Below are 909,431 nucleotides of genomic sequence, written 5' to 3' on the forward strand. Positions count from 1 at the left end.
CCCTGGTGTCGAGCTTGCGTCCTTCCAGCCATGGTTTCGTTTCGCCGCCGAACATGGTGACGACGAGGACCTTCGGTGCGATCGGCTGTGCGAAGGCCGCAGAAGGCGGCGAAAGAAGGACTGCAGCCAGTGCTGTGCTGGCAAGACCGAGGCGACGGGGAGATGGCATGGGCTTGTTCCGCGGTTGATGGGCGACAGATGCCACTATCCTCGCCGGTGCCGCATGCAGCCATGCCGCGCCTCGCGCTTTCCACACCAAAATGGAGGAGCAGAATTCACTCTGCCAGGAGACGCTCGTCGAGAGGATAGCTCGACAGCTTTTCGGGACCGGTCCGGGCAATCAGGATCTGCTCTTCGAGTTTGACACCTTCGCGCCCACCCAGCCGGCCGATATAGCTTTCCACGCACAGCACCATGCCGGGCTCGAGAACGCCGTCCGGCGTATCGGCAGTCCAGTCGGCTGCATGCGGCAGGGTCGGGTATTCGTCAGCGAGGCCGACGCCGTGATAGAGCACGCCGTAGCGGGTTGGGAAACAATCCGGTGGTGGTACGGCGGAGCGCTCGACGAGTTCCCTGAACGAGATTCCCGGCCGCATCAGCTCGATGTTGCGGGCGATCTGGTCGGCGGCAACACGATAAAGATCCCGCTGCTCGTCGCCAGGACGGCCATCGCCGCACAGCCAGGTGCGCGAGAGGTCGGCACAGAACCCATACGGGCCGATGAGGTCGGTGTCGAAGGCGACGAGGTCACCGGTCTCGATGACGCGCGACGAGCATTCCTGGAACCGGGGATTGGTGCGCGGACCTGACGAGAGCAGCCGTGTCTCGATCCACTCGCCACCGCGTGCGATGTTGCCGCGGTGCAGTTCCGCCCACAGTTCGTTCTCGGAGACGCCTGGCTTCAGCGCAGTCTGCATCTCGCCCATGGCTGCCTCGCAGGCGACGATGGCGCGGCGCATGGCCAGGATTTCATCGGCCGATTTGATGAGGCGGGCATTCTCCATGACGGCTTCGCCATTGCCGATCGCGATGCCCAGGCGCGCGAGCGCCTCGACGCCTTCGAAGTCGAGATGATCGACGGCAATGCGATTGTTGCCGCCGCCGTGTTCGCGTACCAACTCGGCAATGCCGGCAGCCCAGCGGCGTACCTTCATTTCCGTCAGCTCGCCGCCATAGAGATACATCCAGGACACGGCCGGTCGTACTTCGTCGACAACACCGGAATGGTCGGACAGGTGCTCGCAGGAGAAGTAGTCGAACAGAACGACCGGTCCTTCGGTCGCCACGAAGCAATGGCGTGTCGGGTTGTGCGCGACCCAGAGCTGCATGTTGGTGCTGTCGGTCGCGTAGCGGATGTTGACGGGATCGTAGAGCAGCGCACCGGCGTAGCCGCGACGCTTCAGTTCGGCGCGGATGCGCTCGAGACGATATTTCCGCATCGCCGGCAGATCGGGAGCCGCGATGCCCGCTGCCGCCCACTCGCGCTCGGCGGTTTCACCATAGCCAAGAACATGCTGGTTGAGTGAGGCCGCCTTGTCACGAGCGGCGCGCAGTGCCTCGATGTTGCCCACCATATCCGGTTCGAATGGCATGATCTTGCGGTGTCGACCAAAATTGCCCTTAGCCTGTTCCTCCCGCATCGTCGTTCGACCCTGACTGGTTGGTTGCTCCTAGCGCGCCAAAACTTCCGAATGGACGCGTGGTCCCTCGGGCGCCTGGCAGAATGCAGCGATCGCACGAGCAATCTTGAGGCCACCCTTCACCGATGGCTCAATGGGGTTGGCCAGGTCTTCGTCGTGATCGCATATCAATCGCAGGTCGATCAGTGTCAGCCCCCGCAGGAACGCTGCGCGCGTGATCACGTCGTTGAACACGGTCAAAGCCGTATTTGCGATACGGCGTTGCATCGGTTCCGCAAAGCGCCCGTCGTATATCGTGCAAACCGCCGTAGGGCGGTTCCTCGCCATCACACCATCGAGCATGGCGTTGTAGCTGTGGGCGAAATTGTCGCGAATGCTGGCCAGGCGATCCAGGACTTCGGCAACCGACGCTGCGGGTTCACCAAGGATGCCGCCATGGTCGAGCGCATCGTTACCCCCGACGCTGAGCGCCAGGTGTGTTACGTCGCTCCCGAGCCAACCCAACTGCCGCTTTACATCTCCGGTGAGACTTCCGTCGACTGCGTGAAGGCTTGTGCGCCATTCCGTCAGCAAAATGCTGCGCAATTGGCTCGCCACGTCGGGTCCGTCGCCGACGTAGCTGCCATTGTCGAAAATCGAGTCACCGAGCAAAACGACGTGGGGCATGAGCTTTTCGGCTACCCGCGCATCTTTTCGCCGCTCGGATCGAAGGGAGGCTCGACATTGATGCGGGCCGGACGGCGGTGGCCGAGAATTTCGATTTCGAACAGGCCGGCGCTCTCGTCCTCGGCCAATGCCGCTGGAACGTATCCCTGCGCCATCGACTTCTGCACATAGTGTGCATAGCCGCCCGACGTGATCCAGCCGACAACGCGCCATTCGCCATCGACGATGCCGCGCACGGCGGAAGCACCTTGCGCAGCGGTTGAACCGCGCACTTCCTTGCCGAATTCGTCGAAGCGTGGCGCACCGTAGCCGTGCGGCTTCTCGACCGTGCCATAATCGGTGGGAACCTTGGCCCAGATCGGCTCGTCGCCCATCACATCGGCGTCGGCAGCGTCCACGAGGAAGGAGACGCGACGCAGCCTGGAGCCCTTGCCGTTGGCCATTTCAGCCTGCTCTCCGGCCGCCGCTTCGCGGCCGATGAAGTCGTTCTTCTCCATCTTGATGAAGCGGTCCATCGCCCCCTCGAACGGGCCATAGATCGGCCTGAGCTCGCGGAACCATGTCGGGAAGTTCTTCTCCAGGCGCATGGCAAGCAGCGCACGCATGCCGAAGTCGATGATGTCGAATTCCGCGCCCGCGTCCTTGATGGCGGCATAGACAAGCCGCTGATAGGCAGGCTGCATCCAGATTTCGTAGCCGAGATCGCCGGTGTAGGTGATGCGGTTGACCAGGCATGGCGCGCCGCCAACGGCCATCTCGCGGAAATCCATGAACCGGAACGCCTTGGACGACACGTCGATGTCGGTCAGCTTCTGCAGCAGCTCCTGGCTTTTCGGCCCGGCAATGGAGAGGCCGACAAGGGTCTGGTCGAAGCGGTGGATGCGAACCGAGCCGTCCTTCGGCAGATGCTTCTCGAACCAGCGCATATGGTACTTCTGCGCCGCGGACGAACCCCAGATCATGAACTTGTCGTCGCCTGTCTTGGCGATGGTGAAGTCCCCGATCAGCTTGCCAAATTCGTTCAGCATCGGGGTCAAGACGATGCGGCCCTTCTTCGGCATGCGGTTGGTCATCAAACGATTCAGGAAATCCTCGGAAGCCGTTCCACTGACTTCGTATTTGGCGAAATTGGCGATTTCGGTGATGCCGACGCGCTCGCGCACGGCGCGCACTTCATTGCCGATATGTTGGAAGTCGTTCGAGCGGTGGAAAGAGACGACGTCCTTTGGTTCCGTACCCTTCGGTGCGAACCAGAGCGGGGTCTCCAGGCCCAGCTGTCACCCATGACGGCATTGTTGGCCACCATCGTATCGTAGAGCGGTGTCGTCTGCGCCGGGCGAGCCGCGGGCAGTTCCTCGTTCGGAAAGCGGATGGAGAAGCGGCGCGAGTAGTTTTCGCGCACCTTGGCATTGGTATAGCGCAGGCTCGCCCACTCGCCGAAGCGGGCGACATCCATGCCCCAGACGTCGAAACCGGGATCGCCGTTCACCATCCAGTTAGAGAGGGCCAGGCCGACACCGCCGCCCTGGCTGAAGCCAGCCATGACCGCGCAGGCGCACCAGAAGTTGGTCAGGCCCTGGACCGGACCGACCAGCGGGTTGCCGTCGGGCGCGAAGGTGAAGGGGCCGTTGATGACCTGCTTGATGCCGGCATTGGCGATGCCCGGGAAATGCTTGAAGCCGATCTCCAGGGAGGGCGCAATGCGGTCGATGTCAGGCTGCAGCAGCTCGTGGCCGAAGTCCCAGGGCGTGTTCACCGGCGACCATGGCTTGCAGGCCTTTTCATAGGTGCCGAGCAGGATGCCGTTGCGCTCCTGGCGAGTGTAGATCTCACCCTTGAAGTCGAGAACGCCGACCATCTCGCGACCGGTCGACTTGTTGAATTCCTCGACCTCCTTCATGGGTTCGGTGAGCAGATACATGTGCTCCATGGCAAGCAGGGGCAGCTCGACGCCAACCATGCGTCCGACTTCACGTGCCCACAAACCACCGCAGTTGACGACGTGCTCGGCCTTCACCGTGCCCTGTTCGGTGACGACGTTCCAGGTGCCGTCGACTTCCTGGGTCAATTCGATGACGCGGTTGCGCAGCACGATTTCGGCGCCCAGTTTCTTGGCAGCCTTCGCATAGGCGTGAGTGGTGCCAGACGGATCGAGATGGCCTTCGACGGGATCCCACATGGCGCCGACGAAATTCGTCTCGTCCATCAGCGGGAACATAGCCTTGGCTTCCGAAGGGGTGATCAGCTCGGTGTCCATGCCGAGATAGCGGCCCTTGGCGTGGGCCAGGCGCAGGAAGTCCATCCGCTCCGGCGTGTCGGCCATCATGATGCCGCCGGTCAGGTGCAGCGAGCAGGACTGTCCGGAAAGCTCCTCCAGCTCCTTGTACAACTGCACGGTGTAGGCCTGCAGCTTGGCGACGTTGGGATCGCCATTCAGCGTGTGGAAACCGCCGGCGGCGTGCCAGGACGAGCCGGACGTGAGCTCCGACCGCTCGATCAACATGACATCGGTCCAGCCGGCTTTTGCCAGGTGGTAGAGGACCGAACAGCCGACGACGCCGCCGCCGATCACAACCGCTTTAACGTGGGATTTCATGGAGTTATTTCTCAATCTGGATTGTTTGATTCATGTTGCGGGGCAGCCTGGCCCGCTGATTAAGAGTCAGCGGCTCGCCCGCTCAAAAATCAGTCGGGGCGCCGCCCTCGGCGATGCGCCGGTCGACAAAGGCGTTGAGTTCCTCGCGAATGGCCGGATCCATGTAAGGTTCCTCGTAGCTCGCCAGGCGCTCCTTCCAGACGCGATTGGCTTTCTCCATGGCGGTGGGCGAACCGGCTTCGGCCCAGGTCTCGAAATTACGCCAGTCGGACAGGATCGGCGAATAGAAGGCGGTCTTGTAGCGCGACTGGGTATGTGGCGTGCCGAAGAAATGGCCGCCGGGACCGACGTCGCGGATGGCATCGATGGCGAGAGCGTCCTCGGACAGGTCGAGCGGCGTCAGGAACTCCGCCACCATCTGCAGCAGGTCGATGTCGAGGATCATCTTTTCGTAGGAGCAGCGCAGGCCACCTTCCAGCCAACCGGCGCCGTGCATCATGAAATTGCCGCCGCCCTGGATGACGCCCCACAGCGAAAACACGCTTTCATAGGCAGCCTGTGCATCCACCGTGTTGGCGGCGCAGGTGTTGGAGGTGCGGTAGGGCAGGTTATAGCGGCGCGCCAGCTGGCCGCCGACCAGCTGCGCCTTCATGTATTCCGGCGTGCCAAAGGCCGGCGCGCCCGACTTCATGTCGACATTGGAGGTGAAACCGCCATAGCCGACCGGCGCGCCCTTGCGAACCATCTGAGTGAAGGCAATGCCGGCAAGCGCTTCTGCATTCTGCAGGACCAGGGCGCCGGCGATCGTGACCGGCGCCATGGCGCCCGAAAGCGTGAAGGGCGTCACGACAACGATCTGGCCCATTGACGACATCTGGATGATGCCTTCCATCATCGGGACATCGAGCTTCAGCGGCGAGTTTGTGTTGATGATGGTGTAGAGCGACGGCTCCTCCATCATCTGCTCGCGCGTGATACCGCGCGCGATGCGGGCGATCTCGATGCCGTCGAGATTGCGTTCCTTGCCGAGCGAGTAGGCGTGGTAGGCCTTGTCGGTCATGATTGCGAGGTCGCGGATACACTCAAGATGCCGGACCGATGGGTGGACGTCGATCGGTTCGACCGGATAGCCGCCGGTCATCTGCAGGATGTTGTGCATCTGCGCGAGCTTGAGGAAATTGCGATAGTCGCGCTGGTTGCCGGGCCGGCGGCCGCTGTCGAGGTCGGAACAGTTAGGTGCCGAGGCCATCTGCGCGAAGATGGTATTGTTGCCGCCGAAGCGCAGATTGTGCGCCGGATTGCGGGCATGAATGGTGAATTCTCTGGGCGCATGGGAGATCAGCTCGAGGATCATGTCGGCGTCGAAGCGGACGCGAAATTCGCCATCGCGCACATCAGCGCCATGCGCTTTCATGATGCGACGGGCTTCGTCATGCAACACGTCGACGCCGATTTCCTTGAGCACGCGCAGCGAGGCGAGGTGGATCGATTCCAGCTCGTCGTCGGAGATCAGCTTGGTCGGCGCGAAGGGAATCTTGAGCTGTCGGAAGGCTGGCTGATCGAAGGCGGCCGCGCCGGCGGCGCGCTTGCCGGCGCGTCCGCCACGACGGGCGCGATCGGTGGCCAGGGCCGGTTCGGCGGGTTGCAGCGCGGCGGTCATGGTAATCCTCATGCGATTTTGTCGCCGCATAATGGACCGCCAGCCGATCCTCCATTGCGGAGGCGGCGACCACTAGAGCAAGCAAAGCGACATGGCGTCTGCCGTGTCGGCAGTGCTCGGCAAACGGTCGAAAGTCGGCGCAGGCAAGTGTGAACGGCGTTACAGTCGCGCCATGAGGGTGGTTTAGAATGCCCGTGCGCCGGAGACTTTCAGACGGATTGCGTGGTCAAGCCGTCGCTTCGCTTGCTTTTGCGGTGCCAGCCTGGGGAGGATGTCATGGCCGATGTGGTGCGGGTGCGGGCGGCGACCAACAACGAGGTCGCATTCATCGCCTGGGATGTCGACGGCATGATTCCGGGCTGCCTCGGTTTCGAGCTCGTACGGCTCTATCCCGACACCGGTGAAGAGCGCTGCCTGGCTTCCTGGGTACCGTTCAAGGGACAGCGCAACAAGGACTGGATCCCCCAGGATACCGGCGTGTGGCCGGTGCAGAAGACCTTCTGGCGTGACCTCACCGTGCGGCGGCGACGCGACAGCCTGAGCATGCGGCCCGATGGCGAAATGATCGCCTATCGCGTGCGTCCGGTAGGCGCCATGAAACCAGGCCTGGAACCGGTGCCTGTTCGCCCCCCGGAGATCGATGGAAAGCGCACCTATACAGGCACGCCGCTGCCTCTTGGCTATCTGGGGCAGGGCGCCGTCAGCCCGACGATCTTCCTGGGTTCGATGTTCGGCAAGGCGCGCGTGGCCTTCACCAACGGCGTACTGTCGACGCAATGGATGTCACGCGCATTGGCCGAAGCAGGCATCAAGGTCGGGCAGCGCGACAAGATCCGGGAAGAGCTGCAGGACCGCAACAGCAAGATACGAGCCTATCTGCACGGCGATGTACCCGACGTCTTGACCAGCCTGCTGGCGCGGGCAAAGGCCGAAGGCGGCTCGGTGCGACTTGCACTCTATGAACTCGGCGACGACGCGCTGCGCGACGCGATCATCGCGGCCAAGGACAGCGTCGAGGTGATCCTGTCGAACTCCGGCAAGGACACGCAGACCAAGAAATGGGACTTCGGCAATGCACCCTATCGCAAGGCACTGCGCGATGCTGGCGTGGCTGTGACCGATCGGCTCTTCAACAACAACCATATCGGCCATAACAAGTTTGCGGTCTATCGCGACAAACATGGTGTTCCGCAGGCTGTGATGACCGGCTCGACCAACTGGACGACGACTGGCATCTGCGGCCAGTCCAACAATGTCTTCATCCGCGACGATCCCGAGATGGCGAGCATTTTCAACAGCTACTGGGAACGGATGAAGGCAGACCTGTTTCCAGCGCCACAGCGCGAGGATGCACCGGGTCGTGCCGTCCAGACGCAGGGCGCCGCGTTTCGCAAGGACAATCACATCGCCAATCCGTTGAACGGCCAAAGCACACCCGTCGATGGTATGACCATATGGTTCTCGCCGAACGATCCGGACCGCAACAAGAAGACATTGTCGGTTCGCCCGGTGGATCTGGAGGACGTCTTTGCCCGCATCAGGGCGGCCAGGAAGGCCGTGCTGTTTCTTGTCTTCAACCCCTCGCGCCGTGGCGACAACTCGATCGTTGCCGAAGCTGTCGCTGCCGCCAGGGCAAATCGCGACCTGATCGTGCAGGGTGCGATCAGCGACCAGGCCGCGATGCCGAACTACGTGCCGTCGACACGGGATCCGGTGACGCGCAAATCCAACAATGACGGCAAATCGCCCTTCGTCTTCCCGGAAAAGGTATGGGAGATGCCGAATGTTTCGATCGTGCGCGCGGCAAACCTGACCGGTGCCTCGATCGCGACGGATTTCCAGGCCGAGGTGCTGACCATCGGCCATGCCATCGTCCACGACAAGATCGTCATCATCGACCCGATGGAAGACAATGCAACGGTGATCACGGGCAGCCACAACCTCGGCTACAAGGCCTCCTACGAAAACGACGAGAACCTCGTCATCGTCGAGGGCGACAGGACTTTCGCGGCCGCCTACGCGGTGCATTGCCTGGACGTGTTCGACCACTACAAGTTCCGGGCCTGGCGGCGCACACTGGGCAAAGGACCATCGGCCGACGATGGGCTGCGGGTCGATGACAGCTGGTTGAAGCCATACGCGCAGGGCAGGAAGGGGGCGCTGGCGCGCTACTTCCCCTGAAATGCGAGGGTCGCCGTGGTTTTGAGGTGGAGCAAGCGATCCCGCGCATCCGGCCCTTTCCTCTATTGCGATGAACAGCTAGCACCCGAAAACCGTTGACCTCGAAGATAGGCACGGTCGGGAGGAATGATGGCTGCTGCTGCGCACCGCGACAACGAATCGACGGCCAACTGGCCGGCGATCGCGGGCGTGATCGCGACCGTATCGGTCTTCGCCATCGCGCAAGGCCTGACCTATCCGCTTTTGTCCTTCATCCTGCAGCGGCAAGGCGTGTCGCCGGCCACGATCGGCCTTTCCGCGGCGATGACGCCGATTGGCTTCATCATGTCGTCGCCGTTGATCCCGTCGCTGGCGCGCCGCTTCGGAGCTGGTCGTACAGCGCTGACTTGCGCTGCGCTTTCGGCGCTGACACTGGCGCTCGTCGGCATGACCTACAATGTCTATGCCCGGTTTCCGCTGCGCTTCATGATCGGCGTCGTCACCAATCCGCTTTATGTGCTGAGCGAAATGTGGATGATCGCGCTGGCACCGCCGGCAAGGCGCGGACGCATCATGGGTGTCTACTCCACCCTGATATCGGCCGGCTTTGCAACAGGGCCATTGTGCCTGCTGTTCGTCGGCACCGAGGGCTGGGCGCCATTTCTGGTCGGCATCGTTGCCTTCATCATCTGCGGCAGCTGTCTTGCAGCAGTGTTGCCGAGACTGCCGAGGGTCGACCAGGGCGGTCACCATGTCTCGGTTTTGGGTTTCATGCCGTTGGCCGTGCTCCTGCTTGTCGCGGTGGTCGTGGCTGCGGGATTCGAGCAGGCGGTGCTGGCGCTTCTGCCGGTTTACGGCACGCATTTCGGCATCGCCGAGACGCGCATGTCGGCGCTGCTGACCTTCATGATCGCAGGCAACATCGCCATGCAGGTTCCGTTGGGCTTTCTGGCCGAACGGCTTACGCCGCAGGTTGTCCGGTTGGGCTGCGTCGTCGCAACGGCCTGCGGCTGCGCATTGCTGCCTTTGGTGATCCTCACACCCTTGGTGTGGCCGTTCCTGTTCGTTCTAGGGGCGGTATCCTACGGCATCTACACCATGACCATCATCGAACTCGGCGAGCGTTTCACGGGGCAGGCACTCATTGCCGGCAACGCAGCCTTTTCGCTGATGTGGGGCGTTGGCGGTATTGCCATGCCACCACTCGCCGGCGCCGCCATGGCCTTGTTTGGCGCACCGGTTTGCCGGTGACACTGGGGGTGGTCTGCGTTGTTCTCATGATTGCCAGTCTGGTGGCCCTGCGCGGTGGGTTGAACAGCCGTCACAGGGTCGGCTAGAGTGTGCCCATGCGTGCTGTAGTGGCCCATCCTCGCAAGCTCGATATCGCGGTGACGCCTTCACCGCGCACGCGCCATGCCGAGCTTTTGCGACTGTGCGCCCGCATCGGTTATTCGCCGCCTTACACCCTTTGAGAATCCGTCTCCGGCTGTTGCCGGGTTGATTCAAAAGGAAAGGCTAATCCAATGACTTATCAGAATTTTTCGCTGAAGCAGCTTCAGCAGATCGATGCCGCGCATCATCTGCACCCCTTTACCGACCACAAGGAACTGCGTGGCGCCGGTTCGCGTATCATCACCCATGCCAAGGGGCCATTCATCTATGATTCCGAAGGCGTCGAAATCCTCGACGGCATGGCCGGCCTCTGGTGCGTGAATGTCGGCTATGGTCGCGACGAACTGGCCGATGCCGCCTACGCCCAGATGAAGGAGCTGCCCTATTACAATTCCTTCTTCAAGTGCTCGACGCCGACGCCGGTGCTGCTTTCCAAGCGGCTGGCAGAAATTGCTCCGAAGGGCGTGAGCCAGGTCTTCTACGGCTCGTCGGGTTCGGAAGCCAACGACACCGCGCTTCGGCTGGTGCGCCACTTCTGGACGCTGGAGGGCAAGCCGGAAAAGAACCGCATCATTTCGCGCAAGAATGCCTATCACGGCTCCACGGTGGCCGGCACCTCGCTCGGTGGCATGGAAGGCATGCACAGCCAGCTCGGCGGTGCGGTGCCCAACATCGTCCATGTGATGATGCCCTACGCCTATGAGCTGGCGCTTCCCGGTGAGAGCGACCACGATTTCGGCCTGCGTGCCGCCAAGGCGGTCGAGGATGCGATCCTCGAGGCTGGTGCCGAGAATGTCGCAGCCTTCATCGGCGAGCCGATCATGGGGGCCGGTGGCGTCAAGATTCCACCCGCAAGCTATTGGCCGGAAGTCCAGCGCATCTGCCGCAAGCATGACGTGCTTCTGATGCTGGACGAGGTGATCACCGGTTACGGTCGCACCGGCGAGTGGTTTGCCGCCGACTACTACGGCATCCAGCCGGATACCATCACCACGGCCAAGGCGCTGACCTCCGGGTACCAGCCACTGTCGGCACTGCTGGTCGGCGATCGTATTGCCGCCACCCTGGTCGAAGGTGGCGAGTTCTACCACGGTTACACCTATTCCGGTCATCCGGTGGCCTGTGCCGTGGCGATCGCCAACCTGGATATCATTGCCAACGAGGGGTTGGTCGAGCGGGTGAAGAACGAGACCGGGCCTTATTTCGCCAAGGCCCTGCAGGAACGCATCGCCGGCCACGATCTGGTTGGCGAGGTCCGCTCGGTCGGCCTGATGGGCGGCATTGAAATCGTCAAGGACAAGGCGGCCAAGGAGCGGTACTCGCCAGCTGGAAGTGCAGCTGTCACCGTTCGCGATCATGCCATCGCCAACGGCCTGATGCTGCGCGCCACCGGTGATACGATGATCCTGTCGCCGCCGCTGATCTGGACCCGAGACACGATCGATCTGTGCTGCGAGCGTCTTGGCAAGGCGCTCGACCTTGCCAAGGAAGACCTGCGCAAGGCATAGACAAGGCTGATAGTTTGTCGCAGGAAGCCGGCGGAACGATCCGCCGGCTTTTGCATTCGCCATTTCAGGCAAGTCCCTTCAATCTGGATCATCCCGTGAAAAGCAATGCACGAAAGAAATCCCGCCAGCCGGCGGGCGCCAAGGCCGTTGCCGACCTGATGCTTGCCCCCGCCGTCGTGATGCTGCGGCTGCCGGTGATGGCTGCGGAAGCAAGCGGTCTGGGCTGGCGCGACGAAAGCGTGCGTGCGGTTTCCGAGAAGATGGCTGCCGTTGCCGAGGGTGTCGCGGCCGCTCAATTGTCGATGATCGACTCGTTGAGCCGTTTCTGGCCCGAAGTGATGACAGGCCAGGCGCCCTCGATGCTGAACGGTGTTGCGCTCGAGCGGTCGATGAATGCCGCGCTGAAGCCGGCAAGCCGGCGCGTGAAGGCAAATTTCAAGCGACTGGCGGGATGACCACCCGGTTTCCAGGCCTGGGATTGTTTCGCGTTGGAGCCAGGGCACCTCAACGGCAAAAACCGCGCCCTTGGGGAACGCGGCTTTGCCAGATACGCATGGCGTTTCGCTACTAAGAGAACCTGCGAAACTAACGGCTCCGGTACGCAAGACCTGATCCGGAGCGCGGGGCAGAGCGTTTCGTCCGCCTTGGGTTCCGTTCTACAGGCACATCGTTACCGCGTGGTTAGCGAGAACTTAAGCAAATCTAAATTTGCTGTTTTTTTGAAGCGCATTTTAAGAAAACTCAACGGATAGAACGGCTTATCCGTTTGATCCGCGCAGGAAATTGATGATACCGGAAAAGTCGGCACCGCCGCCGCCCTGGGCGTTGAAGAGTGCATAAAGCTGCGCAGCCTCGGCACCCAGCGGAGTCACGGCACCTGCGGCCTGGGCGGCTTCCTGGCTGAGTTTCAGGTCTTTCAGCATCAGGGCTGCCGCAAATCCCGGTTTGTAGTCGCGGTTCGCCGGGGAGGCTGGAACCGGGCCTGGCACAGGACAATAAGTGGTCAGCGACCAGCACTGCCCGGACGACGTCGAGGCAACATCGAAAAGCGCCTGGTGCGACAGGCCGAGTTTTTCACCCAGCACGAAGGCTTCGGCCACACCGATCATCGAGATGCCGAGGATCATGTTGTTGCAGATCTTTGCAGCCTGGCCAGCGCCGTCCTCGCCACAATGGACGACACGGCCGGCCATCGGCTGCAACACCGGTTCGGCGCGGTCGAAAGCCTCCTTCGAACCGCCAGCCATGAAAGTCAGCGTGCCCGCGGCGGCGCCGCCGGTGCCCCCGGAAACAGGGGCGTCGATGGAGAGCAGGCCGTTTTCGCGGGCAATCGCATGCGCCTTGCGCGCGGACTCCACATCGATGGTGGAAGAATCGATGAACAGGGCGCCCTTCGGCGCCCAGGGCGTGATTTCGCCATAGACCGACAGCACGTGCCGGCCGGCCGGCAGCATGGTGATGACGATTTCGGCGTCCCTGACCGCGCTCGGGCCATCCTCGGCAATCGTCAGGCCGTGCTCCTTCGCCAATGCGAGATTTTCTGGCACGAGGTCGAAGCCAATGACCTTGTGGCCGGCCTTGATGAGGTTTGCGGCCATGGGGTTGCCCATGTTGCCGAGGCCGATAAAGGCGATGGTGGTCATTGGTGGGAGTCCTCCGGAATTGGGATCAGGCAATCGGCAGTCGTCGAGCGAGGCAGTGCGAGAAGGATGAGGATATCCGTTTCGACTGCCTACTGCCGATTGCCTACTGCCTTCCTATCAAATGCCGCGCCACGATCACGCGCATGATCTCGTTGGTGCCTTCGAGGATCTGGTGAACACGCAGGTCACGCACCAGCTTCTCGACGCCGTAGTCCTGCAGGTAGCCATAGCCGCCGAACAACTGCAGCGCCTGGTTGGCGACGTCGAAGCCGGTGTCGGTGACGAAGCGTTTGGCCATGGCCGACCATTTCGAGGCATCGTGCGCCTTGGCGTCCAGTTTCGAGGCCGCCGCGTAGAGAAAGACGCGCGCTGCCTGCAATTCCGTCTCCATGTCGGCCAGCCGGAACTGCAGCGCCTGGAATTGATTGATGGTCGAACCGAAGGCCTTTCGTTCGCCGGTATAGGCCAGCGCCTTGTCGAGCGCCGATTGCGCGCCGCCGAGCGAGCACGCGGCGATGTTCAGCCTGCCGCCGTCTAGTCCGGCCATCGCGATCTTGAACCCCATGCCTTCGTCCGACAGCAGGTTTTCCGCGGGCACCTTGCAGTCCTCGAAGATAACGGTACGGGTCGACTGCATGTGCCAACCCATCTTGTGCTCGTTGGCGCCGAAGGAAAGGCCAGGGGCGTCCTTGGGCACGACCAGAGTCGAGATACCCTTGGGGCCGTCCTCGCCGGTGCGCACCATGGCGACATAGACGTCGGAATCACCCGCGCCCGAAATGAACTGCTTGGTGCCGTTGACGACATAGTCGGAACCGTTGCCGCCCGAACGGCTTGCCCTGGTCTTCAAGGCCGCGGCATCGGAACCCGAGCCTGGCTCGGTCAGGCAATAGCTGGCCAGCCATTCCATCGATGTCAGTTTCGGCAGGAAGCGCTGGCGCTGCTCATCGTTGCCAAAGCGGTCGATCATCGATGCCGCCATGTTGTGGATCGAGATGAAGGAAGAGAAGGCCGGGCAGGCCCGCGACAGCGCTTCGAAGATCAATACGGCGTCCAGTCGGCCAAGAGCAGAGCCGCCGATATCGTCTCGGACATAGATGCCACCCAGTCCGAGTGGACCGGTTTCGCGGATCACATCGGCCGGGAAATGCTTGGCCCGATCCCATTCGAGCGCATTCGGGGCAACACGCTCGTCGGCAAAGGCTTCCGCCATGGTCTGGATGGCGCGCTGGTCTTCATTGAGTTCGAACTGGCCGCTGGCCGCCGTCGTGACGGTATCCATGGCGTCCTCCCGAATATGTCGTTTTTGGCTATGCGTGGACTGCAATCTAGACCAATGATGCGCCCGCGCAACCCGACCTTAGGGATCAATCCAGCGAAGGGACAAGGCAAAGCGGCTGTGCACATATGCGAGAGCGGAGCGGGTGGTGACGACGAATTTTGAAGAGCTGTTGCAGGCGTTCCGTAGCTTTCTGCGGCGCGAGGAGGCCTCCCTGGCGCGTGACGCGGCAACCGCCATCGACTGGACGATGCCCTCGCGCCGGCTCGAACTGAAGACAGTGCCGTGCATCCGTCATCTCGATCGCATTCGCGAAATCGCGCCTGACACGGCGCAGCCGCTCGTTCGCCTGCTTGCAGACAACCGACAGCTGCTCCGTTGGGGCCAGACCTATACACAAGAGGACTTCGGTCGCGATTTTCTCGACAGTTACGGCTGGGTGGAGCTGTTCGGTACGCGCGGGCATTTTGCCAATGACAAGGTGGCTGGCGGTTTCCTGATCCTCGGGCCGACGGTCATCTATCCAGACCATCATCATGAAGCCGAGGAGATCTATATTCCATTGACCGACGGGACCGGCTGGCGCAAGGGCGATGGCGCCTTCCAGCTGCGCGCTGCCGGCGAGATGATCCATCACCCTTCAAACGTCAACCACGCCATGAAAACCGGCGTCGAGCCGCTTCTTGCGCTCTATCTCTGGCGTGGCGGGCCGTTGGCAGCGAAGTCGACCATCACCAGCGGAGAGGCGTGATCATGGCGCGCGCGATCATGCTTCAGGGTACGGGCTCGGATGTCGGCAAGACGGTGCTGGTCGCCGGGCTTTGCCGCGCGGCGCGCAAGCGTGGGCTGAAGGTGCGGCCCTTCAAACCGCAGAACATGTCGAACAACGCCGCGGTGGCCGAGATCCCAGGCGAAGCCGGCGGCGGCGAAATCGGACGAGGACAATGGCTGCAGGCTCTGGCTTGCGGCGTCGCACCCACCGTGCACATGAACCCGGTGCTGCTGAAACCGCAGACCGATATCGGTTCGCAGGTGATCGTGCAGGGCAAGATGTTCGGCGAGGCGCGGGCAAGGGACTACCAGACGATGAAAGGCCGTCTGCTGGAGGCTGTACTGGGCTCCTGGGAAAAGGTGAGCGACGGCGCGGATCTCGTCATCGTCGAAGGCGCTGGATCACCCGCGGAAATCAATCTGAGACCCCGCGACATCGCCAATATGGGCTTCGCCACACGAGCCAATGTGCCAGTGGTGTTGGTCGGCGACATAGACAGGGGTGGGGTGATCGCCTCGGTGGCGGGCACGCATCTGATCCTGCCGGAGGAAGACCGGCGCATGATCGCCGGCTACCTCATCAACAAGTTCCGCGGCGATGTCACGCTGTTCGATGACGGTATCAAGGCCATTGAAGGGTTCACCGGCTGGCCTTGCTTCGGCGTGGTGCCCTGGCTGCAGGCGGCGTCGCGATTGCCGTCGGAAGATTCGGTGGTGCTCGAGCGGCTGGCGTCCGGCGAGAAGCGCGCGCTGAAGGTCGCCGTACCGATGTTGTCGCGTATTGCCAATTTCGACGATCTCGACCCGTTGAAGGCCGAACCGCAGGTCGAAGTGGTGTTCGTGCCGCCTGGAAAGCCGTTGCCGGATGATGCCAGGCTCGTCGTCATTCCCGGTTCGAAGTCGACCATCGGCGATCTCCTGCATCTGCGTGAACAAGGCTGGCATCACGACCTTGCCGCCCATGTCAGGCGCGGCGGTCATGTCGTGGGTATCTGTGGCGGGTTCCAGATGCTCGGCCGCGTCGTGCGTGATCCGCAAGGTATCGAGGGCGGCGTGCGCGAAACCGAGGGGCTGGGCCTGCTCGATGTGGAGACCGTGATGGAGCCGGAAAAGACCGTGCGCACCAGCAATGCGCGTTCTACCGTGTTCGACCTGCCGCTGGAAGGCTATGAAATCCACCTCGGTCGCACCACGGGACCGGATTGCCGTCGCCCGGCGACGATCATCAACAATGTTCCGGATGGCGCAATCTCGGCAGACGGCAAGGTGTTCGGCACCTATATCCACGGACTGTTCGGCGCGGATGCCTTCCGTGCTCGCTTTCTGGAAAGCCTCGGTATCGCCGGTGGCGGCATCGACTACAGGGCAAATGTCGAAGCGGCACTGGACGATATCGCAGCCGCGCTGGAGACACATCTCAATTGCGATGCGCTGTTTTCGCTGGCGCGGTAGAACACCTGGCACTTTAGGTCGATATAGCATGGCGGATTTCGCGCCGGGCAATTCGCTTGCCCGGCGCGAAATCCGGGCGCGCCACGCCCTTTCCGGGAACAGATGCCGACGTGTCAGTTCGGCCGGTCGCTGCTCTTTGGCCAGTAGGTGCCGAGCGACCAGACATTGCCCTCCGGGTCGCGGCAAATGAATTCGCGGCTGCCATAGCCGCGATCCGTGAGGCCCTCCAGGATCTCGGCGCCTGCCGCTTCGGCGCGCAGGAACGCCGCATCCGCATCATCGACGGCAATGTAGATGGAACGCCCGTTGGGGCCGGGTTCGCCGACGATCTCGCCGAAGCGATCGCAGCGCGAGGAACCGAGCATGATCATGGCCGAACCGAGCGCGAGTTCGGCATGCTGGATGATCACGCCTTCGCCATAGCGAGCGTGCACGGTGAAGCCAAAAGCCTTGTCCAGCCAGTCGATCATGGCGGGCGCATCACGAAAGCGCATGACGGGGTAGAGGCGGGGTGGTTCGACGGACATCGCATTCTCCTGTCAGATTGGTCGATGAGCCATCCTGGCAAGGACGCAACGGAGCGTCTTGAACAAATGTTACCTGGGTTGGGGCTGAGGCATCGGGAGGCTGCGGATCAGGCCGAAAGCGTGCTCGGCGTCGTGCCTGCGAAGTCGCGGAATTCGCGTGCCAGATGCGCCTGGTCTGCGTAACCGCAATCGGCGGCTATGCCAGCCCAGTTGTCGTCGCCCTGGCGCGACAGTTCGAGAGCACGGTTGAAGCGCACCATGCGCGCCAGTGTCTTGGGCGTCATGCCCGTGGCATCACGGAAGCGGTCAGCGAGGTGCTTGCGGCTCCAGTCAAGTTCACTGGCAATCGCACCAATGCGGGCCTGACCGCCGCTTCCCAGGACCTGCTCCACCGCCCAGGCAACTTGCGGTCCCTGGATCGGCGCGGCAGCCAATCTGCAGGTGATGAAGGCTTCGACAAGATCGAAGCGACGGCCCCAGTCGGGTTCGTTGCCAAGCATTTCACGCAAGGCACGCCCTTCCGATCCCAGCACGTCGTCCAGCGGCACCATGCGGTCCGTCAATTCACTGAGCGGCATCCGAAAGAAATGACGCGCGCCAGCAAGCGTGAAATTCACCTGCAGGCAGCAGCAATGACCGAAGGAATCGATCAATACGGGACCGGCATAAAGCCCTGCGGCGAAACTGTCGTAGCGGTCGTCTTCATTCGGCGTGCGGCCGAGCGCGATCGCAAAAGGCGCTTCGAAATTGATGACCAGCGGCAAGGCAAGCGGGGCGTATTCGACCTGCCGATAGTGGCCGCCGGCCGTCTCACGATAGCCGCAGATGTCGGTCACGAAGGATTGCAGCGCAAACGCCGGAGACCGGCGCAGCACGACAAACTGCTGCGTCGACGTTTCTTCGTCCCTGTTCCTGGTTTCGGCGGACATCGCCATCTCCTGATGGCAAAAGCATAACGGTTGTCCGCCAAAACCGGAAGGAGTGGCTAAACCCCGTCAGGCTCCGCGCAGCAGGCAGGCGACCGCGAGGACGACATAGGCGAGCGTCATGACCCAGAAGGCCGAGATCGCGCCGAGACTGAATACGCCAAGCCCCATCAAAAGAGCGATGACGGCGATGACGACGGTGATGATGAAGACGATTTGGGTAGGTGCGCTGAGATTCATGTCCGGACCCTCTCCACATGATTCGTGCAGCGCAATTCTATCAGCGGTTGCGTCAGATCCCAATCAGCACGCGCAGCGGATTGGCCGGGTCGACCAGGAGTTTCGCGGCGAGCGCAACACAGGTCAGCACGAGCAACGGCTTGATCAGCTTGGAGCCAACACGGACCGCGAGGCTTGCTCCGAGCCGTGCTCCCAGGAACTGGGCGATGCCCATCACGATGCCAACCTTCCAGACGATCACGCCGACCGTGGCGAAAACCACGAAGGCGCCGATGTTGGAGGCGAAGTTGAGCAGCTTGGTGTGGGCCGTGGCCTTCAGCACACCGTAGCCGGCAAGTGCTACAAAAGCCATCATGAAGAAGGAACCGGCACCCGGACCAAACAGTCCATCATAGAAGCCGATCGCCGGGATGACGGTGAAGCCGAGCAGGAAAGGTGACAGCCGTTCGGTCCGGTCGACGTCGTTCATATTCGGCTTCAGCGCGAAATAGAGCGCTATGGCGATGAGGATGAGGGGCAGGGCGGCGCGCAGGATATCGCCCGGCACGACGGTGGCCGCGAGTGCGCCGAGCACACTGCCCGCTAGAGACATCAGTGCCGAGGGCCACTGCTTCAACGGGTCGACCTGGCCCTTGGCTGCATAGGCCAGTGTTGCCGAACCTGAACCGAACAGGCCCTGCAGCTTGTTGGTGCCGAGGGCCTCAATGGGGGAGAAGCCGGCCAGAAGCAGCGCGGGAATGGTGATCAGTCCGCCGCCGCCGGCGATGGAATCGATGATGCCAGCCACGAAGGCAGCAACGCCGAGCATGGCGATGGTTTGAAAAGCAAGGTCGATCATCGACGGGAAGACGCCAGGGAGAGGAACAATCAGGCGGACTGCGGCGTTCGATCATAGCAGGCCCGTTTGCGCAAGGGCCAAACCACGCTAGAGCGCCGCGCGTGCTTTTGGACGCGCAAAGGTCGCTCCAGCACTTTGATTTGGCGCATGATCCTTTCCGAAAATCGATTCCGATTTTCGGGGTCATGCGCTAGGAATGAACATCGATTCGGGAGGACCGCGATGGCGACTGCGCTGCTGGACAGGATTCGTTCGATCTTCGAAGGTGACCCCGGCGTGCGCAAGGTAGCGGACGATCCTGTGCTCTCGGCCGAGCTCCTGATGCTGTTTCGCATGATCCTCGCCGATGGCTCGGTCTCGGAAAGCGAAATGGAAGCGTTCCGACGCATCTGTTCCGGTTCTTTCGGCATCCCGGAAGACAGCATCGATGCGGTGATCGAATACCTCAACGAATACGGCTACGAGACCAACGGTTCGCAGGCGATCGCGATGTTCCGCGACCTCGGTATCGAGCGCCGACGCCTGCTCGCGCAGCATATGGCTGAAATTGCCAAGGCCGATCATCATCTTGCCGACAACGAGGTAAAGCTCCTGCGCCGCACACTTGAACTGCTCGACATCAGTCCGGTCGACGTGGTGAAGTCGTAAGGCAGGTCGAGCATCAATGAGGGCTGCTGCTTGAGCTTTGCCGACAGCTATCTCGGACGGTTGAGGCAATTGGTGGGCAATCGTCTGGTGCTGGTGCCCGGCGCGCGTATCGTCATCGAGCGCGACGACGGTCGCGTCCTTCTGCACAAGCGAACCGACTTCAACATCTGGGGATTGCCCGGCGGCAATGCGGAAGAAGGCGAGAACATCGAAACGATCATCGCTCGCGAGGTCGCCGAGGAAACCGGGCTGACGGTCCGGGATGCCAAACCTTTCGCTTTCGCCAGCGATCCTCGCCACGAAACCTTCGAGTTTCCAAACGGGGACAGGACCCAGTTCTTCGCGCTGATCTTCTACGCCCGTTCATTCATCGGTGAGGCGGCTGTCATGGATGACGAGAGCAGCGCCGTCGGCTGGTTCGCGCCTGAAGCGTTGCCTGACCTGCTGCCCAACATGGCACGCAGCATCGAGGCTTATGTCCGGTTCAAGAACACCGGCGAGTTCCAGATGATCTAGAGCAACTCCAGGAAAAGTGTGTGGCGGTTTTCCGTCCGGGATTGCGTAAAACAATGAGTTGGAGCGTTTCCGCGGTTTCCGCGAAAACGGAAACGCTCTATCAGGCTCCGTCGACGCAGGCGTTCAGCCCTGTTCCTGCATCTTTCTGGCGATTGCGCGATGCAGGTCGGGTGCTGCGGCAACCAGCGCCTGCGCGGCCTCCGATTGCGGATGATCAAGGATTTCCCTTGTCGCGCCGCGTTCGACGATCCGTCCCTCGTGCATGACCAGCACCTCGTCGGTGATCGCCCGAGCCACGGTAAGATCATGCGTTATGAAAAGATAAGCGATACCCAGGCGATCATTCAGGTCTGCAAACAGGTCCAGGATCTGGGCTCGTATCGATACATCGAGGGCAGATACCGGCTCGTCGGCGACGATCAGCTTCGGCCGCGTGATGATGGCGCGGGCAATCGACAGGCGCTGGCGCTGACCGCCCGAGAATTCGTGCGGATATTTGTCGAGATCGGCGGGGCCAAGTCCCACTTCATTCAAGGCATGTGCCACCATTTCACGGCGTTCAACCGGCGTTGGCTTCTTCTCCAGCAGGTGCAGCGGCTCGGCAACCAGTTTCTCGACCTTCTGACGCGGATCGAAGGAACCGTAAGGATCCTGGAACACCACCTGCATGTCGCGCCGGGCCCGCTTCAGCAGTGCTTCGTCGCGGTGTGAGATTGTCTCGCCACGGAAACGGATCGCACCGGAGCTCGGGTTGTCCAGCGCCAGGATCATCCGTGCCAGCGTGGACTTCCCGCAACCCGAGCGGCCGACCAGCGCGACCGATTGCGCCGGCGCGATGCTCAGCGACACATCGTCGACGGCGTGGACCGGGGCGCCGCGGCCAAAGAAGGACGTGCGGCGTCCCGGATAGAGGCGCGAGACGCGTTCAACGGAAACGAGGGGGACGGCCCCGGTGTCGCTCGACCGGGAGGAGGAGCGTTTGGGCACATGCATCGAGGCCAAAGCCAACTGCCGCGTATAAGGATGGGCCTGTCCGGACAACGTCGGCGCAGTTTCGCCCGCCTCCATGACCTCGCCATGGCGCATGATGGTGATGCGATCCGACATCTCGGTAACGACGGCGAGGTCATGTGAGATGAGCAGCAGGCCCATGTTGTTCTCGCGTACAAGATCGCGCAGCAGATCGAGGATCTGTGCCTGCAGCACGACATCGAGCGCCGTGGTCGGCTCGTCGGCGATGAGCAGTTTCGGCTTCAGCGCACAGGCGATTGCAATGACGACACGCTGCCGCTGACCGCCGGAAAGTTCGTGCGGATAGCGCGTCAGCGGAAAACCTGGCTTCCGGCAGTCCGACCCGGTCGAGGATCTTGCGGGCGCGGTCTTCGGCCTCTGCGCGGCCTGCCTTGGTGTGCCAGCGGATACCTTCCGCGACCTGTTCGCCGATGGTCTTGACCGGGTTCAGCGCGGTCATCGGCTCCTGGAACACCATGCCGATGTCGTCGCCGCGCAGGGCGCACATCTGGTCCTCGGTCGCGGAGAGGATATCGATCCCGTCAAAGCGTACGCTGCCGGTTGCCTTGGCCGTGAAAGGCAAAAGCTGCATGACGGTCATCGCGGTCATTGATTTTCCGGAGCCGGATTCTCCGACCAGCCCGATCATCTCTCCGGGCGCGACCGCAAGGTCGATGTCCTTCAGGATCGGCCTGTTGCCGATGGCGAGCGACAGTTTTTCGATCTCGAGCAGGCTCATCGGCGCCGCCGCGATTTCGGATCGAGGATATCGGCGACGCCGTCGCCCAGCAGGTTCAGTGCCAGCACGGTGACGACGATGGCCATGCCCGGGAAGATCGCCATCCAGGGCGCCTGCGCCATGCGCGTTTGCGCCTCGAACAGCATGCGGCCCCAACTCGGCATTGGCGGCTGGGCGCCGAGGCCGACATAAGAAAGGCTGGCTTCGGCCAGGATGCCCAGCGCGAACTGGATGGTGCCCTGCACCAGAAGCAAGGTCGCAATGTTGGGCAGGATATGCTCCAGCGTGATCAGAACCTTGTTTTTGCCGGCGGCGCGGGCCGCGAGGATGTATTCACGCGGCCAGATGGCGAGCGCGCCGGCGCGGGCGACGCGGGCAAAAACCGGGATGTTGAAGATGCCGATCGCAATGATGGCATTGATCGCGCCGGGACCGAAGATCGCGGTGATCATGATGGCCGACAACAAGGCGGGAAAGGCAAAGACAAGATCATTCAGCCGCATCAAGGCTTCATCGACGAGGCCGCCGCGCGCTGCGGCCCAGCAGCCCAGCGGCACACCGAGACCCAGGCCGATGCCGACGGCAACCAGGGCAACGGCAATGGAGTTGCGCGCACCGATCATGATCATCGACAGCACGTCACGGCCGAAATGGTCGGTGCCGAACCAGTGCAGCATAGATGGGGCCTGCAGCTTGTCGGAAATCACCAGCCTGGTGACATCGTAAGGCGTCCACAGGAAGGAGAGGGCGGCCATTCCGGCCACCAGCAAGGTGACCAGGAAACCGGCGGTGAAGGATTTGTGGCGCAAGGCCTTGCTGGCCAGCGAAGCCAGGTTGTCGCGTGGGATCTCCGTCTGCAGCGTCACGACCGCCCCCGCAGACGCGGATCGATCACCGCATAGGAGAAGTCGACAATGAGATTGACGAGGATCACGGTCGCGACCAGCAGCATGACCACGCTTTCCACCACGATCAGGTCGCGTTGCGTGATGGCCTGGAAGATGAGCCTGCCGAGACCCGGCAGGTAAAAGACGTTTTCGATGATGATGGTGCCGGCAAGCAGGAAAGCGAACTGCAGGCCGAGAATGGTCAGCACCGGGATCATGGCGTTGCGCAACGCGTGCCGCCAGAGCACTGCGCGATAAGGCATGCCCTTGGCGCGGGCGGTTCGGATATAGTCTTCCGACAGGACCTCTATCAGCGCCTGGCGGGTCACGCGGGCGAGGATCGCCGCCTGCGGCAATGCCAGGGCGATGGCGGGCAGGATCAGCGCTTTCAATGCGGGCCACACACCGGCGTTCCAGCCGGGAAAACCACCCGCAGGCACCCATTTCAGCCAGACTGCGAAGAGGTAGATCAGAAGCAGCGCGAACCAGAAATTGGGTATGGCGACGCCGATCTGCGAGATGCCCATCGAGACGGTGTCGCCAAAGCGGCCCTGGCGCGACGCAGCGTACAGGCCGACCGGAATGGCAATCAGCGTCGACAGTGCGAGCGCGATCAGCGCCAGAGGCAGCGAAACGGCGACGCGCTCGCGCACCAGATCGATCACCGGCACCGAATAGGTGTAGGAGCGGCCGAAGTCGAGCACGACAAGATTGCCGACCCAGTGCAGGTAGCGCAGCAGCAGCGGATCATTCAGGCCCATCTGCGTGCGTACCTGCTCGACCTGCTCGGCACTGGCATTCATGCCGAGCATCAGGCGCGCCGGATCGCCGGGCAGGATTTCCAGCACCGCAAAGACGACAATGGAGGCCAGCACCAGCGTGGCGAAGGCGATGGCGACGCGCTTGAGGAGATAGGCGGTCATCGGATGCCGATGTCGTCACGTCACCCTGTTCAGTCGTTCCACTTCACCTTGGTGAGGTCGTTGGCCGGCACCGGCTGGTTCTGCCACAGACCTTCGATCTTGGCGTCCCAGACACCGACCTTCGGCAGTTCGAACAGGAAACCCACGACGGCGTCGTCGGCAAGGATCTTCTGGGCCTTGCCAAGCAATTCCTTGCGCTTGCCTTCGTCAGCAGTGACGTCGAGTTCCTCGATGATCTTGTTGAACTCGGGATTCTGGTAATTGAAGTAGTAGTCCTTGCGCGCATAGATGCCGATGTCATTGGGCTCGACATGGGAAACGATGGTGAGATCGTAGTCCTTCTTGGTGAAGACCTGGTCCAGCCACTGCGCCCATTCCACCGGGATGATCTCGGTCTCGATGCCGACGTCGCGCAGCTGGGATGCAATGATTTCGCCACCGAGGCGCGCATAGGGCGGCGGCGGCAGCTTCAGCGTCACCTTGGTGCCGCTTGCCAGCCCGGCTTCCTTGAGAAGTTCCTTCGCCTTGGCCGGATCGTGCGGATAGGTCCCGGTAAGATCGACGTAGTCCTTGCTGGACGGTGACATGTGCGAGCCGATCGGCTGGCCGAGGCCTTCCGAGGCGCCGTCGATGATGGCCTTGCGGTCGAGCGCGTAGGAGATCGCCTGACGAACCTTGAGCTGGTCGAAGGGCGGCTTGCCGTTGTTCATGGCGAGAATGGTTTCGCCTTCGGTGGAGCCGACCACGACCTTGAAGCGCGGATCGGACTGGAACTGGGACAGGCTGTCGCTGGTTGGCATGTTGGGGAAGGCCTGCACGTCTCCGGACAGCATGGCTGGAACCGCGGCAGAGGCATCGGGAATGAAGCGGAATTCAGCCTTGTCGAGGGAGATCGGCGCGCCCCAGTAATTGTCTGATTTCACGAGCGTGACCGATGACCCCTTCGCCCAGTTCTGGAACTTGAAGGGGCCGGTGCCGATAGGCTTTTCCTTGTTGGTGTCCGCGCTTTCGGGTGCGACGATGACTGCATCGCCCCAGCCCATATTGTAGAGAAAAGAACCCTGCGGCTGCTTCAGCGTCACCTTGACGGTCGCCGGATCGGCGACGTCGACGGTATCGATGGCTGCGAAGAGCTGTTTCTGAGCGTTCTGCGAGTTTTCGGCACGAGCACGGTCGAGCGAGAATTTGACGTCGGATGCGTCGAAATCGGTGCCGTCGTGGAATTTCACACCCTTATGCAACTTGAACGTATAGACCTTGCCGTCTTCGGAAATCGTCCAGCTTTCTGCAAGATCGGGCAGGACCTCGCCATTGGGACCGATGCGGGTGAGGCCTTCGAAGATATTGGCGTAGGTAACCTCGCGAATAGCAGCGGCGGCACCCGCCGTCGGATCGAGATGCGGCGGCTCCAGCACCATGCCAAGCACCAGGTCGGTGCGGGCGGCGAAGGCTGCCGTGCCACAGCCAAGCGCCACGGCGGTGGCCGCCAAAACCGTCTTCCAGAGCTTCATCGCAAAGTCCCCCTCGTTGTTCCGCTTGTTTAGCTCGCCGGGATAGAAGCGTGAAAATCCAACCGAGTAAATCGCGTTTCTTTCCCTCTCTCCGTTGTCCGGAGAATGTTTATTCCGGCTCCCATCCCGCTAGTCGCCCGCTTTTCCACGAAGCAGGATGTTCAGCCCGATCGCCATCACCTTGGCCGATTGCACCATATCGTCGATGCCGACCCATTCGTCCGGCCGGTGGGCGAGGTCGAGGATGCCGGGGCCGTAGGCGATGCAATCGAACAGGTGACCGATACGGGCAACATGTTTCTGGTCATAGGTGCCGGGTGAAATCACGTATTCCGGCTCACGCTCGAACACCTGCATGATGCCTTCGGCCACCGCCTTGACCACCGGTGCGTCGCGCTCGGTCATGGTCGGCTGCACTTCCATGACATCGCGGATGCGATAGTCGAATTTCCTGCGATCGCGTTTCAGCCCATCGAGAATGTCGATGACTTCGCGCTTCACCTCGTCGAGTTTCTCTTCGAGCAGGAAGCGGCGGTCGATGGTAAGCCGACAGGAATCCGGCACGTTGGGAGACGGCAGGCCCGGCCTGAAGTCTTCGGTCTGGCCACCATGGATCGAATTGATGTTCATGGTGGAGCGCCGCGCGCCCTCCGGAACCACCGGCATCGAAGTCTGTTTCCGGTCGAGCGCGGGGAATAGGTCGGCCTCGAAAGCCGCCAGCACGGCACCCATGTGGCGCACCGCATTGTCGCCGAGGAAAGGCATCGAACCATGCGCGATCTCGCCCAGAGTCTCGATTTCGGCCCACCAGACGCCGCGATGGCCAAGGCAGATGCGATCCTTGTTGAGCGGCTCAGGGATGATGACGTGATCGACCTTGGGTTTTGAAAAGTAGCCCTTGCCGGCCAGGTAGGCGACACCGCCGAAACCGCCGGATTCCTCATCCACCGTGCCTGATATCTCAATAGCGCCGGGAAAGTCAGGATAGGCTTGCATGAAGGCTTCGACCGCGATGACGGAGGCGGCAAGGCCGCCCTTCATATCGCAGGCGCCGCGTCCATAGACGCGGCCATCCTTTACCACCCCGGCAAAGGGATCGACCGTCCAGCCTTCTCCAGCTTCGACCACATCGATATGCGAGTTGAAATGCACGGTGGGTCCGGGCGAGCGACCATCGAAGCGCGCAACCACATTGACACGCGGATAGCGGTCGTTGTCGCCCGGCGTGCCCGCGGCACGGATCAGTTCAACCCCGAAACCACGCTTCTTCAATCGCGCGGCAATGAATTCCGCACAGGGGCGATAGGCCTCGCCGGGCGGGTTCACGGTTGGAAAGCGGATCAGGTCGGCGGTCAGCGCGACAAGGTCGTCGGTGCGCGCTTCGACGCATTGCAGGAGTCGGTCGATCATATCGGAAGTTGAGCAGGGAAAGCCCATGCCTTGCAAGAGCCCGCATGTTGATCCAGTCGAGCCTTGTCTCCCTGAAGGGACTTGCGCCGGCAAACGGTTCACATTCGCGTCAACGTCCCGGTCAAATGCACTAGGTCTCTTGTGTAATGCAGATCACTGTTCTTTTAACCTTTGAAAGATAAAGTGAGTGATCGAAATTCTGGGGAAGCAATGTGGGGAGAGGGGCCAGACTCATGAAGAAGTCTGTTCTTTTAGGAGGAATTTTAGGGGCGATTTTGTTGGCGAGCGCAGCCGAGAGCCATGCCGACGGCCTCGTCGCGAGGGTCAACATCTCGACGCAGACGATGACAGTCAGCCGCTATGGCGAAGTGCTGTATCGCTGGGATGTTTCAACGGCTCGAAAGGGTTACGTAACGCCGAGCGGCAGCTGGAAGCCCAAACGTCTGCACAGGATGTGGTACTCCAAGAAATACGACAATTCGCCGATGCCCTGGTCCGTCTTTTACAATGGCGGCTATGCCGTGCATGGCACCAATGCTGTGCGGCAACTTGGGCGCCCGGCCTCGCATGGCTGCGTGCGCCTCGCCACCGCCAACGCCGCGACCTTCTATTCGCTGGTCCGGGAAGTCGGCATCAACGACACGCGCATTGTCGTCACATACTAGGCGCTCCGGAGCCGAGGTTCGTGATCGGCAAAGAAAATGGGCTGCCTTGCGGCAGCCCATTGCTGAGGTCCGATGGGCTTACGGCCGAACCGCGGTCACCTCGATCTCGACGAGGAAGCTGGGTGCCGCAAGGCCGGCGACCTGGAAGACCGAGCGGGTCGGCAGGTTCGGCTGTTCCTTGGTGCCGAAGAACTGCGTGTAGCCTTCCATGAAGCCGCCAAAGTCCATCTTGCCACCCTTGCCAGGATCACCGACCAGGAAGACCTGCATCTTGACGACATCGCCCATTTTGAGATCGAGGCCGGCAAGCGTTTTCTCTATCGACTTCAATACCGAAACCGTCTGGGTCTTGGTGTCGCCATAGGCGGCGAGTGAGCCTTTTTCCGCTTTCTCGTCGGCAACCGAGGGCACCGCCCCGCTGACATAGACGGTGGTCTTGCCGGCCGGAACTTCGACCGCCTGGGAGATCGGGAAGTCCGAGTTGGGGATCTTGTGGCGCACGACGTCCTGCGCCATCGCGCCGCCGGTCATCGCCATCAGTGCCGCAACCAAAGCGGCGCCGGTCCATGCTTTCATACCGGTGTTCTCCTTCTTGCTGGAAATATCGGATGAAGCGGGCCCGGAGGGCCCACCTCCTGTCGTTTGTTAGCGGGCGTCCTTCACGTCCTGCGCGGTTGCGGCGTCCTTGTAGTCGTTGCCGAAATGCGTGCGGACATAGTTCACCACGGCCGCGACCTGTTCGTCATCGAGCATCTGGCCGACGGGCGGCATGCCCTTCTGGCCATGCAGGATGACAAAGATCGGGTAGCCAGCCGATTCCAGGTTGGTGTTTTTGGCAAGGGCTGGATACTTGCCTGCGCCTACAGCCCCTTCACCTTTCTCCATATGACAGGCCTGGCAAAGGTTGGCGTAGATGTCTTCCCCGGTCTTCTGGGAGAACTTGTCGCCGGTCGAAAAGGTGGCGCCAGCCGAGTCGGCAAAGGCGGCGGGGCTCGAAAGCGTGAGGAATACCGCGGCAGCGGCGAGGCCGAATGGCCGGTTTGTCTTGGTAGTCATGATGACGTGCCTTGCGAAATTGGAGGGAAGAAGGGATGGGCTGTACAGCCGTCACCCCTGTAGAACGCGTTCATGCAGGCGCCCGATGGCGTTGAGTGCCGACAGGATCGCTCCTTCCTGCCAGGCAGGGATGTAGGAGGCGTGCTCTCCGGCCAACATGATGCGTCCATCGAGCTGGCAGAGATTGTCGTAGTGCTCCTGGCGGGCTTCTTCGGTCCAGTCGCCTGCACAGCCCAGCGTGTAGGGAGAGCGATGCCAGGCCCAGGATACGCCGTTCTCGAATTCATTCTTGTATTGCGGATGGATCTGGCTGCCGTATTCGACCGCGCGCTTGACCCGGTCCTGTGGCGACAGCGCCGTGAATTCGTAGGAGTTCGGGCCATTCCAAGTATAGCATCCGAGCAGCACGCCCTTGCCGGTCGTGTTGAAGCCGGTGCTCGGGTAGGAGATCTGCGTGATCGGCAGGTCGGTATAGGACACGCCGCCGAAGATGAGGTCGTCCTCTTCCCAGAACCGGCGCTTGAACTGCAAGCCGACCTTCACGGACGAGGCGTAGGGCACGGCCGCGATCGCTGCCTGCATGGCGCCAGGCTTTGTCGTGTCCTCGTAGGTGACGGTGACGCCTTTCTCGTCCTGATCGATCTTGGTCACCTTGGCGTTGAAGGTGATAAGGTCGCCGACTTCCTTGGCGAAGGCTTCGCCGACCTTGCCCATGCCACCGACCGGCTGGAACATGGTGGTCTGGAATTCATACAGCGCGAAGTTGGCCAGGCTGCCCCACAGCTTGGACTTCAGGATGTCGGAAAGCCCGATCGAATCGCCGGGGACCGGTGCTGCGCCCAAACCGCCGCCGGGATCTTTTTCGTAGCCGCGATATTCCGCCGAAGTCAGGCCCTTGGCATAGGCGTAGTCCTTATCGAGCGCGCCCCAGGATTTGAGCGCTTCCAGCAGCATCTCCTGGTCTTCCTTGGTGACGTCGCCTTCCAGTTTGCCTTTCTGGACGACCTTGGCCAGCAACTCTGACGTATGACCCTGGAAGTCGGTCTTGATGTCACGCACACGCTGCGGCTTGCCGCCGAATGCAGTCGAGGAGTGCAGGAAGGCATTGTGGTTGATCTGCTGGAATGGCTCCAGCTTTACGCCCAGACGCTTGCAATAGTCGAGCAGGCCATTGTGGTGGTAGGGGATGCGCCAAGGGCCGAGATTGACGTACAGACCTTCTTCGAATTCACAAGTCTGCTTGCCGCCACCAAGCTCGCTGAAGGTGTCGCCGCCGCGCACGGTCCAGTTACGGCCGCCGGCACGGTTGTTGTATTCCAGAATCTTCACCTTGTAGCCAGCCTGGCGCAGTTCCAGCGCCGCTGTCATGCCCGCAAGGCCGGCGCCGAGGATCAGCACGGTGGCGCCTTTTGGATCGCCTTCCAGCTTGATGCGCCCCTTGTAGCCGGACTCGGCCGCGAGGCCCATCGTGGTCATGGCCTGGTACATGGCAGCAGACCCTGCCGTCATGCCAATGAGCGTGAGCAGCTTGCGCCGGCTCAATCCGTTAAGTGTATGATTCTGTAACACGTTCAGTCCTTTCTGGCCGCCATTGGCGGCGTCCGCCCCAGCCGGAAGCACCCCCCGTTCCATCCGACTGCGTCATCGAAGCTAGGACGATGCCGCGGCAAGTCAACGCAGACGGATGGGATGGTGCAATGCTTACAAGACAGCTGGCGCAACGGTCGAAAGATCGCCTGGGTCGCTCATTCGAGTTTTTCTCAAACTGTCAAAATGATGGGAGGGCATGCTCTGGCGCGGCCGCTGCTGGAACGAAATTGCTGTAGGAGACGTCCCTGGCGCATTTCCTTTCCTGTCGCCTGCCGGTACGTTCCGAAGCGGAGGACCTCAACGAATGAATCACACCGACAGGGTGGCGCTGTCCAAGCCGGTGGCGGACGAGGTTCGCAAGACGACCTGCTACATGTGTGCATGCCGGTGCGGCATCAACGTGCACATCAAGGACGGCAAGATCCGCTACATCGAGGGCAACCGCGACCACCCGGTCAACAAGGGGGTACTGTGCGCCAAGGGCTCGGCCGGCATCATGCAGCACTACGCGCCGGCCAGGCTGCGCGCGCCCTTGAAACGGGTCGGGCCGCGCGGCTCGGGCAAGTTCGAGGAGATCAGCTGGGACGAGGCGCTCGAGATAGCCACCAACTGGCTGGATGGCGTTCGCCAGGACGATCCCAAGAAGCTTGCCTTCTTCACCGGCCGGGATCAATCGCAATCGCTGACCGGTTTCTGGGCACAGCAGTTCGGCACGCCGAATTATGCCGCGCATGGCGGCTTCTGCTCGGTCAACATGGCCGCTGCCGGCATCATGACGATCGGTGGCGCCTTCTGGGAATTCGGTGCACCGGACTGGGATCGCACCAAGCTGTTCGTGCTGTTCGGGGTCGCGGAGGACCACGATTCCAACCCGATCAAGATGGGCATAGCCAAGTTGAAGCAGAATGGTGCCCGCTTCGTTTCGGTCAACCCCGTGCGCACCGGCTATTCGGCCGTTGCCGACAACTGGATCGGTATTCGCCCCGGCACGGACGGGCTGCTGATCCTCGCCGTCGTGCATGAACTGCTCAAGGCGCGGCGGATCGATGTCGACTACCTGGTGCGCTATTCCAATGCGACATGGCTGGTGATCGACGCTCCCGGCACTGCGGAGCACGGCCTGTTCGCGCGCGACGGGGAAGGCAAACCTCTCGTTTTCGAGACCGTGACCGAACAGGTCGTCGCGGTCGGCGCCAAAGGAGCAAGGGCCGCCCTTTCCGGCCGCGTGCAACTCGCGGATGGCCGCTTCGCGGTGCCGTCCTTTCAACTGTTGGCGGAAAAATACCTTGACCCGAAATATGCGCCGGAAGCCGTGGCGGAGGAAACGGGCGTTGCGGCCGACACGATCCGCGGGCTCGCAGCGGAAATCGCGCGCGTGGCCTTCGACGAGGCGATCACGATCGAGCAGCCGTGGACGGATGTGCACGGGCAGCAGCACGAGAACTTTGTCGGTCGGCCGGTGTCGTTCCATGCCATGCGCGGACTGTCCGCCCACTCAAACGGCTTCCAGACGGCACGCGCACTGCACATGCTGCAGGTGCTGATCGGAGCCGTCGATTGTCCCGGCGGCTTCCGTTTCGAGCCGCCTTATCCGAAGCCGGTAAGCGCGCACCCGACACCGCACGGCAGGGCTGAGCATTTCGGATCCAACAAGCCGCTGTCGGGGCCGCACCTCGGCTTTCCGCGCGGACCGGAGGACCTACTGGTCGACCCGCAGGGACAACCGGCGCGCATCGACAAGGCATTCTCCTGGGATACGCCGTTCTCGGTGCACGGGCTGATGCACATGGTGATCGCCAACGCCCATGCCGGCGATCCGTACCCGATCGATGTGCTGTTTCTGTACATGGCCAACATGGCCTGGAATTCCTCCATGAACACGGCAGGCGTGATCCGCATGCTGGAGGACAAGAACCCTGCGACCGGCGAATACAAGATTCCGAAGATCATCTACTCCGACGCTTATGCTTCCGAGATGGTCGCCTATGCCGACCTCGTCCTGCCCGACACCACCTATCTCGAACGCCACGACTGCATCTCACTGCTCGACCGGCCGATTTCGGAACCCGATGCCGTGCAGGATGCCATCCGCTGGCCGGTGATCGAGCCGGACCGCAATGTGCGCGGTTTCCAGAGCGTGCTGATCGATCTCGGCGCGCGGCTGCACCTGCCTGGCTTTGCCGACAATCACGGCAAGCCGCTCTACAAGGACTATGCCGACTACATCATCCGCCACGAACGCCGGCCGGGCATTGGTCCTCTGGCCGGATTCCGCGGCCTGAAAGGCGATCGTGTCGGGCGTGGTGCGACAAATCCCGAGCAATTACAGCGCTATATCGAAAATGGCTCGTTCTTCTCAGCGCATATCCCGCTGGAAGCGCAGTTCTTCAAACACGCCAACCAAGCCTATCAGGACTTTGCCGTGCGCATGGGCTTTTTCGATACGCCGCAACCGGTGACATTCCAGCTTTACCAGGAAGCGCTGCAGAAGTTCCGGCTGTCCGCGGAAGGCTTGCGCGAGCCCTTGGCACCGGAAACGCACCGGCAGCGTATCCTCGATTTTTTCGACCCCTTGCCCGACTGGTATCGACCGCTCGGCGAGGCGATGGTCGACAGCGCAGAATTTCCCTACCACGCCATCACCCAGCGGCCGGCGGCGATGTACCATTCCTGGGGTTCGATGAATGCCTGGCTGAGGCAGATCCACACCGCCAACGCACTCTATGTGCCGGGGGCGATCTGCGAGCAGTTGGGACTCGTTGACGGCGACTGGGTCTGGCTGATTTCGCACCACAGCCGCATCAAGGTGCCGGTGGCGCGGATGGAGGCCGTGAATTCCTCGACAGTATGGACCTGGAACGCCATCGGCAAGCGGGAAGGGGCATGGGGGCTGGAGCGCAACGTTCCGGAGGCGCAAAAATCCTTCCTGATGAATCACTTGATCCACGAACTTCTACCGCCGAGGCAAGATGGGTTGCGCTGGTCGAATTCCGACCCGATCACCGGCCAGGCCGCCTGGTACGATCTTCGGGTTCGTATCGAGAAAGCGGACAAGGGGGCCGTCAGCGAACCGCATTTCCCGGGCATTGCCGAGCCGGACGGCGAGCAGCCGAGCCCGAAGGAACTGCGCTACGGGCAGGAGTGGGCGCAATGACCAGCCTGCCCGCACTGCCAACCGCCAAGAAGCTCGGCCTCGTCATAGACCTCGATGTCTGTGTCGGGTGCCATGCCTGTGTGGTGAACTGCAAGGAATGGAACACCGGGGGGTATGGTGCAGCCTTGTCGGACCAACAGCCCTATGGAGCCGATGTTTCAGGTGCCTGGCTGAACCGTGTGCATTCCTTCGAGATCGTGCCGGAAGGCGGCGAGGTCGTCGGGGAAGCGGGTGAGGCGCGCATCGTGCACTTCCCGAAATCCTGCCTGCATTGCGAAGACGCACCCTGCGTGACCGTGTGCCCGACGGGTGCCTCCTACAAGCGCACCGAGGACGGAATCGTGCTGGTCGACGAGGAGAAATGCATCGGTTGCGGTCTCTGCGCCTGGTCGTGTCCCTATGGCGCGCGCGAGATGGATCTGGCCGCCGGTGTGATGAAGAAATGCACGCTGTGCATCGACCGCATCTACAACGAGACCATCGAGGAAGTGGACCGGCAGCCGGCCTGCGTACGAACCTGCCCGGCCAATGCCCGCCATTTCGGCGATCTCGGCGATCCATCCTCCGCCGTTTCGGTCATGGTTGCACAGCGTGGCGGCGTCGATCTGATGCCGGAGCAGGGAACGCGCCCGGTGAACAAATATCTGCCACCCCGGCCAAGGAAGCCGCTGGCTGCGAGCGCCGGCCAGATGGCAAGAGGCGAGGACACCAGCGGTGCTACCGGCTTCTTTGCCTGGCTAGACGGCATGTTGGACCGGATTTGATCCATGCATCCGGCTGCCTCCATCATCGCCTTCACCGTGCTGTCCGGTCTCGGCTACGGACTGGCCGCGGTTCTGGGGTTTGGATTGCTCGACCCGGCAGCAATCGCCACCAAGGCCGCCCATTTTTCCGCGCTGGGCCTGATCGCAGGCGGGCTGCTGGCCTCGACACTGCATCTCGGCAACCCGCGACGCGCCTGGCGGGCATTCTCGCAGTGGCGCTCGAGTTGGCTCTCGCGCGAAGGGGTGCTGTCGGTTCTCGCTTTTGCGCCATTGACCGTGTCGGCATGGCTCTGTGTCATCGAGGGGCGCTACCTGGCGCCGATTGGCCTTGCCGGGTCTGTATTGTCGCTTGCGACAGTCTTCTGCACCTCGATGATCTATGCTTCGCTGAAATCGGTACAGGCTTGGCACACGCGGCTGACGACCACCTGCTATCTGCTGTTCGCCCTGGCTGGAGGGGCATTGCTGGGGAGCGCCTTTGGGGTTGCGGGAGGTGGATCAGCGAGCCTGCTGTTGCTTCTGGCGCTGGTTCTGCTGATTGCGGCCTGGGTGATGAAGGTCACATGGTTGCGTCATCTCGACAGCGTTCAACCCCTGTCGACACCGGAAAGCGCAACCGGCCTCGGCGCTATCGGACGCGTTCGCCTGTTTGAGCGGCCACATGTCACCGAGAATTACCTGACCAGCGAGATGGGCTTTCGTGTCGTGCGCAAACACGCCGCCAAGCTGCGCAAGCTCGCCTTGCTGTCAGGCGGATTGCTGCCGGGTGCACTGGTCTTCCTGGTGCTGGCCGCGCTTGTGGCCGGAGCGGAGGCTGGTGTCGCGGCGCTCCTGGCCCTGGCGGTCGCTGTGCTCAGCCACGTCGTCGGGATGCTGACCGAACGGTGGCTGTTTTTTGCGGAAGCGCGTCATACAGTGATGAACTATTACGGCGGTTAGAGTTTAGGCGCGCAATTCACCCGAGCCTGCAACAATCGACCTGCTGCAGGTTTGCTCAGCTGCCGGCGACCGCCGGCTTTGCCAGCTTTTTCTTGCGCACGCTGCGCAGACGTTTGGCCAGCCGTCGCAATGCTGCGAATTTTTCACCTGGCTTTGCTGGTTGCTGGCTGCCCCACGGCGTCCACAACGCCGGGTCTTTCTTCCTTGTCTGTTCGTCCGTCATCGCCCTGCCGCCCTGCTATGACCGCACTGTCGATTACAAAAGTTAATGATCAAGTGTGGCAGAAGTTGCGAGTTTAGGCGATCCCTGTCCGAAATACTCGTCACATTCGCGCGAGGATTTCGCTGCCAAAGCGTTTCCGTTTTTCACGGAAACGCGGAAACGCTCTAACTCTTTGTTTTTACGCAATTCCGGGCGGAATTGCTCTAACGCGTGCGGCCCCTGATCTGCCAGCGTTTGTGGAACCACATCCACTGGCCCGGATCCTGTCGCACCCAGCCCTCGACAGTGTCGTTCATCAGCTGGACCATCGCGGCCATGTCCAGCTGACCCGCGGCGTTGCGCGGCAGCTCGAGTTTGTCGCAGAGAGTCAGCCGAAAACGATTGCCGGGCAGGCGCACCGAAAAGACGGGATAGACATCGCAGTCGAACTGGCGCGCCAGTTTCGGTACCAGCGGGCTGGTCTGACATTGCTGGTCGAAGAAGGTGGACAGCACGCCGTTGGTGAACTTCTGGTCGACGAGGGCGCCGACATTGCCGCCACGCTCCAGCACCTGCGCCATGGCAAAAGAGACGCCGTTCTTGGAGGCGAGCAGCTCTCCCATCGTCGCAGCACGCGTCCGAAAGATGTATTCGGCAAGATAGGGGTTGTTCGGGGCTCGAAACAGCGCCGATACCGACAGGTCGAAGGTGGCAGCCGCCACCGGCAGCAATTCGAAATTTCCCATATGCGCGGTGAAGAAGATGTGCGGCCTCTTCTCGTCGCGGATTTTCAGGAACAGTTCCTTGCCGACGACTTCGACGCGGCCGGGAGTCTCGGCATCGGGGTCGTAGTCGAAAAGCTGTTCGAGAAAGACATATTCCCCTGCCAGCCGTCCCATATTGCCCCACATGTCCGAGGCGATCTTTTCGATCTCCGGGTCGCTCTTGTCGGGATAGGCGTTCTTGAGGTTGGCAATGGCGACGCGGTGGCGTCCGACCTTCGGGCCGATCGTGCGCGCCGCGCGATCGATGAAGTTGAGGGCGCGGTCCGGCGGCAGCAAGCGCATGACCGCCAGGATCGCCATCGCGACGCGTGCCGTGATCCAGTACTCCGCAACCTTCAACCCGCGCAGCGTCTTGTAGACGAGGGGGCGCAGCATGGGTTCGCGCGCGTCGGCCATCAGCCGACGCGCAGGATGATCTTGCCGAAGACGTCGCGGCCTTCCATGCGCTTCAACGCAGCATCAATGCCGTCGAAATCGACCTCGGTGTCGATGACAGGTGAAACGAGGCCGGCAGCCATCTTCTGCATGGCATTCGCCATGTTCTCCATGCGGCAGCCAAAGGAACCAAGCAGCTTCAACTGCTGCTGGAAAAGCATCATCAGGTTCACTTCGGTGGAAACGCCAGAGGTCGAGCCGCAAGTGACGAGACGGCCACCGCGCTTCAGCGAAAACATCGAGCCGGCCCAGGTGTCCTTGCCGACATGTTCGAAGACGACGTCAACGCCCTTCTTCCTGGTGATCTTGCGAACCGCGCCTTCGAAACGATCTTCGCGGTAGTTGATGACGTGATCGGCGCCCAGCGCCTTGGCCTTTTCGATCTTGTCGTTGGAACCGACGGTGGTGATAACGGTGCAGCCGATTTTCTTGGCAAGCTGGATCGCAGCCGAGCCGATGCCGGAGCCGCCGGCATGGACCAGGATCGTTTCACCGGGTTCCAGCCTGGCATTGTCGAACAGCATGTGTTCGACCGTGCCGAAGGTGACCGGTGCAACGGCAGCGCCTATGGCATCAACGCCGGGAGGGGCCGGAACCAGCAACCGTGCGGGCAGGTTGATCTTTTCCTGCGCGAAACCATCGAGGTGGAACCCGTGCACGCCTCCGACATGCTCGCACAGATTGTCGCGCTTCTCGCGGCAGGCGCGACACAGCCCGCAGGTGCGAGCGCCATAGATCGAGACAAGCTGGCCAGGAACAAGGTCGGACACGCCGGGGCCGATCGCTTCGACTTCTCCGGAAGCCTCCGCGCCAACGGTCAGCGGCAGCTTGCGCTTGGCAAACGCCATGCCGCGCCAGCCCCACACATCGATATGATTCAATGCAACGGCCTTGATGCGCAGCGTCACTTCGCCGACGGCTGGCGGCGGAGGCGGAGCGACGTCGACCAGTTCGAGCCGGCGATCCTCGATGAGTTGCAGTGCGCGCATGTGATCTCGCGTCCAGTTCGTTTTGCAGCAGGGCAGTAAGAGAACAGGGCAATAAGGCAGCGACTGCCCTGTTGCCTTGGTGCCCTACGGCCTGCGTTCAGGGCGCCTTAAACGGGTTCCCGTGCCATGACAAGGCAGGTGTTCTGGCCGCCGAAGCCGAAGGAGTTCGACAGAACCGTGCCAACCTTGGCCTCGCGCTTCCTGTTCGGCACGACGTCGAGCGCAATAGCCGGGTCGGGATTGTCGTAGTTGATGGTGGGCGGGATGACGCCTTCGCGCATGGTCATCAGCGAGAAGGCAGCCTCGATGGCGCCAGCAGCGGACAAAGTATGGCCGATCATCGACTTGTTGGACGAGATCGGAATCTGGCTGATACGTTCACCGAACACCGTCGACAACGACAGATGTTCCATCTTGTCGTTCTCCGGCGTCGAGGTGCCGTGCGCATTTATGTAGTCGATCTCATCTTCGGAAAGGCCGGCATCGGCGAGTGCAGCCTTGACCGCGGCAATCGCCGGCGAGCCGTCCGGCTTGGACCGGGTGCGGTGGAAATCATCGGCTTTTTCGCCACAGCCGCGCAGGATGCCAAGCACGGTGGCGCCTCGCGCCAGCGCACTTTCCAGCGATTCCAGCACGAGTGCGGCCGAACCCTCGGCCAGGACAAAGCCGTCACGGTCCTTGGAGAAGGGCTTCGAGGCCTTTTCCGGAACTTCGTTGGACGTGGAGAGCGCCGAGAGCAGCGAGAAGCGGATCAGCGCTTCGGCCGTAGCAGAGCCATCTGCGCCAACCGACAATGCCCGATCACACTCGCCGCGGCGGATCGCTTCGACGCCGAGCTGGATGGCGGTCGCGCCGGAAGCGCAGGCGGTGGATAGGGTGATCGGCAGGCCTGTGGTGCCGAACGCATCGGAGAGACGGTCGGCGATGGTGCCGAACTGCGCGGAATCGAACATGTCGGATGAATTCAGCCCGCGCGCCACTTCGAGAATGCGGTTGGAAGCATCCGGTTGGTCGCCACCCTTATAGAGGGCCAGCCGGTCGTGCCAGTCGAGCTCGACGGGCGGCGAGGCGAGGAAGAGCGGGCCGCCGAAATTCTCAGGATCGATGCCGGCTTCGGCGACTGCCTCATGCGCAGCTGTTTCGGCCAGTTCGTAGGTGAGGGCGCTTGCGCCCTTGCTGCTCGAAGGCAGGAAATCGACCATGCCCGAGATGCGGGTGTTCAACTGGTCGATGGGAAAGCGGGTGATCGGATGGATGCCGGACTTTCCGGCGGTCAATGCTGCCCAGTTATCGGCCTTGCCGACGCCCAGCGACGTGACCACGCCGATTCCGGTGACCGCGACGACCGGCCTGCCCAGATGATCCTTCAGCTTTGCCATGGCTCAATCCTTGACCATTGTTGCCTTGTGGCGGCGATCTAACCAGCGGCCATGCGGCCAGCAGGTCCCGCTCAAGCGGCGCTGACCAGCGCCAGGCCCTCGAATTGGTGATAGCCGACCGCCGTTGCCAGTACCTGCTCGGGGATTCCGTCGAAATTGCGCTCGGATGTCGCATCAAAGACGGGATAAGGCGCCTTGTTGTGGACGGCCAGTGCAGCGAGCGCCACCGCGAACGGGAACTGCGCTTCCTTCATGTGGCCGGTCAGCGTGCCGAAGCCGCGTGCGGTCAGCCCGGCATGCGCATCGAACGCTGCCTTCTCGGCCGATGTCGCGGCATGGCCACCTGAGGCGCCGGAAAGCGCGAGGACCTGGCCTTGTGGCAGGTTGGTCGCCTTGAGCAGTGTTTCGATGGTCGAGCCCAGTTCGCCGCGCTTGCGCCGCGCCCGTCCCGAGCGGACCGGACCGAGTTCCGCATAGATGCGGGCGCCGCGCTTTTCGGCATGTTCGCGGCTTTCCAGAACGAGGAACGCGCCACCCGAGCCGGAAACCACGCCTCCGCCTTCAGAGCCGGAACGCTGCCAGACCGGCTTCCAGGGCCCCCTGTGCAGATAGGCGCCGAGTTCGTAGCCGAGCAGCATGTCCTGGTGTTCGGTCTGGAAGGCGCCGCCCACCAGCATATGCGTCGACTGACCGGACCGCACGCGCGCGGCGGCCGTCTCGACAGCGGCGACGCCGGCCCCTTCCTCGCCCATGAAGGTGCGCGAAGAACCGGTGACCTTGTGCACGATCGAAATGTTGCCGGCGAGCAGGTTGGACAATTGTGCCAGGAACAGGGTCGGCCTGAGTTCGGTGGTCAGCTTCTCGTTGAGCAGGATATCGAAGTCATTCCTGCTTTCCGATGCAGCCAGGATGTCGTTGTCGACAGCCACGTCGCGCTCGCCGCCGCCGGCTGCCACCACCATATCCATGGTGGAACACAGAGCTTCGTCGGTCTTGATGCCGGCATCGTCCAGGGCCAGGCCGGCCACATAGGTGCCCAGCCGCTGCCAGGTTTCCATCTGACGCTGGTCGCCGCGCTTGGCGATCTGCAGGTTCCAGTCGATCTCGGGCAGGGGATGGACGGTGTAGGGAGCGAAGCGCTCCGCATCGAGCAACGGCTTGGCGGCCGGGGCCGTCAGTTGCTGCCAGTGCGCATCCGGGCCTTCCCCGAGAGAGGAAACGAGGCCAATGCCGGTGATGACGACGTCGTGGGATTTCATGGGCGGTTTGTCGGTCAGCGCGCGCCGCCCGTCAAGGGCGGCCGGCGCGCCGGCCCACTGATTGTCAGGCCGCGTTCTTGGCGGCGACGAGCGCGTCGATCTTCGCGCAGAGGTTCTTCATGACGAAGTATTCGTCGGTCGACGCCTTGCCGTCGTTGACTTCCTGGGTCCACTTCTCAAGCGGAACCTTGATGCCAAATTCCTTGTCTATGGCGAAGACGATATCGAGGAAATCGAGGCTGTCGATGCCGAGATCGTCGATGGTATGGCTCTCAGGCGTGATGGTGTCGATGTCGATTTCGCTCGTGTCGGCAATGATTTTGGCAACTTTTTCAAATGTCGTGGACACGGGCAATTCCTTCGAGCGGAGCGGATTCAGAGTTGGAGGTTGTCGCGCTCTCTAATCCGTTTTGCATGGCAGGAAAAGGGCGAATGTGCCACGCGGATGTCAAGAAACGTATTTGCACAAGCATATCATCCGCGCATGTCGCGAGGGAACGCAAGCAGGTTGAAGGTAAATGAAAGGCCTAAGACGAGCCTTCCCGGTGGTCGACCTGGTCTTGCGACGGCAGACATTGCTTGTTGCAGTTGTGGCAAAGCTCACGCCGCTTTGCTGGAAAGTATCTACTGTTCAAGCCTTCAGAAGATGATGCGGCCGAGCACCCGCAGCTTCTCGCCGTCAACGCCGACGATCACCGCTTCTCCCTCGCGGGCACCAGCGCCGGTCAACGCCTGGATGTTCTCCTGATGGGTGATCATCACAAGGTTGCCATCACCCGTGAAGCTCGCCACTTCCTTTACCACGGCGGCGTTCTGCATCGCGGCCATGGTCGGATCCTTTGACAACAGGTCGAGAGGCTCGAATTTTTCGGCTTTGTTGTCCTCGAAGGCGATGCCAGCAGTGTCGAGCGCGCGGCAAAAGCGGCTGGACAGCACCTCGTCGATGGGGGCAGCGCGCGCCGCAAACAGCGCGCCGATCTTGCGCGCCTGCTGCTTGCCTCGTTCCGACAGCTTCTGCTGGGTCGCGCATTTATCGATGTCAAAACCTGAGGGGTCACCGTTGCCGGTGACCATGGCGTGACGCAGCAGGACGACATGGCCACCAGCCCTGAGCAGCGCCCAACCCGCATCGGTCGCGTTGGCGGCAACCGGTGTCAGGCACAGCAGAAGGGTGAAGGCGAGACGAAGCATGACGGACCTTTTCCGCCGTCCCATCGACGCCGGTATGGGGCATATAGGGATCGCAAAGCTCGCAGGAAGGCAAGCAGGCACAGGTTTGCCGGCTGCTGCGGTGGATGTGCGCCAGAGATGTCTCGGGCTTGGCTGTTGCAGGACCGGCACCGCTCTCCTATCAGTCGACCGACGAGGGAAATGATGTCGCCGCTAACCGAAACCGTGCTGTTCGTCTTCGGCCTTGTGGCGCTGGGCTATCTCGCTGGGCTCACAGGCTATCTCAAGGCACAAAGCGCCGAAGGCGTGGCTGAGTTCGCAGTGGGCGTCGCCATGCCGCTGCTGTTGTTCGAGACGATGGTGAAGTCCGATTTTCACGGCTCCGCACCGTGGGTTTTGTGGGGAACCTATTTTTCCGCCGTGGCGCTGACCTGGATCGCCGGCCATCTGGTCACCACGCGCCTGTTCGGCCGGGACAGTCGCACAGGCATCGTCGGCGGCGTCTCGGCTGCCTATTCCAATGTCGTGCTGCTTGGTGTGCCGTTCATCCTTGGCGTCTACGGAAAGCAGGGCTTCGAGGTGTTGTCACTGCTGGTCTCGGTGCACCTGCCGATCATGATGATGGCCTCGATCGTGCTGTTCGAACTGTTCGGCGACGGCAAGGCGACGGGGCTGCATCCATTGCGGGTGCTGCGGCGTTTCCTGCACAAGCTGCTGATCAATCCGCTCATCATCGGCATCGTTGCGGGACTCGCCCTGGCGGTTGACCGGGGTGCCGCTGCCTGGACTGGTTTCGCGGTTGGCCGAGGCGCTGGGTGGAACTGCGGCTCCTGTGGCGTTGTTCGCCATGGGGCTCGGGCTCAATCGTTTCGGCATCACTGGCCATATCGGTCCGGCTGGTGCCCTTTCGATGCTGAAGTTGTTCGTGATGCCGGCGATCACACTGCTTCTGGTGTGGCTGGCAGGCTTGCCGCCACTGACCGCCCAGGTCGCTGTTCTCGTGGCGGCGCTGCCGTCAGGCATCAACTCCTATCTGATTGCCGTGCAATTCGAGACAGGGCAAGGGCTTGCTTCCAACCAGATGACCCTCGCCACTGCCTGCGCCGTCGTCACGACTTCGTTCTGGCTGGCGGTCACGGCCATGATGTTTGGCTAGGGCTGGATTTGTGCTGGCCCAGTGCTTAGGTTGAGTGATGGCGATTGATCGTTGGGCCGGCTCTGGAGTAAGAGCGGTGGTCCAGTTGCGGCAGTGACGCCGAAAACACCCATCGACCTATTCATGACCGGTCCGCGCGCGGCCGAAGGGAGGCTAGACCATGCTTCAGAAAACCAGCCATTTCATGCGGCAGGCCAATCTCATCAACGGCGAATGGGTACAGGCCGATTCCGGCCAGACCATCGACGTCACCAACCCGGCCAATGGCCTGAAGATCGGCACGGTTCCGAAAGCCGGTGCCACCGAGACCCGCCGCGCCATCGAGGCAGCACACACTGCCTTCCTCACCTGGCGCAAGACGTCGGCCCTCGAGCGCTCGAAGCTGCTGCGCAAGCTGCACGATGCCATCATGGACAATCAGGATGCGCTGGCCGAGCTCTTGACCACCGAGCAGGGCAAGTCGCTGTTCGAGGCGCGCGGCGAAGTTGGCTCGTCGGCCGCCTATGTACTGTGGTTTGCCGAGGAAGGCCGTCGTACCTATGGCGATGTCGTGCCGTCGCCCTGGGCTGACCGCCGCATCATAGTGACCAAGGAGCCGGTCGGCGTCGTTGCCGCCATCACGCCCTGGAATTTCCCGTCGTCCATGCTGGCCCGCAAGCTGGGGCCGGCATTGGCCGCAGGATGCACCGCCGTCGTCAAGCCCGCCACGCAGACCCCCTACTCGGCGCTGGCCTGGGGCGCGCTGGCCGAGGAAGTCGGCTTCCCGAAGGGCGTGGTCAACATCGTCACCGGCGCAGCGGGCGAAATCGGCGATGAACTCTGCTTCAATCCGCTGGTCAAGAAGATCACCTTCACCGGCTCCACCCCGGTCGGCAAGATGCTGATCGAGAAGTCGGCCAAGACGGTCAAGAAGGTATCGATGGAACTCGGCGGCAATGCGCCTTTCATCGTATTCGACGACGCTGATCTCGACCGCGCTGTCGAAGGCGCGATCACCGCGAAGTTCCGCAATTCCGGTCAGACCTGCGTCTGCACCAACCGTTTCTTCGTGCAGGCCGGCATCTACGACAAGTTCGTCGAGAGGCTGTCGGCCGCGACTGCCAAGCTTAAGGTCGGTTCCGGCCTCGAGGAAGGTGTGCAGCAGGGGCCGCTGATCGACGAAAAGGCAGCGCTGAAGACCGCTGAGTTCGTGGCCGACGCGAAGGCCAAGGGCGGCAAGGTCGAAACCGGCGGTAAGCCGCACGCCCTTGGTGGCTCGTTCTTCGAGCCGACTGTCATCAGCGGTGCGACGCCCGACATGATGTTCATGAAGGAAGAGATCTTCGGCCCTGTCGCGCCGGTGTTCAAGTTCACGACCGAGGAAGAAGCGGTCGCGCTTGCCAATGACACCGAATTCGGCCTGGCCTGCTACTTCTACACCGGCGATCTCGGTCGTGCCTTCCGGGTCATGGAAGGACTGAAATACGGCATGGTCGGCGTCAACGAAGGCCTGATCACAACCCCGGAAGCACCATTTGGCGGCGTCAAGGAATCCGGCCTGGGCAAGGAAGGCGGACATCAGGGTATCGAGGACTATCTCGACACCAAATATGTCTGCATCGGCGGCCTCGGCCTCTGATCGATAAGCGGGTCGGTCCGGCAAAACGGGCCGACCCGCGTTAGCTGCATGAAAGACGGCGAACTCTTCGGAACCACGCAAGCGGGGGAGGCGATCCGCCGCTTCATCATCCGTGGCGGTGGGCTTTCGGCCAACATCCTCAACTGGGGCGCAGTCATCCAGGATCTGCGCCTTGCCGGCCACGACGCACCGCTGGTGCTGGGCTTCGACAGCTTCGAGGCCTACGAAAAGGACACTCTCTATTTCGGCGCGGTTGTGGGACGATTTGCCAATCGTATCCGCGACGGCCGTTTCAGGCTTGCCGGTCAGCGTCATCAGACTGATCGCAATTTCCTGGGCAGGCATACGCTGCATGGCGGCGTGGGCGGCTATGCCGGTCGGGCCTGGGAGGTTTCGCTGCACGGGCGCGACTTCGTGACATTGAGCCTGCACGATCCTGCGGGCACGATGGGCTTTCCCGGCGCGCTCGACGTGACCTGTACCTATCGGTTGAAAATCCCCGGTACGCTCTCGGTGGAATTCACCGCAACGGCCGACGAGGCCACTGTGTGCAATCTGACCCAGCACTCCTATTTCAATCTCGACGATGGCGGTGCGGGCGACGTTCTGGATCATCGCGTGATGATCCCAGCCGGAGCCTATCTGCCGGTCGATGCCGAAATGATCCCAACCGGTATCGTGCAGCCAGTTGATGGGACAGCGCTCGATTTCCGCCAGGCGCGGGCAATGCGCAGTGAGGGCGAGCAATTCATCTACGACCATAACTTCTGTCTGGCTGCGGCAAGGGGAACAATGCGGCAGGCAGCCTGGGTGCAAGGCGCCACCTCCGGTGTCGAGATGGAAGTGTGGACGTCGGAGCCGGGGGTGCAGCTTTACGGCGGGGAATACATTGCGTCTGCGGGGCCGGGTCTTGGCGGACTGGGCTATGGCCGCTTTTCGGGCCTGTGCTTGGAGACGCAGGTTTGGCCTGATGCCCCCAACCGGCCGTACTTCCCGCCGGCGACCCTTCAGCCTGGCGAAACCTATCATCACGTGACGGAATACCGGTTCCGTCTGGGGTAATAAGCCCGGCTCCGGTCTAGTCGACGAACGCTTCCCGCAACACCTCAAACGGGGCGAGTGCGCCGCGTACCTGAACTACCCTGGAGGCAACGCGGTGAGCCCGCCGAGCGGCGTCGGCAGGCGACAAGCCAATGAGCCGGGCGGCGAGATAACCTCCGTTGAAGGAATCGCCGGCGCCCGTGGTGTCGACAGGTTTGGCGACGTGGATCGCGGCGACCTCCTGCCGCTCCGTACCAACGGAAACCAGGGCCGGAAACTCACCATTCTTCACAATCACTTCCCGCACGGATTGGCCGATCCGCTCGGCGGTCTCCGCAGGCGTGCGGTCGCCATGCAGCATCTGTTCGTCGGGGAAGGTGGGCAAAGCGATATCGCTGACGGCAAGCGCGTCGGCGATCGCTACCTGCGCAGTTTCGCGGTCCGACCACAGCCGTGGCCGATAGTTGGGGTCGAAGGCGATGCGGCTTCCGGCTGCTCGAGCACTGGAAATGACACGGAGCAAGGCCTTGCGCGCGTCCGGCTCCAGAATTGCCAAAGTGATTCCGGAAAAGTAGACAAGCGACTGATTTTCCAGATTTTCCTCCAGAGCAGCTGTATCTGATGCCAGCTGACGGGCTGCCGAATCGGAGCGCCAGTAGGTGAAGGATCGCTCCGCGCCGTCGAGGGTGATCGCGTAGAGGCCGGGCCGCGCTCCCGGAATGACAGGGCTTGTGCCAACGCCGATGTTGTTCTCGGCGAAAAATTCGATCTGGCGCTGGGAGAAGGGATCGTCGCCGAAGGCGGAGACATAGGTCGCGGAGCCGCCGGTGAGCGCGGCCAGCGCCCACAGCGTGTTGAACGTGTCGCCGGCGAAACCCAGCCGCCAGTCCGGCCCATTCTGGCCAGACAATTCCAGCATGCATTCGCCGATCGCGGCGACACCTTTTGACATCACCTCATCTCCCTGAGTGATCCGCTGTAGCTTTTTGTCGACGCACGCGCCACGCCTTGCTTCAAGGCGTTTGTGCCGCCGGCACACTTTCCCACAGGCGGGCGGGATGCTAGGCGCAATCTTCGACGTTCACAGGCATGATGTGGGGCTCCATTGGCACCGTTCTGGCGTTATCTGGTTGCGGGCATAGGGCTGGTCGCAGTCGTGCTCGGTGTTCTGGCTGTGGTCTACATGACTGCGCCCAGCACGCCGCCCGCCGCCGCACCGGAAACCGGACAGACGCGGGGCAGCGAGAAGGGCATGTTCGTCGCGACCTTCGTGCCGCAAGGCGGGGCGGCCAAGCAGAACGAGCTACAGGATTGGATACTGACGCTGAAGACTGCCGCGGGCCAGCCTGTCGAGAATGCGACGATCGAGGTTGCCGGCGGCATGCCGCAACATGCGCATGGCTTGCCGACGAGCCCGCAGATGACGGATTATCTGGGCGAAGGTCGTTATCGGATTTCGGGTGTGAAGTTCTCGATGAGCGGCTGGTGGCAGCTGAAGCTGGGCATTTCGGCCCCCGCCGGATCGGATACCGTGGTGTTCAACATCGTGTTGTGAGCATGAAGCGTTTTCCAGCGCAATTCCGGGAAAGGTGCGTAGCGGTTTTTCGGCCGGAAGCGCACAAGAACGAAGGATCGGAACGTTTCCGCGTTTCCGGGAAAAACGGAAACGTTCTGGGTATTGCTCTTGTCCTGTCGCTGGCACTTGCCGTTGCCGGTTGTGGCAGGCCGCAATTCTCGGAAGCCGAGAAAAGAACCATTGCCAGCCTGGCGCTCAGCGCCTTGCCGCCGCTGAAACCCGACACCACGAACCGCTATGCGGACGATCCCGGCGCGGCAGCATTGGGTGCCACCCTGTTTTTCGACTTTTCGTTGAGCCCGACCGGTACGGTCGCCTGTTCCTCCTGCCACCAGATCGGCCGGCAGTTCCAGGACGGTCTACCTCAGGGCATGGGTGTCGGACGCACCAACCGGCGCACCCAGCCGCTTGCCGGTGTTGCCTACAGCCCCTGGCTATTCTGGGACGGTCGCCGTGACAGCCTGTGGGCACAGGCGCTGGTGCCGCTGGAAAATCCGCTCGAACAGGCAGGAAACCGCACCGCCTATGCACGCTACGTCAAGGCGCGGTTCGGCGAACGCTACGAACGCATTTTCGGGCCGCTGCCCGATTTTGCCAATGTGCCTGCCAATGCCAGTCCGCTCGGCTCCGCTGCAGAACAATCGGCCTGGAACGGAATGGGTGAGGGGCAGCGCGACGGCATCAACCGGGTGTTCGCCAATATAGGCAAGGCATTGGCCGCCTTTCAGCGTTCCATCAATCCCAAGGAAACACGGTTCGACCGTTTCGCGGCGGCACTTGCCGCGGGGCAGGAGCCGAAGGATGACGCCGTCTTTTCGCCTGAAGAAGTCCAGGGGCTGAAACTGTTCATCGGCAAAGCGAGCTGTTCGACCTGCCACAACGGTCCGCTGTTCACCGATCACGCTTTCCACAACACCGGGGTGCCACCGGTGGCGGACCTGCCGCCGGATCGTGGCCGCATCGACGCGGTCGCCCAGGTCGAAGCCGATCCGTTCAGCTGTCTCGGTCCCTACCGGGATGGTGGGGCGGAAGCCTGTGGCGAACTGAAGTTCATGGTACGCGACAAGCCGGAACTGATCAGGGCCTACAAGACGCCATCGCTGCGCGCCGTCGCGGACCGGCCGCCTTACATGCATGCGGGCCAGTTGGGCACGCTCGAGGAGGTGGTGGCGCACTATGCCAAGGCGCCGCCCAGCGTCGAAGGCGTTTCGGAGGTACATCCGCTGCAACTGTCCGGGCGGGAGCGGGCGGCACTCGTGGCGTTCCTGAAAACGCTTTCGCCATGAACTCCCGGCGCAGCTAGCTTAGCCACCCGGGGAACAGAATTGCCCGCCCTGGGCACTTCTATTCGATCAAAATCTGACCCCTTGCGTGGAAAGAATTCCCCCTCAAACAAAAACGATAGGGTTGCCTTCTCTTATCGCTGCCTCCACCAGGCAGCGTATGTCAGAGGCAAAACTCTTTGCTTCAGGGACGGACGATTTCTCCAGGACATCAACTTCCCGGAGTATATCCTCGAAAAGATCACTCTCAATTTTGTCTCCGGCGTGGCTGCCAGAATATAGAACAAGTCTCTCAAGAAAAGACGTTTTATTTTTTAAAACTTTTCGAACTATACTTTTAATATAATAGACGTTGCTTATGTTTCCGAATTGGACTTTCGTTGAGATGGCATCTTGCCAATTAAAATTTGAAATAGAAGAATCGTGAGGAATAATCTCTCCGGTGTAGCTATCGACGTCAAAGTCATGCAGCTTGGCTTGACGTTCAACGGATGGCATTCCTTTAAATACGAGAGCCGTCAAAGACATAAGGTCGTTCACTCGCTGCTGCGTTTATCTTTTGGATCAGTGAGTTCTGACCCTAGCGGTCCTTCACCGTCTCCATCGCCACGAAGGTCGAGGTTTGCGCGACATGCGGCAGCGCGGAGATACGCTCGCCCAGAACGCGCCGGTAGGCTGCGATATCGCGGGTCCGCACCTTGAGCAGATAATCGAAGCTCGCCGCCATCATGTGGCATTGTTCGATCTCGGGGACGGCCTGCACGGCGCGGTTGAAGGCGTCCAGTGCGCTGGAGCGCGTGTCCGACAGCTTCACCTGAACGAAGGCGACATGGCCTTCCCCCATGCGCTCTCGGTCGATGATGGCGGCATAGCCTTTGATGAAGCCGTCTTTCTCCAGCCGTTTGACGCGGGCCTGTACCGGGGTCTTGGAGAGCCCGACCTTTACGGCCAGTTCCGACATCGACTGCCGGCCGCTTCTGGCCAGCGCAGAAAGGATGTTGCGGTCGAGGCGGTCTAATTGGTCTTCTGTTGTCAATTTCATAGCCCAATGTGTGGACAATGGTTATATCCATAGTTCATATGAACTGCATTTGCCAGTTATTTGGACCGATAGGAACGCGGTGTCGTGCTAGTTTTCGCCATCCGGTCCGGTGACCCGTTCGGCGGACCTTCAAACCTGCGCTTTCAAAGGACCGCCATGCCCGCGCTCGCCACCATCCGCCAGCAGATCCGCGCCAACTATCTTCCAGATGAAGGCGAAGCCGTGAAACGGCTGGCCGCGGCGACTGGACTGTCCGTCGATGAGCGCAAGGCGATCTCAAGCCGCGCCGCCGATCTGGTGCGTGCGGTGCGCGGATCGTCCGATCCGCGGCTGATGGAGGTTTTCCTCTCGGCTTACGGGCTCTCGACCAAGGAAGGCGTGGCGCTGATGTGCCTGGCGGAAGCGCTGCTGCGCGTCCCGGACGCCGAGACGATGGACGACCTGATCGCCGACAAGATCGCCTCGCACGACTGGTCATCGCATTCCGGCTCGTCCTCCTCGATCTTCGTCAATGCGTCGACCTGGGCGCTGATGCTGACCGGCCGCGTGCTCGACGAAGGCGAGCGAGGCATCGAAGGTACATTGCGCGCCATGGTACGGCGGCTGGGCGAGCCGGTGATCCGCAAGGCCGTGGCGGCGGCGATGCGCGAGATGGGCGAGCAGTTCGTGCTCGGCCGGACCATCGCCGAGGCGGTCAAGCGCGGCAAGTCGATGACGCAGAAGGGGTATCTCTATTCCTTCGACATGCTGGGCGAAGCCGCCCGCACCGAACGCGACGCATTGCGCTACCTGAAGGCCTATGCCGACGCCATCGCCTCGCTGGCATCTGGTGCCGAGGGCGACGATATCCGTCTGAACCACGGCATCTCGGTGAAACTCTCGGCGCTGCATCCACGCTATGAAGTCGCGCAGAAAGAGACGATGCTGCCGGTGATGGCCGACCGGCTGCTGTCGCTGGCGCGTGCCGCGCGCAAGGCGCGCATGGGCTTGAACATCGATGCCGAAGAGGCTGACCGACTTGATCTTTCGCTCGATGTCATCGAGCGCGTTCTCGCCGATCCGGAACTTGCTGACTGGAATGGCTTCGGTGTCGTGGTGCAGGCCTATGGTCCGCGTGCTGCTTTCACCATCGACTGGCTGCATGCGCTGGCGACCAAGCTCGATCGCAAGATCATGGTGCGGCTGGTCAAGGGTGCCTATTGGGACACCGAGATCAAGCGCGCGCAGACACTCGGTCTCAGCGGATACCCGGTGTTCACGCGCAAGGTGAACACTGACGTCTCGTATCTCGCCTGTGCACGCAAGCTGCTTGGCATGACCGATCGTATCTATCCGCAGTTCGCCACGCACAACGCGCATACGGCTGCGGCAATCCTGTCGATGGCGTCGGATCGCGACAGTTTCGAATTCCAGCGTCTGCATGGCATGGGTGAGCAACTGCATGAGGCGATCCGCAAGGCCGAAGGGACACGCTGCCGCATCTACGCGCCCGTCGGCGCGCATTCGGACCTGCTTGCCTATCTGGTGCGGCGTCTGCTCGAAAACGGTGCCAATTCCTCGTTCGTGCACCAGTTGACCGATGAGGACGTTGCGCCGGAAGAAATCGCACGCGATCCGCTTGAAGGCGTCGAGACGCAAGGATCGGCCGCTAACCCGAACATCGCGAAACCCGCCGCGATCTTTGGCGCCGGCAGACGCAACGCCAAAGGCTGGGACATCACCGACATCGTGACGTTGACCGAAATCGATAAAGCCAAGATGGCTTTTGCGGGTGTCAACCATTGGACCGCCAAGCCGATCACCCGCGCGGCCGGTTATGGTCAGGAACGGCCGGTGATCAATCCTGCGCGGCCATCTGAAATCGTCGGCACGGTCGTCGAGGCGGCAGCCAAGCAAGTGCCGACAGCCGTGCGTTTTGCGGTCGAGGCGCAGCCGGCCTGGTCAAAACGGCCGGTCGGCGAACGGGCAGCCATCCTTTCCCGTGCTGCCGATCTTTACGAAAAGCATGCAGTTGAGTTTTTTGCGCTTGCCACCCGCGAGGCTGGCAAGACGCTGGCCGATGGTGTGGCGGAAGTGCGCGAAGCCGTGGATTTCCTGCGTTATTATGCAGCACAGGCCACCCAGGCCGAAACCGGCACGCAGGCGCGGGGCGCCATCGTCTGCATCTCGCCGTGGAATTTTCCGCTTGCCATATTCACCGGCCAGATCGCCGCTGCCCTTGTCACCGGCAATACGGTGATTGCCAAGCCGGCCGAGCAGACACCGCTGATTGCTTACCGCGCGGTCGAACTGCTGCGCGAGGCAGGGGTGCCGGAAGATGTGATCCAGCTTTTGCCGGGCGACGGCCCCAATGTCGGCGCGCCGCTGACCGCCGATCCGCGCATTGCGGGCGTCTGCTTCACGGGCTCGACCGAAGTGGCCAAGCTGATCGAGCGGCAATTGGCCAGGACGGCGGCGCCGGATGCCATGCTGATCGCCGAGACAGGCGGGCTGAACGCCATGATCGTCGATTCCACCGCGCTGCCCGAGCAGGCGATCCGCGATGTGCTGGCCTCTTCCTTCCAGAGTGCCGGTCAGCGTTGCTCTGCCTTGCGCGTGCTCTATGTCCAGAAGGATGTCGAGGCCAAGATGCTGGAGATGCTGAAGGGTGCCATGGATGCCCTCAACATCGGCGACCCGTGGCAGATCTCGACCGATGTCGGCCCGGTCATCGACGACGAGGCTCGGAAATCGATCGAGGACTACAGCGCCAAGATGGCCGGCGAGGGGCGTGCGATCGCGCAACTCAGCGTCCCGGCAGGCGGCCGGTTCGTGGCACCCGCGGTGTTCCGTGTCAAAGGCATCGAGGAGATGGAACGCGAGGTGTTCGGCCCGGTACTGCACGTCGCCACCTTCGACGCCAACGAGATCGAGGCCGTGATCGCCGCCATCAACCGCAAGGGCTATGGGCTGACCTTCGGCCTTCACACCCGCATTGACGGCCGGGCGCAGCATTTCGTCGACGGCATCCACGCCGGCAACATTTACGTCAACCGCAACCAGATCGGCGCCGTGGTCGGTTCGCAGCCATTTGGCGGCGAGGGGCTGTCGGGGACCGGGCCAAAGGCGGGCGGTCCGCACTATCTGCGGCGTTTCCGCAAGGGCCCGGAGGCTGGCACGGCCCTGATCGAAGCGCGTTCGGCTTCGGCCAGGGAACTTGCCGACAATATACCGGATCCGGCGCTTGGCGGCTGGTCGACACGGCCGGACCGTATCGCCATCCTGCGCAGGCATCTGCGCGGCAAGGCGGCTGACGCCATCGGTGCTGCTGCCGGGCTCGAATTCGGCCAGGTCGATCTGCCCGGACCGACGGGTGAGGCCAATACGCTGTCGCTGACGCCGCGCGGGCGTGTGCTGGCGCTCGGGCCGGATGCCGATACGCTGCTGGCGCAGGCAGTGCAGGCATTGGCTGCCGGCAATGCCGTCCTGGCGGTGGCGCCTGGTGCGCCGGCCGTGTTGTCCGTGCTGACCGGCAAAGGACTGCCAATCGCCGCCATCGACGCACGCATCGATGCTGGTGCCATCGATGCGCTGCCCGTCGGCGTTGTCGCCTTTTCCGGTGCGCCCGAAGACACCCGCATCCTGCGTCAGGCCATTGCAGGCAGGGGTGGACCAATCGTGCCGTTGGTCAGCGAAGTGATCTATCCGGCGGCCTATACGCATGAGCGCGCAGTCTGTGTCGATACCACCGCCGCCGGTGGTAATGCCAGTTTGCTCGCGGCCGCCTGAAAGAAAAACCTTGAAGATTCAACTGGTCAACGCTCGCTACAAGCAGTAGTTCGTTGATCGGCTTGTATTTCAAAGTGGCGGGGGCTTAGCGTGCATTTTCCAACGAGGCGCGGGATAACAATTCTCGGCGTGGCTTTGCTTGTCGCGTGTGGTCCCGTGTTTGCGGGGTCGTTGGCCGGAAAGGTCGGCGACAAGCGTTATCCGGTGAATATCCCTTGGGGTTCCATCGGAGGCTGCCAGAAGGGGTATGACGACTACATCGCCGCTGCCGGGCATTCGGCCTATGCATCAACGGTCATGGACCGTACCGCAGAGTACTTCATCTGCGGCGTTGTGCTGAATGCCCCATCGCAGAAGAAGGCGGAAGCGCTGGCGCTCAAATCCTGCCAGGCTTCGGTGAAAAAATATAAAGTCCAGCTTGCAGGCGCCTGCAGCATCGCCGCTTCCAAATAGCGGTGGTGCATCGATTTTTTAAAGGCTGCCTCTACGGAACTCGGTCAAGGATCGATCAATGAGCGCGTGTTTCCAGGTGGTAACCGGAGACATCACGAAATTGGTGGTCGATGCGATCGTCAATGCCGCCAATACGTCATTGCTTGGCGGTGGTGGCGTTGATGGCGCGATCCATCGGGCGGCTGGCCCGGAACTGGCACTGGAGTGCCGGATGCTCAATGGCTGCAAGATCGGGCAGGCAAAGATCACAAAGGGCTACCGGCTTCGAGCCAGGCATGTGATCCACACTGTCGGTCCTGTTTGGCAGGGCGGTGGCAAGGACGAAGCGGACCTGCTTGCATCGTGCTATCGCAAGTCGCTCGAGCTTGCCGTGGCAAACAATTGCCGGACAATCGCTTTTCCGGCGATCTCAACCGGTATCTATCGCTATCCCAAGGAGGGCGCTGCACGGATCGCTGTCGGCACCGTGGCTGATTTTCTTCAGCACGATACTCCGCTGACGGAAATTATCTTCGCCTGTTTTGACGAGGACATGGCGGCGCTGTATCGCGCCGCCATTGCTGATTTGAGTCAAGGCTGATCAGGCGCCTTCGACAACCGAAAAGCCTTCGAACTGCGGGTGGCCGAGATAGTGGACCTTGCTGCCGCCGGCATTCTTGTGCGCGGCGCGGAAGTTCTCCGATTTGGTCCAGGCGACGAAGTCGTCGTGGCTCGCCCAGACCGTATGCGATGCGAACAGCGTGTAGCCTTCGGTCTCGTTGAGCGGACCGCGCAGCAGGTGGAATTCCTTGAAGCCGGCCATTTCCGACAGCGAGGAATCGCGGTTTTTCCAGACGTCCTCGAAGGCCTCTTCCGAGCCGTTCTGCACCTTGAAGCGATTCATGGCGATGTACATGGTTGTTTCCTTTCGCAATTGATGGGTCGAAACAGCATCAGAACGGACCAAGGCTGAATTCCTGCAGCCATTGTCTCCTCCCTGTTTCGGGAGGAATCGATGGGAAGGGGGCGAGCTTTTTCACCATCGTAACGGCGAAGCTGTCGAGCGCTTGCGAGCCGGAGCTTCGGTCCAACTTGATATCCGTTACGCTGCCGTCTGCATTGATAATGAAGCTGATCCAGGCGTTGCGTGTGGCCTGCGCCTGAATAGTCCGGGAAATCTGGCGGTTTGCTTGGACTAATTTCCTTTGGATCAATGCTTCATACCCGGATGCGACGGCATTGCCGGTCATGGTCTGCTGGCGCTGGTTGCCAGATGACGTTGCCTTGCCGTCTTCGTGGCCATCGCTAGCGCCACGCATGGCGTCCAACTGGGCTTGGCCATTCACGCCTGGAGTGGATTTTGCCCGTTCTGGTCGCCGTGCGGGAGTAGCCTGCTGCTCCGTGAGTTCTCGCTCTGCCTCGCTCGGTTCCGGCATCACCGGTCGCAGGATTTCCAATGTCGCTTTCGGTGCCATTTCCTGTGGTGCGACCGCGTCTTTTTCGGTCTGTACCCGACGGTCGTGCAGGACTTCCGGGGCAGGTTCGACGAGTTTTGGCTGCTCAGGTTCCTGCGTTTGTTTGGCCACTTCCTTGGGACGCTGGGTCGGTTGAGAAACTGGTTCCTGCTTCGGCCGAGCTTCTTTGGCGGGCTGCAACTCATTTTCCGGAACGACAGTGACATCGGTGACGTCCGGCTGCTGCCGGCTTCCAGAAATCGGGGGCATTTCGCTGTTGCCGATCCGGGTCGCGTCCTGCCCGTCACCGCCTTGCATCGACTCCGAGAGAGGACGTGGCGGCAGGATGCTCTCAGGCGCGAGGATCAGCACGGCGGCGACCGTCGCGTGGAAGAGAAGCGAAGCACCGAAAGCCAGCGACCACTTTTGTGTCGAGCCGGCGGCTTCGTTCGCATGATCTGGCTCGGCTGTCGCTGGCTGGACTTCTGCATCGGCTTTGTCGTCAAGTCTGTCGGCTTCGGGCGGATCCGGCTGTAGAACGCCGACGGGAATTGCGATCTCTGGATCTTCCGGCTGCGAGGCTTCTGGTCCGGCAAGCGGCTCGAACGATGCCCTGTTCAAAAAAGCCGGTTGCGGGTCCAAGGCACGAGTTCCTGTTCATGACGGAAACTCAGACCCCGAAGGTGATGCCCGCCTTGCTGCTGGTCTTGAGGTCGCGCATGCAGGCGGCAGGCTCGACGCCTTGTCCGACGCACTCCGTAGCGCTGTTGACCAGCACGCGGCTGATCTTCGAGCAAGTCGTACCCGAAAGATCGAAACGCGTCACCTTCGTCTTGCCGGCCGACAGTTCCTTGAAGTCGAGCACGGTCATGCGGTCGACGACGCCGGCTTCGTTGAACAGGGCGATCTCGAAGGCAGCCTTGGTGAGATCGGCACTGAGGTTGTTTGTGACCACGAAGGTCAGGCGGCAGCCCTTGTCGGATGGCTGCGCGCCATTCAGCTCCAGGGAAAGCGAAGCCGCCTGCTGTGCAAATGCAGGACCTGCGCCGGCAGGGAAGGCGGCGAGGGCGGCAAACAGGGCAAGCAACTTCGCTTTCATGGTCAGCCTCCGAAGCGCATCGTTGCGCCAAGCTTGAAAGTCACGCCAGGCTCATAGATCGTCGAGGTGGTCGTGGCGTTGAGCGGGTTGGCGTATTTGACGTCGAAGATGTTGTCGACGCGGAAATCGACCTTGAGGTTGTCGTTGGCCTTGTAGGAAGCGAAGGCGTTGACCAACGTGTAGTCGCGGGCTGCGGCGTTGCCTTCAGGCTTGCCATTGTACTGGACCTCGCCGCCTATCGTCAGCCTGTCTTCGAAGAAGCGGAAGCCGAGCTGCGCGGCCACCTGCGCTGATGGCACCGTGGTCAGATCGGCACGCACGCCCTTGTAGGAGACAGTGTGACCGTCGATGACCGAGGCTGAAAGACCAGCGAAGCCCCAGGCCGCGTCATAGACGCTTTCGAACTCGAAGCCGTTGATCTTGGCCTTGGCGAAGTTCTGGTACTGGTAACATATCGGGATCGAACCACCGCGGCGGCAACCGCTGCGAGGATCGAAGGCCGAAAGGGTCACGCCACCGATGTAGTCGGTGACGTCGTTGTTGAAATAAGCCGCCTTGATGCGCAGCGCGTCGTCCGGCTGGAAGACGCCGTCCGCCGTGTAGTTCAGGCCTGCTTCCCAGGTCTTTCCGGTCTCGGGCTTGAGGTTCGGATTGGGCAGGAAGGGGAAGGAGACGCCGGCGGGATGCAGGCCGCTGATGAAGGTCTCCGTGAGCGACGGCGAGCGATAGCCTTCGGCATAGGTCGTGTAGAGCTGCAGGCCGTTCAGGCCCGGCGCCTCGAAGGGCGACACACCGACCGTGATGCGTGGCGACACACGATCACCCGAGGTCTCCGAGTTCGACCCTTTCAGGCTATAGCTGTCGTAGCGCAGGCCGGCGATGACTTCGAGCCATTCCCAGGTCAGCTTGTCCTGGATGTGCGCACCGCCGATGTTGCGTTTGCCACCCGGTGTGTAGAAGGCGTCACCCGCAGCAAGGCCGGTGGTCTTGACGTCATCCGAGACCCAGTCGCCACCATAGGTCAGTTCATGGTTGATTCCGGAAGTCTCGAAGCGCGAGGTGTTCCACACGTCGATGCCGAAAGTGCCGATATCATAGGTGGTCTTGGAACCGGCGGGCAGCGTGACCGGGCGACCCGTTACCGGATCGAAGCGTCCACCGAGCGGGATCAGGCTGGTCTGATCGAGCGTGGCCTTGTTGTAGGAAAGGTTGACGTTCAGGTCGAGCCAGCTCTTTTCCTCGTCGGTCAGGTTGTAGCGGCCGGTGAAGGTGTTCTGCTTCATGTCGAGGTCGTAGGCGGGCTTGCCGCCGCTGATCTCGTTCCAGCTCTCGCTGTTGCCGATCCAGCCGAGCTTCAAGGTCGAGTTTTCTGTCGGACGGACGGTGCTCTTCAGCATGCCGCTCAACACGTCAAAGCCGCTGCCGCCAACCTTGTTGCCGCCGCCGTCCTTGTAGTCGCTGTAGTCGCGATAGACGATGTTGCCGAGTACGTCGAAATTGTCGTTGAATTTGTAGGCCCCGGTCGCGCTGGTGGTCCAGCCCTTGCCATTGCTCTCGTAGCGGCCGGACAACGACGTCGCCCAGGTTTCGCCGGGCTTCAGGAAGTCTTCGGCGTCCTTGGTGTCGAACATGACGACGCCGCCGATGGCTCCCGAGCCATAGGTGTTGGCGACCGGGCCGCGGATGACGTCGACCGACTTGATCAGCTCAGGGTCGATGTAGAAGGTCGATTGGGTGCCGTGGTCGGAGCGCTGGAAGTTCTGACGAGCGCCATCGACGATGACCGCAACGCGGCCGAAATCCTGCAGGCCACGGATGTTGATGGAGGAGGCGGTACGACGGGCATCGGCCTGCACGGTGACGCCCGGCACGCCGCGCAGCAGTTCATTGGGGGTTGCCGCCATGCGGCGCTCGATCTGCTCCTGATCGACATGGCTGACCGAAGCGAGCGCCTTGATCGCGCTCTCGCCGGTACGGCTGATCAGCATGATCTTGTCGAGCAGCGTGCTGCCCTGGGTGTCGGTCTTGGCCGCTTCCGCCGGCTGGCCGTTCTGCGCGGCGGCCTGAGGCTTCGGCTTGGCAGCCTCCTGAGCCAGCGATGTACCCGACAGCAGCGCCGTGACGGCTGCGCTGGCTGTCAGCATTGCAAGCGTTTTGGCGACGGTCCCACCCACGCCATGAAAATCCTCGGCCTGTTCAGGCCGCCCGTTCGTCCCCACGCCCATCTCCAACTCCAAATTCCTGTCTGCATGCTGGCTTGCCGTGGGGCTGGCTCGCATCTTTTTCGTTCGCCCGGTATGTTAAATGTTGACTCATCTAGTCCGGTATTGCACTGACTAATAAACATGAGTATTCAAGTCAACAAATGAATCGGCCTTTTGCAGGAAGCCGGGCGCGACCCGGCGAGATCAGGAGTGGACCACGATGAACACGCACAACCCTGACGACTTCCGTTTCCGCTACCGCCGGCCTGAAGCGCAGGCGCAATTGCGTGTCGAACGGATGCCGCTTTCGGTCAGGACGCTCACCAGCAATTCGCTTTTCCAGGGCGAACACGAGATCGGCATCGAGCACCATGGCGCTCTCTACCGGCTCAAGATCACCCGCCAGGGTAAGCTCATCCTCAACAAGTAAGGTAGCAAGGGTAGGGACGGAAATGGACCAGCGCGTAAAGCCAGCCCCGCACGAAATTCGGCGGACGCGAGCGGAAAACCCCAAAATGCGCGAGCGCGATCTCGCCGCACAGCTCGGCATTTCGGAAGCCGAACTGGTGGCCGCGCATTGCGGCGAAGGGGTGACGCGCGTCGAGCCACGCGTCAATGACCTGCTGACTGGCCTGGAGCCGGTCGGTGAGGTCATGGCGCTGACCCGCAACGAAAGCGCGGTCCACGAAAAGATCGGTGTCTACGACAAGGTTGTCACCGGCGAGCACACGGCGATGGCGCTGGGCGAAAACATCGACCTTCGCATCTTCCCCAAGGTGTGGGCGCACGGTTTTGCCGTCGAGAAGCGCGACGGCGATGACATCCGTCGCAGCCTGCAGTTCTTCGATGCTGCGGGTGAAGCCGTGCACAAGGTGCATTTGAGGCCGGCATCCAACCTCTATGCCTATCAGAAGCTGGTCGACCAGCTTGTGTCGCCGAACCAGGAGCCGACGGTTGCTCTCGGCACTGTCGCCGAGGACGATGCTCCGGGCGAACTGACACCGCAGACGGTCGAAGACCTGCGCGAGCGCTGGAGCAAGCTGACGGACACGCATCAGTTCTTCGGTATGCTGCGCACACTGAAACTCAGCCGCCAGCAGGCGGTGCGGATGATCGGCCAGGATTATGCCTGGAAACTCGATCCGTCCGCTGTGATGGCGATGTTCCAGGGCGCTTCCGCAAGCGGCCAGCCGATCATGTGCTTCGTCGGCAACCGCGGCTGCATCCAGATCCATTCCGGTCCGGTCAAGTCGGTCAGCCCGATGGGGCCATGGATCAATATTTTCGACGAGACCTTCCATCTGCATCTGCGTGCTGATCACATCGCCGAGGCCTGGGCGGTGCGCAAGCCGACCAAGGACGGCCACGTCACGTCGCTGGAGGCCTATGATGCCGACGGCAAGATGATCATCCAGTTCTTTGGAAAACGCCACGAAGGCGAAGTCGAGCGCGCCGACTGGCGCTCGCTGGCGGAAGCTCTGCCGCGCCTGGCAGAGCAGAGCGCCGCGTGATGCGTGCCGTCATGAAGAGGCTGGTGCGGGTGGCCGTTTTCGGCACCGCGCTGGCGGCCATGCCAGTTGTGGCTGCCGTGGCAAGTGAGAACGGCGCCGTGTTCTCCGACACCAAGCGCATCGTTGCCGTTGGTGGGGCTGTCACAGAGATCGTCTATGCGCTGGGCGAGGAGGGCAAGCTCGTTGCCCGCGATTCCACCAGCGTTTACCCGGAGGCGGCCCTCAAGCTGCCGGATGTCGGCTATATGCGTGCGCTTTCGCCGGAAGGCGTGCTTTCGGTCAGCCCGACCGGGATCCTGGCGCTCAAGGGCAGTGGCCCGAAGGACGCGATCGATGTCCTGAAGAAGAGCAGCGTGCCCTTCATCGAAGTGCCTGAGACTTACGATCACGCCGGAGTGCTGGAAAAAATCCGCATTGTCGGCAAGGCGCTCGGCGCCGACGCCAAGGCCGAGAAACTTGCCGCAGACCTCGATACAAAGCTGAAGGCGGCGGAAAAACAGACGGCGGACGTCAAGGACCGCAAGCGGGTGCTGTTCGTCCTGTCGATGCAGAATGGCAAGATCCTTGCTGCGGGATCCAACACGGCAGCTGATGGCATCATCAAGATGGCGGGTGCCATCAATGTGGCCGCCGAAGTGCCCGGCTACAAGCAACTCGCCGATGAAGCGGTGGTGACCGCTGCGCCGGATGTCATCCTGATGATGACACATGCCGGTCCGCCGGTTTCGGACGAGGCGCTGTTTGGCAATCCGGCGATCGCCGAGACGCCGGCCGGCAAGGAGAAGAAGGTGATCCGCATGAACGGCGCCTATCTTCTCGGCTTTGGCCCACGCACTGCCTACGCCATTCATGATCTCGCCGCAGCTTTCTACGGCAACAAGATCGCCGATTGAGCGGCGTGTGCTATGGTTGATCATTCCATTGCCGGTCCATCCGGCTTGATGGCGCGCAAGGCAGCCGGCGATCGCTCGGCGCGTGCGCGCCTCGCCATCGTCCTGCTGGCGGTGCTGCTGTTAGCTGTCGCGCTGTTCAGTCTGACTGCGGGCGCTTCAGACGCGTCGGCTGTCGATGCCCTGCGCGACTGGTTCTCCGGTCCGGACGCGGCCGATCGCGTGTTGAGTGCCCGCGACCGCATCATCATCTATGACATCCGCCTGCCGCGTGTCGTCCTCGGTGCGCTGATCGGTGCGGCACTAGCGGTGTCCGGTGCCGTCATGCAGGGTCTGTTCCGCAACCCGCTGGCCGACCCCGGCATCGTCGGCGTCTCGGCCGGTGCAGGGCTCGGTGCGGTTTCGGTCATCGTGTTGGGTGGCACGGCGCTTGCGCCCTTCACCACGCTCCTGGGGCCGTTGGCGCTGCCGCTCGCGGCCTTCCTTGGCGGTCTAGTCACGACACTGATCCTCTACCAGGTGGCGACGCGCCAGGGCCGGACCTCCGTTGCAACCATGCTTTTGGCTGGTATCGCGCTGTCGGCGCTCGCCATGGCTCTCACCGGCGTGCTGATCTACATGGCCGACGATCGCCAGTTGCGCGATCTCACTTTCTGGCAGCTCGGCTCGCTGGCTGGCGCGACCTGGACCAAGATCGGCACCGCCGGCCCCGTCATGCTCGTCGCACTGGTGGCGATGCCGTTCTTTGCGCGCGGGCTGAATGCGCTGTCACTCGGCGAGGCCACGGCGAACCATCTCGGTATTCAGGTGCAAAAGCTGAAATATATCGCCATTGCCGGCGTTTCGGCGGCTGTTGGCGCATCGGTCGCTGTCAGCGGCGGTATCGGCTTTGTCGGCATTGTGGTGCCGCATCTGTTGCGGCTGACCATCGGTCCGGACAACCGTTACCTGTTGCCGGCCTCGGCGTTGCTTGGTGCTTCGCTGCTCATTCTGGCCGATACCGTCTCGCGTACCATCGTTGCGCCGGCCGAACTGCCGATCGGCATCATCACCGCAACGGTTGGTGGTCCGTTCTTCCTGTGGATACTGCTGCGCAAGCGCGGCGTCATTGACCTGTGAGATCAGCCATGATCGAAGCCCGTGATGTCTCAGTAAAGCTTGCCGGAAAGCGCATCGTCTCCGGTATCGATTTCGAGGCTCGTCCTGGCGAGATCGCGGCTATAGTCGGCCCGAACGGTTCGGGCAAGACAACCTTCCTCAAGGCTCTGTCAGGGGACCTCGGCTACGATGGCTCGATCACCATCAATGGCCGTGAAGTATCGGCGACGCGCCCGGTGGAAGCGGCTGGGATGCGTGCAGTGCTGCCACAGGCAACTTCGCTCGCCTTTCCGTTCACCGTGCATGAAATCGTTCGGCTTGGGCTGATCGGCGGACGATCCGGGGCGCTGGCCGGTGAGAACGAGCGCCTGCCCGAACGGGCACTGGCGAAGGTCGACCTGGATGGCTTCGCGGGACGTTTCTACCAGGAACTGTCGGGCGGCGAGCAGCAGCGCGTGCAACTGGCCCGCGTGCTTTGCCAGGTATGGGCGCCGGTGCTGGACAGCAAGCCGCGCTATCTGTTCCTCGACGAGCCGGTGTCGAGCCTGGACGTCAAGCACCAGCTCATCATCATGGACATCGCGCGCGATTTCGCGAAGCGGGGAGGCGGCGTCGTCACCATCCTGCACGACCTCAACCTGACGGCGATGTATGCCGACCGCATCTTCGTCATGCATCGCGGTTCACTGGCTGCGGCAGGAACACCGTCTGCCGTGCTCAGCGACAGCCTGATCGAAAAGGTCTTCGACTGCCGCATGCGCGTCGGCGTGCTGCCGACCGGCGACGTGCCGTTCGTGCTGCCGCAATCGGTGGCGATGTAGAGCGAGCCCCAGCCTCAGGCGGCAGGGGCGCGGCGTTCCAGAAGATCGATGCCGAGCAGCGAGCGCACATTCGGACGCGCGGCGACCAGATCGGCGATGGTGTAGCGGCCGAGTACCTCGAAGAACGCGTTCAGTGCCTCGCGCAGCGCGGAATTCAGCGCGCAGCTGTCGATCAGCGGGCAGTCTGCGTCGGCCTCGAAGCATTCCGCCATGGCGAAATTCTCCTCGGTGATGCGCACGACATCGAACAGGCTGATCTCGGCAGCTGGTTTGCCGAGCCTGACGCCACCGTTGCGCCCGCGCACGGTTTCCACCAGCCCATGTTCGACCAGTGGCTGCAGGATCTTGAACAGGAACAATTCCGACACCGTGTAGGCGGCGGCTATTTCGGGAATGCGGCTGAGGCGGTCGTCATTGGCCGCACAATACATCAGGATCCGCATGGCATAGTTGGTTTGACGCGTGAGCCGCATGGTCGCTCCTTCGCAAAGCACGTGTTAGGGCGAATATGGCGCATAGTCTGGAATAATTCTAGACTGGACTTCCGTATATATGACATTTTTCGTCAACTTTTTGAAGGAAAATATCGAGCGACGTTCCTTTCCGCAGCGTCACCGGTTCAACGGGAGGCCAGAAGCTCCACATCCTTGCGTTTCAGCTGAAACTCACGATTATCCCGGCTAGGGCAATTCCAGGAAAAGTGTGGGGCGGTTTTCCGTCCGGAATTGCGCAAAAACAAAAGGCTGGAGCGTTTCCGCGTTTCCGCGAAAAACGGAAACGCTCTAGGGAACAGAACCGGATGCAAGTCTGAGGGAGGGCGCGCATGGCGCAGGACACCGGATTCGGCAGGATCCCAGGTCCGCCCAAAAGGCCGATCGTCGGCAATATGCTGACGGTGGATACCGAGACGCCTCTCCAAAGCCTGATGCAGCTTGCGCGCGAGCTTGGGCCTATCTTCCGCCTCGACATGATGGGCACGCCGATGGTGGTGGTGTCGGGAGCTTCGCTGGTCGAGGAAATCTGCGACGAGAGTCGCTTCGACAAGGCAGTGCGCGGCTCGCTGCGGCGCGTGCGATCCGCCGCCGGCGACGGACTTTTCACGGCCTACACGCAGGAGGACAACTGGACGAAGGCCCACAACATCCTGCTTCCAACCTTCGCGCAGCGTGCCATGGCCGGCTATCTGCCGTTGATGCAGGACATTGCCGGTCAACTCTGCATGAAGTGGGAGCGACTCAACGTCGATGACGACATCGATGTGGTGCATGACATGACGGCGCTGGCCCTCGACACCATCGGGGTCTGCGGCTTCGACTATCGTTTCAACTCCTTCTACCGGCGCGACTACCATCCCTTCATCGACGCCCTGACGCGCACGCTCGAGACGTGCATGGTGCAGCGCGGTCTGCCATTCGAGAAGGTGATCTTGCGCAAGCGGCTGGAGCAGTTGAAGACCGACGTGACCTTCATGTCGAAACTGGTCGACGACATCGTGCGCGAGCGGCGCCGCGGCGGCGGTGACCAGGCGCAGAAGGACCTCCTCAACTTCATGCTGGCCGGCGTCGACAAGACAACCGGTGAAAGCCTGTCCGACGAAAACATCCGCTACCAGATCATCACCTTCCTGATCGCCGGTCACGAGACGACGTCGGGCCTGATGTCCTTCACGCTCTATTTCCTGCTCAACAACCCGGAGGTCCTGGAAAAGGCCTATGAAGAGGTCGATCGTGTGCTCGGCAACGACATTGGTGCCATGCCGACGATCGGCCAGGTCAATCATCTCACCTACGTGCAGCAGGTGCTCAACGAAGCGTTGAGATTGTGGCCAACAGCGCCGGCGATCGGCCTCTATCCCTACAATGACGAAATGCTCGGCGGTCGGTACAAGGTGAAGAAAAACACCTTCACCACACTGCTGACGCTGATGCTGCACCGCGACCCTTCGATCTGGGGAGCGGAGCCCGAGCGTTTCAATCCCGATCATTTCACGCGCGAAGCCGAGGCTGCGCGGCCCGCACATGCCTTCAAACCATGGGGCAATGGTCAGCGCGCCTGCATCGGCCGTCAGTTCGCCATGCAGGAGGCGACGCTGGTGATCGGCATGATCCTGCAGCGTTTCCAGTTGTTCGACCACCAGAAATACCAGCTGCGTATCAAGGAAACGATGTCGATCAAGCCGGATGGCTTCCGCATGAGGGTGAAACCCCGCCCAGGTCGAACGCGCGGGACGGTGATTCCAGGTGCCGCGTTGGGCGATCAAGCCGCGCAACCGGCACCGCAGGTTGCCAGACGACCGAAACACGGGACGCCGCTGACCGTGCTTTACGGCTCCAACCTTGGCACGACGGAAGATCTTGCCCGGGCGATTGCCCAGGCCGGTGAACTGAACGGGTTCGACGTCGTCATGGATGAACTCGACGCCAGGGTCGGCAACCTGCCGACGCAAGGTGCGGTGGTGATTGCCAGCGCTTCCTACAACGGTGCCCCACCGGACAACGCGACGCGATTCATGGAATGGCTGGAAAAAGCAGAGCCGGACGCGGCCAAGGGCGTCAGCTATCTGGTGTTCGGCTGCGGCAACCGTGACTGGGCCTCAACTTTCCAGGCTACGCCGCGGCGTATCGACGAGCGCCTTGAGGCCCTGGGTGCCCAGCGCATCACACAGCGCGGTGAGGGCGACGCGCGCGAGGATCTCGATGGCCAATTCCAGGACTGGTTCAAGGGCCTGTTTCCGTCGCTCGGGGAAGCGCTGGGGCTCGATATCGATTTTTCGGAGCAGGCGGAGGCAGAACCTCTCTACCAGGTCGAGATCGTCTCCGGGCAGCCGGTGAACCCGGTCGTATACCAGTCTGGCGCGGTAGCGATGACAGTTGTCGGCAATCGCGAGCTGCAATCGTCCGGGTCCGGCCGTTCTACCCGTCATGTCGAGGTGGCGCTGCCGCATGGTGTCGACTATCGCGCCGGCGATCATCTTTGTGTGGTCCCGGTCAACGACCCGGCGCTGGTCGAAAGGGTCGAGAAGCGTTTCGGCTTTGCAGCCGATGCACAGGTGCGGCTGAAAACCACAGGTGGACGGCAGGCGCCGTTTCCGGCCGACGGTCCGGTCGCCATACGTCGCATTCTCTCCGACTACGTGGAATTGCAGGCCGTCGCCACGCGCAAGCAGATCCAGGCGATGGCGGCGGCTACCCGCTGTCCCTTCACCAAACCACAGCTTGAGGCGCTGGTCAGCGAAGCCAAGGACGGTGTTGATCCCTACAAGACCGAAGTGTTCGCCAGGCGCCGGTCCGTTCTGGATCTGCTCGAACAGTTCCCGGCCTGTGAACTTTCCTTCGGGCAATATCTTGAAATGCTGCCGCTGCTGGCGCCGCGCTATTATTCCATCTCGTCATCGCCGTCTTCACAGGCTGGGCGCTGCTCGATCACCGTTGGTGTGGTCGATGGTCCGGCGCGGTCGGGCAACGGCATTTATCGCGGCGCCTGTTCCAACCATCTGGCGCAGGCAGCCGAGGGGGCCGTCATTCATGCCACCACGCGCGAGACCAAGGCGGGTTTCCGCCTGCCGGATGATCGGGCGCGGCCTCTGATCATGGTTGGGCCGGGCACCGGATTGGCGCCATTCCGTGCCTTCCTGCAGGAACGGGCCGTCATGGCAAGGGCCGGCGAGGCACTGGCGCCGGCGATGCTGTTCTTCGGCTGTCGTCACCCGGAGCAGGATTTTCTCTACCGGGAGGAGCTTGAAACGATGGCTTCGGCCGGTCTTGTCGAACTGCATGTCGCTTTCTCGCGCCATGATGGCGAACGGACCTACGTGCAGGACCTTATCCGCAAGAATGGGGGTGCCGTCTGGAGGCTGATCGAGGATGGAGCGCATATCTATGTCTGCGGCGACGGCAGCCGGATGGAACCGGATGTAAAACGCGCGCTGACACGTCTGTATGCGGAGGAGACTGATGCCGATCCGCAGGAGGCCGATGCCTGGATCGAACGCCTGGCCAAAGAAAACCGCTACGTGCTGGACGTCTGGGCGGGGAATTGACGTGCTGTATTTACCTTGACGTAAACGTTACGTTGGGTGATCTTGCAAACCATGGTGCGCTGCACAATATATGCGGCGTCGAGCACCGACTCGGGGAGGAACCCTTGAGGAGTGCGACATGGAAAGACAGATTACAAACAGCGTTCCCTTGACGGGAACCATCCGCCAGCTCAGACCCTCCGAATTGCCGCGATTCCGCGACCATTTGCTGAGGCTGGACGCCGAAAGCCGGCGAGATCGCTTCAACGGGCTGACCGACGACGCCTTCATAGCCTCCTATGCCGAGCGCAGCTTTGCGGACGGCACCACGGTCATCGGCTATGTCGAGGACGATATGGTGCTGGGTGCCGCCGAGCTGCATGAGCGGCCGGAGGACGCCCAGCCGACCGCCGAGATCGCCTTCAGCGTCGAACGTCAGCTGCAGCACCGCGGTATTGGCGGCCACCTGTTCGAGCGCCTGATCGCGCAGGCGCGTGGACTGGGCTATACGCGGCTGCGTGTCACCACCCACCCGCAGAACCAGGCGATGAAGACGCTGGCACGGCGCTATCGTGCTGCGCTGAACTTCGTGGACGGCGAGACGGTCGGCACGATCGACCTCGAGCCAGTCGACGATGATCTGTTGGCGGCGCTCCTGCCGGTTCGTCCCCACACAGACGTTGCCCTGAGCAGGGCTTAGGATTTTCAACCCTGCCTGCTGCACGGCAGTGGGTTCAAATATGAAAAAGGCCGCCCGAGGGCGGCCTTTTTGTTTTCCGGCGGATGCCTCAGTTGCCGTTGGCGGTGACGGTCACGCCGAGCGTCTTGGTGAGATCCGCGGGGCTAGCCATAGCGCCAGCGGCGATCAGTGCGAATGGAACCGGGCTGGCCGGTTTGGCGGCGATCACCAGGTTCTGGGGGTTGTCGAGATAGTCGCTGACAGCCTTGGTGACCTGTGCGGTCAGTTCGGGGTTGTTGATCTGCGCCATGCCGAACGGCACGATGGCCTTGGCCTGGTTGGCAATGTCCTTCGCCTGCATGTTCTGCTTCTTGGCGACGAACTCCAACACCTTGTTGGTCAGCGAATTGTCGGCGAAGCGGATCGAGGCGCTGTTGAAGGTCAACTGCTGCATCAGGCCGAGCACTGCCATGCCTTCAGCCGACTTGTCCGCGCCCTCGGGTGATGCAGCCATCTTCTTCTGGAGGTCCTGCAGCGACTTGATGAAGTCGGTGGTGTAGCCACCCAGCGAGAAGGCCATGCCGAGCGTTCCGGCATTGTCGACGGTGATGTCGTACTTCGACAGGTCCATCTTGCCTTCCTTCGGCTCCCAGGTGCCGGCCATGTCGAACTTGCCGGAAACGTTCTGGTAGCCAAGCGCATCGATCATCGCCTTGGAGTCCGGGTCCTGCACCAGTGACAGGTCACCGGTGAATTTCTCGGCGCCGCCGGTGAAGCTCAGTGCCTTGCCGTCGGCCGGCGGCACGATGTCGACTTTAGCATTGCTGACTGAGAACGCGGTCTTGTCGCCAACCTTTACCGAGAGGCTGTCGAGCTGGCCCGACTTATACATCAGCAGCGAGGCGACCGGATCGGTGTTGCCTTCGCCGGGGATGGTCATGCCCGTGATGACAAAGGGGCTAATCTCGAACTTGGCGCCGTCCTTCTCCTGCGTGAAGGCCTCGGTCGAGACCGTGTCAACGACGTAGCCGCCATTGGCGTCAGCGACGTTCTTGAAGGTGACGTTGCCGATTTTCAGCGGTTCCTTGTCGCCGGCAGGGGCGATCGTCACGCCTTCCAGCACCATGTTGGAGGTGTCACCGGAAACGCCAGTCCAGGCGAGGGTCACGCCCTGGTTCTCGAAAGTGGCCTTCAGCCGCTCGGCCACAGCCTTGGTATCGGCAGCGAAAGCCGGATTGAGCGGCAGGGCAAGAAGAAGCGCCGAATAGGCGAACTTACGGAAGGTTGAGCGGTGGATGGTCATCGCGTGCTCCAAAAAGTGACAGCGTCTGTCTCGAAAAACTGTTCGTATCTGCACCTTCACCCGTCCGCAACGAACTGGGCCGGAAGAAGGCATTCCCGCCAAGAAAGGCCGACATTCACGGAAAAAGACAAATCCGGCAAGTCGGGCAGCGGCAAGGCGCGGTCCTTACGTCATGGCAGCTGTCCACGCAACATCCCGCATCGACGGGCCGTCGCTTAAACGGCTCATGTTACAGTTTCATGGCAGCCGCGGGCTGGGGAAATGGGGATTACTTGCCTGGCTGCCGCTTCGCGAGACCGGTCTCGGCACGGCTTGACCCGCCGCCTCTTGTCGCGAATCACCCTCTCGGCTAGTCCAAACCCATGGGAAAGAGCCTTTTGCCGCCTGACAATGGCGGACACGACAACATCGAGTCGGTCGACCTGAAGAAGGCGCTGGAAGATCGTTATCTTTCGTACGCGCTTTCGACGATCATGAATCGCGCCCTGCCGGACGTGCGCGACGGGCTGAAGCCGGTGCACCGGCGCATCATGCATGCCATGCGGCTGCTGCGTCTCAACCCCGACCAGGGGTTTGCCAAATGCGCCCGCATCGTCGGCGAGGTGATGGGTAAATTCCACCCGCATGGCGACCAGTCGATCTACGATGCGCTGGTGCGTCTCGCGCAAGATTTCTCGATGCGCTATCCGCTGGTCGACGGGCAGGGTAATTTCGGCAACATAGATGGCGATAACCCCGCCGCCATGCGTTACACCGAAGCGCGCATGACGGACGTCGCGACGGAACTGCTCGCCGGGATCACCGAGGATGCCGTCGACTATCGCCCGACCTATAATGAAGAGGACGAGGAACCGATCGTCCTGCCGGGCGCGTTCCCGAACCTGCTTGCCAATGGCTCATCCGGCATCGCGGTGGGCATGGCGACATCGGTGCCGCCGCACAACGTTGCCGAGCTGTGCGATGCCGCCCTCCACCTGATCGATCATCCCGACGCTCCGGTTGCCAAGCTGGTCGAGTTCGTGCAGGGGCCTGATTTCCCGACCGGCGGCATCATCGTCGACAGCCGCCAATCGATTCTTGATGCCTATGAGACAGGCAGAGGCGGCTTCCGCGTCCGTTCGAAATGGACCCAGGAAGACCAGGGCAGGGGCACCTGGGTGATCGCGGTCACCGAGATCCCCTACGGCGTCCAGAAGTCACGATTGATCGAGAAGATCGCTGAACTGCTGATGGCCAGGAAACTGCCGCTTCTGGAGGATATCCGCGACGAAAGCGCGGAAGACATCCGCGTCGTTCTGGTGCCGAAGAGCCGCACCGTCGATCCGGGCCTCTTGATGGAATCGCTGTTCAAGCTGACCGAGCTTGAGAGCCGCTTCCCGCTCAACATGAATGTGCTGTCGCGCGGCAAGGTGCCGAACGTGCTGTCGCTCAAGGGCGTGCTTCAGGAATGGCTGGAACACCGGCGCGAGGTCCTTGTGCGCCGTTCGAAGCATCGGCTGGGCGAAATCGAAAAGCGCCTGGAGATCCTCGGCGGTTACCTGATTGCCTACCTCAACATCGACGAGGTGATCCGCATCATCCGCGAAGAGGACGAGCCCAAGCAGGTGATGATGGCCCGCTGGTCGCTGACCGATGTGCAGGCCGAAGCCATCCTGAATATGCGGCTGCGTGCCCTGCGCAAGCTTGAGGAATTCGAAATCCGCAAGGAGTTCGACGGCCTTTCGGAGGAGAAGAAGCAGATCGAATCGCTGCTTGCTTCCGTGGAAAAGCAGTGGAAGACCATCGCCTGGGAAATCCAGAAGATCCGTCGCGATTTCGGGCCCGAGGAAAACAAGGAACTCGGCCCGCGTCGTACCCAGTTCGCCGACGCGCCGGAGCATGACCTGACCGACATCGCGCATGCGATGATCGAAAAGGAGCCGGTGACGGTGGTTGTGTCGGAAAAGGGCTGGCTGCGCGCCATGAAAGGCCATCTGACCGATCATTCGCTTTTCAGCTTCAAGGAGGGCGATGGGCTGAAGCTCGCCTTCCACGCCCAGACCACCGACAGGATCCTGGTCTTCACCACCGGCGGCAAGTTCTACACCATCGGCGCTGATCGGTTGCCGGGTGGCCGTGGCCATGGCGAACCGATCCGCATCATCGTCGACATGGAGAACGATCAGGACATCGTCACAGCCTTTGTTCATGATCCGAAGCGGAAGCTGCTTCTGGTGTCGCACCAGGGCAACGGTTTCGTGGTTTCGGAGGAAGAGGTGGTCGCCAATACCCGCAAGGGCAAGCAGGTGATGAACATCAAGTCGCCGGATGAAGCCAAGCGGTGCCTGCCGGCCGTCGGCGATCATGTCGCCATCGTCGGCGACAATCGCAAGATGTTGGTGTTCGCGCTGTCTGAAATTCCTGAAATGGCGCGCGGCAAGGGCGTTCGCCTGCAGAAGTACAAGGACGGCGGTGTTCTCGATGTGAAGACATTCGTCATGGAAAGCGGCCTTTCCTGGCAGGACTCCGCCGACCGCACCTTCACCCGTCCGCGCGAGGAACTCGCCGAATGGATCGGTAATCGCGCTGCCGCCGGCCGCATGGTGCCGAAGGGTTTTCCGCGTACCGGAAAGTTCGGATAATTCTTGCGGAGCGCGAATCCTTTTTCCGGATTCGCGCCTCTTGTTCCCGAAGCCGGGATGGTGCCGGACGGGAGAGACAAGAGATGGCCTTTTATCGCAAGATCATCGGCAGCCTGCATCAAGTGGTGCGGGTCGTCATCGGAGCCGTGGCTGCAGTTGCTGCGCTGGTGTGGCTAACGGCACCTGTCAGCTATCTGGGAGCTGTTGCCGGTGTAGGCTTGGCGCTGTCGGGGTTGCTCGGCTATTGCCCGATGTGCGCCGCGACGGGACTGGGGCGGCAGCGGTAGGTTCCAGATGAACGGCGTTCCTTCGGATCTTTTCGACGCTGCGCGGCTGGGGGATCGCGAAGCGATCGTCAAGGTTCTCGAGATCGCTCAACCTGACATTCGCCGCTATGCCCGCTCAAGCTGCCGCGGTTCGGCCGATGCCGAGGATGCGGCGCAGGAGGCGCTGTGGCAGCTCTCGCGCAGGATCGGGACGATCCGTTCGCTGACAGCAATCTCTGCCTGGCTTTTCACTGTGGTGAGGCGGGAATGTGCGCGGATGGCACGCGCTCTGCGGTTGCAGGCACCGCAGTCCCTGGCGGAACTCGACCTCGAGCGCTCCCTTGGCACGCGCCCGCAGGCCGAACTGGCCCTGGATATTGCCGCCGCGATTGAGGCGCTGCCGCCGCACTATCGCGATGTCGTGCTGTTGCGCGATCTGCGCGAAATGACGATCGACGAGATCGCGGAGAGCCTTGGCGAGACTCGCCAGGCGACCAAGGCGAAACTTCATCGCGGTCGGCTCCTGGTGCGGGAATATCTCTCGGACTGACGATCGTTCGGCGGGTACGCGCTGCAGTGCGCACCTCAAATTCGAAGACCGTGCCAAAGAGGCGGGCGACTTCTTGACGCCCACGGCCGGGCCTCTAACTTGGTCCGCTCATATTCGAGGGTGGAGCGTTTCGATGCCGGCAGTTCTGCGTGCGGCGCTGTTCCTGGTGCTTGCTGCATGCATGCCGGCTGGCGCCGGCGAGCGCACCATCTTCCTGACTTTCGACGATGGCCCGCTCAACGGCACTGCCAACGTGCTCGATGTCCTTGAGGCAGAGCAGGTGCCTGCCGCGATGTTCATGGTCGGTCAGCACGTTCTGGCGAGCCCGGAACGCGAGGGACTGCTCAAGCGCGCCAAGTCGCTGCCACTGGTCACGCTGGGCAATCATAGTTTCAGTCATGCCAGCAACCGCTACGAGCGCTTCTATGCAGACACCGAGGGGGTCGTCGCCGACATGTTGAAAGCAAACACGGTGCTTGGGCTCAGCGCGCCGCCACCCATTCCCGCGCGGTTGCCGGGTCGCGACGTGTTCAGGTTGCGCTACATGTCCCGTGACGACTTCGGGCTCAGTCTGGAGGAAGCACAGCGCGAGCAGGTCGACTTCGAGTTTGTCGCTGCGTCGGGCTTTCATCTCTATGGCTGGGACTTCGAATGGGTGCACGACGACAGCGGCAAGCCGGTCCAGTCGGTCGATCGGCTGATCGACGAGATCGGCCACTTGTTCGCCGCGGGCCGGACGGTCGGCAAGAACAAGCTCATCCTGCTCATGCATGACGAGATGTTCCAGGACATATTCCAGGGCAGGGACAAACTGACGGCACTGGTCGCCGGGCTGCGTGCCAAGGGCTACGTTTTCGGCCATATCGCCGATTACGACACAAAGACGAGCCCATAGATCAATATGGATATCGCGGTGCTCAGGCCGCGATATCCGGCAATGCTCGAACGATCGGATCGGTTTCACGGACCGCATGGGCTTCACGCTGCTTGGCGAGCGGGCCGTATTGTTCGGACCATTCGACCAGTGCCCTGAAGGCCGGCTTCAGGTGTTGGGCACCCTCACTGACTTCATATTCCACCCTGAGCACATTCTCCGGATAGACGGTACGGCTGATCAATCCATCCGCTTCCATCTCGCGCAGGCGCAATGTCAGCATGTGCTGGGTTATGCCTGGCAGGCTGCGCCGCAGTTCGCCGAAGCGATGCCGGCGCTGGGCGAGTATCCAGAGGATCTCGATCTTCCATTTGCCGGCGAGCGGGCGCATTGCCTCGATGAGCTTCAGATAGGGGGCATCGCCATTCGCAATCGGGTGAGAGGCCTGATCGGTGGATGGGTACATCGGTCTAGTCCCTCGCTGCTATGGACGGAATGCAATAAGCGCCAATAAGCGCTATGAACGAGTTCGCGCGATTTTCGTTGCCTGACTTTGTCAGGAGTGTTTCGCGTTGGCTCAACATTGACCGAGAATGATCGCTCGCATAAATTGAGAATGATCATTCGCATTTCGGAAATAGCAATGAAAACCGCGCTTGGCAATATAGAGATGCTGCTGGAAGCCGAGATTGACGAAGGGCGGACGCTGTCGCGTGCCGAGCGTCGCGAGCTGCAGGTGCAGCGTATTCTCGACGCCGCCAAGACCTGCTTCGCCCGCGAAGGTTTTCAGGGCGCTTCGATGCAGCAGATCTGCGCCGAGGCAAGCATGAGCCCTGGCGCGCTCTATCGCTATTTTGTCTCCAAGGAAGCGATCATCGAGGAGATCTGTGCCGCGGCGCGGCGCGATGATGAAGAAAAGCTGGCAGAAATGCTGACGAAGCGCGATGTCGTCGAGGGCATGGTGTTTGGCTCGATGACACACATACGTTTCGTGCATGAAACCGATGCGTGTGCGTTGATTGCACAGTTTCATGCAGAAGCAACGCGCAGCGAGAGCGTGCGCGCGATCTATTGCAACCATCTCGCCGAGGTGCGCGGCATCTTCCTTCAATATCTGGGTGCCGCACTCGACCGCGGCGAAATCGATCCGCTGTTCGAGCTCGAAACGTTGGTGCCGGCAATGATGTCGATCATTCAGGGCATCGCCAACAATGACCTGCCCGCCAACGGCGTTGCGCTGGACAAGGTCGAGACGGTCGTGCGCACGGTGATGGTCTCCATGCTGCGCCCTACCGGCAAGGCTGCCTGAACCTTTGTTTTTCACGCGCTAAGGCAGTCGCCCGCAGGAATCTGCTTGCAATTGGCTTATAGTCACGATTGCTGCACTATCGTGCGCCATAGTGGCGCGAGGTGCTGCCAGTTGTGGCGCCGCTGTCGATTCGGGGTAAGTGTTTGAAATCACCGCTGACGAGACCGAAGGAACCGCGCCTTTTCGGCGTGCCTGCCCCGATGCGTGCCGCCGTCATTCCGCCATTGTCGGCCGCTCGCTGGCTTCTCGTCCTCGTGGTCGCGGCCGGTGTCTATTTCTTCTACGGGTTTGTGGTCCCGGTTCTGGCCGCACTCGTCATTGCCTTCGCCAGTTGGCCGCTTTACCGGCGTCTGCTTGTTGCGGTGAATGGCAACCGCACCATTGCCGCAACCATCGCGCTACTGCTCATCCTTGCCTTCCTGGTGATCCCGATATCGTTCGCCGGTACCTATGTGATCAACGAAGTGCGTGAATGGCTGACCTGGGCGATCGGCACCAATCGCCATGGCGCGCCGACACCGCAATGGATCGCCAGCCTGCCCGTGGTGGGCGAGTGGCTGAACGAGCAGTGGACGAAAAACCTCGGCCATCCCGGCGGTATCGGACAACTGATCCAGCTGGTGAGTGGCGCCAACATACGCTCGATCTACCAGACTGCGCTTGCTGCCGGCGGCAGCGCGTTTTCGCTGCTTTTGACCCTGCTGTTCATGCTGATCGCGCTGTTCTTCGCCTATCGCGACGGCGAGAGCTTCGCGCGCCAGGTCGATACGCTGGGCGAGCGCATCTTGCCGGTGCGCTGGGAGCGCATCTCGCGCGTGGTGCCCGCCACCATTTCTTCGACCGTTACCGGCCAGACCGTCATCGCCATCGGCGAGGGGGTGGTTCTGGGCATTGCCTATTGGCTGGCTGGCGTACCGTCCCCCGTGACGCTCGGTGCGCTGACCGGGGTGATGGCGCTGATCCCCGGCGGAGCTCCGCTCTCGTTCACACTGGTCTCGCTTTATCTGGTCGGTTCTGGTTCGGCCGTAGCGGGCGTGGTGCTGTTCATCTGGGGCTCGGTCGAACTCTTCATTGTCGACAAGACGATCCGTCCCAAGCTGGTCGGTGGTCCGATCAAGCTGCCATTTCTGCCGACCTTCTTTGGGCTGATCGGCGGCGTGAAAACCATGGGATTCCTCGGCCTGTTCATCGGCCCGGTGCTGATGGCGCTGCTCGTCGCTATCTGGCGCGAATGGCTGCACGAGGTGGAAGTGGTCGACAACCAACCACCGGAGACGCCTTCCGCCGAGCCGGAGGCCATCGCGTCGACGACAACGGAACCGGTGGGCCTGGAGCCGAGAAAAGTTCAGGCCGGGTGACGCACCGCCAATGCCGCGCGGCGCTGGCGGCCAAGATGCAGTTGCCACAGCGAATGCGCGATCAGGGCCACGATCAGTATCGCACCGCCGATGAGGGTGTCGCGTGACGGCACCTCGTTGAAAACAAACCAGACCCATACCGGCGCAAGGACCGTCTCCAGAAGGTAGAACATCGCCACTTCCGGGCCTGAAATGTATTTCGGCGCCGTAGCCAGGCAGAAAAACGAGATCGGAATGACAACACCGCCATTGAACAGGATCCACCACGGCGCGTTTACCTGAAAACCGGTGTTCCAGACCATGTAGACGGCCACCAGGAAAGGCAGCACGACGCCGATAAGGGCCGGGAAGCCCATGTCCTTGCCGCTGCGGCGCGAGATCGTGATGGCGGACGCGACACAGAATGCCGACGCGGCTGCGAGCACGTCGCCGAACAAATGGCCGGAACCGATCGAGCCGCCGACGATGATGCCGACGCCGACGATCATGGCGGCCATCGTCGCGAACGTGGCCGGGCGTGGCCGTTCGCCGAGGAACAACCAGGACAACAGCGCCGCGAACATGGTGTTGAACGCGAGGATGAAGACCAGATTGGCTGTCGTGGTGTTGAAGACAGCGGTAATGAAGGCGATCGAGCCGAGCCCGTAAAGTGTGGCGACGGCCAGGCCGGCGCGACCGGGGATCAGTTTCGGCGCGCTGGGCGTCCACCAGCGCCACACGGCCCACACGATCAGACCGGCAAGCAGCGTGGTGCCGCTGCGTAGCATCAGGATGGTCCAGGGCGCGCCGTCGGCTAGGCGGATCAATGGGATGTCCACGGTCAGCGCCATGCCGCCCAGCGCGGCAATCAGCAGACCTCTGGAGTGATCGTGTGAAACAGTCACGCGTAGCCCCCGCCTCAAAGCAACGGCAGCGTTAGGAGCCTTGGTGAGGCTGGACGGGCCGATTGTTCAGTTTCAGCCGCTGAAGCGTTCCCAGCCCTTCGGGCCGAGATGTTCTTGCGGCATGAAACGCATCTTATAATTCATCTTGCGTGAACCGTTGACCCAGTAGCCGAGATAGACATGGGGCAAGCCCATCGCCTTGGCGCGCTGGATGTGGTCGAGGATCATGAAGGTGCCCAGCGAGCGCTCATCCAGGTCGGGATCGAAGTAGGAATAAACCATCGACAGGCCGTCGGCCATCTTGTCGGTCAGTGCCACCGCCACCAGCGCACCTTGACCCTTGCCCGTGATGAATGTGTCCGGTCCGCGCCGACGGTATTCTATGATCTTGGTGTCGACATGGGTGTCCTCGACCATCATAGCGTAATCGAGCACCGTCATGTCCGACATGCCGCCCTTGCGGTGACGGGCGTCGAGATAGGCGCGGAAGAGGGAGTATTGCTCGGTCGACGGTTCGGCGTCGTGCATCACGCCGACGAGATCGGCATTGTGCTGCGTCACGCGGCGCATGTTGCGGCTGGGTTCGAATTCCTGCGCAAGGATACGCACGGAAACGCAGGCGCGGCAGTTCTCGCAGGCGGGGCGATAGGCGATGTTCTGCGAACGGCGAAAGCCTCCCTGGGTCAGGAGGTCATTCATCTCCGAAGCCTTGTCACCGACCAGATGGGTGAACACCTTCCGCTCGAACTGACCTTCCAGATACGGGCATGGCGAAGGCGCGGTCAGGAAGAATTGCGGAGACTGGGTAGGATGCTGCGTCATCGCGCGTCGAAAAATGCTCCCACGAACTGCCCTAGCTTGGCGTGCGCGGCAGAAAATTCAACAGGATAATCGTAGTGCAGGGCTTTCTGGCCCATATATTCGGCGGTTGGGCAGGACAGTGTGGACAAGTCCCGCCTCAGCGGTCGGTACGGCTGACGACAGTACCGAGCAGCAGGTCGTGCAGCGTGCGCTTGCGGTCGGAAAACAGCGTCACCAGAAGCACCAGGGGAGTGAGAATCACATTGCCTGCCCAGAACAGCACCGAATGCACGACGGCGGTCATGCCATCGATCGGGGTGCCGTCCAGCCTGTCCAGGCGAATGCCCATCGCCTTCATGCCGAGCGTAGCCTGATCGCGGCCGCCCAGCGTGTTCCAGATGTAGACCACGGCGACTGCCGGCACGAGCACTGAAAACAGCATCCAGCCCAGCCCGAGCGTGATGATGCCGAACAGGAACACCAGGATGGCAAAGGGAATGGTCAGCAGGCCGACCACCAGATAATCGAGCATGCATGCAAAGACGCGGCGCGAACGGACGCCGTCATAGGCACGGACGTCGTCAAGCCTGGAAGTGAGGATCTCTCCGTCGAGAACGCGCGCGTTCATTTCCTGAATATCCTTATAGTTGACCGGTTCCTGACCTGCTCACCCAACAAATGGTGTGACCGCTGCTTCCGTTCAAGTTGAAGCGGCGGATCGCTGCCGATCCAGCCATTCGCTTATGATATTGCCGTCCACTGCGCCGAATTCATGACCGGCGGCTACCATGCGCGCATCGACATCGGCATGATGTCGTCGCAGCAGTCTGGCAAGCGATTGCGCGAAAGGCGCATAGGTGACGTCGTTGGCTCCGGTTATCATCAGCACATGTGCGCCCGACAAGTCGGCATCCGGGACTCGATCCAGTACCGGCATGGCGCGCAGCAGCACAGCGCGTCGGATGACGCCAGGGTGCAGCAGCATGGTGCTGGTAACCAGATTGGCGCCGTTGGAATAGCCGATGAAGGCGACAGAGGCCGGTTCCAGGGTGTGAAGCGCGATCAGCTCGTCGATGAAGCGTTCAAAGGAATCCGTTTCCGCGCGGATGCTGGCCTGGTCGAATTGCGTCGGCGTGATCCGTCTGAACCAGCGCAAATCGCCGTCCTGTACGATACGGCCACGCACCGCCACCAGCCTCGCTCGTGGGGCGGCAGCCATTGCCAGAGGCATCAACGTTGTCTCGTCCGCAGCCGAGCCGTGCAGCAGGATGAGTGTCTCGCTTCCAGCGTCCTGCGGGATATGGAGGCGATAGGAGAAGGACAGGTCGCGTCGTAATGCCGCGATCTCCGAATTTTGTCGGCTATCAGTTCCAGCCGTTTGATTTTCCACCATTTTATCTCTGTTTGCCGGCTTCAAAACGAAACATTTTTGGATCGACCCAAAAGTGATTGAACGTGCTCTGTTTTTGGTCGCTTTTGCGCTGATATGGAATGTCGAGCGGTTCCGTGACGGAGGCTAGGGGCGAACCGCACACAGTGTGAACCGTTGCGGAGTCCTGATCATGACCACGCCGCTCTCTTCCGAACGTGATACCCGCATCGACGTTCTGCGTGCCCTCGCTCTGCTGATGATCTTCATCGATCATGTCCCCGGCACCGCGTTCGAGCTCTTCACCTACAAGAACTTCGGCTTCTCTGACGCTGCCGAAGCGTTCGTGCTGATATCGGGCATTGCCGTTGCGCTGGCCTATGGCCGCAAATTCCAGCCTGGGGACCGATTGCTGGCGACACTCAAGATGTGGCGCCGTGCCGGTGTGCTCTACGCTGCTCATATCGTCACCACCATCGCGTCGATCGCCATCTTCTGCGCGGCTGCATTGCTTGCCAAGCGCCCTGACTTCCTGACGCAGATCAACATCGGCCCCCTGATCGAGCGCACGCCGGAGGTACTGCTCGGCATTGCCACGCTTGGTCACCAGATCGGCTATAACAACATCCTGCCACTCTATGCCGTGTTGCTTCTGGCAGCGCCTGTGCTTCTGTTTTTTGGCGGGCGCTGGCCGCTGCCGACGCTAGCGGTTTCGGGTATCGTGTGGATGTGGGCGGGCCTCTATCAAGTCGCGCCGCCGAACTATCCTGAGCAGGGGTTCTGGTTCCTTAATCCGCTCTCGTGGCAATTTCTTTTCACCATCGGTGTCGTCAGCACATTGCACGTGCGCCGTGGCGGGAACATTGCTGTGAATGGCTGGCTGCTTGGTGCATCTGCTGCCTATGTATTCATCGCCATGGTCTGGGTTCGCGGCCCGTGGTGGGGCCAGGATACCCGGTTTGGCCTGCCGGCGGTGATTGCTGGTTTTGACAAGACTTTCCTGTCGCTGTCCCGGCTGCTGCATGTGCTTTCCGTTGCCTATCTGATCGTGGCGCTGCCGGTGGTTTCAGCCTTCTTTCGCAAGCCGCTCGATCATCCGCTCGCCATCCTTGGCAAGCGGTCACTGCCGGTATTCATTGCCGGCACCTTGCTTGCGATCATGGCGCAGGTGCTGAAGCTGGTACGGCCCGGCGGCTTTTCCTATGACGCCATGCTGATTGCTACCGGTATCGCCGCGCAATTCGCATTCGCCTACTATCTGGAATGGCTGTCCAGGCTCGGATGGGCGAGCAAGTCGAAGGTACCGCGGCGGCCGATCGCTCCGCGGGCAGAACCGGCGCTCAGTGTGTCTTACCAGGTAACATGACGAGGACCGGATCAGCTTTAGCCGCCACGGGGAGCTCTGCCTGAGAATTGTGCTTCGCTGTCTTCTAAATCGGTTGAAGTTATGGCGGTTAAAACGCTAGCCTATGCGTTGGCTGGACGTGATGGAGCGTCGAAAGCTGTCAGCCAGCGGGGCAAGGGGACTTCGGGATGGACTATGACATGCTGGTGGTCGGCAGTGGTCCATCGGGCCGGCGTGCCGCGGTGCAATCGGCCAAGCTGGGAAAGCAGGTTCTGGTCGCAGATGCGGGTCGACGGCTGGGAGGGGTGTCGGTGCATACCGGCACCATTCCCTCCAAGACGTTGAGGGAAACGGTACTTAACCTTTCGGGATGGCGCGAGCGTGGGTTCTACGGCAGGGGCTACCGCGTCAAGCAGGATATCCCGATCGGTGATCTGGTCGAGCGTCTGCACAAGACGCTCGATCACGAGGTCGAGGTGCTGCAGCACCAGTTAATGCGCAATGCCGTCAGGAGCGTCCGGGCGGTGGTGCGGTTTCTCGGACCCAACCGAGCAAGTCTTACGACAGCGACGGGCGACTACAGCGAGATCGGATTCGCCAACGCTCTGATCGCCGTGGGTACGCGGCCGCATCGTCCCTCGGACGTGCCATTCGACGGCAAACGGGTGTTCGATAGCGACGAGATGCTGGAATTGTCGCAGCTTCCGCGTTCGCTGACGGTGATCGGTGCCGGTGTCATCGGGGTGGAATATGCCACCATATTTTCGGCGCTCGACGTTCCGGTCACGCTTGTCGAGCCGCGCCAGACCATTCTCGACTTCGTCGACCGCGAGATCGTTGACGATTTCATCCATCAGATGCGCGACCGCGGCATGATCATCCGTCTGGGCAGCAGCGTCAGCGAGGTGAAGTCGGGGCCGGATTTCGCCGAAGTGGTGTTGGCGGACGGTCGCACCATCCGCTCCGAAATGGTGCTCTACGCCGCTGGTCGCAGCGGCAATGTCGGGAGTCTCGGTCTGGAGGCCGTCGGCATCGAGGCCGACGCGAGGGGGCGCGTCAAGGTAGATCCGCATACTTTCCAGACAACCGTCCCGAACATCTATGCCGCGGGCGACGTGATCGGTTTTCCGAGCCTCGCCTCGACATCGATGGAGCAGGGCCGGGTGGCTGCCTGTCATGCCTTTGGTGTCGTGCTGCCGCCGCCGCCGGAAACCTTCCCTTATGGCATCTATGCAGTGCCGGAAATCTCCACCGTAGGCCAGTCTGAGGAGCAGGTCCGCGCCAGTGGGACTGCTTATGAAGTTGGTGTGGCGCGATTCCGCGAGACCTCCCGCGGGCACATCATGGGCGTCAATTCCGGCTTCCTGAAGCTGCTCTTTTCACTGGAGACGCGGCGGCTGCTCGGAGCACATATTGTCGGGGAAGGAGCGACGGAACTGATCCATATCGGGCAGGCCGTGATCAACCTGGGTGGCACGATCGATTTTTTCGTCAACAACACCTTCAACTATCCAACGCTGGCTGAAGCCTACAAGATTGCCGGCCTGGATGCATGGAACCGGATGGGACGGGGATGAACCTCAGCGCGAAGCTGGGCCGGCCGATTCGCGCACGACCAGCTCGATCGGCATCTCCTGCCGGCGTTCGGCCTGACCCGGATCGAGGATGGCGCGGGCGGCGCGGCGGCCCATTTCCCGCATCGGCTGGGCGATCGTGGTGAGCGGCGGCTTGCATGTGGCCGCTTCCGGAACGCCGTCGAAGCCGACAATGGAAACATCGCCGGGCACCGACAGGCCACGTTCCTTGAGCCAGTCGATCGCGATCATGGCAATCCGGTCGGACATGGCGAGCAGCGCCGTCGGTGGTTCTGGCAGGCTGAACATGTAATCTAGGCTTGCATGTACGGTCGGCACATCGTTGCCGGTTTCGTAGATCGGAACGTCGGCTGCGTCGATGCCGGCATCGGCGAGCGTTTCCAGGTAGCCATAGAGGCGGTCGCGCGTACCGGAATAGGTGGCACCTTCAGCGCGCCGGGCAGTCACCGGCCCGCTGCTTCCTTCGTCGAAACTCAGCGCCAGAACGCCAAAACGGCGGTGGCCGAATGCCAGAAGATGATCCGCAGCCAGTTTCGCGCCGGCTTTGTTGTCGATTCCGATGGCTGAAAGCGCGCCTTCATCATAGCCGAAGTCGAGCACGACGAAGGGGAGCTTTCGTTCCCGGGTCAGATACACCGGCTGCCAGTTGCCTTCGACACAGAAGACGATGAAGCCGTCGACCAGTGCGCTCTGGATGTTCCAAGCGAGATGTTCGCCGTTGATCGCCGACACAAGCGACAGGCCGGCGCCCGTGGCATCGCAAATTTCCGAGATGCCGGACATGACCACGCGAGCGAAAGGGTCGTCGAAGAAATAGGAGAGGGGTTCCGCGGTGGCGACGCCGATGGCGTTGACCTTGCCAGCCCTCAGCAGCCGTCCCTTGGGGTCGGGGCCGGCGTAACCCAGTGCGTCCGCTGCTGCCTTGACGCGTTCGCGCACTTCTTCGCGCACGATCTCAGGGTGACTGAAGACATTCGAGGCGGTGCCATGCGAGACCCCGGCAGCCTTGGCGACATCCGCCAGCCTGACCGGTTTGATCGCGGTTGCCTGTCTTGCCATCAGTCATCCTTCTCATCGGTGGACGTAGTGAGGTCCGAGCGTTTTCAGGTGCCTGATGATCACCAGACTGCCGACCTTGTATCACAATTGTTGGATCGATCCATATTCGCCTTGACTTTGCGTCGAATGAGAAGGAGGATTTGGATCGATCCAAGAATTTTTGCACTGATCTTGAATCGATTCAATCCCGAAGCGATCCGGATCGAGAAAGTGAGGCAGCAATGCGTCCGATCGACTATCTGTTTGAAGACATCTATCGCAATTATTGGGGCATCTCGTTCAAGCCCGCAAATGAGCGGAACGATGCCCGGACCAACCATTCAGGCTTCGTTCGGCGTTTCGTGGGCGGGATCGCCAGATCGCTGTTTGCAGGATCGGGCCGCCGCTCAGGCGGCGACCCTGTTGCCGGGCTTCAGTGTCAGCAGCGGGACGCAGACGAGATAAAGGGCTGCGCCCGCGATCCAGACCAGTCCGGGAAATGTCGATCGCGTGGCGAAATAGGTGGTCGAGATCGCCAGAGGCGCGACAATGGACGCAAGGCTGGTCAGGCCGGCAATCACGCCTTGCAGTCGGCCCTGACTGTTCGCGTCCACTCCTGCGGTCATCATTGACTGCAGTGCCGGCGCACCGATACCGCCGAGGCAGAGCATCGGCAGAAGGGCGAAGACCATCCAGCCGCGCGTTGCCAGCCCGATCAGGATGTAGGCGGTGCTGTCGGCAGCGATGGCAATCGCAAGCGCCTTCTTCTCGCCCAGCCTTTCGCTGAGTGGCCCGGCCAGAAACGCCTGTGCCAGGGCGTGAAAGAGGCCGAACAAGGTCAGCGAAATGCCGACGGTGAACGGATCCCAGGTGAATTTGTCCTCGACGTAGACAACCCAGATCGTGCCACCGACTTCGCCGACCATGGCCAGCAGAATGGCCGTGCCAAGCAACGGCAGCAGCAACGGAAAGCCGAATGCCCAGCGCAAGGGAGCGAAAGGGTTGAGCGAAACGGTCGCGGCTTCGCTGCTCGGGCGCTTTGGCTCTTTCAGGACCAGCATGGCGATGAGCAAGGTGACCAGATTCAAGACCGCGGCGGCAAGGAATGGAGCGCGGGTCCAGACGCCACCGAGCAGACCGCCGATTGCGGGCCCGGCGATGAAGCCGACACCGAAGGCCGCCCCGAGTTGCCCAAAGCGCCTTGCGCGCTGATCCTCGGACGTCACGTCGGCAATGTAAGCCGACGCGACCGCTGATACGGCGCCGGTGACGCCGGCTATTGCTCGGCCAATGAACAACAGCCACAGCGTTGGGGCGAGTGTCATGAACAGATAGTCCACCGTGGCACCCGCCAGCGACATCAGCAGCAATGGCCTGCGCCCAAAACGGTCCGACAGCGCGCCGAGCAACGGCGAAAAGACAAACTGCATCGTTGCGTACAGCGCCAGGAACGCCCCGTAGCGCCAGCCAAGGTCGCCAGTGTGGCCAACCTCGCGCAGCAGCTCCGGGATGACCGGCATGGTGAGGCCGATGCCGGTTGCGGTAAGGGCGACCGTTGCCAGGATGATGGCGATGGAGCGGTTCATGACACGTCCAGAATTTATCGGTGATAAATTCACTTATCATTGATAAATTCGGGATGCAATGCCGGTGGCATCCTGATAGGAGACAGCAATGAAGGTCGACCGCGCGCGCATCGTCGACGAGGCGCTGCTACTGCTGAACGAAGTCGGGATGGACGCGCTGTCGACGCGGCTTCTTGCCGAACGGCTGCAAGTGCGTCAGCCGGCCTTGTACTGGCATTTCAAGAACAAGCGCGCGTTGCTGGATGCCATGAACAGGGAGATCCTGGAGCGCAGCCACACCAATCCGCTTCCCCAAGAGGGCGACGACTGGCGGCGGTATCTGACGGAAAATACGCGGAGCTTTCGTGCTGCGCTGCTCGCCTACCGCGACGCCGGAAGGGTTCATGCGGGCACCGAGGTTGAACCCGACGAATTGCTGGATATCGAGATGAAGACTGCGTTTCTGGTCGCGCACGGGTTCGAGGTTGGCGAGGCGATGATGCTGTTTATCGCGCTCGGTCGCTACACGCTCGGTTGCGTGATCGAAGAGCAGTCCGACTATCCGGAAGGGCCGGGCCGAGGGACAGAACTCGATCTTGCGGCCCGCGATTACCCGCTCTTGTCAGCAGGACTGCTCCACTATCGGGACGGGGGACACACGGCCCTGTTCGAAACGGGGCTCGGTCTGATCCTGGATGGCGCCGCCATGCGGCTTGCCGGCAAGGCGGAAAAATCCGGCGTTTAGGTTCTTGATCTCGCAAATGCCGAAGCTGCGAGCGTCAGCCAGCCCAGGATCAGCAGGGTGCCGCCGGTCGGTGCCACAAAGGGCAGCAGCCGTCCGCCGAGGAAGTCGCGGGAAAGCAGGTCGCCGCAGAACAGGATCAATCCCACCAGCAGCACGAGCCCGCCGAGGCGAAGTACCCTGTTGCCACCAACCAGCCCGACCGCCAGCAGCACGATCGCGTGGGTAAGCAGGAACGATGCTACCGTGCCGGTAAAGGCGCCGCCGATATGCGCCGCCGCTGCCGAGAGCGCCACGCCCGCAGCCCCGCAGAGCCCTCCGGCCATCACAAGAGGCGGGCAAGGTTCAAAGGCAAAACGAGAAGAGCTCATCGTCTAGTTCCATCGGCAAGGGCGACAATCTGCGAAACCGGGCGGATTCCCGAGTGCGGAACGCCTGGAGATCAAGGCAGGATTGCATGGTTCGGGCACTACGCGGACTGCGGCTGTTCGTAGCGGCTGCGTACGATCCAGTTGAAGAGTGCCCCTATTGCCAGCAGCATCGCGGTGAACAGAAAAACCGCACGCATGCCGAAATGACCGCCGACAAAACCGCCGAGAACCGGTCCGGCGACCTGGCCGACATATTGCGCCGAGATCGAATAACCCAGGACGTTGCCGCCGACGCCGTCCGGCACATTGTGGCGAATGACGCTGGTGACGGACGGCAGCAGACCGCCCAGCGCCAGCCCCATCAGAAAGCGCAGCACGATCAATTGCCAGCTTTCGGTGACAAAGGCCTGCGGAACGAGCAGCAGCGCTGCGACCAGCAACGCGCCGACTATGACGCTCCAGTGACCGACGCGGTCGGCGAGCTTGCCGAGCCTCGGGGCCGACAGGATCGCCCCGAGGGCCGCCGCCGACATGACGAAGCCGGCAACCAGTGTCACCTTCGCAGAATCCGTCACCAGTTCCGCGACATAGACGGTGATGATCGGTTCTATCGACATGGTGGCGAACATCAACAGCATGCCGGTGGCCAGCATCGCCACCACCGGTCGCTTGTCGGAGATGCGTGACCAACTGCCCGCCTGCATCTTCCTTGTTTCGGTTGCCGTGGGGCGACGATTTTCCCGGATCAGAAAGGTCGTGGCGAGGAATGCCAGGAAGATAACGCCGCCGGCGATCAGGAAGGTCGCGCGGATGCCGATCCTGGGCGGCAGGGCGCCACCAATCAACGGTCCGACCAGATTGCCAGCCATGATGCCGGCTGAAAGTGTTCCGAGAGCCCAGCCGGACCGATCCTTCGGCGTCTGCATGGCGACCAGAATGGTCGAGCCGGAGGAATAGCCGCCGGCCAGGCCGATCAGGAGGCGCAAGGCCACCAACTGCCAGACATCCTGCACCATGCCCATCAGCGACATGCACACCGCCATGCCGAAGCTTGCACGTACCAGCATCGACTTGCGGCCGTAGCGGTCGCCCAGCCGGCCCCACAATGGCGCTACCAGGGCCGCCGCAAGGAAAGTGGCGCCGTAGGCGATGCCCGACCATTGAACGATTGCTGCATGATCGGTGACGCCCAGCTCTTCCACATAGAGCGGCAGGAATGGCAAAAGCAGCGTCATTGCCACCAGTGTCGTGAAGGAGCCGACGAAGCACACGACGAGATTACGGCGCCAGTGGATATTGTAGCCTTGTTCCCCGGAATTGGTGCTTTCACTCGACATGGCGTTGCTCTTCGCTGCGTTGTCTTGTATCCCGTCTTGGGATACCAAGTTGGTATTCGTATCAGGCGCGGACATTGCGAAGTCAATGGGCCAGCGGCAAAAGGGAGAAGGCCGCGATGTCACAGATGCTGCAGGTCGAACGTCAGCTTCGCGAAATGATCCTGGGACTCGACATCGGTCCCGGTGAAAAGCTGACCGAGCGCTGGATAGAAAGCCGTTTCGGGGCTTCGCGTACTCCAGTGCGCGCGGCGCTGCTCAGGTTGGAAACGGAAGGACTTGTCCTGCGCGACGGGCGGGGCTGGACGGTTTCACCGATCAACCTTGCTGAAATCGAGCAGATTGCGGTCTATCGCCAGGCTGTCGAGGTTGCTGCCGCGCGCTTGACGGCTGCGCTGGAAGACAGAAGCGGCCTCGATGCGATCGAGGCAATGCTTGATTCCTGCGGAGCGGATACGCCGAGGGAAGAATGGCATCGGGTTGGCACCGACTTCCATGTCGAACTGGCGCGCCTGTCCGGCAATGAGTTCCTGTTTCGTGCCGTGCGGGATGCCATGATCCGGCTGTCGCGGGCGCGATGGCTGGAAATTCGCGATGAGGCCGCATCGGTGCGGGCCTGGCGGGAACATAGAACCATCCTGGCTGCGCTGCGGGCGGGGCAGGCAGACGAGGCTGCGGATCTCCTGATCCGGCACATCGGCGGCAGCCGCGATCGCTTGGTCAGCTCATTGCACGCCGAGCGCCGCGGCCTGCGCGCCCGTGGTTTTGCCGTCGTTGCGGCCTAAAAAAAATGACGTTTGCCGAGGCCGTGGATCGGCGTTGTTTCTTGATAATGTTTCGTCACATTCTTTGACTGTTTTCTCTCGGGATTATCTGGCGCAGCGGGACACGTGACGCTAAAAGCCTGCGCGGGCTTTTGCGTTGGAATTTCGATGCGTAATCTTCGTCGCAGGACTGGCAAGGTCTTTTATTACGCGCGCAACATTGTTCGCGACAGCGCACCGCAATTGCTTTTCCGTCATCGACTGGACCAAGCGCTGGCGACTGCCCTGCGGCGCGGTCCCGTGCTTCTCGATCGGCTCAACTACTACAACAAGCTGCGGGAGCCTTTCACGCCGAGCCCAGCGGCGGTGACGATCGCGACGCTGCCGCGCCGTCCGTCGATGTATTATTACGATCTCAAGGAGTTCGCTCGCTACTTCGATCCGAACCTGCGTCTGGACCTGGAGTTCGGCGACGTTCGTGGGCTTCCCGGCGTACCCTCGATCGTCAAGAACCGTCCGATCGGGGCAGACAATACCAATGCCGTGCTGTTCAAGATGGACAAGCTGCGGCATTTCCAGATGCAGGACGATCCGCTGCGGTTTGCCGACAAACAACCGAGGGTCGTCTGGCGTGGCGACATGAACAATCCTATGCGCCTGGTCTTTCTGGACGCTGCGCAGGGATTGCCTTTCTGTGATGTCGGGTCGCCGGCTACCCATACGCCGGAGCGTCACCGCAAGCCCTTCATGAGCGTCGAAGACCAGAAGCGTTATCGCTACATCGTCTCGCTTGAAGGCTATGACGTGGCGACGAACCTCAAATGGATCATGAGTTCGAATTCGCTCTGCCTGATGCCCGAACCGACCAACGAAATCTGGTTCTGCGAGGGGCATCTGAAGCCCGATGAGCATTATGTGCAGCTCGCCCCCGATTTCTCGGATATCGCCGACAAGTTTGCGTTCTTCGAGCGCCATCCCGAACAGGCGGAGCGCATCATCGCGTCGGCGCAGGCCTATTGCCGTCAGTTTCTGGACGAGCCGACCGAAAGGGCGCTGTGTTTCCTGGTGCTCTACAGATATTTCGTGCTGAGCGGGCAGATCGAGCCCGACGAGAAAGTCTGGCGCTTCATTTCAGCGTAGAGGCCTTTTTGGTTCCGCAGTTGCAATAAAACCGTCATTGCCCGCGGATATTGGTCGGCTCACGGTGCGAACGCGGAGCGACATCATGACCGAAATGGAACGCAATTCCCCCGCAGCTGATTGGCTGGAGGCGGAACTGGCAGACACGCTCGACGAAGATTATGAGCTCGAGCTGTCGGAGCCTGCACTCTCCGAAGAGATCGCCAAGATCTACAAGCGTTCGCATCCGCCGTCCGTCGAAAGGCAGGTCTATTTTCGCGAACTGCTGACGCTGCAGTCGGAACTGATCAAGCTGCAGTCGTGGGTGGCCCACACCAAGGCCAAGGTGGTGGTGCTTTTCGAAGGACGCGATTCGGCCGGCAAGGGCGGCGTCATCAAGCGTATCACCCAGCGCCTCAACCCCCGTATCTGCCGGGTCGTGGCGTTGCCGGCACCGACCGAACGCGAGCGCTCGCAATGGTATTTCCAGCGCTATGTGCCGCATCTGCCGGCGGGTGGCGAGATCGTGCTGTTCGATCGTTCCTGGTACAATCGCGCCGGCGTCGAGCGGGTGATGGGTTTTGCTACCCCCGACCAGGTCGAGGAGTTCTTCCGCGACGTACCGGAATTCGAGCGCATGCTGGTCCGTTCCGGCATCATCCTGGTGAAATACTGGTTTTCGATCACCGATGAGGAGCAGCAGATGCGCTTCCTCATGCGCATCCACGATCCGATGAAGCAGTGGAAGCTCTCGCCAATGGATCTGCAGTCGCGCGTACGCTGGGAACAGTACACCAAGGCCAAGGAAGAGATGCTGACGCGCACCAATATCCAGGAAGCGCCCTGGTTTATCGTCGAGGGCAACGACAAGAAGCGTGCCCGACTGAACTGCATCGATCACCTGTTGCAGCAGGTGCCCTATGAAGAGGTTCCGCACGATGAGATCACGCTGCCGGAGCGTGTCTTCAATCCCGAATACGAACGTACCGTGCTGCCGCCGGAACTCTACGTGCCGCAGAAATATTGAGGCCGGTCATCCAGCCTTGCGCTGAGCGACAAAGAAGGCTTTCAGTGCTTCGACCTTCTCGGCCGTCCATCCGGGCGGCTGAGTAACCGCAATCCACGCATCGATATAATGCTCAGGCGCGTAGACATGCCCGTAGCCCATCGGTGTGGTCGTGCCGAGCCCGATGTCGACGGTCAGCTGCAGCAGCGTGACGATCGGGAACCAGCGGAAGCGCAGCGAGACATCCGGCCCGCGTTCACCCTTCATCCAGTCCGGTTTGCTGTAGGCTGCATGGGGGTCGAAAAACACGATCGGGTCGCTGGCGTATTGCAGATAGACGACCCTTATCGGCCCCCAAGGCGCGCCATCGAGACCCAGCGCATCGTGCTGGCTGGTGAAACGTATGACCGAGCCGTCCCGGAAACGCGGCAGCCATGCCGGCGAGCCGGCGATGCGGCCTGCGGTGACAGTTTTCCAGGTCCGGCTGGGGAAGGGAGGACCTGCCCACACCGCGCCCTGGTATGGGTCGGCGATGACATCATAGATGTCGCTCGACAGATCGGAGTTCATCGCGCCGAGACTGAGGCCATAAAGATAAAGTTTCGGGCGCCGATCTTTCGGCAATTCCTTCCAGTATCCATAGACCTCGGTGAAGAGCGCCCGCGAAGCTTCCGAGCCGTAACCCGGCTCGACAAGCAATGAGAGCCAGCTCGGCAGATAGGAATACTGGATGGCGACGCTCGCGATATCGCCATGATGGAGATATTCGACCGGGTCGATTCCGGCAGGATCCACCCAGCCCGTCCCCGTTGGCGTTATGATGATGAGCGCCGAACGTTCGAAGCCGCCAACGCGCACCAGTTCGTCGAGCGCCAGTCTCGCCCGGCCCTTTGCTGTTTTGGCGGAATTCAGGCCGGCGTAGACACGAATGGGTTCCTTGGCGTCCGGGCTGGTCTGGGAGGCAATTTCATTGCCGGTCGGCGCGGACGCGATGTAGCTGCGCCCCATCTTGCCAAGCCCCTGCCAATTGATCAGCGATGCCGCACTGCCGGTCTTGCGGGGGTCCGTTGGCGGCTTGATCTCGGCATCAATGATCTGGTCCAGTTCCCGATAGGACGAGTCCATTGCGCGGATCGCGAAACGCAACAGCACGCCATCCACCAGAGACCAGAACAGAAGCGCGGTGACGACCAGTCCAATGACCCCGGCGACACGCCGTGGCACATGAGGGCGCAAGCGCTTCGCAACGGTCCGGAAGACGCGGGCGAGAAGCCGGGCGACCAGGATGACGACCGCGAAGGTCGCCAGTGCGATCGCCGCAACCTCGAAGGGGCCGACCTTGTTCGCTGGTTCCATGCCCATCAGGATGCGGATGGAATCCTGCCAGCCGGACGCCTGGATCAGGAAAATGACAGCAGCAGCCAGGCAGGCGAGAATGATGACGCGCGACGCGGAAACCAGCCGACGTCGATCCGTGCGGGGCAACTCCATGTAGGTCCAGAGTGCACGCAGCGCGATGCCGACGCCATAACCGCAAGAGAAACTCAGACCGGACAGGATGCCTTGGGTGATGCTGTCACGCGGAATGAGGCTTGGTGTGAGCGAGGCACAGAAGAACAGCGTCGCGAGGGCCAGTCCGGTCAGCGAGAAGGCGTCGATCGTCCTGGCTGCCCACCGCAATACCATGCGCTTCAGCTCACCCTTTCAGGATCTCGGCCACCCGTGGCGCGAAATAGGTGAGGATGCCGTCGCAGCCGGCGCGCTTGAAGGCCAGCAGCGATTCCAGCATCACCTTTTCGCCGTCGATCCAGCCATTGGCGGCGGCTGCCTTGATCATCGCGTATTCACCCGACACCTGGTAGGCGAAAGTCGGCATGGCGAACTCGTCCTTAAGGCGACGGATGATGTCGAGATAGGGCAGGCCAGGCTTGACCATCAGCATGTCTGCGCCTTCGGCAAGATCCTGTTCGGCTTCCCGTACGGCTTCGTCGCTGTTTGCATGATCGATGTAATAGGTTTTCTTGTCGCCTTTCAGCAGTCCTTGCGTGCCGATCGCCTCGCGATAGGGACCATAGAAGGCGGAGGCGAATTTGGTCGCGTAGGACATGATGGCGATGTCCTGGAAGCCATTGGCATCCAGCGCGTCACGGATGGCACCGATCCGGCCATCCATCATGTCGGACGGGGCGATGATGTCGGCGCCGGCTGCGGCCTGCAGCACGGCTGCGGCAGCAACCTGCTCGACCGTCTCGTCGTTGACGATGATGCCGTCGCGCAGGATTCCGTCATGGCCATGGCTGGTGAAGGGGTCGAGCGCGACGTCGGTAATGATGCCGATGTGTGGAACCGCAGCCTTGATGGCGCGCGTCGCGGCATTGATCAGATTGTCGGGATCGAGAATGTGAGAGCCGGCCTCATCCTTGCGTCCTGCCTCGATGTTCGGAAAGGTCGCAATCGCCGGGATGCCAAGCTTGGCAGCGCGCTCGGCTTCACGAACGGCCTGGTCGACGCTGAGGCGAAATACGTCCGGCATCGCATCGATCGGCTCGCGTATATTCGTTCCGCCGGTCAGGAAGATCGGCCAGATCAGGTCGTCGACGGTCAGGCGGTTTTCCTGCACCAGACGGCGCGACCAGTCTGCCTTGCGCATGCGACGCAGGCGGCGCGAGCCGGTGATCTCGTCGACGTTGCGGGCACCGGCTGGTTTTGTGGGGGTGAATTTGTTCATGGCCAAAACTCCAATTGCCGGTTTTTAGCACGGGCTGGTCGGGGCGACCAATGCAGCATGGTTGTGCCAGCAGCTGCGCGGATGGTCGCAGCCCGTTCCGACGCGGTTTGCGACAGCGTCGGTCGAGTAAGGCGGCCGGCATTGACGCGCCGGAGGGGGGCGCTTAGCACTTCCAGTGCATATGGATGAGGATTCTATGGCAATGGACTTTGGCGGCGGCGAGGAAATCCGCTTCGAAAGGAAGGGCCGGGCCGGCGTCGTAACCATGACCCGTCCACAGGCGCTGAACGCCATCACGCACCGCATGATCAACGCGCTTTCGCGGGCGCTGGACGCATGGGAAACCGATCCGTCGATCGATCTCGTACTCCTGACCGGAGAGGGCAGGGCGTTTTCCGCTGGTGGCGACATCATGGCGGTCTATGAGGGCGGCAAGGCCGGCAGGCCACCTGTGGAGTTCTTTGCCGATGAGTACAGGCTGAACGCCCGTATTCCCCGCTTTTCGAAGCCCTATGTATCGCTGATCGATGGCATCGTCATGGGCGGTGGTGTCGGTCTCTCATTTCACGGCTCGCACCGGGTGCTCACCGAAAACGCTCAATTCGCGATGCCGGAGGTCGGCATCGGCTTCTTTCCAGACGTTGGTGGCAGTCATCTGCTGCCGGGGCTCGAGGGCAGTTTCGGGGTGTATCTCGCGCTGACGGGAGAACGCATCCGTTATGGCGACGCACTGTGGTCGGGGCTGGCCACCCATGCGGTCAAGGCCGCAGACCAGGCCGCGATCATCCGGCATCTGACCGAGACCGGAGATGTCGACGCGGCGCTAAGCAGCTATACCGTGCGCACGGCAGCCGAAACGACGCAGCCGGTGCTCGAGGCGATCAGGCGGCATTTTTCCAAGGGCAGCTTGGCGGAGATCATCGCCAGTCTGGAAGCCGTCGGCGACGAATTTGCCTCCAGGACGCTGGCTACCCTCGCACAGCGTTCACCAACCAGCCTCAATGTTGCCTTTCGCCAGATCAGCGCTGGTCGCTTCCTGTCGATGGATGACTGCATGCGCATGGAGTTCCGCATCCTGGTGCGGATGCTGCAGGGCCACGACTTCTACGAAGGCATCCGGGCGGCGATCGTTGACAAGGATCGTCAGCCGAAGTGGCGACCAGAAGGGCTGGGTGCCGTTACGCCTGGTGATGTCGAACCCTATTTCGCGTCGCTCGGCGAGCAGGAACTGGCGCTGTGAACGACGCCGCACAAAGCCGCCTGGTTCTGGAGCCCTCGACGACAGAACTCATCTTCGAGTGGTTCCAGCGTATCGTTGCCGTCTACTGCCTGTTGTTCGGCGTGCTCTACTGGGTCCGCCTCATCGGCTTTTATCCGGGACCGCTATGGCGTTTCGACCTGATGCCGGTGCATTGGCAACTCGCCGCGGCGACCCTGGCGGTGTTCTTTCCCTTTGCCGCCGCAGGGCTTTGGATGCTGGCCTCCTGGGGGCCTGTCATCTGGGTCATCTGTGCCCTGACCGAAACGATCATGTATGTGGGCTTCCCACAGCTCTTCGGTGAGCGCTGGCCGATCGTCGCGGCACATGCCGCCGTGGCTTTGATCTACATAGCGCTGCGGCTAGTCGTGCATTTGCAGCGCCGCCGCCAGCGTGCCTGATTTTAGGCCCTTTGGCTGTTCGCTAAATCTTTAGGTTAATTTTCTTCCCTCGGCAGGGTTTTCATTAACCCTCTCTCGAAACCTCTTACCGGTAAGCTCTTGTTAGCCCTGGCGTTTAAGTCGAATTTTATAGGTATTCGATAGTGTCGCGATCAAGGTGACAAAAAACAAAAAATCACCGGGCGACAAACGAGAGGCAAAGACAATGATCAATTCGCGTCCTGTGGCGAAGACCGCCAATGTTATCGATGAACGCCGCGAGTCCATCCGCACGCTTTACATGGAATCCCTTCAGCTGGTTGAACGTCTTCATCGGCGTTTGCTGGACGTAATCAAGGATGAGTTCGACCGTAATGGCCGTTCTGACATCAATGCTGTCCAGGCTCTGCTGCTGTTCAACATCGGCAATGCAGAGCTGACCGCCGGTGAACTGCGCTCGCGTGGCTACTATCTCGGCTCGAACGTATCCTACAACCTGAAGAAGCTCGTCGACCTTGGCTTCATCAACCATCAGCGTTCGCGCATCGACCGTCGTTCGGTCCGCGTCAGCCTGACGGACAAGGGCAATGAGGTGGCTGAGGTGGTTGCCGGTCTCTATGAGCGCCATATCGGCTCGATCGAGCACGTCGGCGGCATCAACCAGGACGAGTTCAAGCAGATGAACCGCGCCCTGCAGCGCCTCGACCGCTTCTGGAACGACACAATCGCCTATCGCATGTAAGCGGGTGGTTCGCGCTCGCTGCCGGCCTGCCGGCGGAGCTGCCGCGACGTCTGCGTCGCGGGCGGGAATACCACGCCGAAGAGCGGGGAGGAGGAGATCTAGAGCGTTTCCGTTTTTCACGGAAACGCGGAAACGCTCCGAGTTTTGTTTCGGCCGCATTGTTGTAACGCCAAGTGTTTCCACTTGGCTACAAAATGCTCTAAATCTCCGGACTGGGCCGGTGCTGAAAAGGCACTGGCCCTTTCTTTCGTACGACGTAGGTCTAAAGCGCGGGTGTTGCGCCTAATTGCCGCCATATTCCGGTGAAAGCGAGAAACAGGACGGTGCAGTCGATCTGGCTGGCTTGTCCGCTCTCGCGAATGTGCGTTTTCCGGCAGCGAGATGCGAGATATGGTTGGCTAAATGTTAAGGATGGCAACCATAGAGTGCGGGCCGCCAACCGGGCCCGCTGGCCGATCGTCGAATAGTTGAACAAGTCTGGAACGCCCATGAACACCAGCCGCCGCCTGTTTCTCACCGGAGCTTCCGCGCTTGCCGTGGCTTTTGCCGCCGGCGCCGCCAGTGCCCAGGACGCCGTGGATGGTATCCTGAAGGCGTCAGGGCAGGGTGGTTGGGACGACACCTTCGATGCCCGCGCCACGCAAGGTGGCAAGGTCGCCTCGACGCTGCCGATCTTCAGCCCACAAACCGTGACCTACACCGAGCAGGCCATCGGCCAGTATCGTGACATCGTCGCTCAGGGTGGCTGGCCGCAGGTGCCCGCGACCAAGAAGCTCCAGCTCGGCGTTTCCGATGCCGACGTCGTGCCGCTGCGCAAGCGGCTGATGGTGTCCGGCGACCTGCCGCAGAATGCCGGCCTGTCGGAGTCCTTCGATTCCTACGTCGATGCCGCGTTGAAGCGTTTCCAGACCCGCCATGGCCTGCCGGCCGACGGGGTCACCGGCAAATACACCTTCGCTGCGATGAACATTTCGGCGCAGGTGCGGCTCGGTCAGCTCGAAACCAACTTGGTGCGTCTGCGCGCCATGGGCGGCTTCCTTGGCAACCGCTACGTGATGGTCAACATCCCGGCCGCGCAGATCGAAGCTGTAGAGGGAGACCGTGTCGTGCTGCGCCATACGGCGATTGTCGGCAAGATCGACCGCCAGACGCCGATCGTCAATTCGAAGATCAACGAGATCATCGTCAATCCCTATTGGAATGCGCCGGTGTCGATCGTCCGCAAGGACATCATTCCGTTGATGCGCAAGAACCCGAACTACCTCAAGGACAGCCATATCCGCCTGCTGGCTCCGGATGGAACCGAAGTCGACCCGACCACTGTCGACTGGTCGACGGAAGATGCCGTCAAGTACCGTTTCCGCCAGGATCCGGGCACCGGCAACGCAATGGCCTCGGTCAAGATCAATTTCCCGAGCCCGGACGGCGTCTACATGCATGACACGCCGCAGCAGAGCCTGTTCGGCAAGCTGATGCGCTTTGATTCGTCGGGCTGCGTGCGCGTGCAGAATGTGCGCGACCTTGTCACCTGGATCCTGCGCGATACCCCGGGCTGGAACCGCCAGCATTTCGAGGAAACCATCAAGACGGGCAACAACACCCCGGTCGCGGTCACCAATCCGGTTCCCGTCTACTTCACCTATGTTTCGGCCTGGTCGACAGGCCCGGGCGTCGTACAGTTCCGCGACGATATCTATCGCCGCGATGGCGTCGACGAACTGCAGATCACCTCTTCTCTCTAAGAAGCAGGCAAGTCAGATACCCTCAAAGCCACCGGCGGCAACGCCGGTGGCTTTGATGTTTTCGGCACAGACGTCGCGCACGCAACTGCGCAGCCAGCGATGCGCTGGATCGGCATCGAGCCGTGGATGCCATAAGAGCGAGATGGTGATTTCCGGCAAGGCAAGGGGGAGCGCGAAGCGGAACATGCCATCCCTGAGGTGGCCGGTGTAGCGTTCAGGAACGCTGGCGATGAGGCCTGTTGCCCGCGCAAAGACCAACGCTTCCAGGAAGCCGCTGACGGTTGTCGCGATCTGTCGTTGCAATCCGAGGGTTTCCAGCGCGTCATCGATCGGTCCCTTGTCGAGATTTCGACGCGAGACGAGAACATGATGTCCTGCGGCATAGCGTTCGGGCGTGACGATGCCCTCGCACAAGGGATGCCCGGCCCGCACGACGCCGACGAAATGGTCTCGAAACAGGGTCTGCGCCCGGATCTCCGGTCCGGTGGTGGTTCCGATCACGCCGGTTTCCAGATCTACACTGCCGTCGCGCAGCGGTGTGCTGTCCTTGTCCGGTTTCGGTACGAAACGCATCCGCACACCGGGTGCCTCCTGGACTATGCGTGCAAGCAGGGCCGGCCCGAAGTTTTCGACAAAACCGTCGGAATTCCTCATGGTGAATGTCCGTGTGAGCCTGGTGAGGTCCAGCTTTTCAGCAGGGCGCAGCATAGCTTCGGCTTCCTCGACGATACGGCTGACGTGCTGGCGCAGTTCAAGCGCGCGCGGTGTGGGGACAAGGCCGCGACCGGCCCGAACCAGCAGGGGGTCGCCCGTTGTTTCACGCAACCGCGCCAGCGCGCGGCTCATCGCGGAAGGGCTGAGCCGCAGCCTTCTGGCGGCGCGGGCAACGCTGCCTTCCGCAAGCAGCACGTCGAGGGTGATCAGCAGGTTGAGGTCCGGGTGTCGCATCCGCCGAGCATAGCGCATGTTTCCTGTTTTGATGAGGCGTTACATGCACGAATAAAGTGCAAATGGTGCGCCTTCCGCCATGTTTCAGGCGACGCTACCTGTCTGTCCAGGTTTCAATCGGCAGAGGCAGAGATCATGCAATCGAACGTCAGCCAAGGTGACGCAACCACAGAACAGGCCCGCGATGGCACGGGCCGCTGGGCGCTGATCAGCCTGGCGCTGTCGATGCTGCTTTCATCGCTTGGCATCAGCATCGCCAATGTCGCGTTGCCATCACTGGCGGAGGCGTTCGATGCGCCGTTCCAGCGCGTGCAATGGGTTGTACTGGCTTATCTGCTGGCGGTGACGATCACCATCGTCTCGGTGGGGCGGCTCGGCGATCTCATAGGACATCGACGCATGCTGATTGGCGGTATTTCGCTGTTTGCGCTCGCCTCAGGCCTGTGCGGCGTCGTTTCTTCGCTCTGGCTGCTGATCGGGGCGCGCGCCTTGCAGGGACTTGGCGCTGCAGTCCTGATGGCACTCACCATTGCCTTTGTCCGCGATACGGTCGCCAAGGACAGGACCGGAAGTGCGATGGGATTGCTGGGCACGATGTCGGCAATCGGGACGGCGCTTGGTCCTTCGCTGGGCGGGGTTCTGCTGACCGCTGCTAGCTGGCGGGCGATCTTTCTGGTGATGGTGCCGCTCGCTGCGCTGAATCTTCTCCTGGCCTGCCGCTTCCTGCCGGCCTCCAAGGCGACTGGAAAGGGCGGCGGCTTTGATGGTCTCGGTACGCTGCTGCTTGGCCTTACGCTAGCGGCCTACGCACTCGCCACCACGGTGGGTGGCGCGCATATGGGCTGGCCGAATATGGCGTTGCTCGTCGCCGCCGTTCTCGGAGCGGGGCTGTTCGTCATGGTCGAGGCGAGGGTGGCTTCACCATTGATCCGACTGTCTGAATTCCGCGATGCCTCCCTGAGCGGGAGCCTGGCGATGAACGCCCTGGTTTCCACCGTCATGATGGTCACCTTCGTGGTCGGGCCGTTCTATCTTGCCCGTGCTCTGGGATTGAATGCGGCTGCCGTCGGTATGGTGATGTCGGTTGGTCCTGTGATCTCTGCCCTGACGGGCATTCCGGCCGGCCGGATCGTCGACCGGTTGAGTGCCTCGGTCGTGGTCACCGGTGGCCTCGCCTTGATGACGATCGGCGCGCTGGTTCTCGTCGTGATTCCGACCAGCTTTGGTGTCGCCGGCTATGTCGTGGGCATTGCCGTTCTGACCCCCGGCTATCAGCTGTTCCAGGCAGCCAACAATACCAGCGTGATGATGGACGTCGGTCCGGATCGGCGTGGTGTCGTCTCGGGTATGTTGAGCCTGTCCCGCAATCTCGGGCTGATCACCGGGGCATCGGTCATGGGCGCCTTGTTTGCCTTTGTCTCGGGCACGGTCGACGGATCGGTCGCGCATCCCGAGACCATCGCCGCCGGCATGCGGATCACATTCGCTGTGGCGGGAGGGCTGACCCTGGCTGCGATCGCCGTGGCATTTGTGACCCGTGGCCGGCCAATGAGCACGGCAACGGTCCAGGAGCAGTGAAGAGACCTCTCTGGCGCGCCATCTTCAGTCAATGCGGACTTGCCGTTGGTCGAATGATGATCTCGCTGACATCGACGTCGGCCGGTTGGCTGATCGCATAGGCGATGGCGTTGGCGACGGCTTCGGCACTGATGGTGATGGCACGCCAGGCTTTCATGGCTTCGCGTGCCCTGGCGTCCGTGATGGTGTCGGCCAGCTCCGAGGTGGTGGTGCCCGGCGAAATGACTGTGACGCGGATACGGTCGGTTTCCTGCCGCAGCCCATCTGAAATGGCCCCGACGGCGAATTTCGTGGCGCAATAGACGGCGGCTGTCGGCGAAACGCTGTGGCCGCCGATCAACGACAGGTTGATGATCTGGCCATGGCCCTGCGCGTTCATCAAGGGCAGGGCGGCTGCGATGCCGTAGAGCACGCCTTTGATGTTGACGTCCACCATCCTGTCCCACTCGTCCACCTTGAGTTCCGCGAGCGGAGACAAGGGCATGATGCCGGCGTTGTTGACGATGACATCGAGCCTGCCGAATTGCTCTTGCGCATAGCGTGCAAAGGCTTCGACATCGGCACATTCGGTAACGTCGAGCCGGCGGCTGCGGACGGAACCACCGGCAGCGGTTATCTCGTCGCCGAGGTTTTGCAACCTGTCCATCCGGCGCGCGCCAATGACGACATGCGCGCCGCCGGCAGCGAGAACTCTTGCCGTTGCCTCGCCGATGCCGCTGCTGGCGCCGGTGATGGCGACGACCTTTCCTTCAATTCCGTTCATGCAGACATCTCCATGGTCTGGGCAATTCTTGCGGGTGGCGGGGATCAATCGGGAAAATCAGCGCTGAGCGTCGTCTCGGCCCAGGCATCGAAGTTCTGCCGCAACGCATCGAGCCGCTGGCGCGCGATGGTCAGGGCCGCAGCACCGAGCAGCAGCCGCAGCGGTGCTTCATCGGCTTCAAATGCCGAGATGATCGCCTTGGCTGCCCGTGCGGGGTCGCCCGGCTGGCGGCCTGATGCCCTGCGGGTTGCCTCACGGCGCTTTCCCGCCGTTTCCGCATAGTCGTCGATGATGGTCCCCGATTCGACCATCGAACGGCCGGCCCAATCGGTACGGAAGGCGCCCGGTTCGATGATTGTCACCGTGATGCCGAGTGGTTTCACCTCTTGCGAAAGCGATTCCGAAAGTGCCTCCACGGCGAATTTCGTGGCGTGGTAGTAGCCGGTGGCGGCAAAGGCCACGAGACCGCCGAGCGACGAGACGTTGAAGATATGCCCCCGGCGACGGGCGCGCATGCCAGGCAACACGCGCTTGGTGACGGCGACGAGACCGAAGACATTCGTCTCGAATTGATCGCGGATCTCGCGATCGTCGCCTTCCTCGATTGCAGCCAGATAGCCGTAGCCAGCGTTGTTGACGAGCACGTCGATGGCGCCGAACTCTGCCTCCGCCGCTGAAACGGCCCGCTCGATGGAAGCGTTGTCGGTGACGTCGAGCTGCAGGGCGAGCGCGCGTTCACCATATTTGGAGGCCAAAGCATTCAAAGCATTGGAATTGCGTGATGTTATGGCGGCACGCCAGCCGCGTTCCAGAACGGCTTCGGCAAGTGCCTGGCCGAGACCGGAGGAGGCTCCGGTGATGAACCATACAGGATTGGTCATCGTCATGGTGAGTTCCTTTCAGTCGAGAGCGGGTGCATCTCCGGTATTCATTGGCGGCGCAGGATCATGCCGCCGTGGTGAAGGGTGTTTTCGTCGACGAAGTCGCCATCGGCGGTGAAGCCGGTGTCGTCCCAGTATTCGATATGGGTGCCGGTCACTTCGTAACGGCCCTGGTAGGCGTTTTGCCTGCTGCCGCGCGCTTCGTCGTAGCGGCCATCAGGCAAGAGTTCGTGGCGGACCCTGCCGTCATCGGTCGACCACATGCCGACATAGGGATGCTGTGTCATCTCCCGCTCCTTGAGGATGTTGGAATTGGTGACGCTTTCCGATGCCGGAGCCGGCGTTGCCGAAAGCATGGCCAGGATCAGGCAGGGCAGGACGTGTCTTTTGCTGCTCACCGTCATTGTTCGATCTCCGGTCCAGCCTTGCGCCACGCGGCATTGCGTACGACTTGGCTGGCAGGGGGAACATAGGAGCATCGATTGGCACGATCGACTTGCCAATCGAAGACGCGTTGGTTAGTGATTTTAACCAATGGCGGACGATTTCGAAGGCATTTCGGTGTTCCTGGCCGTGGCGGAAGCTCGCAACTTCCGGCTCGCGGGCGAGCGCCTTGGCGTTACCCGCTCAGCCGTGAGCCAGGCATTGCAACGGCTGGAGGACCGGATCGGCACCGCACTGGTGCAGCGGACCACGCGAAGTGTCAGCCTGACGGAAGCCGGCGAGATGTTCTACGACATGGTCCGGCCGTCGGCGCAGGACATAACCGAGGCAGTGCAGGCGGTCCGTGAAACGCAGACACGCCCTTCCGGCCTGCTGAAGGTTACAGTGTCCTCGATTGCCGAGCGTTTCATATCAGGGCCCTTGCTGGCAGGGTTCCTTGCGCAATATCCGGAGGTGAAGCTGGACATCACCATCACGGACGAGGAATTCGATATCGTCGCGGAAGGCTACGATGCTGGTGTCAGACTGGGCGAGGTGATCGAGCAGGACATGGTCGCCGTGCCGGTTTCCGCAGAACAGCGGCAGTGCGCGGTCGCTTCGCCCACCTACCTTTCGAGGCGCGGCACGCCACTTTACCCGCGCGATCTGACGGATCATGTCTGCATCGGCTGGCGACCGCGGCCGGACACGGCACCATATCGCTGGGAATTCACCGAACACGACCGCGATTTCGAGCTGGCGGTCGATCCGGCCATGACCACCAACGACATGGGCATGATGATCCGCATGGCCTGCGCTGGGGCAGGCATCACTTTCGGCATGGTGGAGACCTTCGAACCCTATTTCGCCAGGGGGGAACTGGTGCCGCTTCTGGAGAGCTATTGCCCGCCTTTTGCCGGTTTCCATCTTTATTTCCCCCGGCGTCATCGTCAGCCGCTGAAGCTGCGGGCGCTGGTGGATCATGTCCGCACCTTCAGGAAAGGTCAGGCCTGAGAGGCAGCGGCGGCGGGAGTTGGAATCTTGAATCACAATATGGGTTCAAGGCATTGGACAAAAAGGGAAAAACTGTTTTGAACCCGCGCCGATAGGATGAGAAAGGTTGACGTCGCTGTTCCCGATGCTTTCCTAGCCAGACCAAACGGTTTAGGTCGGGCGGGTCACTGTTGGAGAAATACTTGGCCGTCGCGACGCTGATCCTGCTGCTTCTGGTGCTGGTGGCCGCATCCGGCGTGCTGGTACGCTTCCTGCCACTGCCTTTGCCAATCATCCAGATTGGTTTGGGTGTCTTTCTGGCATGGCCGATCGACGGCTTGCGCGTCGAACTCGAACCGGAGCTGTTTCTTCTCGTCTTCGTGCCGCCGCTTCTGTTCATCGACGGCATCATGCTGCCGAAGCGCGAGTTTGCCGCATTGGCACCGCGCATCTTCGGTCTGGCCTTCGGGCTCGTCTTCTTCACGGTCGTGGTTTTCGGGTACGCACTGAATTGGCTGCTGCCGCAGGTGCCGCTGCCGGTTGCCTTCGCGCTTGCTGCCGTGCTGTCGCCGACGGATGCCGTCGCGGTGTCTTCCATTGTCGGTCGCGATCTTGTTCCGGCCCGTGTCCGCCATATCCTCGAAGGCGAGTCGCTGCTCAACGATGCATCCGGCCTTGTCGTGTTGCGATTTGCCGTCGCGGCAGCTCTGACCGGGCAATTCTCGCTCGGTGAAACGGCCTTGACCTTCGTGCTGGTCGCAGCGGGCGGCGCATTGGCGGGGTTTGCAACCCTTTGGGCGGTGGCCAAGGTGCTGCGCATCGTGGCCAAGATTGGCGACGTGCGGCCGGAGGTGGAAGTGGTCATCCTGATCCTCCTGCCTTTCGCGGCCTATCTGCTGGCGGAAAAGTTTCATCTTTCCGGAATTCTGGCGGCGGTGACGGCCGGTCTCTACATTGCTCGCGCCGGTTTGTTCGGCTCCCTGTCGTTTCCCGCGCGCATGCAGAACATGGCGCTGATCGAGATGCTCTCGTTCACCTTCAACGGTGTCATCTTCCTGCTGCTTGGCCTGCAGTTGCCGACGATTATCCGGAATGTTCCTCCGGAATTGTCGCTCTACGGCAGCTTCTGGGAGCCGGTGCTTGCCGTGATGACGCTGACGCTCATCCTGCTTGCCATACGTTTTGCCTGGATTGTCTTCGGGTCGGCGGCTCGAGGCATCATCGAGCGCTGGCGGGGGCGCGAAACATTCAGGCTCACCACGCGGTTGCGGGTGGTCATGACGCTGGCCGGCGTGCGCGGCGCGATCACTCTTGCCGGCATTCTGTCGCTTCCGCTCGTCATCTCCGAGAATGGGCCTCCTTTTCCGGCACGCGATCTCGTCGTTTTCATCGCCGCTGGCGTCATCATCTGTTCGCTCGTACTGGCCAGCGTGGCGCTGCCGATCGTGGCACGCGGCATTCCGCTGGACGAGGAAGAGGAGAGCGCCATCGAGGAGCGGATGGCACGCCAGGTCGCAGCCGAAGCGGCGATTGCCCGCATTGAGCAGATGGTGGATGAGGCGCAAGCCACGCCCTCACTTTATGAGGCACGTCTGGCCGCCGCCCAGCAACTCATTCCCGCCTATCGGCAACGCATTGTCGCCGGCGAGGAAGAAGATACGACCGTCAAGGACATACAGCCCGCACTCCAGTCGATGCTCGATGCTGCTTTCGCGGCCGAGCAAGCTGCCTTGCTCGGCCTTTTGCGGGCGCGCAAGATCGACGACACGACCATGCGTGCGGTGATCGGAGAGGTCATGCTCAACCAGGCGCTGAATTCGCGCAAGCAGGTGAACAAGCGCACAAACGCAAAAAAACCGGCAGCAAGGAAGGCAGGCGCCAGGAAGTAAAAGCGCCGGCCATCAGCTTCAGTCATCCCCGGACACGGTTGCGAAGAAATGCTCCGGTCCATCGACTTCGATCAGCTTGCGATTTTCGATCTGCCAGAATCTGTTGCCGACCGTGCGCACGAAGCTGCGGTCATGCGAGACCAGCAGGCAGCTTGCCTCATGCGCCATCAGTTCGGTTTCCAACGCCTCCTGGCCCTCTATGTCGAGGTGGTTGGTCGGTTCGTCGAGCAGGTAGAAGTTGGGATTGGTCAACCTCAGCACCAGCATCGCCAGCCTGGCTTTCTGCCCCCCGGAAAGCCGGCCGATCGGCCGCTCCTGCATATCGATGCCGACGCCGGCACCCGCCAGCAACGATCGAAGCCGCTGATCGCCGAATTCAAAGCGGCGACCGATCGCAGCCATGGGCGTGTCGGTATTGCCGAGATCGGCAAGCGCCTGGTCGACATGCCCAAGCGCCAGCGATGGCGTGGCACGAATACCGGACTGGCCACCGTCGCTCCCCGAAATAGCGTCGCGCAGCATGCCGACCAGTCGTGATTTGCCCGAGCCATTGCGGCCAAGCAGCACGATGCGGTCGCCCTGGCAGATCCAGCGCTTGCCGGTCCTGAACAACAACGTTCCGTCGGGCGTTGTCACTTCGGCATCGTCCAGCGTCACCAACTGCCTGGCATGGGTGCCGCGGTTTGCCAGGCGGATGGCGCCGGCCGAGCGTTCCTGGTGCGCCGGGCGTGCCGCATCCTCCAGTCGCTCGGCCCGGTCCTTCAGCTGCTTGGTCTTGATGACGAGCAGGTCGCTGCCGGAATTGATGCCGATGTTGTTCAACTTGGCAGCCTGACGACGAAGTTGCTGTGCTGCCTTCATGTCCCGCTGATATTGCCGCTCCTGCGAGGCGTCGATCTCGTCCAGCGCCACCCGCGCCCTCGAATAGGGCAGGGCAAAGGTCTGGCTCTGGTCCGCGCGCAGGAACAGCGTGCGGTTGGTGACGGCATCGAGGAAGGCACGGTCGTGGCTGGCCACGATCAGCGGGATGCTCTGCGGCAGGCTGTTCAGCCAGTCTTCCAGCCAGCGTATGCGGGCGAGGTCGAGGTGATTGGTGGGCTCGTCGAGCAGCAAGGCATCGGGATCATTGACCCACACGCGCGCCAGCAGGGCAAGGCGCTGCCAGCCACCACTCAGCGCACCGAGCGGCCGGCCGCGCAGGTCATCAGGCACCTCGAAGGTCTCCAGCACCACGTCGGCACGCCAGCTTTCGCTTTCCGCCTGCTCCGACGGCAAGGCCTGGCGCACGGCTTCGTGGAAAGGCAGGGTAAGCAGTGTGGGGGCCATGTCCTGTTCGACGTGGCCGATGGTGAGGCCACGCGCTTTGGTGATATCGCCGTCAGTTGATTCGAATGTGCCCGCAATGGTGCGCAGCAGCGTCGACTTGCCTCTGCCGTTCGCCGCGACGATACCGATCCGGTCGCCAGCTTCCACGGAAAGGTCGAGATTGGAGAACAGGCGTGCGCCGAGCGTGACGCCGAGTGCCTTGAGATTGATCAGTGCCATTGTTTTTCTCTGGTCTGTCGCGAGCCTCGCCGGATGCCAGGCATGTCCGATGCCTGGCAGTGTGCCGGATTGCGTTGGCTCGTCATTGTAACGATGAGCGGACAAGTCGGCGTGTCGCCGATGTCGCGCTACCCCTTGGGGCAGACCAGATAGAGATGCTTAAGTGCGATCGTCTCGTTGGTCAGCCCTGCAAACGCATTTGCAGGGCCTGGATCGGGCCACGCTGACGATGTTGATCATGTCTGAACACGCAGCCCTCCTTTCTTCTCGACGGTTGCAGGGCATAGATAAACGCGGCTGCATGTCGATGCAAGCCGACTGCGGACCAATTATGCCGCTGCATAGCGCAGAAGCACGACATCCTGCGGCAGGATCCGCTGCCCGATGAACCGGAGTTTCGGCGTCTTGCCGGCGAAGAACGGCTTGCCGCCACCAAGCACCACGGGATTAACATAAAGGTGGTACTCGTCGATCAGATCCAGTCCATCCAGGCTGGCCGCGAGTTCAGCGCCGCCGACATCAATGATGCCTTCGGTTTCAGCCTTGAGGTGCTTGAGCGTTCCGGCGACATCTTCGTTGATCAGCGTTGCATTCGGCCCAACGTCACGCAGCGTCGTGGAACAGACGAATTTGGGTGTTGCCTGCCATGCCGTCGCGAACTCCCGTGCCTCGTCTGGCCAGTCGGCCTGATCGCTGTCCCAGTAGCGCATCGCCTGATAGAGTTTGCGGCCGCAGACGCTGACCCGTGTGTCGTGCATCAGCCGGTTGAAGTATCGGTGCAGCGGCGCTTCCGGCACCGGCAACTCCGGGCCTCCTTCCGGTCCGGTGATGTAGCCGTCCAGGGATGTCAGCATGCCGAAGATCATCGTGGCCATCTTTGTCTCCGATCTGATTGCATTTTGCAATCAGATCGTGCGAATGGCAAGAGGAACCGGTGTTGATTGACCCGCCTGGTTTGTCCGGCCGGAGGGTTCAAGAAAACGGCGCGATCCGGCCAGAGGATTTCGCAGTGTAAACGTGGCAGCGCCGGGACAACTGTGTTAATGGCGCCGTGACTTTTCCGGACAGTGAGGATCCCAGTCCATGGCAACAGCAGCGGCCGTTTCGAACTCCCTCGAATCCTTCTTTGGAACACCGCTCGCGGAGGTCGATCCTGAGATCTTCGGCTCCATCCGCAACGAGCTTGGTCGCCAACGTCATGAGATCGAGCTGATCGCCTCCGAGAACATCGTCTCGCGCGCCGTCCTCGAGGCGCAGGGCTCGATCATGACCAACAAATATGCCGAGGGTTATCCGGGCAAGCGCTATTACGGCGGCTGCCAGTTCGTCGATGTGGCTGAAGAACTTGCCATCGAGCGTGCCAAGAAGCTGTTCGACTGCAAGTTCGCCAACGTCCAGCCGAATTCCGGCAGCCAGATGAACCAGGCGGTGTTCCTGGCGCTGCTACAGCCGGGCGATACCTTCATGGGCCTCGACCTCAATTCCGGTGGTCATCTCACCCACGGCTCGCCCGTCAACATGAGCGGCAAGTGGTTCAAGGTCGTCTCCTACGGTGTGCGCAAGGACGATCATCTGCTCGACATGGAAGAGATCGAGAAGCTCGCCCAGCAGCACAAGCCCAAGCTGATCCTTGCCGGCGGCACCGCCTATTCCCGTGTCTGGGACTGGAAGCGTTTCCGCGAGATCGCCGATTCGATCGGCGCCTACCTGATGGTCGACATGGCTCATATCGCCGGCCTTGTCGCCGGCGGCGTGCATCCAAGCCCGCTGCCGCATGCGCATGTGGTGACCACCACCACCCACAAGTCGCTGCGTGGCCCGCGCGGCGGCATGGTGCTGACCAACGACGAGGACATCGCCAAGAAGATCAATTCGGCGGTCTTCCCCGGCCTGCAGGGTGGCCCGCTGATGCATGTCATCGCCGCCAAGGCGGTGGCATTCGGCGAGGCGCTGAAGCCGGACTTCAAGATCTATGCCCAGAACGTCGTTGCCAATGCCAAGGTGCTGGCCGATAGCCTGAAGGAGACCGGTCTCGACATCGTTTCCAACGGCACCGACAACCATCTAATGCTGGTCGATTTGCGGCCGAAGAATGCTACCGGCAAACGCGCCGAGGCTGCCCTTGGCCGCGCCAACATCACCTGCAACAAGAACGGTATCCCGTTCGATCCGGAAAAGCCGTTCGTCACGTCGGGTGTGCGTCTCGGCACTCCGGCCGGCACGACACGCGGTTTCGGCCAGGCAGAATTCCGCGAAATCGGCAAGCTGATCGCCGAAGTGCTGGACGGCCTCAAGGTGGCCAATTCCGATGAGGGCAATGCGGCCGTCGAGGCTGCGGTCAAGGCCAAGGTGGTATCGCTGACCGAGCGCTTCCCGCTTTATCCTTATCTCGGCTGATTGTCGGGCTAGACAAAACCCGCCGGGTGTCCCTTGAGGCGCGCCCGGCGGGTTTATCGTTTCCGGCAGACGGATCGACCTAAGTTTCTGCCGGTCCCAATTCGACAAAAGATCGGAAATACCGATCCGGCCTTTCATTTTGCACATTCATCGCGACAATGGCGCGCAATTCGTTCGGAGGATTCGGTATGCGTCCTAACAGGCTGTCCCTCATTCTGTTTTCGGCCTTCACGGCGCTGTCGCTGGCTTTCGGGCATGGCAACTCGCTGGCGCAGGAGAATGCGCAGCAGCCGCCGGCCAAGAGCGAACCAGGCCTGTCCGATGTGCTGACGGACCTGCTGCACGGCGTCGAAGGCGAGAATTCGACCGGTGGCCCTGACAAGCGCGTTCCGTTCGGTCGGGAGGAGGTGCAGCTCTCCTTCGCGCCGCTGGTCAAGCAGACCGCGCCCGCCGTGGTCAACGTCTATGCCTCGCAGACCGCCAGGGTGCGGTCGCCGTTCGATGGCGATCCCTTCTTCGAAGAGTTCTTCGGCCGCTCCGTGCCGCGTGCGCAGTCCTCGCTGGGCTCCGGCGTTCTGGTTGATCCAAGCGGTATCGTCGTCACCAACTTCCATGTCATCAAGAACGCCGACGAGGTCAAGGTCGCCACCTCGGACGGGCGCGAATTCACCTCCAAGGTGATGTTGAAGGACGAGACGCTCGATCTCGCGGTGCTGAAGATTTCTGCGGACAAGCCTTTCCCGGTCGTTCCGATCGGCGATTCCGATGCGCTTGAGGTCGGCGACCTCGTGCTGGCCATCGGCAACCCGTTCGGCGTTGGCCAGACCACGACGTCCGGTATCGTTTCGGCGCTCGCGCGCAGCCATATCGGCATCTCGGATTCCGGCTACTTCATCCAGACCGATGCGGCCATCAATCCCGGCAATTCGGGCGGCGCGCTGATCAACATGGGTGGCCAGCTGGTCGGCATCAACACAGCCATCTACAGCCGCAGCGGCGGTTCCATCGGCATCGGCTTCGCCATTCCCGCCAACATGGTGCGCGCCTTTGCGGAAGCCGCCAAGGCTGGCAGCGACTTCTTCGAGCGCCCCTATATCGGCGCGGAGTTCGAGGCAGTGACACCACAGATTGCTGAATCGCTGGGCATAGAGAAGGTGGGTGGCGCGCTCGTCTCTTCCGTCGCCGATGGTGGTCCGGCCGCCAAGGCCGGCCTGAAGCCCGGCGACGTCGTCCAGACGCTGAATGGCGCAGTGATCGAAGGCATCGAGGCGCTCGACTATCGCATGGCGACGCTGACGATCGGCTCGAATGCCACGTTCGGCGTTCTCACCAAGGGCCAGCAGCAGCAGATCGCGATTGCGCTTGAGCGCGCGCCGGAAGGTCTCACCACGCAGCAGATACTCCTGCGTGGCCGTAGCCCGTTCGCGGGCGCCAGGGTGGCGGATCTTTCGCCGCGCCTCGCACAGCGGCTTGGTTTGCGCAGTGATGCCAAGGGCGTGGTTCTTGTCGACATTGCCAGCGCCTCGCCAGCTTCGGATTTCGGTTTCCAGCCGGGCGACATCGTGCGTGAGGTGAATGGGATCACCATCGATTCCGCCAAACGGCTGGAAGAAGCTGCACTGCAAAGCACGCGCTGGTGGCGCTTTACGGTGGAGCGGGGTGGGCAGACGCTGCGGCAAGTCCTACGTTATTAGGCCCAACGACCCCTCTGGGAGCGTGGAAACACGCCTGAAATTGCCACATGGCCGACCTGTTCGGAAGCGATGAAGTTGAAAAGGCGCCACCCGGCAGGCCATTGGCCGACCGGTTGCGTCCGAAGACGCTTGCCGAAGTTGTCGGTCAGGAGCACCTGACCGGGCCGGACGGCGCGCTCTCGCGCATGATCGCGTCGGGCTCGCTGGGCTCGATGATCTTCTGGGGACCACCGGGCACCGGCAAGACGACGGTGGCCAGGCTGCTCGCCGGCGAAACCAGCCTGGCATTCGAACAGATCTCGGCGATCTTCTCCGGCGTGGCGGACCTCAAGAAGGTGTTCGAGACCGCCCGCCTGCGTCGCTCCAACGGGCGCCAGACCCTCCTCTTCGTCGACGAGATCCACCGCTTCAATCGAGCGCAGCAGGACAGTTTCCTGCCGGTGATGGAAGACGGCACCGTCATTCTGGTCGGAGCCACCACCGAAAACCCGTCCTTCGAACTGAACGCGGCTCTTTTGTCCCGCGCGCGCGTTCTGGTGTTCCAGTCGCTCGGCGAAGCCAGCATCGCCAAGCTGCTGGAGCGGGCGGAGGAGACGGAAGGCAAGCCGCTGCCGCTCGATGAGGAGGCGAGGGAGGCGCTTGTGCGCATGGCCGACGGCGACGGCCGCGCGTCGCTGACGCTCGCCGAGGAAGTATGGCGCGCGGCCAAGCCGGGCGAAGTTTTCGATGCCGCCGGGCTGCAGGGCGTGGTGCAGCGTCGTGCGCCGATCTACGACAAGGGCCAGGATGGCCACTACAATCTGATCTCGGCGCTGCACAAATCCGTCCGGGGCTCCGACCCCGATGCCGCGCTCTATTACCTGTCACGCATGTTCGATGCCGGCGAGGATCCGCTGTATCTCGGCCGCCGGCTGGTGCGCATGGCTGTCGAGGACATCGGTCTGGCTGATCCGCAGGCACTCGTCATCGCCAACGCGGCGAAGGATGCGTATGACTATCTCGGCTCACCGGAAGGTGAACTGGCGTTCGCGCAGGCATGCGTCTATCTCGCTACCGCGCCGAAATCGAACGCCGTCTACAACGCTTTCAAGGCGGCGACGCGGGCGGCGAAGGAAAATGGCTCGCTGCTGCCCCCCAAGCACATCCTCAACGCGCCTACCAAGCTGATGAAGGAAGAAAGCTACGGCACCGGTTACCGTTATGATCACGACGAGCCGGACGCCTTTTCAGGCCAGGACTATTTCCCGGAAAAGATGGGGCGGCAGACATTCTACGACCCGCCGGAGCGTGGCTTCGAACGCGAGATCAGGAAGCGCCTGGAGTATTGGTCGAAGCTGAGGAAGGAGAGGGGAGAATAAGCCCCTTCCGCGGAAGGCTGAAAGCGAAAAAGCAATCTAGGCGGTTCGTCCCGTCTCCCGTCCGTATCTTGCAACCCACTCACTGCTTGTCGCGTCTGCCAGCCTGGCTGTTCCAGCCCTGATGGTCCTGGCAAGTTCGGGATCCCTGCCAAGCGCGGACAGCACGTTCGACAGGGCAAGCTGCGGGTCGGCGGACATTGTCTCATATGTCAGCCGCAGCGGTTCGATGGCGCGCAGCTTGAAGAAATTGACCCAGGACGCGTCGTCTTCTTCCAGCCCACGCACGACCCCGCCGATCTGGTCCCCATCGTAGGCGACGGGCCGGGGTGTTTCTTCGCCCTCGAGCACGGTGCCATCGCTGTTGCGATGCCACAAACCGCTCTGTTGCGCGCGGATCAGCGAGACGGCTTGTGCAACCTTATCCAGGCGCGACAGATGGATGTAGAGTGACGGCCCGAAAGTTTCTTCCAGCCTGGTCGTTATGTCCGCCTTGCCGCCGGCAACGTTGTCCAGTCGCCGGGAGGCGTCGGTGACGCTCGCCCACATCAGGCGAAGGCCGAAAGTACCTGTACCGTCGGCGCCGACCCGCCGCATCGCGGCGACATAGTCCTTGTCGAATTGCACGTCGTCCGGGGACGATGCCGGCTCGATGCCCCAATCCTCGGCCCATTCCGCAACATCCTGCTGCCGGAAGTACGAATGAGGGCGTCCTGCGACGCGGGTTTCAGCCAGCATGCTGCAAAGCAAGGTGCTGCCCGAGCGCGGCGTGCCGCAGATGATGTAGGAGGAAAACTGCATAGTCAGGCAACACCTGTGGTGTGGTCGTCCAGGTCGCGTGGAACCGAGCGAGACGGCAATTACCCCGATAGTGAGGGCAAGTCACGCGGCCAGCAGATGGTCGAAGAGTATCTTTGCGCCAAGGCCGATCAGGGCGACGCCGCCGACGATTTCGGCATATCTGCCAAAGCGCGCGCCCAGATATCGTCCAGCGAGCATGCCGCCTGTCGACATCACCATGGTTGCCAGGCCGATCGCCGCGGCAATCACGAAGATATTGACGTTTAGAAAGGCCAAAGAGACGCCGACGGCCATGGCGTCAAGGCTTGTTCCCACGGCGGTCGCCAACAGGCCAAACGCTGAAGGGCTGCCTGTTTCCTCCTGCGCAGCGTCTTTTCGTGAAAGGGCGTGGATTGTCATCCTGCCACCAACGGCCGCCAGCAGGATGAAAGCAACCCAATGGTCGACCACCTGGATGTATTGACTGGCGGCGACACCCAACGCCCAGCCGATGAGGGGCGTCAGCATTTCGACGACACCGAACACAAGTCCGGTTCGAACTGCTTGAGACAATGTCGGGCGAATGGGAGAGGCACCGCGCCCCAGCGCGGCAATCAAGGCGTCGACAGACATGCCGATAGCCAGCACGGCAATAGAAACGGGTGACATCGCTGATCCCGGAGTTAGGACGTTGGCCGGACGAGCAAGGCTTTCCTGTCCAGGAAAAGCTTTCGTCACGGTCTTGCCGAGCGCCAAAAGCGCCGGCCGCACCACGCGAGAACGCGAGTATGTTGATGCGGCCCCGTTTCCGGTGGCTACTCCCCGATGGCTCGTCGATTATCAAAAGGCTGTGCGGTCGTCAATGTGCTTTGGGTTTTAATTTATTATTTTCAATAACTTAGCCTTGGCTATCTTTGCGAGGTCACGACAAGAAACCCTGACGCGGCGAAGCGGGTCAGGATTGTGGGCGAAGCTTTGACCTGAAAAAAAACCGCTCCGGTGGACCGGAGCGGTTTGCCTGTAACGTGCGCGAATTCTGTTCGAAGTCGAGCTGCAGCTTTCGCTTTATGCGCTTGCGGGAATGCGCGCGATGACCTTGATCTCGAAATCGAAACCGGCAAGCCAGTTGACCCCGAGCGCGGTCCAGTTCGGGTAGGGCGCCTTGTCGAAGATCCGGTTCTTGACGGCCATGATGTTCTCGAACTGGTTTTCCGGATCCGTATGGAAGGTGGTGACATCGACGATGTCATCGAACGTACAGCCGCCGGCCTTCAAAGTTGCCTGCAGGTTTTCGAAGGCGAGTTCGACCTGGCGCTTGAAATCGGGCTCTGGGGAACCGTCGGTGCGGCTGCCGACCTGACCTGAAACGAACAGGAGATCGCTGGAGCGGATTGCGGCCGAATAGCCGTGGGCTTCGTAGAGCGCATGCCGCTCAGCCGGGAAAACCGGTTCACGTTTTGCCATGTTTTGTCCTTCTCAGATTTCTCGCGCCGTGCCGATGCGAAGATGCGGGACACGGCCGCGTCGATTGACATACGAGGCGTATGTAAGATTGCGGCGTGGCATTTCAATACGCATACGTTGCGTATGTGAGATTGCCAGGCAGTCGCGCGAGCGATGTTCGCGACCCCGGATTGTCCGGGCAGCGGCTGAGCGCTGCCAGGTTAAGGCGGACTAGACGGGTGGGGTTGAGGCTATCTCGTCGCACCGAGCCATCGCCCAGCGCAGGTCTGCCATGTCTCCGGCCGAGGCGCACTCGGAGACCTGCTGCAGCCCGATACGCAGCTGATAGCAGCGCAGGGCCTGCACATTGCCCACCAGATCCAGGCGGTGATTTTCGAAGTACCGCGCCTGGGCTTCCATGCAGGCGAGCCATGGGCGCCAGAACAAGACATTGGCGACGTCGTAAAGCGGATCGCCCAACAGTGCCTCGCTCCAGTCGATCACGCCGGTGATGGCAAAGCCATCGGTCAGCACATTGTTCGAGCCGAAATCGCCATGTACCAGGCATCTGGTCTCCGGGCACGATGGAATGAGTTCGTGAAGCAGACATAGATGCGGCTCGATCCAGTTCCGGTCGACTGCCGGTTCGTGATCTGCCCAGTCATGGTGTCGGGGATCGGTGATGGCCGCGAGGAAGTCGTGCCAACTTTCGTGTCCGCCACCGCCGTTGGCATCGAAACGACCGAAGCCTGCCGTGGCGTCCACAGGCGCCTCCGCGATGGCGTCCATGACTTCGTCGACGCGGGCAACGATCGCCGGCAGTTCCGCTGGCGAAAGGTCCTGCAGGGTCTTGCCCGCGGCGCGCCTTGAAACACAATAAGCATGCCCGTCGATCTCGCCGATCGACAGAATTTGCGGGATCGGCAGGCTGGCGGAAGCGAAGTGCCGATAGCAAAATGCATCCTTGTGAAAGCTCTCGGCCAGCCGGTTGATACGCAGGATAAAGTCTTCATTCGCCAGCCGGATGCCGAAGACCTGCGATTCCTCGCCCTCCGACACGGAGGTCCAGGCCGAGATTGGACCAAGGTCGCGCTGCAGGGCCGACGTCATGGCTTGGTAGGACAGGTTTGGCTTCATGTTCCTTCGAGCGGCTCCGCAACTCGACTCCGGACCTACCAATGCGACGCAATCCTCCGGAGGAAAAGGCGAAAGTAATGGATCGCAGGATCCGTCAAGCCGGCGCTGACAGGCGGGGACCCCAACGCACCTTGCATCATCATCGCCTGGCGGTGCGCAGATTTCATGTTGGCCGCATAGATCCTAAGTCGCGCGAATATGCCGTCCGGCAACGATGCGGTGAAAAAGGTGAGTGCTATCCTCCAATTTTGTGAGATGCTTGCTGGTACGGGTTTTGTGCCGTCTTGTGCACGACGGCAATTGCGCCTATGCAGCCGTCACTGGGGTGAATGCGTCGCGGCCGAGGGCGCGGCGAAACTCTTATCAAGGGTGGCGCCAGGCGCCAGGCTCACATGACCAAAGATCAACGCAAGGCAATCCGCAAGGCCGCCATCGCCGTCGTGCTTCTGGGGCTCGGTTTCTATTTCATCCCGATCATCACGCTGATCTGGCTTGTTTGCGGGCTCATCGATGTGCTGCGCAACAAAAAGAAGGACCAGCGGCTGTTCAGCCTCTATTTCACAGGCAACGGCATGTTCACATGGCTGTTGTCGCCCTTCAATCTGCTGATCGATCTGATCAGCTACAAGAATTGGGGTGTGTGGAAGCTGGAACAGTTTCCGGCTGACTACCAGCGTGAAGTCAACGAGGTGCTCAACGTCTTCAAGGAGCGCCGCAACGAGATCATCGCCGACATCGACGCCAATTTCGGTACCGGCCGGCGTGGCATGTACGTCTACCAGTGGTATGGCAAGCACAAGATCGACAACGTGCCGGAGTTCAACAAGGACTTCAAATATGTGAAGACGATTGCGGTGTCGGTGTTTTCGGGTCGCGAATCGACATCCTGGCATTTCGGTCCGCTGCGCCTTTCGCTGCGGGTGCTGTACAATCTGATCCCGGTGAACGCGGAAATCTTCGTCGAATGCCAGGACGCCAGGAACTACTGGCACGACAGCCCGATGTATATTTTCGACGACACGCTGCTGCATCGCTCGGTCAACGAGTATGATGGTCGCCGCTACTGCGTGTTCATGGACGTCATCCGTCCTTCCCCGGTTCCTGGTGTCATCGCCGGACTGTTGACCGTCGTTTCGATGAGCGTCGAGCGCATCAACTCCATGTTCTACAAGAACTGGAAGATGATCTCGTCGAGCAAGGGCAAGAAGGCTCAGGCCTAGGCCTGACGTCGCGACTGCGGGATCGAGGTCGATGTATCAGCTTCTCCTCGTCGCGGTTGGTGGTGCGATAGGCGCTGCCATCCGCCATCTCTTCAATCTCGGCGCGCTGAAGGTTGTCGGTCCCAATTTTCCGTGGGGCACGATGGCGATCAACATCATCGGCTCGTTTATCATGGGCGCCTTCATCGAGACGCTGTCGCGCCGCTACGGTGGCGCTTCGACGGAGCTGCGCCTGTTCGTCGCCACCGGTATCCTCGGCGGCTTCACCACCTTTTCTGCATTCTCGCTGGATTTCGCCACCTTGTGGGAGCGTGGCGACGTCGTCCCGGCGGCCGGCTATGTGCTGGCAAGCGTCGTCGGCGCGATTCTGGCGCTGTTCCTCGGGCTGTGGCTCGTAAGAACGCTCGCATAGTGCTATTGGCCCGCTTCGAACAATAAAGGCGGACCATGGCAGGCGTCGAACAGATCACGGTGGAAGCCGGCGAAACAGGCATGCGGCTCGATCGCTGGTTCAAGAGCCACTATCCCGGATTGAGCTTTGTACAGCTGCAGAAGCTGCTGCGTTCCGGTCAGGTGCGTGTCAACGGCGCGCGCGCCAAGACCGACACGCGCGTCGAACCAGGGCAGGTGATCCGTATCCCGCCACTCGACGTCGACAAGAAGGGTGGCGCCGATCAGCTCACTGGCCATTCGATCCGCAACCAGGGCGATGCCGACGTGCTCGCCAAGATGCTGCTGCACGAAGACGACAAGGTCTTCGTCTTCAACAAGCCGGCGGGCCTTGCCGTGCAGGGCGGCTCGGGCGTGACGCGCAATGTCGATGACATGCTCGAGGCATGGCGCAACAAGAAGGGCGAGAAGCCGCGCCTGGTGCATCGACTGGATCGCGACACGTCGGGCGTGCTGGTCATCGCGCGCACGCGGCTTGCTGCCATGAAACTGTCGGAAGCGTTTCGTGCCCGCGAAACCAAGAAGACCTATTGGGCCCTGGTCAAGGGCGTTCCGCCGAAGCGCGAGGACAAGATATCGACCTGGCTGGTCAAGGAACCGACCCCGGACGGCGATCGCGTGCGCGTTGCCAAGCATGGCGAGAAGGGGGCCGATCACTCGGTTTCCTACTACCGCATCGTCGAGCAGGCGGCGCAGTCGCTGTCATGGCTGGAGATGGAACCTTACACCGGCCGCACACATCAGCTGCGTGTGCATGCGGCCTATATCGGTTGCCCGATCATCGGCGATCCGAAATATTTCGAGGCCGACACCAATTGGGATTTCCCGGGCGGCATGCAGAACCGGCTGCACCTTCATGCTCGTCGGATCATCATCCCACATCCGGACAAGGGCGTGATCGACGTCACCGCGCCGATGCCGCCGCATATGCGCCAGAGCTGGAACCTGCTCGGCTTCGATGAGGCAAGTGCCGAGGACTGATTTCGTTCCACAGTGACCATCGCAAGAGCATTTCCATTTTTCGGAAACGCTGTTTGTTTTTACGCAATTCCGGACGGAAACCCGCTGCAGACTTTTCCTGGAGTTGCGCTAGCGGTGCCTTGGATCATGTCGCGGCTGCCGACCTCCTATAGGGAGGTTAGGCGGCAGAACCTGCGGAGGGCGTCATGACTACAAGCCAGAGCTTTGACCGGCGTGACGCCATCGATGCCGCGGCGGTGGGCTTCATGCTGGTGCTGACCTTTTCATGGGGCCTGAACGGTGTCGCCGCAAAGCTGACCAATGCCGGCTACAATCCGATCTTCCTCAACGTTGCGCGCTCGGCCATCGCCTGCGCCCTGGTGTTCCTGTGGTGCCAGTTCCGCGGCATCCGCCTGTTCGAGCGGGACGGCACGCTTTTCGGCGGTATCCTGGCGGGCCTGCTGTTCGGAATCGAGTTCAGTCTCGTGTTCGTGGCGCTGGAGTACACGACCGTGGCGCGCAATTCGCTGCTGGTGAACACAATGCCGTTCTGGGTGCTCGTCGGCGCGCATTTCTGGCTTGGCGAGCGCATGACGTTGCAGAAGTTGCTGGGGCTGGTCCTGGCCTTCTGTGGGGTGATCGTGATCTTTTCCGACCGGCTTGGTGGCAACGGGCAGTCGACGTTGTTCGGGGATCTGCTCAGCCTCGCTGCCGGACTGTTCTGGGCGCTGACGACGCTGACCATCAAGCGTTCCAGGTTGCAGACCGCGAGCGCAGAAAAGGTGCTGCTCTATCAACTCGTCGTTTCAGCGATCATGGCGATCCCGCTGGTGCCGCTGGCTGGGCCGGCGCTCCGCGACGTGACGCCGCTGGCGACCGGCGCACTGCTGTTCCAGGCTGTCTATATCGTCACGATCACCTATATCGTCTGGTTCTGGCTGATGCGGCGTTATCCGGCGGCAGGATTGTCGAGTTTCGCCTTCCTGTCACCCGCATTCAGTGTCATATGCGGCTGGTTGATCCTGGGCGAGCCGCTGACCTGGAAGATCTTCCTGGCGTTGGGGCTGATCGCCGTCGGCTTGAGCGTCGTCAATCGGCCGAGACGGCCAAAAACGGCATAGTGGGTATAACGGCAATGCGCGATATTTTGAGCGATCTCGAGGCGGGGAAGCAGCTTTCCGATCCGGATCCGACGCGACGCGCCCAGATCCAGATGCGTACACCATTGCCGAAGCGTTTCTACAAGGCTGCCTCCGTCGTGCCTTCGGACAATGGGTTTGTCGTGCAGCTGGATGGCAAGCCTGTCCGCACGCCGGGCAAGGCGTTGCTTGCGCTGCCGACCGAAAAGGCCGCTGCACTGGTGGCAGCCGAGTTCGAAGCGCAGGAAGAGGTGATCGATCCGGTGACGATGCCGGTGCTGCGTCTCGTCAACACGGCAATCGACGGTGTCGCGGCCGACACACAGGCAGTTCTGGAGGATATCCTGCGTTTCGCCGCCTCCGACCTGTTGTGCTATCGTGCCGATGGTCCACAGGGACTGGTCGACCGCCAGAACACGCATTGGGATCCGGTGCTCGACTGGGTGCAGACGTCGCTTGGCGCGCGTTTTGAACTTGCCGAAGGTGTTATCCATGTCGAGCAGCCCCGGGAGAGCATCGCGGTGCTCGGTGCGCATCTTGCCCGCCGCAATGATCCATTCCGGCTGGCATCCCTCCATGTCATGACCTCGATCATGGGATCGGCGCTGCTCGCAATGGCCGTGGAGCAGGGCGAGCTTGCGGCGGAAACTGCCTGGCTTGCAGCCCATGTCGACGAAGACTGGCAGGTCGAACATTGGGGCCAGGATTCGGAAGCGGTGGCGCGTCGCGCCTTCCGCAAGCGCGACATGATGGCCGCGGTGGCGCTGCTTGAAGCGCTCGATGGATAGTCATCGGTCATATTAGACCAAAGTCATAATCCCAATTGCTCGGTCCTCATGACCGGCGCTTTCTGCCAGATTCTGCGTGATGGCTGGTCCGAGTCCGTATCCGGAGGAGGGTATGGGCAGCCGGCATCGGGGCATTTGGGAGGAACACTCATGGCAATGGCACAGACCGCCGGCAGAACTGGCCGCGGCATGACGCGGGAAGAGAAGAAAGTCATCTTCGCTTCCTCGCTGGGCACCGTTTTCGAATGGTACGATTTCTACCTCTATGGCGCGCTGGCTGCTTTCATCGGCGCGACCTTCTTTGCTTCCTATCCGGAAGCGACACGCAACATTTTCGCGTTGCTGGCCTTCGCCGCCGGCTTCCTGGTGCGCCCGTTCGGTGCATTGGTGTTTGGCCGCATCGGCGATCTCGTCGGCCGCAAATACACTTTCCTCGTCACCATCCTGATCATGGGCCTGTCGACCTTCCTGGTCGGCCTGCTGCCCGGATCGGCGTCATGGGGCATCGCGGCACCCGCCATCCTGATCATCCTGCGCATGCTGCAAGGGCTGGCGCTGGGTGGTGAGTATGGTGGCGCGGCGACCTATGTTGCCGAACATGCCCCCGATGATCGTCGCGGTTACTACACGTCCTGGATCCAGACCACGGCGACGCTCGGCCTGTTCCTGTCGCTGATCGTGATCCTGATCATCCAAGGCTCGATGAGCAAGGAGACCTTCGCCGCATGGGGCTGGCGGATTCCGTTCCTCCTCTCGGTCGTGCTGCTGGGTGTCTCCGTCTGGATCCGACTGACGCTGAGTGAATCGCCGACCTTCCAGCGCATGAAGGAAGAAGGCAAGGGTTCCAAGGCACCGTTGACCGAGGCCTTCGGCCAGTGGAAGAACGCCAAGATCGCGCTTCTCGCCTTGTTCGGCCTTACCGCCGGCCAGGCCGTGGTTTGGTATTCCGGCCAGTTCTACGCACTGTTCTTCCTGCAGAACGTGCTGAAGGTCGATGCCTACTCGGTCAACATCATGATCGCGATCGCACTGGCGCTCGGCACCATCTTCTTCGTGGTTTTCGGCTGGCTCTCCGACAAGGTCGGGCGCAAGCCAATCATCATGGCTGGCTTGGCGCTCGCCATCGTCACCTATTTCCCGTTGTTCAAGGCGCTGACCTGGGCAGCCAATCCGGCGCTGGCTACCGCCCAGCAGACCACCCGGGCGACGGTGACCGCGGCGCCCGGAGACTGTAAGTTCCAGTTCAATCCGGTCGGCACGGCGAAGTTCACGACATCGTGCGATATCGCGACTTCATTCCTGACCAAGAACTCGGTTCCGTATGATGTCGTGACCACGGCGGCACCGGGCACAGCCGCATCCGTGAAGATCGGCAACGAGACGATCGAATCCTATGACGCTGTCGCCGCCGGTGACCAGGCCAAGTCCAAGGATGCGGTCTTTGCCAAGGCGGTGAACATCGCGCTACACGACGGCGGCTATCCACTGGTTCGCGCCGCCGCCAAGGTTGCCGATCAGAAGCTCGATGCCTTCGTGACGGCCAACCCGGAACTGAAGCTCGATGCCGCGGCCATCCGCGGCGGCGAAAAGACCACCGTTCCGGTCGCCCAGGCGGTCAAGGACAAGATCGTGACGCAGGAAGAGGCGGGCAGCGCCACGGATGTTACCGTCTACAGCATCCCTGCCGCAGGTGCGTTCTCCATGGTGGCTGATCCGGCGCAGGTGAGCTGGCCGATGGTGATCGGCATCCTGTTCATCCTCGTGCTCTATGTGACGATGGTGTACGGGCCGATCGCGGCAATCCTGGTCGAGATGTTCCCGACCCGCATCCGGTACACCGGCATGTCGCTGCCATATCACATCGGCAACGGCTGGTTCGGTGGCCTGCTGCCGGCAACGGTGTTCGCGCTGAGCGCCGCCAAGGGTGATATCTACTACGGTCTCTGGTATCCGATCGTCTTCGCAGCGATGTCGCTGATCATCGGCACGCTGTTCGTGAAGGATACACTGGGCACTGATCTGAACGCCAAAGACTGAGCAGCGCGTCCAACGCGTCTTATTGAGTGAAAAGGCCCGGCGTGGGAAACCACGCCGGGCCTTTGGCTTGTTCCGCAAGTCTACTGCCCTTCGGCAGGTGGTCAGGCTTCGGAAAGCTCCAGCTTTTCCGCCAGAATATCGCGCGCCATCGGGATCACCTTGGTGCCGTAGAGCTCGATCGACCGCATCATCTTCTCATGCGGCAATGGGCCGGACGAATACTTCATCTGGAAGCGCGCTGCGCCCAGTGCCTTCACCGTTGCCGCGACCTTGCGCGCCACCGTCTCCGGCGAACCCACATAAAGCGACCCGCGCTCGACTTCCGAGGTGAAATCGGCACGCGTTGCCGGCGGCCAGCCGCGCTCCCCGCCAATGCGGTCGCGCATCAGCTTGTAATGTGGCCACAACTCCTCCCGCGCCTGCTCGTCGGTATCGGCGACATAGCCGGGCGAATGAACGCCGACCGGGAGATTCGTTCCGCCGAGCTGATCGAGCGCCTGGTGATATAGATCGACATAGGGACGGAAGCGCTTGGGATCGCCGCCGATGATGGCAAGCATCAAGGGCAGGTTGTAGCGCGCTGCACGCACCACTGATTCCGGGCTGCCTCCGACGCCGATCCAGGTCTTCAAGGTGCCGTTTTCGATCGGCGGGTAAACCGACTGGTCCTCGATCGGTGGCCGGATCGAACCCTGCCAGGTGACCGGCTCGCCCTTGCGGACCGCCGCGAACAGGTCGAGCTTTTCGGTGAACAGCGTTTCGTAGTCATTGAGCCGGAAACCGAACAACGGAAACGATTCGGTGAAAGAACCGCGGCCGAGGATCACTTCCGCACGACCGTTCGACAGCGCATCGACGGTGGAGAAGCGCTGGAAGACGCGGATCGGATCGTCCGAGCTCAGCACCGTGACGGCCGAACCCAATTTGATGCGGCTGGTGCGCGTGGCAATGCCAGCAAGCACGGTCTCAGGCGCCGATACTGCGAAGTCATCGCGGTGATGTTCGCCAACCCCGATGAAGTCGATGCCGATCTCATCGGCCAGAACGGCTTCCTCGACGAGATTGCGGATCACCTGAGCCTGCGGCAGCAACTTGCCGTCACTGCCCAGTGTGACATCGCCAAACGTATCCAGTCCGAATTCAACTTTGTCGGTCATGTCATCCCCATTTTGGGCTGCCGGCGTGATCCTTGAGGATAGTTTGCCGGGCCTCGACTGGCCACCAGAGCTGGTGGCGGATTGTCCAATTCGGTGAATGAGATAGGCGAGGCGGGCTGGGTTGCCCATTCACTCAGCGAGAACGCACCGTTCACTTTCGGTTGACGACAGCGCGGCAACGCTTGCGGCAAACTCCGCGCGAACCCATTCGGCGAAGATACGGGCGGGCTCGCTGAGTTTCGAGAGGTTGCGCGCGACCAGGAAGTAGCTGCCTGAATTGAGCCCGGTGGCAAAGGGCCGGACCAGCGTGCCGGCGGCGAGCTCGTCCTGCATGTAGAGGAGATCGACCAAAGCCACGCCGTGGCCGAGCAGGGCAGCCTGTTTGGACAGCGCCATGTCGGCATACATCGGGCCCGGCGCCCGCACCTCGGCTTCCTCCTCGCCGGCCAGCCGAAACCAGTTCTTCCAGTGCTCGCGGCTTTCTTCGTGCAGCAGGGTGAAACGGCGGAGGTCGCCTGGCTTTTCGATTGCAGGGCCACCGGCGAGTAGGGACGGCGCCAGGACAGGCGTTTCGAGCGCGTAGGCAAGGCGCTCCGCTTCGGTGTTCGGCCAGCTGGTGTTGCGGAAGGAAAATCGCAAGGCAAGCTCGGCCTGGTCGGCTCTGAATTCGATCAGGCGCGGATCGACATCGAGCACGACATCGATGTCGGGGTTCATGCGCCGGAAACGGTCGAGGCGCGGGATCAGCCAGCAGGCGGCGATGGACGCATCGGAACTCACCCGCGCGGTACGTGTCTGGCCGCGATTGGCGATATCCGTCAGCATTCTCTCGATGCCGTCGAAACTGGCGGTCAGCTGGTTGAGCAGCGCCTTTCCGGGCTCGGTCAACACGACCCTGCGGTGCAGGCGCTCGAACAACGGGGTGCAGAGCGTGGTTTCCAGCTCGCGGATCTGGCGGCTGACGGCGGCCTGCGAAACGTGCAGCTCCTCGGCAGCCCGGCTGAAACTGGCATTGCGGCCAGCCGCCTCGAAGGAGCGGAGGGCAGTCAGCGGCAGGCGGCTGCGCTTCATTCACATAATCTCAGGTTATCCCAGTGCGAAAATATACTCGTTTGAAGACAGGCGCCAGAAGGCGTTGAATCCGGTGATGAAACAGATACGCGAAACCGGAGTGAATGTGATGTCCGAGATCATCCAGGCGCTTCTCGATGCGCTGACGATTGCAACCTTCCAGACCTTGAAGAAAACGCCGCAGCGGCAGGATAGCTATCCGCGTCCGCGATCCGATCGGCACGGGAGAATTTAGCGACGACAAGTCCGCGCGGTTCGAGATGGGACGTTGAGCATTTCCGCAATTCCAGACGTAAAGCCGCTGAGCACTTTTGCTGGAATTGCTTTAGTCGTCGTTCGACGACTGGTCGCCAAGCCAGTAGTGCGGGCCGGGGCCGAGGGCTCCGGCTTTGTCGTGCGGGTTGACCAGCCGGCAAAACTCCAGCGACAGGCAACCGCAGCTGATGCACTGCGCGAGGCCTGTCTTCAGGCGTTCCAGCTCGGCAATGCGCTCGTCGATACGATTCGACCAGGGGCCGGAAAGCAACGACCAATCGGCCCCCTTCGGCACGTGGTCGGTCGGCAGCTTGTCGAGCTCGGCACCGATTTCGGCAAGCGACATGCCGAGGCGCTGGGCAAAGACGATGAAGGCGAGCCGTCGCAGAGTGGCTCGAGTGAAGCGGCGATGGCCTGAGCCTCTGCGCTCGGACTGGATCAGTCCGCGCTCCTCATAATAACGCAGGGCAGAGGCCGCCACGCCGCTGCGGCGCGAAAGCTGGTTGATGGTGAGCGTCGTTTCCATTTGACCTTTTCGCACATGTCGCTCTTGACTTCAAGTTTACTTGAACTTGTAGGCAGGTGATCAAGCCGGGCAAAGGCCCCGGTTTGGTGTGCTGCGAAGAAGGAAAGAGCGATGAACAGCCGGGATATGAAAACGCCCGACATCCAGAAGTTCGTGGCCGGAAAAGTGCGGGACTGGATGCAATGGTCCGGTACAAAGCTGGCCGATGTGCTCAACGAGGACGAAGCTCCAACCTCGAAACTCGGGGCAATCGGATTTCTCAGGGCACCAAGGGGAGCGACCAGCGATTTCGAATTTGCCTATGATGAGGTGCTGATTGTCATCCGCGGCCGCTGCACGGTTGCGAGCCGCGACGAATGGCAGACGGCAGGACCGGGCGAGGTGCTCTATCTGCCAGCCGGCACGCCGGGAACAATCAACGCCCTCGAAGACCTGGAACTGGTCTATGTCGCATCCTCGCCCTATGGCGAGGTCAATCGCGTGACCGAGGCGTCATTGCTCGCGACGACGCCGGCCGAAGCAGTTCAGTAGGTGCCGGCGATGTCGCAACGCATTGTGCAACTGTCCAGTTTCGACATTCGTCCCGGCAAGCTTGAGCAGTTCAAGCAGGCAATCCGCAATGCGGTGGCGTTTGCCGAGGCACACGGTCCGCAACTTGTCGTCGAAACCTTCATCGACGAGGAGTCGATGCGGGCAAACAGCCTGCAGGTCTTGCCAAGCTCCGAAGCCGTGCTTGTCCACTGGAAGATGGCGGATCCCTATATTCGCGACGTGATGGAAAGCTGCATCATGCGCCGGCTCGACGTCTATGGCGAGCCGAATGAAGAGGTGATGCTGGGTCTGCTCACCCTGATTGAACAAGGTATCCCGGTCACGGTCACGCCAGCCTTTGTCGGTTTCCGGCGTGGCCATCACTAGGGCGTTCCCACAATCCCGGACAGAAAACAGCTGCGCATTCCCCCTAAGCGTTGGAGCTGTTGCGAAATTCGCCAAGACACGCCATCTACTGCCGATGACGGCGCGAGCGCGATATCTGCAATGACCGGCGAAGCGGACGGACATGGGCACGACTGCGGTCACCGGCATGCCGGCGAAAGGCCTGCCATATCCCGTGGCCGCAACTGGGATGGCCCTTGGCGCAAGACCCCGGGCAGGCTGGCCGGCACGGCTCTTGTCCGGCTGTACCAGCTCACCCTTTCGGGCTTTGTCGGCAATACATGCCGGCATCTGCCAACCTGTTCGGAATATGCCTATGAGGCAATCGCCAGGCATGGCCTTTGGGCCGGCGGCTGGATGGGACTGTTCCGTGTCATGCGCTGTGGTCCCGGCGGTACGCACGGCATCGACAACGTGCCGGCGGTGCTCGATAGGCGCTATGTCTGGTACGCGCCATGGCGTTACTGGTCGATCAGCCGCAAGGCTGTGGATTCGCCAAATCGTTAAAAAACCACCCACTTTTCGTTAATGAATTCCGTACAATAGTGGCGGTGGATTTCACGTGACGGGCCGCATTCCCGGCAGGTGGCCCGTCTGCATTTCAGTCATACATACTCCCTCGGGACGTCTCTAAATTCACGGAGCGGATATGCCGGTCATCGATATGTGGCTCGGTCGCAAGGTCTTTGCTGCCTCGCTGGCCATGGGCACGGTTTTGCTGAGCGCGGGAACGGCCATCGCCGACGTGTCCTGGCTGGTGCTCGACACGCAGACCGGGAGCGTCCTGGGCCATGAAAACGCCGGCAAGCGGCACGCGCCGGCCTCACTCGCCAAGCTGATGACGATCTACCTTGCTTTCGAGGCGATCGAACAAGGCAAGCTCGGCTGGGACGATGAGATCGCCGTTTCAAAAAATGCGGCAGCCAAGATTCCGATGAAGCTCTGGCTCAAGCCCGGCGAGACCATCAGTGTACGCGATGCCGTCAACGGCATGATCGTGATTTCAGCCAATGACGCTGCCGCGGCGTTCGGTGAACATATGTCCGGTTCCGAAGCTGCCTTTGCGCGCCTGATGACCAAGCGCGGGCGGCAGCTCGGGCTGCGTAACACGATCTTTGCCAACCCCTCGGGATTGACCGACAAGACCAGCCAGCTGACGACCGCCCGCGACATGGCGGTGCTTGGCATGGCACTGGAACGGGATTTCCCGAAACTGTTCAGGCTGTTCTCTCAACCGTCTTTCGTCTTTCATGGCAAACGGCTGAAAGGACACAACAATCTGATGTACCGTTATGCTGGCGTCGACGGCCTGAAGACTGGGTACACGGCTGTATCAGGCTACAATCTGGTGTCGTCGCTCGAGCAGGGCAAGGGTCATCTGATCGGCGTCGTTCTCGGCGGCAAGACGGCCCGCAGCCGCGATGACCGGATGGAGGCCCTGCTGAAGCGCTTCAGCACCGGGCGAACCGCGACATCCGCGCCCCTGGTGGCCTCGAACGCACCGGTGCCGACAGGCAGGCCGAAACAAGCCGTCGCGCCATCTGAGACGATGGACGCCGCGACGATCGAGCAGGGCGATGGCGACACGGAAGTCGCGCTCATTCCGTCGGCCTGGCAGATCCAGGTCGGCGCGCTGCCCGATCAGACGGCAGCCAGGGCGTTGCTGGGCAACGCACAGAAATTCGTTCGTTCTATCCATGGGGAAGCAGCCGGCCAGATCATGCAGACACAGGCACACGGTACAACGCTCTATCGTGTGCGTTTCGATGGCTTCGAGGATGCAAAAGCGGCGAGCAAGACTTGCGCGGCGCTCAAGCGGCAGAAGTTCGACTGCATAACGGTCAAAACCAACTGAGCGCTGTTTCCCGGAGAATATTGATGTCTGTTTCCGTTCGCTCCACCCTTTGCGGTGCGGGCTTTGTCGCGATGTCGCTTGCCGCATGCTGGCCAGCGGCGGCGCAAACCTCCAAAACGAAGCCGGCGGCTGAATGCACCGTGGTTGTCGATGCCGCAACCGGGGCCGCGCTGCTTCGGCAAGGCAGTTGCGACAAACGCGTGAGCGCCCTCTCTACCTTCAAGGTGCCGCTGGCGCTGATTGGTTACGATTCCGGCATCCTGACCGACCCACACAACCCACGTTGGGACTACAAGCCGGAATTCAACGCCATCAAGCGTCACCAACGCGCGGTCGATCCGACGATATGGCTGGCCGACTCGGTTGTCTGGTATTCGCAGGAACTGACCCGCAAGCTCGGCGCGGCGCGCTTCGGCGACTACGTCAGGAAGTTCAGCTACGGCAATCGCGATGTGTCGGGCAATCCCGGAAAGAACGATGGGCTCACCCAGGCCTGGCTGAACTCCTCGCTCAAGATCTCGCCTGACGAACAGATCACCTTTCTGCGCGGTGTCGCCAGCCGCACGCTGCCGGTCTCCGCAAAGGCCTACGAGATGACCGAAGCAGCCATGCCGGCTTTTGAAGCCGGCGGCTGGCAGGTCAAGGGCAAGACTGGAACCGGTTGGCTGGCCGGCAAGGATGGTGCCCCCAACCGCAGCAGGCCTGTCGGCTGGTTCGTCGGCTGGGCCGAGAAGGATGGCAAACGCGTCGTCTTTGCCAAGCTCGTCATCAACAGCGGCAAGAGCAACAAGCTGATGGGTCATGTGGTGCGCGCCGCATTTCTTGAGGAATTGCCTGGGCTGATCAAGTAAGGCGACCGGCGGGTTGATCCAGCAAACGGCGTTGCTCTGTCTGGCGCGGCGCCGTTTCACTTTACGTCCGCCGCAACTGCCCCTAAAAGACCGCTCGCCGCCGGGCATCATCCGGCACAAAACCACCCGCGTTCGTATGCGGGACTGGATAGGAGCAGACCATGGCCAGTGTTTCCCTCACATTCCCTGACGGATCCGTACGCGACTACGATGCCGCGACGACCGGCACCGAACTCGCTGAATCCATCTCCAAGTCGCTGGCCAAGAAGGCGGTGGCCTATGCCGTCGACGGCACCTTGCGCGACCTGTCGGATCCGCTGAAGGCTTCCGGCAAGGTCGAGATCGTCACGCGCGACGATCCGCGCGCGCTGGAGCTGATCCGGCATGATACCGCTCACGTGCTGGCCGAAGCGGTGCAGGAGCTGTGGCCGGGAACGCAGGTCACCATCGGTCCTGTGATCGAGAATGGCTTCTATTACGACTTCGCGCGCAACGAGCCGTTCACTCCGGAGGATTTCCCCGTCATCGAAAAGAAGATGCGGGAGATCATCCAGCGCAACAAGCCCTTCACCAAGGAGGTCTGGGATCGTGATCGCGCGAAGAAAGTGTTCCGCGACAAGGGCGAAGGCTACAAGGTCGAGCTGATCGATGCCATTCCCGAAGATCAGGACCTGAAGATCTATTTCCAGGGCGACTGGTTCGATCTCTGTCGTGGCCCGCACATGGCCGCCACCGGCCAGATCGGCACAGCCTTCAAGCTGATGAAGGTTGCCGGAGCCTACTGGCGCGGCGATGCCAACAATCCGATGCTGACGCGCATCTATGGCACCGCCTGGGCCGACCAGGCGCAGCTCGACCAGTATCTGCATATGCTGGAAGAGGCCGAGAAGCGTGACCACCGTCGCCTCGGTCGCGAGATGGACCTGTTCCACTTCCAGGAAGAAGGTCCGGGCGTCGTATTCTGGCACGCCAAGGGCTGGAAGATGTTTCAGAATCTGGTCGCCTATATGCGGCGTCGCCTTGGCGACGACTACCAGGAGGTCAACGCTCCGCAGATCCTAGACAAGTCGCTGTGGGAAACCTCGGGCCACTGGGGCTGGTACCAGGAGAACATGTTCGCGGTGAAATCCGCGCATGCCTTTACTCATCCGGAAGATCCGGATGCCGACCAGCGCATCTTCGCGCTCAAGCCGATGAATTGTCCGGGCCATGTCCAGATCTTCAAGCATGGCCTGAAGTCCTATCGGGATCTGCCGATCCGGCTTGCTGAATTCGGCAGCGTGCACCGATATGAGGCCTCCGGCGCACTGCACGGGCTGATGCGCGTGCGCGGTTTCACGCAGGACGATGCGCATGTCTTCTGCACGGAAGAACAGTTGGAGTCCGAGATCCTCAAGATCAACGACCTGATGATGTCGGTCTACAAGGATTTCGGCTTCGAAGAGGTGGTTGTGAAGCTCGCCACGCGGCCCGAGAAGCGCGTCGGCACCGATGCGATGTGGGATCACGCCGAGGAGATCCTGAAGAACTCGCTGGCCCGCATGGCGCGTGAGGACAGCCGGATCAAGACCGGCATCAACGAGGGCGAGGGCACGTTCTATGGTCCGAAGTTCGAATACACGCTGAAGGACGCCATCGGTCGCGAATGGCAGTGCGGCACCACGCAGGTGGACTTCAATCTGCCCGAGCGTTTCGGCGCCTTCTACATCGACTCGGATTCGGAGAAGAAGCAGCCGGTTATGGTGCATCGCGCCATCGTTGGTTCGCTGGAGCGCTTCCTCGGTATTCTCATCGAAAGCCATGCCGGCCATTTCCCGCTGTGGTTCGCACCGCTGCAGGTGGTGGTGGCGACGATCACCTCGGAAGCCGACGACTATGCGCGCAGCGTCGTCGACAGGCTGAAGGCTGCCGGGTTGTCGGTGCAGGCGGACCTGCGCAACGAGAAGATCAACTACAAGGTCCGCGAACATTCGCTGACCAAGGTTCCGGTCATTCTCGTCTGCGGCAAGCGTGAGGCGGAAGAAGAGACGGTCAATGTGCGTCGCCTCGGCTCGCGCGACCAGGAATCGCTGTCGCTGGCCGAAGCGATCGCGCGCCTGGTCGATGAAGCGACGCCGCCGGATCTGAAGCGCAAGAAAACGGCCTGATCGCAGGTGTTCCGGTGAACGGCGGTGGCGTGGCCACCGCCGTTTTCATATCGGCGTCATGTTGACGTCATCCAACTCAATTAACGACGAAACATGCTGAAGCTGAGATCGCGCGAAAGACCGTTCCCGGAACTTTCTTACGCCAATGCTGGCCAGCCGGCGTTCACGCGCTGGTTCATTCGCTCCGTCGAAGGGTTGTCGGGACGGGACCGCTTCGCCGCCCTCTATGATCTGTGGCGCCGCAACATCGTGCCGACGGGCGACCGTGTGTTCGGGCGCATGCTCGACCTGATCGATGTGCGGGTCCGTTGCGCCGACCAATGGCCGCCGGTCAATCTGCCGGAAACACCGCTGGTGATCGTCGCAAACCACCCCTTTGGCATTGGTGACGGAATTGCCGTGCTGTCGCTGGCTGAAAAGCTTGGCCGGCCGTTCAAGGTGATGATCCACAAGGATCTGCTGCGCATCCGCGAGATGGAGCCCTATTCGCTGCCGGTCGATTTTGCCGAGACCAAGGAGGCGGTGAAGGCCAATATGGCGATCCGACATGAGGCGATGCGGCTGCTGAAGGAAGGTGTCACCATCGTCGTCTTTCCGGCTGGCGGTGTCGCCACCGCGCCGAAAGGTTTCGGGCGCGCCCAGGATCTGCCGTGGAAGATGTTTCCGGCACGTCTGGTGCAGGAGGCCAGGGCCTCGGTCATTCCCATGCATTTCGCCGGCCAGAACGGGAGGCTGTTTCATCTGGTCAGCGGGCCGATGAACCTGGCCGAACGGGAAGGGCGCCTGGCACGCTTCGTCGGCAAGGCCTCACTGACTCTCAGGATTTCGCTGCTGATCCGGGAATTCGCCAGGCTGGCGGGCCGCTCGATCGAGGTCAGGATAGGCAAGGTGCTGACGCCGGAAGAACTCGATCCGTTGCGCGACCGCAAGATTCTGCTGACAAGGCTCTATCGCGCCGTCTTTGACCTGGCGCCTGTAGAACCGGCTCGTCGCTCGAAATTCCTGCGGCGGCCTCGCCGCGCTGCTGCCTGATCCGCTAGAGCATTTTGTAGCCAAGTGGAATCACTTGGCGTTACAAAAATGCGACGAAAACAAAAACTTAGAGCGTTTCCGCGTTTCCGTGAAAAACGGAAACGCTCTAGTCCGCACCCTCGGCCGGGTCGATTGCGGTCGCCTCTGAGGCGACAACCTCGACCTCGCCGTTCTTGCCGGCTTCGACGGTCAGGTCCTTCTGGTAGATGCGGTCTCGGTTCTTGGCGATGACGGTGTAGTTGCCCTCGGCAAGCACCATCGGCGCGAAGGCGCCGACAGCTTCCTTGATCGAATCGCCGGATTCGTTGAGCACCGACCAGGAGGTATCGGCCAGCGCTTCGCCGCCGGCTTCGCGCACCAGCTTCAAGGTGACTTCGGCGGCGCGATGCTCGACCGTCGCTTCGGTCAGTTTGCCAGCTTCGACCCTGATGTCGGAACGAATGACGGCGTTCACCGAGCCGTAGGTCGAGACGACGTTGTAGACGCCGGCATTCAATCGCACGACGCTGTTGGGCTGGACGTTCGGTATGATGAGGGCCTTTTCATCATCCTTGCCGCCACGTGCTTCATAGATCGAAAAACGCAGCTTTTCGCGCGGGATGCGGATGCCGCCAGCCAATGTAGCGTCGAGTTTCAGCCCGCCGGCGTCGAGAACCATGCTCTCGCGCTTGGCATCGCGGCTGACGGTTATGCGTTTGGTGGCCCCGGCGCGGCCGTAGGAGGCATGCACGAGATAGCTGCCGGGCTGCAGCTGAAAAGCGGCCGTTCCGCCTTGCGCGGATGCGACCAGTGGCAACTTGCCGTCGGCGCCGGGCTCCGGACGGAAGACACGCCAGACCAGGCCGCGGGTGATTTCTTCACCCTTCTCGGTGAGTTGTGCGCTGAGCGTGATTTCGCCTTCGCCGCGGGCAAGTTGCGTGCCTGAATGCGGGGGTGCATAGGTCGAAATGCCTGGCAGTTTCAGCTTCTCGAGCGAATCGGGATCCTTGGCGCCGGCAGGCAACGCCAGAGCCACGCCGAGCGTGGCCCCGATGACGGTCAGCGAAAGACGGCGAAGCCCGACGAACATACCTTGCGTTGAAGCCCAAGCCGGTGGCAATTTCAAGGCTGAAGAGTCTGGCGGGAAGCCCTCATGGCTCTTTTCCGGCGCATCCCGCGCCGTCGCCAGAGCAGCCGATGTTCATCGCGCGCTTCAGCCCAAATGGATTCAGGAGAACCGCGCCATGACAAAACCCATCCTCGACTATCTTTTGACTCGAAATTCCGCGCCAATCCCCGAGTTGAAAGCGCCTGCGCCGTCGGACGCCGAAATCGCCACCATCATCGCGGCGGCTTCCCGCGTGCCGGACCACGGCAAGCTCGAGCCATGGCGCTTCATTCTCTATCGTGGGGAGGCTCGGGTCGAGGTGGGCAAGAAGCTGGCTGCGCTGGCGGAGAGCCGGGAGGGACCGCTCAGCGATGTCCGTCGCGACCAGGAACTTGCGCGTTTCTCGCGAGCGCCGCTGGTGATCGGAGTGGTGTCTGTGCCGAAAGCGCATCCGAAGATCCCGGATTGGGAGAAATTCCTGTCGGGTGGCATGGCAGCGATGAACCTGATGATCGCGGCCAATGCGCTGGGCTACGGCACCAACATGATCAGCAACTGGTATTCCGACGTGCCGGAAGGGCGTGCCATCCTGGGGTTTGCACCCGATGAGCGCGTCATTGGCTTCATTCATATCGGTTCATTTTCCGGTACCGCGCCGGAACGCCCAAGGCCGGATGTCTCGACGCTCTATGCCGACTATGCGGGGCCTTGGAAGGCGGAATAGCGGCAGGCTAAACGCTGACGCCTGCTGCCTTTGCCCGCGCCAGCAGGCGCTCGGCCAGGCGCAGATGGGGACGGTCATACATCTTGCCTTCAATACCGACGACGCCGGGGTTGCCGGCTGCGGCGAAGGCCGCGACGATGGCGGCCGAGCGTTCGACAGCCTCCCTGGAAGGGGTGAAGGCCGTGTTGATGACAGGGACCTGCGCCGGATGGATGGCCATCTTGGCGGTGAAGCCGTCGCGCTCGGCCTCGACGCATTCGGCTTCGAAAGCGGCCATGTCGCTGAAGTTCGGGAAGACGGTGTCGACCGCTGCGACTTCGGCACTGGAGGCGGCAAGCAGCGTCATCGTTCGAGCAAAGCGAAAGACGTCGGTGTAGCGGCCATGCTCGTCGCGCGCCGTGCGGGCGCCGATCGCCGCCGACAGGTCTTCCGCGCCCCAGGTAAGGCCGGAGACGCGGCTGCTGGCGCCAGCGTAACTCGCAGCGGCCAGAACGCCCGCCGCCGTTTCGGTGATGATCGGCAGGATGCGGATCGCTCCATCGGCCAGGCCGGCGCGCGCTTCCTGGACACGCAGCTTGGCCGACAATTGCTGGATGTCCTGGCCGCTGTTCGATTTCGGCAACATGATGCCATCTGGCTTCGAGCTGATGACTGCCGCCAGATCCTCGTCGGTGAGGCCGGTCGTCAGGTCGTTGACGCGAACATAGATGGCAGCCCTTGTATTGGAGCGGTGCCCGGCGATGAAATCGGCTGCGACTGCACGGGCCGTCGCCTTGTTCTGCGCCGCTACGGAATCCTCAAGGTCGACGATGACAACGTCGGTCTCGGAAGCGAAACCCTTTTCCAGCTTGCGTTCGGAATCGCCGGGGACAAACAGCAGCGATCGCATCAGGCCGGCCTCTTCAGCATCATCGCCTGCCGGAGGCATTTGGCCACAAGCACGTTGTCCTGATTGTAGGCGCGGTGTTCGAGTTCGACGATGCCGCGATCGGGCTTCGATTTCGATTCGCGTACAGAGATCACTGTTGTCTCCACGCGGATCGTGTCGCCATGGAACACGGGGTGCGGGAAGGTCGTTTCCTTCATGCCGAGATTGGCGACCGTGGTGCCGACGGTGAGGTCGTTGACTGCGATGCCGATCATCAAGCCGAGCGTGAACAGCGAATTCACCAGCGGCCTGCCCCATTCGGTCCTGGAAGCGAAGTCGAAATCGATGTGCAGCGGCTGCGGATTGAGCGTCATGACCGAAAACAGCATGTTGTCGCTCTCGGTCACCGTTTTGCGCAGCGTGTGCTGGAAATTGCGGCCGACGGTGAACTCTTCCAGATAGAGACGCGGCATGGCGATCCTCCATTTTCCGCTTGATAAGCCGAGCGGCGAGGGGCTGCAAGCTGGTTAAGAATTATGGTGAACGCTTCGTAAACCATTTCTGCCTAACGTCTTTTTCGGGTTCGCCGGGTTGTGTGCCGGCTGGGGTAAGAAGCTTTGAACATGGTTGTTCCTCATTTCCTGAAATGGGTCGGTACGGCGAGGGTTTCGGAGCGCGCGGCAGCGGCCAGCGCACTGGCCAGAGCTTATGTCAACCGCGACCTTCCCTTCGAGGATCGGTGCGCTGCCGAGGCGGCCCTGACCCTGTTGCTCGACGATGCCTCCTCCAAGGTGCGCTCGGCCATGGCCGAGGCGCTCTCGATGAGCCATCATGCGCCGGTGCAGATCATTGCCGCACTGGCTTCGGACCAGCCGGAGGTCGCCAGCCTTGTCCTGGCCCGCTCACCGCTGCTGACCGACGCCGACCTGATCGACCGGGTCGCCAGCGGCCAGAAAGCGACGCAGGAACTGATCGCGGATCGTCCGGCCGTATCCATGACGGTCGCCGCGGCGATCGCCGAGATCGGCGAGGCAGAAGCCTGTGTGACGCTGCTTTGCAACCCCGGCGCCGCGATCGCGTCGATGAGTTATCGGCGCATCGCCGAACGCCATGGCCATGTTCCTGCGGTGCGCGAAGCGCTGATTGCGCATGATACGCTGCCTGCGGACTGCCGCCATATGCTGCTGGTCAAGCTCGGCGATGCGCTGAAGGGCTCGCCGCTGGTGCTGGCGCTGATGGGCTCGGCGCGCGCCGAGAGGGTGCTGCGCGACGCCTGTGTGAAGGCCTCCGTCACTTTGATCGAGAGCACGCAGGCAGGAGAGCACCCGGCTCTTGTCGAGCATCTGCGCCTGCGCGGCGATCTCACCGCCTCCTTCATCATTCGCACTGTGGCGCATGGCAAGGTCGATTTCTTCGGTGCGGTCCTGGTGGCGCTGACCGGTCAATCGGAGCAGCGGGTGAGAGCGCTGCTGGCGGGCGGCAACGATGTGGCGCTGCAGGCATTGTTCACCTCGGCAGGGCTCTCGTCGGGCATGCACGGCGTCGTGCTCAGGGCGCTGAAGGTGTGGCGCGAGGTTGCCAACGGCAAGCGCCTCGCCGGTGTGCAGGAAGTGAGTTGGCTTATGCTCAAGGAGTTGGGCGGACAGCAGGCTGCCGGCGATCTGGCCACCCTCGTAAAGTCCATCCATCTGGATGCGCTTCGCCAGAACGCGCGCGGTCATGCATTGGCCATTGCCGCCGCCTAGACCTTGGCTGGTGGGAATCAGCCAAGGGTGACGCAGGACTATGCATCGATGGACCTGTATTCTGGTCGCGACGCTCTCCATCCAGAGCGCTGGGGCGGCAAACTCAACGGAACAAGAGGCTGGGGTGGTCCGAACACTCAAGCCGCTTCCCTCCGATGCCGTGGCCGACTACCAGCTTGGCGGTGCCTATGATCCTCCGGCGGGAACCAATGTCGTCGTGCGCGACAGCACGGCTGCGCCGGCCCTTGGTTTGTACAACATATGTTACGTCAACGGTTTCCAGACACAGCCCGGCGTAGCGTGGCCGCCCCGGTTGCTGGTCAAGAACAGCAAGGGTAAGCCGCTGGTCGATCCGGATTGGCCGGATGAGCATCTGTTCGACATATCATCGGAGAAACTTCGGACCGCCGTGCTGGAGCGCCTGGCTGTCACCGTTGCCGACTGTGCCCGCGCGGGGTTCGACGCCGTCGAATTCGACAATCTGGATTCTTTCACGAGGTCAAAGGGCGCGCTCAAGCACAACGACGCTGTGGCCTTCGCAAAATTGCTGGTGCGTGCCGCGCACAAGCAGGGTCTCGCGGCAGGGCAAAAGAACACGCCCCAGCTTTCGGACAGGGAGCGAAAGCAGATCGGATTCGACTTCGCGGTATCCGAGGAGTGCCATCGCTACGGCGAGTGCTCCGCATACACGCGGTTCTACGGCGACCAGGTCATCAACATCGAATATGTCGATGATCTTCGTGCATCTTTTGCCGATATCTGCGGGGATCCCACAACGCCTCGTGACACCGTTCTTCGAGATCGTGCTCTCAAGTCCGCGCAGGGCGCAGGCTACCGCTACGATCATTGCGTTGAGCATCGGAGCGTCCGGCAATAGCCTGGTCCGCCCGATGCCGCGATCAGCTCGAGCCGAACAGCCGGTGATCCTAGTCCTTGCGGAAGAAATCCGGATAGTCTTCGGCGGCGGCGGCAACGACGCGTAGTGATGCTGCGACGCGCAACGCGTCCGGCGTACCGGTCGCGGCAATCGCAGCCGCGTCCGCGCGCATGGCGGCGATGCTGGCAATCCAGGACTCATTCGGCATGCGTACGAGCAGATTGCGCGCCAATTGCCTTAGAAAATCGCTGACGTTCTGCGTCATGGCTGACGGCAGGCCGCCGGCTTTCTGGTCGATACGCAGGCGTAGCAGTTCCAACCCCACCATCACGGATGCAACGCTGCCGTCGAACAGGCCTTCGCTCTTGCGACCGGCCTGCTGTACCAGTGGCATCATCTGATTGACGCGGTCGTAGGCAAGGCTTTCGAAGGCCGAGCGGCGCGGTATGCGATCATGCAGGCACAGTCGTACCAGATCCTCGCGCATGGCGCCGGCGATGCGGCGTGCTGTGGCGATCGGGTCGACGGGCAACACCACCATGAACACGCCGATGGCGATCAGGATGCCGACCAGGACCGAAATCGAGCCGGCGAAGAAGGCGACGGGATCGTAACTCATGCCCTGATGCGGATTAAGGAAGGCCAGGAAATTTATGGCGAAGGCGGTGGCGACGCCGACGAGCCGCGGGTTGGCCATGGCGAGAGCAGCAGGCACCAGTATGGGTACGACAAACAGCACGAACCAACCAAAGCCCGGCAGGGCCGGCAAGGCAAGCTGGCCGACGACAAAGGCAACGGGCAGCGCCAGCAACGTGCCTTTAAAGAACCCCCAGGAAACCTGGGCCGGATCCGGCCTGGATGCGAACAGGCTGGAGACAACAGCAACGAGGATCAATGTGCCGGCTGCCTCCGACCAGTGCGTGGCCAGCCAGAAACTGGCTACAAGCATGGTGGCTACCGTGGCACGGATGGCGTTGCGCCAGGCCGCATGATGATCGCGATGCACGATCAGGGCCGGCTGCCGGCGCTGTCGCATGGCTTTTTCCGTCGTCGGCCGTCGCACGGCATCGAGGCCGCGCAATACCTCGCGCAGCGATTGCGCAAATTCGCCGGCGACGGTGAGGCGGGTGATGGTTCCGACCGGATCTTCGCCTTCGCCTGCGGCGCCATTGGGAGCATGCAGGGCTTCGTTGGCAATCGTGGTGAGCCTTGCCTCCCAAAGCTTTGTGTTCTCGAGAGAATTCGGTGTGTCGACGAGCTCTCCGACAAGCGCCTTCAACTGTCCTCGTACCGGCAGGAGAGCGGCGTTCTGCGGGGCAGCATGGGCATGCAGCATTCGCGCGGCAGACAGAGCGGAGAGCAGATGGCCGATGGTCCGCCGCACCGGGTGCGCGCGTGTCGCCACGCTTGGCGCTTCCAGCCGGGCATAAGCGCGCATTTCGCCCAGCGTCTGCGTGTCGGCGACCAGCTTGCGGTAAAGGGCGTCGAGCTTGGCCGGTTCCGCACCCGCGAAGGCGCCGCGGGTATAGGCTGCTAGATCGAGGATGCAGCGTTCCAGGCGCGCCTTGATCGCCGAGCCGGCGAGACGCGGCAGGATCAGCCGGCTGGTGATCGCCGCACAGGCGATGCCGAGGATGATCTCCTCGCAGCGGGCGACCGCGAGATCCGTGATCAGGTGCGGCTGGCCGAAGGCTGGCAGGCCGACGATCATCGCGGTGTAGCCGGCAAGTGCTGCGCCGTAGGCTTCCGGGTTGCGCAGCAGCGACGAGACGAGCGTGCAGAGGCCGATCCAGAGCGAAAGAACCGCGACAAAGAGCCAGGGGTTGCCACCGAAGGCGAATGTGAACCCCATGGCGGCCACGGCGCCGACAACCGTCCCGATCAGCCGGTAGAAGCCTTTCGCAAGCACCATGCCGGCGACCGGCTGGGCGACGATGAACACGGTCATCATTGCCCATTGCGGGTGCTCGAGCTTGAGGGCGTAGGCCGCCAAAAGCGCGATCAGCCCGGCCGACGTGGTGCGCAGCGCGAAAATCCAGTCCGAGCGGGTTGGCTGAAGCGAGCCGGCGAATGTCGTGCCGACCCATTCCTTCAGCTTCGCCCAACTCACCACGTCATCTCCGCTCCCGGGGCGAAAACCGCCGGCCGAATGCTCTCAAATGTCCAAGGCGTCAGCGGCTGCGAATTCGGCGCGCTCCTGGATGAATCTGAAGCGTGCCTCGGGCTTGGTACCCATCAACGCATCGACGGCATCCTTGGTCACGGTCTCTTCATCCAGCACGTCGACCCGAAGCAAGGTACGCTTCCTCGGATCCATGGTGGTTTCCTTGAGCTGGCTCGCCATCATTTCGCCGAGGCCCTTGAAGCGGCCAAGCTCGACCTTGCCGCGGCCGGTGAATTCGGTGCGCAGCAATTCGTCCTTGTGCGCATCGTCGCGGGCGTAGGCGATCTTGCCGCCCTGACGCAGCGAATAGAGCGGCGGCACTGCCAGGAAGAGGTGACCGCCCCGGATAAGGTTGGGCATTTCCTGATAGAAGAAGGTGATCAGCAGCGAGGCGATGTGGGCACCGTCGACGTCGGCGTCGGTCATGATGATGACGCGGTCGTAGCGCAGGTCCTCATCGCGGTATTTCGAGCGCGTGCCGCAACCGAGCGCCTGGACGAGATCCGAAATCTGCTGGTTGGCGGCGAGCTTGTCGTTGCCCGCACTGGCGACGTTCAGGATCTTTCCACGCAGCGGCAGCACCGCCTGTATGGCTCGGTCACGCGCCTGCTTGGCCGAGCCACCGGCCGAGTCACCCTCGACGATGAACAGTTCCGCGCCCGCCGCCGCATTCTGCGTGCAGTCCGCGAGTTTGCCGGGCAGGCGCAGCTTGCGCACGGCGCTCTTGCGCGACACTTCCTTTTCCTGGCGCCGGCGCACACGCTCGTCGGCGCGGGCGATCACCCAGTCGAGCAGTTTCGAGGCTTCCTGCGGATTGTCGGCCAGCCAATGGTCGAACGGGTCGCGCAGCGCGGTTTCGACGATGCGCACCGCTTCAACCGTCGCCAGCTTGTCCTTGGTCTGGCCAACGAATTCCGGCTCGCGGATGAAAACCGAGAGCATGCCGGCGGCTGAAATCATCACGTCTTCCGAGGTGACGATGGACGCGCGCTTGTTGCCGACCAGATCGGCATAGGCGCGCAGGCCGCGCGTCAGCACGTTGCGGAAGCCCATTTCATGGGTGCCGCCTTCGCCGGTCGGGATGGTGTTGCAGTACGAGTTGAGGAAGCCGTCGCCGCCGTACCAGGTGACAGCCCATTCCACGGAGCCGTGGCCGCTCTGCTTCTCGCTTTTGCCCGTGAAGATTTCGCGCGTGACCTGCATCTCATCGCCGAGCGAAGCTTTCAGATAGTCACCGAGACCGCCAGGGAAATGGAATTCAGCCTTGGCCGGTGTCGGATCCTTGTCCTTGATCAGGGATGGATCGCACGACCAGCGAATGTTGACGCCGCCGAAGAGATAGGCCTTCGAGCGCGCCATCCGGTAGATACGGGCCGGTTCGAAATGCGCGCCCTTGCCGAAGATGTCGGGATCGGGATGGAAGCGGGTCCGTGTGCCGCGCCGATTCTGGACGTCGCCGAGGAATTCGAGCCCGCCTTGCGGGATGCCGCGCGAAAAGCGCTGGCGGTAGAGTTTGCGTCCGCGGGCGACCTCGACCTCAAGCTCGTCCGAAAGCGCATTGACCACCGAAACGCCGACGCCGTGCAGGCCGCCCGAGGTTTCATAAACCTTGGAATCGAACTTTCCGCCGGCATGAAGCGTGGTCATGATCACTTCCAGTGCCGACTTGTCCTTGAACTTGGGGTGCGGGTCGATTGGAATGCCGCGCCCGTTGTCGGTGACGGTGAGGAAGCCGTCGGCACCCAGTTCCACCTCGATGAAGGTTGCGTGGCCGGCGACTGCCTCGTCCATCGAATTGTCGATGACTTCGGCGAAGAGATGGTGCAGCGCTTTCTCATCGGTGCCACCGATGTACATGCCCGGCCGGCGTCTTACCGGTTCCAGTCCTTCCAGAACCTCGATATCGGCCGCGCTGTAGCCTTCGCTGCCGTCCTTGGCGGTGCTGCTCTGGGTGCGCTTTGCAGCCTGCACGAGCGGATCCGCAGGGCGCGAACTGGCGCGTGGCGGTTGTTGTGGCTGCTTGTCCGGATTGCCGAAAAGATCGTCCATTTCGTCCATGCGCTTTGAAAACGAATCAGGGAGTGATACTGCCATGTTTTGTGGGCTGGATCACAGCAGTTCGTGTTCCGTTCATGGCTTGGGCGTGCTCTACTCCGAATGGAGACGTCTCGTAAACCATCTGGTGACTTTCTCCTGAGCGTTCGAGCCAGATTGCCGCAAAATGGGCGACGATGGCGTACAGTGTACGCTGTTGTGATAGCGGGGAAGCGAACGATGCTGGACTATCAGTCCTTGCTGCTGGCAGCAGCATTGTCCGGCACATGTCTCAGCATAACCATGCTGGTGATCTGGAGCGCGATGCGCCAGAACCACTACTTCCTGACGGCCGCCGTCGGTCTGATCGTTATTGCCGCGCATGTCATCGCCTTCTGGCGCTACACCAGCGATCCTCAACCATGGATCGGCGCATTGCTGATGGCACTGCTGCCCAGCGGCTTCGCGCTGATCCTTGTCGCCGCCGGTCAGTTCTATGGTCACTTCCGTATTGCGCGCAGGGTCCTGGCAGTGATTGCGGCCTCTGTCCTGTCCACGACGCTCCTGATGATGGTAGGTCTCGATGGCCTCGCCTTCATGGTTGAATATGCCTTCGCCACGGTGCTTCTGGTGTGGATCGGCTGGCTTTTCTGGCAGGCCCGCGAGGAGTTTCCTGCTCTCATTACCTTGATGACCGCGCTGTTTGCGATCTGTGCAGCCTCGTTTGCCTTGTGCGGCCTGGTGCTTCTGTTCAACGGAAGCTGGGTGCTGGGCAAGGCTCCCGACAATTGGGCGGAGCGTATCAACATCATTGTTTCGGTGGCCTGTCTCACCGCGCTCGGTGCGCTTCCGATGACCATGCACAATCTGCGGATGGCTGCCCGGCATCGCAGCGAGGCATTGACCGATCCGCTGACCGGCCTGCAGAACCGCCGTGCCTTGATGGATGGCTATCCCGACAGGGCATTCGGCGAAGACCTGGCGGTCGTGATGTTCGATCTCGACCATTTCAAGAATACCAATGATGTCTACGGCCATTCCATCGGGGATGAGGTGCTGAAGCGCTTCGCGGATGTCATCAGAATGAACTTGCGAGCCGGAGACAGCGCATTCCGCCTTGGTGGCGAGGAGTTCGCGCTGGTGATCGCGCGTGTCGAAGGCAACTATGTCGAGGCTGCGGCACGCAGCATCCTGGCGGACCTCGCCGGACAGGAGATCCATACGCAAGTCGGTGTGCTGCGTTGCACGGTCAGCGCAGGCGTCGCGTTCGGTTCGATGAAGAGGGCGACATTGACAGAGATGCTGACCCGGGCCGACCGTGCTCTTTACCAGGCCAAACGCGCCGGCCGTAACAGGGTCGTCGTCGATGGCTGGATTACAGAGCAGGCGCGCCGGCCGGCGTTGCGCGCCTAGAGCGTTTTCATTCCTGGGAACGCGGAACGTTCCAGCTTTGGTCGTTGCACATTCCGGACGCAGAACCGCTGCACACTTTTGCAGGAATTGTTCCAAGAACCCCTCGCAACAAGGTTGCGAGGGGTTCTTGGATGGTCTGATTGCGGTGCCTTATTCGGCAGCGCCGAGATATTCCGACAGCGGCGGGCATGAGCAGACCAGGTTGCGGTCACCCGCGACATTGTCGATGCGGGACACCGGCGGCCAGTATTTGGCGGCGGTATCCGGATCTGCTGCAGGGTAGGCGGCCTCCATCCGCGAATAAGGATGAGCCCAATCGCCGGCAAGCGTCTCGGTTGCCGTGTGCGGAGCATTGACCAGAGGATTGTCTTCCTTCGGCCATTCACCGCTGGCAACCTTGCCGGCCTCGGTGGCGATCGAGATCATTGCTTCGCAGAACCGGTCGAGCTCGTGCTTGGGCTCGGATTCGGTCGGCTCCACCATCAACGTGCCCGCCACCGGCCACGACATGGTCGGCGCATGGAAGCCGTAGTCGATGAGGCGCTTGGCGACGTCGTCGACGGTGATGCCAGCGCTGTCCTTCAGTACGCGGGTGTCGAGGATGCATTCATGCGCGACGCGGCCGTTGCTACCCTTGTAGAGCACCGGATAATGCGGCTCGAGCCGCTTGGCGATGTAGTTGGCCGACAGGATCGCTGCCTCCGTCGCCTGCTTGAGGCCCTGAGCACCCATCATGCGGATATACATCCAGGTGATCGGCAGGATCGATGCGCTGCCGTAAGGCGCTGCAGAGACCGGGTAGTCCGTGCCAAGGTCGATGTGGCCGGGCAGGAATGGTGCCAGGTGCGACCTGACGCCGATCGGACCGACGCCGGGCCCGCCACCGCCATGCGGGATGCAGAAGGTCTTGTGCAGGTTCATGTGGCAGACGTCGCCGCCGATGTCACCCGGACGGGCGAGACCGACCAGCGCATTGAGGTTGGCGCCGTCGAGATAGACCTGTCCGCCATTGTCGTGGATGAGCTGGCACAATTCCTTCACCCCTTCCTCGAACACGCCATGCGTCGAAGGATAGGTGATCATCAGGGCGGAAAGGTTGGCGGCATGGGCAGCCACCTTGGCGCGCATGTCCTCCATGTCGATGTCGCCGCTTTCCATGCAGCGCACCACCACAACTTCCATTCCCGCCATAGCCGCGCTGGCCGGATTGGTGCCGTGCGCGGAGGAGGGGATGAGGCAGATGTTGCGGTGTGATTCGCCGCGTGAGGCGTGGTAGCGACGGATGGCCAGCAGGCCGGCATATTCGCCCTGGCTGCCTGCGTTCGGCTGCAGCGAAACCGCCTGGAAACCGGTGATTTCCGCCAGCCAGCGTTCAAGATCGTCGGTCATCGCCTTGTAGCCCTTCGAATGGGCCTTCGGCGCGAACGGATGCATGTTGGCGACGCTCGGCCAGCTGACCGGGATCATCTCGGCGGCGGCATTGAGCTTCATGGTGCAGGAACCGAGCGGGATCATGGTGCGGTCCAGCGCCAGATCCTTGTCTGCCAGCTTGCGCAGGAAGCGCATCATGTCGGTCTCGGAGCGGTTTTGATGGAAGACCGGCTGCGACAGGAAACCCTTCGCGGTGCGAGGCTTGCCAGGCAGGACGCGCTCCGCCTTTGCGGAAACCTCGGCACCGAACAGTGCGGCGATCGCCTGCAGGTCTGCTTCGGTCGAGGTCTCGTCAAAGCAGATGCCGACCAGGTCGTCGTTCACCATGCGCAGCAGGCGTCCATCGGCCTGAGCTTCCTTGGCTTTCGCCTTGGCTTGGCCCTTCAGTTCGACCGTCACCGTGTCGAAGCGGCTGCTGCCGAGGACAGTGTGCCCCTTGGCATTCAGAGCTGCGGCCAGTCGCGCCGTCAGACCATGAACGTGCTCGGCAATGGCCTGCAGGCCCTCCGGACCATGCCAGATCGCATAGGCCGTTGCCATGTTGGCCAGCAGCGCCTGCGCGGTGCAGATGTTGGAGGTCGCCTTGTCGCGGCGGATGTGCTGCTCGCGTGTCTGCAGGGCGAGGCGGAAGCCGGGCCGCCCCTTGGTGTCGACCGACTGACCGACCAGGCGGCCAGGCATCAGGCGGGTCAGTTTGTCCGAGACGGCGCAGTAGGCTGCGTGCGGACCGCCGAAGCCGATCGGCACGCCGAAGCGCTGCATGGAACCGACAGCGATGTCGGCGCCGAGACTGGCCGGCGTGTCGCTGACGGCCAGAGCCAGCGGGTCGGCGACGAAGATGACGACCGCGCCTGCGGCCTTTGCCTCGGCGATCTTGCCCGAATGGTCGCCATAGACGCCGTAGGTATCCGGCCAGGCGACGACGAGCGCTGCAGTGTTTTCGTCGATGGTGTCGCCGTCGACCTCGATACCGAGCGGCTCGGCACGGGTGACAACGACATCACGGGTCTGCGGATGCAGCTTGCCGGCGAAGGCTACCTTGACGCGTTTGTCGCGGTGATGGCGGAAAGCCATGCCGACTGCTTCGGCAAGCGCAGTCGCCTCATCCAGCAGCGAGGCGGATGCCACCGGCAGGCCGGTCAACTCCGTCACCAGCGTCTGGAAATTGAACAGCATCTCCAGGCGACCCTGGCTGATCTCGGCCTGGTAAGGCGTATAGGCGGTGTACCAGGCCGGATTCTCGAACAGGTTGCGCAGGATCACCGGCGGTGTGTGCGTGCCGTGATAGCCGAGGCCGACGAAGCTCTTCAGAACGACGTTGGTCGACATCTTTTCGGCGAGTTCGGCCAGGGCTTCCGCCTCTGAAGCGGCAGCCGGCAGGTCGAGCGGGCGGTCGAGCCGGATCGACTTCGGCACGGCCTGCGAGATCAGTGTTTCCACGGAAGGTACGCCGATCGTCGCCAGCATGGAGCGGGCATCGGTTACGCTCGGGCCAATATGCCGGGCGGAAAAAGGGTAGGGAGCAGCGGTCATGGTTTCACGTCCTGCTTAGCCGATATGGGCTTTGTAACCGGCTTCATCGAGAAGTCCGGCAAGCTGGCCCTCATCGGCGAGCTTCATCTTCCAGAGCCAGCCATCAGTGGTGGCAGCGGAGTTGACCAGTGCCGGGTCGCCCGACAGCGCGCCGTTCACTTCGGTGATCTCGCCATCGAGCGGTGCGTAGACGTCCGAAGCCGCCTTGACCGACTCGACGACGACAGCTGTGTCACCCTTGGCGAGCTTGCGGCCGACTTCCGGCAGGTCGACGAACACCAGATCGCCGAGCTGTTCCTGGGCATAGTCGGTGATGCCGACGGTAGCGACGTTGCCGTCGACGCTCAGCCACTCGTGATCTTCGGTGAAATAGGTCTTGGCCATGTGCAAATCATCCTTTGCGGTAACGGTGAGGCGTGAAGGGAAGGGCGCTGACCTCGACCGGAACCCTGGTTCCGCGAACGTCGGCGAACAGCTTGGTGCCGGCTTTGGCCAGCGGAGTGGAGACGTAACCCATGGCGACGGGGTGGCCAGCAGACGGGCCAAAACCGCCAGAGGTGACGGTGCCGGCCGGATTGTCGTCGGCGTCGAACAAGGCGGCACCGCCGCGTACTGGCTGGCGGCCCTCGGGCTTCAAGCCGACGCGTTTCCGGGAGGCACCCTTTTCGACGATGGCCCGCAGCGCTTCGGCGCCGATGAAGGTCCCGGACGCGCGGATTTCCTTCGGCACCGCCCACATCAAGGCGCCGCTTGCCGGATCCGTATCCGGGCTGATGTCGTTGCCGTGCAGGCAAAGGCCTGCTTCCAGCCGCAGGCTGTCGCGGGCGGCAAGGCCGATCCACATGGAGCGCTCGTCAGCCAGCAACTGACCGACCAATGCGCGCGCGTCGGCTTCCGGCAGGCCGATCTCGAAGCCGTCCTCACCTGTATAGCCGGAGCGGCTCATGAACCAGTTTGGCCTGGGCTCAAAACCATGCATGAAGGTGAGTGAACTGCCGTCGACCCCTGCTTTCATGAGGACGGCCTCGGCCTCGGGTCCCTGGATGGCGAGGAAGACACGGTCGAGCGGTTCGACCTTTGCGTCGAAATCCCCGGCCAGCGCCTTGAGATGCGCCTCGTCGGCAACCGCATTGCCGGCGTTGGCGACGACCATGAAGCGGTCGGCACCCAGCCGGGTGACGATCAGATCGTCGAGGATGCCTGCCTGGTCATTCAGGAAGAAGGTGAGCTTGGACTGCGAGACCTCAAGCGCCTCGGCGTCGATCGGGCAGGCGCGGTTGAGCAGGGCAGAGGCCCCGGCGCCGCTTACTGCAAACAGTTTCATATGCGAGATGTCGAACAGGCCGACATGCTCGCGTGTGTGCTGATGTTCCTTCATGACGCCGGCCGGATAGGTCAGCGGCATGGACCAGCCGGCAAAGGCACCGAATTTGGCGCCCGCAGCCTGATGCAGATCTTCGAGTGGAAGGGTCTTGGTGTCTTCGCCCGTCATGTCTTCTCCAGAGCAGCACAATGATCGGCCGCTGGATGCGACCGCTCCGTGCCCCTCTGTCTGAAGCCTGAGAACTCGCGCCCCGGAACCCTGTCGGAAGCGCTTACACCTTCGGCGCGAGGGTTTTGGTGCCCTCGACTTTCCAGAGTGTCTTTCCCGTCTACGGTTCTTTTGCCTGAGAGATTTCGGGCGATTTCCCCTTCGGCGGCAGCTTTCGCTGCTCTCTCCCGCAAACAGGTGAGGCCCCTCGCGAAGCCTCAGACGACTCATCCTTAGCTCGACCGCGACGGATTGTCACCTCTCCGCGACAGATTTTGTCGAGGCTTGAAACATCCCCGGCAGCCTTTGCACGGGAACGTGATTGCGCGAGCCTGCCGTTGCGCAAAAAAGAACCGCCGGAACGAGAACGCTCCGGCGGCATTGGGAGGACATCAGAACAGCGTTCGCCGTTGGTAACTAGGCGGCGAGGACGGCCTTCGGCTCGACCATCTCGTAGCCAAGCGCTTCGGCGACGGCTTTGTTGGTGATCTTGCCCTTGTGGACGTTGAGACCGTTGCGCAGGTGGTGGTCGTCAAGAATGGCCTTCAGGCCCTTGTCGGCCAGTTGCAGGCCGTAATGCAGGGTGGCGTTGTTCAGCGCATGCGCCGAAGTGACCGGCACGGCGCCAGGCATGTTGGCCACGCAATAGTGGATGATGTCGTCAACCACATAGGTCGGCTCGGCATGTGTGGTCGCGTGCGAGGTCTCGAAGCAGCCCCCCTGGTCGATGGCGACGTCGACGAGCACCGCGCCCTTCTTCATGCCCGACAGCATTTCGCGTGTGACAAGCTTAGGGGCAGCCGCGCCCGGGATCAGCACTGCACCGACTATGATATCGGCCGAGAAGCATTCTTCTTCCAGAGCCTCGACGGTGGAGTAGCGGGTGTGCACGCGGCCACCGAAGATGTCGTCGAGGTAGCGCAGGCGCGGGATCGAGCGGTCGAGGATGGTGACGTCGGCGCCAAGGCCGGCCGCCATCTTGGCCGCATGGAGGCCGACGACGCCGCCGCCGATGACGGCGACCTTGCCCGGCAGCACGCCCGGCACGCCGCCGAGCAGCACGCCACGGCCGCCATTGGCCTTCTGCAGCGCGGTCGCGCCGGCCTGGATCGACAGGCGGCCGGCGACCTCGGACATCGGCGCCAGCAGCGGCAGGCCGCCGCGGTCGTCCGTCACGGTCTCGTAGGCGACCGCGGTGACGCCGGAAGCGAGCAGGCCCTTGGTCTGTTCCGGATCCGGAGCAAGGTGGAGATAGGTGTAGAGGATCTGGCCTTCGCGCAGCTGCACCCACTCATTCGGCTGCGGCTCCTTGACCTTCACGATCATGTCGGACTTGGCGAACACGTCCGCTGCCGTCTTGGCGATGGCCGCGCCTGCCGCACGGTAAGCATTGTCGTCGGCGCCGATGCCGGCACCTGCACCGGTCTCGACCAGCACCTCGTGGCCATGCGCGACATATTCGCGGACCGAGCCCGGCGTCAGGCCGACCCGATATTCATGGTTCTTGATTTCCTTGGGGCAACCGACGCGCATAGTGAGTGATCTCCTCTTGGCCCTGGCGGACCTTCTCCCTGTAAGAGCAACAGTGAACCACCAATCGGGTTGCATGTGTTTGCGAATGCGCTTGCCGACAAGACCTCAATTCGCTAATCGTTGCGCAAAACCATCACTTTTTCGCAGGAATCGCGAAGAATGCCGCTCGACAAGATTGATATCGCTATTCTCGACACGCTTCAGAAGGATGGCAGGATACCGAATGCGGCGCTTGCCGAAAGGGTTGGCCTGTCGCAGTCGGCCTGCTCGCGACGGCTCGACAATCTGGAGAAATCCGGCGCCATTCGCGGCTATCATGCACGCCTGTCGAACGCAGCGCTTGGCCATCAAATGACGGCCATTGTGCATATATCGCTCTCCGGCCAGTTCGAGAAGACGCTTTCGGATTTCGAAACGGCGATAAAACGCTGCCCGAACGTGCTTTCCTGTCATCTGATGTCCGGCGAATACGACTATATCCTGCGCATCGCGGCGCGCGATCTGGCCGACTATGAGCGCATCCACAAGGAATGGCTGTCGGCCATGCCACATGTGACGAAGATCAACTCCTCCTTTGCATTGCGCGAAATCGTCGACCGCACGGCCATGGGTCTGAAGCCGGAAATGGCGTAGCCGGCGGTCTGAATTTCGGTACCGCTTGAAATTCCGTGTGTGCGCCCGCATGTTTGCTGCAATGCACAAGAAGGTATTGCGATGAACAGCGAGCCTCATCATGTGGTCGTGGTCGGCGCCGGTTTCGGCGGTCTGGAATTCGTCAGGGCGACCGGCAGGGCGCCGGTGCGGGTGACGCTGATCGACCAGCGCAATCATCATCTCTTCCAGCCGCTGCTTTACCAGGTCGCGACGACCTCGCTGGCGACCTCGGAGATTGCTTGGCCGGTACGGCATCTTGTGCGCCGCGAGCCTGCGGTGACAACGCTTCTGGCAACAGTCAGCGGCGTCGACAAGGACGCCAGACGGGTGCTGCTGACCGATGGCAGCAGCATTGCCTATGACACGCTGGTGCTGGCGACGGGAGCGCGGCACGCCTATTTCGGTCACGACGAGTGGGAAGAATTCGCGCCCTGGGCTTAAGACGCTGGAGGATGCGACCACGATCCGCCGCCGCATGCTGCTCGCCTTCGAGCGGGCCGAACGCGAAACCGACCCGGCGATACGCCAGGCGTTGCTCACCTTCGTCATCATCGGCGGTGGTCCAACAGGGGTGGAGCTTGCCGGAACGATCGCGGAGCTGGCGCACGCCACGCTGCGCGGAGAATTCCGCAACATCGATACCCGCGACACAAAGGTTGTTCTCATCGAGGCTGGCGAACGCATCCTGCCGGCGTTCCGGCCCGATCTGTCGGCCTATGCCAAATCCGCACTGGAGCGACTCGGCGTGACCGTCCAGCTGGGGCGTCCAGTCTCGGCCTGTGACGCGGAAGGCGTGGTGTTCGGCGATCAGCGGCTGGATGCACGCACGATCATATGGGCGGCTGGCGTTGCAGCCTCGCCAGCGGCGCAATGGCTGGGCGCGGAAGCCGACAGAGCGGGCAGGGTGGTTGTCGAAGACGATCTTACCGTGCCAGGCCATCCCGAGATCTTTGTCGTCGGCGACACTGCGCTGGCAAAGCGCGGCGATGGCCGTCCCGTGCCCGGCATAGCTCCAGCCGCGAAACAGGCGGGACGTCATGTCGCCGCAACGCTGAAGAGCAGGTTGGCTGGAGACGATGCAAGACGTCCGTTCATCTACAGACATCAGGGTGATCTCGCGACGATCGGCAAGCGTGCCGCGGTCATCGATTTCGGTCGGTTCAGTGTGACGGGATGGCTGGCCTGGTGGCTGTGGGGCATCGCCCACATCTTCTTCCTGATCGGCCTGCGAAACCGGATCGCGGTGGCGTTGAGCTGGCTATGGATCTATACAACCGGCCAGCGGAGCGCCCGGCTTATCACCCAGGGGTCGCAATCTCCGTGACCACGGCATCCATCGGGATGTCGTGCGGCTGCGGATAAATGGTCGGGATGCGCTGCAGCTCATAGCCAATGCCGATCACCAATGGCTTGCGTGGCAACGCGGCAAGCGTGCGGTCGAAGAAGCCGCCGCCGTAACCCAGCCGATAGTTTTCGGGATCGATGCCGACGATCGGCGAGATGACCACGTCGGGAACGACCGGATCGCCTTCAGCCGGGATCGGGATGTTCCAGACGCCACGCTCCAGTCTGTCGCCATGCCTGTAGGCGCGGAAGATCAACGGTTGACCTTTGTCGACAACGATGGGCAATGCGGTGCGCCCGCCACGCTCATTCACACTGTCCATCCAGCCGCGCAGGTCCGGCTCGCCACGGAAGGGCCAGTAAAGACTGATCATTTTGCCGGCAACATTGCCGATCGCGCCATCAAGCCCCTCGGCAATGCGCCCGGCCATTGTCGTGCGGACATCGGCAGAAATGGCCAGCCGCGCAGCAATCAGCCTTTCGCGCTCGGCCTTGCGCCAACGCCGTACATCGCTCCAATCGGACAGTGCCTGCTGAAAGGCCGGATCGAGTTCGTGCATGAAACAGGGTGGCGAGGCGTATTGCGCCGGTGTTGTCTCGTCATTGTCGCTCATGCCGATCTTCCCGTGTCGATCGTTCGCCTACAAAGCCTATGCCCGAGAGTACACGCAGGTTTGTCGTATTACGACATATCTATATTGGGGAAGGTCGTATTTCTCGGCCTTTCGTCGCATGAGCGTCATGCGAGCCTGCTGGACTTGGGACGCTTTTGGCGCAAGATTTGCTGGCGCTCGATTGGCGCTGGGCGACGGGGAAGCAGAAACGCTAGCGAAGAGATCATCCATCATGTCCGAACCGCTCCTGCCGATATCCCGCCGCGCGCTGCTTCGGGGGGCAGCCGCAACCGGAGCATTGATCATGCTGCATCCGTTTTCGGCGCGGGCCGCTGCCAACCAGGCCCATCTCAGGATCATGGAGACGACCGACATCCATGTGAACCTGCTACCCTACGATTACTACGCCGACAAAGCGAATGACACGCTCGGCCTGTCCCGCACCGCGTCGCTGATCGACGCCGTGCGCAAGGAGGCGGTCAATTCGATGCTGGTCGACAATGGCGATCTGCTGCAGGGCAGCCCGATGGGCGACTTCGTCGCCTATGAGCGCGGCATGAAAGACGGTGACGTCCACCCCGTCATGAAGGGCATGAACCTCTTGGACTACTCCTGCTCGACACTGGGCAATCATGAGTTCAACTACGGGCTTTCCTTCCTCGACAAGGTGCTGGCGGGAGCCAATTTTCCGTTTGTCTGCGCCAACCTGATCCGGGGCACCGAAAAGGCCGCCAATCCACGCGGCGACAAGCTCTACCTCAAGCCATATCTGATCCTGGACAGGACGCTGAAGGACGGGGCGGGCGCCGAACATCCGATCAAGATCGGCGTGATCGGCTTCGTGCCGCCGCAGATCCTGGTGTGGGATGCCAAGAACCTCGCCGGCAACGTGGTTACACGCGACATCGTCGAGGCTGCCAGGGCCTGGGTGCCGCAGATCAAGGAGGAGGGCGCCGACATCGTCATCGCGCTTTCGCATTCCGGCATCGATACGAAGCAGGCCGAGATGATGGAGAATGCGTCGTTCTTCGTGGCCGGAGTGGAAGGGATCGATGCCGTCTTCACCGGTCACCAGCATCTGGTCTTTCCCGGCAGGAAGGATTTCCAGCAACTTGCCGGCGTCGACGCCGAAAAGGGTACGCTGCAGGGTAAGCCAGCCGTGATGGCAGGGTTCTGGGGCTCGCATATGGGGCTGATCGACCTGCTGCTCGAACGCGACGGCGGCAAATGGCGGGTGGTTTCGGCGACGTCGGAGGCGCGGCCGATTTTCGAGCGCGTGGACAACAAGAACAAGGCGATCGTCGAGGACGTGAAGAGCGTGGTCGACGCGCTGAAGGTGGATCACGAGGCGACGCTCGCCTATGTGCGCCGCCCGGTCGGCAAGACGTCCGCGCCGCTCTATTCCTATTTCGCGCTGGTGGCTGACGACCCCTCCGTGCAGATCGTCAGCCAGGCGCAGAGCTGGTATCTGAAGGATATCCTCAAGGGCACGCAATGGAAGGACCTGCCGCTGCTTTCGGCGGCCGCGCCTTTCAAGGCTGGCGGCCGCGGCGGCGCCGATTATTATACCGACGTGCCCGCTGGCGACATTGCCATCAAGAACGTCGCCGACCTTTATCTCTATCCCAATACGGTGCGCGCCGTGGAGATCACCGGCGCGCAGGTGAAGGAATGGCTCGAGATGTCGGCAGGCCTCTTCAGGCACATCGAACCCGGCAAGGCAGACCAGCCGCTGATCAACACGGATTTTCCGTCCTACAATTTCGATGTCATCGATGGGGTCAGCTATCGCATCGACCTCTCGCAGCCACCGAAATACGATGCCAAGGGCAATGTCATCAATGGCGGCTCCAGCCGTATCAAGGACCTGATATTTGACGGGAAGGCGATCGATCCGGCGCAGAAATTCGTCGTCGCCACAAACAATTATCGCGCTGGTGGCGGCGGCAATTTCCCCGAGATCGACCAGAGCAAGGTGATCTACGAGGCGCCCGATACCAATCGCGACGTGATCGTGCGCTACATCGTGGCTGAAGGCACCATCAACCCGTCAGCGGATGGCAACTGGTCGTTCGTGCCGTTGCCGCAGACCAGCGTGGTGTTCGAAACAGGGGCCAAGGCGAAGGATTTCATCAGCCAGGTCAAGACGTTGAAGATCGAGCCGGCCGGCGAGGGCGAAAACGGCTTCTCCAGATATCGCATCCTGCTGTGATGCTCGGAACAGATCCACGGCCGCTTTGGCCAGAGCGTTTCCGTTTCCCACGGAAACGCTCTGGCTTTTTGTTTTTACTCAATTCCGGACGGAAAACCGTTACACACTTTTCCTGGAATTGCCGTGGTGGCCGTGGCCGCGCAACTCAGGCCTTGTAGATGACCTGGCGCACGTCGATGTAGCTCGAGCGAAAGCCCGCCTCGCAGTAGTGGAGGTAGAATTCCCAGAGCTTCTTGAAACGATCGTCGAAGCCGAGTGGAACGATGCGCTCCCAGGACGCCCAGAAACGCTGGCGCCATTCCGCCAGGGTGCGAGCGTAATCCTGCGCAAAGACGCGCTCGGCCAGGTAGGCGAGACCATGGTCGGCGCCGAGTGATTTCAGGATTGCCGGAGTGGGCAGCATGCCGCCCGGAAAGACGTAGCGCTGGATGAAATCCGGCCGGGCGCGATAGGTCTTGTAGGCGGCCTCGTTGATGGTGATGATCTGGAAGCCGGCGGTGCCGCCGGGCTTCAGGCACTCCTTCACCTTGCCGAAGAAGGTCGGCCAGTATTTTTCGCCGACCGCCTCGAACATTTCGATCGAAGCGATGCGGTCGTACTTGCCGGTTTCGTCGCGATAGTCCTGCAGCTTGATGTCGACCTTGTCGGCCAACCCGGCCCGCTGGATGCGGGCCTTGGCGAAATCATGCTGCTCGCGGCTGATGGTGAGGCCGGTGACGCGGCAGCCGATCTCGCGCGCGGCAAATTCGGCAAAGCCGCCCCAGCCGCAGCCGATTTCGAGGACATGATCCTGTGTGCCGATGCCGATGTCCTTGGCAAGTGCACGGTATTTCGCGGCCTGCGCACTTTCGAGATCGTTGGCACCGGTCGAATAAAGCGCCGACGAATAGGTCATGCTCGGATCGAGCCAGTTCTGATAGAAGGCATTGCCGAGGTCGTAATGGGCGGAAATGTTGCGTTTCGAGCCGGTGCGGGTGTTCTCGTTCAGCCAGTGACGGATGCGCTGCACGGTGTTGACGATCCAGCTGGCACCGCCGGCCACCGTTTCTCCGGTTTCCGTATTCACCACGAACAGCTCCAGGAAGCTCGTCACGTCCGGGCTTTCCCAATCGCCGTCGATATAGGATTCAGCGACGCCTATGGTGCCGCCGGTAAAGGCGCGGTTGGGCAGGCGCCAGTTGTTCAGCACCAGTTCGGCGTTCGGACCCGGCGCCTTGCCTTCCACCAGCACGGCACGCCCGTCGGGCATGCGAACCTTGAGCGAGCCGCGCGGCATGGCCATCGCGGCCTTGAAAACCATGCGTGCCTTGGCCGGCAGTCCTTTGACGATTTCGGCGAAATTGCGCTCGTCGAGACGGACGGCGTCCGTCATCGGGGGCGCAGTTCGGTGGTTCTTGTTCATAATTTCCCCTCCTGTTCAGAAGCAACTCCCTCTGCCGCTCCTGATCGGACCCATCTGCTGCTGCGCCATGCATCGCACGGCGCGGATTTCCTCTCCCGAAAACAACAAAACGGCGCGCCCGGCTGGGCCCGTCCGCTTGATGATGAATCCATTGATGATTTTCTATCGTGTCGTGGCTGCTGGCAAGAGGCAGGAACGGGACCCGGTTGGGGCAATCAGGGGGCCGGGCTGATGCCGCAGGCGAGCAGTCGAAGTTATGATTGTGGTAATCGAAATCGCCTAGTCTGCACCTATGCGCCTCGTCATCGTCATCGCCGCGATCGCCTTCTTCCTGATCTGGGACGGCCTCTACAATCAGGGCCGCTACCTTGATGCGGGAACAAAAAGCGTCAAACACGCGGTCGCCTACGTCACCGGCTGATTCTCCGGATCGGGCCAGCCTGCCGCGACAACCTGCCGGTTGACGCCAGTCCGTGGCTGGCCCAGAAGCTGCTGATCTCAAGGAGCGCACCATCCCGCCCGGGCAACGCTGCGCGAGCAAGGTGCAGGGAGGCTGGCTTGATCCGGCACATCGTATTCTTCAGCGTTCGGCCCGGCGAAGACGTCGAAAAGGTCCGCGACGGTCTGCTCGCCCTGGGGCAGATTCCCCACTCGCGCCTGTTCGAAGTAACGCTCAACTCCAAGGTAGACCCGATGTGCGACAAGATCGACATCGTCGTCTATGCCGAGTTCGAGGATGCTGCCGCGCTCGCCGCCTACAAGGCGCATCCGGTGTATTCGGCAACGACCAGCAAGGTACGGCCGATGCGCGAACTGCGTTTCTCGGCGGATGTCGTGGCGGGGTAGGCGGTTGGCCCTCCCGACGGATCAGGGTCGGTAAGCCAACCGATTAGAAGATCCAGCAACAGGGGATCGCGCTGCAGACCATGATCTGTGTCGGACGACCACCTGTATTACCAAGCTGCCCCACCGTCTTCGTCATGTGTTTGAAAAACTTGGCTCCCCGGGCCGGATTCGAACCAGCGACCAACCGGTTAACAGCCGGTTGCTCTACCACTGAGCTACCGGGGAACAGCGCTCTTGTGCGAACGGGGGTGGCTATAGCGATCCTTTTCGGCTTTGCAAAGCGGGAATTCGAATTTTTTAAAAGGTTTTTCTGTGGCGCATTCTCGCAATCGCTGCCTGACGCCATCATATCAGGCGGCAATGCCGGCAAACCGGGCGTTTGGGGCCTGCAAACTGGGTGAGGCAGAGGACAAGGATGGACGGAACGGTGCAAGGCATGGGCGCAGAGAGCGAGCCTCGCAAACGAAACCACAAGATCTCCGCATTCGGGCGCGAATTCGCGTTGCCGCGTTCGCGTGCATTGCGCATTGCCATCGGCGTGGCGTTCCTGTTTGGCGGCGTCCTGTGGTTCCTGCCTGTTCTAGGCCTGTGGATGCTGCCTGTCGGCTTCCTTGTCCTGTCCTATGAATTCGCGATGATTCGACGCCACCGCCGCCGTTTTGTGGTGTGGTGGGAGCGCCGCCGCCGCACCTAGGCAGTGCAAGCACGCTCAGGCCTGACCATTTTGCGATGAACGCCCGGTCTCGGGCGCCATTCACAATAGGTTAGGGAATTGTCAGCGGAATAAAGCTTGTGTCCTTGACTGCCCAAACGGCCCAACCTATTGAAGCGCCGTGGAACGCCGGGAGCAATGAGGCCTCGTGGCGGAATGGTTACGCAGAGGACTGCAAATCCTTGCATCCCGGTTCGATTCCGGGCGAGGCCTCCAATCCCGACAACCGGTCCAGTGCCGGAGGGGCGTTCCTGTTGGCCATAGGCGCTTGGTTGCGCCGGAAGCGGGACGGTTGGAACATGAGCGCTGATTTCTCCGCACGCCGCGTGAAGATGGTCGATGGCCAGCTGCGCACCACCGATGTGACGAACGCAGCGGTCCTCGATGCTTTCCTGGCTGTTCCGCGCGAAGCCTTCCTGGCAGCCAGCCAGAGCGACCTCGCCTATATCGACGAGGATATCCGCCTCGCAGGCGTGGCCGGGGAGCCGCGCTACATGATGGAGCCTTCGCCGCTGGCCAAGCTGCTCCAGCTTGCGGGAATCAGCGCCGACGATACCGTTCTCGATGTTGGGGCCGGTACAGGCTATTCGGCGGCGATTCTGTCCCGGATTGCGAAATCCGTCGTTGCGCTGGAAAGCGATTCGACCCTGGCGGAAACCGCACGCGCGACCCTGTCGTCGCTGGGCTGCGACAATGTCGTGGTGGTCGACGGTGCGTTGCGCGACGGTCACGCCGCCAAAGCACCCTACAATGTGATTCTCGTTGGCGGCAGCGTGGAAGAGGTGCCGCAGGCGCTTCTCGACCAGCTCGCCGAAGGCGGCCGCCTCGTTGCCGTGGAAGGCCATGGCAATGCCGGTGTCGCTCGTCTGTTTTTGAAGACTACTGGAATAGCGGCAGGGCGGCGTGCATTTAATGCGGCAATAAAGCCACTACCGGGATTCGAACGTGTGCGTGTTTTCGAATTCTGAGAGATTCGCTCTTGCGGCTCACGTCGCGGCATGATGGCTTGTGTTAACAGATCGTTGCCGACGGTTCGGACTTTGGGGAGACGGGCTAGCGGCAGGGAACACAAACACGCAATGACGGTTGCCTGAAGACGGCGGCCGTTCTTGCGTGGTTTCCAATGAAGAATGAGGATTTGCCGTGCATCCTGTAAAGAAGAGTCTCCTCGCCATTCTGCTTGCTTCGGTGACTGCGCTTGCTCCCGGCGCGGCATCTGCCGAAACCATACTCGGCGCACTGTCCAAGGCCTATCAGAACAACTCGACGCTGAATTCGTCGCGCGCTGGCGTGCGGGTGACCGATGAAGGCGTGGCGATCGCCAAATCCGGCTGGCGGCCGACCATCACCGGTTCGGCATCCATCGACTATTCGAGCACGCGCGGAAACAATGCCGGTCGTCTGACCACCGGCAATTTCGGCGTGCAGATCAACCAGAGCCTGTTCGACGGCTTCCAGACCAAGAACAATGTGGCCTCGGCGGAAGCGCAGGTGCGCGCTTCAGTGGAAGGGCTGAACAACCAGCAGAATGCGACGCTCTTCGCTGCAGCCCAGGCCTATATGAATGTCATCCACGATCGCCAGGTCGCGAAGCTCACGGAACAGAATCTGAAATTCCTGACCGAGCAGGTGCGCGCCGCCCGCTCGCGCTTCGAAGTGGGCGAGGGTACCCGCACCGACGTCGCACAGGCCGAAGCGCAACGCTCTACCGCGCAGGCGCAGGTCAGCGCCGCGCAGGCGCAGGCGTTGGCCAGTGCCGGCGTCTACCGTCAGATCATCGGTGACCAGCCGGGCAAACTGAAGGCGCCGTCGCCGCTCGGCAAACTGCTGCCGTCCAACATCGAAAACGCCATCGCCGCGGCGAACAATGAAAACCCGGCCATCCTGGCCAACCAGCATCTGGTCGATGCCTCGGGGTTCGGGGTGAAAGCCGCTGAAGGTGCGCTGTTGCCGCAATTGAGCGCTTCGGCAGGTATTTCCCGCAACTATCGGGATGCTTCGCCCGGAAGCATCCTGAGCCCGGACGGTTCGTCGACTTCGGCCAACGTCGGCGCAACGCTGACGGTGCCGATCTACTCCGGTGGACGTACCGCGGCGACGGTTCGCCAGCAGAAGGAAAGGCTCGGCCAGGCTCGCATCGAGGTCGATGTGGCACGCGATCAGGTCCGCAACGCCGTTGTGGCGGCATGGACCGCCTATCAGGCCGCCAAGGAGAATGTCGACGCCAATCGTGCCTCCATCGCCGCCGCGCAACTGGCGCTGAATGGCGTGATCGAGGAGCGCAATGTCGGCCAGCAGACCACGCTGGACGTGTTGAACGCGCAGAACGTCGTCATCAGCGCACAGATCAATCTGGCCGCTTCCGAACGCGACGTCGTGATTGCCAGCTACGGCATTCTCCAGGCGATGGGGCGGCTCACCGTCGAGCGCCTCGGACTTCAGGTGGCGAAGTACAATCCGGACGAACACTACAAGGCCGTCAAGGACAAGTGGTACGGTCTGCGTACGCCGGACGGCCGCTAGTTCTTCCAGGCCTGATGAATTCGACAGCCCCGCTTTGCGGGGCTGTTTTGTTTCAAGCGCGTTTCGGTTTTGACGAAACCGCGGAAGCGCCGGAACTCTTTGGTTTCAAGCAGTTCCGGACGCAAGACCGCTGCCTGCGTTTGCGGGGATTGCTCTAATCTGTTGAAACAGCACGAGTCCCCGGTTTGGGGATTCTCTGATTGCAATCGGTCGGTTACGCTTGAGCGGTGATTCGAGCCGGCCTTGGTACCGGCCGAAAATGCAACAGGTTTCCAGGGCGGCGAATGTGACAATGGCCACGGCAGCAAGCAGCGCGCAACGCGAACCTTCGATGGAAGAGATCCTGGCTTCCATCCGCAGGATCATCGAAGACAGTGACACCGGCCGCAAGACTGCGATGGAGGCGATCGATACGCGCCCGGACATCGAACCGATCACCACGCGATCCGAACCGGTCGGCAACATCGTTCCCGAGGTTGATGCTTTCCGCAGCGAATTGCATCACGAACTGCCGGGCAAGCCCATCAGCCTGGCTGACGTCCAGGCACAACTCGCCACCGCCTCGCCAGAGCAGCGCCCGGCTGCTCCTGTGATCACGCTGGCCGAAATCGGCGTGCTGACAGCGTCCGAACAGCCTGCTGCCGCAGCACCGCAACCGGTTGTCGAAAGGGATGAGGCTGTCAGTCAGCTTCGTACCGGTTGGCCTCGCGAGGTGGAGCTTGGTTCCGACACCCGCGCCGACGAAATTCCTGGCGAGGAAAATAGCGTTTTCACGACGCAGCCCGGCAACGATATGACAGATGAGCCGGCTGAGTTCGCGATCCGGCATGAACCCGCAATTGAAAGCGCTGCGCTGCGGCCTGCGCTGATCTCCGAACATACGAGCCGTCAGGTTGCGGCTTCCTTCGAGGAATTGTCCGAAGCTTTCGCTGGTCGGGCCAAGAAGACCTTCGATGACATGGCCGCCGAGATGCTGCGCCCGATGCTGCAGGACTGGCTGGACAACAACCTGCCGACGCTGGTCGAGCGCCTGGTGCGTGAGGAAATCGAGCGCGTTGCGCGAGGTTCCTGACGCCGGCGCCGAAACTCACCGGTTTCTTCTGAGAAGCGAAACCCGCCTCCATCGAGGCGGGTTTCACTTCTTTGGTTTCAAGACCCGACGCGTTTCATCAACGCCATGGCGCCGAACGGGGCGCGGACCTTGCCTTCGGTGATGAAGTAGACAAACACATCGCGCGGCTTCACCTCTGCCTGGGTGTCGGGATCAGCGCGCTTCAGGTCGCCGGGTTCCTTGCCCGCAGCCCAGGTCCTTGCACGTTCCGCCCATTGGTCGAGCGCCTTGGGGGTGTAGCAATCGGGATTGTCGTCGCTGCCGGTCTGGAGCCGCGCATAGACGAAGCCGCCAGTTGCGTCGGCGATTGCCGGATATTTGGCGTGGTCGGCATATACGATCGCGACAGCGTGTTTGCGCGCCAGTGCTGCGAATTCGGGCACGATGAAAGAATCGTGGCGAACCTCCACGGCATGGCGCAATGTCACGCCGTCCTGCTTTTCGGGCAAAAGTGCCAGGAACGCGCCGAAGTCGTCGGCGTCGAAGCGCTTGGTCGGCGCGAATTGCCAGAGAATAGGCCCGAGCTTGGCGCCGAGTTCCGAAACGCCTGAATCGAGGAAGCGCTGCACCGATTCGCCTGCCTCAGCCAGCACCCGGCGGTTGGTCGCAAAACGGATCGCCTTCAACGAAAACACAAAATCGTCTGGAGCATCCTTTGCCCATTTGGCGAATGTTGGCGGCTTGAATGTCGAATAGTAGGTGCCGTTGACCTCGATGGTCGGAACCTGCCGTGAGGCATAGTTGAGCTGTTTGGCCTTCGACAGTGTCCCTGGGTAGAATGATGTGTCCCAGGGCTCGAACGTCCAGCCGCCCATGCCCGACCGGATTTTTCCAGCTGTACTCATTCCATCCCTCCAATATCTGCTTCAGTCTCGAATGGGCATAGGCAACCACGGTAAGGCGTCACAAGCCATCCGAAATCAACGACCGTGACGATCATCCTGCCAATTCCGTTCAGCATTTCACGACGTTCAGATGGTGTGGAGAAATCGGCTGGCGCGTCGTGAACATGCCGCTTTCCCGGTCCCTGAGATCCGGCCCGAAGCCTTGGGCCTCCCCCATTTGAGGTATGTACCTTGGATTAAGATGCGCTAAAATGAGATAGACCGTTAATACCGTTCTCCCGGTTCTTTGGCTCGGGGGCGGTGCGCGGTGCCAACGGCCGCGTTACTGCCAAATGCTAGGGGAGAGCAGGCGAAAGTCTGCTCTTTTTTTGTCTCGAGTTCCTTGCTTGCCAATCCCGGGCCTTGCCAATCACGGGTGTCATGCCGGCCAGCAGTGGGTCGCCAACAAGCGGCCGCGGCGTTATTCCCGGCCGGCCGCCAGTCCGATGACCTTGTCCATACCGCCGGCAATCGCCTGGACCGCGGCGACGCTGGCGTCACCCAGCCCGTGTCGGACCGCGATCCATTCAGCGGCGTTGTATGAAAGCCAGACCTTGCCCAGTTCATCTTCCCAGGCAAGCGCCTTCACCGGCAAGTCGATGCCGGCAATCTGCCTGTCCTGCATCAGCGGTGTGCCGCCCTTCGGGTTGCCGAAGATCAAAAGCTGCGTCGGGCGAAGCAGCAGACCCACATCCTGCGCCCCGGCCATGTGGTCGATACGCGCGAAGACATGGAGACCCAGCCTGGTCACGGTTTCCGCCAGCCGATCGAGCGTTTCGGTTACCCCGAACCGGCTCTCGACGGAGACGATGCCCTGGCTGCCGCTCACTCGGCGGCCTCTCGTTTGCCTTTCGGCCGACGTTCCAGCAGTTCCTTCAGGAACTGGCCGGTGTAGCTGCGTGGTTCCGCGACGATATCCTCCGGCGTGCCGGAGGCAACGAGCTCACCGCCGCCGTCACCGCCCTCAGGGCCGAGGTCGAGCACCCAGTCGGCAGTCTTGATGACCTCGAGATTGTGTTCGATGACGATCACCGTGTTGCCCTGGTCGACCAGCTCATGAAGCACTTCCAGGAGTTTCTTCACATCGTGGAAATGCAAGCCTGTGGTCGGCTCATCGAGGATGTAGAGCGTCTTGCCGGTCGCCTTGCGGGACAGTTCCTTGGCGAGCTTGATGCGCTGCGCCTCGCCACCCGAAAGCGTGGTGGCCTGCTGGCCGATGTGGATATAGCCGAGGCCAACCTGATTGAGCGTTATCAGCTTGTCGCGCACAGCAGGCACCGCCGCAAAGAACTCGACGCCTTCCTCAACGGTCATGTCGAGCACATCGGCGATCGACTTGCCCTTGAAAGTGACGTCCAGCGTTTCGCGGTTGTAGCGCTTGCCATGGCAGACGTCGCAGGTGACATAAACGTCCGGCAGGAAGTGCATCTCGATCTTGATGACGCCATCACCCTGGCATGCCTCACAGCGGCCACCCTTGACGTTGAAGGAGAAGCGGCCGGGCTGATAGCCGCGCGCCTTGGCTTCCGGAAGTCCGGCGAACCAGTCGCGGATCGGCGTGAAGGCGCCGGTATAGGTCGCCGGATTGGAGCGCGGCGTGCGGCCGATCGGGCTCTGGTCGATATCGATGACCTTGTCGAGGAACTCCAGGCCCTCGATGCGGTCATGCTCGGCAGGATGTTCGCGCGAACCCATGATGCGGCGCGAGGCGGCCTTGAACAATGTCTCGATCAGGAAGGTGGACTTGCCGCCACCAGAGACACCGGTTACCGCCGTGAAGGTGCCGAGCGGGAACTCTGCGGTCACATTCTTCAGATTGTTGCCGCGGGCACCGACAACCTTGACGCGCTTGCCCTTCTTGCCGGGGCGTCGTTCGGCGGGCGTCGCAACCTCGAGCTCTCCGGAAAGATATTTGCCGGTGATGGAGGCCGGGTTGGCCATGACTTCGCGCGGCGTGCCCTGGGCGATGATGCGGCCGCCATGGATGCCTGCTGCCGGTCCTATGTCGACAACATAGTCGGCAGTCAGGATCGCATCCTCGTCATGTTCGACGACGATCACCGTATTGCCGATGTCGCGCAGGTGTTTCAGCGTTTCCAGCAGACGTGCATTGTCGCGCTGATGCAGGCCGATCGAAGGCTCGTCCAGCACATAAAGCACGCCGGTAAGACCCGAGCCGATCTGCGAGGCGAGGCGGATACGCTGGCTTTCACCGCCGGAGAGCGTACCGGAATTGCGCGACAGCGTCAGGTAGTCGAGGCCGACCTCGTTGAGGAAACGCAGCCGCTCGCGGATTTCCTTCAGGATACGGATGGCGATTTCATTCTGTTTTTCGTTGAGCTGCGCCGGCAGTTCATTGAACCACAGGTCGGCCTTGCGGATCGACAGCTCCGTCACTTCACCAATATGTCTGCCGGCGATTTTCACGGCCAGCGCTTCGGGCTTCAATCGATAGCCGCCGCAGGCAGGGCACGGCGTGGCAGCCATGAAGCGCTCGATTTCTTCGCGCATCCATGCCGATTCCGTCTCCTTCCAGCGCCGCTCGAGGTTGGGTATCACACCCTCGAAGGTCTTGGTGGTCTTGTAGGAGCGCAGGCCGTCGTCATAGTTGAAAGTGACTTCGCGCTCGCCGGTGCCGCGCAGGATGGCCTGCCTGGCGTCTTCCCTCAGATCCTTGAATTTGTCGCCAAGCTTGAAGTCATAGACCTTGCCCAGCGCTTCCAGCGTCTGAGAATAGTAGGGCGAGGTCGATTTCGCCCACGGTGCCACCGCGCCGTCGCGCAAGGTCACATTGTCGTCCGGCACAACCAGGTTTTCGTCGATGGCGCGCTGGCTGCCAAGGCCATCGCAGGTCGGACAGGCGCCGAACGGGTTGTTGAAGGAGAACAGCCGCGGCTCGATTTCTGGGATGGTGAATCCGGAAACCGGGCAGGCGAACTTTTCCGAAAACAGGATACGTTCGTGCGTCTCGTTCTTGGATTTGTAAGCGGATTCTTCTGCCGTGGCCTCCGCGGGCAGCGGCCGATCGGCGAATTCCGCAACGGCGAGTCCTTCGGCCAGCTTCAGTGCCGTTTCCATGGAGTCGGCCAGGCGCGTGGCGAGATCGGCACGCACGACGATGCGGTCGACAACGACGTCGATGTCGTGCTTGTACTTCTTGTCGAGCGCCGGGACATCGGCGATCTCATAGAAAGTGCCGTCGACCTTGACGCGCTGGAAGCCCTTCTTCTGGAGCTCCAGCAACTCCTTCTTGTATTCGCCCTTGCGTCCACGCACCATTGGCGCCGTGATGTAGAGGCGGGTGCCTTCCTCCAGGGTCAGCACGCGATCGACCATCTGCGAAACGGTTTGGCTCTCGATCGGCAGGCCGGTGGCCGGCGAGTAGGGCACGCCCACGCGCGCGAAGAGCAGGCGCATGTAGTCGTAGATTTCGGTAACGGTGCCGACGGTCGAACGCGGGTTGCGCGACGTCGTCTTCTGCTCGATCGAGATGGCGGGCGACAGACCATCGATCTGGTCGACGTCCGGCTTCTGCATCATCTCCAGGAACTGGCGGGCATAGGCCGAAAGGCTTTCGACGTAGCGGCGCTGCCCTTCGGCATAAATGGTATCGAAGGCGAGAGACGATTTGCCTGAACCGGACAAGCCGGTCATCACCACGAGACTGTCACGCGGCAGATCCAGGTCGACGTTCTTCAGATTGTGTTCGCGCGCGCCGCGAATGGAAATGTACTTATGGTCGGCCATGCCGCTCCGCCGCCTCAGCTTGCAATGTTTCGGATTGGCGAACCCAGCCGCCGCCCGCTCATATGGGTATTTTCACCGCGAGATCGAGACTCTCCGGCTACTTTGAGCGTTTAACCGCCTTTCGCGCGAGCGGGCAAGCAAAAAAGAACAAAGGCCGAACGTGCTCCTGACAATGCGATGTCAGCAGAACGTGACGTTCCGGACCGTTCCGATCACAATTTCCGTAATGGCCCGGCCGCCGGTTGACGCTGCGGAAGTGAAGGCGCAAGGTTAGCCGTCGCCTGAACCGATCGCCCAGTGGCGATCCTCGAGCCGGAAGGCGGTCTGCGAGGCGCCGCAGACCAAAACGAGTGAGAGTTCGGGCAGACGGCAAGAGCAACCAGCAACAGGAGCGAGGCATGACCCCACCGGACAGTCCCTTCAGGCTCCATCTGTCGTTGGAGCCACGGCGGGCATAGGTGTCAGGAAAGGCGGAGCTTTTCCCGCGCAAACCGTGACCTGCCGATCCCCTTACAATCAGAGACCACTAGTCGGGTCGTCGGCCGTGAGCCGCGAAGCACCCGAAACCCAAAGCCGGTAAAACGCTCCCGGAAAAACTGGGTAAAGCCCTAAAAAGCCCCGTCCGCATGCCAAGGCGCAGCGGCGGGGCTGTTCTTTTGAGGTGATACGCGCTCGGCGATATCCGCGATTTGCTGCAGGTCGCGCCGACAACACGGCTGTCGGAGGCACGGATCGCCGGATTTTGCGTAGACTACCGGCGTGGGGCAGGAAGGTTGCCCGCACCGACATCCACGATCACCGAGCCGGAAATGCGGACGTCCGTGTCGCCAACCTTGAACTGGCGGCCGGAGGCTGGATCATAATCGTCCGGCTCCGGTTGCGGCGTGGCTGGTTTGACGATGCTGTAGCCGCCATTGACGCCGGGCAGGGGCTTTGCAGCCTGCTTGCCGGCTTCCCCGGCAAATCCTGTCGCTGTCGAAAAAAGGGCAACTGCAAGGGCAGCCAGACACGATGATGGCGAGAGGCGGGCGATGGTCATGGTGCTAACATAGGCGTCTTGACCCGTGACGACCAGTGCCCGTCGATCCATCGGATTGGATGGACGACGATCTGGCTGTCCTAGGCCGCCCGTTTGCGCGTGTCGTAGACATGGTCGACCAGGCCCCATGCCCTGGCTTCCTCCGCGTTCATGAAGTGGTCTCGGTCGAGCGTGTTCTCGACGTCCTCGACCGTGCGCCCGCAGTGCTGGGCATAGAGGTCAATCATCTGCCGCTTGGTTTTCAGGATGTCCTCGGCGTGCCGCTGGATGTCCGAGGCCTGGCCCTGGAAGCCGCCCAGCGGTTGATGCAGCACGATCTTGCTGTTGGGGAGCGCGATGCGCCTGCCCGGGTCTCCAGCCATCAGCAGGAACGAACCCATCGAAGCCGCAAAGCCCATGCAGACTGTCGACACCGGGCAGGAGATGTAACGCATCGTGTCGTAGATGGCGAAGCCGGAACTGACCACGCCGCCGGGTGAGTTGATGTAGAGCGACACCTCCTTGTCCGGATTGTCCGCCTCCAGCGACAGCAATTGCGCGCAGATGATGGCGGCCATGTTGTCCTCTATCTGGCCGTTGACGAAGATGATGCGTTCACGCAGCAGCCGGGAGAAGATGTCGAAAGCGCGTTCGCCGCGGCTCGACTGCTCGATCACCATCGGCACAAGATTGGCGATACCGGACATGTGTTGGTTCCTTCCGTTCAGGCGGCCATGCGCCATTGCGGCGTGTTGGCCGCAGTGAAAATTCTGGTGGGCTTGGGCGCATCGACGGCGACGCTGCAGCCCGCTCCGGACATGTTGCAGGCGGCCGTTGAGACAAAGCCGTCATGCACGACACGCAAATGCGTGCCGCCGTCGGCGGCATGTGTCAGTTCGAAGGTGACGACACTGTCAAAGCCCTCTCCCGCACCGGATCCGCCTGTTTCGCGCCAGGAATAGCGCAGCAGGCGGCCAGGTTCCGCCTCAAGCACCGTGCAGGCGATGCGGCCCTCGGCGCCGAGCGAAAATCGCTGCCCGGTTTCGCTCCTGATGTCGTTCGGCAGCAACCAGGCCGCGACGATTTCCGGCTCGGTGAGTGCGCGCCAAACTTTTTCGGGCGCTTCCGGCAGATCGCATTCAACAACGATGTCATCGCGGCTGGGCGAGGTCATTGATCCATCTCCTTCAACACGGTCTTCAGCCTTTCGATGCGATCAGGCCAGAAGGTGCGGTAGCGTTCGATCCAGGTGAGCAGCGGCGATAATCCTTCCGGGGCGGCTCGGTAAAAGGCATTGCGGCCGACACGGCGCTCGCTCACCAGCCCGGCGCCGCGCAGCACGGCAAGATGCTGGGAGACCGCCGGTTGGGACACCGGCGTGCCGGCGCGCAGTTCAGAGACGGTCATCTCGTCGTCGACCAGCCGTTCAAACAGCGCGCGCCGTGTCGGGTCGGCCAGGGCCTTGAAGATTTCGGATTCGATCATACCAAAACATAAGTGGATACTTATTGGTTTGGCAAGAGCCTTCTCGGGGCGAGGACCTGAAATGAAGCCAGGCCGGCACTTTTGCTGACATTCCTTGACAAATAGCCAGTGCGGGAACTAGAACAGAAATAGAACAAAAAACGTTGTGGGAAAGGCATGTCCGTGGAGGCGGGCAGGTTCCTCAGCCTATATGGTGCGGCGAGAATTCTGGTTTCGGACGAGCGCGGAGAAGTGTGATGGCTGGCAGCGTCAACAAGGTCATTCTGGTGGGAAATCTGGGTGCGGATCCCGAAATCCGCCGGCTGAACTCGGGTGAGCCGGTCGTCAACATCCGTATCGCCACCTCGGAAAGCTGGCGCGACAAGAACTCGGGCGAACGCAAGGAAAAGACCGAGTGGCACAACGTCGTCATCTTCAATGACCAGCTCGCCAAGGTGGCCGAGCAGTATCTGAAGAAGGGCATGAAGGTTTATGTCGAGGGTCAATTGCAGACCCGTAAATGGCAGGACCAGAGCGGCCAGGAGCGTTATACGACCGAAGTCGTGCTGCAGAAATTCCGGGGCGAATTGCAGATGCTCGACGCGCGTGGCGGGCAGGGCGAAGGTGGCCAGGTCGGTTATTCCGGTGGCAACCGCGACAGCTTTGGCCAGTCCGGCCCGAGCGACTTCGGTGGCGGTGGCGGCCGCGGCTCGGCTGGTGGCGGCTTTGGCGGTGGAAACGGCAATCGCAGTGGCGGCGGTGGCGGTTCGCGCGAACTGGACGATGAAATCCCGTTCTGATTGCTGATGGGCGGAATTCCCCAGCCCACAGACCTGACCTGGTGATCCGGCGATGAGCTACGGCATGAGTGCATTCGCGCGCCTGATTGCGATCGGCCTGCTGTTCTTCACCATGTTGTCCGCTGCCGTTTCGGCTGCGGAGCGGCTCGATGACAAGCCGCGCATCGCGGTCGTGTCGGCCTTCCCACCTGAATGGATGGGGCTGCAGGCCGATCTGTCGGATCGAACCGAACACGAGATCAACGGCCGCCAGTTCATCACCGGCAAGCTGGCCGGCAAGGATGTCGTGCTGTTCCTGAGTGGCGTCAGCATGGTCAATGCGGCCATGACCATGCAGGTGGCGCTCGACCGGTTTGTCGTGACATCCGTGGTGTTTTCCGGCATTGCCGGCGGCGTCGACCCGGCCCTCAGCATCGGCGATGTCGTCGTCGCCGATCAGTGGGGCGAATATCTGGAAGCGGTTTTCGCCCGCAAGGTCGGCGACGGTTACGAAATTCCGCCATTCATCCCGAAGGATCAGTTTGCGGGCTACGGCATGATCGTGCCGCGCTCTGTGACGGTTACCAGGCGGGGCGATACCGCCGAAGAGACGAAATTCTGGTTCCCGTCCGATCCGGCCTTGCTCGACGCTGCCCGCAAGGTCGCTGCCAGGCTGGAGCTGCAGGCCTGTGCACCCGAGAACAAATGCCTTGCCAGCCCGCCGAAGATCATCGTCGGCGGCAATGGTGTTTCCGGCCAGGCTTTCGTCGACAATGCCGAATTTCGTGACTATGTGCACAAGACCTTCGATGCCAAGGTGCTCGACATGGAAAGTGCCGCGGTCGCACATGTGACCTACAGCAACCACGTTCCGTTCCTAGCGGTACGCAGCCTGTCGGACCTCGCTGGCGGTGGAGAAGGCGCCAATCAGATGGCGACTTTCATGGCACTGGCGTCAACGAATTCAGCCAATGTCGTCAAGGCATTGCTGGCCGAGATGCCATAGGACCGACACGAAGAGACAGGGAAGCAGGGATGAAGGCGCGGATCAAATGGGTCGAGGGTCGCACATTCGTGGGCGAGTCCGGCAGTGGCCACAAGCTGGTTCTGGGCACGACGCATGGCGATGACGGCAAGACACCCGGCCCGAGCCCCATGGAACTGCTTTTGATCGGTACGGGCGGCTGTTCGGCCATCGACGTTGTGCACATCCTCGAAAAGGGGCGCGAGCAGGTCGAGGATTGTGTCGTGGAACTCGATTCCGATCGTGCAGCGACCGATCCGAAGGTGTTCACGCGCATTCACATGCACTTCATCGTCAAAGGCAAGGGACTGTCACACGACAAGGTCAAGCGGGCGGTTCAGCTGTCGGCGGAAAAATACTGCTCGGCCTCGATCATGATGGGCAAGACGGCGACCGTTACCCACGATTTCGAGGTGGTCGATACCGCTGCCGGCTGAGGCAGCCTGCAAGGCAGTGCGATTGTACGTTGGGTCGGTCAGCTCGCTGCCAGAGCCTTGATACCGTCGGCCACGAACTGGACGGCGAGCGCGGCAAGGATCACGCCGAGCAGCCGGGTCAGGATCGAGCGCCCGGTCTGGCCGAGAATGCCGTCGATGCGCTCCGCCAGCACGAACACCAGATAGGTGATGAGCAGGCAGGCGAGGATGATGCCGAGCAGCGCCAGCTGCCCTCCAAGGCCTTGGAACGAACTGGACAGCAGGACGGTGGCCGAAATGGCGCCGGGGCCTGCGATCAGCGGGATCGCCAGCGGGAAAGCCGCGATGTTGTGGATGTGATCCTTGGTGATCGCCACATCCGCGCTTTTTTCCTTGCGGTCCTGCCGGCGCTCGAAAACCATCTCGAAGGCGATGAAGAACAGCAGGAAGCCGCCGGCTACGCGGAAAGCAGGCAATGTGATGCCGAACACCGAAAGGATCGAGGCGCCTGCCACCGCAAACAGCGCGATGACCAGAAAGCCGATGATCGAGGCGCGAACGGATACCTGGCTTCGCTGCTCACGATTCATGCCGCGCGTCACGGCAAGGAAAAGCGGGGCGAGTCCCGGCGGGTCGATGGTCACGAGCAGTGTCACGAAGGCGTTGAACAGGCTTTCGTAGCTCGGCATGCCGTTCCCCTCTCTCGCGACAACCAGGCCATTGGTAGCGCGAATATGGGGAAGTTGCCAACGCTCAGTCGGTCAGCTGCCTGAGCCGCAACAGGCCTCTATGCGATAGCCGTCCGGATCGATGGCGAAGGCCGCGAAATAGCTATCGCCATAGTCGGCGCGCAGGCCCGCTTTGCCGTTGTCGTTGCCGCCATGAGCAAGGGTTGCCGCGTGGAAGGCGCGGACACTGTCGTGAGTTGGCGCGGCAAAACAGAAGTGAAGCCCCGATCCCATATCGGCTGGAACCGGTCGTGCGACCTCGAGAATCCACAGTGAGATCTGATCGCCGCCATAACCTAGCGACCCCACGGATTCGCTGAGGCACGAATAGCCGAGCGGCGACAGAACCGCGTCATAGAAAGTCTTGGAGCGGGAGGGGTCGGCGACGCCGATCGAGACATGGTCGAGCATTTTGAACCTCGTTTGAGTTTGTATTGATGGGATAAGGACGTCACGCGGCGCGTCGTGCCAGGAATTCAACTTGCAGGTTCCAGTCTCCTTCGCCGTCCGCCCGTTCCCCAAGCCAGCGAAATGAGTTGTCGGTGATTTCGGTGAAGCGCCAGCGTGTCCGTGTTCCGCTGCCATCGCCGCCGATCTGGACGATGTCCGCCCCTTCAGCGCGGCCGGTCTGTCGGCTGTGGTATTGCGTGCGCGGATCGCTCCACAGGATGTGCCAGGCATCGATACCGGGGTCGTAGATCCGCAGCGTCGTGCCGTAGAACGTCCAGGGGCCGAGCTCCGGCGAAGGTCCTGCGTTGCGCGCAGGCAGTATCCAGACGTCCTGGATGGCACGTCCCTCCAGTGCCCAGCCGAAATGGATCTCGCCGTGGCCAGTCAGCAGCTTGCCGTCATCGGTCCAGCGTTTTGCATCGAAGCTCCATGCTCCGACAAAGCGACCGTAGAGCGCGAGCTTGTCTGCGTGGGCAGCGAAGGGGCCTGGCGCTTGCAGGGCTTCGGAGAAGGAGTTCGGGTGATGCATGGCGACCTCAAACCTGTCAGGAGATATGGCCGGCGTAGCGCTTGCCGGCTGTCCGGGCTTGGGAAAAATTGCTAAATCGCGGTCATGAGCCAGCAGGTGCGGATCCTTGCCAGGAAAGCCGGATGGAGCGTGGCCGACATTGTCTGCACTGCGACGGCTGGCGAACGGCCTTTCGAGGAAGAGCACGGCTCGTTCTGTATCGCAGTCGTTGCGAGCGGCACTTTCCGCTATCGCTCGCAGCAAGGAACGGCGGTGATGACGCCGGGCGCCCTGCTGCTGGGCAATGCGAGGACATGTTTCGAATGCGGGCATGACCACAGCAGCGGTGATCGTTGCCTGTCCTTTCAGTTTTCGCCCGAGATGCTGGAGGACGTTCTGGTCGATGTGCCCGGAGCGAAGCATCGCGGATTCGATGCGCCGAAGCTGCCGGCATGCCCGGAGCTTGCCGCGCTCCTCGCGGATACCGAGGTCGCACGCCGTGAAGGCGATGCCGACGAACTCGAGGAAGTCGCGCTCCGGCTGGCAGGTGCCACGCTGACCATGCTGACGGGATTGCCGGGAAGGCCGGCAAAGACCAACCAACGTGATGAAAAGCGCGTCGCCGAAGCGATCCGTCTCATCGACAGCCGGGGCGACGAGCATCTCTCGCTGTCCGCATTGGCGGACCGAGCCGCGACCAGCCCATACCATTTCCTGCGCTCGTTTCGCGCGATCGTTGGCATGACCCCGTATCAGTTTCTGCTACGGACAAGGCTGCATCGTGCCGCCGTCCGGCTGCGGATCTCCCGAGACGCTGTTTCGGAGATCGCCTTCGAGGCGGGTTTCGGCGATCTGTCGACCTTCAATCGCCGTTTCCGAAGGGTCATGGGGCAAACGCCAAGTCGATACAGGCTCTCCGGCAAGCCTTGTGCGGAATTGCGCCGGCTATCTGCTTCGGAGGCAAAATCCCTCACGACCTCAGGTTGTCGCGGGTGAGATTTCGCGGTTGACGCGGCGGTAATCGACCAGCGTATTTCACACAGCCGCCACAATCTGCCGGACGCCATTCGCACCGTGTTTCTTCGATCTGTCTATCTATTTGAAATAACTTGAAAAATAAGCACTGGAAAACATCGGTTGCGTGGCGAAAAACCGCGCCCTCGCATTGGAGAATGGCGCGGCTTTCCTATATAAGAAGTCAGTGATTCCCAGCTGATTGCGATCTATTTTGACCGACCAGAATACACCACAAGGGCCGGACGGCCCTTCCGGCATCGAACCGATTTCCATTATCGAGGAGATGCAGCGCAGCTATCTCGATTACGCCATGAGCGTGATCGTCAGCCGAGCGCTGCCCGATGTGCGCGACGGCATGAAGCCGGTGCACCGGCGCATCCTGTTTGCCTCGCATGAGAGCGGCTATCACTGGAACCGCAAGTATGTGAAGTCGGCGCGACCGGTCGCCGACGTGATGGGTAAGTACCACCCGCACGGTGACGCTTCTATCTACGACGCCTTGGTACGCATGGCTCAGGATTGGTCGATGAGCGTGCCGCTCATCGACGGGCAGGGCAATTTCGGCTCGATCGACGGCGACCCACCGGCGGCCATGCGCTACACGGAATCGCGCCTGACCAAGGTCGCGCATGAGTTGCTGGAGGATATCGACAAGGATACCGTCGACTTCCAGGATACCTACGACGCATCAGGGCAGGAGCCGCGTGTTCTGCCTGCGCGTTTTCCGGCGCTGCTGGTCAACGGTGCTGGCGGTATCGCCGTCGGCATGGCCACGAACATTCCTCCGCATAATCTGGTGGAAGTCTGCAACGGCGCCATCGCCGTCATGGAAAATCCGGCCATCGACCTCACCGAGATGATGGAGATCATCCCCGGTCCGGACTTCCCGACCGGTGGCCTGATCCTTGGCCGCACCGGCATCTACAATGCCTACTCGACCGGCCGTGGTTCGGTTGTCATGCGCGGCAAGGTGCATGTCGAGGAAATACGCGGCGATCGCGAAGCCATTGTCATCACCGAGGTGCCTTACCAGGTAAACAAGGCCTCGATGATCGAGAAAATGGCCGAACTGGTGCGCGAAAAGCGCATCGAAGGCATTTCCGACATCCGCGACGAGAGCGATCGCCAGGGCTACCGCGTGGTGATCGAGCTGAAGCGCGATGCCAATACCGAGGTGATCCTCAACCAGCTCTATCGCTTCACGCCGCTGCAGACGTCGTTCGGCGCCAATATGGTCGCTCTCAACGGCGGCAAGCCGGAAGTGATGACGCTGCTCGATATGCTGCACGCCTTCGTCGCGTTCCGCGAGGATGTGATCAGCCGGCGCACCAAGTTTCTGCTGCGCAAGGCGCGAGACCGCGCGCACGTCCTGGTTGGCCTGGCGATCGCGGTTGCCAATATCGACGAGGTCATCAAGGTGATCCGCGGTGCGCCTGACCCGCAGTCGGCGCGCGACCAGTTGATGACACGCCGCTGGCCGGCTGAGGATGTCGAGGCGCTGATCCGCCTGATCGACGATCCGCGCCATCGCATCAACGAGGACGGCACCTACAATCTGTCCGAAGAGCAGGCTCGCGCCATTCTCGAGCTGCGGCTGCAGCGCCTGACCGCGCTGGGCCGCGACGAGATCGCCGACGAATTGAACAAGATCGGCGCCGAAATCGCTGATTTTCTTGAGATTCTGGCATCCCGCGCGCGCATCCAGCAAATCGTCAAAGACGAACTCATCGCCGTGCGCGATGAGTTCGGCGGGCCACGCCGGACCGAGATTACCGACGCCGGCTCGGACATGGAGGACGAGGACCTCATCCCGCGCGAGGACATGGTCGTTACGGTCTCGCATTCGGGCTACATCAAGCGTGTGCCTTTGTCGCTCTACCGGGCGCAGCGCCGCGGTGGCAAGGGCCGTTCCGGCATGTCGACCAAGGACGAGGATTTCGTTACGCGGTTGTTCGTTGCCAACACGCACACGCCGATCCTGTTCTTCTCGTCGCGCGGCATCGTATACAAGGAAAAGGTCTGGCGCCTGCCGATCGGCAATCCGCAATCTCGTGGCAAGGCCTTGATCAACATGCTGCCGATCGAGAATGGCGACCGCATCACGGCCATCATGCCGCTGCCGGAAGACGAGACGAGCTGGGGCGACCTCGACGTGATGTTCGCCACCACGCGCGGCACCGTGCGTCGCAACAAGCTGTCGGATTTCGTCGACGTGAAGCGCAACGGCAAGATCGCGATGAAGTTCGACGAGGAAGGTGATGCCATCCTGGCTGTCGAGACCTGCACGGACAATGATGATGTGCTGCTCACCGCAAACACCGGCCAGTGTATCCGTTTCCCGGTTTCGGACGTACGTGTCTTCGCAGGGCGCTCGTCACAGGGCGTGCGCGGCATCAATCTCGCCGAAGGCGATGGCGCTATTTCGATGGCGATCATCGAGCATGTCGACGCCGATCCGGCGGAGCGCGCGGCCTATCTCAAGCGTTCGGTCGCCGAGCGTCGCCTGGCAGGTGCTGGAGAAGAGGAAGAGGTCGCGCTGACCAACGAGGAGGTTTCGGAGGAAGCGCAATTGTCCGACGAGCGCTATGAATTCCTCAAGCAGCACGAACAGTTCGTGCTGACCGTGACCGAATATGGCTACGGCAAGCGGTCTTCGTCCTATGACTTCCGTCTGACCAGCCGTGGCGGCAAGGGTATCCGGGCCACCGACGTATCGAAAGCGGGGGAAATCGGTCCACTGGTGGCGGCGTTCCCGATCGGTAACGACGATCAGATCATGCTGGTTTCCGACGGCGGTCAGGTCATCCGCGTACCGGTACACGACATCCGGTTCGCCAGCCGCGCCACCAAGGGTGTCACCATCTTCAACACCGCCGAGGGCGAGAAGGTGGTGTCGGTGGAGCGCATTTCGGAACCGCAGGGCGAAGATGAGCCCGGTGACGAAGACGTGGCCGAGGGAAGCGACAGCCCAGCCGAAGGCGACAGCAACACGAGCGACGAAGCTTGACCTGACCACATGGAACGCTTGTGAGCTATCTGGCCCAAGTGCAGGAAGTGCATGATGTTTCTGAAAGGGCGGCTCTCCAGGCCGCCCTTTCTTTTTGGGTTGGCCGGCGCTGGTCTTCACCCAGGTCCTCGCAGCCTCGCGGGGTATTGGCCTGTCCGCATTCTTGCCCAACCGACTTCGCCCGAGTGGCGCATTGGTCTGTGGTGCATCATGCCTATGGTGTCGGGCAGGTGCCTTACGAAGCGGGAAAAACGAATGGAGCAGACCAAGGCTATTCTGCGCCTGGCAGACCTGTCCGACGTCGTGGCCGTGGCAGCGCTGACCGAACAAGCCTATGCGGCGTATACGCATCTGCTTGGCGCACCGCCGATTCCTGTCACTGAGGATTACAGACCGCGTGTCGAGGCCGGGCAGGTGTGGTTGCTGGAGTTGTCAGGCAAGCTCGCTGGACTGATCGTTCTCGAACGACATATCGACCACATCCTGATTTTTTCCGTCGCGATAGCCCCGGAGTTTCAGGGAAAGAAGCTCGGCATTCGCCTGCTTGACTGGGCTGAAGAAAAAGCGGCCGAAGCTGGGGTCGATCTGGTGAAGCTTTACACCAACGCCCGGATGGAACGAAACATCGCGCTGTACTCAGCCTATGGCTATCGGGAAACCGGCAGGCGGGCCAACCCAAAGCGACCGGGCTGGACTGTCGTGGATATGGAGAAACGTCTCACCAGCCAAGGCTGACAGAGCCAATCTCCAGTCGAATCCCTACCGGCGCTTGCCGAAGCGGTGACGGCGATCGAGGTCGTCGAGGCGCACGCGCTCGGCTTCCTGATGCAGGCCGAAAACGGTCGCGATCAGCATGGCTACGGTCATTGCGGTGGCGAGCATGAGGATCATCATGGCTTAATCTCCTGTTCCCTAAACGAGCAGAAGGTGAATTGGTTTCACCGCGCATGATCATCTGTACGTGAACAGACTTTAACCGTGTGTGATCGCGCCGTTCATCTGCTGTTCATGGTTGATGAAGGGTTCACGCCGCAGTCCGGCCGGCCATTTGCGTTCCGGCCCGGTGCCCGCTAGAAGCAGCATCATGACTGAACGCATCGCTCTCTATGCTGGCTCTTTCGATCCTCTGACCAACGGCCATCTCGATGTGCTGAAGGCCTCGCTTGCGATAGCGGATACGGTTTACGCCGCCATCGGCATCCAGGCGTCGAAGACGCCACTGTTCTCCTTTGAGGAGCGTTCCGAACTGATCGAAAAGGCTGCCGCCGCCGAATTCGGCAGCGAGGCCAAGCGCATTCGTGTCGTCTCCTTCACCGGTCTGGTGATTGACGCGGCCCGCAAGAACGGCGCATCCATCATGATCCGTGGCCTGCGTGACGGCACCGATCTCGACTACGAGATGCAGATGGCCGGCATGAACGAGACGATGGCTCCGGAGTTGCAGACAGTCTTCCTGCCCGCGAGCCCTTCGGTGCGCACGATTACCGCCACATTGGTCCGCCAGATAGCCTCGATGGGCGGCGACATTCGTCCCTTTGTGCCGGTCGCAGTCGCCGGCGCGCTCAAAGCCAAATTCGCGAAATAGGTCCTGACCCTAGATATTTCGGAGATCATCCCATGCAGCTCAAAAAGCTCGCCGCCTTCCTCGTCGTGCTTGCCGGCCTTTTCGGCGGCGCGTCGCAGGCCTTCGCGGCAGACCCTGAAAACACCATGGTCATCACGCTGAAGGACGGCGATGTCGTTGTCGCCCTGCGGCCCGACCTTGCACCCAAGCATGTCGCCCAGATCAAGAAGCTGGTGCGTGAAGGTGCCTATGACAACGTTGCCTTCCACCGTGTCATCGATGGCTTCATGGCCCAGACCGGTGACGTCCAGTACGGCAACATGAAGAAAGGTTTCGACGCCAGCCTCGCCGGCACCGGCGGCTCGAAGGAACCCGATCTGCCCGCCGAATTCTCCAAGGAAAAATATGCGCGCGGCGTTGTCGGTATGGCGCGATCGCAGGATCCGAATTCGGCGAATTCGCAGTTCTTCATCATGTTCGCGCCGGCACCGTCGCTGAACGGCCAGTACACCATCGTCGGCAATGTCGAGAAGGGCATGGAATTCGTCGACAAGATCAAGAAGGGCGATGCCGCCGACAACGGCTCCGTCTCCGATCCGGACCGTATGGTCAAGGTTCGCATTGCCGCTGACAAGAACTGAGTTTTATCAAAAGGATATCCAAAATGGCTGAAATCAAGGATCGCGAAAACGCGCTCATCATGGAAACGACCAAAGGCAAGGTCGTCATCGAATTGTTCCCTGACCTCGCACCCGGTCATGTCGGCCGCATCAAGGAACTGGCGCGTGAGGGCGCTTATGACGGCGTCGTCTTCCATCGTGTCATCGACGGCTTCATGGCCCAGACTGGCGATGTGAAGTTCGGCAAGTCGGGCGGCAAGGATTTCAATCCGTCGCGTGCTGGCATGGGCGGTTCCGACAAGCCGGACCTGAAGGCAGAGTTCTCCAACGTCAATCACGCTCGCGGCACCTGCTCGATGGCACGCGCACAGAACCCGAATTCGGCAAATTCGCAGTTCTTCATCTGCTTCGAGGATGCCGGCTTCCTGAACCGTCAGTATACGGTCTGGGGCCAGGTCATCGAAGGCATGGAAAATGTCGACAAGATCAAGCGCGGCGAGCCGGTGCAGGATCCCGACAAGATCGTGTCGCTGAAAGTCGCGGCGGACGTGAAGGCCTGATCCGATGGCCGGCGCTCTCTGGTCGCTTCTCGGCGTCCTTGCGGGCGCCTTCATCGCCATCCAGGCTCCCATCAATGCCCAGCTCGCTCGCGGGCTGGGTGTGCCCGTTGCCGCGGCCGCGATCTCGTTCCTGGCCGGCGCAATCGTTCTCGGCATCGTTACGTTCTTCACCACGCGCGCGCAGGGCATCGCCATCGACTGGCGCGCGCCGGCACCTTGGCTCTTCGTCGCCGGTGGAGCGCTCGGTGCAGTCTATGTCACGAGTGCCGTGCTTCTTACGCCGAGGATCGGCGCCGCCGCGCTGATGGCGTTCCTTGTTGCGGGTCAGCTTCTGGCCGGCATGCTGGTGGACCGGATCGGCTTCCTCGGCGTCGCCGTCCGTGAAATCTCGATGGGTCGTGTTGTCGGCGCAGCGCTGCTGCTCGTCGGTGCGTTGATGATCCGGCTTTATTGACGGGCAGGCTCCTGGCAACAAGCACGGTGGCGGATCGATCGAGATCGCGCTATTGCCGCTGCCATGAAAGTGGATCTCTTCGATTTTGACCTGCCCGAGGAGCGCATAGCGCTTCGGCCCGCCGAACCGCGCGACACGGCGCGATTTCTGGTCGTGCGACCGGGCGAGGGACTTGCCGACAAGGTTGTGCGCGACCTGCCGTCCCTACTCGATCCCGGCGACGTGCTGGTCTTCAACGATACAAAGGTCATTCCCGCGCAACTGCGCGGCATTCGCTGCCGCGGTGAGGCTGTTGCCCAGGTGGAAGCGACGTTGCACATGCGCACCGGTGCCGACCGCTGGCTCGCCTTCATGCGGCCAGGCAAGCGTGTCGCAGAAGGCGACCGGATCCATTTCGGCCACGATGGCAGTTCCTGTTTCCTCGGCCAACTCGACGCCACGGTGCTCGAAAAACGCGAGGGTGGCGAGGTGTTGCTGAGTTTCGATCTTTCCGGTGCGTTCCTCGATGAGGCTTTGCACGCCGTAGGCCATATCCCGCTGCCGCCTTATATTGCTTCAAAGCGTGACGATGACGCACGTGACCTTGCGGACTACCAGACCATCTATGCTCGGGAAGAGGGGGCGGTGGCGGCGCCGACCGCAGGCCTGCATTTCACACCCGATCTGTTTGCAGCGCTTGACGCCAAAGGTATCGAGCGCCGGTTCGTGACCCTGCATGTCGGAGCCGGCACCTTTCTGCCGGTAAAGGCAGACGACACCGCCGACCACAAGATGCATGCCGAAACGGGTTACGTGTCGGGTCAGGTGGCGGATGCGCTGAACGCCGCCAAGGCGCGTGGTAATCGCATCGTCTGCGTCGGTACGACGTCATTGCGGCTGTTGGAAAGTGCCGCGCGCGAAGATGGCAGGCTTGGCGAATGGTCTGGAGCGACCGACATTTTCATCACGCCTGGTTATCAATTCCGGACCGCCGATGTGCTGATGACCAATTTCCACCTGCCGCGCTCGACGCTGTTCATGCTGGTTTCGGCCTTCGCCGGGCTGGATACGATGCGCGCGGCCTATCGGCATGCCATCGAGAACGGGTATCGCTTCTATTCCTACGGTGACGGCAGCCTGCTGTTCAGGTCATAGCGATCTTCCCAGGTCGGCATTTCGACGCTTTCGACATAAGGTGTTCCTGCGCGGGGAGCGAGGCGCACCTTATGTCGAGGAGGAGAGATGGATCACGATCTCGAAGCCATGAACCGCGACCAGCTTGTCGCCGAGGTGAAGAAGCTACGGCAAGGCATTCGCACGCACCGAGACTCGACTGGTCACGAGCTGTGCTGGCATCATCCGGACCTTTGGGAACTGTTGCCGGAAAGAACCGACCCGGCGATCGCAGTGCCGCCCTGGCCCAAGTTCATGCGCGGCTGTATCCGCTACAGGCAGTCGCTCGAGGAGCAGGCAGCCACGGCGCCGGTCCACGACAAGGAATTCGGCGAATAACAGTCGACAGCTCAGAACCAGTAGTCGACGACATTGCGGCCGTCGCGCGGTAAGTCGGTGTGGGTGGTCAGACCGTCGAAATGGTCGATCGGCAAGGCCGCCACGGTTTCCGGCTCGGCAAGCCGTACGTTGACGGCCATGCGTCTGCGACCGTTCCTGTCCAGTTGCGTGCCGCGCCACCACGCTACGTTGCCGCAGTTGGGGCAGAAATGGAACGTGAGATCGCCATCGCTGTCACTGCGGGCATAGATGCGTGCTTCGCCGGAGACCTCGATTTCCTCACCCTCGTAGCCGTAGATCCACAGCACGCCATAGCGGCGGCAGGCTGTGCAGTTGCAAGCCGTAGCGCCATCCGGAATCCCGTTGAACCGCCAGCGTACGGCACCGCAGTGGCATGCACCTTCGAATATCGGCATAGGATCGCTCCACGGATTGCCGTTTCTCAAGCTAGGCGCGGGGACTGAGCCGGACAAGGGTTCATCCCGGATTGTCTTGCGCCGCAGCGACAGTTAAAGGCAGCGCATGATCGAGAATTTTTCCTTTTCCGTGCTCGCCACGGACGGCAAGGCGCGGCGCGGTGAAATCGCCATGCCGCGCGGCAGGATTCGGACCCCCGCCTTCATGCCGGTCGGTACCGGCGGTACGGTCAAGGCCATGTACATGGACCAGGTGCGTGGTGTCGGTGCAGACATCATCCTGGGCAACACCTATCACCTGATGCTGCGGCCTGGTGCGGAACGGGTGGCGCGGCTGGGTGGGCTGCACGAATTCGCTCGCTGGCCGCATCCGATCCTGACCGATTCCGGCGGCTTCCAGGTGATGTCGCTGTCGAAGCTCAGGAAACTGACCGAGCAGGGCGTCACCTTCCGCTCGCATATCGACGGCTCGGCCTACGAGATGTCGCCGGAACGTTCGATCGAGATCCAGGGCCTGCTCGATTCCGATATCCAGATGCAGCTCGATGAGTGCACGGCACTGCCTGCCGACGCCAGGGAGATCGAGCGTGCGATGGAGCTGTCGCTGCGCTGGGCCGAGCGCTGCAAGACAGCCTTCGGCGATCAGCCTGGCAAGGCGATGTTCGGTATCGTGCAGGGCGGCGACATTGCTCCGCTACGGGTGCGCTCCGCGCAGGCGCTGTCGGCGATGGATCTGAAGGGGTATGCGGTTGGTGGCCTTGCGGTGGGTGAACCGCAGGCGGTGATGCTGGATATGCTCGACATCACTTGTCCGGAGCTGCCGGCCAACAAGCCGCGCTATCTGATGGGAGTCGGCACGCCTGATGACATCGTGAAATCGGTGGCACGCGGCATCGACATGTTCGATTGCGTGATGCCGACGCGGGCAGGGCGTCATGGGCTTGCCTATACCAGACGCGGCAAGATCAACCTGCGCAACGCCCGCCACGCCGACGATCCGCGTCCGCTTGACGAGGAAAGCGACTGCCCGGCGGCCCGAGACTACTCCAGGGCGTATCTTCATCATCTGGTCCGCTCGCAGGAGGCGCTCGGCGCCATGCTGCTCACCTGGAACAACCTGTCCTACTATCAGAAGCTGATGCAGGACATTCGCGACGCGATCGAAACCGGTCAGTTCGAAGCCCGTACCGCTGTAATCTCGGAAGGCTGGGTGAAGGGTGATTTGCCGCCCTGTTGAAGGCGGGGCGGCCAATGACCCTGCGGCAGCCCCCTTTGATCAGTCAAGCTTCGACCAGCCGAAAACCTGCCATTTGTATTTGGACGTTTTTTCCGGCTCTGCCGTATAAGTCATCTGGATATCGCCGCCCTCGGCGTAGATGTCGAGCCGTGGCGCCGTGTCCAGTTTGAGCCAGAGCGAATCGTTCTTGAATGACCAGGTTCCGCACCACACGCAAGGCCCCGACGCAGGATCGCCAGGCTGATGGAAGTTGTAGCTACCGTCTGCCTTGATCTCCAGATAGTCGAAGGCTGAATAGAAGGTGGTTACTGTCTGCTGGAAATCATTCGCAGCCGCTTCATCCTGCTCTGTGGGCGATCCTTTCAAATCTCGCGGCGGCCGGATGGCCGACCCGCTCAGTTTCCACTTGCCGATGAAATCCTTCTTGGTCGGCAGGTATTCGGTCTGAGCCTGGGCTGACGAAACAGGTGCGATCGACTGTGCCGCACCGATCAAGCCGGTCGCAAGCAACAGAGCAGCCGCACACGCAGCCTTGCTTCGGTTTTTCATGACGCACATTTCTTCTCTGGAGTGGCAGGGTTTGTCGGAATTTGGCGAAGCGGCTACCACTGTGCCTGTCGATGCGTCAATCGTTGCACCCTCCCGGACGACGATCCGGGTTCTCCGCCGGCTATAGCGCGTTGGCGATCGCCTGGAATGCATCGATCGTTTCGTATTCCATCGCACCGCCGCTGTTGTTGTAGTCGGCATAGGCCGAGGTCTTGGCAATCACCACCCCGCGCGCCGGGTTCACGTAGATGAACTGACCATAGATGCCGATTGCCGCGAAGTCGCCCTGCGGCTTGCCGGGAAATCCACCATTGGTAGCCGTAGCCGAATGGAATACCGGCGGCGGGGTCCTCACGGCCAGGCATCAGATAGGGTGCGTCCGGCGTCACCGAGGCATGCACCCATTCGGCCGGTACGATCTGCTCGCCCTTCCAGTTACGCCCCTTGTTGAGATAGAGCAGGCCAAAACGGGCGTAGTCACGCAGCACGGCATTCAGGCCGCCGGCCGCCAGCGCTTCCTTCTTCTGATCGACCAGCCAATAGGCATCCGCCTCGGAGCCTAGCCTGGACCAAAGTCTCTCCTTGAAATAGTCGGGCAGGGGTTTGCCGGTTGCCCCCTCCAGTACCATGCCGAGCACCTGGGTATCGGCAGAGACGTAGCGGTTGAACGTGCCTTGCGGCCGCTCGCTCTTGAGACGCGCGGTGAAATCGTTCACCGAACCGGTGAGGATCTGGATGATATAGCGCACGATATCGGAATTGAGATCGCCGTAGTCCTCGTTGAAACCGATGCCGGACGACATCTGCAGGACGTTCTTGACCGTAACGCCCTTATAGCCGCCCGCGGCCAGCAAGGGGGCGTATTTCTCGACGGGATCCTCCAGCCTGATCAGACCGTCGGCGACTGCATTGCCAACGAGGAAGGAAATGGTCGACTTCGAGACCGACATGGCGATCGACTGGGTTCCAGCATTGTTGCCGCGTCGGTATTCCTCGTGGATGATCTTGCCATCCTTGATCACAATGAGGCCGGTGGTCTGTGTCCTTTCGATCCAGTCGGCGAGCTTTCGGGTCTCGCCTGCGGAGGCATAGGTTTCCGGCAGCGCTCTTTCTGCCTTTGGAAGTTCGCTTACCTCCGAACCATGTTCGACCCGAACGGCGGGATAGAGTTTGTAAAGCGAGCGGAAGTTCTCATCGATGACGTTCGGTTTGAACGCGTTCGCGTAAGTGTAGACGGCGTGCAGTTCCTCTATCTTCCGACGAAAGATGAAGCCGCCGACCAGTGCGACGGCAATGAGCAGAAGGAGGGCGCGCAGCATCCAGCGCCAGAAAGTCCGCATTAAGTCCTCCCACCATGCCGGAACTGCATGGGTTCCGATCGAATTGGGATGAAGTTGACGCTACGGCCGTCGGGCCTGTCAATGTGCCGCTGCGGCAAGCGTGGGCCTGCCGTCCCTGTCGGAAACCGGCTTGAATGCACCGGACACGTCTGCCAAAACGGATGCGAAACAGAAGGAAGGCCGGCCCGTGAAGACGTTTTTTGTGCAGTTCAAGTGCGAACTCGGCAAGGCCTATGAGGTGGCTGCCGCGCTTGCCGACGCTGAACTCGCCTCCGAGATCTATTCGACCGCCGGTCACTACGATCTGCTCGCGAAATTCTACATCGACGATGACCAGGACATCGGCCATTTCGTCAATGAGAAGGTGCAGATCATTCCAGGTATCTCCGACACCTTCACGACCGTGACGTTTCGGGCATTTTAGGCTGCGGTAAAGTGCACGCCGAATAAGCACGCATTGCCCAGGAAGCTGTTTTGCCGCCTGCCTATCGTGCAATCTTGACGGCCAGACTGCTGTAACGATGCAAATCGCCGATTGCGCTTGATTTCCTCTCCGACGCCAGTTGAAATGGTGTCAGAGGGGAGTACGCGTTTGGCAGCTTTCGATGAGATGCTTCCGGAAACGACCGGGCTGAGGAGACCATACTCGGCATATGATCGCTGGCTGAAAGAACAAGACCCAGGTCGACTTACCCAGAAGATGGAAGATGCCGAACGTGTCTTCCGGAAAACCGGGATCACCTTCGCCGTTTACGGCGAGCAGGAGGCTTCGGAGCGCCTCATTCCCTTCGACATCGTGCCGCGCATCATCTCGGGCCAGGAATGGCGCCGCCTGGCATTGGGCATCGAACAGCGGGTGCAGGCGCTCAACGCCTTCCTGGACGACATCTATCACCGCCAGGAGATCCTGCGGGCAGGGCGCGTCCCGAAACAGTTGATCGCGGCCAACGAAGCCTTCCTGCCGGAGATGATCGGTGTTCGGCCTCCGGCCGGAGTCTACACGCACATCATCGGCGTCGACATCGTGCGCATCAGCGAAAACGAGTTCTACGTGCTGGAAGACAATGCGCGTACGCCATCAGGTGTCTCGTACATGCTGGAGAACCGCGAGACGATGATGCAGCTCTTTCCGGAGCTGTTCCAGCAGATCAAGGTGCGGCCCGTCGAGAATTATCCGGCGCTGCTCAGGCAATCCCTGGCTGCCGTGAAGCCAAGGGGCGTCGAGGGGACGCCGACCATCGCTGTGTTGACGCCGGGTATCTATAATTCCGCTTATTACGAGCATGCTTTCCTGGCCGACCAGATGGGCGTGCAACTCGTCGAGGGGCAGGATCTGCGTGTCGTCGACGGCCATGTCGCGATGCGCACCACGGAGGGTTACAAGCAGATCGACGTGCTCTATCGCCGTGTCGATGATGCGTTCCTGGATCCGCTGACCTTCCGTCCGGATTCGGCACTTGGCGTGCCCGGCATCATGGACGTCTACCGCGCGGGCAACATCACCATCGCCAATGCGCCGGGCACCGGGATTTCCGATGACAAGGCGATCTATTCCTACATGCCGGAGATCGTCGAGTTCTACACGGGTCGCAAGCCGATCCTGGGTAACATTCCGACCTGGCGCTGTTCCGAGCCGGACAGCCTGAAATACGTGCAGGAACACATCTCGGAACTGGTCATCAAGGAAGTGCACGGATCGGGCGGCTATGGCATGCTGGTTGGCCCGGCGGCAACCAAGAAGGAATGCGAAGAGTTCGCCAAGAAGCTCGCCGCCAAGCCTGCCAACTACATCGCCCAGCCGACGCTGGCGCTCTCCACCTGTCCGATCATGACCGAGAAGGGTCTGGCGCCGCGCCACGTCGATCTCAGGCCCTATGTGCTGGTTTCCGACCGTATCCAGCTGGTTCCGGGTGGCCTGACGCGCGTGGCGCTCAAGGAAGGTTCGCTGGTGGTGAATTCCTCCCAGGGCGGAGGCACGAAGGATACATGGGTGCTGGATGATTAGCGGCAGGTCGGCAGTCGGCAGTCGGCAGTCGGTTGCGGATCATGAGCAGCCGGCCGGCTCTGTAGATCGCAAGATCGGATCGTATCGTGACCTGAGGGTATGGAACCTTGCTATCGAATTGGCCGTGGATTGCTACGAGTGCACCGGAACTTTTCCGCCGTCTGAACTGTACGGACTGACATCGCAGTTGAGGCGCTCTGCTGCCTCGATAGCTGCCAATATTGCCGAAGGATACGACCGAGAAAATACAGGTTCTTACGTGCAATTGCTTCGCGTGGCTCAGGGCTCGCTGAAGGAATTCGAGACACACATCATAATTTCCGCCCGTGTCGGTTTTCTCAATGCTGAAGCAGAGCAGCGCTTCTTAGTGCAAACCGACGATATTGGTCGGATGCTTCGTGCGTTGATCCGCAGCTTACAACGGACAAGTTGATGTCGCTCATCCCGAAATTCTTCCGATCTGCCGACTGCCGACTGCCGACTGCCCCCCGGAGGTCCCGCTAATGCTGCTCGGACGCACCGCCAACGGCCTTTACTGGATGAACCGCTACATCGAGCGGGCGGAGAACATGGCGCGGCTGGTCGATGCCGGTTTGCGCATGGCGCTGACGCGCACCCAGGATGCCTCGGAAGAATGGCATTCGGTGGTGATCAGCGCCGGGTCCGACGTCGCGTTCGCGCAGAAATATTCGGAGTTCACTGCGGCCAACGTCGCCGATTTCCTGCTGCGCGACACATCGAACCCGTCCAGCGTCATGTCGTCGATCGAGACGGCGCGCAACAATGCGCGCATGGTGCGCACCGCGCTGACGCGCGAGACCTGGGAAAGCACCAACGAAGCCTGGATGGCGCTGAAGCGGATGCTGGCCAGGCCGATCGACCAGCGCGACCTGCCGTCAGTGCTCGATGCGGTCAAACGCGAGACGGCCTTGATCCGCGGCTCGCTGTTCGGCACGCAACTCCGCAACGAGATCTTCGATTTCTCGCAGCTCGGCACGTATCTCGAACGCGCAGACAACACCGCCCGCATCCTCGATGTGAAGTACTATGTGCTGTTGCCGTCGATCTCCTGGGTCGGCTCTACCCTCGATAACTACCAGTGGGAATCGATCCTGCGATCGGTGTCGGCACATCGCTCGTATCGCTGGGTCTACGAGGCGGAATACAAGCCGACGAACATCGCCGACTATCTGATCGTCAATGCACGCATGCCGCGTTCGCTGACCTTCTGCTATCGGTTCATCCTTGAGCACCTGAATTTCCTGTGCGGCGACTATGGCGCGCGCCACGCCAGCCATGCGACGGCCGAGCGAATTCATGCGATGCTGAAGGTTGGCTCCATCAAGGACGTCTTCGATGCGGGCCTGCATGAATTCCTCGGCAATTTCATCGCCGAGAACACGCGCCTCGGCGACCAGATCGCCGAAGACTACCGGTTCTACTAGGCGGATTGAGATGAACCCTGCGATTTCGACCCGTCCTGATATCAACGCAAAACGTCGCAGTTGGCCATCATGCGTCTGAAGATCACGCACCGGACCGAATACAGTTACGACACGCCGGTCAGCTACGCGCTGCAACGCGTGCGACTCGTTCCAGGTTCGGGTCCCACGCAGACCGTGCGCTCCTGGGCGCTGAAGATCGAAGGCGCCAGGGAAGAGGTGCACTTCCGAGACCAATTTGCCAACGACACGCGCCTGGTCAGCGTCGAAGGGGCGTCGCACGTCATCGCGATCGAGGCCGTCGGCGAAGTGGAGACGATCGACAAGGCAGGCGTGTATGGACCGCACCAAGGCTTCGCGCCCTTGTGGCTGTTCCTGCGCGAAACACCACTGACGACGGCTGGCGAGGGGATTCGTGGTCTTGTTGCGGGGCTCGGCGAAGGCCCCGAGATCGAACGGCTGCATAGACTGATGGGGCTGGTGCGCGATCGTATCACCTACCTGCCAGGCAGCACCAGCGCCGAAACGGTGGCCGAAGAAGCGCTCAGTCTTGGAACTGGTGTGTGCCAGGACCACAGCCATGTCTTCATCTCGGCGGCGCGGCTTCTTGGTTTATCAGCCCGATACATCAGTGGTTACCTGATGATGGACGGCATTTCGGAGCAGGTGGCGAGCCACGCCTGGGCCGAGGTGCATGTCACCGGATTGGGTTGGGTGTCGTTCGACGCGGCCAACGGCATCTCGCCGGATGAGCGTTATGTCCGGGTGGCGAGCGGACGCGACTATCGCGATGCGATGCCGGTTTCCGGCATTCGTCTGGGCCAGGGCCGCGAGCAACTCGCCGTTTCGATCACTGTCGTGCAACAGTAGTCATCAAGGCGACGGCAAATGCCGCCAACCTGCCTTGCGCGCCAGTGCCTGGCAGCATAATGCACATGTTAATCAATTTCGGGCCGAACTCAGGGAGAAGGCGGTATGGATAGCCAGGAATTCCGCGCGTGGTCACGGCGCGCCGCGGACTGGGGCGCGGATTACCGGGATACCGTGCGGGACAGACCGGTACGGCCGCATGTGGCCCCGGGATCGACCCTGCAGCAGATCGCAGCATCGCCGCCGGAGCAGGCGGAAGCGATGGAAGCGATCTTCGCCGATTTCGAAGCCAAGATCATGCCCGGCATGACGCATTGGCAGCATCCGCGCTTTTTCGCCTATTTTCCGGCAAACGCCGCGCGTGTTTCCGTCATCGCCGAATACCTGGTGACCGCAGTGGCGGCGCAATGCATGCTGTGGCAAACCTCGCCTGCCGCAACCGAACTCGAAACAAAAATGATCGATTGGCTGCGCCAGGGGCTCGGCCTGCCGGAAGGGTTCTCCGGGGTTATCCGGGATTCGGCTTCCTCCGCCACGTTGGCCGCCATACTCACCATGCGCGAACGGGCACTCAACTGGAAAGGCAATAAGGATGGCCTGACCGGACAGAAGCGCTTGCGTATCTACAGTTCCAACCAGGTCCACACGTCGATCGATCGCGCCATCTGGGTCGCTGGCATAGGCGACGAGAACCTCGTCCGTGTCCCGACAACCGGTGTGCTGCGTTCCATGGATGCAGCCGCGCTGGAGGCTGCGATCCTCGCTGACAAGGAGGCGGGATTTCTCCCGGCAGGCATCGTCGCCTGTGTCGGAGGTACCAGCACCGGCGGCACAGACGACATCGCTGCGGTCGTGGAAATCGCCCGCCGCCACGATCTCTACCTGCATGTCGATGCAGCATGGGCGGGCGCCGCGATGATCTGCCCGGAATATCGTCACTTCTGGCGCGGGATCGAAAAGGCCGATTCCATCGTCTTCAATCCGCACAAATGGCTGGGCGCCAGTTTTGACTGTTCAATCCAGTTCGTGCGCGACCCGGAAAGCCATGTGCGCACGCTGGCCATCAAACCCGAATATCTGAAGACACATGGCCATGACGGCGTCGTCAATTATTCCGAGTGGACGGTGACGCTGGGCAGGCGGTTCCGTGCGCTGAAACTGTGGTTCCTGATGCGCGCGCATGGATTGGAAGGCCTGCGTACCATGATCCGCAACCATGTGGGCTGGAGTGCCGCTCTGGCGGAGCGGCTTTCGAAGGAGCCGGATTTCGAACTGGTGACTGCGCCGGTGCTGTCGCTGTTCTCATTCCGCCACCGGGCAGGCGAGGGAGGTGACAGCGACGAACACAATCTGCGGCTGGTCAATGCCATCAACGATGATGGCCGCATCTATCTCACCCAGACACGCGTCGACGATCAGGTCGCGATCCGTTTCCAGGTCGGGCAATTCGAGGCAACGCGAGAGGATGTCGAGGCCGCTTTCGATGTGATTGTCGAGATCGCTCGCGGCCTCTCGTAGCCGAAGAGGATGCGGCGTATACGCTGTCCGCCATAGCTGGCTCTTGCTTTTTTTCCATTTTCGTTTTTGGCTATGAGTAACAAAAAACGAAAATGGGAACTGCCCAAATGTATCTGTCGCCACGCCATGCCGAGATCATCCAGATGGCCAAGGAGGCAGGTCGTGTGCTGGTGGATGATCTTGCCGCGCATTTCGAAGTGACGCCGCAGACGATCCGCAAGGATCTCAACGATCTGTGTGACCAGCGGCTTCTGACACGCGTCCATGGCGGCGCATTGTTCCCGTCCGGCATCGAGAACATGGAGTATGAGGCGAGACGGCAGATCGCTGCCGATGAAAAAGAAGCAATTGGTCTCGCCGCTGCACGGCTGATCCCGGACAATGCCTCGCTATTCATCAATATCGGCACCACGACCGAAGCCGTCAGCAAGGCCCTGCTTGATCATAGCGGCCTGATGGTGATCACCAATAACATCAATGTTGCCAACAGGATGCGTGTCTATCCTTCGATAGAGGTGGTGATTGCCGGTGGTGTGGTGCGCGGCTCGGACGGTGGTATCGTCGGTGAGGCGGCAGTCGATTTCATCAAGCAGTTCAAAGTCGACTACGCAGTGATCGGCGCCTCAGCCATCGATCACGACGGGGCGCTGCTCGATTTCGATTTTCGCGAAGTGAAAGTCGCGCAAGCCATCCTTGCCAATGCGCGCCACGTCATCCTGGTTTCGGATTGCACCAAGTTCGAGCGCACCGCACCCGTTCGCATCGGTCACCTCTCGCAGGTCAACACCTTCATAACCGATCGATGCGACATCCCTGCGGTGCGCAAGATCTGCGCGGACTCCGAGGTTCAACTCATCGAGACGTCACGATCCTGATCGGGATGCCGGACAGCCTTTTTTGATTGATTTGAATTTCGTTTGACATTCGTTCTGTTTTCGAAATAACATCCAAGCGCTTTCGAAATGCGGCTTGCTATGCTGCAATGCGAAATCGTGGGAGGGCATTTTGGACGGAACTCCGGTCCATGACATTTTTGTCATCGGCGGTGGCATCAACGGTTGCGGCATTGCGCGCGACGCGGTTGGCCGTGGCTATTCGGTATTCCTGGCCGAGATGAACGATCTGGCGAGCGGGACATCGTCCGGTTCGACCAAACTCATCCATGGTGGCCTTCGCTATCTCGAATTCTACGAGTTTCGCCTTGTGCGTGAAGCTTTGATGGAGCGCGAGGTGCTGTGGCGCAACGCGCCGCACATCATCTGGCCGATGCGTTTCGTGCTGCCCTTTTTCGCCGGCGGACCGCGTCCGGCCTGGATGCTGCGGCTCGGTCTTTTCCTCTACGATCATATAGGCGGGCGTAAGCTCTTGCCGGCCACGAAAACGCTGGACATGCAGCGCGATCCTGCCGGTAAGCCGCTGAAGCCGCTGTTTTCCAAGGCGTTCGAATATTCCGACGGATGGGTCAACGATGCTCGCCTGGTCGTGCTGAACGCTCGCGATGCTGCCGACCGCGGCGCCACCATCCGGACCCGCACCAAGGTTGTCGCCGCACGTCGCGAAGGTGATCTGTGGGCGATCACGATCGAGGACCTGCGCGACCGCAAGACCGAAACCGTCAAGGCGAGGCTGCTGGTCAATGCTGCCGGGCCCTGGGTTGACCATGTCTTGGAGAAGACCGTCGGCAAGAACGACGTGCACAATGTGCGTCTGGTGCAGGGCAGCCATATCGTCGTGCGCAAGAAATTCGATGATCCGCGCGCCTATTTCTTCCAGAACAAGGATGGCCGCATCATCTTCGCCATTCCTTATGAGGAAGACTTCACGCTGATCGGTACCACCGATCGCGACTATTCCGATGATCCGCACAATGTGAGGATCAGCGAAGACGAGATCGATTATCTCTGCGCGGCGGCCAGCGAATATTTTGCCGATCCGGTGACACGCGCCGACATCGTCTGGACTTACTCAGCGGTCCGTCCGCTTTACGATGATGGTGCATCCAAAGCGCAGGAAGCGACGCGCGATTATGTGCTGAAAGCCGAGGGTGGGGAGGGTGCAGCTCCGCTCATCAATGCGTTTGGCGGTAAGATCACCACCTATCGCCGGCTGGCGGAGTCCATGCTGGAGAAGATCGAGAGCTTTCTCGGCAAGCGCGGCGAGCCCTGGACGGCAAAAGGTGCGCTGCCCGGTGGCGACTTTCCCGCAACCGGCTATGAGGCCGAGGTTGCGAAACTCAAGAGCTCCTATCCGTTCTTGGAAACCCGCATGGCAAGGCGCCTGGTACGACTCTACGGGACGCGTGCGCGCATCCTGCTCGGACTGGCCAAATCGACTGCCGACCTCGGTCAGGATTTCGGTGCCGAGCTCTATGAGGCCGAAGTCCGCTATCTCGTCGAACATGAATGGGCACGGACTGCCGAGGACATCCTCTGGCGCAGGACCAAGCGTGGCCTGCATTTCGATCGCGAGCAGACTGCCAAGCTGGAAGCATTTCTGCACCGCATCAGCGGGCCGCATATAGCTGCCGCCGAATAGCGCGGCATAGGGAGGAAACCGAATGCTGGAATTGCGGAACGTCTCGAAGGTCGTGGGTGCTGCAACGCACATCGACGACGTATCGCTGACGCTGCAGCACGGCTCCCTGAATGTGCTTCTGGGCCCGACGCTGTCTGGCAAGACAAGCCTGATGCGACTGATGGCGGGTCTTGATCGCCCAACCACCGGTTCGATCTGGTTCGATGGCAAGGATGTCACCGGCGTGCCGGTGCAGAAGCGCAACGTCGCCATGGTCTACCAGCAGTTCATCAACTATCCGGCGATGACGGTCTATGAAAACATCGCCTCGCCGCTGCGCGTGGCCGGTGTCGACAAGGCCAGGATCGATCGCGAGGTGCGGCAGGCCGCGGAGCTTCTGAAACTCACACCCTATCTGGAGCGCACGCCGCTTCATCTGTCCGGCGGCCAGCAGCAGCGTACCGCGCTCGCCCGCGCCATCGTCAAGAATGCCAGCCTCGTGCTGCTCGACGAGCCGCTGGCCAACCTCGACTACAAGCTGCGCGAGGAACTGCGTGCCGAATTGCCGAGGATTTTCGCCGAGGCCGGCACCATCTTCGTCTACGCAACCACGGAGCCGCATGAAGCACTGCTGCTCGGCGGCAACACGGCGACGCTGTCGGAGGGCAGGGTCACGCAGTTCGGTCCGACCATCGAGGTCTTCCGCAAACCGTATGACCTGATCACGGCCCGCACCTTCGCCGATCCACCGCTCAACACGATCGTCCTGCGCAAATCCGGCGCAAGATTCCTGCTCGATGGCGGCGTGAGCCTGCCCGTGCCGGCGGATATCACCGGCGTTGCCGATGCCAGCTACACGATCGGATTCCAGCCGCATCATCTTTCACTGCAGCGGCCGAACGATCAGGCGGTGCCGGTGCGCGCCAAGGTATCGATCACCGAGATAACCGGTTCGGAGAGCTTCGTGCATCTGGACTTCGCCGATGCGCGCTGGGTGATGCTTTCCCACGGCATTCTCGACCTCACCACCGACGACGAGGTCGAGGTGTTCATCGACCCCCGCCACATCATGGTCTTCGACGCGGACGGGCGTTCGGTCGGCGCGCCGCGGTTGGCGGCATAGGAGCGCGGCATGGCACGCATCGATCTCGATCATATCCGCCATTCCTATCTGCCCAATCCGCAGAAGGACACCGACTTCGCGCTGAAGGAAGTGCATCACACCTTCCAGGATGGCGGCGCCTACGCGTTGCTCGGCCCGTCCGGTTGCGGCAAGACCACGCTGCTCAACATCATTTCCGGCCTGCTGCATCCTTCGCACGGCAAGCTGCTTTTCGACGGAAACGATGTGACCAATCTGTCGACGCAGGAGCGCAACATCGCCCAGGTGTTCCAGTTCCCGGTCATCTACGACACCATGACGGTTTACGATAATCTGGCTTTCCCGCTGCGCAATCGCGGCGTTGCGGAGGCAGATATCGACCGCAAGGTGCGCGAGACGCTCGACATGATCGATCTCGCCGACTGGGCCAGGCGCAAGGCGAGAGGCCTGACCGCCGACCAGAAGCAGAAGATTTCGCTCGGCCGCGGCCTGGTGCGCTCCGATGTCAACGCCATCCTTTTCGATGAACCGCTGACCGTCATCGATCCGCATATGAAATGGGTGCTGCGTTCGCAGCTCAAGCAGCTGCATCGCCGCTTCGGCTACACCATGGTCTACGTCACGCACGACCAGACCGAAGCGCTCACCTTCGCCGACCAGGTGGTGGTGATGTATGACGGCGGCATCGTCCAGATCGGCACGCCGGCCGAACTTTTCGAACGGCCCAAGCACACCTTCGTCGGCTATTTTATCGGTTCGCCCGGCATGAACGTGCTGCCGATCGAGGTCCAGGGCAAGACCGCCAAGCTGGGATCCCTGGCGATTACGCTCCCCGGAGCCCCGGAGAAGACCGGCGGCTCGATGGAGCTCGGGATCAGACCCGAATATGTGCGCCTGGGTCGGGTCGGCATCGGCGTGTCGATCAGCAAGGTCGAGGACGTCGGCCGCCACAAGGTTGTCCGTGCCAGGCTGGAAGGCCGCGAGATCGCGGCGATCGTCGGCGAAGACGAGGAAATTCCCGCTGAACCGAAGCTGCGTTTCGAACCGGCCGGCATCAATGTCTATGCCGATTCCTGGCGCATCGAGATGAGGGCCTGACCATGGAGAAAACCTGGAACAACAAGGCCTGGTTTCTCGTCCTGCCGGTGCTGGTGCTTGTGGCTTTCTCCGCCGTCATCCCGCTGATGACGGTGGTCAACTATTCGGTACAGGACACGTTCGGCAACAACCAGTTCTTCTGGGCCGGCACCGAATGGTTCGAGGAACTGCTCGGTTCGTCACGCTTCTGGCAGGCGATGGGGCGCAACCTCGTCTTCTCTGCGATCATCCTGGCCATCGAAGTGCCGCTCGGCATCCTGATCGCGCTCAATATGCCGAAGAAAGGCTGGGGTGTTCCGGTCTGCCTGGTGCTGATGGCGCTGCCGCTGCTGGTTCCGTGGAACGTCGTCGGCACGATCTGGCAGGTGTTCGGCCGCAGCGACATCGGCCTGTTCGGATATTACCTGAACAAGCTGGGTTTCAACTACAACTATGTGCAAGACCCGCTCGACGCCTGGTTCACCGTCATCATCATGGATGTGTGGCACTGGACGAGCCTCGTCGTGCTGTTGTGCTATGCCGGCCTGGTCTCGATTCCGGATGCGTTCTATCAGGCCGCCAAGATCGACGGCGCTTCGCGCTGGGCCGTGTTCCGCTACATCCAGTTGCCGAAGATGCAGCGCGTGCTGCTGATCGCGGTTCTGCTGCGCTTCATGGACAGCTTCATGATCTACACCGAACCGTTCGTCGTCACCGGCGGCGGCCCCGGCAACTCGACCACTTTCCTGTCCATCGATCTGGTCAAGATGGCGCTCGGCCAGTTCGACCTCGGCCCGGCGGCGGCAATGTCGCTGGTCTACTTCCTGATCATTTTGCTGCTGTCATGGGTGTTCTACACCGTCATGACCAACTACGACGCGGAGCGCTGACATGGCGAACGCAAACGAACGGACAAACCCGACCGATACGGCAATCGCCGCCGGTTCGCTGAAGAGCGGTCTCTCGCAGGAACAACTCGCGCGGCGCATGCGCAAGCGTGGTGAGGAATCGAAATTCTGGTGGGTGATCCCCACGCTCTACATCCTGTTCCTGCTGCTGCCGATCTATTGGCTGGTCAACATGAGCTTCAAGACCAACACGGAGATCGTGTCCGGCCTGACGCTCTATCCGCACGAGCCGACACTGCGGAACTACCGCATCATCTTCACCGATCCGTCCTGGTATATGGGTTACGTCAACTCCATCACCTATGTCGTTATGAACATGGTGATTTCGGTCGCCGTTGCCTTGCCCGCGGCCTATGCCTTCTCGCGCTATCGCTTCCTTGGCGACAAGCACCTGTTCTTCTGGCTGCTGACCAACCGCATGGCGCCGCCGGCCGTGTTCGCTCTGCCGTTCTTCCAGCTCTACTCCGCCTTCGGCCTGATCGACACGCACATCGCGGTGGCGCTGGCGCACTGCCTGTTCAACGTGCCGCTGGCGGTGTGGATCCTGGAAGGCTTCATGTCCGGGGTGCCGAAGGAGATCGACGAAACGGCCTATATCGACGGCTATTCGTTCCCGCGCTTCTTCTTCAAGATCTTCATGCCGCTGATCGCGAGCGGCATCGGCGTGGCCGCCTTCTTCTGCTTCATGTTCTCATGGGTGGAACTGCTGCTCGCCCGCACGCTGACCACCACCGATGCCAAGCCGATCGCTGCCGTCATGACGCGCACGGTCTCGGCCTCCGGCATGGACTGGGGTCTGCTTGCCGCCGCCGGCGTGCTGACGCTGATCCCCGGCGCGATCGTGATCTGGTTTGTCCGCAATTACATCGCCAAGGGCTTCGCCCTGGGGAGGGTATGATGGCTGTTTCCCGGAACTGGATCGTTCCCTTCATCATCGTGATCGCCGTCTATCTCGGCGCATCCGGGCTGCTGGCCGCATTCGTCCCGGTTCAGGACGGCGCGCGCGCCTGGGGGGCGCCTCTGATTGCCGGCGGCTGGATGGCATGGACCTTTCCGACCGCCATGTTCTTTCTCTCGATCTTCGGCATCCTCTCGTTGATGGCGGTGTGGGAATATGCGTCGCCCGGCGGAAATCCGCGCGTCGGCGTGCTGCGTTTCGAGACGACGCGCGGCGACCGTCTGTTCATCACGCTGCTTGGCAGCGCCTTCATTCATCTCGCTTGGCTGGGTCTCGTTGGAGCCGGCCTGTGGTGGGCTCTCGCTCTCTCCGTGGCCTACGCCGTAGCGGTGTTCCGCTACGTTTAGAGGGAGAAAACCGTCGGGGAGGCAGCCGGTCCGCTGCCGATCCGGAGCATGTTAAAACTTATTGAGGAGGAGACTTATGCGACGGCAATTTCTGATATCGACGACCGCGCTTGCCCTGCTTGCTGGCATGGGCAACGCCTACGCAGGCATGGACGAGGCGAAAGCCTTCCTGGACAAGGAAATCGGCGACGTATCGACGCTTTCGCGCGCCGACCAGGAAAAGGAAATGCAGTGGTTCATCGACGCCGCCAAGCCGTTCGCCGGCATGGAGATCAAGGTGGTGTCGGAAACCATCACCACGCACTCCTATGAATCGGAAGTGCTGGCGCCGGCCTTTTCGGCTATCACCGGCATCAAGCTGACGCACGACCTGATCCAGGAAGGCGACGTCGTCGAAAAGATCCAGACCCAGATGCAGACGGGTCAGAACCTCTACGACGGCTGGGTCAACGATTCCGACCTGATCGGCACGCACTGGCGCTACAAGCAGGTGCGCAACCTGACCGACTGGATGGCCAACGAAGGCAAGGATGTCACCAATCCGAACCTCGACCTCGCCGACTTCATCGGCACCTCGTTCACCTCGGCACCGGACAAGAAACTCTATCAGTTGCCTGACCAGCAGTTCGCGAACCTGTACTGGTTCCGCTACGACTGGTTCAACGACGAAAAGAACAAGGCCGACTTCAAGGCGAAGTACGGTTACGATCTCGGCGTGCCAGTCAACTGGTCAGCCTACGAAGATATCGCCGAGTTCTTCAACGGTCGCGAGATCGACGGCAAGAAGGTCTTCGGCCATATGGACTACGGCAAGAAGGACCCGTCGCTGGGCTGGCGCTTCACCGACGCCTGGCTGTCGATGGCCGGCAATGGCGACAAGGGCATCCCGAACGGGCTCCCGGTCGACGAATGGGGCATCAAGGTCAACGAGAAGTCGCAGCCCGTCGGTTCCTGCGTCGCGCGCGGCGGCGACACCAACGGCCCGGCTTCCGTCTACGCCATCCAGAAATATCTGGACTGGCTGAAGGCCTATGCTCCGGCCGAAGCCCAGGGGATGACCTTCTCCGAAAGCGGTCCGGTTCCGGCGCAGGGCAACATCGCCCAGCAGATGTTCTGGTACACCGCCTTCACCGCCGACATGGTCAAGGACGGTCTGCCGGTGGTGAACGCCGACGGCACGCCGAACTGGCGCATGGCTCCGAGCCCGCATGGCGTCTACTGGAAGGACGGCATGAAACTCGGCTACCAGGACGTCGGTTCCTGGACGCTGATGAAGTCGACCCCCGATGACCGCGCCAAGGCCGCCTGGCTCTACGCGCAGTTCGTCACTTCGAAGACAGTCGACGTGAAGAAGAGCCATGTCGGTCTCACCTTCATCCGCGAGAGCACCATCCACCACAAGAGCTTTACGGACCGCGCGCCGAAACTCGGCGGTCTGATCGAGTTCTATCGCTCACCGGCCCGCGTGCAGTGGTCGCCGACGGGCACCAACGTGCCGGACTATCCAAAGCTGGCACAGCTGTGGTGGCAGGCAATCGGCGACGCATCCTCCGGCGCCAAGACCGCGCAGGAAGCGATGGACTCGCTGTGCGCCGAGCAGGAGAAGGTGATGGGCCGCCTCGAAAAGGCCGGCGTGCAGGGCGACATCGGTCCGAAGCTCGCCGAGGAGCACGATCTCGAATACTGGAACAAGGATGCCGTCTCGAAGGGCAACCTTGCGCCGCAGCTCAAGATCGAGCCCGAGAAGGACAAGCCGATCACCATCAACTATGACGAGCTGGTGAAGAGCTGGCAGAAATAACACGGTGCGGGCAGCGGCCCGCATCCAAAGTCGGGGGAGGCGGCGTCATGCCGTCTCCCTTCTCGTATCGCGATGAGGGGAAGAGATGACAGGTTTCGTGTTAGCGATAGACCAGGGCACGACATCCTCACGTGCGATCCTGTTCGACGGTGCCATGAAGGTTGCCGGCGTCGGCCAGCAGGAATTCACCCAGCATTTTCCGGCATCCGGCTGGGTCGAACATGATCCGGAAGAGATCTGGGCAAGCGTCGTCCAGACCGTCAAGGCTGCGCTGAAAAAGGCGGGTTGCAAGGCTTCCGACGTCGCCGCCATAGGCATCACCAACCAGCGCGAGACGGTTGTCATCTGGGACAAGGCGACAGGCAAACCGATCCACAACGCTATCGTCTGGCAGGACCGTCGTACCGCGCCACTCTGCGCCAAATTGCGCCAGCAGGGCCTGGAACCGAAATTCACCAGGAAGACCGGTCTGCTGCTCGACCCCTATTTCTCAGGCACCAAGATCGCCTGGATGCTGGACAAGGTGAAGGGAGCGAGGAAGCGCGCCGAGCGTGGCGAGCTTCTGGCCGGCACCATCGACAGCTTCCTGATCTGGCGGCTCACCGGCGGCAAGGTGCACGCGACCGACGCCACCAACGCGTCTCGCACGCTGGTCTACAACATTGCCACCAATGCGTGGGACGACGAGTTGCTGCGCATCCTGAACATCCCGGCGCAACTGCTGCCGCAGGTGAAGGATTGCGCCGATGACTTTGGCGTGACGGAGAAAGATCTCTTCGGCGCCGAGATCAGGATCCTCGGCGTCGCCGGTGATCAGCAGGCTGCGACCATCGGCCAGGCCTGCTTCGAGCCGGGCATGATGAAATCCACCTACGGCACCGGCTGTTTTGCGCTGCTCAACACCGGCGCGGACATCGTGCGCTCGAAGAACCGGCTGTTGACAACCATCGCCTACCGCCTGAACGGCAAGACCACCTATGCGCTGGAGGGCTCGATCTTCGTCGCTGGTGCGGCGGTGCAATGGCTGCGCGACGGCATCAAGGTGATCGGCAAGGCCGAACACAGCGGTGAACTTGCCGCCCAGGCAGACGATGCGCAGAACGTCTATCTGGTGCCGGCCTTCGTCGGGCTGGGCGCGCCGCACTGGGACGCCGAAGCACGCGGGGCGATCTACGGGCTGACGCGCAATTCCGGCCCGGCGGAGTTTGCCCGCGCGGCACTGGAATCAGTCGCCTACCAGACACGCGACCTGCTCGATGCCATGAAGAAGGACTGGAAGACCGGAAACGGCAAGACGGTGCTGCGCGTCGACGGCGGCATGGTGGCGTCGGCGTGGACCATGCAACGGCTCGCCGACCTTCTCGACGCGCCCGTCGATCGCCCGACCATCCTGGAGACCACGGCGCTCGGGGCTGCCTGGCTGGCCGGCTCGAAGGCCGGAGTGTGGCCGAAGATGAAGGACTTCGCCAAGGCCTGGTCGCTCGACCGCCGCTTCAAGCCGGAAATGGATGCGAAAATCCGGACAGCCAAGCTGAAAGGCTGGCACGATGCCGTCAGGCGAACCCTGACGACGTGATTTGGGCGCCCATGGGCGTTGTTATTGCTGCGAAAAAGTCGGTTGTGCGCAGTGGTTTGGAAATCGGCTTTTTTCCGGTTGACCATGGGGGGCACTCTCCCTATGTTCCGCCCACTTTTCAGGCGGACCGGCATTCGGAAACGCGGTCGGCAAAAGCCGGGCGATGTTCCGGCCAGAAAGCCAGGATGGGCCGGTAGCTCAGCGGTAGAGCACGTGACTTTTAATCATGTGGTCGAGGGTTCGATCCCCTCCCGGCTCACCATCTTAACCAGTTGAAAAATTTTACATTGTTCTAATTTAGTCCGCTGCTACGCTGTGCAAAACGCGCGTGGCCCAATTGCCTGTTTCGACGCCCGCAGCACAGTGGGCCCATCATGGCGGCGGAATTGGATACAGTCCTGTTCGAAATGGCGGTGCGGGCTGCCAGCGCGCTGCCGACCAGTTTTTCGGAAAAGGTTACGGATATCGCCACGCGCACGGCGGGCCTGCTGGCCTTCGATGTCCGGGTCGAGGGCGACTACCGCTTCCAGCGTATCGCAGGCATTCGGTATGACGCCGATATCGGCATCCTGGCGCTGACGAAGAACGGCCAGTCGGTGGACAGCTGCCGGGTCAATGGTGCGCTGGCAAGTTTCATCGAGCCACTCGAGAACTGGAACGGCCTGTCCCTGCAGGCGCAGGCACAGACCGATATCCTTGGCCACACCAGCCTCCTGGTCGCAGCACTCAGGAATGCAGGCAACCTGCCCAATCGGTCAACCGACTGAGCAATTCCGGCAAAAGTGCGCAGGGGCTTTCCGTCCGGGACTGTGTGAAAGCAAACGGAAACGCTCCAACAGTGCGGTGCGGAGGCCCCGCGGCACGATTTTCCAGGACGGTGTCAGGCGTTGTGCGCTGCTGCCAGGCCTGCTGCCAGATCGGCCTTCAAATCCTCGACATCCTCGAGCCCGATCTGCAAGCGGATCAGCGGGCCTTCGTAAGGGCCCTTGGCTATGGTGCGGTCGCCGAGGAAGACCGGCACCGCCAGGCTTTCATAACCACCCCAGGAATAGCCGAGGCCGAAGATCTTCAACGCATCGAGGAAGGCATGTGCCTGCTTCTGGCCGCCACCGGCGAGCACAATGGAAAAGACGCCGCTGGCACCGCTGAAGTCGCGCTTCCACAACGCATGGTCGGGATGGCTCGGCAAGGCAGGGTGGAGAACGCGCGCCACGCCGGCCTGCGTCTCCAGCCAGGTGGCGATATCCAGGGCGTTCCTGCCGTGATGGTCCAGTCGCACACCCATGGTGCGCAGGCCGCGCAGCACCTGGTAGACGTCGTTGGGGCCGGCGCAGCAACCCAATGCATCAAAGCCTGCGAGCAGCTTTGGCCAGCAGGCCTCGTTGGCCGAAACGGTGCCCAGAAGCACGTCGGAGTGGCCGCCCGGATATTTGGTGGCTGCGTGTATGGAGATGTCGACACCGTGGTCGAGCGGACGCAAATAGAGCGGCGTCGCCCAGGTGTTGTCCATCATGACCACCGCGCCAATGGCGCGCGCCTCCTTCGAGATCGCCGGTATGTCCTGCACCTCATAGGTGTTTGAGGCCGGCGACTCGGTGAACACGATCCTGGTGTTCGGCCGGAACAGCGCCTTGATGCCGGCGCCGATGCGCGGCTCGAAATACTCCACATCGACACCCATGCGCTTCAGCATGGTGTCGCAGAAATGCCTCGTCGGCCGATAGATGCTGTCGACCACCAGGACGTGGTCTCCGGCCGAGGCGAATGCGAGCAGCGGAACCGTTACAGCCGCCAGGCCGGATGGAACGATGATGGTGCCGGCCGAGCCCTCGAGTTCGTCGATGGCCGCAGCGAGCGCGTCCGAAGTGGGCGTTCCGTGCGTGCCGTAAGTGTATTTCTGGCTGCGCGAATTCATGGTGGCGGCATCCGGGTAGAGCACCGTGGAGGCATGCACCACCGGCGGATTGACGAAGCCGAAGAAGTCGCGCGGATCGTTGCCGCTATGCGCGAGCCGCGTGTTGATGCCCCAATTGCCGTTGTTTTTCGCCATGATCCTGCTGCCTGCTGAGGTTGGGAAGGGATAGAGCGGGCAAGCCTGCGGCGCAACCTCCGGGTGGTCGCCAGCATCTCGCTTCGAATGGACCAGCGGCGCGAAACTCGCCCTGTTTTTTGAGCAATTTGAAGTTGAATTTCGTCGATCTGCCGAATGATGCGGCAGCCATGAGCAAACCTTTGTTCGAGCGTCGATATTATTTGCTGGTTGGCCGCCACGGTTCGGTCATTTTTCTTGACCTCACGGGAATTATCGCCTTCGATGTTCTTCGTGAACGGGAACAGCTCGTGCGTCGGCTAGGGAGCCGCGTTCCGGAAGTGGGCCGGGATGGCTGGTGGGGTTCGCACAAAAAATCGGGCAATGCGCCCAAACAACCGAAAAAGGGTCTGAGGGTTATGAAACACATTGCAATCGGCATTCTGGCAGCGGCGACGATGGGTCTGATGGCGTCCGCTGCTTCGGCCGCAAGCACTTTGGAGGCCGTCAAGGCCAAGGGTTTTGTCCAGTGCGGCGTCAATACCGGCCTCTCGGGCTTCTCGTCGCCGGACGACAAGGGCGAATGGAAGGGCCTGGACGCTGATTTCTGCCGCGCGGTTGCAGCTGCCGTCTTCGGCGACGGCACCAAGGTCAAGTTTACGCCGCTGTCAGCCAAGGAGCGTTTTACCGCCCTGCAGTCGGGCGAAATCGATCTTCTGTCGCGCAACACAACCTGGACGATCAACCGCGACACCGCGCTTGGCCTGAATTTCGCGGGCGTCACCTATTATGACGGCCAGGGCTTCATGGTGAACGCCAAGAAGCTGCCGGGCGTCAATTCCGCTCTCCAGCTCTCGGGCGCCGCGGTGTGCGTGCAGTCTGGCACGACCACGGAACTCAACCTCGCCGACTACTTCAAGGCGAACAAGATGGAATACAATCCGGTCGTCTTCGAGAAGGTCGAGGAAGCCAATGCGGCCTATGATTCCGGCCGTTGCGACGCCTACACCACCGACCAGTCCGGCCTCTACGGCATCCGCCTGACGCTGTCCTCGCCGGGCGACCATGTCGTGCTTCCGGAAATCATTTCCAAGGAGCCGCTCGGACCGGCCGTACGCCAGGGTGACGACCAGTGGTACCACATCGTCAAGTGGACCTATTTCGCGCTGCTGCAGGCAGAAGAGCTCGGCATCACCCAGGCCAATGTCGACGAGCTGAAGGCTTCGGGTGGTCCTGAAGTGAAGCGCGTGCTCGGCCAGGAAGCCGACACCAAGCTCGGCACCGATCTCGGCGTCTCCAACGACTGGGTCGTCAACATCGTCAAGTCCGTCGGCAACTACGGCGAAATGTTCGAGCGCAATGTCGGTGCCGGCAGCCCGCTCAAGATTGCGCGGGGCCTCAATGGCCTCTGGACGAAGGGCGGCCTGCAATACGCTCCGCCGATCCGCTGATCGAGAACATCGTCCGGGAGGCAGCATGCTGCCTCCCGGTTTCTCATTCAGGGGATTGACCCATGGCATCGCAGGAAGTTCTTCGCGAGGAGCCCACTCGCGGCTCCTTGATCAATGACCCGAGAGTACGCAGCATCTTTGTCCAGGTCGTAGCCGCCCTGGCGTTGATCCTGCTCATCTGGTGGATTGTCGACAACACCATCGAAAACCTTCAGCGCTTGCGCATCGCGTCCGGCTTCGCTTTTCTGAAAGGCCGCGCAGGATTCGATATCGCCGACAGCGCCATCGCCTATTCGTCGGACAACACCTATGGCCGCGCCATCCTCGTTGGCCTGATCAACACGGCGATTGTCGCGCTTGCCGGGATCATCACGGCAACCATCATCGGTTTCATGGTCGGTATCGGCCGGCTCTCCAACAACTGGCTGATCCGCAAGATCTGCACCGTCTATGTCGAGGTGTTCCGCAACATCCCGCCGCTGCTGGTCATCTTCTTCTGGTATTTCGGCGTGCTGTCGGTGCTGCCACTGCCGCGCGACAGCATCGAATTGCCGTTCGGTTCCTACGTGAACAGTCGCGGATTCTACTTCCCGCGCGCCGTCTGGGGCGAGGGGGCGTGGCTGATCCTGTTGGCCTTTGTACTTGGCATCGCCATGTCGTGGTTCGTTGCGCGCAGGGCGCGCCAGCGACAGATGGCAACCGGCCAGCAATTCCCGGTGTTCTGGACCTCGGTCGCGTTGATCGTCGGACTGCCATTGCTCGCCTATGCCGCCAGCGGTTTTCCGCTTTCCTTCGACCTGCCGAAGAAGTCGACCTTCAATTTGACCGGCGGCTTCCAGGTCAAGCCGGAATTCCTGTCGCTTTATCTGGCGCTCTCTTTTTACACCGCGTCCTTCATTGCCGAGATCGTGCGGGCCGGCATTCGCGGCGTGAGCAGGGGGCAGACAGAAGCCGCCGGGGCGCTTGGGTTGCGCTCAGGTCCGATCCTTCGCCTCGTCGTTGTTCCTCAGGCGATGCGCATCGTCATTCCGCCGCTGACCAGCCAGTATCTCAACCTGACCAAGAATTCGTCGCTGGCCATCGCGATCGGTTATCCCGATCTGACAGCCATCGCTGGCACCGTGCTCAACCAGACCGGCCAGGCGATTGAACCCATCATGATCATGATGGCGGTCTATCTCGGTCTCAGCCTGTTGACGTCGGCCATCATGAACGTGGTCAACGCCAAGATGGCATTGGTGGAGAGGTAAGATCATGACACAGACTGATCTTTCCTGGGTTCGTAGCGAGATGGCGCAGGCGATGCCTGCGCCTGCGGGAGAGCGGGGGCTGGTTGCCTGGGTCCGCAAGAACCTTTTTGCCTCGGTTGGTGACACCATCCTGACCCTTCTGGGGCTGGTGCTGCTCGCCATGATCCTGCCGCCGATCATCGACTGGGCATTCGTGCAGGCGCAATGGACAGGTCCCGACCGCTCGGTCTGCGCGACCGTGGCGCAGGGAGGCATCCAGCCCGACGGCTGGTCCGGTGCCTGCTGGGCTTTCGTCAATGCCAAGTTCGGCCAGTTCATGTTCGGACGCTATCCGCTGGAGGAACGCTGGCGGCCGATCCTGGTCGGCATCCTGTTTGTCGCGCTGCTTGCGCCGCTGTTGATCCCGCGTGTTCCGCACAAGGGGCTGAATGCGGTGCTGTTCTTCCTGGTCCTGCCGGTGGTGGCCTTCGTCCTGCTGGTGGGCGGCATGTTCGGTCTGCCGCATGTCGAGACGCCATTGTGGGGCGGCCTGATGGTGACGCTGACGCTGTCCTTTGTCGGCATCGTCGTCTCCCTGCCGCTGGGCATCCTGCTGGCACTTGGCCGGCGCTCGAAGATGCCGGTCGTCAAGATGATATGCGTCGTCTTCATCGAGACGATCCGCGGCATCCCGCTGATCACGGTGCTGTTCATGGCCAGTGTCATGCTGCCGTTGTTCCTGCCGGCCGGTGTGACCTTCGACAAGTTCCTGCGCGCTCTGATCGGCGTGTCGCTGTTTGCCGCGGCCTATATGGCGGAAGTGGTGCGCGGCGGCCTCCAGGCGATCTCGAAGGGACAATATGAGGGTGCCGATTCGCTGGGGCTGAGCTACTGGCAGAAGATGTATTTCATCGTGCTGCCACAGGCGCTGAAGCTGGTCATTCCCGGTATCGTCAACACCTTCATCGGCATGTTCAAGGACACCAGCCTCGTCTACATCATCTCGATGTTCGACCTGCTGGCGATCGTGCGCCAGAATTTCTCCGACGCTTCATGGGCATCGCCGCAGACACCTGCGTCGGGGCTTATTTTCGCCGCGGCGGTATTCTGGCTGTTCTGCTTTGGCATGTCCCGCTATTCTATGTTCATGGAACGCCGGCTAGACACCGGTTACAAGCGCTGACCGCAAGCCGGTCGGCGTAAGAATCAACAAGGGGAAAATGGCTTATGGCCTCTGAGAATGCAGTCAGCGCGGAAGAGCTGAGCGTCAACACCAAGAAGATGCATGTGTCGGATACCGACGTGGCGATCGAAATCGTCGGCATGCACAAGTGGTATGGCGAGTTCCATGTGCTGAAGGACATAAACCTGAAGGTGATGCGCGGCGAGCGCATCGTCATCTGCGGTCCTTCTGGCTCGGGCAAATCGACGATGATCCGTTGCATCAACCGTCTGGAAGAACACCAGAAGGGCAAGATCATCGTCGACGGCAAGGAACTGACCAACGATCTGAAGAAGATCGACGAGGTGCGCCGCGAGGTCGGCATGGTGTTCCAGCACTTCAACCTGTTCCCGCACCTGACCATCCTGGAGAACTGCACGCTGGCGCCGATCTGGGTGCGCAAGATCCCGAAGAAGCAGGCGGAGGAGACCGCCATGCACTTCCTCAAGCGCGTCAAGATCCCGGAGCAGGCGCACAAATATCCGGGCCAGCTGTCGGGTGGCCAGCAGCAGCGCGTGGCGATCGCGCGTTCACTGTGCATGAACCCGCGCATCATGCTGTTCGATGAGCCGACCTCGGCGCTGGATCCGGAAATGATCAAGGAAGTTCTGGAGACGATGGTCGGCCTTGCCGAAGAGGGCATGACGATGCTGTGCGTGACACACGAGATGGGCTTCGCGCGCAAGGTGGCCAACCGCGTGATCTTCATGGATCAGGGCCAGATCGTGGAAGAGAACACGCCGGTCGAGTTCTTCGATCATCCGCGCCACGAGCGCACCAAGCTCTTCCTCAGCCAGATCCTGCACTGATCTCGCTGCGGTAATCCAGAAAGGCCCCGTCGCAAGGCGGGGCCTTTTGCTTGGGTCGACAAAAGGCCTCGCCACACGGCTTTTGTGGGACATCACTATGAGACGGGTCTTTCGCTTTGTTCTCAGTATTCTGGCCCTGGTTGCCGTCATCGCCGTGTTGGGCACGGTTGTTCCACGACCGTTCTGGTCAACGGGCGCGGATGAAGGCAGAACCACGCGGCGCATCTATGTCATCAGCAATCCGATCCATACGGACATCGCCATTCCGGTCGATGCCGCGGTGCTGGAGCGTTTCCGGTTCCTCTTGGAAGACGGCATTCCCGCAAATGGGGAAGGCGTGCGGTATCTCATCTTTGGCTGGGGTGGCCGGGCCTTCTATCTCGAGACGCCGACCTGGTCTGACCTGAAGCCTCTGCCGGTGCTCAGGGCGCTGACAGTGGATGCGGCCGTCATGCATGTCGATGTCGCCGGCCGCATCCCGGAACCACATCCCGCCGTGGTTGGCTATGATGTCAGCGAAGAACGGTTCGCAGCGCTGCTCGATTTCATCGCCGCCAGCTTCTCGCGGCAGGCCGATCGGCCAAAATTCATTCCGGGTGCCGGCTACGGCGCCAGCGACGGCTTTTACGAAGCCGAAGGTGCCTTCAACGCGCTTGTCGGCTGCAACACCTGGACGGCGAGGGCGCTGCGAGTGGCTGGTCTGCGGACTGGCTGGTGGAACCCGCTGCCCTGGTCGCTAAACCTGTCGATGCAGCTCTACAACAGACAATAGGCCAACGTCGTCAGGCGCCATGCGTGAGGCTGGTATTCGGGAGCCGCCAGCCATAGAGCCAGTCAAGATCGGCGGCCAGGCGTTCGCCGGAGCGCGACTTCAGGACAAGATTTCGCGCCAGCGCTACCGGACCTGCCGCGTGCCAGGCGAGATGGTTGAGTGCGCCGCGTCGCGCGACCTTGGCCACACGCGGCTTGCGCTGCTGCTCCCAGCTTGTCAGTGCCTGGGCAATGCTGTGCGAAGATCCGGCAACGCAGGCAGCAAGCGTGGCTGCGTCCTCGATCGCCATGCCCGCGCCCTGTGCCGCAAATGGTGTCATGGCATGTGCTGCATCGCCGATCAGGGCAACGCCTCGCGGCAGTGTCCATGACGGTTTTGGGTCGACTGCATGCAGCGGCCAGGCCAGCCATGTTCCCGCTTCCGCTATCAGCCTCGCCAAGGCAGGGGCCGCTCCCCTGAGCGCTCCAGTCAGGATTGCCGGATCGGCGTGGCCGGACCAGCCCTCGGCGATACGCTCGCCCCTGGTAAAGGCGACGAGGTTGATGGCCGTGCCTGCGCTGACCGGATAGGCAATGAGATGAAAACCGGAATGCAGGAAAGCGGTGACACAGCCAGCCGCGCCCACCAGGGCAAAAGTCCTGCCGGCCGGGCTATCAGCGGCGATGGTGGTACGCCAGGCGAGCTCGCCGGTGAAACGGCTTTTGCCGGCAAGTCCCGGCAGCTCCCTGACTTTCGACCAGACGCCATCCGCGCCGATCAGGAGTGAGCCCATTGGCCGAACCTGTGTTCCGTCCTGTTCGAAGGTGCCGATAGCGCCTTCCGGGGAGGTGCCGATATCCTTTAGCGTCGCGCCGGTGATCAGCCGAGTGCCGGCTGTTTCAGCCACTTGCGCAACCAGCGCCGCCTGCACGTCGGCGCGATGGGCGGTGAGATAAGGCGCCAGCCAGCGCTGTTCGGCGAAGGCTCCAAGCGGAACGCGCGCGCGTTCTTTCAGGCTGGCCGCATCCTTGAGCACAACGGCCTCCGGCCTGACTGCCATCGGCAATAGCCGCTCCAGCACGCCGAGGCTTGCCAGGATTCGTGTCGCGTTCGGGGAAAGCTGAATACCCGCACCGACGGTTTCGAGGCGAGGTGCCTGTTCGTAGATCTCGACTGTGAAGCCACGCTGCGCGAAGGCGAGCGCGGCCGTCAGTCCGGCAATGCCGCCACCGGCGATCACGACTGGGCGAGACCGCGCATCCATGGTCATGATCGAACGATCGGAAAGATCAGGCGGCGCGATCGAGGTAGAGGCAGCCTGGCGGCACCGTTTCGGTCGCTTTCAGCTTGGCCGAATAGCGATAAAGGGTCGAGCAATACGGGCAGACCTTCTCGTCGTCGCTGCCAAGATCGAGGAAGACGTGCGGGTGATCAAAAGGCGGGTTGGCACCAACACACATGAATTCGCGCACGCCGATCTCGATCGCCGGATGGCCCGCATCGTTCTGGAAATGGGGAATGGAACCGCCGGCCATCATCGTCTCCTTCAGCGCATACGACATGCGTTTGAAGCATATCTGTGTTCTTTGCAAGTTCGATGAAATGAAACTGTCGCAAAACCCTGTCACAGGATAAATTGAGCCGGTTAACCGGTGTGACTCGCTGGAGAGAAAGGCGGACATGAACGAGCTCAAGCCGGTCCAGGCCGACTTCATCAATGTCGAAACGGCAAGCGTCGAGGGCGGAAATCCTGATCGCTTCGTCAATCGCGAGTTCTCCTGGCTGCAATTCAACCGCCGTGTGCTGGAGGAATCGCTCAACGCGCACCACCCGCTGCTCGAGCGCGTTCGCTTCCTCTCGATCTCCGCCGCCAATCTGGACGAATTCTTCATGGTGCGTGTCGCCGGCCTTGCGGGGCAGGTACGCGAAGGCATCGTGCTGAAAAGCCCGGACGGGCGCACGCCGGAGCAGCAGCTTGAGCAATTGCTGCGTGAAGTGGAGCGCCTGCAGGAGGATCAGCAGAAGAGCCTCTCGGCGCTGATGGCGCTGCTCAACAAGGAAGGCATCGAGACGGTCGCCGGCGACGTGCTGACCAAGGACGAGCGTATCTGGCTGGAAGAGCATTTCCAGGAGCAGGTCTTCCCGGTGTTGACGCCGCTGTCGATCGACCCGGCGCACCCGTTCCCATTCATTCCCAATCTCGGCTTTTCGATCGCCCTGCAGCTGCGGCATCGCAAGAACGGCGAGACGATGAGCGCGCTGCTGCGCTTGCCGCAGGCCCTGAAACGCTACATCCGCCTGCCGGATCGCAAGGGCCATGTGCGCTTCATTCCACTCGAGGCGGTGGTCGGTCTTTACATCGGCAAGCTTTTCCCGGGCTATGAGGTCACGGGTTCCGGCACGTTCCGCATCATCCGCGACAGCGATATCGAAGTCGAGGAGGAGTCCGAGGATCTCGTGCGGCTGTTCGAGACGGCGTTGAAGCGCCGCCGCCGCGGTTCGGTGATCCGTATCGAGTTCGACAACCTGATGCCCGAGGAACTGCGTGAGTTCGTCGCCGGTGAACTCGGCGTCTCGTCGAGTCGGATCAGCGTCCTGACCGGACCGCTGGCACTCAGCCAGATATCCGAGATCGTCTCCATCGCTCGCGACGATCTGAAGTTCGTGCCCTACAATCCGCGCTTTCCGGAGCGTATCCGCGAACATGGTGGCGACTGTTTCGCGGCGATCCGCGAGAAGGACATCGTCGTCCATCACCCGTATGAATCATTCGACGTCGTCGTGCAGTTCCTGCGCCAGGCCGCAGCCGACCCTGAGGTCGTCGCGATCAAGCAGACGCTGTATCGTACCTCCAATGACAGCCCGATCGTGCGCGCGCTCGCGGATGCCGCCGAAGCGGGTAAATCGGTGACCGCGCTGGTCGAATTGAAGGCGCGTTTCGACGAGGAGGCCAATATCCGCTGGGCGCGCGATCTCGAGCGGGCCGGCGTGCAGGTCGTGTTCGGTTTCCTCGAACTGAAGACGCATGCCAAGATGTCACTGGTGGTGCGGCGCGAAGACGGCCGGCTGCGCAACTACGTGCATCTCGGTACCGGCAACTATCACCCGATCACGGCGCGCATCTATACCGATCTGTCCTTCTTCACGACCGATGCACGCATTGCCCGCGATGTCGCGCAGATCTTCAACTTCATCACCGGTTACGCCGAGCCGACCGGCGAGATGCGTCTTGCGCTGTCTCCCTACACGCTGCGCAGCCGCATCCTGGATCATATCAAGGAAGAGATCGAACACGCACACAATGGCAAGCCAGCACGCATCTGGATGAAGATGAACTCGCTGGTCGACCCGACCATCATCGACGCACTCTACGACGCCAGCCGCGCGGGGGTGGAAATCGATCTCGTCGTGCGCGGCATCTGTTGCCTGAGGCCACAGGTTCCGGGACTTTCCGAGAACATCCGCGTGAAGTCGATCATCGGCCGCTTCCTCGAGCACAGCCGCATCTACTGCTTCGGCAACGGACATGGACTGCCGTCCGATGACGCTGTCGTCTACATCTCGTCGGCCGACCTGATGCCGCGCAATCTCGACCGCCGTGTCGAATGCATGGTGCCGATCACCAATCCAACTGTGCATGAACAGATCCTTGGCCAGATCATGCTGGGCAATATCATGGACAACCAGCAAAGTTTCGAAGTATTGGCCGATGGTACCTCGCGGCGCCTTGTGCCCGATGAGGGCGAAGAACCGTTCAACGCACAGGAATATTTCATGACCAATCCGAGCCTGTCGGGACGGGGCGATGCCTTGAAATCGCATGCGCCGAAGCGCATCGCGCAGTTCAAGCGCCGCAAGAAGGACATGGCCGGCTGATGATGGCCGCTTCCCAGGGGCGGCTGCAGGACCGCCGCCCGCTGTCGATCATCGATATCGGCTCGAACTCGATCCGCCTTGTCGTCTATGAAGGGCTGGCGCGCTCGCCGACCGTGCTTTTCAACGAGAAGATGCTGGCCGGTCTCGGCCGTGGCATCGTTTCGACGGGCAAGCTGGATCCTGAAGCGGTCACGCGCTCGATGGAGGAATTCCGTCGGTTTCGGGCCTTGTCCGAACAGGCCGGTGCGGAACGCATGTATGTGCTGGCCACCGCCGCGGCGCGCGAGGCTGTCAACGGACCCGATTTCATCCATCGCGCCGAACAGGTCCTTGGCACCGAAATCCATGTGCTGAGCGGTCGCCAGGAAGCATACTATTCGGCGCTCGGCGTCATTTCCGGTTTCCATCCGGCCAATGGCATCGCGGGCGACCTTGGTGGCGGAAGCCTGGAGCTGATCGACATCAACGGGGAAGTCATCGGCGACGGCATCACACTGCCGCTTGGCGGCCTGCGGTTGCAGGACATGGCCAAGAACTCTCTGGCGCAAGCGACCCGCATTGCCAAGACGCAACTGGCCAAGGCCAAGCTGCTCAAGGTCGGCCAGGGCAGGGCCTTCTACGCTGTTGGCGGTACATGGCGAAACCTGGCGCGTCTCCACATGGAGATGAACAACTATCCGCTCGGTGTCATGCATCACTATGAGATCGGCGTGGAGAGTGCGCTGGCCTTTCTCAAGCAGGTCGGCAAGGGTGACGTGGAAAAGGTCAAAGGCATAGAGGGCGTGTCGAAGAACCGCCGGTCGCTGCTACCTTACGGCGCGGTCGTGCTGCAGGAAATCCTCGGCGCGATGCAGCCATCCAAGATCGTCGTGTCGGCGATCGGCGTGCGCGAAGGCTATCTCTATTCGCTGCTCGACGAGAGTGAGCGCAAGGCAGATCCGCTGATCTCGGCGGCCGAGGAACTGGCCCGGCTGCGTTCGCGTTCGGTCACCCACGCGCATGAGCTGGTCGATTGGACCGGCAAGGCGTTCGAGGCGTTCGGAATCGAAGAAACCGCTGATGAGGCCCGCTATCGCCGCGCCGCCTGCCTGCTCGCCGATATCGGCTGGCGCGCGCACCCGGAATATCGCGGCCGTCAATCGCTCAACATCATTGCACACGCTTCCTTCATCGGCGTCGACCATCCAGGCCGTGCATTCCTCGCCCTGGCCAATGCCTATCGCCATGACGGCGTGTTCAACGAGAGCATCGCTCCGGAGATCAAAGCACTGGCAACGCCACGCTACCTGGAGCGGGCCCGTATTCTGGCCGGCATGATGCGTGTCGTCTACCTGCTTACGGCGTCGATGCCTGGCGTGATGCCGCGCCTACGCTGGGAAAGCCGCGGCAATGGCGCGCTCGCGCTGGTCATCCCGGCTGACCTTGCCGGCCTCTACGGAGAGCGTCCGGCGGGGCGCCTGGCACAACTCGCAAAGATCACCAACCGGCGGCTTTTCCTGGCGGTGGATGGCGGCCCGAGCGTGAGCGCGAAGTAGGCGCGTCTAACGCTTCAGGGCGTCCATCGAATAACCACCGGCACCCGCGACGGCGAGTGCCAGGAAGCCGCCTGCAATGGCGATATCCTTCATCAGCATCTGTGTGTGCAGGAAAGCGAGTGTGGGATCATCACCCTGGCCATAGTGGCCAAGATAACCGGCGACCAGACAGAACGCGCCGAGCAACGCGGCGGTGATACGGGTCCGGAAACCGGCCAGGATGGCAAGTCCGGCAATCAGTTCGAACAGGCCGACGCCCCAGGCAGCAAGCTGCGGCGAGGGCAGGCCCAGACCGGTGAAATAATTCGTTGCACCACCAATGTCGCCAAGCGTCTGGATGCCGGCAGGTACAAACAAGGCCGCCAGCAAAAGCCGGGACAGAAGCAGCAGAAGATCGGCTCGCATGTCGTGCCTCCCATCAGAGATGCCGTCGATGCAGTTTACATCGGTTGCGGGTGTGGAGACATCAACAACGAAAAAAGGGCGCGGAAATCATCCGCGCCCTTCGATTTGCGTCTTGCAGGTCGATCAGCCGCGGCGGCCGTCGATCGAATAGGCGCCTGCGCCAATCAGGGCCAGCAGCAGGAAGCCGCCGGTGATGGCGAGGTTCTTCTGCAGCATCAGTGGATTGAGCGGCTGCGAGAAATCGAGATGCGCGGCTGCCGTTGCGCCGAGAACGAAGATGGCAAGGACAATCGCCGCGATGCGGGTCTGGAAGCCGACCAGAACGGCTAGGCCGCCAACGAGTTCCACCAGACCGACCACGACGGCGGTGACAGATGGAACCGGCAGGCCGAGGCTGCCAAAGAAGCCAGCGGTGCCGGCCAGATCGGTCAGCTTGGCGTAACCGGCCAGGATGAACAGGATGGACAGGAAAATACGGCTGACGAGAATGACGGCCGAAGCATTTGAGGTAACGCCGGAAGTGGCGGATGAGTTGACGGACAATGTACCCTCCAGTGGCAAGCGTCCCCCCAGGAACGCAACACCATCAACGTAACGCAATTTCAGCGTTCACTAAAGACGGTTGTCCGGCAACACATCGTTCACAGGTTTGCGGCGTTGCCTGTTCTATCCGGGATGCGTCATGTCTTCCGGCTTGACCAGGCGGTCGAAGTCGGCGTCGCTGACATAGCCGCCGCCGACGGCCTCTTCGCGCAGCGTGGTGCCGTTCTTGTGCGCGGTCTTGGCGATCTTGGCGGCATTGTCGTAGCCGATCGTCGGCGCCAGGGCTGTGACCAGCATGAGCGAGCGTTCGAGTGCGGCCTTGATGTTGTCCTCGCGCGCCTCGATGCCGATCACGCAATTGTCGGTGAACGAGACCGCGGCATCGGACAGCAGCTGCACCGACTGCAGGAAGTTGTAGGCCATCAGCGGATTGTAGACGTTCAGCTCGAAGTGGCCCTGGCTGCCGGCGAAGGTGAGGGCTGCGTTGTTACCGAACACCTGCACGCAGACCTGTGTCAGCGCTTCACACTGGGTCGGATTGACCTTGCCGGGCATGATCGAGGAGCCCGGCTCATTTTCCGGCAAGGACAGTTCGCCCAGACCCGAGCGCGGGCCCGACCCGAGGAAACGGATGTCGTTGGCGATCTTGAACAGCGCGGCCGCCGTCGCGTTGATGGCGCCGTGCGAGAACACCATGGAATCGTGGGCGGCGAGTGCCTCGAACTTGTTCGGAGCCGAGGTGAAGGCGATGCCGGTGATACTGGCGATGTTTGCCGCGACCTTTTCGGCGAAACCGATCGGGGCGTTGAGGCCGGTGCCGACGGCAGTGCCACCCTGCGCAAGCTCCTGCAGACCGGGCAGGGTCAGTTCGATGCGCTTGATGGAGGAGGCGACCTGCGCGGCGTAGCCGCCGAACTCCTGGCCGAGCGTCAGCGGCGTGGCGTCCTGCGTATGGGTGCGGCCGATCTTGACGATGTGGTCAAAGGCCTTGGCCTTGGCATCGAGCGCGGCGTGCAGATGCTTCAGGGCCGGCAGAAGGTCGTGCACGATGCGTTCGGCGCAAGCGATGTGCATGGCCGTCGGATAGGTGTCGTTGGACGACTGGCTCATATTGACGTGATCGTTCGGATGCACCGGCTTCTTCGAGCCCATCGTGCCGCCGAGCAATTCGATCGCCCGGTTCGAGATCACCTCGTTGGCGTTCATGTTGGACTGCGTGCCCGAACCCGTCTGCCAGACGACGAGCGGGAAATGATCGTTGAGCTTGCCGTCGATCACTTCCTGCGCAGCTTCGATGATGGTCTTGCCGAGTGCAGGATCGAGGCGACCCAACTCCATGTTGGCCTCCGCCGCGGCGCGCTTGACGATGCCGAGTGCCCTCACCACCGAAAGCGGCTGCTTCTCCCAGCCGATCTTGAAATTGCCGAGCGAACGCTGCGCCTGCGCGCCCCAGTAGCGATCGCCGGCCACTTCGATCGGGCCGAACGTATCGGTTTCGGTTCTGGTCTTCTCAGCGCTCACGGCCTCACTCCAATCTGATGTGGTGGCAAGGGCCTATCGCGTTGCACAATACGCTTCAAGCGAAGAATGCGCAGTGTCTGAAACCAAATCGGTTGAAGCGAAACCGCGCATCCACGACGGTGTTTTGCCGGGACGCTTCAAGCGGCGGAGGGCACTTCGGAGAGATCGAAATACACCGGCAGGCCGCGCTCGCGCGCCAGGCGCACGTCTTCGTCGGCGCCCTTCGAGGCGCCGGGCAGACGCAGGACCGCATCGCAACGGCGCAGCAGGCGTTCGGCGACGGGATAGGCAAATTCATCATAAATCGGGTCGGAGACACCGGTCGATCCGGCCTGTTTTCCGAGCGGCAGCGCCACCCATTCCCCGATCATCGGGATGTGGCCGGCCCGGAACAGCGGTACCGCGACGCTTTCCAGGCGATCCAGATTGGCGGCCATCTTGTCGGGGTCGTCGTTGGTCCCCGAGCGATAAGGGCCGGCAATGAGGATCAGCATTGATTTTCCACGTTCTGTCATGAGAAGTCCTGATTGTGCACGAATGAAGAGTTTTTTCATACATATTCGTGCAATTTCGTGCAATATCATGAAACGCAGATAGGCAGAAAATGCTGACCAGCCAACGCAAGCGTCTGATCCTCGAGCTTCTGGAGCGTGACGGCGAGGTGGTGGCCAAACGCCTGAGCCGGGATCTGGCGATTTCCGAGGACACGATCCGGCGCGACCTGCGCGAACTCGCGGCTGAAGGCCTGTTGCAGCGCGTGCATGGCGGCGCACTGCCGGCTTCGCCGACAATAGCCGCGCTGCCCATCCGCAGGGGCATGGCCGTCGAGGCCAAGACCATGCTTGGGCGCAAGGCAGCTGAAAGAATCGAGTTCCGGTCGAACAGTCATTTTCGACGGAGGCACCACCAATCTTGAAATCGTTCGCCACATACCACGCGACCTCCGCTTCACGGCAGTCACTCATAGTCCGGAGATCGCCGTCGCATTGGAAGGGCATGACGCCGAGGTCGTGCTGATCGGCGGAAAACTGTTCCGGCATTCGATGGTCGCCGTCGGGGCGCTGGCAATCGAAGCGATCGCGCGCATTCGAGCCGACCTCCTGTTCCTCGGGGTCACCGGCGTGCATGCCGAGGAGGGGCTGACGACGGGCGATATCGAGGAAGCGGCGATCAAACGCGCATTGATCGGCCGCGCCGCAGAGACGGTTGTCCTGGCGACAATAGAAAAACTCGGGGCGGTGTCGCCTTGCCTTGTAGCTCCACTCGAAGATGTCACGGCGCTGATCGTCGTGAAGGATACACCAGAGACCGCGACGGCGCCGCTGGCGGCGCGGGGGCTTGCGGTCGTCCGGGCGTGAGGTCAGCCCGGTGCCCGAGCTGGACGAGGGCGTGGGCGGCATGCTGAAGTGACCGTCATGGCCGGTCAGTTTCCATTCCTCATTTCGCGACGCGCACTGCTTGCCGGTATCGGAGCTGCGGGTGCAAATCTGATCGCGCCCGGCCCTGTCCGTGGTCAGTCGACTGCCGGAGTGCTGCCGGTCGATGCCACGTTCCTGTTCATCGCCGACATCCATGCCTGCCGAATGGCGAGCGGACTGAGCCCCAATTGCCTGCAGGAGGGCAAGACCGATGCGGCGCTGCTGCGCCATATCGCGGCGTTGAACGGCATCGGCGACAAGCTTTGGCCAGTCGAGATCAATGGTGTTGCATCTGCTCTGCACTCCGCCGGCGGCCAGATCGGTACGCCACTTGGGGTCGTGGTTGGTGGCGACATGACCGATGATGGCGGCGGTCAGGTGACGCAACCGAGCGAAGGCACCCAACTGCTCCAGTTCAGCCAGCGCTACCAGCAGGGGATCGGGCCGGATCGCGTGCACGTGCCCGTCTATGTCGGTCTTGGCAATCACGATCTGGACCAGAACGGGCCGCCACCGCATGCCGACTGGTACCGGCGCGAACTGCGCGATTATGTCGAGGTCAATCATCGTGCCGGCGTGTTCTTCAAGCCACCGGTGCCGGTGGCCGACTATGACGTCGCCTCCGATTGCTATTCCTGGGATTGGGGCGGATTGCATCTGGTGCAATTGCATCGTTTCGGGGGCGATAAGGCGTTTGGCGCCGAAAGCAGCCTGCCATGGCTGAAACGCAACCTTGCAGCCAACGCGGCGGACAGACGACCCGTGGTGCTATTCCAGCATTATGGCTGGGACAGTTTCTCTCTCGAGCGTTGGGACCCGCAGAGATCCACCTTCGATGACGAAGGCCCCGGCGCGCCACATTGGTGGACCAATGAGGATCGTGAAGCATTGCTGGCGGTGCTCGATGGCTACAATGTCGTGGCGGTCTTTCATGGTCATCAGCACGAAACGCCAATGATCTATCAGCGGGACGGGCTGGATATCGTCAAGCCGAAGGCCAGCTTCATGGGCGGCTTCGCGCTGGTGAGGATCACTGATGCCGGCATGGACGTGGCGCTCGGTGAAGCAATCGATGATGCCGGCAATGTGGTGTTCACAAACGCGTTGGCGCGCTGCTGGAAAAGCTGACACCCACCCTGTCCAGCCAAGGCTGGCGCTCTAGATAGCGCGATGATGCGAGGGCATCTCCAGGAGCAAGAACATGACGACTACGGTTTCCGCGCGTCCGCTCGCGGGCAAGGTGGCTTTGGTTACCGGTGCCTCTTCCGGCATCGGTGAGGCCACGGCGCTGGCGCTCGCAACGGCTGGCGCCGTGGTGGCGATCGTTGCCCGTCGCGCCGATCGTCTGAAGGCGCTCTCCGAACGAATCGAGAAGGCCGGTGGCAGGGTCTTTGCAATCGAGGCGGATGTTGCGCGGCCTGACAGCGCGCAAGGCCTGATCACCGACGTGCTGGCGCATGGCAAACGGCTGGACATCATCGTCAACAATGCCGGCGTCATGCTTTTGGCGCCGGTGTCCGAGGCGAGGCCGGAAGATTGGCGGCAGATGGTCGAAGTCAATCTGGTGGCACTGATGGAACTCACACGTGCGGCGCTGCCACATCTCAAGGAGAGCAGGGGCCATATCGTCAACGTATCCTCAGTGGCAGGCCGCATCGCCAATCCGGGGGCTGCGGCCTATGCTGCGACGAAGTTCGGCGTCGTCGCCTTCTCGGAGGCATTGCGCCGGGAGGTCTATGCCGACAAGGTGCGGGTAACGGTGATTGAGCCGGGCATGGTCGAAACCGAACTCGGCGACCACATCACCAATCCCGGCATGAAGGCCAATCTCGAGCAGCGCCGGGCGGCGATGGAGCCGTTGCGGTCGGAAGACATTGCCGCAGCCGTGCTCTATGCCGTGACGCAGCCGCCTCGCGTCAACGTCAACGAGATCCTGATTCGTCCGACCGATCAGGAGCGATGACGTTCGCGCCGCAGAAAGTACGAAATCTTACCGATCCGTAAGGTGACGGACAGACAGTGGCGAGGCACAGCCACTACCGTTCCCCGAGCCAGCCCGCTTCCCTGGCGAGCAGTGGCCGCGCACGGGGCTTTTAATGAAACAGGCAGGCTGCCTTGCCATAGTAAGGACCGCAGCGCTCCATCATTTTATCATAAAGCCCTGCCACCTCATCGTCGCGCCTTTGGCTGCGCGGTGATGGCTCATTCGCATGCCGGATCGCGACCAGCCGAGGCTTTGCAAACCGGATCCGAACGCATGCGCATCCTTATGTTGGAGGACGACAAGAAAACGGCCGCCTTCGTCGCCAAGGGGCTGAACGAGGCCGGGCATATCTGTGACCATCTGGCCGACGGCCGTGACGCGCTGTTTCAGGCAACCCGCGAAGCCTATGATGTCTTCGTCGTCGACCGCATGACGCCGGGGCTCGACGGGCTTTCCGTCGTGAAATCGCTGCGCGCCGCGGGCGTCATGACGCCGGTGATTTTCCTGACCTCGGTAGGAGGGGTGGATGATCGGGTCGAGGGACTGCAAGCGGGTGCAGACGACTATCTGGTCAAACCCTTCGCCTTTTCGGAGCTTCTGGCGCGCTTGCAGGCGCTTGGTCGCCGTCCGCCAGTGCAGGAGCAGAAGACCGTGCTCAAGGTGGCGGACCTCGAGATGGACCTGGTCAAGCGTCATGTGGCGCGGCAGGGACAGCCCATCGAGCTGCAGCCGCGCGAGTTCCGGCTCCTGGAGGTACTGATGCGCGGCGAGGGCAGGGTGATCACGCGCACCATGCTTTTGGAGAGGGTCTGGGATTTTCATTTCGATCCCAAGACCAGCGTGGTCGAAACCCATGTCAGCCGTCTGCGCGCCAAGATCGACCGCCCCTTCACGGTGCCGCTGCTCCATACCGTCCGGAACACCGGCTACAGCCTCTATGCGTCCCGCTGAAAGCCTGCTTCGTTCGACGCCATTCCGGCTGGCACTGGCCTTCTCGGCCTTCGTTATTCTCGCTTTCCTGCTGACGGGCGGCATCGTCTACCAGACCATGAGCGCGAACCTTGATCGGCGTCTCGATGATTCCGTCCGGCAAGCCTATTCGATGATCGCGACGACCTATGCCGAGAGCGACGTCGACGACCTCATCATCGCTGTGAACAGCCACGCCGTCGGCAATGCCGGCAATGACCAGCTGATCTCGTTGACCGGCGCCCAAGGCGAGAGCCTGGCCGGCAACCTTTCGGCGATCGACCTGCCCGAGGGGTTCGCCATCGTGCCGGAAGGCACTCCCGGTTTCCCTGAGACGGCGCCATACAGGGCCTATTCGGGCAAGGTCGGCTCGACCAATCTCACCGTTGCACAGAGTTTCAAGGAAACGGAAGAGCTGGAAAGCCTGCTTCTGGCTAGCTTTGTCTGGGCCGCCGCGATTGTCGCCGGTCTTGCCATTGCCGGTGGCGCATTCCTGGCGTCGCGCGTGCAGCGTCGGCTGGATGCGATTGGCGATACGATGGTGGCCGTCTCGCAAGGCAAGCTCGAGGCTCGTATTCCGCAGCTCGGCCGCGACGACGACATCGATGGTGTCTCGATCCAGATCAATGCCGCGCTCGATCGCCTCGGGTCGCTGGTCGAAGGCATGCGGCAGGTCAGCAGCGATATCGCCCATGATCTGAAAACACCGCTCAATCGCCTGCACATGATCCTCGACAGCGCCGCCGACAAGGCCGGCAGGCGCGCGGATGTTTCGCTGGATCTCGCCGAGGCACGCGCGGAAAGTTCACAGATCAACGAGACGTTCGATGCGCTGCTGCGTATCGCTCAGATCGAGGCCGGCGCACGCAAGGCGCGTTTCATGCAGCTCGACCTCGCAGAGGTGGTGGCATCGGTTGCGGATATCTACGCGGAGGTCGCCAAGGACGACGGCAAGGCGCTGCTCGTCGGGAGTTGCAAGGCTGGCGATATGATCACCGGCGACCGTGAGCTGCTGACGCAGCTTTTCGCCAACCTGATCGAGAACGCTATCCGCCACACCCCGGATGGAACGCGGATCGAAATTTCAGCGAGCCGGCGGGCGGATGGCCTTGTCGCCGAGGTGCGGGACGATGGCCCTGGCATCCCCAGCGAAGAGCAGGAGAAGGTTTTTCGGCGCCTTTACCGGCTGGACAAGAGTCGCTCGACACCTGGAACCGGCCTGGGGCTGAGCCTGGTCAAGGCAATCGCCGACCTGCACGGCGCCAGCGTTTCGATGCAGCCGCGCAATCCGGGCATTGCCGCGGTCGTCGTCTTCCCGATCCCGGCGGCTCAGCTCCCGGCTCGATGATCCGCCAGTACGGCATCGATGACCTGTTCCGACAGACGGATCTCTTCGGCGCTTCGGCTGATCTGACCTGAGACCGTGATCATCGCCTTCCACAAGGTCCAGGCGCGGCCGCGTGCCCAGGTGTCGGTATCGAGTGACAGGGCCTGGCGGAAGGCGTTGCGGCTTCCGTTATCAAATAGCGTCCAGGCGATTGCCAGATCGCAGGCCGGATCGCCAACCGCTGAACTGCCGAAGTCGATGACGGCGCAGAGCTTGCCGTCCTTTACCAGCAGGTTGCCCCACGCAATATCGCCATGCACCCAGACCGGCGCATGCCTCCATTGCGTTGGGAGGGCTTCTTCCCAGAGCGCACGCGCCGTCTTCGTGTCGATCCGCCCGTCAAGCAGGCGAAGGGCCTCTCTCGTCTGGTCGTCATAGACGGTGAGTGAGCCACCCCGGAAATAGTTCTGCGGTCCGGCTGGCGGTCCGTCGATGGCATCGATCCGGTGAAGTGCCGTCAGGAAGCCGGCCAGGTCGACGGCAAATTCGTCGACGTTGCCGATGCGCCCGTCCGTCGCCGTCTCTCCTTCCAGCCAGCCATATATGGACCACGGCCAGGGGTAGCCTTCGCCAGGCTCGCCGAGGGCGAGCGGTGTGGGGATCGGCAAGGGCAGATGTGGCGCCAGCCTGGGGAGCCAATGCTGTTCCCTGATCACCTGCGCGGCATAGCCGGCGGCGCTCGGCAGGCGCACGCTCATCCCATCGCCCAGAAGGAAGGTGCGGTTGTCCCAACCGCCGGGCTCGACCTTGCGGACAGGCAGATTTGCCCAGCGAGGAAACTGCGCGTCGATCAGCCGACGTACCAGCGTCGCATCAATCTCGACCGTGATCTCGGATGTGTCCGACATGGCTATCCCCGATGCGTGCTGACCCTCGCAAAAGAAGAAAGGGCGACATTTCTGCCGCCCTTTCCCGGATATTGCCTGAGAAGGGTAGCCGTAGACGGACTTCGTTAAAAAACCATATCATTGCCGGCACTTACCGGCAGATCGTGAAAACTGTTCCGATGCCGGTAGTGCCACAATCAGCAGCAGAAAACGACTTTCTCAAAGAAAAAGGGCGGCATTTCTGCCGCCCTTCGTAGGCTTGAGCCGTTTGGCTGGGCTTAGAAGTCCATGCCGCCACTCAAGCCCGCTTGCGGGCTTGAGTATTGTCAGCTCATGGGCGTGCTTTATGGATTTTCTTAGAAATCCATGCCGCCACTCAAGCCCGCTTGCGGGCTTGAGCATTGTCAGCTCATGGGCGTGCTTTATGGATTTTCTTAGAAATCCATGCCGCCCATGCCGCCCATGCCGCCAGGCATGGCCGGAGCCGGAGCGTCCTTCTTCGGAGCTTCGGCGATCATGGCCTCGGTGGTGACCAGCAGGCCGGCAACCGAAGCGGCGTCCTGCAGAGCGGTGCGGACAACCTTGACCGGATCGACGATACCGAAAGCGATCATGTCGCCGTATTCGCCGGTCTGGGCATTGTAGCCGTAGGTCGCGCCCTTGTTCTCGAGCACCTTGCCGGCGACGATCGAAGCTTCAGCGCCTGCATTCGAGGCGATCTGACGGATCGGAGCCTGAAGGGCGCGACGGACGATCGCGATGCCAGCAGCCTGGTCGGCGTTGATGCCGGCCGACTTGATGGCCTGGGTGGCGCGCAGCAGGGCGACGCCGCCGCCCGCAACGATGCCTTCTTCCACCGCAGCGCGGGTGGCGTTCAGGGCGTCGTCGACGCGGTCCTTCTTTTCCTTCACTTCCACTTCGGTCGCACCGCCGACGCGGATGACGGCAACGCCGCCAGCCAGCTTGGCGAGACGCTCCTGGAGCTTCTCACGGTCGTAGTCCGAGGTGGTCTCTTCGATCTGCTGCTTGATCTGGGCAACGCGGCCCTGGATCTCGGCCTTCTTGCCGGCGCCGTCGACGATCGTGGTGTTCTCCTTCTCGATACGCACCTTCTTGGCCCGGCCGAGCATGTTGAGCGTCACGCTTTCGAGCTTGATGCCGAGGTCTTCCGAGATGACCTGGCCACCGGTGAGGATGGCGATGTCTTCCAGCATGGCCTTGCGGCGATCGCCGAAGCCCGGAGCCTTGACGGCAGCGATCTTCAGGCCGCCACGCAGCTTGTTGACGACCAGCGTGGCCAGGGCCTCGCCTTCGACGTCTTCCGAGATGATGAGGAGCGGCTTGGAGGTCTGCACGACGGCCTCGAGAACCGGGAGCATGGCCTGAAGGTTGGACAGCTTCTTCTCGTGCAGGAGGATGTAGGCGTCCTCGAGCTCGGCGATCATCTTGTCCGGGTTGGTGATGAAGTACGGCGACAGGTAGCCGCGGTCGAACTGCATGCCTTCGACGACTTCCAGCTCGGTCTCGGCGGTCTTGGCTTCCTCAACGGTGATGACACCTTCGTTGCCGACCTTCTGCATCGCTTCGGCGATCATCTTGCCGACCGACTCGTCGCCGTTGGCCGAGATGGTGCCGACCTGCGCGACTTCCTCGGAGGTCTTGATCTTCTTCGAAGCCTTGCCGAGGGCGGCAACGACTTCAACCACGGCGAGGTCGATACCGCGCTTCAGGTCCATCGGGTTCATGCCGGCGGCAACCGACTTGGCGCCTTCCTGCACGATCGCCTGGGCGAGAACGGTCGCGGTCGTGGTGCCGTCGCCGGCGATGTCGTTGGTCTTCGAAGCGACTTCGCGGACCATCTGGGCGCCCATGTTCTCGAACTTGTCCTCAAGTTCGATTTCCTTGGCGACGGTGACGCCGTCCTTGGTGATGCGCGGAGCGCCGAACGACTTGTCGATGACGACGTTGCGGCCCTTCGGACCGAGGGTGACCTTCACCGCGTCGGCGAGGATGTTGACGCCGCGCAGCATGCGCTCGCGGGCATCACGGGAGAATTTTACTTCTTTAGCAGCCATTTTTTACTCCTGGGCTTAAGCGCCCGAAATCAAGATTGGATGGTGCGGATGAGACGCCGGTGATCAGCCGATGATGCCCATGATGTCGGATTCCTTCATGATCAGAAGGTCTTCGCCATTGAGCTTCACTTCGGTGCCCGACCACTTTCCGAACAGGACGCGGTCGCCGGCCTTGACATCCAGCGGAACCAGCTTGCCGGCCTCGTCACGAGCGCCCGAGCCGACGGCGATGACTTCGCCTTCCTGCGGCTTTTCCTTGGCGGTGTCGGGGATGATGATCCCGCCAGCCGTCTTTTCTTCGGATTCAACCCGGCGAACGACCACGCGGTCATGAAGCGGGCGGAACTTCGACTTTGCCATTTGATTTCCTCGGTGCGAAAGGTGAGAAAGAATTTCCTCCGTCCGGCCCTGCCGGACCTTCGGTTAGCACTCTCTGTGGGTGAGTGCTAACGTGGCGGTGAGATAATCCCGCCCATCATGAGAGTCAAGGTGCGGCGCGGCATCTGGCCGCATGAAATCGGTGTTTTGTCCCGGCTGCAGTCGTCCCTGCAGCATGCTCGCCGGCCACACCGATCCAGCATGAGCAAAATATGCTAATCTCACGCCATCCATGAACGGCGGGTGATGGCCATGCCTAATGCGGACCAGGTCTTCGCGGGCTCAATACCGGAAAACTATGATCGCCACATGGTGCCGTTGATTTTTGAGCCATATGCCGTGGATCTCGCACGACGCATTGTTTCCCTCTCGCCCGGCGCTGTTTTGGAAATCGCTGCTGGCACCGGAGCGGTCACCCGCGCGCTGGCGCCACAATTGTCTCCTGACGCCAGATATGTGGTGACCGATCTCAACCAGCCGATGCTGGACTACGCTGCCTCGAGGCAAGGGCCAGACAGCCGTGTCACCTGGCTGCAGGCAGACGCCCTGGCGTTGCCTTTCGCGGATGCCGCCTTCGATCTCGTTTGCTGTCAATTCGGGGCGATGTTCTTCCCAGACCGCGTCGCGGCCTATCGCGAGGCAAAACGCGTGCTGAGGCCCGGTGGGCATTTCCTGTTCAGCGTATGGGATCGCATCGAGGAGAATGTTCTTGCGAATGATGTGACGAACGCTCTCGCCCAAGTTTTTCCAGACGACCCACCGCGTTTCCTGGCACGCACGCCACACGGCTATCACGACAAGGAACAGATCCGCCGTGACGTGGAGCGCGCGGGGTTCTCTCGCGTCGAAATCGATACAAGGGCGGAGCAGAGCCGTGCATCCTCGCCGCTGCTTCCCGCCGTCGCCTATTGCAAGGGAACCGTGCTGCGCACGGAAATCGAGGCCAGGGATGCAGGAAAACTGGACGCTGCCACCGACCATGTCGCAAGGGTGATTGCGGAAAGGCATGGGCAGGGTGAGGTTGCCGCCAAGATCCAGGCCCACATCGTCGTGGCCACGGCCTGATCTAGTCGAAAAATGCGCGCAACTGGCCGTGAATGATCGATTTGTAATCGTCGATCGTGCGTTGTCCCTGCATTCCATCCTGTGTCAGCGCCAATCGCACGACGCCACCGGCGAGCTGGAAGAACAGGAACACCATGCGCCTGAATTCCTCCTGCCGCTGTGCTTTCAACAGATGGAAGACCTTGTCGCAGAAGATGTTCGCCTGGTGATGTGTTTCGGCGATGTCGAGATTCTGCAGTGCCTTGTCGGCCTGGATGGCATGCTGCAGATCCAGGATGGCGGGATCGCCAGCGACGCGTTCGTAGTAGTCGTCGAGCATCCTGTCTGAAGCCGCGATCATGCTTTCCAGCCCGTCGATGCCGGCAGCGATATCCCGCTGTCGCGTGCGCGTGACCTCCGAGAAGCGTTCGTAAAGCGTGGCCAGGATCGCCGATTTGTTCGGGAAATAGTGATAGACGGTGGCAATCGGGCCGCCCGCCAGCGCGCCGACTTCTTTCATGGTGACGGCGTCGATACCTTTTTCGCCGATCAGCCGCTTGGCGGTGGCCAGGATGGCATCGATGCGCTCGCGGCTGCGCTCCTGCTTCGGCCGGCGCCGCAACTGCGACCCGGCGGCTGTAGGCTTGGGCTGTTTCATGAGCCGGCTGTCCACACTCTGATGGATCCTCGTCACCAAATCCGCATTGACAAGAAAGATGATTATGTATCAGTTTTCAAGATGCTGATTGATTGTCAGCTTTTGGCTTGAGGCAACGGACGTTGGGAGGCGCCTGTGGACTCGACGAATTCCGCGCATGCTGCAGACGGAGACTGGCTCGTTGGCAATCCGACACAACGGCAGCTCGCCGCAGCTTTGTGGATCGGTTCGGTTGGCCTGCTTGTTCTCGGGCTGCAGCCGGTTCTGCTCGGCGCGCTCTTCACGCAAGGCCATGTCAGCGGCGATGAGCTGGCCCTGGTGGCAACCGCGGAGCTGATCACCATCGGTATCGGCTCGGCTGTCGTGGCAATGGCGCTCCCGGCGCGCAACATGCGCGGGAAGAGCACGATCCTGCTCTTGCTCCTGGCGCTGGCCAATGTGTGGACAGCCTATGCTGCGAGCGCGAACACGCTGATTGCTGCTCGCGCCTTGGCTGGCTTGGCCGAAGGCGGCCTGGTGGCGGTGGCGACCGAACTGATCGCGCGCTCGCGCAGAGCGGAGCGCATCGGCGGTTATTTCGTGTCGCTGCAGACCCTGGCCCAATGCGTTCTGGCGCTGTTGCTGGCACTCGCCGTGATCCCGGCCTCTGGTGCAGGCGGCGGGTTCGTCACGCTGGCTGTGGTCTGCGTGCTCTCACTCGCGGTTGCCCGTGCGGTGCCGGATGACTATGCGGACCTTCCAAAAGACGAGCGTTTCTCGAATGTGCTGACGCCTGGCGCCATCACCGCGCTGCTTTCCATCTTCTGCTACTTCATGTTCTTCGGTTCGGTGTGGGCCTTCCTGGAGCCGCTCGGCGCACAATATGGCATCGACGGCCGCACGGTCGGTCTGATCGTCTCGGCCAGTCTCGCCGCGCAGATACTCGGTGCGATGACGGCAACCGTCTTCGAGGCGCGCATCGACTATCGGCTCGCTATCGTGAGTGTCGGGGTGGTTGCCGTGCTTGCCTGCACGGTTCTGGCCAGTGGTCCGGCCTTGACCACCTTCTGGGCAGCCGCGCTGGCCATGGGTTTCATCCTGCTCTTCATCGTTCCCTACCAGATACGGTTGGCCATCACTTCCGACGAGACCCGCACGGCGGCGCTGCTGGTTCCGGCAGCGCAACTGTTCGGGCTGGCACTCGGGCCGGTCGCTGCCTCATTGCTCATCGACGAAGGCGATTTCCGTGCCGTGCCGGAATTCGCCGCGGCCAGCGTCATTGCCTCCGTGGTTCTGCTTGGTCTGTTTGTCGCTCTGTCGCGTCGCCGCGCAGCGGCCTGAAGCGGGGATCGCTTATGATCAAGCCGATGCGCTGGATGAACTGGTCGGGCTTTGTCGCAGGCTTTCCGCAGCAGATATCGACCCCAGAGAGCCTCGACGGCGTCGCCGAGGCGGTGAAGACCGCACCAGGTCCGCTCCGCGTCGTCGGGGCAGGGCACTCCTTCACGCCACTTGCCAGTACCGACGGCACAATGCTGTCGCTGGAAAAGTTCGAAGGGCTGGTTTCGCATGACAAGGCCGCCGCCGTCGCGCGCGTTCGTGCCGGTACCAGGCTCGGTTCGCTGATGCAGCAGCTGCAGGAGGTCGGCCAGGGTCTGCCCAATATGGGCGACATCGACAAGCAGGCAATCGGCGGTGCGCTCGGCACCGCGACGCACGGATCGGGCCGCATGCTCGGTGCCTATCACACGCAGCTCCAGGCGACACAGTTCATCGACGGGCGAGGCGAGTTGCGCGAACTGACGCTGGAGAAGGATCGCGACATGATCCATGCCACAGGTGTGGCGCTCGGAAGCTTCGGAGTGTTGACGGAAGTCGCGTTGAAGAACATCCCGACCTACAGACTGCACCGGCGCAAATGGGTACTGCCGATCAAGGAAATGCTGGCGCAGTTCGAGCCGATGATGGGCGCGCACCGGTCCGCCGAATTCTACTATGTTCCCTTTTCGGGCCATGCGCAGTTCATCGCGAGCGACCTGTCAGACAAGCCGGTCAGCCCAAGACCGCCGGAAGAAGATGAGGAAGGCCTGGCTACGCTGCGCAAGCTGCGCACGGCGCTGCGTTGGGCACCGTGGCTACGCGGATTGATCATCCGCTCCGTCATGGCCAGGTTGCCGGCGGAGGATTACGTGCAGGATTGGCTCAATGTCTATGCCAGCGACCGCCGCACCCGTTTCAACGAAATGGAATATCACCTGCCTTTCGAGGAAGGACCCAAGGCGTTGGCCGAAATCATCGAGCTGACGGAAAAGCACTTTCCGGAGGTCTATTTCCCGATGGAGGTCCGTTCTGTCGCTGCCGATGAATTCTGGCTGAGCCCCTTCTACAGGCGGCCGACCTGCTCGATTGCGATCCATCATGATGCAGCCAGCGATCCGCTGCCCTTCATGCACGCGGCGGAGCCGATTTTCCGCAAATATGGCGGGCGGCCGCATTGGGGAAAGATGCACGGCCTGAAGGCTGCGGATTTCCAGGCGCTCTATCCGCGCTGGAACGATGCGATGGACGTGCGCCGCGACATCGACCCGCATGGTCGTTTCGTTTCGCCTTACATGGCAGACCTGTTCGGGTTGACGTGATGGATGGCTATTTTCAGACCATGACGGCGGCGTTGCGCGAAGCCGGCCTGTTCAGGCCCAGCCTTGTGCTGGACCGCGATCGGCTCGACGGCAATGTTTCGCTGACCCGGCAGAAGCTGGCGCCTGAACTCGCGCTCCGGCTGGTCGACAAGTCGCTGGCTTGCCTGCCACTGCTTTCGCGCGTTGCCGATGCCTTGGGCTCATCGCGGTTCATGACCTTCCACCTCCCGATCAGCGAGGCCGTTCTCAAGGCCTTTCCAAAGGCGGACCTGCTGTTCGGCAAGCCGATGCCGATCGAAGCGGCCCGGCAGGCTCTCGCGCGCAAGGACGATGACTGGAGGCGCGTCTGCTGGCTGATCGACACGGAAGCGCGGCTTGAGCAATATAGGGTGATGGCCGAGGCGCTGGGCTGTGAGCTGCGCATTGCCTTCGAGGTTGATATCGGCCTGCATCGCGGCGGCATTGCTGAACCGGGGGCGCTGTCCCTGGCGCTGCAGCGGGTACGCCAGCATCCCTTGCTGCGCTGCGAAGGTATCATGGGCTACGAGGCGCATGCGCCACATATTCCGAACCTGTTCGGTGGGCCGGAAAAAGCGTTGGCGCAATCGGTCGCCGCATTCCAGGCTTTCGTCGCTTGTCTCGGGCCCGGCGAGCGGCAGATCCTGAACACCGGTGGCTCGAAAACCGCGCTGCTGCATGGGGCGCGGACGCAGGCGAACGAAGTGTCGATCGGTTCGGCATTCGTGCTGCCGAGCGACTTCGATACCGCTGGCCTTGCCGGCTTCCGGCCGGCGGCGTTCATCGCGACGCCGGTGTTGAAGGTGGTGGAAGCGCAACTGCCGGGCCCGGCTTTCGTCGGCCGGGCGCTGCAAATGCTTGGCCGTTTTCCACATCGCGGCTGCTACATCTATGGCGGCAAGTGGATGGCGAAGCCGGCCTTTCCCGAAGGAGCACGGGAGGAGGCTACACTCGGTCAGTCCTCCAACCAGCAGTTCATGGCACTGCCAGCCGATGCGATGCTCCAGCCGGACGATTTTTTCTTTCTGCGTCCCACACAGTCCGAATTCGTCCTGCAGCAGTTCGGCACCATCGCAGTGTTTTCGCAAGGACATGTCATCGAACAATGGCCGGTTTTGCCGGTGGGTTGACGCCGTCGCCATGAAAAGTCCCGTGACAGGGCTTGATGGTTGCCTCAAGCATTTATATATTTGACTAAGTCAACAATTCCGTTGACGCAGTCCACTGATGCCATCGAGGTTCCCATGTCTGCTTTCTCCAGCCCGAATGACGAGCAGGTTGCCTGCGTGCGCGCCTTCAACCGCTTTTACACGCGTCAGATCGGCCTGCTGGAGGAGGTGCTGTTGAAGAGCCCGTTTTCACTGAGCGAGGCGCGGGTGCTGTTCGACCTGGCCCAGCGCGACGGCCAGAGCGCCGCAGAGCTCGGACGTGAGCTTGGGCTCGATGCCGGCTATCTCAGCCGCATGCTCAAGAAGTTCGAGGAACGCGGGTTGGTGCTGCGTCAGGCGCAGGCTGACGATGCCAGGCAATCGGCAATCGCGCTGACCGATGCGGGCAGGCGGACATTCGCCGGCCTGGATGAAGCCTCCAGCAATGAAGTCAGCACGATGCTGGACCGGCTGCCAGCTGAGCGTCGCGAGACGCTGGTGACGGCGATGATGACGATCATGCGGCTGTTGGGTGATGAGACTGAGCCCAAGGTGCCCTATATCCTGCGGCCGCTGCAGACTGGTGATGTCGGCTGGATCACCCACCGGCAAGGCCTGCTTTACGCGCAGGAGCATGGCTGGGACGAAACCTATGAGGCGTTGGTTGCCGAAATCCTGGTCGGTTTCGTCAGGGCGTATGACCCGAAGAAAGAGCGTGCCTGGGTCGCGGAGCGCAATGGAGAGGTGGTTGGGTCGATCTTCGCCGTGCACCAATCCGACGACGTGGCGAAGCTCAGGCTGCTTTACGTCGAGCCATCCGCGCGCGGACTTGGCATCGGCAGGCGACTGGTGGATGAATGCATCGCATTCGCCCGCTCGCGAGGCTACAAGACGCTGACCTTGTGGACCAACGACATTCTTGTTGCCGCGCGACGCATCTATCAGGACGCAGGCTTCAAGCTGGCCAAGGAGGAGCGCCACACGTCCTTTGGCAAGGAACTGGTCGGCCAGATCTGGAACCTGGAGCTCTAGGCGGATCGAGTGCGTACGGTCCGGTTCGCAACATTGTTCCGTTCTTGCGGGAGCCAAGCGCATGACCGTACCCGCGCCGACCGCGTACGAGGCATCGCTTTGCTTTTCCCGCTCGAGCTGAAGCGCGACACTTCGAACATTCGATGCAGTCGGGCTGGAGATGAGTGATGGCTTTCCGTTTCAAGGACGTTTTCGACAACACGCAAAGTGCACTTGGCGCCGACGCCAGCCAGGCTACGGTTGCCTTCCAGGCGCGTTCCGAGCTTGCCGACGGGTTCCGTTCGAATGTGGCGATCCGCCAGTTCAGTGTCGCTGTCGACGAACCGCCTGCGCTGGCCGGTCAGGATACGGCCCCAAACCCGGTCGAGTACATCCTGGCGGCGCTCGGTTCATGCCAGGAGATCACGTACCGCCTTTACGCTGACGCACTTGGCATTCCGCTCGACAGCGTGTCGGTGCAGTTGAGCGGCGATATCGACCTGCGCGGTTTCTTTAATGTCGACCCGGAGGTTCGGCCGGGCTATCAGCGCATCAGCGCCGAGGTCCACTTGGACAGCCCGGCCCCGGAAGCCGATATCGCCCGGCTCAAGGAAACCGTCGACCGCCATTGTCCTGTCCTCGATATTCTTCGCAACCCGACCCCGGTCGATTTGCGGCTCACCACGAAGGTGCGGCAGGTGGCGGCGGAGTAAGGCGCTAAGCTCAGCCAGCGAACTACCTGGCCTTAGTCCAGTTTGAGAATTTGTCAGGGTCGAGCTGCGAGGTTCGGCCCTTTTCCCATGCCGTCGTGCGTATGCCCTTCTGTCAGGATGTTCTCGTGTACGCGCATGGCTGTCATGCAAATTTGCCTGATCACGTCTTGTGTGACCGGCTTGAATAGTAAGCATGCTTATTATATCTCACGCTCATGACTTCGAACACGGAACATACGCTTGGCTTTCTGGTCCACACAGTGGGCCGGCTGTTGCGCAAGCGGCTGGAGCAGATGGCGATCGATACGCATCTTTCCGCCGCCCAGTGGCGGCTGCTGTTCTGGGTCGCGAAGGAAGAAGGCACGACCCAGGCCCGTATTGCCGAGTTTCTCGAAATCGAGCCGATCAGCGTTTCACGCATGCTCGATCGCATGGAGCAGGGCGGCTGGGTCGAACGCCGGGCTGATGTCAATGATCGTCGCGTGCGTGCGATTTTTCTGACCGAGCTCGGGCGGGAAGCCTTTGTCTACGTGAAGAGTTTTGTCGGTGAAGTCACCGAAGAAGCTTTCGCCGGCATATCGAAGGCCGACCAGAAGATCATCATGCAGGGGCTCGAGAGGGTCATCGAGAACCTGAACAACAACATAACGTCCTCCCAAGACGTTGAAGACGGCACCGAAGCCAAGACCTTAGAAAGTGCACCCCAATGAACGCCGTGTCCAAGATCGATGAGAAAGATGCTGCCAAGCTCGATATGGAACAGCCGACCCCGGCTGCCCAGCCGGCCATAGCAGCGCCGCCTCCGGTGGAAACGCTTGCGGTGCCGCAGAAGAAGAAGTCCCGCAGCCTTCGCTTCTTCCTGATGGTTTCGGTGCCGCTCATCCTGGTTGCGGCCGGCGGCTATTATTACGTGACCGGTGGTCGCTACGAAGAGACCGAAAACGCCAACCTGCAGCAGGCGACGCTTTCGATCGCTGCCAATGTTCCGGGCCGGATCGTCGAAGTGAATGTCGCCGACAACAAGCCGGTCAAAAAGGGCGACGTGCTGTTCGCCGTCGACCCCGAACCTTACAAGATAGCACTTGCACAGGCCGATGCTGCGGTTGCCAATGCACGGCTCGGTGTCGAGCAGTTGCGTTCCGCCTACAGGCAGGCCCAGGCCAAGGAATTGTCGGCGTCGAGCGAAGTCACCTACGCGCAGTCGCAATATGATCGTGCCGTCGATCTGGTGAAGAAGGGCATCAACCCGCAATCCACCCTCGACCAGACCCGCAATGACCTTGATAAGGCCAAGCAGGATCTCTCCGTCGCGGTCCAGGGCATCGACAGCGCCAAGGCAGCTCTTGACGGCAATCCCGATATTGTCACCGACCAGCATCCGACCGTGCTTGCAGCGCTTGCTGCACGCGACAAGGCTGCTTTCGACCTTTCCCAGGCGACGGTAAGGGCGCCCGATGATGGTGTTGCCTACAAAGCCGCGTCCTTCCGCGTTGGCCAGTATGTCGGCGTCGGCACGCCGCTGTTCGCGCTTGTCGAGACCGGCGACACCTGGATCGATGCCAACTTCAAGGAAACGCAGCTGACACGCATGAAGCCGGGTCAGAAGGCCGAGGTTGTGCTCGACACCTATCCGGACAAGACCTTCGAGGCGACGGTCCAGGCCATCGGAGCCGGTACCGGCGCGCAGTTCTCGCTGCTGCCGGCACAGAATGCCACCGGCAACTGGGTCAAGGTCACGCAGCGCATTCCCGTGCGCCTGCAGCTCGACGACAAGAATGCCGAGCTCGCGCTGCGCGCCGGCATGAGCGCTTCCGTCACCGTTGACACCGGGGTCTCGCGCGGTTTCGGCGGCCTGTTCGGCAAGGCTTTCGCGGGCGAGGTCAAGTAAGACGGCTCGATAGAGCCGGAACGCATTTTTACAAAGAGGATCGGTTTGCCGGCGGGCCGGCGCGGCAGGTGATGCAGGTTGGGGCGGTGCGGATGTGCCGTCAGGACGGATCATCCTTCGTCGCTACCCGCCAAGAGTTTCCGGGCGGCAGGCACTCACAAGCTGGGCGCCAACCGTTAACCCCCCAAAACGGCTGGCATCTTCCCCGAATTGGGTCGCCTGCCGCCCGGAAAGCCTTCAGGTCGCTGATCATTCCGCATTGGACGATATTGCCATGAGTGCAGATCAAACCTTTCGGGAAGTCCCGAACCGCGGATTGGCCACCGTCGCCATCATGGCGGCGACGGTCATGCAGGTGCTTGACACAACGATCGCCAACGTTGCGTTGCCGTCGATGTCGGGCGACCTCGGTGCTTCGCCCGATACCATCAACTGGGTGCTGACATCCTACATCGTCGCTGCGGCCATCGTCACGCCGATGACGGGGTGGCTGTCGGACAAGTTCGGGCGCAAGGAGCTGTTCCTTGGTTCGGTCGTCGGCTTCGTCGCCTTCTCGCTCCTGTGCGGTATCGCCTGGAGCCTGGAGACGATGGTGCTGTTCCGCCTGATGCAGGGCGTGTTCGGCGCGTCCATCGTGCCTTTGTCGCAGCTCTTCCTGATGGACATCAATCCCAAGGAGCGGCGCGGGCAGGCGATGGCGATCTGGGGTGCCGGCATCATGGTCGGCCCCGTGGTCGGTCCGACCTTGGGCGGCTGGTTGACCGACAGCTACAACTGGCGCTGGGTGTTCCTGATCAACCTGCCGGTCGGCATCATCGCCTTCCTCGGCATGGCCGCGTTCCTGCCAAGCATCCCGAAGCGCGTGCGGGGCTTCGATTTCTTCGGCTTCGCCATGTTGTCGCTCGGTGTCGGTGCGTTGCAGCTGATGCTGGATCGCGGGCCGGACGCAGACTGGTTTTCCTCGACCGAGATCTGGATCGAGACCGGACTGGCTTTGATCGGCTTCTGGGTATTCATCGTCCACACCGTCACCGCAGAACGGCCATTCATCGATGCCAAGATCTTCCGCGATCGCAATTTCGCGGCGGCGCTGGTGTTCATCTTCATCATCGGCGTTATCCTGCTCGCCGGCATGGCGCTGCTGCCGCCGATGCTGTCGGCAATCTTCGGTTATCCGACGGTGACGACAGGCATGGTGATGGCACCACGCGGCGTCGGCACCATGATCTCGATGCTTGCGGTCGGACGCCTGATGAAGATGGTCGATCCGAAAAAGCTGATCTTCATCGGCATGCTGCTCACAGCCTATTCATTCTACATGATGTCAGCCTTCACGCCGCAGATGGATGCCTGGCCAATCGTCACGTCGGGTATCGTCCAGGGCCTGGGGCTTGGTCTGGTGTTCGTGCCGATTTCGACCATGGCGTTTTCGACGCTCAATCCGGCCAATCTGCCGGACGCAACATCGCTGTTCACGCTGGTCCGCAATATCGGTTCCTCGATCGGCATCTCGGCGTTTACGGCGGTGCTGACGCAGAACACGCAGATCAATCACGTCGAATTGTCGGCCTTCATCAACCCATTCAATCCGAACTTGTGGCTTGCCAACCCCACCGCGGCGATGGGTGACCGGACCGCACTGTCGCAGGTCGATGGCCTGGTCAACATCCAGGCGCAGATGATCTCCTACGTCTCGGACTTCAAGCTGATGGCGCTCGTCACGGCATGCGCTATCCCGCTGCTGTTGCTGCTGCGATCGCCCAAACAGGCGCCGGCCGGTGGTGCACCGGCGGTGCATATGGACTAGGCAGTCGGGAATAGGCATCGGCAGTCGGGTAGAAACTTGTTGCAGCCGCGATAGTCGACCGCACTCCGACTGCCGACTACTTCCCCATCAGCAGCGCCCAGTAGCGCCAGTCCGGTCGCTTGGCGTCTGCCACATAGGCGAGGCCGAAGCGTGTGAAGCGTGGGTCGAGCATGTTGCGCCGGTGTGGCGGCGAGTTCATCCACATGTCGAACAGGCGGGCGAGGTCCATTCGGCCTTGCGCGATGTTTTCGGCGGCGGCCCCTTCAATCCCGTTGTCGGATACACGCGAGGCGAAATCCTTGCCCCAGCCGGTTGTGTGCTCCATGCGGCCGGCAGCCGCCATGTAGCGCGCCTGCTGCAGGGCAGCATGTTCGAGCTGCGAATCCGGTGCCATCGCCGGCAGTCCCGCGCTGGAGCGGATCTTTCCGACCAGTCCGGAGGCCGACGATGAAGCGCCGCCGCCTTCGCCGGTCGGGCGCACCGTGCCGCAGCCAGCGAGCGCGACGAGCAGTCCGCTGCCGGTGAGTGTCATGAAGGCACGGCGGGAAAGCCGGGGGATATGATCTGCCGATGATGAAGGGGTGAAAGAGGAGAGCATCAAATCTCCCATAAGGGTGATCATGGCTTTTAGCAGGCAGAGCGTGGCCGGCCTCAACAATCTGTGATGGCGGCAGCGCGACAATATCGGCGAAAACTGCTAGGATCCCTTCATTGATTGAGTGGCAGCCCCGGGCGGCCATCCTGGCGATGACCGCCCTCCAACCCGACGGGAGGAAGGTAATGGCCGGTTTTCACGTCATGGCAGGTGCGCATGGGCTTGAATTGCCCACGGTGCGCCGCATCACCATCTCGGATCTTTTCGATGCGCTGAAGCGCGGTGCCGAAGATTTCTGGGCCAAGCCGTCGCATTATGTCTTCCTGGGTCTGATCTATCCGATCGTCGGCCTGATCCTGACGGAATGGTCGTCCGGCACGAACGCGATCCAGCTCATCTATCCGCTGATGACCGGCTTTGCGCTGGTCGGCCCTTTTGCGGCTATCGGTCTCTACGAGATGTCGCGGCGGCGCGAGCGCGGTATGGATACATCCTGGAAGCGCGCTCTCGATGTGCGCCATTCGCCGGCGCTGCCGTCCATCGCGGTCATCGGTATCATGCTGATGGCGATTTTCCTGCTCTGGCTGTTCACCGCGCAGTCCATCTACACGGCTTATTTCGGCGAACGGCCGCCGGTGGCGATGGGTACCTTCATCCGTGATGTGCTGACCACCGGGCAGGGGCTTGGGCTAATCCTTTGGGGTAACCTCACCGGTTTCCTTTTCGCGCTGGTGGTGCTGGCCACGACGGTCATCGCTTTCCCGCTTCTGCTCGACCGCGATGTCGGCGTGGTCTCCGCCATCGACACCTCGGTGCGCGCGGTCGTCATGAACCCGGTGCCGATGCTGGCATGGGGCCTGATCGTGGCTGTGCTTCTGGTGATCGGCTCGATCCCGATCTTCGCCGGCCTCGCCATTGTCATGCCGATCCTTGGCCATGCCACCTGGCACCTCTATCGCAAGGTGGTCGAGCCGGAGCCAAGAGTTGACCGGCGCCCGATGTAACGATCTGATCGGCCTTCAGCGCTGGCTTTCGGTCGCCATCCGGACAGCCAGCGCGGCCAGCACCGTCCCCATCAGCCAGCGCTGGATGAGCATCCACAGCGGACGGCCAGCCAGGAACACCGCGATGGAGCCTGCCGTCACGGCAATGATGGCGTTGACCGACAGGCTGATCGAGATCTGGGTTACGCCCAGCACAAGAAGCTGCGACAGCACCTGGCCTTTTTCCGGATCAATGAACTGCGGCAGCAGCGAGAGATAAAGCACCGCGACCTTCGGATTCAAAAGGTTGGTCATCAATCCCATCATGAACAGCTTGCGTGGCCGGTCACGTGGAAGCTCGCGCACCTGGAAGGGCGAGCGACCGCCAGGCCTCAAGGCCTGCCAGGCAAGATAGAGCAGATAGAGCGCCCCGGCGAGCCGCAAGGCATCATAAGCATAAGGCACGGCAAGCAGCAGCGCGGTGATGCCGAATGCCGCGGAGAAAACATAAAACAGGAAGCCGACGGCAACGCCGCCCAGCGAAATCAAACCTGCCTTCGGCCCTTGCGAGAGCGAACGGGAGATCAGGTAGACCATGTTGGGACCGGGCGTCAGCACCATGCCGAGGCAGATCAACGCGAAAGCGATGTGATTGGCGGTATCGGGCACGGCTGTCCCCCAGGGAAAGACGCCAATCTGTCGGCGTCGGCGGAAACTGCATCTTTGCCGTGCGCGGCGCAAGGGCGCGTCCCGCCGGTTGATTGCGCCAGCGCGGGTTCCTCCTTTTGGCCACTGGCGGGTCGCGGCAAAAGCTGGTGACAGGCGGGGACGCTTCGGCTAATTCGGAGCCGTCCTGGCCGTGTCTGGTGCCCCAAACCGATGGCCGGAGACCCTAGACCGCGGCCTTTTTCCAGGGATGCCATGACGGACCTTTTAGAGACGATCGAGACGTTGACCGCTGTGTCAGGCCGCTACGATGCGCTGCTGTGCGACGTGTGGGGGGTGGTCCACAATGGCGAGACGCATTTCCCGGCGGCGGCGGCTGCCTTGGCCGAAGCGCGCAAGGCTGGTGTTGCGGTCGTGCTGATCACCAACTCGCCGCGCCGCAGTGCGGATGTGATCACTCAGATGCGGCTGATCGGCGTGCCGGACGGCGCTTTCGATCGTGTTGTCAGTTCCGGCGATGTCACGCGCGACCTGATCGCCGAGGGACCGCGCAAGGTGTTCCACCTCGGTCCCGACCGCGACATGAACATCTATGATGGGCTCGACGTGGAAATCTCCGAGGAATTCGAGGCGCAGGTGGTCGTCTGCACAGGCATGTTCGATGACGAGGCCGAGACACCGGAAGACTATGCGGAGATGCTGACCAGGCTGCGCGCCCGCAACCTGCCATTCATCTGCGCCAATCCCGACATCATCGTTGAGCGCGGCGAAAGGCTGATCTGGTGCGCCGGCGCGCTTGCTCGCGACTATGCGCAACTGGGCGGCCGCACGCTGATCGCCGGCAAGCCGCATGCGCCGATCTATGCTGCTGCGATGAAGGCCGCCGCGGAAGTGCTCCGCCGCGAAATTCCTCGCAGCCGTGCCCTGGCCATTGGCGACGGCATGATGACCGATGTGAAGGGTGGCGCCGACAATGGCTTCGATGTCCTCTACATCTCCGGCGGCATCCACGCACGTGACTATGGCGATCCGCTGCGGCCCGACCCGGTTCAGCTTGCTGCCTTCCTCGAAAAGCACGGCTATCGTCCGGTTGCCGTCATGCCGCGGCTGAAATAGGAAGGCCGGCATGAACAGGCCGTTCGAACGCATTGAAGGTGACACGGTGCTGCCGTCGCGACTGCGCGGCGGCGTTGTCGCAATCGGCAATTTCGACGGCGTTCATCGCGGTCATCAGGCCGTTCTGCAGCAGGCTCTCGACGAAGCGCAGCGGCGTGGCGTGCCGGCGCTGGTGCTGACTTTCGAGCCGCATCCGCGCACCGTCTTTCGGCCGGACGTGCCCTTGTTCGTGCTGACGCCGCCGCCGGTAAAAGCCAGATTGTTGTCCGATTTGGGCTTCGATGCGGTGATCGAGCAGGAATTCACGCATGAGTTCTCGCATCGTTCGGCGGAGTCCTTCATCACCGATATCCTCGAGCGCAATCTCGGCATTTCCTGCGCCGTCACAGGCTTCGACTTTCATTTCGGCAAGGACCGCCAGGGCGGTCCCGCCTTTCTCGCTGCCGCCGGCCAAAGCCTCGGCTTTGGCGTCGTGCAGGTCGAGGCGTTCTGCGATGAAGGCACGGAGGTCATCTCCTCGAGCCGGATCCGCGCCTTGCTCACGGAAGGCAAGCCTGAAGAGGCGGCGGGCCTGCTTGGCTACCGCATTACGGTCGAAAGCGAAGTGATCGGCGGGCAGCAGCTTGGCCGCACGCTCGGCTTTCCGACGGCAAACATGAGGCTTCCGCCACAAACAATTCTGAAGGAAGGCATTTATGCCGTCCGGTTCCGTCGACAGGACGGTTCGATCCACGACGGCGTCGCCAGTTTCGGCCGCCGCCCGACAGTGGACGACGATGGCGCGCCGCTGCTGGAAACCTTCCTGTTCGATTTCTCGGACAGCCTCTATGGTGAAACCTGCGAGGTTTCGCTGTTTGCCTACCTGCGCGGCGAGGTGAAGTTCGAAGGCCTCGATCCGCTGGTTGCCCAGATGAAGCATGACGAAGCGGAGGCGAGGGCGCTTCTGGCCGGTGTCAGGCCGCTGTCGGTCCTTGACGCCAAGATTGCGTTCTAGAACGTTGCGCGTCCCTGCGGACGCGCAACGGACGATAGTCGATCGGGCTAGGTCCTGCTGCTCTTCAGGGCCAAACCAAAGGCGATGTAGGTCCAGCCCTGGAAGACCAGGTCGATCGCCAGGAACAGGCCGAGTACCCAGAGGCTGTTGACTGGCCATTGCAGTGCAATCAGAAGTCCCGCCAGTGCCGTGATGACACCACCGGCGATGATCCAGCCCGAACCCTTCTCGGCTCGATGCTGATAGCCGATCGAGGCGCGGATCAGGCCTGCGGCCACCAGCGCTATTGCCAGCAGCAGGGTGAAGACGGTGGAAGCGAGCAGTGGATTGTAGAAGGCGAAGAAGCCGGCCACCGCATAGAGCAGGCCACTGAGCAGCCAGTAGAAGAAGCGCCCCCACGTCTTTACGCCGAAGGCGTGGATGATTTCGATGGCGCCGGCCATCAACATCAGCCAGCCCACGAAATAGACCGATGCTACGGTGGCGATGAACAGGTTGCCGAAGGCGATGCCGCCAAAGACCAGCAACAGAACGCCGAGTGCCACGAACCATCCCCATTTGGAGCGGGCTTCGCCGATCACATTCTTCAGTTCGTCCGTGGGCAGGGTCATGGCCGTCCTCTCCAAGGTTGTGCCTGTCACAGAGCGGACGATAACGCCGTGCCAATATGACGTCCAGTGACGGGGCCGAAACCGAATGTGTTTGAGAAACGGGGATTTAAATCAAATTTTACCAAGAGGCCCGCATAGACAACGCAACGGTGAGTTGTGCATGGTGTTGTGATGAGTCCTGCAAAGTCCCTCCCGGCGGCTATCGCCGCTGTCGTTTTTTTTGCGCCGGCCAGCGCGCGCGCCGAAGGTGACTTCTTCGGCTGGATACGCGGTGACTGGTATCTCGAGGTCGGCGTCACCGGTCTGGTCGCTCCGAACTTCGAAGGCGGCAAGAAATATCTGCTTGGTGCCGAGCCGATCATCTCGCTTGGCAAGGCGGGCGGCGACACGAAATTTTCGTCCCGTAACGACAACATTTCGCTCGGCCTCTACGACAACGGCAATTTCCGCGCCGGTTTGAACGGCAAGCTCCTGTTGCGCCGCGACAGCGACACGCAGGGGCTGGAAGGGCTGGATCCGGTACGCTGGGGCGGCGAAGTCGGCGGGTTCGCCGAATTTTACCCGCTCGATTGGCTGCGCGTGCGTGGTGAGGTCCGGCAGGGGTTCCGTGCGCATCACGGTGTCGTCGCCGATTTTGCCGCCGACGCCTTTTATGACGTCACCCCGGAAGTGCGTATTTCCGGCGGTCCGCGCATGTCGTTTGCTTCAGCCAGCTATTTCGATGCCTATTATGGCGTCAATGCTGCTGAATCCGCGGCCACCGGCCTTGCCGAATACAAGCCGGGTGGCGGCCTGAAATCGGTCGGCGTCGGCGGTGCCGTTACCTGGAAGGTGACCGATCCCATCACTGCGAGCCTGTTTGGTGAGTATAGCCGACTGACAGGTCCGGCGGCCGATTCCAGCCTGGTCAGGCAGAATGGCTCGAAGGATCAGTTCACCTTCGGCATTTCGACCAGCTATCGCTTCGACTTCAAGCTTTAGCCAAATACGGCAGCGAAGCGCTTTATTCCTGTGCGCTTATCCGTTAAAAGCGCGGCCATGACAGCTTTCTCGCGCCTTCGCGGCATCGCGATACGAATTAGTGGCCCGGTGTTCCGGACGGCCTGAGGTCGTCGGAGCCGCCGGGACTTTTTGCGCGGGCAACCCTCGCGCTTTTTCCAGAACATGCTAGTTCCAACGCTCGAGGCTCGTGCCGACGGGCAACGCATATGGCAGATCGATGAACGACAAAGCTGAAACCCTCGACTATTCGAAGACCCTTTATCTGCCGCAGACGGAATTCCCGATGCGCGCCGGCTTGCCGGAAAGGGAGCCGGTGCTGGTCAAGCGCTGGCAGGACATGGACCTCTACAAGCGCCTGCGCGAAACCGCTGCCGGCCGCCCGAAATATGTGCTGCACGACGGTCCTCCCTACGCCAACGGCAACATCCATATCGGGCATGCGCTGAACAAGATCCTGAAGGACATCATCGTCCGCTCGTTCCAGATGCGCGGTTTCGACTCCAACTATGTGCCGGGCTGGGACTGCCATGGTCTGCCGATCGAATGGAAGATCGAGGAAGAGAATTACCGTTCCAAAGGCAAATCCAAGCCGGATCTGACACAGCCGGCTGCGATGGTGGCATTCCGCCAGGAATGTCGCGCCTATGCCGAAAAGTGGATCAAGGTGCAGGGCGATGAATTCCAGCGCCTCGGCGTGGTCGGCGATTTCGACAACCCGTATACGACCATGGCCTACCACGCGGAAGCGCGCATCGCCGGCGAATTGCTGAAATTCGCGGCAAGCGACCAGCTCTATCGCGGCTCCAAGCCTGTGATGTGGTCGGTGGTGGAACGCACTGCGCTGGCCGAAGCCGAGATCGAATACCAGGACTATGAGAGCGACACGATCTGGGTGAAGTTCCCGGTCAACGGCGCAGCCGGCGAGTTTGCCGGTGCGCAAGTCGTCATCTGGACAACCACGCCCTGGACGATTCCGGGGAACCGCGCCGTCGCCTATTCGCCGCGTGTCGCTTACGGTCTCTACGAGGTCACGGCGGCGGAGAACGAGTTCGGCCCGCAGCCGGGCGAGAAGCTGATCTTTGCCGATGCGCTTGCCGAGGATTCTGCGGCAAAGGCGAAAGTGGCCATGAAGCGGCTCGCCAACGTTCCCGCGGAAGAGCTTGGCAAATATACGCTTTCTCATCCGTTGAAGGGGCTGGGCGGCGGCTATGACTTCGTCGTGCCGATGGTCGCCGGCGACCACGTCACCGACGATGCCGGTACCGGCTTCGTGCACACGGCCCCCAGCCATGGCCGCGAAGACTTCGAGGCCTGGATGGATGCTGCGCCGGAGCTGCGCAAGCAAGGCATCGACGTCGCGATCCCGTTCCCGGTCGATGACGCCGGCTTCTACACCAAGGACGCGCCGGGTTTTGGTCCGGACCGCGAGGGCGGCCCTGCGCGCGTTATCGACGACAACGGCAAGAAGGGCGACGCCAACAAGGCCGTCATTGAGGCGCTGATCGCGGTGAATGCGCTGTTCGCACGCGGACGTCTGAAGCACCAATATCCGCATTCGTGGCGTTCGAAGAAGCCGATCATCTTCCGTAACACGCCGCAGTGGTTCGTCTATATGGACAAGGAACTCGACGATGGCAGCACGCTGCGCAGCCGGGCGCTGAAGGCGATCGATGACACGCGTTTTGTTCCGGCCGCCGGCCAGACGCGCCTGCGTTCCATGATCGAGGAGCGCCCCGACTGGGTGCTGTCGCGCCAGCGTGCCTGGGGCGTGCCGATCGCCGTCTTCGCCGACGTCGACGGCAATGTGCTGAAGGACGAGGCGGTCAATGCCCGTATCGTCGAGGCCTTCGAGACGGAAGGGGCGGATGCCTGGTTCGCCGAAGGCGCACGCGAGCGCTTCCTGGGTTCGCGCGCCAATGAGCCGTGGACGCAGGTGATGGACATCCTGGACGTCTGGTTCGATTCCGGTTCGACCCACACGTTCACGCTGGAGGACCGTCCCGACCTGAAATGGCCGGCCGACGTCTATCTTGAAGGTTCCGACCAGCACCGGGGCTGGTTCCATTCCTCGCTGCTGGAAAGCTGCGGCACGAGGGGCAGGGCGCCCTACGATACGGTCGTCACCCATGGCTTCACCATGGACGAGGAAGGCCGCAAGATGTCGAAATCGCTCGGCAACACCGTTGTGCCGCAGGATGTCATCAAGCAGTCCGGCGCCGACATCCTGCGCCTGTGGGTGGCAACGACCGATTATTGGGAGGACCAGCGGCTCGGCAAGACCATTCTGCAGACCAACATCGATGCCTATCGCAAGCTGCGCAACACCATCCGCTGGATGCTGGGCACGCTGGCGCATGATGACGGCGCTGAAGTGCCGCTTGCCGAAATGCCGGAACTGGAGCGGCTGATGCTGCACCGGCTGGCCGAACTCGACGAACTGGTGCGTTCGGGCTTTGACGCCTTTGAGTTCAAGCGCATCACGCGCGCGCTGCTAGACTTCATGGTTGTCGAGCTCTCGGCCTTCTATTTCGACATCCGCAAGGACGCGCTCTACTGCGACGCGCCTTCCAGCGTGAAGCGCAAGGCATCCGTGCAGGTGGTGCGCTATCTGTTCGACTGCCTGGTGAAGTGGCTGGCGCCGCTTTTGCCCTTCACCACGGAAGAGGCCTGGCTGGACCGTAACCCGCAAGCCGAATCGCTGCATCTGGAGCAGATGCCGGCAGTGCCTTCCGCCTGGCGCAACGACGCGCTGGCCGAGAAATGGCGCAAGGTGCGGCAAGTGCGCAGCGTTGTTACGGGCGCTCTGGAACTGGAACGCGCGAAGAAGACCATCGGCTCTTCGCTGGAAGCGGTGCCGGTCGTTTATCTCGGCGATGCTAGCCTGGAAGCGGCGCTTGCTGGTATCGACCTGGCCGAGATCAGCATCACGTCTGACCTCGTCATTTCGCATGATGCTGCCCCTGCCGATGCTTTCGCACTGCGTGAAGTGCCCGGGGTCGCGGTCGTCATCGCCAAGGCGGAAGATCGCGGTCTGGTCAAATGCGCGCGTTCGTGGCGGTACACTGCCGATGTCGGCTCCGACGCGGCCTATCCGGACGTATCGGCGCGTGACGCGGCAGCCTTGCGGGAAATGAAGGCGCTCGGCCGTTTTTAGGGTGTTGGAGGTGTTGCAATGCCGGTGGTAGTACAGCTGCCGGCGTTGCCCTTAACCCGGCGTTGAGGTAAAGACGCGAAATTCCGACGAACAACAATGACAAACTATCGCCGGATTCCCGTTGAATGAGCGCATAGCGTTTTCATTTCCGGGCCACCGGGGCTGGCCAGAGGTCGAGAGTGACAAAAATCAGCATGACCGAAAGACACCGCGCGCGTGCGCTGGTTCTGGTGCCGCTCATGGTGTCCGGCTTTGCGCTGGCTGGCTGCGTCGGTTCGCCGACCTACGGTACAGGCACGCCGGCGGGCGAACAGTTGCTTGGCGACGTCTCGAACGCGATCTCGCTGCAGCCGCCAAAGCGCGATGCCATCGACTATAAACCGCGTGCGACGCTGGTGAAGCCGAAGCCGGGTACGAAGGAAGCGCTGCCGGCACCGCAGGACTCCATCACGCAGACCGCAAGCGGCGAATGGCCGGAATCGCCGGAACAGCGCCGGGCGCGCCTGCGGGCTGAGGCGACTGCCAACGAAAACAATCCGAATTACGAACCAGGCATCGTTGGCGACGATGTTCAGACCGATCCGGTTGCCGTGCGCAAGGCGATGGCCGAATCGGGTTCAAGCCACCCGCCAGCTCCCGACAGCGGTCAGGCCGTTTCCCGCCGCGCGGAAGTGGCGAAGCGCGTGGCTGCAAGCCAGCAGAGCACGCCGACCACCCGCCGTTTCCTGACGGATCCGCCGGTGGTTTACCGCACGGCTGCCGATAGCGCTCCGCAGGGCGATCTGGGTGAGGACGAATACAAGAAGGAACGGCGCCTGAAAAAGGAAGCCCAGGCCAAGAGCGGCAAGTCAGGCTGGTTCGACTGGTGGAATTAGGCCGCTGAAAGGCTTTTGAAACACGACGCCGCTGCCTTGCAGCGGCGTTTTTCGTTGAGGCAGCGTTTCTAGAGCGTTTCCCTTTTCACGAAAACGCTCTAACTCTTTGTTTTTACGTAATTCCGATCGGAAAACCGCTACACGCTTTTCCTGGAGTTGCTCTAGCGGCGATCCCGGAAGAAGTCTTTGAGCATGGCTGAGGATTGCGTTTCGGCGAACCCTGCGTAGACATCCGGAACATGATGGCAGGTGGGAGCTGAGAAGAAGCGCGGTCCATTGACGATTGCGCCGCCTTTTTCGTCGGCAGCGCCGAAATAGAGCCGACGCAGCCGGGCGAACGAGATCGCGCCCGCGCACATGACGCAAGGTTCCAGGGTTACGTAGAGATCGTGGTCTGTCAGCCTTTCACTGGCAAGTCTCCGGCAGGCTTCGCGGATTGCCAGGATTTCCGCGTGCGCGGTCGGGTCCGACAGTTCCCGGGTGCGATTGCCTGCGGCGGCAACAATCGTATTGCCCTGCACGACGACCGCGCCGACCGGCACTTCACCGCGCGCTGCGGCAGCCTCGGCTTCTTTTAGCGCGACTGCCATGAAATCCGGTCGTTTCACGCTGTTTCGGCTCCTTGATGGGCTTAGAATAGTCCTCGCCACCCGGCGGCGATCCTGTTATCTAGCGCGCGACTTCGAAAACCGATATCGATTTTCGAACCGGATCACGCGCACAACAGAAGCGTCAAAGCGTCCTGACGCGTCGTTTCCGACGCGCGACGCCGTGACCGTGCGACGAATTAAGGGAATAGGGCGGAATGCCGATTGCATTCCAGCTCTGGTGAGCAAGGCAAGATGGACGACAAAGACAACAAGCCGCCGCGTTCGCGTGGTCCCAGAACAGACGGTCCGCGCGGCCGCGAGCCCGGTAAGGGTGGAAAGCCTGGCTTTGGCAAGAAGCCGTTTACCAAGCGTTTTGACGGCGACAAGGCCACAGGCGAGCGGCCCCGTGGCGACTTCAAGCCGGGCGGCGGCAAGCCGTGGCAGAAGCGGGAGGATGGCGGCAAGCGGCCTTTTGAGAAAGGCGCACGTGGCGAAGGCAAGCCTTTCGTCAAGCGCGATGGCCCGCGCAAACCCTACACGCTGCGCGAAGACCGTTCAGCGGAAGGCGAGAGGCCGAGGCGCGATTTCGCGGATCGTCCTCGCAGCGCGCGCTCGGAAGGTGACTTCCGGCAAGATCGCAAGCCATACGAGAAGCGCGAAGGCGGTGGTTCCTACGGCAAGCGGCCCTTCGAGCAAGGCGCGCGCGGCGAAGGCAAGCCTTTCGTCAAGCGCGACGGCCCGCGCAAACCCTATGCGCCACGCGAGGACAGGTCGGCCGATGCCGAGCGCCCTAAGCGCGACTTTGGTGGCGACCGACCGCGCGGTCCGCGGCCTGAGGGCGGCTTTCGTCCAGATCGCAAGCCCTTTGAAAAACGCGATGGCTCGGGCAATCAACGTCCCGGTCGCTTCGAACGCGGTGAGCGCAAATTCGAAGGCGAACGGTCTGAGCGTCGCTTCGACAAGGAAGCGGGAGAACGCCGTTTCGAGCGCCCGAAGCACGAGTTCGACGGCGAACGCAAGCCGTTCCAGAAGCGCGAAGGGGGCGCATCCAAGCGGCCCTTCGACAAGGGACCACGCCGCGAAGCTGCCGCGCGCTCCCATGCTTCGGTCGAAGTCGTCGAGAACGGCGAGCGCATAGCCAAGCGGCTTGCGCGCGCCGGCATCGCGTCGCGACGTGACGCCGAGGAGCTGATCGCTGCCGGCCGCGTCAGGGTCAACGGCCAGATACTGACGTCACCGGCCTTCAACGTTTCGCCGGACGACGTCATCCATCTCGATGGCACCGAAATTCCACCGATCGAGCGCACTCGCCTGTTCCTGTTCCACAAACCGGCCGGCGTGGTCACCACCAACCGTGATCCGGAAGGTCGCAAGACCGTCTTTGATGTGCTGCCGGCCGAGTTGCCGCGGCTGATGACCATCGGCCGCCTCGATATCAACACCGAGGGCCTGCTGCTGCTTACCAATGACGGCGGGTTGTCGCGCGTGCTGGAGTTGCCTGCCACAGGCTGGCTCCGCCGCTACCGCGTGCGCGTGCACGGCAAGGTCGAGGAACAGGCGCTGGCCGATCTCAGGGACGGCATCGCGGTCGACGGTGTTTTCTATGGCGCCATTGAGGCTTCCCTGGAGCGTACGCAAGGCACCAATGCCTGGCTGACCATCGGCCTGCGCGAAGGTAAGAATCGCGAGGTCAAGAACATCCTCGGCGCGCTTGGCCTTGAGGTGACGCGGCTGATCCGCGTTTCCTATGGTCCGTTCCAGCTCGGCGAATTGCCGGAAGGCCACGTGCAGGAGATCAAGGGCCGCACGCTGCGTGAACAGCTGGGCGAAACCCTGATCGAGGAAGCCGGCGCCAACTTCGACGCCGATATCACGATGCCTTTCTCGAACAAGCCGGTGCGCCGCACCGAGCCGCGTCCCGAAGAGAAACCGCGGCCCAGGCCGCTGCGTGATGGCGACCACCGGCCGGCCGGTGAGGGTGGCTTGATCAAAGCGCGCAAACGGCGCGAAGGCAGTCGAGACGAGGCGCTCGGCAAGCTCTCGACCAAGCCTGACCGTGGAGGCTTCGGCGATCGTGGCGGCTTCGCCAAGGGTGGCGCCGGCAAAGGCTTCGGCGAGCGTGGCCCGAAGAAGGGCGAGCGCGAGCAACGGCCGATAGATCCGCCCGGCCAGCGCCGCGCCAATGTCTGGATGGCACCTGGCGCGAGACCGCAGGGTGCCAAGGCGGAGCGATCGGAAAAGCCGGGTACTGGCAAGGGTGCTTCGCGTGGTCGCTCCTTTGACGACAAGGGCGGTGCTCCGCGCGGCAAGGGACCTGGCAAAGGCCCACGGTCGCGCTGATGCGGGTGGTCGGCGGTGAATTTCGCGGACGGCCGCTGGCGACACCGCGTGACCAGTCCATTCGCCCGACCACCGATCGCGCGCGGGAGGCATTGTTCAACGTACTGACGCATCGGTTTGGAGAGAAGCTGGAGGGGGCACGCGTTCTCGACCTCTTCGCCGGTACCGGTGCGCTCGGTATCGAGGCGCTGTCACGCGGTGCCTCTTATGCGGTTTTCATCGAGGAATCGGCGGAAGGGCGTGGATTGATCCGCTCCAATGTCGAGGCCTTCGGTCTTACCGGCCGTACCAAGATTTTCCGTCGCGATGCCACCAAACTCGGCGAGGCCGGGACGATGGGGCCGTTCGGCCTGCTGTTCGCGGATCCGCCTTATGGCAAAGGCCTGGGCGAGCAGGCGCTGCAATCCGCACGCGCTGGCGGCTGGTTGGTGCCGGGCGCGCTTTGCGTGGTCGAGGAGACGGCCGCAGCCTCTTTCCAGCCGGGGCCAGGGTTTTCTGTGATCGACGAACGCAACTACGGCGAAACCGTCATTCGCTTCATCGAGGCCACCTGACTGGACCTTTTCGCGCTCTGGCCTGACTTCGGCCCATATTTGCAGCAAGACGGGCAGGAGGATACTGGGAGAATCGGCGAAGACGCATGGTTGCAGATGAAACGGAGCGGTCGATGGGAATTCGCAAAGATTGGCCGCGCCGCATGCTGCTTGCAGCATCGCCGGAGCGTTTCCGTTTTTCACGGAAACGCGAAAACGCTCTGCGCATTTTTGCTGGAATTGCTCTGAGTGTCCTGACGGCAACATCGGCACTGGCTGAGCAGGCGCCTCCCGAAGGTACGATCAGCCAGTTCACGCTGGGCAACGGCATGCAGGTGGTGGTCATTCCCGATCATCGCGCGCCGATCGTGACCCACATGGTGTGGTACAAGATCGGCAGTGCCGACGAACCGCCGGGAAAGTCCGGTATCGCGCACTTCTTCGAACATTTGATGTTCAAGGCCACCAGCAATCATCCCGCCGGTGCGCTCGACCAGGCCGTCGCCGATATAGGCGGCAACGACAACGCCTTCACGTCCTACGATTTCACTGCTTTCCACGAGACGGTGCCGCCATCGGCGCTTGGCCAGATGATGGGTTTCGAGGCTGATCGCATGCGCAACCTCGTGTTGAGCGACGAAGCCGTGACCACGGAGCGCGACGTCATCATGGAAGAGCGCCGCTCGCGTATCGACAATGATCCGCAGGCGCAGCTCGACGAAGCGGTCAACGCCACGCTTTATATGAACCAGCCCTATCGTATCCCTGTGATCGGCTGGATGCAGGAAATCGAGCAGCTCAACCGTGTCGACGCCAAGGCGTTTTATGACCGCTACTACGCGCCGAACAATGCTGTCCTGGTCATTGCCGGTGATGTCGAGCCTGAAGCCGTGCGCAAGCTGGCGGAGGAGAATTACGGCAAGGTGCCACGTGGGCCGGACCTGGCGCCTCGCATCCGCCCCAAGGAGCCGGAGAAGACGACGGCTCGTTCGGTGACGCTCGCCGACGCGCGCGTCAGCGTGCCGAATTTTTCCATGCAATGGGTTGTGCCGTCCTACAACACAGCCAAACCGGGCGAGGCGGAAGCGCTTGACCTGCTGGGCGAGATCCTCGGCGGCGGCACGCGCAGCCGCCTCTACCAGGAACTTGTCGTGAAGCAAGGCATCGCGGCCAGTGTTGGTGCCGGATTCCAGGGCCGGGCTCTGGATGACACGGTCTTCGCCGCGTATGCCACACCGCGCGGAACCGCCAGGCTGACCGAGGTCGAGAAGGCCGTTGGCGTGGAAATCGAAAAGATCGCGCGCGAAGGCGTCAACGCAGACGAACTGGAGCGGGCAAAGAACCGTTTCATCCGCTCGATGATCTTTGCCCGTGACCGGCAGGATTCAATGGCCAACATCTATGGCAGCGTGTTGACCACGGGTGGCACGGTCAAGGATGTCGAAGAATGGCCGGAGCGCGTCCGCAAGGTGGGTGCCGAAGAGGTCAAGGCGGCAGCTCAGCGCTATCTGGTCCTCGACAAGGTTGTGACGGGCTACCTCCTGCCCAAGGCGGAGAACTGATTGATGCCGGTATATGCCACCACGACTAATTTGACGATCCGGCTGTTGCTTGGGTTGATCTTCCTGGTCTTGCCGGTGTTCACGGCGTCGGCTGCCATGAACATCCAGGAGGTGAAGTCCGACAAGGGCATCACCGCCTGGCTGGTCGAGGACTACACCGTACCGATCGTGACCATGCGCTTTGTTTTCGACGGCGGCGCCAGCCAGGACCCTGTCGGCAAGGAGGGGACGGCCAATCTGATGGCCGGCCTGTTCGATGAAGGGGCAGGTGATCTCGACAGCGATGCCTTCCAGATCAAGCTCGACGACGTCGGCGCGGAAATGAGTTTCGAAGAGACCCGTGACGGTTTCTACGGCACGATGCGCATGCTGGCAGAGAAGCGGGATGATGCGCTCGGCCTGCTGAAACTGGCGATCGAAGAGCCGCGTTTCGATCCTGCGCCGGTGGAGCGCATTCGGGCGCAGATCATTTCCGGCATCGAGTCGAACGCCCGCAATCCCGAAACCATTGCCCAGGCGAAATGGCGCAAGGCACTCTATGGCGATCATCCTTATGCCAATCCTGAAAACGGCACCAAGGAAACCGTGGCGGCGATCACCCGGGACGACCTGCGCGCTTTCCACAAGGCGATGTTCGGGCGCGACGGTTTGCATGTCGCCGTCGTCGGCGCGATCGATGCTGAAACATTGAAGCGCAAGCTCGACGAAATCTTCGGCGGTCTTCCGGAAAAGCAGCAATTGCGGCCGCTTGTCGATGTCGATCTGAAGCTTGGCCAGACCGTCGAAGTCAATTACGACCAGCCGCAGACATCGTTGCAGTGGGCTTTCCCGGGCGTTGCCCGCGATGCACCGGACTTTTATGCCGCTGCGCTGCTCAATGAGATACTGGGTGGCCAGGCCTACACCTCGCGGCTTTACCAGGAAGTGCGGGAGAAGCGGGGGCTCGCCTATGGCGTCTCCTCGTCGCTGGTCGATCGCCGCCATTCGGCGCTGCTGACCGTTGGCACGGCTACACGCTCGGACCGGGCCTCTGAAACCTTGAAGATCGTGCGGGATGTGGTGCAGCGCCTGGCGACGGACGGACCGACCGATCAGGAACTGGCGGCTGTGAAAAAGAACCTCATAGGCGCCTATGCCATCAACAACCTGGATTCATCGAGCTCGATCGCCAACACCCTGGTGGAACTGCAACTCGACAGGCTGGGCATTGACTACATCCAGCGTCGTGCGGCCTATATCAATGGCGTGACGCTTGACGAGGTGAAGGCCGTGGCCAAGAAACTGTTGTCGGTCGATCCGGCGATCCTGGTGGTCGGGCCTGCGCTTGCCACGGGGGGCAAAGGGTGAGCCCGTCCTTTTCCATCGCATTCGGCGGTGGCGGCGCGCGCGGCTTGGCGCATATCCATGTCATCGAGGCGCTGGACGAACTCGGCATCAAGCCCGTGGCGATCGCCGGTTCCTCGATCGGCGCGCTGGTGGGGGCAGGTTTTGCCTCGGGCATGAGCGGCCGTGACATCCACGACTATGCGCGCTCCATACTCGGCACCCGTGCCCAGGTGGCGAGTCGTATGTGGCGTGCGCGCCCAGGCACCTTGGCCGAGGCGATGGAAGGCGGTTTTCGCTTCGGTCAGTTCAATGTCGAACGCATCCTCAAGGCTTTCCTCCCGGAAGTCGTGCCGGCCAGCTTCGAAGAGCTGAAGATTCCGCTCAAGGTGACAGCGACCGACTATTTCGGTCACAAACTGGCGGTGTTCGACAGCGGCGAACTGCATTCGGCACTCGCCGCCTCGGCGGCGATCCCGGCGGTGTTCCGGCCAGTCATGCGCGACGGCCGCATGCTGATTGACGGCGGCATCTACAATCCCGTGCCGTTCGACCTGGTCGAAGGGGCTGCCGACATCACCATCGCGGTCGATGTCGTCGGCGGCCCGGAAGAGGGCAGCAAGAGACCGACTTCCATCGACCTTATGTTTGGTGCGACGCAACTGCTGATGCAGTCGATCATCGCGAACAAGCTGACACAGTGCCGCCCCGATATCCTGATCCGCCCGCCGGTTTCGCGCTTCCGCGTTCTCGACTTCATGAAGATCGACGCCGTGATGGCGGAAACGGAGGCGGTGAAGGACGAGGTGAAACGCGCTGTCGAAGCCGCGCTGGAGTCGCGGCTGGAGTTCGCAGGGGTAGCGTCGCTCTTTGCCCGGGTTCAGTGTGCGAATACCTGCTCCATCGAACGGAAGCCCTTGAATTCGAGGGCATTACCGGAAGGGTCGCGGATGAACAGCGTGGCCTGTTCGCCCGGCTGGCCCTTGAAGCGTACCATCGGTCGCTCGAGCCAGTCGATGTCGTCGCGTGCCTCGAGCCGGGCGGCGAGCTTTTCCCACTCGTCCATCAATAGCACTGCGCCGAAATGCGGAATCGGCACTGCTACCCCTTCGACGGCACCGTCGCGTTGCGCGAGAGCCGTACCGGGGCGCAGATGCGCCGACATCTGGTGACCGTAGAGATCGAAGTCGACCCAGGTCTCCGAAGAGCGTCCGATGCGGCAGCCGAGCACTTCACCGTAGAAGGTCCGTGTCTCATTCAGATCGCGAACGGGAAAGGCGAGGTGAAAGGGTGTCATGGTTGGATCTTTCGCGTCTGGGCCAGGAGGATTCAAACACAACCACATGCGCGAGCCCGTCGTAAACATCGACTTTTCTCGTGCCGACCCGAGCTCGCGCTAAACTGTCGCCAACGGTCCGAAGAAGCCGATGATACGGGTTATGCGCCTTTGGCCAGGATCGAGGAAGGCGATGTCCAGACCTTCGGGAAACGACGAACCATCCGGCAGAGCGAACCTCCAGGCGAAACGCGCAACGCCATGGTGAACATCCACGTCACTTGTGCGGATGATGTGGGCACCCGGATATCTCGCCTGGATTCCCGCTATATGGGCAAGCAGTTCTTCTGCACCGGTCGCATGGACGGTTGGATCCGAATAGGTGGCGCCATCATTCCAGACCGACAGCAACAATGTGCGGCGTCTTTGCGCATCCTGGTCCGACCAGGATGCGCAATATGTATCGATGAGATGCGTCAGGGACATTGCTATCCGGCCTTTCCCATGAACTGCGACAGTGCGGCGAAATCGTCATGCAGGTGGCCTGCGGCAATCGCCCGCCGGAAGATGGCATCATAACCATCGACCAGGGTGCGGTCGATCTTGCGCACTTCCATCAACTCCACGAGATGCTGGAACGCGCTGTAGTGGGGAGAGATCGACGAAAGCGTCTCGCTGTCCGCTGCCAGCCGGCCCGCGTCGGTGCGTCTGATAAGGTCCGTGACGAGACCTTCGACGACTGGGGCGGTTGCTGTCCATTGCAGTGCCAATTCGCTGAGCTCGATGTTTTCGGCTCGGCACACCGCCATGGATTGCAGCGCGCCGAACAGCGATCCCCACATCAGTGCAAGCAATGCGCTGTCCAGTGCGTTTGCCAGTCCGAGATCGTCGCCGACATGCTGGACATTGCCGCCCAACGCCTGAAGCATGTCCCTGTTTTGCTCGAAGGCCTGTCGTGGCCCGGAGACCAGGATGGTGCCGTGCTTCGTGCCGATGAAATCCGGCGTGGCCATGATCGCACCGTCGAGATAGGTGACGCCGTGATCTGTTGCCCATCCGCCGGCTTCGCGTGCGCCGTGCGGCGTGCCGGACGTCAGTTCCATCACCAGCTTGCCGCGAAGAGCCGGGGCGACCTCGCCGCGCAGCAATGCAGCGGTTGCGGGATAGTCGGTGACGTTGACGATGATGATCTCGCTCGCCTCGACAGCATCCAGCACAGACGCTGCAACGGTAGCACCGGCGACGGCGACCGCTGCAGTCCTTTCGATGGTCCTGTTCCAGGCCGTCGTGCGGTGACCGGCCTTCAAAAGTGCACGGACGAGCGCGGTTCCCATGCGTCCGGTTCCCAAAACAGTGATTGCAGGCTTCATAACGACACTCCATATCGATCGGCTGAAACGGACGGCTTCTTGCCGTTGGCCGAGAACTATGAGGCGGATGCGGTAAGGCCAATACGCACGGAAACGTAAGTGCTTACGCCCTGGTAAGGAGAATGGAGATGAGCAGGCCTGTGGAGAATGGCTTCTCGATCGCGATGAAGCTGGTCGCAGGGAAGTGGAAGATCGATATCCTGTGCGCGCTTTCCACGGCGCCGCGCAGGTTCGGTCGGCTACGTCATTCCATTCCCGACATCAGCGAAAAGATGCTGGCACAGCAATTGCGTGAAATGGAGGCCGATGGGCTTGTCAAAAGGCAGGCCTATCCGGGATTGCCCGCCAAGGTCGTCTATTCGCTGACGGAAAGCGGCGCAGCGCTCTGCGCAGGCGCGGAAGGCTTGTGCCGCTGGAGTGAACAGTTCCCGGGCCGTGCCGAGGCTCAGGCATAGCTGCGGCGGATTGGCTTTCGGCATTGCGCAGACCCGACGGGGACAATAGATGGTGCTACGGCGCCCGCGCAAAGGCGCGGTCGCGGAAAAGCAGGAAATCAGCATGGCCGATACGCTCGACACTTCGAAATTGACCGATCGCGTCGCTGCGCTCGTTGACGCCGCAAGGAAGGCTGGCGCCGATGCAGCGGATGCCGTCGTGGTGCTCGGCCGCTCCACGAGTGTTTCGGTTCGGCTCGGCAAGGTGGAAAACACCAACGCGTCGGAAAGCGAAGACGTGTCGTTGCGCGTTTTCGTCGGCAATCGTGTCGCCTCCGTTTCCGCGACCGCCGCCTCGGATCCAAAGTCGCTGGCCGAAAGAGCGGTGGCGATGGCGAAGGTCTCTCCCGAAGACCCGTATCAAGGGCTCGCGGATCCCTCGCTGCTCGCGAGCGGAACGAACGATCTCGACCTTTTCGACAACAGGCAAATTTCCGCCGACCGGTTGCGCGAGGATGCTCTTGCCGCCGAGGAGGCGGCTCTTGCGGTCAAAGGCGTGACCAATTCCGGTGGCAGCGCTGCCGGCGCCGGCATGGGCGGACTGGTACTCGCCACATCGCACGGATTTCTTGGCCAGTATGCCGCCACGCGGTTTTCTCGCTCCGCCAGCGTTATCGCGGGCGAGGGTACCGGCATGGAGCGGGACTATGATTATTCGTCCCGACTGCATTTTGCCGACCTCGATGATCCGGAGGCGATCGGCCGCAGTGCTGGTGAACGGGCTGTCAAGCGCATCGGTGCACGCAAGGTTCCGACCGGCACCGTCACGGTCGTGTTCGATCCGCGCGTAGCGCGTGGTATCGCCGGTCATCTCGCAGGTGCCATCAACGGCGCTTCGGTGGCGCGCAAAACCTCGTTCCTGCGCGATATGATGGGCAAGCAGGTGGCTTCGGCCGCCATAACGGTGACTGACGAGCCGTTGCGCCGGCGTGGTCAGGCTTCGCGTCCTTTCGACGGCGAGGGTGTCGGTGGTGAAAAGCTCCTGATGGTCGACAAGGGCGTGCTCAATCACTGGTTCCTGTCGACCTCGGCGGCGCGCGAACTCGGCCTCACCACCAATGGCCGCGGCGCGCGCAGCGGGTCGCAGGTTTCGCCCTCATCCACCAACCTCGCCATCGAACCGGGTGATCGCTCGCCCGAGGAATTGATCGGGGCCTTGAAGACCGGCTTCTATGTCACGGAAGTGTTCGGCCAGGGCGTCAACATGGTGACCGGCGAATACAGCCGCGGCGCCTCCGGTTTCTGGATCGAGAACGGCGAACTCACCTATCCGGTCTCCGAGGTGACGATCGCCTCGAACCTCAAGACGATGTTCCTCGGGCTCGTGCCGGCCAATGACCTCGACCGCGAATACGGCACTGCTGCGCCGACGTTGCTCATCGAAGGAATAACCCTTGCCGGAAGTTGATGCAGCGAGCCTCGCCGGCGCGGATGAAGACCTTGCCTTGTTGCGTGATGCTGCGCGCGAAGCCGGCGTGATCGCGCTGCGCTATTTTGGCAAGAACCCGGAAGTCTGGATGAAGGGTGGCACGTCTCCGGTGAGCGAGGCCGACTATGCGGCCGACACCTATCTGCGCAACACGCTGCTGGCGGCCCGGCCGGACTATGGCTGGCTGTCGGAAGAAACGGCTGACGGTCCGGAGCGACTGACGGCGCGCCGTGTCTTCGTCGTCGATCCGATCGATGGAACGCGCGGCTTTCTCGATGGCCTGAAATTCTGGTGTGTCAGCGTCGCGGTGGTCGAAGATGGCAAGCCGATCGCCGGCGTACTCGAATGTCCGGCGGCGCACGAAACCTATTGGGCGACACCCGGTGGCGGTGCCTTCCTCAACGGCGAGCGCATCAAGGTTCGCAACACGCCCGCCATTGCTGAACTGGGTGGGCCAAAAGCCTTGCAGGACCTGGTGCCGGAGCCCTGGCAAGGAAGGCTGAAGCGCACAAGCTATATCCCTTCCCTGGCGTATCGGCTGGCGATGATTGCAAAGGGCAGTCTTGACGCGACTTTCGTCAAGCCGAATGCCCATGATTGGGATATTGCTGCCGCCGAGCTCATCCTGCGTGAAGCAGGCGGGCGGCTGATCGACAGCCAGGGGACCACGCCCGCCTTTGGCAAGGAGAAGGTCAGCCACGGCGCGCTGGCCGCAGGAAGCGGCGAAATGCTTGCCATGATGGCGGGCGTGATTTCCAGCCACGCCGGCTGAGGCGTTTCATAGGTTTCAAAATTGGCGGCTTTGGTCTAGACCAAGCACCAAATCACATGATGTGAAGGACGGACATGACCGGGGAAGACGGAAAGAAACAGCTTTTGCACCTGGTGTTCGGTGGCGAACTGACGGCGCTCGGCGGCAGCGAGTTCCGCGATCTCGACGCACTCGACATCGTCGGCATCTATCCCGACTATCAGTCGGCGCTGAACGCCTGGAAGTCCAAGGCGCAGGCCAGCGTCGACAACGCGCATATGCGCTATTTCGTCGTGCACCTGCATCGCCTGCTCGACCCGCAGGGCCAGGCCAGCGCGTGACGATGGAAGAACAGGTGGCGAAACCGCAGGCCGACCAGCCCGCGGCCGAACGGAAACGCTCCAACAGCGCGCTGAAACCGCTGTGGAAAAAGGTGCGTGAGCCGCTTGCCCAGTCGCGTTTCGTCAAAGGCCTGATCGTCAGCCTGTTCACGCTGGCGATGCGCTTCATCCGGCTTACCAATCCGCGTCTCGCCCAATCCGCCAGGTTCAGCGACAAGGAATATGAAGGCATCGAGCCGGGTATCATCGCGCTCTGGCACGGCCAGCACATCCTGATGCCGGCTTTCTACCCTTCGAAGCGTGGACTGGTCGCCATGGTGTCGCGCAGTGCCGATGCCGAGATCAACGCGGAGGTCATTGAACGTTTCGGTATCGAGACCGTGCGCGGGTCGGGTGGCCGGGCGGATGCCCGCCACGTTGACAAGGGTGGCGCCAAAGCGCTGATCGGGCTCAAGAAATCGCTGATGGCCGGCAAGAATGTCTGCATGATCGCCGATATTCCACACGGTACACCGCGTGATGCCGGACTCGGCGTCATCCTGCTCGCCAAACTGTCGGGCCGCCCGATCATCCCGGCAGCACTTGCCACCAGCCGCCGCAAGGTGCTGGAGAAGAGCTGGGACAAGACCACCATCAACCTGCCGTTTGGCCGTTCGGCGATCGCGGCAGGCGAGCCCATCTTCGTGGCGAGCAATGCCGACGAGGCCGAGATGGAGCGCAAGCGTGTCGAACTCACCGACGCGCTGAATGCTGTGACCGCCAAGGCCTACCATATGGTGGATGCGCCACGATGAGCGAGCGCTGGGCCCGGGTGATGCTTTCGCTCTACCGCGCAGCCGGTTCGGCCGCTTATCCGCTTGCCGGTCCCTATGTCGCCTGGCGCGCCTCGAAGGGCAAGGAGGACCGCGCCCGCAGCCGTGAACGCTACGGCGTTGCCAGCCAGGAACGACCGGACGGGCCGCTGATCTGGGTACACGCGGCAAGCGTCGGTGAAACAAATGCAGTGGTGCCGCTGGTGCGCTCGATCCTCGACTACGGCGTCACCGTCGTGCTGACGACCGGCACCGTAACGTCGGCCAAGCTGGTGGCGGAGCGGCTGGGTGACCGCGTCATCCATCAATATGTGCCGCTAGATCTGAGGCCGGCGGTGAGCCGTTTCCTCAATCACTGGCATCCCGACCTCGTCATCATCGCCGAGTCCGAGATCTGGCCGAACACCATCCTGGAGCTCGGCGCGCGCAGCGTGCCGCAGGTGCTGGTCAACGGGCGGCTTTCCGATCGTTCCTTCGCTTCGTGGAAGAAACGTTCCAACATCGCCGAGGCCCTGTTCGAGAACCTTGCCCATGTGGTCGCTCAATCGGAAGTCGATGGCGAGCGTTTCCGGGCCCTCGGTGCGCGACCGGTAACGGTTTCCGGCAACCTCAAGGTCGACACGCCGCCACCGCCGGTGAACGCGGGTGAATTGGCCTTGCTCAGCCGACAGATCAACGGGCGCCCGACATGGGCCGCCATCTCCACCCACGATGGTGAGGAAATCATTGCCGCAGAGGTGCACAAGACGTTGGCCTCACGGCACCCAGGGCCTGCTTACCATTGTCGTGCCGCGCCACCCGGATCGCGCCGAGGCGCTTGTCGAAACATTTGCCGGCATGGGGCTTGCCGTTGCTCGGCGCAGCCTGGACGACCAGATCACGCCCGATGTCGACATCCTGCTGGGCGACACGATCGGCGAGATGGGGCTTTATCTCAGGCTTACCGAGATCGCCTTCGTCGGCCGTTCGCTGACGTCGGAAGGCGGCCAGAACCCACTCGAGCCGGCCATGCTGGAGACAGCAGTCCTTGCCGGCCGCAATGTGCAGAATTTCCGCGACTCCTATCAGAGACTGCTGGACGCTGGCGCCGCCAAGCTGGTGCGGGATCGCCCGATGCTGGCCGGTGCCGTCAACTTCCTGCTCTCCAATGAAAGCGCGCGCCGCGAGATGATGGCGGCGGGTGCCGCGACCGTCGAGCAGATGCGCGGTGCGCTGGCCACGACGCAGAGAGCGCTTGAGCCCTATATCCAGCCGCTTGTCGTCAAGGCCCGTCTCAAGGTGGCGGGAGGCCGCTGAGCATGGCGAGCGAAGCGCCGCCGTTCTGGTGGGAAAAACCGGACTGGCGCGCCCATCTGCTTTCACCCGTCTCCTGGATTTACGGCGCGGTTGCCGGTCGCCGCATGCGTTCGGCGAAACGGGAAAAGATCGACGTACCAGTGCTTTGCGTCGGAAATTTCACGGTGGGCGGCTCCGGCAAGACGCCGGTCGCGATTGCGCTCGCAAGGCATGCGAAACAGCAGGGCCTGAAACCGGGTTTCCTGTCTCGCGGCCATGGCGGCTCCTTTGGCGAGCCGCATATCGTCGATCCGCATCACGATGCAGCCAAACATGTCGGCGACGAGCCGCTGCTTCTGGCCGAGCATGCCCCGGTGGCGGTGTCGCCGAACCGCGCAGCCGGCGCCCGTATGCTGATCGACAAGGAAGGCTGCGACTTCCTCATCATGGACGACGGCTTCCAGAGCGCGCGCATCCATATCGATTTTGCGCTTGTCGTGGTCGACGCCCGCTACGGCATCGGCAATGGTCGTGTCATTCCGGGCGGGCCGCTGCGCGCGCCGGTGCTCACGCAACTTCTCTACGCGGATGCGCTGCTCAGAATGGGGGATGGTGCCGCTGCCGACGCCGTGGTGCGGCAGGCTGCACGTGCCGGTAAACCGATCTTTGCCGCTCGTGCCCGGCCGAGTGACGCCAAGATGCTCGTCGGGAGACGTCTGCTCGCCTTCGCCGGCATCGGCCATCCGGAGAAATTCTACGACACCGTGGCGGAAGCTGGCGGCAAGGTGGCGCTCAGCCGTTCATTCCCCGATCATCACGTCTACGCCGAGGACGAACTGGTCGAATTGCTCTCGACCGCCAAAGCTGCGGATCTCGGGCTTGTCACCACGGCCAAGGACGCCGCGCGCCTGCGCCATGGCGCCCTCCCGTCAGGATTCCTGGAAACGCTCAGCGTACTTGAAATCGAAACGGTGTTCGAGCCGGACCACACGCCGCAGCGCATTGTCGATGAGACCCTCGAAGCGTGGCGCAGGCGGCGGATCAACGGCTAGCTTCTTCTCTCCTGCTGTAAAGATGCCTTATCAGCTCCGCTTGCGCAAATCCGGGTTGGATTCGATTTCGCGCTGCAGGGAAGCGGCGGCGCTGACATAAGGCTCCTGCCGTGCCACGCTCCAGTACTTCAATTCGTCGAGAGCGATGCTCTCGCCGGTTACGGCGCAGCGCACGAAGGCGCCCGGGCTGGTAACCTGGAAATCGCCGTCCAGGTAGCGGATGCGGGCTTCCCGGCCACCGGGACCCTCGAAACGGTTCATCATCGCGATCGACCTGTGCTCGAACGGCCAAGCTTGTTGACAGCTCCTGACCTCGAGCGTTTCCGCCACAAAATAGAGGCAAGGTCAAGCAGGGGCCAGCTTCACACAACGCAGACGGCTTATTGTCGGGCGAAATGACGCTTGGATCATCATGGTCGCTGCCATCTCTCGCCTCGCTTCCCTGCTCAAGCAGGCAACGGCCGGCGATGTGCCGTTGCCGACGGCCAAGCCGGATCCAGCCAAAACAGAGTTGATCAGGACGCTGGTGGTGCCTCGCGTGCCACTCGGCGCGGAGCCGATGCCGTCGCTCGCGCCACCCCTGGTCGTGCCGACGAAGGCTGCCATGGCACAAAAGGAGGCGTCATCGCAGATCATCCAGGCGTATCGCGCGGCGCTCGATCTGGAAGAAATCGCGCCAGCCTCGATCAATCAGCGGTCATCATGGGTGAGGGGAGCCGGTACCGAGGCGGAAACAGCCGCTCGTGCCCCGTCGGCCCAGCCGGCAGGTCCGGATGGAACGCTTTCCGGCGCCCGCGTCCCCTCGGTACCCGGCTACGTGCCCGTCTTGCCTCTTGCGGCAATCGCCCGGCAGATCGAAGGGGACGAAGCGAGCACGCGCAAGCGGCGGCCGGTCCATGCGTCGGCGACGCGCGGAAGGTCGGGAGAGACCTCGTTGGAAACGGTGGTCAGCGCTCGCGCGATTGCCTTTGGCCTCGCAGCATTCGCATTGCTGTTGCTGATCGTTCTCCTGGTGTTTTAGAGCGGACGGGGCATCTCGTCTCGATCCATCACACTTGCTATCAGCGGTCCGCGTCCAGAAAACTGTGCAGCCGTTCACGGGGCACGCTGGCTGCATTGGAGATACGCCGGGCAAGTTCCACAGCCGCTGTGCGGGGTTTTCCGGCGGGCCGGTCGAGCCAATAGGATACCGGGTTCAAGGCTGTCCGCTTGTCGACCGCCACGACGCGTCCGGCTGCGACCTGGCCTTCGGCGAGAGGCGGCCGGGCCAGGGCGACGCCGAGCCCATAGGCGGCGGCATCCAGAACGAGGTTGTAGTCTTCGAAGCGTCGATCCTGCGGGCGGGGGCGATAGTCGACGCCTTGCTCACCGAACCACGCGCGCCAACCCGAGGCATCGGAATCGTGGATCAGGGGGTATTTCAGCAGCCGCGCGGCATCGCCGGTACCGATCTCTGTCGCCAGTTCCGGCGAGGCGATCGGAAACATGTGTTCCTCGAAAAGCTGCATCGCTATGCGCTCGGGGACGCGCCCGCGGCCACAGCGGATGGAAAGGTCTATGCCTTCGTCGGCGAGGTCGATCTGGCGGTTATCGACATCGAGTACGATCCTGATTTTCGGGTCGCCGCTTTCCAGCCTTGCCATGCGCGGCATCAACCAGAGCCCGCTGATCGAAGGAATGGTCGCCAGTCGCACCACCGCCGTGCCTCTCGGCTCGACCCATCGATCGGAATTGGAGGCGATCAGCGCAAAAGCCTCGCTGGTGCGCAGATGCAGCCGATTGCCCTCGATGGTCAATGAAACGCCACGTGCTCCACGTTCGAACAGCTTCAGCCCGAACCAGTCCTCCAGCCGCGCGATCTGACGGCTGACCGCGCCATGGGTGAGGTTGAGCTTGTCGGCTGCCCCAGAGAAACTCCCTGTTTTTGCCGCCGCGTCAAAGGCCCGCAGGGTTTCGAGTGGCGGCAGTATGTCCAAGCTGTGATCCATGCTCACAGCTCATCCTCGATTTCGTCGTTTGTCAATCACATCGGAAAGGCGTTTTCTGCCATCGTGGCCAAGAGTTGGCGCGGAGACAGGATGATGAGTGCACAGATGAGCATGGCGAATTCGGAACAGCGCACGGATGTCACGGCGATGCTGGCGGTGGCGCTCACCGTGGTCGGCTGGGCTTCCGCCTTTCCGGCGATCCGCGCCGGTCTCGCAGCCTTCGGGCCGCTGGAGCTTGGAGCGCTGCGTTTTGCGATCGCCGCCGTGCCCGCCGCGATCTTCCTCGCCATCAAGCGCCCCGCATTGCCCAAACTCAACGAACTGTGGCGGTTCGCCGTCGGCGGCGCAATTTTCGTCGCGCTTTACACGGCGATGCTGAACATCGGCGAGACCACGGTTTCTGCTGGTTCAGCCGCTTTCATCATCAATGTCAGCCCGATCTTCACGGCGATCATGGCGATGTTCGTGCTTGGCGAGCGCTTCCCGGTGCTGGCCTGGGTTGGCACTTTCGTTTCCTTCGCCGGCATTGGTGTCATCGCCATGGGCGAAGGTAACGGGCTGACGTTCAACACCGGTGCATTGCTGATCCTCGGCTCGGCGCTGTGTTCGTCGGTCAACACGATCGTGCAGAAGCCGTTGTTTTCAAGGCACCATCCGCTGACGGTCTCGGCGTGGAACATGGTGCTCGGGGCTTTGTGCCTGGCGCCCTTCTTCCCGGAAAGTCTCGTCCAGGCTTCACACGCGGACAGGGCGGGCCTCACCGCGGTGATCTATCTCGGCCTCATTCCGAGTTTCATATCCTATGCGGCCTGGGCGACGGCCTTGTCGCGCCTGCCGGCAGCACGCGCCTCGAACTATCTCTATCTGGTTTCACCGGTGGCGACGGCGATCGGCTTCGCCTGGCTCGGCGAGGTGCCCACGACACTTGGCATCATCGGCGGCGTGCTCGCGCTTGGAGGCGTGATCATCGTCAACATGAAACGCTGAAGCCGAAGCCGGGTTATCGCCGGCCGAACAGCCGCTCGATGTCGGCAAGCTTGAGCTCGATATAGGTCGGGCGACCATGGTTGCAGGTGCCTGATCCGGGTGTTGCTTCCATCTGGCGCAGCAAGGCGTTCATTTCGTCAGGCTTGAGCAGGCGGCCAGAGCGCACCGAACCATGGCAAGCCATGGTGGCGGCGATGTGATGGAGGCGTTCCGTCAGCGTTTCGGTGGTGTCGTTGTCGGCGATTTCGTCGGCAAGGTCGCGGACAAGCTGCTGCACGTCGGTCTCGCCCAGCATCGACGGTGTTTCGCGCACGGCGATGGCGCCCGGGCCGAAACGCTCGACGCCAAGACCGAAACGCTTCAGCGTCTCGGCATGCGATGACAGCCGTTCGGCGTCGTCTTCGGGCAGGTCGACGATTTCCGGCAGCAGCAGCATCTGCGCGGGCACAGGACGGGAATGCAGTGCATTCTTCAACGCTTCATAGACAAGCCGCTCATGCGCGGCATGCTGGTCGACGATGACAAGCGAATCCCGGGTCTGTGCAACGATGTAGTTCTCGTGCACCTGCGCGCGCGCAGCGCCCAGCGTAGCGCCGAGCAAGGTTTCTGTTGTCTCGACCTGGCTGGCGCGGGCATCGACGCTGACCGTCGCTCCGGTATCGAAGGCTGTCTGCTCATTTTCACGGAAGCCCATGTCGAGCGGACGTTGCGGCGAATGCGCTGCATCGAACCCAATCGGCCCGGAGGCGCGATAAGCCGCGTCGTAGCCACGATGGCCGTTGGCGGGGCCGCCGTGGCCGAAGCTTGCGGCACCAGGCCTGAAGGCGGCCATCATGCCGGCGGCGCCTGTGGTTGCCGCGCGCACACCAGCGCTCGTCAATGCTTCACGGATCGCACCGACGATCAGTCCGCGCACCAGACCAGGATCGCGGAAACGCACGTCGGCCTTCGCCGGATGGACGTTGACGTCTACAGTTGCAGGATCAAGCATCAGGAACAGCGCCACCACGGCGTGCCTGTCACGAGGCAGCACATCCATATAGGCGCCGCGGATGGCGCCGGCGATCAGCTTGTCGCGCACGGGGCGGCCGTTGACATAGGCGTACTGCTGCAGAGCGTTGGCGCGCGTGAAGGACGGAATCGAGACATGGCCCGTCAGCCGTACACCTTCGCGCATGGCGTCGACGGCAATCGAATTGTCCGGGAACTCGGAGCCCATCACTTGGGCAAGGCGGCGCAACTGCCCTTCCGGGCTGTCCTCCGTTGCCGGCAGCTCCAGCGTCGACCGATCTGCGCCAGCCAGCGTGAATCGCACCGCCGGGAAGGCAATCGCGATGCGCTTGATGACATCGCTGGTCGCCGAGCTTTCCGCGCGTTCGCCCTTCATGAATTTCAGCCGGGCAGGTGTGGCAAAGAACAGGTCGCGCACCTCCACCGTCGTGCCGCGGTTGGCTGCTGCGGGCCGTACGGACGCGACGCGCCCGCCCTCGATGCTGATCTCGGCGGCACTATCGCCTTGCGCCGTGCGCGAGCGGATCGACAGTCGCGCCACCGAACCGATCGAAGGCAATGCTTCGCCGCGGAAGCCGAGCGAGCGGATGTCGTTGATGTCGTCTGAAAGCTTGGATGTGCAGTGGCGGGCGACTGCCAGTGCCAGCTCGTGTTCGGGCATTCCGGCGCCGTCGTCGGTGACACGGATCAAATTCAACCCGCCTCCAGCCGTTACGATCTCGACACGGCCGGCACCGGCATCGAGCGCATTTTCCACCAGTTCCTTGACGACACTGGCAGGACGCTCGATGACCTCGCCAGCGGCGATCTGGTTGATCATCGTTTCGGAAAGTTGTCGGATGGGCATCGCCCGACTATAGCGGGATTCGTCAAGGCGGCGAATAACCGTGCCCGGCTATTTGATGCAAAGACCACAGGTGAAATCGGCGGAGATTTCCCGCCGATTTCAGGTGATCCGCCGGACTTAAGCGCTTTGGATTTTCAAGGAACGATTGTCCTCGCGCCCGAAGCCCCGAATCTCGATCCGATCACCGTAGACTTCGACGATCGAATAGGCGCTTGTGGCAGGAGTGTCGACCATGCCTTTGAAATTGAGGAAGTATTTGCCCTTGAGCTCGCCGAAGTTGCCGGCGTGGTTGTGGCCGTTAAAATAGGCGACCACATTGCCGGATCCGGTCAGCAGTTCCACGACGCGTTCGGAATCCCACATATTGTGCTCGTTCTCCGGATAGACCGGATAGTGACCCATGACGATCACCTTCTCATTCGCCGACTGTGCTGCCTTGATGGTCTTGCCGAGCCAGTCGAACTGTTCGTCGCTCAACGAGCCGTTCCAGGTCTGCGCGTTGACTGCGCCCTTTGCCTTCAGGTCCTCGAGCCGCCTGGCCGCTATCTCACGACGCGGATCGTCCTTCGGCGGTGCGAACAGGCTGACATCGTTGCCGTCGAGCACGATGAAACGGTAGCCGCCGCCTGCGAAATCATAATAGGCCTTTTCCATGCCGGCGGTGCGCACGACTGAGGTCAGGTACTCGGCAGCCACGTCATAGTCGTGATTGCCGAGCAGGAAGAAGCGCTCGTGCTTCAGCTTGTCGTAGAGCGGCAGGATATGCGCGTAGCTTTCCCAGTGCCGGTCGATGATGTCGCCCAGCGTCGCGACGAAACGCAGGTCCTCCTGATTGAAGGCTTCTATCGCTTCCGACAGTTTCCACAGGCTGTTCGAATAGTAGCGGTTGAGCTTGAGGTTCGGCACCACCGGTGCGTATTGCGGATCGGCGACGATACCGAATTTGAACAGCGGCGCGCCTTCGGCTGCTGCCGCATCGATGGTGAAACCTCCAAACGGTGCAAACATAGCGGCGGTGCCGCCTATCTTGAGGAGGTTGCGTCGGGTGATCATGAAAGCCTCTGCATTGTAAATTTCCAAGGCAGGGTAGGCAGGCTTGGTGACAGCGGCATGAAATCGAGCGTGGTTGTCGCCAGCCGCTGTCTATTCGATTGCAGGTCGTAAAAAAGCCGAGATAGCGGATGCGTGCTATGGAATAGCCGCGCTTCTCACGCGCGATTGGGGGAATCATGAAGCCAGGACTGCTGCTCGCTTTGTCCGTGTTGACGTATCCTGGCTCGGCTTTGGCCGGACCGGCCTCGGATGCAGTGATGTTTTTTTACTCGCCGGTCAAATTCGCGGCCGATCCACAGTTTCGGGATCGCTTCACCGACCCCGTCATCAAGCTGTTCCAGCTCAACGATGCTGCCATCAAGAAGCACCCGGATGAGGTCGCGTGCATCGACTTCGATCCGGCTCTGGACGCGCAGGATTATGACGACAAGAGCGTTGCCGACAGTCTGAAGCTTGCCGAGGCGATCGATGGTGACAAGGCGACGGTGACCGCGAGCTTCAATCTGTTCAGCGAAGGCGATGATTCCAAACGTGAAATGGTCTGGGAGCTGAGGCAAGTCGACGGCTCATGGAAGGTGGCGGACATTGCCTCGAAGAGCAACAGCTGGAAGCTCAGCGAACTCGGTTGCTCGGGCGGTGAAGAAGCAGACTAGGCCGATGGTGTTCGGACAACGTTTTTTGCCTTTGTTGCTAGCTGGTTTCCTGGCGATCGGGCCGGTCTGCGGTGCCTTGGCGGAAGGGCTGCTTGGCGCCAAGACAGCGACGGCGCCTGCTGCCGAGGCGGCACCGAGCGCGTCCAACCTGGCGACGGCTCCCGCTCCGGATTCTCCTGCCGCCCAGGTCAGGCCGTTCTATGCAGATGGGGCGGACCTGGCTTCGGCTGATCGGAACCGCTTCGTTGACCCGGCGAAGACGGTGCTGGAGAAGAACGAAATCCTGAAGAAATCCGGCCAGGGCGATTGCCTCGACCGGAATATGGCGCTCGATGAGGTTCCCTACGACAGAGCGATGCTTGAAAAGACCTTCAAGTCGCTGGAATCGATCAATGGCGATCAGGCGCGCGTCGTGGTCGCCTTCATCGAAGGCACCGAGCCGCATCGGCTCGAGTGGAAGCTGAAAAAGGTCGACGGTGCCTGGAAGATCACCGACCTTTTGTCGGTCACCGGAGAATGGGCGCTCAGCCAGTATCAGTGTGAATGATCTCAGCCCCTGCCGCGGTAGGGGGCGACACCGGTGTCGGGCAGCCAGGCGCCCCTGGGCGGCTCGCCGGTCTGCCAGAATACGTCGATCGGAATGCCACCGCGCGGATACCAGTAGCCGCCGATGCGCAGCCACAACGGCCGCGTGGCTGCCACGACGCGTCGCGCGATCATCACGGTGCAGTCTTCATGGAAGGCGCCATGGTTGCGGAACGAGGTGAGAAACAGCTTCAGCGACTTGGATTCGACCAGGAGCGTGTCCGGCGCATAATCGATGACGATATGCGCGAAATCCGGCTGACCGGTCACGGGACAGAGCGAGGTGAATTCGGGGCAGGTGAAGCGCACGATCGCGGGCGGACCGTCACCGCGTGTGAAGGGCACGGTTTCCAGGATCGCATGATCGGGGTTGTCCGGGGTTTCAACCCTGGTGCCGAGCTGGGTCAGGTTTTCCGTTGTCGTCATGGGGGAGCTCCTTTGAAACAGGCTCTATCCTCAAGGGGCTGCGCAAGCCAGCGCCGAATGAGCGAAGTCAGCTGCGGAAGATCGGCTCGCCGAACGTGGCCGGATCGACATCAACGCCAAGGCCGACGCCTTTCGGTGGAGTTACGCTGCCGTCAACTATGATGAAGTCAGCCTTGCCGTTGGCGACCGTGACCCAGTTATGGAAATCGACCGTGTGCTGGCGCAACGCTTCCGGCGTCGACAGCAGGAGCCCACAGTAGGCGGCGGTGTCGATCTGCGCGCCGCCGGTATCCTCGATGGTGATCTTCAGATTCCGGGCGATGGCAATGTCGCGGATCAGCTTTGCCTTGGTCAGGCCGCCGACGCGCGCGAGCTTGATGGTGATGCCGTCAACCAGTCCGTCGGCGATGGCGCGCAGCAGGGCATCGGCGCCGTCTATGGTCTCGTCGAGGACGAGTGGCCGGTCGCAGGCCGGGCGGATGGCGAGATTTTCCTCATAGCTCGCACAGGGCTGTTCCAGCGTGTAGTCGAGCCCACGTGTCGCCTGCAGGAAACGGCGGGTCTCGGCGGTTCCCCAACTGCCATTGGCATCGCAGAACAGCACCGTGCTGGACGGCACGGCGGCGCGCACGGCCTCGAGACGCGCGATATCGTCATTGACGTCGAGGCCGACCTTGACCTGCAGCCGGTGGTACCCTTCGGCGATGTATTTCCTGGCCCGCGCAGCCATGGCATCAGGGCTTTCCTGCGCCAGCGAACGATAGAGCGGGATGGCGCTGCCTTCCGCGCCACCGGCCATCGCTGCCAGTGACAGACCCCTTTGCTTGCCGGCAAGGTCCCAAAGCGCCATGTCGATCGCGGCCTTGGCATAGGGATGGCCCTTGAGCAGCAGATCCATGCGGCGGTTGAGCGCCTCGATGCCGGTCGCATCCTCGCCGATCAGCCGCGGGGTCAGTTCGCGCATGGCAGCACGCGCGCCTTCGGCAAAAGCCGGATCGTAGAAGGAACCCAGTGGCGCCATTTCGCCATAACCCTTGCTGCCGTCTTGGCTGGCGATCTCGACGATGGTGGAATCGAACCCTTCGGCGCTGCGCCCGCCCGAGCAGGTGTAGGTACCGTCCCGGAATGGCTGCCATTGCCGGTAGAGGGTGATCGAGGCGATGGTCATGCAGGGCTCCGCTGGCGCGTTTGGTGCGATTATGCCGCCATGCTAGCGGTCTGGAACGGGGTATGCCGCGAAGGAAACGGCAGTTGTGCCGGTCGTTTTTATGCTAGCCTCCGGCCTGCGCGTCGCAGTATGCCTTGCCGGCCCTCAGGGAGACCGTCGTTCATGACCCAAAGCTTTCTCGCCCATCTCGACACTGAACTGGCCGGCCTGAAGGCGGCAGGGCTCTACAAGTCCGAGCGGGTCATCTCGTCCATGCAGTCAGCCGAGATCGAAGTGGCTGGCGAGAAGGTGCTGAATTTCTGCGCCAACAACTATCTGGGCCTTGCCGACAATGCGGAGTTGCGCGCGTCGGCGCAGAAGGCGCTGGACCGTTACGGCTACGGCATGGCCTCCGTTCGTTTCATCTGCGGGACCCAGGAGGAGCACAAGCAGCTCGAAGCCAGGATCTCCTCCTTCCTCGGCCTGGAAGACACTATCCTCTACGGCTCCTGCTTTGACGCGAATGGCGGCTTGTTCGAGACGCTGCTCGGTGAGGAAGACGCGGTGATTTCAGATGCGCTGAACCATGCCTCGATCATCGACGGCGTGCGTCTCTCCAAGGCCAAGCGTTTCCGTTATGCCAACAACGACATGGTGGCGCTCGAAGAGGAGCTGAAGAAAGCCGAAGGCAGCCGTTTCAAGCTGGTCGCCACCGATGGTGTCTTCTCCATGGACGGTATCATCGCCAATCTGCAGGGCGTCTGCGATCTCGCCGAGAAATATGGTGCGATGGTGATGGTCGACGACAGCCATGCCGTCGGCTTCGTCGGCAAGCATGGCCGCGGCTCGGCCGAGCACTGTGGCGTCGAGGGGCGTGTGGACATCATCACCGGCACGCTTGGCAAGGCACTGGGCGGCGCTTCCGGCGGCTATACATCCGGCAGGCGGCAGGTGGTGGACTGGCTGCGCCAGCGATCGCGACCCTATCTGTTTTCCAATACGCTGATGCCGGCGATCGCGGCCGCCTCGCTCAAGGTTTTCAACATCATCGAACAGGGCGACGCGCTGCGTGAAAAGCTCTACGCGAATGCGACGCATTTCCGCTCCTCGATGAGCAAGCTCGGCTTCACGCTTGCCGGCGCAGACCATCCGATCATCCCGGTGATGCTTGGTGATGCGACGCTGGCACAGCAGATGGCCGCCAAGATGCTGGAGCGCGGCATCTACGTCATCGGCTTTTCATTCCCCGTCGTTCCCAAGGGACAGGCGCGCATCCGCACGCAGATGTCGGCGGCGCATTCCACGGCCGATATCGATCGCGCGGTCGCGGCTTTCGGTGCGGTCGGCAAGGAACTCGGCATCATTTCCTGAGGAAGAACAGAATGTCCAACATGATGCGCGCACTGGTGAAGGCAAAGGCCGAGCCGGGAATCTGGATGGAACGCGTGCCGGTTCCCGAGATCGGCCCCAACGACGTGCTGATCAAGGTCAAGAAGTCAGCGATCTGCGGTACGGACGTCCATATCTACAACTGGGACCAGTGGGCACAGAAGACGGTGCCGGTGCCGATGGTGACGGGACATGAATTCGTCGGCACCATTGCCGATGTCGGTTCCGCAGTGACCGAATACAAGGTCGGCCAGCGCGTATCGGGCGAAGGCCACATCGTCTGTGGCCATTGCCGCAATTGCCGGGCGGGCAGGGGCCATCTGTGCCGCAACACGCTGGGCGTCGGCGTCAACCGGCCTGGCTCGTTCGGCGAATATGTCGCCATCCCGCAGCACAATGTCGTACCGATCCCCGACGACATTCCGGATGAAATCGCGGCGATCTTCGATCCGCTCGGCAATGCGGTTCATACCGCATTGTCGTTCGATCTGGTCGGTGAGGACGTGCTGGTGACGGGTGCTGGCCCGATCGGCATCATGGGCGCACTGGTGGCGCAATGCGTCGGCGCGCGCAAGGTCGTGATCACGGACATCAACCCGACCCGACTGGCGCTGGCCCGGAAGCTGGGCGTGCGTCATGTCGTGGATGCGTCGAAGGAGAAACTGCGCGACGTGATGCACGACGAAGGCATGACCGAGGGTTTTGACATCGGGCTTGAGATGTCCGGTTCGGCCGTTGCCTTCCGGGACATGATCGACACCATGAACAATGGTGGCAAGATCGCCATTCTCGGCATCGCTCCGACCGGCTTCGAGATCGATTGGAACAAGGTCATCTTCAAGATGCTGCATCTCAAGGGCATTTATGGCCGTGAGATGTTCGAGACCTGGTACAAGATGATCGCGCTGGTGCAGGGGCCGCTTGATGTCAGCGGGCTGATCACGCACCGTATCGGCATCGACGATTATCAGTCAGGCTTCGATGCCATGCGCAGCGGCAATTCCGGCAAGGTGGTCATGGACTGGTAGGAAAAAAATTTTCTTGCCGGTGGATATTTTTCGAATAAGTTTTGTTGCCGTGCCGCAAGCTGATTTGCTAATGCAGGCAACTTTGTTGTGCAAGCTCTCGCCCCGAGGATCGGAATGATGCTCGGGGTGATGTGTAAGAGCCGGAATTCCGACGATGCGCCGCCACATCCGCTCCTTCACCGCGCGCCATGAGCCCTCCAGCCATGCGCTCTCGCACGCCAAGTCCGGCATTGGTGCCGTCATCGGCATCGGCGCGGTCGGCGGCCTCGCCGCGCTGACCGATCTGCCACTGCTGCTGGCGCCACTTGGCGCTACGGCGGTGTTGATCTTTGGCCAGCCGGCCAGCCCGCTGGCGCAGCCGGCCAACGTGTTCGGGGGCTATCTTCTGGCGACGATCGTTGGTGTCGGGGCTGCCTTGGCGCTCCCGGGAAGCTGGACGGTTGCAGCCTTGGCCGTGGGCCTGGCGATCGCCCTGATGTCGATGCTGCGCGTCACCCATCCGCCTGCCGGCGCCGTGCCATTGATTGCGCTTGCCGCACCACTGCAAAGCGCCTCGCTGTTCGGCACGATCCTGATTGGTTCGATCAGCCTGGTCGGGCTTGGCGTGGTCCACCACCGCCTGCCGCCGCGTCTTCATTATCCGCGCCGGGTGGAGTGAGGGACAGGGCGGCCTCAATTGCGTCCAGCGCCGCAGTCATTGCTCCGCGCCCAGGCTCTTTGATCCGCGACAGTAATTCCCGTTCGAACGTCTTCGCCAGCGGTACCATGTCGCAATAGGCGGCAAGGCCTGCTCTGGTCAGTGCAAGGTGCTCGATGCGCCGGTCCTTCTCGTCCGGCGTGCGGGTCAGCCAGCGTCGTCGCTCCAGTTCGGCCACGGCCCGCGAGACCTTGGTCTTGTGCATTGCAGACTGTTCGCCAAGTTCCTTGGCAGTCATCGACCCGCGCTGACCAAGCCCGGACAGGGTGCGCCATTCCGGGCGCGTCAGGCCAAGGCGGTCCTTGTAGATGCGAGCGAACTCGCGGCTGACCAGATCGGCCAGATGATAAAGCCGGTAGGGCAGGAAAGTTTCCAGTTCGAGGATGTCTTCTTTGCTTGCCATGGTGCTCATTCCGGTTGAGCTTCAACGGCGGTGGCCGTGCCGTTGATAGTTACATTTTCAATGGTTACAGATGTAACCAGTTTGGTCAATCAAGGGAGGATGCCTTGGCCTTTTCCTACATGCCTGGCTTCGGCAATGATTTCGAAACCGAGACGCTGCCGGGTTCGCTGCCGCAAGGGCGCAACTCACCGCAGCGGCCGGCCTATGGGCTTTATGCCGAGCAGTTGTCGGGCTCGCCCTTCACCGCGCCGCGCGGCACGAACGAGCGCTCCTGGCTCTACCGGATCCGGCCGAGCGTCAAGCACACCGGACGCTTCAAGGCCGCGAGTTATCCGTTCTGGAAGACTGCCCCCAACGTTGGCGACCATGAACTGGCGCTTGGCCAATATCGCTGGAATCCGACACCGATGCCGAAGGAGCCGACCGATTTCATCGCCGGCATCCGCACCATGACGACGGCCGGCGATGCGCTCGGCCAAAGCGGCATGGCCGCGCATATCTATGTCGCCAACAGATCGATGGTCGACGACCACTTCTTCAATGCCGATGGCGAGATGCTGGTGGTGCCGCAGGTCGGCCGGCTGAATTTCGTTACCGAGATGGGCGTCATCGAGATGCGGCCGGGTGAGATCTGCGTCCTGCCGCGTGGGCTGGTGTTCAAGGTCGAGCTGCTCGATCCGGAAGTGCGCGGCTATATCTGCGAGAACTATGGCGCCAAGTTCACCATGCCCGATCGCGGCCCGATCGGCGCCAACTGCCTGGCCAACCCGCGTGACTTCAAGACGCCCTGCGCATGGTTCGAGGAAAAGGAGAAACCCTGCCGGCTGATCGTCAAATGGTGTGGTTCATTCCACGTCACGGAACTTGGCCATTCGCCGCTCGACGTTGTCGCCTGGCATGGCAACTATGCGCCGTATAAGTATGATCTCGCTACGTTTTCGCCGGTCGGCGCGATCCTGTTCGATCATCCGGATCCGTCGATCTTCACGGTGCTGACGGCGCCGAGCGGCGAGGAAGGCACCGCCAATGTCGACTTCGTCATCTTCCCGCCGCGCTGGCTGGTGGCCGAGAACACCTTTCGTCCACCCTGGTACCATCGCAACATCATGAGCGAGTTCATGGGCCTGATCCATGGCCAGTACGATGCCAAGGAAGAAGGCTTCGTTCCGGGAGGCATGAGCCTGCACAACATGATGCTGGCGCATGGCCCTGATGCTCCCGGCTTCGAAAAGGCGTCCAAGGTCGAACTGAAGCCGGTGAAACTCGACCACACCATGGCATTCATGTTCGAGACGCGCTTCCCGCAGATGCTGAGCCGCTATGGCGCGGAGCTACCGACCTTGCAGGAAGACTATATCGATTGCTGGAAGGACCTGAAGAAACGATTCAACGGTACGCCGGAAGGGGATTGGAATTAATCAGAGCCGTTCAGAGCTTCTTTTTTGCTCCTGTTGTCGGAAACAGGCCCCAGTGTGCGTCCTATGATCGTCAGAACCCAACAGGAGACGGATCATGACCTATGTCGATGGCTTTGTTCTGCCGGTACCGCAGGCGGAGTGGGAGGAATATCGAAAGAACGTCGATCTCGCCGCGACCGTCTGGATGGAGCACGGCGCTTTGTCCTATGTCGAAGCCGAAGCCGATGATGTGCCGGATGGTGAGATCACCTCTTTCCCGCTTGCAGTGAAGAAGGAAGCGGGAGACAAAATTGTATTTTCCTACGTCACCTACAAATCGCGCGAGCATCGCGACGCGGTGATGGGGAAAGTGATGGCGGACCCCCGTATGCAGCCGGGCATGCAAAATATGCCTGCCTATATGAGACGGCTGATCTATGGTGGGTTCAAAGTCTTCATGGAACGATAAGGGGAACTGAATGAAGCTTGCCACCTTGAAGAACGGGACACGCGACGGAAAGCTTGTCGTCGTGTCCCGAGATTTGACGCGCCTGACCGATGCTTCGTTTCTGGCGCCGACACTGCAGGCGGCACTCGACAACTGGCGTCGCATCGCTCCGCATCTGGCGGCGCTGGCGGAGTCGCTCGAGCACGGTTCGGTTCCTTCGGAGCGCTTCCATGAGCACGACGCTCATTCGCCGCTGCCGCGTGCGTACCAGTGGGCCGACGGTTCGGCCTACGTCAATCACGTCGAACTGGTGCGCAAGGCACGCAACGCCGAAATGCCGGCAAGCTTCTGGACCGACCCATTGATGTACCAAGGCGGGTCGGACGCGTTCGTCCCGCCGCGCGATCCGATCCACATGGCTGACGAGGCCTGGGGTATCGACCTCGAAGCCGAGGTCGCCGTCATCGTCGACGACGTACCGATGGGAGCAGACAAGGAACAGGCGCGCGAGGCGATCCGGCTGGTCATGCTGGTCAACGACGTCACGCTGCGGGCGCTGACGGCGCCGGAACTCGCCAAGGGTTTCGGTTTCTTCCAGTCAAAGCCCTCCTCGGCGTTTTCGCCTGTGACGGTTACTCCGGATGAACTCGGCGATGCCTGGGATGGCGGCAAGCTGCACCTCCCGCTTTGCGTCGATCTCAATGGAAAGCCGTTCGGCCGCGCCAATGCCGGCATCGACATGACCTTCGATTTCCCGGCCCTTATCGTGCACGCAGCCAAGACCAGGCCGCTTTCGGCGGGCGCGATCATCGGTTCGGGGACGATTTCCAACAAGAAGGACGGTGGTTCGGGCAAGCCTGTCGCTGAAGGCGGCTCCGGCTATTCCTGCATTGCGGAACAGCGTATGATCGAGACCATCGAGAGTGGCGAGGCGAAAACCCCGTTTTTGCGTTTCGGTGACACGGTGCGCATCGAGATGAAGGACAAGACCGGGCATTCGATCTTCGGCGCCATCGAGCAGAAGGTGGAAAAATACGAGCACTAGGCAGAAAGGGAAGCGGAATGCGCAATCGGTTTTTGCCGGCAGTCGCGATCCTGCTTCTCGGTCTGACGCCCGCGCTGGCGCAGCAGGAAACGGCTGCGCTGGCCGAGCGCTATATGAAGCTGCCGGCGCTGCAGAACATGCTGGATTCCATCCTTGGACCGGATTTCGTCAACCCGATGATGGCTGCGATGGGCGGCGATGCCTTGCCGCAGGACAAACGTGACCGGTTGGCGAAAATTGTCAGCGAAGAAATTTCCGCCGTCAGGCCGCAGATGGAAAAGGCAATGATCCAGGCCGCGGGCCAGACTTATACGGTGGCGGAACTCGAAGCTCTGATCAAGTTCAACAGTACGTCCGAAGCGGTGTCGATCATGGGCAAGCTGAAGTCGTTCAATGCGGCATACTTTGCGGGATTCGGCACGACGATGCAGGACATGCAGTCGAAGATACAGCGGCGTGTGAACAGCGAGCTGTCGGCTAAATAGCCTGACGTTGACGGCCGGGCTCCAGATGCACGGATTTGAGCGATGCAGCTACTCGATCATCTTCGCCGGATGGCCGCCAACAATCTCTGGTCCAACGACCGCCTCTATCGGGCCGTGACGGCTCTCAAACCTGGCGAATTCGGGGCTGAGCGCGCCAGCTTCTTTCCGTCGATCAGGGCGACGCTGAACCATGTGCTGTCGGTCGATCTCTATTATCTCGACATGGTGGAAGAGGGTGGCGTCGGCCTCGCCGTCTTTGACGGCTGGACGGATTTCGAGACGCCTGACCGATTGGCCGCAGTCCAGGCCGAGACCGACCGGCGGTTGTTGTCGTTTTGCGAAGACTTGGCCGGATCCGATCTTGATCGGCGCGTACCAACCGACAGGGGCGACGACGGCGTCATTCCGGAGCGTATCGGTGATCTGCTGGCGCACCTGTTCCTGCATCAGATCCATCATCGTGGGCAGGTGCACGCCATGCTGTCCGGCACGTCGGTCAAGCCGCCGCAACTCGACGAGTTCCTGCTCGACTACGACATCAAGCTCAGGAAAAAGGAGGTCGAGCGCCTGGGACTCTGACGCTCGACCTTTGAACCGGTTTGTCGACCGGCCTATTCGGCAGCCTGCACCTTCAGCACGCCGCGCTTGATCTGATCCTGCTCGATCGATTCGAAGAGGGCGCGGAAGTTGCCTTCGCCGAACCCCTCGTCGCCCTTGCGCTGGATGAATTCGAAGAAGATCGGGCCGATCACGGTCTTGGAGAAGATCTGCAGCAAAATCTTGGTCATGCCGCCATTCAACACGCCTTCGCCGTCGATGAGGATGCCGTGCTTCTTCATGCTCTCGATCGGCTCGTCATGGCCGTTCACCCGGGCATGCGACATCTCGTAGTAGGTATCGGGTGGGCCGGGCATGAATTTCAGCCCGTTGTCGGCCAACCTGTCGGTGCCGGCATAGATGTCGTCGGTGCCGACCGCGATGTGCTGGATGCCTTCGCCCTTGTACTTCTTGAGATACTCGGCGATCTGGCTGGTATCATCCTTGGATTCGTTCAGCGGGATGCGGATCTTGCCGCAGGGTGAGGTGATGGCGCGGCTGACGAGGCCGGTGATCTTGCCGTCGATGTCGAAGAAGTGGATCTGCTTGAAGCCGAACAGGTCGCGGTAGAAATCCCACCACTTGTCCATGTTGCCGCGGTAGACGTTGTGGGTGAGGTGGTCGAGGAAATAGAAACCGACGCCGACCGGCTTTGGATTGCGTTCGCCGACCCAGTCGAATTCTGCGTCGTAGGTCGAGCCCCTGGCGCCGTACTTCTCGACAAAATAAAGCAGCGAACCACCGATGCCGACAATGGCGGGAACATCGAGTGCCTTGTCGGTACCTTCATAGGGCGTGGCGCCCTTGGAAACGGCGTGGTCGAAAGCGTGCCTGGCATCGACCACGCGCCATGCCATCGACGGCGCACATGGGCCGTGCTCATCGACGAACTTCATGGCGTGCGAGCCGGGTTCGGCATTGAGGACGTAGTTGATGTCACCCTGACGCCAGACCGAGATATTCCTGGTCTTGTGGGTGGCGACTTTCGTGTAGCCCATGCGGGTGAACAGCTCGGCGAGCTTCTCGGGTTCCGGATGGGCGAATTCGACAAATTCGAAACCGTCGGTGCCGGCGGGATTGGCTTCGCTGATGGTGGCGGGCGGTGCGTCGTGCGGGAAGGGACCCATGGCAAATCCTCCGGTTCGTCTCCAGTTACGCCGAGTATATGCCTGACCACCCGCACGGTGCTTGCATTCGGGCGTCTGTGCGGCTCATAATATGCGAGCTTTGTGCATAGTTGGGGGTCATATGGCCGAAATCGCGCGTATTGATCATTTTGACCGCAAGATATTGGCTCTTTTGCAGGGTGATGCGCGGCTTACGAACAACGACCTGTCAGTGCGCGTGAACCTCTCGGCATCGCAATGCTCGCGCCGACGGCAACGGCTGGAGGAGGAAGGTTACATCCGCAACTACCAGGCCGTGCTTGACCGCGACAGACTGGGATTTTCGCTGGTCAATGTGATCACCGTGACGCTTGCCACCCACAACCGCGACAATGCCCGCCGCTTCGCTGAACTGGTCAAGCGCCTGCCTGAAGTGCAGGAGGCGCATGCGCTGACCGGTGAGATGGACTACATTCTCAAAGTGGTCACGCCGGACCTGAAGTCACTTTCGGAATTCGTCAACAACGAGCTGCTGCCGCACGAATCCGTGCAGCATGTAAAAACGGCGATCGTGCTGGAAACGCTGAAGGAGACCGGCGCGTTGCCGATCTGACCCAGGAAAGCCGCGAGCCGGCTCTCCCGACAACGGCTGTCGTGTTTCTGCCGATCACTGACGAGCCGGAGCCGGTTGAATTTCTGCCGCACTGCGGGCAGGTAAGCGCGAAGAGTTGCGCAATTACATTCCTGAAAAGTGCGAAAACTTCCCACTTTCATCGCTTCGATAGCAGGTTCTCGGCAACGAAATCCACGAAGACGCGAACTTTCGGGGACAGATGGCGGCTCGACGGCCATAGCACGCGGAACGTCGTTCTTCCCGTGAGATAGCGATCGAGCACCGTCACCAGCTTGCCACTATCGATGTCGTCCCGCACGGTGAAATCCGGCAGGCAGGCGAGCCCGACACCTTGGCGGGCAAAGGCAAGTTGCGGCTCCAGTGCATTCGCGACCGTTGTAGGCGACAGAGGGAGGTCTACGGATTCTTCATTGTAAACGACACGCCAGGACAGGAGTTTCCCCGAGACCAGCGATCGATACATGATGCAGCTATGCTCGCTTAGGTCGTCAGGCGTCATGGGAGTTCCGCGCCGTTCCAGATAGTCGGGCGCTCCGACGATCATCTGCCTGTAGGTGCCGATGACACGCGACATGAGGCGTGAATCTGAACCATCGCCCGTTCGCAGCACCGCGTCGAACCCCTCGTCGATCACATCCACCAGCCGATCTGAACAGTCCATGTCGAGCTCGATGTCGGGATAGCGCTTCTGGAATTCTGCCAGTTGCTCCATGAACGGCATGCCCGCGGACGGTAGGCTGAACTTCAGCTTGCCGCGTGGAGCATCGTGAAGCTGTGCAAGGTCGAGCTCCGCTGCTTCCATCTCCGCCGCGATCCGCCGGCACCGTTCCAGAAACAGACGTCCTTCGGGGGTGAGTGTGATGCTGCGCGTGGAGCGGTGAAAAAGCCGCGTGCGCAGCCGTTCCTCAAGCCGCATCACCGCTTTGCTGACAGCAGAGGCAGAAAGGCCGAGACGGCGACCGGCCTCGGTGAACCCTCCGGCATCTGCTGCTTCGATAAATGCGCTCAACGCCCCGAGCTGGTCCATCGCCTTCGCCATGCACGACAAATATTCATAAGTGATAGGAATTGCATCCAATTTTTCCGGACTCATGAAGCGCCTATCTTGCCACGAGGAGAAGGCGAGCCGCTTCACCCGTGTCGTTCGGATGCGGAGGTGGGCGCTGTCTTGCACAACACCAGAAGAGTTTGCTCAATGACATCGATATCGAATGCTGGCGCAGCCGGTCGCGATGCTTCTGCAACATCGCCGCAAAGTCTACCACTCGGCGGGCTGCTCGCACTCGCGACAGCCGCCTTCATTACACTTCTGACCGAAATCATGCCTGCCGGCCTGCTTTCCTCTATCGCGCAAGGTCTGAACGTGTCCGAAAGCCTCGCGGGTCAGTTCATCACCACCTACGCAGTGGGCGCGCTTGTCGCTGCCATTCCCGTTACCTTTCTGACGCAGGGGATGCGTCGTCGTCCTCTTCTGCTCGCCGCAATTTCCGGCTTTGCCGTCGTCAACCTCGTCACGGCGCTGTCCGATGACTATACCATTTCAATGGTGGCCCGTTTCTTCGCGGGCGTCATGGGCGGTATCGTCTGGTCGTTGCTGGCTGGCTATGCGGTCCGCATGTCGCCATCCCATTTGAGTGGGCGGGCGATTGCGATCTCTGGCGCTGGTGCGGCCATTGCGCTGGTGCTTGGCGTTCCGCTTGCAGCATTGCTCGGCCGGATCATCGGCTGGCAAGGCGCCTTCGGCTTGATGACCGTTCTGTCGCTGGTGCTGATCGCATGGGTGATCGCTGTCGTGCCGGATTTTGCTGGCCAGACGAGGGAACAGCGTCAGTCATTGATCGGCGTGTTTCTGACGACCGGCATTCGGGCTGTCATGTTCGTGGTCTTCACTTTCGTCGTCGCCCACAACATTCTTTACATCTACATCGAACCCTTGCTTCAACCCTCCGGTCTGTCGGCGAACGTGGATGTCATCCTGTTCATTTTCGGCCTAGGGTCCATCGTGGGCTTGTGGGTCGTGGGCGCTCTTGTGGATCGCCGCCTCCAATCCCTTGCTTTGGCAAGTGTCCTGACCTTCGCGGTCGCTGCTGTGCTGCTCGCCTTCTGGGGTGACGTTGCGCAGATGATCTATTCCATCGTCATCGTCTGGGGGCTGGCCGTCGGCGGCTTCGCGACGATCACGCAGACAGCTTTGTCTCGCTTCGCCGGCAGTTCTGTTGACGTGGCCCAGGCCATGTACACCACCGGCTGGAACACGGCAGTTGCGGCTGGCGGTGTCGTTGGGGGCGTCATGCTTGACCGCACCGGTACAGGTGCTTTTCCCCTGATCGCCCTCGCGATTCTAGTCTTCACTTTTGTCGGAGTGCTGTTCGCAATGAACAGGGCATTGTCGCGCGCCTGCTGACAAACATGCGAAGACGCTCGTACACATCTGCAGGAATAGGCAATCGCTTTGGGCGTATCCCTCGGCGGCACTTGGAGCCCCCGACAGAGGATCCGTAAATCCACGTCTTGCACGAGTTGGGACCCGCAAGACCATCTGGTTTGGGTGTCAGCCCCTCGACTGCTGCACGGCAGCGTAGAGATTGGCGCAGCGCGTGCCTGAGCGGCAATAGGCGAAAACCGGTCCGGGCAGGGCGTCCAGAACTTCGGCCTGGTCGTCGACATTCTGTGCGGTCATCTGGCCGCTGATGACCGGTACCCAGCGGAATTCAAGCCCCGCGGCCTCGACGGCGGCCTTGATCTCGCCAGCACTCGGCTGGCCGGGGTCTTCATTGTCGGGGCGGTTGCAGATCACGCTCTTGAACCCGGCAGCCTTGATTGCCGCGATGTCCTCGACGCTGATCTGCGGTGAGACGGAGTAGGCGTCGGAAATCTGGCGGATGTTCATGGGGCGGCTCCGGGGGCGGGATGGGATGTTGCGCCTGTCATGCCATCCCGCGCGTTGGGCTGCAACCTTCGCCTGTTGGGGCAGCGGCGATCTTTCCGACCGGCGCTGCCCGGCGAACTAGGCTGCCCTTTCGCTGTCCAGCATCGCCATCTGATGTTCGGCGTAGCGCTGGCCGGCCGCGGCACCCCTGGGCGCTGCGGTTTCGATGGCTGCGACATCGCTCTCGGAAAGAGCAAGGTCGAGCGCGCCAAGTGCTTCCGCAAGACGATCCCGCCGACGGGCGCCGACCAGCGGCACGATATCGTCTCCCTGTGCCAGAACCCACGCGATTGCGATCTGCGCGACACTGGCATTACGCGCTTCCGCAACCCGGCGCAGCGCGTCGACCAGCCTGAGGTTGCGATCGAGATTATCGCCCTGGAATCGCGGGCTATGGCTGCGGAAATCGGTTCCAGCCGTTGCTCTGGCTTTGTCCCAGTGGCCACTGATCAGGCCGCGCGACAGGACGCCGTAAGCGGTTATGCCGATGCCGAGTTCGCGACACGTGTCGAGAATGCCATCCTCAATGCCACGCGACAGCAGCGAATACTCTATCTGCAGGTCGGCAATCGGATGCACGGCGGCGGCACGGCGAATGGTTTCGGAACCCACCTCCGACAGGCCGATATGCTTGACATAGCCTGCCTTGACGAGGTCGGCGATGGCGCCGATCGTTTCCTCGATCGGCACATTCGGATCGAGCCGCGCCGGCCGGTAGACGTCGATCGCCTCGACCCCCAGTCGCTTGAGGCTGTAGGCCGCCGCGGTCTTGACTGCATTTGGTCGAGTGTCGAAGCCAAGCCAGCCTCCGTCGGGACTGCGCTGTGCGCCGAATTTGACGCTGAGCATCACCTGGCCGCCGCTGCGCGCAGCGAGCGCTTCGGCGATCAGCATTTCGTTGTGACCCATACCGTAAAAATCGCCGGTGTCGAGCAGTGTGACGCCGGCATCCAATGCGGCATGCAATGTCGCCAGGCTTTCTGCCCGGTCCGTCGGACCATAGAGATCCGACATGCCCATGCAGCCAAGTCCCAGGCGGGACACGATGGGTCCGTTTCTTCCAAGAGTATGTTCGCGCATGGCCATTCCTTTTGCGTTGAGCCGATGATCGAGGCTTGCCCGCAAAGATGGCGCATGCTGAACTGTACGATAAGATAGCCTTTTCAAAATGGACTGTGCGGATTTTCGTACAATGCCGATCGACCTCAACCTGCTTGCCGCTTTTGCCGCCGTCGCCCGCCGCCGTAATTTCCGGGCGGCCGCGGTAGAACGTGGGGTGTCGGCCTCGACGCTCAGCCAGCAGGTGCGCGATCTCGAGGCGGCACTCGATCTGCGGTTGCTCAATCGCACCACGCGTAGTGTCGCGCCGACCGAAGCCGGCAGGCGGCTGCTTGAACGGCTGGCGCCGGCGCTCGCCGACATCACGTCGGTGGTCGATCATCTGCAGTCGGACAGTGATAGCCCAGGCGGAACGTTGCGCATCAACGCTCCACAGCCGGCGATCGATCTTGTCCTGGCGCCGCTTCTCGGCCCATTCCTCGGTGCATTTCCCCGCATACGGATGGAGATTGTTGCTGAAACAGCCTTCATCGACATCGTGTCAGCCGGCTTCGATGCAGGCGTGCGCTGGGGTGAAAGCCTGGCACAGGACATGGTCGCCGTCCCGCTCGGTTCATCCCAACGCTATGTCGTGGTTGCGACGCCTTCCGTCATCGCGGCAGGCCCGCCGATCCTGCAGCCGCGCGACCTGCTAGGGCGCCCCTGCGTTCGCACGCAATTTCCGAGCGGAATGAAGCTGCCATGGGAATTCGAGCGTGATGGCGTGCTTGAAAAGATCGAGCCGGAGGCAAGGCTGTTGTCCAGCAACATCACCTCGCAACTGCGCGCCTGCCTTGATGGTGTCGGCTTCTGGGCGACATTCGAGGACTATGTTCGGGCGGACATCGAGGCTGGCCGGCTCGTCAGCGTGCTCGACGACTGGCTGCCCGCGTTTCCCGGCCCGTTTCTTTACTACGCCGGCCGCAGGCATGTGCCCGCGCCGCTGCGCGCCTTTGTCGATTTTGTCAGGCGGCAGCGGCGTGGTGTCTAGAGCAATTCCAGGAAAAGCGTGCAGCGGTTTTCCGTCCGGAATTGCGTAAGAACAAAGAATTGGAGCGTTTCCGCGTTTCCGTGAAAAACGGAAACGCTCTAGCCTTGGGAGGAGGCTATTCGGTAACGTGTGTTTCGCCGGAACCACCGACAGCGACGATGTTAAAAGGCTTGCCGGCAAGCGGGATGTCGCCGGTCCTTGCAAAGCTCGTTGCATCGACGAGATGAAGTTGACCCTTCAGCGGATCGGTGACGACGATGCGATCGTCTGCAACGGCGATTCGTGGGCGCGGATCGCTCCAGTGGCCGTCCATCGAGTAAGGCTCGGTGAGCTTCACGGACTGTGTGATCTTGCCCGCGACGATGTCGACTTGATGGAGTTGGCCATCCTCGGTGAAGGCATAAGCGAAACGTGGACGTATGGGGTCTACCGCAAAATGTACGCGGCGTGTCGGCAGGTCGACCGACCGGAACAATTCCTTCGTTGATGGATCTATCAGCAGCAGCCGGTCGGAGCCGTAGTTGCCGAGGAAATACTGCAGGCCCTTGCCGCCGAGCAGCGTCGTCGCTTTTCCATTCGGCAGGTTGGCCGGGTAGGGGATGTGCTCGACAGACGGGCCCTGATCGCCATCGCGAACCAGCAGGAGACCGGTGGCGCAGGCGAAGGCCAGCAGTTTGCCCGATGTGGCCTCGCCGTGCAGATCCGGGCAGGCATGGATGTCGCCGACCTGCTTGCCGGCGCGGTCTACGACACGGATGCCGACCGGCAGTTCGTCGGGTTTTTCCTTGTTGGGTTCCGACAACAGCACATAGTCACCATAGACAGCTGCAACGCCGTGATGCGGTGCCTCGCTCTTCACTTCGCGTGTACTTGGCCCGCCGTCCAGGACGGTTTTTTCATCAACTATCCTTGCGATACCCTCTCCGTCGAAGAAGAGAGCGAACTCGCCGTCGTGCTCGACGAAATGCGACGGCTTCGTGCCGGTGATCTCGGTTCCCGTCAGTTTGGGAGCGGTGACTTCGATATCACCATGGTCGCCATGGTCCTCGAAGGTGATGCCGGTGGAGACGGCGGAAACTGCGTCAGCCTTGCCTTGAACCGCAAAGACAGTGCGGCCGCTGGCGCTGCGATACAGCGAGGCCGGTCCTTTCAGCGGCAACGCATCGATCTTATTGCCGGTGAGGGCATCGACGACGTTGATGACCGGTTCTGCATGATCCGAGACAAACAGGCGCCATGCGGTCTTTTCCTCGGCGGAGGATGAGGTCGTGGCCATACTCGCAGCAAGCGCGGCGATCGAGGCTGCAGCCAAAAGGCGTTTCATGGAAATCTCCTGTAATGTTATTTAATAACATAATTGAGCCAAAAATGAGCGGAAGGGAGTGCCTTCCGCCGGGAAGTCGAGCCGGTCGATAGATCGGCGAAAAGGCAGCTGTTTCAGAGCGGAATGCGGTGAGGGGATATCGCGCTGCGCTCCATCCATTGTTTCTTTAGACGGAATCTCGATCGGAACCTTGGCGATTGTTGCATCGCCAACGTTCCGTTCGGATCATGCATCAACTGCCGAGGATAGCGCCCTTGATCTGCTTGATGTTGTTGCGCATCAGGTCGATGTAGGTGGAGGCGGGACCATCCGCCTTCGACAGGGCGTCCGAATAGAGCGTGCCGCCCACCTTGACGTCCGTCTCGACCGAAATCTGTTCGATCAGTCGCGGATTGGTGATGTTTTCGACAAAGATCGCCGCCGCCTTGTCCTGTTTCACCTGTTCGACCAGCTTGGCGACGTCGGCGGCCGACGGCTCGGATTCGGTCGAAAGTCCCTGTGGTGCCAGGAAGGTCAGGCCGTATTCGTGCTCGAAATAGCCGAATGCGTCGTGCGAGGTGATGACGACGCGTTTTTCCTGGGGGATGGCCGCAATCGCCTCACGCACCTCCTTGTCCAGTGCGTCGAGTTTTTCGGTATAGGCGGCAGCGTTTGCCTTGTAGGCATCGCAACCGGCGCTGTCGGCATTGCAGAAGGCATCGGCTATGTTCTTGACATAGACCTTGGCGTTCACGACCGACTGGAATGCATGCGGGTCGGTCGAGCCGTGATTGTGGCCCTCATGCCCACCTTCGGCTGCTTCGGCCTCGGCAAACTCCGGCTTGAAGTCGATTGGTGTGACGCCTTTGGTCAACTCGACGATCGCTGCCTTGCTGGCGCTTGCCTCGACAAGGCGCTGCAGGAAGCCTTCGAAATGCAGGCCGTTGACGAGGACCAGCTTGGCGGAGGCCATGGAGACGGCGTCGGCAGGGCTCGGCTCGTAGACATGGGCGTCGCCGTCTGGCCCGACCAACGTCGTCACATCAATCCGATCGCCACCGACATTCTTAGCGAAATCACCGATGATCGAAAAGCTCGCCACGACTTTCAAAGGCTCGGCAAAGGCATGTCCCGCGGTCAGGGTTGTTAATGTTATAACGCTCAATATCAGGGCGCGACGGATTGATTTCAGCATAGCCAACTCCTTTGAACGGTCAGGCGGTTCTGTGGCGGTGGTGGACGAGGCGCGAGCGCAGCACGCCGCGCGGTCCCGCCAGCAGGGAAGCAATGTAGGCAGCACCCGCCGAGAGGATGATCGCCGGCCCGGACGGCAGCGCTGCATGATAGGACAGGAGCAACCCGGAGGTGCAGGCGGCGAAGCCGATTGCGACGGCAAGCACGCACATTGGTCCGACGCGTTGGCTCCAGAAGCGGGCGGCGGCGGCCGGAAGGATCATCAGGCCGACTGAGAGAAGGGTGCCAAGCGCCTGGAAACCACCGACGAGATTGAGCACGACCAGGCCAAGGAAGATGAAATGCACGGGACTGCCAAGCCTGCTCACCGAGCGCAGGAACAGCGGATCGAGACATTCGGCGACGAGCGCCCGCCAGAACAGGAAAAGCGCGGCCAGTGTCACCACGGCAATGCCGCCGATCAAAACGAGCGCCTCATTGTTGAGTGCCAGTACCGTGCCGAACAGCACATGCATCAGGTCGATGCTGGAGCCACGGATCGAAACCATCAGCACGCCGATCGCCAGCGAGATCAGGTAGAACGCCGCCATCGACGCGTCCTCGCGCTGAATGGAGAAGCGCGAAACCGCACCGGCCCCGAGCGCGACAATGACACCGGCGATCAGTCCGCCGACTGTCATGGGCAGGATCTCCAGCCCGTAGAACAGGAAACCTGCGGCGGCACCCGGCAGGATGGCGTGTGCCATGGCGTCGCCGGAAAGGCTCATGCGCCGCAGCATCAGGAAAACGCCGACCGGGCAGGCGCCGAGCGACAGCATCAGCGAGCCCGCCAAAGCCCGCTGCATGAAAGCGAAATCGGCAAAGGGAGCGATGAAGAAGGTGTAGAGCGAACTCACGATGCCACCCTCCGCTTGGCGGAGTGGGCGTGATGGTCGTGGTCATGGTGTGGGTGATCATGCTCATCTGCGCCGTGGTCGTGACCATCCGGTTCGCACCAGGGCGCATCGTCTTCCCAAGCTTCGTGGAACCTGCGGGCGCGCAACATGTTTTCCGCGCTCAACGTCGCCGAGGTTGCGCCCCAGGCCACCGTGCGGCGGGCAAGAAGCAGCGTCTCCGGGAAATTCTGCCGCACCAGTTCGAGGTCGTGCGCTACCACCATCACCGTGCGGTCTTCACCGTGCCAGCGCTTGATCAAGGCAATCAGGTCGCCAACCGTCTTGGCGTCGATGGCGTTGAATGGTTCATCAAGCAGGATCAGGTCGGCATCCTGTACCAGGACACGGGCGAACAGAGCGCGCTGCAACTGGCCACCGGAAAGCGTGTCCAGTGCGCGAGGTTCAAAGCCCTCGAGGCCGACTGCCATCAATGCCTTGCTCACGGACGCGCGATCTTCGGCGGTGTGCCGGCCGAGCAATCCGCGGCGCGGCCAAAGCCCAAGGGAGACCAGGTCGACGACGCGTGCGGGGAAACTGCGGTCGAGTTCCGACTGCTGCGGCAGATAGGCGATGCGGGTGCCCGGCATCTTGACGACGGCGCCGGCCATTGGCCGCAATGCCCCGACGATGCCTTTCATGAGCGTGGATTTGCCTGAGCCGTTGGCACCGACGACCGCGGTCAGCGAACCCTTCCGGACTGTTCCGTTCAGGTGATGAACGGCCGGATGGCTGCCATAGCCCAGGGTGAGGTCGCGAAAGGTGAGGGCAGCTTGGCTCATGGTGGTCCGTACTCTTACGAAAGAGGTCGTATGTTATGTTATTACATGTGTCAACATGGGCCGAGAAAAAAGCTGTGGCGTTCGTGAAAGGCAAGAAAACGCCGCCGCGCTATGACAGCGGCCACGACTGATTGCGCCTGCGACGGTATTCGGCGGGCGTGACCTTGTCGGGGGGCGAGGCGCTCTCTAAAGAAGCCTTTCCAATCAGGAAAGGACTTATCCATGAGCGTTCGTCGCATCGATGTCGGCCCCCGCATGAGCCAGGTGGTCATCCACGGCAATACCGCCTATCTGGCCGGTCAGGTCGGCGAAGGCAAGACCGTCGGCGAGCAGACCAAGGATATCCTGGCGACCGTCGATGCGCTGCTGGCCAAGGCCGGTGCCGACAAGACCAAGATCCTGCAGGCGATCATCTGGCTCTCCGACATGAGCACCTTCGCCGAGATGAACAAGGAATGGGACGCCTGGGTTCCGCAGGGCAACACACCGGCCCGCGCCACCGGCGAGGCCAAGCTGGCCGGCCCGCAATATCTGGTCGAGATCATCATCACCGCCGCCATCTGAGGCGTCGGCGTCTTACTGCTTTGGAGCGTCGGCCGGTGTCGACGCTCCACCCGGATGCATGGCAGGCGGAACATCGTCCATCAATGCCTTCACCCAGACGACAATCCGCTGGGCGATGAAATCGGTGGTTCCCGGCGAGAGGACATTGCCGGCGATGACGTGGTTGTCGGGATCGCCGCTGTTGTCGATAGGCACCTCTTCATGCAGCGTGCCCCAGCGCGAAGCGATTTCACGCGTTCGTTCGGGTCGAACCACCTTGTCGTCGTTCGAGAAGATGAAAAGCGCGGGCACCTTGGCGTCTCCGACCGGCGCTCCATAAGCAAGCTGGGTCAGAGCAGCCATCGGCAGCAGTGCCGTGGTGGGATAGCGCCAGGTCCAGTATTTTTCCTGCAGCGCATTGCGCGGCACAAACGAGCGCTCCTTGCCGATGATCAGCTCTGCGAGCTGCTTGCCCCATGGCCACAACAGCATCTCGGAGCCAGAAGCCTGCACGCCATAATTCGGTGAAAGCAGCGCCATGCCGATGACGTCCCTGGAGGCATCCGGCTGGCTTGCCGACCAGGTTGCAAGCGAAGCGCCCGTCGACGTGGCGATGACGATTACCTTGTCGCCGATTGCCCGGCCGATGGCGAGCGCTTCCTCATAGTCGTTGATCCAGGCGTTGACGTTGCCCTCGGCCATTGCCGCGTCACTCTGACCGTGGCCTGTCAGGCGCGTATAGAACAGATTGGCATCAAGTTCCTCCGCCACCTTGTCGGCCAGCGGACGGGTTTCTTCCTTGGAGGCGGAGAAACCGTGGATGTAGACGACCGCCAGCGGCGTCCTGGCATGAATCATCGGGTTGGCCCAGATGATCTCCTTTTCCAGGCCGTCCCGGATGTCGGGCAGCTTGGCTTCCTCGCGAATGATGTAGGCCTGTGGATCGTCACCGATCTTCGCCGGATCGAAACGGATCTTGGTGTCGACCGATACGCGCGGCCCCAAGAAAGCCGCCAGGACGATCAGGATGACCAGACCCAGGAACATCACCGTGATACGGCGCCCCATGACAAACTCCAGACTAACCGGCGCAAACTATTGTGATGGCTGGCAACAGGCAACCGGGTGGGCCGGATGCCAGGACAAGTCCCTAGATGGGTTGGCGCGGCTTGCGGCCGAAGCTCAACGGCCTGTCGCCCCATCCTGTCATCCGGTTGAGGAACCAGTGGCGGAGCGGGTGCGGCAACATGCCGAGTACCTTGAGCCATAGCGTGAAACGACGCGGGAAGGTGATCTCGAAACCGCCTGTTTCGATGCCGCGCATCATCCTGTCGGCCGCGCAGGCCGAGGAGATGAGCGCTGGCAGACGAACACCATTCTTCTGCGTCATCGGCGTGTCGATGAAACCAGGGTTCATCACCTGGACCCGGATGTTCAGCTTGTCGAGATCGAATTTCAGCGACTGCGCCATGATATTGATGGCTGCCTTGGTGGCACCGTAGGCGGCGGTGGTCGGCCAGCCGAAATAGGCGCTGATCGATCCAACCATGACGATATGGCCGCAGCCCCGCTTGCGCATGAATTTCACCGTCGGCACCAGCCCGTGCACGATACCCATCACGTTGACATCGAAAGTGCGGCGGAACTTGCGCACCGACAGATTGTCGCCGGCGACTTGCGTGTAGCTCCCCGCATTGAAGACGGCGAGCGCGATGGGGCCGAGATCGGTCTCTATGGCGACGACGGCGTTGGCCATGCCCTGTTCATCCGTGACGTCGCATGGGAAGGCAACGATCCGGCCAGGCAGGGAAGCGGTTTCTGCAATCAGCATGCCGATATGGTCTTCTTCGCGTGCGGTGACCGCTACGACGAAGCCTTTCGCTGCCAATTCCTTCGCGAGTTCCCTGCCGATGCCGGAACTGCCCCCGGTGATCCAGGCAACGCCGTCTTTCGGGCTGGCCCGATAGAGTGTCATTCAGTGTCCCGAAAGCTCTTTCAATGGGTCATCTAGCCGTGCGTAAGTCGAAAGGAAAGCATGTTCTTGGATGCCCGCTATTTTAGTTTTGACTGATGTTTTCCATTGTCAGGCGAAGTTGCAGCAGCGGATGCAACTGGTCCAGGCCAATTCGAGCCTTGAAACGGCAGCCCAGCGTTTCTAGGGTTCTTCGCTGACACGAGAAGGATTCCTCATGCACCGTTCGGTGATCGACGCTATCGGCAACACGCCGCTGATCCGCCTCAACCGCGCCTCGGAAGAGACCGGCTGCGAGATTTTGGGCAAGGCAGAGTTCATGAACCCCGGCCAGTCGGTCAAGGATCGCGCCGGCCTCTTCATCATCCGCGACGCCGAACGGCGCGGCCTCTTGAAACCGGGCGGCGTCATCGTCGAGGGAACTGCCGGCAATACCGGTATCGGGCTGACACTGGTCGCCAAGGCGCTGGGCTATCGCACGGTCATCGTCATCCCCGATACGCAAAGCCAGGAGAAGAAGGATACCATCCGGCTGCTCGGCGCTGAACTGATCGAGGTTCCCGCGGTCGCTTACAAGAACCCCCAACAACTACGTGAAACTGTCGGGCCGCCTTGCAGAGCAAATGGCGAAAAGCGAGCCGAACGGCGCGATCTGGGCCAACCAGTTCGACAATGTCGCCAATCGCGACGGTCATGTTCAGACCACTGCGCAAGAAATATGGGCGCAGACCGCTGGCAAGGTGCACGGGTTTGTTTCCGCAGTCGGTTCAGGCGGTACGCTGGCCGGTGTGGCGGCGGGTCTCAAGGGCAAGAGCAACGACGTTAAGATCGCGTTGGCCGATCCTCTGGGCGCATCACTTTTCTCCTTCTACACCAACGGTGAGCTGAAGGCCGAAGGCAGCTCGATCACCGAGGGTATCGGGCAGGGGCGCATCACCGCCAACCTCGAGGGATTCACTCCGGACTTCTCCTTCCAGATCCCGGACGAGGAAGCACTGCCGATCGTTTTCGACCTCATCCAGGAGGAAGGGCTCTGCGTCGGTGGTTCGACAGGCATCAACATAGCCGGCGCCATCCGCCTGGCCCGCGAGCTGGGACCGGGTCACACAATCGTGACCATCCTGTGCGACTACGGCACGCGCTACCAGTCGAAACTGTTCAATCCGGAATTCCTGCGCAGCAAGAGCCTGCCGACACCGGAGTGGATGGAGGCGGTGAGTACCATTTCCGTGCCTTTCGAACAGGTGGCGTAATGGCCTTCAAGACCGAGGCGGTTTTCCGCGACGATTCCTATCTGAAGGAATTGGAAGCGACCGTGCTGGCTATCAACGATCGTGGCGGCATCATTCTCGACCGCACCGTCTTCTATGCAACCTCCGGCGGCCAGCCGGGCGACACCGGTCGTTTCGAGCGCGCGGATGGCAGCCGGATTGTGATCGCAGCCACGGTGACTGGCGAGACCAAGGACGAGATCATCCATGTCCCGGCGCCTGACCAGCCGGTTCCGGCTGTCGGTGAGAAGCTGAAGGCCGTCATCGACTGGGATCGCCGCTATCTGCTGATGCGCATGCACGCCGCCTGCCACCTGCTCAGTGTGGTGTGCCCATTTCCCATCACCGGGGCGGCCGTTGCCGAAAACGATTCCCGCGTCGATCTGGATATTCCCGACACCGGCTATTCCAAGGAAGAGGTGACGGCAAAGCTGATGGAACTGGTGCGGGCTGACCACCCTGTTTCCATCGAATGGATCACTGATGAACAGCTGGCCGCCAATCCGGGCCTTGTGAAGTCCAAGAATGTCCGCCCGCCCAGCGGTACAGGTCGTATCCGCCTCGTGCTGATTGGCGAAAACGCTTCGGTGGACAGCCAGCCTTGCGGCGGTACGCATGTTGCCCGCACAGGCGAAGTCGGCGAGATTCATATCGGCAAGATCGAAAAGAAGGGCCGCGAGAATCGGCGCTTCCGAATCCGGTTCGGGCCTTTGCCGGTCGCCTGATCGGCCCGGCATCAGATATTTGGGAGTATAGCATGGCCGAGGATAGCCCCTTTACCGTCGACGCGGACTGGCTTGAACAGCGGCTGGGTCAGCCCGGCCTGTCGATCGTCGACGCCTCCTGGTATCTGCCAGCACAGAAGCGGGATGCGCGCGGCGAATACGATGCCGCGCACGTTCCAGGAGCTGTGTTCCTCGATCAGGATGCCGTTTCCGACCGGGACTCGCCACTGCCGCACACGCTGGCGTCGCCACGTGACTTCGCCCAGTATGTCGGAACGATGGGCATTTCGGCAGATGACACGATTGTCGTCTATGACGGGCGGGGCTTTTTTTCGGCGCCGCGTGCATGGTGGATGTTCCGTGTCATGGGTGTGTTCCAGACCTACATTCTGGATGGCGGCTTCGATCGCTGGAAAGCAGACGGACGTCCGGTGACAGCCGAGCCCACCAAGATCGCGCCAGGCATCTTCCATGCCGATTTCGATGCTTCCAGGGTAGCCTCACTCGAGGATATGCGCCGTGTTGTCGCCAGCGGAGAAGGTCAGATCGCGGACGCCCGTTCGCCGGAGCGCTTTGCCGGCGCCGAGCCGGAACCGCGCGCGGGTGTACGCCCCGGTCATATGCCTGGCGCACATAATCTGCCCTACAGCGCGCTGTCTGAAAACGGTGTGCTGCTGCCGAAGTCGAAACTGCGTGAGATTGTCGAGCAGGCCGGGATCGATCTGTCAAAACCCGTCGTCACGTCATGCGGCTCGGGTGTGACGGCAGCCGTCATCACGCTGGCGCTGGAAACGCTCGGTCATACCGACAACCGGCTCTATGACGGTTCCTGGACCGAATGGGGCGGGCTGCCGGACACGCCGGTGGAAGCAGGCAAGGGTCGCTGAGCGAATGAGCGCCGACGACCAGGAGCAGATCGACGTGACGGTGACCTTCCTCGAGATGGAGGTGCCGCCAGCCTACTATCCGCCGCTGCCATACAACCGGCAGATCGCGCTTTTGAAGACGCGGATGATCCCGCTGCATTTCTACCGTTATCTGCAGGATCGTGTCGGGCGCAAATGGCAATGGGTCAATGTGCTCAAGCTTGATGACGATGAACTGGCAGCCGGCCTGCATCGTGAGGACCGCGATATCCGTGTGCTCTATCTCGACGGTGCGCCGGCGGGTTTCTTCGACGTCAAGCCGCATCTGCCTGGAGAGGCTGAACTGGCTTATTTCGGCATGATGGAGCATGCGACGGGGCAGGGCATTGGCCGCTGGTTCCTGGGCGCAGCCATCGAGGCTTGCTGGTCGCACGGGCCAAAGCGGATTACCGTGCAAACCTGTACGCTGGATCATCCGGCGGCGCTGCCGCTCTACCAGAAGCTCGGCTTCAAACCGGTGGCGCAGAAGAAGGAAGTCGTGCGGCCGATGTCTTTTGTCGAGCGGTCGGCCAGCGTCATGCGCTAGAGCGTTCCGTTGTTCACGGAAACGCTCCAGCTTTTTGTTTTTACGCGGTTCCGGACGGAAAACAGCTGACATTTTTCCTGGAATTGCTCGGGAGGCTGCTGAACGGCGCGTTCATTCGCGCTTCAGCTTGGCTCTGCCATGGTGCTGGCAACATCGATCCGGCCAATCTCAGGAGCCCAGTATGATTTCTCGCCGTACCGTCGCCGCTGCGCTGATTGCTTCGATTGCGCTGCCGAGCCTTGCATTTGCGCAGGCGCAGACACCATCTGCCGCGCAGATCGAACGGAAACTGGAAGCGGCACCGCGCATGAAGCTGCGTCCCAACGAGCGCGTCACCATTCGCGAATTCAAACGGCGCCCCGACCTGCGCCGGATGGCACCGTCGATCGATATCCAGTCCATCAACTTCGCCTTCGGTTCGGCTTCGATCGACCCATCGCAATATCGCAAGGTCGAGATCATCGCCGACGGCCTGCGCCGCACCCTGCGCCGTGATCCTGATGCACGCGTGCTGATCGAAGGTCACACCGATGCCGTCGGTTCGTTCGCTTCCAACCAGGCGTTGTCGGAACAGCGTGCGTCTTCGCTGAAGCGCACGCTGGTGCGTGAATTCGGCGTGCCGGGCTATGCACTGGAGACGGTTGGCTATGGCGAGGAATTCCTGCTGGTGCCGACCGAGAACGAGAACTGGCGCAATCGCCGCGTCACCCTGCGCCGCTTCGACGATTTCATCCGCTGAGGCCAATGCAGGATTCGGGTGGGAGAATACTGGCCCGAAGACATAGGTTCCGGTTCAGGAAAACCGGAGAACCTAACCATGTCCTTCCTGTTCAAGGCTTTGCCGACCGAATCCGTGCGTACGCTGCAAGCAGGCGGAGCTGACGCCTATGGCCACGCACCCGAACGCAGGATTTCCGACGGTGACGGCGTGCCATGCCGGCATTGCCTCAGGAATGTCGCAGCTGGCGACGCCTACCTGATCCTGGCTTACCGGCCCTTCCCGGAGCTGCAGCCCTATGCCGAGACTGGACCGATCTTCCTGCACGCCGAGGCATGTGAGCGTGCCGAGGAAACGGCGGCGATTCCGGAGCTGTTCCTGGATACCAAGGACTACATCATGCGTGGATACAGCGCCGACAACCGTATCGTCTATGGAACCGGCGCCGTGGTGCCGACACCGGACATCACAGAGCGTGCGAGAACGCTGCTGGAGCGCGAGGATGTCGCCTACCTGCATATGCGCTCGGCCCGCAACAATTGCTATCAGTGCCGGATCGAGCGCGGTTGAGCCGAGGTAACGGTTGCTTAACCAAAATCGGTCGAAGATCGCGCCAGCCTGTCACGTGGCTGTTGTATTGAGTGCCTATAAGACGGGTGTCGAACGATTTCACCGACCGCGGATGGACCGGCGGTGATTTTCGACGGACGAGGAAGCGGGGTTCTACCCCGCTTTTTTGTTTTTGCGCGATGACGTCGGCTTATCAGATGCCGCCGTACCAGTCGTAGCCATTGTCTTCCCAATAGCCGCCGCGGCCACCGCCGAAATTGCCGAAGGAATCAACCAGTTCGATGCGCCGGATGTATTTCGGCATCTTGTAGCCGAGCTGCCGTTCGACCCTTACGCGCAGCGGCGCGCCGTTCTCCACCGGCAACGGCTTGCCGTTGAGCCCGTAGGCCAGAATGGTCTGCGGATGGCGCGCGTCGATCAGGTCGATCGAACCATAATATTTGATGTCACCGGAGAGATTGCGGTCGATCGTATCGAGGCAGTGGAACATCACGTAACGAGCCTGCGGTTTCACCACAGCCTGGTCCAGGACCAGCGAGAGCGGAGTTCCTGTCCACTTTGCAATGCAACTCCAACCCTCGACACAGTCGTGTCGGGTGATCTGGGTGCGGCTCGGCATCGCGATCAGTTGTTCGCGCGTCAGCGACAGCGGCTTCTCGACAAGTCCGGTGACCTCAAGGCGCCAGTCGGCAAAATTGTTCGCGAGCAGGCCCTTGTAGCTATCGTCGTCGGGGGCGGTAATGCCATTCGGCCGCATTGGCTGGCGGATATCCGCTTCGGTGAACTCCGGTGCAAGGCGCTCGCGCCCTGCCAGCAGGCGTTGCGCCCGATAGGTCACGCCGTTTGCCCCCTCGAGGAAATTGCGCAGGCCGTCACCCATGCCAAGTTGACCGTCGAAGGCATCGCAGCCGGACAGAACGATGCCGGACGCGCCGAGGCCGGCGGCGGTCAGGAATTTGCGGCGGCTGATCTGGAACCTGGCCATTTTCAGTCACTCCGTCCGGTCATGTTTGTCCCGCCATTGGGTGGATCGGTCCGATACCAGCCGGTGATGATCGATCTCAACTCATTGATCGGCCCAGCGGCCAGGATCATCAGCATGTGAACGAGGAAGAACAGGACGAGCAGCACCATGACCGTGAAGTGGATGGTGCGCGCGGTCTGCCGCCCGCCGAACACCTCGTTCAGGAAGGGAAGGACCGCATTCATGCTGGGCGACATGGCAAGCCCGGTCAGGATCATCAACGGCAGAAGAACGAACAGAACGCCGCCATAGGCAAGTTTCTGCAGCGTGTTGTAGCGGCCGGTATGGTGGAAACGCAGCCGGACATGGTCGGCGATGTCGCGCGGCAGATTGCGGATGTCGGCCGGACGCGGAGCAAGGTCGCGCCGAATGTGGCCGTTGAACAGCCCTGCGAGCAGCCAGACGAGCAGTGTTGCACTCAACGTCCAGGCAAAAAAGAAGTGGATGACGCGCGCGGTGCCGAGATCGTAATACGAGGGGACGGTTGCCCAGGACGGGAAGGCGCGAGCGGTTTCATTGCCGGGTGGCCCCGACCAGCCGATAACGCCAGTGGTATCGAAACGGTAGCCAAGGATCTCCGTAAAGCCGCGCGGACCTGCGTTCGTATTCTCCGCGCCGATTTTCAGGATCGTATTGTTGTAGCCGAAGCCCGATTCCTTGCCGATGTAGAGCTGCGGTCGGGCGTTGAAGATCTGAAGGCCGCTGAGCAGCAGGAAGAACAAGGCAAAGGCCCAGAGCCAATGGGTAAGCCGCGTCCAGCGGTTCTGCCGGTAGACCAGAGGCCCCTTTTTTGACCGGCCTGCCAAGGCTTCTGCGCTTTCGTCGATGCTGGCGATCGCATCCATGCCTGGCCCCTTCTGCCGCATGATACGGCTCGCGAGTGGTTTTCGCATGGTAGTACGAGTCCCGACCTCGTCTTGTTTCACGCCATCACGATTTTGTGCGCTGATCGCTTCAGTTGCCCAGGGTAACAGCGACATTGACCGCTGCCGCCACGATGACCGTGTTGAACAGGAAGGTGATCAGCGAATGCAGGATCACCAGCTTGCGCATGCGGGTCGTGGTGACATTTGTATCGGCGGTTTGAGCCGTCATGCCGATGACGATGGCGAAGTAGAAGAAATCCCAACCCTGGGGCGGCTTCTCACCCGGAAACTGGAGACCGCCAACAGGCTGGCGCACCGCTTTGCCCTTGGCGTCGCTCACCTCGTCGTCGTCTCGCCAATAGACGTGGGCATAGTGGAACGCCGCCATGGTATGGATGGTCAGCCAGCCGAGCGGCAGCGATATCAGCGACGTCAGCAACTCCGTCGAAGAGTGCTTGTGATTGTCGTTGATGATCAGAAAGAGCGAGCCGACGACAACGGCGATGACCGCAACAGTGACGGCAAAGATAACGAAGATCGGAAGATCATCGGCCTGTGCCTTACGGCGCAGGTGCTCGGCGGTCAGGTATGGCATGCGCGCCAGCATCAACCCGACATAAACGAGGAAGAACGCGTCCGCGCCGATGGAATATGCGATGGCGAGCTGGAATTGCAGCGCTATCGCCAGTGCGATCAACCCCACGCAGGCCGCCGCTGCAAAAGGCATCAGGCGGTTTGTCGACTTGCCAATCAATCGTTCCATGAGCGGGCCTGCTGTCTTCAGCTTGGTGCCGCTGATTTGAGCGCGCGTCGCAGGATTCGGTCAAGCTCACCCAGGAACCGCGAGCGATCCTGTGGGCTGAAGCCCGCATTGTAGCCCTTGCTTTCACCGGTCTCGCGCAGATGCTGCTTCAAATCGCGCATGGCAACGGCCATGCCGATGGTTTCCGGCGTGAAGGGACGTCCGGTGGGCCCGAGCACATGGGCGTTGAGGGCAACGGCCCGGGCGGCAAGCGGGATGTCGGCTGTAATGACGACGTCGTTCGCCGCGGCGTTTTCGACAATCCAGTCGTCCGCGGCATCCGCGCCTTTGCTGACGACCACGTTGCGGATCATCGGGTCTCGGGACGGGCGCAAACCGCCATTCGAGACAAATGTGACGGCGACACCGTGCCTTTCGGCAACCTTGACCACCTCTTCCTTTACCGGACAGGCGTCGGCGTCGACATAGATTGAAACGGTCATCGACGTGGTTGATGTCATCCGGCTGCCGCTGTCAATCGGCGTTCCATATCGATATGCGGAATATCGTCCTCCAGATATTCTTCCGAAACCGCGACGAAGCCGAACGTTTCATAGAAGCGTTGCAGATGGCTCTGGGCCGACAGCGCGATAGGGTGATTGGAAAAGAGCTGCTCGCACGCCGCGACGGCTTCTCTCATCACCGCATCGCCCAGGCGTCTGCCTCGATGGTCCGGCGAAACCACGACCCGACCTATGACGGCCGGGTCCCCGGTCTCCAACGGTTTGCCGATGCGGGCGCTGGCCAGCAATGCGCCGCCAGACAACAGGCGCAGATGCAAGGTGTCGGGATCAGCGCCGTCGAGTTCGGGGTAGGGGCATTTCTGTTCGACCACGAAGACGTCGGTTCGCATCTTGAGCATCGCGTAGAGTTCTCTCGGCGAAAATTCATCGAGCGTGCGCACGTCAACGCTGTAGTCAGCTTCGGCCATTTCCGATTCCTGTGAGGTGCCCCAAAACAGGGGTGATGTTCCGGCGCGGCGCATCTTTGTCTAAGGTCGGCGTCGGTAAACGAGGATGGAGCGACCATGGCACATGTGATCGAGCGCGAGCAATGGGCCGAGAAACCGGATGTGTGGCATGGGGAATTTGAAGGTGGAGCCTTCGGTGCCGAGGTCTCGGTGATCTTCTACAGTTCCGACCAGATCGGTGGCGGGCCGAAATTGCACAGGCATCCTTATCCGGAGGTCTTCATCGTCAGGGAAGGCCGGGCGCTTTTCACCATTGGCGACGAGACGATCGAGGCAAAGGCCGGGCAGATCCTGGTTGCTCCCGCCAATGTTCCGCACAAATTCTCCAACCTCGGGCCCGGGCGGCTCGAAAGCACCGATGTGCATGTCGCTGGCGCCTTTGCCACGGAATGGCTGGAGTAGACATTCGCTCTTCAACTTTCGAACAGCGGCTTAGCAGATGACTGCGGCTTGAGCAGGCGCGCGGGACTCCATAAAAGGTAAGGACTTAGCGGAGGACGCGGCATCCATGTTCAAGAAGATTCTGATCGCCAACCGCGGCGAGATCGCCTGTCGTGTCATCAAGACGGCGCGCAGGATGGGTATCGCCACCGTGGCGGTCTATTCGGATGCCGATCGTGATGCCGTCCATGTCGAGATGGCGGACGAGGCGGTGCATATCGGACCGGCGCCTGCCGCGCAGAGCTATCTGATCGCCGACAGGATCATCGAAGCGTGCAGGGCAACCGGCGCCGAAGCCGTGCACCCCGGCTACGGCTTCCTGTCCGAGCGTGCGTCTTTCTGCGAAGCCCTGGAAGCGCAGGGCATCATCTTCATCGGCCCAAAACCCAAGGCAATCAATGCTATGGGCGACAAGATCGAATCGAAGAAGTTCGCCAATGCCGCCAAGGTCTCGACGGTGCCCGGGTTCCTGGGCGTCATCGAAAACGCGGACCACGCCGAACGCATCGCCGGCGAAATCGGTTATCCGGTGATGATCAAGGCCTCCGCCGGCGGCGGCGGCAAGGGCATGCGCATTGCCGGACCCAGGAAGAGGTCCGTGACGGCTATGACCGCGCACGCTCGGAAGCCAGGAGTTCCTTCGGTGACGACCGCGTCTTCATCGAGAAATTCGTCGTCGACCCACGCCATATCGAGATTCAGGTCCTTGCAGACGGACACGGCAATGCCGTCTATCTCGGCGAGCGCGAGTGCTCGATCCAGCGCCGCAATCAGAAGGTCGTCGAGGAGGCGCCATCGCCCTTCCTTGACGAGAAAACCAGAAAGGCCATGGGCGAGCAGGCAGTGGCGCTGGCCAAGGCGGTCGACTATCAGAGCGCCGGTACGGTCGAGTTCATCGTAGACAAGGACAAAAACTTCTATTTCCTTGAAATGAATACACGATTGCAGGTTGAGCATCCGGTGACCGAGTTGATCACCGGCATTGATCTGGTCGAGCAGATGATCCGCGTAGCGGCCGGAGAAAAACTGGCCTTCGGCCAGAGCGACATAAAGCTGAACGGGTGGGCGGTTGAAAGCCGGCTCTATGCCGAGGATCCCTACCGCAACTTCCTGCCGTCGATCGGCCGGCTGACACGCTACCAGCCTCCGGAGGAAGGCAGTTTCGGCGACATCGTCGTGCGCAACGACACCGGTGTCACCGAAGGCTCCGAAATCTCGATGTTCTACGATCCGATGATCGCCAAGCTCTGCACCTGGGCACCGACACGCATCGAGGCGATCGATGCCATGTCGGAAGCCCTGGATGAGTTCGTGGTCGATGGCATCGAGCACAATCTTCCGTTCCTCTCGGCATTGATGCAGCACCCACGCTGGCGAGAAGGGCGGTTGTCCACGGGGTTCATTGCCGAAGAATATCCGGATGGCTTCGAACCGATTGCGCCCAGCGCCGAAGACAAGGCGGTGCTGGCTGCGATCGCGACGGCGGTCGAACTGCTGCGCCGGGACCGGCTCGATCGCCTCGGCGGTCGGCTGGCACCGCACTCCGGTGCGCTCAAGCGCGACTGGGTGGTGAAACTCGGGCAGGACTACCTGTCGGCCACCGTGCTTGAAGGCATGATTTCCATTCCGATGGAACTCGACCTGTCGGTTGAAGGCGGCACGGCGCTTACCGTGACATCGGACTGGCGGCCGGGTGAACCGGTGTGGCGCGGTACGGTGGGCAAGCAGAGGGTTGCTGCACAGCTGCGACCATTGCCGAACGGCAGCCGCATCGCCTGGAAAGGCATGTCAGTGGCGGCGCAGGCTATGTTGCCACAGACCGCGGCACTGGAGCGGTTGATGCCGGTGAAGCTGCCGCCAGATACGTCGAAGCTGCTGTTGTGCCCGATGCCTGGGCTTGTCGTTTCCATTTCCGTTGCCGAAGGGCAAGAAGTGAAGGCCGGCGAGACGCTGGCGGTGGTGGAGGCCATGAAGATGGAAAACGTGTTGCGCGCGGAGCGCGACCTGACCATTGCCAAGTTGAATGCCAAGCCAGGCGACAGCCTCGCTGTCGATGCGGTCATCATGGAATTCGCATAAAGCAATTCCAGCAAAAGTGCCCGGCGATTGGGCGCCCGCAATCGCGTAATACCAAGGAATCGGGGAGTTACCGGGCTTCCGGGAAATCGGAAACGCTTCAGGCAGGATTGACCCAGCGGGCGCTTGGGAAGCCCGCTGGGTCGCGTCAGACAGCCAACTGGTCCGCTCGCTGGTCAGTCACGACGTAAACACAGGCCCGGCAGGCATCGCCGCCACGCTGCGCATACCAGCGGCAGCTGCCGCGAATGGCGCAACGCGGCAGACCGGCCGCCGGATCGATGGCCTGGTCGGTCATGCCAACCAGGACTTTCTCGATGACGCCGCAGGAATTGCCGGTCCATTGGCGGCATTGTCCTTCCACACAGTGACCGGCAAATCGAAACCTCGCCTCGGGTGGACCCGCCTTGCTGGCTCGGCTTATGAAATCCGCGTCGATTTCCAAGCGGGTGGGAATCGGCTGAACGACGCCGTTCGAGCCGACGACGCCGATAAGCAGCGCTCCAGGTTCTGCCGGTGCGCTGGGGCAGGACTTCTGCGCAATTGCAGAAATCCTGTGGTCGGTGATTTGATGCTTGGTTCTAGCCGGCATCGGCATGGCTTCAGCGGATGCGCCCGCTGATTTCCTTTTCCAGGGCCGGGATCTGGCGCTGGTCCAGATGCAGGATCAGCCCCAGCCATTCCTTCGGGAAACGCAGCGCGAGTTCAGGCTGTGTTTGCGTCTCAGCAAGACCGGCAAGGACCGCCTGCTGGATGTTGCGGGCGATCTTTTCATCCATGCCCTTGGCAAGCTTGACGCCCGACAGGTCGACGACAAAACGGTTGCTCATGGTGATCTCTCCTCCGTGAGGTATTCTCACGGAGCGATCGTGGCGAGATCGCCTCTTGAATGCTGTGAAGCACTTCACACAGGACTGGTATGGGCGCCGGCATACACCGGTTCTTTTCTGTGGTCGAGGTGACGATCGGGAGTATGGATGTGGCGGGGCCTCGATGGGCTGACTAGATTAGCGGGAAGCAGCCCCAGATTCGTCGGCCAGATCGAGTTGAGCAGTGACAAACGACGTCAGAATACGCGATCCCCTCAAACGCGAGGCAATGGTCCCCAAGAGGGAAGAGATTCCCGCGCGTCCATTCATCCATCTGCGGGTTCATTCGGCCTATTCGTTGCTGGAAGGCGCCCTGCAGCTCGGACCGATCGTTGGGCATGCCATCAAGGATCAGGCTCCGGCCATCGCGGTCACCGATACCAACAATCTGTTCGGGGCTTTGGAATTCGCCCAGAAGGCGGTGAAGGATGGCATCCAGCCGATCATGGGCAGCCAGATCGACCTGGCATTTTCCGGGGAGAGCAATGACGGACAACGCGACCGTCGCAAACAGGGGCCTGACCTGCGCCCCGTGGTGTTCATCGCGGCAAATGAAGTCGGCTACGCCAATCTGGTCCGACTGATCAGTCGGGCCTATCTGGAAACGCCATCAGGCGAGCCGGTGCATGTCACCACCGATATGGTGGCGGAAGTCGCTGAGGGTGTCATCTGTTTGACCGGTGGGCCGCGCGGCCCGATCGGCGCAGCCTTGCGCGACGACCGCAAGGATCTGGCCGAGGCGCGCCTGCTGACCCTCAAGGCGCTGTTCGGCGATCGGCTCTATGTCGAGCTGGAACGCGTGGCTGGTTATGATCGCGGCATCGAACACGCCGCCGTGGAGCTGGCTTACCGCCACGAGTTGCCGCTGGTGGCGACGAATGAAGCGTTTTTCTCTTCGCGTGACGATTTCGAAGCGCACGATGCCTTGATCGCCATCGCCGAAGGTTCGGTGATCGCGGCCGACGAGCGCCGCCGGCTTACGCCGGACAATTATCTGAAGAGCCAGGCGGAGATGGCGCGGTTGTTCGCGGATCTGCCGGAAGCAATCGACAACACGATCGAGATTGCGCAACGCTGCTCCTATTATCCGAAGAACCGCAAGCCCATCCTGCCGCGCTTCGCCGGCGCCGACGTAGCCGACGCCGAAGCCGCCGAAATGGCCGAGGCAGAGGAACTGGCAAGACAGGCTCGTGATGGCCTCGCCAGGCGTTTCGCCGAGCGCGGTCTGTTTGGAGGCTTTACGGAGGAGCAGTATCGCGAACGGCTGGAGTTCGAGATCGGCATCATCCAGCGCATGAAGTTTCCCGGCTATTTCCTGATCGTGTCGGACTTCATCAAATGGGCGAAACAGCATGACATTCCCGTCGGACCGGGTCGCGGTTCGGGCGCCGGCTCGCTGGTCGCCTATGCACTCCTCATCACCGACGTCGATCCGTTGCAGTTCTCGCTGCTGTTCGAGCGCTTCCTCAATCCCGATCGCGTTTCGATGCCCGACTTCGACATCGACTTCTGCCAGGATCGCCGTGAAGAGGTGATCCGCTATGTGCAGGGCAAATACGGCCGCGACCAGGTCGGACAGATCATCACCTTCGGTACGCTGCAGGCTCGCGCCGTCCTGCGCGACGTCGGTCGCGTGCTGCAGATGCCCTATGGCCAGGTCGACCGGCTGTGCAAGATGGTGCCGCAGAACCCGGCCAATCCTGTGAAGCTGGCGGACGCTATCGCCAACGAACCGCGCTTTGCCGAGGAGGCGGAAAAAGAGCCGATCGTCAACACGCTGCTCGAGATGGCGCAGAAGCTCGAAGGGCTTTATCGCCACGCCTCGACGCACGCCGCCGGCATCGTCATCGGCGATCGTCCGTTGTCGGAACTGGTTCCAATGTACCGCGATCCGCGCTCTGACATGCCGGTCACGCAGTTCAACATGAAGAAGGTTGAGGATGCCGGACTGGTGAAGTTCGACTTCCTTGGCCTGAAGACGCTGACGGTGCTGGAAAAGGCGGTGAAGCTGATCCGCCGCCGTGGCATCGACATCGATCTCGCCACGATCCCGATCGACGACCAGCAGACCTATGCCATGCTGTCGCGCGGTGAGGTGGTCGGCGTGTTCCAGGTTGAAAGTGCCGGCATGCGCAAGGCGCTGATCGGCATGCGTCCCGACCGCATCGAGGACATCATCGCGCTGGTGGCGCTCTATCGCCCCGGTCCGATGGAGAACATCCCGACCTACAACGCACGCAAGCATGGCGAGGAGGAGATCGCGTCGATCCATCCCAAGATCGACCATCTGGTCAAGGAGACGCAGGGCGTCATCGTTTACCAGGAACAGGTGATGCAGATCGCGCAGGAGCTTGCCGGCTACACGCTCGGCCAGGCCGATCTGTTGCGCCGCGCCATGGGCAAGAAGATCCGCGCCGAAATGGACAAGCAGCGCGATATCTTCGTTGCAGGTGCCGTCGAGCGCGGTGTCGCCAAGCCGCAGGCCGACTTCATTTTTGACCTTCTGGCAAAGTTCGCCGACTACGGCTTCAACAAATCGCACGCCGCTGCCTACGCGATCGTCTCCTACCAGACCGCCTATCTCAAGGCGCATTATCCGGTGGAATTCCTGGCAGCGTCGATGACACTCGACATGTCGAATACCGACAAGCTGGCAGATTTCCGCCAGGATGCCATGCGGCTGGGCATCGAGGTGGTGGCGCCTTCGGTGTTGAGCAGCTTCCGTGATTTCGAGGTGGGCGAGAACAAGATCTTCTACTCACTCGCGGCGCTGAAGGGCGTCGGCGATGCTGCTGTCGAGCACATCGTCGAAAAGCGCCGGGACGGGCCTTTCAAGAACCTCGCCGATTTCTGCGAACGCATCGATCCCAAGATCGTCGGCAAGCGTGTCTTCGAAAGCCTGATCATGGCCGGCGCGCTCGACTGTTTCGGACATGATCGTGCCCAGATGATCGCCGGCGTTGAACGTATGATGGGGCTGGCGGCGCTCGCGCAGCAGAACGCCACTTCAGGTCAGGCTGACATCTTCGGTGCCTCGCTGGGCGCACAGTCCCAGGCGCTCAACCTGCCGGTGACCGAACCGTGGCTGGCTGCTGATCGCCTGCATCGCGAATTCCAGGTGGTAGGCTTCTACCTGTCGGCGCACCCGCTGGATGAATATAAGGCCGCGCTCCAGAAGATGCGCGTGCAGAACTGGGCGGAGTTCTCTGCCGCCGTGAAGCGCGGCGCCTCCGCGGGCCGGCTGGCAGGAACGGTGACGGCCAAGCAGGAGCGCAAGACGCGCACCGGCAACAAGATGGGCGTCGTCAATTTCTCCGACATGACCGGCCAGTACGAGGCCGTGATGTTTTCGGAAACTCTCGCGCAATATCGGGATATGCTGGAGGCCGGTAAATCCGTCGTCATCACTGTGGCGGCCGAAGACAGGCCTGAAGGTGTGAATCTGCGCATCCAGACGGTGCAGTCGCTGGAGGACGAGGCGAGCCGCATCCAGAAGGCGCTACGCATCTTCCTGCGCGATGCCAGCCCGCTCAATACGTTGGCTAGTCAGCTTTCGGTGAAGGGTGAGGGGCAGGTCTCCTTCGTGCTGATCAAGGATGGCGGACAAGGCGAAATCGAAATCGAACTGCCCACCCGTTACCGCATCTCGCCTCAGATCGCTTCTGCCATGCGGGCCGTGCCCGGCGTCATCGAAGTCGAACTGGTCTAGGTGCCCGCAAGCCGCTTGGAAAATGCTGGACGGGCGGCGTGGCTGACGCTACCCGATAGCAATGGCAGCTGAAGCGAAGCCCGACATCACCAACGGCTCTTCCGTGGCGAGACTGCGAGACCGCTTGCGCCGGCTTTATCATGGCCGCTCGCCGGAAGCCGTCCGCTTCCAGGCGATGGTGGTCCTGATCGATCTCCTCGTCATCGCTTTTTTTATCGCCACGCCGCTGCTGCAGAACACGGCATCCTTCCTGTGGCTGGATTATACCGTGGCTGTCATCGTCGCTGCCGATCTGCTGGCGCGACTGCTTGCTTCGACAGATATGCTGCGCCTGATGCGGCAGCCGACGAGCTGGGTCGACGTCTTTGTGCTGCTCACCTTGTTGTTTCCGACGGCGCTCGCCAATCTCAGCTTCCTGCGCATCCTGCGACTTTGGTCGCTGTCGCGCAGTGGCGTTCTGTGGCGGCATTTTGGTTCGGGCCGATTCCTGGCGTGGCGTGAGACCACGCAGGCGGTCATCAACCTGCTGACCTTCCTGTTCGTGATCACAGGCTTCGTCTATACGTTCTTCTTCCGGCAAGGTTCCGGTCTTGTCGGTTATGTCGACGCGCTCTACTTCACCGTCGCAACGGTGACGACAACAGGATTCGGCGATATCGTGCTGCCCGGCGTTGCCGGCAAGCTCACGGCCATCGTCACCATGATCACCGGCATCTCGCTGTTCGTGCGCTTGGCCCAGGCCGTGTTCCGCCCGGCCAAGGTGCTGTTTCCATGCCCGCAATGCGGCTTGCAGCGCCATGAACCCGATGCCGTGCATTGCAAGGCTTGCGGTCACATCCTTAACATTCCGGATGAGGGCGACAGATAACGTCGACACAAAACTGAAACAGACCGCGTCGAAAAGCGACGCAAGGATTCGCGTGATTCGAGGGGAAGAACGAATGCCGATCCGCCTTTGCATGACCGCCGCGCTGGCAACCTTGCTTCTCGTGCAACCGACACGCGCCGCCGAACCGGGCTTCTTTGCCTCGATGGCTGGCAAGTGGAGCGGCAATGGCAGTTTCCGCGTCAACACCAAGGCGCCGGCGGTCAGTGTTTCCTGTTCCTTCGCCGCCAAGGCAAGCAGCGCCACACTTGCACTCGATGGCAATTGCCAGGGCATGGTGCTCATCTCACGCAGCATTGGCGTGCGACTGAAAGCCGAGGGACAGCGCTATGGAGGTACTTACATCGGCTCGAGGACCGGACCTGCTGCGTTATCCGGCCGACGGCGAGGAGATGTGCTCAATCTCGGGATCCGCTGGGCCAAGCCGGTGAACGGCGACCGCGACGCCGAGATGCGTGTCGAGAAACTTGGTCAGAATGCCATGCGCATTGTCACCATCGACAAGGATGCGACGACCGGCAAGTCGGTGATCACCGCCCAGGTAGACCTGAAGCGTAACTGACTTTGGAGTGTTCCGTTTTCCGGGGACGCGGACGCTCCAATTTTTTGCTTCGACGCAATTGCGAACGGAAAACCGCTACACACTTTTCCTGGAATTCCTCCCAGTCAGTCTGCCGTCGCCGCAGCCAGTTTTGCAGAACGACGCGGCAGGTTGAGCAGATTGCCCATCAGGATGAGTGCTGCGCCACCAGCGGTAAAGACGTCGATCTGCTCCTTGTAGAGCAGCCATCCGATCAGCGCCGACAACGGCACACGCAGGAAATCCATCGGGGAGATCAGGGTAGCGTCCGCGTAGGTCAGTGCGCGCGCCATGCAGAAATGCGAGGACATGCCGGTAAAGCCGATGACAAACAGCCACGGCCAGAGTTCGAGCGGCGGGTTGCGCCATTCGACGAAAGCGGGGATCAGTCCCAGCACCGATTGCACCACCAGCATCCAGAAGATGATGCGTACAACGCTGTCGGTGCGGGTGAGTGCCTTGACCATCACCACCGAAGCGCCGAAGCACATCGCTGCGCCCAGGACGATCAAGTGGCCCGTTTCAATCGAACCGGCACTTGGCCGCACGATGACGATGACGCCGATCAGGCCGAGCCCGATCGAGACAATGCGAAACCTGTTCAGTCTTTCGCCAAGAAAAAGCACTGCCAGCAGCGCGGTCCAGATCGGCGTGGTGAATTCGATGGAAACCAGCACACCCAGCGGGATCAGCGTCAAGGCATAGAGCCAGGCACCCTGGCCGACATAGTGGATCATGTTGCGTGCGATATGCAGCGGCAGCCGCCGCGACGCCATGGCCGTAAAGCCGCCTCGTGCCAGCACCAGCGGCAGCAGGATGAACCAGCCGATGACCGAGCGCAGTTCCAGAACCTGGAAGACACTGAGCACGCTGGTCGTCATGCGCCCTGCAACCGACATCAGCAGGAAGGACGCGATCGACAACGCCATCCAGAATGCGGCTTTTGGGATCGATGGAGCGGGTGCCATGATCTCGTGTCTGGCAGAACGATAGCCGTGCCACAATCACTAGCCGCGCCTTTCGCATGAGCCAACGGACCGGAGGTCCTGGGGATTTCAGATGCGCTCCCAGGGATGCTGGACTTCGGGGCCTTCATCCTCGTCCGGGCGGGCAGGTCGGCCGCGATGACCCTTGCCGAAAGTGTAGCCGGTCTCCACGGCCTTGCGGCCGAATTTGTCGCGCAAAGCGTCGATGGCATTTTCTGCCAGGGCGCGCTTGCGTGACTGCACGTCGACCAGATCCGGAGGGTCGGCCTTTTCATCGTCCGAGAGATCGCTGACGCCGATGCCAAGCAGCCGGTATCTGGTGCCGTCGGTTTCTCGGCGCAACAGGTCGAGCCCAGTCGAGAAGATGCGGTCGGCGAGCCGGGTCGGGTCGCCAAGCTGGCGATTGCGGGTGCGGATCTTGAAGTCGTGGCTCTTGAGCTTGAGCACGATCGTGCGGCCCGCAATGCCGGCTTTCTTCAGACGTGCCGATACTTTTTCGGAGAGCGCGCGCAGCACCGGGACAAGGTCATCCATCGTGGCAATGTCTGTGTCGAATGTGGTCTCGGCAGAGACACTCTTTGCGTCTTGATCGGGCTCGACACGGCGGTCGTCCTGGCCTCGCGACAGACGATAGAGCCGGTCGCCCATGACGCCGTAGCGGCCCATCAGGTCGCCGCGTTCCAGCTTCTGCAACTGTGAGATCATGCGGATCCCGTCGCGCGCCAGAACCTCGGCGAATGCCTTGCCGACACCCCAGATCATCGTTACCGGCTGCTCGGCCAGGAAGGACACGGCCTCTTCCCTGCCGATCACCGCAAAGCCACGAGGCTTGCGGAAATCAGAAGCGATCTTTGCCAGGAACTTGCAATAGGACAGGCCGGCCGAAACGGTAATTCCGATTTCTTTTTCGACCGCCTGCGAGAAGCGCGCCAACACCATGGCAGGTGGCAGGCCATGCAGCTTCTCGGTGCCGGCAAGGTCGAGGAAGGCTTCGTCGATGGAGATCGGCTCGACCAGCGGGGTCAGAGCGAGCATCATGGCGCGGACCTCGCGTCCAACGCGCACATATTTCTCCATGTCCGGCTTGATGACGACCGCTTCCGGGCAGGCCTCGAGTGCCTTGAACATCGGCATCGCCGAGCGTACGCCCTGGATGCGGGCGATGTAGCAGGCCGTCGACACGACGCCGCGTTTGCCGCCGCCGATGATCACCGGCTTGTCGCGCAAAGCCGGATTATCGCGTTTTTCAACGGCAGCGTAGAAAGCGTCGCAGTCAATATGCGCGATGTGCAGCCGGTGGAGTTCCGGATGACGAACGATGCGAGGGCTGCCGCAACATTCGCACCGCGTCATTCTTCCGCGCTGGAGCGTCAGGCAGTCTCGACAGAAACCGTGCTCGGGATCGTTGACAGGTGTCGCCATCGCTGCGAACATAAAGAGAACAAGTGCAAATTAGTCTACACGGCCGGGCCATGCAAGGCGACCGGAAGGACAGGTCATGAACATCGAAATCCACGCCTTGACGCCAGATTTCTGGCCTCAGTTCGAAGATCTGTTCGGCAAGCAGGGCGCTTGCTACGGCTGCTGGTGCACGCATTTCAGGTTGCCGCCGGCCACACGCAGGGTGAGCAGCCGGCAAAGCAACAAGGATCATATCAGAACACGCATCGAGGCCGGACCGCCGCCCGGATTGCTGGCGGTGGAAGATGGCACGGCGCAAGGGTGGATGCAGATCGGGCCACGCGTCGACGTACCCGAGTGGAACAACAAGGGGCGGGGATCCGCACCGGTCGACCCATCGGACGCGGAAGACCCCGGCGTTTGGGCGATTTCATGCTTTTTCATCCGCGTGAAAGCGCGTGGGCAGGGGCTGACGCACCGGCTTGTTTCGGGCGGGATAGACTTCGCCCGGAAAAGCGGTGCGCGGCAGATCGAGGCCTGTCCAATCGATCTCTCGCGCGATTCGCGCTCGCTTGGTCTTTTCGTCGGCTCATCCCGCGTCTTCGAACAGGCTGGCTTCGAGCGACTTGTCGAGCGCAAGGCGGGACGCCCATTGATGCGGCTGCTCCTTTAGCCGGAAGCGAGGTTCAAGACCCCGCAGTTCTCAGTTCATGTGCACTTCCTTTGCTGCGGATTGTCATGTCTCCTTGTGGTTGTGGCGGTAATTTCCTACGAAGACGCCGAGTAGGGCGGGTTTTTCGTTGCCCGAACAAGAGTGGAGACCATACGTGCGCCGCATATTGACGACTGTTTCGGCCTTGGCGATCTGCGCCCCGGCCTTTGCCCAGGGCATCGATAGCCAGGGTGCAGCTCAGGTCCAGAAGGACATCGCTCGCTATTTTGGCAGCCAGGCTTTCGAAAAGGGCGTGATCAAGGTCGAGCCGAAGGACGATGCCTATCAACTCACCATCGATTTCAAGGCATTGGTGAATGCGTTTCCCAAGCAGGATTTCGTCAAATTCGACGTGCCGTCCTATGTGCTCGCCGTGAAGCCGCGCTCTGACGGCAGCTGGGACGTATCAAGCACCCTGCCGGCCAAGGCAACGTTTGACGTGAAAACCCCGGAAGGGCAGCAGAATACCGAGATCGAGATCAAGGACGGCAAGTTCTCCGGTCTTTATGATCCCGCGTTGGCAGCATTCACCAGCATGACGTCGTCGATGGCCGGCATGACCATGGCGTCAAAGGATCCGAAGTCGAGTTTGCAGGCCAGCGCCGGTGCAGCCACGATGACAGGAACCGGCGCAAAGGCCGCGGATGGTGGTGTCGATTTCGCGATGAACCAGACCGTGGCTGATTTCAGCGAAACCGTCACGATCGATGATCCCGAGAGTGGCTTGAAGGTGCCGCTCACCTTCCATTCGCCGAGCTTCGCGGTGGACGCGACTGCCAAGGGGCTGCGCAGCCGCGCGATGCTGGATCTAGCTGCCTTTGGTGTCGCCAATCAGGACGAAGCGAAGGTCAAGGCCAATCAGGCCGAGTTGAAGACCCTGCTTCTGGCTGCGTTGCCTGTCTGGCAGCGCTTCGATGGCGCCTATAATTTCAAGGATTTCAAGGTCGGTACGCCGCTCGGCGAATTCGGCATGACCGAATTGGTCGCAAAATTCGGCGCCGATGGTGTCAGCCAGAACGGCAAGCTGAGCTACGGCCTCAAGGCCAGCGGCCTGAGCGTTCCTGCAGTCGCCGCCCAGATGCTGCCGGCTTGGAGTGTCTCGTTGTTGCCGACCGACGTCGAACTCAACTTCGGCGGCGCCAATCTTGATCTGGACACCATGGCCAGGAAGGCGATCGACACGTTCGACCTGAACAAGGAGCCGCCATTGCCGGCCGATTTCGGCGACAAGATCGGTGCGGAGTTCCTGGCCAAATCGCCGAAGGTGCTGATCGAGCCAAGCATCATCAAGAACAAGGACACCGAGGTTGCCTTCAAGGGTGAGGTTCGCTTCCCGTTCGACAAGCCGGATCCGACCAAGAAGCCGGATGTGGATATGACGGTTACAGTGTCGGGTTACGACAAGATCGTCGAAACGCTGCAGGAAGCGGCCAAGACGACGCCGGACGCCACCAATGCGGTTGCAGCGGCGTTGGCAATCAAGGGATTTGCCAAGACGTTGCCGGACGGTCGCATTGAATGGGTGCTGAACGGCAAATCGGATGGCAGCGTCGTGGTCAATGGCGTTACCGTCAAGGGCCCCGATCCGCTCGTCGATCCTGCCGAAGACAGCGGTGACGATGCTACTCTGGAGGAAGGCACTGACCCGGCTCAGGATGCCACGGAGCCTGCGGAAGAAGGAGCCGGCGAGGAGCAGGCACCTCAGCAGTAGCTCGAGAGCCGGCCGACCACATTAAAAAGCCCCGCCGGACTCCAGCGGGGCTTTTTTCTTCGCGACGATCTTTTCTAAAGACCTAGCGCTCGCGTAATTTTCGGTGCGGCTTCATGCCAGTCCTGTACCACGATCAGATCATCGGGCAACGGCGGCAGGAAAGCACGCAACGAGTTGTCCGCCATCAGATGAAACAGATGCGCGTCGGTGACCGAACCTCGCGCCGAAATCAGGTTGTTGGGCTGGTCATCGACAAAGGCGACCGGACGTCCTTTGTCGCCGCGCAGCTTTGCCACGGCCGGCCCTTTGGCCATCTCGGTGGTTAGCAGTGGATAGCGAAGCCCAAGCTGATCAAGATGCGCGCGCCGGGCCGAGCGATGCTTGTGCGGCATTGCCGTCAGAAGCACGATTTCGGCCTTGTCCTCCAGCGCACGCAGCGTATCGGCTGCGCCTTCAGCCAGATATTGCCACTCTGCCTGGCCGGCGAAAAAATCGTCGAGCAGCGTATGCACTTCATGCTGTTCCGCTACCCGCCCGGTGGCCTTCTCCGCGACATTGCCGGTCAGGCGGAACGAGGCGAAGGTCAGGTCATAGCCGCGAACTTCCAGAAACCGCGGAAACGGCCGGATGAATTCAAGGATCACATCGTCGACATCGAGTACCAGAAGCGGCCGGTCGTCGCTCGCAAGCTCGGCGATCTGGCGGGCGGTTTCGGGATCATCACTCATGTCGAACGCTCATAGTCGTCTTGGTTGCCGAGGGGCAGGGCGCGCAGCGCCTTGCTCACCGATGCCGGTGGTGTTCCGGTTTCTTCGCAGAAGCGCATCAAGGTCGGCTCATGCGCCAGAACAAACTGCAGCACGCCAGCCAGAAAACCGGGTTCGCTGGCGGCACGCCGGACGGAACTGGCTTCTATGCCGGTGATCGCCAGGAAACGCGGCAGGAGTTCGGCATCGCCGGCAACAAAAGCCAGCGCATTGATGGCCAGGGCCTCAGCCTGTTCGCGCATTGACGCTGCGTCTGCCATCGCTACCTTTGATTCCAGCAATGATGATGAGTCTGCGCCTGGAAGTAGTCACAAGCACTGCCGAGGGCAAGGCTTGTGTCGTGTTGTTGTTGTTTTGTTGCAGGCAAGCCGATCGGATTTCGGACCACCGGTTTGCGTTTCGTCAATCATCTCGCGTTAAAGTTAAACCGGGTTTGGGCGCTCTTTGCGTGGAGCGCGATGCGACGGTTTCCTTGCGGGAGCGCCGTCGGAGCGGGAAATTATGCCGAAGAAGGTAATGATCGTCGAAGACAACGAGCTTAACATGAAGCTCTTTCGCGACCTCATCGAGGCCAGCGGCTACGAAACCGTGCGCACCCGCAACGGACTGGAGGCGCTGGATCTGGCGCGCAAGCACCGGCCCGACCTGATCCTGATGGACATCCAATTGCCCGAGGTCTCAGGGCTAGAAGTGACCAAATGGCTGAAGGAAGACGATGAATTGCATGTCATTCCGGTCATTGCCGTCACTGCCTTTGCCATGAAAGGGGATGAGGAGCGCATCCGCCAGGGCGGCTGTGAAGCCTACATTTCCAAGCCGATCTCGGTGCCACGCTTCATCGAGACTGTGAAATCCTATCTGGGTGACGCCTGATGGTTGCCCGATGTTTATCCGGAGCCGCATGAGATGACAGCCCGTATCCTTGTCGTCGATGACGTGCCGGCCAATGTGAAGCTGCTCGAAGTTCGGCTGCTGGCCGAATATTTCGAAGTGCTGACGGCGACGAGCGGCCCGGATGCGATCGAAACCTGCGAGAACGGCAAGGTCGACGTCGTTCTGCTCGACGTAATGATGCCGGACATGGACGGGTTCGAGGTTTGCCGCCGGCTGAAAAGCGATCCAGCCACTTCGCACATTCCTGTTGTGATGGTTACCGCGCTGGACCAGATCACCGACCGGGTGCGCGGGCTCGAGGCTGGTGCGGATGATTTCCTGACCAAGCCTGTCAATGATCTGCAGCTGATGACGCGCGTGAAGAGCCTCGTTCGTCTGAAGATGTTGACCGACGAATTGCGTTTGCGCGCCTCCACCACCCGCAACATAGGCATCGAGGAATTGCTGAGCCGTAATCTGGCCGACGAGGAATCGCAGCCGAAGGTGCTCTTGATCGACGAGCGCCAAAGCTCGACGGAACGCATTCAGAAGGTGTTGCGGGGCAAGGCAATGCTGGATGCGGCCAAGGATCCGCATGCCGGTTTTTTCCAGGCCGCCGAAAGCCCATATGAATGCATCCTGATTTCGACGGATTTCACTGATTTCGATCCTTTGCGGCTCTGCTCGCAGCTTCGTTCGCTCGATCGCACGCGCTTCGTGCCGATCATGCTGCTGGCGGATCAGGGCGAGGAGGACCGTGTCATTCGTGGACTGGAACTCGGTATCAATGACTATCTTACCCGGCCGATCGATCCGCATGAGTTGACCGCGCGGTTGCGCACGCAGGTCCGCCGCAAGCGTTACAATGATCAATTGCGGGCCTCGGTGACCCAGACGATCGAGATGGCGGTGACGGATGGTCTGACCGGCCTGCACAATCGGCGCTATCTCGACAGCCATCTGCAGACACTCTTCGACCGGGCCGTCGCACGCCGCCGGCCTTTGTCGATGATGATCACCGACCTCGATCGTTTCAAAGCGATCAACGATACCTATGGTCATGACGGCGGCGACGATGTGCTGCGCGAATTCGCGCATCGCTTGCGCAAGAACGTGCGCGGCATCGATCTCGCCTGTCGCTTCGGCGGCGAGGAGTTCGTGGTCGTGATGCCGGATACCGAAGGTGCCGTCGCTGAAAAGGTGGCCGAGCGCATACGCGCTGAAATCGCCCGCTTGCCCTTTGCGATCGGGCGTGAGGGCAAAACCGCCGAAGTCACCATCAGCGTCGGCGTTTCGGCCTTGCTCAAAGGCTCCGACACAGTGGAAGATCTGATCAAGAGGGCGGATGTCGCGCTCTATGAAGCCAAGAACAGCGGCCGCAATCGGGTGGTGGCAAAGGCTGCCTAGCCTGCTGCTTCTGCTGGTTACGCTAGTCGTTTACCTTAACCAGCGCGAATCTCCGATGCGTGGTTAAGAAAGTATTGCTTTTCATCAGCGCTTGCGCAAATGTGCAGCCGCTAACGGGGAACTGTTCGGTGCGGGGGCGAAACCGGCATGTTCCATTGATACCCCATGATGCTCAGGTCCGCCGCATCTCCTGGGTCCGTGGGGTCGGCCGGCCGGCGTTGGCATATAGTGGCCTCCTCGTACCGCTGCCATCCGCCGACCGGCCCCCTTATTCCTCATAGCCATACAGCCGACATGCCCTGGAGCCAACGCTCCGGGGCAGAGTGGGCGCTTGTCTTGCATGCCAGCGCAAACAAAAACGCCGCCCAGGGGCGGCGCTTCGGCGTGCCAATGAGAACCAGATTACTTGATCTTGGTTTCCTTGAACTCGACGTGCTTCTTGGCGATCGGGTCGTACTTGCGGAACGACAGCTTGTCGGTCTTCGTGCGGCTGTTCTTGCTCGTCACATAGAAGAAGCCGGTATCGGCGGTCGACAGAAGCTTGATCTTGATGTTAGCGGCTTTGGCCATGGTGTTCGTCCGTTAATTGTCTTGGAGTTCGAGCCGCTGGAACACGGGAAAACACCCGGACGCGGAAAACTTGCCGGACACATAAAGAATGCTTCCGGAAAGTCAAGTCCGCGCGGCATTGCAGCCCGTCGTGATGCCCAGCCGATGGTCGTCAGCTCGTATGGGCAACCAGACGGTTTATGGTTTCGGGGAAGAAATCCCGAGCCGACCAGCGCTTGCCGAACATCATGTCATATTGCAGGTAGCGATAGTCGCGGATCAATGGCTCGATCTGCTTTTGTCTGGCCCAGTCGATGGTTGCTTCGTTGTCGGTGGCCAGCAGCACGTTACGGTCGATGGCGCTGTATTGCCTGCTCACTTCGCCGAGGAAGCCTGTGTAATAGGGGTGCGTGATGCCCGCGGCCTTGAGCAGGTGATAAGGCAGGAATGCAGGGCTGACCGAGCCGATATCCTTGGCAAGACCCGTACGGTTCGACCAGACGACCAGCGGTGTTTCACGGTGGAGCTTCATTTGATCGGGCGCTTCCCTGCGCGGCGCGACATTGTCCTTGAGGAAGCCCGTTTCGACGTAGACCGGGCCCAGTGGCGGCAGGTGATCGCCGAAGAAGACGATTACGGTCGCACGGTCACGTTTTTCTGCCCAGTCGATCAGGCGTTTCAGGTTGCGGTCGGCATCAGCTGCGCCTTCCGCATAGGACAGAAGTGAATCCTTTGCCCACTGGCTGATCGGCGCCTCAACCGTGTGGGAAGCATCTGCGTAGCGATTGGGTTCATAGGGGCCGTGATTCTGAAGACTTACGGCGAAATAGAAGAATGGTTCCTCCGCAGCATCGGCTGTGGAAATGAGCTGGTCGGTCATCGCCTCGTCGGAAGCGAGCGGTCCGCGTTTTTCCAAAGGCGCGGTCTCTTCCGACTGGAAATCGTCGAAGCCGAAATCGGCGTAAACCGCGGTGCGATTCCAGAACCAGTTCGTGCCCGGATGGAATGCCCTGGCGGAATAGCCCTCGCTCTTGAGGAAGGTGGCGAGTGAAGGCACCGGAGCGCGCACATATTGCTGATAGGGAATTGACCCAGCCGGCAGGAAGGCGTTGGAGAATCCGGTCAGTGCCTCGAACTCGACATTGGCGGTCATGCCGCCGAACTCTGGCGACAGCATCGACCCGGAACGGAGCTGACGTACAGCACCCAGCGGATCTGGCTTGATCGACACGCCTGGCAGAATGGTGGGATCCCAGAAGGATTCGCTCATCACCATGATGATGTCCGGCTTGTCTTCCGGGACTGTTGTGGTCGCCTCAGGCCGCGTGATGGTCGCGATTGCCTTGTCTGAATAACCCGCGGGTGCGCCGACATGTGCCATCGGCACGTTGAGTGCGAAGGCGAGCGCGAAACCGTTGGAATTGTAGTTTTCCTTCTGGTCCCACATCATGGGGATGATCTGCAGGCGGTCCCGCGTCCATGAAAAGGTCGCGTAGTCCATGATGGAGACGAAGAAGGCGAGGAGCGGGATTGCGACGGCAAGGCGCGCGAGACGCGCCCTGTAGCGCAGGGTCGGTGCACGACGACGCCACATGCGCCACAACATCACCACCGAAGCCAGCGTTCCGGCAATGCCGGTTGCCAGCGCTACACCGGTCCATGGCCGTTCCTTTACCAGCAGAGGCATCAATTCGATGATCTGGCGCACGTAAAGAAAATCTGTCGGATAGAGTGGATCGCCGAGGTAGCGCGATTTTTGATGGCCGACGAAGGCGAGCGCCAGGGTCAAAGGTGCGAAGATCATCAGGCTTTGATGATTGCGGCCGAGCAACGCGTCGATGCCAATCAGGATAAGCGTGAACAGGATGACCGTTGTCCAGCCGGGCTTCGACGGCTGAAGAAAGAAACCGAACGTGCTGGCGAGATCACCTCGAAAGATCAGCTCGATGGCGAACACCAGCACGGCTGACGCAACCAATGTCATCACGCAATAGCGCACGGCACGCCTTTTCTCACCCGGTTCCAAGCCGGGTATGGCGGTGTCATGTCTATGCTCTGGCGCGTTCATGCCGCTCCCTGACCATCCCTTCGCCAACTTACAAGTCCCCCGACTGCAAAAGCGTCACGTAACCGTCACTCAAATGTCACAAAAAGCTAGCGCCTGTGGCGAAATTTAGAAGAGCCAGCAAACGAATCGTGTTCGATTTTCATCATGATTGATCGTCGCCTGGCCTTCCCAAGCACTGTTGGCCACGGCAGGCGAAGGCTGCATCGGGCTTGACTTGTCGCCCGGCCTTGCGCACAGGGCAGGCGAGATCAAGCAATTGGAGCTCGTTATGGCGGTCGCGTTTACCTTTCCGGGGCAGGGCAGCCAGTCGGTCGGCATGGGCAAGGATCTGGCAGGCGCTTTTCCTGAAGCCCGTCGCGTGTTCGAAGAAGTAGACGAAGCGCTCGGGGAGAAGCTGTCCGCTCTGATCTGGAATGGACCAGAAGAGACGCTGACGCTGACGGCAAACGCGCAGCCAGCGCTGATGGCGGTGTCGTTGGCTGCTGTCAAAGCACTCGAAGCGCGTGGCTTTTCCTTGAAGGAAAAGGTCGCCTATGTCGCGGGCCATTCGCTGGGCGAGTATTCGGCACTTGCCGCCGCGGGTTTCGTCTCGGTGGCCGATGCGGCAAGGCTCCTGCGCATTCGCGGCAATGCTATGCAGTCGGCTGTGCCGGTCGGGGAAGGTGCGATGGCGGCGATCATCGGCCTTGAGCAGCCCGACGTCGAAGCCGCCTGTGCCGAAGCTGCCAAGGGATCCGTCTGCCAGGTTGCCAACGACAACGGTGGTGGGCAACTGGTGATATCGGGCGCCAAGGCCGCTGTCGAACTCGCAGCCAGGCTCTGCACGGAAAAGGGCGCCAAGCGAGCGCTGATGCTGCAAGTGTCGGCGCCGTTCCATTCGGCGCTGATGGCGCCGGCGGCGGAAGCGATGCGCGAAGCCCTGGCCAATGTCGCCAGGAATGCGCCGGCTGTTCCGGTGATTTCGAATGTCTCGGTTTCGCCAACTCAGGATCCCGATGCGATCGCGGCTCGGCTGGTCGAGCAGGTGACTGGCCGTGTGCGCTGGCGCGAGACGGTGGAGTGGTTCGCTGCCAATGGCGTGACCACGCTCTATGAAGTCGGTGCCGGCAAGGTACTTTCCGGCCTGGCGCGTCGAATCAACCGTGACATCGCTGTGACTTCGGTGGGAAATCCTGCCGATGTCGATGCAGCCATTGCCGCACTGGCCTGAGCAACCTGATGACCCCATCCATGCGATGGGTGTGCTTGAAAGGGACAAGACATGTTTGATCTGACAGGCCGCAAGGCGCTCGTCACCGGAGCTTCGGGTGGCATCGGCGAATCCATCGCCAGGATACTTCACGCGCAGGGTGCGACGGTCGGCCTGCATGGCACGCGTGTGGAAAAGCTGGAAGCACTCGCCGGCGAACTTGGCGATCGCGTTAAGCTCTTCCCGGCGAACCTGTCCGACCGCGACGAGGTCAAGGCGCTGGGCCAGAAGGCGGAGGCTGATCTCGAGGGCGTCGATATCCTGGTCAACAACGCAGGCATCACCAAGGATGGTCTGTTCGTGCGTATGTCGGATGCCGACTGGGACAGTGTGATCGAAGTCAATCTGACTGCCGTCTTCCGCCTGACGCGGGAATTGACGCATCCGATGATGCGCCGGCGCTACGGCCGCATCATCAACATCACCTCCGTCGTCGGCGTCACCGGCAATCCGGGGCAGGCCAATTATTGTGCCTCCAAGGCCGGCATGATCGGCTTTTCCAAATCGCTGGCGCAAGAGATCGCCACACGCAACGTTACCGTCAATTGCGTTGCTCCAGGTTTCATCGAATCGGCCATGACCGACAAGCTGAATGACAAGCAGAAAGAAGCGATCATGGCCGCAATTCCCGCCAAGCGCATGGGAACGGGTGCCGAGGTCGCATCGGCGGTCGCCTATCTTGCTTCGGAGGAAGCATCCTACGTGACGGGCCAGACCATTCACGTCAACGGCGGCATGGCGATGATCTAACTCGCGGCCGCGAGTTGTCGCGGCTTTGGAAAAACGATGCTCGCGCCTTGGATGCCGGGCCGTTTTCGTGTAATGCGGCCCGCAACCCGGCGGTTCGGGCAATAGCCGGCCTTGTTTATTGTGTTTAAGCCCGGCCTATCTTTCAGCTTGATTAGCGGCATTGTGCCCGCTAACGAAGACAGATCATAGAACGAAGGATGCCAACATGAGTGACACCGCAGAGCGCGTCAAAAAGATCGTTATCGAGCATCTGGGCGTCGATGCCGACAAAGTGACGGAGCAGGCCTCCTTCATCGACGATCTCGGCGCGGACAGCCTCGACACGGTTGAGCTTGTCATGGCGTTCGAGGAAGAGTTCGGCGTAGAAATCCCGGACGACGCGGCAGAGACCATCCTCACGGTCGGCGACGCCGTGAAGTACATCGACAAGGCCTCGGCCTGATTTTTCCGGCATAGGTCTTCGGGAAAGGCTTGGAATGAGGCGCGTCGTCGTTACGGGCCTCGGCCTGCTGTCGCCATATGGCGTTGGGGTCGAGCACGGTTGGCGGGAACTGCTGAGCGGCCGTAGTGCCGCCAAGCGTGTCACCGAATTTGAAGTCGAAGACCTTGCCTGCAAGATCGCGCATGTTATCCCGCGCGGCAATGGCGAGAACGGCACCTTCAATCCGGAGGCCGTTCTCGAACCCAAGGAATTGCGCAAGATCGGCGAGTTCATCCTGTACGGGATCGCGGCCGCCGACGAAGCGCTGAAGGATTCGGGCTGGCAACCGAAAACCCACGAAGAGCAATGCGCGACCGGCGTGATGATCGGTTCGGGCATTGGTGGCATCGAAGGCATCGCCGAAAACGCCCTTATCCTGCAGGAAAAGGGGCCTCGCCGCATCAGCCCCTTCTTCATCCCCGGACAGATCATTAACCTCGTCTCCGGTCAGGTATCCATCCGACATGGTCTGAAGGGTCCGAACCACGCAGTGGTCACCGCCTGCTCGACCGGCGCTCATGCGATCGGCGATGCCGCACGGCTCATCCAGTTCGGCGACGCCGATGTGATGGTGGCCGGCGGTGCCGAAGCCCCTGTAACGCGCCTGTCGCTGGCCGGTTTTGCAGCCTGCCGCGCACTCTCCACCGAACGCAACGATACGCCTGAAAAAGCTTCACGTCCCTATGATCGCGACCGCGACGGTTTCGTCATGGGCGAGGGCGCTGGTGTGGTGGTTCTGGAAGAGTTGGAACACGCCAAGGCGCGTGGTGCCAAGATTTATGCAGAAGTCACCGGCTATGGCCTGACTGGCGATGCACATCACATCACTGCGCCGGCCGAGGACGGCGACGGCGCTTTCCGCTGCATGTCGGCTGCGCTGAAGCGCGCGAAGCTGACGGCGGCGGATATCGACTACATCAATGCGCACGGCACTTCGACCATGGCTGACACGATCGAACTCGGCGCCGTTGAACGCCTGGTCGGAAACGCCGCCTCGAAGGTTTCGATGTCGTCCACCAAATCGTCGATCGGCCACCTGCTCGGCGCTGCTGGTGCTGCAGAAGCGATCTTTTCGATCCTCGCCATCCGCGACAACATCGCGCCGGCCACAATCAATCTGGACAATCCAGAGCGCGAGACCGCTATCGATCTCGTGCCAAACACGCCGCGCAAGCGGCAGATTGATGTTGCGCTGTCCAATTCCTTCGGCTTCGGCGGCACCAACGCATCGCTGGTCTTCCAGCGCTATAACGGCTGATTGACCGGCTTTCGCCGATCTACCGACAGCCTTTGGGACGGGCATATCCGTCATTTTTGCCATATTCCCCGCTACTGTCGGGGGATTCGTCGATGGGACATACGGTAGGGCGCCATGAACACTGCTCCGACGAACAACGAGGATGTCAGCCAGGCCGCCGCGCAGACCACGCCGATCATCCCCAAGACTGCGAGTGAGGCGCTCCGTCCGGAAGTGGGCACGCCGCCCCCCGCCAAGCGGTCACGTGCATCGCGCAGCCAGATCATCGTCTTCATGAACTTCCTCGTCTCCTGCGTCATGCTGGCGGTGATTGCCGCCGGCGGCGCGGTCTATTTCGGCAGGCAGGAGTTCTTCGGCCTGGACCGTCGGCCAACGGCGACACTTTCCTCGTCAAGCCGAACAGCGGTGTGCAGGACATTGCCGATCAGCTGGAGCGACGGGGCCTGATCAGTGACGCGCGCATCTTCCGCCTGGGCGTGCGTGCCTATGGCAACGACCAGGCGCTCAAGGCTGGCGAATATCAGATCAAACCGCGCGCCTCGATGCGCGAGATCATGGACCTTTTGAAGAGCGGCAAGTCGGTGATGTACTCGCTGACAATCCCCGAGGGGCTAACGGTCCAACAGGCGTTCCAGCGTGTCGCCGCCGAGGAGGCGCTGACCGGCGACATGCCGGCCACCCTGCCTCCGGAAGGCAGCCTCGCCACCGACACGTTGCGGTTCACGCGCGGTGCCACGCGTCAGCAGATGGTGGACAAGCTTCTGGCCGATCAGAAGGAACTGGTCGAGGAGATCTGGAAGCGTCGTTCGACGGATCTGCCATTGGCCAATGTCGAGGAATTCGTCACGCTTGCCTCCATTGTCGAGAAGGAAACTGGCCGCAGCGACGAGCGTTCTCGGGTGGCGGCCGTGTTCCTGAACCGTCTGGGCAAGGGTATGCGGTTGCAGTCCGATCCGACCATTATCTATGGTCTCTTCGGTGGCAAGGGCAAGCCCGGCGATCGGCCGATCTACCAGTCGGACATCGACAAGCAGACCCCTTACAACACCTACCAGATCAATGGTCTGCCGCCGACGCCGATCGCCAATCCAGGGCGTGCGTCGCTTGAAGCCGTGGCCAATCCGTCGAAGACCAAAGACCTTTACTTCGTTGCCGATGGCAATGGCGGGCATGTGTTTGCCGAAACTCTTGACGACCACAACGAGAACGTGGCGCGCTACCGCGCTTTGATGAAAAAGCAGGCCGAAGAAGCGGCCAAGGCTGGAACCGCCACGCAGCCCGCAAACAATGGTGATGCGACCGGGACAAACACGGTCCAATAGGGCGCTTTTGGGAGCGCGGGGATATGAATCTGCAGAGCATGACCGGCTTCGCGCGGGCGGGCGCTGATTATCAGGGCACAGCCATCGCTTGGGAGGTGAAGTCCGTCAACGGCAAAAGTGTCGAGACGAGACTACGGCTGCCGCCTGGCTATGATCGGCTTGAACAGGTCGTTCGTCAGGCGGTGCAGAAACGCTTTGCGCGCGGAAACTTCCAGGCGACGTTGACCGTGGGAAGAACGAGCAGCCAGGCGGTGCAGCCGGTCGTCAATGAAGCTTTTCTGAAGGATGTCGCCGGCCTCGCGAAACGGCTGCAGGAGCAGTTTGGTGCTGCGCCGGCTACGGCTGATGGGTTGCTGGCCCTGCGTGGCGTGCTGGAAGTGCCCGAGACGATCGAGACCGAGGAGATACGGGCGGCGTTTGACGCAGCGATCGGACGGGTGCTCGAGGAGGCCCTCGACGGTCTCGTGAAGGCGCGGCAGAGTGAGGGTGAAGCGCTACGCGCGCTGCTTTCCGGTCAACTTGATGCAATCGAAACGCTGACACTTCGTGCGGAAGCGGATTCATCGCGCCAACCGGCGGCGATCCGTGAGCGGATCGCCGAGCAGGTTCGGCTTTTGATGGATACCGGTGCCGGTCTGGATGAAACCAGGCTTCACATGGAGGCTGCGTTTCTTGCTACAAAAGCCGATATCCGCGAGGAGATTGACCGGCTGAAGACTCATGTGGCCTCGGGAAGGGCGCTGCTTTCCGCTGGCGGTTCCATCGGTCGCAAGCTCGACTTTCTGGCGCAGGAATTCAATCGCGAATCGAATACTTTATGTTCGAAGTCGAACGCAGCCGCAGTTACCGCAATAGGGTTGGAACTGAAGGCCGTCGTCGACCAATTTCGCGAACAGGTCCAGAATCTGGAGTAACAGATGGCCGTCAAGGACACCGGTTCCCGCATCCGCCGTCGGGGCCTGATGCTCGTGCTGTCGTCGCCCTCGGGTGCCGGCAAGTCGACGATTGCGCGAAATCTGATTGAAAGTGACCAAGGCTTCGAGCTCTCGGTCTCCGTGACCACGCGTCCACGTCGCGGCAGCGAAATCGACGGCATTCACTACCATTTCAGACCGCGTCGCGAGTTCGAGCTGCTGCGTGACAATGACGAGCTGCTTGAATGGGCGGAAGTGCACGGGAACTTTTATGCGACCCCGCGTGAAGCCGCTGAGCGGGCCATGGCCGAAGGGCGCGACATGCTCTTCGACATAGACTGGCAGGGAGCGAAACAGCTGAAGGAGAAGATGCGCGGCGACATCGTCTCGATCTTTATCCTGCCACCTTCAATGAAGGAGCTGAAGGCGCGATTGAAGCGCCGCGCGGAAGACCAGGAACAGGTCATCGAAACGCGCTTGAAAAATGCGCGTACCGAGATCGAGCACTGGACGGAATATGATTTCGTCATCGTCAATGACGATCTTGACCGCGCCTTCACGGAAGTGCGCGCCATTGTTGCCGCCGAGCGCCTGCGACGCGACCGTCGGCCCGGACTGTTCGATTTCGTGTCAGGTCTTCTGGACGAGGCGGTCTGAGGGATTCCGGCTGCCGATGTGAATCGAGGCAGTTCTCGACTCAGCGAAGCCTTGTTATGTTTTTGCATGGCACTGGCCCGCGCCTCCGCCCTCCATTCGGGAAGCATTGTTCATGCGGGGCCAATTCTCATCGAACCAACTGTTCGAGCATCGCGCATAAGGAGGGATTGCGAAACCAGCTCGCAATAGGAGGTTTTTCAATGAAGCTCTCTGTCCCGGCCTATCAATTGAAGCGACAGGCCAAGCGGCTGTCGCGCGAGGAGAAAATCCCTCTTCATGCCGCGCTTGACCGTACCGCAGCCAAAGAGGGATTTGTGAGCTGGAGTTTGCTGGCATCCAAACGTCAGGAAGTGCCTGCTGCCGCCAGGCTGCTCGCTTCGTTGCAGCCTGGTGATCTGCTTCTGGTCGGCGCGCGTCCAAGGCAGGGCAAGACACTCTTCAGCCTCGAATTGGCGATCGAAGCGATGAAGATCGGACGTCGCAGCGCATTTTTCTCGCTCGAGTACACCCAGAAGGACATACTCGGCCGCTTTCATGCTCTTGGCGTTGAACCAGTCCAGTTCGCCAACCGGTTCGAGTTCGATGGTTCTGATGCAATCGATGCTGGTTACATGATAACCGCCCTCGAAGCGGCGCCCAGGGGCACGCTTGTGGTGGTCGACTACCTGCAATTGCTTGATCAGAAGCGCCAGAGTCCGGATCTGGTCGATCAGATCCGTGAGCTGAGATCGTTCGCTCGCGACAAGGGGCTTATCTTTGTCTTCATCTCCCAGATCGACCGCTCCTACGACCCTGCGAACAAGCCGTTCCCGAACCTTGGCGACGTTCGCCTGCCAAATCCTTTGGATCTCAGCCTGTTCGACAGGGCATGTTTCCTGAATGACGGAGATGTCCAGTTCACTGCATGAGCTGGAGTTCGCAGAAGGGCCGACTTGGAGTGTGCCAGCGCCGTCGGTGGTGAGGCTCAGCTACCCAGCAAGTTGGTCAGACGTACGAACTCCTCGACGCTAAGGGTCTCGGCGCGGCGGGTCGGATCGATTTCGGCCCGCTCCAGCAGTTTCTCGCCGCCGAGGCTTTTAAGGCTTTGCCGCAGCATCTTCCGGCGCTGACCAAAGGCCGCCTCCGTAACGCGGCCGAGTTTCTTCACATCTGCGGATAGAAGGGATACGCGCGGTGTCATATGCACAACGGACGACGTCACCTTGGGAGGCGGCGTGAATGCCTGTGGTGGCACATCGAACGCGATTTTCGCTTCTGTTCGCCAGCCTGCCAATACGCCCAGCCGGCCGTAGTCGCTGGAGTTGGGTTTTGCGACGATACGCTCGGCTACCTCGCGTTGGAACATCAGCGTCATTGATTGGTAGAAAGGCGGCCAACGGTCGACGATTAGCCAGCGAATGAGCAGCTCCGTGCCGATATTGTAAGGCAAGTTGGCGACGATCTTGACCGGGCCGTCGGTCACCAAGGTCGAGAAATCGGTCTTGAGCGCGTCGCCCGAGATAACTTCCAGCCGTCCCGGATAATGGGCCGATACCTCGGAAAGCGCCGCCAGGCAGCGTTCATCACGCTCAATGGCGACCACGCGGCGTGCGCCATGCAGGAGCAGCGCGCGTGTCAGCCCTCCAGGCCCTGGGCCAACCTCAATGACTGTCGACTGGGTCAGATCACCCGCGGTACGCGCAACCTTGCCAGTCAGGTTCAGGTCGAGCAGAAAATTCTGACCGAGCGCCTTCTTGGCCTGCAGGCCGTGGCGTTCGATGACGTCTCGAAGCGGCGGCAGTCCGTCGGCGCTCATGCGTCCGTGCTCCTGACATTTCCGGCCAATTCCGCAGCCAGTTTCAGCGCTGCAATCAAGCTATCCGGTCGTGCGATACCGCTTCCCGCGATGTCGAAGGCCGTGCCATGGTCTGGTGAAGTGCGAACAAACGGTAAGCCAAGAGTTACATTAACGGCTTCATCGAAAGCCAGCGTCTTTGCCGGGATCAGGGCCTGGTCGTGGTACATGCAAAGCGCAACGTCGTAGCCCGCTCGGGCGCGTCGATGGAAAAGCGTATCGGCAGGCAGCGGCCCGCGCGCATCGATGCCTGCGGAACGCAGTGCTTGGACAGCGGGAGCAACGATCTCCAGGTCTTCCTTACCCATGGAGCCGCCTTCGCCGGCATGTGGATTGAGGCCCGCAATGGCAAGCCGCGGCGCTTCGATCCCGAAACGGCCCTTCAGATCGCGCGCGGTGATGCGAGCCGTCTCCACGATCAGCTCGGTGGTGAGCACCTTCGGCACCGTCGCGAGTGGCATATGGATCGTGACGGGAACGGTGCGCAGATCTGGCCCCGCCAGCAGCATGACAGGCATTACCGTCCGACCGGAGTGGCGAGTGGCCAGATGTGCCAGATATTCCGTATGGCCGGGAAAGCCGAAACCGGCGTCGTAGAGTGGCTTCTTGGCTATGGGGCAGGTGACAACCCCGGCGGCACGACCAGCAAGGCAGTCCGCAACAGTACGGTCGATGGCCTCGATGACACCCTTTGCGTTGACCGGATCAGGATGACCGGCGGTATCGAGAAACTTCGCTTCCAGCGGCACGACCGGCAAGGCATCCTGGAAAACGGCGTTTGCCTTTTCCGGTGTTGTTTCGGCGATGGTGGCAGTGGCACCGACGCGACGGCCGCGTGCGGCCAGCAGAATCGGGTCAGCAAGCAGGTAGAAAGCAGGAACGCCTGATTCTTTGCGCCGTTCCCAGGCAGCCAGCGCGATCTCCGGGCCGATTCCGGACGGATCGCCCACACTCAAGGCGAGAGGAAGTCTGGTTTCGCGCACAGCCGTCAGCGCTGAACGATGACGGCCTTGGCCTTCAACTCAGAGACATATTTCTTGCTGAGCTCGTCTGCGGCATCGTCCTTCTTGCCGCCGAGGCCTTCGTTCTGGAGCATCAACTGAGCGGTCTTGTCGTCCGAGACTTCGCGCGCCGAGCAGATGCCGATGAACTCTATGCCGCGGTCCGTTTCACGCACGTTGGTCGCGCCGCCGGCCTTTGTTGCCTTGATCTGGTCCGCCCAGTCTGCCGGCAACTGCGGTGCAAGCACACGGCCGAGGTCGCGGACGGTGACGTCTATCAGGCCCTTGGCGAATTCACGCGTCGTGTTGCATCCATTGAAGCGTGCGCGCATGGCCTCGGCTTCGCGCTTGCGCTTGGCCATCAATGCGCCGCGCTCGGCGGCCGGCACGACGAAAATTATCTGCTGGAGCAGATATTCGGTGGCTGAGGGCTTGTTTCCGCCCTTCTGCAGCATCTTGCGCACGGCGTCCTGTTCGCTCAGGCCGCCGCTGCCCTGCTCGGAACGGTAGCGCATGCTGAGTGCCTGGTTCCAGGCCATCTGTGCGCGGATGAAATCCTTGAAATGCTGCTTGGTGACGCCCGACTTGTCCATGACGCCATCAAGCTGCGCCAACTGCATTTTGTTGTTGGAGGCAAAGCGCGCGTAGGCTTCATTCACCTGCTGGTCGGAAATGCGGATGCCCAGGCGTCTTGCCTCGGCGAGGCGAAGCGTCTGCTCGACCATTTCGTCGGCAGCGTCACCCTTGCGCTTCTGCAGGCGCAGGAAAGCAGCGCGGTGCTGGATGTCGCCGGTCGTGATGGCGACATTGTTGACGACATATTTGATTTCGCTGGCAAAGGCCGGTTGGGACATCGCCGTCAGCGAAACACCCGCGGCTGCAACCAGAAGTGCAAGGCTCGCGGAAAAGAGCTGTTTCCTCATCGTCTCTGTTCCAAATCCATTTCGGTTCCGGCTCATCACTGAGCCGAATACAATTTTCCCATGCCCGTCCTATGCGGCGAAACCATGTCCTGCAAGGGGGATGGCTTACTGGAAACTGCTGGACGTCGAGCCGAAATCGCCAATGGTGCGGAACGAGATGTTGAAGCCGATGTTGCGGGTCACTTCCCTGGTGGTCCGGTCGCGGCTCTCCGACACCGTCATCATATACGTGAAGCACTCGTCGTCATAGGCGAAGCCGACACCATCGCCGGTCAGTACCCGGGTCTGGATGTCGTATGTGCCCGAACCAAAGACGCGCCAGTTCTGGTTGAGGCGTGTCGAACCTCCCAGTGTGACCTCATGGCGGTCTTCCTCGAATCCGTAACCCGGCTGAGCCTGGATGAAGGCATACTGCGCAGAAACAGAAATGGAAGACGAGCCGCTGTAGGCCGCCTTGGCTTCGGCGCGACGAACCTCGAAGGTCTGTTCATCGAAACGGCCGCTGACCGAGGCCGAAAGGCCGTAGGGACTGGTGAAGCCGGCCAGGCCGACATAGTCGGACTTGTCGGTCTGGAGACCGGAATAGGCGCCAACATTGACCAGATCGGGCTGCGCGAAGGAGTTGGTGCCGCCAAGCTGGTACGACTGGCCGAACAGGGCGTTTGTCGTCCAGCCGTTGGCATAGCTGCCGGAATAGCGCACGCCGACATTGGCGCGCGTGCCGCCTTCGATGCGGTCATAGCCGGAGAACTTGTCGCGTTCGAACAGCGTCGTCGCATCGAACACCATGCTCTGCGCGTCTTCGTTGGGAACGCGCAAGCCGCCGACATAGGATTCGTTCGGGCGCACGAACAATTGCGCCGTCGGCTCGATGATGTGTGAGCCGCCGGTCAAGCTGGTGAACAGCAGAGGCCAACGGAACTCAAGGCCCGCGGTTGCCATAGCCCTGGCAAAGGATGAGCGCATGTCCGCGGAAACACCCTGCGCGGCGGCCATCTGATTGACGGCATCGAGCGAGCCGGAAGACGCGTTCAGGTAGCTGGCGTCGGCCTGGAAAGCCAGCAGCGGCGTGATGACCATGCCGCCATCGGTGACGAAGCTGCGCTTCCACTCGGCTTCCGCTGTCAAACGGCCAGAATTGCCTTCGATGCCACGAACGCGCTGTACTGCGCTCAAGGTATCATAGTTCACCGTGAAAGCCTCATCGAGGCGGTCGCGCTTGATGACGCGGGAATTGAGATTGATTGAGAGCTGACCGCCGGCCAATGGCGCATCCGGGATATAGGCGTAGTCGAGCGACGGCAGCACCCATGGCTGAAATTCGTCGCGCGCTCCGGTTTGATATCGGGCGCCGGCCTCTCGCTGCAGCGTCTTTTCCTGCACTTCGAAGTGCATTGCGCGCAGGTCGAAATAGTTCCTGTCATTCAGACCGGTCAGATAAACTTCGGAGCGATGGACCGAAGCGTCGTAGCCGTTGATGTGATAGGTGTTGGAGAAATTCTTGTCCGTCTGCAGCAGGACGTCCCAGCCAAAGTTCCAGCGCGAATTGATCGCGAACTGGCCCTTGGTACCCATCATGCCGCGGAATTTGTTCGGATCGCCGGTTGGGCCGGAGTCGACGGTGCTGGGATCGAATTTCCAGGGTTTCCGCTGGTCGATGCCGGCAATGCGCAGGCTGTACTGGCCATTGTCGAAACGCTGGCGCCACTCCGCTTCGCCGAGGAAGCCCTGGTTGGTATAGTAGGTTCCACGCGCGGTGATGTCGTAGGTCGGCGACAGCGCGAAGTAATAAGGAACGGTTATGCCGGTGCCGAGCTTGCTGTTGAAAGTGATGCCGGGCATCAGAAAGCCGCTCTTGCGCTTCACCGTAGGGTCAGCGATCTCGAAAGCCGGCAGGAAGGCAATCGGGAAGCCGAAGAACTCGAAATTGGAGTTCTCGAAGCGCACCGTCTTCTTCTGGCCGTTCCAGATGATCTTCTTGGCCTTGACGCGCCAGATCGGCGCTTTGTCGGGCTTGTCTTCGCAAGGCTCGCAGGCGGTGTAGACACCGTTGTGGAACGTCGTCAGCACGCCGCCGATGCGTTCGGCGCTTTCGGCGCCGAAATAGGTCTTGTCGACCGTCTCGACACGCAGCGCGTTGACGAAACCGTCGGCGAAATCGTCAGTGATGTCGATGTGCTCGGAGTTGACCTTGGTGCCGTCGCTCTGAACAAGCTGTGCATTGCCGGTCGCAACAAGACGTTTGGTCTTGCGGTCGTATTCCACACGCTGAGCAACCAGTTTGTTGCCGCCATAGTCGATCTGCACGCCACCAACGGCGGTCACCGTCTGGTTGTCATTGTCATAAACCAGCGTATCGGATTCGAGCAGCATCTGCGAACCGGCTGGCACGCTGGGTGCTTCCACGGACTGCGCCGCTGCCGGGACAGCCGTCGCCAGGCTGCCGGCAAATAGGCAAGCGAGTGCGCTCACTCCACACAGAAGTGCCGCCCGGATCGGCCTGCGACCTTGCAAAACCGGTCTCATCACTAACCGTCTTCCCTGTACAGCAGGAACGTCACCCCGAAGAACATCGCCACGACCACCGGAAACCATGCAGCTACCACGGTCGGGACGAATCCCGCCACTCCAAACGCTTTGACCAAAACAGACACAACATAAAGCAGAAACCCAGCGACTACGCCACCCAGAATCATCGTTGCAGATTGTCCCATGCGCGCAAATCGCATCGAGACGGTTGCTGCGATCAGTGTCATCGCAACCAGAAGGAAGGGCATCGCCACAAGCGAATCGAACTGCATGGCGAATGCATTTGCCTTAAGCCCGAAGGAACGAGCAACTTCAATCTTTTGCGGCAACTCGTAAAAGGGAATTGTTTCCGGCCGTGCCAGCCGTTCCTGCACGAATTCCGGCTTCAGGTCGGTCGCCAGCCGGTCCGTGGTTTTCTTTTCGACATTGCCATCCTTGAGGATGCTGACGTCCTGCAATTCCCAGTAGCCGTCGCGCAGGAACACCCGCTTGGCGTCCTTGCGTTCGATGATGTTGCCTTGCTGGTCGAGCAGGAAGAAAACGGCGTCCGCCATCTCCAGTCCCTGGTTCAGGATGGCACGCGCGCCGATGATGGTATCGCCGGCCGCGGTCTTCTGTCGGATCCACGGAGCAGCATCGGCCGAGACGTCGTTCGACGCTCCCGAGCGCAGTTCGCTTTCAATTCTCTCGGATTGTGAAAAGCCGTAGGCAGCCAGCGGATTGAGAACCGCGACGGCAACCGTGCCGAACAACAGCGCGCCGATGCAGCAGGGCAACAGGAACTGCCAGGCCGAAATGCCTGCCGAGCGTGCGATCACCAGTTCGTATTTGCGGTTGAGCGAAACCAGTGTCGCCATGGCCGAAAACAGACCAACAAAGGGAACGGTCTGCAGCATGATCATCGGTACGCGCAGCGCCGAGATAGCAAAACCCGCCTGGTAGGTGAAACCGGGCACCCCAGCGATCCGACCCGTCAATTCCGTGAAGTCGATCAGGAAGACAAGGGCAAACAGTCCCAGGAAGATCCAGATGGTGATCCCCAGGTAGCGGAAGAAGAAATAGCGGCCGAGTGTCCAACCCATCAGGAATTCCCCTGACGCGTTGCGGAGCGATTGGCCCACCAAAGTCTCAGCCGGATCCCTATTTCGCCAAAACGGCTGAACATGTTCGTGAGCCAGTCGGCCCAACTCGACGGCAACTCCATGCGGCGATTGGAAAAGATGACCCATGCGGCCACGATCGACGCACCAAAAGGCACGGCTACCACCAGGTAATTATAGAGAGGATTGGTGTTGGCCTTGCCTGCGGCGAAGAAACCCAGCCAGCGCACGAACAGCGCGATGCAGATAGCCGTGATCAGTGGGTGGATCCGTGCTTCCCGGTGTGAGCGCGCGTCACCAGCGACGGCCAAGGCGATCATCGCGAAGGCAAGCGAATAGGCCCATTCCGAAAACCGCAAGGCAAGCTCGGCACGATATTGATCTGGCGCCTGTTGATAATACCGGTCGTTGGGATCGGGGTTGAGCAGATATTGTGTCGTCTGATCCTTCGGATAGAGCGTTGCCTGTGCAGCCGTCGCAAACGCCGACAGATCGAAGGCGTAGGACGTGAAACGAATGACGGAAACATCGCCGGCAGGTGATTTGCGGTGCACCACGCCGTCATTCATCAGGAGGACTTTTTCATTGCCCTTGTCGATGACTGCGCCTGTCTTGGCGTAGTAGACGAGGTCGGTGCCCTGCTGCCGGGAATCGGCCACGAAGATGCTGCCCAGGCCGCCATCGGCAAAACGTTCGCCGATCTGGACGAACAGGCCGTCTTCAATTTTCCGGAAGGTCCCTTCCTGGATGATCAACGACAGGAAGTCGGCGCGCGCGCTGGCAATCAGCTCACGGTTTTTCTGGCGCGCATAAGGCTCAACCCCGTTGTCGACGACGAAAGAGAACACGCTCGCGATCAGTGCAAGGATCAGGATCGGCTTGACGACGGTCATGCGCGAGGCGCCGGCGGCGTTGATCACCACCAGCTCCGAATCGGAGTTCATGACGCTGAGTGTCTGCGCGACCGCCACAATGAGGGCGAAGGGGACAACGATCGGGATGATGGTTGGCAGGATAAGCGCGGCAACCTGGAAGAAACTAACCGCCGACTGCCCATTGTCCGTCACCAGATTGATGCGGGTGAGAACCTGCGTCGTCCAGACAATCGCCAACGTCCACGCCAACGCCGCAAGAAAGAGCGAGAGCGCGCGCCGGAAGATATAGAGCTCGGCGACCTTCATTCAGGGCAGTTCTTCTCGATTGATCTCGACGGGTGTCGCAGCTCTAGAAGTTATCTTTCCGGTGACACCCACACAACCGGCCTGGTTCCGTTTCAAGTCGTCATGTCCGGTGCCGTCGACTCTGGTCGGCAATGGATAAGAAAAGGCGAATAGGTATGGTTAACAGCACTTTGAGCCAGACATTTGTGCGACGCACAGGCGATCGTCAAGGGTCGGCAGCTGCCAATATTGCATTCACGCATCCGGCGACTGAAGGTGGCAGCATGGCGCGCTGAGCCTATTTCCTTATGCTCGCTGGAAGTTTGCCGGTCTTGCCAAACGTTTCAAAAGCGCGAAATGTCGCGCTTCAATCCAAGCATTCAAATCAAGCAGGATCTCATGGCTGCCCGACCTACGATTGCCTTTGCCAAATTCGCCCCTGTCAAGAAAGGCACGGTCTTTGTGCTCTCTGCGGAAGAGGCGGGGCTTTCCGAAGGGGCCAAGGCGCATGATCCATCCGATTCGCTGGCAAGGGCTCTTCCGGCCGCGGATTTTTCCGGGAAATTCGGCTCTTCCGCCGAGATATTCGCGCCGGAAGGCACCGCTCTTGACCGGCTGGTGGTGGTCGGCGCCGGCAAGCTGTCCGCACTGGACGAATATGCGTGGCTGAAGCTTGGCGGGCATGTGGCTGCTTCACTGCGCAAGGCCAAGGACGCTGTGGTCGTCGTCGACCTGCCGGGTACCCAAGCGGACGGTTCAGAGGCTGCCGGCGTTGCTGCCGGCATTTTGTTGCGCGCTTATTCCTTCGACAAATACAAGACGAGAAAAAGTGACGAAGGAAAAGACGACGCCAAGACACCGATCAAGATCACCATTCAGACGGCAAATCCAACTGCTGCCAAGAGGGCGTTCGCAGAACTGGAGGCCGTTGTCGACGGCGTGATCGTCGCGCGCGACCTCGTCAATGAGCCGGCGAACGCGCTGGGGCCGGTCGAATTTGCCGAGCAAGCCAAGCAATTGGAGGCACTGGGCGTCAAGGTCGAGATCCTCACCGAGAAGGAAATGAAGAAGCTCGGCATGGGCTCCCTGCTTGGTGTCGCGCAAGGTTCGCCACGCGGTGCCCGACTGGCGGTGCTGCAATGGAATGGCGGCAAGGCCAAGGACAAGCCGCTTGCCTTTGTCGGCAAGGGGGTGACCTTCGACACCGGCGGCAATTCGATGAAGCCTGCATCGGGTATGGAGGACATGAAGGGCGACATGGGCGGTGCAGCGGCGGTTACGGGGCTGATGCACGCGCTTGCTGCCCGCAAGGCGAAAGCCAATGTCGTCGGCATTCTCGGTTTGGTGGAAAACAGCGTCGACGGCCATGCACAGCGGCCAGGTGACATTGTCACCTCGATGTCCGGCCAGACCATCGAGGTGCTCAACACCGATGCCGAGGGGCGCCTGGTGCTCGCCGACGCGCTCTGGTATTGCAACAATCGCTTCGAACCCCGGCTGATGATCAATCTTGCCACGTTGACGGGAGCAATCATGGTCGCGCTGGGGCAACACCATGCCGGGTTGTTCTCCAACAACGACGAACTCGCCGCACAGCTTGTGCAGGCAGGAACCGCCACTCAGGAGAAGCTGTGGCGCATGCCGCTCGGCAGTGAATACGACAAGCTCATTGATTCAAAGAACGCCGACATGAAGAATATTGGCGGACGCTATGGCGGTGCCATCATCGCAGCTCAATTCCTGCAGCGTTTCGTCAAGGAAACGCCTTGGGCCCATCTCGACATTGCGGGGACGGCCATGGGGGCTCCGGCCAGCGAAATCAACCAGTCCTGGGGCTCCGGTTTTGGCGTCCGGCTGCTCGACCGGCTGGTGCGCGACCACTACGAAGGCTGATCGATGGCCGAAGTGCTGTTCTATCACATGACGGAGTCGACGCTCGAAGAGGCATTACCGGGCCTGCTCGAGCGCAGTGTCGATCGTGGCTGGCGCGTCGTCGTGCAGACGGGCACGGAAGAGCGCAGGGATGCACTTGACCAGCATTTGTGGATCTATCGCGATGACGGCTTCCTGGCGCATGCGACGGACCGAGAGCCTTATCCGGCGGAACAGCCAGTCTTGCTCACGACCGGGGAGATGAACCCCAATTCGGCGCAGATCCGTTTCCTCGTGGACGGCGCCAGCCCTCCGGACCTTGCCGGCTACGATCGCGCCGTTTTCCTCTTCGACGGACATGACGCAGGTCAGGTCGAGGCAGCGCGCAGCCATTGGAAGGACATGAAGGGCGCTGGCCACACCGTAACTTATTGGCAGCAGACGGCGGACCGGCGCTGGGAGCGCAAGGCATGACATTGCATGAGCGCGTTCAGCGCTCTAAGGGCTGAGCGATGCGTAGATTTTTCCTGCTGTTCATTCTGGCTGGCGTCGCCCTTGGTCTTCTCTATCCCTGGGCCGTTCGAAATTTCTCCGGCGAGGAACTCGGCACCTGGCACGCTTATCAGGATGGCCGCTTCAAACCGGTGACAGTGTCGCTGAAAGCCGGGACCGGACCGGTCCGGGTCTTTGTCGATCTCACCACCAATGCCGATCGCATCATCGCTTTTGATCGCACCGTACTGACGCTGACTGTCGCGGCGGGCAACCGAACGGTGCTTGCCGAACGGCTGAGTTTCAGCGGCAATCCGACGCCCCGCGAACAAAGCCCACAGCTGACCGACAAGATATTTCGCGACGAGGCGGGGCTGATCGAAGTTGAGGAGGCGAACACCTACGTCTTTTCGCTCGGCCTTGGAGATGTCGACAACCTGCAGATCAAGGCGGTCGATCTGGTCCTGCGCAGCGGGGCTGCCGTGCCTGACGCGCGGGTTCGGCAAGTGGGCTTCGGATCGCTTGCATTCGGAGTGATCGGTCTGGTGCTGGCAATCCGTTTCAGCAGACGTCCCGACAAACCGGAAACTCCGCCCAAGCCGCGTTGGGGTCGGGGCGCCGTCTAAGGCCATGAATTATCGCCACGCCTATCATGCCGGCAATTTCGCAGACGTGGTCAAGCACGTCGTGCTGGTGCGCCTGATCGAATATCTGAAACGGAAGGACAAGCCGTTTCGTGTCATCGATACCCATGCCGGTATCGGTCTTTATGATCTTTCTTCCAGCGAGGCCCAGAAGACTGGCGAGTGGCGGGACGGTATCGGCCGGTTGGCCGCGATCGACCCAGGCATACAGGCGACTATCTTGCTGGGGCCTTATCTCGAAGCAATCAATTCCTGCAACCCTGATGGTGGAATTGACTTCTATCCCGGTTCCCCATGGCTTGCGCGGCGTCTGCTGCGCAAGCAGGATCGGCTCACCGCGATCGAACTGCATCCTCAGGATGCTGTCCGGCTGAAGGGACAGTTTGAAGGCGATTTTCAGACGCGTGTCATCGAGCTGGATGGCTGGCTGGCGCTCGGCGCGCATCTGCCGCCCAAGGAAAAGCGCGGGCTGGTGCTGGTTGATCCTCCTTTCGAGCAGGAAGGCGAGTTCGATCGCCTCGCCGCAGGTGTTGAAAAGGCCTACAACCGCTGGCCAGGCGGTATCTATGCACTCTGGTATCCGATCAAGGATCGACGCGGCGTTGCCGACTTCCGAAATCGGTTGACGGCGTCTGGTATCGGCAAGGTGCTCGACATCGTCTTCGAAGTGCGACCGGATTCGCGCAGCGAACGCCTGGACGGCACCGGCATGGTGGTGATCAATCCACCATTCACCCTGGAACAGGAACTCCGTCTGATCCTGCCCGCGCTGCAGGCTGCGATGGCAGAACCAGCCGCAACAGGCTGGCGGCTCGACTGGCTGGCGCGCGAGGACAGCTAGGCATCGGATTTGATCGAGGCCGGATACTTCCTGGCTTGACCGTATGACGGCAAATCCGCACAGTGCCGCCGACCAGAAATGAGGCGCCGCCATGACACACTCGTTCAAATCCTTTCTTGCCGGGTTGATTTGCCTGGGTTCGGTTATGACCGTTGCTCCAGTGGCGCAAGCCGCCGATCTGTCGAGCTATTCAAGTGATCCGGGCGTGTGCGGTGAGGCTTGGGTGCTGAACAAGATCAGCAGCCGTTTTGCCTACCAGGTACGCAATGTGCCGAATCTCCCCGATGTGCAGATCACCGACTTTCGCCGCATCAATGAGCGCCGCTATCAGCCGGCCGAAGAGAATTGGCCGATCGGTCGTCGCTATTGCGACGCAAAAGTCATCCTCTCGGACGGACATGAGCGCACCATCTGGTATCTGATTGAGGAAGGGCAGGGTTATGCCGGCGTTGGCGACAATGTCGAGTTCTGCGTATCAGGCTTCGACCGCTGGTATGTCTACAACGGCGCCTGCCGCGTTCTGCGCTGAACGCTCCGGTGCCCCTGGCAAGGGCGCTCTTCTGATCGTCATCCGGTCTGATCCACGTGTTGCTGGACGAGGGCAGTCATCGTCCGTCTGGCGCAACTGCGCCAGAGCGCGCTTTCAATGAGGATTTCATGCCCAGTCTGCTCTATGCGACCACTTCGCCCTACAGCTCCAAGGTCCGGATGGCAGCCGCCTATGCTGGCATTGCGTTGGACTTGAAGCCGGTGAAGACGGAGGAAGACCCGGCGGATCTGATCGCTGCCAATCCGCTTGGCAAGATCCCTGTGCTTGTGCTGGAGACAGGCCAGTCGGTCTTCGATAGCCGGGCCATAACCCAATACCTCAACCGACAGACCAAGAACGTACTCTTCCCGCGCAACCCCGAAAAGCGCCTGGAAGCGGAAGCTCTGGAAGCCTTGGCGGACGGTATTTGCGATTCGGCTTTGTCGATGGTCTATGAACGCAGGGTACGACCCGAGGAGAAGGTGTACCAGCCCTGGCTGGACAGACAGTGGGAAAAGGTCACCCGCGCACTCGACGGTCTGAACGCCAATCCTCCCAAATTGCCGAGCAAGATTACCGTTGGTCAAATCGCGCTACGCGCTGCGCTCGGTTATCTGTCGCTTCGTTTCGCAGGCAAATGGGAAAAGGGGCGAGGGCGGCTGGTGCGCTGGGCGGCACGCTTCGACGAGAAGTTTCCGCAACTCAAGGGCTGCATACCGGCCTGACAGAGGCGTCGATACTGTACGCTCGTCAATTCTAAAACAAAAAAGCCGGGCTCGCTTGAGCCCGGCTTTTGCTGATCGGGACGCGATCAGAATTTCATACCGACACCGAATTGGATGCGGTTGTCGCTGTCCTTGACCTTGCCGATACCGTTGTCGAAGGTCTTGGAACCGTAGTCGGTGTAGCGATACTCGACACGACCGAAGACATTCTCGGTGAACTTGATGTCGGTACCGACACCGGCGGTCCAGCCGAACATGGTCTTACGATCGCCGAGGCCCGTGAGTTCGTCGGTCACCTTCAGGCCTTCGCCTGCGCCACCGGCCGTGCCGTAGAGCAGGATGTCGGGGCTGACGCTGTAGCCGAGGCGAGCGCGGATCGAACCTTCGAAGCCCGACTTCGACTTGAAGTCATTCGACGAGCCCTTCGAGCCGTTGTAACCGAGGTCACCTTCGACGCCGTACACGAAGTTGTCCTGCTGCCAGTTGTAGCCGGCAAAGGCGCCGCCGATGAAACCATCGGTCTTGATGCGGGTGTTGTAGTCTTCGACCTTAGTGCGGCCCGAGAAGCCGTAGCCGAGGTTCACACCGGCATATGCGCCGGCCCAGGATGCAACCGGCAGCTCAGCAATCGGAGCCGGAGCCGGTGGCTCTTCCGAAACGACGTCCGCAGCGAAAGCGGGAACGGTGCCGATGACGGCGAGGAGCCCGATCGCAGCAACTGAAGTCCGCGCGAATTTGTGGTTGATAGACATAGTTCTTACTCCATAAAGCCAAAGACGCTGGCTTGTTCCTTGCGAACCAGACCCGCCGGGGGAGGAAACGGATCACGCGTTCAACGGTTCCGGAATTTGGGCGGCAAATACGGCGGAAGCGAACCTGAACTTGGGTCTTTAGCTGGCGCGAATGAGGCTGAACGATGACGTTGCACTAGTGCAACAAAGTTGTCAGGAGCCTTTCGGGAGGGCGGCTGCACCCGGCTTGGTACAAGGGGTTGAGGTCCCTATATTGGCCGTCTGGTCAGATGGCTGATTGCGAGTCGAGGTCGTCATTTCGGCGCATCGACACAATGTGGCCATAGGAGCGAACGGCATTTTACGATTGAGCGGTCTCATTTGCTGGCTGCCCTTGTTGCGGATGAAAGCCAGATGACGAACAGAATGAAAGCTACGGCCCTGGTTACGGGCGGAGCGAAAAGGTTGGGCCGGGCGATCGTGGAGGATCTGGCAGCCAACGGCTTTGCCGTGGCCGTCCACTGCAATCGTTCACGAGAAGAGGCCGAAGCCCTTGTGGGGACTATTATCGCCGCGGGAGGGCGCGCCGCCGTCGTTGCCGCGGATCTGACCGATTTGGACACGACGGCCGGGCTGATCGATGCTGCCTCGAATGCGCTCGGTCCGATCAACCTCCTGGTCAACAACGCTTCATTGTTCGAGGAAGATTCCCTCGAGGATTTCGATTGGTCCGGGTGGGATCGTCATTTCGCTGTGCACGTGAAGGCTCCGGCGCTTTTGACGCAGCGTTTCGCCCGTGCCTTGCCCGAGGGAGAGGATGGTCTGGTCGTCAACATGATCGATCAGCGGGTGTGGCGACCGACGCCACGCTATTTTTCATACGCCCTGTCGAAATCTGCGTTGTGGGCAGCCACGCAGACGATGGCGCAGGCGCTGGCGCCACGTATCCGCGTTAATGCGATCGGTCCGGGGCCGACGCTGAAAGGAGCACGCCAGGAGGATCACGATTTCCAGGCGCAGCTCGACGGCGTGTTGTTGAAACGTGGTGCCGAACTTGGCGAATTTGGCGCGACGATACGATATCTATGGAACGCGCGGTCGGTCACCGGCCAGATGATCGCGCTGGATGGCGGCCAGCATCTTGCATGGCAGACGCCGGATGTGACAGGCGTGGTGGAATGAGTTCCGGAAAAGCGAAAAACGGACGCACGGGTGAAGATCTACCCGACGTTGATCTGGATGACGACGACAGCATCGAACTGGATGTGGAGACTGCAGGTCCCGAGGTTGCTTTTACGGCGATAGACTGGACGCAACATGCTGGCGATACCGACGGCAAGGTTGGCGCAGAGGTCATCCAGACGCTGGTCAAGCGTCTGCCCAACGCTCCTGGCGTCTACCGCATGATGAACGTAAACGGCGACGTGCTCTATGTCGGCAAGGCTCGCAGCCTCAAGAAGCGCGTCACCCAGTATGCTCAGGGGCGGTTTCATACCAATCGTATTGGCCGCATGGTGCGCGAAACGGCGACGATGGAATTCGTCGTCACCCGCACAGAGATTGAAGCGCTGTTGCTGGAAGCGAATCTCATCAAGCGCTTGCGGCCGCGCTTTAACGTGCTGCTGCGCGACGACAAGTCGTTTCCTTACATCCTGCTCACCGGAGATCACCTGTCGCCCGGTATCTACAAGCACCGCGGCGCACGCTCGCGGAAGGGCGACTACTTCGGCCCATTTGCGTCGGCGCAAGCGGTGGGGCGTACCATCAATTCGTTGCAGCGGGCTTTCCTGCTGAGGAGCTGCACCGATTCCTTTTACGAAAACCGGACACGGCCATGCCTGCTCTATCAGATCAAGCGTTGTGCCGGGCCGTGCACCGGGGAAATCTCGCACGGCGACTATGCCGTGCTGGTCGACGAGGCCAAGGATTTCCTGTCCGGTCGTAGCCAGAAGGTAAAGACCGAGATCTCCGCCGCCATGCAGGTTGCTGCCGAAAATCTCGATTTCGAGCACGCCGCAATCTATCGCGACCGTTTGGCGGCACTCGCGCATGTGCAGAGCCATCAAGGGATCAATCCGCAGTCGGTGGAAGAAGCGGACGTCTTCGCGATCCATCAGGAAGGCGGGCAGGTCTGCATCCAGGTCTTCTTCTTCCGCACCGGCCAGAACTGGGGCAACCGCGCCTATTTCCCCAAGGCTGATCCGGCCATGGAAGCCGCCGAGGTCTTGGGTTCGTTTCTGGCGCAGTTTTATGACGACAAGCCGACACCGCGCACGGTGCTGCTCTCGCATGTGGTCGACGAGCAGGAATTGCTTGCCGAGGCATTGTCGACCCGTGCCGGCCGCAAGGTGTCGATCTCGGTGCCTCAGCGTGGCGAGAAAAAAGATCTGACCGACCATGCGCTGCAGAATGCGCGCGAAGCGCTTGGCCGACGACTGGCTGAAACCTCGACGCAGGCGAGATTGCTGGCTGGTCTCGCAGAGACTTTCAGTCTGCCGAAGCCTCCGGTACGCATCGAAGTCTACGACAATTCGCACATCATGGGGACAAACGCCGTCGGTGCCATGGTCGTTGCCGGGCCGGAGGGCTTCGTCAAGAATCAGTACCGCAAGTTCAACATTCGCTCGACCGAGATCACTCCCGGCGACGATTTCGGCATGATGCGCGAGGTGATGGAGCGCCGCTTTTCCCGTCTTATCAAGGAACATGGCGATGAGAACACGAGCGAGGAGAATGGCGAGCCGGACGATCTTCTCTCCCATGGCTTCCCGGCGTGGCCCGACGTCATCCTGATCGACGGTGGCCAGGGGCAGATGTCGGCCGTACGCAAGATCCTGGCAGATTTGGGCGTCCAGGATCGTGTGGTGGCCATCGGCATCGCCAAGGGCCAGGATCGCGAGGCCGGCCGCGAGCGCTTTTTCGTCGAAGGCAAGCCCTCCTTCACGCTGCCGGTACGGGATCCGGTGCTGTATTTCATCCAGCGCCTGCGTGACGAGGCGCACCGTTTCGCGATCGGTTCACACCGCGCCCGCCGCAAGAAGGAGATGGTCAAGAGCCCCCTGGACGAAATCGCCGGCATCGGTCCGGGTCGTAAACGCGCCTTGCTTCTGCATTTCGGTACCGCCAAGGCAGTCAGCCGGGCCGCTGTCGACGACCTCATGTCGGTCAACGGTATTTCAGAGCAGGTCGCGCGACTTGTTTACAACCATTTTCATGAGAATTGACCGTTTGTACGGTGTTTTGCGCTGGCTAGTCGATTTTCAATGGTTGACCCCTGATATCGGCTTCTGATTTGAGTACGAAGGCAAAAAGAAACGACCCCGGAAGCTCCAGGCACGCATGGCGAAACACGCATTCAATCTGCCGAACATGCTCACCTACGCCCGTATCGTTGCGGTGCCGATGGTCGTCGTGTGTTTCTTTCTCGAAGGCCATTTGAAATCGAGCGATTTTGCGCGCTGGCTCGCTCTGGCGATCTTCCTGGCGGCGTCGATTACCGATTATTTCGACGGCTATCTGGCGCGTGCCTGGCAGCAGACTTCCAATATAGGCAGGATGCTGGATCCGATCGCCGATAAGCTTCTGGTTTCGACCTGCCTGCTGCTGCTTGCCGCTGATGAGGATGGCATCGCCGGCTGGTCGCTTTGGGCGGCCATCATCATTCTGTGCCGCGAAATCGCCGTTTTCCGGCCTGCGCGAATATCTTGCCGCACTCAAGGTTTCCGTTCCGGTCACGCAACTGGCGAAGTGGAAGACGACGATCCAGATGGTAGCGATTGCCTTTCTCCTTGCCGGTCCGGCAGGCGACAAGATTTTTCCGTTCACCACGGAAACCGGGCTGGTGCTGCTCTGGATTGCGGCGGTTGTCACGCTCTATACCGGTTATGATTACTTCCGTGCCGGCTTGAAGCATATCGTCGACGAATAGCGAGAAGGCGATGAAGCTCATCTATTTTGCCTGGGTGCGCGAACGGATCGGCAAAACCGAGGAAGACATCGAACTTCCGGCAGAGGTGACCACGGTGGCCGAGTTGCTGGCTTGGTTGAAATCTCGGGGCGAAGAATATGAAACCGCCCTCCAGCATCCACGTTCGATCCGTGTCGCCATCAATCAGGAGCATGTAGACCACGGTGAGAAAATAGCTGGCGCGCGTGAGATTGCGTTGTTTCCGCCGATGACTGGAGGCTGATGCCGTGTCCGGCGTCGTGGCGAAGGTCAGCATCCAGGCTCATGATTTCGACATTGCTGCCGAGATCGCAGCTCTTGCCGCTGGGCGCGCCGATATCGGCGCCGTAGTCACGTTTTCCGGGCTTTGCCGTGATGAAGGCGGTGCGCTCACGACACTCGAACTTGAGCACTATCCCGGTATGGCCGAAGCGGAGATCGGTCGCATTGCGGCCGAAGCCATCGGACGCTGGCCGCTGCAGGGGGTCACGGTTATCCATCGCCATGGCCGCATTCAGCCTGGCGGGAACATCGTGCTGGTCGTTACCGCATCCGCACATCGGCAAGCTGCCTTCGAGGCCGCTGATTTCCTGATGGACTACCTCAAATCGCGTGCACCCTTCTGGAAGAAGGAGCACCGAACCGACGGTGCGGAAGGCAATTGGGTCGAGGTCAAGGACAGGGACGACAAGGCTGCCGCCCGCTGGCGCTGACTGTCGGAAAGCCGGTGTTCCGTGCTCGAAAATACCCCAGATCGGTCATGGATTGTCCGCAATCGCGGCGGATTTTCCATTGGCGCTGGCGTTTGTCGAGTGCCGATGGAGCAGTGTCATGTTGGACAGGATCGCGGAATTCCTGATCTTCGGCTTCGCGCCCCTGATGGCGGGCATGCTTGTCTCAACCGACATGTCCGCAGCGGCCGAGCGCCGGCTGACCGGCGAAGTGATCTATCGCGAGCACATGATCCTGCCCCGGAATGCGGTGCTTACCGTACAGCTGCTCGATACCTCGCAGCCCGACGCTCCCGCCAGGGTGATCTGCGAACAGCGGATTACACCTGCCGGCCAGGTACCCATGCGTTTCACCCTGAAATTCGATAGTCGGGACATCCGCCCCAAGACGACTTATGCGGTGGATGCCAATATCACGGTCGACGGCCAGACCCAGTTCCTGACCAATGCTCGACACTATATCGATCCGCTTGCCAGTGAGCCGATGACGATGGTGCTGAAGCAAGTTCAGGACAAGCAAAGCGATACTGATACCCCAGGGTAGATCGAGACGACCTGATGTCTGAATACAAAAAAGCCGGGCTCAAGCCCGGCTTTCGAAAACGCGAGTACCTTGTAAGGTACGATCAGCCGACGATTTCGGTGCCCGAGAACCAGTAGGCGATCTCTTCAGCGGCCGTTTCCGGGGCATCCGAGCCGTGTACCGAATTTTCACCGATCGACAGTGCATGCACCTTGCGGATGGTGCCTTCAGCCGCGTTGGCCGGATTGGTGGCGCCCATGACTTCACGGTTCCTGGCGATTGCGTTCTCGCCTTCGAGCACCTGTACGATCGTCGGGCCCGACGACATGAATTCAGTCAGTTCGCCAAAGAAAGGACGATCCTTGTGGACGGCATAGAAACCCTGGGCTTCGCGCAGGCTCATCCAGACGCGCCGGGAAGCTACAACGCGCAAGCCGGCATCCTCGAGCATCTTGGTAATAGCGCCCGTCAGGTTGCGCTTGGTGGCATCCGGCTTGATCATCGAGAAGGTGCGTTCGATCGCCATGGGTCGTCCTTTGGTGATGGGGATTGAAGTGTGGCGGGCTCTATACAAGCCGCCCGGCGCATTGCCAAGGGGAGGCGTTGATCCTGCAGCCGGGCAAAATGGCCATGGCTTTGCCATTCCCGACATTCTAGATCAGGTTCGGGGTGGATAGTGCGGGAGCCGAGGGTTGATGAAACGCCATTTCATGATGTTCGCGGCCTACAATCGCTGGGCCAACAGCCGCCTCTACGATGCCGCCGACGCCCTTACCGACGAAGAATTCACGCGCGACACGGGCGCATTCTTTGGCTCGCTGATGGGCACGCTCAACCATTTGCTGGTCACCGACCGCATCTGGATGAAGCGCTTCACCGGCCTGGGCGACGCACCGGCCAGCCTTGACGCAATCCTGCAACGGGCGCTGCCGGCGCTGCGGATAGCGCGCGAGGCCGAAGACAGGCGCATTGTCGAATGGGTCGAAGGTTTGAACGACAAGGATATCGCCGGACGGTTTTCCTATGTGACCACCGACATGCGCACGATTTCGCAGCGTTTGGCGCCCGCGCTCGATCATCTGTTCAACCATCAGACCCATCACAGAGGCCAGGCGCATATGATCCTGACAGTTCTCGGACATGCGTCGGTTCAGCTGGACCTGATGTACTTCCAGCGGGCAGAAGAGGGGCGTACTTTCGCATAATTTCAATGTAGCCGTTGATTTGTTATATAATAAAATTAGACAGCAATTGACCAGCGGTGGAAAACGCGCCGAAAGCCATAAATATTAAAACGTGAGAATGTACTGACGGTTTTGGTATTCTCCAGATGTTTTGACTTCGCTGCGGGCTGCTTGGCCGTGCTGTCGAAGAAGCGCAAAACCATTAGGAGGATGTAATGGCTGGTTTCGTTAGGAGTCTCGCCGGAACATTGGCGAGTGGTGCCGTCGTTGTTTGTTTGGCTTTGCCAGCAGGTGCCGATGGTCTTAGCGCATCCGTCGGTGGATCGGGAGGCGTTCACGCCGGCCTCGGGGCTTCGATTGGTGGTCCCGGGGGCGTCAATGCCGGATTGGGGGCTTCGATCGGCGGTTCCAATGGCGTTAACGCTGGCCTAGGCGCGAGCGTTGGTGGTACTGGCGGGGTCAACGCAGGGCTTGGTGCATCAGTGGGTGGCAGCAATGGTGTCACTGCGGGGGCCGGTGCAAATGTCGGCGGATCAAACGGCGTTACGGCGGGAGGAGGGGCCACGGTAGGAGGCTCCGGCGGTGTTGCGGCTGGCGCTACGGCATCGATCGGTGGCAGTGGCGGTGTGAACGCTGGCCTCGGTGCTTCCGTTGGCGGTTCGAACGGAGTCACTGCCGGTCTCGGGGCTTCGGTCGGTGGCAGAAGCGGTACCGGTGTGGGCGTTGGAGTCGGGATAGGCGGAGGTACCACGAGCAACCCGTCTGGACCTTCCAGTCCACGCAATCCGATGAGCCCGGTCGCTCCAAGTGGTACGATCTTTGGCAATGCGACCAACACTGGAAAACTCAATCCCAACAGCCCGGGCGTGCCAAAGGCCATTGCCCAGCTTTCGGACAGCAAGCTGATGAAGCTGAAGCGCCGCTGCGCCGAAGTGGTGAGCAGCGGTGCCTATGACAGCGATCTGCAGGCACTGTGCGCCCTGCTTGCCAAGGTCAATCGCTGATCATTCCGCTCGTTGAAAAGGAAACAGCCCGCTTTGGCGGGCTGTTTCCTTGAACGAGGGTGTTCGAGGACGCTGGTGCTTGGGCAGCGAACCTGGTTTTCCATCTGGCCCACAGGTCCCTGCAGTGTTTTCCATTGCATGCGGCCAGCTTCAATGCGAAGCCGTGGGCGTCGGTCGTCTGTCTGAGCCGACGAATGTGCTTTGAATGTCCATGAACAGCTACTCCGAACAGACCGGGCGTATGATCGCCCTCCTGCTGATTGCCGGCTCCGGCGTCGTCGCTGTCGCCAAAGGCATGAGCCTGTCGTTTCTTGCGATCCGACTGCAGCAGGACTTTGGACTAGGTCCGGCGGGGATCGGTGCTCTGATCGGTGTGGGACCTCTGCTTGGTGCGATGGTCAGCCCGCTTGCTGGGGCGATTTCCGACCGGCTTGGACGCAGAACCGTGCTGGCCATCGCCATATCCTTCGCCGGCCTAGGCATGATCGGCCTTGGACTTGCCCAGTCCGTCGCAGCCTTCGCATTTGCCCACATCGTGGCTTCGATCGCCGGCGCCGTCTATGAGCCGGCTGCACGCGCAATGATGAGCGATGCGGCGCCTGAAAGACTGCGCCTGAAGGTGTTCTCGTGGCGCTACCTCGCCATCAATGCCGGCTGGGCGATCGGTCCCATGATCGGCCTGGCTTTCGGCGCGACTTCCGACATTCTGTTCGTCGTGGCTGGCGTGGTTCATCTGATGTTCGGGGCAATCATCTTCCTTTTGGTGCCCGAGATTGCCACGAGCGCAGCGAATGCCGCCCGGCAGCATATGGGCGGCTGGCGGCGCCTTGTCGGTGCTTTCCGCGATCCCAGGCTGATGTTCTTTGCCGGCGGTGGCACGCTGTTGGTTGCTGTCTACGGGCAGTGGTCGGTGCCGCTGTCGCAGTACATCATCAAGGACTTCGCCAAAGGCGTGGAAATATTCGCCTTGCTGGTCAGCACCAATGCGGCTGCCGTGCTGGTCGCCAGCACCCCCGCGCGCTGGGTGATCGAGCGGATCGGCGCGCTGCATGCCCTGGTGCTGGGCTGTGTGCTGTTTCTCCTGGGCAACCTGGGATTTGCGGCATCTTCCGGTGTCGAGATGCTGGTTGCTTCGATGATCGTCTTCACGATCGGCGAGGTTCTGGTCGTTCCAGCCGAATACATGCTGGTCGACGGCATTTCGACTGCCGCCAACAGGGGCACCTATTTCGGGGCGCATTCGCTGTCGACCATCGGCAACTTCTTTGGCCCCGTGCTGGCTGGAATAGCTCTCGGAGCCTACGGCGGAACCGGAATGTTCCTGTTGTTTGCAGTATTTTCGGCCGGCAGCGCACTGCTTTTCGCCATTGGTCATTCCTTGCCACCGCCGCGCCGGCTTGGCGCCGACGCTCCCGCGGAAGCCGTCGACACCGCGTTGAGCGACTTGTTGCGGGCCGGCCGGCTGGCGCCTGTCAGAACAGCGTAGCGGCGTCGCGCCGCCTCTGAGCGCCTTTCGGATCGAAACAGTCGGCCGCATCCCCTTGCCATTGTTGCCTATACGGGTCAAAACCGCGCCGCCATGCTTATCATCAATGACCTTTCGCTCCGCATCGCCGGACGCCTGCTCCTCGACCATGCTTCGCTGACGCTGCCCACCGGCACCAAGGCAGGCCTCGTCGGCCGCAATGGCACGGGCAAGACCACACTGTTCAAGGCGATCACCGGCGATCTCGCTTCCGAGACCGGCTCGATCAGCTTTCCGAAGAACACGCGCATCGGCCAGGTGGCCCAGGAGGCTCCCGGGACGGAGGATTCGCTGCTGGAGATCGTCCTCGCCGCCGACAAGGAGCGTGCTGCGCTCATGGAAGAGGAAAAGACGGCGACCGATCCAAACCGCATTGCCGAGATCCACATCCGGTTGGCCGACATTGACGCGCATACCGCGGAATCCCGTGCCGCAACCATCCTCGCCGGCCTTGGCTTTGACGAGGCTGCGCAGGCGCGCCCGGCATCATCCTTTTCCGGCGGCTGGCGTATGCGGGTCGCACTGGCGGCGGTGCTGTTTTCCGAGCCAGACCTTCTGCTGCTCGACGAGCCGACCAACTATCTCGACCTCGAGGGCACGCTCTGGCTGGAAAACTACGTTTCGAAATATCCGCATACCGTGCTTCTGATCTCGCACGATCGTGACCTGCTCAATAGGGCGGTCAATTCGATCGTGCATCTCGACCAGCAGAAGCTGAGTTTCTGGCGCGGCGGCTACGATCAGTTCGAGCGGCAGCTTTCGGAACAGCAGGAGCTGCAGGAAAAGAGCCGGATCAAGCAGGAAGCGCAGCGCAAGCACCTGCAGTCGTTCGTGGATCGATTTCGCGCCAAGGCTTCGAAGGCAAGACAGGCGCAGTCGCGCATCAAGGCGCTCGAGCGGATGAAGCCGATTGCGGCCCTGGTCAACGATTCCGTCAAGCCATTCTCCTTTCCGGAGCCGGTCAAGACGGTGGCTTCGCCAATCGTGGCGCTGTCCGGCGTTGAAGTCGGCTACACGCCGGGCAAGCCGATATTGAAGAAGATGACATTGCGCATCGATGCCGATGATCGCATCGCACTCCTTGGCGCCAACGGCAATGGCAAATCGACCTTTGCCAAGCTGCTTGCCGGGCGGCTCAAGGCGGAAACCGGCACGATGACGATCGCGCCTGGCTTGAAGGTGGCGATCTTTGCCCAGCATCAGCTCGATGACCTGCGCCCGGACGAAAACGCCTACGAACATGTGCGCCGTCTCATGCCGGACGCGCCGGAAGCGAAGGTCAGGGCACGTGTCGCACAGTTCGGCCTGGCAACCGAGAAGATGAATACCGCCGCCAAGGATCTGTCGGGTGGTGAAAAAGCGCGTCTGCTGATGGGGCTGGCCGCCTTCGACGGTCCCAACCTGTTCATCCTCGATGAACCGACCAACCATCTAGATATCGATTCCAGAGAATCGCTGATCCATGCGCTCAACGATTTTCCGGGTGCCGTGATCCTGGTTTCGCACGACCGCCACCTGCTCGAGGCGACGGCCGATCGGCTCTGGCTGGTCAAGGATGGCGCTGTCAACCCGTATGACGGCGATCTCGACGACTACAAGACGCTGGTGACCGGTGTGTCTGCCGATCGCCGCGAAAAGCGTGAGGCGGACAAGGCTTCCAAGGCTGACCGTCGTCGCGAGGCAGCCGCAAGGCGCGCGGCGCTCGAGCCGCTCGCCAAGGAAATCCGCGCGACCGAGGGGCTGATGGATCGTCTGCGCAAGCGCATCGACCTGATCGAGGATGAGCTAGCCAATCCGGCCCTCTACGAAAAGGACCCGATCAAGGCGACCCGTTTTGCCAAGGAGCGCTCGGAGCTGGCAGCCCAGCTCGACGCCCATGAGGAGCGATGGCTGACGATGTCGGCCGAGTATGAGGAAGGTATCGCCGAGTAGCTTGTCGTCCTGTCGCAGAATCTGCGGGATTGCGGACCCTCGGGCTGCACGGCGGTAGAGAAATAGATTCCCTCCTGGTTCTCGCGGGAGGATGGCGTTGCCTCCCGTCCTTGGGCAACTGGCCCTACACTCCGGGCTGGCGAACAGGTAAAAGAGCCTTATGAACACCCACGCCAAGATCCGCATCGGCCATTCGGCCTGCCCACATGATTGCCCGTCCACCTGTGCGCTCGACGTCGAGTTGCTGGGGCCTGACCGGATCGGGCGCATCCATGGCGCCAAGGACAACAGCTATACGGCGGGCGTTGTCTGCGCGAAGGTCGCGCGCTACGCCGATCGTGTGCATCACCCCGACCGGCTGCTGAAGCCGTTGGTGCGCGCCGGTAGCAAGGGCGACGGCCAGTGGAAGGAAGCGGGCTGGGAAGCGGCCCTCGACCTCGTCGCCGAAAAATTCATCGCAGCGGAAGAGAAATATGGTTCCGAAACGGTCTGGCCGTACTTCTATGCCGGAACGATGGGACTGGTGCAGCGCGACGGCATCGAGCGGTTGCGGCACGCCAAGAAGTATTCCGGCTTCTTCGGATCGATCTGCACCAATCTGGCATGGACCGGCTATGTCATGGGCACGGGCGCGCTGCGCGGCTCCGATCCGCGGGAAATGGGCCGTTCCGACTGCATCGTCATCTGGGGCACCAATGCAGTGGTTACCCAGGTCAATGTGATGACCCACGCCATCAAGGCGCGCAAGGAACGCGGTGCCAGGATTGTCGTCATCGACATCTATGAAAACGCGACGATGAAGCAGGCCGATATTGGCCTTGTGGTGAAGCCCGGAACGGACGGCGCGCTGGCCTGCGCGGTCATGCATGTGCTGTTTCGCGAGAACATGGCCGATCGCGCGTATCTTGAAAAATACACCGACGATCCGAAGGGGTTGGAAGCACATCTCGCTGACAAGACACCGGAATGGGCTGCGGCGATCACAGGGTTGACCGTGGCTGAGATCGAGGCTTTCGCCCGGCTGGTCGGCACCACCAATCGCACGTTCTTCCGTCTCGGCTATGGCTTTGCGCGTCAGCGCAATGGTGCCGCCAACATGCACGCGGCACTTTCCATCGCCGCCGTGACCGGTTGCTGGCAATATGAAGGCGGAGGCGCCTTCCACTCCAATTCAGGCATTTCCGGTTTCAAGTTCAACAAGGATCTGCTCGAAGGCGACCGTTATCGCGACCCCAAGGTGCGCTATCTCGACCATTCACGCATCGGCCCGGTGCTGACAAACGCGCAGGATGCGCTTTACGGTGGCCCGCCGGTGACGGCACTGCTTATCCAGAACACCAATCCGATGAACGTCGCGCCTGAGCAGCGGCTGGTGAAGGAAGGCTTCCTGCGCGAGGACCTGTTCACCTGTGTGCACGAACAGTTCATGACCGATACGGCGAAGGTGGCTGACGTCGTTTTGCCGGCTACGATGTTCCTGGAGCATGACGACATCTACAAGGGTGGTGGTAACCAGCACATCACACTCGGTCCGAAGCTGATCGAGCCGCCGAAAGGCCCGCGAACCAACCACTACGTCATCGAGGAACTGGCCAAGCGTCTTGGTGTGTCGCACATGCCGGGTTTCGGGCTGACCGAAAAGGAACACATCAACGCGTTGCTCAAGAATCGCGACCTCGATTTCGATACGCTGCGCGAGCAGCGCTGGGCCGACATGCAGCCGGATTTCGAGACCGCGCACTTTATCAAGGGCTTCGGCCATCCGGATGGCAAGTTTCGTTTCAAGCCGCAATGGAACGGCGGCTATGCACCCAACAAGCCGCCCAAGAGCATGGGCATTTTCGGACCGGTCGAGCAACTTCCGGAGTTCCCCGACCATGTCGACCTGATCGAGGTGGCGGATGCCGAGCATCCGTTTAGGCTGGCAACTTCGCCGGCACGCAACTTCCTCAATTCTTCTTTTGCCGAGACACCAGTGTCGCAGGCCAAGGAAGTACGACCCGAGCTGCTGATCCACCCCGAGGATGCTGCCGCGCTCGGCCTGGTCGAGGGCGCGCGGGTGGAAGTGGGCAATTCGCGCGGCGAGGTCGTGCTGCACGCCAAGCTGTTCGCTGGCATCAAGCGTGGCGTGGTGATCGCGGAAGGCATCTGGCCGAATTCGGCGCACGAGCGCGGCGAGGGCATCAATGTGTTGACCGGTTCCGATGCGCCTGCGCCGTATGGCGGCGCAGCTGTGCACGACAACAAGGTCTGGGTGCGGGCAGCCTGAAGTCATGACGGGCGTGCCGCTGCTCAGCCTGCGCATTGGCGAGGTCGCGCCGCTCGGGTTGCATGGCGCGCCGAGCGGTATCGTCAAACTGGCGGTGACGGCCCCGCTTGCGTTGTCTGAAACAGGGCTTGCCGGAGACAAGCAAGGCGATACCGTGCGTCATGGCGGACCGGAAAAAGCCGTGCACCACTATCCTTTTGACCACTATGGCGCCTGGCGAAGCGATTTTGGGCGCCATGCCCTGCTTGCTGATCCAGGCGCGTTCGGTGAAAATATCTCCACCATTGGCCTTACCGAGGAGACGGTGGCTATTGGTGACGTCTTTTCCCTCGGCGCGGCCATTGTCGAGGTCAGCCAGGGTCGCCAGCCTTGCTGGAAACTGAATGAACGCTTCGGCAGGTCTGATATGGCCCGGCTGGTGCAATCGACGGGGCGGACGGGTTGGTACTACCGTGTGCTGACGCCGGGCATCGTGACGCCGGAAGATCGCCTCACGCTGCTTGATCGCCGGTCGCCGGACTGGCCGCTAAAGCGCATCTGGCGAGCCTTCTATGTTGATCCGCTCAACCGTACGGAACTTGCCGGGATTGCGGTCCTCGATCGCCTGGCGGAAGGGTGGCGAAGCCATGCTGCGCGCCGGTTGGAGAGCAATCGGGTGGAAGACTGGACGAGACGCCTCGACAGCCCTCGGGCGTAGTGAACGCTTCTTCGGAAACGCGCGCCATCGATGGATGGCGCGCGTTTCTTGTTCAAAGCTGGTATCAGGCAGCCAGCGCCGAACTCGTGTCCCGCAGGACATCGGCCAGCGGGACAAGCCCTTTCATCGCGCCGCTGCCGATAGCAGGCCGGCCGTCCTCAATTGCCAAGGCAAAGCGGAATGCCGGGTCGGCTTCGATGCGCTGACGCAGCGCCAGGATGCGCGGATAGTCGTTCGGATCGGCAGCCTCGTGGAAGTCCACCCAGCGTGCGACGCCGGCAAACACGGCATCCGCCAGGGTCGGCTTGTCGCCGAGCAGATAGGAGCTCTCACCGATCATCGCCTCGAGCTGTTCATGTCGCCTGGCGACGAATTCACGGCCGAACTTGCGCAATGTCTCCCGTTCCTGCTCCGAAGCCTCATCGGCTTCCAGCGCCACCCACAGCGGTGTGAACGCGCCGGTGAAGCCTGTGTTCAGGAAGGCGATATACTGGTGCATCCGGTCTGCCTCCGGTGTGCCGGGCTCGAAACTGATACGACGTTCATTGTCGCGTGCTTCCAGCCAGAGTGCGATCGCCATCGTTTCAGTGAGTACGCGGCCTTCGCCTGTGATCAGCACGGGGGTTTCCACACGGCCGTTGAGGCGCTTGTAGGCATCGGTTCGCATCTCGCCCAGCATGTCGACGCGGGTGAGCCGATAAGGCTGGCCGAGCCATTCGAAGGCAGTAACGAGCCCCGCCGAGGAGCCGAGCGGAAAGCCGGAGGTGAAGATTGGTTCAGGTGTCATGTCGTTTCTCCATTGTTGATGCAATGGATATAGAATCATGGACTGATCGGCTGTAGACTGGCATTTTCGGACTTAATGTCCACATATGTAGACTTTAATCATGAACCTCAATGATCTCAATTTCTTTGTCCAGGCAGTCGACAGCGGCGGCTTCGCAGCGGCCGCCCGACGACTCGGGTGTCCGAAGTCGACTGTAAGCAAGCGGGTGGCAGCCCTGGAAGCGGCGCTCGGCGCGCAGCTGCTTCACCGCAGTTCACGCAGCTTTACGCTGACCGATGTGGGGCGCGACGTTTACGATCACGCCAGTGCGGCAGTGATCGAGGCAGAAGCGGTCGAAACGGTCGTGCGCAGGCGTCTGGCGGAGCCAAGCGGCATCGTGCGGATCACCACCTCAGTGCCGAACGCGCAATTCCGGCTGGCGCATCGCCTGCCGGTTCTGGCGCGGCAATATCCGAAACTGACGATCCAGTTGCACGTTACCGACCGTTTTGTTGATCTGGTGCAGGATGGTTTCGATATCGCCATCCGTAGCCATTTCGCACCTTTGCCGGATTCCGATCTTGTCCAGCGGCGCATGGGCGAAGACCCGATTACCCTTGTGGCGGCGCCGTCCTATCTCGCCGAGCACGGCGATCCGGCGAAGCCTGAATCACTAGGCAGCCACGAGGGTTTGATGAGCTCGATGGCAACGAAGGTCTGGCGTTTGAGAGATGCGCGTGGCCACACGGTGGAGGTTGCGCCACGGCCGCGGCTTTATGCGGATGAATCGGTGCCGTTGCTGAGGGCAGTTGAAGCGGGGCTCGGCATTGTCTGCCTGCCGGAACTGATCTCGGCGGAGGCTGTCAGGGAAGGGCGACTGACGCGCGTATTGCCGGAATGGACGGCTGGCCGCGTCATGACGACGATCCTGACGCCACACAGGCGTGGGCAGCTTCCCGCCGTGCGCGCCGTGATCGATTTCCTGTTGCAGAAGAACGCCATCAGCACGGTTCCAGCCGCATAGGGACAGATTGGGAGGTCTTTCCACCATCGTGGTCACGATGCAGTGTCTTCCAACCTGTGCCCATATCGGTCTAGCCTGATCCGGAAACCAGCGCGGAGGCTTCGATGAGTGGCGATCACCAGCACGGCGACCTTGAGACAACACCGGCCTCGCGATTGTGGATCGCGCTTGGGCTGACGGGGACATTCCTGGTCGCCGAAGTCGTCGGCGGTATCGTGACGGGCAGTCTGGCGCTGATTTCGGATGCCATGCATATGGCAACCGATGCCATGGCATTGGTCATCGCACTGATCGCCATCCGCCTCGGTCGCCGCGAGGCCGACCTGTTGCGTACCTATGGTTACGCCCGTTTCGAGATCCTGGCCGCCGCCTTCAATGCGATGCTGTTGCTCGCGGTGGCGTTCTACATCCTCTACGAAGCCTACAAGCGGTTGTTCGAGACGCAGGAAATCGCATCGGTTGGCATGCTTGTGATCGCCATTCTCGGACTTCTGGTCAACCTGATCTCCATGCGGCTGCTGACCAGTCATGCCGACAAGAGCCTCAATGTCAAAGGCGCTTATCTGGAGGTCTGGGCCGACATGCTGGGATCGGTCGGGGTCATTGCGGGCGCGGTGATCATCTACCTCACCGGCTGGCAATGGGTGGATTCGTTGATTGCGGTCGGCATCGGCTTCATGGTGTTTCCGCGCACCTGGGTGCTGCTCAAGGAATGCATCAACATCCTGCTCGAGGGCGTGCCCCCCGGCATGAAGCTGGCCGAGGTTGAGACCGACATAAAGGGCATTCCGGGAGTCGCCTCGGTCCATGACCTGCATCTGTGGGCAATCACGCAAAGCAAGCTTTCACTGACCGCGCATGCCGTGCTGGACAGCGCCGCGGATGCCGAAAGCACACGCCGGGCGGTCGAAGCAATGCTGCGCGAGAAGTACGACCTGCATCACTCGACGCTGCAGATGGAGCGGGAGGCCTGCACACAGGTGGAGACGATCCACTAGGTCTCTTGCTGGCCCGTGTGCGGCATTTTAGCCCTGGCTCTTGCTCCTCTAGCCACTAGAGGAATTATCTTCGGTCCAAGTTGGATCGAGGAGACGATTATGGGTTGGCACGGTTCCAGAAATGGCAGGAAAGGCCATGGCTCAAGCGGTCATGGCGGCTATCCAGGGGGACGGCACGGCGGACTTTCGTCGATTCTTGGTGCTCTTGGGCAAAGCGAAAAGAACGACCGCCACGACCACGGTCAACGCGAAGACGAAGGCCGGGAAGACTATCGCGAAGACAGACGATATCGCGACGGACGGCGCTACGACGAGGAACAGGTCGAGCAGCCTGCCTGGGGTCGGTCGGCGCACAAAAGAGGCAGCACCGGCGCGGATCTGTTCCCCAGCATGCCCGGCAGGTTTTCAAGCAATGCTCCGTCCGACAAGGTTGTTCAGTCGAAATTCGTCTTTGTCGGCGCGATCGGAGCCGTTCTGCTCTGGTCACTGCTGGCCTGGGTAGCCTATGGGCTCGTCGATGGGCTGGGTGGCTGGCTTTCCGCCAACACCGGTGCGCTTCTGCAAGGCGGCAAGGACGCGATCGGCACAATCGGTATCGGCAAGGATGTCGTTGATCAGGTGAATGTGCAGGGTGCTGGCGGGTTGTTGCAGCAACTCATAGCGGCTGCCGTCGCCGTGGCCCGCCCGCTTATCGTATTCGTTTGGTTCCTGGGCAGTTTGGCAATTCTTGCGATGCCGTTTGTCCTGCGACGGCTCGGCGGTTTTGTACGTTCGAGAAGGCACTGAGCCCGCTCAGCCGAGATCCTTCGGCCGCAGGAAATGGGTGAGCATAGCTCTGCCTGCGCCGAGATCGGTCCAGCCGCCATCGAAATCGAACACGGCCAGCGCGCCGGTCGGAAACTTTTTCTTCAGCGACTTTGCCAATTTCGCCGGCGAGGCCTTGTCGGCCAACCGGGCAGCGAGATCGCCAAGGCCGGGATTGTGGCCGATCACAAGCAGTGTTTCGGCATCGCCGCCGCTGCGCCGGATTTCGTCCAGGACGGTCTCCGCTGGTGCCTCGTAGAGCACCTGGGAGAAGCTGGGTTCCGGTCGCGATGACCATTCGCCTGCCACCAGGCGCCAGGTCTCGCGGGTGCGTTCGGCGGTCGACACCAGTGCCCGGTCAGGCAACCAGTTGCGCTGGGTGATGGTGCGGCCGATCAGAAGCGCCGCCTCGATGCCGCGCGGTGCCAGCGGACGATCGATATCGGCCAGATCCGGATTGTCCCAGCTCGACTTGGCGTGGCGCAGCAGAAGAAGCCGCTTCATGACGTGATCCTCGCGAGGCGCGTTTCCAGAACCGGTCGGACCGGCACCCTAACCTAAGGCGTGATGCGCGCCAATTGCTCAAGGTCGATGCTGGTGCGCAATGGATTGGGCGCTGCCACCACCGCACCAGCAGCGGCTTCATTGTCGGCGAAGCCGGATAACACGGTATGTCCGTTCTCCATCCGGGCCTTGCCTTCCGCGACCAGCCTCAGCGCCATCGGATAGATTTGATGTTCGGCCTTGAGCACCCGTACAGCGAGGCTGCTCTCGCTGTCGTCGAGCATCACTGGAACCGCTGCCTGGGCGATGACAGGACCATCATCCATGGCGGCGGTCACAAAATGCACGGTGCAGCCATGAATGCGCATACCGGCGTCCAATGCGCGCCGATGAGTATCCAGTCCCTTGAAGGACGGCAGCAGGGCCGGATGGATGTTGATCATCTTCCCTTGCCATTTCTCAACAAACGGCGTGGTGAGCAGGCGCATGTAGCCGGCCAGAGCCACCAGTTCGGCACCGAAGCCGGTCAGGGCGGCGTCGATCGCCGCGTCATGCGCGTCCTTGCCGGAATGGTCGGATCTGGCGACGACCTTGGTCGGAATGCCGCGCGCAATGGCAATGCCGAGGCCTGCAGCATCCGGCCTGTCGGAAATGACGCCGACGATCTCGGCTGGGAAATCCGGATCGCTGGCAGCCGCAATCAGGGCGGTCATATTGGAGCCGCGGCCGGAAATCAGGATTGCCGTGCGCTTGCGTTGCATCGTCATAGGCTGATCGACCCCCGGTAGATCACGCCGGTGTCGCGGCGCGGCACGATACGGCCGATCGGCGTGACCGTCTCGCCGGCCTCCTGCAGCACGGCAGCAACCTGCGCCGCCTGGCCGGAGGCCACGACGACGATCATGCCGATGCCGCAGTTGAAGGTGCGCATCATCTCGGCCGGCGCAACTCCACCGGTCTTGGCGAGCCAGGAAAACACTGCTGGCACATCGATGGCATCGAGGTCGAGCTCGGCCGAAAAATCCTTGGGCAGGACGCGGGGGATGTTGTCGGGGAAACCGCCGCCGGTGATATGGGCGAGCGCCTTGATGCCGTGCGTGTTGCGGATCGCCTTGAGGATCGACTTCACATAGATGCGGGTAGGCTCGAGCAGTGCTTCGGCCAGTGTCAGGCCTGGCGCGAATGGAGCCTTGGCGTCCCAGGCGAGACCGCTTGCGGCAACGATGCGGCGGATCAGCGAATAGCCGTTGGAGTGCGGGCCGGAAGACGCGAGGCCAAGCAGCACGTCGCCTTCAACGACATCGTCGGTCGGCAGAAGTTGGCCACGTTCAGCGGCACCGACGGCAAAGCCCGCAAGGTCATAGTCCTTTTCCTGGTACATGCCAGGCATTTCGGCGGTCTCGCCGCCGATCAGCGCGCAACCGGCCTGACGGCAGCCTTCCGCGATGCCGCTGACAATCGCAACGCCCTGGTCGGGATCAAGCTTGCCGGTAGCGAAATAATCGAGAAAAAACAGGGGTTCTGCACCCTGTACAACGAGATCGTTGACGCACATGGCGACGAGATCGATGCCGATTGTGTCGTGTTTGCCGGCGTCGATGGCAATCTTGAGCTTGGTGCCGACGCCATCGTTGGCCGCTACCAGAACGGGATCGGTGAAGCCGGCCGCCTTGAGGTCGAACAGGCCGCCGAAACCGCCGATCTCGCCATCGGCGCCCGGCCGGCGGGTGGCTCGCACCAGCGGCTTGATCTTCTCCACCATGAGGTTGCCGGCGTCGATATCGACGCCCGCGTCGGCGTAGGTGAGCCCGTTGGTTCGTTCGTTCATGGCTGTTCCCTGCTTGGGCCGGCGCAACGGCCAGCACCACCTTAGCGCGTCACGCGGCTCTTCGCACGAACAGTCCAGCCTCGCAACCGCAACAGGAAACGTCGACGGCTTTCGATCGCGATTTTCGGACACACGTCAGACAAATCCGTGGATATCCAGACGCTGTTTCACGATGTCTTGCGGTTCTTGTCACCTTCACCCATGTATCGCCAGGAACAAGGACGGGCCGCCTTTTGGTCATAACCATTCCCAACCTGATCTCCATCATGCGCCTGCTGCTGGTGCCCGGCGTGGTGTTGGCCATGCTGCAGGCGCGCTGGGAGTGGGCCTTTGCCGGCTTCGTTGTCGCCGGCATTTCCGACGGTGTCGATGGCTTCATCGCGCGCCAGTTCAACCAGCATTCAAGGCTGGGTGCCTATCTCGATCCGATCGCCGACAAGCTCCTGCTGGTTTCCGTCTTCATCGTGCTGGGCATCAGCGGGGAACTGCCGCTGTGGCTGGTCGTCGCCATGGTTTCGCGCGACGGATTGATCATCTGCGCGGTGGTGCTGTCGTCGGTGATGGGACACCCGGTGGAGGTGAAGCCGCTGCTCGTCTCCAAGGCGAACACGGCGGTGCAGATCATTCTCGCGGCTCAGGTTCTCGCCGAATTGACCTTCGCCATGCATCTCGACCCGCTGCGTACCATCCTGATAATGCTGTCCGGGCTCTTGACCGTGGCTTCGGCCGCGGCCTATCTCGTGGCCTGGCTGAGGCATATGAGCAGTAATGGCGAAGGCAGCACTTCCTGATCACGACGCAGCCGAGGCATCTGCCGCGGCCGCTTTCCGACGCCAGCTGCGGTTCTGGCTAATCGGCGCCGTCATCCTGATCGGCTTCCTCTATCTGTTCAGCGACATTCTGCTGCCCTTCGTGGCGGGCATGGTGCTGGCATACTTCCTCGATCCCGTTGCCGATCGGCTGGAACGGTTCGGCCTGTCACGTGTCATGGCGACGGTGGTGATCCTGATCGCCTTCATCGTCATCCTGGTACTTGCCTTCGTCATCCTGGTGCCGGTCCTGGCCTCACAGATGGCGGGGTTTGCGGAGAAACTGCCGGACTATCTCACCCGCCTGCAGGCCCTCGTCACCAATTTCGACCCGAAATGGCTGGAGCAGCGTTTTGGTGTCAATGCGGCCAGTCTCAAGGACGGGCTGAATTCGGTGCTGAGTTCCGGCCTCGGTCTGGTGACCACTGTTTTCCAGTCGTTGTGGAATTCCGGCATGGCGCTGGTTTCGGTGGCATCGCTGTTCGTGGTGACGCCGGTGGTCGCCTTCTACATGCTGCTCGACTGGGATCGCATGGTGGCAACCGTGGATAGCTGGGTGCCGCGCGATCACGTGGAAACGGTTCGCCAGATATCTGCCGATATCAACAGCGCCACCGCCGGATTCGTACGCGGGCAAGGTACGCTTTGCCTCGTCCTTGGCGCGATGTACGCCGTCGGCCTGACACTGACGGGGCTGAATTTCGGTATCCTCATCGGCCTGTTTGCCGGTTTGATCTCTTTCATTCCCTATGTCGGTTCACTGACCGGGCTGGTGTTGGCCATCGGTGTCGCCATCGTGCAGTTCTGGCCGGACTGGACAATGATCGTTGCGGTTGCCGCCGTGTTTTTCATCGGCCAGTTCATCGAGGGCAACATCCTTTCGCCCAAGCTGGTGGGCAAAAGCGTTGGCCTGCACCCGGTCTGGCTGATGTTCGCGCTGTTTGCGTTTGGCGCGTTGTTCGGTTTCGTCGGCCTGCTCATCGCAGTGCCGGCTGCGGCGGCCATCGCTGTTCTGGTGCGCTTCGCCATCGCGCGATACCTGGAATCGCCACTCTACAAGGGACACGGCGTCGAGCCGCCGCCCTTGCAGGGCAAGCGAACCAGGACGCGACGCGGATAACCGATGGAAAGGCCGCGTCAGCTTCCGCTCGATCTCGGGCACGGCACCGCCTATTCGCGCGACGACCTTGTCGTGTCGGCGTCGAACGCGCAGGCAGCGACGCTCGTCGACCGCTGGCCGGACTGGCCTGCACCGGTCGTGGTGCTGGCGGGGCCTGCGGGATCGGGCAAGACGCATCTGGCCGAAATCTGGCGCGACGCAGCCAATGCAGTTGCCATCGAGGCAGGCAAGGTTGCACAAGGTGTGGCGGCCTTTGACGGGCGGCCCGTTCTGATTGACGACATCGATGCCGCTGCTTTCGACCAGCACGGACTGTTCCATCTCATCAACAATGTACGGGGCGCTGGCTGCCACCTTCTGCTGACCGCGCGGCGCTTTCCAGCGGCCTGGGGCACGACGTTGCCCGATCTGGCATCCCGCCTGAAGGCGGCGGCAACCGTCGAGATCCACGAACCCGACGACGTGCTTCTGGCTGGCGTCATCACAAAGCTGTTCGCCGACCGTCAGGTCGAAGTCGAGCCGCATGTCGTACAATATCTCGTGCGGCGCATCGAGCGCTCGCTTGCAACCGCGATGCGCGTGGTGGAGCGGCTCGATCGCATGGCACTCGAGCAAAAGGCACGCATCACCCGCACGATGGCGGCCGATGCCGTCAGCGCCATGGATGAAGGGCAGGGCGAGTTCGAACTGTAGGGCGCTATCAGCCGCCTCAGGCGCCCGGCTCAACCCGATTGCCACTGAGAGGATCAAAGATATGCTGTGCGCTTGCGCCCACAGCAAGCCGCACCTGCTGTCCCGGCGCCAGGCTGGGCCGGCCGATGGCATAGATGCGCAGTTGTTCGCCTGCGAGGCGGACGTAATACTGCGTCGACATGCCGAGAGGCTCGACCACCTCGACGTCCGCCTTGAGAGGGCCGTCATCGACAATCCTGATGTCCTCCGGGCGCATGCCGACAGTGAGCACATCACCATCCTGCAGCGGCAGACCGTCAGGCAGCCGCAGCCTTTGGCCGTCGCTGAAAACCGCCTCGGCGATGGCCTGGCGGGCAACGGTGGCCGGCAAAAAATTCATGGCAGGCGAGCCGATGAAGCCGGCGACGAACATGTTGGCCGGACGATCGTAGAGTTCCAGCGGCGCGCCGACCTGCTGCACATTGCCGTTGTGCATGACGACGATGCGGTCGGCCATGGTCATGGCTTCGGTCTGATCGTGGGTGACGTAGATCGAGGTTGTCTTGAGCTGCTGGTGCAGCGCCTTGATTTCCGTACGCATATGGGTGCGGAGTTTGGCATCGAGGTTGGACAAGGGTTCGTCGAACAGAAAGACCTGGGGATCCCGCACGATGGCACGGCCCATGGCGACACGCTGGCGCTGGCCACCGGAGAGCTGGCGCGGCAGACGCTGCAGCAGGGGATCGAGCCCCAGCCGCTTCGCCGCACCTTCGACCCGGGTCTCGATGGCCGCCTTCCCGGTCTTCCGCAACATCAAGCTGAAGCCCATGTTGGAGGAGACATCCATATGCGGATAAAGCGCGTAGGACTGGAACACCATGGCGATGTCGCGGTCCTTCGGCGCAACGTCATTGACAATGCGTTCGCCGATGCGGATGTCGCCGCCGGACACCTCTTCCAGGCCGGCGATCATGCGCAGCAGGGTGGATTTGCCGCAGCCGGACGGTCCCACCAGCACCACGAACTCGCCGTCGGCGATTTGCAGATCGACCTCATTGAGGACGCGGACGACGCCATAGTCCTTCTTGACCTTTTCCAGCGTGACGGAAGCCATGAATCACCCCTTGACCGCACCGGCGGTGAGCCCGGTGACGAGATAGCGTTGCAGGAAGGCGAAGAAGATGCAGACCGGGATCAGTGCCAGCACCGATGCGGCCATCATCTGCCCCCAGTCGACGGCAAATTTGCCAATGTAGGTGAGCAGCCCGACAGCGAAGGTTTTCTTGTCGTCGCTCGAGATCAGCATCAGCGCAAACAGCAGTTCGCTCCAGGCGGCGGTGAAGACGAAGCCCAGTGTCGCGCCCATGCCAGGCAAGGTCAGAGGCACGATGATACGTCGCATCGCTTGCGCCCTGGTACAGCCGTCGATCATGGCGGCTTCCTCCAGGTCCTTCGGAATGCCGTCAAAGAAGGATTGCATCAGGAAAGTGGCGAAGGCGGTGTTGAAGGCCGTGTAGATGATGATCAGGCCGGTCAGGCTGTTGATCAGCCCGATCTCCCCCATCATGCGATAGATCGGCGGAATGACCATGACCAGCGGGAAGGTCTGGGTGAGCAGCAGCATGATGGCGAGTGCAGCCTTGCCGCGGAACGTGAATCGCGACATGGCGTAGCCGGCTAGGGTCGCAATCACGGTGACGAGCGCGGCTGTCGAGAGCGAAACGATGACGCTGTTCAGGAAATAGCGTGGGAAATCAGTGGCGGAGAGCACCGTCGCGAAGTTCTCGAAGGTCGTGCGCGACGGCCAAAGCGTGATGCCTTCCGAATAGAGCAGGGATGTCGGCGTCACCGATATCTTCAACGTCCAGAAGATCGGGAACAGCGCAAACAGCACATAGGCGACAATCGCCGCATAGAGGCCGATGCCACCGAGCAGGCGCGAGGATTGGGTTTGTCCGGCAATCATCAGACATGCCTCACAAGTGTACGACGAATGCCGATGAGCACGAGCGCATAGAGGATGAGCAGGACAAGCAGCAGCACGGCGATGGCCGAGGCATAACCCTTGTCCAGTGATTTAAAGGCACTGACATAGATGTAGACGGGCATGGTCGCGGTCGAGCCGGCCGGGCCGCCTTCTGTCATGACGAAGATCAAGTCGGCGAAGGTGGCGATCCAGATGGTGCGCAACATCACCGTGATGGCGATGGTCGGCGCCAGGAAAGGCAAAGTCACCTTGACGAAACGCTGCCAGGGCGTGGCGCCGTCGATGGCTGCCGCTTCATGCAGTTCCGAAGGAATGGACTTGAGCGCTGCCAGCAGCGTGATGGCGAAAAACGGTACGCCGAACCAGACATTGGCGATGATCGGTCCCCACATGGCGGTTGCCGGATCAGAGAGGATGTTGGTCGGCTCTGCTTTCAGACCCAAGGCGTAGAGCCAATGCGGCAACGGGCCGATGATGGGGTTGAACAGCCAGGCCCAGGTGAGACCAGAGAGGAATGACGGCACTGCCCAGGGCAGGAACACCAGCGCCTGTACCATACGACGGCCGGCAAAAGGTTTGTCGAGCAGCAGGGCCAGCCCGAGACCGAGGAAAAACTGGAAGAACAGGCTGGCTATCGTCCACCAGGCGGTGTTGACGAGTGCCTCGCCAAGCAGGGGATCGGACAGCATCGCCTGATATTGGCCAAGTCCGACGAATTCCGACTTGAAGGCGGAAAACTTCCGGAACGAATAACCGATGCCGATGATCAGCGGCACAAGCAGCACCGTGACCAGAAGCACGATGGCCGGGCTGAGATAGAGCCAGGGCTCCAGGGAGGCAAAGGACAGGCCTTTACGGCGCGTTGGCGCGCTGTCGATAGCGATGGTCATCACAATCACTCGCGAGAGTAATTCCGGCAAAACCGGGCAACGGTCTTGCGTTTGGAATTGCGTAAAAACAAAGAGTTAGAGTGTTTCCGTGTGTTCGAAAGAAGCGGAAACACTCTGTTGGCAAAACGCAATGCGCAGGGGCCTTCCACCAACTGGAGAGAGGGCGGTGAGGGGCGGCGCAGGCGGGGGAGAGTGATCGCCGCCCCTCGTTCGGCCTTCGGCCGTTTGGCGAACCTCCCGATGGCAGGGAGGCCGGATTGCTATTTCTTGTTTTTGGCCATCCAGTCCTGCTGTTCCTTGGTCATGTAGGCCGCCCATTCGTCGGCGACTTCCTTGGCCGGACGCTTGCCCAGGAGCACCTCCTGGAAACCCTTGATGGCGATCTGGTCGACGAAATTACCGAGATTTTCGAGATGTGTCGGCGGGGTGACGAACTCATACCTGTCACCGCCATTCAATTCGTCGAACCAGCCCTTGAACTGCTCAGTCTTGAAGTAAGCGTCCTCTTCGGCTCCGTTATGGATCGGCAGGACGCCGACCATCTTCGCCCATTCGATGTTGCCCTTGGGCGACAGCAGCGTCTCCATCAGTTTCCAGGAGTCATCCTTTACCTTGGAGTTGGCGAAGATCGCCCAGCCGGAATAACCGAGCGTCGGGAACGACTTGCCGCTTGGCCCGGCAGGAACCGGTGCAACAGCGAAATCGTCCTTGTTCATCTTCTCGGCGATGCCGATCAACGCATCCGGATCCTGGTCGAGCATTGCACAGGTGCCGGAATAGAAACCGGTGACGGTCTCGTTGAAACCCCAGCTGACACTGTCCTTGGGGGCGTAGCCGTTCTTGTAGAGATCGGCCAGCATCTGCAGGCCCTTGACCGAGCCTGCCTCATTCATGGTCGAGCTGCCATCCGCATTGAAATAGCCGCCCTTGCCGTTGGCAATGTTCATGAACATGTTCATGCCGAAGGTGGCGCCGGGGCCGCCACGCAGGCAATAGCCATATTTGCCGGGCAGGGCGGAGATCTTCTTGGATGCTTCGACGAATTCGTCCAGCGTTGCAGGCGCATGGTCGAGACCGGCTTCCTTGAACAGCTTCTTGTTCCAGAACATCGCCTTCAGATAGTAGCCGTAGGGGATCATCAGCTGCTTGCCGCCCACGGTCGATCCGAACTGGCGTGCACGCTCGCCAAGCGTCTTGTTGTCCGGCCACTTCTCCATGTAGGGGCCAAGGTCCTCCAGCATGCCGTTGGCGCCGTAGAGGCCCATCCAGCGTTCCGGCATCTCGACGACGTCTGGTGTGTCGCCGGCCTGCACCATGGTCAGGAATTTTTCGTAAGCCTGGCCCCATGGCAGCGAGATGAGTTCGACCTTGACGCCAGGATTCGCGGTTTCGAATTCCGCGATCTGCTTCTTGAGGAATTCCGTTCGCGGCGGGCTGGTGATGACCTCGACCATCTTGATCGTGGTGTCTGCCATCGCGGCACTTGCCGAAATCGCCAGGCCGGCCACTGCGGCAAGCAGTGTCTTCAATCTTCCCATGTCTTCCACTCCCATTTGTTTGACAGGTTATTTTCTTGCTTTTTCAAGGGCCTGTGCGATGTCGGTCCACAAGTCCTCGACATTCTCCAACCCGACATTGAGCCGGATGGTTCGCGGGCTGACGCCGAAGCGCGCCATGGAATTCAAGCCTGGGGTCTGTTCCAGGGATGCCTTGGCCGGCACGACCAGGCTTTCGTGGCCGCCCCAGGACACGCCGATGCGGAAATAGTTCAGCGCATCGGTGAAAGCGGGGATGTCGATCTCCTCGGTCACCTCGAAGGAGAACAGGCCGGCATAGCCCGCAAGCGTCGCCTTGCCGGGATGGTTGGAATAGGCGGGATGATTGACCCGCTCGACCATGCCGTGCGCCTTGAGCCGTTCGGCGATCGTGAGCCCGCTTTTCATATGATGAGGCAGGCGCAGAGGCAGCGTGCGCAGGCCGCGCAGCAGAAGCCATGCCTCGAAAGGCGAAAGCTTGCCGCCGAGATAGGAATAGGTCTGCTCGTTGATGCGGCGGATGTTTTCGGCGGAGCCTGAGACGACGCCGGCAACCGTATCGCTGTGGCCACCGAGATATTTGGACGCCGAGTGCAGCACCAGATCGACGCCATGGGCAATCGGCTTCTGGAAGATCGGGGTCGCCCAGGAATTGTCGATCGTCGTGACGATACCGTGCTCCTTCGCCAGCCGGGTCAGATGCGGCAAGTCCTGCAATTCGAACATCATCGAGGTCGGACTTTCGAGATAAAGCAGTTTTGCGCCGGGCAGGGCGGCGGCAACGGCGTCCGGATCGGAACCGTCGACATAGTCGACCGTGATGGCGAGACGCGGAAACAGCCGTTCGAACAGGCGGTAGGCGTCGCCATAGCAGTTGCGGACCGCCACGATGCGGTCGCCGGCGCCGACGAAGGCCAGGACCGTGGCGCTGATCGCCGCCATGCCGGAGGAGAAACCGCGTGCTGCCTCGGCGCCTTCAAGCGCCGCCACCCGTTTCTCGAATTCCATGACGGTCGGATTATCGCCACGCGAATAGATCGGCTGGCGGCGCTTGCCGGCAAAAGTGTCAGCCATTTCGGCATAGCTGGCGAACGTGAACAGCGATGTCTGGTAGATCGGCGGTACAACGGCGCCGCCGACGAACGGGTCGTCATGGGCAAGCAGCGTGGCTGCTTCTGCAACGGGATCGATGTCGAGGTTCGGGCGAGGGTCGTTCATGTCTGTCGTGCCTGGTTGCGTGCGGCCTCGCCGCGCCGCAGATCGGCTTCGACGGTGGCGATCAGTTTCAGCGCTTCGGCGCGAGCGCCTTCGGCGTCGCGGGCAGCGATGCGCTCGTAAATGGTGCGATGGTAAGGAAAGGAAGCGTGGCCGAAGTCACGCACACCAAGCGGATGTTCCCAAAAGCGGTGGAACATTTCATGCATGGCAGCGATCAGTTGCTCGAACAACGGATTGCCGGATGCCCTGTAGATCGCCTGGTGGAATTCCCAGTCTTCCTCGGATGACATGCCGGAGCGGCTGTGAAAGGCCTCTTCCATGATTTCGAGCTTGCGGTGGATGAGGTCGAGTTCCTGCGGCCCGGTGCGGACGGCACACAGTGCAGCGGCCTCGGCTTCCAGCGCGCGGCGGACCTCCAGCGTCTGCATGAGGCTGGCGAAATCGTTGCCGCCGGCAAGCGTCAGCGGCATGTGCAGCATGTGCGGGGAAACCGCCGCCTTCAGGAAAGTGCCGCTGCCCTGCAGGCGCTCGACAAGCCCAAGCCCTTCCCAGCGCGTCAAAGCCTCGCGCACCGTGTTGCGGCTGACCCTCAGCCGCTCGGCCAGGATGCGCTCCGTCGGCAGCTTGTCTCCTGGCTGCAGAGTTTCCTGCTGAACGAAGTCCGCCAATGCCTCCAGCACTGCGTCGTCGCGCGCGGTGGTCTGGATAGGAGGGAGGCGAACCTGGCTCATTCAGCATCCAATTGGATCAATGGTCCAACCAATTACATGGAGGCAAGATCGAGTCAACCGCGATCTCCGTGTGAAGAGGTTCACACTACACCGATGGCCTTGTGCTAAAATGCGTGGAACGGAGGAGGGCAGCCGTGACCAATCCACTTATCGCCATTCCAGATGCCAGAGGCGTCATTCGGGTGGTTTGCGGCGGCAAGGAGTTCGAAATTCAGATTGCCGTGCCGGTTGGCGCCGGAGCCGGCACCGCACCGATCGACCTCGTGCCGGCCACCCCTGATCCTGATCTCGGCAGCATCTTCGACAAGCCTGGAACCTATCTGAGGGTCGACGGCACCGACAAAGACAAGATGACTGTCGCGCGCCTGGTGCAGGAGATGCTCGAGAGCGTCGACGACGAGCCGCTGCGGGCGGTCGTGCTGAAGACCGACAAGCTCAATTTTCAGGAAGTGAAGCAGTTGCGCGACCAGATCGCAGGATTGAGGCCGGAGCTGCCGATTGCCGTCGACTTTGGCGGGCTTTTGAAGCCGTGAGCGAGACAGGGTCTTCCGTTGCGCCGGCGATGGCGGCGAGTACCCAATCACTGCGGGATACGGCCAAATGGATGGTCGGTGGCGTTGCGGCGACGGCTGTCGGGGTGTTTGCAGGCAGTTCGTTGACTTCGCTGGGGACACTGGATCCCACAACGGACCGGGGCAGGCTGCTGCTGGCTATCGCAGCGCTCGTTGTAGGCTTCATCGGCCTTGCTGCAATATTCGAAAAAGCGATCCGGGTTCTGACGGTCGAAACCATGACGTTTCGGCAGGTCGCCGCTCCCGCCGTAGCGGGCTCCGAGAGGGCGGCATTGCAGGCCACGCTGATCGAGACATATAGCGCCCTGTTGCCGCAAGGGACCACGACGCTAGACGGTTACATCCAGCGCGTCGAACAAGCGAAAACGGCCAATCCAAAGCAGGCAAGCGACAATGACGTGCTCGCCAAGGTGAAAGAGAATGTCGACATTCTCACTGCGGCCGGTGGCTTCATCTGGGTCTACAACCGCTTTTCGGCGCTTGTCTCGGCGCTCAAATGGGCTGTCCCGACAATGATCGCCGGCTTCGGACTGTTTGCCTGGGCGGCCAACCCTCCAGACGCCAAGCCGTCTCCGCCGGCGTTTTCGCTGACAATTCAGGGCTTGGCGAAGTAACAAGGATGTCGCGCCGGGATCGGCGTGCCCATTCGGAACCAGGCCAGCCGGCACATCGACGTTCTGAAGCTGCGGGGGAAGATTGGTCGGAGTGGCAGGATTCGAACCTGCGACCCCCTGATCCCAAATCAGGTGCGCTACCAGGCTGCGCTACACTCCGAGGCCGCGTGTTGCCTAGTGGGTCGCACGCCGCAAAGCAAGCCCTAAAACCATTGGCCTTGCGGTTATTTCCATTGCGCAGTAAGCACCGGGGAGGAAACGGCGCGCTGCCGAGCAACGAGGTCTCCATGTCCGCACGCATATTCAGCCCAGCCAAGACCGCGATGCAGTCGGGCAAGGCCAGAACCGGCAACTGGGTGCTTGAATTCGATCCGGAAAAGCCGCGCAAGATCGATCCGCTGATGGGTTACACCACCTCCGGAGACATGAAGAGCCAGATCCGGCTTTCCTTCGAGACGCGCGAGGAAGCGGTCGCCTATGCCGAGAAGCAAGGCCTGGCGTTTCGAGTCGAGGAACCGAAGGAAACCAAGCGCCGGCAGATTTCCTATTCGGACAATTTCCGCTATGACCGCCGCACGCCTTGGACGCATTGACTGCTGATTGTTGGCGACGAATGCCGCTTTTTGATTCTGCTGCCCCGATCCGGGTCAGCCTGCGGTCCCGTAGCTCAGCTGGATAGAGCACCGGCCTTCTAAGCCGATGGTCACAGGTTCGAATCCTGTCGGGATCGCCATTAATTTCAAATGGTTACATGCTGTTCTGAGGTGCCGGAAGAACTCTCTAGCCCCTAGGGCCACTTCTTCCCTTTCAACCCTTTCGGTTTCATCCCGTCTGCGGTTTCCATGAACTGAGCAACGGTATCGACCCATGCTGCCGTCTTCGGAGGGATTTCCGCTTCCTCGGTCAGCCACGCCTCGACCAGCGAAACGTCGCAGCCCAGGGCTTGCGCCAGGGTTTCAGGCGACCAGCGGACAATCGACAGACATTCTTCCAGCCGTTCAGGTGTCATCGGAAGGTGCGATCCTGTTTCATTTCTGGTTTCCCTAACTTGAAACCGCCTGCAGTTCCTTTGGCAGGGGTTGGCTTGAGCATCGCATATGCATGTCTCGGGCGATCTGCCTGCGCTGCTTGTCCTGATGTTCCTTGATGGCAAGTGCGATCCCGATCCCGTACGGGCCAAGCAACAGGCCAGGAGCCAGTTTGCGGGTCTCTTTCTCCTTGGCTTCAAGGGCCAGTGCAGTCGCTCGAACCTGTTGGCACTGCTTCGATCGCCATTTGGGATCTTTGGTCGAGAGCGTGGCTGCGTAGTTTGTCGGGGATGCCGCGCAGCCGGAAACGAGTGCCATCAGCAGGACTGCCGTTCCCCTCGATATTCGATCCATTGCCAAATGGTCTCCACTTGTTCAGCCGTTGACCTGTGGCCAGGCAATCCATTGCGTTTTCTCAGGCGCGATGGCCGTGAGCATCGTGCCGTCACACCGAATGCCGACGGTGGCGACTATCAATACCCTAAGCGGGTTTCGGAATGGCCCACAAGCGCCAATGGCCGTCGGCTGCGGGTCGAATTGCGAAAAGGCAGTCCGGATTGTCCAGACTGCCACCGGGCGTGTCCGCCGACCGAACCGTTCTGCGGGCCTTATGGTGTCGACAACAGTGCCGAGCTGATGGATGCCCGTTCAGATAGAGTGATGATCGGCCGTTTGCAGCTGGCTTGTTTGGTGGCCACCCGGCCGAGCCTGTCTGCGTTGGAGATCTGCTTCCAGGAAAGGCGCGATCCGAAGCCTATCAAGAGCCGGCTTCGCGCGGGAACAGAGCGTTTGCCCTCATACGCTTTTATGCGGCGTCGGAAGAACGCTTCTTCTTGTCCAGCCTTTTCTTCTCCAGCTCCCGTTTCCTGACGATTTCGCTCAGGATCTGGTGCGCAGCTTCCGCTTCGCGCTTGCTGAGTCCGGCAAGAAGCTGATTGGCAAAAACCACGGGCTGGTCGGTCTCGTTGTCCCACACCGACCAGAGATCGGTTGGCTCCAGCACTAACTCAAAACGTTCCTTCACAATCGCCTCCGTTTCCCCACGCCACGGCATGGCGAGAGTGGTGCGCGATTCTGTTCAATGAAACATGAGTAAAATCAGTAGGATAAGATTAGAATTTTATCGAATGATCGGGTTTGCGGTCGATTTGACCCGGCAATGTCGATCAATGGCTAAAGATCAGTGAAACAAATCCGCCTGCATGGCGCTCCAGCCGACCGGCAAGGTCGAGTTCCAGCAGAATCATCGCGACCTGAGCCGGGTGCAGGCCAGTGTGGCGGATGATTTCGTCAATGTTTACAGGGGCTTGTCCAAGCGTTTCGACAACCTGTTCGCGCTCCCTGTCGCCGGGCGGTGCCGTCGTCGAAAATTCAGGCGGTTCCTCCACAGGAATGTTCGGTACGAACCGCGTGCCGATTAGGGGTGCCAGAGCGTTAAGTATGTCCGCTGTTTCGGTGACGAGAGTGGCGCCATCCTTAATGAGACCATTCGTGCCTCTGGCACGGGGATCGAGCGGCGAGCCGGGCACTGCAAAAACCAGCCGCCCCATTTCAGTGGCCAGCCGCGCGCTGATCAATGATCCCGATCGCTCGGCGGCCTCCACGACAACGAGCCCGAGTGAGGCACCGGCCACCAGCCGGTTGCGGCGGGGAAAATCCTGGGCGCGGGGCTGCCAACCGAACGGCATTTCGGAAATCACGGCGCCGTGCTCGACGATCTCTTCGATCAGCCCGGCATTTTCGGGCGGATAGGGTTGATCCAGTCCGCCCGCCAGTACAGCGACTGTGCCGGTAAGAAGACTGCTCTGATGAGCGGCGGTGTCGATGCCGCGTGCAAGGCCGGAGACAATTCCATAGCCTTCTCGGCCAAGCTCGTTCGCAAGCAGGCGTGCCATCTTGATGCCCGCGAGCGAGGCATTGCGCGCACCGACGATGGCAACCGCCGGTGCCGCGAAAACCGCGCCAATGCCTTTCATGGCAAGCACGGGCGGTGGGTGATCCATCTGCTTGAGCAGCGATGGATAGTCCGGCTCTCCAATGCAGACAAAACGCGCGCCCACGCGCCTGGCGGCTTGCATTTCAGCCTCGATCTCGGCGATCGCCGGGATCCTGACCATACGGCTGGCGCCGCCGGAAAGCGTCAGTTCAGGCAGGACCTCAAGCGCTGCTTCGGCCGAACCGAAGCGGTTGACGAGTGAACGAAAAGAAGCCGGTCCGACATTCGGCGTGCGGATCAGGCGCAGCCAGTTCAGCCGTTGCCGGTCACTGAGGCGCAACCCGGCAACTGGCTTGCTCACCCTTTTGCCCCGATCCTGCCTTCCGTTCCGGCCCTTAGGCGCTCGATGTTGGCACGGTGCTTGTAGAAGATCAGCGCGCTCATCAGTGCGAATGCCAGCGCATATTGCGCGTGGCCGAAGAAGAACAACGCCACCGGTACCACGATGCAGGCGACGAGTGCCGCCAGCGAGGAGTAACGGAACAGCACAGCCATCGCGAGCCACACCGCGGCGAAGATCAGTGCCACTTGCCAGGCAAGTCCGATCAGCACGCCGAGATAAGTGGCGACGCCCTTGCCGCCTTTGAAACCGAGCCAGACCGGGAAGATATGTCCAATGAAAGCGCCGGCGCCGGCGAGTGCGCCGGCTTCCGTGCCGTAGCGGGCGAAGATCAGTGCCGGAATTGTGCCCTTCAGCGCATCGAGGACGAGTGTTGCTGCGGCGAGCCCCTTGTTACCGGTGCGCAGCACGTTGGTGGCGCCGATGTTACCGGAACCGATGCTGCGCACGTCGCCGAGGCCGGCGGCGCGGGTCAGAAGCAGGCCGAAAGGGATCGAGCCGCAAAGATAGCCGATGATCGGCGCAAGAATGAAAATCAGCTGCATTGCTCCCCCGTTGCCCCGCGCCCCTTACGGACACTAAAGCGTTTTCATTTTCACGGAAACGTCCAGACTTTGTTGTCACGCAATTCCGGACGCAAAACCACAGTACAGTTCTGGTGGAAGTGCTCTAGGCGGAAAAGACTGTGCTGCCCGCAACCAGTGTCTGCAAGACCTTGCCTTGCAGACGTGCACCTTCGAAGCAGGTGTTTTTCGAGCGCGAACGGATGCCGGCCTCGCTTACGATCCAGGGCTCGTCGAGGTCGACGAGAGCGAGGTCCGCGGCTGCGCCGGGCTTCAGCGTGCCGCCGGGCAAGCCGAACAATCGGGCAGGGGCCGTCGAAAGCACCTCGACCAGCTTCAAGAGCGACAGATCCTCATTGTGATAGAGGCGCAGGGCGACGGAAAGCAGCGTTTCGAGCCCGATGGCGCCAGCTGCCGCGTCCGCGAACGGCAGGCGCTTGGTGTCGACGTCCTGCGGGTCATGCGAGGAAACGGCGATATCGATCGTGCCGTCCTTCAACGCCTCGATCATGGCCAGCCGGTCTTCTTCGAGGCGCAGGGGGGGCGCCAGGCGGAAGAAGGTGCGGTATTGCCCGACGTCGTTTTCGTTGAGCGCCAGATTGTGTATGGCGACACCAGCCGTCACCTTGGCGCCGTCCGCCTTGGCGCGGGCAATCGCGGCGGCCGATATCGCTGTTGAGATCTTGGCGGCGTGATAGTTGCCTCTGGTCAGCCTGGCCAGCGCCAGATCGCGCTCCAGCGGAATCAGTTCAGCTTCGCGCGGAATTCCGGACAGGCCGAGCCAGCTGGCGTAAAGTCCTTCGTTCATGACACCGGCGGAAGCGAGGTCTGCATCCTGCGTCTCATGCGCAATCACCGCGCCGAAGTCGCGGGCGTAGGTGAGCGCCCGCCGCATCACCAGCGCGTTGGCAATGGTGTGACGGCCATCTGTGAAGGCAACGGCGCCAGCCTCGCGCAGCAGGCCGAATTCGGTCATCTCGCGGCCGTGCAGGCCCTTGGTCACCGCTGCCGCAGGGAAAACGTTGACACTTGCCGTTTCACGGGCGGTGCGAAGCACGAATTCCACCAGTGCCACCGTGTCGATCGTCGGATCGGTATCGGGCATCATGATCAGCGAGGTGATGCCGCCGGCCGCCGCAGCCTGGCTTGCCGAGTGGATGGTTTCACGGTGTTCGCCGCCGGGTTCACCGATGAAAACGCGCGAGTCGACCAGGCCAGGAAGGATCGCCTTGCCGGCGCAGTCGATGAGTTTGGCCCCCTCCGGGACGCCTTGGTTCAGGGCCTCCGCACCGGCGGCAGCGATCGTCTTGCCATCAACGATGACAGTGCCGATCTCATCGATGCCGCGCGAGGGGTCGACGATACGGGCACGCTGAAAAACCGTTGTGGTCATGCGCCGCGTCCTTCCTGGTTGCGACGCGGGTCGAGCAGTGCTTCCATGACCGCCATGCGCACGGCGACGCCCATCTCGACCTGTTCCTGGATGACGCTCTGCGGCCCGTCGGCAACCTCGGAGGCAATCTCTACGCCGCGGTTCATGGGGCCTGGGTGCATGACCAGCGCGTCGTCCTTGGCAGCCTTCAGTTTTTCGGCATCAAGGCCGAAATAGCGGAAGTATTCGCGCACAGAAGGCACGAAGGCGCCCTCCATGCGTTCGCGCTGCAGGCGCAGCATCATGACGACATCGGCATCCTTCAGGCCTTCGGCCATGGAGCGGGCCACGATGACACCCATGCGCTCGATGCCGGAAGGCAGCAGCGTCGAAGGCGCGACCACCCGTACCTGAGCGCCCAATGCATTGAGCAGGATGATGTTGGAGCGCGCGACACGCGAATGCAGGATGTCGCCACAGATCGCCACGATCAGCTTTGACAGTGGCCCCTTGGCGCGTCGGATGGTGAGTGCGTCGAGCAGCGCCTGGGTGGGGTGCTCATGCGTGCCGTCGCCGGCATTGACCACCGAACACCCGACCTTCTGTGCCAGCAGCGCTGCCGCACCCGCCGACTGGTGCCGGATGATGAGGATGTCGGGACGCATCGCGTTCAGCGTGATCGCGGTGTCGATCAGCGTCTCGCCCTTTTTCACCGAGGACGACGCGACCGACATGTTCATGACATCGGCGCCGAGCCGTTTTCCGGCGAGCTCAAAAGACGACTGCGTGCGCGTCGACGCTTCATAGAACAGGTTGATCTGCGTACGCCCGCGCAGCGTCGAGGTCTTCTTCTCGGACTGGCGCGAAATCGCCACCGCGCGATCGGCGCGGTCCAGAAGGATCTCTATGTCGGCGGGGGAAAGGTCGCTTATGCCCAGAAGATGGCGGTGCGGAAACAGCGGAAGGGACGAAGCGTCGGTCATCTCAAGGCGCTGCTATAGGGCGGGCGCGGGCCACCCGCAAGCGCCTCGATCGGAAAGCGCGTCTTTCCACCGGTATTTTCGTCGCCTCTGCGCAACAGCTTCGTTATAAACCCGGCAGCGGTTCCGGATTCGAACAGCAAACGGGACCGATGTGAAAGGGAAAGCGTGGCCGACGACGTGATGAACCAGCCGCCACCACTTGCCGGTGGCAATGCCTGGCGAGGTGATCCGCTGCTGATCCAGCTGGCGGAGCGATTCTCGGAGCCGGTGCGCAAGGATCTCGACCAGCTCGGTCGTTTCGTGCTGACCCAGGAAGCACAGGATCTGGCGCGGCTCGTCAACATAGAAACGCCTAAGCTGAGGACCCATGATCGGCAGGGGCGTCGTATCGACCTGGTGGAATTCCATCCGGCTTATCACGCACTGATGCGCCGTTCGGTTGCAAACGGTCTGCACTCTTCCGTGTGGGAGAACGGTGAAACCGAGATCGGCCGCCGCCACCAGGTGCGCGCGGCGCGGTTCTACCTGACGGCGGAGCTGGAGACCGGCCACCTGTGCCCGATCACCATGACCAATGCTTCGCTGGCAGCCTTGATGGCCAATCCGAAGATCTTCCGGGAGTGGGCACCGCGTGTGACCACACGCAAATATGACCAGGCGCAGAAGCCCCCGGTCGAGAAGACCGGCCTGACACTTGGCATGGGAATGACCGAAAAGCAGGGTGGCACCGATGTGCGTGCCAATGTCACCAAGGCAGAGCGCGCGGGTTCCAGCGGCTTCTACCGCCTGTCCGGACACAAATGGTTCATGTCGGCGCCGATGTCGGATGCCTTCCTGGTGCTGGCACAGGCATCGGAAGGGCTGTCCTGCTTCCTGGTGCCGCGTATTCTCGGCGACGGTTCGGGCAATGGCTTCCGCTTTCAGCGCCTGAAGGACAAACTCGGCAATCGCTCCAACGCTTCCTCGGAAGTCGAATTCGAGAACGCCATTGGCGAGATGGTCGGCGAACCGGGGCAAGGCATCAAGACCATCATGGACATGGTCACGCTGACCCGGCTGGATTGTGCCGTCGCTTCCGCCGCAATCATGCGAGCGGGTTTGGCAGAAGCCGTCCATCATGCACGCCATCGCAAGGTGTTCGGCGCGAATCTGATCGATCAGTCGCTGATGCAGCGCGTTCTGGCCGACATGGCACTCGACGTGGCAGCAGCTACCGCGCTGTCGTTTCGCCTGGCACGTTCCTTTGACGAAGCAGCGGCGGACCGAGGTGAAGCGGCCTTCGCAAGAGCCATGACGCCCGTTGTGAAATATTGGGTCTGCAAGATTGCACCCTCATTGCTCTACGAGGCGATGGAGTGCCTCGGCGGCAACGGATATGTCGAGGAAGCACCGCTGGCGCGCTATTATCGGGAAGCGCCGGTCAATGCCATCTGGGAAGGTTCCGGCAATGTCATGGCGCTGGACGTGTTGCGCGTGCTTGGACGTGCACCGGCCCTGTTCGAGGAAGTGCTGGCGGGGATCGACCGCGATCTCGGCGCCAACGGACACGGCACGATCAGTGTTCTCAAGGCAGCCATGCAGGTGGCCTCGACGGATGAAGGGTCCGCCCGGTTGCTGACGGAGCAACTTGCTCTGGCTGCAGCAGCGGCGGAACTGAAGCGGCTGGGGGCAGGGCGGATCGCCGATGCCTTCATTGAAACACGGCTGGCCGGGCAATGGCGTAACACCTACGGCATGCTCGATTCACGTCACGATGCACGCATGATCCTTGATACGCTTTATCCGGTGACGAGCTAATTACTCCCCGGCTGCGCGTGCAAACGAGATCGCATCCTCTCATCGGATGGGGAATGGCAATCCGTTGTCCACAGTAAGGTGTTCACCTTCCGATTGTTAACCTTAACAAATGGTTTCCATTGCGATCGCGGGCGGCAAGTCCCACTGTCTCTATTCGATTGCAGGAAGATCATGCGCCACGCACCGCAACTGCTCGCAGGCCAGGAGAGTACCGCCGACAACGCGGTCGTGGCTGGGGCATGTGCGGATTTCAAGCAGCAGCCGATGACCGGAGAGGCGAGCTGATGCGCGCCTTGTTGCTGTTGTGGATCGCGCCGCTCGCCTTGTTCTGGGGCTGGTACTTCCTGTCGCTCAACGACATGAATTTCGGCTACGTCATGCTCAGCCGCCAACTGCATGACCTGATTTTCCAGCTTTATGGCGAGATGCTCGGCATCGATCCTGCACTCATCCCGGGCATGATCGCCAAAGCCTGCATCTTTGATTCCTTCCTCGTGGCGGGCATCGTCGCTTTCCGTCGCCGTCGCCAGATTTCGGCATGGTGGCGCCGGCAGCGCTCCGACCAGCCGCCGCTCAGCCGGATCGAGCGAGTGTCCTCAGACGGTCCAAGGCTCCCTGCAGAATAAAGGCGGCAGCCGCGGAATCGATGCGCGTTTCGCGCTTGCGGCGCGAGACGTCCATCTCGATCAACACGCGTTCCGCCGCCACCGTCGACAGGCGTTCGTCCCAGAAAATGAAGGGCAGCGGGCTGAGCGGCGCCATGTTGCGCACGAAGGCGCGCGACTTCTGCGCTCGCGGCCCTTCGGATCCATCCATGTTGACCGGCAGGCCGATGACGATCGCAACGACGTTGTCCCTGGTGAGAAGACCAAGCAGGGCAGCGGCGTCGATAGAGAATTTCTTGCGCATGATCACGGGGCGAGGATGTGCGAAGGAGAGGCCCCGGTCGGAAACCGCAACACCGATGGTCTTGTCGCCAAGATCGATACCGGCGAGTGCGCCACCTGCGGTCAGCAATTGAGACGCGTCCTCGATTGCGATGATTGCCACGTGCTTTCCTTTGACTTGATCCGTCGCCGTTCTATCTTCCTGCTCTCACAAAATCGAGGAGAGCCTGATGAAACTCACCTGGTACGGGCACGCGGCATTTCGTGTCGAGGCCGCCGGCGCTACGATCCTGATCGATCCTTTCCTGGTGGGCAATCCTTCGTGGGGTGGGGGCTGGGAGGGAGTCGCTGACGGCGTCACCCATGTGCTGCTGACCCACGGTCATGACGATCATGTCGGCAGTTCCGTCGACATCCTGAAGAAGAGCGGCGCGATGCTGGTCGCCAATTTCGAGATCTGCATGCATCTTGTCGGCAAGGGCGTGTCTGGCGACAGGATCAATCCAGGCAACATCGGCGGCACCGTCGATTGCGGCGGTTTCACCACGACTTTTGTGCAGGCACTGCATTCCTCCTCGCTTTCGGGCGAGGGGGGCGCCAACACCTATCTTGGCAATCCTGGCGGGCTGGTGCTGCATTTCCCGGAAGACAAGACGCTCTATCATATGGGCGATACCGACATTTTTTCCGATATGGCGCTGATCAACGAATTGCATGAGCCGAAGATCGGCCTTGTGCCGATCGGCGACCGTTTCACCATGGGCGGTGCGGTCGCAGCCCTTGCCTGCCGACGCTTCTTCCAATTCGATACCGTCGTGCCGTGTCATTTCGGGAGCTTCCCGATGATCGACCAGTCCGCCGACAAGTTTGTTGCCGGTATGGAAGGCTCCGGTACCAAGGTGGCGCTGCCCAGGGTTGGCGACGCGATTTCCCTGTAGGTACGATCAGCGTAGTTCCGCGCCGTTCAAGGTTGCGCACGGCGCGGCACGCGGCTATAGCCGCCTGAACCTTTCCGACACGATCGCCGAGGCACCAATGTCCGTCGACATCCAGACCGTAAAGCGCGTCGCGCGCCTGGCCCGCATCGCCGTGAGCGAGGAGGACGCCGCGCGCATGACCGGCGAACTCAACACCATTCTAGGCTTTGTTGAGCAATTGAATGAAGTCGATGTCTCCGGCGTCGAGCCGATGACTTCGGTGACGCCGATGGCGATGCGGAAGCGCGCCGATGTCGTCACGGACGGCAACAAGGCCGCCGACATCGTTGCTAACGCACCGGCAACGGAGGAGAACTTCTTCCTGGTGCCGAAGGTGGTGGAATAAAGCCCTGGCTGTTGCGGTAACGATCAAAGATCCCGCTTCCGGCTGTCCGCGATTTTACGAAAAGAAACTTGCCTGATGAGCGACCTGACCAGACTGACCATTGCTGAAGCACGCGCGAAGCTGCAGGCCAGGGAGATTTCCGCAACGGAGATCACCAACGCCTATCTCGCAGCGATCGATCAGGCCAATCCGCTCCTCAACGCCTATGTGGCGGTCACGCACGACAAAGCACGTGACATGGCCAAGGCGTCCGATGCCAGGCTGGCCAAGGGCGAGGGCAAGGCGCTGGAGGGTATTCCACTCGGCATCAAGGATCTGTTCGCCACGGAAGGCGTGCACACACAAGCCTGCAGTCACGTGCTGGATGGCTTCAAGCCGCGTTATGAGTCCACCGTGACAAGCAATCTGTGGAACGATGGCGCCGTCATGCTCGGCAAGCTCAACATGGATGAGTTTGCCATGGGCTCTTCCAACGAGACTTCCTATTACGGTCCAGTCATCAACCCGTGGCGTCGTTCGCGCGTGCAGACAACTGTCAAGCCGACTTTCCACGACGGCAGCGCCGGCTTCGTCAAGCCGGGCGGTGTCGAAGAAAATCGCACCTACGACAATATGCAACTGGTTCCGGGTGGTTCTTCCGGTGGCTCGGCCGCGGCTGTTTCCGCGTTCCTGTGCGCCGGTGCGACCGCCACAGACACAGGCGGTTCAATCCGCCAGCCGGCAGCCTTCACCGGTACGGTCGGCATAAAGCCGACCTATGGCCGCGTGTCGCGCTGGGGCGTCGTCGCCTTTGCGTCGTCGCTCGATCAGGCAGGCCCTATCGCGCGCGACGTGCGCGATGCCGCCATCCTGTTGAAATCCATGGCCTCGGTCGACGCCAAGGACACGACCTCCGTCGATCGTCCGGTGCCGGACTATGAGGCTGTGCTCGGTCGTCCGATCAAGGGCATGAAAGTCGGCATTCCGAGGGAGTATCGGGTCGACGGCATGCCGGAAGAGATCGAGGCTCTTTGGCAGCAGGGCATCGCATGGCTCAAGGACGCCGGCGCGGAGATCGTCGATATCTCGCTGCCGCACACCAAATACGCGTTGCCGGCCTACTACATCGTGGCGCCTGCGGAAGCCTCGTCGAACCTCGCCCGCTATGATGGCGTGCGCTACGGCCTGCGCGTGCCGGGCAAGGATATCGTTGACATGTATGAGAAGACCAGAGCGGCCGGTTTCGGTCGAGAGGTCAAGCGTCGCATCATGATCGGTACCTATGTGCTTTCGGCAGGTTATTACGACGCGTATTATCTGCAGGCGCAGAAGGTGCGCACTCTCATTAAGAAGGATTTCGAGGACGTGTTCGCCGCGGGCGTGGATGTCATCCTGACTCCCGCAACACCGTCGGCCGCCTTCGGCGTTGCCGATCAGGACATGGCCGCCGATCCGGTCAAGATGTATCTCAACGACGTCTTTACGGTCACGGTGAACATGGCAGGCCTGCCGGGTATTTCCGTACCTGCCGGGCTCGATTCACACGGATTGCCGCTCGGACTGCAGCTCATAGGCCGGCCATTCGATGAGGAGACGCTGTTTCAGACGGCGCATGTCATCGAACAGGCAGCTGGCCGCTTCGAAGCCAATCGGTGGTGGTGAGCGGGCAACATCCCCTCCCGGCTTGATTCAAGACGGCAGCAGTTCGCGTTCCGCAGTTTTGCCTGAATCCCGATAGACCACTGTCGTGGGCCAGGGAAGAATCCCCGGCCTGTCGGGGGAGGACTAAGGGGTTCGGCCTTCGAACACGACTGGGGCCGTCTGATGTTCTTCTTTCTTTCCAAAGTCTTCTGGTTTTTCGCTCAACCGATTAACCTGGCGATCTTTCTCCTGCTCGTCGGCCTCATTGCCGGATTCTTTGGCGGCCGCAGATTATTCAAGACCGCCACCTTCCTGGCGGCATTCATCCTCGTTCTGGCCGTGTGGACGTCGTTCGGCGCGATGATCATGACGCCGCTGGAGGAGCGCTATCAGCGTCCGGCCGCCCCTCAACGCGTCGATGGAATCGTCGTCCTCGGCGGCGGCATGGAAGGTGCGATCAATCTTGCCCGTGGTGGCTACGAATTGAGCACAGCAGGGGATCGTTTTGTCGAGACTGCGATTTTGGCCAGACGCTATCCGGACGCCAAAGTAGTGGTTTCCGGCGGTGCCGGTGAACTTATCCTTGAAGGTGAGGGCGATGCCGTCACCGCGCAACGACTGTTGACGGCGCTTGGAGTCGCGCCGGAGCGGCTGGTGCTGGAGAGCGAATCCCGCAACACCTACGAAAATGCCGTCTTCACACGCAAGCTGGTGATGCCGAAACCGGGCGAGACCTGGCTTCTGGTGACTTCAGCCTTCCATATGCCACGTTCCAAGGCGCTGTTCGACAAGGTCGGTTTTGAAACCACGCCATGGCCTGTCGATTATCGCACGTCAGGCCGCGAAGGCGTCGGCCTTTTCACGGACAACCCCGTCGATTCGCTGCAGACGACGACCATGGCGATCAAGGAGTGGATCGGCCTCTTCGTTTATTGGGCAACCGGCAAGATAGACAGGCTGTATCCAGGTCCTGCCTAGAGCCCAGCTATTCCATGGCGGCGAAAACTGCGGCTCGGGCGTTGGAGAAGAACTGGCGGCGCACCAGAACGGCCAGGAGGATCAGCGTGGTGGTCGCGAAAACGCCCGCATTCGCAAACCAGCCGAGGTAGGCAAGAGAAAAGAAGATGCCGCGCAGGCCAGCGTTGAAGTGCTTGCCGGCAAGAATGTTCATCCTGGCCGCGCGCATCACCGCGGCCTCGCTCTCGTGTGGCGCAACGACCCCTTCCTGGACCGTCGGTACCGCGCCGATGAGGATCGAACAATAGTTGAACAGCCTGTACGACCAGCCGAACTTGAAAAACGCATAGGCGAGCAACGCAATCAGGCCGACGATCTTGGCCTCGAATACGCCCTGCGGTGGCGTGCCGACATAGGGAAGCGTCGAAACCACCGCCAGCACATGGTTCGAAGCGCCGAGTAAGGCGAAGCAGCCGCCGATGGCGAAGATCGAGCTGGACGCGAAAAAAGCAGTGCCTTGCTGCAGTCCGATCATGATCGAGGTGTCGATCATACGCAGTTCCCGCTTGGCCATGGTGCGCATCCAGGCTTCGCGCTGTGCGTTCATGGCTGTGGTCAGTGAAATGCGGCGGAAGACCTTTCCGTCGGCCGCGAGCGCGAAGAACACCCAGACGCCGAGGAAAAAACCCAGCGCTAAAAAGTCGTTCAGCGAAAATAGAAAAGAATCGCTCATGGACACTATCTAATACATAGAACTCTACGGAATGCCTTATACCGCGACGCTTGCGCGCTGATGTCGCTTGCAGCGAAACGGACGTCGGGACGGCGTCTAGCGCCCGCGCGACGAATGGCGGAATGATCGATTGGATTGTGCGCTGCCCATCCGGGAGCGACTGAGGAGATTGGAAGCGTGTTTCTTTCGGTTTTCGACCTGTTCAAGATCGGCATCGGGCCGTCGAGTTCGCATACGATGGGCCCGATGACGGCAGCGGCGCGCTTCCTCGAGGAACTCGAAGGAAATGACTGGCCGCGCCCTGCCGGCGTCAAGGTGGAGCGGGTGGGGGCCAGCCTGCACGGGTCGCTTGCGTACACCGGCATCGGACATGGCACGGACCGAGCCGTGATCCTGGGACTGGCTGGCCAGGTCCCGCAGACGGTCGACCCGGACAAGGCGGAAGCCATCGTCGCGGCGGTGACAGCGGAAAAACGCATTTCGCCACCCGGACGCTCCTCCTATCGCTTCGATCCGGCCAAAGATCTGGTGCTGGACAAGAAGACACCCCTGACCGGCCATGCGAACGGCATGGCCTTTTATGCCTATGACGGGGCAGATCGCCTGCTTCTGAAACGCATCTATTATTCGATCGGCGGCGGCTTCGTGGTCTCGGATGAAGAATTGCAGCGCATAAAGGCGAAAGGCACGGTCACGACGGAAGGCAAAAAGGTGCCGTATCCGTTCAAAAATGCCGTCGAGATGCTGAATATGGCCGGAAAAAGCGGTCTTTCGATCGCCGAGATGAAGCGGGTCAATGAAGAAACACACATGTCCCGCGAAGAGCTCGATACCGGGCTCGACGCAGTGTGGAACGCAATGCTCGGCTGCATCGAGCGTGGCCTGACTCAGGAAGGCATCATGCCTGGCGGGCTGAAAGTACGCCGGCGTGCCCGTCAGTTGCATGACAAGCTGCAGGAGCAGTGGCAACAAAACCGGCCAAATCCGCTGCTCGCCAATGACTGGCTGTCGATCTACGCCATGGCGGTGAATGAGGAAAATGCTGCCGGCGGCAGGGTGGTCACGGCGCCGACCAACGGCGCCGCAGGCACGCTTCCCGCGGTGTTGCGCTACTGGCTGCATTTTCATCCCGAGGCCGACCAGCCGTCGATCCGGGATTTCCTGCTCACGGCTGCCGCCATCGGCGGCATCATAAAGTCGAATGCGTCCATTTCCGGCGCCGAAGTGGGTTGCCAGGGCGAGGTGGGCTCGGCTTCCGCCATGGCTGCAGCAGGGCTCTGCGCCGTGATGGGAGGAACACCCGAGCAAGTGGAGAATGCCGCCGAGATTGCGCTGGAGCATCACCTCGGCATGACTTGCGACCCTATCGCCGGGCTCGTCCAGGTTCCCTGCATCGAGCGTAACGCGCTGGGGGCCGTGAAGGCGGTGACCGCAGCTTCGCTGGCCATCAAGGGGGACGGCAAGCATTTCGTGCCATTGGATGCGGCCATCGAGACGATGCGCCAGACCGGGCTCGATATGAGCGAAAAATACAAGGAGACCAGCCTCGGTGGCCTTGCCGTCAACGTGGTGGAATGCTGAACCGGTCGCTTCTGGCATTGTGGAGAAGTCGCCGAGGCCGTTGACCCGGGCTGCTGGAGGACTACCTTCCGGCCATGGCTCTTAATCTCATCAAACTGTGCGTCGGCTGCGACAGCGTCGAAGACCTTGAGGAATGGATCGCCGACCGGCTCGATGACAAGCGCCGGGCCGGAGAGCCGGTGGAGCAGTATCACACCACACGCATGGTGCCGACTCGGGTCGCCGAAATCGTCGAAGGCGGTTCGCTTTATTGGGTGATCAAGGGCAGCGTGCAATGCCGGCAGCTGATCACCGAGATCAGGCCGTTTACCGACAAGGAGGGTATCGGACGCTGCCATCTGGTGCTTGACCCTGTCGTGGTGCGCACTGAATGGCAGCCGCGACGCGCTTTCCAGGGGTGGCGTTACCTGAAGCTTTCCGATGCCCCCGCCGATCTCGGCCAAGGCAGAATAGGCTGGGCGGAGATGCCGCCCAAGCTAAGACAGGAACTGGCTGAACTCGGCCTGCTCTGAACCTGTCGCAGAGCGCCTCTCGCCGATGCCTGTTGGTGTCTGGGGAGGATCGCGGTAGACTTTGTCGAACCGGGATGGTCGGCCATGGGCGTTGTGATCGCCGTCGCTGCAATCGTGCTCGCCGTTGCTGGCGTGGCAGCCATTTTCCTGCGGGCAGATCCCAAGTCCGTCGCCGCTACGGTACGCATGGCTTTGCCCGTCGGCTTCGGAGCTGCGGGGATAGCGATCCTGGCCGCCGGACGCGCCGGTTTCGGCCTGCTGGCGCTGGCCGTTGCCGGCTCGCTCTACATGATGTTTCGCAGGGAACGTCCGGTGGGCACGCTCGTCACGCGCCATTCCCTGGTTCGTACCGCAGCGTTGGAAATGGAGCTTGACCACGATACCGGTCGACTGGAAGGACTGGTGCTGGCAGGCCGCAGCGAGGGTAAAATGCTCGGTGCCATGAACCTGACGGACCTTGGACAGCTCTATCGGGAGTTGGCGGTCGATCCGGACAGCCGGCAGTTGCTAGAGACGTATCTTGACCGCCGTTTTCCCACCTGGCGCCTCGACACGCAGACGTATCGTGGCGAGAGGCTGGGTGTTGCGCCAGGTGCGGGCGCCATGACTAAGGAGGAGGCCTACAAGGTCCTTGGTCTTGAAACGGGCGCCGCCGCGACGGATGTCCGCAAGGCGCACCGCCGCCTGATGCAGCGCCTGCACCCCGATGTCGGAAACGCGTCGTTCCTGGCGGCGCGGATCAACGAAGCCAAGGACGTCCTGCTCTCCAATCACCACTGATCTCCTTCGATAAGATACGTTTCCGGGAGAAATCCGCTTACTGCTGTACGGCGAAGCAGGAGATGCTCTTCCGCTTCAGCGCATTGCAGGCTTTCCATGCCGCTTCCTTGGTCTCGAAACCGAAACGGGCGCGATAGTAGGTGGTGCCGTCCTTGTCGAAGGCGACGGTGTAACCGGAAGCCTTCGCCAACACGCGGCCAGCCTGCTTGGCGACCTTGTCGAGCTGTGCCTTGGCATCGGCCTCGCGCGGTGCCGAGGCGATCTGCACGGCCCAGTTGCCCGAAGCCGTGGAGCCCGCATTTGTGGAAGCCGTCATCAGGCGATCGATCGGTGTTTCTTCGACAGGGGCGTAGGCCTGCACGACCGGAAGTTGCGCCGGGATGGCCACTTCGGCGGCCGAGGCCGTAACAACCGGAGCTGCAGCTGCAATCACCTTCTTGCTCTTGCGGGAGGGCTTCTCAGGTGCCGGCTCGACCACTGCGTCTTCTGCCGTAATCTCGTCCGCGACGGCCTCGTCGGCCGAAGCGACGACGGTCTCCGGCTTCTCATCAGGGGTTGGTGCGTTCTTCTTGGGCAGGAAGACATTGGCGATTGCCGCCACTGCCGTGTCACCGGAAGCGCGCGCCACGAGTGGACCGGAGCTGCGGGTCGAGGTCTGTGGCATATAGGTCTGGATCAGCGAAGCCATCTGCTTGTCGCGGGAGCCACCCGAGGAGCCGCCCATCACCACCGCGACCAGCTTGCGGTTGCCGTCGGCGACCGATGAAACCAGATTGAAGCCTGAGGCGCGGGTGTAACCGGTCTTGATGCCGTCGACACCCTTGATGCGGCCGAGCAGGCGATTGTGACCGTTGATCTGGCGCTTGCCGTAAGCGAACGAGCGCGTGGAAAAATAACCGTAATATTGCGGGTAGTGTTCACGCAGTGCCATGCCGAGGACGGCCATGTCGTGCGCGGTCGTGAACTGACCCGGATCCGGCAAGCCGTTGGCATTGCGGAACACCGTGCCCTTCATGCCCAGCGCTCGTGCCTTGGAGGTCATCATCCGTGCAAAATTCGCCTCGGAACCACCGATCATTTCCGCGAGTGCGGTCGAGGAATCGTTGGCGGACTTGGTCACCATCGACAGGATCGCGGTCTCGACCGTGACGGCACCGCCCTTGCGCACACCCAGCTTCGTGGGGGGCTCCGCGGCGGCCTTGGCCGAGAACACCACAGGAGTGTTCTTGCTGATCCGTCCCGCGGCGAGCGCCTCGAAGGTCAGGTAAAGCGTCATCATCTTGGTCAGCGACGCAGGATAGCGACGCGCATTGGCGTCCTTGGAGTAGAGCGTCTTGCCGGTCTTGGCGTCGACAACGATCGCGGAGGACGGCGCGGCAAACGCCGACGCGACATCCGTCACCGCGAATGTCAGCGCGAGCGATGCGACCATGGAGGTTTTGAGAAGGGAGGATACGGACTTGGACACGATGCCTGTTAACGCCTGACGCACTGCTGCTTCCTTTGAATTTTGCTTGCACCCCGGGGAGTCGGCAAAGGTCCGACCCCGCATTTGGCCAACCTACTTTAACGCTCGTTACCAATCCGTTTATGGTAACCACCCCGTTCACCATTTCGGCTGCGTTTGAGGCGAGCTTTATTCGAATCTTAGGGGCTGGTGGCGCATCCGCGCGGGAATTGACTTTTTGTGCATCGCAGCATACATCTTATGCATCGCACAAATTAGCCGATCCGCACGAAAGGAATGCCCGATGAGCCAGACCTACGAGGATTTCAGCAAATACGGCAAGGAATTCGCTGACACCGGCCTGAAGAGCTTTGCTTCGCTCTCCAAGGGCGTGCAGGCAATCGCCACCGAGGCGACCGAATACACCAAGAAGAGCTTCGAGAACGGCGCTGCGCATGTCGAAAAGCTTCTCTCGGCAAAGTCGATCGAGAGCGCCGTCGAACTCCAGACCGATTATGCCAAGCAGGCCTATGAGGCCTTCGTGGCCGAGGCTACCAAGATCAGCGAATTGTATGCCGACCTTGCCAAGGACGCCTACAAGCCGTTCGAATCGCTTACCGCCAAGGCGAAGTAAGCATCATTTTCTGCCAGTTTGCGGGTTTCTGGCCCGCTCAGCGAGCCCGGTTGCGCCTGCGCAGCCGGGTTTTTTCGTCTCCGTCGGCGCGACATCTTCACGTTTGCTAAAAACGGTACTGAATGAGGACCTAGCCATATTGTCAGCTAACCAGAAGGGCTTAAAATCCTGCATCGATACCCTACATGTCGGGTTCTGATGGGGATTCGATCCAGAAGGCAGGAATACGTGACCACCGGTAAGACTGCCACGAGTGTGGCGCGAATGCAGAACGGCAGCGACGGTAATGGTACCGGTCGCGGAACGGCCGTCATCACGCGCACGAAAACCAAGACCAAGAAACCCAGCCTCTATCGGGTTCTGATCCTCAACGACGACTACACCCCGATGGAATTCGTGGTTCATGTGCTGGAGCGTTTTTTCCAGAAGGACCGCGAGGCCGCCACGCGCATCATGCTGCATGTCCACAATCACGGCGTGGGCGAGTGCGGGGTCTACACCTACGAAGTGGCCGAGACCAAAGTGTCTCAGGTCATGGATTTCGCCCGACAGAACCAACATCCGCTGCAATGCGTGATGGAGAAGAAGTGAGGTAACATGCCGGCTTTCTCCCAGGGCCTGGAAAAGGCGCTTCATCAGGCGCTGACCTTCGCCAACGAACGTCACCATGAATATGCGACGCTCGAACACCTCCTGCTGGCCCTGATCGATGACAATGAGGCGGCTGCGGTGATGCGCGCCTGCAATGTCGATCTGGACGAATTGAAGCAGACTGTCCTGACCTACATCGACACCGAACTCGACAACCTCGTCACCGGCTATGACGAGGATTCCAAGCCGACGGCGGGTTTCCAGCGCGTCATCCAGCGCGCCGTTATCCATGTGCAGTCGTCCGGTCGCGAGGAAGTCTCCGGCGCCAACGTGCTCGTCGCCATCTTTGCAGAGCGCGAGAGCCATGCCGCGTATTTCCTGCAGGAACAGCAGATGACCCGTTATGACGCGGTCAACTACATCTCGCATGGGATAGCCAAGCGTCCCGGTTCGTCCGAGAATCGGTCGCCGCGCGGCGCCGAGGACGAGCAGAGCGGCACCAACAACGGTGCCGAGCAGCAGGAAGAGGGCAGCAAGAAGAAGCAGCAGGACGCGCTGACAGCGTACTGCGTGAATCTCAACAACAAGGCAAAGGCGGGCCGCATCGATCCGCTGATTGGTCGTGCCCCTGAAATCAACCGCACGATCCAGGTGTTGTGCCGCCGCTCGAAGAACAATCCGCTTTACGTCGGCGATCCTGGCGTCGGTAAAACCGCGATCGCCGAAGGTCTGGCCAAGCGTATCGTCGAAGGGGACGTGCCGGAAGTTTTGTCCGATGCCACCATCTTTGCGCTCGACATGGGCACACTGCTGGCCGGAACGCGCTATCGCGGCGATTTCGAGGAGCGTCTGAAGCAGGTCGTGAAGGAGTTGGAGGATTATCCCGGCGCCATCCTGTTCATCGACGAGATCCACACCGTCATCGGCGCCGGTGCCACCTCGGGCGGTGCCATGGATGCATCGAACCTGCTCAAGCCGGCTCTGTCGTCCGGGGCGATTCGTTGCATCGGCTCAACGACTTACAAGGAGTTTCGTCAGTTCTTCGAAAAAGACCGTGCGCTTGTCCGCCGATTCCAGAAGATCGATGTCAACGAGCCGACCGTCGAGGATGCCATCGAGATCATGAAGGGCCTCAAGCCCTATTTCGAGGAGTTCCACAAGGTCAAGTACACCAGCGACGCCATCAAGGCTTCGGTCGAGCTTTCGGCTCGCTACATCAACGACCGCAAGCTGCCGGACAAGGCGATCGACGTGATCGACGAAACCGGTGCTTCGCAGATGCTGTTGCCTGAAGGCAAGCGCAAGAAGACGATCGGCATCAAGGAGATCGAAGCGACGATCGCCACCATGGCGCGCATTCCGCCGAAGACGGTTTCCGCGGATGACGAGAAGGTTCTCGCCGGTCTCGATGTCGAGTTGAAGCGTGTCGTCTATGGCCAGGACACGGCTATCTCGGCGCTCACCTCGGCGATCAAGCTGGCGCGCGCCGGCCTGCGCGAACCGGAGAAACCGATAGGCTCCTATCTGTTCTCGGGCCCGACCGGCGTCGGCAAGACCGAGGTGGCCAAGCAACTCGCGGCTTCGCTCGGTGTCGAGCTGCTGCGCTTCGACATGTCGGAATATATGGAACGCCACACAGTCTCGCGATTGATCGGCGCGCCTCCCGGCTATGTCGGCTTTGACCAGGGCGGTCTGCTGACCGACGGAGTAGACCAGCACCCACATTGCGTGCTGCTTCTTGACGAGGTGGAGAAAGCGCATCCGGATCTGTTCAACATCCTGTTGCAGGTGATGGATCACGGCAAGCTGACCGACCACAACGGCAAGCAGATCGATTTCCGCAATGTGATCCTGATCATGACCACGAATGCGGGCGCTGCAGATGCGCAGCGCGCGGCGATCGGCTTCGGCTCGACCAAGCGCGAAGGCGACGATGTCGAGGCGATCAACCGGTTGTTCACACCGGAGTTCCGGAACCGTCTCGACGCCATCATCCCGTTCGGCTCGCTGCCGGTGCCGGTGGTGCATCAGGTCGTGCAGAAGTTCGTCATGCAGCTGGAAGCGCAGCTTTCGGAGCGCGGCGTCACCTTCGACCTGTCACCAGAGGCGATCGCATGGCTCGCCGACAAGGGTTACGACGAGCGCATGGGCGCACGTCCGCTGGGCCGCGTCATCCAGGAGCACATCAAGAAGCCGCTCGCCGACGAAGTGCTTTTCGGCAAGCTGAAACATGGTGGCACAGTGCGTGTCAGCGTCGAAAAGAAGGAGACCGGCGAAGCCGGGCTCAAGCTCGAAACACTGGCCGACGAGACACCGGTGAAGCCGAAGAAGGAACCGGAAGAGGACGCACCGAAGCCACGCAAGGCGACGGCCAAGAAGGCGGTCGCCAAGAAGGCGGTCGCTTCCAAGTCGGAGCCCAAGGGCAAGGACGGCGGCAAGCGCAGCCTTGTGCCGCAACTGCCGCGCAAGAACTGACCGGCGCAGGCCGACAAGTGACAGAGAAGCCCCGGTGACGGGGCTTTTCTTGTTTGCCCAGGAAGGCGACGACAATGAGTTTGGGTCAGATCGTCATTTTGAATGGCGCACCGCGGTCGGGGAAGTCGAGTATAGCGCGGGCGATTCAGGAAACCTTTGACGGCACGTGGATGAACCTTGGCGTCGATGCCTATGAGCTGGTAACGCCACCGCGCTATCGTCCCGGTATCGGTCTCAGGCCAGGTGGCGAGCGCCCGGACCTGGAGGCAATCGTTCCGACACTCTACGCGGCGCTATATGAAACAATCGCGGCGCACAGTCGGCTTGGTCTGAATGTGGTGACGGATGTCGGGCATCACACTTCCTATTCCAAACCGTTGAATATCCTTGCCGATTGTGCGTTTCGCCTCAAAGGCCTGCCGGTTCTGTTCGTCGGTGTGAGATGCCCACTGCACGAAATCATGAAACGTCGTCGTCATTCGGAGCCGGGGCGGGAGGGGCGCTATCTGGTCGGTTCCAGCGATGACCCGGTCCCACTCCCTGTGCGCCGATGGCAGTCGGCCGTACATGAGCCTGGAATCTACGATCTGGAAGTCGACACTTCGTTGCTTACGCCTCCGGAATGTGCGCAAGCGATCCGCGGGTGCCTTGACCAGGGACTACAGCTGGCAAGCGCGTTCGAGACGATTGCGGGAATACGATAGATTATCGCCAAGAAGCTGGCCGGTTATCGGCTCGCCGGCTTGCGCAGTCGAAAATGCAGAAAGATCGGGGCTACCCGGGTGTCGGCCACAATAGGCTCTGCCGCCGCAGTTTCCTCGCTTGCCATGGGTTCGCCCAAGGCTTCGATGACAAAGCCAGACTGCACGGTCATAGCTACCCACTGGCTGAGCGTGCGGTGGAAGCGCGGTACGCGGAAAGGTTCGGCTTCGGCCCGTTCATCGGCCGGTGCGGCTGAAAAGTGCCAGGTTTCGATCGCGCCGTCTGTTGCCGTGAAATAGCGGCCGACTTCGACAGCATGTACCTCGCCGTTGTCGTCGCGGATGTTGCGCCGGTAGGGCGGCACGAAGCAGGGATGCAGGATCGAGAACTGGAAGAATCCTTCCGGCTTCAGCACCCGGCATGCTTCGACAAGGGCAATCTCCGGCCTGGCTATTTCCATCATCGACATGAACGCCGTGGCGAAGTCGAATGTTGCATCGGCAAAGGGCAGGGCCGTTGCGCTGGCGTTCTGATAGACAATGCCGAGGGGGGCGGAGGCCTCGGATTCCTTGGCATGGCGGATGAAGGTCGGGGCGATATCGATTGCCTGCATGCGGGCGCCCGCCCGCGCGAGCTGGCGCGTGTTTTCGCCCTCGCCGCAGCCGATGTCTATACCACCGAGCCCTCGAATCTCTGGCAAGAACGCCAGAAATGCCGGTGTGTTCAGAGCATCCCGGTAGACATCGTAGCCGGCACGCACGTGCCGGGTCCATGTCTCGGCGTTGGCTTCCCAGTATCGGCCTACTTCCTGTTCATCCATCGCCGTATCTCCAGCCAGAGGGCGGCTGCTTACAGCTTTTCCTGGATCAATGGAAAGACGGAATCCACCTTTCGGCGTGGTCGCATCACGTGGCAGCCCATGCTATGGCCGGGATATGTCGCCTTCTACCTCCGACACGGCAGTACCTCGTTCGACCTGGTTCCTACGCGGCATTCGCGCAGCATTTTCCCTTCCCGGCCTGATCCTCGTCAGCTCCTTCGTCGGATTCGCTGCACTGGCAAAAGATGCCGGAGTCACGATGGCGCAAGCCGCCTTCATGACCGGAACCGTCTGGGCGTTGCCTTCCATGGTAGTCCTCGTGGGCGCGATCGTGTCAGGTGTCGCGCTGCCGGCGGCATTGTTTGCGGTGACGTTGTCAGCCATACGCCTGATGCCGATGGTGATGGCGCTCGTGCCCGAGATGCGGACCGAGAGGACCCGGCAATGGGTGCTCTACCTTCTTGCGCATTTCGTGGCGGTGACCTCATGGGTCCTGGCGATGGAGCGCCTGAAGCACATTCCGCGTGACATGCGCACAACCTACTACGCCGGGCTCGGCGGCACGCTGGTCACGTCGAACATCATCGTGGTCACCGCCGTCTATGCGGTGGCGGATGCGCTGCCTTCCACCATTTCGGCGGCGCTCCTGATGCTTACGCCGATGTACTTCCTGACATCGTTGTGGGGTTCTGCACGCGAGCGGGTAGGGCACGTGGCGATGGTTCTGGGCCTTGCTCTCGGGCCGGTCTTCCACGTGCTGCTGCCGCAATTCGATCTCTTGGCCGCTGGAATGGTTGGCGGCACGGCTGCCTATGGTTGGCACCTTTGGCGGCGCAAGGCGGGCGCGGCATGAGTTATTTTTCCAACGGTGCCTGGTGGTGGCCGTATCTGTTCATTCTCGTTGCCGGCTTCGCCGCCACCGACATCTGGCGCTTCCTCGGCGTCTATCTCGGCGGCAAGCTTTCCGAAGATTCTGACCTGCTTGTGCTGGTCCGCACGATGGCGACGGCGCTTGTCGCCGCCGTCATCGGCAATCTAATCGTCTTTCCCGGTGGTGCGCTTGCGCACACATCGCCCATGCTGCGCATTGCCGCGGCAGGCCTTGGCTTCGCCGTTTACTTGTTGTCAGGCAAGCGCATGGTCGTCGGCATCATCGTGGCCGAACTTCTGCTGCTGGCCGGGCTCTATCTGGAGTTCTGACCCTGGGCCGATCAGCTATTCAGGGCCGACTTGATCTTTTCGGCGTTCGCAGCCAGCACCTCGGGCTTTTCCATCCCGCCACTGTGGGGCTTGAGCGGCACACCTTCAAAGCGCGGAATGACGTGCACATGCAGATGGTAGACCGTCTGCCCGGAAGCCGGTTCGTTGAATTGCATGATGGTGACACCGTCGGCGGCAAAGGCTTTCTTCACGGCCTGTGCTACTTTCTGGGTTACGGCGAAGAGGGGAGCCAGCGTCGCCGGGGCGGCGTCCAGTAGATTGCGTGAGGGTGCACGCGGAACGACCAGGGTGTGCCCCGTGCCTTGTGGCATGACATCCATGAAGGCGATTACGGCATCATCTTCGTAGACGCGGTGCGAAGGGATCTCACCGCGCAGCAGCCTGGCGAAGATGTTGGTATCGTCATAGCTCATGGTGTGCCTCTCGTGCTGTCGGGCGGGCTGGGGTACTCATCCTGCAGGTTGCACGAAATCAGGCGCCGGAAAAGCATGTTGCAAAACTATATCTATCTGGTGGTCGCGATCCTGTTCGAGGTGGTCGCCACGACAGCGTTGAAGGAAACACAGGGATTTACGAGGCTTGGACCGTCGCTCGTTTCCGTGGCGGGCTATGCGCTCGCCTTCTATTTCCTGTCGCTGCCGCTGCGCACCATGCCGGTCGGAATTGTCTACGCGCTCTGGTGTGCCGCCGGCATCGCCTTGATCACGGCCATCGGCTGGATCTGGTTCCGGCAGGCGCTCGACACCCCGGCGCTGATTGGCATGGGGCTGATCGTGGCGGGCGTGGTGGTGATCAACGTGTTTTCCAAGACAGTCGTGCACTAGCACGACACGGAATCAACAAGCTCAGAGCTTCTTGCGGCGTCTGAATGGACACCTCGTCTCGGTGGCGCATCAATCGGTGACTGGCTCGCCTTTGCGGAACGGAGTGTGCTCGTCGAGATAGTCGCTCATTGCCGCCACTTCGCGGCGTTCGCGCAGGAGATAGTCGGCGACGGCTCGCCTGAGGCCGGGGTGGGCGATGTAATGTGCCGAATGTACCGTCACCGGCCGGTAACCGCGCGCCAGCTTGTGTTCGCCCTGGGCACCTGCCTCGACCACTTTCAGCCTGTTCTCAATCGCGAAATCGATGGCCTGATGGTAGCAGACCTCGAAATGCAGGAACGGATGGTCCTCGATGCAGCCCCAGTTTCGGCCATAGAGCGTGTCGGAGCCGATGAAGTTGATGGCTCCGGCAATATAGCGGCCGTTGCGCTTGGCCATGACAAGCAGGATGTCATCGGCCATGCGCTCGCCAATCAGCGAGAAGAAACGGCGATTGAGGTAAGGGCGACCCCATTTGCGTCCGCCGGTATCCATGTAGAAGGTGAAGAAGTCGTCCCAGGCCTGCTCGGTGATGGCCCTGCCGGTCAGCCGCTCGATGCTGATGCCGGGACTGAGCGCCTCACGGCGCTCCTTTTTCAAGGCCTTGCGCTTGCGCGACGCCAGCGTGGCAAGGAAATCGTCATAGCAGTCATAGGCTTCGTTGAAGAAATGAAACTGCTGGTCTGTTCGATGCAGGAACCCCGCGGCTTCGAGTGTGGCTATGTCGTCTTCACCCGCGAAGGTGACGTGTGACGATGAAACGCCAAGCCGTTCGGTGACGAGTTTCAGCCCGGCGGCCAGACCGGCTCTTACCGTACTGGCGTCTTCGCGGTCCGAGACGAGCAGGCGAGGTCCTGTGGCAGGCGTGAACGGCACCGAACATTGCAGCTTGGGATAATAGTTGCCACCGGCACGTTCGAAGGCGTCTGCCCAGCCATGGTCGAACACGTATTCACCTTGGCTGTGTGACTTCACATAGCAAGGTACAGCCCCCAGCAACCTGCCGTCGGCGGTTTCCAGCCTGAGATGATGGCCTTGCCAGCCCGTGCGCGAAACGGCACAGCCGGATTCCTCCAGCGCGCTTAGAAAATCAAATGAAATGAATGGATTGTAACCGCTCTTCGATGTCCTTGTCGTGCCAGAGAGGCTATCCCATTCCTCGCGGGTGAAGGCATTGATGCCGGCGGCTATGCGCACGGCATAGCCAGCCTCGTCGGGTTCCTTCACATCGTCGCTCTGGTCCATGGCGTGTTATCTATGGTCCGTCGCAGCGCGTGCAAGATGGGTCAGGCGACCTGTGCGTGATCGGGCTCGAATCCTTCGAATGTCATCTGGTCGGCATATCTGAAGGTGAGGTCGATCGCAGGTTGGTCGCGGATGGTCCAGGTGATGACCGGCATGCCGAGCTTTTCCCTTACGAAGGAAACAAAGCGATTGGGCAGGTCGCCGGCGGCGTAGGACGTGAAGACGATACCATGTGCCAGCATGGAAAAATGCGCCTCGGTTTCATGGTTGCCGGTACCATAGGCGGTCAAGCCACCGGGAATGCCAGGTGCTTCCGTCTCGAATTCGCGGATCAGCCAATGATCGAAGGACATGATGGCGACCTGGCCTTCGTAGCGCTTGAGCAGGCGTCCCACCGCCCTGACAAGCCCGGCGTCATGTCCGGGCGTACCCTTGATCTCGACGACGAGCGGTACGCGCCCGTCAACGAGATCGAGCAGTTCACGCAATGTTGGCGGATGGTCGTCGGTGTCGCCGACACGCAACTGCGCCATTTCGGCAGCTGTCCGCTGCCAGACGAAACCCTCGGTGCCGGTCAACCGGCGCAGGTCGTCGTCATGGATGACGATAGGCACTCCGTCGGCCGACAGGTGCACGTCGCACTCGATGGCATAGCCGCGCTCGATCGCGGCGGAGAAGGCGGAAAGCGTATTTTCCCAACGTTTGCCGTTGAGGTCGTGAAAGCCGCGATGTGCGATCGGCCGGGCGGTCAACCAGGAGATGTCGGTCATGATCGAAGTGCCTATTCGACTTCCAGGATTGCTTCGATTTCTACGGGGGCATTGAGCGGCAGCGACGCGCTGCCGACGGCCGAGCGAGCATGCTTGCCTTTTTCGCCGAGCGCGGTCGCCAGCAGATCGGATGCGCCGTTGGCGACAAGGTGCTGTTCGACGAAATCGGGGGTCGAGGCGACGAATACAGTGATCTTGACGACTCGGCGGATCTTTTCGAGGTCGCCGAGTGCCGCCCTGGCCTGCGCCAGGATGTTGACGGCGCAATATTTCGCGGCTTCCTGACCGGTGGCGACATCAACGTCGCGGCCAAGCAGGCCAGTCGCGGTCAGCTTGCCATCCTTCAAAGGCAGTTGGCCGGAGGTCAGCAGGAGATTGCCGCTGCGGGCGAACGGGACGTAGTTGGCGACCGGCACGGCGGGCACCGGCAAGGTGATGCCGAGATCGCTTAGCCGCTTTTCGATTGTTTCGCCCATGGTAATTCCCTATTGCTTGAAGGTGTCGCGTTGGTTGGGTCGAAACTGCATTGTTTGACACGCTTCCGCCACGACTTTTTGTGATGTGGATCATCTTTTGCGGCTCAGCTGTCAGCCGCACCGACCGGAGCTGCCCATGCGCGTGACGCGCCTTCTAACCAGTGCCTTTCTGCTCGCCACTGCTCTGCCCGCTGCTCCAGTCTTTGCCGCGCCGTTGCTGCAGCCACACCGCGCCGTCTATGACCTTGCATTGGACAAAGCTTCCGATCGGTCAGGCATCACCGGCCTGTCGGGGCGCATGGTCTACGAATTCAACGGCTCGCCTTGCGAAGGCTATACAGTCAAGTTCCGGTTCGTGACGCAGATCGCGACCAACGACAACAACACGCGCCTTACCGACCAGCAGACCACGACCTTCGAAGACGCGCAGGGCAAGACCTTCTCCTTCGTGACAAAGTCCTTTGTCGATCAGTCGATGGACAAGGAAATCAAGGGCACGGCGACGAAGGAGCCCAAAGATCTCAAGGTCGTCCTGGACAAACCTGACAGGAAGACCCTGGAGTTGACCTCGACCCAGTTCCCCACCCAGCATCTGGTGGAACTGATCGGCAAGGCGGAAAAGGGCGAGACCTTCTACGAAACCAGCCTGTATGACGGGTCGGACACGGCAGACAAGGTGATGACGACGACTGTGGTGGTCGGCAAGCCCGTGGCTGCGGCGAAGGACGATCCGGAGGTTTCGGCGCTCGCCAAGTTCAGCAAGGACAAATACTGGCCGGTCGACATCGCCTATTTCGACCAGACCGACAAGGCTGATGGCGAAGAGCTGCCGTCCTATCGTATCTCCTTCAAGCTGCATGAGAACGGACTGACGCGGGATCTCACGATGGACTACGGCGATTTCTCGATGACGGGCAAGCTGGTCAATCTGTCGTTGTTCGATACGCCGCAGAAGCCCTGCAAGCAGTAGCGGCGCTGCTGCCGGTTCCATGGCGGTCTATGTCGATGCGGCAATCTGGAAATGGGCTGGCCATCGCTGGTGCCATCTTCTTGCCGATGACATCAACGAACTGCATGGGTTCGCGGCTCAGCTTGGCGTGAAGCGTTCTTCCTATCAGGGACCGCCGAAGACATCGGCGCCGCATTACGATATTACGGGGTTCGAGCGTGATCGCGCGGTGCGGCTTGGCGCCATCGAATGCAGCCGCGAGGAGATCGTTGCCGTGTTCCGGCGCGTTCGGATCAAGAACGGGAAGGTGAGGACATGACACTGACGGCCTTCTTTGCCTACAGCACCGCGGTCATCCTGGCGGCGATGACGCCGGGGCCAGCAATGTTTGCGGTGATCACCAATGGCGTTTCGCGCGGTTTCGCGCGGGCCTTTACCGCCGGCCTGGGAGTGGCGGCGGGTGATGCCGTTCTGGTCACCCTGGCGCTCCTCGGGCTGGTCACCCTGGTGCAGACCTTCGAATGGATATTCCTGGTCCTGAAATATGCCGGTGCCGCATATCTGATCTATCTCGGCATCAAGATGTGGCGCTCGGCGGCCGCCCGGGCGGAAGAAGGTGGCAAGGGCGAGAGCCGGTTCGTTCGCTCCTTCGTGCTTGGAGCTTCGATTGCGCTCGGCAATCCCAAGGCGATCCTGTTCCATGCCTCGATCATGCCGCTGATTCTCGATCTCCATGCCATGACCTTTGCCGATGGCCTTGTCGTGGTTGCTGTCGTGGTTTCGGCCAACATCCTGACCATGGGTTTTTACGCGGCATTGTCGGGTCGTGCGTCGTACTGGTTCCGGGTGCCCGCGCGCATGCGTATCATGAACCGCGTCGCCGGAGGTGCGATGATTGGTACGGGAGCCTTTATAGCTGCGCGATAGCAGGGCACGGCCAGCAGGCTTGCTTTTGCGCTGCAACACGGTTATAGGCGCGACCATTCCACACACGGGCTTTGGTGTCTGTCCGGGAGAAATCCGGCTGAAACCTCCGGTGGCGGCTCAGGTTAACCCCGAAAAGCAATGCGCTTTCGATCCGGTTTTCCAGAAACCGTCAAATGTCCGTGGAGGTCAACCGGAAAGGAACTAGACAATGGCTCTGCCAGATTTCAGCATGCGTCAGCTTCTCGAGGCTGGCGCTCACTTCGGCCACCAGACCCACCGCTGGAACCCGAAGATGGCGCCCTACATTTATGGCGCCCGCAACAACATCCACATCATCGACCTGTCGCAGACTGTGCCGCTGCTGCACCAGGCGCTGAAGCAGGTTTCGGACACCGTTGCCCGGGGCGGCCGCGTGCTGTTCGTCGGCACCAAGCGCCAGGCTTCCGACATCGTTGCCGATGCCGCACAGCGTTCGGCGCAGTATTACGTGAATTCGCGTTGGCTCGGCGGCATGCTGACCAACTGGAAGACGATCTCGAACTCGATCCAGCGTCTGCGCAAGCTTGATGATCTGCTCTCCGGTGGCGAAGCCCAGGGCTTTACCAAGAAGGAGCGCCTGAACCTCGACCGTGAGCGCGAGAAGCTGAACAAGGCTCTCGGCGGCATCAAGGACATGGGTTCGACCCCGGACCTGATGTTCGTGATCGACACCAACAAGGAAGCGAACGCAATTCTCGAAGCCAAGCGCCTCGGCATTCCGGTCGTTGCCATCATCGATTCGAACTGCGACCCGGACAAGATCGACTTCCCGATCCCGGGCAACGACGATGCCGCCCGCGCCATCCAGCTCTACTGCGACCTGATCGCCAAGGCTGCCATCGACGGCATCGCCCGCCAGCAGGGCGCGCTGGGCGTTGACATCGGCGCCGCGGCTGAAGCTCCGGTCGAGCCGGTTCTCGGCGAGACCCCGGCCAGCGAGACTCCGGAAGCGTAAGGCATTTTCGCGGCCAGGTGGCATCACCTGGCGTCGCATAGATGCGGTGAAACAAAAAACTTGGAGCGGTTCCGCGTTTCCGTGAAAAACGGAAACGCTCCAAGGTAGAGGGCCGCCTCAGGCCTTCATCAATTTCATATCTTGGCGCGTTAAGCGCCTGAACGCGGCGCATCATCGAAGAATCGATGGTGCGCCAGCCTATTGCGAAACAAAGAGGCGACAATGAGCATTTCAGCAGCACAGGTCAAAGAACTGCGCGACCTCACCGGCGCGGGCATGATGGACTGCAAGGCGGCCCTGGCCGAAACCAACGGCGACATGGAAGCGGCGGTCGACTGGCTGCGCGCGAAGGGTATCGCCAAGGCCGACAAGAAGGCCGGCCGCACTGCCGCCGAGGGCCTTATCGCTGTGGACGCCGGCCTGCGCGAAGCCGCGATCGTCGAAGTCAACTCCGAAACCGACTTCGTTGCCCGAAACGATGCCTTCCAGGAGATCGTGGCCAATGTCGCCAAGGTCGCGCTGGCCTATGGCAAGACCGAGGCCGTTGCTGCTGCCAAGTATCCGGGTTCCGACAAGAGCGTCACGGACACCATCAAGGACGCCGTCGGCACAATCGGCGAAAACCTCGGCTTCCGTCGTTCCGACAAGCTGACGGTCACTGAAGGCGCGGTTGCGACCTACATTCACAACGCGGTTGCCGACAATCTCGGCAAGCTCGGCGTGCTGGTCGCCATCGAGACCGCCGGCGACGCGCACAAGGCTGGTGCCTTCGCGCGCCAGGTCGCCATGCATGTTGCCGCCACCAACCCGCTGTCGCTCGACGTCGACGCGCTGGATCAGGCAGCCGTCGAGCGTGAACGCGCGATCTTCTCCGAGCAGGCCCGCGCTTCGGGCAAGCCGGAAAACGTCATCGAGAAGATGATCGAAGGCCGTCTGCGCAAATTCTACGAGGAAGTCGTGCTTCTGAAGCAGGCTTTCGTGCTGAATCCCGACCTGACCGTCGAGCAGGCGCTGAAGGCTGCCGAGAAGGATATCGGCGCTCCGGCCAAGATCACCGCCTATCTGCGCTTCGCCCTCGGCGAAGGCATCGAAAAGGAAGAGACCGACTTCGCGGCCGAGGTCGCTGCGGCAGTCAAGAAATAATCGCTCGAAGCTTCATTCTGGCTTTTTGATCGGCCGGGTGTCCGCGAGGATGCCCGGCCGATTTCTTGCGCGGTGTCGATGAAGGCACGCAGCTTCGGTGCCATTGAGGCGCGGCGTGGGAAATAGAGGAACAAGCCTGGTTCCTCGATAGATGTCTCGGGCAAAACCTCAACCAGTCTCCCGGCTGCAAGATCTGTCCGCAGCAGAGGTTCGAAGGCGTAGGCCAGTCCTATTCCGGCAAGCGCGAGGTCGCGCGCCGACATAGGGTCGCTGACGATCGCGGTGCCGCGCGTAGCCACGCTGACGTCTTTGCCATTCTCCAGGAGGTCCCAACGGTAGAGCGCGCCGGACCGCAGCAGCCGGTAGCCGATGCAGTTGTGGTCGGCGAGCTCACCCAGGCTTTCAGGTTTGCCATTTCGGCCGATGTAGGCGGGCGAGGCGACGATGGCGGTGCGAAAGGGCGGCGTCAGCCGCACTGTGACCATATCCTGCGCGATCATCTCGCCCAGCCGAACGCCGGCGTCGAAACCGTCTCCGACGATGTCGGTCAGTCGTTCGTCGGTGAATATTTCGATGGTCACATCTGGATAGCGCTCCGCCATGGCCGTCAACACCGGCAGCAGCGCCAGCGTCAGCGCCACCCGTGAGGTGTTGAGCCGCAACAAGCCACTGGCGCGGCCTTTCACGGCACGGATGCTTTCCATGCGTTCGGCAATATCGTCCAGGGCGGGTTCGGCTATGGCAACCAGCGCTCGCCCCGTTTCCGTCAGGGCGACGGAACGGGTCGTACGAGCAAACAGCGGCTGTCCTATCCGCTCCTCGACCAGTCGCACCGCGTGGCTGACCGCCGATGGGCTCATGCCAAGTTCCGCTGCAGCGGGCGCAAAACCGCCGCGTCGCGCCACGGCGACGATAACGGGCAAATGGCCAAGCAGATCGCGATCCATTCATGAATCGTATCGCATAATGAGTGCAGATAAAACGACATTATCAATTGATCCTGGAGCCGCCATCTTGATGACGGAACATCAAGCTGGAGCACGCAATGTCGGGGCAATTTGAAGGAAAGACCGCGATCGTGACCGGAAGCTCACGTGGTATCGGTCGTGCGATCGCTGAACGACTGGCCGATGATGGTGCAGGCGTGGTCATCAACTATCTCGAGAACGAAAGCCGTGCGCGAGAAGTCGTTGATGAAATCGAGGCGAAGGGCGGAAAGGCGATTGCGGTTCAGGCCGATGTGTCGAACCCCGTCGACATCCGCCGACTTTTCGATGAGGCCGAGGCGGCGTTTGGCAGACCCGATATTGTCGTGGCGAATGCCGCAACGGCGATCATCAAGCCGCTCGTCGAGGCCACCGAACAAGACTATGACCGTGTCTTCGACACCAACACCAAGGGTGTCTTCTTCATCCTGCAGGAAGCGGCGAAACGGCTGCGTGACAACGGACACATCGTCGTCACCTCGACGGGCGGTACAAAGATGTTCTTCGGCCAGACCTCCCTCTATCTTGGCAGCAAAGGCGCCGTGGAGCAGTTCGTACGTGTGCTGTCGCGCGAACTGGGGCCGCGCAACATCACGGTGAACGCCATCTCGCCGGGTTTCACCGACACCGAGCTCCTGCCTGATCGGGATCGCGTTGTTGCGGCAGGCATGTCGCCCTTCGGTCGCATTGGCACCCCGCAGGAAGTCGCTGAAGTCGCGGCGTTCCTTGCCAGCGATGCGGCGCGCTGGGTGACCGGCCAGAATGTCGGTGCCGGCGGCGGCGTCTTCTGACTGCCCCAGCTCCCATCAACTGATATCGAAAGAGGAACGACGATGAACGCTTTGACGCGCCTTGCGCTTTACGCTGCAGTGGCGGCCGCTCCGGACATGGGGAGCAGCGCCGCAGCAACCGAACCCTCGAACGCTGAACTGCGAAGACTTGTCGACGAGCGTGCGCTGATCCGCATTGTCGACCAGATTGACCGCGCCGTCGACGCACAGGACTGGAAGCTGGCGCGCGGCTACTTCGCCGACCGCGTGCGGGTCGATTTCAGTTCGCTCAGCGGCCAGCCCGAAACCGTCATCCCGGCCGATGAGCTGATCGCCGGATGGGCCGGGAACCTGAAGGGCGGCAAGACCAGCCTGCATCTGCGCACCAACCATGATGTATCCATCGATGGGGACCGGGCCGTGGTGAAATCGAATGGCTATGCCTGGAACCGCATGGAAGGCAATGGTGATCCGCTGTGGGAGGTGTGGGGTACCTACACGGCAGAAATGGTGCGGGGCAGCAGAGGCTGGGCAGTCGATGCCTTTGCTTTTCACAAGATACATGAGCGCGGCAACGACTGGGTGAAGACCACGCCCGGCAGATGAGCCGTGCAGCTGCAAGAAAGCGTCGGGATTTCAGGAGACTTCCATGGGCATGATCTACTACACGCTTGGTAACAGCGGCCTCAAAGTGAGTCGGCTCGCACTTGGTGCGATGACCTTCGGCACCGAGTGGGGCTGGGGTGCCGACAAAACAGCAGCGCGCGCGCTGTTTGACACCTATGTCGAGGCGGGTGGCAATTTCTTCGACACCGCGGACGCCTATACGGGCGGCACATCCGAGACCTGGCTAGGTGCGTTCATCGCGGAGAGGGGACTGCGCGACAGGGCGGTCATTTCCACCAAGTTCAGTATGAATCTGGAAGGGCCGGATCCCAACACCGGCGGTAATGGCCGCAAGAACATCGTGCGGGCGCTTGATGCTTCGTTGAAGCGGCTCGGAACCGACTATGTCGACCTTTACATCCTGCATTGTTGGGACCGGTTGACGCCGCCGGAAGAGGTGATGCGCACGCTGGATGATCTGGTGCGTGCCGGCAAGGTCCGGCATGTCGGTCTGTCCGATGTGCCGGCCTGGTATGCCAGCCGCGCACAAGCCGTTGCGGAATTTCGCGGCTTTGAGCCGATTTCGACACTGCAGCTCGAGTATTCGCTGGTTGAACGCAACATTGAGCATGAGTTCGTGCCGTTTGGCACCCGGCACGGTGCCGGTATCATGGTCTGGAGCCCGCTGGGCAGCGGACTGCTCAGTGGCAAGTACCACTCCGGTGATGCTCGGAAGGTGAGCGGGCGCCTGGAAACGGTGCGTGGGACGACCAATCCCGGTTTCCAGAAATTCAATGATCGAAATTGGGCGATTGTCGCCGAACTCGAAAAGGTCTCGGCAATGCTTGGCAGAAGCATGGCGCAGGTAGCGCTGAACTGGGTGGCAACGCAACCCGGCGTGGCCTCCACCATCATCGGTGCGACCAGGGTGGAGCAATTGCAGGACAATCTTGGGGCCCTGGATTTCGAGATTCCGACCGAGTTGCGGGCAAGGCTCGAACTCGTCAGCCGCCCCGTTGTTCCGTTTCCGTATTCCTTCTTCGGATCCGAGATCCAGGGTGGCATCAGCGGCGGCGCCACGATCGGCTCCAAGCCCTCAGGTTACTATCCGGAGACTCTGGTTGAAGGAACGTACGCCGGCGTCAATTAAGGAAAGCCGGCGAATCCATCAACAGGTGAAGGCCATCGGAGGAGGGCGCGGCGTGACATGGCCGCGCCCTTCGTGTATCCGGTGCAGCACATCGCCAACTGTACGGGACAGCGCCGGGCTTCGCCCGGGACCATCCCGCGACATGACCCCAGGGGACCCAATGACAACCAAACCGCTCTACCGACGTGTCCTGTTGAAAGCGTCGGGCGAGGCGTTGATGGGCGAGCAGCATTTCGGCATCGACGTTTCGGTAGTTGACCGCATTGCATCCGACATTGCCGAGGCGAGGGCACTTGGCGTCGAAGTCGGCGTCGTCATAGGCGGCGGCAATATTTTCCGCGGCGTGGCTGTCGCTTCGAAAGGGGGCGATCGGGTGACCGGCGACCACATGGGGATGCTGGCCACCATCATCAATTCGCTGGCGCTGCGCACTTCGCTCAACAAGATCGGCGTCGACGCAGTGGTGCTCTCTGCGATCGCCATGCCGGAGCTGTGCGAGAGTTTCTCGCAGCGCCAGGCGACCGCTTACATGAACCAGGGCAAGGTGGTGATCTTTGCCGGTGGAACCGGAAATCCCTTCTTCACGACCGATTCGGCAGCGGCGCTGCGCGCTGCCGAAATCGGCGCGGATGCCTTGTTCAAGGGCACACAGGTGGACGGCGTCTATTCGGCCGATCCCAAGAAGGACCCGACAGCAACCCGTTTCGATCGCATTACCCACGCCGAAGTCATCAATAAGGGCCTTTCCATCATGGATACGGCTGCAATTGCGCTTGCGCGGGAAAACAACATTCCGATAATCGTCTATTCGATCCACGAAAAGGGCGGTTTCGGCGAGATATTGAAGGGCGGCGGCCACTGCACGGTGGTAGCCGACAATTGACAACAGGGCTCAGCCCTGACGCAAGTGGCCCGGACAGCGGGCCGGGGAGACGACAATGAGTGGCGACTACAACGATCTGAAGCGACGCATGGACGGGGCGATCGCCGCCTTCAAACAAGACCTTGCTTCGTTGCGCACGGGGCGTGCGTCCTCCAACCTGCTCGATGCCGTGCACGTCCAGGCCTATGGCTCGGCGATGCCCATCAACCAGGTCGCAACCGTTTCGGTGCCGGAGCCACGCATGATCTCGGTGTCGGTGTGGGACAAGTCGATGGTGGGTGCCGTCGACCGGGCCATTCGCGAATCCAACCTTGGTTTCAATCCGATCGTCGATGGCACCAATCTGCGCATTCCGCTGCCTGAACTCAACGAGCAGCGCCGCAAGGAACTGGTCAAGATTTCCCACGGTTATGCTGAAAACGCCCGTGTTGCTGCCCGCCATGTGCGCCGCGACGGCATGGATTACCTGAAGAAGGCCGAAAAGGACGGCGATATCAGCGAAGACGATCATCGCAAGGAGTCCGATCGCGTTCAGAAGCTGACTGACGAGACGATCACGACCATCGACCGGCTGCTTTCCGAGAAGGAAGCAGAGATCATGCAGGTTTAGGCTCGGCTACAGCCGACGCGAAAGCAGAACCATGGCAACGCCCGCGCATGTCGCGATCATCATGGACGGGAATGGACGCTGGGCCAAGGCGCGCGGTCTTCCGCGCGTCGCCGGTCATCGCGCCGGTGTGGAGGCAGTGCGCCGTACCGTGAAGGCCGCCCCCGACCTCGGTATTTCATACCTCACGCTCTACGCGTTCTCGTCGGAAAACTGGTCGCGGCCGAAGTCCGAAGTCTCTGACCTGATGGGACTGTTGAAGCTGTTCATCCGTCGCGATCTGGCTGAGCTGCATCAAAACGGCGTCCGGGTCAGGATCCTTGGCGATCGCGCTAGCCTGCAGCCCGACATTCGCAATCTGCTCGTGGAGGCGGAGACCCTAACCGCGGGCAATTCGAAGCTGACGCTGCTGATCGCCTTCAACTACGGCAGCCGTGACGAGATCGTGCGCGCGGCGCGCAAGCTGGCCGCCGCTGCCATAAACGGCGAGATCGCACCCGAGCAGATCGACGCTGAGAATTTCGCTGCGCATCTGGATACGGCAGACATACCGGATCCGGAACTTCTCATCCGCACCAGCGGTGAGATGAGGCTCTCCAATTTCCTGCTGTGGCAGGCCGCATACAGTGAGCTTGTCTTCCTGCCTTGCTATTGGCCAGATTTCAGCCGTGAGCATCTGGCGGACGCCATACGCGACTTTGGAGGGCGTGAGCGCCGGTTCGGCGGTCTCGCCGCGCAAGACGTCGCCTCATGAGTGATGGACTCAGCAATCTTCAAATTCGGGTGGTGTCCGCGGTTGTGCTTGGCATTGCCGTACTGGCGCTTACCTGGTTCGGCGCCTTGCCCTTCAGGCTTCTTGCGGCACTGATCGCCGGCGCGGTTTTCTACGAATGGACCCATATGGCTCGCGCCAACGGCGCAAGTCGGCTCGGCTTTCTTCCGGAAGCCTTGATGCTGGTCTTTATCGGTGTGCTCGTTGCAGGGGTCTCGGCTTTGACGACGGCGGCCGTGCTCGCGCTGCTGGTCGCCATCGCCGCGATCTGCGTGGCGATGCGTGGAGCGGGGCAATGGGATGCCGGTGGTCTCGCCTACGCGGGCCTTTCCGGGTTTGCGCTGGCTTTCCTGCGCGATGGCGACCGGGCGGGCCTTGCCGCTGTGCTTTTCCTGTTTGCGGTGGTCTGGGCAACCGACATTTTTGCCTATTTCGTCGGAAAGGCCATCGGTGGGCCGAAGCTCGCACCTGCCATATCGCCTGGCAAGACACGAAGCGGCGCATTGGGCGGTGCGGTTTTCGGAGTTGTTGCGGGCGTTCTGGTTGCGGCGGTTCTGGGCCAGCCCAATCTTGCTTCGCTTGCTGTCGTGGCGTTGGTGCTGTCAATCGTCGCACAGGCCGGTGATCTGTTCGAATCCTGGGTCAAACGCCGCCATGGGGCCAAGGATTCCAGCACGATCATTCCGGGCCATGGCGGTGTCATGGATCGTGTCGATGGACTTGTGGCTGCGGCCGTGGCCCTGTACCTGATTGGCTGGATGGCAGGGTCTGCCGATCATCCGGCGCAGGGGCTCTTTCCGGTCTGAAGTTTCGACGTGCACAGCGCATCGGTGCCACGGATTCGCCCTGGATTGATGTCACATTTGCGATGCGGACCAAGGACTGGGGAATTGAGGACGTGAATTGAACGAGTTTCTTTCCGCGCTGTTGAGTACCCAGGGCTTTGTGCTCGGCACGCTTGTGCCGTTCCTGTTCGTTTTGACCGTCGTCGTGTTCGTACACGAGATGGGGCACTATCTTGTCGGCCGCTGGTGCGGCATAGGCGTGCGCGCTTTCTCCATCGGTTTCGGTCCGGAATTGATCGGCTTCAATGACCGTCGCGGTACGCGTTGGAAACTCTGCGCGATTCCGCTCGGCGGCTATGTGAAGTTCGTCGGTGACATGAACGCGACTTCGAGCCAGCCCGGCGAGGAGGAACTCGACAAACTCAGCGACAGCGAACGCAGGATCGCCTTCCACACTCAGCCGGTCTGGAAACGGGCGGCGACCGTATTCGCCGGTCCTCTGTTCAATTTCCTTTTGACCATTGCGGTTTTTGCCGTGCTGTTCATGACTTTCGGCCGGTCGGTGCTGGAACCGGCGGTGGCCGAGGTTCGCCCCGGCAGTCCTGCAGCGGAGGCTGGCATTCTGCCGGGCGACCGCTTTGTCAGCGTCGATGGCGCGAAGGTCGAGAGCTTTGCCGATGTGCAGCGCCTCGTTTCCGGCCGGGCGGGTGATGCGATCACCTTCGTCATGCTGCGCGACGGCAAGGATGTCAGCGTGGTGGCGACGCCGCAATTGTCCGAACAGGAAGACGCGCTTGGCAATAAGGTCAAGATCGCGGTGATCGGCGTGACCACCAACAAGGAGGTCGGTCAGCCCAGGCACATAACCTATTCGCCAGGCGGCGCGGTCGTTGCGGCCGTCGAGGCGACCGGCCAGATCATCGAGCGCACCGGCCTGTTCATGAAGCGCTTCGTCGTTGGCCGGGAGGATAAATGTCAGCTCGGCGGGCCGGTCAAGATAGCCGGTATGGCCGGGCAGGCGGCGAAGCTCGGCTTCGAGTGGCTAGTGCAACTTGCCGCATTGCTGTCTGTCGGGATAGGGATACTCAATCTTCTGCCGATTCCGCCACTGGACGGCGGCCATCTTCTCTTCTACGGGATTGAGGCTGTCATCCGGCGGCCGGTGTCCGAGCGGATGATGGAGGCGGTTTATCGGACGGGAATGATTCTCGTCCTGGGGTTCATGGGTTTCGTGTTCTGGAACGATTTGTTTGGATGCTGAAATCATGAAGGAATTTGGCTCATGGGGCGGGTTTGTTGAGGCACCGTTTACCATGAGCAGGGATATGAGTGACGCGAAAGCCACGCTGGGAACGTAAGTAAATACAAATTAACCAGAAGCCTTGCGTGTAGGGAAAATCCGGTTAATACGGTACGGGAAAATGACCGCGACGTCCGGTTTTCTCGCCGTGGGGACTACGAGAAAAAGGTTTTATAGCCCGATGAAGGCAGCATCCAAGTTTCTGAGCGCCGCGTCTGCGGCGGCTTTGTCAGCCGCCCTGGTTGTTCCAGGTTCGCTCGCTGTTCAGTTTGTATCGGTGTCTGCTGCCCAAGCGGCCGTGGTGAGCCGCATCGATGTGAACGGCAACACGCGCGTCGATGCCGAGACGATCCGCAACTATGTGAAGATCAAGCCCGGCAAGGCGTTTTCGAACGCCGACATCGACGAAGCCGTCAAGGCGCTGTTCGGTACCGGCCTGTTCTCGGATGTCCGTATCAACCAGGCTGGTTCTGCTCTGGTCATCAGCGTCTCCGAGTACCAGGTCGTCAACCAGGTCATCTTCCAGGGCAACAAGAAGATCAAGGATGCCCAGCTCGCGATGGCCGTGCAGCTGAAGCCGCGTTCGTCCTATTCGCAGGCCGCTGTCGATGCTGACATCGAGGCGATCAAGGAAGCCTATCGTCGTATCGGTCGTGACGACGCTGCGGTTACCAGCCAGATCATGGATCTGGGCGAGAACCGCGTGAACGTCGTCTACAACGTCAACGAAGGCGAGCGCACCAAGATCGTGTCCGTCAATTTCGTGGGCAACAAGGCGTTCTCGAGCCGTCGTCTGACCGACGTCATCGGCACCAAGAAGTCGAGCTGGCTCTCATTCATCCTGCGCGACGACGTGTTCGATGCGGACAAGCTGAAAGCCGACGAGGAGCTGTTGCGCCGCTTCTACTACAATCGCGGTTATGCCGATTTCCAGGTCGTGTCCGCTACGGGTGATCTTGATAGCGCCAACAACCAGTACACCGTCACGATCACGGTGGACGAGGGCGAGCGTTACGACTTCGGCGATATCAGCGTCGACTCGTCGATCCCGGAAGTCGACGCGCAGGCGCTGCAGTCCGTGGTTCAGACCTATAAGGGCGATACCTACAACGCCAAGAAGGTCGAAGATTCGATCATCGCACTGACCGAAAAGGTTGCCGGCCAGGGCTATGCCTTTGCTCAGGTGACGCCGCGTGGCGACCGTAATTTCGAAAACAAGACCATCTCGGTTACCTACACGATCGACCAGGGTGCCAAGGCCTATATCGAACGTATCGAAATCCGCGGCAACGTTCGTACCCGCGACTATGTGATTCGTCGCGAATTCGACCTCAGCGAAGGCGACGCCTTCAACCAGGTGCTTGTGCAGCGCGCGAAGAAGCGTATCGAAGCTCTTGATTATTTTGAGAAGGTGGACATCTCGACCCAGCCAGGTTCAGAGCCTGACCAGGTCGTTCTTGTGGTCGACCTCGTCGAGAAGTCGACGGGTGACTTCTCGGTCGGCGCCGGTTACTCGACCGGTGGTGAAACACCTGGTCCGTCGGTGATGGGTTCGATCACCGAGCGCAATTTCCTGGGCCGTGGCCAGTTCATCAAGCTGTCCGCCGGCGGTGGCAGGAAGTCGCGCGACTACAGCGTGTCCTTCACCGAGCCGTATTTCCTTGGTCGCCGCATTGCAGCTGGCTTCGACATCTACCGCTCGACGCGCGAATACGATGCCTACGATTCGGAAACGACCGGCGCGACGATCCGTTTCGGTCTGCCGATCACGCAGAACCTGACGACGCAGCTCGCCTACAACATCTCGCAAGAGAAGTATAAGTACGACAAGGGTTGCTACGATGCCTCCGGCGTCTTCAATCCGTTGCTCTGCAACGTCTCGCAGGCAATCCAGAACGCAATCACCGATCCGGTGACGGGAAATCTGCGTGGCGCCTGGATCAAGTCGTCGGTCAGCGGTTCGCTGGTCTACAACACCATCGACGACATGAAGAATCCGCACTATGGCATCTATGCCAACGGTGGTGTGGAAGTGGCTGGTCTCGGCGGCGATGCCAAGTTCGTCAAGCTGACGGCGCGAGCTTCGATCTATCAGACACTGTCCGAAGAGCTTGATATCGTCGGCTTGGTGTCTGGTGGCGCTGGTCACATCATCGGTTATGGCGACAAGGACCTGCGCGTCTTCGATCTGTTCCAGAACAACGACCGCATGATCCGCGGCTTCGAGTTCAACGGTATCGGTCCGGCAGCGGCCCGGCCCGGCGGCGGCTACGACCATCTGGGCGGCACGACTTACTTCAATGCGTCGGCCGAAGCTCAGTTCCCGCTGCCGCTCGTTCCGGAAAGCCTCGGCTTGCGCGGCGCGGTGTTCGCGGACGCCGCGACGCTTTATGGCAACGAGGTTTCGGGTGTCGACGGAACGACAACTGGCATGAAGCTGCGCGCATCTGCTGGTATCGGCCTGATGTGGGCATCGCCTTTCGGTCCTCTGCGTATCGACTATGCGATCCCGCTCAAGAAGGAAAAGACGGACGACGTCCAGGAATTCAACTTCGGCATTTCGACCCGATTCTGATTTGCGAACCATGGCGGCTTCCGGACATTTCGGTTCGGAAGGCCAAGGTCTGATTTGGCTGGATACCGCTCAGGAATGACCGAACCGGTGTTTTTTGTGGCTTCGCGCCGATTCACGGTGGCCGAAGTCGCGAATCTGACTGGTTCGGCTTTGTCTAACGAGGCATATGCCGAGACCGTCATCGAGACGATTGCCTCAGCTACCGACACCAACGACAAAGCCCTGGTCTTTGTGGATGGCAAGCGTAATGCCGGCCTGATGCCGACCTTGAACGCCGCAGCGGTGCTCTGCACGGCGGACATTGCTGACAAGGCGCCTGCCGGTGTCGCGGTTTTGATCAATCCGCGCCCGCAGCAGGCTTTCGCCATGATCGGCCGGCTGTTGTATCCCGATGCTTCCACACCTGTCGCCCTGACCTCCGAAACGGGGATTTCGAGCCGCGCCTACGTTGATGATACTGCCCATGTCGAAGACGGGGCGATCGTCGAGGCTGGTGCCGTGATCGGCGCCGGCGCATATGTCGGCAGCGGCACGGTGATTGCAGCCAACGCCGTTGTCGGACGCAACTGTCGCGTTGGCCGTGACGGTTACATCGGCCCAGGTGCGAGTGTTCAGTATGCCCTGGTGGGCAATCGCGTGATCATCCACGGCGGAGCTCGCGTCGGGCAGGACGGTTTCGGTTTCGCCGGCGGCGCCAAGGGTCCTGAGCGCATGCCGCAGATCGGCCGTGTCATCATACAGGACGACGTCGAAATCGGTTCGAACACCACGGTGGATCGCGGTGCAATGGCCGATACCGTGATCGGTGAGGCGACAAAAATCGACAATCTGGTTCAGATTGCCCACAATGTGCGTATCGGCCGAGGCTGCATCATTGCCGGCCATTGCGGTCTTTCCGGTTCCGTGACATTAGGCGATTACGTCATGCTGGGTGGCCGTGTGGGTATCGCCGACCACATTACCGTGGGCGACAGGGTACAGGTGGCCGCGTCCTCAGGCTTGATGTATGACATTCCTGCGGGCGAGCGCTGGGCCGGCATGCCTGCGCAGCCAATGCGTGACTTCTTCCGGGAGCTCTCGGCGATCCGCGCATTTACGAAGCATTCCAAGGGGGACAAGAATGGCTGATACGGCCGGTTCGACGCTTGAAGTCGTCGATCTGATCGGGCTGATGAAAATCCTGCCCCATCGCTATCCGTTCCTGATGATCGACCGTATCATCGATATCGATGGTGACAACTCCGCCATCGGCGTCAAGAATGTCACGGTCAATGAACCGCACTTCATGGGCCATTTTCCGGAACATCCGGTGATGCCGGGTGTGTTGATCCTGGAGGCGATGGCGCAGACTGCAGGCGCGATCTGTATCCGCGCGGCGGGTGCTGAAAAGCCGTCACTCGTCTATCTGCTGACCATTGACGGCGCCAAGTTTCGCAAGCCCGTCGTTCCGGGTGACCAGCTGCTGATCCACGTGCATAAGCTCAAGAAGCGCGGCAATCTTTTGAAATTCGCCTGCGAAGGGAAGGTCGATGGTGCCGTCGTCGCCGAGGCCGAGGTTCAGGCGATGATGGTCGAGAACGAGCGACCGTAAGTTTTCAGGTACGCATGACAACCGAAACATTCATTCATTCCGCTGCCGTTGTTGAGTCCGGTGCCCAGATCGGCGTCGGAGCCCGCATCGGGCCATTTTGCCATGTCGGATCCGATACGGTCATTGGCGACAATGTCGAACTGGTGAGCCACGTTTCCGTGCTGGGTGGAACGACCATCGGCGCCGGCACCAAAGTTTGGCCGATGACCGTGCTGGGCGGACCGCCACAGAACACGAAGCACAAGGGTGGCCGCACGACATTGGTCATCGGCGCCAATTGCACCATCCGTGAAAACGTGACGATGCATCTCGGTACCGACAACAGCCGTGGCGAAACGACCGTTGGTGACAACGGCAATTTCCTTGCCTACGCACATATCGGTCATGACAGCGTTGTCGGCAAGAACGCGACATTCGCCAATGGCGCCACGCTTGGTGGCCATTGCGAGGTCGGCGACAATGTCTATATCGGCGGCCTGAGCGCCGTTCACCAGTTCGTGCGCGTTGGCGACAATGCTTTCCTGGCCGGCTGTTCAGCCTTCGTTGGCGATGTCATTCCTTATGCCATTGCCATGGGCAACCGCGCCAAGCTGCGCGGCCTGAATATCGTCGGCTTGAAGCGGGCTGGTCTGCCGCGCTCCGAAATCTACCTGCTGCGGCGCGCTTACCGCGCGATCTTCGACCCCTCGCGCACTGTTGCCGAGAATGTCGAACTGGCCAAGGCGGAGTTTTCCGGTTCCCCGGCGGCGATGAAGATCATCGACTTCATAACCAGCCGTGGCAAGCGGCACTACACCGTGCCGCCGCTGAAGGGCGGGGCCGATGACGACGCCGACGACGACAGCTGAGGGCGGCGGCCGCCTTCAGCTCCCGCCGGATGCCAGGGTCGGTATCATCGCCGGTGGCGGCAGGCTTCCGACTGACGTCGCCAATGGACTCGGCGAACGGGGACACAAGCCCTTCGTCCTGATGGTACAGGGCGAGGCGTTGCCGGAGAGCGCGCTCGGGAAATTTGAGCACGAGGTGCTTTCGCTTGAGAACATCGGTTCTCTGGTCGGAATCCTGAGACGCCGCGGCATCACGCATGTCGTGCTCGCCGGCGAAATCAGGCGGCGACCACGACTTGGCGCCATGCGCTTCAACCTCGGTCTGCTAGCCATTGTTCCACTTGTGATTTCCGCGCTGGCACGGGGGGACGATGGCCTTCTCAAGGTGGTCGTTCGCGGGCTTGAGGCGCGTGGTTTCACCGTTGTCGGGGCACATCAGATCGTCCCTGACCTGACGGCGACCGAAGGAGCCTTGACCCGCCTTGCTCCGTCCACGGCCGACTGGAAGGACATTGAGGCCGCGCACGAAGCTGCAATCGCTATCGGCATGCTCGACATAGGGCAGGGTGCAGTGGCGGTTGGCGGTCGTGCGATCGCGCTGGAAGGGATCGAGGGAACGGACGGCTTGCTGGCACGCGTGAGAGAATTGCGCGGGCATGGCCGGCTGGCTGGAAAGAAGGGCGGCGTGCTGGTCAAATGCGCCAAGCCCGGGCAGGAGCTCAGGGTGGATCTGCCTTCCATCGGCTTGCAGACCGTTGAGGGCGCTCACGCCGCCGGTCTGGCCGGCATCGCTCTGGAAGCCGGCCGCTCACTGGTTTTGGATAGCTCGGCGGTGATCGCAAAGGCGGATGCGCTCGGCCTCTTTGTGGTCGGTCTGCCAGCCAAGGAGCGGATCACATGACGGCTGGGCCGCTCCGGATCGCCATCGTGGCGGGTGAGGAATCCGGCGATCTGCTGGGTGCCGATCTGATCGCTGCGCTCAAGGCAAAGACCGGCCGTGAGATCCAGCTCGTCGGTCTTGGCGGGCGTCATCTCAAGACGCTCGGTCTCAATCCGCCATTCGATGCCAGCGAGATCGCCCTGATGGGATTCAGTGCCGTGCTTGCCGGCTTGCCCCGCTTGATCCGTCGTATCGGCCAGGTTGCCTCGCTGATTGCGACCGAAAAACCGGACTGCCTTGTTACCATCGACAGTCCGGATTTTTCGCTGCGCGTGGCGAAAAAGGTACGCGCGGCCAACCCGGCCATCCCGATCGTGCACTATGTATGCCCGAGCGTGTGGGCATGGCGGCCTGGCAGGGCGCCTGCGATGAAACCCTATGTCGATCATATCCTTTGCATCCTGCCGTTCGAAGCGAAGGCGTTGGAGCGACTGGGTGGACCGCAAGGAACCTATGTCGGCCACAGATTGAGCCATGACGCCGATGTGTTGCGCGCTGCTGCAGCGCAGAACGCGCCTCGTGATCTTGGTGAGGACCGGGAAAAGACACTCCTGCTTCTGCCTGGCTCGCGGCGTGGCGAGGTGAAGAAGCTGCTCGAACCCTTCGGAGAAACCGTCGCGGTGCTCGCCGAACGGGGCCACAGGATGCGCCTGCTGTTGCCAACCGTACCGCATGTCGCGGAATTGGTACGAACGGCCGTTTCGCCCTGGCCGCAAAAGCCTGAAATCATCGTGGATGCGGCACGCAAGTGGCAGGCATTCGGCGAAGCCGACGCGGCGCTGATTGCCTCAGGCACGGTTTCGCTGGAGTTGGCGCTGTCAGGCGTACCGATGGTTTCGACTTACAAGCTCGATCCGGTGGCAAAGCTGCTTCAGAAGCTTATCACCACCTGGTCGGCGCTTTTGCCGAATCTCATCGCCGATCGGGCGCTGGTGACCGAATTCTACGACATCTATGTGCGGCCGCCGAACCTTGCCCGCCAGATCGAGGCCTTGTGGTCGGACAGCGGACTTCGCACATGGCAGAAAGACGGGTTTGCCGAGGTGCGCCGCCGCATGGCGACCGACCTTCCGGCAGGCGAAATCGCGGCAGCTGTCGTCTTGGGGGAAATCGACAAGCACCGCTGATATCGTGGCTGCGTTGAACTGGCGCCCTAGCTCGCAGAGCTGGAAGCAACGGGCTCTGCGTTTTTCTTCCAGTCACCCGTAGTGTTCCACCAACGATTGGGATTCTCGCTGTCGTCCAGGCCCCTTGATCTGCTGCTGAGGATCGACTGAAGGCGGATTACGGGCTCCTGGTAGCTGTGTGTCAGAAAGATTGCCTCGACCACCTTCTCGGCCAGTTGCTGATCCTCGGGTATTTCAAAGAATATCTCAACGACACCGGGTCGCCTGCGGAGGTCGGTCTCTGGCCCGGCTGCCGCGCCTTGCAGTGGGCGATAGCGTTCCACGCCCTCGGCTGTCTGATAGGAGTTGCTGTCGTATTTTCCCATGACGAGCGGAATGATTGCGGTGACTTCGGCCATGATACGATCGACGTCTTCCATGGGTGCCTGAAAAGTCACCAGCAGCACGGATTGCAGGGTGACGGACCGGGTCGCAAAAGCATTCAGCATCTTGGCGTGCTCCGTGAAAAGAAACGAGCCGAGAATAGCCATGTCCTCCTGACAGGCTTGAGTCAGGAGTCGCCGGTGCCGAAACGAAAACAGCCGGCCTCGTAGCCGGCTGTCCATTGATGGTCGGGAGTTTGCAGTCTGATTACTTGTCTTTGCCAAGCGCCGCGTCGACGCTCCACGCACCGGGACCAGCCGCGGCGATGAAGAGAAACACGAAGCAGAAAAGCATTGCCGCTTCGCCGCCATTGAGTACCGGGAAGAAGGCCTGCGGGGCATGCGCGATGAAGTAGGCGAATGCCATCAGGCCGGAGAGGATGAAAGCCACCGGGCGCGAGAACAGGCCAATGATCAGCAACAGGCCACCGACGATTTCCAGGACTGCGGCTGTCGTGGTCATGCCATTGAGCGGATAGGGGAACGGGGCTGGCCAGCCAAGCAGCTTCATAGTGCCGTGCGTCAGGAAGGTGGCTGCGGTCGTGATGCGCAGGATGCTGAGCAACTGTGGCGCCCAGGGCTGAAGAAAACCAAATTTCATATTGTCCCTCAATATCTCGTTTGAATGGTTGCGGGTGATCTCAAATGCAGCGTGTGCTGGCAATCCGCACCTAGCGGGGAAATGCGGCGGGGCCATCTGCGCGCGGTCAAATGACGAGCCTCGCAAATCAACAGTTGTTGAGAGGGGCGTGATGTCCTGGCCGTCGACGGACAGCGAGGACACAGTCTTCCTGTGGTTCAACGCATATGAAAACCGCCCCTGATGCAGCGGCATCAGGGGCGGCGAAACGTCAGCCGAGGCGTGAACGGTCAGCGCTTGGCGATGGGCACATAGTCGCGCTCTGGCGCGCCGGTATAGAGCTGGCGAGGACGGCCGATCTTCTGGTGTGGATCCTCGATCATCTCCTTCCACTGCGCGATCCAGCCGACTGTGCGTGCGACGGCGAACAGCACGGTGAACATGGTGGTGGGGAAGCCGAGCGCCTTCAGCGTGATGCCGGAATAGAAGTCGATGTTCGGATAGAGCTTCTTCTCGATGAAATATTCATCGGTCAGCGCGATCCTTTCGAGCTCGATGGCCACATCGAGTGTCGGATCGTCCTTGATGCCGAGTTCACCCAGCACTTCGTGCGTGGTCTTCTGCATGATCTTGGCACGCGGATCGTAGTTCTTGTAGACGCGATGACCGAAGCCCATCAGGCGGAACGGGTCGTTCTTGTCCTTGGCGCGGGCGATGTACTCCGGGATGCGGTCGACGCTGCCGATCTCGGACAGCATGTTGAGCGCGGCCTCGTTGGCACCGCCATGCGCAGGTCCCCACAGGCAGGCGATGCCGGCTGCGATGCAGGCGAATGGATTGGCGCCCGAAGAGCCAGCCAGCCGCACCGTGGAGGTCGAGGCGTTCTGCTCATGGTCGGCATGAAGGATGAAGATGCGCTCCATGGCGCGTGCCAGCACCGGATTGACCTTGTATTCCTCGCAAGGCACGGCAAAGCACATATGCAGGAAGTTGGCAGCGAAGTTGAGCTCGTTCTTCGGATAAACGAAGGGCTGGCCAATGTGGTATTTGTAGGCCATCGCCGCGATGGTCGGCATCTTGGCTATGAGGCGCACGGACGCAACCATGCGCTGGTAAGGATCGGAGATGTCGGTCGAGTCGTGGTAGAAGGCCGACAGGGCGCCGACCACGCCGCACATGACCGCCATCGGGTGCGCGTCGCGGCGGAAACCGGTGAAGAACCGGGTCATCTGCTCATGCACCATGGTATGGCGCGTGACCCGGTAGTCGAAATCGTCCTTCTGCGCCTTGGTCGGCAGTTCGCCGTAGAGCAGCAGGTAGCATACCTCCAGGAAATCGCCGTGCTCGGCAAGCTGATCGATCGGATAGCCCCTGTGCAAGAGCACGCCGGCATCGCCGTCGATGTAGGTTATGGCCGACTCGCAGCTCGCCGTTGACGTGAAGCCGGGATCGTAGGTGAAAGCTCCGGTCGTCGAATAAAGCGCACCGATGTCGATAACGTCCGGACCGACCGAACCGCTTCGGACCTTGAACTCGTGGGTCTTGCCGTCGAGCTCCAGTTTCGCCGTCTGTCCGGTCATTGCAAACTCCTTCTTGTTCCCTGGTCTGCAGGCCAGGACGATCCGCTACGCGGAACGCCACAAGCCCTTGAAATGCGCGAGATTACAGCCGCCGGAATAGTTAGGGCTGATTGATCCGGCGGCAATGTTGCACCGCAAAAGAAACCTTTCAATGCTAAAGTTCTTGGACCAGAACTCCTAATCGATTTGATCTGCGATGCGAGCAAGACTTTCGTCACGACCAAGCACGGCGAGCACGTCGAAGACGCCGGGTGAGGTGCTGCGGCCGGTCAGTGCCGCACGCAGAGGCTGCGCCACCTTGCCGAGTTTGACGCCCGCCGTTTCGGCATAGGCGCGTACCGCGGCTTCGGTCGTGGCGACGGTCCACTCGTCAAGTGCCTGGAAATGGCCAAGCACGGCTTTGAGAACGGCCTTTGCGTCGACGTCGAGCAGCGAGGCTGCTTTTTCGTCCAGTTGCAGCGGTCGCTGGGCCGCGATGAAATAAAGACTGTCGGCCAGTTCCACCAGCGTCTTGGCGCGTTCCTTCAGGCCGGGCATCGCCTGCAGCACCTGGGCTTTCTTCCTGTCGTCCAGCTGGTCGACCAGTGCTTCCCCATTGGGCAGATAGGGCAGCGTATCGAAAAACACCTGGGTCAGCGCCGCATCGTCCATACCCCGCATGTGCACGCCGTTCAGCGCCTCAAGCTTGGCGAAGTCGAAGCGGGCAGCACCCTTGTTGACGTCGACGATATCGAACCACGACACCATCTGCTCGATCGACATGACCTCATCATCACCATGGCTCCAGCCAAGGCGGGCGAGATAGTTGAGCAGCGCCTCAGGCAGGTAGCCCATGGCGCGATAGGCCTCGACGCCGAGCGCGCCATGACGCTTGGAAAGCTTTGCACCATCGGCACCATGGATCAGCGGAATATGCGCCATCTTTGGCACATCCCAGCCCATGGCGCGATAAATCGCGGTCTGCCGGGCGGCGTTGGTCAGGTGATCATCGCCCCGGATGATGTGAGTGACACCCATGTCGTGATCGTCGACCACGACAGCATGCATGTAGGTCGGCACGCCGTCCGAGCGCAGGATGATGAAATCGTCGAGATCCTTGTTGGGAAAACGCACCTCTCCCTGCACGAGATCGTTGACCACGGTCTCGCCTTCGCGCGGCACCTTGATGCGGATCGCACCTGCCACACCCTCCGGAGCCTCGGAAGCATCACGGTCGCGCCAGTGGCCGTTATAGCGCGGCGGCAGTCCCTGCGCGCGGGCGGATTCACGCATGACGTCCAACTCGGCTGGCGTCTCGTAGGCATAATAGGCCTTGCCCAGCCGCACCAGTTCCTCGGCGACCTCGCGGTGGCGCGCGGCGCGCTGGAATTGCGAAACGGCCTCGCCGTCCCAGGTCATGCCCAGCCAACTCAGTCCTTCGAGGATGGCGGCGGTGGCGGCGTCAGTCGAGCGCTCGCGGTCGGTATCCTCGATGCGCAGCAGCATCTTGCCATTGGTGTGCCTGGCGTAGAGCCAATTGAACAGCGCCGTGCGTGCGCCGCCAATATGCAGATAACCAGTGGGGGAGGGAGCGAAACGGGTTACGACCTGATCGGACATGGAACTCTCGGGAAGAAGCGCAGGAGCGCGGACTTTCGTTGTTTGGGCGTTCATGTAGCATAGGAGGTCAGGGGCGCAAGGGGCAGGCCCGATGGCTGGACCGGGGAGGGTTGGGCGAGGGGGCGCTGATGCCGAACAGGGCATCAACGAGCGTCTTCTATTCGTGTCTCCGGCCGTCGATGACAGCAATGCCGCGGCGGCATCGCCTGACATTCAGCCGATCGGAATGCCATCATCGCTCGATGATCTGCTGGCAGCGCGCCAGCATCCTCGTTCCGATGCCCTGGATATGCCTTCCGGCGACAAGCCATGGCTGGAAACCCGCTGGCAGAACTTGCGAAAGCTGGTTGGCGGGGACCTGCGCGGCCCGTTCGCCGGGGCGATCGCGTTGGAGCTGGATCGCGGCGTCGCGTTCCTGTTCGCGCCGGTCTTTCTCGGGGCTGGAGCGACGGTCTATTTCTCACTCGATCGCGAGCCGGCCTTCGCGCAGTTGATTGCCGGCAGTGCTGTCCTTGCTGTCATTGCGCTGCTTTCACGCTCCCGCCTTGGCTTGCATCTCGCCGCGATGGCCGTCCTCTTCCTCGTGCTCGGTATCCTTGCCGGCAAGGTCGAGACGTGGCGCATGCCGAGCAACGTACTGGGAGCACAGGTGTCGACCAGGGTGACAGGCCGCGTCATTTCAGTCGAGCCGATGGCCAGTGGACGCACGCGGCTGACGCTCGACGTCATCGGTACTGAAAAGCCCAAGCTACGCTATCAGCCGGAGCGGGTGCGGCTTTCGGCTTTGGCAATGCCGGCCGAAATCCGCGCCGGGTCGATCGTGTCCGGCTATGCCCGGCTGATGCCGCCAGCCGGTCCGGTGCGGCCCGGCGGCTATGATTTTTCTTTCGAAAGCTATTTCGACGGGATCGGCGCGACTGGGTTCTTCATGGGCAAGCCGAAGCTTGAATCCCTGGAGAAGGTACCTGCATCGCTGCCCACTCGGCTGTCGGTGGCCGTCGAGACCGCACGCGAAACGATCGCGGATCGCATTCGCGCTTCGATTGGTGGGCCTGAGGGCGAGATCGCCGCGGCACTGATTGTCGGGGTGCGCGCCGGCATTCCGGACTCCGTCAACGAAGCCATGCGAAGGACGGGTATCTATCACATCATCTCGATATCCGGCCTGCACATGGCACTCGTCGCAGGAACCGTGATGTTACTGCTGCGCGGCGCTTTCGCGTTGTTTCCGGATTTCTCAGCGCGCCGGCCGGTCAAGAAATATGCTGCGTTCGCAGCCATTTGTTCGATTTCCGCATATCTCGCGATCTCCGGGGTGGTGGTCGCGGCGGAGCGTAGTTTCATCATGCTGTCGGTGATGCTGATTGCGGTACTGTTCGACCGAGCGGCGCTGTCGATGCGCAACCTGGCAATCTCGGCGATGATCGTGATCCTGACCGCGCCGCATGAAGTGGTCGGTCCGTCTTTCCAGATGTCGTTCGCCGCGACTGCCGCCTTGATCGGCGCGTATGCGGCTTGGGCGCAACGGCGTGAAGTCATGCCTACCCCGGCACCGCTGGCACGCTCGTTCACCGGCTTTCTCGCGCACAAGTCGCTGATTGCGGTTGCTGGCATGGCAGCAACCTCGATCATCGCCGGCCTTGCCACGGCGCTGTTCGCGGTCTGGCATTTCCAGCGGGTCTCACCCCTGAGTTTGTTCGCCAACCTGGCGGTGATGCCAGTGGTTTCGTTTGTCATGCTGGCTGCCGTTCTCAGCGCGATTGCCATGCCGTTTGGCGCCGATGGACCGTTTCTCTATGCGATGGGCAAGGGACTGACGGTGATGATGGTGATCGCGGACTGGATTTCGCAGCGCTCCCCGGTTGACGGGGTTGGCCTTGTCTCGACGCAATCGGTGCTCTTCATTGCCGTGGCGCTTGCCATCGGTGCGATGGCGACGACATGGCTACGTTTGCTGGCATTGCCATTTGTGCTGGCCGGTCTGACAGCGATGGGCAATGTAGAAACGCCCGATGTGTTGATCTCGGAGGACGCACGGCTCGTTGCCCTGCCAGTCGGCGATGACAAACTCGCTGTCAGCCGGGCACGACCCAATCCCTTCACGCTCGACAACTGGCGCCGGGCGCTCAACGTAGAGACGACGGTCTTGCCAGAAGATGTTTCGAGTGACGTCGAACTGACTGTAGAAAATGCACTCGACATGCCGCTTGGCACGCCATTCCTGTGCACACGCCAGCTGTGCTTCGCTCGCCATCCATCGGGTGCTGTCGTGGTGACGACCGCTCGCATCGATGCAGCCAGATCGGCTTGCGGAGTCGCGGCACTCATTGTGATCGACGATGCGACCGCACCAGACCCCTGCAACGATCCGACTGTGGTGGTCGTCACCAAGCAGGATCTGGCCCGCGTCGGCAGTGCTGCGGTGCGCTTCGATTCCTCGCCAGATAAGCCGGCTAATATCTCGTTCGCGATCGATGCCAAAGATCGACCCTGGCATGTCCAGCGGGAATTTACGCGCGAGGCGAGGGGATTGCCGCCTCGTCTTGAAAAAACGCCTAAATCCAAGCCCAAACCGTCGAACTCAAACCACCCCGCCCATTCAGACACACAATTTCCCGGAAAGTCTGTTTCCGGCAATCTGTAGTCGGCTAAATTTGTAGGGTGTCCGGTCTAATAGCGACGGATCAATCCGACCAGTTTACCCTGTACCTTGACCCGATCCGGTCCAAAGATTCGTGTTTCATAGGCAGGATTGGCTGCTTCCAACGCAATCGAGGCACCCTTGCGACGGAAACGCTTGAGCGTCGCCTCTTCCTCATCGACCAATGCCACGACGATCTCGCCGGGATTGGCCGAATTGGCATTGCGGATGATGACCGTATCGCCATCGAAAATGCCGGCTTCGATCATGGAGTCGCCTTTGACTTCCAGGGCGTAGTGCTCGCCTCCCGAAATCATGTCCGGCGGTACGGAAATCGAATGGGTGCGGTGCTGGATCGCGTCGATCGGTACACCGGCAGCGATGCGTCCCATCACGGGGATGGAAACGGAAGCTGCGACGTCGTCGTCATTGCTAGGCGCCTGCAGGCGTTGCGGCTCCTTGGGTACAGAACGCCCCAGGCTGCCCTGGATGACCGCCGGAGAAAATTTCCTGGCTGCGTTAAGGCCGGGAGCAATCGAATCCGGCAACCGCAGCACTTCCAGCGCGCGAGCCCGGTTCGGCAATCGGCGGATGAAGCCACGTTCCTCCAGAGCAGTTATTAGCCTGTGGATTCCTGACTTGGAGGCCAGGTCCAGCGCCTCTTTCATTTCGTCGAAAGAAGGGGGGATTCCGCTTTCCTTCAGCCGCTCATGGATGAAGAGCAAGAGCTCATGTTGCTTGCGTGTCAGCATCGCCACCCTCCGTGGAACGGAACCGGAATCAGAAAAACAAACCCGGAACAAACACTATCTGTTCCATTTGTGTTCCGCAACCATTTAAAGTTTAATGAATTTGTTGACGCTTTGTTCAGCCTAGCAAGAAGCCAGGCCGTTCTCTGTTGCCATATCTCCCGTCGCAGAGCCGGCCGAAGGATGCTGCCCTACCCTTACTCGGCAAATAGATTCTCAGCCATGTAGTCCACGAAAACCCGTACTTTGGGCGAGAGATGGCGATTTGTCGGCCACAATATTCGAAACGTACCCGTTTCGCCGAGATAATCCGTCAGCAGCGGTACCAACTTGCCTTCGGCCAATTCTGCAGACACGGCGAACGGCGGCAGACAGGTGATACCGAAGGACCGTTCGGCGAGGTAGATCAGCGGCTCCAGCGTGCTGGCAACGGTGGTCACGGGAAGATCGAGTTTCAGGTCACAACCGCTGCGCACGAGGGGCCAGGGCTCGAGCCGCCCCGAATTCGCATAACGATGGTGGAGACAGCGGTGCTTGAGCAGGTCCTCCGGCACTCTGGGCGTGCCATGTTCGGCGAGATATTTCGGTGCCGCGACGAGTTTGTGCCGAAAAGTACCGAGTTTGCGGCTTATCAGGCGCGTGTCCCGGATGTCTCCGGTGCGGATCACCGCGTCAAAGCCCTCTTCGATGACGTCGACCAGCCGGTCTGTAAAATCAAGGTCGAGATTGATATCCGGATATTGTTCCATGAAGGCCGATATAGTGGGCATCAACAGCATGCCCGCGAGCGGGAGAGAGACGCGAAGCTGTCCTCGAGGGCTCGCCTGCGATCTCGAAAGCTGGATCTGCGCTTGTTCGTATTCCGATTGAATGCGCCGGCAGGTTTCGAGAAAGAAACTGCCTTCCTCTGTCAGAGCCATACTCCGTGTCGAGCGGTGAAAGAGACGGGCGCCCATTTCGTTTTCGAGCCGCGCAATCGCCTTGCCGACGGCCGAGGCTGTGAGGCCGAGCCGGCGCGCGGCACCGATAAAGCTACCGGCTTCCGCAACCTGTACGAAGATACCGAGTGGTCCAAGCTTGTCCAATTGCGGAATTTTCTTCGTTATTGATGGGAGAGAATGGGCATTTATCTGCTCATCTGTCCTGAATATCCAGAGGTTGCCGCGGCAAGATCGCCGCAATCGTCAGATGGAGACACTCATGGACAAGCCTACCGCAGCCTTTTCTGCATCTCCTCAGTCAACGACTTTTGTCGTGAACGTCATTCACGCCCATCCAGGAAAGCAGGAGGAGGCGTTTGCTGTCATCCAGGATGTCGTGCACTACGTGGCAGAGCGCAAGGAAGGTTTTCTCTGGAGTACGCTCGCCAAGAGCACCGACGGCGAAACCGTCGTCAATGTCGAAGCAATCCACGGTGCCGGCAATGTCAGCGAGTTTTTCTCCGATCCTGTATTCCTGGAGAAATTCCGGAAGCTCGACACCGTATCGAGAAGCGAATTCCACACCTACACGGTCGATGACCTTGTCTTGCCGAAGCGCGCAGTGAAGTGATCGTCAGATGAACTGCCCGGGGCAGCACTGGATATCCAGTTGTACCACTGCCGCTGACAGCATCGAAAACAGGCGCACCCATCGCTTCAGGTGAGCCGAAAATATCCGGGAGCCAGCGGCGGACAGGAGTCTGAGCAGCCCGAACAAAGTGACGTTGTCGGCTCCCGGTATTGTCTCAGAGACCGCATCCTCTGGTCTCGTTCGCACAAAGTCGCCGCAAGAAGACCTTAATTTATTTCGGAACGTGTATCTGCCAGCGACATTCTTCCTTTGGGCAATCTTGCTTGAAAGGAGAGAACGATGAAAACGCTTCTTCCTATGTATGCCCTTTGCGCAATGCTCGCAGGCATTGGCGCCACCTATGCACAGGACACCGTGGTGGTTCCAGAAACGCGGACCTTGGTGGTCCCCGAAGCACGGCCAAATGCGATCGTGATCCAACCGGAGCAAAAGACCGTCATCCGCGAATACGTCCACAAGAATCCGGTGGCCTCAATCAACGTTCTGGGCTTGGAGCTCAATCTGGGCTCGAGGGTACCCGAAACGGTGACGCTCCATGAAGTTCCCGACACACGGTACCGCTACACTGTCATCGACAACAGGACAGTTCTCGTGGATCCGGAAACCCACGAAATCGTCGAAGTCCTGAATTGATCCGATGATCGAGCCCTGGCTGACGGAAGACAGCCAGGGCCCCCTGGAGTCAGCGCAGCATCAATACGTTGCAGATGGAGCCGGCTTCTGCTGCCGCAGCGTGCGGCGCTCGAATGATCAAGCCATTGGCCTCCGAGAGAGTCCGGAGCATCGAGGAATCCTGCACGCCAAACGGGGTAGCCCTCAATGCGTCGCCGTCGAGTTCGACCCGGGCACGGATGTAGTCCTGACGGCGGTCATTGGCTCCCATGTTGGTGGCGAGCCGCGCTTCGCGGATGTTCTGGCTGAAAGGCCGTCCACCGAGTTGCGCGAGCAGGGGTTTCAGGAAAAGTTGCGAGCAGACCAGACTAGCCACGGGGTTGCCGGGCAGCCCGATGCAGCGGATTGCACCCATGCGGCCGAACATCAGTGGTTTTCCGGGGCGCATGGCGAGCTTCCAGAAATCCAATGTCATGCCTTCACCGGTCAGGACCTCATGGACGAGATCATGGTCTCCGACAGAAGCGCCACCCAGCGTGACGATCACGTTGGCGCCAGCCTCGACTGCCTGCCGTATTGCGGCGGCTATTGCTTCCCTGTTGTCGGGGGCGATGCCAAGGTCCAGCGCACGCGCACCGACGGACTGAGCTGCCGCTGCCACTCCATAGGCATTGGACGAGATGATCTGATCCGGCCCCGGCGTGCTACCAGGTGGAAGCAACTCGTCGCCGGTGGCGATGATGGCCACCAGTGGGCGGCGCACCACGGCAACGGCCGGATGGTTGGCGGAAGCGGCAAGCGAGAGCGCGGCGGCGTCGAGAACCCGGCCCTTCTTGAGCAATACGTCACCGGCATTGAAGTCCAGGCCTTTGCGACGGACATTACGCCCCTCGGAAGAGGGCTCGTGAACCTCGATCGTGTCGTCGCCGAGGTCGCTTACGTTTTCCTGGATCACGATGGTATCGGCGCCGGTGGGCAGAGGTGCACCCGTAAAGACACGCACCGCCTCGCCGCTGCCGACTGTGCCCCGGAACGCACGGCCGGCTGGTGCGCTGCCGATCACCTTCAACCTGGCCGGCGTTGCTGCGACGTCGGCAGCTTTCGCTGCATAGCCATCCATGGCGGAAGCATCGAAAGGCGGCTGGGTGCGCAGCGCCGCCAACGGGGCCGCCAGCACCCGGTCAAAGGCGTCCGCCAACGCTACGGTCTCGGCACCAAGCGGTTCGGCATCGCTCAGCAGCCGCTGTAACGCTTCTTCGACCGGAACCAGCGACATCAGGCGCCCGCCTTGTAGTCTCCGGACTTCCCGCCGGTTTTTTCCACCAGCCTTATGCCGGAGATGGTCATTGCGCGATCCACTGCCTTGGCCATGTCGTAGATGGTGAGACAGGCGACTGAAGCGGCTGTGAGCGCCTCCATCTCGACGCCGGTCTTTCCGGTGACGCGGGCAAGTGCCGTGACCTTCAGGCCAGGCAAGGCGTGGTCCGGTTCGATATCGAGTGAAACCTTGGTCAACAGCAGGGGATGACAGAGCGGGATCAGCTCATGTGCCTTTTTTGCGGCCATAATCCCAGCGATGCGGGCAGTCCCCAGCACATCGCCTTTCTTGGCATTTCCGTCGAGGATCATGGCCAGTGTCGCAGCCTGCATCGAAACGCAACCTTCGGCCACCGCTGTGCGCACCGTCTCGGCCTTGTCGCCGACATCGACCATGTGCGCCTCGCCCTGCGCACCAAGATGGGTGAGGGCGTTCCCGGACATCTTCAGACGGCCTCGGCTCTGGCATCGAGGCCGAGCAATTCGCGCGTTGCCGCTGTTACGTCGGCCTGCCGCATCAGGCTCTCGCCGACGAGGAAGGTGCCGATGCCGCTTTTTTCCATGCGGCGGCAGTCGTCATGGGTGAAGATGCCGCTTTCGCTGACCAGCAAGCGATCGGCCGGCACCATCGCCGCCAGCCGTTCTGAGGTTTCGAGACTGGTCTCGAACGTGCGCAGGTTGCGATTGTTGATGCCGAGGAGGCGCGACCTGAGTTTCAGGGCGCGCTCGGTCTCTTTCTCGTCATGCACCTCGACCAGCGCGTCCATGCCGAGCGAAAAAGCGGTATCCTCGAGCTCCGCGGCCAGGCGATCATCGACACTTGCCATGATGATGAGGATCGCGTCGGCGCCCCAGGCGCGCGCTTCGTAAACCTGGTAGGGATCGAACAGGAAGTCCTTCCGCAATGCCGGAAGAGCAACAGCCTCGCGGGCCGAGGTCAGGAACTCCGGCGCGCCCTGGAAAGATGGTGAATCGGTCAGCACCGACAGGCAGGCAGCACCGCCGGCCTGGTATGCCTTCGCGAGGACCGGTGGGTCGAAGTCGGCGCGGATCAATCCCTTGGACGGGCTTGCCTTCTTGATCTCCGCGATCAGCGCAAAGGCACCGGCAGCGCGCTTGGCTTCGAGTGCGGCCAGGAAACTGCGCGGACGGTCGGCATCGGCGGCACGCGCCTTGATCTCGGCGAGCGGTATGCGCGCCTTGGCATCGGCAATCTCTTCGCGCTTGTAGGCTTCGATCTTGCGCAGGATATCGGCCATTGTCGTCGGTCCTGACTTATTCGTTGGAAACCTTGACCAGCGTTTCCAGCACTGCCCTGGCCTTGCCGGAGTCGATGGCTGTCGCGGCCTGTTTCACTCCGTCTTCGAGGGTTGCCGCCCTGCCAGCCACCACCAGGCCCGCACCGGCGTTCATCAGCACAGTATCACGATATGCACCCGGCGCGCCGGAAAGCAGCTTGCGCAGGGCCTCTGCATTGTAGCTGGCATCACCGCCGCGCAGGTCCTGTTTGCTATGACGTTTCAACTCGACCATCTCCGGCGTCAGCTTGAAGGTGCGGATTGCGCCGCCAACCAGTTCAGCCACGTCGGTCTCGCCGGTGGTGGTGATTTCGTCATAGCCGTCGCCGTGCGCCACCCAGGCGTGGTCGGCGCCCAGTGCCTTCAACGTCTCCGCTACCGGAACGATCCATTCCGGCGCGAACACGCCGACCATCTGGCGGCCGACGCCTGCAGGATTGGAGAGGGGCCCAAGCAGGTTGAAAATCGTGCGGGTGCCAAGTTCGCCGCGCACCGGGCCGACATGTTTCATGGCTGGATGATGTGAGGGCGCGAACATGAAGCCGACGCCAGCCCTGGCAATGCAATCACCGATCGCTTCGGGCGTGAGGTCGATCTTGATGCCGAGGCCGGTCAACACGTCGGCCGAACCAGTCTGTGAGGAGAGGCCACGATTGCCATGCTTGGCCACTGGAACGCCGGCGCCTGCGACGACGAAAGCGGATGCAGTCGAAATGTTGAGCGAATGCGAACCGTCCCCGCCTGTGCCGACGATATCGACCGCGCCGGCTGGGGCCTCTACGCGCAGCATCTTGTCGCGCATGGTTGCGACCGCGCCGGAAATCTCGCTGACGGCTTCCCCACGCACGCGCAGCGCCATCAGGAAGCCGCCGATCTGGCCTGGCGTTGCATCGCCCGACATGATGATGTCAAAGGCTTCGCGCGCTTCCTCGAAGGACAGTGTATTGCCCGCCGCAACCTTGGCGATATGAGGCTTCAGAGCACTCATCGGATCTGCTGAGCCTGCTCTATCGCCACCTGGTCAACCTTGACGCTGAACTGCGACTGCAGCTGTGCGACCATTTCTTCCAGCAGGTCATCGGACATGCCGGACGCGAAGGACTTCCTGACGTCGTCGGGAACCGCCGAGGCGTCGGCGGCCGCTGGCTCGAACACTTCCGCCACCTTGAACAGGATCTTGGCGGTACCTGTCGGGGCAGAGACGATGCCGGAGCCACCTTCGGCGACGGCAAAGGCAGCCGTGGTGCCTTCCTTGCCAAAGTCGGCATCGTCGGCTTCACGCTTCAAGCCGCGCTTGGTCTGCTTTTCGAGCTTGAGTTCGCCGGCGACGGTATCGAGGGTGGCTCCTGCCTTGACGCGCTTTTCCAGCTCGTCCGCCTTGGCGGCAAGCCGCTTCTCAGCTTCGGCCTCGGTCCAGTCCGCGACTACCTTCTGCCGCACTTCATCCAAGGTGCGATCACGAGCCGGCGTGACGCCGTTCAATTCGTAAAAGACATAGCCATTGTCGGCGGTGGTCAGCCCCTCATTCTCGATGCCCTGTTCGGCGTCAAATACAGCGCGGATCAGGGACACCGATTCCGGAAGGCCGTTCACGACCGTCCCGTCCGGCCGCTGGCCAGTCCGGTCGATGGCCTCGATCGGGACCACCTTCAACTTCAGCTTGTCGGCGGATTCCTGCATGGTGGAGCCGCCAGCACGCGCATCCTCATAGGAATCGTGTGTATCGAGCAGGATGCGGCTCGCTTCGTTGACGGCCAGTTCCTTGCGGATCTGGTCGGATACTTCGGCGACCGACTTCACCACTTCCGGCTTGATTTCGGTGACGCGGAGCAAGACTGGGCCAAAGGCACCCTTGACGACCGAGCTTACTTCATTGGCCTTGAGTGCGAAGGCGGCTTCCGCCACAGCTTTGTCGGCGATCTTGTCCTTGGCCAGCGTTCCAATCAGCGTGTCGGCGGGGGTCTTGCCTTCGGCAGTCACCAGCTTGTCGAAAGTCGCGCCGCTGCGCAGCGAATCGAATGCCGCGGTTGCAGCTTCCGGTGACTTGAAGACGAGCTGTTCGATCGTGCGGGTCTCGGGTGTCGTGTAGCGGGCCTTGTTCTTCTCGTAGTCGTCCTTGATCTGCTGCTCGGTCACCGCGGAGAGGTCCATGATGTCCTCGGGCTCAAGGCGGACATAGGAAAACTTCCGGTATTCGGGGGCGGCATATTTCTTCTTGTTGGCCTCGAAATAGGCGTTCAGATCGCTGTCGGACGGCGCCGGGATCGGCTCGACCAGCGACTTCGGCAGGACCAGGTAATCGATGGTGCGGTCTTCTCCGCGGTAAAGCGCGACAGCCTTCAGGAATGTATCCGGCGCCTGCATGCCGTCGGAGACAGCTTCGACGATCTGCTGGCGGGTCGCCACCTGCACGCGGTTCTTCAGATAGTCTTCCGGCCGCATGCCGATCTGCCGCAGCACATAGTCGAACAGGCGGCGGTCGAACTGGCCGTTGCCGCCCTTGAAGGCTGGATCGTCACGGGTGAGTTCGGCAACACGATCCTCGGAGAGGCCAAGACCAAGTTTGCGGGCCTGCTCATCCAGTACCGCGCCCGAAACAAGTTGCACGAGCACGCGGTTGTCGACGCCAAGCGCCTTGGCCTGTTCCCGCGTCAGCCGCTGGCCGAACTGCTGCGACATGACATTGAGCTCGCGATCATAGGCGAGGCGATATTCCGTGACGGAAACCGACGTGCCTCCCGTCGTCAGCACGCTGTGGTGCCCGGCGATCGTGCCCATCATGCGGCTGGAGATGCCCCAAACAGCGAAGCTGACCACCAAGAGGGAGAGCAGGGCTTTCGCGACCCAGGTTCCCGCCGCGCTTCGCAATGTAGAGAGCATGATGATGTCCGTATTTGAAGTAAGCCAAGCGCAATAGCGTCCTTCAAGCCTACTGTCGATTGCTTTGTGGCCTGTTTTTGGTAGGGAAGGCGCGAACAGAACGATCGGAGAACCGCAGAATGACGCCAGGTATACGTCCCCTTGTGGCAGGCAACTGGAAGATGAACGGAACCGGCGCTTCGCTTGGTGAACTGCGTTCGATCGGCCATGGCTTCATGAGCGGCCTGGACACGGAAGCCGATGCGCTTGTCTGCGTCCCGGCGACGCTGCTTTCGCGCGCTGCCGAGGCGGTTGCAGGCACTCCGGTCAAGGTTGGCGGCGAAGATTGCCACGCCAAGGAAAACGGTGCGCATACCGGTGATATTTCAGCGGAGATGCTGAAGGATGCTGGTGCCAGCCATGTCATCGTCGGGCATTCCGAGCGTCGCACCGACCATGGTGAGGACGATGCGACCGTCCACGCCAAGGCGGAAGCGGCCTGGCGCGCCGGTCTTGTCGCGATCATCTGCATAGGCGAGACCCGCGAGCAGCGCGAACAGGGTGCCACACTCGATATCCTTTCCCGTCAGGTAGCCGGTTCGGTACCGGCGAGTGCTACGGCCGTGAATGCTGTCCTGGCCTACGAGCCAGTGTGGGCGATCGGCACCGGCCTGACGCCGACAAGCGGTGATGTCGCCGAAGCACATGCTCATATCCGTGCGAAACTTGCCGAAAAGCTCGGCGCAGTCGAAGCGGCGAAGATTCGCATTCTTTATGGCGGTTCGGTCAAACCTTCCAATGCGGTCGAGTTGCTGGGCGTTGCCAATGTCGACGGTGCGCTGGTCGGCGGCGCCAGCCTCAAGGCCGCCGACTTTCTCGGCATCGCCGAGGCGTATCGGAGCCTCTAGGGACGCGGTCGGCGGTTGCAAAGGCGACCCCGATCCCCATATTCGGGTGCCGGGCTTGGAAATGCCACGAAAGCATTGTATGAGCCGCCACCTGTTCACCGGTCGCCGCTGGTGTCCGCGCCAGTTTTGCCAAGGTAGACAATGCAAACCGTCCTGATCGTCATCCATCTCATGATCGTGCTCGCGCTTGTCGGCGTGGTGCTTCTGCAACGCTCGGAAGGCGGCGGTCTCGGCATCGGTGGTGGTTCGGGTTTCATGACCGCGCGTGGTGCGGCCAACGCGTTGACGCGGGCAACCGCGATCCTGGCAGCGGCTTTCTTCGCCACGTCGCTCATCCTTTCGATCTTCGCTCGTTATGGCGGCAAGCCGACCGACTTCCTGGATCGTGCTCCGATCACGCAGCAGACAGGCGGCAAGGGTGTCCTCGACCAGCTTCCCGGCAACACCACGCCGGCTGCACCGGCCGGCAATACGGCTCCGACCCCGCCGTCGGGTGACGCGGCCAAGCCGCAGTCGACGCAGCCTGCCGCACCTGCCAACGGCGCTGCCGCTCCTGCGGCCAACGGCACGACGGCTCCCGCAGCGCAGCAGCCCGCCCAGCCGCAGGTTCCAAACCAGTAAGAATTGGACGCAAGGCTTTCCGTGATGAACGCCCGCCAGGCCGACCGGTCCGGCGGGCGTTTTCGTTTTTGGCGACGACTTGTCCTCAAGGCGTAAGCCTTTCGAGGGTCTATCCAGAGTTTGAAGGTCCTACTAGGCTCCGTGCAGTTCGTCCCCGAGGAGCCAGATAATGCCAAGCAGCATCAAGGAGATGATGGCGACCGCGAATGCGGCGGTGCCGAAGATCACTGCGGACGAGGCCCGAAAATTGATTGCCAGCGAGAATGCCTTGGTCGTTGACGTGCGTGACGCGCCGGAAGTCCTGGCCAGCGGCAAGATCAAAGGTGCAATCAACATCTCGCGTGGCATGCTGGAGTTCCGCGCCGACGCGGATACGCCCTATCACAACGCGGAGCTTCGTAAGGATCGGCCGATCATTCTCTATTGCGCCTCGGGTGGGCGCTCGGCCCTGAGCGGCAAGGTGCTCAAGGATATGGGCTACCAGCGGATTTATAATCTCGGCGGTTTCAAGGATTGGGCCGACGGCGGCGGCGATGTTGAATCGGTTGCATAGCCGGAGTGCCGTGCTCGCCGAACGCCTGAAATCTGCCACCCCTTGTCGGAATTACGGTTCATCGTGCGTCCTTGGTGAAACCCGTCAGGAGGCAGGAGATGGGACAACTTCTCGACACATCCTTTGATGCGCAGATACGCAAAAGCGCGACCAAAGGCGGCTGGACCTATGTCATCTGGCCGCATTCGGCTGAGTTTTTCGGGACGCGAGGGCTGGTGAAGGTTCGCGCAACCGTTGATGGTGTTGCGTTCCAGAGCTCGTTCATGGCGCTTGGTGATGGCAATCACAAACTGCCGCTCAAGGCCAGTCTTCTCAAAGCGATTGGCAAGCGTGCCGGCGATTGGGTTGCGATCTCGTTGAGCGAACGCCTGAATTGAGCGGGGCCTGCGATCCGGCGGGATCCTGTTGTCCCGATTGGGCACAGTTGCCGAGAAAGTAACCTTCGGTGCGGCACAGTAACACTATTACCTGTTGTTCCTGGAACACAGTTGGCGCAAATGCGATGCCATCACGAAGATTCGATCTTGTACCGTGGGCAAAGGCGCTTGAGCGGTCCCCACCTGTTCGATTATAGCGAAATTGCGGCAATTGCGGTGCCTTGAGGGCGCCGCCTGTTGCCGTGGGCAACACGATTCTTCTGGACGGAACTTCGCCATGCGGCTTCGCAGTTTCATTCTCGCCGGCCTTTGCGCCGCGCTCACCTTCGGTGCGCCTGCCTATGCGGCGGCACCCGCCAACCCAAAGGCAACCAAGGCTGACACCGCCAAGACCAAGAGCGCGGCTGTCGAGCTGAAGCAGCTCAAGAAGAAAAAGAAACCGACCGATGCTGACCTCGCTCGTATCGAGGATCTCGAAAAGCAGGTCCAGGTCGAGCGTGCCCTGGCCAAGGAAAAGGCGCTTGAGGCTCGCAAGATGGCGATGCGCGAAGCCGCCAAGGTCAAAGCCGAAGCAGCTCGCCAGGAGTTCCTGACCAAGAAGGGCCAGAAGCCGGTGATCCAGTCGGCTGAACCCGTGGAAGATGCCAAGCAGGCAAAGAAGCTGGTCAAGCTCGAGCTTGCCAAGCCGATCGAACCGATGCCGGCAGTCGTCGAGGAGCCTTTGACGTTCGAGGCCGAGGACGTCGTTGCCAATGGCAACAATGGTGAACTGCGCAGCGAGCCGCGTGCCGGCGAAGTCCGTCCCCGTAACAACAACGGCCTGTTTGCCGGTCTGTTCGGCGGCAATGCCGGTTCATCGTCGATGTCCATGCTGCCGCAGACGCGCGCGCTGGATGCGGTCATGGACAAGAAGTCGGCCAAGAAGCCGTTCAAGGTGAAGCCGGAATATGAGCCGCAAGAGGTGACGTTCACCGGCTATGAACCTGGCACGATCGTCATCAACACGGCGGAGCGCCGTCTCTATCTCGTTGAGTCCTGGTCAACCGCCCGTCGTTATGCGATCGCGGTCGGCAAGGAAGGCCTGCAATACAAGGGCGACACCACCGTTGGCGACAAGCAGGAGTGGCCGCGCTGGATTCCGACAAAGGACATGCAGGAGCGTGAGCCGAAGAAGTACGGCCAGTACAAGGACGGCATGCCCGGCGGCGGCTTGAATCCGCTCGGCGCGCGCGCCATCTATCTCTACGATGGCAAGAAGGATACGCACTTGCGCATCCATGGCACGATTGCTCCGCAGACGATCGGCACCAGCTCTTCCAACGGCTGCTTCCGCATGATCAACGATCACGTCATCGAGCTCTACAACCGCGTCAAGATGGGCACCAAGGTCGTCGTCCTGTAACGCGGTACGAACAAGTGGCGGAAGGGCCGGCTCCAGCCGGCCCTTTTGTTTTGGCTGTAGCCCGGCCAAGCGAGTAGTTCCGGGAAAAACCACGCGCGGCGGTTTTTCCACTGGCGGAATCGATCAGGCCGCGCTAAGCGATGGTTCCCATGGCGCGATATGTATTCATCACCGGCGGCGTGGTTTCTTCCCTTGGAAAAGGCATAGCCGCAGCGGCTCTCGGAGCCCTGTTGCAGGCGCGCGGCTACCGCGCGCGCATCAAAAAACTCGACCCCTATCTCAATGTCGATCCCGGCACGATGTCGCCTTACCAGCACGGTGAGGTGTTCGTGACGGACGATGGCGCCGAGACCGATCTCGATCTCGGCCACTACGAACGCTTCACCGGTCGTTCAGCGAACCAGAACGACAACATCACCACCGGCAGAATCTACAAGAACATCATCGAACGCGAACGGCGCGGCGACTATCTCGGTGCCACCGTGCAGGTCATTCCGCACGTGACCGACGAGATCAAGAACTTCGTGCTCGACGGCAACGAGGACTATGACTTCGTGCTGTGCGAAATCGGCGGCACGGTGGGCGACATCGAAGCGATGCCGTTCCTGGAAGCCATCCGTCAGCTCGGCAACGATCTGCCGCGCAACAATGCTGTCTACGTGCACCTGACGCTGATGCCCTACATTCCGGCTGCAGGTGAATTGAAGACCAAGCCGACGCAGCACTCGGTCAAGGAACTGCGTTCCATCGGCATTGCGCCCGATATCCTCCTGGTGCGTGCCGACCGGTCGATCCCGAAGGAAGAGCGCCGCAAGCTGTCATTGTTCTGCAATGTGCGCGAGTCGGCCGTCATCCAGGCGCTTGACGTCGGACATATCTACGACGTGCCCATGGCCTATCACAATGAAGGACTGGACACGGAAGTGCTCGCCGCCTTCGGCATCGAACCTGCGCCGAAGCCGCGCATGGAGCCGTGGCAGGGTGTGGCGGAACGCATCCACAATCCGGAAGGCGAGGTTACCATCGCCATCGTCGGCAAGTATACCGGCCTCAAGGATGCCTATAAGTCGCTGATCGAGGCACTGTCGCATGGTGGCATGGCCAATCGCGTCAAGGTCAAGCTCGACTGGATCGAAAGCGAAGTCTTCGAGAGGGAAGATCCTGCGCCGTTCCTGGAGAAGGTGCATGGCATCCTGGTGCCGGGTGGCTTCGGCGAGCGTGGCTCGGAAGGCAAGATCCTGGCTGCCAAATTCGCCCGCGAGCGCAAGGTACCGTATTTCGGCATCTGTTTCGGCATGCAGATGGCGTGCATCGAGGCGGCTCGTTCGCTGGCCGGCATCGAAAACGCCTCGTCGACGGAATTCGGTGCCACCAAGGAGCCGGTCGTCGGCCTGATGACGGAATGGCTGAAGGGCAACATGCTGGAGAAGCGGCAGTCGGCCGGCGATCTCGGCGGCACGATGCGGCTCGGTGCTTATGACGCGCGTCTTGAGGCGGGCTCCAAGATCGCCGAGATCTATGGCGATACCGATATTTCCGAGCGCCATCGCCACCGCTACGAAGTCAACATCGACTACAAGCAGCGACTGGAAGACTGCGGGCTGGTCTTTGCCGGCATGTCTCCCGATGGCGTGCTACCCGAGACGGTCGAGTATCCCGACCATCCCTGGTTCATCGGCGTGCAGTACCATCCGGAATTGAAGAGCCGTCCGCTCGATCCGCATCCGCTGTTTGCCTCCTTCATCGAGGCGGCGGTCGAACAGAGCCGCATGGTCTAAGACAAGGGTAGGGCGGTGCGGACCTATATTGCGCTGCTCTATTCCATTGTGCTGACACCGCAGCGGCGCGTCGTGATGGCCGATCTCAAGGCGATGGCCGAGGGGCTGGGGTATACCAACACGCGCACGCTCGCCGCCAGTGGCAACCTGGTGTTCGATGCACCGGAAACGTCGATAAGCGAACTGGAGAACCGACTGGAGGCGGCATTTCCCAATGCCTTCGGTCGGCATGTCGACATCATCGTGCGCGATGCGGCCGGCTGGCCGGCATTTGCAGCGGGCAATCCGTTTCCGAAGGAGGCAGCCGCGACGGCGGACCAGGTCGCTGTTCGTGTCATGCGTCAGCCGGTGCCCGAATCGGCGGTCGACGCGCTCAGGTCTCATGCGGCGCCGGACGAGAAGATCGCACTGGTGAATGGCGACATCTGGATCGTCTTTTCACGGGAGAGACCGAATTCGCGGCTGCTCGGTGCAGTCGGCCACAAGCGGCTTGGCATCGGCACCTCGCGCAACTGGAACACGGTGCGCAAGCTGGCCGAGATGGTAGAGCTGTAAGCTCTAGCTTACTGTTGATGGCCCAATGATCCGCGTCAGTTCGGAATGAGCGGCGCGCTCTTGCGAACGCGCCGCCGTTGCTTCTCGCGTCAGGCTCTTGCTGGTACCCGGACCGAGCTTGAGCGCAGGACATAGTAGATGATACCGGCGATCGCGACGCCGAAGAACCAGCCATAGACACCCCACCATGACGGTAGCCAGTCGGTGAAGTTGGGCAGGATCGACGAGAAGATGGCGCCTATGCCCGCGGCGATGAAGGCATTGACATGCCAACCACCCTGGAACCGGAATTCTCCGTCCTCGCGGTACAGGGCTTCGACGTCGACCTCACCTTTCCGGATCAGGTAGTAGTCGACCATCATGACACCGAAGATTGGCCCCATGGTGGCGCCGATGATGCCGACAAACGACGCTGCACTGCCTTCCCAAGGGGCGAACGGGTAGAGCACCAGCGCGATCAGGGCTGCGATGTAGCCGCCTTTCTTGAAATCGATCTGCTTCGGGAAGACGTTGGCGAAATCGAAAGCCGGCGAGACAAAATTCGCGACCACATTGATGCCAAGCGTGGCCACGGCGAAGGTCAGTGCTGCCAGCAATGCCAGGAACCAGCTGTCGAACTTGGCCGAGATCTGGTCGGGATGCAGCAGCACTTCACCATAGACATCGTAGGCGGCAATGGTGGTTACACCTGCAACCAGTGAGAACAGGATAAGGTTGACCGGCAGGCCCCAGATGTTGCCCTTGCGCAGGGCTGCCTTGTCTGGCGCGTAGCGGGCGAAATCGCAGAAATTCAGGTAGAGCGCCGAGAAGTAGGTAACCCAGATGGCGGCTACGCCGAACAGCGCCGTCCACGAGCCTGGATCGCCCGGAATGCCGGCGTCTTTGGTCTTTTCGCGCAGGACATCAAGCGGGATGTCGCTCGTGAAGGCGAATTTGCCCGACTTTACACAAAGATAGACGGCCAGGATCAGCATCATCACCCACACCGCCGGGCCGGCCCAGTCCTGGAACCGGCGAACAGTCTCCATGCCTTTCTGGATGATGAGCAACTGCAGTGCCCAGATCACGAAAAAGCAGATTACCTCCAGCGTCGAGTGGCCGAGCATGTGGCTGTTCTGGTGGAAGGCAAGCATGCTTTCGTTGCGGATAAGCAGGGCGACGATGGCGCCGGAAGCCGCGGCAGTCTGCGCGCCATACCAGAAGCAGGCAACGATGGCGCGCACCAGTGCCGGTATGTTGGCGCCCCAGATGCCAAAGGACGCACGCGCCAGAACCGGGTAAGGTACGCCGGTCTTGACCCCGGCATAACCGACCATGTTCATCAGCGCGTATATGATGAGCGAGCCGATGCCGATCGCGACGACGAAATTGAGAAACCCGCCGCAGAACAGAAACAGGCTGGCAGCAAGGTAGTAGCCCCACAGGCTGTGGACGTCGGACGTCCAGACGTTGAAGATCGAAAACGGTCCCCAGTTACGGACCTTGGCAGGCGCGAGGTCCTCGTTGTAGAGATTGGGTGAAGCACCGGGTATGGTCATAGCAGTCCCCTCTCATGACCTTATTTTTTGCGGAAAGGTTATGCCTGCCGCAGGGGAAGGGGAAGAAACCGATTTGCAGGTTTTCCCGAAAAAGACATTCAACGAGAAAAGGGCTTCACGCCGGCCATTTCGATTTGAGCATGGCAGCAGCGAGTCGGTATCTGTTGCGCGGTTGGACCAGGCGGGGACTTGCAAATGACGGTTGCGCAGGATGGCTGCATGGCGCTGGAGACTTGGTCTTCAGGCGATATCGACATCCTCGAACGCTGCAACACGATCGAGGCCAAGCGTTATATCGGCGGCCCGGAAACGCCGGAAAAACTGCTCGATCGTCACCGGCGCTATCTGGAAAAGGCTGTTGCGGGCGAAACCCGGATGTTCCGTATTTCCTATGATGGGCTTGGTGCCGGCTCGATCGGCTATTGGGAGCGGATGTGGCGCGGTGACCTTGTCTACGAAACCGGCTGGGCGGTGGTGCCCGGTCTGCAGGGGTACGGGATCGCAGGCAAGGCGACAGGCTTGCTGATCAATGTGCTGCGTGGTGAGCGCCGGCATCGCTATCTGCACGCCTTTCCGGCACCTGAAAATCCCGCCTCCAATGCCATCTGCCGCAGGCTCGGTTTCGAGCTGATGGGCCAATGCGACTTCGAGTATCCGCCGGGCAATGCGATGCGCAGCAACGATTGGCGGCTTGATCTGCAGGCTCGCACCTGATTTGGCGATGGCGAAGGGAGCTCAGAAGAGCGGTCTCAGCGTCATCTCCAGCCCCAGCAACAGCAAGCCGAGCAGGAATATCCTGCGGAACAATACTTGGCTGATCCTGCCCCGCAAGACCTGCCCGAACCACATGCCGGCAAGCGCCGGCAAAACGGCGAGCGCTGATAGTGCAAGGTTTTCAGTTCGGAACACGCCGCGTGCCGCCAGTCCTGCCGCCAGGGCTAATGTCGAAACGGTGAACGACAGGCCCAGGGCCTGTACCAGATCGTCTTTTCCCAGCCGAAGCGCCTGCAGATAGGGTACGGCGGGAATGACGAAAACGCCGGTGGCACCGGCAATCAGGCCGGTGACCGCGCCGACAAGCGGCGACAGCAGGCGCTCCAAACGCTTGCTTACGCTGAGCTGACGCGCCAACAGCGTGTAGGCCGAATAGAGAACGAGAATGATGCCGAGTGCCGTGCTTGTCAGGGAGGTGTCGCCTTCGGCAAGCCATGACGCGCCAAGCATCGTTCCCACCACAATCGCCAGCATCATCGCCCAAAGCCTGCGGATGAGCAGGGTGACATTCGGTCCCGCCAGCAGCTGCCAGATATTGGTGAGGGACGAGGGAATGATCAACAGACTGGCCGCTGCCAGAGGTGAAACGAGCGCCCCCAGCACACCCATCGCCACCGTTGGCAGGCCCATGCCGGTTACGCCCTTGACGAGACCGGCAACGAAGAATGTCACGGCGACCGCGACGACCAGGGGAAACGAGAGATCAAACACGGATAGCGAAAAGCGGCGTCTGATCAATCATATCGGTTCCCTCCTTCGGCGCAGCTGTGTGCCCGGTGAACCCTCACCGGGCTGGGGCAGCAGGTTTCAAGATAATGGATTGTCCCATTCGATGATTTCATCGTCGTCGAAGCGTCGAAGGCATCCGTGGTAGAGCTTGTTCTGCCCGGAATGTTCCCCACCCGTCATGCGGATGACGCAGGATCATGGCAGGGACTCTCCCGTTCTAAGAGCCATTTTCCTTGAACCAGCAGTCGGAATGATGCACACCGCCGCCAACATGCAGCGACCAGTCCATCCGCTCGATCACATCGTATTGCCGACGGCGACGCTCGAAAGCGCCGAGGCGCGCCTTGCCTTATTGGGATTCACCGTGGCGCCGCGCGGCATTCATCCCTTCGGTACCGAAAACTGCTGCGTCTACCTTGCGGACGGTACCTTCCTGGAGCCGCTCGCCGTGGGGGACGCCGAAATAGCGGCGCAAGCGATCATGGCTGGCAATGTATTCGTGGCTCGCGATCACACGTATCGCGAGGATAATGGTGCTGAAGGATTTTCGGCGATTGTCTTCGGCACTGACGATGCCGACCACGATCACCGTGCCTATGTCGAGGCCGGCATTTCGGCAGGTGAGAAGCTCGATTTCTCGCGCCCATTCACCGATCGTTCCGGCAAGAGTGATACGGTTTCGTTCAGGCTTGCCTTCGCATCGGGGCGCGACACGCCCGACGCCTTCGTCTTCGCCTGCCAGAGGATCAATGCGCCCAAGGTGGATCGTGCCGCCTTGCAGGCGCACGCCAACGGCGCCGCCGCCATCCATGGCATCGTGGCTGTAAGTGACGATCCAGCCGGGCAGCAGGCTCTCCTGGCAAAGGCCGCCGGCTGTGGCATGGCTTCGGCGCAGGCAAATGGTCTGTTGGCTTTGCCGAATGCCGATGTCCTGCTCATGCGACCTGACGAATTCGAGGCAGAATTCGCGATCGGTGCCGGCGGGCGCACGGCGCTCCGTTTCGCCGCCGTGATTTTCGCCGTGCCAGATCGTGCCACGACAGAACGACTGCTTGTTTCGGCAGGCATCAAGCACCATTTGCAGGGCGGCCGGCTTGTCGTGCCGCCCGCGCCGGGCCAGGGTGCAGCCTTCATCTTCGAGGATCTGAAATGACCAAACCCAATGCCAAGGTGACTGTCGGGCAGACGCTGTTCGCCAATGATGCGCCGCTGTCGCTGATCGCCGGGCCGTGCCAGTTCGAATCGCGCCAGCATGCCTTCGACATGGCAGGTGCGTTGAAAGAACTGACGGGAAAGCTTGGTATCGGCTTCGTCTACAAGTCCTCCTTCGACAAGGCCAATCGCAGTTCGCTGAGCAGCACGCGGGGCGCGGGGCTGGAAGCGGCGTTGCCGGTCTTCTCGGAGTTGCGCAAGGAACTTGGCGTGACGATCCTGACGGATATCCACACCGAGGATCAGTGTGCGATCGTGGCGCCGCATGTCGACGTGCTGCAGATCCCGGCATTCCTGTCGCGCCAGACGGATCTGCTTGTTGCCGCCGCCAGGACCGGCAAGGTCGTCAATGTGAAGAAGGGGCAATTCCTCGCTCCCTGGGACATGAAAAACGTCGTGACCAAGCTGACCGATTCAGGCAACCCGAACGTACTGGTGACGGAGCGCGGGGCTTCGTTCGGCTACAACACGCTGGTTTCCGATATGCGGGCCCTGCCGATCATGGCCGATATCGGCGCGCCGGTGATCTTCGATGCCACCCACTCGGTGCAGCAGCCAGGCGGGCAGGGCGCCACGTCTGGCGGCGAGCGTCGCTTCGTGGAAACGCTGGCCCGGGCAGCCGTGGCTGTCGGCGTGGCTGGTGTCTTCATCGAGACGCATGAAGATCCCGACAATTCGACCTCCTCGGACGGCCCCAACATGGTGCCGTTCAAGGACATGCCGGCACTGCTGGAAAGGCTGATGGCGTTCGACAAGGTGGCCAAGGCCTGACGGAAGGCTCGGCAAGACTACCTTTGCTTGCGAGGCGTATTTCCCGGTTGTAGGCTTGCCGGGCAAATTGGCTCGTCGTCAGGAGTAGGACATGTCCGTCGCCCGCGTTACCGAGATCACCGCTTCCTCCAAGAAAAGCTTTCAGGATGCCATTGAGAAAGGCGTCGAACGCGCCTCCAAGACGCTCAAGAACGTCGAGGGCGCCTGGATACAGGACCAGAAGATCGTGGTCGAGGGCGGCAAGATCGTTGCCTACCGCGTCAACATGAAGGTCACCTTCATTCTCGCGGACTAGCACGCCTGGCTGGAACAACGCTTCCTCATTGATGCGGCTCGCACGGAAGCTATGCTCGCATTGGAACCAGAATCCGATGGGAGTGGAAAATGGTTGCGGCGTTTCCGGTTTTCGATCTTTCCCGTTTTGAGCAGGCGGATGTCGCCGGCCGCAAGGCGCTTGGTCGTGAGGTCGACGAAATCTGCCGTGCCACGGGTTTCCTGGCGGTCAGCGGGCATTCGGTTCCGCAGGCCGTGATCGATGCCGTATGGTCGAAGGCACGGGCCTTCTTCGATCAGTCTGCCGAAATGAAGGAAAAGGTGAGGGCTCCCTATCCGGGCTACCCTTATGGCTACCTTGGCTCGGGTGCCGAGGCCCTGGCAAAATCCAAGGGAGCCGACACGCCGCCGGATCTCAAGGAGAGTTTCAACGGCGGTCCGCTCTCGGTTCCGCAGGGGCTGACGGATCCGCAGGCGCTGGCTTTCTGTTATGCCGAAACAATCTGGCCGGAATCTCCGGACGGCTTCGTCGATGCCTGGAAGGCATATTATGCGTCGATGGAGGATCTTGCCGCACGGATCATGCGTGTGTTCGCCGTCGCGCTCGACCTGCCGGAAGACCATTTCCAGCCGATGATCGATCGGCCGATCAGCGCCCTGCGTGCGCTCAATTATCCCGAGACCGATACACCGCCACTTGCCGGTCAGCTGCGCGCCGGCGCGCATACCGACTACGGCAGCCTGACCATCCTGTTGCCGCAACCTGGCTCGGGTGGATTGCAGATATTCACCCCGGAAGGCGATTGGCGCGAGGTGCCGCCCGTCGAAGGAGCGTTCGTCATCAACATCGGCGACCTGATGGCGCTTTGGACCAATGATCGCTGGGTTTCGACCCTGCACAGGGTGGTCAACCCGGATGTCGGTGCGGCCAGGTCCGCGCGGCGCCAGTCGCTTGCCTTCTTTCACCAGCCAAACTGGTTTCAGGAAATCGCCTGTATCGAAACCTGCCTGGAGCAGGGAGAGGCACCGCGCTACCAACCGGTGCAGTCAGGCCCCTACCTGATGGGCAAATTCAACGCGACAGTGAAGCCGGCGGCCTGACAAAGCCCGGACAAAGAGCGGAATCTGCCACCGGGCGCGGTTGCGTTTCGCGAAGCTTTGGCTATTGAGTTTGCGCAGCGTCACCCCGCCGGTGCCACCTCGCGCATTGTCCTCATCCCAAGCAGGAGCTTCAAATGACCGCCATCATCGACATAGTTGGCCGTGAAATTCTCGACAGCCGCGGCAATCCGACAGTCGAGGTCGATGTCGTCCTCGAGGATGGTTCGATGGGCCGCGCCGCCGTGCCGTCCGGTGCCTCCACCGGCGCCCACGAAGCGGTCGAACTGCGTGATGGTGGTCCGCGCTATCTCGGCAAAGGCGTCGAGCGTGCCGTCGAGGCCGTCAATGGCGAGATCTTCGAGGCGATCGGTGGCATGGAAGCCGAGCACCAGATCCAGATCGACCAGACCATGATCGAACTGGACGGCACCGCCAACAAGAGCCGGCTCGGCGCAAACGCCATCCTCGGTGTCTCACTGGCTGTCGCCAAGGCCGCGGCCGAGGCATCCGGCTTGCCGCTCTATCGCTATGTCGGCGGTCCGAACGCCCGCGTTCTGCCGGTGCCGATGATGAACATCATCAATGGTGGCGCCCACGCCGACAATCCGATCGATTTCCAGGAATTCATGATCATGCCCATCGGTGCACCGACGCTGCGCGATGCCGTGCGCTGGGGCTCGGAAATCTTCCACACGCTGAAGAAGGGCCTGAAGGACGCCGGTCACAACACCAACGTCGGCGACGAAGGCGGTTTTGCACCGAACCTGAAGAGTGCCCCGCTGGCACTCGACTTCGTCATGGCTTCGATCGAGAAGGCCGGCTTCAAGCCAGGCCAGGATGTTGCGCTTGCGCTCGACTGCGCGGCGACCGAATTCTTCAAGGACGGCAACTACGTCTATGAGGGTGAGAAGAAAAGCCGCGATCCCAAGGCACAGGCAAAGTACCTCGCCAAGCTCGCCGCCGATTATCCGATCATCTCGATCGAGGACGGTATGGCGGAAGACGACTGGGAGGGCTGGAAATATCTGACCGATCTCGTCGGCAAGAAGGTGCAGCTGGTGGGCGATGACCTGTTCGTCACCAATTCCTCGCGCCTGCGCGACGGCATCAAGATGGGCGTCGCCAATTCAATCCTGGTCAAGGTCAACCAGATCGGTTCGCTGACCGAGACGCTGGAGGCGGTAGAGACGGCGCATAAGGCTGCCTATACTGCTGTCATGTCGCACCGTTCCGGCGAGACGGAGGATTCCACGATTGCCGATCTCGCCGTTGCGACCAATTGCGGACAGATCAAGACGGGTTCGCTGTCGCGCTCCGACCGCATGGCGAAGTACAATCAGCTGATCCGCATCGAGGAAGAACTCGGTGCGCAGGCGCGCTATGCCGGCACGTCGATCCTCAAGGCTTGATGGCTGATACCCACAGCATCTATCGTCAGCGACCGATCTCAAGGATCGGTCGCTGCGCGGTCCCATTTGTGATGGCCGCCGTCGTTACGACGGCGGCCCTTGCACAGGAGGTGCCGAAAGGCTTTCGCTCGCCGACCGGCAACATCCAGTGCCTGTTTTTCGACGCTTCCTCGGTCCGCTGCAGCATTGCCGCGGTTTCAAACCGGCCGGCGCAGCGACCGGCCGATTGCGATCTGGAATGGGGGCACGATTTCGGCCTTGGAGCGAGCTCGCGGGAAGGTGAGCGCTTGTGCGTGGGCGATACCATCGCCGGCGACTATCCAGTTCTGCGCTACGGCGAAAGTACGGGTTATGGCACCGTCATCTGCCGCTCGGCGCGCAAGGGTGTGACCTGCGTCAACCGCGCGGGTGCCGGCTTCGAGCTGTCGCGTTCCCTGCAGCGCGTTTTCTGAGCGCGGACGCGGCTCTCACAGGCAGTTTGAAGTATGGAAAGCGACCTCATCCAGAGGCATCGCCACCATCATCGTAACCCTCCATTAAGCACAATCGGGCGACAAGAGGCAGACGAGGAGTCGCGCCATGTGGACACGCCAGCACAAGCAGACAAACACCGGTCGGTTGATCGTGCCAACGCTTTGTGCTGTGGTTCTGTGCTATTTTGGCTACCATGCCTATCACGGTGCCTTCGGTATCAATTCGAGGGCCAAGCTCCAGGAGCAGGTCGCGAGCCTGCAGGCGCAGCTTGCCTCGGTCAAGGAGCGGCGCATGGAGATTGAGCAGCGCGTCAGGCTTCTGCATGATGGCTCGATCGAAAAGGACATGCTGGACGAGCAGGCGCGGCGGGCACTCAATGTGACGAGCGCCAACGAAGTCGTCATCATGTTGCCGACGAAGGCGAATTAACCTGATATCGGTTAATCGCTGTTATTTCCAATATTTCTAATCGCTTAGATGCATGCCAGCCATGCATTTTTCCGCATGGCGTAACGGCAGCTTGCGTGTTAGCCTTTTTGCCAATCGGTGGGGGAGACGCAACATCTCTCCGGAGCAATTCCAGCAAAAGTGCGCAGCGGTTTTGCGTTCGGGATTGCGCAGAGCCGAGGAATTGGAGTGTTTCCGGGAAAACGGCAGCATTCTAGGGTCCGCGAAGAGACACCAACAGGGAGTGAAGCATGGCAACCGCCGCCAGAAAAGCGCCTGCCAAGTCCAAATCTGACAAATCGATAAGCCTGACGCCTCCCAAGCCCCTGGAGTTCACCAAGGAGCAAGAGCTTTCGGCCTACCGCCTGATGCTTTTGATGCGTCGCTTCGAGGAAAAGGCCGGCCAGCTTTACGGCATGGGTTTCATCGGCGGTTTCTGCCATCTCTATATCGGCCAGGAGGCGGTTGTTACCGGCCTCAAGATGTCGCTCATCGAGGGCGACCAGATGATCACCGCTTATCGCGACCACGCCCATATGCTGGCGATGGAGATGAGCCCGCGCGGTGTCATGGCCGAATTGACCGGACGCCGTGGAGGCTACTCCAAGGGTAAGGGCGGTTCGATGCACATGTTCTCCAAGGAGAAGAATTTCTACGGCGGCCACGGCATCGTTGGTGCACAGGTCTCGTTGGGCACGGGTCTGGCGTTTGCCAACCGGTATCGCGGCAACAAGAATGTCTCGGTGACCTATTTCGGCGACGGCGCGGCCAACCAGGGCCAGGTCTACGAAAGCTTCAACATGGCCTCCCTATGGAAGCTGCCGGTCATCTATGTGATCGAGAACAACCGCTATGCCATGGGAACGTCGGTGTCGCGTTCGTCCGCCGAGACCGATTTCTCGCAGCGCGGCCTGTCATTCCGTATCCCGGGGATTCAGGTCGACGGCATGGACGTGCGCGCGGTCAAGGCCGCAGGCGATCTCGCAACCGAATGGTGTCGTGCCGGCAATGGTCCGATCATCCTCGAGATGCAGACTTATCGCTATCGCGGTCACTCCATGTCCGATCCGGCAAAGTACCGTACCAAGGAAGAAGTGCAGAAGATGCGCTCCGAGCATGATCCTATCGAGCAGGTCAAGGCGCGCCTTGCCGCCAAGAAATGGGCGAGCGAGGACGATCTCAAGGCCATCGACAAGGACGTGCGCGACATTGTCGCCGATGCCGCCGACTTTGCGCAGACCGATCCAGAGCCGGATGTCTCCGAGCTGTGGACGGACATTCTGGTATAAGGGGAGGGTGCGACCATGCCGATCGAAATTCTCATGCCCGCGCTCTCGCCAACCATGGAAGAGGGCAATCTTTCGAAATGGCTGAAGAACGAGGGTGACAAGATCGCTCCCGGCGACGTCATTGCCGAAATCGAGACCGACAAGGCGACCATGGAAGTGGAAGCTGTCGACGAAGGCACGCTTGGAAAGATCCTGATTGCCGCGGGTTCGGAAGGCGTCAAGGTCAACACGCCGATTGCGGTCCTGCTGCAGGAGGGCGAAAGCGCCGGCGATATCGGCAAGGCCGCCGCTCCGGCGAAGGCCGAGGCGCCTGCCGTCGCCGAGCCAGCTCCTGCTCCGGCATCGAGCGCTGCCGCTGCCCCTGTTGCCGCCGCGCCGAGAACTGAAGTGGCCGCCGATCCCGACATCCCGGCCGGTACCGAAATGGTCTCGACCACCGTCCGCGAAGCATTGCGCGACGCCATGGCCGAAGAGATGCGCCGCGACGCGGACGTCTTCGTCATGGGCGAGGAGGTCGCCGAATACCAGGGCGCCTACAAGATCACCCAGGGCCTGCTGCAGGAATTCGGGCCGCAGCGTGTGGTCGACACCCCGATCACCGAACACGGCTTTGCCGGTGTCGGTGTCGGCGCCGCCATGACGGGCCTGAAGCCGATCGTCGAGTTCATGACCTTCAACTTCGCGATGCAGGCAATCGACCAGATCATCAATTCGGCCGCCAAGACGCTTTACATGTCCGGCGGCCAGATGGGCGCGCCGATCGTGTTCCGTGGTCCGAACGGCGCGGCTTCCCGCGTTGCCGCGCAGCACAGCCAGGACTACGCCGCCTGGTACAGCCATATTCCAGGCCTCAAGGTGGTGCAGCCCTACAGCGCGGCCGACGCGAAAGGCCTGTTGAAAGCCGCGATCCGCGATCCCAATCCGGTCATCTTCCTGGAAAACGAAATCCTCTACGGTCACTCCTTCGATGTGCCGAAGCTGGATGATTTCGTTCTGCCGATCGGCAAGGCGCGGATCCATAAGGTCGGCAAGGATGTCACCATCGTCTCATGGGGCATTGGCATGACCTATGCGGTCAAGGCCGAGGCGGAACTTGCGAAGCTGGGGATCGATGCCGAAATCATCGATCTCAGGACCATCCGGCCGATGGATCTGGAGACCGTCATCACCTCGGTGAAAAAGACCAATCGTCTGGTCACCGTGGAAGAGGGCTTCCCGCAGTCGTCGGTTGGCGATTTCATCGCCAACCAGGTGTCGCGCCAGGCCTTCGACCACCTCGATGCGCCCGTCATCACCGTCGCCGGCAAGGATGTACCAATGCCTTATGCAGCCAACCTTGAAAAGCTGGCGCTGCCCAATGTCGCGGAAGTGATCGAGGCGGTGAAAGCCGTCACCTATCGCTGATCTGGCCGGGAGGACAACATGCCGATCAACATCACCATGCCGGCCCTCTCGCCAACCATGGAAGAGGGCAATCTCGCCAAGTGGCTGGTCAAGGAAGGCGACAAGGTTTCGCCGGGCGACGTGATCGCCGAAATCGAGACCGACAAGGCGACGATGGAAGTCGAAGCCGTCGATGAAGGCACCGTAGCAAAGCTGGTTGTTCCGGCAGGCACGGAGGGCGTGAAGGTCAACGCCGTGATCGCCATCCTGGCTGCGGAAGGTGAGGATGCAGGCGCTGCCGCCAAGGGCGGCGATGCCGCGCCTGCCAAGGCAGAGGCTCCCAAGGTAGAAGCAAAGGCCGATGCTCCTAAAACCGAAGCAGCGAAGGCTGAGGCTGCCGCGACACCGGCCGCACCGAAGCCCGCTGTCAACGGAGCTACTCCGGCAACCGCGGGCGACCGCACCTTCGCTTCGCCGCTCGCTCGCCGCATCGCGAAGGATGCCGGCGTTGATGTTGCCGCCGTCACCGGTTCCGGCCCGCATGGCCGCGTGGTGAAGGCGGATGTCGAGGCGGCAATTGCCGGTGGTGGCGTGGCGAAAGCCGGATCTGCCGCAGCGCCAGCCGCTGCTGCTCCGGCGGCTGCCGCGCCTGCGGTCAAGCCGATGTCGGACGACGCGGTGCTCAAGCTGTTCGAACAGGGCTCCTACGACCTCGTCCCGCACGACAATATGAGGAAGACCATCGCCCGGCGCCTGGTCGAGGCGAAGTCGACCATCCCGCATTTCTACCTCACCCTCGACTGCGAGCTGGACGCGCTGCTCAAGCTGCGCTCCGAGCTCAATGCGGCCGCGCCGATGAAGAAGACCGAAAAGGGCGATGCCCCGGCCTACAAGCTTTCGGTCAACGACATGATCATCAAGGCGATGGCACAGGCGCTGGTTGCCGTGCCGGATGCCAATGCGTCGTGGACGGATACGGCCATGGTCAAGCACAAGCATGCCGATGTCGGCGTGGCGGTGTCGATCCCGGGCGGGCTGATCACGCCGATCGTCAGGAAGGCCGACCAGAAGACGCTGTCGGTGATCTCCAACGAGATGAAGGACCTGGCCAGGCGAGCGCGTGACCGCAAGCTGAAGCCGGAAGAGTATCAGGGCGGCACCACTGCGGTGTCGAACCTGGGCATGTTCGGCATCAAGGACTTCGCCGCCGTCATCAACCCGCCGCATGCGACGATCCTGGCGGTTGGTGCGGGCGAGGAACGTGCTGTGGTGAAGGGCGGCGAGATCAGGATCGCCACCGTGATGTCGGTGACGCTGTCGACCGACCACCGCGCCGTCGACGGTGCGCTGGGAGCCGAACTGCTCGGTGCCTTCAAGCGCATCATCGAAAACCCGATGACCATGCTGGTCTGACAACCGCGGTAGGGCGGCATATGAAGACCGTGCTTTGCTACGGCGACTCCCTGACCTGGGGCTATGATGCCGCAGGTCTCGGCCGCCGCCATGCGTTCGAGGATCGCTGGCCGAGCGTATTGCAGGCGGAGCTCGGCGGGGCGGCGCGGGTAATCCCCGAAGGGTTGAATGGCCGCACAACAGCCTTCGATGATTATCTGGCCGATTGCGACCGCAACGGTGCTCGCACTCTGCCCACGATCCTTGCGTCGCACGCACCGCTTGATCTGATCATCCTGCTGCTTGGCACCAACGACATGAAGTCGTTCATCTGCGGTCGCGCAATCGGCGCCAGGCAAGGCATGGGACGACTGATCGATATCGTGCGCCGTCTCGCCTATCCTATGGCGGCTACGGCGCCCAAAGTCCTGCTGGTGTCACCGCCGGCCGTCAGGGAAACCACGGACATCAATTTCTCCGCCATGTATGGAGAGAGTATCGCGGAATCGCGCAAGCTCGCGCAGTTCTATGCAGCACTTGCCACAGAGGCGAATTGCGGTTTCTTCGATGCCGGTACGGTCGCAGAGGCAACACCGCTGGACGGTGTGCATCTCGATGCCGAAAACACCCGCCGCATCGGTTTTGCCCTGGCGCCGAAAGTGCGCGACATGCTGGAGCTATGATTTGCCGGACCTCATCATCGGAGCGGCAATGACCAGCCAGGCAGTTGAAATGTGTGTTCGGACTTTACAAATCGCGCGGATTTGCCGAGGTGGCGCGACGGCAAGGAACAAGACTGGGTGCTGCTGATCCGCAGTGCTGCTTGATGAAAAAGGCAGGGAAGAACATGGCTGACAACTACGACGTCATCATCATCGGTTCCGGTCCGGGCGGCTACATCGCGGCCATCCGTTCCGCGCAGCTCGGTTTCAAGACGGCGATCGTCGAACGGGAGCATCTGGCCGGCATCTGCTCCAACTGGGGCTGTATCCCGACCAAGGCGCTGCTGCGTTCGGCAGAAATCTTCCACTACGCCGAGCACGCCAAGAGCTATGGCCTGACACTCGAAGGCACGATCAAGCCCGACCTCAAGGGTATCGTCGACCGTTCGCGCGGCATCGCCCAGCGCATGAACAATGGTGTCGGCTTCCTGATGAAGAAGAACAAGGTCGACGTGATCTGGGGGGAAGCCAGGATCACCAAGCCGGGCGAGATCGTCGTCGGCAAGTCATCCAAGAAGCCGATGGAGCCAATGGGGCCGATCCCGAAGGGCACCAAGGGCGAGGGTACCTATACGGCCAAGCACATCGTGATCGCCACCGGTGCGCGTCCACGCGCGCTGCCGGGCATCGAGCCGGACGGCAAACTGATCTGGACCTATTTCGAGGCCATGGTGCCGCAGCAAATGCCGAAGTCGCTGCTGGTCATGGGCTCGGGCGCAATCGGCATCGAGTTCGCCTCCTTCTATCGCACGATGGGCGTTGATGTGACGGTGGTCGAGATCATGCCGCAGATCATGCCGGTCGAAGATGCCGAGATTTCCACCTGGGCGAAGAAGCAGCTCGAGAAGCAGGGCATGAAGATCCTGCTCGAGACCAAGGTCACCAAGGTCGAGAAGGGCGCCAATTCCGTTACCGCGACGGTCGAGGGCAAGGATGGCAAGACCCAGACGATTACCGCTGATCGGATGATTTCCGCGGTCGGCGTCCAGTGCAACACCGAAAATCTCGGTCTGGAGACTATCGGCGTGAAGGTCGACCGTGGCGCCATCGTCATTGACGAATTCTGCCGCACCAATGTCCCGGGTATCTACGCCATTGGCGACGTTGCCGGGCCGCCCATGCTGGCGCACAAGGCCGAGCATGAGGCGGTGATCTGCATGGAGAAGATCGCCGGTCTTCATGTTCATCCGATGGATAAGTTGAAGATCCCGGGCTGCACCTATTGCAGCCCGCAGGTCGCATCGGTTGGCCTGACCGAGGCCAAGGCCAAGGAACAGGGCAAGGATATCCGTGTCGGCCGCTTCCAGTTCGTCGCCAATGGCAAGGCTGTAGCGCTCGGCGAGGACCAGGGGCTGGTCAAGACGATCTTCGACAAGAAGACCGGCCAGTTGCTTGGCGCTCATATGGTCGGCGCTGAAGTGACCGAGCTGATCCAGGGCTTCGTCGTGGCGATGAACCTCGAAACCACCGAGGAAGAGCTGATGCACACCATCTTCCCGCATCCGACGCTGTCGGAAACGATGAAGGAAAGCGTGCTCGATGCCTATGGACGGGTGCTGAACGCGTAGGAATGCAAAAATGACCGTGGCAGCATGCGTCGCCACGGTCTTTTTCTTCCATCAGAAAAGCCTTAGATGAGGCTTGTACCCAGTCTCCGACTCCGAAGGTTTCGGGGAGATGCAGGAAAGATCAGATGGTCACCGTTCTCGATCTCGTCGCCAACAAGCCGCGCCCCCGTCATCCGGAGAAGGCGCATCGGCCCGATCAGGAGGTGCTGCGCAAGCCGGACTGGATCCGCGTCAAGGCGCCGGTCTCCAAGGGTTACTCCGAGACGCGCGAGATCGTGAAATCGCACAAGCTGGTCACTGTCTGTGAAGAGGCCGGCTGTCCCAACATCGGCGAATGCTGGGAAAAGAAACACGCGACCTTCATGATCATGGGCGAGATCTGCACGCGTGCCTGTGCTTTCTGCAATGTCGCAACCGGAATCCCGACCGCACTCGACGCTGACGAACCAAACCGCGTCGCCCAGGCCGTCAAGACGATGGGCCTTTCCCATGTCGTCATCACTTCAGTCGACCGGGACGATCTCGAAGACGGTGGTGCGCAGCATTTCGCCGATGTCATTCTTGCCATTCGGGCCGCTGCACCGACGACGACGATTGAAATCCTGACGCCGGACTTCTTGCGCAAGGATGGCGCCCGCGCGCTGGAAATCGTCGTGGCAGCCAAGCCGGATGTGTTCAACCACAATCTCGAAACCGTGCCGTCAAATTACCTGACTGTGCGTCCGGGCGCCCGTTATTTCCATTCCATCCGGCTTCTGCAGCGGGTGAAGGAACTCGACCCGTCGATCTTCACCAAGTCCGGCATCATGGTCGGGCTCGGCGAGGAACGTCATGAGGTTCTGCAGCTGATGGACGATCTGCGCTCGGCCGACGTCGACTTCATGACCATCGGCCAGTACCTGCAGCCTTCGAAGAAGCATCATCCGGTGAAGAAATTCGTCACGCCGGAGGAGTTCCAGTCCTACGCGATCGTCGGAAAGAGCAAGGGATTCCTGCTGATGGCATCGAGCCCGCTGACGCGCTCCTCGCACCATGCCGGCGACGATTTCGCCCGGTTGCGCGCTGCGCGCGAAGAACAGCTCAAGAAAACCGCTCGATAAGCCGGTTTCATGCCGAAATTCGAGGCGACGCGCCGTGTATCCCACAGCCCGGACCAGATGTTCGCGCTGGTCGCCGATGTGGAGAAGTACCCGCAGTTCGTGCCGTTATGCGAGGCGTTGACGGTGCGCTCGCGCCGAGAACGCGACGGCCGCACCGTGCTCCTCGCCGATATGAGTGTAGGCTACAAGGCGATCCGCGAGACATTCACCACGCAGGTGCTGTTGAAGCCTGACGAGCGCATCATCGATGTCAAATACATTGACGGCCCGTTCAAATATCTGAGCAACATATGGGGGTTCGAGCCGGCGAGCGATGGCTGCTTCGTGCGATTCTTCATCGACTACGAGTTCAAGAGCCGCATTCTGGGCGCGATGATGGGCACGATGTTCGACCGTGCGTTCCGCATGTTCTCCGAAGCGTTCGAAAAGCGCGCTGACGTGATTTACAGGAAGGAAAGTTGATCTACGGCCCTCGCCAGTTGATCGCGAAGCGCGTTTTCAATCGGCGAGAGCCCTGAGCCCAATTTCAAGCGCATGCCGCACTGTCTCGCGGCGAATGAAGTCACGGCCTCGATTGTCGAATATGCGATGCTCCGAGATCGTCGGCTGGCCTTTCACCGAAAGGCCAAACCACACAAGTCCGACGGGCTTTTCCAGAGAGCCGCCGTCGGGGCCCGCTATGCCGGTCACAGCCAGGGCAATGCCCGCACGCGACCGGGACAGTGCACCAGCCGCCATCTCCAGTGCCGTTTCAGCAGACACCGCGCCGAAGGCGTCCAGCGTGGCCGTCCTGACGCCGAGCATGTCCATCTTGGCTTCGTTCGAATAGGTGACGAACCCGCGGTCGACGACGGCTGATGAGCCGGCAATGTCGGTCAGATGGGCAACGATCATGCCGCCAGTGCAGCTTTCGGCGGTCGCCACCATGATCTTGCGTGCCATACAGGCCTTCAGAAAACGGTCGGCCAGCGACGTGAGTTCACTCATTCCGGCACCTCGCCCGGATAGACGACACTTGCTGTGGCAATCGCGGCGATGCCTTCCTGGCGGCCGACGAATCCGAGTTTTTCGTTCGTCGTCGCCTTGATCGAAATGCGTTCTGCCGCAATGCCCAGCATCTCGCAAAGCGCGGCAGTCATCGCCTCACGATGCGGGCCAATGCGTGGCGCCTCGCAGATCAGCGTGATGTCCGCATTGGCGATGCGCCCGCCACGAGCCCGCACGATCCTGGCTGCATGCTCGACGAACAAGCGCGAGGCCGCACCCTTCCATTGCGGATCAGAAGGCGGGAAATGCGTGCCGATATCGCCTGCGCCGCAGGTGGCGAGCAATGCGTCCGTCAGGGCATGCAGACCGACATCGGCGTCGGAATGACCTGACAGCTTGCGGTCGTGCGGAATGGCTACCCCACACAATGTCACGTGGTCGCCCGGTTCAAAGGCGTGCACATCATAGCCATTACCCGTGCGGATGTCCGGGAAACTCAAGCGTGCACCATTCAATCGTTGATCCGCCATGACGATATCCCGTGCCCAGGTCAGTTTTACGTTGTCGGGTGAGCCGGGCACGATCTTGACTGGTAGCCGTGCCCATTCGGCGATGGCCGCGTCGTCGGTGAAATCGTCCCGGCCTGCCTGATGCGCCTTCTCATGCGCCGCCAGAATGGCGCGGAACGGAAAGCCTTGCGGCGTCTGTGCCGCATGCAGCCCCGCACGCGGTACCGTCTCGCCAATGGTGCCGTCCCGGCTTTCGCGTTTCAACGTGTCGGCCACGGGAAGAGCAGGAAGTGCTCCCTGGTCGGCGCCGATCACATCGATGACGCGATCGATGAGATCGCGATCGGCAAAAGGCCGCACGGCATCGTGGATGAGCACCTTTTCCGGTGTCCCGTGGTCCAGTGCGACGAGGCCAAGCCGGACCGAGTCTTGCCTGGTTCGGCCGCCGGTGACGACCGTGACGCCGACAAGATGATCGCCAACTGCCTTTTGCAGCAATTCCAGGTCGTCACTGTGGATGACGACGACGATCTGGCCAATGCGCGGATGCGAAAGGAACGTCTCTATCGTGCGAGCGAGGATGGCGCGGCCGCCAATGTGACGATATTGCTTGGGGCCGTCAGCCTGGCCGGCGCGCTCGCCGCGGCCAGCCGCGACGATGACGGCGGCAACGCCGCCGCCGGCGGACACGGCCCTGATTGCGCTCGGTTCCCTCATGCGCAGAGGCTTAGTCGCGGGCGAAGAGGAAGGCCAGCGTTTTCCCAAATAAGCCGCAATGCATGTTCATTCTGCATTGCACAATCATCCCGATCTGGCTAGTGAATAGGCAAAGACAGACGTTGCTTGGTTTTTGTGCATGACTTATCCGGACAAGCTCGCCTTGCCGCTCGTTGTCGGCGGGGTTGCCGTACGCAATCGCGTTTTCCTGGCGCCCATGTCAGGCATCACTGACGAGCCGTTTCGCAAGCGCGCTTATGCGCATGGTGCGGGTCTCGTCGTCTCGGAAATGGTGGCGAGCGGTGAACTCGCGCGGGGCCGGGAAGGGTTCGACCTGCGTATCCGCCATTCCGGTCTGCCGGTCCATATGGTGCAGCTTGCCGGGCGCGAAGCGGTGCATATGGCGGAAGCCGCGCGCATTGCAGCGGGCGAGGGCGCCGACATCATCGACATCAATATGGGCTGTCCGGCGAAGAAGGTAACCGGCGGCTATGCCGGCTCGGCGCTGATGCGCGACCTCGACCACGCGCTGACCTTGATCGAGGCGGTGATCGCTGCGGTGAAGGTGCCGGTGACTGTGAAGATGCGGTTGGGCTGGGATGAAGAGGCCCTGAACGCGCCGATGCTTGCCCGCCGCGCGGAGCAGGCTGGGGTGAGCATGGTGACGATCCATGGCCGGACCCGCTGCCAATTCTACCAGGGCAAGGCCGATTGGCGCGCGATCGCACGCGTGAAGGAAGCCGTGTCGATACCTGTCGTTGCCAATGGCGATGTCGCGACGCCGGCCGATGCCGTCACTATCCTCGAACAATCCGGCGCGGACGCCGTGATGGCCGGCCGCAGCCACTACGGTGCGCCATGGACCGCGGGCACCATCGCGGCCACTGCCGCCGGGGACGAGGTATCAGGTCTGCCAAAGGCAGGCGCTGAATTCGCCGACTATATCGTCGAGCACTATGAAGACATGCTTGCTCTTTACGGCATCGAGAGCGGGTTGAGGCAGGCCAGGAAACATCTCGGCTGGTATCTGGATCGACACGCAGGAGCGACGCCGGCGCCTCTGCGCAAGGACATACTGACTTCGTTCGACCCTGCCACAGTCGTGAAGCTGTTGCGTACGGTGTTTTCAGACGGGATGCAGTCTGGTGAAATCAGGAGCGCGGCATGACCATCGCGACGACCGCAGTCGCGGATATGGCCGACGCCGCGCAGGTTCTTCTCAACACGATTCGCCGTCCGGTGATCATGGTCGGGCCAGAGGGCAACATCACCTACGCCAACGCCGACGCCGAGGACTTCTTTCGTTCCAGCGCGACCATGCTGGCACGCAACACCTTGGCCAAACTCATCCCGTTTGGCAGCCCGTTGCTGGCTCTTGTGGATCAGGTTCGCGACCGGCGCACGCCGGTCAATGAATATCGTGTCGATGTTTCCTCGCCACGCCTCGGCATCGAGAAGGTTGTCGATCTTTATGCCGCGCCGGTACCGGAGTTTCCGGATTCGGTGGTGGTGATGTTCCAGGAACGCTCGATGGCCGACAAGATCGACCGGCAGATGACACATCGTGGCGCGGCGCGTTCCGTCACCGGCCTGGCGGCAATGCTGGCGCATGAGATCAAGAACCCGCTTTCGGGTATCCGCGGTGCCGCGCAGCTGCTCGAACTTTCCGCTTCGGACGAGGATCGCGCGCTGACTCGACTGATCACCGATGAGACCGACCGCATCGTATCGCTGGTCGATCGTATGGAGGTGTTTTCCGATGAGCGACCGATCGACCGGTATCCGGTCAACATCCACGTGGTCCTCGATCATGTGAAGGCAATCGCGAGAAACGGTTTCGCCAATCGGATCAAGGTCGTAGAAGACTATGATCCTTCGTTGCCTTCGGTCTATGGCAACCGCGACCAGCTTATTCAGGTGTTTCTGAACCTCGTGAAGAATGCCGCGGAAGCGATCGGTTCGGATCCGCTCGGCGAGATCACGCTGACCACCGCCTTCCGCCCCGGCATCCGTGTCTCCGTGCCCGGTACCCAGGACCGCGTGTCGTTGCCACTGGAATTCTGCGTGCACGATAACGGCTCCGGTGTATCGGAGGATATTCTGCCAATCCTGTTCGATCCATTCATCACCACGAAGCCGAACGGCTCCGGCCTGGGGTTGGCACTGGTTGCCAAGATCGTCGGCGAACATGGCGGCATCATCGAATGTAAGTCGACACCGCGCGGCACCACCTTCCGCGTGCTCCTGCCTGCCTGGAAGGAGCCGACAACGGAAAGCCATGAAGGATATCGTCCATGAGCACGCGCGGCACCATTCTCGTCGCCGATGACGACGCTGCGATCCGCACGGTGCTCAACCAGGCGCTGTCGCGCGCGGGACACGAGGTGCGGGTGACGTCCAACGCCTCCACGCTATGGCGCTGGGTTGCGGCGGGCGAGGGTGACATTGTCGTCACCGACGTGGTGATGCCCGACGAAAACGCCTTCGACATGCTGCCCCGCATCAAGAAGGCACGACCGGAACTGCCGGTCGTCGTCATGAGCGCGCAGAACACCTTCATGACCGCCATCCGCGCCTCCGAGGCCGGCGCCTATGAGTATCTGCCGAAACCGTTCGATCTGACCGAACTGCTCAACATCGTCGCCCGGGCGATGGCCGAACCACGCCGTCCCAAGGCTGACGTCCGTCCTGACGATCAGCCCGAAACGATGCCGCTCGTCGGTCGCTCGGCCGCCATGCAGGACATCTACCGCATGCTTGCGCGCATGATGCAGACCGATCTGACCGTCATGATCAGCGGTGAATCCGGTACCGGCAAGGAACTGGTGGCGCGTGCTTTGCACGAATATGGCCGCCGCCGCGGCGGTCCTTTCGTTGCCATCAACATGGCCGCGATTCCGCGCGATCTGATCGAATCGGAGCTGTTCGGCCATGAGAAAGGTGCCTTCACCGGCGCGCAGAACCGTTCCACCGGTCGCTTCGAGCAGGCCGAAGGTGGCACCCTGTTCCTCGACGAGATCGGCGACATGCCGATGGAGGCGCAGACCAGGCTGCTGCGCGTGTTGCAGCAGGGCGAATACACGACCGTGGGCGGGCGCACACCGATCAAGACGGATGTGCGTATCGTTGCGGCCACCAACAAGGATCTTCGCACCCTCATCAATCAGGGCCTGTTTCGCGAAGACCTGTTCTATCGTCTCAATGTCGTGCCATTGAGGCTCCCTGGGCTGCGTGAACGTGCCGAGGACATTCCCGACCTTGTACGGCATTTCTTCAAGCTCGGTGCCAAGGATGGGCTGCAGGCCAAGCGCATCGCGCCTGCCGGTGTCGAATTGATGAAGCGCTATCCGTGGCCCGGCAATGTGCGCGAACTGGAAAATCTGGTGCGGCGGCTGGCCGCGCTTTATCCGCAGGACGAGATTTCGGCCGAGATCATCGATGCGGAGCTGAAGACCGGCGAGGCACCCGCCGTACCCAATTCCAATGTCCTGATCCCCGATGACCTGTCCATCAGCCAAGCCGTCGAGCACTATCTCCAGCGTTATTTCACATCCTTCGGCGACGAGTTGCCACCATCCGGGCTCTACCAGCGCATTCTGGAGGAAGTCGAACATCCGCTGGTGCTGGCCGCGATGACGGCGACACGTGGCAACCAGATCCGCGCGGCCGATCTGCTCGGCCTCAATCGCAACACCTTGCGCAAGAAGATTCGCGATCTTGGCGTCAACGTCTACCGCGGGGCGCGGCAGGGCTAGTCCGAGTCCGCGATGACGAGATCGAACTAGTCCATCAAAAACCGGTTGATGAGACGTCGAAAGATTTTTGTGATCGGACGTCTTGTTGCATATTCGCCACAATGCGTTGCATAGATGCTACGCAACCATGACAGCAAGCGGCGAAATGGCTGAGCAGGCCATACCATTGAACGGACCATTGTTTCGGAGATCCGGCGTGCAGGAGGCCAGGCGGCTGATGGCGCTTCCCGGCATCCTCGCGATCATCGGTGCCTTGCTGACCGCCGCGGTTTCCTTTGCGATCCTGGTCGGAGCGACGCCGATCACGCCTGATCGGACAACGACGCTATGGCTGATCGGCCTCAATGCGCTGTTCATCTTCTTCCTGGTGGCGCTCGTCGCCCGCGAAGCCAGGCGAATCATCATGGCGCGTCGCGTCGGCAAGGCTGCGTCACGTCTGCATGTGCGCATCGTCTTGATGTTCGCGCTGGTCGCCGCGGTTCCGGCGATCCTGGTGGCCATCATCGCGGCCATCACGCTGAACATCGGTCTTGATCGCTGGTTCGAGATCCGCACCAAAACCATTATCAATTCGTCGCTTTCGATCGCGGAAGCCTATGTCCAGGAAAATGCACGCAACCTCCAGGGCACGACCTTGTCCATGGCTTACGACCTGGACAGCTCGCGTACGCTCTACGGGCTTGACCGAGGCGGTTTCCTGGACCTGATGAACAAGGAAGCGATCGGCCGTGGCCTTGCCCATGCCGCGCTGGTCAAGGAGGACGGCTCCTTCGTGATGAGCGCCAAGACAGGCGCAGACTTCCCCATGCCGGGGCCACCCGATGGGGCTGTCAAGCAGGCGGTGGATGGCAAGCCGCTGCTGATCGAGCCGCGCACGCGCAACATCATGGGCGCAATCATCAAACTGAAGGAAATCGAGGGGCTTTATCTCTACACCATTCGCGTGGTCGACCCCGAGGTGATCAGGGCGCGGGAGATCGTGCGGGCAAACACCGCGGAGTATCGCGGCCTCGAAACCAACCGCGGATTCTCCCAGGTTGCGTTTGCGTTGCCTTACATGTCGCTGACGCTCATCGTCATCCTGTCCGCCATCTGGACGGGTATCGCCGTGGCGGATCGTCTGGTGCGTCCGATCCGTCAGCTGATCGGTGCTGCCGACGAGGTGGCGACGGGAAATCTCGATGTCTCGGTTCCGGTCCGCAATTCGGACGGCGACGTCGCGCATCTGGGGGATACCTTCAACAAGATGCTGCTGGAGTTGAAATCCCAGCGCAATGAAATCCTGACCGCCAAGGATCTGGCCGATGAACGGCTCCGGTTCTCGGAAGCCGTTCTGGCGGGGGTGACCTCGGGCGTCGTTGGTGTCGATCCCTTCGGCACCATCACCATTGTCAACAAGTCCGCCGAGGCGATGCTGGCGATGTCGTCCGAGACTGCGCTGGGACAGAATCTGTCCGCTGTGCTGCCGCATGTCGGGCGCGTGCTGGAGATCGGCCGCAAATCCGGCAAACCGGTCTATCGCGAGCAGGTGACCTTCTTCCGCGCTGGTTCAGAGCGGACTTTCAATGTCCAGGTGACGATCGAGGAAGACCAGGACGATGCCTATGAGGGCGAAAAATCCTATGTCGTGACCGTGGACGACATCACTGATCTCGTCACGGCACAACGCACTTCAGCCTGGGCCGACGTTGCCCGGCGCATTGCCCATGAAATCAAGAATCCGCTGACGCCGATCCAGCTTTCGGCCGAACGCATCCGGCGTCGTTACGGCAAGGTGATCACCGAAGACCGTGAGGTGTTCGACCAGTGTACCGACACCATCATTCGGCAGGTCGAGGATATCGGGCGCATGGTTGACGAGTTCTCGTCCTTCGCGCGCATGCCCAAGCCTGAAATGAAAGCGATCGACCTGCGCGAGCCATTGCGTGAGGCCTCGTTCCTGGTGGAAGTCAGCCAGTCCGACATTGCATTCGAACGTTCCTTTGGTGACGAGCCGCTCAAGGGCACCTTTGACAACCGCTTGCTGTCGCAAGCGTTCGGCAATGTCATCAAGAATGCCGCCGAGGCCATGGAGGGGCTCGAACGGGCGCCGGGTGAAAAGGGCGTGATCCGTGTCCAGGCAGCTCACGTTGACGGTTCGATCCGGGTGGACGTGATCGATAACGGAAAGGGGCTTCCGCGTGAAAACCGGGGGCGGTTGCTCGAGCCGTATATGACGACGCGCGAGAAAGGCACCGGACTTGGCCTCGCGATCGTCAAAAAGATCGTGGAAGACCATGGCGGACGGCTGGAACTGCACGACGCACCTGCCGACTTCCATGGTGGGCGTGGGGCCATGATCAGCATCATCCTTCCTGCCGGTACGGCACCACGTGGCCGGGAGATGGCGGAAAACGAACGAGAAACTGAGAAGGTCGGTAATGGCGTCTGATATTCTGATCGTCGACGACGAAGAAGACATCCGTGAACTGGTTGCGGGTATCCTGAGCGACGAAGGCCACGAAACCCGCACGGCTCATGATGCGGACAGTGCGCTGGCGGCGATCGCCGATCGCGCGCCGCGCCTCATCTTCCTCGATATCTGGCTGCAGGGATCGCGGCTCGATGGCCTGGCGTTGCTTGACGAAATCAAGACCCTGCATCCCAATCTGCCAGTGGTGATGATTTCCGGTCATGGCAACATCGAAACGGCGGTATCGGCCATTCGTCGCGGTGCCTACGATTTCATCGAAAAGCCCTTCAAGGCTGACCGGCTGATCCTCGTCGCGGAGCGTGCGCTGGAGACTTCCAAGTTGCGGCGTGAGGTTTCCGACCTCAAGCAGCGCAGCGGCGAAACATTCGACCTGATCGGCATGTCGTCGGCGATGAGTCAGCTGCGGCAGACCATCGAGCGTGTCGCGCCGACCAACAGCCGTATCATGATCATGGGACCATCGGGCTCGGGCAAGGAACTGGCGGCGAGAGCCATTCACGCCTTGTCGGCGCGCAAGAGCGGGCCGTTTGTGACCTTGAGCGCGGCCAACATCACGCCCGAGCGCATGGAGATCGAGCTGTTCGGCACCGAATCGAATGGCACCGAGCGCAAGGTCGGCGCACTGGAAGAGGCACATCGCGGCATTCTCTACATTGATGAAGTCGCCGATATGCCGCGCGAAACGCAGAACAAGATCCTGCGTGTGCTGGTCGAGCAGCAGTTCGAACGGGTGGGTGGCACCAAGCGTGTCAAGGTGGATGTGCGCATCATCTCGTCGACCGCGCAAAACCTTGAAGCGATGATTGCCGAGGGGCGCTTCCGCGAAGACCTATATCACCGCCTGGCTGTCGTGCCGGTGGCGGTGCCCGGGCTTGCGGAGCGACGCGAGGATATTCCCTATCTGGTCGATACTTTTGTCAAACAGATCGCAAGGCAGGCGGGAATCAAAGCGCGGCGTATCGGTGACGACGCGATGGCGGTGCTCCAGGCACACAACTGGCCAGGCAATGTGCGACAGCTGCGCAACAACATCGAACGGCTGATGATCCTGGCGCGCGGTGACGATGTCGAGGCACCGATCACCGCCGACCTGCTGCCGTCCGAAATTGGCGATGTGATGCCACGCACACCCAACCAGTCGGACCAGCACATCATGGCGCTGCCGTTGCGTGAGGCTCGCGAGCAGTTCGAGAAGGATTACCTGATCGCGCAGATCAATCGCTTTGGCGGCAACATCTCCAAAACCGCCGAATTCATCGGCATGGAGCGCTCCGCCTTGCATCGAAAGCTCAAGTCTCTCGGTGTTTGACCAGCCGTTGCGGGGCGGCTGGACCATGTCTTTGTCCGATACGCAGTCATCGGAATCGCGTAAGAAAACCTGATATTTCAGAGGGTTCGCCATGCCGCGCATTGCCTATGTCAACGGACGCTATGTCGCCCACCGCGATGCCGCCGTGCATATCGAGGATCGGGGCTACCAGTTCGCCGATGGCGTCTACGAAGTCTGCGAGGTGGCACGCGGTTTCATCGTTGACATGAAACGCCATCTCGATCGGCTTGAGCGCTCCCTGCGGGAGCTTCGTATTGAATGGCCGGTCGGCAGGAAGCCACTCGAGATTGTCTTGCGCGAGGTTGTCAGGCGCAATCAGGTGTTCAATGGACTGGTCTATGTCCAGGTGACGCGTGGTGTCGCCAGCCGGGACTTCCTGTTTCCCGCAGACACGTTGTCGTCGCTCGTTGTGACAGCGAGAAAGGTGAACCCGGCGCTGGCGGCCAAGCGTGCCGAAGACGGTATCAAGGTCATCACGGTGCCGGAGAACCGCTGGGACCGTGTCGACATCAAGTCGGTCGGGCTGCTGCCGAACGTGCTGGCAAAGCAGAAGGCGAAGGAAGCCGGAGCCCAGGAAGCCTGGTTTGTCGACGAGAGCGGCAACGTCAAGGAGGGAGGGTCGTCGAACGCCTGGATCGTCACGAAAGACGGTGTCCTGGTGACGCGACCTGCGGACCACGGCATCCTGCGCGGTATCACCCGTACGACGATATTTGACGTTGCGGCCAAGCTTGGCCTGAAGATTGAAGAGCGCGGTTTTTCCGTTGCCGAGGCCAAGGGCGCGCGTGAAGCGTTCATCAGTTCGGCAACGACAATCGCCATGCCGGTGGTGGCCATTGACGGACAAACCGTTGCCAATGGTCATCCGGGCTCGATAACACTTTCGTTGCGGCAGGCGTTTTTTGACGTTGCGGAAAAAAGTCCGGCCTGATAACCGGCACAACAGGAATGGACATCAATACATCTCGTTCTACTTGTCGTTGTTCACGACAAGCATGTCTGCAAGCTTGACATATGCCGAGTATTTTGGCGCACTGGCATGCATACCGAAGGGGATCGGCGAAAGATAAGAACAATGGCAGAGCGTTCGCAAAATCTTCAGGACCTGTTCCTGAACTCGGTGCGCAAGAGCAAGAATCCACTCACAATCTTCCTCATCAACGGCGTGAAATTGACCGGGGTGGTGACCTCGTTCGACAATTTCTGTGTGTTGCTGCGGCGCGACGGGCATTCGCAGCTCGTCTACAAGCATGCCATTTCCACGATCATGCCGAGCCAGCCGGTTCAGATGTTCGATGGTGAGGAAAGCCAAGGCGGCTAATTGACCAGGCAGGACGACGCGAGCCGGAAGGGCCGCGGGCAATCGACACATGATGAGGGCGCGGGCTCCGGAGAGGCAACCCGTGCCCTCGTTGTCGTACCCGTACTGCCGAATCACACAAGGCAGGAAGACGATACCGGCCGCGTTCGGCTGGCGCGGTCACCCGAAGCGCGGCTGGAAGAGGCCGTCGGTCTGACGCGCGCCATCGATCTCGATCCTGTCCAGACATCGATTGCTGTCGTCGCCGAACCGCGACCGGCGACGTTGCTGGGATCAGGAAAGGTCTCGGAACTGGCCGAGGCGGTCAAGGACAAGGGCGCCGAACTCGCCATCATCGACCATCCGCTGACGCCGGTGCAGCAGCGCAATCTCGAGAAGGAACTGAACGTCAAGGTTCTGGACCGGACCGGCCTCATCCTCGAGATCTTCGGGGAGCGTGCCCGAACCAAGGAAGGTACGCTGCAGGTCGAGCTGGCGCATCTCAACTATCAGAAGGGTCGACTGGTGCGATCCTGGACCCACCTCGAGCGCCAGCGCGGTGGCGCCGGTTTTCTGGGCGGTCCCGGTGAAACGCAGATCGAGGCAGACCGCCGTGCGTTGCAAGAGAAGATCATCAAGCTGAAGCGTGAGCTGGAGACGGTACGGCGCACGCGCGATCTTCATCGAGCCAAGCGAAAAAAGGTGCCTTTCCCGGTGGTTGCGATTGTTGGCTACACCAACGCAGGAAAGTCGACCCTATTCAACAAGCTGACCGGCGCCGGCGTGCTGGCGGAAGACATGCTGTTTGCAACGCTCGACCCGACATTGCGGCGGGTGCGACTTCCACATGGCACGCCGATCATCCTTTCCGATACTGTTGGTTTCATTTCCGACCTGCCAACCCATCTGGTCGCAGCTTTCCGCGCTACCCTCGAAGAGGTGGTGGAGGCTGACCTGGTCATCCATCTGCGTGACATATCCGATCCGGACACGGCCGCGCAGGCGGAAGATGTCGAGCGTATCCTGGGCGATCTCGGCGTCGATGCGGCCGACGCCAATCGTGTCGTTGAAGTCTGGAACAAGATCGACCTGCTGGACGAGGGCAACCGGGAGCGCCTTTTGTCGGAAAGTGCTGATGTGAAACGCCCACCGATCGCCATTTCGGCGGTGACGGGCGAGGGCCTCGACGCTCTCAAGGCGCTGATCGAAACACGCGTATCGGGTGAACTGCAGTCGGTCGAAATCACCTTGCAGCCCGCGCAACTCGGCATGGTCGACTGGCTTTACCGCAACGGTGACGTCGTCAGGCGCACGGACAATGAAGACGGCAGCGTTTCCCTGTCCTTGATGGCGACCGAAAGCGCGCGCGAAGAGATTGAAGGTCGGCTGCGGCGCAAGAGCGGCTGAGATGCCCAGTCTCCCCAAGATGCGGGTGGCGAGGCCATCCGACGACCTCGAGGCGTTGCTGCGCTTTTATCGGGACGGCCTGGGCCTGCAGGTCCTGGCGCGCTTCGACGATCACGATGGCTTTGACGGGATCATGTTGGGGCACCCGAATGCTCCCTACCATCTGGAGTTCACGAAGGCTCACGGGGAGGTCGCTGGTCGAGCGCCGTCGGAAGATCACCTTCTTGTCTATTATCTTCCTGATCGGACGATATGGGAGGATGCCGTCGCTTCCATGAAGGCGGCGGGTTTTGACCCGGTTCCATCATTCAATCCCTACTGGGACAGGGTTGGCATCACCTTCCAGGATCCGGATGGGTATCGTGTGGTGCTCCAGCGAGCCGAGTGGAGCCGCTAGAGCATTTTGTAGCCAAGTGGAATCACTTGGCGTTACAAGAGTGCGACGAAAACAAAAACTTAGAGCGTTTCCGCGTTTCCGTGAAAAACGGAAACGCTCTAGAGTGGCGCGGTTGTTCAGGGAAACGCTTTAACTTTTTGTTTTTACGCAATTCCCGACGCAAACCGCTGCGCGTCTTCGCTGGAATTTCTCCAGATTTCAGTCGGCACTCTTGGCTTGCTGCCAAAGCGCCTCCATCTCGTCCAGCGATGCGTTCTCCAAGCTGTGGCCAGAGGTCTCAAGTGCCTGCTCCACATAGTGGAAGCGTTTGCGGAACTTGTCGTTGGTGCCGGAGAGGGCTGCCTCCGAATCGACCTTGAGATGGCGGCCGAGATTGACGACGGCAAACAGCATGTCGCCAAATTCATCCCTGATCGAAGCGATATCGCGCTTGGCCAAGGCTTCGCGCAACTCCGCGATCTCCTCTTCGATCTTGTCGAGGATCGGCTCGGCTTCACTCCAGTCAAAGCCGACGCGAGCGGCTTTCTCCTGCAATTTCAGCGCCCTGGTAAGTGCGGGCAGGGCAACGGGCACGGAATCCAGGAAACCCTTGTCGTGATCTTCCGGATCCAGGCCGCGCGCAAGCCTTTCGGCGCGGCGCTCCGCTTTTTCTTCTGCCTTGATCTTTTCCCACATGCCCTTGGCCATTCCGGCATTGCGGGCTTCTTCGCTGCCGAAGACATGTGGGTGGCGGCGGATCATCTTGCGGGTGATGCCTTCGACCACGTCGCCGAAGGCAAACTCACCTTGTTCGTCAGCCATCTGGGCGTGGTAGACGACCTGAAGCAGAAGGTCGCCAAGTTCCTCGCGCAGATTGTCGATATCATTGCGCGCAATGGCGTCGGCCACCTCGTAGGCTTCTTCGATCGTGTAAGGGGCGATGGTCGAGAAATTCTGCTCGATGTCCCAGGGACAGCCGGTGACCGGCGCGCGCAGGGCCGCCATGATCTCGATGAGGCGGGAGATGTCCTTGGAGGGCTTCATGGCCAGAGCCTAATCCGCATCGGGCAGAACGGCCAATGCCGCTGAGCGGCATCGGCCTCTTGTCCACAATCTCGCGGAACCATCCCGTGCGCGCCCATCGGGGCTTTTCGAGAGTCGATTCCGATTCAGCCGCGGGTTAATCGAGTACCGAAACAATTGCCTTGGCGAGTTTGTCCAGGCCGTCTTCGGGCAGGCCGGCCACATTGATGCGGCTGTCGCCCACCATGTAGACGCCGTGTTCGTTTCGAAGCCGATCGACCTGCGCTTCTGTCAAGCCGAGGCGCGAGAACATGCCGCGGTGTTCAGCAACAAAATCGAAGCGGTCCGAATTGGACTGCCTGCGCAGCGCCTCCGCGAAAGCGACGCGCAGCCGCAGCATGCGCTGGCGCATTTCCTCCAGCTCGGTCTCCCAGTCAACGCGCAGTTTCTCGTCCTGCAGCACGATGCGGACCGCTGCTGCGCCATGATCCGGTGGCATCGAATAGAGCGTGCGTGCCGCTGCCAGCATGTGGCTCAGCGCGATATCGGCTTCCGCACCGTTCTTCGCCAGGATCATCGCGGCGCCGACACGGTCGCGATAGACAGCAAAATTCTTCGAGCAGCTCGAAGCGACCAGCATTTCGGGCACCTTGCCGGCGATAAGGCGAAGGCCGGCCGCATCGGCCTCCAGGCCTTCACCGAAACCCTGATAGGCAATGTCGACAAACGGCAACAGGCGGCCTTCGACCAACAGATCCGCCACCTTCGCCCACTGCTCGATGGTAAGGTTGGCGCCGGTCGGGTTGTGGCAGCAACCGTGCAGCAACACTGCGTCACCAGGCTTGGCGGTCTTCAGCGTCGCCAGCATGTCGTCGAAGCGGACAGAACCGCTTGCAGCATCGAAATAGGGATACTCGGCGATGGTCAGTCCAGATTCCCGCATCATGGGGATGTGGTTCGGCCAGGTCGGGTTGGAAATCCAGATCGTGGCGCCTGGCCGGGTGCGCTTCAGCAGTTCTGCGGCCAGTCGCAACGCGCCGGAGCCGCCTGGCGCCTGCGCCGCGCGGATTCGGGTGAGGTCGGCTCCGTCACCGAAGACCAGCCTGGTCATGACTTCGTTGAAGGCGAGATCGCCGGCAAGGCCAAGATAGGTCTTGGTGTCCTGGTTCTGCAGAAGCCGCGTTTCGGCCTCACGCACCGCCCGCATGACCGCCGTCTTGCCGTCACGATCCTTGTAGACGCCGACGCCGAGATCAACTTTGTCGGTGCGCGGATCGGCACGGTAGAGCCCGATCAGGGCAAGAATCTTGTCTGTCGGCGCAGGCTGCAGGTCTTCAAACATCTGAGGCTTTTCCATGGGCATCGCGCCGCCTTGTGGGCGCGGCGGAGTGATACGAAAAACGACGGTGTTAGGCTAGGATTATTGCGCCGGATATTGCGGTTGGCTCCGTAGGCGCTCGTGTGTCCTGCTTGCATGGGGCAAATTTCCTGGACCCACCATGGACGGAACAATCTTCGACATCGTGGTCATTTTTGAGAAAGCCATCCCAATCCGAGCCAAAAAATAGCAATCGACAAAATCTACTGAGTTTATAGACTAATGGGAAATGGAGGAAGCGATGGCGAATTTCCTGACCCAGGCCGGTGCACGAAAGTTCCGCCACCGTGGCATTTCCGTGTCGCCTGTCGGCGGTGCGCTGCTGCCCTATGCGGTTTTCGCCGTATCCTTCCTTTTTGCAAGCGCCTTCATTTTTGGGCTTGTGCCTTGAGTTGACGCGGTGAGGTAACCGCCTGCAATTCCAGAGGAGTTGAACCGCCCGCCTGTCCACCACAACAAGGGAGAAGTTGTGATGAGCGTTGTGTTCACTTTTGTATCCCCTGCAAGCGTCGATCAATCACATGTTGCCTCCAAAAGGCATGCAGCCGGAAGCCGGGTTACGCCCGCTTCGGCGTGGCGCGCAGGTTTTCAGTCCTGGCTGTCTGGCGAGCAGAACAACTCGCTTGATGTTGTCGACCGCACTGTCGCCAGGGAAATCGAGCAGCAACAGATTGTGCTGACCCACGGCGCCGGCGAACTCGATCCCGTCAGCGCAGCGCGCCGGCTGGCGGCGTTGCAGCTCCAGCACAATGGTCGAATTGCGCTTCGGGTGCCTGCGCGCGGAATGGTCGATACAGACCGGCAGCCTAGCCATATCGCCTTCTGGCGGCGGGTCGATGAATATCTGACGCTCCTGAAGCGCCTATGGGCAAATGAAAAACCGATCGATCACGAAGGCCCGTTCTACAGTGTCGTGGGCGGCTTCGTGCCGCGCAAGGGTGCGCGCGGCACGGCAGTGCCGATCCGCATGGCGGGACTGTCTGGAACGGCCCTGAACGTCGCCGGAAAGCATGCTGACGTTTTCGAACTTGCTGCCGTATCGCCGGACGAGGCCCGCTTGCTGGCGAGCCGAGTTCGTGCCGCGGCAGCGAGACATGGTCGACAAGGCAAGGTTCGTTTCGCGCTGCCGGTTGTTTTTGATGCTTCAGGCCAGGAAACCGCTGCCTCAGGTCAGTTCATACTGTCGCGACTGCCGGCTCAGGCCGCGCTTCAGCTGCTGAGTTTCGTCGATGCCGGTGTTTCGGAATTCATGGTTGGAGGAATCGGGACGACCGAAGATCTTGACGCTTTCGAACACGTGGTGTCCTTCGTTCGGAATTCGTCGTCGCGGCGCGAAGCTACCTGGGCAGCAAGCGCAGGCGTGGCGGCGGGTCGTCTCGATATGGTGCCAGTCGGACGCTACTGACGCTCTGCAGGACGGTGCACCGACGGCGCGGACTGAGGTTCGCGCCTTTTTCGTCGTCAGGCCTAACGGAACCCGGGTGCCGTGCGCTGCGTCAATTGTCCTGCCAGTTTGGCGGTCTGATTGCGGATGTCCGGCACGGCGTCGATCTCGAAGAAAGTTCCACGGGTGAGCGGGCCGACGGCAAAGAGGCGATCGGATGCAGTGCCGTTGCGGTCAATCACTGCGCAATCCAGCGTCACATCGAGGCCGAGCCGCAGTGGATCGGGCCGGGCAAGGCCCCGATCAGTCAAGGACCTGATGACCGCAACCGAGCCGGTCGATACGTCCTTGACGATGCCGGTACAGTCATAGACGCGGGCGACCCGCAAGGTTTCGGCATCTCGCGACCGGCGGGGCAAAAGTTTCACCAGCCTGTCGCCGTTGTCGGAGGCCGTAGCGATCACGCGCGCGGCGAGCAACTTCAAACGGCCGGTGCGAACCGCTTGTTTCACGCGGGCGTGAATCTGTGGTGGCATGCGATGGCGGTGGATATCCCACCAAGCCTTGGTGTGTTCCAGGAACCGGCGCTTGGCGGTTGATGGCCAGTTTTGCCAGATCCGCTGGTTGAACGGCCGTAGTCCATCGACGACGTCACGCCAGTTGCCGCCGGCTTTTTCCGTCTCGCGTACCAGTTTGTGGAACCAGTCGACGAAGTAGGACAGTTCAGTGCCGAGGGGAATGTCGGCACTGTCCAATTTGATCGGATTGCCCTTCTGGTGCGGCCAAGGCAGCAGCCCGCGCCGCGAGACGGCCGTTATTTCTCCTCTGTGCCCGCGGTGCTCGAGTGTCAGCCACGCGTCGACCATGCTCAGCCCGGTGCCAAGGATGAGCACTGGGGCGTCTGGGTCCAGCTGGGTATCGTCAGCGGATCCCATGCGGACCGCGAAATTCTGATCCGGGGCAGGCTCCTGATCATGACCGGTGGCCAGGACGGCTATATGACCGACAAGGCTGGTGCCGTCAGCCAGACGCGCTTCTACACCGACCGGCGTGGTGACGACGCCAGTGCACTCTTGCCTTATCAACCGCAGGCGTCCCGTCGTGCGCTCATCTTCGGCGAGGCGCTCGAGTATGTCCTGCAGGTAGCGGCCATAGGTGCTTCGAGACGTGTAAACCGGACCGGTGTCGGTCTGAACAAGCTGCTTTTCCTGAAGCCAGCGCCAATAGTGGGGCGGGTCATCGGGATAGGCACTCATATTGGTGGCTGCGACATTCAGCAAATGATCGGGCAGGGCGGCGGAATAAGCCATTCCCTTGCCGAAGCTTTCACGACGTTCGACCAGGGTGACACGCAGTCCCGGATCGTTCGAACGTAGCAGATGCGCAGCCAGGATGACGCCACTGGCACCGCCGCCAATTATGATGACGGAATTGCGCGAACGCTCGATCATCGTCGCTCCTCCCTTAAGTCCATAAGAATAGTAAACTTAAGGATGTTTGCGCGAAACGAAATCCTGAAATTCAAGCGGAAGATGACAAGCTAATTCGGTTCAGCGGCTCGCAAATGGAACTGCTTTGCTCGGCAAGGCCTGGAAGGCGTACAGCCATCCGAATGGATCGGCGCACCAAGGACACTCTATCGACCATTTGGATCGACTATTTTAAGCAACTGGGACGCAGGCCGACCGACTACGCCCCAGAAGCTTGGAAGGTTATGCGGTTCTCGGCCTGCGTATCCTGGAATACGTCCAATCCAGAGCCAGCATGACCACGAGTGAAATACCAACCAGCGGAAAGATCAGGCCGCCGACAAGCAGGATGGCAAGCAGGCCGCGAAACACGCGCGTGTCGGCAGGCAGGGGCGGAACGCCGAGCGACCGCGAAGGCCGTCGTTTCCACCACATGACACCGGCCGAGACGGCAAGCATGATGATCGCGATGCAGGCCGCAAGCAGGACCAACTGGTTCACAAGGCCGAACTGCTGGCCCATATGTACGCTGATGCCCCATTCGATCGATTTGGCAAACGGCCCGTAGTCGGCATAGCTGACATCGATAAGTGGCTTGCCGGTGTACTGGTCGAGATGAACGACCCGCTGGCTTGCGAGGTCGTCGGGGAAGACGGAGCCGGTGTAGACGCCGGATGCGTCGGTCGGCAGGTTGACCGCATAACCCTTGTGAAGGCCAAGCTTCTCGAAGGTAGCGACAGCTTCATCAAGGCTGACGGGTTGTCCGTCCTGTCCCGGCGATTGCGGCACCTTGGCTTGATCAAGAGACCAGGACATCTGGGCGATGTGATTGGCGTGTTCGTCGGACATGGGGACCCCGGTCCAGACGCCGTTTGGATAGCCGTAGTTGTTGCCGTTCACCCAATCGTTGACCTTGGCGCCCCAGACTCCGGACCACGGCATTCCGGTGATCGCCAGGAACACGATGAAGAAGCCGACAAAGATGCCTGTCACGGCATGAGTATCGCGCCAAAAGACACGGCGGCGCGGCGTTCCACGCACGCTCAACACCCCACCGGTCTGGCGGCGCGGCCACCACAGATAGATCCCGGTGCCGACCAGCAGGATCGACCAGCCTCCGGCGATCTCGATCAGCATGCGGGCGGTCGAGCCGAAATATTTGAGACTGTGCAGATAGCGGATGGTCCACATGACCGTGCCACGGTCGGGCAGGGCGCCGAGAACCTTGCCGGTGTAGGGATCGACATAGACGGCGAGCTTGCCCTGATCGGCCGTCTCGATCGTTATCTCGGCGGAACTGTCGGCTGTGGCAGGGGCGGTGAATTTGACCGCCGTTCCCGGGCTGGCGGCCAGGGCTGCGGCAACCATCTGTGAAGGCGGAGCCTTTGCCACGCTTTCCTGAACCTCGACACGTTTGAGGTCGGAATGGACGATGCCATCGATTTCGTCCTTGAACAGATAGAGCGCTCCCGTCAGCGCAAGCGTGATCATGAAGGGCAGGACAAGCAGGCCTGCGTAGAAATGCCAGCGCCAGACGGCGCGATAAAGATCGGACGCGGAGCGCGCAACGATGCCTGCGGGCTCCCGCCCGAGGGTGAGTTCGGACATGGGGTATCTCCTGACGTTGTGAAATGCACGACGGGCTCGAGCCGTCGTGTTCGAACGGTGCGGTCAGGGAGAGAGCGGTGGGGCCCTGGGACCAGGAACGAAGCCGCGCAACGACGGCGTGAACGGGTTCGGCGCAAGCCGCGGGGGAACCGGCTCAGCTCTGGTCGCAGTCAGATAGACATGATCTTGTCCACCCACGACAGCCGGAGCAGCCAAACCCGCGATGTTGCACAGGGCTGCGCAAGGGCAGGTGCTGCCCTTCCCAGCTGGTCCCGTTGGATCCGACGAAGGCTCGGCGCCGTCGGTGGTGCAGATGACGTGCAGCGGATCGGCGGCCGAGGCAGCCATCGCGCCTTGCGTCATTCCGGATATGAAAGCCTGCAGCAGGAACAGATAGACAAGGACAACCGCAACGGCGGTGGCCGTCAGCCTGTCCCTGAAAATATCCCGCATCGCTCCCATCGACTGCAGATGCCAGACTTCTCGGCGTGAAGTCACTGCGGCAGATGGGTTGCCGAAGCTTGTATCGGCGTTCTCGCGGATGAGGTCGCCTCGACCGGCAACAGGTGCGGTGGTTGGTGGGCTACCTCACCACTTGACCGTAGCACCGGCTCCGAAAACGCGGCCACGACCGATGTAGACGCCGCGCACGCCGGGCGCCATGGTCAGTGAGTAAGCCAGCGGCCGCTCGTCGAGCAGATTGTTGACGAAGCCATAGAAGCCGTATTTCTCGTTTTCCCAGCCGATGCGCGCGTTGATGGTGTGATAGGGCTCCAGCTCTTCCTTGTCGGCGAGGTCGGAGACGCGTGTCCCGACATATTGATAGCTGACGTTGGCGGTGAAGTTGCCGCTCACCCCCAGCGCCTCGCCAGGCAACCGATAGCCGAGACCGAGATTGGCCGTCCACTCCGGCACCTGTGGCACACGATTGCCTTCGCGTGCACCCGTCAGCATCGATTCCGGCGTCACATCGACCATCTCGGATTTCGTGTATCCGATGCCGCCTGTCAGTTCGAGACCGTCGGTCAGCTCGGTGGAACCGCCAAGTTCCAGGCCGTAGCTGCGGAAATTCTGGTTGGTCATGAAAACGCGCATCGTCGCCAGGTCGAAACCGCTGAGCTGGCCGTCGCGGACGTCATTGTAGAAGACGGCCCCGCGCACGGCGATGCCTTCGGTGAGATTGGCCTTGGTGCCGATTTCGTATGTCCAGCTCTTGGCAGGGTCGAACTTCAGCGAGGGCATGCCAAACCCGGCATATTGTGAGGTCTTTTCGAAGCCGCCCGAAGCATAGCCGCGGGCGATGGAGGCATAGCTCATGACGTCCGCGTTCCAGTTGTAGGCGATCGCGGCGCGTCCGGTCATGTAGGTATCCGACATCTCGTTGGCCTGTTTGAAGGCCGGGATCGTGCCGGGGAAACCGTTCGTCACGTAGTTACCGTCGAAGGTCTGGCGATCATGCGCCAGTCTGAGGCCGCCCGAAATGGACCAGTGCTCGTTCAGCGGCACCGTTGCGTCGCCGAAAGCGGCATAAGTCTCGCTGGTCATCTTGTTATCGAAGGTGCCGTTCATCGTCGGGAACGGCGTCGCGGTCTTGCGATGGAAGTCGTAGTCGGAACGCAGGTAGCTTGCTCCTGCAACCCATTGCCAATCCGATGACTCTGAGGAGTTCAGGCGGAATTCCTGAGTAAAGATGCGCTCTTTCTCGTCCGAATCAACTTTGTCGGCTGCAGGGTTGAACAGGAACTGTGGCGGCAGGCCGAGATAAGGACCGTAGAGATAGGAATCCGTGAAGTCGCCGAAATTGGAGATGCCGATGTCCTGATAGCTGGTTGTCGAGGTGAAGCTGACGTTCTCGAAATCCTTGCGGATGTTGATCGTGCCCTGCGCGATCGTGCGCAGGTTCTTCGGCTCGACATCCTCGCCGCTGAGAGGGAAGTCGGGATGATTGTAGAGCAGATAGGCGGGGTTGTTTCTCTGGTCACGGCTGTATGAACCGCTGACATCGATGGTCCATGTTGCATCCGGCGTATAACGCACGGTTCCACGTGCGGCGCCGATCTTGGCACCGCCGAGGTCCTTGTCGAGATACGGGTTGGGGATATCGCCGTCATACTTCTGCAGGCGCACTGCGCCGCGGCCGGCCAGGATGTCAGGCGAGATCCAGCCGCCGGCTATGCCTTCGACGAAGGCGTGTCCGTTACTGCCGATCTCGGTGTTGATGCGGAAATCGCGCTCGCCGTCCGCAGGCCGGCTGACGACGTTGATGGCGCCGGCAAGTGCATTGCGCCCGAATGTGGTGCCTTGCGGTCCACGCAGCACTTCGACCTGCTCGACATCGAGCAGGGGCGGGGCAAAGCCGATGACGCTGGTCGGTACGCCATCGATGGAGAAGCCGACCGTGGAATCGAATGAATTGAGCGGGCCGCCAAGCGTCGAGACGCCGCGGATGTTCAGGTAGTTGTCGCCGAAGCGTGTGTAGTCGATGAAGTTGGTGTTGGGAGCTTTCCTGGCGATATCAGCGCCGGAATCCAGGCCGGAGGCGGAGATATCCTTGGACTGGATCACCGTTGCGCTGACCGGTGCCTTTTCTTCGACTTCCGTGCGCTTTCGCCCGGTGAGCACGATCCTGTCGAGCAAGGTGGCACCTTGCTCGGCCTGCGCCGCTTCCTGGGACAGAGCCGGTCTGGGCAATATTGCAACCGGCAAGCTCAACAGAGCGGCAGCGCCGCAGGCCAGCGACCTGCGATATGCTTTCAAGCGCATTGGATCCCCACGCAGTTCAAATGCGCCGGCCGGGTCGGACCCTAGCCAGCTTCCTAAATCATGATTATAATTATCAGGTATTAGTCGTGCGGCTGGACAGCCGCAATCGCGTCACTATCGCGGCAGCAAGCAAAACCATCGCGGGAAACAGAAACCGCGGTTCAGCGTGCCGGCCGTAGCAGATCCGGGGATACCGCTCATGGGTGCTTCAACAGCCTTCGTGGGAGACTTTTCAGTCTCCGACCTGCTGCGTGAAGCCGCCGAGCGCGCGATCACCATCGAACACAAGGTTCTGGCTGGAACGTCGATCGAAACCCCGGCCATGTCCGGCATGCTCAAGGCCGAGGAGGTTCAACCCGGCCTCCTGATGTCCGGCTACGATATCACCTATCTGAAGGATAGCGGCCTGGCGATCGAGATCGAGCCGTCGCTTCTGTGCACGGTGCTGCTCGACGGCAGCACTGAGCCGCTGCAGCTTCAGGGTCATTCCTCCGTCGCCCACCGGCCGGGCAGGATAGAAGTTCTCGGTTTCGGGTCGCGCCAGGCAGGCGAACGTGTCTGGTTCACCGGCCAGCGAGCGAGAGCCTTCGGCATCACCGTCAGGCCGGATTTTCTCGATCGTTTTGCGAGCAGCGTGGACAATGACAGCCTGTCCTGCCTGAAAGATTTCCTGCAGCCGGGTTTCCGGCGTGCAACCCTGCCTCATCTGGCGCGTGCGGTGGAAATCGCCAACGAGGTGCTGGACCACCCCTACGAAGGAAACCTGGCAAGGCTTTACCATGAGAGCCAGACACTGCGTTTCCTGCTGGAAATCGCCATCGCGCTGCACGAGCAGGAGCGTGTCGGCCAGAAAATCGGGCGATTGCAATACGAAAGAGCGCACAACGCCCGCGAGATCCTCGATCGGCGTCTGGCCGATCCGCCCAAGGCGCTCGACCTTGCCCGTGAGGTCGGCGTGAATCTGACCACGCTGCAATCGAACTTCAAGCTTGCCTTCGGAACGACGATCTTTGGCTATGTCCGGGTCCAGCGGCTGAAGATGGGGCGCATCCTGATGTCGGAGCATGGCTTGCGCGTTGCGGAAGCTGGCCGCCATGTCGGGTTCTCGAACCCCGCGGCCTTCACCGCTGCATACAGAAAGCATTTCGGCCATCCGCCGACCGCCGATCAGGTGCGGGGCCAGCAACGACAGCATTGAAACGGACCGGTTTGCTGGCGCGATAGTTTTCCTTGCTTTCGCGATAGCGGCAGCGGTTGCGGTTCACGGGGCTAGGCGGCTATTTCATGATCTGAATAGTCATGTTTTCCTGAAGCTCTGAGCGTTCGGGCAAACACCAGGCGCAATCCATCGATCCTGTCGGGACGCAGTCCGTCGGCGCTGGCGATTGTGCATGCAGCGAGGATGGCGATGGCACGCGGTTTCCAGAACGCGTTGATGAAGGCTTTCGGCGCGACCGAACACGTCATGACCGTGCTGAGCGTGGAGGATCTGGCGCCGGCCTTTCGTCGCATCCGCTTTCATGCACCGACCATGATCGATGGACGCGAAACACCAACCGCCAGTTTCATCCGTTTGTGGGCTCCCGATCCGGACGGTTCCGACAAGGTTCACCAGCGCGGTTACACGCTGATTGATCCGGATCCGGAAAGCGGCGAGGTCACTTTCGATTTCGTGCTTCACCAGCCGGCAGGCCCGGCAGCCAGCTGGGCCATGGCAGCCAGACCCGGCGACGCGATCACGGCCTCCTACATCTCCTACACCAAATTCGATCCCCCCGAACCGGAGCCGGATGGCTATCTCCTGATCGGCGATCCGTCAGCCATTCCCGCGATCAACAGCATCCTTGCTGTTCTCTCGCGGGAAGCGCCCATTGTCGTGCTGCTCCAGGAGGTCTCGGCAGGCGACAGAGCCATTCCAATTACCGCGCATCCCAATGCCAGCGTAGATTGGGTTTCGCAAAGCGCAGCCGAGGCTATGGCAGGTGCCATTCCGCATCGCGACTGGTCGAACTGGCACGCCTGGCTCGCCGGCGAGGCCAAGATGGTCAAGGAAGTGCGCGCGTGCCTCAACAAGCAGCATGGCTTTCCGCTCGCCGATATCCAGCATCGTGCCTACTGGGTGCGCGGCAAGGCGATGCGGCTGCGGAAGGACCATGGCGGGGAAGAGGCCGAGCCGGCAGTTGAGGCCAAGGTCGCCGAACAGGCGGTGCAGGTGGCAGAGCCGTCGAACCCCGAGCCTGCACCTGCGGTTGGCCGCTGGCGCTCCCAGCGCGGTCTTGAGTTGCTCGTGCCGCTGCGATGGAAGCTGCGTGCCGCCGGCGTGCTGCAGGGATTGATCTCGCTGATGCGTCTGGCACCGTTCGTCCTGCTCGCGGAAATCGGCCGCAAGCTGCTCTCCGGTGAAGCCGGCTGGAGCGCATACCAACCATTGGTGATCGCGACGCTTGTGCTTTATGGGGCGGCTGCTTTCTTCTCTTCGATGCTGCTCCTGTGGCTGCATGTGGTGGATGCCGATTTCGGCCGCGATCTGCGCCGCACGGTGATCGACAAGCTCGGCCGGCTGCCGCTTGGTTGGTACACCGAGCGAAACGCTGCTTCCGTGCGCCAGTCGGTGCAGGAGGATGCGAGCCGCTTGCACTACATGGTCACGCATGCAGTACCGGATGCCGTCGCCGGGGCCATCACGCCAATCGCCGTAATCATCTATCTTTTCACCGTCGACGCCGGCCTTGCGGCGATGCTTTTCCTGCCGATCGTCGCCTTCATATTCCTCTTCAGCCACATGATGCGCGGCAATGGCGACAATCTGGCTCGGGTGGCCGATTGGACGAAGAAGGCCAATGCCGCCGCGGGTGCCTTTGTCGACGCGCTCGCCGTCGTGCGCGTATTTGGCGGCAACGGGCGCGACTTGCGCGCGGTGCTGGACGGCCAGGCGAGGTTCCTCAATGGCTGGCAGCGGCCGATGGCAGGCCGCAAAGTGCTTTCACAACTTGCCATTCAGCCGCCTACCTTCCTGCTGCTGATCGTCGCCGGCGGCATGTGGCGTATCAGCACCGGTGGAATGACGCCGGCCGATATCCTTCCTTTCATTTTCCTCGGTACGGCCTTCGGAGCGCAAATCATGGCCGTGGCCTACGGGCTCGTTCCGCTGCGCGAGGGGCGGATGGCGGCCCGACGCATCGGCGTTTTGCTGGAGGAAAAGGAGTTGGGTAGCCGGGGCGCGAATGGTGACCTGCCTGCAGGGCCGCTGACACTGCGGTTCCGGGATGTTTCCTTCAGCTATCGCCCTGGCAAGCCCGTGCTCAGCGGCATTTCGCTTGAACTGAAACCCGGCACGATGACCGCTTTGATCGGGCCGAGCGGCGCAGGCAAGTCGACACTTGCCGCGCTTCCGGGGCGTTTTCACGATGTAACGGAAGGCGCCATCACGCTGTCGGCGGGGGGCGCCGAGATCGACATCCGCGATCTCAGTCCTGAGGTCCTCAACAAGCGCATAGGCTTCGTGTTCCAGGACGTGTGTTTTATCCGGGCTTCGGTTCGCGACAACATCGCACTGTCCAGGCCTGCTGCCAGTGACGCCGAGATCGAAAGCGCGGCGCGTGCTGCCAACATCCACGACAGGATCGCCCGTTTGCCACGTGGATACGACAGCGTCATTGGCGAGGATGCCTATCTTTCAGGCGGCGAGGCGCAGCGCCTGTCGATAGCGCGTGTTCTTCTGGCCAATCCGCCGATCCTGGTCCTTGACGAGGCGACGGCATTTTCCGACCCGGAATCCGAACATCTCGTGCAACAGGCGGTCGCTGCGCTGACGCGGGACAGGACCGTCCTGGTCGTGGCGCATCGACTGCACACGGTCACGCGGGCCGACACGATCGTCGTGATGAAGGACGGCAGCATCGTGCAATCCGGTCGTCATGACGGCCTGGTCGCCATTCCGGGGCTCTATCGGGACCTCTGGCATGCCGGAGAGGAGGTCGCGGCATGAGCCTGTTGGTCCCGAAGGAAGCTCGGCGCCATATCGCGCCTTACGTCGCCTGGGTTGTTTTTGCCGCGCTGGCGCGCGCCGTAGCGGCACTTGCTCTCTTGCCTTTGCTTGGCACGCTTTTTGGCGCCGGCCCGCACGGAGCACTGCCATGGCTCGGCGTGCTTGCCGCCGCGATCGCTGCCGGATGGTTTGCGGAATCGCGATTGATCGTACGTGCCTTCGACCTGGGCTTCGCCGTTGCCAACAGGACCAACCACGCGCTCATCGACCATCTGCTGGCCGTTCCGCTCGGGGAGTTCCGCGCGAAACAGCAGGGCGAGGCCAAGCGTGCTCTCGCCGGTTCGGTCCCGGAGCTTTTCGCCGCCTTCGTCAACCTTTGCGGTCCGGTAGGCATTTCGCTGCTGCTCCCACCACTTATCGGCATTGGCCTGCTTTTCGTGGCCTGGCCGCTTGGTCTGGTCGCCGTGGCTGCCGTGCCCGTCCTCCTGACAGCGCTGTTTTTCGGGGCCAGGTTGATGCGGCAGTCGGAAGCTGCCTTTGCCGCTGCTTCTGAAGAGGCCGCCGAGCGGACCGATGAGTTCGCGAAGGCGCAGCTGATCCTGCGCGCGGCCGGCCGCCTCGGTGTCGAAGGCACGCCGCTCGGGGATGCCGTCGAACGGCAGCATCGCGCCGGACTTCGCATGCTCTGGTTCACCGTACCCGGCACCCTGCTGTTTTCGATTGTCTTTCAGGTGGTGCTTGTTGCGCTCATCGGCGTGATTGCCTGGCTCGTCGCCACCGGCAAGGTCAGTGCGGCAGAGGCCGTCGCGCTCATCGTCGTGACGACGCGCTATCTTGAACCTTTCACGACGCTCTCGGATCTGGCGCTGGCACTTGAATCCGTGCGCGGTGCCTGGCGTCGCACCATGGACATCCTTGCGCTGCCTACGCTGTCACATCCGGCAACAAATGCGGTTGCCGGGGCGCCGGATGTGGAGTTTTGCGATGTCGGTTTCGCGCCGGGCGGCAATGTCGTGCTGGACGACATCTCCTTCAAGGTGCCGGCCGGTTCCACCACCGCGATCGTCGGCCCTTCCGGCTCCGGCAAGAGCACGATCCTGTCGCTGATTGCCAGGTTCCATGACGTCGACGGTGGCAAGGTTCTGGTGGGTGGGCGAGACGTCCGTGATTATCATCCATCGAGCCTCATGGATCAGATGGCGGTGGTTTTCCAGACCGTTCAGTTGTTCGAGGGCGGCATCAGGGAGAACATCCGGATTGCGCGTCCAGCCGCCACCGATGGTGACATCCAGCAGGTGGCGAGCGCGGCCAAGGTCGATGAAATCGTTACACGCCTGGGAACATGGGACGCGGCTGTCGGGGAGAGAGGTTCCGCGCTTTCAGGTGGCGAAAGGCAACGGGTGAGCATCGCGCGAGCCCTGCTGAAGGAGGCGCCGATCCTGTTGCTGGATGAGGCCACGAGTTCTCTCGACACCGGCAACGAAGCGGCGATTGCTGCCGCTGTCCGCAATTTCGCCAATCGTACCGTGTTGATCGTCGCCCATCGGCTGGAGACCATCGCGCACGCCGACAACATCGTGTTCGTGGAGAACGGCCGGGTGGTGGAAGCGGGGCCGCGTGAAGCCCTCATCCGCGCCGGTGGGCGCTTCGCGGCCTACTGGATGCATCGACGCGCTTCCTTGGCCTGGCAGTTCTAGGCTCTCGATCACAACACATCGGGCAATACCAACCCCGGCCGCATCGGCCGGGGTTGGATGATGTTTGCGGAGCGACGCTGCAGGCTCGCAACTGGGTATTTCCGAGGTCCGGTCGGGCCGCGTGTGCAAGAGTTCCTGGTGTCGTACCTGACATGCCTTCTGAAAAAGGAACATCTAAATCGTTGGCGAACGGCACAACGATCTTGACATTATTTGCGATCTGCGATCGCATAATGATGTTGGCCGATGGGCGTTGTTGACGGCAGGCCAGCGGCGAAAACAAGAAGGCGCAAAGCGCCCCAGAGGGAGTTTCAGATGAAAACCATGATGAGGGCGTTGCTGGCGGCTGCGCTGGGTTTGGCAGTACTTGCGCCAAGCGGTGCTGCGCAGGCCGAGTCGGTTATCCGCATGGCATCGCCTTATCCGGCGACCACACTTGATCCGTCTCGCTCCGGGGCGGCCGGCAATATCGAAGTTTTCGGGCAGCTCTATTCACGTCTTCTGCATCGCAATTTCGAAACCGGCGAACTGGAGCCGGGGCTGGCGGAAAAGTGGGACATCTCCGCTGACGGTTTGACCTATACCCTGCATCTGCGCGACGCCAAGTTTTCGGACGGCTCGCCGGTGACTGGCAGCGATGTCGCATTCAGCCTGGAGCGTGTCCGTTCCGACAAGGAGTCGGCCTTGCCATCCCCTCTGGCGGCCGTGGAGTCGATCTCGGCGCAGGATGCCAAGACCGTCGTCATCAAGATGAAGCATGCGCTGGCGCCCATGCTGGCCAATCTTGAACTTTGGAATGTCGGCATTGTCTCCAAGGCCGATGTCGACAAGCGCGGTGTAGATGGTGCCTTTGCCTCGGTGCCGCTTTCGTCGGGCCCCTACATGGTCAAGGAATGGAAGCCGGGTGAAAAGCTCGTGCTCGCCCCCAATCCTCACTACTGGCGCCAGGGTTACCCGAAGTCGGATGCGATCGTGGAACTGCTCGAGATCGCCGAGCCGGAGACGGCCGCCGCCATGCTGAAGACGGGCGAAGTCGATGTCATGCGCGGTGTCAACTGGTCCCAGGTCGACGATCTCAAGGCGACCGACGGCATCGACATGCGCATGGAACCCTCGAATGTCATTTTCGTCTCGCTTCTCAACCACGGCCGCGAACCGTTCTCCAGTCTCAAGGCAAGGCAGGCGGCCGCTTATGCGCTGGACAACAAGGCGCTGACCCAGGCGGTCACCGGCGGCTATGCGAAGCCGGCGAACACCCCGCTTCCCGGGTCGCTGCAGTTCCACGATGACAACTATCCCGGCGTCGTCGCCGACATGGAGAAAGCCAAGCAGTTGCTGGCGGAGTCCGGCATGGCCGGGAAGGAAGTGAAGATCATCCTGGGAGGAGGCTCGACCAACCAGCAGATCGGGCTGTTGATGCAGGCGCAGTGGGAAGCGATCGGACTGAAGCCGGTGCTCGTCAATGTCGATACGCCTGGCTGGTGGGATGCTACCGGCAAGGGCGAGTATGACGCCACGCCGACCTGGTGGATGAACGAAGTGACCGATCCCGACCTCGCGGTGCGCTGGGCGCTGTGCGGCGAGTGCGACTCTCACGCCTTCAACACCTTCTACAACAACAAGCGGCTCAACGAGCTGACAGAGCAGGGATCACGCGAGCAGGACCCGGCCAAGCGGGCCGCCATCTACCAGGAGATCTCGAAGATCGCCACGGAAGAGGTCTCGCAAATCCCGCTTTATTACTCGCCTTACGCAATCGCCTATTCGAAGCGTCTGAAGAACCTGAAGATGACGCCGGCGATGCAGTGGACGCTCGAAGAGACAACGATCGAGCAATAGATCCTCCCAGAGGTGGTGCGGTGCCGCAAGGCACCGTGCCGCTTTCTTTGTGCCGGCCGTTGCCGGCTTGGTTCCAGCAATGGAAACGGTGGCGAATTGCAGACAGTTTTCAGACGCATCATCCAGCTGATCTTCGTGCTCGCCGGCATCTGCATCGTCACGTTCCTGCTCGTGCATATGGTCCCCGGTGATCCTGCCCGGGTCATTGCCGGGGATCGCGCCAGCCCGGAAACGATCGAAGCGATCAGGCAGCGTTTTGGGCTGGACCAGCCGCTGTGGCACCAATTCATGACCTATGCCGGCAATCTGTTTGCCGGGGATATCGGTCAGTCGATGCGCTACAAGCGTCCGGTCGTCGCCTTGATCGGGCAGTATATCTGGCCAACGCTTTTCCTGACCGGCTACGTCATCTGCCTCGCGGTGCCGCCATCGGTTGCACTGGCGATTGCCAGCGCGCGCCGGCCAGGCAGCCTGGCCGATCAGCTCATTCGTTTCATCGGCATTGCGGGCATGGCGATTCCGGTGTTCTGGCTCGGCATCATGATGTCGCGTTTCTTCGGCGTCGGGCTCGGCTGGTTCCCCGTCTCGGGTTACGGCAAGACCTTCGCCGATCACCTGCACCACCTTTTCCTGCCTGCGCTGTCGACGGCGATCTGGATGGTGCCGGTTCTGGTCCAGAGCCTGCGGGCCGCTCTCATCGAAAAGGCCTCGGCCGATTTTGTCGTCGCAGCGCGGGCGCAAGGGGCCGGCGAACGCGAAATCTTCTGGCGCACGGTCCTCCCCAATGCGGTCCTGCCGACGTTGAATCTGTTCGGCGTCCTCGTGGCTTTCCTGATCGGCGGCACCATTATCGTTGAAACGGTCTATGCGGTGCCGGGTCTTGGCACGCTGATGGTCAATTCGCTTCTGGCGCGCGACTACCAGGTCGTTCAGGGGCTCACCCTGATGTTTGCGGTAACGACGGTGGCGGTGACTTTCGTGGTCGATCTCGTGTCTGCTGCGATCGATCCCCGCGCGCGGCTGTAGGAGATAGCCATGTCGATGGAAGCCGCTCCTGCATCCGGGCCTATCCAACAAGCCGATGTCATCGTGCCCTGGAGCATCATTGTTGCCGGATCGATTGTCGGCGCATGGGTTCTGCTGGCCTTGTTCGCGCCCGTGGTTGCGCCGTACGACCCGACCGCGGTCGACATCATGAACGCGCTGAAAGGCCCGAGCGCTGCCCACTGGTTCGGCACGGATCAGGTCGGCCGGGACATGCTTTCGCGTGTCATTCACGGCGCACGCATAGATCTCTTGATGTGCCTTGCCGGTGTGCTGCCACCGCTCATCATCGGCACGACCGTCGGCCTGCTGAGCGGCTATTATGGCGGTGTGATCGATACGCTTCTGATGCGTCTATACGATCTCACGGCAGCCTTTCCATTCTTCGTCCTGGTGCTGGCGATCGTCGGCGTGCTTGGACCGGGGCTGCTCAATTTTTTCATCGCGCTGGCTCTGGTGGGCTGGGTGACCTACGCGCGACTGGTGCGCGCCGAAGTCATGGCGATCCGGGACAGCGAATACGTGCAGGCCGCGCAGTGCCCGGGTTATCCCGATCGCGTTGTCCTGCTGCGTCACGTGCTGCCCAATGCTTTCGGACCCGTGGTCGCCTATGCGGTGAGCGATGCGGTGCTGGTCATGCTTGCGGGTGCGAGTTTCGGCTTCCTCGGCATGGGGGCACAGCCGCCGCTGGCGGAATGGGGCGTGATGATCGCGGACGGAAGCCGCTACATCCGCCAGGCATGGTGGATCTGCATGTTCTCCGGCCTTGCGGCCATTTCGCTGGGGCTCGGCCTGGCTTTCCTCGGTGACGGCCTCGGTCAACTGCGCCGCGGGCAGGTGTCGGCATGAACGGCCCTCTCGCGCCACTCAGAATCGCGGGCCGCCCGCTGCTCGATATCGCCGATGTCTCGGTGACGTTCGGCAATACGCGCGTGCTGAAGAACGTGTCGTTTCAGATCATGCCCGGCGAGATCGTCGGCATTGCCGGTGAAAGCGGCTCCGGCAAATCGACCATCTGCCGCGGCGCGATGGGGCTGCTGCCGTCGACGGCCGAAGTAGCCGGGACGGTCCGCTTCGACGATCAGGCAATGCTGGGTCTTGGCGAGGCCGAATGGACGAAGCTGCGCGGTCGCGACATGGCGATGATCTTCCAAAATCCGGCGTCGCACCTGAATCCGCTGCAGAAGGTCGGCAAGCAGATCGCACAGCCGATGATCCGACATCTTGGCCTTTCGACAGGCGAGGCGTGGGAGAGGGCGGTCAGGCTTCTCGAGGATGTCGGCATCCGCGAGCCCGCCATGCGGGCAAAATCATACCCGCATGAATTGTCGGGCGGCATGAAGCAGCGCGTCATGATCGCAGCCGCGATCAGTTGCGCGCCGAGACTGCTGATCGCCGACGAGCCCACCACCGCCCTCGATGTCACCGTCCAGGCAAAGATCCTTGAATTGCTGAAAGATCTCAACCGGCAGCGAGGCCTTGCGATCGCACTGATTTCCCATGACCTGGGCGTTCTGGCCGATATCTGCTCGCGCATCATCGTCATGCGCCATGGCCAGATCGTCGAACAGGGAGAAGCCGGGCAGATCATCGGCACGCCGCAGCATCCCTACACAAAGTTGCTGGTGGATTCGCAGCCGGGAAGAAAACAGTTCAAGGCCGGCTGGGCGCAAAGCGAAGATCAGGCGCCATTGCTGCAGGTCGAAGGCCTGCGGGTTCTCTTTCCGGCAAAGCGGGATCTTGTCGATATCCTACGCAGCCGGAAGGCTACGCCTTTTGCGGCGCTGGATGGTGTGGACCTCGCTGTCTCGACCGGTGAAACGGTTGGCATTGTCGGTGAAAGCGGCTCCGGAAAGAGCACGCTGGCGCGCACCATCATCAGCCAGAACCGGCCGACGTCCGGCACGGTCAAACTGGGTGGCCGCCCCATCGAGCGGCTTGCCGGCCGCGAGCTCCTGGAATTGCGGCGTCGCGTCCAGATGGTTTTCCAGAACCCGTATGATTCCCTCAATCCGCGCATGACCGCGCTGGAGACGATCGCCGAGCCGATCTGGCGCCATGGCATGGCCGATCGGCGGGAGGCGCTGAACCAGGCCCTGAAACTTCTCGAGATGGTGGAATTGCCGTCGGCGCTCGGCGAGCGGAAGCCTCGGCAATTGTCGGGCGGTCAATGCCAGCGTGTGGGTATCGCCAGGGCGCTGGCATTGCAGCCGCAGGTGCTGATCGCCGACGAGATCACTTCGGCGCTCGACGTGACCACGCAGGCCCAGATCCTGGAACTGCTTGCTCGCCTGCGTCGCGAGCGGTCGCTGACACTGATCTATATCTCGCACGACCTGTCCGTCGTCAGCTCCTTCTGCCAGCGCGTCTATGTGTTTCGCTCGGGCAGGATCGTGGAGCAGGGTGCTGCCGCGGATGTGCTGACGAACCCGCAGGAAGCCTACACGCGGGAGCTTGTCGCCTCGCTGCATCGGCTGCCCGGGCAGGCAATGGAGGGAGTTTGACATGAACGCCAACAGCAGTGCGCAGTGGCGCGATCCTGGCATGCCGGGATCCTCCATCATTCCGCGTACGGATTGGGACTATCCTCCCTATCATCGCTGGACGTTCCAGCATGTACGGGAAATGACCGCAACCGCCCGGATCTGGCGCGGTCAAGGGCCGACCTTGCCGCTGCCGACGCGCACCGTCGAGATCGATCACATCGAGTTCGATGTCGCAGGGCGCCGCCGCACGATCCGCGACTTCCTCGACAACAGCTTTACCGACGGGTTTCTCGTGCTGTCGCGCGGTGAAATTGTCGCCGAGCGCTACATGAACGGGATGAAACCGCATGGTCACCACCTGGCGATGTCGGTGACCAAGTCTATCGTTGCTACCGTGCTGGGCATTCTTGTTCACAAGGGGCTTGTCGAGACAGCAGCGCCGGTGACGAAGTACCTGCCGGAACTCGAAGCGACGGCGTATCGCGGGGCAACGGTCCAGCAGGTCCTGGACATGACGAGTGGTGTCCTGTTCGACGAGTCGTACACGACGGAAGGCTCGCACATGCAGCAGCTCGACCAGGCCTGTGGCTGGAAGCCGATGATGCGGCCCGAGTGGCCGCAAACGGTATGGCAGCTGATCATGACGCTAACCGAGCAGCAGCGGCCGCACGGACAGGTTTTCAACTATCGGTCGATCGAAACCGACATCCTCGGCTTCCTGATGGAGCGGGTCAGCGGGCTGCCGTTGGCCGAGCTGATCAGCAATGAATTGTGGGCGCCGATGGGCGCGGAAGAAGATGCCTACATCACGGTGGATCACGGCGGTTATGCACTTGCCGACGGTGGCCTCAACGCAACACTGCGTGACTACGCCCGTTTCGCCCTGCTGCATCTGCGTGGCGGCACGCTGAACGGCCGCCGAATCGTTCCGTCGGCCTGGATCGAGGAAACCCGGCGTGGCAACCATAAGCTCTTCCAGGGCGTCTATCGGACAGTCCTGCCGAACGGTGCCTACCACAACCAGTTCTGGATCGAGGATCCCGAGCGGCGGTCCTATATGTGCCGGGGCATCTTCGGCCAGTATATCTACATGGACCCGCAGACCGATTTTGCCGCAGTGAAGCTGTCAACCTGGCCGGAGTTCGTCAATCCGGACCGTTCGATCGAGGCTTTGGCGGCAATCCACGCCATTCGTGATGTCTGCGCGGAGACGTAAGCTTTCGGCAGGGTCACTATTGTCAGTATTATCAATATTTTGCCAAGGGCTTCCTGTCGCTGGATTGGAGGTATTTGCAGGCATCGACTGCATCGCGATTTTCGTAATAGGCAAATAATTTTTGCGATCGCAGATCGCACTCTTGTGCACTTTGCGATCGCATGCCAGTCTGCCGGCGAAGCGCACATGACGAGGCGCGGAACCGGGAGGGGAAACAGAATGGCCTGGACGAAGACCTTAGCTGCGGCGGCCGTCGCAACGCTTGCCGGCATCGGTACGGCACGTGCCGAGGGCGTGCTCAACATCTACAATTGGGGCAACTATACCAGCCCGGAGATGGTCAAGAAGTTCGAGCAGAAATACGACGTCAAGGTCACGGTGACCGAGTACGATTCCAACGATACCGCGCTCGCCAAGGTTCGCCAGGGTGGCCACGGCTATGACGTCGTGGTGCCCTCCGCTCCGGTGGTCAAAGTCTGGATCGACGAAGGTCTCGTTCTGGAGAGTCGTCCGGACCAGATGGAGAATTTCAAGAATGTCGACCCACGCTGGGTCGATGTGCCGTTCGATCCCGGCCGGCGCTATTCGGTGCCGTGGATGTGGGGAACGACCGGCGTCACGGTCAACAAGTCGGTCTATTCCAGCGACATCAACACATCGGCCATCTTCATGGACCCGCCGGCCGAACTGGTCGGCAAGGTCAATGTGGTGCCTGAAATGTCGGACGTCATGTTCCTTGCTGTTTCCTATGTAGGTGGCGAGCCGTGCACCAGCGACAAGGCGGTGCTGAAGAAGGTGCGCGATACGCTGGTGGCAGCCAAGCCGAAATGGCTGGCCATGGATTTCGGCAATATCGACAAATACTCACGCGGCGATATCGCTGCCGGCGTCAACTGGAACGGTTCTTCCTTCCGCTCACGGCTGCAGAATCCCGACATCCTCTATGGCTACCCCAAGGAAGGGTATCCGGTCTGGATGGACAATCTGATGATCCTGAAGGACGCCAAGAATGTCGAGAACGCCAGGTTGTTCATGAATTTCGTCATGGACCCGGAGAATGCGGCGATGCTGTCGGCGTTCTCCCGCTATGCAAACGGGATCAAGGGTTCGGAGAAGTTCATGCCCGCGGACATGAAGGATGCGCTGGAACTCAACATTCCGGCTGACCCGGTCCAATACGGGAAGGTCAATGTCGGCTGTCCGGCCGATGTCCAGGCGATGTATACGAAGATCTGGACCGACCTGTTGAAGTGAACCCGGCATCCAGGTCGTGAATTCACACAGCGGCGGAAATGACGCTGGAATTCACGGCCTGATCGGGAGTTGGAGTGGAAATGGCACTCGATCCGGAAATCAGCGGCATGCTCGATCGGCTGGCGCGCGCGCAGGCCGCCCAGCAGGATGAGGTTACGCTGGACGGCTCGCGCCGCAGCTACCGCGACCAGTATCGGGAAATGAGCCGGCCACCCGAAAAGCCGGTGGAGGAGAACACCGTCAGGCTTGGAACGGGCAGGGGCGATGTTTCGCTTCATCTTTACAGCCCGGCGGGTGTCGCTGCAGATCCTTTGCCGGTTATCCTCTATCTGCATGGCGGCGGCTTCGTTCTTGGCGATGCCGCAACCTACGCGCTGCAGTCCGCGCGCATCGCGTTGGAGTGCGGCGCACTGGTCGTCTTCGTCGAATACCGGCTTGCGCCGGAGCATCCATTCCCGGCGGCAGTGGAAGATGCGCTTGCAGCCGTGGACTGGGTCCTGGCCAGGGCGGCCGATCATGGCGGAGACCCGGCTTGCTTTTCGCTGATGGGGGACAGTGCGGGTGCAAACCTGTCGATCGCACTCATGCGGCATTACCGGCAGCAGAGGCTGTTTCGTGCCGTCTGCCTGCTCTATCCGCTCGTCGACGCCAGGCCCTATCTCGGCCTCGTGTCTCCGTCAGGCTCGGACCGTGAATTTGCCACCGGCTACTATCTGGAGTTCGCGGAGACCGAATATTTCGCGAAGGCCTATCTGCCGGATCCTGCAATGGCCACTGACACGCGCGTTTCGCCTGTGCTGGCGACCGATCTCGATGGTCTGCCACCGGTTCTTTTCTATGCGGCCGAAAATGACGTGTTGTGTGACCAGGGGCGGGCTTTTGCCGAGCAGCTCAAGGCTGCCGGAAACGATGTCCGCTATCGCTGCTTCGACGGGCTGATCCACAATTTCATGCAGCATGCCGGCATCTCGAAGGCGTCGGACGCGGCTTTCCGGGAAGTTTGCGCTGCCGTTCAGCTCGCGCTCAAGGGCAAGGATCTGCGGTAGGCTGCCATGTTCGATACGTCATGGCGCCTGCAGCGCATCACCTTCTATCCGCTGAAGTCGGGCGCCGGTGTTCCGATCGAGACGGTGCGTCTGGAAGCCGAAGGGCTGACTGGCGATCGACGCATGATGGTGGTCGACGAAACCGGTAACTGCCTCACCGCCCGCAAGGCACCGCGCCTGATGCAGATCCGCACGCATGTGGATGGTGACGACATCATTCTCTCTGCGCCTGGCATGTTGCCGCTGGTGTTCTCGCGGGCCCGGCTCGATGTCGCTCGCAACGTGACGATCTGGGGCGACGATGTCGTGGCACTCGATGCCGGTGAGAGGGTTCACCAGTGGCTGACGCGTTTCCTCGACCGCTTCTGCAGGATGGTCATCAAGGGTGCGGTCACACACCGGCCCCTGGCGATCGGCCCCGGCGGAACGGTGAGCTTTGCCGATACAGCGCCATTGTTGCTGACCAATTCGGCCTCGCTTGCCGAGATCAATCGCTATCTCGACGTCGAAGCCGAAATGGAGCGGTTTCGGCCTAACCTTGTGATCAATGGTGCGCCTGCCTTTGACGAGGACGGCTGGAGTTCATGTGCGTATCGGCGATGTGGAGTTCGAGGCCATCGGGGCGTGTGACCGTTGCGTGATGATCACGCTCGATCCCGCTACCGGCGCGGCGAGGTCCGATCACGAGCCTCTGGCAATGCTGGGCCGGCAGCGTCGGGGTGAGGATGGCAAGGCCTATTTCGGCCAGTTTCTCGTCCCGCGCACGCTCGGCAGGCTGCATGTCGGCGACAAGGTCGAAGTGTTGTCGCGCAAGCCGGCGATCACGATTCTGCCGGGGAATGCGCAGCCGGTCACGCGGCTGCCATCCACTTCGGCGAATGCCGGCGCAGATGCTCGTCATGGCAGTCACGAGCGTCTGCTGCGCTGTGTGGCCGTCATCGACGAGGCGAACGATTTCCGCACCTTCCATTTCGTGGCGGATGATGCCGTCGACTACAAACCCGGCCAGTTCATTACCCTGCTGCTGGATATCGACGGCGAGACGTTGCGCCGCAACTACACGATCTCTTCATCGCCATCGCGGCCGCATTATCTGTCGGTGACGGTGAAGCGGGTTGATGGTGGGCGCGTCTCCAACTGGTTGCATGATACGTTGAAGGTTGGTGACAGCATTCGCTCACTTGGGTCGAATGGCCGCTTCCACCTGGCGGCGGTCGGGACTGCCGGGAAGCTCCTGCTGCTGTCGGGCGGCAGCGGCATCACGCCGATGATGGCGATGCTGCGCTTCATTGCCGACACAAACCTGCCGCTCGATGTGTGCTTCCATCACAGCGCACGCGGCATCGAAGATATCGCCTTCCTGCACGAACTGCTGTCGATCAGGATGCAGATGGGCGATCGGCTGAAGCTTTCCTGGAACCTCACGGGGAGCAATGCGGTTGCGGACGCCAATGCCCTGGCTGCAAGGTTCGAAAGCAGCAAGCATGGCATGCAAGCTCTGGTCGGCCGGCTCGATGCCGCCATGATGCAGGCGGTTTGTCCCGATTTTGCCGAGCGGGCGGTTCTGTGTTGCGGCCCGGATGGGTTTCGAACCGGATCTCGTGAAATCTACGAAGGCTGGAAGGCGCGGCCGGAATTCCCGTTCCTGGAAGAAACCTTCGGCCCCGATCGGGCGGCGATGCCATTGCCGGAAATCGGCAACTACAAGGTCTCCTTCCTCAAGGCCGGCAAGTCGGTCAGCGGCTCGGGCACGGTGACGCTGCTGGAACTGGCGCGCAAGGTCGGTGTCGAACTGACGTCCGACTGCGAAGCCGGCATCTGTGGAAGCTGCCGCTGCAAGGTGGTGTCCGGAGAATGGCGGGTGGCTGCCAATGCGGCCGATCCGGAGCGGTCGGTGCTTTCGCAGGGCGAAAAGGAGGAAGGTTATGTGCTGGCCTGCTCCACCAGCCCGATCGGAGATGTCTGTATCGAAGCCTAGCGCTGTGTCCCTGTCTTCGGCAGTTTTGGTTTTATTCCGAAGTGGGAATGCTTCGTAAGACTCTGGCTCTGTCAACTGTATAAGTTCTTTAAAAATCAATTGGATGTTTGTTTTTTCATCCGCCTGAGGGCAGTGAAAATTCTGGATCATCGACTTTCTATTGTGTGATCGTCGATCGCAAATTATACAGAGAGAAAGCATCGGATTTTCCAACGTGCCGGTGCGGGAGGAGAAAGATGGTGGCAAGCGCCGGATTTGATGGCGAGGCCCTGGTGGCGCTCGATCGGGAAACCCAGTTTCATCCCTTCACGGCGATTGCCGATCAACAGGGGAATGGCGCACTGGTGATGGCGCGGGCATCGGGTTCTTCCATCACCGACGTTTCCGGCAAGACCTATCTCGATGGCGCAGCCGGTCTCTGGTGTGTCAATGTCGGCTATGGGCGCAAGGAAATCTCCGACGCCATTCACCGGCAGTCGCTGGAACTGCCTTATTTTCACTCCTTCAACACCGTCGCCAATGAGCCAAGCATCAGGCTGTCGGAAAGGCTTTTGCAACTGGCGCCGAACGGAATGCGGCGCGTGTTCTATGGCCTGTCCGGTTCGGACGCCAACGACACTGCGGTGAAGATGCTGTGGTCGTACAATATGCTTCGCGGTAAGCCACTGAAACGCAAGATCATCTCGCGATCCTACGCCTATCATGGCGTAACGGCGGCGGCCGGCAGCCTGTCCGGCATTCCGATGGTTCACCAGAATTTTGGACTGCCGCTCGAATTCGCAAGGCACGTTTCGCGTCCCGACCTTTATCGGGATGCGCCGGCGCGAGGTTATGTGACCGAAGAAGACTATTCGGACTTTCTCGCCCGGGAACTCGAGGAAGCGATCATCGCCGAAGGCGCCGATACGGTCGCGGGTTTCATTGCCGAACCGGTGATGGGGACCGGTGGCGTGCTGCCGCCACCGACCGGTTACTTCGCCGCCGTCGCCAGAGTGCTTGAAAGGCATGATGTTCGCCTTGTTGCGGACGAGATCATCACCGGCTTCGGGCGTGTCGGGGCATGGTTCGCGTCCGATCTCTATGGCATGGAGCCCGATCTCATCGTTGCCGCAAAGGGCCTGACCAGCGGCTATCTGCCGTTGTCGGCCGTGCTGGTCGGCGAACGCATATGGTCGGTGTTCGAAGAGGCCTCCCGCGACGGACGTCCGTTTGCGCACGGTTTCACCTATTCGGGACACCCGACCTGCGCTGCGGCAGCCCTGGCCAATCTCGAGATTATCGAGCGCGAAAGACTTGTCGATCGCGTTGCCGCGATGGCGCCGTCGTTCGGGTCTCGTTTTGCCGAGACCTTGCTGAACCTTCGGCTGGTCGGCGACGTGCGCAGCGCCGGCTTCATGATGGGTGTGGAGCTTGTCGCGGATCGGGCGACGAAGGCAGCATTCCCGGCTTCGCTGAAGGTCGCCGGTCGCGTCGCCTTGTCGGCGCGCCGTCGGGGCGTGCTCGTCCGGGCTTTGCCGAATTCCGACGTGATCGCTCTGTCTCCGCCTTTCGTGGTGACGGACGCGGAACTGTCGCAGCTTGCCGAAACCTTGCGCGACGCGGTCGATGAGGTGACCGCTGACCTCGTTCGCGAAGGGCACCTCTGAGATGACGGAGGCCAAGGCTTTCCGATCCGAAGCAATCGAGACGGTGGCCATCGTCGGCGCAGGTCTGATCGGCGGGGCCTGGGCAGCCTATTTCCTGAGCCGTGGTCTCAAGGTGCATGCGTATGATCCTCAATCCGGTGCGGAAATCCGGTTGCGCAAGACAGTCGATGACGCGCTTCGTGATCTGTCGCAGCTGAAGCCTGTCGCCAGCGCCTGCGTCGACAACCTGTTGTTTTTCGAGCGGCTCGAGGATGCGTTGGCAGGCTGCGACTACGTCCAGGAGAACGCGCCTGAGAAGCTCACGCTCAAGCAGGACCTTCTTGCCGCAGCAGATGCGATCACCGCGCCCGATGTGGTGATCGGCTCCAGCACCTCTTCATTCATGGCCAGCGAGCTCCAACTGCGGTGCAGGCATCCTGAACGGGTGCTCGTCGCGCATCCATTCAACCCGCCGCATCTCGTTCCTCTCGTTGAGCTGGTGAAGGGAATGGTGACGGCACAGGCGGCGCAGGACGCCGCCTACGCATTCATGGAGCGCATCGGCAAGGTGCCGATCAAGGTGGCGCGGGAAGCGCCGGGGCATGTCGCGAACCGCATGACTGCGGCACTGTGGCGTGAAGCCGTCAACATCGTTGCCGAGGGTATCGCCAGCGTTGGCGATGTCGATCGGGCCATCCGTTCCGGCCCCGGCTTGCGTTGGGCGATCGACGGCCCGCACATGCTTTACCACCTCGGCGGCGGCGAGGGCGGCATGGCGGCCTATCTGAAGCATCTCGGCCCGGCGCAGGAAGCGCGATGGGCGTCGCTCGGGGCGCCGAAGCTCGATGTGAAAACCTGCGCGGCATTGATTTCCGGGATCGAGGATGAAGCGGCAGGCCAAGACATCGAAGAACTGTCTGCACGCCGTGACAGGCTGCTGATTGCTTTGTTGCGCACACTGGAGGGCACCGCATGAGCGGCATGCCGATCCTGCCACGCATCATGGTTGCACCGAACGGTGCCCGGCGCACCCAGTCCGATCATCCACGCCTGCCGATGTCCCCGCAGGAAATCGCAGCGTGTGCCGAAGCCTGCTTTGCGGCGGGGGCTGGTGCCATTCATCTTCACGTGCGCGATGCGGTCGGTCGCCATGTGCTCGATGCGGACCTCTACCGGCAGGTTATCCGGCGGATCAACGTGGTTGCGCCGGAAATGATGGTCCAGGTGACGACGGAAGCCGTGGGCCGTTACAGGCCGGCGGAACAGATGGGGCTGGTACGCGATCTCGAACCGCATGCGATTTCCGCCGCTGTCCGCGAACTGGTTCCCGATGCCGATGCCGAAGCGGTTGCCGCCGTTTTCTATGAATGGTGCGCCGACCGCAACATCGCCGTGCAGCACATCCTCTATGATGCCGCCGATGTTCTCCAACTTGCTGATCTCACCAGGCGCGGCATTGTTCCGGAAGCCGGGCTTTCGGTACTTTATGTCCTTGGCCGCTATTCCGCCGGGCAGGAGAGCAGTGCGAATGACCTTGCCCCGTTTCTGGAGGCCGCCTCGTCACTGCCGGTTCAACCTGACTGGATGGTGTGCGCTTTCGGTCGCGGTGAGACCTCTGCGCTTTCCGCGGCCCTGTCCGCTGGCGGCATGGTGCGCGTGGGTTTCGACAACAGTTTGTGGAATGCAGACGGATCGACCGCTGCCTCCAATGAGGAGCGTGTGGCCGCCATCGCTGCGATCGCCAGGCAGCTGGACGCTCGAAGGGACGTCACCGAGGGAGAAGCCGAACGTGGCTGAACAGAGCGCCTATCGCATTTTCGACGTTCGGCATGCCGGCAGGCAGATCCTGTCGCCGCATATGGCGCGCATCACCTTTGCCGGCGAGGATGTTGCCGCGATGGCGACCTTTGCGCCGGATCAGCGTATCAAGCTGTTTTTCCCGAGAGCGGACGGGACGCTGCCGGCAATCCCGAACCGGCCAGACTGGTACGATATCTACCGCACCGTGCCGCCGCGTGAGCGCGCGCCGATGCGCACCTATACCATACGGTATCTGCGAGCCGACCGCTGCGAGGTCGATGTCGATTTTGTGCTGCATGGCGACAACGGGCCGGCGTCGCGCTGGGCCCTCAATGCAGAACCCGGCGACCCGATCCAGATATCGGCGCCGAACGCCAGATACGACGGTGAGGTTGGTGGTTATGAATGGCAGCCGCCGGCAGGTGTCCGGCACGTCCTGCTGCTTGCCGACGAAACCGCATTGCCGGCGGCTGCCGGAATCCTGGAGGAGCTGGCTGCGCTGGATGTGCGGCCTCGTGTCGACGCGTTCCTGGAGGTGCCGGACGAGGCGGACAAACTCGACCTGCCGTCCTGGAATGGCCTCGACCTGCGCTGGCTGGTTCGCGAAGGCCAGGCGGGAGAGACGCACGCCTATGGCGACAAGATGATTACGGCTGCCAGTCAGGTTGAGCTGCCGCTTGATGTCTTGTCCGGTTCGAATGCCGAGGCTCTTGTGGAACCCGATAGCGACGACCTGCTTTGGGATCGCGCTTCATCCGCACCCGGCAAATTCTACGCCTGGGTGGCCGGCGAAACCGGAGCCGTGAGCCGAATCCGCACGGCGTTCGTCAAGGAGCGGGGCATCGATCGCCGGCTGGCGAACCTCATGGGCTACTGGAAGCTTGGCAGAGAGCGCGAGTAGCCGTGATCGGCCAGGCCAGCACCGCGCCCCATCTCTCTTGTTTAATACGGAAGTGAAAATGCAAAACGCCATAACAGACCGCGCGCAGATCGACCTGGCGAACTGGCGGACCAGACCGCATTCCTCATGGGCGTTTCACAATGCTGCCGAGCTTGTGCCAACGGCGACGGTCCGAGGTGCGCGGTTGCAGGAAAGTCCGGCGTGCGAACTGGGTGATTTCGCTGATATCCAGGTCAGCGATCTCGACGGGCAGACACGCAGCCTGCGTGAATTCCTGGTGAAGAACCACACCGATGCCTTTGTCATCATGCGAGGTGGCAAGTTCATCGCCGAATGGTGTGCGGATCACAATGATCCGGCCAAGCCGCACCTCGTGTTCTCGGTGTCGAAGTCGATCACCGGCTTGCTCGCTGGCGTGCTGGTCGGAAACGGCAAGCTTTCGTTGGACGCTGTTGCCGGCGACTATGTTCCCGAAGCGATCGGTTCCGCCTACGGGGACGTGCGTGTGCGCGACCTGTTCAACATGCAGGTGAGCCTCGACTTCGACGAGATCTATCTCGACCGCAGCGGTGCCTTCGACCGCTACAGGCGAGCCATGCTCTGGAACCCCGAGCACAGGGATGAGGCGACGCCGGACCTCAAGAGTTTCCTGTGTACCTTACCCAAGGCCTCGCATCCGCACGGCACCAGGCATGTCTATCGCTCACCCAACACCGACATGGCTGCGCTGGTGATCGAGCGGGCGGCGGGCGAACGGTTTGCCGAGCTCCTGAGCCGTTTGCTGTGGCAGCCGATGGGGGCGCATACCGACGCGCAGATTACCGTGGACCGGGCCGGAAATCCGCGAGCATCCGGTGGTATTTCAATGACGGCACGTGATCTGGCCCGCGTCGGCGAACTGGTGCGGCTGGGCGGCTGCGGCGTAATTCCCGAGGATTGGGTCGCAGGTCTCTGGGAAGGTGGCGATCGCGCAATCTGGGCAGCTGGCGACCAGGCCGATTGTCTGCCGACGGGCAGCTATCGAAATTACTGGTACGAGACCGGCTCCGGCGAGATGGCGGCGATGGGCATTCATGGCCAATGGTTGTGGATCGATCCGAAGACGGAAACGGTTATCGTCAGGCAATCGGCGGAAAGCCAACCGATCGACGAAGCGATGGATCAGGTGATGATCAAGCTGCTGAAGAAGGTCTCGGCTTTCACCAGGAGCGCAGGCTAGCCGGCTTCAGGGAACCTGGCGTGCCTCAGCAGATGTTGATAGCCGTCATTGATGTCCCGGACGATGGCGGCGCGTGCGCGTGCGCCATCGTGTTCCGCAATCGCCGCCACGGCCTCGTCGTGGTAGTCGATGTCGAGGATAGAGGCGAGATTGTCCTCGAAACCGGTGGTGAGGTTGCGCAGGAACGGACCAACCTGCATCCACACCGTTTCGATCAGGAAGATCATCTGGTCGTTGCCGCAATGGCGATAGATCGAGAATTTGAAGTTGAAGTTCTTGCGCAGGTAGTCGTTGATGACGCCGGCCTGCGCTGCGTCGGTCAACTCGGCACAGTTGCGGCGTATCGTGCGCAGGGCATTGCCATTTATGCGCTGCGCGGCAAGTTCCGTCGCCGATCCCTCCAGAAGGGTGCGCACCGCCGTCAGCTGGGAAAACCGTTCGGCCGAGATGACGGGCACCTCCATGCTACCGTTGGGCAGGGGGCTCAGTGCCCTCAGCGCCTGCAGGCGCATGAAGGCACTGCGCACCGGCATGTCGCTGGTCCCCAGCTCCTTGGCGACCTTTCGCGACGTCAGTTTCTGGCCAGGCGCGAACTGTCCCGACATCAGTGCGCGGACGATTTCCAGATAGACTTTTTCGTGCAGGGGGGCGGTGTCGACCGCAGTCAGTCCAAGTTGCATCTTTTCGGCCATTGGCGGTGCGCTACTTCAGCTTCTGAAATCCACGCATCTAGCTACAGTTTCAAATTGCGAAAGCCACAATGCGTGTCGATTGCGCTCAAGCGGTCGGCGGCCGAAGCTCGCATCATTTCAAGGACATAATGGCTGCTGGCGCGAGGTATCGCAAGCACCGTGGTGGCGACAGGCGGCTTTTGCCGAAGGCATGCACATGATCTTGCCAGCTCGGGGAACCTGGTCTGGGTCCGATTCCTGATGTTGATGGATGCAAAGTGCGATGTTAGTCGCATAATTCTCGACAAATATGCTTTTCAGTTAAACAAAATCATGAAATAGTCATCATTAACAAAAAGGGTTTCGACGGAGGGTGATATGCGAAACGTCCAGGGGCATGGCAAGAAGCTCTCTTATTACGACTTCGGCCATACGACTGTTTACGCTTCGCGTTACGACCAGCGCTTCGCCTACTGCGCTTATGTGCCGAACGACTATGAAGAGGATGGCGACAAGACCTATCCGCTTGCCGTGATCGTGCACGGCACCGAGCGCGGCATGGAGGCCTATCGCAACGCTTTCGCTGATTTCGCCGAAGCCAACGGCGTCATCGTGCTGGCGCCATTGTTTCCGACCAGCATCTGTTTCCCGGGCGACCTTTCATCCTACAAGATGCTGCGCCACGGCGACCTGCACTACGACGCGGTCATGCTCGACATGATCGAGGAGATGCGCGAGCGCTATCGTATCCGTGGCGAGCGCGTGATGATGTATGGTTTCTCGGGCGGCGGGCATTTCACCCACCGCTTCCTGTTCCTGCATCCGGAGCGGCTGCTTGCCGCCTCGATCGGTGCCCCAGGCGTGGTGACGCTGCTCGACTTCGACAATGATTTCTGGGTCGGCGTGCGCGATTTCGAGAAGGTCTTCGGCAAGAAGATCAACCTCGAGGCGATGCGCAAGGTCGCCGTGCAGATGGTGATCGGTGGAGACGATCTGCAAACCTGGGAGATCACCATCACCAAGGATGATGCCTGGTGGATGCCGGGAGCCGATCTTGCCGGCGCCACCCGAAATGATCGCTTGCGCGCGTTGAAGGCGAGCTTCGAGAAGCATGGCATCGCAGTCCAGCACGACATCGTGCCGGGCATCACGCACGACGACGAGCACCTCGTGCCCAAGGTCAAGGAATTCTTCGCCCGGACGCTGAAGCTGACTTCGGCGTCCAGCTAGGAACGAACACAATTCGTCAGCTGGAGAACAAAAGAATGGGAACAGCTTTGTTAATGGGAAGACGGGAAGTCCTCAAGGCGATGGCGGCCACGCTGATGGTCAGCGTTGCCTTGCCTGCTATGGCAGAGGAGGCGCCAAAGAAGGGTGGAACGCTCAACGTCCGCCTGAATGCCGATATTCGCGCCACCAACGGCATCCAGCGTGATGCCAACACCGATACGGTTATGCATCAGATCTTCGAAACCCTCGTCGGCTATCGCACCGACCTGTCGATCGGGCCGGTGCTGGCCGAAAGCTGGAAAGTGTCCGAGGACGGCAAGGCCTATACCTTCACGCTGCGTGAGGGGGCCGTATACCACAATGGCGACAAGGTCATCGCCGCCGACGTGAAATGGAATTGGGAGCGCCGGATGGACCCGGCCAACGAATGGTTGTTCGTCACCAGCTTCGATGGCACCCAGGGTCTCAAGGTCGAATCCGTCGAGGCGATCGACGAGCGTACGGTCACCTTCAAGCTGAATGCGGCCAACGCGCTCTTTCTGCCGTTGCTGGCCGGAGTTCAGGCCAATGTCTGGGTCGCCAGCCCGAAGAATGTCGGTGCCGACGGCAAATGGATCGATGGTTCCGCCATTGGCAGCGGACCGTTCAAGCTGAAGGAATGGGTCAAGGCACAATATATCGCACTGGATCGCTTTGACGGCTACAAACCGATCGCCGAAAAGCCGAGCGGCTTTGCCGGCAGCCGCGAGGCCTATGTCGATCACGTTCGCTTCACGGTCATTCCTGATACATCCGCTGCCGAGACCGCGCTTTTTGCCGGCGAAATCGACATCCTGCCCAATTTCGAAACGACACGGCTCGATGAAGCCAAGTCTCACGGCATGAACGTGGTTTCGTCGCCAGGATTGTCGTGGACAGCGATCCTGATGCAGACCACGGATCCGTTGCTGTCCAATCCGAAGATGCGGCAGGCAATGGCGCATGCGGTGGACATTTCGCAGATCGCTGCGGCGCGCACGAATGGCCTGGCCAAGGCCGATCCCTCGGCAGTGGCGCCGGCGAGTGCCTTCTTCGACGACAGCTTTGCATCGCTGTGGCCGCAATACGATCCCGAAAAGGCCAAGGCGCTGGCCGCGGAGGCCGGCTACAAGGGCGAAAAGCTGAAGATCCAGACCAACACGCGTTACCAGGGCATGTACGAGAACTCGGTTCTGCTGCAAGCCATGTTGACGGCTGCCGGGTTCAATGCGGAACTGGAAGTGCTCGACTGGGCGACCCAGCTCGACAACTATCTCGCCGGCAAGTTCCAGCTGCAATCGTTCGGCTATTCCGCCCGCTTCGACCCGTCGCTGATGTACAGCACGATCATGGGTGACAAGAAGACCGACCCGACCGCGCAGTGGGACAGCCCGAAGGCCTGGGATCTTTACCTCAAATCGGTGGCCACGGATAAGTTCGACGAGCGCAAGGCCGTGTTCAAACAGCTGCATGCCCTGATGGCCGAAGAGGTACCGATGCTTGGCCTCTATTTCGAACCGTCGGTGGAGGCTGTCTCGCCGAAGGTGAAGGGCTATGCCGCCTGGCCGGCCGAGAACACGCGCACCTGGGGCGTGTGGAAGTCAGAATAGGTTGTCCCGACATCAGACGATCAGATCGGGGGCTTTTTGCCCCCGATCCCGTTTCAAGGAGCAGGTCCGGAATACGGGCAAAGGAGGAAGATCATGCGCACGGAAAGTCTGCCAATTGTCGATTGTGCCGGGGATGCGCGGCGGCGGGGCCATGCACATGGCGAAGCGTTGCGTAGCGTGATCCTTGCCAAGGTAGAACGCTGGCGGGAGGCGATCGGCGAAGCCTATGGAGTGCCGGCTTCATTGTTTCTGCCGCGGTTCCTGGAGGCGACGGATTTCCGTGGAGCGATCATGGCCCATGCGCCGGATCTTGCCGATGAAGTTGTCGGCATCGGCGAAGGCGCTGGATTGCCGGAAGAAACTGCCTATGCGCTGCAGTTGATGGATGAAGAATGGTGGTGGGGCCGTTCGAATGCCGCTCACTGCAGCAGCCTGGCGGTGGCGCCTGCCGATGGCAGGCCGACGCTGGTCGCTCAGACAATGGACCTGCCACGCTGGCATGATGGCGCCCAGGCGCTGCTGAAGATCGAAGATACAGGCCAGAAAAGCCTCGTTTTCACCTCCGCGGGAATGATCGGACTGATGGGTGTTTCCGGCCGAGGGCTCGGCATCTGCGTCAACACGCTGAGCCAGCTCGCCGTCAATCCACGCGGCCTGCCGGTGGCGTTTGTGATGCGGGGCGCGCTTGCACAGGGTACGGTCGCGTCTGCCGCAGAGTTCCTGGGCCGGGTGCCGCACGCCTCCGGCCAGAACTACCAGTTGGGTGACCGCAGCGAGGCACGCACCTTCGAATGTTCGGCGGGCGGGATTGTCCCGGTGTCGTTTTCGAATGGCTGTTCCCTGCACACCAACCATCCATTGGTCAGCAGGGATGGGCGTGATACGACTGCACGCATGGAAGGCAGCGAGGATTCCCGCGGCCGGCTGCAAAGCCTGCGAACGGATATCGCCATCGTGCCCGACGTGGCCGCCGTAAAGGCAAGTCTTGCGGCACGGCGGACTGGCGGCATCGTCTCGATAACGCCGCAAAGTGCGGCACTGACCGCTCCGATGACGATCGGCTCGGTGGTCTATTCGTTCGGCGAAGCCATCGAGCTTTCCGTCTGTGCCGGTCCACCGAGCCATGAAAGCTGGCGCGAGATCGCTGTGTGACACGGTCGCTCGACGACGCAACCAGCCGGCGGGTGGTGGTTGGTTGCGTCCAGGCTGCAGCCGTTGCCGGTTTGAAAGTCCGGTGTCAGAGCGCCATCACTTGTCTGGTTGGATCGTTCTCGGCGAAACGGCGGTCGATCAGCATCGCCGCCTTCAGCAACTGGCGGGTGTAAGGATGTTGCGGCCGGTCGATGACATCGTCGCGCTCGCCGATCTCGACGATGCGTCCATCCTGCATGACCGCGATACGGTCGGCAACCTGCTCGACCGCGCCAAGATCGTGCGAAACGAAAAGGCAGGCGAAGTTGTGCCGGGCCTGCAATTCACGGATCAGCAGCAGGATCTGCTTCTGCACGGTCATGTCGAGCGCCGAGACCGGTTCGTCAGCCACAACAAAAGCGGGACGGCCGACAATGGCGCGGGCAATCGCCACACGCTGGCGCTGGCCTCCCGACAGCTGGTGTGGAAAGCGGCGGCCGAAATCCGGCGACAGTCCAACCTCTGAAAACACCTCTTCAACACGTTTTTCGCGCTCGGCGGCATTCATCGATCTGTCGAGTTTCAATGGCTCCGCGATGATATCGGCAATTCGCTGGCGTGGATCGAGTGAGGAATAGGGGTCCTGGAAGACGATCTGCATCTCGCGATGCCGCTCCTGGCGATCCGCCTGCCGACGCCCTTCGGCGCCGAGAAAGGCGATCTGACCCGATGTCGGTTTGACCAGGCCGACAATGGCGCGGCCAAGCGTGGTCTTGCCGGATCCGGACGCACCGACCAGCGCCAGCGTCTCGCCGCTTCGGACCGTGAGATCGACACCATGCACGGCGCGCTTGGCTTCGGTCCTGGAAAAGAGCCGGTTGCGGCCGGGATAGTCGATGACGACGTTGCTGACCTCTACCACCGGTTTGCCACGACTGCCGCCACGCATGCCGCCGGCACTGCGCTGCGGCAGCGCGTCAAGCAGGCGGCGCGTGTAATCGTGCTTCGGCGCGTGCAGCACTTCCGAGCTCGGACCGCTCTCGATCGCCTTGCCTTCGCTCATCACGACGACGTTGGGGATGTAATGGGAAACCATGCCGAGGTCGTGGCTGATCAGGAGGACCGCGGTGCCGTTGGCCTGGGTGAGCTCGACCATCAGGTCCAGAACGTCGCGCTGCACCAGCGTGTCCAGCGCCGTGGTTGGCTCGTCGGCGATAAGCAGTCGCGGTTTCAAAAGCATGACAGAGGCCAGCATGATGCGCTGGCGCATGCCGCCGGAGAATTCGTGTGGATAGGCGGCCAGGCACTTTGCCGGTTCCTTGATCCGGATGCGCTCCAGCATTGCCAGCGATCGGTCACGGATCTCGGCCTTGCCGAGCTTGTGATGCAATCGCAGGCCTTCGGCCATCTGCTCACCGATGGTGACGGCCGGATTGAGCGAGACCATCGGCTCCTGGAAAACCATTCCGATCTCCGCGCCGCGTATCTTGCGCAGGGTTCTCGGTTCGATGCGGGTGATGTCGTTGTCCTTGAACAGGATACGGCTCTCCGCAGCCGTTACCAGGGGTTGTGGCAACAGGCCGAGGATGGAACGAGCCGCCATCGTCTTGCCGGAACCGGATTCCCCGACGATGGCGATCATGTCGCCGGAAGCCAGGTCGAAATTCAGCGCATCGACGATCCGCTTGCCGTCTTGGCCTATGGTGATGGTCAGGTCGCGTACCGAAAGCATCGGATGTCTCACAAAGCTGGTGCCGTCCATCGTCGTGACCTCAGAGCTTGGGATCGAGCCAGTCGCGAACCGCATCACCCAGCATGTTGATGCCGAGCAGCGTGATCGAGATGCAAAGCCCCGGCAGCACGATGAGGTGCGGCGCCTGGCCGATATAGGGGCGGGCGGTCGACAGCATGCTGCCCCAGCTCGGCGCAGGCGGCGGAACGCCGAGGCCGAGGAAGGAGAGCGCACTTTCCGAAAGGATCACCCAGCCAAACATCGTCGTCGCCAGCACGATGATCGGCGCCACACAATTGGGGAGCACGTGGCGAGCCATGGTGATGAATTCGCTGTTGCCCATGACACGCGAGGCTTCGACATATTCGCGCTCGCGGATGGACAGGACGGCCGCGCGCACGACGCGCACGACGATCGGCATGTAGGCAAGCCCCAGCGCGAGCACGATGCCGTCTCGGCTCGCCCCGATCACGGCCATGATGCCGAGCGCGAGCAGCAGGCCGGGGAAGGCGAGAAAAGCATCGTTGATCATCATCAGGATGCGGTCGGTCCAACCGCGCAGGAAGCCGGCCGCGACGCCGAATACCGTTCCGGTGACCAGTGCGAACAGCACCGTCGCAAAGGCAATCCAGGCGCTGGTGCGGGCTCCATGCACCAGTCGGCTCAGGACGTCGCGCCCAAATTCATCGGCGCCAAGCAGGTGTCGCGCCGAAGGACCTGCAAGCCGCGATGGCAGGTCGAGTTTCAGCGGATCGTAGCCGACCAGCCATGGTCCGGCTATGGCCCCAACCAGAAGAAGGGTGGTCACCGTGATGCCGAAGATGGCATTGAACTTCAAACGGGATTGTCCAAGGGCCAACGCGATCATGCTGCAACCCTCGGGTCGAGGAGGGGATAAAGCAGGTCGACGACCAGATTGACGACGACGTAGATCGCGGCAACGAACAGCATCGTGCCCTGAACCACCGGATAGTCGCGGGCATAGATGGCATCGACCAGCAGGCGACCAAGGCCTGGCAAGGTGAACACCGTTTCGATGACGGCTATGCCGCCGAGCAGGCTGCCGAGCACGAAGCCTATCAGCGTCAGGGTCGGTGCGAAGGCATTCTTGAAGGCATGGCGCCACATGACTGCCGACTCGGAAAGTCCCTTGGCGCGCGCGTGGGTGATGTATTCCAGTCGCGCCACCTCTATGGTGCTGGCGCGCGCCATGCGAGCGATCGGCCCAGCCTCGCTCAACACAAGCGTCGTCACCGGCAGGACGATGTAGACAAGCGCCGGCCAGAAACTCTGGCTGAAAGGAACATAACCGATCACCGGCAACCAACCGAGGTGGAGGCCGAAGGCAAGCAGCAGCATGAGGCCGAGCCAGAAACTCGGGATCGACAGGAGAATGGTTGCGACCGCGATGACGCCGACATCGCCCAGGCTGTTCTGGCGCCAGGCCGCCAGCATGCCCGCTGGAACGGCGATCAAGGCAGCGATGAAGACGCCGACAAGCACGATGGTGGCTGAAACGGAAAAGGCGTTCAGCATGAGCGGCAGAACGTCCTGTCCAGTGCTGATCGACCTGCCGAAGTCGCCGGTCAGCACATTGCCGATCCAGATCAGATATTGAGCAACGACTGGCTTGTCCAAACCCATCTGGACACGCATGGCTTCAACCTGGCCAGGCTTGGCGAGGTCTCCGAGCATCAAGGCGGCAGGGTCTCCGGGGATGAAGCGGAGCAGGCCAAAGACAGCGATCGATACCAGGATCAACGTTGGTATCGCGCTGGCGATACGGGTGAGGATAAAGCGGGTCATCTTTCTCCCACTGCGCGGGCAACGGTTTCACGGTGGCCGGCCCCGCTGCGTTCGACGCGGGCAAGCACGGCTTCATCCATGGCGAGATCGTAGCGGGTGAAGTCGCGGCATTCGGCCGGCAGCGGCGCGATCTCCATGACGCCGGCAGCCGGTTCGAAGATGATCATCGCGACCGTCGCGGAGATGTTGCCGCCTTCCTTCCTGATCGGCGGTCGGCAGACGCTGAGCGGCCATGCGAACTCATCGAAGAGAGCCTCCTTGAGATCGGCCACGGTAATGCTGCCCTGGCTCCTCAACAGCCGGCGCTTTACGCGATAGTCTCGATAGAAGCTGTCCGGAACGTCTTTAAGCCCGGTTTCCCTGAGCTTGGACAATGCAACCGGACTCTGCCAGTGGTTGGCATGCACGATGAGATCTCTGTCGGGATAGATGGAGAAGGCTTCGTCAGGAGCGCATTCGAGGTCGACGGCAAAACCTTCCGCAGTGGACAGGATCATGTTGTTGGAGCCGGACTTCGGCGTGATCGCCACGACGCGCACGGCGTCCGCGAAGTGTGCGGCTTCCAATGCCCGGCGCCTGATGAAAGGCAGGGGAATTCCAATTTCCCGGTAATCGCGATCCGATTCCAGATAGTTGGCTGTAATGCCGATGCCGGCCGCATTGAAGCCGCTGCGGGCCAGGCCGCCGGCTTCAGTGAAGGTGATCAGATCCGGGCCGTCGTCGCGCTTGATGCGCAGCACGATGGATGTTTCGGCGCATTCTGCCCGCCAGTCCCAGTTCTGGCCGTGGATCAACCTGCCGTCGCGTGTTGCGTCAGGCAGGATCACAGCACCGGTGCAGCCATCCGGCTCGTCGTCGGTTATGCCTTTTTCGCGCCGCGCCAACTGCAGCACTTCCGTGCGGGCGTTGACCATGAGGATCGATGTCAGGTCGACATTGGCGCCAGCGGCGATGCCCTCCATCTCTTCCACGAGATCGGGGGCCCATTCCCGCAGACGAGGGAGGAAGATCCCGGAGAACCGGCTGATCTCTTCGCGTGCAAAGCCAAACTTCTCCAACTGCGAAGCATAGAGCGAAATCGACAGGCCGATACGCGCCCGGGCCTGCTCGCCATAGGCTTTCCCGCGCTCGGACGGAGTTCCGCTGACGTCGATGAGTGGGAAGGGTGGAACGACTGTCATGCGGCTACCTCGAAAGCAATGATTGTCGATCATAGTGCATTTTGATTGCATGAAAAGCACTATTTTTGACAAATCACCCCCTTCGTAATGTCTCGTGACCTGACTATAATGCCGCAAGCCAATCAGGAGGGCGCATGGATCGACATGATGAGGAGAGCGACCGTGGCGAGGCCGCGAGCCCGCTGCAGATCGATCTGGCGCGGCGCATCCTCGATCGCATCCGCGATTCCGGCTGGGGCGTCGGGACCCGTGTCTCCGTGCCGGATCTCGCACGCACCTTTGGTGTCTCCCGCTCGCCGATCAGCGGCGCTCTGGAACTCCGCGTCTCCAAAGGTATCCTGGCGCCATTGGAAACCCGTGGATTGCAGGTCGCGCTCGACGTGACTGGTCTCGACACGGCGGAGGTGCTGCCCAGTTCCCCGCTCGAGGAACTCTACCGACGTATGATGCGCGAGCGTGCGCTTGGAGATCTGCCGCAGGAGGTGTCGGAAGCCGAACTGATACCGCGTTACGGCGTTTCGCGCGGCATCATCCGCAAGCTCCTGCTGCGTTTCGCGGCCGAGGGCCTGGTGCAGCGCTTGCCAGGGCACGGCTGGCGTTTCGCGGATTCGCTGGTCGGCGAGGATGCCTACCGCGAGAGCTATGAGTTCCGTGCTGCTGTGGAATGCGCAGCTTTGCGTTCACCGGGTTTCCATGCCGACCCGCAGGTGCTGATCCCGGTGCGGCGGGCGCATGAGCGCGTGCTGAGCGATCCTGGCAGTATCAGCGGCGACGAGTGGTTTCGCATCAACGCGTCGTTTCACCAGGGGCTGGCGATCTGCTCGGGCAACCGCTTCCTGGCCGATGCGGTCCGCCAGCAGAACAATCTGCGCCGCATGCAGGAATCGGCCGGTTTCGATGAGCTTCCGTCCGAGCGGATCGAGCAGTCCTGCCGGGAGCACCTGGCCATACTCGACGCCATAGATGCTGGTGAGATGGAATGGGCCGAGGCACTGCTGCGGCAACACCTGAGACAGGCGTCGGAATTCGCAACGCTGTCGTAGTGTATTTAGCCAGCACTCGCGACCTTCGAACCCGACTGCCGGCAGGATATTTGTCAGTTGCCGACTGCGATATCCGGGTACAAGGCCTTGGTCAGGTCGCGTATGGCATCGGCGGTGCGTGGGCCGAAACCAATCATGTAGGCGCCATCGAGCACGAGAAGCGCCTTGGTCTTAGCGGCAGGGGTTGCGGCCAGTGCCGGGACGGCAAACACTTCGCTCGCTGTCGGTCCGCCTTTGCCATCGCCCATCATCAGGATGACGTCGGGCGCGAGCTCGATCAGTTTCTCCTCCGACGCGGCCTTGTAGCCAACGACTTCCGCCATTGGATTGACGCCGCCGGCATAGCGGATGATGGCATCAGCGGCGGTACCGGAACCTGCAGCGGTCAGGCGTACGAGGCCGTGGAAAAACACCACCTTCCTGCGTTTTTCCGTCGGGATGCCGGAGGTAAGCTTCGCAGCGGCGTCGAATGTCTCGATCACCTGATGAGACAGGTTCGCGCCCGGTTGCTTCAGATCGAGCGCTGCGGCGACAAGCTCGATCTTGCGCAGGATTCCGTCGCGGGAGTTATCCTCCGGAACATAAACGATAGGGATCGTCAGGGACGACAACACGTCGACGGCTTCGGCTGGCCCGATGTCTTCCGCCGCGATGATCAGATCCGGATCGAGAGCCGCCACACCTTCGACGGAGAGTTTGCGCCTGTAGCCGACATTCGGCTTCTCGGCAGCGGCTTGCGGATATTTGCTACCTCTATCGACGGCGACGATGCGCTCTCCGGAGTCGAGCGCATAGACGATCTCCGTGATGTCGGATCCAAGTGTGAGAATCCGCTTTGCCGGGCCGGTTTCGACCTTGGCGCCCGCGCGCATCGGTCACTTCAGCCGCTTGCGCATTCGAGCAGGAGGAAAATGCCGCCAGGAAAGAGATTGCCAGGGTTGCGAGGCATCTGGTCGACCGAAAACCCACGACGTTACCCGGATACAGGCCTGTGGCCATGGCGTCAGTCCTCGATTTGGCAGGGGCTCATTTTCTGTTTGAAGCCTATACGAATAAAGTTGACTAATGTCATCAAGTTTAAATATCTAACCGCTGCTGTCGCCGAGCGGCAGCGCATTCAAAACTGCCAGCCGCGCCCATCGGGTACCGCCAGCCTTGCATTTCATGAGCGGGGGCTCGATCCGAATGAGACTGACAAACAAGACGACGTGGCTGGCGGGAACGGCACTTCCAATCCTGTGTTGTACCGTGATGGCTTTGCCCGCCAACGCCCAGGATGCTCAGCCGACAGCCAGGGCAGCAAAGACCAAAAAGCTCGATCCCACGGAAGCGCAGCAATCGACGATGCTCGATCGCATCACCATCACCGCCACCATGGTGAAAGGGGCGGTCGTCGACGCGTTGGCGGCAATCAGCGCCGTCGACAGCACGGAACTCGAGCGCATACAGCCCGACACCGCCGCAGATATATTCCGGGCCACGCCCGGCGTTGCCGCGTCGATGAACGGGGACGATCCGGCTACGGCAATCAACATTCGCGGACTGGAGCAGTATGGCCGGGTCGTTGTGACCCTTGACGGTGCCAGACAGGATTACTGGCGTGTCGGCCACGGCTCCGGCTCGTTCTATGTGGAACCGGAGCTGATCAAGGAGGCGACCGTCATTCGTGGACCAAGCTCCAATGCTTACGGCTCTGGGGGCATCGGCGGCGTGGTTTCCTTCGATACAAAGGATGCAAGCGATTTCCTCATCGCGGAGGAGCGGTGGGCGCTTAGCGAGAAGCTCGGCTATGAAAGCAATGGCAGGGGCTTCACGACCAGCACGACCGGTGCCTACCGGTTCAGCGAGGATGCCGACGTCATCGGCAACCTCGTCTACAGAAATCGCCATGCCTACAAGGACGGCGACGGCAGCGAAGTCCCCTGGACCGGCGAAAAGGTGACAAGCGGCTACTTCAAGACCACCCTGCGCCCGGCAGACGGCCATGAGCTCAAGCTTGGCCTGATCCTGCAGAACTACAACGATTTCATCACCGGTTCGAGCGGCTCAACGTCGCCGACGCTGAGCCGCTACGATGCCGACACGGTGAACCAGACCTATACGGCAGCCTATACGTTCCGGCCCGAGGACAACCGGCTGATCGACTTCAGCGCCAATCTCTATCACAACCGGACCAAGGCAGATCAGGCGCAGGTCTGGCCGAAATCGGCAATCGGCCAGTCGCGCTACTACGACGTCGCAACGACCGGGTTCAATCTCAAGAACTCCTCGCGTTTCGAGGCGTTCGAGTTCGCTCACACCGTCACCTATGGCGTGGACTACTACCACCTGACAGGGGATTCTGATGCCGCGCATTTCGGCGCCGGCAAGCAGCAGGGTTACGGTGGTTTCGTGCAGTGGCAAGGAGACTACAACAACTGGCTGCAGGTCATCACCGCGCTGCGCTACGATGGCTATACGCTCGACGGACAAACCAGAACCAAGCCACCGGTTGACGCGTCGGTCTCCGGCGACCGCTGGTCGCCGCGCGTGACCGTTGGCATCACTCCGGTAGAGGGGTTCCAGTTCTACGGAACCTATGCCGAAGGCTATAGGGCACCGGGACTGCAGGACGTCTATCGCGGCGGTGGCGCGCATGGTTCCGGTGACAACTACATACCTAATCTGTTGCTGCAGCCGGAAACCGCAAGGAGCTGGGAGGCCGGCGTCAATCTCAAATACAACGACGTGCTGATGGCCGGCGATCTGGTTCGCGGCAAGGTCAATCTGTTTCACACCGATGTCGAGGACTACATCGACGTTGATCTGACCAAGACACTCAGAACCGCCATCAACATCGGCAATGCGCGCCTCAAGGGTGTCGAAGCCGAGATGGTCTATGACTATGGCGTCGGCTTCATAAATCTTTCCGGCGCGCTGATCGACGCCAAGATCGTCGACGGTGTCTATGCCGGCCAGACCCTGAACAACACGCCACTCGACCGCTTCGCGGCAACCATCGGCTTCCGTGCCCTTGAGGACAAGCTGACCTTCGGCGCGCAATTCCTCAGCATCGGCGAGATCACCCGGACCAGCAGGTCAAGGCCGAAGGATCCATCGGTCGTCGACCCCGGCTTCAACCTGGTGAACGCTTTTGCCAATTGGCAGATCAACGACCACACCCGGCTGGATTTCGGCGTCGATAACATCTTCAACACGTCGTACACGGACCCGCAGAGTTCATGGTCGACCACGGCTGCGACCGAGCAAGGGAAGGGAAGGACCTTCAAGATTGCACTGACCGGCCGCATCGGCGGCTGAGGAGGGGAGATCATGAACGTCCTGAACTGCGAAGCGCGCCTGCAACTGCCGAACCTTGAGCGATATCTCCATCTCATCACCGACAGGGTGATGAGTTTCGACGCCTGGATGTCCCGGACCGACGAAAGGCTCGACTTCCGATTCGCCTTTGGCGAAGCGGCATTTGAGATGAAACCCGATGTGCTGGTCTTGCGGGTCGGCGCTGGCGATCGCGATGGACTTGCGCGCATCAAGGATATTCTCGCCACCGCTGTGGAGATCTATGCCAAGGAGGACGAACCCGAGGTCGTCTGGATCGGCGACCTTGCCGGAGACACACGGCCTGCACAGTTCCGTGAAATGACGGTCATCCATGTTGCCGATCTGACTCCGCATATGCGGCGCATTCGGCTCGCGGGTGAGGATCTCGTCCGTTTTGGCAAGTTCCAGGGCATGCACATTCGCATTCTGTTTCCGACGGCAAGCGTTCCGGATCCGGTTTGGCCGAGCCTCGGCGCCAACGGATTGCCGGTCTGGCCCTCGGACGACCGGCGACCGACGGCTCGCGTCTACACGATCCGCGCGCTTGATCTGGAGGCCGGGCACATCGATGTCGACTTCCTGATCCATGAAGGGGAAAGCGTCGGCTCGGCATGGGCCATTCGGGCGAGGGCAGGTCACAAGGTCGGCATCATGGGGCCCGTCGGGCGTCCCGTGCGGCCGGCCGATTGGTATGTGCTCGGAGCGGATGAAACGGGATTGCCGGCGGTTGGCCGGTTGCTGGAGACGTTGCCGCCGCAGACCAGGGGCATCGCCTTCGTCGAAATCGCCGACAGAAACGAAAGGCAGCAGATCAACAACGTCACCCAGATCGAACTGCACTGGCTGGAGCGGGCCGGCAGGGCGCCGGGAACGGACGGGCGCCTGGTTGAGAGGATTTTATCGGCGCGATGGCCCGGGCAGGGCACGGCCTTTGGCTGGTTCGCGGCCGAGGCGGAAGCCGCCAAGCTCGTTCGCACCACCTGGCGCGATCAGATGGGGCTCGGCCGCGACCAGACCATCGCCGCCGCCTATTGGCGTCGCGGGCAGGCGGGGCTGATGGCGGGGTGAGTTATCGATGACATCCTTCGTCGCCGGCTTCGGCGAAGGATTTAGCCGCGACGTCATATCGATAGCCAATGATCTGTGTGGTACAGGCGTCCTCGTATCGCGTGCAGGCTTCCATCGAAACGCATAGACCGTTCTGAGCGCCCCAGACCTTGGCCGGCGGCTTGTCATAGATACCATCGTAGATCGTCTGTGTTCGATCGCCGCGGTCGTGCCAGGTCGCCGTAATCTCAGAACGAAAGTGATCGTAGCCGACGCTGCTGTATCCGATCGTGTACCGGACAGTTCCGATGCCGGAAACGTTGGCCGTACCGGATGCCAGGTTTTCCCAAATCTCTTCCGCGTAGGCAACCTCTGCAGTGAATGCGACGAAAACGCATAAAAGATAGGCCCACGGGGTCGAGAGCCGAGGGTATGAGAATCCTGAAAAATTCAATGGGAACAACGATCTACCGCCATCTTTTATCAATTTAAGTCGGCCGACGTTTTTTAGGTGACAGGTGACTTGACCCAACAAGTCAGTCTATTCCGGCAGCATGAAGACCCTCGGAAAGCTGATCCTATCAGCCGTAATTGCACTTTTCTGCAGCCTGATCGTCGCGGGACTTTTTCTGCCCGTCTACGGCATTTTCGAGGGTGGTACGCACAATTGCCTGAACGTTGGCATCGGAGATTGTGTTTCCATCATTCCTCTGAGCGCGCTGATCTACGGGCCGTTGTTTGCCATTGCCGGTGTCCTGGTCGGCACGCCCATCCTTTTGCTGATCCTGTCATGGCGTGACTGATACGCAGAGGCAAGGGACACATCGTTCGGAGCCCCATATGAAAGTCGCATAAGATAGATTATGGAACTGGCGCGTTGAGCAAGAGGCGCCAGTCAGGCGGTTCGTGCAAGCTCTTTCGCTATCGCCGCAACAAGCCGTGGATCGTCCGGCGTCACATCCGGAGCAAAGCGCGCCGCGATCTTGCCGTCACGGCCAAGAAGAAACTTCTCGAAGTTCCAGAGGATCTCGTCGTTCCCACCAACTGGGATGCCTCGGGCCTGCAGCATCTCACGCATCGGCCCATCGCCTATCGTCTCGGGAGATGATGCAATCAGTTGCTTGTACAGCGGATGCTTTTCGTCGCCCTTGACTGTTATCTTCGAGAAAATCGGAAACTGCACATCGTAAGTGCTGGTGCAGAAAGCGACGATCTCAGCATCGGATCCAGGTTCCTGGCCCTTGAAATCATTGGCTGGAAACGCCGCTATGACCAGGCCCGCGTCGCGATTTTCCCTATAGAGCTTCTCCAAGCCTTCATACTGCCGGGTCAGCCCGCACTTCGAAGCGACATTGACCACGAGAATGACCTTGCCGCTGTAATCGCTCAGCGTGGTCTCATGTCCGTCGGCACGTTTCACTGGAATATCAAGCAGTTCCACTGGATCGCTCCATTCATGGATATGGGATTTCGATGATCATTCCGTCGAAGGCCGGATCGACATTGTCCGGCGTTTCAGCTTGCACGGCCGTGTAGTCCAACGGGACATGCATATGCGTCAGCACGGCTCGTTTCGGCGCGAGCCGTTCGATCCACGACAACGCTTCGCTGAGCGAGAAATGGCTCGGATGCGTTCTGTATTGCAGAGCATCGATGATCAGGACGTCGAGATCCTTGAGGCGGGCGGCCGTCGGCACCGGAAAGTCGGACACGTCCGGACAATAAGCCAGTTGGCCGAGGCGGAAGGCCAGCGAGACGATGTCGCCATGCACCTGCGGCAATGGTTCGAAGGTGAGGGCGCCCCCCTCTCCTTCCACCATGAATGGCCGATGATGCTCGATCAGATGCGGCTGCAAGATCGGCGGATAAGAGCTTCCGGGCGGCGTCTCGAAACAATAGCCGAAGCCCTGTTTCAGCCGTTCCATCGTTGGTCCATCGGCATGGATATCCATCAGGCGATCCCGGCCGATCACAAAAGTGCGCAGGTCGTCGATGCCATGGATATGATCGGCATGCGCATGCGTATAGACCACGCCATCGATATGCTTGACGGACGCCAGCAGCATCTGAGCGCGAAAATCCGGTCCGGTATCGATGGCGACCGTGGTCTTGGCGCCATTGGCCTTGATACGCTCGACCAGGGCCGCGGCGCGCATGCGGCGGTTCCTGGGATCGGCAGGATCACAATTGCCCCAGTCACCATTCAGGCGCGGGACGCCAGGCGACGAACCGCAGCCGAGAATGGTGAGGCGGAGCCGGTCGGCCACGGCGCTCAGTTGCCTTGCTGCGCCAGGCGCGGCATTTTCGAGAACAGGCGGAAGAAGTTGTCAGTGGTGATCCGGGCAATCTCGTCCTGGCTCACGCCGATCGTTTCCGCCAGGACCCTTGCGGTTTCAGCGACATAAGCCGGTTCGTTGCGGTGGCCGCGATGCGGTACCGGAGCAAGGTAGGGCGCGTCTGTTTCCACCAGCAGCCGGTCGCGTGGCACGTCCTTCGCTATGTCCCGCAACTCGGCAGAGTTCTTGAAGGTCAGGATGCCGGAGAAAGAGACATAGCCCCCCAATTCCACGCCAACCTCGGCCAGCCGCCGGCCCGAGGAGAAGCAATGCAGGATGAAAGGGAAGGCGCCCTTCCCTGTCTCGTCGCGCAGGATCGCGATCATGTCGTCGTCGGCATTGCGTGCGTGAATGACCAGCGGCAGTCCGGTCTGGCGCGCGGCTGCGATATGTGTACGCAAGCCTTGAGCCTGCGCATCGCGCGGCGCCTTGTCGTAAAAATAGTCGAGGCCGGCCTCGCCGATCGCGACCACCTTCGGGTGCTCGGCCAGTCGAACAAGATCCTCCGTCGTGACGTCGAGCTCCTCGGCGGCATTGTGCGGATGCGTGCCGACGGAGCAGAACACTTCCTGGAAAGACTCTGCAATTTCAAGGATCTGTTGGAATCGCTTCACGCGCGTCGATATCGTGACCATGCGCCCGACACCAGCCGCCAAGGCGCGGGTGACGATGGCCGCCCGCTCCTCGGCAAAATCCGGAAAATCCAGATGGCAATGGCTGTCGACAAGCATCAGGCTGTCGCTTCCGGGGCTGGTTCGACGTAACGCGGAAACACGGGTTGCGGCGCTGGAAGCGGCGTGCCGGGCACCAGTGCATTTGCGTCCGCCAGATGCTCGAAGTCGCGCTTGTCATCAGCCACGGCCAGCGTATCGAGCAGCTTCGCAGCGGAGCCCGGGATATAGGGCTGGCACAGGATGGCGACGCGCCGGATGATCTCCGCCGTCGTCCACAGCACCGTTTCCATGCGCGCGGGGTCGGTCTTCTTGAGCGCCCAGGGTTCCTGTGCGGCGAAGTAGCGGTTGGCATCCGCGACGACTGCGAAGATCGCAGCCAGTGCTTGATGGATGGCCTGCTCGGTCATCGCCTTACGCGCTGTCGCCAGCGCTGCGGTTGCCTGCTCGAGCATCGCCTTGTCGGCCTCGGCAAGCGTGCCGCGCTGGGGCACCACGCCATTGCAGTTCTTCGCGATCATCGACAGCGAACGCTGCGCCAGATTGCCGAGATCGTTGGCGAGGTCGGCATTGGTGCGGTTGACGATCGCCTCGTGGCTGTAGCTGCCGTCCTGGCCGAACGGCACCTCGCGCAGGAAGAAATAACGGACCTGGTCGAGGCCATAGTGATCGACCATCGTAAACGGGTCGATGACGTTGCCGACCGATTTCGACATCTTCTCGCCGCGGTTGAACAGGAAGCCGTGTGCGAATACGCGCTTCGGCAATTCGATGCCCGCTGACATCAGGAAGGCCGGCCAATAGACGGCGTGGAAGCGCACGATGTCCTTGCCGATGATGTGCGTTGCCGGCCAGTAGCTCCACGAAGGAGACCGGGTGTCCGGGTAGCCGGCTGCGGTGATGTAGTTGGTGAGCGCATCCACCCAGACATACATGACGTGTTTTTCATCACCCGGGACCGGGATGCCCCAGTCGAAGGTGGTGCGTGAGATCGACAGGTCCTTCAGGCCCGATTTGACGAAGGAAGCCACCTCGTTGCGTCGTTCGGATGGACCGACGAAGTCGGGCTGATTTTCATAGAGCGCCAGCAGCTTGTCCTGGTAGGCCGAGAGCCGGAAGAAGTAGCTTTCCTCCTCGACCCATTCCACAGGTGTGCCCTGTGGGCCATAACGGACATTGTCGGCGCGGACCTCGGTTTCCTCCTCGCCGTAATAGGCCTCGTCGCGCACCGAATACCAGCCGGCGTAGCCACCCTTGTAGATGTCGCCATTGGCCTCCATCGCCTTCCAGATGGCCTGGACGACGCATGATGGCGCTGTTCCGTCGTGCGGATGAAATCATCATTCGACGCATTGAGCGCCTGCGCCATGCGCCGGAACTCGGCAGCGTTGCGGTCCGCCAGTTCGCGCGGGGTGATTCCTTCCTTCTTGGCCGTCTGCAGCATCTTGATGCCGTGCTCGTCCGTACCGGTCAGGAAGAACACGTCCTTGCCGTCGAGCCGCTGGAAGCGGGCAAGGGAATCCGTTGCGAGCAGTTCGTAGGCATGACCGATATGCGGCTTGCCGTTCGGATAGGAAATCGCGGTGGTGATGTAGAATTTCTCACGGGACATAGTGGGCCGTCATGAATGTCTGAATGGAAGAATGTGTGAACGGATATCGGGGCGTGGATATCGCATCGGCATGGCGAAAGCCATCCCGGGAGGGCCGTCACATTCGCATCGCAGAATTCAGGCGGTCGATCATCGTGAGTGCGTGTTGCTTCTTGTCGAGATTATAAGTCTCGGTCTCAGATATAGCGCGCTGCGCATCTTGCCAAGTGTCGGACAAAAGTTTGGCACGCCCCGAGATTCCCGGCGATCGCAGAAGAGCTTGCCGCCGCGGACAGCAATTCGAGAGCGTGGCGGTTGAAGGTTTCGAACGGGATGGCCTGATCCCGACCTGCTACCGTCTCTGCCAGCTTGTAGGCACCGGCGAGGTCCACCCGACCGGCCGAGACCAGCTTTTCGAGCGCCGCCGCAATTTCCAGGCCGCCATATTGCGTCAGCAGAACAGCGGCCCGCGCGCTGCCCCCTGCCCGCTCGGCAAGTGCTGCACGTTGGGCGGCGTCATCCGGTGTGCTCTGGCCGATTGCGTCCAACACCGTCATCAGGTCGCGCTCAGCAAGCGGCGCGAGCCTCAGCACCTGACAGCGCGAGCGGATGGTCGGCAGCAGGCTGCCCGGCGCATGCACGATGAGCACGAAAATCGTACGTGCGGGCGGCTCTTCAAGATTTTTCAACAACGCATTGGCAGCATTGGTATTCATGTCGTCAGCGGGATCGACGATCACCACCCTGTAGCCGCCATCGTGCGACGTCATTGACAGGAACTGTCCGACCTTGCGGATCTCGTCGACGGTCACCACACTTTTGAATGCCTTGGTGCGGTCATTCATCGGCCGTGTAAGATGCAGGACGGAAGGATGCGCGCCCATCGCGATCTGCCGGTAGAGCCCCGATGCGGGATCAGGAACAACCAGGGTTTCCGGCGCCCGATTGGCGTCCGGGTTTTTCAGCAGATGATACGCGAGGTGGAAGGCGAGCGTGGCCTTGCCGATGCCTGCCGGCCCGCACAGCATCAGCGCATGCGGAAGCTTGCCCACCTTGTAGGCCGCGGCCAAAGTTGCCGTGACGTCCGCATGCCCGATCAGGCGCGGGTTCTCGGCGGGCTCCGGAACCTCATCCAAAGTGTCGTGCTGTTCCGGCGCCAGCCGCTCGAAACTCATGCCGGCGCCTTGTGACTGGTTTTGGTCGGCCTGGACTTCTCAAGCATCGCGAAAACGGCATCAGTCACCGCATGTTCGACCGTGTTTGCGTCTCCGGAAGCGTCGATAACCACACAGCGCTTGGCTTCCGCCCTGGCGATGGCCAGGTAAGCATCGCGGCGCTGTTGATGAATGGCCAGCGTCTCCTTCTCGAAGCGGTCGGGCGTTTCGCCGGGGTTGCGGCGGGCTGTTGCGCGGCGCAGCCCCTCTTCCGGATCGATGTCGAGGATCAAGGTGAGGTTCGGCACCATGCCATTGATGGCCACGCGCTGCAGGGTATCGATGAACGCCGGGTCGAGGCCGCCGGTGGCGCCCTGATAGACACGCGAGGAATCAATGAAGCGATCGCAAAGCACGACCGCGCCGCGCTCTACAGCAGGTCGGATCACCTGTTCGACATGATCGGAGCGCGCTGCGGCGAACAACAGTGCCTCCATCTTCGGTCCGAAGGGTTCAGCCGCGCCGGACAGCAGAACATGCCGAATGGCCTCGGCCCCTGGCGAGCCGCCAGGCTCCCGGGTCACCAGGACATCATATTTCTTGCCGCGCAGCCGCTCGGCCAGCCGCTTGATCTGCGTCGACTTGCCGGCACCCTCGCCGCCTTCGAAAGTGATGAAAGATCCGTTCGCCAAACGCTGCGCCTCGGTTGTGGCCCCGACATCAAACATAGGTGTCCAACGCCGCTGCGGCGAGAGGACTAGATCGTTTCCGTTTTCAAGGAAACGCTCTAACTTCTTGTTTTATCCAATTCCAGACGGAAACCGTTACACTTTCCTGGGATTGCTCTAGCGCAGCCAGCCGACCGCCAGCTCCTTGACCGCATCGGCCGCGCGGCGCGGCAGTGAGCCGACTTCCACCGTTTCGGCCGCGAACACCGGGGTTTCCTGGCTCAACGTGTCGCCGATCCAGACGCGCAGCGTGCCGACAGGCTGGCCGACCTCGACAGGCGCCGGTAACGGGCCGTTGTAGACAATGCGCGCGGTGACCTTGTCGCGATTGGAGATCGGCAGGACAAGGTCGATCGCTCCCTTGGCTTTCAGCGCCACGCCGGATTTGACGCCGCCGAACACCGCTGCTTCGCCAACGACTTCGTCCTTGGCGAACACTTCGGTCTTTTCGAAGGAGCGCAAGCCCCAATCCAGCAGCTTGCGGACCTCCTCCAAGCGCTCGCGGTCATTGGCCAGGCCGCTCATGGCAGCAATCACCCGCTTGCCGCCCTGGTTGAGCGCGCCGACAATGGCAAAACCATCCTGCTCACTGGCGCCGACCGCCAGTCCCTCGGCACCGGCATCCATCGCCAGCAATGGGTTGCGGTTGCGCTGGGTGATCTTGTTCCAGGTGAAATCCTTGAGCGCGAAATAGGGATAGAATTGCGGATATTCGCGCGACAGGCGCAACGCCAACAGCGCCATCTCGCGCACGGTCGTCTTCTGACCTTCCGCCGGCAGCCCGGTGGCGTTGACGAAGGTCGAGATCGGCAATCCGATCTGACGCGCGCGCTCGTTCATTTGAAGAGCGAAATTTCCTTCCGAGCCGGCAAATCCTTCGGCGATGATGATGCAACCGTCATTGGCGGCCTGCACGGCGATGCCCTTCATCAGGTCTTCGAGCCGGATCGCCGACTTGAGCGCGGCGAACATGGTCGAGGTGCCCGAGGGCGCGCCGCCCCTGCGCCACGCGTTTTCGCTGACCACGAAAGTGTCGTTAAGCGTCATGCGGCCGCTCTTCACGGCATTGAAGGCCATTTCAAGTGTCATCAGCTTGGCGAGCGACGCCGGCTGGATCGCTTTGTCGGCCTGCTTGGAGAACAACACCGTGCCGGTCTCAGCGTCGATCATATATGCGGTGGCCGCCTTGGTTTCGAAAAGCTGTGCGGCTGCCGGCAATGCCGACAGCGCCAGGAGGGCAAGGCCAAGCAGGCCGGCCAAAGGAGAGCAAAAGCGGGATTTGGCAATCATAATGGGACGTTATCAGGATCGCCCGTCACGGATCAATCGTCGGCAGGCCCGGGTGATGACTTATCCGCGTGCTCGTTGCCAATCAGTCGCGAACGGCGAAAGCGTCCGGCGCGCCGTGGCTCCAAGCCGCTTCCAGCATGCTGTCCACGCTCATGCGGCCGTCCTGGTAGAGATTGACCGAATACCAGTCCTTGCCGTCGAGCTTGGCTTGATCGATCTCGACACGGCCGTAGGCTTTCAGCGCTGCCGCCACCTGCCTTGCCTGTCTGGCGTCGTCGAACGTGCCGGCAGCTACATAGTCGTCGGACGGATCCTCCGGCTGCTTCCAGCTGCCCAGTGCCGCCGCGGGTCCCTCCAGCGCCGCAAAGGCACTTGCGGAACGCTCCGTGCGCTCTGCGGCATAGTTCAGGCTCGCCATCTCGAATGGCAGTTTCGGGCTGACGGCGAAGTCCGGCCGCGCCGGCGCAATCGGGCCGAAATCCGGCAGCGCGACGCTGTCGGCCCCGATCGGCTGCGCGGCCAGGACCGGCTCAGGCAGCGAAGTCGTATCGGTCAACTGGCCAGGGAATGGAATGGCAGCAGCGCTTGCACGCACCGGCGCACTTGGCATGGAACCGTTCATGGCAACCATCACGCCGGTCGGCAGGCCGTCGGACGGATCAGGTATCCTGTTGCCGGGATGATAGGAGGCCATGAGATAGGAATCGTCATTGCCCTCGAGTGGCGCACGGCCGACATAATCGACCTTGACGCGGGCAGTGCCAATCTTCGAATAGCCGAGCATGTCGGCTGCGCGCTTGGACAGATCGATCAGGCGGCCTTCATGATACGGGCCCCGGTCATTGACGCGCACGATGACCGAGCTGCCATTGTCGAGATTGGTGACGCGGGCATAGCTCGGCAGAGGCATTGTCGGATGCGCGCCGGTGAGCTGCGACAGGTCATAGACCTCGCCGTTGGCGGTCATGCGGCTGTGAAAGGCCTCACCGTACCAGGACGCGGTACCCGTCTTGGAGTAGCGCTGCTCTTCCTTGGGATAATACCATTTGCCGCGCACCTGATAAGGCTTGCCGAGCTGGTCGCGCCCTCCTCCACGCCGCATGGCGACACGCGGGCTGGCTTTCACACCATATTCGGATTCGGCGAAATATTCCTTCGAGCGTTTCTTGCTCACCATGCTCTTCGGTTCGGACGAGGCACAGGCAGCGAGAAAGCCGACTGAGACGGCCAGCAGCGCGTAGGTGGAAAAACGACGAAGACGCGCCGAACTTGGCATGCTGGAACTGTCCCCTCCGAACAACGGCGACGCTACTCAAACACAGGCGAAGCCGAAGCGCTTCGTGTGACAACCTGTCCGACGCCCCGATCCCCAGAGCCCCTTTTTGCACAGGAAATGCTTATCACACGCTTAACCGACTATGGTTCGAAGCTGGCGAGATTGTGGCGAAATGACGGCATTGTGCCGCGGGGCATATCCACACTTCCCCCTTCAGAGCCAGAGTTTCCCTTCTGCTGCCATCACCCCGCTCGCACTGATCCGCACCGCAAGACCATCGATCTCAACTTCGATCAGGCTTGGGCGGCCAAGTTTCCTGCCCTGCTCGATAACGATGCGTCCCGGCGAAGCGAAGCCATGGCGGACGAGATGGGCAGCCAGAGGGCCTGCTGCCGTGCCAGTAGCCGGATCCTCCCCAATGCCCATTGTCGGATTGAAGAAGCGAGCATAGGCGACGGTGTTCGGGGTCGATGGGTCGAGGCTGTACACGTAGCAGCCTTCGCCTCCGGCCTGCCTCAGGATCACGCCGAGGGCCTGAACATCAGGCCTCGCGGCATCGACGGCTTTGCGATCCTTGAGCGCAACCATCAGATGGCCCGCGCCGGTGTCGACCACCTGTACCGGCGGGGCGTTGCCATGGATGGCGTCAGGCGCTAAGCCAAACGAAGCCGCCAAGCTCGCGTAATCTTTCACCTGGTTTCCCCATCTGGCGTGGGATTGCGCCATCGTGACACGGATAGACTGACCGGGTGTCGCGTCGATCGACAGGGGAAAGAGCTGCCCGCCGATCTCCTGTGTGAAGTCCGTTCGGGCTCCGCGCAAATTCAGCCGTCCCGATTGCGCCAGCCAGAGCCAGGCGCCGAGGGAGTTGTGTCCGCCTGCTCCGAACACCTCGTGGCCCGCAGCCGTGAAAGAGCGCAACCGCAGTGTTGCGTCGGGATGCGTTGCCCGCATCACGAAGGTCGTCTCGACGAGGTTGAACTCACCGGCGATGGCGGCCAGCCGGTCGTCCGGTAGCTCATCTCCGCCGTCCACCACGGCCAACGGGTTACCCTCGAGTGGGCTGGCAGCGAAAACGTCGATGATGGCGAATGGCAGTGACATGGGTTCTCCCGCTAGCGGTCAGGCGTTCAGTTTCGAAAAGAATGCGCGGATGTCATGCGCCAGCAGATCCGGCGCGTCCGACGCCGCAAAATGACTGCCGCGCGGCATTTCGGTCCAATGCGCGATGTTGTTTGCGCGTTCCGCAAAGCTGCGCACCGAGCGGAAATCATTCGGGAAAACCGCAACGCCGGTCGGCGTCGGGTTCATCACCTCGCGGTAACCTGCGCCGGTCTGCTGGTCTTCGTAGTAGACGTTGGCCGCCGATCCGCCCGTTCCCGTGAACCAGTAGAGCGATGCCTGCGCCAGGAAACGATCGCGATCGACATTGGCGATGTTGTTTCCGTCGAAGCCGAACCAGAGTTCGGTATTCCACGCCATCTGGGCAACAGGCGAGTCGACGAGCCCATAGGCAAGCGTGCCGGGGCGCTTCGCCTGTATCTGATGATAGCCGTTGTATTTCTCGAAATTGGCGAGGATCGCCATGCCTTCCATCTCGAAGGGGGTGAGCTTATCCATCTCGCCCTCAGCGCCGGTCGGGAACGCGAAGATCTGCAGCACATGCGTGCCGACAAGGCCTCGTGGCTGCAGGATGCCAAGTTCGCGTCCGATGCCGGAGCCCACATCGCCGCCATGCGCGCCATAATGGTCATAGCCCAGCCGTTTCATGAGCGTGTCCCACGCCTTGGCGATACGAGCCGAATCCCAGCCACCTTCGCGAAGTGGACTGGAGAAACCGAAGCCAGGCAACGAGGGGATCACCAGATCGAAGGGCAGACCGCCATCAGTCGGATTGGTCAGCGGCTCGATCAGCTCAAGGAATTCCATCACGCTGCCCGGCCATCCGTGGCTGAGGATCAGCGGAAACGCACCGGGATGCCTGGACCCGATGTGCAGGAAATGGATCGGCTGACCGTCGATTTCCGTGATGAATTGCGGATAGCTGTTCAACCGGGCTTCATGCTCGCGCCAGTCGAAGTCATTCATCCACTGGTCGACGAGTTCCATGACAAAGCTGACCGGCTGGCCACGCGAGTGATCGTTGGTCGTCGCATACGGCCAGCGTGTCCTGCCGAGCCTTGCCTTCAGGTCGACGATCTGCATGTCCGGGACCGCGACCTTGAATGGCCGGATTGCTGTCGTATCAGATGGTGCGGCGCGGCTGGCCAGGGACATGTTGTCCTCCTTGCTTGGAGCGTTTCGATGTCCTGACTTTTGCTGCGGTGGCCTTCGAAAAAAATGGAGATTTTGCCCGCGAGCCTATAGAATATCTATATGGTTGCTCTGAATCGCATTCCCCTGAACGGCCTGCGTGCCATCGAAGTGGCAGGCCGCCTTGGCTCGCTGGCAAAGGCGGCGGACGAGATGGGCATCAGCGTCGGTGCGGTCAGCCAACATGTCATCCGCACCGAGAAGCTGCTTGGACGCCCGGTATTCGAGCGTACAGCGCGGGGCCTGACGCCGACACCGTTCGGCACGCGCATGCTGGCGTCGCTGGAGCCGGCATTCCGATCGATCGCACAGGCTCTCGATCAGGCGGGCGCAACCGATCGCACCGTGCTTGCAGTAACCACCACGCCGGTCTTCGCCACCCGATGGCTGGTGCCGCGGCTCAGCGCGTTTCAGCGCAAGCGCCCCGAAATCCAGGTGCGTATCGAAACGGGTCTTACATTGACCGACCTCGATCGGTCCGATCTCGATGTCGCTTTGCGGATGGGGCGGGGCAAATGGCCAGGCACCAGCGCGGACTTGCTTCTGAAGCAGCGTATCTTTCCGGTCTGTGCTCCTGCGCTCGCCGCAAACCTGAGGACGCCGACCGATCTGAAATCGGCTCCAGTGATCCGCTATCCTGCCATGGAGAACTGGACGGACTGGCTGGCGCCGCATGGCATGATCGAGGCCGATCTGCCGCAAGGGTTGAGTTTCTCCGATGCATCCCTTTCGCTGGAAGCCGCTATGGCCGGCCTCGGCGTGATGATCGCCTGGCAGGCAATCGCCGCCGACGCGCTTGCCGACGGCCGACTGGTCAAGCCATTCGAGTGGGAAGTCGAGACCGGAATCGACCTCTGGTTCGTCGCGTCCGCAGCCCATGCCAACGATGCCAAGATCATTGCCTTCAAGCGATGGCTCAAGGCGGAACTGGCTGGACAGGAACGCTGAGCTAATCCGGGGCGACTTTCCAGAACCTGGCCGCTATTGGAGCAATGCAGCGGCGCTATCCATTCATGGCCAGGATGCATCGTCTCAAGCCAGCCGATCAGGTCGGCTCTCTCCCGGCATCAAGGCGGGGCAGCGCGGCCCGAAAATCGAGAACATCCTTTTCGCGGCGATGCTTCGCCTTGAACAGCAGCACGATCGCCGGCGCCAGATAGGCAATTCCGCTAGCGTTCTTGCGGATCGCCTCGGCTCTAGGCACTCGGATCGAAGGGTTCCGCTTGTAGACCCAGAAGTCCGGGGTTCCCCGCTCGATCATCATGTCCACGCGCCAGCAACCAGCGGTCATGTCCGCTCCCCAAAGCTGCCAGAGGTTCGAGGGAAGCGCAGCCTTGGCAGGATGATGCGTCAGGATGCCATCCCGGGCGGCAAAGAATTCGAGATCCGACAAGAGCCGGCGACAATGTCCGACCTGATCCGGCAGAACAGCGAACTCCAGATCTTCGTGCTCGCGGGTCTGGCGCCCATGCCAAAGGTCCAAAGCCCAACCGCCAACGACATACCAGGGTGGCGTGTCGCGCCCAAGCATCGAGGCCAGTTCCTGCGGTGACCAGGCCCCCCAGGCATCTTCTGGAAGAGGTTTCATGGAAACGCTGTGCAATCCTCGGGAAATGGCGGAGGGAGTGGGATTCGAACCCACGGTGACATCGCTGCCACGCCGGTTTTCAAGACCGGTGCCTTAAACCGCTCGGCCATCCCTCCACTGCCCGGTAGACAAAAGGCGACCGCCTTGCCGTGCCGAACCAGTCGGAACCGGCTTTAGCGCTTTCCTGTTCCCAGCGTCAACGGCATCGACGCCATCATCGCGATTGTCGGTGGTTGCAGGGCAATTAAGTAGTGGCTGAAGTGCGGTCTTTCCACGGCCTTTCCGCGCCTGGAACTTGACGCCACAGGTCGATGCTCGTAGGGCCAGATTCATGAACCCCCGATGAGGAGCGCTTCCATCGATGGAAATCTTCACCGCAGCAGGTTTGTCGGCTCTTCTCCAGGTCATCGCCATTGACCTCGTCCTGGCCGGCGACAACGCAATCGTCATTGGCCTAGCTGCGGCCGGCTTGCCTAAGGATCAGCGCAAGAAGGCAATCCTCGTCGGCATCGGCGCCGCCACGGTGCTGCGCATCATTTTCGCCCTGATCACTCAATGGTTGCTTGCCATCGGCCCGATGCTGCTCATCGCCGGTGGCCTGTTGCTGCTGTGGGTGTGCTGGAAGATGTGGCGCGAGCTGAGCGTCACGCACGAGGAAGAACACGAGGCCACGGAGGCCCTCGACGATATCGACAGTGCAAAAACCTCGTCCGGCCCCGCGCGCAAAACCTTTGCGCAGGCCGCCTGGCAGATCGTCATCGCTGACGTTTCGATGTCGCTGGACAATGTGCTTGCCGTCGCTGGTGCTGCGATGGAGCACCCGACGGTGCTGATCATCGGGCTTGCCTTGTCGATCGCGTTGATGGGTTTTGCCGCGTCCTTCGTCGCCCGCTTGCTGCATCGCTATCGCTGGATCGCCTATATCGGCCTGGTCATCATCCTCTACGTCGCACTGAAGATGCTTCTCGATGGTGCGGTCGAACAATTCCCTGAACACTTCCAGTTCCTTACGCCGTGGTTTGGCAAGGCGGTCGGCGCCGCGCATTAAGCCGACCAAGACTGGTCGCCAGGCAGGTGCGGTTTGCTTGCTCCCGGAACTATGCTATTGCGCCGCTGAATTGAGCGCCGCTTAAGGCGCCCCAACTGAAAACCAGAGATTTCCGGGCCGGCCCTTCAAGGGTTCCGGCCCGCGTCCATTGGAACGCCACGATGACCGCAGCGCCCCGTATCAGTTTCGTCAGCCTCGGGTGCCCGAAGGCACTCGTCGATTCCGAGCGCATCCTGACGCGGTTGCGCGCGGAAGGTTATGAGATATCGCGCAAGCATGACGGTGCCGACCTCGTCGTGGTCAACACGTGTGGCTTCCTCGATTCCGCGCGGGACGAATCCCTCAATGCCATCGGCACTGCGCTGAAGGAGAACGGTAAGGTCATCGTCACGGGGTGCATGGGCGCGACGCCCGAACTGATCCGCGAAAAGCATCCGAATGTCTTCGCCATCACCGGCCCGCAGGCTTATGAGAGCGTAATGGCGGCGGTGCATGAAGCTGCCCCGCCGGCACATGACCCGTTCACCGATCTGGTGCCGCCGCAGGGCGTCAAGCTGACGCCGCGCCACTACGCCTATCTCAAGATTTCCGAAGGCTGCAACAACCGGTGCACCTTCTGCATCATTCCCGACCTGCGCGGCGATCTCGTGTCGCGCCCGGCCGCAGATGTGTTGCGCGAAGCCGAAAAACTCGCCGCCGCAGGCGTCAAGGAACTGCTCGTCATCTCGCAGGACACCAGCGCCTATGGGGTGGATATCAAATATGCCAGCAGCCCGTGGAAGGATCGCGAGGTCCGCGCCAAGTTCCTGGACCTGTCGCAGGAACTGGGTGAACTCGGCATCTGGGTGCGCATGCACTACGTCTACCCCTACCCGCATGTCGCGGACGTCATTCCGCTGATGGCCGAGGGCAAGATCCTGCCCTATCTCGACATTCCCTTCCAGCACGCCTCGCCGCAGGTCTTGAAGAACATGCGCCGGCCCGCCCATGGCGAAAAGACGCTGGATCGCATCCGTTCGTGGCGCGAGGCCTGCCCGGATCTCGCCATCCGCTCGACCTTCATTGTCGGATTTCCCGGCGAGACCGAACAAGACTTCGAAATGCTGCTCGACTGGCTGGACGAAGCCAGGATCGACCGGGCCGGCTGCTTCAAATACGAGCCGGTGAAGGGCGCGCGCTCCAACGATCTTGGCCTCGAACAGGTCCCGGATGACGTCAAGGAGGCGCGCTGGCACCGCTTCATGCAGCGCCAGCAGAAGATCTCTGCCGCACAGTTGCAGAAGAAGGTCGGCAAGCGCCTGCCCGTCATCATCGATGAAGCGAGTGGCGCCGTCGCCAAGGGCCGTACCAAATATGACGCGCCGGAGATCGATGGTTCTGTGCACATCCAGTCGCGTCGGCCGCTGCGTGTCGGCGATATCGTCACCGTCAAGGTCGATCGCGCCGATGCCTATGACCTGCACGGCATGGCCGTCTGATCCGCTGGGCGGGCTGCGCAGAGCGCAGTCGTTCGGCTGAATGAAAAAGGGCGCCCTGAGGCGCCCTTTTCTGTTCCCGCAAGTCGCTTGCTTACTGCGGCAGCTTGTCGTCCACGCCCTTGACGTAGAAGTTCATGCCCAGCAGCGTCTTGTCGTCGGCAACTTCGCCATCCTTCAGCCAGGCCGAACCGTCCTGCTTGGCAACCGGACCGGTGAAGGGGTTCCAGCCGTCGGCGATCTTCTTCTGGGTGGCTTCCGCCATCGCCTTCACGTCATCCGGCATGTTGGTGTAGGGCGCCATGAAGACCGCTCCAGCCTTGATGCCTTCCCAGCGATCCTCCGGCTTCCATGTGCCGTCCAGAGCCTTTTCGACGCGTTCGATGTAATACGGACCCCAATCGTCGACGATCGCGGTGTACTGCGACTTCGGTGCGAACTTGATCATGTCCGAAGCCTGACCGAAACCATGCAGGCCGCGTTCCTGCGCCACTTGCAGCGGCGCGGTGGAATCGGTGTGCTGGACGATGATGTCCGCGCCCTGGTCGAACAGTGCCTTGGCGGCATCGGCTTCCTTGCCCGGGTCGAACCAGGAGTTCACCCAGACGATCTTGGCCTTGAAGTTCGGATTGATCGACTGCGCGCCAAGCATGAAGGAATTGATGCCCATGACCACTTCCGGGATCGGGAAGGAGACAATGTAGCCGGCGACGCCGCTCTTGGACTGCTTGGCAGCGATCTGACCGAGGATGTAGCGGCCCTCATAGAAGCGGGCATTGTAGATGCCGAGATTCGGACCGGTCTTGAAGCCTGTGGCGTGTTCGAACTTGATGTCCGGGAACTTGTTGGCGACCTTCACTTCGGCATCCATGAAACCGAACGAGGTACCGAAGATGAGCTTGCAGCCCTGGCGCGCCAGGCGTTCGAAAGCGCGCTCGGCATCCGGGCCTTCGGCGACGTTTTCGAGATAGGCGGTCTCGACCTTGTCACCCAGCTTCTTCTCGACCGCAAGGCGGCCCTGGTCGTGCTGGTAGGAGTAGCCGAAGTCGCCCACAGGTCCGACATAGACCCAGCAGGCCTTGAATTTGTCCGCAGCTTCAGCGGAGACGGCAACGGACATCGCCGCCGCCGACGTCATCAGGGCAATCAGTAGTTTTTTCATGATGTTACCTCTCTGGATTAACCTTGCTATGCTGGTCTTTTTCTATGTTGTCAACGATCCGGAACGAAAGCCTGGCCGAGCGATGCGGGGGTGTTCATCATGGTGAGACGCTTGTTGCGCGAGATGATGACGAGCACCATGATGGTGGCGAGATAGGGCAGCGATGACAGGAACTGCGACGGGATCGGTATGCCGAAGGCCTGCGCATGCAGCTGGCCGATCCAGACCGCACCGAAGATGTAGGCGCCAGCGAGCACGCGCAGTGGCCGCCAGGACGAAAACACCACCAGGGCCAGCGCGATCCAGCCGCGGCCGGCCGTCATGTTCTCCACCCACTGCGGTGTATAGACCAGCGACAGGTGGCCGCCGGCAAGACCGGCGCAGGCTCCGCCGAACATCACTGCCAGATAACGATATCTGATGACCTGGATGCCCAGCGCATGGGCCGAGGTGTGACTGTCGCCGATCGAGCGCAAGGTGAGTCCGGTGCGGGTCTTGAACAGGAACCAGGATACGCCGAACACCAGCGCGATCGAGATATAGAAGATCGGGTCCTGGCCGAACAGCAACTTGCCGACCACCGGCAGGTCAGTCAGCACCGGAATGTAGAGATTTGGCAGGCGTTCGCCCGGCAGGCCGACGAAGCTGGTGCCAAGCATGCCGGACAGTCCAAGTCCGAGAAGGGTCAGTGACAGGCCGGTCGCGACCTGGTTGGTGGCAAGCGACAGCGTCATCACCGCGAACAGCAGCGAGAACAGCGCGCCGACCACGACGGCCGCAAGGAGGCCGATCCAGGGCGAGCCGGTCAGCAGACCGGCACCAAAACCGGCGACAGCGCCCATCACCATCATGCCTTCGACACCGAGGTTCAGGACGCCGGAGCGCTCGACCACCAGTTCACCGATAGCCGCGATCAGCAGCGGCGTAGCTGCCGTGGCGATCGTCAGGAGAATGCTGACAGTGATATCCATGTCAGTGAGCCTCTTCCAGTTTCGGCGAAGCGTCGATTTTGGGGGCTGGTGCCAGGCCGACAAGCCGGATGCGATAGTGGATCAGCGTGTCGCAGCCCAGCACGAAGAACAACAGCATGCCCTGGAAGACACGCGCCACCTTGTCGGAGATGCCGAGCACGCTCTGCGCCGCCTCTCCGCCGAGATAGGTCAGGCCGAGCACCAGGCCTGCGGCGACGATGCCCAGCGGATTCAAACGGCCAAGAAAGGCGACGATGATGGCCGTGAAGCCGTAGCCCGGAGAAATCGAGGGCTGCAACTGGCCGATAGCGCCGGAAACCTCCGAGATGCCGGCAAGCCCCGCGAGGGCGCCCGAGAGCATGAAGGCGAAAAAGACCATGCGATTGAACGAGAAGCCGGCGAACCGCCCTGCCCGCGGACTTGAGCCCAGCACGCGGATTTCAAAGCCTTTCAGCATGCGGCTCATCAGGATCCAGACCAGGACCGCAGCGACAAGCGCGAAGACGAAGCCCAGATTGGCTCGGCCGGACATCGGCATCAACTCAGGCAACGCGGCTGACGGGTTGAACTGCACGGTCTGCGGGAAGTTGAAACCCTTGGGGTCGCGCCAGGGCCCACGCACCAGCCAGTCGAGGAAAAGCTGTGCGACATAGACCAGCATCAGGCTGGTCAGGATCTCATTGGTGTTGAACCGGGTCTTCAGGAATGCAGGGATCGCGGCATAGGCCGCACCGCCGATCATGCCCATCAGGAGCATGAGCGGCAGCACGAACGGGCCCTGCAAATCCGGATAGAGCACGGGTATGGCGGACCCCACGATCGCACCGAAGACGAACTGGCCCTCGGCACCGATGTTCCAGATGTTGGAGCGGAAACAGACGGACAAGCCGACGGCGATCAGGATCAGCGGAGCTGCCTTGATCGCCAGCTCGTGCAGTTGCCACACTTCGGTGATCGGAGAAACGAAGTAGGTGTAGAAGGCCGTGAGCGGATTGATGCCGAGCAGCGCGAAAAGGATCGCGCCTGCCACTATAGTCAATCCGAAGGCGATGAAGGGCGATAGCGCCGAAAACAGCACGGAGCGTTGCGGGCGCTTGACGAGTTCCAGGCGCATCACGCGGTCTCCAGTCTATGCTCGACGTGACCGGGTTCGGCGCCGCCCATCAGCAGGCCGATCCTTTCGAAGGTCGCTTCCGCGATCGGGATAGGCTTGGACAGTTCGCCATTGTGCATCACCGCGATGGCATCGGAGATCTCGAACAGTTCGTCGAGATCCTGGCTGATGACCAGAACGGCCGAACCGCCACGCGCCAGTTCGATCAAGGCCTGGCGGATGTGGGCGGCGGCACCGGCATCGACACCCCAGGTCGGCTGGTTGACGACCATCACCGTCGGCTGGCGATCCAGCTCCCTGCCGACAATGAATTTCTGCAGGTTGCCGCCTGAAAGCGCGGCAGCTTCGGGATCGGGCGCGCTCTTGCGCACGTCCATGAACTTGATGATGCGCTGTGCTGCTTCATAGACCGCACCGTCCTTGACCATGCCGCCCGAACCGACAAATGCCTTGCCGTCGGTCGCATAGCGCGAGAGCAGCAGATTTTCCGAAAGCTTCATGCGCGGTGCCGCGCCGTGGCCCAGTCGCTCTTCCGGCACAAAGGCGGCCCCCAGCAGACGACGCCCGGTGATGCCAAGCTTGCCGGCGTCCTTGCCGCGAATGCGCACGGCATCGGCACTCGTTTGCTGCGCTTCGCCGGACAATGCCTCGAACAGTTCACCCTGGCCGTTGCCTGCAACGCCGGCGATGCCGAGGATCTCGCCAGCCTTCACGGAAAGCCAGATGTTCTTCAGCGGCATGGAGAACGGTCCGGCGGGCTTTCGGCTCAAGCCGCAGACGCTGAGCAGTTCCTGCGCGCCATCGAGCGTGATCGGTGTCCGTTCGGCAGCCTTCACCTCGTTGCCGACCATCATGCGGGCGAGCGACGAAGCCGTTTCCTCGCGCGGGTTGCAATGGCCGACAACCTTGCCGTGGCGCAGAACCGTTGCCCGGTCGCACAGGCGTTTCACCTCTTCCAGGCGATGCGAGATGTACAGGATCGACTTGCCTTCGGCGCGCAGCCTTTCAAGCGTTTCGAACAGCTTGTCGGCTTCCTGCGGCGTGAGCACGGAGGTCGGCTCGTCGAGGATGATCAGTTGCGGTGCCTGCAGCAGGCAGCGGATGATCTCGATGCGCTGGCGCTCGCCGACGGAAAGGTCTCCGACAAGCGAGTCCGGATCGAGCGGCAGTCCATAGGAGTAGGACAGCGCCCGGGCCCTCGCCGCGATCGAGCCGATCGGGGCGCCATCGTCGAGCGAGAGCGCAATGTTTTCTGCTGCGGTAAGCGCTTCAAACAATGAAAAATGCTGGAATACCATGCCGATGCCGAGCTTTTTTGCCACGCTCGGGCTGGTCATCCTGACCGGCTGTCCGTCCCAGCGGATTTCTCCGGAATGGGGTTCCAGTGATCCGAACAGCATCTTCACCAGCGTCGACTTGCCAGCACCATTCTCGCCGAGGAGCGCGTGGATCTCGCCTTTCTGGATGGTGAGGTCGATGTGGTCGCACGCCGTCAGCGTGCCGAATACCTTCGTCAACCCGCGAACCTCGAGCAGGCTCGTGGCGGCTTCTTGTGCACTCACAGTGCCTCCCATTCGGTTTTCCCGAATATGTTCTGTGTTCCCGCGATCATCGTAGGCAGCAGCGACTTAACTCCGATAGCGGCACGCAAATTGAAAGAGCTTCAAGAATTTCAGCAAAACGCCGGTTGAAGGCTCATGGAACAAGCACAGTCGTTCCCGTCGTCTTGCGTCCTTCAAGGTCGGCCTGGGCTCTGCCGGCATCTTTCAAGGCATAAGTCTGGTTGATCTTGATTTCGACAATGCCCTTCGCCACCACGTCGAACAACGCCTTGGCCGAAGCTTCGAGATCTTCGCGTCTGGCATTGTAGACAAACAGTGTCGGTCGAGTGGCAAACAGCGAGCCCTTCTGGGACAGGAGCGCGATGTTGAAGGGCGGGATCGGCCCGGATGACTGGCCGAAGCTGACGAAGGTGCCAAGCGGGCGCAGACAGTCCAGCGAGCCTGGAAAAGTGTCCTTGCCGACGGAGTCATAGACCACATCACATTTGCGGCCATCGGTCAGCCGGGCCACTTCGGCGACGAAGTCCTGCGTCCCGTAGTCGATGACGTGGTCATAGCCGTGTGCCTTGGCGAGGTCGGCCTTTTCCCTGGAACTTGCAGTGCCGATCACTGTGGCACCGAGATGCTTGGCCCATTGCCCGAGGATCAGCCCGACGCCGCCGGCGGCGGCATGATAGAGGATCGTATCGCCCTGACCGACCTTGAAAGTGCGCCGCAGCAGGTATTCGGCCGTCATGCCCTTCAGCATCATGCCGGCAGCCTGCTCGTCGCTGATATCATCCGGGATCTTCACCACACGGTCGGCGGCGATCACGCGCTGTTCGGAATAGGCACCGATGTTGATCGCGTAGGCGATGCGGTCGCCTGGCTTGAGCCCACTGACGCCTTCGCCCAGTTCCAGCACCACACCGGCAGCTTCGCCACCAGGAATCAACGGGAGACCATTCGGGGCCGGATAGAGCCCGGTGCGAAAGTAGACATCGATGAAGTTGAGACCGATCGCCGTGTGCCTGACAAGGATCTGGCCGGGGCCTGGCCGACCCGGATCGGCGTCTTCATAGACCAGGGCTTCGGGACCGCCATGGGCGTGGATGCGGATAGCTTTGCTCATCTTCACACTTTCCTGGCGCCAAGGTTCGGGAAGAACTGCATGACGCCGCCGATACAGAACAGGTAGATGCCGGTGATGCTGATGCCGATCTTGGTGAAAAGGCTGACCTGTTCGCCCAGGACACCGATCTGATTGTAGAAACTGGCGAGGGCCGACTGCGCCAGAGCCAGCGCGCCGAAAGCGCACCAGAGCAGCGTAACGGTCAGGTTCACGGGCCGCAGCCGCACGACACGGACCGGGTGCAGGAAATTGATCGGCACGAAGGTGAGGACGCCGGCGATCACCACCACGGCGAAGGACACCCATTGCCCTGGTTCAATGACAAACAGCGTGAAGACCACCATGTTCCACACCACCGGGAACCCCTTGAAGAAGTTCTCCTTCGTCTTCATGCCGGTATCGGCATAATAGATCGCGCTGGACACCACGATGATTGCCGCCGACAGGAATGAAAGCCCCTCGCCCATGAAGCCGCGCTGATACAAGGCGAAGGCCGGGATCAGGACATAAGTCACGTAGTCGATGATGTTGTCGAGCAGTTCGCCCGACCAGGTCGGCAGAATTTCCTTCACCTCCAGCTTGCGCGCGATCGGTCCGTCGATGCCATCGACGAACAGGGCAAGGCCGAGCCACCAGAACATCGCTGTCCAGCGTTCCTCGCTTGCCGCCACCAGCGACAGGAAGGCCAGGAACGAGCCGGATGCGGTGAGCAGGTGGACGGAGAACGCCCTCGCTTGTGGCCACGTCACCTTCTTCTTCGGGCGCGGGATACGCTCGGCGAGCTTTTTCGCAGTTGTTTTCTTCGTCACGGGCCCCGCCAATCCAGCTTGCAGATCTCGGCCGAGCGGCCAGCGAAATTCCAGTTGCGGCCAAAGGCACGCATGCGGCTCTTGTCGGACTTCGCGACGATAATCTCCGGCGCGATCCAGTATTCCGAGTTGCTGATCACCGTGTCCTTGCCGCGTGCCTTGCCGGGAACCGGCGTTATGGCGCCATCGATGATCTTCGGAATCTGGAAGATGCGCGTGCGATCCTGCGTCTCATAGCTGATCGGCACCTGTTCGACGCCGAGGAACTTCCCCACCAGGATCGACAAAAGCGAGGTCGTGCCGCCGGCCTTGCCGGTGAAAATACGCGTCACCGCCTTGACCGCGTGGATCGATGCCCGCTTGTCGATGAACAGCCCGGCGGTCCAGTTGCCGCGGCTCATGTAGCCCGGGATTTCCATGATCAGCCCGAGATTCAGCCCGGAAAGATCGACTTCGCCGAAATGACCGGCATCGATTCGAAAACCCGCCCAGGTCTGGCAATAACCTTCCGTTGGCGGATGGTTGCCGAGCGACAGCACGCAAGGGCAAAAAACCGTGCAATTGCAGGAGAGTACAAGCTCGCCCTTCATTGCCCAGCTGTGGTCGGTCATTGCCTCGTGTCCCTCTGTCACAGGGACACTAATAGCAGGGCGCCGGACCATACAAGCAGTATCGTTCCGGCGATCCGGCTGGGCAGGCGGCCATTCACTTGTTTTTCGAGGATGGCAAACAGTCCGAGCAGCACCATCCAGAACAAATTCATGATGCCGACGGCGAACATCACCAGCATCAGTGCCCAGCAGCAGCCAAGACACCATATTCCCTGCTCAAGCCCCAGACGGAATATGCGCCAGGGCTTGTCGCTCCAGCGGGCGAAAAGAATGGAAAACGGCCGGCGGCATTTCTTGAGGCAGGCTTCTTTCAATCCACTGAATTGATAGAGGCCGGCGACGGCGAGCAACAAGGCGGCGACGATGCCGTTGGCGGGGCCAAACGTCTGCCGGTCGGGGTCTGCCATCTGCAACCCCAGCGTCAGGGCAGCAAAACCTGCCGACGCCGCCAGCCAGACCGCCAGATAGCCGGCCACCAGGATCGAGGGATGCACCACCGGTTCACCCTTGATGCGGGCGGTATCGGCGATTTCGCAATAGGTGCGCATCATCGGGGCCGCCGAAGGCAGCATGGTCGCCACCGCCATCAAGCACCACATCAGGATCAAGGCGGCGAATTGACCGGCGGAAGCGGCCTGGAATGGAGCCGGCCCGACGCACAATGCCATGAAACGCGCAAGGAAATCGGGCAGCGGTACTGCCGGCAGATCCTGCAGCAGGCCACCACCTGGAACTGCACCGGCAAATCCGGCTTGTACATTGCGGACCGCCATCGCGGCGAGCAGAAGCCACGCCAGTAGAACAGCACCAGCAAAGGCCGGCAGGACCAGGAAAAACGGCCTCGTGCCGACACCGGCAATGGTTCGCCCGACGCGGTCGAGATGGCTGAAATCGTCGCTCTGGCCGGTCACAGAGCGTTTCCGGTTTCACGGAAACGCGGAAACTCTCTCTCTTTCCTTGTTCTCACGCAATTCCGGACGGAAAACCGTTTCACACTTTTTCTAGAATTGCTCATAGGCTGAATCGCCACGTTGATCATGCAAGTACGGCTGCACTATATGCATTGTTCATGGCAGGTCGACCGCCACCGGACACTCTCCGATCCGCCAGCAGAGAACACAGCGAGTGCCGATGTCAGACTCCAATGCCCATATCATCGTTGCCGGCACTGGTCCGGCTGGCCTGATCGCGGCTCTTGGTTTTGCCCATGCCGGTTTTCCGGTGTCACTCGTCGGGCCAGACGCCAATGTCTCCGATGGCCGCACGACTGCGCTGATGAACCCCGCGCTGAAAGTACTCGACAGGATCGGGATTCTTGACGAATTGCGAGCTGTGGCTGCTCCGCTCAAAATCATGCGCATCGTCGATGCCACGCGACGCCTCATCCGCAGTCCGGTCGTCACCTTCCGCGCAAGCGAGATCGACGAGGAGCAATTCGGCCTGAACTTTCCAAACAATGTGCTCAATCCGACGCTGGCCAAGGCGGTTGAAGCCTCGCCCGGGATTGAATGGCGCAAGTCCCTGATCGCCGGCTGGTCTCTTGAAAAGGATGCTGCAACAGCACTGCTCGCTGACGGCACTTCCGTTTCCGGCGCCCTTGCCGTTGCCGCCGACGGCCGCCTGTCGCCGGCGCGTGAAGCCGCCGGCATAACGACCGCGAGGCGCACTTATCCGCAGGCTGCGCTCGTGCTGAATTTCTCCCATCGTGTCGAGCATGATTTCGTTTCGACTGAATTCCATACTGAGACGGGCCCGTGCACGCAGGTTCCCCTGCCCGGGAACCGATCGAGCCTGGTCTGGGTGGTCGAGCCGGAAATGGCCGAGGAGTTGGCGGCGCTCGATGATGCTGTACTCTCGGTCAAGGTCGAGGAACGCATGCAGTCGATGCTCGGCCGTGTCAGTGTCGAGCCTGGCCGACAGATCTATCCGCTCTCGGCTGCCACGCCGCTGCGTTTCGCCGCAAGACGTATCGCACTGGTTGGCGAAGCCGCACATGTCTTCCCACCCATCGGCGCACAAGGGCTCAACCTTGGCATTCGGGATATCGACGATCTCATCGACGTTGCATCGAAACATCGGGACGACCCTGGTGCCGTCGCGGCGCTCGCTGCCTACGATTTCAAGCGTCGGCCCGACATCCTGGCCAGAAGCGGCGCCGTCAATCTGCTCAACATGTCATTGCTTTCAGACATGCTGCCCGCGCAGATGGCGCGCAGCGCGGGACTTGGCCTGCTTGGTGGTTTTGCGCCGCTGCGAGCTTTTTTCATGCGCGAGGGGCTTCGCCCCGGCAGCGGGTTCGCGGCGATAGCCGGCGGATTAAGGGAACAGGTCCGGCGGTAGGATGCCGTTGCGGATCAGATAAAGCAGCCCCGTCACGGTAAACACCGACAGGCAGGTGGTGATCAGTACGCTGGCTGAAGCGCGCTGCACCCACACCCCATATTGCTGGGCGATGACGAAGACGTTGGTTGCCGTCGGCAAGGCAGCCAGGAGCACCGCTGAAAACAGCCAGGCCGGCGAGAAATTGCCGACGGCGCTCAACACCACGTAGCAGAGCAGCGGGTGCACTATGAGCTTGAGCAGCGCGATCGGCAGCATTTCGGCCGGGACACGGTTCAAGGGCCGCAATGCCAGTGTCACCCCCATCGCAAACAGCGCGCAGGGAGCGGCCGCGTTCGACAGATAGACGAGCAGCCTTTCCGCCGGCAGCGGTGGTCGAAACTGGAAATAAGCGGCAGCGACGCCGATTGCCGTAGCGATGATGAAAGGGTGAAGGACGATCTTGCGGATGACATCCAGGATCAGCTCGGGCGCAGGCCTCTTTTCGCCGCCGGACAGCGCCATCATCATCGGCGCAACGGCGAAGTGGATGATGTTCTCGAAACAGAAGATGAGCGCTACCGGTACCGCCGCTTGTTCGCCGAAGGCGAGCAGCGCCAGGCCGGGGCCCATGTAGCCGATGTTGCCATAGGCCGCGGCCAGCGCCTTGATGGTCGATTGAGCGATCTCGCCGCGTGACAGGATGACGGAAGCGGCGAACATCAGGGAAAAGACGACATAGGTCGAAAAGACAGAGCCGAGGATGAAGTTCCATTCGGTCAGCTTCTCGAACGGGGTCTTGGCGAGAAGCTGGAAAAACAGCGCCGGCAAAGCGACGTAGACGATGAAGGTGTTCATCCATCCCAGCGCCTCCGACGGCTGCCTGGTCAGGCGCGCCACCAGAAAACCCAGGAAGATCAATCCGAAGAACGGCAGGACCAGACCGATGACTTCCGACATGCCGTTCCCCGACGATTCTCAGCCCGGCCTATAGGCTGATCGGAGGAGGTGCAAGCTTGGCAGGATTGAATTGCGATGGTTCCTGCGCCAAATAACAATGGAAAGTTGTGTGGTGAGTGTGATGAAAACAGCCAGATTCTCGATCGGACAGGTGGTTCGCCACCGGCTGTTTCCGTTTCGCGGCATTATCTTCGATGTCGACCCGCAATTCGCCAACACCGAAGAGTGGTATGAATCGATCCCCGCGGAAGTCAGGCCGCGCAAGGATCAGCCTTTCTATCATCTGCTGGCCGAGAATTCGGAGACCGAGTACATCGCCTATGTCTCGGAGCAGAATCTGCTCGAAGACGATTCCGGGGAGCCCGTGCGGCACCCGCAGATCAACGAGCTGTTCGACAAGACCGCGGACGGGCGCTACGAGCCCAAACATCACTCCAGGCACTGACCCGTCAAAACGCTGGTTTCGGCACGCCAAAAAAGGGCTCCGGATTTCGGAGCCCTTTTGATCGGTTGGTTGCGCGGTGGCTGATCAGGCGTCCTTCTTCTGCGGCGTTACGCGCAGTTCGAGTTCGCGCAACTGCGTCAGCGTCGCCGGGCTCGGTGCTCCCATCAGCAGGTCCTGCGCCTGCTGGTTCATCGGGAAAAGCGAGATCTCGCGCAGGTTCTTGGCGCCGACCAGAAGCATGATGATGCGGTCGATGCCAAACGCCGCACCGCCATGCGGCGGCGCGCCATACTGGAAGGCGCGATAGAGTCCGCCGAAGCGATCTTCCACGTCCTGCTGGCTCAGCCCCACCTTTTCGAAGGCCGCCACCATCGTCTCAGGCGACTGGTTGCGGATCGAACCGGAAGCGATCTCGAAGCCGTTGCAGACGGCGTCGTACTGGAAGGCCTTGATGGTGAGCGGATCCTGGTTCTTCAGCGCCTCCAGGCCGCCTTGCGGCATCGAGAACGGGTTGTGCGCGAAGTCTACTTTCTTCTCGTCCTCATTCCACTCGAAGAACGGGAAGTCGACGATCCAGCACAGCTCGAAGCGGTCGCGATCGACAAGGTTCAGCTCCTCGCCGGCACGGGTGCGTGCCTCGCCGGCAAATTTGTAGAACTTGTCCGGCTCGCCAGCGACGAAGAAGCAGGCGTCGCCGTCATCCAGGCCGAGCTGGGTGCGGATCGCCTCGGTGCGCTCCTCGCCGATGTTCTTGGCGAGCGGGCCGGCGCCTTCGAGCTTGTCGGCTTCCTTGCGCCAGAAGATATAGCCAAGGCCGGGCTGACCCTGCTGCTGCGCCCAGGCGTTCATGCGGTCGCAGAACGCACGCGAACCGCCCGTCTTGGCCGGGATAGCCCAGACCTGAACCTTCGGGTTCGAAGCGATCATGTTGGCGAAGACCTTGAAGCCGGAACCATCGAAATGGCTCGTCACCTGCTCCATGACGATGGGGTTGCGCAGGTCGGGCTTGTCGGAGCCGTATTTGCGGATCGCCTCTTCGTAGGGGATACGCGGCCATTCCTTGGTCACCGGCTTGCCTTCGGCGAACTGTTCGAACACCGAGGTCATCAGCGGCGCCATGGTGTTCCAGACGTCTTCCTGGGTGACGAAGCTCATCTCCAGGTCGAGCTGGTAGAATTCGCCTGGCAGGCGGTCGGCGCGCGGATCCTCGTCGCGGAAACAGGGCGCGATCTGGAAGTAGCGATCGAAACCCGCCACCATCAGCAGCTGTTTGTACTGCTGCGGTGCCTGCGGCAGCGCGTAGAAATTGCCCGGATGGATACGGCTCGGCACCAGGAAGTCGCGTGCACCTTCCGGGGAAGAGGCCGTCAGGATCGGCGTCGAGTACTCGGCGAAGCCGGCGGCCGTCATCTCACGGCGCATCGCCGCAATGACCTGCGTGCGCTTGACGATGTTCTTGTGCAGCGTGTCGCGACGCAGATCGAGGAAACGGTACTTCAGGCGCACGTCCTCAGGGTAATCCGGCTCGCCGAACACCGGCAGCGGCAGTTCCTTGGCAGCCGAAAGCACTTCGATCTCTCGCGCGAAGATCTCGATCTCGCCGGTCGGCAGGTTGGAGTTCACGGTTTCCGCGGTGCGTGCCTTCACGTCGCCGTCGACGCGGATCACCCATTCACCACGCACGGTCTCCGCCGCCTTGAAGGCTGGCGAATCCGGGTCGGCGACGATCTGGGTCAGGCCGTAGTGATCGCGCAGGTCGATGAACAGCAGGCCGCCATGATCTCGTACGCGATGGACCCAGCCGGAGAGCCGGACATTCTGGCCGACATCCGACTTCCTGAGGGCTGCACAGGTGTGGCTGCGGTAACGATGCATAGGACTGCCATTCCAAGATTTCAGGGGTTCAAGCAAACGGGGCGGCGCAGTGCGCGCCATGCCCGAAAATTGGCGCGAAAAGCGCATGCAAGCCGGCTTTTGTCAAGGTGAACGCGATAACTGAAGGACTATCCCGTCGCACCGGTCGTTTTGCCGGAGCTGCGGCTGCTCAGAATTGCTTCTTCAGCCAGATGGTGGCGTGTCCCGGTGGATAGTCGTCGATACGACCGAACTCCTGGAAGCCGTGCCGCTTGTAGAACTCCGGTGCCTGGAAGGAAAAAGTCTCGAGATATGCGCCGAGGCAGCCATGTTCGCGCGCGATGGCCTCTGCCTTGCCAAGCAACCGGCTGCCAAGGCCGCCCTTGCGGTTGACGGGGCTGACCCACAGCCAATCGACGAACATCCAGGAATATTCGATGTGGCCCTTGAGGCCACCCAGGACGCTGCCATCGTCATCGCGCGCCAAGATCCAGACCTGTTCATGGTTGTACGGTCCGCCTTTCGCGACATTGTATTCGTCCAGCCCCTCGCCGATCATATCGGCGATCTCCTCATCGACTTCCGCGCTTACGGTCAACGTCGCCATTTGGACACCTGAGATTTCGCTTGAACAAAGGCTGGCAGGACTGCGCGCAGAACACCTTTTCTGGTTCTGTTTCACAGCAATGTTTGCGATTCCCACTCAGCGGTTTCAAATCTGGCGGGAAAAAGGCCGATATACACCGCCTATGGCGAGATTGCGCCTATAGACGACTTGACGAAGGCGGTCGGCAGGCGAGACAAGATCGCATTCCTTGCCAATGAGATTTTGATGCATCTGATAACAACCCAAGACGAACTGGATGCGGTTGTTCGCGAACTCGCCAAATCCGAATTCGTCACCGTCGACACCGAATTCATCCGCGAAACCACGTTCTGGCCCGTGCTCTGCCTGATCCAGATGGCAGCTCCCGGCGTCACCGCGCTGATCGATCCGCTCGCACCGGGGCTGGACCTGAAGCCGTTCTTCGATCTCATGCGCAACGAGAAGGTGGTCAAGGTTTTCCACGCCGCGCGCCAGGATATCGAAATCATCGTCCATCTGGGTGACCTCGTTCCGCATCCGGTCTTCGATACCCAGGTCGCCGCGATGGTCTGCGGCTTCGGCGACAGCGTCTCCTACGATCAGCTGGTGCAGAAAGTGACTGGGGCCCGCCTCGACAAGTCGTCGCGTTTCACCGATTGGCGCCACCGTCCGCTCTCCGACAAGCAGCTCGACTACGCCCTGGCCGACGTCACCCATCTGATCGACGTCTACCAGCATCTGAAAGACCAGCTGGCCCGTGAGGATCGCGCCCATTGGCTGAACGAGGAAATGGAGGTGCTTACCTCCCGCGAGACCTACGACCCGCATCCTGAGGATGCCTGGAAGCGGCTGAAGATGCGGTTGCGCAAACCGCAGGAACTGGCGGTGGTGCAGGCCGTCGCTGCCTGGCGCGAGCGCGAGGCGCGGGAGCGCGATGTGCCGCGCGGACGGGTGCTGAAGGACGACGCGATCTATGAGGTCGCGCAACAGGCGCCGCGCGATGCCAATGCGCTCGGCCGTCTGCGCACCACGCCGAAGGGCTGGGAGCGCTCCGCCACGGCGACGTCGCTGCTCGAAGCGGTCAACACGGCGCTGGCGCGTCCCAAGGAAGAGATGCCGAAACTGCCGAAGGTGTTTCAGCCGCCGGAAGGTACAAGTGCAGCATCGGAATTGCTGAAGGTGCTGCTCCGGATCGTTGCCGAGAAGCAGGGCGTTGCCGCCAAGGTGCTGGCGACGAGCGACGACATCGACCGGATTGCCGCTGAAGGCGAGGATGCCGACGTGCCAGCGCTGCAAGGCTGGCGTCGTGCCGTGTTCGGCGATGCCGCGCTCCGGCTCGTGCGCGGCGAAATCGGCATCAAGTTCGAGAAGCGCAGGATCGCCGTCTTCGACCTGAAATCCTGATCGCGAGGGCAAAACTGCCCTCGCCCGACCCAGGCAGTCTGCGGCTCAGGCGCCGCCGTGATAGTTGGGGCTTTCGCGCGTGATCGTCACGTCATGCGCATGGCTTTCGCGCAGGCCCGCATTGGAGATGCGTACGAAGGTCGCCCGTTCGCGCAGGTCGCCGAGGTCGCGGGCGCCGACATAACCCATCGCCGCCCTCAGGCCGCCGGCCAGCTGATGAAGCACGCCGGCCACCGGGCCCTTGTAGGGCACCTGTCCTTCGATGCCTTCCGGAACCAGCTTGAGCGTATCGCGCACTTCCGCCTGGAAATAACGATCGGCCGAACCGCGCGCCATCGCACCGACCGAACCCATGCCGCGATAGGCTTTGAACGAACGGCCCTGATGCAGATACACTTCGCCGGGGCTTTCGTCGGTGCCGGCAAGCAGCGAACCGATCATCGCCGCATTGGCGCCAGCCGCCAGCGCCTTGGCAAGATCGCCCGAATATTTGATGCCGCCGTCGGCGATGATCGAAATGCCGGCCTTTTCGGCCGTTTCCACCGCCGACATGATCGCCGAAAGCTGCGGCACGCCGACGCCGGCGACGATGCGGGTGGTGCAGATCGAGCCTGGGCCGATGCCGACCTTGACGCCGTCGGCACCGGCATCGATCAGCGCCGGGTGCCGGCCGCCGTGGCGACATTGCCGGCGATGATTCGCACGGAATTGGAAAGCTTCTTGGCCCGCGTCACCGCGTCGAGAACGCGCTGCGAATGGCCGTGAGCGGTGTCGATGACGAGGAGATCGACGCCGGCGTCGATGAGGCGTTCGGCCCGCTCGAAGCCGTCGTCGCCGACGCTGGTTGCCGCGGCCGCGCGCAGGCGGCCCTGCGCGTCCTTGGTGGCATGCGGGTTGAGCTGCGACTTCTCGATGTCCTTGACGGTGATGAGGCCGACGCAATTGCCCTTCTTGTCGACGACGAGCAGCTTCTCGATACGGTGCTGGTGCAGCAGGCGCTTGGCCTCGTCCTGATCGACGTTTTCCTTGACGGTGATCAGGTTCTCGCGCGTCATCAGTTCGTAGACTTTTTGCTCCGGGTTGGAGGCAAAACGCACGTCGCGGTTGGTGAGGATGCCGACCAGGCGGCCGGTGATCTGGCCGCCGGTGCCGCCGTTCTCGACGACCGGGATGCCGGAAATGCCGTAGTGGCGCATCAGTCCATGCGCATCGGCCAGGGTCGCATCCGGGCCGATGGTGACGGGGTTCACCACCATGCCCGATTCGAACTTCTTCACCTGCCGGACCTGCTCGGCCTGCTCGGCGGGCGTGAAGTTGCGATGGATGACGCCGATGCCGCCGGCCTGGGCCATGGCGATGGCCAGCCGCGCTTCGGTCACCGTATCCATAGCGGCCGAGATGATGGGAACGTTGAGTTCGATGTCGTTGGCGATGCGTGTGCGGATATCGGTTTCGCCGGGCATCACTTCGGAATGTCCCGGCTGCAGCAAGACGTCGTCGAAGGTCAGCGCCAGGGCGCCGGTAGCGGTCTCGATGATCTTTGCCATTGCCGATCCTTGTTTAAATGCGAAACGGGCGCTGACCCGGATGGGTGCGCCGACTCGAAGTTCCCTTTCAGGATTGGCGGTGGCTGGTAACACGTCTGATCGCCGATGGAAAGCGACAACGCCTATGTCGGAAGTCACAACGAATGTCGCGTGAGCTCTTGTGGCCCAGCTGAGGCCAGTTGCGTGATTGCAACCGCACTGCTTTACATCGCGCAGTTACAGTTTCCGGCGCGAGAGGGGCGGCGAAATTCATGACAAGCATTCAATGGGGGCGAGAAGGTCAATCTGGGGCCGCTGTGGACAGAAATGTACCTGGCAACCTGGAGCGTTTTTCCTTCGAAGGTCGAGCTGGAGAGTATTTTGGAATCTGGATCGTCAATGTGCTTTTGACGATCATTACGCTCGGTATTTATTCGGCCTGGGCCAAGGTCCGGCGCCAACGCTACTTCTACGGCAACACCTATCTCGCCGGATCGAGTTTCGAATATCACGCCAAACCAACGCAGATTCTGCTCGGCCGTATCATCGTGGTCTTGTTTCTGATCGTGTATAACGTCCTGCTGAATGTGTTCCCGATTGTCGGCTTGCTTTTTGTGCTGGGCTTCTTCACGGCAATACCCTGGTTCATCATGCGTGGCCTTCGATTCAATGCTCGCGTGACGAGCTATCGCAACGTACGGCTGAACTTCAATGGCGGTTACTGGGGAGCGTTTCGAGCGTTCGTTCTGTCTGGCTTCGTGGCAGGCATATCGCTTGGCATCTTCGCTCCCTACGCGTCCCGCTGGAGCTGGCACTATCTGCTTGATAATCTGACCTACGGAGATCGCCCGATCTCATCAGATCCAAGGATAGGCGACCTTTATCGGCACTGGTGGCTGCCAGCCATCCTGACTGTCGCCGGGCTAGCCGTCCTTGGTTTCCTCGTCACGGTTATAGGCGCGGCTTACGGCGCATTCGAAGTGCCGCAGGATGGAGTGGTACACCCTGGTCTCGTGCTGGCCATATACGGCATCCTGCTCGGTCTGTTTCTGGTCTATACCTTGCCTGCGTTGCTCTACAAGGCTGGCGTCCGCAACGTCGTTTTGAATGCAACCGTGCTCGACCAGCGGCACCGTTTCATGTCAGAGCTCGGCAAGTGGCGCTATGCGTGGATCGCCATCACGAATTTCCTCGCAACGATTTTCACGCTCGGTCTCGCACGCCCTTGGGCGGCGGTCCGCATGGCGCGTTATCTGGCAGATCATACCGGCCTGCATGTGGTCGGCTCGCTCGACAGCTATATCGGCGCGGTGCGTGACACCGGTTCCGCAGTAGGGGCTGAATTCATGGATGTTGAAGGCTTCGACTTTGGCTTCTGAGGTCATCCAGAAAACCGTCTCAGGTCTCTGGCGCCTGTCGGGTTCCGCCAAGGCAACGCCTGCAGTCTTGGGCATCGACGATTCTGCAGCGACGTCGGTGAAGGGAGAAGGCGTTGCCGTGTCCCTGCCGCTATCAACGCTTCAAATCTCTGACCGGATCGGCTCAATACCCCGCTACATCACCTTTCCTGACCAAGGTGTTTTCGAAACAGCGGATAACGACGGCATCGACGCTCTGATGAAACCGCATGTCAGGCGCCATTTTAACCTGATTCATCAGCTCGAGCGGTTTCACCCGCGCCTTTTCGTTTTCGTGGCATTGGCAATAGCCCTCTGCTTTGCGCTGTATCGTTTTGCCATGCCCGCCCTCGTCGAAGTCGCCGTGCTTGTGACGCCGCCTGTAGTGCCGCAGCTTATGAGCCAAAGTGCCTTGGTTTCTCTCGACAAGACCGTGTTCAGCGAAAGCGGATTGGCGGTCGAGCGGCAAAAGGCGCTGGTCGAAAAATTCATGCAGATCGCAGCGTTCACGCCGCACGGAATCCAAGGTGATGATCGTCAGCCAACCCGCTACACCCTCAATTTCCGCAAGGGTGGCATCATCGGTCCGAACGCATTTGCATTGCCGGACGGCACAGTTGTCCTGACGGATGAGCTCGTTGAACTGGCCGGACAAGACGATGAAATTGTACTCGGGGTGCTCGCTCATGAGATCGGCCATGTCGATCACCGGCACAGCCTTAGGCAACTCTACCGTGCCGCCGGCCTCGCCACGCTGATCATGTTCATCGGTGGAGACATCGGTTCCGGAACCGAGGATGTTCTGGTGCAAGGCTCAGCCGTGCTGGCTCTTTCGTACTCACGCAGTGCCGAGGCTGAAGCTGATCGCTACAGCGTCGAACTGATGCACAAAGCTGGTCACGATCCTCTTGCGATTACACGTTTCTTCGAGGTGCTGCGGGACAAGATGGGCGATTCCTCCGACAATGGCTTCCTCTCCACGCATCCAGCGACGCCTCAGCGTATCGCCGAAACGCGCCGTTATGCAGAAGAGGTCGCGGCCAAAAAATAGTGCCCGTCTCCGGTTTGCGTCAGCTCTGGAATGATCGCATACAGCCTTGGACGCTTGCAATGCGGACCGGGTCGCACAAAAGTGACCGAACCAAATGAGACGCAACGGCATTGCCGTGATATCGGCGTCGGCAATTGATCCTGCCGCAGTTTCAAGGTCCAGATTTTTCGTGAACAGAATTATTCCGCTCGTTCTGGCCGTCGCATTGTTCATGGAGAACATGGACTCCACCGTCATCGCCACATCGCTGCCGGCGATCGCGACGGACATCCAAACGAGCCCGATCGCGCTCAAGCTGGCGCTCACCGCCTATCTGGTGGCGCTCGCCATTTTCATCCCGATCAGCGGCTGGATGGCGGACCGCTTCGGTGCGCGCAATGTGTTCCGGGCGGCGATCGCCGTGTTCATCCTGGGTTCTGTTGCCTGTGCCGCATCTTATTCGCTCGAGACCTTCGTGCTCGCCCGCTTCTTCCAGGGCATGGGCGGCGCGATGATGACGCCCGTCGGGCGCCTGGTGCTGGTGCGGGCAACGCCGAAGAGCGATCTCGTCGCCGCAATGTCCTGGCTGACCATACCGGCACTGGTCGGCCCCCTCGTCGGCCCGCCCGTCGGCGGCTTCATCACCACCTATTTCTCCTGGCACTGGATATTCCTGATCAATGTGCCGATCGGCATTGTCGGCATGGTTCTGGCGACCCGCTACCTGCCTGAAACGCCGCCCGGCGAGACGCCGCCGCTCGATTATGTCGGCCTCCTCCTGAGCGGCCTCGCTGCCTCGGGCATCGTTTTCGGACTTTCGGTGGTCAGCCTGCCGGCGCTGCCGCCCATCATCGGCTTCGTCACCGTGATCGTCGGCGTGGTTTGCGGCGGGCTGTATCTCTGGCACGCACGCCACGCCAGGAACCCGCTGCTGGCGCTCGACCTGTTTCAGAACCAGGCTTTTCGCGCATCGGTCCTGGGCGGCGGCCTGTTTCGCATCGGCATCGGTGCGGTGCCGTTCCTGTTGCCGCTGATGTTCCAGATCGGCTTCGGCCTGACGCCGTTCCAGTCGGGCATGATCACCTTTGTCTCGGCGCTTGGCGCCATCGGCATGAAGTTCGTCACCGCCTGGCTGTTCCGTGTCGCCGGCTTCCGTCGTGTCCTGATCTGGGGCTCGCTGCTGGCGGCCGTATCCATTGCCGTCTATGGGCTGTTCACCCCGACGACGCCCTATCTGCTGATGCTGGCCGTGCTGCTTGTCGGCGGCTTCATCCGTTCGATGTTCTTCACCGGCGTCAACGCGCTGGCCTTCGCCGAGATCCCGGCCGAAGACACGTCAAAGGCAACCCCCATCACGGCGGTGGCGCAGCAGCTGAATATCGCACTCGGTGTCGCTCTGGCCGGCGGCATCCTGGAGGTTTCCACCAAGCTGCATGGCGGCCCACTGACCCTGAGCGATTTCCACATCGCCTTCTTCATCGTCGCGGTGGTGGCGGCGCTCGCGGCGCTGTCCTTCATGCGGCTGTCGCCGGATGCCGGCAATGCCGTCTCCGGCTACAAGGCCCAGCCCGGAAAGCCGATCGAAAGCACCGCACCGACAGCCTGAAGTGCCGTGCCTACTCTTCGGTCGGCGCCCGGCCCTTGAAGTCCTTGGCCAGCAGATAGAGCTCGACCGATTCGTCGCGTGAAGCCGGCGGCTTGACGTGATGGACAGAGCGAAACGAGCGTTTCAGCATGTCGAGCAGTTCGTTTTCGGTGCCGCCCTGGAAGGTCTTGGTCAGGAAGTGCCCGCCGGGCTTCAGCACCGACATGGCGAAATCGGCCGCCACCTCGCACAGATGCATGGTGCGGAGATGGTCGGTGCGACGATGTCCGGTGGTCGGCGCCGCCATGTCCGAAAGAACGATGTCCGGTTCGCCGCCCAGGGCCTCGATCAGCCGTGTCGGCGCCGCGTCGTCGAGGAAATCCATCTGCACGATGGCGGCGCCGGGAACGGCATCCATCTCCAGATAGTCGATGCCGACGACATGCGGCGCCTCTGCCGTCGATTTGGTGCGCGCCGCCGCCACCTGGCACCAGCCGCCGGGCGCAGCACCCAGGTCGATCACCTTCTGGCCCGGCTTCAGCAGGCGGTGCTTGTCATCGATTTCGATCAGCTTGTAGGCAGCACGCGAACGATAGCCATCCGCCTTGGAACGCTGGACGTAAGGATCGTTGAGATGCCGCTCCAGCCAGCGCCGGGACGATTCCTTCAGACCACGCTTCTTCTTGACCTTGGTGCGCAGGACACGTGTCGTGCTGCCCGCACCATCTTTCTTGTTGGTCATTGCCGGCCCTCTGTCCGCCAGGAACCACGCGTGGCGCGGTCATCGGCCATCAATTCACTCAATATCCCTTCGCGCAAGCCACGGTCGGCGACACGCAGGCGCTCCGACGGCCACACTGCCCGGATCGCCTCGAGGATCGCGCAACCGGCAAGAACCAGGTCGGCACGGTCGGCGCCGATGCAAGGATTGGCGACGCGCTGCTGGAAATCCCAGCCCAGCAGCTTTTCCACCATGCGGTCAACATTCTCCCGCCCCATCCACAGGCCGTCGACGCGGCGGCGGTCGTAGCGCTCGAGGTCGAGATGGACACCGGCGAGCGTCGTCACCGTGCCGGAGGTGCCGAGCAGGTGGAAGTGCGGGCCTGCCACGAGGTGGCTGAGCCGATGGCGTCCTTCGAATGCGGCAAGGCGCCCCGCGACATCGTCGACCATCGCCGCGAAGCTTTCCCGGGTCACCGTGCGGCCGCCGAAACGTTCAGCCAGCGACACGACGCCGACCGGCAGCGAGGTCCAGGAGACGATATGATTCGCCAGGCGTTGCGACCGGCGATTGCTGAGATCGATCAGGGCGATCTCGGACGAACCGCCGCCGATGTCGAACAGCACCACACCCTTGGTTTCGCGTTCGATCAGCGAACCACAGCCCGAAACGGCAAGCCGTGCTTCGGTTTCGCGATCGATGATTTCAAGCTTGAGCCCAGCTTCGCGCTCGACCCGTTCCAGGAATTCCTCGCCATTGGCTGCCGACCGGCAAGCCTCCGTAGCGATCAGCCGGGCGCGGGCGACCTTGCGTATGCGCAATTTGTCGGCGCAGACCTTCAACGCCTCGATGGCGCGGCCCATGGCAGCGTCGCCCAGCCGGCCGCTCGCCGAAAGCCCCTCGCCGAGACGTACGATGCGCGAAAAGGCATCGATCACCCGGAACTGGCCGTGGCGTCCCGGCACCGCCACCAGCAGGCGGCAATTGTTCGTGCCGAGATCGAGCGCGGCAAAGACCGGCAATTCGCCGTTCCAGGCGGAACGAGGACTTTCCTCCGGGGCTGACGCTGCGGGTTGAAGCTTGGCAGCGACAGGAGGCTGCCCTGCTCTCGCCTGTGTCCCGGCTGTGGCCGTAGCAGGCGTTGCGCCGTCCGCTGGCGCGAAAACCTTGCGCCCGCGCCGCCGCTTGCGTCGTTTACGTCCCTTGGCTGCCTGCGGAGCAGAGGCGTGCGAATCCCATCGCGTGCCACTGTTGCTCTGTCCCTCTCGGCCTGCGGCCCGGGATCCAGGATCGGGCGATGCCGAAATCCCCTCCGACATGCCGCCCTCCGGCGCTCCAGCGCCGGCGTCGCGGTCTTTCACTGCTTATCCTTCCAGTGCCGCGCGAACCGGGTATCCCCGGACGCTGCTGGCACGCACATTTCGTAAGTTGGCGCCAGAGTAACAGCGCCGCGCCCAATCACCAAGTCCCGCCCGAAAATTGTCGATTACCGTAGCGGCGTCACACATATCGCCGTAAACGCGCCACAAGTGTTGAATAGCCGGCTTCGATCGGGCATTTCTGGTTCGGCGGGTTTCTCGGTGCGGTTACCACTGATGAAGCCCGTGCGGGGCATCTAATTGTGATGGGTTGGGGTTGCTGATGGCCGTGACGGCATGAATTTCAAGCGTTTTATCTGGCCGGTCATCGGCCTGGCGGCTGTCGCCTTTTCAGTGTGGGTTCTGTTCAACGAACTGCGCGGCATTTCCCTGGACGATGTCTGGGCCAGTCTCGCGGCGATACGCTGGACGCATTGGCTGCTGGCCGCACTGAGTTCGATCATCGCTTACGCAGCCCTTGCCGGATACGACCATATCGCCCTGACTCATCTCGAGAAACGGGTGTCCTGGCTGTTCGTGACGCTCTGCTCCTTCACCACCTACGCGCTGTCGCACAACATCGGCGGCTCGGTGTTCTCCGGAGCGGTGATCCGCTACCGCGCCTACGCCACGCGCGGCCTGTCCGGCCAGGAAGTCGGCGTCCTGGTCGCGGTCTGCTGGATCACCTTCGTGCTGTCGTCGATCCTGCTCGGCGGCATCGTGCTGATCCTCATACCCGACCTGTTCGAGCGATTCGCCGATGTCAGCGCTTTCAAGGAAGTCGGTTATGGCGGGCTGTCGGCCGGCGCCGGCATCGCGATGATTCTCGTGGTGGTTGCCTATGTCTTCGGCAGCTGGCTGCACTTGAAGCCGCTGAAGATCGGTTCGGTGCAGATCCACTATCCCAGGCTGCCGATCGTCGCGCGTCAGCTGGTGATCGGTCCGCTGGAAATCCTGGCGGCCGGCGCGATCCTCTATTTCGCGCTGCCCGTCGAAAACAATCCCGGCTATCTCGTTGTCTTCGCTATCTTCCTGGTCGCCTTCTCGGCAGCGCAGATTTCGCATGCGCCAGGCGGCCTCGGTGTGTTCGAGGTCGTGTTCCTGGCCGGCCTGCCCCAGATGGATCAGGCCGGTGTCATCGCGGCGCTGCTGGTGTTCCGCATGTTCTACCTCATCATCCCGCTCGTGCTGGCCCTGATTGTCGTGCTGTTGTTCGAGCGTTCACAGTTCGGCCGCCGTGCCAATTGAAGCGCAGTCGAGGCTTGACTATTTGCCAAGCATGGCTACAAGGCAGCGCAGAAACGAGCGCGCGGCATACCGAGCCGCCGGCCAAAAGCCAAAAAGCACTTCAGCTCGCTTCACCAAGGCATTGAACAGAATGCTTTTTGGGGAATAGGTTAACGGTAGACCCACGGACTCTGACTCCGTTAGTCCTGGTTCGAATCCAGGTTCCCCAGCCATTCCTCCACTCTATTGCCGGAACATTTCGCGACAGTCGGACGCAAGGCCGGGAATTTGTTTTTCATTCCTGATCGGTGTGGGGGTCACGGTGTGTGCGCCCGCTTTCCATCGAATTCAACGACAGCCCGCCCGCTGGTCAGATCGCCTACCATGCGTGCCAAATTGTCTGCCTCATCCTTCGGAATCGAAACTGAGAATTCTGCCCCTGTATCGGTGAATGCCTGGCTGCCAATCTGCGCGCCTGGAAACGCCTCCAGCCGCGCCTGCAAGAGAGCCAGATCGCTGAACCCGCAGTTGATCGTCGCCGCCACCGTATCGACAAGCGGCATCTTTTCGGCCTTCCGCAGGCACGTGGCCGCGGTGCCGCCATACGCCCTGATCAGGCCGCCGCTACCCAGCAGGACGCCACCGAACCAACGCGTGACAACGACAGCGACGCGGTCCAGCGATTGCCCGTCGATCACCTGCAACATCGGCTTGCCAGCCGTTCCGCTGGGTTCCCCGTCATCGCTGAACCGATAGGCTTGTCCGATCCGCCAAGCCCAGCAATTGTGGTTCGCAGTCTGGTCTGAATGCGCCGCGATGAATTCCTTTGCCGTTGCCTCATCCGACACGGGGCCGGCGATCGCGATGAAACGGCTCTTTTTGATCTCCTGCCGGGCCGTGACGGTCGCGACCAGTGTACTGAGGTTGCTCATGCCGCCATGTAGCGGCGGATGCTATCCCGCTTCAAGACATGCGACTGCACAGGTCCGCTCGGCGATTTCATAACGTGCCCTGGCTGGTCTACCTTCATTCTCGCCCGCCGGGCGCTCGGGTGCTCCGACTCGTTAGTAAATCTGCCATCGTTGTGACGAGGGCCTGAGGGATAGCCACATTGCTGAGAAATCCAGGATACGACAAAACATGGAAGACCTAATCGAACCCTTTCGGAAGTCCATGGACGGCGTCGCCATCTCGCATGTCTGGAGAGGTTATGGCTCGGCGATATTCGTTGAATTTGGCACCCTATCGCCAAGGACACGACGTGACGGAAGCCCAGGCGAGCCTCTGGGGCAATTCAGCCTAATGATCGAGTGGAGTTGGCGCATAGAAGACGAGCAAACGATCGTTTGCGGTAGCTGGAGCGACGAACATCTGTGGTCTCCTGCGTTCAGGCGTTTGATCGGTTGTAACGTGATCGCTGTGTCCGCTTTCGGCAGGCTGCCGGAAGTGTGTGTTTCGCTTTCGTCAGGCCTGCACATTCTCTCTTTCAACACTTCAGAGGGTGATCCTGCTTGGGCACTCTTCAATCGCCGACAAGGTTTGTCGATCCACAGTCATGGTGGCTCTATCAGGGCCGAATGACTTCCTTGCATACCGGATTGGCAGCGGAATTTGTCGGGTGTCATACCCAAGATGGGCAAACCGCGGACTTCTGCTTGCGAGCGTGTTTGGCCACCGCACTCCCGATTCGTGATGCGGCTTCACTCTTCCCGGAAAGCCTTCTGGATCTGATCCGACAGCGGCTTCACCAGATAGGAAAGCATGGTCCGATCACCAGTCGGAAAGAAGACTTCGGCCGGCATGCCAGGGGTCAGCGCCAGGCCATGCAGCTTGGCCACCTCCACTTTGGGCAGCTTTACGCGCGCGACATAGTACGACATCCCGGTGCGTTCATCGGTCGTCAGGTCGGCTGAGACGCGTGACAGCGTGCCGGTCAGTTCCGGCGTGGTTTGCTGGTTGAAGGCTGACAGGCGCAGAATCGCATTCTGGCCGGTTGCCACCTGGTCGATATCCTGCGGCGCGATGTGTGCTTCAACGGTCAGTTCGTCCGTTACCGGCACGATCTGCATCACCTGTTCGCCGGGCGTGATGACCCCGCCGACCGTGTGTACGGCCAGTTGCAGCACCACACCATCCTGCGGACTGCGCAGATCGATACGCTTCAGCTGGTCCTCGGCCGCCACCTTGCGTTCGACGAATTCGGCGATTCGTCCCTGTACTTCGCGCAGTTCGGTCGCGACTTCGCTGCGGAGGTCCTGGTCGATCTGGATGATCTGCAATTCGATCTCCGCCGCCTTGCCTTTCACCTGGGCTATTCCGGCGGTCAACTGGCCATGCTCGCCCTCAAGCCGGACGGCGTCCCGCTCCAGCGCTGTCATGCGGTTGATCGATACCAGCTTGCGGTTCCACAGGTCGCGCACGCCTTCCAGCTCGACCTGGATCAGTTCGATCTCTCGGCGTTTCGCCTGCCGCTGTTCGGTCAGTCCGGCGGTCTCTTCCGTCAGCTGGGCGATTCGTTCGCGCAATTGCGAACGCTGGCCGGCCCGCGCCTGATAGCGAAAATCAAACAGCGACTGCTCTCCGGCCATCGACGCGGCGACAGCGACCTCGCCTTGCCGCGATGTCAGGACCTCCGGAAAGCTGACCGCGTTCTTACCATCGCGCTCCGCTTCCAGCCGGGAAAGCCGCGCATAGAATTCGTCCAGTCCTTTCGAGACGATTGCCAGACTGGCGCGCGTTGTCGTCTCATCGAGGCGCACCAGGACATCACCGGCCTTGACCAGGTCGCCGTCGCGGACGCGGATTTCGCCAACCACACCGCCGGTTGGATGCTGGACCTTCTTCACGTTGGAATCGACCACGAGCCGGCCGGAGGCGATCACCGCGCCGGACATTTTGGTCACCGCCGCCAGGCCACCGACGCCGCCGATGAGCAGAAGACAGGTCGCAAGTCCCGCCACGAGATAGCGTTGGACCTGCCGTTGCGCTGATGTCGTCTTGGTCACGCAGGAACCCCTCTCTCGGCGGCGGCGACGACCTTGAGCGACGCTGCCGGGCGGAAGACCTTGCTCAGGACCTCGTCCTTGGGCCCGAAAGCCTGCACGCGTCCATTGGCCATCACCAGCACGGTATCGACACTGGCCAGGGCACTGGATCGATGCGCGATGACGACGACAATGCCACCGCGGTCACGGATACCTTGAATGGCGGCGGACAGGGCCACTTCGCCCTCCGCATCGAGATTGGAATTCGGCTCGTCCAGTATGACCAGGAACGGATCACCGTAGAGGGCTCGCGCAAGGGCTATGCGCTGCCGTTGTCCCGCCGACAGCGAGGCTCCAGCCTCTCCTACGCTCGTGTCGTAACCATCAGCCAGGTGCACGACGAGATCGTGCACGCCAGCGGCCCTTGCCGCGGCCAGCACTGCTTCCGACGACGCTTCCGGATCGAAGCGGGCAATGTTCTGCGCAATCGTCCCCTCGAACAGCTGCACATCCTGCGGCAGATAGCCGATATGTCTGCCCAGCTCTTCGGGCGGCCATTGGTCAAGCGTCGCGCCGTCCAGCCGCACGGCGCCCCGCACTGGCAGCCAGACGCCCGCAAGCGCGCGCGCCAGCGACGACTTGCCGGAAGCGCTCGGACCGATGACGCCGAGGCCCGATCCCTTGGACAGCGTGAAATTCGCGTCCCATACCACCGGCTTCTGATCGCCCGGCGGCGCGACGCTGATGGTCTCGACCTGCAGCGTGCTGACGGGTGCCGGCAAGGTCACGCTGGTGGCAGCCTCCGGCAATGCTGACAACAGCTGCTTCAGGCGCGCCCAGCCCTGCCGTGCCGCCACGAAACCCTTCCAGTGTGCGATCGCCAGTTCGATCGGCGCCAGTGCCCTGCCCATCATGATCGAGCTTGCAATCATGATGCCGCCGGTCGCTTCCTGCTTGATGACCAGATAAGCGCCGATCGCCAGAATTCCGGACTGCAGCATCAGACGCAATATCTTGGAAATCGTCCCCAGCGTGCCGGCGACATCGCTGGCGGCCGCATGGGCGTTCAGATAACTGGCGTTGACGGCGTGCCACCGCTCGGCGATGCGTGCGCCGAAACCCATGGCCTGCATGGCTTCGGCGTTGCGCCGTGTCGCTTCCGCCAGTGCGCTGCGGGTGGTGGCGTGCTGTCCGGCGATCTTTGTCGGGCCGCGGGTCCGGAATTCGGCCAGGAGCGTCAGACCGAAAAGGACAATCGCACCCGCCAGCGCAGTCACGCCGATCCAGAAATGAAAAATGAAACAGATGCCGATGTAGAGCGGCACCCAAGGCAGGTCGAACAGGGCGGTCGGACCCGCGCTGCCGACGAAGGAGCGGACCTGGTCCAGATCCCGCAGAGGCTGCAGCCCGTCGCCGGGGAGCTTGGCGCGCAGCGGCAGGCGCATCAGCGCCGAATAGACTGACGGGCTCAGTTCCGCGTCCAGCCCCTGCCCGAGCCGCACCATCAGGCGCGAGCGGATCAGTTCCAGCACGCCCTGAAAGACGAACAGTGTGGCGGCAAGCACCGCCAGACCGACCAGAGTCGGCACGCTCCGGCCCGGAACGACCCTGTCATAGACCTGCAGCATGAAGAACGAGCCGGTCAGTGCCAATATGTTCACGACCCCGCTCATCAGGACAATGCCGGAAAAAGCCCGTCGAAATGACGAGAGAACTCCCAGCAGCGTAAGCTGCGGCGACGATGTCTGCCTCATGCAGGTTCGCAATCGGGAAGAGGCATCTCGATGCCCAAGAAGATCATACCCCCAGCCATTCGGGATCCTTCAATACATGACTGTGTTGAGTGTGACATGGACGGGTGCGCCCGCTTCGACCTTCGCGCTGCCGCGGGCGACCAGCCAGCCATCTGCGCGCTCGAGGCGCGCAACGATCTGCAACGTCGGCGACACGGTCGGGCTTTTGGCCAAGGGCAAGGAGAACCCTATCGTCCGTGAGCCGCCGTCGCTTTTGAGGCGGGTTTTCGCGGCGCGACGCTGCGCCTTGTCCTTGACGGCCGGATCCTCAAGATAAATCTCGAGATGACCTTCCGGGATGGCCACGTCGCCCTTGAACGTGACTTCGCCACGAATATCCGCCGATTGAGCGGAGGCCGTGCCCGTTGCGGCAACGACAGCCGCGGCTCCGGCGGCTCCCGCTGCCATAAGCACCGTGCGGCGCGTGGTCGGACGCTTCATCACAAACTCCCCCTTCGATCATTACGGCCCCCCAATGCACGGGATGGCCGACGCTGCCGGTCGGAAGGGGCGCTCGAAAGCGCCCCTTCGTAACACGCTAGGTGACCATGAAGTCCGCTGCCGACAGGTTCAGGTGCGCGCTCAGCTGCGCGAACTGAACAGCGGCTCCCTGTCCGGAACCATCGGCATCGTAGGACAACACTCCACTGTCGGTGTCGTAGATGATGCGGTCGTCGGCATCATGGGCGACACCCGATGCACTTTTGAAGAAGGCGCCCAGGGCAAGAGCGCCGTCATTGCCCAGGTTGGTGAAGATGAGGTTGTCCAGCAGGATGGTATCGTCGGCGACGTTGAAGTCCTTGATCAAGTCGACATTGCCGTTTCCAAGCGCCGTCGAGAAGCGGAAGGAATCCTCGCCCGCGCCGCCCGTCAACGTGTCGGCGCCCAGACCACCATCCAGAAGGTCGCTGCCGCTGCCGCCGTTGAGCTTGTCGGCGCCTGCAACGCCCGGCTGAGCCGGTGCCGGCGGGAATTCGACCGACACGTTCACCTTGTATGTCGAGCCTTCCGGAACGGCATCCGCCCAGCCATCGCCAGGCACGTCGGGCGACCACATACCTTCCTGGATATAGTAGGTTCCGGTTTCCTTGACGACGAAGACCGTGCTCGAATCCCGGCTGGTGGTCGAACCGGGGTCGCCGCCACCGTCATCGTTCTGGGCAACGATATTGCCGTTGCTGTCCAGCAACCTGACCCAGCTGTCATGCACGTTGGGATCGGCAATCCCGTCGATATCGATCGAGATGACCGTGCCGGCCGCCAGGGTAATGCCATAATATCCGCCCTTGCCGTTTCCGGTGGCATTGACGGTCGTGTGAAGCGTGGTCGTCGAATCGAAGATATCGGGGTCGGCCGCGAGCGAGAAGTTGTTAGAGATGTCAAAGGCTGTTGCGATCGAATTGTTCGTCGCATCCGGCCCCAGCGTCGCATAGCCGGTGCCCATGCCCGGACGCGGCGGTATGTCACCCTGATAGGCGAAATCGCCAAGCAGGATGTCATCGCCGCCGCCGCCATTGATGGTGTCGTTGCCGCCCTGCCCGGTCAGGACATTGGCCCCGCCGTCGCCGGTCAACTGATCGTTGAAGCCCGAGCCGGCGAGATTTTCGATGGAGATGTAGGTATCTCCACCGGACTTGCCGGCACCCAGCTGGAGCCTGACGCCGCTGGTCGCGTCGGCATAGTCCGCCGTGTCGCTTCCCGCGCCGCCATTCAACGTGTCGGCGCCGCCGCCGCCGGTCAGGATGTCATCGCCCGCACCGCCGGAGAGTACGTTGGCCTGGGCGTTGCCGATGAGATGATCGTCGTAGAACGAACCAACGGCGTTCTCGAAGCCGACCAGTATATCATGCCGGATAACGGTGCCGCGCCCGACGATCTGTACCGGACCGTCCGCATCGCCACCGCTGGCGGTGCCGTTGGCGAGGTCGATCGTCACGCCGTCGGAACTGCCGGAATAGACCACGGTATCGACACCGTCGCCGCCGTCCAGATAGTCCTGTCCGGCGCCGCCGATGATGGTGTCGTTGCCGCCTTCGCCATACAGGATGTCGCCATCGTTGCCGCCATCCAGGATGTCGTCGCCGTCACGGCCGTTGAAGTAGTCGCCACCGCCCTGGCCCCAGAAATGGTTTGCATCAGCGTTGCCGATGAAGCGGTCGATACGGTCGTCCGAACCGATCAGGTTCTCGATGCTGTAGAAGGTGTCGCCTGAAGCGGTGCCGCCGCTGGCGACATTCGTCTCCAGGTTGACGAGCAGCTGGAACGGGCTTTCCTTGCTGTAGTCGACCGTGTCGACGCCGGCGCCGCCCCTGAAGATATCGATACCGTCCTGGCCGCTCAGTGTATCGTCGCCATCGCCGCCATCGAGGATATCGTTGCCCGCGCCACCGAGAATGGTGTCGTTGCCGCGACCGCCATAAAGCGTATCGTTGCCATCATCGCTTTCGGTCTGGTCTTCGAGATCGGCGATGTCGATGGTGTTGTTGATGTCGCGGCTGGCGAGCGAGTCGCGTCCGCCGATGATGAGGTCGTCACCATCCTGACCGAAGATGGTGTCGTTGCCGCCGCCACCGTCGAGTGTGTCATTCCCCTTGGTGCCGAAAATGATGCTGGTCATCGTGTTGTCGCCGATGATCGGCGGGGTATCGGTGCCACCGCCTCCTGGCTGAAGTGTCGACTCGTCGGCGTAGATGATGTGTTCGACGTTGGCGATTTTGCGGATCTTCAGGTTCCTGGACATCAGGACAACCGTATCGTTGCCGCCATTCGCTTCCTCGCGGACGATGTCGTCCAGGGAGTCGACGAAATAGATGTCATGACCGCCATTGCCGGCCATGCGATCGGCACCGCCGCGGCCATCAAGAACGTTGTTGCCGTCATTGCCGATCAGGATGTCGTTGAAGCTGCTGCCGATACCGTTTTCGATATAGTAGTCGGTCGTGTCGGCGTTGTGCCCGGCAAAGATCGACACGTTGTTGCTGTGGCCGTTGACGCTGGAGAACTGGCCGGCGCGCAGGTCAAGGATGGTACCCGCCGTCGAACCGGAGAAGTCGAGTGTGTCGGTTCCGCCGGTATCGTGGATGACAAAGCCGATGTCGTGCTGCATGCCCGAAGCGCTGAGCCTGTACCCATCCTGGGTAGCACCGAAGCCGTAGACGTTGTCGCCTGTGTTGAGGTCGATTTCCTGATAGGTGCGCTCGCCACTCGCGTCGACCGTCGAGAAAAAGCGACGGATCACGGCCTCTATGTCGGCCATGAGCGGCGTTGACGCCGACCAGCGGGTGGTCTCGCCGACATCGATGCCATCGAAATAGGACATGACGCTGTATTGCTGGCGATCGTAGGTCCAGGTCGCATTGTTCAGATAGTTGATCTGGACGCCACCGGGACCGCTGTAATTGTAGAGGCCGGGGTGGTTCAGTCCGAACTCATGGCCGAACTCATGGATGAAGGAATCGAACACATAGCCGCCGATGTCTGTCTTGTTCGGCTCGGTGTCGTGGAAACGCTGGCCGATGCTGACATAGCGATCGTTCGAATAGGCGCTGCCATCGTCTTCTTCGCCTACTTCCGGGCTGACGACCTGCATCCAGTCCGTCGCGCTGTTGTAGGGCGCGTCGTCGACGATTTCGAATTTCAAAGGGGTGACAAGCGACCACATCTGCAAGGCGCCGATCGCGGCGGCCTTGTATTCGGGATGGTCGTTGAGTTCATAGACATTGATCCTCAGCGTTCCCGCCGCGATCGCTGGCGTCAGGCTGCGGTCCAGGTCTCCGAGATAATCGAGATAGGCTTCGTAATCCGTGCTTTTGCCGTATGGATTGTCCGGCGTCTGGTCGTTGACCCACCACTGGTCGCTATTCTGGCTTGGGTTCGGCATCGTTGGGGTTCCTCTCCTGCAGCCGTGGAAGACACGGCTGCACCGGTTTGCTACTTCCAACCACCAACAGGCATTGCTTGCGCGCCTGCTAAGCCCCTTCGCCTGCGTCAATATGTTATCGGAATTTTCGACTTGTCTACCCTGCTGGCAGGTGACGCATAGGCACTGCCACGGGGTTCGTGTTCACTTCCCATTCCCGGTCGACAGATTTCGTCATTCGACGGCATTGACGTCGACCATCGGGCAGCCAGTTCGTCTTCATGATCCGCTCCCACCAAACCAGTGATGTATGGAGAGACCCGAAGTGTTATACTGTTCCAGGTGCCGGAGTGCCCCCACTTCCGGCGCTTAGGCCGGCGCTTTCCCCGGTCCCTCTGGCGCGCGCCGGCCGCCCCATTGAACTCGTGTTCCATGGCAAGCCCGGCGAATGTGTTTTCACTATCGGACCGTGATCTCGATCCACACTGGCGCATGATCGCTCGCCTTTTCCCAGCCGCGCACCTCACGGTCGACGCCGGCAGCGGTAAGTAGGTCGGCGATTGTCGGGCTGAGCAGCAGATGATCCAGCCTGAGGCCGGCGTTGCGACCCCAGGCGTTGCGCAGGTAGTCCCAGAACGTGTAAACGCGCTCGCCGGGATGCAGCGTGCGGATGGCGTCGATCCAGCCCTGGTCGATGAGTTGCCGCAACGCCTGGCGCACTTCAGGTCGGAACAAGGCATCGTCCTGCCAGCGTTCGGGCTTGTAGACGTCGAGTTCGCTCGGAATGACATTGTAGTCGCCGGCGAGAATGACGGGGATGTCGTGCGCGAGCCGCTCCGCGGCATGTTTCTTCAAGCGCTCGAACCATCGCAGCTTGTACTCGAATTTCGGCCCCGGAGCCGGGTTGCCGTTCGGCGCATAGAGGCATCCGATCAGGACGCCGCCGACTGCAGCTTCGATGTAGCGGCTCTGGGTGTCCTCCTCATCGCCGGGCAAGCCGCGCTGCGTTTCGATCGGATCGACGCCACGCGCCAGGATTGCGACGCCATTCCAGCTTTTCTGCCCGTGCCAGATGGCGCCATAACCAGCCTCGCGCAACGCCTTTGCTGGAAACCTGTCGCTCGGCGCCTTCAACTCCTGCAGGCAGACGACATCGGGCGCGGCATCGGCCAGCCAACCGAGCAGGACGGGAAGCCTGCCATTGATACCGTTGACGTTGAACGTTGCGATTTTCATCAGCCTAGCGCCGAAGCATGCCCGCCCAGGACGAGACCTTGTCGGCCATGCTTTTCAGATGATCGGCAGCCGAGTAACCGGACACGCTCTTTCGCGGCTTCAGGTCATGGTCGCCGTCTTCCAGCCAGAAGACCTCGACCGCCTGGGAGAGCGCATAGGACGGCACCTCGTCTCGCGTGCCGAACTCGTCGCGCGTGCCTTGGACGATCAGCGCGGGAGTCTGCAGATCGGCGAGATGCCTGGTGCGCAATTGCTGCGGCTTGGCCGGCGGATGGAACGGATAGCCGAGGCAAAGCAGGCCGGCGATCTTGCCCGATGCGAACAGTTCGTCCGCCACCATCGAGGCAATGCGGCCTCCCATCGACTTGCCACCGATGATGAGACGACCGTTTGCGCCCAATGCCGCGACGGCGGCGACATATTCAGGATTGAGCGTTTCGGCACGCGGAGGTGGCTTGCGGCTGCCCCCGGTGCGTCGGCTGGCCATATAGGAGAATTCGAAGCGCGCGACACGAAATCCGGCCGCGGCAAGCGCCTTGGCTGCAGCATCCATGGAGGCAGAGTCCATCGGCGCCCCGGCTCCATGTCCGAGCAGGATGGTGCAGCCGGCGTCTTCCGGGCCGTCAAAGAGGAAGGGCATGTTCAACTCGCTGTTCTTTCCGCCAGGTCGACAAGGCGGATGCCATTGCTGGCCGCGCGGGCCCATTGCGATGTGGAATCGAGCTCAAGATAGCGAGACCACCACTTGCGCGCGCCGGCCATATCACCGGCCTCATAGTCGAGGTTCGCCAGGTTGAAGATTGCATCGGCATAGGCACCGTCAATGGCGATCGCGGCGAGCAGATGACGGCGCGCAGTGTCCTTCTTGCCTTCACCGGCGAGCAGGCCGGACAGGTTGAACCAGGCTTCGACGAAGCGTGGATCGCGTTTGAGCACTTCGAGATAGGATTGTTCGGCCTCCTTGGCTCGACCATCGGCGAGCAGGCAATTGCCGCGATTGAAGAAGACGACCGGGTCGCTCGGGTCAATCGCGATGCAGCGCCTGTAGAGATCGGCGGCATCGCCGTACCGCCCCTCCTCTTCCGCTTCCTCGGACAACGCAAACAGTTCGTCGAGATCCTCCGGTTCGGCGCGGCCCAACGGCAGCAACGCCTGACCATCAAGCTCGCTCACGCCGTCGTCCGAGCGCGCATAGATGGCATTGTCCCGATCGGCGTGCAGCGAAAGCGCGGTCAGCGAGGCGATCGAACCGGATCGGCGCACCGACCGCGCGATCGTGCCCCAACTGGCGCCCGACACGATCAGCCCGGCATATTTCTTGGCCAGGATCAGGTCGCGGAACGAGAAGGGTTCAGCATCGTGTTCGAAGGCATCGAACAGCGCGAGCAGGTCAAAATCCTCCGAGGCCAATCTGGACTGCTCGAGGACGGACTGGCGGCTCAACGTAGCGCCACCGGGCGCTTCGATAAGTCCGAGCAATCTGAGAAACCCGTTCTCGCTCAGAGCGCGGCGGTTTTTCGAGATTTCCTCGCGATAACGCGCCGCGATCCGGGGGGCGTCGGTTCTGCCGAGCAGTTTGCGGCCGAAAATCACATGGGTGGTGCGCCGCGAGGCGCCGCGCTGCAATTCACCACCCTGCGCACCGACCTCACGCACCGCCAGGCGACGCGGAAACGCCGCCAGCCCGCCGATGAGACCGAATGTCCTGCCTCTTGCCGAGGTCACTTCTTGCTCTTGGTGCCTGCCCTGGAGCCGCCAGTCGCGGCGACCTTGGCCGGTTTTTCTTCAACCGCAGGCGCCTTGGTCTTGCTTTTGGCCGGCGGCTTGGCCTGACCGAGACTGGCTTTCAGCGCATCCATCAGGTTGACGACGTTGCCACGTTCCGGAGCGGCCGCGACGATCGGCTTGTGGCCCTTCAACTTCTCCTTGATCATGGTCATCAAGGCAGCCTCGTAGCGGTCCTCGTAATTCTTCGGGTCGAACTTGGTCAGCTTCTGCTGGATCAGGGCCTCGGCAAGCTGCAGCATCTCGCGGTCGGGTTTGCCCTGCGGGATGTTGTCGAAATATTCGGCCGTGCCGCGCACTTCATGCGGATTGCGCAACGTGCAGACAAACATGCCTTTCTCGCGCGCGCCGATGGTGACGACACGTTCGCGACTGGACAATACGAGGCGCGCCACCGCCAGCTTGCCGGACTTGCGCATGGCTTCGCGCAGAACCACGAAAGTTTCCTCGGCCATCGCTCCGTCGGGCGCCAGATAATAAGGTGTATCCTGATAGATGACGTCGACATCCTTTTCGTCGACGAAGGCCTCGATGTTCATGGTGTGGTTGGATTCGATGCGTACGCTGTCGAGGTCAGCATCGTCGATGATGACGTATTGCTTGTCCTCGTATTCGTAGCCTTTGACCAGATCGGCGCGGTCGACCAGACCGAGCTCGGGGTCGACGGGCTTCATGTTGATGCGGTTGTGCGTCTTCTTGTGCAACTGGTTGAAGGAGATCCGCTCCTTCGTGCTCGTTGCCGGATAGAGCCGCACGGGGCAACTCACCAGACTGAGTTTCAGATAGCCCTTCCAACTTGCCCTGGGTGCCAATTCCGCCTCCTACGCGACGACACAACGCTACCTTTTCGCCTTCGCAGGCGCCGGCAATTCCCGGGCGAAATCACCAATGTCCACCCAGGGATCACCAGATGCGGCCAAAAGACCTGGAAGCGAAGAATAGTTCAAATCCTCGGCAGCGTCGATGGATTCCAGATCGGCCCATTCCAGCGGCGTCGAAGCCGGCATGTGCGGACGCCTGCGCAGCGTGTACGGCGCGGCCGCCGTGTGGCTGCGCGCATTGCGGTGAAAATCGATGAAAATGCGCCTGCGGCGGTTTTCCGCCCCCATCGTGGTGGTGAAGGTTTCGGGCGCAGTAGCCGCGATGCGGGATGAGATTTCGCTGCAGGCCTGGTGGAATTGCCGCCAGCCGAGTTTCTTCTTCACCGGCACGACGACATGGATGCCCTTGCCGCCCGAAGTCTTCACGAAAGGCACCAGACCGAGGTTCTCCAATTCGCCACGGACATGGATGGCGGCCTCCACCACCTCGCGCCATCCGATACCCTCGCCAGGATCGAGGTCGAAGACGGCGCGATCGGGCTTGTCGAGGCTCTGGCGGTGCGCACCCCAGGTATGGAACTCGACGACGCCGAACTGCGCCAGCGCGAGATAAGCCTTGGCATCCTCGACGGCGATGTAGCTGCGCGCCTCGCCGTCGGAATTCTGCGTCTCGAACGAGACCATCGTCGCCGGCATGCCGGTGAAGGCGTGGCGCTGAAAAAAGCAGTCCTCCGGCTTGACCGTCGGGCAGCGCACCAGCGACACCGGCCTGCCGAGGATATGCGGCAGCATGAAATCGCCTACCGCGGCATAATAGACAGCGATGTCGAGCTTGGTCGGCCCGGTTTTGCCGAATATCCGACGCGTCGGATTGGTGACGAAGATCCCGGCGAGGTCGGTATCGGAAATCAGCCGCTTGCGTGGAGCGCCAGCACGGGCTGACAGTTCAGCCTCGCGCAGCCCCTTGAACACGGCATGGCGCAGCGCATTGTCGTCGGTGCGATTGGCGTAGTGGATATGGGCGGTCAGCACGGGCCGGACCGGGATGACCTCGCGCGGCATGCCCTCCAGCCTGACCGCGTCGGCCTGCAACGCCTGCAGCCTCGCCAGCAGCATCGGCAGCGTTTCAGCGTCGAAACCCGAACCGCATTTGCCGCGGTATTCCAACTCGCCATCGACCCATTCGGCGAGTGCGAGGGCGGCGAGACCTTCGGCCGCTTCTGAGACGGTGTAACCGGCGACGACAAAATCACCGACGGCACGCGCCTTGACCTTGGTCCAGCTCTTGGAACGGCCGGGTACGTATATCGAAGCCGCCTGTTTGGAAACGATGCCTTCCAGGCCGAGTTCCGATGCCTGCTCATACAAGGCCCCGCCATCGGACGTGACGTGATCGCTGAGTTGCAAGGCGCTTTTTGCCGTGATGCCGCTCAGCAATTGCCCAAGCAATTCCTTGCGTTTGGCCAGTTCTGCCCCGGTCAGGTTCCAGCCGTCGAGATAAAGCAGGTCGAACGCGTAGAAGGTGAGTTTGTGGGTCTCGCCTGCCGCCAGTGCATCCTGTAGCGCCGAGAAACGGCTGATGCCCTTGTCGTCGGTGACAACGACTTCGCCGTCGATGATCGCATTGCTGCAGGCAAGGGTCTCGAAAGCCGTCTTCAAGCGTCCATACCGCTTTGACCAGTCGAGACCACTGCGGGTGATGAAGGTGACGGCACCATCGACGATATGCGCCGCCGTGCGATAACCGTCGAACTTGATCTCGTGCAGCCATTCCTTGCTCGAAGGCGGCGCGCCCACGGCAGTGGCCAGTTGCGGCTCGAGGCGAGCCGGCATCGGCCCCCGGAGGGCGCCCGCGACTTTTGCCGGCTTTGGTGCAATCGCCTTCGCAGCCGGTTTCGGCTTCTCGACCAGTTCTTCGATGCGGCGCCCCGATTTCGCGCTTTCTGGCCGTTTGGCAAGGATGTCGATCTTGCTGTCGGCGGCCTGGTCTCGCTCCTTGAAAAGCAGCCAATTGACCTTGTCCTCGTCCTCCTTGGCCTTCAGTCGGGCCAGCATCCAGCCGCCCTTCAGTTTTTCGCCGAACAGCCGGAACTTGAATGCGCCCTTCTCCAGCGACGTGTCGATGTCATCCATCGGCGCCCAGATGCCGGTATCCCAGACGATCATCGGACCGCCGCCATATTCGCCTGCCGGAATGACCCCTTCGAAATCGATATAGTCGATGGGATGGTCTTCCGTCTGGACGGCGAGCCGCTTGTCGGCAGGGTTGAGCGACGGCCCTCGGGGTACCGCCCAGCTTTTCAGTACCCCATCGATTTCGAGGCGCAGGTCGTAATGGTCGGCCGTGGCGTGATGTTTGTGCACGACGAAGCGGTTGCCTTCGTGCTGCTCCTGGATGCCGGAGGGTTCAGGTGTCTTGGCGAAATTGCGCTTGGCGCGGTAGGACTGGAGCTTCGGTGAATTCGCCATGGAAGAGCTTATTCGCCCATTTCCTCATGCAAGGGTTCCAGGCCGAGCTCCGCGGGATGATAGCCTTTGTAGAGCTGATCGAGCGTTCGCTGCCCGACCAGATAAGCTTCGTTGGCAACGATGACACGATAGGTCGGTTCCTCGCCGGCCTTGAACCGCCGCGAACTGACAAAAACCTTGTGACGGCCAAGCGCTTCGGCCACTGCCCTGCGCTGCTTGACCTGGCGAGACGTGGGCGTGCTCATCGGCCTGCTCCGCTGCTTGCCCTCAGACTATCTTCCATTGTGGCGTCGCGATCAACCGGGGGACGATTTGTGCGTTAATAGTTAGCTCTTGCGCTAAGTGAATTCCTGCATTAGTTAGCCATTGGGATAACTAATTGTCAAAACCAAGCGTATCGCCCCATGCGCCAGCACCTGGAAGGTCTCGTTATGAAACTTGTCTTGATGGAATTCCTGTCGCTCGACGGCGTCTGCCAGGGCCCAGGTGCGCCCGATGAAGACACAAGCGACGGCTTCACACGCGGCGGCTGGTTTGTTCCCTTTCTCGAGCAGAGCTTCATGCAGACCGTCGCTGGCTGGGTCGGACGGGCCGATGCCTTCCTGTTCGGGCGCCTGACCTATGAGAATTTCGCGCGGGATTGGCCGAAAATGGATGATCCCAATGACCCGATCGCCAGCAAAATGAATGGCTTGCCTAAATATGTTGCATCGAACTCTTTAAAGGAGGCGTCATGGGGGCCGGCGACGATCCTGTCGGGAGATATTACGGCCAGGGCCGCTGACTTGAAGAGGAAACCGGGTCGAGAACTGCAGATTCACGGCAGCGGGCGTCTCGCCCATTCGCTCCTGGGTGCAGGAATGATCGATGAATTCCGGCTGGTTGTCGCCCCGGTTGTTCTGGGACAGGGCCGCAAGCTGTTTCCCGACGGCATGGCGCCCGCGGGCTTCAGGCTGGTCAATGTCGAGACAACGCCGGGTGGATTGGCCGTGCATGTCTATGAGAAGGCCGAAGCTCCCGTATTCGAGACCTACGACGCAGCGTCGGCGTGGGGTTGAAGTTCATGCGATGTAAGTTCTGACGAAAAGCCCGCCAAACTTGAAACGGGCGGGCTTCCGTTTGTCAGTGTGTCGAAACCGGGCGTTCAACTGCCGCTCGCGGTCACCATTTCATGCCGATTTTAGCGGTTCCAGCGATGTTGTGGAGGTTTCCGGAGAGTTCGCCCTGGAGGCTTGCGGCGGCGAAGAAGCCGTTGGCGGTTGCGTATTCGATGCCGGCGTCGAGGAGTGCGCTGTAGCGGTCGGGATTGGCGCCTTCGATGCTGAAGGCGGTACCGGGCAGCGCCTGGAAGCCGGCGACGAAGCCGATCGTGTCGCCGCCATTGATGGCAAGGGCAGCGCGGCCCGACAGCGTCAGCGTTGCATTGTTGTCGAGGCCGATGCCGTGATCGAGCCTTGCGCCGAGTTCGGTGCGGGTGACGGTCGTGGTATTGCCCTTGTAGGCCAGCCCGAAATTGCCCGCCCCGGTCTCGCTGTAGCCCGGCATGCGGTAGGCGATCGCCTGGAAGGCCGCATAGGGGGTCAGCGTCGCCAGCGATGTCTCGATGTCGTAGCCGGCCTCGATGCGTCCGGAGAAGGCATGGGCGTTGAAGTCCCCCGACAGCGATTTGCCAAGCACGGTGCGGCCGGTTTCGACGTCGTAGAAGCTGTAGGCGGCGGCAGCCGCGACATAGGCGTTGCCGAACTCCTGCCGGCCGAAGACGCCGGCATTGAAGAAGCGTGCGCTGCCGCTGCCGAGCTTGTCGGCCAGCTGGAAGTCGGACGCGCCGCCGCCGAGCGCGACGCCGATGGTGGCATCGTGCCATTTGCGGGCGATGCCGCCTGCCAGCCCGAACGTCTTCAGGTCGGTGTCGTGCGAGCCGGCAGCGGCATCGCCGCCGATCTCGGAGGTGCCGCCATAGGTGGCACCCCAGCTGCGCCAGCGGCTGTCGAAGACTTTTGCGACAGGACCGGCCAGACGATCGGACTTTGCGTCGAGCGCTGCGAAGGGCTTGTCGCCATCTGCTGCCGGCTTGTCATCGGCGAAAGCCGATGCAGTGTCACCGGCGCCCTGCCCGCCACGGCCCGCCAGCGCCTCGCCCGACAGCAGGCCGAGGAACTGGTCCGTGCCATGGATGCCTGAGCTGATCGCGCCGGCTGCCGGCTCGCCGGAGACCAGCGAGAGGCCGGCGCTGTCGAGGGCACCGAACTCGGCCAGGATACCGCCCTTGGCATCGAAATAGCCGACGATGGCATTGGCCACCGAGCGCTGGTTGCGGTTGAGCGGATCGAAGACCGGCCTGCCGCCAGGCTCTCCTGGCTTGCCCGGCTCCCCGGGATTGCCGGGCTCGCGCATGTCGAGATCGAGTGCGAGATAGGCATTGTTGCCGTCATAGGCGAGCTTGTGCTTGAAGCCGGTGGGTGCGGTCCCGGTCAGGCCGACGAAGCTGGTGCCGCCGAGCCCACCCTGCGCATTGAGCAGGGTGTAGGTCTTCTGGATGTAGGTGGCGGCAGCATAATTGGTCGACACCGTGCCGCCCGACAGATTGGCGGTTCCGCTGACATTGGTGCGGTCGGCGGAAGCCGGATCGAGTTCGACGGCATAGGTCGAGCCGGCGCCCATGACCAGGTTGCCGGCGATGGTGACGGTGCCGATCGAATTGCCGGGCGCCAGCGTGCCGCCATTCGCCACGGTCACCGAAGCCAGGGTGCCGGTGCCGCCGAGCGTGCCGCCTGTCTCGACCGTGATGCCCGCTGACGATGCGATCGAGCCGTTGACCGACAGCGTGCCCTGCTTGACGAAGGTCTGGCCGGTATAGGTGCTGGTTCCCGACAGCATCAGCTTGCCGGAACCGGACTTGGTGAAGGAACCGCCACCGGAGAGGGAACCGGAGAAGGTCGAGTTGCTGGTCTCGTCGACGGTGAGGTTGCCGCTGCCGAGTGCAACGGAGCCGGCGCCCGAGAGCGTGCCGATGATCTGGTCGAGGCTGCCGAGGTCGAGGCTGGCGCCTGCCGCCACCGACACCGCGCTGCGGGCCGAGAAGGAATGGGCGACACTGGCGCCCAGCGTGCCTTGCGAGATCGTGGTGGTGCCGGTGTAGTCGTTCTGCCCCGACAGCGTCAGGGTTCCCGCCCCGGTCTTGGTCAGGCCGCCGGCACCGGTGATGTCGGCGGCGATGCCTGCGGCAAAGCCGTTGCTGTCGAAGGTGCCGCCACCGGCCGAGAGCGTGACGGCACGGGTTGCCGCGACATCGAAGGCGGCGTCGTAGCGCAGTGTGCCGCCATCGAAGGTCAGCCCGCCGGCGGTATCGCCGAGATTGCCGTCGCTGGCGACGGCGATGGTGCCCTTGTTGAAGAAGGTGCCGCCGGAATAGCTGTTGGCGCCGGTCAACTCCACCACGCCGGTGCCGTTCTGCGCGACCTGGCCATGGCTGCCGGCCCTGTCGGAGACGACACCGGAGAAGGTGTAGGTGTCGGAGCGGTTGAAGGCGAGCGTGCCGCCGAGCTGCACATCACCCAGGATCGAACCCGTGGTGCCGCCATTGCCGAGCTGCAGCGTGCCGGCCTCGACGACCGTGCCATCGCCATAGGTGTTGTCATTGGTCAGGATCAGCGTACCGGCACCTGTCTTGTGCAGCGTGCCGGGATCGGTGGCATCGGCAATCACGCCGGAGATGGTCATGGTGTGACCGTTGGTGTCGACCGTGCCGTAGCTCGGGCCGACTTCGAAACGGTTGGCGAAGGTCAGGCCATCCGCTCCAGCCTGGAACACACCGGTATCGTTCAACAGCACACGCCCAGTGCCGACGGCGCTGTTGTTCGTCACGATGAGTGTCGCCGCGATTCCGCCGAAACGGCCGACGGTCGTGCCACCATGATATTCATTCACTCCCGAAAGTGTCAGCGTGCCGCCGTCGATTGTCAGTTTGCCGAAAGAACTGGGCGAGCAGCCGATACCGCATTCGCTGATTGTGCCCGAGAAGGTACCGTTCGCGGCGGTGATACGGAGATCGTGGTCGCCGAGACGGATTTCGCCGCTGCCGCTCAGAGACTTGAACGTGGAAGACGCCCAGCTCCCCGCGAAATCGAACAAGCCGTTCACGACGAGGCTGCTGGATGACGACAGACCGCCATTGTTGACAAGCCAGAGGCTGCCGCCCTGCTCGACCGTCGTCGTGCCGGTATAGGTGTTCGTACCGGAAAGGTACTGCGATGCACCGCGCGCGATCGTCACGCCGCCCCCCGTTCCTCCGCCGATACCGCCGTCTTGGATCGAGCCGATAAATGGATTTGAGGAACTGCCGGCGTCGGTGATGGTCAGAGTTTTCGAACCGAGCGCCACGACGCCATAGCCCGATGGCCCGAACAACTGGCGGACACTGGTTCCGTCTGTCGTCTGTGAGATGTCGAAAGTACCGCTGACCATGATGAAGGAAGAAGCGGAAATGGACCCGCTGCCCTTCAGCGCCAGCGTTCCGGAAATTCCTGTCGTGCCGGCATAGGTGTTGATGCCAGACAGCGTCTGCGTACCGGCACCGATATCGATAAAGCCGTCGCCGGCGATCATCCCTGCGAAATCGCCCGAACCGTTGCTGATCCCAAGTCCCTTGTTGCCCAGTTGTACGGTTCCGGCGGATGTTCCAACAAGGCTGCTGATCGAGACAAGGCCGGCGGTGTTCACCCTGGAAATGTCGAAGGTACCGTTTTCAAGGTTGATCCCGCTGGAGGAGCTGATGTCGCCTACGCCCGACAGCGCCAGCGTGCCGCCCTTGATCGTGGTGGCGCCGGTATAGTCGTTGACGCCAGACAGGATCAGTGTGCCGCTGCCGAACTTGTCGAGACCGATGCCTGCGGCGCCCGTCAGGATCGAACCGATCTCGGCCGTGACCCCGGCATTGACGTTGACGAAGCTCGCCGAGCTGTTGTTGGCGCTGTCGCCACTCAGCGTCAGGTCATCGCCTTCGATCTTGTAACCGTCGCTGGTAAACTGGATGCCCTCGAAGCCAACGGGGCCGCTGACCTTCACCACGCCGCCGGTGCCGGTGAACACCGCCACCGAGCCATGCCACTGGTCGTTGAAGTCGGCCGCACCCGGAGCGCCGGTCCAGTTGGTTCCTGCCGCACTCCAGATGCCGGCACCACCGTCGACAGTGCCGTTGCCGACACCGTCGGTGCCATCCCAGAACTGCACGATCTGGTCGCCGTTCTGGATGAACAGGTTGACCTGGTGCGGGATCGCGGTCTGGATGGTGGCGCTCGCCGGCAGGCTGGAATAGCTGCCGGACACCGAACCATCGACGTTGAACAGCCGGTAGTAGCCGGACACCGCGCCTGGCGTCAGCAGGGTTCCGCCAAGCGTCAGATTGCCGGTGACGTAGACGAGGTCATTCAACGGACCGCCGACGGTACCCGGAGCGCCGAGCTCGAACAGGCTGGTCGAGCCAGCACCCAGGGTCAAGTCGCCGGCGACCGTCAGCTTGCCCGGGCTGCTGCCGGCCGACAGCGTGCCGTTGACGACCGTGCTGCCCAGCGTGCCATTGCCACCGATCGTGGCACCGGCATCCACGGTGATGCCTGACGACGAAGCGATCGAACCGTTCACCAGCAGCTTGCCGCCACTCACCGTCGTCGTGCCCGCATAGGTGCTGGTGCCGGTGAGGATCGTCGTGCCCGCTACCTGCTGGACGCTACCATTGCCGGAGATGTTGGACGCAAACTGATAGTCCGTCTCGGTGTGGTTGAAGACAATCTTGCCGCTGCCGGCCCCAAAATCCACCACTGGCGCGTCGAGTTTGCCGGCGCGGGCCGCTGTGTCGCCCGCGGCAGCGCCGATGTTGAGCGTCCCCGTCGATCCCGCATATTGAGCGATCCGTAGATAGCTGGCTGACACACTGCCACTGTCCTGGATGGTCAACTGGCCGTTGCCGGAGTCGCCGAGAGACACCATGCTGCTGTTGGCCCAAGTCGAGCCTTGGCCGGTCACCATGACTGTGCCCGTTCCGCTGGACAGATATCCGATGCGCGCGAAGGTGTTGTTCACGACGCCGCCATCGGCAATCGTCAATTCGCCATTGCGAGCGGAACCGATGTACAATTCTTCGCGGTTGTTCCAGGTCGAGCCTTGGCCTGTCACCGTGACCGTGCCCGACGAGCCGACCTGATATCCTATCCCCCCAACCGCGTTGTTCACTGTGCCGCCATCGGCAACCGTCAAACTGCCGGTGCCGAGATAACCGACATGCAGATCATGGCTGTTGTTCCAGGTCGAGCCCTGGCCGATCACCTTGACGGTTCCGGAGGACCCGAAAGTGTGACCTGTGTACGCCTGGGAGCTGCTGACGGTGGCACCGTCAGCAATCGTCAGTTCGCCGGCTCCCCGATAGCCGACGTACAACTCGCCGCCATTTGTCCAGTTCGCGCTGTTGCCTGTGACCAGAACCTTGCCGTCGGAACCGGCCGCGTTGCCGGCATAGCCGTCGCCGTTGGCAACGGCCCCGGTTATCTTCAATGTTCCGCCATCCACGCTGGTGGTGCCGCCATAGGTGCTGCTGCCGGCCAGGGTGAGCGCACCGGCACCGATTTTGAGAAGGCTGCCAGGGCCTGTGACGTTGCCGCTGACGGTCGAGGAGAGTGTGTTGGTGTCGATCGTTCCACCATTGGTGGTGAGCGTCAGATTGCGCGTCGCTGCGAGGTCGAATGTCGCGCCCAGCTGTAGCGTCCCGCCATCCAGCGTCAATCCGCTGGAAGCGTTGCCGAGATTGGCGTCGCTCGAAACAACGAGCGTGCCTTGCGAAATGACCGTGCCGCCGGAATGGGCGTTGCTGCCGTTGAGCGTGAGCGTCCCGGTACCTTGCTTGACGACGGAGCCCGCCCCTGAGATCACGCCTGAGAATACGGAAGTGTTTGTTTGATTGACCCTGAGCACGGCTCCGCCGAGTTCGACCGTGCCGCCGGTGCCCGACAGCTCCGACATCGTAAGGCCGAAACCGCCGAGATCCAGAGTGCCGCCATCTACCGTGTATTTTGTGTTGTCGACGAACCCGTTCTCGGAGCCCGCCCGTAATGTTCCATCTTCGACAACCGTTCCGCCGTTGTAGCTGTTGAGAGTTGCCGAGAGCGTCAGCGTGCCGTTACCGGTCTTGACGAGCCTGCCGCCCGAGCCAAAAATGGTACCGCTGACCGTGGTCGTCAGGTTGTTGCTGCCGACTGTGAGGGTCTTCGCTCCGAGATTGAAAGTGCCGGCACCTTCGATCGAGCCGACTGTTGTTCCTGCGGACGACAGTTGCGAGATGCTAATATTGGCACCTCCATTCATCACAATACGCGCGTTACCACCGCGGCTGGCTCCCTGAAACACCACAAGTGTGGCGGAGTTGCCGATAATCGTCGCCTGGTCGGCATTTGCATTGTCTGTAAAAAACACGTTTCCGCCGATATTGGAGATATTGGCGGAGCCGGCGCTTGCGGTGTTGTAAATCCCACGGCACCGTAGTCGTTGACGATGGTCATGGAACCGGCGTTCGTGCCGCCGCTGAAATACATATTGCCGGCGCCACTGATCTCGGTGATGCCGCTCGCGTCCGCGCCATCCAGTGTGAATGTGCTGTTGCTGACGGTCACCTTGCCTGCGATCGAGCCGAGGCTACCGACTGTCAGCGAGCCGGCGCTGACAGTCGTACCGCCAGTATAGGTGTTAGCGCCGGTCAGCGTGAGGTTGCCCGTTCCGGACTTGACCAGTGCGCCGGAGCCGGAGATGGCGCCGGCATATGTTCCTATGCTCGCTCCCTGATCGAAGGAGAGCGTTGCGTTGTTGACGATGTCGCCGCGCAAGCTTGTTGTGTTGCCGGCAAGGGTACCGGCGCTGATCACGGTGCCGCCCGTGTAGGTGTTGGCCCCCGTCAGCGTCAGCGTCCCCGAACCGACCTTGGTCAGCGCGGTCTTTTTGGTTGCACCGTCTTTGATGATGCCGCTGAAGGCGGTCGAGTTGTTGTCGCGGCCTGCCGTCAGTCTCGCATCGCTCGTACCGCTGTTGGTGACAGTACCAGTTCCCGTCAGCGAACCGATCTCCTGGTCGGTTCCGCCGAGGTCTATGGTCGCACTGCTGGCAACGCCGAAGGCACTGCTCGAGGCAAAGCTGTTGGTTGCACCGCCCTTGAGCGTGCCGCTGGAGATGGTTGTCGAGCCTGTGTAGGTACTTGAGCCGGAAAGTGTCAGCGTTCCGCTGCCGGTTTTCACCAGGGAACCGCCGGTGCCCTCTATCCTTCCGCTGATTTCGGTCGACCTGTTGTTGCCACCGACGGTGAGCGTCTTCGCGCCAAGAAAATGTACACCGGCACCTTCAATCGAGCCCGTCGCCGTTCCGGTTGTGGCGTTGGATATGTCGAATGTGCCGCCGGTATTGGTGATGAAGCGCGCGTTGCCCCCGCTGGCATTGCCAAAAAACCTGGCAGTTCCGCCGCCATTGGTCGTGATGGTTGCGCTTCCGGCCGTGCTGGCAGCCCCGATGAGAACCCTTTCGTTGAAGGACAGGTCACCGTTGTTGGTGATGACGGCATTGCCGGCGGTGCTGCCCTCAAGGAAGAACAAGGTCAAATTGTTGGTAATTTTCGCATCGGCAGCGGTGCTGGTGCCGGAAAAAGCCAGATCGGAGTTGTTGGTGATTTGGGCAGTGCCGGCTTTGCTGCTTCCCGAAAACACCACGCGGTGCCCGGTTCCGCTCTCGTTGACGATTGTGGCGTTGTCGGCCGAGCTGTCGTCATCGAAATTCACAGTGCCGCGGTTGGTTATGATGGCCGTGCTGCCGGCCTTGCTGGTGTTGTTGAAATTCAGCGTGCCGTTGTTGCCGATCCCGGCGCTGCCGGCGGTGCTGGAGCTATTGAACGCCAAGGTGCCATTGTTGGTGACTGCGGCGCTGCCGGCCGTGCTGGTGTTAAGGAAAATCGCGGTGCCGTCATTCGTGATTTCAGCGGTGCCTGCGCTCGAAGCACCGCCGAAATAGGTTGTGCCTTTGTTCGAGATGCTTGTAATGCCGCTGGTGTCGGCATTGACAATATTGAAGACGCCGATCGTTCCGACATCCACGCTGCCAAGAATCCTGCCGGTTGTACCGGCCGTGCCGATCTGCAGGGTGCCGCCGTCGATCTTGGTGCCGCCAGTGTAAGTGTTGGTGCCGGTGAGCGCGACGGTTCCCCCGCCGCCGATCGACAGAGCGGCGCCGCCGATCACACCTGACAGCGTCAGCGTCTTGTCGGCATAGGCCGAGATCGTTCCGCCCCCCGTGCCGAGCGTGATGCTGCGCGCAGAGGTAAAGGTTTCGGTTGCAAAAAGCGTGCCGTTGGTCGTGGCGTCGCCCAGCCTGAGGCCACTGGCCAGGCCGCCGAGCTGGCCGTCATTGCCGATGCCGATCTTGCTGTTGGCGCGCACGACGGTGCCGCCCGTGTAGCTGTTGGCATTGTTGGTCATGAACAGCATGCCGCCGCCGATCACGTCGACCACACCTGGCGCGGCACCGTCCTCGATCTTGCCCGACAGCGTTATCGTGCTGCCGGCGGTGTCGAAGGTCGGATCGGCAGTCAGCGCAAAGCCGTTGTTAAAGGTGCCGTTCGTGTTGAACTGAACGGACGTACCGTTGCCCAGTGATACCTTTCCGTAGCCAAGCGAGCCGTTTTTACCGGGCGAGATTCCCGCGCCCACGCTAACCGTCGTGCCCGGACCACTGACGACCAGCCCATTGAAATTGTTGGCGTCGTTCAGAAGCTTCAGCGTACCGCCGCCGGAAAGCGATATTCCCTTGTCGCCAACACCTTCAACCGAACTCGAGACCGTAGTTGTAGTACCTGCCGAGATTGCGATGTTTGTCATCGCGTCAGTGGTTGTGAAAATCGCCCCACCGAGCCCGACACCGTTCTGCGACCCTCCACCACTGCCGGATCCACCAGTTGCAGTACCACCTATTGCCGCGTCTCGTGTGTTGCTGATCGTTAATGTGGCGCCGCATTTGGCGTCGATCGCTGCAGTGCAGACGAACACGCTGCCGCCCATGCCGGCGCCGCCGCCGCCCCAACCGCTGGACTGGCCACCCGCACCGCCGCCGCCGCCATAACCGCCGGATGCCCCGCCGCCACCGAAACCGGCACCGCCACCGCCACCGCCAAAGCCGCCATTGCCTCCGCGTCCGCTTGTGCCAACGCCACCGCCACCGCCACCGCCAAAACCACCGTTCGCGCCGATAATGCCGCCGCCGCCGCCGCCGCCAAAACCGCCGGTGCCGCCATTGCCTCCAGAGTTGCCGGCGCCGCCATTCGCGCCGCCGCCACCGCCGCCATTGCCGCCAAAACCGCCGCCGCCGCTGTTGGTTCCGCCGCTGGTTCCGCCTGCGCCCGCATTGCCGCCGGGCAGGATTCCCGCCGACCCACCGCTGTTGTAGTTGCCGCCATCGGCGTTTACGCCAACGCCGCCGCCACCGCCCGCCCCGGCGCCGCCGCTAAAGCCGCCGTCGCCACCCAGGCCACCGCCACCTCCCGAAATGCCCCCGCCGGCGCCATTGCCGCCTTTGGCGCTATTGCTGGAGAAACCAACATTCGTCAGAGTCACATCGCCGGACATGGCGAACATGCCGCCGCCTGCCCCAAGCCCGCCACCGCCGCCACCTGCGCCGCCGTCGCCGCCTTTGGCATAGCCGTTGGCTAGAGTTATGTTCGAGATGTTGATGTCGTCACCGCTCGGCGCGGCGATGAAGAAAATACGATATTGATTGTTACCGCTGATCGTATGGTCGTTGCCGGTGATCGTCACTCCCTTGGTGATCGCGGTGAGTTCCGCAGTCAGCGTGATGTTGCCTGTAATGTCGATCGTGTCGCCGCCGCTATCGGCATTCACGTTGGCGATTGCGGTCTGCAGGCTGGCGGTGTCGTTGGCGGTGTAGGTCGCGGCCGATGCAGACAGCGGTGACAGCGCGAATCCCGCCAAGGCTGTGCCCGCCGAAAGCCGTGCGATCCAACCTGTACGAATTCTCAAACCCGCCCTGGCACTCACTTTCGATTCCTCCCACACTTTTCCTGGGCGTAGACACCAACTCCAAAGCGGGCGCGAGCCCTGGACGGGATACACCCAAGAAAAGCCAGCAAATTGATTTTATTGATAAAATGGCAAAATCCCGCCGCTCCGCATGCTTGCGCATACTGAGTGCGGGCCGCTTTGCTCCGAAGGAAGCGGTCGTGTGATGACAATCCAACCCGCGGCGTGGAAACATGCCCCACACCGTCCCTGCCCCTCGGTCAATCGAGCGTTTCACATGCCCGGTACCGCTTGGAGCGTCCTGATGCCGCGCCGTGGGTTTTCTGAAATTTTTCTGAAATTTGCACGCTTCAGCGAATGCGGGGCTTCACCGAGCTTGACAGTTGGTTTGTCTAAGCTCGCCGGGCAGGCTGGTGCAGTCCGCCCTCAAGCATCATCATCAATCGTATCAAATCGGCTTGCCGGTTCGTGCCGGTTTTCTCGAAGACGCGCTGCAGATGGACGCGAACGGTTGGCAGGGACACCGAGAGGTCATCGGCAACGGCCTGCAGCCCCTGGCAGCGCGCCACGGCCAGAGCCACGTCGGTCTCAGCCCTGGTTAAACGATATGTCTGGCGAAGGACCGACGATGGAAACTCTGCCTGAGCTTGCGGGTTCACCAGCAGAACCAGTGCTGACGAAGGTTTGCTGTTCGCGCTTCGGCGGCCAACTGGCACGACCTGCACCAAAAGTGGGTGATGTGTGCTTGATGAATGCAACGCGTAACTCCCACCAGTCGGCGTACCATCGGCCAGAGCCTGGGTGGAATTTCCAATCAGTTTTTGGAGCACGGCATCATCAGCTGATCGGACGGCTTGCAGATGGCCTCCGATGCCGACCTTGAGATCGACCCCTTTGCGAATGTGGTCAAGCGCTGCCGAATTGGCATAAACGACCCTGCCGTTCGCTGAAACAAGGATCACGCCGTGACGAACTGCTTCCCAGGCGTCGAAGGTGTCCTTGCCAATGGCTGCGTGGTGCGCAAGCAGTGACTGGGTCCGCAGGGCTTGCCTGAGATGCGGTGCCAAAAGCCGCATCAGATCCTGCCGCTCCTGCGTGCCATAGGCTTCCGATCGAAGCGGAGCTGCGATGCAAAGCCACGCATCGACCATCGAATCCGTATTCAGCTTCGCAAACAGGCCATCTCCCACTTCGTTGGGGAGCGCCCAGTCGACGAAGAACTCGCTGCGCAGCAGTTCCGATCTCGACGTAATTTGGTCCCCCGTCAGAATGGCGCCTACGGGAGAATGGTGAATGGCCGCCGCGACCGGATCCATGCGGCCATAATAGGCATTGTATGTTTCCATCGTCGCCGGGTCCGTACCGGAAGACGCCACCTTCATCTCGCGCGATTTCGGGTCGACGACCAGAAGGGCCACACCGAAAGCGTCGAAGGCTCCTGCAATGCGTCGCAAGGTGAAGTCCCACCTGGCCTCGTCGAGGGCGGCCTCGTGGATGTTGGAAACCAGCTCGGAAAACTGGTCAAGCGCGACGGTCATGTGCCCCTCCGGCAGCGACAACGCCGTACTAAGCTGAGCGAAGAGCTCAGCTTGTCAAGGAAGAAAATTCAGCTTTCGAGACCAGGTCCTTTTCATGGCAAGCCCTGTGCATGGGAGGTACAGTTCCGCGAAGCTGGCCCGATCTATTGCAGCGGCCAGACAAGCATCAGCATCGGGACCGCGACTGCTATCACAAGGATGGAAAGCGGAAGACCAAGACGGGGATAATCGCTGAACCGGTAACCGCCCGGTCCCATCACAAGCGTGTTGCACTGGTGGCCGATCGGGGTCAGGAAGTCGCAGCCGGCGCCAATGGCAACGGCCATCAGGAAGGCTTCCGGGTGATAGCCCAGTGTCGATGCGAAACCTGCTGCCACCGGCGCCACCACCAAGACCGTCGCGGCATTGTTGAGGAACGGCGTAACCGCCATGGCAACGACGAGAATGAGCGCCAACGCCCCGGCCGGCGGCAATTTCGCGCCTAGTTCGGCCAGCCACATGGCGATCACGTCGGTCGCACCGCTGCGGCGCAGCGAGTCCGACACGGGAATGAGTGCGGCGAGCATGACCAGGATCGGACCGTCGATGGCATTGTAGATGTCTCGGATAGGAACCACGCGAAAAAGCACCATCGCAACCGCCGCCGTGAAGAAAGCCACCGGTATGGGGATCACTCCGGTGGTCGTGACGATCATGGCGGCAGCCAGGATAAGGATGGGGATACTGCCACCTCGCACGCTGCCGAGCAGGATTGGCCGTTCAGCGAGCGGAAGCGCGCCAAGTTCGCGCAGGATATCCGGCAATCGCGTCCGCTTGCCTTGCAGCAGAAGCACGTCGCCCAGCCGCAGGGTCAGCGCTCCGAGACGCTCGCCGATGCGTTCGCCCTTGCGGCTGACGGCCAGAAGATTGATCTTGTAGCGATCGTAGAGCGCCAGGCGCTGAGCGGACCAGCCGATCAAAGGCGAGCTTTCCGCCAGGACCGCTTCGACCGTGATGTAGGATTCGCTGCTGCCTTCCCCGGAATCCTGGCGACCATCGGTCAGGTCGAGCTTGGCCTGAGCAACGACGCGGTCGAGTGCCTCTGGCGAGCCCTCGAGCAGAACGATGTCGCCTTCGCGCAACCTGGCGTCCGGCAGGGGTGCAACATGGAACGTACGGGAGCGCAGAATGGACGTGACCACCACCTCGCTGCCAGCGTAATTCATCAGCTCGCCGACTGTTTTTCCATTTACCGTCGAGCTCGAAACGACCAATGCCTCGGTAACGTAGTTGTTGACGTCCAAAGCATCCTGAACAGAGCCTGCTTCGCGTACACGCACTGGCACCAGCCAGTAGAACAGCGACAGGAAGATAATGCCTGTGATGGCGAGAGCCGCTCCAACAGGGGTGAAGTCGAACATCGTGAAGGAGGTTCCCGTCAGTTCCTCGCGAATGCGCGACACGACAACGTTTGGCGACGTGCCTATCTGCGTCATCAGTCCGCCGAGCAGAGATCCGAAGGCCATCGGCATCAGAAAGACAGAAGGGGAACTGTTGGATCTGCGCGCGAACTGAAAGGCAATCGGGATCATGATTGCCAGCGCACCGATATTCTTGACGAAAGCCGACAGCACGGTGACGACGGCCACCAGCAGCACCAGTTGCGCCCGAACACCCGTCACGTTGGGGGCGATGCGCTGTATCGCGAATTCCATTATGCCTGAGCGGGCCACGCCAGCACTGACCAGCAACGCACTTCCGACAATGATGACAATATCGTCGCTGAACCCCGAGAATGCCCGGTCATAGGGCACTACGCCAACCGCAAGTGCAAGGATCAATGCCACGCAAGCGACGAGATCGTAGCGCAGCCGTCCCCAGACAAAGGCGACCATCATCAGGATGATGACGGCGATGGAGAGGAGCTGATTGATTGCCATGGAGGGGAGGTTCCCGCTCCGGTCTGGTTTGTCAACGACCTGTATGTTGCCAGACCATAGTATCTACCTGAAGGCACGTCGCGCTAAGCGACCCTTGCAGTGTCCTGACGGGCCACTGCGTCCACGTCAGTGATGAGCAGATGACCGGGAGAAGCGGTAATGGCGATCGCCAGCTCCGCATGCATGAGGGCTTCCTGCGCTGTCACGCTGCTTGCCCAGAATACGGGAACCTCGTCGCCCCGCAGATCGATCGGATCGCCCCAATCAGGCGAATCGAGATCCGTTATGCCAAGGATTGAAGGGTCCCCGACGTGAAAGGGCGAACCATGAGCGTTAGGAAAACGTGTGGTTATGGCTCGAACCCTGTCGATGTCGCAGCGTCTGATGGCGCGCATGGCGACAACGAGATTGCCGCCAAACGGGCCGACCGCACGACTTCTGATGCCTGTGCGGTACTTTGGTATTGGTCCGCTGATGCCGCCATGACGCAGTTGTACCCCCTTCTCCACCAGTGTCGGCTCGAAGCTCAACGAACTGCCCAACGCAAAGGCAGAAAAATCCTCACGCCACAGATCAGCGATATGGTTGGTGTGATGCACGAACTCGCCATAGCAGAAGACGCTGTACTGGGGGGCGTCGGTACGGATATCGATATTTCCCAGCGCCGGAACAAACGGGCTGCCGGCGCGGCCGAGCCCGACGAGCGGGCACGCCTTGGAGTTGGCGAGGCAGAATTTGTGAAAATCGGCGGCGAAACGCTGCGGCACGATAACCACATTCGCCTGCAGCTTGCCGCGTGCCAGGCCGCTGGTTGCGCCCCTGTAGGCGCCAGCCCTGACCATTCGGCGCAGCTGGTCAGGCTCGACCAGCCGCAAATCTTCGACGATTGAACTGGTCTGACGTCCCATGCTTCGAGGTAGTCCGCGCTGCTTAGACTCTTCAGGAAGTGCTAAAATCAGAGTTGGCGATAGCACTGTCAAATCACCAGAATTTTCTCCTGACAATAAATTGCATTTATTAGCCGACAAATCTTATTCATGGACATTCCGCACAGCTGAGCAGCTTGATCTGCCGTATGGCTTCGTGCAGGTAGCCAAGATCGCGGCTCATATAGGACAGAAGAAATGCCGCGTAGAGAACGAAGACGAGGCTGAACACCAGTGTCTTCACGATCAACGACAGGCTGAAGACATTGAAATGCGGTGAGGCACGCGCCAGAAATGCCAGCACGATGTCGGACAGCAACATGCTGACGATCAGCGGAAAAACCAGGATCAGCGCCATTTTAAGCAGCTGATTCAACAGTTCGAGGAAGATTCCGGCGGCATCTCTGCTGAACAACGGCATCAGTCTCTCCACAGGCCAAAGCCCGTAGCTGTCGTAGACGGCGTTCAGCGACAACTCCAACCCGCCCGCTGCGAGGTAGACTGCGATCATGACAATGGCGAGCAATGTGCCGGTGGCGCTGGTCTCGTGCGTCATCATCGGGTCGATCAGGGTTCCCATGGATGAACCACGCTGCAGGTCGAGGATATCGCCTGCGGCTTCGGCCGCCCAGAACGGCACACCCATCGCCAAACCCAGCGCGATGCCGACCAGGAGCTCCTTGAGGATGTAGATTACGATCATCGCGCCGGCGATCTGCTGTCCCGCCAACGTGTGCGTGAGCATCGGCAGGATCGGCACCGCCAGAGCCAGCGCAACGCCGTTGCGCAACAACCCCGAAAGTGGAACGCGCGAAAAAAGCGGCATCATCAGCATGAAGCCGCCCAGGCGCGCCAGCACGAAGGCTCCGGCAAGAAGGTAGAGCTGCAGATCCCTGAGCGATGCGAAGAGCGGCTCGACCGGCATAACGGAACCTCAGCGGGTCGCCGAGGGAAATTCGTCGAAGACCGCCGAAGCCTGTTCGGCGATCTGCTGGGCAATCAGCGGGCCGACGATGATGATGACCACAAGGATCACGACCAGCTTGATCGTCTGGGGCAAGGACTGATCCTGGATCTGCGTCAGAGCCTGGGCGAGTCCCACCAGAAGTCCGACCGCCAAGGCTGCGATGATGGCCGGACTGGAGGCGAGCAGTATCGTTATCAGCGCATTCTGGACTTTCGCGAGGATGAAATCGCTGTTCATCGCTACCGCCTGCTTCAGCTGTAACTGAGGATGAGGCCGTGCATCAGGCGCGACCATCCGTCTATGGCGACGAAGAGCAGAAGTTTCAGCGGGATCGAGATCAGCACCGGCGAAACCATGATCATGCCAAGCGTCATCAGGATGTTGGCAACGACGATGTCGATGATCAGGAAGGGAATATAAAGCAGGAATCCGATCTCGAAGGCACGCGTGAGTTCGGAAGCAACGAAGGCGGGAACGAGAATGGAAAGATCGTCATCCTTGACGTTCTGGCGCGCCTGCTCGGGCCATAGGCGGGTGGTTCCATCAAGAAAAAACTGGCGCTCGCGCGGGTGCGTAAACTTGATCAGGTGTTGCTGCAGCGGCTGCTTCACGATTTGCGCAGCGCGAGCAAGATCGTCCGTGGTCTGGAACTGCACCTGCCCTTCCTGCAGTCTTGTGCCCATCTCGCTGATCAATGGCGTGGTGACGTAGACCGTCAAAACCAGCGCAATGCCGTACAGCACGAGGTTTGGCGGCATCTGCTGCACGCCGAGAGCGTTGCGGATGAGAAACAGAACCACCGAGATCTTGAGGAAGCCGGTCATGGTGACCACGGCGAGCGGCAGCAGCCCGACAAAGCCGACCGCGATGAGAATGCCGAGAAGATTGGGAGAGGCGTCAAGCATTGTCGAACATACGGGTGATCCGCACGCCAAGGCTTTCGCCGATCCTGATCATTTCACCTTGCCCGACACGCTTGCCATTGGCGACGATGTCCACGGCCTGCCCGGTTCCATCCAACTGGACGATGGCGCCGGCGGCCAATTTCCGGATGTCGCCAAGCGGCATGGCCTTGCGCCCGATCTCGAAAGCCAGTGCAACAGGCAGATCATCGAGTGTCACATCGTCCAGCGCATGGCCTGTCGCCCCGGTGTCCTGCCCCATCATCCACTCCCATTTCGATCCTGTGATAACGACTGGCGCGGCGGTCACCACTGTCCCCGACGCACTTGTGCTGGCAGGCGCGATCAGCCGGTCGCCAATGACGAGCACTGTCGTCGCCTGCTCGGCCAGCAACACGACATCTCCGGGTTTCAGCCCTCTCACCTCGCCAAGGCTGCTGGCGAGAACGTCGCACCACAGGCGAACCGGCAAAGGCAACGCGGCCGGAAATTGAGGGACACTGCGGTCTGCTTCGTCCAGCAGCCTGCTCAGCCTTGTAAGCAGCGCGCCGTCATCCAAATGCAGTGTGCACTTCATCAGCTGGTCGCCAATGGACAGAATGAAGCCGAAGGGTCGGGTTTCGGGCGACGACTCTGGCTTTTCGACTGTCGCGAATTCTATTGTCGCCTGCAGCCTGGCCTCGAGCGCGTCGAGTTCATCGGCAGCGGCCGTTTCCAGAAGGAGAGCCGCATGCCGAGGCAAAAGGTTCTCCAGTCTTGCTGTCTTGTCCACTGTGGCCAGCAGAAGCTCTGCGAGCGCAAGCGGAATAACCAGCTCGGCGAAATGATCTCCGATCTTCAGACCCAGCTTGCATGATGACTGTCCGTCGGCCGGAGCAACCGGCCACGCTGTCGCGATCTTCGCCGGCTGTCCGGCCAGCGTGACGTCGATGGCGCGGCGGTGTTTGTAAAAAGCGTTGACGGCTGCAAGCTGGTCCTCCGGAACCGTTTCCAGCTCAAGCCGATCGAACACCGCGGCACGCTTCGGAGTTCGGCGAGCAGATTTACGCCCTGTTGCGACCTTCGCCGACGTCAGGGCCCGAGGCATCGAACTGTCCCCCGCTCGATCATCGAACATCATTGTTCATGCGGAGCATGCGGAATCCGTCCCTCATCATCATCGAGGAGTTCTGCCGTAGCAGCACGGCGCGGCGCCGTTCGCTTTTCGACCTGTTCCGCCAACGTCTCCAACTTCAACAGAGCCTTTCGGCTTTGCACGTGCCGATGCTGCGCTTCAGCCAGTTCGACTTCACGCTGTTGCTGGACAAGCACCGCAGCCTCGCCCTGGGCCTGGATTTGCCCAGCCCTGGTGAGGGATGCCTCGTAGCGGCTCTGCGCCATATGAAGCTCGGTGGCTTTCACGACCCGGCTGGTCAGGCCGGAAACCGCTGCGTTCTGTTCATCGATGGCGCGCCGCAAATGTTCCGCGAGCATCCGCGACGCTGCCTCGACATTGTGTCTCGCTTCGCCGACCTTGGTCTGATGCGCCGCAACGACCTCGCGCGCATGGTCCTCGCGCCGCTGCCTGAGTTTTCGCAACTGGGCGATCATCCGATCATTTTTCATCGACGATCTTCCTCATGCGCCGGCGGGTCCCTTCCATGCTTTCGCTTTGTACCGATGCTTGCTGCAGGAAGGCGTTGATGGCATCGATCTTGCTCATGGCCTCGTCGGCCAACGTGTCACCGCCAGCCTTGTATTCACCGACCCGTATCAGCAGCTCGATGTCGGCGTATCGCGCCATAAGCTGCCTGAGCCGAGCGGCATCCGCCCGGTGCTGGCTGGGCGCGACCGTTTCCATCAGGCGGCTGCGGCTGCGCAGCACGTCGACGGCCGGAAAATGATTTCGCTGTGCCAGTTCGCTGGACAGGAAGATATGACCATCCAGCAGTGCCTGCACTTCCTCGGCGACGGGATCGAAAGTTCCATCGCCTTCCAGGAGAACACTGTAGAGACCGGTAATCGAGCCGATTTCCCCAGGGCCAGACCGCTCCAGCAGGCGCGGCAAGGCAGCAAACAGCGACGATGGAAAGCCACGGCGCGTCGGCGGCTCGCCCGACGCCAATCCGATCTCGCGCTGTGCGCGTGCAAAACGGGTTATGTTGTCCATGGCGAGCAGTACATGCTTGCCTTGGTCGCGGAAGTATTCGGCGATCGTCGTGGCGACGTAGGCTGCCTTGACGCGCTCGATGGCTGGGCGATCGGAAGTCGCCACCACAACGACCGAGCGGGCCAGACCGTCTGTTCCGAGCTGTCGTTCGACGAATTCGCGAACCTCTCGTCCACGCTCGCCGACGAGAGCGACAACCGTCACGTCGGCATCGGTCGCGGTAACGATGTTGGACAGGAGGAGCGATTTGCCGACACCCGGCTCGCCAAAGATACCGACGCGCTGCCCCCTTGCGCAGGTCAGCATCCCGTCGATGGCGCGAATGCCGAGCTGGATCGGCTCCGATATCAGCCCGCGCTGCAGCGGCGATGGCGGATAGGCGTGAATGGGATACGCACCATCCAGTGAAAGAGGTTTGCCATCCAGCGGTTCGCCGAACGCATCGATAATCCTGCCCAGCAAGCCCGGTCCCACCGGCACCTGTTGGTCGCGCCTGGTGGGCACGACCTCAGTCAAGCCTGACAAGCCGGTAAGATCGCCGAGCGGTACGAGAATGGCGGCTTCTTCCAGAAGCCCGACCACCTCCGCTTTCATAGTCCTGCCGGTTCTTCTGTCCACCAGCTCGCAGATCTCGCCAATCCTTGCTTCCTCGACGCTGGCGTGAATGACGGTGCCAACGACACGCTGGACGCGCCCCTTCTTCGGTCGGCTCGCGTCTTCGCTGAGCCCGGAGCGCAAACCTGGCATGATCGAAGCTAGGCGGTTTTCGATGGCTGCACGCTCTCCGGTCACGAAGCCTCCTGTGATCGGGAGGCTATCGCAGCGGCTATTGCTTCGAGCTGCGCTTCGATACCCGCGTCGATCACGGCCATATCTGTTGAAAGAATGCATGCAGCGGGCGCCAACGTGTCGTCGGCATCGATTTCCAGCGCCATGCCAAGATCGCTGTCCGCCAGGATGGCACTCAGTTCGTCGCGCATCCGGCTGACATTTTGCGGGTGCACCCGAAATCTCAGATATTTGGCGCGGCGGACTTCAGAAATCGCTTGCCGCGCAGCCTTGGCAACCAGTGTGCCGACATCGAATTGTCCGAGCACGCGGCGCACGACGTCCAGCGCCAGGCCTGCAACCTCTGCCTCAAGGCCGCCCAGGTATCTGTCGACCTTGGCGGATGTGTCGACAACCAGACGGGCGGCGGCGGTTTCGCCCTCGCTTCTGCCGTCCTTGTACCCTTGCGCGTATTCGGTGGCGTAGGCCCGCTTGGCGGCATCGTTCAGTTTCTGCGCTTCTACCTTGGCCTGCTCCACAAACGCGTACCCGTCCTGCCAGGCGGCCACTTCGTCCGCCCGCAGTATGCGCGCACGCGGCCGAGGCGGTGTTGTCCGGGTAACGTCGGCACTCGACATCCGGCTACTCCACTGCACGACGCAGGATGCGCGCGCCAAGCTCCGCAACCTGCCTGGCATCGCCCAAGCCCGGCAAACCGTTTGCGAGCTTCAAACGCACCCGGCTTGCCAGTTGTGGTGGCACGTCCTGCAGCCATGACTCGAGGCAACTCAAACCGTCGGCAAATATCCTGCCGCTCAAACCGTCCAGGGGCTCCAGCGCCTTGGCCGGACCGGAAATATCCCGGTTCGCTACGGCAGCAGCGCAAAGCTCGGGACCAAGAGCGGTCTGGACGGCATTAGCCTGACGCCCGTCGATGATTGCAGCAAGGCTGTTTGCCCAATAGATGGCACCGGCGCGCAAGGCCAAGCGTTCGAGCTCGTCGCCTGACAAGAGTGCGATCTGCTGATCGACCTTTTCAGGCAGCCGGTCGAGCCCCCGGCTCGCCAATCCATGACGCTCTGCCAGAAGTTTCGACAACCGCGGCTGCAAGCGTGGTGTTTCCAGCATGCGCTCGCAGGCCTCGAAGCCGATCTGGCCATCGAAACAATCGGAGAGCCAGCCAGCATCGACGTAGCCGGCGGGATTCAACCAGAATTCCTGCCAGTCCGGACTGACGGCTTCCTCACGCCCGGCCAACTGCGTCATGCCTTCTTGGCCGGCACCGCCGGCACATCGAGTGCATAGACGCTGGGGCGCCGATACCAGCGTATGTAGGCCAGCCACCCCGCAAGAGCCGCGATGATGGTGATCATTCCATAGAACAGCCACTGTGCCGTTGCGACGCTGTCGGGGTGGAGCCAAAGTCCCAGGAACGATGTAAAACCAACCTCGCCTGTCGGCGGTTCGGCAGTCGCAGCGACCGGCACCAGCGTCACCGACACATTGTCATAGGTCAGCCCTGCAACACCCTTGGCTACCAGCATCTTCACCTGCGGGATCAGTTCGTTCATCGGAACGGATGCACGGTGACGGATGAAGACCGACGCCGATGACGGCACCAGCCCCTGTTTCAGCGGATCGTTTTCGGGCAGCACCAGATGAACCCGCGCCGACAGCACGCCGTCGATTTCGGATATCGTGCGCGACAGCTCCTGGCTCAGACCATAAATCATGGTCGCCCGCTCTTCGGCCGGCGACGAGACGATGCCGCTGCGCTTGAAAACATCACCAAGTGTCTGGAATTCCTGCTTAGGCAGACCGCTTTCGTCGAGGATCGCCATCGCTTCGGCGAAACGATCCTTGTCTACGAAGACTGTCATTTTTCCGTCTTTGGCGGCCTCGCGCTGAGCGGGAATGCCGTGACGGATCAGGGTGGCGACGATCTCATTCGCCTGCTGCTGGTTGAGACCGGAATAGAGTTCGACGGAACAGGCCTGCAGAACGAGCATGACCGATACGGCCAGAGCCGCGCGCAGCCATTTTCGGAAACGGAGCGGCGTAAGCGCGCGCAAAAGTAATATCATCGACTTCCCCACCACGGTCGTGCCTATTGCTGCTTGATGAGGGTGCTCGTCGATGATGTGACCGCAGTTACGCTGCTGGTTACCACTTCAAGGTTGGCAGCAGCCCACATGACCGAGATTGAACGATCAAGAAGCTGTTCCGCATTCTGAGCCGGCGAAACAGCTTCTTCGCCTTCCGCAGCTCCTGTCCCGCCATATGTGCCATGCGGCCTGGCGTCTGGCTGAACGCCGGCTTTATTGAGGGCGGCCTGCACTTTTTGCATCGTCCCTTCCAAAGACTTCACCGCCGAACCCAGCAGCGCCGATGTATCTGAACCCTGCCCGCCTCCTGATTTTTCGATCTGGGTCAGATATTCGAAGAGTTGATGTTCGCTGGTCGCTTCGACGGGTTCGAGGGTCTGTCGCTGCGCCTTGGTCGATGCTGCAGTCTGCGGCGCATCCTGTGCCACCTGCTGGCCGGCACCGGTCGCGATCCCACCCTGCTCCGGTTTCTTCGCCTTCAGGACCTGTGACTTCGGGTCGGCTGCGTTCGTGCCGTTGCCTGGCTGTGTTGCCGAACCGACGGCTACCTGTTGCTGCAGCGCCATGCCGCTGGACATGTTCGACAGTGCGACCTCGAGCGCTCCAATCGGTGCAACTTGCATCAGCGTGCCTCCTGCCCTTGTTTTGGTTTCTCGGCAGGAACGATCTCCGCCTGCCTGCCCCGGAAAACTCGAACCGAAACAGCTTTTTGCGTGCTTTGTTTCGCGGAGACACCGAGCGTCTTCCTGACGAGGTCGATGTAGGATGGCGGACCGGCCACCTGGACCACATCGTCCTGTTGCGAGACCTTGAGCGAGAAGCGCGGATCGATGACACCGAGCCTGTTCAGCTTTTCTTCGGCTCCGGCCGCAGCGTTTGCATCGAGCGGGATGGTCTCGTTACGAACTTCCGCCTCGGTTGCCACGTTGAGGACGAGACCGTCAAAGTGCCAGACGAGGCCGTAGCGGCTGCAGAGTTCATCGAGAAATGTCTTGGCGGTGCCAACTGGCATGGTGCCGCTCAAACGCCCTCTCACTTGATCGCTGACCCTTACGGTTACGCCCATGTTGCGTCCCAGCTCGATCAGCGCATCGCGAACCGACTGGTCAACGGTGATGTATTTGTAGGGGCCGTCCGGCCAGCGCGGCTCGGCGGCCTGCACGGAAAAGGCGGAGAAACCGAATATGACAAGGCAGACGACACCAGCCAGTCTCAAGGAGGCGGCGGTGAAATGATACAGTCGATCCGAGGTGCAGGAAGCAAGTCCCGTCAACATTGATCCTACCGAGAAAAGCCAGCTTTCGCCGATCCGGCCCACGCAACATTCACCCGCCGATTCACTCTATCTCGCACATGTTGAAATGGGAAGTCCAATTGGATTGTCGTTGCAAAATCAGTTCCAAATGTTGCGCGTACTCTTGAAAACGATATGTTGCGCTCCAATCGAGGATCACGGGACGGTGATCGCGGGCAGAGGGGACCTAGCGATGACGAGACGACTGTGCTTGCCGCTATTTTTTTTGAGCCTGATCTTCACGGTCGTCTCAGCAGGCGCTCAAACCAATTCGGGCTATGACCCGCGCAGTTGGGCGTATGACGAAGCCACCAATGCGGTGATCCCGCCCTCGGCAGCTGGTGATATCGATCAGCCTGACGAGAATGAGGGGCCGCCTCCTTCCTGGTCGCCCATTCCCAGGCAGGTCGTGAGCTTCCTCGATGCGCAGCCGACCGGGACGATCATTGTCAGCACAGGCGAGCGGCGGCTCTATTACGTGCTCGGCAACGGAAAGGCCCTGCGCTACGCCATCGGGGTGGGCAAGGAAGGCTTCGAATGGGCCGGTCGCGACAAGATCTCTGACAAGAAGGAATGGCCGGACTGGCGCCCGCCACAGGAGATGCGCAGCCGCGTTGCAGCCAACGGCAAGTCGCTGCCGGTTCATGTCGCCGGCGGACCGAACAATCCGCTCGGGGCAAGAGCGCTTTACATCGGCAACACGCTCTACCGTATCCATGGTACGAACCAACCCTGGACGGTCGACAAGGCTAACTCCTCGGGATGCATTCGCCTGACCAACGAAGATGTCATCGATCTTTATGCTCGCGTGCAAATCGGGGCACCCGTTATCGTCAGGCAATAAGGTCTCGGCGCTTTTTCATCAGCAAGGAATGTTCAAAGATCACAATGATCCCGTTCAATATCAAACAATTAGAGACATTTCTTCTGGTCGCAGCCTTCGGCTCGTTTCGCAAAGCCGCCGAGCGGCTGAATACCACCCAGCCCGCCGTGTCCACCCGTATCGCCAGCCTTGAGGAAGCGCTCGGGGCAAAGCTTTTCGAGCGCCAGGCCAGTACCGTGCGACTGACCGCGCAGGGTCAACAGCTGCTGCCGTCTGCACAGAGCGTACTCAAGGTGGCGGAACGGTTGCAGCTCACGGCCAAATCGCTGTCGGAAACCGCAGGCGTATTGCGGCTCGGCGTCTCCGAAACCATCGTCCACACCTGGCTACCGGACTTTCTCAAGCAACTGCAGACGCATTGTCCGCTGGTAGACGCCGATATTCTCGTCGATTCATCGGCAACTTTGCGCAGCGAATTGATGACCCACCGCATCGACCTGGCCTTCCTGATGGGACCTGTCTCGGAATATGCGATCGAGAACATCGACATGCCGCCCTTCCCGCTCGTCTGGGTCTGCGCTCCTGACCTGGAATTGCCGAAGGGCCGGAAGTTGACCTTGCAGGAGCTGACGCGTTTTCCGGTCATCAGCTATGCCCGCACCACGCGTCCCTATACCGAGCTCTATCGCAAGTTCAGCCGCGATCTTGAGGAAATGCCACGCATATTCCCGGCCAATTCGATCGCTGCGGCGCTGAAGATGGCAATGACGGGAATAGGCATCGCCTCACTGCCGCGCGATGTCGTTGTGGAGCATACAATGGCCGGTACCTTGCGCATCGCCGACTGCGACTGGCATCCGTCCGACCTGGAGTTCACCGCGTCCTATTCGTCGGAGCCGTCCAACCCGCTGGCCGAGCAGGCAGCGCAACTGGCGGCATGCACAGCACACTCCTATTCGGTCCGCGCCAGCAGAGCGCGGACCCAATGACGGACGATCCCGGTCAACCAACTGCAACGGTCGGCAGATAGATCCGATCGCCGGCGAAGATCAGGTCCGGGCTCACGATGTGATCCATGTTGAGCACCACCGTATCGGCGACGTCGGCCGAGTTGGTCGTGGCAATCAGCCGGATGCTGTCGCCGTTCTTCACCTCGACCCAGCGGTAACCGCTCTGCTCAAGCCTTGGATTGATACGCCCGTCGCCGTTGCTGGCACCATCTTTATGGGGCGTCACGAGATCCGCCGAAACCCAGCCGGAATGCATCTTGCCATCAGGCCCGTAACCTTTGACGGGAAGCCATGCCTTTCCTGAGCTATCGGTCGACGGCTTCGCCGTTTGCTCGACGAAAGTGCCGGGCTGCAGCACGGTAACGACAGTGGCGCCATTGCCCGGCTCCGCGCGCAGGTTCAGGCCGTCATCGGCAAGAACGACAAGTTGCGGGAAAGTTTGCGGCGGTTCTTTCTTCCCCGGGTCAGGCTTGTCCTTGCCATCATCCGGCTGCGTACCGTCGACTCCGGTTTTGTCGTCCGTGTCTTTCGGATCGGGCACCGGTGCAGGTTTGGCTGCCTTCCATGGCTCGCTCAGCAGAGCATCCAGCGAGAAGAGCAGCATGCCGACGCCAAAGGTGATGCCCAGGGTCCACCGGTCCCAGGAGGCCCATTTCTTGTCAGACTTTTCCGCTGCTGCGATGTCGGCCTCGGTGCGCGGCACGGAACGACTGTTGACGCGATCCGTCCGGATCGCCGACGCCCAGAACTCAGCACAGCCAAAGGTGAACATCGCTCCCGCTACGGTCGCGATCGGTGCCGGCCAGGAATTCACCGTATAGACGGCACAGCCCAGCACATACCCCGGACCCGCCAGATATCGGCCAGATTCCGGATCACCGGGCGGCCGGTGAAGGACTGCAGCATCGACTTGGTGCCGTAGACCATGTTGCCGAGCGTGAAAGTGCTGTTGACGATAAGGTCCTTGCCTTGAACCACGCCTGTCGCGGCGCCCGGCGCCGCAGCGATGAATGTCGCTCCTCCCAGCGCGTTGAGGAACCGCCCGAACGGTTTGTGGGCCGCGGTCGCGTTGGGGAATATGGCCTGCGCTCCGAAAACAAGACCGCGCACCCCGAACGAGACGGCTCCCGCCGTTGCGCTCCAAGTCGGCGGCAGCGTGCTCCACAATGTGTAGGACGTGCCGGCCATGGCGCCGAACGTATCGAGCGCCGCCTGGTATTCCCTGGTTCGGGCGTAGGCCAAGGCACTGTCGACAAGAACGCGCTGATCCGGTGTCATCGACTTCCTGTGAGTCGCCCGGAATGTGGTCAACTGCAAGACCGAGAGCCCGTTGGTCTGGTCGACGCCCATCCACTCGAACTGCTCGAGCGTGAACTTGCGGAACTGGCCGGGGCTCATTTCCTCGAACTGCTTCGGCGTCACCGCTTCGATGTGCGGTTGTGTCAGTGCTTCTGTGTGGTGAATGGTGAAATCGCCCCACTGTTCGCGGGTCAGTGCCGGGATCTGCCTGCCGGTAAGCCACGGCACCTGTTTCGGATCGAACTTTGCCATGTCCAGCGAGCTGATCATGGTCTCGGGAATCGCCGGAACCTGGCGCTCACCGAGATTCTTGAACAATCCGGTTTTGCCCAGACTTCTCGAATTGCGGCGACGTGAATTTCGCCACCTGGCCTGGCTTGAACCACGGAATCTGCCGGCCTTCCAAGGTCGAGACGTCCACAAATTCGATCTTGTCTCCCTTTATCGCCTGTACCTGTGGCTCGATCAGGTGACGCGTAAGCCCGGCGCTGCCTAAATCCACGAACTGCTGGCCGGTCATGTTGCCGACCTGACCTTTGGTTACCCATGGGATCTGTTTCGCATCGAGACCCGCGATGTTCAGGAAACCGGTCTTCGACTTCGGAATCCCCCGCAACTGACTTTTGGTCAGATACGGCAGCAAGCCGGCCTGATCCAGGTCGTGGAACTGCTGTTCGGTGAACTCGGCAACCTGCTCACGCTTCAGCCAGGGAATCTGTGCTGGCTGGAAATCTCCCATGTCGAGATTCCGGACCTGGTCGAGTGGAACCGCCCGCACACCATCTCGGGTGAGCGGTCCATTGCTCGAAGCCGGCTGCCCCTTGTTGGCAGGCGCAGGGGCATGCGGCCGCCCAGCGTGAAGCGGGACCTGCCCTGTCTGTCCAGTCCCGTCTTTCATCAAACGGGAATAGGAGCCGGTCTCGTCGGCGGCACGGGTCACCGTCAAACCCGGACCCCCCGCCACGGCCTCGTTCAGTACATTTTGGTCGCCAACACCCATAAGATGAACCTGGCCACCGGGTTTCAGCCGATCAGACAGGACTTTTAGCGGGACCATTGTCTGATCCGCACTGCCTCCTTGCGGAAGCACATCAGTGCCTACGACAATGCGGTCAAATGCCTTGCCGCTCCGGAGTGCAGAAATGCCGCGGCCGTGTGGAGACAGCGACGTTATGTTGAGATCGCTGGTGTTGCGCAGCACGGGGCCGTCATAGCCAACAGCAAGCACCCGTGCTCCCGGGGCAAGCCCTTCCAGGCCATGTGCCGCCTGATACTGCTGGTATGTCGTATCGGCATAGCGACCATAGAACTGTTCGTAGGTGCCGTCGGACGTGCTTGGGGACTTTGCTCTGTGCAGCGCGGCCATCCTGTCGACGGCTTGTCCGACGCTGATCTCATTCGCCACGTAGCTGGCAAAGGCATCAGCTGCAATCTGGTTCTGTTGATCACTCAGGAAGGAAGCCGGCTTGCCGCCATTCACAGCAAGCTCGTCGGCGACTGTATACTGGGCGAACATCGCCTTGCCCTCGGGACGCATGTAGGCGTCAACGGCCGCGTCTCTGAAAGCCTGTCCGTTCGCAAAGTTTTCGGGCCGCAGATCGATCGGAACATCGCTTACATGCGACAATTCGTGGGCGAGCATGTCGACGAAATCAGCGAGCACCGTGTCGCCGTCTGCATCGGGTGCACGGAAGGTTTCTGCGTCCACAGAGATCAGGCGCACATCGTCCCTGTACTGTGATCCGATCGCAGTCACGTCGTCACCAGAGTTTGCATCGACGATCCGAAGATCGCTCCGAGCCGGATTGACGATGCGGACACCTTCCGCCTGAGCGCCGCGCAAAAGAGACATCAGCGTTGGCGATCGAGAAATCTGGTCGGCGAGACTGGCCCTGGTCACTTCCTGCATGCCGATATTCTGGGGCAGCACCTCGCCCAGCAGGGTCAGCGCTTCCTGGCGATTTGCCGCGATTTCCGTCCCGCTCAACGGTTTTGCAGAAGGCGTTCCCCATGGCAGTCCGGTGCCTGTGCCTTGTCTAGGCCTTGGACCTGGGGCCGCCGGTGGCTGAGCGCCACCCAGCATGGGATCTTCCGACGCACCGCGGATCCAGGGCACGACAACAGGTGCGCCACTGTCGGGGTCGCGAACCAGGATATGCGTCTTGGTTGCGGTTTCAGGAGCATCCGCAGCCAGACGAGGCCCGTCGACCGGCGGTATGTAGACCTGTTCCGGGCCTCTGGGTTCGGTCCCCAGCATGGCAGCGACAATAGCCTCCCCGTCCTTGTCCCTGAGTTCGATGGTTCGAGGCGCTTCTGCTGCCGCCGGCTTGTTGTGACCGAAGATGTTGCCGACGATTCCGGCTTGATCCAGCGCCCCCTGGAGTTCTGGTGACGGCGGCGCATCGAGAAAGACCCAGCGCGGCTGATAGCCTGGGTTCTCGTTGCGCAGGGCCACGTCCTTATTGACCTGCTCCTGCAACTTTGGCGTCAAGGGTACTTCGCGCGCCTGCGCCACACCGTCGGTGGTGATCCAACGATGATATGTTTTGACTTCGATCGCCTCGATCTCGTCCTGGCTTTTGAAGACAGGCGCGTCCACGTAGCGACCGCCTTCGCCCGTGACGGGGTGGGGTCCGTTTGGATTGGCGGCAACCGGGAAATGCACTTCGCCCAGCGAACCATTGAGCTCACGGGTATAGACCTCACCAGCCTTCCATTTCTCAGGCTGCCGCATGTTGCGGATCTGCTGCAACGAAAAGGTGGTCGGCGGCGCTGCCTCCAGTGCTTTCCTGACAGGCGCTGTCTCCGTTCCCTTCTCACCGACGGGGCCAGCCCCGTCGTCCGGCTTTCCCAGGCTACCCGGAACATGCTCCTCCGAAGCGCCACGCGTCCAGGGCAGAACATAGGCTTCGCCGGTTTCCGGATCGCGGAAGAAGATATGCGACTTGTGCATCAGGCCGGGTTCGTCGCCGCGCGCCTGCGGACCATCCGCCGGTGGCACATAGACGCTCTCGGCACTCTTCGGCAGCGGCCCGAAACGGGTTGCCGTGATAAATTGGCCGTTCTCGTCCCTGATCTGCGTCGGCCCGCTGTTGCGGCGTCCCACTTGTGAAGAGAGTAGTGTCATGAGGCCGTCGGCGACGTTCTGGCGCATGAAGCCGCCATCAACGATCGAGGCACCGAACTCGCTGCGGAACTGCGCTATAACCGCCAGTTGATCGGGCCGCGCCGTCGTTTCCAGCTTGTCGAGAAACTGTTCGAGGGATTTCTTTGCACCCTTCGGAATGCCGGTGGCGGCACCATCGCGCGAAGGCTCGACGGCACGCGCGATCCAGGCCGGAACGGACAGATCTGCGCTTTGCCCGTCGGCAGTCTTGAACGTTACCTGGGCGGTTTCGTTCTTCGCGATGGAGCGGGCGGCGCTGGGTGCCTTCGACTTGAACTGGACCCTGACTTCAGCGCTGTATGCGAACGCTCCCGCAGGCAATGGCGGTGTCGAAAGCGAGGCGGTGTATCGCGTCGCCGGCGTGCCATCCGCCCCATAGAGGTTCTTGTAGATATTGCCGGCGCCGGGCATGTAGCGCGGCTGCGGTGTGCCTTCCGGCTGGAAGCGGGCCGGCAGCCACGACTTGACCGTCGACTTCACCTTGTAGGTCAGCGACGTCGCGATCTTGTCGGGGTTCGTGCCGAGCACTCCCGGCAATCCGTTGCGGTCGTTGAAGATGATATCGACAAGCAGCGCCTCCGGGTTGAGGACGCGCACTTTCTCTCCGGTCAGAAGGACGATGTCTGCGCTTGGCGTCTTGCCCGGAACAGCCGAGAGCCGCAACCCGCTGGTCGTCGGTTCGTCGGCATATGAAACGGTGTTGGCAGGGTCTATCTGGCCGGCCTTGACCAGGTCGCGGATCGACTGGATGCCGTTCCCCTCCCCAATGGCGATAACGAGATCCGCGGCTTTCACAGGATCCTTGACCACGAACTGGACCTTCAGGACAGTCGAGCCGAGACCCGACTGGATCTGGTCGTAGGTCTGCCTGGAGACGACGTCGCCTGGCTTGAGCATGTCCTTGACAGGCAGCTCCGGGCGCATCTCCACGCCCACGCGTGGAAGTGCGTCGACCGCGTCGACATGGTTTGCGACGATGGGCAGCCGCAAGCCAGCCTTGGTCTCGGTCATGACGCGATCAAAGGGCAGCGCACCCTCCAATCTGACGTGGCCGGCCTTGTTTTCGGCAGGCACACCAAAGAAATCATGCTGACCCGGTGCGAGGTTAACCGCTGTTCCCTTGAGCGAAGGGGAATAGGTCATCTCGATGACAGTGCCGACCCCGTCCGGTGTCTTGCCAGCGATGGTGGCATTGAGCGGCCTTGCATCATAGCCGGCCTTGTCGTTGAAGATGCCTTCGCTCGCCTTGCCGGAAAGATCGCTGGCGCGCACCGGCAGCGCCGTTTGCTCGGAAACCGGCCAGACCCCTGCCTGAAGCGCGGTGATGTTCCTGTATTCACGAGCACGATAGGAAACGACGCCCTGCGTGCTCAACGCATCCTTGAACGGCGTGACACTGCGCTGGCTGAAACTGTCGACGATCGACCATCCGATGGCGCCGAAATCCGTCTTGGTTCCAACCCCAAAACCGACCGCCGCGATGGTCGGGGAGCCGATGCCGAAGGTTTGCCCGGTGTTCAGGCGCACCCGGAATGTCATACCGACACGAAGATCCGGGAGATTCTCGCGCAGTGGCGTACGTGCCAACTGAACACCATCCGGCCCGTAGCGTTCCGCCATTTCGCGGCTCGAATAGTAGCTCTTCTCCGTCTCGTAACGTTGCAGCAACTGCTCATTGGTCAGGCCATCGAGATAGGCCGATGGCGTGCGCTCGTCCTTGCCGCTGGTGTAGGTGTAACCGCTGGTGTCCCTTTCCGGCATGCCGCTGAAGGTGCGCGTGGTCGGGTCCCAGACCAGATGCACGGGATCATCTGCCGTAACCGGCCTGTCCGGTACCATGATCGGGTCACTGTCGGCAGGCTTGCCGGCATTTACCTTCACGGGGTTGCCACCCGCGCGAGTGGACGTCACGTCAGGAGATTGTCCATCGCCCGACGGATCACCCTTGCCACCTGTCGGCGATGTTTGCTCTGGTCCATTGCCGGCCGGCAGAGCGCGCGGTCCTGTCGGATTGGTACCTCCCGGCGTGCCTTCAGGACTGTTTCGAGTGCCGAAGTTTGTCCCCGATCCGCCGGGTTCTTCGCCAATCACCTCGCCCTGGATGACAATTTCATCCGGGCTCGGCATGACATATTTACCTGTCGGCCGGTAAACTCCATCGGAACCAGCCTCATAGATATGGCGCGGCCGCGGCTCGGAGCCTGCCTCACCCGCGGGCGGCGGAGGCGGAGTATCGGTTGGTGGTACATCGCCGGACGAAGGGCCGTCGCCGCCACGGGAACCTGACGCTCCCGGCATGTTGTGCACCAGCCCGCGCCCACCGAGGCCTGTACCAACGGCACCCGTCCCTATGCCCATGATGGCATTGGCGAGTTCTGCAAACGACATTTCGCCGCCGTGCAGTGCCAGGTCCTCAGCGGACCGCATCAGGATCGGTACGCCGGTGGCAAGGCCGGCTGCATCGAGCCCCCAGGCGGCAGTGTTGAGCCTGCCGCCGCTCTGCATGACGCTGCTAACCTCGCCGGCGTAGGACGACTGGGATATATTCACCTTGAACTTGCCGATGCCCCAGCTGGCGTCGGCCATGCGCGTCATGCCAAATCCACCCTTGAAAGCCTGGAACGTAGACAAGGACGCGCCGGACTTTGCCAGGCCGATTGTACGCAATGAACCTGCACCGACCGGCAGGAATGAAACGACGCCTGTCGCGATGTTCCAGGCAGACTGGCTGTCGAACTCGCCACCCTGCAACAGGTGTTCGCCTTCCTTGTACAAGGTCTTGCCGCCAAGGGCCGCGCCGGAAGCGATTGCGATCGGAATTGCCCACTGCCCGCCAGGAATGAAGGATACGATGGTCGCGGCGCCTGCCACGATGCCCAAGCCTATGTCGGTGGCCTTGTCCCAGAAGTCCACCTTGCGCCCGTCGGCAACCTCCAGCTCGTCGAGCGTGAATTTTCCGTCGGCGCCGAGCGACATGTCGCCGCCCTTTGCCATCACCAGCTTGCCTTTGTCGCTGAAGATGCGGTTCTCGTGCTGGAATTCGTCGAAGCTGCCGTAGTATTTTCCGGAACTGTCGACGTAGCCGACCTCCTTGCCGCCGCCATCCTTGATGGCAAACAGCGCTGTCATGGACTCCATGCCGCCATCCAGCGAGAAGATCGGCACGACCTTCACCTGGGCGTTGTCGCCGGCACGGTCACGAATTTCATCGGTAACGTTTTCGACCCCCTCGCTCGAAGGATCGAGGCCGAGCGTCTTGGCAACGGCCTCAGTCAGCTCGCCGCCTTTGTATTGCTTGTATTCGCCGGTGAAACCCTTGTCGTAGAGGTTCTCGAACTGGACCTGATATCCGGCGAGTGCCTTGTCTCTATGCTCCTGGAAATATTCGTTCTTGAGTTTCGATTCACGCTCCCCCATGCCGCTGTCGTCAAGAAGCTTAGGGTGGCCGGCTGAGAAGCTGTACCAGTCGCGTGCCGCCACCATGGCGGGTCGTGCCTCAGTCTCCCATTTCTCCAGCTGGTTCTTTTCATCCTCGGCTCTGCCGCGATCGATTTCAGCGGCGGCGACCTCCGGATGGACCCACAGCTTCTGGCCATTCATCTCGATCTGGACAGCCTTGCCACTGTCGCCGATCGCACTCGGGCCTTGCTTTCCATAGGCAGCGGCAACCTCCGGCGCGACCCAAACGTCACGGCCGTTGACCGTGATCTTTACCGGCTGCTCGCCTGGCTTCAGTGTGCCCGCGGGGGCCTCGATGGTACCACCACCGTGGTCGGTGATCGCTTTTTCGAGAGCCGTATCTGCGTTGATGAGTTTGGTTTTCGCATCTTTCAACCCGGCATCGAGCTGCCCGACCTGTGTGCCGATGATCTTGGATTTGGCGGCTTCCAGTGCCGATATCGAACCCGTGCCCCCCGGTGTGCAAACCGGCGCGGAGGTCGGCGTGCTCCGAGTCGACGACATCACGTCCTGCCACTGCTTGTTCAGCGAGTTGTTTCGGAAGTCGTCCCTGATGTCCTTGTTGTTGAGATCGTAAGTGAGCTGAACCTTCAGAACATTGGTGTCGTTGTTGTTCTCATCCAGGAAATTGTCGTTCTCGTAGGTGTTGACCATATAGAGCTGGCCATTTTCCTCGATGAATTCCTGTTTCAGGAGCTTGCCGGTGTAGTCACCTTCACCGTTGGTGTACCCATTCTCGTCGAAATGATGCGGATTCCTCTGCCTGGCTTGCGCGATGATCTGCTGCTTGATCGGCTCGACACGAACGGCCAGGTCCATGGCCTCTTTCTGCGCGACCCCGTACTGCGCATAAGCTTCAGCCAGCGCCACCTGGTTGCCTGCCGCCTTTTGCAACGTTTTCAAACCTTCGAGCCGGTCCGTTAGCGCCTTATGCTCCGGGCTTTCCGGTTTGGCATCTGTCAGCTTCAGCTCCAGTTCGGTCGCGCTGACCATCTGGTCGACAGTTGCCTTGTTGCCGTTGGCGGTATGCAAGCTTGACTGTATGAAAAGGTTGGAGACTTCCGAGTGCTTGGCTTTGGCGTCTAGATTGATTTCCATGTTGCTCGGCCCGCCCGACTGGCCGACCGCTGGCTTGCTCGGATCGCTGATGGCCGGCAGAGTCGCCTGCTTGCCAATCGCCGCAAGAAGATCCTTCTCGCCTTGCGCGTATTCGACCCTGGCCGTCGTGGCCTTTTCAAGCGCGTCGTTGGCGAGGGTCAGTCGCTCCTGCGCCTCGGCAAGCGTGCCTTTCGGGGTCGGTGCTTTCCATTCCAGGCCGTAAGGCGCCAAAGCCTTGTCGAGTGTCGACTTGGCGACGGTCATCGCTCCCTTGTAAGCCGGGTCGAGGGCGTAGACGTCCAACTGTGCCTGGCTTTGCACAGGCTTGGCCTGGGCCTCACCAAGGCGTGCAACAGCTGCGTTCTCCGCGGCGATTGCCTTGGCCACTTCCGGATCAAACCATTGCCAGCTGCCGTCGACCATGAGCGGCACCCAATTGCCGCCGGATTTGGTGGATTTTTCGGTGGCGCACCGAATGGGCCAACCGTCGTGGTGGAGCCGTCGAGCTGCGGCGTTGCGGGCTTTCCCCCGCCGTATGTCGCGATAGCGTCCTTTACCGCCTGTTGCTTGTTCGTGACGTCCTTGAGCAGATCCGGGCTTGCTCCGCCGAGGATGCCTTCCAAGGTGGTTTTCAGAACTGTATCTGCCTTGGCTGTCTCCGGATCCTTGCTCTTGGGATTGATCGACACAAGCAACGTGGCCAGCGCTTCCTGTGCAGTACCAACCTTGATATCCAGGTTCGCGCCGGTGGAGTTGTTGTGTAAGGTCACGCTGCCATCGGGCTTGGTCGTCAGCGTATAGCCGTTCGCCGTGACCTCGACGGTCGTCCGGGTTCCGTTCTCGATCCTGACCTTTTCGCCCGGATGAATGAGGTTCGGATCGCGTGGGTTGTCGAAAAGCTCCGGATTGGTCTTCCTCAGCTCATCCAGTGTCACGCCATGCTGTTGTGCGATGAGAGTGAGGTTGTCTCCCGGTTTAACTTCGTAATCTATCGGCTTGCCATCATTGATCTTTTCAGTGGTCGTCTTGGTGACGCGCCCATCCTTGTCAGTGACGATCTTGATCTCGGTGCCAGCCTTCGGATCGACGATGGTCGTGGTGGCTTCGCCCGTCTTGGTGTTGCGGCTGGTGTTGCTGGTCTTGCCGTTGCCGTCCTCGGACGCCGTGGTTTCGGTATCGCCCTTCGTGGTGACTACCGTGCGTGTGTCGTGCTGGTAGTCGTAATAATAGGATGTTTTGACGCCGGAATGCGGATCGACCAGTTCGACCGACTGCACGTCGCCATTGTCACTCTTCGGATCCCCGGCCTTGACCTGGTAACCGGCCCCTTGCAGCTCGGCGATCACCTGCTCTTTGGTAAGGCCCCGCTCCCTGGCAATCTGGTCGATGCTCTTGCCCGCGGCAAGATCGTCCTGAATGCCTTTCGTCGTTGCCCCTCCGGGATCCTGGGTCGGCGCAAGCACGGTCTTCTTTCCGTCCGGTCCGGTCACGGTGGTGACCGGAAGAGCCGGCCCGCCCTTCGGCGTCACCGTTTCAACCGACGCTCCGTTCGGCATCGAGGTCCGCTCTGTTATGGTGCCGGAGCCAAGATCGTCCTCGTAGCGGGTGGTGATGGCTCCCGTTTCGGAATCGTGGCTGCTGGTCTGCTTGCGCCCGAGACCATCTCGAAGAGGTGTCTCGGTGGGGGCAGCCGATCCGTCCTGCACGGCCGCATAGTAGGTGTCATGCTGGTAGTCGTAGTAGAGCGTGACGGTCTTCTGGTTCTTCGGGTCGCTGGTATCCTTGATAACCGTCGTCCGAACATCGCCGTTGTTGCTCGTCGGATCGGTGACGGTGACCTCCAGGTTGTTGCCCGCCCTGATCGCCGCGAGCACCTGTTCGTTGGTCATCCCTCGTTCCGAGGCGATCTTTTCTATGCTTTTGCCCTTCTTCACATCATCCACGATGCCATGGGCCGTCGCGTCTGCAGCGGGATCCTTTTCAGGTGTGCCGGTGTTCAGCTTGACCGGAGCAAAGGCCAAGGTCGTTGGTTGAGTGTAAAGCGCCGGCTGAACGCCCGTGCCATTGGCTGGCGCCCCAGCGTTGACGGGAACGCTCGCGTTGACAGGCGTAGCAGGGGGCTGCTGGAGGGCGTCAAGCTTGCCTGTGACCTGGGTAAGCTCCTGACGCGCCGTCGCTGCCCACTCGCGCTCACCCATCTTGTTGGCAAGCCGGATCTGTTCCCTGAGCTGGGCAGCCTGGGCTTCCAGTTGCGCGATTTGCGCAGCATTGGCTTTAGGGTCGACCTTGGGCGTGGGGTTCAGCTTCGGCAATATCGGACGAACCACGTGAACGACCTCCGCAATGTGCTCCGCCCCAAGGGGCAGGCCGAAGGTCGTCCGACAGGCACCCCGAAAGGGTGCTAGCGAGCGGCCTTCCAATAGACGCCGAAGGCAGCGAGCTGCTCTTGCGACTGTTTGAGTTTTTCGGCGGCATCGACATTGGTGAGCGGCGTGGCCAGAGCGACCAGGATCTCAGCCGCGGCAAATGCCGGTACCATGCTCGGGAAAAATGAACTCGAGTTCGATGTCACTACGATCGTCTCGCGAGCCATCCGCGCCAGCGGCGAAACGCTGCTGTCGGTGATTGCCAGTATCGCCGCACCCTGGCTTGCGCACTGACGGGCGAAATCGATGGTGGCGCGCTCGTAGGGTGCGAAGCCGATCGCAAGCACGACATCGCCGGCGCCTGCATCCAGCAGCGCTTCGGCACCAGCGCCCTGCGAATCCGCCACGAACACGGCCTTGCGGCCTTCATCAACGAGAGGCGAAACCGTCTGCACGAAATGGCCCACGACTGAACGCGAGCTTCCGAAGCCCAGACCAAAAATGGTCTTTGATCCGGCGATCAGCTTGGCTGCCGCCAGAAACTGCATGGCGCTGCCGTATTCGCCGAGGCTGGCGATCTGAGCGGCGAGCGTGTCGGCCGCGATTCCGGCTGCGGGATAGTCTGGATCCTGTTGCGGCAACGAGCCGGATCGCCCCACCTCGCCCACACCGCGTTCACGCAAAGCTCGCGCGTACAGGCTGCGCATGTCCTCATAGCCATCGAGGCCAAGCCAGCGTGCCAGCCGCATCATAGTGCTGTGCGACACGCCCGCCTGATTCGCCTGCTCACGCATGGACATCAAGGCGACGTCCTGGGGATGGTCGAGCACGAATCGCGCAGCGACTTGCAACTGCGGCGGCATCGTTTCGAATCGCTCCACGAGCAGTTCCGACAAAGGACCTTTTTCCATTTCCTAACCCCAATTTGCCCGGTTCGAATTTACCTGCTGTTCGATGACAATGCAACAGTTGGAATTTTCGTGTTTTCGATATTCCAAATGGACTTTTCATTTCCGCAGGGCTGCACTAAGTTCGAACAGCAATCTAAAGGGAGTCCATTACGCCGGGCTGTCACGATTGCGTGGAATGGATCCTCAAGGAGACAGTCATGACCACTACCCCTCCCGTCAACGGCGGAAGTCCGGAGCAGAACCTGGACAAGATGATCAAGCACCAGGAGCGGATGTTCGGCCTGGAGATCAACAAAGAGATCGCGAAATCTCAGCACGATATGTTGATGAGCACCGCCAGGACTCTTGGCCAGTCGGCCGAAAAGGCCTGAGGCGCAGGGTTTATCAATCATTCTGCGCCGCCGGAGGTTGCCGGCGGCGAGCCTTTTCTCGGTGCAAGAACGTTGGACCAAGAGGCATTTGAAATCGTTTCGGCGGGAGGTTGAAAGGCATGAGCGCTCACTCGACCCAGAAGCTTGAAGGTGGCTCGGGCAAGCTTGCGTTGCGTGCCCTTGCGAGCGGCGCCGCAGGCCTGATCCCCTACAAGCCCACGACATTGGCAGTGACCGGCGGCTTTCATAGCGGTGCCAGCCTTGAGTTGACCGAACCTTCCTATGTGATCGGTTCTGACAGCGGTTCGGACATCGTCCTCAGGGATCCTGGAATCGCATCACTCCACGTCAGGCTTCACCGCAAGGGCAGCCTGGTTGAAATCGAAGCCATCGGTGGTGACCTCGAGCTTGACGGTGGCCAAACCGTCCGCAAGGGCCAGGGTTGTCGGCGTCGGGTGCCACTCGGCATTTCATTAGGCGCGGCGCAACTGCAACTCACGGGACCTGAACCTGCCAAAAGCCGCTGGTCGCTGTCGCAGCGCCCTTTGCTTGCAGGAGGCGTTTTCATCGCAGCGGTTTTCGCCATTTCCATTGCCGCCAACGGCCTGTCCATTGCAAAGACTGACGACAAAGCCGTCAAGATCGCGCTCGCCGACGGCGAGGTAACGGGAAGCATTCCTCGTGCCGATGCCGAACAGCTGGCTGCCGCGCAAACGGCATTGACCGAGCGGCTCGGGCAATCGGGACTGGGAACCGTTTCGGTCGGTCGATCGGACGAACGCCTGGTCGTTTCCGGCACGATACCCAATGCGCAATCCGGCACCTGGACCGAGGTCCGCACTTGGTTCGACCAGAAATTCGGACAGGTGCCGCTGGTGTCGAATATCGCGGTTGGCGATGCTGCGCAGCCACCGCGCCTCACCCTGCAGGCGATCTGGTACGGCGAGCGCCCTTATGTGATCGCTGGCGATGGCACACGCTATCATGAAGGCGCTTTCACGAATGACGGCTGGACCATCAAGGAAATTGGACAGACCGCGCTCGTGCTGACAAAGGGCGGCGCCACCGTCGCGCTGAAGTACCAGTGAACCGCCGTGTCGACGGGCCACGTTTCGACGCACGGCCGGATTCGATTGGCAGGGACGGGCATGCGAACGCTTCCCATCCTCAACCGATTGAACGCCGGCGCCTGAATGGCGTCAACCGGACCAAAACAAAAAGCGCGAACTCCGCTTCTGGCACCGATGAACTGGAAACGGAGACCTTTGGCGGGCCGTCAGCAAGCACCACCGGCAAATCGCTCGACGAGATTCTCGCAGAGTTTGTCATGCCGGAAATCCCCGAACCGGCGATCCTGAGGCGTTCGGTCCCCATTCTGCACCATTTCATCACGGAGGTCGTGCCCGATCTCGAAGGTGGAGAGCCGCTGAGAGCGCTTGCCAGAACGCTGATGCACGACGAGATCGAGCGTCACAGGGAATTGCTTGGGCGTCTGCAAGGAGGGACTGGAACCTGACCGGGCCACGCGAGGCTGCGCATCTGCTGCATGTCCTTGGCCATCTCTACGGATGTCACGGCCAGGCCAGGCGGGGTGCGGTCTATCTGTTGATTGCAGCACAGCTTTCCCCGGAAGACCCCGGCGTACTGAGAACATTGGCACATCTGCTCATCCTGGACGGAGAAGCAGACAAGGCGCTCGCCACGATCGCCAGGCTGGAGACACTGGAAGGAATGCAACATCCCACCCTTCACCTCCTGAAAAGCCGCGCTTTGCTTGTTGCGGGGCGCAAGCCGGAAGCGCGCGAGGCGTTCCAACGCTTTCTGGCGAAAAGGCAGGTGCAATGACCCTTTCGCAACGGTTGCTGCACCTGCTCGGCAAAGCGTCTCAGCGCGGTGACCTGGTCATTGCCGTGCTGATATTGGTGGCCGTGGTGATGATGTTGATCCCGCTGCCGACTTTCCTGGTCGATACACTGATCACCGCGAACATCGCGCTCAGCGTGCTGATCCTGCTGGTCGCTTTCTACGTTTCACATCCGCTCGAATTCTCGTCGATGCCATCCGTTATCCTGATCGCCACGCTGTTTCGGCTGGCAATCACCATCACGACCACCCGCCTGATCCTGTTGCAGGCCGACGCGGGCGAGATCATCACCGCTTTCGGCAATTTCGTCGTCGGCGGCAGCATCGCGGTAGGATTGGTCGTCTTCCTTATCATCACCGTGGCGCAGTTCATCGTCATCGCGCGCGGTGCCGAGCGTGTCGCCGAAGTGGCTGCCCGCTTCACACTGGATGCCCTGCCCGGCAAGCAGATGAGCATCGACGCGGAACTCCGGAACGGCGACATCGACCAGGCTGAGGCCAGGCATCTGCGCCGGCAACTGGAGCGGGAAAGTCAACTCTTCGGCGCGATGGACGGCGCCATGAAATTCGTCAAGGGCGACGTCATCGCAGGCATCGTCATCATCCTGGTGAACCTCATCGGCGGCTTCACCGTCGGCACGTTGCAGCACGGCATGTCGATCGGACAAGCCGCATCCACCTACTCCCTGCTTACCGTTGGCGATGGTCTCGTGGCGCAGATCCCTGCCCTGCTCGTCGCCATCGCGGCGGGCACGATGGTGACGCGTGTCGGCGGTGCCGATGGGACGGAAGATCTCGGCAGGCAGATCAGCTTCCAGTTGTTGCGCGATCCACGTGCGCTCGGCCTTGCCGCGCTGATCATGATGGGGTTGGCGCTCGTACCGGGTTTCCCCAGTCTTGTCTTCGTCGCACTCGGCATCGCCTTCGGCGCTGGTGCTTTCATGATCCATCGCAATACCCGCCGCGAAGAGGAACCGGAGGAGATCCGGTCCGCAACGTCACAAGACACCGAAGGCGCACCTGCGCTCGAGGGTAACTCCAGGCCGTTGCTCGGCTCCGCACGCATCATCGTCAGGCTCGGCAAGGAACTGGCCACCGAAGTGGCCGAGTTGCAATTTCGCCCGCGGACCGAGGCGATGGGTCGAAAGATCTTCGAAGATCTCGGTGTCGAGATTCCGGCCGTCGGGGTTGATGTCAGCGACATGATTTCTCCCCGCAACATCCGCATCGACCTCGAAGGCGTGCCGATCCTGGAAGCCGAGATCCCGGCCAACCGGGTGCTGGTGGAAACAGAGGCAAGCCATCTGGAACTGCTCAGCCTCACCTATGAGGAAGGTGCGGCCCTTGTCGGCCAACGTAAGTTCTCATGGGTCGATCAGGACGACGTTCCGGCGCTGGAGGAGGCACAGCTGCCCTATTCGGAGCCGCTTGATATCGCTTCCAAATGGACCGCGCATGCACTCCAGCTCTATTGCGGCCATTTCGTCGGCATCCAGGAAACACGCAAGCTGCTCTCCGAGATGGAGACGGACTATGCCGACCTGGTGCGACAGACCGCCGAGATCGTGCCTTTGCAGAAGATCGCCGACGTGCTGAGGCGGCTGGTGGCCGAAAATGTGCCTATCCGCAACCTTCGGCTTGTTCTGGAGGCGTTGGCCGATGCCGGGCAACGCGAACAGGACGTCGTTCCACTCACCGAGCATGTCCGGACAGCACTGAGGCGCCAGATCAGCTTCCGCGTTGCTGACCGCAACAACATCATCTCCGCCTATGTGCTGCAGCGCTCCGCCGAGGATATCCTGCGTGAAGCGGTGCAGACTTCATCGACGGCAAGCTTCCTGAACACTGCAGACTCCGGCGTCCAGGCGGTGGCCGCCGAAATCGAACGCAATCTTTCACGCGCCGCGGCAAGCGTTTCGCCGGTCGTCGTGACGGCGAGCGATGTGCGCCGTCATATGCGCGCGCTTCTGGTGCAAAACGGCATCGAACTGTCGGTTCTTTCCTTCCAGGAGCTCGCGCCCGAATTCAACGTCCAGCCACTGGCAACGATCTCGGGAAATTCAGGACGATCGAGAACCCCATCGCTGCCTTCGGCGGGTGCGCTGGGTGGACAAAACAGAGCCGGATGAACCGGGGCAGCAACGGTATCGGGGACCAACGGATGCCGGCCATGCTGAAGAGAGGGACTGCATGCCAAGCCACTATGCCGCGACAACCGACCGGCGGCTCGAAGCCTGGATAAAAGCGCCATGGGTGGTGCTTGCATTCGTCGTTTTCCTGATCAGCCTCGCGTCGTCCCTGACAGTGTTGAGGGCGCAGGAAATCTCGGACCTGCCCGCGCAACCGATGGTGGATCTCCCCGTCGGCCAGGGACGTCTGCTTCGATTCAACGAACCGGTCGAATCCGTGCTGATTGCCGACACCACGATCGCCGACCTGCAGGTCGTCTCGCCGGGGGTGGTTTATGTCTTCGGCCTGAAGCCCGGCCTGACCAATCTGATCGCCATAACCTCCGACGAACGCATCAAGGCAACCGCGCAGTTTCGCGTAACGGCGGATATTTCATCGGCCAATCAGGCAAAGAAAGCCCTGCGTCCGAACTCGGCCACCAATCTTGCCATTTTCGGCAATCGCATCGTCATGACCGGTGAGGCCCGCGGCGTCGAAGAAGCGACGGACATGGACAACATCGCTCGCACTGTCGCTCCGCCTGAACAGCCGCCGATCAACAACATGACAGTGAAGGGCTCGCAGCAGGTCAACATCCGCGTGCGCTTTGCTGAAGTCTCACGGACAGAACTCCAGTCCTATGGCGTTGATTGGAATGTCGGTTACGAGAGCGGCGGCTTCAAATTCAATATGTTCCAGGACAATGGCGTGCCGATCGGCAGGAATGGAAATCTCCATCTGGGAATGGACCAGGCCTCCGGTGTCAACTTCGATATCCTGATCGAGGCGCTGCAGCGCAACGGCATCGTCAAGATACTGGCCGAGCCGAATCTGACCGCTGTCACGGGCCAAACGGCGAAATTCCTGGCCGGCGGCGAGATCCCCATTCCCATTCCGCAAGGCAATGACGTTGTCACCGTCCAGTACAAGCCGTTTGGCGTTTCGCTGGGTTTCACGCCGACGCTGATTGGTCGCAACCGCATCGCGCTCAACGTGCAGCCGGAAGTCAGCTCGCTGTCCGACAGTGGTACTGCCATTGGAGCGAACGGTTTTTCGCTGCCGAGCTTCGTGGTTCGCCGGGCCGACACCACCGTTGAAGTGGCCAGCGGCCAGACCTTTGCCATCGCGGGGCTTTTCCAGCAGCGCACATCTCGGAATGTCGAGAAATTCCCAGTGCTTGGCGACGTGCCCGTGCTTGGCCCGCTATTCCAGTCGCAACGTTTCCAGCGCGAAGAGACCGAACTGGTCATCCTGATCACGCCCTATCTGGTCGAGCCGGTGCGTGACAGCCTCGCCACCCCACAGGATCGGCCAGCGAAACGCGCCAAGCGAAAAAAAAGCGGCGCGTCCGTCGGCCTGATCGTCAAGTAGGAGAACCGCGATGAGAGTGCCCCGTGCCCTTTATGCCGTCATCCCGGCCATTTTACTGAGCGGCTGCGTCGGTGCTGCCACCAGGCCCGAGCAGGACTATTCGCCTGGCTACAGCTATGTGGCGACCGGCCCCGGCGGTTCGGACAAGACTGCATCCGGTTCGGTGCTCGCGCCCAACTCCTGCCTGAACGATCCGGTCGATGACGACAATACGCCTGCTGCTTCGAAGGCGAGCCTGACGCAGATTTCCGGCGTGGGCCAGCACCTGCCGCCGGGCTGCGCCAACGCCTACAATCTGCAGCGCATGGTGGAAAGCCAACGAGACCTTGTCGAAGGTCGTCGCATGGGGCCAGCAGCCGCAGGGCCGACTGCACGCGCGGCGCGGCGCTACCTCGACGGCGAGCAACCTGCGGCCCCAGCTGAGACCTCCGACCTTTCGACCAACTAACCAACGAAAACCAACCCGGCGACGTGGCTGATCGGCCGACCACCGAGGTAAATGGGGAGAGATGGAAATGCGTGTACCTATCGTGCTCCTGCCGGTCTTGGCCATCGTGGCTCTGGCGGGCTGCCAGACCGGAAGCCACAGTGCCGTCAATCCGAAGGCCGCGGCTTCGAGCTCCCCGTCGGAGCGACTGGTGAATCTCGCCGATGATATTGCGAAGCGCGGCGACAGCGATACAGCGATCGCCCTTTATCAAAAGGCTGCCGCGCTGCCTGATGCCCGGCCGAGCGCTTATGTGAAGACCGGCGATGCTTACATGCGCGCCGGCGAGCCGGCCGAGGCCGCAAAAGCCTATCAGGCGGCGCTCGCCAAGGCGCCGAACAATGGCGAAGCAATGCTTGGCCTGGGGTCGGCGATGATGGATGCCGGTGACTACAACGCCGGAATGCGAGCGCTTGCCCAGGCGGCGCCGCTGGTCAACACCAGCAGTTCCTACAATCGCCTCGGTGTGGCACAGACGCTTTCCGGCCACACCCAGGAGGCGCAGGTTACCTTTGGCCAGGCACTCAAGATGGCACCAGGCGACCTCGATATCGAAACCAATATGGCTCTGGCCGCGGGGCTTGAAGGCAATGCCGGCGTAGCGTTGCCCCTGGCGCAAAAGCTGGTCGGAGCATCCAACGCGCAACTGCATCACAAGCGCAACGCAGTCATCGTCTACGGGCTGCTGGGCCAGGGCGATCAGGTCAGGGCGACGCCTCCTGTCGGCCTGCCGACGCAGGAGATCAACAAGCTGCTGTCGCAGGCGCAGTCCATCCGCGCCAAAGGCTCCACACAGGCCAAGGCCCAGGCGCTCGGTTCCGTCCTCGGCTAGCGACGGAAGGCCCGAGAGGCGAGATGGCCGAAGAAGCCGAGGAAAAAAGACTACCGGCATCCGACAAGAAACTGCGCGATGCCAAGCGCAAGGGCCAGGTTTCGCAAAGCCGCGACTTTGTCTCAGGCTTCGGCCTGTGCGCCGTGCTTGCCTATGTCTATCTGGTCTGGCCGACCGCGTCGGCGCATTTTTCCGAACTGATCGACACAATCACGGACTACAACGTCCCCTTCGGCGAGATCTTGCAGCGCAGCGGCCGTCACGCATTTTTCCTGCTGATGTACATCACCGTGCCGATGGTTGCGATCGTCGTCGCGGTCACCCTCGTCTTCGGCATGCTGGCGACCTTCGGTCCGGTCTTTTCCTTCGAAACCATCAAACCGCAATTCGACCATATCAACCCGGCCAAAGGCCTGCAGAAGATCATGTCCCTGCGCAATGTCGTGGAGTTCGTGAAGGGCCTGGTCAAACTGATCTTTCTGTCCACCTTGTTCGTGGTTATCCTGGTGCAGTGGCTGCAACCGTTGTTCGATGCACCGGGATGCGGCATGTCCTGCATGACACCGATGCTGTGGGGCGTGATGGTTCCTGTCGGCGTTTCAGCCGCTCTCGCTTTCCTTGCGATCGGTATCTTCGACGTCCCGCTGCAGCGCTGGCTGTTCCTGCGCGACATGCGCATGACCACGACCGAGTACAAGCGCGAGCACAAGGACATGGAGGGTGATCCGCTTATCCGCCAGGAACAGCGACGCCAGCGGCGGGAGGCGGTGCAGCAGCCGGCGCGGCTGGGTGTCCAGAACGCCGTCATCGTGTTTGCGGGCGACGAACTGGCGGTGGGGCTGCGCTACATCAAGGGCGAAACGCCGGTCCCGACAATCGTGGCCAAGGGACAGGGCCGCGCCGCACTCGATATGATCGCTCAATCCCGGTCAGCCGGCATCCCCATCGTGCAGGATGCGGCATTGGCCCAGGATCTCTTTGAAAAGACCAATATCGGAAACTATGTCGGCCAGAACCTGTTCTCGCCGATCGTGCGTCATCTCGTCCGTCACGGCCTGACATAATCTCCATCCGAACCCTCAACTTTTCGGAACGATCCCTTCGAAGTGCCGTTGGGTCCTTGTGCATCCGTTGCAGAAAAGGAGATCAGGCATGATGAAAACGGCACTTCTGGGCGCGACATGCGCGTTGCTGATTGGTGGCTCCGCGTTCGCGCAAACCGCAACGCCAAGCGCCGGTGGATCGACGGAAACCGAGATGTCGGTTTCGACAAAGGATGTCTTTACGGCGCCTCCGGGCACCGACGCCAACACCGTGGGTTCGATCCAGCCGAAGGACGGTCAGATCCTGGCAACAAACTTCATCGGCCAGAGCGTCTATGAAAGCGACAAGGCCGATGCGGCTACCGTCGGCAAGGTCAATGACCTTATCTTCACGCCTGAAGGCAAGATTGAAGCCGCGGTGGTCGGCGTTGGCGGGTTCCTTGGCGTCGGCGAGAAGGACGTCGCGGTCAGCCCCGACCAGTTGCAGATGGCGACACGCAGCGACGGCAAGACCTGGCTGGTCATGAAGGCCAGCAAGGATCAGCTCAACAGCGCACCGGCTTTCGACAGGAACAAGCTTGCGGAAGGCGTAGCGGCCCCTGGTGCATCCGATAGCGGCACCACGGCTCCGGCCGGGGGCGGCACGGCCTCGCCGCCGGCGCAGTAAGCAACAAGTCGCAATATTCAATCCGGCCCGGTCAACCGGGCCGGATTTCCTCCGTAGCGCTATCCCCCCAAATACAGCTTGTGCAGTTCATCCGGCGAGCGCAGCAGTGTCTTGCAGTCGCCGTCATAGACGACGCGGCCGCGGCGCAGGACATAGGCGCGATTTCCGATGCCGAGCGCAAGGGCGGCGAACTGCTCGACCAGAAGTACGGCAAGACCGGCGTCAGCCAGCTTGCGCACTGCCGCCATCAGCCGCGAGACGATGACCGGGGCCAGGCCCGCCGACATTTCGTCGATCATCAGCACTTTCGGCCGGGTCAGAAGTGCTCGCGCAATGACCAGCATCTGCTGTTCACCACCCGAGAGCAGGCCGGCACGAACGGTACGACGCTGCAACAGCTCCGGAAACAGGCCGTAGGCTTCGGAAAGATCACTGCCGTCGCGCAACGCCACCTTCATATTCTCTTCGGTGGTCAGCTGACTGAAGATGGTACGGCCCTGTTCGACGTGAGCCAGGCCTTGGCGCGAGCGCTGGCCTGGCCGTGCTTTCTGGATTTCATGACCGTCGATGGCAATGGTTCCGCTCGCCACCGGAATGATGCCGGAAAGACCTTCGAGCAGTGTCGTCTTGCCGGCACCGTTGGCTCCCAGCACGACACTGATCGAGCCGCTTTCGACACGCGCATCGATCCCGGTGACCACAGGTAGTTCGGAGCGGCTGATCGAGAGCGAGGAAATGACAAGTTCACTCATGCCGCGACGCTTTCCTCGATGCCGAGATAGGCTCGTTTGACGGGACCCTGATCCAGAACCACGGCGGGCGGACCGGATGCGATGACGCGGCCGAAGTCGAGCACCGTGACCTGGCTGCAGGCAGCGCGCACCAGATCCATGTCGTGCTCGACCAACAATACGGAAGACCCGAAACGTGCGGGAATTTCCGCGATGCGCTTGCCGAGCCTGAGTGTCTCTTCATGGGACTGGCCGGCTGCCGGCTCGTCGAGCAGGATGACGGCTGGTCTTGCCGCAACCACGCCGGCAACATCGAGCAAGCGGCGTGTGCCGGCGTCGACTGCCACCACCGGCGTTTCCGGGTTCGGGCAGTCTAGCCAGTCCAGCATGGCGCGAACCTCGGCCTCGCTCAGATTGCCGGCGGCAAGGCGCAGATACCCCCCACCGTCAATTCGGGCGCGATGCGGTTGGTCTGCCAGGTGCGGCGCACCCCTGCCCGGGCCCTGAGATGCGCAGCTTGCCCCTCCAGCGGCGTTGCACCCAGCTTGATCGAACCTTCATAGGCGGCCAGGAAACCCGAAACCGCGTCGATAAAGGTTGATTTTCCGGCACCGTTAGGCCCGATCAGGCCGGCAACCGAACCGGCTGGAATGGTCAGGTCGACGCCATCGAGTGCCAAAACCGTGCCATAACGCACCGTGAGCTTGTCAACCGTGAGAGCGGCGCCATTGGCGTGCTCGACACGGGCAGGCAGATCACCCTCGGATGAAGCACTACCATTGGCCATGCGCCGGGGCGCCAACTTGCGCAGGAGGCGGCGGTAGGTTTCGCTCATCGTCTCACCGGTCGACAGCGCCTGCGTGGCGCCGAGCGCGAACAGCACGTTGCCGATGTCCTGCGGCAGGTCGAACCGGCGCAGGATTTCCGGGAACATGACGACGAGGAGACCGCCGATGATGGCACCTTCCGCGAAATGCGCGCCGGTCATCACCGCGACCGCATAGAGGCTGAGCGACTGCATCATCGAGAAATTCTCGGCGACCAGCGTACCGAGATAACCGGCGAGCAGTCCGCCGGAGATACCGGCGATAAAAGCGCTGATGGCAAAGGAAGACAGCTTGGCTTTGGCAACACTGACGCCATGCGCTGCAGCAGCGCGTTCGGAGTGGCGTACCGCCAGCCAGGAGGCGCCGAGCCGCGAGCGTGCCAGGAACTCCAATGCCACCGCAATGACCACATAGAAGATCAACGCGAAAGCGAAGTAGCCCTCGTCGCTGTCGAACAGTGCCGGCCTCGGCACCTGGATGAAAGCGGTCTGGCCGGGAAAAGTCATAGTCGCCAGGATGACGTCGAATGCCGCAGCGAAGGACAGCGTGATGATGGCGAGGTTGATGCCGCGGAGCCGCAGTGCCGGAAGACCGATGGCTACGCCCAGCGGCACGGCAGCGAGACCGCCGAGCAGGATCCAGAGCGCCAGGCCACCTGGCGCTTCTGCCAGGTTGAGATAGCCCACTGTCCAGGCGCCGACGCCGGCAAAGGACATCTGGCAGAGCGCAATCATCCCGGTGCGACCGGCGACCAGCCCCAGGCTTTGCAACGCCACGCCGGTGATCAGCACCGACGTCGCCAGGAACACCCAATAGGACGACAGCAGCCCAGTGATAGCGCCGCCCAGCACAATGGCGGCGATGATAATGACGAGCGAGGCCCGGATACTAGCGCGCTTCATCCCAGCGGGCCTCCCTTTGCGACCACAGAAGCACGGCCAGGATGACCAGGAAGGGAATGGCGCTGCGATATTGCGCGATCGAGTCGACCGAGCTCGCCAGCCCCTCCAGCACACCGAGCAGAATGCCGCCGGCGAGCGTCAGCCAGAAGCTGCGGAACAGTCCGACGAGTGCCGCCGCCAGAGCCGGTACCACCAACAAGCTGAGCGTCATGAAATTAGGCGAACGCTGCGGCGCGATGATCATTAGCGCGAAGGTGGTGAAGGCGCCGGTGGCACCCCATACCAGCAGCGACAGCAGTCTGACCTTCACGCCGATCAGTTCGGCGGCAAGCGGCCGGTCCGACAGCGCGCGCAGATGTAAACCGATGCGGGTGCGGTTGAGAAACAGATCGGACAGCACGGTGAAAAGTACGGCAAGGCCGATGGTGAGGGCCGAAGCGATGGTCACCTCGACGCCGGCGAGGCGGAAGGCCGAGCCGGGAAAAAGGTCCGGCATGACGCGCGGATGCTGGCCACCGGTCAGCCTGAGACCGACTGCGATCAGGCCGACCAGCAGGGCCGCGGTTACCGCGGCCTTGGTCGAGGGGTTCGCTTCGGCAAACCAGCGGGTCATGACGAAGCCGATCAGCACGCCGACGGCCGCACCGACCAGAATGCCCGCAATCACGGACGGAAACGTCGGATAACCGGACTCGGTCAAGGCAATCAGTGCGAAGGTGCCGGCCGAACCGATCGCCGCGCCGGTAAAATTGACGACGGCGACAAGCCGGTAGGTGAAGACGGCGCAGACGCCGAGCAGCGCATAAGTGCCGCCTGCCGTCAGCCCCGCAATGGCGGGTGTGAGAAACGAATTCATCGATGATCCCGAGTGAAAAAGAGGACGGCAGAACATGTCTGCCGTCCTTCAGCCAGCGGCTACTTTGCGTCAGGAAGCACGACCCATTCAGGTGTCTCCACCTTCCAAGCCCCGCTTTCGAGCTTCATGACCTTGGTAGCGCGCATCGGCGAATGGGTCTTTGCTTCACCGAATACGTAAGGCGAGCCGGCGAGCGGATCCGAGATCGGCTTCATTTCCAGAAGCGCCCTGGTCACGCTTTCGCGCGTCACTTCGCCGTCGATGCCCTCAATCACCTTGAGGAACATCTTGGCAGCCAGATAACCACCCTGCGAGAAAGCGGTGAGCGGCCGACCGGCCTTGTTCATATCGGCGATCCACTGCGCGTTGGCGGCAGATCCGGTCTCGGTGAAGGGCTCCCACTCTGTGCCGACATAGATCGGCTGCTTGGTGTCGGCGAGTGCCTTCGCCACCTGCACGGTGTAGCCCGGGGCGAGGAACAACCAGTTGATGCCGCTGATCTTCTGGGCATCGACGGTCTTGATGAGCTGAACCACCTGCGGCTCGACCTGGTTGGTCAGCACCGTGTCGCAGCCGGCGTCCCGCGCCTTGATGACATATGGCGTGAGATCGCCCTGGAAGGGCAGCGTGAGGTCGAGCAGATGCACCTTCTGGCCGCTGATCTTCTCCCAATCCTCGATGCCCTTCTTGTAAGCCTCCTGGGTGCCGCCGATGATGATGAAGAATGCGCAGAATTTCTGGCTCTTCAGCACGTTGGTGGCGTAATAACCCATGGCGGTAGACAACGTGAACGGACCGACATTGACAGGTGCCACGCTGGGTGAGGAAAAACATGCGGCATCGACACCAAGCCCTTGAACCGAAGAGATTTTCTTACGGTTGTAGTTGACGGCGTTGACGGCGCAGTCGAGCAGGCTGCCCGAACCGACAAGAGCGACGGCTTCCTTGTTGTCGATCAGGTCGCGGGCCGCCTGGGCGGCGACCGCGGGATCAGCCTTGTCGTCGGCGATGGTGTATTCGATCTTGCAGCCGTTGATGCCGCCAGCCGCGTTGACGGCGTCAAACGCAGCCTGTGTCGCCTTGGGAACCTCGCTGAAGTCGGCAGGACCGGTGATGGTCGAAACCGCGCCTACCTTGATGGTGCCGTTGGCGCAGGTCGGACCGGCGGCAGCGGCGCCTCCCGTCAGGGCGCCGATGCCGATCGCGGCAAAGACGCCAGAAAGCAGAGTTGATTTCCAATGCATTTTCTCTCTCCCCTTGTTTCAGGCGTGTCTACACGCCTTGATTGATTGCTACGCCGCACGCCTTTCGGACGCCTGGGCCGGGCGAACCCCGGCGAATTTCGCAAGCGTCCGTTCGATGGTCTCTCGGGCGATGTCGCGCACGATGAAGACGAGCCGGGTGCGGCGATCGGCCGATGGCCATGAATCCAGTCGGGTTGGCGGGTGAAACACGTGCTGCACGCCGTGCAGCACCAACGGCCGTTCGATGTCGTCAGCCACGCAGACCAACCCCTTGAGGCGGAGAAGGTCCTCTCCCTTCAAGACCGCTATGTAGTCCAGCCATGTTGCAAACGTCGCCCATTCCACCGGCTCGTCGATGACGAAGCTGTAGGACTGGATGCCGTGATGTTGACGATGACCTTCGTGATGATGATCGTGGTCGTGGTGCTCACAGTGCGGACCGCATTCGTGTTCATGGTCGTGAACCGCCTGTATCGCCTTGTCGAACCAGGCTGCGATCCTGTCCGCGCGCGCATCACCCAGCGTTTCGGCGTCGAGCAAGGTTTCCAGCGCTGCGTCCGCCACGAGGCAGCGTTCAGCGGCTGGTGCGAGTGCGGCCAGCCTGTGCTGCAACGCTTCCACTTTCCAGCCATCGACTAGATCGGCCTTGGTGATGATCAGACGATCCGCCACCGCCACCTGCTTGGTGGCTTCGGCGTGACGCTCCAGCGTAGCCGGACCATTGACTGCATCGACCGTGGTAACGACGCCGGCAATCCGGTAGCGGCTGGCGAGATCCGGCTCCGCAAGCAGCGTATGCAGGATCGGTGCCGGATCGGCCAAACCGGTCGTCTCGATGACGACGCGGCTGAGTTCCGGCAACTCGCCGTCGACAGCGCGCCGATGCAAGGTCTTCAGCGTCTCGACCAGATCACCGCGCACCGTGCAGCAGACACAGCCATTGTCGAGCAGCTGGAACTGCTCTTCGCTGGCTTCGATCAACAGGTGATCGAGCCCGATCTCGCCGAATTCGTTGACGATGACGGCGGCACCCGCCATCGACGGCTCCTTGAGCAGCCGGTTGAGCAGCGTCGTCTTGCCGGAACCCAGGAAGCCGGTGAGGATGGTAACCGGGACAAGTTTGCCGGCGGGGTCAGGTTCGCTCATACACCACCCTTCCCTCGAACCAGGTCGTCATGACCTTGATGTCGGCGATCTCGTCGGCAGGGATTTCAAGCACGTTGCGGTCGAGTTCGATGAAGTCGGCCGATTTGCCGACCTCGATGGAACCAATCGTCTCGCCGAGCCCGAGGGCGCGTGCGGAATTGATGGTGAAGATCTCCAGCGCGGTGGCGACGTCGATCGCCTCTTCGGGCCACAACGCCTCGCCGGCGAACTCACCGCTGGGGTTCTGGCGCGTCACCAGGCCTTCTATGCCGTTCCACGGATCGGGATTGGGCATGACCGGCCAGTCGGAGCCGCCTGCCAGCAGCGCGCCGGCGGCGAGCAACTGCTTGTTCGGCCAGAAGCGCAAGGCGCGCTCCACGCCCATCGCCTGCTTGTGGCCCTCCAGGAAGCTGGTCGGATACCAGAGGAAAGGTGAAAGGTCGGCGGCCACGCCGAGTTCGGCAAAACGTGGAATGTCGCTGGGTGCGATATAGCTGGCATGCGCGATATGATGGATCAGCCTGGTCGGGCCATTGAAAGAGCGCACGACATCGATGGCATCGAGCGCCTGGGAGACGGCCGCGTCGCCGGCGCAGTGGATCTTCACCGCGAGCCCGAGCTTTTCGCATTTGCCGACCCAGCGGATGAGATCAGGCACCGTGACGATGGTCGAGCCGCGGAAGCAGCAGCCGAGGATCGGATCGGCGACATAGGGTTCATGAAACGCGGCGGTCTTGGCACCCGGAACGCCATCCAGGAAGACCTTGACGAAATCCGGCTTGGCGTGAGCGCTGCGATATTGTTCCTTGAGCGCGATCAGCTCATCGCCGGCAATGCCGAACATGAAGGAAGGCTCGACCGCCGGCATGGCGGAGACGGACCAGGCCGTCAGCTCCCCGCGGTCGTCCAGCCCCTTGAGGGCCGCCAGGATCGGCTGCATGGCGGCCGCATCGAGGAACGCCGTCACGCCGTAGGAATTCAGCGTGGAGATGGACTGCGCCATCGCCGCCCTGTCCATTTCCTCGGTGTAGTAGCCGGAATTGGCGATCACGCTTTCAACCAGACCAGAGGCGGATTCGATCATCAGACCGGTCGGCGCACCGGTTGCCGGATCGCGACCGATGGAGCCCTGCTCGGGGTCGGGCGTATTCTTGGTGATGCCAGCCAGTCGCATCGCTTCCGAGTTGACCCAGCGGTTGTGATAGCTGTCGTCGCGCAGCATCACCGGATGGCCTTGTGAGGCGGCATCCAGTTGGGCGAGAGCGTCCAGGCTGTTCAGCTTGGCGTGCAGATCGCTGCCCCACTGGCCGCCGATGATCCAGCTGCCCGGCTTCGTGGAAGCTGCCTTCTCGCGCACCTTGTCGACAATGGTTTCGAAGCTGGAGGTAGAGGCGTAACGCAGTTCGAACAGCTCCGCCTGACCGCCCATCATCAGATGGGCGTGGACGTCGACGACGCCTGGCATCAGCATCGCGCCCTTCAGGTCGACGGAGCGTGTGCTGCTTCCGGTAAATGGCGCGACGCTTGCCGCATCACCGACTGCCACGATGCGCCCGCCCTTCACCGCCAGATGCGATGCCCAGGGCAGCTTGCGGTTCATCGTGTAGATGCGGCCGTTGCCGAGAACCAGATCGGCACTTTTGTCAGGCATTCTATTTCCTCCACCCAATTCACCCGACCGCCGCTGCGGCCGTATTCTCCTCACACCGCCCGATTATGGGTTGGTGCCCGCCCTCCACCGTCGGCCACCAGAACCGCACCCGTCACGAAGGATGCCTCGTCGGAAGCCAGGAACAGGCAGCACGATGCAATCTCGGCAGGGTCGGCGATCCGTCGCAGGGCAATACGGCTTGTCAGCGCCGCGAATTCCCGTTCCGGCGTCGAGCCGTTGGTGGTCGCCGCAACCTCCATCTCCTCTTCGCTCATCGGCGTGCGCACCCAGCCTGGCGCCAGCGCGTTGGCGCGGATGCCGTCCGGTCCGTGCGCATAGGCAAGCGAGCGGGTGTAGGAGACCAATGCCGCCTTGCTCGCCGAATAGGCGGAATTCTGGGCGCTGGCATTGAAGGCCCCGACCGAGGCGATGTTGACGACGGAACCGCCCTTTTTCTTCAACAACGGCAGTGCAGCGCGGCAGACCATCATCGTGCCGGTGACGTTGACGCCAAAGGTCTTCTCCCAGTCCTCGTTGGACACGGTTTCCGGCTCGTCCGGGATCAGCAATCCAGCCGCGTTGACAAGGATGTCGACCTGCCCACCGCAGGCATCGATGGCGCGTGCCACATCAGCGTTGTCTGTGATGTCGCCATGCACGGCCTTGCCCCGGCTTGCCATGGCGGCATCGTCGAGAACCTCGCCTCCGAGGCCAAACAGGATGATTTCAGCGCCCTCTCTGCCGAAGAGTTCGGCCGTCGCCCGTCCCATGCCGGTGGCGGCGCCCGTGATCAGCGCCTTGCGCCCCTGCAAACGCCCGCTCACGACAGCCCCCAGTGCTTTTCGACCGCGTAACCGGTTTCGGGCAGCGTCGACCCACCATCGACGACGATCGTCTGGCCCGTTGTGTATCTGGCCTCGGCGGACGCCAGATAGAGCATGGCGTAGGCAATATCGTCGGCCTCGCCGTAGCGTCCGACGGGGATGAACCGGCTGAGCCTGTCAGCCACCTCGGGCTTGCTCATCGAACCGCGATCCTTGGCGATGAAGCCGGGCTCGACGCCATTCACGGTAATGCCGTCGCGTGCATATTCGAAGGCAGCACCCCGGATGAAGGCATTCACGCCAGCCTTGGCGGCCGAATAATGTGCCCCGCCGGCCATGGCGACCCGCGCCGAGACCGATGACGTCACCAGGATACGGCCGAACCTCTGCCTGCGCATGATGGGTGCCGCCGCCTGCGTCAGCCAGAAACAGGCCTTCAGGTTCAACGACAGGGCCTGTTCGAGCTTGTCCTCGTCGAGTTCATCGATAGAAGCCCAGGGGCAGCCGCCCGCATTATGCACGACGATATCGAGCCGCCCAGCTCCCGAAGCGGCGTTGCCGACAACCTCATGCAACTCAGAGCGCCCGAGACCGGGCAGCGGCACGGCGCGGGCGGACAGGCTTCGGGCGGTCAGGTCCGTTACCAGCATTTCCGCAACATCAAGGGTGCGGTTGGCGATGACAACGGAGGCCCCCGCCTCGGCAAAACGCGTTGCGATCGCAGCACCGATGCCGCGTCCACCACCTGTAATGAGCGCGACCCGTCCGGTCAGATCGAAGCCGGGCGTGCTCATGGTTCAGGACACCCCGGCGTCGGCGAGAAGATCGACGAAACGCCCGAACACCTCCGTGTGGCGATCGACCTGCTCGGCGGTCGTCGCCGGGCACATCAGGAACATGGTGTGGAACGGCGTCACCAGTATGCCTTCGTTCATATAGTAGGCATGCAGCAGCGTCTCGAGATCGCCGCGCCGGCTGGCAATGACGTCGGCACCGTTGCGTGGCGGCTTCGGCATGAACATGATCTCGGCGCGCGCGCCGATCTGAGTGACATGCCAGGGCAGTTCGCGGGTCCGGATCACATCGCGCGCACCTTCGGCAAGCCGGGTTGCGTTGGCGGTCATCAACTCGAAATTCGCGGGTGTCAGCACTTCCTCAAGCACCGCCCGCATGGTGGCTACCGTCAGCGCATTACCGGCCAGCGTGCCGCCGATACCAAGATGCGCTGATTGACGCACACGTGGATTGACCTTGGGCACAATCGCCCAAAGCCGCTCGGCGATCTCCTGCGAGACGCCGAAGATACCGGCCGGAATGCCACCGGCGATCGCCTTGCCGGCGACAAGAATATCCGGTTCCAGACCGTGCTGGCTGGTGTAGCCGCCTGGGCCGCTCGAGATGGTATGCGTCTCGTCGATGATCAGCACCGTACCGGTGCGCCGCGTAATGTCGCGCAATGCCTTATGAAAACCGTTGGTGACCGGGATCATGCCGAAATTGGTCATCAGCGGTTCGGTGAGGACGCAGGCAACGTCGCCGGCCGACAGGGCCTGCTCCAACGCCTCGACATCATTGAACTCGACCACCCGCGATACCGTGGAATGGTCTACCCCGTTGGGATGGATCATGTTGCGCAGGCCGACGCGGCCGTCGCGGATTTCGACATGCGCTTCCTCGACGCCACCGTGGTAGCAGCCAGAGAAGACAAGCACCTTTGGCCGGCCAGTGATCATCCGGGCGATGCGGATGGCACCGCGGTTGGCATCGGTGGCCGACGTGGTCAGCGTCCAGTAAGGCAAGCCGAAGCGGCGGGTCAGTTCGGCTCCGACCCAGAGACTGTCTTCTGTCGGCAACATCATCGTGGTGCCGTTCTGCAACTGGTAAAGCGCGGCACGCGTCACCGCCTCGGGCGCATGACCGCACATGCCGCCGGTATCGCCGAGCGCGAAGTCGACGTAATCCTGACCATCGATATCCCGGATGTGCGCGCCTTTGGCCTGCGCCGCGTAGACTGGAAAACCGCCTGCCCAGCGCCGCATCCAGTGCGATGGACCGCCATAGAGGAAGTGCCGCTGCCCTTCTTCCCAGGCTGCGGCCGAACGCGGATGGGAAAGCCGGAAGCGCTCCTGTTCCCGGTCGAGCAATTCCGCGATGGTCGCGGTGTTGCGGTCTGATCGTACGGCAAGCGTCAAGCTGTGAAATCTCCCTGTACATGCCCCCCACAGGCATGACTACAATTTTGCAGAGGTTCATTATTTGAACCAGCGTTTTATTTGTTGTATGCAAACTGCAGGCTCAATTGCCTGCTGTCAAGTTAATTCACACGCTAACTATCGTTTTAGAAGCTGATCATGAGTACCGTGCGCAAGGCTGTGTCACTGCTGGAACTGTTCACGCTGGAAGAGCCGGAAATCGGCCTTTCCGATCTGGCCAGAAAGGCTGACCTGGACAAGGCGACAGCGCGACGCCTGCTGGTGGCGCTGGCAGAACATCGGCTGATTGAACAGGAGCCGGCAAGCCGCCGCTATCGCCTCGGAGCCGGCCTGACCCGGCTCGCTCGCATCCGCGACGCGCAATTGCCGCTGACGCGTGTCGCCGTGCCTATCCTGCGCGAGCTGTCACAGCGGACAGGCGAGACCGTCCATCTTTCGGAATACAGTGCCGGCGCCCTGCTCACTGTCCATGTCGAGCTTTCGGCCAAGGCCAACCGCGTCAACGTCAATGTCGGGCAGATCCTGCCATTGCACGGTACAGCATCCGGCATCGCGCTGCTCGCCTTCGCCCGTGACGACATGCGTCGCCTTTATCTGGAAACGCCGCTCGCCGCCTTCACCCTGCACACCATGACCAACGCGGACAAGGTTTGGCAGGCCGTGCAACAGGCCGCCGAACGCGGCTATTCGCGCAGCGCGCAAGGCTATGAGGAAGGGGTGCACTCGGTGGCCGCGCCGATCCTTGGCTCCGATGGCTATCCGATTGGCACGGTCGCGATCGCGTCGCCGGTTTCGCGTGCGAACGATACAGTGGCTGCGGCCCAGGGTGAGATGGTGATGGAAACGACGCGGCTGATCACATTGCGGTTGATCGGCGAAGCAGTCGAACCGGCAGCCCAGTTGTCGAGCTCCGACCAGCGCCGCTGAAACGCCTGGTTGACCCCTGCATGCTTCAGCTCTCGGCAACTGATGACAGGGGTGGAAGGATAAGCGGCGATTTCGCTTGACCAGATCATGTGCCACCGCTTGCATGAGCGTTGCGAACAGAATGATTAGCGTGTTAAGTTCCGTTTCAAAATGTGTCACCCGCCACTTGCGGCAGTTGTCATGTCATCCCGCGCCAAGACGGGAGATGCCACCGAGGAGGAAACCATGCAGCATGCCGCCCGTCATGTCAGCATTGCCGATGGCGAAGCTTTCCTGTCGACGTCCCGTATCCTGTTCGGCCCGATCACCCAGCGTTTCGCGCGCGGCTCGGTCGAATCGATCCCCAAGCTGCTTTCGGTCAATCTAGGCCCCTGCCGGCTTTCCGAGATCAGGGCCAAGGCGCATGTTGTGGTGAACGACCGTGCTCATTGGCGCAGCTTTGACCCCGATGCGATCAAAATCCTGGTGCAGGTAGCCGGTCGCAGCCATTTCGAACAACAGTCGGTCGCCGTCGACCTCAACCCGCGCTCGGCCATCATCTACGATCCGGTGCGCAGTTATTCCCTGCAGAATCTGACCGGTGTCGACCAGCTCATCCTGCAGGTACCACGTTCCACCTTCAGCGACGACACGCTGGCGCGACTGGCAGCGCCCCTGCCCTTGCCCGGCGACGACGACAGCCTCACGCACATTGTGTCGGGACTGATGCGCATGGCCATAGACGATGGCCGAAGGCTGGATGAAGCCAATTGCCGACGCGTCGGCGAAAGCCTGATCCAGCTCGTCAACGGGCTGATCTGCTCCAAACCGCAGATCGCCGACCAGCGTCGTTCACCTTTGGGAGCGCTGCGCGAGCGCATCGTCGCCTATATCGACGCCAACCTGTCGCGCAGCGATCTTTCCGCTGATGAGATTGCCCGCCACATGGGCTGCTCACGCCGCTACCTGCATCGCGCTTTCGAAGGCGAGGACATAACCCTGGAGCGTTTTGTGTGGGACCGCAGGCTGGAGCGCAGCCGCGAGGCGCTGATGGCGGGCAACGGCGTCTCGATCTCCGAAATCGCCTTTGCCAGCGGCTTCAATTCGAGCGCCCACTTCTCGCGCGCTTTCAAGGCAAAGTACGAAGTCTCGCCGCGCGAATTGCGCGACACTGTTCTCGACCGGCTGCACTAACGATTTTTGCCTTCCCGGTTGGGGAAGGCAGCACCATGAGACCCGGCGAACTTGGAATCACAACCTTGTCAGCGCCGGCTTTTGGCAAGACGACATGCCTGCGCTGAACGAAGATCGTTCGCAGTTTGCGTTCGCGACATCAGTTCCGCGCTAAAGACGTCGGCAGAATCTTCCGCACCAGTCCTTTCGGCAGGAACAGCATCGCCAGGATGATGGTCAGTCCCGAGATGATGGGGTGATAATCCGGCACGAAAATGCGGGCGATGTCGAAAACGGCATACATGATGAAGGCACCGATGATCGGTCCGAGTACGGTGCCCGTCCCGCCCACCACGGTCATCATCAGCGGCAGGAGCATCCAGTCGAGGTTGAAGACAGAATCCGGTCCCACATGGAAAATGTAATAACTGTAGAGGCTTCCCGCGATACCGGCGATGAAGGCGCTGCCTGCGAATGCGGCGACCTTGACCTTCAGCGTGTTGATGCCATTGGCCGACGCCGCCATCTCGTCGTCGCGTACCGCGATGAGTGCGAGGCCGTAACGCGACCGCATCAGCCAACCAACCGTAAGCGCCGTTCCAACGGTAAGCCCGAGCCCGACATAGTAGTGCGGCATCAGCGTCTCGAAGGTGCCGGAGGGCGTCACAAGACCGAACGCACCACCGGAAAAGTCGCCGCCATTGACGAAGATCACCTTGAGGATCTCTCCAAAACCCAGGGTTCCTAGCGCGAAATAGTCGCCGCGCAATTTGGAAAGAAGCGGCAGGCCTATCAGCGCAGCCGCCAGCGCGGCGACCAGTCCGCTCAGCACCATGGTCACGGGATCGAAATAGTAGATGCGAGGGAACGTCTCGTAGAGCGAGCCCCATAGATAGTTGCCGCTCCACAGGATGGCCGTCGTGTAGGCGCCAAGCCCGAAGAAGGCGTGCGAGCCAAGGCTGATCTGCCCGCCGAAGCCGGCAACCAGGTTCAGCCCTGCGCCATCACCGCATAGATGAAGACGAAGAACAGGAAGGAGAACAGATAGCTGTCGATCGCCCCCGGCCAGAATGGCACCAGAGCGAGGATGACGGTGAGCAGCGCTGCCGCCCATTTCCACGAAACATTGGCCATGGCGGTCATGCCTTCTTGTAGGGCCGGCTGAACAGCCCTTCCGGCTTGAACATCAAGACAGCCAGGAAGACGCCGTAGGCGATGGCGTTGGTCCAGCCACCGGAGATGAAAAACTGTACGTAAGCCTCTATGAGGCCAAGAATGATCCCACCGGCCAGCGCGCCCGCGACATTGCCGATGCCGCCAAGCGCCAGCGCCACCAGCGCCTTGAGGCTGAAGATGAAGCCGGCGAATGGATTGAAAGGAAAGGTGGTTGCCACGGCAACACCCGCGGCGCCCGCCAGCGCGATGCCGATAGCGAAAGCAATCGCGTTGACCTTGTGTGGGCTGATGCCCATCAACGTCGCCGCAGTCATGTCCTCCGATGCCGCACGCACCGCCTTGCCGACCAGGGTCTTGCGCAGGAACAGCACGACCAGGGCGGTACCCGCGAGCGCGATCAGGAAGCCCATGGAGCGGGTGAAGGACGCGCGCACGCCGAGCAGTTCGATGCCGCTCGCCGTATAAGTGGTGACCACGGCGGCGGTGTTGCCGCCCCATATGACGGTCATCAGGTTCTGGACCAGGAACATGACGCCGACAGCAATCAGCAGCGAGATGTTGCGATCTTCCTCAGCGGCGGCCTTGCGGAACAGCCCCTGATAGATCAGCCAGCCGGCTACCAGACCGACCGGCACCATGATGAGCAGCGACAAGAACGGGTCGATGCCGAGGTGCTGGAACAAGGCGCGAACCACATAGGCGGCCAGGATGATCATGGCGCCCTGCGCCAGGAAGATCAGGCGCATGGTACCGAAAATGAGGCTCAGTCCGACGGCGGCGACACCATACATGGCGCCGCCGAGTGCACCGTTGATGGAAAGCTGCAGCAGGATCTCCGGCGATGGCAATGTCATCACAACTCCAATACGCCCATATAGGCTTTCTGGACTTCGGGATCGGCGATGAGCTCGGCGCCGGTGCCTTGCATGGCAAGTTCGCCGGTCTTCAGCACGAAAGCGTAGTCGGCGATCTTCAGCGCCTGGTGGATGTTTTGCTCGACCAGCAGGATGGTGACGCCCTGCTTGTGCAGCGCCTCGATCAGTTGGAACATCTGCTGCACCACCAGAGGCGACAGGCCGATGGAAGGTTCGTCGAGGATGAGCAGCGACGGTTCGGACATTGTGGCGCGCGCGATCGCCAGCATCTGCTGTTCGCCGCCCGACAGCGAGCCAGCCTTCTGGCCGGTCCTCTCCTTCAAGCGTGGGAAAAGGTCATAGGCCTTTTCCAGCGCGCGTTTCATGTTCACCCGTGCCTTGGGCTGGAAGGCACCCAATTCCAGGTTCTCCAGCACGGTCATCTGGCGAAACAGCCCACGCCCCTCGGGCACATGAGCGATGCCCAAGCGGGCGATGTCTTCCGGAAGACGGCCAAGCAGGGATGTGCCGGAGAGCTTGATCTCACCGCGCTTGGCGGGGATAAGTCCAGAAACAGCTTTCAGCAGCGTGGTCTTGCCGGCACCGTTAGCGCCGACAATGGCGACCACAGAACCCGCGTCGACATGGATCGACACGCCCCAGAGCGCACGCACGTCGCCATAGGCGACTTCGAGATCTGTTACTTCAAGCAGCCGGTTCGCCAAGATAGGCCTCGATGACTTTGCGGTTGGCGACGATTTCGGCGGGTGTGCCGTCGGCGATCTTGACGCCGTGGTCGAGCACGACGACGCGGCTGCACACCTTCATGATGGCATCCACCTTGTGCTCCACCCACAGGATGGAAATGCCTTTTTCCGAACGTGTTCGGCGGATGACGTCGACCATCTGCCTGATTTCGGTCGGATTGAGACCGGCCATCGGCTCATCAAGCAGCAGTAGAGCCGGTTCGGACGCCACCGCGCGCGCTATCTCCAGCAACCTGCGATCGGACAACGTCATGTGTGCCGTCGTCACATTGCGCTTTGCGCCGAGGCCGACCAGATCAAGCGCGGCTTCGGCCGCCTCCCTTGCGTGCCGCACCCGCCCGCCGGAACCGTAGACGGCACCGACCATGACGTTCTCAAAGGCAGTCATGGTGAGGAAGGTGCGCACCAGCTGGAACGTGCGGGCGATGCCATGCCGGCAGATCAGGTGTGGAGCCGCGCCGGTGATATCCTTGCCTTTGAAGCGGACTTTGCCACGCGTCGGCGCGTAGATCGCCGTCATGACGTTGAAAAGCGTGGACTTGCCGGCGCCGTTCGGGCCGATCAGGCCAACCAGTTCGCCCCGGCCGACAACCATATCGATGCCATCCAACACCACCAGGCCGCCGAAACGTTTGGTCACCGCCTCCAGGCTGAGCACGGTTTCGTCTGACTGCATGCTTGTTCGGTTCCTTTGCCCGCTGGCTTCAGGGAAAAGACTGCGTGGATTTTATGTGCCCACACTGCGGCGCGTCGGTAACTGCGTGCACGACGGGACGGCGTCGGCACAAAGCCGGACGTCGTCCCGACGGCACCCCCAACGTCTAGCGTTTGTCCCAGGCGGGAGCCGGCTTGTAGGTCCAGGTCCCGTTAGGGAACAGCAGCTGATGCTTGCCCTCCCACCACTGCGTTGCAACCGACGGGATCAGGGCGAATCCGGTCTCGTCGAACTTCAGCGGGCCAACCACGGTGTCCTTGAATTCCTGGTTGAAGATGGCGTCATGCACTGCCGCGGCATCGGTCGATCCGGCGCGCTCGATGGCCTGGAACAGCACCTGGGCGTTGGCGTAGAAGGCACCGACCGTGACGGAGTCCTTCTTGTATTCGGCCTCGTAGCGCTCACCCAGTTCCTTGGCGCCGTTGTAGGGATAGCTGGCCGACCAGAAACCATCGGTCAGGACGTAGTCGGAATCCTTGCCCAGCGCGTCATGGAATTCGCCGGTCCAGGTACCTTTCCAGCCATGGAAATACGGAACGCTGAAGCCGAGTTCCTTCATCTGGCGGATAAGCGTGACGGTGTCTGCCGGAGAGCCGAACACCAGCATGGCGTCCGCATCGGCAGCCTTCAGCTTGGTGATCATCGCCGAATAGTCGGTCGAGCCGGTTGCCCACGGATCGTTGAAGGCGAAGGTGTAGCCATATTTCTTGGCTGCGGCCTCGAAAGCGCCGCCGAAGCCTTTGCCGTCTGGCGAATCTTCTGTCACGAGGGCCGGCCGCTTTGGACGCTCGTTCTCGGGCAGTTTCTGCCAGATCTCAAACGGCACCTCGGCACCGGGGCCGGGGTGGAAGAAGAACAACGCCGAATATTTCAATTTGAGCGGTTGCCACTCGAACGGGAAAGCCGCCGTGATCATGTAGAATTTCTTGTACTTCTCGGCGACGATTGCACCGGCGACATTGAGCGGGCCGGAGTGGGTCGAAAGCAGGATATCGACCTTCTGGACCTTGACCAGGTTCTCGATTGCCGAGGCGACCTTGGCTTCCGTGCTTTCATCGTCGGTGATGACCAGCCTGACAGGAAGCTTCTTGCCGGCTTCCTTGACCATGATGCCGCCAGCCTTGTTGATATCGGCGACTGCCTGCTTGTAGGCCCATTCCTGTTCCTTGCCGTCGCCAGCGAACGGACCGGTCAGTGAGACCGGCGCGCCGATGACGATCTCGTCGCCAGCGGCGTTGGCAATGACGGTTGCACCAGTGGTCAGCACAGTGGACAGCGCGAGCGCCGCCAGCATTCCTTTCAGGCTCATTTCCATGTTCTCCTCCCAATTCCACTCCCGCCGGATACCGGTCGGGCATGCCCCAAATCGTCAGCCGGTCGCCTGTGCTACCAGCCTGGTGTCGGTGAACTGCTCGAAGCGCAGCACCTTGCCGTCCTCGACGTCCCAGACGTGAACGACACGCGCCTTCATCGGCTTGCCGGTGCGTTTGTAGGTGCCTGAATAGGTGCCTATGCCGAGGATGGTCGAGCCGCCGTCGACCAGCCTTTCCAGCGTGAACGTGTAGCCTTCCCATTCGTCGCCGATGCGCTTGAACACACCTTCGATGATGGCGACGGTTCCGACATAGGTACCGGCGTAGGGAAAGCCTGCCATCTCGGTCCAGGCCGTGCGGTCGGTGATCGGCGCCATCATCGCCGCCAGGTCCTTGTTGTCGGAGCCGACGTAATGCGCCTTGATCGCTTCGTAGTTTTTGCTCATGGCTTCGCCCGCGCTCAAACCGGCGCCGGTCCCTTTCCGTAGTCGGTTGTCGATTTCTTGGTAATGAAGGCACCGGCCGGCTTGTTTTCGATGGCGCCGGTCGAGATCACGCCGAGGAACTTGCCCGTCGAGCGCATGTCAGCCCAGTTGTAGAAGAACAACGAAGCCACCGGGATGATGAACTCGCGAAACCCGAAAACGTATTGCCCCTCGGCAAATTTCCAGGTCGTGGCCAGGTCGACATCGCCATGGCCGCGCTGCACACCGACCAGGTTTTGCCAGGCATAGCGCTGCGAGGAGAGGTAGATGTGCTCGTAGACGTGGTTGGGGCTGTATTCATAGTGCGCGGTGAGACCGACGAGATCGCGCGACGGTGCGGGTTCAACACCTTCCGCTGCGACCGAAGGATCACCGAGCACGCCCGCCAGCCACGTCTGTGCGACACGCGGCTCGCCCGGTGCTTCACCTGCGTCCCTCACCCGTTCTCGCACCGAAAGCACGCGCCGGCTGCGGGTGTTGACGATGAAGGCTTCGTCCTCGGTCGGACGGGCGGCGAACGTCATGTTGATGAAGACGGTATCGGTCGCGACTTCGAGCGCTTCGTACCAATCGACGCCTGCATCCTTGCCCTCACCCCACGCGACGGTATCCGCCGATGTGAAAGCCAGATCGATCTGCCGTCCGCCATTCAGCGTGATCTTGAAGGTCTGGCCAGCCAGGACCTTGGTCGTCGGCAGCCGGTTGGTGGCAATGCCGGCGGCGAAGTCGTCGAAATGCTTCCAGTCGGCCGGTCTGTTCACGTCATTCATCGCAAGGTCCTCGAACGCTCAATCAACAAAAGCCAGGGTTGGCAGGTCGACCACGGTGGCACCGCCATCGACGGTCAGGATCGACCCATTCATCATCGCAGCCTCTTCGGACGCGACGAAGCAGATGACGTTGGAGACCTCCTCCGGTGTGGCAGGACGGCCGAGAGGCACATCCTTGGTGACCAGCCTGTAGGCCTCATCCACGGTTGCCAGACCATGCTTTTCGACGATGACCTGCATCTGCTCGTCGGCCATGGCGGTGGCGACCCAGCCCGGGCAGATGGTGTTCGTGCGGACACCACGGCGGCCGTAGTCGCGCGCCAGCGATTTGCCGAGCCCGACACAGGCATGTTTCATCGTCACATAGCCCGCGGCGGCAGGGCCGGCGAAAAGGCCGGCGATCGATGCAACGACAACGATGTTGCCGCGCTGCGAGATCAGGTCAGGCAGGATCTCGCGGGCACAGACGAAGGTGGTGTCGAGATTGGTCCGGGTTGCCAGCGCCCATGTCTCGTCGCTCATCGAGATCGTCGGCCCGACGCCGTGGCCACCTGCATTCGCGATCAGGATGTCGACAAGACCGAACCTGGCGTGAACTTCCTTCAACGCAGCGCGTACAGCGTCGGCGTTGGCTGCATCACCCTGCACGATCAGCGCATTGGTGTCATTTGCCACCGCCTCCAGCGGTTCACGGCGGCGGCCCATCAGAACGATGTTGGCACCCTCCCTGGCCATGCGCCTGGCGACGGCAGCACCGATGCCTGTGCCTCCGCCGGTAATGAATGCGGTCTTTCCAGAAAATCTCATCATCGCCCCATATTGGCGGACCGCCGGATCCGGCCCGTTCGTGTGCATCGATAGTGCGATGCAGTCGGGCGAAACGTCTTGTCCGAACGGGAACTTTGTTTTGACTGAGCGTGCACTTATCCGCCTTTGCCTTGAAGCGCGTACGCCGTCCTCCTACCCCTCAAACAACGGCCAAGTGGCCGGCAGGAGGATTTGATGAACGAGAGAGTTGCCCCCCCGATCAGCGCCGCGGCGTCAGAATTCCTTGCCGGCACGCATCGCCCTTTCATCGGCGGAAGATTTGTCGACATCGACCAGGGTGGAGCATTGCCGGTTGATGACTCGGCAACGGGTGAGATCGTGGCGCGCGTGCCTGAAAGCGGCGCTGAAATCGTCGACCAGGCCGTGAGGGCTGCACGCGCAGCGCTGGAGGGCCCCTGGGGCTCGATGGCGCCGGTCGAACGTGAGCGGCTGATGCTGAAACTCGCCGACGCCGTCGAGGCGGATGCGGATCTGCTTGCCGAGATCGAAAGCATCGAAAACGGCAAGTCGCTCGGCGTCGCCAGGATGCTGTCGGCTGGCGGTTCGGCGAACTGGCTGCGCTACTATGCCGGCTGGGCGACCAAGATCGAAGGTGCGACGATCAACGTCTCCATTCCGGTGCCACCCGGAGCGAAGCACCATGCCATGACTGTCATGGAGCCAGTCGGGGTGGTCGGTGCCATCGTGCCGTGGAATTTCCCGCTGATGATCGGCGTGTGGAAGATCGCCCCGGCACTCGCCGCGGGTTGCACCATTGTCATCAAGCCGCCGCAGGAGACCCCGCTCGGTCTGCTGAGACTTGCCGAACTGATCGAGGCAGTCGGCTTTCCAGCCGGCGTGGTCAACGTCGTCACCGGTTCGGGTGCCGTGACTGGCGAAGCACTGATCCGGCATCCGGGCGTTGACAAGCTCACCTTCACGGGTTCGACCGAGGTCGGCAAGCGCGTAGGTCACGCGGCCGTGGATCGTGTCGCCCGCTTCACGCTGGAGTTGGGTTCGAAGTCGCCGATGATCCTGCTGTCGGACATGGAAGACGGCATAGAGCCTCTGCTCGCTGGTCTCGGCATGTTCTTCAACCAAGGCCAGGTCTGCACATCGGCTGCACGCATCCTGATCGAAAAATCCATCTATGACCGGACGCTGGCAAGACTGGCTGAAATCGCCGACGGCATGACACTTGGTGCCGGACGCGACGAAGGCGCGCAAATCAACCCGGTCGTCTCTGCGAAGCACAAGCAAAGCGTGCTCGGCTATCTCGATCGTGCCTTGGCGGCTGGCGGCGAGCGTGTCAGCGGCGACCGCGCGGTACCGGCCAAGGGCCACTATATTGCCCCGACCATCCTGCATAATGTGAGGCTCGACGCCGAAATCGTGCGCGAAGAGGTCTTCGGACCGGTGGTCGCCGCGATGCCCGTCGCTGATCTAGACGAGGCGATCCGGCTTGCCAACGACACGCGCTACGGCCTCTCCGCCTCGGTCTGGACACGCGATCTCGGCAAGGCGATGAAAGCCGTCCATGGGCTCAAGGCCGGTACGGTGTGGGTGAACTCGCACAACACCCTGGATCCGGCCGCCCCGTTTGGCGGGTTCAAACAATCCGGCATCGGCCGCGAGCACGGCAAGGCTGCGCTGGAGAGCTACCTCGAGACGAAAACCGTCATCATGCGGTATGCCTGAGCCGATGACGGAGATCTTCGACTACATCGTCGCCGGCGCGGGATCGGCCGGCTGCACCATTGCCAACCGGCTGGTGAAAGCCGGCAAACGCGTCCTGCTGCTGGAGGCCGGGCCGCGTGACAATGACAAGTTCATCCATATGCCAGCGACCTTTGCCAAGGTCATCGGCACCAATCGCAGCTTCATCTACGAGTCGGAGCAAGAGCCGAATGTCGGCGGACGGCGGCTGCCGATCCCGCAGGGGCGCACACTGGGTGGCGGCTCCTCCATCAACGCGATGCTCTACATCCGAGGCCAGCACGAGGACTACGACACTTGGCGCGACCTAGGCTGCCCTGGCTGGGGCTGGGACGACGTGCTGCCGGTTTTCCGGCGACTTGAGCGCAACGAACGGCTGGACGGTAGCTATCACGGTACAGATGGCCCCTTGCCCGTGTCGGATGCCCGCCACAGGCATCCGCTTTCGCTTGCCTATGTGAAAGCCGCGCAGCAGGCCGGATACCGCTACAATGACGACTTCAACGGTGAACGCCAGGAAGGTGTCGGATTTTACCAGCTCACCACGCTCGATGGCGTCCGCCAGTCGGCGGCGACGGTGTTCTTGAAACCACTCGCCGGCAATGCCAAACTGACTGTCGTCACCGATGCACAGGTGAACACGCTGACGCTGGAGAATGGCGCGGCGAGCGGACTTTCCTACACGACCGCCGACGGGCGGGTGGTGCAAGCCACTGCCAGGGAAGAAGTGATCCTGGCTGCGGGCGCGCTGGCGACGCCGAAGATCATGATGCTGTCGGGGCTAGGCCCTGCGGCGCACCTCACGGAACTGGGCATTCCGGTTGTCCGCGACATGGCAGGCGTCGGCAAGGACCTGCAGGATCATGTCGCGACACCGGTCTATGCAGCGAACTCGCGAGCCGGTCTCGCTGCTCGGCCAGGACAAGGGTCTGAGGGCGCTGCGCCATGGGTTGCAATATATGTTGTTCGGCACCGGCCTGCTCACGTCGAATGTCGTTGAGAGCGGCGGCTTCTTCGATACCGATGGTGATGGACGACCGGATATCCAGTTCCATGTACTGCCGGTGATGATCGAGAATGCAGTGCACGGGTCGGTGGCTGAGCATGGCATGGAGCTGAACCCTTGCGTGCTGCGACCCAAATCGCGCGGCAAGGTGGAATTGCGCTCGCGCGATCCGAACGATCCGATCCGCTTCGCAACCGGCTTCCTTTCGGAACCCGATGACCTGAAGTTGCTTGTCGAAGGCGTGAAAGTGGCGCGCAACATATTGCGTCAGCCCGCCCTGCAGGCGGTGATCCGCGAAGAACTCAAGCCGGGCGGAGCGACTGACCTGGCGGAAGAGAGGATCGTCGATCACATCATGCAGACAGCCAAGACCGTCTATCACCCGGTCGGAACCTGCCGGATGGGCACAGACGATGCGGCTGTGGTCGACACGCAGCTTCGGGTACGCGGGGTGCCACGCTTGCGCATTTGCGATGCCTCGATCATGCCGCGCCTCGTCAGCGGCAACACCAACGCGCCGACGATCATGATCGCCGACCGGTGTGCCGACTTCATTCTCGCGACAGGCTGATTTTCCTGTCTTCAGGTGTGCCGAGATGTTGGCCAGGGTAGCTTTCAGCAGCCTTGGCCCGCCCCTCGGCACACAATAAACGAGCGCAAACCTTCCGTTCCGGCAGCTTCTGGTCCGTCACAAAGCTGTTGACGCTCGACCAAATCGGGCGTTCCATTCCCGTATGCGTACGGAGTATTCCGGTGCGCCAGCAAGCTTTATACGTTTTCAATGCTTTGCAGCAGAACGATCAAGCAGGGGTGGAGCTGACCATGTTGCATGTCAAACCCGATTTGCTGCGCGAGCGCTTCGACATGCAGCGACGCGCCTTCGCAGCGGAGCCGTTTCCATCTCTTTCCGTCCGCAAGGATCGCCTGAAACGCCTGCAGGCGCTGACCGAAAGTCACGAACAGGCGATCTGCGACGCCATCGATGCCGATTTCGGTAGCCGTTCAGCACATGAGACGCGCTTTGCTGAGCTCTTCGTGGTGCGCGCCGGTATCAATCATGCGCTCTCGCATGTCGGTTCCTGGATGCGTGCGCGCAGCGTCGGCACCAGCCTGCCGTTTCTACCGGGGAAGAACCGCCTCGTGCCGCAGCCTCTCGGCGTGGTCGGCGTCGTCTCGCCGTGGAACTATCCGTTCCAACTCGCTGTTGCCCCGGCAACGGCAGCGCTCGCGGCCGGCAACCGGGTGCTGATGAAACCTTCCGAGCTGACCCCGCGCTTTTCGACCCTGCTCGCCGATCTGGTGGCCGAGCATTTTGCGCCAGAGGAAGTCGACGTCGTCACCGGCGATGCCGAGACCGGAAAGGCTTTCGTCTCCCTGCCGTTTGATCACCTTATCTTCACCGGTTCGACGGCGGTCGGCCGCCATGTGGCGCTCGCCGCCGCTGCCAACCTGACACCGGTGACGCTGGAGCTGGGCGGCAAGTCGCCGGCAATCCTCGATCCTTCCTGTGACATGGACGCGGCCGTGCGCAGCATTGTCTTCGGCAAGCTGCTCAATGCCGGCCAGACCTGCATCGCCCCCGACTATGTGATGGTGCCGCGGGGGCAGGCCTCTGCTTTGACAAAGCGGTTTGCCGAGTCAGTGCGGAAACTCTATCCGAGTTTGAAAACCAACGCCGACTACAGTTCGATCGTCTCCGACCGTCACTATCAGCGACTGAAGAGCCTGGTCGAAGAAGCGGCTGCCGGCGGCGCGGTCGTGACCGAGATCAATCCGGCAAACGAGACACTCCCCGCCGAAGGCCGCAAGTTCGCCCCGACGCTGGTCGAGAAAGCACCGGAAGACAGTCGCCTGATGCGCGAGGAGATTTTCGGGCCTGTGTTGCCGATCCTCGAATATGCGTCTCTGGACGATGCGATCGCTCACGTGAACCGGCATGACCGGCCGCTTGCGCTCTATTGGTTCGGCACCGATTCCACGGCGCGCGAACGTGTGTTGCACGAAACCGTCGCCGGCGGCGTGACCATCAACGATTGCCTGCTGCATATCGCCCAGGAGCGCCAACCCTTCGGTGGCGTCGGCGCCAGCGGTACCGGCGCCTATCACGGCGAATGGGGGTTCCGCACCTTCAGCAAGGAGAAGCCCGTCTTCCTGCAATCGCGCTTCAATGGCGGAGCGCTGCTGCATCCTCCCTATGGCGCCATGTTCGAGCGTGTGCTGAAGATGCTCAGGCTGGTGACCTGACCGGGAGGCGATGCCCGTTACTGTCCTGTATGCCTTCGCCGATCAGCCGCATGAACTCGGTCTCGGCGGCCGTGACGTACCGCTCCTTGTGGTGCAACATGAAAAACTTGCGGCGCGGCACCGGATAGTCGATCGCGATCAAGTTGCCGGCGGCAAGTGCATTGGCCGCAACAAGACGAGACATCACCGTGACGCCTGCCCCGGCCGCGACAGCCGTCCGCACGGCTTCGTTGGTCGGGAGCACCAGGCCAATATCGATATCGGTTTCCGCAATTCCCTGCTGCCGGAGCATGGCGGCAAGGGTAGATCGCGTGCCGGAACCGCTTTCGCGCAGGATCCAGCTGGTTGAGGCAAGCGAAGGTCTGGCGTCCTTGCCAAGTCGGCTCCAGGGATGATCGGGTGGCGCAAGAAGCACCATCTCGTCATCAGCCACCGTGGTGACGGCCAAGGTCGGCTCGTCGACTTCACCCTCGACAAAGCCGAGGTTGGCCTCGCCATCGCGCACCTGAGCCGCGACCGTCTCAGTGTTGCCCATTGTGAGCGAAACCGCGATGCCGGCATGCTGAGAGCGGAAAGCGTGAATGAATGGCGGCAGCCAATAATTGCCGACGGTCTGGCTGGCGGCGAGACCAAGGGAGCCGACTTTCAGCCCGGCAAGATCTGCGAGCACCAGTTCAGCCGCCGTCGCGCGCGCCAGGACCGCTTTTGCCTCGATCAGGAAAAGGCGTCCGGCATCGGTCAGCGCGATGCGGCGGCCGACACGATCGAACAGCTTCGTGGCATAGCGCGCCTCGAGTGCAGCCACGGCGGCGCTTGTCGCCGATTGCGTCAGATTGAGATCACGCGCCGCATTGGTCACGTGCTCGCGCTCTGCGACGGCAACAAAAATGCGCAACTGCTCCAGCGTCATGCGAACTCCTTAGAGCGCCATAAATCTATCTGGAGGCGCTCTAAACTTCTCAATCGGCACATCGTGCATGCCGAAAATCGAACCCGACTTTCAAGCCGATGCGCTAGCCTGCCAATTTGACCAGCAGCAGGCTGAAGCAAGCGATAAAGACAAATGCCGAAAGCGCAAGCAGCAAGGGGCGAAGACCGCGTGAGCGTATCTTGCCGATGTGAGTCTGCAAGCCCATCGCCGCCAGGCCGACCGTCAACATGAAGGTCGTGGCAAAAACGATCAGCGACTTGGCTTCGGCCGGCACTTCAACAGCACTGTTCAACGCGACAACGGCGACAAAGGCAAACACGAACCACGGCATGGGTGGCTTGGTGGTCTTTTCCGTAACCCTGCCCCGTGCAGCCATGACGCCGAGCGCTATCACCATCGGCGCCAGCAAGGCGACCCGTGCCAGCTTGGCAATCGTGCTGATTTCGCCTGCCTGCGGGCCAACCTGGAAGCCGGCACCAATCACCTGGGCGATCTCGTGGATAGAAGCACCCGCCCACAGGCCGAAACCATGCTGATCGAGCCCCGCCGTACTGGCCAACAGCGGATAGCCGAGCATCGCGATGGTGCCAAACAGCGTGACCGAAGCGACGGCATAGGCAACGTCCTCGTCACTGGCGTTTGTCACCGCATTGGTTGCTACGATGGCAGAAGCTCCGCAGATCGAGGTTCCGGCAGCGATCAACTCGGCAAGCTTGCGATCGACACCGAGCAGCCGGCCCAGACCGAGTGTGAAGCAGAAGGTTGCCAGCAGCGACGATGCAACGATCGCGACACCGCCGAGTCCGATCGCGCCCAGTTGTGTGACCGTCAACTGGAAGCCCAGCAGAACGATGGCAAACCGGAGCAGCGTCCGTTGGCAGAACGCGATACCGGCGCGCGTGTTGGCCGGCAGACCGACCAGATTTGCAAAGACGATGCCGACGATGACGGCCAGGATCATCGGGCTGAAAATGCCGAGCCCCGGCAGTTCGCGCATCGAAAAGGCCGATGCCGCGACGATCGCCGCCAGCACCACGCCAGGCCAGATCGTGGTTTTGCTGGCGGACGCCGGCTTGCCCATCTCGACGGGCGGGGCGATCGGGCGATCAAATGATACGGCAGACACGACATTCTCCAATTCCAGGTAGAATTGGAATGCCATTCTCCATCCTATCAATCCAACGCATTGTTCGTGTCGAATCATTCGATTCAAACGAACGATCTCGCTGCCAAAGATGGGGATACGCGCCGGATTTCTCCCGGCGCGTACGCCAAGCAAGAGACGGGATCAGCCGACCCAGCGTTCGTAGTCGGATACCAGCAGGTGCAGCGGTGCCTCATCTTCCTCGATATCTGAGAAGCGGCCGATCGGGTCGCGGAAGATATTGTCGGTGAGATCGTCGTTGACGGTCGAGACCTCGCCGATCAGCACATCCTTGCCCTCTGCCCAGAAGGCGTGCCAGACGCCGGGCAGCAGCGTGACGCTCTCGCCGGGATCGAGCTTGAGCAGGCCGCCGGCCGGCAGTTTGCGAATGGTTCCATCGACCGGAACCGAGACTTCGGCCTTCGGATCGATACCGCCTTCCGCATCGGGCATGAACAGCTCCAGCACCAGCTTGCCGCCGCCGCGGTTGATGATGTCTTCGGCCTTGATCACATGCCGGTGCATCGGCGACAGCTGGTCCTTGCGCGTAATCATGATCTTCTCGGCATACAGCATGCCGGCACCCTTCTTCATATCCTCGAAGCGGCCGTTGCGCACCGTGAACAGGAAGAGCCCGAGCTCATCGAACTTGCCCTGGCCGTAGTCGGTGATGTCCCAACCGAGCCGGGAGTCGAACACGCCAGCGGATGTGCCGCGACGCGCCTTCATGTCCTCGGGCGTCCAATAGGCGAAAGGCGGCATGACGTACCCGAAGGAACGGATGAAGGCATCGCCCTCGCTAATGATGGCGTTGACGGTCGAACGTTTCATGAGGACGGTCCTGTGAGAGCGGTTATCCTTTGGCAGGTTCTCGTTGCAAAACCGCGGGACACTTTTGCGGAACCTGCCTGGGCATTTCGCATAGCGCAACGCCCGCCTGCTGTCGATGCGTGCGTCAGGCGTCGGCGCGCCGTGCCGCCATGCGGCGCATGGCAATCACACGGCGGCGACGGATCTCCGTGCGCATCGCAATCATGTGCAACGCAAAGAACAGAACCGTGAAGCCGATTGCCATCACCAACAGCGGCCAAAGCAGGCTGGGATCGATCGTCGGTCCGTCCAGCCGGAACACCGAGGCCGGCTGATGCAACGTATTCCACCATTCCACCGAAAACTTGATGATCGGGATGTTGATGAAGCCGACGAGCGTTATGATCGCGGCAGCCCAGGCCGCGCGCGCAGCGTCATCCAGCGCCCGGGTCAGCGCGATAATACCGAGATACATCAGGAACAGCACAAAGACCGAGGTCAGGCGGGCGTCCCAGACCCACCATGTGCCCCACATCGGCTTGCCCCATATCGAGCCGGTGATCAGCGCCAATGCGGTAAACACCGCGCCAATGGGCGCTGCTGCCTTCAAAGAAACATCGGCCAATGGATGGCGCCAGACCAGCGTTCCTATAGCCGAAACGGCCATCAGCGAGTAGCACATCATGGAGAGCCAGGCGAACGGCACATGGATGTACATGATGCGGACGGTTATGCCTTGCTGGAAGTCTTCCGGCGCGGTGAAACTCATGTAAAGCCCGACTGCGAGCACGACCGTCGCGATGCCCGTCAGCCAAGGCACCAGCCTGTCGGCCAACGCCACAAAACGCGTTGGGTTGGCCAGGTCTGCCCAGCTCGAGGGGCGTGTGCTCGTTTCGCTCATGAGGTGTTCTTAGAACCTTTCGATCAAGCTTTGAAGCCATGTCGAAAGGACAACACCGCGCACCCTGGAAAGGATGCACGGTGCAAGATTTCACTCGCCAGCGTCCGAGGGCAAGTTTCCCGTGATCAGGCGGCCTCGCCGGTCACCGACACGATGCTGAGCCGCGGCCCCTCCTCGTCGGCAAGCAGGCCACCGGCGCGCAACAGCGAAGCGAAGCGGCCGTTGCGCATCGACAGCTCCTGGAAGCCGCCCATCTCGACGACGTTGCCCTTGTCCATGAAGATGACGAGGTCGGCGTCGCGCACCGTTGTCAGGCGGTGAGCAATGACGAAAGTGGTGCGATCGCGCCGCAGATCATCGAGCGCTTCCTTGACCCTGCCCTCGGTCTCGACGTCTAGCGCACTGGTCGCTTCGTCCAGGACGAGGATCGGCGCATCCTTCAGCACGGCGCGGGCAATGGCGATACGCTGACGCTCGCCACCCGACAACTGGCCACCACGTTCGCCGACGACAGTGTCGTAGCCGTCGCTCTTGGCGAGAATGAAGTCCTGCGCCACCGCGGCGTTGGCAGCTGCGTGCACCTCTTCGTTGGTCGCGCTGTCACGACCGACACGGATGTTGTCTTCGATCGACCGATTGAGCAGGCCAGCATCCTGGAAGACCGTAGCGATCGAATGACGCAGCGACTTGCGGGTCACCGTACGTGTATCGATGCCGTCGACGAGAATGCGTCCTTCACTCGGCGTGTGGACCCGCTGCAGGAGATTGATGAGCGTGGTCTTGCCCGCACCCGTCGGACCGACAATGGCAACCGTCTGGCCAGCCTTCACCTCGAAGGAAACATCTTCGACGCCCTGCGTGGAGTTGGCGAAGTTGAAGCTGACATTCTCGAACTGGATATGGCCGGTGACCTTGCCGAGATCGCGCAGACCCTCCGGCTCGGCGGCTTCGGCGGAATCCTCTTCGAGTTTGTAGAACTCTTCAAGCTTGGCACGGGCTTCGGAGATCTGCGTCACGAAATTCGAGACGAGGTCGAGACGGCCGATCAGCAGCGTGGCGAAACCGGTAAAGGCAACGACGTCGCTGATGCGCAGTTCGCCGTGCATGACCAGGTAGGAACCGATCATCAGAACGACCATCATGGAGACCGTCGACGACAGCCGGTTCATGGCGCTGGCCAGAGCCCACCAGTCGAGAACCGGGTTCTGCGCGTTGAGCAGATCCTTGATGTAACGCTTCAGGGTGTCGGCCTCGTGGCCGATGCGGTTGTAGCTCTGCAGCACGGCGACGTTGCTGACGGAATCCGTCACGTGAGCGAATACGGTGTGATAGTGACGCTCGACGTTGGCCTGACCCTGCTTGGTCTTGCGCATGACCAGACGGCCGATGGCGAAATAGAACACGCCAAGCACGAGGAGAACCGCGGACATGCGCGCGTCGAGGCTGATCGCCGTCGGCACCAGGAACACCAGTGCGACAACGGTCGACAGATGCTGGCGCATGAACTCCAGCCACAGCGTGAAAAGTGACTCGACCGCGCGCAGCAGCGTCTGCAGCGAGTTGGAGGTGCCGCGCTGCTGGTGCCATGCGAGCGGCATGGTGATGACGCGTTCGAAGGATTCACACAGCACTTCCGAGCGACGCTTGTGAGCGAAGCGGTCAGCACCGCGAGCGACCAGCACGACTGCGATGATGTTGAAGGCGCCGAGGCCTGCCCACATGACCAGTTCGCTGAACGGGTTGGTGCGTTCGGCGATCGCGCCGATGACCTTACCCAACAGCATCGGTTCGTAAACCGCGACCATCGCGAGCATGACGTTCGCCATGCAGATCAGGACGAGACGCTTCTTGTCGGCGGTGAGGTAGCCGAGCGCTCTCCAGTAGATTTGCAGCAGGGACAACCCAATTACTCCCGCGTAACGATCCATAGTGCGCCGCATTATTGCGGTGAACACCTAGCCCTAGATGGGTGGCAAAACAATGCCCGCCTATGCCTTCTGCTCCGTTCCGACGAACAAAACATGACAACGGGCAGAAATCTGCCGTGATCGCGTAACGGTTTGAGATAAAAGGTGAAATCCCAACCCTGCGGCAAAATTGCGGCAGACACCCATTGCTGCCGCATTTTTGAGCAACCGGAGGCCTTTCCAAAGGCCTCCGGAACCATTTCCGCCTCTATCAGGCTGGAATCTTGACGATAATCTCGCTGGAACCGCCATCCTTCAGGTCGAAAGCGTTACCTTTCACCTTGGCCCCATCAACCTCCAGCGAGATGGTCTTGGTGCCCTTGGCGCGTACCACACGGACGGCGTGTTCGGTGCCGCCGATCTTGAGCTTCGCCGAATAACCTTCCCATTCCTTGGGCAGTTTCGGGGTGATCTCGATGCGGTTGCCACGCCGCTCGATGCCGAGGATCCCTTCCACAGCAGCACGATAGAGCCATCCAGCCGAGCCGGTATACCAGGTCCAGCCGCCACGGCCGCCCTTGCCTTCACCGGCATAGATGTCGGCCGCAACCACATAAGGTTCGACGCGGTAATGTTCGGCTGCCGCATCATCCAGGGCGTGATTGACCGGATTGAGCATCGAGAAGCAGCGATAAGCTTCATCGGTCCGGCCCATCTCGGCCAGCGCGATGACGAACCACGTCGCGGCATGCGTATACTGGCCGCCATTTTCGCGCACGCCTGGTGGATAGCTCTTGATGTAACCGGGATCCTTCTCCGTCCTGGAGAAAGGTGGCGTGAACAACTTCACGATCTTGAGCTCGTCGTCGACGAGATATTTGACCGCCTGATCCATCGCTGTCTGTGAGCGGGCGGGGTCGCCCTCACCCGACAGCACGCTCCAAGATTGCGCGATCGAGTCGATCTTGCATTCGTCGGACCTGCGCGAGCCGAGCGGCGAACCATCGTCGAAACTGCCGCGGCGGTACCACTCACCGTCCCATGCCGCATTCTCCAGCGCCCGCTTCAGGCTGGCCGCATGCGCTTCCCAGGCCTTGGCACGTTTGGCATCGCTTTGCGATTTGGCCACCGGAGCAAAGTCCGTGAGCGTCCTCAGCAGGAACCAGCCCAGCCAGACGCTCTCGCCCTTGCCGCCGATGCCGACGCGGTTCATGCCGTCATTCCAGTCGCCGCCGAGGATCAGCGGCAGGCCGTCGACACCGGTTCTCTGGATGGCGAGATCCAATGCCCGCGCGCAGTGTTCATAGAGTGGAACACTCGTCTTCGAGACCTGCGGTTCGAAGAAGGAATCGTGCTCGCCCTCGGCCAGCGGCTTGCCCTCGATGAACGGCAGTGCTTCCTTCAGGATCGCCTTGTCTCCGGTGACGAGGATGTAACGTGAGACGGCATGAGCCAGCCAGACGACATCGTCTGAGATCATCGTGCGCACGCCGGCACCGGTACGAGGCAGCCACCAATGCTGTACGTCGCCTTCCGGGAACTGCCGCCGGGCTGCGTTCAGGATCTGCTCGCGTGCCAGCGACGGGTCATGAGCCAGCAGAGCCAGCGTATCCTGCAGCTGGTCGCGGAATCCGAAGGCGCCGCTCGCCTGGTAGAAGGCCGAACGTGCCCGGATGCGGCAGGCCAGTGCCTGATACGGCAGCCAATGGTTGACCATGGCGTCAAGCGCCTTGTCCGGCGTCTCAACCTGGATCGTATCGAGGAAACCACGCCAGCTGCGTTCGTTCTCGGCCAGCCTTTTGTCGAAATCCCTGGCGCGATGCGTCTTGACCAAGGCGCTTGCTTCTTCGGCGGAACCCGCATCCCCCATCAGCCAGAGCAAAGTCACGTCGCCACCTGCCGGGATGTCGACATCGCGGGACAGAGCGGCGCACGGATCGTCGCCCGCCTCGACGCGGCCGGACAAGGCCGCACCCGCGACGACGGACTGCGGCATCGCCGTACTTCCGTCGCGGCCGAGGAACTCCTGCCTGTCAGCCGTGAACGACTGCGGCTCGCGATCGCTGGCCAGGAAAGCCACACGGTCACTGAAGTCGAGCCCATACGGGTTCTGCGCCAGCAAAGCTCCCGTGGCCTCGTCGCGCTGCGAGAGGATGGTGGCCGCCGTTTTCGACCGATGGCTGCCCAGCACCCATTCAGCATAGGCGTAGATGCGCAACCTGACGGCTGTCGATCCGGCATTCTGGATGCGCAGGCGCGAAATTCGTACCGGGTCGGCGGGATCGACGACGTGGGTCAGATCCATCGACAGGGCGCCGCGCTTGGTTCGGAACGTCGAGAAACCCTGCCCATGCCAGGCTTCGTAGACCATGGCCGGGTCGCGCAGCATCGCGGCCGTCGGCGAGTAGGATTCACCGCTGCCTAGATCGTGGATGTAGATGCCTTCACCTGGACGGTTCGTGACCGGGTCATTCGACCAGGGCGTCAACTGATAGTCACGACTGTTGCGGCTCCAGGTGAACCCGGCGCCTTCCGCCGAGGTATGGAAGCCGAAAGCCTCGTTCGAGACCACATTGATCCAGGGCTGCGGCGTCGTGCGTTCGCCGGTCAGGCGAACGACATAATGACGGCCGTCGCCGTCAAAGCCACCATAGCCATTCCAATAATCGAGACCGCTGCCGTCTGCGGATGTCGCCACTTCCTTCTTGACCGGCTTGCGCAACGCCGGCGCAGACGTCTCACGAAGCGCCACGGCGCCACCAGGATGCAAGGCATCGCGCGCCTGAATCGCCGCGGTCTCGGCGCGCTCGATCTGATCGAAGATCGTGCCGTTGCGGGTGTGCAGCACCACACGTGCGACCGCGAGCAGCGTCTTGTAGGTGGTCTCGTCCATCAGATCGCGGCGCACCGCGAAGATGTGCTGGCGCGAACCGAACTCGTTGCCACGCAGCCGGCTGTTTTCGCAAAGCGCGTCGATCGCCTGCTGCAGGTCCTGCACATAGGACGATGCCTGTTCATTGACGATGACGAGATCCGCCGTCATGCCGCGTGCCCGCATATATTCCTGGAAGCGCAGTGCCTCGGCAACGATCTCCAGGTCGGCAACGTCGCCGATACGCACCGCGAAGATCGGGAAGTCACCCGAAATGCTGGTCGGCCACAGGCTGGATTGACGACCGAGCCCCGGAGCAATCGCATCGGAAGGCAGACGCAGGAACGGATCCGGATAGATCAGATAACGCGCGAGCTTCTGCACGTTGGACGCATCTGTCAGGCTCAAGCCCATATGGCGGGTCTGCACCTGCGAACGGGTCCAGGCCAGCATCGACTGGCGGGCGAAGCTCTCGGCATGGTCAAGCCGCGCAATTGCCTCGTCCAGCTCCGTACGGTTGCCCCCCGTGACGGTCCAGAAAGTGAGCGATATCTTCTTGTTCGCCGGCACCCGCACCCGACGCCGCAGTGCGGCAACGGGATCCAGCGTGAACCCGGCATGTCCTTCCAGCCGAGCACCCGGATCGAAGGCAGCAGCATCAGCGATGGTACGACCACGGCCAATGAATGCACGGCGATCGGTCTCGGCTTCACCATCACGGGCAAGCCCGGACGGGTCGGTCACGAAATGAGCTGCAGCGATGTCCGGCTCGCCGGCATCGCGCTTGCGGCGCGTTGCGAAGATGGCGTTGTTGTTCGGCGCAATCTCGGTTTCGATGAACATCTTGGAGAAGGCGGGATGGGCGTAGTCAGCTGCCTCCTGACCAAGCACCAGCTCAGCGAACGAAGTCACCTCGATATGCCGGTCGGTGGCTCCGTCGTTGTAGAGCGTCACCCGCCTGCCTTCGCCATTGCCTTCCGAAATGACGATGCATTCAACCTCCGAGCGCAGTGAGTGCACGGTCTTGATGAAGGTCGCCTTGTCGTCCGAGAACTGTGCCTGTGCGGTTTCACCCGGCACACGCTTCGGCTCCACCGTCGCCGACCACCAATCGCCGGTGTCGGCGTCACGCAGGAAGATATAGGAGCCAAGCCGGTCCTCGACCGGGTCAGGCTGCCAGCGGGTGACCGCAAAGTCGCCCCAGCGCGAGTAACCGGAACCGGTCGCCGTCACCATGACGGAGTAGCGCCCGTTCGACATCAAATTGGTGGCGCGCAGCGCCCAGGCCGGATCGAGCACCACACGCATGTCGGGGGTCTGCGCCTCGGTCTCGTCGGCGACAGCCTGCTCCTCGGCGTCCGTACGCACCGTGTCGGCCGGAATCTCGCGCGGCGCCTTCTCCTGCAGCAGCAGTTCGGCGGATTCGATCACCGGGTCGCTGTGGAAGCGATCACGCAGGCGTCCTTCGAAGACGGCATCGGCGATGGCCGCGATCGACATACCGGAATGGTGCGCGAAGTAGTTCTGCACGACCGCGCAGGTCGCGCCTTCCGGCACACGCTGCGGCGTGAAGTCAACGGCGTCGTAGTAACCGTGGCGGCCGAGTGCGCCGATTTCCTTCAGGCGCTTCAGATTGGCAACGGCCTCGCGCGGCAGGAACTGCGCGCTCAGGATGGTGGCGTAGGGCGCGATGACCGTGTTCTGGCCGAGACCACGCTTGAGTCCGAGGCCTGGCACACCAAAGTTGGTGTACTGATAATTCATCTCGCGGTCGCGGGCATTGTATGCGGCTTCGGAGATGCCCCACGGCACCCCCTTCGAGCGGCCGTACTGGATCTGGCGCTTGATGATGAGCTGGCTGGTCTGGTTGAGAATCGAGCCCTGCGGCTCCTTCATCACCAATGGCGGCATCAGATATTCGAACATCGAGCCGGACCAGGACATCAGCGCTCCCCGGAAGCCGATCTCGACGATCGGGCGGCCCAGGCGGAACCAGTGCTCGGTCGGCAGGTCGCCCTTGGCGATGGCGAACAGGCTGGTCAGACGGCATTCGGAAGCGAGCAGGTCGTAGCAGGCCTCGTCAAGCTGGCGCTCCTCGACACGGTAGCCGATCGACAGAAGCTTACGGTCCTGCCGCAGCAGGAAGCCGAATTCCATTTCGAACGCATAGCGGCGGGTACGTTCGTGCAGTTCGAGCAGCTTGGCACGCATGGCCTGGACCGACTTTTCGTCGGCCTGGGCGTCCTGCACATGCGCCTCGCAGGTGGCTTCCAGCCGCGCGGCCCAGTCAACGATGATGTCGCTGGCCGTCGACTTGGCCTCGGCGTGGATGGCTGCGGCGAGCTTGCGGATCTCTCCTGCGAGTACCGTCAGGTTGACGGTACGAGCCAGGGCCATCTCCGGCTGTGCCTTGATCGTGCGCACGGCGCGGCGCATCCCGTCCAGCCGATCGGCGAGACGTTGACGCAACGGCCTGAGCTGGCGGCGGTCATCCGGCAATTCATCCAGGCTTTCGTCCAGGATTGCGACCGTGTCCAGCACGCCTTCGACGTCGCCATGCAGGTGGACGGACGGTGCCTCCGCCCATTCGGTGCAGGTCGCGGCGACCGTCACCAGATGGCCGGCCAGATTGCCGCTGTCGACCGCGGAAATGTAGGTCGGGCGCAACGGATTGAGCGTCGTCGTCTCGTACCAGTTGTAGAGGTGGCCGCGGCTGCGCTCCATGCGCTCGATGGTCGACATGGTGGCATCGATGCGCGCGATTGCTTCCGAAAGACTGATCCAGCCGAAATCGCGCGCCGAGACAACCGACAGCAGGTAGACGCCGATGTTGGTGGGCGAGGTGCGCGAGGCGATAACCGGCTTCGGGTTTTCCTGGAAGTTGTCCGGCGGCAGATGGTTCTGCTCGGCTGTTACGAAGTTCTCGAAGTAATGCCAGGTGCGGCGGGCGGCTATGCGCAACGCGTGTACATCCTGCGGCAGCAGGTGCAGCCTGTCCTCCGTTTCGGCCGAGCGGCTGACCAGCCAGGCGAATGCCGGCGATCCGATCCAGAACAGCGCGAAGGCAAAGGCGACGAACGCACCGGTTGAATCGTCGAGAACCGGAATGGCGAGGCCGACGGCACCAATGATCACGGCGCCATACATCATCGAATAATAAGAGCCGATGTCGTTGCCGCTGCCCTGATGCGCCTGCGAGGCGGTGCGCCATTCGAGCAGGTTCTTGCGACTGACGAAGAGACGATAGAGCGTACGGATGATGGCATCGCCCATCATCCAGGCCTGATGCGCCATCAGCACGATCTTCAGCGCCACCATCGCGGTGCCGAAGGCGATGTCATGCACGAGCGCAGAGAAATGACCGCGCGGCGTGGCGTCGCTGTTCTTCGGGATGATCGCGTTGACGATGTCGAAGGTGGGCGCCATGAACAACGTCAGGATCAGCAGGCCCTGCCACTGGGCGGCCTGCGTGAAAGGCAGCAACGTCCAGCCGGCGATCGCCGCCATCACCCAGAAGATCGGGGTCAGCGAGCGACGCAGATTGTCGATCATCTTCCAGCGGGACAGCGCCGGAACACCCGAGCGCGGATCGAAGATGAAACTCAGCAACTGCCAGTCGCCACGCGCCCAGCGATGGGTGCGCGAGGCGTCGACCCAGTAGCGGGTCGGATAGTCCTCGACCAGTTCGACATCCGTGACGAGTGCCGAGCGGGCCAAAGCGCCCTCGAGCAGATCGTGACTGAGCACGGTGTTGTCTTCGATGCGCCCCTTGAGGGCCGCCTCGAAGGCGTCGACATGGTAGAGGCCCTTGCCGGTGAAGGAACCGTCGCCGAACACATCCTGATAGAGGTCGGAAACGGCGAAGACATAGGGATCGAGACCGCGATTGGCCGAGAACACGCGCTGGAAGAACGACGCTTCGTCGCCCGTGGTGAGAGAAGGCGTGATGCGCGGCTGCATGATCGCGTAGCCGGCCGTCACCCTGCGCTTCTCCGCATCGAAATGCGGCTTGTTCATCGGGTGGCACATCTTGCCGATCAGTTTCGAAACGGCATCGCGCGTCGTGCGGGTGTCGGCGTCCAGCGTCATGACATGCACGACGTTTTCGGGCAGCGGCGTTTCCAGCGGCAGGAAGGTGGTGTCCTTGTCGCCACGCAGCAAAAGGTTCAGTTCGTGCAGCTTGCCGCGCTTGCGCTCCCAGCCCATCCAGCGGCCTTGCGCAGGGTTGTAGAGGCGGCGGCGGTGCAGCAGATAGAAACGTGGCGCGCCTTCGGTCGGATAACGCTGGTTGAGTTCCGCGATCTGACTGCGGGCAAATTCGAGGATTTCCGTATCGTTGGTGCTGATCTCCGATTTGCTGTCCGGCCAATCCGAAAGCAGCGCGAAATGAAGTTCGCCCGACATGTTGGCGAGGTGGTGCACTTCGATGTTGCGGACATTTTCCTCGACATCGTCGCGTGAGCCGATCAGCGATGGCACGACGACAAGCGTTCGTGCCTCAGCCGGAATGCCGTCCTTGTACTCATAGCCGACGAGACGTGTCGGCTTCAGGAACAGGAGGAAGACGGTATTGAAAAACGCCAGCGCACCTTCACTCGCCGGCACCGCGAACAGCACCAGCATCAGGGTTATGCCCCAGAGCGGCAGTCCCAGCGCTGCCAACGCACTGCCGGATAACCAGAGCAGAAGCGCCGTCAGCAGGAAGACAGGCAGCACGATGCCCAGCCATCCGGTCTTGCGGAAAGCGCGCAGGAAACTGCGCGCCACACTCGGCGAATAGCCGATCGCCTTTTCGAGTTCAGGCCGGCGTGAGCCAACGAGGAAGAAGCCGATATCGGTGGTGTCGGCAGCATCCGCAGCTTCGCCTGCAGCTTCCTTGGCCGCTGCCGCCATGTCGGTTGCCTGTTCGGCGACGCGGTATTCGGACTGCTTCGAACGTTTGGCGAGATCCTCGATCTCGGTGCGGTATTGATCCCTTGAAGGGAAATCGAGCTCGCTGAAATTGGTCCGTTCACGCAACAGCGCATCGATGCGGCTGACGCCTTCGAACCAGATCGTCCAGTCGACGTCGTTGATCAGCCGCAGGCCGCGGATGATGTTGCCGGTAGTGACGTTGCCGCTCGACAGTGTCTGATGCTCGGCAATGGTGATCTTTTCGGCGTCGGTGCCGGACTTTTCCAGTTCGGCTTCCAGCCATTCGAGCGCCCTGCCCGCATTCTGCGAGCCGTCGCGCAGGCGGTAGAGAAGCTGGGTAGCGAACGAAGTGTCAGCGGCCTGGGCCTGATACTTGTCCAGGATCGCCTGCCGGTCGGCACTGTCACCGGCGGCCAGCACCCGGTCGGCGACGTCGTTGGCTATGAGGCGCAGATCCCGCGAACGATTGACCCGAACGGCAAGCCGGCGAAGATTCTCGATCAGCACGAAGCGCAACAGCGATGGCAAGGCCCAGATCTCGCCGATCTTCATCGGTTCGACCGACTGGAAGCCTTCGACGATCGCCTTGAACATCTGCGCGGAGACAGAACTGTCCGAATGGGCGACATAAGCCCACGCCAGCGCCAGGGCGCGCGGCACGCTGACGCTGTCTGAGAGCTTCAGAGTCGGCAATTGCCTGTAGAAACGGCGCGGCAGGTCTCGCTTGATCTGATAGATCGTCTCCTCGACCAGATAATTGTTGTCGAGAAGCCACTGTGCGGCTGGCGTAACCGTTTCGCCCCTTGCCTGGGCGGCGTTGGTCAGTTTGTAGACCTCAAGGATCTTCTTAGCGCTTTCGCGGATGCGCTTCTGGAAATCGAAGGGTTGCAGGCCGGCGAGATCGGAGACGTCGCCTCTGGCGAGGCTTTCACCCAGTGCCCGCAACCGGTCTTCAGGCAGAAACTGTGACCGGATCGGCTCTTCCGCTGTGGCGGGGAAACGCGCTGTGGCGGTCCGGATCTCGGCGGGGCTGGTCTGAATATTCATCAAGCAATCCGTGCGGTGGGGACCGGTCGCGGCGCGACCGCATCGTCCCCGGTGTCTGACATCGATTTACAGGTGATTGATTGCATAGCAAAGCGGGTCGAACGAGCTTGTCCAGTCTTCCCGTCAAGATTAGCGGACGTTGCCTTGCCGGCAACCGTGATACTCGCGCTCATGCTCACAACGGGAAGCAGCGAATGGCAAGGATTCCGGCAATTTCGTGATGGCGCAACCGCCCTGCCCGATATTTCGGGTCAGGCTCGATAACGCTTGGAGACAGCTTTTAATCGTTTTGGATGGAGATCAGGAAAAGTGTGGCATGCGCCAGAGGACGGAGTGACAAGGTCTGTCCCGTCCCGTCGAGCCACAATGTATCGCGAGCGCCAAGTGCGAGTGCTGGCGATTCGCCGATCTGAAGAACGCCTTCATCGCAGAAGACGAGCGTGACGGTGGCTTGTGTGGTGAAGTCCAGCGGCTCAGATAGCGACAGGCGGCGCACCGTGTGGCGCACGCGGCCACGACGGGTCATCACATTGAGGTCGGTGATGGGGCCCGCCGGCAATGTCGCTTCCGTCGCAGCATCGGCGGGAAAGAACAACGGCTCGCTGGCACGCGTCAGCTCGACGGTTTCGTGGCCAGCGATGGAGAGTGTGATGCCCTCGCCTTCGAGGATGGAAAGCGTGCGGTCGATGCCGGAAAAAATGGAAAAGGGCCCGCCGGCCTCGACCCGCGCCATGGAGATGCGCCATTCGAAATCATTCAGTCCGGCACCGGCCGGCGAGACGACGATCTCGGTCGTCGTCCCGCCGCCGTTTTTCCACGGCATGGATCGATAGTCGCTGGCGCGGAGGATACGCATCACTTAGCCGAGGATGCCCGGCAGGTTGAGCTGATGCTCCTTCGCACACTCGATGGCGATGTCGTAGCCGGCATCGGCATGGCGCATCACGCCGGTTGCCGGATCGTTCCACAAAACCCGCCCGAGACGGCGTGCCGCATCCTCGGTGCCATCGCAAACGATGACCATGCCGGAATGCTGCGAGAAGCCCATGCCGACGCCGCCGCCATGGTGTAGCGACACCCAGGTCGCGCCCGAGGCCGTGTTGAGGAGTGCGTTGAGCAGCGGCCAGTCGGACACCGCGTCCGAGCCATCCTTCATCGCTTCCGTTTCGCGGTTCGGCGAAGCGACGGAGCCGGAGTCGAGATGGTCGCGGCCGATGACGACAGGCGCCTTCAGTTCGCCCCTGGCGACCATTTCGTTGAAGGCGAGACCAAGACGATGGCGGTCGCCGAGGCCGACCCAGCAGATGCGCGCCGGCAGCCCCTGGAACTTGATGCGCTTCTGCGCCATGTCGAGCCAGTTGTGCAGGTGCTTGTTGTCGGGCAACAGCTCCTTCACCTTGGCGTCGGTCTTGTAGATGTCCTCCGGGTCGCCCGAGAGTGCGGCCCAGCGGAACGGACCGATGCCGCGGCAGAACAGCGGTCGGATATAGGCCGGCACGAAGCCGGGGAAGTCGAAAGCGTTCTCGACCCCCTCCTCCAGCGCCATCTGGCGGATGTTGTTGCCATAGTCGACGGTCGGGATGCCCATCTTGTGGAAGTCGAGCATTGCCTTGACGTGAACGGCCATGGACTTCTTCGCTTCCCTGGCGACGGTCTTGGGATCGCGCTCACGCTTCTCTTCCCACTCTGCGACCGTCCAGCCCTGCGGCAGATAGCCATTGACTGGATCGTGAGCAGAGGTCTGGTCGGTGACGGCATCCGGCTTTACGCCGCGACGTACCAGTTCGGGGAAGACATCGGCAGCATTGCCAAGCAGGGCGACCGAAATGGCCTTCTTTTCCTTGCCAGCCTTGTCGAGAATGGCCAGAGCGTCATCGAGATCCTTGGCCTGCACGTCGACATAACCGGTCTTCAGGCGCATCTCGATGCGCGAAGCCTGGCATTCCACGGCAAGGCAGGATGCGCCTGCCATGGTTGCGGCCAGCGGCTGCGCGCCGCCCATGCCGCCCAGGCCCGCCGTCAGGATCCAGCGGCCTGACAGGTCGCCATTGTAATGCTGGCGACCCAACTCGACGAAGGTCTCGTAGGTACCCTGAACGATGCCCTGCGAGCCGATATAGATCCAGGAGCCGGCCGTCATCTGGCCGTACATCATCAGGCCCTTCTTATCGAGCTCGTTGAAGTGGTCCCAGGTAGCCCAGTGCGGCACCAGGTTGGAATTCGCGAGCAGGACGCGCGGCGCGTCCTTGTGCGTCTTGAACACGCCAACCGGCTTGCCCGACTGCACCAGCAGCGTCTCGTCGGCTTCCAGGTTGCGCAGCGCGCCGACGATACGGTCGAAGCTTTGCCAGTCGCGAGCCGCGCGACCGATGCCGCCATAGACAACCAGCTCGCCGGGCTTTTCGGCGACGATCGGGTCGAGGTTGTTCATCAGCATGCGCAGCGGTGCTTCGGTCAGCCAGCTCTTGGCGGTCAGCTCGGTGCCGGTTGCGGCACGAATGGTGCGGGAATTGTCGATACGGGTGTGTTGGGTCATGCGAATGCTCCCTCGAAAATCAGGCCTTCGCCCAGTTGAGTGCGGTCGTCAGTATCTCGGTCAATGTCTTGCGCATCGGCGCAGCGAAATCCGGGTCATAGCGGCTCGGCCAGTTCGCCTGATCCACCCTGCCCTCCGGCTCCAGCATGTAACCACGGCAGGAGAGTTCCATCTGCAGGGCATGGACGCCTGCTTCCGGATTGCCGTGATGACGCGTGATCCAGCCGCCCTTGAAGCGGCCATTGACCACGAATGGCCGCCCGGTAGCGGCCATGATGTCGGCGACCTGCTTTTCCAGCACGGGGTCGGTGCTGTTGCCGGAATTGGTGCCGAGGTTGAACAGCGGCAGCCTGCCCTCGAACAGCCGGGGAATGACCGAACGGATCGAGTGGCAATCATAGAGCACGATCTTGCCGTGCAGGCCGCGCAATCGGGTGATCTCGGTTTCCAGTGCCGCGTGGTAAGGTTCGAAGTAGGTCCTCCGACGTTCGGCCACGTCTTCAGCGTTCGGCGCCCGCCCCGTCGTGTAGAGCGGCTCGCCATCAAAAGTCGTCGTCGGGCAAAGCTCGGTGGTGGCCTGCCCTGGATACAACGAAACACCCGAAGGATCGCGGTTCACGTCGATGATGGAACGCGAGATGCCGGTGCGCACGACAGTCGCACCGAGATCGATGGCGAAGTCATAGAGTTTTTCGATCCACCAGTCGGCATCTCGACGGGCCAGCCAGGGCGAAACGAAATGATCGTCAAGCCCGGCCAGGTCGAGACCGGTGTGCGGGATGCTGACCAGCAGCGGCGCCTCGCCGCGCTGGACCTTGAGCCATGACGGCTGGGTCATCCGGCAGCTCCGCTGACAGCCGGCAGCTTGACCGCCTCTGCTGCCTTTGCAAGCGATCCGTCACGCACCAGGGCGATCGCCTTTTCCATGTCGGGATGGAAATGACGGTCGTCGTCAAGGTGCGGCACCTGCGCCCGCAATACCTTGCGCACCGCCTCGAGCGGTTGGCTCGACGCCAGCGGCTGATGGAAGTCGCAACCCTGCGCCGCGGCGAGCAGTTCAATGCCAATGACGGCGGTGGCATTCTCGATCATGCCGATGAGGCGGCGCGCGCCGTGCGCCGCCATCGAGACGTGATCTTCCTGGTTGGCCGAGGTCGGAATGGAGTCGACCGAGGCCGGATAGGCCTTCTGCTTGTTTTCCGACACAAGCGCGGCTGCCGTTACCTGCGGGATCATGAAGCCGGAATTGAGCCCGGGCTTCGGCGTGAGGAAAGCCGGCATGCCCGAAAGTGCCGGGTCGACCAGCATGGCGATGCGCCGTTCCGACAACGAACCGATCTCGCAGACGGCGAGCGCGATCATGTCGGCGGCGAACGCCACCGGCTCGGCGTGGAAGTTGCCGCCCGAAAGCGCGGTGTCATCCTCGGCGAAGATCAGCGGATTGTCGGTAACACCGTTGGCTTCGGTCTGCAGCGTATCGGCGGCCTTGCGCAACACGTCCAGCGCCGCGCCCATCACCTGCGGCTGGCAGCGCAGGCAATACGGGTCCTGAACACGTTCGTCGCCGACACGATGAGATTCGCGGATGGCGCTGCCGGCCATCAGGCTGCGCAAGGCGTCGGCCGTTTCGATCTGGCCGCGATGCTTGCGCAGCAGATGAATGCGCGGGTCGAAAGGCGCATCCGAGCCCTTGGCGGCGTCGGTCGACAAGGCACCGGCGACAAGCGCCGACTGGTAGAGCACCTCGGCTTCAAACAGGCCGGCCAGGGCATAGGCTGTCGAGAATTGCGTGCCGTTGAGCAAGGCCAGGCCTTCCTTGGCACCAAGTATCACCGGTTCCAGCCCATGCGACGCAAAGGCGACCCTGGCCGGTACGCGGCCATGCGGGGTGAAGCATTCGCCGACACCGATCATCACCGCAGTCATGTGAGACAGCGGGGCAAGATCGCCGGAAGCGCCGACGGAACCCTGTGCCGGCACGACCGGAATGACGTCGTTTGCCAGCATCTTCTGCAGCAGGTCGATGGTCTGCTGCCGCACGCCCGAGGCGCCCTGCGCCAGGCTCGCCATCTTTAGCGCCATCATCAGGCGCGCTACAGCAACCGGCATCGGTTCGCCAACGCCGGCGGCATGCGACAACACGATGTTGCGCTGCAGCGTTTCGAGATCGGCGGCGGGAATGCGCACGCTGGCGAGCTTGCCGAAACCGGTATTGATGCCGTAGACCGGCTCGCCCTTGGCGACGATGCGTTCGACCGCCTTGGCGCTGGCCTCGATCGCCGCCTTGCAGGCAGGGTCGAGTGCCGGCGTGGCGCCACGATAGATGGCACGCCAGTCAGCCAGCGTTGCATTGCCGGGCTTCAATACGAGTTCTGTCATTGTCCCCTCCAGATACGGGCATGGAGCGGATTGAAGCCCATGCGATAAACAAGTTCTGCTGGCCGCTCGATGTCCCAGATGGCGAGGTCGGCCCATTTCCCGGCTTCCAGCGTGCCGGTCTCGCCAAGCAACCCGAGCGCACGCGCTGCTTCGCGCGTCGTGCCGGCGATGCATTCCTGCACTGTCATGGCGAACAGTGTCGCCGCCATGTTCATGGTGAGCAGCAGCGAAGTCAGCGGCGAGGTGCCGGGATTGTTGTCGGTCGCCACCGCCATCTTCACGCCGTACTGGCGAAACAACGCGATCGGCGGCTTTCGGGTCTCGCGGATGAAATAATAGGCGCCGGGCAGGATACCGGCGACGGTGCCGGCCTTGGCCATTGCTGCTGCGCCAGCCTCATCGGTATATTCGAGGTGATCGGTCGAGAGCGCACCATAGCTTGCTGCAAGTGCAGCGCCGTTGAGATTGGAAAGCTGGTCTGCATGCAGCTTGACCGGCAGACCCGCCGCCTTCGCCGCATCGAACACCCGCGCGATCTGTTCGGGAGAGAAAGCAATGCCTTCACAGAAGCCGTCGACCGCATCGGCCAGCCCTTCGGCGGCAATGGCCGGCAGCATCGTCTTCGCCACAAGGTCGATATAGGCGTCTTTGTCGCCGTTGGCTTCCGGCGGCAAGGCATGCGCGCCGAGGAAGGTCGTGCGCACCGTGACCGAGCGTTCGGCGCCGAGACGACGCGCCGCCTTCAGGGACTTTTTCTCATTGTCGAGATCGAGGCCATAGCCCGATTTCACCTCGATCGTGGTGACGCCTTCGGCCATCAGCGCATCGAGGCGCGGCAGCGTCTGGGCAACGAGTTCATCCTCGCTCGCAGCCCGCAGCGCCTTCACGGACGAGACGATACCACCACCGGCACGCGCGACCTCTTCATAGGTCGCGCCGGCCAGCCGCATCTCGAACTCGTTGGCACGATTGCCGGCATGGATCAGATGCGTGTGGCAGTCGATCAGGCCAGGCGTGATCCAGCGACCTTCACAGTCGACGACCTCGGCACCTGCGGGCGCGGCCGGCATATCCTTTTCGGAGCCGGCATAGACAATGCGGCCGCCGCTCGCCACGATGGCGCCATGCTCGATTTCACCAAGACCGGCAGCATTTTCAGCCAGCGTCGCCAGGCGCGCGTTGCGCCAGATGCGGCTTGCCCCTGCCCGGCCTTTCTCCTCCTCAGCCATAGCCTTTTTCCGCTTCACTCCGTCGAAATTATGTATATACATATTAAGACGCGACGCAAGTGTTAATGTCGCGCAGGTTACGGCAAGCGGAGGACGAAGGCGTGACGGCGATTTTTGCGGAACAGGCTCTTCTGAGCGACGGCTGGCGCAAGAATGTGCGCCTTATCATCGCCGATGGCGTGCTGATCTCCATTGAAGCTGACGCTGCCATCCAGGCCGGCGACGAACGGCACGCCATCGTTGTTCCCGGCATGCCCAACCTGCACAGCCATGCCTTTCAGCGCGGCATGGCAGGTCTTGCGGAAACGCGTGGCCCCGGCGCTGATTCATTCTGGAGCTGGCGCGAAGTGATGTATCGCTTCGCCCTGTCGATGACGCCGGAAGACGTCGAAGCAGTCGCCGCCCAACTCTATGTCGAGATGGTGGAGGCCGGATTTTCCCGGGTCGGCGAGTTCCATTATCTGCATCACGATCGGGACGGCAGGCCCTACGCCAACATCGCCGAAATGGCCGAGCGCATCGCGGCCGCGGCCAAGGCGACCGGTATCGGGCTGACATTGTTGCCGGTGTTTTATGCGCACTCGGGCTTCGGCGGCGGTGTACCGAACGAAGGTCAGCGCCGCTTCATCAATGATCTGAACGGGTTCTCCAGACTTCTCGAGAAATCGAAAGAAGCAGTATCAGGGCTCGATCGGGCAGTTGTCGGTGTCGCACCACACAGCCTGCGCGCGGCCACTCCGGAAGAATTGTCGGTGGTCGCCAGGCTTGAGCGAGAGGCGCCGGTCCACATCCACATCGCCGAACAAGTGAAGGAAGTCGAGGATTGTGTCGCCTGGTCCGGCAAACGGCCCGTGGAATGGCTGCTGGAGAACCAGGCCGTCGACCGCCGCTGGTGTCTGATCCACGCCACGCATATGACGGATGACGAGACGATTGCCATGGCAAAGTCCGGCGCGATTGCCGGCCTGTGTCCGATCACCGAAGCCAATCTGGGGGACGGCACGTTCTCGGCCCCGTTGTTTTCGAGCCATGGCGGCCGTTACGGTGTCGGTTCAGACTCCAACGTTCTGATCGGCGTTGCTGACGAATTGCGCCAGCTCGAATATTCCCAGCGCATTTTCCACCGCGCCCGCAACGTGTTGGCTGCCCCCGGTCAGTCCAACGGCGAGAATCTGTTCACGCAGTCCTTGATGGGTGGAAACGCGGCTCTCGGCTTTGAGACAGCAGGCCTTGCGACCGGCATGCCAGCAGATTTCGTTTCGCTTGATGCCAACCATCCTTCGCTCGCCGGAAAATGCGGCAACGCGATCCTCGACACCTGGGTCTTCGCCGGCGGCACCCGCGTCGACTGTGCGTGGGTCCATGGTCGCAAGCTGGTGGAGAATGGCCACCATTTCGCACGTGAGGCCATTGCCGAACGCTTCCGGAATGTGATGATGCGGTTGTGGGCCGGCTAAGGGCTGCCGGGATTCGAACAGCGGAGAACAGCAGGCTGATGAACACGACAACGGAACCGGCATCGCTTCATCAGCGCATCCTGTCCGACATCAGCGAAAAGATCCTGTCCGGCGTCTGGGCGCCGGGTCATCGCATTCCTTTCGAACACGAACTGACGGCCGAATATGGCTGCTCGCGCATGACGGTGAACAAGGCGCTGTCACAGCTCGCCAAGGCCGGCCTGATCGAGCGGCGCCGGCGTTCAGGCAGCTTCGTACGCCAGCCGCATTCCCAGGCCGCGATCCTCGAGATCCACGATATCCGCACCGAAGTGGAGGCAACCGGCCTGCCCTATCACTTCGAGCGTGTGTCGCGCCTCAAGCGCCGTTCCAGCACCGAAGATCGCGAACTGCTGGGCCTTGATGCCGCGGGACCGGTTCTGGCGGTGGAATGCCGGCACTTTGCCGGCAAGCGGCCGTTCTGTCAGGAAAGGCGGCTCATAAACCTGAGTGCCGTTCCGGAGGCGGAGGAGGAAGAGTTCCTGGAAATCAGCCCGAACCCCTGGTTGGTCGGACATGTTCCGTGGAATGCAGCCGAACACCGCATCCGCGCCATGGCCGCCGACGAAGGTGTTGCCTCGGCGCTCGATATCACGGCTGGTTCACCCTGCCTTGTCGTGGAAAGACGAACCTGGAATGCCGAACGCCCGGTCACGCAGGTGCGCTTCGTCTATGCTGCCGAAAGCCACGAGCTGGTCGCGCGTTTCGCGCCATCGCAGGGTTGAGCGTCAGCTCTCAAGGCCAGCCTGTTGAAGCCAACGATAGAGGATGTCAGGCTCGCGTTCGTCATTGTCGTGACCGTCGGTCTGCTGGATGGCTGTAAAGCCTTGCTTCTCATAGAAGCGGCGCGCAGCCATGTTTTTCTGGAATGTCCAGAGCTGTAGTACCGGCCAGGCCGCCTTCGCCACATCGAGCAGAGCCACACCAATGCCTCGCTTCTGATGGCCCGGCAGAACATAGAGCTGATCAACCCACCCTTCCCGGAAGGCGATGAAGCCGATGATTTCACCGTCGACGGCGCCCCAAACCTCGCAGCTGGCATAGACCTGATTTTCGAAGAAGCGCCGGTCTTCTTGCGGGGTGTGAATTCCCGCCAGCCACGGCAGTCGCTCATCGAACGCCTGCCGCAAGACGACAGCGACGCAAGCCATGTCTTCCAAACCCATACGACGCAAGGAAACGGTCATCGATCAGACAATGCCGAGGGGACGATAGCAAAAAAGTGGGGCCGATCCGAACCGGACGGCCCCACTATTTTCATCAGGCAGCGCGTGCGGCCGGCTTGCGGTTGAAGCGGCGCTTGTTGCGGAACGGCTTGCCGCCGTCAGGCTTGCGCTCGCCATGCGGCTTGTCGCCAAATGGGCGGTCGCCCTTGGGCTTGCCGTGGAAGTGGCGTTCGCCATTCGGCTTGGCTCTGAAGGGGCGATCACCACTCTGGTTGCGCTCGACTTGAGCGCCATTTTCGCCATCCGACTTGCCGGAGAACGGACGTCCGCCCTGCGGCTTGCCGCCGAAGCGCTTCTTGCCGAAGCCGTCATTACGCGACCTGCTGTCGCGACGTTCTTCACGCGCGCCGTCATTTGCCGGTGCAAAGTTGCGTTCACCCTGCGGACGCGGCTCACGGGCCGGGTCAGGCTGACCGAGGTGATCGGCCAGTACCGGCAACTTCATGCGGATGATGCGTTCGACCTGACGCAGCTTGCTGTTCTCGGACGGATCGACCAGCGTGATGGCAATGCCATCGCGGCCATTACGGCCAGTACGGCCGATGCGGTGAACGTAGCTTTCGGCCTCATCCGGCAGGTCGAAGTTCACGACATGGCTGATGCCGGGAACGTCGATGCCGCGCGCGGCGATGTCGGTGGCGACCAGGATGCGCACCGAGCCATCGCGGAAGCCATTCAGCGCCTTCTGGCGGGCATTCTGGCTCTTGTTGCCGTGGATGACAGCAGCCTCGAAGCCGTCGCGCTCGAGATCCTTGGTGACACGATCCGCGCCATGCTTGGTGCGGGCGAACACGATCACCGAGCTCATGGCTTCATCGGCCAGCATGTCGGAAAGCACCTTGCGCTTCTGCTTGGTGCGAGCGAGCACGACACTCTGCACGATCTCGGCGGCTGTGGTGCCCTGCGGCGCCACTTCCACGCGCACTGGATCGCGCAGCAGGCTCTGCGTCAGCTGCTCGATCTCGCTCGGCATGGTGGCCGAGAACAGCGCGGTCTGCCTTGCCGGATGCGTGGCCTTGGCGATGCGCTTGACGTCGTTGATGAAGCCCATGTCGAGCATGCGGTCGGCCTCGTCGAGAACCAGCCAGGTGGTCTCCGACAGGATGACATCCTTCTCGCGCACCAGATCCATCAGGCGGCCGGGAGTCGCGATCAGGAAATCCACGCCAGGACCGATCTTCTTGACCTGGCTGAAGCGCGAAACGCCACCCAGCACGAGCGCGGTGGAGATGTGCGCGCCTTTTGCGAGCACCTTGATCGTCTCTTCGATCTGGACAGCCAGTTCGCGGGTCGGTGCCAGGATCAGGGCGCGTGCCGTCTTCGGCCGGCGCTTGGTGCCGAGCGCGATGATGCGCGACAGGATCGGCAGAGCAAAGGCCGCCGTCTTGCCGGAGCCGGTCTGGGCGATACCCAGGATGTCCCGGCCAGCCAGCTGTGCGGGGATGGCCTGCTCCTGAATCGGCTTCGGCTCGGTGAAGCCTGCCGTGTTGGTGGCCTTCAGCAGTTGGCCGGAAATTCCGAGCTTGGCGAAGCCATTCAGCTCCGCATTGGTTTCATTGGTCAAAATAATCTTCTTTCATGCGGCGATTGCCGCAAACAGCAATGGCGGCCGGGCGCAACCCGCCGTCAAAAACAGGAATGGGACGACAAGGCGGGCGGACCAAAAGCCCGCTCGGCTGCGCTGTCGTGCCCGCCGGCCTCTTGCCGCGGGACTTACACCGCCTTGCCCAAGGCAAGGGGAACAGACGCAACCAGTCTCAATCGAGGAGAAAGCCGGAAAGACCCGGCCCGAGCGCCTATGAGGCGGCATATGGAGGAGTTCGCGAAGAAATGCAAGAGCCTCATGTTGCAATGCAGCATTGCGCATGGGCGTCTAACCGCGCTCAGGAGACAAACTACAGCCGTCGATGACTGTGCGAGGCATGCGAAATACGGGTTTGCATCGTGAAATCAAAGCCCCGCTTGCGCTCCCCGCGCCACGCCGATACCAAAAGCGGACTAAATGTCTGAGGGAGGCCGCCCAATGAAGGAAGTGCTGAAGGAACTCGAGCGCCGGCGCGACATCGCCCGTTTGGGGGGCGGTCAGGCACGCATCGATGCCCAGCACGCCAAGGGCAAGCTGACTGCACGCGAGCGTATAGAGATCTTCCTCGACGAAGGTTCGTTCGAGGAGTTCGATATGTATGTCGAACATCGTTCCACCGATTTCGGCATGGAGAAATCGAAAGTCGCCGGTGACGGCGTCGTCACCGGCTGGGGCACGGTCAACGGCCGTCCGGTCTATCTGTTCGCCAAGGATTTCACCGTATTCGGCGGCTCGCTTTCGGAAGCGCATGCCGAGAAGGTGATGAAGGTGCAGGACATGGCGCTGCGCAACCGCGCGCCGATCATCGGGCTTTATGATGCCGGCGGTGCGCGCATCCAGGAAGGCGTGGCAGCGCTGGGTGGCTATGCTGAAATCTTCCAGCGCAACGTACTGGCTTCCGGGGTCATTCCGCAGATATCGCTGATCATGGGTCCCTGCGCCGGCGGCGACGTCTATTCGCCCGCCATGACTGACTTCATCTTCATGGTCCGGGACACCTCCTATATGTTCGTGACTGGTCCGGACGTCGTCAAGACCGTGACCAACGAAACAGTCACGGCCGAACAGCTCGGCGGCGCTTCCGTACACACGACGAAGTCCTCGATCGCTGACGGAGCCTATGACAATGATGTCGAGGCGCTGTTGCAGATGCGACGACTGGTCGACCTTCTGCCAGCCTCCAACACCGCCGAGATACCGGAAGTCGAATGCTACCAATCGGTAACCGAGCATGACATGTCGCTCGACCGCCTCATTCCGGACAACGCCAACAAACCCTACGACATCAAGGAACTGATCCTGAAGACCGTCGACGAAGGCGACTTCTTCGAGATCCAGGCTTCCTTCGCCAAGAACATCGTGACCGGTCTCGGCCGTGTCGAAGGGCGCACCGTGGGCTTCGTCGCCAACCAGCCGATGGTGCTGGCCGGTGTTCTGGACAGTGACGCCTCCCGCAAGGCAGCACGCTTCGTACGCTTCTGCGATTGCTTCAACATTCCGCTCGTCACCTTTGTCGACGTTCCCGGTTTCCTGCCCGGCACCGCGCAGGAGTATGGCGGACTGATCAAGCACGGCGCCAAGCTGTTGTTCGCCTATGCCGAGGCAACGGTGCCGAAGGTGACGGTGATCACCCGCAAGGCCTTTGGCGGCGCCTACGACGTGATGGCCTCGAAACACCTGCGTGGCGACATGAACTACGCCTGGCCGACGGCGCAGATCGCCGTGATGGGCGCCAAGGGCGCCGTCGAAATCATCTATCGCAAGGACATCGGCGACGCCGAGAAGATCGCGGCACACACCAAACAATACGAGGACCGCTTCCTGTCACCTTTCGTGGCCGCGGAACGCGGCTATGTCGACGAGGTGATCATGCCGCACTCGACGCGTCGCCGCGTCGCACGAGCGCTGAGGATGTTGCGCAACAAGGACCTGCAGAATCCCGGAAGAAGCACGACAACATTCCGCTTTAGGACGTGCCATCACACGCTCGGTGTGTTGGCACGCACGGATTCCGCAAAAATCCTGGCGATCTTTCTTGCACCGGAGTCATTCGGGTGGATTTCATCGCGGTACCAGTCGCGGTCGGTCATCGCCGGCCTGAGATCGCTGTAGACGACATGCGCGGTGCTCTGCGCGAACGACTGCAAGGCGTCGTTGAACAGCTTGACCATTTGGGCAACGATTGCCCGGCACAGCGGCGCATGAGCGATCGGATCAAAGCCGAGCGTTTCCAACGGACCGCCGAGATAGTGTCCGCCCTTCTTCGGAATGGCATTGGCATAGCCGTGCACGTAAAGCACGACACGGCCTGCGGTGGCGTCGCGCGCATCATTGGCCAGCGACCGATAGAAGCCCATCATCTGGCTGATCTTCTGCGAGAATGTCGCCTTGATGTAGTCGGCCGCGTGCGCCGGATCGGTATCGCCTGACTTTCGAGGCTTCACATAGGTCGGGATGGAACCCAGCACGTCATTGCCGCCGCCCGAGAACAGAAAATGCCCGAACAGACCGGAGCGTAACGGCTGGCGATATTGCTTGGCTGTGACCATTGCTTCCAGTTCATCGCCCCAGAGCGCGATGTTGCTGACTTCGAAATCATAATCGCTGCCTAGAAAGTCGATTGCCGTCTTTGGATAGATGTAGTCCGGCAGGTTGAACGAGGAGTCACCCTCGGCCAAAAGCCTGGTCCTTGCCGCCCTGCGAAATGTTTGCGTCAGTACCCTCGGCTTCCTTGGAGGCGGGGTCTGCGCTCGCGTTGCCTCGGCGTAGAGTTTGGAGATTGAGTCAGGGGCTGGCCTGGCGCGGCCGACTTCGACCAACGCCTCGTTAAGTTTCAAAGCGGGAGCGAAAGGCTTGCTGTGTTCTTCGTCCGGCAGGAAGTAGTCGGTGAGTTCCTGCTCGCCGAGCGATGCGTTGCGGCAGCGTTTGCGTAGGTCGGCAAGCGAGATCGGAGGGCTTTGGGGTTTCTTTGAAACCATCGGTTCACTCCGCCCAGCCAGCCACGATCCTGGCTGTATCCTGGTTCATCAGATAGCCATAGAAATCATGCGGGTTGGACACGAGTTGCCCGCTAGACGCATCGCGATAATGCCAGCAGTTGTAGATCTTCCTGTCGGTGATCGAGCGGCAATAATGTTTGGTGCGCATGGTTGCAAAGGCCGTGCGCATACTTTGCACATGCGCGATGAAATCGTCCTCTGCGTGGACATTGATCCAGTCGACGAACTGGTTGCGCGGATATTTTTCGTCATCCAACGCCACGGCGTCGAGCAGATTGCGCTGGATACCGATTTCGCCGAGCGGACAGCCTAATGTGAGCCAGAGCCTGACCGGGATTGCGGCTGCATCGCGCCGATCCTCATATTCGGACCGGAACGAGTACTTCCAGAAGACGTCGTAGGCGACCATGCAGCCCATGCTGTGTGTGACAAGGCAAACGTCATCGCCGTCGGCCAACGACTGCTTCAGAACATCCTGGAGCCGGGCGCGGATGTCCGAGCCGACACGCTGCGATGTGAGATAGACGGCAAGGTCCCACTTGATCGAGACTTCGACCAGCGAGTTGACGAGGCCGAAGGTAAACAGCTCGCCGAACATGGAAGCCGCGTGTATCGCCTCGTCGAGAAAGCGCCAATCTTTGGCGATATCAAGGACATGGCGATAGCTCTTCTTGTTGAAAGTCCGCAGCGCGTCGGTCAAATCGAAGGCGTCATCCAATGCCGCCGCCGGAAAGCACGGCTTGAAATCATATGGCGGATCGTTCTGCGCGGTCAGCAATGCGGCGGTCTTGGGGTCGTAGGACGCCTCGATGCGGTTGGTGACATCGCCGTAGTACGCGCTGGTGAATTTGATGGCGCCGCCTAGGATGTCGTCTGCGACATCGGCCTTGCCCGCCCGCCGCAATCCGGCGACGATGGCGCGCTTGGCAAGTGCGGCCAGCGCCGAACCGGCCGGCTTGATATCCCTGCCATGAACGAGGATGAGATGTTTCATGCCCCGGCCCCCTCGCTGGACAGGCTACGGTAGCACAATGTCCTGAAGGCTTTCTCAGATCTTCCGGTGTAAGCCGAAAGATGTATCCTGAAACTCAGGCTGCCCTTACCAGATCGTTGTATTCATCGAGATCGACGTAGAAGACGCGGGTGATCTCGGTGATGATCTCGTCGTCGTCGTAACCCTGCGATTTCAGGATGTTGATAGCCGTCAGGATGTCGACGCGCTCGACGAGCCGCCGCTTCTGGTAGTCTTCGAAAAAAGTCTCCATCGGCCCGTCCCTTGCCCGATGTGCCCAGTAACGCCGAGATCACGGAAGAAACGCTGTATTCATCCTCCAGCGCGGAACTGGCCCACGCCGTCGAGATCTTCCTCGATCTGCCCCCAAATCAAGTTTAACGCGGAAAATATGGCCGACTCACCAAGGCCAACCAAAGGGTAACATGGGTGGACCAAAGCGCAGCAATATTAGTCATCCAGAATATATGATTTCAGCGGTGAAGTTTGTGCAAGGGGCGACGTTCGGCGATGTTGCGGTCTTGTCGAAAAAATGGTGCAAAGCATGCGCCGACCGCATTCGGACCAATCGATGATGCGTTGCCTGACCCTTTTGTTATCTTTCATGGCTGCGGGACTTGCGACCGGCAACGTGCGCGCTGCCATTGCCGACGGCACCTTGCCCGACGGCAGCTATCGCTGCGAGGTCTATTTGCTTGGCGCATTCGTCAACCTGGGCGATATCAAGATCAAGGGACGCGTCTATAGCGGTCCGACCTACGGCCCTTTGATGCAAGGCTATAATTATGAGATGGACAACAATGGCGAGATCAGCTGGCTTGGCCCTGTCGGCGGTTTCACCAGCGGCGGCAATGGCATCTCGCTGACGCAGGTGACGGCCGACGGTACCACCGACGCCTCTTTCGACATCGTCATGCGCCAGCCGGACGGCGCCTTCAGCGCGGCGACCTGCACGATCCGCAACCCTTGAACGAAAAGCGCGGAACACCGTGGCGTTCCGCGCGAACAGGCCTGCGAGTTTTCAGATCGTCCTGGCTGCCATCTCCTTGGCGATGTAGTCGGCTTGACGGATCGCCAAGGTGACGATGGTCAGTGTCGGGTTCTCGGCACCCCCGGTGGTGAATTGGCTGCCGTCGGAGACAAACAGATTCTTGATGTCATGCGTCTGGCCATGCTTGTTGACGACGCCGTCCTCCGGCTTCTCGCTCATCCGGTTGGTGCCGAGATTGTGCGTGGACGGATAAGGCGGCGTCGGGAAGACCCGCGTCGCGCCGACCGCGTCATAGAGCGCCGTGCCTTGCTTGTAGGCATGGTTGCGCATCGCGGTGTCGTTGGGATGATCATCGAAATTCACGTTGGCCACGGGCATGCCATGCGTGTCCTTCTCGGAAGCATGCAGCGTCACCCGGTTTTCGGCGCGCGGCATGTCCTCCCCGACGATCCACAGGCCGGCCATATGATCGTAATGGTCGAGCGCTGTGGTGAAGGAGCGCCCCCAGCCGCCGGGATTGAGGAATGCGGCCATGAACGGCAGCCCGAGCGACAGCGTCTCCAGTTCATAACCGCCAACGAAACCGCGCGAAGGATCGTTGCGTGCCTCGTCGCGCACGATGCCGGCCATTGTGGTACCGCGGTACATGTGCACCGGCTTGTCGAAGATGGCATAGACCGAGCCTGTGGTGTGGCGCATGTAGTTCCGTCCCACCTGCCCCGAGGAATTGGCAAGCCCGTGGGCGAACTTTGACGAGTCCGAATTGAGCAGCAGGCGGGGGCTTTCGATCGAATTGCCGGCAACGGCGACGATGCGCGCCTTCTGTTCCTGCAACTTGCCTTCCTTGTCGGCATAGACGACGCCGGTCACTTTGCCCGACGCGTCGTGGTTGATCTTGATGACCATGGCATTGGGGCGCACCTCAAGATGCCCCGTCGCTTCGCCCTTGGGAATTTCAGTGTAGAGCGTCGACCATTTGGCACCCCACTTACAACCCTGGAAACAAAATCCAGTTTGCTGGCAGGAATTGCGGTCATCGCGCGGCTGCGAATTGATCGCCATGCGACCGGTGTGACATTCCTTATAGCCGAGCTTGTCGGCTCCGGCTTTCAACACCTTGAAGTTGTTGTTACCCGGAAGGCCTGGGATGTCGTTCGTTCGCGTCACCCCCATCTTGTCTTCGGCCTTGGTGTAATAAGGTTCGAGTTCAGCAAGGGTGACAGGCCAGTCGAGCAGGTTGGCGCCCTCGACCTTGCCGTAGGTGGTGAGCGTCTTGAATTCGTGTTCCTGCAAGCGCAGCGAGGCACCGGCCCAATGCGTCGTGGTTCCACCTACCGCCTTGACGATCCAGGCCGGCAGGTTGGGAAAGTCCTTTGCGACACGCCAGTCGCCCGAAGTGGTGCGCATATCCTTCCAGGCGAGTTGGGCGAAGCTGTCCCACTCGTCATTGACGAAATCGTCATATTCATAGCGCCCGCCTGCTTCGAGGATGACGACGTCGATACCCTTCTGGGCAAGTTCGTTGCCGAGCGTGCCGCCGCCGGCGCCCGAGCCGATGATGACGACAACGCCATCATTCTTCAGGTCGAATGGTGCTGCCATGGTTTCCTCCCATGAATTCCTTGCTGGGTGACGGGTGTGTTTCAGAGCCACTCGATGTCGTCGAAGCCGCGACTGATGTAGCCACCCTTGGAGTAGGACTCGCCCTCGTAGCCGAACACCGGCCAGACCTCTTTCTGGTTGTAGAGACTGACGACCAGCCCGCCACGCACCGCCTGGAAGAATGGTGTCGTCTCGATGGCCTTGAGCACAGAGACCCGCTGCTCCTCCCAGCCGAGCCCGCGATACCCTCCCTCGCCGGCACGCTTGTCGAGGTCCGCGATACCGACCTCGATCAAATCCTTGTGCTTGGCATCCTTGCCCGCCTGTTCGTCATGGCTTTTCACCGCGACCGCATAGAATTTGTCGGCCAGCTGATCGTGCGGGTAGATGTCACGCGCCATCTGGATCAGCGTTGCCATGGTCTCCGGTTTCAACGCGGAGGTTTCCAGACCCCAGGCGTTTTCGGGGCTGATGACCGCGTTGCCGGCAATGACCAGCAACGCGCCGATACTGCCGCGTTTCAGAAGCTCGCGGCGCGACAGGCCAGGCCTGCCTTCGTGAATTGTGACCAACTTCTCCTCCCTTGCTTGCTGTTGCGCCTCCCGGCGCTGTGGCTGGCGTCGCATCCCCTCCCAGGGGCGACAGCATTTCCTCCTATTTGAAACGACCGTGACGCTGCAGAACCTCGATCTTGTAGCCGTCGGGATCCTCGACGAAGAAGAAACGCGCCAGGAGCGCACCGTCGCGGTTGAACTCGACGATCTTCTTCGGGTTGAGGCCGAGCGCGCCAAATCGATCGTGTTCCGCATCGAGATCGGCCACGGACACCGCCAGGTGACCATAGCCGTCACCCAGAGCGTAAGGCTCCGCCCGTCCCTTGTTGACCGTCAGCTCAACTTCGAAATCGCTCTCGGGATTGCTGAGATAGACGAGCGTGAAGGTCTCGAAATCCAGGCGCTCGGCAATATCGAGGCCAAAGGCCTGTCTGTAGAATTCGACCGACCGGTTCTCATCCAGAACCCGGATCATCGTGTGGATTGCCTTGGCCAAGGGAACTCCGTCCTCATCTTTCTGATGAGGAGGATTATGGGCGCGGCGAAAAGAGTTTGGTGGCAGCCCGTTACCACGCGCAAATCCATGCTCCCACTTATGGTTTTGACGATTCTGTTATTGTCTCGCGGACGAAAGTCCGATTGCCGGCTCCGGCGTTTCGGCGGAAGATAAACTGAAAGCTGGCTGATGCCGGATGTGCCGGCCAAAGCCAAAGTAAGATGGGAGATTTTCAATGTGCAGGGTGTTTGCCGGACAGGACCCGGAAGGATATCGTCAGATCAACCGGTCGATCCGCATCGCCGGCCATTCGACCAGTATCCAGCTCGAAGCCACTTTCTGGGAGTTGCTGGATGAAATCGCCGACAGCCAGGGTCTGACGACGCCGAAATTCATCTCGAAGCTCTACGATGAAGCCATTGAGATCAATGGCGAAATCCCGAATTTCGCGTCAATGCTGCGCACAACCTGCGCGCTCTATCTGCGCGGCCACCGCCCCTGCGCCGAAGACGTCGAGACGCTGCGACGCCAGGCAGCCTGATGGTCCCGGCGAACACACCCGTCTAAGGAATCCGTCTCAGGATTTACCCTCGAGAACGTCCTTCACGACGGTAGCCAGCTGTTTCAGCGAGAACGGCTTCGGCAGGAACCCGAACTGGGCGTCGGCTGGCAGGTTCTTGGCAAAGGCGTCTTCGGCATAGCCCGATACGAAAACGAACTTGATAGTCGGTTGGCGCTTTCGCAATTCGCCGAGCAGCGTCGGGCCGTCCATCTCGGGCATGACGACGTCAGAGACGACGATGTCGATCTTGCCTTCGAGCTCGTCGAACACCTCCAGCGCCTCGACGCCTGATGTCGCCTCATGCACGGTGTAGCCCCGCGATTTGAGCGCACGCACGCCCCCCATGCGCACTGCATCCTCGTCCTCGACCAGAAGAACGATGGCTGAGCCGGACAGGTCCTTGCCATCACCGGACCTGGCTGCATCGCCATTCTTGACAGATTCAGCCGCCGCCGAGTTCTCCGTTCCCGTCGCCCTGGTATCGCCAGGCTTTCCTTCCATAGGCAGCTTCGCAGCCTCTGCGACATGGCGTGGCAGGAAGATGCGGAAAGTCGTGCCCTTGCCAACTTCGGAATCGCAGAAGATGAAGCCGCCCGTCTGCTTGATGATGCCATAGACCATCGACAAGCCGAGGCCGGTGCCCTTCCCCACCTCCTTGGTGGTGAAGAACGGCTCGAAGATTTTCTTCAGCACATCCGGTGCGATGCCCGATCCGGTGTCCTCGACTTCGACGACAACGTAGTCGGCGGCTGGCAGCTCGCGATAGGAAAACGCGGCGCATTCGTCGGCCGTGACATTTTTCGTGCGCACGGTGAGATCGCCACCCGATGGCATGGCGTCGCGAGCATTGACGGCGAGATTGACCACCACCTGCTCGAACTGGCCGATATCGACCTTGACTGGCCAAAGGTCACGGCCGTGGTCGACCTTGAGCTTGATGTTGTTGCCGACGAGACGTGCAAGCAGCATGCGCAGGTCGGCAAGCACGTCGGTAAGGTTGAGCACTTCCGGACGCAACGTCTGCTTGCGTGAGAAGGCGAGAAGCTGGCGCACCAGCGATGCTGCCCGGTTCGCATTCTGCTTGATGTTCATGATATCCGGGAAGGACGGATCCGACGGACGGTGGTTTGCCAGCAACAGGTCGGACGCCATGATGATGGCGGTAAGCACATTGTTGAAGTCATGCGCTATGCCGCCAGCAAGCTGGCCCACGGCCTGCATCTTCTGGCTCTGCGCCATCTGGCCTTCCAGCGCCTTCTGCTCGGTGGTTTCCACCGCATAGACGATCGCTGCCTCTTCGGCGCCCTCGCCATCGGTGCCGTCGGCGACCGCGTTGACGTAGAAGCGGACATGACGCTCCTCATTGTCCGGCAGGACCGTGTCGATCGGCGCGATATCGGCCTGGCGCTGATGCGCCTTTTCGAGTGCCGTCGCGAAAGCTGGCCTGTCCCGCTCATGGATAACTGTGTCGAGGCGCACCTTGCGGTCGAGCGCATCCCGGTCGACCGCAGGCGAGAACAGCGACAGGAACGGTGCGTTGGTGCGCAGGATGCGGCCGTCATGATCGACGCCGGCGATCGCCATCGGCGTCGAATTGAAGAAACGGGTGAAACGGATTTCGGAAGCGCGCAGGTCTGCGGAGGCATCCTCACCCTGGGTCCGGTTGAGCACGATGGTACGGCTCGGACCGTTCAGCCCTTCACGACTCGCCGAAACGCGATGCATGAAGCGCACCGGCAACGCCTTGCCGGCCATGGTGGTGAGATCAAGGTCGATCACCGCATTGCGCGTTGTGCCGGGATCCGCCCGCACCGAGCGGATAAGCGCCATGCCGTCACCGGCGACAATATCGGGGAGCGCAACCGCACCTGGCGTGAAGGATGCCAGATCGATGCCCAGCCACTCAGCCAGGGTCGCATTGATGTATGTGACGCGACCGTCCTGATCGGCAGCGAAGAAGCCCGCCGGTGCATGGTCGAGATGGTCGATCGCCTGCTGGAGATCCAGGAAGAAACGCTCCTGCTCGGCGCGCTCGACCGAAATATCGGCAAGTTGCCATGCCGACAGCGGCTGCCGAAGGCCAGGCACGGTAAAGGTACGCGCCCGCGTGCGATACCAACGCCCGCCAGGTTCGGCGCCCGGGCGAACCGATTGCGTCAGCCGGAATTCGCCGTCTCCGGCCTGACCATCGCGCAGGCCGGCGGAAAGGCGATAAATCGTGCTGGTTGCTTCAGGAACGTCCGACAGCAGCCCTTCCACGGTCTTGACGTCAGCGGCGGATGTCGCGCCAGTCATGTCGGCATAAGCGCGGTTGGCGTAGACCACACGATCCTTGGCATCCGTCACCAAAAGGCCCTGCGACATCGAATCGACAAAGGCCTTAGACAGTTCGTCGCTGGTCGAGCGCGGCGCGATCTGCACGAAACCGATTGCAGTTGCAAACAGGAAGCCGACGCCGATCATCGCCAGCACGCCCAGCATGCCAAGCAGAAACGGATCGCCGAAACGCTCGCGGAAAATACCGAAAACCACGGCAGCCGCAGCCAGCACCACCATGAAGACGATAAGCCGCGTCACCGCGCCCGGCCTTGTACCCTGGTCGACGATCGGCATCGGATAAAACTCGCCGCCCGTTTCCTTGGCCATGTGCCCCCTGCTCACCAATTCCAGCCACCGGCGCCCCGACTCGCCCGGTTGAATCATATTCTCCCTGCCCGGAAAAGACCCTGCTGGCAAATGTGCGCCAAAAACAACGCTATCGCCGGGCTTTGCCGCAAGCCGTTCCGATATGCCCTGTTCACAAAGCGCCAGACGCGCCTTGCGACATCCTGACACCGCCTTTAGTGTCGCCGACGCTGGGGCCGGATCATTGTTGGGGATGTCTATGCTGAGTTGGCTGGAAAGCATGGCAGGGCCGAATTATGCGCCTGCCATCGTGTGGACCTTCGCGGCCCTGGTCCTGCTTGTCATCCTGCTGGTTATAGTAAGGTTGATCCGCGGCCTGACCTTCGGCACTTATGTCGCCGGCGGCAAGAACCGCAAGACACGTCTGGCGGTCATGGACGCAACCGCGGTCGACAGCCATCGCCGCCTGGTCCTCGTGCGCCGCGACGACATCGAGCATTTGATCCTTATCGGTGGTCCAACGGACGTGGTTGTCGAGCGCGACATCCGAATGGTGCCTTCGCGCCGCCCGGTTCTCACCGGAGACGGGCAGCTGCAACAATCACCTGCGCGTCCAGCCGTCGAACAACAACGCCAACAACAACCTTCATCTTCACCTGCTGCACCGGCACGACGGCCGGAACCGCCGCGCCAGCAGGTTGCGCCGAGTGCTCCGACGCCGCATCTCGAGCCGACCCTGCCACTGTCTTCGCCGCCAAGGGTTCAACAGCCCGCAGTGCAAGCCGTGGCGCGCCAGGAACCCGTCCGGGCCGAACCGCCATTTCGTGCGCCACCGGAGCCGCTGGAAGATCCGCTCGATGACGCGTTGATGCATGAGCTTGAAGTTTCGCTGGAGCAGGACGACATGCCCCCGGCCAAAACCAATGCAAAGGCGCAGCCCACGCTGGACGACGAAATGGCGAAGCTTCTCGGCGAATTGTCCAGCCACAAGCGTTGATCGGCAACGGACACACCAAAGAAAATGGCCGGCAGAGCCGGCCATCTCCGAAGACAAGCTAGCACCGACGATTGTCAGTCGTCGCGGTAGACTTTTTCCCGGCGCTCGTGACGTTCCTGCGCTTCGATCGACAATGTGGCGATCGGGCGCGCATCAAGGCGCTTCAGCGAGATCGGCTCCCCGGTTTCCTCGCAATAGCCATAAGTGCCCTCATCGATGCGCTGCAAGGCAGAATCGATCTTCGAGATCAGCTTGCGCTGACGATCACGGGCTCTCAGCTCGATTGCGCGGTCGGTTTCCGACGACGCTCGGTCTGCGAGATCTGGATGATTGGCGTTTTCTTGCTGAAGGATTTCGAGAGTTTCACGCGCCTCGCGCAGAATATCATTCTTCCAGGTAATCAACTTCTGCCGAAAGTATGATTTTTGCCGTTCATTCATGAACGGCTCGTCTTCGGAGGGTATGTAATCGGAAGCTACAATTTCGCTCATTCGACTCACCCGACTGCCCCAAATTTGGCGCCTATATATTCGCGGCGCAATTGCTTAACAAGCGCAATCCGTCGTGCCGTCACGCATTTGTTAATACAGCCCCGCCCTACGCTGCCGCTTTTCCCGGTCAGCCCCAAGCTGCAAGGTTCTCGGCATATCTGCCAACTGCCCAGCCGTTGCGTCGAAGCTCCCGGCTGGCTAATTCTTAGCTGACGGATCGGCGGGCGGCGCCGGTCGGAAAGAGGGATTTGCGTGGCGAAACTCTATCTTCTCAGGCATGCGAAGGCTGGATGGGCTCTGCCGGGCACGCGCGACTTCGACCGCGCACTCGACCCCTCCGGCGTCACCGATGCCGAGATGATTGGAACCGCCATGCGGACCCATGGCTATGTTCCGGACCTCACACTGTGTTCGGGGGCGCTGCGGGCCCGCGAGACCCTCGGCGGAATAGCCGCTCATACCGACACCGGTCGCGTACTCTATTTCGACAAGCTCTACAGCGAGGATGCCGCAGGTTATCTGGAAATCATCAGGGACCACGGCGGTTACGGTTCCCTTCTGGTCATTGGCCACAATCCGATGATGGAAGATCTTGCGATGGCCATATCCGGCGACGGTGAGGAAGGCGCGCGAGAGACGCTGGAGCACGGGTTTCCAACATCCGGGCTCGCAGTCGTGCGCTTCGACGGAAGCCTGACGGGCGCCGCACCCGGCAAGGGCTTTCTGGAAGATTTCCTCACGCCCATAACCGCCTGACACGCAATAACCATTCAAAAGCCGCCTCCGGCAGCCTATATCGAGATACCCGCACCGCGGGCGACTGGATGAGCGGAGCACTAGAGACCCGATTGGCTTCATCGCTGACCACCATTTCCGATGAGGCCCGCATCGCGCTGGACACCGTGACCGGCCGTGCCGCCGGATTGTTTCGACCTTCGATCAGGCTGGGCGTCACCGGTCTCTCGCGTGCCGGCAAGACGGTTTTCATCTCATCTCTCGTCCATAACCTCATACATGGCGGTCGCTTACCGCTGTTCGAAGCGCAGAAGTCAGGGCGGATCTCGCGCGCTTTCCTGGAAGAGCAGCCAGACGATGCCGTACCGCGCTTCCAGTATGAGGACCACATCGCGGCTCTGGTCGACCAGCGCATATGGCCGGATTCCACCCGTGCTATTTCGGAGCTGCGGCTAACCATCGAGTTTGAATCGGCTTCTGGCTGGAACCGTATGTTTTCGGCGGGGGAGATTATCGGTCGATATCGTCGACTATCCCGGCGAGTGGCTGCTCGACCTGCCGCTGCTCGGCAAATCCTTCGCCGATTTCTCCAGCGAGGCTTTCGAACTGGCGGCGTTGCCGGTGCGCGCCGACCTTGCCAGCGAATGGCGCGCGCTTTCAACGACCGCGGTTGCCGACGCGGATGCCGACGAACTGACCGCGCGCCGGCTGGCCGAAAGTTTTTCTGCTTACCTGAAGGCGTGCAAACGCGATGAACGCGCGCTTTCCACCTTGCCGCCGGGCCGTTTCCTGATGCCAGGCGATCTCGATGGCTCGCCAGCGCTGACGTTCGCGCCACTGCCCGGCATGACAGGGAAACGGGCAAGGCCCGGTTCGCTCCATGCCATGATGGAGCGTCGCTACGAAGCCTACAAGACACATGTGGTAAAGCCGTTTTTTCGCGAACACATCGCCCGCCTCGACCGTCAGATCGTGGTCATCGATGCCATGCAGGCCCTGAACGCCGGGCCTGCGGCAATGGCCGATCTCGAACGTGCCGTCACGGAAATCCTTGCCTGCTTCCGGCCCGGGCGCGGCAACTTCCTGACCGACTGGTTCGCACGGCGCATCGACCGCATCCTGATCGCGGCGACCAAGGCCGACCATCTGCACCATGAAAGCCACGACCGGCTGCAGGCGATCGTGCGGCGGCTCGCCGATAGAGCCATCGCCAAAGCGAGCTTCACCGGTACGGCCGTCGACGTCGTCGCGATGGCGGCGGTGCGTGCCACCCGCGAAGGTACGGTCAAGCAGGGCACCGAAACCTTGCCGGTCATCATAGGCACGCCGCTTGAAGGGGAGCGGATCGGGGACGAGACTTTCGACGGCAACACCGAAACAGCCATATTTCCTGGTGATTTGCCGAAAAGCGCTGATGCTGTGTTCGAAGAAAACGCGCAGGATCGTGCAGACAATCCGGCCATACGCTTCGTGCGATTCCGGCCGCCGAAACTCGAACGCACCGCCGAGGGCGTGACATTGTCGCTGCCGCATATCCGGCTTGACCGTGCCCTGCAGTTTCTGATCGGAGACCGTCTCGCATGACCACGTCCCGCAAGCCGGCGGCGTTCCGCATCGGACCGGACACCGCATCCCAACCGAAGGCTGCGGTTGTCGACAAGCCGACGGAAACACCACGCAAGCCGCGCGCGTTGAAGGCCGAGGCGGCCATCGTCGTGCCTGACGAAGTCGATGTGTTCGACGAACCGGACCTGCTTGCAGCCGAACCACCCGCAGCACCCGCGCCACGCAAACGCTCGTTCCTCGCCAACATCTTCTTTGGCGCCGTCGGCGTCCTGCGTCTCGCTGGCGATAGGTTTGTGGACGGACCGGCTGATCCGCGACCTCTTTACGCGCGCCGATTGGCTCGGCTGGCTGGCCGCCGGCGTGGCAGCAATCGCGCTGCTTGCACTGCTTGTCATCCTGGCCCGCGAATTCTTGGCGATTGCGCGGCTTGCCAAGGTGGAGAAGCTGCAGGGCAAAGCGCTGGATGCCATTGCCCGGGACGATCCCAACGCCGCGCGCGCGGTCGTGGACGAACTGTCTGCTTTTGTCGCAGCCCGGCCACAGACGGCCGCCGGTCGCCGTGCGCTGGCGGAATTGCGCGGTGAGATCATCGACGGCGGCGATCTCGTGAGATTGGCCGAAACCGAAATCCTCGGTCCTCTCGACGCCCAGGCCAAAACAATGATCCTGGATGCGGCCAAACGGGTGTCGCTGGTTACCGCCGTCAGCCCACGCGCCCTGGTCGACGTCGCTTATGTCGTATTCGAAGCCGGGCGATTGATCCGGCGCCTTTCAGAACTTTATGGCGGACGTCCCGGCACGTTGGGCTTCTTCCGGCTTGCCAGAAGCGTGCTTGCCCATCTCGCCGTCACAGGCTCGATCGCCGTCGGCGACAGCTTTGTCCAGCAGATCGTGGGTCATGGCCTCGCGGCGCGGCTGTCGGCAAAGCTGGGTGAAGGTGTGGTCAACGGCATGATGACGGCACGAATCGGCATCGCCGCCATGGAAACCGCCCGCCCTTTGCCGTTCACGGCCGTGAAGCGACCCGGTATGGGGGACTTCCTTGCTGCATTGACCTCGTTCGCTGGCGGAAAGGATCGCGGCACCGGCGCGACTTCCTAGGCTTTCCAGCTCTCCAATCGCCCTCCAGGTGACGAAGCATTAACCAATCTTCTTCATGGTTGGCCTCGTTCCAACACAGCGTCCTCGTTGCCGGGTGTCATCCATGAAAAGCGTGTTCCTGTCCGCCGTCATGCCTCTTGCGCTCGCCGCCTCGGTCGCGGTGGGTAGCTCGGCATTCGGCGCCGATCGCGACAAGCAGTTTTTCCAATCGGTCGAGGGACAGTGGATCGGGCCAGGCGAAATCGTCGCCGGCAAGTACAAGGGAACCAAGTTCAACTGCAATTTCAAAGGGTCGACGCCAGAAGGCAGCAAGGTCGGCATGACGCTGGACGGAGATTGTCGCGTCGGCGTCTTCTCGCAGAAGATGGGGGCAACCGTCGAGCGCAAAGGGCGCGACGGCTATAAGGGTTCCTTCATGGGCGGTTCCTCCGGCGCGGGACTCGATATCATCTCCGGCAATGTGGTCGACAACCGCAAGGTCGTCTTCGCCATCAACCGAAATCAGTTGCGCGGCGTCATGCAGGCCCGTATCCCCAACGAAAATTCGATGATCGTCACCGTATCCGTGAAGGTCGACGAGCAGATGGTCCCTGTGATCGGCATGAACCTGAAGCGTGTCGATGACGTGGCCGTGGGCGCCATTGCCAGGAACTGACGAGCGATCCATTCCATAAAAACAAACGGCGGCCACAGGCCGCCGTTTCAACATGCGCAAGGCCTTCGCCTTGCGTGGAAGCAGGCAATCAGCCCTTCTTCACTTCAGCGATGATCTCGTCATAAGCCTTGCAGGCGTCGGCCTGGTTGTTCGAGCCCGAATACTTTGTGGCGATTTCCTGGATCTTGGCGGTCCATTCGGTAGCCTTGGCCGGGTTCTTGGTCACGGCTTCCTGAACCGCGGTCGTCAGTTCCTGGGTCTTCTTGCCGATCACCTCTGCGGTGCATTCAGGCGCCTTCGAGCAGGCCGAAAGACCGAGCGCCGCCACGCCGACAACAGTCAGCACAATCTTCTTCATGGTAGTCCTCTCTCCGTAGTGGCGGCGATCCCGTCCGCCCGCGTTTGTGGCCCCAGCCTCGCCGTCCATAGCGCGCCATTGCGGCCTACTGCAACTCACCAACGTACAGCTATTGGAAATATTGGATTTACCGGCTTCTGGGCGCTTATCAGCGAGGGCTGAAACACGGTGATTCGGGGCTGTTCGCCGCGCGACGAACCTCCTATCCTGATCAGGGGGCTCCTTCCCTCCACCGATGCGGCGAGAACGGGAACAGCGATGGCGGTCGAGGCTTCGAACAGCGAACTGGTGAATGTGGTCGCCCTGCTCGGCGCCGGCGTCATCGCCGTGCCGATATTCAAACGTGCCGGCCTCGGCTCGATCCTAGGCTATCTCGCCGCCGGGTTGGCGATCGGCCCGTTCGGCCTGGGCATCTTTTCCGACCCCGCCGCAATCCTGCATGTGGCAGAGCTTGGCGTGGTGATGTTCCTGTTCATCATAGGCCTCGAAATGCAGCCGTCCCGGCTGTGGGGTCTGCGTCGCGACATCTTCGGACTTGGCGCGCTGCAGGTCGGTCTGTGCGCGCTGTTGCTGACGGCATGCGGGCTCGCCGGCGGCTTTCCTGTCGCCCAGGCTTTTGTCGCTGGCGCCGGCTTTGTGCTGACATCGACGGCCATCGTCATGCAATTGCTTGAAGAACAGGGCGAAATCGCCACCCCGAAAGGTCAGCGGATGGTCTCGATCCTGCTGCTCGAGGATCTGGCCATCGTGCCGCTCCTGGCCCTGGTAGCGTTCCTGGCCCCCGGTGGCGCCGACACCACCTTGCAGCAGCGTTTCACCGAGATCGGTATCGGCATTGCGGCTATCGTAGGCCTGGTGGTTGCCGGCCGTTATCTGCTCAACCCGTTGTTTCGGGTCCTGGCGGATGCACGGGCCCGCGAGGTGATGACGGCCGCAGCCCTGCTGGTCGTATTGGGATCGGCGCTCGCCATGCAGATGAGTGGCCTTTCGATGGCGATGGGCGCTTTCCTGGCTGGCGTTCTGTTGTCGGAATCGACCTTCCGCCATCAGCTCGAGGCCGATATCGAGCCGTTTCGCGGCGTCCTGCTCGGGCTGTTCTTCCTTGCTGTCGGCATGTCGCTCAACCTCGCCGTCGTAGCAGAGAACTGGCAACTGGTCGCGATCTATGTCGTTGCCTACATGGTGGCCAAGGCGCTCGGCATCTATGGGGTAGCCCGCCTTCTGAAGGCATCGAACCGCGAAGCGATCGAACGTGCCGCGGTCATGGCGCAAGGCGGCGAATTCGCCTTCGTGCTTTATTCCTCGGCCACGCAAGCCGGCATCATCGATGGTCGGGCAAACGCCATCCTTACCGCCATCATCATCATCTCGATGGTGCTGACCCCGCTGGTGATCATCGCCCTCCGCTATCTGTATCCACAACGTGACGAACCTTCGCTCGACGGCGTCGATGTCGCGGAAGGCCTGTCGGGATCAGTGCTGATCATCGGCTTCGGGCGTTTCGGCCAGATCGCCAGCCAGCCGCTGATCCTGCGCGGCGTCGACGTTTCGATCATCGACAACGATGTCGAGATGATCCAGGCCGCCGCCAATTTCGGCTTCAAGGTCTATTACGGCGACGGCACCAGGCTGGATATCCTGCACGCCGCGGGTGCCGGACGCGCCCGGGCAGTGCTCATCTGCGTCGACAAGCCGGAAACCGCCGTGCGCGTTGCTGAACTGGTCAAGGCCGAATTCCCGCTGGTGACGGTGTTTGCCCGAGCCTACGACCGCGGCACTTCGCTGCAACTGGTCAAGGCGGGTGTCGACTATCAGCTGCGCGAAACCTTCGAATCGGCACTCGTATTCGGCGGTTCAACACTGGAGGCGCTGGGCGAAGACCCGGACGAAGTCGCGGAAATCATCGAAGACGTCCGCCAGCGCGATGCCGCACGCTTCGACCTGCAGCTTACCGGCGATATCCGCGATGGGCGCAACTTCCTGAAAGGAAATCTCGCAACGCCGGCTCCCGCGCCAGTGACCCAACCGCGTCGCCCGGCGCGGGCGCTTAGCGAGGAAACAGCCGAAGTGCTGAAAAACGCGACCTGACCGGCTTCATCTCGAATTTTGGATGCCGCGATCAACTCTCTGATAAAAAGGGAAAATAATAAACATGGTAGATGAACGCGCACTCGATGTGACTACCTTCTGGCGCAACGCCGGAACGGATGCGTGGTTCACGAAGGATGCGGCCTTCGACACCGCGTTCAGGACTCGTTTCCTGGATCTGCATCACGCAGCCGCGCGACGGGAACTGGATGGCTGGGTCGACCATCCCGAGGGCGCACTGGCGCTGATGATCCTGCTCGACCAGTTCCCGCGCAACTGCTTCCGCGGCACCGCGCATATGTTCGCAACCGATCCGCTGGCTCGTCATTTTGCTGCCAAAGCGGTAGCTGCTGGGCACGACCTGGCAGTCGACGTCGCAATCCGGGTGTTCTTCTACCTGCCCTTCGAGCATTCCGAAAACCTTGAAGACCAGCAGCGCAGCGTCGAGCTGACGGAGGCGAATGCGCCGGACTACCTCAGCTATGCAATCGAGCACCTTGAGATAATCAATCGTTTCGGCCGCTTTCCGCACCGCAATCCGCCGCTCGCCCGCGAGACCACCGTGCAGGAAAAAGCGTTTCTCGATGGCGGCGGCTTCTCGGGCTAAAGCAACATGGTTCGCGGGTCGGCCGGATCAGGCCGACCACCATTCACGGCCGGATGGCAACCGCTCGATGCCGGTAATGTCCATTGCCGCAAGCCGCTCGGAAACGGTCTTGCCAGCCAGGATGAGTTCCGGCGCGATTTCTGCCAGCGGCACCATGACGAAGGCACGCTCCAGCATGCGCGGATGCGGGACTGCCAGTTCGGTTTCGTGGATGGCACGGTTACCGAAGACGAGGATGTCGATATCGATCAGCCGCGGCCCCCAGCGCTCCTCACGGACCCGTTTCAACCTGCGTTCGGTTTCCAGGCACAGTTCCAGGAGCACATGCGGCGTCAGCTCGGTGGTCAGTTCCGCGGCAATGTTCAGGAAATCGGGCTGGTCGGTCTTGCCCCAGGGCGGCGTGCGATAGAGCGAGGAGACCGCAACGACACGCGTCGCGGCATCGTCGTTCAACATGCGCAAGGCTGCGGCAATGGACTGAGCCGGATCGCCGAGATTGCCGCCGAGACTGAGAAAAACGGTATTATTGCGGCCAGACAACGGTGACCTCGACGTAATCGAGCACGCCGGGCACCGGCGCATTGGGCTTGCGGACGGTAATCTCAGCCGTCTTGATCTGCGGGAAACGCCGGGTCAGCGCCTTGGCAACATCAAGCGCCAGGGCCTCTATGAGAAAACGCCGTTCGCCGGTGATGATCTTTTCGATGACGGTGAATGCAACACCGTAGTCGACCGTGCTGTCGATGGCATCCTCGTCCAGTTCCCTGGCTGGATCGACGGTCAGCACCGCATCGACATAGAAACGCTGGCCCAGCCGCTCTTCCTCGTCGTGCACCCCGTGCCTGGCAAAGAAGGCGCAGTTCTTCATCCGGATGACGTACATTATCGAGGTTCCTGCGAGGTGTTGCTGCGAGCCAGCATAGCATCCGTCATGGCCAGAGCGTCCACGTTGATTGCGACATCGTGGACGCGAAACAGATCTGCGCCTTTGAGCCTCAGGATGACGCTGGTGGCCGCGGTGCCGGCCGCCCGATCCGCGGCGTCCCTGCCTGTGACGGTGCCGACAAAACGCTTGCGGGACGTGCCGACGATGAGCGGAAAACCGAGATCAGCCAACTCTTCGAAACGCACCATCAGATCGAGGTTTTCGTCGGCCGTTTCCTTGTTGAAGCCGAAGCCGGGGTCGAGCACGATCTGGTCATCGCCGATGTCCGCTTCCCGTGCGATCTCAAGCGATTTCCCAAGGAAGAGGCGCTGGTCGGCAATGACATCCGTCAATTTCTCGCGCCCCCGGCCGGTATGCATGATGACGACGCCAGCTCTGGCCCTCGAAACCTCATTAGCGATCTCAGGATCCTTCTGTAACCCACAGACATCATTGATAATATGAGCGCCAGCTTCAATTGCCAGGCGCGCCGTTTCGGCGCGGTAGGTATCAATGGAGATCAAAGCGTCGCCGTGCCTTGCCAGTTGCTCTATCACCGGCAGCACGCGTTGCTGTTCCTGCTGCGCCGTAACAGCCGCAGCCCCCGGTCGGGTCGATTCACCGCCAACATCGATGATGGCAGCTCCTTCCCGGATCATGCGGCCAGCCTGCTCGATCGCCAGGTCCCTGGTGTCGAACCGGCCGCCATCCGAGAATGAATCCGGGGTCACGTTGAGGATGCCCATGACGACGGACCTTTCGCCGAGGTCGAGATGGCGTCCATGCGCCAATTGCCATCGTCTGTTCATCTTTGCCCGCCAAGCTGCGCTGGCGATACGTATTTCGTTGCGCCGGCAACGGCCGTAACGCAAGGTGGGGCAAGAGGCAATAAAATGAATCGTACCCTGCTGACCGCGTTGCTCGTCCTTTTCGCCGTTTCCACGGCCGATGCGGCAAATCTCGTCAAGACCTACAGTTATTTCTCGATCGGCGGACGCTCCCTGGAACAGATCCAGGCAGAACTGTCGAAACGTGGACCGTCGGTGAAATCCACCGGCATGCGCCATCCCGGCGCTACCCGCATGGCCTTCACCAGCCGCATCGGTTACGCCGACGCGCCGGATTCGTGCCGTATTGTCTCGGCCGTCGTGACGGTAAAGACCCATGTCATCCTGCCCAGATGGAAACCGAACGGCAAGGTGGGCCCGGATGTGCGACTGTTCTGGAATACGCTTGCAGCCGACATCAAGCGACACGAAGACCGCCATGTCGAAATCGCCAAGGACTACGGCAAACGCCTCGAAAGCTCGCTGAAAGACATTGGCAAAGAGGCCAATTGCAAGATCGCCGCCGCCAAAGCCCGCGAGGTGACGGCAAAGATCCTCAGCCAGCACGATCAGGCGCAGGTTGAATTCGACCGTGTCGAAATGGTCAATTTCGAAAGCCGTATCATCCGGCTTATGCGCTACCGTATCCAGCAGATCGAGGCCGGTCGTTTGCCTGGCTGAACTCCCGGGATTTTATCGGATTTTGCGAAACAGGATCAACGGAAGCAACCCGTTGGTCCTTGAGACTGGCGCGCTATATAGGGAACGAGGCTGTTTACAGGGCGCATTCGGCTCGCCCGGAAACAAGAAAATTTCAGCCGTCTGTCGAAATGCACACAGCCGGCGCGACATATGTCCGGCCATACAACTCTCGACAAGCACAGGCGATCAAAGCCGCCGCCCATACTCGGACGCTGCCGGGTTCGCCACGGCAGACAGGTGAATGACCATGGACCAGACTGTTTCAAAAGTGGCGGCAGCAGACGGCGCGCTGTCGGAAAGCGAGAAGAATGCCATCATTGGCGGCGTACTCCTGTCGATGCTGCTCGCCGCGCTCGACCAGACCATCGTAGCCCCCGCCATGCCGACCATAGCGGAGGCGCTGGGCCATGCGCAGTACCTTCCCTGGATCGTCACCGGTTATCTGCTCACCGCAACCGCCATGGCCCCGCTTTATGGCAAGATTTCCGACGTGCACGGCCGTCGGCCAACGCTTTATGCCGCGATCCTCATCTTCCTGGCGGGTTCTCTGGTGGCGGCGCTCGCCCCCAACATGCTGGTTCTCATCATCGGCCGCGCCATCCAGGGGCTGGGCGGCGGCGGGTTGTTTGCGATGGCCCAGACGGTGATCGGCGATCTGGTGCCGCCAAAAGAGCGCGCCCGCTATGCCGCCTGGATCTCCGGCACCTGGGCCGTCGCCAGCATTGCGGGCCCCCTGCTGGGAGGCACCTTTGCCGAACACCTGCACTGGTCACTGATCTTCTGGATCAACCTGCCGCTCGGCCTGCTGGCAATGGCCATCATCAACAAACCGCTGAGAAAACTCCCCGTGGCCGCCCATCGCCACAGCATCGATTGGCTCGGTGCTGCACTGCTTGTCGTTGCCACCTCGCTGCTGCTTCTGGCACTGAACTGGGGCGGTGGCACCTATCCGTGGGATTCTGCCCAGATTCTCGGCCTGTTCGCTGCCTCTGCCTTCGTTTGGGCCATCTTCGCACTTCGGCTGGTCAAAGCGGCCGAACCGTTGATCTCGCTGAACGTGCTCGGTAATTCGATCGTGCTCGCCGGCACACTGTCGCTCTTCCTTCTGCAGGCCGCCAATGTCGGGCTTTCCGTGTACCTTCCGGTTTACCTGCAGGCTCATCTCGGCCTGACCGCATCGGAATCCGGCATGGCGATGCTTGGTATCTTGCTCGGCACGGTTGCCGGCGCGACCACGGCGGGCCGCCTGACCCCGCGCTTTACCCACTACAAGCGGCTGGCATTGGCCGGCGTCTGCTTCGGCATCGTTGCCCTGGCCGTGCTCGCCTTCGTTGCCGGCAGCAGTTCACTCATCTGGGTGATAGTGTTGACGACTTGTGTTGGTTACGGCGCGGGCACGACTTTCCCGGTGGCAACCATTTCGGTCCAAAATGCCGTCGAACGCAGCCATCTCGGCGTAGCGACCGGTGTGCTCACCTTCATGCGCTCGCTGGGCGGTGCTCTCGGTGTTGCGTTACTGGGCGCGGTCGGCGCCGCTTACGGCCTGCCGCTGATGGGCGAAGGCACTCAGGCCGCTCAAGCGCAGTTGTCATCCGCGGTTCCGTTTGCGGCGATATTCCTCATCAGCGCAGCGCTGCTTGTCGCCACGCTTGCCGCACTCGCTGCAATGCCGGAGAAGCCACTGCGTGGGCGCGATGATACCGAAACGCCGATGATTGCAGAATAAGTTTTTTAGAAACAGAAGGTTGCAGCTCTGTTCTAAGCTTGGAAATCAGCCCTGGCGCTCCGGGATGCGCACCACCAGGCCATCCAGTTCGTCCCGAACCTTGATCTGGCAGGACAAACGCGAATTCGGCTGAACCTCATAGGCGAAGTCGAGCATGTCCTCTTCCATCGTCTCCGGCTCGCCGACCACACCCGTCCAGGCTTCATCGACATAGACGTGGCAGGTCGCGCAGGCACAGGCTCCGCCGCATTCGGCTTCAATGCCGGGAACCGCGTTGCGGATCGCATTCTCCATAACGGTCGAGCCATTTTCGGCATCGACGTCAAAATGCGTCCCGTCATGGGTGATGTAGGTCAGTTTTGTCATTTGGTCACCTGAGAAGTCACAGCCGAGATAATCACTCGGCGGCGCAAGTCAACTGCCGCGCGAAACCGCCCCAAAGTGACGCTTTTTGAAAAATCGGACTTCGGCCAGTCAATGGCGATCGTCCGTCCAGCCGTCAACCGCCCTAACGGCTGATCGCGGCGATGAAATCGCGGACGTCCTCGACCAACGGTCCCAGCTTTTTAACGAGGCGATCATCGTCCGGCTGACGCTCGAATGCGACGGCCCAATCGGCTATTGCCAAAGCACCAACGCCGCGAGCCGAGCCCTTCAAAGCGTGTGCCAAAAGGAGACGCTGGCTTTTGTCGGCGCCCGGCAGCTTCTCGTCCGCCGACAGCGCCTGCTGCACGAACAATGCAAGCACCTCACGTTCCAGATCCCGGTCGCCCATGGTTTGCCGGGACAGATGTTCCATATCCACAGGCCTGTTGCGGGCCCGGCCCGACGCTTCTCCACCTGGCATCGAGAACGCCACGTTCACGCTACGCATACCACCAAACTCCATTGCCGCGGCCGCCCGAGGCCTTACAAACTAACGAATTCCGATGGATGGCAGGTTAACAGGGAGTTGTGAAAAATGTTTGGCAACGCCGTTTCGGCTCACGCTCTCGTTAACCTTATATTTAAAGTTTTACGTATGTCCGCGAATGCATGTTTTCTTTACCCCCCTGTGTCATTACGATACGAGGGTCCAAAATCAGGCCTCGGCGCGGGACGACAAAAGACAATAACGACCGCTCTCGCAGCAGCTAGTACAGGGTAGCGAAGGCATGGCGAAGAAAACCACCACGACGAAGAATCTCGATTCCGAGGTCGCCAAGGAGCTCGAACAGGCTCTCGACTTCGACCTCTCCGGAGAGTCGGGAGACCTGGACATCGCCGCGTCCATGGAGGATCTGGAAGCGCAGATCTCACAGGCAGCAGACGAGCTTGCGCGCGCCGGTCGTGCCGAAAAGGCCGCACCAGCATCAGCACCAGCCCCTCAGCCTGTCAAAGCCTCCGTGGCTGAGGCCAAACCCGCCGAGCTGCGGCCCATTGAGCCGCGCAACGGCGCAGCGCAGCCGGCCGGATTCTCGCCCGCCAACGACGATCGCCAGAAGGACTATCGCTCCCTGCTGCATAACCTCAATCGCCGTGCTTCCAATACCATCTATTGGGTGGTGGCGTTCGTCTCGATCGCCTGGATCGTCGGTGCGGCAGCCTTGGCCAATCTCCTCTTCGGTCCCGATATCTGGAATATCCGCTCCATCGCGCAGGTGCTGCAGCGACCCGAATTGATCGGTATCGCCGTTGCGGCGATAGTTCCGATCATCCTGTTCTGGGCTTTCGCCGCTATGGTGCGCCGCGCACAGGACATGCGATTGGCCGCGCAGTCGATGACGGAAGTCGCCTTCCGCCTTACCGAACCGGAAAACATCGCGCAGGATCGCGTTATGATGATCGGCCAGGCCGTGCGCCGCGAAGTCGCGGCCATGGGCGAAGGCATCGAGCGCACACTCGCGCGCGCCGTCGAACTGGAGACCCTGGTTCACAGCGAAGTCAGCCAGCTCGAACGCTCCTACACCGAAAACGAGAGCCGTATCCGAAACCTGGTCGATGGATTGGGCAGCGAGCGGGAAGCTGTCATCGGCCACGCAGAGCGCGTGCGCGCGTCCATTTCCGGTGCGCATGAAACTCTGCGCGACGAGATCAACTCGGCCAGCGATATCATCCGCGAGAACATCCTCGGCGCCTCTAGCAAGCTGTCGATGACCATCACCTCGTCAGGCGATCAGCTGATCGACCGCATCAACGAAAGCTCGATGTCGATTTTCGATTCGGTCGAAAGCCGCCTCGACACGATCACGGACCGCCTCTCCACTTCCGGCGAGGCATTCGCCAGTCTGTTGGACACGCGCATCGCCAAGCTTACAGACAGCACCGACGGCCTGACGCGTTCGCTGACGGAACTGCTCGACGATCGCACGCAGGGTATGGTGTCGTTGCTCGGTGGTGCCGCGCGCACCCTCAGCTCCGAATTCGAGTCCAGCCTCTCCGGCATCGAACGCACGCTCGCCGAACGTGGCCAGGCGCTGATCAGCGAATTCCAGACGCGCGCCGAGGCGCTCGACACAGGCACGCAGAAGCTCAACGCTGCACTGGAAGCCCGTGCCCGCCAGATCAACGAAACGCTGGTCGATCGTGCCCGCGACATCGCGACCGCCTTCACCGAAGGCAAGGATACGCTGTCGGCAATCATCGACCAGGGCAAGGCACAGATCGGCGCCGACATGGCCGACATCGTCACCTCAACGTCGACGATGCTTGAAGCTCGTGCAAGCGACTTCGCCGGCCGCATGGAGGCGGCACGCCACGCTGTGTCGCGTACATTCGACGCCGATATCGCCCGTCTCGCGGACGCTCGCGTGGGCATCGAGGAAGCGGTCGAGAACCACAGCCGCAAGCTGGAAGAGAGCCGCGAGCGCATGGCCGCCGCCATGCAGGCGGATCTGGAGAAGTTCTCCGAGGGCCGTGCCGCCATCGACGAGGCCGTCACCTCGCAGGTGCATATGCTGTCCGAGGGCCGCAATCTCATCAGCCGGGCGCTCGAAGAGGATCTGCGCAAGGTCAATGAGTCCCGCGCGGCCATCGACGCCTCGCTCGGCAGCCATCTGGAGCGCCTGGAGGAAGGCCGCTCGCGCCTGACCCACGCTCTGAATGAAGATGCCGACAAGCTCGTGCATGCCCGCACCATCATTGACGAAATGGTATCCGGCCATGTCGGCAAGCTGGCCGAAGGTCGCTCCATCCTCGCCCGCGCTCTTGATGCAGATCTCAACAAGCTGACCGAAAGCCGCACTGATATCGACAATCTGGTCGCTGGCCAGGTTGCCAAGATCGCCGAAGGCCGAGCTGTGCTTGCTCGTGCGCTGGAAGCCGACGTCGACAGCATCAAGGCACTGATGGAAAGCCATTCGGTGCAGCTCGCCGACGATCGCGACCAGCTCGGTCGCGCGCTCGACGCAGACCTGTCCAGCATCCGCCGGCTGGTTACCGACCACTCCGGCCAGCTCGCCAATGAACGCAGCCTGCTCTCGCAAACCCTGGAATCGGATCTGGCCAAGCTTGCCGAAAGCCGCGCATCCATCGACGGATTGGTTGCCGGTCAGGTCGAGAAGCTGGCTGAAGGCCGCGACATCCTCAAGCGTGCGCTCGAAGCCGATCTCGGCACGATCAGCTCGGTCATTTCCGACCAATCGCAGAGGCTGACGGACGATCGTGCGCAGTTCGCCCGCCTACTGGAGCAGGACCTGGCCAGCGTCAGCGAACTCGTTCGCGGGCATGCCGAACAGCTTGCATCCGACCGCTCGCAGCTCGCCCGGGCACTGGAAGACGATCTCGCCAAGCTGGCCGACAGCCGCTCGTCGATCGATGGGCTGGTCACCGGCCAGGTCGAGAAGCTCGCCGAAGGCCGAGACATTCTCAAGCGTGCCCTGGAGGCCGATCTCAGCGCCATCACGGCAGCCATCGGCGATCAGTCGCAGAAGCTGGCCGACAACCGCGCCCTCTTCTCTTCCGCGCTGGAAACCGATCTCGGCAACGTCAACCATCTTATTGCCGGGCACAGCGAGCGCCTCGCCGCGGATCGTTCCCTGCTTGCAAGAGCCCTGGAGGATGATCTCGCCAAACTCGCCGACAGCCGCTCGTCGATCGACGGGCTGGTCACCGGCCAGGTCGAGAAGCTCGCCGAAGGCCGTGATATCCTCAAGCGCGCGCTGGAAGCTGATCTGAACACCATCACGGCAGCGATCGGCGACCAGTCGCAGAAACTGGCGGACAGCCGCGCCCAGTTCGCGCAGGCTCTCGATGCCGATCTGGCCAGCGTCAATCATCTTGTCGCCGGTCACAGCGAACGTCTTGCCGCGGACCGCTCCCTGCTCTCCAAGGCACTGGAAGACAATCTCTCGAGCGTCAGCAATCTTGTCGCCGGCCACAGCGGCAGGCTCGCGGCAGACCGCTCCCTCCTGTCCCAGGCGCTGGAAGAGGATCTCGCCAAGCTCGCCGACAGCCGCTCGTCGATCGACGGGCTGGTCGCCGGCCAGGTCGAGAAGCTCGCCGAAGGCCGCGACATCCTCAAGCGCGCGCTGGAAGCAGATCTCGCCAAGATCGGCGACAGCCGCAGCGGTATCGACGAAGCCATCGCCGGCCATGTCGGCAGACTGGCCGAAGGTCGCAACATGCTTACCCGCGCACTTGAAGAGGATCTGGCCAAGCTGGCCGAAAGCCGCGAATCCATCGACGGCCTGGTTGCCGGTCAGGTCGAAAAGCTTGCCGAGGGCCGCGATATTCTGAAGCGTGCGCTGGAAGCAGACCTCAACACCATCAGTGCAACGGTTGCCGATCAATCGCAGAAGCTGGTCGACAACCGCGCCCAGTTCTCCGACGCGCTGGATGCCGATCTCGCCCGCGTCAACGCTCTGGTTTCCGGCCATGGCGACAGACTGGCGGCCGACAGGGCGCTGCTTGCCAGGTCCCTGGAAGACGATCTTGCCAAGCTTGCCGAAAGCCGCGCCGCCATTGACGGGCTTGTCGCTGCACAGGTCGAGAAGCTCGCCGAAGGCCGCGATGTGCTGAAGCGCGCGCTGGAAGCGGACCTGTCGTCAATCGGCGGCGTGATGTCTGGTCAGTCGCAGAAGCTGGTCGATGCCCGCACCGATTTCCAGCAGGCGCTCGACGACGAACTGCGGCGCGTCAACGACATCGTCGCCGGCCATAGCCAGCGGCTTGCCGCCGATCGTTCGATGCTCACCTCGGCGCTGGAAGACGACCTTGCCAAGTTGGCTGAGAGCCGCTCGTCCATCGACGGCCTTGTCGCCGGCCAGGTCGAGAAGCTCGCCGAAGGCCGCGATATCCTGCGCCGTGCCCTGGACGCCGACCTTGCCAAGCTCAATGAAAGCCGCGGCGGCATCGACGCCGTGATCGCCGACCATGTCGGCAAGCTGGCCGAGGGCCGCGATCTCTTGACCCGCGCACTGGAGTCCGACCTCGCCGCAATCGACGGAGCACTTGGTGGCCACGCCCAGCGGCTGGCCGACAATCGCGCCGACTTTGCGCAGGCTCTCGAAGGCAGCCTGGAACATGTCCAGGGCCTGATTTCGGGCCACAATGATCGCCTGTCGGCCGACCGCTCGGCGCTTACCCGGGCACTGGAGGAAGATCTCGCCAAGCTGGTCGATGCCCGCCGCGACATCGACCGCGCGCTGGCCGGACATATTGATCAGATCGCGACCTCCTCCTCGAGCATATCGGATGCCATTGCAGCCGATATCGACAAGGTCGAGCAGGCCTTCGCGCGTCAGACCGGCGTTATCGAGGAGCGCTCCGGCACCATGGAACGCGCGCTCAACGCCGGTGTCGACAACATCCGCGGAGCGCTGGAAAAGAGCGCGCTCTATGTTGCGGGCCAGCTGCGTGAAAAGGTTCTGGAGGTCACCAACACGCTGCACGAACAGGCCGGCATTGCCTTTACCGATGCCGACCGCAAGATCGCCGAGCGTGCTGAGCAGACCTCGGCCGCCCTGCTCGCTCGTGCCGAAGACATCGCCCAGACCTTCGAGAGCGCGGACCAGAAACTGGTCGCTCGTGCCGTTGAGACGGCACAGACCCTGGCCTCGCGTGCAGGCGATATCCTGCGCAACTTCGAAGATGCCGACCAGCGCATGGGTGTTCGCATCAGCGAATCCGCGGACGCGCTCGCGGCTCGTGCAACCGACCTCGGCCGCGTCTTCGAAACGGTCGAACAACAGCTGGCCGCGCGCATCGCCGAGGGCTCGGACGCTCTGACAGCTCGTGCCGCAGAGATCAGCCGCGTCTTCGACGACGCCGACAGCCGTATGGTGTCGCGTATCTCCGACAGCGCTTCGGCAATCGGCAGCCATGCCGACCAGATCGTCGGGGCGTTCGAGGATACCGAGCGCCGCGTTGCAGACCGCGCCCGCATGACCGGTGAAGAACTGGCCGGCCATGCCGTCGAGATCGAACGTGCCTTGACCAGCGCCGACCAGCGCCTGGCATCCAGCGCTGCTGCCGCAGCGACACGCGTCGAAGGCCAGATCGCAAGTGTCGAGAGCCGCTTTGCGGCATCGGCCGATGCGATGGGTCAGAAGCTCGAGCAGCAGATCACGCAGGCCGAAGGCCAGCTGGCTTCGCGCGCTAATGTCATCGCCGAAACCTTCGCCGCGGTCGGCCAGCATATCGGCCAAAGCACGAATGAAGCGGCCAAGACCATCGGCGCCAACACACGCGAGCTCAACTCCATGCTGGCGGCTCGTTCCGCGGAGCTTTCCAAGATCCTCGACGAGACGGCCCGTCCGCTGGTCGACAAATTCTCGGAAGGTGGCATCGAGCTGCAGAAGAGCATGGAGCAAGCGACAGAGCGTGCCACGGAGACGTTGCGCCGCGAAAACGCGGTGCTTGCGGATGCGCTGGCCAACCGTACGGCCGAAACGCTTGCCGCGGTCGATGGCGCCCGTTCGTCGCTCGCGGACAATGTTGCCGATCTGATCGGCCGCATGACCAACTCGGCCGACCAGCTCAACACGCTGATCGCCAAGGCCTCGGAAAACCTGGGTGAAGTCGAAACCCGTCTCGCCGGCTCGACGCAGAGCTTCGCGGCAACCACCGAGAAGGCATCTCAGACCTTCGCCAGCTCGGCTCGTCTGGTCGATTCCAACACGACCAGGCTGACCGAGCTGTCCTCGGCGACGCTGCGCGAAGTGGCTTCCATCGCCACCCGCTTCGACGAACACAGCCGCCTGCTCGCCAGCGCCTCGGACCTGCTCGGTTCCGCGCAGAGCAACCTGGAGCACACCCTGGCCCGCCAATCGTCGCTCGACGATCTCGCTGTCGGCCTGGTCAAGAAGTCGGAAGACCTTGAGAAGGTCATGCGCTCCTTCGAGACCCTGGTCGGCCAGACGCTGCAAAGCGCCGAAGGCAGGACCCTGGAATCGGCCGACAAGATCCGCGTGGCTATTTCGGAAGTGGTCGAGTCCGCCACCAAGCGGTTCTCCGATGCCACCGAGGAGATGCGCCGCACGGCCGGTTCGATCAAGAGCGAGCTGGACCTGACCCGCGCCGAACTGCGCAAGGGGGTCATTGAGATGCCTGAGGAAGCAAAGGAATCGACCACGGCAATCCGCCGTGCGGTTTCCGAGCAGATCAATGCACTCAAGGAGTTGTCGGACATCGTCGCCAAGTCGGGTCGCACGGTCGACGTCGCGGAGCCGCGCAACCTGCGCCCTGCTCCGACACCGGCTCCGCGTCCGACTGAACCGCAAGCGCGGCGTCCCGCGGAACCACAGCGTCGCGCGCCTGAAGCACCGACCGCGCCGACAGGCCTGCGCGGCTCGCTCGACGCTGCCGAGACAGCACTCAGGCCACGCAATGATGCCGGCGCCCGCACGCCGCAGGGTGGCTGGGTGCGTGACCTGCTGACCGGCGCTTCGGAAGACGATGGCGCACGGCCGGCTCCGCTACAGCCACGTGCCACGCCAGTGCAGCGTTCTCCGCTGCACGTCGTGGAGTCGCTGAACTCCCTCTCGGTCGACATTGCCCGCGCCATCGACCACGATGCTTCGATCGAACTGTGGAACCGCTACCGGCGCGGCGAGCGTGATGTATTCACCCGCCGCCTCTATACGCTGAAAGGCCAGCAGACCTTCGACGACATCCGCCGCAAATATCAGTCAGAGGCCGAGTTCCGCGCCGCTGTCGATCGCTACTGCGACGACTTCGAGAAACTGCTGAAGGACGTTTCGCGCAATGATCGCGACAACATGATCTCGCAGACCTACCTCACCTCCGACACCGGCAAGGTCTACACCATGCTGGCCCATGCCAGCGGGCGACTGCGCTAGAGCAATCCCAGTCGGAGTGTTTCCGTGAAAAACGGAAACACTCCGAGGTTCGGCACGATAGAAAAAAGGCGGTAGTTCAACTCCCGCCTTTTTGTTTCTACCAATCAAAGAACGCTATCTGGACGTCAGCACCTTGTCGAAGGAAGTGACTGTCCCGTCGTAGACCAGACGCTCGCCGTTCAAGAAAAACGTCGGCGTCCCCTTTATCTCCAACTGCTGCATCGCCTGATCTCGAAGACCTTCGAGCTTGCGAAGATAGGCTTCGTTCTTGAGGGCTTGCTCGAAATGTAGCTGATCGATGCCCTGGGAAGCGGCGATTTCACTCATCACGCCTTTGCGCTCCGTCGCAGCAATGATTTCTTCGTAGCGATCGGTGAACGCTGCAAGCGTCTTGCGATGGCGCTCCTGACCCGCCTGCTCGGCTATCAGGAAAATTGCAGCGTCCACTGCGTTGCGAGCAAAGGGGCGTATCGAGATCCTCAACTTGCCGGTCTGAACATATTTCCGTTCAAGGTCGGGCAGTACTTTTTTCTCGAAGTCGACACAGTGGCCGCAGGTCGGCGAAGAATAGACAATGAGGGTGGCGGGCGCCTGTTTGCTGCCAATGAAAGTATCTTCGACACCTGCCGGCTGCATCAACACGCCGTTCAAGGCTGATTTTGGTGAAGCAAAGGCTGCACCATCGGACAAGAGTAGTGCCGAGATGACCGTGGCGGTCGATAGGAATTTCATGGTTCACCCTGAATTGCTGATGCCCGCCCGTTCGGCGAAACTACAATGCAGAGAGGCCTGAAAGCAGGTGCCAAATTGCCGCGAAACAGCGGTGATGACTGGAAACCTCGAGTGTTCGCAGCCTAGATCGTCGAGTCCGACCAGCGCACGATCTCGCCAACCGCCTGGCCGAAAGCACGGTCGAGCGCGGCCACATAGGCCGAGTTACCGCCGCCGCCAGTGACCGGCGCGCTGGCCTGGAAGCTGCGTGAAGCACGCACTTCCCCGTTGCGGTCGTTTAGGATGCGGACATAGAGTTCGACATGTGCCTGCTCGCCTTTCTCGGCGCGCACTTCGAAGGCCCGGATTTCGGTAATGACCTGATAGTCGATCGCTAGTCCTTCGCCCGGTCGGCCGACACCCGCAAACCGGCCCGTGCGCTGGAATGCCTCAGCCAGTCTTGCCTGCACGATGACCGGCAGCCTGTCGGCCCATTGCGCGCCTTTGAGATACTGAATCGAGCGCTGGCCGGTCTTGATGACGATGTTCTGACTGTCCAGCGCCTTGAGTGCCACCGGTTGGGTGACAAGGATCTGGCGTTTGCTTTGCCCTCCGGTCTGCACGCTCGGCGTCGACAGATCAAAGGTATCCAGAGGCGCGGGGCCGCCACCTGGCAGCGCCGCGCATCCCACAAGGATAGTCGCGAGCAGCAACGCGCCCGCATGCACTCGGATCGACTTCACGCGACGTCCCCACTGAACACGTCCGCCCGGTCCCCTTCCGGACAGTATTTATCAACGTAGCGGTACAGCGCCGTCAACGCCGTACCCTTCCATCATACTGGCGTACCTCGCCATCGCCACCCGACAGGATACGCTGCGGATTGCGCTGGAAGTCGGAAACCGCCTCTTCGATGCGATTGACCGAGCGTCTGGTGTCTCCAACCAGCGCCTCCACGTTCTGCAGGCCCTGGCCGGAGAAGCGTTGCAGGTTGTCGGAGATGACGCCAACATGCTTGTTCAGCGTGTCGGCCACCTGCTTGAACGACTTCAGCGTCTCGCTTGCCTGGGCCACAAGGCCCTTTGTATCGCCCGAGCCAAGCATGCCATCTACTTTGGCCAGGATGCCGTCGATGCGCACGGAAGCGTTGTTCAGGCGTTGTGCCAGTTGCTGCGCATCCTTGATGGTCTGCTGAATGTCGTCGGAGCGCGCGGAGACCTTTTCCGTCACCTTGGCGATGTCTGCCGATGCCTTGCCGGCATTGACGCTGGCATCTTTGATGTTGGCGAGCGCGGTGCGCACATCGGCCGGGTCGACGCTGTCGAGAACGCCATTCACCTTGTCGAGCGTCACCTGCGTTTTCGCGGCGAAATCGTTGATCGATCCAACCGCCTGCTTGACCTCGGCGATGGTCGAATCGAACTCGTCGCTGGTCTTGCTCAGATTGCGGGTGAATTCGTCGACATTTGCGACGATATTCCTGACCTTGTCGCGATCGACGGCGTTCAGTAGGCCTTCCGCAGCCTTCAGCGCACCATCCAGCTTGCCCGAAACGCCCTGCAATTCCGTTGAAAGCGCGCTGACGCTGGACAGGAACTTGTCGATGCCATCTGAATTCTTGGCCAAAGCATCCGAGAATTTGGCGGCGTTCTGCGCCGTCTGCGTCAACGGTCCACGCACATCCTTCGCGAAGCCCTCGAACTCGGACAGGACCTTGTCGGCGCGGCTGGCGATGTCCTGCGCGGTCTGCAAAAGATTGGTCACGGCGGAAGGCTTGGCGATGATCACCGCCACGCGCCCCTCTTTTTCCGCTTCATCGAGAAGCTTCGGCTCCTTCGGATTCGCGCCGGTCAACTCGATATTCGCCTGACCGGTCAGGCCGGCAAGGCCGATGTCGGCCTGTGTCGAACGGGTGATCGGTGTCATGCGGTCGATCACGGTCTCCGCCACCGCAATGGTTGGATCGTCGACGTCGATGTAGACGCGGCGGACATCACCGACTTTGACACCATTGAACAAGACAAAGCTGCCACGAGTCAGGCCCGAAGCCGAACCTGGAATGCGCACGCTCAGCGTCGTCGTCTCGCCACGGTCGCCGATGTTCGCGGTCCAGTAGACGAAGCCGAAGGCCGCCAGGATCGCCACCAGCGTGAAAATGCCGACAATGACATAGTTGGCTCTGGTTTCCATTGCTTCACTTATGGCTGCGCGCGCGTTGCAAGATCAAGCTGCCGAGCCCTTTTTCCGCGGAAATAGGACTTCACCCAGGGTTCTTCGCTCTTCAACATGTCCGCGACAGTGCCCTGCACCAGCACGCGCTTCTTGCCGAGCACCGCGATGCGGTCACAAGCCGTGAACAACGAATCAAGATCATGCGTCACCATGTAGACGGTCAGGTCCATCGTATCGCGCAGCTTGACCACCAACTCGTCGAACTCGGCTGCGCTGATCGGGTCGAGACCGGAAGTCGGCTCGTCGAGGAATACGATTTCCGGATCCAAAGCCAGGGCACGTGCAAGGGCTGCACGCTTGATCATGCCGCCGGACAGTTCCGAAGGGTATTTGCGCGCAGCATCCGGCGGCAGGCCGACCAGCTCGATCTTGAGCATGGCCAGTTCGTCCATCAGCTTTCGCGGCAGATCCAGATATTCGCGCATCGGCACCTGGACGTTTTCCATCACCGTGAGCGCCGAAAACAGGGCGCCCTGCTGGAACAGCACACCAAGTCGCATATCGATGCGCAGCCGCTCCGTGTCGCTGGCGTTATCGACATCAACCCCGAAGAGCCTGATCGTGCCGGCCTGCTTCTTCACCAGGCCAAGCACGGTGCGCAGCAGCACGGATTTGCCCGCACCCGAGGCTCCGACGAAACCAAGGATCTCGCCGCGTCGGATATCCAGCGACAGGTCGTCCAGGATGACCGTCTCGCCAAAGGCAACTTTGATGCCGCTCGCCGACAGCACGACGTCGTCCTGCTCCTCGTCGGTATGTTCGGCGTGCTGTTCGATGATTGCCATGTCAGAAATTGATCGACGCATAGAACAGGGCGAAGAGTCCATCCAGGATGATGACGACGAAGATGGATTTCACCACCGACTGGGTGACATGCAGGCCAAGCGATTCTGCGCTTCCACCGACCTTCAATCCTTCCACCGACGCGATGGTGCCGATGATGATGGCCATGAACGGCGCCTTGATCAGACCTGCGAAGATTGTACTGAGATCGATGGCGACCTTGAGCCGATCGATAAAGGCTGCCGGGGGAATGTCGGAATAGGCCCAAGCCGCGAAGATGCCGCCGCCAAGTGCCGCAAAATTGGCCAGTACGGTGAGGCATGGCAGGCCGATTACCAACGCAACAAGACGCGGAAACACCAGAACGCCGATCGGATTGAGGCCGATGACCTTCAACGCGTCGACTTCTTCGCGCATCTTCATGGAACCGATCTCGGCCGTGATCGCGCTGCCCGATCGGCCCGCAATCATGATTGCCGTCATCAGCACGCCAAGCTCGCGCAACACCAGAACGCCAACCAGATCGACGACGAAGATGTCGGCACCGAAGTAGCGCAATTGATACGCGCCCTGCTGCGCCACGATGGCGCCAACGATGCCCGACATCAGAAGCACGACCGGCACCGCACCGACACCCATGCGATCCAGCTGGTTGAAGATCGCGGCCGGATTGACCGCATGACCGCGCCCAAGCTTCATCTGGGCGCCCCGGATCGTGGCGCCCAAAATGTTCATTCCGGCCAGGAAGTCGTCTCCAGCCTCGCAGACACGACGCCCGATCAACTCCAACGCACGAACGACGATGTTCGGTTGGGGAATCGCCTTGCCGAGTTCGGCCCTGCTTACAGCTTCAAAGACGGCGTCGATCAGCGTCTTGACCGTCTCATTCTGCCCGACTTGCTCGATCTGCGCGCCACGCGTCTGATAAGCATTGATCAGCCGCGCGATCAGCCAGGCGCCGGCCGTATCCATGCGCGCGACACTTGAGAAATCAAGAGATAAAGATTTGAAATCATTTCGCTTTTCAAGTTGCCGCATCTCAGCATCGACTTGCGCGACACGGCGTGTCGTCCAATTGCCGTGAAAGGTGCAGCCAAGCGTCCCATCGCTCTCGCTGACGACAACGCGCGGCTCGAGGCTCGCTGTGGCGGCCTTGTCGCTTGCGTCGCGTTTGCGGATCGTCAACATGCCATCCTGTTTATCTCGACGGGACAGGCCTGTCGATTTGCCGGCAGCATTACGCCAGTATTACCGGAGCAGAAAAATATGGTGCGTGTCATTTCGGTCGATGCCGAACGTTTTCCCATCGCCGGGGTCTTCACCATTGCACGCGGCTCCAAGACCGAGGCTGAGGTCATCACCTGCACCATCCGCGAAGGTAATCACATCGGACGCGGCGAATGCGTACCCTATCGGCGTTACGGCGAGACAATCGAGGGCGTTCTGGGAGCAATCGAGACCATGCGCCCCGCACTTGAAAACGGCCTGGATCGCCTGCAGTTGCAGGCCGCGATGCCAGCCGGCGCAGCCCGCAATGCCATCGACTGCGCGTTGTGGGATCTCGAGGCCAAGATGGCTGGCACCTCTGTTGCCCGGATGCTTCGGATTGCCCCTGCAGCACTGGAGACCGCCTATACCCTGTCGCTGGCGGAGCCCGAGGCGATGGCTGCGCAGGCTCATGCCAATGCGGCTCGGCCGCTGCTCAAGGTCAAGCTCGGGGGTGAGAACGACGCCGCGCGCATCCGCGCGGTTCGAGAGGCGGCCCCGAGGAGCAGGTTGATCCTGATGCCAATGAAGGTTGGACCGACGACAATGTCGCGGAGAATATCGCTGCCGCGGCGGCCATCGGTGTCGCGTTGATCGAACAACCCCTGCCCGCCGGTCGCGACGGAAAGCTGAGGGACATTTCCCGTCCCATCCCGATCTGCGCCGATGAGAGCGTGCATGCAACAAATGATATCGATGCGCTGGTCGGCCTCTACGACGCCGTGAACATCAAACTGGACAAAGCCGGCGGCCTGACCGAGGCGATCGAACTGCGCGACCGTGCCCGCAAAGCAGGTTTCGGTGTCATGGTCGGCTGCATGGTTGGTACCTCGCTCGCCATGGCGCCGGCAGTACTGTTGGCGCAAGGCGCCGACTATGTCGATCTCGACGGCCCACTGTTGCTGGCCCGTGATCGCGAACCCGGCCTTGTCTACCAGGGATCGCTGGTTTCACCGCCTGATGCCGCGCTGTGGGGCTGAACGGGCAGCCAGCAAAATGAGCGCAAGGCCCAGCAACGCCACTGGCACCATGGCATAGAACCCTTCGACCCCGAAGCTCTGGTAGAGCGGGCCAGAGACCAGCGTGACTGCCGCCATGGCAAAGCCATTGGCAAAAAAGGCGATGCCCTGCGCTGCGCCGGTACGTTCCTCGGCCACTGTTTCGCCGATCATCTTTTGCAGGCCGATCAATACCAGCGCTGTCGAGATGGCGTGCAGCGCCTGCAAGCCGAAGAAGCCGGTCACGCCGAGGCCGAGTGGCCAGATCAGCGGAAAAGCGATCCACCGGACGATGGCACCGCACGCGGCCAGCATCATGACGCGAACGACCGGAATGTGGCTGAACAGTCGGTTGAAGGCCATGAACATGCCGACTTCGCAAACCACGCCAAAGGCCCACAGAAAGCCCACGACGGAATCGCTTATTCCCAATGATTTCCAATAGATGGACGAGAACCCGTAGAGAAAGCCATGGCTGCCGACCAGGACGCCGGCACCGGTGGCAAAATAAAGGAAGTATGGATTTCGCAGGCTGGGTACCGCTTGCTGCAGATCAGTCGCGGAAAGCGGCGAGGCACGCCGCGGCCTTCCCATGCGAGGAGCCATCAAGCCGATCGCGACGATCGCCAGGAACGACACGAACAACATGATCGGTACCGCACCTGCCCCTGTCGAGGTCAGGATGAAACCGCCAACCAGATTGGCACAGAGATAGGAAATCGATCCCCAAATCCGCATACGCGGATAGTTGGCGCCAAAGCGGCGTACGCCCGACAGCGCCAGCGAATCGGCAATCGGCGAGTGCGGCGTCCAGACCACGGCCAGAACCAGTGAAACCGCCAGCACGATCGCGTAGCTCGGCGGCAGGAAGTAGCCTGCGGAAACCACCACCGACGCGACGGCGAGTGCCAGATAGACGTTGACACGGTCATTGGCCTTGTCAGCAAGGGAGGTGAACAGCGGGGTCGTCGCCACGCGCAGGAACATCGGCGCAGACAGAATAACTGCAATCTTTTCCGGGCTGAAGCCGTGTGCTTCCAGCCAGAGCGGGAAATAAGGCAGGTAGATGCCGCTCGGCACGAGAACGGTGAAGAAAACGAGCGCCATGCGCAGTTCATAGTTGCGCGGCTTGATCTGCTGTTCAGGCGAAAGCGGTGGCAGGGACATCAAAAAGGCAATCGGCAACTGCTGCCGGCAAAATGGCCGGTCAGCCGCCCTGCTCTATCACGCCTGCCAGCTGCCAGAAACCGGTTGGCCTAATCGATTTATGTCAAATATTGTGGGTATCGGAGGCTTGCGGGATCAGCAGTCGTCAGGCCGCTTCCGCCGCCCTGACCTTGGCCGGCAAGACATCAAAGGTCACCGGCACCAGTACCGGTTCCGCCGACGGCGCTTCGGGCATGACATGCGCCCAATGCAGGATTTCGAAACGACCATCGAAATGCTCGACCACAGCCGTGCAGCTTTCCACCCAATCACCGGTGTTGATGTACTGGACGCTGTCGACAGTTTCGATTGCGGCGTGGTGGATGTGCCCACAGATCACACCATCGACCTCCGACCGTCGTGCTTCCTCGGTAAGCACATTCTGGAAGGAACCAATGAAATTGACGGCTTTCTTCACCTTGACCTTGGCCCAGGACGAGAATGACCAGTACGGCATGCCGAAGACTTTGCGGAAGCGGCTGACACCGCGGTTGATCAGCATCGCCGCGTCGTAGGCGTAATCACCGAAATAGGCGAGCCAGCGCGCATTGTGCACGACCGTGTCGAACTGATCTCCATGGATGACCAGCATGCGGCGGCCATCGGCCGTTTCATGAATGGCACGGTCGGCCACAACGATGCCGCCAAAGTGCACTCCCTGGAACTGGCGGGCAAACTCGTCGTGATTGCCGGCGATGTAGGTGATCGAACTGCCCTTGCGAGCCTTGCGCAGCAGTTTCTGGACCACGTCGTTGTGTGCCTGGGGCCAATGCCAGCTGCGACGCAACCGCCACCCGTCCACGATGTCGCCGACAAGGAAGATCGTATCGGCATCGTGATGACGCAGGAAATCGATCAGGAATTCTGCCTTGGCCGCCTTCGATCCCAGATGCACATCCGAGATGAAGATGGAGCGGAACATGCGTGGTTTGGCGCTGGACATCGCGATCTCACCTTTCGCGCTGGCTATGCATCGATTCATGCAACAACCGTATGACGGTTGCGATTGGGCCAGCCTTTTCGCTAGCCTTGCGTATCCAATCGGAGGTTTTGGGACATGGATCTCGGCATTCGCGGCAGGAAGGCGATCGTTTGCGCATCGAGCAAGGGACTGGGACGCGGGTGCGCGATAGCGCTGGCCGAAGCAGGGTGCGATCTCGTGGTCAATGGCCGCGATCCCGTGCTCCTGGCGAAAACCGCGACGGAAATCCGCGAACGGTTCGGTGTGCGTGTTGTCGAGGTGGTCGGTGACGTGTCGAAACCCGAGGTACAGAAGGCCTTGATCGCGGCCTGTCCGGATCCGGATATACTCATCAACAACAATGGCGGACCACCCTATCGCGACTTTCGCGAGCTGGACCGCGAAAAGATCCTGGAAGGCGTCACCAACAACATGGTCACGCCGATCGAACTGGTGAAAGCTGTCATTGATGGCATGGCGGCACGCGGCTTCGGACGCATCGTCAACATCACTTCGCTCTCGGTCTATGTACCGATTCCCGGTCTCGATCTGTCCTCTGGCGCGCGGGCGGGGCTGACGTCCTTTCTCGCTGGCGTCGCCCGCACGGTTATCGACCGCAACGTCACCATCAACAGCATGCTGCCCGGCAAGCTGGACACCGACCGTCTGCGCGGGCCGCATGAACCGGGCTCGATCGAGACGGCGGACGCCGCCACGGAACGCAAGGCACGTCTTGCCGCCGACATTCCCGCCAAGCGGCTGGGAACGCCGGACGAGTTCGGCCAGATCTGCGCTTTCCTGTGCTCGGTCCATGCGGGATATCTGACGGGGCAGAACATTCCGGTCGATGGCGGGCTTTACGTCAGCGCCTTCTAGCCAGGGAAATTTGCGAACCTGCCCGCAGGTTCCGCCAGCAACGCATTGATCTGCAATGATTTCCCGCCGATGTGAAAAACACGGAGGTGCGTTACATCGCGCCTCGAAAAAATGGCGACCCATGCTAAAAGGGGTGACGCAACAGGAGGCGGGAAAGCATGGCAGGCGACAAGAGCAAGGCGGCACGTTCGGATCTGGATGAGGCCGCGCTCTTCTTCCACAAGCACCCTATCCCCGGAAAGCTGGAGATCCAGGCAACCAAGCCGCTTGGCAACCAGCGCGACCTCGCGCTCGCCTATTCTCCGGGGGTTGCCGCGCCATGCCTCGCCATCAAAGATGATCCGGCGACTGCCGCCGACTACACGGCGCGCGCCAATCTTGTCGCCGTGATCTCGAACGGCTCGGCCGTGCTCGGCCTTGGCAACATAGGCCCGCTGGCTTCCAAACCGGTCATGGAAGGCAAGGCAGTCCTGTTCAAGAAATTCGCGGGCATCGACGTTTTCGACATCGAGATCGAGGCACCTGAGATCAGCCGCATGGTCGAGACGGTCGCGGCACTGGAGCCGACGTTTGGCGGCATCAATCTGGAGGACATCAAGGCGCCCGAATGCTTCGAGGTCGAGGAGCAATTGAAGGCCCGCATGGGCATTCCGGTTTTCCATGACGATCAGCATGGCACCGCCATTATCGTCGCTGCTGCCGTCCTCAACGGGCTAGAGCTGGCCGGGAAGAAAATAGCAGACGTCAAGATCGTGACGTCGGGAGCTGGCGCTGCGGCACTTGCCTGCCTCAACCTGCTTGTTTCGCTCGGTGCCAGCATCGAGAACATCTGGGTCACCGACCGTTTTGGCGTTGCCTACAAGGGCCGTGTCGAGGAAATGGATCGCTGGAAGGACCCTTACGTCAAGGACACCGAAGCCCGTACGCTGGCCGATGTCATCCCTGGTGCCGATGTTTTCCTCGGCCTGTCCGCCGCCGGCGTGCTCAAGCCCGAATTGCTGCAAGGGATGGCCGAGAAACCGCTGATCCTGGCGCTGGCCAATCCAACGCCTGAAATCATGCCGGAAGTCGCGCGGGCTGCCCGCCCCGACGCCATGATCTGTACCGGACGTTCGGATTTCCCGAACCAGGTCAACAACGTCATCTGTTTCCCCTATATCTTCCGTGGCGCGCTGGATTGCGGTGCCAGCGCCATCAACGAAGAAATGAAGATGGCTGCCGTGCGCGCGATCGCAGCACTTGCACGCGAAGAGCCCTCGGACGTCGCAGCACGCGCCTATTCCGGCGAAACGCCGATCTTTGGGCCGGATTTCCTGATCCCGTCACCGTTCGATCCGCGTCTCATCCTGCGCATCGCGCCAGCGGTGGCAAAGGCAGCCTGCGATACCGGCGTGGCAACACGTCCGATCGCGGATATGGCCGCTTATCTCGACAAGCTGAACCGCTTCGTCTTCCGTTCCGGCCTCGTCATGAAGCCGGTGTTCTCAACCGCCCGAAGCTCCAGCGCCAAGCGTGTCATCTATGCCGATGGCGAGGACGAGCGGGTGCTGCGGGCAGCCCAGGTGGTGCTCGAGGAAGGTATCGCCGAGCCGATCCTGATCGGCCGTCCGCATGTGATCGAGGTTCGTCTCAAACGCTATGGCCTGCGCATCAAGCCCGGCGTCGACTTCGGCCTGATCAATCCCGAGGAAGACCCGCGCTACCGCCACTATGTCGACCTGCTGATCGAGCTGGGCGGCCGTCGTGGCATCACGCCGGAGGCGGCGCGGACCATGGTGCGCACCGACAATACGGTGATTGCGGCTCTTGCGGTGAAACGCGGTGACGCGGATGCCATGATCTGCGGTCTCGAAGGCCGTTTCGCGCGTCATCTGCGCAACGTCACACTGATCATCGGGCCGCGTCCAGGCATCACCGATCATGACCTTTCGACGCTTTCGATGCTGATCTCGCAGCGCGGCGTTTTGTTCCTCACCGATACCTATGTCTCGATCGATCCAAGCGCCGAAGAGATCGCCGAGATGACCATCCTGGCTGCCGAGGAAATTCGCCGCTTCGGCATCGAGCCGAAGGCTGCCCTGCTCTCGCTTTCGGATTTCGGTTCTCGCGATGCGCCAAGCGCCCTGAAGATGCGCAAGGCTGCCGATATCCTGGCGCGTATCGCGCCGGAACTGGAATGCGACGGTGAAATGCATGCGGATTCGGCATTGTCAGAGCACCTGCGTCAGCGCGTGTATCCACATTCGCGCCTGAAGGGCGAAGCCAATCTGCTGGTATTTCCCAGCCTCGATGCCGCCAACATCACATTGACGGCACTTCGAACCATGCTGGACGCCCTGCATGTCGGCCCGATCCTGCTCGGCACTGACATGCCGGCGCATATCCTCACTCCTTCGGTGACCTCACGCGGCGTCGTCAACATGACCGCGCTGGCCGTTGTCGAGGCCTCGCATAAGGCACAGGCGGCGCTTCATGCGCCGCGTGGTTGACGAACTCAAGAGAAGCTTAACCGGCCCGCCTTATTTTCATTGCCCGACACAGGCGGGCAATGATGACCGGGGTGAATCGAAGGCAGGCGCTTGCATGGACGCTGGTTTGCGTCATCGCGCTGGTCTTTTGTTCCCTGCCCCGTGCCGAGGCCGCCTCTCGCATCTGCCGTCAGCTGAGGGCAGAGCTCGCTTCCCTGCAAAAAGGCGGTGGTGCGGGCCAGCAGCGTCGCTATGACGGCGCCATCGCCCGCCAGAACAACGAACTGGCCAAGGCACGCGCTCAGGCGCGCGACGCCGGGTGTGGTTTTTCATTGTTCGGCGGCAGCGTCAGTCAGTGCGCGGCACTCAACACGGCCATCGACCGGATGAACGCCAACCTCGACAAACTTCAGCGCAAGCGGGCGCAAATGGGAAATGCCTCGCCGCGTCGCGATCGAAGCCGCCTGCTGGCGGCGCTGGAAACCAATGACTGCGACGACAAACCGACGCAGCAAAAGCAAGTTCAGGCAGACGAGCCAGATGGCGAGGTGGAATCCGGAGCGAAGGAAGCAGCGCTCGGTGCAGCTCTCGTCCCGTCGCCATCCGGCGAATTCCGCACGATGTGCGTGCGTACCTGCGACGGCTACTTCTTCCCGATGTCGAATGCCGCCGCCGTCAGTGACTTCCAGCGCGACCAGAATCGTTGCAACGCCGGCTGCCCCGGCACGGAAATGCAGGTTTTTTATTCGCGCGGCATGACGGGCGATCCCGCAGCGATGACGTCATCGAGAACCGGGCGCCCCTATTCCGAACTTCCGTCAGCTTTTCTCTACAAGAGTCCCGACCAGCCACTGCCGCAAGGTTGCGGCTGCAACGCAGCGCAGAATTTCAAGATCATCGGCGGCAACCCGCCGCTTGCACAGCCCGGAACCGATGCTGGTTCCGGCTTCCTGCCGACGCCGACGGACAAGCCAGATCTCGCCGACGATCCCGAGACGCAAGCCAATGCGGCAGGTGGATTCGACATAGAGATCATGCGCCAGATGGTGAAGAAACCAGAGGTCTCTCCCGTCTCTGCATTGCCGCCGGAACAGCGCAAGATCAGGGTCGTCGGGCCAACGTTCCTTCCCGACCCAGAAGCGGCAATAGATCTGCAAGCTCCGGCCCCGAAACAAGTCCGGTAAGCGCCAGCCTGAGCGGCAGGAACAACGCCTTACCCTTGCGGCCGCTCGCATCCTTGACCCGAGCGGTCCAGTCCTTCCAGACCGTTGCCGTCCAGGGCTCTTCCGGCAGGAGATCGAACGCTTCGCGCACGAACTGCAGTTCCTCGGGCTCGAATTCAGGTCTATCGAGCGGCCCCTCCTGAACGATACGCCACCAGGAGACCGCGTCGCTCAACCGGTCGAGATTGCCGCGGACGATGCCCCAGAACTGCTCTGCGTCGTCGCCGGATATGCCAAGTACCGCCAGGCGGTCACGCGCGTCTGCAAAGGACAGCGTGTGCATCAGGCCACGGTTCAGCACAACCAGCTCTTCCGGGTCGAACTTGGCGGCGGATTTCGAGGTCGCGGCGGGGTCGAAATGCGCTGCCAGTTCGCTCATATTCTGCATTGGCTGGACATTTTCCGAGGTGCCGATCAAGACGGCGAGGGAAGCGACCGCCATCGGCTCGATACCGTCCGAACGCAGCCCTTCGATCGAGAGCGAACCAGTGCGCTTCGAAAGCCCCTCACCGGTTGTCGTGGTCAGGAGATTGTGGTGGCCAAAGACCGGCACCTCCCCTCCCAGCGCCTTGAACAAGGCAATCTGAACGCCGGTGTTGGTGACATGGTCATCACCACGGATGACATGGCTGATGCCCATCTCGATGTCGTCGACCACAGACGGCAGCGTGTAGAGATAGGTGCCATCCTCACGAACCAGAACCGGATCCGACACGGAGGCCAGATCGACGGTCTCCTCGCCGCGAACGAGGTCGTTCCAATGAATATCGGTGCGTTCCGGTTCCTGGGGATCGCTCTTGAAGTTTGGCAACAGGAAACGCCAGTGCGGACGACGTCCGTCAGCCTCGAGGTCGGCGAGCTGCTTGGCGGTCAGGGTCAGTGCCTCCCGTCCATAGACGGGCGGCAAGCCGCGTGTGCGCCGGATCTTGCGCCGCAGATCCAGTTCCTCGGGCGTCTCAAAGCAGGGATAGAGCACCCCGGCCTGTTTCAGGCGCTCGACGGCGGCATCGTAGATGTGCACGCGCCGCGACTGATAGTCGGTAGCATCCGGGAAGATGCCCAGCCAATGCAGATCATAGAGGATGGAGTCGGCATATTCCTGTTTCGAGCGCACCGTGTCGGTGTCATCGAAACGCTGAACGAAGCGGCCCTTGTGCTTTTGCGCAAACAGCCAGTTGAAAAGCGCGGTACGCGCGTTGCCGATATGGATGCGGCCGGTGGGAGACGGAGCAAAACGGACGGTAACTGTCATGAACGGGGCGTAGCGGATGAGTTGGACCTTGGCAAGGCGCGCCTTAAAACCTCGATCGGTCGGAAATATGGTGAATTCCGATCAAGCGAAAAAAGCTGCGGGCCGCCTCCTTCGAAGCGGCCCGCTTTGTTTTCAGAGGATTGCCGGATCAGACCAGCCCTTTGGTCAATTCCAGCGCCTGCCGCTCGAACAGCCGGCGGTAGATGCCGCCGCTCAGGCGGATAAGCTCGTCATGCGAGCCTTCTTCGACGATCTTGCCCCGATCGAAGACCAACAACCGGTCTAGCGCCCTCACCGTGGACAGCCGGTGTGCGATGACCAGCGTGGTGCGCCCGACCATCAGCCTTTCCATTGCCTGCTGGATCAGCACCTCCGATTCCGAGTCGAGACTTGACGTCGCCTCGTCGAGGATCAGGATCGGTGCATTCGCCAGAAAAGCGCGGGCGATCGCCACACGCTGGCGCTCACCACCCGAGAGCTTCACGCCGCGCTCGCCGACCAGCGTGCCGTAGCCCTTGGGGAGCCGGGTGATGAAGTCGTGCGCACTGGCAAGGCGCGCCGCTTCCTCGATCTCCGACTGGGTGGCATCGGGCCTGGCATAGGCGATGTTTTCGGCAAGCGAGCGGTGGAACAGGATCGGTTCCTGCTGCACGATGGCGATCTGCTGGCGCAGCGACGATTGCGTGACCTGCGAGATATCCTCGCCGTCGATCAGGATGCGGCCACCGCTGATGTCGTAGAGCCTCTGGATCAGCTTGACGAAGGTCGTCTTGCCCGACCCTGAATGGCCGACGAGGCCAACGCGCTCGCCGGGCTCGATCGCCACCGAGAAGTCGCGGTAGAGCGGCTCACGATGGTTGCCGTAGTGGAAGGTGACGTGGTCGAACACGATGCCACCGTCGGTGATACGGGCCTGCTCGGCTCCCGGCACATCCTCGATGCCGAGCGGCTGCGCCTGAAAGTCGACCAGTTCCTCCATATCGTTGATCGAGCGCTGAAGGTTGCGAATATGCATGCCGATGTCGCGCAGATATCCCTGCAGCACGAAGAAGGATGTCAGCACAAAGGCGACATCGCCAGCGGTCGCCTGTCCGCGCAGCCAGAGCAGCAGAACGACACCAATCACCGCCGCCCGCAGGACCAGCAGCATCACGCCCTGCGTGGTGCCGTTGACCGTGCCCCGGTTCCAGGTGCGTCCCGTGCGGTGATGCCACTTGGTGACAACCTCGGCCAGTCGCTGCTCCTCGCGTGCCTCCGCGCCAAAGCCTTTCACCACCGCATTGCAGCTGACCGCATCTGCAAGCGCGCCGCCAAGTCGCGTGTCCCACGCGTTGGCGAGCCTTGCTGCGGGCGCGACATAGGCGAGCGACAGGATTGCCGTGACAGCGATGAAAACGAGCGAGCCGATCGCGACGACCAGGCCCATCATCGGCCAATACCAGCCAAGCAGCACCGTCGAGCCCACGAGCATGACGACGGACGGGAACAACGCGACAAGGATCGTGTCGTTCAACAGGTCGAGTGCCCACATGCCACGGGTAACTTTACGCACTGTTGAGCCGGCAAAAGAATTGGCATGCCAGTCGGTCGAGAAGCGCTGGACACGATGGAAAGCGTCGGCGCAGATGTCCGACATCATCTTCAGCGTCAGTTCCACGATGCCGTAGAAACCAAAATTGCGGAAAATGACCGAGGACAATGCCAGTCCGATCAATGCAGCGAATGCAGTGACCGCGGCATTCCAAGCCTCTTCATTTGATGCGGCACCCGAGGCCACGGCATCGACCAGACGGCCGGAATAGAGTGGTGTCAGCACGTCGGCCATCGTCGAAAGCAAAATCATCAGCATGATGAACAGCACCCTGAACGGCTGGCGCCGCCAGTGAACCAGAGTGAAGCCGAGAACGCTGCCGAATGCGCCAGCGCGCAAATCGATCTTGAAACGAGTCATGACGTTTGCAGGCACAATCGTGCCTGATCCCGAAAAAAGTGTAAAGAAAACACCGCGTTGAGGGCTCAGCGCCGTCGTATATGCGGATGCGAAAATGGATTCGACCAACCCCTTGCGGGGCGGCGCTCGAGGAATTCCAAAGCCTATTCTGCGACGGCGTGTTCCCTCAGGAACAGCCTCGAAGACCTAAGCCTCGTTACCTCGTATGGATTTTTCAAATGCCATCATTCGTATCCTCCCGATCAGGGAATCGCGGATGGGGACTTATAGGAGAGGCATTTTGCCACGCCAACCCCGCGGCTGTCACAAAACTGCCTTGGCACAACCGGTGAGGCTATGCTGCAACACTCGGATCACGGGCGGCGGCAATCAGCCGCGCCTGAAATGCATCGTCTTGCCATCGGTGGAAACCTGGAAACCGAAGCCGGCATAGAGCGAATGCGCATCGGCGGTTCGCAGGCTCCAGCCTCCCACGGTTGCAAGATCCGGATGATCGAGCAACGCGCGGATCAACTTCCTGCCAATGCCGGCACCGCGGCGATCCGGCCACACAATGACGTCGCACAGATAGGCAAAACAGGCATAGTCGGTGATCACGCGGGCAAATCCCACCTGTTCGCCATCCATGAAGGCAGCGACACAGAGCGAGTTGTCGAAAGCCCGGCGGTGGATGGCGTCACTGCGTTGCGCACCCCAGTAACTCTCCTTGATGACCCTTGATGTCGCCGAGAAATCGATGCGCCCGGGATCGAAGGAAATCTCGACCTCCGGCACGCTCAGGCCCGATCGCGAAAACGATTGGTGATCGGATAGCGGCGATCGCGGCCAAAATTCTTCTTGGTGATCTTCACGCCTGGAGCAGCCTGCCGGCGCTTGTATTCGGCAATGTAAAGAAGATGCTCGATGCGCTCGACGGTGGCGCGATCATGACCGCGCTTTACGATATCGTCGACCCCCATCTCATTCTCGACAAGGCATTCCAGGATGTCGTCGAGAACCGGATAGGGCGGCAGCGAATCCTGGTCGGTCTGGTTCGGGCGCAATTCGGCAGACGGCGCCTTGTCGATGATGTTCTTCGGAATGACCTCCCCTGAAGGGCCTAACGCACCCGGCGGCACATGCGTGTTGCGCCAGCGCGAAAGCGCGTAGACCTGCATCTTGTAGAGGTCCTTGATCGGATTGAAGCCACCATTCATGTCGCCGTAGAGCGTGGCATAGCCGACCGACATCTCAGACTTGTTGCCGGTGGTGACGACCATCGAGCCGAACTTGTTGGAGATCGCCATCAGTATCGTGCCGCGGGCACGGCTCTGCAAATTCTCTTCGGTGATGCCTTCCTTGGTGCCTTCGAAGAGTTGCGTCAACGCATGAGAAAATCCCTCGACCGGCTCGAAAATCGGCACGATGTCATAGCGACAGCCGAGCGCACGCGCGCAGTCCTCGGCGTCCTTCAGGGAATCCTTGGAGGTGTAGCGGTATGGCATCATCACCGCGCGCAGCCTCTCCTCGCCCAGGGCATCGACGGCAAGGGCAGCGCAGATCGCGGAATCGATGCCGCCGGAAAGGCCCAGAACCACATTCTTGAAGCCGTTCTTGTTAACGTAGTCGCGCAGCCCCAGCATGCAGGCGCGATAGTCGGCCTCCTCCTTTTCCGGGATTTTCGACATCGGCCCTTCGGCACACACCCAACCATCGGCGGTGCGCTTCCATTCGGTAACGGCAAGCGTCTCTTCGAACTGGCTCATCTGGAAAGCGAGCGTCTTGTCCGCATTGAAGGCAAAACTCGCGCCGTCGAAGACGAGTTCATCCTGCCCGCCAATCTGGTTGGCGAACAGAAGCGGAAGACCGCTCTCAATGATCTGGCGCAGCGCCACCTGATGGCGCACGTCGAGCTTGCCACGGTAATAAGGCGAACCGTTCGGCACCAGGAGCAGCTCCGCTCCGCTCTCGGCCAGCGTTTCGCAGACGCCGAGATCATTCCATATCTCTTCGCAGATCGGGATACCGATCCTAACTCCGCGGAAATTCGTCGGACCGGAAATCGATCCCTCCGAGAAGACACGCTTCTCGTCGAACTCGCCATAGTTTGGCAGGTCAACCTTGTCGCGCGTGGAAAGGATCTTGCCGCCGTCGAGTACGGCCACCGAATTGTGCTTGCCTTTTTCGCCTTGCCGCGGAAATCCGATGATGATGCCAGGTCCACCATCTGCGGTATCGCGCGCCAACCCTTCAATCGCCTTGAGACAGGCTTGCAGAAAGGCCGGCTTCAGCACCAAGTCCTCCGGCGGATAGCCGGAAATGAAGAGTTCCGTGAACAGGACAAGGTCTGCGCCCTGACGGGCTGCATCCGCCCTCGCCTCGCGCGCCTTGGCGAGATTGCCGGCTATGTCACCGACGGTAGGGTTCAACTGGGCAACGGCGATGCGAAGCGTATCGGGAGCGGTCTTGGTCATGGCTAGGGTTTAGCGTGGCAACCTTGCGCCTGCAACGGACAAGGCCGGTGACCGCTTATGCCAATGCTCAATATGAGCATAATGCTCATTCCCCGGTATATTCGCGTATGGCCTCCGGCGCGTGGTTCTCGCCGATCGACATCGACAGGACGCGCGAGATGTGTTTGCGCGGCAAGCCGGTTTCAGCCACCCAGACGTTGATCTGCGCCTGGATCTTATCGAGGTCGCGCTTGGAGGTGGGGTTTTCGGCGATGTCGAGTCCGGCATCGCGCAGCGCAGCCGACATGTCTCTCGATATAATGAAGCTGTCCCACTCCAGCCAGCGCAACAGGTATTGGCCGGTGTTGCCGCCGAGCCGGCTGCCGTGCTTGGACAAATAGCCGGTCAGCCCGACCTGGTCAGCCGCCGGCCATGCGGCCAGGAACTTGCCGAAGGAACCGTGTTCCTTGGAAACTCGCTCGACGAAGACAGCGTTGTCCCGCACGGAGCGGATTTTCTGCGGATTGCGCACAATGCGCTTGTCGGACGCCAGATCGTGCCAGAAATCATCGGGCTGGAAGAGCAATCGTTTCGGCTCGAAGCCGAGAAAGGCTTCCTCGAAACCCGGCCATTTCTGTTCGATAACGCTCCAGACGAAACCGGCAGCAAAAACGCGCTCAGCCATCGTCGAGAGCACACGATCGTCGGGTACCTTCGCAAGCGCGGCATTGTCGGGTGTTGCCCCCAGCAGCGATACGAGAACCGCATCGCCACCCTTGCGCTTTGCGGCGCGGGCGCGAATCTGCTGAAAATCGAGCATGTCGCCCTTCCCGGATTGCGGCTTGGGCCGCGATGAAATGTTCGCACCATCTTCTATAGATCGCCGGCACGTGCAAGCGTCGGCAAGGAGGAGCAGATGCAACGCAGGACCATGGCGGAACTGGCCAGCCGCTGGCTGTCGCGCAACGCCGATGCACTGACCGACAGCGAACGTCGCGTGCTGCAGAGCGCTATCGACCGCAAAACGGTGTCCTTCTATTCCGGGGAGGCCGATCAACAGCGCGCCACGACCGGCGCACACATTGCCGATGCGGTGGCCAGGATCGGCGGCTCGTGGGCCTTCATCATCTCTTTCATGGTGTTCCTGATTGCCTGGGCACTGCTCAACAGTGTCGTTCTGGTCAGCGGAGCGTTCGATCCCTACCCCTACATCTTCCTCAATCTGGTGCTGTCGATGCTGGCTGCAATCCAGGCACCGGTCATCATGATGTCGCAGAACCGGCAGGCTGAACGCGACCGCATCGCCGCAGCGCACGATTATGAGGTCAATCTCAAGGCCGAAATCGAAATCATGGCGCTGCACGAAAAGCTGGACGAGTTGCGGCACAGCCAGATCATGGCGATGCGCGAGGACATCAAGCACCTTGCCGATCAGATGCTGCAACTCGAACAAAAGCTGTCGGTGCCCGTCCGCCCGACGCGTTCACGCAAATGACGGAAACCCTCCATCAGTTCGTCGAACACTATGGATTGATGGCCGTTTTCCTCGGCTGCCTGGCAGAAGGTGAAACCATTGCCATACTCGGTGGCTTCTTTGCTCATCAGCATGTCTTCGCGCTCTGGCAGACCCTGCTGGCCGTGTTTGCCGGCGCGTTTGCCGGGGACACCGCCTTCTTTGTGCTAGGGAGAAGCTTTGCCCAAACCGGACTTGTTCGGCGTATCAGCCGCAAGCCCGGCTTCGACCGCGCCCGGCAGCTCGTTACCGACCACCCGAACATCTACGTGCTGTCCAACCGCTATATCTACGGCATGCGCATCCTGGGCGGTGTGGTTGCCGGTCTTTCCGGAATCGCGACAGCGCGGTTCCTGGTTCTGAACGCGATCTCCGCAGCAGTCTGGGCGACGTTATTCTGCGGCTTCGGCTATCTCTTCGGTCTCGGTGCGGAACAAATCGTCGGCCGCGCCCTGCTCCATCACGAACGCCTGCTGGTTGCATTCGCGATCGGCGTTATCGTCATGACGGCCGCAATCGCCATTGCCCGACATCTGCTGCGCCGTGAAAAAGCCCGCGAGCGCCGGGCTGGCTAGCCAAATCAGATCGGCGCGCCGTAAAGGCGCTCGACAATGGCGAACAGCCAGATACCGGCAGCAAGAACAATGGAAATCAACACTGCCAGCGAGCCGCAATCCTTTGCGAGCTGGATATCGATATTGAACTCGCGGCTGATGGCATCGCAGGTTGCCTCGATGCCGGTGTTCAGGACTTCCACCATGATAAGGACCAGAACCGCACCGATCAGCAGCGCATAGCCGCTCCAGCTTGTCGCCACGAACCAGCCAAGCGGAATGGCCAGTACAAGCAGCATCAACTCCTGCTGGAAAGCCGCTTCGCTTTGCGCGAGGCGGCGGAACGCACGAACGGAATTATGGAAGGCGTCGATCAGCCGCTTCATGAAGTCTGTCCCTTTCCGACGATCGGCCTGTCGATTGCGCCTTTTCGATGGATTGGCGTGCTTATCCGATATCCTCCAGCCATCCGCAACCAAGATTGCCGAATCCAGTTCTTCTACGCCTCGAATGAAAGCCGACAAAAATATCTTTGCCTGCTCTTGCATAACAAGCACAGCCTCAAGTAGAAAAATGCGCCGGAAAATCGGCAGGTTAAGAAAACTTTAGCGCTAGCACATCTAAGGTCTTGCGAGCGAAAGTCGTTGGCGGAACGTCTTTCGTGTGGATTCGACTTCGAAATGAGTTCTGCAACCGGCAGCTTAGAGACCTTTGTCTCGCGTCGGTTCCGATGGGGGAATTGGGTCCAAATGCAGCCGGCAGCCGTCACGCCCGAGCGGAGTTCCGATATTGCGACCACAGTCGTGGCCACGATGCGGCAACTCGGCGTCATTGCGATGCCTCGCAATTACGAGATTTTCTATGAAGCGCTGGCCGGGACAAATCCGGAGCTCAGCCTTGCCGTGCTCGACCTCAGCAAGCGGCCAAGCCAGGATGATCTGGACCGGATCGGGCGCAGGTTCTTCGCTCAAAACCACAAGCACGGCATCGTCGACCACGTGCGTGATGTTCTGGCACGCGAGCTGGAAGATATTGCCTCGCTGCTGCGCAACGAGCGCAGCCATATCGAGAAATACGGCAAGATACTCGACGAAACTTCCGATGGACTTGCCAACCGCAGCGTGATTTCCAAGGAACTCCTGGAAAAGATCGTTGGCGCGGTTTCGACGGCAACCGCCTCGACCATCGATCATGGCAAGCAGGTTGCAAGCACGTTGGGCGACAAGACGGCCGAGCTTGAAAGCGTCAAATCCAAGCTCGAAGAATACAAGCGCCTCGCCGACACCGATCCCCTGACCCAGGTTTGGAACCGCCGTGCTTTCGATGCCGAGATCGCGCGTATCTACAACAGCAACAAGGGCATCCTGTTCAACGCCCTGATCCTGGCGGACATCGACCGCTTCAAGGAAATCAACGACCGCTACGGCCACCCGGTGGGCGACAAGATCCTCAAGGACATCGCCGACGTCTTCCAGACCAGCGTCTCCAGCGGCATCTTCGTTGCCCGCACAGGTGGCGAGGAATTCGCCCTCATCATCGAAGGCGCCAGCGAGGAAGCCACTTTCGACATCGCCGAACGTATCCGCATCCTGATTGAGCAAACTCCCTTCGTCAGCAGCCAGAGTGGCGCCAGCTACGGTACGGTGACGATATCGATGGGCATCTGCATGGCTTCCGAGGCTATCGGACCGGAAGATCTCTATTCCAAGGCCGACCGGGCCCTCTACCGCTCCAAGGTCGAGGGCCGCAATCGCGTCACACGCCATTCGGTCATGGGCGGACGCGCCAGCAAGAACTGGCTGATCTACAAGAAAGACTAGATCCCCAACGAGGGCCGGAACAAGGCTAAAGCAACGCATCAAGCTTCGCTGCTGCCGGGTTCTTGTTTTGTTCTAATTTTCATCAAAACCTTTCACAATGAACTTTTCTGCCCTATATTTGCAGCAGAAAGGATGAGCCATGTCGACCAGGATCGCACCAGCCCCTAGCGCGGAAGAAAGTGCTGTCATCACCAAGGCAACGCTGCGGGCCGCGGAACGGTTGGACGTGACGGCGCGAGCCTTGTCCATGATCATCGGCGTGTCCGAGGCCACGGTTTCGCGCATGCGCAGGAGCGAGTTCCTGCTCGACAGAGGTTCCAAACCATTCGAACTGGCAGTCTTGTTCATACGCCTGTTTCGCTCGCTCGACGCCATCACCGGTGGTGACGAGACCGTGGCGCGCGCATGGCTGCGCAACGCCAACACGGCGCTTGACGGCAAGCCGCTGGAGAAAATCCTGACTGTTACCGGACTCGTCGATGTCATCGGCTATCTGGACGCCCGCCGCGCTCTCGTCTGAGGCAATCGGCCTCGGGGGGCAGTGCTGGCGCATGGTGGAGGCGCAGCATCACGTCTCCACGCTGAAGCTCGTCGATACGCTGGATGAACAGACACTCCTGGAAGAGCTGATAGAAGACACCAAGCCGCATATTCCGCATGAATGCCGGCATCTGCACTACCTGCTCGCCACCCCGTTCCGCTATGGTTCCGTCTATCCTTACGGCTCGCGATTCCGCCGTGCCGGTCGGACGCTCGGCGTCTACTACGCGGCGGAAACCATCGCCACCGCAGTCGCGGAAATGTCGTTCTACCGGCTGCTGTTCTTTGCGGAATCCCCCGATACGCCATGGCCACAGGACGCCGCCGAGTACACCGCCTTTTCAGCCGCGTACCGCACCGACAAGGTACTGGACCTCACCAGACCGCCACTGGACAGCAATAAAGGCGCATGGACACATCCAACCGACTATGTCGCCTGTCAGACTCTTGCGGACAACGCGCGCGAAGCAGGTCTGAAAGCCATCCGTTACCAGTCCGCACGAGATCCGGACGGCAGGAACCTCGCTTTGCTGACGTGTACGATCTTCAGCAGCCCGCAACCGATGGAGTGGCAGACTTGGCGTGTGCGCCTCAGTGCCTCCGGCGTGCAGGCCCTGTGTGAATTTCCGCCGCGCCGCATCGGTTTCGGACGCACGGCGTTTGCCGGCGACCCGCGACTTGCCGAATTAAACTGGGATCGCGGCAAAGGCTGATCGTGTCGCCTCCGCTTCGGCGATGACCCATTCGCGGAAAAGCCTGATCTTCCGCGACTGCCGGCGCGACTTTGGGTAGACCAGGCTGTAGCTGCGATCGTCATGCCCGATATGCTGGAAAGGCCGTATGAGCCGGCCGCTGTTCAATTCGTCAGCGAAGAAAATCGGCATCACCATCGCCACTCCCTGCCCCTGCAAGGTCAATCCGACGTCGATGCTCTGAACGCCGATCACCAGATCCATGCGGCTGTCGTCGCCAGCATTCTCGACGCCGGCGCCGGCGAGCCAGCGTGCCCACCAGCTAAGCGCTCCAAACCTGCGGATCTTCAGAAGATCTGCGGGTTGCGCGATGGCATGCCGTTCGCGATATTCGGCCGTGCAGACGGGCGCATACTCCATCGGAAACAGCGAGAAGACCTCGTGCTCTGGCAGCACGCTGTCACTGCCGCGGATCATCACATCGATGTCCTCCCTGACAAAATCGATGCTGTCGTTCGACGTATGCAGCTTGATCCGAACTTCGGGATTGGCGGCCTGAAAAGACGGCAGACGCGGAACAAGCCAGGTCGAGGCAACCGTCGGCAGCGTCGATATGATCAGATGGAGATCGGGCTTCCTTGCGACTTCGACAAAGGCGGAGCCAAGCAGGTCCAGCGCCTCCGTAACCTTTGGTGACAGCTTTCGACCTGCCGCCGTCAAAGTCACCTGTCTTGGCTCGCGCACAAAAAGCGGAACGCCAATGCGAGCCTCCAGCAGCTTTATCTGATAGCTGACGGCTGCCTGTGTCATGCCGAGTTCTTCGGCAGCGCGCGTGAAGCTTTGATACCTGGCGGCGGCCTCGAAGGCCCGAATGGCGGCAATAGGCGGCAGCTTCATGCGCATACATAAGCATTCTTTATGGCAGATTGCGATATTTCGCTTTGTCAGGCCAGTCGATACCCACCATCTTTGCTTTCGCACGATTTCGCCGAATCCAGAGGCCAAGATGAAAGCGCTGCTGAGAAGACTTATCGCTGGGCTGGGCGTCTCACGCCGCGGTGTCGTCGGTGTGCGCCGCTTTGACAGCGCGGGTTCGTTCAACCGGATGAACGACGCGCAACTGCGCGATATCGGCCTGTGGCGAGCCGACGAGCAAACCTATCTGCGGCTGCGAGAGCCCGCGGCCCTCGAGATCCTGTTTCCAGGCACAGGTGGAACCCCGGTCGGCGAGGATGGCAACACCCGTTCCGGTCCGATGAAACCGCGCCTGGGCGTCAAAAACCAAACATTGGCAGATTGAATGCTTGAAACAAAAAAGGCGCCGGTTCCGGCGCCTTTTTTCCTGTCATCCAATGCTCTACTCGGCCGCCTGCGTATGCGGCTGGCGCACATGGCTCTTCTTGAGCAATTCCGACACCAGGAAAGCCAGTTCGATCGACTGGTCGGCATTGAGGCGCGGATCGCAATGGGTGTGATAGCGGTCCTGCAGGTCCTCCGCCGTGATGGCACGAGCGCCACCGGTGCATTCGGTGACGTTCTTGCCCGTCATCTCGATATGGATGCCGCCTGCATGCGTGCCTTCCGCCTGGTGCACGTCGAAGAAAGTCTGCACTTCCTTGAGAATGCGTTCAAACGGGCGGGTCTTGTAGCCGGCGGCGGTCACGGTATTGCCGTGCATCGGGTCGCACGACCACACCACGCTGCGGCCGGCGTTCTTCACCGCCCGCACCAGCTTCGGCAGATGGTCCGCGGCCTTATCAGCGCCGAAACGCGCAATGAGCGTAAGCCGGCCAGGCTCGTTGTCGGGATTCAGCAGGTCGATCAGTTCCAGCAGACCATCCGGCGTAAGCGACGGACCGCACTTCAGGCCGAGCGGATTCTTGATGCCGCGGCAATATTCGATGTGCGCGTGATCCGGCTGGCGGGTACGATCGCCGATCCAGATCATGTGACCCGACGTGGCGTACCAGTCGCCTGAGGTCGAGTCGACACGGGTCAGCGCCTCTTCGTAGCCGAGCAGCAGCGCTTCATGGCTGGTATAGAAATCCGTCTCGCGCAGCGCGAAATTGGTTTCCGAGGTAATGCCGACCGCCCGCATGAAATCCATGGTTTCGGTGATGCGGTTGGCGAGCGCCTCGTATTTCTCGGCCTGTGGGCTGTCGGCGACGAAACCGAGCATCCAGCGGTGCACGTTTTCCAAACTGGCGTAGCCGCCCTGGGCGAAGGCCCGCAGAAGGTTGAGCGTCGCGGCCGATTGGCGATAGGCCATCTCTTGGCGGGCTGGATCGGGTATGCGCGACTTTTCGTCGAATTCGATGCCGTTGATGATGTCGCCGCGGTAACTCGGCAGAGTGGTCTCGCCCTTGGTTTCATTGTCGGACGAACGCGGCTTGGCGAACTGACCGGCGACACGGCCGATCTTCACCACGGGTTGCGATCCTGCAAAGGTAAGCACAACCGCCATCTGCAGGAACACGCGGAAGAAGTCGCGGATGTTGTCCGCGCCATGTTCCGCAAAGCTCTCGGCGCAGTCACCGCCCTGAAGCAGGAAAGCCTCGCCATTGGCCACAGCCGCCAGTTGCTTCTTCAGCTTGCGGGCCTCACCAGCGAAAACCAGCGGCGGGAAGCTGGCAAGACGCGCCTCGGTCTCCTTCAGCGCGGAGAGGTCCGGATAGGCGGGAACCTGCTGGATCGGCTTCGCTCTCCAGGAATTCGGGGACCACTTTGTCATCTTGTCGCACCCAACGCGCTTTCCACGCTTCGGCACCATCGCCCAAGCCCTTCGCTCCCTAACAAGGAGATGCGGCTCCATACAGGAAGCCGGTTTCCTATTCTAGCCCGGATTTGGCAGGGACGCGAACGACTTATGCTAGCCCCTGGAGGCTTACGCCGTTTGCGCGGAAGGCACCAAACCAGCTTTCCGGGCAAGACCTTACCCTAGCGTCACTGTGGCGGATCAGCCACGTGGGTGAAGCCAATCACAGACCGTTGCTAACCATTTAGTGAGAATGTTAACGGAAAATGATCAATTGGTGTTACTCTGTGTAACAAAACTAGAGAGGTTTGGGCGGGAAGTGATTCGGGTCGATAGACCGAGCCATTCAATGCTGAAACGGCGGCGCCACGATACGGCAACACCGCCAACCCGGACGCCGGTTTCTTCGATGCGCGGTTTCTGGGGCCTTATGCGGGCATACTGGTTCTCGGACCGGTGGCGAGAAGCATGGGCACTGGCTGCCATCATCGCTCTGCTGACGGCACTTTCCAGCAAGACAGGCGTTTGGTTCGCGATAGCTTCCGGCGAATTGGTCAACTCCATTGCCTTCTTCCACGATGCTGCCAACACAACGCCCCTCACCTCGCTGCTGAGCAATGCCGGCTGGCTGGTTTTGCTCGTCATCATCAAGGATGTCGGCATCACCGGCACCCGCACATTGGTTTCGGCAACGTTGCATCGCAAATGGCGCGGCTGGTTGAACGGCCGCTTCAATGACGCACTGCTCGATCCAAACCACACGCATTTCCATGCCCAGAATGGGGGCGACGGGCCAGCGCCCGACAACATCGACCAGCGCGTGCAGGAATCGATCAAGGATATGACCGGCGGCGCCATCGGGCTTGCCATGGGCGTGCTGGCGGTGGCCACCTCCCTGTTCTTTGTCGGACAGAAGCTGATCGCAGACTCCACCGAAGTCGCGGGACTGGAATTCCTCGGCGACTATGGCAGCGCCGTGCTGGCGCTGGCGGCAGTCGCAACCTACGTCCCGGTCAACACCTGGATCGCCATGAAGCTCGGCGGCATGCTTGAGCGGCTATCGGTCAGGATGCAACAGGCCGAGGGCAGCTATCGTGGTGAATTGACGACATTATTGCGCCGCTCATTCCATGTCGCAGCCGCGCGCGGCGAGGAAGTCCAGAAGGCCATGCACGGCCGCCTCTATGAAGATATCGACAAGACATGGGGCCGCCTGAACCGCGTCAATGCCGGCTATTCATCCTTTGAGCTGGTCTACAACTTCATCGGCGCCCGCATTGTCGCCTACGGGCCTGGCCTGATCCCGTTCATCCACAACAAGATCGACCTCAAGGGCTACATTACCGGCGCAGAGCTGGTCAATTCGCTGATCAGCCAGTGCTCGTGGTTCATCCATGTCATGCCGGCGATCGCAGCGCTCAGAGCCAACAGCCGCCGTGTCATAGAACTGGCGGACGCCATCGAAAGTGTCCAGCAGCCCGCCGATTTCTATCGCCAATCAGGTCATTCGGACTTCCAATACACGCATCAGAACCCGGTGTTCGGCCTGACCATCCAGCATCTCGAACTGATGCAGAAGGGAGCCGACGCCGAACCGTTCGTGACGACGGAACGGCTTCGCTTCCGGCGCGGTGAATGGACTTTCCTCAAGGGCGAATCCGGTAGCGGCAAGACTTCGCTGATCAAGGCGATCAATGGATTGTGGCCTTACGGGCGCGGCACCGTCGTTTTCCCGGAAGGAGTGAAAACCTTCTACGCAGCGCAGGAAGTGAAACTGCCGCCGGTATCGCTGAAGGAGCTGGTTTGCCTGCCGGATTCACCCGACGATCATTCCGACACCAAGGCCGCTGCTGCCCTGCACCGCGCCGGCCTCGGTGAATTCATCGAATATCTGTCCGAGACGACACGCGACAATCACAGCTGGGACCAGGTTCTTTCCGGCGGCCAGAAGCAGAAACTGATCGTTGCCAGGATTCTTCTGCAGCAGCCGGGCCTGCTGTTCCTGGATGAAGCGACCGCAGCGCTTGATCCTCAGGGCAAGGTAGCATTCCATCAGGTGATCAAAGACAACTGTCCCGACGTCATCGTCATCAGCGTGATGCACGAAGCGATTCCGCCACGCTCGGCGAGCGGCGAGGAATTCTACAACAGCGTTCTCAGCATCGCCGATGGCATCGCCACCAAGAAGCCGCTGGTGCCGACATTGCCGCGCGAGATCACCACCATCCTGGCCAACCCGCCTGCGCGGTCGGTCGCCAAGGCACCGCGGCTGGAGGATGGCTGGGCGCGCATCACACGCATGCGGCTCAGGCAAAAGTAGCTGTTCCACAGCCTTCATTGGCCTGGAGGGTGACCCAGACCGATACCGGCTCGATGAATGGACATCGGCGCGATCTGAAAGTTCGCACCGACCATCGTGACGCGCAGTGGCAGCCAAAGCCGATCATCGCCTTGACTTTGACGTTCACGTCAATGGTAGACTCTGCTTTCGATCATGGGAGGCAGGATCTATGACATCTCCCCAGGCGCAGTCTATCCGGCCCGCCTCCCTTCAAAGGGATAAAGAGGCAACCGCTCAGGAAGTACATCGCCGCGATATCCGCTTTGACGCGGATGATGGCTTTCCTCTCACCGGCACATTGTTCGAAGGCGACGGACAGCAACCGCTCGTGCTGATCTCTTCGGCAACCGCGGTGCCACGCGGTTTCTATGCGGCCTTTGCGACTGCAGCCGTGAAGGCAGGCGCGCGTGGCGTGCTCATTTATGACTATCGCGGCACAGGCGATTCAATGCCCTCCAAAGGTTGGTCGAAACGCATCGGCATGGCGGATTGGGGACTGCGTGACATGCCGGCAGCGGCCAAGGCGCTCGATGCGGTTGCGCCAGGACATCCCATGGTCGGTGTCGGGCAGTCCTATGGCGGCCAGGCGCTGGGTTTGAGCGGCATTTCGAACCGCTTCACCCGCTACGGCATGATCGCGGTCATGTCAGGCTATCACCGCGGTCTCGACGACAAATGGGCCGGACCGCGCATGTTCCTGCTTGGCGTGCCGCTCTCCTATCTCTTTAGCAACATGCCGAAATGGATGCGCCTTGGCGAACCGATCCCTGCGACGGTTTTCCGTGACTGGGCACGCTGGTGCTCGATGCCGGACTATTTCTTCGACGATCCCGGACTGAGGGAAACAAAACGTTTCGCAGAGGTGCGCACGCCGATCCTGTCCCTGCGCATGAGTGACGATCCATGGGGAACCGAACGCGCCGTCGTATCGCTGATGAAACACTATGACCATGCGCCAATCGAAAGGCGCTGGATTTCGCCGGAGGACGCCGGCGGCCCGATCGGTCATCTCGGCTTTTTCCGCTCACGCTTCGCAACCACCTTGTGGCCGCCATTTCTGTCCTGGTTGCTCAACGGTGTGGCCTTCACCGCCGGCAGTCCACCGCCACAAATGGCATAGAAGCTGGCCAGCTCATCCGCATACCCTTTGACCGTGCGGACAAAAATGCTAGGAGCCCCGCAACGAAGGCGCGGGGAAGCGAATTCCGACCATGGATGCCAGGCAACTAAAGATCGAATCCGCGCGGGCAGCCCTCGCCCATGTCACGAATGGCATGAGGCTCGGCATCGGCACCGGTTCTACGGCAGAGGAATTCGTTCGGCTACTCGCTGAAAAGGTCGCCACCGGTCTCTCCGTCATCGGCGTGCCGACCTCGGAGCGCACGGCTGCACTGTGTGCCGAGCTTGGCGTGCCGCTGACGACTCTCGAGGAGACCCCTGAACTCGACCTCACCATCGATGGCGCCGACGAAATCGATCCGGAGCTTACACTGGTCAAGGGTGGCGGAGGTGCGCTGCTGCGCGAAAAGATCGTGGCTGCGGCTTCGCAACGCATGATCGTGATCGCCGACCGCTCGAAACTCGTAGATATGCTCGGCCGTTTCCCATTGCCCATCGAGGTCAACCGGTTCGGCCTGCGCGCGACCGAGATCGCCGTTGCCTCTGCGGCACGCGAACTCGGTCTTTCCGGGCCGATCACATTGAGGATGACGGCGGGCCAGCCTTTTGTTACAGACGGCGGTCATTTCATCCTCGATGCATCTTTTGGCCGCATTCCGAATACAAGAGCGCTATCGAATGCCCTCCATGCCATTCCCGGTGTGGTCGAGCACGGTCTTTTCATCGGGCTGGCGTCCGCGGCGGTGGTTGCAGGTGCCAATGGCATCGAAACTGTCCACGCACCCCGATAAACAAGGGAGTTTTCCGATCATGATGTTGAATAACCGCGTCCGTCGTCTTTCCGTGATGCTGGCGACTGCTGCTGTCGTTGCTTTTGCCGCGCCTTCCTTCGCTCAGGAAATCTCCGAATCGCACCTCAAGGCTGCCCGCGCGGCAGTCTCGGCAATCCATGCGACCGACGCATTCGACAACATCCTCCCGCAGGCGGCCGCGGCACTCGAAGCCCAGCTGATCCAGAAGAATCCCGACCTGCAGGAGCTGATCAGCCAGACGATCAATGCCAAGGCGCTTGCGCTGGCTTCGCGCCGCTCCGACCTTGAGAAGGAAGCAGCGACCGCCTACGCCAAGGTGTTCTCCGAACAGGACCTCACCAACATCGCCACCTTCTACCAGTCCGAGACCGGCAAGAAGCTGCTCGACAGCGGCCCTATCGTGACCCGTGAACTCGTGAAGGCCGCCGAGATCTGGCAGAACGGCGTCGCTCGGGACCTCGCCCAGCAGGTCGGCGAAGCACTGCAGTCCGCCGCCGGCGCGAAGGCTCCTGCTCCGACCGACGGCGCCACTCCGGTAGAAGGCGCAGCCCCTGCCGATGGAGCGGCTCCAGCCGAGGGTGCAGCACCTGCGGACGGAAGCGCCAACTGATCGCTGCATCTCAGCGCGACTGGATCAAGAAGCCCGGCAATTGCCGGGCTTTTCTTTTGACGATTACACGCCTACCTCTCACCTGCGTTGTACAAAGGAACAGGATTTCACGATGAGCGCTTACGACTACGACCTTTTCGTTATCGGCGGCGGCTCGGGCGGCGTGCGCGCGGCACGCGTATCCGCAGCACTCGGCAAGAGGGTCGGCGTCGCCGAGGAGTATCGGTTCGGTGGCACCTGCGTGATCCGCGGTTGCGTACCGAAGAAGCTTTTCGTCTACGCCTCACAGTTTCCGGAGCATTTCGAGGACGCCGCTGGCTATGGCTGGACCGTGCCGCAGGCAAGTTTCGACTGGCCGACATTGATCGCCAACAAGGACCGTGAGATCGCTCGGCTCGAGGGACTTTACGCAAAGGGCGTGCAAGGCGCCGGCGGGGAGACTTTTCAGACCCGCGCCACACTCGTCGATCGCCACACCATCCGCCTGGAGGCGGAAAATCGGACGGTCACCGCCGACCAGATCCTGATCGCCACCGGCGGCCGCCCGGCTGCGCACCCCGCGCTGCCGGGCCATGAACATTGCATCACCTCCAACGAGGCTTTTCACCTGGCTGAACTGCCGAAGGCGATCGCCATCGAAGGCGGTGGCTACATCGCCGTCGAATTCGCCAACATCTTCCATGGCCTCGGCGTGGAAACGACGCTGATCTATCGCGGCACCGAAATCCTCAGCCGCTTCGATATGGACCTGCGCCATGCTCTGCACGAAACCATGGAAAAGAAAGGTATCCGCATCCTCTGCCGCACGGTTTCGGAAGAAGTGAAGCGTCGCCCGGATGGCCGGCTCGACGTCCGGGTGACAGGAGGTGACATACTTACCGTCGATCAGATGATGCTTGCCATCGGGCGCCAGCCCAACACCGAAAGTCTCGGCCTGGCGTCCGCCGGCGTGGAACTGTCGCCGGCAGGCGCCGTCATCGTTGACCAGTATTCCCGCACCAATGTCGACAACATCTGGGCCGTGGGCGATGTAACCAACCGCGTCCAGCTGACGCCGGTGGCCATCCATGAGGCAATGTGTTTCGTGGAGACCGCGTTCAAGAACAAGCCGACTTCGCCCGATCACGACACCATTGCCACTGCCGTGTTCTCGCAGCCGGAAATCGGCACTGTCGGCCTTTCGGAAGATGATGCCGCCAAGCGTTTCGCGGAACTTGAAATCTATCGCGCTTCCTTCCGGCCGATGCGCCACACCCTTTCGGGACGCGACGAGAAGATGCTGATGAAGCTGGTGGTGGATGCGGCAAGCCGCAAGGTGCTTGGCGCGCACATCCTCGGACCCGATGCGGGAGAAATGGCCCAGCTTCTGGGCATTCCGATCAAGGCAGGCCTGACCAAGGATGATTTCGACCGCACCATGGCTGTGCATCCGACAGCCGCAGAAGAGCTTGTCACGATGTACAAACCAACATACCGCGTCAAAAACGGCGAACGGATCGACTAGCGCCCCGCTATCGATTCGTTTCCGATGCGGCAGAAAACCAGGCTCCTGCTCTTGACTGCGGAGCAGCACCGGATAGTTTAAGGACAAAATACCGGCCTTGTTAGCCGGACGGCAAGCGTGCCTCGTATGCCTCGCCTGACGGCGATGGCTGCGGGGCATTTTCGTTTTGGGGGACATTGCTGGTGAAACGCCGCGTCGAGATCGGCATCCTGTATTCCCGTTCCGGGAATTACCGCCTCGTCTCGGAATCCTGTCATCGCGGTGCCATGCAGGCCATCGCAGCAATCAATGCCGATCCCTTTTCGCCGATCGAATTCATTCCGATCGAGCGCGATCCGCAAGGCAACGCCGACCGCTATGCGACGCTGGCCGAGGACATCCTGCGCAACTCAAGTGCCCGCCACATCATCGGCGGCGTCACGTCCTGGAGTCGCAAGGAAATCATTCCGGCACTCGAGAAAGCCGGCGGCATGCTCTGGTATGCCTGCCCGTATGAGGGGTTCGAGGCCAACGAGCATGTCGTCTACATGCATGCATGTCCCAACCAGCATCTGGTGCCGCTGCTTGGGCACGTCATTCCCATTTACGGCGCCAATGGCTTCCTGACCGGCTCCAACTACATCTGGGGCTGGGAAACCAATCGCGTCGCCCGCGACCTGATTGCCGACGCCGGAGGCCGTGTGCTCGGCGAACGCTATCTGCCGCTTGGAGAGACCGATGTCTCACGGCTGATCGAAGAGATCCGCGCGACCCGCCCGAACTTCATCCTCAACAACCTGATCGGCCCCTCTTCTTACGCTTTCTTCCAGGCCTATGCGGAACTGGCCCGGCAAGACGATCATTTTACGCCACAGCAATGCCCGATCATCTCCTGCAATCTGACCGAATGTGAACTGCCGGCCATCGGCGCCGCCGGCAATGGCCACCTTTCCGCCGGACCGTATTTCCACGACGCTTCCCTCAAGGAGATATGGCTGGTTGGCCAACCCGAGAGCGGTGAGCCGCGTCCCTCATCCTTCCAGGCTTCGGCCTTCGCTTCCGTAAAAGTTCTGGCTTCCATTCTCGCTGCCGGCAGCGACGCCAGCCCGAGCGAACTGTCTGCTGCCTTCGCAAGCAGCAGCTTCAACACGCCGTTCGGAGCGATCAGCATCGATCAGCAAACTCAGCACGCGACACTGCCCGTCGAGATCGGCCGCATCGCGGGTGACGGTTTTGAAAAAGTAAGCGTTACCAAGGCGATCGAGCCAGACCCTTATCTTTCGCGCTATGATCGGACCAAGGTGTTCGGCCGTCGCAAGCTTAAGGTGGTGTCATGAAGCGCGCCGCCCGCATCCCGATCCTCGGCGGCGCGAAGGCCTTTGTGCTGCACCGCCAGCATGCCAACCTCACCGCCATCATGCGCCAGCTTTCCGCGATCGGCCTTTCGGCGACCGACTGCTGGCCGGAGCTGCCGCCGGAGGCACTTGGGGCAGACTTCGTCTTCTTCGACGTGGATCTCGGTTTCAACGAACAATTTCCCTGGACACCGGGCGAGGCGCCGATGCCGATCATCGCATTGATCGGCTCGGAAGCGCCCGGTCGTATCGAGTGGGCGCTGTCCCACAATGCCGATGCCCAGCTGCTGAAACCGGTCGGCAATTCCGGCGTCTATTCCGCGCTGTTGATCGCCCGCCAGAGCTTCGCCGCGCGTCGGCAACTGGCCGACGAGATTGCAACGCTGCAGGCGCGCGTCGCCGAACGCCAGACCATCGTGCGTGCGGTGACCGCCTTGACCAGCCAGGGTATCGATGACGAGCGCGCCTATGCGCAATTGCGCTCGCTGGCGATGAGCTGGCAGGTGAATCTCGAGGAAGCTGCCCGCCGGGTTGTCGCCATGAGCGAAAAGGAGGGCGGCATTGACCAATCCCATAGCGCCTGACGCGCCTATCGCACCGCGCCTGCCGGCAAAACGCCGACCCGGTGTGTTCGGCCGCCTTCTGACACGTCCCCTCGCCGTCATCGGGCTTGTCATCATCGCCATCACGGTTGTCGGCGCGATTTTTGCGCCCTGGCTGACGGCCTATGATCCCAACGAACAATTGTTCGACGGGCTGACGCTCGAAGGTGCGCCGTTGCCACCCAATGCCGCGTTCTGGCTCGGCACGGATCTGCTTGGACGCGATCTTCTGACCCGGATCCTCTATGGCGCGCGCACGTCACTCGTCATTGGCGTCGTCGCCAACGGAACCGCCCTGCTCATCGGAACTTTGGTCGGCGTCACCGCCGGCTATTTCCGCGGCTGGATCGGCGGTGCATTGATGCGGTTTACCGATCTGATGATGGCTTTCCCTGCACTCCTGCTCGCCATCTGCCTGGCGGCCGTCTTCCAGCCAAGCCTATGGATCGTCGCCATGGTCATCGCGCTGGTGAACTGGGTACAGACTGCCCGCGTCGTGTTCACGGAGACCAGTTCGCTGGCCGAGCGCGAGTTCATCGATGCCGAGCGCACCATCGGCGCCGGCACGCCGCGCATCCTGTTCCGCCATATCCTGCCGCATCTTCTCCCCACCATCATCGTGTGGGGAACGCTCGGCATCTCGACCACGGTGCTGCTGGAAGCCACCCTGTCCTATCTTGGTATCGGCGTGCAGCCTCCGACAGCCTCCTGGGGCAACATCATCTTCGAAAACCAGACCTATTTCCAGGCAGCTCCCTGGCTGGTCTTCTTCCTGGTGCCGCCATCCTGGCTCTCGCGCTTGCCTTCAACCTGGTCGGCGATGCGCTGCGTGACATTCTCGACCCGACGCAAAGGGGACGGGCATGATCGCCTATCTTACCCGCCGCCTGATCCAGGCAGCGCTGATCCTGCTCGGTGTCTCGATCATCACCTTCGCCCTGCTCTATCTGCTGCCAGCCGATCCGGTGCGCCAGATCGCCGGCCGCAGCGCGACGCCGCAGACAGTCGAGAGCATTCGCCAGCAACTCGGTCTCGATCAACCCTTTGTCGTGCAGTACTGGCGCTATCTCACCAATCTGCTTTCAGGTGACCTCGGCCGCTCCTACATCCAGCGATCCGAAGTCAGCGAACTGATCGTTTCGCGCCTGCCGGCAAGCCTCGTCCTGATGGTGGGTGCGATCCTGTGCGAACTGGCGATCGGCCTGACCATGGGACTGATCGCAGCCACAAAACGCGGCAGTGCCACGGACCAGACCCTCATGGTCGGCTCCTTCATCGGTGTCTCGGCGCCGCAATTCGTTGTCGGGCTGCTGCTGCTCTATGTCTTCGCCGTCCAGCTCGGCTGGTTCCCCATCGGCGGCTACGGCACGTGGCGGCATGCGGTTCTGCCATCGCTGACGCTCGGCATCCTCGGCGCCGGCTGGTATTCGCGCATGATGCGCTCGTCGATGATCGACGTGCTTCGTCAGGATTATATCCGCACCGCCCGCGCAAAGGGGCTGGCGCGTGGTGCCATCCTGTTTCGCCATGCCCTTCCCAACGCCATCCTGCCCGTCGTTGCCATGATCGGCATCGATATCGGCCTGTTCATGAGCGGCATCGTGGTGGTGGAAAGCGTGTTCGGCTGGCCGGGCATCGGGCAGCTCGCCTGGCAGGCGATCCAGCGTGTCGACATTCCAATCATCATGGGTGTGACGCTGGTATCAGCCTGCGCCATCGTGCTCGGCAACCTGCTCGCCGATATCGTGGCTCCGTTCATCGATCCGCGCATCAAGCTGCGCTGACCATTCAACCAAAACAAGAGAAGGGAACAGAACATGAAGAAGTATCTTGCCTCAACCGTAGCAGCCTCGGCGCTGGCGCTGATGCTTGGGCTGGCGCCCGCATCTGCTCAAGAGAAGCTCGATCCGAATGCCAAGCAGGGCGGCTCCATCACCATCACCTACAAGGACGATGTCGCGACCCTCGACCCCGCAATCGGCTACGACTGGCAGAACTGGTCGATGATCAAGAGCCTGTTCGACGGACTGATGGATTATGAACCCGGCACGACCAACCTGCGGCCGGAGCTCGCCGAAAGCTATGAGATCTCTCCGGACGGCACGACGTTCACATTCAAGCTGCGCAAGGGCGTGAAATTCCACAATGGCCGCGAAATGACGGCCGACGACGTCAAATATTCGCTCGATCGCGTGACCAATCCGAAGACCCAGAGCCCCGGCGCCGGATTCTTCGCTTCCATCAAAGGGTACGAGGACGTCGCTGGAGGCAAGGCGCAAAGCCTTGCCGGTGTCACGGTTGTCGATCCTGCAACCGTCAAGATCGAGCTGTCGCGGCCCGACGCCACCTTCCTGCATGTAATGGCGATCAATTTCAGCCACGTCGTGCCGAAGGAAGAGGTCGAGAAATATGGCGCCGACTTCGGCAAGCATCCGGTCGGCACCGGCGCATACAAGCTCGCCGAGTGGACGCTCGGTCAGCGTCTGGTGTTCGAGCGTAATGGCGACTACTGGCACAAGGGCCTGCCCTATCTCGACAAGATCACCTTCGAGATCGGCCAGGAGCCGATCGTTGCACTGCTGCGCCTGCAGAAGGGCGAAGTCGATGTGCCGGGTGACGGCATCCCGCCGGCCAAATTCAGGAAGTGATGGCCGATCCAGCGCAAAAGGCGCGTGTTGTCGAGGGTGGTCAACTCCAGACCGGCTACGTCACCATGAACACCACCATGGCGCCGTTCGACAATGTGAAGGTCCGCCAGGCCGTCAACATGGCCATCAACAAGGAACGCATCGTCAAGATCATCAACAACCGCGCCGTACCGGCCAACCAGCCATTGCCGCCATCGATGCCCGGTTACGACAAGAATTTTGCCGGCTACAAATACGATGTCGATAAAGCGAAAGCGCTGCTCGGCGAGGCTGGTCATCCCGACGGTTTCGAGACGCAGCTGTTCGTCATGAACACCGACCCCAACCCGCGCATCGCACAGGCTATCCAGCAGGATCTGGCGGCAATAGGCATCAAGGCCTCGATCCAGTCGCTGGCACAGGCCAATGTGATCGCAGCCGGCGGCGACAAGGCCGGCGCGCCGATGATCTGGTCGGGCGGCATGGCGTGGATCGCCGACTTCCCGGATCCTTCCAATTTCTACGGCCCTATCCTCGGTTGCGGTGGCGCGGTCCAGGGTGGCTGGAACTGGGCCTGGTACTGCAACAAGGATCTCGACACCAAGGCCGCGAAGGCGGATTCCATCGTCGATCCGGCCAAGGCGGACGAACGCTACAAGCTGTGGGGCGAGATCTACGCCAAGGTCATGGAAGACGCGCCGTGGGCTCCCGTGTTCAACGAGCAGCGTTTCACCATGCGTTCGCCGCGCATGGCAGGCGACGACAAGCTCTATGTCGACCCGGTCCATATCCCGATCAACTACGACTATGTGTATGTGAACGATGTGCAATAACTGCAACTACACGATCCACGGGCGTCATCATCATTTCGGCTGGGACAACTCCTTCGTCCCGGCCGAGCGGGTGAAACCCGGCTCGACCATCGAGTTCAACTGCCTGGATTCGTCCGGCGGCCAGTTGCAGCCCGACAGCACGGTCGCGGACATCGCCAGGCTCGACTTCGGCAAGATCAATCCGGTCACCGGGCCGATCTATGTCGAGGGCGCTGAGCCCGGCGACGCATTGAAGATCACCATCGAACAGTTCAAACCGTCCGGCTTCGGCTGGACGGCCAACATTCCGGGCTTCGGCCTGCTCGCCGACGACTTCAAGGAACCGGCGCTGGCCATCTGGAAGTATGATGCCAGTTCTCTGGAACCGGCGCTGTTCGGCAAGCATGGCCGTGTGCCACTCAAGCCCTTCGCCGGCACCATAGGCAATGCGCCGGCGGAAAAAGGACTGCATTCGGTGGTGCCACCGCGCCGCGTCGGCGGCAATCTCGACATCCGCGACCTTGCCGCCGGCACCACGCTTTACCTCCCCGTAGAAGTGGCCGGTGCCTTGTTCTCGGTAGGAGACACCCACGCAGCCCAGGGCGACGGGGAAGTCTGCGGTACCGCGATCGAGAGCCCGATGGATGTCGTGCTCACGCTCGACCTGGTCAAGAATGCCCGGCTGAAGACGCCTCGCTTCACCACATCCGGTCCCGTGACACGCCATCTCGACGCCAAGGGGTACGAGGTGACGACCGGCATCGGACCCGACCTGATGACGGGCGCCAGGGAAGCCGTTGCCCAGATGGTCGACCTGCTCGCTGCCCGCTATCAGATGGATCCGGTCGATGCTTACATGCTGGTTTCGGTCTGCGGCGATCTCCGCATCAGCGAGATCGTCGACATGCCGAACTGGGTGGTGTCGTTCTACTTCCCGCGTTGCGTGTTCGAATGACCGCAGCAGGCGACGCAAACTCAGGCGCGGCGATCGCCGCGCCTGACATGGGCAACAAGCCGGTGCTTGCCGTCTCCGGCCTCACGGTTTCCGTGCGCGGGGACGAAGGGGAGCGAGCGGTGGTATCCGACCTCTCCTTCGCGCTCTCTCGCGGCGAAACGCTGTGTATTGCTGGTGAGTCCGGCTCGGGCAAGTCGATGACTTCGCTGGCGGTGATGGGCCTGCTGCCGCAGCCGCAAGCGCGCATTTCGGCCGGCTCGATCCATCTCGGCGAACTCGATCTCACGGTTTTGAGCGAAAAACGCATGCAGACCATTCGCGGCAATCGTGTCGCGATGATCTTCCAGGAGCCGATGACATCGCTGAATCCGGTGCTTTCGATCGGACGTCAGCTTATCGAGGCTATCGAAGCCCACACCAGCCTGAACGGCAGCGCAGCACGCGCGCGCGCCATCGAAGCGTTGAAGGCCGTCCGTATTCCGGAAGCCGAGAGCCGCCTGAAACAGTTTCCGCATGAGCTTTCCGGCGGCATGCGCCAGCGTGTCATGATCGCCATGGCGCTGGCCTTGAAGCCAGACGTGCTGATCGCCGACGAACCGACCACGGCTCTCGACGTCACCGTGCAGGGCGAAGTGCTGGAGTTGCTGCGTGACCTGCAGCGCGAGCAAGGCACTGCCGTCATCCTGATCACCCATGACATGGGCGTCGTTGCCGAAATGGCGGATCGGGTGATTATCATGCGCAACGGCCGCATGGTCGAACAGGGAACCATCGTCGATATCTTCGAGCGTCCGCAGGTCGACTACACGCGCGAACTGCTTGCCGCGGTACCCAAGATGGGTTCCGGGCGCGCGGCAACACCGGCTAGAACCGAAGAACAGACCAAGCCGGTCGCCGTCGCCGAGGTCCGCGACCTTCATGTGCGATTCGATCTGCACGGCGGTTTCTTCGGGCGTGTCACGCGCCGCGTTCACGCCGTCGAAGGCGTCAATTTTTCGATAGCGTCGAACGAAACGCTATCGTTGGTCGGTGAATCGGGCTGCGGCAAGTCCACCACCGCGAAAGCACTGGCTGGCCTGCTTCCTTACAGCGGCGACATCGCCGTTGGCGGACGCAACCTTGCTGTGCTTGGGCGCGACGAACGCAAGGCGGTACGCCGCGACATCCAGATGATCTTCCAGGACCCGTACGCGTCACTCGATCCGCGCATGCGTGTCGGCGACCTGGTCGCGGAGCCCTTGCTCATCCACGGCATCGGCACTCCGAAGGAACGGATCGACCGCGTCGCGGCATTGTTCGAGCGCGTAGGCCTCACCGCCGACCAGATGGAGCGGTACCCGCATGAATTCTCAGGTGGCCAGCGCCAGCGCATCTGCATCGCGCGCGCATTGGCGCTGAGGCCCAAGCTTATCATCGCCGACGAAAGTGTTTCCGCGCTCGACGTCTCGGTGCAGGCGCGCGTGCTGAGGCTGCTCAAGGAGTTGCAGAGCGAGTTCGGCGTCGCCTATCTCTTCATCTCACACGATATGGCGGTGGTCGAAAACATCTCCGACAAGGTGGCCGTGATGTATCTCGGCCAGATCGTAGAGATGGGGACGCGCGACCAGATTTTTTCCAATCCGCGCCATCCTTACACGAGGCGGCTGATCGAGGCGGTTCCGGTACCGGATCCAGCCCGTCGGCGAACGCGGTTCGCCAGACTGGACAGCGAGATCGCAAGCCCGGTTCGCCGCGTGGGGGACCCGCCGGAGAAACTGATGCTGACGGATGTCGGTGACGGCCACATGGTCGCAGCCCACATCGCCTCAGCACACTGAGCCATAGCCGTCGCGCTGCTTGTATCGGAGCGAGCGAACAGCTATCGCCTTGCTTCGCTGCAATCACGGACTGGATCATGACGCGCCCCATTATCGTTTTCGACCTTGACGGAACGCTTGTCGACACCGCGCCAGATCTGCTCGACAGCTTGAACCACAGCCTGGTCGACGGCGCGTTGGAAAGTGTCGACTATATCGGTTTCAAGCGCTTTGTCGGCCAGGGTGGGCGCGTCATGATCGAACGCGCCTATGCGGCGCAACGCAAGGTGTTGACGGTCGAGGAGCTTGACCGCCTGCTTGGCTTGTTCATGACCCACTACACGCAGAACATACCCGGTAAGTCGCTGCCCTACCCGGGCGTTGTGGACGCAATAGGCCGGCTGGAGGAAGCGGGTTACGTGCTCGCTGTCTGCACCAACAAATATGAAGCAAACTCAAAGGCCTTGATCCAAGCGCTCGGCTTGAACAAGCACTTCGCGGCGATCGCCGGCCAAGATACCTTCGCTTTCCGCAAACCGGACCCACGCCACCTTCTCGAAACGATCGCCCTGGCCGGCGGTGATCCGGAACGCGCTGTCATGGTCGGCGATTCGCAGACCGACATCGATACAGCCAAGGCCGCCGGCATTCCTGTGGTGGCGGTGGATTTTGGCTACACTGATCGCCATGTCAGTGAATTCGAGCCATCCGTGGTCATCTCACACTTCGACGAACTGACCCCTGCCCTTGTCGAAAAACTGATCGTGGCGGCACGCTGAAAAATCTTTTGCCGTATCCGCACTTTCCGACCATGGAAGCGTGGAACGGACTGTTGACTTCCAGCTACCACCCACCTTATATCGCGGCGCGCTTGGCCTTCGGGCACGGAGCGGGCGATTAGCTCAGCGGGAGAGCACACCCTTCACACGGGTGGGGTCGTAGGTTCAATCCCTACATCGCCCACCATTCCGCTTACCTGATCGAGCTGATTTTTCGCTCGCATCTCTATTTTTGACGTAAATCGAAACTGGTGATGCGATTGAGCGCAGTAGGCTTCGCTGCGACTTAACTTGCATTGATGCCTCCTATCCAGTCAGCCCGGCTGCTTATCGCGTCTCGTATGATTCACCTATTCAATGGCTTCATGAGCCCCTACGGGGGCAGCGACCTGGAGACTTTAGAACTGTATCGGCACCTGAGTGCCGATACGAAGGTTCGTCTTTGGGCAACCTCCTCGAGAGCATCGAATGAATTGGTGCTGCAATACCCCATTCGGCATCCCTCACCGCTTACGTGGGACGTGCCGGACGGTGGAACATACGTGTTTCTCGGCGCGCACTGGCGGGGCAAACTCTGGCCCTACCTGATACCGCGGCCGCGCCGATTGATTTATGTATTCAACACCTTTCACCCCAAGATCCCGGCGCTGACGACACGGATGCCACGCATGCTCGGTTGGCCAAAGGCCGAGATGGTGCTGATTTCAGAATTTCAAAAGCGGATCTTGCAACTCGACGGCGTCGTACATCCGTCGCCAATTGATATCGACAGGTTTTCGCCGGCCCCGCGAAGACCAGATCGCGCTTTCACGGTTGGCAGACTTAGCCGCAATTCTGCCGCCAAACACCATCCAGACGACACACAGGTCTATGAGGCTTTGCTTGCGGACGACGCGGCAGTGCGGATCCAGGGCGGAACAGTTCTCAAAGACAGGTTGGCAGCGCGGCCACAGGTCGAACTTTTACCCGAAGGGCAGTTTCCAGCAGAGGAGTTCTTGCCAACGCTGGATGTGTTCTACTACCGCACCGGCACACATGTAGAGACTTTCGGCCGCGTGGTCCTGGAGGCGATGGCGTGCGCTCTACCGGTGGTCTGCCACAGGCATGGTGGCTATGCTGATCACATCAAGCAGGGCGAGAACGGCTTTCTGTTTGACACACCCGAGGAAGCCATTGAGATCCTGGCCACACTAAAAGCAAATCCTGCTTTGCGGGCTAGCGTCGGCCACAACGCCCGACAGACAGCCGAGCGCTTGTTCTCGTCCGTCGCGATCAGAGAACGAATTGATTTCTACAGGAGCTGACAGGAAAGCTTCACCGGAATCTGCGACTGACCGTTTGGAAACCTGGACTGACCCAACCCAGTCAGCGACGACAGGATATCCCCGCCAGCGGACAATGAGCCCCCAGCACAAACCCCCATCATGACGCAATTTGCGGTTCGATGCCGGCGCAACCAACGGAATTCGAGGTTTCTCAAACAGGCAGCATATATAGTCGGGGCACGCGCTCTTGCCCTGCTCAAACAGGCGATCAGGCGATGAGGATATCGTTGTCGAGGTCTGTGAAGTTTGCGACATTGAGGACGGTGAGATGGGAGCCGTCTGAGAAGTCGAAGCGCAGATCCGGGCCGGTGTCGGCGATGTAGCTGACCGCCTGGCTGATGGACGCAACCCCCCAGGCCCTGAGGTCGATCTTGTCGATGTTGTCCTGGAAGTCGAAGATGATGTCCCCTCCGTTATTGGGGGCCACGACGAAGACGTCGATGCCGGCACCACCATAGAGACTGTCGTTGCCGTCGCGGCCGCTGAGCCAGTCGTTGCCGGCGCCGCCGACAAGTGTGTTGTTGCCCTGGTCGCCGTAGAGGTCGTCTGCGTAGGAACTTCCGACCACCTTCTCGATGGAGACCAAAATGTCGCCGGCCGCATCGCCGGTTCCTGGCAAGGTGCCCGCCAGATCAACCCGAACGCCGCTGGAAGCTTGCGTGTAGTAGACCGTGTCGAAGCCCGAGCCTCCGTCGATCAGATCGGCTCCGACGCCACCGTCGATGTGATCGTCGCCGTTGCCGCCATAGAGCTGGTCGTTGCCGCCTCGGCCATAGAGATTGTCGGAGCTATCTTGGGTGGCAGCCAAAGAATTCCTAAACCCGCTATGACGGCTCAACTACAGCGCAGGTCTCACTGGTCTCCAGCTCGAGTCTGTTTTCGCCGAGCAGCCCATCAATCGCTTTCCCCGCACTGCGGGAAAGCATATCTCTGCCAACAGGGTTGAGATGTGCAGTATCAAAAAAGACATCTTCCTCCTTCTGCGACTGCATCTTGCAATCGATGAAGCGGCTTACCCCGGCTGATTTCATTGCACGATTGAACGACGGCTCCGCAGCCGCTTCTACGCGCGCGTATGTGGCAGTCAAAGGCATCCGCACGATAACGACCGCGTCGGCGATGGCTTTCAATCGCGCCATCGATCTGACGAATGCTTGCTGAGGACCGGATCCAGTGTACGAAGCCGGATTCTCCAAATCGAACTTGACGATCGCATCGCCTGTTTGCTTTCGACTTGTGTCGAGTTGGGCCGGCAGATTTTCATACATGAACTGGACTGCCGGCTTTAGCTCTCCATCGAAAAGCTCGTAATTCGAAACGTCGGTGCTCGGTGCAAAGTACTTCTTCGCGAGATAAATCCCATAGCGCCACCAGCGCTGCGCATCGGTCGCGTGCTTGCCGAAGGGCATAATGGTACGAGCTAACACCCTCTTGAAATTTGACACTCCCTGAGTCAGCCCTACCATTGAAGGAAGCGAAGTCGCCGGCAACTGACTTATGTAGTTCGTTGTAACGAGCTCATAGGCATCCGGGGTGAAGTTCCTCAGATAGAAGTTGTCTAATCCGACAATAATGCAACGGAAGTGCTTGGACTGCTCGGCAAGAATGGACGATTGGATATCGATCACTTCCATCGGCGACCATCCGCCAGTAGTTGCCAGATTGACAAATTCGACGTCCGGCACTTCGGTTTTTAGCTTCGAACTATCAAAACCTTCTCGGACAACCGAAGCCCCAACCAGCAGACAGGTCCGGGAAGGATATTGAACTGTAGCCAATTGCGAAGCGAACCACGTTCCTGGCAGAAACGCGAACTGATTTCGATCCAAAACCGACCATTTCGGAAGGCCAAACGCCAGAGACGCGCCCAATAGGACAACCGAGGCGACAGCGAGGATTACCCCTGCCCTAAGTGCGTTTCCCCAGCTGCGCGTCATTTCCTCAAAACCCCCCGTAGACGTAACGCTCAGGAACGCCGCCTGCCGTAAATGAGATCACGGCGAGCATAAGGACAATCAGCAAGATTTTGAGGTAGTGCTCCCTTTGCAGGCCAAGCATCATTTCGCGAAATCCTGAAGTGCGATCTGAAGGATGAGCACAACAAGTGCCACCGAGTAGATGCTGACGATAGGTCGAGCAACCCACGCCGGAAGCGAAAGGCCGCCCTTCTTTCCCCAAACTTCTCTGATTATCGTTTCTGCCGCCACTGCGATGCCGACAGCCAGACCCCAAAGGAGAAAAATCCAGGTAAATCGGTGCCAGAGACCAACTAGGGTGAACGGCACGATCAGCGCTATTGCGTTGATCAAATGGATCTTCGCTGTCTCGTGCCGCGCGGGCTTGAGCGAGCGCGTTAGCCAAACCCGTACCGGGAAGTAGAACGTGCGTTTGACAAAACTGCCGAGCGACATATGCCAGCGCGTCCAGAAGTCCGCAAAACTGGTCGCTAAATAAGGATGGTTGAAATTCACTGGCGTCGGCACGGATAGGAGCTTGCCGACCCCAAGGGCGATCAGCGAGTAGCCACAAAACTCAAGGAACACATAGGCCAGGAACACCGTCGAATCCCAGAATGTGGCAACTGGCCAAGCGCCATCGATACCTCTGACAAACAATCCCAGCGATTGAGCAACCGCGAATTTGAGAAAGTACCCGCAGACAACCAGCCATAGTGAATCGACAAAATGAGCTGCGGATGGATGAGCCGGCTCGGTTTCATCCATCGTCAGATGGTCCTCATACTCATTGATCGGTCCTGATGGCGTCATAAAAAACGGGACGAGGAACCCGATCAGTCCGAGCGGATCAAGTAATCTCTCCCCGGCACCCACGGCCCGAATGGCGTCAACAAGGCGCAAGCAGACATATGAAAAGGCAACCAGCTGAAGAAGGCTGAAAGCTTGTGCGGCCGGCCATTGTTGCGACACCATGCCGACAATCTTGAACGGAGCCCATACCGAAAAGTCGTTGCCCGGCTCCAAAAGCATCTTGTGGCCAACGAATAGCAGCCCCACGCTTGCAAAAGCTAACACATAGATTGCCGCCGAATAAGTTGGACGCTTGTCGAACTTGGCAATCAGCCAGAGAACCATCCAATAGCTTACGCCCACGGCTGCAACTACGACCGTGGACCTCCACCCAAAAAGGGCGACGAGGGCACAAAGATTGATCGCCCCGAACCAGGTTGTCCGTGGAATTGCAACGGGAACTTGGACCAGCACGTAGGCAATCGCGACGACGACCACAAAGGTCAATTCGGCAAAGATTGCCACGGAAGTTTACCTTAGTTCAGCTTGGAGGCGATCAGATCCATCAACTCACCCACGTTCTTGAGATGGGTGATTTCCGATGTCTTGAAGCGGATACCGAATTCCCCTTCAACCATCATCATGAGGTTGATGTGATTGAAAGAATCCCATCCGGCAACATCGGCCGCTGTGGTTTCACGCGCAATCTGCAGCTTGCTGTCGCCAAAGATGTCATGGAACACCGTTGTGAGCTTTTCCGTATCGGCGGCGCTGAGTGTCTTCGTCATCAAGGAATCTCGCTCAAAATGTCCAGTTCGTAGATGCCATCGTTGACGGCCCGGAATCCAAGGTTAGGATAGAGATCACGAACTAAGCTATTCTTCTGTGTCGGCAAATAGGTGCCGATCAGTTTTCCAGCCGATCGCTGCTTGGCCCAGTTCAACATCGACTGTTCGACATCTCGGTTTAGAACACGGCAACTCATCAACCAGGTGTCGATTTCGCTGCCTTGCTCTATTGGCGTCAGGATCATCACTCCGATGATCCCCTGGGATCCGAAGCGATCCTTATAGTCGAAAACACCCACCTGCGCGCCGTTAGCTATCATGCGCTCGACGTCTTCGCGGTTATGCCGGCGGGTCGTTAGGTTGAATTGGTTGGTCTTCTGGGCAAGTTGAAGCACCCGATCTATATTCGACGAGTTCAGGCCTTCAACGGTCAACTCGACGCCGAGTGACGCAATGAAATCCTCTCGCGAACCGCCCTCCTGCATCGCCTCGCGCTGCCGCCGCAGCGCAACGAACTGACCCTGACGCTGAAGATCATTGCCAGTAACATGCAGCGCATTGAAGAACCGGCCGCCAGAAAGGCGCGCTAGAGATTGATCCGGTTCCGGTCCTGCCAGCACGACATCGACATCAGGAAATGCAGATAGCACTTCAGCCAGATCAACATGGTTATCATCGATATAGACCATGAAGTCTGAGCCGAAGTTCAATTGCTCGACAACGCGAGCCACAGATTCGCTTTTGTTACCCCAGGCAAGTTGAAGAACGGCATAGTTTGCGCGGCGCAAGGCCAGATGCTTGTTCACATCGAGGACGTCCGCAACTTTGGGATCGTTCCGGCTTACAGCCGCCAGCGCAACACCGAGCGCATTCAACTCCGCGATGTATGACTGAAGGATTTGATAGCCGTATCCATCCGGCGTCTCAGGACCAATCTCGACGCCTTCCGGACCGAGCTCACCGACCTCGCCGCCCCAGATCGTATTATCCCAATCGGTCAACAATGCTCTGTGGCCACGCCCGAACTGGTGTGCGACTGCCGACGCTATTTCTCGTGCCAGCGCAACAAAGCCAGCATCTTCAAAGGGAGCTCGCATTCGAATAGCGGACACCGCACCGGCGGCTTTCGCGCCGCCCGCAAGGTGCAAAGCCTGCTGAGTATCGATGCAATAGATACCTTCCGAGACCAGAGTGGACAGTGTCGCGTTCATCTCGGCTACAATCCGGCTCATGGAGACCTTGCCGTCCACATGCGCGGAACTCGCGACCTGCGGCCACGCACCCGAATAGAACGTAGTGAATGCCATAATACCGGATCGCCGTGATGCGAGCGCTTTCGCAAGAGCTGTGAGAGCGGTCTTCGCTGCGTCAAGGTCTTGCTGCGAAGCGGGAAATGCAGCGACCATTTTGTGCAACCAGCGCTCCGACAGAACGACTAACGTCAGATCGATCTCCCTGTGCTTCCCAGCATGCGCCTCGAACTCGACAGAATCGAACTCGCCAAGTTCTATTGATGCGGAAACTCCATAGGCGGCCAAGAAAAGCTCAAGCTGCGGTACCAGCGCATCAACCGTGCAATCTGACAAAATTTGAACGGTCTTCGACACACTGACCGACTTAAGGGCAGGCATTCCGGCACCATCCCAGATGTTACGGATGCGTCGGTAGAAGAGCGGAGACCCGTCGGAATAGAAGATGCATTGACGCATTAATGCCGCGAAGGAAGCACGATCGTCGGAATTGGACACGCCCCTTGCAATGCGAATGAGCGAGTTTTCATCGCGTTCGCGAATAGCCGCCAGAAGGTCGATTAGTGGCTGAATTTGCATCTAATCGACCACCGCCCCTCGATGAAAATCAATGCGCAACCCTAGGAGCACGCGGCAGTCTCATTATGTTTCCACGCCGGGACTGTCAAATACAAAGGCAATTGATCCCTGCCCTTGGCATCCCCCGCAATTTGTGCAACCGGTGGCGCCCGAAACTCTGTCACTCCGGATTAGCGAATGTCCTACGTCGAAAAGCTCCAAGCTTGCCTCAACGCACGCGCGCCGATTTTTGCGTCAGAAATGGCAAGAACGCTAACGTCGGAACCGGACGCCTTTCATCGCTTGGCAGAGCCGATGTTACATTGGGCCGAGATTTCGTTGGGCGAAGACTGGGCCGAACAACTCGTCGATGGCTACTGCGAGTTCGTTCTCGATGTGAACCGTTCTCAGCTGAAATACGAGAAGACTGGCCGCTACGAGAATTCAAGTTTCGCCGAAGTGTTTGCAAAAGCCTACGACAACCCTGAATTCATGCAGCTATATCACTGGGGTGTTTTCACAACTACCTTTGTGTGGGCGCACCATCTTCGCATCTACAAATTCTTCGAAGAGCACTTCGTGCCGATGCTCCATAAGCTCCCAGAAGGAAGTTCGCTGGTTGACCTCGGTGCAGGTTCAGGGATCTGGCACCTGTCGGCTCTGCGCAATGTTCCGGGGTTGAAAATCGATGCCGTTGACGTCTCCGAACCCACGATCGAGCGTAGCAGAAAGATGACCGATGCCCTGGGCTTCGGCGGAAACATCTCCCACTATGTGGCAGATGCGTTGAACTGGGCACCGGCAAGTCCGCGACAAGCCGGCATTTCGTGTTTCCTGCTTGAGCATCTTGAGAAGCCTAATGTGCTGTTGTCGAACTTGGCAAACAGCCTCGAACCCGGCGCTCCCGCCTTCGTCACATCCGCGCTCACCGCAGCCGAAATTGACCACATCTATGAATATCGCCGGGAGTCCGAACTTGTTCTTGCATGCGAACAGGCAGGCTTCAGAGTACGATCCATGTTCTCGGCTGAACCCGAAACCACTCCGCGGTCACGCTATTTCGCGCCGCGTTCAATCGCTTTGGTACTTCAGAAGCGAGTGAATTCGATCTGGTAATATCCGCTAGCTACGACACAATCGGGCAGGTGCATTCACCGACATCGTCCAATGCACCAACCCGCCGCAACGCGTTCGTTTGGACGTTTTTTTCGATTGTTAGATCTCTTGCAGCCGGCTAGTTTTTTCGCACCATTGCGAATTGACAGGGCATCCGAAGATGTCGCGGTGCCCGACTGAAAATCTCAGTCGGGCTTTTTCGTCGAAGAGCGAACTCGCCCTCACTCGGACGTGCATCACAAGGCTGCTATTACCTCAGCCACAGATCGGTCGAGCGACACACCTACTTATGATTTTGGCGGCAGCAAAGCCCGATTGGACCAACCACATCCTCATCGATGCTCTTAAATCCGTAAACATGTAGATCTGCCAACAGCCTTGCAGTTCGAAATTGCCCACCGATTCCAACTCAGCTAACGCGGTTCGTAGAGGCTCAGCGGTCGAGACGACTCGCCTTTCTGAAGTCTGCGAAAGCATTGAGCACCTGTCCCGATTTACCCGGCTTGAAAGTGCTACAGTCGTCGAAGTTGGCACGGGCTGGGATGCATTGCCAACCCTTGCTCTGTGGCAGGCTGGCGCCTCTGTAGTGACTTACGCCACATCCGACACCTTCGCCATCGAGGGCTGTCACAGTCAGCGCAACAGCTTGGGTTGGCGATCGACGCTGATATGACAACAGCCCTCAAGGATTTGCGTATTGATTACCGAGCGCCGGCCGACGCTTGCGCAACTGGGCTATCAGACGCGAGCGTTGACGTATGCCATTCCTACGCCGTTCTAGAGCATGTTCCCCTTGATGTGGTCGCTGGTCTAGTGTCGAAAGCCCGGCGCGTTCTGAAGCCAAGTGGCGTCTTTTATGCCTTGATCGGCCTCCATGATCACTTCCATAACTTTGTCTCCAAGGTCAATTTCCTTAAGTACCCGGAATGGGCTTGGGGAGCTTTGGTGAAGAACCGGATCAGCTATCACAACCGACTTCGTGAGCGCGGCTTCCTGAGGCTGCTAACCGCCAATGGAGCTTATCTTGTAGATGTGAAAAGCACCACAGACCCCGCCGATCTCCGACAAGTTGGTGAAATGAGGGTCGATGTTTGCTGACTACTCGCCGCACGAATTGGCAGTGGCGATATCCGAAATCATCGCTCGCTTCCACGTGATAAACTTATAGAAGCTGGGCGCTGGGGCACTTCTGTATATGCTGCAAAGAACCGAGGCGGTGATCCCGCAGACTAAGAACTCCGCCAGCCAGGCCTTGCGCGGTCTCGCGGCAATTGGTGTCGTGTTCGCCCACGCTTACGGACGATCAACACTGCCTTTCGAGTTTCCCCGGTACCCCCTGTTCCTTTTCGATATGGCGATCGCATGGGTATGGAACTCGCGACGCCATTGGATAGAGAGAACCGCTCCGGCGCTTTGGCTCTGAGCTGTTGTCAACCAATTTGGTGCCAGAAACTGCGGTAGCGCCACCTCCAACCACTGCCGTTAACATCAACGCCAGTATCGATCACGATTGCATCATTCACGTCCCAACACGCGCGCCGGTAATCGTGTTGTAGAATGTGCTATCAGCCACGTAGATGCCCGTCGATGCCCAATCGACAAGCGGGATATCAAGGTGGCAGCCGTTCGAATTTCGAACAATGAAGCCGAAAACCTTCACGCTGCTAGGGTCGGCAAAGACCTGTCGTCGCATTGACCCGCTTCGCCACGCCATTGTGTCGGCAATGGCTCAGGGCTGGAAACCTGGACTGAGCTGGCTAAGTTGTTGTCGCAATATTCTGGTATCGCGCGAAAAACGAACGCCAGCTTCCTTCCGCCGGCGTCCCGGGAAATCGCGGCCAGCTAAACCGCAAAGCAGGGAAATAGGAACCAGTAGCAGCCAGCTGCGGCAACTGGATTGCCTGTTCGCCCCGCTCTTCTAGAGCGTTTCCGTTTTTCACGGAAACGCGGAAACGCTCTAAGCTTTTGTTTTCACCGCATTTTTTATAACGCCAAGCGATTCCACTTGGCTACAAAATGCTCTAGCTAACCGGCCCGCGTACCGCAGCTACCGCTTCCAGGGCCTGCCGCAAGCGATCGTCGCGGCCGTAGACATCGTCAAAAAACTCGACCTTTCCAGACATGTCCGGCCAGGCGGTGAAGTAAGCGACATAGACAGGAATCTTGCGGCTCACCTTTTCGGATGAATGTCCCTTGGCCAGCTTGCCGGCGACATAATCGACCGAGGTGCCAAGCACGGCAGCGGCCATGCCGCGTGGGTCCTGCAGGCGCACGCAGCCATGGCTCAGTGCCCGATTGTCGCGCTGGAAAAATGCCTTCTGCGGCGTGTCATGCATGTAGATGGCGTGCTTGTTGGGGAACAGAATCTTCAACTCACCCAGCGAATTGGCCTCGCTCGGCTGCTGACGGACGTTGAAAGGGATCTTTGAGCCGTATGCACCCCAGTCGACCGAGGATGACGGGATACGCTTGCCGCGCGAATCCGAGACCTCATATCCCGCGCGATCGAGATAGCCGGGATCGCGCCGCAGCCGCGGCAGCATTTCATTGACCAGGATCGATTGCGGCACCCCCCAATAGGGATTGTAGTCGACCTGTTCGATCTCATCATAGAAAAAACTGGTCTGGTTGGCGACCTTGCCGATGACGGTCCGCGTTTTCAGCTTCTCCTGGCCGCCTTCGATGTAGCTGGCACTGAAGGCTGGCTGGTTGATGAAGACCCGTGGGTCTCCGAGTTCGGACGGATGCCAACGCAGTTCCTCAAGCGCATACTGCACCTTGGCGACACGATCCGCCTTGGACGTGCCTGCAAGAGCCGCAACGGTGCGCGGACCAATGACGCCGTCATCCTTCTGGCCAGCCTTCTTCTGGGCCGCCTTGATCACCGGCACCAGTTCCGGAACATAAGCCTCGCTGGTGACAAGCCGTGCCAGCACTTCGCCGTAATCGCCACCCATCTCATCGTCGAGATCCCGCGCGATCAGCGACAGCAGCTTGGGCAACTCCGCGCTTGTTTCGCCAGGTTTCAATTTCAGTTTGGAATCGACGACGATCTCGTTTTCCTCGCTCGCCTTGAGTGCTTCGAGTTCAACACGCAGCGCCTGATATTCGGCATTCTGCGGATGGCGCGATTCCAGATAGGTGCCAACCTCCTGCGTGCGCGCAAGCGTCTTGAGCGCGCCCTCCCGATCCAGAGGCTTTGCCGGGAAATCGTAGTAGCCGGAGATGCGGTTCGGATCGATGCGCCCATCCTGGGCGTCGTCGATGTAACGCAGCACACGTGCCGACAGTGCCATTTCGAAGCGGATCATCTCCTTCGCGCGCGTCGTCGGATCGGTCGAGGCGGAGGTCGGTACATCGACCAGGTAGTCCTGCGGCGCCAGCCCATAGGTTGCGGCATCGCCCAGTACACGCATCGCCTGCCTGGCCCGCTCATTCGGCTCGGTATTGGTCACCCAGATGAAATCGGGATTGGCGGCATAATAGGCGGCGAGCGCCTTGGCATTCGCCGCTTCGGCACGCAAGTCGTAGTCGGCCAGCCCGCCGAGCGCCTCATGGAAGGCATCACCGGCCTGTGCCGGCTCAAACGCAGCGTTCTGTGGAGCAGCTGACAAAGACGAGAAGTCGACCCTCACCAGCGGGTCGGCTTTATAGGTGTTGTAGGTCGGACCCGTGATCTTGGCGATGGCGGCGGCCTTACGTGCGTTGGGCGGCGGCGGAAATTCCCCCCGCCGCTGAGCAGGACGCCTGTAAGGATCGCCATATTCGCCGTCGCTCATCGAAGGCGGCCCGCGGCGCACGTCACCGCCGAAGAGCATGTCAAACAGGCCCTCCGCATTGGCGTGAGGAGATCCCAGCAGCGTCACGGCCAAGGCCGCAAACGGCAGCAACAAGGATCTCTTCGCGAACGACTTCATGGAACACCCTCTCCGACCCGTCATCGGGCTCCAAACTCCGCCGTGAGCATGCTGATCATCCGCATGGCGGTTCCGTGACAGGATCATAGCGTTTCACGCGCATTTGTTTAAGTCTTCGTTAAACAAGACGGCATCGGCCGATCACTTCCACAAAAGCAGTGTGGCGGCACGGAAACGGTCCGCACCGCCACATCCACGAAAATCGACGAAAACCGGTGGCGTCAGGTATTGGCGCCGCCGTCGATGGTGAAGGCGGAACCGGTGACGAATCGGCTCTCCGGCCCGGCAAGCCAGGCGACGAGGCTGGCGATTTCCGACGCATCACCGAAACGCGGTGTCGCCATCTTCTGGCGCTGGTGTTCGGCGTGCGGCCCGTCGGCCGGATTCATGTCCGTATTGGTCGAACCTGGATTGACGATGTTGGCGGTGATGCCGCGCGCGCCCAGGTCGCGTGCCAAGGCCTTGGTCAGGCCGACCAGTCCTGCTTTGCTCGCGGAATAGGCGGCAAGTCCCGGATCGGTGATGCGATCGGCCAGGTTGCTGGAGATCGAGATGATCGAACCACCCTCGCCCATCAGAGCGGCCGCGGCCTTCGATGCCACGAACGGCGCCCGAAGATTGACCTCGATCGACTCGTCGAAGTCGGCAAGCGAGAGGCTGTCCACCGGCTCCGCACGCCAGATACCGGCACTGTTGACCAGGATGTCCAGCCGCCCCAACACTTCGGCCGCCTCTTTCACGGACCGCTCGACGGCATCGGCATCGCGATTGTCGGCCTTGATCGCAACAGCCCTGCGACCGCTGGCTTTGATCTCCGCCACGACCGACCCGGCCTTTTCGGAACCGTTCACATAGGTGATCGCAACGTCCGCACCCTCAGCGGCGAGACGACGGGCGATGGCCGCGCCAATGCCCCGGCTGCCGCCAGTTACCAGAGCCGCCTTGCCTTGCAATTTGGTGGAAGTCATCGATGTTCCTTTCTGTATCGATCGATACAGAAATATCTGGCAAGGTTGCGCAAGGCCGTCAAGTCATTTATGTATTGATCGATACAGAAATGGAAATCCCATGGCGGATCGTGGACGTCCACGCGGCTTTGACCGTACCGAGGCCCTGGAACGGGCTATGCAGGTATTCTGGAAAAAGGGCTATGAAGGTTCCTCGCTGAATGATCTCACAGCGGCAATGGGGATCGGCTGCCCCAGCCTCTACGCAGCCTTTGGCAGCAAGGAAGGCCTGTTCCTCGAAGCCATTGCCCACTATGGCGAGGTTGTCGGCAAGGAGATCTGGGACGCTGTCGAGATCGCTCCGACGGCGCATGCAGCGATGCGGGATTTTCTGAATGCCACGGTTGAAGCGTATTCCAGGACGGATTCCCCGCAGGGCTGCCTCATCGCACTGGCCGCGTTGCATCAGGATTCGAGCTCGGGCGCGATCTGCAGCGAGTTGCGCCGCCGACGCGCGGAAAATATCGACGCCCTTCGCCGCCGATTCCAGCGTAGCGTGGAAGATGCCGACCTGCCCGCCGGTTTCGACTGCGATGCGGCCGCCCTGTTCTACAGCACAACGCAGCATGGCATGTCGATCATCGCGCGCGACGGCGCCTCGCGGGAGGCACTGGCCGCTGTTGCCGATGGAGCCATGGCCGCCTTCCAACCCCTGGTGGACAAGGCCAATGCCAATGCGCCGCATGGCTCGTGACAAAGCCGTCATGGTGTGATGGAAATCCGGCAAGGACGCCATCGAGGTCGAGGTCTTGCGGAGGGCAGCGTGAAAAGAGGGTTTCGCCAGATGCTGGACGAGGCCAATGCCGAGATCGAGGCGGTTTCGCCCGATGAGGCAGCGGCGTTGCTGGAGGACGATGGCACGATCTTTGTCGACCTGCGTGATCCCCGCGAAGTCGAGCAAAGCGGACGCATACCTGGCGCCAGGCACTGCCCTCGCGGCATGTTGGAATTCTGGATCGATCCGGACAGCCCGTATCACAAGGCCTATTTTGCTTCGGGAAAGAGCTTCGTCTTCTTCTGCGCCGGCGGTTGGCGCTCGGCGCTTGCCACCAAGACCGCGCAGGATATGGGCCTGACCCCGGTCAAACATATCCTCGGCGGCTTCACGGCCTGGAAGGATGCAGGGCTGCCGATAGAAGCGCCCGAAGGCAAGAAGTAGACGAACGCAGCTTCCTCTTGCTCAATGCACCAGTTCTGGCCGGGTGCGCTCCGCGGCGAAGGCAACCGCTTTCTCGACAACACAGGATCTGCCAGGATGCGGCGGTGGCCGAGGCCATTTGCCCAATGCAGGCGAACGTGGTCGCCGGCACTTGCGTAGAGATCGGCATGTCGCGCTGACACCTCCTTGTCGTCAGGTGCATGGATGACCAGGGTCGGAACCGGCACATCGGCGAGTTGGCGGCCACCCTGGAATTCCTTCAGCGGACGTCCGGCAAGCTGCTCCACCCGCCCCGCCATAGCAGTCTGCGAGCGCGGACCGACATTGAGCAGGCGGCTGAACTCGGCGAAGAGATCGGGTATCGAACTTGGAGCCGCGATCAGAACCAGCTTTTCCGTATTGACCGGCAGATAACCTTTGACCGACCCGACTGCGGCGTTGGCTGCAACGGCGCCGCCGAAGGAGTGGCCGACCGTGGCAACGAAAGGACCAAACCAATCGCCAGCAAGCCGTGCTGCCTCGACCGCATTGACCATATTGAGCCGGCGTCCGGAAGAAGCACCATGACCGGGCAGATCGAGAGACACCACCCTGTAGCCATCTTCGAGAAATCCCTGATCAGCGAGCGCATATATTCCGTGCGCGAACGCCAGCCATGGATGGCGAGAATCGTGCCGCGCGATCCCCTGCCCTGGTCCGGGCGGAATTCGTGCACGACCACGCATCCTGCCTTTGTCTTCAACCGATGATGACGCGCTCCGGCCATGAAATCGGCAGCGCGGTCGATGGCACGGCGCTCGCCATCACTCGCCTTGTTGACATTGGGCGTGCGACAGAACACTTCGAACGCGGCGCGGCCTGCCAAACCGGGAGCGATGCGCTCGCCGAAGCCAAACAGGCCGCGGATGACCTTCAAACCAAATGATGCCATAGTGGCGATCCAACAGAATAGTTCAACCGTGAACATGTTAGTTCAAGAATGAACAAAAAACAAGACTTGCCTTGGGACAATCCGCGATTCCGAAACTGGATCGCGCTCGTGCGCGCCGAAAAGGCCGTGGTGGCGGCGCTTAGCAAGGCGCTGCAGCCTCTCGACCTGAAAATCGCGCAGTTGGACATGCTGATGAACCTCTATCGGCATCCCGGCATGTCGCAGCATGATCTTGCCCGCAGGCTGCTGGTGGGGCGATCCAACATCACGATGCTGTTGCCGCAACTCGAAGCCCGGGGTTTGGTGACGCGCGAGAACGACGCCAAGGACAAGCGGGTGATGCGCCTGACCCTCACCGAAAGCGGTGAAGGCCTCCTGATGGAGGCATTGCGCGTCTATACGACGCTGATCGAGCGCGTGATGGCACAGTCGACGCCGGCCGAATGCGATCGCATGGGCGCGATGATGCTGCGCATCACTGAAGCCATGAAGATCGAATAGCGTCCGCCGTCGCTATGGCCGGGATTTCGGCCTTCACCACATCGACTTCTTCGCCCGTTCGGGCCAATCCTTGTCGTAGGCGCTACCGTCGATGCTCTTGCAACTCGTGATCTCCAGCATCTGCCCGGGCGTCGGCAGGCTCTTGGGATCGACATGCTTGTTCGCGTTCCACAGATCGGAGCGATGGATGGCTCGGGCGCACTGGAAATAGACCGTCTCGACTGCGACGATCGTGACCGAGCGCGCCGGCTTTCCTTCGATGGTGAAGGAAGCGCACAGTTCGGCATCGGTGGTGATGGAAGCCGTGCCGTTCACGCGCAAGGTCGTTCCCGAGCCCGGCACGAGGAAGAGCAGTCCGACGCGGGGATCCCGAATGATGTTTCGTAGCGAATCGGCGCGGTTGTTGCCGCGGCGATCGGGCATCATCAGCGTCTTCGGATCATGAAGGCGCACGAAACCAGCCAGATCGCCGCGTGGCGAACAATCCAATCCTTCAGGCCCCGATGTGGCGAGAGCGACGAAGGGTGAAGCTTCGATGAAGGCAGCGTATTCGGGAATGACGTGATCGAGTTCCTTGACCAGCGAGGCTTCGCCAGGAAGCCCATAGAGTGCCTCCAACTGCTCTACGGTCTCTATGATCGACATCGGTCCTTGCTCCGTGAAGCCTGCGGCTATCGCGACCGCATGACAATTTGACGACAGATCCGGCTAACGATCCCTGCCCAATCCCTTCGTCGTCAGTTCATCGAGATAGCTTTGCCACCGGCTTTCTTTTTCGTGGCCGAGCGTATGCAGGTAGGTCCAGGTGAAAATACCGGTGTCGTGGAAATCGTCAAACGTTATGCGGACCGCGTAGTTGCCCACTGGTTCGATCTTGAGGATGGCGACCTCGCGCTTGCCCGGCACAGTGACGCGTTGCTCGGGTGCATGGCCCTGCACTTCCGCAGAGGGTGAAAGCACGCGCAACAGTTCCGCCGGCAGTTCGAATGGCCGATGGTCAGGAAATGTCACCGTCAGCAGTTTCCGGTCCTTGGAGACCCGAAGTTCCTTCGGAGCAGTCATGGGCGTCCCTCGTGGATGGCTTCCGACTACGCCTGTTCGTCGATGTTGGGAAGACCGCAGCTCTGGCGACCATTGACCCAATGGTTGAAATCAGGAAACTTCCTTGCCGATTGGAATGAAGCCCGACTTTTTCGTGCTGCGGATCACCACGAGCGTTACGAAAGTCCGTACCCGCTCGTCACTGGCAAACAGGCGGTGCGCCAGATTGTCGTAGCTTTCCATGTCGCGTGCCACGATCTTCACCGCAAAGTCGTATTCCCCGGTGATCTGCCAGCCTTCGATCACCTGCGGCTCGGCCTCAATCTTGCGCAGCAGTTCATGGATGGTGCGCGAACCCTCCCGCTCGAGTGTCACCAGAACGATCATCGAAAGCGGCCATCCCAGTGTGCGGGGTGCGACGACCGCCACTTCACGCTGGATTGTGCCATTCTCACGCAGGTGCCGAATACGCCGGTAGCATGCTGGCGCGGAGAGACCGACACGCTCGGCCAGTACCGGGACCGGAATCCGCGCGTCGATCTGGAGCTGCTCGAGAATCCGTCTGTCGGCCTGATCAAGCACGATGTTTTGTGTCATCGACAATCTCGCAATGATAATTTTTATCACGAAATAGCAAAAATCGATCACCTTTGGCGAGCGGCAAAGCTAGTTTCCGGTCCGGAAAAACCTGCGGGGACCGCGATGACAACAGCAATCAGACAGGCTGAAACTCCAACAACGCTCCTGGTGCCTGTAGGTGCGCTGATTGTGGCCATGCTTTCCTTCACCTCGGGAGCATCGCTCGCCAAACAACTCTTTCCCGTCGTCGGCGCCGAGGGAACGACAGCGCTGCGTTTGTCGATCGGAGCACTGATCCTGTTCGCAGTCCTGCGGCCTTGGCGCGTCCGGCTTTCGGCCACGTCATGGCGATCAGTCGTTTTCTACGGCCTGTCGATGGGTGGCATGAATCTGCTGTTTTACATGTCGATCCAGACACTTCCTCTCGGCATCGCAATCGCGCTGGAATTCACCGGTCCTCTGACGGTGGCAATCGTGTCATCGCGCAGGAAGATTGACCTGCTGTGGGTGACGCTTGCCGCCGGAGGGCTGCTCCTGCTGCTGCCGATGAGCGACAGCGTCACCAATGTCGATCCGACCGGCGTCCTGCTGGCACTGGGCGCCGGCGGATGCTGGGCGCTCTACATCGTTGCCGGCAAGCGAGCCGGACAGGAGTACGGCGCACTCGCCACGTCGCTTGGAATGGCCGTGGCCGCATTTGCGGTCGCGCCAATCGGCCTTGCGCATGCGGGTACGGCTCTCTTCCAACCCGATGTGCTTCTGATCGGAACTGTGGTGGCCGTCCTTTCCAGCGCGTTTCCGTACACGCTGGAAATGTTTGCCCTGCGCCATCTGCCGGCACAGACCTACGGCACGCTGACCAGCGGCGAGCCGGCGGCTGGAGCCATGGTGGGCCTGTTCCTGCTCGGGGAAGCACTGCCAATGTTGCAATGGTGCGCGATCGCCATGATCGTTGCCGCCTCGGTCGGCGCTACAATGACGGCAATGCGCAACCAGTCGCCGCCCGAACCGCTCAATCTGGGCTGAGCTACCACGGGATATCCCAGGCGCGACATTACTGTGGTTGCGTCTGACGGATGGGGAATGATACCAAATGGCACCCTTTGCCGGGCTTGAAAGATTGCTATCAAGGCCCGACATTCATCAAACCCTTTCTGATTGCAGTGACGGCGGACTGAAGGCGACTGAATGCAATTTGCCAACTCCATGATCGATCCTTTTGGTCGCACGATCAGCTATTTGCGCGTGTCTGTTACCGACCGCTGTGATTTCCGCTGCGTTTATTGCATGGCCGAGGACATGGCTTTCCTGCCGAAGAAAGACCTTCTGACGCTGGAGGAACTTGATCGGCTCTGCACCGTCTTTATCGAAAAAGGCGTTCGCAAGCTGCGATTGACCGGTGGCGAACCGCTGGTTCGCAAGAACATCATGCATCTGGTGCGCGAGCTGTCGCGTCACCTCGAAAGCGGCGCCCTGGAAGAGCTGACGCTGACGACCAACGGTTCGCAGTTGGCGCGCTTCGCCGCCGAACTGGCAGATTGCGGCGTGCGCCGCATCAATGTTTCGCTGGATACACTCGACGCTGACAAGTTTCACGCCATTACGCGCTGGGGCCATCTCGGCAAGGTGATGGCCGGCATTGACGCGGCTCAAGCCGCCGGCATCAAGGTGAAGCTCAATGCGGTGGCCCTGAAGGGTTTCAACGACCGGGAAATCCCCGACATGTTGCGCTGGGCCAACGGCCGCGGCATGGACCTGACGCTGATCGAGACCATGCCAATGGGGGAAATAGACGGCGACCGTACCGACCAATATCTGCCGCTGTCGCTGATGCGCGCCGAACTGGAGCGCAGCTTCACGCTGAAGGACATACCCTACAAGACCGGCGGCCCTGCCCGCTATGTCGAAGTCGCAGAAACCGGTGGCAGGCTCGGCTTCATTACGCCGATGACGCATAATTTCTGCGAAAGCTGCAATCGTGTGCGCCTTACCTGTACCGGCACGCTCTATATGTGCCTGGGCCAGGAGGATGCCGCCGATCTGCGTACGCCGCTGCGTGCGTCCGAAGGCAATGAGTTGGTTTCGAACGTCATCGATGAAGCAATCGGTCGCAAGCCCAAAGGGCACGACTTCGTCATCGACCGCCGCACCAATCGTCCGTCCGTGTCGCGCCACATGAGCGTTACCGGCGGTTAGGACGCGATCCTGACGCCAATCCCTGGCCCATCGCTTTATCATTGCCGATGACCCCACCGGTGATAGAGGGTTTCGAACCTGGAGCGTTTCCCTTTTTTCACGGAAACGCTGAAACGCTCTAACTCTTTGTCTTGACGCAATTCCGGACGCACTTTTCCTGGAATTGCTTTGGCCGACAGGATCAACCTTGCCCCTTTCGCCCAATCTTCGCGGCGCCGTCTACATGATCGTGGCGATGATCGGTTTTGCCTTCAACGACGCCATCACCAAACATTCCTCCGCCTCGATGAACATGGCGCAAGTGATGCTGGTACGTGGCCTCTTCGCCTCGACCTTGATCGCCTTGCTTGCCTGGCGACAAGGCGCACTCGCGACGCCACGCCTCGCCTTTCACCCGCTGGTGGCGGTGAGAGCGCTCGCTGAATCGGGTGGCACGCTCAGTTTCCTGCTTGCGCTTGCGCATCTGCCACTCGCCAATGTCTCTGCCGTCATGCAGGCTTTGCCACTGGCGGTCACCATGGGTGCAGCGCTGTTCTTTGGTGAGGGGGTCGGCTGGCGCCGCTGGCTCGCCATCGTGATGGGATTTTTCGGCGTGATGATCGTCGTTCGACCGGGCTTCGAGGGTTTTAGTCCCTATTCGCTGCTGGCCCTGGCAAGTGTCGTTTGCTGCATGGTCAGGGATCTCGTCACCAAGAAGATTCCTACGGAAATCCCGACCTTGCTGGTCTCGACCACCACGGCGATGATCATCACAATCCTCGGTGCCTTGCTGCTCGTCCCGATGGGCGGATGGACGACGATGTCCGGCCCCGACCTGACCTTGCTTGCCGTCGCCGCCGTACTCGTCCTGATCGGCTACCAGTTCGTCATTCTGTCGATGCGCACCGGCGACGTTTCCTTCGTTGCGCCCTACCGCTACACCGCACTTCTGTGGTCGATGCTGCTTGGGTTAATCGTCTTCAGCGACATTCCCGATTCCGCGATGCTGCTGGGTTCAGCCGTCGTCGTTGCCTCCGGCATCTATACCTTCTACCGCGAGCGTGTCGTCGGAAGGCCGCGCAATGCCGTCGAAAGCACTGGACCCACGATGGAGCCGGACGGCATATAACGAAAGCACCGCAGGGAGGCGAAGTGCCATGAGTGTCGAAGTTGCCGGGGTCATTCTGGCCGGGGGACTGTCGAGCCGTATGGGCGGTGGCGACAAGGGTCTGCTGTCGCTGGGTGACCAATCCATTCTTGATCGGGTGACGGCCCGCTTCGCGCCGCAAGTCGGCTCTCTTGCGCTTAACGCCAACGGCGATCCCACCCGCTTTTCGGCCTTCCAGCATTCGATACTGGCCGACGCGGTCACAGGCTTTCCGGGCCCCCTCGCCGGCGTTCTGACCGGACTGGAGTGGGCTGACGCAACCACGAAGGCTCCGATCATCGCCACAGTCGCTGCCGACACGCCGTTCCTTCCTCAAAACCTGGTAGCCAAGCTGCTGGCCGCGATCGATGGGCGTGATGAGACCATCGCCGTGGCCCGTTCTTCAGGCCGCCTGCATCCGACTTTCGCACTCTGGCCGGCCGGGCTGAGTGAACCGCTGCGTCACTTCCTTGTCGAGGAAGGCAACCGTCGCGTCCTGTCTTTCATCGAGCGCCATCGCTTCCTGGAGGTGGACTTTCCCTTGCAACCGCTGCGCTCGGGCACACTCGACCCGTTCTTCAACATCAACACGCCCGCCGACCTTGTCGAAGCAGAGCGAATCCTCAAAGAGATTCCCGCATGACCAATCCCGTCTTCGGCATCACCGGCTGGAAGAATTCCGGCAAGACGACTCTGACCGAAAAACTGGTGGCTGAGCTGGTACGACGGGGGTGGCGCGTCTCGACTGTGAAGCATGCCCATCACGACTTCGACATCGACAAGGAAGGTGCCGACTCCTTCCGTCACCGCCAGGCAGGCGCCAGCGAAGTCGCCATCGTCTCAGGCCGTCGCTGGGCGCTGATGCACGAATTGCGTGGCGAAGAAGAGCCAAAACTTGCCGATATTCTCGAAAGACTGGGGCCGGCTGATATCGTCATTGTCGAAGGCTACAAACGCGAGAATCATTTGAAGATCGAGGCACGGCGTACCGGTGCAAAGGACCGCACGCCACTCGCCCCGTCCGACCCCAGCATCGTAGCCGTCGCGGCGGACCATCCCCAGGCGAATGAGACGCTGCCTGTTTTCGACCTCGATGACGTCGCTTCGATAGCCGACTTCATCGAACGGCGAGTCGGCCTCAACGGCTGACCTGACCTGCCGAGAAGCAGACGCTTCCCCAACGATATGTGCAAAACTCACGTATTTTTGCCGATGCTGAAAGACATTATCGGCGGTTTTGCAGTTGCTTTCACTTGGCAAAAAGTTCCAGTATTTGGACCAGCGGGCGGTCAACAGCTCCGCCCGAACGAGCCGCCTGGACAGCGGCCGGGACCAACAGAGAGGATCATCATGCGTATTGCAATGCGTATCGCGCTCGCCACGTCAGCGATCATGCTGGCGTTGGGCGCCGCCCAGGCCCAGGAGAAGGTCGTCAAGATCGGCACCGAAGGCGCCTACCCGCCCTTCAACAACCTGACCGCCGACGGCAAGCTCGTCGGTTTTGACATCGATATCGCCCAGGCGCTCTGCGACGAAATGAAGGTCAAGTGCGAATTCGTGGCTCAGGACTGGGACGGCATCATACCTGCCCTGCAGGCCGGCAAATTCGACGCCATTGTGGCGTCCATGTCGATCACCGAAGAGCGCAAGCAGAAGGTCGACTTCACCAACAAGTATTACAACACGCCGTCGGCCATCGCCGTGCCGAAGGACAGCACGCTGAAGGGTGTGAAGAAGGAAGACCTCGCTGGCAAGACCATCGGCACGCAGTCTTCGACCACCCACTTCAACTACGCGTCGAAGACCTTCACGGACTCGACCGTCAAGCCTTATCCGACCGCTCAGGAATACCAGCTCGACCTCGCCAACGGCCGTCTCGATGCGGTTGAGGACGATATCGTCGTGCTCAGCCAGTGGCTCGAAACCCAGGACGGCGCCTGCTGCAAGCTGCTTGGCCAGCCTGAACCGCAGCCGGTCGAAATCTTCGGTGAAGGTGCCGGTATTGCCATCCGCAAGGGCGACACCGAACTCAAGGACAAGCTCAACGCCGCCATCAAGACCATCCGCGCCAACGGCAAGTACAAGGAAATCAACGAGAAATACTTCAAGTTCGACGTCTACGGCGCCGATTCCTGATCGATTGATTGTTGAAGCAGAAAGGCGGGGACACCCCGCCTTTCTTGTCTGGCCAGCCATGTCATGAGGGGACGACACGGCGGGTTCAAAAAGGGGAACAGGCGGGCGTATGGAAAGCGTTTGGACGCTTCTGAGTTGGGGACCGGACGGCTGGTCGGATAATATCTTCAATGGCGTTTTGGTCACGATCGCACTGGCGATTGCCACCTTGCCTGTCGGACTTGCGATCGGTTTTCTGATTGCATTGGCCAAGCAGTCGAAGGAACCGTCCCTCAGGCTTGCCGGCAATCTCTACACCACCATCTTCCGCGGCCTGCCGGAACTGTTGACGCTGTTTCTCGTGTTTTTCGGGGCGCAGATCGCCCTGCAGAAACTCGTGCAGCTTTTCAATCCGACCGCGACCGTCGAGGTCAATGCCTTCGTATCCGGCATGATCGCGCTCGGCGTCGTCTTTTCATCCTATGCCAGCGAGGTCTTCCTGTCGGCGTTTCGCGCCATTCCGCATGGCCAGTATGAAGGCGGCTACGCAGTCGGCCTCACGAAGAACCAAACCATGAGGCTTGTTGTCCTGCCGCAATTGGTCCGTATCGCCCTGCCCGGCCTCGCCAATCTATGGCTGATCCTGCTCAAGGACACCGCACTCGTTTCTGCCGTCGGCCTCAACGATATTTTGCGCGAGACTGGTGTCGCCGCGCGCGTCACCAAACACGCATTCCTGTTCTTCGGTTATGCAGCGCTGATCTATCTGGTGCTCGCCATCATCTCCTCCTTCGGCATCAACGCCATCGAACGCGCAGTCGGACGACGGGAGGCCTCGCGATGAGTGCTGCTGACATCGCCACAGTAGAGAGGCCGCCAGAGCCGCCTCGTGGTTGGACAAAGGCACGCATAACTGGCCATGCTCTGCTTGCACTCTGGGCGCTTCTGGGTCTCGGACTGGTGTGGTTCCTTGCTACATCCTGGAACCCTGAACTTATTCAGAAGTATGCCCCGGGGTACTGGTCGGGCATTCTTGTCACCTTGAAGCTGGTGGCGATTTCGTGTGCGGTCGGCGCAGTGCTGTCTATCCCGATCGCGTATATGCGCATGTCGAAGAACACCATCCTCTCCGCCATCGCCTACGCCTATGTCTATTTCTTCCGCGGTACGCCGCTGCTTGCCCAGACCTTCCTGATCTATTACGGCCTCGGCTCGTTCCGGCCGCAACTCGAGATGGTTGGTCTGTGGGGTTTCTTCCGCGAAGCCTTCAACTGTGCGGTCTTCGCCTTCGCACTCAACACGGCGGCCTATCAGGCCGAAATCCTGCGCGGCGCCATCGAAAGCGTCCCAAGAGGACAATGGGAGGGAGCAGCATCGCTCGGTCTGCACAAACTGCAGACATTGCGCCAGATCATCCTGCCGCAGGCATTGATTGTCGCGCTTCGCCCCTACGGCAACGAAGTGATCCTGATGATCAAGGGCTCGGCCATCGTTGCCATCATCACGGTCTACGACCTGATGGGCATCACGCGCCTCACCTATTCTCGCACGTTCGACTTCCAGGCCTACGTCTGGGCGGCAATCTTCTACCTCATCATGGTCGAGGTGCTGCGCCACGCCATCGAATGGATCGAACAGCGCATCACCCGCCACCTGCGTCGCTGATCGAAATGCGACGCGCTGTGGACCAAACTGGAAATTGCCCAAATCCGCTGTGATCGGCTAAGACTTCCGCACAGCGAACAAAAGGGACTTCTGGCATGGCAGTGGTGGCATATCTTGGCCTCGGCGTGATGGGTTATCCGATGGCCGGGCATCTCAAGAACAAGGGCGGTCACGACGTGACCGTCTACAATCGTACCGCCGCCAAGGCCGAGAAATGGGTTGCCGAGCATGGCGGGGCCATGGCGCTCACGCCGAAGCAAGCAGCGGAAGGCAAGGATTTCGTCTTTTCCTGCGTCGGCAACGACGACGATCTGCGCTCCGTCACCATCGGCGCGGACGGTGCATTTCACGGGATGAAGAAGGGGGCGATTTTCGTCGACAACACCACGGCCTCCGCCGAGGTCGCGCGCGAACTGGCCTCGGAGGCTGAAAAACGTGGTTTCTTCTTCCTCGACGCGCCGGTCTCCGGCGGACAGGCCGGGGCCGAAAACGGCGTGCTCACCGTCATGGTGGGCGGTGCAGATGATGCCTTCGAAAGGGCCAAACCCGTCATTTCGGCTTTTGCGCGCATGGTCGGCCTGATGGGACCGGTCGGCGCCGGCCAGCTCACGAAAATGATCAATCAGATCTGCATCGCCGGCCTTGTCCAGGGTCTCGCCGAAGCCATCCATTTCAGCAAGAAATCAGGGCTGGACGTCGAAAAAGTGGTGGATGTCATCTCCAAGGGGGCGGCAGGTTCATGGCAGATGGAAAACCGCCACAAGACGATGAATGCCGGCAAGTATGATTTCGGCTTCGCAGTCGACTGGATGCGCAAGGACCTCGGTATCTGCCTGGCGGAAGCCGACCGCAACGGCGCAAAGCTGCCGGTTACAGCCCTGGTCGACCAATTCTACAAGGACGTGCAGGCCATGGGCGGCAGCCGCTGGGATACCTCCTCGCTGCTCGCGCGCCTGGAGAAGTAGCATGATGGGTCGGGCGCCGTTGCTTCTGACGGCGCTCTTCCTGGCGGCTTGTCCGGCCAACGCCGAGCCAAACAAGGTCGTCGCCGACTATTTGCGCGATCAAGTTGCGCGCTGCTGGAATCCTCCGGCCGGCACGGCGGGAATCGGCGCTGTGTTCATAACATTTCAGCTAGACCGACGGGGACGGATAGCAGGAACTCCGCTGCTGGCCGGCCACGAGGCTGATGTGCGTATCGAACTCGATGACAAGGGCGAGGTCACAAACCCTCCCAGGATCATCGCAACACAACAGGACGGAAGACGCGCGGCGGTTGTTCGGCACGCGATATCGGCCATCCGGAAATGTTCACCCTTTCCTGGTCTGGCGAAATTGGCTCCATACGAAAACTGGCGGGAAATCACGCTCACCTTCGAGCCGCGCGGGCTGCGCTGAAGAGCATGACGAACCCACTTTCTCCCACCTCAACCGCCGCGGAAATCCTTGCCTATCTGCACACCCTCGCCTCCGAGGCAAACCGCGAGGGCATGCAGCGGTTCGGCATCAAGGTCGAGCGTGCGCTCGGCGTTCCGCATGGTCCTCAGCGCGAGATCGCCCGGAAGATCAAGCGCAATCATGAGCGCGCTTTCGAGCTTTGGGAGAGTGGCATCGTCGAGGCGCAGTTCATCGCCTCGGCTACGGTTGATCCAAAGCGCTTTTCTGCAAACGACGCAAGGACTTGGGCGTCCACCTTCGATTCCTGGGACATCGTCGACGGTGTCACAGATCTTTTCGTCGACACCGAACATTGGCAGCCGCTCATCACCGAGTTCGCTGAAGACGAGCGCGAATTCGTCCGTCGCGCAGCTTTTTCCATGATCGCCTGGGCATCCGTTCATCGCAAGAAGGAGCCGGACGCCACATTCGAGAACCTGCTTCCGTTGATTGAAAGGTATTCGGGGGACAGCCGCAACTTCGTCAAGAAGGCGGTCAACTGGGCGCTGCGGCAGATCGGCAAGCGCTCGATGTCGTTGCATCTCCCAGCGCTTGCCTTGGCGGAAAAACTGGCTGCCTCCTCTGACAAGACCGAACGCTGGATCGGCAAGGATGCCGTGCGTGAGTTGACCAATCCGAAGATACTGCAAAGACTGGCCAAGCGCGGCTGATGGCGGCCCGAACGAACGATCAGGCCGCGCTCTGGCCCGCCTCGCGATCGAGCGTCATGTAGTCCAGCGGCATTTCGGTGGTGAACTTGATCTGCTCCATCGCAAAGACCGACGAGACATCGCGGATTTCAATCTTGGCGATCAGGCGTTTGTAGAAGGCATCATAGGCGGCGATATCGGGCACCACGACACGCAGCAGATAGTCGACGTCGCCGCTCATGCGGTAGAACTCGACCACCTCCGGGAACTCCTGGATGACCTCCGAGAAGCGACGCAGCCATTCATGGCTGTGTGAGTTGGTGCGGATCGAGACAAACACCGTCACGCGTGCGTTGATCTTCTCCGGGTCGAGCAACGCGACACGACGCTTGATGACGCCCTCTTCCTCCAGCTTCTGGATGCGACGCCAGCAAGGGGTGGTCGACAGGCCGACTTTCTTGGCTACATCAGCGACCGCAAGGGTCGCGTCCTCCTGCAAAAGGCGGAGGATTTTTCTATCAAGGCGATCCATCTTGGGCTCCCGAGGAAAATATTTCCCCATATTCCTTCGAAATTCTGTCACAGACAAGAAAGGAATTCTGCCTGATCGCCGCGAAACGAGTGATAATTTGCGCCGAATTCAGCCAATGCGAGAGCGGATTTCCGATTTCAGGAAAGGCAGCAACTCCATTTCGAACCAGGGATTCTTCTTCAACCAGCCGGTGTTGCGCCAGGATGGGTGCGGCAAGGGCAGCACTTTCGGGCCGACCGCTGCATTCCAGATGGCGCGCCAGTCATACACGGTCTCGGTCAACGAACCACGCCGCATCGCGCCCATGTGCCAGCTCTGAGCGTATATGCCGATGGTCAGGACGAGTTCGATCTGCGGCATCGCCGCCATGAGCTGTCCGCGCCAAGCAGGCGCACATTCCTTGCGCGGCGGCAGATCCGCGCCCTTGGCATCCTGGCCGGGGAAACAGAAGCCCATCGGCACGATGGCGAATTTTTCGGTGTCATAAAACTCGTCCGACGACACGCCCAGCCAATCCCGCAACCGATCGCCGGAAGCGTCGGTGAACGGCAGGCCGGAGAGATGCACCTTCGTGCCGGGCGCCTGGCTGGCCAGGAGAATGCGCGCTGTCGACGATGGCCGCAGCACGGGCCGCGGCTCATGCGGCAACGGCCTGCCGCTCGGCATCTCGACACAGATGCGACAGGCCCGCACCTGCGCGACAAGCTGCTCCAATCCTACGTTCATGCAGCTCAGGCGCCGGCGCTTGGCCGCCCGGAAACGGTCCTGTACCAGCGCAGCACATGCTTGCAGTCTTCCGGCACCGGGATTCGAGCAGGTTTCATGAAATCGACCGCGACAAGACCGGTAATGTCAGCCACCGAATAGCTGCCGCCCGCGATGAACTCGCGCCCAGCCAGCTCCTTGTCGAGCAGCCGCAGGAACTCCACAGCCTTCGGCTTGTTCGCCTCCCCCCATTCCGGCACCTGCGGCACTTCCCATTCCTTCATGGCAGGGTGGATATGGCGGAAGGCCTGCGCCACCGGCGTAAACAGGTTGAACTCCATACGCCGTTGCCACATCTCGACCTGGGCGCGGCCGAGCGCTCCTGTTCCGAACAGAACCGGCTCGGGATGCAATTCCTCGAAATAGCGGCAGATTGCGATAGTCTCGGTGAGCACCGTACCGTCGTCGAGTTCCAGAACAGGCAGACGCTGCAGCGGATTGCGGCTGGTGACCGCTTCTTCCCTGTGGCCAAGAGCGCCCATGTCGACCGGCTCCAGCGGGACACTCAGCCCTTTTTCCGCCAGGAAAATGCGAACCCGGCGCGGGTTGGGCGCCCGGCCGCCGTCGTAAAGCTTCATGACATGCTCCCGATTTGATCTATGCCCACCATAAAACCGCAATCAGCGGAGGCGAAACAGTTCTCGCAAGGTATCGCCGACACTCGCCAACGTTCCATGCCTCGGTTCCGTCGCACCGTCATGGGAGCGGCGCCAGTCCCTCGGCTCGTCGAAACTGCCCGCCCAGATGCCGGCGCGCGCAACGCGCGCCGCAGCTTCCTCCACGTCAAAGTCGCCAAAGGCAACCGCCCAGCCGGCCCTGACCTGCTCGGCATTGAGGTCGACATTCCCCACCTTACAGTCGCCAAGAAGCCGATCATAACGATCGCGCTGCCATCCGCTGCAGGATACCGCGCGGCCGCCGATCAATTTCACCAAGGCCTGTCTCGATAATTTCCCACAGGGATAGTTCAATCCGTCCTTGCGGCACAGTTGAGAGTATTCCGGGGCGTCGATACCGCGCAGGCGAATGCGCTCCTTGCCCAATGTGATCGTATCGCCGTCATTGACGATCGCCGTGCCATTTTCCTGACGTGTCGAGACGCGATCGAACCGGGCCACGATCAGGGCCACCAATCCCAGGAAAAGAATGGCCAGCGCATAGTCGAAGAACCTGCGCCACGAGCTGCGCGGACGCGGCGGATAAGGCCGCCGCCCGGGCCTTTGCGACCATGAACGGCTCATATGGCAAACAAGTTCTTAATCATTCCGCCTTAGCGTCCGGATTGGAGCCGCTGCCCGCAATAATTGAAGTTTCATGCCACTGCTAAGCTCGAACACGGCGGACAAGAACATTGTGGACCGCAGCAAGCCGCATCGCAACAGCGATGTCGCGCGTGCTGTGAAGCGTACGCGCGACCGTCTTTCGCAGCAGGCCGGCAATCCGGATTTCGACCGTGAACTGCTGAAGCTGCACGCCCGCGCGATCGTGAACAGCGCCGCGGCCGTGCCGTTGCTGGTGCTGACCATCGCCGTTGCCGGCCTTGCCGCCGGAATGAATACGGACACGCTTGTCTGGGCGCTTTTTACCATGGGATGCTATGCGGGACTTGCCGTCATAGCGCGTCGCGTCGACCGCACCGAAGCCGCCGCAGTCAAACCGGATCCGATCCGCAACACCTTTCTGGCGGCGCATGGTCTCAGCGGTCTTGGCTGGGCCTATTTCGCATCGCTTGGCTGCGGTGCCTGCACGATCGACCAATTCCCGGTCATCAAGGCAGTCATCCTTCTGATGGCGATGGCAGCCACGGCGATCATGGCTTCGTCCCTGCGCGGTGCGTTGCTGGCCACCTTCGCCATTCCGGTCGCGACCTACGCCTATGTCGGTTCCCAGGGTTGGATGCCTGCGGAACCGATCATGGTCGCGCTGCTCGTCGCGGCGCTCCCTTTCTTCGCCTATGTGGCGCATCACCTCAATCGTTCGTCCGTGATGCTGCTGTCCTTCCGAACCGAGAAGGATTCGCTCATTGCCGAGCTCGAAACCGCCAAGGCGATGTCCGACGAAGCACGACGCCGGGCCGAGGAAGCCAATCTCGCCAAATCGCGGTTTCTTGCCTCGATGAGCCACGAGTTGCGCACGCCGCTCAACGCCATCCTGGGTTTTTCGGAAGTGATGGCCAATGAAGTGCTCGGTCCCATGGGGAACGATACATATAAGGCCTACGCTTCAGACGTTCACGATTCCGGCCGTCACCTGCTCGACCTGATCAACGAAATCCTCGATCTCTCGCGTATCGAGGCAGGACGTTACCAGCTCAACGAAGAGCCGGTGACACTGCTGGCGATCGTCGAGGATTGTTGCCACATGATGGAATTGCGGGCACGCAACAAGGACATTCGCATCGTCGAGGAGTTCGAGCACCAGTTGCCACGCCTGTTCGCCGACGAACGGGCTGTGCGCCAGATCGCCCTCAATCTCCTGTCCAACGCGGTGAAATTCACTCCGACCGGTGGCGAGGTGCGCGTACGCGTCGGCTGGACCGCGGGCGGCGGCCAATACATCTCGATCAAGGACAACGGCCCTGGCATTCCGGCGGACGAAATCCCTGTCGTGCTGTCGGCCTTTGGACAAGGCTCGATCGCCATCAAGAGCGCGGAACAGGGTACAGGGCTTGGCCTGCCGATCGTGCAGGGGTTGATGGCGATGCATGGCGGCGAGTTCGAACTCTATTCGAAACTGCGCGAAGGCACCGAGGCAATCGCCATCTTCCCGCCGACAAGGGTGATGGAGCAACTGCCGGCATTGCCGACCAAGATCGCCGCCGGAAGCCGGCGCCGCTGATCTGGATCAACGAACAGCGGCTGCCATGCCGGAACTGGTCAAGGCCGCGGCCCTGGCGATGCCCGCCGCCAGTGCGCTGCCAAACCCTTCACCATGACTGATGCCGAGCTCAAACAATGGCTCGAGCCCCAGGGATGCGGCAGCTCTGGCATGTCCCGGCTCTGCGGAGAGACCGGCAAGCAGGCAATGGTCGAGCGCTTCCGGATTGGCCCGATGAAGCACCGCGGCGGCGGCCGTCGCCGCAAATCCGTCGAGGATGACGGGAACATTCTGCATGCGCGCAGCCAGGATCGCTCCTGCGATGGCTGCGAACTCGCGCCCGCCGACGCGCCGCAGCGCTTCCAGCGGGTCCTTGAGATTGGCACCATGGAAGGCGAGCGCGGCATCCACCGCTGCCGCCTTGCGCATGCGCATGGCTTCGTCGGCCCCTGAACCCGCGCCGACCCAGTCCGCCCCCTTTCCACCCAGAACGGCCGCCAGAAGTGCGGCGGCAACCGTCGAATTGCCGACACCGATATCGCCCAGACACAGAAGATCGGTCCCGCCTGCCGTCGCTTCCATGCCGAAGGCCATGGTGGCGGCGCAGCCGCGTTCGTCCAGGGCTGCCTCCTCGGTGATGTCACCCGTCGAAATGTGCAGAGCGAGATCGAAGACCTTGAGGCCCAGATCATAAGCGATGCAGGCCTGGTTCACGGCTGCACCACCTGCCGCGCAGAGTTCAACGGCATTCGCGGTTGCAGCGACGGCCCGTGGCGAAATGCCTTGCCGGGTCACGCCGTGATTGCCGGCAAAGACGGCGACCAGCGGACGATTGATGGCAGGTGGCGCCTTGCCGCTCGCGGCCGCGAGCCATGCCGCGATGTCTTCGATACGCCCGAGAGAACTCCCTGGCTTGTCTGCCTTGGCAAACAGCGCTCGCACCCGGTCGCCGGCAGTGCCATCCAGCGGCGGCAGGTTGGCGATCAGGTTGCGGAAATCGTCGAAAGGCAGCGCGCTGGTCATGGCAGGTTCCTGTTCGAAGCCGGCAATAGCCGCCCTGCCCGCTCCACACAACCGCGTGGTCATGAAAACGGCGCTGTCTTGATCTCGAAATTCGCCCGACGGATGAAAGGCTCGCCAGATGACGACCTGAACTGGCGCAACGCCAAGGCCTTGCATTGCCACATTCGTTGCACCATGTGGGAGCGAGCCCCTAGGATATTCCCATGACGGCCATCGAATCGCCCTGCATCCTGGTCTGCTCGATCGACATGAAGACCGGCTATTGCTTCGGTTGCGGACGCACGCGCGACGAAATCTCAGCCTGGCTGAACATGACTCCGGAAAACCGCCGTGCCGTCATGACGGAGTTGCCGGCGCGACTCGCGACCGTGGAGCGCAAACCGCGCCGCGAAACGCGCCGGACGCGCATGGCGCGCGAACGCGGCGAGGTACTTTAGCCCCGATGAACCGCTCGCTTGTCCTTATTCTGGCGATCATCGCTGCAGCGATTGCCCTGCTTGCCTACAACGATTCCGCCGGCAGCACGTTTGGCGTCGAGAACTACAGCTTCGGCAACCTTGTCTGGCTGGGCATCGTCGGGGCGGTGATCGCCGCCGGCCTTCTGCGTTCCGGTCAGCCGCTCGGCAGCATGGCCCGCAATCTGGGCACCTGGGCAGTGATCGTCCTGGCGCTGATCGCAGGCTACCAATACCGCTACGAATTGCAGGATGTGGCCAGCCGTGTCACCGCCGGTCTCATTCCCGGCAGCCCGCTGGCGCTCGGCATGGAAGATGGCCGCGCGACGGTGACGCTCGATAAGGGCAACAATGGCCATTTCCAGGCGCGCATCCTCGTCAACAACAAGCCGGTCAACGCCGTCGTCGATACCGGTGCGACGACAACGGTGCTCACGGCCGAAGATGCGCGCGCGGCAGGCATCGATCCGGGCGGCCTGAACTACACGGTGCGTGTCTCGACAGCCAACGGCAACGCCAACGCCGCTGCGGTCCGCACCAACGAACTGGCGCTCGGCAGCATTGTGCGGCGCGACATGCCAGTCCTCGTCGCCGCCCCTGGAGCGCTCGGCCAGAGCCTGCTGGGCATGAATTTCATCAGTTCGCTGTCGGGTTTCGACATGCGCGGCGACCGTATGATCCTGCGCGACTGATACAATTTTCAGTTGCATATTTTATATTTATAATATACCTATTGTTGCAGATCTTCTTCCGAGTGACGATATATGCGCGCTGCCCTGCTTATTGCGATTTTGATGACAAGTTCGGCCACTGCCGAGCCGATCCAATGGACGACTTCAGCCCGCGGAGGCAGTACGATCGACATTCCTAAGTTCATGACTGAGTCATGGGTACGCGGGCTGATCAATAGTGGCGAAGAAGAGCCATACGGCACTGTCTACCAGCCCGAAGATCACCCCATCATGCTGCGTCAATACTATATGGAGTCTACCAAGAGACCGTACCAGTATATTCTGGGCAATGCGGACGGCATCAAGACAATCGAAAAAGTAGACAAGCCAAATATAGGAATAGTATCAGGCTACACTTCCAAAGGAGAAGATATTTTCTACGGAATGTGCGTAAAATCTGACAAGCTTTACTGCTTCGATGTTTTTTATTCGGCAAAAGAAAGAGCCAAATACGATCCGATCGTCAAGCGGATTGCGAAATCTTTTAGAAAATGTACCGATCCGTGTCTTTGATAACAAGGCACGGTGGGGGCTTTTGCTGCAAGGCCTTGTCCTGACGCCGAGCTGCGTTCGGGCAATTGGATGAGATCCCGTTGTGGATTTTTGCGCGGTGTCATAGAGAGCTGATGGCAACGATACGACCTCATCAAGTCTTTCCCGTATGTCTTGATGTTGCCTTCAACGGCAACCTGAGCAGATAAGAGAAGACATACAATCCGAGATGAGTACGGATGATTTACCAACGCTGAAGATGAAACCGGACAAAAAGAAACCCAGCAATTACAGCCGGTTCGTCCCAGGACAATCCGCCAGGCACACGGAAATCGACCGCTGGCATGATGGCGTCGTCGAGACAGTCGGCGTCTAGATGGATGAAGAAGCCGTCCAGTTCGGTCCGTGACAGGTGGTCGACTGCTTCCCTTGCCGCAGCCTCAATACCCTTCGCACGCACAGCGAGCAGGTCGAGCGCGTTCGGCTCTTTGGGTAAGGGCTGGCTTCCGTACTCCTCCTGATCCTTGTGGTCGCGATAGGCGAACGCAACAGCGTCTGCTGGGCGGACCAGGGGACCGGGACCTTCGAGGTCGGTCAGGAGCGACGGACCATAGCCAGTGACGAATGCGAGATCCATCGAGGCACCCTCCCCGTTTAGTTCCGCCTCCGGCTGGAAGAAATCGGCGTTGCCGTCGATGAACAGCAAGCCGTAGCGCCCGCGCCGTCGTAACGCGAGCATCGAGCCCAGCATGATCGTGCAATCACCACCCAGCACCACTGGAAACTCGCCGGCTCCAGCACCATTTCCACGGCGTCGGCAAGCTTGGGTGACCACGCAGCAATTGCCCCGGCGTTCAAAACGCCGGTATCTGGATCGAGCTCAGGGTCCTTCTCTGGGATGGTCAGCTGCCCAGCGTGGCGTGCATGTATGCGCTCGGCAAGGCCAAGCTCAAGGAGGCGACCAGACAAACGCTCCACCCCATCTGTGGCAAGGCCCAGCGTCGAAGGAGCTTCGAGGATGGCATAGCGGCTTTGCATTGAGGCCTCCGTTCGCAACCAATTGTGCAGCAGGCCAGGGCATCGTTGTAACTCTGCATCCAGAACGGAGGCGCCGACGTCAACAGCATGCAGCCTCAACGCAACGCCCTCGCGCTGTCAACTTCGGCACCGGATTCTTCGATTCGCGAGCCAGCCGTTACCGTAGCGGGCCTTTGGACAACGGCGGCTCGCGTTCTTCGTTCCGTTCAGTCACCCTAGCAGCGACTGGCCGGATCAACTCGCTGGTGCGATGAGTCCCCAAAAACCGGTAGCCTCACGTGTGCGGAGGGTCGGTAGGACACCCTGTTCTGGAGCCCGTCACAAACGATGCCTCGATCGAGCAGGTGGCCTAGACCGATCTCAGCGATCGTTGTCGCCAGCAAGGCACTCGGGCATGCATGGACGCCGCCACCAAACTCCATGGACCTTCTGTCATCGCGAAATAGCTCGAAGCGATCAGGTTCGGGATTGAGCGCCGGATCGCGACTGGCTGCGGCCAAGGTGACGATGACCATGTCATTGGCACGCATTGCTTGCCCGGCGACCACACCATCGCATGCCACGAAGCGAAGCGTGCTGTGGGTGATCGGATCGAAGCGCAGAACTTCCTGAACGAACGCCCCAAGCAGTGCCCGATCGCCATGAACAGCGACCGCTGCCTTGCGATGGCGTGCAAGCGCGACAAGGCTCGAGCCGATCAGTGCAGCGGTTCCGGCAAAACCTTGCGCCATCAGACCAATGCCGTTGGCGACCAACATGCCTGCATCCAGTTGGCGTGAGCGGCCTGCTTGTCGCGACAGCATTGCAAGGAGCGAACTGTCATCATCAGGCAGAGCTGCCAACATGGCACCAAACAGATCGAGAAGCTGGCTGGAGCTGTCGGCACCGGCCTGCAAGACAGCAGGGGTCAGTTCGGGCACTCCGGTAGCTGCAGCCGTTGCAGCCGCGCCGTAATCAGCCATCCAGCGTGAAACGTCCGAAAAGCTGTCGCACGGTACGCCAAGCAGGCTCATGATAACCTGTGTCGGCAAGGCAGCCACGAACTGGTTCAGCCGTTCAAGATCCTCCTCGGGCCTGAGTATTGCCGCGAGCTCCTTCGCCAGACTGTTGGTGACATCTGAGACGCGCCGTTGACTGAGATCCTCAAGTGCAGCCACCACAGTGCTTTTCAACGGGCAGTGGATTTCCCCATCGTTCATCCGCACGAGGCGACCGAAGATTTCGGCGACCGAGGTTCCGATCAAAGGCTCGGGCACCCGGTTGATCATGGGTCTGGTCAGGCAAAGCGGGCTGGTCAATACGGCGTTGGTCGCCGCCGCGCTCACTGCAATCCATGGCCCATCTGTGCCTTCTCGATAAATCGGCTCGCCCGACACCAGACGTGCGTAAAAGGGGTAAGGATCGGGATGAGCCGGGGCCGCTCTCACATGGGCAGGTTCACTTTGGATCCCAGCGCTTGGTGCGCCCGAACCACGGTCGGCAGGATCGGGCGCCTTGGATGCGGCAGTCTCCGATTGTTGCGTCACCTCAATTCTCCTTCTTATGTCGGGCCGCAGATGCCGCAGCCTTCAATCCACGCGCCAGGTCCTGCTTGAGATCCTCGCTGTCTTCGAGGCCGATCTGCAGTCGGATCAACGCACCGTCGAAAGTGCTGCCAGGAAAGGTCCGATCGGCAAGATCCGCCTGCATGGCGAGGCTGCTGTAACTGCCCCATGAATACCCCAGGCCGAACAGCTCAAGCGCATCGAGAAATGCATGTGCCTGTGCGGCGCTTGCCAGGACGATCGAAAACACCCCGCTCGCACCCACGAAATCGCGCTTCCAGAGGGCATGGTCGGGATGGCTCGAAAGCGCCGGATGGAGAACCCGCGCAATGCCGGGCTGACGCTCGAGCCATGTGGCGATCTCGACCGCGCTTTTCTGGTGATGGGTGAGCCGCACCCCCATCGTGCGCAGGCCACGCAGCACTTGATAGGTGTCATCGGGTGCCGCAGGAATCCCTAGCGCCAGGAACATCTCCCACAGCCGCGGCCAGGTAGCGGCGTTCGCAGAGACCATGCCAAGCAGCAGGTCGGCGTGACCGCCGGGATATTTCGTCGCTGCATGTATCGAAACATCGACGCCGTGGTCGAGCGGCCTGAACAACAGCGGTGTCGCCCAGGTGTTGTCCATCAGGACGACGGCGTTGCCGAGACGGGCAGCCTTGGCAATAGCCGGAACATCTTGCACTTCGAATGTGTTGGAGGCCGGAGACTCGGTGAAAACGACCCTGGTGTTGGATCGCATCAGCCGCTGCATGTCGGCGCCGACACGCGGATGGTAATACTCAACCTCCACACCCCTGCGCCTCAGGACAAGTTCGGCGAACTGGCGGGTCGGCGCATAGACGCTGTCCGTGATCAGCGCATGATCGCCGACTGACAGGAACGCCAGCATGGACAAGGCGACAGCCGCCTGGCCAGATGGCACCAGGACGGTGCCGGCCGATCCTTCCAATGCGTCGATCGCACGGCAAAGTGAATTGCTGGTCGGCGTTCCGTGTGTCGCGTAGATGTATGCCTGATCCCTTTGCGCCATCGTTCGAGCGTCGGGAAAAAGCACCGTCGATGCATGGACCACCGGCGGATTGACGAACCCGAAATAGTTCTCGGGTTCGTAGCCGATATGCGCCAGCCGTGTGTTCATGCCAGCATCGGCAAGGCATTTTCCATCAGCTGTCATGAGGTTTCGCCCTGTTGCGCTCGCAATCCCCGTCAGCGCAGCGGCGGCGCATATTGCAGGCCGCCATTGGCCCACAGCGCGTTGATGCCGCGCGCGATCTTCAACGGACTGCCAGTTCCGAGATCGCGCTCGAAAATCTCGCCATAGTTACCGACATGCCTGACGATGCGCGCAACCCAGTCGCTGTCCAGGCCAAGCTCCGCGCCCAGTCGGCTGTCCGCCTCCTGGCCGAGCACACGCTTCACCTCGGCATTGCCGTTGGTTTTCATCTCGCCGACATTGGCCTGGGTGATGCCCAGTTCCTCCGCGGTTACCATCGCGTAATGCGTCCAGCTGACGATATCGAACCATTTGTCGTCGCCTTGGCGAACAGCTGATCCAAGCGGTTCCTTGGATATGACCTCCGGAAGAACAATATGGTCGGCTGGATTGGCGAGCGTCAGACGCACGCTGTACAGCGCTGATTGGTCGATGGTCACGACGTCGCAGCGGCCGGCATCATATGCCGACCGAATTTCCTCGAGTTTTTCGAAGACGACGGGATTGTACTCCATCTTGTTGGCCTTGAAGTAGTCGGCAACGTTCAGTTCGCTGGTTGTACCCGTTTGGATACAAACCGAGGCACCAGCCAGTTGCCGGGCGGATTTCACCCCAGGCAACTTCTTGGGATTGATCATGAATCCCTGACCGTCATAGTAGTTGACCGCTCGAAAATTCAGGCCGAGGGCGGTGTCGCGACCCAGCGACCAGGTGGTGTTGTATTGGAGGATGTCGACCTCGCCCGACTGAAGTGCCGTGAACCGCTCCTTGGCCGACAAAGGCGCGAACTTCACCGCCTTCGGGTCGTCGAAGATCGCAGCTGCAAGAGCACGGCAAAAATCGACATCGAGACCAGACCATTCGCCTTTCTCGTCAGGGGCGGAAAAACCGGGAACGCCAGTACTGACGCCACACTTGACGAAGCCTGCGGCTTTAACGTTTTCCAGCGTACCCGCGAGCGCCGGCATCGCCGATGCTGACAACGACACGGTGAGCACCAACTTCAGCTGTTTCAGCATTCTATTCCCCCTTGTTGAACTCATGCGGCATCCATCCGGGGCAGGTCCCGGGGATCATGTGTTGTCGAGATTTTTCTGATTTGAATCGCCCGCCTTACGGACCGCGATGCTCGGGCTACATCATCACCCAGCGGTCGGTCGTCTTGAGAAGAGAGCGTTCAGTTCCTGCTGGCCGATCTGATCGGCGGCGAATTTAATGGTTCCTGCGGTGCACAATTCCCGAACGCTGCGGCGAACGAGGCCAAGGGCTGATCGCGCTATGCTGCCTCCAAGGCTGACGCGTTTCACACCGATGTCGAGCAACACCGGCACGCTCAGGGGAACAGTGCCCCACCCGATAACGATGTTGACCGGTCCATTGATTTCTCGGACCAGGGTCTTGATTGTGTCCAGGTCGTTGGGGCCGCAGGGATAGACGCAGTCGGCGCCAGCCTCCAGATAGAGGTTGGCTCGCCTTATGGCCGTTGTCAGCGGATCGGCCATGCCGACAAGGAATGCATCGATCTTGGCGTTCAGGACAAAGTCGCCGTCGCTCGCCTCGATCGCAGCTTTTGCTGCCCTGATGCGATCAACCGAAAGCGCCTCATCGTAGAGGCCTTCGGCGCGGGGATTGTTGTCCTCGATATTGCCGCCCGCCAGACCCAAGGTCATTGCGAGACTGACGGTCTCGGCAACAGCGCGAGTATCGGAGCCATAGCCATCTTCCAGATCACCATTAACCGGCAGCGCAATGGCATCGACGATCTGCCGAAGCCGCTGAAACATTTCTTCGCGCGTCAGCACCGAGCTTGCATCGCGAATGTCAAAGTCGGGCTTGCCGAGCGAGAAGGCGATGCCGGCGCTGGTCGTCCCGATCGCCGGGACGCCGCCATCCGCCAGGACGACTGCGCTTCCTGCGTCCCATGCGTTGGGCATGACGAAACCGCGCTCCGCCGCGTGTAGCGCCTTGAACGTTTTTGCCTTTTCGATCTGAACGGCCATCAGCGGATCTCCTCTGCAACTCGCAAGCACGGACATTGCTATTTGGCGGAATAACATTCGTCCAATTTGTAATATTTGTCTGCCCCATAGAAATGATTTATAGCCATGAGATGGACGGCGAAGCACTAAGCACGTTTCTGATGGTCTATCGGCACCGCGGCTTTTCGAACGCGGCTCGAGTTCTGAACCGTACGCAGCCAGCGATCTCGCACCGCATCAGTCTCCTCGAACAAGATCTCGGCATCCCGCTGTTTGAGCGTACGTCCACTGGCATAGCGCTTACACAGGCTGGGCGCGTGCTACTGCCTTATGCCGAGCGCGCACTGGCAGCGCTTCAAGATGCGGAAACGGCCGTGAGAGCCCTCAAAACCGAGGATGCCGGCCCCCTGTCCCTGGCGGTGGTGGGCACCCTGGCAAGCACCAGCCTTACCGGCATCTTGAAGCAGTTTGCGGCCGACCATCCTTTCGTTGATCTGGCATTGCAGACCACCCGCAGTACGGAGGTGAGCGACCTCGTTCGACGCGGCGAAGCAACCATGGGCGTTCGCTACGACCGCGACGGCTCACCAGACCTGCAATATGAGTGTCTGGGCAGAGAAAGGATGCTGGTCACCTGCCCCACAGACCATGGCATGGCTGGCAGCTCGATAAGGTCGCTCGCGGAATTGGTTCGTGAGCGATGGATCGCCTTCCCGGAAATTCCGGGGCAACGCGAGATCTGGGCGTCGCACGTGTTCAGCATCTTCCAGACATTTGGGCTGGGCGAAATCAAGTGGACCCCAGTCGACAGCCTGACCGCTCAGAAGCGCCTCGTCGAAGCTGGGTTTGGCATCGCCTTGATGATGGAAAGCGCCGTCAAAGAGGAACTGTCGGCTGGAACGCTCGCCACGATAGATGTCAAGGATTTGACACTTTCCATACCGATTTTTCTGGTTACCCGCGACGGCGGTTTCCTGAGTGCGGCTGCGGTCCGGCTACGCAAGTTACTAAGCACAAATTACCTCGGCCTTGAGCCGGTCCATGTGGGAAATGAATCGCAAGCGATGGTCTGAGCCATTCGCCACACCCCGTGATCGTTTGACACCGCTGCCATGACGGGACCAGGTCACTAAACAGAAACCTGCAGCGTGTGTTGCAATTCTTCGTGGAGCTTCTTCAACAGACGACTGAGATTGGTGCTGTCTTTCGAGCTCCACTGTGACTGGATCCGGGGGGGGTAAGCGTATACCACGCACCATTTCGATTGCTGCACGAAGTTCTTCTCCCTGCTCTGTCAGGGAGGCAAGACCGATGTGCTTGTTGGTAGCGGCCGGTAAGCTGTTGCTTGCCAGTCTGCTGTACAAGGCGGGTCGCGGGTTGGCTCGGCGGACCGCGGCATCGATCCTGATTTGTCGGCGCAACATGTTAGGAGGCGTCGAAACCAATGCTCACAAAATCCGTGAAAATAGGTGCGGCAGGGTCTCTTCACGTCCGGATTCCGTGTCAGACCTGCTCGGCAGTCTGGGTGATCCTGCAGCCGAAGATAGCTGCAGGATCCAAGCTGCTGGCAATCCCTATCGGCGGATATCACAGGCGTGCGCTACCTGCTCTCTAACCGCGTATCTCCCTCATGTTTGCATTTGGGTTGGGAATTGGAGCCGCTACAATGCGCCCCAGGAGCCGGACGCGGGCTGAGCCGACCCGGAAGAGCGAGAAAAACAAGAAATTGACATTCAAGGCGAAGAAGTTTACACACCTTTAATCGATATTTGTCTGTCTGAATTTTGTTTATCTGCGCGTCAGACGCGCCTTCAACGAACCTCTCCCTTCAAGAATCGAGATGACCTCGCCATGCATTTGCATGGTGAGCAAATTAATATTTCAATGAGAAACGGTTTATCATGAGCACTGGAACAGTTAAGTGGTTCAATGCCACAAAAGGCTTCGGCTTTATTCAACCAGACGATGGCACGCAGGACGTTTTTGTCCACATTTCGGCTGTCGAGCGTGCAGGAATGCGTGACATCGCAGAAGGCCAGAAGCTTGGCTACGAGATGGTGCGCGACCGCAAGTCGGGAAAAATGTCGGCCGACCAGCTTACAGCTGCCTAATTGAGATTCGCCCCGTCGATGTGAACGCCCAGGAAGGCCGGGCTTTTGCCTGGCCTCTTCGTCTTGAAGAATTGAGAGAACGTGACCGCTTCCAAGAAAATCCTCGATCGTGCCGAAATCCTCTTTACCAAACCCCAAACACAGTCACTGGCACTGAGCCGAATTCATTCGGAGCGCGATGAGGCAAGTCAGGCCCGCGCGGAAAAAACCGCACGTCTGCGGGAATTGCGTCTGGAGAAGGAGGCGGAACTTCTGGTTGCAGCACCGGTCACCAAACACAAGGAAAGAGGCTGATGGCCAGACGAGCAGCCCTGGTATCAATGGCAGCGGATTCCACCATTGCCGACGCCGTGCAAAAACTTGCCGACCCAGTCGAGTATGTCCGCCGGGTCCTCGATAAGCTGGAACGCTGCCGGCGTATTCATGGCGACGCCCAGGTGCGGATTGGGGTACGCGGTCGAGTAGAATGCCCTAACTATGTGATCGAGTCTCTCCGTCACGATACCAAGAGGGGTCACACGACCATCCATTCGGACGCCGCCTACAGCGGGAGCACCCATCGAGAACTCGCCCCTAGGCATATCGAGGAGACCACGAACTGGTCGTCCGAGGAAATGAATATCACTGCGGTGTCGGCTCTGATCGGGCGCCTGCGCAACGCGCGCGACAGACCGCCAGGACGAGTTATGACCTTTGAACTTGCGAAATGATCTTGACTGCATTTCAAACGACGATTTCGACTGCAATGCCTGCGGCGCGTGCTGCTCCTACTCGTCGACATGGCCAAGGTTTTCGACCGAGACAGATACGCAACTCGACCAGATTCCCGCTGAGAATATTTCCCCCGATGGAAGCGGCATGCGCTGCGATGGCGCTCGCTGTTCGGCGCTTGTCGGCAAAGTCGGGACATCGACCTCGTGTTCCATCTATGGAAACCGCCCGGAGGTCTGCCGCGCCTGCTATCCAGGCGACGACGACTGCCTCATGGCGCGCACGGCACTGGGCTTAGGTTGATTTATCCGACGGATGCGGAGGGATTGCGATCGATCATGTCCCAGTCGGAGCGGGTTCGGACCACGAACATAATCACCTGTAGCTGGCAGGATGTGATAGAGTGGTTTGCTCGTGCGCGATCATGCGCACCTGTCTGACAAAGATCGGACACTACCATGCAATCCCGGGAATGGATTAAGCCCGCCGGTTATGGCGCGGCCGGAGGAGCTTTAGCGCTCGCAATCATCGGCTTCACCGCTGGCGGGTGGGTAACGGGCGGCACTGCTACGAAGATGGCGGAAAACTCCGCCACCAACGCCGTCGTCGCCGTCATGACCCCCTATTGTGTAGCGCAGTCCAAGAGTGCGCCGAATTCGGTCGAGGTGTTGGCCGCTCTTAAATCCGCTAACAGCTATGATCGTCGCTCGATCATTGAGAAGGCCGGCTGGGCCACGCCGCTTGGGAACACCACGCCCAACACGGCATTAGCGGTCTCCTGCAATTCCGCCCTCGCCCTGAACTAGGATAAGAACGAGGCGCTGGCTGGCAACCTGCGCCTCGTCCTTCATAAGCACCATGTGGCAACCGTCGCAGAGCCTGACGCCATTCAATCCAAAGGTGCGGTAGCGGTCGTAAGCATCCGTGTTTTTAGCGCCATCCGTCTGTCGTGCCGTTCGTCGGTGCTTGCGCGCAACCGCTCATGCGGGCCTTGCAGATGAAGCGCAGATGCTGGCTCGCCTGACTAAGCCTTCAGGCTCCCTGATGAAGAGGAGTTGCTCCGATACCTGCGGGCAATGTTTGACATATTTCAAGAGTTTCCGCTTCCGAAGCCGTTCCTTGGAACAGGTTGCTCCCCAGCGGGCTGGCGTCGTTGACTGAGGTTGTCGAAAACCCGCCAGAGCATACCATGAAATACCCGCCCCAATGGCTCAACGTAACAAGCAGGCGGCACTCGACCGGAAAGCGGAATTAGTTTGCTTTGCGTCGTCAAAGAGCATCCACTGCGCTATCGTCAGCATTCGCGTTGGCAAGCTGAGACAGAGAGCTATATCGCGCTCCCGCCTACAATGGAGACGATATGCCCCGATACTTTTTTCACGTTATAGACGGACGAGCGGTGATAGACACCACCGGTCTTGTCCTCAACAACGACACCGAGGCTCGGATCGAAGCCCTTCGTGGGGCCGGGCAGATGCTGGATGACGAGGGCATGAACCTATGGCTTGGAAACAGGTGGTCCCTGACTGTCGTAGATGAAGACGGATTTGTGCTGTTCAATCTGAGATTTGCTGTCGACCAGCCAATACGGCGTCACACTTTGCTATCATGAATAGCCGGAAAATAAGTCGGTGAGATGATGGTCGAAGCAATGTGGAAACACCAGTTGATCCACGTTGCCACTCTATTCACCCAGATGGGCTTAGCTAAAGCAATGGTGCAATGCAGGCTGAACTGCACTGAACTCGCCGGAGGGCTCAACTCCTGGCGACCGCGCGGGAAAGTCGCCATAGTTCGGCGACGCTAGGCAACTCTCCTGCCCCACGAGCTATGGGCATCGGGCCCAAGTGCGTGAAGGGCCTGTCACCGATACGATCTTGAAACCGGCCGGAAATCGGCGAGTCAATTTTGGTGCCGACATCACGCCGTGGCCACGAGCAAGATTCCCCGATTGTCCCGGCTGAAATGAGCACACCGTCCAGCACGATTGCGAAAAGGACCAACGTATCGGCCGTGATCACGCGCGCGCCCCCGCACCTGGACGGAAGCCTAAGCCGCGCGACGCAGGCGCCGGTGAAGGTAGTTCTCGTCAAAACCGGCGACCTGGATCAGCGCGACTGGATTGGTGATGGTAAGGCTGCCTCGCTGCAAGGCCATCGCGCCTGTCTTCTTCAATTCCTTCAGGACCCGGTTGAGATGGACCGGGGTCATACCAAGTGAATCGGCCAGCAGAAGCTGGGACAAGGGCAGTTCCAGCTGCGTATCCGCGGTAATGCCGATATTCTGAGCTCTCAGGTAAAGTTCGCACATCAGATGTGCGACCCGCTCGACGCTGCTGCGGCGGCCCATGCTCGTGATCCAAGCTCGCATCGTGCCTTCGTCAACCAGTTGGGCGATGTACATCGCCTTGGCGACCCGGGGATGACGATCCATGATCGTATCCATCAGGTGGCGGTCGATAGTGGCAACGACAGCTGCAGTGATCGTCTGGATGCTGTGATCCATTTCCTTCAGGAGCCCAACGTGGAGATCGCAGGAATCGCCCGGCATGAGATAGGCCAGGATCTGCCGGGTCCCGTTCGGCAGGATCTTATAGCGGCACGCCCACCCGTGCAGGACGATAAAGACCGGCCCCGGCCTGTCACCCTCTCTGATCAGATCCTTGCGCGGGCCAATGTTGCGAGCGCCGACGGTAGCCGCCAGAAGCGCGGAAATATCCTCATCATCGAGACTTCCAAAACCTCGCAATTTTTCAACAAACCGATTGCTCATGGGCCCACACTCCCACGCCAGGCTAAGGTTTAATATTGTCCAAAGTTAATATCAAAAGTTGATTTAGTTAATGGCTCTCGATTTGATTTTCCCGTATGTTCCGCCATCGCTGGACGTGATGCGGCCTGGCGACCGCGAGATGAAGTGCTCTCGCCAATGCGAGCGAAGGGGCATGACTTCGGAAACCATCAAGGACAATCAAGCGGCATTGCGCACCGAGGAAGGACCGGATGCTCATGGGCAAGCGGCATTGTTGCTTGTGGAGAGCCTGATCCATGCCCTGATCGCGGGGTCTGTGATCACCGTCCAGGAGGCGGTCGAAGTCGTTGAAACCGCCGCGGACGTGAAACAAGAAATCGCTGAATCGCTAGGCGATTCTCCAGACAGGCTCGGCCAGTCGCTTACCTTGCTCCAGACGATCTCCGATAGTCTCAAGCAGGACGTCCCGCTGGGTTGACCGCAACCCGAATTGCCTGGGAATGGTCCTAGTCTATTTCGCACTCTTGCCTGCAGATGGCCAAACAGAGGCGAGAGCATGTGGCTGGTGCCAAGACGAGTGTGAAGGACTTGCACTGCCTGCTTCATAGAGCTATTCGCGATCGGCGCTGGGCTGTTGGCCGGCGCCATCAGGCAACGGCCCGCCCAGTTCAGGCTGGGCGGGCTTCTTGTATTTCAAAGGTTGGATGCAAAGCCGAAAAGAACAGAGAAAATGATAACTGCAATTGCAGCAACGATGATCATCGTTCCAAACGTCCGTCCATAACTCAACAGCGCATCTTGGACCGGCATGGAGATTTTCATGGGAATGGGATCCTTACGTGAGTTGGCGGCCATTTAGATCGGACGATCATGCTGATCTGCCCCCACTCTGGCCCGGTGCGCGGTTTCCACGGCATCGTGTCCACCGTGATCCCGAGAACCCAGCGCAGGCGCAGTTGCAACTAAATTGTCGTTGCTTGGATCTGGTCTGTTCGCAGTTTTAAGCGAAGAATCTGAGCAGAGTCTGCGAATGAGGCCCCTACTTATTGAGTCAATGGAAGACATGATGTCCTCCTTCTGTCGGGGCCAGGGCACGATGGCCGCCCTCAGCTGACAGCGCCCTTCCAAGAAGCTGCCAATGCGTGATGTGTACGCAATAACCGATGGCAGGTCCAATCACGTTGCGGGTAGCGGAGAACCCATGCATTTTGCGACGGCTTGTACATTCTGGGCGCCAATCGCCAATCCAGCCGCGAAGGTCCGCTCCGGTCTCGCAGACGAATTTCTGCTTTGCAGTATCGTTACGGTATGAGGCGTCCTGACACGATCGACAACGCATTTTCCGCAAGACCCGCTGACGGAAGAGGTGCATAGTGCCCCATCGGCGACAACTGACAACGGGCATCGTCGGCTGAGAGCGACATCAATGCTTCCGCCCAAAACCAGGAAGCTTGTCGCAATGTCCGCCTTCTCGACGAACGACAACATCCACTTTGAAGATTCGGTGCTCCTCGACCGAATCCACCATGACATTTGCCAGGAAAGAGGCTTCCGAAGCGGCAGCGCTATGTCGACCTTGGTCGCGAAAGCATTGATATTTCTGCTTTCGGACGGTGTATCCGAAGAAGCCGACCTACGCGGCGCAATGCAAATCTATCTAAACTACCTGAGCCGGAAGCGTTTTCTCAATTGAGAATTCGCAGCCGCCGCTTGAGCGTCTCGGAGCCCGGCGCGCCGTGAGGGGCGATCGGCGGATGCTGGCGTATGCGCAAAGAAAGCGGGCGAGCTGATGGAGAAACCCAGGCGATGAGGGCCAATGGTCCCAAAAACCTGAAGCGGCCGGCTGGATCTATCGTCGCCTGAAAGGAAAGATTCAGCCGACCACCGCGCCGGTGGGTCTAGCGCGGTTCTAACCGTAGCGGTTTCTGCAAGGGCGAAAAGAACTATAGGCGGTTGTCCCAAGCAACTTGGACCGATCTCGCGAAAGTGGCTGCGTCTGCGCTTCGCCTCGTTGTGAGGAGGCGTAAGTGATCACGGTGGCGTTACTGTAATATGACCCCGCCAATTGCCCGCCTGTCTCAACTGCCAAGGATTTTGAGCCAGCCGTGAAAAGAGAGATCTTCCTCTGCCACGGCTCCTGCCACCGGCCGCAAGCGTCGATTTAAGACGACGGCATTGCGGGCCTCGCGCGGGCTGTACCCGAATTCCTTGCTGAATGAGCGGCTGAAGTTGGCGGCAGAGGAGAACCCCACCGCTTCGGCGATGTCGATGATCCTTCGCGTGTCGGCGGGGTCGGCCAGGGCGACATGAGCTGCCTGCAACCTACGCCTCTGGATGTAGTGCAGGACGCCGCCGCTGGTCTCAAAAAGTTGGTAGAGACGTGTGCGCGAGACGCCGAGGCCGCGCGCCATGTGATCCGGCGAAAGATCCTCGGCTCCCAGATTGAGCCGCACGTAGCGGCGAGCCCGCTCCATGAACGCCAGATTGGCCGTGGCATCTGCCGATGCATCCCCCTCCCTTGAGGCATCGGAACAGTCAATTATCATGTCGCGCGTCCCGTTGACGACGCGGGGCAGGTCACATTCGGTTAGGCAGGGCAGACGCGCCTCGACGGCGTCGAGGTAAGCAATCAGCAGCATGGCGGCATTGCCCGACAGAACCGTGTTTTTCATGGCATCGATCGACGTGCTCGAAGGCGCGAACAGGTCGCGGGGCAGATAGAGGATAAGGCTCTCCGACGACGTCGCCCTGCCCCTGAACGGATTTCCGAGACACCCGAACTGAACTTTACCTGGCCGGTTCGCGGCCACGCGACCGTCAACCTCCGTCCAGCTCTGCCCGCTTCGCATGGTGGCGACCTGCCAATGATCGATGGAACTCGATCGCATCATGGCTCCCGTACGCTCGAATCCGTGAGCTGGTGTGTTCTGCCGCACAAACAGCATGTGTCCGAGATTCCATGCGACATGGTCTGCTGCGAATCCGTCGCTGGTCACCACTCCCTGTGGGAGCGAAACATCGAAAACTGCGGACATGTACGACTGCCAGGCACGGAATTGGTCCACCGGAGCCAAGCCGCGCGTCGAAAATGCCAATGGCTTCAATGCAGCAGGTGACGCAACCGGCGGGCCCTCTTCGGACACCGGATAACGTGGCCATCGTCGACGCTCGATGCGCAGCGGTTCTGTCAGCTTCTCGGCCATCTCTTCGCTTTCTCTGAGTTGGCGGCCGGACAGAGACAAAAGGCTCGTCGCAAGCGGCGTCTTCCGACCATGCGGCAAGAGTGGAAGCGCAGGCTTGACCACCAGCCGGCCGGTTTGGTCCGCTCGGGCACACCCGCCCAGTTTCCAGCTTCGATGAAATGGCGCTTCATGGCGTAATCGCTCTGAGCCGCCGCCTCGGCAAGCTTCGCAGCCCTGTGCGACGCCCGTCGACCTTTCGAGACATGTCGCCGGGTCCAGTTCCCCTTGCACGTTCTCGCCTGCTGTCGCGGCCATCGGTTAGAGAGGTGCCCGCCGGCTCGCACCCGGCTGACCCCGGCAGCAACCGTGGGGATCATTGCGACGGTGCATGCCCAACCAGCATGGTTTTCGAAGGCTGGTCGTCTTTCCTGCGACGGGGAGAAATCGGTTCGTCGCGTCATGCGAGGCCCCCTGATATCTGCCGGTCGATTTGCGGATGGCTTTCCCAGTCGCTAGCCGGCCATTGCTGGCACTGTTTTCAGTATCCCATTGCACCCATGCCGAGGTTACCGGCCGCCGGCGCGCCATCTTTCGCGGGAATGTCGGCGATCATCGCCTCTGCGGTGATCAGCAGGGCGGCGATAGAGCCGGCATCCTGCAGCGCGGTTCTGACGACCTTAGCCGGGTCGACGATGCCGGCCTTGATCATGTCGACATAGGTCTCGGTCTGAGCATCGAACCCATGGTTTTGGTCCTTGCTACCAGTCAGCTTACCCACCACGATCGAGCCTTCGACGCCGGCATTTTCTGCGATCTGGCGGACCGGAGCCTCGAGCGCCCTGAGCACGATCGCAATGCCGGCTGTCATGTCGGGATTGACGCCAGCAAGAGAGGCCAGAGCGGCCCTGGCACGCAGCAGGGCTATGCCGCCCCCCGGCACGATGCCTTCCTCGACCGCCGCGCGGGTTGCGTTGAGCGCATCGTCGATGCGATCCTTTTTCTCCTTGACCTCGGTTTCTGTCGCCCCTCCGACGCGGATCACCGCGACCCCGCCAGCGAGCTTCGCCAGCCGCTCCTGCAGTTTTTCCTTGTCGTACTCGGAGCTTGTCACCTCAATCTGGGCCTTGATCTGGCTGATACGAGCGGCGATGGCCGCCTTGTCGCCGGAGCCGTCGACGATTGTTGTTGTGTCCTTCTCGACCAGCACGCGCTTGGCGCGACCAAGCATGTCGAGCGTGACGTTTTCCAATGCGATGCCAATATCCTCGGAAATCAGTTGACCAGCGGTGAGTACCGCTATGTCCTCCAGCATGGCTTTTCGGCGATCGCCAAAGCCGGGAGCCTTGACGGCGGCCACCTTGAGGCCACCGCGCAGCTTGTTGACGACCAGCGTTGCAAGCGCCTCGCCCTCGATATCCTCAGAAATGATCAACAGCGGCCTGCCGCTCTGTACCACGGCTTCCAGGATCGGCAGCATGGCCTGGAGATTGCCCAGCTTCTTTTCGTGGATGAGAAGGTAAGGATCTTCCAGTTCGACGCGCATCTTCTCGGCATTGGTGACGAAGTACGGTGAGAGATAGCCGCGGTCGAACTGCATCCCCTCTACCACATCGAGCTCCGTCTCTGCAGTCTTGGCTTCCTCAACGGTGATGACGCCCTCGTTGCCGACCTTGTCCATCGCCAGGGCGATCATATCGCCGATGGCCGTGTCGCCATTGGCGGCGATGGTGGCGACCTGGGCCACCTCAGCAGAAGACTTCACCTTCTTGGCCCGTGCCCGAATATCCTTAACGACGGCCGCCACGCCAATATCGATGCCCCGCTTAAGGTCCATCGGGTTCATGCCGGCCGCGACCAGCTTGGCACCTTCGCGCAATATCGAAGCAGCGAGCACCGTTGCCGTTGTGGTGCCGTCACCTGCGAGATCATTGGTTTTGGAGGCGACCTCCCGCACCATTTGCGCACCCATGTTCTCGAACTTGTCAGATAGCTCGATCTCCCTGGCGACGGTGACGCCATCCTTGGTGATGCGCGGCGCGCCATAAGACGTGTCGATGACGACGTTGCGACCCTTCGGACCCAATGTCACCTTGACTGCATTGTTAAGCAATTCGACCCCGCGCAGCATACGGTCGCGCGCATCGGTCGAGAATTTGATTTCCTTGGCAGACATGACGTTAATCCAGTTCTGTCTTGAAAGAGGGGCCGGACGACCTGTGGTCAGGCGACTTTCCTGGCAGCGGTCCTATCGACGATCGCCATGATGTCACCTTCCCTCATGATCAGAAGAGCTTCGCCCTCGATGGTGACTTCTGTCCCGGACCACTTGCCGAACAGGATGAGATCACCCGTCTTGACGTCGAGGACAACCCGATTGCCAGCTTCATCGCGCGACCCAGGTCCAACGGCGAGTACCTCGCCTTGCTGCGGCTTTTCCTTGGCTGTGTCGGGGATGATTAGCCCGCCTTTGGATCTAAGATCACCCTCCGCCCGCCGGATGACGACGCGGTCGTGAAGTGGACGGAATTTCATCGGAGGTTCTTTCTGGGGTCTGCGCATAGGGCGACCCTTCGGACTTATAGCGCGTTTGGCACTTAAATGATAGGCTCTAATGTATTTCCGTAAAAATTTGAAAATCCTGAGATTAAACCCAGACTTTTTGAGCGCCTTCTTGCAAAGATAGGCAAATTTAAATTCCTGTTTGAATTATTTATTTTTTCAAAATATCCTTCTCTCATCAAAAATAAATTTCTCCTCTCCTTGCTTAACGGATGAGCAGGGTCCATATATGTATTTCGTTGATTTGGCCGACGTGGCTTTTCGGCGCCAGAGACCTACCACTCACAACCGAATTCTCGATAGCATGAACCGCCGATCCGGCGCGCATGTCGCTCTGTTCGAACTCTGGAATGAACCCCGTGCGCTGACGACGGATGCAGGGCAGCAAGGTTCCGGCTCGAATGGGAACGATGCAGAAGCACGCATGCGCGCTTCTGCGGAGAAATCAACCATGACAACGCGCACCACGCAGAAGATCGTCCAGTTCTCCAAACCCTTCATGCTGCCCGGCTTCGCCGCCGCGCTGCCATCCGGCGACTATCGCGTCGATCAGGATGAGGAGTTGTTGGAGTTATCCAGCCGCCTCGCCTGGAGGCGTGTCGGCACCTTTGTTCACTTGCCAGCCATCGGCATTGATGGCCAGACACATCAGATGGCGCCGATCAATCCTGCTGATCTCGATGCCGCACTCGAAAAGGATCACCAGCAGCCATGACCTCTACAACCTTGCTCGGACGCGCAACCCGTCCCGCGAGCCACGAGGCTTCCCCCCATCTTTTTCGGATTGGGCAGGTCGTTCGGATCAAGGGCGGTCCGCCGAGCGAAATCTACCACATCACCGGTACGCTGCCATCGCAGGGAAACTCACTCCAATATCGAATCCGCAACGACGACGAACGTCATGAGCGGGTAACGACGCAGGACAGCCTCGTGCCGGTCTACATGTCGCCGTCTAGCAACGACGCAACTCTCATGGAAAGAACATTCGGACATGGCTAAAGGTCAGAAACGAAGTAATCGCGAGATCAGGAAGCCGAAGCGGGAGAAGGATCCGCCCAAGTCTGAAAGCAGCTTCGGCAGTCAGAGCAAGGTCGGTGCGAATGCCATTGCCTCCCAGGGCAAAGGCAAACACTGAAGCGGAGGTCCTGCTGCGATGAGGGGAGCCATCTGCATGGAAAGTCGACCGAAATTGCGCACTGCTGCCGCGGACACTCGACATGACTAAACCGCCTGACGACATGGCGATCAACGATGCGAGCAGCGCTATTTAGGGCACATCGGCTCCAAAGCCGTCAACGACGGAAGACATGACCATGGACAAGGACGTCAGAGACAGTCAACGCAAAAGGCTAGCCGCCGCGATCAGCGTCTGGGAGAATGAGGGTGGTGCGACCGGCCATGATCCCATGCATTGTCAATATGGCCGCCGTATCGAAACTGATCGTTCCTGGACCGTATATCATGTGTTTACTGGCGTTCCCGCGCGCGCCGGTGGCGATGCCATGACCGGTCTGACGCGTTTGGATGCAACAAGCAGCATGCTCCGTCTCAATCTTCGCAATGACGAGCGCCTTAGAGAACGTATCGACCTCTCGCCCTTCACGGCAGCACCGAAATAGTGGAGCGCGGGAGCATGACACCGGCCTCCCCAACAGCAGCGGTCGCCTAGACGAATTGTACAACACCGTCGCTTCACCGGGCATGACAGTATGTTCCAGATGGGTCGAGGTGAATGCGCTCACCGAACGGGATGCCGCCAGACGCGAGACAGGTGCGCTGAAAGCGAATTGCCCTGCGGTTTCCGACCATTGCGCCGGTGCACTTATGATGTCGCGCGAAGAGTATGCCAACAACCGCGGCGTTTCCTACACACCGCCACCGATTTCCGCTTTGCGGATTGCAGCCGACCGGGCGCTGGAAAAAGGGATGTTTCCTTGAAGATTCACCTGTTTATGGCGTTGCTGATCACAGCCATGGGATTTGTCATTCCTGCGCTGGCCCTCGATAGCGCGCAAAGTTTTGTCAACAAAGCCGTTGATGGGAGCATGTTCGAAGTGGGATCAAGCAGGCTCGCCGAAGGCAGGATGCGGGCTGCGGCCGTCAAGGATTTCGCCAAGAGCATGATCGCCGATCACGGCTCCTCCAACGCCAACCTCGCGGCAATCGCCAGCAGGCAGAAGCTTACCGTTCCGAAGAAACTAGATCTCAAGCACAAAACTGATATCGAATTGCTCCAGAACGGCAAGGCGCCCGTCGACAATGCCTACATCCAGATGCAGCTCCACGCCCACATCAATGCGGTGGAGCTATTCGAGAGCTACGCGAGGGATGGTGACAATGCCGAGTTGAAGGCATTTGCACAGCGAACGCTGCCGACGTTGAAGATACACCAAGAAACTATCGAGAAGATTGCCGGTGCAAACAGCTCCATCGAAAATCAGGCAAAAGAGCGCTTTTCGGAAGCTCAACGCTGATCCACAGACGACTAAAAGCATATGACCTGACTGAGTCAGCAAGAATGCCAAGAACACTGGCGTGGCGTCGGAAAGTGGTTCATGCGAACTCAAGCTTCTGTCGCCGCTGCAACTTTTTTCCTACCCGACGTTGCCGAACGCGATCGCCGGATGCTTCTCAGCCTTTTTGGTTTCGAGTAACGCGGCTTTTCTTCGGACAACGCTGACACGACGCAATCCACGAGACTGAACGCGACGAAGTCGGCTTCCAGCTGTTCGGCAAGCTGTTTCTCATCCAACGGCCTTTCGCTCCCAGGCGATGTCCACAGGACGAGACCGATGCGCGCATGAGGAGCCAGTCGCCTGAGGCGACGGACTGCGAACCTGGAGTATTTCATGGACTCTGGGTTCAGAAAACCGAGTACGATGGAATGGCGGCCCTCCACCGAAAGATTGCGTATCCTGGCCGGAACGACGTCGCGGTGGCTGGCCGCCTCGCAATCGGCCCCTTCGACTGAAACGGTCTGCGCCAACATAATGGCTGCAACGTCGTCCAGTTCGCCATGTCCCCCGATGCATAGAACCGATTTGCCAGAACCGTCCGGAAGATCGACATCAAATTTGTCTTCCTCTTCCTCGCCGCTACGGCCTACTGTCCTGGTGTCCTTGCCGTCGTCCTCGTGATCTTGCCCGGCCTCATCTTCCTCTTCTGCTGCGATCTCGTTGAGATTTGTGACGAGATGGCGCGCATTTTCGGCTAGATTCACTGACTGGCTCTTTGTCAGCGCTCCGCGGGCCCGATCCTGCTCGCCGAGCAACAGCGCCGGTATGCCGACGGCACCGTAATACTCGATCAGGTATTTCTCCTCGAGCATTTCTTCGGCGTTGTCTGTGGCCTCATCGAGATCGTCCGCCAGCAGACGCTGATAGAGGCGTTCATGAGGATCAAGCACCGGCTCATCGCCAAGCAGGATCTGAAGGAACTCGAACTGAGGCACGTGCCGGCCCAGCACGACGAGACACACCGTCAGCGGTGTTGAAAGCACCAATCCTATCGGGCCCCATAGCCATGCCCAGAATACCGCCGCAACGATGATCGCAAGGGGCGATAGTCCGGTGCGGGAGCCGTACAACCAGGGCTCGATGACATTGTTGCTCAGGAGTTCAAGCAGGATGAACAATCCGGCCGTCCAGATCAGCAGTGACCAGCCGGGAGCCACCGCGAACGCCAGGAACAAGGGAATGACTGCCGCAATAACCGGCCCGATGTAAGGAACGAAGCGGAAAACGATCGCCAGCATGCCCCACAACAAGGCGTTGGGAATGCCGAGAAGCCACAGGCCTGCCGCCAGTGGCACGCCATAGGTGATGTTCACCACCAGCTGCATCAGAAGGTATTTGCCGACGCGGCTGCCTGCGTCCTGCAAAGCCTGCGTGGTTCGGTGAAGATCGCTGTAGCCGACAAGGCGAATGAAGCGATCACGCAACTCCTCGCGCTCGAGCAGCATGAAGATCACGATGACGATCACGAGGCCCGTTGTGGCCAAGGGACCGACCAATGGTTCAATGATGTTCTGTAGCGTCTCGATGGGTCGCTGTGGTGAGAATATCTGAACCAGCAATGGCTTCTGGTCACCTTGGACACGCGGGTTCGCAGGAGATGTGGTAGAGGCCGATTCATTGATCTCGGTGTTTACGCGCTCGAACATGCGCCCGAGGCGGCTGACGACACCGTCTTCGGAACCGGTCTCCTTCAGGATCCGGATCTTCTCCACAATGTTCGATTGGTAGGTCGGGATATCCTGCGCGACCTGACTGACCTGGGTGACGAGAATCAAACTGAAGATCGACATGACCGCGAAGGCGAACGCAACCGCTCCCATCACGGCCGCCAGGCGCGGGAACTTCATCCTCCTGAGGAAGGTCACGATCGGAGCCAGTGCGAATGTCAGCAGGACCGCGATCGCGAGGGGCAGCAGGAGTTCCTTGGCCTCATACAGAACGACAATCGCGGCGATCATCATCGCGGCAGTCGCCAGCCGAGCTGTCAGGAAGGAGGAAGATATCATGGTCAAGCTTCAATGATACGATGTTGGTCATTCCTAACACGGATCGGAGAATTGGCTGCAGCCGTTCGATTGAAGTACCCCATCACGGCGGCAAGTCCGGTCCCGGAGCTCGGCATGCGCCTCCCTCTTCGAAGGGATGAATTCGTTTGAACCAAGTGCCGGATCGTTCGTTGCAGCAAACCGGATATTTTCAGTGTTGCCCACAACCGAGAACGTTCGATGAAGCGTTTCGCGCAATCCGTTTCCATCTTTGTCGATCTTGGATTTCCGCGCGAGGTGGAATCCGTCGACCAAGCCTTCGAGATCCTCAACGCCCCATAAGCGGGTATCCTCGCTCCAAGGGCGCTGGAACTGGCCGCTGCAAACGCCGCCGACGAATGGCTGCTCGGCTCGCCACTTGCTTGATCAGCGCAATCGTTGGCCCGTCTCTTTTGCCATCATCACGCCGCGGCTCGAGCAGACCGCTTGGAGATATCCTCCTCACGATGGCGCCGGCGGGCTTACTTACAATACGCTCTGACCCTAAACTCGTACAAAATGTCAGGCGAAGATCAGGTGTGCATCAACTTGTGGCTTCCGATCAACGCCTTAGGAAAATCCGCTTGGCCGCGTTGGTGATTGCGCGAATTCTGGAGATCACGACAGCCGCGCTGGTTATGTCATCGTTACTGAGCGCCGAGGCGGATTGTCCGAGGGCTTCGCGATAAACGTCGATTTCCGCTCCAGCGAGTCGCGCCATCGCTGACTCCCAAGTCGCAGCGTCACCACTTCGGTCTTCGTCATCGATCTCTCGCATGGCCATGAGCCACTGCTCTTCATGCCTGTTCATCGGCCGTCCTTCTTCGGACCAAATCTCCGCGGCACGTCTGACGATGCGCGCATCTCGCCTGTTGCGTTCTTGTGTCATGGCCTTGTCTGTCTCGAGGCGCCATAGGCCACGTGGGAACAGAGAAGCTTTCGCTTTCAAGCGGCAACTCCGTCCAACAGGGCCCGGCTACATCAGCTCATAAAGAATAAGATAGGAGGCAACTACAAATAAGACCGTACATGCGAGCACCTCCTGAAGTTATTGCATGGATCTAAGATTTGGTCGGATAGAATCTCTTTCTCACCGCACGGCACGCCGTGAAGCTGTTACGCATCTGTATGCAATTGGGCAGTTGGTTCGGGTGAGGAGCAGCTTCGACACATTTCCTAAAACTGATGACATCTATCACGTCACAGGCACACTTCCTCTTCAAGGGGACTCGCCCCAGTATCGCATTCGCAAGGAAAACGAGGTCATGAGCGAATGACCGCGCAAGCCCATCTCGAACCGATGCGCATGTCGCTCGACAGCGGCACTCTCATCGAAAGGAGTTTGGATCACGGCGAGGAAGCAACGACGGGGCAATCGCGGCATCAGAAAGCCAAAGCAAGGGCAAGCGCACGGCTTAAAAATCCTTTGACCCACTCGGCAACCGGCCATCGGCACAATATGTCCTGCGCGGCAAGGACACGACCTGACGGTAGGGTTACAGCAAACTTAGGGGGCGCGCCAAGGAATAGTGGAGATGAGCCACATACCAATAGTCCGGATCACACGGCACGCGGATAGAAGCGGATCGGACATGGACATCACCAGGTGGTTACCGGCGCGTGCATATCAGCACCGCCGCGCCGGTGCCTCGAATTCATTCTGGTAAGGAGTTTGATCGCAGGAAAAGTATGCTCGCGACAGCCAATATTTGGTTGCGCCGTACACAAATCCACACAACCGCCGATTCATATGAGCACTCGCTCTTCTCAACTGAAAGTCGTATCGTGAGCCAGGTGCCGGTAGCCTGCCAGCGCTCAGGGCGGTGCATCACCATCACCCTTCGCTTCGGCCGACAATGAATTGCTGCATTTGGTAAAAGCAAAATTTCTTACGCAGTTCCCCGGGCTGACGGATTTATTCGTTGGCAATACGGTCCGGCTCGGTGTGTCTCAACGCATGTCGGGCCGGTTTTTAGTGCAAAACCCAGCCCGAGCTGGGTAACATTTGCGTTGTTGCACCAATCAAAACCCGCAGCGCGACGCGCCGACAGCTAAATGCTCACATGTCCTCATTTAAGGGCCTGCGCAACGTCCAAGATAGCAGTCCGAGCCAAGGCCGTCTGCTGAACGCCCGCGTCCGAGGCTGCTGGAACGCTCTGATCAGCGTTGATGTCACGACACAGGCGATTGTCTCGACTCTCGCCAAGTCTCAAAAGACTACACTGCCTTTAAAACAGGAGGACAGAGGAATCCACGCTCATGCCTGCGGCCTTGACAGCGACCAAGAAAGCAGATCGCGCACCTTCCATGCTCGCCTTGCCAGCCCCTGCCCTGGCGCATCTGTCTATCGCTTCGACCCAGCGCAGACTGTCGTTGGTCGCCCAGTTTTCGAAAAGAAAATCCGTCGCCTCAGATACACTCGAGACGATATAAAACTTTGAATGCACGCCAACATAGATGACAATCGCCGCTCGAAAGGAATGATCTTTCATGAAAATACTGTACGATCGGGCGACCAAATCGAAAAGCCATGTCCGTCACTATTTTGCTGTTCCTGCCCGTCGTAAAATAATCCTCGCTACTTTCACCGTTAGGCCGTAAGAGCGGGAATGGAAAATCCAAAATTTGAAAGTGCAGTCACCGTCCGTATCGATCCTGCGGGCGGCAGCAAAAGCCTTGCGGACGTCTCAGCCTGCACAAGTTTCCTGCTCCGGGAGTGGCCTGGCAAACGGGGTGACAAGCATCGAGCAGCGCTACAGGCCTGCTCTGATGCGAGCGAGGGCAAGAGATCTGTGGAAGGTGCGAGGCGCGCATTCATCCTCGCAGCGCGAGAAGCTGGTATCTTGGTCAATTTATGAAACGACAACCTCTCCGCTTTGCTTGCTCAATATCACGGCCCATCATGCTTTGATAAAGTGCGGAAATATCGCTCCAGCGATAGATGCTTCCTGACTGCACCGGGATGCGGCAATGGTGTCTATAGCGGGCATGCATCGTCTTGACCGCAAAAGATCAGCGCAGCCGACAAGTGCTCGAACTGGACTATAGTCGGAGCGGGAACCAAACAGACCCTTGTTGTCGCAAAACGAAAGTTCAGCCGCCTCCTTTAAGTCGATCACTGGATGCTCCGCTGTACGACGACGGTCTTGGTAGGACACTCACGGCGCGCATCGGACCGCGACAATCGCCGGGCTGGCGGCTATCTGGATAAGGCGGAGTTGTTACGAACTCTCTCGTCGCCGGCTCCAGCCACAGTTTTTGTAAGTGATCGGTTTTGGATTCGTACAGACTTGCGCCGAATTGAGCGCATGATGAACAGGGCAGCGCCGACTGTGAGCGAAAATTATGCTTCCTCCCCAGGGAGAAAGCATTGGCCGAGCCCCCCATCATCGGCCTGTCCTATGCAAACGACGTCACGCTTCTCGCAAGCATCTACAATGCCATCTTGCTCCAGTTGAGCTGGCGAGGGCGACGACAGACTTGCTTTTTCATGGGGTGTTTGATCAAGCGGATCTCGAGGAACGGCCACGAAAAGCCCATGCCCTTCATCCAATGGCATGGAACAACGTCGCACCTGGAACCGATCCTAGCAGGAAAAGCGCATAAGGCATTTCCCATTTGGAATCAGCCTGCCTTGCGAAAGGATTTGGACACTGGGACGATCGAGGTGCCGATTTCCTTTTCGAGAAGACAGGCGCGTAGCGTGGCCATCACCAAAGCTATCGCCGTACAGGCGTGGTCCGCGACGACGGGCACAAGACGAGTGGGATTGTCCTCAACCACATACGCACGCCGGCTGCCTGCATACGGATGAAGTCCCCACTGCCATCCAGGAAGCAGTTGCCCCGTCAGGGCAACAGCTGCGTGGAGTGACCCAGTGTAGGCTGGAGGAACGCGGTACGGAGTGTGAATGACCTCTCCGGTTTTCCTGTGCCTGAACTGACTGACCCACAGCTGCTCCCAGTCTGAAAAATACTTTTCGATTACCAAATCCAATTGCGGACTGGGGCCTTTAAGCCGCTCGCAGGCCGAGATCAGGGTGGCCAAACTGGTCATGCGCATCTTCTTAGATGGCCATGTCGATGACGGGAACATTCGGGGCGGCCATGAGCGGGAGCCGGCACTTCTAATCACCCCTCACCTCCCGGCCTACCAATTGATGCTGCCAAAAAAGATGTAGCCTAGATAACCACCAACACCGAACACCATGATCACAGCCAGGATTGCCAGCATCTGATCCCCGAGGCGCACTGCTTTTGTCATCGCTGGAGCATCCTTTTTAAATCCAGTCCATCGCAGTGCCCGGCACATCAAGCTAAGCAAGCTGCTGTCCATTGGCACCCGTGAGTATCGACTGGTGAGCTACCTCTTTGTCCGCGTGGAGTCCGCGATGCGAAAATTCCTGCTTTCGATGTCGATGATTGCGCCGCAGTTCCTGCATTCCAGCTGAGTATGCGTTTTCACCCAGCCAATGTTTTTCTTCGTCTCGTGACGACAGTCCGGGCAAAACACGCCAATTTCGTTGTTGTCCAACGATTGGTCAGTCACGACTGGGGTCTCTTGATCGGCAGCCGCGTTTAAAATTTTCGAAGCAAACGGCAAGGTCCAGACCATGGCGCGCAAAGGCTGCGCCGTCGCCGGTAAAGAAGGTGAAAAGCATGAAACCTTTCTCGGCAAGGCAAATTCAGCCCGCCTTCACGATAAGATCCACCATGCTCCCAATTATTCCGCGAGTCTATTTAAAAATACTATTTTAAGCCATTTCCTTAAACTTGGAAAATTTCACGGCGAAATCATTTTTATCATAACCAAAAAATCTAAACGTATTAAAGAACAGAATTTATGGGCAGATAGTATCCAACGCTAACGCGAACGGCCTGCAAAATCATGGGAAGTAAGAACATAGAGAGGCCGGCGATTGCGAGAATAGATAATGCGCGCGACCTTCTCAATTGAAGCCCGCGCTTGATCGAAAGCCGCAAGACACACCGCTTCCGATGGCGTTCTTGCGGCGGTCAAACCGGTTGATTTCGGGAGCGCCGCCGCCTCGATCAGGAATGGCACCTGCATCATACCGTCATAGCCGGAAAAGCGTATCGCGCTACGCATCTCATCAAAGCTGCGGCTCTGGTTTGGAAATTCGAGCGTCATGGGCGAATAGCCCTGGCCTGGCCGTCTCGCCAAATTTCAGTCCATCGCGCCTTCTGCGAAGATCTTCGTTGCGCCCGTTCAGGAACATCATGAGGTCGGTTGCGCCTGGCAGGCTGAGACCGCTAGTCGAGTGACCGCAGATACGAGCGGGAGAACCGCTGAAAACATGGTAGACGGTCCAGGACCCATTCATTTCCACGCGGCGGCCGTAGTGATGATCCATCGAGCCGGGATAGAGCGCCTCGCTTTCGTCGCTCCACGCTTTCATGGCAAGGGATGTACGTATGGCTGTGGTGACATGTTCATTCATGTTTGATCTTTCTTCGATAGGCGCGACAGTGTCGGTGTCCGCCTTCGGCGGGGCATGGACACACATCAATCATAAGAGCTGCATGCATGATACGGGCTGCATCGCCTGCCCAACGCAGGCTATGAGAGGCCAACAAAAAGAGTGCAGTAGGATATGAATACGACCGCGGCAGTGAACGTCACCATGGTCAAAAAGTAGCCGTGACGAAGGACCGACTGGGTGTGGATCGAAATATTGGTTCTCATGGCAATTATCCGTTCAAATTTAAACATTAGGTGCAGGATTGACGCCCTTTGAGAGGGCTGCTGCGTTGCCGGGATAGGCCGCAGTCCGCTGCGCGATCGTTGCACCAAGCCAGACGGATTCGACGCAGTGACCCGCTAAATCAGCCGATGACGGTTCTTTGTCTCTAACGCGCGGCGCACCGTGCCGACTGCATCGCCATCACTGCGGCGGTGAAATTTTGAACGAGGGCGAACGATGGTCGGTAAATTGCGGAGCGCGTCCGAATGATCCCCGCTTGCGCTCCGCAAGCCCTGCCATAGCCAGGAGAGACCATTTTTGCTCATCGACTGGATAGATGAGATGTACGTTGCTGGAGCGTCGATGGGAGCCTCGTCGATGGAAGACATGAGGTCCTCCTTTTTGTTGGGGCTAGGGCACGATGGCCGCCCTCAATCGGCAGCGCCCTTGAGATGGCCGCCGACAAATCCACCCTATACGATCAGACCGGCGAAAGCGAGGAAAATCGCACAGGAGCGAGATGTATCTCGAAGAGATCTTGAAAATCTTTCCAAATTTTTTCGGCTACTGACAGCAATATGACAACCCAGGCGATCGTGTCTTATTTTAATATTCTCACATCTGCCTTGCAAACTTATCGTTTCTAGTCTAAATCATAATTATCGAACTTGCCTGTTTAGTTTGCTTTTTCGCTTCCGAGCGCCGAAACGATCTTCCTCTCAATTTCGAAAGACTGAGGCTCTTGGCATAATGCTGAGCGGCTATTTCTATGGCAATCGAAAGGAATATCTCGATGGCATCCGGTACGGTGAAATTTTTTAATTCCGCCAAAGGCTTCGGATTCATCCAGTTGGATGATGGCACCAATGATGTGTTTGTCCATGTGACGGCTGTAGAGCGCGCAGGCATGCGCGGCTTGGCCGAGGGGCAGAAACTGAGCTTTGAGGTGGTCGCCGACCGCAAGACGGGCAAAAGCTCAGCCGAAAATCTACAGGCGATCTAAAACCCAGAACAGTCGTTTCTGACCTTTGACCACGGATGTACTGGCATCGGCTATCGAGATGACTTTGAGGAAGGTCGGGCTTGCCCGGCCTTTTTTCGTTGACCGGAAACTGATCATGAAAACCGGAAACTGATCATGAAAAACGTGCCTGACGGCATTTTCAAACCCAAGCCAAATTCCTCCGAGCTCAAGAGTGACCTGACCAGCATGGCTGCAAGGGAAATCCTCGAAGGTGAGAAAGCAGTGCGCGTGGCAATGACTGAACGTCTGCGTCAGGCAAGGCTTGCGCAAGAGACAATCGGTGCTGCGAACAAGCCGGCGAAACTGCCAACGACCGCCCGAAAACGCCTGATGGCGCGCGCTTGAACTGGCTGGATTGGAGGTACTTTGCTTCCTATGAGAGCAAGTTCAGTTCAGAAAAGCATGTTCGAATTGGGGCCGGGTTCGCTGCGGCTTTGCAACAAGGCGACGATCGTTTCAGGTCGACCAGATGACGGTGAACACCGGCCTGCTCACCTATCACCACAGCCGGAGAGGCGAGCGAGTGTCCGGACCGGTCGATCCGGCGGCAAAGCAGGTCGCGTTTTCAGCAGGAGGGTCTATGGTGCAGGTTCACGGCTCGCTACTCTGGCAGCCGCAATGTCCGTTGCTCGCAACGGATCAGCAGGGAGATGTGGTGCAGGTAGTCGTACGCGACAACAATGTGGAACAAGCACTAAGGGTGCTGAAAAAGAAGATGCAGCGCGAAGGTGTCTTTCGCGAGATGAAAGCCAGAAGAGCATACGAGAAACCATCTGAAAGAAAGATCCGCCAGAGGGCTGAAGCAGTCAGGAGATCGCATAAGCTTGCCAGAAAGCGAGCCCAGAAAGAAGGGCTTCTGCCTCCCTCGAAAACAAAGGCTCCGCTGGGTCGGAAGCCCTCACCCGGTGCCGAACGAACCGGCGAAGGCTGGGCAAAGCCTTAGGAGTTCTTGCATTTAGCGTTCTCGCACGTGGTACCAATCTATCCTGACGACCTTGAACGGCACCGTCACAAGATCGAGGCGAAGGATGACTGCTTCATCGCATCGACGTCGTCAGGCTGGCGCGAAGTGTCGGCTCACATGTTTTCGGAAGTTGGTCCTCGTCAAGTCGCGCTTAAGGGCATTTTTTCCAGACGTAGGCACCGTATTGCATCACGAGGATGCTGCCGGCCAAAACACTTCTCAGTGGTGTCGCATGCGCAGTAAAAACGAACGCCGCGATCGATTGGCCATGCAAGACAGCCTGCAAGCAGTCGTTCCACCATGCTGCGCGAATGAAACGAGCCTAGCTAGAAGGATATTTACCCACGCCAAATGATAGAAACGCGACGATGCGAGCACCGTACTGAAGAAGTTCCTGTCACTGAGACTTTCTTTGCGAGCCTCGCATGCGCCAAGCTGGCATGCGGGAATGGCCGATAAATTGTGAAGAGCTGCGTTGCGAAGCAGCGCGCGCGTCAAGTCGGGAACAGTTCAGATGGGATCAATCCGGCCGGATGGATGGCTAGGTGTGGGAATGCTTCAAGTGTGGATTTTGAACCCGTGGCGTCTCACTGTGAAAGGCCCGCAATGACCAACATCTTCACGCTGCATGCCGAAAAGCGCTGGAAAGCCGTCATAGAGTATCGCACCGAAGACGGCGCCAGGAGCATCGAACACTATTTCGAAGAAATATCCGACCTCCATCTCATCGTCGAGCACGGCCCTGACTGGAATTTTCTGATCCGGTGCACGGTTACCCTCAACCGTCCAGATAACGGGGAAGAACAAAACAGTGTGGCCAAGGCCCGCCGCGACGATCGCTCCTACTAGATTCTTGCATGAACTGCGCCCGTTGGCGATCCTTTCTTTGCCATCGCGTTTGATCCTGTGATGGACGCAGGAGTTGCTTGACTGCAGCCTCGGATCCGTATCACGCATCCAAACAGGAAAACAGCATGACCGCTACCCCAAGCATTGTCGAATTGAAGCCCAGGATCACCGTGATCGGTGTTGGCGGCGGCGGAAACGCCGTCAACAACATGACTGCCCAGCAACTCGCGGGCGTGGATTTCGTCGCAGCAAACAACGACGTTCCGGCGCTTTCCATGGTCCAACTGGGAGATGTGACGGAAGGTCTTGGGGCCGGCTCCATACCGCAGGTCGGCTATGCTTCAGCCGAAGAAACACTAACCGAGATCATGGACCATCTGACGGACTCGCATATGTGTTTCGTGACGGCGGGGATGGCAGACGGAACAGGAACTGGCGCCGGTCCGGTCATTGCGCAGGCTGCACGGAAGCGTGGCATCCTGACGGTCGCGGTGGTAACGAAGCCGTTCGCCTTCGAGGGTAGCCGGCTAAAATGCAGTCTGCCCAGGAAGGCATCGAGCCGCTACGCCAATGTGCAGACACGATCATTGTGATCCCCGATCAGAATTTGTTTCGGGTCGCGGATGACGCTTTCATCCTGGCCGACCGCCTCCTCTACACAGGCGTGGGCTGCGTCACGGACCTCATCGTCAAGGAAAGGCTGATCAATCTCGACTTCGCTGATGTGTGTGCGGTAATGCGCGGCAAGGGCCGAGCCATGATGGGAACAGGGCAATCCATGAGAGAAGGTCGAGCGAAGGCAGCGGCCGATGGGGCAAATGCAACCCCGCTTTTCGACGAGACAAAGATGGGTGGCGCCAAAGCCGTCTTGGTGTCTATTTCAGGCGGACCGGACATGCCGCTGTTCGAGGTCGACGAGGCAGCCACACGCATCCGCGAGGAGGTAGGCGGTGATGCAGACATCGTCGTGGGGGCCATCTATGATCCGGTCTTGAAGGGAATGTTCAGGGTCTGTGTCGTCGCAACCGGTCTTCAGAGCCTCATCGTGCCCAGTTCGAGCAGAGATTGGTCTAAGGGAAGCTGACGATGCCATCCGAACCCCGTTCACCCCGCCTGGCTGTTCTGATCGACGCCGACAACGCCTCTGCCAAGATCGCCGATGGGCTGTTTGAAGAAATCGCCAAGATTGGCGAAGCCAGTGTGCGCCGCATTTACGGCGATTTTTCCGGCTCACGCTCGAAGGCCTGGGCCGACGTGCTCTCGCGGCATGCCATCGTGCCCCACCAACAGTTCGCCTATACGACCGGTAAGAACGCCTCAGATATAACGCTGGTCATCGACGCCATGGATCTTCTCCATAGCGGCCGTTTCGATGGCTTTTGCCTGGTCTCTTCCGACAGTGATTTCACCCGGCTCGCCGCCCGCATCCGCGAGCAGGGCATCGACGTGTTCGGCTTTGGCGAGCAAAAGACACCCGAGAGTTTTCGGCAGGCCTGCCGCCGGTTTGTTTACACCGAGAATTTGTTGCCGTCTGCACCTGGAAATGAGCCTGAGACTGTTGCAAGCACAAAGCCGCTGCTGCCCTCGTCCGCAGCCGTGCCCATCATTCGCAAGGTCATTGCGCAGATGGAAAGCGAGGACGGCTGGGTTCCGTTAGGCGCTGTCGGCACGAGGCTCGCCAATCTAGCCTCCGACTTCGATCCCCGCACTTTCGGCTTTCGCAAGCTGAGCGATCTGGTGCGCAAGACCAATGCCTTCGAGATCGATCACCCCGAGGGAGGAACCTTGCGCATCAGGATCAAGCTGGAGGCGCCGGTGCAATCGCGGCGCAAGAGATGACAAATCGTCATCCAGGACCGGAACAATGGGCGCAGGAAAGATTCCAGAACCAAGATCACGGTCACAACCATTGGCGGGGGCATCAGTCGCCCCTTGGACAGCGCGCAGGCCGCTTCCTTTCTATATTCTGGTTGGGATTGAAGGCGGGGTTCGGTCCTCACATCGCCCGTCCACTTGTCGCAACGCTGGTAAGCAGGCACGACAGTGACCGGGCCTCCCCGCGCGCCATGATTGCAGCTTCGGTTGGTCGGCTATCGGATTCTCGTTCCGGTTCAATCAACTCGATCGACAAATATGCATGCTAAACATTCTCTGCGTTGGCGTATCCCAGCCGGCGATTGGAAAGTCAGAAATGTCTCCCATCTCACTTCCGGTCACGTTTCCAAGCTAGAGCCAGCCACCAGTGAAGCAGGCTGAGCGCAACCCATCGATGATGTAGGGACATGTTCGCAGCAAGCGCCAAATGAGTTCTGAGCGATAGTTCTCGAACATAATCACGATTGGGCCTTGGTTGATTCCGACGTGATCCGTTGAGCGCCAACCGCCGCCATCGCTGTTGCGGAATGTCGCATTGAACGTCGCGCCCGCGCTGCAGGACCGGTCATGCGCCGGCTCGAGCGCGTGGAAGTGCCTAACGGTTGGCAGGACAATCTCGGGAGCGAACGGTAGCGAGGCAAAAGCCGCCCATGGAGAAACGGTCCCATCGTCCGGACCAAACGGCACGCCCCGCGCTCGGTAGGCAAAGAACCGCCGCCCTGCCGAGTCGACTGTGTCCAACCGCCTGCCCGGACCGTCGCTCGCCGTCAGACCCCAGTTGTTATGATCGTAGCCTTTGAAACCGCGTGGATTGCGAATTGCGTACTCGCGCTGGACAAGGGTCGCGCGGCGGCTGTTTTCGAAATAATCGATCCCTCTCTCGCGCATGACCACATCTCGAATGCCGCGAAAGTCGATCCACAAATGCGAGAACTGATGGATGAACAAAGGGCCAGCATACAGAAATTCCTGTCCATAGAGCCGCTTCCAGCGGTACCCTGACAGCCAGCCGGCGTAGCTTTCAGGGCCGACGCGATGCGTAGGCGATCCGAGCGCCAGCACATAGAGGAGCAATGCTTCGTCGTAACCGACCCAATGATAGGGCAGAAACCCTCGGCCGGGCTTCCAGCCATGGCAGATAAGAGGGCCGCCATTGAGAGCCCAGCGCCAATCGACACGGCGATACAGATTGTCAGCAAGGCCGCGTATTTCCAGTTCGCCCTCAAAATCCAGATGGAAATAGCGAGCGGATAGGAGGACGCCTGCCATGAGCAATGCCGTGTCGATCGTGGAAAGCTCGGAATTCCACGTGCGCTGCCCGGTTTTCATATCGAGGAAATGATAGAAGAAACCCTTATAGCCGCTTGCAAACCGTTCAGGGCCCTGGTGGCTGCTCCAGAGGAAACGCAGGGTCATCAACGTTCGTCTGCAGGCCTCCTCGCGGCTCATCCATCCCTGCTCCGCGGCCACTATGTAAGCAGCCAATCCCATGCCAGTAGCGGCTATGCTTGCGGGAAAGCCAGGGCGGTCCCTGTCGGCGACCAAGCCGGTTACGGGATTTGCCTGAAGCAGGAAATAATCAAGTGCCCGGCGCTGGAACGCATCCAGCATCGTCGCGTCGCAGACCATAGGTGAACCGATATCCGAACCTTTCAGTGCGACGAATGAGCTAGGTATCCTGACGGCTGGCAGCATTCTTCCTGCTTGCCGGCCCCGTAAAGCCCCTCTCCCGCGCCCAAACGACTGCAGCGGTTCGGCTGTGGACACCCGTCTTGTTGTAGATGCGGGCCGCATGATTGCGCACGGTGTTGCGCGTCAGGTTGAGCGTCTTGACGATTTCGGCGTCGCTCAGACCCTGGCACATGAGCCCCAGAACGTCCTTTTCGCGGTCTGTCAGCACCGACAGTCCCGCAGACGCCTTGTTCGATTTGCCTGGATGTCTCAGGCTGGCAAGCTTTTCGATGACAGTGTGGCTGAACCATGACGTGTCCTGCATGACCGCTTCGATAGCCGCGATCAACTCGACTTCGGATCGCTTGCGCTCGGTGATGTCCTGAAGCACGATCAGTACACATTCCTGCGCGTGGATCGAAACAGTTCCAGCGGAGAGGAGAACATCGAGGATTTCCTCACGCTTCGTACGAAATTGCATTTCCATGTCACGGAAATCGCCGGTTTTTTCGACCTCGCGTTCCAATTCGCGGCGCGCCGCGCTGCTGACCCAAATCGGCAGTTCCATTGCCGTTCGGCCAATGGCTTCCTCCTCGCCATAACCCAGCGCTGATATGAAGGCATCATTGACGTCAACTATCCGACAATCCTTGCGCGCAACGAGAAGAGTCGGGATCGGCGCCAGACGAAAGGAGCGCGCGAAACGTTCTTCACTTTGCCGCAACGCCTCTTCCGCCTTCCTGCGCGACTCCATGTCCATGAAAGTGAAAAGCATACAGGGCTCATCGCCGATTTCGATCGGTTGTCCCGCCACGATCGCCAGCTTCGTGCCCCCGTCGGGCAATCGAAGGTTGGCTTCAGTCTGCGGAATGGTCTTGCCTTCCCGCAATGAGGTGATTGCCTCGCTCTTGTTGGACGCAGCCTCCAGCACGTCTATCTCATAGGTTGTGCGGCCGAGCACCTGCGGAGCGGCATAGCCCGTCATTTCCAGGAAACCCTGATTGACCTTCACGTAGCGCAGGTCGGACAGTCGGCAGATGATCGCGGGAGCCGGGTTGGCATTGAAGGTTCGTTCAAAGCGTTCTTCGGCCGTGAAACGTTCCGTCACGTCCTGGATGACAAGCGCGAAGGATTCCGCTTTGCCATTTCTGTCGGTCAGCGCAATTCCGCGCAGTTGCTGAACGCACCGCCAGGAGCTTTCCGCCTTCGCCGAAACCTTGGTTACCTCAACCGTGATGTCGTCAAACGTTTCCCCCGAAAGCAGACGATCAATCGGATACTGATCGGGCGTGAGCATATGGTTATTGCGGTACCTGAGCACGAAACGCTTGCGATAGTCCGCGGCGCTGGCACCAATATCGGAAAGCTCAGTAGCATCGTGCAGGGCCAGTGCCTGCTGGTTTGCCCAGACGATGCCCTCAGCAGGATCGATCAGCACGATGCCCTCGCCAAGCCCTGCTATGATTTCCTGCAGCTGCCGCCGTTCGGCCTGCTCTTTGAAGATGGTTTCATCGGGAACATCGGACTTCATGAGCCGACCTTATCGCGCATGCGGCTTGAAGAACATGGCCGACCGACAGGGCCGGCCGGCCATGCACCTTGCGAAAAGCATCCCCGGAAGTGGACAAATCGGGCAATGCTTCACGCCTCAGAGCCAGATCAGTTCTTCCAGCTGCCTTCATAAGTGAAGGCGGGTGCTGCCTTGAGCTGCTCCGCCGTGGTATTCATCCGTGCCTGCCATTTCGGCGTCGTAGCCATTGTCAGCGAAGCCGGATCGACAACGACATAGTGTTCGCCGATACCGATGAAGCCGCCGACTGAAACCACAAATCCTCCAACACCCTTTTCAGCCAAGAGAACGATGTCCTTGATCTCGCCTACGGTCTCGCCACCCGCATTGAGGACACTGAGGCCAACGAGATTGGAGGAAAGCACGCTGGTGTCGGTCACCGACACGAAACGCGGCTCGGTGGCGGGCGTGACCGTCGCGGTCTGAGCAAAAGCGGGGATGCTCGTGGCTGCCAGCAGAAGCGCTCCCAAAAGTGCATGTTTCATCTGATATTCCTTATCGGATCCGGTCGACACCGACTTAAGCGACGCAATGATGCGAGCGGGGAGACTATTTCTTTAGCGCGCCGCGCAGGGCGTCTTTGGCGCCACCGACCGCGCTTTGCACCTTGCCAGCCGCTTTTTCGACCTTTCCTTCCGCCCGGGTCTTTTTGTCACCGGTAACCTTTCCGGCAGCTTCCTTGATGGTGCCCTTGACCTGTTTTGCCGCACCTGCGATGCGATCCTTATCCATGGTCTTTCTCCATTCTGATCTTGCCCAAACGTTTCCTGGAAGGCGCTCGGGTAACGGAAAATATGAATGGCGGTTGCGCCTGGAAAGACGCGACAGGTTCACCTTACATGATGCAAATGCATCAGCTAAGCCTGCCGAGGCCGACCTTTCGAGAATCAAGGCGAAGGCCGAGTGTGTGGGTCGTCGCTTCCTGGCGCATTTAAGATCTCATAAGATATCGGAAAGCCTGCTTCTTCCGCGGCAGCCAGCATAGCTTGCCGCACTTCGTGCGGCCGCCGCTTTGACAGCATGTGCTCCATCGAGATCTGAACCGCCAGCATGTAGAGTGGACCCTTAGCTCCGTGCCAATGATTGGAAAGGATATCCGCGACCTGATCGGTGTTGCGGATGATGGTCGCGCCCAGAATGGGGAAGCAAACCACAAAAGGATCAATAAGTACGTTGCGCACGAGGCCCTCCCTGCATTGGCTTGCGGAAAACTCACCGCCAGCCATCAAGGTAGTTTGTGCGTTGTGCTTCGTAAGAAGCGGTTGCATCAGCCGACATGATGCAACTGCGTGTCCGATTGATGAAACACACCTGTGAAGGCGTGCTCACAGCAACACAATCGCCAGGATCGCGACCATGACTATCGAAAAGGTGATGATAGAGCCAAGGGCGATCGCCATTCCAAGACTTGGACCGTCTATCGGCCCTTTCCCGTTCCACCCGGCGTCCTTGCTTCTTGTTTTCAGCGCCATCAGGGCCATCCTTCCCTAGCAAGAACCCGCGAACCAAATTTTTTCGTTCGCCGGTTGCCTGGCATCAAACAGCCCAAAATAGCTGTCGGACACCACCTCCCGACAGATACCACTGCATCTGGGATCGCAGATGCAAATGCACTAGCCTCGCCGCTTTTGCAGAGACGCGCTTACAATAGGCGTCCACCCTGGTGGCGAACCGGTATCGACGCGCGTCCTAGAACATGAGCGTCATCAACCTTGCCGCTGCCTACCCCGCTAAAGGCTTTCTCGCCGACGGGATCCATCAGCTCCAGGCCACTGGCCGCTGATAAGCGTGATCACGATCCTGTCTAACAGCCTCTTTCTCGGAACCACGTCCCACTTCGGATGTTGGCTTCGGAAGGGGCCAAGCGTTACCGTGCAGAGGAGAGACAGCCATGACTCCTAAAGCAGAAAGCTACCTTCAAGCATTGTTCGTCAGCGGTCTTAGAGAAGCTTATTATGCCGAAAAGAAAATAGCGCGAGCATATCGAGAGATTGCGGACCTGCCCGAAACGCAAAATGTCTCTGAAGCGTTCAAAATTCAGCAGCAGCAGACACAATCCCAAATTCAACGCCTTGAGCGCGTCTTCGCGCGACTGAAGATATCGACTCAAACCAATATCTGCCCCGCCATTGACGGCCTTATCGAACAGCGTTCCTGGATCGTTGAGGACTACCGTGACACCCAAGCCATCGACGCCGGGCTTCTGGCAGCTGCTCGTGCCATTATGAGATCGCGCTGTACCAGACCCTCGTTTCATGGGCGCGGAAACTCGACATCATCGACGCCGCTGATCTTCTCGAGGTCACTCTGCAAGAGGAACAGGAAGCTGAAGAGACCCTGGCCTCCCTAGCAGAAAGTGACGCCAACAATCGGGCGCTGGAAATCGCAGCCTGAGCTTTCCCAGGCTACCGTCGTGAACCTCTCCATCAGGTACGTACAAGATTTCTCGCCCTGGGAAGGGATTTGACGCTGCGGCTGCAGTTGGCAAAGGCCATCCTGCAGGAGGCCGAGTTCGGGAAGATCGGGAAGACGATAATCCCACAGCCGCTACGGCTCGGTATCTCCGGCCTTGGCCCGTTCCTTCTCCCCCTTGGGAATGAAGTGATCCGCATGCACGATGGTGGTGCCGTGCTCGCCCTTCCTGACGCCACCGCCGAGCGCCAGCGCCTGCCGGAAGGTCAGCCAGTTCTGGCTTGGATAGGCGCGTTCGATCACCGCGCCCCATAGGATCAGGATGTTGATGCCGGAGTAGCCACGCCCCGTAGCGCCATTCCTCGGCAGTCCGACACCGGCTTTCGCCGCGCCCCACGGCTTGACCCAAGGCACACAACCGCGCTCGAGATCGGCGATGATGCGGTTTGTGATCTCGGAATAGAGGTTTATCCGCGATTGCTCGCCCTCCCTTGCCAACCTCGCCAAGGGCTGGATGTTTGCTGGTCTTGCGCATGATCTGGTCTCCGCTCCTCGCTGCGCCTTCCCCGGAAGCGGGGTGGGCGGCGAAAACGACCGGAAAGGCCCGCCGTCAGAGGCAGTCGGCATCCGAAGGACCGCAACGAAGTGGAGGACCCCGAGCGACAGCGAAGGGTTGCGGGCGGCCGCGGCGGGCCTAGAAGGGAGAGCCGCCCACACCGCGCCACCGGGAAGGACCAATCAAGAAATTGCGCTGGCCGGCAGGGCAGCGACCGCCTCAGCCCAACGGGCTGCCTGCTACTGGTCGATCCAAGACCCGAGTGATGAAGTCGCCCTTAGCAGGATCGTGCCCTGCACGCGGCGACGCGAACCAGACAGTCCGGCGCTTCTACGCGGCTCAGGGATTGGTCGCCTGGTCGATGATGAAGACGAAGGCTTGGCCGCTTGCACGGCAGGGTTGCAAGTCCTTGGTCTTCGCTCCAGGCTCTGTGCGACAGTGGCGTCCGAGAGCTTCCCAATATGGGCAGTCATAGTTTCTCGGAACCACTTGATGATATGAACCATTGCAGTGGGCTGATGGAAATTGCCCGCTCCGTTGGCGATCCGAGCCGGTCCGATGGTGTTCACACAACATCGGACCGGCTCATGGCATCAGCGGCCTAAGGGTTGCCGCGACAGTTCAATCAATTCGGCCTCATCCCTGATTCCCAATTGATAATTGGCAATGATCCGGGACGCTCGTTGCTCCCTGTCGCTGACGTTTTCGAATTTCCGGCATGTCGCGTCGAACACCCTGGTAAGCAAGGCTACTTCCTCAGGCTGAAACACGCCGGCACCCTCCAACAGTTGGCGCATTGGCATGATGTGTCTCCTTTGCCGAGCAGCATAGCTCGATAAGGACGAAAGGTGAAAGTCGCGGGTAACCACCCGAATAAAAGCAGCCCTGACGCTATGGACGCCAGCCGGGTTTCACGCAGGATCTGACCTTGCTGGTCGCTTGGCCATCCACTTTTTGCCGCGCGCTCGCAAGGCTGCGAAGTCCGTCTCCGGTGAGCTTCTTCGCGCGGACGAAATGGCTTCAACTTTTCGCAACGTGGCGGCGATGCCACGCATGTGGCAACCGCCGCAGCCACTTCCAAAATCCGGCGCGCCGACGCCGGCTAATGGCAAAGTCTCCTTTGCCATGAGCCGGCGGTTTCCTTCAGGACCTGCGCGCTGAAGCTCCGTCACTTGAGGTGCTTCTACGCGGCAAGGGCCGGCTGAAAACTGGAACCTGACGTCTTGCGATCGAGATAGAGCTGGAGCGTCTCGGCAATCTCACGTTCATCGAAGACGCCCTGCTTGAACAGGTCCATCGTCGCTTTCGCAAGATCCTCCGCCGCCGGGCTGCCCTGTCGAAGCCCTCGCCTACTGCAAAGATCGTCATAGATCCGTTTGAGCGCTTGCATATCGCCAGGATAAGCAATGCCGCTGGTGCGAAGAACGGCCATGTTAACCTCCTGACAGATGCCTGCGTGCCAACGCGCGCTCCTTAGACGTATTGTTTGCGAGGTCCCCGGGCCCCGGCATGGGCCGCGCGCCTGCCCCGAAACGGCATCATTGGCGCTGTGGGATGCGGATTGAAATTCTCAGGATCGAGAGCTGAGAGCTCAATGATGACGCGATCGAGCATCGGTCGCGGCTCGACAATGCGTTTTTGCGCATGCGCGGCGTCGACGAAAGCCTCGTAGGCGGACTTCGGCGTACACCATCCCTGCTTGGCTTTTTCCGCCAACTGAACCGCCTCGGTGTACCGCTCGCAACACTTGTTTGGCCAACCCATCGCCAGCACTTTGAAAACGTCATGCAGGCATGTCACGGTGAACTCGTATCCACTCGTCGTTTTGAAGACGACAGGCTTGAATGTCGGCAATGAAATCTCCCCAAGATGCGTTGCTCATCAGCCGTGACCGCTCACAGGTCCGGTGCCGCTCCAAACCCTTCCCCGAAGCCTAAGTTCCCAAAAAGTAACCGACCCCGATCACGAAAAATAACAACCTGTAATCACTGCGTGTCTTTCCCGACGACGAGGCGATTGGTGGGGTGTTTCGAAGTAAGGATGGCAACCCGGACGCTGCGGATACCGTCAACCGGCTTTTCTCATTCCGCGGCGGCGGCAAAAGTGGACTGGATCGCTTCGAGCGCCACCCTCAGAGGATCGGAAAAGACCCTGCCTTTCTGCCAGATCGCAACGTAATGATACACCGCTGACGGATCGACGGGCCGGGCGGCCACATTGAAGGCGGCGTACTCGCGCGCGATAATTTCATTGGTAATCGAAACGCCAAGTCCGGCCGACACAAAACCAGCCTGATGGCCGCTGGAGTCATACTCCACCACTATATCCGGCTCGATGCCTTTGAAGCGCAGTGCGTTCATATTCATATGATGTGAGGCAAATTGCGGATCGACGTCGACAATGGTTTCTCCGGCCAGATCATGCGCCTCGATGCGGGTCTGTTTCGAGAAACGATGGTCTGGGTGAAAGACACAGACATTGCGTGCCGATCCAAGCGGCGCCCATTCGAAAAGCTGCGGATTGACGGGTAGCCGGGAGACTCCGAGATCGGCTCGCCCGGCTAGGATGTGTTCGCCTACCTGTTCGTAGGTTCCCGAGATCGTGCGGACGTTGGAGACGGTTTTCTGGCGGATGATGGCAACGACTTTTGGCAAGGTGACAAAACAAAACACGGCAGGTGTCGCGATCGAGATCGGCTGCCGTTCATCTGTCTTCATCGTAAGGATCGATGTTTCGAGCCGCTCCAGCGAATTCAACGCCAGTTCCACATTACGCAAAAGCTCCCAGGCTTGCTGCAATGGCTGGATGCGATTTGCCGATCGTTCGAACAGAGCGATGCCAAGCGTTGTTTCGAGTTGTTTGACATGCTGGCTGATCGCCGGCTGGCTTATGCCAAGCACGGCCGCAGCGCGCCGTGCCGAACCGGCCCGTAGCACCTCACGAAAAACCTGAAGTTGCCGAAGTTTCAGGCCGCTGTGCGACAATTCCATGTTCAGCTTCCTTGCCGACACCGCGACGACAGTCGCATGCTCAGCGAAATTCCTAACAAATAACGAAACTATATAACCAAAGATTATAGAGAAAATAATGCAAATTATAGATTGAACGCGTATTTTTTGGCGATAATTTAGGCATAGAATCAAATTTAATCTTTGGTTACCTGAACAAAAAACGACAACCATACGCAAAAATCAGCGCGATTTATCAAGTGATGCGCGCGATTTCTCGAAATCCATCCATAATATTGGTGCAGACATGAACGGCTTTGCGATCCAGTTTGCTGGAGCGCTGCTGATCACGATCGGACTTGGTCTTGTCAGCGGCTTTCTCGGCACAGTCTTCGGGCTGATGCTGGCTATTTTGAAGAACGCGCGCGCCCCTCGAGTGACGGGAGTGATCACTGCTTACACAACGATCGTCCGTGGCGTGCCCGAACTTGTCATCATCCTGCTGATCTATTTCGGCGGCACTGCGCTGGCGAGCAGGATCGCCGGACGGTATGTCGAGATCAACGCCTTCACCGCCGGCACCGTCGCGCTGACGGTGGTTTTCAGCGGCTACGCCACCGAAGTGTTCCGCGGCGCGATCGCAGCCATCCCGCCAGGACAGGCCGAAGCGGCAAAGTCGCTCGGGCTGAACGCCTGGCAGCGATGGATGTTCGTCATAGGTCCGCAGATGTGCAGGCTGGCATTGCCTGCCTACGGCAATCTCTGGATTTCGCTGTTCAAGGACACCGCACTGGTTTCGATCGTCGGCCTGACCGACATCATGCGTGTCGCCTCGCTTGGCGCAGGATCCATGCGCGCGCCGCTGACTTTCTATCTTGCGGCGTCCGCCCTCTATCTGCTGCTGACGACTGTCACGCTCGTGTCGATCCGCTCGGCTGAACGCCGCTACCCGGCCCTGGGCCGATAGGAGGCATGCGCGTGGACTTCGAAACGATGATCGCGGCGGTAATGGTGCTTTCGTCGGGCCTCGCCATTACCTTGAGCCTGACGGCGATGGCGCTGATGGCGGGATTCATCCTGTCGGTACCGCTTGCCTTCATGCGCGCCTTCGCACGCCCTGCCCTGTCGCTGACGGTGCTGTCCTACACTTATGTCTTTCGCGGCACGCCAATGCTGGTCCAGCTGTTCCTTGTCTACTACGGCCTCGGCCAGATCGAGGCGGTGAGAGCCAGCGTCTTCTGGGTGATATTGCGCGACCCGTTCTGGTGCGCCTTGTTGACCTTTTCCCTCAACAGCGCCGCGCACACGACCGAAATCCTGTGCCGGGGCCTTCAGTCGGTTCCGAAGGGCGCGACGGAAGCGGCAACCGCGCTCGGACTGAAACCCATGCAGGTGGCGCGTCTCGTCACCTTTCCGATTGCTTTCCGGATATCGCTTCCGGCCTACGGCAACGAAGTGGTCGGCATGATGAAGGGCTCTTCGCTTGCCAGCACGGTGACGTTGCTCGAGGTGACCGGCATGGCGCGGCAGATGGTGTCGATTACCTTCGCGCCCTATGAGATCTTCATCGTCGCCGGAGCCATCTATCTGCTGCTGACCTCGCTTGTCGTCAAGGCGACCCAGCTCTTGGAACAGCAGCTCGCCACCGATGGTACCGCCAGACGGTGGCGGCGGCCGCGGTTCGATCCGGCCATACCAGAGCAGCGGTTTACCGCACCGATGCCGTGACTTTCCCATCCAATTGTCCTCAACATCCAACTCATAAAGGTGTCCTGATGCGCATCGTTCTGGCCGGTACCGTATTTGTCGCCGCCATGATCTCCGCCTTGCCGACAAGAGCAGAGTCGCCCCGCGTGATAACAATCGCCACCGAAGGCGCCTCGCCGCCCTGGGACGGCACCAACGAAAAGGGCGAACTCTACGGATATGACATCGATGTCGGCCTCGACCTGTGCCGGCGCGTCAACGTGCAGTGCAAATTCGTGGCGCAGGACTGGGACGGAATCATTCCAGCGCTGCTGGTCGGCAAGTACGACGTCATCATGTCCGGCATGGCGATCACCGAAAAACGCAAGAAATCCATCGCCTTTTCCAACCCATACGCGTCCGGCTATAACCAGTTGGTGGTCCGCAAGGAGCTGGGCCTCGAGCCAGGCGATACCACGCAACGCCTGAACCTTTCTGCGATCGATGCCGGCGGCAAAGCCGTCCTGGACCGACTGAGGTCAATTCTGGCGGGGAAAACGATGGGCGTCCTGCGCTCCTCGAATTCGGAAGCGGTGCTGAAGGAGCTTTTCGGCGATGTCGTGACACTGCGCAGTTATGACAGTCTCGACAATCTCAAGCTCGACCTTGCCGCTGGCCGCGTTGACGGCGGCCTCGCCGACTATTTCACATGGCGCGACTTCCTGGAGACGCCGGAAGGGGCCGGTGCGAGCTTCCTTGGCCCGCAGGTCAATGGCGGTCTCTGGGGGCCCGGCGTCGGCGCGGGCATGCGCAAGGAGGATGGCGCGTTGCTGGCACGGTTCAACACCGCCCTCGAGGCGGCCATTACCGACGGAACGATCAAGACGTTGAGCCTGAAGTGGTTCAAGACCGACATCTCTCCGGCGGCCTCGAAATAGCGGACCCGTCCAGATCAACGTGATTTCCATTCCGAACCTTTCAAGGCGGGCTCGATGACCAATTCCTTCTGCGTGGCTGTCACCGGCCAGTCGCTGATCAAGAACGACGTCGCCCATGTAGGAGACGAACGCTTCGTTCAAGTGCTGGATTTCCTCAGGCAAGGCGACGTCGTCTTTACCAATTTCGAAGCCACCGTTCTCGGGCGCCATGGCGGCTGGCCGACCAAGGGAAAATATTTCGACTATGCGCGGCCGGCGGTGCTGGACAGCCTGCAAGCGATGGGTTTCAACGCGCTCGCGCTTGCAAACAACCACGCCTTCGATCTTGGCTCGGCGGGCGTCCTGTCGACGTTGGACGAGGTCTGGTCGCGCGGCTTTCTCCATGCCGGCATCGGAACCGACCAGACCGACGCGATGCGCCCCGGCCGACAACGCCTCGGCGCCCGGGACGTAACGCTGGTCGCCATCGACGCCGGACCGGGGCCGGACAACATGTATGCGGAAAATCGCACGCCCACCCGTCCGGCACGGCCTGGGGTCAACAGACTGAAGACGTTGCGCAGGATCGGCGTGCCGGATGAGGATTTCCAGCGGCTGGTGAGGCTGGCCGAGCAATTGCAGATGACGCCGGTTGACGTGGGCAACTACACCCAGCCGAACGATCCTCCTGCGGTGGACGCAGAGAGCGAAATCAATCTCTACGGGACGATCTTCAGGAAAACCGACAGTCGCGGAAGGCTAATCGAGATCGATCGCGACAGCGCCGAGGCTCAGTTGTCGGTGATGCGGCGGGCCGCGGCGCGCGGCGACTTTGTCATCGCCTATCTGCATCACCACCATTGGGAGCCTGGTTGGCATGACGTGCCGGGCTGGGTTCAGGATTTCGCCCGCTCCTGCGTCGATGCCGGCGCCAACCTGTTCGTCAGTCACGGCGCGCCGGTGCTACAGGCGGTGGAACTCTACAAAGGCGCGCCGCTGTTCTACGGCCTTGGCAACTTCCTCTTCCACGTCCCGGCCGAAGAAACCGAGTGGAGCGCGCCGGAAATCTGGCAAAGCATTGTCGCGACCTGCCGCTATGACGGCAGCGGCACCCTCGCCTGCATCGACTTTTTGCCTGTCGTCATCAGCACGCGAGACGCCGGCAAATCCGCGACGGAGCGATCGGTTCCGCTTGCGGCGACAGACGAGGTTGGGCACCATATCCTGCAGGGCTTCGCCGCCCGCTCGCGCAAGTTCGGAACCGAAATCGCAATTTCCCGATCTTTCGGCCGCATGGTACTGACCGCCGGGCGCAAGGCCGGTTGAGCCAGTGCCGCAACCGGGATGGCGAAAGCAAACGTAGGCCGGCGTGGTACGACAGTGGGGCCGCGCCACCTTCGATCTTAAGCGCTTGTCTCTTTGTTCGACTGCAACAATTTCGATTTGCGAAGCGAATTGCGCGCAGACTAAGCAGCCAAGCGAGCATCGGCATAAATATGAATCGCCGCGATTTCGGCTTTCTTAGCGACAGCTTCGGTGGCGAGATCGAACGCAGTCTGCATGTTCATCCAGAACTGGGGCGTGGTGTCGAAAAACTTCGCCAATCGAAGAGCGGTGTCGGGGGTAACCGATGTCTGCCCCGCCACAAGGCGCTCGATCCTGGTACGCGGCACATGGAGGTGCTTTGCTAACGAGTATGGTTTGAGGCCAAGCGGAGCAAGGTACTCTTCACGGAGGATCTCGCCCGGATGAAAAGGGATTAAAGTGACGGCGGACATCGGTTTCTCCTCGTGTCAGAGCTAGTGATAGTCGGTGATTTCGACATCTTCTGCATGGCCATCAACCCAACGGAAGCAGATTCGAAACTGATCGTTGATGCGAATGGCATGTTGTCCCTCCCTGTCTTTCGTCAAGGAGTGGAGTTTGTTGCCGGGCGGTGATGCCAGGTCTTTCAGCTCAACTGCCTGTTCGATCATGAACAGCTTTCTTTGAGCGGCCCGGATTAGATCGGACGGAAAACCTTTGGGCGCGTTGCCAGCTGCAACAGCTCCGGTTTTCTTACCTTTGAAGCTTCTAATCACAAACGTATCATAGCGTGATACGCCTCCATTCGTCAACAAAAAGTATCATTTTGCGATACGTGACTTGGTGGGACCTATTGTAGAACCAGACGGCGCTAACCCGCACTCAAGCGAATGCCCATTGCGCATCGGTCACCGCGATCTCTTTCTCCCGCAGCCGGTGGTGCAGTTGCCACCAGGACGCGTCCTGGGTGAAACTTTCCATATTCGCGCAGGCCTCAACCAGCGGCGTCGCGCCAAGATCGTCGACCTGGCTTGTCAAACCGTCGCAACCCCGGTCCAGAAACAGTTCAAACGGCTCCTGGCCGTTTGCTATGACACGATGTCCCCAGGCCTCGGGCAGATCGTCGGCGGCCAAAGCGTCCCGAAGATCGGCGTCGACACCGGCAGCAGCGAGTGCCCGGCAAAGGACGTAGCGCATCAAAGGATAATAGATCGGTTGGTGGCTACCGCCCAGCACGCGCACGCCCGGCAGCATCGCCAGCACCAGGAAGGTGACGAACATGTTTGGAATGAGGCTGCGGTCCAGCAGCCTTTCGATGATGTCGGCAACGGCAAAGCGCGCGACCGCTGCGCCGGAGACCTGTTCGACCAGTTCGCCGCCGACCAGCCGCAACGCCGTGCGCTTGCCGTTCCGATACGACCAGAAAAAATCGGTCCCGCGGATAAACCAGCCGCGCCATGGTCCGGCGGCGAGCCGATCGATCTCCTCAAGAACAGTCGAGACGACCGTTTCATTCTCCAGCAACCGCATGCGCAGCCATGACCCGCCGTCAGCCAGATGCTGCGCCACCAGATCGGCGACATCCTCGTCATCGAGCTGCAGAAAGGAAAAGCCGTTCCCAAACAATACCGGCCACAGCGCCAGGTTCGCGGTCTTGATCGCGTGGGCTGGTCTGTCGAACTGCGTTTGGGGAAGAAGTCCCCGCCGACGCGCAAGCGCGTCGTTGTCTCCGTCCGCTTGCGCGGGCGCAAGCTCGAACCGATAGGGACCAAATGCACTCAGCAGACTGGATCCGATCATCCGTCTTTTGCCGAGCCCGAAAACATTGACCGGCTTGCCGCCGATGTTCAGCCAGCCAGGCCCCTTTCGTGTCCTCTCGACAAGACTGACCGTCGAGACGGCACAGGAAAGATATGTCGAGCAGCCGTGAGCGGCGAGGCCAAGCAGGCTGAAGACATGTGTGTAGTAGGCCTCCGGATCGATGATGAGGAGCAGATGCGGACCGGTCTGCAACACCGGCCTTTGCTTGAATTCATCGCAGATCCTTGCAGCGGCCGAAGGTGCCAGACGGTTGCGGATCGCGGCCTTATGGATGATTTCCAGCAAGGCATCGAGTGCCTGGACCCGGCAATGCGGCTGGGATTCCAAAGCCGGAACCTCGAAAAGATGGCGAGCATAGTCGCGCACCGGTCTATCATGAAAGGCGCCAATCCACGGATAGAGCGCAGTCAATGCTCCAAGCGCTGCGGCTTTTCTCTCGCTTTCGGTTGCTGGACTGTCCACCTCAGAACGTGCCTTTCTGCTGCGGGCGCCCAAGGGCGGCCAATGCGAACATGGCGATGAGCAGAACCCCGCCGAAGCAGAGGAAGATCGTTGAAGGAGACGCTCGATCCCCGACGGCTGCGACAATGCCGAACACAATCAGGCTGAGCAGAACCGCCACCGCATGCATCGCGCCTTTGGCCCGACCCAGGCTACCAGCAGCGACCCGTGACTGGAACGTAACCTCAACGGAGACGCGCCCCAGATTGTAGAGGAAACCGAGCGCAGCAAAAACCGCCGTTGCCCAGACCGCCTCCAGGAACGGAAACGACATGAACAGCAATGCAGCCGCTCCCAGAAGCAGCACATGGCGGGCCTCGGGATGCATCCATGCCTGGATGGCGATCAGGGCGGTCGCGCCAAGCAACGATCCTGCCGACCAGGCGGCCTCAAGGCGGCCGAAATCCGCGGCACTGCCTTTGCGCTCGGCAAAGACATAGGTCGATGCCAGCACGCTGACCAGCAACGCACCTGCATAGAAGAGTGCGTAGACGGCGATGAGATGCGGAAAGCCAGAGCGGATCCGGCATGCCGTCGTCGCGGCCACGCCGCTGTCGCGCAGCGCTGGCGGTATCCTCAAGGGCAGAAGCAAACCGCCGGACAGCAGAAAGCAGGCGCCGAAGACGGCAAAAGGCCCCGCCGGAGAATGCCAACCGAGCAGGAACCCGGCGCAAAGTGCCGCCAGCAGATTGCCCACCTGCATGGTCAGCACGACAATGGCGTTCCAGGTCACCGGATCCCGCCCGCTTCCGGTGGCAGGGATCATGGCTTGATTGGCGGTGAGCGCGACACGGTCGCAGGCGGAAAAAAGAGCCGCCGATACGCACAGCGTGAACAATGGGTCCAGGTGCAGCATCGCCAGGCCGGTTGCGAAAACAATTACGGATCGAGCAAACTCGGCGGCTGCATTCAGCCGCCGCCTGTCAAAGCGATCGGTCATGATGCCGGCTATCGGACTGGAAGCGACCTCGGCGACGCTGGCGACGACGAGAAACGCCGCGACGCCCACACTGCCAAAGCCTCGCGCGGCGAGTATCCATGCCGCCGCCAGATAATAGCCGTTGCGACCGACAGCTCCCGACAGGGCACTCACCAGGAAAGCCGCACGCAGCCAGTCCGACGGCGGCCTCTGGCTTATTTCCTCACTGAAGCGGTGAACCCTATCCGACACGCACACAGGCCTCGTTTGCGCGATCCTCGCACCACGGCCGGCATTCCGCTTTCAGAATGGCGTTGCGATTTGCTCAAGCTCGCCCCAAAGCGCCTCCGCTGCTTTTAGATTCTGCAAAGCCTGCGAAATTCGGTTGGCGTAATGCCGAACTCGCGCTTGAACGCGGTTGTGAAGTGGCTGGGAGTAGCGAAATGGCACGCCATCGCGATTTCCGTCGCCGAAAGGCTGGTCGTGCGCAGCATTTCGGAGGCTTTTTCCAGCCGGCGTTTGGCCATGTATGCGTGCGGTGTCATGCCGGTCGACTGCTTGAAGGCGCGCCAGAAATGGAAACGGCTCAGCCCTAGCGCGTTGGCCAGTTCAGCGAGCGTCGGCAGCTTGTCGGAAGATTCGATCATTTCCAGCACATGCCTGAGATCGAAAGACGACAGACCACCCTTGGCGACCGTGCGCGATATGCCGTTCAACCGGCTCATCTGAACGATGAGCTGCATCGCCTGGCTCTCCGCCATGATCAAGCTGAGCGGATCGGGATGCGCGACTTCCATGGCAATACGCTGCAAGGCAGTTTCGACCGCACTGTCGCTGCTGGCGGCAGACAGACTGACCGGCGACGGCTCGAACGCGCTTGATCAGTGGCAGGCCTCTCGCAAGGTATCCACGCTCGGCAAGGAAACTGGCCAGCGGTTCGGGCGGATCGACGGCGACGAGATCGCCAACATCGTAGCGTCCGTCAGCGTCGATCCTGTAGAGGCCCTGCGGTGCGCTGGCGGAAGCATTCCAGACAAGGAGGGGCACGAGGCGCGGACAGGAAAGGCCCGCGGCTGCCACGACGGTTATCAAGATGAAGCAGGCGCGGGTCATGATTTTGCTGTCCCACGCGACACGGCCGGACTTGGTGCGGGAGAAAAACGGATCGGCCACGAGTGCGGCACGTTGCATGGCGCAAACGCGCCCGGGAGCGCTGGCACGCGGCTGAACCGCTCACCGTCAGGAAGCGCCCGATCGATCGCATTGCCGACGATGGTGCTCATCGGGGAAGTCGCCCACCGTACAGCTTCTGCTCCGCTGCATAGCGCTTGGCGGGCAAGACCAAACCACGCGGGTCGGAAGTCGACGTAACCGCACCACGGTCTGCCCAGGCTTGCAGATCCTCGACCGCATAGACCACACGGCCGCCAAGCTTGCGATAGTCCGGCCCGGTACCATAGGTCCTGTGTTTTTCCAGCGTGCGGGCCGACAGGCTGAGGAATTCAGCGGCTTCCTTGGTGCGCAGATAGCGTGGCGGCAGATTTTCGGATTGCATCGACCGTGGCTCCATGATCGGGATGTCCACCGAGGGGTGAACGGCGACCAGGGTGGCGCAGCGGCGGCGCAAGGTGGGATGGGGAGTTTGGGCAGGACAAAATCCCTACCCCGTTCGCAGGTCCAAAGCGGCTATGAGCGCCGGCGATGACGCAGGAATTGCAGATAACCTCCCGCGATCAAGGTGCTGGCACCCTCGACAAGCCCGATCACCGTGTCGCGCAGCGGCGAAGTCTTCCAAGGTTCGGACGCGACGCGAGACGTGCCATAGAGGCCTTGTGCGATCTCGCGGTAGCTGGCTGCGTTTTCGCGACCGTCGGCGGCCCGCAGCATGAGACGCAGACGGCGGCGACGCTGGGCTGTCAAGCGCGTGTCAGACTGTAGCGAAAGTCCTTTCCAACTCCGCCACAGCCGGCTCAACGCCTCGATGCGACCGGGTGTGTCGGCGTCGAGCGGGATCAGCGCGGCGATCGAACTGTCGGAGCGAAGGTCCGGCGGCAAGACAAGCTGGGTTGCGTCGGCGCCGCTATGGACAGCATGGCATTCGCTCGGCGTCATGCGGTGGACCGTTAAGTGCAGCGCAGGCATCGACTCCGCCTTGGCAATGGTGGCGGGGACTTCGGCAAGTCTCAGCACGCCTGGATCGACTGCTGGAGACCACAGGACGGTTTGCGCCAGGGCGGAAAGGTCGGGCCTTGCCGGGAAATCGCAACCCCCAACGCAGTTGATCAGCGGTCGCGAACGCGTGATCTTCCGCGCCTGCGGCAACGAGCGTCCGGTATTGCTGCTGATAATCCGAAGAACGCCGCAGGCATTCCCATGCGAGCCCCTCAACCGAAAGATCGTCGAGGTAATCGTAGCTGCTATCGTCCCGCCACTTTGAAGTATCCGGCTTCATGAACAGCCCTCGCAGACAAGGTGCAGTCGGATTGGAAAGCATCGCGGGCCGATGCGTCTGGCGGAAGGGTTGTTGCCGGCATCGGGCGATGCGCGACGGGCATCACGCGACCAGTCGGTCAGTCAATCGCGGCCCTTGCGCAGAAGATCCAGGTACCCTTTGCGGGTCATCCAGTGCGCGCGGTGCAGATGACTGGCATGGACGCTGCTGCCACGCTGGGGCTCGGCCAGGGGATCGATGCCAAAGAGAACAGTGACGGCTTCGCGCCAGTCAGCGCCCTCGGTTTCGGCATCAAGGAGGCGCAGATAGAGCTTCACATGGGTCCGATCATACTCGGTGATCTCGTCCCCGCCTGGAGCGCTGTCGTCGAAAGGTTCAATCATCTGCTCATCCAGAGCCGTTCTGGTGATGGTCGAGATCCTATCTTATCCATTACGCGCGCTTCGAGGAGAGTGGCGTCGGACATTGGGCGATGCGTTTCTTGCATCGGGGCTAGGCTTAGGCACGCGGTGAGCCAAATGAAGGTGGCAAAAGCAACCAAAGTCGGTGACCCTCGAAAGCATTCGGAACCACGTCGGTCGCGAGCCGTTCCTTCCTGGCAACGCGAGGATCCAGCCATGGCCGATACCCCTGATGACAATACTTCCGAAATCGAACAGGATCCCAGCCTCCGAGCCGTCGAGCAGCAGGTCGCCTCGCTTAGGCGCGAGATCAACAAGCTCGGACGGACAATCGCCGCCCTCGCCGAGGATGAGATCGAAGCCGAGGTCCGGACCATCGGCGGTGTTGTTAGAGACAACCCTGGAACTTTCTCGGGAGCCTTGCTTCTTGGCACGGCGATGGGCGTTGTGATCGGCTTGGCGCTCGGGAACCTCAATAGCGAAAGCCACCGCTGGTTGGACAGCTACCTCCCCCGCTAATCTCCAATGGGTATCCCAGTTCGTTTGGCGCTGGTATCTGCTTCGTCCGATATGCCATTGCGGTGACTTTCCGACCTGCCTGTGACGGAAAATTCCAGCTCCGCTCACGCCCTCGCCATGAAGGAAGCTCGCGATGAACTACATTGTCGTGATTGGCATTACCGAAGATGTGGCAAGGAATCAGGCAGCGGAGAAATCCGGCTATGCGCCTTCAACTATTGGCCGACTGTCATTGGTAATCGACCAACGCAGCGACAGCCGGCAGGACGCCTATGTCTTCGAAACCTCCAATGACGTCGCAAGCCATCCAATGTATGCCAAAGCGAAGTTATTCGACGCATTCGACCTGGAGAACGATACGATCAGCGATGGGCCGATACTCATGTTTGGCCCTGAAGTTACCGTCGGCGGCTGAGCGCCAGATCGCTCGCCCTCGGCGGCATCATGCTGCGCGGTTGGCCAGCACCGCGTGGAGAGTTTCTGGCCTCAAATGAGTGTAGCGTTTGAGCATCTTCCAGTCCTTATGCCCCGTCACCAACGCAACCTGCTCGATTGTAAATCCGAACTCGAACAGGCGGCTCGTGGCTTCGTGACGCAAATCGTGAAAATGCAGGTCTTCGATACCTAAATCCCGGCAACCGCGGCGAAATGCGGAGCCGACCGATCTGGAATTGAACGGGAAGATCCGGTCATCGTCGTTGCACCGCTTGCTTCGCCGTTCTTCAACGATAGCCCACGCGTCGTAACCCGTTGCCGCGAACAAAGGGATGCGCTGATTATTGCCTCTCTTGTTCCTCGGATCTTTTCGATCACGAATGAGCAACATTCGCGTGCGCGCTTCCACATCCGACCAACGCGCTTTGCAAATTTCCTCCTGCCGCATCGCTGTTGCTACCGCAAAACGAATGATCTGCCCTACCGGGGCGATCTGGAGAGGGTTTGAATCAAAATAGGCTATCAACCTGTCGAGTTCGTCTTGCTCAGGACGCCGATCGCGTTGGTGCCCTTTGCCGACGAGACCAAGTCTCTTGAGGGCGATCCGCGCAAGATCGACGGGCTCTACCTTGACGGGTAGGCCGTGAACCGCGGCAGCATGAGACAGGATGAGTTTTATCATCCCGATGTCGATGCTGAGCGTCATCGGGCCTGCGCCTTGGGCTGCGCGATCACGGCCGAAGCGAATGATGCGCTCGCGATCGAGCGCCGCCATGTTGCACTTTCCAAGATGCCGTCTGAGCAGCCTAAGATTTGCGGCCTTTGAACGCAAAGGTGACTTGCCTACATCGCACATGTCGTCGATATGCAGGTCAATGAGGTCGCTGAAGGTCTTGAACCGCGCATTGCGTGACTTGGTCGGCGCCTCACCACGGTCAACCTGGCGCTCGGTATCGATCGCCCAGCGCCGTGCATCATCCCGCCGAAGAAAGGTCTCGCTGATATAGCGCCCCTTGCGGCGGACCTGGACGCGCCACGAACCGGACGAAAGTTTGGTATAAGTGGCCATCTTTTCGTGTGCGCTCCGTGTGCAGTAAGGGATCGAAACATGGCGAAAAGGGTCGTATTCTCGCGAAAATCCGCGCGTAGCCGATCGACGCCAACAGATTGATGCTAAACGAAAAATGTATAAAAATCAAGGACATACAATCGCCGTTGCGCCCATGATCGACTGGACGGATCGCCACTGTCGCTTCTTTCACCGCCAGCTGACGCAGCGCGCGCTGCTCTACACAGAAATGGTCGTGGCGGATGCTATCATCCATGGCCAACGCGAACGGTTACTGGGTTTTGACGCTGTCGAACATCCGGTGGCGTTGCAGCTCGGCGGATCGGATCCGCAAAAGCTCGCCCAGGCGGCGCGCATCGGCGAGGATTTTGGCTATGACGAGATCAACCTCAATGTCGGCTGCCCTTCCGACCGCGTCCAGTCTGGTACATTCGGCGCCTGCCTGATGAAGACACCAGCGCTTGTCGCCGACGGCGTCGCGGCGATGAAGGCAGCGGTGAAGATACCCGTGACTGTCAAATGCCGCATCGGCGTCGATGATCAGGACCCGGAGCCTGCCCTCGACATCTTGGCCGATTGCGTCTTTGCCGCCAATGCCGACGCCTTGTGGGTGCATGCCCGCAAGGCCTGGCTGGAAGGCTTGAGCCCCAAGGAAAATCGCGAAATCCCCCCGCTCGACTATCAGCGGGTCTACCGGCTGAAGGCCCGGCTTCCGGAGCGTTTCATCGGCATCAATGGCGGCATTCCTTCAGTGGCGGATGCCGTCAGCCAGCTCGACCAGGTCGACGGTGCCATGCTCGGCCGGGCTGCCTATCATACGCCGGGCATCCTTGCTGCAGTCGACGCCTCCCTGTCAGGCAGGCAGCCGGGACCATTCGATTTCGCCGCTCTGATCGACACCATGGCCGGTTATACGGCGCGTCATATCGAACAGGGTGGCCGCCTTGGCCATGTCACGCGTCACATGGTCGGCCTCTTCCACGGCCTACCCGGTGCACGCCGCTGGCGACAGATCCTCTCCACCGATGCGACACGCCCGGGTGCGGGGCCGGATATCTTAAAGGCGGCATTCGCCGCGATCGATTTCAACGCCGAAGTCGCCGCCTGAGAAAGAGCCTGCCCTGTAAATTCGCTGCTCTCTGACATTGAAGCTGACAGCGGCTTGTATTCATCTCGCCTGGCCCCAATAGCCAATAGGTGTGAACACAAAGCTTTTTTCATTTTTAGCTACGACATTAGTTGTAGGTTATATTCTAAAATTTATGCTCGCAGTGGTACCGTTTTAAATTCCGGGAGCCGACATGAAGGGCATGGTGTTCACCGAACTGCTGGGTTTCGTGGAACAGACCTACGGAGAGGATGCGGTGGATGACCTTATCGAGGGTTCCGATCTGCCGAGTGGCGGCGCATATACGGCCGTGGGGACATATGACCACAGGGAAATGCAATCCCTGGTCACCACACTGGCGGCGCAAAGCAACACACCGCCGAACGAATTGCTCAGTCTGTTCGGCCAACACCTGATCCAGCGTTTCAAGGCATCATTCCCTGATTTCTTCAAGACGGCGGCCACGCTGTTCGATTTTCTCGAAAGCATCGACAATCATATCCATGTCGAGGTGCGAAAACTCTATCCCGATGCCGAACTGCCTGAGTTCAGGGCTGAACGCTTCGGAGATGGGACGATGCACCTCGACTACCACAGCAAACGGCCATTCGAGGCCCTCGCCTCGGGTCTCATTCTCGGTGCGGCCCAGCTCTACGGTGAGCCCGTGCTGGTCGAGAGCAGCGCGCTCGAAGGCGATGGCGAGAAGTTCGTCCGGTTCTCGATCCGGAAGACAGGCGCGATAGGCTAGATGTTGCCGCAAACCGACACTTCCGGCGATCGTGTTGCGCGTCTCGAGCGCCGTCTCCTGCGGGAACGGCGTGCCCGCGAAGAGGCCGAATGGCTGCTCGAGGCGAAATCGCTGGAGCTTTACAACGCCAACAGCCACCTCACGGCGCTGGCGAACGATCTTGAGATGCGCGTACTCGATCGCACCCATGAGCTGGAGGTCTCTCGTCAGCAGGCCCTGTTTCTCGCCGAACGCGACCCTTTGACTGCGCTTGCCAACCGGGTCAGTTTCGCGCGCGATCTCGACGCGGCCATCCACACCGCCCAGGTTCATGGCGGATCGGTACAGCTTGTGTTTGCTGATCTCGATCGATTCAAGGAAATCAACGACAATTACGGTCACGCCGTCGGCGATGCGGTTCTGCTGGAGGTGGCAACCCGGCTGCGGACGATCTGCAGGGGAACGGAGGTGCCAGGACGACTGGGGGGCGACGAGTTCGGCGTCATCTGCATCACGCCGCTTCAAAGCGAGCGGGCTCGCCAGATCGCGACCGAGATCATGGAGGCCATGAGCAAGCCGATCGACTGTGGTCGCCTGCAACTGATCGTCAGCTGCTCAGTGGGTTTTGCAAGCTTCCCTCGCGATGCTTCGGATTCTCCAACCCTGCAACGTTTTGCCGACGTTGCCCTATATCATTCCAAGTCATCCGGACGCTCGACGTGGACAGAGTTCGACGACACCATGGCAGCCGAGCTTCATAGCCGCCAAGGACTCGAAGTAGAGCTGCGCGCCGCGGTGGCGGCGGGAGAAATCGAGCCTTGGTACCAACCCATCATCTCCGCCGGGAGCAACAGGATCGTCGGTGTCGAAGCGCTCGCACGCTGGCAACACCCAGAGCGCGGGCTCATTCTTCCCGGGCTGTTCATCCCACTGGCCGAAGAAAGTTCACTGATCGTCGAACTCGGTCGCGCAATGATCGATCGCTGCTGCCAGGAGATGCATCAGCTGATCGGCGATGGTCGTCTCGACTATGTCTCGATCAATCTGTCGCCACGCCACCTGCGCTCCCCTTCCGTGGTCGAACAGGTCGCCAGGATCCTGGCGCGTCACGACTTCCCGCCTTCCGCACTGCAGCTGGAAATCACGGAAAGCCTTCTGCTCTTCGATTTCGAGCAGGCCGAACAGCGTCTCTCGCAATTCCGCACGCGCGGCGTCCGAATTGCCCTCGACGATTTTGGAGCGGGCTATTCAAGCCTCTCATACATCAGGCGATTGCCACTCGACGTCATCAAGATCGATCGCTCATTTGCCCGGGATATCAGCGACGATCGGCAGTCCGAGGCTGTGGTCAGGGCAATCGTTCAGCTTGCACAGGCGCTGGAGCTCCAGATCGTGGCCGAAGGCATCGAGACCGAAAGCCAGGCGGAGCGGATGACCAGTTGCGGGTGCTCCATCCAGCAAGGCTATCTGTTCGGACGGCCAATGCCGCTGAATGACCTGATGCGACATCTGAAGGCCAAAGGTTGACGACAAGCGGCCTCCGCAACCAGGCGTGATCGAACTGGTTGCGGCGCAAGCGGAGTTCTATTCCGCCGCTACGGCAAGGGGTGCGCGGCTACCAAGCACAGTCTCCGCCTCACCGACCGCCTGTGCGACACGCCTCAGCAGCGCTTCGGAGACAGGCACACCATTGTCGAAGTCGCGGTCGGTCGCATAGACGGCGGTCGGCAGCGCAAACGCTTCGAAAAAACCGAACAACGGCCGCAACTGATGTTCGACGATCAGCGCATGGCGATCGCCACCGCCAGTCGCGGTCAAAAGCACCGGCTTGCCGCGCAGTGCCGATGGATCAAGCAGGTCGAAGAAATGCTTGAACAGACCGGTGTAGCTGCCCTTGTACGTCGGCGACCCGATGACGAGGACATCCGCTTCCGTTATCGCCTGCAGGATCGCCTGTGCGGGCTCATCCAGCGCCGCTGCCCTCCGAGCGCTGACAAGTGATGGGCCGAGGTCCTCGATGTCCCAGCTTCTTGCCGGCAAACCGTTGCGGCGGCCGATCTCCTGGACGATGTGGTCGACAAACGCCAGGGTCTTGGACGGCCGGGTGATGTTGCCGGAAAAGCCGACAATGCGCGCGCGAGTCATGGACAATCTCCTTTATTCCAATGCGTATCAGGATGCCGAGGCGGCAACACGCGGGCGAACGCCGCGGCCGAATTCGACATCCCAGCCGCGCAATGCCGGCGCGGCCGCGCCATGCAGATCGAGCTTCGGGAAGAGCAGTTCGGCCACATTGTAGGCCTCTTCCAGGTGCGGATAGGCGGAGGCGATGATGGTTTCGATGCCGATCGCCTGATATTCGCGGATGCGGGCCGCTACATTGTCGGGGCTGCCGACAAGCGCCGTCCCCGCACCGCCACGCACGAGGCCAAGTCCGGCCCAGAGATTGGGGCCAACGACCAGTTTGTCGCGACGACCCTGATGCAGCGCCGACATGCGTTTCTGGCCAACCGATTCCGAAACGTTGACGAAGTTGTTCTGCGCCTCGGCGATCACCTCGTCGGTAACATGGCTGATCAGCCGGTCAGCCGCAGCCCAGGCCTCCTCCTCGGTCTCGCGCACGATGAGATGGATGCGCAGGCCAAAGCGAATGCTACGCCCTTCCTGCGCCGCGGCTGCGCGCACGCGCTCCAGCTTTTCGGCCAGTTGATCTACGGGTTCGCCCCAGCTCAGATAGACATCGACATGCTTGGCGGCGATGGCGATGCCGGCGTCCGACGAGCCGCCGAACCAGAGCGGCGGGTAAGGCTTCTGCACCGGAGGGAAGGAAAGGTCGGAGCCTTTCGCCGAAAGATACTGGCCCTCGAAATTCACCTCTTCGCCGGAGAGGATATCGCGCCAGATCGCCAGGAATTCGTCGGTCTGGGCGTACCGTTCGGCGTGACTGAGCTTGTTGCCGTCGCCAGCGAGATCGGCCGGATCGGCGCCGGTGACGACATTGAGCAGGACACGGCCGTTGGAGATACGATCGAGTGTGGCGGCATGGCGCGCAAACAGAGCCGGCGTACCACTGCCCGGCCGCAACGCCACCAGGAAACGCAGTTGCTCGGTCTGCGGGATCAATGCAGCCGCCGTGATCCAGGCGTCTTCGCAGCGTGTGCCGGTCGGCAGGAGGACACCCTTGAAACCAAGCCGGTCCGCGGCCAGGGCGATCTCCCGCAGATAACCGAAGGTTGCCGGCCGATGGCGCTCATCGGTGCCGAGATACGGCCCATCGCCATGGGTGGGCAGGTACCAGTAGACGTCGAGGGGCGCGTTGGACATGGGATGTTCCTTCTGCGGTCGCTTTGTATCGATGGTTCAGATCTTGCCCTTCCAGGGCACCAGCTTGCGTTCCAGCCAGCGCATGCCGCTCGCGAACAGGAAGGCCAGCACTGCAATGAGGATGAGGCCGACGAAGACGACATCGGTGGACAGGAAGTTGGCCGCCGACATGATCATGTAGCCAAGGCCGGAACGGGCAGCGATGAGCTCGGCCGCAACCAGGCAGGAGAGGCCGGCGGCGACCGCGATGCGCAGGCCGGTCAGGATTTCCGGCAGGGCCGAAGGCAGGATGATGTTGGTGAAGAGCTGCAGCCGCGTCGCACCGAGTGAAAGCGCGGCATTGATGCGCTCGGCTGGCACCGACCGCACACCGGCCTGCGCCGAAAAGCAGATCGGCGCGAAGGTCGACAGCGACAGCAGAACGATCTTGGAAGATTCGCCGATGCCCAGCCAGATGATCAGCAGCGGCAGATAGGCGAGTGGCGGCAGCCCCCAATAGAGCCCAATCGGTACCGAGAGCGTGCCTCGGACCCAGCGGTTCAGGCCCATCAGCAATCCGATCGGAACACCCAATACGACCCCGATGCCGAGCGCTACGAGGATACGACCGAGGCTCGACAATGTGTGCTGCAGCAGTGTGCCATCCGCATAACCGTCCAACGCGACTGCCTGGAATTGCGTCAGCACCTCCGCCGGCGACGGCAGGAACAGCGGCGAGGCCCATTCGAGTTGGGTGGCGGCAAACCACAATGCCAGCAATGCCAGAAGGGTGATCGTGCTGATCAGCAGCGTGCCTGAAGGAGCACTCCTGCCAATCCGGTTCGCAGGCTGACGACGCAGCTTCGGCGCCGGCTGAACATGCGTGAAGATCGTGCGAGGATCTGCGGCAAGCGTCATTGCAAGGTTCCTTTGCCTGCTGGCCGGTGGATGAGCGCGCGGATTTCCTCGCGCAATTCGATGAAACGCGGATCGGAGAGGATCGGGCCGATGTCGCCCGTCTCGGCAAATTCGCGCACGAAACCTACCTCGAAGCGCGCGACGATGCGTCCGGGCCGCGGCGACATCACCACCACGGTGGTGCCAAGCGTCAGCGCTTCTTCGATAGAGTGGGTGATGAACAGAATCTGCTTGCCAGTGCGCGCCCAGACCGAAGCCAGCAATTGCTGCATCGTCTCGCGGGTCAGGCTGTCGAGCGCGCCAAACGGTTCGTCCATGAGCAGGATTTTCGGGTCCGTCGCCAGGGCACGCGCCAGACCGACACGCTGGCGCATGCCGCCCGACAATTCGTAAGGCGGCTTGTCGGCGAAATCTGCAAGACCAACCAGGTCGAGCAGCTCGCGCGCCCGCTCGCGCCGCGCCGTCCTGGAGACACCGGCAAACTTCAGCCCCAGCGCGACATTGTCGACCACGCTTGCCCAGGGCAGCAACGTATCCTTCTGGAAGACGACGCCGCGATCGCCGCCAGGACGATCGATCTCCTCACCATCCAGCGTGATCGAACCTGCGCTCAAAGGCAGGAAGCCGGCGATGGCATTGAGCAGGGTCGACTTGCCGCAACCCGACGCGCCGACCGCTACGACGATGGAATCGGGAGCGATATCAAGCGATACGTGGTCGAGCGCATGGACGGCGCTGCCGTCAGAGGCTGGAAAGGTGACGCTGGCGTCGCGGATTTGAAGCATGGTGAGCCCTCAAAAAGCGGGTGCGAGCCGTGTCCGGCCCGTACCCGCTCCATTCGTCAGTTGGAGACCTTGGCGGCCGCCGCATATTGCGGATCGGCGAAGACGCCGTAATCGTCCTTCACGGCCGTGATCTTGCGCTGTTCCTTCAGGAAGCCGGCGGTATCCCTGAGGATTTTGGCGACACCGCTGTTTTCACCGCCACCAAGCCACTTGTCGGACAGCTGCTCGGCGAGCGGCGGTACAACCGTCGTCTTGATGCGCTCGGCATGGTCGGCCGGTGTGCCGCCCTGCAGGCCGGCGATCAGCTTGATGTTTTCCGAATCCGGGCCCCATGCCGCCTTGTCGTTGGCGAAGGAGGTGAAATAGCCGTCCACCTGCTGCACATACTGCGTCAGGAAATCGGGATGTTCCTTGGCGAATTCACCGGTTGCGACCAGCGCGCTGAAGGTCGGCGCACCACGGTCAGCCACCTCGCCTGCGGTCAACAGCACCTTGCCGTTTTTCTTCAGCTCGGACAGCGCCGGATCCCAGACGAAGGCACCGTCGATGTCACCGCGCTTCCAGGCCGCGACGATCTCCGGCTGCGGAATGGCAATGACCTGGGCGTCCTTTTCAGCAATGCCCTCCTGCTTCAGCACGGCAAGCAGCTGATAATGGTCGGTGGAGACCGGTGCCGCAGCCAGCTTCTTTCCCTTCAGGTCCTTCGGGGACGTGATCTCGGGTCGAACCACCAGCGCTTCACCATCGCGAGAGACGGAGGAGATGTAGAAGCCCTTGACGTCCAGCCCCTTGGACACGGCAGCAGCATACGGGCTGGAGCCGACATCACCGATCTGCACGGCGCCGGAAGCGATGGCGGCGAAGATGTCCGCACCAGAATTAAAGCGGCGGAACTCGATATCCCAACCTGTCTTCCTGGCGATGTCGCCATTGGCGATACCGACGAAATACGGGGTCGAGCCGGTCTGATAAGCAATGACCACCTTCTTATCGTCCGCGGCGAAGGCCAGCGAGACGGAAGCGCCCAGCGAGAGACCCGCGAGGGCGGCAGTGAACAGTTTGCGCATGCGTTTACCCCTTTCCATGATCGAGGTTGCCCCTCGAAACATCAGCGCACGTCGCTGATCGGGTTAAACGCTACTGAATTTGTAGAATTAGTTCAGAAAGCTTTTTGCGAATGTCGCCGCACTTGCGAACGATCTGTCTAACGACTGGCTGAAATGCCGAACCCGAGGTTCAATACGAGAGGTTTTGCCCCCGGGACCGGCAAAAAAGTTCCGAAGCAGCTCACCTCAATAGGTGGTGCGACCGCCCGAGAGATCGAAGGTGGCGCCAGTGGTGAAGGAGTTCTCATCGGAGAGCATGAAGGCGACCATGGCGGCGGCTTCCTCCACCTCGACAAAGCGGCCGCGCGGCACCTTACCCAGCATATAGGTGACCTGTGTTTGTGGAAGCTGCTCCAGGATACGCGTGCGCGCCGGCGAAGGTGTCAGCGCATTGACGGCGATGTCGTGCCCGGCGAGTTCCTTGCCGAGTGACTTGGTCAATGCAAGAACACCGGCCTTGGCTGCCGAATAGGCGGCAGCGTTCGGATTGCCTTCCTTGCCTGCCACCGAAGCTACGTTGACGATGCGGCCGTAATCGGACGCGATCATGTTGGGCACCAGCCGCCGGCAGCAATAGAAGACGCCGTTGAGGTCGATGTCGACAATCTGCCGCCAGGCATCCGGGTTGTAGTCGACCAGTGGTGCCGCAGGCCCGGCGATGCCGGCGTTGTTGACCAGAAGATCAACAGCGCCGAAGGCCCGTTCCGTCTCGGCGGCCGCTTCATCGACTGCCTCGATCCTGGCCTGATCGCACCAGACAGCCCTGGCCTCCCCCAGTGCCGACAATTCCTGGATTGCTGTTGCCATCGCGGCATTGTCCAGGTCCCAGATGGCAACCCTGGCGCCCGACGACAAAAGCCGGCGTGCAACAGCCAGCCCGATGCCTTGTGCGCCTCCGGTGATCACCGCGACGCGGCCGGCGAGATCGACTCTGTTGATACGGCGGTTCATGAGATGGTCCTTTGCGGGATGGGAAGCTCAGGCTTCCGGCTTGATACGGAAATCCTTGCCTTCAGGCAGGGTCTGGCCGCCATCGACCACCACGGTGGTGCCGGTGATGTAGGAGGCTTCGTCGGAAGCGAGGAACAGCGCAGCATTGGCGATGTCCTGCGGCGTGCCCAGCCGCCCCAGCGGGATCGCCTCCCGCATGGTGCGGATGAATGCCTCCGACCGGTGCTGCTTCACCCCTTCTGTCAGGATGTTGCCCGGCTCAAGGCCATTGACGGTGATGCCGTAGCCGGCGAACTCCAGGGCGGCCGACTTGATGAAGCCGTTGATGCCGGCCTTGCTTGCCGAATAGTGGCCGTGGCCGGGACTGGTAACGCGCGGCCCGGTGATCGACGAGGTGAAGATCATGCGGCCATACCCCTTCTCGCGCATGACCGGCAGCGCTGCCCTTGCGGCCAGGAATGTGCCCTTGAGATTGACACCCAGCACGGCGTCCCACTCCTCCGGTGAGGTGTTCTCGATCAGTGTCCACGGATAGATCCCGGCGTTCTGCACCAGGATGTCGAGCGTGCCATAGGCTGCGACTACAATGCCGACGGCCTTGCGGGTGTCCGTAAAAGAGGAAACGTCGATCTGCGTGAACTGCCCGCCGAGCCGTTCGGCCGTCGCCTCGCCCGCTTCCACTTCCCGGTCGGCGATGACGACTTTCGCCCCCTCCTCCACAAACCGTGTAGCGATTGCCTCGCCGATGCCGCGCGCGGCGCCGATCACCAGCGCGACGCGGTTTTCCAGCCTCAATGTCATCGAAGCGATTCCTCTGTTGGGTTATGTTCTGGTGGCGCTGCGCGCTATTTGAAGCCCGACATCGAGATGCCTTCGATGAACTGCTTTTGCGCGATCAGGAACGCGATGATGATAGGCGCCACGGAAATCAGCACGGCCGCCATCATCAAAGTCCATTTGCCGGCATATTGCTGCTGCAGGAGCGCAAGCCCTACCGGCAAGGTGGTCGTCTGCATGTCGCTCGGCAGATAGATCAGCGCCGTGAACAAGTCGTTCCACGAAAACATGAACGCGAAGATCGCGAAGGCGGCGAGCGCAGGCTTGGCCAGCGGCAGGTAGATACGCCAGTAGATGGTGAGCAGGCTTGCCCCGTCGATGCGCGCGGCTTCAGCCAGTTCGATCGGTATGGTCTTGAAGTATTGCCTGAGCAGGAAAGTGCCAAAGGCACCGCCGAGGAAACTCGGCAGGTACATCGGCACCTGGGTGCCATAGAGGCCGAGCCATTTGAACAGGATGAACTGTGGGATGGTGGTGATCTGCTGCGGAACCATCAGCGTGATCAAGAGCAGGAAGAACAGCGCGTCACGGCCTCGGAAACGGGTCACAGCAAAGATGAAGGCGCCCATCGAACAGGTCAGCAACTGCCCGAACGTGGCAATCACGGCGATCTTGAAGGAGTTCCACAGCATGATGTGAAACGGCATGATGGTCCAGATGTCGCGATAGTTGGTAAGCGTGAAGATGGGCGGGATCAGCGAGCGGGAATATTGATCCGCCGGCAACTTCAGCGAAGTCGAGACCATCCAGACGAATGGCGCGACCATGACGATACCACCGGTGAGCAGCAGCACCACGGCAACGACATTGCCGCGGATTTCCTCGGCACGGCGGCTCATGCTTCAGCTCCGAACTTCTTCTGGACACGGATGTAGAACAGCGTGAACAGCGCGATGATGGCCGTGAGAATAACGGCCCGGGCTGCTGCGTCGCCCATGCGGAAGAAACGGAAGCCGGTGCGGTAGACCGAGAAGACCAGCGTCGGGAAGGTCGAATTTCCGTTGGACAGGCGCGTGAGCATGTAGATGTAGTCGAAAGCCTGGAAGGCATGAATCGTGGAGAGCACGCCCTGGAAGAACAGGCTGGGCACCATGGCCGGCACCGTCACGTAGATGAGACGCTGCCAGGTGGTGGCTCCGTCGACGCGTGCGGCCTCATACAGTTCCCGCGGGATCGCCTGCAGCCCGGCCAGGAACACGATCATGCCCTCGCCTATGGCACCCCACACATTCACGATGACGACCGAATAGAGGATGACCTTCGGTCCCAGCCAGTTGACCGGATTGCCCCCCAAGGTCGTGATGAAAGAATTTAGCACGCCCTGGTCCTGCGCGAAGATCCAGCTCCACAGCAAACCGACCGCCGTCGGCGAGGAAACGACCGGCAGGAAGAACAACGCACGCAACAGCGAGATGCCGCGGATGTGGCGGTTCATCAGGCAGGCCACAGCAAAGCCGATGGCGAGCGTCAACGGCACATAGATCAGCGAGAACAGTGTCGTGTTGATCAGTGCCGTGCCGAACATGCGGTCATTGGGAAGACTGGTGTAGTTGGTCGTGCCTGCCCACTTGATCGGGGTCAGCATATCCCAGTCAAAAAAACTCAATGCCAGCGTGGCGAGCACGGAGCCGAACACGCCGATGGTGAGGCCGAGCAATGTCGGCGCGAGCAGCAGGAGCAGACCTGCGCGCTCTCCCCGTAGTGGCTTTAAGGTGCTGGACAAGGCAATCCCCGGAAAGGCCGATGGATCTAGCGATTGTTGGCGAGGACTTCGTCGCCCGCGGCAACCGCTTCATTGATGGCGTCTGCGATGGGGACTTCCCCACTCCAGGCGCGATGCAGGGCATCCCCCACGGCGGAAGCCCATTCTTCGTACCCCTTGAACACGGGCTTCAGATGCGCATAGGCCAGCGCATCGACGAACAGCTTGTGGTCGATCGGCGCATTCTTCTGAACCAGATAGGCGGGGCTTGCGGTGATCGCCTCCTGGATCGGGATCGCGAAGCCCAGTTGCGCCAACTCCTCCTGGGCATGCGGGCCGATCGCGAATTTCAGCAGCTCCCAGGCCTCCTTTGGATGCTTGGTGGTCGAGGAAATGGTGAAACCGGCGCTGTTGATGCTGGTGGCGCGTCCGTCAGGCCCCTTCGGCAGCGGGGCCACGCCCCATTTGAAGGTTGCGGGCACATAATCGGGCACCGACCAATGGCCGCTGACGCCCATGGCGGTAACGCCCGCCTGGAAACCGTCGAGGCCGAATTGCCTGAGCTGCTCGCTTGTCGGGATCGATTTGTCGTCCAGAACCATGCCGGCAATGAAATTCCACGCCTTCATGGCTTCCGGGCTGCCGATCAGCGTCTTGCCGTTCTTCACGTCGACGATCTCGGCGCCATAGGACCACAGCACGCTGCTCCAGAACACCTCCATGTCGATCAGTTCGGCGAACAGGCCCCATTGATCGATCGTGCCGTCGCCATTCTTGTCCCGTGTCAGTTTCTTGGCGGCGACGCGCAGGTCGTCCCATGTCCAGGTGTCGGAGGGATAGGCAACACCGGCGGCGTCGAACATGTCCTTGTTGTAGAAAAGCGCGACGGTCTGGATATCGCGCGGCAACCCATAATAGCCGTCAGGCGTCTTGTAAGCTTCGAGCGAGATCGGGAAGACGCCCTTCAGGAGATCAGGTTCCGCATCCACCAAAGGCTGAAGGTTGAGCAACGCGCCACGCGCCTGCCAGTCGGGATAATTGGAAGCGTCCATTGCAAAGACATCGGGTGCAGTGCCGCCGGCGACCAGAACGCGCAACTTCTCCCAGTAGGAATCCCAGTCGTTGACCTCGACCTTCAGCTTGACGCCGGGATGCGTCTTCTCGAAGTCGGCGGACAGTTTCTGCCATACCGCGATATCGACCGGCCCGCCGAACAGCGTCATGGTCAGCTCGGTATCTGCCAGCGCCGTGGAGCACCACAGGAGACTGCCTGCCAGTACAACACCGCGGGAAACACGCCTCAGCCACTGTGCCATCTTCGCTCCTCCCTCGCCCAGCTGAACGCCAGGTCGCTTCCTTGTTCGACTGCCCTGCGCCAACTCCTGCCGACCGACAGAGTTCGATCGCATCGAGTTGGAGCGGCAGTTTTGTTGATAGCCAGACTATTGCAGAAAGCGGATAAAACTACCTAATTGAGGCCAATAAATTCCTGAATCCCAGCCTCCATCTGGACGATCGCTGTTGCCGTGGCTAGCTTTCGGCCTTCTCGCATATCCGCACACTGATGCGTCGAACGAGGGTCGCCGCAATGGACATTTCATCACAGTCACCGGAAGCTGTATCGAGCAGGCGCCCGAGCGCGCCGCAGCGCCGAAAGCTGTCCGCGGCCGTCCAGGATGACAGCGACTTTCTGCCGAGGGACAGCTTCTTTGCCGATCTGCAGGTAGCGGAAGCAATGCCGCTGGCGCACTGGCACGACCATGTCGAATTCAACTTCATGGTATCCGGTTCGATGACCTACCTGTTCAACGGCAACCGCATCGTCCTGCGGCCGGAAATGCCCTATTGTTTCTGGGCCGGCGTGCCGCACCAGGTTGTCAAAGTGACGGAACCCGCCAGACTGATCTGTGCCTATGTTCCCTTCGCGGCATTCCTGGCACTCACCCTGCCCGACGCGTTCAAGACTTCGGTGCTCAACGGCCGCATGATGACCGTGACCGAACCGGACCCAATGGATAACCTGCTGTTCCAGCGTTGGGCACAGGAATGGGCCCCGGCGCCGAGCGAGGCGCTCGCGCAGATCCTGCGCGAGGAGATGCGGCTGCGCGTGCGTCGGCTGGCACTGCGCAGCGTCGCTGCCGAGATCGATGACCGCTCGGGCATCAAGGTTGATGAACCGCAGGGCACAATCACTGCCAAGACCAAGGCAGACGACCGATTGATCGACCGGGTGCAGAAAATGACGAATTACATCAACAAGGAATTCGCCAACGACATCCAGCTCGCTGACATCGCCAAGGTCTGTGGCCTGCATCCCACCAACGCGATGGCTGCCTTCAAGAGCGTGCTGGGCGTTACGATCGCCCACTACATTCGTCGCCAGCGTCTCAGCCATGCAATGATGATGCTGGCCGACACCGACCGCTCGATCATCGAGATTGCTTTCGCCTGCGGCTACGGTTCGTTGAGCCGGCTCTATCATGCATTCCAGAGCCAGCTGGAAATGACGCCACGCGACTACCGAAAGCAGTTTAGATCCTAGATCAGAGACCTGATTACCGGTACAAAATCATTGTCTTACACGGATTTCCTCGACTTAATCCGAGATCAATGACCCAAACAGCTCCCGGTCTCCGCGTCGAACAGATGCAACGTCTCCGTTCGCGGAGATAGATAAACTGTCTCGCCCCTCGTCCAACGGGGGCGCTCGGTGGTCTGAACCGTCAACTGCCGACCGTCCACTTCGACCAGCAGGGTCGTGAAAGCGCCATTCATCTCGACTGTAACGACGCGGCCGGGGATGGGTCCGGCTTCGGTCAGTGCGACATGTTCAGGGCGAAAGCCACACACCACCGCCCTGCCCGCTTCACCACGCTTGCCGGCAGGCAATCGTAACAGACAGTCAACGTTGACACGAACATGCAGCACTCCGTCGGCTACTTCGAGGTGCCCGTCGACAAAGTTCATTGCGGGCGAGCCGATGAAGCCGGCGACGTGGAGGTTGGCCGGATTGTCATAAAGTTCGAGCGGAGTACCGATCTGCTCGACGCGACCGTCGCGCATAACCACGATACGGTCAGCCATGGTCATGGCTTCGACCTGGTCGTGTGTGACATAGATCGCCGTGGTGCCCAGCCGCTGTTGCAGCGAACGGATCTCGCCACGCATGACGACACGGAGCTTGGCGTCGAGATTGGACAGCGGTTCGTCAAACAGGAACACCTGCGGGCTGCGCACAATGGCGCGGCCCATGGCGACGCGCTGGCGTTGGCCGCCCGACAGCTGCTTCGGGAAACGCTCGAGATAGTCGGTGAGGCCAAGTATCTGTGCAGCTTCGCGGACGCGGCGGTCGATCTCGGTCGACTTCTCGCCACGCAATTTCAGCGAGAAACCCATGTTCTGGTGCACCGTCATATGCGGATAAAGCGCATAGTTCTGGAACACCATGGCGATGTCGCGCTCCTTGGGCGACACGTCGTTCACGACACGTCCACCGATGCTGATCGTGCCCTCGGTAATTTCCTCAAGCCCGGCGATCATGCGCAGCAGCGTGGACTTGCCACAGCCGGACGGGCCGACGAGGACGAGGAACTCTCCGTCACGCACATCGATGTTGACGTCGTGCGTGACGCGCAGATGGCCATACTGCTTGTTGATGTTCCTGAGTTCGACGCCGGCCATGACACTGCTCCTGAAGCAATACCAGCAAAAGGCGCGCAGCGCTTCTTGCGTTCGGAGTTCCGTAAAAACAAAGAGTTAGAGCGTTTCCATCTTCCCGCAAAGCAGAAACGCTCTAGCGGTAGCTCGGCAGGAGGTTGCCGTGGGCGACGATCAGGTCGTCAACAAGCGAAACGATCTCGTCGAGCGAAAGCTGCGCGGCGGTATGCGGATCGAGCATTGCGGCTTGATAGATGGCCTCGCGGGTGGAGGTCAGCGCTGCCTCCACAGCCATTTCCTGAACATTGACGTTGGTGCGCATGATGCCCGCGAGCTGCGCCGGCAGCTTGCCCATGCGCACTGGCTGGATGCCGTTGCGGTCGACATGGCACGGCACCTCGACGCCACAGCCTTCGACCAGATTGTCGATCAGGCGGTCGTTGCGGACATTGCCGTAGATCAGTGAGGGCTTGCCGGTCACCATCGAATGGATGATGGCGGCCGCATACTCGTTGCTCCTGCAGACCTCCAGAGGCTTGTTCGGATCGGCCAGTTCATCGCGCAGCCGGTTCCAGTCCGCGATCTGCTCCTCGCACCACACGGGGTACTGGTCGAGAATGACCTTGTAGCGGTCGATGATGTCTTGGCGGCCCGGCTTGATGAACCAGGAATTGTATTCGGAGAAATGGGTGCTGGATTCGGTCACGAAATGCCCGAAGTGGCGCAGGACCGCGAAACGGACGGAATCATCCTGCGGGAAGCTTCCGTCCGCCGCCATCCGCCGAAGCCTCGGGTAGAGATCCTCTCGCGAGCCGTCAGCAAGGCGTTTTTCGAACTTCAGGAAGAAAGAGACGTGGTTCAGGCCGGCGCAGGTGTAGTCGATATCCGCAATGTCTTCGCCGAGGCAGCGGGCGAGATGACCGGACGTTTCCTGCACGCTGTGGCAAAGGCCGACATAACGAATGTCCGGTGCGGCCCGCGTCGTCGCCCAGGTGTTCATGGCCATCGGGTTGACGTAGTTCATCATCAACGCGTTCGGGCAGAGCTCACGCATATCGCTCGCGATGTCGAGGATCACCGGAATGGTGCGCAGCGCGCGGAAGATGCCGCCGATACCCAGCGTGTCGCCGATGGTCTGACGCAGTCCGTACTTCTTCGGCACCTCGAAATCGGTGACGGTAGCCGGACGATAACCGCCGACCTGCATCATCAGGATGACGAAATCGGCATCCTTCAACGCCTTGCGACGGTCCAGCGTCGCCTCGACCTTCAGTCCGGCCAGGCCAAGCGTTTCGCCGATGCGGCGCGCCACGGTCTCGGAGGTCGAAAGCCGCTCCGGATCGATATCGAAAAGGCTGATTTCCGAATCCTGCAGTTCGGTATTGCTCAGTACATCACTGAGGATGTTCTGGGCGAAGACTGTGGAGCCCGCGCCTACGAGGCAGATCTTGGCCATGGAAAGTTCCTTTTGGTCCGCAAAGTCGATGCCCGGACGGGCGTTCCAAAAGGGAAAATCTACTGTTCAGACGCAAATTTCTTGCCGGCAAGCCCCTGAAAATTCCCGAAAGACAGTGACTGCCGGGCAGACCAAGGGAACTGCCCGGCCCAGGCGTCAATGGAATTCGTGGCTCCCCTCGAATTCGGCTGACAGCCGAATGCCGAATGTGTGCTTCCTGTCGTCGCCATGCCTGTCGAAGGCATAACCTGCAGCGATCTGCCAACTCTCATTGCTGAGGCCGAGATCCCGGCCGAACTTGTAGGCGACGGTTGCGTCGAACAGATGCTCGATGAGGTCCGGCTCGTCGGTGATCTGCTCGCGCTGCTGGGTATAGGAGATCGAATAGGTCATCGCCTCGCGCTGCAGCGCTGCCGACACGGTCAGGAACAAGGCATCGTCGGCACCACCGCCGAAATTGTTGAACCAGGCGGCTTCCGTGAACAGTTTCAGCGTCATCTCGTTGCCCAGGGCCACATTGCCGTTCAGCCCGCCCAGCAATCCGGTTTCATTGCCGAAACTGTGTTCACCGCCCTTCTGAAAGCGTGCCCCCAGGCGATATCCGAATGTGCCCTCATCATAACAGCTGGCAGCGCCAGCCCCGAGGCACCCGGAAAAATCAAGCGCTACCGAGGATATACCATCGCTGTTGCCCGCGCCGCCATCCTCCCGGGTGTGGCGGCCACGATTGGTGAACAGCGATTCCGACAGAGAGCTGCGATCCACTCCGAAGGCTGCGACCTCGATTTCATTGTGGAAACCGCCTGTCTCAAAGCCATAGGCGACTGAGGCGCCCACTCGTTCCTTCAGCTCATAATTGCCGGCGAGGTCGGTGCCGTGGATGCCGGGCGTGATGTCCCAGGCCTTGCCGAAAGCCGGGTGAAACTTGCCCACGCGCAGTCCAATCCCACCGACATGGAACTGTGCGTTGAGTTCGGAAACATAAGAGCCGACGTGGTGAAAATACTGGTTCACGCCCAGTTCCTCGTCCTTCACCTCCTCCGTGATCAAATGGCCGAAAAACGCAACGCCCTCGACCGGACGATAGGATGCGGTGAATTCGACCGTCGGCGCGGCGACAAAATAGTCGTCGTCGGCATGGTGTGGAAACCGGTTCCAGTTCCCGACCGTCTCCATGTAGGCATAGTAGTCGATGCAAGGCGCGCTGCATTCGCCAGCCGACGCCCGCTCTACACCCGCGAAGGCCGTGGTCGCCAAAGCAATTCCAGCAAAAGTGCACAGCGATTTTGCGTTCGGAATTGCGCAAAAACAAAGAATTAGAGCGTTTCCGCGTTTCCGCGAAAGGCGGAAACGGTCTGGTATAGCGGGCGCAAAAAGCCAGTATCGTGTCATGAGATGCTCCGTCCTTCCCCTCTGAAAGAGCTTCGGACGGTTTTGTTTTGCCGGCTCCCATGCCGTTTCCCGTCCAGCGCAAAAGCTGCGCCGGACAGCCGGGATGGTCTTGTCGAAGTTCGAACGATCACTCCTGGAAACAAGCGATTTGGGCTACTTTTCCCCGGACGGCAGCCTGCACCGGCGCGCTGGCCGCGCGATTTGCCAGCTCTGCCTGCTTCCGCCTCGCCGCACGCGATGCTAGGCATCGCCAGTCCCTAACCGAATTGGAAACGACCTTGGCCAGTCCCGACGTGACGAAAAAACTCCCGGTGATCGAAATCTGTGTCGAGGGCATCGATGGGCTGCTTGCCGCCGAACGTGCCGGCGCCGACCGTGTCGAACTCTGCGCCAGCCTTGTCGAGGGTGGCATCACGCCGAGCCTGGGCACCGTCCGCCTGGCGCTGGAACTGGCCAGGATCCCATTCCATGTCATCGTGCGCCCACGCGGCGGCGATTTCCTCTACAGCGAGACGGAGTATCGCTCCATGCTGGCCGATATCGCGGCGCTTCGCGAACTCGGCGTCGCCGGGGTCGTGGTCGGCTGCCTCACCGCCGATGGTACGATCGACGAAGAGCGCATGACCGGCCTCGTCGATGTTGCCGGCCCACTCGCGGTCACCTGCCACCGCGCCTTCGACATGACGCGCGACCCAACCGAAGCGCTCGAAGCGTTGATCCGCTGCAAGGTTGGACGTGTGCTCACTTCTGGACAGCGCGACACGGCCATTGAAGGTGCTGATCTGCTGGCGACGCTCGTCAGGCAGGCGGCTGGTCGCATCATCATCATGGGCTGCGGCGCACTCGATCCCCAGAACATTGGCGCGGTAAGGGCAAAGACCGGGCTGACCGAAATGCATTTCGCTTCTCTCAGGGATGAAGCCAGCGGCATGCTCTACCGCAACCCGCATGTCGGCATGGGCGGTGACGATCTTGACCGCGAGTACCGCAACACGCTTACCGATGAGGCGCTTGTCGCGGCTACCATCAAGGCTGCGCGTACATGACCACATCTCCCATCGAAGCCGTGCAGGCCGCCGACGAAGCGGCCGTGCTCGCGCTCAACAATGAGAACGCCGCCGAACTCTCCTGGCTGGAACCGGAAGAGCTTTCCGCGCTGGTCGACACGTCGTTTTCAGCAAGCCGTATCGGTGATCTCGAGGCTTTCCTGCTGACTTTCGACCAGACGGCAACTTACAGCAGCCCGAATTTTCTTTGGTTCAGGGAGCGCTACCCGCGCTTTGTCTATGTCGACCGCATCGTGGTTGCAGCCGGTGCTCGCGGACGCGGTCACGCGCGACGGCTCTATGAAGACCTCTTCGCGCGCGCAGAGGCTGCAGGGCATGACGTCGTCACATGCGAAGTGAACCTGGACCCGCCCAACCCGACTTCGGATGCCTTCCATGCGGCCCTCGGCTTCCGGGAAGTCGGCGAAGCGCTCATCCACGGCGGCAAGAAGGCGGTCCGCTACTACGCAAAGCAATTGAAGGGTTAGGTTTTGAAAGGATGCGACCCGGACGGAGCCGCATCCTTTCAAACGTCACTGGAACAGCGGCAAGGCGCTGGCCAATGTCATCAAGAACCCCCACGCCAGCGGGATGCCGACCAGCAACCAGGCAAGCAGGAGCTTGAGCGAACTGCCTTGTGTCTCATTGGTCATATCATCCTCCCTCAAGCCGGCTGTTCGACTTTCATGTGAAAGCGCTCGTTCACCGGCCGCATCAAGAGATTGAGCACAAACCCGACGACCAGCAGGCCGGCCATGATGTACATGGTGACCGTGTAGGCGTCTGCTTTCGCGACACCGCTGTCGATCTGATACTGCCGGATGTAGTTGACCAGCACGGGCCCGAGCACGCCGGCGACCGACCAGGCGGTCAACAGGCGGCCATGAATCGCGCCGACGTAACGCACGCCGAACACGTCGCGCAGATAGGCAGGTATGGTGGCAAAACCACCGCCATACATCGACAGGATCACACCGTAGAACAGCACGAACAGGAAGATGCTGCCTGTCTGCCCCGTCCATGGCACCGCCGCATAAAGAATGACACCAAGCAGGAAGAAAATGGCGTAAGTGGTTTTACGGCCGATGAAATCACTGGTCGATGCCCAGAAAAAACGGCCCAGCATGTTGAAGATCGACAAAAGGCCGACGAAACCCGCCGCGGCGGCTGGCGAAATACGACCCGGGAACATCTCCTGGCTCATCGCCGATGCCTGACCGAGCACGCCGATGCCCGCGGTCACGTTTAGGCAGAGCACACCCCAAAGCAGCCAGAACTGTGGTGTCTTCAACGCATCATCCAGATGAACGTTGGCGCTCGTCACCATTGCGCTCTGCTTCACCGGCGGCGTCCAGCCGGCCGGCCGCCAGCCATCCGGCGGCACGCGCACCAGCGTGGCGCCGATCATCATGAAGACGAAATAGACAACGCCCAGCACCAGGAAGGTTTCCGCAACGCCGACATGGCTTTCGGTCGAAAACAGCTTCATCAGGTAGACCGAAAGCGGCGAAGCGATGAAAGCGCCGCCGCCGAAACCCATGATCGCCATGCCGGTCGCCATGCCGGGTCGGTCCGGGAACCAGGTGATCAAAGTCTTCACGGGAGAGATATAGCCAAGGCCCAGGCCGATACCGCCGATAACGCCGTACCCCAGATAGATGATCCAGAGCTGGTGCAGATACACGCCCAGCGCAGAGATGAGAAAGCCACCCCCGAAACAGCAGGCGGCCAACGCCATCGCCTTGCGCGGCCCGACCCGGTCCAGCCAACCGCCGCCAAAGGCGGCTGCGATGCCGAGGAACGCGATCGCGATCGAGAAAATCCAGCCGAGGCTGGTCAGCTTCCAGTCGTCTGGCGCGGATTCCGTGATGCCGATCAGTTTTGACATCGGCAGGTTGAACACGCTGAAGGCGTAGGCCTGACCAATACACAGATGGATGCAAAGCGCTGCTGGCGGTACCAGCCAACGGTTGAAACCGGGTTCGGCGACTGTATGCGTTCGGTCGAGCCAACTGCCCGGCGCTTCTGTCCTGGCCTGCATTTCACTCCTCCCTCGTCGTTCGCGGGGGAGGATAGAACTGCGGCGGAAGCAAGCAACGGCGAATGATCCCTCCACTACCAATGTCTAATTTCGATGTCGCTAATATGATAAACTGGATACCTGGGGCGCTATCGCAAATCCTTGACCAGGAACAGTTCCGGGATGGATTGCAAATGCCCAAACGCCACGCTCCCGGCGTCGCGAAAACCGTTTCTGCGGTGCCAGGCCTGCGGCTCGGCTTCGTCGCTTTGCGAGGAGGTCATCAGGAGTGTTGCGCCCGCAGCCCGCATCGTCGCCTCCCAATGCCGGAACACCGCTGTGCCGATACCGGAACGCCGGTGATCGGGAAGTACCATGATCAGGTCCATGAAGGGGATCGTTCCCCAGAACCAGCTGAAGCGCAGGAAGCCGATCGGTTCGCCCTCCTGCTCCGCTATGATGTACTCGCCGAGCGACAGGCAGCGGGTTATCCATCGTTCGGGCACATGGCGATCGTGCGCCAACAGCCAGTCGAGGTGGCGGTTTTCCGCGCGAATGGTAGTTGCACGCATACACACATCCCCAGTTGCCGGACACCTAGCTCGAGATAAAACCCAATCAAGCAGGCCGGCTGGACCCAACCGGCCGCAATCCGTTGGCATAAGGGGCATTGCCGGATGCTTCGTCACTGCGCAACGGCATATAGGTTTTTATCGTCCGATGCTTGCCTTGCGCGCGACGATATAGGGTCGCTTGTCGTCGCCCTTGGCCGCATGGTTCTCAATTGCGAGAATCTCGAAACCGGCAAGCGCGATGCAGAGGCTGAGCTCCTTCGTGCTGAAGGTGCCGGCATAAGGCGCCTTGCCGATCATGCGCAGCGCCGGCAGAAGCGCCAGGCGGATCAGCGGGTTCATGTCGCCGAGACAAGGCGTCTTGGAAATGAACAGTCCGTTTGCTGCGAGCAGGTCGTGGATGCCGCGCAGCGTGCCCGGCAGGTCGCGTACCAGATGGAGATAGTTGAAGCCGAGAACCGCGTTGAACAGCCCGACGTCGGTGTCCAGGACTTCAACGGTTGCCGTACGGAATTCAAGCCCCGGGATCGGCGCGGCGGCATGTTTTTCCGCAGCGATCGCGATCATGGCTGGGGAAAAATCGGTTGCCAGGTAGCCCCTCACCGCATCTGCCAGCCGCAACGCGGTCGTTCCCGTGCCACAGCCAAGTTCAAGCACATGATCGTCGGAATTAAGCTGCGATCGCGTCCGCTCGAGCGTTCGTTGATATCCATCCTCGTCTGCGATCGCGGATTTGGCGTAGTTCCGCGAACTCCGGTCCCAGAAACGGGCGTCGCTCGCAACGCTCATTCAGAGTGCTCCCCATGCAGCTATCGGATTTCGTGCATAGAAGGCACGCATTGCCTGAGCATTGCGTCAGCAATGATACTTCAGGAAACGACGAGACGCCGCACAGCGTCTACGCGAACGCGCAGACAAGCCAGGAAAAGGAGCCGTACGGTTCCTTTCTCTTGAATGCGCTCGCCGTCAGCCGTTGGCGGCGGCGACAGCGCGCTTTGCCATGACACTGATCAGGTTTGCCCGGTAATCGGCCGACGCATGGATATCCGTCATCAGGTTGTCCGCCGATATCCTGGCACCCGCAACCGCTGACGGATCAAACGACCCGGCCAACGCGGCCTCGATCGTCTTCGCACGGAAGACGCCATTGTCGCCGGCTCCGGTGACGGCGACGCGCACGTCATCCTTGCCTGTCGCCTTGCCCTTGGTCACGAACACACCAACGATGGCATAGCGCGAGGCAGGGTTGCGGAACTTCTGGTATGCCGCCTTGGCGGGGGCTGTGAATGTAACGGCCGTGACGATTTCGCCGTCCTTCAAGATCGTCTCGAACAACCCCTTGAAGAACTTTTCGGCGGCTATCTCGCGCTTGTTGGTGACGATCGTCGCACCCAATGCCACCATGGCGGCCGGATAGTCGGCGGCCGGATCATTGTTGGCGATCGAGCCGCCGATCGTACCGCGATGACGAACCGCAGGATCGCCGATCATCGAGGCAAGTTCGGCCAGTGCCGGACAGGCCTTCTGCAGCTTGGCGTCGGTGGACACCTCGTAATGCGTGGTTGCCGCGCCGATGGTCACGGTCTTGCCGCTGACCTTGACGCCCTTCAACGCCGCGATCCTGGACACGTCCACAAGATCCGACGGCGCCGCCAGGCGCGTTTTCATGGCCGGGATCAATGTCATGCCACCCGAAAGCAGCTTGCTGTCACCGGTCTTCAGCAGCTTCACCGCATCGGCGACAGAATTGGCGCGATGGTAGTTGACGGAGTACATAGCTCGTTCTCCTCAGAGAGATTTCGACAGGGCAGCCGGCGATAGGCAATCGGCAGTCGTGCGAAGTCGTTCCGACTGCCGACTACCCATCTCACTGCCTCTTCAATGTTTCTGCGCCGCCGCCCACACCCGCGAAGGCGTAGCCGGCATGGTGAAATCGGCGATGCCCAGGGCATCGGTAAGGGCATTGATCACCGCGGGAGGCGAACCGATGGCACCTGCCTCGCCGCAGCCCTTGATGCCGAGGGGATTGCCCGGGCACGGCGTGTTAGAGGTCGAAACCTTGAAGGACGGCAGGTCGCCAGCGCGCGGCATGGTGTAATCCATGTAGCTCGCCGTCAGGAGTTGGCCGCTGGTGTCGTAGAAAGCACCTTCCAGCAAGGCCTGACCCACGCCTTGCGCGATGCCGCCATGCACCTGCCCCTCGACGATCATCGGGTTGATGATGTTGCCGAAATCGTCGGCCGCCACGAACTGGATGATCTCGGTCAGGCCGGTTTCCGGATCGACTTCGAGCTCGCAGATGTAGCAACCTGCCGGGAAGGTGAAGTTGGTCGGATCGTAGAAGGCCGTCTCCTTGAGGCCAGCCTCCATGCCGCCCGGCAGATTGTGCGCAGTGTAGGCGGCGAGCGCCATCTGGAACCATGGCACGTTCTTGTCGGTCCCGGCCACTTTCAACGCACCGTTTTCGATGACGATGTCACCTTCATCAGCCTCCATGAGATGCGCCGCGATTTTCTTGGCCTTGGCCTCGACCTTGTCGAGAGCCTTGACGATCGCGCTCATGCCGACCGCGCCGGAGCGCGAGCCGTAGGTGCCCATGCCCATCTGCACCTTGTCCGTGTCGCCATGCACGATGCTGACGGAGTCGATCGGCACGCCGAAGCGGTCGGCGACCAGCTGCGCGAAGGTCGTCTCATGACCTTGACCGTGGCTGTGCGAGCCAGTCAGCACCTCGATGGTGCCAACGGCGTTCACCCGCACTTCAGCCGATTCCCAAAGGCCGACGCCGGCCCCAAGCGAACCGACCGCCGCCGATGGTGCGATGCCGCACGCCTCGATATAGCAGCTCATTCCTATGCCGCGCAGCTTGCCGGCCTTCCTGGCCTTGTCGCGCCGCTTGGTAAACCCGGCATAATCTGCAGCTTTCATGGCAGCATCGAGCGAAGCGCCGTAGTCGCCAGCGTCGTAACACATGATCACAGGTGTCTGATGCGGGAACTGGGTGATGAAATTCGTGCGTCTCAGTTCCGCGGGGGACACGCCGAGCTCCCGGGCAGCTGTTTCGATGGTACGCTCGATCAGATAGGTCGCTTCCGGTCGCCCAGCCCCGCGATAGGCGTCAACGGGCGCGGTGTTGGTGTAGACAGTGCGCACATTGGCGTGGATGGCGGGGATGTTGTACTGGCCCGACAATAGCGTGGCGTACAGATAGGTCGGCACGGAAGACGAAAAGAGCGACATATAGGCGCCGAGATTGGCGACGGTATCCACCTTCAGACCCGTGATGCGGTTGTTCTTGTCAAAGGCCATCTCCACGGTCGAGTGGTGGTCGCGGCCATGCGCGTCGGTCAGGAAGCTCTCGGTGCGGTCGGCTACCCATTTCACCGGCACGCCCGCCTTCTTGGACGCCCACAGGCAGACGACCTCTTCCGGATAGATGAATATCTTGGAGCCGAAACCGCCGCCGACGTCAGGCGCGATGACACGCAGCTTGTTTTCCGGCGCGACGTTGTAGAAGGCGCTCATCACCAGACGGGCGACATGCGGGTTCTGCGACGTCGTCCAGCATGTGTAGTGGTCCTCACCCTTGTCGTAGTGCCCAAGCGCCGCGCGTGGCTCCATGGCGTTGGGAACCAGACGGTTGTTGATGATCTTCATGCGTGTGACGTGATGCGCCGACTTGATCGCGGCATCCGCCGCCTTGGCGTCGCCGATCTCCCAGTCGAAGATGAGGTTGTTGTCGGCTTCGGGATGCAGTTGTGGCGCCCCCTTCTCCAGCGCCTTCACCGCGTCGACGACGGCTTTCAATTCCTTGTAGGTGACCTCGACAGCCTCGGCTGCGTCGCGCGCCTCGCCTTTGGTGTCGGCGATAACGATCGCCACCGCATCGCCGACATAACGGACGCGGTCGAAGGCGAGTGGCGACCAAGCCCCCATCTTCATTGGCGAGCCATCCTTGGAGTGGATCATCCAGCCGCAGATGAGATTGCCGATGCCGTCGGCCTTCAATTCCTTGCCGGTCAGGACGGCGACCACCCCAGGCATGCCCTGCGCCTGTTTGACATCGATCTTCTTGATCTGTGCATGCGCATGCGGGCTGCGCACGAAGACGGCATGTTTCATGCCGGGAACCACCATATCGTCGACATAGCGGCCAGCGCCCATGATGAAGCGCTTGTCTTCCTTGCGTGTGACGCGAGCGCCAATTCCTTCCATACCCATCAAAATTCTCCTCCGGAACCTTGAAGTGAATTCATTCTGGCCGGTTCAGTCGCGTGCGAACAACTCGTGATCGGTTTCGCAACGATGGTCAGACTGTCGGCCGGTTATCCGATCGCAGCTCAGGCAGCCTTCTTTGTCTTAGGCTTCGATGCCTTCGACATCGCTTGAGAAGCAGCCAGTATCGCTTTGACAATGTTATGGTATCCGGTGCAGCGGCAGATGTTGCCTTCCAGCTCCGCCCGCACCGTTGCTTCGTCCAGCCCCTCGGGATGACGCGCAATCATGTCAGTCGCGGTCATGATCATGCCCGGCGTGCAGAAGCCGCATTGCAAGCCATGGTGCTCCTTGAACGCCGCCTGCACCGGATGCAGATCCGCGCCATTGGCGATGCCTTCGATGGTCACGACGGTTGAACCGGAAGCCTGCGCGGCCAGTATCGAACAGGACTTGATCGCCTTGCCATCGACATGGACGACGCAAGCGCCGCACTGCGAGGTATCACAACCGACATGCGTGCCGGTAAGTCCTTGATGTTCACGTAGAAAATGAACCAGAAGCGTGCGGTCCTCGACGGTGGCGCGCACCTGTCTGCCGTTCACGGTCAACGAAATGTCCGACATGAAGCCTCCCTGGGTGTTCAACCTCGGTAGACTGCCGGCTTCCTCCGGACGGACCGGCAGACCGCTATTCTTGTGTTCTGGAATCGCTTGGAAATTCGCTCCCAACATCTCCGTTTTGCGAGAATGCAATCCGCCCAATACGCCGTATATTGTACTTTCGGTCACGGGCTGGGGACAGCCCCCATTGCCATTCGAGGAGGCCTACTGCAACAATACGACCGGCGTTGAGGAGCGCCGGCAAAATTGGGAGGAGAAGCTGGTCGCTTCGCGGACGCGCTATGCGTGCGGCCTGTCGGCGCTCACTTCAAGCGAGCCCGATGCGGAGCATTTTGCCGCCGAAATCGCTCGGGAAGCCGATGCGATCGGTGCCGGTTACATGTTGCTGTTTTTCTCGCAAAGCCTGATCGATGCGCAGACGCTAGCGGACGCGCTGAAACGGCATGCCCCCGCCCTGGCCTACGCCGCCTGCTCGACCGCCGGCGAGATCACGCCGGATGGGCTGGAGGAAGGCCATATGCTGGCGATGCTGCTGCCTTCAGCCACCTTCACCGTTGCCAGTGCGATGGTGCAGAACCTGTCATCATCGGCGATGGACGGCATCACCGGCGAAGTGGAGGTGCTGAGACGCACGCTGCGTGCCACCAGTAAAAATGCGCGGGCCGGCAATGTCTTCGCACTCTGTTTCATCGATGGCCTGTCCTACGCGGAAGAAGCCGTCACGTCGGCGATCCACTGGGGTCTCGATGACATCCCTCTGCTTGGGGGATCGGCCGGCGACGACCTCAAATTCGAGACCACCACGCTGATCAGCAATGGCCTTGTCGCTTCCGACTGTGCCATTGTCGTGCTGATCGCCACGACCATCCCGTTCCACGTCTTTAAAACCGATAATTTCGTCCCGACCGACGAAAAACTGGTGGTGACGGCGTCCGATCCCGACCACCGCATCGTGCGCGAGTTCAACGCCGATGTCGCAGCCACCGAATATGCCGCCGCCGTCGGCGTCGTTCAGCAGACGCTGACGCCGTTCTCCTTCGCCTCGCACCCCGTCGTGGTGAAGGTGGGCGGCGAATATTATTGCCGCTCCATCCAGAAGATGAACTCGGATGGCTCGCTATCCTTCTTCTGCGCCATCGACGACGGCGTGGTCCTGTCCGTCGCACAGCCCCTGGGCATGGTCGAGACCACCAAGGCTACGCTCAAGGATGTCGAGTCCAAACTGGGGCCTATCGACATGATCCTAGGCTTCGATTGCGTTCTGCGCCGGCTTGATGCCCGCAATCGCCAGGTGTTCCGGGATATTTCCGAACTCTATCGCGCCAACAAGGTGATCGGCTTCGGCACCTACGGCGAACAATACCGCTCCATGCACCTCAACCAGACATTCACCGGCATCGCCTTCGGGCACCCGCAGGCGGCCGAGTAAGCCAATGCCGCTCAACGACATCCGGGATATCGAGCGACTTAAGAAGATCAACGCGGCACTGGTCAGCCGCGTCGAACGTTCCATGGACCAGCAAGGCAACGCTTTCTCACTGTTTCAGACCGCGATCTCGCTCGAAAATCGCGTGCGCATGCGCACGGAGGAACTGCACTCCACCTTGCGCCGGCTGGAACAGTCGAACATGGCGCTTTCGGTCGCCAAGGAAAGCGCCGAACACGCCAATCTCTCCAAGACCAGGTTCCTGGCCGCTGCCAGCCACGACGTGCTGCAACCGTTGAACGCCGCCCATCTGTCGGTATCGGCGCTGGCCGAACTGCAGACTTCAGAGGAAGGCCGCAAGCTGGTTCGTCAGGTCGAGCGTTCGCTGCAGACCATGGAAGACCTGCTGCATACGTTGCTCGACATCTCCAAGCTTGACGCCGGCGTGGTCGAGCCCGAGACGACCGACGTCAACCTGGAAACGCTGTTTTCAGCCTTGCGCTCCGACTTCCAGCCTATCGCTGAAACCAAGGGGCTCTCACTGCGGTTCCGTCCCGCGGCAATCGCGGTCCGGTCCGACCGCACGCTTCTGCGCCGCATCTTGCAGAACATCCTGTCCAACGCGCTCCGCTATACACGGCAGGGCGGCGTGCTTGTCGGCACACGCCAGCGCGGAAACATCATCCGCATCGATGTTGCGGATACCGGCTGCGGCATTCCCGAGGATCAACGCGAAGCGGTATTCGAGGAATTTCATCGCGGCACACGAATGCCGGATGCCGAACTGGCCAGTGGCGGCCTTGGACTCGGGCTCGCCATCGTCAGGCGTATGGCCGGCGCACTCGGTCATCCCGTGACCTTTTCCTCCACCGTCGGGCGCGGCACGATCTTCCACATCGACGTCCCCGTTTCCACGCACTCGGTCCCGGAACCGGGGACAGTCGAAATCGAGCGCCAGCCAGGGTACGGCCTGTTCGGTACCAAGGTCCTGCTTGTGGAGAACGACGCGGACGTGCTGGCCGCCATGACCTCGTTGCTGGAGCGCTGGCAATGCACCGTACGCGCGGCGACGTCGACCGACGAGGCACTGGACGCGCTGGGCGATACCGACTGGGTTCCCGACATCATCATCGCTGACCAGCATCTCGAAGGCGGCGACCTCGGCACCATGACGGTGTCACAGGTGCGCGATTATCTCGGCCGCGCCGTTCCCGCCCTGCTCGTGACGGCCGATCCATCGGAAAGCGTCATGAATGCCGCCCGCGCCGCTGGCATCGAGTTCATGCGCAAACCGTTGAAACCGGCGCAACTTCGAGCGCTGCTGGCGCATTTGTTGGCGTAGGCAGTCGGCCGTCGAATAATGGCAGTCGGTAGCAGGTCAACTCCGGCTGCCGACTGGCTATTGCCGACCGCTTCAAAATCCCTGCTGATCCCGGAACAACTCGGCATTGTCGAGTTTCGACACCTCGATCACCGCCTGCGTGCGGCTGTAGACGTTGAGCTTGCGCAGGATTTCCGAGACATGCGCCTTTACCGTCGTCTCGCCGACCTGCAGTTCATACGCGATCTGCTTGTTCAGCATGCCCTGGCGCAGCATCTGCAGAACCCGCAACTGCTGTGGTGTCAGGCGGGACAGCCGCTGCACCATGTCGGCGCGATCGCTGCTTTCCGTGTCGGGCTGTTCGGCCGTGTATGTGTCAGGCACATAGATCGCGCCCTCCATGACGGAGCGGATGGCTGCCGCGAGATCGTCCTTGCGCACCGATTTCGGGATGAAGCCGGCGGCGCCATAGGACAGGGCCTCGGAAATGATCTTGGGATCCTCATAGCCGGAGACGATCACGACCGGCAGATGAGGATAACGCGTACGCAACTGCAGCAGCCCCTCAAAGCCGTGGACGTCCGGCATGGAAAGGTCGAGCAACGCCAGGTCGAACGGCCGCACCTCAGTCAACAATTCGACCGCCTCGCCGATCGAACGGGCCTCAACGGTATCGACCTCGGGATAGGCCATGCGCACGGCACTGTGCAGAGCCTCCCGAAAGAGCGGGTGATCGTCGATAATCAGAAATCTTGCGACTTCGCTCGCTGCACTCATGGCCGCACTTGCCCCGATCTCGGTCGTCATGAGGCAACATACGCCTGCCCCGACAATCCGTTCATTAGCCAATAGTACATTGGCAAGGCGATCGTGCCAGTCTGCCAGAAACAATCAATTGTTGATCGCAGCAGGCACCCGGTTTGCAAAATGTGATGCCTTGCCCCTCGATCCAAAACAATTGAATGTGCGCGCGATCGAGATGCCGGGGACGGCAAGGAAGGATAAGACATGAGCGCGTTTGCCTTGGCGGCACCATCAACACCGTCGGTCGCCATCGCCGGCTCTTCCGAGCGTTTCCCGGTGCGGCGCATATTTTGCGTCGGCCGCAACTATGCCGCTCATGCACGCGAGCTCGGAAATGACGAGCGCGATCCGCCGTTCTTCTTCACCAAACCTGCCGATGCCGTGGTCGATTCGGGGCACACGATCCCTTATCCTGCCCTGACGAAGAACCTGCACCATGAGATCGAGCTGGTAGCCGCCATCGGCAAGGGTGGTTTCCGCATCCCGGCAGCCCAGGCCCTGGATCATATCTGGGGCTATGGCGTGGGCATCGACCTGACACGCCGGGACTTGCAGGACGAAGCGAAGAAGGCCGCAAGGCCATGGGATTGGGCTAAAGCTTTCGACCTCTCGGCACCCTGCGGGCCGCTGGTGCCGGCCGCGCAGTCCAGTCATCCCCAGAAGGGCCGGATCTGGCTCTCGGTGAACGGCGCGATCAGGCAGGAAGGCGATCTCGAGGAACTGATCTGGCCGATCGCCGACATCGTGGCGATCTGCAGCGAAGCGGTGGAACTCGCGCCCGGCGATCTCATTTTCACCGGAACGCCGGCCGGTGTCGGTCCGCTCGTCGCCGGTGACCGCGTCAGCGGCGGCGTCGACGGCATTGGCTCGATCGAACTCACCATAGGGCAACCACGATGAGTGAAATCGTCCTGCACAACTACTATCGCTCCTCGACCTCCTATCGCGTCCGCATCGCGCTCGAGATGAAAGGTATCGCCTATACCTATGTGCCGCACCACCTGCGCCACGGCGAGCATCTCGAACCAGCCTATCTCTCGGTCAATCCGCAGGGGCTGGTTCCGGCGTTGATCTGGGAGGACGGCACCTTGCTCACCCAATCGCTCGCTATCATCGAGTTCCTGGACGAGATCCGACCGGAGCCAGCACTGCTCCCCAGGGACACAGCCGGTCGCGCCCGGGTACGCATGCTCTCCCAGATGATCGCATGCGACATCCATCCGGTGAACAACCTGCGTGTACTGACCAGCCTCCGCACGGTTTTCGGCGCTAGCGACGAGGACGTCGTCAACTGGTTCCGACATTGGGTCAATGAAGGCTTCCAACCTCTTGAAAAGATGCTGTCTTCGTCATCACAAACAGGAACATTCTGTCACGGTGAAATGCCGAGCCTGGCCGATATCTGCCTCGTCGCTCAAGTCGCCAACAACGCGCGTTTCGGCGTCGACATGAGCCCTTATCCGGTCATCTCTCGTATCAACGCCACCTGCATGGAATTGCCCGCGTTCCAGAAGGCTGCGCCACAGAACCAGCCCGACGCGGAGCGCTAGCGCGCCCTGCATTGCCCAAGAAAAAGACCTTGAACGGAGAATGCCGATGAAGGCCGTCGTGTTCGAAAAATTCGGAGAAACACCGGTGATCCGAACGGTACCGGATCCCGTTCCCTCGCCCGACGGCGTGGTGATCAAGGTCGCCGCGACCGGGCTCTGTCGCAGCGACTGGCACGGCTGGATGGGGCATGATCCCGACATCCGCCTGCCGCATGTGCCGGGCCATGAACTTGCCGGCATCGTCGTGGCCGCGGGCCGCCAGGTGCACAACTGGAAGGCTGGTGCACGCGTCACCGTGCCGTTCGTGGCAGCCTGCGGACATTGCTTCGAATGCGCCTCCGGCAATCACCAGGTCTGTGAACACCAGTTCCAGCCGGGCTTTTCGGCCTGGGGCTCCTATGCCGAGTATGTCGCCATCGACCACGCCGACACCAATCTGGTAGCCATCCCAGAAGAAATGGATTTCGCCACCGCCGCCAGCCTTGGCTGCCGGTTCGTGACGTCCTTTCGTGCCGTCGTCGATCAGGGCCGTGTCACGCCCGGTGAGTGGGTGGCCGTGCATGGCTGCGGCGGCGTCGGCCTGTCAGCCGTCATGATCGCCAATGCCATGGGCGCCAACGTCGTGGCGATCGACCTCACCACCGAGAAACTCGAGCTGGCAAGGAAACTGGGAGCCGTCGCCACGATCAACGCGTCGGAAACGTCCAACGTGGTGAAGGCAGTGAAGCAGATCACCAACGGTGGCGCCCACATGTCGATGGATGCACTCGGCCATCCGACTACATCCTACAACTCGATCTCCAATTTGCGCCGCCGTGGCCGGCATGTGCAAGTCGGCTTGATGCTTGGCGATCATGCCAAGGCGGCCGTTCCGATGGCCAAGATCATTGCCCACGAACTCGAAATCCGCGGCAGCCACGGCATGCAGGCATTTCGCTACGGCGCGATGATGGAAATGATCAAGACAGGCAAGCTGCGGCCCGATTTGCTGATCGGCAAGACCTACAGCCTCGACGAAGCGCCGGCTGCGCTGATGGCCATGGGCAATTTCGAAGGAACCGGCATCGGCGTGGTGACGCGGTTCTAGTGCAGGCAGGCAAAGTCATTCCCTCAGGAAGGCCTCGATCATCTGAGCCGACTGCTTCGGCTTGGTGACCAGGAACAGATGACCGTCGTCGAGCAGCTCGAGCCGCGAGCGGGCTATCATCGTGTTGAGCATCCTGGCATTGATCACCGGCACCAGCGGATCGTCGGTACCGGCCATGATCAAGGTCGGTTGGCGCAGCATCCACAACCACGGCAGACTGGTCCAGCCGCTCATCGCAAAGAGCTGCAGGAAATAGCCGTATTGCGAGGCGCCTTTCATGGCTGACGCGTGGCGGTTGATCAGCGTCGGATCCTTGCGGAAATCGCCGCCATAAATCTCGGCAGCGATCGAACGCATGTAGCCGGGGTCGGTATAGCGGCGCGGGCTCGCCATCTTCGAGAGTACCGCGGGAGCGCCCGGCACCATGGTGATCCCAGGTGCGGTGGCCGCGAGGATCAGCTTGCGGCATACCGAGGGATACTGGAAGGCGAACTGCTGGGCGAGCCCGCCACCCCACGACACGCCGGAAATATCCAGCCTGTCATGGCCAAGGATTTCGCCGAGGCGTTTCCCGAGCCGAGCCAGCGTCGAAGGACGATAGGGAAAGATCGGATTGGGCGAACCACCAACGCCCGGCACGTCGAAGATGATGCCGGTGGTGTCCTCCAGCGCTGCCATGAATGGTGCCGCCAGCTCCAGATTGGCACCGATGCCGTTGAACATCATCAACGGCGGGCGGCTGGAACTGCCGTGACGGATACCAACGCGCAGCAGCTGCCCGTCGACATCGAACATCTTGATGTCCATCACACCGTCCGCCTTGGCCTTGCCTGCAGCCATCGCCATTCAGTCCGCCCCCGTTCATTTCAATGGTTTTTTACAATGTTCGTGGCGATCACGGCTCGAACACGTAGGTGCCCGGTGCCGCTCCAATCGGCTTGTGTCTGGCACTGCCCGGTGTTTTCGGCGCGGCGATCTCCACACCCGAGCGTTCCTTGAGGTGGGCTGCCCAGTCGAGCCACCAGCTGCCTTCGTGCTTTTCAGCCTTTGCCGTCCAGGCATCAGCGTCCTTTTCCTTGGTCTTGCCTTTCACGTACCAGGCCTTCGGATTGCCGGGCGGGTTGAGCAGGCTCTGCAGATGGCCGGAATTGGACAGGATGAAAGTGGTGTTGTCGCCATAAAGACGCGCGGTCTGGTAAACGGCCTTCCATGGCGTGATGTGGTCCGTGGTGCCGCCAATGACATAGGTGTCGTGTTTCACCTTGCCCATGTCGATCGGCACGCCATGGATCGACATCTTGCCCGGATTCATGAACGGGTTGGTGAAGATAAGGTCCAGGAAATCGCCGTGCAGCCTGGCCGGCAAGCGGGTGGTGTCGGCGTTCCAGTAGAGCACGTCGAAGGCCGGTGGCGCATTGCCGAGCAGATAGTTGTTGACCCAATAGTTCCAGATCAGGTCGTTCGGCCGCATCCAGGCAAACATCTTTGCCATTTCGTGGCCATCGAGGATGCCCCTCGCCTTCGACATCTGCTTGGCAGCCATGATCGTCTCTGGCGTCACCAAGGCCGCGAAATCGGAATCCGTATCGGCCTGGGTGTTGAGCACGCAGACTGCCAGGATGACGGCGTTCACCTTCTCCTTCTTCTGCGCGGCGAGCCAGGCGACATAGGTCGACAGGGTGATGCCCCCCGAGCAGGAGCCCATGATGTTGACGGTATCGGAGCCGGTGATCTCGCGCGCGGCATCGCAAGCCTCGTCGAGTGCCGCGATATAAGTATCGAGGCCCCAGTCGCGTTGCTCCGGCGTCGGGTTGCGCCACGAAACGCAGTAGGGCTGGATGCCGTGGCTGAGCAGGAACTTGATCATGCTCTTGTCGGGCGAAAGATCGACCGAATAGTACTTGTTGATCTGTGGCGGCACGACCAGCAATGGCCGCTGATAGATCTTTTCAGTCGTCGCTGTATAGTGGACGAGCTCGAGCACCTCGTTCCTGAACACAACCGTGCCCGGGCTGTTGGCTAAATTCTCGCCGACCTTGAACTTGGAAGCGTCGACCGAGGACGGCAGGCCGCCATTGCGCGTCATGTCATCGAGGAAATTCTTCAGTCCGCTGACCGCGCTTTTGCCCCCGGTGTCCACCAAAGTCTTGATGGCAGTCGGGTTCAGGGCCGGGTTGTTGGAAGGCGCCATCGTGTCAACGAAGATGGACGTGATCAGCCGCGCACGCGCCGCATCCTTCTCGGGCAGGTCGGTCTTGGCGACCAGCTCGGTCACCGACTTGCTCCAGGCGACATAGGACTGCATCACCGCCTTGTGCAGGCTGCTCGATTTCCAGGCCGGATCGGCGAAGCGACGATCCTTGGGATCGGCAGCGATCTCGGACTGGCCGGTGACGATCTTGCCGAACTCGCTGGCGAAGGCGAGCCATTGTTCGGCCAGTGCCTGGGGGTGGCTTGCCAGCGCCTTCAGCACGGAGCCGGTTGCAGCGGCGATGTCCTGCGTACGCAGGCCGACGAGCGGATTGAGCGCCAGCGTGTTTTCGGCCGCCTCGTCGGCGATCTGCTCGGCAAGCGGGCGCGTGTCCCTCACCCTCTCCTCACCGCCGCGCTTCTCGCTGTCCTTGCTGTCCTTCGCCGGCGCCTTCGCCATGAATTATCCTCCCGCTTTTCTCCGCCGCTCGTAGAACATGGCCAGCGTTTCGGCCATCAGCGCCGGTTTCTCCTCGCCCTCGATCTCGATCGTATTGGCGAATTTCATCAGGTACTGCCCCGGGGCCTTGTCCTCCACCGAGATCAACGAGGCTCGCAGCCTGACCCGCGTACCCACCCTGACCGGAGCCAGGAAGCGCACCTTGTCCAGGCCATAGTTGAAGACAGCCTGGGTGTTTTCGGGCACCACATTCATCTGCTGGCTGAGACCGCCGATAAGCGACAGGCTGAGATAGCCGTGCGCGATCGTCGTGCGGAACGGGCTCTCCTTCTTTGCGCGCTCCGGATCGGTATGGATCCACTGCCGATCCTCGGTGCAATCGGCAAACTGATCGATACGCGTCTGATCGACCTCTACCCAGTCGGAAAAACCGAGCTCCTGCCCGGTCATGGCCCGGAGCTGTTCGTAGGTCGGAGGTGTCTTGCTCATTCCATCATTCCTGATTGTTTCAGCTGCCCCGTCCGACCATGAACGCGCTGCCCTGTCAATTCAGGACTCATCGTGGCGCCGCCATCTCCCTGATCACCTCGTCGCGCAACTCGCGCCGCAGGATCTTGCCGACATTGGTCCGCGGCAGATCGTTCCTGAACTCGATATATTTCGGCTTCTTGTAGCCGGTCAGATGCTTGACGCAGAATTCCGCCAGCACTTCCTTGCTGAGGGCCGGATCCTTCCGCACCACGAACATCATCACAGCTTCGCCGGAATTCTTGTCCGGAACGCCGACAACGGCGGCCTCCAGAACGCCCGGATGCAGAACGGCAACCGCCTCGACTTCGTTCGGATAGACGTTGAAGCCGGAAACGAGGATCATGTCCTTCTTGCGGTCAACGATCTTCACGTAGCCGTTGTCATCCATGATGCCGATATCGCCGGATTTGAAGAAACCGTCCGGCGTCATCACCTTCTCGGTCTCGTCGGGCCGATTCCAATAGCCGGCCATGACCTGCGGCCCGCGAATGGCGATCTCGCCAGGCTGGCCGTGCGGTACATCATTGCCGTCGTCGTCGAGCAACCTGATTTCGACATTCGGCAGAGGCAGGCCGATCGTGCCGGTGTAGGCATCGTTGTCGGTCGGATTGCAGGCAATGCCGGAAGAGGTTTCAGAAAGCCCATAACCCTCGACGATCGGGCAGCCGGTCACCTCCAGCCATTTCCTGGCCACCGCCTCCTGCACGGCCATGCCGCCGCCATTGGCGATGCGGAACTGCGAAAAATCCAGCTTGGCGAATGCCGGGTTGTTGGCGAGCGCGTTGAACAGCGTGTTGACGCCCGGCATCACATGAAACTTGTACTTCGCAACTTCCTTTATCATCGCCGGAATGTCGCGCGGATTGGGGATCAGCACGTTGACACCGCCAGTGCGCATGGCGAGCAGGCCGCAGGTTATGAAGGCGTAGACGTGGTAGAGCGGCAGCGCGGTTATGAAAGTGAGCTGTCCGCTGATCGGCCTGCGCTTGAGGCCCGGCTGCGTCCACGCTTCCGAGGCCAGCAGATTGGCGATGATGGTGCTGTGGAGCAATGTCGCGCCTTTGGAAACGCCGGTGGTGCCACCGGTGTATTGCAGCACCGCAGGATCGTTCGGTCCGATTTCCGGCCGATCGAGTTTCTTGCCCCTGCCTGCGGCCAGCGCGGTATTGAAGCGCACGGCACCAGGCAACGAAAAGGACGGTATCGCCTTCTTGACCCTGCGTAGCACCAGGTTGGCGACAATGCCCTTCGGGAAGCCCAGAAGGTCACCGACACTGGCCAGAACGACATGTTTGACCGGCGTGCTGCGGATGACTTCCTGCAACGTCGCCGCGAAATTCTCCAGGATGATGATCGCCTGTGCGCCGGAATCGTTGAGCTGGTGCTCCAGTTCGCGCGGCGTGTAGAGCGGATTGACATTCACCACGATAAAACCGGCACGCATGACCGCGGCAACGGCGATAGGGTATTGCAGTACATTCGGCATCATGATGGCGACACGGTCGCCACGCTTCAGCCCGAGCCCTTGCAGATAGGCAGCGAAATCACGCGAAAGCCTGTCGACCTCGCCGAAGGTCAGGGCCTTGTCCATGAAGACATAGGCCTTTTCGTTCCTGTATTTTGCGAAGCTCTCCTCGAACAGCGCAACGACAGACGAATACTGGTTGATGTCGACCTCAGCCGGCACGCCGGCCGGGTAGTTCCTTACCCAGATACGCTCCATGCGCTCCTCCCCTGGACCGCGTTTCCCGCAATCTAGACGCGTGGAAAAGGCTTGGGAAGCCGCAGCCTGCGTCTTAGGCGGCTCACAGTGATTACCCAGCGGCAATGGATGCAGGTGATATATGAAACGTCTCGCAAGCGCCGTTCCGGTGCGGCAGCTTGCCTTTGACAAAGATCCGGCAAATGATCGAAGAAAGAGGCCGCGTGGCCGGGCGGCTCTCCACCGATACAATTGGCCAGGAGGGACGCATGAAGCAGCTTGGCGGCATCGATGCCACCTTTCTCTACATGGAGACGCCGGAAACACCGATGCATGTCGCCGGCCTGACGCTCTATGAGCCGCCGGCCGATCTTTCAGGCTCCTTCTACGACCACTTCAAGGACTTCTTCCTCAGCCGCATGCATCTCGCGCCGATCTTCGAAAAGAAGCTTGCCCGCACAGTGCTCGAACTCGACCATCCGGCCTGGGTCGATGCAGGCGAGATCGACATCGCCTATCATCTGCGTCGCGCGACGCTGGCGGCGCCCGGCAGCTGGAAGCAGCTCGAGGACATGGTCGGCGAACTGCACTCGACCCTGCTCGACCGCTCGCGACCGCTTTGGCAGTTCACCGTCATCGACGGGCTCGACGACGGCAATGTCGCCATCTATTCCAAGATGCACCATGCCGCCATCGACGGCGGCGCGGGCATGGCAATCGCAGCAGCACTCTACGACCTGTCGCCCCAGCCGCGAAAGGTGAAGCCGCCGGAGCCAAAGCCGGCCATGCGCAAACCGACGATCGAGGAACGCGCCATCATCGGCATCAACGACGTGGTGCAGAATGTGGTGCGCCAACAGCTGAAGGCGCTGGAAGCCGTGCCACAGGTGCTCGGTACGCTGACGGATCTGCTCATCGCCAAAAGCAGCAGCAGCGAAGGCAATGGTGGCGGCCTGCCCGGCATTCCTGATCTGTTGGCTCCGAAGACACCGTTCAACGTCACCATCACGGCACAGCGGTCTTTCGCCGCCCGCGCCTTGTCGCTCGGCGACGCCAAAATGATCGCCAAGGCAACCGGCACCAAGATCAACGATGTGGTGATGGCAGTGAGTGCCGGGGCGCTCCGCGCCTATCTCGAAGACCATGAAGCGCTGCCAAGGAAACCGCTGGTGGCCTTCGTGCCGATTTCCCTGCGTCAGCCCGGCGACATGGACGCTTCCAATCAGGTCTTCGGCATGTTCTGTCCGATTGCGACGGAGCTCGCCGATCCGCTGGAACGATTGAAGGCTATCCGCAAAAACAGCGGCGATTCCAAGACCTTGGCCGGAACGGTGAAAGACGTTTCACCGAAGGATTACACGCTGCTCGGCGCGCCGATCCTGTTTCCCGGGCTCGCGCAGCTTTATGGGCGCACGGGTCTGGCCGATGTGATGCCGTCGACCACCAATCTGACCATCTCGAATGTTCCCGGGCCACCGATACCGGTTTTCTGCGCCGGTGCCAAAGTGCTGGCGATGTTCCCCGTTTCGATCCCGATCCATGGCATTGCCCTCAACATCACTGTGCAGAGCTACCAGGACCGGCTCGATTTCGGCATCACCGCCGACCGCCGTGCGGTACCCGACATCGACCATCTCGGCGATCTGCTGGTCACGGCCATGGCTGAACTCAAAGCCGCAGCCGAAAACCTCATGCCGTCGCCTGCAAAGCAGTGAACCTTGGTTCCGCAGCGGAAACCGTGCGCAATATTGCAGTTTTGTGAGCAAAGGCGGCATAGTCTGCGTTGAGTGCAGCCGGAATCAACCGACAGGAGCCATGATGGCCCACGCTGATACGCTGAAACCGCCTTCGCGATTGTTGTTCGCGCTGGAACTCAGGGCATTGCCCGAACTCGGCGGTTTCGTCGCTTCGCTGCCACTGCTGACCGCACTGGCGCCACGCGGTGACGGTCATCCCGTGCTGGTCTTGCCTGGCCTTGTCACCAGCGATCGTTCCACGGTGGCGCTGCGCGGCTTCCTGAAGTCAAAGGGCTATGCCAGCTATGGCTGGGATCTCGGCCGCAACTATGGTCCTCTGCCCGGCGTCGAACGCAAGATGATCGACCGCCTCAAGGCGCTGGCGGACAAGCACGGTCGCAAGGTCAGCCTTGTCGGCTGGAGCCTTGGCGGTATCTATGCGCGGCAACTCGCCAAGATGCTGCCCGACGAAGTGCGCCTGGTGATCACGTTGGGCAGCCCGTTCAACGGTGACCCGCGGGCAACCAACGCCTGGAAACTCTACGAATTCACCTCCGGGCACAAGGTCGACGATCGCGAGGGCCATATGGGTGGTGCGATTTCGGAATCGCCCACGGTACCGACAACAGCGATCTACAGCCGCACGGATGGCATCTGCGCCTGGCAGGCCTGCATGGAAAACGAACTGCCGCACACCGAGAGCATCGAAGTAGAGGCGAGCCATTGCGGCCTGGGTCACCATCCGGCGGCTGTCTACGCAATTGCCGACCGCCTGGCTCAGCGCGAAGGCGAGTGGAAGCCGTTCGACCGCAGCGGCTTCAAGAGCCTGTTTTTTCCGAACCCGAAACGGGATTAGGATCAGTCACACCAGGCACCGGAAACAGGCTTGCTACTCAGCCGCCTGCTGTTCCGGCACGTCGTCCAGTCGATTGGGATCGCCCGGCGCCGTCTCGCAACCGAGATCGGGGAAGGCCACCACACGACGTCCATGGAAATCGGTGCGCAGCACGGCCAGGCCGCGCTCCTCGAAGAAGGACAGCAGGCGCCGTGCGCGCCGCGCCGACTGGGTGCCGTAGGCCCGCGCCAGCGCAGCGTCGGATGGGCACGACGATCCAGTCACAGCCGCCTGCGCAACGATCAGGAATACCGCCTGCAGATCTTCAGGAACGTCGGCGGATAGCGCCAGCGCCTGTTGCCAGACATCGCTTGCAGCGGTGGTCTCGTCGATACCGGTCTTGGCGATGGCCAGCCGTCGGCGAAAGACGGACAGGCCGAGCGGTTCGCCTGGCACGCGGCGGATGCGGCACCGCACCAGAAAATCCTGGTAAAGTAATGAATCTGCTCGAAAAGCAGCATCCGGATCTTCCACTATTTCCGACAGAACCGCCTTGATCAGCGTCTCACGTTCGACCTCGTCGAACAGGGTCGGCGCCGGTTCCGAGGCGGCGGCCTGTTCGGGCAATGCGCGCGCCAGCTGTTCCAGGATGTCGGCGGTCGGGGTCGGTGCAGGCGGACGCGGGCGACGTACCACAGGTTGCCGCAATTCCTCAGGGCTCGGCGTCAGGATCAGGCTTTCGACATCCTCGATCGCCTCCGGCAACGGCGTCAGTTTCGGGCTGACCGAACGCGCCGAAGTCTCGACCGCACCGATGGCGACCGGCAGTGGCCGCCGCGACATCGCCGGGCCAAGTGCCACGAAATTGCCGCGTGCCAGATCGCGGAACATTTCCGCCTGGCGGCGTTCCATGCCAAGCAGATCTGCAGCGCGCGCCATATCGATATCGAGGAAGGTGCGGCCCATCAGGAAGTTGGAGGCTTCCGCTGCCACGTTCTTGGCAAGCTTGGCCAGACGCTGCGTGGCGATGACGCCGGCAAGGCCGCGCTTACGGCCGCGGCACATCAGATTGGTCATGGCACCGAGCGAGACCTTGCGGGCTTCGTCGGAAACCTCACCGGCCACCGCCGGCGCAAAGAGTTGCGCCTCGTCCACCACCACCAGGACGGGATACCAGTAGTCGCGCTCCGCATCGAACATGCCGTTCAGGAACGCGGCGGCGCCACGCATCTGCTGTTCGACGTCGAGCCCCTCCAGATTGAGCACGACGGAGGCGCGGTGCTGGCGAATGCGGCCGGCAATGCCGGTGAGTTCGGCCTCCGTGCGCTGCGCGTCGACGACGACGTGGCCAAAACGGTCGGCGAGCGTGACGAAATCACCCTCGGGATCGATCACCACCTGCTGCACCCAGGGCGCGCTCTGCTCGAGAAGACGGCGCAGGAGATGCGATTTTCCGGAGCCGGAATTGCCCTGCACCAGCAAGCGTGTCGCCAGCAACTCCTCAAGATCGAGCGTGGCGGCCGCGCCAGACGCCGTCCCCATCTCGATGGCTACCTTCATTCAAAACCCCGGCCGAATTCCAGAGCGGAGCCCGATCACGATGAACCGGCAACCCGCTCTATCTTTTGTTGCGCGTATGATTCTTGTCCGAAAAGTCTGCAACTTTTCGGCGCCACGCTCCAGACATTTGGAGGCGACGTCTAGCATCTCGCCGGCCGGGATGCAGTGGCCGACTGGCGAAACCCACAGAAGAGGTGCCCTACCCCGCCAGTATCGAGCCGTCGAGATCACCTGCCTTGGTCAGCCCGGCCAGCGCGAGCGTCAGGTCGAATTCGGCGACGATGTTGCGGATGACTTCGCGTACGCCTGTTTCGCCGGCAAGCGCCAATCCGTAGACATAGGGCCGACCGATGAGCGTGGCCGTTGCGCCGAGCGCCAGCGCCTTGGCGACATCGCTGCCCGAACGGATGCCGGAATCGAGCAGGACGGGCAAGCCACCGGCCGCGGAAACGATACCCGGCAAGGCATCCAGGGTTGCGATTTCTCCGTCGACCTGGCGGCCACCATGGTTGGAAACGATGATGCCATCGACGCCGTGCTCGCGCGCCAGCCGCGCGTCGTCGGCGTGGCGGATACCCTTGAGCAGGATCGGCAGCTTCGTCATGCCGCGCAGTCGCTTGATGTCGGCCCAATTCAGGTCCGGCCGCGAATAGGTGGCGGTGAAATGGGCAACGGCAGCACGCATCTGCTGCATCGACAGGCCAAACTGCTTGCCCTTGCGGCGCAGGCTGAGCGCGGTCGAGATCAGATCGAACCCACGTGGCTTCACTCCGGTTTCCGGAGGGTTGGGCGGGATCCTGGACTTGAAAACGGGATCGCTCAGATATTGCCCGAGCCCCAAACCGCGCAGGAACGGCAGGTAGGCAGCATCGAGATCGCGCGGACGCCACCCCAGCAGTGTGGTGTCGAGCGTTACGGCGATGGCTTCGCAGCCGCATTTCTCGGCTCGGGCAACGACGGAGCGGACAAAATCATCGTCGCTCGACCAGTAAAGTTGAAACCAGCGCGGTGCATCGCCCATGGCCGCAGCGCATTGTTCCATTGGAACTGATGCCTGGTTGGAGAAGACGTAGGCAAGATTTTCCGCAGCCGCAGCACGGGCAACAGCAAGATCGGCCTCGGGATGCACCATCTCCAGCACACCGACCGGATCGAGCAGGATCGGTACGACGTGGCGGCGGCCAAGCAATGTGACGGAAAGGTCGCGCCGGGAAACATCCCGCAACACCCGCGGCACGATCCGATGACGCTCGAAGGCGCTGCGGTTGGCGCGCACCGTCGCCTCGCTGCCGGCGCCACCGACAATGTAGGCAGCCGCCTCCGGCGTCATCTTGCGGATCGCCGCCTGTTCCAGCTGATCCGGCGCGACCGGGACGATCGGTCGCTTGCCGCCGGCGCCGGTTACATAAATCTGCATCTGGCGCAGGCGGCCGGGCGCATTGACGGCCTGTATTTCGGTCATTCCTCTCTCCGACCAACTCTCTCGCGGGCTGGGGCGCCGACAACGCCCCGCAGATCAGTTTCCTGACGCTTCGAACAATTCGACCACGTTGCCTGAAGGGTCCTGGCACAGGATCTGCCGGCCGCCCGGACCTTCAACCATGGTATTGCGAAACGACACGCCGTCGTCCTGCAAGGTTTTTACAAAGGCAGGCAGATTCGTCACCTCGAGGACGAACCTGTTCCAGCCACCTGGCTCGGGAACGATCCCGTCCGGCATCGGCCGAGAAGCGGAAGCCTGGCGTCCAGCCAGCCACAGCGTGAGATCGCCGCGATCAAGGATCGCCATGTTGGGACCGAACTGCTGTCGCAAGGCGACCCCCAGATGCTTCGTATAAAAGGAGACCGAAGCATCAACGTCATCGACAAAATACCGGACGGCGGCCACCTATTTCTTCTCGTAGCTCTGCCGGATTTCGTCCATCGCATCCTTGATGCGGGCCCGCAGGATATCGACCGATTCCGTGCCCGACTTCTTGACGATATCAGCCACTTCGCCGGCGTTCTTCACTGCGGCCTCGAAGGACTTGCGCGCGAAATCGGCCTGCTTGGCAATCAACTCCTGCGGGTTGCCGGGCGCACGGTAGTTCTGGCCGAATTCGGTGATTTCACGCAGCGAGTCCTGCAAGATTTCCCGCTGTCTGGCCATGATCGATGACGCACCCGTTGCCGTTGCTCTTGCCGACTTTTCCAGCGCTTCAAGATTCTTGCGATGGTGGCTGAGGATGGCGTCGACATCCACCTGCGGCATCTTCAGGTCGCGGCCAAGCTTGCTGAACATATCCATGAAGGATTCGGGTTCGGGCTGTTTTGCCATGGTCGTCTTCTCCTCGCTGGCGCCATTGCCGCAAGAGCGAGAATAGACCAGCGAACACAACCGTCAATTGACGAGAAACAGCCGCTCCATTGTGTAAAGCACCAAGCCGGCCAGACCGCCGATGATCATGCCGTTGAAACGGATATATTGCAGGTCGCGGCCGATGTTCATCTCGATCAGGCGGGTCAATTGCCCGAGATCCCAGCGCTTGACCTGATCGGCGATGAATTTGGAAACCCCGCTCTTCTGGCTTTCAACGAAAGAGGCCAAGGCGACGACAAATCCCTGGTTCATGTCGGCTCTGATCTGCGGATCCCTCGCAAGATGCCGGCCTACCTCGATGAACATGCCGGTCAGATGTTGCCGGATCATCGAATTCTCGGCGGCGGCATCCTGCTCGATGAAACGACGCAGGCTGTCCCACATGTCATGCGCCAGCTCGCGGATTTCGGGCCGTGCCAGGAAACCACGTTTCAGTCGTTCAGCACGACGGGCATATTCCTTCGACTGCCGCAGCCGTTCGATGAACTTCACGACGAAACGATCGAACTCCTCGCGCATGGGGTGATCGGGATCGGCCCTCACCTCTTCCAGCAGCGATCCGGCAGAAGCCACGATCTTTTTGAGGAGATAGGCATCGGCGCGAAACAGATTGAAGACCGAAGGCAATTCCTCGCGGATCTTCTCGCGCATGGTGGTCAGCGCCTGCTCGTCATTGAGGAAGCGGCCGATGACCCGGGTGAATTCGTCGAACAGCTTCTGATGGCGACGATCCTCGGTGAAGGCCTCCAGCAGTTCCGCCGCCAATGGAGCCACCTGAACTTTTTCCATCTGTTCCAGCATGCGTTGGGTGACAAAGCCACGCAGGCCGGATTGTTCGATGGCGCCGAGCGTCTGCGGCACCAGACGCACGACAAATCGCGACAGGCCGGCTGCACGCTCTTCGTCAGCCAGCCAGTCGGCGACCAGGGAGGCAAAGTCGACCTCGTTCAGCTTTTCCCGAACCGGGCCCGGCGCCAGGAAATTGACCTCGATGAAACGACCGAGATTGTCGGCGATACGGGTCTGGTTCTCCGGAATGATCGCGGTGTGCGGGATCGGCAAGCCGAGCGGCCGCTTGAACAGTGCCACCACCGCATACCAGTCAGCCAGACCGCCTATGGTGGCAGCCTCGGCGAAAGCAGCAATGAACGCCAGCCAAGGATAGCTCGCCTCGAAGGATTTCGAGACGGCGAATACCACCACGCAGAGTGCAAGCGCTGCAGCCGCGACAAATTTCGTACGCCGTAGCGCGGCCAGCTTTGCCTCGGCATCCTTGTCGGCGCCCAGGAACCCTCTGGCGGTGGCATCGTGCTGTGGCATCTACGGTCCGCTCCTGCGTGTCCGGAAACATCAGCTTAACATCGGAAACTCGGAATACGCATGCCGATTGCCGCGGCGCGTCGACCGCAGGCCGAGCCAAACTGCCGCAGCATCGGCTCCGCAACGCTTAGCCAGCGATAATTTAAACGCTTTTACGGCAATAGGTTAGCGAATTTATTGCATCGCAACAAAAATCTATGTTGCATTGCACAAATATCACTCCTATATGCTCGCCATGCTCCGGGTCGATCCTGAACGGAGCGCAACCATAGCTCCTTTATGAGGATGGAGAATCGCCATGACCACCAAGACCGCAAAGACCACCGCGCCTGCTTCCAACTATTTTTCCTCGATCAAGAACGTTTTCGATGGCGTTCAGTCGAAGCTTGAAGTTCCTGCTGCCGCCCGCGATTTCGTTAAGCGTGGCGCCTCGACCGCTAAGGAACGCGCCGAGACCGTTCACGGTGGCGCTGCCAAGTTGACCGACGGTGTCGAGAAGTTCGCCGCTTCCTTCGTTGCCGGCTATGCCAATTTCTCGCGCGGCCTGCTCGATGCGACGCTGGCCAATGTCCAGCACACCCTGACTACCGTTGAGAAGATTGCTGGTGCGCAGTCCTTCAACGAGGCAGTCCAGATCCAGGCAGATTTCGTGCGTGAAAACGCTTCGGCCAACATCGAACGTGTCCGTGGTGCCGCCGAGACCGCCAAGACCACCGTCGTCGAAGGCGCCAAGACCGTTCAGGCCGAAATCGGCAAGCTCTACACCTTCGACAAGAAGGCTGCCTGACACCAGGCCGAACATACCGGCCTGCACTGAAAACCATCCGCGCGGAGATCCCGCATAAACGGTTCTGATTTTCTGTACGAGTGCGTGTCGAGTAAGATGTTCGCGTAACAAGGCCCGCTTTTCGGCGGGCCTTTTTGGTTTTCGGATTTATGGCCAGCAAAAAGGCCGGGTCATCGACCCGGCCAGTTCACGGCAATTGCCATAACAATTTTAGCTTGAGGCGCCGAAAGTAGACGCCCTGCTGCTTATTTCGACGGCTTGACGCTCTGCACCGTAGTCTTGCCTGCGGCGTCCGTCGAATAGGTGACCAGCACCTTGTCGCCTGCCTTCAGGCTGGCAGCCTTGACACCTGCCGGCAGCTTGACCGTCTGACCGTTGTCGAGCGTCACCGAGCTCGTCACCGCGTCGACCTTCTTCACGGTGGCCTTGAGGTCCTTGGCGACCGCGCCATTCACGCCGGCAAATGCGAGCACGATGGCGGTAGCGGCAATGTACTTCCTCATGGGGGCAACTCCTTTTGTTGAGGCACCGCCATCCTGAAGGCCCGATCTCACGGGCACATTGCCGCCACCATACGGATTGGTAAGGTGGCCGAGGCCTATTTCACCACGAGAACTGGAATGGATGAGTGCGCCAGCACTTCGGCGGTCTGGCTGCCGAGCAGCACGCGCTCGACGCCGCGCCGGCCGTGCGATGCGATCACGATAAGATCGGCCTTGTGCGCCTTGGCTGCTTCCAAAATTGCATCGGCGGCACGCTGGTCAGGCACATGGACGAGATCGGCATCGACCCCCGCCTTCGTTGCTTCCGCCTTGACGGCAGCCAGGATTTTCTCGGCATCCTCCTTCTGGGAGGCGTTGAACTCCTGCATGTCCGCACCGGATGGAACCCAGCCGGCACCGAGCGCAAAGCCGGACACCGGGAACGGCTCCGTCGCTGTTACCACTGTCACCTTGGCACCCAGGGCCTTGGCGAGAGCGAGCCCTTGCTTGACCCCCTTGCCGGCAAGGTCGGAACCGTCAGTCGGAACAAGAATATGCTTGTACATCGCAATCTCCATTGGTCAGTAAAACCTCCCATAAAGAAAATGGGCTTGCGTTGACCAAGATCAACCGGACAGCCGCGAAGGCAGGATGGGCCAGGAGAGCATCCAAGCCATTGGGCGTAGTTACCGCCTGTCGTGTTCGTGCAATGAAACCGTGATCGAAGCGTCCGACAGGCGCGCAAGCCCTTGGCCGAATCGAGGCGTGGGACTTGTCTGGCCTCGAGCCGCTCCTGGGCGGCGGCATGGCAAGCGCCGCAAGCGTTCCTGTCTCGTGACTGGCAAAGCTCTTGACGGTCCGTTATGTGTCGCTGCCCGAACAACCGTAGGAACATGTGATGGCGAACAAGAACATCGACCACGCTTTTACCGCCCGCGGCAAAACCGGCCATTCTTATGAGCCGACCTATGCCGGTGCCTTGTCGTTCATGCGCCGCAAGTACACCAAGGATGTGAAGGGTGTGGATGCCGTGGTGTGGGGTATTCCGTTCGATGCCGCCGTCACCAACCGCCCCGGCGCGCGTTTCGGCCCGCAGGCGATACGGCGTGCATCGGCCATCTTCGACAATGATCCACAATATCCGTTCTCGCGGGAGTTCTTCGACCACCTCGCCGTGGTCGACTATGGCGACTGCTTGCTGGACACCGGCAACCATCAAAAGACCCCTGGCATCATCGAACGCGAAGCCGCCAAGATCCTGAAAAGCGGTGCATTCCTGCTTTCGCTCGGCGGCGATCATTTCGTCACCTACCCCCTGCTCAAGGCTCATGCCGCCGTCCACGGCCCGCTGGCCTTCGTGCAATTCGACGCACATCAGGACACATGGCCGGATGACGGCAAGCGTATCGACCATGGCTCGTTCGTCGGCCGCGCCGTCAAGGAAGGCCTGATCGATCCAGATCGTTCGATCCAGATCGGCATCCGCACGCACGCGCCGGACACCTTCGGCATCAAGATCCTGCACGGCTACGAAGTCGAGGAGATGCGCGCCGCCGATATCGCTTACGCCATTGTCGAGCGCACGGGTGGCCGCAAGACCTACCTCACTTTCGACATCGACTGCCTTGATCCTGCCTTTGCGCCCGGAACCGGTACACCTGTTTCAGGGGGTCCAAGCTCGTCCAAGATACTGTCAACGCTTCGGCTGCTCAGCCAGATCGACCTGGTCGGCGCCGATGTCGTGGAGGTTGCGCCGGCCTACGATCATGCCGATATAACGGCCATCGCCGGCTCGACCATCGCCATGCATTATCTTGGCCTGCTGGCGGAACGAAAGGCGAGAGCCGAAGAAAACACCAACCAGACCCATACCGGTCAGGACATCTGACGTCCCGGCCAGAAAGATCGGACCAGACAAGGCAATGAAACCGAAAATCTTCATCGACGGCGAACACGGCACCACCGGCCTGCAGATCAGGGCCCGGCTGGCGGACCGCGGCGATCTCGAGATCATCTCCGTGCCGGCAGAGCGCCGCAAGGAGACCGCTGCCCGTGCCGAGTTCCTCAACGCTGCCGATGTCGCCATCCTGTGCCTGCCGGACGATGCGGCAAGGGAAAGCGTGTCGCTGATCAAGAACGACACCACCCGCGTCATCGACGCCTCCACCGCCTATCGCGTCGCAGCCGGCTGGGAGTACGGTTTCCCTGAAATGGACAAGGAGCAGATGAAGCGCATCGCAGGTGCGAAGCGCGTCGCCAATCCCGGTTGCTGGCCGCAAGGCCCTATCGCGACACTGCGCCCGCTCGTCGAAGCTGGCCTGCTTCCGGCTGACTATCCGGTGACATTCAACGGCATCTCCGGTTATTCCGGCGGCGGCCGCACCATGATCGAGGACTATGAAGCCAAAGGCGAGAACGCTTCGGAATTCACGCCCTATGCGCTCTCCCTGAAGCACAAGCACCTGCCGGAACTGAAGGCTTATGCGAAGCTCAAGCACGACGCCTTGATGCAGCCGGCAGTCGGCAATTTCGCACAGGGCATGATTACGGTGGTGCCGTTGCAGCTGGCCCAGCTCGACCATATTCCGACGGGTGCCGAACTGCACGCGGCAATCGCGGACCATTTCGCCGGCATCCAGGGCGGCGTGGTGGAGGTGGCACCTTACGAGGCCATCGATCGTGTGCCGGAGCTCAATCCGGAGCAGTACAACGACACCAACCGCATGAAGGTCTATGTCTTTGCCAACGATGCGCGGGCGCAGGCGCTGCTTGTTGCCGTCTACGACAATCTTGGCAAGGGCGCATCGGGAGCGGCGGTCCAGAACCTCGACCTGATGCTCGGCCTCAACGGCTGATCCATCCGATATCAAAGCGGGGTCGCGCGATGGCGCGGCTCCGCTTTCCAACAACTGGAAGCAAATCATGCACCCGCCTGCCATGCCGGCGCGCTGGAACGTCAGCGAGCCCGTTCTTATTGCCGAGACCTTCTCCAGCCGCATCTGGAAGGTGCGCCAGGCCGATGGCACGCCGGCAATCGTCAAGGCGTTGAAGGATTTCGACGATGTCGAAGACGAATGGCGCGGTGTTCATCTGCTGTCCTGGCGGCGCGGTGAAGGCCTCGTCCGCCTGTTCGACAGCGAAGACAAGATGATGTTGATCGAATATGCCGGTGAACGTCACCTGCGTGCCGTCCTGGACGACGCGAGCGATACGGCCGCCACCGAAATCTCCGCCGAGGTGATGGCACGGCTGCACTCGCCGTCGCGACACCCCGTGCCAAGCGACCTGCAACCGCTTCGCGATCGTTTCGTCAGCCTCTTCGACAAGGCGAAGGCGGACAGGAACACCGGTCTCGAAAGCTCTTATGTCGATGCTGCCGAAATCGCCGAGCGCCTGCTCTCCGATCCGTTGGATGTGATCCCTTTGCACGGCGACATTCATCACGACAACATCATCCAGTCGCCACGCGGCTGGCTGGCGATCGATGCGAAGGGCATCCTGGGCGACCCGGGCTTCGACGCTGCCAACATGTTCTTCAACCCGCTGGACCGGTTGTGCACCGATACGGAGCGTATCGCGACGATGGCAACGATCTTCTCGCGCTCGATGAGTCAGGATCCGCGCCGTTTGCTCGATCATGCCATCGCCTATGGCTGCCTGTCGGCTTCATGGCACAACCAGGACAAGAACGAAGTCGACGAGGCACGTGAGTTGTCTATCGTCGAGGCTGTACGCTCGGTGCGCGACGGCAGCTTCTAGATATCCGGCCGAGAGGCCCCTACCGGTCGTCAGCCTCTGACGACCACCTCGGTTTCGAGCCGGTAGGCGCCCTTGGTGGCGCGCCAGTGAGCGGTTGCGAAAACCAGCACGATCATCGCGAAAGCCTGGTGGGTCAATGCCACGTCGATCGGCGCCTGCAACAGCAGCGTGGCGATACCGATGGCGGCCTGGACAACGACAAGCCAGAAGAGAACCCAGGCCCGACGTGAATGGGTGCTGCCGGGCGCGGCGCGCGCTGTCGAAAGTGCATGCCACAAGGCGACGATCAGGACTGTGTAGGCAAACATGCGGTGCACGAACTGCACTGTCTTCGGGTTTTCGAAGAAATTGAGCCAAGCCGGATCGAGGATGAACAGGTCGCCAGGAACGATGGCGCCATCCATCAATGGCCATGTGTTGTAGGTAAGGCCCGCATGCAGGCCGGCGACCAATGCGCCGAGGTAGATCTGGATGAGGACCAGCAACACCATGATGCCGGCGAACCGCTGGGTGCCGCGCGCAGCTGGCGGCTCGCTGTACGAGGCCAGGCCACGCGCTATGTACGCGACCGCCGTGATGATGATGCAGGCCAGCGTCAGATGCGTCGCCAGCCGGTACTGACTGACCGAAACGCGCTCGCTCAGACCGGAAGCAACCATCCACCATCCGATGGCCCCCTGCAATCCACCGAGTGCCAGAAGGCCGACCAGACGCGGTTTCAGATGGCCTTCAAGCCGACGCGTCGCCCAGAAGAGGACGAGCGGAACGGCAACCAGGAAGCCGACACCGCGCGCCAGCAACCGATGCGCCCATTCCCACCAGAAGATGCCCTTGAACTCATCCAGGGTCATATCCTTGTTGATCTGCTGGTACTGCGGGATCTGCTGATACTTCTCGAACTCTTCCTGCCATTCGGCCTGGTTGAGCGGCGGAACGACACCGTGGATCGGCTTCCATTCGGTGATCGAGAGGCCCGAGCCCGTCATGCGGGTGGCACCACCCACCATGACGATGGCAAACAAAACCAGCAGCACGACATACAACCAGCCGCGAACCAGTGCACGATTGCGCAGTTCGCGATTCTGTTCGGCAACGGGTGCGGCAATTTCGGTCGTGGCTGCCATGGCTGGTCCGAGTATTGGTCTTGCGGTCTCAAGTGAACCATAGCACCAAAACTGGCAAGGCGACGCGGCGCGGCACGCCGTCGCGCCAGCATTGGCCGGTTGCACACGTCTGCCATTCGGCATAATCCGAACGTCACAAAGGATTGCGGCCATGCCCATGCGTCTGAAGAAGCTGATCGGAACTGTGCTCCTGGTGGCGCTTGTCGTCGTCTACGCGATTGTCGCGACCATTGTCGCCGTCGCGCAGCTGTCGCAATCCGGTCCGCTCGCCCATCTCGTCTTCTTCGCGCTCAGTGGCCTGCTCTGGATCCTGCCGGCCATGGGCATCATCAAGTGGCTGATCCTCGAGCCTCGCCCGAAGAACTAGCAAGCAAGACCAAGATTCATTTATCTTTTTAGTCTAATATGCTGCACCATGACGTGTCCGCCTGATGCAGGTTCACTGCATGGCACCAACAGGACGATGCAGGCATGGTGGACGCGACGGCGTCGGGGGAAAACAGGGCTTTCGCGTCAACGGCCGTGCCTTACCGGGCACCGCCAAGTGCGCGGTTTGTGTCTTCCGTGCAGGCAGCCACCGATGAAGCGCTCGCCGGTTATGCCGAATTCGCCCGAACCGCCCTTCATGCGCCGCCGCAGGACCCGCTCTGGGTACGCCACTGGATCGAACATCTGCGCCCCGACGCCATCATCGCCGCGCTGACGGTTGATGATCATACGGTGTTTGCACTCGCGCTGGAAATCGAACGCACCGGACCATTCCGCATAGCTCGCTTCCTTGGCGGGCGCCACGCCAACGGAAATTTCCCCGCAATTTCCGATATTTCTGAAAGAGACTTCGTATCATCGCACCTGCCAGCCCTGTTTGCAGCCATCCGGTCGGCACGCCCCGATATCGATCTCGTCGCATTGCAGCGGCTTCAGCCCGACCTCAACGGCGTCAACAATCCATTGGCAGGGCTTCCGTCCTTCCCCAGCCCAAACCTCGCCCTGGCGGTCGACCTCGACGGCGGTTTCGACAGTGTGCTGGAGCGTGCCAGTGGCAAACGCAAACGCAAGAAGCACCGCTCGCAGGCGCGCAAATTCGAGGCTGCTGGAGGTTTCTCCAGGATCGAAGCAGGGACGAGAAAAGAAGCAAGACGCTTGCTCGACGCCTTCTTCGCCATGAAGGAACAGCGTTTCCGCAAGATGGGCATCGTCAATGTCTTTGGCGATGAACGGGTGCGCGGCTTTTTCCAGGCACTGTTCGCAGGCGCTCTCGACAGCCAGAACACCACCTTCGTCCTGCATGGTCTCGAAGTCGCTGGCAAGCTACGCGCTGTGACCGGCACGAGCCGTTCACCAAAGCGACTGGTCTGCGAGTTCGGCGCGATCCTGGAGGACGAGCTTTCTTTTGCCAGCCCCGGCGATTTCCTGTTTTTCGACAACATCCAGGAAGCATGCCAGCAGGGCAATCTTCTTTACGATTTTTCCGTCGGGGATGAGCCGTACAAGCGTCAGTGGTGCGATGTCGAGATCAGGCAGAGCGACGCGCTTGTCCCGCTCACGACAAAAGGCCGTGCGCTGGCCAGTGCGCTGCACCAGGGCGCGCGGGCCAAGGCCTTCGTCAAGAACAGTCCAATGATCTGGAAGATCACTAAAGCCCTGCGACGCAGGGCACAGGGCCAGGAACAACCTTCACGGACTGACGACGACTGACAAACGTCAGCCTGGAGATTTCCGCTATTCGCGAAGACACTCCAGCGCTTTGGTTTCACCTCATCGCGGACTTAGAACGGCCGCGCAAGTTTGGTGGAATTGCTCCTAGAGCGTTTCCGTTTTTCACGGAAACGCGGAAACGCTCTAAGTTTTGTTTTCGTCGCATTTTTGTAACGCCAAGTGATTCCACTTGGCTACAAAATGCTCCTAGGCGGCAGATCGACCGAGCGGAGCGCCAGGTCTGCCATGGCTCGCCGGCGTCACCAGAACCAGGTCCGGGTAACCACCCTCGATCAGCTTGACGGCTGCATCGGCGACAGCCTCGCTCGGCTCCAGCGCGCTGACGAATACTTCCGTCGCCTCACCGACGAGCCGACGGATGCCATCGGCATCTGCCGGTCCACATTCCACCACCACAAGGTCGTAGGCCGTGGTCAGCGACTGCATGATGATCGGCAGACGGTCTGCTGCCCGCATCGCGCGTACCGGATCGGCGGTGCCTGCCGGAATCACATGGCAGTCCGAATAGTGATCGGCGTGGATGACATCGCTGAACTGAGCTTCGGAGGCCAGCAGATTGGTGATTCCAGCCTGATTGGTTCCATCAAGCATCGGGCGTGATGCGGCTCCGGAAGCGGTAAGATCCAGCAACAGCACGCGCAAGCCTGCATCAGCGACCTCGCGAGCGACCATGATGGAGCTCGCTGCCGCCTCATCCCCCTCAGGCGAGATGAAGAGCGCGCGGGCCGCCCCGCTGGTGATCAGCCTTTCGGCGGCCTTTTCGATATCGATCTCACCAAGGCCCAGAGCGGACTGTTCCAGCACAGGCTCTTGTGCGGGCACGGGCTCTTCCACAGGCGATGGCTCGTCCACAGGCACAGGAGAGTGGCCTGTTGAAATGTTCTCAATCAGCGCTGCAGCCTTGCGTACCGCGGCAGCGCGCTCATCGCCCTGTTGCCGCGTCGCCGCCGCAGGGGCTTCTGCCGCAGGATAACGAATCTCCTGTGGATCGGGCAACGTATCGGCCTGCACCACCGGCGTCGGCTCCACCATCACGGGCATCGGCACCTGTCTCACAGGTTCAGGGTGCGGCCCCTGCGCCGGTCGCATGGCACGACCTGAGAACAGCTCGCTCAGCAAAGTGAAAATCGACATCACCAGCAACGAGGCGACGAACGCCGCACTGACGATCGGAATAACCTTGGGGAAATAGGGCTCTGTCGGTATCGCCGCTTTCGAGACGATATTCGCGACTACTGGGAGATAGCCGCGATCCTGCCGGGCGTCAGCCTCCTGGAATCGGGTCAAATTGTCTTGAAGCGTCTGGCGTTTCGTTGCGGCATCAAGCTCCAGGGCATTGAGTTCAACCTGTTCTTCTCCGGCACGGGCGGCTTCAGCCTTCAAGCGGTTCAGGTCGGTGACGAGTTGATTCTCGCGTTCCTGCGCGGTCTGCGCCTGTGTCACGAGGCTCGCCAGCACATTTTGCGCTTCCGTGCGAAGCTGGCGATCTATGTCGGTAAGCTGCGACCGCAGTGAGCGGATGCGTGGATGCCCTTCAAGGAGAGTCGTCGAGAGATCGGCGATGTCGCTCTTGATCTGCCCTTCCCGGTCACGCAGACGCTGGATTGCCGGAGATGCCTGCACTTCCGGAAAGGTATCCAGCGATCCGCTGCTCTGCAACGCCTTGCGAACGGCTTGGGCGGTCGCTTCGGCGGAAGCACGATTGGCGCGCACACGTGACAGTTCGCTCGACATTTCTGAAAGTTGCTGGGTAGCGAGCACGGCATTGTTCTGACCGAGAAGGAGATCCGATTGCGCGCGATAGGCCGCAACCTTGGCTTCAGCCTCCTTCACCTGCTGGGAAAGCCTTTCGATAGCCGGCGCCAGATAACCGGTCGCTTCGATACCCGACTCTTTCTTTGTCCCCCGAAGCATCTCAATATAGAAGTTCGCGATCTCATCGGGCACAGCGACTGCCAGCTTGGCATCCCGCGATGAAAATTCGATGCTGATGACGCGTGTTCCCTCAACGCGATAGACATTGAGTTTTTCGCGCATTTTCTTAAGCACGCGCTCTTCCGCCGGAATCTCATTCGGGTCGCTTTTCAAGCCGACCAGGATGAGAAACTGGGTGACCGCAGACATGTTCACCGTCTCATCGAACTCTGCCCGCTTCGCCAGATCCAGCTTTTCCGCCACTTTCCGGAGAACGTCGGTCGAAGAGATCAGCACCACCTGGCTGGCAATTGCTCCCTCGTCCAGATTTTCCCGATTCGCCTCGGCGCCTGCGTTGGGGCGAGTATAAGGCGACTCGCGGTCCGCGATTTCCAGTCGCGTCTCGGACTTATAGAGCGGCGTAACGAATGACGTGATGGCGAACGCAAGGCCGGCCACGACCAGAGAGCCCAGAAGTATACGCAGCCAGTTTCGGCCAAGACTCGCGAAGAGCTGCCTCAGGTCAACATCAACATCTGCAGCGCTTGATTGTACGCTCGACATGCATTCTGCTCCCGCCTTGGGTTGCGGGCATGGTAAACAAGCATGGTAACTTAGCCGTTAAAAAGCTGCGCCTCAAATAAGCGAACAAACCGAATCCCATGCCGCCGGTCGTTACAGAGGCAATCGACAGCACGCCAAACCATAAAATCAGCATCTGCTCATATTTCGCGGCACCAAATTTTACCGGCCATTAACCCTAACAGACCGATAACGAGACTCGATCCTGAACGTCTGCCGATCATCCGGCGACCAGTCGAAGGCATGTATCTGGTGATGAGAAAATCCGCCCCGCTCCTTCGCGCATTGCTTGCAGTATCGCTGCTCGCGGGCTGCACCAGTTACCGGCCGACACCGCCGGCTTTCCATGATGCGCTTACACAGCCCTATCGAACTCGGCGCCGGTGATCGCGTGCGGGTAACCGTCTTCGAGCAGGACGGCCTGACCAATACCTATAATGTCGACCAGTCTGGCTTTATTTCCTTCCCGCTCGTTGGCCCGGTGCCGGCACGCGGCAGCACGGCCCAGCAGCTCGAAAAGGCCCTCGCCGTCAAGCTGCGGCAGGGCTACCTGCGCGATCCCGATGTCTCTGTCGAGATCGACCGCTACCGTCCGATCTTCGTCATGGGTGAAGTGGGCGCTCCCGGCCAATATTCCTATGTGCCCGGTTTGACCGTGCAGAAAGCCGTCGCCATTGCCGGTGGCTTCTCGGCTCGCGCCAATCAATCGGATGTCGATGTTACACGCGACATCAATGGAAAGGTGATGACTGGGCAGGTCGTAACATCCGACCCGTTGCTTCCAGGTGACACTGTCTACGTTCGCGAACGCCTGTTCTGATCACGTGGCATCCCCCTCTTCGCTCCGTATCGTTCACTGCTTTCGCTCACCGGTCGGCGGTATCTTCCGCCATGTGCGCGATCTAGCCGATGCGCAGGCCGCTGCCGGTCACCAGGTAGGCATCGTCTGCGATTCGACAACCGGGGGAGCTTTCGAGGAAGCACTGTTTGAAGACATGAAAGATACGCTGGCGCTTGGCGTGCATCGCACTCCCATGCAACGGCACATCGGTCCGGGGGACGCCGCTTCAGCCTGGCGAACCTTCAAGATCATCAAGGAATTGCAACCGGACGTGCTCCATGGCCATGGCGCCAAGGGCGGTGCCTACGCGCGCCTGTTCGGCTCACTGTTGCGGGTTTCAAGGTCTCGCGTGGCCCGCCTCTATTCGCCGCATGGCGGCAGCCTGCACTATGACGAGCGCACGGCGACAGGAAAGCTGTTCTTCGCAATCGAGCGGACGATGGCTTTCTTCACCGACTACCTGCTGTTCGTTTCCGACTATGAGCGGCAGGCTTACCGGCGCAAGGTCGGGGAACCGCGTGTACCGAACGTGCTGGTATACAACGGCTTGCGTGATGGCGAGTTCGAGCCTGTTGCCGCAAATACGGACGCCGCCGATCTTCTCTATATCGGCATGATGCGTGACCTGAAGGGCCCGGACATCTTCATCGACGCTCTCGCCCAAGCAGAGATTCGCACCGAACGTCCCATCAGCGCCGTGATGGTCGGCGATGGCGATGATCTGCCGCGCTATCATGCCCAGGTGAAGCGGCTTGGCCTGGACAACCGCATTCGCTTTTTCCCACCGATGCCGGCTCGTAGGGCTTTCGCATTGGCTCATGTCGTCGTGGTGCCTTCGCGCGCCGAAGCGATGCCATACATCGTGCTCGAAACACTCGCGGCGGGAAAGCCGATGATCGCCAGCGCGGTCGGCGGCATACCGGAAATCTTCGGCCCTGGTTCCCCTGCCCTCGTGCAGCCGGATGCCATCGAAATCGGCGAGAAAATGGACCAGGCACTGACGGATCTGGATGCCTACCGCCAGGCAATGCCACAAACCAGTGTGCTGAAGTCACGATTCGGCGCCGACGTCATGGCAGCAGAAATCGAAAAAGCGTATTTCGCGGCCTTGGCTGGCTAGCTCTCCCAACGAGCAATCTCAGAACAAGCGCGTAGCGGTTTTGCGTCAGGGATTGCGTCAAAACAATCAGCTACAGCGTTCCCGTGAAAACGGAAATACTCCGGATCAGGCGGCGGCTTCGGCGCTTTTCTCTTCGATCTGGCCAATCGCATCGACGACCGCGTCGAAGGTCAGCATCGTGGAAGCGTGACGCGCCTTGTAGTCGCGCACCGGCTCCAGATACTTCAGATCGGCAAAACGGCCTTCGGGCGGTGCGCCATTTTCCTTCAGCATCTTCCACATCGCCTCGCGCACTGCGCGCAACTCCTGTGCGGTCGCGCCGACAACGTTGGCAGCCATGATGGAGGAGGACGCCTGGCCAAGGGCGCACGCCTTCACGTCATGCGCGAAATCGGTAACGATACCGTCCTGCATGGCAATATCGACCACCACGGTCGAGCCGCACAGCTTGGAGTGGGCCTTGGCTGTCGCGTCGGGATGCTCCAAACGGCCGATACGGCCGATATTTCCGGCAAAGCCAAGAATTTTCGCGTTGTAGACGTCGTCGATCATAATGTTTCAGCCCGCCGTGCTGGCACGATCATCGAATACTGCTGGCGTATCTTTCATTCGCTCAGCACGACCATATATAATGCCGTGGGTCCGGTGACGACAAGGCGATGGGCAGTCGCTTCAACCGGCCTTTTTTCACGCCGCTTTCGGGCGGGAAACCGGGTGGGGTTTCCGCTACCGCAAAAGGCAGTGGTCCGTTCAACTCGTTCCCTCTATGAAGGGAACTACGGGAGATGCCTTTCATGGATGCCGCCATCAAGAAGATCATGCCGCAGTCGGCCTATATGGATAGGCCGGTCACCGACCGGCCCAGCCAGGAGGAAGTCGAGGCGGCGGTCCGCACGCTTTTGCGCTGGACCGGGGACAATCCGGACCGTGAGGGGCTGGTCGACACGCCCAAGCGCGTAGCCAAGGCCTATCGCGAGATGTTCGGCGGCTATGACATGTGCCCGGCCGAAGAACTCGGCCGCACCTTCGAGGAAGTCGCGGGCTATGACGACCTCGTCATCGTGCGCGACATCAAGTTCCATTCGCATTGCGAGCACCACATGGTGCCGATCATCGGCAAGGCACATGTCGGCTATCTGCCGGATGGCAAGGTCGTCGGGCTTTCGAAAATCGCCCGTGTCGTCGATATCTTCGCGCACCGCCTGCAGACCCAGGAAGCGCTGACCGCGCAGATTGCCGGTGTCATCCAGGACGTGCTAAATCCGCGTGGCGTTGCGGTGATGGTCGAGGCCGAGCATATGTGCATGGCCATGCGCGGCATCCGCAAGCAGGGGTCGACAACCCTGACTTCCACATTTACCGGCACTTTCCGGGACAATCCCGAGGAACAGATCCGGTTTGTTACCATGGTGCGCGCCGGTAGCGGAATTTGATCCGCTTCGCCGGCTCCAGACTTCCAGGATCCGGCGATGACCGCTTTGCAATTTCCCGAACCGTCCAGCGACAAGCTTCAACTGGAGGAAGGCGAGGCTTTTACCCCGCGCTTTGACGCCAACGGCTTGGTTACCGCGGTCGTTACCGATGCCAGCGACGGCATGCTCCTGATGGTAGCGCATATGAACGCACAGGCGCTCGCCCTGACGCTGGAAACCGGGATTGCTCATTACTGGTCGCGCTCGCGCAACGCACTTTGGAAAAAGGGCGAAACGTCAGGTAATTTCCAGCAAGTCGCCGAGATCAGGACAGATTGCGACCAGGACGCGATATGGCTTCGCGTAAATGTGACAGGCCACGATGCAACCTGTCATACGGGCCGGCGTTCTTGCTTCTATCGGACAGTAGCGCTTGTCGATGGCAAGGGGACACTCGCCAGCGACGGTAGCGTGCCGCTGTTCGATGCGCATGAGACCTATCGGAAGCCTCGTTGATTCTCCCTCCGGGACGCAACTTTGCCCGATTCACGATTTCGATACGGCCGTTGTATAAGATGGTCGTGGGTTAAGGGAGACTGTGATGCTCGAATGGGCGTCATTGCGTGGCAGGGGGATCGCTCGCGAAGCGAATGACCCGTCGGCGTCCGACGGAGCACCGGCGCATAAGCATCCCAGCAAGTGCGGCATAGCGTTGGCCCTCGGTGGCGGCGTAGCGCGTGGCTGGGCCCACATCGGAGTATTGCGGGCACTCGACGAGGTCGGCCTCGAAATCTCCATGATCGCTGGAACTTCGATCGGCGCGTTGGTTGGCGGCTGCTATCTTGCCGGCAAGCTGGATGAACTGGAAGAATTCGCGCGCGGTCTGACCCGGCGCCGTATCTTTGGCCTGCTCGACATCAATCTGCGCGGCAATGGCCTGTTCGGCGGCATGAAGCTGGACGCGCGACTGCGCGAGCATCTTGATGGGATCCGCATCGAAGGACTACCAAAGCCGTTCGTTGCCGTCGCGACAGAGGTCCGGACGGGCCACGAAATCTGGATCAACCAGGGGTCGATGGTCACGGCGATGCGGGCGTCCTATGCGCTGCCGGGGGTCTTCGAACCGGTCAACTGCAATGGCCGTATCCTGGCCGACGGCGCGCTGGTGAATCCGGTTCCGGTTTCCGTGTGCCGCGCCTACGAGCAGCCTATGGTGGTGGCGGTCAACCTCCACTACGATCTCTTCGGTCGCGCCGCAGTCATCAAGCACAATGCCGGTGAACTCGTCATACAGAAGGACGCTAAAAGGCCAGCGCGCTTCGACCCCAATGCCACCGAGCAGGGAACGCGGCTAGGCATTACCGGCATGATGGTGGAGGCCTTCAACATCATCCAGGATCGCATTTCGCGTGCCCGCATGGCCGGCGATCCGCCAGATCTGTCACTGCAGCCGAAGCTCGGTCATATCGGCCTGGCCGAATTCCATCGTGCCGATGAGGCGATCCGCCTTGGTTATGAAGCTACGATGGCACACATCGACGAGTTGAAACGACTGCAGGCCGTCCTCGCTTAGCCGGCTCTTCGAAGCAAGGATCAGGCTATTGCCGCATCGGTGATGCGGAACTGCACGCTGCGATTGCCATTCCAGTAGTTGCCCGAAACGGACCCCGCGACATGCAGGGTCTTGCCCCTGTTCTTGAACAGGAATTCACCCAAAGTGGTGTCTACTGCGCGGAAGGCCATCGCCTGGATGCGTCCTCCGCTTTCGGAGGTCAGGTCCACACGGATGTGGTTTGTGCCGACAGCCCGCGCATCGGCCAGCCGATGGCGCGGCAGCACGAACAGCGGCGGCACATGGCCCGTACCATATGGCCCTGCCTTTTCCAGCGTGTCCAGCAACGTAAGCGTGGCTCCTTCCGCCGCCAGCGCGCCGTCGACCAGAAGGGTTTCCTCGTCGCGCAGGCGGAACACGTCAGCGGCCGCGCGGTCCTCGAAGAAGGCGCGCAAGGCACCAAGCTTTTCGCGTTCGACAGTGATGCCCGCCGCCATGGCATGACCTCCGCCCTTGACGATCAGACCTGCCTCCGCGGCCTCACGCACCAGCCTGCCGAGGTCGAAACCGACAACCGACCGACCCGAACCGGTGCCGGTACCGTTGGCATTGAAGGCGATGGCAAAGGATGGTCGCCGTGCATGCTCCTTCAGCCGCGATGCGATCAGCCCGACAATGCCAGGATGCCAGCTATCGGAAGCCGTGACGATCACCGCAGGGCCCTCCCCGCCAACCAATTCGGCATCAGCCTCGGCGCGCGCCTGGGCAAGCATCTCCTGCTCCATGGTCTGGCGCTCCTGATTCAGCCGGTCGAGGGTTTCAGCGATGGTACGAGCTTCCACGGGATCATCCGTCGCCAGAAGACGGCTGCCCAGAGCAGCATCGCCAATACGACCACCGGCATTGATACGCGGGCCGATCAGGAAGGCGAGATGGAAGGTGTTCACCGGTTCGCCGATGCGCGAAACACGCGCCAGTTCTGCCAGACCGACATTCCTTTGCTGGCGTATGACCTGCAAGCCTTTGACAACGAAGGCGCGGTTGACGCCGACGAGGGGAACGACATCACAGACCGTTGCCAGGGCGACGAGATCGAGCATGCCGAGCAGATCGGGCTTCGGCGCATCAGGCACTCGTTCCCGCAGCAGCTTGGCAGTCTGCACCAATGTCAGAAAAACCACGCCGGCCGCACACAGGTGCCCCTGGCCGGAAAGATCATCCTCGCGGTTGGGATTGACGATGGCGGTGGCTGCTGGCAGCGCGCCGCCAACCTGATGATGGTCCAGCACCACGACATCGGCCCCGGCCTCCTTGGCGGCGTCGATGGAAGCCGCGCTGTTGGTGCCGCAATCGACGGTGACGATGAGGCTCGCTCCTCGTCCGACCAGCTCGCGCATTGCGTCGGGGTTGGGACCGTAGCCCTCGAAGATGCGATCCGGAATGTAGATCTCCGACGGCACCGAGAAATGCGCCAGGAAGAGCTTGAGCAATGCCGAAGAGGCCGCACCGTCGACGTCATAGTCACCGAAGATGGCCACCCTTTCGCCACGGATGACCGCCTCGGCAAGGCGCGCCGCCGCCTTGTCCATGTCAGTCAGCGATGCGGGGTCCGGCAAGAGATCGCGGATGGTGGGATCCAGGAAACGCTCGGTGCCGACGGCGGTTACGCCCCGCCCTGCCAGCACGCGCGCAACGATGTCCGGCACGCCGTGGCCCTGGGCGATGGCCAGAGCGGTCATATCCTGCCGTTCGGACAGCCTATGCACCCATGCAAGTCCGGTAGCGGATCGCCGGACGTCGAGGAAGAACCGCTTTTCACCGGTCATGCGGGGCTACCATTCACCGTATTGAGCCACATGACGGCTCAATACGGTGAAACCGACAAAAATCAAAACTTATCGAGGTCCTGATGGCGAGCCTTGATCTCACGTACCGTACGCGAAGAGGAACGCAGCACGATCGTGTCGGTGGTGATGTAGTTGCGGCCGAACTTCACGCCGGCGAGCATATTGCCGTCGGTGACGCCTGTAGCCGCGAACAATACATCGCCGCGCGCCATCTCGTCGACGCGATAGACCTTGTTCGGATCCGAGATGCCCATCTTGGCGGCGCGCGCCACCTTCTCAGGTGTGTCGAGGATCAGGCGGCCCTGCATCTGGCCGCCGGTGCAGCGCAAGGCTGCAGCGGCAAGAACACCTTCAGGCGCACCACCCGAGCCGATATAGATGTCGATACCGGTCTCTTCCGGATCGGTGGTGTGGATGACGCCGGCGACATCGCCGTCGCCGATCAGGCGGATGGCCGCACCGGTTGCGCGCACCGCCTCGATCAGCTTGGCGTGGCGCGGACGGTCGAGAATGCAAGCCGTGACCTCGTTCACCGGCACACCTTTCGCCTTGGCAAGGCTGGCAATGTTGTCGGCCGGGGAAGCGTCGATGTCGATGGTGCCTTCCGGATAGCCGGGACCGATGGCGATCTTGTCCATGTAGACATCCGGAGCGAACAGCAGGCTGCCCTTTTCGGCGATCGCGATGACGGCCAGCGCATTCGGCAGGTTCTTGGCGCAGATCGTGGTGCCTTCCAGCGGGTCCAGTGCGATATCCACCGCCGGTCCCTTGCCGGTACCCACCTCTTCACCGATGTAGAGCATCGGCGCTTCATCGCGTTCGCCCTCACCGATCACTACGGTGCCCTTGATGTTGAGGCGGTTCAACTCAGACCGCATGGCATCGACCGCGACCTGATCGGCCGCCTTCTCATCGCCGCGCCCGCGCAGCCTTGCTGCGGCAACGGCGGCACGCTCGGTGACGCGCACCAGTTCCATGGTGAGAATTCGGTCGAGACCGGCGATCGTGTTCGAAACAGCATTCATGAAGTGGAAATCCTCATTTGCAACGCGCCAAAGGCGCAGGCGCGCTTCTTGTGTCAAAGCCTCATGACAACAGCAAGACCTGGAGAGAAGCTTTCCCGACCAAGAAACAATATCAATCGATTGAAAGAGATACCGGCATTTTCTGCTGCGGCGGCGCGCCTTATTTGTCCTTGATCAGGTTGCAGTGTTCGCCATGGCAACCTTGCCAATCATCCAACCTGATGGGCCGTGCAAGACGCGATGTCTCCGGCCTTCACGCGACGTCATCCAGGAAGTCTGCCGTCGGCACGAAGAACAGGCAACCCGTGACCGCACGGCTGAAGTCGAGCAGATGGTCATAGGTGCCTGGCGGATTGCCGACGAACATGTTCTCGAGCATTTTCTCGATGCGATGCGGGGAGCGGGCGTAACCGATGAAATAGGTGCCGAACTCACCCTTGCCGATCTCGCCGAAGGGCATGTTGTCACGCAGGATCTGCAGTTGCTTTCCGTCTTCCTCGATCGAGGTCAGGACATTGTGGGCATAGGGTTTCTTTTCTGAGTCGCGCTGCTCGATGTCGGAGAGCTTGTGGCGCCCGATGATGTTCTCCTGCTCTTCGACAGGAACCTTGTTCCACCGCTCGACGTCATGCAGGTACTTCTGGACGATCACATAGCTGCCGCCGGCGAAAGGCGCATCTTCCTCGCCGATGATGGTGGCATCCACAGCCGCCTGGTCGACTGGATTCTCAGTGCCGTCGACGAAGCCGATCAGGTCGCGATCGTCGAAAAACTTGAAGCCGTGCACTTCGTCCACGGTGGCGACGGCGCCGCTCAACCGCGACATGATGTGCGTGGCCAGCTCGAAGCACAGATCCATGCTCGCAGCACGCAGATGAAAAAGTATGTCGCCAGGAGTTGAAACCGCGCGGTGTACGCCATGAATTTCACGGAATGGATGCAGATCCCTTGGCCTTGGCACACCAAACAGCCTGTCCCAGGCCTGCGAACCAAACCCCATGACACAGGAGAGCTGCCCTTCGAGATCACGGAAACCGACACCGCGCAGCAAGCTCGACAGATCCGCACAAAGGTCGCGAACCGTTTCCTCTGCCTCCGGCCCGGGATTGATCGTCACCACCAGGAAAATGGCGGCGCGCGTAAGCCTGCTGGCAACCGATTGTGAGACTGGGGAGGGAAGACTTGAGACCATTTTGTCCATCAACCATCATCGAGCGTCAGCAACCGATACGATGCAACGGCGAAGGTCGATCTACAAGTTTCGATACCCATGATTGCGGTGTTTTCCGAATTTCCGATGCCGCCTGCTGATCGGAACTGGCCCATCGGGATGCCTCCTCGGGGGCCTTGACCACCGAAGCGCAACAGCAGCACTTCGTGTCTCCTGAGCATATTGGGGACGCTCCGATGACAGTCGTCGTTACAACCAGACAGGATATCAACCTCGAGACCGTATTGCGTGTCGCCTGGCAGAACGAGCCGGTAACGCTCAGCGACGCCGCCCTTTCCGAAATCGCCCGCTGCCGAACCGCATTCCTCAACCTTATCGACAAAGATCCCTCACTCGTCATCTACGGCGTGACGACGGCAATGGGCGAGCTTGCCCATACGCGTCTCTCGAGAGACGAACGCGAGCGTCATGCCCGAATAAAGGCCTTCGCCGCCGCGACCTCCTTTGGCGACCCCTTCCCTGAGCGTGTCGTGCGCGCCATGGTGTTTGCACGGCTGGCCAACTTCCTGGAGGGCCATGCGGCAACCACTCCCCGGATAGCGCTTGCGGTGGCGGATATGCTCGACGGCCGGCCAATGCCAACGGTTGCCTCTTCCGGCCAAGGCGGGGCCGGAGAAATCCTCGCCCTCTACCCTCTGTTTGCCGAACTGACATCGCGCCTCGATCTCGAAGTCAAGGAACGTGGCTCGCTGATCAACGGCTCGCCATGCGCGGCGGCACTCGTTGCCGACAGCGCGATCGCCGCGAGGCGACGATTGCAACGGGCCGAACAGGTCTTCGCTCTTTCGATCGAGGCATTCCGGGCACCGCTCGAGCACTATGACGCAGTGCTTGAGAGCCTCTGGGGCGACGAGCACGAAGCCGCGGCTTTGAGTGGCCTGCGCAATCTCCTCGAAGGCGGAACAAACGAGCGGCGCAACTACCAGGCACCCGTCAGCTTCCGTATCGTGCCGCGGGTTCTCGGTCAGGCACACCGCGCCCTTTCCGCAGCCGAACGCGCAGCGACAATTTCGCTGCGTTCGGCCTCCGACAATCCCGTCTTCGTCCCGCCGGACGACAAACATGTCTACGGCCGCTGCATCAGTACCGGCGGCTATCACAATGCCATGGCAGCACCCGCTCTCGACGACCTGGCGGCGATCTGGGCGGATCTTTGCCTGCTGTGCGATCGCCATGGATCCAAGCTGCTGAACGGTACGGTATCGCACCTACCCAATCTGCTCATGGTCGATCGGCATCCGAGCGACAGCGATGGACATGGGGCTCTCGGTTATGTGCCGATGGCTTCAACGGGATATCTCGAACAGGCGAAACTGGCGGCGCAGACGACCCTCATACCCGGCACGGAGTCGGCCGGCTCAGGTCAGGATGACGTGGCAACGACGGCCTTCATCGCCTGGACAAAAGAAGAGAAAGCTGGCCGGTATCTCGATGCCTGCCTGGCGAGCCTTTCAGTCGTTGCCTCGCAGGCGTTTCATGCCACCAGGCGCAACGCGCCGCCTCGGCTTGCACAGTTCATGGATGAGGTGCGCTCTTTCGTGCCGCCGGTGCAGCAGGACAGGATCCTTGGACCAGAGCTGGGGCAGCTTGCACGGCACTTTACCGCAGAAACGTTCAAGCCCTAGGTGCGGGCTCAGCGTTCCGGACGATCAAATCGGCAGCATTTCCGTTTCATCACCGCGCTTGCGCGGCCGCATCATGTCCTTGGCGATAATGCCGCTGGCACGGCAGAAAGCCGCGAACGCACGACATGCCTCCTCCGAGGTCGTGATGCCGACGCTGGCGCCAAAACAGGCATTGAAGGCTGTCTGATACAGCTTGCCCTGCTTGCCCGTTGGCCACTCGGACAGGAAGTCCATCGCCTGCTCCACGCCATAGATCTCCTCGACCGGCTGGTCTGGAGTGGGAACAATGCGAACGGGTACGGCAAACTGCAATTCGCGCATGACAATGCCTCTCGACTGCCTCCACCCGGGGCGTGAACGTCTTTTCTGGGCGGAAGTTCCTTGCCAAGGCCTTTTATGGTGAATTGTGGCGAGAGCGCGACCACCGGTTGCATATCTGCAACACAACCGTCCGCACGGCGCCGCCTACGGTTACAATCCACGCCGACGAAGCAAACGCCAGGGTTGCAGCACCGATCAGGCGGGGGCGAAGCGCGGCTTGCAGTCTCGCGTTGGCGTTTCCTGAACCCGCCTGTAGAGCGCACCCCAATCCGATAACGGCTCAACCTTGACCCAATTCGGCGAGGCTTCCATCACCGCGATATCCGAAGCGCCGGCGACCAGGTAGCCGCTTGCCACCTGACAATCGAGTTCATCGGGGCGCAGCTCAAACATCTTGCGGTGACCGTAGACCAGAATGTTCTCGTTCATGTGATCGCGATCCCAGACCACCGGCATTGGCCCCGGCGGCAGGCTTTTCATCACAACAGAAAATGCCTCGACGTCCGCGCGCAGTTGGCGCTGTCCGCTCGTTCGCCCATCGGTGACGACAATCTGAACAAGTTGCACGACGACGGCGATGGTCAAACCGGCACCGATGATGAAATGGGCGAAATAGAGCCGGCGCCAGTTCATCGATATCCACAGCCCGGCCATGACGGCGAGCGGCCATGTGGCCGGCATGGAATAGCGAGTCCGCCCGATCGGCAGAATGGTTGTGAGCACGCTCATCGGCACGGCGGCAAGAAGCAGCGCATCGACGATCCAGCGCCGCTCGCGCGGCAAGTCAACGCGTGCCACAGCCAAGGCAACCGCTGCTGGCAGGAACGGCAACTGATAGAGGACAGCTAAGGGCAGATCGCTGAGATGCAGCAGGCGGCTCAGTTGGTTGTCGCCACCGATCTCGCCACCGAGCCGCATTTCGTTGACCCAATGCGTGGCGCCCGCGTCAAGACGGTTCGACCAGACCCACGCCAACATCGGCAGATGCGCAAGCACGATGACAACAACGGCAGCAACGGCATCGCGCGGCTTCCGTTCGAGCAGGGGCAGGACGATCATCGGCAGCGCCGAAAACATGATGGGAATCGGCCCCTTGGTCATCGCCGCACAGGCAAGGAGAGCCGTGATACCAAGCCAGAGCGCAAGCCCGAAACGCCGACGTGCGCGGCCATGCAGCCAGAGTGCCAGCGCCATGCCACAAAGAGCCGTTGCGGTGACGTCCGTCTCGCCGATGCGCGCCTTCAGCAGGATCTGCACCGAGCAGAGGAAGGCCAATCCGGCCGCGAGAGCCGCCACCGTGCGATCGCGTGGGGCAAGAACAAGGGCGGCGGCACTGGCCGAAAGCGCGCCGGCCAATGCAGCGATCACGCCCGGCAGGCGGACGGAGACCTCGTCCAACACGCCGCGCAACTCTGTCACCGCTGCCATCAGCCAGGGCGTGAAAGGCGGTTTGTTGATGTAGGGCGTGCCAATGAATTTGAGATGCCACCCGGCGCCGCCATCCAGCATTTCCAGAACCTGCAGCGCGCGCCGGCCTTCCTCGAAACGCAGCGGACGCAGCCCCAGATACGGAAAATAGAACAGCAGCCCCACGCCGAGAACGAAAAGGGGCCAATATCTGGCCCATCCTTCCAGCATGTTGATCTGCCATTGCGCGGGAGATGCGCGCCAGCCCGGCCAGCCGAGCAGTTGCCTGAGGATACCCGACACGGAATACCGTCCCGTCTAGATGCCTATCTCCCCCAGCAATCGGCATCTAGCATGGTCAAACGCCACCTGTCTCGCGCCCAATGCAACGCAAAGGTTGAAGAACGACACCATCGGTGTCACATGATAACCTGCCCGAAACAAACTGCTTCCGGATATCCATGGTTACCTATCTAGACGCCGAAACGGCCCCGCTGCGCAACACCGGCCAGATCAGGCTCTACAATGAGGAAAGCTTCGCCGGCATGCGCAAGGCTTGCCGGCTGACTGCGCAATGCCTGGATGAACTGGTCGACATCGTAAAACCCGGCGTTACCACGAATACGATAGACCGTTTTGTCTTCGAATTCGGCATGGACCACGGCGCGCTGCCGGCCACGCTCAACTACCGCGGCTATACGAAATCGTCCTGCACCTCGATCAACCACGTTGTCTGCCATGGCATTCCCGACGACAAGCCGTTGCGCGACGGCGATATCGTCAACATAGACGTTACCTACATCCTCGACGGATGGCACGGCGATTCCAGCCGTATGTATCCGGTTGGTGCCGTCAAGCGCGCGGCCGAACGGCTGATGGAAGTGACGCATGAATGCCTGATGCGCGGCCTTGCCGTCATCCGTCCCGGCGTGCGTACCGGCGCCATCGGCCAGGCCATCCAGGTTTATGCCGAGGGTGAACGCTGCTCGGTCGTGCGGGACTTCTGCGGTCATGGCGTCGGCCGCTTGTTTCATGACGCTCCGAACATCCTCCACTACGGCCATGCCAATGAAGGCGTGGAAATGCGTCCCGGCATGATCTTCACGGTGGAACCGATGATCAATCTCGGCCGGCCGCATGTGAAGGTTCTTTCCGACGGCTGGACCGCAGTAACCCGGGACCGTTCGCTTTCAGCGCAGTATGAACACACGATCGGCGTGACCGAAACCGGCTGCGAGATCTTCACGCTGTCGCCGAAGGGGCTCGACCGGCCGGGCCTTCCGCCCCTGTAACCAGATCCGGGTGAAGGTGCCTCTGCTCCCGCGCCGGAGACACGTTCAAGGGCAGCGGTCTATGACAGGCACGGGGAAAGCATGCGCCGGTCGCTGGCCTGATAGCCCGCCTCGCTGCTTGGGGAATCAAGCATGGATACAGTCTGGCTCCTGGATTTTCTTGCGGTGATCCGCGAGGGCGGATTTTCGCGCGCCGCCGAGCGGCGGGCCATCAGCCAACCGGCCTTCAGCAGGAGGATCAAATGCCTGGAGGAATGGGTCGGCACGCCGCTTTTCGACAGAAGTTCGCATTCGATCGAGCTAACCAACGCCGGAGAGCGGCTCAAGCCATTCGCCGAGGAGATCCTTCGGCAACTCGAGACAGCGCGCCGTGATGCGATGAGCGCCGCCCAGGCAGCGACGGAAACGCTGGTCTTTGCATCGACACACGCCCTGTCGTTGACCTTCTTCCCACCGTGGCTGCGCAGGCTTGAAAGTGACGAACCATTGATGGCTTCCGTGCAGCTGATCGCGGATTCAATGGTGCGCTGTGAACAGCTCATGATCGAGGGGCGAAGCCAGTTTCTCCTGTGCCATCATCACACCGCTGCATTCAACAGACTGACAGGGGATCGATTTCGGTCCGTACCGCTTGGCACGGACATCCTCGTACCCGTTGCCGCACCATCCCTGGCATCGGACGAGCTCATGGAGAATGGACCCTATCTCGCTTATTCTGCGGAATCCGGCATGGGCCGCATCCTGAATGCCGCGTGGGAACAGAGCGGCAGGAGCCTGCCGCCGGAACCTGTCTTTTCATCGCATCTTGCCACCATGCTGGTGGCGATGGCACGCGACGGGCGCGGGCTGGCGTGGTCGCCTCTCAGCCTGGTGGCCGAGGATATCGCGTCAGGACGGTTGGTGAAGATCGGGCTGCCGGAGGACGAGGTCTCGATCGACATCCATCTTTTTCGCTCCAGGGCGCGGCAGACCCAGACAGCGGAACGCTTCTGGCAGCGCTTGCTGCGCGACCGGGATCAGGCTGCAAAGAACGACAACAGCTCTTCCGTCACCAGAGCAGGGCATTCTTCCTGAAGATTGTGGCCGCAGTCCAGCGCCCTGCCCCTGACGTCCAGCGCCTTCTCCCGCCAGGTCTGTTCGACGTCATAAAGCGTGCCGACGGTCCCGCGCGCGCCCCACATGGCAAGCAAAGGTACGGCGATGCGTTTGTCGTCGTCCGCGGCGTCATGGACAAGATCTATACCGGCCGCCGCCCGGTAATCTTCGCAAACGGCATGCTGTGTCATCGGGTCGCGATAGCAGCGCAGGTATTCCGCCATGACCTCGGGCTCGGTTGCATGCGCAGAGCCGTTTTGCCGGCCAAGATGTGCCTGCAGAAAATATTCCGGATCGGCAGCGATCAGTCGCTCCGGCAACGGGTAAGGCTGGATTAGCAAGAACCACCAGAAGTACCGTGTGGCGAATTCCCGGTTGGTGCGCGCATACATCGTTGCGGTCGGCGCGATGTCCAGCACGGCAAGCCTGGTGACTGCATCGGGATGATCGAGCGCCATGCGGTGGGCGACACGTCCACCCCGATCATGTCCCGCCACGACAAAGCGGTCGAACCCCAGGGCCCGCATCAGCTCGACCTGATCCCTGGCCATCGCCCGCTTGGAGTAGTTGACATGGTCATCTCCGCCCGATGGCTTGCCGCTGTCGCCATATCCGCGCAGGTCGGCCGCGATCACCGTAAAGTGGCGGGCAAGTACAGGAGCGACCTTTCGCCAGGTCACATGCGTCTGCGGATGCCCGTGAAGAAGCAGGAGCGGCGCCCCCTCGCCGGCGATTGCAAAACGCAGCCTCGTTTCCGCCGCAGCGTTGAAATCGAACAGATCGAAGCCTTCGAGGAATGCCGACGGTCCGATCGACACCAGCGGTTTTTCAGCAGTCAGTTCGCGTTCAACCATGGATTTTCCCGCAGATGCCTGCGTTCGAAGGCGCTGATCTCATCGCTCAACTCAAGCGTCTGGCCAACGGCATCAAGCCCCTTGAGCAAGGCGTTCTTGCGTATTGCCTCGATCTCGAAACCGATCTCCAGGTCCCGGCCGCAGACGGTCTGGCTGTCCAGATCGATGGTGAGCACATTGTCCCCGGGCAAACCGGCTAGGTCCTGCAAACGCCGGACGTCAGGCTCACCGAGTTCAATTGCAAGCAGGCCGTTGCGGGCGCAATTGTCGAAGAAAATGCCAGCGAAGCTCTCCGCGATGATGGCGCGGATACCGTATTGCATAAGCCCCCAGACAGCATGCTCCCGACTGGACCCGCAGCCAAAATTGGCCCCGGCGATCAGAAAGGCGGCACCCTGCCATTGCGGTCGGTTGAGGATGAATTCCGGGCGAGGCTTGCCCTGCTCGTCGAAACGAAGATGATAGAAAAGACCGCGGTCGAGGCCGCTGCGATCTATTCCTTTCAGGAACTGCTTGGGCATGATGACATCGGTATCGATGTTGCTGGCCGCGAGCGGTACCGCAACACCCTTCACTCTGACGAAGGCTTCCATCTCTAGCGTTCACCCGCGATTTGACGAACATCCGCCAGGCGACCAGCCACGGCCGATGCCGCAACCATTGCCGGACTCATCAGATGCGTACGTCCCCCGGCGCCCTGACGATCTTCGAAATTTCGATTGGTGCTGGACGCACACCGCTCCGCACGGGCGAGGACGTCGTCGTTCATCGCCAGACACATCGAACAGCCCGATTGCCGCCATTCAAAACCAGCCGAGGTAAAAATGCGGTCGAGGCCCTCGGCTTCTGCCTGGCGCCTTACCGACATGGACCCCGGAACAACGATCGCCCTCACACCCGGCGCGATTTGCCGCCCTTCAAGAATTCGCGCCGCGTCGCGCAGATCCTCGATGCGCGCGTTGGTGCAGGAGCCGATGAATGCCGCCTGGATTTCGATCGAAGCCACGGGCTGACCGGGTCTGAGATCCATGTAAACCAAAGCACGCTCGATCGCCTGGCGGCGGACAGGGTCTGGTTGCAGACAGGGATCGGGTACGCACTCTGTGATCTTGACCGCTTGATCCGGGCTCGTCCCCCAGGTCACCATCGGTGCGATTTCGCCAGCGGCCAGAACGACTTCCCTGTCAAAGGCCGCATCCTGATCCGTCTGCAAGGATGCCCAGCTTTCAGCCGCCAGTCGCCAAAGCTCGCCTTTCGGCGCCCGGGGCGTTTGCGAGAGATAGTCCATGACCTTTTCGTCAGGCGCGATCAGTGCGCCGCGTGCACCGCACTCGACAGCCATGTTGCACAATGTCATGCGCGCCTCGATGCTGAGTGCACGGATGCCGGCTCCCTGAAATTCGATCGCATAGCCCGTCGCGCCCGAAGCGCCGATCTTCTCGATCAACGCCATGACGACATCCTTGGAACGCACGCCCGGCGGCAGATGCCCCTCCAGCGTGACACGCATCGATGCCAGCCGCTTGTAGATCAGCGTCTGCGTTGCCAGGTAGTGCTCGATATCGGATGTTCCTATTCCGAAGCCGAGGGCGCCAAACGCGCCGTAGGTGGTGGTGTGGCTGTCGCCTGCCGCAATCACCATGCCCGGCAACACCAGGCCGATCTCAGGCATCACCACATGCTCGATGCCTTGCATGGCATGCTTCATGTCGAAAATCTCGATGCCGAAATCACGGCAGTTCTCGGCGAAATATGCGGTCTGTTTCGCCGCATCTCCCGGCATGGTGATGCGGCCGACGACGGTCGGATTGACATGGTCCACAACGCCGAGAGCCGCGCCTGGCCGCCAGACGGAACGCTTGGCTAGGCGAAGGGCGGTGAATGCCTGCGGCGACGTGTATTCGTTCAGCACGGTGCGATCGACATAGAGAACGACCTGCCGACCCTGCTCGTCGAGCTCCCTCACCGTGTGACGATCAACGAGTTTGTCGTAAAGCGTTCGAGCCCTATGCACCCTCAACCTCCGGCCTGTTGCAGCAAAGGTTAGCGTCGGCGAACGCGGGTGGTCCCATGCAAAACTTGCATCGATTGATCGGCAAATCCTGCTGGCCGTCGAGCGTACCGAATTACTAGGGTGGCTTTGCCGGTCAGCCGATGTGCAGTCGGCCAACGAGCAGAAGAAAAACGTGTCATCGTTGTCGACAGTCTATCGGCGGCATCCAGCCGGATCAAAAAAGCCGAGACGCGAACAACGCTGGGGGAACTCTCGCCTATCAAGCAAGATCTTGTGAGGCGAAGCAGCGAACAAACGGGGAGGCAAGCATGCATATGGGCTTCTTTGATGGCCGTATCATCCAGGCCGATCAGAATGCGACCGGATACAGCCGGCGTTACGGGAAATGATGCGGGCACCTTTGACCTCATTCCAGTCATCGGCCGTGGAAGAAGCAACTTCCATACGTCGCCACCTGCACAGCAGACCCGAGTTGAAATTCGAGGAAAGGGAAACGTCCGACCTCGTCGCCAGTTTCCTCGTCAGGCATGGGTATGAAACGAGGCAGGGTATCGCGGGCACCGGCGTCATCGGCGTGCTTGATACCGGACGGCCAGGTCCTACCCTCTGTTTTCGTGCCGACATGGACGCCCTGCCAATCCAGGAAAAGACAGGTCTGAGCTACGCGTCAACCGTCCCGGGCAAGATGCATGCGTGTGGCCATGACGGACATACGGCTTCGCTGCTGCTGGCCGCTGCGAAGCTTGCCTCGGAAAGCGAACAACTGGGCGGGCGCATCAAGCTGCTGTTCCAGCCTGCAGAGGAAGGCGGCACAGGCGCTGCCCGCATGATCGAGGAAGGCGCACTCGCCGGGGTCGACGCCATTTACGGCTTTCACAACCGCCCGGGCTATCGGCAAGGCCGGGTTTTCGCCAAGGCGGGCCCGGCCATGGGCGGCACTTCGGTCTACGAGGTCACCATCATCGGCAATGGCGGCCACTCCTCCCGGCCCGACCTGGCGGTCGACCCGATATTCGTGGGCGCAAGCCTGATCCATTCCATGCAAAGCGTGGTTTCGAGACGTCTCTCTCCACTGGAATCGGGAGTGGTCAGCGTCACGCAGTTCCATGGGGGCAACGCCCACAACATCATCCCCGGCCGCGCTTCGATGACGATCAACACGCGCGATGCCAGTCCCGAAACCGGGGCAATGATAGATCGCGAACTCAACCGCCTGATCACGAGCGTCTGCCACGCCCACGGCGCCGAGTCAGAACTGACGCGCATCCTGCGTATTCCACCCGTCGTCAATGACGATGTCGAAACCGAGTTCACCGTGGCTGTCGCCGTCGATGTCGTCGGGCCCGACAATGCCGGATATGTCCATCAGCTTCCCACAATGGGGGCCGAAGACTTCGCCTTCTACCTGGAGAAGGTTCCCGGCTGCTTCTTCTTCGTCGGCAATGGCGAAGACAGCGCCTATCTCCACCACCCCCTCTACGATTTCAACGACGACATTCTACCGGTCGCCGCGGGCATGTTCGCAGGAATTGCCCATCGGCGCCTCGGCCTTGGTGCCCGTTCCCGGGATGGATGACTGCACATTCGTGCAGCGGTTCAGCAAAACTCCCTTCGCGAGCGCACCAGCCAATCCAATGGAGGATCTCTCACGTGTCGGTTCTTGAGCCACAGGACTATTTCCGGCTGCGTCTGCCGTCAGACCCGCAGATTTCGCCAGATGGGCGTTATGTCGCCTATGTGCGCGACTGGCCGGACGTCATCCGCGACGCCTGGTCGTCGGCTGTACAGGTCATCGACCGCAAGTCCGGCAATGTGCAGGATCTGGGCGATGGATTCCAGCCACGCTGGTCGCCCGAATCGGACCGTCTCGCATTTGTGAAAGCCGGCGACGACGCGAATGCAATCCGCCTCTGGTCCGTGGCAACGGGTGAAACCACGGCAATCGCCAGCCTGCCGTCAACACCCGAGGGCCTGCGCCCGTCTCCCGACGGTCGAACAATCGCTTTTGTCATGCGAGCGCAGTTGGTACGGCCTGACCAGGCGAACAGCCAAACGGCACCGGCCTGGCATGCGCTTCGTACGGAACATTGGGCGCGGCCGGGTCAATACACGGAAAAGCTACTGCGTCGGATAGAAGGCGTCGATGCCGAACTGCTGCCCGAAGGGCATCACCAGATCTTCCTGCTCGATGTCGCGACCGCCACGATCCGGCAGTTGACCTTCGATCCATTCGAACATGGCGGCCCGCTGGCGCTGGTTACAAAACTGAAGCTCGCCGGACACATCTCCGGTCTGCTGACAGCCGCACCCTTGTGATGTCGATGCTGCGCGACCCGACACCATCCGGACCCGTGGACCCGGCCCATGCCGTGGCGGCGGATATATACAGCTTTTCGATCGCAGATGGGGCCGTCACCCGCCTGACCCGTTTCGGCGGAACGATTGCTCACGCTTCCGTTTCACCCGACGGCGAGTGGATTGCGTTCGTGGGTTCCCGTGGCCCGCAGAAGAGCTTCCGTACGAATGTCGTCCACGTCATGAGCCGATCGGGCGACAATCTCCGCACCTTGAACCATCCCGACGGACTTGAAGTCCATCAGGAACTGCTGTGGCTGCCCGATAGTTCGGGACTGCTGGCCCTGGTGCCGCACGAAGGGACCGGATCCCTGCAAAAGGTCAACCTCGAAGGGCAATGGACCGTCCTGTCGCGCGAGGTGGGAGGCTCGGCGGCGTCCGGATATGTGCTGTGGAGCAAATTCGTTTCGGTCTCGCGCGGGGGCGAAATCGCGATATTGCGCGGCAGTTCGACACGGACCGACGAAGTCGCAGTTCTCTCCCCAGACGGCACCGGCTGCCAGGAGATGACACGTGAAGCCGACTGGATGTCGGACATAACCGTCGCACCGATCGAGTCGATGTGGCTCGCTACCAGGCAGCCCATGCAGGCCTGGCTTGTTCGGCCGGCCGACGCTCCTGCCGACAAGCCGCTGCCGCTGATCCTGTGGCTCCATGGCGGACCCTATCTGAGCTGGGGGCCACATTTCGCGACCATACCGCAGCTATGGGCCGCACGCGGCTACGCCGTGCTCATGATGAACCCTCGCGGTTCGCTCGGCTACGGTGAGACCTTCACCGATCATCTGGAGCACGACTTCCCCGGGGCCGATGATCTGATGATCGCCGATGCCGTCGACCTTGTGGTCAAGCGCGGCGGCATTGACCCCCGACGCGTCTATGTGGCTGGGGAATCCGCGGGTGGTGTGCTGACGGCCTGGCTCATCGGTCACACCCATCGCTTCGCTGCAGCCGCTGTCGTCTACGGAGTCGTCGAGTGGATCAGCCAGACGCTGCTGCAGGACCGGCCGGATTACTTCGCCTATCGCTGGCGCTCGGGGCCACCCTGGGATGCCGGCAAGCAGGAAGTGTACTGGCGCCATTCGCCGCTGGCCCTGGTCGGCAATGTCCGGACACCGACGATCGTCCTGTGCGGGGAGCGCGACTGGCGCACGCCCATCACGCAATCGGAGATGTATTTCACTGCTTTGAAGATGTGCGGTGTCGAGGCGGCTCTGGTCAGTTACCCCGACAACAATCACGGGCTCGAGCGCCATCCCAGCCAATATCTCGATTTCGCAGAGCGCATCGGAGACTGGTTCGAGCGCTACGAACAGGTGACCCTGGCCAAGTCGGCATGATCACCACCTCAATCGGGGAGCAGCAAGAGGAAGCTGCCCCCCTGATTGCCGCGTTTAACAATCAGGCCAGCCAGGTCCGCGGCTACGCTGCGGGGATCGGTTCAAACAAGGCCGTAGAAAAAGGGGAAAAAGCCATGTCACTCGATCATATGGATCCGCAGGAATTCCTGGAGCTGACCTATGCCCGTGCACGACAGACCGCACTGAGCCGCAGAGCGGTTCTCGGCGGCTTTGCCGCGCTGACCGCGGCAATGGTTCTGCCGGGCCGTGAAGCTTTCGCCGAGGGGCGTGGCGGAACGTTGCGCATCGGCCGCGACCAGGAGCCCGACAGCCTGGATCCGCAAAAGACGCTCGTCGCCGTCTCGGACCAGACCAACAACTGGATCTACGAGCCGCTGGCACGTCTCGACACCGATGGCAATGTCGTGCCCGGGCTGGCCGAACGGTGGGACGTAACGGATAACAACAAGACCATCGTGTTCCACCTGCGCGACGGCGTGACGTTTCACGACGGCAGCCCCGTCGATGCCGAAGCCTGCGTCTGGACCACGCAACGGATCATGGACCCGGCTACGGCATCGCCATCCGCCTATCTGCTCGGCCCGTTCGACAAGGCAGAGGTGATCGACCGGTTGACCGTTGCCTACCATTTCAAGGAACCTTTCGTGCCACTGTGGATCGGCCTCTCGAGCCCCGCGGCCGCGATCCTGCCACGCAAATCGATCGAAGCGCTTGGCGATCAGTTCGGCCGCAATCCCGTCGGCTGCGGGCCCTTCCGTTTCTCGGGCTGGGCGCCCGATACCGGCATCAAGCTGGTGCGGTTCGACGACTACAAATGCGGCCCGGTGGCGGCGCCGGATGAAGTGCAATTCCTGTACTTCCCAGAGGATTCGACCCGGATCGCGGCCCTTGAGACGGGTGAGATCGATGTGCTGGCCACCGGTCAGGCGGTGCCCGTCGATGCTGTCCGCCGGCTGCGCCAGAATGGCGAGATCCAGCTTCTGTCGCGGGCGAGGCAGGGATTGCGTGCGCTCGTCTTCAACATGAGCAAAGCGCCGTTCGACGACATTCGTGTACGCCAGGCCGTCTGCCACGCAATCGATCGCGAAAAGGTGCTGGCCTTCGCTCTCGACGGCAACGGCCAGATCGCGCATGGCCCGCTGCCCACGACCATTCCGGGTTACTCAAAGGCGGTCGAGACACTCGACTGTGCCTACGATCCGGCCAAGGCCAAGGCGCTGCTGGTCGAAGCCGGCCAGCAGGCAGGGCTGAAGCTGCGCATGATCACCTCCGACATGCCGCCGGTCCGCCGGACGGCCGAGATCGTGCAGACCGAACTGCGCGACATCGGCATCGAGCTCGAGATTCAATCACTTCCGGTCGCCGAATGGGCCTCGCTGTCGAGCAAGGGCGAGCACCACATCTTCTTCATGGCATACGAATACAATGACGCCGATATCCTCTATGCCGCACTGCACAGCCAAGGGTCCTACAACCGCAGCTTCCACAAGGACCCGGCGCTGGATAAACTGCTCGAGGCGCAACGGGTGGCGTTCGATCCAGCCGGGCGCCAGGCTCTCCTCGACGAGGCGCAGGCGCTGATCATGCGCCAGGCCTATTGGGCACCGCTGTTCGAACCATTGAATTTTGCCGCCCTGTCGTCCGCGGTTCGGGACGCAGCCTTGCGCAGCGACGGCGACATCTCGATCAGCACCGCCTGGATCGAGAGCTGAGGAACGGCCGGTGCTGCCTCTCATCATCAAGCGGATCGGCTACGCCTTGATCATCATTGCCGGCATCGCGTTTGTGGTGTCGGCGATGACCAAGCTGGTGCCGGGCGACCCGGTCGACGTCATGGCGGCAGGCAACCCCGGCATGACCGAGGCCGACAAGGCACGGCTGCGCAGCCAACTCGGGCTCGACCGGTCGATGATGGATCAATACGTCTCCTATCTTGGCAATGCATTGCAGGGTGATCTCGGCACCTCGCTGCGCCAGCGTGTTCCGACCGCACAACTGATCCTGGAGCGCCTGCCGGCCACAGCGGAGCTGACACTGTGGTCGATGGCACTGGCGCTGCTGGTCGCGGTTCCGATCGGCGTCGTGACTGCGCTTCGCCGGGACACCCCGGTCGATACGGCTGGCACCGTCATCGCGGTCCTCGGCGTCTCCACCCCTTCCTTTCTGCTCGGTGTCCTGCTGATCCTCCTGTTTTCCGTGCAGCTCGGCTGGCTGCCGGCCTCGGGCTACAAGGGATCGGTGATCGCCGCGCTACCAAAGGCGATCGTTGAGGGTCGCTTCGACCTCCTGTGGCAGAAGGCACGTTATTTCCTCCTGCCCTCGGTCTCGTTGGCGTTCGGCCTGATGGCAGTGAATGCCCGGCTGATCCGCTCGGCGATGATCGAGACGATCCGCCAGGACTATGTCCAGTTCGCCCGCGCCAAGGGTGTGCCACCGCGCACAGTGGTGCTGCGGCATGCGTTGCGCAATGCCATCATCCCGGTCATCACCATGATCGGCCTGCAGTTGGGCAACCTGCTGTCCGGTGCCATCGTGGCCGAAACGGTATTCGCCTGGCCGGGTATCGGCCGGCTGTCGGTGCAGGCCATCACCACCCGCGACTATCCCCTGGTGCAGGCTACGGTGCTGATCACGGCGGTGCTGTTCGTGGCCATGAACCTGATCGTCGACCTTCTCTACCATGTCATAGACCCACGGATGCGCCATGGCTGACAGCACACTGCCTCAAGTCGTGGGGTCTCAAGCCATTGGAATCGGGTCGTCGGCCGAGCCCGCACCCGATGTCTCCCGGGGACGGTTCTTCAAGGCGCTCCGCCGCAGCCCGAAAGGGCTTGCCGGGCTGCTGCTGGTCGGCCTGATCCTGGCCTGCGCCACCGCTGCCCCTGTCCTCGCGCCGCATGACCCTGCCCAGCAGGTTCTGGGATGGCGTTTCCTGCCGCCGGCCTGGGCGACGGGCGGCAGTTGGGAGCATATTCTGGGAGGCGACAATCTGGGTCGGGACATATTCAGCCGGATCCTCGTCGGCGCCCGCACCTCGATGGCTGTCGCGGTCGTCGTCGTCACGCTGGCCGCCACGATCGGTTCCCTCCTCGGTGCCGTGGCCGGTTATGCCGGCGGCATCGTCGACAACATCATCATGCGACTGGCCGACTTCCTGCTCGCCTTTCCCTTCCTGCTTCTCGCCCTGATGATCATGGCGATCCTGGGCCCCGGCTTCTGGACCATGGTGCTGGCGCTGTCGATCGCCCTGTGGGTCAACTACGCTCGCGTGGTGCGGGGCGAGGCGTTGCGCATCGAGCAGATGGAGTTCGTGGAAGCGGCGCGGTCGATCGGTGTGCCGGGCTGGCGCATCGTGCTGGGCCACGTCGTGCCGAACGTGATCCCGTCGGTTCTGGTCCTGGCCACGCTTGAGGTTGCGCTGGTGATCATCGCCGAGGCAGCCCTCAGTTTCCTTGGCCTCGGCGTACAACCGCCAACCCCTTCCTGGGGGAAGATGATCAGCGAAGGCCGCGACTTCCTCTACGACGCGCCTTGGATGGTGATGGGCCCTGGTCTGGTGATCCTGATGACTTCTGTGGGCATCAACCTGTTCGGCGACTTCCTGCGCGACTTTATCGACCCGAGGACAGAGCGATGAGCGCGCCCCTGCTGCAAATCCAGAACCTACGCGTCGAATACGCCTCGCCGCGAGGACCGGTCCAGGCGGTCGCCGGCGTATCGCTGGCGCTCGACCGCAACCGCATCCTGGGTCTGGTCGGCGAAAGCGGCTGTGGCAAGTCGACTGTCGGCCAGGCGCTGATGGGATTGATCCAGTCACCGGGCCGTATCGCCGGCGGCGACATCCGCTTCGAGGACAAAAGCCTGATCGGCCTGCCCGAGCGCGACATGCGAAACCTGCGCGGCAACCGGATGTCGATGATCTTCCAGGATCCCACCTCGACGCTCAATCCAGTTCTTACCGTCGGCGACCAGATCGCCGAGTTGTTCCGGTGGCATCGGCCGCAGATGCGGCGGCGCGAGGTACAGGCCCGCGTCACGGCGCTTCTCGAACGTGTCGGCATCGTCGACGCGGACAGACGGCGCCGGGCTTATCCGCACGAATTGTCAGGAGGCATGCGCCAGCGTGTGGTCATTGCCTGTGCTCTCGCGCTGGAACCGGCCCTCATTGTCGCCGACGAACCGACAACGGCACTGGACGTCACTGTCCAGGCGCAGATCCTGGACCTCCTCCGCGATCTGCAGTCCGAGCACGGCACCGCCGTGATCCTCGTCAGCCATGACCTCGGCGTCATCGCCGAGACCTGTGACGACGTCGCCGTGATGTATGCGGGGCGAGTGGTCGAGAGCGGTCCGGCCGGCGAGGTACTGGCCCGGCCACGACATCCCTACACCGCCGGGCTGATCGCTTCGCGCCCTGCTTTTGGTGCGCCAGACCAGGTGGTCAGGCCAATCCCGGGCACGGTGCCCGACCTGGCGCGTCCGCCGGCTGGCTGCCCGTTCCATCCGCGTTGCCACAAAGCTGTCGCCACCTGCCGCGACGCCATTCCCACCTTGTCCCCAATCCGGGAGGAGCCGCGCCATGCTGTCGCCTGTCCCCTCGCCGCCTGACCAGGCCCGAACCGCGGCAGCCGCCGCTCTTCTCTCCATCGAGGGACTTGAGAAGCATTATGCCCTGCCCGGCCGCTGGTTCGGTCATGCGGGCGTGATGCGTGCCGTCGATAATGTCAGCTTCGCCATCGGGCCTCAGGAGACCTTTGGCCTCGTCGGCGAAAGCGGCAGCGGCAAATCCACGATCGGCCGCATGATCGCCAGGTTGATCCGGCCGACGGCCGGCAGCATCCAGTTCGACGGCAAGGACTGGCTTGCCCTGTCCGGCAACGAATTCCGGCGTGCCCGGAAGCGGGTGCAGATGGTGTTCCAGAGCCCCTATGCATCACTGGATCCGCGCTGGCGCATCGCCGACATCGTCGCCGAACCCCTGCGCACGCATCTCGACCTGCCAGCGGCCGAACTGCGCGACCGGGTGGCGGGTCTGTTGCAGGCGGTCGGGCTGGACCCGGCTGTAGCCGACCGCCATCCCCACCAGTTCTCTGGTGGTCAGCGCCAACGCATCGGCATCGCCCGCGCCATCGCGCTGGAACCCGATCTGCTGGTAGCGGATGAGCCAGTGTCCGCTCTCGATGTCTCGGTGCAAGCTCAGATTCTGACGCTGCTGCAGGACATCAAGGCGCGCCGCCGGCTGTCGATGCTGTTCATCTCGCATGACCTTTCGGTCGTCGCTTACCTGTGCGACCGCGTCGGCGTTCTCTACCACGGCCGACTGGTGGAGATTGCAGCGACCCGCGAGCTGTTCAATGCGCCGGGCCATCCCTACACCCGCACACTGGTGGCCGCGATCCCCGGATCGGGCAAGCGTCACGAAGCATCCATACCGGCCGGAGGTTCCACTTCGGAGGGCGGCTGCGCCTATGCCGGCCGGTGTCCGCATGCCCGGGACCCATGCCGGACAGTCATGCCGGCATTACGGCCATCCGCATCCAACACACTGATTGCCTGCCATCGCGCGGGAGAAATCTGAAGAAGTAGCGCGTCGCGCATCTTTTTCAGGAAGGGGGCCAGCGCTGGGAACGCTGTCCCCGGCAAAAAACGCGCCCATTTTTCTGAACTTTTCATTGGAGGAGACAATGAACATCAAGAGCCTTTTGCTCGGCTCAGCTGCGGCTCTGCTCGCAGTTTCCGCTACGCGCGCCGCCGACGCTGTCGTCGTCGCCGAGCCGGAACCCGCTGAATACGTCAAGATCTGCGACGTCTACGGCGCCGGCTACTTCTACATCCCAGGCACCGAGACCTGCCTGCGGGTCGGCGGCTACATCCGCTATGATATCGGCATGGGAGACGTCGGCGCCTACAACGGCGCCCGTGCCAATGACCGGCTCGACAACAAGGAGCAAGGCACCTGGTGGAAACTCGCCCGCTTCGCCATCAGGACCTGGACCGGCCAGGAGACTGAACTTGGAACCCTGAAAACCTACACCTCGACCCGCTTCGACTTCGGCAACCCTCAGGACTACGGTTCGAACTCGACAAGCAATGGCTATGCACTGACCTTCGCCTGGGTTCAGCTCGGTGGCCTGCGTATCGGCAAGGGTGAAACGGCTTTCGCCAGCTTCATCGACTATGCCGGCAACGTCATCAATGACACGCTGGTTCCTTACAGCGCCCTCGATACCAACCTGATCAGCTACACCTTCGATGCCGGCAATGGCTTCTCGGCGATCGTCTCGCTGGAGCAGGGTGCGGGCAAGTTTTCGAAATGGAAACGCGCCGGCGACACCTGGACCAGTGCCGACAACACCATCGACAGCTATGTGCCCCATGTCGTCGGCGGCCTGAAATACGCCCAAGGCTGGGGTGGTATCACCGGCGTCGTTGCCTATAACAGCAATTTCGAGGAGTGGGCCGGCAAGGTTCGCCTCGACCTCAAAGCGACCGACCAGATCGACCTGTTCATCATGGCCGGTTACGGCACAAATGATCATATCGACCGCAACTTCTACAAATTGTGGGGCGGCAACTGGGCATTCTGGGGTGGCGGCACCTACAAGTTCAACGAGAAGACCTCGTTCAACGCCCAGCTCTCCTACGATGACGCCGAGAACCTCGGCGTCGCCGTCAACGTTGCTCACCAGCTGGTTCAGGGTTTCACCGTTACTGCCGAAGTCGACTATATCAACGAAGGCAATTTCGGCACGGCCGACTACACCGGCAGCTGGACCAACGCGAACAAGAAGAACAACCTTGGCGGTCTGCTCCGCTTCCAGCGCGACTTCTAGTGCCGTCACCACTTCCAGAACCCGTCAGCAACGGCGGGTTCTGCTTTCCGGCAGAGTGAACCCCGCCGCGGCCAGACAGGTGTCTGCAACGGTGTCCCTGTACCAGCCGAAGAACTCCCTCTACACTGACGAAAAGGCAGACAGGCTCGAAGCGGGGGCTCGATGAGCAAGGGGGACGGCGCGCGTCAATTCCTGGCTGAACAGCCAATCCCGCCGCTCGAGAAGCGGAAAACCGCTGAGGACCAGCCGCACTATCTCGGTCACCGCGAAAGGCTGCGCGAGCGATTTGCCAGTGCCGGGCACAGCGCCCTGCCCGATTACGAACTGCTCGAGCTTCTGCTCTTCCGCCTCGTCCCACGTGCAGACACCAAGCCCATCGCGAAGGCGTTGCTTGCCCGCTTCGGTACGCTTGCCGAAGTCCTGGGAGCACCGACGGGACTGCTTCAAGAGGTGAAGGGTGTCGGCCCCGCCGTTGCGCTCGACCTCAAGGTGGTCGCCGCGGTTACGCATCGCTCGCTCCGCAGCGAGGTGACCGGTCGTGAATCCTTGTCTTCCTGGCAACAGCTGCTGGACTATTGCCGCGCCGCCATGGCGTTCGAAAGCCGCGAACAGTTTCGCATCCTCTTCCTGGACAAGAAGAACATGCTGATCGCCGACGAGGTGCAGCAAACCGGAACGGTTGACCACACGCCGGTCTACCCGCGCGAAGTCATGAAACGAGCGCTGGAACTCTCGGCGACGGCAATCATCCTCGTCCACAACCACCCATCGGGTGACCCGACTCCATCACGCGCGGATATCGACATGACCAAGGAGATCATCGAGGCGGGCAAGAGGCTGGGGATTACGGTGCACGACCACATCGTCATCGGCAAGAAAGGCCATGCTTCGATGAAGGGACTGCTGCTGATCTAGCAGGAGCGTTTTCGTTTTGAAGGAACGCTCCAACTCTTTGTTTTTACGCAATTGGGGGCAGAAAACCGTCCCACGCTTTACCTGGAATTGCTCAAGCGAGACCAGAAACTATCCGGGCGTCAAGGCGTCGCGATCTTGCATTCGGCGGCCAGCCTGTCGATGGCCGCGGCGGCACCAGCCAGAAAGAAATCGGCGTTGGCACGACCGGTAATGACGCCGAAACGCCACGAAAGCCTGAGGTGCTTGGCCGACGCCAGACGACTGACGGCATCGGTCCCAGGTCGTATCAATGTTCGCGAACCATTGGACACCGACCAGTCTTCCCTGACGTTTTCGCCACGGTCGACTGACACGGCAACGGTGATCGTGTCCGCGACAGCGACACCATCGTTCAGCTGCAGCCACTCGCTCCACTGCGGCTCCCCGTCCGGGCGGCAAGCTATGGTCAGGACCGGGCGATAGCCGAGCGCGCCACTGCCTATGGCTATGATGCTGTCGGCAGAGAGCGAGGCGGTGATCGAACCGTCAGAAGCGGAGCCGAACCGCCAGCGATCGGCAGCATCGTCCGCCCGCGCGGCACCACAGCCGAACGCCAGCAACACCATGCCAAGCAGCGGACGAAGTCCGACAACCGACCCTACCAATTTTGCCCTCCGCGAAAACAGGCACGACTCTGCTGCAGGCTACGCTACGGCAGCTTACCAAGTGATTAGTGGTGATTTAGTGGCATCTTGAGCAATCGCCAGTAGTCTGCATGTACAGACCGGTGGAGCAAACAAGAGTGCAACGCGGCCGGCCGACAGACCATTTTGGAGCACAAGCGGCGCAGGTCCATGCAAAGAAAAAGGCCGCCTTGCGGCGGCCCTCGTTCCTTTCCATTGACGCTTATTCAGCGTCCTTGGCGGCTTTCTTCTTCGGCGCAGCCTTCTTCTTCGGCTCCTCGGCACCAGCCTCTTCAGCCTTTTCCGCCTTCTTGGCGGCGGCCTTCTTGGCTGGCTTGGCCTTGGTCTCGGCTTCCTCGTCCTCGGCCATCAGCTCTTCCTTGCTCACCTTCTTGTCGGTGACGGAGATCTGGCCGAGCAGATGGTCGACGACCTTTTCCTCGAACATCGGCGCGCGCAGCGTGTTCAGCGCATCCGGGTTGGAGCGGTAGAACTCATAGACTTCCTGCTGCTGGTTGCCCGGGAAACGACGGATCTGCTCGAACAGGCCACGCTGCAGCTCTTCGTCGGAAACCGTGACACCAGCCTTCTCGCCGATCTCGGCAAGCACCAGGCCGAGGCGCACACGACGCTCGGCAAGCCGGGTATATTCGGCGCGAGCTTCTTCCTCGGTCGTCTCTTCGTCGGCGAAGGTGCGGCCGGCGGCTTCGAGATCACGATTGACCTGGTTCCAGATGTTGGTGAACTCGGCCTCGACCAGCTTGGACGGTGCCTCGAAAGAATAGGACGTGTCGAGCTGGTCGAGGAGCTGGCGCTTGACCTTCTGGCGTGTCATCGAACCGAACTGGCTTTCGATCTGGCCCTTCACGACCTCGCGCAGGCGCTCAAGCGATTCCAGGCCGAGGTTCTTGGCGGTCTCGTCGTCGACCTCCAGCTTGCCCGGCGCTGCAACTTCCTTGACGGTGACGTCGAAGGTCGCTTCCTTGCCGGCCAGATGTGCTGCCTGGTAGTTTTCCGGGAAGGTCACGGTGACGAGCTTTTCATCGCCGGCCTTGGTGCCGACCAGCTGATCTTCGAAGCCCGGAATGAATTCCTTCGAACCCAGCACCAGCGGCTGATCGGTGCCGGCGCCGCCCGCGAAAGCCTCGCCGTCGATCTTGCCGAGATAGTCGATGGTGACGCGGTCGCCTTCGGCGGCCTTGCCCGACTTGGTCTCGTAGGAACGAGACGATTCGGCCACGCGCTGGACCTGCTCGTCGATTTCCGATTCCGGCACGTCATAGACCGGGCGGGTCACCTTGATGTCGGAAAAATCCTTGATCTCGATCGCAGGGATGACTTCGTAGTTCAGCTTGAATTCGAAATCGCTGCCGCCGGCCAGGATCTTTTCGGCTTCCTTCTCATCCTCGGTCATGATGACCTCGGGCTGCATGGCGGCCTTTTCGCCGCGGCCGGTGATGATGGTGCGCGACTCGTTCAGGATCTCGTTGACCACCTCGGCCATGAAGGACTTGCCGTAAACCTTGCGCAGGTGCTGGACCGGCACCTTGCCCGGGCGGAAGCCGTTGATGCGGACCTTGTCCTTGGCATCCGACAGCCGGGCCAGCAGCTTGGCCTCCATGTCGCCGGCGGGCACGACGACCTTGATCTCGCGCTTGAGGCCGGAATTGAGCGTTTCGGTGACCTGCATCATCAAACCTTTTATCTTAACCAATGAGACTGGCTAACGGACCTGCCGTTCGCAGCCTGCCGGAGTAATCTTGCCGGGAGTGGCTTTTTGGTACGGAAGCTGGAGCCTTGACCGCTTCGGCGGCTCAATTCCCCCAACGACGCCCCAAAATGTGATTAAGTCTTTGTTTTTCCGACTTCATATCACATTTAGCAGAAGCGGATCGTCGCATCCCGTCACATTCGACACGCCTTTTGTCACAGGCGGGGCCGATTTTCAACTATCTTCGCGCCCGGCAACAAGCTGTGTCTTGACCATCGACATTGACAGAATGATGGCTACGTGGGATTTGGCCCGCCATGCGGATGTGGCGGAACTGGTAGACGCCCCGGATTTAGGTTCCGGTGCCGAAAGGCGTGGGGGTTCGAGTCCCTTCATCCGCACCACTCTTGCCGACACGGTTCGACATTCATTGAAGTGGCGAACGTCACCGCATCAGGCGAATCCCCTCTTAATAAAGCGGCTCCTCGAACAGCGTCTTGTCGCCGTCGACCAGTGCCTTGATCTGCGGGGTACCGTCCTTGGCCAGCGCAACGCGTACCCCGAAGGGGCGAACACGCATGTCGGTCTCGATCGCCCGCCCCTGGCCCTCCGGCAAATAGAAGCGCTCGATGCCGTAGTCCGGCGAGAGCGTGGCATCCGGCTCAAAAGAATGGTCCGCAGGAATGTAACCAGGAGGAATTGAGCCCGCGATGTCGGCTTGGTCCACACCAGGAGCGGACGGCGGGGTGCCAAAGAAAACGGAAACTGGACGCCAATAGCCATCGGCATCTTTCTTCAGCCGTACCAATATGCGCTCAACTGGCGCTTTTGTCCGACCGGCCTCCAGATCAGCCACGAGCTTTGCCGGAATGGTGGAGATCTCGTACCCCAACCGGACATAGTCACCCCGCAACAGGTCACGCGGGTCGACGGGCTCGACCTTCAACAGGACCTCAGTGCCGTTGCGCAGGATGGCGGCGCGGCCGGCGATGATCCAGCTCAGGAAGCCGATCTGGACAAGCGCCAGAACGACGGCGGAGATGATGAGCTTCTTTCCGGTCATGATGCTGCCCCTCCCTCCGTTGCATGTCCACGCATGCGCTTTTCAACGCGAATGATGACAAAGGCGAGAAGGCCAAGGATCACCGCCGCAGCAAGGAAGAAGCTGGCCGTGTCCAGCATCGTCCCCATCATGACGAGATAGATCCAGACCAGTTCGTAGGCGAAACCGATGTAAGCGAGCCAGCGCAGGCCACGACTGTCACGCCCGGCCAACACGATGGCGGCAACGATGCCGGCGAGCATCAGCGCCGAGGTGAGGATCAGGCCTCCCCCCTCGTTATATTCGAATTGCAGGATGGCCATCCCGATGAGGAAACCAAGGAAGGCATGCAACGGCAGTCGCCCGCCAAGTTGCAACAGGCTATCCAGCGGCTCGGATGCATAGACCGCCGCCGCAAAGACCGCAGCCGAGCCGATCGCCAGCTGAATCGCCATCGCATCCCACTCGTCTGCCGCGGCAACGAAGCCCGCATAGATAATGAGCGACAGGATGATGAGGTGTCGGGACGGCTGGCTGCGCGTCCAGTAGGAGATCAGGAACAGCGCGAATGCCATCAACACATAGAGATAAGGAATATCGAATCCGCTGCGGAAGTCGAAGCCGTTGAGCAGCATCATGACCATCCAGCCGTCGGCGATGGCCACCGCCATGACGGTGAGCGGATTCGAGCGCAGCGCTGCCGCGGCAAGCGCGGTGCCGGCACACCAGGTGAGGATCGCGCCGGATTCGTCGCCCGAGAAATGATACATCTGGCCAATCAGTGCGATCGCGCCACCGAAGGCAGCCGCCGCAACCACCCATGCGGCCTCCGCAAAGGCGGGATGGTCGCGCAGCTTCAGCCATGCGCCGCCTACATAGCCCGCCGCGATGACGGCAAAGACAGCCACCACGCGCGCGATGCGCGGGATGGTCTCCCAGTTGGCAGCGATGAAGATGAGGATGGCGGCGCCAAGCAGAATGGCCGCCAGCATGGCAAGGACCGTTCCGAAGGAAAGAGAGCGGCGCACATTCGCTTCGATGTCGCGGCGCAGTTTTTCGGCGGTTTCAGCATCGATCAGGCCGTTTTCGACCCAACGCGCGATATCCTGCCCGACCTTGCTCGCATAGCTTGCCAAGAGTCTCACTCCACTATTTTAGTCGGATTACCAGCCGGTCGGAGCAAATCATTGGCAGCGCGTCATTTTCCGATTCTGGCTTCTTTATGACGATGGTGTGAAATGGCTGCCATGTTGCATTGCACAAAACGCATTGCTGCCATGCGACAATCGCACTTTTAAATCGATATGGGTCCACCTATTTTAGCACCGTACAGAAAAGATGAACGAACGAACAAAGACGTAAACGAGCAAATATCATGAACCTGATCCGCAACTACCGCAACTGGCGCCGCTACCGGGACACCGTTTCCGAGCTGAGCCGCCTGAGCAACCGTGAGCTGAGCGATATCGGCATCAGCCGCAGCGACATCCCTT

The 909,431-nt window shown here is 61.1% G+C and carries 843 protein-coding genes, 9 tRNA genes, 30 pseudogenes and 2 riboswitches (2 of these 884 cut by a window edge); of the genes and pseudogenes, 467 read left to right on the forward strand and 415 right to left on the reverse strand.

The window, feature by feature from the left end; translation table 11 throughout:
- From ACFJIU_RS08415 to ACFJIU_RS08435, 5 genes and pseudogenes are all read right to left on the reverse strand, one after another.
- Positions 1-169 carry the beginning of a purine-nucleoside phosphorylase gene (locus ACFJIU_RS08415; protein ID WP_379069865.1) on the reverse strand. The gene continues 860 nt to the left of window position 1, outside the view, so 169 of the gene's 1,029 nt are visible here — the first part of the coding sequence; the start codon lies at positions 167-169; the stop codon falls past the left edge of the window.
- A 106-nt stretch (positions 170-275) separates the two neighbouring features.
- Positions 276-1,640: a M24 family metallopeptidase gene (locus tag ACFJIU_RS08420; protein ID WP_379069868.1), complete on the reverse strand. Its 1,365-nt coding sequence runs from the start codon at positions 1,638-1,640 to the stop codon at positions 276-278.
- 30 nt (positions 1,641-1,670) lie between these two features.
- A complete protein-coding gene (locus tag ACFJIU_RS08425; RefSeq protein WP_379069871.1) occupies positions 1,671-2,306 on the reverse strand; it encodes a GDSL-type esterase/lipase family protein in 636 nt (211 codons plus the stop codon).
- A gap of 11 nt (positions 2,307-2,317) precedes the next feature.
- Positions 2,318-4,902 (reverse strand): annotated as a pseudogene (locus ACFJIU_RS08430) (FAD-dependent oxidoreductase).
- Between the two features lie 82 nt (positions 4,903-4,984).
- Complete coding sequence (locus tag ACFJIU_RS08435; RefSeq protein WP_379069873.1) at positions 4,985-6,562, reverse strand: trimethylamine methyltransferase family protein; 1,578 nt, start codon at positions 6,560-6,562, stop codon at positions 4,985-4,987.
- 276 nt (positions 6,563-6,838) lie between these two features.
- Between ACFJIU_RS08435 and ACFJIU_RS08440 the strand changes: the two genes are divergently transcribed.
- From ACFJIU_RS08440 to ACFJIU_RS08460, 5 genes and pseudogenes are all read left to right on the forward strand, one after another.
- Positions 6,839-8,743 (forward strand): phospholipase D-like domain-containing protein, encoded by a 1,905-nt coding sequence (locus ACFJIU_RS08440; RefSeq protein ID WP_379069876.1) that lies wholly within the window; start codon positions 6,839-6,841, stop codon positions 8,741-8,743.
- Between the two features lie 129 nt (positions 8,744-8,872).
- Positions 8,873-10,059, forward strand: a pseudogene (locus tag ACFJIU_RS08445) (MFS transporter).
- Between the two features lie 9 nt (positions 10,060-10,068).
- A complete protein-coding gene (locus tag ACFJIU_RS08450; RefSeq protein WP_379069879.1) occupies positions 10,069-10,194 on the forward strand; it encodes a capsid protein in 126 nt (41 codons plus the stop codon).
- A 51-nt stretch (positions 10,195-10,245) separates the two neighbouring features.
- On the forward strand, positions 10,246-11,622 hold the full coding sequence (locus ACFJIU_RS08455) for an aspartate aminotransferase family protein (protein WP_379069882.1): 1,377 nt from the start codon (positions 10,246-10,248) through the stop codon (positions 11,620-11,622).
- A gap of 95 nt (positions 11,623-11,717) precedes the next feature.
- On the forward strand, positions 11,718-12,077 hold the full coding sequence (locus ACFJIU_RS08460) for a hypothetical protein (protein WP_379069885.1): 360 nt from the start codon (positions 11,718-11,720) through the stop codon (positions 12,075-12,077).
- Between the two features lie 303 nt (positions 12,078-12,380).
- On the opposite strand, the gene mmsB is transcribed toward ACFJIU_RS08460, so the two are convergent.
- Entirely contained in the window at positions 12,381-13,265 is an 885-nt protein-coding gene (gene mmsB, locus ACFJIU_RS08465; RefSeq protein WP_379069888.1) for a 3-hydroxyisobutyrate dehydrogenase, read from the reverse strand.
- A 103-nt stretch (positions 13,266-13,368) separates the two neighbouring features.
- Positions 13,369-14,547: an isobutyryl-CoA dehydrogenase gene (locus ACFJIU_RS08470; protein ID WP_379069890.1), complete on the reverse strand. Its 1,179-nt coding sequence runs from the start codon at positions 14,545-14,547 to the stop codon at positions 13,369-13,371.
- Between the two features lie 145 nt (positions 14,548-14,692).
- On the opposite strand from ACFJIU_RS08470, the gene ACFJIU_RS08475 reads away from it, so the two are divergent.
- Both ACFJIU_RS08475 and ACFJIU_RS08480 read left to right on the forward strand, forming a co-directional pair.
- Complete coding sequence (locus tag ACFJIU_RS08475; RefSeq protein ID WP_379069893.1) at positions 14,693-15,295, forward strand: dimethylsulfonioproprionate lyase family protein; 603 nt, start codon at positions 14,693-14,695, stop codon at positions 15,293-15,295.
- 2 nt (positions 15,296-15,297) lie between these two features.
- The gene (locus ACFJIU_RS08480; protein ID WP_379069896.1) at positions 15,298-16,767 is read left to right on the forward strand and encodes a cobyric acid synthase; all 1,470 of its coding nucleotides are present in this window, start codon (positions 15,298-15,300) and stop codon (positions 16,765-16,767) included.
- Positions 16,768-16,880: 113 nt separating this feature from the next.
- Here the strand turns inward: ACFJIU_RS08480 and ACFJIU_RS08485 are convergent, their stop codons facing one another.
- The 4 genes from ACFJIU_RS08485 to ACFJIU_RS08500 form a co-directional block, all read right to left on the reverse strand.
- Positions 16,881-17,294, reverse strand: coding sequence for a VOC family protein (locus tag ACFJIU_RS08485; protein WP_379069899.1), 414 nt, complete (start codon positions 17,292-17,294; stop codon positions 16,881-16,883).
- Between the two features lie 107 nt (positions 17,295-17,401).
- The gene (locus ACFJIU_RS08490) at positions 17,402-18,223 is read right to left on the reverse strand and encodes a helix-turn-helix domain-containing protein (protein ID WP_379069902.1); all 822 of its coding nucleotides are present in this window, start codon (positions 18,221-18,223) and stop codon (positions 17,402-17,404) included.
- Positions 18,224-18,289: 66 nt separating this feature from the next.
- On the reverse strand, positions 18,290-18,460 hold the full coding sequence (locus tag ACFJIU_RS08495) for a hypothetical protein (protein WP_379069904.1): 171 nt from the start codon (positions 18,458-18,460) through the stop codon (positions 18,290-18,292).
- Positions 18,461-18,512: 52 nt separating this feature from the next.
- On the reverse strand, positions 18,513-19,298 hold the full coding sequence (locus ACFJIU_RS08500) for a TSUP family transporter (RefSeq protein WP_379069907.1): 786 nt from the start codon (positions 19,296-19,298) through the stop codon (positions 18,513-18,515).
- Between the two features lie 222 nt (positions 19,299-19,520).
- Here ACFJIU_RS08500 and ACFJIU_RS08505 point away from each other — a divergent pair, with 222 nt between their 5' ends.
- Both ACFJIU_RS08505 and ACFJIU_RS08510 read left to right on the forward strand, forming a co-directional pair.
- Positions 19,521-19,946, forward strand: a complete 426-nt coding sequence (locus ACFJIU_RS08505; RefSeq protein WP_379069910.1) for a TerB family tellurite resistance protein — start codon at positions 19,521-19,523, stop codon at positions 19,944-19,946.
- Positions 19,947-19,976: 30 nt separating this feature from the next.
- Positions 19,977-20,462: an NUDIX domain-containing protein gene (locus ACFJIU_RS08510; protein ID WP_379069913.1), complete on the forward strand. Its 486-nt coding sequence runs from the start codon at positions 19,977-19,979 to the stop codon at positions 20,460-20,462.
- Between the two features lie 123 nt (positions 20,463-20,585).
- On the opposite strand, the pseudogene ACFJIU_RS08515 reads toward ACFJIU_RS08510, so the two are convergent.
- The 5 genes and pseudogenes from ACFJIU_RS08515 to ACFJIU_RS08535 all read right to left on the reverse strand — a co-directional run bounded on the left by ACFJIU_RS08515 (position 20,586) and on the right by ACFJIU_RS08535 (position 26,943).
- Positions 20,586-22,212, reverse strand: a pseudogene (locus ACFJIU_RS08515) (ABC transporter ATP-binding protein).
- A complete protein-coding gene (locus ACFJIU_RS08520) occupies positions 22,209-23,078 on the reverse strand; it encodes an ABC transporter permease (protein ID WP_379069916.1) in 870 nt (289 codons plus the stop codon). The pseudogene ACFJIU_RS08515 and the gene ACFJIU_RS08520 overlap by 4 nt, the downstream one beginning before the upstream one ends.
- Complete coding sequence (locus ACFJIU_RS08525; protein WP_379069919.1) at positions 23,075-24,022, reverse strand: ABC transporter permease; 948 nt, start codon at positions 24,020-24,022, stop codon at positions 23,075-23,077. Before ACFJIU_RS08525 ends, ACFJIU_RS08520 begins: the two co-directional genes overlap by 4 nt.
- A 29-nt stretch (positions 24,023-24,051) precedes the next feature.
- A complete protein-coding gene (locus ACFJIU_RS08530) occupies positions 24,052-25,533 on the reverse strand; it encodes an ABC transporter substrate-binding protein (protein WP_379069922.1) in 1,482 nt (493 codons plus the stop codon).
- 129 nt (positions 25,534-25,662) lie between these two features.
- Positions 25,663-26,943, reverse strand: coding sequence for an acetylornithine deacetylase/succinyl-diaminopimelate desuccinylase family protein (locus ACFJIU_RS08535; protein WP_379069925.1), 1,281 nt, complete (start codon positions 26,941-26,943; stop codon positions 25,663-25,665).
- Positions 26,944-27,176: 233 nt separating this feature from the next.
- Here ACFJIU_RS08535 and ACFJIU_RS08540 point away from each other — a divergent pair, with 233 nt between their 5' ends.
- The gene (locus ACFJIU_RS08540) at positions 27,177-27,608 is read left to right on the forward strand and encodes a L,D-transpeptidase (protein ID WP_379069928.1); all 432 of its coding nucleotides are present in this window, start codon (positions 27,177-27,179) and stop codon (positions 27,606-27,608) included.
- Between the two features lie 78 nt (positions 27,609-27,686).
- Here ACFJIU_RS08540 and ACFJIU_RS08545 read toward each other — a convergent pair whose 3' ends face one another.
- The 3 genes from ACFJIU_RS08545 to ACFJIU_RS08555 form a co-directional block, all read right to left on the reverse strand.
- Positions 27,687-28,184 (reverse strand): RidA family protein, encoded by a 498-nt coding sequence (locus tag ACFJIU_RS08545; protein ID WP_379069931.1) that lies wholly within the window; start codon positions 28,182-28,184, stop codon positions 27,687-27,689.
- Positions 28,185-28,253: 69 nt separating this feature from the next.
- Positions 28,254-28,664 carry a c-type cytochrome gene (locus ACFJIU_RS08550; RefSeq protein ID WP_379069934.1) on the reverse strand — a complete coding sequence of 137 codons (411 nt, stop codon included), beginning with the start codon at positions 28,662-28,664 and terminating at the stop codon, positions 28,254-28,256.
- A 51-nt stretch (positions 28,665-28,715) separates the two neighbouring features.
- Positions 28,716-30,173, reverse strand: coding sequence for a flavin monoamine oxidase family protein (locus ACFJIU_RS08555; RefSeq protein ID WP_379073011.1), 1,458 nt, complete (start codon positions 30,171-30,173; stop codon positions 28,716-28,718).
- 385 nt (positions 30,174-30,558) lie between these two features.
- On the opposite strand from ACFJIU_RS08555, the gene ACFJIU_RS08560 reads away from it, so the two are divergent.
- From ACFJIU_RS08560 to ACFJIU_RS08570, 3 genes are read left to right on the forward strand one after another with little or no spacing between them, the layout of a single operon-like run.
- A complete protein-coding gene (locus ACFJIU_RS08560) occupies positions 30,559-33,408 on the forward strand; it encodes a molybdopterin oxidoreductase family protein (RefSeq protein ID WP_379069937.1) in 2,850 nt (949 codons plus the stop codon).
- Positions 33,405-34,172, forward strand: a complete 768-nt coding sequence (locus ACFJIU_RS08565; protein ID WP_379069940.1) for a 4Fe-4S dicluster domain-containing protein — start codon at positions 33,405-33,407, stop codon at positions 34,170-34,172. The genes ACFJIU_RS08560 and ACFJIU_RS08565 overlap by 4 nt, the downstream gene beginning before the upstream one ends.
- Positions 34,173-34,175: 3 nt before the next feature.
- Complete coding sequence (locus tag ACFJIU_RS08570; RefSeq protein ID WP_379069943.1) at positions 34,176-35,111, forward strand: dimethyl sulfoxide reductase anchor subunit family protein; 936 nt, start codon at positions 34,176-34,178, stop codon at positions 35,109-35,111.
- A 55-nt stretch (positions 35,112-35,166) separates the two neighbouring features.
- On the opposite strand, the gene ACFJIU_RS08575 is transcribed toward ACFJIU_RS08570, so the two are convergent.
- From ACFJIU_RS08575 to ACFJIU_RS08605, 7 genes are all read right to left on the reverse strand, one after another.
- Positions 35,167-35,334 carry a hypothetical protein gene (locus tag ACFJIU_RS08575; protein WP_326892637.1) on the reverse strand — a complete coding sequence of 56 codons (168 nt, stop codon included), beginning with the start codon at positions 35,332-35,334 and terminating at the stop codon, positions 35,167-35,169.
- Positions 35,335-35,537: 203 nt separating this feature from the next.
- On the reverse strand, positions 35,538-36,494 hold the full coding sequence (locus tag ACFJIU_RS08580; protein WP_379069946.1) for a lipid A biosynthesis lauroyl acyltransferase: 957 nt from the start codon (positions 36,492-36,494) through the stop codon (positions 35,538-35,540).
- Positions 36,494-37,522, reverse strand: a complete 1,029-nt coding sequence (locus ACFJIU_RS08585) for a zinc-binding dehydrogenase (protein WP_379069949.1) — start codon at positions 37,520-37,522, stop codon at positions 36,494-36,496. Before ACFJIU_RS08585 ends, ACFJIU_RS08580 begins: the two co-directional genes overlap by 1 nt.
- 107 nt (positions 37,523-37,629) lie before the next feature.
- Complete coding sequence (locus ACFJIU_RS08590) at positions 37,630-38,901, reverse strand: beta-ketoacyl-ACP synthase (RefSeq protein WP_379069952.1); 1,272 nt, start codon at positions 38,899-38,901, stop codon at positions 37,630-37,632.
- 71 nt (positions 38,902-38,972) lie between these two features.
- Positions 38,973-40,160, reverse strand: a complete 1,188-nt coding sequence (locus tag ACFJIU_RS08595; protein WP_379069955.1) for a beta-ketoacyl-ACP synthase — start codon at positions 40,158-40,160, stop codon at positions 38,973-38,975.
- A gap of 64 nt (positions 40,161-40,224) precedes the next feature.
- Positions 40,225-40,515: an acyl carrier protein gene (locus tag ACFJIU_RS08600; protein ID WP_186306960.1), complete on the reverse strand. Its 291-nt coding sequence runs from the start codon at positions 40,513-40,515 to the stop codon at positions 40,225-40,227.
- 284 nt (positions 40,516-40,799) lie between these two features.
- Positions 40,800-41,351, reverse strand: a complete 552-nt coding sequence (locus ACFJIU_RS08605) for a histidine phosphatase family protein (RefSeq protein ID WP_379069958.1) — start codon at positions 41,349-41,351, stop codon at positions 40,800-40,802.
- A 183-nt stretch (positions 41,352-41,534) separates the two neighbouring features.
- Here ACFJIU_RS08605 and ACFJIU_RS08610 point away from each other — a divergent pair.
- The 3 genes and pseudogenes from ACFJIU_RS08610 (at position 41,535) to ACFJIU_RS08620 (ending at position 45,166) form a co-directional block, all read left to right on the forward strand.
- Positions 41,535-42,486: pseudogene (locus ACFJIU_RS08610) on the forward strand (AEC family transporter).
- A 160-nt stretch (positions 42,487-42,646) separates the two neighbouring features.
- Positions 42,647-44,104, forward strand: coding sequence for an NAD-dependent succinate-semialdehyde dehydrogenase (locus ACFJIU_RS08615; RefSeq protein ID WP_379069961.1), 1,458 nt, complete (start codon positions 42,647-42,649; stop codon positions 44,102-44,104).
- A gap of 48 nt (positions 44,105-44,152) precedes the next feature.
- Positions 44,153-45,166, forward strand: a complete 1,014-nt coding sequence (locus ACFJIU_RS08620) for an aldose epimerase family protein (protein WP_379069964.1) — start codon at positions 44,153-44,155, stop codon at positions 45,164-45,166.
- Positions 45,167-45,182: 16 nt separating this feature from the next.
- Here ACFJIU_RS08620 and ACFJIU_RS08625 read toward each other — a convergent pair whose 3' ends face one another.
- On the reverse strand, positions 45,183-46,097 hold the full coding sequence (locus ACFJIU_RS08625) for a sugar kinase (RefSeq protein ID WP_379069967.1): 915 nt from the start codon (positions 46,095-46,097) through the stop codon (positions 45,183-45,185).
- A 153-nt stretch (positions 46,098-46,250) separates the two neighbouring features.
- Between ACFJIU_RS08625 and ACFJIU_RS08630 the strand changes: the two genes are divergently transcribed.
- Both ACFJIU_RS08630 and ACFJIU_RS08635 read left to right on the forward strand, forming a co-directional pair.
- Positions 46,251-46,700, forward strand: coding sequence for a FixH family protein (locus ACFJIU_RS08630; protein ID WP_379069970.1), 450 nt, complete (start codon positions 46,251-46,253; stop codon positions 46,698-46,700).
- A 2-nt stretch (positions 46,701-46,702) separates the two neighbouring features.
- Positions 46,703-48,007, forward strand: coding sequence for a cytochrome-c peroxidase (locus ACFJIU_RS08635; RefSeq protein ID WP_379069973.1), 1,305 nt, complete (start codon positions 46,703-46,705; stop codon positions 48,005-48,007).
- A 102-nt stretch (positions 48,008-48,109) separates the two neighbouring features.
- Here ACFJIU_RS08635 and ACFJIU_RS08640 read toward each other — a convergent pair whose 3' ends face one another.
- Both ACFJIU_RS08640 and ACFJIU_RS08645 read right to left on the reverse strand, forming a co-directional pair.
- Positions 48,110-48,544, reverse strand: a complete 435-nt coding sequence (locus tag ACFJIU_RS08640; protein ID WP_379069976.1) for a hypothetical protein — start codon at positions 48,542-48,544, stop codon at positions 48,110-48,112.
- A gap of 40 nt (positions 48,545-48,584) precedes the next feature.
- Entirely contained in the window at positions 48,585-49,046 is a 462-nt protein-coding gene (locus ACFJIU_RS08645; protein ID WP_379069979.1) for an Lrp/AsnC family transcriptional regulator, read from the reverse strand.
- Between the two features lie 156 nt (positions 49,047-49,202).
- On the opposite strand from ACFJIU_RS08645, the gene putA reads away from it, so the two are divergent.
- The 3 genes from putA (at position 49,203) to ACFJIU_RS08660 (ending at position 53,847) form a co-directional block, all read left to right on the forward strand.
- Positions 49,203-52,814: a bifunctional proline dehydrogenase/L-glutamate gamma-semialdehyde dehydrogenase PutA gene (gene putA / locus ACFJIU_RS08650; protein WP_379069982.1), complete on the forward strand. Its 3,612-nt coding sequence runs from the start codon at positions 49,203-49,205 to the stop codon at positions 52,812-52,814.
- Between the two features lie 171 nt (positions 52,815-52,985).
- Positions 52,986-53,267: a hypothetical protein gene (locus ACFJIU_RS08655; protein WP_379069985.1), complete on the forward strand. Its 282-nt coding sequence runs from the start codon at positions 52,986-52,988 to the stop codon at positions 53,265-53,267.
- A 58-nt stretch (positions 53,268-53,325) separates the two neighbouring features.
- Positions 53,326-53,847, forward strand: coding sequence for an O-acetyl-ADP-ribose deacetylase (locus ACFJIU_RS08660; protein ID WP_379069988.1), 522 nt, complete (start codon positions 53,326-53,328; stop codon positions 53,845-53,847).
- Here ACFJIU_RS08660 and ACFJIU_RS08665 read toward each other — a convergent pair whose 3' ends face one another.
- The 4 genes from ACFJIU_RS08665 to ACFJIU_RS08680 are packed head-to-tail and all read right to left on the reverse strand — an operon-like array spanning position 53,848 to position 58,024.
- Positions 53,848-54,162, reverse strand: coding sequence for an antibiotic biosynthesis monooxygenase family protein (locus ACFJIU_RS08665; RefSeq protein WP_379069991.1), 315 nt, complete (start codon positions 54,160-54,162; stop codon positions 53,848-53,850).
- 37 nt (positions 54,163-54,199) lie between these two features.
- Complete coding sequence (locus tag ACFJIU_RS08670; RefSeq protein ID WP_379069994.1) at positions 54,200-55,342, reverse strand: TonB family protein; 1,143 nt, start codon at positions 55,340-55,342, stop codon at positions 54,200-54,202.
- 28 nt (positions 55,343-55,370) lie between these two features.
- Positions 55,371-55,799: a hypothetical protein gene (locus ACFJIU_RS08675; RefSeq protein WP_379069997.1), complete on the reverse strand. Its 429-nt coding sequence runs from the start codon at positions 55,797-55,799 to the stop codon at positions 55,371-55,373.
- Between the two features lie 2 nt (positions 55,800-55,801).
- Positions 55,802-58,024, reverse strand: coding sequence for a TonB-dependent hemoglobin/transferrin/lactoferrin family receptor (locus tag ACFJIU_RS08680; RefSeq protein WP_379070000.1), 2,223 nt, complete (start codon positions 58,022-58,024; stop codon positions 55,802-55,804).
- Positions 58,025-58,223: 199 nt separating this feature from the next.
- On the opposite strand from ACFJIU_RS08680, the gene hemP reads away from it, so the two are divergent.
- Genes hemP through ACFJIU_RS08705 form a run of 5 tightly spaced genes read left to right on the forward strand, consistent with a single transcriptional unit; the run spans position 58,224 to position 62,323 of the window.
- Entirely contained in the window at positions 58,224-58,433 is a 210-nt protein-coding gene (gene hemP, locus ACFJIU_RS08685) for a hemin uptake protein HemP (protein WP_054311199.1), read from the forward strand.
- Positions 58,434-58,455: 22 nt separating this feature from the next.
- A complete protein-coding gene (locus ACFJIU_RS08690) occupies positions 58,456-59,514 on the forward strand; it encodes a hemin-degrading factor (RefSeq protein WP_379070004.1) in 1,059 nt (352 codons plus the stop codon).
- Positions 59,514-60,407, forward strand: coding sequence for a hemin ABC transporter substrate-binding protein (locus tag ACFJIU_RS08695; protein WP_379073013.1), 894 nt, complete (start codon positions 59,514-59,516; stop codon positions 60,405-60,407). The genes ACFJIU_RS08690 and ACFJIU_RS08695 overlap by 1 nt, the downstream gene beginning before the upstream one ends.
- A gap of 12 nt (positions 60,408-60,419) precedes the next feature.
- Complete coding sequence (locus tag ACFJIU_RS08700) at positions 60,420-61,523, forward strand: FecCD family ABC transporter permease (protein WP_379070007.1); 1,104 nt, start codon at positions 60,420-60,422, stop codon at positions 61,521-61,523.
- A gap of 8 nt (positions 61,524-61,531) precedes the next feature.
- Positions 61,532-62,323 carry a heme ABC transporter ATP-binding protein gene (locus ACFJIU_RS08705; RefSeq protein WP_379070010.1) on the forward strand — a complete coding sequence of 264 codons (792 nt, stop codon included), beginning with the start codon at positions 61,532-61,534 and terminating at the stop codon, positions 62,321-62,323.
- Positions 62,324-62,337: 14 nt separating this feature from the next.
- Here ACFJIU_RS08705 and rirA read toward each other — a convergent pair whose 3' ends face one another.
- Positions 62,338-62,796 (reverse strand): iron-responsive transcriptional regulator RirA, encoded by a 459-nt coding sequence (gene rirA / locus ACFJIU_RS08710; RefSeq protein ID WP_379070013.1) that lies wholly within the window; start codon positions 62,794-62,796, stop codon positions 62,338-62,340.
- Positions 62,797-63,146: 350 nt separating this feature from the next.
- Between rirA and ACFJIU_RS08715 the strand changes: the two genes are divergently transcribed.
- Positions 63,147-66,362, forward strand: coding sequence for a bifunctional cytochrome P450/NADPH--P450 reductase (locus tag ACFJIU_RS08715; RefSeq protein ID WP_379070016.1), 3,216 nt, complete (start codon positions 63,147-63,149; stop codon positions 66,360-66,362).
- Positions 66,363-66,480: 118 nt separating this feature from the next.
- Entirely contained in the window at positions 66,481-67,041 is a 561-nt protein-coding gene (locus tag ACFJIU_RS08720; protein ID WP_379070019.1) for a GNAT family N-acetyltransferase, read from the forward strand.
- An 88-nt stretch (positions 67,042-67,129) separates the two neighbouring features.
- On the opposite strand, the gene ACFJIU_RS08725 is transcribed toward ACFJIU_RS08720, so the two are convergent.
- Positions 67,130-68,323, reverse strand: a complete 1,194-nt coding sequence (locus tag ACFJIU_RS08725; RefSeq protein ID WP_379070022.1) for a hypothetical protein — start codon at positions 68,321-68,323, stop codon at positions 67,130-67,132.
- A gap of 362 nt (positions 68,324-68,685) precedes the next feature.
- Here ACFJIU_RS08725 and parC point away from each other — a divergent pair, with 362 nt between their 5' ends.
- The 4 genes from parC (at position 68,686) to ACFJIU_RS08745 (ending at position 72,655) form a co-directional block, all read left to right on the forward strand.
- Complete coding sequence (parC, locus tag ACFJIU_RS08730; protein ID WP_379070025.1) at positions 68,686-70,944, forward strand: DNA topoisomerase IV subunit A; 2,259 nt, start codon at positions 68,686-68,688, stop codon at positions 70,942-70,944.
- Positions 70,945-71,027: 83 nt separating this feature from the next.
- The gene (locus ACFJIU_RS08735; RefSeq protein ID WP_379070028.1) at positions 71,028-71,231 is read left to right on the forward strand and encodes a YgaP-like transmembrane domain; all 204 of its coding nucleotides are present in this window, start codon (positions 71,028-71,030) and stop codon (positions 71,229-71,231) included.
- Positions 71,232-71,238: 7 nt separating this feature from the next.
- A complete protein-coding gene (locus ACFJIU_RS08740; RefSeq protein WP_379070032.1) occupies positions 71,239-71,760 on the forward strand; it encodes an RNA polymerase sigma factor in 522 nt (173 codons plus the stop codon).
- A gap of 133 nt (positions 71,761-71,893) precedes the next feature.
- The gene (locus ACFJIU_RS08745) at positions 71,894-72,655 is read left to right on the forward strand and encodes a polysaccharide deacetylase family protein (protein ID WP_379070035.1); all 762 of its coding nucleotides are present in this window, start codon (positions 71,894-71,896) and stop codon (positions 72,653-72,655) included.
- Positions 72,656-72,677: 22 nt separating this feature from the next.
- On the opposite strand, the gene ACFJIU_RS08750 is transcribed toward ACFJIU_RS08745, so the two are convergent.
- Positions 72,678-73,025, reverse strand: a complete 348-nt coding sequence (locus ACFJIU_RS08750; protein ID WP_379073015.1) for a winged helix-turn-helix transcriptional regulator — start codon at positions 73,023-73,025, stop codon at positions 72,678-72,680.
- A gap of 252 nt (positions 73,026-73,277) precedes the next feature.
- On the opposite strand from ACFJIU_RS08750, the gene ACFJIU_RS08755 reads away from it, so the two are divergent.
- Both ACFJIU_RS08755 and ACFJIU_RS08760 read left to right on the forward strand, forming a co-directional pair.
- Complete coding sequence (locus tag ACFJIU_RS08755; RefSeq protein ID WP_379070038.1) at positions 73,278-73,943, forward strand: TetR/AcrR family transcriptional regulator; 666 nt, start codon at positions 73,278-73,280, stop codon at positions 73,941-73,943.
- A gap of 200 nt (positions 73,944-74,143) precedes the next feature.
- Positions 74,144-75,301: an AI-2E family transporter gene (locus ACFJIU_RS08760; protein ID WP_379073017.1), complete on the forward strand. Its 1,158-nt coding sequence runs from the start codon at positions 74,144-74,146 to the stop codon at positions 75,299-75,301.
- Here ACFJIU_RS08760 and ACFJIU_RS08765 read toward each other — a convergent pair.
- The 4 genes from ACFJIU_RS08765 to ACFJIU_RS08780 all read right to left on the reverse strand — a co-directional run bounded on the left by ACFJIU_RS08765 (position 75,289) and on the right by ACFJIU_RS08780 (position 78,379).
- On the reverse strand, positions 75,289-76,185 hold the full coding sequence (locus ACFJIU_RS08765) for a DMT family transporter (protein ID WP_379070041.1): 897 nt from the start codon (positions 76,183-76,185) through the stop codon (positions 75,289-75,291). The two genes, ACFJIU_RS08760 and ACFJIU_RS08765, sit on opposite strands and share 13 nt — an antisense overlap.
- A 72-nt stretch (positions 76,186-76,257) precedes the next feature.
- Positions 76,258-77,007, reverse strand: a complete 750-nt coding sequence (locus ACFJIU_RS08770) for an arginyltransferase (protein ID WP_129414638.1) — start codon at positions 77,005-77,007, stop codon at positions 76,258-76,260.
- 136 nt (positions 77,008-77,143) lie between these two features.
- Entirely contained in the window at positions 77,144-77,614 is a 471-nt protein-coding gene (locus ACFJIU_RS08775; protein ID WP_379070045.1) for an RDD family protein, read from the reverse strand.
- 72 nt (positions 77,615-77,686) lie between these two features.
- The gene (locus ACFJIU_RS08780; RefSeq protein WP_379070048.1) at positions 77,687-78,379 is read right to left on the reverse strand and encodes an alpha/beta hydrolase; all 693 of its coding nucleotides are present in this window, start codon (positions 78,377-78,379) and stop codon (positions 77,687-77,689) included.
- A 169-nt stretch (positions 78,380-78,548) separates the two neighbouring features.
- On the opposite strand from ACFJIU_RS08780, the gene ACFJIU_RS08785 reads away from it, so the two are divergent.
- Together ACFJIU_RS08785 and sthA are read left to right on the forward strand one after the other, a co-directional pair.
- A complete protein-coding gene (locus ACFJIU_RS08785) occupies positions 78,549-79,721 on the forward strand; it encodes an OpgC family protein (protein WP_379070051.1) in 1,173 nt (390 codons plus the stop codon).
- Positions 79,722-79,888: 167 nt separating this feature from the next.
- A complete protein-coding gene (sthA, locus tag ACFJIU_RS08790) occupies positions 79,889-81,277 on the forward strand; it encodes a Si-specific NAD(P)(+) transhydrogenase (RefSeq protein ID WP_379070054.1) in 1,389 nt (462 codons plus the stop codon).
- A gap of 3 nt (positions 81,278-81,280) precedes the next feature.
- Here the strand turns inward: sthA and ACFJIU_RS08795 are convergent, their stop codons facing one another.
- Positions 81,281-82,354, reverse strand: coding sequence for a LacI family DNA-binding transcriptional regulator (locus ACFJIU_RS08795; protein WP_379070057.1), 1,074 nt, complete (start codon positions 82,352-82,354; stop codon positions 81,281-81,283).
- A gap of 386 nt (positions 82,355-82,740) precedes the next feature.
- Positions 82,741-83,919: a Tet(A)/Tet(B)/Tet(C) family tetracycline efflux MFS transporter gene (gene tet, locus ACFJIU_RS08800; protein WP_379070060.1), complete on the reverse strand. Its 1,179-nt coding sequence runs from the start codon at positions 83,917-83,919 to the stop codon at positions 82,741-82,743.
- Between the two features lie 88 nt (positions 83,920-84,007).
- Here tet and ACFJIU_RS08805 point away from each other — a divergent pair, with 88 nt between their 5' ends.
- The gene (locus ACFJIU_RS08805) at positions 84,008-84,643 is read left to right on the forward strand and encodes a TetR/AcrR family transcriptional regulator C-terminal domain-containing protein (protein WP_379070063.1); all 636 of its coding nucleotides are present in this window, start codon (positions 84,008-84,010) and stop codon (positions 84,641-84,643) included.
- Here the strand turns inward: ACFJIU_RS08805 and ACFJIU_RS08810 are convergent.
- Complete coding sequence (locus tag ACFJIU_RS08810) at positions 84,640-85,011, reverse strand: DUF423 domain-containing protein (protein ID WP_379070066.1); 372 nt, start codon at positions 85,009-85,011, stop codon at positions 84,640-84,642. The genes ACFJIU_RS08805 and ACFJIU_RS08810 overlap by 4 nt on opposite strands.
- Positions 85,012-85,109: 98 nt before the next feature.
- On the reverse strand, positions 85,110-86,348 hold the full coding sequence (locus ACFJIU_RS08815; RefSeq protein ID WP_379070069.1) for a multidrug efflux MFS transporter: 1,239 nt from the start codon (positions 86,346-86,348) through the stop codon (positions 85,110-85,112).
- A 116-nt stretch (positions 86,349-86,464) separates the two neighbouring features.
- On the opposite strand from ACFJIU_RS08815, the gene ACFJIU_RS08820 reads away from it, so the two are divergent.
- The 3 genes from ACFJIU_RS08820 to ppk2 all read left to right on the forward strand — a co-directional run bounded on the left by ACFJIU_RS08820 (position 86,465) and on the right by ppk2 (position 89,255).
- The gene (locus ACFJIU_RS08820; RefSeq protein ID WP_379070072.1) at positions 86,465-87,130 is read left to right on the forward strand and encodes a GntR family transcriptional regulator; all 666 of its coding nucleotides are present in this window, start codon (positions 86,465-86,467) and stop codon (positions 87,128-87,130) included.
- 147 nt (positions 87,131-87,277) lie between these two features.
- Positions 87,278-88,249, forward strand: coding sequence for a glycosyl transferase family 90 (locus ACFJIU_RS08825; RefSeq protein ID WP_379070075.1), 972 nt, complete (start codon positions 87,278-87,280; stop codon positions 88,247-88,249).
- Positions 88,250-88,334: 85 nt separating this feature from the next.
- Positions 88,335-89,255 carry a polyphosphate kinase 2 gene (gene ppk2, locus ACFJIU_RS08830; protein WP_379070078.1) on the forward strand — a complete coding sequence of 307 codons (921 nt, stop codon included), beginning with the start codon at positions 88,335-88,337 and terminating at the stop codon, positions 89,253-89,255.
- A 6-nt stretch (positions 89,256-89,261) separates the two neighbouring features.
- On the opposite strand, the gene ACFJIU_RS08835 is transcribed toward ppk2, so the two are convergent.
- Both ACFJIU_RS08835 and hemB read right to left on the reverse strand, forming a co-directional pair.
- Positions 89,262-90,920, reverse strand: coding sequence for an alpha/beta hydrolase (locus ACFJIU_RS08835; RefSeq protein ID WP_379070081.1), 1,659 nt, complete (start codon positions 90,918-90,920; stop codon positions 89,262-89,264).
- Positions 90,921-90,930: 10 nt separating this feature from the next.
- Positions 90,931-91,962 carry a porphobilinogen synthase gene (gene hemB, locus ACFJIU_RS08840; protein WP_379070084.1) on the reverse strand — a complete coding sequence of 344 codons (1,032 nt, stop codon included), beginning with the start codon at positions 91,960-91,962 and terminating at the stop codon, positions 90,931-90,933.
- A gap of 202 nt (positions 91,963-92,164) precedes the next feature.
- Here hemB and ACFJIU_RS08845 point away from each other — a divergent pair, with 202 nt between their 5' ends.
- The 4 genes from ACFJIU_RS08845 (at position 92,165) to ACFJIU_RS08860 (ending at position 96,084) form a co-directional block, all read left to right on the forward strand.
- Entirely contained in the window at positions 92,165-93,202 is a 1,038-nt protein-coding gene (locus ACFJIU_RS08845; RefSeq protein WP_379073019.1) for an enoyl-CoA hydratase/isomerase family protein, read from the forward strand.
- Positions 93,199-93,621: a DUF6163 family protein gene (locus tag ACFJIU_RS08850; protein ID WP_379070087.1), complete on the forward strand. Its 423-nt coding sequence runs from the start codon at positions 93,199-93,201 to the stop codon at positions 93,619-93,621. Before ACFJIU_RS08845 ends, ACFJIU_RS08850 begins: the two co-directional genes overlap by 4 nt.
- A gap of 205 nt (positions 93,622-93,826) precedes the next feature.
- Positions 93,827-94,342 carry a transcriptional regulator LdtR gene (ldtR, locus tag ACFJIU_RS08855; RefSeq protein ID WP_054311167.1) on the forward strand — a complete coding sequence of 172 codons (516 nt, stop codon included), beginning with the start codon at positions 93,827-93,829 and terminating at the stop codon, positions 94,340-94,342.
- Between the two features lie 488 nt (positions 94,343-94,830).
- A complete protein-coding gene (locus ACFJIU_RS08860; protein ID WP_379070091.1) occupies positions 94,831-96,084 on the forward strand; it encodes a murein L,D-transpeptidase in 1,254 nt (417 codons plus the stop codon).
- Positions 96,085-96,096: 12 nt separating this feature from the next.
- On the opposite strand, the gene ACFJIU_RS08865 is transcribed toward ACFJIU_RS08860, so the two are convergent.
- Positions 96,097-97,032 (reverse strand): LysR family transcriptional regulator, encoded by a 936-nt coding sequence (locus ACFJIU_RS08865; RefSeq protein ID WP_379073020.1) that lies wholly within the window; start codon positions 97,030-97,032, stop codon positions 96,097-96,099.
- A 135-nt stretch (positions 97,033-97,167) separates the two neighbouring features.
- On the opposite strand from ACFJIU_RS08865, the gene ACFJIU_RS08870 reads away from it, so the two are divergent.
- Positions 97,168-98,610: an MFS transporter gene (locus ACFJIU_RS08870; protein WP_379070094.1), complete on the forward strand. Its 1,443-nt coding sequence runs from the start codon at positions 97,168-97,170 to the stop codon at positions 98,608-98,610.
- Positions 98,611-98,638: 28 nt separating this feature from the next.
- On the opposite strand, the gene ACFJIU_RS08875 is transcribed toward ACFJIU_RS08870, so the two are convergent.
- Genes ACFJIU_RS08875 through ACFJIU_RS08885 form a run of 3 tightly spaced genes read right to left on the reverse strand, consistent with a single transcriptional unit; the run spans position 98,639 to position 100,658 of the window.
- Entirely contained in the window at positions 98,639-99,373 is a 735-nt protein-coding gene (locus ACFJIU_RS08875) for an SDR family oxidoreductase (protein WP_379070097.1), read from the reverse strand.
- A gap of 44 nt (positions 99,374-99,417) precedes the next feature.
- Complete coding sequence (locus tag ACFJIU_RS08880; protein WP_379070100.1) at positions 99,418-100,260, reverse strand: oxidoreductase; 843 nt, start codon at positions 100,258-100,260, stop codon at positions 99,418-99,420.
- Positions 100,261-100,301: 41 nt separating this feature from the next.
- Positions 100,302-100,658, reverse strand: coding sequence for an Atu4866 domain-containing protein (locus ACFJIU_RS08885; protein ID WP_379070103.1), 357 nt, complete (start codon positions 100,656-100,658; stop codon positions 100,302-100,304).
- A 130-nt stretch (positions 100,659-100,788) separates the two neighbouring features.
- Here ACFJIU_RS08885 and ACFJIU_RS08890 point away from each other — a divergent pair, with 130 nt between their 5' ends.
- Together ACFJIU_RS08890 and ACFJIU_RS08895 are read left to right on the forward strand one after the other, a co-directional pair.
- Positions 100,789-101,691, forward strand: coding sequence for a LysR family transcriptional regulator (locus ACFJIU_RS08890; RefSeq protein ID WP_379070106.1), 903 nt, complete (start codon positions 100,789-100,791; stop codon positions 101,689-101,691).
- A 182-nt stretch (positions 101,692-101,873) separates the two neighbouring features.
- Positions 101,874-103,559 carry a Na+/H+ antiporter gene (locus ACFJIU_RS08895; RefSeq protein WP_379070108.1) on the forward strand — a complete coding sequence of 562 codons (1,686 nt, stop codon included), beginning with the start codon at positions 101,874-101,876 and terminating at the stop codon, positions 103,557-103,559.
- A gap of 18 nt (positions 103,560-103,577) precedes the next feature.
- Here the strand turns inward: ACFJIU_RS08895 and ACFJIU_RS08900 are convergent, their stop codons facing one another.
- On the reverse strand, positions 103,578-105,104 hold the full coding sequence (locus ACFJIU_RS08900) for an ABC-F family ATP-binding cassette domain-containing protein (RefSeq protein WP_379070110.1): 1,527 nt from the start codon (positions 105,102-105,104) through the stop codon (positions 103,578-103,580).
- Between the two features lie 329 nt (positions 105,105-105,433).
- A complete protein-coding gene (locus tag ACFJIU_RS08905) occupies positions 105,434-105,979 on the reverse strand; it encodes a dihydrofolate reductase family protein (RefSeq protein ID WP_379070113.1) in 546 nt (181 codons plus the stop codon).
- 208 nt (positions 105,980-106,187) lie between these two features.
- Between ACFJIU_RS08905 and glyA the strand changes: the two genes are divergently transcribed.
- The 3 genes from glyA (at position 106,188) to ACFJIU_RS08920 (ending at position 110,553) form a co-directional block, all read left to right on the forward strand.
- A complete protein-coding gene (gene glyA / locus ACFJIU_RS08910) occupies positions 106,188-107,501 on the forward strand; it encodes a serine hydroxymethyltransferase (protein ID WP_379070117.1) in 1,314 nt (437 codons plus the stop codon).
- 188 nt (positions 107,502-107,689) lie between these two features.
- Positions 107,690-109,195 carry a DegQ family serine endoprotease gene (locus ACFJIU_RS08915; RefSeq protein WP_379070120.1) on the forward strand — a complete coding sequence of 502 codons (1,506 nt, stop codon included), beginning with the start codon at positions 107,690-107,692 and terminating at the stop codon, positions 109,193-109,195.
- A gap of 47 nt (positions 109,196-109,242) precedes the next feature.
- On the forward strand, positions 109,243-110,553 hold the full coding sequence (locus tag ACFJIU_RS08920) for a replication-associated recombination protein A (RefSeq protein WP_379070123.1): 1,311 nt from the start codon (positions 109,243-109,245) through the stop codon (positions 110,551-110,553).
- 36 nt (positions 110,554-110,589) lie between these two features.
- Here the strand turns inward: ACFJIU_RS08920 and ACFJIU_RS08925 are convergent, their stop codons facing one another.
- The 4 genes from ACFJIU_RS08925 to ACFJIU_RS08940 form a co-directional block, all read right to left on the reverse strand.
- Entirely contained in the window at positions 110,590-111,351 is a 762-nt protein-coding gene (locus ACFJIU_RS08925; protein WP_379070126.1) for a Stf0 family sulfotransferase, read from the reverse strand.
- 81 nt (positions 111,352-111,432) lie between these two features.
- Entirely contained in the window at positions 111,433-111,963 is a 531-nt protein-coding gene (locus ACFJIU_RS08930; RefSeq protein ID WP_379070129.1) for a manganese efflux pump MntP family protein, read from the reverse strand.
- Positions 111,940-112,166: riboswitch (yybP-ykoY riboswitch) on the reverse strand. (Overlaps the previous gene by 24 nt.)
- Before the next feature lie 229 nt (positions 112,167-112,395).
- Positions 112,396-112,794 (reverse strand): RidA family protein, encoded by a 399-nt coding sequence (locus ACFJIU_RS08935; RefSeq protein WP_379070132.1) that lies wholly within the window; start codon positions 112,792-112,794, stop codon positions 112,396-112,398.
- 210 nt (positions 112,795-113,004) lie between these two features.
- The gene (locus ACFJIU_RS08940) at positions 113,005-113,910 is read right to left on the reverse strand and encodes a phosphotransferase family protein (RefSeq protein ID WP_379070135.1); all 906 of its coding nucleotides are present in this window, start codon (positions 113,908-113,910) and stop codon (positions 113,005-113,007) included.
- 392 nt (positions 113,911-114,302) lie between these two features.
- Here ACFJIU_RS08940 and ACFJIU_RS08945 point away from each other — a divergent pair, with 392 nt between their 5' ends.
- From ACFJIU_RS08945 to ACFJIU_RS08970, 6 genes are all read left to right on the forward strand, one after another.
- Entirely contained in the window at positions 114,303-115,130 is an 828-nt protein-coding gene (locus ACFJIU_RS08945) for an aspartyl/asparaginyl beta-hydroxylase domain-containing protein (RefSeq protein ID WP_379070138.1), read from the forward strand.
- 31 nt (positions 115,131-115,161) lie between these two features.
- Complete coding sequence (gene crcB / locus ACFJIU_RS08950; RefSeq protein WP_379070141.1) at positions 115,162-115,542, forward strand: fluoride efflux transporter CrcB; 381 nt, start codon at positions 115,162-115,164, stop codon at positions 115,540-115,542.
- A gap of 35 nt (positions 115,543-115,577) precedes the next feature.
- Complete coding sequence (locus tag ACFJIU_RS08955) at positions 115,578-116,561, forward strand: RluA family pseudouridine synthase (protein WP_379070144.1); 984 nt, start codon at positions 115,578-115,580, stop codon at positions 116,559-116,561.
- Between the two features lie 185 nt (positions 116,562-116,746).
- A complete protein-coding gene (locus tag ACFJIU_RS08960) occupies positions 116,747-117,661 on the forward strand; it encodes a DMT family transporter (protein WP_379070147.1) in 915 nt (304 codons plus the stop codon).
- A gap of 14 nt (positions 117,662-117,675) precedes the next feature.
- Positions 117,676-118,467, forward strand: coding sequence for an ATP12 family chaperone protein (locus ACFJIU_RS08965; protein WP_379070150.1), 792 nt, complete (start codon positions 117,676-117,678; stop codon positions 118,465-118,467).
- Between the two features lie 150 nt (positions 118,468-118,617).
- Positions 118,618-120,504, forward strand: a complete 1,887-nt coding sequence (locus tag ACFJIU_RS08970; RefSeq protein WP_379070153.1) for an MFS transporter — start codon at positions 118,618-118,620, stop codon at positions 120,502-120,504.
- A 101-nt stretch (positions 120,505-120,605) separates the two neighbouring features.
- On the opposite strand, the gene ACFJIU_RS08975 is transcribed toward ACFJIU_RS08970, so the two are convergent.
- On the reverse strand, positions 120,606-121,661 hold the full coding sequence (locus ACFJIU_RS08975) for an LLM class flavin-dependent oxidoreductase (protein ID WP_379070156.1): 1,056 nt from the start codon (positions 121,659-121,661) through the stop codon (positions 120,606-120,608).
- Between the two features lie 129 nt (positions 121,662-121,790).
- A complete protein-coding gene (locus tag ACFJIU_RS08980) occupies positions 121,791-122,732 on the reverse strand; it encodes a LysR substrate-binding domain-containing protein (protein WP_379070159.1) in 942 nt (313 codons plus the stop codon).
- A 76-nt stretch (positions 122,733-122,808) separates the two neighbouring features.
- Here ACFJIU_RS08980 and ACFJIU_RS08985 point away from each other — a divergent pair, with 76 nt between their 5' ends.
- Positions 122,809-122,967, forward strand: coding sequence for a hypothetical protein (locus ACFJIU_RS08985; RefSeq protein WP_379070162.1), 159 nt, complete (start codon positions 122,809-122,811; stop codon positions 122,965-122,967).
- 90 nt (positions 122,968-123,057) lie between these two features.
- On the opposite strand, the gene soxR is transcribed toward ACFJIU_RS08985, so the two are convergent.
- Positions 123,058-123,513: a redox-sensitive transcriptional activator SoxR gene (gene soxR, locus ACFJIU_RS08990; RefSeq protein WP_379070165.1), complete on the reverse strand. Its 456-nt coding sequence runs from the start codon at positions 123,511-123,513 to the stop codon at positions 123,058-123,060.
- A 111-nt stretch (positions 123,514-123,624) separates the two neighbouring features.
- Between soxR and ACFJIU_RS08995 the strand changes: the two genes are divergently transcribed.
- From ACFJIU_RS08995 to ACFJIU_RS09025, 7 genes are all read left to right on the forward strand, one after another.
- Positions 123,625-124,044, forward strand: a complete 420-nt coding sequence (locus ACFJIU_RS08995) for a hypothetical protein (RefSeq protein WP_379070168.1) — start codon at positions 123,625-123,627, stop codon at positions 124,042-124,044.
- 9 nt (positions 124,045-124,053) lie between these two features.
- Positions 124,054-124,431 carry a hypothetical protein gene (locus ACFJIU_RS09000; protein ID WP_379070171.1) on the forward strand — a complete coding sequence of 126 codons (378 nt, stop codon included), beginning with the start codon at positions 124,054-124,056 and terminating at the stop codon, positions 124,429-124,431.
- A 120-nt stretch (positions 124,432-124,551) separates the two neighbouring features.
- Complete coding sequence (gene yidD, locus ACFJIU_RS09005; protein ID WP_379070174.1) at positions 124,552-124,956, forward strand: membrane protein insertion efficiency factor YidD; 405 nt, start codon at positions 124,552-124,554, stop codon at positions 124,954-124,956.
- A 142-nt stretch (positions 124,957-125,098) separates the two neighbouring features.
- Positions 125,099-126,304 carry a serine hydrolase gene (locus ACFJIU_RS09010; RefSeq protein WP_379070177.1) on the forward strand — a complete coding sequence of 402 codons (1,206 nt, stop codon included), beginning with the start codon at positions 125,099-125,101 and terminating at the stop codon, positions 126,302-126,304.
- A gap of 23 nt (positions 126,305-126,327) precedes the next feature.
- Positions 126,328-127,155, forward strand: a complete 828-nt coding sequence (blaOXA, locus tag ACFJIU_RS09015) for a class D beta-lactamase (protein ID WP_379070180.1) — start codon at positions 126,328-126,330, stop codon at positions 127,153-127,155.
- A gap of 161 nt (positions 127,156-127,316) precedes the next feature.
- On the forward strand, positions 127,317-129,302 hold the full coding sequence (gene thrS, locus ACFJIU_RS09020) for a threonine--tRNA ligase (RefSeq protein ID WP_379070183.1): 1,986 nt from the start codon (positions 127,317-127,319) through the stop codon (positions 129,300-129,302).
- Between the two features lie 93 nt (positions 129,303-129,395).
- A complete protein-coding gene (locus ACFJIU_RS09025; RefSeq protein WP_379070186.1) occupies positions 129,396-130,334 on the forward strand; it encodes a lysophospholipid acyltransferase family protein in 939 nt (312 codons plus the stop codon).
- A 106-nt stretch (positions 130,335-130,440) separates the two neighbouring features.
- Here the strand turns inward: ACFJIU_RS09025 and ACFJIU_RS09030 are convergent, their stop codons facing one another.
- A complete protein-coding gene (locus tag ACFJIU_RS09030) occupies positions 130,441-131,403 on the reverse strand; it encodes a hypothetical protein (protein ID WP_379070189.1) in 963 nt (320 codons plus the stop codon).
- A gap of 154 nt (positions 131,404-131,557) precedes the next feature.
- Between ACFJIU_RS09030 and ACFJIU_RS09035 the strand changes: the two genes are divergently transcribed.
- Positions 131,558-132,145: a nitroreductase gene (locus ACFJIU_RS09035; protein WP_379070191.1), complete on the forward strand. Its 588-nt coding sequence runs from the start codon at positions 131,558-131,560 to the stop codon at positions 132,143-132,145.
- Between the two features lie 7 nt (positions 132,146-132,152).
- Here the strand turns inward: ACFJIU_RS09035 and ACFJIU_RS09040 are convergent, their stop codons facing one another.
- Positions 132,153-133,034: an HpcH/HpaI aldolase/citrate lyase family protein gene (locus ACFJIU_RS09040; protein ID WP_379070194.1), complete on the reverse strand. Its 882-nt coding sequence runs from the start codon at positions 133,032-133,034 to the stop codon at positions 132,153-132,155.
- Positions 133,034-133,486: a MaoC family dehydratase gene (locus tag ACFJIU_RS09045; protein WP_379070197.1), complete on the reverse strand. Its 453-nt coding sequence runs from the start codon at positions 133,484-133,486 to the stop codon at positions 133,034-133,036. The genes ACFJIU_RS09040 and ACFJIU_RS09045 overlap by 1 nt, the downstream gene beginning before the upstream one ends.
- Before the next feature lie 150 nt (positions 133,487-133,636).
- On the opposite strand from ACFJIU_RS09045, the gene ACFJIU_RS09050 reads away from it, so the two are divergent.
- Both ACFJIU_RS09050 and ACFJIU_RS09055 read left to right on the forward strand, forming a co-directional pair.
- On the forward strand, positions 133,637-134,758 hold the full coding sequence (locus ACFJIU_RS09050) for a DUF2336 domain-containing protein (RefSeq protein WP_379070200.1): 1,122 nt from the start codon (positions 133,637-133,639) through the stop codon (positions 134,756-134,758).
- A 40-nt stretch (positions 134,759-134,798) separates the two neighbouring features.
- Positions 134,799-135,635: an endo alpha-1,4 polygalactosaminidase gene (locus ACFJIU_RS09055; RefSeq protein WP_379070202.1), complete on the forward strand. Its 837-nt coding sequence runs from the start codon at positions 134,799-134,801 to the stop codon at positions 135,633-135,635.
- Positions 135,636-135,684: 49 nt separating this feature from the next.
- Here ACFJIU_RS09055 and ACFJIU_RS09060 read toward each other — a convergent pair whose 3' ends face one another.
- Entirely contained in the window at positions 135,685-137,745 is a 2,061-nt protein-coding gene (locus tag ACFJIU_RS09060; protein ID WP_379070205.1) for an FUSC family protein, read from the reverse strand.
- A 45-nt stretch (positions 137,746-137,790) separates the two neighbouring features.
- The gene (gene parE / locus ACFJIU_RS09065) at positions 137,791-139,857 is read right to left on the reverse strand and encodes a DNA topoisomerase IV subunit B (RefSeq protein WP_379070208.1); all 2,067 of its coding nucleotides are present in this window, start codon (positions 139,855-139,857) and stop codon (positions 137,791-137,793) included.
- A 216-nt stretch (positions 139,858-140,073) separates the two neighbouring features.
- On the opposite strand from parE, the gene ACFJIU_RS09070 reads away from it, so the two are divergent.
- Positions 140,074-141,246 carry a diguanylate cyclase gene (locus tag ACFJIU_RS09070; RefSeq protein WP_379070211.1) on the forward strand — a complete coding sequence of 391 codons (1,173 nt, stop codon included), beginning with the start codon at positions 140,074-140,076 and terminating at the stop codon, positions 141,244-141,246.
- A 150-nt stretch (positions 141,247-141,396) separates the two neighbouring features.
- Here ACFJIU_RS09070 and gcvP read toward each other — a convergent pair whose 3' ends face one another.
- The 4 genes from gcvP to ald form a co-directional block, all read right to left on the reverse strand.
- A complete protein-coding gene (gene gcvP / locus ACFJIU_RS09075; RefSeq protein WP_379070214.1) occupies positions 141,397-144,210 on the reverse strand; it encodes an aminomethyl-transferring glycine dehydrogenase in 2,814 nt (937 codons plus the stop codon).
- A 15-nt stretch (positions 144,211-144,225) separates the two neighbouring features.
- On the reverse strand, positions 144,226-144,594 hold the full coding sequence (gene gcvH / locus ACFJIU_RS09080; RefSeq protein WP_101935430.1) for a glycine cleavage system protein GcvH: 369 nt from the start codon (positions 144,592-144,594) through the stop codon (positions 144,226-144,228).
- Between the two features lie 7 nt (positions 144,595-144,601).
- Positions 144,602-145,702 carry a glycine cleavage system aminomethyltransferase GcvT gene (gcvT, locus tag ACFJIU_RS09085; RefSeq protein ID WP_379070218.1) on the reverse strand — a complete coding sequence of 367 codons (1,101 nt, stop codon included), beginning with the start codon at positions 145,700-145,702 and terminating at the stop codon, positions 144,602-144,604.
- Between the two features lie 153 nt (positions 145,703-145,855).
- A riboswitch (glycine riboswitch) is annotated at positions 145,856-145,942 on the reverse strand.
- Positions 145,943-146,158: 216 nt separating this feature from the next.
- Positions 146,159-147,274, reverse strand: a complete 1,116-nt coding sequence (ald, locus tag ACFJIU_RS09090) for an alanine dehydrogenase (RefSeq protein WP_129414695.1) — start codon at positions 147,272-147,274, stop codon at positions 146,159-146,161.
- Between the two features lie 159 nt (positions 147,275-147,433).
- Between ald and ACFJIU_RS09095 the strand changes: the two genes are divergently transcribed.
- Both ACFJIU_RS09095 and ACFJIU_RS09100 read left to right on the forward strand, forming a co-directional pair.
- Entirely contained in the window at positions 147,434-147,907 is a 474-nt protein-coding gene (locus tag ACFJIU_RS09095; RefSeq protein ID WP_024924815.1) for an Lrp/AsnC family transcriptional regulator, read from the forward strand.
- Between the two features lie 81 nt (positions 147,908-147,988).
- Positions 147,989-149,252, forward strand: a pseudogene (locus ACFJIU_RS09100) (NAD(P)/FAD-dependent oxidoreductase).
- On the opposite strand, the gene ACFJIU_RS09105 reads toward ACFJIU_RS09100, so the two are convergent.
- Complete coding sequence (locus ACFJIU_RS09105) at positions 149,227-149,886, reverse strand: 5-formyltetrahydrofolate cyclo-ligase (RefSeq protein ID WP_379070222.1); 660 nt, start codon at positions 149,884-149,886, stop codon at positions 149,227-149,229. The pseudogene ACFJIU_RS09100 and the gene ACFJIU_RS09105 overlap by 26 nt on opposite strands.
- 232 nt (positions 149,887-150,118) lie before the next feature.
- Between ACFJIU_RS09105 and ACFJIU_RS09110 the strand changes: the two genes are divergently transcribed.
- On the forward strand, positions 150,119-152,098 hold the full coding sequence (locus ACFJIU_RS09110) for a bifunctional 2',3'-cyclic-nucleotide 2'-phosphodiesterase/3'-nucleotidase (protein WP_379070225.1): 1,980 nt from the start codon (positions 150,119-150,121) through the stop codon (positions 152,096-152,098).
- A gap of 145 nt (positions 152,099-152,243) precedes the next feature.
- Here ACFJIU_RS09110 and ACFJIU_RS09115 read toward each other — a convergent pair whose 3' ends face one another.
- On the reverse strand, positions 152,244-153,500 hold the full coding sequence (locus tag ACFJIU_RS09115; protein ID WP_379070227.1) for a class I SAM-dependent methyltransferase: 1,257 nt from the start codon (positions 153,498-153,500) through the stop codon (positions 152,244-152,246).
- Between the two features lie 292 nt (positions 153,501-153,792).
- Between ACFJIU_RS09115 and ACFJIU_RS09120 the strand changes: the two genes are divergently transcribed.
- Together ACFJIU_RS09120 and ACFJIU_RS09125 are read left to right on the forward strand one after the other, a co-directional pair.
- Complete coding sequence (locus ACFJIU_RS09120; RefSeq protein WP_379070229.1) at positions 153,793-153,921, forward strand: hypothetical protein; 129 nt, start codon at positions 153,793-153,795, stop codon at positions 153,919-153,921.
- Between the two features lie 137 nt (positions 153,922-154,058).
- Positions 154,059-154,346: a Dabb family protein gene (locus ACFJIU_RS09125; protein ID WP_144222950.1), complete on the forward strand. Its 288-nt coding sequence runs from the start codon at positions 154,059-154,061 to the stop codon at positions 154,344-154,346.
- Positions 154,347-154,496: 150 nt separating this feature from the next.
- On the opposite strand, the gene ACFJIU_RS09130 is transcribed toward ACFJIU_RS09125, so the two are convergent.
- Positions 154,497-154,571, reverse strand: a tRNA-Asn gene (locus ACFJIU_RS09130).
- Positions 154,572-154,761: 190 nt separating this feature from the next.
- On the opposite strand from ACFJIU_RS09130, the gene ACFJIU_RS09135 reads away from it, so the two are divergent.
- From ACFJIU_RS09135 to ACFJIU_RS09155, 5 genes are all read left to right on the forward strand, one after another.
- Positions 154,762-155,040: a hypothetical protein gene (locus ACFJIU_RS09135; protein WP_379070232.1), complete on the forward strand. Its 279-nt coding sequence runs from the start codon at positions 154,762-154,764 to the stop codon at positions 155,038-155,040.
- A gap of 160 nt (positions 155,041-155,200) precedes the next feature.
- Positions 155,201-155,274, forward strand: a tRNA-Cys gene (locus tag ACFJIU_RS09140).
- An 83-nt stretch (positions 155,275-155,357) separates the two neighbouring features.
- On the forward strand, positions 155,358-156,026 hold the full coding sequence (locus ACFJIU_RS09145) for a protein-L-isoaspartate O-methyltransferase (protein ID WP_379070235.1): 669 nt from the start codon (positions 155,358-155,360) through the stop codon (positions 156,024-156,026).
- Positions 156,027-156,201: 175 nt separating this feature from the next.
- Complete coding sequence (locus ACFJIU_RS09150; protein ID WP_379070238.1) at positions 156,202-157,581, forward strand: TolC family outer membrane protein; 1,380 nt, start codon at positions 156,202-156,204, stop codon at positions 157,579-157,581.
- A 292-nt stretch (positions 157,582-157,873) separates the two neighbouring features.
- Positions 157,874-158,653 carry a PopZ family protein gene (locus tag ACFJIU_RS09155; protein ID WP_379070241.1) on the forward strand — a complete coding sequence of 260 codons (780 nt, stop codon included), beginning with the start codon at positions 157,874-157,876 and terminating at the stop codon, positions 158,651-158,653.
- A 77-nt stretch (positions 158,654-158,730) separates the two neighbouring features.
- On the opposite strand, the gene ACFJIU_RS09160 is transcribed toward ACFJIU_RS09155, so the two are convergent.
- From ACFJIU_RS09160 to ACFJIU_RS09190, 7 genes are all read right to left on the reverse strand, one after another.
- Positions 158,731-159,537: a DUF72 domain-containing protein gene (locus tag ACFJIU_RS09160; protein ID WP_379070243.1), complete on the reverse strand. Its 807-nt coding sequence runs from the start codon at positions 159,535-159,537 to the stop codon at positions 158,731-158,733.
- 460 nt (positions 159,538-159,997) lie between these two features.
- Positions 159,998-160,405 carry a DUF302 domain-containing protein gene (locus tag ACFJIU_RS09165; RefSeq protein WP_379070245.1) on the reverse strand — a complete coding sequence of 136 codons (408 nt, stop codon included), beginning with the start codon at positions 160,403-160,405 and terminating at the stop codon, positions 159,998-160,000.
- Positions 160,402-163,323 (reverse strand): excinuclease ABC subunit UvrA, encoded by a 2,922-nt coding sequence (uvrA, locus tag ACFJIU_RS09170; protein ID WP_379070248.1) that lies wholly within the window; start codon positions 163,321-163,323, stop codon positions 160,402-160,404. Before uvrA ends, ACFJIU_RS09165 begins: the two co-directional genes overlap by 4 nt.
- 751 nt (positions 163,324-164,074) lie before the next feature.
- A complete protein-coding gene (locus tag ACFJIU_RS09175; RefSeq protein ID WP_379070251.1) occupies positions 164,075-164,362 on the reverse strand; it encodes a hypothetical protein in 288 nt (95 codons plus the stop codon).
- 80 nt (positions 164,363-164,442) lie between these two features.
- A complete protein-coding gene (locus tag ACFJIU_RS09180; RefSeq protein ID WP_379070254.1) occupies positions 164,443-165,048 on the reverse strand; it encodes an ATP-dependent Clp protease proteolytic subunit in 606 nt (201 codons plus the stop codon).
- A 17-nt stretch (positions 165,049-165,065) separates the two neighbouring features.
- Positions 165,066-165,515 carry an SRPBCC domain-containing protein gene (locus ACFJIU_RS09185; protein WP_379070257.1) on the reverse strand — a complete coding sequence of 150 codons (450 nt, stop codon included), beginning with the start codon at positions 165,513-165,515 and terminating at the stop codon, positions 165,066-165,068.
- The gene (locus ACFJIU_RS09190; protein ID WP_379070260.1) at positions 165,512-165,826 is read right to left on the reverse strand and encodes an ArsR/SmtB family transcription factor; all 315 of its coding nucleotides are present in this window, start codon (positions 165,824-165,826) and stop codon (positions 165,512-165,514) included. Before ACFJIU_RS09190 ends, ACFJIU_RS09185 begins: the two co-directional genes overlap by 4 nt.
- A 236-nt stretch (positions 165,827-166,062) precedes the next feature.
- Between ACFJIU_RS09190 and ssb the strand changes: the two genes are divergently transcribed.
- From ssb to ACFJIU_RS09205, 3 genes are all read left to right on the forward strand, one after another.
- Positions 166,063-166,605 carry a single-stranded DNA-binding protein gene (gene ssb / locus ACFJIU_RS09195; protein ID WP_379070263.1) on the forward strand — a complete coding sequence of 181 codons (543 nt, stop codon included), beginning with the start codon at positions 166,063-166,065 and terminating at the stop codon, positions 166,603-166,605.
- 64 nt (positions 166,606-166,669) lie between these two features.
- Entirely contained in the window at positions 166,670-167,590 is a 921-nt protein-coding gene (locus ACFJIU_RS09200; RefSeq protein ID WP_379070265.1) for a 5'-methylthioadenosine/S-adenosylhomocysteine nucleosidase, read from the forward strand.
- A 29-nt stretch (positions 167,591-167,619) separates the two neighbouring features.
- Positions 167,620-168,045: an OsmC family protein gene (locus tag ACFJIU_RS09205; RefSeq protein WP_379070268.1), complete on the forward strand. Its 426-nt coding sequence runs from the start codon at positions 167,620-167,622 to the stop codon at positions 168,043-168,045.
- Between the two features lie 38 nt (positions 168,046-168,083).
- On the opposite strand, the gene ACFJIU_RS09210 is transcribed toward ACFJIU_RS09205, so the two are convergent.
- The 3 genes from ACFJIU_RS09210 to ACFJIU_RS09220 form a co-directional block, all read right to left on the reverse strand.
- A complete protein-coding gene (locus tag ACFJIU_RS09210) occupies positions 168,084-168,713 on the reverse strand; it encodes a MarC family protein (RefSeq protein ID WP_379070270.1) in 630 nt (209 codons plus the stop codon).
- A 72-nt stretch (positions 168,714-168,785) separates the two neighbouring features.
- The gene (locus ACFJIU_RS09215; RefSeq protein WP_379070273.1) at positions 168,786-169,163 is read right to left on the reverse strand and encodes a VOC family protein; all 378 of its coding nucleotides are present in this window, start codon (positions 169,161-169,163) and stop codon (positions 168,786-168,788) included.
- A gap of 40 nt (positions 169,164-169,203) precedes the next feature.
- Positions 169,204-169,731 carry a hypothetical protein gene (locus ACFJIU_RS09220; RefSeq protein ID WP_379070275.1) on the reverse strand — a complete coding sequence of 176 codons (528 nt, stop codon included), beginning with the start codon at positions 169,729-169,731 and terminating at the stop codon, positions 169,204-169,206.
- Between the two features lie 84 nt (positions 169,732-169,815).
- Between ACFJIU_RS09220 and ACFJIU_RS09225 the strand changes: the two genes are divergently transcribed.
- The 3 genes from ACFJIU_RS09225 to ACFJIU_RS09235 all read left to right on the forward strand — a co-directional run bounded on the left by ACFJIU_RS09225 (position 169,816) and on the right by ACFJIU_RS09235 (position 174,469).
- A complete protein-coding gene (locus ACFJIU_RS09225; RefSeq protein WP_379070278.1) occupies positions 169,816-170,706 on the forward strand; it encodes an AraC family transcriptional regulator in 891 nt (296 codons plus the stop codon).
- Positions 170,707-170,938: 232 nt separating this feature from the next.
- Positions 170,939-173,734 (forward strand): DNA gyrase subunit A, encoded by a 2,796-nt coding sequence (gene gyrA / locus ACFJIU_RS09230; protein ID WP_379070281.1) that lies wholly within the window; start codon positions 170,939-170,941, stop codon positions 173,732-173,734.
- 255 nt (positions 173,735-173,989) lie between these two features.
- Entirely contained in the window at positions 173,990-174,469 is a 480-nt protein-coding gene (locus tag ACFJIU_RS09235) for a GNAT family N-acetyltransferase (protein ID WP_379070284.1), read from the forward strand.
- 24 nt (positions 174,470-174,493) lie between these two features.
- Here ACFJIU_RS09235 and ACFJIU_RS09240 read toward each other — a convergent pair whose 3' ends face one another.
- Positions 174,494-174,628, reverse strand: a complete 135-nt coding sequence (locus ACFJIU_RS09240) for a hypothetical protein (protein WP_260854895.1) — start codon at positions 174,626-174,628, stop codon at positions 174,494-174,496.
- A gap of 190 nt (positions 174,629-174,818) precedes the next feature.
- Here ACFJIU_RS09240 and coaD point away from each other — a divergent pair, with 190 nt between their 5' ends.
- From coaD to ACFJIU_RS09270, 6 genes are all read left to right on the forward strand, one after another.
- Positions 174,819-175,319 carry a pantetheine-phosphate adenylyltransferase gene (gene coaD, locus ACFJIU_RS09245; protein ID WP_379070288.1) on the forward strand — a complete coding sequence of 167 codons (501 nt, stop codon included), beginning with the start codon at positions 174,819-174,821 and terminating at the stop codon, positions 175,317-175,319.
- 32 nt (positions 175,320-175,351) lie between these two features.
- A complete protein-coding gene (locus ACFJIU_RS09250) occupies positions 175,352-175,939 on the forward strand; it encodes a peptidylprolyl isomerase (RefSeq protein ID WP_379070291.1) in 588 nt (195 codons plus the stop codon).
- Positions 175,940-175,962: 23 nt separating this feature from the next.
- On the forward strand, positions 175,963-176,478 hold the full coding sequence (locus tag ACFJIU_RS09255; RefSeq protein WP_129414722.1) for a peptidylprolyl isomerase: 516 nt from the start codon (positions 175,963-175,965) through the stop codon (positions 176,476-176,478).
- A 4-nt stretch (positions 176,479-176,482) separates the two neighbouring features.
- Positions 176,483-176,932, forward strand: coding sequence for a DMT family transporter (locus ACFJIU_RS09260; protein WP_379070294.1), 450 nt, complete (start codon positions 176,483-176,485; stop codon positions 176,930-176,932).
- 63 nt (positions 176,933-176,995) lie between these two features.
- Positions 176,996-178,066, forward strand: coding sequence for a tRNA preQ1(34) S-adenosylmethionine ribosyltransferase-isomerase QueA (queA, locus tag ACFJIU_RS09265; RefSeq protein ID WP_379070297.1), 1,071 nt, complete (start codon positions 176,996-176,998; stop codon positions 178,064-178,066).
- 87 nt (positions 178,067-178,153) lie between these two features.
- Entirely contained in the window at positions 178,154-178,423 is a 270-nt protein-coding gene (locus ACFJIU_RS09270; RefSeq protein WP_379070300.1) for a hypothetical protein, read from the forward strand.
- Between the two features lie 11 nt (positions 178,424-178,434).
- Here the strand turns inward: ACFJIU_RS09270 and ACFJIU_RS09275 are convergent, their stop codons facing one another.
- A complete protein-coding gene (locus tag ACFJIU_RS09275; RefSeq protein ID WP_379073021.1) occupies positions 178,435-178,833 on the reverse strand; it encodes a GFA family protein in 399 nt (132 codons plus the stop codon).
- A gap of 112 nt (positions 178,834-178,945) precedes the next feature.
- On the opposite strand from ACFJIU_RS09275, the gene tgt reads away from it, so the two are divergent.
- A complete protein-coding gene (gene tgt, locus ACFJIU_RS09280; RefSeq protein WP_379070303.1) occupies positions 178,946-180,076 on the forward strand; it encodes a tRNA guanosine(34) transglycosylase Tgt in 1,131 nt (376 codons plus the stop codon).
- A 39-nt stretch (positions 180,077-180,115) separates the two neighbouring features.
- Here the strand turns inward: tgt and ACFJIU_RS09285 are convergent, their stop codons facing one another.
- Both ACFJIU_RS09285 and ACFJIU_RS09290 read right to left on the reverse strand, forming a co-directional pair.
- Positions 180,116-180,625, reverse strand: coding sequence for a hypothetical protein (locus ACFJIU_RS09285; protein WP_379073022.1), 510 nt, complete (start codon positions 180,623-180,625; stop codon positions 180,116-180,118).
- A gap of 121 nt (positions 180,626-180,746) precedes the next feature.
- Positions 180,747-181,944, reverse strand: a pseudogene (locus tag ACFJIU_RS09290) (serine hydrolase domain-containing protein).
- 208 nt (positions 181,945-182,152) lie between these two features.
- Here ACFJIU_RS09290 and ACFJIU_RS09295 point away from each other — a divergent pair.
- From ACFJIU_RS09295 to ACFJIU_RS09375, 17 genes are all read left to right on the forward strand, one after another.
- Complete coding sequence (locus tag ACFJIU_RS09295; RefSeq protein ID WP_054311233.1) at positions 182,153-182,389, forward strand: Lrp/AsnC family transcriptional regulator; 237 nt, start codon at positions 182,153-182,155, stop codon at positions 182,387-182,389.
- Positions 182,390-182,557: 168 nt separating this feature from the next.
- Entirely contained in the window at positions 182,558-183,970 is a 1,413-nt protein-coding gene (locus ACFJIU_RS09300; protein ID WP_379070307.1) for a circularly permuted type 2 ATP-grasp protein, read from the forward strand.
- Positions 183,963-184,403 (forward strand): four helix bundle protein, encoded by a 441-nt coding sequence (locus tag ACFJIU_RS09305; RefSeq protein WP_379070310.1) that lies wholly within the window; start codon positions 183,963-183,965, stop codon positions 184,401-184,403. Before ACFJIU_RS09300 ends, ACFJIU_RS09305 begins: the two co-directional genes overlap by 8 nt.
- Positions 184,404-184,473: 70 nt before the next feature.
- Positions 184,474-185,415 (forward strand): alpha-E domain-containing protein, encoded by a 942-nt coding sequence (locus ACFJIU_RS09310; RefSeq protein ID WP_379070313.1) that lies wholly within the window; start codon positions 184,474-184,476, stop codon positions 185,413-185,415.
- 69 nt (positions 185,416-185,484) lie between these two features.
- On the forward strand, positions 185,485-186,282 hold the full coding sequence (locus tag ACFJIU_RS09315; RefSeq protein ID WP_379070316.1) for a transglutaminase domain-containing protein: 798 nt from the start codon (positions 185,485-185,487) through the stop codon (positions 186,280-186,282).
- A gap of 105 nt (positions 186,283-186,387) precedes the next feature.
- Entirely contained in the window at positions 186,388-187,800 is a 1,413-nt protein-coding gene (locus ACFJIU_RS09320) for a pyridoxal phosphate-dependent decarboxylase family protein (protein ID WP_379070319.1), read from the forward strand.
- Positions 187,801-187,907: 107 nt separating this feature from the next.
- Complete coding sequence (locus ACFJIU_RS09325; RefSeq protein ID WP_379073023.1) at positions 187,908-188,675, forward strand: DeoR/GlpR family DNA-binding transcription regulator; 768 nt, start codon at positions 187,908-187,910, stop codon at positions 188,673-188,675.
- A 130-nt stretch (positions 188,676-188,805) separates the two neighbouring features.
- Positions 188,806-190,335 carry a glycerol-3-phosphate dehydrogenase gene (gene glpD / locus ACFJIU_RS09330; RefSeq protein WP_379070322.1) on the forward strand — a complete coding sequence of 510 codons (1,530 nt, stop codon included), beginning with the start codon at positions 188,806-188,808 and terminating at the stop codon, positions 190,333-190,335.
- A 22-nt stretch (positions 190,336-190,357) separates the two neighbouring features.
- Positions 190,358-191,437: an ABC transporter ATP-binding protein gene (locus ACFJIU_RS09335; RefSeq protein ID WP_379070325.1), complete on the forward strand. Its 1,080-nt coding sequence runs from the start codon at positions 190,358-190,360 to the stop codon at positions 191,435-191,437.
- A 9-nt stretch (positions 191,438-191,446) separates the two neighbouring features.
- Positions 191,447-192,514 carry an ABC transporter ATP-binding protein gene (locus ACFJIU_RS09340; protein WP_379070328.1) on the forward strand — a complete coding sequence of 356 codons (1,068 nt, stop codon included), beginning with the start codon at positions 191,447-191,449 and terminating at the stop codon, positions 192,512-192,514.
- A 2-nt stretch (positions 192,515-192,516) separates the two neighbouring features.
- Positions 192,517-193,383 (forward strand): carbohydrate ABC transporter permease, encoded by an 867-nt coding sequence (locus ACFJIU_RS09345; RefSeq protein ID WP_379070331.1) that lies wholly within the window; start codon positions 192,517-192,519, stop codon positions 193,381-193,383.
- A 1-nt stretch (position 193,384) separates the two neighbouring features.
- Complete coding sequence (locus ACFJIU_RS09350; RefSeq protein WP_379070334.1) at positions 193,385-194,299, forward strand: carbohydrate ABC transporter permease; 915 nt, start codon at positions 193,385-193,387, stop codon at positions 194,297-194,299.
- The gene (locus ACFJIU_RS09355) at positions 194,299-194,706 is read left to right on the forward strand and encodes a DUF2160 domain-containing protein (protein ID WP_379070337.1); all 408 of its coding nucleotides are present in this window, start codon (positions 194,299-194,301) and stop codon (positions 194,704-194,706) included. The genes ACFJIU_RS09350 and ACFJIU_RS09355 overlap by 1 nt, the downstream gene beginning before the upstream one ends.
- A 76-nt stretch (positions 194,707-194,782) precedes the next feature.
- On the forward strand, positions 194,783-196,507 hold the full coding sequence (locus ACFJIU_RS09360; protein WP_379070340.1) for an ABC transporter substrate-binding protein: 1,725 nt from the start codon (positions 194,783-194,785) through the stop codon (positions 196,505-196,507).
- An 85-nt stretch (positions 196,508-196,592) separates the two neighbouring features.
- The gene (glpK, locus tag ACFJIU_RS09365) at positions 196,593-198,083 is read left to right on the forward strand and encodes a glycerol kinase GlpK (RefSeq protein ID WP_379070343.1); all 1,491 of its coding nucleotides are present in this window, start codon (positions 196,593-196,595) and stop codon (positions 198,081-198,083) included.
- 187 nt (positions 198,084-198,270) lie between these two features.
- Positions 198,271-198,345: transfer RNA gene (locus tag ACFJIU_RS09370), tRNA-Lys, on the forward strand.
- A gap of 112 nt (positions 198,346-198,457) precedes the next feature.
- The gene (locus tag ACFJIU_RS09375; protein ID WP_379070347.1) at positions 198,458-198,850 is read left to right on the forward strand and encodes a hypothetical protein; all 393 of its coding nucleotides are present in this window, start codon (positions 198,458-198,460) and stop codon (positions 198,848-198,850) included.
- A 113-nt stretch (positions 198,851-198,963) separates the two neighbouring features.
- On the opposite strand, the gene ACFJIU_RS09380 is transcribed toward ACFJIU_RS09375, so the two are convergent.
- On the reverse strand, positions 198,964-200,133 hold the full coding sequence (locus tag ACFJIU_RS09380; RefSeq protein ID WP_379070350.1) for a cystathionine beta-lyase: 1,170 nt from the start codon (positions 200,131-200,133) through the stop codon (positions 198,964-198,966).
- Between the two features lie 398 nt (positions 200,134-200,531).
- Here ACFJIU_RS09380 and ACFJIU_RS09385 point away from each other — a divergent pair, with 398 nt between their 5' ends.
- From ACFJIU_RS09385 to ACFJIU_RS09405, 5 genes are all read left to right on the forward strand, one after another.
- Positions 200,532-201,563, forward strand: coding sequence for an amino acid ABC transporter substrate-binding protein (locus tag ACFJIU_RS09385; protein ID WP_379070353.1), 1,032 nt, complete (start codon positions 200,532-200,534; stop codon positions 201,561-201,563).
- 62 nt (positions 201,564-201,625) lie between these two features.
- Complete coding sequence (locus ACFJIU_RS09390) at positions 201,626-202,813, forward strand: amino acid ABC transporter permease (protein ID WP_379070356.1); 1,188 nt, start codon at positions 201,626-201,628, stop codon at positions 202,811-202,813.
- A gap of 4 nt (positions 202,814-202,817) precedes the next feature.
- Positions 202,818-203,975, forward strand: coding sequence for an amino acid ABC transporter permease (locus ACFJIU_RS09395; RefSeq protein ID WP_379070359.1), 1,158 nt, complete (start codon positions 202,818-202,820; stop codon positions 203,973-203,975).
- A gap of 44 nt (positions 203,976-204,019) precedes the next feature.
- Positions 204,020-204,823 carry an amino acid ABC transporter ATP-binding protein gene (locus ACFJIU_RS09400; protein WP_129414745.1) on the forward strand — a complete coding sequence of 268 codons (804 nt, stop codon included), beginning with the start codon at positions 204,020-204,022 and terminating at the stop codon, positions 204,821-204,823.
- Between the two features lie 97 nt (positions 204,824-204,920).
- Entirely contained in the window at positions 204,921-205,595 is a 675-nt protein-coding gene (locus ACFJIU_RS09405) for a TIGR02117 family protein (RefSeq protein ID WP_379070362.1), read from the forward strand.
- Between the two features lie 10 nt (positions 205,596-205,605).
- Here the strand turns inward: ACFJIU_RS09405 and ACFJIU_RS09410 are convergent, their stop codons facing one another.
- Together ACFJIU_RS09410 and ACFJIU_RS09415 are read right to left on the reverse strand one after the other, a co-directional pair.
- Complete coding sequence (locus ACFJIU_RS09410; RefSeq protein ID WP_379073024.1) at positions 205,606-206,838, reverse strand: FAD-dependent monooxygenase; 1,233 nt, start codon at positions 206,836-206,838, stop codon at positions 205,606-205,608.
- Between the two features lie 25 nt (positions 206,839-206,863).
- Positions 206,864-207,109, reverse strand: a complete 246-nt coding sequence (locus ACFJIU_RS09415; RefSeq protein ID WP_379073026.1) for a zinc-finger domain-containing protein — start codon at positions 207,107-207,109, stop codon at positions 206,864-206,866.
- Between the two features lie 145 nt (positions 207,110-207,254).
- On the opposite strand from ACFJIU_RS09415, the gene ACFJIU_RS09420 reads away from it, so the two are divergent.
- On the forward strand, positions 207,255-209,450 hold the full coding sequence (locus ACFJIU_RS09420) for an RNA degradosome polyphosphate kinase (RefSeq protein ID WP_129414747.1): 2,196 nt from the start codon (positions 207,255-207,257) through the stop codon (positions 209,448-209,450).
- Positions 209,450-210,985, forward strand: coding sequence for an exopolyphosphatase (gene ppx / locus ACFJIU_RS09425; RefSeq protein ID WP_379070366.1), 1,536 nt, complete (start codon positions 209,450-209,452; stop codon positions 210,983-210,985). The genes ACFJIU_RS09420 and ppx overlap by 1 nt, the downstream gene beginning before the upstream one ends.
- A 6-nt stretch (positions 210,986-210,991) precedes the next feature.
- On the opposite strand, the gene ACFJIU_RS09430 is transcribed toward ppx, so the two are convergent.
- The 4 genes from ACFJIU_RS09430 to ACFJIU_RS09445 form a co-directional block, all read right to left on the reverse strand.
- Positions 210,992-211,390, reverse strand: coding sequence for a DoxX family protein (locus ACFJIU_RS09430; RefSeq protein WP_379070369.1), 399 nt, complete (start codon positions 211,388-211,390; stop codon positions 210,992-210,994).
- A gap of 123 nt (positions 211,391-211,513) precedes the next feature.
- Entirely contained in the window at positions 211,514-211,933 is a 420-nt protein-coding gene (locus tag ACFJIU_RS09435; protein ID WP_379070372.1) for a DoxX family protein, read from the reverse strand.
- Positions 211,934-212,056: 123 nt separating this feature from the next.
- Positions 212,057-213,454 carry a class II fumarate hydratase gene (fumC, locus tag ACFJIU_RS09440; protein ID WP_379070375.1) on the reverse strand — a complete coding sequence of 466 codons (1,398 nt, stop codon included), beginning with the start codon at positions 213,452-213,454 and terminating at the stop codon, positions 212,057-212,059.
- A 137-nt stretch (positions 213,455-213,591) separates the two neighbouring features.
- Positions 213,592-213,948: a DUF4406 domain-containing protein gene (locus ACFJIU_RS09445; protein WP_379073027.1), complete on the reverse strand. Its 357-nt coding sequence runs from the start codon at positions 213,946-213,948 to the stop codon at positions 213,592-213,594.
- A 110-nt stretch (positions 213,949-214,058) separates the two neighbouring features.
- On the opposite strand from ACFJIU_RS09445, the pseudogene ACFJIU_RS09450 reads away from it, so the two are divergent.
- The 5 genes and pseudogenes from ACFJIU_RS09450 to ACFJIU_RS09470 all read left to right on the forward strand — a co-directional run bounded on the left by ACFJIU_RS09450 (position 214,059) and on the right by ACFJIU_RS09470 (position 219,173).
- Positions 214,059-214,812 (forward strand): annotated as a pseudogene (locus ACFJIU_RS09450) (DeoR/GlpR family DNA-binding transcription regulator).
- Between the two features lie 57 nt (positions 214,813-214,869).
- Complete coding sequence (locus tag ACFJIU_RS09455; protein WP_379070378.1) at positions 214,870-216,000, forward strand: metallophosphoesterase; 1,131 nt, start codon at positions 214,870-214,872, stop codon at positions 215,998-216,000.
- A gap of 73 nt (positions 216,001-216,073) precedes the next feature.
- On the forward strand, positions 216,074-216,835 hold the full coding sequence (locus tag ACFJIU_RS09460; protein ID WP_379070381.1) for an SDR family NAD(P)-dependent oxidoreductase: 762 nt from the start codon (positions 216,074-216,076) through the stop codon (positions 216,833-216,835).
- A gap of 294 nt (positions 216,836-217,129) precedes the next feature.
- Positions 217,130-217,807 carry a winged helix-turn-helix domain-containing protein gene (locus ACFJIU_RS09465; protein WP_379070384.1) on the forward strand — a complete coding sequence of 226 codons (678 nt, stop codon included), beginning with the start codon at positions 217,130-217,132 and terminating at the stop codon, positions 217,805-217,807.
- Positions 217,794-219,173, forward strand: coding sequence for an ATP-binding protein (locus ACFJIU_RS09470; protein ID WP_379070387.1), 1,380 nt, complete (start codon positions 217,794-217,796; stop codon positions 219,171-219,173). The genes ACFJIU_RS09465 and ACFJIU_RS09470 overlap by 14 nt, the downstream gene beginning before the upstream one ends.
- Here ACFJIU_RS09470 and ACFJIU_RS09475 read toward each other — a convergent pair.
- From ACFJIU_RS09475 to groES (ACFJIU_RS09485), 3 genes are all read right to left on the reverse strand, one after another.
- Positions 219,155-220,060 (reverse strand): aminoglycoside phosphotransferase family protein, encoded by a 906-nt coding sequence (locus tag ACFJIU_RS09475; RefSeq protein WP_379070390.1) that lies wholly within the window; start codon positions 220,058-220,060, stop codon positions 219,155-219,157. The two genes, ACFJIU_RS09470 and ACFJIU_RS09475, sit on opposite strands and share 19 nt — an antisense overlap.
- A 413-nt stretch (positions 220,061-220,473) precedes the next feature.
- A complete protein-coding gene (groL, locus tag ACFJIU_RS09480) occupies positions 220,474-222,114 on the reverse strand; it encodes a chaperonin GroEL (RefSeq protein WP_129414757.1) in 1,641 nt (546 codons plus the stop codon).
- A gap of 63 nt (positions 222,115-222,177) precedes the next feature.
- Positions 222,178-222,474 (reverse strand): co-chaperone GroES, encoded by a 297-nt coding sequence (gene groES / locus ACFJIU_RS09485; protein ID WP_019173599.1) that lies wholly within the window; start codon positions 222,472-222,474, stop codon positions 222,178-222,180.
- A gap of 270 nt (positions 222,475-222,744) precedes the next feature.
- Between groES (ACFJIU_RS09485) and ACFJIU_RS09490 the strand changes: the two genes are divergently transcribed.
- Positions 222,745-223,557: a class I SAM-dependent methyltransferase gene (locus ACFJIU_RS09490; protein WP_379070395.1), complete on the forward strand. Its 813-nt coding sequence runs from the start codon at positions 222,745-222,747 to the stop codon at positions 223,555-223,557.
- Between the two features lies 1 nt (position 223,558).
- On the opposite strand, the gene ACFJIU_RS09495 is transcribed toward ACFJIU_RS09490, so the two are convergent.
- Positions 223,559-224,194 (reverse strand): TetR/AcrR family transcriptional regulator, encoded by a 636-nt coding sequence (locus ACFJIU_RS09495; protein ID WP_379070398.1) that lies wholly within the window; start codon positions 224,192-224,194, stop codon positions 223,559-223,561.
- 135 nt (positions 224,195-224,329) lie between these two features.
- Here ACFJIU_RS09495 and ACFJIU_RS09500 point away from each other — a divergent pair, with 135 nt between their 5' ends.
- The 8 genes from ACFJIU_RS09500 (at position 224,330) to ACFJIU_RS09535 (ending at position 233,397) form a co-directional block, all read left to right on the forward strand.
- A complete protein-coding gene (locus ACFJIU_RS09500) occupies positions 224,330-225,514 on the forward strand; it encodes an MFS transporter (protein ID WP_379070401.1) in 1,185 nt (394 codons plus the stop codon).
- 14 nt (positions 225,515-225,528) lie between these two features.
- The gene (locus ACFJIU_RS09505; protein ID WP_379070404.1) at positions 225,529-226,812 is read left to right on the forward strand and encodes a D-arabinono-1,4-lactone oxidase; all 1,284 of its coding nucleotides are present in this window, start codon (positions 225,529-225,531) and stop codon (positions 226,810-226,812) included.
- Positions 226,812-227,960, forward strand: coding sequence for an alanine racemase (locus ACFJIU_RS09510; RefSeq protein WP_379070407.1), 1,149 nt, complete (start codon positions 226,812-226,814; stop codon positions 227,958-227,960). The genes ACFJIU_RS09505 and ACFJIU_RS09510 overlap by 1 nt, the downstream gene beginning before the upstream one ends.
- A 114-nt stretch (positions 227,961-228,074) precedes the next feature.
- The gene (locus ACFJIU_RS09515) at positions 228,075-229,010 is read left to right on the forward strand and encodes a GNAT family N-acetyltransferase (RefSeq protein WP_379070410.1); all 936 of its coding nucleotides are present in this window, start codon (positions 228,075-228,077) and stop codon (positions 229,008-229,010) included.
- A gap of 167 nt (positions 229,011-229,177) precedes the next feature.
- Entirely contained in the window at positions 229,178-229,702 is a 525-nt protein-coding gene (locus tag ACFJIU_RS09520; protein ID WP_379070413.1) for an OsmC family protein, read from the forward strand.
- Between the two features lie 272 nt (positions 229,703-229,974).
- Positions 229,975-230,412 (forward strand): MarR family winged helix-turn-helix transcriptional regulator, encoded by a 438-nt coding sequence (locus ACFJIU_RS09525; RefSeq protein ID WP_379070416.1) that lies wholly within the window; start codon positions 229,975-229,977, stop codon positions 230,410-230,412.
- Positions 230,409-231,590 (forward strand): efflux RND transporter periplasmic adaptor subunit, encoded by a 1,182-nt coding sequence (locus ACFJIU_RS09530; RefSeq protein ID WP_379070419.1) that lies wholly within the window; start codon positions 230,409-230,411, stop codon positions 231,588-231,590. Before ACFJIU_RS09525 ends, ACFJIU_RS09530 begins: the two co-directional genes overlap by 4 nt.
- A gap of 274 nt (positions 231,591-231,864) precedes the next feature.
- Positions 231,865-233,397 carry a DHA2 family efflux MFS transporter permease subunit gene (locus ACFJIU_RS09535; RefSeq protein WP_379070421.1) on the forward strand — a complete coding sequence of 511 codons (1,533 nt, stop codon included), beginning with the start codon at positions 231,865-231,867 and terminating at the stop codon, positions 233,395-233,397.
- Positions 233,398-233,473: 76 nt separating this feature from the next.
- Here ACFJIU_RS09535 and ACFJIU_RS09540 read toward each other — a convergent pair whose 3' ends face one another.
- Positions 233,474-233,995, reverse strand: a complete 522-nt coding sequence (locus tag ACFJIU_RS09540; protein WP_379070424.1) for a CAP domain-containing protein — start codon at positions 233,993-233,995, stop codon at positions 233,474-233,476.
- Positions 233,996-234,177: 182 nt separating this feature from the next.
- On the opposite strand from ACFJIU_RS09540, the gene ACFJIU_RS09545 reads away from it, so the two are divergent.
- On the forward strand, positions 234,178-234,996 hold the full coding sequence (locus tag ACFJIU_RS09545; protein WP_379070427.1) for a DUF2189 domain-containing protein: 819 nt from the start codon (positions 234,178-234,180) through the stop codon (positions 234,994-234,996).
- A gap of 15 nt (positions 234,997-235,011) precedes the next feature.
- On the opposite strand, the gene ACFJIU_RS09550 is transcribed toward ACFJIU_RS09545, so the two are convergent.
- Complete coding sequence (locus ACFJIU_RS09550) at positions 235,012-235,596, reverse strand: LysE family translocator (RefSeq protein WP_379073028.1); 585 nt, start codon at positions 235,594-235,596, stop codon at positions 235,012-235,014.
- 300 nt (positions 235,597-235,896) lie between these two features.
- On the opposite strand from ACFJIU_RS09550, the gene ACFJIU_RS09555 reads away from it, so the two are divergent.
- Positions 235,897-236,757, forward strand: a complete 861-nt coding sequence (locus ACFJIU_RS09555; RefSeq protein WP_379070430.1) for a TIGR01459 family HAD-type hydrolase — start codon at positions 235,897-235,899, stop codon at positions 236,755-236,757.
- Between the two features lie 10 nt (positions 236,758-236,767).
- On the forward strand, positions 236,768-237,751 hold the full coding sequence (locus ACFJIU_RS09560) for a bifunctional riboflavin kinase/FAD synthetase (protein WP_379070433.1): 984 nt from the start codon (positions 236,768-236,770) through the stop codon (positions 237,749-237,751).
- A gap of 47 nt (positions 237,752-237,798) precedes the next feature.
- Here the strand turns inward: ACFJIU_RS09560 and ACFJIU_RS09565 are convergent, their stop codons facing one another.
- On the reverse strand, positions 237,799-238,362 hold the full coding sequence (locus tag ACFJIU_RS09565) for an HdeD family acid-resistance protein (protein ID WP_379070435.1): 564 nt from the start codon (positions 238,360-238,362) through the stop codon (positions 237,799-237,801).
- A 171-nt stretch (positions 238,363-238,533) separates the two neighbouring features.
- On the opposite strand from ACFJIU_RS09565, the gene ACFJIU_RS09570 reads away from it, so the two are divergent.
- From ACFJIU_RS09570 to ACFJIU_RS09580, 3 genes are all read left to right on the forward strand, one after another.
- Positions 238,534-239,343, forward strand: coding sequence for a MipA/OmpV family protein (locus ACFJIU_RS09570; protein WP_379070437.1), 810 nt, complete (start codon positions 238,534-238,536; stop codon positions 239,341-239,343).
- Between the two features lie 238 nt (positions 239,344-239,581).
- Positions 239,582-242,518 carry an isoleucine--tRNA ligase gene (ileS, locus tag ACFJIU_RS09575; RefSeq protein WP_379070438.1) on the forward strand — a complete coding sequence of 979 codons (2,937 nt, stop codon included), beginning with the start codon at positions 239,582-239,584 and terminating at the stop codon, positions 242,516-242,518.
- A gap of 194 nt (positions 242,519-242,712) precedes the next feature.
- Positions 242,713-243,393 carry a hypothetical protein gene (locus ACFJIU_RS09580; RefSeq protein WP_379070441.1) on the forward strand — a complete coding sequence of 227 codons (681 nt, stop codon included), beginning with the start codon at positions 242,713-242,715 and terminating at the stop codon, positions 243,391-243,393.
- 161 nt (positions 243,394-243,554) lie between these two features.
- On the opposite strand, the gene ACFJIU_RS09585 is transcribed toward ACFJIU_RS09580, so the two are convergent.
- A complete protein-coding gene (locus ACFJIU_RS09585; RefSeq protein WP_379070444.1) occupies positions 243,555-244,001 on the reverse strand; it encodes a nucleoside deaminase in 447 nt (148 codons plus the stop codon).
- A 234-nt stretch (positions 244,002-244,235) separates the two neighbouring features.
- On the opposite strand from ACFJIU_RS09585, the gene ACFJIU_RS09590 reads away from it, so the two are divergent.
- From ACFJIU_RS09590 to ACFJIU_RS09610, 5 genes and pseudogenes are all read left to right on the forward strand, one after another.
- Entirely contained in the window at positions 244,236-246,323 is a 2,088-nt protein-coding gene (locus tag ACFJIU_RS09590) for a pseudouridine synthase (protein WP_379070447.1), read from the forward strand.
- A complete protein-coding gene (gene rsmD, locus ACFJIU_RS09595) occupies positions 246,323-246,877 on the forward strand; it encodes a 16S rRNA (guanine(966)-N(2))-methyltransferase RsmD (RefSeq protein ID WP_379070450.1) in 555 nt (184 codons plus the stop codon). The genes ACFJIU_RS09590 and rsmD overlap by 1 nt, the downstream gene beginning before the upstream one ends.
- A 113-nt stretch (positions 246,878-246,990) precedes the next feature.
- A complete protein-coding gene (locus ACFJIU_RS09600) occupies positions 246,991-248,418 on the forward strand; it encodes a M16 family metallopeptidase (protein WP_379070453.1) in 1,428 nt (475 codons plus the stop codon).
- Between the two features lie 3 nt (positions 248,419-248,421).
- Positions 248,422-249,765: a M16 family metallopeptidase gene (locus tag ACFJIU_RS09605; protein ID WP_379070455.1), complete on the forward strand. Its 1,344-nt coding sequence runs from the start codon at positions 248,422-248,424 to the stop codon at positions 249,763-249,765.
- A pseudogene (locus ACFJIU_RS09610) lies at positions 249,762-250,583 on the forward strand (patatin-like phospholipase family protein); the annotation flags it as partial. The gene ACFJIU_RS09605 and the pseudogene ACFJIU_RS09610, both read left to right, overlap by 4 nt.
- Positions 250,584-250,621: 38 nt before the next feature.
- Here the strand turns inward: ACFJIU_RS09610 and ACFJIU_RS09615 are convergent.
- From ACFJIU_RS09615 to ACFJIU_RS09625, 3 genes are all read right to left on the reverse strand, one after another.
- On the reverse strand, positions 250,622-251,038 hold the full coding sequence (locus ACFJIU_RS09615; protein WP_379070458.1) for a VOC family protein: 417 nt from the start codon (positions 251,036-251,038) through the stop codon (positions 250,622-250,624).
- 99 nt (positions 251,039-251,137) lie between these two features.
- The gene (locus ACFJIU_RS09620) at positions 251,138-251,503 is read right to left on the reverse strand and encodes a hypothetical protein (RefSeq protein ID WP_379070461.1); all 366 of its coding nucleotides are present in this window, start codon (positions 251,501-251,503) and stop codon (positions 251,138-251,140) included.
- Positions 251,504-251,505: 2 nt separating this feature from the next.
- On the reverse strand, positions 251,506-252,351 hold the full coding sequence (locus ACFJIU_RS09625; RefSeq protein WP_379070463.1) for an NAD(P)-dependent oxidoreductase: 846 nt from the start codon (positions 252,349-252,351) through the stop codon (positions 251,506-251,508).
- Positions 252,352-252,515: 164 nt separating this feature from the next.
- On the opposite strand from ACFJIU_RS09625, the gene ACFJIU_RS09630 reads away from it, so the two are divergent.
- From ACFJIU_RS09630 to lpxK, 7 genes and pseudogenes are all read left to right on the forward strand, one after another.
- Positions 252,516-252,842 (forward strand): winged helix-turn-helix transcriptional regulator, encoded by a 327-nt coding sequence (locus ACFJIU_RS09630; protein ID WP_379070466.1) that lies wholly within the window; start codon positions 252,516-252,518, stop codon positions 252,840-252,842.
- Positions 252,843-252,945: 103 nt separating this feature from the next.
- Entirely contained in the window at positions 252,946-254,289 is a 1,344-nt protein-coding gene (locus tag ACFJIU_RS09635) for a TldD/PmbA family protein (protein ID WP_379070469.1), read from the forward strand.
- The gene (locus ACFJIU_RS09640; protein ID WP_379070472.1) at positions 254,276-255,082 is read left to right on the forward strand and encodes a 3'(2'),5'-bisphosphate nucleotidase CysQ; all 807 of its coding nucleotides are present in this window, start codon (positions 254,276-254,278) and stop codon (positions 255,080-255,082) included. Before ACFJIU_RS09635 ends, ACFJIU_RS09640 begins: the two co-directional genes overlap by 14 nt.
- Before the next feature lie 74 nt (positions 255,083-255,156).
- Complete coding sequence (locus ACFJIU_RS09645; RefSeq protein WP_379070474.1) at positions 255,157-255,402, forward strand: DUF4170 domain-containing protein; 246 nt, start codon at positions 255,157-255,159, stop codon at positions 255,400-255,402.
- Between the two features lie 2 nt (positions 255,403-255,404).
- Positions 255,405-256,196, forward strand: a complete 792-nt coding sequence (locus ACFJIU_RS09650) for a lysophospholipid acyltransferase family protein (protein WP_379073029.1) — start codon at positions 255,405-255,407, stop codon at positions 256,194-256,196.
- Positions 256,193-257,510, forward strand: a pseudogene (gene waaA, locus ACFJIU_RS09655) (lipid IV(A) 3-deoxy-D-manno-octulosonic acid transferase). Before ACFJIU_RS09650 ends, waaA begins: the two are co-directional and overlap by 4 nt.
- A gap of 2 nt (positions 257,511-257,512) precedes the next feature.
- Positions 257,513-258,541, forward strand: a complete 1,029-nt coding sequence (lpxK, locus tag ACFJIU_RS09660; protein WP_379070477.1) for a tetraacyldisaccharide 4'-kinase — start codon at positions 257,513-257,515, stop codon at positions 258,539-258,541.
- A gap of 30 nt (positions 258,542-258,571) precedes the next feature.
- On the opposite strand, the gene ACFJIU_RS09665 is transcribed toward lpxK, so the two are convergent.
- Positions 258,572-258,805 (reverse strand): DUF2093 domain-containing protein, encoded by a 234-nt coding sequence (locus ACFJIU_RS09665; RefSeq protein WP_379070480.1) that lies wholly within the window; start codon positions 258,803-258,805, stop codon positions 258,572-258,574.
- Positions 258,806-258,953: 148 nt separating this feature from the next.
- Between ACFJIU_RS09665 and ACFJIU_RS09670 the strand changes: the two genes are divergently transcribed.
- Complete coding sequence (locus tag ACFJIU_RS09670; protein WP_379070484.1) at positions 258,954-259,562, forward strand: hypothetical protein; 609 nt, start codon at positions 258,954-258,956, stop codon at positions 259,560-259,562.
- A 40-nt stretch (positions 259,563-259,602) separates the two neighbouring features.
- Here the strand turns inward: ACFJIU_RS09670 and ACFJIU_RS09675 are convergent, their stop codons facing one another.
- Positions 259,603-260,529: a LysR substrate-binding domain-containing protein gene (locus ACFJIU_RS09675; protein WP_379070487.1), complete on the reverse strand. Its 927-nt coding sequence runs from the start codon at positions 260,527-260,529 to the stop codon at positions 259,603-259,605.
- Between the two features lie 93 nt (positions 260,530-260,622).
- On the opposite strand from ACFJIU_RS09675, the gene ACFJIU_RS09680 reads away from it, so the two are divergent.
- Positions 260,623-261,516, forward strand: coding sequence for a DMT family transporter (locus ACFJIU_RS09680; RefSeq protein ID WP_379073030.1), 894 nt, complete (start codon positions 260,623-260,625; stop codon positions 261,514-261,516).
- 13 nt (positions 261,517-261,529) lie between these two features.
- Here ACFJIU_RS09680 and mutL read toward each other — a convergent pair whose 3' ends face one another.
- Both mutL and ACFJIU_RS09690 read right to left on the reverse strand, forming a co-directional pair.
- Positions 261,530-263,374 (reverse strand): DNA mismatch repair endonuclease MutL, encoded by a 1,845-nt coding sequence (mutL, locus tag ACFJIU_RS09685; protein WP_379070490.1) that lies wholly within the window; start codon positions 263,372-263,374, stop codon positions 261,530-261,532.
- Between the two features lie 117 nt (positions 263,375-263,491).
- The gene (locus tag ACFJIU_RS09690) at positions 263,492-264,427 is read right to left on the reverse strand and encodes a metallophosphoesterase (protein ID WP_379070493.1); all 936 of its coding nucleotides are present in this window, start codon (positions 264,425-264,427) and stop codon (positions 263,492-263,494) included.
- Positions 264,428-264,684: 257 nt separating this feature from the next.
- Here ACFJIU_RS09690 and ACFJIU_RS09695 point away from each other — a divergent pair, with 257 nt between their 5' ends.
- Both ACFJIU_RS09695 and ACFJIU_RS09700 read left to right on the forward strand, forming a co-directional pair.
- Positions 264,685-265,080, forward strand: a complete 396-nt coding sequence (locus tag ACFJIU_RS09695) for a DUF3828 domain-containing protein (protein WP_379070496.1) — start codon at positions 264,685-264,687, stop codon at positions 265,078-265,080.
- 25 nt (positions 265,081-265,105) lie between these two features.
- Positions 265,106-265,627, forward strand: coding sequence for a hypothetical protein (locus ACFJIU_RS09700; RefSeq protein WP_379070499.1), 522 nt, complete (start codon positions 265,106-265,108; stop codon positions 265,625-265,627).
- A 2-nt stretch (positions 265,628-265,629) separates the two neighbouring features.
- Here ACFJIU_RS09700 and queF read toward each other — a convergent pair whose 3' ends face one another.
- Both queF and ACFJIU_RS09710 read right to left on the reverse strand, forming a co-directional pair.
- Positions 265,630-266,091, reverse strand: a complete 462-nt coding sequence (gene queF / locus ACFJIU_RS09705; protein ID WP_379070502.1) for a preQ(1) synthase — start codon at positions 266,089-266,091, stop codon at positions 265,630-265,632.
- Positions 266,092-266,158: 67 nt separating this feature from the next.
- Positions 266,159-267,259 (reverse strand): mandelate racemase/muconate lactonizing enzyme family protein, encoded by a 1,101-nt coding sequence (locus tag ACFJIU_RS09710; protein ID WP_379070505.1) that lies wholly within the window; start codon positions 267,257-267,259, stop codon positions 266,159-266,161.
- A gap of 162 nt (positions 267,260-267,421) precedes the next feature.
- On the opposite strand from ACFJIU_RS09710, the gene ACFJIU_RS09715 reads away from it, so the two are divergent.
- The 3 genes from ACFJIU_RS09715 (at position 267,422) to ACFJIU_RS09725 (ending at position 270,313) form a co-directional block, all read left to right on the forward strand.
- Positions 267,422-268,609, forward strand: a complete 1,188-nt coding sequence (locus ACFJIU_RS09715) for a glycine C-acetyltransferase (RefSeq protein WP_379070508.1) — start codon at positions 267,422-267,424, stop codon at positions 268,607-268,609.
- Between the two features lie 11 nt (positions 268,610-268,620).
- Positions 268,621-269,655, forward strand: coding sequence for an L-threonine 3-dehydrogenase (gene tdh, locus ACFJIU_RS09720; protein ID WP_379070511.1), 1,035 nt, complete (start codon positions 268,621-268,623; stop codon positions 269,653-269,655).
- A 154-nt stretch (positions 269,656-269,809) separates the two neighbouring features.
- Positions 269,810-270,313: an HPP family protein gene (locus ACFJIU_RS09725; RefSeq protein WP_379070514.1), complete on the forward strand. Its 504-nt coding sequence runs from the start codon at positions 269,810-269,812 to the stop codon at positions 270,311-270,313.
- On the opposite strand, the gene ACFJIU_RS09730 is transcribed toward ACFJIU_RS09725, so the two are convergent.
- On the reverse strand, positions 270,240-270,755 hold the full coding sequence (locus ACFJIU_RS09730; RefSeq protein ID WP_379070516.1) for a MarR family winged helix-turn-helix transcriptional regulator: 516 nt from the start codon (positions 270,753-270,755) through the stop codon (positions 270,240-270,242). The genes ACFJIU_RS09725 and ACFJIU_RS09730 overlap by 74 nt on opposite strands.
- Before the next feature lie 104 nt (positions 270,756-270,859).
- Between ACFJIU_RS09730 and hmgA the strand changes: the two genes are divergently transcribed.
- The 5 genes from hmgA (at position 270,860) to ACFJIU_RS09755 (ending at position 274,709) form a co-directional block, all read left to right on the forward strand.
- Positions 270,860-272,173 carry a homogentisate 1,2-dioxygenase gene (gene hmgA / locus ACFJIU_RS09735; RefSeq protein WP_379070519.1) on the forward strand — a complete coding sequence of 438 codons (1,314 nt, stop codon included), beginning with the start codon at positions 270,860-270,862 and terminating at the stop codon, positions 272,171-272,173.
- A gap of 94 nt (positions 272,174-272,267) precedes the next feature.
- Positions 272,268-272,621 carry a DUF1428 domain-containing protein gene (locus ACFJIU_RS09740; protein WP_379070522.1) on the forward strand — a complete coding sequence of 118 codons (354 nt, stop codon included), beginning with the start codon at positions 272,268-272,270 and terminating at the stop codon, positions 272,619-272,621.
- Between the two features lie 10 nt (positions 272,622-272,631).
- Positions 272,632-273,645: a fumarylacetoacetate hydrolase family protein gene (locus ACFJIU_RS09745; protein WP_379070525.1), complete on the forward strand. Its 1,014-nt coding sequence runs from the start codon at positions 272,632-272,634 to the stop codon at positions 273,643-273,645.
- A 17-nt stretch (positions 273,646-273,662) separates the two neighbouring features.
- On the forward strand, positions 273,663-274,130 hold the full coding sequence (locus tag ACFJIU_RS09750; protein WP_379070528.1) for a hypothetical protein: 468 nt from the start codon (positions 273,663-273,665) through the stop codon (positions 274,128-274,130).
- Positions 274,131-274,172: 42 nt separating this feature from the next.
- On the forward strand, positions 274,173-274,709 hold the full coding sequence (locus ACFJIU_RS09755) for a DinB family protein (RefSeq protein WP_379070531.1): 537 nt from the start codon (positions 274,173-274,175) through the stop codon (positions 274,707-274,709).
- Positions 274,710-274,741: 32 nt separating this feature from the next.
- Here ACFJIU_RS09755 and hppD read toward each other — a convergent pair whose 3' ends face one another.
- Complete coding sequence (hppD, locus tag ACFJIU_RS09760) at positions 274,742-275,854, reverse strand: 4-hydroxyphenylpyruvate dioxygenase (protein WP_379070533.1); 1,113 nt, start codon at positions 275,852-275,854, stop codon at positions 274,742-274,744.
- Positions 275,855-275,975: 121 nt separating this feature from the next.
- On the opposite strand from hppD, the gene ACFJIU_RS09765 reads away from it, so the two are divergent.
- Positions 275,976-276,446: an Lrp/AsnC family transcriptional regulator gene (locus ACFJIU_RS09765; protein WP_379070536.1), complete on the forward strand. Its 471-nt coding sequence runs from the start codon at positions 275,976-275,978 to the stop codon at positions 276,444-276,446.
- A 157-nt stretch (positions 276,447-276,603) separates the two neighbouring features.
- Here the strand turns inward: ACFJIU_RS09765 and ACFJIU_RS09770 are convergent, their stop codons facing one another.
- Complete coding sequence (locus ACFJIU_RS09770) at positions 276,604-277,560, reverse strand: LysR family transcriptional regulator (RefSeq protein WP_379070539.1); 957 nt, start codon at positions 277,558-277,560, stop codon at positions 276,604-276,606.
- 75 nt (positions 277,561-277,635) lie between these two features.
- Here ACFJIU_RS09770 and ACFJIU_RS09775 point away from each other — a divergent pair, with 75 nt between their 5' ends.
- Positions 277,636-278,871, forward strand: coding sequence for an MFS transporter (locus ACFJIU_RS09775; protein WP_379070542.1), 1,236 nt, complete (start codon positions 277,636-277,638; stop codon positions 278,869-278,871).
- Positions 278,872-279,018: 147 nt separating this feature from the next.
- Here the strand turns inward: ACFJIU_RS09775 and ACFJIU_RS09780 are convergent, their stop codons facing one another.
- Both ACFJIU_RS09780 and ACFJIU_RS09785 read right to left on the reverse strand, forming a co-directional pair.
- On the reverse strand, positions 279,019-279,357 hold the full coding sequence (locus ACFJIU_RS09780; protein WP_379070545.1) for a TIGR01244 family sulfur transferase: 339 nt from the start codon (positions 279,355-279,357) through the stop codon (positions 279,019-279,021).
- A gap of 117 nt (positions 279,358-279,474) precedes the next feature.
- Complete coding sequence (locus ACFJIU_RS09785) at positions 279,475-280,476, reverse strand: aldo/keto reductase (protein WP_379070548.1); 1,002 nt, start codon at positions 280,474-280,476, stop codon at positions 279,475-279,477.
- A gap of 112 nt (positions 280,477-280,588) precedes the next feature.
- Here ACFJIU_RS09785 and ACFJIU_RS09790 point away from each other — a divergent pair, with 112 nt between their 5' ends.
- On the forward strand, positions 280,589-281,485 hold the full coding sequence (locus ACFJIU_RS09790) for a LysR family transcriptional regulator (RefSeq protein WP_379070551.1): 897 nt from the start codon (positions 280,589-280,591) through the stop codon (positions 281,483-281,485).
- A 115-nt stretch (positions 281,486-281,600) separates the two neighbouring features.
- On the opposite strand, the gene aztD is transcribed toward ACFJIU_RS09790, so the two are convergent.
- From aztD to aztA, 4 genes are all read right to left on the reverse strand, one after another.
- Positions 281,601-282,809, reverse strand: coding sequence for a zinc metallochaperone AztD (gene aztD, locus ACFJIU_RS09795; RefSeq protein WP_379070553.1), 1,209 nt, complete (start codon positions 282,807-282,809; stop codon positions 281,601-281,603).
- 232 nt (positions 282,810-283,041) lie between these two features.
- Positions 283,042-283,983 carry a zinc ABC transporter substrate-binding protein AztC gene (aztC, locus tag ACFJIU_RS09800; protein ID WP_379070556.1) on the reverse strand — a complete coding sequence of 314 codons (942 nt, stop codon included), beginning with the start codon at positions 283,981-283,983 and terminating at the stop codon, positions 283,042-283,044.
- A gap of 19 nt (positions 283,984-284,002) precedes the next feature.
- A complete protein-coding gene (aztB, locus tag ACFJIU_RS09805; protein ID WP_379073031.1) occupies positions 284,003-284,827 on the reverse strand; it encodes a zinc ABC transporter permease AztB in 825 nt (274 codons plus the stop codon).
- 47 nt (positions 284,828-284,874) lie between these two features.
- Entirely contained in the window at positions 284,875-285,696 is an 822-nt protein-coding gene (gene aztA / locus ACFJIU_RS09810; protein WP_379070559.1) for a zinc ABC transporter ATP-binding protein AztA, read from the reverse strand.
- Positions 285,697-285,918: 222 nt separating this feature from the next.
- Between aztA and ACFJIU_RS09815 the strand changes: the two genes are divergently transcribed.
- Positions 285,919-286,260, forward strand: coding sequence for a RidA family protein (locus tag ACFJIU_RS09815; RefSeq protein ID WP_379070562.1), 342 nt, complete (start codon positions 285,919-285,921; stop codon positions 286,258-286,260).
- Positions 286,261-286,272: 12 nt separating this feature from the next.
- On the opposite strand, the gene ACFJIU_RS09820 is transcribed toward ACFJIU_RS09815, so the two are convergent.
- Together ACFJIU_RS09820 and ACFJIU_RS09825 are read right to left on the reverse strand one after the other, a co-directional pair.
- On the reverse strand, positions 286,273-287,307 hold the full coding sequence (locus tag ACFJIU_RS09820; protein WP_379070564.1) for an alpha/beta hydrolase: 1,035 nt from the start codon (positions 287,305-287,307) through the stop codon (positions 286,273-286,275).
- 82 nt (positions 287,308-287,389) lie between these two features.
- Positions 287,390-288,214: an SDR family NAD(P)-dependent oxidoreductase gene (locus ACFJIU_RS09825; protein WP_379070567.1), complete on the reverse strand. Its 825-nt coding sequence runs from the start codon at positions 288,212-288,214 to the stop codon at positions 287,390-287,392.
- Positions 288,215-288,428: 214 nt separating this feature from the next.
- Between ACFJIU_RS09825 and ACFJIU_RS09830 the strand changes: the two are divergent.
- The 6 genes and pseudogenes from ACFJIU_RS09830 to ACFJIU_RS09855 all read left to right on the forward strand — a co-directional run bounded on the left by ACFJIU_RS09830 (position 288,429) and on the right by ACFJIU_RS09855 (position 292,947).
- Positions 288,429-289,464: pseudogene (locus ACFJIU_RS09830) on the forward strand (cysteine synthase A).
- Positions 289,464-290,207, forward strand: coding sequence for an alanyl-tRNA editing protein (locus ACFJIU_RS09835; RefSeq protein ID WP_379070569.1), 744 nt, complete (start codon positions 289,464-289,466; stop codon positions 290,205-290,207). Before ACFJIU_RS09830 ends, ACFJIU_RS09835 begins: the two are co-directional and overlap by 1 nt.
- Before the next feature lie 32 nt (positions 290,208-290,239).
- The gene (sseA, locus tag ACFJIU_RS09840) at positions 290,240-291,094 is read left to right on the forward strand and encodes a 3-mercaptopyruvate sulfurtransferase (RefSeq protein WP_379070572.1); all 855 of its coding nucleotides are present in this window, start codon (positions 290,240-290,242) and stop codon (positions 291,092-291,094) included.
- A gap of 4 nt (positions 291,095-291,098) precedes the next feature.
- Positions 291,099-291,659 carry a GNAT family N-acetyltransferase gene (locus ACFJIU_RS09845; protein ID WP_379070575.1) on the forward strand — a complete coding sequence of 187 codons (561 nt, stop codon included), beginning with the start codon at positions 291,099-291,101 and terminating at the stop codon, positions 291,657-291,659.
- Between the two features lie 181 nt (positions 291,660-291,840).
- On the forward strand, positions 291,841-292,398 hold the full coding sequence (locus tag ACFJIU_RS09850; protein ID WP_379070577.1) for an OmpA family protein: 558 nt from the start codon (positions 291,841-291,843) through the stop codon (positions 292,396-292,398).
- A 78-nt stretch (positions 292,399-292,476) separates the two neighbouring features.
- Positions 292,477-292,947 (forward strand): DUF1203 domain-containing protein, encoded by a 471-nt coding sequence (locus ACFJIU_RS09855; RefSeq protein WP_379070580.1) that lies wholly within the window; start codon positions 292,477-292,479, stop codon positions 292,945-292,947.
- 193 nt (positions 292,948-293,140) lie between these two features.
- Here the strand turns inward: ACFJIU_RS09855 and ACFJIU_RS09860 are convergent, their stop codons facing one another.
- From ACFJIU_RS09860 to ACFJIU_RS09880, 5 genes are all read right to left on the reverse strand, one after another.
- Positions 293,141-293,932 (reverse strand): molybdopterin-binding protein, encoded by a 792-nt coding sequence (locus tag ACFJIU_RS09860; RefSeq protein ID WP_379070583.1) that lies wholly within the window; start codon positions 293,930-293,932, stop codon positions 293,141-293,143.
- A gap of 2 nt (positions 293,933-293,934) precedes the next feature.
- Entirely contained in the window at positions 293,935-294,816 is an 882-nt protein-coding gene (locus ACFJIU_RS09865; protein WP_379073032.1) for a cytochrome b/b6 domain-containing protein, read from the reverse strand.
- A 109-nt stretch (positions 294,817-294,925) separates the two neighbouring features.
- Complete coding sequence (locus ACFJIU_RS09870) at positions 294,926-295,600, reverse strand: DUF1345 domain-containing protein (RefSeq protein WP_379070585.1); 675 nt, start codon at positions 295,598-295,600, stop codon at positions 294,926-294,928.
- Positions 295,601-295,617: 17 nt separating this feature from the next.
- Positions 295,618-296,100 carry a YaiI/YqxD family protein gene (locus ACFJIU_RS09875; RefSeq protein ID WP_379070588.1) on the reverse strand — a complete coding sequence of 161 codons (483 nt, stop codon included), beginning with the start codon at positions 296,098-296,100 and terminating at the stop codon, positions 295,618-295,620.
- A complete protein-coding gene (locus tag ACFJIU_RS09880) occupies positions 296,097-296,570 on the reverse strand; it encodes a GNAT family N-acetyltransferase (RefSeq protein WP_379073034.1) in 474 nt (157 codons plus the stop codon). The genes ACFJIU_RS09875 and ACFJIU_RS09880 overlap by 4 nt, the downstream gene beginning before the upstream one ends.
- Positions 296,571-296,666: 96 nt before the next feature.
- Here ACFJIU_RS09880 and ACFJIU_RS09885 point away from each other — a divergent pair, with 96 nt between their 5' ends.
- From ACFJIU_RS09885 to ACFJIU_RS09895, 3 genes and pseudogenes are all read left to right on the forward strand, one after another.
- Complete coding sequence (locus tag ACFJIU_RS09885; protein ID WP_379070591.1) at positions 296,667-297,011, forward strand: cupin domain-containing protein; 345 nt, start codon at positions 296,667-296,669, stop codon at positions 297,009-297,011.
- A 147-nt stretch (positions 297,012-297,158) separates the two neighbouring features.
- Positions 297,159-298,841, forward strand: a pseudogene (locus ACFJIU_RS09890) (biotin carboxylase N-terminal domain-containing protein); the annotation flags it as partial.
- A 96-nt stretch (positions 298,842-298,937) separates the two neighbouring features.
- The gene (locus ACFJIU_RS09895) at positions 298,938-299,129 is read left to right on the forward strand and encodes an acetyl-CoA carboxylase biotin carboxyl carrier protein subunit (protein ID WP_379073036.1); all 192 of its coding nucleotides are present in this window, start codon (positions 298,938-298,940) and stop codon (positions 299,127-299,129) included.
- 145 nt (positions 299,130-299,274) lie between these two features.
- Here ACFJIU_RS09895 and ACFJIU_RS09900 read toward each other — a convergent pair whose 3' ends face one another.
- Together ACFJIU_RS09900 and ACFJIU_RS09905 are read right to left on the reverse strand one after the other, a co-directional pair.
- Positions 299,275-299,724 carry a hypothetical protein gene (locus ACFJIU_RS09900; protein WP_379070594.1) on the reverse strand — a complete coding sequence of 150 codons (450 nt, stop codon included), beginning with the start codon at positions 299,722-299,724 and terminating at the stop codon, positions 299,275-299,277.
- Positions 299,725-299,728: 4 nt separating this feature from the next.
- Positions 299,729-299,956, reverse strand: a complete 228-nt coding sequence (locus ACFJIU_RS09905) for a hypothetical protein (RefSeq protein ID WP_379070596.1) — start codon at positions 299,954-299,956, stop codon at positions 299,729-299,731.
- 268 nt (positions 299,957-300,224) lie between these two features.
- Here ACFJIU_RS09905 and dnaE point away from each other — a divergent pair, with 268 nt between their 5' ends.
- From dnaE to ACFJIU_RS09920, 3 genes are all read left to right on the forward strand, one after another.
- Positions 300,225-303,704, forward strand: a complete 3,480-nt coding sequence (gene dnaE, locus ACFJIU_RS09910) for a DNA polymerase III subunit alpha (protein WP_379070599.1) — start codon at positions 300,225-300,227, stop codon at positions 303,702-303,704.
- A 61-nt stretch (positions 303,705-303,765) separates the two neighbouring features.
- On the forward strand, positions 303,766-304,572 hold the full coding sequence (locus tag ACFJIU_RS09915) for a potassium channel family protein (protein WP_379070601.1): 807 nt from the start codon (positions 303,766-303,768) through the stop codon (positions 304,570-304,572).
- Between the two features lie 73 nt (positions 304,573-304,645).
- Positions 304,646-305,152, forward strand: coding sequence for a hypothetical protein (locus ACFJIU_RS09920; protein ID WP_379070604.1), 507 nt, complete (start codon positions 304,646-304,648; stop codon positions 305,150-305,152).
- 104 nt (positions 305,153-305,256) lie between these two features.
- Here ACFJIU_RS09920 and ACFJIU_RS09925 read toward each other — a convergent pair whose 3' ends face one another.
- Entirely contained in the window at positions 305,257-306,138 is an 882-nt protein-coding gene (locus tag ACFJIU_RS09925; protein WP_379070607.1) for a DMT family transporter, read from the reverse strand.
- An 87-nt stretch (positions 306,139-306,225) separates the two neighbouring features.
- Positions 306,226-307,590 (reverse strand): DNA polymerase IV, encoded by a 1,365-nt coding sequence (locus ACFJIU_RS09930; protein ID WP_379070610.1) that lies wholly within the window; start codon positions 307,588-307,590, stop codon positions 306,226-306,228.
- A 64-nt stretch (positions 307,591-307,654) separates the two neighbouring features.
- Between ACFJIU_RS09930 and ACFJIU_RS09935 the strand changes: the two genes are divergently transcribed.
- Complete coding sequence (locus ACFJIU_RS09935) at positions 307,655-308,230, forward strand: GNAT family N-acetyltransferase (protein ID WP_379070613.1); 576 nt, start codon at positions 307,655-307,657, stop codon at positions 308,228-308,230.
- Between the two features lie 154 nt (positions 308,231-308,384).
- Positions 308,385-309,980, forward strand: coding sequence for a hypothetical protein (locus ACFJIU_RS09940; RefSeq protein WP_379070616.1), 1,596 nt, complete (start codon positions 308,385-308,387; stop codon positions 309,978-309,980).
- A gap of 74 nt (positions 309,981-310,054) precedes the next feature.
- Here the strand turns inward: ACFJIU_RS09940 and ACFJIU_RS09945 are convergent, their stop codons facing one another.
- Entirely contained in the window at positions 310,055-310,708 is a 654-nt protein-coding gene (locus tag ACFJIU_RS09945; protein ID WP_379070619.1) for a hypothetical protein, read from the reverse strand.
- Positions 310,705-311,007, reverse strand: a complete 303-nt coding sequence (locus ACFJIU_RS09950) for a DUF3572 domain-containing protein (RefSeq protein ID WP_379070622.1) — start codon at positions 311,005-311,007, stop codon at positions 310,705-310,707. Before ACFJIU_RS09950 ends, ACFJIU_RS09945 begins: the two co-directional genes overlap by 4 nt.
- 241 nt (positions 311,008-311,248) lie before the next feature.
- Between ACFJIU_RS09950 and ACFJIU_RS09955 the strand changes: the two genes are divergently transcribed.
- Complete coding sequence (locus ACFJIU_RS09955) at positions 311,249-311,620, forward strand: response regulator (RefSeq protein WP_024926172.1); 372 nt, start codon at positions 311,249-311,251, stop codon at positions 311,618-311,620.
- A gap of 33 nt (positions 311,621-311,653) precedes the next feature.
- Positions 311,654-313,027 carry a PleD family two-component system response regulator gene (locus ACFJIU_RS09960; RefSeq protein ID WP_379070625.1) on the forward strand — a complete coding sequence of 458 codons (1,374 nt, stop codon included), beginning with the start codon at positions 311,654-311,656 and terminating at the stop codon, positions 313,025-313,027.
- A gap of 402 nt (positions 313,028-313,429) precedes the next feature.
- On the opposite strand, the gene rpmG is transcribed toward ACFJIU_RS09960, so the two are convergent.
- Complete coding sequence (gene rpmG / locus ACFJIU_RS09965; protein WP_040995604.1) at positions 313,430-313,597, reverse strand: 50S ribosomal protein L33; 168 nt, start codon at positions 313,595-313,597, stop codon at positions 313,430-313,432.
- 151 nt (positions 313,598-313,748) lie between these two features.
- Complete coding sequence (locus ACFJIU_RS09970; protein WP_379070629.1) at positions 313,749-315,644, reverse strand: LTA synthase family protein; 1,896 nt, start codon at positions 315,642-315,644, stop codon at positions 313,749-313,751.
- Positions 315,645-315,912: 268 nt separating this feature from the next.
- On the opposite strand from ACFJIU_RS09970, the gene fabD reads away from it, so the two are divergent.
- The 8 genes and pseudogenes from fabD to ACFJIU_RS10010 all read left to right on the forward strand — a co-directional run bounded on the left by fabD (position 315,913) and on the right by ACFJIU_RS10010 (position 323,183).
- Positions 315,913-316,854 (forward strand): ACP S-malonyltransferase, encoded by a 942-nt coding sequence (fabD, locus tag ACFJIU_RS09975; RefSeq protein WP_379070631.1) that lies wholly within the window; start codon positions 315,913-315,915, stop codon positions 316,852-316,854.
- A gap of 51 nt (positions 316,855-316,905) precedes the next feature.
- Complete coding sequence (gene fabG, locus ACFJIU_RS09980) at positions 316,906-317,643, forward strand: 3-oxoacyl-[acyl-carrier-protein] reductase (RefSeq protein ID WP_379070633.1); 738 nt, start codon at positions 316,906-316,908, stop codon at positions 317,641-317,643.
- 205 nt (positions 317,644-317,848) lie between these two features.
- Positions 317,849-318,085 (forward strand): acyl carrier protein, encoded by a 237-nt coding sequence (locus ACFJIU_RS09985; protein WP_006203723.1) that lies wholly within the window; start codon positions 317,849-317,851, stop codon positions 318,083-318,085.
- 34 nt (positions 318,086-318,119) lie between these two features.
- A complete protein-coding gene (gene fabF / locus ACFJIU_RS09990; RefSeq protein WP_379070636.1) occupies positions 318,120-319,382 on the forward strand; it encodes a beta-ketoacyl-ACP synthase II in 1,263 nt (420 codons plus the stop codon).
- A 114-nt stretch (positions 319,383-319,496) separates the two neighbouring features.
- Positions 319,497-320,704, forward strand: a pseudogene (gene mltG / locus ACFJIU_RS09995) (endolytic transglycosylase MltG).
- Between the two features lie 23 nt (positions 320,705-320,727).
- Positions 320,728-321,618, forward strand: a complete 891-nt coding sequence (locus ACFJIU_RS10000; RefSeq protein ID WP_379070639.1) for a YicC/YloC family endoribonuclease — start codon at positions 320,728-320,730, stop codon at positions 321,616-321,618.
- Between the two features lie 3 nt (positions 321,619-321,621).
- Positions 321,622-322,275: a guanylate kinase gene (gmk, locus tag ACFJIU_RS10005; protein WP_379070642.1), complete on the forward strand. Its 654-nt coding sequence runs from the start codon at positions 321,622-321,624 to the stop codon at positions 322,273-322,275.
- A 200-nt stretch (positions 322,276-322,475) separates the two neighbouring features.
- Entirely contained in the window at positions 322,476-323,183 is a 708-nt protein-coding gene (locus ACFJIU_RS10010) for a DNA helicase (protein ID WP_379073037.1), read from the forward strand.
- 56 nt (positions 323,184-323,239) lie between these two features.
- On the opposite strand, the gene rsmA is transcribed toward ACFJIU_RS10010, so the two are convergent.
- From rsmA to lptF, 6 genes are all read right to left on the reverse strand, one after another.
- Positions 323,240-324,070, reverse strand: a complete 831-nt coding sequence (rsmA, locus tag ACFJIU_RS10015) for a 16S rRNA (adenine(1518)-N(6)/adenine(1519)-N(6))-dimethyltransferase RsmA (RefSeq protein WP_379070645.1) — start codon at positions 324,068-324,070, stop codon at positions 323,240-323,242.
- Positions 324,067-325,065 carry a 4-hydroxythreonine-4-phosphate dehydrogenase PdxA gene (pdxA, locus tag ACFJIU_RS10020; protein WP_379070647.1) on the reverse strand — a complete coding sequence of 333 codons (999 nt, stop codon included), beginning with the start codon at positions 325,063-325,065 and terminating at the stop codon, positions 324,067-324,069. Before pdxA ends, rsmA begins: the two co-directional genes overlap by 4 nt.
- A gap of 32 nt (positions 325,066-325,097) precedes the next feature.
- The gene (locus ACFJIU_RS10025) at positions 325,098-326,033 is read right to left on the reverse strand and encodes a SurA N-terminal domain-containing protein (protein WP_379070649.1); all 936 of its coding nucleotides are present in this window, start codon (positions 326,031-326,033) and stop codon (positions 325,098-325,100) included.
- A gap of 105 nt (positions 326,034-326,138) precedes the next feature.
- The gene (locus tag ACFJIU_RS10030; protein WP_379070652.1) at positions 326,139-328,559 is read right to left on the reverse strand and encodes an LPS-assembly protein LptD; all 2,421 of its coding nucleotides are present in this window, start codon (positions 328,557-328,559) and stop codon (positions 326,139-326,141) included.
- Positions 328,560-328,561: 2 nt separating this feature from the next.
- On the reverse strand, positions 328,562-329,647 hold the full coding sequence (gene lptG / locus ACFJIU_RS10035) for an LPS export ABC transporter permease LptG (RefSeq protein ID WP_379073039.1): 1,086 nt from the start codon (positions 329,645-329,647) through the stop codon (positions 328,562-328,564).
- Positions 329,644-330,843: an LPS export ABC transporter permease LptF gene (gene lptF, locus ACFJIU_RS10040; RefSeq protein ID WP_379070654.1), complete on the reverse strand. Its 1,200-nt coding sequence runs from the start codon at positions 330,841-330,843 to the stop codon at positions 329,644-329,646. The genes lptG and lptF overlap by 4 nt, the downstream gene beginning before the upstream one ends.
- 378 nt (positions 330,844-331,221) lie before the next feature.
- Between lptF and ACFJIU_RS10045 the strand changes: the two genes are divergently transcribed.
- The 6 genes from ACFJIU_RS10045 (at position 331,222) to ACFJIU_RS10070 (ending at position 335,925) form a co-directional block, all read left to right on the forward strand.
- Entirely contained in the window at positions 331,222-332,715 is a 1,494-nt protein-coding gene (locus ACFJIU_RS10045) for a leucyl aminopeptidase (protein ID WP_379070657.1), read from the forward strand.
- Between the two features lie 3 nt (positions 332,716-332,718).
- Positions 332,719-333,168, forward strand: a complete 450-nt coding sequence (locus ACFJIU_RS10050; protein ID WP_326892275.1) for a DNA polymerase III subunit chi — start codon at positions 332,719-332,721, stop codon at positions 333,166-333,168.
- 38 nt (positions 333,169-333,206) lie between these two features.
- Entirely contained in the window at positions 333,207-333,812 is a 606-nt protein-coding gene (locus tag ACFJIU_RS10055; RefSeq protein ID WP_379070661.1) for a hypothetical protein, read from the forward strand.
- Positions 333,813-333,816: 4 nt separating this feature from the next.
- Positions 333,817-334,671: a 23S rRNA (adenine(2030)-N(6))-methyltransferase RlmJ gene (locus tag ACFJIU_RS10060; protein ID WP_379070663.1), complete on the forward strand. Its 855-nt coding sequence runs from the start codon at positions 333,817-333,819 to the stop codon at positions 334,669-334,671.
- A 91-nt stretch (positions 334,672-334,762) separates the two neighbouring features.
- Complete coding sequence (locus ACFJIU_RS10065; protein ID WP_379070666.1) at positions 334,763-335,200, forward strand: hypothetical protein; 438 nt, start codon at positions 334,763-334,765, stop codon at positions 335,198-335,200.
- 128 nt (positions 335,201-335,328) lie between these two features.
- Positions 335,329-335,925, forward strand: coding sequence for a glutathione S-transferase family protein (locus ACFJIU_RS10070; protein WP_379070669.1), 597 nt, complete (start codon positions 335,329-335,331; stop codon positions 335,923-335,925).
- Between the two features lie 86 nt (positions 335,926-336,011).
- Here ACFJIU_RS10070 and ACFJIU_RS10075 read toward each other — a convergent pair whose 3' ends face one another.
- On the reverse strand, positions 336,012-336,677 hold the full coding sequence (locus ACFJIU_RS10075; RefSeq protein ID WP_379070672.1) for an outer membrane protein: 666 nt from the start codon (positions 336,675-336,677) through the stop codon (positions 336,012-336,014).
- 405 nt (positions 336,678-337,082) lie between these two features.
- Here ACFJIU_RS10075 and ACFJIU_RS10080 point away from each other — a divergent pair, with 405 nt between their 5' ends.
- From ACFJIU_RS10080 to ACFJIU_RS10105, 6 genes and pseudogenes are all read left to right on the forward strand, one after another.
- Positions 337,083-337,838: an SDR family oxidoreductase gene (locus tag ACFJIU_RS10080; RefSeq protein WP_379070675.1), complete on the forward strand. Its 756-nt coding sequence runs from the start codon at positions 337,083-337,085 to the stop codon at positions 337,836-337,838.
- Complete coding sequence (gene uvrC, locus ACFJIU_RS10085; RefSeq protein ID WP_379070677.1) at positions 337,835-339,880, forward strand: excinuclease ABC subunit UvrC; 2,046 nt, start codon at positions 337,835-337,837, stop codon at positions 339,878-339,880. The genes ACFJIU_RS10080 and uvrC overlap by 4 nt, the downstream gene beginning before the upstream one ends.
- Positions 339,881-339,995: 115 nt before the next feature.
- Positions 339,996-340,584, forward strand: a pseudogene (gene pgsA / locus ACFJIU_RS10090) (CDP-diacylglycerol--glycerol-3-phosphate 3-phosphatidyltransferase).
- A 10-nt stretch (positions 340,585-340,594) separates the two neighbouring features.
- Positions 340,595-340,846 (forward strand): molybdopterin converting factor subunit 1, encoded by a 252-nt coding sequence (gene moaD, locus ACFJIU_RS10095; RefSeq protein ID WP_379070679.1) that lies wholly within the window; start codon positions 340,595-340,597, stop codon positions 340,844-340,846.
- Between the two features lie 4 nt (positions 340,847-340,850).
- Positions 340,851-341,315, forward strand: a complete 465-nt coding sequence (locus ACFJIU_RS10100; protein ID WP_379070682.1) for a molybdenum cofactor biosynthesis protein MoaE — start codon at positions 340,851-340,853, stop codon at positions 341,313-341,315.
- Between the two features lie 118 nt (positions 341,316-341,433).
- The gene (locus tag ACFJIU_RS10105; RefSeq protein WP_379070684.1) at positions 341,434-341,877 is read left to right on the forward strand and encodes a YbaY family lipoprotein; all 444 of its coding nucleotides are present in this window, start codon (positions 341,434-341,436) and stop codon (positions 341,875-341,877) included.
- 82 nt (positions 341,878-341,959) lie between these two features.
- On the opposite strand, the gene ndk is transcribed toward ACFJIU_RS10105, so the two are convergent.
- A complete protein-coding gene (gene ndk, locus ACFJIU_RS10110) occupies positions 341,960-342,382 on the reverse strand; it encodes a nucleoside-diphosphate kinase (RefSeq protein ID WP_054310955.1) in 423 nt (140 codons plus the stop codon).
- 169 nt (positions 342,383-342,551) lie between these two features.
- On the opposite strand from ndk, the gene ACFJIU_RS10115 reads away from it, so the two are divergent.
- A complete protein-coding gene (locus ACFJIU_RS10115) occupies positions 342,552-343,061 on the forward strand; it encodes a DinB family protein (RefSeq protein WP_379070687.1) in 510 nt (169 codons plus the stop codon).
- 35 nt (positions 343,062-343,096) lie between these two features.
- Here the strand turns inward: ACFJIU_RS10115 and ACFJIU_RS10120 are convergent, their stop codons facing one another.
- Positions 343,097-343,378, reverse strand: a complete 282-nt coding sequence (locus ACFJIU_RS10120) for a hypothetical protein (protein WP_379070690.1) — start codon at positions 343,376-343,378, stop codon at positions 343,097-343,099.
- A 450-nt stretch (positions 343,379-343,828) separates the two neighbouring features.
- Between ACFJIU_RS10120 and ACFJIU_RS10125 the strand changes: the two genes are divergently transcribed.
- From ACFJIU_RS10125 to ACFJIU_RS10145, 5 genes are all read left to right on the forward strand, one after another.
- Entirely contained in the window at positions 343,829-344,044 is a 216-nt protein-coding gene (locus ACFJIU_RS10125) for a hypothetical protein (RefSeq protein WP_379070692.1), read from the forward strand.
- Between the two features lie 211 nt (positions 344,045-344,255).
- Positions 344,256-345,530, forward strand: coding sequence for an MFS transporter (locus ACFJIU_RS10130; RefSeq protein WP_379070695.1), 1,275 nt, complete (start codon positions 344,256-344,258; stop codon positions 345,528-345,530).
- A gap of 93 nt (positions 345,531-345,623) precedes the next feature.
- Positions 345,624-347,501, forward strand: a complete 1,878-nt coding sequence (locus ACFJIU_RS10135; protein WP_379070698.1) for an ABC-F family ATP-binding cassette domain-containing protein — start codon at positions 345,624-345,626, stop codon at positions 347,499-347,501.
- 160 nt (positions 347,502-347,661) lie between these two features.
- Positions 347,662-349,770: a molybdopterin-dependent oxidoreductase gene (locus tag ACFJIU_RS10140; protein WP_379070701.1), complete on the forward strand. Its 2,109-nt coding sequence runs from the start codon at positions 347,662-347,664 to the stop codon at positions 349,768-349,770.
- A 4-nt stretch (positions 349,771-349,774) separates the two neighbouring features.
- Positions 349,775-350,467: an MOSC domain-containing protein gene (locus tag ACFJIU_RS10145; protein WP_379070704.1), complete on the forward strand. Its 693-nt coding sequence runs from the start codon at positions 349,775-349,777 to the stop codon at positions 350,465-350,467.
- Positions 350,468-350,531: 64 nt separating this feature from the next.
- Here ACFJIU_RS10145 and ACFJIU_RS10150 read toward each other — a convergent pair whose 3' ends face one another.
- The gene (locus tag ACFJIU_RS10150; protein ID WP_379070707.1) at positions 350,532-351,254 is read right to left on the reverse strand and encodes a glutathione S-transferase family protein; all 723 of its coding nucleotides are present in this window, start codon (positions 351,252-351,254) and stop codon (positions 350,532-350,534) included.
- 100 nt (positions 351,255-351,354) lie between these two features.
- Here ACFJIU_RS10150 and ACFJIU_RS10155 point away from each other — a divergent pair, with 100 nt between their 5' ends.
- The 3 genes from ACFJIU_RS10155 to ACFJIU_RS10165 all read left to right on the forward strand — a co-directional run bounded on the left by ACFJIU_RS10155 (position 351,355) and on the right by ACFJIU_RS10165 (position 354,041).
- Positions 351,355-352,257: a LysR substrate-binding domain-containing protein gene (locus ACFJIU_RS10155; RefSeq protein ID WP_379070710.1), complete on the forward strand. Its 903-nt coding sequence runs from the start codon at positions 351,355-351,357 to the stop codon at positions 352,255-352,257.
- A 104-nt stretch (positions 352,258-352,361) separates the two neighbouring features.
- The gene (locus ACFJIU_RS10160) at positions 352,362-353,255 is read left to right on the forward strand and encodes a cation diffusion facilitator family transporter (protein WP_379070713.1); all 894 of its coding nucleotides are present in this window, start codon (positions 352,362-352,364) and stop codon (positions 353,253-353,255) included.
- Between the two features lie 15 nt (positions 353,256-353,270).
- A complete protein-coding gene (locus ACFJIU_RS10165) occupies positions 353,271-354,041 on the forward strand; it encodes a hypothetical protein (RefSeq protein WP_379070716.1) in 771 nt (256 codons plus the stop codon).
- A gap of 6 nt (positions 354,042-354,047) precedes the next feature.
- On the opposite strand, the gene ACFJIU_RS10170 is transcribed toward ACFJIU_RS10165, so the two are convergent.
- The 3 genes from ACFJIU_RS10170 to purM are packed head-to-tail and all read right to left on the reverse strand — an operon-like array spanning position 354,048 to position 356,391.
- Positions 354,048-354,563, reverse strand: a complete 516-nt coding sequence (locus ACFJIU_RS10170) for a SixA phosphatase family protein (protein ID WP_379070719.1) — start codon at positions 354,561-354,563, stop codon at positions 354,048-354,050.
- Between the two features lie 53 nt (positions 354,564-354,616).
- Positions 354,617-355,330: a phosphoribosylglycinamide formyltransferase gene (gene purN, locus ACFJIU_RS10175; protein ID WP_379070721.1), complete on the reverse strand. Its 714-nt coding sequence runs from the start codon at positions 355,328-355,330 to the stop codon at positions 354,617-354,619.
- Positions 355,327-356,391, reverse strand: a complete 1,065-nt coding sequence (gene purM, locus ACFJIU_RS10180) for a phosphoribosylformylglycinamidine cyclo-ligase (RefSeq protein WP_379070724.1) — start codon at positions 356,389-356,391, stop codon at positions 355,327-355,329. Before purM ends, purN begins: the two co-directional genes overlap by 4 nt.
- 239 nt (positions 356,392-356,630) lie before the next feature.
- On the opposite strand from purM, the gene ACFJIU_RS10185 reads away from it, so the two are divergent.
- The 3 genes from ACFJIU_RS10185 to hdaA are packed head-to-tail and all read left to right on the forward strand — an operon-like array spanning position 356,631 to position 359,013.
- Complete coding sequence (locus tag ACFJIU_RS10185; RefSeq protein WP_129416378.1) at positions 356,631-357,182, forward strand: CDP-alcohol phosphatidyltransferase family protein; 552 nt, start codon at positions 356,631-356,633, stop codon at positions 357,180-357,182.
- Complete coding sequence (locus ACFJIU_RS10190; RefSeq protein WP_379070726.1) at positions 357,160-358,320, forward strand: AI-2E family transporter; 1,161 nt, start codon at positions 357,160-357,162, stop codon at positions 358,318-358,320. Before ACFJIU_RS10185 ends, ACFJIU_RS10190 begins: the two co-directional genes overlap by 23 nt.
- A 3-nt stretch (positions 358,321-358,323) precedes the next feature.
- A complete protein-coding gene (gene hdaA, locus ACFJIU_RS10195; protein WP_379070728.1) occupies positions 358,324-359,013 on the forward strand; it encodes a DnaA regulatory inactivator HdaA in 690 nt (229 codons plus the stop codon).
- 16 nt (positions 359,014-359,029) lie between these two features.
- Here hdaA and ACFJIU_RS10200 read toward each other — a convergent pair whose 3' ends face one another.
- The 6 genes from ACFJIU_RS10200 to ACFJIU_RS10225 all read right to left on the reverse strand — a co-directional run bounded on the left by ACFJIU_RS10200 (position 359,030) and on the right by ACFJIU_RS10225 (position 365,353).
- Positions 359,030-360,106: an ABC transporter ATP-binding protein gene (locus ACFJIU_RS10200; RefSeq protein WP_379070731.1), complete on the reverse strand. Its 1,077-nt coding sequence runs from the start codon at positions 360,104-360,106 to the stop codon at positions 359,030-359,032.
- Positions 360,107-360,109: 3 nt separating this feature from the next.
- Positions 360,110-360,958, reverse strand: a complete 849-nt coding sequence (locus ACFJIU_RS10205; protein ID WP_379070733.1) for a carbohydrate ABC transporter permease — start codon at positions 360,956-360,958, stop codon at positions 360,110-360,112.
- Positions 360,958-361,869: a carbohydrate ABC transporter permease gene (locus ACFJIU_RS10210; protein WP_379070736.1), complete on the reverse strand. Its 912-nt coding sequence runs from the start codon at positions 361,867-361,869 to the stop codon at positions 360,958-360,960. Before ACFJIU_RS10210 ends, ACFJIU_RS10205 begins: the two co-directional genes overlap by 1 nt.
- A 260-nt stretch (positions 361,870-362,129) precedes the next feature.
- Entirely contained in the window at positions 362,130-363,407 is a 1,278-nt protein-coding gene (locus ACFJIU_RS10215) for an ABC transporter substrate-binding protein (protein ID WP_379070739.1), read from the reverse strand.
- 27 nt (positions 363,408-363,434) lie between these two features.
- Positions 363,435-364,622: a PLP-dependent transferase gene (locus ACFJIU_RS10220; RefSeq protein ID WP_379070741.1), complete on the reverse strand. Its 1,188-nt coding sequence runs from the start codon at positions 364,620-364,622 to the stop codon at positions 363,435-363,437.
- Positions 364,619-365,353 (reverse strand): FadR/GntR family transcriptional regulator, encoded by a 735-nt coding sequence (locus ACFJIU_RS10225; protein ID WP_379070744.1) that lies wholly within the window; start codon positions 365,351-365,353, stop codon positions 364,619-364,621. Before ACFJIU_RS10225 ends, ACFJIU_RS10220 begins: the two co-directional genes overlap by 4 nt.
- A 134-nt stretch (positions 365,354-365,487) precedes the next feature.
- Here ACFJIU_RS10225 and ACFJIU_RS10230 point away from each other — a divergent pair, with 134 nt between their 5' ends.
- Together ACFJIU_RS10230 and ACFJIU_RS10235 are read left to right on the forward strand one after the other, a co-directional pair.
- Complete coding sequence (locus tag ACFJIU_RS10230) at positions 365,488-365,886, forward strand: hypothetical protein (RefSeq protein WP_379070747.1); 399 nt, start codon at positions 365,488-365,490, stop codon at positions 365,884-365,886.
- A 29-nt stretch (positions 365,887-365,915) separates the two neighbouring features.
- Entirely contained in the window at positions 365,916-366,539 is a 624-nt protein-coding gene (locus tag ACFJIU_RS10235; protein ID WP_379070750.1) for a hypothetical protein, read from the forward strand.
- An 83-nt stretch (positions 366,540-366,622) separates the two neighbouring features.
- On the opposite strand, the gene ACFJIU_RS10240 is transcribed toward ACFJIU_RS10235, so the two are convergent.
- Positions 366,623-366,699 (reverse strand) — tRNA-Pro (locus ACFJIU_RS10240).
- A 127-nt stretch (positions 366,700-366,826) separates the two neighbouring features.
- On the opposite strand from ACFJIU_RS10240, the gene ACFJIU_RS10245 reads away from it, so the two are divergent.
- On the forward strand, positions 366,827-367,132 hold the full coding sequence (locus tag ACFJIU_RS10245) for an ETC complex I subunit (protein ID WP_054310927.1): 306 nt from the start codon (positions 366,827-366,829) through the stop codon (positions 367,130-367,132).
- Positions 367,133-367,195: 63 nt separating this feature from the next.
- A tRNA-Arg gene (locus ACFJIU_RS10250) sits at positions 367,196-367,272 on the forward strand.
- Positions 367,273-367,326: 54 nt separating this feature from the next.
- Here ACFJIU_RS10250 and ACFJIU_RS10255 read toward each other — a convergent pair.
- The 7 genes from ACFJIU_RS10255 to ACFJIU_RS10285 form a co-directional block, all read right to left on the reverse strand.
- Positions 367,327-367,548, reverse strand: coding sequence for a hypothetical protein (locus ACFJIU_RS10255; RefSeq protein ID WP_054310926.1), 222 nt, complete (start codon positions 367,546-367,548; stop codon positions 367,327-367,329).
- Positions 367,549-367,582: 34 nt separating this feature from the next.
- Positions 367,583-367,885, reverse strand: coding sequence for a hypothetical protein (locus tag ACFJIU_RS10260; RefSeq protein ID WP_379070753.1), 303 nt, complete (start codon positions 367,883-367,885; stop codon positions 367,583-367,585).
- Between the two features lie 487 nt (positions 367,886-368,372).
- Positions 368,373-368,591, reverse strand: a complete 219-nt coding sequence (locus tag ACFJIU_RS10265; protein WP_379070756.1) for a hypothetical protein — start codon at positions 368,589-368,591, stop codon at positions 368,373-368,375.
- A 142-nt stretch (positions 368,592-368,733) separates the two neighbouring features.
- Positions 368,734-369,864, reverse strand: coding sequence for a DNA-processing protein DprA (gene dprA / locus ACFJIU_RS10270; protein ID WP_379070759.1), 1,131 nt, complete (start codon positions 369,862-369,864; stop codon positions 368,734-368,736).
- Positions 369,861-370,448, reverse strand: a complete 588-nt coding sequence (gene plsY / locus ACFJIU_RS10275) for a glycerol-3-phosphate 1-O-acyltransferase PlsY (protein WP_379070762.1) — start codon at positions 370,446-370,448, stop codon at positions 369,861-369,863. The genes dprA and plsY overlap by 4 nt, the downstream gene beginning before the upstream one ends.
- A 124-nt stretch (positions 370,449-370,572) precedes the next feature.
- Positions 370,573-371,859, reverse strand: coding sequence for a dihydroorotase (locus tag ACFJIU_RS10280; RefSeq protein ID WP_379070765.1), 1,287 nt, complete (start codon positions 371,857-371,859; stop codon positions 370,573-370,575).
- Entirely contained in the window at positions 371,856-372,821 is a 966-nt protein-coding gene (locus tag ACFJIU_RS10285; RefSeq protein ID WP_054310920.1) for an aspartate carbamoyltransferase catalytic subunit, read from the reverse strand. Before ACFJIU_RS10285 ends, ACFJIU_RS10280 begins: the two co-directional genes overlap by 4 nt.
- A gap of 165 nt (positions 372,822-372,986) precedes the next feature.
- Here ACFJIU_RS10285 and ACFJIU_RS10290 point away from each other — a divergent pair, with 165 nt between their 5' ends.
- Complete coding sequence (locus ACFJIU_RS10290) at positions 372,987-374,618, forward strand: DNA alkylation response protein (RefSeq protein ID WP_129415017.1); 1,632 nt, start codon at positions 372,987-372,989, stop codon at positions 374,616-374,618.
- Between the two features lie 284 nt (positions 374,619-374,902).
- Positions 374,903-375,244 carry a DUF6105 family protein gene (locus ACFJIU_RS10295; protein WP_379070769.1) on the forward strand — a complete coding sequence of 114 codons (342 nt, stop codon included), beginning with the start codon at positions 374,903-374,905 and terminating at the stop codon, positions 375,242-375,244.
- On the opposite strand, the gene ruvX is transcribed toward ACFJIU_RS10295, so the two are convergent.
- Positions 375,192-375,668, reverse strand: coding sequence for a Holliday junction resolvase RuvX (gene ruvX, locus ACFJIU_RS10300; protein WP_379070772.1), 477 nt, complete (start codon positions 375,666-375,668; stop codon positions 375,192-375,194). The two genes, ACFJIU_RS10295 and ruvX, sit on opposite strands and share 53 nt — an antisense overlap.
- A 67-nt stretch (positions 375,669-375,735) precedes the next feature.
- Between ruvX and ACFJIU_RS10305 the strand changes: the two genes are divergently transcribed.
- From ACFJIU_RS10305 to ACFJIU_RS10320, 4 genes are all read left to right on the forward strand, one after another.
- Positions 375,736-376,443, forward strand: a complete 708-nt coding sequence (locus tag ACFJIU_RS10305; protein ID WP_379070775.1) for a metal-dependent hydrolase — start codon at positions 375,736-375,738, stop codon at positions 376,441-376,443.
- A gap of 97 nt (positions 376,444-376,540) precedes the next feature.
- Positions 376,541-376,828 carry an Asp-tRNA(Asn)/Glu-tRNA(Gln) amidotransferase subunit GatC gene (gene gatC, locus ACFJIU_RS10310; protein WP_129415023.1) on the forward strand — a complete coding sequence of 96 codons (288 nt, stop codon included), beginning with the start codon at positions 376,541-376,543 and terminating at the stop codon, positions 376,826-376,828.
- A gap of 75 nt (positions 376,829-376,903) precedes the next feature.
- Positions 376,904-378,469 carry an amidase gene (locus ACFJIU_RS10315; protein WP_379070778.1) on the forward strand — a complete coding sequence of 522 codons (1,566 nt, stop codon included), beginning with the start codon at positions 376,904-376,906 and terminating at the stop codon, positions 378,467-378,469.
- A gap of 162 nt (positions 378,470-378,631) precedes the next feature.
- Complete coding sequence (locus ACFJIU_RS10320) at positions 378,632-379,426, forward strand: YdcF family protein (protein ID WP_379070781.1); 795 nt, start codon at positions 378,632-378,634, stop codon at positions 379,424-379,426.
- A 7-nt stretch (positions 379,427-379,433) separates the two neighbouring features.
- On the opposite strand, the gene ACFJIU_RS10325 is transcribed toward ACFJIU_RS10320, so the two are convergent.
- Positions 379,434-380,138, reverse strand: a complete 705-nt coding sequence (locus ACFJIU_RS10325) for a DUF599 domain-containing protein (protein ID WP_379070784.1) — start codon at positions 380,136-380,138, stop codon at positions 379,434-379,436.
- 177 nt (positions 380,139-380,315) lie between these two features.
- On the opposite strand from ACFJIU_RS10325, the gene ACFJIU_RS10330 reads away from it, so the two are divergent.
- The 3 genes from ACFJIU_RS10330 to ACFJIU_RS10340 all read left to right on the forward strand — a co-directional run bounded on the left by ACFJIU_RS10330 (position 380,316) and on the right by ACFJIU_RS10340 (position 383,011).
- Positions 380,316-381,719: an L-serine ammonia-lyase gene (locus ACFJIU_RS10330; RefSeq protein ID WP_379070786.1), complete on the forward strand. Its 1,404-nt coding sequence runs from the start codon at positions 380,316-380,318 to the stop codon at positions 381,717-381,719.
- A gap of 74 nt (positions 381,720-381,793) precedes the next feature.
- Positions 381,794-382,231: a DUF1489 family protein gene (locus ACFJIU_RS10335; RefSeq protein ID WP_379070789.1), complete on the forward strand. Its 438-nt coding sequence runs from the start codon at positions 381,794-381,796 to the stop codon at positions 382,229-382,231.
- A gap of 84 nt (positions 382,232-382,315) precedes the next feature.
- Positions 382,316-383,011, forward strand: coding sequence for a DnaJ domain-containing protein (locus ACFJIU_RS10340; protein ID WP_379070792.1), 696 nt, complete (start codon positions 382,316-382,318; stop codon positions 383,009-383,011).
- A gap of 37 nt (positions 383,012-383,048) precedes the next feature.
- Here the strand turns inward: ACFJIU_RS10340 and ACFJIU_RS10345 are convergent, their stop codons facing one another.
- A complete protein-coding gene (locus tag ACFJIU_RS10345) occupies positions 383,049-384,443 on the reverse strand; it encodes an SPOR domain-containing protein (RefSeq protein ID WP_379070795.1) in 1,395 nt (464 codons plus the stop codon).
- Positions 384,444-384,762: 319 nt separating this feature from the next.
- Between ACFJIU_RS10345 and ACFJIU_RS10350 the strand changes: the two genes are divergently transcribed.
- The 4 genes from ACFJIU_RS10350 (at position 384,763) to ACFJIU_RS10365 (ending at position 388,862) form a co-directional block, all read left to right on the forward strand.
- Complete coding sequence (locus ACFJIU_RS10350) at positions 384,763-385,092, forward strand: phasin family protein (protein ID WP_129415035.1); 330 nt, start codon at positions 384,763-384,765, stop codon at positions 385,090-385,092.
- Positions 385,093-385,356: 264 nt separating this feature from the next.
- Positions 385,357-385,683: an ATP-dependent Clp protease adapter ClpS gene (gene clpS / locus ACFJIU_RS10355; protein ID WP_165358363.1), complete on the forward strand. Its 327-nt coding sequence runs from the start codon at positions 385,357-385,359 to the stop codon at positions 385,681-385,683.
- Positions 385,684-385,689: 6 nt separating this feature from the next.
- Complete coding sequence (gene clpA, locus ACFJIU_RS10360) at positions 385,690-388,158, forward strand: ATP-dependent Clp protease ATP-binding subunit ClpA (RefSeq protein ID WP_379070797.1); 2,469 nt, start codon at positions 385,690-385,692, stop codon at positions 388,156-388,158.
- A gap of 74 nt (positions 388,159-388,232) precedes the next feature.
- Complete coding sequence (locus tag ACFJIU_RS10365) at positions 388,233-388,862, forward strand: chloramphenicol phosphotransferase CPT family protein (protein WP_379070799.1); 630 nt, start codon at positions 388,233-388,235, stop codon at positions 388,860-388,862.
- A gap of 23 nt (positions 388,863-388,885) precedes the next feature.
- Here the strand turns inward: ACFJIU_RS10365 and ACFJIU_RS10370 are convergent, their stop codons facing one another.
- On the reverse strand, positions 388,886-389,680 hold the full coding sequence (locus ACFJIU_RS10370; protein ID WP_379070802.1) for a class I SAM-dependent methyltransferase: 795 nt from the start codon (positions 389,678-389,680) through the stop codon (positions 388,886-388,888).
- Between the two features lie 259 nt (positions 389,681-389,939).
- Here ACFJIU_RS10370 and ACFJIU_RS10375 point away from each other — a divergent pair, with 259 nt between their 5' ends.
- Both ACFJIU_RS10375 and ACFJIU_RS10380 read left to right on the forward strand, forming a co-directional pair.
- On the forward strand, positions 389,940-390,533 hold the full coding sequence (locus tag ACFJIU_RS10375) for an AzlC family ABC transporter permease (protein WP_379070805.1): 594 nt from the start codon (positions 389,940-389,942) through the stop codon (positions 390,531-390,533).
- Positions 390,530-390,880: an AzlD domain-containing protein gene (locus ACFJIU_RS10380; RefSeq protein WP_379070808.1), complete on the forward strand. Its 351-nt coding sequence runs from the start codon at positions 390,530-390,532 to the stop codon at positions 390,878-390,880. Before ACFJIU_RS10375 ends, ACFJIU_RS10380 begins: the two co-directional genes overlap by 4 nt.
- 11 nt (positions 390,881-390,891) lie before the next feature.
- Here the strand turns inward: ACFJIU_RS10380 and ACFJIU_RS10385 are convergent, their stop codons facing one another.
- Positions 390,892-391,314, reverse strand: coding sequence for an HIT family protein (locus tag ACFJIU_RS10385; protein WP_379070811.1), 423 nt, complete (start codon positions 391,312-391,314; stop codon positions 390,892-390,894).
- A gap of 78 nt (positions 391,315-391,392) precedes the next feature.
- Between ACFJIU_RS10385 and ACFJIU_RS10390 the strand changes: the two genes are divergently transcribed.
- The gene (locus tag ACFJIU_RS10390; RefSeq protein WP_379073040.1) at positions 391,393-391,725 is read left to right on the forward strand and encodes a DMT family transporter; all 333 of its coding nucleotides are present in this window, start codon (positions 391,393-391,395) and stop codon (positions 391,723-391,725) included.
- A gap of 69 nt (positions 391,726-391,794) precedes the next feature.
- Here the strand turns inward: ACFJIU_RS10390 and ACFJIU_RS10395 are convergent, their stop codons facing one another.
- The 3 genes from ACFJIU_RS10395 to ACFJIU_RS10405 are packed head-to-tail and all read right to left on the reverse strand — an operon-like array spanning position 391,795 to position 394,255.
- Positions 391,795-393,009: a GNAT family N-acetyltransferase gene (locus tag ACFJIU_RS10395; RefSeq protein WP_379070814.1), complete on the reverse strand. Its 1,215-nt coding sequence runs from the start codon at positions 393,007-393,009 to the stop codon at positions 391,795-391,797.
- 41 nt (positions 393,010-393,050) lie between these two features.
- A complete protein-coding gene (locus ACFJIU_RS10400) occupies positions 393,051-393,779 on the reverse strand; it encodes a glycerophosphodiester phosphodiesterase (RefSeq protein WP_379070817.1) in 729 nt (242 codons plus the stop codon).
- A gap of 11 nt (positions 393,780-393,790) precedes the next feature.
- Positions 393,791-394,255 (reverse strand): RidA family protein, encoded by a 465-nt coding sequence (locus tag ACFJIU_RS10405; protein WP_379070819.1) that lies wholly within the window; start codon positions 394,253-394,255, stop codon positions 393,791-393,793.
- Positions 394,256-394,391: 136 nt separating this feature from the next.
- On the opposite strand from ACFJIU_RS10405, the gene ACFJIU_RS10410 reads away from it, so the two are divergent.
- The 5 genes from ACFJIU_RS10410 (at position 394,392) to tsf (ending at position 398,268) form a co-directional block, all read left to right on the forward strand.
- Positions 394,392-395,225 (forward strand): cell envelope integrity EipB family protein, encoded by an 834-nt coding sequence (locus tag ACFJIU_RS10410; RefSeq protein ID WP_379070822.1) that lies wholly within the window; start codon positions 394,392-394,394, stop codon positions 395,223-395,225.
- Positions 395,226-395,244: 19 nt separating this feature from the next.
- Positions 395,245-395,523, forward strand: a complete 279-nt coding sequence (locus tag ACFJIU_RS10415) for a DUF4031 domain-containing protein (protein ID WP_379070825.1) — start codon at positions 395,245-395,247, stop codon at positions 395,521-395,523.
- Positions 395,520-396,131 (forward strand): LysE family translocator, encoded by a 612-nt coding sequence (locus tag ACFJIU_RS10420; RefSeq protein ID WP_379070827.1) that lies wholly within the window; start codon positions 395,520-395,522, stop codon positions 396,129-396,131. The genes ACFJIU_RS10415 and ACFJIU_RS10420 overlap by 4 nt, the downstream gene beginning before the upstream one ends.
- A gap of 208 nt (positions 396,132-396,339) precedes the next feature.
- Complete coding sequence (gene rpsB, locus ACFJIU_RS10425; RefSeq protein WP_326892195.1) at positions 396,340-397,125, forward strand: 30S ribosomal protein S2; 786 nt, start codon at positions 396,340-396,342, stop codon at positions 397,123-397,125.
- Positions 397,126-397,347: 222 nt separating this feature from the next.
- Positions 397,348-398,268 (forward strand): translation elongation factor Ts, encoded by a 921-nt coding sequence (tsf, locus tag ACFJIU_RS10430; RefSeq protein ID WP_379070831.1) that lies wholly within the window; start codon positions 397,348-397,350, stop codon positions 398,266-398,268.
- Here tsf and ACFJIU_RS10435 read toward each other — a convergent pair.
- Positions 398,184-399,215 carry a LysR family transcriptional regulator gene (locus tag ACFJIU_RS10435; protein ID WP_379070834.1) on the reverse strand — a complete coding sequence of 344 codons (1,032 nt, stop codon included), beginning with the start codon at positions 399,213-399,215 and terminating at the stop codon, positions 398,184-398,186. The genes tsf and ACFJIU_RS10435 overlap by 85 nt on opposite strands.
- Positions 399,216-399,313: 98 nt before the next feature.
- On the opposite strand from ACFJIU_RS10435, the gene ACFJIU_RS10440 reads away from it, so the two are divergent.
- The 14 genes from ACFJIU_RS10440 to lpxB all read left to right on the forward strand — a co-directional run bounded on the left by ACFJIU_RS10440 (position 399,314) and on the right by lpxB (position 413,187).
- Positions 399,314-400,045: a glucose 1-dehydrogenase gene (locus ACFJIU_RS10440; protein ID WP_379070837.1), complete on the forward strand. Its 732-nt coding sequence runs from the start codon at positions 399,314-399,316 to the stop codon at positions 400,043-400,045.
- Positions 400,046-400,087: 42 nt separating this feature from the next.
- Positions 400,088-400,630 carry a nuclear transport factor 2 family protein gene (locus ACFJIU_RS10445; protein WP_379070840.1) on the forward strand — a complete coding sequence of 181 codons (543 nt, stop codon included), beginning with the start codon at positions 400,088-400,090 and terminating at the stop codon, positions 400,628-400,630.
- 43 nt (positions 400,631-400,673) lie between these two features.
- Positions 400,674-401,780, forward strand: a complete 1,107-nt coding sequence (locus tag ACFJIU_RS10450; RefSeq protein WP_379070843.1) for an aldo/keto reductase — start codon at positions 400,674-400,676, stop codon at positions 401,778-401,780.
- Between the two features lie 160 nt (positions 401,781-401,940).
- Positions 401,941-402,663, forward strand: a complete 723-nt coding sequence (pyrH, locus tag ACFJIU_RS10455; protein WP_054310889.1) for a UMP kinase — start codon at positions 401,941-401,943, stop codon at positions 402,661-402,663.
- A 55-nt stretch (positions 402,664-402,718) separates the two neighbouring features.
- Positions 402,719-403,273 (forward strand): ribosome recycling factor, encoded by a 555-nt coding sequence (frr, locus tag ACFJIU_RS10460; protein WP_129415073.1) that lies wholly within the window; start codon positions 402,719-402,721, stop codon positions 403,271-403,273.
- Positions 403,274-403,304: 31 nt separating this feature from the next.
- The gene (locus tag ACFJIU_RS10465) at positions 403,305-404,024 is read left to right on the forward strand and encodes an isoprenyl transferase (protein WP_379070846.1); all 720 of its coding nucleotides are present in this window, start codon (positions 403,305-403,307) and stop codon (positions 404,022-404,024) included.
- On the forward strand, positions 404,021-404,848 hold the full coding sequence (locus ACFJIU_RS10470; RefSeq protein ID WP_379070849.1) for a phosphatidate cytidylyltransferase: 828 nt from the start codon (positions 404,021-404,023) through the stop codon (positions 404,846-404,848). The genes ACFJIU_RS10465 and ACFJIU_RS10470 overlap by 4 nt, the downstream gene beginning before the upstream one ends.
- A 97-nt stretch (positions 404,849-404,945) precedes the next feature.
- Positions 404,946-406,088 (forward strand): RIP metalloprotease RseP, encoded by a 1,143-nt coding sequence (rseP, locus tag ACFJIU_RS10475; RefSeq protein WP_379070852.1) that lies wholly within the window; start codon positions 404,946-404,948, stop codon positions 406,086-406,088.
- A 220-nt stretch (positions 406,089-406,308) separates the two neighbouring features.
- Positions 406,309-408,702, forward strand: a complete 2,394-nt coding sequence (gene bamA / locus ACFJIU_RS10480; RefSeq protein WP_379070855.1) for an outer membrane protein assembly factor BamA — start codon at positions 406,309-406,311, stop codon at positions 408,700-408,702.
- A 75-nt stretch (positions 408,703-408,777) separates the two neighbouring features.
- Complete coding sequence (gene lpxD / locus ACFJIU_RS10485; protein ID WP_379070858.1) at positions 408,778-409,830, forward strand: UDP-3-O-(3-hydroxymyristoyl)glucosamine N-acyltransferase; 1,053 nt, start codon at positions 408,778-408,780, stop codon at positions 409,828-409,830.
- Positions 409,823-410,293: a 3-hydroxyacyl-ACP dehydratase FabZ gene (gene fabZ / locus ACFJIU_RS10490; protein WP_379070861.1), complete on the forward strand. Its 471-nt coding sequence runs from the start codon at positions 409,823-409,825 to the stop codon at positions 410,291-410,293. The genes lpxD and fabZ overlap by 8 nt, the downstream gene beginning before the upstream one ends.
- Positions 410,294-410,307: 14 nt before the next feature.
- Entirely contained in the window at positions 410,308-411,141 is an 834-nt protein-coding gene (gene lpxA / locus ACFJIU_RS10495) for an acyl-ACP--UDP-N-acetylglucosamine O-acyltransferase (protein ID WP_129415081.1), read from the forward strand.
- Positions 411,116-412,021 (forward strand): LpxI family protein, encoded by a 906-nt coding sequence (locus tag ACFJIU_RS10500; protein ID WP_379070864.1) that lies wholly within the window; start codon positions 411,116-411,118, stop codon positions 412,019-412,021. The genes lpxA and ACFJIU_RS10500 overlap by 26 nt, the downstream gene beginning before the upstream one ends.
- Positions 412,018-413,187: a lipid-A-disaccharide synthase gene (lpxB, locus tag ACFJIU_RS10505; RefSeq protein ID WP_379070867.1), complete on the forward strand. Its 1,170-nt coding sequence runs from the start codon at positions 412,018-412,020 to the stop codon at positions 413,185-413,187. Before ACFJIU_RS10500 ends, lpxB begins: the two co-directional genes overlap by 4 nt.
- A 26-nt stretch (positions 413,188-413,213) precedes the next feature.
- On the opposite strand, the gene ACFJIU_RS10510 is transcribed toward lpxB, so the two are convergent.
- From ACFJIU_RS10510 to gltX (ACFJIU_RS10525), 4 genes are all read right to left on the reverse strand, one after another.
- Positions 413,214-413,675 (reverse strand): hypothetical protein, encoded by a 462-nt coding sequence (locus tag ACFJIU_RS10510; RefSeq protein WP_379073041.1) that lies wholly within the window; start codon positions 413,673-413,675, stop codon positions 413,214-413,216.
- Between the two features lie 142 nt (positions 413,676-413,817).
- Complete coding sequence (locus ACFJIU_RS10515; protein WP_379073042.1) at positions 413,818-414,210, reverse strand: DoxX family protein; 393 nt, start codon at positions 414,208-414,210, stop codon at positions 413,818-413,820.
- A gap of 269 nt (positions 414,211-414,479) precedes the next feature.
- Entirely contained in the window at positions 414,480-415,769 is a 1,290-nt protein-coding gene (gene gltA, locus ACFJIU_RS10520) for a citrate synthase (protein ID WP_129415086.1), read from the reverse strand.
- Between the two features lie 177 nt (positions 415,770-415,946).
- Entirely contained in the window at positions 415,947-417,368 is a 1,422-nt protein-coding gene (gltX, locus tag ACFJIU_RS10525) for a glutamate--tRNA ligase (protein ID WP_379070869.1), read from the reverse strand.
- 91 nt (positions 417,369-417,459) lie between these two features.
- Here gltX (ACFJIU_RS10525) and ACFJIU_RS10530 point away from each other — a divergent pair, with 91 nt between their 5' ends.
- Positions 417,460-420,012, forward strand: coding sequence for a ComEC/Rec2 family competence protein (locus ACFJIU_RS10530; RefSeq protein ID WP_379070871.1), 2,553 nt, complete (start codon positions 417,460-417,462; stop codon positions 420,010-420,012).
- Positions 420,013-420,038: 26 nt separating this feature from the next.
- Here ACFJIU_RS10530 and lexA read toward each other — a convergent pair whose 3' ends face one another.
- Together lexA and ACFJIU_RS10540 are read right to left on the reverse strand one after the other, a co-directional pair.
- Positions 420,039-420,761, reverse strand: a complete 723-nt coding sequence (lexA, locus tag ACFJIU_RS10535; protein WP_379070873.1) for a transcriptional repressor LexA — start codon at positions 420,759-420,761, stop codon at positions 420,039-420,041.
- Between the two features lie 194 nt (positions 420,762-420,955).
- Positions 420,956-421,843 carry a LysR family transcriptional regulator gene (locus ACFJIU_RS10540; protein WP_379070876.1) on the reverse strand — a complete coding sequence of 296 codons (888 nt, stop codon included), beginning with the start codon at positions 421,841-421,843 and terminating at the stop codon, positions 420,956-420,958.
- Positions 421,844-421,958: 115 nt separating this feature from the next.
- Here ACFJIU_RS10540 and ACFJIU_RS10545 point away from each other — a divergent pair, with 115 nt between their 5' ends.
- Both ACFJIU_RS10545 and ACFJIU_RS10550 read left to right on the forward strand, forming a co-directional pair.
- Positions 421,959-422,309, forward strand: a complete 351-nt coding sequence (locus ACFJIU_RS10545; protein WP_379070879.1) for an antibiotic biosynthesis monooxygenase — start codon at positions 421,959-421,961, stop codon at positions 422,307-422,309.
- Positions 422,310-422,609: 300 nt separating this feature from the next.
- Positions 422,610-422,963, forward strand: coding sequence for a DUF1236 domain-containing protein (locus ACFJIU_RS10550; RefSeq protein ID WP_379070882.1), 354 nt, complete (start codon positions 422,610-422,612; stop codon positions 422,961-422,963).
- A 49-nt stretch (positions 422,964-423,012) separates the two neighbouring features.
- Here the strand turns inward: ACFJIU_RS10550 and glp are convergent, their stop codons facing one another.
- Genes glp through ACFJIU_RS10575 form a run of 5 tightly spaced genes read right to left on the reverse strand, consistent with a single transcriptional unit; the run spans position 423,013 to position 428,437 of the window.
- Positions 423,013-424,218, reverse strand: coding sequence for a gephyrin-like molybdotransferase Glp (gene glp / locus ACFJIU_RS10555; RefSeq protein WP_379070885.1), 1,206 nt, complete (start codon positions 424,216-424,218; stop codon positions 423,013-423,015).
- Entirely contained in the window at positions 424,218-424,703 is a 486-nt protein-coding gene (gene moaC, locus ACFJIU_RS10560) for a cyclic pyranopterin monophosphate synthase MoaC (protein ID WP_379070888.1), read from the reverse strand. The genes glp and moaC overlap by 1 nt, the downstream gene beginning before the upstream one ends.
- Before the next feature lie 2 nt (positions 424,704-424,705).
- Complete coding sequence (gene trpC / locus ACFJIU_RS10565; RefSeq protein ID WP_379070891.1) at positions 424,706-425,518, reverse strand: indole-3-glycerol phosphate synthase TrpC; 813 nt, start codon at positions 425,516-425,518, stop codon at positions 424,706-424,708.
- Positions 425,519-425,534: 16 nt separating this feature from the next.
- Positions 425,535-426,545: an anthranilate phosphoribosyltransferase gene (gene trpD, locus ACFJIU_RS10570; protein ID WP_379070894.1), complete on the reverse strand. Its 1,011-nt coding sequence runs from the start codon at positions 426,543-426,545 to the stop codon at positions 425,535-425,537.
- On the reverse strand, positions 426,542-428,437 hold the full coding sequence (locus ACFJIU_RS10575; protein WP_379070896.1) for a SurA N-terminal domain-containing protein: 1,896 nt from the start codon (positions 428,435-428,437) through the stop codon (positions 426,542-426,544). The genes trpD and ACFJIU_RS10575 overlap by 4 nt, the downstream gene beginning before the upstream one ends.
- Positions 428,438-428,556: 119 nt before the next feature.
- Between ACFJIU_RS10575 and tpiA the strand changes: the two genes are divergently transcribed.
- The 7 genes from tpiA (at position 428,557) to ACFJIU_RS10610 (ending at position 434,610) form a co-directional block, all read left to right on the forward strand.
- Entirely contained in the window at positions 428,557-429,324 is a 768-nt protein-coding gene (gene tpiA / locus ACFJIU_RS10580; RefSeq protein ID WP_379070899.1) for a triose-phosphate isomerase, read from the forward strand.
- 141 nt (positions 429,325-429,465) lie between these two features.
- Positions 429,466-429,945: a preprotein translocase subunit SecG gene (gene secG, locus ACFJIU_RS10585; RefSeq protein WP_379070902.1), complete on the forward strand. Its 480-nt coding sequence runs from the start codon at positions 429,466-429,468 to the stop codon at positions 429,943-429,945.
- A 169-nt stretch (positions 429,946-430,114) separates the two neighbouring features.
- Positions 430,115-430,498 carry a rhodanese-like domain-containing protein gene (locus tag ACFJIU_RS10590; RefSeq protein ID WP_379070904.1) on the forward strand — a complete coding sequence of 128 codons (384 nt, stop codon included), beginning with the start codon at positions 430,115-430,117 and terminating at the stop codon, positions 430,496-430,498.
- 74 nt (positions 430,499-430,572) lie between these two features.
- Positions 430,573-430,875, forward strand: coding sequence for a DUF1905 domain-containing protein (locus tag ACFJIU_RS10595; RefSeq protein ID WP_379073044.1), 303 nt, complete (start codon positions 430,573-430,575; stop codon positions 430,873-430,875).
- Positions 430,876-431,152: 277 nt separating this feature from the next.
- Positions 431,153-432,277, forward strand: a complete 1,125-nt coding sequence (locus ACFJIU_RS10600) for a L,D-transpeptidase (RefSeq protein ID WP_379070907.1) — start codon at positions 431,153-431,155, stop codon at positions 432,275-432,277.
- Between the two features lie 140 nt (positions 432,278-432,417).
- Positions 432,418-434,055 (forward strand): CTP synthase, encoded by a 1,638-nt coding sequence (locus ACFJIU_RS10605; protein WP_379070910.1) that lies wholly within the window; start codon positions 432,418-432,420, stop codon positions 434,053-434,055.
- Between the two features lie 15 nt (positions 434,056-434,070).
- On the forward strand, positions 434,071-434,610 hold the full coding sequence (locus tag ACFJIU_RS10610; protein ID WP_379070913.1) for a DUF1697 domain-containing protein: 540 nt from the start codon (positions 434,071-434,073) through the stop codon (positions 434,608-434,610).
- Positions 434,611-434,699: 89 nt separating this feature from the next.
- Here the strand turns inward: ACFJIU_RS10610 and ACFJIU_RS10615 are convergent, their stop codons facing one another.
- Positions 434,700-436,148, reverse strand: a complete 1,449-nt coding sequence (locus ACFJIU_RS10615; protein WP_379070916.1) for an NCS1 family nucleobase:cation symporter-1 — start codon at positions 436,146-436,148, stop codon at positions 434,700-434,702.
- Between the two features lie 219 nt (positions 436,149-436,367).
- Here ACFJIU_RS10615 and ACFJIU_RS10620 point away from each other — a divergent pair, with 219 nt between their 5' ends.
- On the forward strand, positions 436,368-436,862 hold the full coding sequence (locus tag ACFJIU_RS10620; RefSeq protein WP_379070919.1) for a GNAT family N-acetyltransferase: 495 nt from the start codon (positions 436,368-436,370) through the stop codon (positions 436,860-436,862).
- Positions 436,863-436,883: 21 nt separating this feature from the next.
- Here the strand turns inward: ACFJIU_RS10620 and ACFJIU_RS10625 are convergent, their stop codons facing one another.
- On the reverse strand, positions 436,884-437,660 hold the full coding sequence (locus ACFJIU_RS10625; protein ID WP_379070922.1) for a sulfite exporter TauE/SafE family protein: 777 nt from the start codon (positions 437,658-437,660) through the stop codon (positions 436,884-436,886).
- Positions 437,661-437,901: 241 nt separating this feature from the next.
- On the opposite strand from ACFJIU_RS10625, the gene ACFJIU_RS10630 reads away from it, so the two are divergent.
- From ACFJIU_RS10630 to ACFJIU_RS10695, 14 genes are all read left to right on the forward strand, one after another.
- Positions 437,902-438,804 (forward strand): VOC family protein, encoded by a 903-nt coding sequence (locus ACFJIU_RS10630; protein WP_379070925.1) that lies wholly within the window; start codon positions 437,902-437,904, stop codon positions 438,802-438,804.
- Positions 438,801-439,634 carry a 3-deoxy-8-phosphooctulonate synthase gene (gene kdsA, locus ACFJIU_RS10635; protein ID WP_379070928.1) on the forward strand — a complete coding sequence of 278 codons (834 nt, stop codon included), beginning with the start codon at positions 438,801-438,803 and terminating at the stop codon, positions 439,632-439,634. The genes ACFJIU_RS10630 and kdsA overlap by 4 nt, the downstream gene beginning before the upstream one ends.
- Positions 439,635-439,725: 91 nt before the next feature.
- The gene (locus ACFJIU_RS10640) at positions 439,726-439,929 is read left to right on the forward strand and encodes a dodecin family protein (protein WP_101937016.1); all 204 of its coding nucleotides are present in this window, start codon (positions 439,726-439,728) and stop codon (positions 439,927-439,929) included.
- A gap of 89 nt (positions 439,930-440,018) precedes the next feature.
- A complete protein-coding gene (locus ACFJIU_RS10645) occupies positions 440,019-441,008 on the forward strand; it encodes an isopenicillin N synthase family dioxygenase (protein ID WP_379070931.1) in 990 nt (329 codons plus the stop codon).
- Between the two features lie 134 nt (positions 441,009-441,142).
- Positions 441,143-442,417 (forward strand): phosphopyruvate hydratase, encoded by a 1,275-nt coding sequence (eno, locus tag ACFJIU_RS10650; protein ID WP_379070933.1) that lies wholly within the window; start codon positions 441,143-441,145, stop codon positions 442,415-442,417.
- 71 nt (positions 442,418-442,488) lie between these two features.
- On the forward strand, positions 442,489-442,869 hold the full coding sequence (locus ACFJIU_RS10655; RefSeq protein ID WP_379070936.1) for a DUF6636 domain-containing protein: 381 nt from the start codon (positions 442,489-442,491) through the stop codon (positions 442,867-442,869).
- Positions 442,870-442,996: 127 nt separating this feature from the next.
- Positions 442,997-443,320 carry a septum formation initiator family protein gene (locus ACFJIU_RS10660; protein WP_379070939.1) on the forward strand — a complete coding sequence of 108 codons (324 nt, stop codon included), beginning with the start codon at positions 442,997-442,999 and terminating at the stop codon, positions 443,318-443,320.
- A 269-nt stretch (positions 443,321-443,589) separates the two neighbouring features.
- Positions 443,590-444,627, forward strand: a complete 1,038-nt coding sequence (pdhA, locus tag ACFJIU_RS10665; RefSeq protein WP_379070942.1) for a pyruvate dehydrogenase (acetyl-transferring) E1 component subunit alpha — start codon at positions 443,590-443,592, stop codon at positions 444,625-444,627.
- Positions 444,628-444,642: 15 nt separating this feature from the next.
- Entirely contained in the window at positions 444,643-446,031 is a 1,389-nt protein-coding gene (locus ACFJIU_RS10670; RefSeq protein ID WP_379070946.1) for a pyruvate dehydrogenase complex E1 component subunit beta, read from the forward strand.
- Between the two features lie 18 nt (positions 446,032-446,049).
- The gene (locus tag ACFJIU_RS10675; protein WP_379070949.1) at positions 446,050-447,423 is read left to right on the forward strand and encodes a pyruvate dehydrogenase complex dihydrolipoamide acetyltransferase; all 1,374 of its coding nucleotides are present in this window, start codon (positions 446,050-446,052) and stop codon (positions 447,421-447,423) included.
- A gap of 20 nt (positions 447,424-447,443) precedes the next feature.
- Positions 447,444-448,085, forward strand: coding sequence for an SGNH/GDSL hydrolase family protein (locus ACFJIU_RS10680; RefSeq protein WP_379070952.1), 642 nt, complete (start codon positions 447,444-447,446; stop codon positions 448,083-448,085).
- A 164-nt stretch (positions 448,086-448,249) separates the two neighbouring features.
- The gene (gene lpdA, locus ACFJIU_RS10685; RefSeq protein WP_379070955.1) at positions 448,250-449,692 is read left to right on the forward strand and encodes a dihydrolipoyl dehydrogenase; all 1,443 of its coding nucleotides are present in this window, start codon (positions 448,250-448,252) and stop codon (positions 449,690-449,692) included.
- A gap of 125 nt (positions 449,693-449,817) precedes the next feature.
- Positions 449,818-450,792, forward strand: coding sequence for a lipoyl synthase (gene lipA / locus ACFJIU_RS10690; protein ID WP_379070958.1), 975 nt, complete (start codon positions 449,818-449,820; stop codon positions 450,790-450,792).
- Positions 450,793-450,801: 9 nt separating this feature from the next.
- On the forward strand, positions 450,802-451,254 hold the full coding sequence (locus ACFJIU_RS10695; protein ID WP_379070961.1) for a type II toxin-antitoxin system RatA family toxin: 453 nt from the start codon (positions 450,802-450,804) through the stop codon (positions 451,252-451,254).
- 36 nt (positions 451,255-451,290) lie between these two features.
- Here ACFJIU_RS10695 and ACFJIU_RS10700 read toward each other — a convergent pair whose 3' ends face one another.
- The gene (locus ACFJIU_RS10700; protein ID WP_379070964.1) at positions 451,291-451,779 is read right to left on the reverse strand and encodes a CinA family protein; all 489 of its coding nucleotides are present in this window, start codon (positions 451,777-451,779) and stop codon (positions 451,291-451,293) included.
- On the reverse strand, positions 451,776-453,005 hold the full coding sequence (locus tag ACFJIU_RS10705) for a bifunctional 2-C-methyl-D-erythritol 4-phosphate cytidylyltransferase/2-C-methyl-D-erythritol 2,4-cyclodiphosphate synthase (protein ID WP_379070967.1): 1,230 nt from the start codon (positions 453,003-453,005) through the stop codon (positions 451,776-451,778). The genes ACFJIU_RS10700 and ACFJIU_RS10705 overlap by 4 nt, the downstream gene beginning before the upstream one ends.
- A 139-nt stretch (positions 453,006-453,144) precedes the next feature.
- On the opposite strand from ACFJIU_RS10705, the gene dusB reads away from it, so the two are divergent.
- The 9 genes from dusB (at position 453,145) to ACFJIU_RS10750 (ending at position 463,667) form a co-directional block, all read left to right on the forward strand.
- Positions 453,145-454,173 carry a tRNA dihydrouridine synthase DusB gene (gene dusB, locus ACFJIU_RS10710; RefSeq protein ID WP_379070970.1) on the forward strand — a complete coding sequence of 343 codons (1,029 nt, stop codon included), beginning with the start codon at positions 453,145-453,147 and terminating at the stop codon, positions 454,171-454,173.
- Positions 454,170-455,303, forward strand: coding sequence for a nitrogen regulation protein NR(II) (locus ACFJIU_RS10715; RefSeq protein WP_379070973.1), 1,134 nt, complete (start codon positions 454,170-454,172; stop codon positions 455,301-455,303). Before dusB ends, ACFJIU_RS10715 begins: the two co-directional genes overlap by 4 nt.
- Positions 455,300-456,760 (forward strand): nitrogen regulation protein NR(I), encoded by a 1,461-nt coding sequence (gene ntrC / locus ACFJIU_RS10720; RefSeq protein ID WP_379070976.1) that lies wholly within the window; start codon positions 455,300-455,302, stop codon positions 456,758-456,760. The genes ACFJIU_RS10715 and ntrC overlap by 4 nt, the downstream gene beginning before the upstream one ends.
- A 145-nt stretch (positions 456,761-456,905) precedes the next feature.
- Positions 456,906-459,191, forward strand: a complete 2,286-nt coding sequence (locus ACFJIU_RS10725) for an ATP-binding protein (RefSeq protein WP_379070979.1) — start codon at positions 456,906-456,908, stop codon at positions 459,189-459,191.
- On the forward strand, positions 459,181-460,542 hold the full coding sequence (locus tag ACFJIU_RS10730) for a sigma-54 dependent transcriptional regulator (protein WP_129415155.1): 1,362 nt from the start codon (positions 459,181-459,183) through the stop codon (positions 460,540-460,542). Before ACFJIU_RS10725 ends, ACFJIU_RS10730 begins: the two co-directional genes overlap by 11 nt.
- A gap of 91 nt (positions 460,543-460,633) precedes the next feature.
- Positions 460,634-461,494, forward strand: a complete 861-nt coding sequence (locus tag ACFJIU_RS10735; protein WP_379070982.1) for a D-amino-acid transaminase — start codon at positions 460,634-460,636, stop codon at positions 461,492-461,494.
- 144 nt (positions 461,495-461,638) lie between these two features.
- A complete protein-coding gene (hfq, locus tag ACFJIU_RS10740; RefSeq protein WP_018428055.1) occupies positions 461,639-461,884 on the forward strand; it encodes an RNA chaperone Hfq in 246 nt (81 codons plus the stop codon).
- Entirely contained in the window at positions 461,885-463,270 is a 1,386-nt protein-coding gene (gene hflX, locus ACFJIU_RS10745; RefSeq protein WP_379070985.1) for a GTPase HflX, read from the forward strand. It begins immediately after the preceding gene.
- Position 463,271: 1 nt separating this feature from the next.
- On the forward strand, positions 463,272-463,667 hold the full coding sequence (locus ACFJIU_RS10750) for a VOC family protein (RefSeq protein ID WP_379070988.1): 396 nt from the start codon (positions 463,272-463,274) through the stop codon (positions 463,665-463,667).
- Positions 463,668-463,865: 198 nt separating this feature from the next.
- On the opposite strand, the gene mazG is transcribed toward ACFJIU_RS10750, so the two are convergent.
- Both mazG and ACFJIU_RS10760 read right to left on the reverse strand, forming a co-directional pair.
- Positions 463,866-464,690, reverse strand: a complete 825-nt coding sequence (gene mazG / locus ACFJIU_RS10755) for a nucleoside triphosphate pyrophosphohydrolase (protein ID WP_379070991.1) — start codon at positions 464,688-464,690, stop codon at positions 463,866-463,868.
- A gap of 136 nt (positions 464,691-464,826) precedes the next feature.
- Positions 464,827-466,011 (reverse strand): aromatic amino acid transaminase, encoded by a 1,185-nt coding sequence (locus ACFJIU_RS10760; protein ID WP_379070994.1) that lies wholly within the window; start codon positions 466,009-466,011, stop codon positions 464,827-464,829.
- A 277-nt stretch (positions 466,012-466,288) separates the two neighbouring features.
- On the opposite strand from ACFJIU_RS10760, the gene ACFJIU_RS10765 reads away from it, so the two are divergent.
- On the forward strand, positions 466,289-466,438 hold the full coding sequence (locus ACFJIU_RS10765) for a hypothetical protein (RefSeq protein WP_379070996.1): 150 nt from the start codon (positions 466,289-466,291) through the stop codon (positions 466,436-466,438).
- Positions 466,439-466,519: 81 nt separating this feature from the next.
- Positions 466,520-467,452 (forward strand): LLM class flavin-dependent oxidoreductase, encoded by a 933-nt coding sequence (locus ACFJIU_RS10770; protein ID WP_379070998.1) that lies wholly within the window; start codon positions 466,520-466,522, stop codon positions 467,450-467,452.
- Positions 467,453-467,514: 62 nt separating this feature from the next.
- Here the strand turns inward: ACFJIU_RS10770 and ACFJIU_RS10775 are convergent, their stop codons facing one another.
- The 4 genes from ACFJIU_RS10775 to ACFJIU_RS10790 form a co-directional block, all read right to left on the reverse strand.
- Positions 467,515-468,882 carry an FAD/NAD(P)-binding protein gene (locus tag ACFJIU_RS10775; RefSeq protein WP_379071001.1) on the reverse strand — a complete coding sequence of 456 codons (1,368 nt, stop codon included), beginning with the start codon at positions 468,880-468,882 and terminating at the stop codon, positions 467,515-467,517.
- 261 nt (positions 468,883-469,143) lie between these two features.
- Positions 469,144-470,508 (reverse strand): PepSY-associated TM helix domain-containing protein, encoded by a 1,365-nt coding sequence (locus ACFJIU_RS10780; RefSeq protein ID WP_379071003.1) that lies wholly within the window; start codon positions 470,506-470,508, stop codon positions 469,144-469,146.
- Positions 470,509-470,571: 63 nt separating this feature from the next.
- On the reverse strand, positions 470,572-470,961 hold the full coding sequence (locus ACFJIU_RS10785) for a DUF2946 family protein (protein ID WP_379071005.1): 390 nt from the start codon (positions 470,959-470,961) through the stop codon (positions 470,572-470,574).
- Between the two features lie 135 nt (positions 470,962-471,096).
- A complete protein-coding gene (locus ACFJIU_RS10790; RefSeq protein ID WP_379071008.1) occupies positions 471,097-473,271 on the reverse strand; it encodes a TonB-dependent receptor in 2,175 nt (724 codons plus the stop codon).
- A 199-nt stretch (positions 473,272-473,470) separates the two neighbouring features.
- On the opposite strand from ACFJIU_RS10790, the gene ACFJIU_RS10795 reads away from it, so the two are divergent.
- From ACFJIU_RS10795 to ACFJIU_RS10875, 17 genes are all read left to right on the forward strand, one after another.
- Positions 473,471-474,469 carry a helix-turn-helix transcriptional regulator gene (locus tag ACFJIU_RS10795; protein WP_379071011.1) on the forward strand — a complete coding sequence of 333 codons (999 nt, stop codon included), beginning with the start codon at positions 473,471-473,473 and terminating at the stop codon, positions 474,467-474,469.
- A 210-nt stretch (positions 474,470-474,679) separates the two neighbouring features.
- The gene (locus ACFJIU_RS10800; protein WP_379071015.1) at positions 474,680-477,259 is read left to right on the forward strand and encodes an ABC transporter ATP-binding protein/permease; all 2,580 of its coding nucleotides are present in this window, start codon (positions 474,680-474,682) and stop codon (positions 477,257-477,259) included.
- Positions 477,256-478,956 carry an ABC transporter ATP-binding protein gene (locus ACFJIU_RS10805; protein WP_379071018.1) on the forward strand — a complete coding sequence of 567 codons (1,701 nt, stop codon included), beginning with the start codon at positions 477,256-477,258 and terminating at the stop codon, positions 478,954-478,956. The genes ACFJIU_RS10800 and ACFJIU_RS10805 overlap by 4 nt, the downstream gene beginning before the upstream one ends.
- Before the next feature lie 315 nt (positions 478,957-479,271).
- The gene (locus ACFJIU_RS10810; RefSeq protein ID WP_379071021.1) at positions 479,272-480,795 is read left to right on the forward strand and encodes an ABC transporter substrate-binding protein; all 1,524 of its coding nucleotides are present in this window, start codon (positions 479,272-479,274) and stop codon (positions 480,793-480,795) included.
- Between the two features lie 96 nt (positions 480,796-480,891).
- Positions 480,892-481,821 (forward strand): ABC transporter permease, encoded by a 930-nt coding sequence (locus ACFJIU_RS10815; protein ID WP_379071023.1) that lies wholly within the window; start codon positions 480,892-480,894, stop codon positions 481,819-481,821.
- Positions 481,822-481,830: 9 nt separating this feature from the next.
- Complete coding sequence (locus tag ACFJIU_RS10820; protein WP_379071026.1) at positions 481,831-482,688, forward strand: ABC transporter permease; 858 nt, start codon at positions 481,831-481,833, stop codon at positions 482,686-482,688.
- Positions 482,685-484,343 (forward strand): dipeptide ABC transporter ATP-binding protein, encoded by a 1,659-nt coding sequence (locus ACFJIU_RS10825; RefSeq protein ID WP_379071029.1) that lies wholly within the window; start codon positions 482,685-482,687, stop codon positions 484,341-484,343. The genes ACFJIU_RS10820 and ACFJIU_RS10825 overlap by 4 nt, the downstream gene beginning before the upstream one ends.
- Position 484,344: 1 nt before the next feature.
- On the forward strand, positions 484,345-485,541 hold the full coding sequence (locus tag ACFJIU_RS10830) for a serine hydrolase domain-containing protein (RefSeq protein WP_379071032.1): 1,197 nt from the start codon (positions 484,345-484,347) through the stop codon (positions 485,539-485,541).
- A 219-nt stretch (positions 485,542-485,760) separates the two neighbouring features.
- Positions 485,761-486,795, forward strand: a complete 1,035-nt coding sequence (locus ACFJIU_RS10835) for an extracellular solute-binding protein (RefSeq protein ID WP_379071034.1) — start codon at positions 485,761-485,763, stop codon at positions 486,793-486,795.
- Positions 486,796-486,875: 80 nt separating this feature from the next.
- Entirely contained in the window at positions 486,876-487,841 is a 966-nt protein-coding gene (locus ACFJIU_RS10840; RefSeq protein WP_379071035.1) for an alpha/beta hydrolase, read from the forward strand.
- Positions 487,842-487,847: 6 nt separating this feature from the next.
- The gene (locus ACFJIU_RS10845; protein WP_379071038.1) at positions 487,848-488,471 is read left to right on the forward strand and encodes an MOSC domain-containing protein; all 624 of its coding nucleotides are present in this window, start codon (positions 487,848-487,850) and stop codon (positions 488,469-488,471) included.
- Positions 488,428-489,819, forward strand: coding sequence for an FAD-binding oxidoreductase (locus ACFJIU_RS10850; RefSeq protein WP_379071041.1), 1,392 nt, complete (start codon positions 488,428-488,430; stop codon positions 489,817-489,819). The genes ACFJIU_RS10845 and ACFJIU_RS10850 overlap by 44 nt, the downstream gene beginning before the upstream one ends.
- Positions 489,820-490,055: 236 nt before the next feature.
- Positions 490,056-491,465 (forward strand): aspartate aminotransferase family protein, encoded by a 1,410-nt coding sequence (locus ACFJIU_RS10855; RefSeq protein ID WP_379071043.1) that lies wholly within the window; start codon positions 490,056-490,058, stop codon positions 491,463-491,465.
- A 1-nt stretch (position 491,466) separates the two neighbouring features.
- On the forward strand, positions 491,467-492,420 hold the full coding sequence (locus ACFJIU_RS10860) for a 3-hydroxyacyl-CoA dehydrogenase NAD-binding domain-containing protein (protein ID WP_379071046.1): 954 nt from the start codon (positions 491,467-491,469) through the stop codon (positions 492,418-492,420).
- Positions 492,417-493,241 (forward strand): 3-keto-5-aminohexanoate cleavage protein, encoded by an 825-nt coding sequence (locus ACFJIU_RS10865; protein ID WP_379071049.1) that lies wholly within the window; start codon positions 492,417-492,419, stop codon positions 493,239-493,241. The genes ACFJIU_RS10860 and ACFJIU_RS10865 overlap by 4 nt, the downstream gene beginning before the upstream one ends.
- Positions 493,234-494,145 carry a siderophore-interacting protein gene (locus tag ACFJIU_RS10870; RefSeq protein WP_379071052.1) on the forward strand — a complete coding sequence of 304 codons (912 nt, stop codon included), beginning with the start codon at positions 493,234-493,236 and terminating at the stop codon, positions 494,143-494,145. The genes ACFJIU_RS10865 and ACFJIU_RS10870 overlap by 8 nt, the downstream gene beginning before the upstream one ends.
- 58 nt (positions 494,146-494,203) lie before the next feature.
- Positions 494,204-495,364, forward strand: a complete 1,161-nt coding sequence (locus ACFJIU_RS10875; RefSeq protein ID WP_379071055.1) for a serine hydrolase domain-containing protein — start codon at positions 494,204-494,206, stop codon at positions 495,362-495,364.
- Here the strand turns inward: ACFJIU_RS10875 and ACFJIU_RS10880 are convergent.
- A complete protein-coding gene (locus ACFJIU_RS10880; RefSeq protein WP_379071058.1) occupies positions 495,361-496,044 on the reverse strand; it encodes a GntR family transcriptional regulator in 684 nt (227 codons plus the stop codon). The two genes, ACFJIU_RS10875 and ACFJIU_RS10880, sit on opposite strands and share 4 nt — an antisense overlap.
- A 369-nt stretch (positions 496,045-496,413) precedes the next feature.
- Between ACFJIU_RS10880 and ACFJIU_RS10885 the strand changes: the two genes are divergently transcribed.
- The 3 genes from ACFJIU_RS10885 to ACFJIU_RS10895 all read left to right on the forward strand — a co-directional run bounded on the left by ACFJIU_RS10885 (position 496,414) and on the right by ACFJIU_RS10895 (position 500,045).
- Entirely contained in the window at positions 496,414-497,265 is an 852-nt protein-coding gene (locus ACFJIU_RS10885) for an alpha/beta hydrolase (RefSeq protein ID WP_379071061.1), read from the forward strand.
- Positions 497,266-497,318: 53 nt separating this feature from the next.
- Positions 497,319-498,893: an ABC transporter substrate-binding protein gene (locus ACFJIU_RS10890; RefSeq protein ID WP_379071064.1), complete on the forward strand. Its 1,575-nt coding sequence runs from the start codon at positions 497,319-497,321 to the stop codon at positions 498,891-498,893.
- A gap of 93 nt (positions 498,894-498,986) precedes the next feature.
- A complete protein-coding gene (locus ACFJIU_RS10895; protein ID WP_379071067.1) occupies positions 498,987-500,045 on the forward strand; it encodes a C45 family autoproteolytic acyltransferase/hydolase in 1,059 nt (352 codons plus the stop codon).
- Positions 500,046-500,130: 85 nt separating this feature from the next.
- Here the strand turns inward: ACFJIU_RS10895 and ACFJIU_RS10900 are convergent, their stop codons facing one another.
- The 4 genes from ACFJIU_RS10900 to ACFJIU_RS10915 are packed head-to-tail and all read right to left on the reverse strand — an operon-like array spanning position 500,131 to position 504,743.
- A complete protein-coding gene (locus ACFJIU_RS10900; protein WP_379071070.1) occupies positions 500,131-501,756 on the reverse strand; it encodes a dipeptide ABC transporter ATP-binding protein in 1,626 nt (541 codons plus the stop codon).
- A gap of 40 nt (positions 501,757-501,796) precedes the next feature.
- Positions 501,797-502,624, reverse strand: a complete 828-nt coding sequence (locus tag ACFJIU_RS10905; RefSeq protein WP_379071073.1) for an ABC transporter permease — start codon at positions 502,622-502,624, stop codon at positions 501,797-501,799.
- Positions 502,621-503,562, reverse strand: a complete 942-nt coding sequence (locus tag ACFJIU_RS10910) for an ABC transporter permease (protein WP_379071076.1) — start codon at positions 503,560-503,562, stop codon at positions 502,621-502,623. The genes ACFJIU_RS10905 and ACFJIU_RS10910 overlap by 4 nt, the downstream gene beginning before the upstream one ends.
- Entirely contained in the window at positions 503,559-504,743 is a 1,185-nt protein-coding gene (locus ACFJIU_RS10915) for a C45 family autoproteolytic acyltransferase/hydolase (protein ID WP_379071079.1), read from the reverse strand. The genes ACFJIU_RS10910 and ACFJIU_RS10915 overlap by 4 nt, the downstream gene beginning before the upstream one ends.
- Before the next feature lie 134 nt (positions 504,744-504,877).
- Here ACFJIU_RS10915 and ACFJIU_RS10920 point away from each other — a divergent pair, with 134 nt between their 5' ends.
- On the forward strand, positions 504,878-505,786 hold the full coding sequence (locus ACFJIU_RS10920; protein ID WP_379071082.1) for an FCD domain-containing protein: 909 nt from the start codon (positions 504,878-504,880) through the stop codon (positions 505,784-505,786).
- A 53-nt stretch (positions 505,787-505,839) separates the two neighbouring features.
- Here ACFJIU_RS10920 and ACFJIU_RS10925 read toward each other — a convergent pair whose 3' ends face one another.
- On the reverse strand, positions 505,840-506,658 hold the full coding sequence (locus tag ACFJIU_RS10925; RefSeq protein WP_379071085.1) for a hemin ABC transporter substrate-binding protein: 819 nt from the start codon (positions 506,656-506,658) through the stop codon (positions 505,840-505,842).
- A 313-nt stretch (positions 506,659-506,971) separates the two neighbouring features.
- Here ACFJIU_RS10925 and ACFJIU_RS10930 point away from each other — a divergent pair, with 313 nt between their 5' ends.
- Together ACFJIU_RS10930 and ACFJIU_RS10935 are read left to right on the forward strand one after the other, a co-directional pair.
- Positions 506,972-509,086 carry a TonB-dependent hemoglobin/transferrin/lactoferrin family receptor gene (locus ACFJIU_RS10930; protein ID WP_379071088.1) on the forward strand — a complete coding sequence of 705 codons (2,115 nt, stop codon included), beginning with the start codon at positions 506,972-506,974 and terminating at the stop codon, positions 509,084-509,086.
- A 12-nt stretch (positions 509,087-509,098) separates the two neighbouring features.
- Complete coding sequence (locus tag ACFJIU_RS10935) at positions 509,099-510,175, forward strand: DUF2218 domain-containing protein (RefSeq protein WP_379071091.1); 1,077 nt, start codon at positions 509,099-509,101, stop codon at positions 510,173-510,175.
- 1 nt (position 510,176) lies between these two features.
- Here ACFJIU_RS10935 and ACFJIU_RS10940 read toward each other — a convergent pair whose 3' ends face one another.
- Positions 510,177-510,617, reverse strand: a complete 441-nt coding sequence (locus ACFJIU_RS10940; protein WP_379071094.1) for a hypothetical protein — start codon at positions 510,615-510,617, stop codon at positions 510,177-510,179.
- 91 nt (positions 510,618-510,708) lie between these two features.
- Between ACFJIU_RS10940 and ACFJIU_RS10945 the strand changes: the two genes are divergently transcribed.
- Positions 510,709-510,957, forward strand: coding sequence for a hypothetical protein (locus ACFJIU_RS10945; protein ID WP_379071097.1), 249 nt, complete (start codon positions 510,709-510,711; stop codon positions 510,955-510,957).
- Between the two features lie 92 nt (positions 510,958-511,049).
- Here the strand turns inward: ACFJIU_RS10945 and ACFJIU_RS10950 are convergent, their stop codons facing one another.
- From ACFJIU_RS10950 to ACFJIU_RS10995, 10 genes and pseudogenes are all read right to left on the reverse strand, one after another.
- Positions 511,050-511,595 (reverse strand): glutathione peroxidase, encoded by a 546-nt coding sequence (locus ACFJIU_RS10950; protein ID WP_379071100.1) that lies wholly within the window; start codon positions 511,593-511,595, stop codon positions 511,050-511,052.
- A 13-nt stretch (positions 511,596-511,608) separates the two neighbouring features.
- Complete coding sequence (locus ACFJIU_RS10955; RefSeq protein ID WP_379071104.1) at positions 511,609-512,421, reverse strand: MBL fold metallo-hydrolase; 813 nt, start codon at positions 512,419-512,421, stop codon at positions 511,609-511,611.
- 5 nt (positions 512,422-512,426) lie between these two features.
- Positions 512,427-513,221, reverse strand: a complete 795-nt coding sequence (locus ACFJIU_RS10960; RefSeq protein ID WP_379071107.1) for a TatD family hydrolase — start codon at positions 513,219-513,221, stop codon at positions 512,427-512,429.
- A pseudogene (gene metG / locus ACFJIU_RS10965) lies at positions 513,221-514,773 on the reverse strand (methionine--tRNA ligase). The gene ACFJIU_RS10960 and the pseudogene metG overlap by 1 nt, the downstream one beginning before the upstream one ends.
- A gap of 97 nt (positions 514,774-514,870) precedes the next feature.
- Positions 514,871-515,927: pseudogene (locus ACFJIU_RS10970) on the reverse strand (DNA polymerase III subunit delta').
- The gene (tmk, locus tag ACFJIU_RS10975; protein ID WP_379071110.1) at positions 515,924-516,598 is read right to left on the reverse strand and encodes a dTMP kinase; all 675 of its coding nucleotides are present in this window, start codon (positions 516,596-516,598) and stop codon (positions 515,924-515,926) included. Before tmk ends, ACFJIU_RS10970 begins: the two are co-directional and overlap by 4 nt.
- 153 nt (positions 516,599-516,751) lie before the next feature.
- Positions 516,752-517,924 (reverse strand): D-alanyl-D-alanine carboxypeptidase family protein, encoded by a 1,173-nt coding sequence (locus tag ACFJIU_RS10980; protein WP_379071113.1) that lies wholly within the window; start codon positions 517,922-517,924, stop codon positions 516,752-516,754.
- Between the two features lie 82 nt (positions 517,925-518,006).
- Complete coding sequence (locus ACFJIU_RS10985) at positions 518,007-519,200, reverse strand: septal ring lytic transglycosylase RlpA family protein (RefSeq protein WP_379071116.1); 1,194 nt, start codon at positions 519,198-519,200, stop codon at positions 518,007-518,009.
- 213 nt (positions 519,201-519,413) lie between these two features.
- Positions 519,414-520,304, reverse strand: a complete 891-nt coding sequence (locus ACFJIU_RS10990; protein WP_379071118.1) for a PhzF family phenazine biosynthesis protein — start codon at positions 520,302-520,304, stop codon at positions 519,414-519,416.
- Between the two features lie 18 nt (positions 520,305-520,322).
- The gene (locus ACFJIU_RS10995) at positions 520,323-521,477 is read right to left on the reverse strand and encodes an epoxide hydrolase family protein (protein WP_379071121.1); all 1,155 of its coding nucleotides are present in this window, start codon (positions 521,475-521,477) and stop codon (positions 520,323-520,325) included.
- 99 nt (positions 521,478-521,576) lie between these two features.
- Here ACFJIU_RS10995 and ACFJIU_RS11000 point away from each other — a divergent pair, with 99 nt between their 5' ends.
- Positions 521,577-522,461 carry a LysR substrate-binding domain-containing protein gene (locus tag ACFJIU_RS11000; RefSeq protein ID WP_379071124.1) on the forward strand — a complete coding sequence of 295 codons (885 nt, stop codon included), beginning with the start codon at positions 521,577-521,579 and terminating at the stop codon, positions 522,459-522,461.
- Between the two features lie 97 nt (positions 522,462-522,558).
- On the opposite strand, the gene ACFJIU_RS11005 is transcribed toward ACFJIU_RS11000, so the two are convergent.
- Positions 522,559-523,101 (reverse strand): nucleotidyltransferase domain-containing protein, encoded by a 543-nt coding sequence (locus tag ACFJIU_RS11005; protein WP_379071127.1) that lies wholly within the window; start codon positions 523,099-523,101, stop codon positions 522,559-522,561.
- A gap of 26 nt (positions 523,102-523,127) precedes the next feature.
- Positions 523,128-523,217 (reverse strand) — tRNA-Ser (locus tag ACFJIU_RS11010).
- 245 nt (positions 523,218-523,462) lie between these two features.
- Between ACFJIU_RS11010 and ACFJIU_RS11015 the strand changes: the two genes are divergently transcribed.
- Positions 523,463-524,149 carry a TerC family protein gene (locus tag ACFJIU_RS11015; RefSeq protein ID WP_379071129.1) on the forward strand — a complete coding sequence of 229 codons (687 nt, stop codon included), beginning with the start codon at positions 523,463-523,465 and terminating at the stop codon, positions 524,147-524,149.
- Between the two features lie 161 nt (positions 524,150-524,310).
- A complete protein-coding gene (gene rimO / locus ACFJIU_RS11020; protein ID WP_379071132.1) occupies positions 524,311-525,627 on the forward strand; it encodes a 30S ribosomal protein S12 methylthiotransferase RimO in 1,317 nt (438 codons plus the stop codon).
- Positions 525,628-525,718: 91 nt separating this feature from the next.
- On the opposite strand, the gene ACFJIU_RS11025 is transcribed toward rimO, so the two are convergent.
- The 8 genes from ACFJIU_RS11025 to ACFJIU_RS11060 form a co-directional block, all read right to left on the reverse strand.
- Positions 525,719-526,786 carry a BMP family ABC transporter substrate-binding protein gene (locus ACFJIU_RS11025; protein WP_326892048.1) on the reverse strand — a complete coding sequence of 356 codons (1,068 nt, stop codon included), beginning with the start codon at positions 526,784-526,786 and terminating at the stop codon, positions 525,719-525,721.
- A 50-nt stretch (positions 526,787-526,836) separates the two neighbouring features.
- Complete coding sequence (locus tag ACFJIU_RS11030; protein WP_379071135.1) at positions 526,837-527,757, reverse strand: ABC transporter permease; 921 nt, start codon at positions 527,755-527,757, stop codon at positions 526,837-526,839.
- Position 527,758: 1 nt separating this feature from the next.
- Complete coding sequence (locus ACFJIU_RS11035; RefSeq protein ID WP_379071138.1) at positions 527,759-528,874, reverse strand: ABC transporter permease; 1,116 nt, start codon at positions 528,872-528,874, stop codon at positions 527,759-527,761.
- On the reverse strand, positions 528,871-530,445 hold the full coding sequence (locus ACFJIU_RS11040) for an ABC transporter ATP-binding protein (protein WP_379071141.1): 1,575 nt from the start codon (positions 530,443-530,445) through the stop codon (positions 528,871-528,873). Before ACFJIU_RS11040 ends, ACFJIU_RS11035 begins: the two co-directional genes overlap by 4 nt.
- A gap of 121 nt (positions 530,446-530,566) precedes the next feature.
- Positions 530,567-531,544 carry a quinone oxidoreductase family protein gene (locus ACFJIU_RS11045; protein ID WP_379071144.1) on the reverse strand — a complete coding sequence of 326 codons (978 nt, stop codon included), beginning with the start codon at positions 531,542-531,544 and terminating at the stop codon, positions 530,567-530,569.
- 2 nt (positions 531,545-531,546) lie between these two features.
- On the reverse strand, positions 531,547-532,314 hold the full coding sequence (gene pcsA / locus ACFJIU_RS11050; RefSeq protein ID WP_379073045.1) for a phosphatidylcholine synthase: 768 nt from the start codon (positions 532,312-532,314) through the stop codon (positions 531,547-531,549).
- Positions 532,315-532,349: 35 nt separating this feature from the next.
- The gene (locus tag ACFJIU_RS11055; protein WP_379071147.1) at positions 532,350-532,964 is read right to left on the reverse strand and encodes a DUF1326 domain-containing protein; all 615 of its coding nucleotides are present in this window, start codon (positions 532,962-532,964) and stop codon (positions 532,350-532,352) included.
- Between the two features lie 17 nt (positions 532,965-532,981).
- The gene (locus ACFJIU_RS11060) at positions 532,982-533,875 is read right to left on the reverse strand and encodes a DUF2182 domain-containing protein (protein ID WP_379071150.1); all 894 of its coding nucleotides are present in this window, start codon (positions 533,873-533,875) and stop codon (positions 532,982-532,984) included.
- A 220-nt stretch (positions 533,876-534,095) separates the two neighbouring features.
- Between ACFJIU_RS11060 and ACFJIU_RS11065 the strand changes: the two genes are divergently transcribed.
- Positions 534,096-535,304: a UbiH/UbiF family hydroxylase gene (locus ACFJIU_RS11065; protein ID WP_379071153.1), complete on the forward strand. Its 1,209-nt coding sequence runs from the start codon at positions 534,096-534,098 to the stop codon at positions 535,302-535,304.
- Here ACFJIU_RS11065 and ACFJIU_RS11070 read toward each other — a convergent pair.
- Complete coding sequence (locus ACFJIU_RS11070) at positions 535,281-536,243, reverse strand: AEC family transporter (RefSeq protein WP_379071156.1); 963 nt, start codon at positions 536,241-536,243, stop codon at positions 535,281-535,283. The genes ACFJIU_RS11065 and ACFJIU_RS11070 overlap by 24 nt on opposite strands.
- 121 nt (positions 536,244-536,364) lie before the next feature.
- Here ACFJIU_RS11070 and hspQ point away from each other — a divergent pair, with 121 nt between their 5' ends.
- Complete coding sequence (gene hspQ, locus ACFJIU_RS11075; RefSeq protein WP_180882864.1) at positions 536,365-536,688, forward strand: heat shock protein HspQ; 324 nt, start codon at positions 536,365-536,367, stop codon at positions 536,686-536,688.
- Positions 536,689-536,772: 84 nt separating this feature from the next.
- On the opposite strand, the gene aspS is transcribed toward hspQ, so the two are convergent.
- Together aspS and ACFJIU_RS11085 are read right to left on the reverse strand one after the other, a co-directional pair.
- Positions 536,773-538,563, reverse strand: coding sequence for an aspartate--tRNA ligase (aspS, locus tag ACFJIU_RS11080; RefSeq protein WP_379071160.1), 1,791 nt, complete (start codon positions 538,561-538,563; stop codon positions 536,773-536,775).
- 169 nt (positions 538,564-538,732) lie between these two features.
- The gene (locus ACFJIU_RS11085) at positions 538,733-539,149 is read right to left on the reverse strand and encodes a GNAT family N-acetyltransferase (RefSeq protein ID WP_379071163.1); all 417 of its coding nucleotides are present in this window, start codon (positions 539,147-539,149) and stop codon (positions 538,733-538,735) included.
- Between the two features lie 225 nt (positions 539,150-539,374).
- On the opposite strand from ACFJIU_RS11085, the gene rnd reads away from it, so the two are divergent.
- Positions 539,375-540,532: a ribonuclease D gene (rnd, locus tag ACFJIU_RS11090; RefSeq protein WP_379071166.1), complete on the forward strand. Its 1,158-nt coding sequence runs from the start codon at positions 539,375-539,377 to the stop codon at positions 540,530-540,532.
- 45 nt (positions 540,533-540,577) lie between these two features.
- Here rnd and guaB read toward each other — a convergent pair.
- Positions 540,578-542,079: pseudogene (guaB, locus tag ACFJIU_RS11095) on the reverse strand (IMP dehydrogenase).
- Between the two features lie 251 nt (positions 542,080-542,330).
- Between guaB and ACFJIU_RS11100 the strand changes: the two are divergent.
- The 3 genes from ACFJIU_RS11100 (at position 542,331) to ACFJIU_RS11110 (ending at position 546,091) form a co-directional block, all read left to right on the forward strand.
- Positions 542,331-543,437, forward strand: a complete 1,107-nt coding sequence (locus tag ACFJIU_RS11100) for a YjgN family protein (protein ID WP_379071169.1) — start codon at positions 542,331-542,333, stop codon at positions 543,435-543,437.
- Positions 543,409-544,506 (forward strand): M48 family metallopeptidase, encoded by a 1,098-nt coding sequence (locus tag ACFJIU_RS11105; RefSeq protein ID WP_379071171.1) that lies wholly within the window; start codon positions 543,409-543,411, stop codon positions 544,504-544,506. The genes ACFJIU_RS11100 and ACFJIU_RS11105 overlap by 29 nt, the downstream gene beginning before the upstream one ends.
- 169 nt (positions 544,507-544,675) lie before the next feature.
- Positions 544,676-546,091: a DHA2 family efflux MFS transporter permease subunit gene (locus tag ACFJIU_RS11110; RefSeq protein WP_379071174.1), complete on the forward strand. Its 1,416-nt coding sequence runs from the start codon at positions 544,676-544,678 to the stop codon at positions 546,089-546,091.
- Between the two features lie 10 nt (positions 546,092-546,101).
- On the opposite strand, the gene ACFJIU_RS11115 is transcribed toward ACFJIU_RS11110, so the two are convergent.
- Both ACFJIU_RS11115 and ACFJIU_RS11120 read right to left on the reverse strand, forming a co-directional pair.
- Entirely contained in the window at positions 546,102-546,812 is a 711-nt protein-coding gene (locus ACFJIU_RS11115) for an RlmE family RNA methyltransferase (protein WP_129415311.1), read from the reverse strand.
- Positions 546,809-548,110 (reverse strand): Ppx/GppA phosphatase family protein, encoded by a 1,302-nt coding sequence (locus ACFJIU_RS11120; RefSeq protein ID WP_379073047.1) that lies wholly within the window; start codon positions 548,108-548,110, stop codon positions 546,809-546,811. Before ACFJIU_RS11120 ends, ACFJIU_RS11115 begins: the two co-directional genes overlap by 4 nt.
- A 336-nt stretch (positions 548,111-548,446) precedes the next feature.
- On the opposite strand from ACFJIU_RS11120, the gene ACFJIU_RS11125 reads away from it, so the two are divergent.
- The gene (locus tag ACFJIU_RS11125) at positions 548,447-549,397 is read left to right on the forward strand and encodes a lysylphosphatidylglycerol synthase domain-containing protein (protein WP_379071177.1); all 951 of its coding nucleotides are present in this window, start codon (positions 548,447-548,449) and stop codon (positions 549,395-549,397) included.
- A gap of 138 nt (positions 549,398-549,535) precedes the next feature.
- A tRNA-Gln gene (locus tag ACFJIU_RS11130) sits at positions 549,536-549,609 on the forward strand.
- A gap of 84 nt (positions 549,610-549,693) precedes the next feature.
- On the opposite strand, the gene ACFJIU_RS11135 is transcribed toward ACFJIU_RS11130, so the two are convergent.
- The 11 genes from ACFJIU_RS11135 to ACFJIU_RS11185 all read right to left on the reverse strand — a co-directional run bounded on the left by ACFJIU_RS11135 (position 549,694) and on the right by ACFJIU_RS11185 (position 564,568).
- A complete protein-coding gene (locus tag ACFJIU_RS11135) occupies positions 549,694-550,308 on the reverse strand; it encodes an IMPACT family protein (RefSeq protein ID WP_379071180.1) in 615 nt (204 codons plus the stop codon).
- A gap of 768 nt (positions 550,309-551,076) precedes the next feature.
- Entirely contained in the window at positions 551,077-552,381 is a 1,305-nt protein-coding gene (locus ACFJIU_RS11140) for an HlyD family type I secretion periplasmic adaptor subunit (protein WP_379071183.1), read from the reverse strand.
- Positions 552,378-554,114, reverse strand: a complete 1,737-nt coding sequence (locus ACFJIU_RS11145) for a type I secretion system permease/ATPase (protein ID WP_379071185.1) — start codon at positions 554,112-554,114, stop codon at positions 552,378-552,380. The genes ACFJIU_RS11140 and ACFJIU_RS11145 overlap by 4 nt, the downstream gene beginning before the upstream one ends.
- A 69-nt stretch (positions 554,115-554,183) precedes the next feature.
- On the reverse strand, positions 554,184-554,594 hold the full coding sequence (locus tag ACFJIU_RS11150) for a hypothetical protein (protein ID WP_379071188.1): 411 nt from the start codon (positions 554,592-554,594) through the stop codon (positions 554,184-554,186).
- A gap of 97 nt (positions 554,595-554,691) precedes the next feature.
- Positions 554,692-558,033, reverse strand: a complete 3,342-nt coding sequence (locus ACFJIU_RS11155) for a M10 family metallopeptidase C-terminal domain-containing protein (protein WP_379071190.1) — start codon at positions 558,031-558,033, stop codon at positions 554,692-554,694.
- Positions 558,034-558,471: 438 nt separating this feature from the next.
- Positions 558,472-559,248 carry an exodeoxyribonuclease III gene (gene xth / locus ACFJIU_RS11160; RefSeq protein ID WP_379071193.1) on the reverse strand — a complete coding sequence of 259 codons (777 nt, stop codon included), beginning with the start codon at positions 559,246-559,248 and terminating at the stop codon, positions 558,472-558,474.
- A gap of 4 nt (positions 559,249-559,252) precedes the next feature.
- On the reverse strand, positions 559,253-559,888 hold the full coding sequence (locus tag ACFJIU_RS11165; protein WP_379071196.1) for an alpha/beta family hydrolase: 636 nt from the start codon (positions 559,886-559,888) through the stop codon (positions 559,253-559,255).
- Positions 559,889-559,890: 2 nt separating this feature from the next.
- Positions 559,891-560,973: a tetratricopeptide repeat protein gene (locus ACFJIU_RS11170; protein ID WP_379071199.1), complete on the reverse strand. Its 1,083-nt coding sequence runs from the start codon at positions 560,971-560,973 to the stop codon at positions 559,891-559,893.
- Positions 560,970-561,845, reverse strand: coding sequence for a Ku protein (locus tag ACFJIU_RS11175; RefSeq protein WP_379071202.1), 876 nt, complete (start codon positions 561,843-561,845; stop codon positions 560,970-560,972). Before ACFJIU_RS11175 ends, ACFJIU_RS11170 begins: the two co-directional genes overlap by 4 nt.
- Before the next feature lie 27 nt (positions 561,846-561,872).
- Entirely contained in the window at positions 561,873-564,323 is a 2,451-nt protein-coding gene (gene ligD, locus ACFJIU_RS11180; protein WP_379071205.1) for a DNA ligase D, read from the reverse strand.
- An 8-nt stretch (positions 564,324-564,331) separates the two neighbouring features.
- On the reverse strand, positions 564,332-564,568 hold the full coding sequence (locus ACFJIU_RS11185; RefSeq protein ID WP_379071207.1) for a hypothetical protein: 237 nt from the start codon (positions 564,566-564,568) through the stop codon (positions 564,332-564,334).
- Between the two features lie 186 nt (positions 564,569-564,754).
- On the opposite strand from ACFJIU_RS11185, the gene ACFJIU_RS11190 reads away from it, so the two are divergent.
- Positions 564,755-565,381: a dihydrofolate reductase family protein gene (locus ACFJIU_RS11190; protein WP_379071210.1), complete on the forward strand. Its 627-nt coding sequence runs from the start codon at positions 564,755-564,757 to the stop codon at positions 565,379-565,381.
- 103 nt (positions 565,382-565,484) lie between these two features.
- Here ACFJIU_RS11190 and ACFJIU_RS11195 read toward each other — a convergent pair whose 3' ends face one another.
- From ACFJIU_RS11195 to ACFJIU_RS11270, 16 genes are all read right to left on the reverse strand, one after another.
- A complete protein-coding gene (locus ACFJIU_RS11195; RefSeq protein WP_379071212.1) occupies positions 565,485-571,784 on the reverse strand; it encodes an autotransporter-associated beta strand repeat-containing protein in 6,300 nt (2,099 codons plus the stop codon).
- Complete coding sequence (locus ACFJIU_RS11200; protein ID WP_379071214.1) at positions 571,676-575,329, reverse strand: beta strand repeat-containing protein; 3,654 nt, start codon at positions 575,327-575,329, stop codon at positions 571,676-571,678. The genes ACFJIU_RS11195 and ACFJIU_RS11200 overlap by 109 nt, the downstream gene beginning before the upstream one ends.
- Before the next feature lie 440 nt (positions 575,330-575,769).
- Positions 575,770-576,915 carry a helix-turn-helix transcriptional regulator gene (locus ACFJIU_RS11205; RefSeq protein ID WP_379071216.1) on the reverse strand — a complete coding sequence of 382 codons (1,146 nt, stop codon included), beginning with the start codon at positions 576,913-576,915 and terminating at the stop codon, positions 575,770-575,772.
- A 143-nt stretch (positions 576,916-577,058) separates the two neighbouring features.
- Complete coding sequence (locus ACFJIU_RS11210; RefSeq protein WP_379071218.1) at positions 577,059-578,834, reverse strand: SLC13 family permease; 1,776 nt, start codon at positions 578,832-578,834, stop codon at positions 577,059-577,061.
- A gap of 83 nt (positions 578,835-578,917) precedes the next feature.
- The gene (locus ACFJIU_RS11215) at positions 578,918-579,742 is read right to left on the reverse strand and encodes a D-glutamate cyclase family protein (protein WP_379071220.1); all 825 of its coding nucleotides are present in this window, start codon (positions 579,740-579,742) and stop codon (positions 578,918-578,920) included.
- Positions 579,743-579,869: 127 nt separating this feature from the next.
- A complete protein-coding gene (sctT, locus tag ACFJIU_RS11220; protein WP_379071223.1) occupies positions 579,870-580,685 on the reverse strand; it encodes a type III secretion system export apparatus subunit SctT in 816 nt (271 codons plus the stop codon).
- 9 nt (positions 580,686-580,694) lie between these two features.
- Positions 580,695-580,964, reverse strand: coding sequence for an EscS/YscS/HrcS family type III secretion system export apparatus protein (locus tag ACFJIU_RS11225; RefSeq protein ID WP_054309953.1), 270 nt, complete (start codon positions 580,962-580,964; stop codon positions 580,695-580,697).
- A gap of 14 nt (positions 580,965-580,978) precedes the next feature.
- Entirely contained in the window at positions 580,979-581,632 is a 654-nt protein-coding gene (gene sctR / locus ACFJIU_RS11230; RefSeq protein ID WP_129415330.1) for a type III secretion system export apparatus subunit SctR, read from the reverse strand.
- Positions 581,625-582,641, reverse strand: coding sequence for a type III secretion system cytoplasmic ring protein SctQ (gene sctQ, locus ACFJIU_RS11235; protein ID WP_379071226.1), 1,017 nt, complete (start codon positions 582,639-582,641; stop codon positions 581,625-581,627). The genes sctR and sctQ overlap by 8 nt, the downstream gene beginning before the upstream one ends.
- A gap of 104 nt (positions 582,642-582,745) precedes the next feature.
- Entirely contained in the window at positions 582,746-583,219 is a 474-nt protein-coding gene (locus tag ACFJIU_RS11240) for a hypothetical protein (protein ID WP_379071229.1), read from the reverse strand.
- A gap of 4 nt (positions 583,220-583,223) precedes the next feature.
- Positions 583,224-584,525 (reverse strand): FliI/YscN family ATPase, encoded by a 1,302-nt coding sequence (locus ACFJIU_RS11245; RefSeq protein ID WP_379073048.1) that lies wholly within the window; start codon positions 584,523-584,525, stop codon positions 583,224-583,226.
- Between the two features lie 41 nt (positions 584,526-584,566).
- Positions 584,567-585,115 (reverse strand): type III secretion system stator protein SctL, encoded by a 549-nt coding sequence (gene sctL, locus ACFJIU_RS11250; RefSeq protein ID WP_379071232.1) that lies wholly within the window; start codon positions 585,113-585,115, stop codon positions 584,567-584,569.
- A 73-nt stretch (positions 585,116-585,188) separates the two neighbouring features.
- Positions 585,189-585,812: a SctK family type III secretion system sorting platform protein gene (locus ACFJIU_RS11255; protein ID WP_379071234.1), complete on the reverse strand. Its 624-nt coding sequence runs from the start codon at positions 585,810-585,812 to the stop codon at positions 585,189-585,191.
- A complete protein-coding gene (sctJ, locus tag ACFJIU_RS11260) occupies positions 585,809-586,630 on the reverse strand; it encodes a type III secretion system inner membrane ring lipoprotein SctJ (RefSeq protein WP_379071237.1) in 822 nt (273 codons plus the stop codon). The genes ACFJIU_RS11255 and sctJ overlap by 4 nt, the downstream gene beginning before the upstream one ends.
- 23 nt (positions 586,631-586,653) lie before the next feature.
- Positions 586,654-587,274 carry a hypothetical protein gene (locus tag ACFJIU_RS11265; RefSeq protein WP_379071239.1) on the reverse strand — a complete coding sequence of 207 codons (621 nt, stop codon included), beginning with the start codon at positions 587,272-587,274 and terminating at the stop codon, positions 586,654-586,656.
- Complete coding sequence (locus tag ACFJIU_RS11270; RefSeq protein WP_379071242.1) at positions 587,274-587,927, reverse strand: type III secretion protein; 654 nt, start codon at positions 587,925-587,927, stop codon at positions 587,274-587,276. Before ACFJIU_RS11270 ends, ACFJIU_RS11265 begins: the two co-directional genes overlap by 1 nt.
- 229 nt (positions 587,928-588,156) lie before the next feature.
- On the opposite strand from ACFJIU_RS11270, the gene ACFJIU_RS11275 reads away from it, so the two are divergent.
- Positions 588,157-588,789 carry a L,D-transpeptidase gene (locus ACFJIU_RS11275; protein WP_379071244.1) on the forward strand — a complete coding sequence of 211 codons (633 nt, stop codon included), beginning with the start codon at positions 588,157-588,159 and terminating at the stop codon, positions 588,787-588,789.
- Positions 588,708-589,757: a LysR family transcriptional regulator gene (locus tag ACFJIU_RS11280; RefSeq protein ID WP_379071247.1), complete on the forward strand. Its 1,050-nt coding sequence runs from the start codon at positions 588,708-588,710 to the stop codon at positions 589,755-589,757. The genes ACFJIU_RS11275 and ACFJIU_RS11280 overlap by 82 nt, the downstream gene beginning before the upstream one ends.
- A gap of 13 nt (positions 589,758-589,770) precedes the next feature.
- On the opposite strand, the gene ACFJIU_RS11285 is transcribed toward ACFJIU_RS11280, so the two are convergent.
- The 4 genes from ACFJIU_RS11285 to ACFJIU_RS11300 form a co-directional block, all read right to left on the reverse strand.
- Positions 589,771-590,550 carry an SH3 domain-containing protein gene (locus ACFJIU_RS11285; protein ID WP_379071250.1) on the reverse strand — a complete coding sequence of 260 codons (780 nt, stop codon included), beginning with the start codon at positions 590,548-590,550 and terminating at the stop codon, positions 589,771-589,773.
- A gap of 38 nt (positions 590,551-590,588) precedes the next feature.
- Positions 590,589-591,395: a hypothetical protein gene (locus ACFJIU_RS11290; protein ID WP_379071253.1), complete on the reverse strand. Its 807-nt coding sequence runs from the start codon at positions 591,393-591,395 to the stop codon at positions 590,589-590,591.
- On the reverse strand, positions 591,376-599,223 hold the full coding sequence (locus ACFJIU_RS11295) for a hypothetical protein (protein WP_379071256.1): 7,848 nt from the start codon (positions 599,221-599,223) through the stop codon (positions 591,376-591,378). The genes ACFJIU_RS11290 and ACFJIU_RS11295 overlap by 20 nt, the downstream gene beginning before the upstream one ends.
- 1,978 nt (positions 599,224-601,201) lie before the next feature.
- Positions 601,202-602,047: a MurR/RpiR family transcriptional regulator gene (locus ACFJIU_RS11300; protein WP_379071259.1), complete on the reverse strand. Its 846-nt coding sequence runs from the start codon at positions 602,045-602,047 to the stop codon at positions 601,202-601,204.
- Positions 602,048-602,274: 227 nt separating this feature from the next.
- On the opposite strand from ACFJIU_RS11300, the gene ACFJIU_RS11305 reads away from it, so the two are divergent.
- The 10 genes from ACFJIU_RS11305 (at position 602,275) to ACFJIU_RS11350 (ending at position 610,880) form a co-directional block, all read left to right on the forward strand.
- Positions 602,275-602,448: a hypothetical protein gene (locus ACFJIU_RS11305; protein WP_165358259.1), complete on the forward strand. Its 174-nt coding sequence runs from the start codon at positions 602,275-602,277 to the stop codon at positions 602,446-602,448.
- A 119-nt stretch (positions 602,449-602,567) separates the two neighbouring features.
- Positions 602,568-603,536: an FHA domain-containing protein gene (locus ACFJIU_RS11310; protein WP_379071263.1), complete on the forward strand. Its 969-nt coding sequence runs from the start codon at positions 602,568-602,570 to the stop codon at positions 603,534-603,536.
- The gene (locus tag ACFJIU_RS11315) at positions 603,533-603,964 is read left to right on the forward strand and encodes a hypothetical protein (RefSeq protein WP_379071266.1); all 432 of its coding nucleotides are present in this window, start codon (positions 603,533-603,535) and stop codon (positions 603,962-603,964) included. Before ACFJIU_RS11310 ends, ACFJIU_RS11315 begins: the two co-directional genes overlap by 4 nt.
- Positions 603,965-604,053: 89 nt before the next feature.
- A complete protein-coding gene (locus ACFJIU_RS11320; RefSeq protein WP_245488323.1) occupies positions 604,054-604,293 on the forward strand; it encodes a hypothetical protein in 240 nt (79 codons plus the stop codon).
- Positions 604,290-606,440 carry a type III secretion system export apparatus subunit SctV gene (gene sctV, locus ACFJIU_RS11325; RefSeq protein ID WP_379071269.1) on the forward strand — a complete coding sequence of 717 codons (2,151 nt, stop codon included), beginning with the start codon at positions 604,290-604,292 and terminating at the stop codon, positions 606,438-606,440. Before ACFJIU_RS11320 ends, sctV begins: the two co-directional genes overlap by 4 nt.
- A 61-nt stretch (positions 606,441-606,501) precedes the next feature.
- Positions 606,502-607,851 carry a type II and III secretion system protein family protein gene (locus ACFJIU_RS11330; RefSeq protein ID WP_379071271.1) on the forward strand — a complete coding sequence of 450 codons (1,350 nt, stop codon included), beginning with the start codon at positions 606,502-606,504 and terminating at the stop codon, positions 607,849-607,851.
- Positions 607,852-607,861: 10 nt separating this feature from the next.
- Positions 607,862-608,299: a hypothetical protein gene (locus ACFJIU_RS11335; RefSeq protein ID WP_379071274.1), complete on the forward strand. Its 438-nt coding sequence runs from the start codon at positions 607,862-607,864 to the stop codon at positions 608,297-608,299.
- 67 nt (positions 608,300-608,366) lie between these two features.
- A complete protein-coding gene (locus ACFJIU_RS11340; RefSeq protein ID WP_379071276.1) occupies positions 608,367-609,170 on the forward strand; it encodes a tetratricopeptide repeat protein in 804 nt (267 codons plus the stop codon).
- Between the two features lie 23 nt (positions 609,171-609,193).
- Positions 609,194-610,234 (forward strand): EscU/YscU/HrcU family type III secretion system export apparatus switch protein, encoded by a 1,041-nt coding sequence (locus ACFJIU_RS11345; RefSeq protein ID WP_379071279.1) that lies wholly within the window; start codon positions 609,194-609,196, stop codon positions 610,232-610,234.
- An 88-nt stretch (positions 610,235-610,322) separates the two neighbouring features.
- Positions 610,323-610,880 (forward strand): PRC-barrel domain-containing protein, encoded by a 558-nt coding sequence (locus ACFJIU_RS11350; RefSeq protein ID WP_129415347.1) that lies wholly within the window; start codon positions 610,323-610,325, stop codon positions 610,878-610,880.
- Positions 610,881-610,939: 59 nt separating this feature from the next.
- On the opposite strand, the gene ACFJIU_RS11355 is transcribed toward ACFJIU_RS11350, so the two are convergent.
- The 9 genes and pseudogenes from ACFJIU_RS11355 to ACFJIU_RS11395 all read right to left on the reverse strand — a co-directional run bounded on the left by ACFJIU_RS11355 (position 610,940) and on the right by ACFJIU_RS11395 (position 621,253).
- Positions 610,940-611,632, reverse strand: a complete 693-nt coding sequence (locus ACFJIU_RS11355; RefSeq protein WP_379071282.1) for an ABC transporter ATP-binding protein — start codon at positions 611,630-611,632, stop codon at positions 610,940-610,942.
- Positions 611,629-613,340, reverse strand: a pseudogene (locus tag ACFJIU_RS11360) (ATP-binding cassette domain-containing protein). The gene ACFJIU_RS11355 and the pseudogene ACFJIU_RS11360 overlap by 4 nt, the downstream one beginning before the upstream one ends.
- Positions 613,327-614,196 carry a branched-chain amino acid ABC transporter permease gene (locus ACFJIU_RS11365; RefSeq protein ID WP_379071285.1) on the reverse strand — a complete coding sequence of 290 codons (870 nt, stop codon included), beginning with the start codon at positions 614,194-614,196 and terminating at the stop codon, positions 613,327-613,329. The pseudogene ACFJIU_RS11360 and the gene ACFJIU_RS11365 overlap by 14 nt, the downstream one beginning before the upstream one ends.
- A gap of 59 nt (positions 614,197-614,255) precedes the next feature.
- Positions 614,256-615,440 carry an ABC transporter substrate-binding protein gene (locus ACFJIU_RS11370; protein ID WP_379071288.1) on the reverse strand — a complete coding sequence of 395 codons (1,185 nt, stop codon included), beginning with the start codon at positions 615,438-615,440 and terminating at the stop codon, positions 614,256-614,258.
- A 48-nt stretch (positions 615,441-615,488) separates the two neighbouring features.
- Positions 615,489-616,586, reverse strand: coding sequence for a CobW family GTP-binding protein (locus ACFJIU_RS11375; protein ID WP_379071291.1), 1,098 nt, complete (start codon positions 616,584-616,586; stop codon positions 615,489-615,491).
- Complete coding sequence (locus ACFJIU_RS11380) at positions 616,573-618,237, reverse strand: amidohydrolase (protein WP_379071294.1); 1,665 nt, start codon at positions 618,235-618,237, stop codon at positions 616,573-616,575. The genes ACFJIU_RS11375 and ACFJIU_RS11380 overlap by 14 nt, the downstream gene beginning before the upstream one ends.
- 50 nt (positions 618,238-618,287) lie before the next feature.
- Positions 618,288-619,061: an SDR family NAD(P)-dependent oxidoreductase gene (locus ACFJIU_RS11385; RefSeq protein ID WP_379071297.1), complete on the reverse strand. Its 774-nt coding sequence runs from the start codon at positions 619,059-619,061 to the stop codon at positions 618,288-618,290.
- Positions 619,058-619,855: an SDR family oxidoreductase gene (locus ACFJIU_RS11390; protein WP_379071298.1), complete on the reverse strand. Its 798-nt coding sequence runs from the start codon at positions 619,853-619,855 to the stop codon at positions 619,058-619,060. Before ACFJIU_RS11390 ends, ACFJIU_RS11385 begins: the two co-directional genes overlap by 4 nt.
- 3 nt (positions 619,856-619,858) lie before the next feature.
- Positions 619,859-621,253: a transaminase gene (locus ACFJIU_RS11395; protein ID WP_379071301.1), complete on the reverse strand. Its 1,395-nt coding sequence runs from the start codon at positions 621,251-621,253 to the stop codon at positions 619,859-619,861.
- Positions 621,254-621,412: 159 nt separating this feature from the next.
- Between ACFJIU_RS11395 and ACFJIU_RS11400 the strand changes: the two genes are divergently transcribed.
- On the forward strand, positions 621,413-622,201 hold the full coding sequence (locus ACFJIU_RS11400; RefSeq protein WP_379071304.1) for an IclR family transcriptional regulator: 789 nt from the start codon (positions 621,413-621,415) through the stop codon (positions 622,199-622,201).
- Positions 622,202-622,381: 180 nt separating this feature from the next.
- Complete coding sequence (locus ACFJIU_RS11405) at positions 622,382-623,374, forward strand: helix-turn-helix domain-containing protein (RefSeq protein WP_379071307.1); 993 nt, start codon at positions 622,382-622,384, stop codon at positions 623,372-623,374.
- A gap of 139 nt (positions 623,375-623,513) precedes the next feature.
- On the opposite strand, the gene ACFJIU_RS11410 is transcribed toward ACFJIU_RS11405, so the two are convergent.
- From ACFJIU_RS11410 to ACFJIU_RS11450, 9 genes are all read right to left on the reverse strand, one after another.
- On the reverse strand, positions 623,514-624,347 hold the full coding sequence (locus ACFJIU_RS11410) for a branched-chain amino acid ABC transporter permease (protein WP_379073050.1): 834 nt from the start codon (positions 624,345-624,347) through the stop codon (positions 623,514-623,516).
- Entirely contained in the window at positions 624,344-624,487 is a 144-nt protein-coding gene (locus ACFJIU_RS11415; protein ID WP_379073290.1) for a hypothetical protein, read from the reverse strand. Before ACFJIU_RS11415 ends, ACFJIU_RS11410 begins: the two co-directional genes overlap by 4 nt.
- 5 nt (positions 624,488-624,492) lie before the next feature.
- Positions 624,493-625,383, reverse strand: coding sequence for a branched-chain amino acid ABC transporter permease (locus ACFJIU_RS11420; RefSeq protein WP_379071309.1), 891 nt, complete (start codon positions 625,381-625,383; stop codon positions 624,493-624,495).
- Positions 625,383-626,108, reverse strand: coding sequence for an ABC transporter ATP-binding protein (locus ACFJIU_RS11425; RefSeq protein ID WP_379071311.1), 726 nt, complete (start codon positions 626,106-626,108; stop codon positions 625,383-625,385). Before ACFJIU_RS11425 ends, ACFJIU_RS11420 begins: the two co-directional genes overlap by 1 nt.
- Positions 626,089-626,826 (reverse strand): ABC transporter ATP-binding protein, encoded by a 738-nt coding sequence (locus tag ACFJIU_RS11430; RefSeq protein ID WP_379071314.1) that lies wholly within the window; start codon positions 626,824-626,826, stop codon positions 626,089-626,091. The genes ACFJIU_RS11425 and ACFJIU_RS11430 overlap by 20 nt, the downstream gene beginning before the upstream one ends.
- Positions 626,827-626,971: 145 nt before the next feature.
- Entirely contained in the window at positions 626,972-628,174 is a 1,203-nt protein-coding gene (locus tag ACFJIU_RS11435; protein WP_379071316.1) for an amino acid ABC transporter substrate-binding protein, read from the reverse strand.
- A gap of 60 nt (positions 628,175-628,234) precedes the next feature.
- On the reverse strand, positions 628,235-628,624 hold the full coding sequence (locus tag ACFJIU_RS11440) for a nuclear transport factor 2 family protein (protein WP_379071319.1): 390 nt from the start codon (positions 628,622-628,624) through the stop codon (positions 628,235-628,237).
- A 14-nt stretch (positions 628,625-628,638) separates the two neighbouring features.
- Positions 628,639-629,433: a MoaF C-terminal domain-containing protein gene (locus ACFJIU_RS11445; RefSeq protein ID WP_379071322.1), complete on the reverse strand. Its 795-nt coding sequence runs from the start codon at positions 629,431-629,433 to the stop codon at positions 628,639-628,641.
- Positions 629,434-629,451: 18 nt separating this feature from the next.
- Complete coding sequence (locus tag ACFJIU_RS11450) at positions 629,452-630,240, reverse strand: SDR family NAD(P)-dependent oxidoreductase (RefSeq protein WP_379073052.1); 789 nt, start codon at positions 630,238-630,240, stop codon at positions 629,452-629,454.
- Between the two features lie 195 nt (positions 630,241-630,435).
- Between ACFJIU_RS11450 and ACFJIU_RS11455 the strand changes: the two genes are divergently transcribed.
- From ACFJIU_RS11455 to ACFJIU_RS11470, 4 genes are all read left to right on the forward strand, one after another.
- Positions 630,436-631,938 (forward strand): aldehyde dehydrogenase family protein, encoded by a 1,503-nt coding sequence (locus ACFJIU_RS11455; protein ID WP_379071325.1) that lies wholly within the window; start codon positions 630,436-630,438, stop codon positions 631,936-631,938.
- 4 nt (positions 631,939-631,942) lie between these two features.
- On the forward strand, positions 631,943-632,956 hold the full coding sequence (locus tag ACFJIU_RS11460; protein ID WP_379071328.1) for a GMC family oxidoreductase: 1,014 nt from the start codon (positions 631,943-631,945) through the stop codon (positions 632,954-632,956).
- Entirely contained in the window at positions 632,916-633,533 is a 618-nt protein-coding gene (locus ACFJIU_RS11465) for a GMC family oxidoreductase (RefSeq protein WP_379071330.1), read from the forward strand. Before ACFJIU_RS11460 ends, ACFJIU_RS11465 begins: the two co-directional genes overlap by 41 nt.
- Before the next feature lie 251 nt (positions 633,534-633,784).
- Positions 633,785-635,206, forward strand: coding sequence for a coniferyl aldehyde dehydrogenase (locus tag ACFJIU_RS11470; RefSeq protein WP_379073053.1), 1,422 nt, complete (start codon positions 633,785-633,787; stop codon positions 635,204-635,206).
- Here ACFJIU_RS11470 and ACFJIU_RS11475 read toward each other — a convergent pair.
- From ACFJIU_RS11475 to hutI, 11 genes are all read right to left on the reverse strand, one after another.
- Positions 635,190-636,116, reverse strand: coding sequence for a LysR family transcriptional regulator (locus ACFJIU_RS11475; RefSeq protein ID WP_379071333.1), 927 nt, complete (start codon positions 636,114-636,116; stop codon positions 635,190-635,192). The two genes, ACFJIU_RS11470 and ACFJIU_RS11475, sit on opposite strands and share 17 nt — an antisense overlap.
- A gap of 103 nt (positions 636,117-636,219) precedes the next feature.
- Positions 636,220-637,218: a YeiH family protein gene (locus ACFJIU_RS11480; protein WP_379073055.1), complete on the reverse strand. Its 999-nt coding sequence runs from the start codon at positions 637,216-637,218 to the stop codon at positions 636,220-636,222.
- A 207-nt stretch (positions 637,219-637,425) separates the two neighbouring features.
- Positions 637,426-638,112 (reverse strand): D-lyxose/D-mannose family sugar isomerase, encoded by a 687-nt coding sequence (locus ACFJIU_RS11485; protein ID WP_379071336.1) that lies wholly within the window; start codon positions 638,110-638,112, stop codon positions 637,426-637,428.
- A 124-nt stretch (positions 638,113-638,236) separates the two neighbouring features.
- A complete protein-coding gene (locus ACFJIU_RS11490) occupies positions 638,237-638,992 on the reverse strand; it encodes a heme ABC transporter permease (RefSeq protein WP_379071339.1) in 756 nt (251 codons plus the stop codon).
- A gap of 125 nt (positions 638,993-639,117) precedes the next feature.
- Entirely contained in the window at positions 639,118-640,893 is a 1,776-nt protein-coding gene (locus ACFJIU_RS11495; RefSeq protein ID WP_379071343.1) for a glucan ABC transporter ATP-binding protein/ permease, read from the reverse strand.
- A gap of 277 nt (positions 640,894-641,170) precedes the next feature.
- A complete protein-coding gene (locus tag ACFJIU_RS11500) occupies positions 641,171-649,732 on the reverse strand; it encodes a GH36-type glycosyl hydrolase domain-containing protein (protein WP_379071346.1) in 8,562 nt (2,853 codons plus the stop codon).
- Positions 649,733-650,012: 280 nt separating this feature from the next.
- Entirely contained in the window at positions 650,013-650,588 is a 576-nt protein-coding gene (locus tag ACFJIU_RS11505; protein WP_379071349.1) for a HutD family protein, read from the reverse strand.
- A gap of 3 nt (positions 650,589-650,591) precedes the next feature.
- A complete protein-coding gene (gene hutU / locus ACFJIU_RS11510; RefSeq protein ID WP_379071352.1) occupies positions 650,592-652,268 on the reverse strand; it encodes a urocanate hydratase in 1,677 nt (558 codons plus the stop codon).
- 19 nt (positions 652,269-652,287) lie between these two features.
- The gene (gene hutG / locus ACFJIU_RS11515) at positions 652,288-653,106 is read right to left on the reverse strand and encodes an N-formylglutamate deformylase (protein ID WP_379071355.1); all 819 of its coding nucleotides are present in this window, start codon (positions 653,104-653,106) and stop codon (positions 652,288-652,290) included.
- Positions 653,103-654,647 (reverse strand): histidine ammonia-lyase, encoded by a 1,545-nt coding sequence (gene hutH, locus ACFJIU_RS11520; protein WP_379071358.1) that lies wholly within the window; start codon positions 654,645-654,647, stop codon positions 653,103-653,105. Before hutH ends, hutG begins: the two co-directional genes overlap by 4 nt.
- On the reverse strand, positions 654,644-655,876 hold the full coding sequence (gene hutI, locus ACFJIU_RS11525) for an imidazolonepropionase (RefSeq protein ID WP_379071361.1): 1,233 nt from the start codon (positions 655,874-655,876) through the stop codon (positions 654,644-654,646). The genes hutH and hutI overlap by 4 nt, the downstream gene beginning before the upstream one ends.
- 101 nt (positions 655,877-655,977) lie before the next feature.
- On the opposite strand from hutI, the gene ACFJIU_RS11530 reads away from it, so the two are divergent.
- Positions 655,978-657,333: a formimidoylglutamate deiminase gene (locus tag ACFJIU_RS11530; protein WP_379071364.1), complete on the forward strand. Its 1,356-nt coding sequence runs from the start codon at positions 655,978-655,980 to the stop codon at positions 657,331-657,333.
- A gap of 38 nt (positions 657,334-657,371) precedes the next feature.
- Positions 657,372-658,097: a histidine utilization repressor gene (gene hutC / locus ACFJIU_RS11535; RefSeq protein WP_379071367.1), complete on the forward strand. Its 726-nt coding sequence runs from the start codon at positions 657,372-657,374 to the stop codon at positions 658,095-658,097.
- Positions 658,098-658,100: 3 nt separating this feature from the next.
- On the opposite strand, the gene ACFJIU_RS11540 is transcribed toward hutC, so the two are convergent.
- Both ACFJIU_RS11540 and ACFJIU_RS11545 read right to left on the reverse strand, forming a co-directional pair.
- Positions 658,101-658,559 (reverse strand): GNAT family N-acetyltransferase, encoded by a 459-nt coding sequence (locus tag ACFJIU_RS11540; RefSeq protein ID WP_379071369.1) that lies wholly within the window; start codon positions 658,557-658,559, stop codon positions 658,101-658,103.
- A gap of 73 nt (positions 658,560-658,632) precedes the next feature.
- Positions 658,633-660,162 (reverse strand): DEAD/DEAH box helicase, encoded by a 1,530-nt coding sequence (locus tag ACFJIU_RS11545; RefSeq protein WP_379071372.1) that lies wholly within the window; start codon positions 660,160-660,162, stop codon positions 658,633-658,635.
- A 459-nt stretch (positions 660,163-660,621) separates the two neighbouring features.
- Between ACFJIU_RS11545 and ACFJIU_RS11550 the strand changes: the two are divergent.
- Positions 660,622-662,153, forward strand: a pseudogene (locus ACFJIU_RS11550) (acyl-CoA carboxylase subunit beta).
- A gap of 9 nt (positions 662,154-662,162) precedes the next feature.
- On the opposite strand, the gene ACFJIU_RS11555 reads toward ACFJIU_RS11550, so the two are convergent.
- The 3 genes from ACFJIU_RS11555 to ACFJIU_RS11565 form a co-directional block, all read right to left on the reverse strand.
- Positions 662,163-663,161, reverse strand: coding sequence for a hypothetical protein (locus ACFJIU_RS11555; RefSeq protein WP_379071374.1), 999 nt, complete (start codon positions 663,159-663,161; stop codon positions 662,163-662,165).
- Positions 663,162-663,165: 4 nt separating this feature from the next.
- Positions 663,166-664,176: a hypothetical protein gene (locus tag ACFJIU_RS11560; RefSeq protein ID WP_379071377.1), complete on the reverse strand. Its 1,011-nt coding sequence runs from the start codon at positions 664,174-664,176 to the stop codon at positions 663,166-663,168.
- A 94-nt stretch (positions 664,177-664,270) separates the two neighbouring features.
- On the reverse strand, positions 664,271-664,447 hold the full coding sequence (locus ACFJIU_RS11565) for a hypothetical protein (protein ID WP_165358265.1): 177 nt from the start codon (positions 664,445-664,447) through the stop codon (positions 664,271-664,273).
- A gap of 351 nt (positions 664,448-664,798) precedes the next feature.
- On the opposite strand from ACFJIU_RS11565, the gene ACFJIU_RS11570 reads away from it, so the two are divergent.
- Positions 664,799-665,164 carry a hypothetical protein gene (locus ACFJIU_RS11570; RefSeq protein ID WP_379071380.1) on the forward strand — a complete coding sequence of 122 codons (366 nt, stop codon included), beginning with the start codon at positions 664,799-664,801 and terminating at the stop codon, positions 665,162-665,164.
- A 51-nt stretch (positions 665,165-665,215) separates the two neighbouring features.
- Here ACFJIU_RS11570 and ACFJIU_RS11575 read toward each other — a convergent pair whose 3' ends face one another.
- From ACFJIU_RS11575 to ACFJIU_RS11585, 3 genes are all read right to left on the reverse strand, one after another.
- Entirely contained in the window at positions 665,216-666,787 is a 1,572-nt protein-coding gene (locus tag ACFJIU_RS11575; RefSeq protein ID WP_379071383.1) for a GMC family oxidoreductase, read from the reverse strand.
- 41 nt (positions 666,788-666,828) lie between these two features.
- Entirely contained in the window at positions 666,829-667,359 is a 531-nt protein-coding gene (locus ACFJIU_RS11580) for a gluconate 2-dehydrogenase subunit 3 family protein (RefSeq protein ID WP_379071386.1), read from the reverse strand.
- 82 nt (positions 667,360-667,441) lie between these two features.
- On the reverse strand, positions 667,442-667,837 hold the full coding sequence (locus ACFJIU_RS11585) for a VOC family protein (protein WP_379071388.1): 396 nt from the start codon (positions 667,835-667,837) through the stop codon (positions 667,442-667,444).
- Between the two features lie 235 nt (positions 667,838-668,072).
- Between ACFJIU_RS11585 and ACFJIU_RS11590 the strand changes: the two genes are divergently transcribed.
- Complete coding sequence (locus ACFJIU_RS11590; RefSeq protein ID WP_379071391.1) at positions 668,073-668,378, forward strand: ribbon-helix-helix domain-containing protein; 306 nt, start codon at positions 668,073-668,075, stop codon at positions 668,376-668,378.
- Between the two features lie 36 nt (positions 668,379-668,414).
- On the opposite strand, the gene cckA is transcribed toward ACFJIU_RS11590, so the two are convergent.
- Positions 668,415-671,045: a cell cycle histidine kinase CckA gene (gene cckA, locus ACFJIU_RS11595; protein ID WP_379071394.1), complete on the reverse strand. Its 2,631-nt coding sequence runs from the start codon at positions 671,043-671,045 to the stop codon at positions 668,415-668,417.
- 259 nt (positions 671,046-671,304) lie between these two features.
- Here cckA and ACFJIU_RS11600 point away from each other — a divergent pair, with 259 nt between their 5' ends.
- Entirely contained in the window at positions 671,305-672,021 is a 717-nt protein-coding gene (locus tag ACFJIU_RS11600) for a hypothetical protein (RefSeq protein WP_379071397.1), read from the forward strand.
- A 74-nt stretch (positions 672,022-672,095) separates the two neighbouring features.
- On the opposite strand, the gene dksA is transcribed toward ACFJIU_RS11600, so the two are convergent.
- Complete coding sequence (dksA, locus tag ACFJIU_RS11605) at positions 672,096-672,512, reverse strand: RNA polymerase-binding protein DksA (protein ID WP_129415389.1); 417 nt, start codon at positions 672,510-672,512, stop codon at positions 672,096-672,098.
- A 252-nt stretch (positions 672,513-672,764) separates the two neighbouring features.
- Between dksA and ACFJIU_RS11610 the strand changes: the two genes are divergently transcribed.
- The 4 genes and pseudogenes from ACFJIU_RS11610 (at position 672,765) to ACFJIU_RS11625 (ending at position 676,569) form a co-directional block, all read left to right on the forward strand.
- On the forward strand, positions 672,765-673,268 hold the full coding sequence (locus ACFJIU_RS11610; protein WP_379071400.1) for a SixA phosphatase family protein: 504 nt from the start codon (positions 672,765-672,767) through the stop codon (positions 673,266-673,268).
- Positions 673,269-673,360: 92 nt separating this feature from the next.
- Positions 673,361-674,831: pseudogene (locus ACFJIU_RS11615) on the forward strand (YcjX family protein).
- Positions 674,828-675,914 (forward strand): annotated as a pseudogene (locus ACFJIU_RS11620) (YcjF family protein). The pseudogenes ACFJIU_RS11615 and ACFJIU_RS11620 overlap by 4 nt, the downstream one beginning before the upstream one ends.
- 103 nt (positions 675,915-676,017) lie before the next feature.
- Complete coding sequence (locus tag ACFJIU_RS11625) at positions 676,018-676,569, forward strand: hypothetical protein (RefSeq protein WP_379071403.1); 552 nt, start codon at positions 676,018-676,020, stop codon at positions 676,567-676,569.
- A gap of 88 nt (positions 676,570-676,657) precedes the next feature.
- On the opposite strand, the gene ACFJIU_RS11630 is transcribed toward ACFJIU_RS11625, so the two are convergent.
- The gene (locus ACFJIU_RS11630; RefSeq protein WP_379071405.1) at positions 676,658-676,927 is read right to left on the reverse strand and encodes a hypothetical protein; all 270 of its coding nucleotides are present in this window, start codon (positions 676,925-676,927) and stop codon (positions 676,658-676,660) included.
- Between the two features lie 258 nt (positions 676,928-677,185).
- Here ACFJIU_RS11630 and ACFJIU_RS11635 point away from each other — a divergent pair, with 258 nt between their 5' ends.
- Both ACFJIU_RS11635 and ACFJIU_RS11640 read left to right on the forward strand, forming a co-directional pair.
- Positions 677,186-679,015: a monovalent cation:proton antiporter-2 (CPA2) family protein gene (locus ACFJIU_RS11635; protein WP_379071407.1), complete on the forward strand. Its 1,830-nt coding sequence runs from the start codon at positions 677,186-677,188 to the stop codon at positions 679,013-679,015.
- A 64-nt stretch (positions 679,016-679,079) separates the two neighbouring features.
- On the forward strand, positions 679,080-679,622 hold the full coding sequence (locus ACFJIU_RS11640; RefSeq protein WP_379071410.1) for a DUF924 family protein: 543 nt from the start codon (positions 679,080-679,082) through the stop codon (positions 679,620-679,622).
- A 27-nt stretch (positions 679,623-679,649) separates the two neighbouring features.
- Here ACFJIU_RS11640 and folK read toward each other — a convergent pair whose 3' ends face one another.
- Genes folK through folP form a run of 3 tightly spaced genes read right to left on the reverse strand, consistent with a single transcriptional unit; the run spans position 679,650 to position 681,356 of the window.
- Entirely contained in the window at positions 679,650-680,162 is a 513-nt protein-coding gene (gene folK / locus ACFJIU_RS11645; protein ID WP_379071412.1) for a 2-amino-4-hydroxy-6-hydroxymethyldihydropteridine diphosphokinase, read from the reverse strand.
- Entirely contained in the window at positions 680,146-680,505 is a 360-nt protein-coding gene (gene folB / locus ACFJIU_RS11650) for a dihydroneopterin aldolase (protein WP_379071415.1), read from the reverse strand. Before folB ends, folK begins: the two co-directional genes overlap by 17 nt.
- Entirely contained in the window at positions 680,505-681,356 is an 852-nt protein-coding gene (folP, locus tag ACFJIU_RS11655; RefSeq protein ID WP_379071417.1) for a dihydropteroate synthase, read from the reverse strand. Before folP ends, folB begins: the two co-directional genes overlap by 1 nt.
- Before the next feature lie 84 nt (positions 681,357-681,440).
- Here folP and ACFJIU_RS11660 point away from each other — a divergent pair, with 84 nt between their 5' ends.
- Positions 681,441-682,055 carry a DUF922 domain-containing Zn-dependent protease gene (locus tag ACFJIU_RS11660; protein WP_379071421.1) on the forward strand — a complete coding sequence of 205 codons (615 nt, stop codon included), beginning with the start codon at positions 681,441-681,443 and terminating at the stop codon, positions 682,053-682,055.
- A 268-nt stretch (positions 682,056-682,323) separates the two neighbouring features.
- Positions 682,324-683,802 (forward strand): MDR family MFS transporter, encoded by a 1,479-nt coding sequence (locus tag ACFJIU_RS11665; RefSeq protein WP_379071424.1) that lies wholly within the window; start codon positions 682,324-682,326, stop codon positions 683,800-683,802.
- A gap of 45 nt (positions 683,803-683,847) precedes the next feature.
- On the opposite strand, the gene ACFJIU_RS11670 is transcribed toward ACFJIU_RS11665, so the two are convergent.
- Complete coding sequence (locus tag ACFJIU_RS11670) at positions 683,848-684,168, reverse strand: 2Fe-2S iron-sulfur cluster-binding protein (protein WP_129415406.1); 321 nt, start codon at positions 684,166-684,168, stop codon at positions 683,848-683,850.
- A gap of 142 nt (positions 684,169-684,310) precedes the next feature.
- Complete coding sequence (locus tag ACFJIU_RS11675) at positions 684,311-684,601, reverse strand: Hpt domain-containing protein (RefSeq protein ID WP_379071427.1); 291 nt, start codon at positions 684,599-684,601, stop codon at positions 684,311-684,313.
- A gap of 355 nt (positions 684,602-684,956) precedes the next feature.
- Here ACFJIU_RS11675 and ACFJIU_RS11680 point away from each other — a divergent pair, with 355 nt between their 5' ends.
- Positions 684,957-692,081: a kinesin gene (locus ACFJIU_RS11680; protein WP_379071430.1), complete on the forward strand. Its 7,125-nt coding sequence runs from the start codon at positions 684,957-684,959 to the stop codon at positions 692,079-692,081.
- A 114-nt stretch (positions 692,082-692,195) separates the two neighbouring features.
- Here ACFJIU_RS11680 and ACFJIU_RS11685 read toward each other — a convergent pair whose 3' ends face one another.
- From ACFJIU_RS11685 to ACFJIU_RS11705, 5 genes are all read right to left on the reverse strand, one after another.
- Positions 692,196-692,813, reverse strand: a complete 618-nt coding sequence (locus ACFJIU_RS11685; RefSeq protein ID WP_379071433.1) for a thioredoxin domain-containing protein — start codon at positions 692,811-692,813, stop codon at positions 692,196-692,198.
- A 122-nt stretch (positions 692,814-692,935) separates the two neighbouring features.
- Positions 692,936-693,535, reverse strand: coding sequence for an ABC-type transport auxiliary lipoprotein family protein (locus ACFJIU_RS11690; RefSeq protein ID WP_379071436.1), 600 nt, complete (start codon positions 693,533-693,535; stop codon positions 692,936-692,938).
- Positions 693,536-693,608: 73 nt separating this feature from the next.
- The gene (locus ACFJIU_RS11695) at positions 693,609-694,982 is read right to left on the reverse strand and encodes an MlaD family protein (protein ID WP_379071438.1); all 1,374 of its coding nucleotides are present in this window, start codon (positions 694,980-694,982) and stop codon (positions 693,609-693,611) included.
- An 8-nt stretch (positions 694,983-694,990) separates the two neighbouring features.
- Entirely contained in the window at positions 694,991-695,809 is an 819-nt protein-coding gene (locus tag ACFJIU_RS11700) for an ABC transporter ATP-binding protein (RefSeq protein WP_379071441.1), read from the reverse strand.
- Position 695,810: 1 nt separating this feature from the next.
- Complete coding sequence (locus ACFJIU_RS11705; protein ID WP_379071444.1) at positions 695,811-696,995, reverse strand: ABC transporter permease; 1,185 nt, start codon at positions 696,993-696,995, stop codon at positions 695,811-695,813.
- 78 nt (positions 696,996-697,073) lie between these two features.
- Between ACFJIU_RS11705 and dgcA the strand changes: the two are divergent.
- Positions 697,074-698,053, forward strand: a pseudogene (gene dgcA / locus ACFJIU_RS11710) (N-acetyl-D-Glu racemase DgcA).
- On the opposite strand, the gene ACFJIU_RS11715 reads toward dgcA, so the two are convergent.
- Positions 698,024-699,238, reverse strand: a complete 1,215-nt coding sequence (locus ACFJIU_RS11715; protein ID WP_379071446.1) for an MFS transporter — start codon at positions 699,236-699,238, stop codon at positions 698,024-698,026. The pseudogene dgcA and the gene ACFJIU_RS11715 sit on opposite strands and share 30 nt — an antisense overlap.
- Positions 699,239-699,383: 145 nt before the next feature.
- A complete protein-coding gene (locus ACFJIU_RS11720; protein ID WP_379071449.1) occupies positions 699,384-700,220 on the reverse strand; it encodes a UDP-2,3-diacylglucosamine diphosphatase in 837 nt (278 codons plus the stop codon).
- 114 nt (positions 700,221-700,334) lie between these two features.
- Between ACFJIU_RS11720 and ACFJIU_RS11725 the strand changes: the two genes are divergently transcribed.
- The 3 genes from ACFJIU_RS11725 (at position 700,335) to ACFJIU_RS11735 (ending at position 704,766) form a co-directional block, all read left to right on the forward strand.
- The gene (locus ACFJIU_RS11725; protein WP_379071452.1) at positions 700,335-701,114 is read left to right on the forward strand and encodes an SDR family oxidoreductase; all 780 of its coding nucleotides are present in this window, start codon (positions 700,335-700,337) and stop codon (positions 701,112-701,114) included.
- A 158-nt stretch (positions 701,115-701,272) separates the two neighbouring features.
- Positions 701,273-703,603 (forward strand): NADP-dependent malic enzyme, encoded by a 2,331-nt coding sequence (locus ACFJIU_RS11730; RefSeq protein ID WP_379071455.1) that lies wholly within the window; start codon positions 701,273-701,275, stop codon positions 703,601-703,603.
- A 62-nt stretch (positions 703,604-703,665) separates the two neighbouring features.
- On the forward strand, positions 703,666-704,766 hold the full coding sequence (locus ACFJIU_RS11735; protein WP_379071458.1) for a DUF2865 domain-containing protein: 1,101 nt from the start codon (positions 703,666-703,668) through the stop codon (positions 704,764-704,766).
- On the opposite strand, the gene gltX (ACFJIU_RS11740) is transcribed toward ACFJIU_RS11735, so the two are convergent.
- The 5 genes from gltX (ACFJIU_RS11740) to ACFJIU_RS11760 form a co-directional block, all read right to left on the reverse strand.
- Positions 704,684-706,057, reverse strand: coding sequence for a glutamate--tRNA ligase (gene gltX / locus ACFJIU_RS11740; RefSeq protein ID WP_379071461.1), 1,374 nt, complete (start codon positions 706,055-706,057; stop codon positions 704,684-704,686). The two genes, ACFJIU_RS11735 and gltX (ACFJIU_RS11740), sit on opposite strands and share 83 nt — an antisense overlap.
- A gap of 148 nt (positions 706,058-706,205) precedes the next feature.
- Positions 706,206-708,008 carry an ABC transporter ATP-binding protein gene (locus ACFJIU_RS11745; protein ID WP_379071464.1) on the reverse strand — a complete coding sequence of 601 codons (1,803 nt, stop codon included), beginning with the start codon at positions 708,006-708,008 and terminating at the stop codon, positions 706,206-706,208.
- A 369-nt stretch (positions 708,009-708,377) separates the two neighbouring features.
- Positions 708,378-708,782 (reverse strand): GNAT family N-acetyltransferase, encoded by a 405-nt coding sequence (locus ACFJIU_RS11750; RefSeq protein ID WP_379071467.1) that lies wholly within the window; start codon positions 708,780-708,782, stop codon positions 708,378-708,380.
- A 2-nt stretch (positions 708,783-708,784) separates the two neighbouring features.
- Positions 708,785-710,461, reverse strand: a complete 1,677-nt coding sequence (locus ACFJIU_RS11755; RefSeq protein WP_379071470.1) for an NAD+ synthase — start codon at positions 710,459-710,461, stop codon at positions 708,785-708,787.
- Between the two features lie 85 nt (positions 710,462-710,546).
- Positions 710,547-711,260, reverse strand: a complete 714-nt coding sequence (locus tag ACFJIU_RS11760; protein WP_379071473.1) for a DNA-3-methyladenine glycosylase I — start codon at positions 711,258-711,260, stop codon at positions 710,547-710,549.
- Positions 711,261-711,356: 96 nt separating this feature from the next.
- Here ACFJIU_RS11760 and ACFJIU_RS11765 point away from each other — a divergent pair, with 96 nt between their 5' ends.
- Together ACFJIU_RS11765 and ACFJIU_RS11770 are read left to right on the forward strand one after the other, a co-directional pair.
- On the forward strand, positions 711,357-711,935 hold the full coding sequence (locus ACFJIU_RS11765; protein WP_379071476.1) for a DUF1003 domain-containing protein: 579 nt from the start codon (positions 711,357-711,359) through the stop codon (positions 711,933-711,935).
- A 38-nt stretch (positions 711,936-711,973) separates the two neighbouring features.
- Complete coding sequence (locus ACFJIU_RS11770) at positions 711,974-712,528, forward strand: DedA family protein (protein WP_379071479.1); 555 nt, start codon at positions 711,974-711,976, stop codon at positions 712,526-712,528.
- 5 nt (positions 712,529-712,533) lie between these two features.
- Here ACFJIU_RS11770 and ACFJIU_RS11775 read toward each other — a convergent pair whose 3' ends face one another.
- Positions 712,534-712,893 carry a diacylglycerol kinase gene (locus ACFJIU_RS11775; protein ID WP_129415426.1) on the reverse strand — a complete coding sequence of 120 codons (360 nt, stop codon included), beginning with the start codon at positions 712,891-712,893 and terminating at the stop codon, positions 712,534-712,536.
- A 363-nt stretch (positions 712,894-713,256) separates the two neighbouring features.
- On the opposite strand from ACFJIU_RS11775, the gene ACFJIU_RS11780 reads away from it, so the two are divergent.
- From ACFJIU_RS11780 to ACFJIU_RS11790, 3 genes are all read left to right on the forward strand, one after another.
- A complete protein-coding gene (locus ACFJIU_RS11780; protein ID WP_379071482.1) occupies positions 713,257-714,327 on the forward strand; it encodes a diguanylate cyclase domain-containing protein in 1,071 nt (356 codons plus the stop codon).
- Positions 714,328-714,466: 139 nt separating this feature from the next.
- Positions 714,467-714,847: an antitoxin Xre/MbcA/ParS toxin-binding domain-containing protein gene (locus ACFJIU_RS11785; RefSeq protein ID WP_379071485.1), complete on the forward strand. Its 381-nt coding sequence runs from the start codon at positions 714,467-714,469 to the stop codon at positions 714,845-714,847.
- A complete protein-coding gene (locus ACFJIU_RS11790) occupies positions 714,807-715,580 on the forward strand; it encodes an RES family NAD+ phosphorylase (RefSeq protein ID WP_379071488.1) in 774 nt (257 codons plus the stop codon). The genes ACFJIU_RS11785 and ACFJIU_RS11790 overlap by 41 nt, the downstream gene beginning before the upstream one ends.
- On the opposite strand, the gene ACFJIU_RS11795 is transcribed toward ACFJIU_RS11790, so the two are convergent.
- Positions 715,554-716,456: a LysR substrate-binding domain-containing protein gene (locus ACFJIU_RS11795; RefSeq protein ID WP_379071491.1), complete on the reverse strand. Its 903-nt coding sequence runs from the start codon at positions 716,454-716,456 to the stop codon at positions 715,554-715,556. The two genes, ACFJIU_RS11790 and ACFJIU_RS11795, sit on opposite strands and share 27 nt — an antisense overlap.
- On the opposite strand from ACFJIU_RS11795, the gene ACFJIU_RS11800 reads away from it, so the two are divergent.
- On the forward strand, positions 716,455-716,859 hold the full coding sequence (locus ACFJIU_RS11800; RefSeq protein WP_379071494.1) for a hypothetical protein: 405 nt from the start codon (positions 716,455-716,457) through the stop codon (positions 716,857-716,859). The two genes, ACFJIU_RS11795 and ACFJIU_RS11800, sit on opposite strands and share 2 nt — an antisense overlap.
- A gap of 57 nt (positions 716,860-716,916) precedes the next feature.
- On the opposite strand, the gene ACFJIU_RS11805 is transcribed toward ACFJIU_RS11800, so the two are convergent.
- Positions 716,917-718,290, reverse strand: a complete 1,374-nt coding sequence (locus tag ACFJIU_RS11805) for a class II 3-deoxy-7-phosphoheptulonate synthase (RefSeq protein ID WP_379071497.1) — start codon at positions 718,288-718,290, stop codon at positions 716,917-716,919.
- Positions 718,291-718,723: 433 nt separating this feature from the next.
- Between ACFJIU_RS11805 and ACFJIU_RS11810 the strand changes: the two genes are divergently transcribed.
- The 15 genes and pseudogenes from ACFJIU_RS11810 (at position 718,724) to ACFJIU_RS11880 (ending at position 734,909) form a co-directional block, all read left to right on the forward strand.
- The gene (locus ACFJIU_RS11810) at positions 718,724-720,634 is read left to right on the forward strand and encodes an ABC transporter ATP-binding protein/permease (protein WP_379073057.1); all 1,911 of its coding nucleotides are present in this window, start codon (positions 718,724-718,726) and stop codon (positions 720,632-720,634) included.
- Between the two features lie 190 nt (positions 720,635-720,824).
- Positions 720,825-721,775, forward strand: a complete 951-nt coding sequence (locus ACFJIU_RS11815; RefSeq protein WP_379071500.1) for an alpha/beta fold hydrolase — start codon at positions 720,825-720,827, stop codon at positions 721,773-721,775.
- A gap of 91 nt (positions 721,776-721,866) precedes the next feature.
- Positions 721,867-722,565: a ribose-5-phosphate isomerase RpiA gene (gene rpiA, locus ACFJIU_RS11820; protein ID WP_379071502.1), complete on the forward strand. Its 699-nt coding sequence runs from the start codon at positions 721,867-721,869 to the stop codon at positions 722,563-722,565.
- Between the two features lie 19 nt (positions 722,566-722,584).
- Positions 722,585-723,196, forward strand: coding sequence for a DUF2059 domain-containing protein (locus ACFJIU_RS11825; RefSeq protein WP_379071505.1), 612 nt, complete (start codon positions 722,585-722,587; stop codon positions 723,194-723,196).
- Positions 723,197-723,308: 112 nt separating this feature from the next.
- The gene (gene gor / locus ACFJIU_RS11830) at positions 723,309-724,700 is read left to right on the forward strand and encodes a glutathione-disulfide reductase (RefSeq protein WP_379071508.1); all 1,392 of its coding nucleotides are present in this window, start codon (positions 723,309-723,311) and stop codon (positions 724,698-724,700) included.
- A gap of 182 nt (positions 724,701-724,882) precedes the next feature.
- The gene (locus ACFJIU_RS11835) at positions 724,883-726,016 is read left to right on the forward strand and encodes a transporter substrate-binding protein (protein ID WP_379071510.1); all 1,134 of its coding nucleotides are present in this window, start codon (positions 724,883-724,885) and stop codon (positions 726,014-726,016) included.
- Positions 726,013-726,618: an ANTAR domain-containing response regulator gene (locus tag ACFJIU_RS11840; protein ID WP_379071512.1), complete on the forward strand. Its 606-nt coding sequence runs from the start codon at positions 726,013-726,015 to the stop codon at positions 726,616-726,618. The genes ACFJIU_RS11835 and ACFJIU_RS11840 overlap by 4 nt, the downstream gene beginning before the upstream one ends.
- Positions 726,596-727,503: pseudogene (locus tag ACFJIU_RS11845) on the forward strand (ABC transporter permease). The gene ACFJIU_RS11840 and the pseudogene ACFJIU_RS11845 overlap by 23 nt, the downstream one beginning before the upstream one ends.
- Positions 727,500-728,420, forward strand: coding sequence for an ABC transporter permease (locus ACFJIU_RS11850; RefSeq protein WP_379071515.1), 921 nt, complete (start codon positions 727,500-727,502; stop codon positions 728,418-728,420). Before ACFJIU_RS11845 ends, ACFJIU_RS11850 begins: the two are co-directional and overlap by 4 nt.
- A gap of 33 nt (positions 728,421-728,453) precedes the next feature.
- Positions 728,454-730,096: pseudogene (locus ACFJIU_RS11855) on the forward strand (ABC transporter substrate-binding protein).
- Complete coding sequence (locus tag ACFJIU_RS11860) at positions 730,086-731,030, forward strand: acetamidase/formamidase family protein (RefSeq protein WP_379071518.1); 945 nt, start codon at positions 730,086-730,088, stop codon at positions 731,028-731,030. Before ACFJIU_RS11855 ends, ACFJIU_RS11860 begins: the two are co-directional and overlap by 11 nt.
- A 47-nt stretch (positions 731,031-731,077) precedes the next feature.
- A complete protein-coding gene (locus tag ACFJIU_RS11865; RefSeq protein ID WP_379073059.1) occupies positions 731,078-732,847 on the forward strand; it encodes a dipeptide ABC transporter ATP-binding protein in 1,770 nt (589 codons plus the stop codon).
- Positions 732,848-732,924: 77 nt separating this feature from the next.
- Positions 732,925-733,605, forward strand: a complete 681-nt coding sequence (locus ACFJIU_RS11870) for a phosphoglycolate phosphatase (protein ID WP_379071521.1) — start codon at positions 732,925-732,927, stop codon at positions 733,603-733,605.
- 112 nt (positions 733,606-733,717) lie between these two features.
- Positions 733,718-733,792 (forward strand) — tRNA-Val (locus tag ACFJIU_RS11875).
- A 178-nt stretch (positions 733,793-733,970) separates the two neighbouring features.
- On the forward strand, positions 733,971-734,909 hold the full coding sequence (locus ACFJIU_RS11880) for a glycosyltransferase family 4 protein (RefSeq protein WP_379071524.1): 939 nt from the start codon (positions 733,971-733,973) through the stop codon (positions 734,907-734,909).
- Positions 734,910-735,138: 229 nt separating this feature from the next.
- Here ACFJIU_RS11880 and ACFJIU_RS11885 read toward each other — a convergent pair whose 3' ends face one another.
- The 5 genes from ACFJIU_RS11885 to ACFJIU_RS11905 all read right to left on the reverse strand — a co-directional run bounded on the left by ACFJIU_RS11885 (position 735,139) and on the right by ACFJIU_RS11905 (position 740,294).
- Positions 735,139-735,738 (reverse strand): calcium-binding protein, encoded by a 600-nt coding sequence (locus tag ACFJIU_RS11885; protein WP_379071527.1) that lies wholly within the window; start codon positions 735,736-735,738, stop codon positions 735,139-735,141.
- Positions 735,739-735,754: 16 nt separating this feature from the next.
- Positions 735,755-736,867, reverse strand: a complete 1,113-nt coding sequence (locus tag ACFJIU_RS11890; protein WP_379071530.1) for a hypothetical protein — start codon at positions 736,865-736,867, stop codon at positions 735,755-735,757.
- A 120-nt stretch (positions 736,868-736,987) separates the two neighbouring features.
- Positions 736,988-738,202 (reverse strand): hypothetical protein, encoded by a 1,215-nt coding sequence (locus tag ACFJIU_RS11895; RefSeq protein WP_379071532.1) that lies wholly within the window; start codon positions 738,200-738,202, stop codon positions 736,988-736,990.
- Between the two features lie 11 nt (positions 738,203-738,213).
- Entirely contained in the window at positions 738,214-738,465 is a 252-nt protein-coding gene (locus tag ACFJIU_RS11900) for an acyl carrier protein (protein WP_379071535.1), read from the reverse strand.
- Positions 738,465-740,294, reverse strand: a complete 1,830-nt coding sequence (locus ACFJIU_RS11905) for an HAD-IIIC family phosphatase (RefSeq protein WP_379071537.1) — start codon at positions 740,292-740,294, stop codon at positions 738,465-738,467. Before ACFJIU_RS11905 ends, ACFJIU_RS11900 begins: the two co-directional genes overlap by 1 nt.
- Before the next feature lie 177 nt (positions 740,295-740,471).
- Between ACFJIU_RS11905 and ACFJIU_RS11910 the strand changes: the two genes are divergently transcribed.
- Both ACFJIU_RS11910 and ACFJIU_RS11915 read left to right on the forward strand, forming a co-directional pair.
- The gene (locus tag ACFJIU_RS11910) at positions 740,472-741,389 is read left to right on the forward strand and encodes a class I SAM-dependent methyltransferase (RefSeq protein ID WP_379071540.1); all 918 of its coding nucleotides are present in this window, start codon (positions 740,472-740,474) and stop codon (positions 741,387-741,389) included.
- Between the two features lie 564 nt (positions 741,390-741,953).
- Complete coding sequence (locus ACFJIU_RS11915) at positions 741,954-742,487, forward strand: methyltransferase domain-containing protein (protein WP_379071543.1); 534 nt, start codon at positions 741,954-741,956, stop codon at positions 742,485-742,487.
- A 923-nt stretch (positions 742,488-743,410) separates the two neighbouring features.
- On the opposite strand, the gene ACFJIU_RS11920 is transcribed toward ACFJIU_RS11915, so the two are convergent.
- Both ACFJIU_RS11920 and ACFJIU_RS11925 read right to left on the reverse strand, forming a co-directional pair.
- The gene (locus ACFJIU_RS11920) at positions 743,411-745,306 is read right to left on the reverse strand and encodes a murein L,D-transpeptidase (protein ID WP_379071546.1); all 1,896 of its coding nucleotides are present in this window, start codon (positions 745,304-745,306) and stop codon (positions 743,411-743,413) included.
- A gap of 221 nt (positions 745,307-745,527) precedes the next feature.
- Entirely contained in the window at positions 745,528-746,274 is a 747-nt protein-coding gene (locus ACFJIU_RS11925; protein WP_379071549.1) for a 3-oxoacyl-ACP reductase family protein, read from the reverse strand.
- 100 nt (positions 746,275-746,374) lie between these two features.
- Between ACFJIU_RS11925 and ACFJIU_RS11930 the strand changes: the two genes are divergently transcribed.
- Positions 746,375-747,007, forward strand: a complete 633-nt coding sequence (locus ACFJIU_RS11930) for a TetR/AcrR family transcriptional regulator (protein WP_379073060.1) — start codon at positions 746,375-746,377, stop codon at positions 747,005-747,007.
- Positions 747,008-747,076: 69 nt separating this feature from the next.
- A complete protein-coding gene (locus ACFJIU_RS11935) occupies positions 747,077-747,472 on the forward strand; it encodes a rhodanese-like domain-containing protein (RefSeq protein WP_379071552.1) in 396 nt (131 codons plus the stop codon).
- 21 nt (positions 747,473-747,493) lie between these two features.
- Here the strand turns inward: ACFJIU_RS11935 and ACFJIU_RS11940 are convergent.
- Positions 747,494-748,403, reverse strand: a pseudogene (locus tag ACFJIU_RS11940) (alpha/beta fold hydrolase).
- A gap of 48 nt (positions 748,404-748,451) precedes the next feature.
- Between ACFJIU_RS11940 and ACFJIU_RS11945 the strand changes: the two are divergent.
- Positions 748,452-748,904: a MarR family winged helix-turn-helix transcriptional regulator gene (locus tag ACFJIU_RS11945; protein WP_379071555.1), complete on the forward strand. Its 453-nt coding sequence runs from the start codon at positions 748,452-748,454 to the stop codon at positions 748,902-748,904.
- A 33-nt stretch (positions 748,905-748,937) separates the two neighbouring features.
- Here the strand turns inward: ACFJIU_RS11945 and ACFJIU_RS11950 are convergent, their stop codons facing one another.
- From ACFJIU_RS11950 to ACFJIU_RS11960, 3 genes are all read right to left on the reverse strand, one after another.
- Positions 748,938-749,549 (reverse strand): pyridoxamine 5'-phosphate oxidase family protein, encoded by a 612-nt coding sequence (locus ACFJIU_RS11950; RefSeq protein ID WP_379071558.1) that lies wholly within the window; start codon positions 749,547-749,549, stop codon positions 748,938-748,940.
- A 63-nt stretch (positions 749,550-749,612) separates the two neighbouring features.
- The gene (locus ACFJIU_RS11955) at positions 749,613-749,966 is read right to left on the reverse strand and encodes a gamma-butyrobetaine hydroxylase-like domain-containing protein (protein ID WP_379071561.1); all 354 of its coding nucleotides are present in this window, start codon (positions 749,964-749,966) and stop codon (positions 749,613-749,615) included.
- Between the two features lie 90 nt (positions 749,967-750,056).
- Positions 750,057-750,542 (reverse strand): Lrp/AsnC family transcriptional regulator, encoded by a 486-nt coding sequence (locus tag ACFJIU_RS11960; RefSeq protein ID WP_379071563.1) that lies wholly within the window; start codon positions 750,540-750,542, stop codon positions 750,057-750,059.
- Between the two features lie 105 nt (positions 750,543-750,647).
- Here ACFJIU_RS11960 and rhtA point away from each other — a divergent pair, with 105 nt between their 5' ends.
- The 11 genes from rhtA to ACFJIU_RS12015 all read left to right on the forward strand — a co-directional run bounded on the left by rhtA (position 750,648) and on the right by ACFJIU_RS12015 (position 759,734).
- Positions 750,648-751,550: a threonine/homoserine exporter RhtA gene (rhtA, locus tag ACFJIU_RS11965; protein WP_379071566.1), complete on the forward strand. Its 903-nt coding sequence runs from the start codon at positions 750,648-750,650 to the stop codon at positions 751,548-751,550.
- A gap of 162 nt (positions 751,551-751,712) precedes the next feature.
- Positions 751,713-752,720 (forward strand): GTP 3',8-cyclase MoaA, encoded by a 1,008-nt coding sequence (gene moaA, locus ACFJIU_RS11970; RefSeq protein WP_379071569.1) that lies wholly within the window; start codon positions 751,713-751,715, stop codon positions 752,718-752,720.
- A gap of 187 nt (positions 752,721-752,907) precedes the next feature.
- A complete protein-coding gene (locus ACFJIU_RS11975) occupies positions 752,908-753,828 on the forward strand; it encodes a DMT family transporter (protein ID WP_379071572.1) in 921 nt (306 codons plus the stop codon).
- A gap of 28 nt (positions 753,829-753,856) precedes the next feature.
- Positions 753,857-754,489 (forward strand): molybdenum cofactor guanylyltransferase MobA, encoded by a 633-nt coding sequence (gene mobA, locus ACFJIU_RS11980; RefSeq protein ID WP_379071575.1) that lies wholly within the window; start codon positions 753,857-753,859, stop codon positions 754,487-754,489.
- On the forward strand, positions 754,486-754,995 hold the full coding sequence (gene mobB / locus ACFJIU_RS11985; RefSeq protein ID WP_379071578.1) for a molybdopterin-guanine dinucleotide biosynthesis protein B: 510 nt from the start codon (positions 754,486-754,488) through the stop codon (positions 754,993-754,995). Before mobA ends, mobB begins: the two co-directional genes overlap by 4 nt.
- A gap of 201 nt (positions 754,996-755,196) precedes the next feature.
- Positions 755,197-755,982 (forward strand): ABC transporter substrate-binding protein, encoded by a 786-nt coding sequence (locus ACFJIU_RS11990; RefSeq protein WP_379071580.1) that lies wholly within the window; start codon positions 755,197-755,199, stop codon positions 755,980-755,982.
- Between the two features lie 109 nt (positions 755,983-756,091).
- Positions 756,092-756,805: an ABC transporter permease gene (locus ACFJIU_RS11995; RefSeq protein WP_144377515.1), complete on the forward strand. Its 714-nt coding sequence runs from the start codon at positions 756,092-756,094 to the stop codon at positions 756,803-756,805.
- On the forward strand, positions 756,802-757,626 hold the full coding sequence (locus tag ACFJIU_RS12000; protein ID WP_379071583.1) for an ABC transporter permease: 825 nt from the start codon (positions 756,802-756,804) through the stop codon (positions 757,624-757,626). Before ACFJIU_RS11995 ends, ACFJIU_RS12000 begins: the two co-directional genes overlap by 4 nt.
- Before the next feature lie 95 nt (positions 757,627-757,721).
- On the forward strand, positions 757,722-758,591 hold the full coding sequence (locus ACFJIU_RS12005; RefSeq protein WP_379071586.1) for an NAD(P)-dependent oxidoreductase: 870 nt from the start codon (positions 757,722-757,724) through the stop codon (positions 758,589-758,591).
- A 1-nt stretch (position 758,592) separates the two neighbouring features.
- Complete coding sequence (locus ACFJIU_RS12010) at positions 758,593-759,024, forward strand: cell envelope integrity protein TolA (protein ID WP_379071588.1); 432 nt, start codon at positions 758,593-758,595, stop codon at positions 759,022-759,024.
- 5 nt (positions 759,025-759,029) lie between these two features.
- Positions 759,030-759,734: a DNA alkylation repair protein gene (locus ACFJIU_RS12015; protein ID WP_379071591.1), complete on the forward strand. Its 705-nt coding sequence runs from the start codon at positions 759,030-759,032 to the stop codon at positions 759,732-759,734.
- Between the two features lie 19 nt (positions 759,735-759,753).
- Here the strand turns inward: ACFJIU_RS12015 and ACFJIU_RS12020 are convergent, their stop codons facing one another.
- The 4 genes from ACFJIU_RS12020 to ACFJIU_RS12035 all read right to left on the reverse strand — a co-directional run bounded on the left by ACFJIU_RS12020 (position 759,754) and on the right by ACFJIU_RS12035 (position 762,251).
- Complete coding sequence (locus tag ACFJIU_RS12020) at positions 759,754-760,245, reverse strand: Lrp/AsnC family transcriptional regulator (RefSeq protein ID WP_054313024.1); 492 nt, start codon at positions 760,243-760,245, stop codon at positions 759,754-759,756.
- A 108-nt stretch (positions 760,246-760,353) separates the two neighbouring features.
- Positions 760,354-761,037 (reverse strand): uracil-DNA glycosylase family protein, encoded by a 684-nt coding sequence (locus ACFJIU_RS12025; RefSeq protein ID WP_379073061.1) that lies wholly within the window; start codon positions 761,035-761,037, stop codon positions 760,354-760,356.
- Positions 760,977-761,588, reverse strand: coding sequence for a glutathione S-transferase (locus tag ACFJIU_RS12030; RefSeq protein ID WP_379071593.1), 612 nt, complete (start codon positions 761,586-761,588; stop codon positions 760,977-760,979). The genes ACFJIU_RS12025 and ACFJIU_RS12030 overlap by 61 nt, the downstream gene beginning before the upstream one ends.
- A 42-nt stretch (positions 761,589-761,630) precedes the next feature.
- Entirely contained in the window at positions 761,631-762,251 is a 621-nt protein-coding gene (locus ACFJIU_RS12035) for a thermonuclease family protein (protein WP_379071596.1), read from the reverse strand.
- A gap of 73 nt (positions 762,252-762,324) precedes the next feature.
- Between ACFJIU_RS12035 and ACFJIU_RS12040 the strand changes: the two genes are divergently transcribed.
- Positions 762,325-763,848: a sensor histidine kinase gene (locus ACFJIU_RS12040; protein WP_379071598.1), complete on the forward strand. Its 1,524-nt coding sequence runs from the start codon at positions 762,325-762,327 to the stop codon at positions 763,846-763,848.
- A gap of 6 nt (positions 763,849-763,854) precedes the next feature.
- Here ACFJIU_RS12040 and ACFJIU_RS12045 read toward each other — a convergent pair whose 3' ends face one another.
- The gene (locus ACFJIU_RS12045) at positions 763,855-764,850 is read right to left on the reverse strand and encodes a nicotinate-nucleotide--dimethylbenzimidazole phosphoribosyltransferase (RefSeq protein ID WP_379071600.1); all 996 of its coding nucleotides are present in this window, start codon (positions 764,848-764,850) and stop codon (positions 763,855-763,857) included.
- Between the two features lie 203 nt (positions 764,851-765,053).
- Between ACFJIU_RS12045 and ACFJIU_RS12050 the strand changes: the two genes are divergently transcribed.
- The 3 genes from ACFJIU_RS12050 (at position 765,054) to ACFJIU_RS12060 (ending at position 766,549) form a co-directional block, all read left to right on the forward strand.
- Complete coding sequence (locus ACFJIU_RS12050) at positions 765,054-765,287, forward strand: DUF1289 domain-containing protein (RefSeq protein WP_379071603.1); 234 nt, start codon at positions 765,054-765,056, stop codon at positions 765,285-765,287.
- A 5-nt stretch (positions 765,288-765,292) separates the two neighbouring features.
- The gene (locus ACFJIU_RS12055) at positions 765,293-765,997 is read left to right on the forward strand and encodes a TIGR02281 family clan AA aspartic protease (protein WP_379071605.1); all 705 of its coding nucleotides are present in this window, start codon (positions 765,293-765,295) and stop codon (positions 765,995-765,997) included.
- Between the two features lie 72 nt (positions 765,998-766,069).
- Positions 766,070-766,549 carry a hypothetical protein gene (locus ACFJIU_RS12060; RefSeq protein ID WP_379071608.1) on the forward strand — a complete coding sequence of 160 codons (480 nt, stop codon included), beginning with the start codon at positions 766,070-766,072 and terminating at the stop codon, positions 766,547-766,549.
- A 277-nt stretch (positions 766,550-766,826) separates the two neighbouring features.
- On the opposite strand, the pseudogene ACFJIU_RS12065 reads toward ACFJIU_RS12060, so the two are convergent.
- The 5 genes and pseudogenes from ACFJIU_RS12065 to ACFJIU_RS12085 form a co-directional block, all read right to left on the reverse strand.
- Positions 766,827-767,566 (reverse strand): annotated as a pseudogene (locus ACFJIU_RS12065) (arginase family protein); the annotation flags it as partial.
- Positions 767,567-767,781: 215 nt separating this feature from the next.
- Positions 767,782-769,092 carry a cytochrome P450 gene (locus tag ACFJIU_RS12070; RefSeq protein ID WP_379071611.1) on the reverse strand — a complete coding sequence of 437 codons (1,311 nt, stop codon included), beginning with the start codon at positions 769,090-769,092 and terminating at the stop codon, positions 767,782-767,784.
- Between the two features lies 1 nt (position 769,093).
- Entirely contained in the window at positions 769,094-770,287 is a 1,194-nt protein-coding gene (locus tag ACFJIU_RS12075; protein ID WP_379071614.1) for a cystathionine beta-lyase, read from the reverse strand.
- A 32-nt stretch (positions 770,288-770,319) separates the two neighbouring features.
- Positions 770,320-771,345 carry an amino acid ABC transporter substrate-binding protein gene (locus ACFJIU_RS12080; RefSeq protein ID WP_379071617.1) on the reverse strand — a complete coding sequence of 342 codons (1,026 nt, stop codon included), beginning with the start codon at positions 771,343-771,345 and terminating at the stop codon, positions 770,320-770,322.
- A 123-nt stretch (positions 771,346-771,468) separates the two neighbouring features.
- Positions 771,469-772,452, reverse strand: a complete 984-nt coding sequence (locus ACFJIU_RS12085) for an isocitrate lyase/phosphoenolpyruvate mutase family protein (protein ID WP_379071620.1) — start codon at positions 772,450-772,452, stop codon at positions 771,469-771,471.
- Between ACFJIU_RS12085 and ACFJIU_RS12090 the strand changes: the two genes are divergently transcribed.
- From ACFJIU_RS12090 to ACFJIU_RS12120, 7 genes are all read left to right on the forward strand, one after another.
- Entirely contained in the window at positions 772,437-773,378 is a 942-nt protein-coding gene (locus ACFJIU_RS12090; RefSeq protein ID WP_379071623.1) for a LysR family transcriptional regulator, read from the forward strand. The two genes, ACFJIU_RS12085 and ACFJIU_RS12090, sit on opposite strands and share 16 nt — an antisense overlap.
- 828 nt (positions 773,379-774,206) lie before the next feature.
- Positions 774,207-774,416: a cold-shock protein gene (locus ACFJIU_RS12095; RefSeq protein ID WP_379071626.1), complete on the forward strand. Its 210-nt coding sequence runs from the start codon at positions 774,207-774,209 to the stop codon at positions 774,414-774,416.
- A gap of 81 nt (positions 774,417-774,497) precedes the next feature.
- Positions 774,498-774,710 carry a hypothetical protein gene (locus ACFJIU_RS12100; protein WP_379071629.1) on the forward strand — a complete coding sequence of 71 codons (213 nt, stop codon included), beginning with the start codon at positions 774,498-774,500 and terminating at the stop codon, positions 774,708-774,710.
- Complete coding sequence (locus ACFJIU_RS12105; RefSeq protein WP_379071632.1) at positions 774,710-775,126, forward strand: hypothetical protein; 417 nt, start codon at positions 774,710-774,712, stop codon at positions 775,124-775,126. The genes ACFJIU_RS12100 and ACFJIU_RS12105 overlap by 1 nt, the downstream gene beginning before the upstream one ends.
- Before the next feature lie 10 nt (positions 775,127-775,136).
- Positions 775,137-775,430, forward strand: coding sequence for a YkgJ family cysteine cluster protein (locus ACFJIU_RS12110; RefSeq protein WP_379073062.1), 294 nt, complete (start codon positions 775,137-775,139; stop codon positions 775,428-775,430).
- 155 nt (positions 775,431-775,585) lie between these two features.
- Entirely contained in the window at positions 775,586-775,933 is a 348-nt protein-coding gene (locus tag ACFJIU_RS12115) for a hypothetical protein (RefSeq protein WP_379071635.1), read from the forward strand.
- Between the two features lie 554 nt (positions 775,934-776,487).
- Complete coding sequence (locus tag ACFJIU_RS12120; RefSeq protein WP_379071637.1) at positions 776,488-776,739, forward strand: DUF6894 family protein; 252 nt, start codon at positions 776,488-776,490, stop codon at positions 776,737-776,739.
- Positions 776,740-777,176: 437 nt separating this feature from the next.
- Here the strand turns inward: ACFJIU_RS12120 and ACFJIU_RS12125 are convergent, their stop codons facing one another.
- Positions 777,177-777,899 (reverse strand): Crp/Fnr family transcriptional regulator, encoded by a 723-nt coding sequence (locus tag ACFJIU_RS12125; RefSeq protein ID WP_379071640.1) that lies wholly within the window; start codon positions 777,897-777,899, stop codon positions 777,177-777,179.
- 172 nt (positions 777,900-778,071) lie between these two features.
- Between ACFJIU_RS12125 and ACFJIU_RS12130 the strand changes: the two genes are divergently transcribed.
- Positions 778,072-778,356, forward strand: a complete 285-nt coding sequence (locus ACFJIU_RS12130) for a hypothetical protein (protein WP_379071643.1) — start codon at positions 778,072-778,074, stop codon at positions 778,354-778,356.
- Between the two features lie 215 nt (positions 778,357-778,571).
- Here the strand turns inward: ACFJIU_RS12130 and ACFJIU_RS12135 are convergent, their stop codons facing one another.
- A complete protein-coding gene (locus tag ACFJIU_RS12135) occupies positions 778,572-778,700 on the reverse strand; it encodes a hypothetical protein (protein WP_379071646.1) in 129 nt (42 codons plus the stop codon).
- A gap of 637 nt (positions 778,701-779,337) precedes the next feature.
- On the opposite strand from ACFJIU_RS12135, the gene ACFJIU_RS12140 reads away from it, so the two are divergent.
- A complete protein-coding gene (locus ACFJIU_RS12140) occupies positions 779,338-779,571 on the forward strand; it encodes a hypothetical protein (protein WP_379071649.1) in 234 nt (77 codons plus the stop codon).
- Positions 779,572-779,956: 385 nt separating this feature from the next.
- Here ACFJIU_RS12140 and ACFJIU_RS12145 read toward each other — a convergent pair whose 3' ends face one another.
- From ACFJIU_RS12145 to groES (ACFJIU_RS12155), 3 genes are all read right to left on the reverse strand, one after another.
- Positions 779,957-781,081: a helix-turn-helix transcriptional regulator gene (locus tag ACFJIU_RS12145; protein ID WP_379071652.1), complete on the reverse strand. Its 1,125-nt coding sequence runs from the start codon at positions 781,079-781,081 to the stop codon at positions 779,957-779,959.
- A gap of 517 nt (positions 781,082-781,598) precedes the next feature.
- Positions 781,599-783,233, reverse strand: coding sequence for a chaperonin GroEL (groL, locus tag ACFJIU_RS12150; protein ID WP_379071654.1), 1,635 nt, complete (start codon positions 783,231-783,233; stop codon positions 781,599-781,601).
- Positions 783,234-783,280: 47 nt separating this feature from the next.
- A complete protein-coding gene (gene groES / locus ACFJIU_RS12155; protein WP_379071657.1) occupies positions 783,281-783,592 on the reverse strand; it encodes a co-chaperone GroES in 312 nt (103 codons plus the stop codon).
- A gap of 478 nt (positions 783,593-784,070) precedes the next feature.
- Between groES (ACFJIU_RS12155) and ACFJIU_RS12160 the strand changes: the two genes are divergently transcribed.
- The 4 genes from ACFJIU_RS12160 to ACFJIU_RS12175 all read left to right on the forward strand — a co-directional run bounded on the left by ACFJIU_RS12160 (position 784,071) and on the right by ACFJIU_RS12175 (position 786,093).
- Complete coding sequence (locus ACFJIU_RS12160) at positions 784,071-784,334, forward strand: hypothetical protein (protein WP_379073063.1); 264 nt, start codon at positions 784,071-784,073, stop codon at positions 784,332-784,334.
- On the forward strand, positions 784,331-784,618 hold the full coding sequence (locus tag ACFJIU_RS12165) for a hypothetical protein (protein WP_379071660.1): 288 nt from the start codon (positions 784,331-784,333) through the stop codon (positions 784,616-784,618). Before ACFJIU_RS12160 ends, ACFJIU_RS12165 begins: the two co-directional genes overlap by 4 nt.
- Before the next feature lie 314 nt (positions 784,619-784,932).
- Positions 784,933-785,238 (forward strand): hypothetical protein, encoded by a 306-nt coding sequence (locus ACFJIU_RS12170; protein WP_379071663.1) that lies wholly within the window; start codon positions 784,933-784,935, stop codon positions 785,236-785,238.
- 315 nt (positions 785,239-785,553) lie between these two features.
- Positions 785,554-786,093: a DUF4142 domain-containing protein gene (locus ACFJIU_RS12175; protein ID WP_379071665.1), complete on the forward strand. Its 540-nt coding sequence runs from the start codon at positions 785,554-785,556 to the stop codon at positions 786,091-786,093.
- A gap of 89 nt (positions 786,094-786,182) precedes the next feature.
- Here the strand turns inward: ACFJIU_RS12175 and ACFJIU_RS12180 are convergent, their stop codons facing one another.
- The 3 genes from ACFJIU_RS12180 to ACFJIU_RS12190 all read right to left on the reverse strand — a co-directional run bounded on the left by ACFJIU_RS12180 (position 786,183) and on the right by ACFJIU_RS12190 (position 790,651).
- On the reverse strand, positions 786,183-788,096 hold the full coding sequence (locus tag ACFJIU_RS12180) for an AI-2E family transporter (protein WP_379071668.1): 1,914 nt from the start codon (positions 788,094-788,096) through the stop codon (positions 786,183-786,185).
- 625 nt (positions 788,097-788,721) lie between these two features.
- Positions 788,722-789,048 carry a DUF2934 domain-containing protein gene (locus ACFJIU_RS12185; RefSeq protein WP_379071670.1) on the reverse strand — a complete coding sequence of 109 codons (327 nt, stop codon included), beginning with the start codon at positions 789,046-789,048 and terminating at the stop codon, positions 788,722-788,724.
- Positions 789,049-790,387: 1,339 nt separating this feature from the next.
- Positions 790,388-790,651 (reverse strand): DUF982 domain-containing protein, encoded by a 264-nt coding sequence (locus ACFJIU_RS12190; RefSeq protein ID WP_379071673.1) that lies wholly within the window; start codon positions 790,649-790,651, stop codon positions 790,388-790,390.
- Between the two features lie 117 nt (positions 790,652-790,768).
- Here ACFJIU_RS12190 and ACFJIU_RS12195 point away from each other — a divergent pair, with 117 nt between their 5' ends.
- Entirely contained in the window at positions 790,769-791,017 is a 249-nt protein-coding gene (locus tag ACFJIU_RS12195; protein ID WP_379071676.1) for a DUF982 domain-containing protein, read from the forward strand.
- 766 nt (positions 791,018-791,783) lie between these two features.
- Here ACFJIU_RS12195 and ACFJIU_RS12200 read toward each other — a convergent pair.
- Positions 791,784-792,215 carry a hypothetical protein gene (locus ACFJIU_RS12200; protein ID WP_379071679.1) on the reverse strand — a complete coding sequence of 144 codons (432 nt, stop codon included), beginning with the start codon at positions 792,213-792,215 and terminating at the stop codon, positions 791,784-791,786.
- Positions 792,216-792,771: 556 nt separating this feature from the next.
- Here ACFJIU_RS12200 and ACFJIU_RS12205 point away from each other — a divergent pair.
- Positions 792,772-793,026 carry a hypothetical protein gene (locus ACFJIU_RS12205; protein ID WP_379071682.1) on the forward strand — a complete coding sequence of 85 codons (255 nt, stop codon included), beginning with the start codon at positions 792,772-792,774 and terminating at the stop codon, positions 793,024-793,026.
- Here ACFJIU_RS12205 and ACFJIU_RS12210 read toward each other — a convergent pair.
- Positions 793,023-793,310 (reverse strand): DUF1488 domain-containing protein, encoded by a 288-nt coding sequence (locus tag ACFJIU_RS12210; protein ID WP_379071685.1) that lies wholly within the window; start codon positions 793,308-793,310, stop codon positions 793,023-793,025. The two genes, ACFJIU_RS12205 and ACFJIU_RS12210, sit on opposite strands and share 4 nt — an antisense overlap.
- Before the next feature lie 690 nt (positions 793,311-794,000).
- Positions 794,001-794,252 (reverse strand): hypothetical protein, encoded by a 252-nt coding sequence (locus tag ACFJIU_RS12215; protein ID WP_379071688.1) that lies wholly within the window; start codon positions 794,250-794,252, stop codon positions 794,001-794,003.
- Between the two features lie 404 nt (positions 794,253-794,656).
- Between ACFJIU_RS12215 and ACFJIU_RS12220 the strand changes: the two genes are divergently transcribed.
- The 6 genes and pseudogenes from ACFJIU_RS12220 to ACFJIU_RS12245 all read left to right on the forward strand — a co-directional run bounded on the left by ACFJIU_RS12220 (position 794,657) and on the right by ACFJIU_RS12245 (position 798,539).
- Positions 794,657-794,866, forward strand: a complete 210-nt coding sequence (locus ACFJIU_RS12220) for a cold-shock protein (protein ID WP_379071691.1) — start codon at positions 794,657-794,659, stop codon at positions 794,864-794,866.
- Between the two features lie 135 nt (positions 794,867-795,001).
- On the forward strand, positions 795,002-795,232 hold the full coding sequence (locus tag ACFJIU_RS12225; protein WP_379071694.1) for a hypothetical protein: 231 nt from the start codon (positions 795,002-795,004) through the stop codon (positions 795,230-795,232).
- 310 nt (positions 795,233-795,542) lie between these two features.
- A complete protein-coding gene (gene rpsU, locus ACFJIU_RS12230) occupies positions 795,543-795,830 on the forward strand; it encodes a 30S ribosomal protein S21 (protein ID WP_379073064.1) in 288 nt (95 codons plus the stop codon).
- A 627-nt stretch (positions 795,831-796,457) separates the two neighbouring features.
- Entirely contained in the window at positions 796,458-796,700 is a 243-nt protein-coding gene (locus ACFJIU_RS12235) for a hypothetical protein (RefSeq protein ID WP_379071697.1), read from the forward strand.
- Between the two features lie 125 nt (positions 796,701-796,825).
- Positions 796,826-797,784, forward strand: a pseudogene (ftsZ, locus tag ACFJIU_RS12240) (cell division protein FtsZ).
- Positions 797,785-797,786: 2 nt separating this feature from the next.
- Positions 797,787-798,539: an NYN domain-containing protein gene (locus ACFJIU_RS12245; protein WP_379071699.1), complete on the forward strand. Its 753-nt coding sequence runs from the start codon at positions 797,787-797,789 to the stop codon at positions 798,537-798,539.
- Between the two features lie 387 nt (positions 798,540-798,926).
- On the opposite strand, the gene ACFJIU_RS12250 is transcribed toward ACFJIU_RS12245, so the two are convergent.
- From ACFJIU_RS12250 to ACFJIU_RS12275, 6 genes are all read right to left on the reverse strand, one after another.
- Positions 798,927-800,270, reverse strand: coding sequence for a glucoamylase family protein (locus ACFJIU_RS12250; RefSeq protein WP_379071702.1), 1,344 nt, complete (start codon positions 800,268-800,270; stop codon positions 798,927-798,929).
- On the reverse strand, positions 800,245-801,684 hold the full coding sequence (locus ACFJIU_RS12255; protein ID WP_379071705.1) for a helix-turn-helix transcriptional regulator: 1,440 nt from the start codon (positions 801,682-801,684) through the stop codon (positions 800,245-800,247). The genes ACFJIU_RS12250 and ACFJIU_RS12255 overlap by 26 nt, the downstream gene beginning before the upstream one ends.
- Before the next feature lie 221 nt (positions 801,685-801,905).
- The gene (locus tag ACFJIU_RS12260; RefSeq protein WP_379071708.1) at positions 801,906-802,301 is read right to left on the reverse strand and encodes a PRC-barrel domain-containing protein; all 396 of its coding nucleotides are present in this window, start codon (positions 802,299-802,301) and stop codon (positions 801,906-801,908) included.
- 64 nt (positions 802,302-802,365) lie between these two features.
- A complete protein-coding gene (locus ACFJIU_RS12265; RefSeq protein ID WP_379071710.1) occupies positions 802,366-802,548 on the reverse strand; it encodes a CsbD family protein in 183 nt (60 codons plus the stop codon).
- 155 nt (positions 802,549-802,703) lie between these two features.
- Complete coding sequence (locus tag ACFJIU_RS12270) at positions 802,704-802,997, reverse strand: DUF982 domain-containing protein (protein WP_379071713.1); 294 nt, start codon at positions 802,995-802,997, stop codon at positions 802,704-802,706.
- A 144-nt stretch (positions 802,998-803,141) separates the two neighbouring features.
- Positions 803,142-803,288, reverse strand: a complete 147-nt coding sequence (locus tag ACFJIU_RS12275; RefSeq protein ID WP_379071716.1) for a hypothetical protein — start codon at positions 803,286-803,288, stop codon at positions 803,142-803,144.
- A 419-nt stretch (positions 803,289-803,707) separates the two neighbouring features.
- On the opposite strand from ACFJIU_RS12275, the pseudogene ACFJIU_RS12280 reads away from it, so the two are divergent.
- Positions 803,708-804,210, forward strand: a pseudogene (locus ACFJIU_RS12280) (ferritin-like domain-containing protein).
- Positions 804,211-804,366: 156 nt separating this feature from the next.
- Here ACFJIU_RS12280 and ACFJIU_RS12285 read toward each other — a convergent pair.
- The 5 genes and pseudogenes from ACFJIU_RS12285 to ACFJIU_RS12305 all read right to left on the reverse strand — a co-directional run.
- Positions 804,367-804,726, reverse strand: a pseudogene (locus ACFJIU_RS12285) (ArdC-like ssDNA-binding domain-containing protein); the annotation flags it as partial.
- A gap of 651 nt (positions 804,727-805,377) precedes the next feature.
- Positions 805,378-805,587: a hypothetical protein gene (locus ACFJIU_RS12290; protein ID WP_379071719.1), complete on the reverse strand. Its 210-nt coding sequence runs from the start codon at positions 805,585-805,587 to the stop codon at positions 805,378-805,380.
- A gap of 380 nt (positions 805,588-805,967) precedes the next feature.
- Positions 805,968-806,216 carry a hypothetical protein gene (locus ACFJIU_RS12295; protein ID WP_379071722.1) on the reverse strand — a complete coding sequence of 83 codons (249 nt, stop codon included), beginning with the start codon at positions 806,214-806,216 and terminating at the stop codon, positions 805,968-805,970.
- A gap of 41 nt (positions 806,217-806,257) precedes the next feature.
- On the reverse strand, positions 806,258-806,638 hold the full coding sequence (locus ACFJIU_RS12300; RefSeq protein WP_379071725.1) for a DUF982 domain-containing protein: 381 nt from the start codon (positions 806,636-806,638) through the stop codon (positions 806,258-806,260).
- Positions 806,639-806,865: 227 nt separating this feature from the next.
- Positions 806,866-807,774: a LysR family transcriptional regulator gene (locus tag ACFJIU_RS12305; RefSeq protein ID WP_379073066.1), complete on the reverse strand. Its 909-nt coding sequence runs from the start codon at positions 807,772-807,774 to the stop codon at positions 806,866-806,868.
- 265 nt (positions 807,775-808,039) lie between these two features.
- On the opposite strand from ACFJIU_RS12305, the gene ACFJIU_RS12310 reads away from it, so the two are divergent.
- The 4 genes from ACFJIU_RS12310 to ACFJIU_RS12325 are packed head-to-tail and all read left to right on the forward strand — an operon-like array spanning position 808,040 to position 811,661.
- Complete coding sequence (locus tag ACFJIU_RS12310) at positions 808,040-808,699, forward strand: ABC transporter permease subunit (RefSeq protein ID WP_379071728.1); 660 nt, start codon at positions 808,040-808,042, stop codon at positions 808,697-808,699.
- A gap of 11 nt (positions 808,700-808,710) precedes the next feature.
- Positions 808,711-809,460 (forward strand): ABC transporter permease, encoded by a 750-nt coding sequence (locus tag ACFJIU_RS12315; RefSeq protein ID WP_379071731.1) that lies wholly within the window; start codon positions 808,711-808,713, stop codon positions 809,458-809,460.
- A 47-nt stretch (positions 809,461-809,507) separates the two neighbouring features.
- Positions 809,508-810,356, forward strand: coding sequence for a transporter substrate-binding domain-containing protein (locus ACFJIU_RS12320; protein ID WP_379071733.1), 849 nt, complete (start codon positions 809,508-809,510; stop codon positions 810,354-810,356).
- A 54-nt stretch (positions 810,357-810,410) separates the two neighbouring features.
- Positions 810,411-811,661, forward strand: a complete 1,251-nt coding sequence (locus ACFJIU_RS12325) for a CapA family protein (RefSeq protein ID WP_379071736.1) — start codon at positions 810,411-810,413, stop codon at positions 811,659-811,661.
- 140 nt (positions 811,662-811,801) lie between these two features.
- Here ACFJIU_RS12325 and ACFJIU_RS12330 read toward each other — a convergent pair whose 3' ends face one another.
- From ACFJIU_RS12330 to ACFJIU_RS12375, 10 genes and pseudogenes are all read right to left on the reverse strand, one after another.
- Positions 811,802-812,113 (reverse strand): HigA family addiction module antitoxin, encoded by a 312-nt coding sequence (locus tag ACFJIU_RS12330; protein ID WP_379071739.1) that lies wholly within the window; start codon positions 812,111-812,113, stop codon positions 811,802-811,804.
- Positions 812,114-812,134: 21 nt separating this feature from the next.
- Complete coding sequence (locus ACFJIU_RS12335) at positions 812,135-812,416, reverse strand: type II toxin-antitoxin system RelE/ParE family toxin (RefSeq protein ID WP_379071742.1); 282 nt, start codon at positions 812,414-812,416, stop codon at positions 812,135-812,137.
- A gap of 106 nt (positions 812,417-812,522) precedes the next feature.
- Entirely contained in the window at positions 812,523-813,827 is a 1,305-nt protein-coding gene (locus ACFJIU_RS12340; protein ID WP_379071745.1) for a hypothetical protein, read from the reverse strand.
- 97 nt (positions 813,828-813,924) lie between these two features.
- Entirely contained in the window at positions 813,925-815,133 is a 1,209-nt protein-coding gene (locus ACFJIU_RS12345) for an MFS transporter (protein WP_379071748.1), read from the reverse strand.
- A 104-nt stretch (positions 815,134-815,237) separates the two neighbouring features.
- On the reverse strand, positions 815,238-815,693 hold the full coding sequence (locus ACFJIU_RS12350; protein ID WP_379071751.1) for a helix-turn-helix transcriptional regulator: 456 nt from the start codon (positions 815,691-815,693) through the stop codon (positions 815,238-815,240).
- A gap of 76 nt (positions 815,694-815,769) precedes the next feature.
- Positions 815,770-816,072, reverse strand: a pseudogene (locus ACFJIU_RS12355) (hypothetical protein); the annotation flags it as partial.
- An 88-nt stretch (positions 816,073-816,160) separates the two neighbouring features.
- Positions 816,161-816,436 (reverse strand): helix-turn-helix transcriptional regulator, encoded by a 276-nt coding sequence (locus ACFJIU_RS12360; RefSeq protein ID WP_379071754.1) that lies wholly within the window; start codon positions 816,434-816,436, stop codon positions 816,161-816,163.
- Positions 816,437-816,567: 131 nt separating this feature from the next.
- Positions 816,568-817,071: a DUF2285 domain-containing protein gene (locus ACFJIU_RS12365; RefSeq protein ID WP_379071756.1), complete on the reverse strand. Its 504-nt coding sequence runs from the start codon at positions 817,069-817,071 to the stop codon at positions 816,568-816,570.
- Positions 816,962-817,375 carry a transcriptional regulator domain-containing protein gene (locus tag ACFJIU_RS12370; RefSeq protein ID WP_379071759.1) on the reverse strand — a complete coding sequence of 138 codons (414 nt, stop codon included), beginning with the start codon at positions 817,373-817,375 and terminating at the stop codon, positions 816,962-816,964. The genes ACFJIU_RS12365 and ACFJIU_RS12370 overlap by 110 nt, the downstream gene beginning before the upstream one ends.
- A gap of 80 nt (positions 817,376-817,455) precedes the next feature.
- Complete coding sequence (locus ACFJIU_RS12375) at positions 817,456-817,716, reverse strand: DNA -binding domain-containing protein (RefSeq protein WP_379071762.1); 261 nt, start codon at positions 817,714-817,716, stop codon at positions 817,456-817,458.
- A 234-nt stretch (positions 817,717-817,950) separates the two neighbouring features.
- Between ACFJIU_RS12375 and ACFJIU_RS12380 the strand changes: the two genes are divergently transcribed.
- Both ACFJIU_RS12380 and ACFJIU_RS12385 read left to right on the forward strand, forming a co-directional pair.
- Positions 817,951-818,253 (forward strand): hypothetical protein, encoded by a 303-nt coding sequence (locus tag ACFJIU_RS12380; protein WP_379071765.1) that lies wholly within the window; start codon positions 817,951-817,953, stop codon positions 818,251-818,253.
- Positions 818,254-818,386: 133 nt separating this feature from the next.
- Positions 818,387-818,668: a hypothetical protein gene (locus ACFJIU_RS12385; protein WP_379071767.1), complete on the forward strand. Its 282-nt coding sequence runs from the start codon at positions 818,387-818,389 to the stop codon at positions 818,666-818,668.
- A 27-nt stretch (positions 818,669-818,695) separates the two neighbouring features.
- Here the strand turns inward: ACFJIU_RS12385 and ACFJIU_RS12390 are convergent, their stop codons facing one another.
- Complete coding sequence (locus ACFJIU_RS12390; RefSeq protein WP_379071769.1) at positions 818,696-819,757, reverse strand: tyrosine-type recombinase/integrase; 1,062 nt, start codon at positions 819,755-819,757, stop codon at positions 818,696-818,698.
- A 115-nt stretch (positions 819,758-819,872) separates the two neighbouring features.
- On the opposite strand from ACFJIU_RS12390, the gene dusA reads away from it, so the two are divergent.
- The 3 genes from dusA (at position 819,873) to ACFJIU_RS12405 (ending at position 823,119) form a co-directional block, all read left to right on the forward strand.
- Positions 819,873-820,865: a tRNA dihydrouridine(20/20a) synthase DusA gene (gene dusA, locus ACFJIU_RS12395; RefSeq protein WP_379071772.1), complete on the forward strand. Its 993-nt coding sequence runs from the start codon at positions 819,873-819,875 to the stop codon at positions 820,863-820,865.
- 193 nt (positions 820,866-821,058) lie between these two features.
- A complete protein-coding gene (locus ACFJIU_RS12400; protein WP_379071775.1) occupies positions 821,059-821,613 on the forward strand; it encodes a heme NO-binding domain-containing protein in 555 nt (184 codons plus the stop codon).
- Positions 821,614-823,119 (forward strand): putative bifunctional diguanylate cyclase/phosphodiesterase, encoded by a 1,506-nt coding sequence (locus ACFJIU_RS12405; RefSeq protein WP_379071777.1) that lies wholly within the window; start codon positions 821,614-821,616, stop codon positions 823,117-823,119.
- 57 nt (positions 823,120-823,176) lie between these two features.
- Here the strand turns inward: ACFJIU_RS12405 and msuE are convergent, their stop codons facing one another.
- The 10 genes from msuE to ACFJIU_RS12455 form a co-directional block, all read right to left on the reverse strand.
- A complete protein-coding gene (gene msuE / locus ACFJIU_RS12410) occupies positions 823,177-823,737 on the reverse strand; it encodes an FMN reductase (RefSeq protein ID WP_379071780.1) in 561 nt (186 codons plus the stop codon).
- 27 nt (positions 823,738-823,764) lie between these two features.
- Positions 823,765-824,916 (reverse strand): FMNH2-dependent alkanesulfonate monooxygenase, encoded by a 1,152-nt coding sequence (ssuD, locus tag ACFJIU_RS12415; protein ID WP_379071783.1) that lies wholly within the window; start codon positions 824,914-824,916, stop codon positions 823,765-823,767.
- A gap of 36 nt (positions 824,917-824,952) precedes the next feature.
- Positions 824,953-825,813 carry an ABC transporter permease subunit gene (locus ACFJIU_RS12420; protein WP_379071785.1) on the reverse strand — a complete coding sequence of 287 codons (861 nt, stop codon included), beginning with the start codon at positions 825,811-825,813 and terminating at the stop codon, positions 824,953-824,955.
- A complete protein-coding gene (locus ACFJIU_RS12425; RefSeq protein ID WP_379071787.1) occupies positions 825,810-826,598 on the reverse strand; it encodes a taurine ABC transporter ATP-binding protein in 789 nt (262 codons plus the stop codon). The genes ACFJIU_RS12420 and ACFJIU_RS12425 overlap by 4 nt, the downstream gene beginning before the upstream one ends.
- 56 nt (positions 826,599-826,654) lie before the next feature.
- On the reverse strand, positions 826,655-827,665 hold the full coding sequence (locus tag ACFJIU_RS12430) for an ABC transporter substrate-binding protein (protein ID WP_379071790.1): 1,011 nt from the start codon (positions 827,663-827,665) through the stop codon (positions 826,655-826,657).
- Between the two features lie 225 nt (positions 827,666-827,890).
- On the reverse strand, positions 827,891-828,643 hold the full coding sequence (locus ACFJIU_RS12435; protein ID WP_379073067.1) for an SDR family NAD(P)-dependent oxidoreductase: 753 nt from the start codon (positions 828,641-828,643) through the stop codon (positions 827,891-827,893).
- Positions 828,644-828,682: 39 nt separating this feature from the next.
- Entirely contained in the window at positions 828,683-829,456 is a 774-nt protein-coding gene (locus ACFJIU_RS12440; RefSeq protein ID WP_379071793.1) for an SDR family NAD(P)-dependent oxidoreductase, read from the reverse strand.
- A 44-nt stretch (positions 829,457-829,500) separates the two neighbouring features.
- Positions 829,501-830,331, reverse strand: coding sequence for a carbohydrate ABC transporter permease (locus tag ACFJIU_RS12445; protein ID WP_379071796.1), 831 nt, complete (start codon positions 830,329-830,331; stop codon positions 829,501-829,503).
- A complete protein-coding gene (locus ACFJIU_RS12450) occupies positions 830,328-831,215 on the reverse strand; it encodes a carbohydrate ABC transporter permease (RefSeq protein ID WP_379071799.1) in 888 nt (295 codons plus the stop codon). The genes ACFJIU_RS12445 and ACFJIU_RS12450 overlap by 4 nt, the downstream gene beginning before the upstream one ends.
- A gap of 26 nt (positions 831,216-831,241) precedes the next feature.
- Entirely contained in the window at positions 831,242-832,510 is a 1,269-nt protein-coding gene (locus tag ACFJIU_RS12455; protein WP_379071802.1) for an ABC transporter substrate-binding protein, read from the reverse strand.
- A gap of 272 nt (positions 832,511-832,782) precedes the next feature.
- On the opposite strand from ACFJIU_RS12455, the gene ACFJIU_RS12460 reads away from it, so the two are divergent.
- The gene (locus tag ACFJIU_RS12460; RefSeq protein WP_379071805.1) at positions 832,783-833,736 is read left to right on the forward strand and encodes a helix-turn-helix domain-containing protein; all 954 of its coding nucleotides are present in this window, start codon (positions 832,783-832,785) and stop codon (positions 833,734-833,736) included.
- 65 nt (positions 833,737-833,801) lie between these two features.
- Here ACFJIU_RS12460 and ACFJIU_RS12465 read toward each other — a convergent pair whose 3' ends face one another.
- From ACFJIU_RS12465 to ACFJIU_RS12475, 3 genes are all read right to left on the reverse strand, one after another.
- Positions 833,802-834,875 (reverse strand): ABC transporter ATP-binding protein, encoded by a 1,074-nt coding sequence (locus ACFJIU_RS12465; protein WP_379071807.1) that lies wholly within the window; start codon positions 834,873-834,875, stop codon positions 833,802-833,804.
- Between the two features lie 112 nt (positions 834,876-834,987).
- Positions 834,988-836,307, reverse strand: coding sequence for an alpha-glucosidase/alpha-galactosidase (locus ACFJIU_RS12470; RefSeq protein WP_379071810.1), 1,320 nt, complete (start codon positions 836,305-836,307; stop codon positions 834,988-834,990).
- Positions 836,308-836,463: 156 nt separating this feature from the next.
- Entirely contained in the window at positions 836,464-837,564 is a 1,101-nt protein-coding gene (locus ACFJIU_RS12475) for a hypothetical protein (RefSeq protein ID WP_379071812.1), read from the reverse strand.
- 413 nt (positions 837,565-837,977) lie between these two features.
- On the opposite strand from ACFJIU_RS12475, the gene ACFJIU_RS12480 reads away from it, so the two are divergent.
- The gene (locus tag ACFJIU_RS12480) at positions 837,978-838,745 is read left to right on the forward strand and encodes a copper homeostasis protein CutC (protein WP_379071814.1); all 768 of its coding nucleotides are present in this window, start codon (positions 837,978-837,980) and stop codon (positions 838,743-838,745) included.
- Positions 838,742-839,233, forward strand: a complete 492-nt coding sequence (locus tag ACFJIU_RS12485) for a GNAT family N-acetyltransferase (protein ID WP_379071815.1) — start codon at positions 838,742-838,744, stop codon at positions 839,231-839,233. The genes ACFJIU_RS12480 and ACFJIU_RS12485 overlap by 4 nt, the downstream gene beginning before the upstream one ends.
- A gap of 176 nt (positions 839,234-839,409) precedes the next feature.
- Here ACFJIU_RS12485 and ACFJIU_RS12490 read toward each other — a convergent pair whose 3' ends face one another.
- The 6 genes from ACFJIU_RS12490 to ACFJIU_RS12515 form a co-directional block, all read right to left on the reverse strand.
- A complete protein-coding gene (locus tag ACFJIU_RS12490; RefSeq protein WP_379071818.1) occupies positions 839,410-840,786 on the reverse strand; it encodes an OFA family MFS transporter in 1,377 nt (458 codons plus the stop codon).
- 128 nt (positions 840,787-840,914) lie between these two features.
- Positions 840,915-841,337, reverse strand: coding sequence for a GNAT family N-acetyltransferase (locus tag ACFJIU_RS12495; RefSeq protein WP_379071821.1), 423 nt, complete (start codon positions 841,335-841,337; stop codon positions 840,915-840,917).
- Between the two features lie 138 nt (positions 841,338-841,475).
- On the reverse strand, positions 841,476-842,126 hold the full coding sequence (locus tag ACFJIU_RS12500; RefSeq protein WP_379071824.1) for a class I SAM-dependent methyltransferase: 651 nt from the start codon (positions 842,124-842,126) through the stop codon (positions 841,476-841,478).
- Between the two features lie 177 nt (positions 842,127-842,303).
- Positions 842,304-843,113, reverse strand: coding sequence for an FAD binding domain-containing protein (locus tag ACFJIU_RS12505; RefSeq protein WP_379071826.1), 810 nt, complete (start codon positions 843,111-843,113; stop codon positions 842,304-842,306).
- Positions 843,114-843,215: 102 nt separating this feature from the next.
- Positions 843,216-845,558: a xanthine dehydrogenase family protein molybdopterin-binding subunit gene (locus tag ACFJIU_RS12510; RefSeq protein WP_379071829.1), complete on the reverse strand. Its 2,343-nt coding sequence runs from the start codon at positions 845,556-845,558 to the stop codon at positions 843,216-843,218.
- 119 nt (positions 845,559-845,677) lie between these two features.
- Positions 845,678-846,178 (reverse strand): (2Fe-2S)-binding protein, encoded by a 501-nt coding sequence (locus ACFJIU_RS12515; protein ID WP_379073068.1) that lies wholly within the window; start codon positions 846,176-846,178, stop codon positions 845,678-845,680.
- 256 nt (positions 846,179-846,434) lie between these two features.
- On the opposite strand from ACFJIU_RS12515, the gene ACFJIU_RS12520 reads away from it, so the two are divergent.
- The gene (locus tag ACFJIU_RS12520; protein ID WP_379073069.1) at positions 846,435-847,604 is read left to right on the forward strand and encodes an FIST N-terminal domain-containing protein; all 1,170 of its coding nucleotides are present in this window, start codon (positions 846,435-846,437) and stop codon (positions 847,602-847,604) included.
- A gap of 4 nt (positions 847,605-847,608) precedes the next feature.
- Positions 847,609-848,943, forward strand: a complete 1,335-nt coding sequence (locus ACFJIU_RS12525) for a hybrid sensor histidine kinase/response regulator (RefSeq protein WP_379071832.1) — start codon at positions 847,609-847,611, stop codon at positions 848,941-848,943.
- 72 nt (positions 848,944-849,015) lie between these two features.
- Here ACFJIU_RS12525 and ACFJIU_RS12530 read toward each other — a convergent pair whose 3' ends face one another.
- The gene (locus ACFJIU_RS12530) at positions 849,016-849,729 is read right to left on the reverse strand and encodes a response regulator (RefSeq protein WP_379071834.1); all 714 of its coding nucleotides are present in this window, start codon (positions 849,727-849,729) and stop codon (positions 849,016-849,018) included.
- 201 nt (positions 849,730-849,930) lie between these two features.
- Between ACFJIU_RS12530 and ACFJIU_RS12535 the strand changes: the two genes are divergently transcribed.
- From ACFJIU_RS12535 to ACFJIU_RS12545, 3 genes are read left to right on the forward strand one after another with little or no spacing between them, the layout of a single operon-like run.
- Positions 849,931-850,626 carry a fumarylacetoacetate hydrolase family protein gene (locus ACFJIU_RS12535; RefSeq protein WP_379071836.1) on the forward strand — a complete coding sequence of 232 codons (696 nt, stop codon included), beginning with the start codon at positions 849,931-849,933 and terminating at the stop codon, positions 850,624-850,626.
- A complete protein-coding gene (gene maiA, locus ACFJIU_RS12540) occupies positions 850,623-851,276 on the forward strand; it encodes a maleylacetoacetate isomerase (protein ID WP_379071839.1) in 654 nt (217 codons plus the stop codon). The genes ACFJIU_RS12535 and maiA overlap by 4 nt, the downstream gene beginning before the upstream one ends.
- Before the next feature lie 46 nt (positions 851,277-851,322).
- Positions 851,323-852,363 carry a zinc-dependent alcohol dehydrogenase family protein gene (locus tag ACFJIU_RS12545; RefSeq protein ID WP_379071842.1) on the forward strand — a complete coding sequence of 347 codons (1,041 nt, stop codon included), beginning with the start codon at positions 851,323-851,325 and terminating at the stop codon, positions 852,361-852,363.
- A gap of 15 nt (positions 852,364-852,378) precedes the next feature.
- Here the strand turns inward: ACFJIU_RS12545 and phaZ are convergent, their stop codons facing one another.
- The 4 genes from phaZ to ACFJIU_RS12565 all read right to left on the reverse strand — a co-directional run bounded on the left by phaZ (position 852,379) and on the right by ACFJIU_RS12565 (position 857,267).
- Positions 852,379-853,209, reverse strand: coding sequence for a poly(3-hydroxyalkanoate) depolymerase (gene phaZ / locus ACFJIU_RS12550; RefSeq protein WP_379071844.1), 831 nt, complete (start codon positions 853,207-853,209; stop codon positions 852,379-852,381).
- A 49-nt stretch (positions 853,210-853,258) separates the two neighbouring features.
- Positions 853,259-855,013: an alpha/beta fold hydrolase gene (locus tag ACFJIU_RS12555; protein WP_379071847.1), complete on the reverse strand. Its 1,755-nt coding sequence runs from the start codon at positions 855,011-855,013 to the stop codon at positions 853,259-853,261.
- A 3-nt stretch (positions 855,014-855,016) separates the two neighbouring features.
- Positions 855,017-855,502, reverse strand: a complete 486-nt coding sequence (locus ACFJIU_RS12560) for a MaoC family dehydratase (protein ID WP_379071850.1) — start codon at positions 855,500-855,502, stop codon at positions 855,017-855,019.
- Between the two features lie 67 nt (positions 855,503-855,569).
- Positions 855,570-857,267, reverse strand: coding sequence for a long-chain-fatty-acid--CoA ligase (locus ACFJIU_RS12565; protein ID WP_379071852.1), 1,698 nt, complete (start codon positions 857,265-857,267; stop codon positions 855,570-855,572).
- A 182-nt stretch (positions 857,268-857,449) separates the two neighbouring features.
- Here ACFJIU_RS12565 and ACFJIU_RS12570 point away from each other — a divergent pair, with 182 nt between their 5' ends.
- On the forward strand, positions 857,450-858,961 hold the full coding sequence (locus ACFJIU_RS12570) for a wax ester/triacylglycerol synthase family O-acyltransferase (RefSeq protein WP_379071854.1): 1,512 nt from the start codon (positions 857,450-857,452) through the stop codon (positions 858,959-858,961).
- 100 nt (positions 858,962-859,061) lie between these two features.
- On the forward strand, positions 859,062-859,838 hold the full coding sequence (locus tag ACFJIU_RS12575) for an esterase/lipase family protein (protein ID WP_379071857.1): 777 nt from the start codon (positions 859,062-859,064) through the stop codon (positions 859,836-859,838).
- Between the two features lie 33 nt (positions 859,839-859,871).
- Here the strand turns inward: ACFJIU_RS12575 and ACFJIU_RS12580 are convergent, their stop codons facing one another.
- From ACFJIU_RS12580 to ACFJIU_RS12600, 5 genes are all read right to left on the reverse strand, one after another.
- Positions 859,872-861,377, reverse strand: a complete 1,506-nt coding sequence (locus tag ACFJIU_RS12580; RefSeq protein ID WP_379071860.1) for a helicase HerA domain-containing protein — start codon at positions 861,375-861,377, stop codon at positions 859,872-859,874.
- A 199-nt stretch (positions 861,378-861,576) separates the two neighbouring features.
- Positions 861,577-862,839, reverse strand: coding sequence for an alpha-hydroxy-acid oxidizing protein (locus ACFJIU_RS12585; protein WP_379071862.1), 1,263 nt, complete (start codon positions 862,837-862,839; stop codon positions 861,577-861,579).
- Positions 862,840-862,893: 54 nt separating this feature from the next.
- Positions 862,894-863,265, reverse strand: coding sequence for a VOC family protein (locus ACFJIU_RS12590; protein WP_379071865.1), 372 nt, complete (start codon positions 863,263-863,265; stop codon positions 862,894-862,896).
- A complete protein-coding gene (locus ACFJIU_RS12595; RefSeq protein ID WP_379071868.1) occupies positions 863,266-863,694 on the reverse strand; it encodes a phasin family protein in 429 nt (142 codons plus the stop codon). It lies immediately after the preceding gene.
- 63 nt (positions 863,695-863,757) lie between these two features.
- A complete protein-coding gene (locus ACFJIU_RS12600) occupies positions 863,758-865,056 on the reverse strand; it encodes a DUF445 domain-containing protein (protein WP_379071871.1) in 1,299 nt (432 codons plus the stop codon).
- Between the two features lie 298 nt (positions 865,057-865,354).
- Here ACFJIU_RS12600 and ACFJIU_RS12605 point away from each other — a divergent pair, with 298 nt between their 5' ends.
- A complete protein-coding gene (locus ACFJIU_RS12605) occupies positions 865,355-865,843 on the forward strand; it encodes a phasin family protein (protein ID WP_379071873.1) in 489 nt (162 codons plus the stop codon).
- A 245-nt stretch (positions 865,844-866,088) separates the two neighbouring features.
- Here the strand turns inward: ACFJIU_RS12605 and ACFJIU_RS12610 are convergent, their stop codons facing one another.
- A complete protein-coding gene (locus ACFJIU_RS12610) occupies positions 866,089-866,346 on the reverse strand; it encodes a DUF1344 domain-containing protein (protein WP_379071876.1) in 258 nt (85 codons plus the stop codon).
- 95 nt (positions 866,347-866,441) lie between these two features.
- Positions 866,442-866,891 carry a universal stress protein gene (locus tag ACFJIU_RS12615; RefSeq protein ID WP_379071879.1) on the reverse strand — a complete coding sequence of 150 codons (450 nt, stop codon included), beginning with the start codon at positions 866,889-866,891 and terminating at the stop codon, positions 866,442-866,444.
- A 332-nt stretch (positions 866,892-867,223) separates the two neighbouring features.
- Between ACFJIU_RS12615 and speB the strand changes: the two genes are divergently transcribed.
- The 3 genes from speB (at position 867,224) to ACFJIU_RS12630 (ending at position 870,084) form a co-directional block, all read left to right on the forward strand.
- Entirely contained in the window at positions 867,224-868,213 is a 990-nt protein-coding gene (gene speB, locus ACFJIU_RS12620) for an agmatinase (protein ID WP_379071882.1), read from the forward strand.
- 34 nt (positions 868,214-868,247) lie between these two features.
- Complete coding sequence (gene argC / locus ACFJIU_RS12625) at positions 868,248-869,180, forward strand: N-acetyl-gamma-glutamyl-phosphate reductase (RefSeq protein ID WP_379071885.1); 933 nt, start codon at positions 868,248-868,250, stop codon at positions 869,178-869,180.
- 67 nt (positions 869,181-869,247) lie between these two features.
- A complete protein-coding gene (locus ACFJIU_RS12630) occupies positions 869,248-870,084 on the forward strand; it encodes an aminoglycoside phosphotransferase family protein (protein ID WP_379071887.1) in 837 nt (278 codons plus the stop codon).
- A gap of 29 nt (positions 870,085-870,113) precedes the next feature.
- Here ACFJIU_RS12630 and ACFJIU_RS12635 read toward each other — a convergent pair whose 3' ends face one another.
- Positions 870,114-871,208: a COX15/CtaA family protein gene (locus tag ACFJIU_RS12635; protein ID WP_379071890.1), complete on the reverse strand. Its 1,095-nt coding sequence runs from the start codon at positions 871,206-871,208 to the stop codon at positions 870,114-870,116.
- Positions 871,209-871,359: 151 nt separating this feature from the next.
- On the opposite strand from ACFJIU_RS12635, the gene ACFJIU_RS12640 reads away from it, so the two are divergent.
- Together ACFJIU_RS12640 and ACFJIU_RS12645 are read left to right on the forward strand one after the other, a co-directional pair.
- On the forward strand, positions 871,360-871,575 hold the full coding sequence (locus ACFJIU_RS12640; protein ID WP_326895139.1) for a DUF2842 domain-containing protein: 216 nt from the start codon (positions 871,360-871,362) through the stop codon (positions 871,573-871,575).
- A 104-nt stretch (positions 871,576-871,679) separates the two neighbouring features.
- Complete coding sequence (locus ACFJIU_RS12645; protein ID WP_379071893.1) at positions 871,680-872,906, forward strand: GNAT family N-acetyltransferase; 1,227 nt, start codon at positions 871,680-871,682, stop codon at positions 872,904-872,906.
- Positions 872,907-873,113: 207 nt separating this feature from the next.
- On the opposite strand, the gene ACFJIU_RS12650 is transcribed toward ACFJIU_RS12645, so the two are convergent.
- Positions 873,114-875,405, reverse strand: a complete 2,292-nt coding sequence (locus tag ACFJIU_RS12650; protein ID WP_379071896.1) for a GumC family protein — start codon at positions 875,403-875,405, stop codon at positions 873,114-873,116.
- 273 nt (positions 875,406-875,678) lie between these two features.
- On the opposite strand from ACFJIU_RS12650, the pseudogene ACFJIU_RS12655 reads away from it, so the two are divergent.
- Together ACFJIU_RS12655 and ACFJIU_RS12660 are read left to right on the forward strand one after the other, a co-directional pair.
- Positions 875,679-876,243 (forward strand): annotated as a pseudogene (locus tag ACFJIU_RS12655) (polysaccharide biosynthesis/export family protein).
- A gap of 73 nt (positions 876,244-876,316) precedes the next feature.
- Positions 876,317-877,384, forward strand: a complete 1,068-nt coding sequence (locus tag ACFJIU_RS12660; RefSeq protein ID WP_379073071.1) for a glycosyltransferase — start codon at positions 876,317-876,319, stop codon at positions 877,382-877,384.
- A 105-nt stretch (positions 877,385-877,489) separates the two neighbouring features.
- On the opposite strand, the gene ACFJIU_RS12665 is transcribed toward ACFJIU_RS12660, so the two are convergent.
- Positions 877,490-877,936 carry an iron-sulfur cluster assembly scaffold protein gene (locus ACFJIU_RS12665; RefSeq protein WP_379071898.1) on the reverse strand — a complete coding sequence of 149 codons (447 nt, stop codon included), beginning with the start codon at positions 877,934-877,936 and terminating at the stop codon, positions 877,490-877,492.
- Between the two features lie 242 nt (positions 877,937-878,178).
- Between ACFJIU_RS12665 and folE the strand changes: the two genes are divergently transcribed.
- The 3 genes from folE (at position 878,179) to ACFJIU_RS12680 (ending at position 880,369) form a co-directional block, all read left to right on the forward strand.
- Positions 878,179-878,817, forward strand: coding sequence for a GTP cyclohydrolase I FolE (gene folE / locus ACFJIU_RS12670; protein WP_379071900.1), 639 nt, complete (start codon positions 878,179-878,181; stop codon positions 878,815-878,817).
- A gap of 36 nt (positions 878,818-878,853) precedes the next feature.
- Positions 878,854-879,312 (forward strand): phosphoribosyl-AMP cyclohydrolase, encoded by a 459-nt coding sequence (hisI, locus tag ACFJIU_RS12675; protein ID WP_379071903.1) that lies wholly within the window; start codon positions 878,854-878,856, stop codon positions 879,310-879,312.
- Positions 879,313-879,397: 85 nt separating this feature from the next.
- Complete coding sequence (locus ACFJIU_RS12680; protein ID WP_379071906.1) at positions 879,398-880,369, forward strand: patatin-like phospholipase family protein; 972 nt, start codon at positions 879,398-879,400, stop codon at positions 880,367-880,369.
- A gap of 20 nt (positions 880,370-880,389) precedes the next feature.
- Here ACFJIU_RS12680 and recJ read toward each other — a convergent pair whose 3' ends face one another.
- The 4 genes from recJ to ACFJIU_RS12700 form a co-directional block, all read right to left on the reverse strand.
- Positions 880,390-882,174, reverse strand: a complete 1,785-nt coding sequence (gene recJ, locus ACFJIU_RS12685) for a single-stranded-DNA-specific exonuclease RecJ (RefSeq protein ID WP_379071909.1) — start codon at positions 882,172-882,174, stop codon at positions 880,390-880,392.
- Positions 882,175-882,236: 62 nt separating this feature from the next.
- Positions 882,237-883,220, reverse strand: coding sequence for a class II fructose-bisphosphatase (gene glpX / locus ACFJIU_RS12690; protein WP_144377426.1), 984 nt, complete (start codon positions 883,218-883,220; stop codon positions 882,237-882,239).
- A gap of 253 nt (positions 883,221-883,473) precedes the next feature.
- A complete protein-coding gene (locus ACFJIU_RS12695; protein ID WP_379071912.1) occupies positions 883,474-884,412 on the reverse strand; it encodes a Dyp-type peroxidase in 939 nt (312 codons plus the stop codon).
- An 8-nt stretch (positions 884,413-884,420) separates the two neighbouring features.
- Positions 884,421-884,594 (reverse strand): hypothetical protein, encoded by a 174-nt coding sequence (locus tag ACFJIU_RS12700; protein WP_379071914.1) that lies wholly within the window; start codon positions 884,592-884,594, stop codon positions 884,421-884,423.
- 33 nt (positions 884,595-884,627) lie between these two features.
- Between ACFJIU_RS12700 and ACFJIU_RS12705 the strand changes: the two genes are divergently transcribed.
- Entirely contained in the window at positions 884,628-886,076 is a 1,449-nt protein-coding gene (locus ACFJIU_RS12705; RefSeq protein WP_379071916.1) for an aromatic amino acid lyase, read from the forward strand.
- A 24-nt stretch (positions 886,077-886,100) separates the two neighbouring features.
- Here ACFJIU_RS12705 and ACFJIU_RS12710 read toward each other — a convergent pair whose 3' ends face one another.
- Positions 886,101-886,364 (reverse strand): DUF982 domain-containing protein, encoded by a 264-nt coding sequence (locus tag ACFJIU_RS12710; RefSeq protein ID WP_379073072.1) that lies wholly within the window; start codon positions 886,362-886,364, stop codon positions 886,101-886,103.
- Between the two features lie 228 nt (positions 886,365-886,592).
- Entirely contained in the window at positions 886,593-888,107 is a 1,515-nt protein-coding gene (locus tag ACFJIU_RS12715) for an ArnT family glycosyltransferase (protein WP_379071919.1), read from the reverse strand.
- Positions 888,108-888,265: 158 nt separating this feature from the next.
- Here ACFJIU_RS12715 and map point away from each other — a divergent pair, with 158 nt between their 5' ends.
- Positions 888,266-889,096: a type I methionyl aminopeptidase gene (gene map, locus ACFJIU_RS12720; RefSeq protein ID WP_379071922.1), complete on the forward strand. Its 831-nt coding sequence runs from the start codon at positions 888,266-888,268 to the stop codon at positions 889,094-889,096.
- 132 nt (positions 889,097-889,228) lie between these two features.
- Positions 889,229-890,170 carry a LysR family transcriptional regulator gene (locus ACFJIU_RS12725; protein WP_379071925.1) on the forward strand — a complete coding sequence of 314 codons (942 nt, stop codon included), beginning with the start codon at positions 889,229-889,231 and terminating at the stop codon, positions 890,168-890,170.
- Here the strand turns inward: ACFJIU_RS12725 and ACFJIU_RS12730 are convergent.
- From ACFJIU_RS12730 to leuC, 3 genes are read right to left on the reverse strand one after another with little or no spacing between them, the layout of a single operon-like run.
- On the reverse strand, positions 890,113-891,045 hold the full coding sequence (locus ACFJIU_RS12730; protein WP_379071928.1) for an alpha/beta fold hydrolase: 933 nt from the start codon (positions 891,043-891,045) through the stop codon (positions 890,113-890,115). The genes ACFJIU_RS12725 and ACFJIU_RS12730 overlap by 58 nt on opposite strands.
- Entirely contained in the window at positions 891,027-891,638 is a 612-nt protein-coding gene (gene leuD / locus ACFJIU_RS12735) for a 3-isopropylmalate dehydratase small subunit (protein WP_379071931.1), read from the reverse strand. The genes ACFJIU_RS12730 and leuD overlap by 19 nt, the downstream gene beginning before the upstream one ends.
- Before the next feature lie 2 nt (positions 891,639-891,640).
- Complete coding sequence (leuC, locus tag ACFJIU_RS12740) at positions 891,641-893,059, reverse strand: 3-isopropylmalate dehydratase large subunit (protein ID WP_379073074.1); 1,419 nt, start codon at positions 893,057-893,059, stop codon at positions 891,641-891,643.
- A 472-nt stretch (positions 893,060-893,531) separates the two neighbouring features.
- Between leuC and ACFJIU_RS12745 the strand changes: the two genes are divergently transcribed.
- The 10 genes from ACFJIU_RS12745 to radC all read left to right on the forward strand — a co-directional run bounded on the left by ACFJIU_RS12745 (position 893,532) and on the right by radC (position 904,523).
- Complete coding sequence (locus ACFJIU_RS12745) at positions 893,532-894,635, forward strand: M20 family metallopeptidase (RefSeq protein WP_379071933.1); 1,104 nt, start codon at positions 893,532-893,534, stop codon at positions 894,633-894,635.
- A 74-nt stretch (positions 894,636-894,709) separates the two neighbouring features.
- Positions 894,710-895,375: a TolB family protein gene (locus ACFJIU_RS12750; RefSeq protein WP_379071935.1), complete on the forward strand. Its 666-nt coding sequence runs from the start codon at positions 894,710-894,712 to the stop codon at positions 895,373-895,375.
- Entirely contained in the window at positions 895,375-896,754 is a 1,380-nt protein-coding gene (locus ACFJIU_RS12755) for a S9 family peptidase (protein ID WP_379071938.1), read from the forward strand. Before ACFJIU_RS12750 ends, ACFJIU_RS12755 begins: the two co-directional genes overlap by 1 nt.
- Before the next feature lie 134 nt (positions 896,755-896,888).
- A complete protein-coding gene (locus ACFJIU_RS12760) occupies positions 896,889-898,487 on the forward strand; it encodes an ABC transporter substrate-binding protein (protein WP_379071941.1) in 1,599 nt (532 codons plus the stop codon).
- Between the two features lie 10 nt (positions 898,488-898,497).
- The gene (locus ACFJIU_RS12765) at positions 898,498-899,487 is read left to right on the forward strand and encodes an ABC transporter permease (RefSeq protein ID WP_379071944.1); all 990 of its coding nucleotides are present in this window, start codon (positions 898,498-898,500) and stop codon (positions 899,485-899,487) included.
- A complete protein-coding gene (locus tag ACFJIU_RS12770; protein WP_379071947.1) occupies positions 899,480-900,412 on the forward strand; it encodes an ABC transporter permease in 933 nt (310 codons plus the stop codon). Before ACFJIU_RS12765 ends, ACFJIU_RS12770 begins: the two co-directional genes overlap by 8 nt.
- Positions 900,409-901,383 (forward strand): ABC transporter ATP-binding protein, encoded by a 975-nt coding sequence (locus ACFJIU_RS12775; protein WP_379071949.1) that lies wholly within the window; start codon positions 900,409-900,411, stop codon positions 901,381-901,383. Before ACFJIU_RS12770 ends, ACFJIU_RS12775 begins: the two co-directional genes overlap by 4 nt.
- On the forward strand, positions 901,355-902,353 hold the full coding sequence (locus ACFJIU_RS12780) for an ABC transporter ATP-binding protein (RefSeq protein ID WP_379071952.1): 999 nt from the start codon (positions 901,355-901,357) through the stop codon (positions 902,351-902,353). Before ACFJIU_RS12775 ends, ACFJIU_RS12780 begins: the two co-directional genes overlap by 29 nt.
- Positions 902,354-902,459: 106 nt before the next feature.
- Positions 902,460-903,608 carry a porin gene (locus ACFJIU_RS12785; protein WP_379071955.1) on the forward strand — a complete coding sequence of 383 codons (1,149 nt, stop codon included), beginning with the start codon at positions 902,460-902,462 and terminating at the stop codon, positions 903,606-903,608.
- Between the two features lie 162 nt (positions 903,609-903,770).
- Positions 903,771-904,523, forward strand: coding sequence for a DNA repair protein RadC (gene radC / locus ACFJIU_RS12790; RefSeq protein WP_379071958.1), 753 nt, complete (start codon positions 903,771-903,773; stop codon positions 904,521-904,523).
- 119 nt (positions 904,524-904,642) lie between these two features.
- Here the strand turns inward: radC and ACFJIU_RS12795 are convergent, their stop codons facing one another.
- A complete protein-coding gene (locus tag ACFJIU_RS12795) occupies positions 904,643-905,167 on the reverse strand; it encodes a hypothetical protein (RefSeq protein WP_379071961.1) in 525 nt (174 codons plus the stop codon).
- Positions 905,168-905,408: 241 nt separating this feature from the next.
- A complete protein-coding gene (tig, locus tag ACFJIU_RS12800) occupies positions 905,409-906,875 on the reverse strand; it encodes a trigger factor (protein ID WP_379073076.1) in 1,467 nt (488 codons plus the stop codon).
- 340 nt (positions 906,876-907,215) lie between these two features.
- On the opposite strand from tig, the gene ACFJIU_RS12805 reads away from it, so the two are divergent.
- Positions 907,216-907,300 (forward strand) — tRNA-Leu (locus tag ACFJIU_RS12805).
- A gap of 65 nt (positions 907,301-907,365) precedes the next feature.
- On the opposite strand, the gene ACFJIU_RS12810 is transcribed toward ACFJIU_RS12805, so the two are convergent.
- Together ACFJIU_RS12810 and ACFJIU_RS12815 are read right to left on the reverse strand one after the other, a co-directional pair.
- A complete protein-coding gene (locus tag ACFJIU_RS12810; RefSeq protein ID WP_379073078.1) occupies positions 907,366-907,962 on the reverse strand; it encodes a GDYXXLXY domain-containing protein in 597 nt (198 codons plus the stop codon).
- Positions 907,956-909,074 carry a DUF2157 domain-containing protein gene (locus ACFJIU_RS12815; RefSeq protein WP_379071964.1) on the reverse strand — a complete coding sequence of 373 codons (1,119 nt, stop codon included), beginning with the start codon at positions 909,072-909,074 and terminating at the stop codon, positions 907,956-907,958. The genes ACFJIU_RS12810 and ACFJIU_RS12815 overlap by 7 nt, the downstream gene beginning before the upstream one ends.
- A gap of 239 nt (positions 909,075-909,313) precedes the next feature.
- Here ACFJIU_RS12815 and ACFJIU_RS12820 point away from each other — a divergent pair, with 239 nt between their 5' ends.
- Positions 909,314-909,431, forward strand: the 5' portion of a protein-coding gene (locus tag ACFJIU_RS12820; RefSeq protein WP_129415560.1) for a DUF1127 domain-containing protein. The gene runs 23 nt beyond the window's last position; only the first 118 of its 141 coding nucleotides appear in the window; it begins with the start codon at positions 909,314-909,316; the stop codon falls past the right edge of the window.

The organism is Mesorhizobium sp. UC74_2 (genome assembly GCF_042701485.1).
Taxonomy (GTDB): domain Bacteria; phylum Pseudomonadota; class Alphaproteobacteria; order Rhizobiales; family Rhizobiaceae; genus Mesorhizobium.

Bases quoted from the DNA above. Each gene is read 5' to 3' on its own strand.
- ACFJIU_RS12730 (WP_379071928.1), bottom strand. From the start codon at position 891,045: ATGGTTGAACGCGAACTGACTGCTGAAAAACCGCTGGTGTCGATCGGA.
- ACFJIU_RS10510 (WP_379073041.1), bottom strand. From the start codon at position 413,675: ATGCTGAATGCTTTTGCGACCCGGTCCGTCACCCTGCAATCCGTGCTG.
- ACFJIU_RS09850 (WP_379070577.1), top strand. From the start codon at position 291,841: ATGATTTCTCGCCGTACCGTCGCCGCTGCGCTGATTGCTTCGATTGCG.
- ACFJIU_RS08450 (WP_379069879.1), top strand. From the start codon at position 10,069: ATGCGTGCTGTAGTGGCCCATCCTCGCAAGCTCGATATCGCGGTGACG.
- ACFJIU_RS08690 (WP_379070004.1), top strand. From the start codon at position 58,456: ATGGACCAGCGCGTAAAGCCAGCCCCGCACGAAATTCGGCGGACGCGA.
- ACFJIU_RS11870 (WP_379071521.1), top strand. From the start codon at position 732,925: ATGACGCGCCCCATTATCGTTTTCGACCTTGACGGAACGCTTGTCGAC.
- ligD (WP_379071205.1), bottom strand. From the start codon at position 564,323: ATGGCGAATTCACCGAAGCTCCAGTCCTACCGCGCCAAGCGCAATTTC.
- moaD (WP_379070679.1), top strand. From the start codon at position 340,595: ATGAAGCTCATCTATTTTGCCTGGGTGCGCGAACGGATCGGCAAAACC.
- ACFJIU_RS11900 (WP_379071535.1), bottom strand. From the start codon at position 738,465: ATGACGAAGACACTCAGCGCCGCCGATACGGAAAAGCTCACAACGGTG.
- ACFJIU_RS09305 (WP_379070310.1), top strand. From the start codon at position 183,963: ATGATTAGCGGCAGGTCGGCAGTCGGCAGTCGGCAGTCGGTTGCGGAT.
- ACFJIU_RS11795 (WP_379071491.1), bottom strand. From the start codon at position 716,456: ATGAAGCTGCCGCCTATTGCCGCCATTCGGGCCTTCGAGGCCGCCGCC.
- ACFJIU_RS12205 (WP_379071682.1), top strand. From the start codon at position 792,772: ATGGCGCGCAAAGGCTGCGCCGTCGCCGGTAAAGAAGGTGAAAAGCAT.
- ACFJIU_RS12500 (WP_379071824.1), bottom strand. From the start codon at position 842,126: ATGAGCGTTGCGAGCGACGCCCGTTTCTGGGACCGGAGTTCGCGGAAC.
- ACFJIU_RS10155 (WP_379070710.1), top strand. From the start codon at position 351,355: ATGAACCTCAATGATCTCAATTTCTTTGTCCAGGCAGTCGACAGCGGC.
- ACFJIU_RS11120 (WP_379073047.1), bottom strand. From the start codon at position 548,110: ATGTCGGAGGGGATTTCGGCATCGCCCGATCCTGGATCCCGGGCCGCA.
- ACFJIU_RS11825 (WP_379071505.1), top strand. From the start codon at position 722,585: ATGATGTTGAATAACCGCGTCCGTCGTCTTTCCGTGATGCTGGCGACT.
- ACFJIU_RS09350 (WP_379070334.1), top strand. From the start codon at position 193,385: ATGGCGAACGCAAACGAACGGACAAACCCGACCGATACGGCAATCGCC.
- ACFJIU_RS12595 (WP_379071868.1), bottom strand. From the start codon at position 863,694: ATGGCAAAACAGCCCGAACCCGAATCCTTCATGGATATGTTCAGCAAG.
- ACFJIU_RS09530 (WP_379070419.1), top strand. From the start codon at position 230,409: ATGAACGCCGTGTCCAAGATCGATGAGAAAGATGCTGCCAAGCTCGAT.
- ACFJIU_RS09635 (WP_379070469.1), top strand. From the start codon at position 252,946: ATGGCCGATACGCTCGACACTTCGAAATTGACCGATCGCGTCGCTGCG.
- ACFJIU_RS12310 (WP_379071728.1), top strand. From the start codon at position 808,040: ATGAACGGCTTTGCGATCCAGTTTGCTGGAGCGCTGCTGATCACGATC.
- ACFJIU_RS12330 (WP_379071739.1), bottom strand. From the start codon at position 812,113: ATGTCCGCCGTCACTTTAATCCCTTTTCATCCGGGCGAGATCCTCCGT.
- ACFJIU_RS09380 (WP_379070350.1), bottom strand. From the start codon at position 200,133: ATGGCGAAAAACAACGGCAATTGGGGCATCAACACGCGGCTCGCGCAT.
- ACFJIU_RS11695 (WP_379071438.1), bottom strand. From the start codon at position 694,982: ATGGAAACCAGAGCCAACTATGTCATTGTCGGCATTTTCACGCTGGTG.
- ACFJIU_RS10210 (WP_379070736.1), bottom strand. From the start codon at position 361,869: ATGACCATCGCTATCGACAGCGCGCCAACGCGCCGTAAAGGCCTGTCC.
- ACFJIU_RS11960 (WP_379071563.1), bottom strand. From the start codon at position 750,542: ATGACACAAAACATCGTGCTTGATCAGGCCGACAGACGGATTCTCGAG.
- ACFJIU_RS09915 (WP_379070601.1), top strand. From the start codon at position 303,766: ATGGCAGCTGAAGCGAAGCCCGACATCACCAACGGCTCTTCCGTGGCG.
- hutC (WP_379071367.1), top strand. From the start codon at position 657,372: ATGAACACGACAACGGAACCGGCATCGCTTCATCAGCGCATCCTGTCC.
- ACFJIU_RS11005 (WP_379071127.1), bottom strand. From the start codon at position 523,101: ATGAAACCTCTTCCAGAAGATGCCTGGGGGGCCTGGTCACCGCAGGAA.
- ACFJIU_RS10575 (WP_379070896.1), bottom strand. From the start codon at position 428,437: ATGCTCTCTACATTGCGAAGCGCGGCGGGAACCTGGGTCGCGAAAGCC.
- gltA (WP_129415086.1), bottom strand. From the start codon at position 415,769: ATGACCGGACAGACGGCGAAACTGGAGCTCGACGGCAAGACCCACGAG.
- ACFJIU_RS08675 (WP_379069997.1), bottom strand. From the start codon at position 55,799: ATGAAAGCGAAGTTGCTTGCCCTGTTTGCCGCCCTCGCCGCCTTCCCT.
- ACFJIU_RS09345 (WP_379070331.1), top strand. From the start codon at position 192,517: ATGGAGAAAACCTGGAACAACAAGGCCTGGTTTCTCGTCCTGCCGGTG.
- ACFJIU_RS09535 (WP_379070421.1), top strand. From the start codon at position 231,865: ATGAGTGCAGATCAAACCTTTCGGGAAGTCCCGAACCGCGGATTGGCC.
- ACFJIU_RS12695 (WP_379071912.1), bottom strand. From the start codon at position 884,412: ATGGTCTCAAGTCTTCCCTCCCCAGTCTCACAATCGGTTGCCAGCAGG.
- ACFJIU_RS11720 (WP_379071449.1), bottom strand. From the start codon at position 700,220: ATGTCCAGCGCCAAACCACGCATGTTCCGCTCCATCTTCATCTCGGAT.
- secG (WP_379070902.1), top strand. From the start codon at position 429,466: ATGCAAACCGTCCTGATCGTCATCCATCTCATGATCGTGCTCGCGCTT.
- ACFJIU_RS10875 (WP_379071055.1), top strand. From the start codon at position 494,204: ATGCAAAACGCCATAACAGACCGCGCGCAGATCGACCTGGCGAACTGG.
- ACFJIU_RS11215 (WP_379071220.1), bottom strand. From the start codon at position 579,742: ATGGGACGTCAGACCAGTTCAATCGTCGAAGATTTGCGGCTGGTCGAG.
- ACFJIU_RS10365 (WP_379070799.1), top strand. From the start codon at position 388,233: ATGAGTTTGGGTCAGATCGTCATTTTGAATGGCGCACCGCGGTCGGGG.
- ACFJIU_RS11480 (WP_379073055.1), bottom strand. From the start codon at position 637,218: ATGGGCAAGCCGGCGTCCGCCAGCAAAACCACGATCTGGCCTGGCGTG.
- queA (WP_379070297.1), top strand. From the start codon at position 176,996: ATGAAAGTGGATCTCTTCGATTTTGACCTGCCCGAGGAGCGCATAGCG.
- ACFJIU_RS12610 (WP_379071876.1), bottom strand. From the start codon at position 866,346: ATGAGGAAGTACATTGCCGCTACCGCCATCGTGCTCGCATTTGCCGGC.
- ACFJIU_RS12585 (WP_379071862.1), bottom strand. From the start codon at position 862,839: ATGACCGAAATACAGGCCGTCAATGCGCCCGGCCGCCTGCGCCAGATG.
- ACFJIU_RS09055 (WP_379070202.1), top strand. From the start codon at position 134,799: ATGCATCGATGGACCTGTATTCTGGTCGCGACGCTCTCCATCCAGAGC.
- glyA (WP_379070117.1), top strand. From the start codon at position 106,188: ATGGCAACAGCAGCGGCCGTTTCGAACTCCCTCGAATCCTTCTTTGGA.
- ACFJIU_RS12265 (WP_379071710.1), bottom strand. From the start codon at position 802,548: ATGGATAAGGATCGCATCGCAGGTGCGGCAAAACAGGTCAAGGGCACC.
- ACFJIU_RS08635 (WP_379069973.1), top strand. From the start codon at position 46,703: ATGAAGCGTTTTCCAGCGCAATTCCGGGAAAGGTGCGTAGCGGTTTTT.
- ACFJIU_RS10760 (WP_379070994.1), bottom strand. From the start codon at position 466,011: ATGTTTGAAGACCTGCAGCCTGCGCCGACAGACAAGATTCTTGCCCTG.
- ACFJIU_RS12015 (WP_379071591.1), top strand. From the start codon at position 759,030: ATGACGAACCCACTTTCTCCCACCTCAACCGCCGCGGAAATCCTTGCC.
- ACFJIU_RS08745 (WP_379070035.1), top strand. From the start codon at position 71,894: ATGCCGGCAGTTCTGCGTGCGGCGCTGTTCCTGGTGCTTGCTGCATGC.
- ACFJIU_RS12225 (WP_379071694.1), top strand. From the start codon at position 795,002: ATGAAAAACGTGCCTGACGGCATTTTCAAACCCAAGCCAAATTCCTCC.
- ACFJIU_RS08870 (WP_379070094.1), top strand. From the start codon at position 97,168: ATGCAATCGAACGTCAGCCAAGGTGACGCAACCACAGAACAGGCCCGC.
- ACFJIU_RS10380 (WP_379070808.1), top strand. From the start codon at position 390,530: ATGAGTTATTTTTCCAACGGTGCCTGGTGGTGGCCGTATCTGTTCATT.
- ileS (WP_379070438.1), top strand. From the start codon at position 239,582: ATGAACGACAAAGCTGAAACCCTCGACTATTCGAAGACCCTTTATCTG.
- ACFJIU_RS08985 (WP_379070162.1), top strand. From the start codon at position 122,809: ATGAAACAGATACGCGAAACCGGAGTGAATGTGATGTCCGAGATCATC.
- ACFJIU_RS09375 (WP_379070347.1), top strand. From the start codon at position 198,458: ATGGCGGCGGAATTGGATACAGTCCTGTTCGAAATGGCGGTGCGGGCT.
- ssb (WP_379070263.1), top strand. From the start codon at position 166,063: ATGGCTGGCAGCGTCAACAAGGTCATTCTGGTGGGAAATCTGGGTGCG.
- ACFJIU_RS10260 (WP_379070753.1), bottom strand. From the start codon at position 367,885: ATGGCACTCGTTTCCGGCTGCGCGGCATCCCCGACAAACTACGCAGCC.
- hdaA (WP_379070728.1), top strand. From the start codon at position 358,324: ATGGAAAGGCCGCGTCAGCTTCCGCTCGATCTCGGGCACGGCACCGCC.
- cckA (WP_379071394.1), bottom strand. From the start codon at position 671,045: ATGGCCAAGGAAACGGGCGGCGAGTTTTATCCGATGCCGATCGTCGAC.
- ACFJIU_RS08590 (WP_379069952.1), bottom strand. From the start codon at position 38,901: ATGGCAAAGCTGAAGGATCATCTGGGCAGGCCGGTCGTCGCGGTCACC.
- ACFJIU_RS11420 (WP_379071309.1), bottom strand. From the start codon at position 625,383: ATGACATTGCCATCGCCGGAGATCCTGCTGCAGCTTTCCATCAACGGT.
- coaD (WP_379070288.1), top strand. From the start codon at position 174,819: ATGACTGAACGCATCGCTCTCTATGCTGGCTCTTTCGATCCTCTGACC.
- ACFJIU_RS10415 (WP_379070825.1), top strand. From the start codon at position 395,245: ATGGCGGTCTATGTCGATGCGGCAATCTGGAAATGGGCTGGCCATCGC.
- ACFJIU_RS08795 (WP_379070057.1), bottom strand. From the start codon at position 82,354: ATGGCAAGACAGGCAACCGCGATCAAACCGGTCAGGCTGGCGGATGTC.
- hutH (WP_379071358.1), bottom strand. From the start codon at position 654,647: ATGACAGAACTCGTATTGAAGCCCGGCAATGCAACGCTGGCTGACTGG.
- yidD (WP_379070174.1), top strand. From the start codon at position 124,552: ATGACCGGCGAAGCGGACGGACATGGGCACGACTGCGGTCACCGGCAT.
- soxR (WP_379070165.1), bottom strand. From the start codon at position 123,513: ATGGAAACGACGCTCACCATCAACCAGCTTTCGCGCCGCAGCGGCGTG.
- folB (WP_379071415.1), bottom strand. From the start codon at position 680,505: ATGTACGTCATCCGGATGAAGAACTGCGCCTTCTTTGCCAGGCACGGG.
- ACFJIU_RS08665 (WP_379069991.1), bottom strand. From the start codon at position 54,162: ATGTACATCGCCATGAATCGCTTCAAGGTGCAGAACGGCTCGGAAGAG.
- ACFJIU_RS10350 (WP_129415035.1), top strand. From the start codon at position 384,763: ATGAGCCAGACCTACGAGGATTTCAGCAAATACGGCAAGGAATTCGCT.
- ACFJIU_RS10750 (WP_379070988.1), top strand. From the start codon at position 463,272: ATGCCCAGTCTCCCCAAGATGCGGGTGGCGAGGCCATCCGACGACCTC.
- hemP (WP_054311199.1), top strand. From the start codon at position 58,224: ATGAACACGCACAACCCTGACGACTTCCGTTTCCGCTACCGCCGGCCT.
- hfq (WP_018428055.1), top strand. From the start codon at position 461,639: ATGGCAGAGCGTTCGCAAAATCTTCAGGACCTGTTCCTGAACTCGGTG.
- ACFJIU_RS12460 (WP_379071805.1), top strand. From the start codon at position 832,783: ATGGACATTTCATCACAGTCACCGGAAGCTGTATCGAGCAGGCGCCCG.
- ACFJIU_RS10080 (WP_379070675.1), top strand. From the start codon at position 337,083: ATGAAAGCTACGGCCCTGGTTACGGGCGGAGCGAAAAGGTTGGGCCGG.
- fabZ (WP_379070861.1), top strand. From the start codon at position 409,823: ATGGCTGATACGGCCGGTTCGACGCTTGAAGTCGTCGATCTGATCGGG.
- ACFJIU_RS11370 (WP_379071288.1), bottom strand. From the start codon at position 615,440: ATGCATTGGAAATCAACTCTGCTTTCTGGCGTCTTTGCCGCGATCGGC.
- ACFJIU_RS11150 (WP_379071188.1), bottom strand. From the start codon at position 554,594: ATGAAGCGTCCGACCACGCGCCGCACGGTGCTTATGGCAGCGGGAGCC.
- ACFJIU_RS10630 (WP_379070925.1), top strand. From the start codon at position 437,902: ATGATGCACACCGCCGCCAACATGCAGCGACCAGTCCATCCGCTCGAT.
- ACFJIU_RS12215 (WP_379071688.1), bottom strand. From the start codon at position 794,252: ATGTCTTCCATCGACGAGGCTCCCATCGACGCTCCAGCAACGTACATC.
- ACFJIU_RS11815 (WP_379071500.1), top strand. From the start codon at position 720,825: ATGACATCTCCCCAGGCGCAGTCTATCCGGCCCGCCTCCCTTCAAAGG.
- ACFJIU_RS08470 (WP_379069890.1), bottom strand. From the start codon at position 14,547: ATGGATACCGTCACGACGGCGGCCAGCGGCCAGTTCGAACTCAATGAA.
- ACFJIU_RS12210 (WP_379071685.1), bottom strand. From the start codon at position 793,310: ATGACGCTCGAATTTCCAAACCAGAGCCGCAGCTTTGATGAGATGCGT.
- ACFJIU_RS09600 (WP_379070453.1), top strand. From the start codon at position 246,991: ATGGGAATTCGCAAAGATTGGCCGCGCCGCATGCTGCTTGCAGCATCG.
- ACFJIU_RS08900 (WP_379070110.1), bottom strand. From the start codon at position 105,104: ATGGCACTGATCAATCTCAAGGCACTCGGCGTCACGCTCGGCGCACGC.
- ACFJIU_RS10030 (WP_379070652.1), bottom strand. From the start codon at position 328,559: ATGAGACCGGTTTTGCAAGGTCGCAGGCCGATCCGGGCGGCACTTCTG.
- ACFJIU_RS09665 (WP_379070480.1), bottom strand. From the start codon at position 258,805: ATGATGAACCGTTTCGAGGGTCCCGGTGGCCGGGAAGCCCGCATCCGC.
- ACFJIU_RS10010 (WP_379073037.1), top strand. From the start codon at position 322,476: ATGAAGCTCTCTGTCCCGGCCTATCAATTGAAGCGACAGGCCAAGCGG.
- ACFJIU_RS11025 (WP_326892048.1), bottom strand. From the start codon at position 526,786: ATGAAAAAACTACTGATTGCCCTGATGACGTCGGCGGCGGCGATGTCC.
- clpA (WP_379070797.1), top strand. From the start codon at position 385,690: ATGCCGGCTTTCTCCCAGGGCCTGGAAAAGGCGCTTCATCAGGCGCTG.
- ACFJIU_RS11990 (WP_379071580.1), top strand. From the start codon at position 755,197: ATGCGTATTGCAATGCGTATCGCGCTCGCCACGTCAGCGATCATGCTG.
- ACFJIU_RS08555 (WP_379073011.1), bottom strand. From the start codon at position 30,173: ATGACGGCAGGGTCTGCTGCCATGTACCAGGCCATGACCACGATGGGC.
- ACFJIU_RS09105 (WP_379070222.1), bottom strand. From the start codon at position 149,886: ATGAGCGACAATGACGAGACAACACCGGCGCAATACGCCTCGCCACCC.
- ACFJIU_RS08420 (WP_379069868.1), bottom strand. From the start codon at position 1,640: ATGCGGGAGGAACAGGCTAAGGGCAATTTTGGTCGACACCGCAAGATC.
- ACFJIU_RS11145 (WP_379071185.1), bottom strand. From the start codon at position 554,114: ATGAGGCAGACATCGTCGCCGCAGCTTACGCTGCTGGGAGTTCTCTCG.
- ACFJIU_RS12525 (WP_379071832.1), top strand. From the start codon at position 847,609: ATGCCGCTCAACGACATCCGGGATATCGAGCGACTTAAGAAGATCAAC.
- ACFJIU_RS11390 (WP_379071298.1), bottom strand. From the start codon at position 619,855: ATGAGCACGCCCGGCTTCGATCTGACCGGACGGGTCGCGCTCATTACA.
- ACFJIU_RS10880 (WP_379071058.1), bottom strand. From the start codon at position 496,044: ATGCAACTTGGACTGACTGCGGTCGACACCGCCCCCCTGCACGAAAAA.
- ACFJIU_RS11100 (WP_379071169.1), top strand. From the start codon at position 542,331: ATGACAAGCATTCAATGGGGGCGAGAAGGTCAATCTGGGGCCGCTGTG.
- ACFJIU_RS10910 (WP_379071076.1), bottom strand. From the start codon at position 503,562: ATGACCCGCTTTATCCTCACCCGTATCGCCAGCGCGATACCAACGTTG.
- ACFJIU_RS08770 (WP_129414638.1), bottom strand. From the start codon at position 77,007: ATGACGCAGCATCCTACCCAGTCTCCGCAATTCTTCCTGACCGCGCCT.
- ACFJIU_RS10280 (WP_379070765.1), bottom strand. From the start codon at position 371,859: ATGACCACAACGGTTTTTCAGCGTGCCCGTATCGTCGACCCCTCGCGC.
- ACFJIU_RS11930 (WP_379073060.1), top strand. From the start codon at position 746,375: ATGGCGGATCGTGGACGTCCACGCGGCTTTGACCGTACCGAGGCCCTG.
- ACFJIU_RS10550 (WP_379070882.1), top strand. From the start codon at position 422,610: ATGAAAACGCTTCTTCCTATGTATGCCCTTTGCGCAATGCTCGCAGGC.
- ACFJIU_RS08570 (WP_379069943.1), top strand. From the start codon at position 34,176: ATGCATCCGGCTGCCTCCATCATCGCCTTCACCGTGCTGTCCGGTCTC.
- ACFJIU_RS12020 (WP_054313024.1), bottom strand. From the start codon at position 760,245: ATGGATCGCCTTGATAGAAAAATCCTCCGCCTTTTGCAGGAGGACGCG.
- ACFJIU_RS09825 (WP_379070567.1), bottom strand. From the start codon at position 288,214: ATGACACTCTATCGGGCCAGCCCGAAAGACGGCGTTGCCTGGATCACC.
- ACFJIU_RS08550 (WP_379069934.1), bottom strand. From the start codon at position 28,664: ATGACTACCAAGACAAACCGGCCATTCGGCCTCGCCGCTGCCGCGGTA.
- ACFJIU_RS09135 (WP_379070232.1), top strand. From the start codon at position 154,762: ATGGACGGAACGGTGCAAGGCATGGGCGCAGAGAGCGAGCCTCGCAAA.
- ACFJIU_RS10640 (WP_101937016.1), top strand. From the start codon at position 439,726: ATGTCCGTCGCCCGCGTTACCGAGATCACCGCTTCCTCCAAGAAAAGC.
- ACFJIU_RS09650 (WP_379073029.1), top strand. From the start codon at position 255,405: ATGGAAGAACAGGTGGCGAAACCGCAGGCCGACCAGCCCGCGGCCGAA.
- ACFJIU_RS08455 (WP_379069882.1), top strand. From the start codon at position 10,246: ATGACTTATCAGAATTTTTCGCTGAAGCAGCTTCAGCAGATCGATGCC.
- sctT (WP_379071223.1), bottom strand. From the start codon at position 580,685: ATGCCGGTCGAGCCGCTCTTCGCATCGCTCAGGGATCTGCAGCTCTAC.
- ACFJIU_RS10375 (WP_379070805.1), top strand. From the start codon at position 389,940: ATGGCGCAAGCCGCCTTCATGACCGGAACCGTCTGGGCGTTGCCTTCC.
- ACFJIU_RS09255 (WP_129414722.1), top strand. From the start codon at position 175,963: ATGGCTGAAATCAAGGATCGCGAAAACGCGCTCATCATGGAAACGACC.
- ACFJIU_RS10445 (WP_379070840.1), top strand. From the start codon at position 400,088: ATGAACGCTTTGACGCGCCTTGCGCTTTACGCTGCAGTGGCGGCCGCT.
- ACFJIU_RS10325 (WP_379070784.1), bottom strand. From the start codon at position 380,138: ATGAGCGATTCTTTTCTATTTTCGCTGAACGACTTTTTAGCGCTGGGT.
- ACFJIU_RS10055 (WP_379070661.1), top strand. From the start codon at position 333,207: ATGCGTAGATTTTTCCTGCTGTTCATTCTGGCTGGCGTCGCCCTTGGT.
- ACFJIU_RS11015 (WP_379071129.1), top strand. From the start codon at position 523,463: ATGGAAATCTTCACCGCAGCAGGTTTGTCGGCTCTTCTCCAGGTCATC.
- ACFJIU_RS12485 (WP_379071815.1), top strand. From the start codon at position 838,742: ATGACCACATCTCCCATCGAAGCCGTGCAGGCCGCCGACGAAGCGGCC.
- tgt (WP_379070303.1), top strand. From the start codon at position 178,946: ATGATCGAGAATTTTTCCTTTTCCGTGCTCGCCACGGACGGCAAGGCG.
- ACFJIU_RS10790 (WP_379071008.1), bottom strand. From the start codon at position 473,271: ATGCGCTTGAAAGCATATCGCAGGTCGCTGGCCTGCGGCGCTGCCGCT.
- ACFJIU_RS09765 (WP_379070536.1), top strand. From the start codon at position 275,976: ATGGCCGAAATCGCGCGTATTGATCATTTTGACCGCAAGATATTGGCT.
- ACFJIU_RS11540 (WP_379071369.1), bottom strand. From the start codon at position 658,559: ATGACCGTTTCCTTGCGTCGTATGGGTTTGGAAGACATGGCTTGCGTC.
- ACFJIU_RS11680 (WP_379071430.1), top strand. From the start codon at position 684,957: ATGGCGAAGAAAACCACCACGACGAAGAATCTCGATTCCGAGGTCGCC.
- hutU (WP_379071352.1), bottom strand. From the start codon at position 652,268: ATGACCCAACACACCCGTATCGACAATTCCCGCACCATTCGTGCCGCA.
- ACFJIU_RS11240 (WP_379071229.1), bottom strand. From the start codon at position 583,219: ATGATCGCCCAGTTGCGAAAACTCAGGCAGCGGCGCGAGGACCATGCG.
- ACFJIU_RS12035 (WP_379071596.1), bottom strand. From the start codon at position 762,251: ATGAGCCGTTCATGGTCGCAAAGGCCCGGGCGGCGGCCTTATCCGCCG.
- ACFJIU_RS12130 (WP_379071643.1), top strand. From the start codon at position 778,072: ATGACTTCGGAAACCATCAAGGACAATCAAGCGGCATTGCGCACCGAG.
- ACFJIU_RS09755 (WP_379070531.1), top strand. From the start codon at position 274,173: ATGCAGCTACTCGATCATCTTCGCCGGATGGCCGCCAACAATCTCTGG.
- putA (WP_379069982.1), top strand. From the start codon at position 49,203: ATGCCCGCGCTCGCCACCATCCGCCAGCAGATCCGCGCCAACTATCTT.
- argC (WP_379071885.1), top strand. From the start codon at position 868,248: ATGAAACCGAAAATCTTCATCGACGGCGAACACGGCACCACCGGCCTG.
- ACFJIU_RS10735 (WP_379070982.1), top strand. From the start codon at position 460,634: ATGCCGCGCATTGCCTATGTCAACGGACGCTATGTCGCCCACCGCGAT.
- ACFJIU_RS09000 (WP_379070171.1), top strand. From the start codon at position 124,054: ATGTCGCAACGCATTGTGCAACTGTCCAGTTTCGACATTCGTCCCGGC.
- ACFJIU_RS09260 (WP_379070294.1), top strand. From the start codon at position 176,483: ATGGCCGGCGCTCTCTGGTCGCTTCTCGGCGTCCTTGCGGGCGCCTTC.
- trpC (WP_379070891.1), bottom strand. From the start codon at position 425,518: ATGGCCGATATCCTGCGCAAGATCGAAGCCTACAAGCGCGAAGAGATT.
- rsmD (WP_379070450.1), top strand. From the start codon at position 246,323: ATGCGGGTGGTCGGCGGTGAATTTCGCGGACGGCCGCTGGCGACACCG.
- ACFJIU_RS12200 (WP_379071679.1), bottom strand. From the start codon at position 792,215: ATGACCAGTTTGGCCACCCTGATCTCGGCCTGCGAGCGGCTTAAAGGC.
- ACFJIU_RS12030 (WP_379071593.1), bottom strand. From the start codon at position 761,588: ATGAAGCTTTACGACGGCGGCCGGGCGCCCAACCCGCGCCGGGTTCGC.
- ACFJIU_RS11450 (WP_379073052.1), bottom strand. From the start codon at position 630,240: ATGAGATTTTCTGGAAAGACCGCATTCATTACCGGCGGAGGCACAGGC.
- ACFJIU_RS11285 (WP_379071250.1), bottom strand. From the start codon at position 590,550: ATGTTCACCTTTGGCTGTGCTGAGTTCTGGGCGTCGGCGATCCGGACG.
- ACFJIU_RS11735 (WP_379071458.1), top strand. From the start codon at position 703,666: ATGACCGGGGTGAATCGAAGGCAGGCGCTTGCATGGACGCTGGTTTGC.
- lexA (WP_379070873.1), bottom strand. From the start codon at position 420,761: ATGCTGACACGCAAGCAACATGAGCTCTTGCTCTTCATCCATGAGCGG.
- ACFJIU_RS11365 (WP_379071285.1), bottom strand. From the start codon at position 614,196: ATGAATTCGTTTCTCACACCCGCCATTGCGGGGCTGACGGCAGGCGGC.
- ACFJIU_RS10450 (WP_379070843.1), top strand. From the start codon at position 400,674: ATGGGCATGATCTACTACACGCTTGGTAACAGCGGCCTCAAAGTGAGT.
- ACFJIU_RS11715 (WP_379071446.1), bottom strand. From the start codon at position 699,238: ATGTCCCTGCCACCGCTTTCGCCTGAACAGCAGATCAAGCCGCGCAAC.
- radC (WP_379071958.1), top strand. From the start codon at position 903,771: ATGAGCAAGGGGGACGGCGCGCGTCAATTCCTGGCTGAACAGCCAATC.
- ACFJIU_RS09785 (WP_379070548.1), bottom strand. From the start codon at position 280,476: ATGCGCGAACATACTCTTGGAAGAAACGGACCCATCGTGTCCCGCCTG.
- maiA (WP_379071839.1), top strand. From the start codon at position 850,623: ATGAGTGAAATCGTCCTGCACAACTACTATCGCTCCTCGACCTCCTAT.
- ACFJIU_RS09095 (WP_024924815.1), top strand. From the start codon at position 147,434: ATGCCGCTCGACAAGATTGATATCGCTATTCTCGACACGCTTCAGAAG.
- ACFJIU_RS10245 (WP_054310927.1), top strand. From the start codon at position 366,827: ATGTCCGCACGCATATTCAGCCCAGCCAAGACCGCGATGCAGTCGGGC.
- ACFJIU_RS10865 (WP_379071049.1), top strand. From the start codon at position 492,417: ATGAGCGGCATGCCGATCCTGCCACGCATCATGGTTGCACCGAACGGT.
- ACFJIU_RS12165 (WP_379071660.1), top strand. From the start codon at position 784,331: ATGACCTCTACAACCTTGCTCGGACGCGCAACCCGTCCCGCGAGCCAC.
- ACFJIU_RS08845 (WP_379073019.1), top strand. From the start codon at position 92,165: ATGGACTTTGGCGGCGGCGAGGAAATCCGCTTCGAAAGGAAGGGCCGG.
- ACFJIU_RS11205 (WP_379071216.1), bottom strand. From the start codon at position 576,915: ATGACCGTCGCGCTTGACCAGTTTTCCGAGCTGGTTTCCAACATCCAC.
- ACFJIU_RS11165 (WP_379071196.1), bottom strand. From the start codon at position 559,888: ATGCCCTTCCTCTTTGACGGCCCGGAAGACGCCGGCTGCACCATCCTG.
- rimO (WP_379071132.1), top strand. From the start codon at position 524,311: ATGACCGCAGCGCCCCGTATCAGTTTCGTCAGCCTCGGGTGCCCGAAG.
- ACFJIU_RS11350 (WP_129415347.1), top strand. From the start codon at position 610,323: ATGATGAAAACGGCACTTCTGGGCGCGACATGCGCGTTGCTGATTGGT.
- ACFJIU_RS12195 (WP_379071676.1), top strand. From the start codon at position 790,769: ATGGAAAATCCAAAATTTGAAAGTGCAGTCACCGTCCGTATCGATCCT.
- ACFJIU_RS10345 (WP_379070795.1), bottom strand. From the start codon at position 384,443: ATGGTCGCATCGCTCGCGCTGACATTCGCGGTGACGGATGTCGCGTCG.
- ACFJIU_RS10205 (WP_379070733.1), bottom strand. From the start codon at position 360,958: ATGATTGCCGGACAAACCCAATCCTCGCGCCTGCTCGGTGGCATCGGC.
- lptF (WP_379070654.1), bottom strand. From the start codon at position 330,843: ATGAAGGTCGCCGAGCTCTATATCTTCCGGCGCGCGCTCTCGCTCTTT.
- ACFJIU_RS10780 (WP_379071003.1), bottom strand. From the start codon at position 470,508: ATGTCCGAACTCACCCTCGGGCGGGAGCCCGCAGGCATCGTTGCGCGC.
- ACFJIU_RS10140 (WP_379070701.1), top strand. From the start codon at position 347,662: ATGAACACCCACGCCAAGATCCGCATCGGCCATTCGGCCTGCCCACAT.
- ACFJIU_RS11590 (WP_379071391.1), top strand. From the start codon at position 668,073: ATGTGCAGGGTGTTTGCCGGACAGGACCCGGAAGGATATCGTCAGATC.
- ACFJIU_RS10385 (WP_379070811.1), bottom strand. From the start codon at position 391,314: ATGAGCTATGACGATACCAACATCTTCGCCAGGCTGCTGCGCGGTGAG.
- ACFJIU_RS08700 (WP_379070007.1), top strand. From the start codon at position 60,420: ATGGTTGATCATTCCATTGCCGGTCCATCCGGCTTGATGGCGCGCAAG.
- ACFJIU_RS12360 (WP_379071754.1), bottom strand. From the start codon at position 816,436: ATGCAATCCGAAAATCTGCCGCCACGCTATCTGCGCACCAAGGAAGCC.
- ACFJIU_RS10985 (WP_379071116.1), bottom strand. From the start codon at position 519,200: ATGCCAAGTTCGGCGCGTCTTCGTCGTTTTTCCACCTACGCGCTGCTG.
- ACFJIU_RS11375 (WP_379071291.1), bottom strand. From the start codon at position 616,586: ATGAGCGAACCTGACCCCGCCGGCAAACTTGTCCCGGTTACCATCCTC.
- ACFJIU_RS10220 (WP_379070741.1), bottom strand. From the start codon at position 364,622: ATGAACGACCCTCGCCCGAACCTCGACATCGATCCCGTTGCAGAAGCA.
- ACFJIU_RS12775 (WP_379071949.1), top strand. From the start codon at position 900,409: ATGAGCGCGCCCCTGCTGCAAATCCAGAACCTACGCGTCGAATACGCC.
- ACFJIU_RS10730 (WP_129415155.1), top strand. From the start codon at position 459,181: ATGGCGTCTGATATTCTGATCGTCGACGACGAAGAAGACATCCGTGAA.
- ACFJIU_RS09580 (WP_379070441.1), top strand. From the start codon at position 242,713: ATGACCGAAAGACACCGCGCGCGTGCGCTGGTTCTGGTGCCGCTCATG.
- mmsB (WP_379069888.1), bottom strand. From the start codon at position 13,265: ATGACCACCATCGCCTTTATCGGCCTCGGCAACATGGGCAACCCCATG.
- ACFJIU_RS09175 (WP_379070251.1), bottom strand. From the start codon at position 164,362: ATGACCATCGCCCGCCTCTCGCCATCATCGTGTCTGGCTGCCCTTGCA.
- ACFJIU_RS09770 (WP_379070539.1), bottom strand. From the start codon at position 277,560: ATGAGTCCGGAAAAATTGGATGCAATTCCTATCACTTATGAATATTTG.
- ACFJIU_RS12105 (WP_379071632.1), top strand. From the start codon at position 774,710: ATGGCCAGACGAGCAGCCCTGGTATCAATGGCAGCGGATTCCACCATT.
- ppk2 (WP_379070078.1), top strand. From the start codon at position 88,335: ATGACCGAAATGGAACGCAATTCCCCCGCAGCTGATTGGCTGGAGGCG.
- ACFJIU_RS09325 (WP_379073023.1), top strand. From the start codon at position 187,908: ATGTATCTGTCGCCACGCCATGCCGAGATCATCCAGATGGCCAAGGAG.
- ACFJIU_RS11210 (WP_379071218.1), bottom strand. From the start codon at position 578,834: ATGGCAATCAATCAGCTCCTCTCCATCGCCGTCATCATCCTGATGATG.
- ACFJIU_RS09310 (WP_379070313.1), top strand. From the start codon at position 184,474: ATGCTGCTCGGACGCACCGCCAACGGCCTTTACTGGATGAACCGCTAC.
- ACFJIU_RS12190 (WP_379071673.1), bottom strand. From the start codon at position 790,651: ATGAAAGATCATTCCTTTCGAGCGGCGATTGTCATCTATGTTGGCGTG.
- ACFJIU_RS10470 (WP_379070849.1), top strand. From the start codon at position 404,021: ATGAGTGATGGACTCAGCAATCTTCAAATTCGGGTGGTGTCCGCGGTT.
- ACFJIU_RS10695 (WP_379070961.1), top strand. From the start codon at position 450,802: ATGCCGAAATTCGAGGCGACGCGCCGTGTATCCCACAGCCCGGACCAG.
- ACFJIU_RS12275 (WP_379071716.1), bottom strand. From the start codon at position 803,288: ATGGCGCTGAAAACAAGAAGCAAGGACGCCGGGTGGAACGGGAAAGGG.
- ACFJIU_RS12080 (WP_379071617.1), bottom strand. From the start codon at position 771,345: ATGCTGAAACAGCTGAAGTTGGTGCTCACCGTGTCGTTGTCAGCATCG.
- ACFJIU_RS10645 (WP_379070931.1), top strand. From the start codon at position 440,019: ATGGTTGCGGCGTTTCCGGTTTTCGATCTTTCCCGTTTTGAGCAGGCG.
- ACFJIU_RS11945 (WP_379071555.1), top strand. From the start codon at position 748,452: ATGAACAAAAAACAAGACTTGCCTTGGGACAATCCGCGATTCCGAAAC.
- ACFJIU_RS08995 (WP_379070168.1), top strand. From the start codon at position 123,625: ATGAACAGCCGGGATATGAAAACGCCCGACATCCAGAAGTTCGTGGCC.
- ACFJIU_RS10920 (WP_379071082.1), top strand. From the start codon at position 504,878: ATGGATCGACATGATGAGGAGAGCGACCGTGGCGAGGCCGCGAGCCCG.
- ACFJIU_RS10675 (WP_379070949.1), top strand. From the start codon at position 446,050: ATGCCGATCAACATCACCATGCCGGCCCTCTCGCCAACCATGGAAGAG.
- ACFJIU_RS12420 (WP_379071785.1), bottom strand. From the start codon at position 825,813: ATGACGCTTGCCGCAGATCCTCGCACGATCTTCACGCATGTTCAGCCG.
- ACFJIU_RS09360 (WP_379070340.1), top strand. From the start codon at position 194,783: ATGCGACGGCAATTTCTGATATCGACGACCGCGCTTGCCCTGCTTGCT.
- ACFJIU_RS11760 (WP_379071473.1), bottom strand. From the start codon at position 711,260: ATGCTCGATTTTCAGCAGATTCGCGCCCGCGCCGCAAAGCGCAAGGGT.
- ACFJIU_RS11730 (WP_379071455.1), top strand. From the start codon at position 701,273: ATGGCAGGCGACAAGAGCAAGGCGGCACGTTCGGATCTGGATGAGGCC.
- ACFJIU_RS08785 (WP_379070051.1), top strand. From the start codon at position 78,549: ATGACCACGCCGCTCTCTTCCGAACGTGATACCCGCATCGACGTTCTG.
- ACFJIU_RS09185 (WP_379070257.1), bottom strand. From the start codon at position 165,515: ATGACCTCGCCCAGCCGCGATGACATCGTTGTTGAATGCGATCTGCCG.
- ACFJIU_RS11340 (WP_379071276.1), top strand. From the start codon at position 608,367: ATGCGTGTACCTATCGTGCTCCTGCCGGTCTTGGCCATCGTGGCTCTG.
- ACFJIU_RS08875 (WP_379070097.1), bottom strand. From the start codon at position 99,373: ATGAACGGAATTGAAGGAAAGGTCGTCGCCATCACCGGCGCCAGCAGC.
- ACFJIU_RS12600 (WP_379071871.1), bottom strand. From the start codon at position 865,056: ATGCCACAGCACGATGCCACCGCCAGAGGGTTCCTGGGCGCCGACAAG.
- gor (WP_379071508.1), top strand. From the start codon at position 723,309: ATGAGCGCTTACGACTACGACCTTTTCGTTATCGGCGGCGGCTCGGGC.
- ACFJIU_RS08975 (WP_379070156.1), bottom strand. From the start codon at position 121,661: ATGACCGACAAAGTTGAATTCGGACTGGATACGTTTGGCGATGTCACA.
- ACFJIU_RS09625 (WP_379070463.1), bottom strand. From the start codon at position 252,351: ATGGGAACCGCGCTCGTCCGTGCACTTTTGAAGGCCGGTCACCGCACG.
- ACFJIU_RS10860 (WP_379071046.1), top strand. From the start codon at position 491,467: ATGACGGAGGCCAAGGCTTTCCGATCCGAAGCAATCGAGACGGTGGCC.
- eno (WP_379070933.1), top strand. From the start codon at position 441,143: ATGACCGCCATCATCGACATAGTTGGCCGTGAAATTCTCGACAGCCGC.
- sctV (WP_379071269.1), top strand. From the start codon at position 604,290: ATGACCCTTTCGCAACGGTTGCTGCACCTGCTCGGCAAAGCGTCTCAG.
- aztA (WP_379070559.1), bottom strand. From the start codon at position 285,696: ATGAGCCAAGCTGCCCTCACCTTTCGCGACCTCACCCTGGGCTATGGC.
- ACFJIU_RS09680 (WP_379073030.1), top strand. From the start codon at position 260,623: ATGAGTGCACAGATGAGCATGGCGAATTCGGAACAGCGCACGGATGTC.
- tig (WP_379073076.1), bottom strand. From the start codon at position 906,875: ATGCAGGTCACCGAAACGCTCAATTCCGGCCTCAAGCGCGAGATCAAG.
- ACFJIU_RS08705 (WP_379070010.1), top strand. From the start codon at position 61,532: ATGATCGAAGCCCGTGATGTCTCAGTAAAGCTTGCCGGAAAGCGCATC.
- map (WP_379071922.1), top strand. From the start codon at position 888,266: ATGGTTACCTATCTAGACGCCGAAACGGCCCCGCTGCGCAACACCGGC.
- ACFJIU_RS09860 (WP_379070583.1), bottom strand. From the start codon at position 293,932: ATGGCCAGGTTCCAGATCAGCCGCCGCAAATTCCTGACCGCCGCCGGC.
- ACFJIU_RS08725 (WP_379070022.1), bottom strand. From the start codon at position 68,323: ATGACCATCCACCGCTCAACCTTCCGTAAGTTCGCCTATTCGGCGCTT.
- lpxA (WP_129415081.1), top strand. From the start codon at position 410,308: ATGACAACCGAAACATTCATTCATTCCGCTGCCGTTGTTGAGTCCGGT.
- ACFJIU_RS11575 (WP_379071383.1), bottom strand. From the start codon at position 666,787: ATGGCAGCACCATTCGACCTGAAGAATGATGGCGTTGTCGTCATCATC.
- ACFJIU_RS09405 (WP_379070362.1), top strand. From the start codon at position 204,921: ATGAGACGGGTCTTTCGCTTTGTTCTCAGTATTCTGGCCCTGGTTGCC.
- ACFJIU_RS11030 (WP_379071135.1), bottom strand. From the start codon at position 527,757: ATGGATATCACTGTCAGCATTCTCCTGACGATCGCCACGGCAGCTACG.
- ACFJIU_RS12645 (WP_379071893.1), top strand. From the start codon at position 871,680: ATGGTGGACGCGACGGCGTCGGGGGAAAACAGGGCTTTCGCGTCAACG.
- ACFJIU_RS12075 (WP_379071614.1), bottom strand. From the start codon at position 770,287: ATGACAGCTGATGGAAAATGCCTTGCCGATGCTGGCATGAACACACGG.
- ACFJIU_RS10075 (WP_379070672.1), bottom strand. From the start codon at position 336,677: ATGTCTATCAACCACAAATTCGCGCGGACTTCAGTTGCTGCGATCGGG.
- ACFJIU_RS09445 (WP_379073027.1), bottom strand. From the start codon at position 213,948: ATGCTGATCCTCATTGCCGGCCCTTATCGCTCGGGGACCAACGACGAC.
- ACFJIU_RS12635 (WP_379071890.1), bottom strand. From the start codon at position 871,208: ATGGCAGCCACGACCGAAATTGCCGCACCCGTTGCCGAACAGAATCGC.
- ACFJIU_RS12095 (WP_379071626.1), top strand. From the start codon at position 774,207: ATGAGCACTGGAACAGTTAAGTGGTTCAATGCCACAAAAGGCTTCGGC.
- hemB (WP_379070084.1), bottom strand. From the start codon at position 91,962: ATGAACAAATTCACCCCCACAAAACCAGCCGGTGCCCGCAACGTCGAC.
- ACFJIU_RS10315 (WP_379070778.1), top strand. From the start codon at position 376,904: ATGAGCGACCTGACCAGACTGACCATTGCTGAAGCACGCGCGAAGCTG.
- ACFJIU_RS12380 (WP_379071765.1), top strand. From the start codon at position 817,951: ATGGCCGATACCCCTGATGACAATACTTCCGAAATCGAACAGGATCCC.
- ACFJIU_RS11335 (WP_379071274.1), top strand. From the start codon at position 607,862: ATGAGAGTGCCCCGTGCCCTTTATGCCGTCATCCCGGCCATTTTACTG.
- ACFJIU_RS08880 (WP_379070100.1), bottom strand. From the start codon at position 100,260: ATGACGATGACCAATCCTGTATGGTTCATCACCGGAGCCTCCTCCGGT.
- ACFJIU_RS10065 (WP_379070666.1), top strand. From the start codon at position 334,763: ATGACACACTCGTTCAAATCCTTTCTTGCCGGGTTGATTTGCCTGGGT.
- ACFJIU_RS09905 (WP_379070596.1), bottom strand. From the start codon at position 299,956: ATGAGCAACCGTTTTGTCGTCGACCTGTCGGGCGTCAAGCTTGCCAAG.
- lpxB (WP_379070867.1), top strand. From the start codon at position 412,018: ATGACGGCTGGGCCGCTCCGGATCGCCATCGTGGCGGGTGAGGAATCC.
- ACFJIU_RS09340 (WP_379070328.1), top strand. From the start codon at position 191,447: ATGGCACGCATCGATCTCGATCATATCCGCCATTCCTATCTGCCCAAT.
- ACFJIU_RS09010 (WP_379070177.1), top strand. From the start codon at position 125,099: ATGCCGGTCATCGATATGTGGCTCGGTCGCAAGGTCTTTGCTGCCTCG.
- ACFJIU_RS09355 (WP_379070337.1), top strand. From the start codon at position 194,299: ATGGCTGTTTCCCGGAACTGGATCGTTCCCTTCATCATCGTGATCGCC.
- ACFJIU_RS08715 (WP_379070016.1), top strand. From the start codon at position 63,147: ATGGCGCAGGACACCGGATTCGGCAGGATCCCAGGTCCGCCCAAAAGG.
- ACFJIU_RS08775 (WP_379070045.1), bottom strand. From the start codon at position 77,614: ATGAACGCGCGCGTTCTCGACGGAGAGATCCTCACTTCCAGGCTTGAC.
- ACFJIU_RS10305 (WP_379070775.1), top strand. From the start codon at position 375,736: ATGAAACTCACCTGGTACGGGCACGCGGCATTTCGTGTCGAGGCCGCC.
- frr (WP_129415073.1), top strand. From the start codon at position 402,719: ATGAGTGGCGACTACAACGATCTGAAGCGACGCATGGACGGGGCGATC.
- ACFJIU_RS10150 (WP_379070707.1), bottom strand. From the start codon at position 351,254: ATGACACCTGAACCAATCTTCACCTCCGGCTTTCCGCTCGGCTCCTCG.
- ACFJIU_RS12045 (WP_379071600.1), bottom strand. From the start codon at position 764,850: ATGACCAGCGCGCTGCCTTTCGACGATTTCCGCAACCTGATCGCCAAC.
- msuE (WP_379071780.1), bottom strand. From the start codon at position 823,737: ATGACTCGCGCGCGCATTGTCGGCTTTTCCGGCAACATCACCCGGCCG.
- ACFJIU_RS10500 (WP_379070864.1), top strand. From the start codon at position 411,116: ATGACGACGCCGACGACGACAGCTGAGGGCGGCGGCCGCCTTCAGCTC.
- ACFJIU_RS11660 (WP_379071421.1), top strand. From the start codon at position 681,441: ATGAATCGTACCCTGCTGACCGCGTTGCTCGTCCTTTTCGCCGTTTCC.
- ACFJIU_RS09430 (WP_379070369.1), bottom strand. From the start codon at position 211,390: ATGCGAGCCGATCTTCTGCTGCTTCTGTCCCGGCTTTTGCTGGCGGCC.
- ACFJIU_RS11865 (WP_379073059.1), top strand. From the start codon at position 731,078: ATGGGCAACAAGCCGGTGCTTGCCGTCTCCGGCCTCACGGTTTCCGTG.
- ACFJIU_RS12470 (WP_379071810.1), bottom strand. From the start codon at position 836,307: ATGGCCAAGATCTGCCTCGTAGGCGCGGGCTCCACAGTCTTCGCCCAG.
- sctR (WP_129415330.1), bottom strand. From the start codon at position 581,632: ATGCTTGACGCCTCTCCCAATCTTCTCGGCATTCTCATCGCGGTCGGC.
- ACFJIU_RS10515 (WP_379073042.1), bottom strand. From the start codon at position 414,210: ATGAAATTTGGTTTTCTTCAGCCCTGGGCGCCACAGTTGCTCAGCATC.
- ACFJIU_RS12135 (WP_379071646.1), bottom strand. From the start codon at position 778,700: ATGAAAATCTCCATGCCGGTCCAAGATGCGCTGTTGAGTTATGGACGG.
- ACFJIU_RS11805 (WP_379071497.1), bottom strand. From the start codon at position 718,290: ATGACAAAGTGGTCCCCGAATTCCTGGAGAGCGAAGCCGATCCAGCAG.
- ACFJIU_RS10835 (WP_379071034.1), top strand. From the start codon at position 485,761: ATGGCCTGGACGAAGACCTTAGCTGCGGCGGCCGTCGCAACGCTTGCC.
- clpS (WP_165358363.1), top strand. From the start codon at position 385,357: ATGCAGAACGGCAGCGACGGTAATGGTACCGGTCGCGGAACGGCCGTC.
- ACFJIU_RS10405 (WP_379070819.1), bottom strand. From the start codon at position 394,255: ATGGGCGAAACAATCGAAAAGCGGCTAAGCGATCTCGGCATCACCTTG.
- groES (WP_019173599.1), bottom strand. From the start codon at position 222,474: ATGGCAAAGTCGAAGTTCCGCCCGCTTCATGACCGCGTGGTCGTTCGC.
- ACFJIU_RS10905 (WP_379071073.1), bottom strand. From the start codon at position 502,624: ATGATCGCGTTGGCCCTTGGACAATCCCGTTTGAAGTTCAATGCCATC.
- ACFJIU_RS09970 (WP_379070629.1), bottom strand. From the start codon at position 315,644: ATGAACGCGCCAGAGCATAGACATGACACCGCCATACCCGGCTTGGAA.
- ACFJIU_RS11245 (WP_379073048.1), bottom strand. From the start codon at position 584,525: ATGCCAGGTTTGCGCTCCGGGCTCAGCGAAGACGCGAGCCGACCGAAG.
- ACFJIU_RS11440 (WP_379071319.1), bottom strand. From the start codon at position 628,624: ATGAGCAAAAACTACGAAGCGATCAAGGCGCATTACGTCGGCTCCGAC.
- ACFJIU_RS08625 (WP_379069967.1), bottom strand. From the start codon at position 46,097: ATGTCAAAAGGTGTCGCCGCGATCGGCGAATGCATGCTGGAATTGTCT.
- ACFJIU_RS12060 (WP_379071608.1), top strand. From the start codon at position 766,070: ATGCGCGCTGCCCTGCTTATTGCGATTTTGATGACAAGTTCGGCCACT.
- ACFJIU_RS09955 (WP_024926172.1), top strand. From the start codon at position 311,249: ATGCCGAAGAAGGTAATGATCGTCGAAGACAACGAGCTTAACATGAAG.
- ACFJIU_RS09550 (WP_379073028.1), bottom strand. From the start codon at position 235,596: ATGGTGCTGACGCCCGGTCCCAACATGGTCTACCTGATCTCCCGTTCG.
- tet (WP_379070060.1), bottom strand. From the start codon at position 83,919: ATGAACCGCTCCATCGCCATCATCCTGGCAACGGTCGCCCTTACCGCA.
- ACFJIU_RS11490 (WP_379071339.1), bottom strand. From the start codon at position 638,992: ATGAGCGAAACGAGCACACGCCCCTCGAGCTGGGCAGACCTGGCCAAC.
- ACFJIU_RS09205 (WP_379070268.1), top strand. From the start codon at position 167,620: ATGAAGGCGCGGATCAAATGGGTCGAGGGTCGCACATTCGTGGGCGAG.
- ACFJIU_RS08965 (WP_379070150.1), top strand. From the start codon at position 117,676: ATGCGCGATATTTTGAGCGATCTCGAGGCGGGGAAGCAGCTTTCCGAT.
- fabF (WP_379070636.1), top strand. From the start codon at position 318,120: ATGAGGCGCGTCGTCGTTACGGGCCTCGGCCTGCTGTCGCCATATGGC.
- ACFJIU_RS10170 (WP_379070719.1), bottom strand. From the start codon at position 354,563: ATGAAGCGGCTTCTTCTGCTGCGCCACGCCAAGTCGAGCTGGGACAAT.
- ACFJIU_RS11570 (WP_379071380.1), top strand. From the start codon at position 664,799: ATGGCTGCGGGACTTGCGACCGGCAACGTGCGCGCTGCCATTGCCGAC.
- ACFJIU_RS10925 (WP_379071085.1), bottom strand. From the start codon at position 506,658: ATGCGCGCGGGCGCCAAGGTCGAAACCGGCCCGGCAAAGCGGATTCTC.
- ACFJIU_RS12510 (WP_379071829.1), bottom strand. From the start codon at position 845,558: ATGGGTATGGAAGGAATTGGCGCTCGCGTCACACGCAAGGAAGACAAG.
- rirA (WP_379070013.1), bottom strand. From the start codon at position 62,796: ATGCGGCTCACGCGTCAAACCAACTATGCCATGCGGATCCTGATGTAT.
- ACFJIU_RS11225 (WP_054309953.1), bottom strand. From the start codon at position 580,964: ATGAACAGCGATTTCATCCTCGCGAAAGTCCAGAATGCGCTGATAACG.
- groL (WP_129414757.1), bottom strand. From the start codon at position 222,114: ATGGCTGCTAAAGAAGTAAAATTCTCCCGTGATGCCCGCGAGCGCATG.
- ACFJIU_RS12545 (WP_379071842.1), top strand. From the start codon at position 851,323: ATGAAGGCCGTCGTGTTCGAAAAATTCGGAGAAACACCGGTGATCCGA.
- ACFJIU_RS08835 (WP_379070081.1), bottom strand. From the start codon at position 90,920: ATGGTATTGCGGTGGGCAGCCAGGACGATCGACGCCTTCTCGCTGACC.
- ACFJIU_RS10615 (WP_379070916.1), bottom strand. From the start codon at position 436,148: ATGACCATACCCGGTGCTTCACCCAATCTCTACAACGAGGACCTCGCG.
- ACFJIU_RS08530 (WP_379069922.1), bottom strand. From the start codon at position 25,533: ATGAAGCTCTGGAAGACGGTTTTGGCGGCCACCGCCGTGGCGCTTGGC.
- ACFJIU_RS09560 (WP_379070433.1), top strand. From the start codon at position 236,768: ATGAACAGGCCGTTCGAACGCATTGAAGGTGACACGGTGCTGCCGTCG.
- ACFJIU_RS12530 (WP_379071834.1), bottom strand. From the start codon at position 849,729: ATGACGACCGAGATCGGGGCAAGTGCGGCCATGAGTGCAGCGAGCGAA.
- ACFJIU_RS08945 (WP_379070138.1), top strand. From the start codon at position 114,303: ATGACCAAAGATCAACGCAAGGCAATCCGCAAGGCCGCCATCGCCGTC.
- ACFJIU_RS10655 (WP_379070936.1), top strand. From the start codon at position 442,489: ATGGCCGCCGTCGTTACGACGGCGGCCCTTGCACAGGAGGTGCCGAAA.
- ACFJIU_RS11470 (WP_379073053.1), top strand. From the start codon at position 633,785: ATGTTGCATGTCAAACCCGATTTGCTGCGCGAGCGCTTCGACATGCAG.
- ACFJIU_RS09570 (WP_379070437.1), top strand. From the start codon at position 238,534: ATGAGTCCTGCAAAGTCCCTCCCGGCGGCTATCGCCGCTGTCGTTTTT.
- mobB (WP_379071578.1), top strand. From the start codon at position 754,486: ATGACCAATCCCGTCTTCGGCATCACCGGCTGGAAGAATTCCGGCAAG.
- ACFJIU_RS09945 (WP_379070619.1), bottom strand. From the start codon at position 310,708: ATGAGTGATGATCCCGAAACCGCCCGCCAGATCGCCGAGCTTGCGAGC.
- ACFJIU_RS12390 (WP_379071769.1), bottom strand. From the start codon at position 819,757: ATGGCCACTTATACCAAACTTTCGTCCGGTTCGTGGCGCGTCCAGGTC.
- ACFJIU_RS09395 (WP_379070359.1), top strand. From the start codon at position 202,818: ATGACACAGACTGATCTTTCCTGGGTTCGTAGCGAGATGGCGCAGGCG.
- ACFJIU_RS08645 (WP_379069979.1), bottom strand. From the start codon at position 49,046: ATGAAATTGACAACAGAAGACCAATTAGACCGCCTCGACCGCAACATC.
- ACFJIU_RS08760 (WP_379073017.1), top strand. From the start codon at position 74,144: ATGCGTGCCGCCGTCATTCCGCCATTGTCGGCCGCTCGCTGGCTTCTC.
- ACFJIU_RS10190 (WP_379070726.1), top strand. From the start codon at position 357,160: ATGGCGAAGGCAGCACTTCCTGATCACGACGCAGCCGAGGCATCTGCC.
- ACFJIU_RS09400 (WP_129414745.1), top strand. From the start codon at position 204,020: ATGGCCTCTGAGAATGCAGTCAGCGCGGAAGAGCTGAGCGTCAACACC.
- trpD (WP_379070894.1), bottom strand. From the start codon at position 426,545: ATGAGTGCTCTGAAGCCTCATATCGCCAAGGTTGCGGCGGGCAATACA.
- ACFJIU_RS10725 (WP_379070979.1), top strand. From the start codon at position 456,906: ATGGCTGAGCAGGCCATACCATTGAACGGACCATTGTTTCGGAGATCC.
- ACFJIU_RS11155 (WP_379071190.1), bottom strand. From the start codon at position 558,033: ATGCCGAACCCAAGCCAGAATAGCGACCAGTGGTGGGTCAACGACCAG.
- ACFJIU_RS09780 (WP_379070545.1), bottom strand. From the start codon at position 279,357: ATGAACATCCGCCAGATTTCCGACGCCTACTCCGTCTCACCGCAGATC.
- ACFJIU_RS12140 (WP_379071649.1), top strand. From the start codon at position 779,338: ATGTCCGCCTTCTCGACGAACGACAACATCCACTTTGAAGATTCGGTG.
- ACFJIU_RS10830 (WP_379071032.1), top strand. From the start codon at position 484,345: ATGAACGCCAACAGCAGTGCGCAGTGGCGCGATCCTGGCATGCCGGGA.
- ACFJIU_RS10115 (WP_379070687.1), top strand. From the start codon at position 342,552: ATGAAACGCCATTTCATGATGTTCGCGGCCTACAATCGCTGGGCCAAC.
- gmk (WP_379070642.1), top strand. From the start codon at position 321,622: ATGGCCGTCAAGGACACCGGTTCCCGCATCCGCCGTCGGGGCCTGATG.
- ACFJIU_RS10395 (WP_379070814.1), bottom strand. From the start codon at position 393,009: ATGGACCAGAGCGACGATGTGAAGGAACCCGACGAGGCTGGCTATGCC.
- ACFJIU_RS11675 (WP_379071427.1), bottom strand. From the start codon at position 684,601: ATGGAACATCTGTCCCGGCAAACCATGGGCGACCGGGATCTGGAACGT.
- ACFJIU_RS08565 (WP_379069940.1), top strand. From the start codon at position 33,405: ATGACCAGCCTGCCCGCACTGCCAACCGCCAAGAAGCTCGGCCTCGTC.
- ACFJIU_RS08615 (WP_379069961.1), top strand. From the start codon at position 42,647: ATGCTTCAGAAAACCAGCCATTTCATGCGGCAGGCCAATCTCATCAAC.
- ACFJIU_RS12455 (WP_379071802.1), bottom strand. From the start codon at position 832,510: ATGGCACAGTGGCTGAGGCGTGTTTCCCGCGGTGTTGTACTGGCAGGC.
- ACFJIU_RS10700 (WP_379070964.1), bottom strand. From the start codon at position 451,779: ATGAGTGAACTCACGTCGCTGGCCGACCGTTTTCTGAAGGCCTGTATG.
- ACFJIU_RS10225 (WP_379070744.1), bottom strand. From the start codon at position 365,353: ATGAGCCAGGTTCGCCTCCCTCCTATCCAGACCACCGCGCGCGACGAC.
- ACFJIU_RS11305 (WP_165358259.1), top strand. From the start codon at position 602,275: ATGACCACTACCCCTCCCGTCAACGGCGGAAGTCCGGAGCAGAACCTG.
- ACFJIU_RS10465 (WP_379070846.1), top strand. From the start codon at position 403,305: ATGGCAACGCCCGCGCATGTCGCGATCATCATGGACGGGAATGGACGC.
- ACFJIU_RS10840 (WP_379071035.1), top strand. From the start codon at position 486,876: ATGGCACTCGATCCGGAAATCAGCGGCATGCTCGATCGGCTGGCGCGC.
- ACFJIU_RS11310 (WP_379071263.1), top strand. From the start codon at position 602,568: ATGAGCGCTCACTCGACCCAGAAGCTTGAAGGTGGCTCGGGCAAGCTT.
- folE (WP_379071900.1), top strand. From the start codon at position 878,179: ATGGATGCCGCCATCAAGAAGATCATGCCGCAGTCGGCCTATATGGAT.
- kdsA (WP_379070928.1), top strand. From the start codon at position 438,801: ATGACCAAACCCAATGCCAAGGTGACTGTCGGGCAGACGCTGTTCGCC.
- aztB (WP_379073031.1), bottom strand. From the start codon at position 284,827: ATGCAGCGGGCTTTGGCGGGCTCGCTGATGCTGTCGCTCGGCGCCTGC.
- ACFJIU_RS10420 (WP_379070827.1), top strand. From the start codon at position 395,520: ATGACACTGACGGCCTTCTTTGCCTACAGCACCGCGGTCATCCTGGCG.
- ald (WP_129414695.1), bottom strand. From the start codon at position 147,274: ATGCGCGTCGGTTGCCCCAAGGAAATCAAGAACCATGAATATCGGGTC.
- ACFJIU_RS10765 (WP_379070996.1), top strand. From the start codon at position 466,289: ATGGCGAATTTCCTGACCCAGGCCGGTGCACGAAAGTTCCGCCACCGT.
- ACFJIU_RS10935 (WP_379071091.1), top strand. From the start codon at position 509,099: ATGAACGTCCTGAACTGCGAAGCGCGCCTGCAACTGCCGAACCTTGAG.
- ACFJIU_RS08560 (WP_379069937.1), top strand. From the start codon at position 30,559: ATGAATCACACCGACAGGGTGGCGCTGTCCAAGCCGGTGGCGGACGAG.
- ACFJIU_RS12185 (WP_379071670.1), bottom strand. From the start codon at position 789,048: ATGACACAAGAACGCAACAGGCGAGATGCGCGCATCGTCAGACGTGCC.
- ACFJIU_RS09225 (WP_379070278.1), top strand. From the start codon at position 169,816: ATGAGCCAGCAGGTGCGGATCCTTGCCAGGAAAGCCGGATGGAGCGTG.
- ACFJIU_RS10320 (WP_379070781.1), top strand. From the start codon at position 378,632: ATGTTCTTCTTTCTTTCCAAAGTCTTCTGGTTTTTCGCTCAACCGATT.
- ACFJIU_RS08885 (WP_379070103.1), bottom strand. From the start codon at position 100,658: ATGACGGTGAGCAGCAAAAGACACGTCCTGCCCTGCCTGATCCTGGCC.
- ACFJIU_RS12120 (WP_379071637.1), top strand. From the start codon at position 776,488: ATGCCCCGATACTTTTTTCACGTTATAGACGGACGAGCGGTGATAGAC.
- ACFJIU_RS09790 (WP_379070551.1), top strand. From the start codon at position 280,589: ATGCCGATCGACCTCAACCTGCTTGCCGCTTTTGCCGCCGTCGCCCGC.
- ACFJIU_RS09540 (WP_379070424.1), bottom strand. From the start codon at position 233,995: ATGCTCTCCTCTTTCACCCCTTCATCATCGGCAGATCATATCCCCCGG.
- ACFJIU_RS09520 (WP_379070413.1), top strand. From the start codon at position 229,178: ATGGCTTTCCGTTTCAAGGACGTTTTCGACAACACGCAAAGTGCACTT.
- ACFJIU_RS11880 (WP_379071524.1), top strand. From the start codon at position 733,971: ATGAGCCCCTACGGGGGCAGCGACCTGGAGACTTTAGAACTGTATCGG.
- ACFJIU_RS08905 (WP_379070113.1), bottom strand. From the start codon at position 105,979: ATGGCCACGATGATCTTCGGCATGCTGACATCCCTGGACGGCTACATC.
- ACFJIU_RS10930 (WP_379071088.1), top strand. From the start codon at position 506,972: ATGAGACTGACAAACAAGACGACGTGGCTGGCGGGAACGGCACTTCCA.
- ACFJIU_RS09460 (WP_379070381.1), top strand. From the start codon at position 216,074: ATGACGACTACGGTTTCCGCGCGTCCGCTCGCGGGCAAGGTGGCTTTG.
- ACFJIU_RS09925 (WP_379070607.1), bottom strand. From the start codon at position 306,138: ATGGCACCCGCTCCATCGATCCCAAAAGCCGCATTCTGGATGGCGTTG.
- parE (WP_379070208.1), bottom strand. From the start codon at position 139,857: ATGGACGAAATGGACGATCTTTTCGGCAATCCGGACAAGCAGCCACAA.
- ACFJIU_RS12305 (WP_379073066.1), bottom strand. From the start codon at position 807,774: ATGGAATTGTCGCACAGCGGCCTGAAACTTCGGCAACTTCAGGTTTTT.
- pdhA (WP_379070942.1), top strand. From the start codon at position 443,590: ATGGCAACCGCCGCCAGAAAAGCGCCTGCCAAGTCCAAATCTGACAAA.
- crcB (WP_379070141.1), top strand. From the start codon at position 115,162: ATGTATCAGCTTCTCCTCGTCGCGGTTGGTGGTGCGATAGGCGCTGCC.
- ACFJIU_RS08505 (WP_379069910.1), top strand. From the start codon at position 19,521: ATGGCGACTGCGCTGCTGGACAGGATTCGTTCGATCTTCGAAGGTGAC.
- sthA (WP_379070054.1), top strand. From the start codon at position 79,889: ATGGACTATGACATGCTGGTGGTCGGCAGTGGTCCATCGGGCCGGCGT.
- ACFJIU_RS08955 (WP_379070144.1), top strand. From the start codon at position 115,578: ATGGCAGGCGTCGAACAGATCACGGTGGAAGCCGGCGAAACAGGCATG.
- ACFJIU_RS12170 (WP_379071663.1), top strand. From the start codon at position 784,933: ATGGACAAGGACGTCAGAGACAGTCAACGCAAAAGGCTAGCCGCCGCG.
- ACFJIU_RS10400 (WP_379070817.1), bottom strand. From the start codon at position 393,779: ATGACCGACATCTCCTGGTTGACCGCCCGGCCGATCGCACATCGCGGC.
- ACFJIU_RS09565 (WP_379070435.1), bottom strand. From the start codon at position 238,362: ATGACCCTGCCCACGGACGAACTGAAGAATGTGATCGGCGAAGCCCGC.
- ACFJIU_RS12515 (WP_379073068.1), bottom strand. From the start codon at position 846,178: ATGTCGGACATTTCGTTGACCGTGAACGGCAGACAGGTGCGCGCCACC.
- ACFJIU_RS08750 (WP_379073015.1), bottom strand. From the start codon at position 73,025: ATGCGCCCGCTCGCCGGCAAATGGAAGATCGAGATCCTCTGGATACTC.
- ACFJIU_RS09695 (WP_379070496.1), top strand. From the start codon at position 264,685: ATGTTTTTTTACTCGCCGGTCAAATTCGCGGCCGATCCACAGTTTCGG.
- ACFJIU_RS08435 (WP_379069873.1), bottom strand. From the start codon at position 6,562: ATGACCGCCGCGCTGCAACCCGCCGAACCGGCCCTGGCCACCGATCGC.
- ACFJIU_RS11500 (WP_379071346.1), bottom strand. From the start codon at position 649,732: ATGAATATTCAGACCAGCCCCGCCGAGATCCGGACCGCCACAGCGCGT.
- ACFJIU_RS11105 (WP_379071171.1), top strand. From the start codon at position 543,409: ATGTTGAAGGCTTCGACTTTGGCTTCTGAGGTCATCCAGAAAACCGTC.
- ACFJIU_RS09235 (WP_379070284.1), top strand. From the start codon at position 173,990: ATGGAGCAGACCAAGGCTATTCTGCGCCTGGCAGACCTGTCCGACGTC.
- ACFJIU_RS10145 (WP_379070704.1), top strand. From the start codon at position 349,775: ATGACGGGCGTGCCGCTGCTCAGCCTGCGCATTGGCGAGGTCGCGCCG.
- ACFJIU_RS09605 (WP_379070455.1), top strand. From the start codon at position 248,422: ATGCCGGTATATGCCACCACGACTAATTTGACGATCCGGCTGTTGCTT.
- ACFJIU_RS10620 (WP_379070919.1), top strand. From the start codon at position 436,368: ATGGCGCTGGAGACTTGGTCTTCAGGCGATATCGACATCCTCGAACGC.
- ACFJIU_RS10670 (WP_379070946.1), top strand. From the start codon at position 444,643: ATGCCGATCGAAATTCTCATGCCCGCGCTCTCGCCAACCATGGAAGAG.
- ACFJIU_RS11435 (WP_379071316.1), bottom strand. From the start codon at position 628,174: ATGAGCCTGAAAGGAATGCTGGCGGCGCTCGCGCTGTCCACTGTGCTG.
- ACFJIU_RS09050 (WP_379070200.1), top strand. From the start codon at position 133,637: ATGGTTGTTCCTCATTTCCTGAAATGGGTCGGTACGGCGAGGGTTTCG.
- ACFJIU_RS08820 (WP_379070072.1), top strand. From the start codon at position 86,465: ATGTCACAGATGCTGCAGGTCGAACGTCAGCTTCGCGAAATGATCCTG.
- ACFJIU_RS11380 (WP_379071294.1), bottom strand. From the start codon at position 618,237: ATGCCTGACAAAAGTGCCGATCTGGTTCTCGGCAACGGCCGCATCTAC.
- hutI (WP_379071361.1), bottom strand. From the start codon at position 655,876: ATGGCTGAGGAGGAGAAAGGCCGGGCAGGGGCAAGCCGCATCTGGCGC.
- ACFJIU_RS09250 (WP_379070291.1), top strand. From the start codon at position 175,352: ATGCAGCTCAAAAAGCTCGCCGCCTTCCTCGTCGTGCTTGCCGGCCTT.
- ACFJIU_RS12250 (WP_379071702.1), bottom strand. From the start codon at position 800,270: ATGCTGCCAGCCGTCAGGATACCTAGCTCATTCGTCGCACTGAAAGGT.
- ACFJIU_RS09495 (WP_379070398.1), bottom strand. From the start codon at position 224,194: ATGAAACAGCCCAAGCCTACAGCCGCCGGGTCGCAGTTGCGGCGCCGG.
- gcvP (WP_379070214.1), bottom strand. From the start codon at position 144,210: ATGACCGCTGCTCCCTACCCTTTTTCCGCCCGGCATATTGGCCCGAGC.
- ACFJIU_RS09960 (WP_379070625.1), top strand. From the start codon at position 311,654: ATGACAGCCCGTATCCTTGTCGTCGATGACGTGCCGGCCAATGTGAAG.
- ACFJIU_RS08940 (WP_379070135.1), bottom strand. From the start codon at position 113,910: ATGAAGCCAAACCTGTCCTACCAAGCCATGACGTCGGCCCTGCAGCGC.
- speB (WP_379071882.1), top strand. From the start codon at position 867,224: ATGGCGAACAAGAACATCGACCACGCTTTTACCGCCCGCGGCAAAACC.
- ACFJIU_RS10660 (WP_379070939.1), top strand. From the start codon at position 442,997: ATGTGGACACGCCAGCACAAGCAGACAAACACCGGTCGGTTGATCGTG.
- ACFJIU_RS09950 (WP_379070622.1), bottom strand. From the start codon at position 311,007: ATGGCAGACGCAGCGTCAATGCGCGAACAGGCTGAGGCCCTGGCCATC.
- ACFJIU_RS11790 (WP_379071488.1), top strand. From the start codon at position 714,807: ATGTCATCGGCTATCTGGACGCCCGCCGCGCTCTCGTCTGAGGCAATC.
- ACFJIU_RS10680 (WP_379070952.1), top strand. From the start codon at position 447,444: ATGAAGACCGTGCTTTGCTACGGCGACTCCCTGACCTGGGGCTATGAT.
- rhtA (WP_379071566.1), top strand. From the start codon at position 750,648: ATGACAACAGCAATCAGACAGGCTGAAACTCCAACAACGCTCCTGGTG.
- ACFJIU_RS11430 (WP_379071314.1), bottom strand. From the start codon at position 626,826: ATGCAGTCAGACGAAACCGTGCTCAGCCTGGAGGCGGTGACCAAACGT.
- ACFJIU_RS12370 (WP_379071759.1), bottom strand. From the start codon at position 817,375: ATGCTTTCCAATCCGACTGCACCTTGTCTGCGAGGGCTGTTCATGAAG.
- ACFJIU_RS10845 (WP_379071038.1), top strand. From the start codon at position 487,848: ATGTTCGATACGTCATGGCGCCTGCAGCGCATCACCTTCTATCCGCTG.
- ACFJIU_RS08620 (WP_379069964.1), top strand. From the start codon at position 44,153: ATGAAAGACGGCGAACTCTTCGGAACCACGCAAGCGGGGGAGGCGATC.
- ACFJIU_RS10810 (WP_379071021.1), top strand. From the start codon at position 479,272: ATGAAAACCATGATGAGGGCGTTGCTGGCGGCTGCGCTGGGTTTGGCA.
- ACFJIU_RS11460 (WP_379071328.1), top strand. From the start codon at position 631,943: ATGACGGAGATCTTCGACTACATCGTCGCCGGCGCGGGATCGGCCGGC.
- ACFJIU_RS08440 (WP_379069876.1), top strand. From the start codon at position 6,839: ATGGCCGATGTGGTGCGGGTGCGGGCGGCGACCAACAACGAGGTCGCA.
- dusA (WP_379071772.1), top strand. From the start codon at position 819,873: ATGTATAAAAATCAAGGACATACAATCGCCGTTGCGCCCATGATCGAC.
- ACFJIU_RS08825 (WP_379070075.1), top strand. From the start codon at position 87,278: ATGCGTAATCTTCGTCGCAGGACTGGCAAGGTCTTTTATTACGCGCGC.
- mazG (WP_379070991.1), bottom strand. From the start codon at position 464,690: ATGAAGCCCTCCAAGGACATCTCCCGCCTCATCGAGATCATGGCGGCC.
- ACFJIU_RS10045 (WP_379070657.1), top strand. From the start codon at position 331,222: ATGGCTGCCCGACCTACGATTGCCTTTGCCAAATTCGCCCCTGTCAAG.
- ACFJIU_RS12295 (WP_379071722.1), bottom strand. From the start codon at position 806,216: ATGGCCGTTCTTCGCACCAGCGGCATTGCTTATCCTGGCGATATGCAA.
- ACFJIU_RS12325 (WP_379071736.1), top strand. From the start codon at position 810,411: ATGACCAATTCCTTCTGCGTGGCTGTCACCGGCCAGTCGCTGATCAAG.
- hppD (WP_379070533.1), bottom strand. From the start codon at position 275,854: ATGGGTCCCTTCCCGCACGACGCACCGCCCGCCACCATCAGCGAAGCC.
- ACFJIU_RS10200 (WP_379070731.1), bottom strand. From the start codon at position 360,106: ATGGCTTCCGTCACGCTGGAAAAGGTCAAGAAGGACTATGGCGTCGTC.
- ACFJIU_RS11455 (WP_379071325.1), top strand. From the start codon at position 630,436: ATGAACGAGAGAGTTGCCCCCCCGATCAGCGCCGCGGCGTCAGAATTC.
- ACFJIU_RS08865 (WP_379073020.1), bottom strand. From the start codon at position 97,032: ATGCGACACCCGGACCTCAACCTGCTGATCACCCTCGACGTGCTGCTT.
- ACFJIU_RS09240 (WP_260854895.1), bottom strand. From the start codon at position 174,628: ATGATGATCCTCATGCTCGCCACCGCAATGACCGTAGCCATGCTGATC.
- ACFJIU_RS09215 (WP_379070273.1), bottom strand. From the start codon at position 169,163: ATGCTCGACCATGTCTCGATCGGCGTCGCCGACCCCTCCCGCTCCAAG.
- ACFJIU_RS10590 (WP_379070904.1), top strand. From the start codon at position 430,115: ATGCCAAGCAGCATCAAGGAGATGATGGCGACCGCGAATGCGGCGGTG.
- aztC (WP_379070556.1), bottom strand. From the start codon at position 283,983: ATGCTGAAATCAATCCGTCGCGCCCTGATATTGAGCGTTATAACATTA.
- ACFJIU_RS11955 (WP_379071561.1), bottom strand. From the start codon at position 749,966: ATGACTGCTCCGAAGGAACTTCGGGTCTCCAAGGACCGGAAACTGCTG.
- ACFJIU_RS09465 (WP_379070384.1), top strand. From the start codon at position 217,130: ATGCGCATCCTTATGTTGGAGGACGACAAGAAAACGGCCGCCTTCGTC.
- ACFJIU_RS09145 (WP_379070235.1), top strand. From the start codon at position 155,358: ATGAGCGCTGATTTCTCCGCACGCCGCGTGAAGATGGTCGATGGCCAG.
- ACFJIU_RS09555 (WP_379070430.1), top strand. From the start codon at position 235,897: ATGACGGACCTTTTAGAGACGATCGAGACGTTGACCGCTGTGTCAGGC.
- tdh (WP_379070511.1), top strand. From the start codon at position 268,621: ATGTCCAACATGATGCGCGCACTGGTGAAGGCAAAGGCCGAGCCGGGA.
- ACFJIU_RS12760 (WP_379071941.1), top strand. From the start codon at position 896,889: ATGTCACTCGATCATATGGATCCGCAGGAATTCCTGGAGCTGACCTAT.
- plsY (WP_379070762.1), bottom strand. From the start codon at position 370,448: ATGCAGCTGATTTTCATTCTTGCGCCGATCATCGGCTATCTTTGCGGC.
- ACFJIU_RS09200 (WP_379070265.1), top strand. From the start codon at position 166,670: ATGAGTGCATTCGCGCGCCTGATTGCGATCGGCCTGCTGTTCTTCACC.
- ACFJIU_RS08480 (WP_379069896.1), top strand. From the start codon at position 15,298: ATGGCGCGCGCGATCATGCTTCAGGGTACGGGCTCGGATGTCGGCAAG.
- ACFJIU_RS11685 (WP_379071433.1), bottom strand. From the start codon at position 692,813: ATGAAATTCCTATCGACCGCCACGGTCATCTCGGCACTACTCTTGTCC.
- purN (WP_379070721.1), bottom strand. From the start codon at position 355,330: ATGACGATGCAACGCAAGCGCACGGCAATCCTGATTTCCGGCCGCGGC.
- folP (WP_379071417.1), bottom strand. From the start codon at position 681,356: ATGAACAGACGATGGCAATTGGCGCATGGACGCCATCTCGACCTCGGC.
- ACFJIU_RS09590 (WP_379070447.1), top strand. From the start codon at position 244,236: ATGGACGACAAAGACAACAAGCCGCCGCGTTCGCGTGGTCCCAGAACA.
- ACFJIU_RS08580 (WP_379069946.1), bottom strand. From the start codon at position 36,494: ATGGCCGACGCGCGCGAACCCATGCTGCGCCCCCTCGTCTACAAGACG.
- ACFJIU_RS12755 (WP_379071938.1), top strand. From the start codon at position 895,375: ATGTCGATGCTGCGCGACCCGACACCATCCGGACCCGTGGACCCGGCC.
- ACFJIU_RS09155 (WP_379070241.1), top strand. From the start codon at position 157,874: ATGGCCACGGCAGCAAGCAGCGCGCAACGCGAACCTTCGATGGAAGAG.
- ACFJIU_RS11700 (WP_379071441.1), bottom strand. From the start codon at position 695,809: ATGGCAATCATCGAACAGCACGCCGAACATACCGACGAGGAGCAGGAC.
- rnd (WP_379071166.1), top strand. From the start codon at position 539,375: ATGCATCTGATAACAACCCAAGACGAACTGGATGCGGTTGTTCGCGAA.
- ACFJIU_RS11070 (WP_379071156.1), bottom strand. From the start codon at position 536,243: ATGTCGGAAGTCATCGGTCTGGTCCTGCCGTTCTTCGGATTGATCTTC.
- ACFJIU_RS10990 (WP_379071118.1), bottom strand. From the start codon at position 520,304: ATGTCACTGCCATTCGCCATCATCGACGTTTTCGCTGCCAGCCCACTC.
- ACFJIU_RS11405 (WP_379071307.1), top strand. From the start codon at position 622,382: ATGTCATCCCGCGCCAAGACGGGAGATGCCACCGAGGAGGAAACCATG.
- ACFJIU_RS08680 (WP_379070000.1), bottom strand. From the start codon at position 58,024: ATGGGCGTGGGGACGAACGGGCGGCCTGAACAGGCCGAGGATTTTCAT.
- ACFJIU_RS11665 (WP_379071424.1), top strand. From the start codon at position 682,324: ATGGACCAGACTGTTTCAAAAGTGGCGGCAGCAGACGGCGCGCTGTCG.
- ACFJIU_RS09895 (WP_379073036.1), top strand. From the start codon at position 298,938: ATGCCTGGGCTTGTCGTTTCCATTTCCGTTGCCGAAGGGCAAGAAGTG.
- ACFJIU_RS09835 (WP_379070569.1), top strand. From the start codon at position 289,464: ATGGCCTTCAAGACCGAGGCGGTTTTCCGCGACGATTCCTATCTGAAG.
- ACFJIU_RS12290 (WP_379071719.1), bottom strand. From the start codon at position 805,587: ATGCCAATGCGCCAACTGTTGGAGGGTGCCGGCGTGTTTCAGCCTGAG.
- ACFJIU_RS09815 (WP_379070562.1), top strand. From the start codon at position 285,919: ATGAGCGTTCGTCGCATCGATGTCGGCCCCCGCATGAGCCAGGTGGTC.
- moaC (WP_379070888.1), bottom strand. From the start codon at position 424,703: ATGTCCGGGAACGCCCTCACCCATCTTGGTGCGCAGGGCGAGGCGCAC.
- bamA (WP_379070855.1), top strand. From the start codon at position 406,309: ATGAAGGCAGCATCCAAGTTTCTGAGCGCCGCGTCTGCGGCGGCTTTG.
- uvrA (WP_379070248.1), bottom strand. From the start codon at position 163,323: ATGGCCGACCATAAGTACATTTCCATTCGCGGCGCGCGCGAACACAAT.
- ACFJIU_RS10295 (WP_379070769.1), top strand. From the start codon at position 374,903: ATGCGCGCCTTGTTGCTGTTGTGGATCGCGCCGCTCGCCTTGTTCTGG.
- ACFJIU_RS09620 (WP_379070461.1), bottom strand. From the start codon at position 251,503: ATGTCCCTGACGCATCTCATCGATACATATTGCGCATCCTGGTCGGAC.
- ACFJIU_RS09740 (WP_379070522.1), top strand. From the start codon at position 272,268: ATGACCTATGTCGATGGCTTTGTTCTGCCGGTACCGCAGGCGGAGTGG.
- ACFJIU_RS08890 (WP_379070106.1), top strand. From the start codon at position 100,789: ATGGCGGACGATTTCGAAGGCATTTCGGTGTTCCTGGCCGTGGCGGAA.
- ACFJIU_RS11555 (WP_379071374.1), bottom strand. From the start codon at position 663,161: ATGGTTTCAAAGAAACCCCAAAGCCCTCCGATCTCGCTTGCCGACCTA.
- ACFJIU_RS08720 (WP_379070019.1), top strand. From the start codon at position 66,481: ATGGAAAGACAGATTACAAACAGCGTTCCCTTGACGGGAACCATCCGC.
- ACFJIU_RS12260 (WP_379071708.1), bottom strand. From the start codon at position 802,301: ATGAAACATGCACTTTTGGGAGCGCTTCTGCTGGCAGCCACGAGCATC.
- ACFJIU_RS10235 (WP_379070750.1), top strand. From the start codon at position 365,916: ATGGCGGCGAGTACCCAATCACTGCGGGATACGGCCAAATGGATGGTC.
- fabG (WP_379070633.1), top strand. From the start codon at position 316,906: ATGTTTGATCTGACAGGCCGCAAGGCGCTCGTCACCGGAGCTTCGGGT.
- ACFJIU_RS12465 (WP_379071807.1), bottom strand. From the start codon at position 834,875: ATGGCCGGCGTCGAACTCAGGAACATCAACAAGCAGTATGGCCATCTG.
- sctJ (WP_379071237.1), bottom strand. From the start codon at position 586,630: ATGATATTACTTTTGCGCGCGCTTACGCCGCTCCGTTTCCGAAAATGG.
- mobA (WP_379071575.1), top strand. From the start codon at position 753,857: ATGAGTGTCGAAGTTGCCGGGGTCATTCTGGCCGGGGGACTGTCGAGC.
- ACFJIU_RS09120 (WP_379070229.1), top strand. From the start codon at position 153,793: ATGCGCCTCGTCATCGTCATCGCCGCGATCGCCTTCTTCCTGATCTGG.
- ACFJIU_RS11905 (WP_379071537.1), bottom strand. From the start codon at position 740,294: ATGCAAATTCAGCCACTAATCGACCTTCTGGCGGCTATTCGCGAACGC.
- rpmG (WP_040995604.1), bottom strand. From the start codon at position 313,597: ATGGCCAAAGCCGCTAACATCAAGATCAAGCTTCTGTCGACCGCCGAT.
- queF (WP_379070502.1), bottom strand. From the start codon at position 266,091: ATGACGACAACGGAAAACCTGACCCAGCTCGGCACCAGGGTTGAAACC.
- ACFJIU_RS10255 (WP_054310926.1), bottom strand. From the start codon at position 367,548: ATGACACCTGAACGGCTGGAAGAATGTCTGTCGATTGTCCGCTGGTCG.
- groL (WP_379071654.1), bottom strand. From the start codon at position 783,233: ATGTCTGCCAAGGAAATCAAATTCTCGACCGATGCGCGCGACCGTATG.
- ACFJIU_RS10440 (WP_379070837.1), top strand. From the start codon at position 399,314: ATGTCGGGGCAATTTGAAGGAAAGACCGCGATCGTGACCGGAAGCTCA.
- hspQ (WP_180882864.1), top strand. From the start codon at position 536,365: ATGAAAACAGCCAGATTCTCGATCGGACAGGTGGTTCGCCACCGGCTG.
- ACFJIU_RS10825 (WP_379071029.1), top strand. From the start codon at position 482,685: ATGAACGGCCCTCTCGCGCCACTCAGAATCGCGGGCCGCCCGCTGCTC.
- phaZ (WP_379071844.1), bottom strand. From the start codon at position 853,209: ATGGCGATGGCTGCAGGCAAGGCCAAGGCGGACGGTGTGATGGACATC.
- ACFJIU_RS12010 (WP_379071588.1), top strand. From the start codon at position 758,593: ATGATGGGTCGGGCGCCGTTGCTTCTGACGGCGCTCTTCCTGGCGGCT.
- ACFJIU_RS12115 (WP_379071635.1), top strand. From the start codon at position 775,586: ATGCAATCCCGGGAATGGATTAAGCCCGCCGGTTATGGCGCGGCCGGA.
- ACFJIU_RS10025 (WP_379070649.1), bottom strand. From the start codon at position 326,033: ATGAGGAAACAGCTCTTTTCCGCGAGCCTTGCACTTCTGGTTGCAGCC.
- ACFJIU_RS10160 (WP_379070713.1), top strand. From the start codon at position 352,362: ATGAGTGGCGATCACCAGCACGGCGACCTTGAGACAACACCGGCCTCG.
- ACFJIU_RS08660 (WP_379069988.1), top strand. From the start codon at position 53,326: ATGAGCGCGTGTTTCCAGGTGGTAACCGGAGACATCACGAAATTGGTG.
- ACFJIU_RS11755 (WP_379071470.1), bottom strand. From the start codon at position 710,461: ATGACCAAGACCGCTCCCGATACGCTTCGCATCGCCGTTGCCCAGTTG.
- ACFJIU_RS10995 (WP_379071121.1), bottom strand. From the start codon at position 521,477: ATGTCCCTGGCCAGCCGCGCCGCACCATCTGATACGACAGCAATCCGG.
- ACFJIU_RS08920 (WP_379070123.1), top strand. From the start codon at position 109,243: ATGGCCGACCTGTTCGGAAGCGATGAAGTTGAAAAGGCGCCACCCGGC.
- aztD (WP_379070553.1), bottom strand. From the start codon at position 282,809: ATGAAACGCCTTTTGGCTGCAGCCTCGATCGCCGCGCTTGCTGCGAGT.
- lpxK (WP_379070477.1), top strand. From the start codon at position 257,513: ATGGCGAGCGAAGCGCCGCCGTTCTGGTGGGAAAAACCGGACTGGCGC.
- ACFJIU_RS10805 (WP_379071018.1), top strand. From the start codon at position 477,256: ATGAGCCTGTTGGTCCCGAAGGAAGCTCGGCGCCATATCGCGCCTTAC.
- thrS (WP_379070183.1), top strand. From the start codon at position 127,317: ATGGCCAGTGTTTCCCTCACATTCCCTGACGGATCCGTACGCGACTAC.
- ACFJIU_RS10795 (WP_379071011.1), top strand. From the start codon at position 473,471: ATGGGTGCTTCAACAGCCTTCGTGGGAGACTTTTCAGTCTCCGACCTG.
- ACFJIU_RS09385 (WP_379070353.1), top strand. From the start codon at position 200,532: ATGAAACACATTGCAATCGGCATTCTGGCAGCGGCGACGATGGGTCTG.
- ACFJIU_RS09630 (WP_379070466.1), top strand. From the start codon at position 252,516: ATGAGCAGGCCTGTGGAGAATGGCTTCTCGATCGCGATGAAGCTGGTC.
- ACFJIU_RS12000 (WP_379071583.1), top strand. From the start codon at position 756,802: ATGAGTGCTGCTGACATCGCCACAGTAGAGAGGCCGCCAGAGCCGCCT.
- ACFJIU_RS11850 (WP_379071515.1), top strand. From the start codon at position 727,500: ATGATCGCCTATCTTACCCGCCGCCTGATCCAGGCAGCGCTGATCCTG.
- ACFJIU_RS11920 (WP_379071546.1), bottom strand. From the start codon at position 745,306: ATGAAGTCGTTCGCGAAGAGATCCTTGTTGCTGCCGTTTGCGGCCTTG.
- ACFJIU_RS11465 (WP_379071330.1), top strand. From the start codon at position 632,916: ATGTTGTTCGGCACCGGCCTGCTCACGTCGAATGTCGTTGAGAGCGGC.
- ACFJIU_RS12640 (WP_326895139.1), top strand. From the start codon at position 871,360: ATGCCCATGCGTCTGAAGAAGCTGATCGGAACTGTGCTCCTGGTGGCG.
- ACFJIU_RS12650 (WP_379071896.1), bottom strand. From the start codon at position 875,405: ATGTCGAGCGTACAATCAAGCGCTGCAGATGTTGATGTTGACCTGAGG.
- ACFJIU_RS12440 (WP_379071793.1), bottom strand. From the start codon at position 829,456: ATGACATTGAGGCTGGAAAACCGCGTCGCGCTGGTGATCGGCGCCGCG.
- ACFJIU_RS10050 (WP_326892275.1), top strand. From the start codon at position 332,719: ATGGCCGAAGTGCTGTTCTATCACATGACGGAGTCGACGCTCGAAGAG.
- gltX (WP_379070869.1), bottom strand. From the start codon at position 417,368: ATGTCCGATCAGGTCGTAACCCGTTTCGCTCCCTCCCCCACTGGTTAT.
- ACFJIU_RS10900 (WP_379071070.1), bottom strand. From the start codon at position 501,756: ATGCTTTCGGTACGCGACCTGACCATCACCATAGGCCAAGACGGCAAG.
- gcvT (WP_379070218.1), bottom strand. From the start codon at position 145,702: ATGACGGGCGAAGACACCAAGACCCTTCCACTCGAAGATCTGCATCAG.
- ACFJIU_RS12040 (WP_379071598.1), top strand. From the start codon at position 762,325: ATGCCACTGCTAAGCTCGAACACGGCGGACAAGAACATTGTGGACCGC.
- ACFJIU_RS10215 (WP_379070739.1), bottom strand. From the start codon at position 363,407: ATGGGAAGATTGAAGACACTGCTTGCCGCAGTGGCCGGCCTGGCGATT.
- ACFJIU_RS08860 (WP_379070091.1), top strand. From the start codon at position 94,831: ATGAACACCAGCCGCCGCCTGTTTCTCACCGGAGCTTCCGCGCTTGCC.
- ACFJIU_RS09025 (WP_379070186.1), top strand. From the start codon at position 129,396: ATGCTGAAGCTGAGATCGCGCGAAAGACCGTTCCCGGAACTTTCTTAC.
- ACFJIU_RS12090 (WP_379071623.1), top strand. From the start codon at position 772,437: ATGGACGGCGAAGCACTAAGCACGTTTCTGATGGTCTATCGGCACCGC.
- ACFJIU_RS09880 (WP_379073034.1), bottom strand. From the start codon at position 296,570: ATGGCCGAAGCTGACTACAGCGTTGACGTGCGCACGCTCGATGAATTT.
- ACFJIU_RS09715 (WP_379070508.1), top strand. From the start codon at position 267,422: ATGACCCAAAGCTTTCTCGCCCATCTCGACACTGAACTGGCCGGCCTG.
- dnaE (WP_379070599.1), top strand. From the start codon at position 300,225: ATGGTCCCCAAGAGGGAAGAGATTCCCGCGCGTCCATTCATCCATCTG.
- ACFJIU_RS10715 (WP_379070973.1), top strand. From the start codon at position 454,170: ATGACCATCGCGACGACCGCAGTCGCGGATATGGCCGACGCCGCGCAG.
- ACFJIU_RS09875 (WP_379070588.1), bottom strand. From the start codon at position 296,100: ATGACATCAACCACGTCGATGACCGTTTCAATCTATGTCGACGCCGAC.
- tsf (WP_379070831.1), top strand. From the start codon at position 397,348: ATGAGCATTTCAGCAGCACAGGTCAAAGAACTGCGCGACCTCACCGGC.
- ACFJIU_RS09270 (WP_379070300.1), top strand. From the start codon at position 178,154: ATGGATCACGATCTCGAAGCCATGAACCGCGACCAGCTTGTCGCCGAG.
- lpxD (WP_379070858.1), top strand. From the start codon at position 408,778: ATGACCGAACCGGTGTTTTTTGTGGCTTCGCGCCGATTCACGGTGGCC.
- leuD (WP_379071931.1), bottom strand. From the start codon at position 891,638: ATGGAAGCCTTCGTCAGAGTGAAGGGTGTTGCGGTACCGCTCGCGGCC.
- ACFJIU_RS12145 (WP_379071652.1), bottom strand. From the start codon at position 781,081: ATGGCCGAGAAGCTGACAGAACCGCTGCGCATCGAGCGTCGACGATGG.
- ACFJIU_RS11065 (WP_379071153.1), top strand. From the start codon at position 534,096: ATGTCAGACTCCAATGCCCATATCATCGTTGCCGGCACTGGTCCGGCT.
- dksA (WP_129415389.1), bottom strand. From the start codon at position 672,512: ATGAGCGAAATTGTAGCTTCCGATTACATACCCTCCGAAGACGAGCCG.
- ACFJIU_RS10410 (WP_379070822.1), top strand. From the start codon at position 394,392: ATGCGCGTGACGCGCCTTCTAACCAGTGCCTTTCTGCTCGCCACTGCT.
- ACFJIU_RS09115 (WP_379070227.1), bottom strand. From the start codon at position 153,500: ATGAACAAGAACCACCGAACTGCGCCCCCGATGACGGACGCCGTCCGT.
- ACFJIU_RS11295 (WP_379071256.1), bottom strand. From the start codon at position 599,223: ATGGTCGACGGCAGCTGGCAATGGTTTGATCCGGAAGTGGCCAAGGCA.
- ACFJIU_RS08485 (WP_379069899.1), bottom strand. From the start codon at position 17,294: ATGTCCGTCGAACCACCCCGCCTCTACCCCGTCATGCGCTTTCGTGAT.
- ACFJIU_RS11770 (WP_379071479.1), top strand. From the start codon at position 711,974: ATGGCCGTTTTCCTCGGCTGCCTGGCAGAAGGTGAAACCATTGCCATA.
- ACFJIU_RS12180 (WP_379071668.1), bottom strand. From the start codon at position 788,096: ATGATGATCGCCGCGATTGTCGTTCTGTATGAGGCCAAGGAACTCCTG.
- ACFJIU_RS10855 (WP_379071043.1), top strand. From the start codon at position 490,056: ATGGTGGCAAGCGCCGGATTTGATGGCGAGGCCCTGGTGGCGCTCGAT.
- ACFJIU_RS08960 (WP_379070147.1), top strand. From the start codon at position 116,747: ATGACTACAAGCCAGAGCTTTGACCGGCGTGACGCCATCGATGCCGCG.
- ACFJIU_RS09510 (WP_379070407.1), top strand. From the start codon at position 226,812: ATGGATGGCTATTTTCAGACCATGACGGCGGCGTTGCGCGAAGCCGGC.
- glpX (WP_144377426.1), bottom strand. From the start codon at position 883,220: ATGAATGCTGTTTCGAACACGATCGCCGGTCTCGACCGAATTCTCACC.
- ACFJIU_RS11190 (WP_379071210.1), top strand. From the start codon at position 564,755: ATGAAACTTGTCTTGATGGAATTCCTGTCGCTCGACGGCGTCTGCCAG.
- ACFJIU_RS12050 (WP_379071603.1), top strand. From the start codon at position 765,054: ATGACGGCCATCGAATCGCCCTGCATCCTGGTCTGCTCGATCGACATG.
- ACFJIU_RS11085 (WP_379071163.1), bottom strand. From the start codon at position 539,149: ATGGCGACGTTGACCGTAAGCGCGGAAGTCGATGAGGAGATCGCCGAT.
- ACFJIU_RS10130 (WP_379070695.1), top strand. From the start codon at position 344,256: ATGAACAGCTACTCCGAACAGACCGGGCGTATGATCGCCCTCCTGCTG.
- rsmA (WP_379070645.1), bottom strand. From the start codon at position 324,070: ATGAGCGCCGACGGACTGCCGCCGCTTCGAGACGTCATCGAACGCCAC.
- ACFJIU_RS11860 (WP_379071518.1), top strand. From the start codon at position 730,086: ATGTGCAATAACTGCAACTACACGATCCACGGGCGTCATCATCATTTC.
- ACFJIU_RS11485 (WP_379071336.1), bottom strand. From the start codon at position 638,112: ATGAAACGTTCGACCGTCAACGCCATCATTAGCGAGGGCGATGCCTTC.
- ACFJIU_RS09505 (WP_379070404.1), top strand. From the start codon at position 225,529: ATGATCAAGCCGATGCGCTGGATGAACTGGTCGGGCTTTGTCGCAGGC.
- parC (WP_379070025.1), top strand. From the start codon at position 68,686: ATGGGAAAGAGCCTTTTGCCGCCTGACAATGGCGGACACGACAACATC.
- ACFJIU_RS09335 (WP_379070325.1), top strand. From the start codon at position 190,358: ATGCTGGAATTGCGGAACGTCTCGAAGGTCGTGGGTGCTGCAACGCAC.
- ACFJIU_RS12725 (WP_379071925.1), top strand. From the start codon at position 889,229: ATGGATACAGTCTGGCTCCTGGATTTTCTTGCGGTGATCCGCGAGGGC.
- ACFJIU_RS09030 (WP_379070189.1), bottom strand. From the start codon at position 131,403: ATGTTCGTCGGGCTTCGCCGTCTTTCGCTGACCGTCATCGGGGCCACG.
- ACFJIU_RS08495 (WP_379069904.1), bottom strand. From the start codon at position 18,460: ATGAATCTCAGCGCACCTACCCAAATCGTCTTCATCATCACCGTCGTC.
- ACFJIU_RS08805 (WP_379070063.1), top strand. From the start codon at position 84,008: ATGAAGGTCGACCGCGCGCGCATCGTCGACGAGGCGCTGCTACTGCTG.
- ACFJIU_RS11415 (WP_379073290.1), bottom strand. From the start codon at position 624,487: ATGGCCAATGTTTCGTGGAAATGGGCGGCAGCGCTGCTCACCGTCATC.
- ACFJIU_RS08740 (WP_379070032.1), top strand. From the start codon at position 71,239: ATGAACGGCGTTCCTTCGGATCTTTTCGACGCTGCGCGGCTGGGGGAT.
- ACFJIU_RS11400 (WP_379071304.1), top strand. From the start codon at position 621,413: ATGAGTACCGTGCGCAAGGCTGTGTCACTGCTGGAACTGTTCACGCTG.
- ACFJIU_RS08915 (WP_379070120.1), top strand. From the start codon at position 107,690: ATGCGTCCTAACAGGCTGTCCCTCATTCTGTTTTCGGCCTTCACGGCG.
- mutL (WP_379070490.1), bottom strand. From the start codon at position 263,374: ATGCCCATCCGACAACTTTCCGAAACGATGATCAACCAGATCGCCGCT.
- ACFJIU_RS10885 (WP_379071061.1), top strand. From the start codon at position 496,414: ATGCGAAACGTCCAGGGGCATGGCAAGAAGCTCTCTTATTACGACTTC.
- ACFJIU_RS09045 (WP_379070197.1), bottom strand. From the start codon at position 133,486: ATGCCGCGTCTCTATCTGGAAGAGTTCACCGTCGGCCGCAATTTCCAG.
- purM (WP_379070724.1), bottom strand. From the start codon at position 356,391: ATGAACGAACGAACCAACGGGCTCACCTACGCCGACGCGGGCGTCGAT.
- ACFJIU_RS10060 (WP_379070663.1), top strand. From the start codon at position 333,817: ATGAATTATCGCCACGCCTATCATGCCGGCAATTTCGCAGACGTGGTC.
- ACFJIU_RS11115 (WP_129415311.1), bottom strand. From the start codon at position 546,812: ATGACCAACAAGAAAGATGGTGCGGGCAGCACGACACGTGTCCTGCGC.
- ACFJIU_RS12605 (WP_379071873.1), top strand. From the start codon at position 865,355: ATGACCACCAAGACCGCAAAGACCACCGCGCCTGCTTCCAACTATTTT.
- ldtR (WP_054311167.1), top strand. From the start codon at position 93,827: ATGATCAATTCGCGTCCTGTGGCGAAGACCGCCAATGTTATCGATGAA.
- ACFJIU_RS08575 (WP_326892637.1), bottom strand. From the start codon at position 35,334: ATGACGGACGAACAGACAAGGAAGAAAGACCCGGCGTTGTGGACGCCG.
- ACFJIU_RS12565 (WP_379071852.1), bottom strand. From the start codon at position 857,267: ATGGAGCGTATCTGGGTAAGGAACTACCCGGCCGGCGTGCCGGCTGAG.
- ACFJIU_RS10335 (WP_379070789.1), top strand. From the start codon at position 381,794: ATGGCTCTTAATCTCATCAAACTGTGCGTCGGCTGCGACAGCGTCGAA.
- ACFJIU_RS12705 (WP_379071916.1), top strand. From the start codon at position 884,628: ATGACAGTCGTCGTTACAACCAGACAGGATATCAACCTCGAGACCGTA.
- ACFJIU_RS11000 (WP_379071124.1), top strand. From the start codon at position 521,577: ATGGTTGCTCTGAATCGCATTCCCCTGAACGGCCTGCGTGCCATCGAA.
- ACFJIU_RS09750 (WP_379070528.1), top strand. From the start codon at position 273,663: ATGCGCAATCGGTTTTTGCCGGCAGTCGCGATCCTGCTTCTCGGTCTG.
- ACFJIU_RS09935 (WP_379070613.1), top strand. From the start codon at position 307,655: ATGAACATCGAAATCCACGCCTTGACGCCAGATTTCTGGCCTCAGTTC.
- ACFJIU_RS09670 (WP_379070484.1), top strand. From the start codon at position 258,954: ATGGTCGCTGCCATCTCTCGCCTCGCTTCCCTGCTCAAGCAGGCAACG.
- ACFJIU_RS09410 (WP_379073024.1), bottom strand. From the start codon at position 206,838: ATGGATGCGCGGTCTCGCCCAGTCGTGATCGCCGGTGGCGGCATTGCC.
- uvrC (WP_379070677.1), top strand. From the start codon at position 337,835: ATGAGTTCCGGAAAAGCGAAAAACGGACGCACGGGTGAAGATCTACCC.
- ACFJIU_RS09315 (WP_379070316.1), top strand. From the start codon at position 185,485: ATGCGTCTGAAGATCACGCACCGGACCGAATACAGTTACGACACGCCG.
- ACFJIU_RS10135 (WP_379070698.1), top strand. From the start codon at position 345,624: ATGCTTATCATCAATGACCTTTCGCTCCGCATCGCCGGACGCCTGCTC.
- ACFJIU_RS08735 (WP_379070028.1), top strand. From the start codon at position 71,028: ATGGCCTTTTATCGCAAGATCATCGGCAGCCTGCATCAAGTGGTGCGG.
- ACFJIU_RS08525 (WP_379069919.1), bottom strand. From the start codon at position 24,022: ATGACCGCCTATCTCCTCAAGCGCGTCGCCATCGCCTTCGCCACGCTG.
- ACFJIU_RS10125 (WP_379070692.1), top strand. From the start codon at position 343,829: ATGAGCCCGGTCGCTCCAAGTGGTACGATCTTTGGCAATGCGACCAAC.
- aspS (WP_379071160.1), bottom strand. From the start codon at position 538,563: ATGCATCGTTACCGCAGCCACACCTGTGCAGCCCTCAGGAAGTCGGAT.
- ACFJIU_RS12445 (WP_379071796.1), bottom strand. From the start codon at position 830,331: ATGAGCCGCCGTGCCGAGGAAATCCGCGGCAATGTCGTTGCCGTGGTG.
- ACFJIU_RS12535 (WP_379071836.1), top strand. From the start codon at position 849,931: ATGAGCGCGTTTGCCTTGGCGGCACCATCAACACCGTCGGTCGCCATC.
- rpsB (WP_326892195.1), top strand. From the start codon at position 396,340: ATGGCTCTGCCAGATTTCAGCATGCGTCAGCTTCTCGAGGCTGGCGCT.
- ACFJIU_RS12555 (WP_379071847.1), bottom strand. From the start codon at position 855,013: ATGGCGAAGGCGCCGGCGAAGGACAGCAAGGACAGCGAGAAGCGCGGC.
- ACFJIU_RS11475 (WP_379071333.1), bottom strand. From the start codon at position 636,116: ATGACGCTGGAGCAGTTGCGCATTTTTGTTGCCGTCGCAGAGCGCGAG.
- ACFJIU_RS12495 (WP_379071821.1), bottom strand. From the start codon at position 841,337: ATGCGTGCAACTACCATTCGCGCGGAAAACCGCCACCTCGACTGGCTG.
- ACFJIU_RS11780 (WP_379071482.1), top strand. From the start codon at position 713,257: ATGCAGCCGGCAGCCGTCACGCCCGAGCGGAGTTCCGATATTGCGACC.
- ACFJIU_RS12235 (WP_379071697.1), top strand. From the start codon at position 796,458: ATGACCAACATCTTCACGCTGCATGCCGAAAAGCGCTGGAAAGCCGTC.
- ACFJIU_RS10105 (WP_379070684.1), top strand. From the start codon at position 341,434: ATGTTGGACAGGATCGCGGAATTCCTGATCTTCGGCTTCGCGCCCCTG.
- hutG (WP_379071355.1), bottom strand. From the start codon at position 653,106: ATGACCCAGCCGTCATGGCTCAAGGTCCAGCGCGGCGAGGCGCCGCTG.
- ACFJIU_RS12055 (WP_379071605.1), top strand. From the start codon at position 765,293: ATGAACCGCTCGCTTGTCCTTATTCTGGCGATCATCGCTGCAGCGATT.
- rpiA (WP_379071502.1), top strand. From the start codon at position 721,867: ATGGATGCCAGGCAACTAAAGATCGAATCCGCGCGGGCAGCCCTCGCC.
- ACFJIU_RS11630 (WP_379071405.1), bottom strand. From the start codon at position 676,927: ATGAAGAAGATTGTGCTGACTGTTGTCGGCGTGGCGGCGCTCGGTCTT.
- ACFJIU_RS09725 (WP_379070514.1), top strand. From the start codon at position 269,810: ATGCGCCGCCACATCCGCTCCTTCACCGCGCGCCATGAGCCCTCCAGC.
- ACFJIU_RS11950 (WP_379071558.1), bottom strand. From the start codon at position 749,549: ATGTCGATCATAGAGACCGTAGAGCAGTTGGAGGCACTCTATGGGCTT.
- ACFJIU_RS08540 (WP_379069928.1), top strand. From the start codon at position 27,177: ATGAAGAAGTCTGTTCTTTTAGGAGGAATTTTAGGGGCGATTTTGTTG.
- ACFJIU_RS10890 (WP_379071064.1), top strand. From the start codon at position 497,319: ATGGGAAGACGGGAAGTCCTCAAGGCGATGGCGGCCACGCTGATGGTC.
- ACFJIU_RS12320 (WP_379071733.1), top strand. From the start codon at position 809,508: ATGCGCATCGTTCTGGCCGGTACCGTATTTGTCGCCGCCATGATCTCC.
- ACFJIU_RS09475 (WP_379070390.1), bottom strand. From the start codon at position 220,060: ATGTCGGACACATCCGAGATCACGGTCGAGATTGATGCGACGCTGGTA.
- ACFJIU_RS10605 (WP_379070910.1), top strand. From the start codon at position 432,418: ATGGTTCCCATGGCGCGATATGTATTCATCACCGGCGGCGTGGTTTCT.
- ACFJIU_RS10895 (WP_379071067.1), top strand. From the start codon at position 498,987: ATGCGCACGGAAAGTCTGCCAATTGTCGATTGTGCCGGGGATGCGCGG.
- ACFJIU_RS09900 (WP_379070594.1), bottom strand. From the start codon at position 299,724: ATGCCGATGCCGGCTAGAACCAAGCATCAAATCACCGACCACAGGATT.
- ACFJIU_RS12385 (WP_379071767.1), top strand. From the start codon at position 818,387: ATGAACTACATTGTCGTGATTGGCATTACCGAAGATGTGGCAAGGAAT.
- ACFJIU_RS09645 (WP_379070474.1), top strand. From the start codon at position 255,157: ATGACCGGGGAAGACGGAAAGAAACAGCTTTTGCACCTGGTGTTCGGT.
- ACFJIU_RS09930 (WP_379070610.1), bottom strand. From the start codon at position 307,590: ATGTTCGCAGCGATGGCGACACCTGTCAACGATCCCGAGCACGGTTTC.
- ACFJIU_RS11505 (WP_379071349.1), bottom strand. From the start codon at position 650,588: ATGCGTATCCTCCGCGCCAGCGACTATCGATCCATGCCGTGGAAAAAC.
- ACFJIU_RS08980 (WP_379070159.1), bottom strand. From the start codon at position 122,732: ATGAAGCGCAGCCGCCTGCCGCTGACTGCCCTCCGCTCCTTCGAGGCG.
- ACFJIU_RS12220 (WP_379071691.1), top strand. From the start codon at position 794,657: ATGGCATCCGGTACGGTGAAATTTTTTAATTCCGCCAAAGGCTTCGGA.
- ACFJIU_RS11910 (WP_379071540.1), top strand. From the start codon at position 740,472: ATGTCCTACGTCGAAAAGCTCCAAGCTTGCCTCAACGCACGCGCGCCG.
- ACFJIU_RS09985 (WP_006203723.1), top strand. From the start codon at position 317,849: ATGAGTGACACCGCAGAGCGCGTCAAAAAGATCGTTATCGAGCATCTG.
- ACFJIU_RS11560 (WP_379071377.1), bottom strand. From the start codon at position 664,176: ATGAAACATCTCATCCTCGTTCATGGCAGGGATATCAAGCCGGCCGGT.
- ACFJIU_RS10705 (WP_379070967.1), bottom strand. From the start codon at position 453,005: ATGAGGGAACCGAGCGCAATCAGGGCCGTGTCCGCCGGCGGCGGCGTT.
- ACFJIU_RS11765 (WP_379071476.1), top strand. From the start codon at position 711,357: ATGCAACGCAGGACCATGGCGGAACTGGCCAGCCGCTGGCTGTCGCGC.
- ACFJIU_RS12615 (WP_379071879.1), bottom strand. From the start codon at position 866,891: ATGTACAAGCATATTCTTGTTCCGACTGACGGTTCCGACCTTGCCGGC.
- ACFJIU_RS12405 (WP_379071777.1), top strand. From the start codon at position 821,614: ATGTTGCCGCAAACCGACACTTCCGGCGATCGTGTTGCGCGTCTCGAG.
- ACFJIU_RS08425 (WP_379069871.1), bottom strand. From the start codon at position 2,306: ATGCCCCACGTCGTTTTGCTCGGTGACTCGATTTTCGACAATGGCAGC.
- ACFJIU_RS12780 (WP_379071952.1), top strand. From the start codon at position 901,355: ATGCTGTCGCCTGTCCCCTCGCCGCCTGACCAGGCCCGAACCGCGGCA.
- ACFJIU_RS11810 (WP_379073057.1), top strand. From the start codon at position 718,724: ATGCGCGGTTTCTGGGGCCTTATGCGGGCATACTGGTTCTCGGACCGG.
- ACFJIU_RS08545 (WP_379069931.1), bottom strand. From the start codon at position 28,184: ATGAAAGCATGGACCGGCGCCGCTTTGGTTGCGGCACTGATGGCGATG.
- ACFJIU_RS11045 (WP_379071144.1), bottom strand. From the start codon at position 531,544: ATGAGCAAAGCTATCCGCATCCACGCCCATGGCGGTCCCGAAGCCCTG.
- ACFJIU_RS08695 (WP_379073013.1), top strand. From the start codon at position 59,514: ATGCGTGCCGTCATGAAGAGGCTGGTGCGGGTGGCCGTTTTCGGCACC.
- ACFJIU_RS12375 (WP_379071762.1), bottom strand. From the start codon at position 817,716: ATGATTGAACCTTTCGACGACAGCGCTCCAGGCGGGGACGAGATCACC.
- ACFJIU_RS11635 (WP_379071407.1), top strand. From the start codon at position 677,186: ATGGCGGTCGAGGCTTCGAACAGCGAACTGGTGAATGTGGTCGCCCTG.
- ACFJIU_RS11890 (WP_379071530.1), bottom strand. From the start codon at position 736,867: ATGACGCGCAGCTGGGGAAACGCACTTAGGGCAGGGGTAATCCTCGCT.
- ACFJIU_RS12785 (WP_379071955.1), top strand. From the start codon at position 902,460: ATGAACATCAAGAGCCTTTTGCTCGGCTCAGCTGCGGCTCTGCTCGCA.
- lpdA (WP_379070955.1), top strand. From the start codon at position 448,250: ATGGCTGACAACTACGACGTCATCATCATCGGTTCCGGTCCGGGCGGC.
- ACFJIU_RS11270 (WP_379071242.1), bottom strand. From the start codon at position 587,927: ATGTTGACGGGACTTGCTTCCTGCACCTCGGATCGACTGTATCATTTC.
- ACFJIU_RS09615 (WP_379070458.1), bottom strand. From the start codon at position 251,038: ATGACACCCTTTCACCTCGCCTTTCCCGTTCGCGATCTGAATGAGACA.
- ACFJIU_RS10800 (WP_379071015.1), top strand. From the start codon at position 474,680: ATGGCACGCGGTTTCCAGAACGCGTTGATGAAGGCTTTCGGCGCGACC.
- ACFJIU_RS09070 (WP_379070211.1), top strand. From the start codon at position 140,074: ATGCTGGACTATCAGTCCTTGCTGCTGGCAGCAGCATTGTCCGGCACA.
- ACFJIU_RS10000 (WP_379070639.1), top strand. From the start codon at position 320,728: ATGAATCTGCAGAGCATGACCGGCTTCGCGCGGGCGGGCGCTGATTAT.
- ACFJIU_RS11345 (WP_379071279.1), top strand. From the start codon at position 609,194: ATGGCCGAAGAAGCCGAGGAAAAAAGACTACCGGCATCCGACAAGAAA.
- ACFJIU_RS12560 (WP_379071850.1), bottom strand. From the start codon at position 855,502: ATGAGCAAGACACCTCCGACCTACGAACAGCTCCGGGCCATGACCGGG.
- moaA (WP_379071569.1), top strand. From the start codon at position 751,713: ATGCAATTTGCCAACTCCATGATCGATCCTTTTGGTCGCACGATCAGC.
- ACFJIU_RS09710 (WP_379070505.1), bottom strand. From the start codon at position 267,259: ATGACCATCGCCTCGATCACCCTCTACCGGCAATGGCAGCCATTCCGG.
- ACFJIU_RS12580 (WP_379071860.1), bottom strand. From the start codon at position 861,377: ATGAAGGTAGCCATCGAGATGGGGACGGCGTCTGGCGCGGCCGCCACG.
- ssuD (WP_379071783.1), bottom strand. From the start codon at position 824,916: ATGTCCAACGCGCCCCTCGACGTCTACTGGTACCTGCCCACCCATGGC.
- ACFJIU_RS08535 (WP_379069925.1), bottom strand. From the start codon at position 26,943: ATGATCGACCGACTCCTGCAATGCGTCGAAGCGCGCACCGACGACCTT.
- ACFJIU_RS11995 (WP_144377515.1), top strand. From the start codon at position 756,092: ATGGAAAGCGTTTGGACGCTTCTGAGTTGGGGACCGGACGGCTGGTCG.
- ACFJIU_RS10945 (WP_379071097.1), top strand. From the start codon at position 510,709: ATGAAGACCCTCGGAAAGCTGATCCTATCAGCCGTAATTGCACTTTTC.
- ACFJIU_RS11725 (WP_379071452.1), top strand. From the start codon at position 700,335: ATGGATCTCGGCATTCGCGGCAGGAAGGCGATCGTTTGCGCATCGAGC.
- ACFJIU_RS09865 (WP_379073032.1), bottom strand. From the start codon at position 294,816: ATGGATGCGATCGCCAGCATCGACGAAAGCGCAGAAGCCTTGGCAGGC.
- ppx (WP_379070366.1), top strand. From the start codon at position 209,450: ATGATGGCCGCTTCCCAGGGGCGGCTGCAGGACCGCCGCCCGCTGTCG.
- ACFJIU_RS08930 (WP_379070129.1), bottom strand. From the start codon at position 111,963: ATGTCTGTCGACGCCTTGATTGCCGCGCTGGGGCGCGGTGCCTCTCCC.
- ACFJIU_RS11800 (WP_379071494.1), top strand. From the start codon at position 716,455: ATGCGCATACATAAGCATTCTTTATGGCAGATTGCGATATTTCGCTTT.
- ACFJIU_RS12490 (WP_379071818.1), bottom strand. From the start codon at position 840,786: ATGCAGGCCAGGACAGAAGCGCCGGGCAGTTGGCTCGACCGAACGCAT.
- ACFJIU_RS11040 (WP_379071141.1), bottom strand. From the start codon at position 530,445: ATGGGAGGCACTGTGAGTGCACAAGAAGCCGCCACGAGCCTGCTCGAG.
- ACFJIU_RS08815 (WP_379070069.1), bottom strand. From the start codon at position 86,348: ATGTCGAGTGAAAGCACCAATTCCGGGGAACAAGGCTACAATATCCAC.
- sseA (WP_379070572.1), top strand. From the start codon at position 290,240: ATGGCCGAGGATAGCCCCTTTACCGTCGACGCGGACTGGCTTGAACAG.
- glp (WP_379070885.1), bottom strand. From the start codon at position 424,218: ATGTCGCTGGTTCCGGTCGAAGAAGCGTTACAGCGGCTGCTGAGCGAT.
- ACFJIU_RS11840 (WP_379071512.1), top strand. From the start codon at position 726,013: ATGAAGCGCGCCGCCCGCATCCCGATCCTCGGCGGCGCGAAGGCCTTT.
- ACFJIU_RS10980 (WP_379071113.1), bottom strand. From the start codon at position 517,924: ATGATTGCCAAATCCCGCTTTTGCTCTCCTTTGGCCGGCCTGCTTGGC.
- ACFJIU_RS11625 (WP_379071403.1), top strand. From the start codon at position 676,018: ATGAAAAGCGTGTTCCTGTCCGCCGTCATGCCTCTTGCGCTCGCCGCC.
- ACFJIU_RS09190 (WP_379070260.1), bottom strand. From the start codon at position 165,826: ATGATCGAATCCGAAATCTTCAAGGCCCTGGCCGACCCGACACGGCGC.
- ACFJIU_RS12680 (WP_379071906.1), top strand. From the start codon at position 879,398: ATGCTCGAATGGGCGTCATTGCGTGGCAGGGGGATCGCTCGCGAAGCG.
- ACFJIU_RS12665 (WP_379071898.1), bottom strand. From the start codon at position 877,936: ATGATCGACGACGTCTACAACGCGAAAATTCTTGGCTTTGCCGGAAAT.
- gltX (WP_379071461.1), bottom strand. From the start codon at position 706,057: ATGACAGTTACCGTCCGTTTTGCTCCGTCTCCCACCGGCCGCATCCAT.
- ACFJIU_RS11330 (WP_379071271.1), top strand. From the start codon at position 606,502: ATGCCAAGCCACTATGCCGCGACAACCGACCGGCGGCTCGAAGCCTGG.
- ACFJIU_RS09745 (WP_379070525.1), top strand. From the start codon at position 272,632: ATGAAGCTTGCCACCTTGAAGAACGGGACACGCGACGGAAAGCTTGTC.
- ACFJIU_RS11745 (WP_379071464.1), bottom strand. From the start codon at position 708,008: ATGACTCGTTTCAAGATCGATTTGCGCGCTGGCGCATTCGGCAGCGTT.
- ACFJIU_RS09855 (WP_379070580.1), top strand. From the start codon at position 292,477: ATGTCCTTCCTGTTCAAGGCTTTGCCGACCGAATCCGTGCGTACGCTG.
- ACFJIU_RS11705 (WP_379071444.1), bottom strand. From the start codon at position 696,995: ATGTTGACGATCCGCAAACGCGACGCAAGCGACAAGGCCGCCACAGCG.
- ACFJIU_RS09820 (WP_379070564.1), bottom strand. From the start codon at position 287,307: ATGGGGCGCCGTATCACGGTGATGTTCCTGGGTCTGGTCATCCTGATC.
- ntrC (WP_379070976.1), top strand. From the start codon at position 455,300: ATGAGCACGCGCGGCACCATTCTCGTCGCCGATGACGACGCTGCGATC.
- ACFJIU_RS08595 (WP_379069955.1), bottom strand. From the start codon at position 40,160: ATGAAATCCCACGACGTCGTCATCACCGGCATTGGCCTCGTTTCCTCT.
- ACFJIU_RS09220 (WP_379070275.1), bottom strand. From the start codon at position 169,731: ATGCATCACCCGAACTCCTTCTCCGAAGCCCTGCAAGCGCCAGGCCCC.
- ACFJIU_RS10915 (WP_379071079.1), bottom strand. From the start codon at position 504,743: ATGACAGTCGTTCCACCCTTCCCACTCATCGACGTCAGCGGAACTCCG.
- ndk (WP_054310955.1), bottom strand. From the start codon at position 342,382: ATGGCGATCGAACGCACCTTCTCGATGATCAAGCCGGATGCCACCAAG.
- ACFJIU_RS10340 (WP_379070792.1), top strand. From the start codon at position 382,316: ATGGGCGTTGTGATCGCCGTCGCTGCAATCGTGCTCGCCGTTGCTGGC.
- ACFJIU_RS10820 (WP_379071026.1), top strand. From the start codon at position 481,831: ATGTCGATGGAAGCCGCTCCTGCATCCGGGCCTATCCAACAAGCCGAT.
- ACFJIU_RS12160 (WP_379073063.1), top strand. From the start codon at position 784,071: ATGACAACGCGCACCACGCAGAAGATCGTCCAGTTCTCCAAACCCTTC.
- ACFJIU_RS12630 (WP_379071887.1), top strand. From the start codon at position 869,248: ATGCACCCGCCTGCCATGCCGGCGCGCTGGAACGTCAGCGAGCCCGTT.
- ACFJIU_RS08925 (WP_379070126.1), bottom strand. From the start codon at position 111,351: ATGCAGTTTTCCTCCTACATCATCTGCGGCACGCCGCGCTCGGGCAGC.
- ACFJIU_RS12125 (WP_379071640.1), bottom strand. From the start codon at position 777,899: ATGAGCAATCGGTTTGTTGAAAAATTGCGAGGTTTTGGAAGTCTCGAT.
- ACFJIU_RS11265 (WP_379071239.1), bottom strand. From the start codon at position 587,274: ATGCAAGTTGCACCGATTGGAGCGCTCGAGGTCGCACTGTCGAACATG.
- ACFJIU_RS10545 (WP_379070879.1), top strand. From the start codon at position 421,959: ATGGACAAGCCTACCGCAGCCTTTTCTGCATCTCCTCAGTCAACGACT.
- ACFJIU_RS11600 (WP_379071397.1), top strand. From the start codon at position 671,305: ATGGCAGGGCCGAATTATGCGCCTGCCATCGTGTGGACCTTCGCGGCC.
- ACFJIU_RS08490 (WP_379069902.1), bottom strand. From the start codon at position 18,223: ATGTCCGCCGAAACCAGGAACAGGGACGAAGAAACGTCGACGCAGCAG.
- ACFJIU_RS08755 (WP_379070038.1), top strand. From the start codon at position 73,278: ATGAAAACCGCGCTTGGCAATATAGAGATGCTGCTGGAAGCCGAGATT.
- ACFJIU_RS11445 (WP_379071322.1), bottom strand. From the start codon at position 629,433: ATGAATGACGTGAACAGACCGGCCGACTGGAAGCATTTCGACGACTTC.
- ACFJIU_RS11255 (WP_379071234.1), bottom strand. From the start codon at position 585,812: ATGACGCAGTTGGCCGGGCGTGAGGAAGCCGTCAGTCCGGACTGGCAG.
- ACFJIU_RS10435 (WP_379070834.1), bottom strand. From the start codon at position 399,215: ATGGATCGCGATCTGCTTGGCCATTTGCCCGTTATCGTCGCCGTGGCG.
- ACFJIU_RS08605 (WP_379069958.1), bottom strand. From the start codon at position 41,351: ATGCTTCGTCTCGCCTTCACCCTTCTGCTGTGCCTGACACCGGTTGCC.
- ACFJIU_RS09885 (WP_379070591.1), top strand. From the start codon at position 296,667: ATGGCACATGTGATCGAGCGCGAGCAATGGGCCGAGAAACCGGATGTG.
- ACFJIU_RS10785 (WP_379071005.1), bottom strand. From the start codon at position 470,961: ATGCGGGATATTTTCAGGGACAGGCTGACGGCCACCGCCGTTGCGGTT.
- ACFJIU_RS12770 (WP_379071947.1), top strand. From the start codon at position 899,480: ATGGCTGACAGCACACTGCCTCAAGTCGTGGGGTCTCAAGCCATTGGA.
- ACFJIU_RS09390 (WP_379070356.1), top strand. From the start codon at position 201,626: ATGGCATCGCAGGAAGTTCTTCGCGAGGAGCCCACTCGCGGCTCCTTG.
- ACFJIU_RS10530 (WP_379070871.1), top strand. From the start codon at position 417,460: ATGGCTGGACCGGGGAGGGTTGGGCGAGGGGGCGCTGATGCCGAACAG.
- lipA (WP_379070958.1), top strand. From the start codon at position 449,818: ATGGTCACCGTTCTCGATCTCGTCGCCAACAAGCCGCGCCCCCGTCAT.
- ACFJIU_RS12400 (WP_379071775.1), top strand. From the start codon at position 821,059: ATGAAGGGCATGGTGTTCACCGAACTGCTGGGTTTCGTGGAACAGACC.
- hisI (WP_379071903.1), top strand. From the start codon at position 878,854: ATGACCGCTTTGCAATTTCCCGAACCGTCCAGCGACAAGCTTCAACTG.
- ACFJIU_RS09320 (WP_379070319.1), top strand. From the start codon at position 186,388: ATGGATAGCCAGGAATTCCGCGCGTGGTCACGGCGCGCCGCGGACTGG.
- ACFJIU_RS09870 (WP_379070585.1), bottom strand. From the start codon at position 295,600: ATGGAACGATTGATTGGCAAGTCGACAAACCGCCTGATGCCTTTTGCA.
- ACFJIU_RS08500 (WP_379069907.1), bottom strand. From the start codon at position 19,298: ATGATCGACCTTGCTTTTCAAACCATCGCCATGCTCGGCGTTGCTGCC.
- ACFJIU_RS11775 (WP_129415426.1), bottom strand. From the start codon at position 712,893: ATGAAGCGGCTGATCGACGCCTTCCATAATTCCGTTCGTGCGTTCCGC.
- ACFJIU_RS09110 (WP_379070225.1), top strand. From the start codon at position 150,119: ATGTCCGAACCGCTCCTGCCGATATCCCGCCGCGCGCTGCTTCGGGGG.
- ACFJIU_RS10600 (WP_379070907.1), top strand. From the start codon at position 431,153: ATGCGGCTTCGCAGTTTCATTCTCGCCGGCCTTTGCGCCGCGCTCACC.
- recJ (WP_379071909.1), bottom strand. From the start codon at position 882,174: ATGACCGGTGAAAAGCGGTTCTTCCTCGACGTCCGGCGATCCGCTACC.
- ACFJIU_RS10370 (WP_379070802.1), bottom strand. From the start codon at position 389,680: ATGGATGAACAGGAAGTAGGCCGATACTGGGAAGCCAACGCCGAGACA.
- ACFJIU_RS11785 (WP_379071485.1), top strand. From the start codon at position 714,467: ATGTCGACCAGGATCGCACCAGCCCCTAGCGCGGAAGAAAGTGCTGTC.
- ACFJIU_RS08780 (WP_379070048.1), bottom strand. From the start codon at position 78,379: ATGGTGGAAAATCAAACGGCTGGAACTGATAGCCGACAAAATTCGGAG.
- ACFJIU_RS08810 (WP_379070066.1), bottom strand. From the start codon at position 85,011: ATGAGCTCTTCTCGTTTTGCCTTTGAACCTTGCCCGCCTCTTGTGATG.
- ACFJIU_RS09730 (WP_379070516.1), bottom strand. From the start codon at position 270,755: ATGGCAAGCAAAGAAGACATCCTCGAACTGGAAACTTTCCTGCCCTAC.
- ACFJIU_RS12425 (WP_379071787.1), bottom strand. From the start codon at position 826,598: ATGCTTCAAATCCGCGACGCCAGCGTCACCTTTCCAGCCTCTGACGGC.
- dusB (WP_379070970.1), top strand. From the start codon at position 453,145: ATGACTTATCCGGACAAGCTCGCCTTGCCGCTCGTTGTCGGCGGGGTT.
- ACFJIU_RS09490 (WP_379070395.1), top strand. From the start codon at position 222,745: ATGCCTAATGCGGACCAGGTCTTCGCGGGCTCAATACCGGAAAACTAT.
- ACFJIU_RS10285 (WP_054310920.1), bottom strand. From the start codon at position 372,821: ATGACCGACGCTTCGTCCCTTCCGCTGTTTCCGCACCGCCATCTTCTG.
- ACFJIU_RS12575 (WP_379071857.1), top strand. From the start codon at position 859,062: ATGATGGCCCACGCTGATACGCTGAAACCGCCTTCGCGATTGTTGTTC.
- ACFJIU_RS09180 (WP_379070254.1), bottom strand. From the start codon at position 165,048: ATGTCCGGTATCGCCAATCTTGTGCCGATGGTGATCGAGCAGTCGAGC.
- ACFJIU_RS10770 (WP_379070998.1), top strand. From the start codon at position 466,520: ATGAGCGTTGTGTTCACTTTTGTATCCCCTGCAAGCGTCGATCAATCA.
- ACFJIU_RS11135 (WP_379071180.1), bottom strand. From the start codon at position 550,308: ATGAGCAACCTCAGTACACTGGTCGCGACCGTCACGGCCCGGCAGGAG.
- ACFJIU_RS08585 (WP_379069949.1), bottom strand. From the start codon at position 37,522: ATGCGCGCACTGCAACTCATCGAGGATCGCCGGCTCGAACTGGTCGAC.
- ACFJIU_RS09415 (WP_379073026.1), bottom strand. From the start codon at position 207,109: ATGGCCGGCGGTTCCATTCCCCATTTCCAGAACGATGCGGGCCATCCG.
- ACFJIU_RS11280 (WP_379071247.1), top strand. From the start codon at position 588,708: ATGCATTCGCCTGACCAACGAAGATGTCATCGATCTTTATGCTCGCGT.
- ACFJIU_RS11185 (WP_379071207.1), bottom strand. From the start codon at position 564,568: ATGAGCACGCCCACGTCTCGCCAGGTCAAGCAGCGCAGGGCAGTGGCC.
- blaOXA (WP_379070180.1), top strand. From the start codon at position 126,328: ATGTCTGTTTCCGTTCGCTCCACCCTTTGCGGTGCGGGCTTTGTCGCG.
- ACFJIU_RS09470 (WP_379070387.1), top strand. From the start codon at position 217,794: ATGCGTCCCGCTGAAAGCCTGCTTCGTTCGACGCCATTCCGGCTGGCA.
- ACFJIU_RS09920 (WP_379070604.1), top strand. From the start codon at position 304,646: ATGCCGATCCGCCTTTGCATGACCGCCGCGCTGGCAACCTTGCTTCTC.
- ACFJIU_RS09285 (WP_379073022.1), bottom strand. From the start codon at position 180,625: ATGAAAAACCGAAGCAAGGCTGCGTGTGCGGCTGCTCTGTTGCTTGCG.
- ACFJIU_RS12505 (WP_379071826.1), bottom strand. From the start codon at position 843,113: ATGTACTCCGTCAACTACCATCGCGCCAATTCTGTCGCCGATGCGGTG.
- xth (WP_379071193.1), bottom strand. From the start codon at position 559,248: ATGAAAATCGCAACGTTCAACGTCAACGGTATCAATGGCAGGCTTCCC.
- ACFJIU_RS09035 (WP_379070191.1), top strand. From the start codon at position 131,558: ATGACAAAACCCATCCTCGACTATCTTTTGACTCGAAATTCCGCGCCA.
- ACFJIU_RS09210 (WP_379070270.1), bottom strand. From the start codon at position 168,713: ATGCCGAGCTACGAAAGCCTGTTCAACGCCTTCGTGACACTGCTCGTG.
- ACFJIU_RS08935 (WP_379070132.1), bottom strand. From the start codon at position 112,794: ATGGCAAAACGTGAACCGGTTTTCCCGGCTGAGCGGCATGCGCTCTAC.
- ACFJIU_RS10775 (WP_379071001.1), bottom strand. From the start codon at position 468,882: ATGATCGAGCGTTCGCGCAATTCCGTCATCATAATTGGCGGCGGTGCC.
- ACFJIU_RS09515 (WP_379070410.1), top strand. From the start codon at position 228,075: ATGTCTGCTTTCTCCAGCCCGAATGACGAGCAGGTTGCCTGCGTGCGC.
- ACFJIU_RS09040 (WP_379070194.1), bottom strand. From the start codon at position 133,034: ATGCGATCGCTGCTGTTTGTCCCCGGCGATTCCGAACGCAAGCTGGAA.
- ACFJIU_RS08970 (WP_379070153.1), top strand. From the start codon at position 118,618: ATGGCAATGGCACAGACCGCCGGCAGAACTGGCCGCGGCATGACGCGG.
- ACFJIU_RS11055 (WP_379071147.1), bottom strand. From the start codon at position 532,964: ATGACCGACCACAGCTGGGCAATGAAGGGCGAGCTTGTACTCTCCTGC.
- gcvH (WP_101935430.1), bottom strand. From the start codon at position 144,594: ATGGCCAAGACCTATTTCACCGAAGATCACGAGTGGCTGAGCGTCGAC.
- ACFJIU_RS12245 (WP_379071699.1), top strand. From the start codon at position 797,787: ATGCCATCCGAACCCCGTTCACCCCGCCTGGCTGTTCTGATCGACGCC.
- ACFJIU_RS11125 (WP_379071177.1), top strand. From the start codon at position 548,447: ATGAATTTCAAGCGTTTTATCTGGCCGGTCATCGGCCTGGCGGCTGTC.
- ACFJIU_RS09675 (WP_379070487.1), bottom strand. From the start codon at position 260,529: ATGGATCACAGCTTGGACATACTGCCGCCACTCGAAACCCTGCGGGCC.
- pyrH (WP_054310889.1), top strand. From the start codon at position 401,941: ATGACAACCAAACCGCTCTACCGACGTGTCCTGTTGAAAGCGTCGGGC.
- ACFJIU_RS11565 (WP_165358265.1), bottom strand. From the start codon at position 664,447: ATGGAGACTTTTTTCGAAGACTACCAGAAGCGGCGGCTCGTCGAGCGC.
- ACFJIU_RS09845 (WP_379070575.1), top strand. From the start codon at position 291,099: ATGAGCGCCGACGACCAGGAGCAGATCGACGTGACGGTGACCTTCCTC.
- ACFJIU_RS09420 (WP_129414747.1), top strand. From the start codon at position 207,255: ATGAACGAGCTCAAGCCGGTCCAGGCCGACTTCATCAATGTCGAAACG.
- ACFJIU_RS12430 (WP_379071790.1), bottom strand. From the start codon at position 827,665: ATGCGCAAACTGTTCACTGCCGCCCTCGCGGGTCTCTCGCTGGGCGCT.
- ACFJIU_RS11670 (WP_129415406.1), bottom strand. From the start codon at position 684,168: ATGACAAAACTGACCTACATCACCCATGACGGGACGCATTTTGACGTC.
- ACFJIU_RS09160 (WP_379070243.1), bottom strand. From the start codon at position 159,537: ATGAGTACAGCTGGAAAAATCCGGTCGGGCATGGGCGGCTGGACGTTC.
- glpK (WP_379070343.1), top strand. From the start codon at position 196,593: ATGACAGGTTTCGTGTTAGCGATAGACCAGGGCACGACATCCTCACGT.
- ACFJIU_RS11355 (WP_379071282.1), bottom strand. From the start codon at position 611,632: ATGAGTGAACTTGTCATTTCCTCGCTCTCGATCAGCCGCTCCGAACTA.
- tpiA (WP_379070899.1), top strand. From the start codon at position 428,557: ATGACGCCAGGTATACGTCCCCTTGTGGCAGGCAACTGGAAGATGAAC.
- ACFJIU_RS09690 (WP_379070493.1), bottom strand. From the start codon at position 264,427: ATGATCACCCGACGCAACCTCCTCAAGATAGGCGGCACCGCCGCTATG.
- ACFJIU_RS12570 (WP_379071854.1), top strand. From the start codon at position 857,450: ATGATCGAAGAAAGAGGCCGCGTGGCCGGGCGGCTCTCCACCGATACA.
- ACFJIU_RS10960 (WP_379071107.1), bottom strand. From the start codon at position 513,221: ATGCTTGTCGACAGCCATTGCCATCTGGATTTTCCGGATTTTGCCGAG.
- ACFJIU_RS12005 (WP_379071586.1), top strand. From the start codon at position 757,722: ATGGCAGTGGTGGCATATCTTGGCCTCGGCGTGATGGGTTATCCGATG.
- fabD (WP_379070631.1), top strand. From the start codon at position 315,913: ATGGCGGTCGCGTTTACCTTTCCGGGGCAGGGCAGCCAGTCGGTCGGC.
- ACFJIU_RS09545 (WP_379070427.1), top strand. From the start codon at position 234,178: ATGGCCGGTTTTCACGTCATGGCAGGTGCGCATGGGCTTGAATTGCCC.
- ACFJIU_RS11925 (WP_379071549.1), bottom strand. From the start codon at position 746,274: ATGACTTCCACCAAATTGCAAGGCAAGGCGGCTCTGGTAACTGGCGGC.
- groES (WP_379071657.1), bottom strand. From the start codon at position 783,592: ATGAAATTCCGTCCACTTCACGACCGCGTCGTCATCCGGCGGGCGGAG.
- ACFJIU_RS10070 (WP_379070669.1), top strand. From the start codon at position 335,329: ATGCCCAGTCTGCTCTATGCGACCACTTCGCCCTACAGCTCCAAGGTC.
- ACFJIU_RS11640 (WP_379071410.1), top strand. From the start codon at position 679,080: ATGGTAGATGAACGCGCACTCGATGTGACTACCTTCTGGCGCAACGCC.
- gatC (WP_129415023.1), top strand. From the start codon at position 376,541: ATGTCCGTCGACATCCAGACCGTAAAGCGCGTCGCGCGCCTGGCCCGC.
- ACFJIU_RS09455 (WP_379070378.1), top strand. From the start codon at position 214,870: ATGGCCGGTCAGTTTCCATTCCTCATTTCGCGACGCGCACTGCTTGCC.